At 59.2% G+C, this 916,795-nt stretch carries 829 protein-coding genes, 11 tRNA genes, 3 other RNA genes and 2 riboswitches (1 of these 845 only partly in view); of the genes, 407 read left to right on the top strand and 436 right to left on the bottom strand.

Annotated features, from left to right (window positions below; genetic code table 11):
* The 10 genes from AXF13_RS16080 to AXF13_RS09375 all read left to right on the top strand — a co-directional run.
* Positions 1–280 carry the 3' portion of a methyltransferase domain-containing protein gene (locus tag AXF13_RS16080; protein WP_083522053.1) on the top strand. The gene continues 197 nt to the left of window position 1, outside the view, so 280 of the gene's 477 nt are visible here — the last part of the coding sequence; the start codon falls outside the window, past its left edge; its stop codon occupies positions 278–280.
* A 185-nt stretch (positions 281–465) separates the two neighbouring features.
* A complete protein-coding gene (locus AXF13_RS16075; protein ID WP_083522052.1) occupies positions 466–1,737 on the top strand; it encodes a glycosyltransferase in 1,272 nt (423 codons plus the stop codon).
* Positions 1,738–1,767: 30 nt separating this feature from the next.
* On the top strand, positions 1,768–3,558 hold the full coding sequence (locus AXF13_RS16070) for a B12-binding domain-containing radical SAM protein (RefSeq protein ID WP_083522051.1): 1,791 nt from the start codon (positions 1,768–1,770) through the stop codon (positions 3,556–3,558).
* A gap of 42 nt (positions 3,559–3,600) precedes the next feature.
* On the top strand, positions 3,601–4,347 hold the full coding sequence (locus AXF13_RS16065) for a glycosyltransferase (protein WP_083522050.1): 747 nt from the start codon (positions 3,601–3,603) through the stop codon (positions 4,345–4,347).
* Positions 4,347–5,333: a glycosyltransferase family 2 protein gene (locus AXF13_RS09400; RefSeq protein WP_062252856.1), complete on the top strand. Its 987-nt coding sequence runs from the start codon at positions 4,347–4,349 to the stop codon at positions 5,331–5,333. Before AXF13_RS16065 ends, AXF13_RS09400 begins: the two co-directional genes overlap by 1 nt.
* Positions 5,333–6,316 (top strand): radical SAM protein, encoded by a 984-nt coding sequence (locus AXF13_RS09395; RefSeq protein WP_083522049.1) that lies wholly within the window; start codon positions 5,333–5,335, stop codon positions 6,314–6,316. Before AXF13_RS09400 ends, AXF13_RS09395 begins: the two co-directional genes overlap by 1 nt.
* Positions 6,316–7,008 carry a glycosyltransferase family 2 protein gene (locus tag AXF13_RS09390; protein WP_062252853.1) on the top strand — a complete coding sequence of 231 codons (693 nt, stop codon included), beginning with the start codon at positions 6,316–6,318 and terminating at the stop codon, positions 7,006–7,008. Before AXF13_RS09395 ends, AXF13_RS09390 begins: the two co-directional genes overlap by 1 nt.
* Complete coding sequence (locus AXF13_RS09385) at positions 7,001–7,996, top strand: radical SAM protein (protein WP_062252851.1); 996 nt, start codon at positions 7,001–7,003, stop codon at positions 7,994–7,996. Before AXF13_RS09390 ends, AXF13_RS09385 begins: the two co-directional genes overlap by 8 nt.
* Positions 7,997–8,008: 12 nt before the next feature.
* Positions 8,009–9,130, top strand: a complete 1,122-nt coding sequence (locus tag AXF13_RS09380; RefSeq protein WP_223299895.1) for an aldo/keto reductase — start codon at positions 8,009–8,011, stop codon at positions 9,128–9,130.
* A gap of 21 nt (positions 9,131–9,151) precedes the next feature.
* The gene (locus tag AXF13_RS09375) at positions 9,152–10,984 is read left to right on the top strand and encodes an ATP-binding cassette domain-containing protein (protein WP_062254807.1); all 1,833 of its coding nucleotides are present in this window, start codon (positions 9,152–9,154) and stop codon (positions 10,982–10,984) included.
* 85 nt (positions 10,985–11,069) lie between these two features.
* Here the strand turns inward: AXF13_RS09375 and AXF13_RS09370 are convergent, their stop codons facing one another.
* The 4 genes from AXF13_RS09370 to AXF13_RS09355 are packed head-to-tail and all read right to left on the bottom strand — an operon-like array spanning position 11,070 to position 16,625.
* Positions 11,070–12,452 carry an aminopeptidase gene (locus tag AXF13_RS09370; protein WP_062252850.1) on the bottom strand — a complete coding sequence of 461 codons (1,383 nt, stop codon included), beginning with the start codon at positions 12,450–12,452 and terminating at the stop codon, positions 11,070–11,072.
* A 2-nt stretch (positions 12,453–12,454) separates the two neighbouring features.
* Positions 12,455–13,885, bottom strand: coding sequence for an L-seryl-tRNA(Sec) selenium transferase (selA, locus tag AXF13_RS09365; RefSeq protein WP_062252848.1), 1,431 nt, complete (start codon positions 13,883–13,885; stop codon positions 12,455–12,457).
* Positions 13,882–15,168, bottom strand: a complete 1,287-nt coding sequence (locus tag AXF13_RS09360) for a bifunctional folylpolyglutamate synthase/dihydrofolate synthase (RefSeq protein ID WP_062252846.1) — start codon at positions 15,166–15,168, stop codon at positions 13,882–13,884. Before AXF13_RS09360 ends, selA begins: the two co-directional genes overlap by 4 nt.
* A gap of 32 nt (positions 15,169–15,200) precedes the next feature.
* Positions 15,201–16,625: an amino acid permease gene (locus AXF13_RS09355; protein ID WP_223299894.1), complete on the bottom strand. Its 1,425-nt coding sequence runs from the start codon at positions 16,623–16,625 to the stop codon at positions 15,201–15,203.
* A 157-nt stretch (positions 16,626–16,782) separates the two neighbouring features.
* On the opposite strand from AXF13_RS09355, the gene AXF13_RS09350 reads away from it, so the two are divergent.
* Positions 16,783–16,859: transfer RNA gene (locus AXF13_RS09350), tRNA-Arg, on the top strand.
* Positions 16,860–17,027: 168 nt separating this feature from the next.
* Here the strand turns inward: AXF13_RS09350 and AXF13_RS09345 are convergent.
* The 17 genes from AXF13_RS09345 to AXF13_RS09275 form a co-directional block, all read right to left on the bottom strand.
* Positions 17,028–17,753, bottom strand: a complete 726-nt coding sequence (locus AXF13_RS09345; RefSeq protein ID WP_223299893.1) for a Mom family adenine methylcarbamoylation protein — start codon at positions 17,751–17,753, stop codon at positions 17,028–17,030.
* On the bottom strand, positions 17,714–17,848 hold the full coding sequence (locus tag AXF13_RS17455; RefSeq protein ID WP_417926387.1) for a hypothetical protein: 135 nt from the start codon (positions 17,846–17,848) through the stop codon (positions 17,714–17,716). Before AXF13_RS17455 ends, AXF13_RS09345 begins: the two co-directional genes overlap by 40 nt.
* 250 nt (positions 17,849–18,098) lie before the next feature.
* A complete protein-coding gene (locus AXF13_RS09340; protein ID WP_062252844.1) occupies positions 18,099–19,157 on the bottom strand; it encodes a tyrosine-type recombinase/integrase in 1,059 nt (352 codons plus the stop codon).
* Positions 19,158–19,219: 62 nt separating this feature from the next.
* Positions 19,220–19,381 (bottom strand): zf-TFIIB domain-containing protein, encoded by a 162-nt coding sequence (locus AXF13_RS16760; protein WP_150116144.1) that lies wholly within the window; start codon positions 19,379–19,381, stop codon positions 19,220–19,222.
* On the bottom strand, positions 19,371–19,973 hold the full coding sequence (locus tag AXF13_RS09335; protein ID WP_062252841.1) for a hypothetical protein: 603 nt from the start codon (positions 19,971–19,973) through the stop codon (positions 19,371–19,373). Before AXF13_RS09335 ends, AXF13_RS16760 begins: the two co-directional genes overlap by 11 nt.
* 1,903 nt (positions 19,974–21,876) lie before the next feature.
* A complete protein-coding gene (locus AXF13_RS09325; RefSeq protein WP_062252837.1) occupies positions 21,877–22,860 on the bottom strand; it encodes a hypothetical protein in 984 nt (327 codons plus the stop codon).
* The gene (locus tag AXF13_RS09320; RefSeq protein ID WP_062252835.1) at positions 22,853–23,437 is read right to left on the bottom strand and encodes a YmfQ family protein; all 585 of its coding nucleotides are present in this window, start codon (positions 23,435–23,437) and stop codon (positions 22,853–22,855) included. The genes AXF13_RS09325 and AXF13_RS09320 overlap by 8 nt, the downstream gene beginning before the upstream one ends.
* The gene (locus AXF13_RS09315; RefSeq protein ID WP_062252834.1) at positions 23,438–24,493 is read right to left on the bottom strand and encodes a baseplate J/gp47 family protein; all 1,056 of its coding nucleotides are present in this window, start codon (positions 24,491–24,493) and stop codon (positions 23,438–23,440) included.
* 2 nt (positions 24,494–24,495) lie between these two features.
* The gene (locus AXF13_RS09310; protein ID WP_062252832.1) at positions 24,496–24,849 is read right to left on the bottom strand and encodes a phage GP46 family protein; all 354 of its coding nucleotides are present in this window, start codon (positions 24,847–24,849) and stop codon (positions 24,496–24,498) included.
* A 66-nt stretch (positions 24,850–24,915) separates the two neighbouring features.
* Positions 24,916–25,554, bottom strand: coding sequence for a phage baseplate assembly protein V (locus tag AXF13_RS09305; protein WP_062252830.1), 639 nt, complete (start codon positions 25,552–25,554; stop codon positions 24,916–24,918).
* On the bottom strand, positions 25,554–26,639 hold the full coding sequence (locus AXF13_RS09300; protein ID WP_062252828.1) for a phage baseplate assembly protein: 1,086 nt from the start codon (positions 26,637–26,639) through the stop codon (positions 25,554–25,556). The genes AXF13_RS09305 and AXF13_RS09300 overlap by 1 nt, the downstream gene beginning before the upstream one ends.
* The gene (locus tag AXF13_RS09295) at positions 26,629–27,966 is read right to left on the bottom strand and encodes a DNA circularization protein (protein WP_062252827.1); all 1,338 of its coding nucleotides are present in this window, start codon (positions 27,964–27,966) and stop codon (positions 26,629–26,631) included. Before AXF13_RS09295 ends, AXF13_RS09300 begins: the two co-directional genes overlap by 11 nt.
* A gap of 8 nt (positions 27,967–27,974) precedes the next feature.
* On the bottom strand, positions 27,975–30,137 hold the full coding sequence (locus AXF13_RS17390; RefSeq protein ID WP_062252825.1) for a phage tail tape measure protein: 2,163 nt from the start codon (positions 30,135–30,137) through the stop codon (positions 27,975–27,977).
* Positions 30,134–30,286, bottom strand: a complete 153-nt coding sequence (locus AXF13_RS17110) for a hypothetical protein (RefSeq protein WP_190276338.1) — start codon at positions 30,284–30,286, stop codon at positions 30,134–30,136. Before AXF13_RS17110 ends, AXF13_RS17390 begins: the two co-directional genes overlap by 4 nt.
* Before the next feature lie 14 nt (positions 30,287–30,300).
* Positions 30,301–30,633 carry a hypothetical protein gene (locus tag AXF13_RS09285; RefSeq protein ID WP_062252824.1) on the bottom strand — a complete coding sequence of 111 codons (333 nt, stop codon included), beginning with the start codon at positions 30,631–30,633 and terminating at the stop codon, positions 30,301–30,303.
* Between the two features lie 3 nt (positions 30,634–30,636).
* On the bottom strand, positions 30,637–31,014 hold the full coding sequence (locus AXF13_RS09280; RefSeq protein ID WP_062252821.1) for a hypothetical protein: 378 nt from the start codon (positions 31,012–31,014) through the stop codon (positions 30,637–30,639).
* 100 nt (positions 31,015–31,114) lie between these two features.
* Positions 31,115–31,783 (bottom strand): hypothetical protein, encoded by a 669-nt coding sequence (locus tag AXF13_RS09275; RefSeq protein WP_062252819.1) that lies wholly within the window; start codon positions 31,781–31,783, stop codon positions 31,115–31,117.
* Between the two features lie 35 nt (positions 31,784–31,818).
* On the opposite strand from AXF13_RS09275, the gene AXF13_RS09270 reads away from it, so the two are divergent.
* A complete protein-coding gene (locus AXF13_RS09270) occupies positions 31,819–32,046 on the top strand; it encodes a hypothetical protein (RefSeq protein WP_062252817.1) in 228 nt (75 codons plus the stop codon).
* Between the two features lie 35 nt (positions 32,047–32,081).
* Here the strand turns inward: AXF13_RS09270 and AXF13_RS09265 are convergent, their stop codons facing one another.
* The 35 genes from AXF13_RS09265 to AXF13_RS09110 form a co-directional block, all read right to left on the bottom strand.
* The gene (locus AXF13_RS09265; RefSeq protein WP_190276337.1) at positions 32,082–32,534 is read right to left on the bottom strand and encodes a thermonuclease family protein; all 453 of its coding nucleotides are present in this window, start codon (positions 32,532–32,534) and stop codon (positions 32,082–32,084) included.
* A gap of 87 nt (positions 32,535–32,621) precedes the next feature.
* Positions 32,622–33,215, bottom strand: a complete 594-nt coding sequence (locus AXF13_RS16755; protein ID WP_150116143.1) for a hypothetical protein — start codon at positions 33,213–33,215, stop codon at positions 32,622–32,624.
* Between the two features lie 85 nt (positions 33,216–33,300).
* Positions 33,301–33,573: a hypothetical protein gene (locus tag AXF13_RS09260; RefSeq protein ID WP_062252813.1), complete on the bottom strand. Its 273-nt coding sequence runs from the start codon at positions 33,571–33,573 to the stop codon at positions 33,301–33,303.
* 220 nt (positions 33,574–33,793) lie between these two features.
* The gene (locus AXF13_RS09255; protein ID WP_062252811.1) at positions 33,794–35,245 is read right to left on the bottom strand and encodes a phage tail sheath C-terminal domain-containing protein; all 1,452 of its coding nucleotides are present in this window, start codon (positions 35,243–35,245) and stop codon (positions 33,794–33,796) included.
* A gap of 2 nt (positions 35,246–35,247) precedes the next feature.
* A complete protein-coding gene (locus AXF13_RS09250) occupies positions 35,248–35,442 on the bottom strand; it encodes a hypothetical protein (RefSeq protein WP_062252809.1) in 195 nt (64 codons plus the stop codon).
* Entirely contained in the window at positions 35,439–36,122 is a 684-nt protein-coding gene (locus tag AXF13_RS09245; RefSeq protein ID WP_062252807.1) for a phage protein Gp37, read from the bottom strand. Before AXF13_RS09245 ends, AXF13_RS09250 begins: the two co-directional genes overlap by 4 nt.
* A gap of 1 nt (position 36,123) precedes the next feature.
* Positions 36,124–36,618 carry a DUF1320 domain-containing protein gene (locus AXF13_RS09240; protein WP_062252805.1) on the bottom strand — a complete coding sequence of 165 codons (495 nt, stop codon included), beginning with the start codon at positions 36,616–36,618 and terminating at the stop codon, positions 36,124–36,126.
* A gap of 2 nt (positions 36,619–36,620) precedes the next feature.
* Positions 36,621–36,872: a hypothetical protein gene (locus AXF13_RS09235; protein ID WP_062252803.1), complete on the bottom strand. Its 252-nt coding sequence runs from the start codon at positions 36,870–36,872 to the stop codon at positions 36,621–36,623.
* 9 nt (positions 36,873–36,881) lie between these two features.
* Entirely contained in the window at positions 36,882–37,814 is a 933-nt protein-coding gene (locus tag AXF13_RS09230; protein WP_062252800.1) for a Mu-like prophage major head subunit gpT family protein, read from the bottom strand.
* Positions 37,815–38,930, bottom strand: a complete 1,116-nt coding sequence (locus tag AXF13_RS09225) for a phage protease (protein WP_223299892.1) — start codon at positions 38,928–38,930, stop codon at positions 37,815–37,817.
* Positions 38,931–39,115: 185 nt separating this feature from the next.
* On the bottom strand, positions 39,116–39,667 hold the full coding sequence (locus AXF13_RS09220; protein ID WP_062252797.1) for a phage virion morphogenesis protein: 552 nt from the start codon (positions 39,665–39,667) through the stop codon (positions 39,116–39,118).
* Positions 39,668–39,785: 118 nt separating this feature from the next.
* Positions 39,786–41,096, bottom strand: coding sequence for a phage minor head protein (locus AXF13_RS09215; protein WP_062252796.1), 1,311 nt, complete (start codon positions 41,094–41,096; stop codon positions 39,786–39,788).
* Entirely contained in the window at positions 41,089–42,675 is a 1,587-nt protein-coding gene (locus AXF13_RS09210; RefSeq protein WP_062252794.1) for a DUF935 domain-containing protein, read from the bottom strand. Before AXF13_RS09210 ends, AXF13_RS09215 begins: the two co-directional genes overlap by 8 nt.
* A gap of 2 nt (positions 42,676–42,677) precedes the next feature.
* A complete protein-coding gene (gene terL / locus AXF13_RS09205) occupies positions 42,678–44,375 on the bottom strand; it encodes a phage terminase large subunit (protein ID WP_062252792.1) in 1,698 nt (565 codons plus the stop codon).
* Positions 44,368–44,880: a DUF1804 family protein gene (locus tag AXF13_RS09200; RefSeq protein ID WP_062252790.1), complete on the bottom strand. Its 513-nt coding sequence runs from the start codon at positions 44,878–44,880 to the stop codon at positions 44,368–44,370. The genes terL and AXF13_RS09200 overlap by 8 nt, the downstream gene beginning before the upstream one ends.
* A gap of 2 nt (positions 44,881–44,882) precedes the next feature.
* The gene (locus tag AXF13_RS09195) at positions 44,883–45,398 is read right to left on the bottom strand and encodes a phage holin family protein (protein WP_062252788.1); all 516 of its coding nucleotides are present in this window, start codon (positions 45,396–45,398) and stop codon (positions 44,883–44,885) included.
* The gene (locus AXF13_RS17105; protein ID WP_190276336.1) at positions 45,395–45,562 is read right to left on the bottom strand and encodes a hypothetical protein; all 168 of its coding nucleotides are present in this window, start codon (positions 45,560–45,562) and stop codon (positions 45,395–45,397) included. The genes AXF13_RS09195 and AXF13_RS17105 overlap by 4 nt, the downstream gene beginning before the upstream one ends.
* Positions 45,563–45,566: 4 nt before the next feature.
* Complete coding sequence (locus AXF13_RS09190) at positions 45,567–45,953, bottom strand: hypothetical protein (RefSeq protein ID WP_062252786.1); 387 nt, start codon at positions 45,951–45,953, stop codon at positions 45,567–45,569.
* Positions 45,950–46,588, bottom strand: coding sequence for a pesticin C-terminus-like muramidase (locus tag AXF13_RS09185; protein WP_062252785.1), 639 nt, complete (start codon positions 46,586–46,588; stop codon positions 45,950–45,952). The genes AXF13_RS09190 and AXF13_RS09185 overlap by 4 nt, the downstream gene beginning before the upstream one ends.
* A 109-nt stretch (positions 46,589–46,697) precedes the next feature.
* On the bottom strand, positions 46,698–47,207 hold the full coding sequence (locus AXF13_RS09180; RefSeq protein WP_062252783.1) for a Mor transcription activator family protein: 510 nt from the start codon (positions 47,205–47,207) through the stop codon (positions 46,698–46,700).
* A 3-nt stretch (positions 47,208–47,210) separates the two neighbouring features.
* Positions 47,211–47,615, bottom strand: coding sequence for a regulatory protein GemA (locus tag AXF13_RS09175; RefSeq protein ID WP_062252781.1), 405 nt, complete (start codon positions 47,613–47,615; stop codon positions 47,211–47,213).
* A 1-nt stretch (position 47,616) separates the two neighbouring features.
* Positions 47,617–48,339 (bottom strand): DUF2786 domain-containing protein, encoded by a 723-nt coding sequence (locus AXF13_RS09170; protein WP_062252779.1) that lies wholly within the window; start codon positions 48,337–48,339, stop codon positions 47,617–47,619.
* Entirely contained in the window at positions 48,320–48,514 is a 195-nt protein-coding gene (locus AXF13_RS09165; RefSeq protein ID WP_062252777.1) for a hypothetical protein, read from the bottom strand. The genes AXF13_RS09170 and AXF13_RS09165 overlap by 20 nt, the downstream gene beginning before the upstream one ends.
* Positions 48,515–48,547: 33 nt before the next feature.
* Positions 48,548–49,657: a phosphoadenosine phosphosulfate reductase domain-containing protein gene (locus AXF13_RS09160; protein ID WP_062252775.1), complete on the bottom strand. Its 1,110-nt coding sequence runs from the start codon at positions 49,655–49,657 to the stop codon at positions 48,548–48,550.
* Positions 49,651–49,857 carry a hypothetical protein gene (locus tag AXF13_RS09155; protein ID WP_062252773.1) on the bottom strand — a complete coding sequence of 69 codons (207 nt, stop codon included), beginning with the start codon at positions 49,855–49,857 and terminating at the stop codon, positions 49,651–49,653. Before AXF13_RS09155 ends, AXF13_RS09160 begins: the two co-directional genes overlap by 7 nt.
* 9 nt (positions 49,858–49,866) lie before the next feature.
* An RNA gene (locus AXF13_RS09150) (hammerhead ribozyme type II) lies at positions 49,867–49,933 on the bottom strand.
* Positions 49,933–50,298, bottom strand: a complete 366-nt coding sequence (locus AXF13_RS09145) for a nucleoside triphosphate pyrophosphohydrolase family protein (protein WP_062252771.1) — start codon at positions 50,296–50,298, stop codon at positions 49,933–49,935. Before AXF13_RS09145 ends, AXF13_RS09150 begins: the two co-directional genes overlap by 1 nt.
* Positions 50,299–50,316: 18 nt before the next feature.
* Entirely contained in the window at positions 50,317–50,928 is a 612-nt protein-coding gene (locus AXF13_RS09140) for a DUF3164 family protein (RefSeq protein ID WP_062252769.1), read from the bottom strand.
* Positions 50,929–50,943: 15 nt separating this feature from the next.
* The gene (locus AXF13_RS09135; protein ID WP_062252768.1) at positions 50,944–51,231 is read right to left on the bottom strand and encodes a hypothetical protein; all 288 of its coding nucleotides are present in this window, start codon (positions 51,229–51,231) and stop codon (positions 50,944–50,946) included.
* On the bottom strand, positions 51,225–51,539 hold the full coding sequence (locus AXF13_RS16060) for a hypothetical protein (protein ID WP_083522045.1): 315 nt from the start codon (positions 51,537–51,539) through the stop codon (positions 51,225–51,227). The genes AXF13_RS09135 and AXF13_RS16060 overlap by 7 nt, the downstream gene beginning before the upstream one ends.
* A complete protein-coding gene (locus AXF13_RS09130) occupies positions 51,532–52,071 on the bottom strand; it encodes an Rrf2 family transcriptional regulator (RefSeq protein WP_062252766.1) in 540 nt (179 codons plus the stop codon). Before AXF13_RS09130 ends, AXF13_RS16060 begins: the two co-directional genes overlap by 8 nt.
* 1 nt (position 52,072) lies before the next feature.
* Positions 52,073–52,813, bottom strand: coding sequence for an AAA family ATPase (locus AXF13_RS09125; RefSeq protein ID WP_062252764.1), 741 nt, complete (start codon positions 52,811–52,813; stop codon positions 52,073–52,075).
* An 8-nt stretch (positions 52,814–52,821) separates the two neighbouring features.
* Complete coding sequence (locus tag AXF13_RS09120) at positions 52,822–54,939, bottom strand: Mu transposase C-terminal domain-containing protein (RefSeq protein WP_062252762.1); 2,118 nt, start codon at positions 54,937–54,939, stop codon at positions 52,822–52,824.
* 9 nt (positions 54,940–54,948) lie between these two features.
* A complete protein-coding gene (locus AXF13_RS09115; protein WP_062252760.1) occupies positions 54,949–55,197 on the bottom strand; it encodes an HTH domain-containing protein in 249 nt (82 codons plus the stop codon).
* On the bottom strand, positions 55,194–55,619 hold the full coding sequence (locus AXF13_RS09110) for a hypothetical protein (protein WP_062252759.1): 426 nt from the start codon (positions 55,617–55,619) through the stop codon (positions 55,194–55,196). The genes AXF13_RS09115 and AXF13_RS09110 overlap by 4 nt, the downstream gene beginning before the upstream one ends.
* A gap of 254 nt (positions 55,620–55,873) precedes the next feature.
* Between AXF13_RS09110 and AXF13_RS09105 the strand changes: the two genes are divergently transcribed.
* The 3 genes from AXF13_RS09105 to AXF13_RS09095 all read left to right on the top strand — a co-directional run bounded on the left by AXF13_RS09105 (position 55,874) and on the right by AXF13_RS09095 (position 58,772).
* Complete coding sequence (locus tag AXF13_RS09105) at positions 55,874–56,554, top strand: XRE family transcriptional regulator (RefSeq protein ID WP_062252757.1); 681 nt, start codon at positions 55,874–55,876, stop codon at positions 56,552–56,554.
* Positions 56,555–57,248: 694 nt separating this feature from the next.
* A complete protein-coding gene (locus tag AXF13_RS16055; RefSeq protein ID WP_008685126.1) occupies positions 57,249–57,497 on the top strand; it encodes a sunset domain-containing protein in 249 nt (82 codons plus the stop codon).
* Between the two features lie 258 nt (positions 57,498–57,755).
* The gene (locus AXF13_RS09095; protein WP_083522044.1) at positions 57,756–58,772 is read left to right on the top strand and encodes an alpha-hydroxy-acid oxidizing protein; all 1,017 of its coding nucleotides are present in this window, start codon (positions 57,756–57,758) and stop codon (positions 58,770–58,772) included.
* Positions 58,773–58,861: 89 nt separating this feature from the next.
* Here AXF13_RS09095 and AXF13_RS09090 read toward each other — a convergent pair whose 3' ends face one another.
* Together AXF13_RS09090 and AXF13_RS09085 are read right to left on the bottom strand one after the other, a co-directional pair.
* Positions 58,862–59,974, bottom strand: a complete 1,113-nt coding sequence (locus AXF13_RS09090; protein WP_062252753.1) for a pyridoxal-phosphate-dependent aminotransferase family protein — start codon at positions 59,972–59,974, stop codon at positions 58,862–58,864.
* A 516-nt stretch (positions 59,975–60,490) separates the two neighbouring features.
* Positions 60,491–61,921: a histidine-type phosphatase gene (locus AXF13_RS09085; protein ID WP_062252751.1), complete on the bottom strand. Its 1,431-nt coding sequence runs from the start codon at positions 61,919–61,921 to the stop codon at positions 60,491–60,493.
* A 164-nt stretch (positions 61,922–62,085) separates the two neighbouring features.
* Between AXF13_RS09085 and AXF13_RS09080 the strand changes: the two genes are divergently transcribed.
* The 10 genes from AXF13_RS09080 to AXF13_RS09035 all read left to right on the top strand — a co-directional run bounded on the left by AXF13_RS09080 (position 62,086) and on the right by AXF13_RS09035 (position 75,292).
* Positions 62,086–64,353 (top strand): bifunctional diguanylate cyclase/phosphodiesterase, encoded by a 2,268-nt coding sequence (locus AXF13_RS09080; protein ID WP_062252749.1) that lies wholly within the window; start codon positions 62,086–62,088, stop codon positions 64,351–64,353.
* 406 nt (positions 64,354–64,759) lie between these two features.
* Positions 64,760–65,308 (top strand): N-acetyltransferase, encoded by a 549-nt coding sequence (locus tag AXF13_RS09075; RefSeq protein ID WP_062252747.1) that lies wholly within the window; start codon positions 64,760–64,762, stop codon positions 65,306–65,308.
* A 113-nt stretch (positions 65,309–65,421) separates the two neighbouring features.
* Positions 65,422–66,444, top strand: coding sequence for an ornithine carbamoyltransferase (argF, locus tag AXF13_RS09070; RefSeq protein WP_062252745.1), 1,023 nt, complete (start codon positions 65,422–65,424; stop codon positions 66,442–66,444).
* A 196-nt stretch (positions 66,445–66,640) separates the two neighbouring features.
* The gene (locus AXF13_RS09065) at positions 66,641–68,953 is read left to right on the top strand and encodes a PAS domain-containing hybrid sensor histidine kinase/response regulator (RefSeq protein ID WP_223299891.1); all 2,313 of its coding nucleotides are present in this window, start codon (positions 66,641–66,643) and stop codon (positions 68,951–68,953) included.
* Between the two features lie 947 nt (positions 68,954–69,900).
* Positions 69,901–71,853 carry an NADH-quinone oxidoreductase subunit 5 family protein gene (locus AXF13_RS09060; RefSeq protein ID WP_062252743.1) on the top strand — a complete coding sequence of 651 codons (1,953 nt, stop codon included), beginning with the start codon at positions 69,901–69,903 and terminating at the stop codon, positions 71,851–71,853.
* Positions 71,853–72,704 carry a respiratory chain complex I subunit 1 family protein gene (locus AXF13_RS09055; protein WP_009302215.1) on the top strand — a complete coding sequence of 284 codons (852 nt, stop codon included), beginning with the start codon at positions 71,853–71,855 and terminating at the stop codon, positions 72,702–72,704. The genes AXF13_RS09060 and AXF13_RS09055 overlap by 1 nt, the downstream gene beginning before the upstream one ends.
* Before the next feature lie 12 nt (positions 72,705–72,716).
* Complete coding sequence (locus AXF13_RS09050; RefSeq protein ID WP_009302216.1) at positions 72,717–73,280, top strand: NADH-quinone oxidoreductase subunit B family protein; 564 nt, start codon at positions 72,717–72,719, stop codon at positions 73,278–73,280.
* 21 nt (positions 73,281–73,301) lie between these two features.
* Positions 73,302–73,790, top strand: coding sequence for an NADH-quinone oxidoreductase subunit C (locus AXF13_RS09045; protein WP_062252741.1), 489 nt, complete (start codon positions 73,302–73,304; stop codon positions 73,788–73,790).
* Positions 73,787–74,869, top strand: coding sequence for a hydrogenase large subunit (locus tag AXF13_RS09040; RefSeq protein WP_008685113.1), 1,083 nt, complete (start codon positions 73,787–73,789; stop codon positions 74,867–74,869). Before AXF13_RS09045 ends, AXF13_RS09040 begins: the two co-directional genes overlap by 4 nt.
* 3 nt (positions 74,870–74,872) lie before the next feature.
* A complete protein-coding gene (locus AXF13_RS09035) occupies positions 74,873–75,292 on the top strand; it encodes a 4Fe-4S binding protein (protein WP_062252738.1) in 420 nt (139 codons plus the stop codon).
* A 76-nt stretch (positions 75,293–75,368) separates the two neighbouring features.
* On the opposite strand, the gene AXF13_RS16050 is transcribed toward AXF13_RS09035, so the two are convergent.
* A complete protein-coding gene (locus AXF13_RS16050; RefSeq protein ID WP_083522043.1) occupies positions 75,369–76,100 on the bottom strand; it encodes a class I SAM-dependent methyltransferase in 732 nt (243 codons plus the stop codon).
* A gap of 105 nt (positions 76,101–76,205) precedes the next feature.
* Here AXF13_RS16050 and AXF13_RS16045 point away from each other — a divergent pair, with 105 nt between their 5' ends.
* Positions 76,206–76,454: a helix-turn-helix domain-containing protein gene (locus tag AXF13_RS16045; protein WP_083522042.1), complete on the top strand. Its 249-nt coding sequence runs from the start codon at positions 76,206–76,208 to the stop codon at positions 76,452–76,454.
* A 117-nt stretch (positions 76,455–76,571) separates the two neighbouring features.
* Here the strand turns inward: AXF13_RS16045 and AXF13_RS09025 are convergent, their stop codons facing one another.
* Positions 76,572–77,162, bottom strand: coding sequence for a lysozyme inhibitor LprI family protein (locus AXF13_RS09025; protein ID WP_062252734.1), 591 nt, complete (start codon positions 77,160–77,162; stop codon positions 76,572–76,574).
* 192 nt (positions 77,163–77,354) lie between these two features.
* Positions 77,355–78,047, bottom strand: coding sequence for a LexA family transcriptional regulator (locus AXF13_RS09020; RefSeq protein ID WP_008685108.1), 693 nt, complete (start codon positions 78,045–78,047; stop codon positions 77,355–77,357).
* Positions 78,048–78,479: 432 nt separating this feature from the next.
* Between AXF13_RS09020 and AXF13_RS09015 the strand changes: the two genes are divergently transcribed.
* Entirely contained in the window at positions 78,480–78,713 is a 234-nt protein-coding gene (locus AXF13_RS09015) for a hypothetical protein (protein WP_062252732.1), read from the top strand.
* A 10-nt stretch (positions 78,714–78,723) separates the two neighbouring features.
* Positions 78,724–79,146, top strand: coding sequence for an FCD domain-containing protein (locus AXF13_RS09010; protein ID WP_062252731.1), 423 nt, complete (start codon positions 78,724–78,726; stop codon positions 79,144–79,146).
* A gap of 77 nt (positions 79,147–79,223) precedes the next feature.
* Here AXF13_RS09010 and AXF13_RS09005 read toward each other — a convergent pair whose 3' ends face one another.
* Positions 79,224–80,243 (bottom strand): FUSC family protein, encoded by a 1,020-nt coding sequence (locus AXF13_RS09005; protein ID WP_062252729.1) that lies wholly within the window; start codon positions 80,241–80,243, stop codon positions 79,224–79,226.
* Positions 80,244–80,428: 185 nt separating this feature from the next.
* On the opposite strand from AXF13_RS09005, the gene AXF13_RS09000 reads away from it, so the two are divergent.
* The 3 genes from AXF13_RS09000 to AXF13_RS08990 all read left to right on the top strand — a co-directional run bounded on the left by AXF13_RS09000 (position 80,429) and on the right by AXF13_RS08990 (position 83,071).
* Positions 80,429–80,911 (top strand): LexA family protein, encoded by a 483-nt coding sequence (locus AXF13_RS09000; RefSeq protein ID WP_062252728.1) that lies wholly within the window; start codon positions 80,429–80,431, stop codon positions 80,909–80,911.
* Complete coding sequence (locus AXF13_RS08995; RefSeq protein WP_062252726.1) at positions 80,892–82,193, top strand: Y-family DNA polymerase; 1,302 nt, start codon at positions 80,892–80,894, stop codon at positions 82,191–82,193. The genes AXF13_RS09000 and AXF13_RS08995 overlap by 20 nt, the downstream gene beginning before the upstream one ends.
* A 110-nt stretch (positions 82,194–82,303) precedes the next feature.
* On the top strand, positions 82,304–83,071 hold the full coding sequence (locus AXF13_RS08990; protein ID WP_062252724.1) for a GntR family transcriptional regulator: 768 nt from the start codon (positions 82,304–82,306) through the stop codon (positions 83,069–83,071).
* A gap of 80 nt (positions 83,072–83,151) precedes the next feature.
* Here AXF13_RS08990 and AXF13_RS08985 read toward each other — a convergent pair whose 3' ends face one another.
* Positions 83,152–84,045, bottom strand: a complete 894-nt coding sequence (locus tag AXF13_RS08985; protein WP_223299890.1) for an Lcl C-terminal domain-containing protein — start codon at positions 84,043–84,045, stop codon at positions 83,152–83,154.
* Between the two features lie 654 nt (positions 84,046–84,699).
* Between AXF13_RS08985 and trpS the strand changes: the two genes are divergently transcribed.
* The 16 genes from trpS (at position 84,700) to AXF13_RS08910 (ending at position 102,678) form a co-directional block, all read left to right on the top strand.
* Positions 84,700–85,794, top strand: a complete 1,095-nt coding sequence (trpS, locus tag AXF13_RS08980) for a tryptophan--tRNA ligase (RefSeq protein WP_062252722.1) — start codon at positions 84,700–84,702, stop codon at positions 85,792–85,794.
* A 282-nt stretch (positions 85,795–86,076) separates the two neighbouring features.
* Positions 86,077–86,301, top strand: a complete 225-nt coding sequence (locus AXF13_RS16750; RefSeq protein WP_150116142.1) for a hypothetical protein — start codon at positions 86,077–86,079, stop codon at positions 86,299–86,301.
* Between the two features lie 179 nt (positions 86,302–86,480).
* Positions 86,481–87,701: a tyrosine-type recombinase/integrase gene (locus AXF13_RS08970; RefSeq protein WP_062252720.1), complete on the top strand. Its 1,221-nt coding sequence runs from the start codon at positions 86,481–86,483 to the stop codon at positions 87,699–87,701.
* Positions 87,702–87,775: 74 nt separating this feature from the next.
* Positions 87,776–88,054, top strand: a complete 279-nt coding sequence (locus AXF13_RS16040; RefSeq protein ID WP_083522041.1) for a cytotoxic translational repressor of toxin-antitoxin stability system — start codon at positions 87,776–87,778, stop codon at positions 88,052–88,054.
* Positions 88,035–88,379: a helix-turn-helix domain-containing protein gene (locus AXF13_RS08965; protein ID WP_062254796.1), complete on the top strand. Its 345-nt coding sequence runs from the start codon at positions 88,035–88,037 to the stop codon at positions 88,377–88,379. Before AXF13_RS16040 ends, AXF13_RS08965 begins: the two co-directional genes overlap by 20 nt.
* A 105-nt stretch (positions 88,380–88,484) precedes the next feature.
* A complete protein-coding gene (locus AXF13_RS16745) occupies positions 88,485–89,282 on the top strand; it encodes a hypothetical protein (protein ID WP_150116141.1) in 798 nt (265 codons plus the stop codon).
* Between the two features lie 152 nt (positions 89,283–89,434).
* Positions 89,435–89,644, top strand: a complete 210-nt coding sequence (locus tag AXF13_RS08955) for a helix-turn-helix domain-containing protein (protein WP_062252716.1) — start codon at positions 89,435–89,437, stop codon at positions 89,642–89,644.
* Positions 89,645–89,903: 259 nt separating this feature from the next.
* Positions 89,904–91,217, top strand: a complete 1,314-nt coding sequence (locus AXF13_RS08950) for an AAA family ATPase (RefSeq protein ID WP_062252714.1) — start codon at positions 89,904–89,906, stop codon at positions 91,215–91,217.
* Positions 91,218–91,413: 196 nt separating this feature from the next.
* Positions 91,414–92,535: a primase-helicase zinc-binding domain-containing protein gene (locus tag AXF13_RS08945; protein WP_062252712.1), complete on the top strand. Its 1,122-nt coding sequence runs from the start codon at positions 91,414–91,416 to the stop codon at positions 92,533–92,535.
* A complete protein-coding gene (locus AXF13_RS08940; RefSeq protein WP_062252710.1) occupies positions 92,535–93,020 on the top strand; it encodes an ERCC4 domain-containing protein in 486 nt (161 codons plus the stop codon). The genes AXF13_RS08945 and AXF13_RS08940 overlap by 1 nt, the downstream gene beginning before the upstream one ends.
* On the top strand, positions 93,017–93,490 hold the full coding sequence (locus AXF13_RS08935) for a DUF5681 domain-containing protein (protein WP_062252709.1): 474 nt from the start codon (positions 93,017–93,019) through the stop codon (positions 93,488–93,490). Before AXF13_RS08940 ends, AXF13_RS08935 begins: the two co-directional genes overlap by 4 nt.
* A complete protein-coding gene (locus AXF13_RS08930) occupies positions 93,487–93,714 on the top strand; it encodes a hypothetical protein (protein ID WP_062252707.1) in 228 nt (75 codons plus the stop codon). Before AXF13_RS08935 ends, AXF13_RS08930 begins: the two co-directional genes overlap by 4 nt.
* Positions 93,711–93,941, top strand: coding sequence for a hypothetical protein (locus AXF13_RS08925; protein ID WP_062252705.1), 231 nt, complete (start codon positions 93,711–93,713; stop codon positions 93,939–93,941). Before AXF13_RS08930 ends, AXF13_RS08925 begins: the two co-directional genes overlap by 4 nt.
* 28 nt (positions 93,942–93,969) lie before the next feature.
* Positions 93,970–94,272: a hypothetical protein gene (locus AXF13_RS08920; protein WP_062252703.1), complete on the top strand. Its 303-nt coding sequence runs from the start codon at positions 93,970–93,972 to the stop codon at positions 94,270–94,272.
* A 1-nt stretch (position 94,273) separates the two neighbouring features.
* Positions 94,274–96,022 (top strand): hypothetical protein, encoded by a 1,749-nt coding sequence (locus AXF13_RS08915; protein WP_062252701.1) that lies wholly within the window; start codon positions 94,274–94,276, stop codon positions 96,020–96,022.
* Positions 96,022–102,678, top strand: a complete 6,657-nt coding sequence (locus AXF13_RS08910) for a hypothetical protein (protein WP_062252699.1) — start codon at positions 96,022–96,024, stop codon at positions 102,676–102,678. Before AXF13_RS08915 ends, AXF13_RS08910 begins: the two co-directional genes overlap by 1 nt.
* A gap of 398 nt (positions 102,679–103,076) precedes the next feature.
* Here AXF13_RS08910 and AXF13_RS16740 read toward each other — a convergent pair whose 3' ends face one another.
* The 4 genes from AXF13_RS16740 to AXF13_RS08905 all read right to left on the bottom strand — a co-directional run bounded on the left by AXF13_RS16740 (position 103,077) and on the right by AXF13_RS08905 (position 104,428).
* A complete protein-coding gene (locus AXF13_RS16740; RefSeq protein ID WP_150116140.1) occupies positions 103,077–103,247 on the bottom strand; it encodes a type II toxin-antitoxin system HicB family antitoxin in 171 nt (56 codons plus the stop codon).
* A 108-nt stretch (positions 103,248–103,355) separates the two neighbouring features.
* Positions 103,356–103,652 carry a BRO-N domain-containing protein gene (locus AXF13_RS16035; protein WP_236887143.1) on the bottom strand — a complete coding sequence of 99 codons (297 nt, stop codon included), beginning with the start codon at positions 103,650–103,652 and terminating at the stop codon, positions 103,356–103,358.
* A 120-nt stretch (positions 103,653–103,772) separates the two neighbouring features.
* Positions 103,773–104,129, bottom strand: coding sequence for a hypothetical protein (locus AXF13_RS16735; RefSeq protein ID WP_190276335.1), 357 nt, complete (start codon positions 104,127–104,129; stop codon positions 103,773–103,775).
* Positions 104,130–104,209: 80 nt separating this feature from the next.
* On the bottom strand, positions 104,210–104,428 hold the full coding sequence (locus AXF13_RS08905) for a helix-turn-helix domain-containing protein (RefSeq protein WP_062252697.1): 219 nt from the start codon (positions 104,426–104,428) through the stop codon (positions 104,210–104,212).
* A 171-nt stretch (positions 104,429–104,599) separates the two neighbouring features.
* On the opposite strand from AXF13_RS08905, the gene AXF13_RS08900 reads away from it, so the two are divergent.
* The 3 genes from AXF13_RS08900 to AXF13_RS08890 all read left to right on the top strand — a co-directional run bounded on the left by AXF13_RS08900 (position 104,600) and on the right by AXF13_RS08890 (position 106,225).
* A complete protein-coding gene (locus AXF13_RS08900; protein WP_062252694.1) occupies positions 104,600–104,962 on the top strand; it encodes a hypothetical protein in 363 nt (120 codons plus the stop codon).
* A 64-nt stretch (positions 104,963–105,026) separates the two neighbouring features.
* The gene (locus AXF13_RS08895) at positions 105,027–105,515 is read left to right on the top strand and encodes a hypothetical protein (protein WP_062252692.1); all 489 of its coding nucleotides are present in this window, start codon (positions 105,027–105,029) and stop codon (positions 105,513–105,515) included.
* Between the two features lie 11 nt (positions 105,516–105,526).
* Positions 105,527–106,225, top strand: coding sequence for a hypothetical protein (locus AXF13_RS08890; RefSeq protein ID WP_062252690.1), 699 nt, complete (start codon positions 105,527–105,529; stop codon positions 106,223–106,225).
* A 192-nt stretch (positions 106,226–106,417) separates the two neighbouring features.
* Here the strand turns inward: AXF13_RS08890 and AXF13_RS08885 are convergent.
* From AXF13_RS08885 to AXF13_RS08870, 4 genes are all read right to left on the bottom strand, one after another.
* Positions 106,418–106,493 (bottom strand) — tRNA-Asn (locus tag AXF13_RS08885).
* A 92-nt stretch (positions 106,494–106,585) separates the two neighbouring features.
* The gene (locus AXF13_RS08880; protein ID WP_062252688.1) at positions 106,586–107,197 is read right to left on the bottom strand and encodes an epoxyqueuosine reductase QueH; all 612 of its coding nucleotides are present in this window, start codon (positions 107,195–107,197) and stop codon (positions 106,586–106,588) included.
* A 172-nt stretch (positions 107,198–107,369) separates the two neighbouring features.
* The gene (locus tag AXF13_RS16730) at positions 107,370–109,724 is read right to left on the bottom strand and encodes an Rne/Rng family ribonuclease (protein ID WP_223299889.1); all 2,355 of its coding nucleotides are present in this window, start codon (positions 109,722–109,724) and stop codon (positions 107,370–107,372) included.
* Positions 109,725–110,328: 604 nt separating this feature from the next.
* Positions 110,329–111,018, bottom strand: coding sequence for a metallophosphoesterase (locus AXF13_RS08870; RefSeq protein WP_008685093.1), 690 nt, complete (start codon positions 111,016–111,018; stop codon positions 110,329–110,331).
* 72 nt (positions 111,019–111,090) lie between these two features.
* On the opposite strand from AXF13_RS08870, the gene AXF13_RS08865 reads away from it, so the two are divergent.
* The 7 genes from AXF13_RS08865 (at position 111,091) to AXF13_RS08835 (ending at position 118,356) form a co-directional block, all read left to right on the top strand.
* Positions 111,091–111,720, top strand: a complete 630-nt coding sequence (locus tag AXF13_RS08865; protein ID WP_062252686.1) for a 5-formyltetrahydrofolate cyclo-ligase — start codon at positions 111,091–111,093, stop codon at positions 111,718–111,720.
* Complete coding sequence (locus AXF13_RS08860; protein ID WP_062252683.1) at positions 111,711–112,475, top strand: purine nucleoside phosphorylase YfiH/LACC1 family protein; 765 nt, start codon at positions 111,711–111,713, stop codon at positions 112,473–112,475. Before AXF13_RS08865 ends, AXF13_RS08860 begins: the two co-directional genes overlap by 10 nt.
* A gap of 452 nt (positions 112,476–112,927) precedes the next feature.
* A riboswitch (cobalamin riboswitch) is annotated at positions 112,928–113,120 on the top strand.
* Positions 113,121–113,264: 144 nt separating this feature from the next.
* A complete protein-coding gene (locus AXF13_RS08855) occupies positions 113,265–114,350 on the top strand; it encodes a FecCD family ABC transporter permease (protein ID WP_062254794.1) in 1,086 nt (361 codons plus the stop codon).
* A gap of 53 nt (positions 114,351–114,403) precedes the next feature.
* On the top strand, positions 114,404–115,264 hold the full coding sequence (locus AXF13_RS08850; RefSeq protein WP_062252681.1) for an ABC transporter ATP-binding protein: 861 nt from the start codon (positions 114,404–114,406) through the stop codon (positions 115,262–115,264).
* On the top strand, positions 115,203–116,063 hold the full coding sequence (locus AXF13_RS08845; RefSeq protein ID WP_062252680.1) for an ABC transporter substrate-binding protein: 861 nt from the start codon (positions 115,203–115,205) through the stop codon (positions 116,061–116,063). Before AXF13_RS08850 ends, AXF13_RS08845 begins: the two co-directional genes overlap by 62 nt.
* 174 nt (positions 116,064–116,237) lie before the next feature.
* On the top strand, positions 116,238–116,966 hold the full coding sequence (gene cobI / locus AXF13_RS08840) for a precorrin-2 C(20)-methyltransferase (protein WP_008685085.1): 729 nt from the start codon (positions 116,238–116,240) through the stop codon (positions 116,964–116,966).
* 61 nt (positions 116,967–117,027) lie between these two features.
* The gene (locus AXF13_RS08835) at positions 117,028–118,356 is read left to right on the top strand and encodes a GGDEF domain-containing protein (RefSeq protein WP_062252678.1); all 1,329 of its coding nucleotides are present in this window, start codon (positions 117,028–117,030) and stop codon (positions 118,354–118,356) included.
* Between the two features lie 113 nt (positions 118,357–118,469).
* Here AXF13_RS08835 and hypE read toward each other — a convergent pair whose 3' ends face one another.
* From hypE to nadC, 13 genes are all read right to left on the bottom strand, one after another.
* Positions 118,470–119,477: a hydrogenase expression/formation protein HypE gene (hypE, locus tag AXF13_RS08830; protein WP_062254792.1), complete on the bottom strand. Its 1,008-nt coding sequence runs from the start codon at positions 119,475–119,477 to the stop codon at positions 118,470–118,472.
* A gap of 3 nt (positions 119,478–119,480) precedes the next feature.
* Positions 119,481–120,572 carry a hydrogenase formation protein HypD gene (hypD, locus tag AXF13_RS08825; RefSeq protein ID WP_062252675.1) on the bottom strand — a complete coding sequence of 364 codons (1,092 nt, stop codon included), beginning with the start codon at positions 120,570–120,572 and terminating at the stop codon, positions 119,481–119,483.
* Positions 120,573–120,722: 150 nt separating this feature from the next.
* Positions 120,723–121,889, bottom strand: a complete 1,167-nt coding sequence (locus tag AXF13_RS16720; RefSeq protein WP_150116136.1) for a hypothetical protein — start codon at positions 121,887–121,889, stop codon at positions 120,723–120,725.
* A gap of 9 nt (positions 121,890–121,898) precedes the next feature.
* The gene (locus AXF13_RS16025) at positions 121,899–123,326 is read right to left on the bottom strand and encodes an MBOAT family O-acyltransferase (protein ID WP_083522036.1); all 1,428 of its coding nucleotides are present in this window, start codon (positions 123,324–123,326) and stop codon (positions 121,899–121,901) included.
* Positions 123,327–123,448: 122 nt separating this feature from the next.
* Positions 123,449–124,504, bottom strand: coding sequence for an N-acetyl-gamma-glutamyl-phosphate reductase (gene argC / locus AXF13_RS08815; RefSeq protein ID WP_008685080.1), 1,056 nt, complete (start codon positions 124,502–124,504; stop codon positions 123,449–123,451).
* 183 nt (positions 124,505–124,687) lie between these two features.
* Positions 124,688–125,020, bottom strand: a complete 333-nt coding sequence (locus AXF13_RS08810; protein ID WP_008685079.1) for a DUF1844 domain-containing protein — start codon at positions 125,018–125,020, stop codon at positions 124,688–124,690.
* Positions 125,021–125,142: 122 nt separating this feature from the next.
* Positions 125,143–126,333: a pyridoxal-phosphate-dependent aminotransferase family protein gene (locus AXF13_RS08805; protein ID WP_062252671.1), complete on the bottom strand. Its 1,191-nt coding sequence runs from the start codon at positions 126,331–126,333 to the stop codon at positions 125,143–125,145.
* Positions 126,334–126,351: 18 nt separating this feature from the next.
* Positions 126,352–127,542, bottom strand: a complete 1,191-nt coding sequence (locus tag AXF13_RS08800; RefSeq protein ID WP_062252669.1) for a class I SAM-dependent rRNA methyltransferase — start codon at positions 127,540–127,542, stop codon at positions 126,352–126,354.
* A gap of 12 nt (positions 127,543–127,554) precedes the next feature.
* The gene (locus AXF13_RS08795; RefSeq protein WP_062252667.1) at positions 127,555–129,072 is read right to left on the bottom strand and encodes a hypothetical protein; all 1,518 of its coding nucleotides are present in this window, start codon (positions 129,070–129,072) and stop codon (positions 127,555–127,557) included.
* A 6-nt stretch (positions 129,073–129,078) separates the two neighbouring features.
* Positions 129,079–130,674: a hypothetical protein gene (locus AXF13_RS08790; protein WP_062252665.1), complete on the bottom strand. Its 1,596-nt coding sequence runs from the start codon at positions 130,672–130,674 to the stop codon at positions 129,079–129,081.
* 19 nt (positions 130,675–130,693) lie between these two features.
* Positions 130,694–132,298, bottom strand: coding sequence for an L-aspartate oxidase (nadB, locus tag AXF13_RS08785; RefSeq protein WP_062252663.1), 1,605 nt, complete (start codon positions 132,296–132,298; stop codon positions 130,694–130,696).
* Between the two features lie 10 nt (positions 132,299–132,308).
* A complete protein-coding gene (nadA, locus tag AXF13_RS08780; protein WP_008685073.1) occupies positions 132,309–133,355 on the bottom strand; it encodes a quinolinate synthase NadA in 1,047 nt (348 codons plus the stop codon).
* Between the two features lie 76 nt (positions 133,356–133,431).
* Positions 133,432–134,304, bottom strand: a complete 873-nt coding sequence (nadC, locus tag AXF13_RS08775) for a carboxylating nicotinate-nucleotide diphosphorylase (RefSeq protein ID WP_062252661.1) — start codon at positions 134,302–134,304, stop codon at positions 133,432–133,434.
* A 348-nt stretch (positions 134,305–134,652) separates the two neighbouring features.
* On the opposite strand from nadC, the gene mgtE reads away from it, so the two are divergent.
* A complete protein-coding gene (gene mgtE / locus AXF13_RS08770; protein WP_009302243.1) occupies positions 134,653–136,047 on the top strand; it encodes a magnesium transporter in 1,395 nt (464 codons plus the stop codon).
* Between the two features lie 204 nt (positions 136,048–136,251).
* Here mgtE and AXF13_RS08765 read toward each other — a convergent pair whose 3' ends face one another.
* A complete protein-coding gene (locus AXF13_RS08765) occupies positions 136,252–136,512 on the bottom strand; it encodes a helix-turn-helix domain-containing protein (RefSeq protein WP_062252659.1) in 261 nt (86 codons plus the stop codon).
* A gap of 154 nt (positions 136,513–136,666) precedes the next feature.
* Between AXF13_RS08765 and AXF13_RS08760 the strand changes: the two genes are divergently transcribed.
* The 9 genes from AXF13_RS08760 (at position 136,667) to AXF13_RS08720 (ending at position 146,375) form a co-directional block, all read left to right on the top strand.
* A complete protein-coding gene (locus tag AXF13_RS08760; protein WP_062252657.1) occupies positions 136,667–138,268 on the top strand; it encodes a DUF6056 family protein in 1,602 nt (533 codons plus the stop codon).
* Between the two features lie 534 nt (positions 138,269–138,802).
* Complete coding sequence (locus AXF13_RS08755; RefSeq protein ID WP_062252655.1) at positions 138,803–139,483, top strand: response regulator; 681 nt, start codon at positions 138,803–138,805, stop codon at positions 139,481–139,483.
* 383 nt (positions 139,484–139,866) lie between these two features.
* Entirely contained in the window at positions 139,867–140,949 is a 1,083-nt protein-coding gene (locus AXF13_RS08750) for a sulfite exporter TauE/SafE family protein (RefSeq protein ID WP_223299888.1), read from the top strand.
* Positions 140,950–140,976: 27 nt separating this feature from the next.
* Complete coding sequence (locus AXF13_RS08745; RefSeq protein WP_062252653.1) at positions 140,977–141,408, top strand: hypothetical protein; 432 nt, start codon at positions 140,977–140,979, stop codon at positions 141,406–141,408.
* A gap of 171 nt (positions 141,409–141,579) precedes the next feature.
* Positions 141,580–143,322, top strand: coding sequence for a sensor histidine kinase (locus AXF13_RS08740; protein ID WP_062252652.1), 1,743 nt, complete (start codon positions 141,580–141,582; stop codon positions 143,320–143,322).
* 1 nt (position 143,323) lies between these two features.
* The gene (locus tag AXF13_RS08735) at positions 143,324–143,728 is read left to right on the top strand and encodes a response regulator transcription factor (protein WP_062252650.1); all 405 of its coding nucleotides are present in this window, start codon (positions 143,324–143,326) and stop codon (positions 143,726–143,728) included.
* The gene (locus tag AXF13_RS08730; RefSeq protein WP_062252647.1) at positions 143,725–144,381 is read left to right on the top strand and encodes a hypothetical protein; all 657 of its coding nucleotides are present in this window, start codon (positions 143,725–143,727) and stop codon (positions 144,379–144,381) included. The genes AXF13_RS08735 and AXF13_RS08730 overlap by 4 nt, the downstream gene beginning before the upstream one ends.
* A 34-nt stretch (positions 144,382–144,415) precedes the next feature.
* Positions 144,416–144,886, top strand: a complete 471-nt coding sequence (locus AXF13_RS08725; RefSeq protein ID WP_008685063.1) for a response regulator — start codon at positions 144,416–144,418, stop codon at positions 144,884–144,886.
* 307 nt (positions 144,887–145,193) lie between these two features.
* On the top strand, positions 145,194–146,375 hold the full coding sequence (locus AXF13_RS08720; RefSeq protein WP_062252646.1) for a hybrid sensor histidine kinase/response regulator: 1,182 nt from the start codon (positions 145,194–145,196) through the stop codon (positions 146,373–146,375).
* A gap of 199 nt (positions 146,376–146,574) precedes the next feature.
* On the opposite strand, the gene AXF13_RS08715 is transcribed toward AXF13_RS08720, so the two are convergent.
* Entirely contained in the window at positions 146,575–146,970 is a 396-nt protein-coding gene (locus AXF13_RS08715; protein ID WP_008685060.1) for a PaaI family thioesterase, read from the bottom strand.
* A 99-nt stretch (positions 146,971–147,069) separates the two neighbouring features.
* Entirely contained in the window at positions 147,070–148,035 is a 966-nt protein-coding gene (locus AXF13_RS08710) for a Tim44 domain-containing protein (protein ID WP_062252644.1), read from the bottom strand.
* 222 nt (positions 148,036–148,257) lie between these two features.
* On the opposite strand from AXF13_RS08710, the gene AXF13_RS08705 reads away from it, so the two are divergent.
* Positions 148,258–148,929: an NAD(P)H-dependent oxidoreductase gene (locus tag AXF13_RS08705; RefSeq protein ID WP_062252642.1), complete on the top strand. Its 672-nt coding sequence runs from the start codon at positions 148,258–148,260 to the stop codon at positions 148,927–148,929.
* 93 nt (positions 148,930–149,022) lie between these two features.
* Here the strand turns inward: AXF13_RS08705 and AXF13_RS08700 are convergent, their stop codons facing one another.
* The 4 genes from AXF13_RS08700 to AXF13_RS08685 all read right to left on the bottom strand — a co-directional run bounded on the left by AXF13_RS08700 (position 149,023) and on the right by AXF13_RS08685 (position 152,630).
* Complete coding sequence (locus AXF13_RS08700) at positions 149,023–150,210, bottom strand: DUF4198 domain-containing protein (protein WP_062252640.1); 1,188 nt, start codon at positions 150,208–150,210, stop codon at positions 149,023–149,025.
* Between the two features lie 367 nt (positions 150,211–150,577).
* Positions 150,578–151,381: a ComF family protein gene (locus AXF13_RS08695; RefSeq protein ID WP_062252638.1), complete on the bottom strand. Its 804-nt coding sequence runs from the start codon at positions 151,379–151,381 to the stop codon at positions 150,578–150,580.
* Positions 151,378–152,007 (bottom strand): flavodoxin family protein, encoded by a 630-nt coding sequence (locus AXF13_RS08690; protein ID WP_062252636.1) that lies wholly within the window; start codon positions 152,005–152,007, stop codon positions 151,378–151,380. Before AXF13_RS08690 ends, AXF13_RS08695 begins: the two co-directional genes overlap by 4 nt.
* Complete coding sequence (locus AXF13_RS08685; RefSeq protein WP_062252634.1) at positions 152,004–152,630, bottom strand: MBL fold metallo-hydrolase; 627 nt, start codon at positions 152,628–152,630, stop codon at positions 152,004–152,006. Before AXF13_RS08685 ends, AXF13_RS08690 begins: the two co-directional genes overlap by 4 nt.
* A 180-nt stretch (positions 152,631–152,810) precedes the next feature.
* On the opposite strand from AXF13_RS08685, the gene AXF13_RS08680 reads away from it, so the two are divergent.
* Together AXF13_RS08680 and AXF13_RS08675 are read left to right on the top strand one after the other, a co-directional pair.
* Positions 152,811–155,363, top strand: coding sequence for a tetratricopeptide repeat protein (locus tag AXF13_RS08680; RefSeq protein ID WP_062252632.1), 2,553 nt, complete (start codon positions 152,811–152,813; stop codon positions 155,361–155,363).
* Between the two features lie 756 nt (positions 155,364–156,119).
* Positions 156,120–164,549 carry a VCBS domain-containing protein gene (locus tag AXF13_RS08675; protein ID WP_062252630.1) on the top strand — a complete coding sequence of 2,810 codons (8,430 nt, stop codon included), beginning with the start codon at positions 156,120–156,122 and terminating at the stop codon, positions 164,547–164,549.
* A 159-nt stretch (positions 164,550–164,708) separates the two neighbouring features.
* Here the strand turns inward: AXF13_RS08675 and AXF13_RS08670 are convergent, their stop codons facing one another.
* Positions 164,709–167,966 carry a DEAD/DEAH box helicase gene (locus tag AXF13_RS08670; RefSeq protein ID WP_062252628.1) on the bottom strand — a complete coding sequence of 1,086 codons (3,258 nt, stop codon included), beginning with the start codon at positions 167,964–167,966 and terminating at the stop codon, positions 164,709–164,711.
* Between the two features lie 124 nt (positions 167,967–168,090).
* Here AXF13_RS08670 and AXF13_RS08665 point away from each other — a divergent pair, with 124 nt between their 5' ends.
* The 3 genes from AXF13_RS08665 to AXF13_RS08655 all read left to right on the top strand — a co-directional run bounded on the left by AXF13_RS08665 (position 168,091) and on the right by AXF13_RS08655 (position 173,400).
* Positions 168,091–169,776 (top strand): peptide-binding protein, encoded by a 1,686-nt coding sequence (locus tag AXF13_RS08665; protein WP_223299887.1) that lies wholly within the window; start codon positions 168,091–168,093, stop codon positions 169,774–169,776.
* Between the two features lie 167 nt (positions 169,777–169,943).
* A complete protein-coding gene (locus AXF13_RS08660; protein ID WP_062252625.1) occupies positions 169,944–172,103 on the top strand; it encodes a RelA/SpoT family protein in 2,160 nt (719 codons plus the stop codon).
* 250 nt (positions 172,104–172,353) lie between these two features.
* On the top strand, positions 172,354–173,400 hold the full coding sequence (locus AXF13_RS08655; RefSeq protein ID WP_083522170.1) for a DegT/DnrJ/EryC1/StrS family aminotransferase: 1,047 nt from the start codon (positions 172,354–172,356) through the stop codon (positions 173,398–173,400).
* Positions 173,401–173,684: 284 nt separating this feature from the next.
* Here AXF13_RS08655 and AXF13_RS08650 read toward each other — a convergent pair whose 3' ends face one another.
* Positions 173,685–175,304 (bottom strand): outer membrane homotrimeric porin, encoded by a 1,620-nt coding sequence (locus tag AXF13_RS08650; protein ID WP_062252624.1) that lies wholly within the window; start codon positions 175,302–175,304, stop codon positions 173,685–173,687.
* A gap of 174 nt (positions 175,305–175,478) precedes the next feature.
* Positions 175,479–175,886 (bottom strand): hypothetical protein, encoded by a 408-nt coding sequence (locus AXF13_RS08645; RefSeq protein WP_062252622.1) that lies wholly within the window; start codon positions 175,884–175,886, stop codon positions 175,479–175,481.
* 185 nt (positions 175,887–176,071) lie between these two features.
* Between AXF13_RS08645 and AXF13_RS08640 the strand changes: the two genes are divergently transcribed.
* Positions 176,072–177,013, top strand: coding sequence for a DMT family transporter (locus AXF13_RS08640; protein WP_223299885.1), 942 nt, complete (start codon positions 176,072–176,074; stop codon positions 177,011–177,013).
* Between the two features lie 61 nt (positions 177,014–177,074).
* Here AXF13_RS08640 and AXF13_RS08635 read toward each other — a convergent pair whose 3' ends face one another.
* From AXF13_RS08635 to AXF13_RS08620, 4 genes are all read right to left on the bottom strand, one after another.
* The gene (locus AXF13_RS08635) at positions 177,075–181,091 is read right to left on the bottom strand and encodes an AAA family ATPase (RefSeq protein ID WP_062252619.1); all 4,017 of its coding nucleotides are present in this window, start codon (positions 181,089–181,091) and stop codon (positions 177,075–177,077) included.
* On the bottom strand, positions 181,091–182,371 hold the full coding sequence (locus tag AXF13_RS08630; protein ID WP_062252616.1) for a metallophosphoesterase family protein: 1,281 nt from the start codon (positions 182,369–182,371) through the stop codon (positions 181,091–181,093). The genes AXF13_RS08635 and AXF13_RS08630 overlap by 1 nt, the downstream gene beginning before the upstream one ends.
* Positions 182,372–182,558: 187 nt before the next feature.
* Positions 182,559–183,149 (bottom strand): tetratricopeptide repeat protein, encoded by a 591-nt coding sequence (locus tag AXF13_RS08625; RefSeq protein ID WP_062252614.1) that lies wholly within the window; start codon positions 183,147–183,149, stop codon positions 182,559–182,561.
* Positions 183,150–183,384: 235 nt separating this feature from the next.
* Positions 183,385–184,407 (bottom strand): glycosyltransferase, encoded by a 1,023-nt coding sequence (locus tag AXF13_RS08620; protein WP_062252613.1) that lies wholly within the window; start codon positions 184,405–184,407, stop codon positions 183,385–183,387.
* Positions 184,408–184,573: 166 nt separating this feature from the next.
* Here AXF13_RS08620 and AXF13_RS08615 point away from each other — a divergent pair, with 166 nt between their 5' ends.
* Positions 184,574–185,659, top strand: coding sequence for a glycosyltransferase family protein (locus tag AXF13_RS08615; protein WP_062252611.1), 1,086 nt, complete (start codon positions 184,574–184,576; stop codon positions 185,657–185,659).
* A 110-nt stretch (positions 185,660–185,769) separates the two neighbouring features.
* Complete coding sequence (locus AXF13_RS08610; protein WP_062254787.1) at positions 185,770–186,189, top strand: pyridoxamine 5'-phosphate oxidase family protein; 420 nt, start codon at positions 185,770–185,772, stop codon at positions 186,187–186,189.
* Positions 186,190–186,204: 15 nt separating this feature from the next.
* On the opposite strand, the gene AXF13_RS08605 is transcribed toward AXF13_RS08610, so the two are convergent.
* The 15 genes from AXF13_RS08605 to AXF13_RS08535 form a co-directional block, all read right to left on the bottom strand.
* Positions 186,205–186,909, bottom strand: a complete 705-nt coding sequence (locus AXF13_RS08605) for an ABC transporter ATP-binding protein (RefSeq protein WP_062252609.1) — start codon at positions 186,907–186,909, stop codon at positions 186,205–186,207.
* Positions 186,902–187,687 (bottom strand): ABC transporter ATP-binding protein, encoded by a 786-nt coding sequence (locus AXF13_RS08600; protein ID WP_062252608.1) that lies wholly within the window; start codon positions 187,685–187,687, stop codon positions 186,902–186,904. Before AXF13_RS08600 ends, AXF13_RS08605 begins: the two co-directional genes overlap by 8 nt.
* Positions 187,684–188,904: a high-affinity branched-chain amino acid ABC transporter permease LivM gene (livM, locus tag AXF13_RS08595; RefSeq protein ID WP_008685034.1), complete on the bottom strand. Its 1,221-nt coding sequence runs from the start codon at positions 188,902–188,904 to the stop codon at positions 187,684–187,686. Before livM ends, AXF13_RS08600 begins: the two co-directional genes overlap by 4 nt.
* A 2-nt stretch (positions 188,905–188,906) precedes the next feature.
* Positions 188,907–189,815 (bottom strand): branched-chain amino acid ABC transporter permease, encoded by a 909-nt coding sequence (locus tag AXF13_RS08590; RefSeq protein ID WP_009302267.1) that lies wholly within the window; start codon positions 189,813–189,815, stop codon positions 188,907–188,909.
* 188 nt (positions 189,816–190,003) lie between these two features.
* Positions 190,004–191,134 carry a branched-chain amino acid ABC transporter substrate-binding protein gene (locus AXF13_RS08585; RefSeq protein ID WP_062252605.1) on the bottom strand — a complete coding sequence of 377 codons (1,131 nt, stop codon included), beginning with the start codon at positions 191,132–191,134 and terminating at the stop codon, positions 190,004–190,006.
* A 411-nt stretch (positions 191,135–191,545) separates the two neighbouring features.
* Positions 191,546–192,904 (bottom strand): ribosome biogenesis GTPase Der, encoded by a 1,359-nt coding sequence (gene der / locus AXF13_RS08580; protein ID WP_062252604.1) that lies wholly within the window; start codon positions 192,902–192,904, stop codon positions 191,546–191,548.
* Between the two features lie 458 nt (positions 192,905–193,362).
* Complete coding sequence (locus AXF13_RS08575; RefSeq protein WP_062252602.1) at positions 193,363–194,355, bottom strand: RluA family pseudouridine synthase; 993 nt, start codon at positions 194,353–194,355, stop codon at positions 193,363–193,365.
* Between the two features lie 238 nt (positions 194,356–194,593).
* Positions 194,594–196,291, bottom strand: coding sequence for a sensor domain-containing diguanylate cyclase (locus AXF13_RS08570; RefSeq protein WP_062252600.1), 1,698 nt, complete (start codon positions 196,289–196,291; stop codon positions 194,594–194,596).
* A gap of 361 nt (positions 196,292–196,652) precedes the next feature.
* A complete protein-coding gene (locus tag AXF13_RS08565) occupies positions 196,653–197,408 on the bottom strand; it encodes an energy-coupling factor ABC transporter ATP-binding protein (protein ID WP_062252599.1) in 756 nt (251 codons plus the stop codon).
* The gene (locus AXF13_RS08560) at positions 197,401–198,162 is read right to left on the bottom strand and encodes an energy-coupling factor transporter transmembrane component T family protein (protein WP_062252596.1); all 762 of its coding nucleotides are present in this window, start codon (positions 198,160–198,162) and stop codon (positions 197,401–197,403) included. Before AXF13_RS08560 ends, AXF13_RS08565 begins: the two co-directional genes overlap by 8 nt.
* 197 nt (positions 198,163–198,359) lie before the next feature.
* Positions 198,360–199,034, bottom strand: coding sequence for a cobalamin biosynthesis protein CbiL (locus tag AXF13_RS08555; RefSeq protein ID WP_083522034.1), 675 nt, complete (start codon positions 199,032–199,034; stop codon positions 198,360–198,362).
* Between the two features lie 27 nt (positions 199,035–199,061).
* Entirely contained in the window at positions 199,062–199,673 is a 612-nt protein-coding gene (gene cbiM / locus AXF13_RS08550; protein WP_009302287.1) for a cobalt transporter CbiM, read from the bottom strand.
* A gap of 406 nt (positions 199,674–200,079) precedes the next feature.
* The gene (locus tag AXF13_RS08545; RefSeq protein ID WP_008685009.1) at positions 200,080–200,850 is read right to left on the bottom strand and encodes a DUF4198 domain-containing protein; all 771 of its coding nucleotides are present in this window, start codon (positions 200,848–200,850) and stop codon (positions 200,080–200,082) included.
* Positions 200,851–201,198: 348 nt separating this feature from the next.
* Positions 201,199–201,654, bottom strand: coding sequence for a hypothetical protein (locus AXF13_RS08540; RefSeq protein ID WP_008685008.1), 456 nt, complete (start codon positions 201,652–201,654; stop codon positions 201,199–201,201).
* 225 nt (positions 201,655–201,879) lie between these two features.
* The gene (locus AXF13_RS08535; protein WP_062252595.1) at positions 201,880–203,166 is read right to left on the bottom strand and encodes an O-acetylhomoserine aminocarboxypropyltransferase/cysteine synthase family protein; all 1,287 of its coding nucleotides are present in this window, start codon (positions 203,164–203,166) and stop codon (positions 201,880–201,882) included.
* Between the two features lie 197 nt (positions 203,167–203,363).
* Here AXF13_RS08535 and AXF13_RS08530 point away from each other — a divergent pair, with 197 nt between their 5' ends.
* Positions 203,364–204,620 (top strand): competence/damage-inducible protein A, encoded by a 1,257-nt coding sequence (locus AXF13_RS08530; protein WP_062252593.1) that lies wholly within the window; start codon positions 203,364–203,366, stop codon positions 204,618–204,620.
* Positions 204,621–204,696: 76 nt separating this feature from the next.
* Here the strand turns inward: AXF13_RS08530 and creD are convergent, their stop codons facing one another.
* The 34 genes from creD to AXF13_RS08365 form a co-directional block, all read right to left on the bottom strand.
* Positions 204,697–206,298 (bottom strand): cell envelope integrity protein CreD, encoded by a 1,602-nt coding sequence (creD, locus tag AXF13_RS08525; protein ID WP_062252591.1) that lies wholly within the window; start codon positions 206,296–206,298, stop codon positions 204,697–204,699.
* A 47-nt stretch (positions 206,299–206,345) separates the two neighbouring features.
* Positions 206,346–207,287 carry a symporter gene (locus AXF13_RS08520; protein ID WP_062252589.1) on the bottom strand — a complete coding sequence of 314 codons (942 nt, stop codon included), beginning with the start codon at positions 207,285–207,287 and terminating at the stop codon, positions 206,346–206,348.
* A gap of 114 nt (positions 207,288–207,401) precedes the next feature.
* On the bottom strand, positions 207,402–208,559 hold the full coding sequence (locus AXF13_RS08515) for an SEL1-like repeat protein (RefSeq protein ID WP_062252587.1): 1,158 nt from the start codon (positions 208,557–208,559) through the stop codon (positions 207,402–207,404).
* 314 nt (positions 208,560–208,873) lie between these two features.
* Complete coding sequence (locus AXF13_RS08510; protein WP_062252585.1) at positions 208,874–209,656, bottom strand: hypothetical protein; 783 nt, start codon at positions 209,654–209,656, stop codon at positions 208,874–208,876.
* Positions 209,657–209,673: 17 nt separating this feature from the next.
* On the bottom strand, positions 209,674–210,639 hold the full coding sequence (locus AXF13_RS08505) for a serine/threonine-protein kinase (protein ID WP_062252584.1): 966 nt from the start codon (positions 210,637–210,639) through the stop codon (positions 209,674–209,676).
* A gap of 3 nt (positions 210,640–210,642) precedes the next feature.
* Positions 210,643–211,380 carry a PP2C family protein-serine/threonine phosphatase gene (locus tag AXF13_RS08500; RefSeq protein ID WP_062252582.1) on the bottom strand — a complete coding sequence of 246 codons (738 nt, stop codon included), beginning with the start codon at positions 211,378–211,380 and terminating at the stop codon, positions 210,643–210,645.
* 1,090 nt (positions 211,381–212,470) lie between these two features.
* Positions 212,471–213,733 (bottom strand): SEL1-like repeat protein, encoded by a 1,263-nt coding sequence (locus AXF13_RS08495; protein WP_062252580.1) that lies wholly within the window; start codon positions 213,731–213,733, stop codon positions 212,471–212,473.
* 11 nt (positions 213,734–213,744) lie between these two features.
* On the bottom strand, positions 213,745–216,642 hold the full coding sequence (locus AXF13_RS08490; RefSeq protein WP_062252578.1) for a hypothetical protein: 2,898 nt from the start codon (positions 216,640–216,642) through the stop codon (positions 213,745–213,747).
* A 235-nt stretch (positions 216,643–216,877) separates the two neighbouring features.
* Positions 216,878–217,759, bottom strand: coding sequence for a DUF4123 domain-containing protein (locus AXF13_RS08485; protein ID WP_062252576.1), 882 nt, complete (start codon positions 217,757–217,759; stop codon positions 216,878–216,880).
* A 3-nt stretch (positions 217,760–217,762) separates the two neighbouring features.
* Positions 217,763–219,802 (bottom strand): type VI secretion system Vgr family protein, encoded by a 2,040-nt coding sequence (locus tag AXF13_RS08480; protein ID WP_223299884.1) that lies wholly within the window; start codon positions 219,800–219,802, stop codon positions 217,763–217,765.
* A 57-nt stretch (positions 219,803–219,859) separates the two neighbouring features.
* The gene (locus tag AXF13_RS08475) at positions 219,860–220,939 is read right to left on the bottom strand and encodes a lytic transglycosylase domain-containing protein (RefSeq protein WP_062252574.1); all 1,080 of its coding nucleotides are present in this window, start codon (positions 220,937–220,939) and stop codon (positions 219,860–219,862) included.
* A gap of 56 nt (positions 220,940–220,995) precedes the next feature.
* Positions 220,996–224,541 (bottom strand): type VI secretion system membrane subunit TssM, encoded by a 3,546-nt coding sequence (tssM, locus tag AXF13_RS08470; protein ID WP_062252572.1) that lies wholly within the window; start codon positions 224,539–224,541, stop codon positions 220,996–220,998.
* Complete coding sequence (gene icmH, locus AXF13_RS08465) at positions 224,538–225,545, bottom strand: type IVB secretion system protein IcmH/DotU (protein ID WP_062252570.1); 1,008 nt, start codon at positions 225,543–225,545, stop codon at positions 224,538–224,540. Before icmH ends, tssM begins: the two co-directional genes overlap by 4 nt.
* Positions 225,546–225,548: 3 nt before the next feature.
* Positions 225,549–226,889, bottom strand: coding sequence for a type VI secretion system baseplate subunit TssK (gene tssK / locus AXF13_RS08460; protein WP_062252568.1), 1,341 nt, complete (start codon positions 226,887–226,889; stop codon positions 225,549–225,551).
* A gap of 68 nt (positions 226,890–226,957) precedes the next feature.
* Positions 226,958–227,761 (bottom strand): type VI secretion system lipoprotein TssJ, encoded by an 804-nt coding sequence (gene tssJ, locus AXF13_RS08455; protein WP_062252566.1) that lies wholly within the window; start codon positions 227,759–227,761, stop codon positions 226,958–226,960.
* Positions 227,758–229,086, bottom strand: coding sequence for a type VI secretion system-associated FHA domain protein TagH (gene tagH, locus AXF13_RS08450; protein ID WP_062252564.1), 1,329 nt, complete (start codon positions 229,084–229,086; stop codon positions 227,758–227,760). Before tagH ends, tssJ begins: the two co-directional genes overlap by 4 nt.
* Positions 229,070–230,659, bottom strand: coding sequence for a sigma-54 interaction domain-containing protein (locus AXF13_RS08445; protein ID WP_062252562.1), 1,590 nt, complete (start codon positions 230,657–230,659; stop codon positions 229,070–229,072). The genes tagH and AXF13_RS08445 overlap by 17 nt, the downstream gene beginning before the upstream one ends.
* Complete coding sequence (tssH, locus tag AXF13_RS08440) at positions 230,656–233,331, bottom strand: type VI secretion system ATPase TssH (RefSeq protein WP_062252560.1); 2,676 nt, start codon at positions 233,329–233,331, stop codon at positions 230,656–230,658. The genes AXF13_RS08445 and tssH overlap by 4 nt, the downstream gene beginning before the upstream one ends.
* A gap of 3 nt (positions 233,332–233,334) precedes the next feature.
* Positions 233,335–234,339: a type VI secretion system baseplate subunit TssG gene (tssG, locus tag AXF13_RS08435; RefSeq protein ID WP_062252558.1), complete on the bottom strand. Its 1,005-nt coding sequence runs from the start codon at positions 234,337–234,339 to the stop codon at positions 233,335–233,337.
* Positions 234,336–236,111 (bottom strand): type VI secretion system baseplate subunit TssF, encoded by a 1,776-nt coding sequence (gene tssF / locus AXF13_RS08430; protein ID WP_062252556.1) that lies wholly within the window; start codon positions 236,109–236,111, stop codon positions 234,336–234,338. The genes tssG and tssF overlap by 4 nt, the downstream gene beginning before the upstream one ends.
* On the bottom strand, positions 236,108–236,497 hold the full coding sequence (gene tssE / locus AXF13_RS08425; protein WP_062252554.1) for a type VI secretion system baseplate subunit TssE: 390 nt from the start codon (positions 236,495–236,497) through the stop codon (positions 236,108–236,110). The genes tssF and tssE overlap by 4 nt, the downstream gene beginning before the upstream one ends.
* A gap of 3 nt (positions 236,498–236,500) precedes the next feature.
* Positions 236,501–237,976, bottom strand: a complete 1,476-nt coding sequence (tssC, locus tag AXF13_RS08420) for a type VI secretion system contractile sheath large subunit (protein WP_062252552.1) — start codon at positions 237,974–237,976, stop codon at positions 236,501–236,503.
* Between the two features lie 101 nt (positions 237,977–238,077).
* A complete protein-coding gene (tssB, locus tag AXF13_RS08415) occupies positions 238,078–238,656 on the bottom strand; it encodes a type VI secretion system contractile sheath small subunit (RefSeq protein WP_062252550.1) in 579 nt (192 codons plus the stop codon).
* Between the two features lie 18 nt (positions 238,657–238,674).
* Positions 238,675–240,237, bottom strand: a complete 1,563-nt coding sequence (gene tssA, locus AXF13_RS08410) for a type VI secretion system protein TssA (RefSeq protein ID WP_062252548.1) — start codon at positions 240,235–240,237, stop codon at positions 238,675–238,677.
* 297 nt (positions 240,238–240,534) lie between these two features.
* Positions 240,535–240,693 (bottom strand): hypothetical protein, encoded by a 159-nt coding sequence (locus AXF13_RS17100; protein WP_190276334.1) that lies wholly within the window; start codon positions 240,691–240,693, stop codon positions 240,535–240,537.
* Between the two features lie 22 nt (positions 240,694–240,715).
* The gene (locus tag AXF13_RS08405; protein WP_062252546.1) at positions 240,716–241,033 is read right to left on the bottom strand and encodes a PAAR domain-containing protein; all 318 of its coding nucleotides are present in this window, start codon (positions 241,031–241,033) and stop codon (positions 240,716–240,718) included.
* Between the two features lie 15 nt (positions 241,034–241,048).
* Positions 241,049–241,669 (bottom strand): hypothetical protein, encoded by a 621-nt coding sequence (locus AXF13_RS08400; protein ID WP_062252544.1) that lies wholly within the window; start codon positions 241,667–241,669, stop codon positions 241,049–241,051.
* A 196-nt stretch (positions 241,670–241,865) separates the two neighbouring features.
* Complete coding sequence (locus AXF13_RS08395; protein WP_062252542.1) at positions 241,866–242,486, bottom strand: hypothetical protein; 621 nt, start codon at positions 242,484–242,486, stop codon at positions 241,866–241,868.
* Between the two features lie 90 nt (positions 242,487–242,576).
* A complete protein-coding gene (locus AXF13_RS08390; RefSeq protein WP_062252540.1) occupies positions 242,577–243,965 on the bottom strand; it encodes a hypothetical protein in 1,389 nt (462 codons plus the stop codon).
* The gene (locus AXF13_RS16020) at positions 243,962–244,933 is read right to left on the bottom strand and encodes a DUF4123 domain-containing protein (protein ID WP_083522033.1); all 972 of its coding nucleotides are present in this window, start codon (positions 244,931–244,933) and stop codon (positions 243,962–243,964) included. The genes AXF13_RS08390 and AXF13_RS16020 overlap by 4 nt, the downstream gene beginning before the upstream one ends.
* Before the next feature lie 2 nt (positions 244,934–244,935).
* Positions 244,936–246,993, bottom strand: coding sequence for a type VI secretion system Vgr family protein (locus AXF13_RS08380; protein ID WP_223299883.1), 2,058 nt, complete (start codon positions 246,991–246,993; stop codon positions 244,936–244,938).
* Between the two features lie 90 nt (positions 246,994–247,083).
* Positions 247,084–247,602 (bottom strand): Hcp family type VI secretion system effector, encoded by a 519-nt coding sequence (locus AXF13_RS08375; RefSeq protein ID WP_008684977.1) that lies wholly within the window; start codon positions 247,600–247,602, stop codon positions 247,084–247,086.
* Positions 247,603–248,152: 550 nt separating this feature from the next.
* Positions 248,153–248,539 (bottom strand): hypothetical protein, encoded by a 387-nt coding sequence (locus AXF13_RS08370; RefSeq protein ID WP_223299882.1) that lies wholly within the window; start codon positions 248,537–248,539, stop codon positions 248,153–248,155.
* Positions 248,540–249,209: 670 nt separating this feature from the next.
* Positions 249,210–249,527 (bottom strand): helix-turn-helix domain-containing protein, encoded by a 318-nt coding sequence (locus tag AXF13_RS08365; protein ID WP_083522032.1) that lies wholly within the window; start codon positions 249,525–249,527, stop codon positions 249,210–249,212.
* 122 nt (positions 249,528–249,649) lie between these two features.
* On the opposite strand from AXF13_RS08365, the gene AXF13_RS16015 reads away from it, so the two are divergent.
* Entirely contained in the window at positions 249,650–249,988 is a 339-nt protein-coding gene (locus AXF13_RS16015; RefSeq protein WP_083522031.1) for a helix-turn-helix domain-containing protein, read from the top strand.
* Positions 249,989–249,995: 7 nt separating this feature from the next.
* On the opposite strand, the gene AXF13_RS08360 is transcribed toward AXF13_RS16015, so the two are convergent.
* The 6 genes from AXF13_RS08360 to AXF13_RS08345 all read right to left on the bottom strand — a co-directional run bounded on the left by AXF13_RS08360 (position 249,996) and on the right by AXF13_RS08345 (position 256,654).
* On the bottom strand, positions 249,996–250,967 hold the full coding sequence (locus AXF13_RS08360; protein ID WP_062252537.1) for a nucleotidyltransferase family protein: 972 nt from the start codon (positions 250,965–250,967) through the stop codon (positions 249,996–249,998).
* Positions 250,968–250,975: 8 nt separating this feature from the next.
* Positions 250,976–252,061, bottom strand: a complete 1,086-nt coding sequence (locus tag AXF13_RS16010; protein WP_083522030.1) for a DUF262 domain-containing protein — start codon at positions 252,059–252,061, stop codon at positions 250,976–250,978.
* 24 nt (positions 252,062–252,085) lie between these two features.
* Positions 252,086–253,549 (bottom strand): Eco57I restriction-modification methylase domain-containing protein, encoded by a 1,464-nt coding sequence (locus AXF13_RS16005; protein WP_083522029.1) that lies wholly within the window; start codon positions 253,547–253,549, stop codon positions 252,086–252,088.
* 591 nt (positions 253,550–254,140) lie between these two features.
* Positions 254,141–254,539, bottom strand: coding sequence for a tyrosine-type recombinase/integrase (locus tag AXF13_RS08355; RefSeq protein ID WP_062252535.1), 399 nt, complete (start codon positions 254,537–254,539; stop codon positions 254,141–254,143).
* Positions 254,536–255,411, bottom strand: coding sequence for a tyrosine-type recombinase/integrase (locus AXF13_RS08350; RefSeq protein WP_062252533.1), 876 nt, complete (start codon positions 255,409–255,411; stop codon positions 254,536–254,538). The genes AXF13_RS08355 and AXF13_RS08350 overlap by 4 nt, the downstream gene beginning before the upstream one ends.
* Before the next feature lie 319 nt (positions 255,412–255,730).
* Positions 255,731–256,654, bottom strand: a complete 924-nt coding sequence (locus AXF13_RS08345; RefSeq protein WP_062252531.1) for a hypothetical protein — start codon at positions 256,652–256,654, stop codon at positions 255,731–255,733.
* A 164-nt stretch (positions 256,655–256,818) separates the two neighbouring features.
* Between AXF13_RS08345 and AXF13_RS08340 the strand changes: the two genes are divergently transcribed.
* On the top strand, positions 256,819–258,117 hold the full coding sequence (locus tag AXF13_RS08340; RefSeq protein WP_062252529.1) for a Y-family DNA polymerase: 1,299 nt from the start codon (positions 256,819–256,821) through the stop codon (positions 258,115–258,117).
* Positions 258,118–258,245: 128 nt separating this feature from the next.
* On the opposite strand, the gene AXF13_RS16000 is transcribed toward AXF13_RS08340, so the two are convergent.
* From AXF13_RS16000 to AXF13_RS08290, 9 genes are all read right to left on the bottom strand, one after another.
* Positions 258,246–258,824: a Fic family protein gene (locus tag AXF13_RS16000; protein WP_083522028.1), complete on the bottom strand. Its 579-nt coding sequence runs from the start codon at positions 258,822–258,824 to the stop codon at positions 258,246–258,248.
* Positions 258,825–258,867: 43 nt separating this feature from the next.
* Complete coding sequence (locus AXF13_RS08330) at positions 258,868–260,178, bottom strand: type II toxin-antitoxin system HipA family toxin (RefSeq protein ID WP_062252526.1); 1,311 nt, start codon at positions 260,176–260,178, stop codon at positions 258,868–258,870.
* 2 nt (positions 260,179–260,180) lie between these two features.
* Positions 260,181–260,513, bottom strand: coding sequence for a helix-turn-helix domain-containing protein (locus tag AXF13_RS08325; RefSeq protein ID WP_083522027.1), 333 nt, complete (start codon positions 260,511–260,513; stop codon positions 260,181–260,183).
* Between the two features lie 335 nt (positions 260,514–260,848).
* The gene (locus AXF13_RS08320) at positions 260,849–261,343 is read right to left on the bottom strand and encodes a thermonuclease family protein (RefSeq protein WP_062252523.1); all 495 of its coding nucleotides are present in this window, start codon (positions 261,341–261,343) and stop codon (positions 260,849–260,851) included.
* Positions 261,340–263,655: a type IV secretory system conjugative DNA transfer family protein gene (locus AXF13_RS08315; protein WP_190276333.1), complete on the bottom strand. Its 2,316-nt coding sequence runs from the start codon at positions 263,653–263,655 to the stop codon at positions 261,340–261,342. Before AXF13_RS08315 ends, AXF13_RS08320 begins: the two co-directional genes overlap by 4 nt.
* A gap of 137 nt (positions 263,656–263,792) precedes the next feature.
* Entirely contained in the window at positions 263,793–265,172 is a 1,380-nt protein-coding gene (locus tag AXF13_RS16715) for a secretion/conjugation apparatus DotM-related subunit (RefSeq protein ID WP_150116135.1), read from the bottom strand.
* 3 nt (positions 265,173–265,175) lie between these two features.
* Positions 265,176–265,733 carry a lytic transglycosylase domain-containing protein gene (locus AXF13_RS08300; protein ID WP_062252516.1) on the bottom strand — a complete coding sequence of 186 codons (558 nt, stop codon included), beginning with the start codon at positions 265,731–265,733 and terminating at the stop codon, positions 265,176–265,178.
* Positions 265,708–266,460, bottom strand: a complete 753-nt coding sequence (locus AXF13_RS08295; protein ID WP_062252514.1) for a hypothetical protein — start codon at positions 266,458–266,460, stop codon at positions 265,708–265,710. The genes AXF13_RS08300 and AXF13_RS08295 overlap by 26 nt, the downstream gene beginning before the upstream one ends.
* A gap of 1 nt (position 266,461) precedes the next feature.
* Positions 266,462–267,022 (bottom strand): lytic transglycosylase domain-containing protein, encoded by a 561-nt coding sequence (locus AXF13_RS08290; protein ID WP_062252512.1) that lies wholly within the window; start codon positions 267,020–267,022, stop codon positions 266,462–266,464.
* Between the two features lie 26 nt (positions 267,023–267,048).
* Here AXF13_RS08290 and AXF13_RS16710 point away from each other — a divergent pair, with 26 nt between their 5' ends.
* Positions 267,049–267,378 carry a hypothetical protein gene (locus AXF13_RS16710; protein ID WP_150116134.1) on the top strand — a complete coding sequence of 110 codons (330 nt, stop codon included), beginning with the start codon at positions 267,049–267,051 and terminating at the stop codon, positions 267,376–267,378.
* A 294-nt stretch (positions 267,379–267,672) separates the two neighbouring features.
* On the opposite strand, the gene pilV is transcribed toward AXF13_RS16710, so the two are convergent.
* The 15 genes from pilV to AXF13_RS08215 all read right to left on the bottom strand — a co-directional run bounded on the left by pilV (position 267,673) and on the right by AXF13_RS08215 (position 281,749).
* The gene (pilV, locus tag AXF13_RS08280; protein WP_062252509.1) at positions 267,673–268,812 is read right to left on the bottom strand and encodes a shufflon system plasmid conjugative transfer pilus tip adhesin PilV; all 1,140 of its coding nucleotides are present in this window, start codon (positions 268,810–268,812) and stop codon (positions 267,673–267,675) included.
* Positions 268,812–269,234, bottom strand: coding sequence for a type IV pilus biogenesis protein PilM (pilM, locus tag AXF13_RS08275; protein ID WP_062252507.1), 423 nt, complete (start codon positions 269,232–269,234; stop codon positions 268,812–268,814). Before pilM ends, pilV begins: the two co-directional genes overlap by 1 nt.
* Positions 269,231–270,190, bottom strand: coding sequence for an ATPase, T2SS/T4P/T4SS family (locus AXF13_RS08270; RefSeq protein WP_062252505.1), 960 nt, complete (start codon positions 270,188–270,190; stop codon positions 269,231–269,233). Before AXF13_RS08270 ends, pilM begins: the two co-directional genes overlap by 4 nt.
* 2 nt (positions 270,191–270,192) lie before the next feature.
* Positions 270,193–270,666 (bottom strand): type 4 pilus major pilin, encoded by a 474-nt coding sequence (locus tag AXF13_RS08265; protein WP_062252500.1) that lies wholly within the window; start codon positions 270,664–270,666, stop codon positions 270,193–270,195.
* Entirely contained in the window at positions 270,666–271,733 is a 1,068-nt protein-coding gene (locus tag AXF13_RS08260) for a type II secretion system F family protein (protein ID WP_062252497.1), read from the bottom strand. The genes AXF13_RS08265 and AXF13_RS08260 overlap by 1 nt, the downstream gene beginning before the upstream one ends.
* Positions 271,730–273,349 (bottom strand): ATPase, T2SS/T4P/T4SS family, encoded by a 1,620-nt coding sequence (locus tag AXF13_RS08255; protein WP_223299881.1) that lies wholly within the window; start codon positions 273,347–273,349, stop codon positions 271,730–271,732. The genes AXF13_RS08260 and AXF13_RS08255 overlap by 4 nt, the downstream gene beginning before the upstream one ends.
* 8 nt (positions 273,350–273,357) lie before the next feature.
* Positions 273,358–273,990 carry a hypothetical protein gene (locus tag AXF13_RS08250; protein WP_062252495.1) on the bottom strand — a complete coding sequence of 211 codons (633 nt, stop codon included), beginning with the start codon at positions 273,988–273,990 and terminating at the stop codon, positions 273,358–273,360.
* Positions 273,991–274,256: 266 nt separating this feature from the next.
* Positions 274,257–275,522 (bottom strand): type 4b pilus protein PilO2, encoded by a 1,266-nt coding sequence (pilO2, locus tag AXF13_RS08245; RefSeq protein ID WP_062252493.1) that lies wholly within the window; start codon positions 275,520–275,522, stop codon positions 274,257–274,259.
* A gap of 2 nt (positions 275,523–275,524) precedes the next feature.
* Complete coding sequence (locus AXF13_RS08240; RefSeq protein WP_062252492.1) at positions 275,525–277,114, bottom strand: secretin N-terminal domain-containing protein; 1,590 nt, start codon at positions 277,112–277,114, stop codon at positions 275,525–275,527.
* 20 nt (positions 277,115–277,134) lie between these two features.
* Positions 277,135–277,440, bottom strand: a complete 306-nt coding sequence (locus tag AXF13_RS17095) for a toxin co-regulated pilus biosynthesis Q family protein (RefSeq protein WP_062252490.1) — start codon at positions 277,438–277,440, stop codon at positions 277,135–277,137.
* 1,067 nt (positions 277,441–278,507) lie between these two features.
* Positions 278,508–278,780: an IcmT/TraK family protein gene (gene icmT, locus AXF13_RS17450; RefSeq protein WP_223299880.1), complete on the bottom strand. Its 273-nt coding sequence runs from the start codon at positions 278,778–278,780 to the stop codon at positions 278,508–278,510.
* A gap of 28 nt (positions 278,781–278,808) precedes the next feature.
* Positions 278,809–279,972 carry a type IV pilus twitching motility protein PilT gene (locus tag AXF13_RS08230; RefSeq protein ID WP_062252489.1) on the bottom strand — a complete coding sequence of 388 codons (1,164 nt, stop codon included), beginning with the start codon at positions 279,970–279,972 and terminating at the stop codon, positions 278,809–278,811.
* A gap of 12 nt (positions 279,973–279,984) precedes the next feature.
* Complete coding sequence (locus tag AXF13_RS08225) at positions 279,985–280,776, bottom strand: type IV secretory system conjugative DNA transfer family protein (protein WP_062252487.1); 792 nt, start codon at positions 280,774–280,776, stop codon at positions 279,985–279,987.
* Complete coding sequence (locus AXF13_RS08220; protein WP_062252485.1) at positions 280,773–281,231, bottom strand: DotD/TraH family lipoprotein; 459 nt, start codon at positions 281,229–281,231, stop codon at positions 280,773–280,775. Before AXF13_RS08220 ends, AXF13_RS08225 begins: the two co-directional genes overlap by 4 nt.
* Positions 281,228–281,749, bottom strand: a complete 522-nt coding sequence (locus tag AXF13_RS08215; protein WP_062252483.1) for a helix-turn-helix domain-containing protein — start codon at positions 281,747–281,749, stop codon at positions 281,228–281,230. The genes AXF13_RS08220 and AXF13_RS08215 overlap by 4 nt, the downstream gene beginning before the upstream one ends.
* A gap of 139 nt (positions 281,750–281,888) precedes the next feature.
* On the opposite strand from AXF13_RS08215, the gene AXF13_RS08210 reads away from it, so the two are divergent.
* Genes AXF13_RS08210 through AXF13_RS16705 form a run of 5 tightly spaced genes read left to right on the top strand, consistent with a single transcriptional unit; the run spans position 281,889 to position 286,021 of the window.
* Positions 281,889–282,188, top strand: coding sequence for a hypothetical protein (locus tag AXF13_RS08210; protein ID WP_062252482.1), 300 nt, complete (start codon positions 281,889–281,891; stop codon positions 282,186–282,188).
* A gap of 16 nt (positions 282,189–282,204) precedes the next feature.
* Entirely contained in the window at positions 282,205–283,173 is a 969-nt protein-coding gene (locus AXF13_RS15990) for a DotH/IcmK family type IV secretion protein (RefSeq protein ID WP_190276332.1), read from the top strand.
* A gap of 2 nt (positions 283,174–283,175) precedes the next feature.
* Positions 283,176–284,480, top strand: a complete 1,305-nt coding sequence (locus AXF13_RS08200) for a TrbI/VirB10 family protein (RefSeq protein WP_083522023.1) — start codon at positions 283,176–283,178, stop codon at positions 284,478–284,480.
* Between the two features lie 20 nt (positions 284,481–284,500).
* Entirely contained in the window at positions 284,501–285,487 is a 987-nt protein-coding gene (locus AXF13_RS08195; RefSeq protein WP_150116131.1) for a hypothetical protein, read from the top strand.
* Positions 285,488–285,499: 12 nt separating this feature from the next.
* A complete protein-coding gene (locus tag AXF13_RS16705; protein WP_150116130.1) occupies positions 285,500–286,021 on the top strand; it encodes a hypothetical protein in 522 nt (173 codons plus the stop codon).
* Here AXF13_RS16705 and AXF13_RS16700 read toward each other — a convergent pair.
* Positions 286,016–286,237, bottom strand: coding sequence for a hypothetical protein (locus AXF13_RS16700; RefSeq protein WP_150116129.1), 222 nt, complete (start codon positions 286,235–286,237; stop codon positions 286,016–286,018). The genes AXF13_RS16705 and AXF13_RS16700 overlap by 6 nt on opposite strands.
* A 182-nt stretch (positions 286,238–286,419) precedes the next feature.
* Between AXF13_RS16700 and AXF13_RS16695 the strand changes: the two genes are divergently transcribed.
* The 6 genes from AXF13_RS16695 (at position 286,420) to AXF13_RS15985 (ending at position 293,657) form a co-directional block, all read left to right on the top strand.
* Positions 286,420–287,220, top strand: a complete 801-nt coding sequence (locus AXF13_RS16695) for an HNH endonuclease (protein WP_150116128.1) — start codon at positions 286,420–286,422, stop codon at positions 287,218–287,220.
* Positions 287,221–287,293: 73 nt separating this feature from the next.
* Entirely contained in the window at positions 287,294–288,634 is a 1,341-nt protein-coding gene (locus AXF13_RS08180) for a hypothetical protein (RefSeq protein ID WP_062252472.1), read from the top strand.
* 15 nt (positions 288,635–288,649) lie between these two features.
* The gene (locus tag AXF13_RS08175) at positions 288,650–289,285 is read left to right on the top strand and encodes a DotI/IcmL family type IV secretion protein (protein ID WP_062252471.1); all 636 of its coding nucleotides are present in this window, start codon (positions 288,650–288,652) and stop codon (positions 289,283–289,285) included.
* A 10-nt stretch (positions 289,286–289,295) separates the two neighbouring features.
* Positions 289,296–292,319 carry a hypothetical protein gene (locus AXF13_RS16690; RefSeq protein WP_150116127.1) on the top strand — a complete coding sequence of 1,008 codons (3,024 nt, stop codon included), beginning with the start codon at positions 289,296–289,298 and terminating at the stop codon, positions 292,317–292,319.
* A gap of 41 nt (positions 292,320–292,360) precedes the next feature.
* Positions 292,361–293,293 carry a hypothetical protein gene (locus AXF13_RS08165; RefSeq protein WP_062252467.1) on the top strand — a complete coding sequence of 311 codons (933 nt, stop codon included), beginning with the start codon at positions 292,361–292,363 and terminating at the stop codon, positions 293,291–293,293.
* A 184-nt stretch (positions 293,294–293,477) separates the two neighbouring features.
* The gene (locus AXF13_RS15985; protein WP_083522022.1) at positions 293,478–293,657 is read left to right on the top strand and encodes a Com family DNA-binding transcriptional regulator; all 180 of its coding nucleotides are present in this window, start codon (positions 293,478–293,480) and stop codon (positions 293,655–293,657) included.
* A 201-nt stretch (positions 293,658–293,858) separates the two neighbouring features.
* Here AXF13_RS15985 and AXF13_RS08160 read toward each other — a convergent pair whose 3' ends face one another.
* Complete coding sequence (locus AXF13_RS08160) at positions 293,859–295,127, bottom strand: hypothetical protein (protein ID WP_150116126.1); 1,269 nt, start codon at positions 295,125–295,127, stop codon at positions 293,859–293,861.
* Positions 295,114–295,782 (bottom strand): hypothetical protein, encoded by a 669-nt coding sequence (locus AXF13_RS16685; RefSeq protein WP_150116125.1) that lies wholly within the window; start codon positions 295,780–295,782, stop codon positions 295,114–295,116. Before AXF13_RS16685 ends, AXF13_RS08160 begins: the two co-directional genes overlap by 14 nt.
* Before the next feature lie 104 nt (positions 295,783–295,886).
* On the opposite strand from AXF13_RS16685, the gene AXF13_RS15980 reads away from it, so the two are divergent.
* The 9 genes from AXF13_RS15980 to AXF13_RS16660 all read left to right on the top strand — a co-directional run bounded on the left by AXF13_RS15980 (position 295,887) and on the right by AXF13_RS16660 (position 307,263).
* Positions 295,887–297,392, top strand: a complete 1,506-nt coding sequence (locus tag AXF13_RS15980) for a UvrD-helicase domain-containing protein (protein ID WP_083522021.1) — start codon at positions 295,887–295,889, stop codon at positions 297,390–297,392.
* A gap of 31 nt (positions 297,393–297,423) precedes the next feature.
* Positions 297,424–297,993: a phage tail protein gene (locus AXF13_RS17090; RefSeq protein WP_083522020.1), complete on the top strand. Its 570-nt coding sequence runs from the start codon at positions 297,424–297,426 to the stop codon at positions 297,991–297,993.
* Between the two features lie 1,630 nt (positions 297,994–299,623).
* Entirely contained in the window at positions 299,624–299,824 is a 201-nt protein-coding gene (locus tag AXF13_RS16670) for a hypothetical protein (protein WP_150116124.1), read from the top strand.
* A 2,556-nt stretch (positions 299,825–302,380) separates the two neighbouring features.
* Positions 302,381–303,601 carry a tyrosine-type recombinase/integrase gene (locus AXF13_RS15965; RefSeq protein ID WP_190276331.1) on the top strand — a complete coding sequence of 407 codons (1,221 nt, stop codon included), beginning with the start codon at positions 302,381–302,383 and terminating at the stop codon, positions 303,599–303,601.
* A 630-nt stretch (positions 303,602–304,231) separates the two neighbouring features.
* Positions 304,232–305,110, top strand: coding sequence for a thioredoxin domain-containing protein (locus tag AXF13_RS08150; protein ID WP_062252462.1), 879 nt, complete (start codon positions 304,232–304,234; stop codon positions 305,108–305,110).
* Positions 305,110–305,499 (top strand): hypothetical protein, encoded by a 390-nt coding sequence (locus AXF13_RS08145; RefSeq protein ID WP_062252460.1) that lies wholly within the window; start codon positions 305,110–305,112, stop codon positions 305,497–305,499. The genes AXF13_RS08150 and AXF13_RS08145 overlap by 1 nt, the downstream gene beginning before the upstream one ends.
* Positions 305,471–305,941: a hypothetical protein gene (locus tag AXF13_RS08140; RefSeq protein WP_062252458.1), complete on the top strand. Its 471-nt coding sequence runs from the start codon at positions 305,471–305,473 to the stop codon at positions 305,939–305,941. Before AXF13_RS08145 ends, AXF13_RS08140 begins: the two co-directional genes overlap by 29 nt.
* Before the next feature lie 201 nt (positions 305,942–306,142).
* Complete coding sequence (locus tag AXF13_RS08135) at positions 306,143–306,889, top strand: ParA family protein (protein WP_062252457.1); 747 nt, start codon at positions 306,143–306,145, stop codon at positions 306,887–306,889.
* 20 nt (positions 306,890–306,909) lie between these two features.
* The gene (locus tag AXF13_RS16660) at positions 306,910–307,263 is read left to right on the top strand and encodes a hypothetical protein (RefSeq protein ID WP_150116122.1); all 354 of its coding nucleotides are present in this window, start codon (positions 306,910–306,912) and stop codon (positions 307,261–307,263) included.
* Between the two features lie 154 nt (positions 307,264–307,417).
* Here the strand turns inward: AXF13_RS16660 and AXF13_RS16655 are convergent, their stop codons facing one another.
* From AXF13_RS16655 to AXF13_RS08070, 13 genes are all read right to left on the bottom strand, one after another.
* The gene (locus AXF13_RS16655; RefSeq protein WP_190276330.1) at positions 307,418–308,260 is read right to left on the bottom strand and encodes a relaxase/mobilization nuclease domain-containing protein; all 843 of its coding nucleotides are present in this window, start codon (positions 308,258–308,260) and stop codon (positions 307,418–307,420) included.
* A gap of 343 nt (positions 308,261–308,603) precedes the next feature.
* Positions 308,604–310,382, bottom strand: a complete 1,779-nt coding sequence (locus AXF13_RS08115; protein WP_062252449.1) for a DNA cytosine methyltransferase — start codon at positions 310,380–310,382, stop codon at positions 308,604–308,606.
* 228 nt (positions 310,383–310,610) lie between these two features.
* Entirely contained in the window at positions 310,611–310,970 is a 360-nt protein-coding gene (locus AXF13_RS16650) for a hypothetical protein (RefSeq protein WP_150116120.1), read from the bottom strand.
* A gap of 28 nt (positions 310,971–310,998) precedes the next feature.
* On the bottom strand, positions 310,999–311,136 hold the full coding sequence (locus tag AXF13_RS17085) for a hypothetical protein (RefSeq protein ID WP_190276329.1): 138 nt from the start codon (positions 311,134–311,136) through the stop codon (positions 310,999–311,001).
* 176 nt (positions 311,137–311,312) lie between these two features.
* The gene (locus AXF13_RS08110) at positions 311,313–311,921 is read right to left on the bottom strand and encodes a hypothetical protein (RefSeq protein WP_062252447.1); all 609 of its coding nucleotides are present in this window, start codon (positions 311,919–311,921) and stop codon (positions 311,313–311,315) included.
* A 19-nt stretch (positions 311,922–311,940) separates the two neighbouring features.
* Positions 311,941–313,278, bottom strand: coding sequence for a superantigen-like protein SSL4 (locus tag AXF13_RS16645; protein ID WP_150116119.1), 1,338 nt, complete (start codon positions 313,276–313,278; stop codon positions 311,941–311,943).
* A 267-nt stretch (positions 313,279–313,545) separates the two neighbouring features.
* A complete protein-coding gene (locus AXF13_RS08100) occupies positions 313,546–314,541 on the bottom strand; it encodes a phosphoadenosine phosphosulfate reductase domain-containing protein (protein ID WP_062252443.1) in 996 nt (331 codons plus the stop codon).
* On the bottom strand, positions 314,541–315,560 hold the full coding sequence (locus AXF13_RS08095) for a DNA-methyltransferase (protein ID WP_062254781.1): 1,020 nt from the start codon (positions 315,558–315,560) through the stop codon (positions 314,541–314,543). Before AXF13_RS08095 ends, AXF13_RS08100 begins: the two co-directional genes overlap by 1 nt.
* Positions 315,561–315,777: 217 nt before the next feature.
* The gene (locus tag AXF13_RS08090; protein ID WP_150116118.1) at positions 315,778–317,445 is read right to left on the bottom strand and encodes a hypothetical protein; all 1,668 of its coding nucleotides are present in this window, start codon (positions 317,443–317,445) and stop codon (positions 315,778–315,780) included.
* Positions 317,446–317,451: 6 nt separating this feature from the next.
* On the bottom strand, positions 317,452–318,582 hold the full coding sequence (locus tag AXF13_RS08080; protein ID WP_062252437.1) for a hypothetical protein: 1,131 nt from the start codon (positions 318,580–318,582) through the stop codon (positions 317,452–317,454).
* 72 nt (positions 318,583–318,654) lie between these two features.
* Entirely contained in the window at positions 318,655–319,446 is a 792-nt protein-coding gene (locus AXF13_RS08075) for an AbiEi antitoxin N-terminal domain-containing protein (protein ID WP_062252435.1), read from the bottom strand.
* Between the two features lie 14 nt (positions 319,447–319,460).
* Positions 319,461–319,937 (bottom strand): topoisomerase DNA-binding C4 zinc finger domain-containing protein, encoded by a 477-nt coding sequence (locus tag AXF13_RS15960; RefSeq protein WP_083522017.1) that lies wholly within the window; start codon positions 319,935–319,937, stop codon positions 319,461–319,463.
* A 35-nt stretch (positions 319,938–319,972) separates the two neighbouring features.
* Positions 319,973–322,285 (bottom strand): DNA topoisomerase, encoded by a 2,313-nt coding sequence (locus tag AXF13_RS08070; RefSeq protein ID WP_062252433.1) that lies wholly within the window; start codon positions 322,283–322,285, stop codon positions 319,973–319,975.
* Positions 322,286–322,393: 108 nt separating this feature from the next.
* Here AXF13_RS08070 and AXF13_RS08065 point away from each other — a divergent pair, with 108 nt between their 5' ends.
* From AXF13_RS08065 to AXF13_RS08045, 5 genes are all read left to right on the top strand, one after another.
* Positions 322,394–322,846 carry a type IVB secretion system protein IcmW gene (locus tag AXF13_RS08065; protein WP_062252432.1) on the top strand — a complete coding sequence of 151 codons (453 nt, stop codon included), beginning with the start codon at positions 322,394–322,396 and terminating at the stop codon, positions 322,844–322,846.
* A gap of 4 nt (positions 322,847–322,850) precedes the next feature.
* A complete protein-coding gene (locus AXF13_RS08060; RefSeq protein WP_062252431.1) occupies positions 322,851–323,348 on the top strand; it encodes a hypothetical protein in 498 nt (165 codons plus the stop codon).
* 36 nt (positions 323,349–323,384) lie between these two features.
* Positions 323,385–324,305, top strand: a complete 921-nt coding sequence (locus AXF13_RS08055) for a hypothetical protein (RefSeq protein ID WP_062252428.1) — start codon at positions 323,385–323,387, stop codon at positions 324,303–324,305.
* Positions 324,272–324,850, top strand: a complete 579-nt coding sequence (locus tag AXF13_RS08050) for a hypothetical protein (protein WP_150116117.1) — start codon at positions 324,272–324,274, stop codon at positions 324,848–324,850. The genes AXF13_RS08055 and AXF13_RS08050 overlap by 34 nt, the downstream gene beginning before the upstream one ends.
* 623 nt (positions 324,851–325,473) lie before the next feature.
* Positions 325,474–326,211 carry a DNA-methyltransferase gene (locus AXF13_RS08045; RefSeq protein ID WP_062252424.1) on the top strand — a complete coding sequence of 246 codons (738 nt, stop codon included), beginning with the start codon at positions 325,474–325,476 and terminating at the stop codon, positions 326,209–326,211.
* A gap of 274 nt (positions 326,212–326,485) precedes the next feature.
* On the opposite strand, the gene AXF13_RS08040 is transcribed toward AXF13_RS08045, so the two are convergent.
* On the bottom strand, positions 326,486–327,187 hold the full coding sequence (locus tag AXF13_RS08040) for a hypothetical protein (protein WP_062252423.1): 702 nt from the start codon (positions 327,185–327,187) through the stop codon (positions 326,486–326,488).
* A gap of 87 nt (positions 327,188–327,274) precedes the next feature.
* Positions 327,275–328,186 carry a site-specific integrase gene (locus AXF13_RS16640; RefSeq protein WP_150116116.1) on the bottom strand — a complete coding sequence of 304 codons (912 nt, stop codon included), beginning with the start codon at positions 328,184–328,186 and terminating at the stop codon, positions 327,275–327,277.
* A 129-nt stretch (positions 328,187–328,315) separates the two neighbouring features.
* Between AXF13_RS16640 and AXF13_RS16635 the strand changes: the two genes are divergently transcribed.
* From AXF13_RS16635 to AXF13_RS08010, 5 genes are all read left to right on the top strand, one after another.
* The gene (locus AXF13_RS16635) at positions 328,316–328,843 is read left to right on the top strand and encodes a hypothetical protein (protein WP_150116115.1); all 528 of its coding nucleotides are present in this window, start codon (positions 328,316–328,318) and stop codon (positions 328,841–328,843) included.
* Between the two features lie 2 nt (positions 328,844–328,845).
* A complete protein-coding gene (locus AXF13_RS08025) occupies positions 328,846–329,283 on the top strand; it encodes a hypothetical protein (protein ID WP_062252418.1) in 438 nt (145 codons plus the stop codon).
* Positions 329,284–329,388: 105 nt separating this feature from the next.
* Positions 329,389–330,579, top strand: coding sequence for a hypothetical protein (locus tag AXF13_RS08020; RefSeq protein ID WP_062252416.1), 1,191 nt, complete (start codon positions 329,389–329,391; stop codon positions 330,577–330,579).
* A 143-nt stretch (positions 330,580–330,722) separates the two neighbouring features.
* On the top strand, positions 330,723–331,493 hold the full coding sequence (locus AXF13_RS16630; protein WP_150116114.1) for a hypothetical protein: 771 nt from the start codon (positions 330,723–330,725) through the stop codon (positions 331,491–331,493).
* Positions 331,494–331,541: 48 nt separating this feature from the next.
* Positions 331,542–332,396 carry a DNA cytosine methyltransferase gene (locus tag AXF13_RS08010; RefSeq protein WP_062252412.1) on the top strand — a complete coding sequence of 285 codons (855 nt, stop codon included), beginning with the start codon at positions 331,542–331,544 and terminating at the stop codon, positions 332,394–332,396.
* A gap of 45 nt (positions 332,397–332,441) precedes the next feature.
* Here AXF13_RS08010 and AXF13_RS16625 read toward each other — a convergent pair whose 3' ends face one another.
* The gene (locus AXF13_RS16625; RefSeq protein ID WP_150116113.1) at positions 332,442–333,320 is read right to left on the bottom strand and encodes a hypothetical protein; all 879 of its coding nucleotides are present in this window, start codon (positions 333,318–333,320) and stop codon (positions 332,442–332,444) included.
* Between the two features lie 289 nt (positions 333,321–333,609).
* Here AXF13_RS16625 and AXF13_RS08005 point away from each other — a divergent pair, with 289 nt between their 5' ends.
* Entirely contained in the window at positions 333,610–333,966 is a 357-nt protein-coding gene (locus tag AXF13_RS08005; protein ID WP_150116112.1) for a hypothetical protein, read from the top strand.
* A 44-nt stretch (positions 333,967–334,010) separates the two neighbouring features.
* Here the strand turns inward: AXF13_RS08005 and AXF13_RS08000 are convergent, their stop codons facing one another.
* The 5 genes from AXF13_RS08000 to AXF13_RS16615 all read right to left on the bottom strand — a co-directional run bounded on the left by AXF13_RS08000 (position 334,011) and on the right by AXF13_RS16615 (position 337,725).
* Positions 334,011–334,415 carry a hypothetical protein gene (locus AXF13_RS08000; RefSeq protein WP_150116111.1) on the bottom strand — a complete coding sequence of 135 codons (405 nt, stop codon included), beginning with the start codon at positions 334,413–334,415 and terminating at the stop codon, positions 334,011–334,013.
* Between the two features lie 208 nt (positions 334,416–334,623).
* Positions 334,624–335,949 (bottom strand): type II toxin-antitoxin system HipA family toxin, encoded by a 1,326-nt coding sequence (locus tag AXF13_RS07995; protein ID WP_062252406.1) that lies wholly within the window; start codon positions 335,947–335,949, stop codon positions 334,624–334,626.
* A 9-nt stretch (positions 335,950–335,958) separates the two neighbouring features.
* Positions 335,959–336,312, bottom strand: a complete 354-nt coding sequence (locus tag AXF13_RS15955) for a helix-turn-helix domain-containing protein (protein ID WP_083522016.1) — start codon at positions 336,310–336,312, stop codon at positions 335,959–335,961.
* Positions 336,313–336,502: 190 nt separating this feature from the next.
* On the bottom strand, positions 336,503–336,943 hold the full coding sequence (locus AXF13_RS16620; RefSeq protein ID WP_150116110.1) for a hypothetical protein: 441 nt from the start codon (positions 336,941–336,943) through the stop codon (positions 336,503–336,505).
* A gap of 8 nt (positions 336,944–336,951) precedes the next feature.
* Complete coding sequence (locus tag AXF13_RS16615; protein WP_150116109.1) at positions 336,952–337,725, bottom strand: hypothetical protein; 774 nt, start codon at positions 337,723–337,725, stop codon at positions 336,952–336,954.
* A 280-nt stretch (positions 337,726–338,005) separates the two neighbouring features.
* Between AXF13_RS16615 and AXF13_RS07965 the strand changes: the two genes are divergently transcribed.
* The 4 genes from AXF13_RS07965 to AXF13_RS15950 all read left to right on the top strand — a co-directional run bounded on the left by AXF13_RS07965 (position 338,006) and on the right by AXF13_RS15950 (position 340,627).
* The gene (locus AXF13_RS07965; protein WP_083522015.1) at positions 338,006–338,467 is read left to right on the top strand and encodes a nucleoside 2-deoxyribosyltransferase; all 462 of its coding nucleotides are present in this window, start codon (positions 338,006–338,008) and stop codon (positions 338,465–338,467) included.
* A gap of 39 nt (positions 338,468–338,506) precedes the next feature.
* Positions 338,507–339,094, top strand: a complete 588-nt coding sequence (locus AXF13_RS16610) for a DUF6036 family nucleotidyltransferase (protein WP_150116108.1) — start codon at positions 338,507–338,509, stop codon at positions 339,092–339,094.
* Positions 339,076–339,546, top strand: coding sequence for a hypothetical protein (locus tag AXF13_RS07955; protein WP_150116107.1), 471 nt, complete (start codon positions 339,076–339,078; stop codon positions 339,544–339,546). Before AXF13_RS16610 ends, AXF13_RS07955 begins: the two co-directional genes overlap by 19 nt.
* Positions 339,547–339,643: 97 nt before the next feature.
* On the top strand, positions 339,644–340,627 hold the full coding sequence (locus AXF13_RS15950) for a metallophosphoesterase (RefSeq protein ID WP_083522014.1): 984 nt from the start codon (positions 339,644–339,646) through the stop codon (positions 340,625–340,627).
* A gap of 272 nt (positions 340,628–340,899) precedes the next feature.
* Here AXF13_RS15950 and AXF13_RS07945 read toward each other — a convergent pair whose 3' ends face one another.
* Entirely contained in the window at positions 340,900–341,679 is a 780-nt protein-coding gene (locus tag AXF13_RS07945) for a DNA adenine methylase (RefSeq protein WP_062252389.1), read from the bottom strand.
* Between the two features lie 403 nt (positions 341,680–342,082).
* On the opposite strand from AXF13_RS07945, the gene AXF13_RS16605 reads away from it, so the two are divergent.
* From AXF13_RS16605 to AXF13_RS07935, 3 genes are all read left to right on the top strand, one after another.
* A complete protein-coding gene (locus AXF13_RS16605) occupies positions 342,083–342,673 on the top strand; it encodes a hypothetical protein (protein WP_150116106.1) in 591 nt (196 codons plus the stop codon).
* A 646-nt stretch (positions 342,674–343,319) separates the two neighbouring features.
* Positions 343,320–344,129 (top strand): DUF4116 domain-containing protein, encoded by an 810-nt coding sequence (locus tag AXF13_RS07940; RefSeq protein ID WP_223299879.1) that lies wholly within the window; start codon positions 343,320–343,322, stop codon positions 344,127–344,129.
* Positions 344,130–344,510: 381 nt separating this feature from the next.
* A complete protein-coding gene (locus AXF13_RS07935) occupies positions 344,511–344,915 on the top strand; it encodes a hypothetical protein (protein WP_150116105.1) in 405 nt (134 codons plus the stop codon).
* A 79-nt stretch (positions 344,916–344,994) separates the two neighbouring features.
* Here the strand turns inward: AXF13_RS07935 and AXF13_RS07930 are convergent, their stop codons facing one another.
* Positions 344,995–345,345, bottom strand: coding sequence for a nucleoside 2-deoxyribosyltransferase (locus tag AXF13_RS07930; RefSeq protein WP_062252383.1), 351 nt, complete (start codon positions 345,343–345,345; stop codon positions 344,995–344,997).
* Between the two features lie 35 nt (positions 345,346–345,380).
* Positions 345,381–345,770, bottom strand: coding sequence for a hypothetical protein (locus AXF13_RS07925; protein ID WP_062252381.1), 390 nt, complete (start codon positions 345,768–345,770; stop codon positions 345,381–345,383).
* A 381-nt stretch (positions 345,771–346,151) separates the two neighbouring features.
* Here AXF13_RS07925 and AXF13_RS07920 point away from each other — a divergent pair, with 381 nt between their 5' ends.
* The gene (locus tag AXF13_RS07920) at positions 346,152–347,279 is read left to right on the top strand and encodes a phage antirepressor N-terminal domain-containing protein (RefSeq protein WP_083522013.1); all 1,128 of its coding nucleotides are present in this window, start codon (positions 346,152–346,154) and stop codon (positions 347,277–347,279) included.
* 2 nt (positions 347,280–347,281) lie between these two features.
* Positions 347,282–347,518, top strand: coding sequence for a hypothetical protein (locus tag AXF13_RS07915; protein WP_062252377.1), 237 nt, complete (start codon positions 347,282–347,284; stop codon positions 347,516–347,518).
* A gap of 249 nt (positions 347,519–347,767) precedes the next feature.
* On the opposite strand, the gene AXF13_RS16600 is transcribed toward AXF13_RS07915, so the two are convergent.
* The 11 genes from AXF13_RS16600 to AXF13_RS16590 form a co-directional block, all read right to left on the bottom strand.
* Positions 347,768–348,133 carry a hypothetical protein gene (locus AXF13_RS16600; RefSeq protein ID WP_150116104.1) on the bottom strand — a complete coding sequence of 122 codons (366 nt, stop codon included), beginning with the start codon at positions 348,131–348,133 and terminating at the stop codon, positions 347,768–347,770.
* On the bottom strand, positions 348,133–348,702 hold the full coding sequence (locus tag AXF13_RS16595; protein ID WP_150116103.1) for a hypothetical protein: 570 nt from the start codon (positions 348,700–348,702) through the stop codon (positions 348,133–348,135). Before AXF13_RS16595 ends, AXF13_RS16600 begins: the two co-directional genes overlap by 1 nt.
* Before the next feature lie 338 nt (positions 348,703–349,040).
* Entirely contained in the window at positions 349,041–349,877 is an 837-nt protein-coding gene (locus AXF13_RS07910; RefSeq protein WP_190276328.1) for an energy transducer TonB, read from the bottom strand.
* A complete protein-coding gene (locus AXF13_RS07905) occupies positions 349,864–350,826 on the bottom strand; it encodes an ABC transporter substrate-binding protein (protein ID WP_062252373.1) in 963 nt (320 codons plus the stop codon). Before AXF13_RS07905 ends, AXF13_RS07910 begins: the two co-directional genes overlap by 14 nt.
* The gene (locus AXF13_RS07900; protein WP_062252371.1) at positions 350,823–352,847 is read right to left on the bottom strand and encodes a magnesium chelatase subunit D family protein; all 2,025 of its coding nucleotides are present in this window, start codon (positions 352,845–352,847) and stop codon (positions 350,823–350,825) included. The genes AXF13_RS07905 and AXF13_RS07900 overlap by 4 nt, the downstream gene beginning before the upstream one ends.
* Entirely contained in the window at positions 352,844–353,851 is a 1,008-nt protein-coding gene (locus AXF13_RS07895) for a magnesium chelatase ATPase subunit I (RefSeq protein WP_062252369.1), read from the bottom strand. Before AXF13_RS07895 ends, AXF13_RS07900 begins: the two co-directional genes overlap by 4 nt.
* Entirely contained in the window at positions 353,848–357,753 is a 3,906-nt protein-coding gene (cobN, locus tag AXF13_RS07890; RefSeq protein ID WP_062252368.1) for a cobaltochelatase subunit CobN, read from the bottom strand. Before cobN ends, AXF13_RS07895 begins: the two co-directional genes overlap by 4 nt.
* A 41-nt stretch (positions 357,754–357,794) precedes the next feature.
* Positions 357,795–359,768 (bottom strand): TonB-dependent receptor plug domain-containing protein, encoded by a 1,974-nt coding sequence (locus AXF13_RS07885; RefSeq protein WP_062252366.1) that lies wholly within the window; start codon positions 359,766–359,768, stop codon positions 357,795–357,797.
* Between the two features lie 116 nt (positions 359,769–359,884).
* Positions 359,885–360,682: an ABC transporter ATP-binding protein gene (locus tag AXF13_RS07880; RefSeq protein WP_083522011.1), complete on the bottom strand. Its 798-nt coding sequence runs from the start codon at positions 360,680–360,682 to the stop codon at positions 359,885–359,887.
* Entirely contained in the window at positions 360,682–361,689 is a 1,008-nt protein-coding gene (locus AXF13_RS07875) for a FecCD family ABC transporter permease (protein ID WP_062252364.1), read from the bottom strand. The genes AXF13_RS07880 and AXF13_RS07875 overlap by 1 nt, the downstream gene beginning before the upstream one ends.
* Positions 361,690–362,172: 483 nt before the next feature.
* Positions 362,173–363,207: a hypothetical protein gene (locus AXF13_RS16590; protein WP_150116102.1), complete on the bottom strand. Its 1,035-nt coding sequence runs from the start codon at positions 363,205–363,207 to the stop codon at positions 362,173–362,175.
* Between the two features lie 1,486 nt (positions 363,208–364,693).
* On the opposite strand from AXF13_RS16590, the gene AXF13_RS16585 reads away from it, so the two are divergent.
* Both AXF13_RS16585 and AXF13_RS07865 read left to right on the top strand, forming a co-directional pair.
* Positions 364,694–366,001: a hypothetical protein gene (locus AXF13_RS16585; RefSeq protein ID WP_150116101.1), complete on the top strand. Its 1,308-nt coding sequence runs from the start codon at positions 364,694–364,696 to the stop codon at positions 365,999–366,001.
* Between the two features lie 129 nt (positions 366,002–366,130).
* Positions 366,131–366,505 (top strand): hypothetical protein, encoded by a 375-nt coding sequence (locus AXF13_RS07865; protein WP_062252361.1) that lies wholly within the window; start codon positions 366,131–366,133, stop codon positions 366,503–366,505.
* A gap of 28 nt (positions 366,506–366,533) precedes the next feature.
* Here the strand turns inward: AXF13_RS07865 and AXF13_RS07860 are convergent, their stop codons facing one another.
* On the bottom strand, positions 366,534–367,577 hold the full coding sequence (locus AXF13_RS07860; protein WP_190276392.1) for a DotA/TraY family protein: 1,044 nt from the start codon (positions 367,575–367,577) through the stop codon (positions 366,534–366,536).
* A gap of 619 nt (positions 367,578–368,196) precedes the next feature.
* Between AXF13_RS07860 and AXF13_RS17080 the strand changes: the two genes are divergently transcribed.
* The 7 genes from AXF13_RS17080 (at position 368,197) to AXF13_RS07825 (ending at position 376,806) form a co-directional block, all read left to right on the top strand.
* A complete protein-coding gene (locus AXF13_RS17080) occupies positions 368,197–371,151 on the top strand; it encodes a hypothetical protein (RefSeq protein ID WP_062252357.1) in 2,955 nt (984 codons plus the stop codon).
* Between the two features lie 142 nt (positions 371,152–371,293).
* Entirely contained in the window at positions 371,294–371,491 is a 198-nt protein-coding gene (locus AXF13_RS17255) for a hypothetical protein (protein WP_062252355.1), read from the top strand.
* A gap of 343 nt (positions 371,492–371,834) precedes the next feature.
* Positions 371,835–374,453 carry an amidohydrolase family protein gene (locus AXF13_RS07845; RefSeq protein ID WP_062252353.1) on the top strand — a complete coding sequence of 873 codons (2,619 nt, stop codon included), beginning with the start codon at positions 371,835–371,837 and terminating at the stop codon, positions 374,451–374,453.
* A 303-nt stretch (positions 374,454–374,756) separates the two neighbouring features.
* Complete coding sequence (locus tag AXF13_RS15925) at positions 374,757–374,915, top strand: ribbon-helix-helix domain-containing protein (protein ID WP_083522008.1); 159 nt, start codon at positions 374,757–374,759, stop codon at positions 374,913–374,915.
* 73 nt (positions 374,916–374,988) lie between these two features.
* A complete protein-coding gene (locus tag AXF13_RS07835; protein ID WP_062252350.1) occupies positions 374,989–376,170 on the top strand; it encodes a phage antirepressor N-terminal domain-containing protein in 1,182 nt (393 codons plus the stop codon).
* A gap of 2 nt (positions 376,171–376,172) precedes the next feature.
* Positions 376,173–376,427, top strand: a complete 255-nt coding sequence (locus AXF13_RS07830) for a hypothetical protein (protein WP_062252348.1) — start codon at positions 376,173–376,175, stop codon at positions 376,425–376,427.
* Between the two features lie 58 nt (positions 376,428–376,485).
* Complete coding sequence (locus AXF13_RS07825) at positions 376,486–376,806, top strand: hypothetical protein (RefSeq protein ID WP_062252346.1); 321 nt, start codon at positions 376,486–376,488, stop codon at positions 376,804–376,806.
* A gap of 58 nt (positions 376,807–376,864) precedes the next feature.
* On the opposite strand, the gene AXF13_RS07820 is transcribed toward AXF13_RS07825, so the two are convergent.
* Together AXF13_RS07820 and AXF13_RS07815 are read right to left on the bottom strand one after the other, a co-directional pair.
* Positions 376,865–379,075 (bottom strand): DotA/TraY family protein, encoded by a 2,211-nt coding sequence (locus tag AXF13_RS07820; RefSeq protein WP_062252344.1) that lies wholly within the window; start codon positions 379,073–379,075, stop codon positions 376,865–376,867.
* A gap of 2 nt (positions 379,076–379,077) precedes the next feature.
* A complete protein-coding gene (locus AXF13_RS07815; RefSeq protein WP_062252342.1) occupies positions 379,078–379,560 on the bottom strand; it encodes a hypothetical protein in 483 nt (160 codons plus the stop codon).
* Positions 379,561–379,758: 198 nt separating this feature from the next.
* Here AXF13_RS07815 and AXF13_RS17070 point away from each other — a divergent pair, with 198 nt between their 5' ends.
* The 17 genes from AXF13_RS17070 (at position 379,759) to AXF13_RS07745 (ending at position 389,749) form a co-directional block, all read left to right on the top strand.
* Positions 379,759–380,196, top strand: coding sequence for a DUF6088 family protein (locus AXF13_RS17070; protein WP_190276391.1), 438 nt, complete (start codon positions 379,759–379,761; stop codon positions 380,194–380,196).
* Entirely contained in the window at positions 380,162–381,139 is a 978-nt protein-coding gene (locus tag AXF13_RS07805) for a nucleotidyl transferase AbiEii/AbiGii toxin family protein (RefSeq protein ID WP_190276390.1), read from the top strand. The genes AXF13_RS17070 and AXF13_RS07805 overlap by 35 nt, the downstream gene beginning before the upstream one ends.
* A 20-nt stretch (positions 381,140–381,159) precedes the next feature.
* The gene (locus AXF13_RS07800; RefSeq protein ID WP_150116099.1) at positions 381,160–381,909 is read left to right on the top strand and encodes a hypothetical protein; all 750 of its coding nucleotides are present in this window, start codon (positions 381,160–381,162) and stop codon (positions 381,907–381,909) included.
* A tRNA-Pro gene (locus AXF13_RS07795) sits at positions 381,910–381,986 on the top strand.
* Between the two features lie 425 nt (positions 381,987–382,411).
* On the top strand, positions 382,412–382,981 hold the full coding sequence (locus AXF13_RS07790) for a hypothetical protein (RefSeq protein WP_062252335.1): 570 nt from the start codon (positions 382,412–382,414) through the stop codon (positions 382,979–382,981).
* Between the two features lie 139 nt (positions 382,982–383,120).
* Positions 383,121–383,543, top strand: a complete 423-nt coding sequence (locus AXF13_RS07785) for a hypothetical protein (RefSeq protein WP_062252334.1) — start codon at positions 383,121–383,123, stop codon at positions 383,541–383,543.
* A 14-nt stretch (positions 383,544–383,557) separates the two neighbouring features.
* Positions 383,558–384,181 (top strand): hypothetical protein, encoded by a 624-nt coding sequence (locus tag AXF13_RS16575; RefSeq protein ID WP_150116098.1) that lies wholly within the window; start codon positions 383,558–383,560, stop codon positions 384,179–384,181.
* 70 nt (positions 384,182–384,251) lie between these two features.
* The gene (locus tag AXF13_RS15920) at positions 384,252–384,710 is read left to right on the top strand and encodes a VVA0879 family protein (protein WP_083522004.1); all 459 of its coding nucleotides are present in this window, start codon (positions 384,252–384,254) and stop codon (positions 384,708–384,710) included.
* A gap of 4 nt (positions 384,711–384,714) precedes the next feature.
* A complete protein-coding gene (locus tag AXF13_RS16570) occupies positions 384,715–384,963 on the top strand; it encodes a hypothetical protein (protein ID WP_150116097.1) in 249 nt (82 codons plus the stop codon).
* 502 nt (positions 384,964–385,465) lie between these two features.
* Positions 385,466–385,855: an SPFH domain-containing protein gene (locus AXF13_RS07770; RefSeq protein WP_062252328.1), complete on the top strand. Its 390-nt coding sequence runs from the start codon at positions 385,466–385,468 to the stop codon at positions 385,853–385,855.
* A 51-nt stretch (positions 385,856–385,906) separates the two neighbouring features.
* On the top strand, positions 385,907–386,110 hold the full coding sequence (locus AXF13_RS16565; protein ID WP_150116096.1) for a hypothetical protein: 204 nt from the start codon (positions 385,907–385,909) through the stop codon (positions 386,108–386,110).
* A complete protein-coding gene (locus AXF13_RS17065) occupies positions 386,107–386,271 on the top strand; it encodes a hypothetical protein (RefSeq protein WP_190276389.1) in 165 nt (54 codons plus the stop codon). Before AXF13_RS16565 ends, AXF13_RS17065 begins: the two co-directional genes overlap by 4 nt.
* Positions 386,272–386,421: 150 nt before the next feature.
* Complete coding sequence (locus AXF13_RS07765; protein ID WP_062252326.1) at positions 386,422–387,345, top strand: DUF5131 family protein; 924 nt, start codon at positions 386,422–386,424, stop codon at positions 387,343–387,345.
* Between the two features lie 335 nt (positions 387,346–387,680).
* Positions 387,681–388,046, top strand: coding sequence for a hypothetical protein (locus AXF13_RS07760; RefSeq protein ID WP_062252324.1), 366 nt, complete (start codon positions 387,681–387,683; stop codon positions 388,044–388,046).
* On the top strand, positions 388,039–388,728 hold the full coding sequence (locus AXF13_RS07755) for a hypothetical protein (protein ID WP_062252322.1): 690 nt from the start codon (positions 388,039–388,041) through the stop codon (positions 388,726–388,728). The genes AXF13_RS07760 and AXF13_RS07755 overlap by 8 nt, the downstream gene beginning before the upstream one ends.
* A complete protein-coding gene (locus AXF13_RS07750; RefSeq protein WP_062252320.1) occupies positions 388,728–389,228 on the top strand; it encodes a TRM11 family methyltransferase in 501 nt (166 codons plus the stop codon). The genes AXF13_RS07755 and AXF13_RS07750 overlap by 1 nt, the downstream gene beginning before the upstream one ends.
* A complete protein-coding gene (locus AXF13_RS07745) occupies positions 389,225–389,749 on the top strand; it encodes an ASCH domain-containing protein (RefSeq protein WP_062252318.1) in 525 nt (174 codons plus the stop codon). The genes AXF13_RS07750 and AXF13_RS07745 overlap by 4 nt, the downstream gene beginning before the upstream one ends.
* Before the next feature lie 325 nt (positions 389,750–390,074).
* Here the strand turns inward: AXF13_RS07745 and AXF13_RS07740 are convergent, their stop codons facing one another.
* The 6 genes from AXF13_RS07740 to hisD form a co-directional block, all read right to left on the bottom strand.
* Positions 390,075–391,247, bottom strand: a complete 1,173-nt coding sequence (locus AXF13_RS07740; protein ID WP_062252316.1) for a tyrosine-type recombinase/integrase — start codon at positions 391,245–391,247, stop codon at positions 390,075–390,077.
* 163 nt (positions 391,248–391,410) lie between these two features.
* Positions 391,411–391,502, bottom strand: a tRNA-Ser gene (locus tag AXF13_RS07735).
* 294 nt (positions 391,503–391,796) lie between these two features.
* Complete coding sequence (locus AXF13_RS17060) at positions 391,797–391,937, bottom strand: hypothetical protein (RefSeq protein WP_009302331.1); 141 nt, start codon at positions 391,935–391,937, stop codon at positions 391,797–391,799.
* 10 nt (positions 391,938–391,947) lie between these two features.
* Entirely contained in the window at positions 391,948–392,718 is a 771-nt protein-coding gene (locus AXF13_RS07730) for an enoyl-ACP reductase FabI (RefSeq protein ID WP_008684971.1), read from the bottom strand.
* A 72-nt stretch (positions 392,719–392,790) separates the two neighbouring features.
* A complete protein-coding gene (locus tag AXF13_RS07725) occupies positions 392,791–393,678 on the bottom strand; it encodes a phosphoribosylaminoimidazolesuccinocarboxamide synthase (RefSeq protein ID WP_008684970.1) in 888 nt (295 codons plus the stop codon).
* Positions 393,679–393,825: 147 nt separating this feature from the next.
* Entirely contained in the window at positions 393,826–395,130 is a 1,305-nt protein-coding gene (gene hisD / locus AXF13_RS07720; RefSeq protein WP_062252314.1) for a histidinol dehydrogenase, read from the bottom strand.
* A 227-nt stretch (positions 395,131–395,357) separates the two neighbouring features.
* Here hisD and grpE point away from each other — a divergent pair, with 227 nt between their 5' ends.
* Positions 395,358–395,984, top strand: coding sequence for a nucleotide exchange factor GrpE (gene grpE, locus AXF13_RS07715; protein ID WP_062252312.1), 627 nt, complete (start codon positions 395,358–395,360; stop codon positions 395,982–395,984).
* Positions 395,985–396,177: 193 nt separating this feature from the next.
* On the opposite strand, the gene AXF13_RS07710 is transcribed toward grpE, so the two are convergent.
* Genes AXF13_RS07710 through AXF13_RS07685 form a run of 6 tightly spaced genes read right to left on the bottom strand, consistent with a single transcriptional unit; the run spans position 396,178 to position 401,531 of the window.
* Positions 396,178–396,819, bottom strand: a complete 642-nt coding sequence (locus AXF13_RS07710) for a GNAT family N-acetyltransferase (RefSeq protein ID WP_223300004.1) — start codon at positions 396,817–396,819, stop codon at positions 396,178–396,180.
* A 40-nt stretch (positions 396,820–396,859) separates the two neighbouring features.
* Positions 396,860–397,978, bottom strand: a complete 1,119-nt coding sequence (locus AXF13_RS07705; protein ID WP_062252309.1) for an HD-GYP domain-containing protein — start codon at positions 397,976–397,978, stop codon at positions 396,860–396,862.
* On the bottom strand, positions 397,975–398,571 hold the full coding sequence (locus AXF13_RS07700; protein ID WP_062252307.1) for a PqiC family protein: 597 nt from the start codon (positions 398,569–398,571) through the stop codon (positions 397,975–397,977). Before AXF13_RS07700 ends, AXF13_RS07705 begins: the two co-directional genes overlap by 4 nt.
* On the bottom strand, positions 398,571–399,536 hold the full coding sequence (locus AXF13_RS07695) for an MlaD family protein (protein WP_062252305.1): 966 nt from the start codon (positions 399,534–399,536) through the stop codon (positions 398,571–398,573). Before AXF13_RS07695 ends, AXF13_RS07700 begins: the two co-directional genes overlap by 1 nt.
* The gene (locus AXF13_RS07690; protein WP_062254778.1) at positions 399,533–400,396 is read right to left on the bottom strand and encodes an ABC transporter ATP-binding protein; all 864 of its coding nucleotides are present in this window, start codon (positions 400,394–400,396) and stop codon (positions 399,533–399,535) included. The genes AXF13_RS07695 and AXF13_RS07690 overlap by 4 nt, the downstream gene beginning before the upstream one ends.
* Positions 400,397–400,403: 7 nt before the next feature.
* The gene (locus tag AXF13_RS07685; RefSeq protein WP_008684961.1) at positions 400,404–401,531 is read right to left on the bottom strand and encodes an MlaE family ABC transporter permease; all 1,128 of its coding nucleotides are present in this window, start codon (positions 401,529–401,531) and stop codon (positions 400,404–400,406) included.
* Positions 401,532–401,610: 79 nt separating this feature from the next.
* Between AXF13_RS07685 and polA the strand changes: the two genes are divergently transcribed.
* The 4 genes from polA to AXF13_RS07665 all read left to right on the top strand — a co-directional run bounded on the left by polA (position 401,611) and on the right by AXF13_RS07665 (position 408,380).
* A complete protein-coding gene (gene polA, locus AXF13_RS07680) occupies positions 401,611–404,379 on the top strand; it encodes a DNA polymerase I (protein WP_062252303.1) in 2,769 nt (922 codons plus the stop codon).
* 257 nt (positions 404,380–404,636) lie between these two features.
* Positions 404,637–406,415 (top strand): TraB/GumN family protein, encoded by a 1,779-nt coding sequence (locus AXF13_RS07675; RefSeq protein ID WP_062252301.1) that lies wholly within the window; start codon positions 404,637–404,639, stop codon positions 406,413–406,415.
* Positions 406,412–407,305, top strand: coding sequence for a GNAT family N-acetyltransferase (locus AXF13_RS07670; RefSeq protein WP_062252299.1), 894 nt, complete (start codon positions 406,412–406,414; stop codon positions 407,303–407,305). The genes AXF13_RS07675 and AXF13_RS07670 overlap by 4 nt, the downstream gene beginning before the upstream one ends.
* A 16-nt stretch (positions 407,306–407,321) precedes the next feature.
* Complete coding sequence (locus AXF13_RS07665) at positions 407,322–408,380, top strand: radical SAM protein (RefSeq protein WP_062252297.1); 1,059 nt, start codon at positions 407,322–407,324, stop codon at positions 408,378–408,380.
* Here the strand turns inward: AXF13_RS07665 and AXF13_RS07660 are convergent.
* The 3 genes from AXF13_RS07660 to AXF13_RS07650 form a co-directional block, all read right to left on the bottom strand.
* Positions 408,377–409,015, bottom strand: coding sequence for a uracil-DNA glycosylase family protein (locus tag AXF13_RS07660; RefSeq protein WP_062252295.1), 639 nt, complete (start codon positions 409,013–409,015; stop codon positions 408,377–408,379). The genes AXF13_RS07665 and AXF13_RS07660 overlap by 4 nt on opposite strands.
* A gap of 67 nt (positions 409,016–409,082) precedes the next feature.
* Positions 409,083–409,841 carry a translation initiation factor 2 gene (locus tag AXF13_RS07655; protein ID WP_223300003.1) on the bottom strand — a complete coding sequence of 253 codons (759 nt, stop codon included), beginning with the start codon at positions 409,839–409,841 and terminating at the stop codon, positions 409,083–409,085.
* A gap of 305 nt (positions 409,842–410,146) precedes the next feature.
* Positions 410,147–411,385, bottom strand: coding sequence for an HD domain-containing protein (locus AXF13_RS07650; RefSeq protein WP_009302342.1), 1,239 nt, complete (start codon positions 411,383–411,385; stop codon positions 410,147–410,149).
* Positions 411,386–411,698: 313 nt separating this feature from the next.
* On the opposite strand from AXF13_RS07650, the gene rplM reads away from it, so the two are divergent.
* From rplM to AXF13_RS07600, 10 genes are all read left to right on the top strand, one after another.
* On the top strand, positions 411,699–412,133 hold the full coding sequence (rplM, locus tag AXF13_RS07645) for a 50S ribosomal protein L13 (RefSeq protein ID WP_008684945.1): 435 nt from the start codon (positions 411,699–411,701) through the stop codon (positions 412,131–412,133).
* 12 nt (positions 412,134–412,145) lie between these two features.
* Positions 412,146–412,538 (top strand): 30S ribosomal protein S9, encoded by a 393-nt coding sequence (gene rpsI, locus AXF13_RS07640; RefSeq protein WP_008684943.1) that lies wholly within the window; start codon positions 412,146–412,148, stop codon positions 412,536–412,538.
* A gap of 120 nt (positions 412,539–412,658) precedes the next feature.
* Positions 412,659–414,473 (top strand): YcaO-like family protein, encoded by a 1,815-nt coding sequence (locus tag AXF13_RS07635; protein ID WP_062252291.1) that lies wholly within the window; start codon positions 412,659–412,661, stop codon positions 414,471–414,473.
* 164 nt (positions 414,474–414,637) lie between these two features.
* The gene (locus tag AXF13_RS07630; RefSeq protein WP_062252290.1) at positions 414,638–415,786 is read left to right on the top strand and encodes an ABC transporter substrate-binding protein; all 1,149 of its coding nucleotides are present in this window, start codon (positions 414,638–414,640) and stop codon (positions 415,784–415,786) included.
* Positions 415,787–415,926: 140 nt separating this feature from the next.
* Entirely contained in the window at positions 415,927–416,820 is an 894-nt protein-coding gene (locus tag AXF13_RS07625) for a branched-chain amino acid ABC transporter permease (protein ID WP_008684938.1), read from the top strand.
* Positions 416,820–417,857 (top strand): branched-chain amino acid ABC transporter permease, encoded by a 1,038-nt coding sequence (locus AXF13_RS07620; RefSeq protein WP_009302346.1) that lies wholly within the window; start codon positions 416,820–416,822, stop codon positions 417,855–417,857. Before AXF13_RS07625 ends, AXF13_RS07620 begins: the two co-directional genes overlap by 1 nt.
* Positions 417,854–418,672 carry an ABC transporter ATP-binding protein gene (locus AXF13_RS07615; RefSeq protein WP_062252288.1) on the top strand — a complete coding sequence of 273 codons (819 nt, stop codon included), beginning with the start codon at positions 417,854–417,856 and terminating at the stop codon, positions 418,670–418,672. The genes AXF13_RS07620 and AXF13_RS07615 overlap by 4 nt, the downstream gene beginning before the upstream one ends.
* Positions 418,665–419,387 carry an ABC transporter ATP-binding protein gene (locus AXF13_RS07610; RefSeq protein WP_008684931.1) on the top strand — a complete coding sequence of 241 codons (723 nt, stop codon included), beginning with the start codon at positions 418,665–418,667 and terminating at the stop codon, positions 419,385–419,387. The genes AXF13_RS07615 and AXF13_RS07610 overlap by 8 nt, the downstream gene beginning before the upstream one ends.
* 205 nt (positions 419,388–419,592) lie before the next feature.
* Positions 419,593–419,805 carry a DUF6485 family protein gene (locus AXF13_RS07605; RefSeq protein WP_008684929.1) on the top strand — a complete coding sequence of 71 codons (213 nt, stop codon included), beginning with the start codon at positions 419,593–419,595 and terminating at the stop codon, positions 419,803–419,805.
* An 84-nt stretch (positions 419,806–419,889) separates the two neighbouring features.
* Positions 419,890–420,819 carry a hypothetical protein gene (locus tag AXF13_RS07600; RefSeq protein WP_062252286.1) on the top strand — a complete coding sequence of 310 codons (930 nt, stop codon included), beginning with the start codon at positions 419,890–419,892 and terminating at the stop codon, positions 420,817–420,819.
* 228 nt (positions 420,820–421,047) lie between these two features.
* Here AXF13_RS07600 and AXF13_RS07595 read toward each other — a convergent pair whose 3' ends face one another.
* Entirely contained in the window at positions 421,048–421,248 is a 201-nt protein-coding gene (locus AXF13_RS07595) for a hypothetical protein (RefSeq protein WP_062252284.1), read from the bottom strand.
* On the opposite strand from AXF13_RS07595, the gene AXF13_RS07590 reads away from it, so the two are divergent.
* The 5 genes from AXF13_RS07590 to nrdG all read left to right on the top strand — a co-directional run bounded on the left by AXF13_RS07590 (position 421,247) and on the right by nrdG (position 429,309).
* Positions 421,247–423,904, top strand: coding sequence for a M16 family metallopeptidase (locus tag AXF13_RS07590; protein ID WP_083521999.1), 2,658 nt, complete (start codon positions 421,247–421,249; stop codon positions 423,902–423,904). The two genes, AXF13_RS07595 and AXF13_RS07590, sit on opposite strands and share 2 nt — an antisense overlap.
* 714 nt (positions 423,905–424,618) lie before the next feature.
* Positions 424,619–425,521, top strand: coding sequence for a hypothetical protein (locus tag AXF13_RS07585; protein WP_062252282.1), 903 nt, complete (start codon positions 424,619–424,621; stop codon positions 425,519–425,521).
* Between the two features lie 222 nt (positions 425,522–425,743).
* Positions 425,744–425,925: riboswitch (cobalamin riboswitch) on the top strand.
* 130 nt (positions 425,926–426,055) lie between these two features.
* Positions 426,056–428,311, top strand: coding sequence for an anaerobic ribonucleoside triphosphate reductase (locus AXF13_RS07580; protein ID WP_062252280.1), 2,256 nt, complete (start codon positions 426,056–426,058; stop codon positions 428,309–428,311).
* A gap of 223 nt (positions 428,312–428,534) precedes the next feature.
* Positions 428,535–428,705 carry an anaerobic ribonucleoside-triphosphate reductase gene (gene nrdD / locus AXF13_RS16555; protein ID WP_008684923.1) on the top strand — a complete coding sequence of 57 codons (171 nt, stop codon included), beginning with the start codon at positions 428,535–428,537 and terminating at the stop codon, positions 428,703–428,705.
* The gene (gene nrdG / locus AXF13_RS07575; protein WP_223300002.1) at positions 428,683–429,309 is read left to right on the top strand and encodes an anaerobic ribonucleoside-triphosphate reductase activating protein; all 627 of its coding nucleotides are present in this window, start codon (positions 428,683–428,685) and stop codon (positions 429,307–429,309) included. Before nrdD ends, nrdG begins: the two co-directional genes overlap by 23 nt.
* A 284-nt stretch (positions 429,310–429,593) precedes the next feature.
* Here nrdG and AXF13_RS07570 read toward each other — a convergent pair whose 3' ends face one another.
* The 8 genes from AXF13_RS07570 to AXF13_RS07535 form a co-directional block, all read right to left on the bottom strand.
* Entirely contained in the window at positions 429,594–430,667 is a 1,074-nt protein-coding gene (locus tag AXF13_RS07570) for a bacteriohemerythrin (protein WP_062252278.1), read from the bottom strand.
* Positions 430,668–430,766: 99 nt separating this feature from the next.
* Positions 430,767–432,071, bottom strand: coding sequence for an HD domain-containing phosphohydrolase (locus AXF13_RS07565; protein WP_062252277.1), 1,305 nt, complete (start codon positions 432,069–432,071; stop codon positions 430,767–430,769).
* A gap of 217 nt (positions 432,072–432,288) precedes the next feature.
* A complete protein-coding gene (nifS, locus tag AXF13_RS07560) occupies positions 432,289–433,443 on the bottom strand; it encodes a cysteine desulfurase NifS (RefSeq protein WP_008684919.1) in 1,155 nt (384 codons plus the stop codon).
* A gap of 3 nt (positions 433,444–433,446) precedes the next feature.
* Positions 433,447–434,283 (bottom strand): Fe-S cluster assembly protein NifU, encoded by an 837-nt coding sequence (gene nifU, locus AXF13_RS07555; RefSeq protein WP_062252276.1) that lies wholly within the window; start codon positions 434,281–434,283, stop codon positions 433,447–433,449.
* On the bottom strand, positions 434,270–434,710 hold the full coding sequence (locus tag AXF13_RS07550) for an RrF2 family transcriptional regulator (protein ID WP_009302354.1): 441 nt from the start codon (positions 434,708–434,710) through the stop codon (positions 434,270–434,272). Before AXF13_RS07550 ends, nifU begins: the two co-directional genes overlap by 14 nt.
* Before the next feature lie 35 nt (positions 434,711–434,745).
* Positions 434,746–435,687 carry a homoserine O-acetyltransferase MetA gene (gene metA, locus AXF13_RS07545; protein ID WP_009302355.1) on the bottom strand — a complete coding sequence of 314 codons (942 nt, stop codon included), beginning with the start codon at positions 435,685–435,687 and terminating at the stop codon, positions 434,746–434,748.
* Positions 435,688–435,909: 222 nt separating this feature from the next.
* Positions 435,910–436,629: an ATP-binding protein gene (locus tag AXF13_RS07540; protein ID WP_062252275.1), complete on the bottom strand. Its 720-nt coding sequence runs from the start codon at positions 436,627–436,629 to the stop codon at positions 435,910–435,912.
* A gap of 105 nt (positions 436,630–436,734) precedes the next feature.
* Positions 436,735–437,400 carry an HAD family hydrolase gene (locus tag AXF13_RS07535; RefSeq protein ID WP_062252274.1) on the bottom strand — a complete coding sequence of 222 codons (666 nt, stop codon included), beginning with the start codon at positions 437,398–437,400 and terminating at the stop codon, positions 436,735–436,737.
* Between the two features lie 371 nt (positions 437,401–437,771).
* Here AXF13_RS07535 and AXF13_RS07530 point away from each other — a divergent pair, with 371 nt between their 5' ends.
* The 3 genes from AXF13_RS07530 (at position 437,772) to AXF13_RS07520 (ending at position 440,169) form a co-directional block, all read left to right on the top strand.
* Positions 437,772–438,665: an ornithine carbamoyltransferase gene (locus AXF13_RS07530; RefSeq protein ID WP_062252273.1), complete on the top strand. Its 894-nt coding sequence runs from the start codon at positions 437,772–437,774 to the stop codon at positions 438,663–438,665.
* A 125-nt stretch (positions 438,666–438,790) separates the two neighbouring features.
* Positions 438,791–439,645: a threonine/serine exporter family protein gene (locus AXF13_RS07525; RefSeq protein WP_008684912.1), complete on the top strand. Its 855-nt coding sequence runs from the start codon at positions 438,791–438,793 to the stop codon at positions 439,643–439,645.
* Positions 439,642–440,169 carry a threonine/serine exporter family protein gene (locus AXF13_RS07520; RefSeq protein WP_062252272.1) on the top strand — a complete coding sequence of 176 codons (528 nt, stop codon included), beginning with the start codon at positions 439,642–439,644 and terminating at the stop codon, positions 440,167–440,169. Before AXF13_RS07525 ends, AXF13_RS07520 begins: the two co-directional genes overlap by 4 nt.
* A 149-nt stretch (positions 440,170–440,318) precedes the next feature.
* Here AXF13_RS07520 and AXF13_RS07515 read toward each other — a convergent pair whose 3' ends face one another.
* The 13 genes from AXF13_RS07515 to AXF13_RS07455 form a co-directional block, all read right to left on the bottom strand.
* Complete coding sequence (locus AXF13_RS07515; protein WP_062252271.1) at positions 440,319–440,873, bottom strand: hypothetical protein; 555 nt, start codon at positions 440,871–440,873, stop codon at positions 440,319–440,321.
* Positions 440,873–441,631: a 7-cyano-7-deazaguanine synthase QueC gene (queC, locus tag AXF13_RS07510; RefSeq protein ID WP_062252270.1), complete on the bottom strand. Its 759-nt coding sequence runs from the start codon at positions 441,629–441,631 to the stop codon at positions 440,873–440,875. The genes AXF13_RS07515 and queC overlap by 1 nt, the downstream gene beginning before the upstream one ends.
* On the bottom strand, positions 441,628–442,341 hold the full coding sequence (locus tag AXF13_RS07505; RefSeq protein ID WP_062252269.1) for a thermonuclease family protein: 714 nt from the start codon (positions 442,339–442,341) through the stop codon (positions 441,628–441,630). The genes queC and AXF13_RS07505 overlap by 4 nt, the downstream gene beginning before the upstream one ends.
* A 270-nt stretch (positions 442,342–442,611) precedes the next feature.
* Positions 442,612–444,381: an RNA polymerase sigma factor RpoD gene (rpoD, locus tag AXF13_RS07500; RefSeq protein ID WP_008684907.1), complete on the bottom strand. Its 1,770-nt coding sequence runs from the start codon at positions 444,379–444,381 to the stop codon at positions 442,612–442,614.
* The gene (gene dnaG, locus AXF13_RS07495) at positions 444,374–446,110 is read right to left on the bottom strand and encodes a DNA primase (protein WP_062252268.1); all 1,737 of its coding nucleotides are present in this window, start codon (positions 446,108–446,110) and stop codon (positions 444,374–444,376) included. The genes rpoD and dnaG overlap by 8 nt, the downstream gene beginning before the upstream one ends.
* Before the next feature lie 341 nt (positions 446,111–446,451).
* Positions 446,452–448,809 (bottom strand): endonuclease MutS2, encoded by a 2,358-nt coding sequence (locus AXF13_RS07490; protein WP_083521998.1) that lies wholly within the window; start codon positions 448,807–448,809, stop codon positions 446,452–446,454.
* A gap of 493 nt (positions 448,810–449,302) precedes the next feature.
* Complete coding sequence (locus tag AXF13_RS07485) at positions 449,303–449,755, bottom strand: GatB/YqeY domain-containing protein (RefSeq protein WP_062254770.1); 453 nt, start codon at positions 449,753–449,755, stop codon at positions 449,303–449,305.
* A 295-nt stretch (positions 449,756–450,050) separates the two neighbouring features.
* The gene (rpsU, locus tag AXF13_RS07480; protein ID WP_009302365.1) at positions 450,051–450,254 is read right to left on the bottom strand and encodes a 30S ribosomal protein S21; all 204 of its coding nucleotides are present in this window, start codon (positions 450,252–450,254) and stop codon (positions 450,051–450,053) included.
* 279 nt (positions 450,255–450,533) lie between these two features.
* Positions 450,534–450,992, bottom strand: a complete 459-nt coding sequence (gene tnpA / locus AXF13_RS07475) for an IS200/IS605 family transposase (RefSeq protein WP_062251401.1) — start codon at positions 450,990–450,992, stop codon at positions 450,534–450,536.
* 190 nt (positions 450,993–451,182) lie between these two features.
* The gene (locus AXF13_RS07470; RefSeq protein ID WP_008684900.1) at positions 451,183–451,455 is read right to left on the bottom strand and encodes an HU family DNA-binding protein; all 273 of its coding nucleotides are present in this window, start codon (positions 451,453–451,455) and stop codon (positions 451,183–451,185) included.
* Between the two features lie 115 nt (positions 451,456–451,570).
* On the bottom strand, positions 451,571–452,395 hold the full coding sequence (rsmA, locus tag AXF13_RS07465) for a 16S rRNA (adenine(1518)-N(6)/adenine(1519)-N(6))-dimethyltransferase RsmA (RefSeq protein WP_062252267.1): 825 nt from the start codon (positions 452,393–452,395) through the stop codon (positions 451,571–451,573).
* 7 nt (positions 452,396–452,402) lie between these two features.
* Positions 452,403–454,445, bottom strand: coding sequence for an elongation factor G (gene fusA, locus AXF13_RS07460; RefSeq protein WP_062252266.1), 2,043 nt, complete (start codon positions 454,443–454,445; stop codon positions 452,403–452,405).
* A gap of 174 nt (positions 454,446–454,619) precedes the next feature.
* Positions 454,620–455,063 (bottom strand): VOC family protein, encoded by a 444-nt coding sequence (locus AXF13_RS07455; RefSeq protein ID WP_062252265.1) that lies wholly within the window; start codon positions 455,061–455,063, stop codon positions 454,620–454,622.
* Positions 455,064–455,303: 240 nt separating this feature from the next.
* On the opposite strand from AXF13_RS07455, the gene AXF13_RS07450 reads away from it, so the two are divergent.
* Both AXF13_RS07450 and AXF13_RS07445 read left to right on the top strand, forming a co-directional pair.
* Positions 455,304–455,489 carry a hypothetical protein gene (locus AXF13_RS07450; RefSeq protein WP_062252264.1) on the top strand — a complete coding sequence of 62 codons (186 nt, stop codon included), beginning with the start codon at positions 455,304–455,306 and terminating at the stop codon, positions 455,487–455,489.
* Positions 455,490–455,704: 215 nt separating this feature from the next.
* Complete coding sequence (locus AXF13_RS07445) at positions 455,705–456,016, top strand: hypothetical protein (RefSeq protein ID WP_008684887.1); 312 nt, start codon at positions 455,705–455,707, stop codon at positions 456,014–456,016.
* Between the two features lie 220 nt (positions 456,017–456,236).
* On the opposite strand, the gene AXF13_RS07440 is transcribed toward AXF13_RS07445, so the two are convergent.
* From AXF13_RS07440 to AXF13_RS07425, 4 genes are all read right to left on the bottom strand, one after another.
* Entirely contained in the window at positions 456,237–457,115 is an 879-nt protein-coding gene (locus tag AXF13_RS07440) for a hypothetical protein (RefSeq protein WP_062252263.1), read from the bottom strand.
* A gap of 59 nt (positions 457,116–457,174) precedes the next feature.
* Positions 457,175–457,693: a hypothetical protein gene (locus AXF13_RS07435; RefSeq protein ID WP_062252262.1), complete on the bottom strand. Its 519-nt coding sequence runs from the start codon at positions 457,691–457,693 to the stop codon at positions 457,175–457,177.
* Positions 457,690–459,084: an argininosuccinate lyase gene (gene argH / locus AXF13_RS07430; RefSeq protein WP_008684881.1), complete on the bottom strand. Its 1,395-nt coding sequence runs from the start codon at positions 459,082–459,084 to the stop codon at positions 457,690–457,692. Before argH ends, AXF13_RS07435 begins: the two co-directional genes overlap by 4 nt.
* A gap of 275 nt (positions 459,085–459,359) precedes the next feature.
* Positions 459,360–460,565: an argininosuccinate synthase gene (locus AXF13_RS07425; protein ID WP_062252261.1), complete on the bottom strand. Its 1,206-nt coding sequence runs from the start codon at positions 460,563–460,565 to the stop codon at positions 459,360–459,362.
* A 214-nt stretch (positions 460,566–460,779) separates the two neighbouring features.
* Between AXF13_RS07425 and AXF13_RS07420 the strand changes: the two genes are divergently transcribed.
* Positions 460,780–461,265 (top strand): hypothetical protein, encoded by a 486-nt coding sequence (locus AXF13_RS07420; protein ID WP_062252260.1) that lies wholly within the window; start codon positions 460,780–460,782, stop codon positions 461,263–461,265.
* 161 nt (positions 461,266–461,426) lie between these two features.
* On the opposite strand, the gene AXF13_RS07415 is transcribed toward AXF13_RS07420, so the two are convergent.
* Positions 461,427–462,437 carry an aldo/keto reductase gene (locus AXF13_RS07415; protein WP_062252259.1) on the bottom strand — a complete coding sequence of 337 codons (1,011 nt, stop codon included), beginning with the start codon at positions 462,435–462,437 and terminating at the stop codon, positions 461,427–461,429.
* A 420-nt stretch (positions 462,438–462,857) separates the two neighbouring features.
* Between AXF13_RS07415 and AXF13_RS07410 the strand changes: the two genes are divergently transcribed.
* The 7 genes from AXF13_RS07410 to AXF13_RS07380 all read left to right on the top strand — a co-directional run bounded on the left by AXF13_RS07410 (position 462,858) and on the right by AXF13_RS07380 (position 472,241).
* Complete coding sequence (locus AXF13_RS07410) at positions 462,858–463,772, top strand: AraC family transcriptional regulator (protein ID WP_062252258.1); 915 nt, start codon at positions 462,858–462,860, stop codon at positions 463,770–463,772.
* A 136-nt stretch (positions 463,773–463,908) separates the two neighbouring features.
* Positions 463,909–465,912 (top strand): 8-amino-7-oxononanoate synthase, encoded by a 2,004-nt coding sequence (gene bioF / locus AXF13_RS07405; RefSeq protein WP_062252257.1) that lies wholly within the window; start codon positions 463,909–463,911, stop codon positions 465,910–465,912.
* 135 nt (positions 465,913–466,047) lie between these two features.
* Entirely contained in the window at positions 466,048–469,290 is a 3,243-nt protein-coding gene (gene carB, locus AXF13_RS07400; RefSeq protein ID WP_062252256.1) for a carbamoyl-phosphate synthase large subunit, read from the top strand.
* A gap of 3 nt (positions 469,291–469,293) precedes the next feature.
* Positions 469,294–470,424: a glutamine-hydrolyzing carbamoyl-phosphate synthase small subunit gene (carA, locus tag AXF13_RS07395; RefSeq protein ID WP_062252255.1), complete on the top strand. Its 1,131-nt coding sequence runs from the start codon at positions 469,294–469,296 to the stop codon at positions 470,422–470,424.
* A 157-nt stretch (positions 470,425–470,581) separates the two neighbouring features.
* Positions 470,582–471,016, top strand: a complete 435-nt coding sequence (locus AXF13_RS07390; RefSeq protein WP_008684865.1) for a hypothetical protein — start codon at positions 470,582–470,584, stop codon at positions 471,014–471,016.
* A 46-nt stretch (positions 471,017–471,062) separates the two neighbouring features.
* The gene (locus AXF13_RS07385) at positions 471,063–471,305 is read left to right on the top strand and encodes a glycine zipper domain-containing protein (protein ID WP_020990587.1); all 243 of its coding nucleotides are present in this window, start codon (positions 471,063–471,065) and stop codon (positions 471,303–471,305) included.
* 156 nt (positions 471,306–471,461) lie between these two features.
* Complete coding sequence (locus tag AXF13_RS07380; protein WP_062252254.1) at positions 471,462–472,241, top strand: 4Fe-4S dicluster domain-containing protein; 780 nt, start codon at positions 471,462–471,464, stop codon at positions 472,239–472,241.
* A gap of 163 nt (positions 472,242–472,404) precedes the next feature.
* On the opposite strand, the gene AXF13_RS07375 is transcribed toward AXF13_RS07380, so the two are convergent.
* From AXF13_RS07375 to pyk, 4 genes are all read right to left on the bottom strand, one after another.
* Positions 472,405–473,082: a nucleotidyltransferase family protein gene (locus tag AXF13_RS07375; RefSeq protein WP_062252253.1), complete on the bottom strand. Its 678-nt coding sequence runs from the start codon at positions 473,080–473,082 to the stop codon at positions 472,405–472,407.
* 31 nt (positions 473,083–473,113) lie between these two features.
* Positions 473,114–473,965, bottom strand: coding sequence for a class I SAM-dependent methyltransferase (locus tag AXF13_RS07370; RefSeq protein WP_062252252.1), 852 nt, complete (start codon positions 473,963–473,965; stop codon positions 473,114–473,116).
* Positions 473,966–474,776: 811 nt separating this feature from the next.
* The gene (locus tag AXF13_RS07365; protein WP_062252251.1) at positions 474,777–475,823 is read right to left on the bottom strand and encodes an HD-GYP domain-containing protein; all 1,047 of its coding nucleotides are present in this window, start codon (positions 475,821–475,823) and stop codon (positions 474,777–474,779) included.
* Positions 475,824–475,825: 2 nt separating this feature from the next.
* Positions 475,826–477,244, bottom strand: coding sequence for a pyruvate kinase (pyk, locus tag AXF13_RS07360; protein WP_008684852.1), 1,419 nt, complete (start codon positions 477,242–477,244; stop codon positions 475,826–475,828).
* Between the two features lie 327 nt (positions 477,245–477,571).
* Between pyk and AXF13_RS07355 the strand changes: the two genes are divergently transcribed.
* The 16 genes from AXF13_RS07355 to AXF13_RS07280 all read left to right on the top strand — a co-directional run bounded on the left by AXF13_RS07355 (position 477,572) and on the right by AXF13_RS07280 (position 495,970).
* Entirely contained in the window at positions 477,572–477,970 is a 399-nt protein-coding gene (locus tag AXF13_RS07355) for a division/cell wall cluster transcriptional repressor MraZ (RefSeq protein WP_335339378.1), read from the top strand.
* Positions 477,971–477,987: 17 nt separating this feature from the next.
* On the top strand, positions 477,988–478,974 hold the full coding sequence (rsmH, locus tag AXF13_RS07350) for a 16S rRNA (cytosine(1402)-N(4))-methyltransferase RsmH (protein WP_062252249.1): 987 nt from the start codon (positions 477,988–477,990) through the stop codon (positions 478,972–478,974).
* The gene (locus tag AXF13_RS07345; protein ID WP_009301482.1) at positions 478,974–479,282 is read left to right on the top strand and encodes a hypothetical protein; all 309 of its coding nucleotides are present in this window, start codon (positions 478,974–478,976) and stop codon (positions 479,280–479,282) included. The genes rsmH and AXF13_RS07345 overlap by 1 nt, the downstream gene beginning before the upstream one ends.
* A 70-nt stretch (positions 479,283–479,352) precedes the next feature.
* Positions 479,353–481,476, top strand: coding sequence for a penicillin-binding protein (locus AXF13_RS07340; protein WP_062252248.1), 2,124 nt, complete (start codon positions 479,353–479,355; stop codon positions 481,474–481,476).
* Positions 481,477–481,510: 34 nt separating this feature from the next.
* Positions 481,511–482,977 carry a UDP-N-acetylmuramoyl-L-alanyl-D-glutamate--2,6-diaminopimelate ligase gene (locus tag AXF13_RS07335; RefSeq protein ID WP_062252247.1) on the top strand — a complete coding sequence of 489 codons (1,467 nt, stop codon included), beginning with the start codon at positions 481,511–481,513 and terminating at the stop codon, positions 482,975–482,977.
* A 65-nt stretch (positions 482,978–483,042) separates the two neighbouring features.
* Positions 483,043–484,440: a UDP-N-acetylmuramoyl-tripeptide--D-alanyl-D-alanine ligase gene (locus AXF13_RS07330; protein ID WP_062252246.1), complete on the top strand. Its 1,398-nt coding sequence runs from the start codon at positions 483,043–483,045 to the stop codon at positions 484,438–484,440.
* Positions 484,430–485,506, top strand: a complete 1,077-nt coding sequence (mraY, locus tag AXF13_RS07325) for a phospho-N-acetylmuramoyl-pentapeptide-transferase (protein WP_062252245.1) — start codon at positions 484,430–484,432, stop codon at positions 485,504–485,506. Before AXF13_RS07330 ends, mraY begins: the two co-directional genes overlap by 11 nt.
* A 164-nt stretch (positions 485,507–485,670) precedes the next feature.
* Entirely contained in the window at positions 485,671–486,981 is a 1,311-nt protein-coding gene (gene murD, locus AXF13_RS07320; RefSeq protein WP_062252244.1) for a UDP-N-acetylmuramoyl-L-alanine--D-glutamate ligase, read from the top strand.
* Entirely contained in the window at positions 486,978–488,153 is a 1,176-nt protein-coding gene (gene ftsW / locus AXF13_RS07315; RefSeq protein WP_008684835.1) for a putative lipid II flippase FtsW, read from the top strand. Before murD ends, ftsW begins: the two co-directional genes overlap by 4 nt.
* Positions 488,135–489,211, top strand: coding sequence for an undecaprenyldiphospho-muramoylpentapeptide beta-N-acetylglucosaminyltransferase (gene murG, locus AXF13_RS07310; RefSeq protein WP_062252243.1), 1,077 nt, complete (start codon positions 488,135–488,137; stop codon positions 489,209–489,211). The genes ftsW and murG overlap by 19 nt, the downstream gene beginning before the upstream one ends.
* A gap of 179 nt (positions 489,212–489,390) precedes the next feature.
* Complete coding sequence (murC, locus tag AXF13_RS07305) at positions 489,391–490,764, top strand: UDP-N-acetylmuramate--L-alanine ligase (protein ID WP_062252242.1); 1,374 nt, start codon at positions 489,391–489,393, stop codon at positions 490,762–490,764.
* Positions 490,757–491,647: a UDP-N-acetylmuramate dehydrogenase gene (gene murB / locus AXF13_RS07300; protein ID WP_062252241.1), complete on the top strand. Its 891-nt coding sequence runs from the start codon at positions 490,757–490,759 to the stop codon at positions 491,645–491,647. Before murC ends, murB begins: the two co-directional genes overlap by 8 nt.
* On the top strand, positions 491,632–492,522 hold the full coding sequence (locus AXF13_RS07295) for a cell division protein FtsQ/DivIB (protein ID WP_062252240.1): 891 nt from the start codon (positions 491,632–491,634) through the stop codon (positions 492,520–492,522). The genes murB and AXF13_RS07295 overlap by 16 nt, the downstream gene beginning before the upstream one ends.
* Positions 492,523–492,557: 35 nt before the next feature.
* Positions 492,558–493,793, top strand: coding sequence for a cell division protein FtsA (gene ftsA, locus AXF13_RS07290; protein ID WP_008684826.1), 1,236 nt, complete (start codon positions 492,558–492,560; stop codon positions 493,791–493,793).
* Positions 493,794–493,837: 44 nt separating this feature from the next.
* The gene (gene ftsZ, locus AXF13_RS07285) at positions 493,838–495,157 is read left to right on the top strand and encodes a cell division protein FtsZ (RefSeq protein WP_009301493.1); all 1,320 of its coding nucleotides are present in this window, start codon (positions 493,838–493,840) and stop codon (positions 495,155–495,157) included.
* Between the two features lie 609 nt (positions 495,158–495,766).
* Positions 495,767–495,970 carry a dual CXXC motif small (seleno)protein gene (locus tag AXF13_RS07280; protein ID WP_062252239.1) on the top strand — a complete coding sequence of 68 codons (204 nt, stop codon included), beginning with the start codon at positions 495,767–495,769 and terminating at the stop codon, positions 495,968–495,970.
* A gap of 72 nt (positions 495,971–496,042) precedes the next feature.
* Here AXF13_RS07280 and AXF13_RS07275 read toward each other — a convergent pair whose 3' ends face one another.
* On the bottom strand, positions 496,043–497,275 hold the full coding sequence (locus tag AXF13_RS07275) for a BaiN/RdsA family NAD(P)/FAD-dependent oxidoreductase (protein ID WP_236887156.1): 1,233 nt from the start codon (positions 497,273–497,275) through the stop codon (positions 496,043–496,045).
* Positions 497,276–497,414: 139 nt separating this feature from the next.
* Here AXF13_RS07275 and AXF13_RS07270 point away from each other — a divergent pair, with 139 nt between their 5' ends.
* Positions 497,415–498,380 (top strand): YheT family hydrolase, encoded by a 966-nt coding sequence (locus tag AXF13_RS07270; RefSeq protein ID WP_062252238.1) that lies wholly within the window; start codon positions 497,415–497,417, stop codon positions 498,378–498,380.
* A gap of 169 nt (positions 498,381–498,549) precedes the next feature.
* Complete coding sequence (locus tag AXF13_RS07265) at positions 498,550–498,903, top strand: cupin domain-containing protein (RefSeq protein ID WP_062252237.1); 354 nt, start codon at positions 498,550–498,552, stop codon at positions 498,901–498,903.
* A 60-nt stretch (positions 498,904–498,963) separates the two neighbouring features.
* On the opposite strand, the gene hrpB is transcribed toward AXF13_RS07265, so the two are convergent.
* On the bottom strand, positions 498,964–501,522 hold the full coding sequence (gene hrpB / locus AXF13_RS07260; protein WP_223300000.1) for an ATP-dependent helicase HrpB: 2,559 nt from the start codon (positions 501,520–501,522) through the stop codon (positions 498,964–498,966).
* A 218-nt stretch (positions 501,523–501,740) separates the two neighbouring features.
* Between hrpB and AXF13_RS07255 the strand changes: the two genes are divergently transcribed.
* The 6 genes from AXF13_RS07255 to bioA all read left to right on the top strand — a co-directional run bounded on the left by AXF13_RS07255 (position 501,741) and on the right by bioA (position 511,408).
* The gene (locus tag AXF13_RS07255) at positions 501,741–502,847 is read left to right on the top strand and encodes a sigma-54 interaction domain-containing protein (RefSeq protein WP_062252235.1); all 1,107 of its coding nucleotides are present in this window, start codon (positions 501,741–501,743) and stop codon (positions 502,845–502,847) included.
* A gap of 125 nt (positions 502,848–502,972) precedes the next feature.
* Complete coding sequence (locus AXF13_RS07250) at positions 502,973–506,368, top strand: tetratricopeptide repeat protein (RefSeq protein ID WP_062252234.1); 3,396 nt, start codon at positions 502,973–502,975, stop codon at positions 506,366–506,368.
* A 387-nt stretch (positions 506,369–506,755) separates the two neighbouring features.
* Positions 506,756–507,502 carry a DUF4851 domain-containing protein gene (locus AXF13_RS07245; RefSeq protein WP_009301501.1) on the top strand — a complete coding sequence of 249 codons (747 nt, stop codon included), beginning with the start codon at positions 506,756–506,758 and terminating at the stop codon, positions 507,500–507,502.
* A gap of 197 nt (positions 507,503–507,699) precedes the next feature.
* On the top strand, positions 507,700–508,098 hold the full coding sequence (locus tag AXF13_RS07240; RefSeq protein ID WP_008683753.1) for a Ros/MucR family transcriptional regulator: 399 nt from the start codon (positions 507,700–507,702) through the stop codon (positions 508,096–508,098).
* Positions 508,099–508,365: 267 nt separating this feature from the next.
* The gene (gene bioB, locus AXF13_RS07235) at positions 508,366–509,307 is read left to right on the top strand and encodes a biotin synthase BioB (protein WP_062252233.1); all 942 of its coding nucleotides are present in this window, start codon (positions 508,366–508,368) and stop codon (positions 509,305–509,307) included.
* Entirely contained in the window at positions 509,300–511,408 is a 2,109-nt protein-coding gene (gene bioA / locus AXF13_RS07230) for an adenosylmethionine--8-amino-7-oxononanoate transaminase (RefSeq protein WP_062252232.1), read from the top strand. Before bioB ends, bioA begins: the two co-directional genes overlap by 8 nt.
* A 304-nt stretch (positions 511,409–511,712) precedes the next feature.
* Here bioA and AXF13_RS07225 read toward each other — a convergent pair whose 3' ends face one another.
* From AXF13_RS07225 to AXF13_RS07215, 3 genes are all read right to left on the bottom strand, one after another.
* Complete coding sequence (locus tag AXF13_RS07225; RefSeq protein ID WP_020990531.1) at positions 511,713–511,919, bottom strand: hypothetical protein; 207 nt, start codon at positions 511,917–511,919, stop codon at positions 511,713–511,715.
* On the bottom strand, positions 511,913–512,275 hold the full coding sequence (gene lpdD, locus AXF13_RS07220) for a prenylated flavin chaperone LpdD (RefSeq protein ID WP_062252231.1): 363 nt from the start codon (positions 512,273–512,275) through the stop codon (positions 511,913–511,915). Before lpdD ends, AXF13_RS07225 begins: the two co-directional genes overlap by 7 nt.
* Before the next feature lie 588 nt (positions 512,276–512,863).
* Positions 512,864–513,220, bottom strand: coding sequence for a pyrimidine dimer DNA glycosylase/endonuclease V (locus AXF13_RS07215; protein ID WP_062252230.1), 357 nt, complete (start codon positions 513,218–513,220; stop codon positions 512,864–512,866).
* Between the two features lie 451 nt (positions 513,221–513,671).
* Here AXF13_RS07215 and AXF13_RS07210 point away from each other — a divergent pair, with 451 nt between their 5' ends.
* The 4 genes from AXF13_RS07210 to AXF13_RS07195 all read left to right on the top strand — a co-directional run bounded on the left by AXF13_RS07210 (position 513,672) and on the right by AXF13_RS07195 (position 518,623).
* Positions 513,672–514,547, top strand: coding sequence for a transglutaminase-like cysteine peptidase (locus AXF13_RS07210; protein ID WP_223299999.1), 876 nt, complete (start codon positions 513,672–513,674; stop codon positions 514,545–514,547).
* Between the two features lie 11 nt (positions 514,548–514,558).
* Positions 514,559–516,706 carry an HD domain-containing phosphohydrolase gene (locus AXF13_RS07205; protein ID WP_062252229.1) on the top strand — a complete coding sequence of 716 codons (2,148 nt, stop codon included), beginning with the start codon at positions 514,559–514,561 and terminating at the stop codon, positions 516,704–516,706.
* A gap of 33 nt (positions 516,707–516,739) precedes the next feature.
* A complete protein-coding gene (locus AXF13_RS07200; protein WP_223299998.1) occupies positions 516,740–517,747 on the top strand; it encodes a hypothetical protein in 1,008 nt (335 codons plus the stop codon).
* A 117-nt stretch (positions 517,748–517,864) separates the two neighbouring features.
* Positions 517,865–518,623, top strand: a complete 759-nt coding sequence (locus AXF13_RS07195; protein ID WP_062252227.1) for a glycosyltransferase family 2 protein — start codon at positions 517,865–517,867, stop codon at positions 518,621–518,623.
* 696 nt (positions 518,624–519,319) lie between these two features.
* On the opposite strand, the gene AXF13_RS15905 is transcribed toward AXF13_RS07195, so the two are convergent.
* From AXF13_RS15905 to rfbB, 19 genes are all read right to left on the bottom strand, one after another.
* Positions 519,320–519,952, bottom strand: coding sequence for a PIG-L deacetylase family protein (locus AXF13_RS15905; protein WP_083521996.1), 633 nt, complete (start codon positions 519,950–519,952; stop codon positions 519,320–519,322).
* A 669-nt stretch (positions 519,953–520,621) separates the two neighbouring features.
* Positions 520,622–521,338: a WbqC family protein gene (locus tag AXF13_RS15900; protein ID WP_083521995.1), complete on the bottom strand. Its 717-nt coding sequence runs from the start codon at positions 521,336–521,338 to the stop codon at positions 520,622–520,624.
* A complete protein-coding gene (locus AXF13_RS16545) occupies positions 521,331–522,341 on the bottom strand; it encodes a glycosyltransferase (protein WP_150116093.1) in 1,011 nt (336 codons plus the stop codon). The genes AXF13_RS15900 and AXF13_RS16545 overlap by 8 nt, the downstream gene beginning before the upstream one ends.
* Positions 522,320–523,024: a cytidylyltransferase domain-containing protein gene (locus tag AXF13_RS15895; RefSeq protein WP_223299997.1), complete on the bottom strand. Its 705-nt coding sequence runs from the start codon at positions 523,022–523,024 to the stop codon at positions 522,320–522,322. The genes AXF13_RS16545 and AXF13_RS15895 overlap by 22 nt, the downstream gene beginning before the upstream one ends.
* Positions 523,006–524,016 (bottom strand): N-acetylneuraminate synthase family protein, encoded by a 1,011-nt coding sequence (locus AXF13_RS07180; RefSeq protein ID WP_062252224.1) that lies wholly within the window; start codon positions 524,014–524,016, stop codon positions 523,006–523,008. Before AXF13_RS07180 ends, AXF13_RS15895 begins: the two co-directional genes overlap by 19 nt.
* Positions 524,017–524,024: 8 nt before the next feature.
* Positions 524,025–525,095 (bottom strand): radical SAM/SPASM domain-containing protein, encoded by a 1,071-nt coding sequence (locus tag AXF13_RS15890; protein WP_083521994.1) that lies wholly within the window; start codon positions 525,093–525,095, stop codon positions 524,025–524,027.
* 84 nt (positions 525,096–525,179) lie between these two features.
* Positions 525,180–526,055, bottom strand: coding sequence for an NAD-dependent epimerase/dehydratase family protein (locus AXF13_RS15885; protein WP_083521993.1), 876 nt, complete (start codon positions 526,053–526,055; stop codon positions 525,180–525,182).
* Positions 526,056–526,060: 5 nt separating this feature from the next.
* On the bottom strand, positions 526,061–527,116 hold the full coding sequence (locus tag AXF13_RS15880) for a nucleotidyltransferase family protein (protein WP_083521992.1): 1,056 nt from the start codon (positions 527,114–527,116) through the stop codon (positions 526,061–526,063).
* Positions 527,113–528,108: an NAD-dependent 4,6-dehydratase LegB gene (locus AXF13_RS07170; RefSeq protein ID WP_062252222.1), complete on the bottom strand. Its 996-nt coding sequence runs from the start codon at positions 528,106–528,108 to the stop codon at positions 527,113–527,115. The genes AXF13_RS15880 and AXF13_RS07170 overlap by 4 nt, the downstream gene beginning before the upstream one ends.
* Positions 528,109–528,210: 102 nt before the next feature.
* Positions 528,211–529,332 carry a motility associated factor glycosyltransferase family protein gene (locus AXF13_RS07165; protein ID WP_062252221.1) on the bottom strand — a complete coding sequence of 374 codons (1,122 nt, stop codon included), beginning with the start codon at positions 529,330–529,332 and terminating at the stop codon, positions 528,211–528,213.
* 190 nt (positions 529,333–529,522) lie between these two features.
* Positions 529,523–530,422, bottom strand: a complete 900-nt coding sequence (locus AXF13_RS15875; protein ID WP_083521991.1) for a class I SAM-dependent methyltransferase — start codon at positions 530,420–530,422, stop codon at positions 529,523–529,525.
* 92 nt (positions 530,423–530,514) lie between these two features.
* Positions 530,515–531,732: a glycosyltransferase family 4 protein gene (locus AXF13_RS15870; RefSeq protein WP_083521990.1), complete on the bottom strand. Its 1,218-nt coding sequence runs from the start codon at positions 531,730–531,732 to the stop codon at positions 530,515–530,517.
* Positions 531,729–532,508, bottom strand: a complete 780-nt coding sequence (locus AXF13_RS07155) for a class I SAM-dependent DNA methyltransferase (protein ID WP_062252219.1) — start codon at positions 532,506–532,508, stop codon at positions 531,729–531,731. Before AXF13_RS07155 ends, AXF13_RS15870 begins: the two co-directional genes overlap by 4 nt.
* 16 nt (positions 532,509–532,524) lie before the next feature.
* A complete protein-coding gene (locus tag AXF13_RS07150) occupies positions 532,525–533,646 on the bottom strand; it encodes a DegT/DnrJ/EryC1/StrS family aminotransferase (protein WP_062252218.1) in 1,122 nt (373 codons plus the stop codon).
* Positions 533,639–534,148 (bottom strand): hypothetical protein, encoded by a 510-nt coding sequence (locus AXF13_RS15865; protein ID WP_223299996.1) that lies wholly within the window; start codon positions 534,146–534,148, stop codon positions 533,639–533,641. The genes AXF13_RS07150 and AXF13_RS15865 overlap by 8 nt, the downstream gene beginning before the upstream one ends.
* Positions 534,149–534,273: 125 nt before the next feature.
* A complete protein-coding gene (locus AXF13_RS07140) occupies positions 534,274–535,431 on the bottom strand; it encodes a glycosyltransferase family 2 protein (RefSeq protein WP_083521989.1) in 1,158 nt (385 codons plus the stop codon).
* A 12-nt stretch (positions 535,432–535,443) separates the two neighbouring features.
* Positions 535,444–535,989: a dTDP-4-dehydrorhamnose 3,5-epimerase gene (rfbC, locus tag AXF13_RS07135; RefSeq protein WP_062252216.1), complete on the bottom strand. Its 546-nt coding sequence runs from the start codon at positions 535,987–535,989 to the stop codon at positions 535,444–535,446.
* Between the two features lie 10 nt (positions 535,990–535,999).
* Positions 536,000–536,875 carry a glucose-1-phosphate thymidylyltransferase RfbA gene (gene rfbA, locus AXF13_RS07130; protein WP_062252215.1) on the bottom strand — a complete coding sequence of 292 codons (876 nt, stop codon included), beginning with the start codon at positions 536,873–536,875 and terminating at the stop codon, positions 536,000–536,002.
* A 12-nt stretch (positions 536,876–536,887) separates the two neighbouring features.
* Positions 536,888–537,967, bottom strand: a complete 1,080-nt coding sequence (rfbB, locus tag AXF13_RS07125; protein ID WP_062252214.1) for a dTDP-glucose 4,6-dehydratase — start codon at positions 537,965–537,967, stop codon at positions 536,888–536,890.
* A gap of 224 nt (positions 537,968–538,191) precedes the next feature.
* Here rfbB and AXF13_RS17055 point away from each other — a divergent pair, with 224 nt between their 5' ends.
* The 3 genes from AXF13_RS17055 to AXF13_RS07115 are packed head-to-tail and all read left to right on the top strand — an operon-like array spanning position 538,192 to position 539,983.
* Entirely contained in the window at positions 538,192–538,338 is a 147-nt protein-coding gene (locus AXF13_RS17055; protein WP_190276387.1) for a hypothetical protein, read from the top strand.
* Positions 538,298–539,404: a cyclopropane fatty acyl phospholipid synthase gene (gene cfa / locus AXF13_RS07120; protein ID WP_062252213.1), complete on the top strand. Its 1,107-nt coding sequence runs from the start codon at positions 538,298–538,300 to the stop codon at positions 539,402–539,404. Before AXF13_RS17055 ends, cfa begins: the two co-directional genes overlap by 41 nt.
* A 30-nt stretch (positions 539,405–539,434) precedes the next feature.
* On the top strand, positions 539,435–539,983 hold the full coding sequence (locus AXF13_RS07115) for an O-acetyl-ADP-ribose deacetylase (RefSeq protein ID WP_062252212.1): 549 nt from the start codon (positions 539,435–539,437) through the stop codon (positions 539,981–539,983).
* A gap of 78 nt (positions 539,984–540,061) precedes the next feature.
* Here AXF13_RS07115 and AXF13_RS07110 read toward each other — a convergent pair whose 3' ends face one another.
* From AXF13_RS07110 to AXF13_RS07080, 7 genes are all read right to left on the bottom strand, one after another.
* Entirely contained in the window at positions 540,062–541,360 is a 1,299-nt protein-coding gene (locus AXF13_RS07110) for a TRAP transporter large permease (protein WP_062252211.1), read from the bottom strand.
* A gap of 11 nt (positions 541,361–541,371) precedes the next feature.
* Positions 541,372–541,842: a TRAP transporter small permease gene (locus AXF13_RS07105; protein ID WP_009301521.1), complete on the bottom strand. Its 471-nt coding sequence runs from the start codon at positions 541,840–541,842 to the stop codon at positions 541,372–541,374.
* Positions 541,843–542,069: 227 nt separating this feature from the next.
* Positions 542,070–543,152, bottom strand: a complete 1,083-nt coding sequence (locus AXF13_RS07100; protein ID WP_062252210.1) for a DctP family TRAP transporter solute-binding subunit — start codon at positions 543,150–543,152, stop codon at positions 542,070–542,072.
* Between the two features lie 76 nt (positions 543,153–543,228).
* Entirely contained in the window at positions 543,229–544,200 is a 972-nt protein-coding gene (locus AXF13_RS07095; RefSeq protein ID WP_062252209.1) for an AEC family transporter, read from the bottom strand.
* Positions 544,201–544,454: 254 nt separating this feature from the next.
* Positions 544,455–546,797 carry a penicillin-binding protein 1C gene (pbpC, locus tag AXF13_RS07090; RefSeq protein ID WP_062252208.1) on the bottom strand — a complete coding sequence of 781 codons (2,343 nt, stop codon included), beginning with the start codon at positions 546,795–546,797 and terminating at the stop codon, positions 544,455–544,457.
* Complete coding sequence (locus AXF13_RS07085) at positions 546,787–552,633, bottom strand: alpha-2-macroglobulin family protein (protein WP_062252207.1); 5,847 nt, start codon at positions 552,631–552,633, stop codon at positions 546,787–546,789. The genes pbpC and AXF13_RS07085 overlap by 11 nt, the downstream gene beginning before the upstream one ends.
* 107 nt (positions 552,634–552,740) lie before the next feature.
* Positions 552,741–553,838: an ISAs1 family transposase gene (locus AXF13_RS07080; RefSeq protein ID WP_083521988.1), complete on the bottom strand. Its 1,098-nt coding sequence runs from the start codon at positions 553,836–553,838 to the stop codon at positions 552,741–552,743.
* Positions 553,839–553,997: 159 nt separating this feature from the next.
* On the opposite strand from AXF13_RS07080, the gene AXF13_RS07075 reads away from it, so the two are divergent.
* Complete coding sequence (locus AXF13_RS07075) at positions 553,998–555,353, top strand: MATE family efflux transporter (RefSeq protein ID WP_062252206.1); 1,356 nt, start codon at positions 553,998–554,000, stop codon at positions 555,351–555,353.
* Between the two features lie 18 nt (positions 555,354–555,371).
* Here AXF13_RS07075 and AXF13_RS07070 read toward each other — a convergent pair whose 3' ends face one another.
* From AXF13_RS07070 to AXF13_RS07055, 4 genes are read right to left on the bottom strand one after another with little or no spacing between them, the layout of a single operon-like run.
* The gene (locus tag AXF13_RS07070; RefSeq protein ID WP_062252205.1) at positions 555,372–556,373 is read right to left on the bottom strand and encodes a DUF1848 domain-containing protein; all 1,002 of its coding nucleotides are present in this window, start codon (positions 556,371–556,373) and stop codon (positions 555,372–555,374) included.
* Between the two features lie 14 nt (positions 556,374–556,387).
* The gene (locus AXF13_RS07065; protein ID WP_062252204.1) at positions 556,388–557,251 is read right to left on the bottom strand and encodes a metal ABC transporter permease; all 864 of its coding nucleotides are present in this window, start codon (positions 557,249–557,251) and stop codon (positions 556,388–556,390) included.
* Positions 557,244–558,188 carry a metal ABC transporter ATP-binding protein gene (locus tag AXF13_RS07060; protein WP_062252203.1) on the bottom strand — a complete coding sequence of 315 codons (945 nt, stop codon included), beginning with the start codon at positions 558,186–558,188 and terminating at the stop codon, positions 557,244–557,246. The genes AXF13_RS07065 and AXF13_RS07060 overlap by 8 nt, the downstream gene beginning before the upstream one ends.
* Positions 558,175–559,167 carry a metal ABC transporter substrate-binding protein gene (locus AXF13_RS07055; protein ID WP_062252202.1) on the bottom strand — a complete coding sequence of 331 codons (993 nt, stop codon included), beginning with the start codon at positions 559,165–559,167 and terminating at the stop codon, positions 558,175–558,177. Before AXF13_RS07055 ends, AXF13_RS07060 begins: the two co-directional genes overlap by 14 nt.
* Positions 559,168–559,417: 250 nt before the next feature.
* Here AXF13_RS07055 and AXF13_RS07050 point away from each other — a divergent pair, with 250 nt between their 5' ends.
* Together AXF13_RS07050 and AXF13_RS07045 are read left to right on the top strand one after the other, a co-directional pair.
* Positions 559,418–560,254, top strand: a complete 837-nt coding sequence (locus tag AXF13_RS07050; RefSeq protein ID WP_062252201.1) for an aldo/keto reductase — start codon at positions 559,418–559,420, stop codon at positions 560,252–560,254.
* A gap of 425 nt (positions 560,255–560,679) precedes the next feature.
* Positions 560,680–562,800 (top strand): methyl-accepting chemotaxis protein, encoded by a 2,121-nt coding sequence (locus AXF13_RS07045; RefSeq protein ID WP_062252200.1) that lies wholly within the window; start codon positions 560,680–560,682, stop codon positions 562,798–562,800.
* A 212-nt stretch (positions 562,801–563,012) separates the two neighbouring features.
* On the opposite strand, the gene AXF13_RS07040 is transcribed toward AXF13_RS07045, so the two are convergent.
* Complete coding sequence (locus tag AXF13_RS07040; RefSeq protein WP_062252199.1) at positions 563,013–563,753, bottom strand: 4Fe-4S dicluster domain-containing protein; 741 nt, start codon at positions 563,751–563,753, stop codon at positions 563,013–563,015.
* A gap of 2 nt (positions 563,754–563,755) precedes the next feature.
* Positions 563,756–566,788, bottom strand: coding sequence for a formate dehydrogenase-N subunit alpha (gene fdnG / locus AXF13_RS07035; RefSeq protein ID WP_150116092.1), 3,033 nt, complete (start codon positions 566,786–566,788; stop codon positions 563,756–563,758).
* Between the two features lie 447 nt (positions 566,789–567,235).
* Between fdnG and AXF13_RS07025 the strand changes: the two genes are divergently transcribed.
* From AXF13_RS07025 to tnpA (AXF13_RS07010), 4 genes are all read left to right on the top strand, one after another.
* Positions 567,236–568,123 (top strand): formate dehydrogenase accessory protein FdhE, encoded by an 888-nt coding sequence (locus tag AXF13_RS07025; protein ID WP_062252197.1) that lies wholly within the window; start codon positions 567,236–567,238, stop codon positions 568,121–568,123.
* On the top strand, positions 568,123–568,926 hold the full coding sequence (locus AXF13_RS07020; protein WP_062252196.1) for a formate dehydrogenase accessory sulfurtransferase FdhD: 804 nt from the start codon (positions 568,123–568,125) through the stop codon (positions 568,924–568,926). Before AXF13_RS07025 ends, AXF13_RS07020 begins: the two co-directional genes overlap by 1 nt.
* Entirely contained in the window at positions 568,923–569,546 is a 624-nt protein-coding gene (locus AXF13_RS07015) for a molybdenum cofactor guanylyltransferase (protein ID WP_062252195.1), read from the top strand. The genes AXF13_RS07020 and AXF13_RS07015 overlap by 4 nt, the downstream gene beginning before the upstream one ends.
* 180 nt (positions 569,547–569,726) lie before the next feature.
* Positions 569,727–570,185: an IS200/IS605 family transposase gene (tnpA, locus tag AXF13_RS07010; protein WP_062251401.1), complete on the top strand. Its 459-nt coding sequence runs from the start codon at positions 569,727–569,729 to the stop codon at positions 570,183–570,185.
* Between the two features lie 892 nt (positions 570,186–571,077).
* On the opposite strand, the gene AXF13_RS17050 is transcribed toward tnpA (AXF13_RS07010), so the two are convergent.
* Positions 571,078–571,218, bottom strand: a complete 141-nt coding sequence (locus AXF13_RS17050; protein ID WP_190276386.1) for a hypothetical protein — start codon at positions 571,216–571,218, stop codon at positions 571,078–571,080.
* Positions 571,219–571,334: 116 nt separating this feature from the next.
* Between AXF13_RS17050 and AXF13_RS07005 the strand changes: the two genes are divergently transcribed.
* On the top strand, positions 571,335–573,074 hold the full coding sequence (locus AXF13_RS07005) for a methyl-accepting chemotaxis protein (RefSeq protein WP_062252194.1): 1,740 nt from the start codon (positions 571,335–571,337) through the stop codon (positions 573,072–573,074).
* A 502-nt stretch (positions 573,075–573,576) separates the two neighbouring features.
* Here AXF13_RS07005 and AXF13_RS07000 read toward each other — a convergent pair.
* Both AXF13_RS07000 and AXF13_RS06995 read right to left on the bottom strand, forming a co-directional pair.
* Positions 573,577–574,443, bottom strand: a complete 867-nt coding sequence (locus AXF13_RS07000) for a pirin family protein (RefSeq protein ID WP_062252193.1) — start codon at positions 574,441–574,443, stop codon at positions 573,577–573,579.
* A 297-nt stretch (positions 574,444–574,740) separates the two neighbouring features.
* On the bottom strand, positions 574,741–576,831 hold the full coding sequence (locus AXF13_RS06995; protein WP_062252192.1) for a methyl-accepting chemotaxis protein: 2,091 nt from the start codon (positions 576,829–576,831) through the stop codon (positions 574,741–574,743).
* Between the two features lie 313 nt (positions 576,832–577,144).
* Between AXF13_RS06995 and AXF13_RS06990 the strand changes: the two genes are divergently transcribed.
* The 4 genes from AXF13_RS06990 to AXF13_RS06975 all read left to right on the top strand — a co-directional run bounded on the left by AXF13_RS06990 (position 577,145) and on the right by AXF13_RS06975 (position 580,839).
* Positions 577,145–577,801 carry a M23 family metallopeptidase gene (locus AXF13_RS06990; protein ID WP_223299995.1) on the top strand — a complete coding sequence of 219 codons (657 nt, stop codon included), beginning with the start codon at positions 577,145–577,147 and terminating at the stop codon, positions 577,799–577,801.
* Positions 577,802–578,215: 414 nt separating this feature from the next.
* Entirely contained in the window at positions 578,216–578,803 is a 588-nt protein-coding gene (locus AXF13_RS06985; protein ID WP_062252190.1) for a pyruvoyl-dependent arginine decarboxylase, read from the top strand.
* Between the two features lie 223 nt (positions 578,804–579,026).
* On the top strand, positions 579,027–580,478 hold the full coding sequence (locus AXF13_RS06980) for an amino acid permease (protein ID WP_062252189.1): 1,452 nt from the start codon (positions 579,027–579,029) through the stop codon (positions 580,476–580,478).
* A 43-nt stretch (positions 580,479–580,521) separates the two neighbouring features.
* The gene (locus AXF13_RS06975) at positions 580,522–580,839 is read left to right on the top strand and encodes a c-type cytochrome (protein ID WP_008683818.1); all 318 of its coding nucleotides are present in this window, start codon (positions 580,522–580,524) and stop codon (positions 580,837–580,839) included.
* Positions 580,840–580,974: 135 nt separating this feature from the next.
* Here the strand turns inward: AXF13_RS06975 and AXF13_RS06970 are convergent, their stop codons facing one another.
* The gene (locus AXF13_RS06970; RefSeq protein WP_062252188.1) at positions 580,975–581,367 is read right to left on the bottom strand and encodes a helix-turn-helix domain-containing protein; all 393 of its coding nucleotides are present in this window, start codon (positions 581,365–581,367) and stop codon (positions 580,975–580,977) included.
* 249 nt (positions 581,368–581,616) lie between these two features.
* Here AXF13_RS06970 and AXF13_RS06965 point away from each other — a divergent pair, with 249 nt between their 5' ends.
* The 4 genes from AXF13_RS06965 (at position 581,617) to AXF13_RS06950 (ending at position 583,075) form a co-directional block, all read left to right on the top strand.
* Complete coding sequence (locus AXF13_RS06965) at positions 581,617–581,943, top strand: helix-turn-helix domain-containing protein (RefSeq protein WP_062252187.1); 327 nt, start codon at positions 581,617–581,619, stop codon at positions 581,941–581,943.
* 298 nt (positions 581,944–582,241) lie between these two features.
* The gene (locus AXF13_RS06960; protein WP_009301537.1) at positions 582,242–582,496 is read left to right on the top strand and encodes a helix-turn-helix domain-containing protein; all 255 of its coding nucleotides are present in this window, start codon (positions 582,242–582,244) and stop codon (positions 582,494–582,496) included.
* Positions 582,497–582,544: 48 nt separating this feature from the next.
* Positions 582,545–582,796, top strand: coding sequence for a helix-turn-helix domain-containing protein (locus AXF13_RS06955; RefSeq protein WP_062252186.1), 252 nt, complete (start codon positions 582,545–582,547; stop codon positions 582,794–582,796).
* A gap of 39 nt (positions 582,797–582,835) precedes the next feature.
* Positions 582,836–583,075 (top strand): helix-turn-helix domain-containing protein, encoded by a 240-nt coding sequence (locus tag AXF13_RS06950; protein WP_062252185.1) that lies wholly within the window; start codon positions 582,836–582,838, stop codon positions 583,073–583,075.
* 124 nt (positions 583,076–583,199) lie between these two features.
* Here the strand turns inward: AXF13_RS06950 and AXF13_RS06945 are convergent, their stop codons facing one another.
* Positions 583,200–583,667 carry a hypothetical protein gene (locus tag AXF13_RS06945; RefSeq protein ID WP_062252184.1) on the bottom strand — a complete coding sequence of 156 codons (468 nt, stop codon included), beginning with the start codon at positions 583,665–583,667 and terminating at the stop codon, positions 583,200–583,202.
* Between the two features lie 383 nt (positions 583,668–584,050).
* Here AXF13_RS06945 and AXF13_RS06940 point away from each other — a divergent pair, with 383 nt between their 5' ends.
* The 4 genes from AXF13_RS06940 to AXF13_RS16535 are packed head-to-tail and all read left to right on the top strand — an operon-like array spanning position 584,051 to position 586,200.
* Entirely contained in the window at positions 584,051–584,266 is a 216-nt protein-coding gene (locus AXF13_RS06940) for a transcriptional regulator (RefSeq protein ID WP_062252183.1), read from the top strand.
* Positions 584,263–584,865: a hypothetical protein gene (locus AXF13_RS06935; RefSeq protein WP_062252182.1), complete on the top strand. Its 603-nt coding sequence runs from the start codon at positions 584,263–584,265 to the stop codon at positions 584,863–584,865. The genes AXF13_RS06940 and AXF13_RS06935 overlap by 4 nt, the downstream gene beginning before the upstream one ends.
* Positions 584,862–585,308: a helix-turn-helix domain-containing protein gene (locus AXF13_RS06930; protein WP_083521987.1), complete on the top strand. Its 447-nt coding sequence runs from the start codon at positions 584,862–584,864 to the stop codon at positions 585,306–585,308. Before AXF13_RS06935 ends, AXF13_RS06930 begins: the two co-directional genes overlap by 4 nt.
* Complete coding sequence (locus AXF13_RS16535; RefSeq protein WP_150116090.1) at positions 585,301–586,200, top strand: hypothetical protein; 900 nt, start codon at positions 585,301–585,303, stop codon at positions 586,198–586,200. The genes AXF13_RS06930 and AXF13_RS16535 overlap by 8 nt, the downstream gene beginning before the upstream one ends.
* A 243-nt stretch (positions 586,201–586,443) precedes the next feature.
* Here AXF13_RS16535 and AXF13_RS06925 read toward each other — a convergent pair.
* From AXF13_RS06925 to AXF13_RS06865, 13 genes are all read right to left on the bottom strand, one after another.
* A tRNA-Pro gene (locus AXF13_RS06925) sits at positions 586,444–586,520 on the bottom strand.
* Positions 586,521–586,576: 56 nt separating this feature from the next.
* The gene (locus tag AXF13_RS06920) at positions 586,577–588,646 is read right to left on the bottom strand and encodes an alpha amylase C-terminal domain-containing protein (protein WP_062252180.1); all 2,070 of its coding nucleotides are present in this window, start codon (positions 588,644–588,646) and stop codon (positions 586,577–586,579) included.
* Between the two features lie 125 nt (positions 588,647–588,771).
* A complete protein-coding gene (locus AXF13_RS06915; protein WP_062252179.1) occupies positions 588,772–589,674 on the bottom strand; it encodes an NAD(P)-dependent oxidoreductase in 903 nt (300 codons plus the stop codon).
* A 15-nt stretch (positions 589,675–589,689) separates the two neighbouring features.
* On the bottom strand, positions 589,690–591,378 hold the full coding sequence (locus AXF13_RS06910; protein ID WP_062252178.1) for a formylglycine-generating enzyme family protein: 1,689 nt from the start codon (positions 591,376–591,378) through the stop codon (positions 589,690–589,692).
* A complete protein-coding gene (locus tag AXF13_RS06905; protein WP_062252177.1) occupies positions 591,371–592,660 on the bottom strand; it encodes an ABC transporter permease in 1,290 nt (429 codons plus the stop codon). The genes AXF13_RS06910 and AXF13_RS06905 overlap by 8 nt, the downstream gene beginning before the upstream one ends.
* 4 nt (positions 592,661–592,664) lie before the next feature.
* Positions 592,665–593,438, bottom strand: a complete 774-nt coding sequence (locus tag AXF13_RS06900; protein ID WP_062252176.1) for an ABC transporter ATP-binding protein — start codon at positions 593,436–593,438, stop codon at positions 592,665–592,667.
* A gap of 14 nt (positions 593,439–593,452) precedes the next feature.
* Positions 593,453–595,435 carry a vWA domain-containing protein gene (locus AXF13_RS06895; RefSeq protein ID WP_062252175.1) on the bottom strand — a complete coding sequence of 661 codons (1,983 nt, stop codon included), beginning with the start codon at positions 595,433–595,435 and terminating at the stop codon, positions 593,453–593,455.
* A 31-nt stretch (positions 595,436–595,466) separates the two neighbouring features.
* On the bottom strand, positions 595,467–596,507 hold the full coding sequence (locus tag AXF13_RS06890; protein WP_062252174.1) for an SEL1-like repeat protein: 1,041 nt from the start codon (positions 596,505–596,507) through the stop codon (positions 595,467–595,469).
* Positions 596,508–596,510: 3 nt separating this feature from the next.
* Positions 596,511–599,138 carry a virulence factor SrfC family protein gene (locus AXF13_RS06885; RefSeq protein WP_062252173.1) on the bottom strand — a complete coding sequence of 876 codons (2,628 nt, stop codon included), beginning with the start codon at positions 599,136–599,138 and terminating at the stop codon, positions 596,511–596,513.
* Between the two features lie 12 nt (positions 599,139–599,150).
* Entirely contained in the window at positions 599,151–602,258 is a 3,108-nt protein-coding gene (locus tag AXF13_RS06880; protein WP_062252172.1) for a virulence factor SrfB, read from the bottom strand.
* 2 nt (positions 602,259–602,260) lie between these two features.
* Positions 602,261–603,583: an SrfA family protein gene (locus tag AXF13_RS06875; RefSeq protein WP_062252171.1), complete on the bottom strand. Its 1,323-nt coding sequence runs from the start codon at positions 603,581–603,583 to the stop codon at positions 602,261–602,263.
* Positions 603,580–604,725, bottom strand: coding sequence for a S1C family serine protease (locus tag AXF13_RS06870; protein WP_062252170.1), 1,146 nt, complete (start codon positions 604,723–604,725; stop codon positions 603,580–603,582). Before AXF13_RS06870 ends, AXF13_RS06875 begins: the two co-directional genes overlap by 4 nt.
* Before the next feature lie 83 nt (positions 604,726–604,808).
* A complete protein-coding gene (locus AXF13_RS06865; RefSeq protein ID WP_062252169.1) occupies positions 604,809–605,630 on the bottom strand; it encodes a YMGG-like glycine zipper-containing protein in 822 nt (273 codons plus the stop codon).
* A 272-nt stretch (positions 605,631–605,902) separates the two neighbouring features.
* Here AXF13_RS06865 and AXF13_RS06860 point away from each other — a divergent pair, with 272 nt between their 5' ends.
* The 3 genes from AXF13_RS06860 (at position 605,903) to AXF13_RS06850 (ending at position 609,683) form a co-directional block, all read left to right on the top strand.
* Complete coding sequence (locus AXF13_RS06860) at positions 605,903–606,853, top strand: TAXI family TRAP transporter solute-binding subunit (protein WP_009301549.1); 951 nt, start codon at positions 605,903–605,905, stop codon at positions 606,851–606,853.
* A gap of 126 nt (positions 606,854–606,979) precedes the next feature.
* A complete protein-coding gene (locus AXF13_RS06855) occupies positions 606,980–607,531 on the top strand; it encodes a DUF1850 domain-containing protein (RefSeq protein WP_062252168.1) in 552 nt (183 codons plus the stop codon).
* Between the two features lie 55 nt (positions 607,532–607,586).
* Positions 607,587–609,683, top strand: coding sequence for a TRAP transporter permease (locus AXF13_RS06850; RefSeq protein ID WP_150116089.1), 2,097 nt, complete (start codon positions 607,587–607,589; stop codon positions 609,681–609,683).
* 285 nt (positions 609,684–609,968) lie between these two features.
* Here the strand turns inward: AXF13_RS06850 and AXF13_RS17045 are convergent, their stop codons facing one another.
* From AXF13_RS17045 to AXF13_RS06770, 16 genes are all read right to left on the bottom strand, one after another.
* Complete coding sequence (locus AXF13_RS17045) at positions 609,969–610,112, bottom strand: hypothetical protein (protein ID WP_190276385.1); 144 nt, start codon at positions 610,110–610,112, stop codon at positions 609,969–609,971.
* On the bottom strand, positions 610,099–610,350 hold the full coding sequence (locus AXF13_RS06845; RefSeq protein ID WP_062252167.1) for a hypothetical protein: 252 nt from the start codon (positions 610,348–610,350) through the stop codon (positions 610,099–610,101). Before AXF13_RS06845 ends, AXF13_RS17045 begins: the two co-directional genes overlap by 14 nt.
* Before the next feature lie 473 nt (positions 610,351–610,823).
* The gene (locus AXF13_RS06835) at positions 610,824–611,165 is read right to left on the bottom strand and encodes a Mor transcription activator family protein (RefSeq protein ID WP_062252165.1); all 342 of its coding nucleotides are present in this window, start codon (positions 611,163–611,165) and stop codon (positions 610,824–610,826) included.
* Positions 611,146–611,646 (bottom strand): regulatory protein GemA, encoded by a 501-nt coding sequence (locus AXF13_RS06830; RefSeq protein ID WP_062252164.1) that lies wholly within the window; start codon positions 611,644–611,646, stop codon positions 611,146–611,148. Before AXF13_RS06830 ends, AXF13_RS06835 begins: the two co-directional genes overlap by 20 nt.
* A gap of 8 nt (positions 611,647–611,654) precedes the next feature.
* The gene (locus tag AXF13_RS06825) at positions 611,655–612,179 is read right to left on the bottom strand and encodes a host-nuclease inhibitor Gam family protein (protein ID WP_062252163.1); all 525 of its coding nucleotides are present in this window, start codon (positions 612,177–612,179) and stop codon (positions 611,655–611,657) included.
* A gap of 21 nt (positions 612,180–612,200) precedes the next feature.
* Positions 612,201–613,361, bottom strand: a complete 1,161-nt coding sequence (locus AXF13_RS06820) for an ExeA family protein (RefSeq protein WP_062252162.1) — start codon at positions 613,359–613,361, stop codon at positions 612,201–612,203.
* Positions 613,349–615,163 (bottom strand): DDE-type integrase/transposase/recombinase, encoded by a 1,815-nt coding sequence (locus AXF13_RS06815; RefSeq protein ID WP_150116088.1) that lies wholly within the window; start codon positions 615,161–615,163, stop codon positions 613,349–613,351. Before AXF13_RS06815 ends, AXF13_RS06820 begins: the two co-directional genes overlap by 13 nt.
* Before the next feature lie 17 nt (positions 615,164–615,180).
* Positions 615,181–616,278 carry a coiled-coil domain-containing protein gene (locus AXF13_RS06810; RefSeq protein ID WP_062252160.1) on the bottom strand — a complete coding sequence of 366 codons (1,098 nt, stop codon included), beginning with the start codon at positions 616,276–616,278 and terminating at the stop codon, positions 615,181–615,183.
* A 14-nt stretch (positions 616,279–616,292) separates the two neighbouring features.
* A complete protein-coding gene (locus AXF13_RS06805; RefSeq protein WP_062252159.1) occupies positions 616,293–616,607 on the bottom strand; it encodes an IclR family transcriptional regulator in 315 nt (104 codons plus the stop codon).
* 2 nt (positions 616,608–616,609) lie between these two features.
* Positions 616,610–617,350, bottom strand: coding sequence for a DUF1937 family protein (locus AXF13_RS06800; protein ID WP_062252158.1), 741 nt, complete (start codon positions 617,348–617,350; stop codon positions 616,610–616,612).
* A 3-nt stretch (positions 617,351–617,353) separates the two neighbouring features.
* Positions 617,354–617,653 carry a hypothetical protein gene (locus tag AXF13_RS06795; protein ID WP_062252157.1) on the bottom strand — a complete coding sequence of 100 codons (300 nt, stop codon included), beginning with the start codon at positions 617,651–617,653 and terminating at the stop codon, positions 617,354–617,356.
* A gap of 2 nt (positions 617,654–617,655) precedes the next feature.
* A complete protein-coding gene (locus AXF13_RS06790) occupies positions 617,656–618,150 on the bottom strand; it encodes a hypothetical protein (RefSeq protein WP_062252156.1) in 495 nt (164 codons plus the stop codon).
* 2 nt (positions 618,151–618,152) lie between these two features.
* Entirely contained in the window at positions 618,153–618,371 is a 219-nt protein-coding gene (locus AXF13_RS06785) for a hypothetical protein (RefSeq protein ID WP_062252155.1), read from the bottom strand.
* Positions 618,372–618,495: 124 nt separating this feature from the next.
* Positions 618,496–618,717: a helix-turn-helix domain-containing protein gene (locus AXF13_RS06780; protein ID WP_062252154.1), complete on the bottom strand. Its 222-nt coding sequence runs from the start codon at positions 618,715–618,717 to the stop codon at positions 618,496–618,498.
* 216 nt (positions 618,718–618,933) lie between these two features.
* Positions 618,934–619,140, bottom strand: coding sequence for a ClpX C4-type zinc finger protein (locus tag AXF13_RS06775; protein ID WP_062252153.1), 207 nt, complete (start codon positions 619,138–619,140; stop codon positions 618,934–618,936).
* Positions 619,141–619,142: 2 nt separating this feature from the next.
* Complete coding sequence (locus tag AXF13_RS06770) at positions 619,143–619,379, bottom strand: hypothetical protein (protein ID WP_062252152.1); 237 nt, start codon at positions 619,377–619,379, stop codon at positions 619,143–619,145.
* Between the two features lie 127 nt (positions 619,380–619,506).
* On the opposite strand from AXF13_RS06770, the gene AXF13_RS06765 reads away from it, so the two are divergent.
* The 38 genes from AXF13_RS06765 (at position 619,507) to AXF13_RS06585 (ending at position 649,076) form a co-directional block, all read left to right on the top strand.
* Positions 619,507–620,085, top strand: a complete 579-nt coding sequence (locus AXF13_RS06765) for a helix-turn-helix domain-containing protein (protein WP_150116087.1) — start codon at positions 619,507–619,509, stop codon at positions 620,083–620,085.
* 51 nt (positions 620,086–620,136) lie between these two features.
* On the top strand, positions 620,137–620,739 hold the full coding sequence (locus AXF13_RS06760) for a thermonuclease family protein (protein ID WP_083521984.1): 603 nt from the start codon (positions 620,137–620,139) through the stop codon (positions 620,737–620,739).
* Positions 620,663–621,310, top strand: coding sequence for a hypothetical protein (locus AXF13_RS06755; RefSeq protein ID WP_150116086.1), 648 nt, complete (start codon positions 620,663–620,665; stop codon positions 621,308–621,310). The genes AXF13_RS06760 and AXF13_RS06755 overlap by 77 nt, the downstream gene beginning before the upstream one ends.
* Positions 621,311–621,658: 348 nt before the next feature.
* Positions 621,659–622,216 carry a glycoside hydrolase family protein gene (locus AXF13_RS06750; RefSeq protein WP_062252149.1) on the top strand — a complete coding sequence of 186 codons (558 nt, stop codon included), beginning with the start codon at positions 621,659–621,661 and terminating at the stop codon, positions 622,214–622,216.
* On the top strand, positions 622,213–622,485 hold the full coding sequence (locus AXF13_RS06745; RefSeq protein WP_062252148.1) for a hypothetical protein: 273 nt from the start codon (positions 622,213–622,215) through the stop codon (positions 622,483–622,485). The genes AXF13_RS06750 and AXF13_RS06745 overlap by 4 nt, the downstream gene beginning before the upstream one ends.
* On the top strand, positions 622,482–622,850 hold the full coding sequence (locus AXF13_RS06740; RefSeq protein ID WP_062252147.1) for a hypothetical protein: 369 nt from the start codon (positions 622,482–622,484) through the stop codon (positions 622,848–622,850). The genes AXF13_RS06745 and AXF13_RS06740 overlap by 4 nt, the downstream gene beginning before the upstream one ends.
* A complete protein-coding gene (locus AXF13_RS17040) occupies positions 622,801–623,142 on the top strand; it encodes a hypothetical protein (RefSeq protein WP_190276384.1) in 342 nt (113 codons plus the stop codon). The genes AXF13_RS06740 and AXF13_RS17040 overlap by 50 nt, the downstream gene beginning before the upstream one ends.
* Complete coding sequence (locus tag AXF13_RS06735) at positions 623,142–623,525, top strand: hypothetical protein (protein ID WP_062252146.1); 384 nt, start codon at positions 623,142–623,144, stop codon at positions 623,523–623,525. The genes AXF13_RS17040 and AXF13_RS06735 overlap by 1 nt, the downstream gene beginning before the upstream one ends.
* Positions 623,525–623,827, top strand: a complete 303-nt coding sequence (locus AXF13_RS06730) for a VpaChn25_0724 family phage protein (RefSeq protein ID WP_062252145.1) — start codon at positions 623,525–623,527, stop codon at positions 623,825–623,827. Before AXF13_RS06735 ends, AXF13_RS06730 begins: the two co-directional genes overlap by 1 nt.
* A 9-nt stretch (positions 623,828–623,836) precedes the next feature.
* Entirely contained in the window at positions 623,837–624,391 is a 555-nt protein-coding gene (locus AXF13_RS06725; protein WP_062252144.1) for a phage protein Gp27 family protein, read from the top strand.
* A gap of 2 nt (positions 624,392–624,393) precedes the next feature.
* Positions 624,394–625,746 carry a terminase large subunit domain-containing protein gene (locus AXF13_RS06720; RefSeq protein WP_062252143.1) on the top strand — a complete coding sequence of 451 codons (1,353 nt, stop codon included), beginning with the start codon at positions 624,394–624,396 and terminating at the stop codon, positions 625,744–625,746.
* Positions 625,746–627,209, top strand: a complete 1,464-nt coding sequence (locus AXF13_RS06715; RefSeq protein ID WP_062252142.1) for a phage portal protein family protein — start codon at positions 625,746–625,748, stop codon at positions 627,207–627,209. Before AXF13_RS06720 ends, AXF13_RS06715 begins: the two co-directional genes overlap by 1 nt.
* Positions 627,210–627,212: 3 nt before the next feature.
* The gene (locus AXF13_RS06710; RefSeq protein WP_062252141.1) at positions 627,213–627,713 is read left to right on the top strand and encodes a phage head morphogenesis protein; all 501 of its coding nucleotides are present in this window, start codon (positions 627,213–627,215) and stop codon (positions 627,711–627,713) included.
* Between the two features lie 12 nt (positions 627,714–627,725).
* Positions 627,726–628,361, top strand: a complete 636-nt coding sequence (locus AXF13_RS06705) for a PBECR2 nuclease fold domain-containing protein (RefSeq protein WP_062252140.1) — start codon at positions 627,726–627,728, stop codon at positions 628,359–628,361.
* 357 nt (positions 628,362–628,718) lie between these two features.
* Positions 628,719–629,900 (top strand): phage protease, encoded by a 1,182-nt coding sequence (locus AXF13_RS06700; protein WP_062252139.1) that lies wholly within the window; start codon positions 628,719–628,721, stop codon positions 629,898–629,900.
* Positions 629,901–629,903: 3 nt separating this feature from the next.
* The gene (locus tag AXF13_RS06695; protein WP_062252138.1) at positions 629,904–630,305 is read left to right on the top strand and encodes a DUF2190 family protein; all 402 of its coding nucleotides are present in this window, start codon (positions 629,904–629,906) and stop codon (positions 630,303–630,305) included.
* A 3-nt stretch (positions 630,306–630,308) separates the two neighbouring features.
* Positions 630,309–631,247 carry a hypothetical protein gene (locus AXF13_RS06690; RefSeq protein ID WP_062252137.1) on the top strand — a complete coding sequence of 313 codons (939 nt, stop codon included), beginning with the start codon at positions 630,309–630,311 and terminating at the stop codon, positions 631,245–631,247.
* An 11-nt stretch (positions 631,248–631,258) separates the two neighbouring features.
* Positions 631,259–631,675, top strand: coding sequence for a gp436 family protein (locus AXF13_RS06685; protein ID WP_062252136.1), 417 nt, complete (start codon positions 631,259–631,261; stop codon positions 631,673–631,675).
* Positions 631,675–632,205: a phage virion morphogenesis protein gene (locus AXF13_RS06680; protein ID WP_062252135.1), complete on the top strand. Its 531-nt coding sequence runs from the start codon at positions 631,675–631,677 to the stop codon at positions 632,203–632,205. Before AXF13_RS06685 ends, AXF13_RS06680 begins: the two co-directional genes overlap by 1 nt.
* Positions 632,202–632,759: a phage protein Gp37 gene (locus tag AXF13_RS06675; RefSeq protein WP_062252134.1), complete on the top strand. Its 558-nt coding sequence runs from the start codon at positions 632,202–632,204 to the stop codon at positions 632,757–632,759. Before AXF13_RS06680 ends, AXF13_RS06675 begins: the two co-directional genes overlap by 4 nt.
* Complete coding sequence (locus tag AXF13_RS06670) at positions 632,752–633,018, top strand: DUF2635 domain-containing protein (RefSeq protein ID WP_062252133.1); 267 nt, start codon at positions 632,752–632,754, stop codon at positions 633,016–633,018. Before AXF13_RS06675 ends, AXF13_RS06670 begins: the two co-directional genes overlap by 8 nt.
* A gap of 3 nt (positions 633,019–633,021) precedes the next feature.
* The gene (locus AXF13_RS06665) at positions 633,022–634,497 is read left to right on the top strand and encodes a phage tail sheath subtilisin-like domain-containing protein (protein ID WP_062252132.1); all 1,476 of its coding nucleotides are present in this window, start codon (positions 633,022–633,024) and stop codon (positions 634,495–634,497) included.
* A 9-nt stretch (positions 634,498–634,506) separates the two neighbouring features.
* The gene (locus tag AXF13_RS06660; protein WP_062252131.1) at positions 634,507–634,860 is read left to right on the top strand and encodes a phage tail tube protein; all 354 of its coding nucleotides are present in this window, start codon (positions 634,507–634,509) and stop codon (positions 634,858–634,860) included.
* A gap of 10 nt (positions 634,861–634,870) precedes the next feature.
* Positions 634,871–635,365 (top strand): phage tail assembly protein, encoded by a 495-nt coding sequence (locus tag AXF13_RS06655; protein ID WP_062252130.1) that lies wholly within the window; start codon positions 634,871–634,873, stop codon positions 635,363–635,365.
* A 63-nt stretch (positions 635,366–635,428) separates the two neighbouring features.
* Positions 635,429–637,426 (top strand): phage tail tape measure protein, encoded by a 1,998-nt coding sequence (locus tag AXF13_RS06650; protein ID WP_062252129.1) that lies wholly within the window; start codon positions 635,429–635,431, stop codon positions 637,424–637,426.
* Between the two features lies 1 nt (position 637,427).
* Positions 637,428–638,654 (top strand): DNA circularization protein, encoded by a 1,227-nt coding sequence (locus AXF13_RS06645; protein WP_062252128.1) that lies wholly within the window; start codon positions 637,428–637,430, stop codon positions 638,652–638,654.
* Positions 638,647–639,723 carry a phage baseplate assembly protein gene (locus tag AXF13_RS06640; protein WP_062252127.1) on the top strand — a complete coding sequence of 359 codons (1,077 nt, stop codon included), beginning with the start codon at positions 638,647–638,649 and terminating at the stop codon, positions 639,721–639,723. The genes AXF13_RS06645 and AXF13_RS06640 overlap by 8 nt, the downstream gene beginning before the upstream one ends.
* A complete protein-coding gene (locus AXF13_RS06635) occupies positions 639,720–640,355 on the top strand; it encodes a phage baseplate assembly protein V (RefSeq protein ID WP_062252126.1) in 636 nt (211 codons plus the stop codon). The genes AXF13_RS06640 and AXF13_RS06635 overlap by 4 nt, the downstream gene beginning before the upstream one ends.
* Positions 640,352–640,843, top strand: a complete 492-nt coding sequence (locus AXF13_RS06630; RefSeq protein ID WP_062252125.1) for a phage GP46 family protein — start codon at positions 640,352–640,354, stop codon at positions 640,841–640,843. Before AXF13_RS06635 ends, AXF13_RS06630 begins: the two co-directional genes overlap by 4 nt.
* A 112-nt stretch (positions 640,844–640,955) precedes the next feature.
* The gene (locus AXF13_RS06625) at positions 640,956–641,963 is read left to right on the top strand and encodes a baseplate J/gp47 family protein (protein ID WP_223299994.1); all 1,008 of its coding nucleotides are present in this window, start codon (positions 640,956–640,958) and stop codon (positions 641,961–641,963) included.
* Positions 641,956–642,564 (top strand): YmfQ family protein, encoded by a 609-nt coding sequence (locus tag AXF13_RS06620; protein ID WP_223299993.1) that lies wholly within the window; start codon positions 641,956–641,958, stop codon positions 642,562–642,564. Before AXF13_RS06625 ends, AXF13_RS06620 begins: the two co-directional genes overlap by 8 nt.
* 13 nt (positions 642,565–642,577) lie before the next feature.
* A complete protein-coding gene (locus AXF13_RS17035) occupies positions 642,578–643,444 on the top strand; it encodes a hypothetical protein (protein ID WP_190276383.1) in 867 nt (288 codons plus the stop codon).
* Positions 643,445–645,081: 1,637 nt separating this feature from the next.
* Complete coding sequence (locus tag AXF13_RS06610) at positions 645,082–645,684, top strand: hypothetical protein (protein ID WP_062252121.1); 603 nt, start codon at positions 645,082–645,084, stop codon at positions 645,682–645,684.
* Positions 645,685–645,764: 80 nt separating this feature from the next.
* Positions 645,765–646,823 (top strand): tyrosine-type recombinase/integrase, encoded by a 1,059-nt coding sequence (locus tag AXF13_RS06605; RefSeq protein ID WP_062252120.1) that lies wholly within the window; start codon positions 645,765–645,767, stop codon positions 646,821–646,823.
* A gap of 181 nt (positions 646,824–647,004) precedes the next feature.
* Positions 647,005–647,172, top strand: coding sequence for a Com family DNA-binding transcriptional regulator (locus AXF13_RS17445; protein WP_083521981.1), 168 nt, complete (start codon positions 647,005–647,007; stop codon positions 647,170–647,172).
* Positions 647,173–647,175: 3 nt separating this feature from the next.
* The gene (locus AXF13_RS15850; protein WP_150116085.1) at positions 647,176–648,030 is read left to right on the top strand and encodes a DNA cytosine methyltransferase; all 855 of its coding nucleotides are present in this window, start codon (positions 647,176–647,178) and stop codon (positions 648,028–648,030) included.
* A gap of 66 nt (positions 648,031–648,096) precedes the next feature.
* Entirely contained in the window at positions 648,097–648,837 is a 741-nt protein-coding gene (locus AXF13_RS06590; protein WP_062252117.1) for a DNA-methyltransferase, read from the top strand.
* A 53-nt stretch (positions 648,838–648,890) separates the two neighbouring features.
* Positions 648,891–649,076 carry a hypothetical protein gene (locus AXF13_RS06585; protein WP_062252116.1) on the top strand — a complete coding sequence of 62 codons (186 nt, stop codon included), beginning with the start codon at positions 648,891–648,893 and terminating at the stop codon, positions 649,074–649,076.
* A gap of 259 nt (positions 649,077–649,335) precedes the next feature.
* Here AXF13_RS06585 and AXF13_RS06580 read toward each other — a convergent pair whose 3' ends face one another.
* The 7 genes from AXF13_RS06580 to AXF13_RS06555 all read right to left on the bottom strand — a co-directional run bounded on the left by AXF13_RS06580 (position 649,336) and on the right by AXF13_RS06555 (position 656,289).
* Positions 649,336–650,781, bottom strand: coding sequence for a sodium:solute symporter family protein (locus AXF13_RS06580; RefSeq protein WP_062252115.1), 1,446 nt, complete (start codon positions 650,779–650,781; stop codon positions 649,336–649,338).
* Positions 650,782–650,783: 2 nt separating this feature from the next.
* Positions 650,784–650,906, bottom strand: a complete 123-nt coding sequence (locus AXF13_RS17380) for a hypothetical protein (RefSeq protein WP_009301553.1) — start codon at positions 650,904–650,906, stop codon at positions 650,784–650,786.
* A gap of 228 nt (positions 650,907–651,134) precedes the next feature.
* The gene (locus AXF13_RS06575; RefSeq protein WP_062254762.1) at positions 651,135–651,710 is read right to left on the bottom strand and encodes a TetR/AcrR family transcriptional regulator; all 576 of its coding nucleotides are present in this window, start codon (positions 651,708–651,710) and stop codon (positions 651,135–651,137) included.
* A 99-nt stretch (positions 651,711–651,809) separates the two neighbouring features.
* Positions 651,810–654,251 carry a Lon protease family protein gene (locus tag AXF13_RS06570; protein ID WP_062252114.1) on the bottom strand — a complete coding sequence of 814 codons (2,442 nt, stop codon included), beginning with the start codon at positions 654,249–654,251 and terminating at the stop codon, positions 651,810–651,812.
* Between the two features lie 13 nt (positions 654,252–654,264).
* Positions 654,265–655,197 carry a hydroxymethylbilane synthase gene (gene hemC, locus AXF13_RS06565; protein WP_062252113.1) on the bottom strand — a complete coding sequence of 311 codons (933 nt, stop codon included), beginning with the start codon at positions 655,195–655,197 and terminating at the stop codon, positions 654,265–654,267.
* A 220-nt stretch (positions 655,198–655,417) separates the two neighbouring features.
* Positions 655,418–655,654, bottom strand: a complete 237-nt coding sequence (locus AXF13_RS06560; protein ID WP_009301556.1) for an FmdB family zinc ribbon protein — start codon at positions 655,652–655,654, stop codon at positions 655,418–655,420.
* Between the two features lie 2 nt (positions 655,655–655,656).
* Positions 655,657–656,289, bottom strand: a complete 633-nt coding sequence (locus AXF13_RS06555; protein ID WP_062252112.1) for a D-sedoheptulose 7-phosphate isomerase — start codon at positions 656,287–656,289, stop codon at positions 655,657–655,659.
* 672 nt (positions 656,290–656,961) lie between these two features.
* On the opposite strand from AXF13_RS06555, the gene AXF13_RS06550 reads away from it, so the two are divergent.
* The 3 genes from AXF13_RS06550 to gatB all read left to right on the top strand — a co-directional run bounded on the left by AXF13_RS06550 (position 656,962) and on the right by gatB (position 661,075).
* A complete protein-coding gene (locus AXF13_RS06550; protein ID WP_062252111.1) occupies positions 656,962–657,828 on the top strand; it encodes an NAD(+)/NADH kinase in 867 nt (288 codons plus the stop codon).
* A complete protein-coding gene (locus AXF13_RS06545) occupies positions 657,825–659,576 on the top strand; it encodes an ARMT1-like domain-containing protein (RefSeq protein ID WP_062252110.1) in 1,752 nt (583 codons plus the stop codon). The genes AXF13_RS06550 and AXF13_RS06545 overlap by 4 nt, the downstream gene beginning before the upstream one ends.
* Before the next feature lie 62 nt (positions 659,577–659,638).
* Positions 659,639–661,075: an Asp-tRNA(Asn)/Glu-tRNA(Gln) amidotransferase subunit GatB gene (gene gatB / locus AXF13_RS06540; RefSeq protein WP_062252109.1), complete on the top strand. Its 1,437-nt coding sequence runs from the start codon at positions 659,639–659,641 to the stop codon at positions 661,073–661,075.
* Between the two features lie 198 nt (positions 661,076–661,273).
* Here gatB and AXF13_RS06535 read toward each other — a convergent pair whose 3' ends face one another.
* Positions 661,274–662,503 (bottom strand): hypothetical protein, encoded by a 1,230-nt coding sequence (locus tag AXF13_RS06535; protein ID WP_062252108.1) that lies wholly within the window; start codon positions 662,501–662,503, stop codon positions 661,274–661,276.
* Positions 662,504–662,669: 166 nt separating this feature from the next.
* On the opposite strand from AXF13_RS06535, the gene AXF13_RS06530 reads away from it, so the two are divergent.
* Genes AXF13_RS06530 through ybeY form a run of 3 tightly spaced genes read left to right on the top strand, consistent with a single transcriptional unit; the run spans position 662,670 to position 666,511 of the window.
* Entirely contained in the window at positions 662,670–663,668 is a 999-nt protein-coding gene (locus AXF13_RS06530; RefSeq protein ID WP_062252107.1) for a PhoH family protein, read from the top strand.
* A complete protein-coding gene (locus AXF13_RS06525) occupies positions 663,634–666,033 on the top strand; it encodes an HD family phosphohydrolase (protein ID WP_062252106.1) in 2,400 nt (799 codons plus the stop codon). The genes AXF13_RS06530 and AXF13_RS06525 overlap by 35 nt, the downstream gene beginning before the upstream one ends.
* A 4-nt stretch (positions 666,034–666,037) precedes the next feature.
* The gene (ybeY, locus tag AXF13_RS06520) at positions 666,038–666,511 is read left to right on the top strand and encodes an rRNA maturation RNase YbeY (protein ID WP_009301559.1); all 474 of its coding nucleotides are present in this window, start codon (positions 666,038–666,040) and stop codon (positions 666,509–666,511) included.
* A 317-nt stretch (positions 666,512–666,828) separates the two neighbouring features.
* Here the strand turns inward: ybeY and AXF13_RS06515 are convergent, their stop codons facing one another.
* Positions 666,829–667,950, bottom strand: coding sequence for a tRNA nucleotidyltransferase/poly(A) polymerase-related protein (locus AXF13_RS06515; RefSeq protein WP_062252105.1), 1,122 nt, complete (start codon positions 667,948–667,950; stop codon positions 666,829–666,831).
* Between AXF13_RS06515 and AXF13_RS06510 the strand changes: the two genes are divergently transcribed.
* From AXF13_RS06510 to AXF13_RS06500, 3 genes are all read left to right on the top strand, one after another.
* Positions 667,949–668,773 carry a biotin--[acetyl-CoA-carboxylase] ligase gene (locus AXF13_RS06510; RefSeq protein WP_062252104.1) on the top strand — a complete coding sequence of 275 codons (825 nt, stop codon included), beginning with the start codon at positions 667,949–667,951 and terminating at the stop codon, positions 668,771–668,773. The genes AXF13_RS06515 and AXF13_RS06510 overlap by 2 nt on opposite strands.
* A gap of 14 nt (positions 668,774–668,787) precedes the next feature.
* Positions 668,788–672,489, top strand: a complete 3,702-nt coding sequence (locus AXF13_RS06505; RefSeq protein ID WP_062252103.1) for a pyruvate carboxylase — start codon at positions 668,788–668,790, stop codon at positions 672,487–672,489.
* Between the two features lie 79 nt (positions 672,490–672,568).
* The gene (locus AXF13_RS06500) at positions 672,569–676,144 is read left to right on the top strand and encodes a PEP/pyruvate-binding domain-containing protein (RefSeq protein ID WP_062252102.1); all 3,576 of its coding nucleotides are present in this window, start codon (positions 672,569–672,571) and stop codon (positions 676,142–676,144) included.
* A gap of 256 nt (positions 676,145–676,400) precedes the next feature.
* Here AXF13_RS06500 and AXF13_RS06495 read toward each other — a convergent pair whose 3' ends face one another.
* The 7 genes from AXF13_RS06495 to AXF13_RS06465 form a co-directional block, all read right to left on the bottom strand.
* Positions 676,401–679,460 (bottom strand): chemotaxis protein CheA, encoded by a 3,060-nt coding sequence (locus tag AXF13_RS06495; protein ID WP_062252101.1) that lies wholly within the window; start codon positions 679,458–679,460, stop codon positions 676,401–676,403.
* 69 nt (positions 679,461–679,529) lie between these two features.
* Complete coding sequence (locus AXF13_RS06490) at positions 679,530–679,898, bottom strand: response regulator (RefSeq protein ID WP_008683895.1); 369 nt, start codon at positions 679,896–679,898, stop codon at positions 679,530–679,532.
* A gap of 135 nt (positions 679,899–680,033) precedes the next feature.
* A complete protein-coding gene (locus AXF13_RS06485) occupies positions 680,034–680,699 on the bottom strand; it encodes a chemotaxis protein CheW (protein WP_062252100.1) in 666 nt (221 codons plus the stop codon).
* Complete coding sequence (locus tag AXF13_RS06480; RefSeq protein WP_062252099.1) at positions 680,693–681,469, bottom strand: ParA family protein; 777 nt, start codon at positions 681,467–681,469, stop codon at positions 680,693–680,695. Before AXF13_RS06480 ends, AXF13_RS06485 begins: the two co-directional genes overlap by 7 nt.
* 12 nt (positions 681,470–681,481) lie before the next feature.
* Positions 681,482–682,318 (bottom strand): CheR family methyltransferase, encoded by an 837-nt coding sequence (locus AXF13_RS06475; RefSeq protein WP_062254761.1) that lies wholly within the window; start codon positions 682,316–682,318, stop codon positions 681,482–681,484.
* A 563-nt stretch (positions 682,319–682,881) separates the two neighbouring features.
* On the bottom strand, positions 682,882–684,819 hold the full coding sequence (locus AXF13_RS06470; RefSeq protein ID WP_223299992.1) for a HEAT repeat domain-containing protein: 1,938 nt from the start codon (positions 684,817–684,819) through the stop codon (positions 682,882–682,884).
* 26 nt (positions 684,820–684,845) lie between these two features.
* Positions 684,846–685,913 (bottom strand): protein-glutamate methylesterase/protein-glutamine glutaminase, encoded by a 1,068-nt coding sequence (locus AXF13_RS06465; RefSeq protein WP_062252098.1) that lies wholly within the window; start codon positions 685,911–685,913, stop codon positions 684,846–684,848.
* A 135-nt stretch (positions 685,914–686,048) separates the two neighbouring features.
* Between AXF13_RS06465 and AXF13_RS06460 the strand changes: the two genes are divergently transcribed.
* Positions 686,049–686,126, top strand: a tRNA-Pro gene (locus AXF13_RS06460).
* A 194-nt stretch (positions 686,127–686,320) separates the two neighbouring features.
* Here the strand turns inward: AXF13_RS06460 and AXF13_RS06455 are convergent.
* The 4 genes from AXF13_RS06455 to AXF13_RS06440 are packed head-to-tail and all read right to left on the bottom strand — an operon-like array spanning position 686,321 to position 690,862.
* The gene (locus tag AXF13_RS06455) at positions 686,321–687,148 is read right to left on the bottom strand and encodes a lysophospholipid acyltransferase family protein (RefSeq protein ID WP_062252097.1); all 828 of its coding nucleotides are present in this window, start codon (positions 687,146–687,148) and stop codon (positions 686,321–686,323) included.
* Positions 687,145–688,374, bottom strand: coding sequence for a replication-associated recombination protein A (locus AXF13_RS06450; protein ID WP_008683912.1), 1,230 nt, complete (start codon positions 688,372–688,374; stop codon positions 687,145–687,147). Before AXF13_RS06450 ends, AXF13_RS06455 begins: the two co-directional genes overlap by 4 nt.
* Positions 688,375–688,376: 2 nt before the next feature.
* Positions 688,377–689,129 (bottom strand): 16S rRNA (uracil(1498)-N(3))-methyltransferase, encoded by a 753-nt coding sequence (locus AXF13_RS06445; RefSeq protein ID WP_062252096.1) that lies wholly within the window; start codon positions 689,127–689,129, stop codon positions 688,377–688,379.
* Positions 689,126–690,862 (bottom strand): hypothetical protein, encoded by a 1,737-nt coding sequence (locus tag AXF13_RS06440; RefSeq protein ID WP_062252095.1) that lies wholly within the window; start codon positions 690,860–690,862, stop codon positions 689,126–689,128. Before AXF13_RS06440 ends, AXF13_RS06445 begins: the two co-directional genes overlap by 4 nt.
* 229 nt (positions 690,863–691,091) lie before the next feature.
* Between AXF13_RS06440 and AXF13_RS06435 the strand changes: the two genes are divergently transcribed.
* Genes AXF13_RS06435 through AXF13_RS06425 form a run of 3 tightly spaced genes read left to right on the top strand, consistent with a single transcriptional unit; the run spans position 691,092 to position 693,955 of the window.
* On the top strand, positions 691,092–692,129 hold the full coding sequence (locus AXF13_RS06435) for a GAF domain-containing protein (RefSeq protein WP_009301575.1): 1,038 nt from the start codon (positions 691,092–691,094) through the stop codon (positions 692,127–692,129).
* Between the two features lie 2 nt (positions 692,130–692,131).
* Entirely contained in the window at positions 692,132–693,157 is a 1,026-nt protein-coding gene (gene mreB / locus AXF13_RS06430) for a rod shape-determining protein (protein ID WP_062252094.1), read from the top strand.
* 12 nt (positions 693,158–693,169) lie between these two features.
* Positions 693,170–693,955, top strand: a complete 786-nt coding sequence (locus AXF13_RS06425) for an inositol monophosphatase family protein (RefSeq protein ID WP_062252093.1) — start codon at positions 693,170–693,172, stop codon at positions 693,953–693,955.
* 194 nt (positions 693,956–694,149) lie between these two features.
* Here AXF13_RS06425 and AXF13_RS06420 read toward each other — a convergent pair whose 3' ends face one another.
* Positions 694,150–694,668 (bottom strand): NUDIX hydrolase, encoded by a 519-nt coding sequence (locus tag AXF13_RS06420; RefSeq protein WP_062252092.1) that lies wholly within the window; start codon positions 694,666–694,668, stop codon positions 694,150–694,152.
* Between AXF13_RS06420 and rimI the strand changes: the two genes are divergently transcribed.
* From rimI to secG, 3 genes are all read left to right on the top strand, one after another.
* Entirely contained in the window at positions 694,667–695,143 is a 477-nt protein-coding gene (rimI, locus tag AXF13_RS06415; protein WP_223299991.1) for a ribosomal protein S18-alanine N-acetyltransferase, read from the top strand. The genes AXF13_RS06420 and rimI overlap by 2 nt on opposite strands.
* 20 nt (positions 695,144–695,163) lie before the next feature.
* Complete coding sequence (gene tpiA / locus AXF13_RS06410; RefSeq protein WP_062252091.1) at positions 695,164–695,928, top strand: triose-phosphate isomerase; 765 nt, start codon at positions 695,164–695,166, stop codon at positions 695,926–695,928.
* A gap of 192 nt (positions 695,929–696,120) precedes the next feature.
* Positions 696,121–696,531: a preprotein translocase subunit SecG gene (gene secG, locus AXF13_RS06405; protein ID WP_062252090.1), complete on the top strand. Its 411-nt coding sequence runs from the start codon at positions 696,121–696,123 to the stop codon at positions 696,529–696,531.
* Between the two features lie 55 nt (positions 696,532–696,586).
* Here secG and AXF13_RS17250 read toward each other — a convergent pair whose 3' ends face one another.
* A complete protein-coding gene (locus AXF13_RS17250) occupies positions 696,587–696,964 on the bottom strand; it encodes a hypothetical protein (protein ID WP_223299990.1) in 378 nt (125 codons plus the stop codon).
* 48 nt (positions 696,965–697,012) lie between these two features.
* Between AXF13_RS17250 and AXF13_RS17245 the strand changes: the two genes are divergently transcribed.
* Positions 697,013–697,642, top strand: a complete 630-nt coding sequence (locus tag AXF13_RS17245; protein ID WP_223299989.1) for a Smr/MutS family protein — start codon at positions 697,013–697,015, stop codon at positions 697,640–697,642.
* Positions 697,643–697,734: 92 nt separating this feature from the next.
* Here the strand turns inward: AXF13_RS17245 and AXF13_RS06395 are convergent, their stop codons facing one another.
* From AXF13_RS06395 to xerD, 6 genes are all read right to left on the bottom strand, one after another.
* Entirely contained in the window at positions 697,735–698,142 is a 408-nt protein-coding gene (locus AXF13_RS06395; protein WP_062252088.1) for a DnaJ family domain-containing protein, read from the bottom strand.
* The gene (gene mutS / locus AXF13_RS06390; RefSeq protein WP_062252087.1) at positions 698,139–700,880 is read right to left on the bottom strand and encodes a DNA mismatch repair protein MutS; all 2,742 of its coding nucleotides are present in this window, start codon (positions 700,878–700,880) and stop codon (positions 698,139–698,141) included. The genes AXF13_RS06395 and mutS overlap by 4 nt, the downstream gene beginning before the upstream one ends.
* A 129-nt stretch (positions 700,881–701,009) precedes the next feature.
* Complete coding sequence (locus tag AXF13_RS06385) at positions 701,010–701,459, bottom strand: LapA family protein (protein WP_062252086.1); 450 nt, start codon at positions 701,457–701,459, stop codon at positions 701,010–701,012.
* 468 nt (positions 701,460–701,927) lie between these two features.
* The gene (locus tag AXF13_RS06380; RefSeq protein ID WP_062252085.1) at positions 701,928–702,422 is read right to left on the bottom strand and encodes an HIT family protein; all 495 of its coding nucleotides are present in this window, start codon (positions 702,420–702,422) and stop codon (positions 701,928–701,930) included.
* A gap of 64 nt (positions 702,423–702,486) precedes the next feature.
* Positions 702,487–705,174: a CBS domain-containing protein gene (locus AXF13_RS06375; protein ID WP_062252084.1), complete on the bottom strand. Its 2,688-nt coding sequence runs from the start codon at positions 705,172–705,174 to the stop codon at positions 702,487–702,489.
* A complete protein-coding gene (xerD, locus tag AXF13_RS06370; RefSeq protein ID WP_062252083.1) occupies positions 705,171–706,100 on the bottom strand; it encodes a site-specific tyrosine recombinase XerD in 930 nt (309 codons plus the stop codon). The genes AXF13_RS06375 and xerD overlap by 4 nt, the downstream gene beginning before the upstream one ends.
* Before the next feature lie 372 nt (positions 706,101–706,472).
* Here xerD and AXF13_RS06365 point away from each other — a divergent pair, with 372 nt between their 5' ends.
* The 3 genes from AXF13_RS06365 (at position 706,473) to AXF13_RS06355 (ending at position 708,367) form a co-directional block, all read left to right on the top strand.
* On the top strand, positions 706,473–707,381 hold the full coding sequence (locus tag AXF13_RS06365) for a GGDEF domain-containing protein (RefSeq protein WP_223299988.1): 909 nt from the start codon (positions 706,473–706,475) through the stop codon (positions 707,379–707,381).
* Between the two features lie 18 nt (positions 707,382–707,399).
* Positions 707,400–707,930, top strand: coding sequence for a 2-amino-4-hydroxy-6-hydroxymethyldihydropteridine diphosphokinase (gene folK, locus AXF13_RS06360; RefSeq protein ID WP_062252081.1), 531 nt, complete (start codon positions 707,400–707,402; stop codon positions 707,928–707,930).
* Positions 707,931–708,073: 143 nt separating this feature from the next.
* A complete protein-coding gene (locus AXF13_RS06355) occupies positions 708,074–708,367 on the top strand; it encodes a trash (RefSeq protein ID WP_008683943.1) in 294 nt (97 codons plus the stop codon).
* 342 nt (positions 708,368–708,709) lie between these two features.
* Here the strand turns inward: AXF13_RS06355 and AXF13_RS06350 are convergent, their stop codons facing one another.
* Positions 708,710–710,032: a M23 family metallopeptidase gene (locus AXF13_RS06350; protein WP_062252080.1), complete on the bottom strand. Its 1,323-nt coding sequence runs from the start codon at positions 710,030–710,032 to the stop codon at positions 708,710–708,712.
* Between the two features lie 251 nt (positions 710,033–710,283).
* Between AXF13_RS06350 and AXF13_RS06345 the strand changes: the two genes are divergently transcribed.
* The 13 genes from AXF13_RS06345 (at position 710,284) to AXF13_RS06285 (ending at position 722,132) form a co-directional block, all read left to right on the top strand.
* Positions 710,284–710,910, top strand: coding sequence for a protein-L-isoaspartate(D-aspartate) O-methyltransferase (locus tag AXF13_RS06345; RefSeq protein WP_062254759.1), 627 nt, complete (start codon positions 710,284–710,286; stop codon positions 710,908–710,910).
* A gap of 37 nt (positions 710,911–710,947) precedes the next feature.
* Positions 710,948–711,862 (top strand): Mrp/NBP35 family ATP-binding protein, encoded by a 915-nt coding sequence (locus tag AXF13_RS06340; RefSeq protein WP_008683949.1) that lies wholly within the window; start codon positions 710,948–710,950, stop codon positions 711,860–711,862.
* 147 nt (positions 711,863–712,009) lie between these two features.
* A complete protein-coding gene (gene pgsA / locus AXF13_RS06335; protein WP_008683952.1) occupies positions 712,010–712,573 on the top strand; it encodes a CDP-diacylglycerol--glycerol-3-phosphate 3-phosphatidyltransferase in 564 nt (187 codons plus the stop codon).
* Entirely contained in the window at positions 712,570–712,824 is a 255-nt protein-coding gene (locus AXF13_RS06330; protein WP_062252079.1) for a hypothetical protein, read from the top strand. Before pgsA ends, AXF13_RS06330 begins: the two co-directional genes overlap by 4 nt.
* Before the next feature lie 2 nt (positions 712,825–712,826).
* Positions 712,827–713,150, top strand: coding sequence for an FtsB family cell division protein (locus AXF13_RS06325; RefSeq protein ID WP_008683956.1), 324 nt, complete (start codon positions 712,827–712,829; stop codon positions 713,148–713,150).
* On the top strand, positions 713,134–714,216 hold the full coding sequence (locus AXF13_RS06320; RefSeq protein WP_062252078.1) for a tetratricopeptide repeat protein: 1,083 nt from the start codon (positions 713,134–713,136) through the stop codon (positions 714,214–714,216). Before AXF13_RS06325 ends, AXF13_RS06320 begins: the two co-directional genes overlap by 17 nt.
* 419 nt (positions 714,217–714,635) lie before the next feature.
* Positions 714,636–716,129, top strand: coding sequence for a hypothetical protein (locus tag AXF13_RS06315; RefSeq protein ID WP_062252077.1), 1,494 nt, complete (start codon positions 714,636–714,638; stop codon positions 716,127–716,129).
* A gap of 98 nt (positions 716,130–716,227) precedes the next feature.
* Entirely contained in the window at positions 716,228–717,235 is a 1,008-nt protein-coding gene (fbp, locus tag AXF13_RS06310; RefSeq protein WP_008683965.1) for a class 1 fructose-bisphosphatase, read from the top strand.
* A 28-nt stretch (positions 717,236–717,263) separates the two neighbouring features.
* A complete protein-coding gene (gene tsaD / locus AXF13_RS06305) occupies positions 717,264–718,346 on the top strand; it encodes a tRNA (adenosine(37)-N6)-threonylcarbamoyltransferase complex transferase subunit TsaD (RefSeq protein ID WP_062252076.1) in 1,083 nt (360 codons plus the stop codon).
* Positions 718,347–718,510: 164 nt separating this feature from the next.
* Positions 718,511–718,834, top strand: a complete 324-nt coding sequence (gene trxA / locus AXF13_RS06300) for a thioredoxin (protein ID WP_008683967.1) — start codon at positions 718,511–718,513, stop codon at positions 718,832–718,834.
* On the top strand, positions 718,831–719,760 hold the full coding sequence (trxB, locus tag AXF13_RS06295; RefSeq protein WP_062252075.1) for a thioredoxin-disulfide reductase: 930 nt from the start codon (positions 718,831–718,833) through the stop codon (positions 719,758–719,760). The genes trxA and trxB overlap by 4 nt, the downstream gene beginning before the upstream one ends.
* Positions 719,753–720,484, top strand: coding sequence for an outer membrane protein assembly factor BamD (locus AXF13_RS06290; protein WP_062252074.1), 732 nt, complete (start codon positions 719,753–719,755; stop codon positions 720,482–720,484). The genes trxB and AXF13_RS06290 overlap by 8 nt, the downstream gene beginning before the upstream one ends.
* A gap of 181 nt (positions 720,485–720,665) precedes the next feature.
* A complete protein-coding gene (locus tag AXF13_RS06285) occupies positions 720,666–722,132 on the top strand; it encodes a cation diffusion facilitator family transporter (RefSeq protein ID WP_062252073.1) in 1,467 nt (488 codons plus the stop codon).
* A gap of 171 nt (positions 722,133–722,303) precedes the next feature.
* On the opposite strand, the gene yihA is transcribed toward AXF13_RS06285, so the two are convergent.
* Positions 722,304–722,939: a ribosome biogenesis GTP-binding protein YihA/YsxC gene (gene yihA, locus AXF13_RS06280; protein WP_062252072.1), complete on the bottom strand. Its 636-nt coding sequence runs from the start codon at positions 722,937–722,939 to the stop codon at positions 722,304–722,306.
* A 194-nt stretch (positions 722,940–723,133) separates the two neighbouring features.
* Between yihA and efp the strand changes: the two genes are divergently transcribed.
* The 3 genes from efp to lolA are packed head-to-tail and all read left to right on the top strand — an operon-like array spanning position 723,134 to position 726,864.
* Positions 723,134–723,691 (top strand): elongation factor P, encoded by a 558-nt coding sequence (gene efp, locus AXF13_RS06275; RefSeq protein ID WP_008683974.1) that lies wholly within the window; start codon positions 723,134–723,136, stop codon positions 723,689–723,691.
* Entirely contained in the window at positions 723,692–726,157 is a 2,466-nt protein-coding gene (locus AXF13_RS06270) for a DNA translocase FtsK (protein ID WP_083521977.1), read from the top strand.
* A gap of 26 nt (positions 726,158–726,183) precedes the next feature.
* Entirely contained in the window at positions 726,184–726,864 is a 681-nt protein-coding gene (lolA, locus tag AXF13_RS06265) for an outer membrane lipoprotein periplasmic chaperone LolA (protein ID WP_062252071.1), read from the top strand.
* 325 nt (positions 726,865–727,189) lie between these two features.
* On the opposite strand, the gene AXF13_RS06260 is transcribed toward lolA, so the two are convergent.
* The 6 genes from AXF13_RS06260 to AXF13_RS06235 all read right to left on the bottom strand — a co-directional run bounded on the left by AXF13_RS06260 (position 727,190) and on the right by AXF13_RS06235 (position 737,103).
* Positions 727,190–728,356, bottom strand: a complete 1,167-nt coding sequence (locus tag AXF13_RS06260; RefSeq protein WP_008683977.1) for an NAD(P)H-dependent flavin oxidoreductase — start codon at positions 728,354–728,356, stop codon at positions 727,190–727,192.
* 207 nt (positions 728,357–728,563) lie between these two features.
* Positions 728,564–728,989 (bottom strand): hypothetical protein, encoded by a 426-nt coding sequence (locus AXF13_RS06255; protein WP_150116083.1) that lies wholly within the window; start codon positions 728,987–728,989, stop codon positions 728,564–728,566.
* A 35-nt stretch (positions 728,990–729,024) separates the two neighbouring features.
* Positions 729,025–731,970, bottom strand: coding sequence for a PD-(D/E)XK nuclease family protein (locus AXF13_RS06250; RefSeq protein WP_062252069.1), 2,946 nt, complete (start codon positions 731,968–731,970; stop codon positions 729,025–729,027).
* The gene (locus AXF13_RS06245) at positions 731,967–735,200 is read right to left on the bottom strand and encodes a UvrD-helicase domain-containing protein (RefSeq protein WP_062252068.1); all 3,234 of its coding nucleotides are present in this window, start codon (positions 735,198–735,200) and stop codon (positions 731,967–731,969) included. Before AXF13_RS06245 ends, AXF13_RS06250 begins: the two co-directional genes overlap by 4 nt.
* A 13-nt stretch (positions 735,201–735,213) precedes the next feature.
* Complete coding sequence (locus AXF13_RS06240) at positions 735,214–736,518, bottom strand: ATP-dependent 6-phosphofructokinase (RefSeq protein WP_062254755.1); 1,305 nt, start codon at positions 736,516–736,518, stop codon at positions 735,214–735,216.
* Between the two features lie 27 nt (positions 736,519–736,545).
* Entirely contained in the window at positions 736,546–737,103 is a 558-nt protein-coding gene (locus AXF13_RS06235; protein WP_062254753.1) for an HD domain-containing protein, read from the bottom strand.
* A 280-nt stretch (positions 737,104–737,383) separates the two neighbouring features.
* Between AXF13_RS06235 and AXF13_RS06230 the strand changes: the two genes are divergently transcribed.
* Positions 737,384–738,502 carry a PSP1 domain-containing protein gene (locus AXF13_RS06230; RefSeq protein WP_062252067.1) on the top strand — a complete coding sequence of 373 codons (1,119 nt, stop codon included), beginning with the start codon at positions 737,384–737,386 and terminating at the stop codon, positions 738,500–738,502.
* Positions 738,503–738,538: 36 nt separating this feature from the next.
* On the top strand, positions 738,539–740,536 hold the full coding sequence (gene metG, locus AXF13_RS06225; RefSeq protein ID WP_008683986.1) for a methionine--tRNA ligase: 1,998 nt from the start codon (positions 738,539–738,541) through the stop codon (positions 740,534–740,536).
* Positions 740,537–740,705: 169 nt separating this feature from the next.
* On the opposite strand, the gene AXF13_RS06220 is transcribed toward metG, so the two are convergent.
* A complete protein-coding gene (locus AXF13_RS06220) occupies positions 740,706–740,894 on the bottom strand; it encodes a hypothetical protein (RefSeq protein ID WP_008683987.1) in 189 nt (62 codons plus the stop codon).
* 137 nt (positions 740,895–741,031) lie between these two features.
* Here AXF13_RS06220 and AXF13_RS06215 point away from each other — a divergent pair, with 137 nt between their 5' ends.
* The 8 genes from AXF13_RS06215 (at position 741,032) to AXF13_RS06180 (ending at position 749,699) form a co-directional block, all read left to right on the top strand.
* Complete coding sequence (locus tag AXF13_RS06215) at positions 741,032–741,829, top strand: undecaprenyl-diphosphate phosphatase (protein WP_008683989.1); 798 nt, start codon at positions 741,032–741,034, stop codon at positions 741,827–741,829.
* Between the two features lie 78 nt (positions 741,830–741,907).
* Positions 741,908–741,984: transfer RNA gene (locus tag AXF13_RS06210), tRNA-Met, on the top strand.
* A 423-nt stretch (positions 741,985–742,407) separates the two neighbouring features.
* Entirely contained in the window at positions 742,408–743,589 is a 1,182-nt protein-coding gene (locus tag AXF13_RS06205; RefSeq protein ID WP_062252066.1) for an MFS transporter, read from the top strand.
* A 325-nt stretch (positions 743,590–743,914) separates the two neighbouring features.
* Positions 743,915–745,381 (top strand): 30S ribosomal protein S1, encoded by a 1,467-nt coding sequence (locus AXF13_RS06200; RefSeq protein WP_062252065.1) that lies wholly within the window; start codon positions 743,915–743,917, stop codon positions 745,379–745,381.
* Between the two features lie 14 nt (positions 745,382–745,395).
* The gene (locus AXF13_RS06195; protein WP_062252064.1) at positions 745,396–746,826 is read left to right on the top strand and encodes a DegQ family serine endoprotease; all 1,431 of its coding nucleotides are present in this window, start codon (positions 745,396–745,398) and stop codon (positions 746,824–746,826) included.
* Between the two features lie 189 nt (positions 746,827–747,015).
* Positions 747,016–747,474 (top strand): IS200/IS605 family transposase, encoded by a 459-nt coding sequence (tnpA, locus tag AXF13_RS06190; RefSeq protein WP_062252063.1) that lies wholly within the window; start codon positions 747,016–747,018, stop codon positions 747,472–747,474.
* 221 nt (positions 747,475–747,695) lie between these two features.
* Positions 747,696–749,345, top strand: coding sequence for a phosphoglucomutase (locus tag AXF13_RS06185; protein ID WP_062252062.1), 1,650 nt, complete (start codon positions 747,696–747,698; stop codon positions 749,343–749,345).
* A gap of 3 nt (positions 749,346–749,348) precedes the next feature.
* Complete coding sequence (locus AXF13_RS06180; protein ID WP_062252061.1) at positions 749,349–749,699, top strand: hypothetical protein; 351 nt, start codon at positions 749,349–749,351, stop codon at positions 749,697–749,699.
* A 115-nt stretch (positions 749,700–749,814) separates the two neighbouring features.
* Here AXF13_RS06180 and AXF13_RS06175 read toward each other — a convergent pair whose 3' ends face one another.
* Positions 749,815–750,693: a pseudouridine synthase gene (locus AXF13_RS06175; protein WP_083521976.1), complete on the bottom strand. Its 879-nt coding sequence runs from the start codon at positions 750,691–750,693 to the stop codon at positions 749,815–749,817.
* Positions 750,694–750,988: 295 nt separating this feature from the next.
* On the opposite strand from AXF13_RS06175, the gene rdgC reads away from it, so the two are divergent.
* From rdgC to ssrA, 7 genes are all read left to right on the top strand, one after another.
* Entirely contained in the window at positions 750,989–751,612 is a 624-nt protein-coding gene (gene rdgC / locus AXF13_RS06170; RefSeq protein ID WP_062252060.1) for a recombination-associated protein RdgC, read from the top strand.
* 144 nt (positions 751,613–751,756) lie between these two features.
* The gene (locus AXF13_RS06165) at positions 751,757–752,284 is read left to right on the top strand and encodes a hypothetical protein (protein WP_062252059.1); all 528 of its coding nucleotides are present in this window, start codon (positions 751,757–751,759) and stop codon (positions 752,282–752,284) included.
* Between the two features lie 15 nt (positions 752,285–752,299).
* Complete coding sequence (locus tag AXF13_RS06160; RefSeq protein ID WP_062252058.1) at positions 752,300–753,337, top strand: ABC transporter permease; 1,038 nt, start codon at positions 752,300–752,302, stop codon at positions 753,335–753,337.
* Entirely contained in the window at positions 753,337–754,173 is an 837-nt protein-coding gene (locus tag AXF13_RS06155) for an ABC transporter permease (RefSeq protein ID WP_062252057.1), read from the top strand. The genes AXF13_RS06160 and AXF13_RS06155 overlap by 1 nt, the downstream gene beginning before the upstream one ends.
* Positions 754,174–754,282: 109 nt before the next feature.
* Positions 754,283–755,878, top strand: a complete 1,596-nt coding sequence (locus AXF13_RS06150) for a DNA repair protein RecN (RefSeq protein ID WP_062252056.1) — start codon at positions 754,283–754,285, stop codon at positions 755,876–755,878.
* Between the two features lie 367 nt (positions 755,879–756,245).
* Complete coding sequence (locus AXF13_RS06145; protein WP_020990507.1) at positions 756,246–756,785, top strand: hypothetical protein; 540 nt, start codon at positions 756,246–756,248, stop codon at positions 756,783–756,785.
* 49 nt (positions 756,786–756,834) lie between these two features.
* Positions 756,835–757,213, top strand: a transfer-messenger RNA (tmRNA) gene (gene ssrA, locus AXF13_RS06140).
* Positions 757,214–757,357: 144 nt separating this feature from the next.
* On the opposite strand, the gene AXF13_RS06135 is transcribed toward ssrA, so the two are convergent.
* Positions 757,358–757,705 (bottom strand): hypothetical protein, encoded by a 348-nt coding sequence (locus tag AXF13_RS06135; RefSeq protein WP_009301617.1) that lies wholly within the window; start codon positions 757,703–757,705, stop codon positions 757,358–757,360.
* A gap of 398 nt (positions 757,706–758,103) precedes the next feature.
* Here AXF13_RS06135 and AXF13_RS17375 point away from each other — a divergent pair, with 398 nt between their 5' ends.
* The gene (locus AXF13_RS17375; protein ID WP_257721768.1) at positions 758,104–758,238 is read left to right on the top strand and encodes a hypothetical protein; all 135 of its coding nucleotides are present in this window, start codon (positions 758,104–758,106) and stop codon (positions 758,236–758,238) included.
* Between the two features lie 227 nt (positions 758,239–758,465).
* On the opposite strand, the gene AXF13_RS06130 is transcribed toward AXF13_RS17375, so the two are convergent.
* Positions 758,466–758,645 carry a hypothetical protein gene (locus AXF13_RS06130; protein WP_062252055.1) on the bottom strand — a complete coding sequence of 60 codons (180 nt, stop codon included), beginning with the start codon at positions 758,643–758,645 and terminating at the stop codon, positions 758,466–758,468.
* 298 nt (positions 758,646–758,943) lie between these two features.
* Here AXF13_RS06130 and AXF13_RS06125 point away from each other — a divergent pair, with 298 nt between their 5' ends.
* Entirely contained in the window at positions 758,944–759,384 is a 441-nt protein-coding gene (locus AXF13_RS06125) for an acyl-CoA thioesterase (RefSeq protein WP_062252054.1), read from the top strand.
* Between the two features lie 23 nt (positions 759,385–759,407).
* Here the strand turns inward: AXF13_RS06125 and pdxR are convergent, their stop codons facing one another.
* On the bottom strand, positions 759,408–760,832 hold the full coding sequence (pdxR, locus tag AXF13_RS06120) for a MocR-like pyridoxine biosynthesis transcription factor PdxR (RefSeq protein WP_062252053.1): 1,425 nt from the start codon (positions 760,830–760,832) through the stop codon (positions 759,408–759,410).
* Between the two features lie 160 nt (positions 760,833–760,992).
* Here pdxR and AXF13_RS06115 point away from each other — a divergent pair, with 160 nt between their 5' ends.
* Positions 760,993–761,940: a DMT family transporter gene (locus tag AXF13_RS06115; RefSeq protein ID WP_062252052.1), complete on the top strand. Its 948-nt coding sequence runs from the start codon at positions 760,993–760,995 to the stop codon at positions 761,938–761,940.
* A 36-nt stretch (positions 761,941–761,976) separates the two neighbouring features.
* Here AXF13_RS06115 and AXF13_RS06110 read toward each other — a convergent pair whose 3' ends face one another.
* Positions 761,977–762,357 carry a carboxymuconolactone decarboxylase family protein gene (locus AXF13_RS06110; protein WP_062252051.1) on the bottom strand — a complete coding sequence of 127 codons (381 nt, stop codon included), beginning with the start codon at positions 762,355–762,357 and terminating at the stop codon, positions 761,977–761,979.
* 105 nt (positions 762,358–762,462) lie between these two features.
* On the opposite strand from AXF13_RS06110, the gene AXF13_RS06105 reads away from it, so the two are divergent.
* From AXF13_RS06105 to AXF13_RS06090, 4 genes are all read left to right on the top strand, one after another.
* Entirely contained in the window at positions 762,463–763,359 is an 897-nt protein-coding gene (locus AXF13_RS06105) for a LysR family transcriptional regulator (protein ID WP_062252050.1), read from the top strand.
* Positions 763,360–763,625: 266 nt separating this feature from the next.
* Positions 763,626–766,679: a bifunctional diguanylate cyclase/phosphodiesterase gene (locus AXF13_RS06100; protein WP_223299987.1), complete on the top strand. Its 3,054-nt coding sequence runs from the start codon at positions 763,626–763,628 to the stop codon at positions 766,677–766,679.
* A 169-nt stretch (positions 766,680–766,848) separates the two neighbouring features.
* A complete protein-coding gene (gene rpmB / locus AXF13_RS06095; RefSeq protein ID WP_009301626.1) occupies positions 766,849–767,058 on the top strand; it encodes a 50S ribosomal protein L28 in 210 nt (69 codons plus the stop codon).
* Positions 767,059–767,117: 59 nt separating this feature from the next.
* A complete protein-coding gene (locus AXF13_RS06090) occupies positions 767,118–768,092 on the top strand; it encodes a rhomboid family intramembrane serine protease (protein WP_062252048.1) in 975 nt (324 codons plus the stop codon).
* 68 nt (positions 768,093–768,160) lie between these two features.
* Here AXF13_RS06090 and AXF13_RS06085 read toward each other — a convergent pair whose 3' ends face one another.
* Positions 768,161–769,501, bottom strand: coding sequence for a UDP-glucose dehydrogenase family protein (locus AXF13_RS06085; protein WP_008684049.1), 1,341 nt, complete (start codon positions 769,499–769,501; stop codon positions 768,161–768,163).
* Positions 769,502–769,652: 151 nt separating this feature from the next.
* On the opposite strand from AXF13_RS06085, the gene AXF13_RS06080 reads away from it, so the two are divergent.
* The 4 genes from AXF13_RS06080 to AXF13_RS06065 are packed head-to-tail and all read left to right on the top strand — an operon-like array spanning position 769,653 to position 773,411.
* Complete coding sequence (locus AXF13_RS06080) at positions 769,653–770,024, top strand: holo-[acyl-carrier-protein] synthase (RefSeq protein WP_062252047.1); 372 nt, start codon at positions 769,653–769,655, stop codon at positions 770,022–770,024.
* On the top strand, positions 770,024–771,655 hold the full coding sequence (locus AXF13_RS06075; RefSeq protein ID WP_062252046.1) for a bifunctional ADP-dependent NAD(P)H-hydrate dehydratase/NAD(P)H-hydrate epimerase: 1,632 nt from the start codon (positions 770,024–770,026) through the stop codon (positions 771,653–771,655). Before AXF13_RS06080 ends, AXF13_RS06075 begins: the two co-directional genes overlap by 1 nt.
* Entirely contained in the window at positions 771,643–772,125 is a 483-nt protein-coding gene (gene tsaE, locus AXF13_RS06070; RefSeq protein ID WP_062252045.1) for a tRNA (adenosine(37)-N6)-threonylcarbamoyltransferase complex ATPase subunit type 1 TsaE, read from the top strand. Before AXF13_RS06075 ends, tsaE begins: the two co-directional genes overlap by 13 nt.
* Positions 772,126–772,184: 59 nt before the next feature.
* Positions 772,185–773,411, top strand: coding sequence for an aspartate kinase (locus tag AXF13_RS06065; protein ID WP_035060242.1), 1,227 nt, complete (start codon positions 772,185–772,187; stop codon positions 773,409–773,411).
* 206 nt (positions 773,412–773,617) lie between these two features.
* Here AXF13_RS06065 and AXF13_RS06060 read toward each other — a convergent pair whose 3' ends face one another.
* Positions 773,618–774,280, bottom strand: a complete 663-nt coding sequence (locus AXF13_RS06060; RefSeq protein ID WP_062252044.1) for an HAD-IA family hydrolase — start codon at positions 774,278–774,280, stop codon at positions 773,618–773,620.
* A gap of 215 nt (positions 774,281–774,495) precedes the next feature.
* Here AXF13_RS06060 and AXF13_RS06055 point away from each other — a divergent pair, with 215 nt between their 5' ends.
* Positions 774,496–775,686 (top strand): prolipoprotein diacylglyceryl transferase, encoded by a 1,191-nt coding sequence (locus AXF13_RS06055; RefSeq protein ID WP_062252043.1) that lies wholly within the window; start codon positions 774,496–774,498, stop codon positions 775,684–775,686.
* 82 nt (positions 775,687–775,768) lie between these two features.
* Here AXF13_RS06055 and AXF13_RS06050 read toward each other — a convergent pair whose 3' ends face one another.
* The 10 genes from AXF13_RS06050 to AXF13_RS06005 form a co-directional block, all read right to left on the bottom strand.
* Positions 775,769–777,658: a methyl-accepting chemotaxis protein gene (locus AXF13_RS06050; protein ID WP_062252042.1), complete on the bottom strand. Its 1,890-nt coding sequence runs from the start codon at positions 777,656–777,658 to the stop codon at positions 775,769–775,771.
* A 669-nt stretch (positions 777,659–778,327) separates the two neighbouring features.
* Complete coding sequence (locus AXF13_RS06045) at positions 778,328–779,359, bottom strand: polysaccharide deacetylase family protein (protein WP_062254749.1); 1,032 nt, start codon at positions 779,357–779,359, stop codon at positions 778,328–778,330.
* An 84-nt stretch (positions 779,360–779,443) separates the two neighbouring features.
* A tRNA-Arg gene (locus AXF13_RS06040) sits at positions 779,444–779,520 on the bottom strand.
* A gap of 125 nt (positions 779,521–779,645) precedes the next feature.
* Entirely contained in the window at positions 779,646–780,155 is a 510-nt protein-coding gene (locus AXF13_RS06035) for a hypothetical protein (protein ID WP_062254747.1), read from the bottom strand.
* 180 nt (positions 780,156–780,335) lie between these two features.
* Positions 780,336–780,794 carry a PTS sugar transporter subunit IIB gene (locus AXF13_RS06030; protein ID WP_008684160.1) on the bottom strand — a complete coding sequence of 153 codons (459 nt, stop codon included), beginning with the start codon at positions 780,792–780,794 and terminating at the stop codon, positions 780,336–780,338.
* A gap of 3 nt (positions 780,795–780,797) precedes the next feature.
* Positions 780,798–781,241 carry a PTS sugar transporter subunit IIA gene (locus AXF13_RS06025; protein WP_008684161.1) on the bottom strand — a complete coding sequence of 148 codons (444 nt, stop codon included), beginning with the start codon at positions 781,239–781,241 and terminating at the stop codon, positions 780,798–780,800.
* Positions 781,242–781,275: 34 nt separating this feature from the next.
* Positions 781,276–782,229 carry an RNase adapter RapZ gene (gene rapZ, locus AXF13_RS06020; RefSeq protein ID WP_062252041.1) on the bottom strand — a complete coding sequence of 318 codons (954 nt, stop codon included), beginning with the start codon at positions 782,227–782,229 and terminating at the stop codon, positions 781,276–781,278.
* 76 nt (positions 782,230–782,305) lie between these two features.
* Positions 782,306–782,845 carry a ribosome hibernation-promoting factor, HPF/YfiA family gene (gene hpf, locus AXF13_RS06015; protein ID WP_008684163.1) on the bottom strand — a complete coding sequence of 180 codons (540 nt, stop codon included), beginning with the start codon at positions 782,843–782,845 and terminating at the stop codon, positions 782,306–782,308.
* Positions 782,846–782,882: 37 nt separating this feature from the next.
* Positions 782,883–784,313, bottom strand: coding sequence for an RNA polymerase factor sigma-54 (gene rpoN, locus AXF13_RS06010; RefSeq protein ID WP_062252040.1), 1,431 nt, complete (start codon positions 784,311–784,313; stop codon positions 782,883–782,885).
* A 242-nt stretch (positions 784,314–784,555) separates the two neighbouring features.
* Positions 784,556–786,199, bottom strand: coding sequence for a CTP synthase (locus tag AXF13_RS06005; RefSeq protein ID WP_008684165.1), 1,644 nt, complete (start codon positions 786,197–786,199; stop codon positions 784,556–784,558).
* Positions 786,200–786,414: 215 nt separating this feature from the next.
* Here AXF13_RS06005 and AXF13_RS06000 point away from each other — a divergent pair, with 215 nt between their 5' ends.
* The 15 genes from AXF13_RS06000 (at position 786,415) to AXF13_RS05930 (ending at position 804,894) form a co-directional block, all read left to right on the top strand.
* Positions 786,415–787,224 carry a phosphoribosylformylglycinamidine synthase subunit PurQ gene (locus AXF13_RS06000; protein WP_062252039.1) on the top strand — a complete coding sequence of 270 codons (810 nt, stop codon included), beginning with the start codon at positions 786,415–786,417 and terminating at the stop codon, positions 787,222–787,224.
* Between the two features lie 221 nt (positions 787,225–787,445).
* Entirely contained in the window at positions 787,446–788,240 is a 795-nt protein-coding gene (locus tag AXF13_RS05995) for a Nif3-like dinuclear metal center hexameric protein (protein WP_009301637.1), read from the top strand.
* Between the two features lie 16 nt (positions 788,241–788,256).
* The gene (locus tag AXF13_RS05990) at positions 788,257–789,033 is read left to right on the top strand and encodes a zinc ribbon domain-containing protein (RefSeq protein WP_008684170.1); all 777 of its coding nucleotides are present in this window, start codon (positions 788,257–788,259) and stop codon (positions 789,031–789,033) included.
* Between the two features lie 72 nt (positions 789,034–789,105).
* Positions 789,106–789,464, top strand: an RNA gene (gene rnpB / locus AXF13_RS05985) — RNase P RNA component class A.
* A gap of 18 nt (positions 789,465–789,482) precedes the next feature.
* Positions 789,483–790,727, top strand: coding sequence for a 2-C-methyl-D-erythritol 4-phosphate cytidylyltransferase (gene ispD, locus AXF13_RS05980; RefSeq protein ID WP_062252038.1), 1,245 nt, complete (start codon positions 789,483–789,485; stop codon positions 790,725–790,727).
* Between the two features lie 18 nt (positions 790,728–790,745).
* The gene (locus AXF13_RS05975; protein WP_062252037.1) at positions 790,746–792,530 is read left to right on the top strand and encodes a long-chain-fatty-acid--CoA ligase; all 1,785 of its coding nucleotides are present in this window, start codon (positions 790,746–790,748) and stop codon (positions 792,528–792,530) included.
* Positions 792,530–793,009 carry a D-aminoacyl-tRNA deacylase gene (gene dtd, locus AXF13_RS05970; protein WP_062252036.1) on the top strand — a complete coding sequence of 160 codons (480 nt, stop codon included), beginning with the start codon at positions 792,530–792,532 and terminating at the stop codon, positions 793,007–793,009. Before AXF13_RS05975 ends, dtd begins: the two co-directional genes overlap by 1 nt.
* 384 nt (positions 793,010–793,393) lie before the next feature.
* Complete coding sequence (locus AXF13_RS05965; RefSeq protein WP_062252035.1) at positions 793,394–793,747, top strand: STAS domain-containing protein; 354 nt, start codon at positions 793,394–793,396, stop codon at positions 793,745–793,747.
* A 53-nt stretch (positions 793,748–793,800) separates the two neighbouring features.
* A complete protein-coding gene (locus AXF13_RS05960) occupies positions 793,801–794,940 on the top strand; it encodes a FapA family protein (RefSeq protein ID WP_062252034.1) in 1,140 nt (379 codons plus the stop codon).
* Positions 794,937–796,682: a CgeB family protein gene (locus AXF13_RS05955; RefSeq protein ID WP_083521975.1), complete on the top strand. Its 1,746-nt coding sequence runs from the start codon at positions 794,937–794,939 to the stop codon at positions 796,680–796,682. Before AXF13_RS05960 ends, AXF13_RS05955 begins: the two co-directional genes overlap by 4 nt.
* Complete coding sequence (locus AXF13_RS05950) at positions 796,679–798,118, top strand: glycosyltransferase family 9 protein (protein ID WP_062252033.1); 1,440 nt, start codon at positions 796,679–796,681, stop codon at positions 798,116–798,118. Before AXF13_RS05955 ends, AXF13_RS05950 begins: the two co-directional genes overlap by 4 nt.
* A 131-nt stretch (positions 798,119–798,249) precedes the next feature.
* Positions 798,250–800,118: a flagellar hook-length control protein FliK gene (locus AXF13_RS05945; protein ID WP_062252032.1), complete on the top strand. Its 1,869-nt coding sequence runs from the start codon at positions 798,250–798,252 to the stop codon at positions 800,116–800,118.
* A 22-nt stretch (positions 800,119–800,140) separates the two neighbouring features.
* A complete protein-coding gene (locus AXF13_RS05940; protein WP_062252031.1) occupies positions 800,141–801,007 on the top strand; it encodes a flagellar hook assembly protein FlgD in 867 nt (288 codons plus the stop codon).
* Between the two features lie 73 nt (positions 801,008–801,080).
* Positions 801,081–803,525: a flagellar hook-basal body complex protein gene (locus AXF13_RS05935; RefSeq protein ID WP_062252030.1), complete on the top strand. Its 2,445-nt coding sequence runs from the start codon at positions 801,081–801,083 to the stop codon at positions 803,523–803,525.
* A 460-nt stretch (positions 803,526–803,985) separates the two neighbouring features.
* Positions 803,986–804,894: a flagellin N-terminal helical domain-containing protein gene (locus AXF13_RS05930; RefSeq protein WP_062252029.1), complete on the top strand. Its 909-nt coding sequence runs from the start codon at positions 803,986–803,988 to the stop codon at positions 804,892–804,894.
* Positions 804,895–804,999: 105 nt separating this feature from the next.
* Here the strand turns inward: AXF13_RS05930 and rnc are convergent, their stop codons facing one another.
* Positions 805,000–805,761: a ribonuclease III gene (gene rnc, locus AXF13_RS05925; RefSeq protein ID WP_062252028.1), complete on the bottom strand. Its 762-nt coding sequence runs from the start codon at positions 805,759–805,761 to the stop codon at positions 805,000–805,002.
* Between the two features lie 102 nt (positions 805,762–805,863).
* Here rnc and AXF13_RS05920 point away from each other — a divergent pair, with 102 nt between their 5' ends.
* The 4 genes from AXF13_RS05920 (at position 805,864) to AXF13_RS05905 (ending at position 809,825) form a co-directional block, all read left to right on the top strand.
* Positions 805,864–806,208 (top strand): hypothetical protein, encoded by a 345-nt coding sequence (locus AXF13_RS05920; protein WP_008684192.1) that lies wholly within the window; start codon positions 805,864–805,866, stop codon positions 806,206–806,208.
* A gap of 79 nt (positions 806,209–806,287) precedes the next feature.
* Positions 806,288–808,948 carry a TIGR03960 family B12-binding radical SAM protein gene (locus AXF13_RS05915; RefSeq protein WP_062252027.1) on the top strand — a complete coding sequence of 887 codons (2,661 nt, stop codon included), beginning with the start codon at positions 806,288–806,290 and terminating at the stop codon, positions 808,946–808,948.
* Positions 808,949–808,954: 6 nt separating this feature from the next.
* Positions 808,955–809,593: a GDSL-type esterase/lipase family protein gene (locus AXF13_RS05910; protein WP_062252026.1), complete on the top strand. Its 639-nt coding sequence runs from the start codon at positions 808,955–808,957 to the stop codon at positions 809,591–809,593.
* A 1-nt stretch (position 809,594) separates the two neighbouring features.
* Entirely contained in the window at positions 809,595–809,825 is a 231-nt protein-coding gene (locus AXF13_RS05905) for a hypothetical protein (RefSeq protein WP_008684197.1), read from the top strand.
* A 59-nt stretch (positions 809,826–809,884) separates the two neighbouring features.
* Here the strand turns inward: AXF13_RS05905 and AXF13_RS05900 are convergent, their stop codons facing one another.
* The 3 genes from AXF13_RS05900 to AXF13_RS05890 form a co-directional block, all read right to left on the bottom strand.
* Positions 809,885–810,328 carry a GNAT family N-acetyltransferase gene (locus AXF13_RS05900; RefSeq protein ID WP_062252025.1) on the bottom strand — a complete coding sequence of 148 codons (444 nt, stop codon included), beginning with the start codon at positions 810,326–810,328 and terminating at the stop codon, positions 809,885–809,887.
* 106 nt (positions 810,329–810,434) lie between these two features.
* Positions 810,435–810,911, bottom strand: coding sequence for a chemotaxis protein CheW (locus AXF13_RS05895; RefSeq protein WP_008684201.1), 477 nt, complete (start codon positions 810,909–810,911; stop codon positions 810,435–810,437).
* Between the two features lie 260 nt (positions 810,912–811,171).
* Positions 811,172–813,052 carry a protein-disulfide reductase DsbD family protein gene (locus AXF13_RS05890; protein ID WP_062252024.1) on the bottom strand — a complete coding sequence of 627 codons (1,881 nt, stop codon included), beginning with the start codon at positions 813,050–813,052 and terminating at the stop codon, positions 811,172–811,174.
* A 157-nt stretch (positions 813,053–813,209) separates the two neighbouring features.
* Here AXF13_RS05890 and AXF13_RS05885 point away from each other — a divergent pair.
* Positions 813,210–813,285: transfer RNA gene (locus tag AXF13_RS05885), tRNA-Lys, on the top strand.
* 203 nt (positions 813,286–813,488) lie between these two features.
* Here AXF13_RS05885 and hslU read toward each other — a convergent pair.
* A complete protein-coding gene (gene hslU, locus AXF13_RS05880) occupies positions 813,489–814,802 on the bottom strand; it encodes an ATP-dependent protease ATPase subunit HslU (RefSeq protein ID WP_062252023.1) in 1,314 nt (437 codons plus the stop codon).
* A gap of 112 nt (positions 814,803–814,914) precedes the next feature.
* On the opposite strand from hslU, the gene AXF13_RS05875 reads away from it, so the two are divergent.
* Positions 814,915–815,232 (top strand): hypothetical protein, encoded by a 318-nt coding sequence (locus AXF13_RS05875; protein WP_062252022.1) that lies wholly within the window; start codon positions 814,915–814,917, stop codon positions 815,230–815,232.
* A 71-nt stretch (positions 815,233–815,303) separates the two neighbouring features.
* Here the strand turns inward: AXF13_RS05875 and AXF13_RS05870 are convergent, their stop codons facing one another.
* The 4 genes from AXF13_RS05870 to ybgF form a co-directional block, all read right to left on the bottom strand.
* Positions 815,304–816,221, bottom strand: coding sequence for a manganese-dependent inorganic pyrophosphatase (locus tag AXF13_RS05870; RefSeq protein ID WP_008684207.1), 918 nt, complete (start codon positions 816,219–816,221; stop codon positions 815,304–815,306).
* A gap of 186 nt (positions 816,222–816,407) precedes the next feature.
* Positions 816,408–817,403, bottom strand: a complete 996-nt coding sequence (locus AXF13_RS05865; protein ID WP_083521974.1) for a tyrosine recombinase XerC — start codon at positions 817,401–817,403, stop codon at positions 816,408–816,410.
* Entirely contained in the window at positions 817,400–818,716 is a 1,317-nt protein-coding gene (gene dprA, locus AXF13_RS05860) for a DNA-processing protein DprA (RefSeq protein ID WP_062252021.1), read from the bottom strand. The genes AXF13_RS05865 and dprA overlap by 4 nt, the downstream gene beginning before the upstream one ends.
* Before the next feature lie 20 nt (positions 818,717–818,736).
* The gene (gene ybgF / locus AXF13_RS05855) at positions 818,737–819,957 is read right to left on the bottom strand and encodes a tol-pal system protein YbgF (protein WP_062252020.1); all 1,221 of its coding nucleotides are present in this window, start codon (positions 819,955–819,957) and stop codon (positions 818,737–818,739) included.
* Positions 819,958–820,154: 197 nt separating this feature from the next.
* On the opposite strand from ybgF, the gene AXF13_RS05850 reads away from it, so the two are divergent.
* Positions 820,155–821,099: a hypothetical protein gene (locus AXF13_RS05850; RefSeq protein WP_062252019.1), complete on the top strand. Its 945-nt coding sequence runs from the start codon at positions 820,155–820,157 to the stop codon at positions 821,097–821,099.
* A gap of 42 nt (positions 821,100–821,141) precedes the next feature.
* On the opposite strand, the gene AXF13_RS05845 is transcribed toward AXF13_RS05850, so the two are convergent.
* Both AXF13_RS05845 and AXF13_RS05840 read right to left on the bottom strand, forming a co-directional pair.
* Entirely contained in the window at positions 821,142–822,413 is a 1,272-nt protein-coding gene (locus tag AXF13_RS05845; protein WP_083521973.1) for a CgeB family protein, read from the bottom strand.
* The gene (locus tag AXF13_RS05840) at positions 822,413–823,702 is read right to left on the bottom strand and encodes a glycosyltransferase family 9 protein (protein WP_062252018.1); all 1,290 of its coding nucleotides are present in this window, start codon (positions 823,700–823,702) and stop codon (positions 822,413–822,415) included. Before AXF13_RS05840 ends, AXF13_RS05845 begins: the two co-directional genes overlap by 1 nt.
* A gap of 203 nt (positions 823,703–823,905) precedes the next feature.
* Between AXF13_RS05840 and AXF13_RS05835 the strand changes: the two genes are divergently transcribed.
* Genes AXF13_RS05835 through tilS form a run of 5 tightly spaced genes read left to right on the top strand, consistent with a single transcriptional unit; the run spans position 823,906 to position 828,179 of the window.
* Positions 823,906–824,610, top strand: a complete 705-nt coding sequence (locus AXF13_RS05835) for a precorrin-2 dehydrogenase/sirohydrochlorin ferrochelatase family protein (RefSeq protein WP_083521972.1) — start codon at positions 823,906–823,908, stop codon at positions 824,608–824,610.
* Positions 824,597–825,424: a cytochrome c biogenesis protein CcsA gene (ccsA, locus tag AXF13_RS05830; RefSeq protein ID WP_062252016.1), complete on the top strand. Its 828-nt coding sequence runs from the start codon at positions 824,597–824,599 to the stop codon at positions 825,422–825,424. The genes AXF13_RS05835 and ccsA overlap by 14 nt, the downstream gene beginning before the upstream one ends.
* Before the next feature lie 12 nt (positions 825,425–825,436).
* The gene (gene hemA, locus AXF13_RS05825) at positions 825,437–826,729 is read left to right on the top strand and encodes a glutamyl-tRNA reductase (RefSeq protein WP_008684224.1); all 1,293 of its coding nucleotides are present in this window, start codon (positions 825,437–825,439) and stop codon (positions 826,727–826,729) included.
* Positions 826,729–827,064: a hypothetical protein gene (locus tag AXF13_RS05820; protein ID WP_062252015.1), complete on the top strand. Its 336-nt coding sequence runs from the start codon at positions 826,729–826,731 to the stop codon at positions 827,062–827,064. Before hemA ends, AXF13_RS05820 begins: the two co-directional genes overlap by 1 nt.
* A 14-nt stretch (positions 827,065–827,078) precedes the next feature.
* A complete protein-coding gene (gene tilS, locus AXF13_RS05815) occupies positions 827,079–828,179 on the top strand; it encodes a tRNA lysidine(34) synthetase TilS (protein ID WP_062252014.1) in 1,101 nt (366 codons plus the stop codon).
* A gap of 37 nt (positions 828,180–828,216) precedes the next feature.
* Here the strand turns inward: tilS and AXF13_RS17240 are convergent, their stop codons facing one another.
* Entirely contained in the window at positions 828,217–828,438 is a 222-nt protein-coding gene (locus AXF13_RS17240; protein ID WP_062252013.1) for a hypothetical protein, read from the bottom strand.
* 154 nt (positions 828,439–828,592) lie between these two features.
* Between AXF13_RS17240 and AXF13_RS17235 the strand changes: the two genes are divergently transcribed.
* A complete protein-coding gene (locus AXF13_RS17235) occupies positions 828,593–828,805 on the top strand; it encodes a glycosyltransferase (protein WP_223299986.1) in 213 nt (70 codons plus the stop codon).
* Positions 828,798–829,256, top strand: coding sequence for an IS200/IS605 family transposase (tnpA, locus tag AXF13_RS15830; RefSeq protein ID WP_083521971.1), 459 nt, complete (start codon positions 828,798–828,800; stop codon positions 829,254–829,256). The genes AXF13_RS17235 and tnpA (AXF13_RS15830) overlap by 8 nt, the downstream gene beginning before the upstream one ends.
* A 396-nt stretch (positions 829,257–829,652) precedes the next feature.
* Here the strand turns inward: tnpA (AXF13_RS15830) and dxs are convergent, their stop codons facing one another.
* From dxs to ispG, 7 genes are read right to left on the bottom strand one after another with little or no spacing between them, the layout of a single operon-like run.
* Positions 829,653–831,554, bottom strand: a complete 1,902-nt coding sequence (gene dxs, locus AXF13_RS05800) for a 1-deoxy-D-xylulose-5-phosphate synthase (RefSeq protein WP_062252011.1) — start codon at positions 831,552–831,554, stop codon at positions 829,653–829,655.
* Position 831,555: 1 nt separating this feature from the next.
* Positions 831,556–832,449: a polyprenyl synthetase family protein gene (locus AXF13_RS05795; RefSeq protein ID WP_062252010.1), complete on the bottom strand. Its 894-nt coding sequence runs from the start codon at positions 832,447–832,449 to the stop codon at positions 831,556–831,558.
* Positions 832,450–832,451: 2 nt separating this feature from the next.
* Entirely contained in the window at positions 832,452–832,715 is a 264-nt protein-coding gene (gene xseB, locus AXF13_RS05790) for an exodeoxyribonuclease VII small subunit (protein ID WP_062252009.1), read from the bottom strand.
* On the bottom strand, positions 832,712–833,722 hold the full coding sequence (locus AXF13_RS05785; RefSeq protein WP_062252008.1) for a M23 family metallopeptidase: 1,011 nt from the start codon (positions 833,720–833,722) through the stop codon (positions 832,712–832,714). The genes xseB and AXF13_RS05785 overlap by 4 nt, the downstream gene beginning before the upstream one ends.
* Positions 833,719–835,209, bottom strand: a complete 1,491-nt coding sequence (gene xseA / locus AXF13_RS05780) for an exodeoxyribonuclease VII large subunit (RefSeq protein ID WP_062254739.1) — start codon at positions 835,207–835,209, stop codon at positions 833,719–833,721. Before xseA ends, AXF13_RS05785 begins: the two co-directional genes overlap by 4 nt.
* Before the next feature lie 32 nt (positions 835,210–835,241).
* Positions 835,242–836,984, bottom strand: a complete 1,743-nt coding sequence (locus AXF13_RS05775) for a proline--tRNA ligase (RefSeq protein WP_062252007.1) — start codon at positions 836,982–836,984, stop codon at positions 835,242–835,244.
* A gap of 46 nt (positions 836,985–837,030) precedes the next feature.
* Positions 837,031–838,107, bottom strand: coding sequence for a flavodoxin-dependent (E)-4-hydroxy-3-methylbut-2-enyl-diphosphate synthase (gene ispG / locus AXF13_RS05770; protein WP_062252006.1), 1,077 nt, complete (start codon positions 838,105–838,107; stop codon positions 837,031–837,033).
* A 213-nt stretch (positions 838,108–838,320) separates the two neighbouring features.
* On the opposite strand from ispG, the gene AXF13_RS05765 reads away from it, so the two are divergent.
* From AXF13_RS05765 to AXF13_RS05745, 5 genes are all read left to right on the top strand, one after another.
* Positions 838,321–839,010 (top strand): FlgO family outer membrane protein, encoded by a 690-nt coding sequence (locus AXF13_RS05765; RefSeq protein WP_223299985.1) that lies wholly within the window; start codon positions 838,321–838,323, stop codon positions 839,008–839,010.
* A 13-nt stretch (positions 839,011–839,023) separates the two neighbouring features.
* A complete protein-coding gene (locus AXF13_RS05760; RefSeq protein WP_008684251.1) occupies positions 839,024–839,326 on the top strand; it encodes a hypothetical protein in 303 nt (100 codons plus the stop codon).
* 8 nt (positions 839,327–839,334) lie between these two features.
* The gene (locus AXF13_RS05755; protein WP_062252005.1) at positions 839,335–839,943 is read left to right on the top strand and encodes a FlgO family outer membrane protein; all 609 of its coding nucleotides are present in this window, start codon (positions 839,335–839,337) and stop codon (positions 839,941–839,943) included.
* A gap of 238 nt (positions 839,944–840,181) precedes the next feature.
* Entirely contained in the window at positions 840,182–841,282 is a 1,101-nt protein-coding gene (gene ychF, locus AXF13_RS05750) for a redox-regulated ATPase YchF (protein WP_062252004.1), read from the top strand.
* A gap of 139 nt (positions 841,283–841,421) precedes the next feature.
* On the top strand, positions 841,422–841,985 hold the full coding sequence (locus tag AXF13_RS05745; RefSeq protein ID WP_062252003.1) for a flavodoxin family protein: 564 nt from the start codon (positions 841,422–841,424) through the stop codon (positions 841,983–841,985).
* A gap of 83 nt (positions 841,986–842,068) precedes the next feature.
* Here AXF13_RS05745 and AXF13_RS05740 read toward each other — a convergent pair whose 3' ends face one another.
* The 5 genes from AXF13_RS05740 to AXF13_RS05720 all read right to left on the bottom strand — a co-directional run bounded on the left by AXF13_RS05740 (position 842,069) and on the right by AXF13_RS05720 (position 848,499).
* Positions 842,069–844,096: a methyl-accepting chemotaxis protein gene (locus AXF13_RS05740; protein WP_062252002.1), complete on the bottom strand. Its 2,028-nt coding sequence runs from the start codon at positions 844,094–844,096 to the stop codon at positions 842,069–842,071.
* Positions 844,097–844,709: 613 nt separating this feature from the next.
* The gene (locus tag AXF13_RS05735; protein ID WP_062252001.1) at positions 844,710–845,453 is read right to left on the bottom strand and encodes an RNA methyltransferase; all 744 of its coding nucleotides are present in this window, start codon (positions 845,451–845,453) and stop codon (positions 844,710–844,712) included.
* A 7-nt stretch (positions 845,454–845,460) separates the two neighbouring features.
* The gene (locus tag AXF13_RS05730; protein WP_062252000.1) at positions 845,461–846,069 is read right to left on the bottom strand and encodes a DUF456 domain-containing protein; all 609 of its coding nucleotides are present in this window, start codon (positions 846,067–846,069) and stop codon (positions 845,461–845,463) included.
* Between the two features lie 12 nt (positions 846,070–846,081).
* Positions 846,082–847,380, bottom strand: coding sequence for a phenylacetate--CoA ligase family protein (locus AXF13_RS05725; RefSeq protein WP_062251999.1), 1,299 nt, complete (start codon positions 847,378–847,380; stop codon positions 846,082–846,084).
* Positions 847,381–847,440: 60 nt separating this feature from the next.
* On the bottom strand, positions 847,441–848,499 hold the full coding sequence (locus tag AXF13_RS05720) for a DUF1786 domain-containing protein (RefSeq protein WP_062251998.1): 1,059 nt from the start codon (positions 848,497–848,499) through the stop codon (positions 847,441–847,443).
* 126 nt (positions 848,500–848,625) lie between these two features.
* On the opposite strand from AXF13_RS05720, the gene AXF13_RS05715 reads away from it, so the two are divergent.
* Positions 848,626–848,710: transfer RNA gene (locus AXF13_RS05715), tRNA-Leu, on the top strand.
* A 128-nt stretch (positions 848,711–848,838) separates the two neighbouring features.
* On the opposite strand, the gene AXF13_RS05710 is transcribed toward AXF13_RS05715, so the two are convergent.
* The 3 genes from AXF13_RS05710 to AXF13_RS05700 form a co-directional block, all read right to left on the bottom strand.
* Positions 848,839–850,431, bottom strand: a complete 1,593-nt coding sequence (locus AXF13_RS05710; protein ID WP_062251997.1) for a bifunctional metallophosphatase/5'-nucleotidase — start codon at positions 850,429–850,431, stop codon at positions 848,839–848,841.
* A 237-nt stretch (positions 850,432–850,668) separates the two neighbouring features.
* The gene (locus AXF13_RS05705) at positions 850,669–850,935 is read right to left on the bottom strand and encodes a DksA/TraR family C4-type zinc finger protein (RefSeq protein WP_062251996.1); all 267 of its coding nucleotides are present in this window, start codon (positions 850,933–850,935) and stop codon (positions 850,669–850,671) included.
* 145 nt (positions 850,936–851,080) lie between these two features.
* On the bottom strand, positions 851,081–851,740 hold the full coding sequence (locus tag AXF13_RS05700; RefSeq protein ID WP_062251995.1) for a Crp/Fnr family transcriptional regulator: 660 nt from the start codon (positions 851,738–851,740) through the stop codon (positions 851,081–851,083).
* A gap of 250 nt (positions 851,741–851,990) precedes the next feature.
* On the opposite strand from AXF13_RS05700, the gene AXF13_RS05695 reads away from it, so the two are divergent.
* The 17 genes from AXF13_RS05695 to gdhA all read left to right on the top strand — a co-directional run bounded on the left by AXF13_RS05695 (position 851,991) and on the right by gdhA (position 872,059).
* A complete protein-coding gene (locus tag AXF13_RS05695) occupies positions 851,991–853,442 on the top strand; it encodes an aryl-sulfate sulfotransferase (RefSeq protein ID WP_062251994.1) in 1,452 nt (483 codons plus the stop codon).
* 120 nt (positions 853,443–853,562) lie between these two features.
* Complete coding sequence (locus AXF13_RS05690; RefSeq protein WP_062251993.1) at positions 853,563–854,963, top strand: SLC13 family permease; 1,401 nt, start codon at positions 853,563–853,565, stop codon at positions 854,961–854,963.
* A gap of 95 nt (positions 854,964–855,058) precedes the next feature.
* A complete protein-coding gene (locus tag AXF13_RS05685; RefSeq protein WP_062251992.1) occupies positions 855,059–856,648 on the top strand; it encodes an outer membrane homotrimeric porin in 1,590 nt (529 codons plus the stop codon).
* 230 nt (positions 856,649–856,878) lie between these two features.
* Positions 856,879–857,883: an MFS transporter gene (locus AXF13_RS05680; RefSeq protein ID WP_250637000.1), complete on the top strand. Its 1,005-nt coding sequence runs from the start codon at positions 856,879–856,881 to the stop codon at positions 857,881–857,883.
* Entirely contained in the window at positions 857,853–858,212 is a 360-nt protein-coding gene (locus AXF13_RS17335; RefSeq protein ID WP_250636999.1) for an MFS transporter, read from the top strand. Before AXF13_RS05680 ends, AXF13_RS17335 begins: the two co-directional genes overlap by 31 nt.
* Before the next feature lie 55 nt (positions 858,213–858,267).
* Positions 858,268–859,713, top strand: a complete 1,446-nt coding sequence (locus tag AXF13_RS05675; RefSeq protein WP_062251991.1) for an aryl-sulfate sulfotransferase — start codon at positions 858,268–858,270, stop codon at positions 859,711–859,713.
* Positions 859,714–859,767: 54 nt separating this feature from the next.
* Positions 859,768–860,592, top strand: a complete 825-nt coding sequence (locus tag AXF13_RS05670) for a glutathione S-transferase family protein (RefSeq protein ID WP_062251990.1) — start codon at positions 859,768–859,770, stop codon at positions 860,590–860,592.
* Between the two features lie 43 nt (positions 860,593–860,635).
* Positions 860,636–862,006 (top strand): dihydrolipoyl dehydrogenase family protein, encoded by a 1,371-nt coding sequence (locus tag AXF13_RS05665; RefSeq protein WP_062251989.1) that lies wholly within the window; start codon positions 860,636–860,638, stop codon positions 862,004–862,006.
* 26 nt (positions 862,007–862,032) lie between these two features.
* Positions 862,033–862,416 carry a glycine cleavage system protein GcvH gene (gene gcvH, locus AXF13_RS05660; RefSeq protein ID WP_062251988.1) on the top strand — a complete coding sequence of 128 codons (384 nt, stop codon included), beginning with the start codon at positions 862,033–862,035 and terminating at the stop codon, positions 862,414–862,416.
* A gap of 300 nt (positions 862,417–862,716) precedes the next feature.
* Positions 862,717–863,433, top strand: a complete 717-nt coding sequence (locus AXF13_RS05655) for a FadR/GntR family transcriptional regulator (protein ID WP_062251987.1) — start codon at positions 862,717–862,719, stop codon at positions 863,431–863,433.
* Between the two features lie 149 nt (positions 863,434–863,582).
* Positions 863,583–864,068 (top strand): tripartite tricarboxylate transporter TctB family protein, encoded by a 486-nt coding sequence (locus AXF13_RS05650; protein ID WP_062251986.1) that lies wholly within the window; start codon positions 863,583–863,585, stop codon positions 864,066–864,068.
* A 97-nt stretch (positions 864,069–864,165) separates the two neighbouring features.
* The gene (locus AXF13_RS05645; protein ID WP_062251985.1) at positions 864,166–865,662 is read left to right on the top strand and encodes a tripartite tricarboxylate transporter permease; all 1,497 of its coding nucleotides are present in this window, start codon (positions 864,166–864,168) and stop codon (positions 865,660–865,662) included.
* 21 nt (positions 865,663–865,683) lie between these two features.
* Positions 865,684–866,919: a M20/M25/M40 family metallo-hydrolase gene (locus AXF13_RS05640; RefSeq protein ID WP_062251984.1), complete on the top strand. Its 1,236-nt coding sequence runs from the start codon at positions 865,684–865,686 to the stop codon at positions 866,917–866,919.
* 165 nt (positions 866,920–867,084) lie between these two features.
* Positions 867,085–868,062 carry a tripartite tricarboxylate transporter substrate binding protein gene (locus AXF13_RS05635; protein ID WP_008684295.1) on the top strand — a complete coding sequence of 326 codons (978 nt, stop codon included), beginning with the start codon at positions 867,085–867,087 and terminating at the stop codon, positions 868,060–868,062.
* Between the two features lie 78 nt (positions 868,063–868,140).
* The gene (locus AXF13_RS05630; protein ID WP_062251983.1) at positions 868,141–869,214 is read left to right on the top strand and encodes an ABC transporter substrate-binding protein; all 1,074 of its coding nucleotides are present in this window, start codon (positions 868,141–868,143) and stop codon (positions 869,212–869,214) included.
* A gap of 146 nt (positions 869,215–869,360) precedes the next feature.
* Positions 869,361–870,611 carry a M20 family metallopeptidase gene (locus tag AXF13_RS05625; protein ID WP_062251982.1) on the top strand — a complete coding sequence of 417 codons (1,251 nt, stop codon included), beginning with the start codon at positions 869,361–869,363 and terminating at the stop codon, positions 870,609–870,611.
* 95 nt (positions 870,612–870,706) lie between these two features.
* Positions 870,707–872,059, top strand: a complete 1,353-nt coding sequence (gene gdhA, locus AXF13_RS05620; protein WP_062251981.1) for an NADP-specific glutamate dehydrogenase — start codon at positions 870,707–870,709, stop codon at positions 872,057–872,059.
* Positions 872,060–872,276: 217 nt separating this feature from the next.
* On the opposite strand, the gene AXF13_RS05615 is transcribed toward gdhA, so the two are convergent.
* On the bottom strand, positions 872,277–872,786 hold the full coding sequence (locus tag AXF13_RS05615; RefSeq protein WP_062251980.1) for a nitroreductase family protein: 510 nt from the start codon (positions 872,784–872,786) through the stop codon (positions 872,277–872,279).
* 141 nt (positions 872,787–872,927) lie between these two features.
* Here AXF13_RS05615 and AXF13_RS05610 point away from each other — a divergent pair, with 141 nt between their 5' ends.
* On the top strand, positions 872,928–874,940 hold the full coding sequence (locus AXF13_RS05610; RefSeq protein ID WP_062251979.1) for a monovalent cation:proton antiporter family protein: 2,013 nt from the start codon (positions 872,928–872,930) through the stop codon (positions 874,938–874,940).
* Between the two features lie 50 nt (positions 874,941–874,990).
* Here the strand turns inward: AXF13_RS05610 and AXF13_RS05605 are convergent, their stop codons facing one another.
* Positions 874,991–876,694, bottom strand: a complete 1,704-nt coding sequence (locus AXF13_RS05605) for a hypothetical protein (RefSeq protein ID WP_062251978.1) — start codon at positions 876,692–876,694, stop codon at positions 874,991–874,993.
* Between the two features lie 208 nt (positions 876,695–876,902).
* On the opposite strand from AXF13_RS05605, the gene AXF13_RS05600 reads away from it, so the two are divergent.
* From AXF13_RS05600 to AXF13_RS05590, 3 genes are read left to right on the top strand one after another with little or no spacing between them, the layout of a single operon-like run.
* Entirely contained in the window at positions 876,903–877,334 is a 432-nt protein-coding gene (locus AXF13_RS05600; protein WP_062251977.1) for a CoA-binding protein, read from the top strand.
* A gap of 12 nt (positions 877,335–877,346) precedes the next feature.
* On the top strand, positions 877,347–877,799 hold the full coding sequence (locus tag AXF13_RS05595) for a YkgJ family cysteine cluster protein (protein ID WP_008684309.1): 453 nt from the start codon (positions 877,347–877,349) through the stop codon (positions 877,797–877,799).
* 5 nt (positions 877,800–877,804) lie between these two features.
* A complete protein-coding gene (locus tag AXF13_RS05590; RefSeq protein WP_062251976.1) occupies positions 877,805–878,782 on the top strand; it encodes a J domain-containing protein in 978 nt (325 codons plus the stop codon).
* An 11-nt stretch (positions 878,783–878,793) separates the two neighbouring features.
* Here the strand turns inward: AXF13_RS05590 and AXF13_RS05585 are convergent, their stop codons facing one another.
* Positions 878,794–879,213: an aspartate 1-decarboxylase gene (locus AXF13_RS05585; RefSeq protein ID WP_008684313.1), complete on the bottom strand. Its 420-nt coding sequence runs from the start codon at positions 879,211–879,213 to the stop codon at positions 878,794–878,796.
* Between the two features lie 137 nt (positions 879,214–879,350).
* Positions 879,351–879,773 (bottom strand): hypothetical protein, encoded by a 423-nt coding sequence (locus tag AXF13_RS05580; RefSeq protein WP_008684318.1) that lies wholly within the window; start codon positions 879,771–879,773, stop codon positions 879,351–879,353.
* A gap of 647 nt (positions 879,774–880,420) precedes the next feature.
* Here AXF13_RS05580 and AXF13_RS05575 point away from each other — a divergent pair.
* Complete coding sequence (locus AXF13_RS05575; protein ID WP_062251975.1) at positions 880,421–881,302, top strand: DMT family transporter; 882 nt, start codon at positions 880,421–880,423, stop codon at positions 881,300–881,302.
* Positions 881,303–881,468: 166 nt separating this feature from the next.
* On the opposite strand, the gene dapB is transcribed toward AXF13_RS05575, so the two are convergent.
* From dapB to uvrB, 3 genes are all read right to left on the bottom strand, one after another.
* Positions 881,469–882,248: a 4-hydroxy-tetrahydrodipicolinate reductase gene (gene dapB, locus AXF13_RS05570; RefSeq protein WP_062251974.1), complete on the bottom strand. Its 780-nt coding sequence runs from the start codon at positions 882,246–882,248 to the stop codon at positions 881,469–881,471.
* Between the two features lie 8 nt (positions 882,249–882,256).
* Positions 882,257–884,392, bottom strand: coding sequence for an NAD-dependent DNA ligase LigA (gene ligA / locus AXF13_RS05565; RefSeq protein ID WP_062251973.1), 2,136 nt, complete (start codon positions 884,390–884,392; stop codon positions 882,257–882,259).
* A 78-nt stretch (positions 884,393–884,470) separates the two neighbouring features.
* On the bottom strand, positions 884,471–886,510 hold the full coding sequence (uvrB, locus tag AXF13_RS05560; protein WP_062251972.1) for an excinuclease ABC subunit UvrB: 2,040 nt from the start codon (positions 886,508–886,510) through the stop codon (positions 884,471–884,473).
* 65 nt (positions 886,511–886,575) lie between these two features.
* Between uvrB and AXF13_RS05555 the strand changes: the two genes are divergently transcribed.
* On the top strand, positions 886,576–887,070 hold the full coding sequence (locus AXF13_RS05555; RefSeq protein WP_062251971.1) for a hypothetical protein: 495 nt from the start codon (positions 886,576–886,578) through the stop codon (positions 887,068–887,070).
* Here AXF13_RS05555 and aat read toward each other — a convergent pair.
* From aat to hpsG, 8 genes are all read right to left on the bottom strand, one after another.
* Positions 887,031–887,813: a leucyl/phenylalanyl-tRNA--protein transferase gene (aat, locus tag AXF13_RS05550; RefSeq protein ID WP_062251970.1), complete on the bottom strand. Its 783-nt coding sequence runs from the start codon at positions 887,811–887,813 to the stop codon at positions 887,031–887,033. The two genes, AXF13_RS05555 and aat, sit on opposite strands and share 40 nt — an antisense overlap.
* An 8-nt stretch (positions 887,814–887,821) precedes the next feature.
* Entirely contained in the window at positions 887,822–890,161 is a 2,340-nt protein-coding gene (clpA, locus tag AXF13_RS05545; RefSeq protein WP_062251969.1) for an ATP-dependent Clp protease ATP-binding subunit ClpA, read from the bottom strand.
* 125 nt (positions 890,162–890,286) lie between these two features.
* Complete coding sequence (locus AXF13_RS05540) at positions 890,287–890,607, bottom strand: ATP-dependent Clp protease adaptor ClpS (RefSeq protein WP_008684334.1); 321 nt, start codon at positions 890,605–890,607, stop codon at positions 890,287–890,289.
* A gap of 22 nt (positions 890,608–890,629) precedes the next feature.
* On the bottom strand, positions 890,630–891,277 hold the full coding sequence (locus AXF13_RS05535; RefSeq protein WP_062251968.1) for a class IV adenylate cyclase: 648 nt from the start codon (positions 891,275–891,277) through the stop codon (positions 890,630–890,632).
* Between the two features lie 23 nt (positions 891,278–891,300).
* Positions 891,301–892,668 carry a DNA repair protein RadA gene (radA, locus tag AXF13_RS05530; RefSeq protein WP_062251967.1) on the bottom strand — a complete coding sequence of 456 codons (1,368 nt, stop codon included), beginning with the start codon at positions 892,666–892,668 and terminating at the stop codon, positions 891,301–891,303.
* A gap of 77 nt (positions 892,669–892,745) precedes the next feature.
* On the bottom strand, positions 892,746–894,140 hold the full coding sequence (locus AXF13_RS05525; RefSeq protein ID WP_062251966.1) for a sigma-54 interaction domain-containing protein: 1,395 nt from the start codon (positions 894,138–894,140) through the stop codon (positions 892,746–892,748).
* A gap of 26 nt (positions 894,141–894,166) precedes the next feature.
* On the bottom strand, positions 894,167–895,135 hold the full coding sequence (hpsH, locus tag AXF13_RS05520; protein WP_062251965.1) for a (2S)-3-sulfopropanediol dehydratase activating enzyme: 969 nt from the start codon (positions 895,133–895,135) through the stop codon (positions 894,167–894,169).
* Positions 895,136–895,224: 89 nt separating this feature from the next.
* Positions 895,225–897,720 carry a (2S)-3-sulfopropanediol dehydratase gene (hpsG, locus tag AXF13_RS05515; RefSeq protein WP_083521970.1) on the bottom strand — a complete coding sequence of 832 codons (2,496 nt, stop codon included), beginning with the start codon at positions 897,718–897,720 and terminating at the stop codon, positions 895,225–895,227.
* A 682-nt stretch (positions 897,721–898,402) separates the two neighbouring features.
* Here hpsG and AXF13_RS05510 point away from each other — a divergent pair.
* A complete protein-coding gene (locus AXF13_RS05510; protein ID WP_062251964.1) occupies positions 898,403–899,236 on the top strand; it encodes an amidohydrolase family protein in 834 nt (277 codons plus the stop codon).
* Between the two features lie 13 nt (positions 899,237–899,249).
* Positions 899,250–900,602, top strand: coding sequence for an MFS transporter (locus tag AXF13_RS05505; protein WP_062251963.1), 1,353 nt, complete (start codon positions 899,250–899,252; stop codon positions 900,600–900,602).
* Positions 900,603–900,823: 221 nt separating this feature from the next.
* On the opposite strand, the gene AXF13_RS05500 is transcribed toward AXF13_RS05505, so the two are convergent.
* From AXF13_RS05500 to AXF13_RS05480, 5 genes are all read right to left on the bottom strand, one after another.
* Positions 900,824–901,525: a zinc-ribbon and DUF3426 domain-containing protein gene (locus AXF13_RS05500; RefSeq protein WP_062251962.1), complete on the bottom strand. Its 702-nt coding sequence runs from the start codon at positions 901,523–901,525 to the stop codon at positions 900,824–900,826.
* Between the two features lie 45 nt (positions 901,526–901,570).
* Positions 901,571–902,113: a hypoxanthine phosphoribosyltransferase gene (gene hpt, locus AXF13_RS05495; protein WP_008684345.1), complete on the bottom strand. Its 543-nt coding sequence runs from the start codon at positions 902,111–902,113 to the stop codon at positions 901,571–901,573.
* Positions 902,114–902,121: 8 nt separating this feature from the next.
* Positions 902,122–902,640, bottom strand: coding sequence for an N-acetyltransferase (locus AXF13_RS05490; protein ID WP_062251961.1), 519 nt, complete (start codon positions 902,638–902,640; stop codon positions 902,122–902,124).
* The gene (locus AXF13_RS05485; protein ID WP_062251960.1) at positions 902,640–903,101 is read right to left on the bottom strand and encodes a TlpA family protein disulfide reductase; all 462 of its coding nucleotides are present in this window, start codon (positions 903,099–903,101) and stop codon (positions 902,640–902,642) included. Before AXF13_RS05485 ends, AXF13_RS05490 begins: the two co-directional genes overlap by 1 nt.
* Before the next feature lie 81 nt (positions 903,102–903,182).
* Positions 903,183–905,579, bottom strand: coding sequence for a homocysteine S-methyltransferase family protein (locus tag AXF13_RS05480; RefSeq protein ID WP_417926386.1), 2,397 nt, complete (start codon positions 905,577–905,579; stop codon positions 903,183–903,185).
* Between the two features lie 417 nt (positions 905,580–905,996).
* On the opposite strand from AXF13_RS05480, the gene AXF13_RS05475 reads away from it, so the two are divergent.
* From AXF13_RS05475 to AXF13_RS05425, 11 genes are all read left to right on the top strand, one after another.
* Positions 905,997–907,145: a sigma-70 family RNA polymerase sigma factor gene (locus AXF13_RS05475; protein WP_009301702.1), complete on the top strand. Its 1,149-nt coding sequence runs from the start codon at positions 905,997–905,999 to the stop codon at positions 907,143–907,145.
* Between the two features lie 152 nt (positions 907,146–907,297).
* The gene (locus AXF13_RS05470) at positions 907,298–909,076 is read left to right on the top strand and encodes a tetratricopeptide repeat protein (protein ID WP_062251958.1); all 1,779 of its coding nucleotides are present in this window, start codon (positions 907,298–907,300) and stop codon (positions 909,074–909,076) included.
* Positions 909,073–909,861 (top strand): hypothetical protein, encoded by a 789-nt coding sequence (locus AXF13_RS05465; protein WP_008684359.1) that lies wholly within the window; start codon positions 909,073–909,075, stop codon positions 909,859–909,861. The genes AXF13_RS05470 and AXF13_RS05465 overlap by 4 nt, the downstream gene beginning before the upstream one ends.
* Positions 909,862–909,887: 26 nt before the next feature.
* Positions 909,888–910,322, top strand: coding sequence for a ribose 5-phosphate isomerase B (gene rpiB, locus AXF13_RS05460; RefSeq protein ID WP_062251957.1), 435 nt, complete (start codon positions 909,888–909,890; stop codon positions 910,320–910,322).
* A gap of 152 nt (positions 910,323–910,474) precedes the next feature.
* Entirely contained in the window at positions 910,475–911,926 is a 1,452-nt protein-coding gene (gene cysS, locus AXF13_RS05455; protein ID WP_062251956.1) for a cysteine--tRNA ligase, read from the top strand.
* 50 nt (positions 911,927–911,976) lie between these two features.
* Positions 911,977–913,389: a M48 family metallopeptidase gene (locus AXF13_RS05450; protein WP_062251955.1), complete on the top strand. Its 1,413-nt coding sequence runs from the start codon at positions 911,977–911,979 to the stop codon at positions 913,387–913,389.
* A complete protein-coding gene (gene hslV, locus AXF13_RS05445) occupies positions 913,389–913,922 on the top strand; it encodes an ATP-dependent protease subunit HslV (RefSeq protein ID WP_008684366.1) in 534 nt (177 codons plus the stop codon). The genes AXF13_RS05450 and hslV overlap by 1 nt, the downstream gene beginning before the upstream one ends.
* Positions 913,919–914,821, top strand: a complete 903-nt coding sequence (gene ispE / locus AXF13_RS05440) for a 4-(cytidine 5'-diphospho)-2-C-methyl-D-erythritol kinase (protein WP_062251954.1) — start codon at positions 913,919–913,921, stop codon at positions 914,819–914,821. The genes hslV and ispE overlap by 4 nt, the downstream gene beginning before the upstream one ends.
* Positions 914,812–914,886: transfer RNA gene (locus tag AXF13_RS05435), tRNA-Gln, on the top strand. The genes ispE and AXF13_RS05435 overlap by 10 nt, the downstream gene beginning before the upstream one ends.
* 204 nt (positions 914,887–915,090) lie before the next feature.
* Entirely contained in the window at positions 915,091–916,038 is a 948-nt protein-coding gene (locus tag AXF13_RS05430) for a ribose-phosphate diphosphokinase (protein WP_008684369.1), read from the top strand.
* 105 nt (positions 916,039–916,143) lie between these two features.
* The gene (locus AXF13_RS05425) at positions 916,144–916,761 is read left to right on the top strand and encodes a 50S ribosomal protein L25/general stress protein Ctc (protein ID WP_062251953.1); all 618 of its coding nucleotides are present in this window, start codon (positions 916,144–916,146) and stop codon (positions 916,759–916,761) included.
* The last annotated feature ends 34 nt before the right edge of the window (positions 916,762–916,795 follow it).

Raw genomic sequence — 916,795 nt, 5'->3', positions numbered from 1 at the left:
GCCATATTATTTTTTGTGTGCATTATTTGGAATAAGGAATGGATTTCAAAAAGGAAAGTCTATTATGTATATCACAAATAGTAATTATCATTATGCTCGAACAGGACTGAATTATATTTCAACAAAAGAATTTCGTCGAATTGCATCACGATATTTTTCATATATTTCTATAGAAACAAATCAATTTAAGGATATATTAATGAAGTTGGGAAAATATTCTTTTGTTAAATTTTTTTTGGAAAATTGCTCAAAAAATATCACTGCTGTCCTGAAACCGTAGTTTTTCTGTAGATTAAGAAATGTGGTGCAATTTTTTACTACTAATTGGAGGTTGTACAAATATTATATCATAAATTGTCTTGTTTAAATTAATAATAAACTATATCTATATGTTTGAATATTGCTTTTTAGAGGGCGATAGGCGTAATTCTTTCGAATTGGCTGTAAATATCCATTGGGGTAATTATGAATATTGCATTATTTATTCCATTTCTTTGTATGGGAAAAGGTGGAGCAGAACGCAGCGGCATTAAGCTTGCACACGAGATGCAAAATAGAGGACACAAATGCACTCTTTTTTGTACAGGAAATAGACTCGGAATACCTGCATATCCGCTTCCGAAAAATATTAAATGGTATGATTTGCAATTGAAAGATTCCAAGTCAATTTATGATGCACAACAATTGTTGACAAACCTTCATATTGATGTCTTTTGTTGTTTTAACTCAACACGCATAGGATTATGGATTCCTATCCTATGCAAGTCAGCAAATATTCCGCTACTCTGGGCTGAACGTAGTGCTCCTCAAGCTGCGGAGAAATATTTTTGGAATCGAAAAGAACGTTTGGCATGTATGGCTGCGGCTGATGGAATTGTCCTCCTTTGCTTAAGCTATGCGGCTTCTCTGCCCGATTTTTTTCATAAAAAAATTTTTATAATTCCCAATCCGGCACCAGAACCACACATCATTGATTGGGCTAAAAAAAATTCTCAGCGTAAAATTATTCTTGCCGTAGCGCGACTGCAAACAATAAAGCAGTTGGTGACGTTAATTAAAGCTTTTGTGTTTTTACAGCATGAATTTATAGATTGGGACTGCTACATATGCGGCGATGGTCCACTTAAGAAAGACTATCAGTCGTTAATTGATGCACTTGGATTAACTGCACGAGTACGACTTATAGGATCTGTTGACAATATTGGTGACTACTATGCTGCAGCGCAAGTTTTTTGTCTTCCATCTTCATTTGAAGGTTTTCCAAATGCATTGATTGAAGCGCAAAGCTATGGGTTACCTGCTGTCGGTTTTGCTGATTGCGCCGGGGTAAATGAAATCATCAGACATGGCGAAAATGGCTTGTTGGTCGCCCGAAGAGGAGTCAAACCGTTGGCTGATACCCTTCGTGTTCTTTTGCGAGATGAAACACTTCGCCGTCAAATGGGAATAAAAGCTCAGGTAATGCTTTCAAGATATGAAGAAAAAGTTGTATTTGAAAATTGGGAAAATACTTTTTACACAATTAAAAAATATCGTAGTTCGACAACTCTTGCAGATATAGAAAAGGTCCAAGACGATACCATCAAGAATGATCTCCGTGAAATTTTAAAGTATCCTCCATCTTCTTCTAAAGCCAAAAATTCAAAAATAGCGAATATTATTTTCGCTGAACTTCGCGAAAAACGACAACTTGCCGAAGAGATAGGCAATTTCAAGAAATACCAGGTTAGAGATTAAGGGGATCTCTAACAGTACAAGGAGGAGGGAATGCTTGAAAAAAAAGCGGCGTTGTCACTTGAACATGCGGTAAATATATGCAAGCAGCATTCCGTGGGAACTGCCTTGCATAGTGATATTGTTTTTTTCTCTTTACCCTACTGGGATATTTATACTCCGTTCAGCGCTGTTCCATGTCTTGTTGGGGTATTGCAAGAAAAAGGCTGGAAAGCTCAGCAGATCGATATCGGCATTCTTTATTTTCATGAGCTGTTTATCAAACGCCGGCGTTTGGCTTGGGCGTTGATTAAATCGAAATTCTTTTATCATGAGAAGGTTGAGCCTTTCGAATCGAGTGGTGTTCATTCTTATGAGGAATATCTGGAGTCCATTGACTGGCTGAGTAAGGACAAAATGGATCTTGCAGCCTTGCGCGCTGCTTATCCAACTCTCAATGATTTTCAACGCGGAGTGCTTAGTGCATTTTATGGCGCGCTGTGGATTAACAAGCGCAAACGCTCCAACCGTCTTCATCTTCGCCTCCCCCAACTTCTTGAAGGTTACGATTTTACGCCATTTTTTAATGTTATTTCCCGTTTCAATCTTTTTCCGATTTTGAATAACTTGCCTCCTGTTGCCGGAATTTCCATAACCTCGCTTGATCAGCTTGCGGCGAGTTGCCTTTGGGCAATTTTTTTAAAAAAACTGCATCCAGATATTACACTGATAGCAGGCGGCAGTTGTACTATTATTTTGCGTAACTGTAATCGGCAAGCATGGGAACAATTTTTTGATTTTTTTGATTATGTATGTACAGGAGAAGGTGAAACATGTACAGCAATGCTTGTTAACCATATATATAATGGAGTATATGAGTTAGGTGAGATTCCAAACCTCGCATATCGTGCGGGTGACACAGTGACCTGCACGATGGAGGCTGTGGAAAATGTTGAGGCGTTACCTCCTCCCTGCTATGTCGGAATCGATCAATCGCTATATCTAACCCCGGAGCCTATGCTTTCTTATCAAACTTCGCGAGGCTGTTTTTGGGGAAAGTGCGCGTTTTGTGATTTCGATAAAAAATGGAGGTCCAACTTTCGACAAAAGTCCATCGAAAAAGTTAACGCCGATTTGAAATTTCTACATACTACCTATGCGGTTAATAATTTTACCTTTGTCGATGAGGCTATTGAGCCCAAGTTTTTTTCTCGCTGGATTCCTGAGCTGGAGAAAGAAGCATTTTCTCAGTATATTCATTGGCTCGCTTATATGAAAGTATCACCTCATTATTCTGATGAATTGATTGCCCGGGCGAAGAGATGTGGTCTCACGATGGTGATGCTTGGGGTGGAGACTTTCAATCAACGATTATTGCGCTTTATCCGCAAGGGAATTTTAGCAAAAAATTCTATTCAGAATTTGAATTGTTTTCATGCCAATGGCGTCAAAACGCACGCTTGGCTGATGGGATTGCTCCCATCACAAACAAAAGAAGAATTGATTGCTGATTTTACAACAATAAAAAAATGTATTGATGATATTGATAATGTGTATATGGGATCATTCATATTATTTCCGAGTACAGATATATTTTCCCAACCTCATAAATTTAATATAATACAAATTTCAGAAGCAAAAGATATTCACTATGATGGTTATACTTTTTCTTCAACATATAATGGGCAAGAAATTGATATTGAAAAATTGAAAAAATATCTTAATGGAACAATACGTCCCTTCATTTCTAAAAAAAAATTTATTACAAACAGGTATGATAGATTTTTTGATGACAAATTTTTTGCTGAAAAAAATACTGTTTTGAAACAACAAGGTAAGAAATAAAAATACTATTATAGCTGAAAATATCAATAGGGATGGTAAAAAATGTCATTTCCCCTTATTTCTGTTATGATACCAACTTTTAATCGCGAAAAATATATCAAACAGGCAATTGATTCTGTTATTATCCAAGATTATCGCCCGTTAGAAATTATTGTTGTTGACGACGGCTCAACCGACAGGACTGCTGAAACTGTAGAGCAATATGATCCTAATATAGTCAAATATTTTTACAAAAAAAATTGTGGCATGGATGATGCTTCTGCGCGGAATCTTTGTGTTCAGAAAGCTTCAGGAGAATTTCTGGCTTGGCTTGATAGTGATGACTATTACTTGTCGGGAAAACTTAGTGCTCAGATGGAGTACTTACAGCAACACCCAGAATGTGAAATTGTTTTTACAGAAGTGGAAGATTTTTTTGATGATGATAATATGAAAAGAGAGATGGACCCTAATATTTATACCAAAATTTTTTTTGGAGGGACAAAAGTTTTTCATACAACAATGCTTGCTAGGCGTGAAATGATCTTGCGAGTAGGGCCGCGTGTTGAAAATCTACGCGCTTATGGTGATCATGAATGGTTATATAGAATATATTTTATACATAATGTTGATATTTCACATTGTTTAGATAGAGTTTATGTCCGGCGCAGAATGCATAAAAATAGTGTTGCATATACAAGGAGAAATCCAGAAACATTAGCTGCTGTCACACAGCTTACTGATAAATATATGCGCGAAAAAATCAGGCGTGACTTGCTTGCCGCGCGAAGAAAGCAAAGCAAACAGTGATGCCCATTCTCTCTATCATTATCCCTGTCTTCAACACGCAAAAGACGCTTCCCGCCTGTCTCGATAGCGTATTGGAGCAGACCGTGACAGATATCGAGGCGTTGTGCGTGGACGACGGCAGCACTGACGATTCCTTGTCTATGCTGCGTCGTTATGCGCTGGCCGACGCGCGGGTGCGCATTTTGCGGCACGAGCGCAACAGGGGCGTTTCCCGCGCCCGCAACACCGGCATTGAGACCGCCGCTGGCGAGTACATGGCCTTTGTGGACAGCGACGACGCCCTTGCTCCTGATTTTTGCGAGCGCCTGCTTACGGCGGCGCGGCGGGAGGGGGCCGACATTGCCAAGGGCAATTACGCGTACTTGGGGCATTCCGGGATCAATTACAGCATCAACGCCAAAATTCGCCAGGACAAGAATAATTTTTATATCCAGTTCTGCTCGGCCATTTATCGCTCGACCTTTCTGCGGGAGCACGGACTGCGCTTTTCCGAGCGGCTGCATGCCTCGGAAGATCTGGTTTTCGCTTTCAGCGCCGCCCTGCGGGCCGAGCGCATAGCTCTTGACGACACGGCGCATGCGCTTATCACGCCCCGGCGTGGTTCGGCCTCTTTTTCCGCCCCGGATGTCCGCACCATCATTTCCCATTACCGGGCCTTGGGTATGATCACGCAACTGGCCACACAAGACGTGGTTTCCGCTGCCAGTTTCAATTATGTGCTGGCCTCGCTGTTTGCTCTTTTTATTCATATTGCCGCCCGTAACCGAAGGGCATCTGTACGGCGTTTTATTGAAGCTAAAAACAGACAGCTATTCAAGATTGTTCGAACCTGCCCGAAGTTCGATGCCGACACTTTTGTCGGGGTTCTGGGGGATGAGGATAAACATTTGCTTGCCTGTCTTGAACATAACGAGCTTCTGCAATTTTTTGCCGCCCTTGATAAACTGCAAGCCCAGCGCTGCAGAACGCTACGGAGCCGTCCCTGATGAAGCACGCACTTGGTATAGTTTCGCCCATGGGGGTCTTGGGCAACGCCTGCCATGCAGAACCTCCCGCTTGTACACTTTTTATGACCTCGCGCTGTAATCTGGCCTGCTCGTGGTGCCGCCGCGCCAAAATCGGCGTGCGACAAACGCCGCCCGTGAGTCTGGAAGTGGTTCGCGCTTTGTTGGGGCAATACCCTGGCATTGCCGTCTTCGCCATGGCTGGGCAGGGTGAGCCCACGCTGGCCCCGGAATTTTCGGACATCGTGCGCTCTCTGGCCGAAGCGGGCAAGGGTATCATTCTGGATACTAATGGCGTTAACTCTGGAAAAGTGGGCGAACTGGACGGTTGTTTTTCGCGTATCAGCGTAAGCCTCTATGGACACGACCGGAATTCCTTTAATTCCTACACCGGTGTTGACGGCTTTAAAAGTGTCATGCGTTCATGGGGCGTCTACCGGCGGGTCTGCCGCCAGGTCTGCATTTCCTATATTGTTGACAGGGACAAGCTCGATGACTTGCGGAAGGTACTTGATCTCTGTGATACGCTGGAGCCGTCCCATCTGCTGTTGTATAATCCGCTTTGCTATGATGCCAGTGACAAAGTGCAAATGGCGAAGATCATTACCGCCCAGGATACGGAGATTATCTCAACCATCGCGGAACTGGCCGAAGGCCGGAGGTACCCCATCGACCTGCCCCCTTATCCCGACTATATGACGCCCTGTAATTCCTGTCGCTCTTATTGCGCGGTCATCAATGTGGACGGCAATGGAGATATAGGCGGCTGTCTGCGCAAGGTGGTGCCGGACGGCTCATGCGGTAATGTGTTCCATGACGCGGACTGCTTCAATACAGCGGCCATGCTGCGGCTACGACGCAGACAAATGGTGGGTTACCCGCCGCATTCCGAGTGTGCCAACTGCTTTGGCAACTGGGGCTATGGCGACTACCATTCCCTAAGCTGGAAAAAGGACTTTTCATAATGCCACAAACCGATCCCAGTGTCCTGATTTCCATTGTCATGCCGGTCTGGAACGGTGCGGCCTATCTGCAAGAAACCTTGGACAGCGTCTGGCGGCAGGGGGTGTCGGCGGAGATCATTGTTGTGGACGACGGTTCCACGGACAATTCTCGCGAAATTGCGGCATCCATGGGCTGTACGGTGATCCCGATGACGCATAGCGGCATTGCCAGAGCTTGTAATACCGGTATCGTCCATGCCGTCGGTACGTATCTCATGATGCTGGATCAGGACGACGTACTTTGTGAGGGAGCGCTGGCGACCATGTTGCATGCTTTGGAAGGGGAGGTTGACCTGCTGGCCGTGGCGGCCAGGGCGCAAGATTTCATTTCACCCGATCTCGATGAACGCACTCGCGCTGCAATTGTGCCGCGTTCCTTGCCGTACTTTGGCCTTATGACCGGGGCCGTGCTCATGCACTGTAGAGTACCGGAGCTCGTGGGCACTTTTAATGAAAATTATCGTGCCGGTCAGGCGGTTGATTACCTTCTGCGCATGGAGAAATACGGCATTATCTGCAAAAAGTTGGAGATGATTTCCGTCATGCGGAGGCTTCACGCTACCAATACGAGTAGAATCATGAAAAACAGGCAGTTCAGGGATTATGGCACTATTCTGCGCGCCCGGCTGGCGGGAGATAAAAGACATGCATGAGCTTCAGGAGCGCTACTGCGTCGAAGACAGCTTTTTTCATCGATATTTCGTGCGCAACGCGGAAAATCGTTTTGTCAATGATTTGAAAAAATTCATGCTGTGGCATGAAGGGCATTTTCTTGATCCCCGCAAAAAGCTCGACTATGTACGGCGTTTTCTGGTGGACGAGTTGGAAGATTTTTACAGTAAAAGCCGATTCTGCCTGCCTCAAATCGGCTTTTCACTGACCACGCGCTGCACGCTGCATTGTCAGGACTGTATCGCCCTGTCGCCTCTGTTCGAGAATCCCGAACTGCATAAAAATTTTACTCACATGGACCTCGGCTTCAGCGATTTTAAGCGGGAGCTCGATGCCGTTACCGCCGGGGTGGACGGTATCAAGCGTCTTTTTCTGCACGGAGGTGAGCCTCTGCTGAACAGAGCTTTGCCGGAAATCGTCGACTACAGCGCCGCCTGCGGCAAGATTGAGCTTGTGGAGCTTATTACCAACGGCACCATTGTCCCTTCCGAGCTGCTGTTGGACGCCATTGAACGGCATAAGGACAAGGTCTATCTGGCCATCAACAATTATGGCGTAAACCCGGCCTTAAAGACTCAGCTGCATTACGAGGAAACTGTTGCCCGCCTGAATGAACGTGGGATCAGGCATCCGCTTTATTCGGAATTGTCGTGGTATCGGCAGCATCCCCTTAAGGGCCAGGGCTATACATCCGAACAGACCCGCAAGATGTTCGCAAACTGCTGGTGCAAGCACAGCCTGCAGATTCTCAACGGCGTGCTGGCCATCTGTCCGCGCGCCTCCATTGGAGAGTTGCTGGGATTAGTGCCTACTCCCGAGGAAGACGTCATTCGTCTACGTGAGAACATCACTGGCGATACGCGGCAACGCCTGGTGGCTTTTTATAAGAAAGATTCCTTCGTGGCTTGCGGCTACTGTGCACCGCAGTCGGAGGTCATTCCGCCAGCTATGCAGTCCGGCGACAAATAAATGGGGTCAGGCATGGAGAAAAGATATATTGCCCGATTTGACATTGACGTCTCTCTGCTCGGCTTCGGAGCCATGCGTCTACCCTTACTGCCCGGAAGCGCGTCCGCCATTGATCAGGTCCTTACCGAAGCCATGGTTGATCGTGCCTTGGCTGAAGGCGTGAATTATTTTGACACGGCATTCACTTATCACAAGGGGATCAGTGAGTTGCTTCTGGGCAGAATTTTGAATAAGCATCCTCGCGAGAGCTATTTTTTGGCGGACAAGCTGCCCTTATGGACGCTGAAATCGCGAGATGAAGCGGAGCATATGTTCAAATCGCAGCTCAAGAAGTGCCGCGTGAACTATTTCGATTTCTATCTGTTGCACGGATTGAATGCCTCTTTGTACGCGAGGGCGGAGCAACTCGGCATCTATGCTTGGCTGCGTGAGAAAAAAGAACAGGGGCTGGTGCGGCATATAGGTTTTTCCTTCCATGATTCCCCTGAGGTCTTTCGGCAGATTCTGGATGAGCATACCTGGAACTTTGCCCAAATTCAGCTTAACTACGTTGACTGGGAAGCGTGTAACGCCAAATGGCTTTATGCGTTGTTGGAAGAGCGCGGCTTGCCTGCCGTCATCATGGAGCCTGTGCGCGGCGGTTCGCTGGCTAATTTACCCGCTGAAGCCGACACTCTGCTCAAGGCCGCGTCCGGGGCCAGCCCGGCCTCATGGGCCATTCGTTACGCGGCCTCACTGCCCAACGTCATGGTGGTACTCAGCGGTATGAGCGCCATGGCGCATGTGGAAGACAATCTTGCGACCATGAAACGCTTTCGTCCCTTGTCGGATGATGAGCGAGCCATTTTGCAAAAGGTGGCAGCTATCTATCGCGCCTCAGGCGACATCCCTTGCACCGGTTGCGGCTATTGCTCGCCCTGTCCGCATGGGGTAGACATCCCGGGCGTGTTTGCCGCCTATAATCATCGTAAGCGCGGCGATTTCGCTCTTGTGTATCGCGCCATTCCTCCCACCTCACAGGCGACGGCCTGCGAGTGTTGCGGCCATTGTCTCAAGCATTGTCCGCAGCATATTGACATCCCGGCCAGGCTGCATGACGTGGTAGGCTTTATTGACGGAAAACACCCAGCCTGATTGATCGGATTAACGAGGATCATGTTGCCATCGCTTTTTTCAAAATTCTTTGCCGACTTTGTGCGGATATTCAAGGCGTTGCCGAAATGCCTGCAACGCGCCATACGACGCGTGTTTGCCTGTGTGGTGCTGCAGGCCGTACTGGAAATCGGCTCCATTGCCGCTATCTCCTTTCTTGCTGTCAGCATCACGGCGCCGGAACGGATACTCTCTCACCCTGTCGCCGCGCGCCTTTTGAGCCACTTCCCCCAGCTACAAGGGCTTACTGCGGATCCGCGCCAGTTCGCCCTGCTTATCGCGGCGCTGGCGGCGGGTCTGATTGCAGCCAAAAATGCCATTTCAGCTTTCGTTAACTACAAAACTAACCAATTGGGCGAACGCATCTCCCTGTTTGCCGGTGAAACAGTTTTTCAGCATTTTTTATATAGCCCCTATATTCAGCACCTGGCAGGTGACAGCGGCGCCATGTTTCAGGCTTTGTCGTGGCGTGATCAACTGGGGCGCATGGTTATACATCTCATGTCGGTATACAGTTACGCCGCAATTGCGCTTGCAATGGCATTGGCTCTTGTTGTTGCCACGCCAGGTATCATTCTTTTGGTTATGGCCGTTATAATCGGTCTTGCCGTAGCTATATACAGACGTCTCAGAGGATCGATGGATCACGCAGGATTGGAGGCCGCCGAATGGGCACGGGAACAAAACAAGGTGACCATGAACGCCATGCACGGCGTACGCGAAATGCTCATATATCGTCAGCAAGACGTCTTTTTCAAAAATTTTGAAAAGTCCTGTAAAGAAGGCATACCATACAGAACTTTTTTGAGTATTGCTCCTTCCGCGCCGACATGGATACTGGAAACAGCCGGTTTTCTGTCTATTGTTGTGACGCTCTGGATTATGCTGACCTTTTTAGACAGTTCCATGGTGCATATCACAGCTGTGCTGACCATGATCATGCTGATAGCCTGGCGCGTGCTGCCATTGCTCAACCGCTCCCTTGGCGCTTTGGTGGTTGTACGCGGAACACGCCATGCCGCTCTCGACTGCCTGGACAAAGTGGAAGAAGCTCTGCAGCATCCTGTGTCCTCATTGCCGGACCCTTCTCCTACCTTCGTATTGCGACGCAGCATCTCGTTTGAGCATGTTTTTTTCCGTTATCCCACGGCTGAGGCTGATTGTCTGAGTAACATTTCGTTCTCCATTACATGCGGAAGTAAAGTCGGCATTATCGGCCAGTCCGGTGCGGGAAAAAGTTCCATTGCTTCCATTCTGAGTGGATTGATCGAGCCAACAGAGGGGGAAATGCTTGTGGACGGCAGGACTATGTCGCCTGCCGATCGGGCCGCTTACTGTGCACGTGTAGGCTATGTCCCGCAGAATCCCTACATTCTTCCGGGAACATTGGCGGAAAACGTGGCCTTCAGCCAATGGGGCAAGCCGTGGGATGAAGAGAAGGTTCTGCGAGCCTGCCGCATGGCCGAACTGGATATCGTGGAGCAGCGTGGCATCAACTTCACTTTGGGACAAGGCGGCGGCGGCCTGTCTGGAGGACAGGCGCAACGACTGTCCATTGCCCGCGCCTTGTACGCGGAACCGTCTGTGCTCATTCTTGATGAAGCTACAAGTGCACTGGATGGCGGCGTGGAATCCGCCATTATGAATACCATTTTTTCTCTTCCCCAGAGCATTACAACCATTACCATCGCGCATAGACTGACAACAGTGGAGCGGTGCGACACCTTGATCTGGATTGACGGGGGAAAGGTACAACGTATCGGATCACCGAAAAAAATTCTTGTGGACTATAAGCAATCTCTGGAGCAACGGGCCTTATTGCAGCATGAATTATAAATTGGGTGATGCGGTGTATTGAGTAAAAAACCGGCCACCCGCCGTATGACGGGTGGCCGGTTCAACAACCTGGGCCGGAAAAGACTCAGGCTTCCAGAAAGGTCCTGTAGGCTTCCAACGTGGCGTAGAGATCCGCGCAACTGGCCAGTTCAAAGGGACTGTGCATGGAGAGCACGGCCGGGCCCAGGTCGATGACCCGCATGCCGTAAGCCGCCAGAAAGAGGGCCACTGTGCCGCCGCCCCCCAGATCCACCTTGCCCAGTTCGGCGGTCTGCCAGGGAATGCCTTTGGCATTATACAGGCCGCGCAGTTCGCCGAAAAATTCGGCGTCCGCCTCGCTGGCTCCGTATTTGCCGCGCGAACCCGTGAACTTGGAGAAGCAGGGGCCGTAGCCCAGCTGGGCCGCGTTCTGCTTTTCGTGAACTTCCTGAAAATCCGGGTCCAGAGCGGCCTGCACGTCGGCGGAAAGGGCCCGGCTGTGCAGCAGCACGTGCGAGGCGGGCGTGCCCGGAGCCCAGGCCCGGGCCAGGTCTTCCACGCAGTACTGGAAAAAGCGCGAGGCCGCGCCCGTGGCGCCGTCCGAGCCGATTTCCTCTTTGTCCCAGAAGATCACGGCCATGTTCCGCGCGCCGTTTTCGGCCGACAGCAGGGCTTCCAGGGCCGTGAACACGCAGATGCGGTCGTCCTGCCCGTAACCGCCCACCAGGGCCTTGTCAAAGCCCACAAAGCGCGCCGGTCCGGCGGGCACGGCCTGGAGTTCGGCGGTGATCAGGTCTTCTTCATTGATGCCGTATTTTTTGTGCAGAATCTCCAGCAGCTGTTCCTTGACCGGTTCCTTGGGCGCGTCCTTGTCCTTTCCCTTTTTCACGGTCTTGGGGCTGTGGGCCAGGATGATGTTCAGCTTTTCGGCCTCAAAGGCCTCGCTGATGGTCTGGCTGCTCTGTTTCTGGGCCAGATGCGGCAGCAGGTCCGCGATGCAGAACACCGGCTCGCCCGGCTTTTCTCCGATGCTCACCGCAAGGCTTTCGCCGTTTTCGCGAATGACCACCCCATGCAGGGCCAGGGGCCGCGCCAGCCACTGATACTTGCGGATGCCGCCGTAATAGTGGGTCTTGGCCTGGGCCACGCCGGGCTGCTCAATGAGCGGGCGCTGCTTGAAGTCCAGACGCGGGGTGTCCGCGTGGGCCGCGATGAGCGCCAGGCCTTCTTCCAGGGGTTCGGAGCCGCGCCGGGCCGCGAACAGGGCCTTGCCGCGCAGGGGACGCAGCACGCGCTCCTTGCTGAAATCCTCGCTGTAACCGGCCTGGCTGAGGCGCTCGCGCGCATAATCCACGGTTTCGCGCTCGGTCTTGCAGCGGGTCAGAAAGTCGATGTAACGGGCGGCCAGGGCTTCCATGCTTTTGCGCTGTTTGGCATCGGCGTAGGTTTCCCAGGCGCTTTGCGGTTTGTAGGCAAGTGTTTTTTCCATGATTATATTCCTTGTCGGTTATGATTGCTTTCCGCCGCCTGTAGCGCCATGCGCAGTGCGCGCAGCAGCAGAGGGTATTCCTTGTTTTCCAGGGTGCGCGGGTCCAGGCAGAAGTGGTCGTCCTCCAAACGGCCCAGCAGGGGCGGGTCGGTAGCCAGCAGGGCGTTTTTCAGGGCCGTGGCGCTGATCCGCGCGGGTTTGAGGCCGACCAGGCTGGTGGGCAGGTCGTATTGGGGAAAGGCCCCGCCGCCCACGCGCGAGACATCCGGGCGCACGCTTACGGTGCAGTCCCCGCCCAAGGCTTTGCGCAGGCGGACGGCCAGGGCGCGGGCGCGCCTGGCCAGTTCTTCGGGCCGCAGGCAGATGCGGCGCAGGGTGGGGATGCGCTCGCGGGCCTTGTCCGGGTCCAGATAGAGGCGCAGGGTGGCTTCCAGGGCGGCCAGGCAGAGCTTGTCGCAGCGCAGGGCGCGGGTCAGGGGATTGCTCTTGAGCCTGTCCACCAGCTCTTTGCGCCCGGCGATGATTCCGGCCTGGGGGCCGCCCAGCACCTTGTCTCCGGAAAAAGTCACCAGGTCCGCGCCGCCCGCCAGCACCGAGGGCACGGTGGGCTCGTTGGGCAGGCCGTAGGGCGAAAAATCCATGAAGCTGCCGCTGCCCAGATCCTCAAACAGCGGCAGGCCGCGTTCGCGCGCCAGAGCCGCCAGCTCCGGCAGGGGCACGGAGGACTGGAAGCCCACGATGCGGTAATTGGACGTATGCACGCGCAGCAGGGCGCGGGTGTTTTCGTTGATGGCCGCCGCATAGTCGCGCAGATGGGTGCGGTTGGTGGCCCCCACCTCGCGCAGATGCGCGCCGCTTTTTTCCATGACCTCCGGAATACGGAAGCTGCCGCCGATCTCCACCAGCTCGCCGCGCGAGACGATCACCTCGCCGCCCTTGCAGAAGCCGTCCAGCATCAGCAGCACGGCGGCGGCGTTGTTGTTGACCACCAGCACGGCCTCGGCCCCGCTCAGGCGGCAGATCAGATTCTCCACCAGTTCGTAGCGGCTGCCGCGCCCGCCGGTGCGCAGGTTGAGCTCCAGATTGCAGTAGCCGTCGGCGGCCAGGGCCACGGCCTGCCGCGCCTCCTCGGCCAGCACGGAGCGCCCCAGATTGGTATGCACCACCACGCCTGTGGCGTTGAGCACGGGCCTGAGCCGGGGCCGCAGCCCGGCGCGGACGTACGCCAGCAAGGCGGGCAGTTGGGCCTCCAGGTTCAATTGGGCGGCCTCACGGCAGCGTCCGGCGCGAATGTCCTCCCGCCGGGCGTCCCAGAACTGTGTGACCAGTTCGCGCAGCAGAGCGCGCGGAGCCGCTTCCAGATTTTGATCGGCAACAATCAGGGCGTCCAGACAGAGATCCGTGGCCGGGATGGCGCGAAAAAGCTCGTTCATGGCAGGGCCTTTGGCGGTACGGCCGCCAGCAAATGTGGAAAGAGCGCGAAAAATTCGGCCAGCAGGTAGAGAGAGCCGGTCAGCAGCACCGGCCGCTCAGGGCCTGCGCCTTCAAGACGGCGCGCGGCTGCCAGTGCGTCGGGCAGGGCGCGCGGGCCTTCAAAAACCGTGGCCGTGGCCGGGGGCAGGCCATCGCAGGCCCTGGCCACCTCGCGCGGGTCGGCGGCGCGCGGATTATCCAGGGCCGGGATGACCAGCGGGGCCTCTCCCAGCCAATGCTTGAGCATCAGGGCCGAGGTGCGCCAGTCCTTGTCCCCCAGGCAGGAAAAAACAGCCCCGGCGGGCCGGATGTCCGCCGCATCCAGCGCCCACAGCAGAGCGCGCATGCCGTGGGGATTGTGCGCGCCGTCCAGCAGCATTGGCGGGTAGTCCTTTGTGCCGGGCACGGATTGGAGGCGGCCCGGTAGAAAGGCATGGGCCAGACCGTGCGCCTGCGCCGCGGTGTTGTCGGCATTTTTGCCCAGCAGCGGGGCCAGATGCCGCCAGGCCGCGAGGGCCAGCCCGGCGTTGACCAGCTGGTGCGGTCCGGCCAGCCCAAGGCCGGGCGCGGAAGCGGCGGGCAGGGGCGCGGCCTGGAACAGCATGGCCTTGTGGGCGCGTGCGGCTTCTTCAAGGCAACGCGCCGCCTCGGGAAATTGCGGGGCTGTGCAGACCGGGGCCGGGCCACGCACGGCAGCGGCCTTGTCCGTTGCGATGGCCGTGAGAGTGGGCCCCAGCACGTCCCTGTGATCCAGGGCTATGGGCGCGTAGCAAAGCAGGTCGGCGGGCACGGCGGTGGTGGCGTCGTGCCGTCCCCCCAGGCCCGCTTCCAGCACGGCTACGTCCACCTTTTCCTCCCGGAAGAGCAGCAAGGCCAGAACCGTGAGAAATTCAAAATAGGTCAGGTCCGGAGCCGCGGCCATGATCTCGTTGGCGTGCGCGGTCCAGCTTTCGGCGGGCCAGGTACGTCCGTCCACGCGGATGCGTTCCTCGGGCGAGACAAAGTGCGGCGAAGTGTACAGACCGGTTTTGCAGCCGTGGGCCATGCAGAGCGAGGCCAGAAAGGCCGCTGTGGAACCCTTGCCGTTGGTGCCCAGAATCTGGACCACCGTGAAGGGGGGCCGGGTCAGATCCAGGGCCCCTAGAGCGCGGTGCATGCGGTTCAGGCTCAGATCCATATGGAAGAGGCCCAGGCCGTCAAGATGGGCCAGCACTTCCCGGACATTTTGAAATGACGTGCGCATGGCCGTCACATTACCTGAAAGCGGCCCGTCTGTCAGCGGGGCCGGGCCTCGGCGTCCCGCGCAGCATCCCGGCGCTTTTCGCGCGCTTTTTTCAGCCGGAAGCCCGTATACAACACACCCAGCCAGAGGGGCAGCAGCAGGACCGCCGGGCGGGTGTCGTCCAGTTGGGTCATCAGTGCCAGCACCAGCGCCAGGAAGGCCAGACAGGCATAATTCAGCCAGGGGCAGCCCGGCGCGCGGAACCCGCCGTCGCCGCTGGAGGCGCGCGCGTCGCGGATGCGGCGGAAGCGGAGGTGGGTGAGGGCGATCATGCCCCAGGTCAGCAGGGCGGCGGCAGTGGCGATGGAGACCACATAGAGAAAGACCTTGCCGGGGAAAAGCCAGTTGAGCAGCACAATGACTGCCGTGCAGAGCGAGGAAAACAGCGTGCCCCGATAGGGCGCGCCGTGGCGGTTGAGTTTGGCGAAAAAGGCCGGGGCGTTGCCCTGCAGGGCCAGACTGTAGAGCATGCGCGCATTGCTGTAAGCGCCGCTGTTGTACACTGACACGGCGGCGGACAGCACCACAAGGTTGAGAATTCCGGCCGCCGCCGGAATGCCCAGGCCGGAAAAGATCAGCACAAAGGGACTGCCGTCCATGCCCACCTTGTTCCAGGGATAGATGATCATCATGACCGCCAGCGCGCCGATGTAGAACAGCAGAATGCGGCGCAGCACCAGACGAATGGCTTTGGGCAGGCTTTTCTTCGGATTGTCGGCCTCCCCGGCGGTGACCGCGATGAGTTCCGTGCCGCCGAAGGAAAACATGACCAGCACCAGGGAGAGCAGCATGCCCCATATGCCGTGCGGGAAAAAACCGCCGTGCCGCCAGAGATTGGCAAAGCCCGGCGCGTCCGCTCCACCGGGGCCCCGGTCCGCGTTCAGCACGATCAGCGCCACGCCCAGGCCGATCATGCCGAGAACCGCCGCCACCTTGATCAGAGCGAACCAGAATTCCAGCTCGCCATAGAGTTTTACCTGAATCAGGTTGACGGCGGTAACCCCGGCCAGCACCAGAAAGGCCGCGAGCCACTGCGGGAAATCCGGCAGCCAGTAGTTGACGTAGATGCCCACTACCGAGAGCTCGGTCATGCTCACGGCCACATAGAGAAACCAGTAATTCCAGCCGGAGAGGAAGCCGGGGAATTCGCCCCAATACGTGTAGGCGAAGTGGCTGAATGCGCCGCTCACGGGTTCGGCCACGGCCATTTCGCCCATCATGCGCATGATCAGCCAGATCACGGCTCCGCCCAGCAGATAGGCCAGCAGCACGGACGGCCCGGCCAGGGAGATGGAGGCGGCGGAACCGTAGAACAGGCCGGTGCCGATGGCCCCGCCCAGCGCGATCATCTGGATATGCCGGTTTTTCAGCCCGCGTTGCAGTTTCCGGCCGGACTCCCGCTTCTGATCCTGCTCCACGCCGCCCTCCTTGCCGTCAAGCGCTGTTTTATGGCCTAACGTGCCGGGACTGTACAGACAATCGGCGCGTGGAACAAGCCGCGCCCGCGTCTTGACGCGGCGGACCGCCGCCCCTATAGTGGGCCCGAAAACAACGGCATGGCCGTTGTTTTGTCCTGCGCTCATAGCTCAGATGGATAGAGCAGGAGCCTTCTAAGCTCTTGGTCGGGGGTTCGATTCCTCCTGGGCGCGCCAAGTTATCACAGCAGGTTACATCTATTTCGGATGTATCCTGCTTTTTCTTTTGGTGCCCATCTGGTGCCCGCTGTGAATAAGGGGGCGGCGCGGTTGGCACTGATTCGCGCGCAAAATGGCACACAACATAAAAGTAAAAAGGCGAGGTCGATCCTCGCCTTTTTACTTTTACGCTTCGTTCGGTTTGGGATACGCCAGTATTGGCAGGCGTAGGCGGCGTTGCCAGTCCGTTTTGAGAAAGCGCACATAGCGAAATTGTCGCAATATGCGCGCTGTTGCCCGGTGGATGTGGGCTTGCAAGTACAAGCCGCGCCGGACATCTTTCCGCCTTGCCATCATCTCGTGGTATATCTCTCCATCCAGTTCGTAAAAAGTGGTTTTATGGCAGCCGACATAAAGGAAGCTGCACGCCTGATAGACCACGCCCAAGCCTTTGCAGCGCTCGTCTGCGAAGCTCTGTACCCAAGCCACGGAAGGACAAGCCCGTTTGATATATTTGAGTGCATAGCTAATGGCCTGACTCTCGCTGTTACGGGGGGCCTCGTCATCCAGCCACATACGATTAAGCTCCAGATATTCTCCTTGTACGGTTCCATTTACAATAGCACCAGCCCGTGCGGGCTGTAATGCATACCCCCATTGCAGCACCCCTTCCAGAGCTCCTTCGCGGAAGATGCCTAAGTGTAGGTAGCTATTATTGACGACGCGATGGCTGTAGTGGTGCGTGGTGATGATAGATCGCGCGTCACGGCACGGGATTTGCGCCACATAAAAGGCAGCGCGGCCAAAGCCTTGAGGACCGGTGGCCCCCAAGATGTAATCAGGATGGTTACCGTCAGGCGGCAGATAAGCGCTCAGAATTGGGGGATGATAAGGTTTACGGGGGGTGGACACTGTGCCTCCATGGAGGAGGCGCTATGGCCCGCGAGGTTGGGGCTCGTGGCCCGCAAGATGACATAGATTTTACAATGGCGGCAGTACAGCTCCATAAACACAGCCGTGCCGCGCGCCAGCAGCCGATGACAACGGGGACATTTGATGTCCGGCAAATCCTCTCTTTGCATGTCGTGTAATAATGTTGCGCCCCGTGCAACAGCCTGCTAGCGTGTTTGCGCCCTTTGCCAAGGGTAAACAGCAGGCGGTTACTCCGCACGATGGGTGGTCCGTCGTGTGGGGCCGTGGTCCGGCTTCCCCAGCCGGGCCGGTGGGGGCACCCCAATGCCCCCGCCTCTGCCGAAACTATTCCAGCCCCAGCGACGGGGCCGCATTTACCGCCTTGCGGCGCTGTTTGGCGCTGGTATGGCGGTAAAATCTCACAATCATCTTTTCATTGGCGTGGCCCATAACCTCGGCCACGCATTTAAGGTCCGCATCATGATCCAGAGCCCGGCTGGCGAAAGCGTGGCGCAGATCATAGGGCCGGATGCGCCGCTCAATGCCCGCCCGGCGCAGGGTATTATGCCAAGCTCGGCTGATACTGCGCACGGGGCGTCCTCTGTAGTGGATGACCCATGGACAGCCCAGGGCCGCGTCTTCCGCTTCCCAGCGCCGCAGCAGGCGCAGAACATCCTGCCGTAACGGCACCTCGCGGGCCTCGGCCCGTGCTCCCTTGGCGGCATTGGGCATGCGCAGCGCGGCTCCACGCGTGTCGATATCCGTCCAGCGGAGCCGAAAAAGCTCACTGGGGCCGATACGCGCGCCGGTGGCCATGCCCAGGGCGATCACCCGCTGCACATGCGGCGCGGCCGTCGCATAAAGCATCCGAGCTTCACGGGCCGTGGGCGGGTCCGGTGTCTGCGGCGCGGGGCTGGCCAGTTGCAGGCCCGCCAGTGGATTGGTGGGCAGCAAGCCCCAGCGGGCCGCCCAGTGATAGGCGGCCCGGACGATGCCCATGCGGCGGCAGGCTGTGCTTTTGCTCACGCCGCGCTGTTGTTGCAGCGCGAGAAACGCCCCCACGTCCTCTAAAGTCAGACAGTGGGCCTTGCGCTGGCCGTAGATGTCCGCAAACAACCGCAGATGGTACGCGCTGGCGGCCCTGGTGGACGGATTGCCCAGACTGTCCAGATACCGGTCCAGAACTTCGGCTATCGTGAGACTCGCCGGACGGCCCTGGGCTCTCCGCCGTCGCACGGCCTTGATGATGGCCCGCTCCCGCTCATAGAGCGATGCCTGGGCATCCTCAAAGGCGCGGGCCTCGGCCTCGACAGCAAAAGCCCGCTGGCGAGGCCTGCCGCTCCACGGCTCGCGGTATTTGACCACCCAGGGCTTGCGTTTGTACTTCAGGCACACAACAGGCATAACAACCTCCTTTTGTGTGCCTTATCGGTCGGTCTCTATACGATTGTAAAAGAGCGGTCAGGTTACGCCACGGCGTGGAACAGCTCCGCGAGGCTGACGCCCAGTATGTCCCGCACCTCGCCGCAGACAGGGCAGACCCAGATCAAGCCAGCATCCGTCAGGACCATGCGCAGGGCATGGCCGCAGACGGGGCACTCTCTGCCAGCAAAGGGGCTATACGGCATAGCTGACCTCCACCCCGGCTAGGGCAGCAGGAGATTCCGCTGCCGCTATGGCGGCCAGCAGTTCGTCGCGGCGGGCCGTGTGCAGGGACAGCAAGGTGTCCGGCCCGTCGGGATCAACGCTGGCCAGCGAGGCGGCGGCCACGGCAACCTCCGTGGTGGAGGGTGAGGCCGTGGGCATGGTCAGGCTGGCAACTATGGCCGCGTCACAGGCCGCCGTGATCTCGCGCTCCTTTTCGGCCTTGAGGACGGACAGCGGTTTTTTCGGGCGTTCCGTCACGGCCCCCTCGGGCAGCGGGCCGAGTTCCTCAGTGTAACGCGGAGGACTTTGCCAGTCGTCGCCATCAGCGGACAGCCAGTATGGCGTGCCGCCCTGCTTGGTGCCCTTGGAGTCCATGTGTTGGCGGTGATCCTCCACTACCTCCCAAGCGCTGCCCGTCCAGCGGGCCGCGTGTCCGGTCGGGATATCGGTAGGCGGGGCCACGGGTGTGGCCCCAGCGCAGATGGTCAGCTCTTTGCCGCCTACAACCTGGGCGGGCCGGGAGCCGGTCAGAGCGCCGGTGCGCAAATCGAACGTGTACATAGTGGTGCTCATAGTATCTCCTTGGATGGTTGAGGGTTATTGTTTTGCACTTCGCCTTTCCGAAATTGGGTGCTCGGGGCGGAGCGGGTGGCCGGGAGCTGGGGCCGGGATGAGATTAGGAATATCACTGGTGGATTTGTCGCCCGGCAAGAAGGGGCAGCACAGCAAGACGGGGCTATCACAGGGACGTTGTATCCAGGCGATACCTACCTTGGTTCAGGTCCTGGGGGGAGATTGAAATATAAGTTTAATGCCTCCCGTGTCGTCCCCACCGGCCCCGTGAACGTGCCCCAGCACATCTGGCAGCCCGTAGTCATTTACCTCGGACGGCCTAAGTAGGTGATAATCGGCTGAGAAACATTCATGGGCCGTGTTTCTGCGGCGGTGCGGACCACGCGGGATGGATCGAATAAAAAACCCATGTGGTGCTGATTACCCCCTCCAGGTCCGGCATTTCCGACTTCATGGGATACAGATGAAAAAACGCCAGATAGCTCTACCTCATCACCACCATACCAAAGTCTTGAGGCCTTAACGCTACCGGTCATTTGCTGCAAAGCATCAAGCTGTGAACTCCCGGCCTCCCGCTCCGCCCCCAGCACCCAATTTCGGAAAGGCGCACGGCTCTTTGAAAACTCCATAGGGTTAAACGGTTTCTCCGCTGGCCTCCGGCCTTTCCGAAATTGGGCGCTCGGGGCCGATGGGATGGCGGGGAGTCACAACAAACCAGGGCTGCCCAACATTACGGGACAAGCGACGGCTGTCGGCAACGAGGACGGATTTATCTCCCCTGGAGGTAGTGTCGCCGCTGGCCTTGTAAACGGTGCTATCATCAAGGGGTCGCAGTGCACACATGGCAGCGCAATGTCATCCTCCAACTATGGCAAAGGCTATGCACTCGGTATCGACGCATCCAAAAGTAACGATGTCTATGGAGCATCATCCACGGTCATGCCGCCCAGCGTTGATATCCCGGTGATCCTCTACTTGGGCAGAGCGGCCCAGATATAGGATGATAGGCTGCCAGATGTGTGGAGGGGTAAATTCCGTTCCTGTATGCTCGCTGCCCCACGCAAGAGAAGCGGCCATTGTATACAAAACGTAACTGTGGTTGTTGCCAGCACCAATATTGCGGACATCGTTTGAGGAGGTAAAGGCTCCAGATGGCGTCGGAGAAAAACCACCAAAAGTACCAGAAACCTCTCGCCCCGTATCAGTCTGCCAAGCTCCGGCCTCCCGCCCCTGTCCCAGCGTCCAAGCTCGGAAAGGCCGGAGGCCAGCGAAGAAACCGTTTAACCCTATGGAGTTTTCAAAGAGCCGTGCGCGTTTCCGAGCTTGGGTGCTGGGACAAAGCGCGGATGCGGGCGCGTGGGGCCGGGATGAGATTAGGAATATCACTGGTGGATTTGTCGCCCGGCAAGAAGGGGCAGCACAGCAAGACGGGGCTATCACAGGGACGTTGTATCCAGGCGATACCTACCTTGGTTCAGGTCCTGGGGGGAGATTGAAATATAAGTTTAATGCCTCCCGTGTCGTCCCCACCGGCCCGCAGAATGTCCCGCCCCACATCTGGCAACCCGTGGTCATTTACCTCGGGCGGCCCAAGTAGATGATAACCGGCTGCCAGATGTGCTGGGGGACGTTCGCGGGGCCGGTGGGGACCATGTTGGATGTGGCAAATGTTGAGACGGAGTGAGATAGGACTGCGGCGGTACCACTCCCAGATGTGACCAGAGTCATCCCCGTTATGCTACTGGCTTTGGATTTAGAAAAAACTCCGAGATTGGTTGTGTCATCACGTATTTCCTTCCCGATTGCCCCGGTGATATTCCTAATCTCATCCCGGCCCCACGCGCCCGCATCCGCGCTTTGTCCCAGCACCCAAGCTCGGAAAGGCGCATGTCATAGATAAAAGTTATGCTGCTTTGCCTAGATAAAAAACTACAGGGAGTCGAATATGGGCTGGAGCAAACTCCGTCCCGGCGTGTCCACCCCAAAGGCGAGATGCGTCAAGACGCAGCGTGCGTGGGTAAGTGCCACTCATTGAGGCCGCCGGGTTGCCAATCCTGCCGCTGTTGTCAGCATATAGTGCCCCAACAAACTCTTGCCATCCTATTAGCGAGTTAGGATAAAATGCTTGAGCACTGCCAACCAAGTTACGTCCCGTATCCGTCCCCCACGTGCCCGCCGTCCCATCCCCCCCCAGCACCCAATTTCGGAAAAACTGGCCGCCATGCAAAGGAAGATATAATCCCGTGGGGTTAGCGGCGTTGGGCCGGAACTTGCCAAGGTTGGCCGCCTGCTCTTCAGTATCGGCATCCCAAGGTATAACAAGGCCGGTAAATCCGCCCTGCTCGTAGATCTCGTAGAACTCCGGCCAGTCTTCAAACTCCACAAAAGAGCCGTCCGGCCATGCGTGATCATCGGGCAGCACCGTGGATCGATGAAACTTGGGAGCGCCAATAGTGAGCTTGCGCAACACCTCCAACCTTTCCACGGCTGCATCAGCCTTTTTGATGACGGATAGTACACCGTTGGCATCTACCGCGCAGGTGGTGCCGTCAGGTTGCATAATGCCAGCTCTGGCCGCCGTGGCAACGAGCACGGAAAGCAGGCCCGCTGCCGTAATGGCAAGGCCGGAGCCGACCTGCACGAGGCCCGGAGCCTTGGTGGTGGCAATGGGAGCCTTGACGCCGATAATTTTGACGATGGCCTGCCAGAGCTGCGATGTATCAGCTTTGTCCAGCTCCAGGCCCGCCTCCGTCACGACCTTGACCAGCTCCTCCTGGACGCTGTTCAACCAGTCCGCCGTTACGGTGGTGGCAGCTACCGGAATTGTGGGATCACCCTCGGTAAATTTGTTGTCCGGGGTGGCGGTGCTGCTGTCGATCCTATGCACGGGGGTTATCCTCCAGATAACTGATGAGCCCGATAGTATGCGCGGGCTTACGCCAATTGATGATGCACTCCAGTATGGGATCGCCCCAAGTGCGTAAGGCTTCGCCAGCGACGCTTTGCCCGGACCGGAAGGTACGTGATACGTCGCCCGAGGCTACAACCAGAAAGGCGAAAACCCATCCGCCGTTGGTCAAAGCGTCTCCCGCGCTGGAGCGCCCGGCCTTGAATTCTCGAAACTCCTGAATCTCCACGTCATAACCCGCCAGGGCGGCATAGCGTTTGAGCCACGAGCGGGAAATGCCGCCGCGCTCCAGAAAGGCCACGACCAGCAGGGCAATGCGCTCCTGTAAAAGTTGCCCGCCTGCGGCGCAGGGGCCGGGCAGGCCGTAGACGCGCTCCCAGTCCGGCAGCCATTGCTGCCAGAGCCACGGGCGCAGCGCGCCCAGCACCGCCGCGCCATCCGCCTGCACCCGATCCAGTTCCCGGCCCTCCATGGCCAGCGAAAGGTCCAGATGCGGCGCGTTGGCGTCGTAAGATACGGGCGGCAGCAAGGCCGCCAGCAGATCACGGTGCGGCATCTAGAGGGCCTCCAGGGTCAGCCCCCCAAGGCGGCACCATTGCAGGGCTGTCGGGGCCGGATTGGCGGCGGGCTCGCGGATGGCCACGTCCGCCACGCCCTCCAGGCCGGAGACAGCGGCAATGCAGCGGGCCAGGATCAGCGGATCACCGGGCCGGAGTGCGGCGAATTGCGCCAGCAAAGCGTCCGTAACCGGGCCGCGCAGGCTTTGCAGCGTGGCCGTGCCGCTGACGCGCAGGACAACGGTCATATCCACAGACAGCAACACGGGCGCATAAACTGCCGCATGTGCGCCCAAGGGGCTCTCCGCGTCTATGTGCCCTTGGCAGGCTTGCACCACGTCAGCGCCGGGGATGCCGTCCGCGCCTGTTATCACCACGTCAACCGTGCCCGGCCCCTGGCGCAGGGGATAGGCTTGCGCGTCGGCAACGCCGGGTACCTCCCGCGCCCAGCGGCGATAGTCAGCCGCCGTACCGCCGGATGGCGGATTGCGCATGTAGTCCAGCAGACGGGAGAGCAGCTCCGCGTCCGTCTCGGCGTTGGTGCCGCCCGTCAAGGTCAGCAGCGCGCGGGCTTGCACGCCGGACGGCGCGGCAAGCAGCGTCACGGGTGCGGCGTCCAGGCCCGGCAAAGCCCCGGCCTGCATGGCTTCGCACGCGGCCACAGCCGTGGCGGCGTCGGCGTCTCCAGCGAGGGTCACGGCCTCCGTGCTGCGGTATGCCACCTCATCGGCGTCTTTGGCCTGTATGCCTGCCGGGACCACTGCCCCGGCGCGGCCCGCAAAAGTCAACGTGCCCGTGGCGCGGGTGGCTGGCTTGCGGGTGATGCCGCGCAAGGCGCAATGCTGCTCAAGGTATTCGGGGTCAGAGGTGTCCGGTATGAGCTGGCGGGTCTGCCACGCCTGATAGGCATAGAGCCCCTCGGAGGCCGAGGCCGTGGCGCTGGCACGGATGTAAAGGTCACTGTCCGCGTCCGTATGGGCTGTGGCGTCCAGGTTGCGCGCATCGCGCAACTGCCGCTGCCGGATATCGTCGAAACTGGGGATGCTGTAGGGCACGTCTAGCCTCCCACGACCACGAAATGCTCAAAGGTGTAGGCCGCGCCGCTGGCGTCTTCCACCGCCACATGCAGGAGGCAGCGGCCATTATGCGGCTGGTCCACCGACACTTCGATGGATCGCGCCCGTCCGTCGTCCAGCAGGGTTTGCAAAGCCTGCTCCGCATACTGGCGGGCCAGCACTCCAATGCGCGCCACGTCTTTTTCCCGCGCCAGCTCGTGCAAGCGGCTTCCTAAAGAGGAATCAGCCCACCAGGAACCGCGAGGCGTTTGCAGCCGCAGATAAACGGCATTGCCCAGATGGCCGATGCGCTGGCCGGTGTAGTCGCCGGAAAGGGGATCAAGCTGTGCGTCCATGGCTCCACCTTAGTGGAGTCATGGACGCAAGAAAGGCTGGCGCAGTTCAGCGCTTCCTTAGGGACGCTACTGCGGCTCACCGGTGGTGCCGCCGCTGTCGCCGGGGTGGGTATGGTGCATCTGGCTCTTGCCCCCGGCAATCTGGTCGCCGCTGGAGGTGTGGGAGCCCACTTGGATGATGTCGCCCTGGAGCCGGACGTTGGCCGTCATCTCCACACTGTCGCCTTTTTCGCCTGTGGCGGTCATGTTGCCCGTCACCGTGGTCAGGGGCGTGTCCAGGACAATACCTTGCCCGGCCTCAATGACGGCACTGTTCTTGGCCTTGATGCGCAGATCGTCGCAGTCGATGTCGACTACGCGTCCGGCCTTGATATGGACGTAGGCTCCTTCCTGGCTGTACATGCGGACCTCGCCCGGTCCCACCTTGAGGCGATAGGCCCCGTGCTCCGTGGCAATGACCACGCTGGCGCTGCTGCGCCCGGCCAGGGGCAGAACAATGAGCTGGCTGTCCGCCGGGATGCCCGACGAAAAACCGAACTGCTGCAAAACCTCCACGGCCTGGGCCTGCTCCCCGGCCAAGGCTTCGCCTTGGGCCAGTTGTAGGACCGGCTCCCCGTTGAGCGCCGAGAGCCGGGCGCGGTACGGCAGGCGCAGGGCGCGCAGCGCGCGGCGGATGCGTTCGTCAATCATAGCGGCAAGATCCATCAGTCCTCCAGGTCAAAGTCCATTTCATCGCCGTCGCTTTTTTTCTTGCGTTTTTTAGCTTTTTTGGCCGTATCCGGCAGCCAGACACCCCACGGCTTGAGGGTCAGCGTTGTTGTGCGTCCCTCTCTCCCGCCGAGCAACGTGCGCCGGGCCAGCAGCAGGGAAATGTCGCAGAGCTTTTCCACGCGCAGACGAATGTGCATGCCCGGTTCCCAGAGCGAGCCTGAGTCCGTGCGGTGCCCATGTACCACAGCCGTGAAGGTCAGGCTGTCAAAGACGCCGTCCGTGATGATCTTGCGGGCGCGGGTGCGGGCCATGGCCACGCTGTCCACATGTCCTTCGTCGCGGATCAGGGGGCGGTAAAACCAAGCCCCACCGTCCTTGACCGTGGCACGCAGGGCGTTCTGCGCCTCGTCATCCTCCCCGCCCGTGGACTGGCCCAGCACCGTGACCTCGCTGTGACGGCGGTTGCAAGCCTCATCCATTTCGAGACTGATGATGTTATTGGGGGTGCCATCAAAGGCGCAAATCAGTTCCGCGTCCACGGCGCGAGAGTAGTCCGGCGCGGCCACCTTGAGAGTGCCGTCCGGCGCAAACCACGGCCAGAGGCCGCTGGCTTCCGCCGCGCGTTGCAAGGCTTCCCAAGCGGTCATCCCCGGTTCGATGCTGACTTTTTTGAACGCCGCACCGCCGGGCTGCACGTCGATTTTGTCTACGCCCAGAGGGCGGACCATGGATGCGCAAACCTCATCCACGGCCACCTCGCGCTGGGTGAACACCGGGGCCGAGCAGTCCAGGAGGATGCCCGCGCCGTCGCGTCCGGACAGGGACAGCTCCAGGCCGTCGCGGGCAATGCGGCGGCGCAGGGAATCCACCCGGCCCGTGAGCGCAAGATTGTCGCCCACGCGCACTTCCACCTTGGCCCAGGGGCGCACGTAGCCGGGCAGTTGCGCGGCGGGGATGCCCAGGCTGACGCTCCATGCGTCCGCCGGGGTGAACAGGTCGCTGTCCAGGGAAAAGCGCGTCCAGTCCCGATGCAGATGCCCCTCAATGGCAACGCTGACACGGTCGCTCTCAGCGGGCATAGACAAGCACCTCCTGGCCCTGGGCTATAAAGTTGGGATTGCGCACCTGGGGATTGATGCGGGCCAGCTCCCCGGCGCGCGTGTAGTCGCCATAGAGGCGATGCGCCAGCAAGTGGAAGTTGCAGGGCCGATCCACTGTACGCATGACCAGCGGCGGGCGGGCATTGAGCGCGGCTTCACCCAACTGCTGCACGGCCTGGGCGGCGTCACGCAGGCACTCGGATATCGGGTGGACCAGAGCCTGCGGCAGGCTGGCGCGCACGGCATGCAGGCAATCTTGCAGACGGTCGCGCGCATTGCCCGTGAGGCTTTCCACCTCCGCCGGGGTCAGGGTGGGCGCGGCCAGCTCTGCCACAAGCGTGTCGCGCGCGGCCTGGGCATAGACCTGGGTTTGCGTCAGCATGGCGTGAGTCGTGGCCTGCCCGATGGGCGTTTGCGCGCTGCCGGGTTCAGGGATCGGGGCCGTCGCGGAAGCCGTGGGCGACTGGCGGATGGCCAGCACAGCCTCCGCACGGCCCACGCTGCCGCTGACCGGGCCGCTGATCCACGCCGGGCCGTAACTGTTGGCCCCGCTGGGGTATGTGCCGGCACTTTCGCCGCTGCTTATGTCCAGGCGCGGCAGCAGGCCGGACAATCCGCTCAGGGACGCAAAGCCGGACACCCCGCCCACAGTGGAGGCCGCCGACTGGATACAGGCGGACAAATCCGCCACAAAGGCGCTTGGAAAATCCAGATAGGACATGGCCGTGCGCGCCACGCTGCGGGCGCTGTCATAGACCATGAGCAGGCCGTCCAGCTCCGCAAGCACGCGGCTTTGCAGGCTGGCCGCCTGCCCGGCCACCTCGCCCAAGGTTTTTTGCAGGCTGGCGGCACTGTCGCCCAACGCCTGGGCAAGTCCGCTCAAGAGGGCGTCAGAGGCACGCTCGGCCAGAGAGCGCGAGCTCTGATCATCAAAAAAGGGATTGTCCGGCGAGGCTTCCACGGCCTCAAAGCTGACTGTGGCGTAATCCGGGCGCTCGGCCTCATGGGGCACGTCCCAATTGCGGATGACCACTTCCGTACTGCCGAACACCGGGTGGACCAGCTCGCCCTTGCCTTCCTCCTCAAAGGCCTTGATCAGGGCGCGCAGGCCGGAAAGGTAGTTGACGCCCCAGAACACGGCCTTGAGCGGGATGATGCGCGGCTTGCGGCCCAAGTCTTCCACCTCCCCGCCCGCGCGGTAGGGGTATTCGTGGATGGCCAGGGATTTTTCGCCCTTGTCGCTCACGGATTCGACCTGGAAGGGAACGCCTCTAAAAGATGCATCAAGCAGGGATAACCAGGACATGCGGCCTCCTAACGTCGGGTGGCTTGGCGGAGCTGTACCTGCTCCACCTTGCGGGCAATGACTTCGCCGTCCATTTCAAGCTGGATATTGAGCGTTGCTGCAAGGGGCTGGTTTTGCATGATCTGCGCTGCCTGGAGCACTGTCCGGGCGATGTCTGGTGCGTTCTGAGCGCCATTTTCAGGCTGTGGGGCCGGGGCCGCCTCATCATCGTCGCCGAAAAACCAGCCGCCCAGCTTCTTGCCCACCCAGGAGCCGCCGAAGTATCCGGCGATGCCGCCTCCTAGGCCGCCGATGGCCCCGCCGATAGCCGTGCCGATGGGGCCGAGAAAAGAGCCCAGAGCAGCGCCGCCGATGGCTCCGGCCTTGCCGCCAGCCAGCGCCCCGGCAAGGCCCCCGGCGGTTTCCGTGTGAGCCTCGTTTTTCTGCGCGCGGGTCAGGGAGTCGTCCAGTTCCGTGCTTACGGCGTCAATGGCTGATCCGGCCACAGCCAGCACGCTGCCCGCCTTGGCCGCACCTTTAAGCAATGCCGCCCCCTTGCCGCCCGCAGCTGCTGCGGAGCCTCCGGCAGCACCCACGCCCTCGGCTGCCGCTTCCACTGCCGTACCCGCCGGGGGCGTGGGGACAGCTTTGCCGCCGCGTAGCCAACTCCACAACGAAGAGACACCGGACCCCGCCATATAGGCGCTTCCAACAGCGCCAGCCCCCATAGCTGTGGAGGCCAGGACGGGGTTGTCCCGTGCCGTGTCAGCTCCCCACCCCAGTAGAGAGTCCAGCGGCTTTTTTATCCAATTAAAAAAGCCGCTGGTGGCGATATCTTTTTCATTGGCGAGGCGTTCCTGCTGATACGCCGTGGTACTGGTCATAACCCGGTAGGACGTATCCGTGGCCCCGTGGGCGTTGGCAAGCTGTTCACGCACGTCTTTGATGGTTTCGCGTCCGTTCATGACGCCGACAAGCCCCAGCAACGCCTCACGATCCTGGATAATTTTGCCGATGGCACTGCCTTGCAGAATTTCCGCGGCCTGCTCCATAAGTTGGCGGCGTTCATTTTTGTCTGAGGTGGCGGCAAGCTTTTTTTGCAGGGTGCGAAAATTTTTATTTTTGCCAACCACCTTTTTTTCGATAAGCTCAACAAAGGCTGTTACCGGGTCCACGCCCTCCATACGGGCCTTGGCCAGCGCCGGGGCGAGCCTGACTCCCGCTTTTTTAAAATTATTGGCTGCATCAGTGCTGGTAATCTTGCCAAGCAAATTAAAATAGGCATTTCCGGCTTGATCATTGGACCCTGTAACCTGGGCCACGGCCTGCAAATTGGCAAGATGAGCCTCAAAACCACTCATGCCCTTCATGCCTTTGCCTGCGCTGATAATCTGCGGCAGCCAACGGGCCATGTCCTTTAACTCAAATTGCCCGGCCTCACCCGCTTTGATGGCCTTATCAATGGCAAGCTCGGCTTCATCCGCCGAGAACTGCCTCTGACTGATGCCCTTCACGACAATCTGCGACAGCTCTTCACCAGATGCGCCGGAGGCGGTACTGGCTTTCATCAGGACAGACAGGAGCTTATCCTTGGCGGTGCTTTCATCTACCGCGCCGCTGGCCAACAGGGTGTTGAGGGTGGCGGCTCCCTCCTCTCGTGTGCCGCCGCCGTCTCGCACGGCCTTGACAATGGACGCGTCCAGATCCTTCATACCCGCCATACGTCCAGCGGCGTCGCGGTCCGCATAGGCCACGTTGGCCATGCTGGCCACAAGCTTTTCGTATTGTACGGACTTGTCCGTGCTGCGTTTGATAGCATAGCCAGCGGCCCCCATGGCGGCCACGCCCTGCATGCCGCCATTCAGGCCGTTTTTAAGCTTGCCCAGATGCCCCACGGCGTCCCGCAGGCCCCTGCCCACCCCATGCATGGCGCGGGCAAGGCCCGTCGCGCCTCGCTCCGCGCCCCGCAAGCCGGATTGCGCCTCCCGCGCGCCACGGGCCACGGCGTCCATGCCACGGGCGGCCTCAGTGGCGTCACGGGCCACGCGTTTGACGGAGTCCGCCCGCCCCACGGCATCCACGGCGTCGCCCGCTTTTTTGGCGTTTTTACCCAAGGAGTCCAGCGCCGTACCGGCGGGCTTGCTCAGATTGTCTTTGAGCTTGAGTTCGGCTTGTACTTGGAGATCGCTCATGGGCGCTTCCATTTTCGCCAGTTCTGGCGCAGGCTTTGCACACGGGGCATGCCCCCACGCTGGGCTTGGGGGTACAGGATTTCCACAAAGGCTTCGGCCTCATCCACGGACATGGCGCGGATTTCCGCCAGCGTGAAGCCCTGCCGCACCAGCGCGGCCTCCACTACGCGGAGGGGGCGGGCTGTGCGCTGGCGGCGGCGAGCTTTTTTAACAGGGATTCCTCGACGGCGGAGAGGACGCCATACTCAGTGCTGGCAAGCCTGGCCAACAGTTCCGGGGTAATGGCCGTGGCATCCAGATCGCCCAGGCGGATAAGGCAGGCTGCCCATTTGTAACGGCTGATCCGGGCCGGACTGACTTCGGCTCCGACTTCGGCTTGGGCGCTTTCCAGCGCGCATTCCACGTCTTCCAGTGTGGGCAGACGCATTTCAAAATCTTTGTGCCAGATGCCGTTCACCTCGACGCCATACAAAAAAGAGCCTTTTTCAGTCAGCATGGTTTATTCCTCCACTCGGTCCACGGCAAAAAGTTTGATGTCCCTCTTGGCCTCGCCCTCGGACTCATAGGCCGGGGACACCTCCTGCACCACGCAGCCGGTGTAGGCCGTGCGTTTGCCGTTGCCGGATATGGGATAGATGACCATTTTCACGTCAAAGGCGTTGAACCAGTCCAGTTCCTCGCCGTCCACGGGAATGGGCACGGAGGCCGAGATTTCAAAAGTGGCCACGCCCGTGGAATAGCCCGCGATGCGACGGCTGCGGTTCATGGTTTTTACGGGCTGGCGGCCCGTGTTTTCCGTGACGGAAAAGCTGCTGCATTCCACCTCGCGCCCGTCCACTTCCAGGACGACAGCGCCCACATATTCCTTGATCGCCATAACGTCTCCTTTCGCGGGCACGGAAATGAAGAAGGCCCGCACCGCCACAGTAGTGGCGGCATGGGCCTCAAGAAAGGCTGGCGGAGTTCAGCGCTGAAGGCTAAAAGGTGTCGCTGACTTCTTCTTGATTTTTCTGGTTATCCTGTATGTAGGCAACAGGGGCCATGAATTTGACACATAAAGACATCCTCGAACGGTAGACTTCAACAGCGCGCAGATTTCTTGGTGCGTTTTCCATCAATTCTTGGATATTTCGGCTCAAATGGTTTTGTTTTTCGACTGCCTTCATAATACCGTCATCTTCAATGAGTGTATAAGTCAATTGATTTGCGTCCATAGAATCTCTTTCAAATTTCAGCATTGCCGAATCAGCATCATTGTTTGGCCCTTTTGACCATTCTTCAAGCTTATCAATATGTTTTGTGCCGTTATGCATCAAAATAACGCTATAACCATTATCTGCTATCGTTCTCATGACATTCTGAAGAGATTTCCCTTCAAGCCCTTTAAATAGGCTCACGGAAACGAGCTTGTCGTTGTCGAAATAAAAGATCTGCTCCCACTTTTGCTTGCCAAAGTTGACAGGCTTTTTCCGGCAGAGCTGACCTTTCAGAATATCTTCCTCACAGGGCAGGGCACTCGTGCCCTTGCGGACAGCGGCTTTGCTCATGCCGTAATACACATCCTTGAAAAGCGGGATTTTCTCTTCCGCCGCGTAGGCCGGGACGGCAAGGCAGAGTACCAGAAAGGCGGTAAACAGCGTTTTCATGGAGGCGGCTCCTTATATGTATTTGCCATTAGGATATGAAAAGCCCCTTGCAGGGGCAAGGGGCTTTTGGGTCAGGCGGCGGCTTTTTCTCTGGATTCCAGAAGTTGCACAGCATCGGTTATATTTTGGTAGATATCCTTAGGCTTTCTTGGGATCATCCAGAAGTTGCAGTTTTGATATCACTTCAGTTGGGAGTTATTGGCTTGATCCTTGGAGTATTAGGCTTTATTTTAGGCATTATTGACTGCCCAAAGGTAAAATAGAATCAAAAAAGCCCCGCGCGGGGCGGGGCCGAGGTTCATTTATGCTTCATCCGCCGCCACGTCCAGGGCGGCACGGGGTTTTTATTCTTCCACAGGCCGCGCCCGGCGGCCCTGGCCTCGCGCTGGTGCAGCCGCCAGAGATCGCAGACGGCCAGCTTGCAGTAGCGGTCATCCACCCAGGCGAGGCCGGAGCTGACCAGGGCGTCTTGCAGCACCAGCATGTCGCCCAACAGCACGATGCCGCCCACCACCCGCTTGTAGCTCCTGGCCTTTTGCGCGGGGATGACCTGCACTGTCTTGCCCAGCAGCACGCGGGCGGTCAGATCACGGGCCTTGTCGCCGTAGGGCTGGCCCAGCTCCGGGCAATCCACACCGTAGATGCGGACCTTGGCGGTCTTGCCGGTGTCAGCGCGGCGCACGGTGATGCTGTCGCCGTCATGGACGCCGACCACTTCGCCGGTCCAGGCCAGGGCCTGGGTGACATTCAATATAAAAATACATATAAAAATCAATAAACGCATGAATACGTTATACGCCGGGCGGCGGCCTAAGAAAAGCCCCGCACGGGGCTTGAGCTATATAGGATTTGGCTGCCTTTGATATTGGCGATTTTGAAACTCACTAACACTCTTGCGAATCTCAAACTCAAGCAGGCCAATATTTTTACTAATAGATTTTCTTAACTCTGTATAATTATTAATCATATCAATAATTATTTTTTTTCTTTTCTCACTGTTTGCTTCTGAAGAAAGTTGATTAGCAGCATCAATTATAACTGTATAAATTTTAAGATATGAATTAGAAATATTCTTCGATAATAAAGATTCTTTTTCAGTCCCTAATGCAAAAAGTATTGCACAATTTTTTCCAATTTTACTTTTTAAATTTTCTATTTCTTTAAGTGCAGATTCTCCATTATCAAAATACATTGCTTTAAAGTTTATATCATTATCTTTGTTTACATAAAAATTGCTAAATTCTAATATCTTCTTTTCAAAAATAATCTTCTCCCTTTCATATAATTCAGAAATATTTTTATCTAAATATATTGATGAAATGGCTGTTTCATTAGTTTTTATTGACATGTAATAAGCTATTGTACTGCTTATAATTACGCCAAAGACTGCTATAATAGAAGACAGAAGTATAATTTTATTATTTTGACTCATCTCGCCCCCTTGCCGTGCGGTATTACGAACAGATAGTGCCAACTATTACGCAAAAACCTATGCACGGCAAGGAGGAGCGTAGCGCTCATAGCACGGGTTTTTCTGGTAGCGGGCCGCACCGCATGGGGCGCGGGCCATTGGGGCCGTCTTCCCACATCTGGGTCAGGCCGCCAGTGCCGTAATCCTTATGGACCAGATAACGATAGCCGTTGACGCAGTATTCCCGTAACCGCGTGGTTTCGCTATAGGAAATGAGGGATACGTCCTGAGATGCTTTTGCTTCAAAGTCCTTGCAACCTGTCAGGCATACGGACAGGGCCAGCATCGCCGCAAGGCTAACCAGCTTAACGGTTTGCATTTTTTACGCTCCTGATATGGTTTACGACAAGAGCCCGTGCCTCGCGGAATTCATGCCCGTTATCCGCCCATGATTCACGCATTCCTTCGACTAGCGCGCACAGGCCGTCGCAAAGTACCGCAGCGACCAAGAGTGGGAACGCAGTGTACAGCAGCGCCAAGGCCCATCGCGGATGCCGTTTGGCCCAGCCACGGAGTTCTCTGTCCATTGCCGTCTCCTCCTACAGCAACAAATCAATGACGCCCGCGAAGACGTGCAGGCCGTTGACCACGTCCGCGGGGATGCGGCAGTTAAGGCGGTTGGGGTCTTGCAAATCACGCTCGACAATGACACCCTCGGCGTTGGCCTCCACGTTCTCAAGGATTTCCAATTTTTCCAAAATGCGTAGAACGTCCAGCACTTCGGAGCGCACCTTGGGCGGGGTACGGGTGGAGAGTTTTTCGCGGGGGAAACGCAGCTCCACGCGCTCACGCACGGCCTTGGCCACGTAGTCCACAGTGCGGATTGTGGTCATGTCCAGCATGGACACGTCGGCCACGCCCGCCGGGTTTTTTGTGTATGTGGAGATGGCGCGCACGATCTGGACCACGCCGCCCGGCCCCACTGCCAGGGGCGTGACGCCGCTTTTCAGGGCCACCTCTTGTTCAGTTCGGGACAGCCGGGCCGTGTCCGGCGGCGCGGCAAGGTTGGTCAGCTCAAGGGTGTTCAGGGGCCGGGCCGGGTCTTCCTCACTGGCGGCCACGGCGCAGTAAGCCGCCGCGACCTCTTCCGGGAGGCTGGCGCTGCCCGGCAGGCAGGCAAGGCTGATGCGCTCGGAGTTGACGCCGCCCGCCAGGGTGGCGGCAGTGGCCAGCGTGCCGGGCGTGGCCAGCCAGGTTGTGCCCCGGCGCTGCTCCAGGGGGCCGCTGATGGCCTCCAGATGATCGCGCAGGGCGCGCAACTGGTTTTCCCCGGCCCAGGGCAGGCAATAGAGCGTATAGTCCGCGCCGAACACGGCGGCCAGGGCGTCCTCCAGCTCCGGGTCCTGCTGGCCGTTGCCCATTTTGACCACGGCGGCGGTGTAGCCCGGCACAGTGCAGGCCACGGCCAGAGAGACGGCATTGCCCAGCGTGCCCTTGTTTTTGGCCGTAATGGTCAGGGTGGGCTCGGGGTTGGGGGCCTCTTCCGTCGCCTCCGCCGTGGTGACGGCGGCGGTGACGGGCAAATCCTGCTCCGCCTCCAGGGCCTTGTTCAACTCGGCCAGAGTGTCGGCGGCGGCGTCTTTGTAGGCGGCGGCCACGCTGATCTGGGCCGTGCCCACGGTGAGGGTCAGCACGCCCGCTCCCGTGGCCTCGCCCGTAAGCGTCAGCGTGCCCGTGGCGGCCAGCCCGGCGCTGTGCGGGGGCACAGGCAGCACGGAGAGGTCCACATAGGGATACGCCTTGATGGCCGCGCGGGCCATCAGGTGGGCCTGGGAGCCGTAACCGAACAACTGCCCGGCTGTGGCGTCGTCATAGACGCGCACGGGCTCCAAAGGAGCCGTGCTGTCCTCCAGGCGCTGGGCGATGACCAGCATGCTCTGGCCGTTGGTGGCCAGGGTGCGCACGGCATTGCGGGTGTTGTATTCAAAGTATTTGCCGGGCTTGCGGATGCTGGCCGGGATTTTTTCAAACGAAATATTTGTGGAAGCCATAGTTACTCCTTGGAGCCCTTTTTGCTTTTGGCGGCGGGGGCCGGGCTTTCCCACAACAGCAGATCGCCGTCCGCCATGCGGCGGCGGTAATAGGGCACATCCGGCACTTCCTTGGGCGCGGCGTCAGTAATCATGGCGCGCACGCCCAGCATGGGCACGGCAACGCCTTGGCGGGCGATGACGGTCAGGGTTTTCATTTTTGCTCCTCATATATGTTGATGCGGACGCGGGGGAGAATATCGGTCAGCAGCGGATCATCTACGTCCGGGTATTGCGGGGGCTTGAGCCAGTATCGCAGGCCGAGATGGCGCAGTTCCGGTAAGGGCTCGGCGGACGGCGGCAGATAGCCGCTTTCCGAGGGTTCCCCTTCCGAGGCAATGGGCCGCTGCCCCGGCTCCCGTAACGTGAACTGCACGCGCGAGGTCCAGTCCTGGGCCAGCACGGAAAGAGCCTGGGCTGCTGTTTTAGCTGTAAACAGCGTGCGGATGCGGCCAGGGCGCAGATAATCCACGCCGTCAACGCCGAAATCCTGCATGCAGATGCGCGCCGCCACGTCTTCCAGCATCTGATAGGTTCCCACATACGGCGTGTTTGCCGGACCTCCCTTGCGGGCCGTGGCCTCGCTGCGCAGGCTGCGGCTGGCCACCACTGTGGAAAACTGCACGCGAGCCTCGAAGCGGGTCTGCGCCGTGTTGCAGGGTTTGGGGTCTGTCATACCCATAAAGGCTACCCACACGGCGGGCAGCGCGCGGATCACCGCCTGCCAGCCGCCCATGAGTTCGCCGCCGTAAGAGCCGACAAAACGCAGATAATCCGGCTTTGCCGCCGTGAGGCATTCGATCATGCCGCTTTCAATGCCGTCGATTCGGTAAAACATATCACCTCCACAAAACGGGGCGGTGGCTTTGTACAAAGCTCACGTCGCCGGGGCCTTCGCCGTCATCCTCGCCCCCGCCGCCTCCATCGGGCGGCGGGGGCAGGTCGGCCAGCCCCTTTGCAACGGCTTTGAGCCAGTCCAGAGCTTCCTGGTAGCGTCGGGCAATGGCCTCGCTTTCCTGGGCGTCGCCGCCGGTCAGGTGGTAGCGGGCCATGTCGCCCACAAAGCTGGCCAGCGGTTCGGGCCAGACGGTTTCCCCGCTGTTTTCCGTCGGGTTCAGCGGCACGGGGTAACGTGTGGCCAGATAGCTGTCCGCTTCGCGGCTGGCGCGGCGCAGGGCGTCCAGCAGCAGGGCTTCGTCCAGGCCCTGCTCGTTGTCGCCGGGAGCGAGCTGCAAAAGCTCGTTAGTCCCGAATTGGCGCAGCAGGGTTTGCACGTCGCCGTAAGACGGCGCGGCGGGGATGTCGGCAACCGGGGGCAGGCTGGCGTCAGGCATGGTTACTTTGCCTTCTCATCCGCCTGTTGGGCGGGTTTATTGGTTTTGCCGCCTTTTTTCACGGCCTCTTTGGCATCACCCTTTTTGTCCTCGTCTTCCGTTGCATTCACTTCCGTAACCACAAGCCACGGGTCGGACCGCAGGGCCGCCAGTTCCTTTTCGTCCGCCTTAATGCTCCGCCCGACTGCATCAAAGCACAGACCGCAGCGACACCGCCGGACCAGGGGCGGTTTGACCTTCACATACACGTCCATCTTTTTCTCCTACAGCCACGCGCAATTGATGATGGTAGCCTCGTCATAGGTAGGATTCGACTCGCCGCCGTTGATCAGCTCCATGCCCACCACGCGCTTGGCCGCGCTGTACAGCGACGTGGGCACCACCAGAAGGGTGCCGCTTTTGCCGCCGCGCCCCAGGCCAAGGGGACGGCCGCCGTCCGTGTGGAAGTCCTGGATCATGGCCAGGGCCTTTTCGAAACTGGCGCTGGTCAGATCATCGCGCACGCAGACGCACTGCTGCCAGAAGCCAAAGCCCACATTGCAGCGGTAGCGCACGCCGTAGCGGTATTCGTCGTTCATGAAGACATTGTCGGAGCGGGGGTCAATCTGGGTGGTCAGCTCCGGCCTGGTGCGCTCCTGAAAGATCAGGGGCTTGAGCGGGCGGGACACGTCCAGCAGAAACCAGGGTGTCTTGCTTTCCGGGTTGGCGGCGGCGTCCAGCAGATTGCTGACGGTGACAACATCGCCCGTGCCGTCCACTTCCGGATAGACCGGGTGGTCCGTGTCAAAGAAGTTCTGTCCGTCATAACAGAGCGTGCTGAGGCCCTTGCCCAGCAGGCTGAATACCAGCTCGTCGGGATGCGTGGCCGCCGCGTAGCCCATTTCTTCGAACAGGGGCGTATAGATGCCCAGGTTATCGTCCTCAATGTCCGTGCGTTTGACGCCTACCGTGCTCTCATAGAGCTTGTTGGTCAGGCTGTAGCCATGCTCCTGCATGGATTTGACGCTGCGCTGGCCGACCCACTCCCGCAGCTTGGGGAACTGGCCCAGCCAGCCGTAAGTGGTGGAGGCGTTGGCGCTGGGCATCAGCGTGGCGATCTGCTGCCACTGGCCGGGGGCCTTGGCCTTGCCCTTTTCAAAGGCTGCTGAAAAACCGGGGCGCAGGGCGGCGATCAGGTTGTTGGTGACAATAGCCATTTAGACGGACTCCTTGTGTTTGGCGTACTCTTCCGCCGTCAGGCCAAGCTGGACGCGGGCGTACTCTTCCTCGGCGGTCAGGCTGGCCGTGCCGGGCGTGGCGTCCGGCTGTTTGCCGCCGGTCTGGGTGCCCTTGAGCGCCGTTACCGGGGGCGTGGATTTCAAAAATTCGCGCAGAGCGTCGGGATTGCTCTTGGCAAGACCCTCGGCCCACGGCTTGGCGCTGGCCGCAAGGCGGCCATCCTTGAGCGCGGCCTCAATTTCGCCGGACAGCGCGGCCACGGCGGCGGCCCCCTCCATCTCCGCCAGTTTGGCGCGCAGTTGGGCGGCCTCCTGCTGGACGGCCTGGAACGTGGCCAGGGCCACATACTTGCCGGGGTCAGGCGGCGCGGCCTTGGCCCCGGCCAGTTCGGCCTGGGCCGTGGCCAGGGCGGCATCCTTGCTTTGCAGCAGGGCAATCAGATTTTGCTGGGGCAGATGCCGGGAGAGGGCCTCGGCGCACTGCGCCTCATCCGCCGTGTCCGGCAAGCCCAGCAGGGTGCGGAGCAAAGCGAGCAGCTTGTCCATGTGCTTGTCCTCTTGGGTGTTGTGGGTTTTGGCGCTGGCCGGGTCCATGCCGTCCAGGGCCGGATTGTTGGTCAGGGCGGCGGAATGCAGTTCCAGCACCGCGCCGGAACGCCGGTCAAAGGAAAAGGTGGGGCTGATAAAGCGGTACTCGCCCGCGCGGATATGGGCGCGGGCCTTGTCCGTCCATTCCACGGAGGCAAACAGCCCTTCCGGCGTCGCCTCCAGGGCGGTGATCCAGCCAGCCGCCGGGGCGGGCTGGCCGTTCTCACGGCTGAGATGGGTCTGGTGCTCGTAATCCACCACCACAGGCGTGGCGCGCTGCCGCCAGAGGGCCAGCAGGGCGTCGGCATCTTCGGGGGTCAGACGCCATGCCTTGGCGGTCACGCCCTTGAGATTGCCGGGCCGTCCGTCGCGGGCCGCAAAAGCCCCCGCCGGGAACAGTTGGATGCGCCCGGCGGCGACAGACGCATCGCCGCCGGGCTGGGTAGGAGAGAGCGCGGACAGGAGAGCCGCGCGGGTGAGGAGGGAGGTATCTTGGATGGCGTCCATGGCCCTGGTGTACCAGGGCGCGGAGCATAAGAAAGGCTGGCGGGGTTCAGCGGTTGCCCGCTTCCCTTTCGCGCGCCCGCGCACGGACGCGAATGAGGGCCGTTAGAGGGGCGTTAGATTTTACGAGAGCACACCGACGTGGGCGTGGGCATGGGAAGGGAGCAAAACACGGCGCAGGCGGCATCCTAACGCCTTCCCCCGGTGAGGGCCGCGCGGGCATAATCCGCAATGGCCTCCTCCATGTCTTTTTTGTCTTGCGGTCCCACCCCCAGAAAGCGGCGACGCGGGATTTCACTGCCGGGATGGAACACGGCTCGGCGCACGTAAGACTTTCCGCCCTTGCGCCACGCCAGGGCTTTTTTGTCCTTGGGCCGTATCCAGTGGGCGCGGGTGATGCCGCCGAACTGGTGGATTGCCGCATAGGTGACGTTTGTGCCCACGCGGGCATAGCCGTGGCCGTATTCCTGATGGATATTTGTCTTCAAGGTGCCGTCGCGCTGGAGCATGGAGCCGGTATAACCGTCCTCCGCGAGCCGGGCTTTGTAGTCCGGATTGAGTTTGGGCCACTTCGCCCCCGTAACAGGATCAGTCTCATTTTCAAAGGCGCGGTCCGTGGACTCGCTCATGATCTGGGCCAGTTCCATCATCAGCGGCGTGGTGTCGCCCATGGCATGGTTCAGACGGTCCAGCGCGGCTTTGACCTCGGATGTATCAAGATTGACTTCAATTTTCAGCATGGCTATCATCTTCACAACAAGAGCTGATACGGGCGCGAAAGCGGGTGCTTGACGGAGCGATACCCGCCGTTAGGTACGTTGGGGAGGCCGTTTGACTCCGCCAGCGTGCGACCCCGTATCAGCTCCTTGTTTTTGTATACACCAGCCATCCTTCCCGCAGCCGGTCCATGTCTTGGGGCGTGCGCTGCATCACATTCCAAAGCAGCGACCCGTCACGGTTGATGCGCACCACTGCCAGCAGCGCATTTCGCCCTTCGCTGAACAGTCCTATATAGTTCTCCCGCAATTTGCCGTCCGCGTGCTCCTTGAGCCATACCTCATAGGGCTGCTCCAGCGTGGGCAAGACATAGTTGGCATATCGCTCCCGCGAGTCCGCTTCCTTGGCCACGATATGGGGCAGGCTGTCGCGCCAGATGGTGCGCCGCCCCACGGGCGTGGAGATTACGCGCAGGCGTTCCTTGCCGGTAAAGCCGAGGGCTTTGGCAAGCTGCGCCTCGGCGACTTCCCGGCTGGGGGCAATGGGTAAAAGCGGTGGCGTGGGCTGTCGCAAATCCGCAGGCACATCGCGCAGGCGGGGCAGGCCTTGCTCACGCCAGTTTGTGGCGGATTTCTGCTGGGGCTCCGGCATATTTGCCTTGAGGTCCCGCAAAAAGACTTGGCCGGGATTGTAGTCAAAGCCTACGTCCGGATAAAACACGTCGCCTTGCGGCCCGCCGATGCGGTAGCCCTTGACCGTGCGCTGCTCCATTTCCCCGGTGAGCGGATTGCGGACCGGCACCCGCTTTTCCACCTCCAGCCCCTTGCTGGATTCCAGGGCATGGCCGCCGCGCCGGAAGCCGCGCTCTGATAGCGTTTCCACCCGGCAACGGCAGCCCCAGCCGTTAGGCGGATAATGGCTCTGCCAGATGGGATCATCCCAGCGATACACGCGCCCGTGCAGCGCCGCGTGGCTGGGGCGGGTCCGCGCATCCATGACGGCCATATAGCGCCAGTAGGGAGCGGCTTTGGCGCTTTCCGCCTGCTGCCTGTAGCGTCCGGCGTTGTATGCGCTTTGCGTGTTCTGGCGATAGATAAGGTTGAGACGAGCGGCGCTGCCGCGCTCTCCCTTGCGCACTTCGCCGGTTTCGGGATTGACGATTTCCCCTTTGCCCCACCAGCCCTTGCGCTTGAGCGTGGCTTCCAAGGCTTGACGGAACTGCGCCTTGCTCTGGCCTTCGGCTATGGCCGTGGCCGTGGCGGCGCGGATATCGTCCAGCAAATCCTGTCTGGTGACGCCCGCCACGGTGAACGCGCGGGCGTGCTGCTCACGCCAGACATCCTGCCAGCGGAAGGATATTTTAAGGCCCTTGCTCTCAAAGTAATGGATGGCCTCACGCGGCGGGAGTCGGCAGGCGTAGGAAAGGTCCACGCCCGCGTTTTTGTCAGCCATGGGCGCGCCCCCAGACTTCGGCCACGAACATGGCGCGGGCCAGCACGTCCGCCAGTTGGGCGTCGTCCATCTGCGGGTAGAGTTCGCCCAGGCGGGCTTGCAGCTCCGCCGGGGTCAGGCCCGCTTTCAGGTCCGCCATGAGCGGAGCCAGCAGCGCTTCGGCGGCGTCGGCCAGGGCGGCGTCGGCGGCCATCTTGTCCAGGGCGTCCTGGGCGGCATTTTGCGCCGCGCCGCTTTTCGCGCCGGGCTTGGCACTCAGCGCGGAGGTCGCGGCACCTTCATCCTCGTCCTGGCCCTCGTCCGGCGCGGCGGACGGCGCGGCCTGAAACACGTCATCCGGCCCGGCGGCCTGCGGCAGCTTCAGGCGCTCATGGACAAACTGCCTGCTGATCTTCATGTACGGGGCCAGCTTGGGCAGGGCGTCGGCGTATAATTGCAGGTCCGCCGCCTCCTGGGTGTCAAATTGCCAGTACGGCAGGAGCGTGCGCTCGGTTACGCCCAGATTGAGCATGGCCAGGGGCCGCAAAAGCTGCTCGGTCAGGGTGGAGGCCAGTTGTCTGGCGTCCGCCGCCAGGATGTCGTGGCGGACCTCATTATGGATCACGCCCAGGGCGTTGGTGCTGGTTTTGCCGTCCGCCTGCGACGTCAGCGTGCCACCCAGGATAGCCTTGCTCATGCCCTGTTCGCAGCGCGTCACCAGCTCGCCGGGGATGTTCCGCACCGTGGCGCTGGGGGTTTCGAACAGCACTTCCATGCCGCTGGGGATGATGCCCGCCGCGTCCTGTCCCAGGCAGCGCAGTGCGTGGTACAACGCGGACTTGTCCTCTTTGCTGCTGCCCGGCGGATACTTGCCCAGGCGCAGGGGCAGACCGTGAATCTGGACATACTGGATTTCACTGCTGGCGGCATAGGCGCGGATCAGATAGGTCCAGGCCAGCACGCGGAACAGGCCCGCGCGCGGCAGCCAGCCCGATTTGCTTTTGTGGGTATGCACCAGCCAACCACAGGGCCACAGCTCCGCGCCGTCCGCGCTGCCGTCGCGCAGCCGCAGGGCGTTACGGTCGGCAATCAGGGTCTGGAACCAGGACTGCGGGCGGAAGGTCAGCGCCGCAGGGATGTGCAGGCCGTCGCTGTAATCCCACTGGATTTCCAGAGCCGCGAATCCGTGGCCGATGGCGTCGGCCATGTCCGTGAGCACGTCTTCAATGCTGGGCAGCATGTCCACAAATTCCCGGACCTTGGCGGCCACGTCCTTTGCCTTGGCGTCTTTGGATGCAGGGATTATATCCCACTCCAAAGTCAGCAGCGCCCGTTTACGCTTGCCCATCTCCGCCGCAAGGTGATCACAGCGATCTTCCATGTCGGCAAAGAGCGCATGCTGCTCCGCGATATTGCCCGCGTCCGCGGCGGCCAGGGTGCGGCGCAGACGGTTGGGCGTAAGGCCGTGGGTCAGATTCGGCATCTGCTCCAGATAGAGCAGCGAGGCGTTCAGGTCGCTGTCCTGGCTCTGCTGCTGGCCTTTGAGGGCTTCCGGGCGCGGACGGGCGCTCCGGTTGTAGCGGGGACGGCGTATCATCATGGTTAATTCCAGCTCTGGCCCCCAGCGGGGCCGTTAAAGTCATCGTCATCATCAGTGCCAAGAGCGCCGCCAAATATGCCGGATGTTCGCGGCACGCGGATAAAAGCGTCCCGCAGGCTTACAAAGCCTTGGATGGCCGTGCGCCAGAGCATTTCAAGGGCGTCCGGGCCGTCGTCGTGGTCCGCCATAGGAAAGTGGCGCAACTGATCCTCCAGGGCGCTGGCCCCGCTGGGCGGCAGCAGGATGCGGTTTTGGATGCAATAGGGTTGCAGGCTTTCAATGCGCAGTTGTTTGTCCGTGCTGTTGATGACGGGTTGCACGGGCATGGGCACGTTCAGCCGGGCCGCCTCGCGCACCAGCACGTCCGCGAAAAAAGCCTGAAACTGCACGGTTTCCACGGCCCAGAGTAGGCAGTTATAACGCCGTTGCAGGGCAATCATGTCCTGGATGATGCGGTCAGGGTGGCGCTTGCGGATCAGGGCTTCCAGGACATAGAGGCGCATGCTTTCGCGCTCCAGGCCGCCCACCAGCAGCGCCGATGGATCGCGCCCCTGTCCGGCCTTGCCCAGAGAGGGATCACAGGCCCCGAACAGCAGTAGTTCCGGCGGCAATTCCCGCCAGTAAAAAATGGCTGCGGCAAAGGGTGCGGCATCCGTGGCCAGCGGATCATTTTGCTGTTCCGCGTCAAAGGCCGCGCGATCTTCCGCGCGTTTGCACATCAAGGTATAGAGCGGACGGAACGTGGGCCAACTGACCACGGCCCCTTTGTCCATGTCCGCTTTGCGCGCGTCATAAAAAGCGCGGGCCAGCTCCGGGCCATCAGGCCGCTGGGCATAGAGCGCAAACCACTGATCCCAGAGGTCCATGCGGGAGGGCATTTCTTTCACGGCTTTGAAAACGCGCCCGTGCCATTGCGGCTTCTTCAGGGTGCGGGCCAGGACGCTGTCGTAATGCAGGATGGTGCCGATATAGATCACGTCCATGCTCTCGTCAGCCGGGCCAAGCGACAGCACCGTGCGCAGCAGCCAGGACTCCAGCTTGTCGCGCTGTTCGGGCTTGCGTACGTTTTCGTTATTTTCCAGGTCATCCAGCAGCACAAGGTCCGGGCGGTGGGGGCCATGGCGCAGGCCACGCATGCGTTTACCCGCGCCGAACGCCTGGAGCTTGACGTTGGCGGCCGTGACGATGGTGCCCACATTCCAGATACGACCCTGGCCGCAATGTTCCTTGAAGTCCGCCTCCAGGCGGGGATTGCTTTCCAGCTCCACTTTGATGGCCTCCAAAAAGCTGGCGGCCTGCTCAAACGCATCGGCAATAATCAGGCTATACCGCTTGCGGCCCGTCACCACGCACCAGAGCGCAAAAAAGAGGTCCACAAAGGTGGTTTTCGCTTCGCCGCGCGGTGCGGCCACGGCCAGCTTGCGGCCTTCCGGCGCGTCCACCACGGCAGGCAGGGTTGTGTCCAGCCAGAGATGCACGGCGCTGTCGCCAGTCGGCTGGCCGTCCTTACCCCGTGTATAATGCGGGAAATAGGTACGCCGAAAAAACGGAAAGTCGTGCTGTACTCTCCGGCGGCGCTCGGCACTGGCCGTCGCGTCCACCGGAAAGGCGGCGCAATCCGCCTCAATGGTGCGGCGCAGCCCGGCGGCCAGGGCCGCCAGTTCCGCGCGAAATTTGTCGGCATTGAGCGTTTTAGCCATGGCCGCTCCCCAGCTTTGCGGCTACCTCATCCGCAAACGGCTCCAGCACTTCCAGCAGGGCGGTGGCATGCTGGGGAAACCTCTGCCGCACAAACTCTGTCAGGAGCTGGATCACGCGCAGGGCCACGGCCAGCTCGTTGCTTTCCGGGAGTACTCTGCGACTGGCACTGACCATTTTGTTAAACGAGTCCGCCAGCGAGGCCAGGGCCGCCGTCTTTTGCTGGGCGCTCATGTCGTCGGCGGTGATGATCTCGCTCATGAGCGCCTTGTGCTGGGTGACATAGTCGCTCAAGGTCTGGCGCGCGATGGCTTCCATGCCCTGCCCGGCCAGCATGTTGGCGGCGCGCAGCTTGTCCCAGTCGTCGCCCTGGGCCGCCGCGCTCTTTTTCCAGCTTCGCAGTGTGGCCAGGGAAATGCCGTGCGCCGTGGAAATCTGCGTCAGCGGCAGATTGTCATAGATGTATGCGGCGCGCGCCGCCGCGCGGGTCTGGGCATTATGGGCCATGGTTAGGGGCGCTCCCTATGCCGCGTGCTGGCTTCATCGTCATGCACGGCCTCTTTCACGGCGTGTTCGATACGGCGGCGGCCGCCCACCACCAGCGTCTTGAGTATGCCCGGCACGGGTACGCCCAGAACATACAGATGGCCGATGACGCTGGCACAGTCCGTAAGGATCAGGTAGGCCATGAATATGTCCACAATGGGCAGGCCCACACCTACGGCCCGCTGGAAAGCCATCTGCACGGCCACGGCCATAAGCAAAAAGAGACCGTAGCAGATATAGCGGGCAAGCCCGTGTTGCAGGCCACGGCACAGACTCTTGTTGCGTTTGCAATGCACGGCGATGCGCGTCAGCATTTCGCCTGTAAGCGTGGCCAGCAGCACGTAGAAGAGCACTTCATCCATACCCAGCAGCAGGCAGAGCGAGGAAAGGGCCGTACCCACCGCCACCTTGCCCGGCCACATGTCGGCAAGACGAGCGCTGTAGTAGGCAAAGGCCTCCGGCCAGTTGATGTCCGTCATTTGGAGATCTCCATAAGCCCGGCGTAAAAATCGCGCAGGGCCTGTTGTTTGTCGTTGCAGTCGCGAAAAGCGGCCTCCACGTTCTGGACGTAGCGCACATATTCCAGCCCGGCCTCACGCTTTCGGGTGTTGGAAACATCCGCTTGGGCGATGGCGGGCAGCACGGCACTATTGACCGGGGGCGGCGGGCAGTTCTGGAGCAGCACCGCCGGGGGGCGGGCCGACAACGGGGGCGGCGTACTCTTCGAGCATGCGGGCAAGACGCTCAAAATAAGCGCTATCCCCAAGGCCGGGAGCTTCTTGTTCAAGATTGCGCAGGAGTTGGGCATTGTTTTTTTCCTTTTCCTTGGCGGCGAGACGGGCCGTGTCGAGTTTGAGCAGTGCCGTGTCCGCCGCACTGTGCGCGGTTTCATAGGCGGCGAGGCTCGCGCGGGCGCTGGAGAGTTCGGCGTCAGCTCCCCGCCAGCAGCCCCAGAGCCACCAGTTGGCGACCAGCGAGGTCAACAGCGCGGCGCTGGGCAGCACGCCCAGAGCGGCGATAGCCCAACGGGTCACAGCAACTCCTCCAGCAGTTTGCCTTCGAGGCGGCGACGGCGCTGGTATCCGCTCCACAGGCTGACGTTCTTGAGGCGGTCCGCCGCGTCAGCCCAATCCTGATTGACAAACGCTTTCCAGGTATTGGGATATTTGCGCGGACTGCTGACTCCGCGCTGGTACTGGATGCTGACGATCACGGCCTGGGCCTGCCAGGGCAGCGTGGCGAACCGGCCCGGTACGCCCACGGCCCGGTCATAATAGTCGGCAATTTTGGTGACATGGTGATTGAGCATGGCAGCGTCCAGATCGTCGGCCGTGTCCTGCCTGATGGTCAGGGGCAGGCGGTGCAGCACGGCCACGGCGGCAGCCTTCCGCTGGCCCAAATAGGGCCGGAGCTGGTTGACAATGCCGGGGTTCACGCCCATGCCGCCCAGCGTGGCGGCGTCCGTCTGGCCAAGGTCCACGCCCGTGCCGATGGTCACGCCGCTGATGCCCATGGGGACGTATCGCTCCGGGTTCGGGCCGCCGTAGTAGTTGGCCGTGCCGCCCGTGGTCAGATCGCATGGAATATAACCGCGCAACTGCTGCGGCCCTTCGAAGCCGGGCCGGTTTAATACTTCACGTATTTCGTCGAGATGGATTTTGTTGTTCATACAGCTCCTTTCCGGGCTACAAAACAGAGCCCGCACTGCCACTGTAGTGGCAGCACGGGCTCAGGAAAGGCTGGATGAGTTCAGCGGTCGCCCGGCGGCGGAAAGGGAGTTACAGGAGACTTCCTTGCCGCTGTGCCGGGGGGGCGGCTGGCGGCGGTTTTTTGAGGATGCGCCAGATATAGCGGTCGCAAAGGCGGTAACGCAAGGCCAGAACCTGCACAAGTTGGCGCTCGGATAAACCCTGCTCCGCCAGTTCCGCGCGGTCGCGCAGGATGGCCGCGTCCCGCACCTTGACCAGGGCCAGTTTGCAGTTGGGGATATACAATTCCGTAGCGGCATATTTGCGGGCCAGTGCCCGCGCGGTGTCATGATCCACGCGCTTGGCGATGTCCGCCAGCATGGCCCGGCCCAGGGGCGTTTCACCGTAGGGGATGCGCAGGGTCAGGCCGCCGTAGTTTTCCACCAGCTTGAGCGTGGCGGGCAAGCCCAGCAGGTGGGCAAGCTCCTGCGCCGAGGGCGGCAGCAGGGCGAACTCAAGAACGTCCAGGCCGCACGGTTCCGGCGAGCTCACGCGCATGGCCTCAAGATGGCGGGCCACGCTTTCTGCGGGTTGGTACATGGTCTATCCTCCTGTCTCGCGGCCCTGCTGGCGGACCAGAGCCGCCACACAGGCCGTCAGTTGCGCGCGGTCAGCGGTGCCAAGTTGTGCGCAACCTTTGCTTTGCCGCCGGATGACGGCGTCCGCGTATGTGTCCGGGCGGCCCAGGGCGGCGCACAGGGCGGCGATCTTGGAGTGGAGCGGGCGCAGTTCGGCGGGCACACCCTTGGGGTGGCGCGGGCGCGGCGTCCAGCCCTTGCCCCTGAACTCCGCCAGCATGGCCTTGAGCTGGGGCACGGTACACTTGGCGGCGCTGTCCCGCCCGGTGACGGAGCGCAGCAGATCGCGGTAGGTGGCGTCGTCCAGGGCCATGTCCTTCTGGGCAATCTTGACGCTGGCGATCAAGCCTTTACGGAATGCGTCGTTCATGTCAGGCCCCCAGGGCAAGATTTTGGGGGTGATATTCCACCGGGCGGTCCAGGCTGACCTTTTCCCCTTCGCGGTCCCCCTCTCTCATGCCGGTCAGGTCGCCGCTTATAGTGCCATTACGGGAAGTGCCAATATTGGGATACTTCCTCTTGAAATAGGTATCGACAGCGCCCCGGCGGGAGAGGACAAGGGCCGTTTCCTGTGACGTCTCCTGTTGGCGATTACAGCGCGCCTGATGTTCGAGACGTTCCTCCACAGCAAGAGCAAAGCCTTGGAGGAATGCGGAGCGCTTGGCTCCGATAACTCCTTGCTCACGGGCCTTGCGCTGGCTGAAATCCCACAGAAATTCAAAGAGCTGTCGGGCAATATGACAATCCGGCACAACGCCCACAAAACGAACAGAACGACGATAACGTAACGAGCCCTTTTTGTTGACGGGACGCCATGCATAGATGGCTTTTACAAAGAATCCACATTCTATAGCTTGCACCAGCAGTTTAATATGGGTTGGGATATACTCTGTGCAAAGGACAAAGGTTTCGCTTTCGTCGCAGTTATCATCTTCGCGCAGATCGTCTACATCCGATATTTCCAGACGATACTCGCGCAACAATTCCTGGGCTCTGACTGCCGCCGCCTTCGCCTCGCTTTCAAAAGACGAACTGGCGGCAAGGCGCAGTAGCTTCTTCACCTTGTCGATAATTTTATGCTGCTTTTCCGTCATGCTCGTGACCTTTGTGGTTTCGCGTCGCCAGAAACGCGCATTTTTTGCAATAATGCTCTTTGCCGTTGGGGCTAACCCAGCCCTTGCCTCTCAGGCGGGTCAGCAGCGTGGAATAGCCCACGCCCGTGACGGCGCACCCGCAGCCGTCGCAGATGATGGTGGTTTGCTTACTCATTATCCTTATCCTTAGCAGTTCAATGAAAGGAACTTATTTCCATCGGAATGTCTGAGATAATCCAAGCGGAGCAGCTTGGCGGCAGTAAGTAAGCACGCCCCGCAGACCCAACTGTTCCATGACAAAGCGATGTAACTTGGGATGGCTTTCGGCCAAGCGCTCAAAGCGGTTACGCCCTCTCTCATCAAGGTGCAGGCCAAAGCAGCAAAATACACAGCCCGTGCGGCTCACGCCTGTAGTTATGGGCGATCCGTTCTTCCCCCGGACAATGCGTCCATACACGGAGGGGATGCGGATGCCGTTTTGTGCGATACAGCGTAGTACGTCCGCTTCCGTCCAAAACGACAGCGGGGCCGAACGCGGGCGCTTCATGTCGAAGGCGTTGCAGCCGCCCTCCAGTAGATAGGCGCGCTGTCGCGCCTTGCTGTCGCTAGCCAGCGTACCGACGAAAGGTCTGCGACCACTCTCGCGCTCATAGCGGGCTGCGGTGTTTTTCTTCATCACTTCGCAGCATTTGTCAGAGCACTCGAAGGGGGCGTCGAAAAGAAAGCGCCAGCGCAACGGCACCTTGAAGCCTTCAACTTTTCTTCCGAAGCGGTTAATGCCTTCAAGATATAGACGCCTGACGTTCTCATTTTTGCCGGTGGGATGGCGGACAACATGGACGCCCCGCGCAATTCTTTTGCTGGCGATGGGCCAGCCATGCCGCTCTACCACAGAGGAAAAGCGTATTTCGGGACGCCAAACGACATGGTTCGGCGTATCCAGCACTTGTCGCACTACTTCGGGATATTCCAGACCCGTGTGGAAGAAGACAGCGGGTACCTCCGGGTAAAGTCCTCGCACCAGCCAGAGTAGCAAAGAACTGTCCTTGCCGCCGGAATAGCTGACGCTGACCTGTCCGTCCCATGCTTCATACCAGTCACGGATGACGGAGCGAGAAAGATTAATTTTTTCCTCCAGCGGCAGGGCCTGCTTGCGCGCCAGCTCCTTCTGGCGGGCTGCGATGAGTCCGCTTTGCGTGGCCTGTGCCACTCGGCGCTCAAAACCACTAAGCGGCGCGGGAGCTTGCCCGTGCGCGTCCAAAAGTTGCTGAGGTAGCGCAACGGGACGTGGAGGCAGAAGCGAGCATTGTGTCAGCATTGCGCATTTTCCTTAGTTCTCTGGAGCTGTACCGCCGCATTAAGGGCGTCCAGCATGACGTTGACCATGGCCTGGGTTTTCTTCGGGGCACGGCAGCCCTTATGGACAAAACAGACTACGCTACCGTCCTTGTTGTCGCGGATCAGCCATGCGTCCGCTTGGGTGCGGCGCAGGATAAAGCGTTGCGTATTGTTGGGCATCATTGTCTCCCTTGGCTGCTCGTCAGGTCGGAGCCGCCACGCTCCGACGACCGCCCCACGGGGGGCGTTTTCGCGCTAAACAACCTTCCCGCCGTGTCGATGGGGTCGAGTACGGTTATATGTGTGTTTTTCCAGGATGCAGGAACCAATCTGGATTCGCAGCAGACCGGCAAGGTCAAAAATTCTGATTACCGCGTCCGCCAGCTCCTCTTGGAAGTTCCCCTGGCCCATGACAACTTTTTCCTGGCCGTCAACGTTGGGGATGCCGTTTTTTCTGTAGGCTTCAAGAGCTTCTGATAGTTCGGAGTGAATCAGGGCCAGATTTGCCGGGATGAAGTCGGGCGGCAGAAAGCGCAGATTGTTGGTATCAATGCCGTCATACCAGCCTTTTTCCTTTGCCAGCCTGTGGATCTCATACTGATCAGGTATAGTGATGCTCATCGCTTTGCTCCTTCGCGGTTACAACGCCGCCATATCCAGCGGGATGGCGTTGTATTTGCCGTCCTTGCCGCGCTCGTAGGCGCGCACATATGCCTTGCTGTCCAGCACTTGCAGGCTGTCGCCAATGGCCTGCATGGCCCGCTGCCAGCGTTCATCCTCGATTTTGTGGCGGCGCAGGGCCAGGAGCGCGTTGGTGTTGATGCGGCCTTCCTGGTTGACGTTGAACGCCTGTTCGACGATGGCCCGCAAGGGTGTGGGACTCTCGCGGCTCCATTCCTCCAGGCATCCGTCAATAAGGGCCTTCGCCGCGCGCAGGCCTTCGTCAAAGCCCAGCGTTTCGCTGTATTGGCGCTTAATCTTGTAGCGCCCGTCGAAAGAAAGCAGCGTCACGTTGCCCTTGTCGCCGCCCACCTTGGCCCCGTAACGTTCGGCGGATATCTCCACAAAGGCCGCCACGTCGCCCATCAGCTCGTTTTTCAGGGCGCGGAGCTGCGCCTGCATGGCCTTGACCTTCTCCACCTTTTCCTTGACCAGTTCGTCGCGGGCGAGGTCGATTTCTTTGATTTGCGCCACGGGCACAAAGCAGCCGCGCGCATCTTCCATGTACCCTTCAAAGATTGCCTGGTTCATCGTTGCACCTCCTGCCTACTCGGCCTTGTCGTCTTTGCCGCAGCTCTGGAAAGGGCCAGGGAACGGGACCACCCGACAGCGCCCCCCCTTGTCGGGGGCGGGATTCGGCGCTGTCTGCGAAGGCTCGGCCAGACCAGCAGCGGCGCAGGCCACGGACAGCCCCAACTCCATGCGCCGCGCCTGGACAGCGTGGGCCATCAGGTTGGCGCGCAGCATGCGCAGATACGCCCACTCTTCTTCTCCCACTTTTCCGCCCAGCACGCCGATGCTCACGGCGCAGGATTCCAAGTCTTGACTCAGCATTCTTTCTCGCTCCAAAGGTTGCAGTGTTGGCACTCCCGCCACTGGCGGAGCGCATACGGGTTAGAGGTCGGCATGGAGGCAGCCCGGCGCGAGGCACAAGCCTCCGGGCCGCGCGTCCCGCCATAGACGGGGCAAGGTTGCCCCAGAATTTCCATGATGCGTTGTTCCATTTTGCCCGTGCCGCCGGGATACTTGCCGTTGATAACGAGGCTCAGACTGGACCGGGCCACGCCCAGGCGGCGGGCTACAGCCGTGACGCTGCTACTGGCTACGGCGCTTTCAAGAAGGGCGGCAGCAGCACTATTCATGAGGTGCCCCTAAGGCGATGATTTCACCCGTGTTACGGTCCGTGACGCATTTCTCCGCCCGGTTGTAGGCCGGGGCCAGCGCCCCATGATTTGACTCTGGCCGCAGATAATAGGCTTTGGTGCGTCCGGTCATGCCGAGTATCCCGGCCCGATACAGCGCCCGGCAGTAGTTGCGCAGATTTTCTTCCGCCCCTTTTTCCTCGCCGTCGCACAGCGTGGTCAGCAGATCGTCCACGCTGAAATGGTCGCGCATCCGCATAATATTCCAGGCCCGCTGCCGCAGGGTGCGTCCCTCGCTGGTTGCCGCCCGGCCTTTGCGCTGGCAGGGCAGATATCTATCCGCCAGCCGTGCCCGGCCTGCCTCAGTGATGCCGTGCATGCCGCCCTCGCTGTGGATGAGCTTATGATGACGCAGGCAGCGGCACAGCTTGCGGACATATTCGCTGGACACACCTATGCTGGAGGCCAGTTGTCGGGTGTACTGCGGCCCCTCGGATGCAAGCCGCTCCATAATGTTACGCACGGCATCCATGTCACGCCGCCTTGCGTATTTTTTTGGCCGTGCGGCTCTGCCAGTCATGGGCCAGCGCCACGCCCTCAAAATGCTTCACGTCCAACGGGCCTTGCAGGCCGTTATCCTTGGCCAGACGCTCGATCCCGGCCAGGATGTTCAGCACTTCCCTCATGCGCCCGGCGGAGAGCCGTAGAACCTCGGCGGACAGCGCCGGAGTCAGCTCGTATTCGCAGAGCTGCTTGCAGGCCAGGGTCACGTCCGCAGCCGTGCAGGGCGTGAACTCCACTACCTGGGCGATGCGGCTGCTGATCTGTTTGAACCGATTGATATTGCGCTGTATCTGCTCCATGCCGATCAGCACCACCGTCACCTCGGCCCGGTCCGAGAAGTCGCGTACCTTTTCCAGCACAGCGGCATTATCCCGCAGCGTAAATTCCGCTTCGTCCACAATGAGCGGGCACTGGCGCTCAACCAGCACGCGCAGGGCGCGGTCAAAAAGCTGTTGGGCCGTCCCGCGAGAGTCGATGTTCAGCGCCCGGCACAGCTCGGTCAAAAAATACTTGGGCGTCATGTCCACATTGGCGCGCAGGAAGATTGCCCCGGCGTCTTCCGCCCAGCGGGATACAATGTGGCTTTTCCCAAAGCCCGGCTGGCCATGCACCAGCATCATTCCTGCCTCAGCCGCGCCGCGTTGCTCCACGGCTTTGACTCCCGCCGTAAAGCGGGCGTAATTCTCTGTTTTCACAAAGGCTTTTTTCATAGTCCCTCCTAATCAATGCCTTCAATTTCCAGCAATTCGCGCATATCAGCGTATTCCTCACCCTTGCGGTAGCTTGTGATAAAGGCCGCATCGGCCTCGGTCTGTTGTTCAGGATGACGCCGCAGCCAGCGGAAGCGTTCAAACTGGCTGGCAAAGAGCGCCGGGCGCTGTTCTTCCGGTTCCGCCTCAACAGGAGCGGCATCCGGAGCCGGGTTCAGGTCTATGCAGGGCCGGGTGCTGTCCGCCACGTCCAGGGCTGGAGTGGCATCCGACTCCGGCAAGATGATTTCCGCGCCGGGGGCCACGCGTTGGAGCTTGTTGTTGATCCGTCCCACTTGGGCCTTGGCGCGCTTTTCGCGGGCCGCTTCCACTTGGCTGGGCTGAAAATAGGGCCGGGTATTGCCTTCCAGGGCAGCCTCACAAATGCGCTGCCCGTCCAGAGTCCAGCACCACACGCGGGAGCTGTCCCAAATGTCGTAACGGACCTCCACAAAGGCATCGTGGTAGTCGGCCAGCTCCGGAGCGAAATAGTTGCCATTCTGGAAAAGCACCCAGCCGTTACGGCACTTGCGGCGCTCGCCCGGCATAAACAGCTCGCTATCCATGCCTTCCGGCACACGCACCGGAGTAAAGCCGCGAGCCTCGAAAGAGCGCCAAAATTCGTCCGGCGAGTAGTGGCGCATACGGCCCAGACTGTCGCGGTAGCGCGGCAGCCCCTTGTGCGGCGAGGAATTGTATTCTTCCACCCGCGCCAGTACATGCTTCTTAAATTCGTCCCAAGTGGGCAGTACAGCGCGTTTGCCCACTTTCAGGGCCGCGCGACTGCGTTTGAAATTCCGGTGGGCGGCATCGCCGTCCATCAGCGCACCCGTATAGCTTTCCAGACCTTGGGCGGCGCGGACCCACAGCGTCTTGACGCCGCGTTCCATGAGGCCTTTGCCCTGCGGGCGTCCGGGTATGGCGCGGCAGGGTTCAATGCCCAGGCGCTGAAACATGCCCGTGCGGTCATCCAGCAGCAGGCGGTTGAGGTAGCCGGGACCGCCGTCGCTGTAAAACAGAGCCGGGATGCCGCCAAAGCAGCAGGCCATGCGCAGGGCGTCCAGTACCGTGAAACGACTTTCCGCCAGAGCGATGGAGAGGCCAACACAACGTCGGGTGGCTACGTCCAGCACTGCCGTCACTTCTGGTTTAAACGGCTGTCCATTGCCAGGGTGCAGCACTTCCGCATCAAAGGTGGTGCCGTCCGCTGTGTACACGTCGCCGGGCCACAGTTCGGAAGTGTTGCGGCGCTGGTAGGGGCGCAATTTCAACAGGGCATTACCCGTGGCGCGGCCCGCCTCGCGTTCAGGCGCGTTCATCTTGGCCAGCAGACGGCGCACTGCGTGGATGGAGGGCGGATTGCCCTCTCCGCGTGCTGCCAGTTCCCTGCAAAAATCGCTGTAGGCTAGGGCTATGGACGGATGCTGCGGCTTCTGGTAGTGGCGCAGAAAGTCGTCAAACCATGAGGGGATCGGAACCGTCTTGCTCTGGCTGGGCAGCAGCCCGGCTTCGCCGCGCTCGGCGTAATCCGCCATCCAGCGATAGAGGGTGCGCCGGGTCAGCACGCCGCCGCGCTTGCAGGCCGTGGCCGTGGAAATCTGCTCCATGAGTATGGAGGGGAGGCTGCCCAGGCGCGAGGAGTCCGCCAGATGCCGGATGGCTCCCTCCTTGCCAATAACGCCGGACATGCGCTCAATCTCGCGCACAAAGGCCAGACGGGCCGTGGCCACCGCGCGCTCGCGGTCTGACGCGCCTGGAAATAGCGGTGTTGCGCTGGGGGCGGGTGTATAGTTGATGGGCTGGACCGGAGCCGGAGCAGTGCCAAGTTTTGCGCTATAAATAGTGCCAACTATGGCGCAACTGTCCGCTTCATGCGTGGCGTACTGCTGCCGTAGCAGGCCCGAGGCGATCAATTCGCGGGTTTCCTTGGGCATGCTGGCGACTATCCACAACTTGCCGCCGCCGCGCCCGGTACGCTGGACGGATTGCCAGCGTTCGCGTTTGGCTCGAGCAAGAATACTCTTGACGGTAACGCCCCCAAAAGTAGCAATTTCTTGTGTTGTGCATGTGGTATGGACGTCGCTCATAGCTTGTTCCTACCTGTCCGCCGTACGGGGATCGCAAAGATATTCTTCTGCCGCGCCATGCTCACGCAGCCAATCTAAAACTTTGGGGCTGTGGATTTTCCCCGATAATGTGCGGTAAATGGCCTCACTGGACACACCCAATTTACGCGCCAGAGCCGCACCAGATAGCCCTTGGCCGTCTAGTACCTCTTGCAGACGGCGGCGATATTTGGCGCGCTCCGCCCCAAGGGCCATTCGTTGGGCAAATGTCAGGCTCATAGTTCATCCTCCAATTTGCGGAGCCGCTTTCTCATTTTCTTCTGCTCAATTAATGTGCGACCGTATTCGCAGACTTTGCGGTCTTCCGCTGTCATCACGTCCAGCCCCACGCTTCTGAGCATGGCCCTGAGCGGAGCCGGGTCATCCGTCGCCAGATAAAAGGCCAGCACAGCCAGGATGGACGGGGGATGCCCCTCATCCGAGGGCGACAGCCACTTGTCCAGGGTGTCTTTACTGATGGACCGTACATTGCCCGCCGTCAGCCGCACCCCGCTGCCGCTGGCCACAGCGTTGATCTTGTCCGGCAGCGCCTTACGGCCTTCCCCCTCCGGTGCGCCTGCCACCGTGCGCATGGCTGCCTTGATGGCGGGCATGACGCTGGCAAGAGGGGCGCAATTCTCGAAGAGAGAAGCTTGGTGCATAAGATTTCCTTTGCTTGTCCAAATTCGGCAGAGCTATGGACGTTGACCTTTAGCTTGTGGGCCGTTAATTTGTTTTCAGTTCGGAAAACCAACCGTCCACGGCTTTCTTTTAACTTAATATGGTTTGAAGTCAACTATTTTTTAGGGTAAAAGTTTGAATTTCTCTAAAAATATGGTTTAAAAATGATTTCAACCATATACAGGAATACTCCGGTAAAAGTTAAAGGTAAAGGTTTGGGCAGGAAACTTTTACCATGAATACACTCGGTGAACGGCTTAAATTATTACGGGGTGAAACGTCACAAGCGGCTTTCGCTGCTTCGTTGGGCATTCCTCAAATGACGTTGAGCAACTACGAAACTGGCAAAAGTGAACCAAAATTGGTTTTACTGAAAACAATATGTGAACGATTTCGGTTAAACACAAATTGGTTGCTTTTCGGGCGAGAGCCGATGACCATAGATGGGGACTCATCCGGGCTACCAGACGAAACAATGCCCCCTCAGTGTGATGTTGAGTTAAAACTCATCCCACTAGTCGAAGCACGCATATCCGCAGGGCAAGGAAGCCTTGAGGTAGATGGAAGTAGCGAACGAAGCTACGCCTTTCGTATGGATTTTTTACTGCGAAAGGGGAATCCGAATGCTATGGTGCTTATGCGGGTAGCTGGTGACAGCATGCAACCGGAGATATGCCATGGTGACGTGGTACTTATAGACCAAAGCAAGCGCAGTATCATTCCAGGGCGTATTTTTGCTGTGGGCTTTGAAGAGGCAATTTACTTGAAAAGAATTGATATGCTTCCGGGCAAAGTTATTCTCAAAAGCGTTAATGAAGAATGCTATCCACCCGTAGAATTAAGCGTGAGCGGCGACTTGGGGGAGCAGTTCCGGGTTATCGGACAGGTGCTTTGGAGCGGGAGAGAATACCGCTAGAAGCCCAATGCATTAGTGTCAATTTAAACGCAAAAAACGCGCGAAAAAGCAGCAAATAAGCTGATTTTTCGCGCGTTTCTATTTTGGCCAATAAGTCGCTACAAATCCACGGCCCAAGCGGGCGCGCCGGGAAAATCCCCCTCATTTCGGTAGTGCCATTTCTATCGCTACCCTAGTCTGTGAGCCGTCACGCAAAATGAGAATTTTCGTCACGCAACTTGAGAACGTGCCGAAGCGTTTTTGACGCATTGGCACGTTCATTGCATATTGATTATTCGGCCTCAAGAAGCCTTTGCGCGCCGAGTTTCGCATAATCCGGCAGTTCACGTCGATACGCTTCCGGCGTCAGCATGGCCGCGTGGGCCGTGGTTCCACATACGGCTTTTAGGCGCTTTCCGGGGCCTCTTTCGTTCTCAAGTTGCGTGACAAAACGGCCTGAAAATGGCCTTCCGTTCTCAAACCTTTGTGACGGCGCTTCCGGGGCCTCGGAACAGCGGTAGGCCCGCGTCAGTCAAGGAAAAGTCAAAGATCCGCCAAGCCGGATCGGCCTTCCTCTTCATTCTCATCTTGGCTGACCCCTTAAAACTCTTCAACGGAGTGTATCATGATATGGCGCACTCCGCTTTTATTATTGCCGACCATTGAAATAGCTGTTATGCATTAGTAAATATTTTATTATGCGGATTACAACATTATGTTTGTGGGGAAAATTATGCAGAGTCTACGCCGCTTGGTCTGCGTATGGGCGGTCATGTGCGTGCTGTTGTCCGGCCTTGCCGTGGCTGCCGTTGCCGCCGGGCCGTATCACGGCAATGTACAGAGCCGGATTTACCATAACAGTTCCTGCCGTTACTACTTTTGTAAACGGTGCACGGCGGTGTTTGCGACAGCCCAGGCCGCGCGGGCTGCCGGATACCGGCCCTGCAGAGTTTGCGGCGGCTGACCGGGCGGATTTTCCAGCAAGCCCCGGCGTTCCGAACGATGCGGCAGTGAACTGCGATCTGTGGTCGTGGGCTTTTTCTTCTCCGTGAAACCGTTCCGGCGGCGTTGACAACAGGAGCGCCTTCAAGCAACCTGCCTGAATGGCAAAGAAAATCCCATGCCGCGCGCAAGCGGGCATGCCGGATCACGGCAGCGGCCGGAGTCAGTCCCCCGGGCCCGGACCGCTTCACCCGCACCGCAACCCTGGAGGAAAGTCCGCATGGATATGAAAACACTGCGCCGACAGGCGCGAGAACGCATGAACGGGGCCTGCCGCGTCTGTCCCCAATGCGACGGCAAGGCCTGTGCCGGTGAACTGCCGGGCATGGGCGGCATCCGCACCGGCGCTTCGTTCCGCGCCAATGTAAGCGCCCTGGAAAAAATCTGTCTGAAAATGCGGCTGATTCATGAGGTGCGCGCTCCGGAAACCGCCTGCGAGGTATTGGGGCTCTCCTTGAGCATGCCGGTGCTGATTGCTCCGCTGGCGGGCACGACCTTCAATATGGGCAATGGGCTGCCCGAGGAGCGCTTTGCCCAGGTGGTCACGGAAGGAGCCCGTTCCGCCGGGACCATTTCCTGTACCGGCGACGGCACGTCCGAAGTGTTCGGCAGCGGGCTGAATGCCGTTCAGGCTGCCGAAGGCTGGGGTATCCCTGTTATCAAACCCTGGGCCGGAGAGGCCTTTTTCGAGCGCCTGGAGCGTGCGGCCCAGGCCGGTTGCCGCGTGGTGGGCATGGACATCGACACCGCCGCCATCACCGCCCTGGCCAAGAGCAAGCGCCCGGTATCGCCCAAAAGCCGCGCGGAACTGAGCGCCATTGTGGAAAAGGCCCATGCCCTGGGCTTGAAATTTCTGCTCAAGGGCGTGCTCAGCGTTGAAGACGCCCTGGCCGCCGAGGAATGCGGCTGCGACGCCATCGTGGTTTCCAATCACGGCGGCCGCGCTTTTGAGGCCGTGCCGGGCACGGCCGCCGTGTTGCCCGCCATCGCCCAAAGCGTGCGCCGGATGACAGTGCTTGTTGACGGCGGCGTGCGCGCCGGAGCGGATGTGCTCAAGATGCTGGCCCTGGGTGCGGCGGCCGTGCTGATCGGACGCCCTGCAATCATCGCGGCCATGGGCGGCGAGGAGGAGGGAGTCCGGATGTTGCTGACCCGGATGCAGCGCCAGCTTGAGGAAAGCATGCTGCTCACGGGCTGTGCCTCGGTTCGGGAGGCCGGGCCGCATCTGCTGGCCTGAGCCAAGAAAGCCCTCAACAGAGAAAAAGGAAGGCGGCGGCATCGTCATGATGCCGCCGCCGTTTTATGTACAGCCGAAAAACGGATGTGTTACTTGTTGATGCAGGCCTTGATGGCGTTGATCAGGCGGTCGATGGGTTCCTCGCGCGCCCCCTCACCCATGACGCCCACGCGGATAACCTTGCCGGCCAGATCGCCGAGGCCGCCGGCCACTTCGATCTTGTGCTCCTTGCGCAGGCAGGCGCGCAGGGTATTGGCGTCCACACCGGCGGGCGGCAGGAAGAGATTGATCTGCGGGGCCCCGCCTTCCTTGACGTAGGGCGTGAAGCCGAGCTTGGCCAAGCCGTCGGTCAGGCGCTGATGCATGGCCACATGGCGCGCGAAGGAGGCGTCCAGGCCTTCGGTCAGCAGATTGTCCAGGGCCTGATGCATGGCATAGTACATGTTGATGGGCGCGGTGTGGTGATAGACGCGGGGCGAACCTTCCCAGTACTTGCGGATCAGGGAAACGTCCATGTACCAGTTGGGCACCTTGGTCTTGCGTTTGGCAATGGTTTCCATGGCCGCGTCGGAGAAGGAGGCGGGAGCCAGTCCGGGAGGCACGGAGAGGCATTTCTGCGAGCCGCTGTAGAAGGCGTCGATGCCCCATTCGTCCACGCGCATGTCCACGCCGCCCAGACCGGCCACGCTGTCCACCAGATAGAGGGTGTCGCTGTTCTTGACCAGTTCGCCGATGGCGGCGATGGGGTTGTTGATGCCGGTGGAGGTTTCGGCATGCACGGCGGCCAGAATCTTGTAATGCTTCTTGTCCAGCTGGGCCTTGACGGCGGCCGGGTCAATGGGCTGGCCCCAGGGGCACTCCACCACGTCCACCTGCGCGCCCAGGCGCGTGGCCACTTCCACCATGCGCGAGCAGAACACGCCGTTGTTGACGATCAGCACATCGTCGCCGCGTTCCACCAGGTTGACGAAGGTGGCTTCCATGCCGGCGGAACCGGTGCCGGAAATGGGGAAGGTCACGGCATTCTTGGTTTTGCACACGGCGCGCAGCTGATCCTGCATGGCGTCCATGACTTTGATGCAGTCGGGATCAAGATGACCCAGCGTGGGGATGCTCATGGCCTTGAGCACATTGGGGGCGACCGGGCTGGGGCCGGGGGCCATCAGCAGAACGTGATCCAATTCTCCGAAAACTGTGGTCATTTCAAGCTCCTGGTTTATGGGTGGCATGCACCGGATGTTCAAAATCCCCATCCAAATACTGTAGCAATACTTATAGAGGCGCAATAAAAATTCTATAACGCTGTATGGATCCAAAGAAAATCACGGAACAGCATCAAACCGTGTCCAGCGCGCGGACAGATGGCGCGCTGTGTCCTTCCGGCGTATTCAGAAACGCGTTTCGGGCTCTGACCGGATTTTGTTTCGATCCTGCGTTGCAGTGTCCGGCCGACGTGACCCGGGGCATTACTTTGTTGGCGTTGACATTCATTGAATGCACAATCTGGAACTATCTGCCTGTAACAACCGGAATTTTTGTTTTACTGTGATTTTTTTCACATTTGTCTGGATAAAAAACAGCGCGGACAACACTGTGATGCGCAAAGCACCCTATGGCAAAAACAAGCACTTGTCCAGTCCGGGAAAAAGCAGGCCCGATTCAGACTACAGTCGCTTCGTGTCCGAAAGGACGGCGCAAACGGCGTCCTTTCAGTGGAATCATTCCGCAGCGTCCCTGACCAGATGCAGCCGGGGAACCTGCTGCGGGGCCAGCGGCGCGCCTGCGGTTTTGTCGCGTACCAAGCGCGTGAAGTCGCTGAGTTCAAAGCGGGCTTCGCCCACCACGGGCGGCGCGCTGACCCGTGCGGCCACCGGCGCATGTCGGCGCGGATCGGCCGACGCTTCCGGTTCGTTCTGAGCGGCGCTCCGAGCGTCCGGAGACCGGGCAGGACTGACCGCGTCCTTCCGCAACGCCAGAACGGCGGCAAGGGGCGAGTATTCTCCGTCAAAAGGCGCGTGCAACGCCTCCAGCGGCTGGGCGTAAAACCGCACCCGCACTTCCCGCTTGTCCCCCCGGCCCCAGAGTTCCAGAAACAAGACGCCCGCCGGGGGAATGTCATTGGGGGGATAGCTTTCGGCCTGCCAGTTGACGCCCAGCAGGCCGCCCAGATTGGCAATATTGGTGTCGTGCCCCATGAACACCACCAGGGAGGCCGCGTTGAGGCGCTGGTCATAATGCGCGCCCGTCAGGGCGGCGGTCATTTCCGTGAGCAGGGACGAGCCGCGCGCCCAGGCCACCAGGGGCGTGCGGTTGACCACGTCGAAAACGCGGCTGTGCACGGGCAGCACCTGGCTCAAGGTCTTGCCGTCCACCTGGCCCCAACCGGCGTCGCTGCCGGGCCATTGCCCGTACTCCAGCAGAAAGATCTCCGCCAGGCTGGAGGCAATGCCCAGGCCCCCGACAAGGGCCACACTACGGCCTTCCGGCGAGACGCTCACAGCATTGGGGAGATCGGAAAGACGGCATTGCGGCGACAGGCCGAAACGGCTGCACAGCTCGGGCGAAGGCGGCGCGCTCAGCTGGTCGATGAGGGCCAGCGGACCGGCGAAATCCTCCTGCAGCTGCTCCAGGCCGCCGTCAGTCGTATTCAGAACGTCCGTGGCCGTGGCCGCGGGATCAAAGGCGAACAGGCCGGCCTTGACCGGATGGAAAAGGGGATCGGGCCCGGCGTCGGCCACGGCATAGCCCTGCGCGCAGTCCGGACCCAGGCCGTCAAGCAGCGCCCGTGCCGTGGCCCTGGTGCGCTGGTCCGTGTCGGCGCGCACGAAAACCGCGCCCGGTGGAGGGCAAAGCGCATCCGGCAGCAGGCCGTGATTGAGCAGCACACCGCGCAGATCCGCCCACATAGCGGTGACCAGCCGCGCCCCGCGCGGCGTCAGGTGCCCGCGCTCCACCGGCCAGTGCGGCCAGAGACGGGCGCTCCAGACGGACAGGGTTTTCATGTCCTGGGTGGGCGAACGTACGCCGTGCCTGGACAGGGCTACTATTTTGAGCAGCCGGGCGTCGCCGTCCTCAACGGCTTCGGCTGCCGGAGAACTGAAAAAAAAGGCGCAGGCCAAGGTGAAAAAAAAGAGATGCAGGGCGCGCATGCCGTTCCTCCTTACCGCGACTGCTGCACGCAGCATAGCCGTAAAGCATACGAGCGGCAACGGCATTTTGGCCGCCTTTGGAAAATGCGACCCTGCGGACTTGAGATGTTCATGGAAAAAAGCTACGCTAATTGTTTAGAAACGTATTTTTCGGGTGAGAAGCAGTGCTCAGCAGTTCCGAACAAATCAAACGCACCTACGCGATGGGTTTTCTGATCGGCGGAATTTTCCTCGTCTGCGGTCTGATTTTGCTGCGTCAGGTAAGTTTGCAGAACGAGCGGGAAAACGCGCTTTATTTGTATGACACCGTCAGTCAGCTGCGTACGCTGTTTCAGCGCCAGATCGCGTTGGATTTCCAGACTCTGCGAGGCGTGGCCGTCAGTCTCGGCCATGTGCCGGAGAAAGAAATTCTTCCCGTCCTGAAGGAAGTCAATGACAATAACGCCTTTTTGCGCATGGGCCTGGCCAAGCCCGACGGCAGTGTGGACCTCGTGGACATCAGCGGGGACCTGCACCGGAATGTGAATCTGGCCGACGAGCCTTTTTTCCAGAAGGCCCTCGCGGGCGAGCCCGCGCTTTCCGGAGTGCGCCGGAATTCCCTCGGCCCCGGCGCGGTGGTCTACTGCGCGGTGCCCGTATATGCTGAAAACGGGGTCAGCGGCGTGCTTGTGGCCGTCAATGCGGCGGATATTTTTCTGAATATTCTCGGCATTTCCCTGTTCGACAATCAGGGCGTGTCGTCGCTCATTGACGGGAGCGGCGCGTATGTCCTGCGGGCCTCTTCCGGCGGGGCCGTGATCGGTGGCCGGGAGGGGGATATTTTCCGCCTCGGCTCCCTGGAAGACACCAAGCGGGAACAGGTGCTGGAAAATCTGCGGGACCACCGGCGCGGCGTTTTTTTCTACATTGCGGACGGCAAGAAGTATTTCGCCGCGTACGAACCTCTGGACGTCAACAACTGGTTTTTGTTCTGCACCGTGCCCGCGGCGGCCCTGACGCTGGCTCCCAACGCGCTGCTGTTCAGCATCTGCGTGATCATCGGCCTGGCCCTGCTGCTTTCCTTCTTTCTGCTCTGGCGCGTCCGCGTCATCAGCAACAGGTATCGCGGCGAACTTGAGCGCCTGGCCTTTGTGGACCCCCTGACCGGGGCGCGCAACGCCAACCGGCTCAAAATGGACGCTTCCTCCCTGGTGCGGCACAATCCGGATCAGATTTTCGCCATCTGGTACGCGGACATCAAGAATTTCAAGTTTTACAACGAAATGTTCGGCTATGAGATGGGCGACAGGGAACTGGTGCGCATCGCCGGGTTGCTGGCGGCCTGCGACGGCCCCTTGTCCCTCTGCTGCCGGGTCTCGGCGGACAAGTTCGCGGGCATCCGGCCCATGCGCGACCGGGAGGAGTTCTCCCGGGAGTTCCAGCGCCTCTGCAAACGGATTGAAAACGATGCGGCCCGGCTTTCGCGCGCCTTCCCCCTGGTGTTGCATGTGGGCGTCTACGGCACGGATACGGCCGGGAGCGGAGAGCTCTCTTTCATGGACATGCTCAACCGCGCCAATATCGCCCTGCGCGTGGCCAAGGAAGGACGTTCCGACACGTGCGTGTTCTACTCCGAGGACATGCGCGGCCTGGCCCTGCGTCAGCTGGATATCGAGAGCCGGATGGAGAACGCCCTGCGCGGGAGCCAGTTCAAGCTCTATTTCCAACCCAAGGTGGACATCCAGAACGGCAATTGCGTCCACGGCGCGGAAGTGCTGGCGCGCTGGCTTGACGGCGACCGTCTGGTGCCGCCGTGCGACTTCATTCCGCTCTTCGAGCGCAACGGCTTCATCGTCCAGCTTGACCGCTATATGTTCTCCCAGGCCTGCGCCTGGCTGCAGCAGCGCATCAGAAGCGGCAAGGAGCCGCTGAACATCGCGGTGAATGTTTCGCGCCTGAGCATCATGCAGGACGATTTCCTCCAGTATTACAGTAATATCAAAGAGCGCTACGCTATTCCCGACGGCCTGCTGGAGCTGGAGTGCACGGAATCGTTGGCCCTGTTTGACGAACGCTTCCGGGAGCTGGTGCTGGAATTGCAGAAACGCGGCTTCCGCTGCTCTCTGGATGATTTCGGCGCGGGTTTTTCCTCGCTCAATGTGCTCAAGGAGCTGCCCATTGACGTGCTCAAGCTGGATCTGCTGTTTTTGCGCAAAAGCCAGGATCTCAAGCGCGAGCGCATCGTGGTTTCCAATGTCATTGCCATGGCGCAGCAACTGAGCATCCGTACCGTAGCCGAAGGGGTGGAGAGCGCCGAACAGGTGGAATTTTTGCGGGCCAAGGGCTGCAACCTGGTGCAGGGCTATGTCTTTGCCCGGCCCATGCCCGAAGCGGACTTCGAAGCCCTGCTGGACAGCCTGGGCGACCGGGCCATGCCCTTGGCTCAGAACTAGGCTCAGCCCTTATTAAAACGTCGTCCGCGAAAAGCTGAATTTTTTCGGACAGCAAGGCGCAAAGGAGAAATTGGACGAAGCTGTATTGAACATACCGCGAGGTCAATTTCTTTTTTGCAACGCCGCTGTACGGAAAAAGGCGGCTTTACAGCAGGCGCTCTAGGGTCTGTTAACACTATAGAATTTTTGTTCGCCTGCAAGGAAGATAAACCTGCTTTGAGGGAGTGTACTCTTCTGGTACTCGACCGAAAAAGCAGGTGAAATCTGACGCGGCAGGAGGGCAAAAAGGCATAGCGTTAACAGGCCCTAATGAGGGCTGTGCCTAAGTACGCGGCGAACAACACGGGCCGCGCCGCCACGGCCGTGCCGTGCGGCGGGCCGCAAACAGCGACAGGTAACAACAATAATGCCTATAGCCATTCCACGCTTTGACGCCGGGGATACCGTCATTGTCCCCGACGTGCGCATCAGCGACGCGTCCGCTCTGGAAATCCGCTCCGCCCGGGTGGGAGACGTACACGGCATGTCGGCCCTGATCAACCAGTATGCCTCCTCCAACGTCATGTTGGCGCGGGGGCCGCAATATCTGTACCAGCATATCCAGGACTATATGGTGGCAACGGCCCCGGCGTCGGACGACGGGCGGGAAACCGTGGTGGCCTGCGGTTCCCTGCACGTGCTCTGGGAGGATCTGGCGGAAATCCGCTCCATTGCCGTGCATCAGGCCTGCCAGAACCAGGGCCTGGGCAAGCGGCTGGTGGACGCGCTGGTGGAGCGCTGCCGCCGTCTGGGCATTCCCAGGGTCTTTGTGTTCACCCTGGCCGAATCTTTCTTCAGCAATTGCGGCTTCCAGGAATTTCAACGGGAAAGCCTGCCCCCTGTGGTCTGGGTGGAGTGCAGCAAGTGCCCGAAATTTTACCGATGTGACGAAATCGGCATGATCCGCACGCTTTGACGGTCACGGGCGCCCGGCGCGCCGGGGACGCTTTGTTCGCATGCCGCCGGGGGCTCTGCCCCCGCTTTCGTTTTTCACCCTAATTCCCATGCCCGTATGGGCCGGAGCAGAGCATGAACAGACTGGAGCAGAGGGATTTTCTGAAGGAAATCGACTTCACCCCGGAAGATCTGACCTATCTTCTGAATCTGGCGGCTGAACTCAAAGCGGCCAAAAAGGCCCGCCGCGAGCCCAAATTCATGCGGGACAAAAACATCGTGATCCTTTTTGAAAAGGATTCCACGCGTACCCGCTGCTCCTTTGAGGTGGCCGCCCATGATCAGGGCGCGCACGTCACCTATCTGGGGCCGTCCGGCTCGCAGATGGGCAAAAAGGAATCTCTGGCCGACACGGCCCGCGTGCTGTCACGTTTTTTTGACGGCATCGAATACCGGGGCTATGAACAGAGCCGCGTGGAGGCTCTGGCCGAATATGCCTCCGTGCCGGTCTGGAACGGCCTGACCAATGAATGGCATCCCACCCAGTTGCTGGCCGACATGCTGACCATGCGCGAATGCTGCTCCAAGCCCTTGAACCGGCAGAGCCTGGCGTATCTGGGCGACGCCCGTTACAATATGGGCAATTCCCTGATGATCGGCTCGGCCATGCTGGGCGTGGATTTCCGTTCCGTGGCCCCCAGGGAGCTCTGGACCTCGGACGAGGTTTTTGAAATGGCGAGGCATATCGCCCGGAGCACCGGGGCTGAAATCACGCGTACCGAAAGCGTGGAAGAGGGCGTCAAGGACTGCGATTTTCTCTATACCGACGTCTGGGTCTCCATGGGTGAGCCCGACGAGGTCTGGAAAGAACGCATCAAACTGCTTGCCCCCTACCGCGTGGACATGGCCGTCATGGACAAGACGGGCAATCCGGATTGCAAGTTTCTGCACTGCCTGCCCGCTTTCCACAATCGGGACACCACAGTGGGCGAGGACATCTACCGGCGCTTCGGCATCGAATGCATGGAAGTGGACGACGCCGTTTTTGAATCCGGCCGCAATATGGCCTTTGAAGAGGCGGAAAACCGGATGCACACCATCAAAGCCGTGATGGTGGCTACTCTGGCTGAAGAGCCGCTGTCCTTCGAGAAAAAGTAAGGCCGGGGTTGCGGCCCTGTCTGCCGCCGTGTAATGCTTAAGACTGCACGGCAGTATCGCCGCCGGGCGCGAGCTCGGCGCGGCGGCGGAAATGCCGTGAGCGGGCTGAAAATCGCGTTTTCGGCGAAGCGACCTTACCACGTGAAACGTAAAATGAAGTTTTAGTGGTTATGGTAGTGGAGCAACGGGGTATGGGATGGATCTGAGCTGGATGCTGGAAGAGTATGACGGCATAGTCTATGTCAGCGACATGGACAGCCATGAGCTGCTCTATATGAATAAGGCCGGCCGTGAGCTCTTTAGTCTGGACGAGGCCGCGCTGTCCCGTCGTCCGCGCTGCTACGAGGTGCTGCAAGGCCGGGATGCGCCCTGCCCCTTTTGCACCAACACGTACCTGAACGAATCCGGCTTTTATGAGTGGGAATTTTACAATCCTCGCCTCCAGCGGACCTTGCTGTTGAAAGACAGGAAGGTCCGCTGGAACGGCCGGAACGCCCGCATCGAGTTCGCCACGGACGTCTCCGGCTACAGGCGGGCCATTGCCGGCCATGAGCGCCAGCGGGATTCGATTCTGCAAAGCCTGCCCGGCGGCATCATCCGGGTGGACGCCAGGGACGGCCGCACCATTCTCTGGTACGGGGGCCGGTTTCTGGAGATTCTCGGCTATACGGACGAACAATTCGCGCAGGAATTGCAGGGCCGGACTTCCTATGTGCATCCGGACGATCAGGGCAAAATCGGGGAACTGAAAGCCGCGTTGCGCGAAAGCGGCAAGACCGCCAGTACGGAAATGCGCGTTGTGACACGCAGAGGCGAGGTGCGCATACTGACCGCGACTTTCCGTTACGAAGATGCGGCTGCCAGCGCGGACGGCATCCCCTCTTTTTACAGTGTGGGCATTGACATTACGGAAATCAAGGCCCGCCAGGAGCTCCAGCAGAAAGCCCTGGAAGACGCCTGCCGCGCCGCCAGAGCGGCCGACCGGGCCAAGACGGACTTTCTTTCCCGGATGTCCCATGACATCCGCACGCCCCTGAACGCCATTCTCGGCATGGCCGATATCGCCGGAACCCGGCTGAACGATCCGCGCGGCGCCGGAGAGTGTTTGAAAAAGATTCAGACCTCCGGCAGGCACTTGCTCAATCTGATCAATGAAGTGCTGGACATGTCAAAGATCGAGAGCGGTCAGATGCGCCTTGCGGCGGAGGAAATGGAACTGGCCGAGCTTGTGCGCAACGTGCTGGATGTCTGCGGTTCTCTGGTGAAGGAGAAAGGGCACACTCTTGCGGTGCGGGCGGATGTTGCGCACGAGCGGGTGCGGGGAGACTTCGGCCGCCTGCAGCAACTGTTCACCAATCTGTTGGCCAATGCCGCGAAATATACGCCGGCGGGCGGCAGCATTTCCTTCAGCATCGACGAACTTCCCTCGCTCTATACCGATGTGGGCCTGTTTGAATGCGTCATCGAGGACAACGGCATCGGCATGTCCGAGGATTTCGTCAAACATCTTTTCGAGCCCTTCAAAAGGGCGGACGATCCCCGCATCTGCAAAGTACAGGGCACGGGCCTGGGCCTGGTCATCAGCCGAAGCATTGTGCGCCTGATGGGCGGCGGCATCAAGGTGGAAAGCAGGCCGGAAGAAGGCAGCCGCTTTATTGTCTCGTTGCCGTTGCGCCTGGCAAAGGAGACTGCCGCGGCTGCCGGGGCGGCCTGTGAACAGGCCGTGCTGGTGCTGGCCGCGGATCAGGAGCAAAATCTGCGCGCCTGCCGTCTGCTGGAGGATCTGGGCCTGCGGGCCGTGCCCGCGCACAGCGCCGCTGAAGCCCGAGAGCGAATCAGTGCCGAGCGGGCGCGCTCTGAGCATGTTGCCGCCGTGCTTCTGGACCAATGTCTGGCGGATGAGGACGAGGCGGCCTCGCCCCGAGCTCTCCGCGCGCTTTGCGGGGAGGAACAATCGTTGCGCGTCATCCTTGTCCGGGAGCCTCTGTCCGCGGACGGCGACTCCATGCGCGACGGCGTGGATGCCTTCCTCGACAGACCGTTGTTCCGCTCCACACTGCGCCGCGCTCTCCTGCCCGGCGACGCGGAGGGGGCCGAAAGCGCGCTGTCCGCGTCGAATGCGAGCCTGGAGGGCAAGCGCATCCTGCTGGCGGAAGATAACGAGATCAATCGGGAAATCGTGGTCGGCCTGCTTGAAATGAAGGGAGCCTCGGTGGATGCGGCGGAGGACGGCCAGCGTGCGCTGGAGATGTTCTGCGCTTCGGCGCCGGACACCTATGATCTGATTCTGATGGACATTCAGATGCCCCGGCTCAACGGCTATGAGGCCGCCGCGGCCATCCGCGCCCGGGACCGGGCCGACGCGCGCCGGGTTCCCATTCTCGCCCTGACGGCCGACGCTTTTCCGGAGGACGCGCTGCTGGCCCGGAGATACGGCATGAATGAGCATATTTCCAAGCCCGTGGCGGCGGAGCAGCTTTACCATGCCGTGGGGCGCTGGCTTCTTTGAATTTGCCTGTCCTGTGAATGGCTACCGTCCGGCAACAGCATTTGATTTGACTGTAAGGATTGTAAAGAGGCGCGCCCGGCTTGAGCCGGGTGCGCCTCTTTAGAGCAGATTACCTTTGAAACGCTGCACGTTTCAAAGGGGTCATTCCGGCAAAAACGCGGTTATCGCCGCTGTCGCCAACGGGGACAACGCTTCGGGCAGCCTTCGGGCGCTTTGCCGGAATCCGCGCCGCGTTGCTCTTGATGCCTGTACGCCCTTTGGGCTACGGGCACGGCCCTACGGGCCGCCCGTCGGGTCGGTCTTCGCGGCGCGCCGCACGGTGTGCGGCGCTAGGGCAATTTCAAAGTGAAATTGCCCTAGCTTGAAGACGGCATGCCTAAGGACTCGATTACATCGTCGTAATCACCGTCGTGATCCGTAGCCCTATGGGCAACGGATTACGCGAAGCTACGGACGGCGACAGCAATTGGTTACGCGGACATCCTGCCAGGGAAACTGCTGTCGCTAGCCGTTAACAGGCAGAGCCGTTGACGTATTCATGTGTGAACTGCTCTGGTTTGCCTGCGGGAATGGCGGCCGTCCGGCAACAGCTTTCGTTTTGACCGTAAGGATTGTGAAGAGGCGCGCCCAGCTCAAGCTGGGCGCGCCTCGGCGTGTTGACGTTGTCTACGCGACCAAAAATCAGGAACAGGTCGTGGCCGCGCCCACCCCCTGTCGGTTCCATCAGCCCGGAAAGTGTCCTCATGGGGAGAATGTGATTTTCATCTCAAATTCATCGCTTGCTCAATAAGCAAAAGTCCGGAAGCAGCATTGACGCAACTCGTCTGCACTGATAGGGATAAAAAAGTTATTCGCTTTATGACGTGTAAGGAGGACACATTTTTTCCTTTTGTGTTACGATGCGTTATCGGTGAAGTTTTTCACAACTCACGTGCGGTGAGGTGGATATGCTCGATATTCTTGTTTTTTGCTGTGTGGTCTTGCCGTTTATCATCGGCATAGCGTTGTACTATGTCCGCAGCGGCGCAATCCGAAAACTGCTGGTGCCCGCGGCCGTGACCGTCATGGCGCTTGCGGCGGTGGGGCTGGGAACCCAGGGCGCGTTCCATCTGGAGGCGCATGAACTCTTCGGCCTGCCCCTGGACAATGTGCTGACCCTGCTCGATTTCATCCTGCTGCTCTACATTCTGGCCCTGGGCTGGAAGTTGGGCAGCCGCCTGGTCATGGGCATGACCGCCCTGCAGCTGGTAGGCCTGATCTACCTCAAGGCCGTGCTCATGGACCACGGCGCGCCGGTTACCGCCTTCGCGCCCGACGGCCTGTCCCTGATCATGGTGATCATCATCTCCGTGGTGGGCGGGCTGATCACCATTTACGGCCTGGGTTACATGGATATCCACGAAGAGCATCTGCATCTGCGCACCTCGCGGCAGCCGCGCTTTTTCGCCATCATTTTCTGCTTCCTGGGAGCCATGAACGGTCTGGTGCTCTGCAACAACCTCTCCTGGATGTTCTTTTTCTGGGAGATGACCACGCTCTGTTCCTTCTGGCTCATCGGCCACGACCGCACCAAGGAGGCCGAGGCCAACGCCTACCGGGCCTTGTGGATGAACGTGCTGGGCGGCCTGGCCTTTGTGTCGGCCATGCTTTTCATTCAGAAGAGCCTGGGCACGCTTTCCACGGAACTGGTGCTGCAGAAGATGGTGGCTCTGGACGTGAAGAGCACGGCCATGCTGCTGCCCTTTGCCTTCCTCTGCCTGGCGGCCTTCACCAAGTCGGCCCAAGTGCCCTTTGAGAGCTGGTTGTGCGGGGCCATGGTCGCGCCCACGCCGGTGTCGGCCCTGCTGCACTCGGCCACCATGGTCAAGGCGGGCACCTATCTGCTGCTGCGCATGGCTCCGGCCTTCGCCGGCACCACCATGTCCACCATCGTGGCCCTGTTCGGGGCGTTCACCTTTGTGGGTACCTGCATGCTGGCGGTCAGCCAGAGCAACGCCAAGAAAATCCTGGCCTATTCCACCATATCCAATCTGGGCCTGATCATCGCCTGCGTGGGCATCAACACCCCGGCCTCCATGGTCGCGGCCACCATGATCATCATTTACCATTCGGTGTCCAAGGGCCTGTTGTTCATGTGCGTGGGCGCCATTGAGCAGCGCATCGGCTCGCGCGACATCGAGGACATGCGCGGCCTGTACAGCGTCATGCCGCGCACGGCCATCATCACGGCCATCGGCATTTTTACCATGATGTTGCCGCCCTTCGGCATGCTCATCGGCAAGTGGATGGCCATTGAGGCCATTGCCAGGGCCACCCAGGCCATGACCCCGATCATTTTCTTCATCGCCCTGGGCTCGGCCTTCACCGTGCTGTTCTGGGCGCGCTGGGCCGGCATCCTGGTTTCCTCGGCCAACCTGCACGAGCACCCCGCCAAGGGCAATCCGCGCGCGTCGGTCTTTTTCGCCCTTTGCGCGCTCTGCGGCCTGGCGCTGCTCTTTTCCTTCATCTCGCCTCTGGTGCTGAAGACCTTCGTGGCTCCCTCGGTCACCGGCCTGTACGCCCGCCTTAACCTCCAGGGCTTCATCCCCGGCGCGGGCATTACCGGCGCGGAAGGCATGGCCTGGCTCTATCTGCTCTTCATTTTGCTGGCAGGGGGCGCATGGCTGGCCTGGCGGGCGGCCAAGAAGGTGCCTGAAGACGCGCACAGCCTGCCGTACTTCTCCGGTCTGGCGGAGGAACGCAACGGCGAAGTGGGCTTCAGGGGGCCCATGAACGTCTTTGAACCGGCCCGCGCCGCCAACTACTATCTGGCCCAGTACGTGGGCGAGGGCAAGATTACCCGCGCCATCGACATTATTTCCACGGCCTTTCTGATCGTCTTGGTAGGAGGTCTGCTGTGATGCTCACCATCTTCGGCGCCATCGGCGGATTGATACTGGCCCCCTTTGCGGGCGGCCTGCTCAGCGGGGTGGACCGCCGCATCACGGCGCGTCTGCAGTCGCGCCAGGGACCGCCGCTGCTCCAGCCCTTTTACGACGTGCTCAAACTGTTCGGCAAACAAGCCAGGGTGACCAACGCCTGGCTGGTATTCAGCGCCTACATCTATCTGCTTTCCTCGGCGCTGGCCCTGTTCATCTTCTTTATGGGCGGGGATCTGCTGCTGCTCTTTTTCGTGCTCACCGTGGGGGCGGTCTTTCAGGTGGTGGGCGCCATCTGCGTGCCCTCGCCCTACAGCCAGGTGGGCGCGCAGCGCGAACTGCTGCTGATGCTGGCCTACGAACCCATTCTGATCATGGTCTTCGTGGGCTTTGCCATGTGCACGGGTTCGTTCATGCTTTCGGATGTCTTCAAGCTGGATTCGCCCCTGCTGCTGAAAATGCCCCTGCTGTTCCTGGCGCTGGGGTATGCCCTGACCATCAAGCTGCGCAAATCGCCCTTTGACCTTTCCGCCGGTCACCACGGCCATCAGGAACTGGTGCGCGGCGTGCAGACCGAATACTCCGGTCCCTTCCTGGCCCTGATCGAAATCGGCCACTGGCTGGACCTGGTGCTGATTCTCGGGCTTTGCGCCGTGTTCTGGCACACCAGCGTCATCGGCATGGCCATCCTGGTGGCCGCCTCGCTGTTTACGGAAATCCTCATCGACAACATTACCGCCCGCCTGACCTGGCAGTGGATGGTGCAGAAGCAATCGCTGCTGGTGGGCATGGGGCTCGCGCTGGTGAACCTTTTGTGGCTCTACGTGGCCTAAGGAGGCCGGACTATGGGATTCCTCGATGCAATGATCAAACGGAGCCGACTCAAGTCGCCGTGGATCATCCATTTTGACTGCGGCTCCTGCAACGGCTGCGATATCGAAGTGCTGGCCTGCCTGACGCCCATGTACGACGTGGAGCGTTTCGGCGTGGTCAATACCGGCAACCCCAAGCACGCCGACGTACTGCTGGTCACCGGCACGGTCAATCACCGCAACCGGCATGTGCTCAAGCAGATTTACGACCAGATGCCCGAACCCAAGGCCGTGGTTTCCATCGGCGCGTGCAATCTCTCCGGCGGGGTCTTCAAGGACAGCTACAACATCCTTAACGGCGCGTACAACGTGATTCCCGTGGATGTTTTTGTGCCCGGCTGCCCGCCCAAGCCCGAGGCCATCATCGACGGAGTGGTCACGGCCCTGGACGTGCTCAAGGCCAAGATGGGCCTGGGCCCCGCGCCCGAGCCCATGCTGATGCCCGGCGACGCCGACGACGGAACGCCTGCCGGTGCCGTGGGAGACAACGGCGGACAAGAGCCGGATACTGCGGCGCACATGAACAACGCGGGTTGAGCCCGGTAAAGGACAAAAGCCATGTTTTTCGAAGCCACGCCCGTCACGCCTGAAACGCTGCTCACCGAGGTGCGGCGTCTGGCGGACGCCAAATACCGTTTTGTGACCATGTCGCAGACCGTGCTCGACGAGCATACCCTGCGCCTTTACTATCACTTTGACGAAAATCTGACCATGACGGATCTGCGCTGTAACTCCGAGCTCTGCCACTGGTCGCCCAGCGACGCCAAGGGTATGCGCCACCTGCGTATGGATGTGGACAAGGACCAGCTCATTCCCAGCATCTCCTCGGTCTATTTCTGCGCGGTGCTCATTGAAAACGAGACCCAGGATCAGTTCGGGGTGCGCTTTGAGGGCCTGCCTCTGGACTACCAGGGCGGCATGTATCTGGAAGGCGAAGTCACGCGCGGTCCTTACTTCACCATGACCACGGTGAAGCGCCCGGCCGGGGCCAAAACGCCCACGCCCGCCCCTGAGGGCGGCGAAGCCGCCAAAGGAGAGCAAGCATGAGCAACCGCACCACCGTCATTCCCTTCGGGCCGCAGCATCCGGTGCTGCCGGAGCCGCTGCACATCAAATTCGTGGTGGAGGACGAAACCGTGGTGCAGGCCGTGCCCCAGCTCGGTTTTGTGCACCGCGGCCTGGAAAGCCTGGTCCGCAACAAGGATTTCAATCAGATGGTCTTTGTGGTGGAGCGCATCTGCGGCATCTGCTCCTGCATCCATGCCAACTGTTACTGCAATGCCATTGAGGACATGCTGGGCGTCACGGCCCCGCCGCGCGCCCAGTTCCTGCGGGTGGTCTGGTCCGAGCTGCACCGTATCCATTCCCATCTGCTCTGGCTGGGCCTGTTCGCGGACGCCTTCGGTTTTGAAAGCGTATTCCAGCAGTTCTGGCGCATTCGCGAGCATGTCATGGACATCTGCGAAGCCACGGCGGGCAATCGCGTGATCCTGTCGGTCAATGTGGTGGGCGGCGTGCGTCGCGACCTCAGTCCGGACCAGATCCGCTGGATGCTGGAGCAGCTCGACGCGTTGGAGCAGGGCATGCGTGAGCTGACCAGCACCATGCTCAACGATTACACCGTGCAGGAACGCACGCGCGGCATCGGCCTGCTGAGCAAGGACGACGCCCGCCTGCTGGGCGCGGCCGGGCCCACCCTGCGCGGCAGCGGCTGGGAAATCGACGAGCGCATGCACGGCTACGCGGCCTACAACGACCTCAACTTCATCCCCGTGGTGGAGCAGGACGGTGACTGCTATGCCCGTTCCAAGGTGCGGTTTTACGAAGTGCTGCACTCCATCGACCTGATCCGCGAAGCCCTGAACCGCTTGCCCGACAGCGAGCTGACCGTTAAGCTGCCCGGCAACCCGGACGGCGAATCCATCTTCCGGGTGGAGCAGCCGCGCGGCGAGCTTTTTTACTATGTGCGGGCCAACGGCACCAAGATGCTGGAGCGCATGCGCGTGCGCACGCCCACCTTTGCCAACATCCCGGCCCTGCTGCACATGCTGCCCGGCTGCAAACTGCCCGACGTGCCGGTGATCGTGCTGAGCATTGACCCGTGCATTTCCTGCACAGAGAGGTAGCCCATGTATATGCTCAAAAACGTACTGCGCAATTTGTCCGGCAAGCCCGCCACGCGGCTGTACCCGCTGGAGGAGCGCGAACCCTTCCCGGCCTACCGGGGCGTCATCCACAATGACGTGCAGGCCTGCATTTTCTGCTCCACCTGCGCCCGGGTCTGCCCCACCGGCGCGATTACTGTGGATGCCAAGGCCGGGCGCTGGGAATATGACCCCTTCCTCTGCGTGTACTGCTCGGCCTGCGTGGAAAAATGCCCCACCAAATGCCTGAAGCAGGAGTCCATCCACCGCAAGCCCTCGGTGCGCAAGTTCCACGTGCTGCGCACCGGCACGCCGCGCGTCAAAAAGGCCAGGGCCGATGCGGCCAAAGCCCGGACGGACACTGTGCCCGCAGCGGCGGCCAAGACGGAGGGAGAGGCCGACTAGCGAAGGTTCTTTTTCGTTACCGGAAGAAAATAAAAAGGCGGACTCGCAAGCAGGTCCGCCTTTTTATTTTCTTCTGTTATTCCACACGCCTGAGTAAATACACTGCCCGTTGTGGTCTGCTCAGGGTAAAACAGGTGGATTTAATCATTGCAAAACCATTTCTGCAAGCTATGCAACTGACCTCTGACGCATCAAGTCGCAACGTATATTCTGATGGCCTGCGTTTTTCCTCAGGTAACTTTCTATCTTTTGTATGCCATTGATTCCCCGGAATTTTGTCATACTGCCGTGTAACCATGTCGCACACAAGATAGCCGCCAATTTTCAGCGCATTGCGATAGCGAACTAAAAAATCGGATAATGTTGTTCCGGGAATATGATACAGCCAATTGACAGACAAAATGCCATCCAGTCCATTTGGTAAATGCGTAGGGTTTAGCCCGTCATCATGCCAGACTTCCAGTGGAAGAGAAAGCAACGAAGCCAAATTTTGTCCGAGCTCAAGTGCGGCGTTCGAAATATCAGAGCCATAGAGCCGTTGAAAACCTTGTTGACCCAGCCAGAGTAAATTGGCGGCACTGCCACATCCTGGCTCAAAAATTGAAGAATTTTTAGGAAGTATGGCATTCAGCCAGCGGCAGGCCGTGCAGGCGTGTCTTCTCCATTTACGGCTGGTAATAGCATATTCATGCCAGGACGGAGCTTTGCTCTGCCACATGAGCTTACTTAGTTGTCTTTGCGAAATACCTTCCAACGAGTTTCCAAAGGGCAAGCGATCCAGAAGATAGGCAAGAGCTGGAACAATCATTGATTTCCCCTATGGCGAGAGTTTGTTTCGGATACTTTTGTATCCACTTCTGAATGGATACATTTGTATCCGCAGGGGGTCAAGCTTTTCGTGTACCTTTAAGACATGAAACTCTATCCCAATTTGGCGGAAGCCATAGCGAACACGCTTGAATCATTAAGAAATGAAAAAGAGATGAGCAAATCCTCTTTGGCGGATTTTGCGGACATCGAAAGATGCTATCTGAGAGACATAGAAAAGGGGAATAGAAAGCCGACTGTAAACACAATATTTTGTCTGTGTGAGGCTCTGCAAGTAGATCCGATCGACTTTTTCAAGAGGGTGGTTGGAGAGATTGAGCGACTAAGAAAATAAAAAGGCCCCTCAATATCTATTGAGAGGCTATAATCTTATTTTTTGAAGCCTGTTAAATAGGAGATTGCCCTCTTGGCCGCCGGAGGCATCACCGAACCCGGAGAGCGCCGGACCGCTTTACTGCGAAGTGGCGCTGTTCAGCATATCGTCCAGCCAGCGAGACATGCGCGCGGTCTGCTCCAGATACCAGAGTGAGGAAATCACCGTGGCAAGAGTGCCGCCGTCGGGATCGTACATGGCGGAGGAGCCGTTTTTGCGCAGATTTTCCCAGGCGTTAAGCGCGTCATTGAGGGCCTTGGCCCGTTCTTCGGAGAGAATCGGAACAAGGCGGGCGCGCTGTTCGGCCATATGCTTCTCCAGGCGTTCCACCTCGGCGTTCATGCAGTCCTGCATGGGCACGGTGATGCCCGCCGCCGCATCCATGCAGACACGGAAGTCCCGGCTGAGCAGGCGGTCCACTTCGGTGGCGTTTTCCGCGTCACCCGCGACATCCTGCCCCGCATCCGGGGCGGCGTCATCGGAAGGCTCCACGGCGTCCGGCGCGGCGGGAATAGTCGCGCGCGGACTTTCGGCGGCCGTTGTCGCCGGAGGCGATTGCGCGGAACCGGCGGCTGCCGCCGACGCTGACCCGGCAAGCGCCGGGAGCAATGCAACTACAGCCAGCAGCAGGAGAGCCTGAAGGGCGGATGCCGCACAATGTTTCAGCATGGACAACTCCTTTGCGCGCGGCCGCGGCCGCAATTTTTGCTGACATTCAGCCTAGCCGAGACAAGGAACGGGCGCAAGTGATGCCGGATTCCGATAACGGCGCGGTTCGACCCGACTCCGCGCCGGGCATGGTTTCCGGCTTCAGCCATGACGGTCGGGCGGGGGCGGCGGAAATCAGTCAGCGCCCTTGGGTCAGCGGTATTCACGGCCGGACCAGAGCACGCGGCCGATAACCCGGAACTGATCCGCGCAGTCGCCGCGCAGATCCAGGCTCAGAGGCGGATAGGCAGGATTGACGCTGTGCAGGATGATCTTGCCGGGCAGTTTGTCGATGCGCTTGATGTAGATGGCGTCTTCAAAACCTACGGCATAGAGACGGCCCGGGCTGATTTCCGTCTGGCCCCGGTCCAGCAATACCAGATCGTTATCGAAGATTTCCGGCACCATGCTGTCGCCGGACACCCGCATCAGGACCATGCGCCGGGGATTGCCCTTGCGGCGCAGAAAGTCGCTGCGGAAGGCATAGCCGCCCTCGTTGCTGTTGCTGCTGACTTCCAGACTGCCGGTACCGGCGGACAAACGGGCCTCGGCCAGCGGCACGGTGATCAGCTCGGTGTCGCAATCTTCCTGCATGCTGGGCAGTTCGCCTTCCGCTGCTTCGGGCAGGCGCATGGGACCGCTGCCGAAAAAAAGCCAGTGGGCGTTGACGCCTGTTTGCGCGGCGCAGGTCTGAATCCAGGCCGGGGGCACTTCACCGCGTTTGCGCGCGCCGCTGACGGATTGGGGCGTGATGCCCAGGGCGCGGGCCAATTCAGCTTCGCTGGCGGCGTCAAGAGCCCGCATCAGCCGGGCCAGAGTCTGGGAAAAGGAGATTGTATCGGACATGGCAAACCTCGTCATCCTGCGGCAGAACGGGACTGCGCAAAAAGTTGCGCTTGTTCTTTTTATATTAATGTAGGTAAATTTTAGATTGAAGACTATCAATTTTTGTTATTGCTGGCAAGGCCTTTACTTCATTAAAAATTGATTCAATGCTTGTCGGCCGCACGCCGGATCAGGGGTGTGTCTAATTTGAAAAATTAGACACATAAAATCCGTAGGGTTTTGCGGCGGCGTAGCCGCAGGGAGCCGGCGAAAGTTGGGAGCATGACTCTGCTCGAAATTTTTGCAATCAGACAGTAGGGAACATAACGGGGCAGGGCCGTTGACCGGGCGGCATCCCTCAGGTTATCCAGGCCCACGTGGTGGAGATGACGGTCGGCACGGACCGTATCCGCGCGTCTTTTTACAACCTTTTTCCCATGATGAGGAGCCGCCATGCAACTCTGTGAAAAATGCGACGGCACCGGCAGAATTTCCTGCGGAGCCTGTTGGAACGGCCAGCGCAAGCCCGTGTGTCCCGAATGCACCGGCAAGGGCGTGATCCGGACGGAGCACGGCGATCTGCCCTGTCCCCGCTGCCGGGGCAACGGCAAGGTCACGCCCGTGAGTTGCCCGCACTGCGGCAACAGCACGCCCTGTCCGGTCTGCAAGGGCAGCGGCGCAGTATAAGCTCAGCCTCTTGCAGTTCAAACAAAAGGCCCCGGAACGCCTTGCGCGTTTCGGGGCCTTTTGCCTCAAGCCTCGGCGGATAGAGCAAAGTGACTTTGAAAAGTTACTTTGCTCTGGTCGTTTCCGGGGTCTGCCCTGCGGGATAGGGTGCTCGGATCCTTGTATTGAAATATGTACTCACGAAATTTTTTTCGAGGTCTCGCCCAATATTTTCGCCAGGCGCATCCTGACGCCCATCAAAAATCGGCTCTGGGACTTCCCGCACAAGAATTTCGTGCTGGACTGGTATCTGGCGGCCGTGGCCGAGCACGGCCTGATCGTGGATGCCATTGAAACCCGGTCACGGGAAAAACTCATGCACGCGATCAAGGAACTGCACTGGGATTTCCACTACAACGAGCGGCATATCCGCAAGGTCTACAATCTGGAATAGAGCAATTCACGGACCATAACGCCGAAAGGCCCCCTGAACTTCGCGTTCAGGGGGCCTTTCGGTCATATGCCGTGAAATTATGCCGCCTGTCCCGCCGGGGGCTCTCCCCGGTGGCGCAGTCTGCGGATCAGCCGAAGCGTGAGGTTGGAGAGCAGCACGCAGGCGCAGGCGATGACCGTGTCAATGAGCCGCCAGCGCAGCAGGGACATGTCCCCGCCCATCTGGAGCATGGAAATGTCGATGAGCAGCAGCACGGCGCAGGTGATGGCAAAGCTGAACAGCACGTAATGGCCCTTGGCATAGGGCATGCCAAAGGCCGCCACCCCGATGGCCACGGCGATATGCAGGGGAGCGGTCACATTGTAGAGGATCACGGCGGAAACCAGCACGCCCGCCAGGGTGCCCAGGGTTCGCGCCCAGATCCGGAACAGCTCCGTGGCGCCGTCGCTGTGCATGACGAAGAGCACGGTCAGGCCCACCCAGGCCGGGTCGCTGAAGGAGAAATACCGCGCCGCCAGGGTGGAGAACAGCACCGTCACGGGCACGGCCACGCCGAACAGGCGGCCGTTGGTGGCCCCGTGCAGAAAGGCCTTGAATTCCTCCAGCGGGGTGGTGGCGTCGTCCGCCTCAAAGAGCATGCTCACCAGGCTGAGGCAGATGCCCAGCGCAATGCCGCCGAGAAAAGCCAGGGCCATGGGCAGGGTGGCGGAAAAACCGAAAGAGGTCAGCAATACGGAAGACGCCACGTATTTGACCATCAGGCCCAGATAGGCCTGATCCGGCCTGGGCAGGGCCGCCAGCCAGCTGAGCAGGAAAAGCAGAACCAGCACAAGGTCGTGCCGGCCTTGCAGGGCAATGCCCAGGGCGGCGGCCAGCACCACCAGCAGACCCCCCGTGCTGATGCCCACCACGCGGGCCAGGGCTCCGTGCCGGGGCGCGATGAGCAGGGCGAACATGGCGCCGAACGAGGCGGCGGAGACCAGGGAAAAAGCCTGAAATGCCACTCCCAGGACCACGGGCGTGGTCAGGGCCACGGCGAAGAGCAGGCCGTTGCCCACCGTGGCGGCATTTTCCTTGAACCGGGACGTGAAACTCATATATCCTCCGGTTGCGGGCGGTTCGCCGTCCGCAACGTCTCGTCTGGTTTGAAGCGATGCTCTGAAACGATATGGCATCAAAGCGGATTCGCCCTGATTCAGACCTACAATGCCGGGGATACGCCCGTCAATGCGGCGCGGGCCGATGCTGAAGGTCGCTGCGGCCCGGCCGGGCAGTTGCCAGCATGGGCTTCTGCCGCTATCAAGAGGGCATGGATACGCCGCTCTTTTCTCCCTCTCTTGAACTGCTGGGCGCGTCGGCCCCGGTGCGCCCAGGCGGGCGCGAGGGCCTGCCGCTGTATCTTTCGCCCGTGGAGGCGGGTTTTCCCTCTCCGGCCGAGGACGATCTGGACAGCAGGCTCGACCTGCATGAATATCTGGTACGTAATGAGGCGGCTACCTTTTTTCTGCGCGCGCACGGTGATTCCATGCTGGGCGCGGGCATCCACGACGGGGATCTGCTTATTGTGGATCGCTCGGTGGAGGCCGGGCACAGGCGGGTGGTCATTGCCGCCCTGGACGGCGAGCTGACCGTCAAACGCCTGCTGCGGCGCGCCGGGCGGGTACTGTTGGCCCCCGAAAATCCGTGCTTTTCACCCATCGACATCACGGAACGAGAATATGTGCACATTTGGGGCGTGGTGACCCATGTCATCCATAAATTGTAAAAAACCGCTCTGGGCCTTAGTGGACTGCAACAACTTCTACGCCTCCTGCGAGAAGCTGTTCCGGCCGGATCTGGCCGACCGGCCGGTGGTGGTGCTTTCCAACAACGACGGCTGCATCGTCTCCCGTTCCGCTGAGGCCAAGGCCCTGGGCATTCCCATGGGCGCGCCGGAATTCAAGATCCGCCCGCTGCTCAAGGAACTGGACGTGGCGGTTTTTTCCTCCAACTACGCCCTGTACGGGGATATTTCCACGCGTATTCTCGCCATTCTGGAGCAGCACTGTCCGGTGGTGGAGCCGTATTCCATTGACGAGGCCTTTCTTCGTCTGGATGCGCCCCTGCGGGCCAATCTGCCCCAATTCAGCCGCGCCCTGCGGGCGACCATTTTGCGCTGGACCGGCATCAGCGTGTCCATCGGCCTGGCGGAAACGCGCACCCTGGCCAAGGTGGCCAACCATGTCGCCAAAAACAGGACCGCCTATGACGGTGTTTTTTCCCTGGCCAGGCCGGAGGCGGACATCGACGCCGTGCTGGCCGGGACGCCTGTGGATGAGGTCTGGGGCGTGGGGCGCGGACAGGCCAAGCGGCTTCGGGCCGAGGGCGTGCGCACGGCCCTGGATCTGAAACGGGCCGGAGATCTCTGGCTGCGCAAGCGGCTCACCGTGGCGGGCTGGCGCACGGCCCTGGAACTGCGCGGTCTGCCCTGCATCGGGGAGGGCAATGCGCCCGCGCCCCGCAAGGCCCTGATGTCCTCGCGCTCCTTTGCGAACAAAGTCCGTGAACGCGCCATGCTGGCCCAGGCTTTGTCCTGCTTTGCCGCGCGCGCCGGGGCGCGCCTGCGTCGGGAGGGCCTTGTGGCCGGGGGCATGGCCGTGCATATCCGCACTTCCCGCCATGAAAACGCGCGGTTTTACGATCAAACGGTCCAGCTGCGCTTTCCCGCGCCCACGGCGGACAGCCTGAGCCTGATCAACGCCGCCATGAGTGGCTTGGAGCGCATCTACCGCCCCGGCTTCGGCTACGCCAAGGCCGGGGTCATGCTCTTTGACCTGGAGGCCGAAGACCGCCTTCAGGGCAGCCTGCTGGTGCCGGAAAACGCGGAGCGCCGACAACGGCGGGAACGCCTGATGGCATCCCTGGACGCCATCAACCGGCGTTTCGGCAGGGATGCCGTGGCCTTCGGAGCGCAGGGCCTGGGCGAGGCCCCCTGGCATATGCGCCGGGAGCACTGTTCTCCCCGTTTGACCACAGACTGGAAGGAATTGCCCCTGGCACGCTGCTGAGGCGGCATCCGGTGAACGCAAAATATTTTTTGCCGGGCTTGACAGGGCCGCACGGCGCGGGTATCAGGGAATAAATGTTCCTTATTGTATGCAGATGATAGGTGATAGATATGTCATGCAGCAAGCTTCCCGCCATGGAAAGTCTGGAACGCGAAAGCGTCCGGTCCCTGTATGAGCAGGCCGCGGACCGGTTGCGCTCCCATTTCATGGGCATGCGCCCAGGGGAGCGCGTCCCCACCGAGGCCGAGCTGACCCGTTTTTTCCAGGTGGGACGTTCCACTATCCGCAAGGCCTTGCAGCGCCTGGTGGAAGAGGGGCTGCTGGTGCGCAGCCCCGGCAAGGGGACGTTTATCGCGCGTGCCGTGCCGTGCATCATTCACTCCATTGACCGCGTTTCCGCCTTTATGGACACCTTCCGCCGCAACGGAGAGGATGTGCGGACGCAGATGATCGACTTCGGCTGGCTGGGCAGGGAGGTGCCCCTGCCGGAAAAGTTGCGCGACTGGCCCCGGCCCGTCCTGCGTTTCGACCGCCTCTACGTCTCGCGGGGCATTCCGCACGCCGTGGCGCGGGTCTGCCTGCCGTACACCATCGGCAACCACATCAGTTCGGCGGACATGGAGTCCACGCCGGTGTACAGGATGCTGCGGGAAAAATTCGCGCAGGAGCCGATGGGCTCGGAATTTCTGGTCAGTTGCGAGCAGCCGCCCAAAAATATCAGCGACCTGCTGGAAGTTTCCCCCAGTACGTCCCTGCTGGTGCTGGAACGCATCACCAGGGACGCGTCGGGCAATCCCCTGGAATACACCACCCATTTCCTGCGCCCGGACATTTATCGCCTCAGTGTGCATCTGGGTGAGGAGGGGGCTGGTGTCTGAAAATTAGATACACAGAACCCGTAGGGTGTTGCGGCGGCGTAGCCGCCATGAAGCAGCGGAAAATTTTTACAAGCAGGCTCTCAAAGCCGCCGGGAAACCTCTTTTCCCTTGCCGTGCACCGGCCAGAGATGAAAACCGGTGTCAGGCTTGAAACCCACGCCCACCATGCCGTCGCGGCTGTAAAGCGCCCAGGCGTAACGGGCTTCATAGACGCTGGTGGTGGACGACCAGTACACGTCGCGCACGTTTGTAAAAGGATGCCCTTCGGGCAGGGCCGGGGAGTCGGCCTGAAGGTCCACCAGACTTTCCAGTTCCCTGATATTAGGCATGCGCCAGTCCGTGGCCCTGTCCTGAGCCGCGCGGTTGAGTCCGTCCACGGCGGCCAGGGCTTCTTCCCAAGGCAGGGGGCGGCCCAGAGGATCGGCATTCCGGCTCCAGATCAAACCTGTAAGTTGATCCCGCACCGAGTCGCCATCCAGTGCAAAACGCTCCCCGGGCGAAAAGAGAGGCGCGGCATCTTCTGTTTTCGGCAGGCAGACCGGCCAGACCAGGGCGGCTTCGTCCTTGCGGACGCGGGTCACCCGGCCGCCGCCCAGATGAATGTGCCAGGCCTGTTCCGGCAGGCGGTGGCAGGTATCGGCGGTCCAGTAGTAGCCGGAAAAGACGTTGGTAAAGGGATGCCCCTCGGGCAGGGCCGGATTGATATATTGATGGCTGAGCAGGGAAAAGAGCAGCCGCCGGGGCGGCAACTGCCAGTCGGCGCAGCCATGGGCTTTATGGGCGGCCATATCCGCCGCCAGCGCGTGGGCTTCCTCCCAGTTGAGCGGAAAGTCGGCGAGATTGGCGTTGCGGGCCCAGAGCGCGCCGCTCAAGCTGTCCCGCACCAGATCGCCCTGAATCTGAAAGCGGCCGGCGGCGGGCGGGAGATGTTTGGACCGCGCGGCGTCTTGTTCGGAACCCGGGCCGGAGCCCATACAGTCTATGCGTTTTCCGGCAGTGTCATAGCAATGGATTTGATCGGTTTCCAAGAGTAGGGGATACATGATTTTCCTTGATACAAAAGCGTTGTCCTGATGGTAACGCAAAGCGGAACAATGAAAAAGGGCCATGCCGTGACCGGGCGGATTTTTGGAGCATTTCATGCGTGAGCTGCTCTAAAAATCCGCCCGGCATACGTTCTGTCGTATTCGCTCCCTTTGGCTGTTCTTCAGCAAGGATTTTTCCGGGTTCAGCCCCTGTTACATCCGGTTGAAGGCGGCGCGGTATTCGTAGAGGGCGGTCGTCGTGCGGATACGACTTAGTTTGTTTCCGGGATGTCATAGCGTTCTGACTTGCTGCAATATTCCCGTAAGTAAGGGATATGAATTATAGTCGATTAGTATGTTAGTATGGACGGCATCCACGAATTGAGATAGAATATAAAGGATGTGGTTAGCGAAAAATTCGAGCCTCGCGTCTGATTTGAAAAATCGGCCCCATAACCCCTCTAGGGTTTTGCGGCGACGTAGTTGCTGTGAGTCAGCGAAAATCGAGAGCAGAACTATGCTCGAAATTTTTGCAGTCAGGCACTCGTTGGTTCGAGGTCTGCCGTGCGTCAACCCGATATCAGGAAACGAGAGGATATACAGATGGGCAAGATTATATTGACTGGCGACCGCCCCACGGGACGACTTCACATAGGGCATTACGTGGGCTCTTTAAAGCGCAGGGTGGAGCTCCAGAATTCAGGGGAATTTGACGAAATTTACATCATGATTGCTGATGCCCAGGCCCTGACGGACAATGCGGACAATCCGGAAAAGGTACGCCAGAACATCATTGAAGTGGCTCTGGATTATCTGGCTTGCGGACTGGACCCGGAAAAATCCGTTCTGTTCATCCAATCGCAAGTGCCCGAACTTTGCGAAATGGCCTTTTACTACATGGACCTGGTAACAGTCTCCAGGCTTCAGCGTAATCCGACAGTGAAGTCTGAAATCCAACTGCGCAATTTTGAAACGAGTCTTCCGGTCGGTTTTTTCACCTATCCCATCAGTCAGGCGGCGGATATTACCGCTTTCAAGGCAACAACCGTGCCTGTGGGCGAAGATCAGGCGCCCATGATTGAGCAGACCAAGGAGATCGTGCACAAATTCAATGCGGTGTACGGAGAGACGCTTGTGGAACCGACCATCCTTCTTCCGGACAACGAGGCCTGCCTTCGCCTTCCGGGTACCGACGGTAAGGCCAAGATGAGCAAATCTCTCGGAAACTGTATTTATCTGTCTGATTCCGAAGAGGAAGTGAAGAAGAAGATTATGTCCATGTTCACTGATCCCAATCATCTGAGAATGGAGGATCCGGGACAGGTGGAAGGCAATCCCGTCTTCATTTACCTGGATGCCTGTTGCGGGGATGAGCATTTCGAGAAATATCTGCCCGAGTATAAAAACCTAGGAGAATTAAAAGCCCATTATGCCCGTGGCGGCCTGGGGGATGTGAAGGTAAAGCGCTTCCTGAACAGTGTGCTTCAGGAAATACTTGGCCCCATCCGTGAACGCCGTAAGGAGATTTCCAAAGATATCCCCGCGGTATACCGGATATTGGAAGAGGGCAGCCGCAAGGCCCGAAAGAAGGCGGCGGAAACCCTGGCAGCGATGAAGCGGGCCATGAAGATTAACTATTTTGAGGACAAAGAGCTGATCGCTGATCAGGCGGAGCGCTTCAGAAGCCGGATGGACTAGGGGGCTAAATTGAGGAGTTTTGCCTTTCCGGCAAGGAAAACAAGCTTGTTACGAAGGGAGTGTGCTCTTACGGTGCTCGACTGGAGTGAAAAGTGCAGTTTGACGCAGCCGGAGGGCAAAAGAACCTATTTAGAAACACCCCCTATTGTCTCATTTGAAAAATTAACCACCCAAAATCTGTAGGGTATTGCGGCGGCGCAGTCGCTGTGAGTCAGCGAAAAGCACGTTTTTTCGCTGACGATCCTGCGAAATATGACGGGTCCGGGAGGAGTGTCAGGGAGAATGCGGGTCTTTCCGCTGTCCCCGGCATTCCTCCCGACGTTATTTATCGGCGGTTGCGGTCGTGGCCGGGTCTGGTCCATTCGTTTCAATCTTGATGATGTCGCCTGTTTTGCGTTTCCAGAGCAGATCAACTTTGAAATGTTCCAGAAAAATGAAAAAACCCTTGAAGAATCAAGGGTTTATCATTTTTTGGCTCCCCGAGACGGACTTGAACCGCCAACCTAGTGATTAACAGTCACATGTTTTTAGCTTCTTTATGTTTCACAGAATTTCTTGATGTTGTAAAATCAGTATGTTAAATTTGCATTACGTTGCATCCCATACCAAGACTTTTCTCTTTTTGTGGTAGCCCGGTGGTAGCCCGGCGAACCGAATGATTTTTACTTATTGCATGGAGGTGGGGCATGCGCCTGACCAAACGGGCCATTGAGGCTTTAGAAGCCACTGGCAAGCGGTATGCCGCCTTTGATGACGACCTGAAAGGCTTTGCTGTTCGTGTGGGTATATCTGGCGACAAATCCTTTTATCTGGTTTACCGGGCGGGGAAGGGAAGGGCAGCCGCCAAGAAATGGCTTCGTCTTGGCACATTTCCCACCATGACGGTGGAGCAGGCGCGCGACATAGCCAAGACCAAAGCCGCCCAAGTGGCAATGGGCCAAGACCCCGCCGAGCAGGTGAAGGAAAGCAAGGCCGCCCCTACTGTCAAGGCTGCTTTGGCTCTGTTCTTTGAGCAGCATGACCCGAAGATCAAACCCAGCACGTCCGCCGCCTATCATCGTATTGCCGAACAGCACGTTATCCCAGCTATGGGTAATATCAAGGCGAAGGCGGTGCAGCATAAGCATATAGCCGCCCTGCATTTTGCTATGCGTGAAACCCCATATCAGGCTAACCGTTGCGCCGCGTTGCTTTCAAAGTTCTTTGGGTGGTGTGAGAAAAGCGGCTATCGGGAAAGGGGGAATAATCCGGTCGCCGGGCTGGAAAAATACGAAGAGCATAAGCGTAAGGCATTCATGGGCCGGGAAGAATTGGAAGCGTTGGGGAACGCCTTTACCCTCATGCACGCCCAAGGATATACCGATCCCAAGACCGGAAAAATTACCGCCTTTGACCCTGTTATCGCCGCCGCTATCAAGATGCTTTTGTTCACCGGGGCGCGGTGCATGGAAGTGCTCACGCTCAAATGGGAATATATCGTCATGCACAAAGGACTGGCGAACCTACCTGACTCCAAGACCGGGGCCAAGGTGCTGCATCTCCCTCCCCCAGCCCTGGCCCTGCTGGAATCGCTGCCCCGCGTCAACGAATATTGCTTCCCCGGCAGGAGAGGAACGGGTCATATCGTCAACGTTAAGGATACATGGCGGCGGCTGCTGGAAACGGCGGGCCTCTCCGGCTGGCGTATTCACGACCTACGTCATGCCTATGCCAGCTATGCGGCATCATCAGGCAAAAGCCTGCCTGTCATTGGGGCTATTCTCGGGCACTCTCAACCGGCCACAACACAGCGATATGCCCATCTTGCGGATAATCCCGTGGCCGTAGCCGCCGCAGAAACCGCCGCGCAAATCCAAAAGGATTTTACCGGCGGCAAGGTGCTGCCCTTCAAGAAAGCAGCCGGGTAGTCCTAATAGGCCGTAGCGCGGAAAGATATCTTGACTCTGTACTAAAAATAAGTACATTTATTCCAGGGGGAGATATGGGCTGGACGGTGAACATCCACAATAAAACCAGAAAAGGCGTGGAGAAGCTCCCGGAAAAAGTGAAGCGGATACTCGTCTTGCTCATTGCAGAGATGGAAGCCCAAGGCCCTGTACGCGGCAACTGGCCCAACTATAGTAAACTTGGGGTGCGCCGCCACCACTGCCATTTGAAGAAAGGTCGCCCCACATATGTGGCGGTATGGGAAGAATCCCCCGAAGGAATACAACTTATTGAGGTGACATATGCAGGGACACATGAACGCGCCCCTTACTGAAACGGTTGTTTTGTCCTTTGCCGTGCCTCCCACCCGTGTGGAAGAGGTCATGCAGGCCATGAAAGGCATGGGCTTTGAACCCGCGCGAGACTCCGTACCGTGGCGGGAAGCTCTGGCCTACAGTGATGCGGAATTGCCCGGCGTGTTGCTTTCCGGCGCCCGCTATCGGGAAGGATTGACTCAGGTACAGCTTGCGGAAAAGACGGGCATCCCCCGGCGGCATATCAGTGAGATGGAGAACGGCAAGCGGCCCATTGGCAAGAAGAATGCCCGGCTGCTGGCTAAAGCTCTGAGTATTGATCCGCGCCATCTGTTAAGCGTGTAATCGGCTGGTGACACAGAGCAGATTTCCCCGGCTAGGCGCGGATTAGCTAGATGTGGCCGAAGGATTTAGATGCAAGAAAAGCCCAAGCGAGAGGGGTAGCATGCAGTGCAAGACTGGAATATTTTTTTTGATTCTGAAGTTAGACGGCCACTTATAGATTTCACATTTGCTCTATCAGTCATGCGCGCCGAGGAGATTGGGCATGCTGTGGAAAATTTTGCAGTTTTGAACGAAGTTTGGTTATGCTCTGATAGCCTAATGATGCTCATTCATGATGGAATATCAACTGGCAATTTACAAATCGCCAGTAAATGTATTGAAGGATTAGAAAACCTAAGAGAAGCCTATTCAAAACTTTTGAATATACTTTATGTATGTAAAGAGCACTCAAAGGAGCACTCAATAAATAATCCACAACAAGATGATGATGAAAATTCAATACATGATATGAAAGGCGATGAATATGTATATAGACATTATTTAGAGTGCGATTTTTTGGAAAAACAGCGTGATCTTGAAAGTAAGCGCCGTGCTGTAAAAGGATATATTTATCCAAAAGAAACAGCCCAATGGCTTGTCCGGCAAATCAGGGGAAAGGCTTTGTTACCGCCGAGTTTGGTTGATTTTCTAATGGGTAATGTTAGTGTTCCACCTTCTCAAGCTAATAAGCATGCTGGCTCTGCAAAAGATTTAGCGCGGATGACTGCCGTTGATGAAGCCTTTGCCTCCTTACGCCCGAACCTCGAAGCTATTACCCATCACAATGGGTTGCTATACCAAAATGACTTTTTAAGGGCGCTCCAGGAAAAGGCAGGGGACGAATACCACGACAGGCACGCAAAAGAAATCTGGAGAGAAAAAATCCCGCAACAAAAAAAAGGAAAAGGGCGAAAGCCCGAATAACCGCACCACTCAACGAAAAATAATTCGTTCAACAAAAGTCGTTCAACAACAATTCGTGTGTTGAACGACTTTCTATTTTATTTCCCTATTTCGTGTGCTCCTATGTAGTCAAGCGCAATCACACGCGCCGCAAACAAATCTTGGAGAGCACGATGCAAAATTTCAAAAATGCTAGGCGCTGGAAAGATACGCGCGCCGCCGCCGAGTATATCGGCTGTTCAAAGTCCCTTCTCGACAGTGACCGGGTCACCGGCCTGCATAAAATCCCCTTCTGCCGTCTCGGCAAAAAAATCCTTTACGACACGGAAGACCTGGACCGCTACCTTGAAAGTCGGAAGGTCCAGTGGGACGGGGCGGCTTAGACATGACCGCCCAAAAGATAACCCCGGCTGGCGGGCCGGGGCGGGGACGAGAAATTCAAAGGAATTTCGAGCAAATTGAAGATATCCCAACCGCGCCCGCCCGTCAAGAAATCTGTTTTGACTGCGCCTATTTCCGCGCTGTGCGGCTTTCCGTGCGGCTTCGGACCTTCTGCCGTCTCAGTGGAGAAAAGTTGCGGCCCGACACGCCTGCTTGCCGCCATTGGCCGGGATCGCCTGAAAACGCGCGAGGCGACGCAGCATGAGCCAAGTCGCCGTCCTCACTCCCACCGACACCGCCGCTCAGATTGAGCAGGCCCGCGCCGACTTTCTCGCCGCCTGCCCGGCGGACCCGGCAAGGGAAGAGTCTGCTTCTCCTGTTCAACCGCGCCCGTTGCAACTGGACATCTCCAAGTACAGCGGAGAGCGGTACTTTTCGGAATTTCCGCCCGCCTTCGATTGGCTTCTGAAAGGCAGCCTGCGTTGCAAGACCTTGGGAGCTATGATCGGAGCGCCGGGGTCCGGTAAGTCCACCGCCGCCATTCAGCTTGCCGTTGCCGTGGCTGCTGGCCTGCCTTGGCTTGGAGCGTGGGAACCGGCGCATGAGGGTCGTGCCCTCTACATCTCGGCGGAGGACGACGAGCTGACCTTACACCGCCGCGTTCACCATACTCTGAAAACGCTGCCGGAACAGGCCCAAGTTCAGGCGATGAAAAATATCTTCGCTGTGCCTGTGACCGGTGACGTGGCCTTGTGCCGGGGGATGGGCGGCGACGTAATCAAGACTGATGCTCTGACCGACTTGCGCGCCATCCTGAAAGAATTTCGCCCCACGCTGCTGGTCCTTGACACCCTGGCCCGCTTCCTGGCCGTGGCCGAGAATGACAATCCGGCCATGACCGCCGCTTGTGCGCTCCTGGAAGAAGTTTGCCGAGATTTTGACTGCGCCACCGTCCTCTTGCACCACACCGCAAAAGTGACGGGTGCTCTGGCCTCCGACGACTTGTCCTTAAATACCGCCCTTGAACAGACCGCCAGCCGTGGCGCTTCCGCACTTGCTGGCTGCGTCCGCTGGCAGGTCAATCTTGCCCCTCTGGCCTCCAAGCTGGCCATCAAAATTATTGGCGAAGATGCAGTGGGCCGGGCTGACGGGGCCTTTCTGGCCGTGCGCGTGAGCAAGAAAAACTGCGGTGCGCCGGAACCTAAATATTTTTTTTCTCGCTGTGAGCATGGCCTGTTGCGCCGAGTTGAACCCGTCGCCCAAGAGCAGGAGGCACAGAGCCGGGAGGCGGACGCCGCCGCCCTGGTGGCAGAGGTAAAGCGCCGGGCAGAAGAAGGGCTGGAGCCTTTACCTGTCTCCAAAGCCGGACGCTACGCTTTTGAGTGGGGCGAAACCCGGAACAAAAACGCTGTTTTTTTCGCGGTTGATTCTGGGTTGTTGGCCAAACAGAAGTCCAGCGGAGCAAGGGGGGAAATCCTCATGCTCCCCACTGAAGAGAAAGGCCCGATGGTGAAAGGCCCGCAAGGCCCACAAGGCCGGGCCTTAGTTAAAAATGAAACAAATTTAATGAGTTAGAGAAAGGCCCGGTTGATACCGGCCCAAGGGCATGGGCCTTTTCGTAACCTATTGAAATATAAAGCAAGGCCCAAGGCCCAAAAGGCCCTTCTAAAGAAGAGTGAAGAAGTGGGCCTTTCCAGGCCCCACTTCACACTCGGTTTTCTTTAGGACTGCAATGTGGGCCTTTGTGAGATCAGAAATGCAGAAGAACATTATGGACTTCCTCCCTTGCCCGGAGATCTTCAAAGCCAAAGGCCCGCACGAGTGGGCCGGACCCTGTCCCGACTGCGGGGGCCGCGACCGCTTTCTTGTCTGGCCGGACCGTCCGCGTGGCGGCGCATTCCTGTGCCGTGGCTGCGGAGCCAAGGGCGACGGCGTTCAATTCTTACGGCTGTTCCACGGCATGAGCTACCCGGACGCCTGTAGGGCGCTGAGCCTGACGCCAAGGGACAGCCGGGCTTCTTATCCTGCCAAGCCGAACCCCCGGCACACGCCCGGCACAGCGCGCCCCGTGACTGTGCCGATGCCCAAGGCCGCCCAACTTCCCCCGGTCCCGTGGATGGAGCGCGCTGCCGCGTTCCTGGCCGACTGCCAGCGGGGCCTTGAGACTGACGCGGAGACGGTGCTTGCCGTCACAGGACGCTATCTGACTCCCGACACCGCCCGCGCCTGCGGTCTGGGCTGGAACCCCCGCGATAGATACGAACCCCGCGCCGCGTGGAATCTGCCCGCCAGTGAAGGCCGGGACAAGCTCTTGCTGCCGCGCGGCTTGGTGATCGCCACCCGCCGCCGGGCCGGGATCATGGCCCTGACCGTTCGCTGTCCCGATGACCGTCCGGAAGGCCGCCCCAAATACTGGCAAGTTGCCGGGTCCAGCAATGTGCCCTTTGTGGCCGGGCGTGCTGGCCTACCCGTGCTGCTGGTGGAATCCTCCCTGGACGCCGCGCTTGTCCATCAGGAGGCCGGGGACTTGTGCGCCGCCGTGGCGCTCATGGGCGATTTGAAGGGCGCGGATACAGCCACCGACGCTTTTATTAAGGCCGCCCCCCTCATTATCGCCGCACCGGACAACGACGCCGGGGGCCGGATCGCCTGGCAGAGATGGAAGCAGGCCTTCCCTTCTGCCGTGTGCTGCCCTGCTGTGGGCGGTAAGGACGTTGGCGAGATGCACGCCGCCGCCCTCCGGCTTGAAGCAACCCCTACCGTCCGTGAGTGGGTCACATCCGTTCTTTCCCTTGCCGAAAATTCGCGCCTGGATGGCCGCCAAAACGTCGAAAACGAGCAAGGCGACACATTGCCCATATCAACTTCAAACAGCGCGCAGGAGGCCGCGTAATGCGAATTATTCAAGATAGCCGCGAGCAAGCGCCCTATGCCTTCGCCGCGTCGCGTTATGCCGAGACCGTGGTGGAAGTGGGCGCATTGCAGACCGGGGATTACAGCCTGCACGGCTTGACTGACCGGATCGCCCTTGAACGCAAATCCCTGTCCGACCTCACCGGGACGCTGACCACGGGCCGGGACCGCTTTCAACGCGAATGCGAGCGTGGGCGGGGGCTGGATTACTTCGGCCTGATTATCGAAGCCAGCATGGAGGACGTGCGCCGCCATCGCTACCAGTCCCGGATGACGCCGCAGAGCCTTTTGCAGACCCTAGCCGCGTGGTCCGTCCGCTATGGCCTGCATGTCCACTGGTGTGGAGGGCGAGACGGCGGGGAGTACATGACCTTTTCCCTCCTGCAAAAGTATCTGCGGGAACAGGAGCAGCGTTTGGCCTCACTGGTCAAGGCCCACGGCAGCGATAAGGAGGCGGCCGCATGACCAAAACCTCATCCAAACCGGCTGAATCCCGGCTGGAATCGGACCGCCGTCCTGACGGAAAGTTTGCCCCCGGCAACCGTGCGAACCCCAAAGGCCGCATTCCCGGCAGCCGCAACAAGGCCACGCTGGCCGCTCAAGCAATGCTTGACGGCGAAGTGGAGAACCTGACCCGGAAGGCCGTCGAACTGGCGTTGGGAGGTGACGTAACCGCTCTGCGCCTCTGTCTGGAGCGCATTCTCCCTGCAAGGAAGGAAGCGGCGCTGGCTCCTATTGATCTTCCCAGAGTCGAGGGTGCCGCGGACCTCCCGCAGCTCACCACAGCGATTCTTGATGCCGTGGCAGCCGGGCGGGTTACTCCCGGTGAGGGACAGGCCCTTGCGGCGCTGGCCAACGCCCATGCCAAGACTCTTGAAATTGCGGAATTGGAGCAACGTATAACCGCCTTGGAGGAAAGCCAGGGCAAAGGATGATCACCGATATGAACCTGAATGGACGGATCAATGCTCTTGAAAACCGCTTGAGCCCAACCGTAAACATCGCGGACTTGTTGGAGCAGGCCAGGAAGCGCCCACCTCTCAGCCGTGAAGAAATGCTGGTCCGGATTGAAGAGCACAGGGCGAAAGGCTTCGACAGGTTGGCGAGGGCCCTGGAGCGCGTCATTCGACTTCACCCTGAAAAGGAGAGCGCAGTATGAGCAACACACTGGAACGGCGCTTGTCACGCCTTGAATGCGGCACAACGGACACGCCGGGCATGTTCGTTCATTGGGCCATTGATGAAGAAGCCCAAGCCCTTGAATGCAACGGCCAGCGGTTCACCCGGCGGGACGGAGAGGGGCATGAGGACTTCATGGAGCGGGTCATGGAATCTCTTTCTCCTGCCCCCGGAAAAGTCTTGTGGCTTGAAGAATCGGCGGCGTGAACAACACCCATAACCTACGGAGAACATTATGAACATTGGAAATAAAATGAAAGTTCTGGCCCTGTTGAACGAGCTGCAAAGCCTGCTGCTTGAGGATGAACGCAGTAATACGGATGGTGGATGCCTGCCCCCGGAGGCGAACGCCTATGTAGGAACACAGGCTGACCGGCCCGGCTTTCTGGACCTCAATCTGGATACACCGGAGCAAAGTGAAGTGGACGCCCTTGCGATCTACCAGCGGGGCCTGGACAAGGCTTACAATGATGAAATCCAAGCCTGGGATTTCTGGTCCCCTGCGGCGCAAGCGGCTAACGACATGGAGGGCAAATAACATGAGCACAACGTCTTTTCGCGCACCGGCAAAGCGCAGCCCGGCCAGCATGCCGGAGTACCAGCGGCAGAACTTCGCCACGCCCGGCGCGGACGCATCGGCCCGGCTTTCGGATTCAGCCGCGGGCATTTATGAGCGCGGCGCGGACCAGACCGGGAAACAGCTCATGGCGCTGGGCGGGGCCATGCAGCAGGCCGCCAAGGTGGGGGATGCGCTCTATGTGGACTACCAGACCACCAAGGCCCGCGAAGCCTTCAACAGCTACCGCCGGGAGGCCATGCAGAAAAAGGCCGAACTCGCGAATCTGCAAGGCGGCCTGGCCCTGGACGAGAAAACCGGCGTACAAGCCCGGCTTTCACAATGGCAGAGCGAGGCGAGGGAACGCCTGGTAAAAGACTTGGGCAAACCCGCCGCAAATCTGTTCACGGCAGCCGCCGAAGACGTTGACGCTCAGCTTGGGGCGTGGGCCACTCAGAAGTGGCAGTCCGAGGAACGCACATACCGCAACCAGCAGACGGAAGCCACCCTCGCCTTGAACACGGACGAGATGCTTACCGACCCCATGAACGCCGAGGCGGTCAAGCGAGGCTTCAAGGCCATCAAGTCCGGGTACAAAGAGCTTGCCGACCTCAACGGCTGGTCTGATGAATATGCGCAATCCCAGATCAACAGCGCCGCCCAGAAGGCTTTCACAACAATGATCCGGGCGCAGATCGACAGTGAACAACTCGGCAACGCCCAGGAATTGATCGGCCGTTATGGGCATGCCCTGGGCGGGATGCGCGGCCCGCTGGAGGCTACCCTCAAGGCCAAGGGCCGCGAGCTGGAGGCGAGGGCCAGAGCGACGCAGGAGAGAGCCGACACGGTTCAGGCCGCAAATCTTGGAGCCGGGCTATTTGAAACATACGGCGATGACGCCATCAAGGTACAGTCGGTTCTGGAGGAAAAGGTCAAAGACCCGGTGCAACGGGCGAGGGTGACTCAGTCCTATCTGAGCAATGCCAGCCTGCACGAGCGGATGAAGACCCAGGCTGAGGAACGGGACAAGGCCGCTTCCTACGATAATGCCATTTCCCAAACGGATTCTATCCTTGCCGGGCAGGAATCAGAACAGAAGAAGGCCGCGTTGCTTTCCGGCGTGCTTGTCGGGGTCGCTGATCCCGCAACGCGCAAGAAGATTGAGGAATACCAGAATTTCAAAATCAACGGCACCGAGGCCCCGGTGGACAAGAATGTGCTGGCCGAGGCCCAGGCCTATGCCGCGCAGCCCGGCGTCCGACCGGACATGGTTACGAATCGCTATGCGGACAAACTGCCTCCTTCTGCCCTGGGAAAAGCTGTGAAGATCGCCAGGGACGAGGCGACCAAGCAGAGCGAAAAGCTGATGCAGGACGAGATCACCGACTCCCTGGTAGACGACTTCGGCTACACCCGCTCCCAGGCCACGGCGGGATACAGGGTCATTCTGTCCAGAATGACGGGCCTTGTTGATCCGGCGCAACGGCTGGAAACCGCGCGACAGCTTGCAAAAAAGATCAGCGTGGAAACAAAGGCGTGGTTTTCCGGTGAAGAAATTCCCGCCTATTCGTTGGGCAGCAATCTAGAATATCAACTTGATTCTGACATAGAGATACCGACGAGCCTCATTCCGATGATTGACGAAGCGCTGGAGGCCAAGGGCAAGCCCATCACAGATCAAAACAGAAAGGAAGTTTACATTCTTTTTCTGAGAGGCAAGGAGAACGGATAATGACACAAGAATCATCTACCAACACGACGCAATCCTCCACCCCTTTCATGTCCGTAGTCGGCCAGCAAGAAGAAGCCGCTCACAACGAAGCGTTGAACTCCAACCCGTTTTTGGATTTTGTTAAAAGCCCCGTGCAACTCCACGCCCCCGACGCCGTACAGTCCGCCGAGAATACCGAGGCCCAGGCCCGGCGCGTACTCTCCTACACGCTGGGCAAATCCCAGGATGCGGCGGTGACGGCTTTCAAGGTGCGGGAGGGCAAAGGCATTCCGACCTATACCAGCCTTGAAGACGAGAAGCTGGCCACCGGAGCGGCGCACGAGTTGGCCCTGGAAGCAATGGGCGATTTCTCCACGGACACGGTGCAAGTGTTGGGCGACCTGGACAGCGCCAGCCTCATTCATACGGAAGTGCCCCTGGCCGACCAGTTCAACAAACTGCTGTCCGCCCCGGCTGACCTGTTCCATAAGGGCGTTGAGACGATCAATCGCAGCCGGACGGGCAGGGAGTTGGTCAATGCGCTCCCGCGCGCGCCGCTCAATATCGCGGAGTCCGCATATCAGGGCGTTCAGGCTCTGGGCGGGGCCATGCAGGCGGTGGGCATGCGCGATGCCGGGGCGGCGGTAGAAGCCTTTGGCCGCCGTCAGGCCGATGTCTCCCGTGCGCTGCTGGCTGAACTTCTCCCTTCTGCCGGGCGTCTGAGCAATGAGGAAATCCGCAAAGACTGGACCACGCTGCTTTCGGACGAAGGCCTGGCCGCCGTGGTGGGCAATGTGGGGGACATGGCGGCAAAGATGCTCCCGACCATAGCGGCATATGTGGCCAATCCCGCAGCCGGGGCCGTCATGGGCGGCAGTCAGGAAGGCGCAGCCCACTATGAGCAGTTGCGCCGGGATGATGTGCCCGTGGTAAATTCCCTGCTCAGCGCCGCAGCTTTCGGCATGGCTACAGGCCTGCTGGAACGAACGGGCCTGGATGCCATGTTGCCGCAAATGGCCCCGCGCACGGGCAAACATCTTGTGGAACGGGCCATGAACGTGGCCGGGGCGCGACTGGATCAGGCCGTGGCCCAACTCCCGCCCAAGATTCAGGCCGCCATTAACACCTTGCGCGCCGCAGCCGTGGAGGGCGCGACCGAATATGCGGAGAATCCCATTCAGGGCGCGCTGGAAGGCATTGCCAAAAACGAGGACGCCGCCCAAATATGGGGCCGGGCCCTGGAAGGGGCCAAAGACTGGACCCCGATTCTCTATGCCGGGATCATGGGCGGAGGCATGCGCGCCATAGCCGGGCGCAACCCCGGCACGGAACAGCCCGCCATTGACCTTGCCGACTATCCCCCGGAACAGCGCGGCGTGGCCGCCGCCATCGCCGAGGTGGCCGGGCAGGAGGCGGAAGCCGGACAGCGGCTTGCTTTGGGCGAAGCTTTGAGCCGGGCCGCCGAGGTGGGCGACGCTACCAAGCTCAAGGGCAAGAGCCGCGAAGCCTTTGAAGCGGCCTACGGCAACCTTGTGCCCCAGGACGCGCGGACAGTTTTTCTTGACCCGCAAAGCCTGACCAGCTTTGCCCAGGGCGAATATGCCCGCAGTCAGGAGCCGGTGCAGGAGGAAGTCCCGGCACCCACCATGTCCCCGGATACCCCGGCGCAACTCTCCCAACTCGGCCTGACCGTGGAACAGGTGCAAGCGGCCATGTCGTCGGGCGCTCCCGTGGAAGTCCAGCTGGTGCGCATCCTTTCCCTGCCTGCCGGGCCGGAACGCGCCGCCCTGCTGGATGCCGTACGCCAAAAGCCGGACGGACTGACCGGGGAGGAAGCCCGGCTGTTCAATCCGGCTGAACAACTCGACGCCGCCGCGCTCAGACTGGCCGAGCGCCGAGAGCAGAGCCGCGCCCTGCGCGCCGAGGAAAGCCGCCTGCGTCAGGAGTTCATGGGAGCGGGATTCCCCGCTCATGTGGCGGAACGATATACGGCCCTGCAACGGGCCAATGCCGAGGCGTTCCGCGCCAGATACGGCGCTGACCCGGTGGAAACGCTGCGCATCCGGAGTTTTGCCCAGGGCGAGCAGGCCCAGGGGGCCGCCGCGCTGGCTCAAGCCATGTACCGAAACAACGCGGCCACGCTCCAAGGCTTTGTGGACGAAGTGCTGGCCGGAACGCCGCAGGACAAAAAATCATACTTTGGGCTGGGCACGGCTGGCAGGACGGATCTGAACATTCCAGACAGCGAGATAATCCTTGCATCGGATCAGGTACGGCATATCAAATCGGGACATCCTGACTTTAATGCCTGGAGTGCCATCCCGGAAGTTATCGTGCGCGGTGAACCGACGCCCCTTGCTCAAAACAAGGTGACCGGGGGGAGGGCCATTGCCTTTACCCTGAATGAAGGGAAAGAAAGTCTGGTTGTCGTTGCCGCCCCTCAAGAGGGGAAATTTCTTGGCAGACGGCTTGTGGTGTTGACGGCCTTTCGGGATAGCGCCGCCAAGGTTGAAAACTGGCTTGAACAAAATAAAGGAGCCGCTTTCTATCAGAGTGCCGGCGGCTCCCCGGCATACCCAAGCCCCCGTGGGGGCGACCCCTCTGCTCTCAAAAGCGGCTCTTCTGATGAGAATATAAGCCTTCTCAGCCCGGAGAGCAAGCCGCTTGCCCAGGATCAAGGCATGCAGGAACGGCGCGGCCAAGTGGACTTCCAGACCACGCCGGAAGGCGAGGTGCAAGCCCTGGTCACGCTCTTTGACAGCAAAGACCTTTCCACGGTGCTGCATGAGTCCACGCACATATTCACGCGCCAGCTTGAGGAAATCGCCGGGCAGGGGAATGAAGCCGCCGCCGCTGATGTCCGCGCCCTGCGGGAATGGGCCGGGGTTTCTTCGGAAGGTCCCCTTACCCCGGAGGAATATCGCAGCTTCCAGGAGGCCGTGGCCACGGCGGGCGAAGCCTATTTCATGGAGGGCAAGGCCCCCAGCGCCAAGCTGCGCCGCGTCTTCGCCGGATTCCGGGACTGGCTGCTGAACATCTACAAAAACATGCGCGCCATTTTTTCTTCTGCCGGGTTCGAGAACCACCGGCTGACTGACGACGTGCGCGCCGTGTTCGACCGCATGCTGACCACGGACGACATTCTTTCACGCTCCCGTGAGCGTATGGACCTTCTGGACGGGGCCGCCAGGGTCAACGCTGAATTGTCCCTGGAGGATCAGGCCGAACTGGACGCCCGGCTGGCCGAGGCGGCGGAAGATGCCGTGATTGCCATGAACAAAGCCACCCTGCGCGACCGGCAAAAGCGCCTGCATGAATACCGCGACATCGCCAGAACGGCGGTAGGCCAAGAACAGTTCTGGGAAACCGTGGACTATCTCAGCGGCAAGACCGGGCCGGGACTGGACCGGCAGGCCCTTGAACGGGAATACGGCAAGGAGGCGGTGCGCGAACTGTCCAGGGCCAGACGCGGGCTTGTGCGGGAAAACGGTCTGCCTCTTGATCTGGCAGCCCAGGAAATGGGCTGGCAGGACACGGACGCGCTTTGGAATGCGCTGTATGACCGTCTCGCCTTGCAGGGACAGAGCAAGCGGGGACAGATTGAGGACATGGCCCAGGCCATGCTGGCCGGTGACGATTCCTTGCGGGAACAGTCCGTGGACCAGATGGCCGGGGATGCCTACGGCGATTATCTGGACGCTCTGGATAAATCCCTGGGAAAGCTGCTGGCCAAGAAGCGCGCCCCCACCCCGGAAAGCGTGAAGCGGCTGGCCGACAGTCTGGCCACGCCCCGCAAGGTTCTGATCTTTCAGGCCCAGGAGCAGATCAGCCGGAGCCGCGTGAGCGACATCCGCCCGGACACATACAATGCCGCCTTGCGTAAGGGCCAGCGCCGCTTGCAACAGGCATTGCGCAAGGGCGATCTGGTGGAATCCCTGGAACTTCTGAACGCCGCCCGGCTGTCCAATGAGCTGTATGTCCAGGCCGTGAAGGCCCGCAAGCAGATCGAGGCGGTAACGCGCCGGGCACGAAAGGCGGCCGCCATCAAGCCGGACAAGATTGATTCCCTGGCCCGTGAAGGTCTGCGCCGGATCATGGAGCGTTTTTCTCTTGCCCGGATGCCGGAAGGCGAGCGGGACAGCGCCGCGGAATCCTTGAGCCTGCGCGAGATCATCAACGCCCTGAATCCGGACGCCGACCTGATTATGGAAAGCGACGGCTCCCAGGCCCAGGCCGAGGGACAAAATATCCTGGCTGATGCCTTCCCGGAATGGTTGTTGAATGAGGCCGCGCCTCTCACGGACAGCGGCCCGGCACGCAACCGGAATGCCCTGCCCTATGGCGAGTTGCCCCTGACCCAGCTTGAGGACGTGAACGAGCTTGTCAGTCACCTTGAACACGCGGGCCGGGCCATGAACCGGGCCAGCCGGGAGTCCGAAGCGGCGCGCATCGAGGTCCAGGCCGTGGAAGCCGCCGCCCCCATGCAGGGATTGAAGCCCGTGAGCATTGCCGAGGAAGGCAGCGCGCGGGAGAAGTGGCAGCGCCTTTCCCGCAAGTTCCTTTCCGAGCATGAAAGCTTGAGCAGCATTTTCCTGCGCGCGGACGGGTTCAGCAATATCGGCCCCAAGGGCAAGGCGGGCCTCAACGAGCAAGAATTGCTGCAACCCCTGCTGGACGGCGAGAATCAAAAGAAACTGCTCTGGCGCGATATCTCCACGCGGCTGTCCGGCCCGGTGGAACAGCTTGTAACCCGTATGGCCGACCTGAATGAGCGTTTCGGGGAGAAGCTGGGCGGCGTGACCCGCGCGGATGGTTCCGCCTTGCGGGTGCCGGAAAAAATGCGGCAGGCCGGGCGAAGCTGGACGCCGGAACAGGTATTCGGTCTGGCCCTGCAGATGGGCAACCAGTCCAATATGGACCGCCTGCACGCGGGCTTCCCTGATCTGGACATGGAGAGCGTGGCCGTCCTGTTGGGCGACGATGCGGCCTATCATCTCTTTGGCGCCGACGCGGCGCCAGTGGATACCCCGCGCCCCGGTCTGCTCACCGCCGCCGACTGGCGGGCCATTCAGGGCATATGGGATGCGGTGAACAGCCTTTGGCCGGACACAGTGGACACGCGCCGCAAGCTCTACGGCTTCGCGCCCAAGAAGGTGGAAGGCGTACCGATGACCTTGCGCGTGGGCGACGAGGTTGTGGAACTGCCCGGCGGCTACTTCCCTGCCAAGTATGACCAACGCCTTTCCGAAACCGCAGCGGCCCGGCAGGAACGGGAAGACATTCTGCGCAGCGGTCAGGCGGGCTTCACGGCCCCGGCTGCGAGACACGGCCATACCATGACCCGCGCGGCCCATGCCCCCGGTGAAGCCCTGCGTCTGGACCTTGGGCAGATCATGCAGCACTTTGAGGACGCCACAACCTTCATTGCCCTCGGCCCGGCGGTGCGTCATGTGGACCGGGTGACGCGGAATCCCGTCTGGAAGGCCGCCTATGTGCAGGCCTTCGGGGAGCAGGAGTACAACGCCATCCGGGAGAACCTCAAGGGCATGGTGAACAAGGAGAGAAACCAGACCGCCGGACAGGACATTGCCCAGGTATTCCGCAAGATGGTCACCTACTACGGCCTTTCCTGGAACCTGAATACGGTCATGATGCAGACCGACGCCCTGATGAAGTCCATGGCCGACCAGGGCGCGCGGCCCGTGCTGGAAGGTCTGGGCAAGCTGCTCCGCCCCGGCGCGCTGGACCTGGTCAGGGATATCGAGAGCGTCAGCCCGTACATGGAATCCCGCTCCCGCAACATTGACCGCGACTTGGCCCAGGGCGTGACGGATATGGCGAAGCAGGCCAAACAGCGCAAGCTCATTTCCCTTGCCGGGGCAGCCCATACCGTGGAACAGGTTGCGGACGTGGGTCTGGCTCCCATGCGGTGCATGGACATGGCCGTGTCCTCCGCGCTCTGGATAGGGGCCTACAATGCCAAGATGCGCGAGCTGAACCCCGGCGGCAAGGCGGGCATCGACACCAGCAGCGAGCACCACAAGGCCGCCGTGGACCATGCCGACAAAATGGTGAAGCGCTCCAATCCCGATTACGACGCCACCAGCCGGACAAAGTTCATGCGTGACCCCGGCTATAGCTGGTTCAACATGTTCAGCAGCGCCGTGGAGATGATCTTTCAGCGCCAGCGGTTGGCATTGCAGGCGGTACAAGCCGGAAAGCTGAGTGCCCCGCAGTACGCCCGCTATCAGCTCTATGACATGATTCTCCCGGCCACGGCCTTTTACCTCATGGGCGAGGCCATGACCGCCGTGTTCGGCAGCGACGACGACAAAAAGAAGCGGGACAAGAAGGGCGTCACCCGGCGCTATCTGGAAGGCTTGGCGGACTATGCCGCCCCGGTGATTCCAGTCGCGGGCCCGGCGTTGTCCTCCTGGTTCATCAACGGGAGGCAGTCACAGGGCCGTAATGTCCTGGACAAGCCCGTGCGCCTGGGCCTCAAGGTGGGCGACAAGGCCCGTGCCCTGGCTGATCCCAAGCTGCGCGGCAAAAAACGGGAGAAAGCCGAACGTGCCCTGGCCTACAGCATCATCGACTTGGGCGGCTTCTTTGCCAGAATCCCGGTGCGGCGCTTCGTCAAATACGGCGAGAAGGTAGGCAACGCCCTGAGAGAGTAACCGGGCAGGAGAAGAAACAAGGATGGGCCGGGGGTGAAACCATCCCCGGCCCGGTGAAGAGCGTTTGGCGTTCAGCTATTATTGCTTACGGCGCTTGCTGGCGCACCACAACGCATAGGCGCATGCACCGCCGAGAACGATGGAAATTACGATGTAAAAGGCCATATCAACCTCGCTTGAGCTTGTAGCCCATATAGGCCAAGGCACCCCACCCAGCCAAACGTGAATATCGTCTGATGAACCTCTAAGACACAAGTTGCCCCGGTAGAAGGTAGCTTCTTCTACCGGGGCGCAAAACTCGCGAAGCACTTACTCGCGGAGAACGTGTCCCACGGGCGGCGGGGTGTACAAGCACTTCGTCGCCCTCACTTCCTCAATAAGCACGGCTCATCCCAAGGTCAAGCTATCCGCATCTCAAGGCGTTCAGCTATGCAGCGCAAGGCCAGGGCCTGCACCCGCTGCAAAGCGTCTGTTTCGTCTTGGCCGTAAACCAGAACGCCTGGGAAATCCGGAGCTTCCGCGATCCAGCGTCCGTCCACTTCACGCTCAAGTTCAATGGTGATGCGCATCTTTTTCTTCCTTCTTTTTCAAAAGATAGCAATCAGGGATGGCCCTGGCAACCATACAAATTTCAGGCAAGGGCGGGGGCGCGGCAATGCCCCCACCGATGGGCTCGCTCAAGCCCGACACGGCCCCACACGGCTTTGGGGCGGTGTGCCGACGAAGCCCTTTTGACGATATGTCGGAAGAACATCACCACGAACCCATTTGGAAAAGGCGCGGGCTTCCGGCTTGTGGCTGCGGAAGACCAGAGCATACAGGCCGGATTCGGAGATGATGAGTAAATTAGGATTCCCGCCTTGCGGAGAGGTTCCTTCAGAAATTCTGAAGTAACCCTTTTCATCTTCATCCAACCCGCGCAATGCCTCAGTCACGTTACCAAGGCCGAGAACCTCACACACATCCTTCGCCACAAACCACGGTTCGCCGTCAAGGGTATTAATCTGTTGATGCCCATCCGTTGACTGAAACCGAACAAAAAAGGCCGGGGCAGCACACGCTTTCCCGGCCCGGTTTATCCTTGACCCACAAGGCTAGTTGAGGATGTTATTTGTGGTGTCCTCGTAGAGTTCAAGCTTTTCGTCCAGGTTGTTGCCAGCGTCATTTCGAGGTGTTGCGGGCCGGGCACGATCTGTTTCTCCCCTGCATTGTAGGTCAATCCAGCCCAGTTCTAATTTTTTGATATATATTCCACTGGTAGCTCTAATAAAAGGGTTACTCAACTCATGTTTTTTACAGTCCTTTCTCGCCCAATCCACACCATCAGTAATAGTAAGAACCGCAATAGATATTCTTTCTTCCAGGGCTTCTTTTCTGCGCTGATGCCAATGATACACGCCAAAAGACGCGACAAAAACGAGCGTAAGCATACAGAGTAAAACCCTTTTCATGACCCTTTCTTACCAACGATCAGGGCACGCCACAAGGCGTATCGCGCGGAACTGAGCGCGCTGAGCGGGATAAGCGCGGGCTATTCCTCTTCTTTGCCGTCCGTCTCCTCATAAAGCCGCTTCGTCTTCACGCCAAGAGCCGAACCAATCTTGGCTAGGGTATTCAACTGGCAGCCGCCTATGGTTTCATCTTGAGTAGCGCGGTGAATGGTTCGCGTAGACAACTCTGTTTCTTCAGATATACCACGAACAGTCTTGCCTTTTCTGTCCATTAACTCCCTGATATTACTCTTAAACATTTTCAACTCCAATTTTTTTGTTGTAAATAAGGAATACGTATTGACTTGTGACGATGTAATCTGTTACAACAAAATCACGTCAAGGGCAATACCAAAAAAGACAGCCCCCGGCGGTGCTACCAACACCAACCGAGGGCCTAACCACAACCCACTCACGCAAGGAGTGAAATCATGGCTACCGAAATTTCCCACAACCCCACGGCCCCGTCAATTCCCACCACCATGCAGGAAGCGGAAGAGCGTATCCGGCAGCTTGAGAGCGATAACCGCAAGCTACGGCGTATGCTGCTGGCCCATGAACAGGAGCTTGGAACGCTGGAATGCGGCCACTATGTCGTCACCAGCGACGGATGGAACGGCCCCTATCACAACCGGAAGCAGGCTCTTGAACTGGGCAAGGACTTTGCCCAGGAAGACTTCAGCCTCACGGTTGAGATTGTGGACCGGCATGAGGCCCAGGCAGGGGAAGAAGACTTCGGTGTGGAAGCGGGCGTTGATTACCCTTGGACCCTCAACCCGGCGGCCTGCTGGTAGATGGGTACGCCTGGCAGGGGAAGCAAGCTCTTTCTCTGCCGGGCACCCCAAAGGAGAATTGACGATGAGCACCAAAACCAACCCCGCCCCTGCCCAGAACGATGCCCAGCCCCAACCCGGCGGCCGCCTTCCTCAAGCCCGGCGTGCCACTCTGCATTCACTGAACAAGTCCAGGATGGACCAGATCCATACCCTGCCCGCGTCGGCACACACGCTCCCCACCGACAACCCGACCACCATCCCGTCCGAAGCCCTGCCTGTTTCCGCGCCCCTGCTCTCCCTGTCCCCGGACGATTTGGCTGCCCTGGATCGTGCGGCGCAACGTGTGGAAGAGCTCAACCGCCATGTCATGAAGGAAATAGACGAGTTGCATGTTGAGATTTTGGAGCGGGTTGATCTCAGACGTGTACAGTTCCCGGCATGGGAAGTTATGAGCGAATTTATTTTCTACTCATTATTCAGGGCGGCGGAGCTGCCGTCAGGCAGCCTTGAGCGGGAGAAAAACCCCGCCCTGGCTCTGAAAATGCTGGCTGGCGCTCTGGGCAACAGATAGGGGGATGCACCATGAGCACCAAAACCAACCCCGCCCCTGCCCAGAACAACGCCTATTCCCAGGTGCCTTCTCCTGCCAAGCCCGTTAATTCTCAGCCCGGAGACAGCCTTACCCAAACCCAGCGCGCCGCCCTCCACGCCCTGATCGAAGCCCGGCTTGACGGCCTCAGGGGCAAGGAGCGCAACCGCCGCCGCAATGAACTGCTTCATGAATTGCCGGAAGCCTTGGGCGTGGATGATATCAAGGGCATAACCCCGGCGCTCTATCCCTCTGCCGTGGCCTGGCTGTCCGAACAGGCGGAACCCGATGCCCAAGCACAGACGAAGGAACGCTTGCTGTCCCTGCTGGATCAGATCAGCGATAAGCTGATACCGGAGCCCGCCCCACTGCCGGATAAGATCAACCCCGCCAAGATTTATACCTCTTCGATCCTGCAAAATGAAAAAAAAGCAGTGTGCGGGGATATTGAAAGGCTGGGGCACACGTTGAACGAATACCACCACGCCGCAAAAATCGCAGCCAGAGGCCTTCTTGCCGGGAGTAACAGCACAGCATGGAGTTTGATTCTTAACCGGCTTGAGCATCAGGCCCATGAGCAATTCCAGGCCGCCCGCGATATGCTTGCATCTATACACCACCAGACGCAGCTCACCGCCATGCTGATAGCTATCGCCAGGGCTGGCGCGCTGCCGGAAGACTTGGAAGAATAGGTAGATCTGAGCTGAAAGTTCAGCCTACCGGATACCGGCCCCCGTCAGAGATGGCGGGGGCTTTTTACGGTAACGACTGCCTGCCACACTTTTTTGCACTCAATTGCACTTGCTTTCTTTTCGCGTGGTAGCCCGGTGGTAGCCCCATAGAAAAACCCCTTACGACATATTATCGTAAGGGGTTAATTTTTTTGGCTCCCCGAGACGGACTTGAACCGCCAACCTAGTGATTAACAGTCACCCGCTCTGCCAATTGAGCTATCGGGGATCGCTGAAGGCAAAAAACTTTTTACGGAAAAGCGCCCGCGAGGTCAAGCGAAAATATAGATTTCTGTAAAAATCTATGTGATTTTGTAAAAATCAGTGCTTGGCCGCCTCTTTTTTGCAGCGTTCAAGTTTTTTCCGGTAGCGGTCCGCCTCGCTGTACACACAGCCGCAGTAGGGCTGGCGGTACAGCCCCCAGTCCTTGGAGCGGTCGATGCCTGCCTGCCAGTCCGTGCGGAAGTCACGGTAGACGAAGCCGGGGCCGCTTGGCGCGGCCAAGCGGCGGCCCGCCGCCGCAATGACCTCGTGCGGCTGGTAACGGGAGTAGAGCAGGCTGGTGCTGACCCAGGCGAAACCCAGAGAGGCGGCCTTGACGAACGCCGCTTCCACGCGGCTTTCGCAGCAATAGGCGCAACGCGCGGGGGCTTCGTCCCGTCCGGCCACGGCGCGCAACCATGCCGCGATGTCCCAAGTCTCGTCCGCGTACAGGATATCCACGCCCAGACGCGCCGCGCACTCTCCGGCGGCTTCGCGGCGGCGCAGATATTCGGCCAGAGGTTGGACATTGGGATTCATGAACCAGGCCGTGACCGCAAAGCCTTCGTCCAGCAGGCGGGTGATGGGCATGATGGCGCACGGCCCGCAGCAGACGTGCAGCAGCAGGCTCTTGTCCCCACGCTTCGGCTCCAGAGCAAAGTAATTTTTCAAAGTTACTTTGCTCCGGCGGCTGCGAAAGCGGACGCCCACGGCGGAAGCCAGGGCGGGACCGCGTTCCCGCCGCGCGTCAGCCGTTGCCGCCGGCGGCTTACGGATGACGACAGCAACGATAGGCTGAAGGCAGCGTCAACTTTGAGAATGGCATTCTCAAAGTTAATCCGCTCTAGGTACGGATCGCTATTTCCAGGCATTTCCCGAAGTCCTGCTCCATTTCGCGCAGGCTGTCGCGCTTGTGGTTGAGCAGATAGAGGCCCAGTTCCCGCGTGGCTTCAAAGGTGCACTTTTCGCCGTTGGTGGCGCGCAGCATGCGGCGCAGCTCGCGCAGTCCCTGCAACGCCTGCCATTCCAGGTTACGGCGCTGACCCGTGCCGCCGCAGGCCGGGCAGGGCTCCATGGTGATAGCAAGGGCTGAAGAGCCCATGCGCTGGCGCACCAGCTCCAACAGGCCGAAGGAACTCATGCGGGCCACGTCGTGGCGGGCGCGGTCGTTTTTCATGGCCTGTCGCAGGGTTTTCTCCACATCCAGAATATGCTTTTTGTCGCGCATTTCAATAAAGTCGATGACCACCTGGCCACCCACGTCGCGCAGCTTGAGCTGGCGGGCGATGGTTTCGGCGGCCTCCATATTGGTTTTGAAGGCCATGGCCTCAAAATTGCCCTTGCCGGAAATTTTGCCCGAGTTGATGTCGACGGCCATGAGCGCCTCGGTCTGGTCAAAGACCAACCGGCCGCCCGAGGGCAGAAGCACTTCGCGGGAATAGATCTGGTCCAGTTGGCGGCGCAGATTGAAACGCTCCCACATGGATTGGCGGATATCGCCGTGCAGGCGCACCAGATCTTTCTTGCGCGGGAAAAGCAGGCTGACGGTATCACGGATGCCCTGGGCCACTTCCTCGTTGTCCACCCAGATTTCGCAGACGTCGTCGGTGAGGTAGTCGCGCACCGCGCGTTCGGAGAGGCCGGGCTCCTGATGGATCAGGGCCGGGGCCGATATTTCCGTGGCTTTTTTACGGATGTCGCGCCAGAGGCGCTTCAGATACTGCAGATCGTTCTTCAGGGTGGTCTTGGTGGTGCCGGCGCTCACCGTGCGCACGATGACGCCCAGACCCTGGCCGGGGTCGATGCCGTTCATCATCTCGCGCAGGCGGGCGCGTTCCTCGTCATTTTCCACCTTGCGTGAAACGCCGATCTGCTCCTGCCCAGGCGTGAGCACCAGAAAACGCCCGGCCAGCGAGAGCCAGGTGGTCAGAAACGCGCCCTTGTTGCCTGTGGGCTCCTTGACCACCTGCACCAGCACTTCCTGACCGGCCTTGAGCACCTTCTGGATGGGCGGGAACTTCTTGCCTTTGGCCGGTTCGTGATGGGCCAGCCAGTATTCGGGATGGATCTCGTCGATCTGCAAAAAGCCGTTCTTGCCCGCGCCGTAGCTCACAAAAGCGGCCTGGAGATTGGTGTCGATGTTGTGGATGACGCCCTTGTAAATATTGCCCTTGATTTTGCGCTGGTGGAGCATGTCCAGGTAGTATTCCAGCAGGCAGCCTTCCTCGGCCAGAGCCACTTCCACCTGTTCGCCGGGCAACACGCTAATGAACATCCGCTTTTTGCCCGTGGCCGCGCCGGTTTTGGCCTTGGCCGCCGTGGCGCGAGTTGTGGTTTTTTTGTTGTCCTCGGCCTCGGCGTTCTGGACGCTCTTGCCCTTCTTGCCGCGCCCCTTGGGGGCGGGCACGCCGCCTTCGGCAACGGGAACTTCGGCAGCGGCGTCAACCTCGTCAAAAGCTTCGTCGTCGGCATCCCCCGTGCGTTCCACAGCCGCGTCGTCCATGTTTTCGTCCGCTGCGGCATCATCCTCGCTCATCTCGTCCGTGGCGGTCTGGCGATTTTTGCGGTTGCGCCCGCGACCGCCGCGCCGTCCGCGCCGACTTTTACGCCGGGGAGCGTCAGCGTTGCCGTCGTCCTCGTTTCCGGGGGCGGCTTCTTCGGCATCCACAGAGGCCTCGACCTGTTCCACCCCTTTCGGCGGGAGACTCTCGGGCCGGGAAATTTCTTTGGGAGCCTTGGCTGTCGTGGCGCCAGCCGTGGGAGCGGTCTGTCGGCTTTCAGCCTGAGACGATGGCGTGTCGGTTTCGGCAGGGGCGGCGGAGACGTCAATGGACGTTGGGGATGTCGGGGCCTTTTTCGCCCGGCTGCCGCGCGTCGTGTTATTGCGGCCGCGCTTGGGAGCGGCCTTGGCAGGCTTATCGGGTGTTTCCGCAGGGCTCTCCCCGGTTGCCGGGGCTTGCGGTGGGGCCGCCGCCTGAATTGCCTCTGCGCCGGTTTCAGCACTGCCGGTTTTGGCCGTGGCGCTGCGGCGGCCTTTGCCCGTGCGCTGGGCCGGAGCACGTTTGGCCTTGGCCGGGCTGTCCTCGCCGCCTTCAGGGGCTTGGGCCGGGATTTTTGCAGTCGTGCGCCTGCCGCCCCGCGCCTTGGGGGCGGCTGCGGTGTCGGCATTTTCCGTGGTCTTGCCGCCAGCCGTCGGCACGTCGGGCTCTTTTGGGGGCTGAGCGCGTGCTGTTTTGGCGGCCGGTTTTTTAGTGCTGCGGGAAGAAGTACGGCGTTTGGGAGCGGGGGCTTCGCTGGAAACGGCGGAGTCCGCCGGTGCGGGGGAAACAGGGGAAGCAACAGTGGAACGGTCCTGGCTTGCGCCATCCGTAGCCGGAGACGCGGCCACGGGAAAATCCTGGTCAGTAGTCATGAAAATCCTTCTGGCGGCAATCTGAAAAACAGCGCCGCGAAAAAATTTGTGAGCCCGGCCTGTCGAACGCCGCGTGGAGCACTGCGGCAGCAGCGCCGTTACAGGCGCGCAATTGCCGCGGACATGCCGGACCTTATTTTATATAGAGCCGTTTCAAAGTGAAATTGCTCTGCTGGCTGCGAAGGCAGCCGCCCGCCACAAGGCATAAGCGCGACTTATTTGCGCTGTGATGTGCCGGAGCGGGCGTCTTCAAAACTTTGAAATTGTGACATCTCAGAGTTAATCTGCTCTATAATACGTCTTTTGTGAAAATATGCAAGAAGGGCCGCCCGGCCTTCGCTTCCAGCCGCTTTCAGAACAGGGCGGGGAGGAAGGAGCCGGGCGCGAAGTGTCAGCAGTTTTCCAACACTCGCAGTTCCGCGGACAGCCGCCCCGAGTTGGAGCGCAGCAGCACGTAGCCGCCCTGGGCCAGCGCGCCGGGGTTGACCACCACGGTACGGCCCACACGGTCCACGGCTCTGGCTTCATGGATATGGCCGCAGAGGCAGATGTCGGGCTGGGCTTCTTCCAGAAATTCACGCACCGCCGTGGAGCCCACATGAACGTCGCCGGGAATCACGTCGCAGGCCGTATCCTTGGGCGGATTATGGGAAACCAGCACCGTATGCGGATAGCGCCGGGCGCGCTGCCAGCAGGCGTCCAGCCATGCCGCGAAGGTGGATTCGGGAAATTCGCTGGGCGTGCCGAAGGGCGTGAACGTGGAGGCCCCCACGCCGAAAATGGCGGTGTCCGGCGTCAGTTCGCGGGTTACGGTATGCAGGTTCCAGCCCTGCTCGCTCAGCCATGCATCCACTTCAGGCCGGTCCATGTTGCCGATCTGGGCCCAGACCGGCAGGTCGTGGGCGCGCAGAACCTCCATGACCAGTTCGGCCTGCTTGACGCCGCCGGTGATGGTCAGGTCGCCGGTGACGATGATCCCGTCGGCCTGGGCCAGTTCCGGAATCCGATGGAAACAGGCGGGGTCGTCGTGGATGTCGCCCACGGCTATCCAGAGGTAATCCTGCGTATCGGCGCTTGGCATGGCGTCCTATCCTTTGTTATAAAAATGGTGTCGCAATCCTGCCATAACTCGCCACGGATGGAAAGAGCCGCCATGCTTCCCACATCTCCCGAATCCCCCATGTCCGAGGAACCCGTCGCGGCGCGCAAGGCCGCCCTGCGGGAGCATATCCGCAAGCTGCGCAGCCGCCAGCCGCCGGGTTTGGCGCGGGCGCGCAGTCTGGAGGCCCAGCAACGGCTGATTGAGGGCGCCTGCTGGCGCAATGCGCATTCCGTGGCGCTGTATGTGGCCCTCAAGGGCGAATTGTCCACCGACAAGCTGCTGGACGCCGCCTGGAAGAGCGGGCGCACGGTCTGGCTGCCGCGCGTGCGGCCCGGCGAAGCGGGGATCATGGACTTCGTGGCCTGCACGGGGCCGGAACAATTGCGGACCGGCCCTTTCGGCCTGCGCGAGCCCGAGGACGGGCTGCCGGGCTTCGGGCCGGAAGGGGCGGGCAAGGCCTTTAAGCCGGATCTGCTGGTACTGCCTGGCTTGGCCTTTGACCTGCACGGCGGCCGCCTGGGCTTCGGCGGAGGGTATTATGACCGTTTTCTGGACAGCGAACTGGCCTGCCCGCGCGTGGGCCTGTGCTTCGCCTTCCAGGTTGCCAAAAATCTGCCCCTGGAACAGTGGGATCAACGCGTGCAATATCTCTGCACGGAAGAGCAGTTTCTGTGTCTGTAAGCTACATTCCTTTTCAGTTTCCCGGTCTTGAGAATGTCCGTTGCGCCTTTCAGGTCCGAGCCGCCATCCCCGGCGGCGTGTACCGCAACGGCTATGACGGCGGCAATATTTCCTTCAGCACCGAGGACGACCCGGATATTGTAACGGGCAACCGCCGCGACCTGCTGGCGGCCTTGCAGCCGCACGGTCTCACGGCTTGGGCGGAGCTCAATCAGGTGCACGGCGACGTGTTGCTCTTCGAGCCGGAAGCCGTGGCCTGCGAAACCCGGTCCACGGCGGACGGCGACGGCATGGCCGTGTCCCGGCCCGGCCTGGGCCTGCTGATCAAGACCGCGGACTGCCAGCCCATTCTGCTGGCGCACAAGAGCGGTCGATACGTGGCTGCCCTGCACGCGGGCTGGCGGGGCAACCGTTGCGATTTCCCGGGTACGGGCGTGGCCCGCTTCTGCGCGCGCTATGATCTCAAACCCTGCGACCTGCTGGCCGTGCGCGGACCCAGCCTGGGGCCGGGACGGGCGGAGTTCGTCAACTTCGAGCGGGAATGGAGCGACGACTTCCGGCCCTGGTTCGACCCGGCAACGCGGACCATGGATCTCTGGGGCCTGACCCGCCGGCAGTTGCAACAAGCCGGTCTGCCGGAGCGCCAAATCTACGGCCTGGATCTTTGCACGGCTTCCAACAACGGACAGTTCTTCTCTTACCGGCGTGAAAAAAGGTCCGGCCGTCAGGCCAGCCTGATCTGGACCACGGCCTGAGGCTGATCCGTCGCGCGTCTACCTTGGGCAAGCGTATAAAAGTTCATTTAATTTATACAGCTGGTTCAATATATTGGTATTTATCATATACTCTTTCCCAAGAGTTGGGCAAAGCCACCTTTGCTCCGCCGGAGCGAAGCGCAGGCGGATGGCTGGTGCCGGGAGAATTCTAAAAACTAAGATTCTTCGGCGTTGGCAAGGAAAATGGCGCTTTTTTGCGTGGAAACCGACCGAAAGGCGGCCCAAAGGGCCGTGCCCGTTGGCGAGCCGGGCGAGCCTTACGGGCATCAAGAGCAGGGCTGTACTCAAGTACGTGAGCGGCAAAAACGCCGGATGACGCCGCCAACGTCGAACAGGCCGGTTTTGACGGATAATCCCGGCAAATAAGATGCCTTAAAAGCTGGAGTCAGATGCATCTGTCCGGCCGCATTGACAGGGCCGCGCGCCGCGCCTAATGTGCCTCTGGCAACGGTAGCCGGACCGGCGGAGCAACGCGGAACGGCTTGAAAAGGGAATCCCGTGTAAAACGGGAGCGGACCCGCCGCCGTGAGATCCGCAAACCGCGCCCCATTTTGTGCCACTGGAAACGGGAAGGCCGGGGCAAGGGGATCAAGCCGGAAGACCTGCCGTGCCCATTTTCGCGCTCCTGGAGCAGCTTAACTTTGAAAAAGTGCATTGCTCTGGCGTGAGATGTTCTCCGGCAACGGGTTTTTGCCGGTCAGGCAGAGGAAATACGGGCCTCTTCCAGGTATGGAAGAGGCTTTTTTTGTCCGCATAGCCCCATATGATATGCACATAGATGCCCTTTCCCGGCCGCCCCGGGCGCGGTCCCTTTGCCTTGCCCTGGCCGGGCTGGCGGCGCTCTGGCTATGCTCCCTGCCGCTGGCCTGTCTGCCGGGGCCGTTCCCGCTGGGCGTGAATGAGGTTTTCCGCGCGCTGGCCGCGAGCCTGGGCCTGGCCGCCGCTCCGGTGGACGCCTCCCAACTCCTGGTAGTGGGGCAGATCCGTCTGGCGCGGGTCTGTCTGGCGGCACTTTGCGGCGGCGCGCTGGCCGTGGCCGGCGTGGCCCTGCAAGGCGTACTGCGCAATCCCCTGGCCGATCCTTTCACTCTTGGCATTTCCGCCGGTGCGGCCTGCGGCGCCAGCATGGCTATCGCCCTGGGCGGCGTCGGCGGCGGGTTCGGCCTGTGGCTGGGGCGGATTCTGGGCCATGCGGCGGGAGTGACCCAGGCCGGGTTGGTGGCTCCCGCCGCTCTGGCCGGGGCCCTGCTGGCCCTGTGCGGCGCGCTCTGGCTGGGCCGGGGCAAGGGGGATTTCAGCCGCGAAAGCGTGATTCTGGCGGGTATTGCCGTGGCCGCCTTTCTGGGGGCCCTGGTGGCCCTGGTCAAGGCTCTCAATGAGGAATCCGTGACCAGCATCGTGTTCTGGATTCTGGGCTCGCTCCAAGGCCGGGGCTGGGACAGTCTGCCCCTGCTGCTGGCGACCCTTATTCCCGGTCTGCTGGCCGTGGGTCTGGGCTGGCGGGCCTTGGACGTGCTTTCGCTGGGCGACGAGCAGGCCGCGCAACTGGGCCTTAATGTGGGCCGGGCGCGCTTCTGGCTGTTGGCCGGGGCCAGCTGCATGACCGCCGGTTGCGTGGCCGTGGCCGGAGTGATCGGCTTTGTGGGCCTGGTAGTGCCGCATGTGCTGCGCCTTTTGCTGGGACCGGGGCACGGCCCTTTGCTGGCCGGGGCCTTTTTCGGCGGCGGCGTACTGCTGGTCTGGGCTGACGTCCTGGCCCGCAGCGTGCTGGGCGGCGGCCAGGAATTGCCCGTGGGCGTGGTCACGGCCCTGTTGGGCGGGCCGTTTTTCGCCCTTCTGGTGCGGCGGCGCTGATGTCCGGCGCACGATCAATGGACAGGCCGCTGAGCAGAGCAGTGGAAGGGCCGATGCTGGACGTGCGCAATCTCACGGCGGGCTATGCCGGGCGGCCCGTGCTGCGCGGCGTGAGCCTGGCGGCGCGAGGCGGAGAAAGCGTGGCCCTGCTGGGACCTAACGGCAGCGGCAAAACCACCTTGCTGCGTTGCATTTCCGGCGTGCTGCGGCCCCAGGGCGGCGGCATACGTTTGGCGGACAGGCCGCTGGATGGCCTGCGTCCGCGCGAACGCGCCCGGCTGGCGGCCGTGGTGCCGCAACGCGCGGAATGTCCGTCCGGCCTGAGTGTGCGTCAGATGGTCCTGCTGGGGCGCTATCCCTACCTCTCCTGGCTGGGCGGCTACGGACGGCGGGACTACGCCGCCGTCGGACAGGCCCTGGCCGCCACCGGAGCCGCCGCTCTGGCCGCGCGCCGCGTGGGGGAGCTTTCCGGCGGGGAACTGCAGCGGGTGCTGCTGGCGCGGGCTCTGGCCCAGGAGAGCCCGCTGCTCCTGCTGGACGAGCTGGCCGCCGGTCTGGATCTGGCCCGCATGGTGGAACTTTTTGATCTGCTGGAGCGCCGCCGGGCCGCCGGGGCCTGCGTGCTCATGGCCATGCACGACTGCAATCTGGCCGCCTTGTATGCAACCAGGCTCATGGGCCTGAAAAACGGCCGGGTACTCTTTGACGGCCCCGTGTCCGAGGTCTTTACCGAGGAGAAACTCAGTGTCCTGTATGATATTCCCATCCGGGTTTTTCCGCATCCGCGCTGGGGCCTGCCCCAGGCGCTGCTGGGGCGCGCTTCCGGGCCGTGGAGCAACGGCGCCGTCAATTTTGCTGCTGGTTCTGCTGCTGACGGGCCTGAATCCGGCCCCGGTTCAGACGGCTCCCATTGAGGTGGTTGACGACACGGGCGTCACGCTGACTCTGGATAAACCGGCCGAGCGGATCATCGCCCTGTACGGCGCCTACAACGAGCTGCTGCTGGCCCTGGACGCGCGCGGCCTGCTGGTGGCGCGCACCGTGGCCGACGCCCATCTGCCGGAGCTGGCCGGTCTGCCCGCCATAGGCACCCATATGCGGCCCAATGCGGAACTGATCGTGGCTCAGAAGCCGGATCTGGTGCTTCAGCTCGCCGGACGGCGCGAGGCGCTGTTGCAGACCGAAGCCCTGCGTAAACTGGGCATCAATGTGCTGACGTTTGAGATGGATTCTTTTGACAAGATGTTCGATGTGCTGGAAAAGCTAGGGCGTCTCACGGGACGCGAGCGGAAGGCCGCCGGGCTGATTCTGGACTGGCGGGCGCGCCTGGCAACGCTGCGGGCGCGCCATGCCGGGGAAAAGCCGGTGCGCGTTTTCTATGAAGTGCGCTATCCCAATCTGTTGGCCGCCGGGCAAGGCAGCATCGTCAATGAGATCATTGCCGTGGCCGGGGGCGAAAACGTGGTCGCGGACGACAAGAAACTGGTGCGCTTCAACGAGGAGGCCTTGATTCTGGCTGACCCGGACGCCTACCTGATCCAGAAGGGCCCCATGAATCCCGATCCGCAGCCTCTGTCCGAGCGCGCCCATTACCGGGATTTGCGCGCCGTGCGCACGGGACGGGTACTTGTGGTGGATGAGGACCGTTTCGCCCGGCCCGGCCCCCGCGCCGTGGAGGCGGCGGAGGGGTTGGAGCGCTGGCTTCATCCTTAGGCACGATGTTCTTTTGCCCGCTGGACGTTGTCGAACAGCGCTTTTTATTCCGCTCATGGACCAGAAGAGTCCACTGCGCTGCAGAAAAAGCTTGTTCTCCTCGCCGGCGGGCAAAACTCCTATCGTGCCGGGCGGAATATTACATCTGATAACCAACGAGCAAGCGAGCAAGATATGACCGGAACTCTTTACGGACTGGGCGTGGGCCCCGGCGCGCCGGATCTGCTGACTCTGCGGGCCGTGAACGTCCTGCGCACGGTGGACGTGATCCTGGCGGCGGCCTCGCCGCGCAACGACTATTCCGCCGCCCTGGACACAGCCCGGCCCCATCTGCGCGCGGACGCGCGCCTGCTGCGCCTGGAATTTCCCATGACCCGCGACGCCGGGATTCTGCGCGCGGCCTGGCTCAAAGCCGCCGAAGCCGCCCGTGATGTATTGGAAGGCGGGGAAAACGCGGCCTTCCTGACCATCGGCGATCCGCTGGTGTACAGCACCTTCGGCTATCTGCTGCGCACCCTGCGGGAAGTCGCGCCCCACCTGCCGGTGGCGATCGTGCCCGGCATTACCTCCTTTCAGGCCGCGGCCGCACGCACGGGCACGGTGCTCTGCGAAGGCGGCGAGAAGCTGCGCATTCTGCCCGGCATCAACGGGCGGGACGACCTGGCCGCGGAACTGGACAATGCGGACACAGCGGTGATCCTCAAGGCCTACCGCAACTTCCCGGCCATCCGCGAAGCCTTGCAAAGCACGGGCCGTGACGCGGACTGCCTGCTCGCCAGCCACGTGGAACAGCCTGAGGAACATATCCGGCGCGGCGTGGCCGCAGTGGACAGCACGCCGCCCTATATGTCATTGATTGTAAGCCGGAAGTCGAAAACCGGCGGAGAGGAAGGCACGCGCTGACGGCGGACGTGTTTTTGTTGCCACGTTCTCAAACGGCTGCCGGATCACCGGGGGAAGTGCGATGGTCGATATCCTGCGGACGATAGTGCAGCACGATTATGAATTCGTCATGGTCGTGGACCTGTCCACCGGCCGCTATGTGAAATACGTGGGCAGCGACGCCTACGCGCATATTCCGGAGCAGGGCGATCATGCCGTCCAGGTGCGCAGCGTGGCCGAGCGCTTTGTGCTGCCCGAGGACAGGGAAGAGTATCTGGAGAAGATGTCGCTGCCTGTCATTGCCGCCATGCTGGAGAGCCGGAAAAAGCCCAGCTTTACCTACCGGCGGCGCAAACTTTCCGGCGAAATCGCCTGGCTCAAGGCCAATTTCATCTATGCCTCCGAAGAAAAGCGCAGCGTCATTATCGCCTATTACGACGATACCGAAGAGGTTGTTGCGCGCCTGAACGAGCGCAAGAAGATCGAGTTGCAGGACGAGGGCATCCGCTTCATGGCCCAGAATCTGTGCGAGGATTTTCTCATCGCGGATCTGGAAAGCGGCGCATGCAGCATGGTGACCCCGGACACCGGCAATATGGTCGCCAAGGGAACCTTCAAGGAGCAGGTCGACTGGTTCGCGGAGAATATCGTGGCTCCGGAAGAGCGCGAGGCTTATCTGCACTACTTCAACCTTGCCAATCTGGTGCCGCACATCCGCAAAAACAACGGTTTCTGCACCATGAACTGCACGGTGATCTACAAGGACGGCCGCCACAATTTCGTCGTCGCCACGACTCTGATCCGTGACTCCATTGAGCCGGAAAAGGAATATCTTTTCGCCTACGCGCAGGATATTACGCGCCTGAAGCAGATGGAGTACAAGAACAAGGAGCTCTTTCTCCAGAGTCGCCGTGACCCCGTGACCGGCCTGTGCAATCGCGTGGCCACGGAACAGGATATTGACGAATATCTGCATTCCTCGCAACGCGGGGAAGAGGGTCTGCTTCTGATTCTGGACGTCGATTTTTTCAAGAGCTTCAACGACAATTACGGACACGCGGTGGGCGACGAGGTGCTGGCCTTTATGGCCGAAGCCATGCGGACCGCTTTTCGCAAAGAGGATATCCTTTGCCGCTGGGGCGGCGATGAATTTTTGATCTTTATAAAAGAGTTCGGCTCACTGCGGGCGGTGACCGAGCGGATTGTCCGCCTGCGGCGGCAGATGAAGGGTTTTTCTTCCGGGGGCAGGGCCTTGTCGGTCAGTCTGAGCGTCGGCGGAGCAGTGGCCGGACAGGCGACGCACGGCATGGACGAGCTGTTTCAGAAGGCTGACATGGCTCTGTACGATGTAAAGCACGAGGGTCGCGACGGGCTTGTCATTCTGGGCGAGGACGGCGAGCGGTTGGTTTAGGGAAGCGCTGATTAATGACCTTTCGCTCTCTGCCTGCGTCAGGCTCGCCCCATCCTTCGCACGGGGCGAGCCTGACGCAGGCAGAGAGCGAAAGGACAATTTAGAAACAGCTCCTAGCAGATGCGCGGCAACTGCGCCCCTTCCAGCATCCCCAACAGCCGCTGACCGCCGATGCGCGTGCGCAGCAGCACCTGCCCGGCCTTGCCCTCGCTCACGCTGCCGATGCGCGCGGCTTCGGCCCCGTAAGGCGAGGCGCGCATGGCCGCCAGAGCGGCTTCGGCCCTGTCTTCGGGCAGAATGCAGATGCACTTGCCCTCATTGGCCAGATAGAGCGGGTCCAGGCCCAGGAAGGAGCAGCCGCTTTTAACGGACTCATGCACCGGAATGCGCTCTTCTTCCAGGTTGATGCAGACCTGGGACTGTTCGGCGATTTCATTCAGAGTGGTGGCCAGGCCGCCGCGTGTGGGGTCGCGCAGCACATGCACTTCACCGGCGGCGGCAATGACGTCCTCGATCATCCGATTCAGGGGCGCGGAATCCGAAGCCACATCCGTGAGAAAGGAGAGATTTTCGCGGCTGCCCATGACGGTCAGGCCATGGTCGCCCAGCGCGCCGCTGATCAGCACCGCGTCGCCGGGGCGGGCGCTGTGCCCGGAGGGGGCCGGGTCAATGAAAATTTCGCCCACGCCCGTGGTGTTGATGAAGATTTTATCGCATACCCCGCGCGGCACCACTTTGGTGTCGCCGGTGACGATCTGCACATCGGCGGTGCGGGCCGCCTGGCCCATGTCCGCGACCACGCGCTCCAAGGTGTCCAGGGGCAGGCCTTCCTCCAGGATGAAGGCGCAGCTCAGATAGCGGGGCCGCGCGCCGAGCATGGACACGTCATTGACCGTGCCGTGCACGGCCAGACTGCCGATGCTGCCGCCCGGAAAAAAGAGCGGCGTCACGGTGTAGGAATCCGTGCTCATGGCCAGGGGGCCGCGCAGACCATCCAGCAGGGCCGCGTCATCCAGGCGTTCCAACAGAGGGTTGGCGAAATGGCGCAGAAAACACTGCGCCACCAGGCGTTGTGAGGCCCGGCCGCCGCTGCCCGCATCCAGCAAGAGACAATCGTCCATCAATCAATGCTCCGAATATTTGAAGTAGGCCGCGCAACTGCCCTCGGTGGAAACCATGCAGGGTCCCACGGGCGTGGCCGGAGTGCATTTTTTGCCGAACAGCGGGCAGGCCGGGGGGGCAATGCGCCCCTTGAGCACGTCGCCGCAACGGCAGCCGGGCAAGGACGCCACCTCGGGCAGGCGCAGGTCCAGGCGGGCCATGGCGTCGAGATCCGCGTATTCGGGCCGCAGGGCCAGGCCGCTTTGAGGGATGCGGCCCAAGCCGCGCCAGAGCGCGTCGGCGGGCTGGAAAAACTGCTCCAGCAGGGCGCGCGCCTTGGGATTGCCCGTGTCGTCCACAGCGCGGGGATAGGCGTTGACCACGGCCGGGGCCTTGTCCCGCAGTTGTTCGGCCATGAGGCAGAGGGCCAGGAGGATGTCCGCCGGTTCAAAACCGCCCACCACGCCCGGCACATGGTATTCCGAGGCCAGAAAGCCGTAGGGCTGCAAACCCAGAATGGTGGAGACGTGGCCGGGCAGCAGAAAGGCCTCCACCGCGCAGGAGGCGTCGTCCAGCAGGGCGCGCAGGGCCGGGGGCACCAGTTTGTGCAGGGAAAGCACGCAGAAATTTTCGATCTTGCGCCGGCGGGCCGTGAGCAGGGTGGCCGCCACCGTGGGCGCGGTGGTCTCAAAGCCGATGCCCAGAAAAACCACTGTGTCGTTGGGATTGGCCGCGGCCAGACTCAGGGCGTCCAGGGGCGAGTAGACGATTTCCACGCGCGCGCCCTGGGCCTGGGCATGCTTGAGGCTGCGCCCGCCGGGCCCCGGCACGCGCAGCAGATCGCCGAATGTGGCCACAATGACCCTGTCCCGACCGGCCAGGTCCAGGAAGGCCGCCACTTCCGCGTCGTGCGTCACGCAGACCGGACAGCCCGGCCCGGAAAGGTGGGTGACCGAGGCGGGCAGCAGGGAGCGCAGGCCGCTCTGGAAAATGGCTACCGTATGCGTGCCGCAGACCTCCATGAAACGCATGGAGCGCCCGTCCAGGGCGCGTTCCAGGCGCTGCAGGAGACCGCGGCAGAGTTGGGGATCCTGAAAGGCGGTGTTCAGTTGCATGATTTCCCCATAACTATTTAAGGCAATCAAGTCCAGAAGGGAGCCCTTGTCTCTCGCCCGAAAAGCATAAAGCGTGTGGATATGTTTAGCAACATCTGTGTATATTATACGAACTTGCTAAAAAATATTATATTAATATATTGATAATATTCAGTTTTCTGTACGAATTTCTTTCAGCATGCGCTGTGCCTCATCGTTTAGTTTGACAATGTTAAAATTATAAGCTTGTAAATAGCATGTTTTGAGATATTGCTCGACATTATGTGTTGTTAATATATACTTTTTATTAGCAATTGAATCAAGAAAAAAGCTATTAATGTCTTCATTGTAGTGAACAGTATCTTTATAGTTTGATATTTCATATGTGAAAGGCTGGTCTTCAAATCCATAAATATATACATTTCTCATCTTGTGAGTCCTATTGACGATATAATTTATCGCATATTGATGTAATAGAAAACTCTCAGGATCATTTTGAAGCATAGTTGCATATCTATATTTATAGTATGGCGGAAATATAAAATGGAAAATAGTCGATTTATATTGCGATATTATATCTATTATAAATTTATTTATATACTTTTCTATCTCTACTTTTTTATAACTATTAGTTATCTTTTTTGTCTTTTTTTTACTAGCAAGTATAGCAGATTTTGGAAGTTCTTTAGTTAAAAATTTTTTCATATCCTCTTTTTGCCAGTCCTTTATCCAATTCTCAAGCCCACCAAAGCGGTTTTTATACTGGCAGAACCATGCGTTTGGACGATCAAGTGCCGCCGGTCGGGTTAAGGTTCTAGGATTACCAGCGGTTAATAAATATTTCTTTGTAAAATATATTCTAAAATCATTTAGTATAATATCATCATATAAAAAATCCCAAAGCTCAGGTGGATATTGAGGCTGACCCTTTCTACAGTCTAAATAATATGTATCAAGAGAGTAAATAACCTGCCTGATGCCTTTTTTAAGTGCATACTTTAGGATAATTGCTCGTTCATAAAAATCACCTCCACTTATTGAGATATTAACGAACACACCGCCAAGTTTTTGTGATGCTTCACCAGAAGAGGTATTTTCCAGCATCGATGTGCCAATGATAATAGAATCAAATGTATAATTATTGATGATCCCTGCTGCTTGTTCACGCATATGTGGAGAGAGTCTATTATGATAGAAAAAAGATTTGTGAAATACTTGCAACGGATCAATTATATATAGAATAGACAATAAAAAAATAAATATTATTAAAATGACTATAAAAACAGTCCTAATGTACCTATAGGTATATTTTTTATAGTCAATAAATGTGTTTGCCATAGTAAAGCCTCAAAATTGGCTATAGATAAATTCTTGGTGCGTCTGAGGAATTAACAGTGCAAATACGCTGATGGATGTAAGGATAACTGCAAGCCATAAACGATAGTTTGCTGCCTTGAGGAGGATTTGTGAAGAGTTGGGCCGGCAAAGAGTAATCCAGAGGGCTGTAAGGACAAAAAGACATATTAGGTGGAATGAGGGCATATTACTTGCCTCGATGGCTGCTTCGCGCCAGGACGCCCTGAACCAAAAGCCGTTGTATCCCAGCCAAGCGTCCAAGAATTTTCCAAATCGTTTAAAGTCGGGTACGCGAAAAGCAGTCCAGGCAAAATTAAGAAAGATGAACATAAACAACCAGCCGCAGAACCGCGGCATCTGACGTTTCCATACATGCGCCCAGAGACGGTGAAGAACTAATGCGGTGCCATGTAGAGCACCCCAGAGAACAAATGTCCAGGCTGCACCGTGCCATAGCCCGCCCAATAAGAATGTTACAAGAATATTACAAAGTGTGCGTGGAGTCCCTTTACGACTTCCACCTAATGGAATATAGAGATAGTCTCTAAGCCAAAGTGAAAGTGTAATATGCCATCGTCGCCAAAAATCTTGAATATTTGTCGATTGATATGGGGAAAGGAAGTTCCATGGCAGTCGGATATTAAAGAAAAGCGCGCAGGCCATAGCCATGTCGCTGTAACCAGAAAAATCGAAATAAAGCTGAAGGGTATATGCCAAACTGGCGAAGCTGGCCTCCAGAAATGTAAGTGAATCTGTGAGATCAAAGCTGTGATGCACAATAGGGGCGAGATTATCTGCGAGAAGCACTTTTTTGGCTAATCCAATACTAAGCAATGTAAGGGCATTAAAGATGTTTTCCCAATATACATCGCTTTTCGTTTCTAAGTGTAATTGTGGAGCTATTTCACTATGGCGGATAATCGGTCCGGAAACTATATACGGAAAAAAGCACACAATTAGGAAATATTCAAAAAAAGTTTCCAATTTTGAATTATATTTTTCGTTGTATATATCAACAAGATACGCAATTTGCTGAAATGTAAAAAAGCTAATACCGATAGGTAGAATGATTTCAAGGAGAGAAATATTCGCACCGGTAGTTATACTGATATTTTTTATTATGAAATTTGCATATTTAAAGAATGCCAACGATGCAATATTATATATTATTCCAGACCAGAATATTGTTTTACGCTTCCGTGACCTCATTGAAAGAGCTTGGCCGCATGCATAATTGACAGCGATGGATGTGAGAAGTATCCAAATTTGATCAGTTTTCCACCATGCATAGTAGAGAAGAGAGGCAAAAAGCAAAAAACCGATACTCTCTCTTCCTCTGGAATATGCATGAATAGCGTGCCAAGTAAGCACAACAAGAGGCAGAAAGAGGAACAAGAATACAGGTGAGCTGAATGGCATGTCAACTCACCTGTATTGAACATTGTAATAGAAAACTCTCTCTCTCTCTCTCTCTCTCTCTCTCTCTCTCTCTCTCTCTCTCTCTGTTCATTGTAATCATACTAATATGAGTAGTTTTACATTTATGCCAAGGGCGCGAGACGTTCCAGGCCGGTATCCACGGGCAGGCCGCACATCAGGTTGGCGTTGGCCAGAGCCTGTCCCGAAGCGCCGCGGCAGAGGTTGTCGATGGCCGCCAGGATGATCAGGCGGTTGGTGCGCGGGTCCACCACCAGACCGAGATCGCAGAACATGCTGCCGCGCACGTAGCGGGTTTCGGGCAGACGGCCCTTGGGCAGCACGCGGACCCAGGGGCTGCGCTCCCAGGTGCGGCAGAAGGCTTCATGCACGCTGTCCAGATTGGCGGCGGGATCCTTGAGCTTGGTATAGATGGTGGAGAGGATTCCCCGGTTCATGGGCAGCAGATGCGTATTGAAGGACAGGCGTACTTCCTGTCCGGCCAGCAGGGAAACTTCCTGCTCGATTTCCGGGGTGTGGCGATGGCGGGGCAGGCCGTAGGCGCGGAAGTTGTCCGACACTTCGCAGAACAGGGTGGGCACGGCGGCCTTACGGCCCGCGCCGGTGGCTCCGGACTTGGAATCCACCACAATGTCCCCGGTTTCGATGAGGTCGTTTTTGAGTGCCGCGTACAGGCCAAGAATCACCGAGGTGGGATAGCAGCCCGGGTTGGCCGTGAGGTTGGTCTGGGCGATGTCCGCGGCATAGAGTTCCGGCAGGCCGTAGACGGCCCAGCGCAAAAGCTCCTTGCTGTGATGCTCGTTCTTGTACCAGCGCTCGTATACCCCGGCGTCATGGATGCGGAAGTCAGCCGAAAGATCCACCACCTTGACCCCGGCCTCCAGCAGGGGAGCGGCCATATCCATGGCCGTGCCCGCGGGAACGGCCAGGAAGACCAGATCGCAATGCTGGGCCGCTTCCCTGGGCTCGAAAATGCTGATGATCACGTCCGCGCCCGGCATATGTTCCAGGAAGGGATAAAATTCGCCCAGGCGTTTGCCCGCCTCGGCCCTGGAACAGGCCATGGTCAGGCGCATGGAGGGATGCCCGGCCAGCAGCCGCGCCAATTCCATGCCCGCATAGCCGGTAATGCCCACAAGCCCCACATTGATTGTCTTCATGCCGCGTGTCCTTTACAGGGAATCCTGGAACGGTTGTGATTGCCGATGAACAGACAGGCGTACCCCTCGGACGCCGGGCCCAGCCGCGTGTTGCCGTCTTCAGCCGCCGTCCGTGCCGCAACAATCAAAGCGCGGCGAACCGCGTTTGTGCCCCGGCTTCAGCCCGATATTTTCAATGCATCACTACTTTTGGGCGGAGGCTTCCGCCATCTTTTTTTCACAGTCCGGGCCGCACTTGATCACGAATTTCATGCGCAGTTCGTACAGAATGCTTTCCAGCAACCGGCGTTCCTGCTCTTCAAGACAGCGCTCGGTCTTCTGGCGCAGCATTTCCAGCACGTCGATATTGTGCCGGGCCAGCGCCAGATCCTGCTCCATCCGGCCTGTTTCGGGATCGGGCACTTCGCCCAGCTGCACCAGGGCCGAAGAGGCCAGGGAAAGAATGAAAGTGGAAAAGGTCACCTCGGGCAGAGGACCGTCCTTGGAGCTATGGCAGCCGCAATCGTTCTGGTTCATGTCAACCTCATGCTGATGTTTGCATTGGGGCCGTAACCCGCCATCCGGTCCCGTATTTCCCATACATAAGGTTTTTTCCGGTCCGGGCAAGGGCACGCCGCGCATTGTTCATCAGCACTGCCCTAACTGTGCACCAGAACTCTGGGCAGGAACTCGCCCGGTTTGTCCTCCAGGGCCGCGCGGTAGGCGGCCATGCCCTGTTCCAGATAGTCGCGCGCGCCGGAGAAACCGCCCGCTTCCATCAGGCCCCGGTCCAGAGCGTACAGCCCGGCCAGCACGTCGGCCCAGTCCACCCAGCCCATATGCCCGATGCGCACAATCCGGCCCTTGAGCTGATCCTGTCCGCCCGCCATGCAGACGCCGTGCTTTTCCAGGGCCAGGCGCAGCACTTCCGTGCCGTCCACGCCCTCGGGCAGCAGCACGCTGGTGATGCCCCAGGCGAAATGTTCCGGTGCGAAGAGATCCAGACCCATGGCCGTGACGCCCGCGCGGGTCAGCATGGTCAATGCCCACTGCTTGGCATACACGGCTTCCAGGCCGTTTTCCAGCAGCATGTCCAGGCTTTCATCCAGGCCCACGATCAGATTCACCGCCGAGGTGAACAGGGTCTGGCCTTTTGCCACATATTCCCGCTCCTTGAGCAGGTTGAAGTAGAAACAGCCGGGCGTCACGCCCGCGGCTTTTTCCCAGGCCCGCTCCGAAAGGGCCAGCAGGGCTAGGCCCGGCGGCAGCATCAGGCCTTTCTGCGAGCCGGTGAGCAGGCAGTCCAGGCCCCATTCGTCCAGAGGGCAGGGAGAAAGGCCCACGGCGGAAATGCCGTCCACCACCAGCAGAACGTCGCGTTGGCGGATGATCCGGGCCACCTCCCGCACCGGGTGCAGCACGCCGGTGGAGGTTTCGGAAAGCTGGATCAGCACGCCTGTAATGGCGGGATCGGCGGCCAGGGCTTCCTCCACCTGCTCGGGGCGTACGGCCCGGCCCCAGGGCACTTCCAGGGTGACGACCTCCAGGCCGCGCGAAACGGCGATGGCTTTCCAGCGCTGGCCGAATTTGCCCGCCTCCACCACCAGCACCTTCTCACCGGGATTGAACAGGCCGTACACGGCGGCGGTCATGGCTCCCGTGCCGGAGCAGGAAAGGGGCAGCACCGTGCCTTGGGTGCCGAAAAGAACACGCAGCTTTTCCTGCACCCGGCCCATGATCGCTTTGAATTCGCTTTTGCGGTGGTGGATCATGTCCCGGGCCAGGGTCAGTCGTACGCGCTCCGGCAGGGGCGTGGGACCGGGAGTGAGCAGGCGTACTTTATTGAGCATGGGAAACTCCGTGATGGTTTAGCCCACCTGGGCGATGAAGCATTTGAGATACGCTGTTTCGGGCATGGCGGCATGCACCGGATGATCCGGCCCCTGGCCGCCCGCGTAGACCAGCCGGGCGTGCAGCCTGCGCCGGGACGCGGCCTGGGCCACGCAGCCGCGCAGGGCCTCGGCGGCAAGATGGTGCGAGCAGGAAGAGCTTGCCAGCACGCCGCCCGGCGTCAGCAGGCGCATGGCCAGACCGTTGATCTTGCGGTAGGCCGCCAGGCCCTGGGCCGCGTCTTTGCGGCGTTTGATGAAGGCGGGCGGGTCCAGGCTGATCAGAGAAAAGCGTCGGCCTTCCTCGTACAGCTCGTTGAGCTGGTGAAAAGCGTCGCCGCAGATGGTTTCCACCGCGCCTTTGCCCGCCGGAACCGGTGCATTGACCGCCGCGTTTTCGCGGGCCAGAGCCAACGCCTGGGGCGAGGCGTCCAGAAATGTCACGGATGCGGCCCCGGCAGCGGCGGCCGTTACGCCGAAGCCGCCCGCATAGCAGAAAATGTCCAGCACGTCCGCGCCGTCCGCGTAGCGCGCCAGCTCTCGCCGGTTGGCGCGCTGATCGTAAAACCAGCCGGTTTTCTGGCCCGTGGCGCAGGGCGCGAAAAAACGGCAGCCGTTTTCCGGCACTTCCAGACGCTCAGGCAGGTCGCCACGGCTTTGGGTCTCGCGGGAAAGGCCCTCCAGGCCCCGCGCGGCAAGGTCGTTGTCGAAAAGCAGGGACGCGGGCGCGAGCAGTTCGTCCAGGCATTGGACGATGAACTCCTTGCGGCTCTCCATGCCCGCGGTACTGATTTGCAGGGTGCAGTGTTCGCCGTAGCGGTCGATGACCAGACCGGGCAGGAAATCACCCTCGCCGTGGCAGAGCCGGTACCAGGGTTCCGGAAAGAGCCGCTGGCGCAGAATCAGGGCACGGCTCAGGCGCTCATGCAGCAGGGTCTTGTCCAGAGGCGCGTCGGCCCGGTGCGCATGCAGGCGCGCGCAGATCAGCGAGGCCGGGTTCAGGCAGACGCTGCCCAGAGGCGCGCCGCGCGCGTCGCAGAGCGTGGCTTCCTCGCCGGGCGTAAAGTCCGTGAGCGGGCTTTTCTGCGTATCCACTTCATTGCTGAACACCCAGAGATGCCCGGCGCGGATGCGGCGGTCCTCATTCTTTTTGAGCCAGAGTTTACGCATGCGTTAATGTGGTTAAGGTTGCGGGCTTTGCCCGGCGTTGATGCGCGCCGCCTGTTGTTCCAGGCTTTCCGCGCCCGGCTGTGCCTCGGCACGGAACAATGCGCCGGGGTTTCCGGCCGCCAGCGCGTCCAGCACTTCCGTCAGGTTGTAGAGCCTGCCCGGCGTGCTGCTGATTTCAAGGCTGCCGGGCCGATTTACAAAGGTTTCCAAAGCTGCGGCAAGCGCCCTGTTTTCCGACGTGGTTTGGACGCAAAAATTGTTGACGGCGGCGGTGAACACGGCGGCGGCCCGCCCGTCCGGGGGCAGCATGAGGGCCAGCCGGCCCATGAGCCCGTGATCTTCAAAACGCAGTTTAAGATCGCCGTAAGTCTGGCTGAACAGGGCCTGCTGCTGGTCCATGCCCTCAGTATTGCCGGAGATCAGCAGGCTGTAGCGCAGATCGCCCAGATTCGCGGCCTTGACCATGCCCTTTTCCAGAATGCTGTCCTGACCCTGCTCCTCGACTGAAATGTCGGCGTCCAGTCGTATGGTGTCCAGACCGGGCAGGGCAAGGCCGTAGCCTTGCAGAACCGCGGGCAGGGACAGGCCGGAAAGATTGATCCGGTAGCGGGCAGGCCGGTTGGAGAGCCATTCGAAACTGCCTGTCTTGAGTTCGGCCCTGTCCTCCGGCAAAGGCATGGTCAGGCCGTTAAGGCGCAATTCGCGGAACAGTGGTTCGTCCGCGGCGAGCATTTCCTGAAACAGGGCCTGCATGCTCCGCTGATCCGGAGGCGCGCCGAACAATCGCGAGAGACGCCGCAGCAGGGCTTCCTCGGGCAGCACGATGCCGCTCTGGCTCAGGCTGTCCAGGACCAGGCCGTCCTGCCCGTCGATGCGCAGCCGCAGGTCCGTGAGGACCGCTTCCTCCATATGGCGGCCGCGCCAGTTGCGCAGGCCGGCTTCCTTGATGCTTATATACAGCGGCCGGTTCACGGTGGGGATATCCACGCTGATGAAGGAAGCACGGATGTTGTCCGCGCCCATGCGGTAGGTGAGCCCCGGAGAGTCGGGCAGCTTCGCGCCTTCGGCCAGATCCCGCAGCAGGGCGCTGTCCGCATAGAGGGCGTCGACTTCTTCCCGTTGCATGACGACCTTGCCCAGAGACGTGCGCGCGCTGACATTGAGCAGGAGCAGGCCTTCGGCCACGGTCGTCATGCCCTGTTCAGGCAGAACCGCGCCGCGTAAAGGCGTGCAGGCCAGCATGGCCCGCAGGGGCAGGCGCAGGGAAATTTCCGCGGCCTGATAGGTGACCGGGCCCTGCGGTTGAACCATGCGCAGTTCCAGACCACGCAGCAGCAGCTTGCGGGTCAAGGGCGAAAAGTCGAGGACTTCGACGCCGGACTGAACCGGGCTGCCGTCAAAGGAGGTCAGCCCCGCCAGTGCTTGCCGTATTTGATTCTCCACCCGCGGCCGCAGCCATAACTGCGCGGCCAGCACAAGAAGCAGCACCGCGAGCAGCAGCGGAGCGAGGATAAGGACGGTTTTCTTCATGTCGCGCTATTTTGCCTTGGCCGCGGTCGCGTCCAGGCCGCTGATCTGCTGTTCCAGGCTTTCCTTGCCCGGTTGAGCCGTGACGCTGAGCAGAGCGCCGGGATCCTTGCCGCCCAGTTTGGCGAGCAGCTCGAAAACACGGAAGGTCTTGCCGGGCCTGCTTTGCACTTCCAGCACGCCGGGCCGGGAGACGAAGGTTTCCAGGGCATCGCGGACGGCCGCATTTTCCGGCGTATCGCCGGGGCAGAGCTCGGCGATGGCCGCCTTGAGCGCCGGGGTGGCCCCCTGGGCCGAGGGAATAACGTTTCTGACCAGATAGGCCGTGAGCCCCTGGTCCGTATATTTCAGGTTGACGTCCTTGTACGAGCTGAGGAACAGCGCCTGCGGACCGGCCAATGGCGAGCCCGCGGACATGATGAAATCATAGTCCAGCGAGCCCAGATGCTGGGCGCTGAGCAGGCCCTTGTGGCGTCCGCCGTCGCCCCCGGACGTAAAGCCCAGCTTCGCATCCAGAACCAGAGCGGGCAGACCGGGAAAGGCCAGATCGCTTTCGCGCTCCAGCAAAGGCGTGGGCAGGGAAAGAGCATCCACGCTGAGGCCGTACTGCAAAGGCGTGTTGGACTGCCAGTTCAGGGCTATTTTTTTAAAGGTCAGGGCCTGACCATCCAGAGGAAAATGAAGGTCAGAGAAGCTGATTTCCCGCAGCAAAGGCTCGCCGGTGGTAACGATGCGCAGCAGCAGAGCCTGCAAGGCATTTTCGTCGGGTTTCGTCTGGGAAAGCAGGGTCAGCAATTCCTGCATGGCCGCTTCTTCCGGCAGGGTGAACCGCTTTTCCGTGATGTTGCCCAGGCGCATAAGCTCCCGGTCTTTTTCCTTGAGAACAATGCCGTCCGCAACGGCTTCTTCTATGGTGCGGCCTTCCCAGTTGCGGATGCGCATGGCGTCGCAACTGAAATCCATCTTGATGCCCTGTTCGGGGATCGTCATCTCGGAAGTCATGGCCGAAGCCCGCATTTCGCCGATACCTATGCGATAGAGGGCGTTCAGCATATTCGAGGGCTTCCGCTGTTCCAGCAGTTCCCGGATCAGGCCGCTTTCCATGCGGATGTCAACGGCTTCCTGATCCCGCACGACGCTTCGCGCGCTGACGGTGCCCTGATTGAGGGAATAGACGAAGTTGGAAATGCGCATCTCCTCGCCCACGGCCATCATGCCCGTTTCGGGCAGAATCATGTCGCGCAGGGGTGTGAACAGCAGAAGCGCCCGCCAGGGCAAACGATAGGAGGCTTCCTCCAGCGTATAGTTCAGGGCCGCGCTCCGGGGCTGCTGTTCGACGCCCGCCTCAAAAGCGGGCAGGTCCATTGTGCCGCGCAGTTCCAGACCGCGCAGGATCAGGCGCCGGGAAAAGGCCGAGAATTCGACGCTTTTTACTTTCAACGGCTCAAAGCGCAGAAGCTCCGAAAACGCCAGGGCTTCCGGCAGAGCGGCCAGTTCCAGGCGGGCCTGTTCCTCCAGCTTCGGGCCCAGCCAGAATTGCAGGGCTGCGAACCCGGCCAGAACCAGCACCGCCAGGATGAGAATCACGCGGATGAGACTTTTCATGCTTGTTTTTTCCTTCGGCTCAGTCCACCCGGTGGTGGCAGCCCAGACTTACAGGGTTGCGCATGGCCGCCTGGGTAATGACATAGGCCGTCTGCGAGCCGTGGAAAAGATCCACCAGACGTCGGGAAATGCGGGTGCGTTTGTAGAAATCATGGATATGGCGCACAAGGTCGCGCATATCCTCAAAGGCCCGGCGCAGGCGCGCGTCGGTGCGCGAAATGCCCACGTAGTTCCACATGGTGTTGCGGATATTGGCCCAGTCCTGGGCCACCAGGGCCGGATCGTCGTGGCGTTCGTCGCCTTCGTGCTGCCAGTCCGGAATGGCGGCGGCCAGACCCGTGGGCATGCCGCCGCTTGCGGCGCGGCGCGCCAGATCCTTCCCGCAGCTCACCCCCCAGACCAAGGCTTCCAGCAATGAGGTGCTGGCCAGGCGATTGGCCCCGTGCAGGCCGGTGCAGGCGCATTCGCCGATGGCGTACAGGCCGCGCATGGAGGTGCGGCCCCGCGTGTCGGTGAGCACGCCGCCGCAGAAATAATGCGCGGCGGGCACCACCGGGATGGGTTCCTTGCGAATGTCCAGCCCCGCCTCCCGGCACTGCTCGAACACTGTGGGGAAACGGGTGGGCAGGTCCTGCTTGACGCCGCTCACGTCCAGGAACAGGCAGGGCGCGCCGCTGTGCAGCATTTCCTCCATCATGGCCTGGGCCACCACGTCGCGCGGGGCCAGATCGCCGCGTTTGTCGTGGCGGAGCATGAAGGCCCGGCCTTTTTCGTCCAGCAGGCGCGCGCCCTCGCCGCGCATGGCTTCGGTGATCAGGGGGCGGCGGTTGCTGCGCTCCTCATACAGGGCCGTGGGATGGAACTGCATGAATTCCAGATTCGCCAGATCCACGCCCGCGCGGAAGGCCATGGACACGCCCGTGCCCACGCAGCCCGGCGCATTGGTGGAGTGCAGAAAGACCTGGCCCACGCCCCCGGTGGCCAGCACCGTCCAGTCGGCCAGAATGGTTTCCGGTTCGCCGCTTTCCTCATTGAGGACATAGGCCCCCAGGCAGCGGTTGTCCACTTCGTAACGGAACTGCGCGTTTTTGGCATGATGGTGGCTGGTCAGCAGGTCGATGGCCGCGCGCCGATGCAGGCAAGTGATGCGCGGATGGGCCAGCACCTGGGCCGTGAGCCCGTCCATGAGCGCCCGGCCCGAGTAGTCGGCCCGGTGCAGGATGCGCGGGGCCGAGTGCCCGCCCTCGCGGGTCAGGTTGAAACTGCCGTCCGGATTGCGGTCAAACCGCACGCCCGCGCGTTTGATCAGCACTTCGTCCACGCAGAGCGGGCCTTGTTGGCAGAGCCAGCGCACGGCCTTGCGGTAATTGTAGTTGTGCCCGGCCACCAGGATGTCTTTTTCCAGGGCGCGGGCGTCATCGTCGTCGGCGGGATCGTCGGGCCGGGGCGCCGCGCGATAGATGATTCCCCCCTGCGCCAGCTCCGAATTGCCGTCGGCCAGATTATCTCCGGCGTTGAGCAGCAGCACGTCACAACCGGCGTCGGCCAGGGTCAGGGCGGCGGTGCAGCCGGCCACGCCCGAGCCGATGATCAGGATGGGCACATGGCGGCGGGTGGGAGTCACAGCTCTGTCCTCATTGACCGCAAACCTCCAGCATGCGGGTTAAGGAGCGGCGGGCGGGACCGCACAGCGCGGCCTCCACGGTGAGAGGCTCGGCCGTTCCGTGGGCAATGGCGGTGAGTGTAGCCAAAAGTTTCGCTTCCGTCACCTTGGCCATGTCCGGACAAATGGCCCGGCCCAGGGAAAGAACACGGCAACGCCCTTTGTGGCGGGCGGCCAGCCGGTCCACCAGATTGTTTTCCGTGCCGATGACCAGGGTGGAGCCGGGCGCTTCTTCAGCCAGGCGCGCGGCTTCCTTGATCAGAAAGGAGGTGGAGCCGGCGGCGTCGCAACGCTCGATGAGTTCCGGGCGGCATTCGGGGTGGGCCACCACCCGGCAGCCCGGATGGGCCGCGCGCGCGGCAGCCGCCTGTTCGGGCTTGAGCCGGGCGTGGATGGCGCAACAGCCGGGCCAGAGCAGCAGGGGACGCTCCAGGGGCTGGCTTTCGGGATTGATCAGGCCGTGGCCGTTAAGGCGCAGGATATGCTGCCGGTCCGGCGCAAGCCCCAGTTTTTTGGCCATGTTGCGGCCCAGATGCTTGTCCGGCAGAAAGAGCACGCCGTCGCCCTGGTCCAGGGCCCAGCGCAGCATGGTTTCCGCATTGGCCGAAGTGCAGACCGCGCCGCCGTATTCTCCCACCACGGCCTTGAGCCCCAAGGTGGTGTTGACGTAGGCCAGGGGCACGATGCGGCGGCCCGTGGCGGTCAGTTGTTCCAGAACGCGGCGGGCCAGACCCGCCGGGGTCATCAGGGACATCATGCAGTCCGCGCCGGGTTCGGGCAGATGCACGGCCTGGCCCGGCTTGGCGAGCAGGGCCGCGGATTCGCCCATGAAAAAGACTCCGCAGAAGACAATGTGCTCCGCGTCCACGCCGGGCACGCGGCGGGCCAACTCCAGGGAGTCGCCGGTGACGTCGCAGTGGGCCACCACCGCATCGTTCTGATAATGATGGCCCATGATGCAGAGCCTGTCGCCCAGTTGTTCCTTAAGCGCCGCCACGGCGGCGGTGATGTCGTTCATGGTATGATCCGTTATTAGGGGAATATGTGTCGGCGTCGCGCCGGTTGGGAACGATTCCTTGTTGTCCGGGACCTTTTCAGGCCGGAATCAGGGTCATGCTGAAATCCGCGGCCACGGCTGAGTGGGTGAGGCGACCCACGGAAATGAAATCCGGGCGGCGCGGCCCGGTCAGGGCGATGGCGCGGATGGTCTCCAGGCGCACGCCGCCGCTGACTTCGGCTTCAATGTCCGGCGGCACCAGGGCCAGGGCCTGGCTCAGCCGCGGGGCTTCCATATTGTCCATCATGATCCGCTCGGCCCCGGCCGCCACGGCCTCGCGCACATGCTCCAGAGTTCGGCATTCCACCTCCACGGGCGGGCAGGGCCGGTAGCGGGCGCGCAATTTGGCTACGGCTGCGGTGATGGAACCGGCCGCGTCGATGTGGTTATCTTTGAGCATGAGCATTTCCGCGAGATTTTTGCGGTGATTCACGCCGCCGCCCGCCTGTACCGCGTATTTTTCGGGCCAGCGCAGGCCGGGCGTGGTTTTGCGCGTATCCAGCAGGCGCACGCCCGTGCCATCCAGTTCGCGCACGTAGCGGGCCGTGAGGTTGGCGATGCCCGAAAGATGGGTGATGAAATTGAGGATGACCCGTTCCGCCTTGAGCATGGCTACGGCCGGAGCCGCGATGCGGGCCACCTCGGTCATGGACGGCACGTGCGAGCCTTCCCCTGCCGAAGCCTGCCAGCGAAAGGGGACGTCCAGGGCCTTGAACACCGCGCCGATAACGGGCAGGCCTACCACCAGAGTGTCCTCTTTGGCGCGGATGGCGGCGTGCATCCGCGCTTCCGGCGGGAAGAGCCCCAAGGCCGTCAGCTCCGGCCCGTCCTCAACCAGGGCCAGATCAATACATTCTTGCAGCAGCCGTTCCCCTTCGGGAGAAAAAAAAGCGGCCCAGGGCGTGAACATTGCGCTTGTCCCCACTTCATGCGCGTGCTAAACGAAAAGCGCCCGCGCGCGTCCGCCGCGCCTGCGCCGGAACCGGGCACGCGGCATGAAGGCGTGCGGAACCGTGGCGCGCCGAACGGGCGCACAGCCGGTCCGGGGGCTCTGAAGTAGATAGAATGCCCTGTGGCGCGCGTCAAGTTGCGGGCCGCATTGGGAGCTTTTTCACATACGCGCGAAGCCGTAGCGCGGTCCCGGACCCGTCTCCTGTCCGGCACGGCCGCGTCATACAGTCGCGGTAGTCTTGCGCCGCCTTCATCCGGCGGCGTGCCGTCATGTTTCATTGTTCCGTATCCTGCAAAAGGCTTGCTCATGGCTGACGATCGTAACGACGAAATCCGCCCCTCCCGTGTCGTGGATGAAAGCCCGGACGCATCGGAGAGCGGCGACGCGCACGGCATCAGCATGCCCGAGATCTGCCGGGAGGTGGGCGACGAGGCCGAGTTCGTCCATCCGGCGGACATGGCTGATCATCTGGAAAATCTGAGCCTGGAAAAGCAGGTCTGCGCCCTGCGCCACATGACCACCGAGGATGCCGCCGAGGCCCTGGCCGAGCTGGACGGCAACGTGGCCGTGGACGTGCTGGAAAATCTGGACGCCGACGTGGCCGCCCAGATCATCGCCGAAATGGCGCCGGACGACGCCGCCGACGTGCTGGACGAACTGGATGAGGAGCACCGCGACGTCCTGCTGGAAAAGCTGACCAAGGAAGATTCCGAGGAATTGCGCAATCTGCTCAATTTCGACCCGGATTCCGCGGCCGGTGCCATGAACACCGAGTTGATCCTGCTGGAGAAGGCTCTTACGGTGGATGAGGCGATTGCCCACATCCGGCGCGAGATGGAGGACGACAAGGAGAGCCCCTATTACGGCTATGTGGTGGACGAAAAGGACGTGCTGGTGGGCGTGCTTTCCCTGCGCGACCTGATGCTGGCCCGCCCCGGCACCATCGTGGGCGACGCCGCGGCCGGGCAGAGCGTTATCAGCGTGACCTACGACACGGACAAACGCGAAGTCGCCAGCCTGCTTTCACACTACAATTTTCTGGCCATGCCCGTGGTGGATTACGAGGGACATATCATGGGCGTGGTCACCTATGACGACATCATGGACATCATGCACGAGGAGGCCAGCGCCGACATGCTCGGCATGGTGGGCGCGGACCCCGAGGAAAGCGTGGATACGCCTTGGACGGAAAGCGTCCGCAAGCGCCTGCCCTGGCTGATGGTCAATCTGTTCAATTCCGCGCTTTCGGCCTCGGTGGTCTACATGTTCGAGGGCACCATCGCCCAGATGGCCGTGCTGGCCGTGCTCATGCCCATGGTCGCCAACCAGGCGGGCAATACCGGCCAGCAGGCTCTGGCCGTGATGATCCGCCAGTTGGCGACAGACCGTTTTGACCAGAAAAAAGCCTGGATGGCCGTGCTGCGCGAGGGCAAGATCGGCATCGTCACCGGCTTGTTCATGGCTGTCACTGCCTTTCTGGGGGCCTGGTGGTTCACGGGCAACCACCTGGTGGGCGCGGTCATGGGCGGCGCGCTGCTCTGCGACATGATTCTGGGCGCGGTGGCCGGGGGTTCCATTCCGCTGATTTTCCGCGCCGTGGGCCGTGACCCGGCCCAGGCTTCCAGCATCTTCCTGACGACCATTACCGACGGCGCGGGCTTCTTTATTTTTCTTGGTCTGGCGACGCTGTTCATTTTCTGAAATTCCGCGCCGTCGGCATAGGCGAACATCAAAAACGCGCTGAGAACGCCATCCACGCGGAAAAGGCGATTTTATAACTAACCGCAACCTTACAGGAAGGTTGACGCAAGAGTATTTTTTTAGGCTCTGTTATACTTATCGGTGGATGAGCTTCGTCCACCGCTTTTTTATCCTTTGTCAAGCCTGTTATGGCCGCTACGGAATTTATTCCTTTCCAGACTTCTCCAAATTCGCTCTTTCTTCTTCCACTCTCCTGAAGAACTCAACCGGTGACACCTTCAGAGCCTCGCAAATCGCATATAAAGCGGTAATCGTTGGGTTCCTTCTCCCCTTTGTTATCCCTCTCACATAGCAGTCTTGCAGCTCTGCATCGCTGGCTACCGCCAGCTTCGTCAGCTTGCGTTCCTTCCGTATTGCTTCAACGGTAATAGCCAAGGCTTCCAAGAGATTAGGACAGTTTTTCATCCTGTCAGGTTACACAATGCCTTGACATAAATCCGATACTTTCGTACCGAATCAAAAACGGTACTAAAATATCGAATTTGGGGAGGATAAAACCATACCCAAGCGGATAGTAACTCTCTCTTTCAAGAACTAAATATCGCAGTTAGGCATTAAAATGAATAAATCCAGTGTAGTCATTGCATCTATTTTTATATTTTGCACAATATCATTCTTTTGCGCCATGACTCCATTGGTATTCGATGATTTTGGATATGGAGCAGGCGGTTCAGGTCTGTCAGATATTTTCAAAGCTCAAGTCCAAGAACACCTTACTTGGAGCGGGAAGTTCATCGGCCATTTCATGGCAAGAGTGCTGTTGCATGGCCCATCGTGGCTGCATCCCCTTCTCACTCCCCTTATATTTCTTGGCCTTGTTCTTTCCGGGGTACTGCTGACATTGGGCGCTCAATGGCGCGATAAAATACGGGCATGGCATTTGATAACCTTGGCAGGGTTGCTCTGGTTCGCTTTACCCGCATTCGGAACAGTTTACTTCTGGCGTACCGGCACAGCCGATTACGGTTACAGCCTGTTTTTCGCCACGGCATTTCTGGTGCCATACCGCTTTTGGATCGACAAAAAGAATTATCACCGTGCTGGCGGCTCAGTTTTTGCCCTCGCGGGCTTATTGGCAGGTTGCAGCAACGAGAATGTGGGCATGCTGGCAATCCTTGCAGCCCTGGGTGCGACTATCTACCGCTTTCGTACTCTTAAAATAGTTCCAGCTTGGGCTGCTGCCGGAATCATCGGGGCAGTGTCCGGCTGGCTGCTTATGATGACAGCCCCTGCCAACGCAGTGCGCCTTGCACAACTTGGCGGCATGGAGAAAATCCCCGCCTTTTCATTTGAATCCTTTCACAGATTTTTAATCTTCTGGAGTTCACAGCAGCTAGAAATGTCGCCCTACATACTGGTTGCTCTCGTCTGTATCTGGTTGCTGTACCGTCAGGACAGGATAAAGATTGCAACTTTTTTGCCGGGCTTTGTATTTTTTCTTATGGCACAAGCTAGTCTTGCTGCCTTTATTTTCAGTCCATCCACTCCCTATAGAGCCATGTCCGCCACATTCTTTTACACGGCATGTTGTTGTTTTACATTTATTGCGGCTTTAAATCTGAAAGATGTTTGCCAAAAGCTGCTCTATGCTGCTTTCTGTCTCGTTCTTCTATCCAGCGTGCTGATGGAAGCACACGTCTTCATTCAGGCACAGCCTGCTATTGCAAAGAGAAATCAGGCAATGAAGCAGGGAACAGTTACAGCAGAATCGTTTGATTACCCTCAAACCGACAAATATTTTTTCCCCACCTATGATATTATTGAAATAAACGCATATGCTGATTCCCAAAAATATCAGATGATTCCCTGGAACAAAGCTGCTCTGCTGAACGTGGAAGGGACTTCCGGCATTTATGGCCTTGTTATCAGCAACATGGTGTATCTGGATAATCTTCCATCCGGAACAGTGCATGTTGCCGCCATAGCGCACAGACAAACCGTATCAAGCACTATTCAAGCAGTTTTGCGTTACTTCTTGCCGCTTAAAGAAACAACGTCCATGTCTGCCGTTGTCGCACGTTATGCGCCGGCTTCCACGCCGACTACAACAGACGGCAAAGCCTCTCTGCATATACCGGGCGTCACAAATCTAAACGATGTAGCCTACATAGGCATTGAAGAAAACGGCAAGCCAATGGTATGGCGGCGTATTTATGAGTGAGAGCCAGGAAACATTGGCAGCAGTAATCCTTTTTCATTTATAGTTACTATTCACTATTCATGTGATTAAGATTTTTAGCAAAAAGTAAGATATAGAATATGCAGACATAACAGTACATTAAAATAATTTATATTACTTATGACATATATCTTGATACTGATTTTATATATATACAATTTGAGATGATACCTAAAGTTACTACCTGTGAGGACAGGAAAATTATTATCTATGGAAATTCGATAAACGATGCATCGTATTGAGAAGCAAACAAAATCGTAATGAGTGTTTGTTAGTTCCGGCTGAATCTCGTGAGTTTGAAGCGTGCTGTAACGGCTTACAAGCGATGGCCCAACCATTATAGGCTATGACCTCTTTTTAGGTAGAAGAAATTTTTTTCTTCACCTGGACACAAAAGATGTTTATCCTGTCCATTCACCTACCCTGCGGACCTCCCGCCCCGCGGCAGACAAAACAGCCCAAATAGGCTATGACGATCTTGTTCCGGGTGGAAACAGGGGAGGGCAAGCAAGCGATATGGGCGAGAGTTCCGGACGTGAGATCTGCCGCATTCTGCTGGTGGACGATCACAAGCTGCTCATGGAAGGCGTGCGCAGCCTGCTCGCTCCGCACGCCCATCTGCGTGTGGCGGGCATGGCCCTGAGCGGCGGCGAGGCCGTGGCTCTGGCCGCCTCCCTTGCGCCGCAGATCGTGATCATGGACCTGGGCATGCCGGGCATGAACGGCGTGGACGCCAGCCGTGCCGTGCTCCAGGTACAGCCGCAGGCGCGGATTTTGATCTACACCGGCCATGAGGACCAGCGCTTCCTGCCCGAACTTATCGACCTCGGCATCATGGGCCATGTACGCAAGTCCGAACCGCCGGGCGTGCTGCTCAAAGCCATTGAGAGCCTGCGCCGGGGCGAAATCTTTCTGACCTGTCCGGACCCCGGCGGCTGTCTGGCCGAATTGCTGCGCCGCCGCCGCGACGCCGCGGAACACGGCGGCAGCGGGGATCTCAGTGCGCTTTCCCCGCGCGAGAAAGAGATTTTCCGTCTCCTGGCCGACGGCAAAAGCGTCAAAAGCATTGCCCAGGATCTCTGCATCAGTCCCAAAACTGTGGAAACCCACAAGTACAACCTGCTTACCAAACTGCAGGCCGGTTCCGTGGGCGACCTCGTCAAAATCGCCATCCGGCACGGTCTGGTGCGGGTTTGAACCCGCGCGGCCGGGGGGCGGGCAAAGTAACTTTTCAAAGTTACTTTGCCTTGGCGTCTGCTTTCGCAGCCGCCCGCGCCTGAAGCCAAGGTGGGACCGCGTTCCCGCCGCGCTTCAGCCGTTGCCGCTGGGCGGCTTGCTTGAGCCGTTCTACGGATCAAGACAGCAGCGCTACGGATGACGACAGCAACGATAGGTTGAGGGCAGCGTCAACTTTGAGAGTGTCAATTCTCAAAATTAATCCGCTCTGGGGATGGGGAAAGCCCTGAGGCGGATGCGCAGAAATCAGGATTCTCCCGATGGTCCGCTTACGTCGGGCACGGTAGAGTCGCGCCATTCCGAACATCCACGTGTGCCTCGGCGCATGCCGCAAGGGGGAAACAATGGCGCGTATTTTCCGCAGAAATCCGGATAAGGACAAAACTCTTTTCTGGCCGTGGCTCTTGCCGCTGGTCGTCTGTCTGACTCTGATCGGGCCGTGCGCGGCCCTGGCCGTGGACGCGGTTTCCGCACCGGGAACACAGGCCGTCGCGGCGGATACGGGCGCGACGCTGCACGCGGCCCCCACCCCTGCCACGCCGCCCGCCTCCCAGGCGCCGGCGGTGGCCGCCGCGCCGCTGGACAACCATCCCTGGTGGTTCTGGCCCCTGGCCCTGCTGGGCTTCTGCTTCATTCTGGGGATCATCGCGGTCATGGCCGGCGTGGGCGGCGGCGTGCTGTTCGTGCCGCTGGTCAGCGGCTTTTTCCCTTTCCATCTGGACTTTGTGCGCGGCGCGGGCCTGCTGGTGGCCCTGGCCGGAGCCCTGGCCGCCGGGCCGGGTCTGTTGCGGCGTAACTTCGCCAATCTGCGCCTGGCCCTGCCCGTGGCGCTGATCGCCTCGGCCTGCGCCATTGTGGGCGCCATGCTGGGTCTGGCCCTGCCCACAGACGTCGTGCAGACCTGCCTCGGCGCGGTTATTCTGGGCATCGCCGTGCTGCTGCTGGTGTCCAAAAACTCTGTGCGCCCGGTGGTCACCAAACAGGACGCCGTGGGGCTGGCGCTGGGCATGAACGGCGTCTTTCTGGAGCCCAGTACCGGCGAGGTGGTGGAATGGAAGACCCACCGCACCTTCCTGGGCCTGCTTTTCTTCATCGCCATCGGCATCATGGCCGGCATGTTCGGCCTGGGTGCCGGCTGGGCCAACGTGCCTGTGCTCAACCTGCTCATGGGCGTGCCGCTCAAGGTCAGCGTGGGAACCTCCAAGTTCCTGCTTTCCATCACCGACACCTCGGCGGCCTGGGTCTATCTGAACCAGGGTTGCGTCATTCCGCTCATGGCCATCCCTTCCATCGTGGGCCTGATGCTCGGCTCGGTGGTGGGCGTGCGCCTGCTGGCCAAGGCCAAGCCCAAGTTCATCCGCTATATGGTGATCATCGTGCTTTTCTTCTCCGGAGCCAAGGCGCTCATGAAGGGCCTCGGCTGGTAGCCGGGCAGAACGCACAGGAGACGACTTATGAATACCGTGGATCTGAAAAAAGAAATCAAGGCCTCGCCCGCGCAACTGCGCTATGCCGACACCCTGTTTTACGGCGCGCTCATCGGGTTTGTGCTTATGCTCGTCACCTACGCCCTCTATGTGCTGGGCGTGCTTGAACCGCAGGTGCCCCTGACCGAACTGCCCCGCCTCTGGACCGGCAGCGCTGCCGACTACCGCGCCGCCGGGCACATCCCGCAGGGTTGGGGCTGGCTTGCCTTGGTGGGCAAGGGCGATATATGCAATTTCTTGGGCATCGTGTTTCTGGCGGCCCTGACCATCATCTGCTTTTTGCAGTTGGCCTGGAGCCTGATCCGGCGCAAGCAATGGCTGATGACGACCATCGCTCTGCTGGAAGTGCTGGTGTTGAGTCTGGCGGCTTCGGGGATTCTCGTCGCCGGCGGCCATTAAAAAGCGTCTTTTGTCCCCTGGCGGCGTCAAACGGCGTTTTTTACTTGGCCATGGACGAAAAGAGTCCACTCCCGTCGTAAAAAACTTGTTTTCCTTGCCAGGGGACAAAATCCGTCTTTTTAATGTGGGTTCATGCGGAAGCGTATGAGCCGGAAAATGCTGGAGGGGCCTATGTTTGCCGCGATCAAAAAATACTTCGGCCAGTTGCTGGAAGTGCCCGAGGCCGTGTCCCCGGCGCGCTACCGCTCGCTCCGGCGGCTGATGACCGTGTTGATGGTGGCGGTTTCCGTGGCTCCTCTGCTGATCATGTCCGGGTTCAGCCACGTCCAGTACATGAAGACCCTGGAGCGGGAAATGGAAAGCCCGCTCTACGCCCTGGCGCGCAAGTCCCAGGCCTCTCTGGAGCTCTTTCTGGGCGAACGGGCCTCAACCGTGAGCCTGATCGCCCATGCCTACAGCTTCAAGGATCTGGCCGACGAAAAGACGCTGAACCGCATTTTCTGGGCCCTCAAGAGCGAATTCAAGGGCTTTGTGGACATGGGCCTCGTGGATGTGGAAGGCCGTCAGGTGGACTATGTGGGGCCCTACAAGCTCAAGGGCGCGGATTACGCGGGGCAGCCCTGGCTACGCGAGGCCGAGATCAAGGGCCGTTACATCAGCAACGCTTTCCTTGGCCTGCGTGGTTTTCCGCACATGGTCATCGCCGTGCATCGCCTGGAGGAAAACGGCAGTTCCTGGACACTGCGCGTGACCATCGATACCTCCCGCCTGGAGCAGCTGGTGTCCGCCGTGGGGCCGGAACAGGACACGGACGTCTTTCTCTGCGACAGCGCGGGCGTTCTGCAGACCAGTTCCCGCCTGTACGGCAAGGCTCTGGACAAACTGCCCTTTCAACTGCCCCCGGCCAGCCACGAGACCCTGGTGCGGCGCATGACCGACGACAAGGGGCATACCCTGCTGGTGGCCTCCACCATGCTGACGGGCACGGATCTGATGCTGCTGGCCGTGAAGCCCAGTCTGGAGGCTTTCCGGCCCTGGACCACATTGCGCACCGAGCTTTTGCTGGTGCTCTGCGGCGGCATCGCGATCATTGTGTTGGTTTCGCATCTGCTGATGAAGCACCTGGTGGGCCGTCTCCAGGCCAGCGACGAGCGGCGGGTGGCTGTTTTCGCCCAGATGGAGCATAATCAGAAACTTTCCTCCATCGGCAGGCTGGCCGCCGGGGTTGCCCACGAGGTCAACAATCCCCTGGCCGTGATTTACGAAAAAGCCGGTCTGGCTCTGGATTTCCTGCGCATGAGCAAGGATTGCGCGAGCTATGAAAAGCACCGGGAGCGGATCCTCGCACTTCTGGAGAGCATTGAAGGCACGGTGGAGCGGGCGCGCGGCATCACCCACCGTTTGCTGGGTTTCTCGCGCCGCATGGAGGCCAACCGCCAGTCCCTGCGCTTGGCGGAAGTCATCACCGAAAGTTCTGAATTTTTGGAACGTGAGGCCAAGAACCGGGGCGTGCAGCTCTGCCTGGACCTGCCCGGCGACCTGCCGGAAATCGTATCGGACCGTGGCCAGTTACAGCAGATTTTCCTGAACATCCTGGGCAACGCCCTGGATGCCGTCAGCGACGTGGAGCAGGGCGGCCGCATTGAAGTGAGTTGTTCCTGTCCGGATGAGGCCAGCGTGGCCGTGAGCGTCAAGGATAACGGCAAGGGCATGCCGCCGGACGTGCTCAAGCATATTTTCGAGCCCTTCTATTCCACCAAGAAGGACAAGGGCACGGGCCTCGGCATGTTCATCACGTACGGCATCGTGCGCCGTCTGGGCGGAGACATTGTTGTGGAAAGCGAAGAGGGGCGGGGCAGCCTGGTGCGCATAACCCTGCCGCTGACGCCGCCTGAAGGCGCTGTGGAGGTCTGAAATGGCGTTGCGTATTCTTTTGGCTGACGACGAAAAGGAATTTGTGGAAACCCTGGCCGAACGCCTCACGCTGCGGGGCCATGCGACGCGCGTGGTCTACGACGGACCGTCGGCTCTGGCGGCGGTGGAGGATGAAGTGCCGGACGTGGCCGTACTGGACCTGCTCATGCCCGGCCTGCCCGGCGACGAAACCCTGCGCCGGATCAAGGCCGCGCATCCGGAGCTGCCGGTCATTCTGCTCACCGGGCACGATGCCGTGGACGACACGGGCGTGGCCCCGGCGGCCCAGGCCTTTGCCTGCCTGACCAAGCCCCTGAGCTTCGCCGTTTTTCAGGAAACGCTGGAGGCCGCGGCCCAGAGCGCGCGTTCCGGCGGCATACCGTCGTCGCAGGGAGGCCGGTCATGAACGACAGCCAGTGCATGGCCTGTCTGCTGGCCTCGGGCGTCCATGATATGCGCAACGTCCTGGCCGTGATCCGCGAGTCCGCGGGGCTGGCGCAGGATATGGCCGCCCTGGCCGGAGCGGCCCTGCCCAGGGGTGAGCGCCTCCTGGCGGCCCTGACTGAAGTGCAGAGCCAGATTCTGCAGGGCGCGGCTCTGGCCGAGGGCATGGAATTCATGGCCCAGGCCGGGGGCGCGGAAAATGAAAACGCGGGTCCCTGCGACTTGGCCCGGGTCTGCCGGATTTTCTGCCGCATGGCCGCGCGTCAGGCCAGAGCCGCCCAGATGCGTCTGGTCAGCGGCGATAACGAGGAGCCGGTCTGGGCTCCGGTGCCGCCGCTGGAGGTCTTGCGCTCTCTGCTGGAGATTTTTGACCTCTGCGCCTCGGTGGGCGGGCAGGTGACGCTCAGATTTACCGCCGGCAGGCAGCAGAAGGCCGAGGGCGTCATCATTGAAGTCGTGGAAGGGGCCAACGCCGATCTGGCCTTGTCGGCCCTGACCGGCAGCCCTCTGCTCAATGGCCTCAGGCCCGGCTGGCAGGCCGTGCTGATGCCTTGGCGCGACGCCGGGGGACGCTTTTTCCTTTCCCTCGCGGCGCGCGATTCCGAAAGTACTTAACGGATACCGGCCAGGCCGGACCAAGGAGTGGTTCATGACCAAGGAAGACATCAAAATTTTGCTGGTGGACGATGAGAAGCAGTTTGTGGACACCCTGGCCGAGCGCCTGGCCATGCGCGGCTTCGAGGCCCGCGTGGCTTATGACGGCCCGGAGGCGCTCAAGGCTGTGGAACTGCCCACGGACGTCATCGTGCTTGACCTGCGCATGCCCGGCATGGACGGCTTTGAGGTGTTGCGCAACGTCAAAAAGAGCAATCCCCAGGTGCAGGTGATCATCCTCACCGGCCACGGCGGCGACGCCGAAGAGCAGACCGCCTACCGCATGGGCGCGTACAATTTTCTCAGAAAACCCATGGATATCGAGGAGTTGCTTAGCAGCATCCGCATGGCCTACCGCGACAAACTGGAAAACGCCATGGTGGCGGTTTCCATGGCCGAGGGCGGCGATTTTGAGGCGGCCCGCGACGTGCTCAATGAAAAGGATCTTTTGGCCGAGCACAAGTAGTCCGGAGCGCCTCGCCCTTTTAGAGCGGTTCTCGTTTGAACTGTGCAACATTTCAAACGCAACATGCTGTAGAACGTTTTGATATTAAAAATATCTCTACGCGCTGTGCGGATTTTCCGAGAAATCCGCACAGCGAAACGTCGGCCGTGACGCGGTTTGCCGCGCTTACGAAAAGTGACGGCAGCGTTGGTATCGCAATGTGGGCTTGTTTTGCCGTCAAGCGATAACTTCAGGCGCAACATGCTCTAAGAACGGGCGAATCCGCCCTGCTACGGGTTCAGGCGTATTCTGCTCTGAGGTATGGCCCATGCGCGTACTGCTGGTGGATGATGAAGCGGCTTTTGTCCGGCCCTTGGCCGAACGCCTGGATCTGCGCGGCATAGAGGCCGGAGTGGCTCTTGATGCGGAGGCCGCCTTGGTTATGGTGGCGGAGGGCGAGTGGGATCTTGTCTTTCTGGATGTGGGCCTGCCGGGCATGGACGGCGTGGCTTTGCTCAAGATCCTGCGTGAGCGCCATCCCGACTTGGACGTGGTCATGCTTTCCGGCGCGGCGGATATGGGCAAGGCCGTGCAGGCCATGCGGCGCGGCGCGCGGAACTGGCTGTCCAAGCCGGTGTCCGTGGACGGCATTCTGGCGGAATGCGCCAAGGCGCGGGAGCGTGCCACGGCCCGCCGTCAGGCGGCCCGCTTGGCCGAGGCGGCCCGCCTGCGCAGCCTCGGGCGGGTGGCCGAAGGCGTGGCCCACGAGGTCAACAATCCGCTGAATATCATGGTTCAGGCCGCCGGGCTGATCAAGGACAGCCTGGGCGAACCGGAGGCCGCCGCCCTGCCGGATCTGGAGGACATGCGCACGGCCGTGGAGACCATCCGCGTGCAGAGCCTGCGGGTGCGCGAGATCACCCGCAAGCTGCTCATGGTGGGGCACGGCATGGACGCGCGCATTCAGCCGCTGGATGTGCCCGCCGTGCTCGACAGGGTGCTGGAGCTGACCCGTTCGCGCCTGGACGGTGCGGGTGTGCGCTGTGAACTGGATTTTCCGCCCCAAACGCGCACGGAACGCCCTTTGGGCTCGGCGCTGGAACTGCAGCAGATCTGCCTGCATCTGGTGGAGAACGCTCTGGACGCCATGCCCGAGGGCGGCCTGTTGCGTATTTCGGCCCGCTTGCTCCGTGAGGATCAGGGCAAAAGCGCGGAACAGGGCGGGAGCGCGGCGCGGACCGGGGAAGAACGGGGCTGGTATGAATTGCGGGTGGCCGACAGCGGGCCCGGCATTGCTGCGGACGTGTTGCCGCACATTTTCGAGCCCTTTTTCAGCACCCGCGAGAGCCGTTTCGGACAATATGCCGGTCTGGGCCTCACCGTGGCGCGATCCCTGGCGCACGGGCACGGCTGCGAGCTGATTGCCGCCAACGGCAAAGACGGCGGCGCGGTCTTCAGCCTTCGCTTGCCGCTGGGTCTGGAAACCGAGATTCCTGTCGCCGTGGCTTGAGCCCTGCGCGCGGCGCAAACCCCGCGTACGCGGGGTTTGTCATCAGGCTGGAACGGCGTTCCGGAATTCTGTTCCCGGAACGCCGTTCTTGTTGTGTTGCAGGCCGCGCGGGTCCGAACCGCGTTTAGAGCGTTTTCTAGTGTTAAATACTCCAGGAGCTGTGCTGGAAAGGCAAAATTCCCCAATTCAGAAACAGTCCCTAGCGGGGCAGCGGCACGTCGGTCAGAAAACCGGCGGCCATGGTTCTGGCGATCAGTGCGCCCGAGCCGTCAAAAACCTGCACGTCATAGCTCTGCACATGCTGGCCGTCGCGCACCACGCGGGCTTCCGCCGTGAGCGGGCCGGTTTTGCCGGGCCGCAGAAATTCAATGGTGGTGCTCAGGCTGACCACGCCGGTTTCCCGACCGGCATTGGCCGCCGCGCCGAAAGCCACATCGGCCAGGGAAAAGATGGCCCCGCCGTGAGCCACGCCCATGCCGTTCTTGTGATTCTCGGTCAGGGGCATGCTCACCTTGGCGTAATCCCGGCTGGCGCTTTCAATGGTCATTTGCAGATGACGCATCAGTTTATCGTGCTTGGCCACATAGTTTTCCATAGTTTTTCTCCAATGAGTTCCAAAAAAGCGGGCCGAAAGCTCTTGCTTCCGGCCCGCGCCTTATGCATTCGGGGTGTGGGCGGAATGGCGCTTGGGCGCTCAGTCCACCTGCTGGATGCCGTCCAGCTTCCAGGAGCCGCCCGCGATTGGGCGCACAAAGTGCCAGACCTCGCGCACAGAGGACGGGGCCTGCTGATCCGGGCTTTCGCGCATCAACACGTCAAAGAAGACTTGGGCGCGCTGTTCGTCGCCGTCGTTTTCCACGCCCAGCAACTGCGCGTTGACCAAAAGCACTTCCGTGGTGCTGGGGGTGGGCTCGGCCTCCAGCTGCTCGCGCACGGCGTCCAGCACGGCAGGCGTGGCGAATTGGGCGATGTCGTCCAAATCGCGTTTGTCCCACGAGTTTTGCAGACGGCTGTAGGCCATTTTGGCTCCGCGCAGGAATTCGTCAGCGTCAAAACCTTGGGGTACATCCACGCTAGGCGCGGCGTCAAAGGCCTGCGCCTGGCCCGCTCCGCCCTGAGGCGCGTTGCGCAGGACGTCCCAACCGGCCGCCGCGTTGTCGCGGCGCATGCCCTGGGATGATGCGCTGTCCTCACGCAAATCGCCGTGCAGGCCGCCCATGGCCGAAGCGCCCTGCGCGCCGGCCCCTGCGGGCGCGGGCGCCTGACGGTTGCGGAAGCGGGCAAAGAGCTTGAGTCCGAGGAAGACCAGCAGGCCGATAATGATGATGTCCATGAAGCCGCCGCCTCCGAAACCGTTGCCCGAGAGCAGGGAGCCGATCAGCGTGCCTGCCAGCAGGCCGCCGAACAGGCCGCCCATGCCGCCGAACAGGCCGGGACGTTGCGCGGCGGTCTGACCGGCCTGGGCCTGGTTCATGGGCTGGCGTTGCGCGTTGGGCGTCTGCTGGCGCATGGTCGGCGCGGGCGCCGGACTGCTCATGAAGGGCTTGCCGCCGAAGGATCGACCGCCGCCCATGCGCGCGGCGTCGACTGGTTCAGGCAGGGTGAGAACAAAAGCGGAAAAAAGCAGAAATATTCCGGTCAGAATGGCACTTGCTTTCATGCAAAACTCCCATGGCGGGGGTGGTTAAAGACTGGCGCGGCTTCACATCTCTACGCGCATCATGTATACTATATGGATTTGTGGGGAAAAAGCAAGGCCGCCACACCGGGGAGAATTTTCCTCTTTGCAGCGCCTCCCGGCCGCGCTACAACGGAATCAGACCGGTATGGACGCCGTTACGGCATCCACCCGGCTCAATGACGATAGCAAGGAGTATTCCCCATGTCCCATATGACAGATATGCTTATGAAGGCTTGGCACTTCCGCCACGCCTGCAAGGAATTCGACCCGAAAAAGAAAATCAGCGACGCGGACTTTCATACTATTCTGGAAGGCGGCCGCCTGTCGCCCAGCTCTTTCGGTTTTGAGCCCTGGCAGTTTCTGGTGGTCCAGAATCACGGCCTGCGCGAGAAAATCCGCGCCGTGAGCTGGGGCGCGCAGCGCCAGCTGCCCACGGCCAGCCACTTTGTGGTCATCATGGCCCGCAAGCCCGCCGAACTGGACCCCGATTCCCCGTATATTCAGGACACCATCATGCGCGATACCCAGCATCTCTCCGAGGATATTTCCGGCCCGCGCACGGAAAAATATCGGGAATTTCTGGACAAGGACTTTGCCCTGACGGGCAATGAACGGGCCGGTTTCGAATGGGCCGCCCGCCAGTGCTATATCGCCCTCGGCAACATGATGACCGCCGCCGCGCTGCTGGGCGTGGATTCGTGCCCCATTGAGGGCTTTCACAAGACGGACCTGGAAGATGTGCTGGCGCGTGAGGACCTGCTGGACACGGCCCGCTGGGGTGTGGCCTGCATGGTGGCCTTCGGCTACCGCGTCCGGGAGCCCCGGGCCAAAACCCGTCGGCCGGAAGAGGCCGTGGTGCGTTGGGTGCAATAATGCCGCTTGCGGCTGTTGTAATGAGCTGAAACAAGGAGAGCCGGACTTCTGTCCGGCTCTCGGTTTTTTCGGGCGTGGCCGGATAAATATATGCTAATGCTTGCGGGGCTCGGCGGACGCGCCGTCCACATAAAGCCAGAGCAGCGCGCCCAGCTCCAGAGGCTTGGACTGGCCGTCCGGCCCTTTGAGCGGGTCACCGGCGGCAACGGCCGCGCAGCACCACCAACCGGGCTGATTGAGAACAAAGGCGAACTGCCCGTTCTTGTCGGTACGGGCCGCCAGTTCTTCCTGCCAGGGCGTAGGCGCGCTTTGCTTGTCCGTATTGATGCGGGACATACGCACCGGCGCGTTGTCCAAGGGCTTGCCGTTGAACAGCACGCGGCCGGAAAAGAGAGCCGGGGCCGTCAGGCCAAAGGGACGGGTCAGGGGCTGGATTTCAAAGCGCTGGCCCACGGGCAGTTCCCAGCCGCGTTCCACGCCGTACACGGGCAGGGTGGTCTTGACATAATGCTGCACAAAGCGGTCGCGGGCGGCATCCCACCAGGGGCGGGCCTCTATGACGAACTGATAGAGACCCGGGCGGCTCAGAGCCACATTGGCGCCCCAGGCCTTCTGGTCCAGATAGCGGATTTCCTCCACATCGCCCAGCAGGTCGTGCCGTTCGGGCTGGAGGACGCCGTCCTTGGCGGGCGTGTTGTCGTCGTAGCGCAGCACCGCGAAGAGCTGCGGCATATCCATGGACAGGCCCTCGTGCCGGAAGGGGCGCATCATGCTGATGAGCACGTCCACTTCCTCGGAGATGGGCGGGGCCTGGGGAGGCTCGGGCTTGGCTGCTCCGCCGGAAACAGCGGCGTCCTGCCCATTGGTTTCCGTCGTAGCGGCGGCAGCGGGCGCCGCCGGAGAGCGCCCGTCGGTCTGTTGGCTCGCCGTGGTCTCATTGTTTTGCGGCTTTGGAGCCGGAGCGGCCTCTGCTGCGGGACTGGGCGGAGTCTGGGCGATTTTCTGCTCCGCAGTATTTTTTTTCTGTTCTTCCTTGCCCTTGGCCTGGGAAGTCTCTTTTTCGGTCTTGTCCGTTTTGTCCGCCCTGGCCGTTTTATCCGATTTATCCGGGGTGTCCGGCTTGGCCGGAGCTTCAATGCTGGGTTGGCTCGGCACCAGCAACGTCACCTGGGCGGCTGCGGGATGGGCGATTGTGAGACAGCACAGCGGCACAAGCAGCCACAGGCAGGCCGGAAGCGGCCGAAAAAATACGCGGGGCGTGAAGAAAAAGGCGCGTGACATGGGATCTCCCGGCGGCATCAGAAGGGCATTGTAGGGCCGCGTTTGCATCTTCACGCGGCAAGGGTGAAAGCGTTGAGCTTGTCAACGCGACCAGAACTCAGAAATGGGCTGCGGCGTCCCGAGAAAGGTGTTCCGCGGAACTGCCCGTTGCCGTGTGAAACACGGCTTTCAGGCACTGAAAGCAACTATTGCCGCGCCCGGTTCAGCTTAGCAAAAGGGTGGGGCGTTGTCATGCGCGCTGTGGGGTCGCAAGCCGCATTTTAGAGCGTTTTGATATTGAAAATCCGCACCGCGAAATTATCGCAAGCCGGATTTACTGCGCCGTTAAGCGATAATTTCAAGCGCAAACTGCTCTTAGATACAGCCGCTAGTCCCGCCGGGGCGTCCGGGCCACGAAAAGCACGCGTGTCTCCCGTGCCCCGGCCGCGCGCAGGGCCCGGCAGGCCTCGGCCAGGGTGCTGCCCGTGGTCATCACGTCGTCAATGAGCCAGAGGCACAGGTTTGCGGCATCGGGCGCGGCCTGAAAAGCGCGCCGCACGTTGCGGCGTCGTTGGGCGGCGGCAAGTCCGGCTTGGGGAGGCGCGGGTTTGACGCGGTGCAACAGCTCCGGGCGCAGGGGCAGGCCCGTCAGGCGGTGCAGGGCCTTGGCCAGCTCGTGGGCCTGGTTGAAGCCCCGGCGGCGCAGGTGGGCCGGATGCTGCGGCACGGCCAGCAAGGCGTCGGGGCGGGGCAGGCAGCGGGAGGCTTCCAGCAGGCAGGCCCCGAGCAGCGGGGCCAGGGAAAGTTCGCCCCCGAATTTCAACCGCAGCAGGGCGTCGCGCAACGCGCCTTCGTAAAGGCCGTAACAGGCCAGGCCGTCCCAGGGCGGCTCTTCCTGGAGACATTGGCCGCAACGGCTGAGCGGGGCGGGCCGGGACGACGCATCCGCCGTCTGTTTGTCCGTCCCTATCTCCACCGGGGGCAGACCGCAACGGGGGCAGCGTGGGCCGTTATACGGCAGGAAAAGCAAACAGCATTCCGGGCAGAGCGGCGCGGCGGCCCCGCCGGGGCCGGTGGCCGGGCTTGCGCCGGAAGCGGTTTCAAGGGGCGAGAAGGGGCGCAGGCAATGCGCGCAACGGGTCTGGCTCAGCCCGAGGGCCCGGCACCAGCGCCGCAGAAAACCGGGAATCACGCACTTTGCCCGTCATCTGTCCGGGCTTCGAGCCGTTGCGCCCAGTGACGGCCCCAGGCGCGCAACGCGTCACAGACAGCCGGGCGTGCCGCCAGGTCTTCCGGCGTGTCCAGGCCGCGCAGCAGGCGTTTTTCCTGAATTCGGGCGTCCTGCGGAGCCAGAAAATATTTGAGGGTCAGCAGCGCGCCCGTGAACAACTGCCCGCCGCGCGGCCTGCCGGCCGACAAAGCCGCCAGCACCGGTTTGACCGGGGGGCGGGGCAGCCCGGCCCTGGGGCCGTGATCATAGGCCCGCGCGGCCCAGAAGCGTTGGCTCCGGTCGATGAAGCCTTTGAAAAAAGCGGGTAGAGCGTAAAAATAGATGGGTGCGGCCAGCAGCACCAGGGGTGCGGCCTGGAACAGGGCAAAGAGTTCCTCGGCCTGATCGTCGCCCCTGGCCAGCACGCAGGCATGGGGCAGCCTGGCGCAGGCCCCGCAGCCGATACAGGGCGCGATTTTGTATCGGCGCAAAGGCTCAAGGCGTGCTTCGACCCCGGCCTCGGCCGCGCCTTCGGCAAAAAGGCGGGCCAAGCTGTCGGAAACGCCGCCGGGCCGGGGGCTGCACAGGAGCGCCAGAATCTGGTTCACGCCCGGAACTCGCCGCAGAAGGGATTGTTTTTGCGTTCGTCGCCGATGCTGGTGGCCGGGCCATGGCCCGGATAGACAGTGGTGTCTTCCGGCAGGGTGAAAAGCACATCCTTGATGGAGCGCAGCAGGGTGGCCTGGTCGCCGCCGGGGAAGTCCGTGCGGCCCATGGAGCGGTAAAAGAGGGCGTCGCCGGTAAAGACCAGCTTTTCCGCCGGGAAGTACAGGGATACCCCGCCCGGCGTGTGGCCCGGCGTCTCAAGCACCCGGCACTCCATGCCGCCGAAGCTGGCCGATCCCGTGGGCATGGGCAGGCTGTCGAAAGGCGGCACCGGCGGGAAGCCCCAGATGCCGCCCTTGCCGGATTCGGTCTCGGCCAAGCTGTCGTCGCCCGTGGGGGCGTAAACCACTGCCTTGGTGGCTCCGGCCAGTTCGGCCACGCCGTAGAGGTGGTCGAAATGCCGGTGGGTGAGGCAGATAGCGGCCAGGGCAAGTTTGTGTTCCGTCAGATATTCAAGCATGGGCGCGGGCTCGCCGCCCACATCCACAGCCACGGCCTGACCGGCGTTGTGGATAAGGTAACTGTTGGTCTGCAAGGGCCCCAGAGGGAAGGTGGCTACAGGCATGTGATGTCCTCTGCAAAATAATATAGTATGGCCGCAATGCTATACCACGGGGGCAACGCGGGCAAGAGGCGGAACAACGGGAGGAACAGCGGGGGGAATGCGGGAGCGCGGCCCGGCGGGAGGCGAGGGTTTCAAGATATTCTCTAGACAATCGGCCACCCCCCGGACTACACTGAAAAAATGAAGCAAATTCCGCAGGACCTGAATCTCGCGCGCGGCGATCTGATGGACATGGAAGGCCTGTTGTGCAGCGGCTTGGCCGCCTTTTTTACATTCAACGGGCACGCCCTGTATTTTCCCACCCAAAACCCGCCGGACGCGCCGCAGTTTTTGCCGCGCGAGCGTCGTCTTCTGCTGCCGCTGGTCTGGCGGGAGGAATTGCTGGGCGTGCTCATGCTTCACGGAGTACGCGCGCGCGAAGTACGGCCGCTTCTGCCCGCGCTGCCGTCCGTGGTCGCGCTCTGCCTGGAAAATCTGGCCCGTTCCAGGGCCGCGCGCACGGACGCGGTTACCGGCCTGGCGACGGAAGACGCCCTGTATGCGCGCATGGAAGATGAGGCCGCGCGGGTGCGCGCTCACCTGGATGATCCGGCCCAGCCCGACGGCAGGCCCGCGCCCCTGCACCGCCTGTGCATGGGACTTGTGGTGCTGCGTCTGCGCAACGGCGAGGAGATGGCCCGCCAGATCGGTTTTGCCTTCAGTGAAAAATTTCTGCGGCATATGGCCGAGGCCTGCCGCGCCGGTCTGCCTTCGGATGTGCTGGCCGCGCGCGTGGGCCGGTACGAGTTTGCTCTGCTGTTGTCCGCCAGCGGACGCGGGGCCTGCCACAAGCTGGCCCGCGCCGTTCTGGGCCGCATGGAAGCCGTGAGCCTGCCCGGTCCCCTGACCCGGCAGCCGGTGCGCCCCCTGCTCTGCGCCGGACACGCGCTCTATCCCCAGGACATGCAGGGGCCGGAACTGGTCTTGCCCATGTTCGAGCAGGCCCGCCAGCTTATGGCCCGGGCCCGCCTGGCCGCCGACGTGGCCGCCCAGGGGCAGAGCGGGGCCGGTCTGGGCGGCGAAAGCCGGATCATGCCCTTTGCCCGCATCCTTCAGGACGGCGGCGTGGTGCTGGAAAATCTGCCTCTGGGCCGTCTGCGGATCAGCCTGGGCCGGCAGACCAAGGCCCGCGAGGGTCTGCGTTTCGCGGTCTGGTCCGGCGGCGCGCGGGACGCGGCCTGCTACAAAGGCGAAATCGTACTGCTGCATGTCCGGGAACTGGATGCCGTGGCTGAAATCCTGCATCTGGAGGACGCGGCCGTGATTCCGGAGCCGGGCGACAGCTTGGCCCTGCTGGACGGACTGCCTGTTCTGAGTCCTTCGGATATGGAAAATGCTCTGGAAGGCATTCCGGATGTTCCCGGCCTTGGCTCTGAGGAAAAAACGCCGGGCAGCGAACCCCGGACGGAGCAGGCCGCCATGGCCCCGGCACAGCCTGCCGCGCCGGAGAAGAATGCGTCGGCGGACGCCCCGTCCCGTGCCGCAACGGAGCCGGAAGAGCAGGGCGCGCAGGGCGATTTACACGGTCACGGCGACTTTTTGAAAAGATTCGCGCGTGAGCGGGAGCAATGCGCGCGTTTTGCCTTGGTCATCGCGCGCCTGGCTCCCAGCGGCGCGCGCGCCGGTAGTGAGCCCGAACGCGGCATGCGCAAGGCGCTGGAGCTCTGGCGGGCCCTGCTCGCGCCGGTCCGGGCCACGGCGGCGGAAGACGCCGGGCGTGCCGAGCCCTTTGGCGGGCGCTACGGCAGCAACAGCCTGATTTTCTTTCATCCCGGCCGCGCGGCTGAGGATCTGCTGCCTGTGTATGCCCAGCTCTGCGAAGGTTTGAAAAAGCACGGTCTGGCGACGGCCGCCGGACTGGCCGGATATCCTTTTTTGCAGTTCCGCAAGGCGGAAATGCAGGATTGCGCGCTCAAGGCTCTGGAATACGCGCTGCTCCTGCCCGAGCCCAGGGCGGGCCTTTGCAATTCCCTGGCCCTGAACATCAGCGCGGACAGGCGTTACAGCCTGGGCGACGTCTTCGGCGCGGTGGAGGAATACAAACTGGCTCTGCTGGCTGACGAGGGCAACGCCATGGCCTGGAACTCACTGGGCGTGTGCATGGCAGCCCTGGGCCGCCAGCATGAAGCGCGCCGCCATTTCCTGGAAGCTCTCAAACACAGCCCGGACGAGACCCGCGCCGCGCAGATCTGCTACAATCTGGGCACGGTGTGCCAGACCCTGGGCGAACGGCGCGCCGCCGCCCGATATTACCGCCAATGCGTCAAAATTGCGCCGGACCATCTCTTTGCCCATATCCGCCTGGGCCAGCTCTGCGAGCAGGGCGGCCGACGCGGCGAGGCGCGACGCTTTTACGAGCGGGCCGCCGCCATTGAGGATGCCCGGCCCGGCATGCCGAGTCCGGCCCGTCGGCATCTGGCCCGGGTGGCCGCGCGCCAGAAACGGGGCGGCGAGGCGCGGGAGCTCCTGCACGAAGCCCTGCTGCGCAATCCCAATGACGCGGCGGCCATGTTGTTGTTGGCTAAAATCTATCTGGACGGCAATGAAGACCCGGCCATGGCCGAGCTGCTGGCGCGCAAGAGCGCGGGCCTGCACGACCGGCCGGAAGCCTGGCAGACCCTGGCCCGCGCCCTGCGCGCGTTGGGCCGTGAGGATGAGGCCCGCGTGGCCGATGCGCGGGCGTTGCTGGCCTGATATCAGTCCGTGTGCCGCCGGGATGTATTTTCATGTTTTTTTGCCTTGCGGCGCTGTCATCGATGCTGTCTTTATCCGTAAGGCGGCATAGCCGCCAACGGCTGAAACAAATCGCGCTTTTTGCTCCTGTCGCGTGCCGTTGGGGCATATGCCTTTCGCAACATGCTTGCTTTCCTGGCTGAAAGGGAAGATTCCTTGATTCGGAAACAGTCCCCGGAGCATTTCGCCGCTGAAAATGCCAGAAGGCCCTGATCCGGCTGTAATCCGGTGCCCCGCGCGGTTTTCCTCTTGACAGAACCGCGCGGGCTGCCTATTAAGAAAGTGCATGGTGAAAGCATATACGCCAAAAACGTGTCTCCAGCCATAGCGCGAGCTGTCCCGAAGGCTCGCCCGTTCAGCCTTCCCGGGCGTACTCCTTACGCCTCTTAAAGAGATTCCCGCAACACACCGTTCCTGCCGGCACTGCGTTGCCGTAGTGATCGCGTATTTGCGACCTCAATGAAATTGTCCGCCGCTCTTCCCGCGCCGGGCGCGCTTTTCAGGCGCGTTTCGGCCGTGGCGCGGATGTTTTCCCTCTCTTTCTGCCGGTTCCCTGTACCGATTGCGCGGCGCTGATGCCGTTGCGCTCCGCATTTTTTGCGCGGACGCGGCGGTGCCGGTTTTCCGACGGCGCGCGTTTTGCATCCTGGAACAAATCGCCAAACACTGACGGGACGGCCCCAGGGCCTTTCCCCGCGAACCAACGAGGCAAATACAATGGCAGATATCATCCTTACCCGTCCGCAAGCGGGACAGCATACAGTTCTGGAAAGTGTGGCCGATTCCCGCCTGGTCCTGCAATTCCCCACGGATCAGGCTACCATGGAGCGCGCGGGAGACAACCTCGTCTTCAGTTTTGACGACGGCTCCAGCATTCAGCTTACCAATTTCTACACCCAGTATTCCCAGGAAAGCATGCCGGACTTTGAAGTGGACGGCACCCTGGTGGCCGGGGCGGACTTTTTCAGCGCCTTCGGTCCAGACCTGATGCCCGCCGCCGGTCCGGCGGCGGGAGCCGCCGCCCGCGCCGCCCGCTATAGCGACTTGGGCAACAGCGACCTGCTCGACGGCATCAACCATTTGAACGAGCTGGACTGGGGCATGAACCTGGACCGGCCCTATACCGAGGACGTGGACGCCCTGGGCGTGGTCAGCCCGGACGCCGGGGAGACCAACGCCGCGCCCGTGATTTCCATCAGCGGCACGGTGAGCGTGGTGGAAGCCGGTGTATTTGTGGGCGGCAACGATGCCAAGGAGGGCGTTCCCACGGCGAGCGGCCAGGTCAATGCCTATGATCCCGACGGCGACGCGCTGCATTTTGCTTTCGTGGCTCCCGACGGCAGCCTGGTTACCAGCATCACCACGGAATACGGCGTTATCACCATCAATCCCGACGGCTCCTACACCTATGTGCTGAACAACGAAAACGCCAACGGCCTGGCCGAGGGCGATGTGGTGAACGAAAACTTCACCGTCCAGGTCAGCGACGGGCGAGGCGGCACGGCCACCACGACCGTGACCGTGAACGTGGTGGGCAGCAATGACGTGCCCACTCTGGAACTGGGCAAGGACCACCTTACCGTCACCGACGACGGCGCGAACGCGGCGGAAGGCGCCATCGCCGACGGCGGCACGGCCCTGGGCGACGACCCGGACGCGGGCCATGACCTGCACTACAGCTTCGGCACGGACGGCGACGGCAATCCCATTACCAGCATTACGGACGAATACGGCACCCTGACCATTGATCCGGATACCGGCGAATACACCTATACCCTGGACAAGAACAGCGAAGCCGTTCAGAAGCTCAGCGGCGACGGCGACGACGTGACCCAGCGCGTGACCGTGGTGGTTACGGATGAACACGGCGCGCATGCTGAAGTCCCGCTGGACATCACCATCAAGGGCGCCAACGACGTGCCCGTCATCACGGCCGTGACCGAGCACGTCAAGGATATGGGCGTGTTCGGTGAAGACGCCGCGTCAGCCAATAGCGCCACCAAGGATTATACCGGCGGTGAAGGTCATATTCCCGGCGGCGAGCATCGTCTCGGCTTTGAGGGACAGCTTCAGGGCTTTGACCACGAAGGGTCGGATCTGACCTACGGCGTGGTCACCTCCGGCATCGTCGCGGGCGGCGAGCTGACCCTGACCAATCCCGACAATGCCGATGAAACGACGACGCTCAAGGTTCTCAGCGTCAGCACCGACGACGCGGGCACGACCACCATCGTCACCGAAGCGGGCACTTTTACGCTGGACGCCGACGGCCATTACAGTTTTGAGCTCAATACCGACGCGGGCGGCTTTGTGGACGCCATGGGCCAGGGCGACAAGTGGAACCTGACCTTTGATGTCAGCGCCTCGGACGGCGAACTGACCGGCAACAGCAGCCTGACCATCTGCATTGAAGGCACCAACGAGGCGCCGACCATCATCGAGAGCGATGTGCATGTGCGCGAGGACGGCGTGGCCCCGGGCGGCAACGAATCCACCACGCCCGACGGCCAGGACAACGGTGACGTCTCTTCTAATCACCATCGCGTCGAGGTGGAAGGCACTCTGCAGGGCAGTGACCGGGACAATGACGCCCGGCTGACCTACGGCATCGACGTGAACGGCAGCGGCAGGGAAGGCGGCATCAACGAGTCCGGCATTACAGTCAATATGTATACCGGCTCCGGCGAGAAGGCCCAGCCTGTTGTCGATGCCGACGGCAATCCGGTCACGGAATCCCTGCTCATCAACAGCAGCGCCATGTCCACTGACCCGGAGACCGGGCATGCCATCCAGACCATCGAAACCAACTACGGCACCCTGACCCTGGACACCGTGACCGGGCACTACACCTTTGTCCTGAATGCCGAAGCCGCCAATCATCTGGCCCAGGGCGAAAAGTTTGACTTCCACTTTACCACGACGGTGACGGACCAATACGGCGCGCAGGGCCATCACATGCTGGGCGTGACCGTTGAGGGCACCAACGACCAGCCCACCTTGGGCGTGGACAACACCAGGCTGGAAGTGACCGAAAAGGGCGCGAATTCCAGCAACGATTATACCAATACTGACGGTGGTCAGGCCACGGGCGCGGACGCCGACCATGGCGCGGAACTGCATTACAGTTTCGGCAACGACGCCTACGGCAATCCGATTACCTTGGTTCCCGACCAGTACGGCACCATGCACATCGACCCGAACACGGGCAGGTATTGGTACGAACTGAACAACAATTCGAAGGATACCCAGGCGCTGAAAGAAGACCAGAAGGTGGATCCCACGGGCGGCAACGGCTACACCATCCGGGTGACCGACGAGCACGGCGCGTATTCCGAACAGCATGTCGAGGTGGAGATCACCGGAACCAACGACGTGCCCACGTTCGGCCCAGGCAACGCGGTCTCGGTGACGGAAAGCGGCGTGGAAAATGGGGGCAACACGCATGCAGACGGCATACAGTCCGCCTCGGCGGTCATGGGTTTCCATGATGTGGACTCGCCACAGGACTCGTTGACCTGCGTCATCACGAACCCTGGGGCCAGCGAAATTGATGCTAACGGCATGCAGACTCTGGTCACTGATTACGGCACCTTCACGCTGAACACCAGGACCGGCGAATACCGTTTCGCCCTGAATGACAGCTTTCAGAAGGTCCAAGAGCTCAATGCCGGGGAAGAGTTAAACGCTTCCAATACGCCGGAATTGCGTCTGAATCTTAAGGTCACGGACGAACATGGAGTCTCCAGTTCTTCTTGGGTACAAGCCAAGATTCAGGGAACCAACGACCAGCCCGAGCTGACCGTGAACCAGCCGGACCTGGGCGTGGCGGAAGACGGCACATTGACCGCCTCCGGCACGGTCAGCGTGACCGACCCGGATTCGGGCGGCGCGAGGGGCGAGAGCTTCACCTTCGGCATCACGGGCAACAATATGGAGAATACGGCTCAGGGCCAGACGCCCGCCATGTCTTCCAGCATGTCCGGCGACTACGGCACATTGAGCATTGATCCCGCTACCGGCAAGTATACGTACACGTTGGACAATGACAGCCAGGCCGTGCAGGAGCTGCGCACGGGTGAAACCCGCACCGAAACCTTCCACGTGGTGGTCAAGGACTCGCAGGGCGCGTTCGACATCAAGGAAGTCACCGTCACCATCCACGGCCAGGACGACGCCATCCGTCTTGATTCCACCGATTGCCACGTTATCCAGACCACGGAAGCGGGCGTGGAGTTCAACACCAACGTGGACAACAATGTGTCCCAGACGGCGGGCGGCAAGTTTGAAGTCACGCCGGTGGACAATCCCGTGGACGAAAACGGCGTCAACCATCTGGTCTACGGCTTCACGGATGCTGACGGCACGTTCCACGCGGGCTCCGTTGAGGTGATGCAGGACGGCAAGCTCTACGGCACCCTGACCATCGACGCCGAGGGCAACTATACCTTTACCCTGGCGGACAACGCCGCCGTCAACGCCCTCAACGCGGGCGAGCTGCTCAAGCTGACCGGTTACGATCTGGCCGTGCGCGACGACCGGCATGCCGACGACATGGTCACCAGCCAGAAGCTGGATCTCTACATCCACGGCACCAACGACCGGCCGTATTTTACCGTCGATGGAGCGGTGAGCAACGAAATCACGGCGGACGGGCTGGTGGAAAACGGCAACACGGTCATCTCCGGCCAACTGGTTGCCGACGATCCGGATGCCGAGCACAACCCCGGCGATCTCAGCTTCAGCATTGAGCATGACGGCAAGCTGGTGCAGGTCGTGGAGGGCAAGTACGGCGTGCTGGAACTGAACCAGGGCGGCAGGTACAAGTACACCCTGACCCATCCCGAATTGCTGGAATCCCTGAACCCCGGCCAGAAGTTGTCGGAACTGGATGCCCTGAAGCAGGAAAGTTTCGATATCCGCGTCACCGACCCGCAGAATGCCTCTACCTCGGGCAAGCTGGTCATCGACGTCACCGGTTCGGCGGACAATCCGGTCATCACGGTCAGCGGCGAGACCGCCATTCAGGAAGACAGTGGTGCGGACATTAACCACGCCGCCCAGGCCCCGGCCATCCATGGCCAGCTCGGCCTCGATCATATCGTGGACACCGAGGATTCGGGCCATGCGACCTGGAGCAATGAAGGCCAGACCGTTTTCGCGGACGGCGCCGACGGCAAGCCGCTGGGCATGCTCACGGTCAACTCCGACGGCAGCTACACCTATACCCTGAGTGAAAACGGCTCGGCTCTCGTCCAGGCCATGAACGACGGCGAATCCAAGTACGAAACCTTCAAGGTCCAGGCGGTGATCGAAGGCGGCAAGACCGTCGAAAGGGAAATCACCATTGAGATCAAGGGCACCAATGACAAGCCGGTCCTGACCGTGGGCGAGAATGACGAGTCGGCCTTCATCGGCAAGGTGCAGCAGGACGTCTTTGAAGACGACGGCCAGACCTCCGACACGGACTCTCCGGGCGTCATCTTTACCGGCACCCTGCCGAAGGACGCCATGAGCGACGTGGATGACCAGACCGGTCTCCGCTATATGCTGGTGGGCGAGGACGGCAATCCCGTCACTGAGCTCAAGACCGACTACGGCACGATTACCCTGACCTATGAAACCGCGGCGGACGGCACCATCACCACCCACTACAAGTACACGCTGGATAATGAAAGCTCCACGCTGGATGAGGCCTTGAAGGCCCTGCAGACCGGCGAAAGTCTGACCGACGGGGCCAAGGTCGTGGTGGTGGACCCGCACGGGGCCATGTCCGAGAACAGTCATAACATCACCGTCACTATTGACCCGGCTGATCCCAATCATGGCGACGGCGGGTATCCCGGCCATAGTCTGGTATTTGACGGCAGCAGCGTTCTGCACGGTTCCGTCTCGGAAGACGGCAGGGATATAAGCGCCACCCCCGATCATGTGGAGACGACGACCTTTGAAGGCCAGCTTAAGGCCAAGTGGGATGATGAAGATGAAACTGATGCCCCGGACCGCGTCTTCGGCATCCAGGGGGCGAACGGCCAGCAAGTCCAAAGCAGCGCCGCGGACGGTGGCGCCATCCATGTGGACGGCCAGTACGGCTATCTGATCATTGATCCGGTCACCGGCAAGTACACCTATACCCTGTACAACGGCGAGGACGGCAAGCCCGGCCTGGTGCAGAGTCTGGCCGACGGCGAAAAGGTCAGCGAGGACTTCACTCTGATGCTCGATGGCCGGGTGGTGGAAGTCGATGGCTCGGCCGCCAAGATCACGATCGACATCTACGGCACCAACGACGCCCCGGTCATCACCGGCGCGACGGATGCGTCCATCGGCGAGACGGGCCACGGCGGCCTGACCAGCGACATGACGGCCACGGGCACGGTGACGGCCACGGACATTGACCACGCGCTGGATGCGGACGGCAAGCCCATCGGCGGCACGGAATCGGTGACGTATTCCTTCGTTGACCAGGACGGCAACTATTCCGACTCCCTGGAAACCGAGTACGGCAGCATTAAAATCAACCCCGACGGCACGTACACTTTCCATCTGGATACGGACAAGCTGCCGCAGGACCTGGTACAGAACTATCCCGGCGGCATCGTGCATCTCACCGCCGGTACGCATCTGAGCGAGACCTTCCAGGTGGTGGCTTACGACGGCAAGGACTACAGCGAGCCGCAGGATGTGACCGTCACCATCAATGGAACCAACTACGGTCCGGAAGTAACGGCAACCGACGTGACCCTGGCCGTGGTCGAAGACGGAACCCTGACGGACAGCGGAGCGTTGAGCGGCCTGTTCCATGACGACGAGGGCACGAACAACCTGATCTTCACCGCCAGCACCACCGAGAACGGCAAGGGCGGCACGGTGGTGCAGGGTACGTACGGCACGTTGCAACTGGTGAACGGCGAGTATGTCTATACCCTGAACAACGCCGATCCGGCCGTGCAGGGCCTGGACGCCGACCATCCGGGCAAGGACACCTTCTATATCACGGCCACGGACGAACACGGCAAGACCAGCACCGTGGAAATCACGGTGGACGTCACCGGCAAGAACGACCCGCCGGTGCTCTCCGTAGACAAGGTGCTGACCGTGCGCGAGGGTGACCCGACAAACTCTGACAGCGGCAAGGCCACAGCCTACGACGCGGATAGCGTGGATCAGTCCGGCGGCGCGCTGCACTACGGCCTGACGGTGCCCACGGATGACGACGGCAAGCCCCTGCACAATGCGGTGCTCAATGCCGACGGCAGCATTACCAATGACTTCGGTACGTTCACCGTCAATCAGGAAGGCACGTATACCTTCACCCTGAATAATGATTCCGACGCCGTGCGCGCCCTGACTTCCGGCAGTCTGACGGAAACCTCGGTAACCCTGACGGTAACCGACAGTCAGGACAATCACACCAGTATGGATATCAAGGTGGACATTACCGGCACCAATACCGCGCCGGACCTGACCATTGAGCTGGAGCCCAACGCCGACAGCCCGGTGGTGGAAAACGGCGCGGACAGCGCGGATTCGTTGTCCGGCTCATTCACTGCCAAGGATGTGGACGGCACGGTGGCCGCCGTCACCGCTACTGACGGCGGCTACGGCAAGGTGGAACTGGTCCGGGGTGAAAACGGCCAATGGACCTACAAGTACACGCTGGACGAACGGGCCGAAGTCCTGGGCGAAGGTGAAAAGAGAACCGACAGCTTCACCGTTACGGTGACGGACGCGGAAGGCGCGACCACGGAAAAGACCGTGACCGTGCATATTGAAGGCACCAACGACGCGCCGGTCATTGATACGGCCACGGCGGCCGATAATGCCGGTTCCCTGAACTTCCACGACGTGGACGCCAACGACAGCCACACCCTGTACGTGGTGGTGGACGGTGTGGCCCACGAGGTGGTGGAAAACAGCGTGACCATCGACGGCAAGGGCACGTTCAACTTTACCGAAACCACGGACGGCAACTGGGCATACACGTTCACGGCCGACCCCGCCGTGCAGGCCGGCATGAAGGAAGGCGACAAGAAGGAGCTGGACTTCCAGCTCAAGGTCAGCGACGGGCATGACAGCGCCACGTCCAAGAATCTGAATGTGACCATTGACGGCGCCAACAAGGTTCCGCAGATCGGCCAGGCGGCCCTGGTGCTGGGCCTGACCGGCCTGGTGCCGGACGCGGACTTCAGCATCTCGTCCGACGACACTAACGCCGACCCGCACGACAACAGCCTGCCGACGCATGACGTGCCGGTTCACGGCCAGGAGCAGGGCGACGCGCTGCACTATGACTTTGCGGATATGAACGCCCAGGGCGACGTGCAGGGGACGTTCGGCACACTGCACTTTGACGCGAATACCGGCCAGTACAGCTATACGCTGGATACCTCGGCGGATAACCTCAAGGATCTGGCCGCTGCTCACGCCCAAGGCCATGATCTGACCGAACACTTTGATTACACGGTGTCCGACAACCTTAACGATCCCGTCTCGGGCCATGTGGACGTCAACCTTGCCACACCTTCACCCAGCGCCGGCGGCAGCCTCGGCGACGCGCATGCCGACGCCGCTCAGGTGCTGTTCGGCGGCGAAGGGGCGGAAACCCTGCACGGCGGCGAGGGCGACGACATCCTCTCCGGCGGTCAGGGCGACGACATCCTGTATGGCGGAGCGGGCAGCGACTACCTCTACGGCGGAGCCGGAAACGACTTCCTGGACGGCGGCGGCGACGCGGCTGTGGACCATCTTTACGGCGGCGACGGCAACGACATCATGATGTATCACCCCAATGACGTCATTGACGGCGGTTCCGGCATGGACGTGCTCCTGGTAGGCAGCGACAATATGGATTCGCTCTTCCAGGGCGGGCAGCTTGATTCCAACGTCACCGATGTGGAAGTGATCATCAGCGGCGAAGACGTTTCGAATCTGACCAATATGGACGCCTTGAGCAACATCGGCATCACTGTGAACGATAGCTCGCTGTCGCTGGGCGACGGCTGGACCAAGGCGGACGATGCCCCTGACGGCTACCACGCCTATACCAACGGCGACGTGACTGTGACCGTGGGCTCGGACGTGCATGTGGATACGATGCAGGCGCAGACCGAGCAGGCTATGACCCAGGTGCAGATGGAAAACAGCTAAAAAACATACAGCCGGACAGCGTCCGGTATAAACAAGGCCCGTGCCGGGATTCCCGGCACGGGCCTTTTGCATTGCGGCCTGAGGGCAGCGTCAGCCTGTTTTGGCCCATGAGAACCTTACAAATGTCGACCTGCTGACAGCGTTTTTCAGAGTCGGCTCCTAAACTTCGAAGAGCATTTCCAGATCTTCCCTGGTCAGCGACTTCCAGGTGTCCTGGCCCGGAATAATGGCTTCGGCCACGCCGCGCTTGGCTTCCTGCAGCTTGAGGATCTTTTCCTCCACCGTGTTCTGGCAGATCAGCTTGTAGGAAAAGACCTGGCGGGTCTGGCCGATGCGGTGGGTGCGGTCCGTGGCCTGGCTTTCCACCGCCGGGTTCCACCACGGGTCGTAGTGGATCACGTAGTCGGCGGAGGTCAGGTTCAGGCCCGTGCCGCCCGCCTTGAGCGAAATCAGGAAAATGGGGATGTCCGGACTGTTGTTGAAGCGGTCCACCTGATCAAAGCGGTCCTTGCTGGCTCCGTCCAGATAGCAGAAGGGCACCTGCGAGAATTCCAGCCACTGCTTGATGATTTGCAGCATCTGCACGAACTGGGAGAAGACCAGCACCTTGTGCCCGCCTTCCACTATTTCCAGGACCATGTCCTTGAAGGCGTCGAACTTGCCCGAGGGCAGATTATTGGAAAAGCCGGGCAGGTCCATCTTGAGCAGGCGCGGGTGGCAGCAGATCTGGCGCAGCTTGAGCAGGGCGTCCAGAATGGACATCTGGCTTTTGGCCAAGCCCTTCTGGTCTACATCGGCCAGCACTTGAGCGCGCAGCTTGCGGGCCAGGGCCGCGTAGAGTTCGGCCTGGGCTTCTTCCAGGGCGCAGCAGGTGACGCTTTCCACCTTGGGCGGCAGGTCTTTGGCCACCTCGGCCTTGGTGCGGCGCAGGATAAAGGGCCGCACGCGGGTGCGCAGATAGTCCAGGGTTTCGGCGTCGCCGTCCTTGATGGGCTTGACGATGCCGCGCTGGAAGGCGTGCTGCGAGCCCAGGAAGCCGGGCATCAGGAACTCGAACAGGGACCAGAGCTCGAAGAGATTGTTCTCAATGGGCGTGCCCGAGAGGCACAACCGCATGCGGGCGTTGATCCGGCGCACGGCGCGGGCCGTGATGGTGTTGGGATTTTTGATGTTCTGGGCTTCGTCCAGAATCACGGTGTTGAACTCGTACTTTTCCATCTCCTCCAGATCGCGCCGCAACAGCGCGTAGGTGGTGATGATCAGGTCCGAGCCCGCGATGTGCTTGAACATGCCCTCACGCCGCGTGCCGTAGATGGTCAGACGCTTGAGGCCGGGCACGAATTTTTCCGCTTCTCGCTCCCAGTTGGGCAGCACCGAGGTGGGCACCACGATGAGGTTGGGGCCTTCGTAATGGCTTTCCACCATGTACTGGATAAAGGCCAGGGTCTGCACGGTCTTGCCCAGGCCCATTTCGTCGGCCAGGATGCCGCCGAAACCGTATTCCGAAAGAAAGTTCAGGTAAGACAGGCCCTGCGCCTGGTAGGCGCGCAGATTGGCGTCGAGGCCCTTGGGCGGGTCGATGGGCCGCACCTCGCGGAAGGAGCGGATTTTCTCGCGCAGATTGTTCCAGAAGGAATCTGTGGCCGCGCCGGGCAGGTCTTCCAGCAGGCTGTCCAGCACCGGGGCCTCGAACTGCTTGAATTTCTGCTGCGGGGGCTTGCTGGGGTCCAGGCCCAGGGCCGTGAGCTTGTGCGAGAGCTTTTCCAGCCAGGCTTCGGGCAGGCTTGTGTAGGAGCCGTCCTTGAGCTGCACATAGCGTTTGCCGCGCGACCAGGCCTTCCAGATCTTTTCCAGGGGCAGGGTCTGGCCCTCGTAGTCCACGCTGATGTCCAGGGAAAACCACTTTTCTTTTTCGTTGCTGGTCACCTGGGCCGTGATGGTGGACTTGGCCGTGCGCATCTTGTAGCGCGAGAGGGCGCGTTCGCCGTAGACCCGGTAGCTTTCCACCAGCTTGGGGTAGGAGTCGAGCAGAAAGGCAATGGCTTCCTCCGGCTCCAGAAACCAGAGTTTGCTGGAACGGGCCTGGAAGTCCATGCCGGAAAGCTCGTTCATGAGCTGGGCTTCCTCATCCTGATGGCGGCGCACCAGACAGGTCTGGCCGTCATAGCTGTAGCTGCCGGTCTGGAAATCCGGGTTGGGCCCGTTGAGCGTGAATTCGCCGTGCTTGGTTTCGTAGATGTTGTCGATTTCCAGGGTCAGCAGGCTGCCTTCCTCGTCCAGAAAGAGCTTGGGATTGTAGGTGGCGGGCTGGAAGACCGGCTCCATGAGCTTGAGGAATTCCTGCGGCTCGTAGAGTTCCGAGGCGGGCAGGCGGGTCCAGACGCGGTCCAGGAATTCCGAGATTTCCTCATGCGGCACCACCGGGCGCTCGTAAATCAGGTTGCGCACCAGGGACGGGTAAAGCCCGGTCTGCACGGGGTAGAAATTGTGCTGGTAGCAGACCCAGAGCGGCATCTGGCCGTGAAAGGTGATGGGCGCGTCCTCCAGGTTGGCTTGCCCGGAGACGCCCTGCCCGGCGGAATTGCCCGCGCGGATGGGCAGAGGCGGGCGGCCTTCGCGTTTCAGCAGCACTTCAAAGCTGAAACCCGCATCGTCCAGATTGGGCTTGAGCTTGAGGGCGAAGGGCGTGCTTTCGATGCGGCAGGGTTTGTCCGTATCCTTCCAGAGCAGGTAATATTCCTTGCGCACGGACCAGAAAAACCAGGAGGTCAGGCCGTCGGGGATCTCCACCCGATGGCCGTAATAGTCGAGGTGCTGGCCGATCTGGCGGGCCACATGCGGCAGCTGGGGCGAAAATTCGCACCAGTCCGGGTTCTGGATGATCTGCTCCAGGGTCACTTCGTTGTGCACGCTGGACAGCCCGGATTTGTTCTGCCTGCCCCGGAAAAAGGAGACCAGCAGCCGCCCCTGCTCCGGCGCGAAGCGGAAGATCAGGTAATGGCGGCCCGGCTCGGGTTCCATGTCCGTGGAGAAGAAATTCCGGAAGCTCTGCTTCCAGTCCGTGGTGGGCGAGGGGGTTTCCTCGGGGTCGCCCTGTTCCTTGCGCAGCTCTTCAATGAGGCGCAGGGCCAGAGCCGCCACATGCCGGCAGATGCCGGTGAAGGCGTCCGAGCAGTTGCACTGGTGGCGCGTGCTGCGGTCCGTGATGGTGAAACTCAGGCTCGGCGTATAGACCTGGAGATCTTCCCCCTGGATCACGCCCTGCACGTCCCAGGTCTCGCCTTCCTGAATATTTATTTTTTGCACCCCGCCTTCGGACAGGATATAGTAGGCGGCGTCACGGATATATTCCGGCACGCTGTCGTGCAAAAACGCCTGACACATTTCACGGACGACGCTTTGTTCTGATCGGCTCATGCATCCCTCAAGATAGTCCCGCGCCGGGCGTTCCCCCCGGAGCCGCCTGACGCAGGGCGCTGTTCTGACATTTGTGACAACTAGCACAGGTTACAGGATGAAAGCAACCGCAAGCGCGCAAATTATGAAAAAAATATTCCTGACCGCGATGGTCATGATGTTGCCCTGGCTGGCGGCCCTCAATCCGTCGGCGGCCCGTTCCGCAACAGTGGCGGAAGACCCTTCGCAGGACATGCCGATGGAGGACGCGCCCCATGTTTCGTCTTTCGGCAAGGGCGAATCCCCGGCCTACGGCGACCGCATTCTCTTCGGCAGCATCGGCGAGGCCTCCAATCTGATCCCCTACCTGACCTCGGATTCGGCCTCGCATGAAGTGGCCGACATGCTCTATGTGGCACCGTTGCGCTACAACAAGGATTTGCAGCCCGAGCCCTGGGCCGCCGAATCCTGGAGCATGGAGGAGGGCGGACGGCTGATGCGCTTCACCCTGCGCAAGGGCATTCTGTGGGAGGACGGGCAGGAACTCACCGCCGAGGACGTGGCCTTTACCTATAAGCTGGTCATTGATCCGGCCACGGGCAGCCCCTATGCCGAGGATTTTCTGCGGATCAAGGAATTGCGCGTGCTGGACCGCTATACGTTTGAGGCGCGTTACGAGCAGTTCTTCGCCAGGGCCGTTTCCTCCTGGATGAGCCCCATTCTGCCCAAACACATTCTGGAAGGGCAGAACATCCGTGAAACCCCCTTTGCCCGCAAACCCGTGGGAGCCGGGCCCTATCGCCTGAAATCCTGGGAGCCGGGCAGCCGCATCACGCTCACGGCCTCGCCCACCTATTTCGACGGCAAGCCCCACATCAGCGAAGTGGTCTACCGGATTATTCCGGACAGCGCCACCATGTTCATGGAAACCCGCGCGGGACGCCTGGACGTCATGGACCTGAGCCCCCTGCAGTATCTGCGCCAGACCTCCGGCCCGCTCTGGGAGGAGCAGTTTCACAAATACCGCTATCTGGCCTCGGTCTATGTTTTTCTGGGCTTCAACCTGGAGCATCCTTTCTTTAAGGATGTGCGGGTGCGCCGGGCCATATCCATGGCCATCAACCGCGATGAGATCGTCAAGGGCGTATTGCTGGGGCAGGGCGTGCCCGCCTTCGGGCCGTTCAAGCCCGGCTCCTGGGCCTATCATCCCACGCTCAAGCCCGTAGCGCAGAATGTGGCGGCGGCCCGCGCCCTGCTGGCCGAGGCCGGTTTCAGGGATACGGGCGGCGACGGCGTGCTGACCAAGGACGGCAGGCCCCTGGCCTTCACCATTCTGACCAATCAGGGCAATGAGCAGCGTATTCTCACGGCCACGGTGATCCAGTCCCAACTCCGGGCCGTGGGCATCGACGTGCGCATCCGCACTGTGGAGTGGGCGGCCTTTATCCGAGAATTCGTGAACAAGGGCCGTTTCGACGCCGTGATTCTGGGCTGGACCATTACCCAGGACCCGGACATCTTTCAGGTCTGGCATTCCTCGCAAGCCCATGACGGCGGCCTGAATTTCACCCACTACAAGAATCCGGAGCTGGACCGCCTGCTGGAAGAGGCGCGCTCCACGCCGGACCAGGCCGTGCGCACGCGGCTGTACGCGCGGGTCCAGGAAATCCTGGCCGATGACCAGCCCTACTGCTTTTTGTTCGTACCTTACGCCCTGCCCGTGGTGCAGCGGCGCTTCATGGGCATCAAACCGGCTTTGGCCGGAATCATGTACAATTTCGACAAGTGGTGGGTGCCCAAGGCCTTGCAGCGCTATGAGGTGGTGGAGTAGGGGCGTCCGGCAGGCGGTTTGCGGCGGGCTGTCCGCGACCGCGAGGCCTGACGGGCGGGCCGTGCTCAGCCGGGGCTTTTACGCCGTTGACAAGGCCGCTCTTGTCGGAACATAGTCAAAAAAGTGTCTCATCCCGCTCACTTTTCACAGCTTGGCAGGGCTGACCCATGATCCGCATTCAGGAAATTCTCGACAAAGTGGCGGCCAACAACCAGAACGCAGATCTGGAGCTGATCCAGAAGGCCTATGTGTTCGCCGCCACGGCCCACGCCGGGCAGACACGCCTTTCCGGCGAGCCCTACCTCTCCCATCCCCTGGCCGTGGCCGACACCCTGGCGGAAATGGGCTTTGACGAGCCTACGGTGGCTGCGGGCCTGCTGCATGACACCGTGGAGGACACCAAGGCCACCATTGAGGAGATAGACGAGAATTTCGGCGAGGAAGTGGCCGACATTGTGGACGGGGTCACCAAGATCAGCATGATCCCGTTTGAAAACAAGGAGGAAGCCCAGGCCGAGAATATCCGCAAGATGATCCTGGCCATGAGCCATGACATGCGCGTGCTGATGGTCAAGCTGGCCGACCGCCAGCACAATATGAGCACCCTGGATTTCCAGAAAGCCCACAAGCAGAAGCGCATCGCCCAGGAAACCATGGACATCTACGCGCCCTTGGCCAACCGCCTGGGCCTCTATATGCTCAAGCGCAACCTGGAGGATCTGAGCTTCAAATATCTGCGGCCGGATGTCTTCAACCAGATCGACCACTGGCTGGACAAGCATCAGGTGGTGGAAAAGCACATCATCGACAAGGTGGTGGGGCTGATCCTGGATCTGCTGGCTTCCAACCATATTCAGGGCCAAGTCTACGGCCGCATCAAGCACAAGTACAGTATTTACAAGAAAATGCAGTCCCAATCCCTGACCCTGGATGAAATGCACGATATCATGGCCTTCCGCGTGCTGGTCAAGGACATCAAGGATTGCTACGCGGTGCTCGGCCTGGTGCACTCGCAGTGGCGGCCCGTGCACGGGCGCTTCAAAGACTATATTTCCATGCCCAAGGCCAACGGCTACCAGAGCCTGCACACCACGGTCATAGGGCCCGAGGGCGAACGCATCGAAATTCAGATCCGCACCGAGGACATGCACCGCCAGGCCGAGCACGGCGTGGCCGCGCACTGGCTGTACAAGGAAAAGGGCCGGGTCAACAGCAAGGATCTGGAGCAGTTCTCCTGGCTGCGGGAAATTTTTGAACGCCAGGGCGACGAGACGGATTCGCGCGAATTCATGCACGCGTTGAAAATGGACCTCTTCAAGGACGAGGTCTATGTCTACACCCCGGCCGGGGACGTCAAGGAGCTGCCCGAGGGGGCTACGCCTCTGGATTTCGCCTTTCTGATCCACACCAAGGTGGGCCAGCACTGCGCCGGGGCCAAGGTCAACGGGCGGCTCATGCCTCTGAGCACGGAGCTGAAAAACGGCGATATCGTGGAAATCGTCACGGACCCGGCGCGTAATCCCAATCGGGACTGGCTCAAGCTGGTCAAGACCGCCAAAGCCCGCAGCCGTATTCAGCGCTATTTGCGCACCGAGGAGCGGGCTCACGCCGTGGCCCTGGGCCGCGACATGCTGGAGAAAGAAGGTCGCAAGGTCAGCCTCAATGTGGGCAAGGCCCTCAAGGAAGGTCATCTGGCCTTGGTGGCCCAGGAAATGAATTTCGAAAGCGTGGACGACCTGATCGCCGCCGTGGGTTACGCCCACCTGACTCCGCGCAAGATTTTGAACCGCCTCTATGCCGTGCTCCACCCCAATGAGGCCGCCCCGGCCGCGCCCGCAGCCCCCAGCGTCAAGGAGAGCAAGGAAGAGGCCGTCCGCAAGACCGAGGGCGTGGGCATTTCCGGCGTGGACGGCGTGTTGATGCGCTTCGCCAAATGCTGTAACCCTGTGCCGGGCGACCCCATCATCGGCTATATCAGCCGGGGCATGGGCGTCAGCGTGCACCGGGCGGACTGCCCCAATGTGGCCAATATGGAGCCGGAGCGCCTGATCTCCGTGCACTGGGACGGCGCGGAGGAAAAACCCTACGAAGCCGGCATTTTCATCATTGCCAGGAACGTGCAGGGCGTGCTGGCGGAAGTGGCCCAGGTCCTGGCCAAAAACAATGTGAACATCACCGGCCTGAACATGGACAATATGGTGGACGGCCGCGCCAAGCTGCGCTTTACCGTGGAAGTGCGCGACGCTACACAGCTCTATCAGCTCATCGAGGCCATCCGCGCCCTGCCGTCCATCCTGGAAGTGGTGCGCGACACAGAGGATGTGTGATGAAAAGTAAAGTGCATTTTTTTTCTTTGAGATTATAGGTATTATAAGCACATTCCTCTTTAGCAATATGACTGTTGATCTATGCAACCCTTATGATGAGTCTGTGCCAACGAGGGTAGTTCGATGAGACGGCATGCAGTAAGGAGCCGCCATGCGGAAAAATGACATGCCTTGCCCATCTCTTCCTGAAAGCGAAGATATCTTTGTCACACGCTCCCCTTTGCCGCCCCTGGCGGAGTATCTCCGTTGTGTGGAAGATATTTTCGCTACCCGCCGTCTGACCAACAATCAGACCTATGTCCATCGCCTGGAAGAGAGCCTGAGCCGTTTTCTCAAGTTGCCGCATGTGAGCCTGAGCGTGAATGGGACGGCCGCCCTGCAACTGGCTCTGCGTCTGTCCGGGCTTGCGGGAAAAAAGGTGCTCACCACGCCGTTCACGTATGTGGCGACGCTTTCCGCTCTGTTGTGGGAGGGCTGCACGCCCGTTTTCGCGGATATTGATCCCGATACGCTCTGTTTGGCGCCGGAGGCGGTGGAGGAGGCTTTGGACGTGCATCCCGACGTGGCGGGCCTGCTGCCGGTGCACGTCTACGGTAATGCCTGTGATGTGAATAGGCTGGAGCGGCTCTGCATAGAGCGCGGCCTGACCTGCATGTATGACGCGGCCCATGCTTTCGGTTCGACGCTCAATGGGCACACCCTGCTTGAGTTCGGGAATTACGCGGCATGCAGCTTCCACGCCACCAAGCTCTTCCATACGGTGGAAGGCGGTTGTTTGGTGACTCACAGCATAGAGGACCAACGCCGCGTGGAGCTGTTGCGCGCCTTCGGCCATATCGGCGACGAACACCTGACCTTGGGCATCAATGCTAAAATGTCGGAACTGCATGCTGCCATGGGGCTCTGCCTGTTGCCCTTGTTGGCGGAAAACATCCGCCTGCGGGAGGAAATCTGTACGCGCTATGATGCGCTGTTGACGTCAACAGCGGCGCGGGGCCGTCTGCGGCGACCCCGTCTAGCCTCCGGCTTGTCCTACAATTACGCTTACTATCCGATAATTTTCGAAGACGAAACTCAGTTGTTGCGAGTCAAAACCGCGCTGGAGGCAAAACATATCCATCCCCGGCGTTATTTTTACCCCGCGCTGACGGAACTATCCTATCTGCCTCCTGTGTCCCGCGTCCGCTGCCCGCAAGCCGAGGATCTGGCCCGTCGTGTGCTCTGTTTGCCGCTGTATGCCGAGCTGACGCCTGAACAGGTCGAAAACATTTCGGATATTGTCTTGCGGCAGTTGTAAACAGTGACCTCGGCAGATATCTTCCAACGCATAAGGCCGTCCCCCCGTGGGACGGCCTTATGTTTGTGCGCGGGAAGGAATCGCACACGTAGAGGGGCGTTAACCGTTTACCGGAACATGTAAGGCATGAACTGCTCTAGGGCGTGTTAACACTACGTTCTTTCGCCCGCTGGCGTCGTCGAACTTCATCTTTTATTCCGGTCACGTACCGTAAGAGTACGCTCCCTTCATAAAAGGGTCGTTTTCCTAGCCAGCGAACAAAATCCCAGTAGTGTTAACGCGCCCTAGAAGGTATAGGCAAAGACGAGTTGAGCTTTCCAGGCGTCCTGCTTCTCGTAGGAATCTGGCATATAGCCTTTCTTCCAGGTATCGTCGTCAATCATGTTGACGATGTAGCCCAGTTCCAGGTTGGCTTCCAGGTTTTCGTAGATCTGCCAGGAGTTGACCAGGTTGAATTCCAGTAGGCCGTCGTTGGTGGTCAGATACGGGCCGTCGTTGGTGCCGTAGCCGGAGCTCCAGGCCGTGGAACTGTCCATGTACTTGACCATGGAGGGACTGTTGGTGCCGCCCCAGTAGGCCACGCGGAAAGTGTGTTTGAGATCTTCCACAAAGCTCATATCACGGATCTGCAGACCCACGCCCCAGGTGCCCGCGTAGCTCAGATCGCGGTCATACCATGCCCCATTGGGGGCCCAGGCCAAGTTGCCGTCGCCCATGAAGGAGGTGAAGTTGCCCGCGGCCGCAATGGAAGGCATGCGTTCGGAACCGTTTTTCACGTCGCCGTCGTCGCCCGATGCGTACCAGCCGAAGATGCCGGGAACACCCCATTCCATCTTGTATTCAACGAGGGCCTTGGCCAGAAAGCCCTGACGCTCGGTGCTGCCGCGCTTCCAGTCGCCGGAGCCGAAGCGTTTTTCCACGTCAAAGCGGCCCATGGCTTCCACGTAGCCGTAATTCAGATCCAGCTCGAAGTTCCAGGGATCCAGAGCCGTGATGGCGATGGGCAGGCCGGCCCAGAACATGGAACCGTAGGCCTTGCTGGTGCTCCCCAGACCATTGTGATTGAAGCCCGGATACAGTCCGTTAAGGGTATAACTCAGAGCGCCGTCCGCTGTGCCCCACTGGTTACTCCCGGCTCTGCCGGGCCGGGACCAGGGGTTGCTATTGTCGTCGGCATCCAGGCCGTCCAGAGCGTTCTTGCCCATCATGCCGTACATGACCCAGGGCGTGATTTCAAAACCGTCGAAGGTCAGCGGCAGGCTCAGGGCGAAGAGGTCGATGTTGTCCAGGTAATTTGCTTCCCGGCGATTGTCATTGGCATCCAGCCAGCCCGAGTAGTTATCGTTGACCGGGCGCATCCAGAGGGCGGTGAGCCCCACGTTCTCGTTGAACTTGTAGTTGGCCACCACGGCGGCCACATCGCCGTCCATGACGGCGGAGCCGCCGGCCACGTTGGGCAGGGCCACGGCCTGGAGGCCCATACGGAGCTTCAGGTCGGTCTGGGGCACCATCCAGTCGATGTAGGCGTTCTTCAGCTTGATAACACCGTTGCCGTCCGCGCCCAGCGCGCCGCCTTCGTCAGCCTTGCCCCAGGTCTGGTCGCCGATCTCAAAGAAAACTGTGCCGGACAGGGCTTCGGAAGCCACCGCGTCGATCTGCAGACGGACGCGCTGTGCGGCGGCGAACTTGTCGTCGCTGTCAGCCTTCTGTTTGCTGGCGCCTTTGTCATTCATTTTGCTGATCAGCGAGTCGTCACCGGCGCCGAAGCCCACCAGCCATTCGCCTTGGGCCTTGAAATCAATGGCCTTGGCGCTCCCCGTTGCGCCCAGGAACAGGCCGGCGGCCAGCAGGACCACCATGCACTGTTTCTTGAACCTTCCCAGTGTTTCCTTTTTCTTGCTCATGCCTCACTCCTCAGGGCTTATGGTTTATGCCGCCCGCCTTCCGGCGCTTCCCTTGGCTGTCCGGAGCCGGCAGCGTTGTTGCGTTTATAATAATAACACGATTTTATAAAATGTAACAATAATTATTTCCCACAATCCGCCCGGGAAAAGCCCCAATTCTTTCCGGGGCGGATATTACGCGGTCTTGGACTCGGAACGCGCCTTCTTGTGTCCGCAACGGCAGTGCGCGCAGTTACCCCGGCAGACGTGCCCTTCAGGCTTCTTTTCCGGTACAAGCAGCACCTTGTTGCCGCTGATCGCCAGCGCAAAGCCGCTGTTGCCCTTGAAAACAATTTGTTGCGGCTCGTAATCGGCATGCAGAAAAGCGGCCTTGAGCGCGGCGGCTGCGACAGGGTTCGGCTGTTCAACCTCACGGACATCAATGAAAATACGCTTGCATGATTGATAGTAGCGTTGCAGAAGATTTATCAAGACACTGGCTTGCGGTGGATCAAAACGTGAATTAAAGCGGATGTGAAGATTGTCATGGCTGAACCTGTGGCTGACATCCAGAGATTGCACGGCTGTGCAGGCAGAATCCATATTTTTTCTCCGCGTTGCATGTGTGGATGGCTGACTTTTGCACAGGCCGGGATTTCTGTCAATAGAATTGAAATTCATTTTCAAAAAATTCTTGCAAACACAGATGGCATTTGCGTGGAATTTGACGCAAAATGCGCCGATCCTTCTTACCTCGAGAGCAGAGCATGAACCGACGGCGACAAGCAGTGGGGAAATTTTACGGCCTTCTGGCCCTGACCGCCGCTATTTGGGGCATCCAGCCGCTTTTCATCAAACTGGCCGTGCGGGAAATCACACCGGTGAGCCTGACCGTGGTGCGCTTCGTGCTGATCAGCGCCACCATTTTTCTGATCATGCGCTGGCGACACAGAACGCCTTTGCTGCCCCCTCTCTCGGCGCTCTTTCCGCTCTTTTGCATGGGCGTATGCGGCGTGGCCGTGAACAATGTGGCCCAGTTCACCGGCCTGCAGTATTCCACTGTGGGCAATGCCACCCTGATCGCCTCCACCACACCGGCGGTCACGGCCCTGTTGGCCGTGCTTTTTCTGCGTGAGCGGCTTTTGCCCATCCAGTGGCTGGGCATTGTCATTTCCCTTTTGGGCGTCCTGGTGCTCATCAGCAAGGGCTCGCTGGCGATCCTGCTGCGGATTTCCTTCAATTACGGCGACCTGCTTTTTTTCTTCGCCCAGTTGGGCTGGGCCGCGTATATGCTGATCGGCTTCCGGGTCATGCACCATCTTTCGGCACTGGGCACAACGGCCTGGGCCGGCGTGTTCGGGGCGCTGACCACCCTGGTCTACGGCCTGATCACGGATGAACTGCACTACGCGCCGCTGTCCCCGGCGGGAATAGCCTATATGGCCTATATCATCTGGATGGGCGGAGTTTGCGCCATGGTTTTCTGGAACCTCGGCGTCAAGATGGTCGGGGCCAGCCTGGCCGCCGTTTTTCTGAACATCATGCCCCTGGTGGGCGTGGCGGCGGGTGTGATCGTGCTGGATGAGGATTTTTACTGGCAGGAATGCTTCGGCGCGGGGGGCATTTTGTCCGGCGTTTACCTGCTTACCCAGGCGCGGCAGATCCTGCACCGCCGCAATGTCCGACGCAGGGCCCACTACAGGGCGGCGCGTCAGCGCATGCAGGCATAAAAAGCGAGCCGGTCGCGTATGCAACCGGCCCGTGTTTTTTATGTATCCTTGGGCTTGCGGCTTATCCCGCCGTGATGCCGCCGTTTTCCACGGTAAACAGGGCCGCGCCCGGCGCGGCGGCGCGCAGCACATCCACCATATGCGGCTGGCAGGTGAAGTAGAGCAGCTGATGAGCCGGGCCTTCCTTGCCGTCGGCCAGTTCCGCGAAGGCCCGCGCTGTGCGTTCGGCCCGTTCCGGGTCGAAGTTGACCAGCACCTCGTCCATGATCACGGGCAGGGGCGCGGCATGGGCCGCGTGGTTTTTGATGTAGGCCAGGCGCAGGGCCAGATAGGCCTGTTCCTGCGTGCCGCGGCTCAAGGATTCCGGCGGCACCGGTTCGCCCTGGTCGGGCAAAATGCTCAGGCTCGAATTTTCCAGCGAGGCGCTGATGCCCCGCCAGCGGCGGCCCGTGATGCGGGCGAAGATGTCCGAGGCCTGGCGGATGACCTCCGGCTGGCGCTCGCGCTCAAAAATGCGCTTGGCGTTGAGCAGGATTTCGCGGGCCAGGGCCCGACGGCTCCAGGCCAGAGCCATACGCTCCATGCTTTCCAGCAGCAGCGCTTCCTGCTGGCGCAGTTCCGCCAGATCGTCGGTCCGGGCCAGGGCCGTAACCTTGGCGCTCAGACCGGCCACGGCGGTGGCCAGCTCCTGTTCCTCGTCCTGGATGCCGTTGAGTTCTTCCTGAATGGCGGCGCTGCGTTTTTCCTGGCTCTCCTGTTCCTCTTCCCGGAAGGAGGCCAGAAATTCCGGCAAGGGCAGGGTATCGGCGGCCAGACGCAGGGCGTCCTCCAGGTCCTGACGGCGGCGGGCCAGATCCCGCTGCTCGTCGCGCAGGGCGGCCAGACGTAAAAAGTCCTCGGCGTCCCGCGCCCCGGCCAGAGCCAGCAGATTGCGCTCATTGTTGCGGGCTTCGCCGAGGGCCGCCTCACCCGCGCGCACGTCGTCCTCCTCCTCGGCCAGCAGGCCGGAGAGGCGGGCGCGTTCGTCCTGGGCCTGGGCCATGCTTTCGGCCGAGGCCAGGGCAGCGTCCAGGCTGGACAGCCAGTCCGGAGCGGCGTCCGCATCCTGAAGCGGATCCCGCGACAGGGAGGCCAGCAGGGCCGCCAGTGGTTCGCGCAGGGCCGCCAGTTCCGCGCGGCCTTGTGCCAGTTCGGTGCGGGCACGCTCCAGAGCCGACTCGGCCGCCAGGCAGTTTTCCATGTACTTGAGGGCTTCGCGCACGGTCTCCGGGTCCAGATCCTCGCCCAGGCCGAGCCCCTGCAGGCAGCGGCTCCAGGTTTCGCGGGCCGCTCCCAGGCGTTCTTCCGCCGCGCGCAAGTGTTCCAAGGCCTCGTTCTGGCGGTTCTGCGCCCGTTCCAGCTCGTTTTCATGATTCTGGAGGGCGGCGGCCGCCTTGATGCGCTGTTCACGCGCGGCGTCGGCCTCTCGGCAGGATTCCAGCACCTGGCGCACGCATTCCACCAGAGCTGCGCAGTCCGCCTCTTCCGTCAGGCGTTCGGCCACGGCGGGCACGGCGCGCATGCGCTCTTCCAGACCGCGGAGATCGTCCTCCAAGGCGCGCAGTTCAGCTTCGGCGGCGGCCACGCCGCCAAAAGCCAGACGGGCGGATTCAGCCCTGGCGAAAAAGGCGGCCGCGCTTTCCGGCGACGGCACATTGCTGACGCGCTGGGCCAGCATGAGCTCATGCCAGCGGCGGCGGGTCTGCTGGACAGCGCCTTCCATTTCGTGGGCCTTGCCCTGCAGAACGCCCACCTGAGTCTTGGCCAGGCCCATCTCGCGTTGCAGCGCCTCCATGTCCCGGAGGGAACGTTCTTCGTTGAAACACTGCTCGCGTTCGCGCTCCAGAAGCATTTCCGTGGCTTCCAGGGTGACGAGATCCATACTCTCCACACCCGCCGCGGCGCAAAGCTGGCGGGCCTGCTCGCCCAGTTCGGCCACGTGCAGGGCGCAGGTCTCGCGGCGGCTCTGCAATTGCGCCATTTCCCGCTGGTGGCGCTTGGCTTCGGGACCGCTGCGCGGCAGGCCCCCGGCCAGAAAGCCCACGCCGCAGGCCAGTACCAGATAGCCGGACCAGAGGCTGACGGGCAGGGCCAGCGCGTCCGTGAGCGGGAAGCTGATCAAACCCCAGCGCCAGTAAGCCAGCAGAATGCCCACACCCGTTGCGATGAGCGCCGCGCCCACCACGATCAGCGGCAGACTTTTGACCGGCGAGGGGGCCTGTTCGCTGTTGATCCTGTTGTCCAGCTCCTGAAGGCGTTCGCGCTCTGTAGCCATGCTGGCGGACAGAGCCCGCAGAGAGCGCAGGGCCGCCGCGCGGGCGTCCAGAGCCTCACGGCTGGGGCCGCTGGCATGGCGCTGGGCCTCGCGCAATTCATCCATGCGGTTCTTGAACGCGTCCACCTGTTCTCCGGCCTGTTGCACGGCCTGGGCGGCTTCACCCGCCTCGCGCAGGCGTTCCTGCACCTCGCCGGCCAATGCCAGGGCTTCCTCCTGGCGAGCCAGCAGGCCGTCAAGAATCTCGCGCGGTCCGTTGTGAGCGGAAGTTACGCTGTTGCCGCCATTGTCGCCATTACCGGATGTCCCGCTTGGGGCCGCCAGGCGCAGAGGATCATAGGCTCGTGCAAATGTGGTGCGCGCATTGTGCAGAGCGCGCTGACGGCCCGGCAACTGGCGGCGGTCTTCCTCCAGCCGGGCCAGGGTCTGGCGCAGATCGTCGCGGGCCTCGTCGTCCAGGGCGGCCACGGGCGCGGGGAGCATGGTCAGAGCGTTCCGGGCCGCGGCCACATCCCGCTCGGCGCTTTCCACATCGCGGTTGGCCTTGGTCAGAGCGTCCACGGCGGCCTGATGGGCCGAACCCGCCGCCGCCATTTCGCGGGCCTGTTTTTCCAGATCTTCGCGGGCAAAGAGAGAGCGGTCCGTGGTGCGGATGCGCTCGCAGCTCCAGCCGGGCCCCAGCCGGGTCAGCTCACGGTTCAGATCCGCCTCGGCCCGGCGGCAATTGTCCTCCTGGCCGGACAGCAGGCTCTGGGCCTGGCGGTAGCCGCTCTTGCGCTCGGAGAGGCGGCGCAGCTCGGGCAGGGCGTCCAGCAGGGCCTGATTCACCTGTACGGCGTCGCGCCGTTCGCGCAGGCGGGCCAGTTTTTCCCGGTGCGCGGCCAACTGGCGTTCGCAGGTTTCGCGGGCCTGCTGGGCGCGGGCCAGGCGCGCCGGACCGTCTTCGGGAAAGCTTTCGCTCACCGGGGTCAGGCGTTCCAGCCGGACACCGGCCATGCGCCATTCGTCCCATTGCCGCCAGACGCCCAGACGGCGCTCCAGCAGGCGACGCTCCTCTTCCAATTCGCTTTTATGGCGGCGCAGGTCGGCCAAGGCCGTTTTTTTACGCGAGAGCTCCAGGGCCAGGCCGTCAAAGCCCGCGCATTCCACGGCCACGTCCTCGATTTTGCCGCGCAGCTCTTCCAGTTGACGGATGGCCGCGTTGAGCGCCGGTTTGCTGCCGCCGCTCTTGAAAATGTCCTCGGCCTGCCGTTCCAGGATTTTCAGCACGTCGCCGGGCGCGCGCAGGCCCGGGCCGAAGCTCGCGCCGTACAGGGCGTTGCGCACGCCCTCGGCGCTCAGGCTTTCAAAGCTCTCCAGCTCGCTCAGGCTGAAGCCGAAGACATTGCGGTAGACCTCGCGGCTGACGCCGAAGAGCAGCTGCCGCAACAGTTCCGGCGGCAGCATGCCGCCGTCCGCTTCGCTCAGGGTCAGCATGCCGCCGCCCGAACCCGGCCGCCGCGTCAGATGCAGGGGTTCCCGCTCGTCCGCGCGCAGCACGAGGCTGCCTCCGGCCTGGCCGCCGCGCAGGGGCGCATAGCTGCGTTTGGCCTCGCGGCTGCGGGGATCGGGGTAGCCCGTGAGCATGGAGCGCAGGAATTCCAGGCAGGTGGATTTGCCCGCTTCATTGCGGCCCAGAAAAATGGACAGGCCCGGCGGCAGATTCTCCACCTGCACGCCGGAAAAGATGCCGAAGCCGTCGATGCGGAAGGATTCAATATACATCAGCGGACCTCCAGCAGATCCATGCAGAGGCGTTCGGCCTCCTGCAGCAGGGCCTGCATTTGCGTCTCGTCGGGCTGGGCCAGCACCTTGCGCAGACGGTTGTGCCCGAACAGCGGATGCAGAGCCGGACCGGCCACTTCCTGCAGGGCTTCCCGGCTTTCGCGCATGCGTTCGGCCAGACGCATGGCTTCGCCCAGCAGATCCTCGCGCTGCAGATATTCGGAGCGTTCCGTAAGGGAACGGGTTTCCACCCGCAGGTCCTTGAGCCAGACTCCCGGCGTGCCCGAACTCAGATGGCGCAGGCGCTCGGCCAGATCCTCCTGATTGGCCGCGTCACGCAGCAGGGCGTCCAGACTGGTGCGTCCGCTCAGGGTTACACGGGCCATAAGGGCCTCGCAGCCGGGATCGGCGGCTTCCGCCGCTTTCTCCAGGCAGTGGTTCAGGCGGCGTTCCACCTCGTCCAGATGGTCCACGCCGTCCAGGTCCAGGTCCAGCTTCTCCCACTGCACGGGTCCCAGGCGCAGAAATGTGGAGGCGCAGGCGTAGGCACCGCCTCTGGGCGCGACCGTGACCAGCAGGCAGCCGCGCGGACCCGGCTCATTGACGTGCAGGCCCTGGGCATTGCCGGGATAGGCGACAAAGGGCGTCTCCGAGAGTACGCGGCGCTCGTGCACGTGCCCCAAGGCCCAGGCGTCCAGGCCCCCGGCCTTGAGATCATCCAGGGAACAGGGGGCGTAGCGGTCGGCCTTGCTCTCGCCTTCCACCGTGCAGTGCAGCACGCCCAGCTGGAAGCAGTCATACCGCGCGTCGCGTTCGAACAGGCGGGCCAGATTGCGGCCCTCCCTGGCCCGGGCGTGGCTGATGCCGTGGATAACGGCCAGCGGTCGGCCGTCTTTTTCCAGAACATGCCGTTCCGGTTCCGGGCCGAAAACCGTGACGTTGTCCGGCCATTCCACGGCGTTGAGGCGCGAATCCAGCGGGTCGTGATTGCCGTGGGCCAGAAATACGCGGATGCCCAGTCTGTTCAGACGGTCGCAGCCGTCGCGCAACTTGAGCTGGGCTTTGACGCTGTGGTTTTCCTGATTGTAGATATCGCCGGCCAGCACCAGAAAATCTGGCTTTTCAGCCTCGCAGAAGCGGAAAAGGCGCTCCAGGGCCGTGAAGGTGGCTTCATGCAGCAGGCGCGCCAGATGGCCGCCCTGGGCGGTCTCGCGCGAAAGGCCCTGAAAGGGCGTGTCCAGATGCAGATCGGCCGCGTGGATGTAGCGGATGGCGTCCATGCGCAAAGCCTCGCTTGCGGATGATGAAAAGGTCGTATGCAGGGAGTAATAGCGGTGAAAAATCTAGACTTTTTCAAGCATTATGACAAGCGCGACGGCCATCTGCCCGGAATTTTTCCGGAATATTTCAATGACGGAAAATAGTTCGCTGTAACGGTGGGAGAAGAAAGGGGGATGACGGGACGGGCTATCTGCCGGCTTGGGCCCGCAGACGCAGGCATTCCTCGGCCAGTTGGAGCAATTCCGCGTCTTCGGGGCGTTCCTTGAGGCCTTTGCGTACATGCCCCAAGGCGCGGACATATTCGCCCGCTTCCAGCATGGCTTTGGCCATCATGGAAAAGACGGAAAATTCGTTTTTATAGTATTTGAGGGCCTCGGCAAAGCTGGCGTCGGCTTCGGAGCCCTTGCCCTGGTTCAGGAGCAGCTTGCCCTCCTTGATGCAGCGGTCCAGATTGAGCTTGCGCTGGAGGGTGGTTTCGTAATCCTCCTGGTTTTCCTGGCCCCGCAACTCCTTGTACAGTTTGATGAAAAAGATGAGCAGCTCGCGTTCTTTGCCCGGCTGGTAGTTCAGGGGCTGGCCGCACTCTTTTTTATACTGGGGATCCGAAGTCAGCACGGTCAGGGCGTTGCGGAAATCGCCGCGCAGGTCCGTGGGCGCGGTCTGCCCGCCCAGTTCCTTGAAGGCGGCGATGGTCAGATACACGGCGCGCGGGAAGTCGCGGCGCTGACAGCTGGCCTTGGCACGGCCCAGATTTTCACGGATTTTACGTGCGTTCATGACGGATTTTCGTAATGACCTTTTTCATTAGAGCAATTTCAAAGTGGAATTGCTCTGGCGGCTCGTTGACGGCTATGCCGCCTTACGGATGACGACAGCATAACTAAGCGCCGAAGTGAACGTCTTAAAAACTTTGAAAATGCACATTCTCAAAGCTTATCTACTCTAGTATGCCGGATTCGCCCGCCGAGGGCAAGCGGCGGAACCGCCTCTCGGGACAGTCGCGGTCCTGTGTTCAAGGCGCGCCGCCGGACCGGCCATCCTGGCCGTGCCGCGCCAGACCGGCTTTGAGGGCCTGCGCCGTGGCCGGACCCGGCCGGAAGGACATGAGATGTTCCTTGAAGCTGCGGTTTACGGCGGCCAGATGCGGAGCCAGATCCCGCCGGAATTCCCGGTATTCCCTGCGTTCGGCCACACTGACCCGGCAGCCGTCGGCAATATCGAGAATTTCATAGCGGCGCATGGGTCTCAACGAGCGCACACCCGAGGCATAGAGGATTTTGTTCAGAAAGAGTTTGCCCGGCAGCAGATTGTCCGTGACCACCAACTCCCGATGCAGCCGCCGCTTGTCGATACCCCTGGCGGCGTAGGTAGTCTGCGCGTCCTCTTCGGGCAGATTTTCGAAATAATCCGGACCGTGGTAGTAATACTGCGGAAAGCCCGCGCAGCTCATGCGCAGGCCGTAATCGCCGTCTTCGCCGCCGTAAAGGCCGTATTCCTCGTTCCAGAAACCCAGTTCGTCCGAAACCGCTTTGGGGATCAGCACGGCTTGGCCCGGCAGATTGCCGGGGCACACGCCCAGCATGCCTTCCGGCGTGGCTGTCGCGCCGGGATGGCGGCGCAGCATGTCCAGATTGAAGGCTCCGCCCAGATTGGATTGCGGCCTGCCGTGCCGCCAGAGTGCCAGCAAGCCGGGCAGCCAGCGCGTCCGGCGCATGGCCGTGTCATTGTCCAGCTTCATATAGATGGGCGCGGGCACCAGTTCCCAGCCCACATTGGCGGCGCAGGCCACGCCCATGTTGCGGGGCAGGAGGAAAAGATGGTCGATGACGCCGCGCTCCCGGAATTCCAGAAGCGTGTCGACCAGGGCCGGATCGCTGCCGTTGTCCACCACTGTGATGTCAAAGGGCACTTCCTGCGAGGTCCGGCGCAGGGCAAGGAGTGTCTCCCGCGTGGCGCCGGGGCGGTTGAATACCGGAATGGTCACGTTGCAGACCGGCGCGACGTCGGACGGATGGCTCTGGAAGTCCTGCTCCATTATTGCTCCTTTGCGAGCGCATGCTGTGCGCGCCGTTCAAGCCTGTTAGCGTAAATGGTAGAAAGAAGGCCCGCAGGCGTCAAGGGCGCATGCTCGCGTGAAGCGCATTGACTGGATTGTGGCGCGTTGGTAGGCTTGCGCGCGAAATCCGACAGAAAGGAGCACCATGGCGCGCGTACTTTACGGCATTCACGGCACCGGGCATGGGCACGCCATGCGGGGCCTGACCATTGCCCGTCGGCTTTCCGGCCATGAATTTCTCTTTGTGGCCGACGATGACGCCCCGAAAATCCTGGAGCCGGAATTTCCTGTCCGGCGCCTGCCCAATCTGGGCACGGTGTTCAAGAACTACAAGGTGGATCTGGGGGCCACCGTCACCCGTGCCGTGCCTCTGCTTTGGCACCGGCGACGTTATATCGACCGGGTGCTCCGGCTCATGGACGAGTTCAAGCCCGACGTCTGCATGACCGACCTGGAGTATTTCGTGCCGCGCGCCGCCGAAGAGGCGGGCCTGCCCTGTCTGACGCTGGACCATCAGCACATCATCACCTGCTGCCGCCACAATCTGCCGCCGGATATGTGGTGGGACAGTTTCGTGCAGGGCCTGACTCCGCGTTATCTGTTCCGGCCCACGGCGGAAAACCTGATCATTTCCTTTTACGCGCCGCCCGTGCTCCCGCGCTATAAGGCACGCGTGGCTCCGCCCATTCTGCGCGACAGCGTGCTGGCTCTCCATCCCCGCGACGAAGGGCATGTGCTGGTCTATCAGAGCAATTCCACTCACCGGAAGCTGGTGGACTTTCTGCGCGCGGCCACGGACAAAATCTGTTATGTTTACGGCTATGGCCGTGCGGAAGGCCGCGAGGGCAATGTAATTTTTATGCGCAAGAGCGAAGAGGGATTTTTGCGGCTGCTGGAGGGCTGCTCCTACGTGATCCAGGGCGGCGGGCACACCCTGATGAGCGAGGCGCTGCATCTGGGCAAACCCATCCTGACCCTGCCGCTCAAGGCCATGGTGGAGCAGCGTTTCAACGCCCTCTATGTGGAACGCCTGAACTACGGCATGCGGGCGGACATGCTCAGCCTGGAGCCGGAATTGCTGCGGCGCTTCGAAGCCCGGCTGCCGGAGTTCAAAGCGGCCATCGCGGCGGGAAACTTCTGCGGCAACGAGCTGGTTTTCGGCCTGGTGGACCACTTCATCCGCCACGGCAATCTGCCGCTGCAGGGCGCTCCGGCCGTACTGGAGGGATAGAGCAATAACCTTGAGAGTGCCAATTCTTAAATTGGTCTGCTTCCGGCCTTCCACCGCTGAGCGGAGTTGTAACGCCTTGTCCGATGTTTAACCCTGTCTGGGAGGCGAACGTGAAAAATCCCGAGCAGACCTTGGGCAAATTTATCGACAGGCAAAGTACTGCCTTCATCGGCTCCCTGGATGACGACGGCTTTCCCAATATAAAGGCCATGCTGGCCCCTCGCCAACGGGAAGGCCTGCGGGTTTTCTACTTCACCACCAATGCCTCGTCACTGCGCGTGCGGCAATACCGCCATAATCCGCAGGCTTGCGTCTATTTCTGCGACCGGCGTTTTTTCCGGGGCGTGATGTTCCGTGGCAGGATGGGGGTGCTGGAGGATCTGGAGAGCAAATCCGCGATCTGGCGCGAGGGCGACACGCTTTATTATCCCCTGGGCCTGCTTGATCCGGATTATTGCGTATTGCGTTTCACCGCCGAGTCCGGACGCTTCTACAGCAAGTTCAGATCAGAGGATTTTGCATTGGCCTGAGTGTCGCCCGGCGGATTATACGCCGAGATAGGCGCTACGCACTTCATCGCTTTGCAGAAGATTGGCGGCCGTATCTTCCATGACGACGCGGCCGTTTTCCATCACATAGCCGCGGTGGGCGACGCGCAGGGCCTGATTGGCGTTCTGTTCCACCAGAAAGACCGTGGTGCCGTCCGCATTGACTTTGCGGATGATGGCAAAAATCTGCTGGATGATGATGGGCGCGAGACCCAGGGAGGGCTCGTCCAGCAGGAGCAGCTTGGGCCGGCCCATGAGCGCGCGGCTGATAGCCAGCATCTGCTGCTCGCCGCCGGACAGGGTGCCCCCGGCTTGGCGACGGCGTTCGGCCAGAATGGGGAAGAGGCTGAACACGTAGTCCATGTCATCTTTGACGCCCTGGCTGTCCCGGCGCAGAAACGCGCCGAGATCCAGATTTTCGCGCACGCTGAGGTCCGGGAAGATCAGGCGGCCTTCCGGCACTTGGGAAATGCCCATGGAGACGATTTCATGCGGCGGCAGCTCGTGGATGGGCATGCCGTTCCAGAGAATTTCACCCTGGCGCGGCCTGTTGATGCCGCAGACGGTCATCAGGGTCGTGGATTTGCCCGCGCCGTTGGCGCCGATCAGGGTGACGATCTCGCCGTCGTTCACGCGCAGGGAAACGTCGCGCAGGGCCTGAATGTTGCCGTAATAGGTGTCCACATTGCGGAGTTCAAGCATCGCTTTCTCCCAAATAGGCCTTGATCACGCGCGGGTTGGCGCGCACTTCCCCGGGCTTGCCCGAGGCGATGCAGGAACCGTATTCCATGACGTAGATGCGGTCTGAAAGAGACATGACCATACTCATGTCGTGCTCGATGAGCAAAATGGAAAGGTTGCGGGCGTCGCGGATGCCGCGCACCAGAATTTCCAGTTCGTGGGTTTCCTGGGGGTTCATGCCTGCGGCCGGTTCGTCCAAGAGCAGCATGCGCGGTTCGGTCGCCAGGGCGCGGGCGATCTCCAGGCGGCGTTGCGCGCCGTAAGCCAGGTTGCGGGCCCGTTCATTCCAGAGATCCTGCAAATGCAGGCTTTCCAGCAGGGCATAGCTGATGTCGATGCTTTCCTGCTCTTCGCGGCGGGTTCGCCCGTTGCGCGACAGCGCGCCCCAGATGCCCGCGCGGGTGCGGCAGTGGCGGCCCACCATGACGTTTTCCAGCACGGTCATGTCGCTGAACAGGCGGATGTTCTGGAACGTGCGGGCCATGCCCATGGCCGTGATCTTGTGCGGTTTCTTGCCGTTGAGCAGATGTTTTTCGGCGTCGGCGTCATAGAGATACATCTTGCCTTCGGTAGGCGTGTAGATGCCGGTGACGCAGTTGAAAAATGTGGTCTTGCCCGCGCCGTTGGGGCCGATCAGGGCCACGATCTCATTGGCGTCCACATGCAGGTCCAGATCGCTCAAGGCGCGCAGCCCGCCGAAATCCTGGGAAAGACCCGAAACTTCCAGAACCGGCGTCATGACCGGCCTCCGTTGTGGGCCCCGTGCAGGGCGCTGATTCTGTAGCGGCGGCGCTCGCCGCTGATCAGGCCCTGGGGCCGGAAAATCATCATGATCACCATGATCGCGCCGAAAATCAGCATGCGGTATTCGGAAAAAGCGCGCAGATATTCCGGGGCCAGAATCAGGATCATGGCCGCGATGGCCACGCCCGCGATGGAGCCCATGCCGCCCAGCACCACCATGGAGAGAATCATGGCCGACTCCATGAAGGTGAAGCTGGAGGGATTGATGTAGGTGGTCTTGGCCGCGAAGATCACGCCCGCGAACCCGGCCCAGCAGGAGCCCAGGGCAAAGGCCGAGAGCTTGACCCGGGTGATGTCGATGCCCATGGCCTCACCGGCGATCTCGTCCTCGCGCAGGGCCTGCAGGGCCAGTCCCACCCGCGAATTTTTAAGTCGCGAGATCACGATAATGGTGATGACCACCGCCGCCAGCACCAAGTAATAAACATAGGTGGTGGAAGTGTTGATGTCCATCTCCATGCCGAAGAAGCCGGGCCGGGGAATCTCGCTGATGCCGCGCGGCCCGCCGGTAAGACTGGTCCAGTTCTGGAGGCCCAGGCGTACTATTTCGCCGAAGCCCAGAGTGACGATTGCCAGGTAGTCGCCGCGCAGGCGCAGCACGGGAAAGCCCAGGGCCAGGCCGAAAAGCACGGCCATCACGCCGCCCACGGGCAGACAGGCCCAGAAGCCCCAGCCGAAGAACTGGTAGAGCAGGCCATAGGCATATGCGCCCACGGCGTAAAAGGCCACATAGCCCAGCACCAGCTGGCCCGCCAAGCCCACCACGATATTCAGGCCCAGGGCCAGCATGACGTAGAGCAGGGCCGAGATCATGATATTGGTCTGATAAAAGGAACTGACCAGCGGCATGACCAGCATGAACAGGGCCAGGACAACCAGCCCGCCCGCCTTGAGCCGGGGCCGTCCGGCCAGGAGATGCAGGCCCGCGCCGAGGCCTTCGGGCAGAGCCACCAGGGGCAGCCCCTTGGCCTTGCGCGAGAAACACCAGTCCCAGATGACGGCCAGGACGAAAACGCCAGCGCCCAACCAGAGAATACGGTCGAAACGCCAGGTCACGCTGTTCTCCAGCGTGTTGAGCTTGATGCCCATGACCGGCAGGGTCAGCGCCATGAACCAGATTGCCGTGAGCACGGCCTTGAATACGCGCCGCATGGCTACACCTTCTGTACCTTGGCTTTGCCCAGAATGCCGTCGGGGCGGAAAATCAGAATCAGGATCAGAATGCCGAAGGCCAGAATATCCTCGTAGTTGCCGGAGAAATAGCCGGTGGTGAAGCTCTCGGCCAAGCCCAGCACAAGGCCGCCCACCATGGCCCCGGGGATGGAGCCGATGCCGCCGAGCACCGCCGCGGTAAAGGCCTTGAGCCCGGCGAGGAAGCCGATGCCGAAGTTGACCTGGCCCATGTGCGAGGCGATCAGCACGCCGCCCAACGCGGCCAGTCCCGAACCGATGATGAAGGTCAGGGAAATGATCCAGTCGGCGTTGATGCCCAGCAGCAGGGCCATTTTGCGGTTCTGGGCCGTGGCCCGCATGGCTTTGCCCATGCGCGTGAAGCGGATGAAGAGCGACAGCGCCACCATGGCCAGGGTGCTGACCAGCAGAATCAGAAAGTCGCTGGGGCCCATGACGTAGTTGACGTATTCCAGAAATTCCATTTCCGGCAACAGGCGGGGAAAGGGCACAAAGTCGGAGGTCTGAGCCAGCAGCACGTAGTTCTGCAGAAAAATGGACATGCCGATGGCTGAAATCAGCGGGGAAAGGCGCGGCGCGCCGCGCAGGGGCTTGTAGGCCACTTTTTCCAGGGTGAAGCCGTAGGCCGCGCACCAGATCACAGCGGCCAGCGCGGCTATGATCAGGATGCCTGCGGCCGGGAAGCCGTAGACGCCCAGAACACCGGCCACCAGCAGGGCCGTAAATGCGCCGAGCATATAGATTTCACCGTGGGCGAAGTTGATGAGCTCGATGATGCCGTATACCAGAGTATAGCCCAGAGCAATCAGCGCGTAGATGCTGCCCCTGGTCAGCCCGCCGAAAAAGAGCTCTATGAAAAATTGGATGTCCATGCTTTCCCGCGCGCGGGCATGGGCCCGCCAGATTACCGGCCTGCCGGCTGCCTGGTGAATGCTGATGCGCGCGCAGGCATCATCCCCGCGCGCAAGCGCCGCACGCGGCGGGCGCAAGAGCAGACCTGAGGCTGCCGCGCCGCCGCGGGGCGGAAAAGGGGGCGCGGCGTCCCGCGCCCCCGCCAGTGCTACTGAAGCGTGAGGCTGTGGTCCAGCTCCACGAACTTGCCGTTTTTGACCTGATAGACGGAGAGCGCCATGCCGGCGGCGTCACCCTTTTCGTTGAAGCTGATCTTGCCCAGCGGGGTGTCCACCGGGTTGGTGCGCAAGACTTCCTTGATTTTGGCCGTATCCGTGCCGCCCGCCTTTTCAATGGCGGCCAGCAGGCACTGGGCGGCGGCATAGGCGTTATAGTAACCGAAGCCGGGCTCGCTGCCGTAAGCCTTGACGTGGGCCTCACGCGCCTTCTTGTATTCGGGCAGGGTGCTGGTGTCCTTGGGATAGGAGGCATATACGCCTTCGCTGTCCTTGCCGGTCATTTTAAGGAAGGTCTCGTCCTTCACGCCGTCGGGGCCGATGAACGGGGTCGTCAGGCGGTCGCGGCGCATCTGTTGGATCAGCTTGGAAGCCACGGGCTGGTAGCCGCCGAAAACCACGATGTCGGGCTTGGCGCGGCGCAGTTTGCGCACCACGGCGGAGAAGTCCACGGCGTCAGGGGTAACGGCTTCAAAAAGCACGGTTTCCGCGCCGCCCTTTTCCATGAACACGCGGTTGTTGTCGGCAAAACCCTTGCCGTAGTCGCCGTTGTCATGCAGGTAGGCGACTTTTTTGGCCTTCAACTTGTTGAGCATGAAGTCGCTGGTCAGCCGGGCCTGGGCGTTGTCGTTGGCCACGGTGCGGAAGAAGAGCGGATGTTTGCCGTCTTCGGTCAGGCCGGGCGTGGTGGCCGTGGGGGACACGGCGATAAGATTGGCGTCCTGGAACAGGGGCAGGGCGGCCTTGGTGGGGCCGGAACAGATGGGGCCGATGACCACGGCGACTTTGTCGGAAATCAGCTTGGTGGCCGCGTTGGTCGCCATTTCAGGCTTGCACTGGTCGTCCTGGGAGACCACTTCCACCTTCCCGCCGAGCACGCCGCCCGCGGCGTTGGCGTCGTCAATGACGAGTTTGGCGGCGTTCAGGCTGGGCACGCCGTAGGAGGCCAGATCGCCGGAATGGGCGCCCTGGACGCCGATTTTAATGGGATCCGCAGCCAGCGCGGGCGCGGTCATCGCCACGCAGAAAGCCATTGCCGCAAGCAAGGTCATGCCTCTTTTCATCTGCCCCTCCTCCGGAAAAAATGTGCGTGCGGAGCGCGCTCCGCATAAGAGCGTTGACAAAGTCAACGCGACCAAAAATCAGAAGCGGGTCACGGCGTTGCCGTGCGTCAGCTGCCCGAAGGGTACCCGGCAGCCGGGCATTCTCCCTTAGCCGCAACGCGGCTTAGGGAAACAGGCCGCAACGCAGCGACTGATTTTTGTGCCTTTCCGCCCGGCAAGTTTTCCTGAAAACGAGCCGATGGCGGCGCAAACACCGCGTAAGCGGAGTTTGTCATCAGTCTGCATATAGATAAGGCCTTTCTATTGCATTATTGCGCGGATTCTGTCAATGCGCTTCGCGCCCGCAAGCGGCTGTTTTCGCCGCTTTGCGGAAAATGCCCGGCCTCGGGGCACTCCGCGAAAGCGTGACGCTCAACTCTTTTTCTTGTGGCTGGAGCGCAGATGGATGCGCATGGGCGCGTGGCTGATGCCGAAGAGTTTGCGCAAAGCGCGTTCCAGGTAGCGGGTATAGCTTTCGGGCACGCGCTCGGCGTCGCTGACGAAAAAGACGAAGGTCGGCGGCGCGGTTTCGGCCTGGGTAAGGTAGAAGAACTTGGCACGTACCCGTTTGACCACCGGCGGCTGATGGCGGGTGAGCACCTCTTCCATGGCCCGGTTGAGCCGGCCCGTGGAGATGCGCACCTGGCATTCCTCATGAATCTTCCGGGCCAGGGGCAGGATCTTTTTGAGGCCCGTGCCGGTCCGGGCCGAAACCGCCAGGATGGGCACATGCCCGCAAAAGGCCAGGGTTTCGGTTATGTTTTTTTTGAGGGCGGCCAGGGCGGCGGGCGGTATCAGGTCACATTTGTTGATCAGAACCATGAAGGGAGTCTTGCGTGTGTCCAGCATGTCCATGAGCCGTTTGTCCTGCTGGCTGACGCCTTCGGTGGCGTCCAGGGTGAGCAGGGTCACGTCGGCCTTGGTGCTGGATTTGATGGCCGCGTTGACCGAATATTTTTCCACGCTGTCCGTGATTCTGGTGCGGCGGCGTACTCCGGCGGTGTCCACAAAGACGTAGTCCTGCCCGTCGCGCCTGAAGCGCACGTCCACGCTGTCGCGTGTGGTGCCGGCCATGTCGGAGACGATCATCCGTTCTTCTCCGGCCAGAGCGTTGATCAGGGAGGACTTGCCCGCGTTGGGCCGTCCCAGCATGGCCAGGCGCAGAGCCGGGGGCGCCGGGGGCTCGACAGCGCCTTCGGGCAGCAGGGCGGCCAGATCCTCGCACAGGGCGTTGATGTTGTAACCGTGCTCGGCGGAAACGGGCAGCAGGGGAAAGCCCAGGCTGTGGAATTCAGCCATCTGCAGGTCCTCGCGCTCCTCGCCGTCCACCTTGTTGACCACGCAGAGCGTGGGCAGGCCCATGCGCCGGATATGCGCGGCCAGATGTTCGTCCAGGGGCAGAAGGCCGTCGCGCCCGTCCACCACGAAAGCCACGGCGGCGGCCCCGGCCAGCGCGGCCTCGGCCTGGGTCAGAATGTCCCGCTCAAAGCCGCGGATGCCTTCGGGGCCTTCGGTCACGGCGGCGTGCGCGTCCAGGGTGATGCCGCCGGTATCCACAATGCCGAAGGAGGGCAGGTCCTTGCGGCGCACCACGCCTTCCATGCGGTCGCGCGTGACGCCGGGCCTGTCATGGGTGATGGCCCGGTTGCTGCGGATCAGACGGTTGAACAGGGTGGATTTGCCCACATTGGGGCGACCCACCAGGACGATGTAGGGAAGAGAATCGGACACGGCGTTACCTTGTTCCGGCGGCGCTGAAGGCCGCCTATATTTTAATGTAAGATGTTCTAATTATCCTCATTCATGGCCAAAGGAAAGGCCTTGTCATCGAGAAGTCCCGGACAGAGCAAAGTGACTTTTCAAAATTGCTTTGCTCCGGCGGCTGCGAAAGCAGAGGCCCACGTCCGAATGCAAGGCGCCTTTAACCGTTCGCGAGCAAAGCGAGCGTTGCTTTAGCTGTAGGCGACGCAGGAGCCGTACAGATGCTTCAAGCGTTGTGACGCAGGAAACTACGCTTGAAGACAGCATGCGTAACGATACAGTTTATTCTGTGCAATCGCTGTCGCCATCCGTAGCGTTGCTGTCCTTAACCGTACGGCTCCTTTGTCGCCTACGGCTAAAGCACTGCGGCCAACGGCTGCCGCAAGGACAGCAACGATGGGCTGAAGGCGGCGTCAACGTGGAGAATGTCAATTCTCGACGTTAATCTGCCCTTGGTGTTCCGCCGGGACGGGCATGACTTCCGGCAGGACGCCCACGGCATGCTCTGCGTCCCAGTCCGGCAGGCAGGCGAAAATCCGCCCTCCGGGCAGGATCACGCGCAGGGCGTGCAGGTACATGGGACCCGCCCCAACGCGCTGTTCCGGTGGTCCGTATTTGACGTCGCCCAGCACGGGATGCCCCAGGCTCGCCAGCTGCACTCTGATCTGATGCGTCCTGCCCGTGAACAGGCGGATCAGCAGCAGGCTTTCGTTCTCACGTATGCGCAGGGGCCGGGCCAGACACAGGGCTTCCAGGGCGCGTTCCTCCCCGGCGGCGGTGAGCACGGCCCTCATCTTTTCAAAGCCGCGTTCCAGGCCCTTGCGCAACTGGTGACGCAGCAGGCGGGCTTCGGGCCAGGGCCAGCGTCCGCGCACCCAGACCACGTATTCCTTGATCAGGCTCCGTTGGCGGATGGCCTCCTGGAGCTCGCGCAAAGCCGAGAACGTGGCGGCCACCAGCAGAATGCCGGAGGTGTCCTTGTCCAGCCGGTGGGCGGGCGTGGGTTTGAAGGCGGCCTGGGCGTAGTGGTCGGCCAGACGGGTAGCCAGACTGTCACTGTGCCCGGTGCCCGGATGCGTGGGGAGACCGGCGGGCTTGAACAGCGCCCAGACCGGGCCTTCCGCGCCCACCACGGGCGGCAGGGGCGCGGACGCTTCCAGAGACGGGGGGCGCGCCGGAGGCTCGGGGACCGTGTCCGTCGTCCTGACCGGCGCGGCTCCGCTCTGGGCCGCCATTTTCAGGGCAAAGGGCGGCAGGCGGACCACATCGCCGGTCTTTACGCGCACAAAGGGTTTGCAGCGGCCGCCGTTGAGGCGCACTTGGCCGGTGCGGATCCAGCGGTGCAGCAGGGTCGGCGGCAGATTGAGCCGCCGTTGCAGGAACTGAAGTATTTTCTGCCCGCTTTCCGCTTGGCCCACCATGGGGCTGTCCTGACTGTCAGGAGCGGGGTCGGGATCTGAGGGGGTATCGTCCGATGGCATGACCGGATTGTGGCCCAAAGGCGCGCCCGCCGTCAAGAGGGCCTGCGCACCGGGCCAGGGCAATCGAATGAACGGGATGAGCTTTGTGCCCAAAGCGAAAGAGAAAAATACTCTTGCGTCAGCCTTTCTGTAATTTTGCGGTTATGTTACAAAATCCGCCTTTTCCGCGCGCGGCGCGTCAGATGTAGCGGCAGTCTTCAAGGCAGACGGTCACATTTTTATTGCGCTCGATCCATTCCTTGATTTTTTCATGGGCCGCGCCGCGCTGGGCGTGCTTTTGACGCAGCATTTCCCTGTCGGCCTCCACCAGAGTCCGGGAAAGCGGCATGTCCGCGCTTTTCACGCTGGCGCAGCCGAAGGCCAGAAGCAGGGGCATGGCGTCGGGCGCGCTGTTGTGCTCCTCAAAGGTGCGTTGAAGCTCGAACAGGATTTTCAGGGCGGTTTCTTCGGGGCAGCTGGGGAGCAGAATGGTGAATTCGTCGCCGCCCATGCGGGCGATGCAGTCCGTGGCCCGCAGGGAGCGGCGCAGCAGCAGGGCCGCGTCCGCCAGCAGCGTGTCGCCGGTGGCGTGGCCCAGATAGTCGTTGATCAGCTTGAGACCGTTGACGTCGCAGGCGATAACGCTCACCGGACGGATATGGTTCTGCTCGATGCGCTCCACTTCCATATTGAAAAAGGTGCGGCTGCGCAGGCCGGTGAGGGCGTCGTTCCTGACCATGTCCTCCAGTTTGGCCCTGTCGCCCTGGGTGGTGGTGATGTCCGTATGCAGGCCCACAAGACGTGTGGCCCTGCCGTTGACGTCGCGATGGGTCACATAGCCGCGTCCCAGTATCCAGGCCCAGGTGCCGTCGGCGCGCATTATCCTGTAGGTGCATTCAAAAGAATCGCCGTAGCGCGGCGACTCCACCAGAGCCGCCTGCGGCGGCACGATTTTGTGGATGTCGTCCGGATGGATCTTTTTTTTCCAGGTTTCAAGATCACCGGCAAACTGTTCCGCCGTGTACCCCAGCATGGAGAGATAGCGCGGGCTGTAATAGACTTCATCGGTGGCGGAATCCCAATCCCAGAGGCCGTCGCCCGCGGCGTTGATGGCCAGCAGCAGGCGGCCCGCGTCCTGGGAGTTGCCCCGCGCGGGAGCGCTGGCGGCGTCGATGCGTTGCAGGCTGCCGGCCAGCTCCTTGGCGTGGCCGTCGGCGTCGCGTTCCAGGACGGTGCCGTGCAGGGCGAAGCGCGCGTATTCGCCGTTTTCCAGGCGGACGCGCAACACGTCCTCAATGCTGTCGCCCCACTGGGGCAGTTCCAGGGTGAGCTGATAGCGGCAGTTCGAGGCTGCCCCTTCTTCCGGGTGCAGACGTTGCCGCCATTGTTCCGGGCTGATGACCATCGGCCGGGGGTCGGCATAGCCGAGCAGGGCGCAACAGCGGCTGTCCATGCGGATGGTCCGTTCCGTCAGGGAGCACTGCCAGTAGCCCGTGTCCGGCGTGCCAGCGCCGGTAGTCACTGGGGGGCGGTAGGCCAGGGTTTCGGAGACGCTGTACTGGCCGACGCCGCGCACGGCGCGGCCTTCGTTATTCCGTTCCACAATCAGCAGGCCGGCGCGTACGAGCAGGTCGTCAAAGGGGTAGACCAGTTCCAGCATGGGCCCGCTGGCCCCGCTCAGCACGCCTTCCAGCAACTCGTGCAGCGAAGGCAGGCAGTCCGGCGGAATGTGCGCCACAAAAGCCGCCATGGTGGTCGGAACATCTTTTTCAAGACGCAGCTTGCGGCGGGCGCCCTCGCTCAGAAAAAGCGCGTCCGTGGGAATATGCCATTCCCACAACGGGTCAGGCGAACCGAGTTGTATCTGGCAACCTGTGGGGCGGGGCGAGTGGACCATGGCAGGAACCTCTTCCGGCTTTGGAGGACAGGGTAACGAAGGGGTAACTTTCTATCGTAAACTTCCGCGCCGGGCAAGCCTTCAGAGACGCTATTTCGCGGAACAGGACGATTATCGCAGCGACTATGGGACTTAATCATATCCTAATACTATGCGTAAAAGGCGTTCGAGTCCAGAAAAGAATTACAGAGCAGCCGATAAGACGCCGGGCTACAGGGGGCCGCTTGCGGACATCGAGAGCAACTATGCGGCGTTGGAGCATTTCAAAGTTGAAATGCGAGGCGGCGGGGATTCAGCCGAAAACCGCGGTGCTCGGCTGAATGAATCTTTGAAACGCAAGGCGTTTCAAAGGGAATCCACTCTAATGCTCGTGGGGTTCGTTGCCCAGCGGATGCGCGTGCATATGGGCGTGGGCGAAGGAAGGGGCGCAGGGGGTGAGGCGTCCGTCCAGAATGGTCAGATATTCCGTGGAGGTCTGGGCCAGAAAGTCCCAGTCGTGGGAAATGGTGATCCGGGCCGTGGAAAGGCCGCGCAAGATGTCGATGATCCGTTGGCGCGCGTCGTTGTCCAGGCCGTTGGTGGGTTCGTCCAGCAGCAGGGCCTCGGGCCGCATGGCCAGCACCGTGGCCAGGGAGATCAGTTTTTTTTCGCCGCCGGACAAACGGTGGGTGAGGCGCTGCTCAAAACCCGCGAGCCCCAGATTCTCCAGAGTTTCCAAGGCCCGTTGGCGCGCCTCGTCGGGCGTGAGCCCCAGGTTGAGCGGGCCGAAGGCCACGTCTTCCAGCACGGTGGGGAAAAAAAGCTGGTCCTCGGCGTGCTGGAGCACAAAACCCACTTTGCAGCGCAGCTCGCGGAAGTCTTTTTCAGAACTCAGGATGTGCCCGTGGAAACGGATCAGCCCTTGCTGCGGCCGGGCCAGTCCGGTGATGCAGCGGAAAAAAGTGGTTTTGCCGCTGCCGTTGGGGCCGTAGAGGCCGATTTTTTGCGTGGGGAAAAGGGAGAAATTCACATCGCTCAGCACCGTGCGGGCTTTGCCCTCACGGGCGTAGGCGAAGTGCACCTGTTCCAGGCTGAAGATGGCGGATTCGCAAGCGTCGGAAAGAGAAATGTCAGACATGCGGGCCTCCTTCATACTCCGTCCAGACAATGCCCGCCAGACAGAGCAGCAGGCCCAGGGCGAACAGCGCGTCCACGGGGCGGGCGCGAAACACGGCCACGGACCGGAATCGGCCCTCGAAGCCGCGCAGCAGCATGGCCTCGCGCACGCGCAAGGAGCGCTCGTAGCTGCGTACCAGCAGGAGACCCAGCAGGGAGGCCAATGTGCGGTAGGTGTGCAGGTTGGTGCGCGGCGTAAAGCCGCGCAGGCGCGCGGCCACGTTGAGCGTCTGCCATTCCGTGGCCAGCACGTGTACATAGCGGCCCGTGAACAGAAAGAGAAAAACCAGTTTCCGGGGGCAGCACAGCCGTTCCATGGCATGGCCCACGGTGGGCGAATCCATGTTGGCGACCAGGGCCAGAAAAACGCAGACAATGGCGTTGGATTTGATGCTCACCAGCAGGGAGAGACGCACGCCCTCGACGCTGACGGCAAAGATGCCCCATTGGGCCAGAACCGCGCCCGGCGTGGTCCAGGGCGTCACGCACCAGAGAAAGAGAATAAAGAGGTTTACTGTCGCCAGCCGTCGCAACAGGGGCAGTAACGGAGGACGGGCAACCGCCAACAGAACCGTCCCCAGGGCCAGACCCAGCCAGCAGGCCGTCAGATTCTGCAAAAGGGCCAGACATACGGCGGTCAGTGCGGCGAGCGCCAGGCGCACGCGCGGGTCAATGGCCTGGAGGGGCGACGGTCGGACAAAGGGCTGGTCGAACACGATGCATTCTTTGTATGCGAATTCTCAATAAAAGTCGCGTGCCGCGATTGGTATCCGCCGCTTGCGGCTCCCCGTCGCATGTTTTCAGTGCGCACGGCAAAAGCCGTCCGTACTGGTCGTTAGAGCAGATTAACTTTGAGATTGTACAATTTCAAAGTGTTGAGGACGCCCGCTCCGGTATTTAGCTAGGCTGTCCTCTACACGCGGCGTCCCTTGAAGTAAAGGCCTATGCCCACCAGCCCCAGAATCCAGCCGATGCCGCCGATAATTTCCTGAATGCCCGGTCCGGCATTGACCTGAGCCGCCAGATCGCGCCGGATGGGTCCCAGCTTGGCGTCCAGAGCGGCGTTGACGATGGCGCGCACCTGGTCCGGCGTGGCGCCCGAAACGGCTTGAGCCGCCGGGACGGAAGGCACGGCGGTTGTGGCAGGGGCCGCCGCGCCTTCCGTCCCGTTCACCTTTTCCGTGGGGCTTGCCGTGGGTGCGGCCGCGCCGGAAAATTCGGAGGCGTCCATGTCCCATTCGTTCTGATGCCCTTCACCGGCGTTGATCCGGATGCGCAGGCCGTGGCCTTCGCGCGCCGCCTGCGGCACGGGGAAGCTGAACCGTCCCGCGTCGTCGGTGTGGCCTTGCAACAGTTCCTTGCCGTCCACCGCGTCAAAGACGGTAATCAAGCCGTTCTTGACCGGCGAACTGCGGTTGAAGCCGCATTCCACAACCACGTCGCCGCCTTCCAGCCAGGCGAAGATATTGACCCTGTGGGCCAAGGCCGGTGCCGGAGCCAGCAGCGCCGCGGCCAGCACGGCCAGCAGCAGGAGCGGTAAAAGCGCGGCCGCCGGGCGGCATGGGGCGAGGAAGGGAGCGTTGTTCATGGTAAAATTCCTTCGGATGCGGCGGGTTCAGGCGTGCGCGGTCTGGAGCATCTCGGGCCGCACGCGCGCGATAAAGGACACGGTGAACATGGTGATCAGTCCTTCGGCCAGCATGATGGGCAGATGGGCCAGAAGCAGCAGTTGCGCGGCGGCCCAGAAGCCTTCGCTGGTAAAGGCCAGGGCCAGGGCGGTAAGCACGGCGGCCAGGGCCACGCCCAGCGCTCCGCCGCAGAAGGCGGCCGCGCGGATGCCCGCCGGGCCGGGCCAGATGTGGGCGATGCCCCGATAGCAATACCATGCCAGCACGCTGGAAAAGCCCATGGTAAAGGTGTTCACGCCCAGCACCGTGAGGCCGCCGAATTGGAAGAGCAAAGCCTGCAGGAGCAGCGCCACCAGAATAGCGGGAAAGGCCGCCCAGCCCAGTAGTACGCCCACCAGGCCGTTGAGGATCAGATGGACGCTGGAAAAACCCACGGGCACGTGGATCAGTGAGCCCACAAAAAAAGCCGCTGAAAGAATGCCCACAGTCATCAGCCGGTCATAGTCCAGCCTGCGCAGGCCGATGGCCGTGCCGACCGCCGCCAGGACCGCACCCGCGCCGAGCACGGCGGGGGAAAGAACGCCTTCCGCGATATGCATGCTGTTTCCTTGAAGCAATCCCGCGCCGGACCGGGGAGGGAGCGTTCAGCCCGGCGCGGGATTGCGGCACGTCTTTAGAGCAGTTAACGCCTGAAATGTTCGTCCGCGACAGGCAAAGCCCGCCTGCTCGCATTTCGCGGCAAGGATTTGCAGACCAAATCCTTCTGGCGAAAAACGCGGTTATCGTTGCTGTCGATCCCTGTATGGCTCCGTTGTCGCCAACGGGGACAGCCCCTCGGTCGCTTTTCCGGAATCCACGCCGCGTTGCTCTCGATGCCTGTAGGCCCTTTGGGCTACAGGCACGGCCCTGCGGGCCGCCCGGCGGGTCGGTCTTCGCGGCGCGCCGCACCGTGTGCGGCGTTAGAGCAATTTCAAAGTGAAATTGCTCTAAAAGCCGAGTCTGGAATTATTTGGTCTTGGGAGCCACGAATTCCAGCCAGAGCACCGCGCCCAGCTCAATGGGCTTGGGCTCGCCCTTGTAATCCAGCTTTTCCTTGGCCGTGTTCAGGGCCGCGAAGCCCCACCAGCCAGCCCAAGGCACGCCGTAGGAAAACACGCCGTTTTCATCGGCTTTGACCACCTGGGTGACGAAATATTCATTGGGCGCCGTATGTCCCTTGGTCTTGTTGTAGCTTTCCACTTCCACTTCGGCGCCGGGCACGGGCTTGCCGTCCAGCAGCACGCGGCCCTGGAAGACGTTGCCCGCATAATTGCCGAAAGGCCGGGTCAGGGGCACGATTTCCGTCTTCAGGCCCAGGGGCTCATCCCAACCTTCCTCGCCGCCGAAAGCCGCCACGGCGGTTTTGGTATAGTGGATGATGTAGGTATCTTCGGCGGGCTCGAAATAGGGCTCTGGTTCCACGGCAAACTGGTAGACGCCGGGCTTCTTGATCTTATAGGCGGCCTGCCAGGCCTTATGGCCCATGACGGTGGCGGGCTTGAGGCTTGCCTTGAGGTCTTCGCTCTTGCCGTCCAGGGTGACGGTAAAGGCCTTGGGCGCGGCCATATCCATGCCCTGCATTTCCATGGGATGGGAGAAGGAAATATCCAGTTTCAGATCAGCGTCTTTTTTCTCCGTCACCGTGGCGGTGGAGGGAATGACCATGCCGAAATGCGCCTCGGCCTGCGCGGCGACGCAGAACAAGAGGGCCAGGCTTGCGCAACAGATTTTCCACATAGTTTTGTCCTTTATGGCTTGTGATGACGGCGGATACCGACTCAGACCCGCCCACATGCATATGCGAATCTATAGGTAACACAAATTTTGAAAAAGTAGCAATAGATATTTGAAGCGAGCCCGCACGCGCGGAGGCTACGGCGGACCGGCGGGACGCCGCACTGGTGGTCATTCCGGGCGGTCCCAATCGGCGTGGGGCGGGAGGATAGCTATCCTTTTTTGCGTTGGGAGCCGGTCCTTGCTGAAACCCGGCCGGCCTCGGGCTCTTTTTTCCGGCGTCGGCCGGTAGGAGAGCGCGTAAAAAAAGCGCCCCTTGCGGGGCGCTTTTCACTACTGCGGCTGCTTCGCCTATTGCGGAAGCAGTTTGGGGAAGTCGGCGCTTTTGACGTTCTTTTTGATGAAGTCCAGCGCTTCCTTGTGGTTGCCGGCCAAAGAGGTGACCATGAACACGTCGCCCTGGGTGGCGACCCAGGCCTGGCAGGGCACGCCCTGCTGGGTGAAGTTGAAGGTGTACTGGCCGTTCTTTTCCACCGGGGGCTTTTCCGCCTTGAACTGGGTGGCGAACATGCCGGCAATGGTTTTGGCGTCGGAGCCGCTGCTGGGGCCCACCACCATGGTTACGGAAACGCCGCTCGTGGCTTTGGCAAAGATGGCGCTGGTCATGCCCTGATTTTCCGTGGGCGGCATGACGGCCTTCCAGCCGTCAGGCACATTGACCGTGAAATATTTCGTGCTCAGCTCCTCGGCCATGGCGGGCAGGGCCAGCAGCATGACGAACACAAAGGCCACACATTTTTTCAACATGAAGATTTCTCCTGCGAATGATGCGCCTGCAAATCGGCTGGCAGTCTGTGCTGCGCGGCAGCGGACAAAACATTTTGTTCCGCGCCAAGGCCCCGGACGCCGGGCCTTGCATAAGTTTATCCAATGCCTGTTCAAATGACAAGATAAGCTCTCGCGTATCTGATTGCGAAAAAACGTGCTCCTTTGCTGCCTCATGGCGGTTACGCCGCCGAAAAATTCTATGGGTTAACCTCTGAGGGCCTGGCCCAGATCGGCCAGGATGTCGTCGATATGCTCGATGCCGATGGACAGGCGCACGGTGTTGGGCCTGATGCCGGTTTCGGCCAGTTCCGACGGGCTGAGCTGGGCATGGGTGGTGGATGCCGGATGGATGACCAGAGATTTGACGTCCGCCACATTGGCCAGCAGGGAAAAGATGCGCAGCCGGTCGATGAAGGCCCTTGCCTCGGCCGCGCCGCCCATGACTTCAAAGGAGAAAATGGAACCGCCCCCCCTGGGAAAGTACTTTTGGTACAGGGCGTGGCTGGGACTTTCCGACAGACTGGGATGATTGACCCGCTCCACGCACGGATGCGCACGCAGAAAATCCACCACGGCCAGGGCGTTATGCACATGGCGTTCCACGCGCAGGGAAAGGGTTTCCAGCCCCTGCAAAAAGAGAAAGGCGTGCAGGGGAGCGATTGTCGCGCCCATGTCCCGCAACAGCACGGCCCGTGCCCGCGCGGCAAAGGCCGCCGCTCCGGCGGCCTGTACGAAGCTCAGGCCGTGGTAGCCGGGGTCCGGCTCGCTGAACTGGGGAAATTTTCCCGAAGCCGTCCAGTCGAAGCGCCCGCCGTCCACAATCACCCCGCCCAGAGCCGCGCCGTGGCCGCCCATGAACTTGGTGGCCGAATGGACCACGATGTCCGCGCCGTATTCCAGCGGGCGCAGCAGCCAGGGCGTGGCAAAGGTATTGTCCACGACCAGGGGGATGCCGTGGCTGTGGGCCAGAGAGGCCAGAGCTTCGATGTCCACGATGTTGCTGTGGGGATTGCCCAGGCTTTCGATGTAAATGGCCCTGGTTTCGGGCCGGATGGCTTCGGCAAAGGAGCCGGACTCGTCGGGGTCCGCGAAGGTGGTCGCAATGCCCCAGGTTTTCAAGGTATGGGCCAGCAGGTTGTAGGTGCCGCCGTAGAGGGTTTTTTCCGCCACGATATGCTGACCCGCTCCGACCAGATTGAGCAGGGCGCAACTGACCGCCGCCGCGCCGCAGGACGTGGCCAGAGCCGCAACGCCGCCTTCCAGGGCGGCCACGCGTTTTTCGAAAGCCTCCTGGGTGGGGTTGGTCAGGCGGCCGTAGATGTTGCCGGGCTCGCTCAGATTAAAGCGGGCCTCGGCGTGGTCACAGTTGCCGAACACATAGGACGTGGTCTGATAGATGGGCACGGCCCTGGCGCCGCTGGCCGGATCAGCCTGTTCCTGACCGGCGTGAACTTGCAGGGTTTCAAAGTGCAGGGGACGGGTGGCGCTCATGGGCTTGCTCCGAAAAAGGCGGGTTTGGGACGGAAATCAAATGCCTATATCTTATTAAATAAGTAAGGATTATTTTCTCCGGAACCCGGCGTCCTGTCAAGAAAAAAGCGCGATACTCCCGGCTTCCGGGCGTTGCGGCCAGGAGGCCTGAGGCGTAGACTGCGCTTGGTGGATCATTCAGAAGCAAGCGAGGTCATATGAAGGCGGAAATCATCTCCGTGGGCACCGAGCTTTTGCTCGGCCATACCATCAATACCGACGCGGCCCATGTGGCGCGCGAACTTTCGGCCCTGGGCGTGGATCTGCTGCACGTTCATGTGGTGGGCGACAATGCCGGGCGTCTGGAAGCCGTGCTGCGCGAGGCGCTCACGCGCAGCGATCTGGTCATCACCACCGGCGGCCTGGGACCCACGGACGACGATCTGACCAAGGAAACCGTGGCCCGCGTGACCGGCGCGCCGCTGGAGGAAGATGCGGACAGCCTGGAGCGGCTCAAAGAGTATTTCGGCAGCCGCCCCATGGGCGCCAATCAGCGCAAGCAGGCTTTTTTGCCGCGCGGGGCCGTGGCCTTTCCCAATGCCGTGGGCACCGCGCCGGGCTGCGCCGTGCCTGCCGGGGACGGCAAGTTCGTACTTTTGCTGCCCGGCCCGCCGTCAGAGTTGCTGCCCATGCTGCGGACGGGCGTGACGCCCTTTTTGCAGCGCTACGCCCACGGGGCCATTGCTTCCTTCATGGTGCGCACCTTCGGCATCGGCGAAGGCGCGGCGGCCATGCGCATCAAGGACCTGACGGACGGGGCCAATCCCACGGCCGCCACCTACGCCACCGAGGGGGAAATGTTCGTGCGGGTCACGGCCAAGGCTGACGACCCCGCAGCCGCCGAGGCGCTGGCCGCGCCTCTGGTGGCGGCTGTGCGCGAACGTCTGGGGGACGTGGTTTACGGCGTGAATGTCGCCGGCCTGGAAAGCGTGGTGCTGCCGGAGCTGATCCGGCGCGGGCTGACCCTGACCACGGCGGAATCCTGCACCGGCGGCCTGCTTGCCAAGCGGATCACGGACCAGCCCGGAGCGTCGGCGGTGTTCGGCACGGGTCTGGTGACCTATGCCAATGAGGCCAAAATCCGTCTGCTGGGCGTGCCCGAGGACATGCTGCGCGCGCACGGGGCCGTGAGCCCGGAAGTGGCCCGCTGCATGGCTGAAAACGCGCGCACGCGCTACAACAGTGATTTCGGCCTGGGCATTACGGGCATTGCCGGACCGGACGGCGGCACGCCCGAAAAGCCCGTGGGCCTGGTTTATATCGCCCTCAGCGCCGAAGACGGCGTGCGGCTGCGCGTCATGCGCCCCCAGGGCCGCTATCTCGGCCGGGACTGGACCCGCAACCGGGCCGCCAGCCACGCTCTGGACCTTTTGCGGCGTTATCTTTTCGACCTGCCCCCGGATCTGGAACAATAGGGTCACGCTCCCTGAACTGAGCTGCTTTTTTCAGTGCGGCGCGGTCTCCGAAGTATGGAAACCGCGCCGCACTTGTTCATATCCGTTCAAAAGCCAGATTGCGCGACACCACCATGAGCACGCCGAGCATGACCAGCACCAGGGCCGTGCCCATGAGCAGGGCATAGTCCTCCATTTGCAGGATGGCGTACAACAGGCTGTACAGGGCCGTGAGCAGCAGCCCCACGCTGAAGCCCTGCCGTACGCTGCGCAGGGCCGCACCGGCGTACAGCGCGATCATCAACACCGTGCAGGCCGAGGCCGCCGCATAGGACGGCAGAAAGGTGAAATGCTCGGAAAGCGAAAGCAGCACCAGATAAAAAACCACCATGGCCAGACCCACCAGGCCGTATTGCACCGGATGCAGGCGGGCATTCAGGCTCAGTTCGAAAATGATGAAGGCCAGGAAGGTAAGTCCGATGAACAGGATGCCGTATTTCACCGAGCGCTCTATCAGGTGGTAATGGCTGGCGGATTCGTACAGGGCCACTCCGGCGGCGAAGGAGGTGAAACGGTCCGGCCAGGTTTTGAGCGTGCCCAGATTGGGGTAGGAACGGGCCAGGGAGGGAATGTCCCAAACCGCCGTGAAGCCTGTGGCGGAAACTTCGCGCGTCACGGGCAGGATGTCGCCCCTGAAGCTGGGGTGCGGCCAGGGCGAGCTCAGGCCGACAGCCGTGACGCCGCCCACGGGCGTGAAGGAAATGCCGCTGCTGCCGTTGAAAACCAGCTCCTGGGAGAAATCATACTGTTTGACGTCCGGCGACAGCGGCACGGGAATGCGAAAGCCCTCCTTCACGGCGGTAAAGGGCTGAGTGCCGGGTTCGGCGGCCAGTTCGGCTTGATTCCAGACAAAGGGGCCCACCGTGCGCAGGGCGCTGGGCCAGGAGAGCCCCACGACGGCAAAAGCCCGTTGAAAGTCCACGCTTTCCAGGTCCGGGGCAATGCGTTTCAGGCTTTCGAGAGGCGGCAGCCTGAAATGCCCGGCCATGCGCAGCCTGGCGGTGTAGACCAGGGAGCGGTAAATGCCGCGCTGTCGCTCCTGCGGATCAAGATTGCAGGTAAAATCCGCTCTGGCGGGCAGCAGCACGAAATAGCCCGGCACCAGGCGGCTCTCCTTGATGACGCGGTATTCTTCGCCGCCAACGGCTTTGGGATCCTCATTGCGCACGGTCCGGGAGGTGATCTGGCGTTCGCTGTAGGGAATCAGCAGGATGGGACCGGTGATCTGCTGCTCCCCGCCCCACGCCTTGCTGATGTCCCGCACCACGCTGCGGTACAGGCTCGCGCGCTCGTCCGTGAGATCCTTGACCAGCATCAGGGGCAACAGCAACACCACGGCGATAAAGGCCACAATACTGAAACGGGCCAGAGGCGTGCGCAGCAGGGCGCGGGTTTCCTGATCCGGGCAGGCTTCGCGCCGGGACGGGATCGCTGCCGGGACGGTTGTTTCCATTGTCGGGCGGTTTTCTGTTTCAGGGGCGGGCTGCCCGACTTCCGGCCGGGCCGCGTCGGCGGCGGGATGCGCCGGACGCCGGGGCGCGGCATAGAGCCGGGCCAGCCAGCGCAGAAAAACAAAGCCGCCCAGCAGCGCCAGGCCAAGGCCCAGCAAGGCCACCACGGCCAGGAATATCCATTCCATAATCGCCTCCTGAAACCAAAGTAACGGAAAAATCCGTACAGCCGAGCTCAGCGGGCCGGAGCCGGAGTCCGGCTGCAATAGCGGTAATAAAACAGCAGGATGTACAGCGGCACCAAGTAAGCCGCGCCCATCAGGGCCTCGTTGACAGTGAAGAATTCGTTGCTGACGATCATCAGCAGAATGTTGTTGATGACCCCGAAGGAGATCAGAAAGGCCAGCCGCACCTGGCGGGGCATGCCGCGCGTGGCCGGAAGGGCCGCCACGGTCATGACCACGCAGAGCAGGCAGGACGCCAGCAGGGCGTGCAGGATCAGGGCCGGGGATTGTCGCAGCACCCCGGCGTAATTGCTGAAAATGCCCAGATTGGAAATGACGATGGCCGTGGTGAGCAGGGGGAATTGGCGGCGCAGAATGCCCCCGGCCAGCCTGGGCAGGACGCGGGTGACCATGGCGGCGGCAAAGGGAAGCAGAATCGTGATGCAGAGCGAGATGGTCATGCCGCCCAGGGAAAAGTTTTCCGGCAGGTCCAGGCCGCCCCTGCCCAGGGCGCGCAGGACGCCGTCCGTGCAGGAGAGCAGAAGCGGCAGGCTGAGCGGCAGCAGCAGGGAGGTGAGGATGTTGCCCACCAGAATCAGGGCGGTATTGGCCCCGAGCATGAGCGAAAACACGGCGGCCATGACCCCTACCGGGGCCGCGCCCAGCAGCAGGGCCCCCAGGGAAAATTCGGGCATGATCAGACGGAAGACGGCAAAGACGAAGAGCGGCAGCGCCAGCAGACGCAAGACCGTGAGTCGGCAGACGATGCCGGGCATGGCGCGCAGTTCGTCCCAGAGGGCTCCGGCCCCCACGGCCAGAAAGCTGAGATAGAGCATGACCATCAGCATCAGGCGGGGCATGGCTTCAAGCGGACCGGCCAGTCCGGGCAGGAACACCCCGGCTGCCATGGAAGCGAAGGAGGAGAATACCATGGTCAGGTCGCGAAGCTGCATGAAATCCTCCAGCGTATTCCAGGCAGCTTGCCCGCTTATGCGTCAAAAAACAAGGCCGGATGCCGGGAAAAACATATTGGCTTTTCCACGCCGCCATACCACGGGACTGTACACCTAGCTCGCCGGGGCGGACTTCAGCAAAGCCTTTTCATGGGCGGCGCCGACTTCGGGCAGCCGGGCTCTGGCCCTGGTGTACAGCTTGTTTCTGTGTTGCAGCCTCTCGGAGGAACGGGCTTTCCAGCTTTCATAGAGCTGTTTGCTTTCGGCCAGGCCGGAGGCAACGGCATCGGACTTCTGACATTCGGGATTGGACTTGATATGCCTGATCAACCGGCCGAGACGTTCAATGCTCGGCTCGCTGTTGTAGCGGAGCCTGTCCGCCAGCAACATGTAATTGTAGTAGCCTTCGCACTGCGGATGCTGTTTGAACGTTCCATCGGCATAACCGGCACCCAGAGTCAGGGCGTTTTCCACGGAACCGTTTTCAGCGGAGATGGCCGCGTAATGCTCCGCCCGTGCATAATCCGCCGCTCCTTTCTGGGGATTGGCGTAATATGTCGCCAGAAGCCCGGCGGCCTTCCAATAGCCGGAGTCCGCGGCCCTGGTCAGCCAGTAGCGGGCTTCGCCGTTGCGATCTTCCATAAAGCGGGCCTGAATGGGCGTGACGGGCGGCGTGGCCGGGGGAGAAAAGGGGATGTCCTCCCGCTCCCCGGCGGTGGCGAAGGTTCCGTACATACCGGCCCAATGTCCGGTCAGGGCGCTTTGCAGAAAAAAGTCCCTGCTCCTGGAACCCGCTTCGTACTGGTCTGCCAGCATGGCGTACTGCACGCCCAGCACATAGCCGCCTTCGCCCTTGCCCAGCAGGGTAAGCAGCCAGCCCTCCCAGAATTCCGGCGGCACCGGCCATGTCTGGTCGGCGTGCACGCGGCTGACCACGGACAGCGAGGCCATGGCGAACATATCCCCCTGCCAGGCCAGTTGCAGCCATTCCGCGTAGGCTTCGCGGATTTTTCCGGACTTGTAGAGTCGCTCCACCCGCTTGAAAGCCGGAGTAATGAACCGGGCGTCGTCATACAGGCTCTCATACAGGTCATCAGGGCGGACAAAAGCCAGGCCCGCGGGCGGTGCGGCTTTCGGCAGGTGGGCGTTGTCCGGTTCAGTGTCGGTCGTCAGAAAATTTTTGTCGGCGGAGAAGCCGTCCGCCCTGCTTGGATTGGCGGCCGCGGCTGTCATACAGGCGGCCAGGAGCAGGAGCCAAAGCGATTTTCTCATATATTTTCGTCCCTTCAATTGTATGGATCAAAAAACGGCGCATTTCCCGCCGGGAATGTGACGGGCGTTAATTGTCCTCTTCGGCTCAATTCTCGGGCTCAAAACATTTCACCAAGCCTTTCGCCTGGCTAGGATCTCCTCCGCCGGAAGCGGGAGATAAAAAGTATATTGTAGTTTAGCTTATATTTATTTTTAATTTTAGGCCAGGGCTCATTTTCGGGAGACATCAACCGTTTTGGAAAACGGCACAATGGAGCAAAGCGCTCCGCACGGCAGGCACGGAGCACCCGTGCGGACGCGGGGACAGCCCGTGGCTATGCCAACTCAAGGTATGCCACGCTTTGGTTCCGTGTTTCCAGGCCGTCCTCTTCGGGGTAAGGAGCTATGAAAATGGCCTCCGGTTCACCCTCCACGCGCAGAAAGCAGGCATTGTCAGCCCCGATGAGGTTGCGGGTCGCGCATGCGCTGAATTCCCGCCCGCCCCAATCTCCCCGGATGCCGCGCAGCGGGCGCTCAAGCGTGCATTTCCGCGGCAGTATGCCGCGAGGCCCCACGCCGAAGGCCGTTACCTCGGCTCCCAGGGTCCCGGCCATGAAGCCCGGCCATTGCGCGCCTTCTGTCGGTCCCGCTTCCAGCCATTGGCCGATGAGCGGGTCCAAATGGGCTGTCAGATGAAAGGGGCGCGGCGGCAGCGGACGGGATTTCAGACGCGCGGCCATGAGCCTGGCGGCAAAGTTCTTGTCCCGGCGGAAGACGCGTACATCCCCCAGCCAGTGGGGCAGTTCCGGTTCCGGGCCGTCGCCAGTGAGCAGGCAGGCCGTGAGGGGCGGGCTGGGACGGTGCAGGGCCAGGGTCAGCATGGCCATGCGATTCAGCACGGCGGGGGTGAAATCCGTTGACGCGCCGCAAAAGACCCAGGCCTGCACGGCCGGGTCGTCCAGAATGGGCAGAAGCTGCATCCAGCCCCGTTGCGCGGACGTCTGCCGCCAAGGCACGGTGGCTGCGGCAAAGCCCACGGCGCGCAGAGCGGCTTCCTCGGGAGGCTGGGCGGACGGATGTTCGTCAAGAACGCAGAGCAGGGCTTTGGGCAGCGTCACGGCAATCCTCCGGTCGGTCAGGGGGTGAAAAAATTACGGACCTGGCCTGTGCAGTTGCAGAGCGCGCTCCAGGCCGCAAAGGCGCGGCGCAGGCTTGCGGCGTCGGGCCGGGCTTGGGCCTGGAAGGCAAGACCCCGGCGCAGCAGGGGCCACAGAAAGGGGGGGATGCCGGGCGGCCTGGCCGGAACCATGTCCTGCTGCCGGGCTTCGGACGAGGAAAGCCGTTTGAAGGGATGCGCGCCGCTGAACACTTCATGTACCGTGCAGCAGGCCGAAAAAATATCGTCTTCCATTGAGGGCGGGCCGCCTTCCAGGCGTTCGGGGCTGGAGTAGAGCAGGCTGTGGGCCGGAACGCGCAGGCTTTCGCGCAGCCCCACGGCTGCCGGTGTGCCGCCCTTGCGCACGCTGGCGGCGGCCACGTTGAAGTCGATGAGCACCGGGCGCTCCCCGCTTTTTAACAGCAGGTTGGCTGGCTTGATGTCGCCGTGGGCGATGCCCTGGGCGTGCAGAAAGGCCAGGGCGTCGAAAAAGCGTGCGGTCATGGTCGCCAGGGCCGCACCGGGCAGATCGCCGGGCCGGATCTCGCCCGCGTTGCGCCCCTGCAGCAGCTCCATGCTGTAGCAGAGGCCGAAGGGCTCGTTGTGCAAGTCAAAAACGCGGACCACGCCGGGATGGACCAGATGGCGCAGAATGCAAAATTCCTGCGCCAGGGCCAGTTGAGCCTGATAGTTCCGGGTCAGTTCCGGCAAAAGGCGTTTCACCGCCACCTGGGGAGAGGCATCGCTCCACTCCACACGGCGCAGATCCAGAGCGGCGTAAACTTCGCAAACGCCGCCGCAGCCCAGCAGCTGTTGCAAAAGAAAGCGTCCGTTGTGTTCCGTGCCCGGCATGCCCTTGCGGAGGTTGTGCGACGCGGGAAAACGCCGGGGCCCGCGGAAGGGCCTTGCCGCCGGAACAGGCCGGAGATGCTTGTGAAGCGCCATGGCTCACCTCAACGAGGAAACGAAAACCGCCACCAGAGTGATGTTGTCCGGCTGGGGCACGCCGTCCACAGCCCGGGCCATGTCTTCCGCCGCCTCCCTGGCGGAAGTTCTTGCCAGGCGCGCCGCCAGAGCGTCCGGGCCCAAAAGGTTGGACAAACCGTCGGAACAGAGCAGAAATTTATCGCCGCCCCGCAGGGAAAAGCGGACTTCGTCCAGGCGCAGGGCGTCGCGCGCGCCCACGGCGTTGGTGATGATGTTGCCCCGTACCATGCGCCGGGCCTCGGGCGCGGTCAGCTCGCCGTTGTCGATTTTTTCCTGCCGCAGGGTGTGCTCGCGGGTACACTGGTACAGCACGCCGTCCCGCAGAAGATAGCAGCGGCTGTCGCCCGCCCAGAGGCAGGCCGCCTCGCCGCCGTGCATCAGCAGGGCCACCACTGTGCTGGCGGCTTGGGTCGCGCCGCCGTGCGCGCGCAAAATGTCGTTGCCCTGACGCAGAATGCCGCCCACATTGTCCACATGCTCATCCAGGGAGGCGGCATGGGGCGTTGTGAGCAGCATGCGGGTAACCAGCCTGCCCGCCTCGCCGCCGTGCGCGCTGCTGCCCACGCCGTCAGCCACGGCCCAGAGCAGGCGTTCGTTCCAACTCAGAAAAGAATCCTGGTTTTCCGGGCGGATATCGCCCTTTTGGCTCCATCCCCAGGATTCAAGAGTCACGGGAAAGCCGCGCGCACTGCCCGCCATAGGACCTCCGGCCATCATTTATATGTAATATCATATATAAAATTTTAATTTATGCCAGGGCGGTTTGAGGGGGGAAGCGGCAAGAGCAGCCCAAACGCTTGCGGAGAGAGCGTACACGGACCAGAATAAAAGCCGGGGCCTGTGTTCCGTTGGCCGCTGCCTGGCAATTTTGCTGAGGTCTTGCGAAATGCCGCCGCGATGGAACATTGCCTTGCCGTGCTGTTTCTCTGCCTTCATCCTCCGCCGCCCCAAACGCCCGAGGCATGCCGCAGGAAAGTACCTTCAGGTTCGCAACAACTAACCAAACGCCATGGGACTGTGCATCAGGAGCGTCTGGCTGGCGTAATAACTTCCTCCAGGCGCATGCCGACGGTGTTCGTTATTTTTAAAGCGGATATAGTCCAGAGTGACCGTGCTATCTGATGTTTTCGCTGGTAACCGGACAGAACCCGGAGCAGTGCGGCGACAAGCAGAAGCATGTACAGATTCATTTCGCAACGCCTCGAACTCCGGGAGAAAACGGGCGTCTTCCCCGCAGGGCCCGTTTTCAGGCAGGACCGCCTTCCACGCTTTTGCAAGATGCCTGATAACGCCCTTGTGCGCCTCCGTCGCAAGATACGGCCGACTGGAAACGCGTGCCGAAACCGTTCAAAAGTCATTGCCCTGACTCTGAGCCGTGCCGGTCGCGAACCGCCTGAAAGCAAATAAAAAGCCAATTGATCGCTGTAATTGTTTACAACTATTTGTATTGACTTTAAAATAACGCTTTTCATTTTTAGTTGCAAGTCTATTTTTGAAATTTTATAAGATTATCTATTATATTGAACTGAAAGCCCGCCTGCCGGGCCTTTGCGGGGAAGGGGATGGAGTGGGAGAGGCACAGTGGAGGAGACAGCGGCGCAAGCCGCAGGGCGCGGGATGCGGATTATGGTGGGAGACGGTAATTCGTGGGGCATTGCCTAGGCGTGGCTCTGTTCCACAACAGACAGTGGCCACAGCGCGTCACACCTCCTCCTATCGTAACTCTGGAGGATATCTGACGATGACGGAAAAGATGTGGTGGCCCTAGTACTCCTGTCTCTTGCCCTCTTTAACGGATAACTCGCCCTCGTGCTTCATAGGGCTTTTGAGGATTGATCTGCCCGCTGCTGAAGGGGATTTTTCTTTTTGCGAGATATTCCAGTGCCGGGACGCACTCCTTGCGCAATTGTTCGGTGAGCTTGGCGCGGCGTTCACGTTCCGGGCGCAACTCCGCTTCGCGCTCGGCCTTATAGCGCAGTAGCCAATCTTGAGCCTGCCGTTTGGCGCGGGCGGTGGTCTCTTCAGAGAGTTCGGGCAGGGCCCAAACTTGTAGCTTTCGCGCAACTTCCTCAGTTTTTTCTTCCGGCGTCAGATTGCGGACCATGCCAATATCCCGTCTTGCATTGAGCGCGCATCTACGGACATTGACCATGCGCACAGTGGGCATGTCGGGCAAATCCCGCTCAATGAGCAAGAGGCCATTTTCTGTTTTGCGCAGGGCCAGCCAGATATACGTGTAAACATAGGCCTGCTCCTGGTTGATGGGCGTTCCCTGAAGACCGGTCAGCACATCGTAGGCCGCGTCGGCAAAGGCTTCGGAATAGCCGCGTTGCATGGCAATGGCCAGGTATTTCTTGCCCTTGGCTATATTTTTACTGATTTCATAGCCGCTGTTTTTTCCACCGAGGCGGTACCAGCGGGAAACCCAATACGCGGCCGGTCCTGAACCCGCGTCGGCTGCCACTATCAGCCATAGAACTTCCCCAGCAACGGGCCAACCTGTGACCCATTCGTACATGGATTTGGGGTCCCCGAGTTTGGCCCCTGTGCCCAGTGCTCTTCTAGTTGCGCCGATGCCCTCGTCGTAAAGGGACAGGCGGGCGTAGATCCAGCCCGGCGAGGTATAGCGGGCCGCCCAGTCCAGCCAGTATTTCTTTGTGTGCATGGGGGGCGGAAAGTGCGGCAAGGCGGCGGCCAGCCGGTCCGGCGCGTACTGGGTCTGGATGATCAGGTCGGCCATGGCCAGGGGATTGCCCCTGAGGGCTTCTTCCAGAATGTCGGGATAGGAACTGCCGCCCCAGCGCCCGGCGTAGGAAAGTCTGGGGCGCTGACCGCGCGGCAGATAGTACCAGTCCGGGTCTTCCACCACCAGAGGAGTGACGTTGATTTCTCTGGGAATCGGTGGCGTGTGCCACCTATAACTGGCAGTTTTAGGGAAATCTGGAGTTTTGACCAGACCGTGGACAGGCCGGAAATCTTCCGAGCCCGCCTGAACGGGGAGGGCCAGGATGAAAAGACACAACAGGACAATGAAGCCGTGGGAGAACCGCATGCTGTTCTCCTTTAATGACGGCGGCGGAGCCAATGGGGATCGAGATTATAGGAAGGGTCTTCCTTGACGAGTTCCTTTATTCTGGCCGTGGCGTCCGCCTGCTGCTCCTTGTCGCCGTTGAAAAGCTCGCCGATTTCGCACATCGTTCCCAGAGGATCGCAGGAGATTGCCGCATTATAGTTGTACACGGCATGCGCGGTCAGGACATGACTTTCTTTGCCGAAAATAGAGATCTTCGGCGCGGCCATTGCTTTGAGGGCCTGATTGTCCAGGACGGCTTCCCAGCAGAGTTCCCCGGTTTTAGAATCGTAGCGGGGCCACCAGGGCACAAGCACCAGGGATGGAGCGGGCGGAGGAATTAACCGTCCCCCCACTGCGGGAACAGACGCGGGCACCGGGTAACCTACGCCGGGTTCCGGATATTCTTCAGCCGGTGGGGCAACCCTTCCTCTTGCTTCATAGGGCGCCGAAGACTGTGCATAGCCCACGCCAGGTTCCGGATATATGGTATCCCAGATGGGCACGCCGTTGACCGCCACTTGTATGACATGGCGGCTTTGGCCTGGGAGAAACTGCCTGCTGGAGAGACGGAGGTAGGTGATCCGGCTGAAGGAGACCGCCTTTAGCCTGGGGGCGCACAAACGCCTGACCCAAAGCATCTGTTGTTCCATTCCCTCGGCCCTGATATCGGCGTCCAACACAGGATGGCGGTTTTCCTCATTAGGAGGTTCCGTCAGCTTTTCATAATGCTCCTTATAGGAAATCCGCGGATAATTGTCCCTGATGGGACGGGCGGGATGCTTTTCTTTATAGTCCACCCCCCAGTAGGAAGCATCCACCCACTGTTGTGCTTCACTTTTTTTCAATGATTCCACCGCATAAAAGCCGATAAGCTGTATGGCAGAGACAGCCGCGACGCCGACAGCGCCCGGCCCCAGAACCACCGCAGTCACGCCATAGGCTGCGATAACCGAGCCTTGAGCCACAGCGGCTTCAACTTGATCCTTACGGATCAGATCCACCATGTTGACGCTGTCAATGGTAACATCCAGAACTACCGCGCCTCGCATCTTGATACGCCAGCCTCCTTCCAGAGCTTTCGCACCCAGCCCCAGCGTTTTTGCCAGATTACGGGCTTCGGCCAGCAGCTGATCGCCATGTTTGAGCAGAGCCAGCACATCCCCACCGGCGCGCAGAAGGCCAAGCGTATTGTACAGGGAAGGTTCCGCTTGCCATTGGAGCAGGGCGACGCCCAGGTTGATGTGAGCCAGAGCGGGCGCCAAGGCGGTAAGAAATTTTTCCACAGTCGGGATGGTGTCTCCCATGGCTGCACTATGGCGCATATTGTAGAAAAGTTGTATAAGTTCCGGTTCGCACACGGCGTTCAGCAGGTTCGCACTTTTCTGCATTGTATTGTTGGAGAAAACCAGATGATCAAGAACGGTCGGCTGTGGCAGGGCGTCCGGTTGGGCGCTTCTTCTGGATGTGGACTGACTGCCCTGCCCGGCCTGAGATGTTTTTTCCATCCCGCTGAGCTCGGATTCAACCACGTAATAAAGAGCGGCGGGCATGGGCACCCGCCAACTGCTTGGCAGTTTCGTATCTTTTTCCAGCCGTTTCTTATAAAGCGCAATAAGAGCCTTAAATTGACCTTCATTCTTTGAATACAAGACTGAGAGGGCGTCGTTGAGGGCATGGATGATAGCAGCCGTGTGTTCTGTAAGTTTGATTTCCAGCGCGCCGCCCTTGGCCGCGTCCCAGAACACGTCGGCCACCGGCGCAGACTGTTTTTCCAGAATGTCCGCAACAGCCAGTTCCCGCCCTTGGGCTGTGGCAGTCATACTGTTCAGGCATTTGGCAAGAGCTTGTTCGCGATTGGCAAGAGCTTTCTCGGATTGCGGGGAGTAAAAGCTAAAGGGATGGGCGAATCCCCAGGGCTGGCTGTTGGAAAGCCAGATTTTCCAGCTGCGCATAACTATTTCAAAGCCCTTGCCAAAAGCCTCGCCCGCCTTTTTGCGTTGGAACAGAAAAGCCTGCATGGAATTTTTACGAAGGGTCATGGGAGCCCAGGAATTTTCCGGGTCATAGATTTCGCGCACGATCCACCAGCCCATAACGGGCTCTCCTGTTGCCGGATCCTTGCCGAGCGCCCTGCGGAGGGCGAAACGCTCCGTGGCGGAGCCGCCGGGCGGCAGCTCAACCGGCTCGGGGCAAACTTCTTCCTCGTTGTAATAATGTCGGGCCTTGCAGACATAGATTTTACTCTGCCAGTCCGGTTTCCAAGGGCTTTCACTTGCGCTTAAGGGCTTGCCGGCATTTTTTTCCAGCGTGCTCACATAGGAAGCGATACTGGCGGGATATTCGAACCAGGCGTTGTAGGCGGCTTTGGTCTGCACGCTGACCTGGTTCAGTTTGCCGAAGTCGTAGGAAATGCCCATGGGATCGTGCAGGGCCACGATGAAGCGAGCATCCTTTTTGATGGACGCAAGCTTTTCAAGACGCGCTTTTTTGCCCGGCGCTAGGAAAGGCTCATCCGAATCAAGCCAGCGCCGGACAAGGTGCGGACTCTCAGGATCATCGCTGGGATAGAGCGGCGTGGTATATTCCCGCTCCGTTTCCAGATAGTTTCTGAGCGAGCCCTCAAGCCCGCGTATGGACATGAGATGGCCGGTCTTTTCCCGGTATTCCTCAATGAGCATATCCGCGTCGCCGGGCTCGGCCGTGTAGGGCGAGCCCTTTTCCAAGGTGATGTGCTGCATCCAGGCATCCGGATCGGTTTGCGCTTTTTTTATGATATCGTCCTGCCATTCCGCCTCTGAAAAAACAATCCAGAAATTTTTGACGTCCTCATTCACTTCAAAATAGGGTTTGCCGTTAATTTTATTGTTGTCGCAACTGAAGGAATCCATCTCACCGCCTTTTTTCGTCAGCGCATAGAGATGCCCGTCACGCGGTAAGCGCAGGGTATAGACATAAGGAGAAAGGTCGGGGAAATATGCTTGATTCAGCCGTGAGAGCAGGTCGCTCATAAGCGGAGGTGAGCATGTGCTGGCGAGGGCAAAACGGGCCAGCACCAGCTTGATATATTTGCACGAATGGGATGACTCTCCCGCTTTTCCGTCAGCGGCTAAAAAGGGGGGACAACTAGACGGCATAGGGGGGCCTCCTGTTGTTCACGGCCTGCTCAAGAGCCTTGATTTTTGCTTCGGGCGACAGGTCGGCGCGCTCCAGCACATGGCGGGCGGGGGCGTCTACGTGGAAGCTCCAGGTGGACGCGATGGCCAGCTCCGCAAAGCGCCTGATGCTGTTATTGCTCAAAAAACCGAATTGTTGCGCTGTCTCCACGGTTTGGGCCACGTGAGCTTCAAAGTCTGGAAAATCCTCATCCGGCATCGCGGGGCGGTGCTCTGAGGCGAGATATGCCGCAAGCTCAAATATAAACAGACGCAGATGGGCGGCATCGAATTCTTCAATCTGTTCGTGGGCGATGCGCAAAGGCGGCGAGACCGGCACGCCCCTCTCCGGCCTGTGATACTTACGCAATTCAAGATTGCGGTAATCAAGGGCCGCAAAGCCCGTAATATTTTTTCCGAACAGGATGACTTTTTGCTCCGCATTGAATGCGCGCATGCATTCATGCAGGACATAGGGCTCATAATAGCGCAACCAGGCGGCTTCACCACTACTCAAGCGCACCTGGGCAATATCCCAGAGATGCGCGGTGAGAGTGCATAAATCCATGTTCTTTTGAGTGGTGACGAGAATGCCTGAGGATGGCAGATTTTCCGACACCTGCCTCAATGCCGCGTTGCATGGCCGCAAAAGGACGACACGCGGCAATATATTATAATGCTCCGGCGTGAGTGCCCCTTTTGCTAAATGCAACGATTGCAGATCACTTTGCTCAAGAAAGAAATGAAGATCCGGCCAAGTTGCCGGATCAAGCACGGCATAGACGAGCCGGTCTTCTTTGCACGCATCGGCTAGGTAGTTTTCCAGGTAATGAGGGGCGACCCGCAGGTGCATTTGTCATTCTCCTTGCAGGCAAAGCGCCTTTTTATTCTGTGCCGCGACGCCAAGGCACCCTGCTTTGGGCGGTGGCGGCACATCCGGCACTACGCTCCCTTCCGGCAGCAGGGGGTCTGCGGGCGTGCCGTCGCCAGGGCCGCCGCCGGAGTTGAGGCAGACGGCCGCGCCGTCCGCGCTGACGCCCGCGCCGTTGATGGTCAGCCAGCTTCCTCCGGCCTTGAGGGTCAGCTCGGCCCCGGCCTCCAGGACGATCTTGAGGCCGCCCTCCAGATGGATTTCCGTACCGGCCTTGCCCAGCCATTTGCCGTCCACTTGAGTATGGCTGTCCGCATGCACGGTGCGGTTGTCGTTGGCAAACAGCTCGGTTTTGCGCGGCTGTTTGAGCGTTTCGTGGGTTTCGCCCCTGGTCAGGGCGTAGGTGAAGTTGTCCACGGTGCGGTGCCGGTCGTGCAGGATGTGCTCTTTCCAGTCGTTCTTGACGTGGGCGTTCACGTCCTTTTCCGCATGCGCGTAGATTTCTTCCCGGCCTTTTTTGTCCTCCACCCGAAATTCGTTGAAGCCGCGCGCCTCGCCTTCGGCTCCCGGCGTGCTCATGGATTTGAACACCGTGCGCGTCTTGTGCGCGGGCAGCTCGTAGGGCGGCATGTTCAGCTCATGGTAGACGCGGCCCGTGATCAAGGGGCGGTCCGGGTCGCCTTCCAGAAAAGAGACCACGACCTCGTGGCCGATGCGCGGGATAGCCATGGTGCCGTATTTGCCGCCCGCCCATTCCTGAGAAGCGCGGACCCAACAGGAGGTCTTTTCATTGTACTGGCCTTCGCGGTCCCAGTGAAACTGCACCTTCACGCGGCCGTACTTGTCCGGATGGATTTCCTCGCCCTTGGGGCCGGTGACATGGGCCGTCTGCTTGTCGAGAATCAGGTTTTTGGGATGTTCCGGGGCCGGGATAAAACGGGTCATCTCCGGAATGGCCGTGACCCGCGAGGCATAGTGCAGGCCGCGCCCGTCCGGGGCCTCGTGCTCCAGCACGCCGGGCTGCCGCCCTTCGTGGCGCACGGCCACCACCCACCAGCGCGCGTTAAGGGCCTCGCGCGGGTGATCGTCAATGCTGAAAACATAGCTGGGCAGAAAACGGGCCACGTCCGAAGTGCAGTCGATCCACTGCCGGAAGGTCAACTGGCGCGACAACCGGAGCTTGGCGTAGCGCTCGCCGGGTTTGCGCAACTGGTAGAGATGCGGGTAGGCATACTGTTCCAGCAACATGCCGGGCGGAGCCGGAGCCTTGTCCTGTTCGCTTTCGTGGTCGCTGACTTCCAGGTCCAGGCGGGGCTTCCGGAAGTTCCATTCGCGGTAGGCGGCGGCATTGCTGTTGACGCTTTCGTGCAGGGCCAGGCGGTTGATGACCGCCGTATCCGGGCGCTGGCCCGAGCCGGGGAAAAAGCGCAGATCGCTCTGGCCGGGGATTTTGGGGCCGCCCTCGCGGTCGCAGAGGCAGAGGCAATGGGCATCGGCCTTGTGCTCAAAGTAGAAATAAATGCCTTCTTCCTCGCACAGGCGGGTAATGAAGTGCAGGTCCGTTTCGCCGTACTGCACGCAGTATTCGCGCGGCTCGTAGGCATAGCAGAGCTTGAAGGAAGCGGCATCGCCGGTGAAGCCCTGTTCCTTGAGGATTTGCTGGATGATTTCCACCACTGAGAGATTCTGGAAGATGCGGTGGTCGCGGATCTGGCCCAGAAACCAGAGGCGCGGCACCAGGGAGCAGCGGTAGTGGGTGAAACGGTTGGCGGTGTGGAGTTGCTCCATCTCCCGGATCAGGCCGTGGACCAGGCGCTCGCCGCCGCTGCGGTCGGCAATGGAAAGGCAGGCCGGGGTGCCCAGCAGGGCGGTAAGGTCCACGTTGGCCGAGCGGCTGACCAGCTCAATGCTGAACTCATACGGCTTGCAGACCTCCTCAAAGCCCGAGAAGGCGTACACGCCGAAGTCGCCGCTCTGGGCGGTGAAGTTGAACCAGGAGGCGTTGGCGGCAGGCATCTGGGTCATGGCGATATCCATATTTAATAAACTATAAATTATGCCGCATACTCAGGCCGGGCATGGTCAGGGTATGCGGGATATGCGGGGCAGGGCCCGCGGCGTCCCGGCAGGGGCGTCGTAGCTGCCTTGCATGGCCAGGCGGCGGTTTTCCGGCCTGTTGCGTGCTCTGTCTCCTCGCGTGTCCTTTTTGATGCTTTTTCCCATGGGCGCTGCTCCGGCCGCTTGCAGGGGCAGAAAGGTTTTTTCATTCAGGCCCAGTTCGGGGCTTTTGCCCAGAACCAGCACGGCCGCCGCGAATTGCGGCACAAAGCGCAATGTCTCTTCCCGCAGGGCCTGGGCGGCCGGGTCGTCGTTCCGGCATTTGCGGGTGATTTCCTCAAGGCTGTCGCCGTAACGGCGCACGGCCTTTTGCATGGCGCCCTCGCCGCAGTTATACGCGGCCAGGGCCAGGGGCCAGTCACGGAAAAGTCCATGGAGGTAGGCCAGATAACGGGCGGCCGCAACGGTGGATTTTTCCACGTCGAAACGCTCGTCCTTTTCTTTGCTCACCGTAAGCCCGAAACGCCGGGCCGTCTGCGGCATCAGTTGCCACAGCCCCGCCGCGCCCGCCGAGGAGACGCAGCGCGGCTCAAAAGCGCTTTCCACCAGGGGCAGGCAGGCCAGTTCGGCGGGCAGGCCCTGCCGTTGCATGCCTTCAAGAGCCACGGGCAGATAGCGCCGCGCCCGGCGCAGCACATGATCCGTGGTGCTCCGCCGTTCTTCCAGCAGCCGGTGCAGATAGCGGCGCACCGTGGTTTCCTCGGCGTGCGGGGTCCAGACATCCAGCCGGACCTCCGCGCTCAGGGACGCGTAATCCACCACGGCGGCCCGCTCCGTGCGGCGCAGCGGGCTCCACAGGGCGTGGGCGTCCCCCATGAAGCGCGGCACATGGATGGTCCGGCCGCCGTTGGCCGGAATGAGCACCCGGCTCATGGAGGCCACACGGGTCTGGGGCAGATCAGGATCAAGAGACGGGCCGTGGGCCCGGCAGGCCGCGAGACAGAGGCAGACGGCAAGCAGGAAGAAGCGCGCGCGGCCCGCGTGCTGGGGCGTTCGGGGGACGGCCCGGCGGGCCGGTCTGAAGCGCGCGGCAAAGTTCCTCATGTCCTGTCCGGCCCCGGCGGAGGAAAACCTCCGCCGGGGGCTCATGTAACAAGGTTTTATAGCAGGGATTGCGGCAGGTTGAACGTGCAGACCCTGGGATCAAAGGGATTCATCTTGTTTCTGAACTGGATCAGGAACTGGGCCCACTTGCCCTGCTGCTGCACTTCGATGAGGCAGGTGTTGCCCTCCTGGCGCTTGATGCCGCCGCCGCGCAGCAGGCGGAACAGGGCCCATTCGCCTCGGGTTGTGGTCTGGCTGCTGATGCCGTGCAGGTCTATGGTTTCCAGCATGGCCTGGGACGCGCTGTCCGAGGGCCAGGTAAACGAGGCCCCCTGCACCGGGCCGTGCATGTAGCTCAGATGCCTGCCGGCCGCGCGCAGATTGACCTGCTTGAGCGTGGCGTCCAGGGCGTGGGGTTCCATAAGGAAGGTGATGCCCAGCTCCCTGCCGGACATGAAGAAGGCTTCCTGCACCCGGTTGGCCTTTTGCAGGTTGATCACCGCCTGACTGGAAAGCGGCATGTACCGGCCCATGATGGGGCGCAGGGTGCCCGTGCGGGTGATGAAGGGCCGCAGATAGGTTTCGTGGAAGTTGTCCAGCACGCCGCCGCTGCGGAAGAAGGCGGCGAAATCGTCCAGGTTGGCGTCTCTGGACGCGCCTGGATCAAAGGGATAGCGGGCGTTCAGATTCTTGTCGTAAAGGGCGATGACCCGTTCCTGGTAGGCTTGGTTAATGCTGCGCGCGCCCCTGTTGAGCATGTCGCGCAGACCGCCAGCGGCCACGGTGGCGTACCAGCCGCGCACCGGCGCGGGCAGACGGCCCACGGCGCTTTCCAGGCTGCGCAGGGTGTCGTTTTTCTCGTCGGCCAGATCCAGCAAGGCGTGCAGCACGCGCTGTTCGCCCTGGTCGCTGGAAATGATCCCGGCGAAGTATTCCCCGGCTCCGGTCATGGCGTCCTGCACGGCCCGCAGCGCCGGGCCGGGATTGCCCTGTTCGTCCAGCAGGCTGTCCAGGGGCACAAAATACTGCCGCACGGCCTGGGCGTCGCGCTGGGCCGCCTCCAGGACGTCGCGATGCAGCTCCTCGGCGCTCTTGGCCGCCTGTTCTGTCAGGGCGCGGGCCATCTTGCCGCCGGTCTTGGAGGCCAGCTTCTGTTGCAGCTTGCGCTTGCCTTCCTCCTGCGCGGCGGCCTGCACGGCTCCGGGCTCCACGTTTTCCATGATCAGCCGGGTGTTGGCGCGTACCTCCCGCAGCGCCAGCACGGCCGGGGGCATGCCGGGCGTGAGCTCCTCGGCCAGCTTGCGGGCGTCGGCCATGCTGGCGGGCATGCGCACGCTCAGGTTTTTGAGGGCCTGGCTCCAGGAACTGGTATAATCGCGGAAGTACATGGTGCGCACTTCCTTGTAGACGTTGTTCATGTCCAGGGCGCTGAGCAGGATGGGATTAGCGCCGAAAATCCAGGTTTCGCCCGTCAGATTGCGGATGATGACCGGGCAGCGGCGGATGAGGTATTCCTCGTAGCCCTGGCGCGTGTACAGATAGTCCACGGGCTGGGTGTCGCCGTTGAAAGGCGACTGGCCGATGGCCGCGCGGAAGGTGAAGGGCGGTTTGCCGCTTTCCCCGGCTTCCTCGCGCAGGCGCTGGTAGGCCAGTTCCGCCAGAGGAATGCGCAGCAGGGCCTTGCGGGCCCGGTCCACCAGCTCCGCGTCGGGCTCGGCGGGCGTGATGCCGTGCGCCAGAAGATAGTCCATATGGCGGCGCAGATCCGCCTGTACCGGGGCCTGGCCGGAATAGTCCCCGGCCCAGACATTGGCCAGCCAGGGATCAAGGAATTTACGGTTGATGTGTTTGGGCTGGCAGAGCATGAGATAAGCCCTGAGCGCGTTTTTGAGTTCCATGGGATTGTTCAGGGCCGCTTCCACGCGCCGGGCCGCAGCCTGGCGCACCGGCGGCATGAGCCGCGCGTTGAGCGTGCCCAGGTAGGCCTCTTGCGTGGATTTCCGGAAAACGCGCCCCTGGTAAAGGCCGAGGCCGTAGCCGATGGCTGAATCCTCCTCCGGGTCATAGACGAAGGTGGCCTTCTCGATAATATTCAGCTCCGGCAGGGGCGTGCGGGACTCGTTGACCAGAGGGGCCTTTTTCTGCGCTCCGGAAAATCCGGCATAGGCCGCGTCCAGGGTTTCCACCCGCGAGTAATTGTTGATGAAACTCACCCCGAGAAAGGTTCCGGCCAGCAGAAAGAGCGCCGCCGCTGCCGCCTGCAGCCCATAGCGGCGCAGGCGCAGAGCCCAGATGTGTTCCTTGTCGGCATTGGCCAGGCGCGCTTCGGGAATGATCAGGCCTTCCAGCAGGCGCAGCAGGAAAAAACCCTTGGCGTAGTCGCCCACCGTGGCGTTAAAGCCGGTCTGGTAGCTCAGTTCTCCTTCCCGAGCCGTGGCGGCCACGATGTCCTGGGCCGAAAGCGCGCTGGAAAAGAAAAATCCCCGGAACATGACCGGACGGTGATAACGCGAGGGACCGAAGGCCTCGGTGATGAACTCCTCCATGCGCGAACCCAGGGCCGCCAGTTCTTGCGGAAAGCGGAACATTTCGCCGCGCGAGGGGACGTCCCGTTCCTGATGGATTTTGGTCACGATCTGGGCGTTGAGGGTCTGCATGAGATCCTTGAGTTCCGAGCGCACGCTGCCCGCTTCCATGACATCGGACTTGGCCGGGCAGCCGAAGATCTGCTCCCGTTCGGCACGGGAGAGATGGGCGAAAAACTGCGCGAAGCCCGGCACGGCGTCGCACTTGGTAAAGACAAGGTAGACCGGCACATAGGTGCGCAGGCGCTTGAGGGCTTCGCTGAGCCGCTGGCGGATGGTGCGGGCCAGATGTTCGCGCCGGGGCGCGTCGTTGTCGATGATGTCGCGCATGCTCACGCAGACGATGATTCCGTTGAGGGGCCTGGCCGGGCGCACTTTGAACAGGGCGCGCAACAGGGCGGTCCAGACCTTGTGGGCCGGAGAATCCGGGCGGCTTTCGGTATAGGCCCCCGGCGTGTCCACAAACAGGGCCTCGTTGCTGTAGAGCACGTCGCAGTGCTCCGTGGCTCTGAGCTGATAGAGGTGCCTGTCCGCCTGCTCGTTGAGCGGGAACTTGAGGCCGGAATTGAGCAACACCGAAGTTTTGCCGCAGTTGCCGCTGCCCAGCAGCAGATACCAGGGCAGGGCGTAGCGTGAACGGCCCTTGGGACCATAAAAATTGGAAGTGGTGACGGTTTTGACGGCGGTCTTCAGGCGTTCCCTGACGTGGCGCAGCTCGTCGCGCAGCTGCATCTTGTGCTCTTCAGCCTGTTCGTGGGCCCGGGCCGCGTCGGGATCGGCAAGCTCCTTCCTGCGGCGGCGCGAGGCTGAAAGAGCCACAAAGAGCCCCCAGCAGAAAATAAGCAGCACCGTGGCGACCAGGCGGGCAATAACTCCTTCCAGGGGAACATATCCCGCCACGGCCACCAGCGGTCCCAGCAGCCAGACCAGCAGGATGAGCAGCAGGACAAGGCCCAGGGCGAGCACCCACGGGGTTTTGAGCGCGTGCAGAAGGCTGCGGAAAAAGCGGGCGATCATGGGCGGACCTCCGAGGCGGGCGTAACAGGCGCATGGGACGCGGCCGGGGTGGGAACGGCGGCATTGTCCTCAACGGCGGCCGGAGCCGTCTCCGTTTGCGCCGTGGCATCCCCCGTAGCGGCCGGCGCGGGCGCGTCGGGCGCAAGGGGTGCGGAAACCGGGGCATGCCGGGCGAACTGGCTGAGCAGGGGTTCCGCCTTGCCGTTCAGCGTATGGGAGAAGCCCCAGAAAATGACGGCAATGCCGAAGACCAGCACGGCCCCGATGAGCCAGAGCGGCACATAGGCGTAGGTTTTGTTCTTGTGCGGCTCCACGCTGATTTTCTGGGCCAGATCCGGGCTGGGCTCGCCGCGCAGCAGGCGAATCTGCCTGTAGAGCTGGTCGCGCAGGGATTCCAGGGCCAGCGGGCCCCGGTCCTGCAAACGGTATTTGCCTTCAAAGCCAAGACTCAGCAGCAGGTAAATCAGTTCCAGCAGATACAGCCTGCTGGCGGGCTGCTCCATGGTGCGGCCGAGCACGTCGAAAAATATCTCGCCGCCCCAGGTGTCCTGGTGAAAGGTGCTGAGCAGGGAATGATGCTGCCAGTCGCCCTGAGCGCCCGGAATGGCCGAGGTGGTGACGCTCTCGTCCAGAGCCGTGCAGAGCAGGTATTGCGCGGCATTGACCTGGGCCTCGCTGACGCCCAGAGCCGAGGCCTGGGCGTTGAAGCCCCGGATTTCAGCTTCCAGGCGGATGCGCAGTTCTTCCAGATCGGCTTCACGCGCGTCGCGCAGGCGCACGATTTCCAGCAGCAGATGGGATGCCGCATTGACCAGGGGGTTGAGGCCCGGCGTGTATTCGTCAAAGGAGGTCTGCTGCGCCAGATAGGGCACATGGCGCGGGGCCTGCTTGCCGGGGGTCACGGCCACGGCCGTGAAGGGCAGTTCGGCGCTTTGGGAACGCGGCTCCTCGGTAAAAAGCACCACGGTCTTGTCCGGATCGGTAGCGGCGGCTTGCTGCGGCATGCTTTACTCCTTGATGGCCCAGAGTTGCAGGATGAGCCCCGGGAACGTGCCTGACACGTGCAGGGCGCAGCCGGTGGAGGCTTCCAGCTGCGCCCGCTGCTGGGAGGTGAAATCCAGCTGGAAATAGCTTTTTCCCGCGTGGAAGGGGATCTGACGGGGAGCCACGGGCATGGGATGTATTTTCACGCCCGGCAGATGCGTGTTGACCAGTTCGCGGATGTTTTCGGGCGTGCCGATCTTGATCTGCTTGGGCAGCAGGGCGCGCAGGCTTTCCTGATCCATGTCCGCCTGCGCCACCAGGACGAAGAGCGCCGTGCTGAGCAGGTTCTTGTCGTGGATCGGGGCCAGCTGGACGTTGTTCTTGCGCTGCTGCAAAGAAAGGAGCACGGCGTGCTGCTCCAGCACCATGCTCAGGGCGTAGCGGGCCTGCTCCATGAGCGCGGGGAAACAGTGGTACTGGGCCCCGTGGTCATAGTCCGCAAGGTCGTTGGGACGTTTGCCCCGCTCGGAAAACGTGGACAGCTCGCCCGCCAGCGACAGCAGCAGGCGGTAAAATTCTTCGGGGTGCAGGCCCGGCGTCCTGTCCAGATGCCGGAACAGGGGTTCCATGCGGTTCAGGCACTGCAACAGCATGAAATCGCCCAGTTCGGCGGTGCCGGTCTGCCCGGCGCTGCTCACGCGATTGGCGATGTGGTCGGCCCGGTGGGTCAGCAGGCCGATGATCTCGCGCAGATAGCCCGTGAGCGTGGGCGAGCCCTCCAGGTGCAGAAAGGTGGGCATGAACTCCTTGTCCAGAAGCACGCTCTTGTCCTGGCGGCACTCCACCACATGGGCCACGGGCATGGTCACGTAGCCCTTGAGATCCGAATCCTCCTCGAACATCAGGCGCATGTCGAAGCGTCCGCAGAGGATGCCCGTCTCGCTGCTGTTCTTTTCCTTGTAGGCATTGTGGTCGCGGATGCGCAGGGGCGTGCGGATATAGCGGGTGGAAAGCCCCGAGGTTTCCTCGTCCCTGGTTTCCGCGCCGCCTTCCACGGCCATGGGCAGGGCCAGCATGATCCGCTTGCCGGTGAGCCCCGGCACGATGTCCAGGGAAAGGGGCGGCTGACCGTGCCCGATCTCGAAAAGCGTGCCGTCCGGCAGCATGCCCGCCGCCTTGCTGAGCACCACCTTGCCGAGGTTGAGGTACTGCTCGTCAATGAGGAATTCGGTGAAACCCCAGGCATGGGGTTTGAGCATGGCCCCGCGCATGCGCAGCTGGGCGTCCACATGGCGGTCCTGCTGCTGAAAATGCACGGGGCTGACGCCCATGCCCTCGGTCCAGATAACCCGTTCAGGAAGCATGCCTTATTCTCCTGCGATACTATCCGGCCTCACGGCCTTGGCGGAATACAACACGGCTGCCGCGCGTCTCAGCGGGCCGTCTTCATGGGCGGCACGGCATAGGGCGCGGGCGCGGCCCGGCGGGAGCGGGGCCGCGTGTCGGACGTTCCGGCGGCCTTCACGGCGGCTCGGGTCTCCTCGGGTTCGGACATGCCGGGCGCGGCATCCATGTCCTCGGAAGGCATGCGCCGGTTCCGCTCCAGTACGTCCGGGTCCGTCTCCGGCGCGGGCCTGGGCGGCGCCGGCGGGGTTTCGTCCTCGTAGCTGGTCAGGGTCTGATCCGGCGAGGGCTCAGTCCTGACGGCCGTGCGGGCGGCGGGGAGTTCCGGCTCCGGTTCGGGTTCGTGTTGTTTCAGGGCTTCTTCCGGGTCCCAGCCCTTGGCTCTGGATTCGGGGATGACGATGATGCTGGCGTCGTTGAGTTCCAGGGCGATCAGGTTCTTGCCCTCGGCGTCGATGGGCCGCAGGCTGCGCCAGCGGGCGCGGTCCATTTGCCGGAATCCGGCCACAATGCCCAGAAAACGCGCGTCCGGACCTGGCAGATAGGTGATGGAGCGCGCCTCGCCGGGCACGAAGACCAGCTCGTCCGCTGCCAGAATGTCAGCGCCCAGCGTCTGCATGGGCTGGTCAAAGAGATTCTGGAAGTCGGCCTGGCGGAAGGCCAGACCGCGCCGCAGCTCATAGACCTTGACCACCACCGGCGAAGGGCGGCCCGAAAAATCCGGATTCACATTGGCCTGGCTGGCTACCAGCAGTTGGGCGCGCCCGCCGGAGCAGGCCGTCAGTGCGCAGATCGCCGTCAGTGCCGTCAACAACAGTGCGAATTTTTTCATTGTTGTGCTCCTTGCTTGGGACGCGCGCCCAGCGGGTTGAGGGTCCGGCCCTGCATTTCGTAGGCGCGGGCGAAATCCTGCAAGAGCAGGGCTTCCATACCTTCATGATCGTCGCGCAGAGCGCGGTGCATGCGGATGAAGGTCTGCCAGAGGCGCGTGGCCCGGCCCAGGCGCACCGGGCCGTTGATGTCCAGGCGGTTTTCCACGGCACGGGGCGAAATTTTGTCCAGCAGCGCCGCGCTGGCGGCGCGCGCTCCGGCCAGCAGGCCCATGTGGTGGCGGTGCAGATCATTAAAACCGTTGGTCATGGCCTTCACTGAAGGCATGACGCCCTTTTGCGGCGGCCCCAGCAGCGTCGCCAGAGCGGCTTCGGGCGAAGGGCTGAACTTCAGGGGATTGTTGTTGACCGCAAGGCCGGTGCTGGTGGCCGGAAGGCGCAGCTCGTTCTTGCATTCGGCGCGGTTGTGCAGGGCGCTGGTCATGCCGTCCACGGCGGCCGCCAGCAGTTCCGCAGCCAGCTTCAGCACGCGTTCCCGCTCCTTGGGCGAGGAAGGCGGCTCGGCGAAACCCAGGGCCTTGAAAAAAACATCTGTTTCCGGCACCGGCACGGAGCGGCTTTCCGGAGCTGTTTGGGGCGCCGCGGCGGCCTGGGTTTCAGAGTCGGCCTGTGGCGCGCCTGCAGCCGTTTCGCCGCCGAGTGGGCAGGCTTCGCCGCTTTCATCGTCGTTATCCGGTTCGGCATCCCAGTTTTCAGGGATCAACTCCTCCTGCTCGGGCACGGCCACAATGGGCTGCAATCTGCCCAGAAGCGGATCCGTGTGGTCCGCCGGCAGAACCGCCCTGGTCTGGCGGCCGCTGAGCAGGTCGTCGTATTCGCCCATGCGTTTGCGGGCCACGAGTTCTTCTTCCTGCTCCATGGCCGTGAGGGGATTCAGGGACAGGCCCTTGGGGCGGCTGAGGATATCTTCCACATCTTCGGGAGAACCGGCATACGCGCCGGGGTTGTGCAGCAGGCGGGCCATGATCGTGTACGCGCCGATGATGAAGCCCTCGCCGTGTTCGATGCGGTGACGGCTGTCCTTGCCCACGGGTTCGTGGGCCAGGGAGAGAAAGACGCCGTTGGCGCTGACGTCCTCGAGATAGAAGTGGCCGTCCTCAAAGGTGATCAACGCGTGCTGGCGGGAAATTTCACGTGATCTGTCCGGCAGAACCCATTCGCATTCCTCCGAACGGCCGATATAGCCCCCGGCCTCGCCGAAAACGTGCGAGACGGGAAAATTGGCTGAGAATTTCTGCCTGCTGACGATCTCAAACATAATATCCATAGGGCGCTCCGGAACGAGACAGTTGCCGCCGCTGAGGACGTGAGGCTTCCGTATTGTGGGGCGGGACCAGTTTTTTCAGCTTGGAAACCAGCGTGCTGCGCGGCAGATGCAGTTCCCTGGCGGCCTCTGTCACATTGCCGGAGCAACGCGCCAGGGCCCGCTTGATGAGCTTTTCCTCCAGCAGGCGCAGGCTCCGGGCCAGACCGCCGGACCGGAGGTCCTCCTCTTCCGCGGCGGGGGATTCCACGGGAGCGAAGGCCTCCGGCATCAGGCGGTCGGCGGCGGGATCGGCCATCACGGCCGCCGCCTGAATGCGGTTGCAGAGCTGGCGCACATTGCCCGGATAGTCCAGGCCGCCGAGCAGGCGCAGGCTCTCGGGCGTCAGGCTCAGGCCGGGACGGCGCAGCGTGCCGCGCATCTGAATCAGAAAATGTTGGGCCAGCAGCGGAATGTCTTCCGGCCGTTCGCGCAGGGGCGGTATGTGGATGTGCAGCCCGGCCAGGCGATGGTAGAGGTCAGACCGGAACGAGCCGGACTCCAGGACTTCGCGCATGCTTTTGTTGGTGGCGGCAATGATCCGGATGTCCGCCGGAAAGGTTTTGGAGCTGCCCAAGGGCCGCACCTGGCGGTCCTGGAGCACGCGCAGCAGCTTGGCCTGGAGCTCGGAAGGCATTTCGCCGATTTCGTCCAGCAGCACGGTGCCGCCGTGGGCGCTGCGCAACAGGCCGGGATTGTCGCTGTCCGCGCCGCTGAACGCGCCCTTGCGGTGGCCGAAAAGCTCGCTTTCCAGCAGATGCGCGGGCAGGGCCGCGCAGTTGATCTTGATGAAAGGGGCCGCGCGGCGCCGGCTGGCCGCATGCAGGGCCGAGGCCGCCACTTCCTTGCCGGTGCCGGTCTCGCCGGTAATCAGCACGGCCACGTCCGTGGGCGCGGCTCTGGCGATCTGCTCGCGCACCCGCAGAGTCGCCGGGCTCTTGCCCAGAAAAAAGGATTCCACGATGCGCAGGCATTGGGAGCCCTGTTCCAGGCGCGACAGATCCTCGTTCAGGCTGTGCAGCAGCAGATCCTCTTTTTGCCGTTGAAGGTGGGCTTCCAGCAGAAGCGCGCCCAGATCGCAGAGCGGCTGCGGATCAATCGCCGGGGCACGGTCCCGGCCAAAGCCCAGCAGCAGGCCGCCCAGGGAGCGATTTTTCCAGGCGGGCAGCGGCAGGGCCGTGAGGCGGGCGGCGGCCTTTTGCGGGCGCAACAGGTCCAGAGAGGGAAAGGCGGCGTTTTGCATGCCGTCGCGCACCGTGTACTCCGTTCCGGTTTGCAGGGAAAAGCAGACGGGATCCTGACTGCCGAGCGGCAGGGAATGCCCGCGGGGCGCGCTTGCGCCCGCGCCAGCGTGCCACACCGCGCGCAGCAGCAATTCCGTGCCCGTATAGTCCAGCAGAAAGACGCCGCAAAAATCAGCCTGGGCGGCGGTTCCGGCCAGGCGCGCCAGGCAGACGGCGGTTTCGGCCAGATCGGCGCAGGCCCGCAATGCCGTTGCGGCGGCCGGAGGTTCCGTGGGCTGGGTTACGGAATTCACGGCCTGGCCTCCAGCGCGCAGTTGAAAGCGCCGTTGGATGCATCCAGGGAAACGCGCAGGCCGCGCGGCGCGTTTTTTTCCTCCAGCAGGGAGGAAAGCAGGGCGGCGGCGATGCCCGGCAGCAGATGGGCGTTGATGATGTGGTCGATATTGCGCGCGCCCGTGTCCACGGCGTCGCAGGAGGCCGCGATATTGTCGGCCACGGCTTCGTCCCAGAGCAGGGGGATGCGGTGGCGCTCCATCAGGCGGCGGCCCACGTGCTCAAGTTTCATGGCCGTGAGCTCCCGTAGCGTGTCCTTGTTGATGGCGGCATAGGGCACCACGGTCATGCGGCCCAGCAGGGCCGGGCGGAACGCCTGGGTCAGCACCGGGTGCAGGGCCGCGCACAGGGTCGCGATGTCGGGCTTTTCCTCTTCCTCGCAGAGGGCGGCCACAATATCGCTACCCAGGTTGGAAGTCAGAAAGATCAATGTATTGCGGAAGTCCACCTCGCGTCCTTCGCCGTCGGCCAGCACGCCCTTGTCGAACATCTGGTAAAAAAGATGCAGGACGTCGGGATGGGCCTTTTCCACTTCATCGAAGAGCACGGCGGAATAGGGCTGGCGGCGCACCGCCTCGGTGAGGCGGCCGCCTTCGCCGTAGCCCACATAGCCCGGAGGAGAACCGATCAGCCGTGAAATGGTATGTTTTTCCTGAAATTCCGACATGTTGATGCTGATCAGCAGGCGTTCGCCGCCGAAGAGGGCGTCGGCTACGGCCAGGGCGGTTTCCGTCTTGCCCACGCCCGAAGGGCCCACCAGCAGGAAGATGCCCGTGGGCTGGGTGGGGCTGTTCAGACCGGCATGGGCGGAGAGGATGGTTTTCTCAATGATTTCCAAAGCCTGATCCTGGCCCTTGATGCGCTCGCGTAGGTTTGTGCCCAAATGCGAAAGCGCGGCGTCGCCCGCGCCGTCCAGCTTGCCCGAGGGAATGCCCGTCCATTCGGAAACGATGCCGGTCACCAGCTCCGGGCTGACCTCGTGAAAAACCAGGGGAGCGCCGTTCTGGATTTTACGCAGTTCTTCCCCGAGCACGGCCGAGCTGACGCTTTGGTCCTCTTCCGTGGCGGTCCGGGTTTCAGTCTCCGGCGCCTGGGCGGCGGCTTCGGATTGGCCGTCTTCATTCGCGGCGGCTTCGCCGGCGTGCTCCACGGCCCGTTGTTTCAGAATGGCTTCCACCATATCCAGTTCGCGCCGCCATTGCGCCTCCAGGGCCTCCGCGCGCGCCGCAAGTTCGGCGCAACGCTGTTGCAACGCGGCGTGCCGGGTTGCGCCGTCCTCGGGACAGCGCGCGGCCACGCCCTTGCAGCGGTCGCGTTCCAGGGCGTCCAGCTCGCGCCGCAACGTGGCCAGCTCTTCTTCCAGGGCTTCCAGGACCGGAGGCTTGGCGCCCAAGCTGACCTTCACGCGGGCACAGGCCGTGTCCAGCACGTCGATGGCCTTGTCCGGCAACCGGCGGCCGGTGATGTAGCGGCCCGCCAGCTCGGCCGTGCGGATCACGGCGTCGTCGCGCACATAGACCTGATGCGCCTTTTCATAATGCGGCACAATGCCGCGCAGGATGGTGACCGTGTCCGCCAGGGAGGGTTCGCCCAGTTTGACCGGCTGGAAGCGCCGGGCCAGGGCCGCGTCCTTTTCAAAATATTTCTTGTATTCGCTCCAGGTGGTGGCCGCGATGGTGCGCATTTCGCCGCGCGCCAGGGCGGGCTTGAGCAGGTTGGCCCCGTCGCCGCTGCCCGGCGTATTGCCGGATCCCACCAGGGTGTGGGCTTCGTCGATAAAGAGGACCGTGGGCACTGGCGCGGATTTGACCTCGTCAATGACCGCCTTGAGGCGGCGCTCGAACTCGCCCTTAACGCTGGCCCCGGCCTGAAGGCGGCCCATGTCCAGGCCCACGATGCGCACGCCCTTGAGGGAGTCGGGCACGTGGCCTTCCACGATTTTCAGGGCCAGTCCTTCCACCACGGCGGTTTTGCCCACGCCGGGATCGCCCACCAGAATGGGATTGTTCTTGCGGCGGCGGGCGAGAATGTCCACCACCAGGCGGATTTCCGGGCCGCGCGCGAAAACCGGGTCGATCTTGCCGTTGCGGGCTTCCTCGGTGAAGTCCACGGCGTACTGGGCCAGAGCCCCGCCCCCGGCTTCGCCCTCGTTCCGCTCCGGTCCGGCGGGATGCCGCTCTTCGTTCAGGCCTTCCAGCTGGCGGAGCAGGGCGTCGGCGGATATTTCCTTGAGCTCCCTGTAAAAGGGCAACGCGCCGTAACGCACGGGATTGCGCAGCAGGGCCAGCACCAGCGCGCCCGTGTTGATGCTCTCCTGCCGCAGCTCAAGGGTGGTCAGCAGATAGGCTTCCTGCAACAAGTGGTAGAGCAGGGGGGAAAAGGACGGGCGGCCCGTGTGGCGGCCCGCGGGCGGGCGGTTTTTGGCCAGAATTTCGCGCAGGACTTCGGCATTGCGCTCAAACTGGGCCAGAATGTCCCGCATATCGTCCAGCGGCAGCAGGCATTCCATATAATCGTCAATGGTGATTTCATAACCGCCGCGCGCGGCGCAATTGACGGCGGCCTGCTCCAGGGCCTCCCGGCAGGGGATGTCCAGAGCTTCAAACAGGGCGGCGAGACTGACGGTGGACATGGCTCACAACTCCCTGTGATCGGTTTCAAGCGTCACGACGCCGTTGCCGCCTTCCCCGGCCCATACGGACCAGCCCAGGCGGCACTGGTTGTGCTCTTCCAGCCGCCAGGGCCTGATTTCATCGGGCAGCAGGCGGAGTTCCAGGTCAAAGTCCAGGCGGGAGCGCAGCACGAATTTGACCAGGGTCTGCAAGGCGGTGAAATCCTTGCCGCAGGGCAGAAAATCGTTGAAGCGCTCCCAGGTGAGATCCGTCACCCGGATGCGGAATTTGCCCGTCTGGTCCGGCACCTCGCTGCCGAGGATGAAGTCCAGATTCAGGCAGTCGTTGGCCGCGCCCAAGCGGGTTTGCTGGTCTTCGGGCACGGCCACCCAGCGTCGGATGCAGGGCACGATGGCGATGTGCTCGTGGCGGAAATAGTGGCGCAGAATGCTTTCCAGCGACCCGGCTGATTCGCCGTTAAAGGCGATGAGCCCCATATAGGCCATGAGCCGGGGCCAGTTCAGGCTTTTGGCCCGGCGCAGGTCGGCATGCCCCAGCCCGATGAGCCCGAAGAAGCGGCTGGAGAGCCTGTCCGTGGCTCCGGACTGGTACTGGGCGTAGTAGCGGTACTTGTGCCAGGTCTCATAGAGGAGATCGATGAGGCGCTGGTGGAAAATATCAAAAAAGTCCCGCAGGGCCTCGTTTTCGTCCTGATGCTGGGCCACATGCTCGGTGAAGTAGGCGGGCAGGGGCGAAGCCGCGCCGTGCAGGCCCATGAGATTGAGCACCATCTCCGCCGTGGGCGGCCCGTCTTCCCTTTCCCCTGCTTTCAGGGCCAGGGCTGCGATGTCGCCGGGCGGAAAGGAAAGCTCCGGATTGACCCGGAAGCGGAAGGAATCCGGCCCCGGTTCGTGACCTCCCGCGCGCATGCCGCGCGCCACGATGCGCACGGCCTGGGCGAAAGCATAGGCCCCGGGCCGGGCCGTGAGGTCTTCCAGAACCGGAGCTGCGGGCACGGCGGAGGTCATAGGCTGATTCTCCCGAGCCGCGCCGGCCAGCGGTATTCCTCGCCGCGCGAAGCCTCCTCGATGGTCAGCTGATGGAAGCTGTTTACCGTGGCGTAGAGCGCGAAAAACTCATTGAGCACCGAGCCGAAAAGATACATGGCCCCCTCGGCGCAGAAGGCGCGCTGGTCCAGCACCAGGCGGGTCCGCGCGCCGCGCACCGGCAGGCCGCCGTAGATGCGGTCCGATTCGGAGCAGTGGATGCGCAGCATGCCCTTGAGGGTTTTTTCCAGCATGCGGGCGCGCGGGCGGTCATGGCGGGCGCGGAAGTCATAGGCCGCCAGCACGGCGCGCAGGGCGGACACGTCGGTGAGAGAGACGTAGTTCAGCGACATGTTGGATAAAAGCCGCCAGAGGATGTCCCCTTCCAGGGGAGGACTGAACGAGGGCACCACTGGCGTAATGTTGGCAAAACGGACGGCGTCCGGCGTATTGTCGGCATGGACGCGGATGTCGCCCATGCGCAGCTCGTGGGGCAAAAGGCGGTTGGTGCAGGTCAGCTCCAGGGAAATGGTCTCGCCCTGGGGCAGGGCCGCGCTGTCGGCCGTGTGCACGATGGAAATGTAGGTTTCCGGGCATTCGTCGTGGTGCGAGGGACGCAGCCGCAGACGGTAGTAGGCGTGGTCGCCGGATTCGCCTGTGTCGTGCTCAAAGGACTCAAAGGAGAGATAGCGGCGGCTGTGCCTGTCGTCATGGCCCCAGGTGCCCACGCTGTCCACGCTGTACACGGCATAGTGATAAGGACGGCGGGGGTCGGGCACCACGCGGTATTCGCTTTGGCGCTGGTCCAGGGTCAGGGGCGAGGCGTCCATGCTGAAGAGATTGACCACCGGCGTGCAGAAGAGATGCCAGTTGTCCGCCCTGAAGGACTCATACTGCTCCGGCAATTGGTCCAGCACGAAATGCAGCTCGAACTCCTGCGCGCCCGGAACGGTTTTGAGCCTGTCGCCGTTCAGGCCGCGCTCCAGGCCGGAAACTTCCACAAAGAGAAATTTTTCGGGAAAACAGAAATATTCCTGAAGGATGCGATAGCCGGGGAAAGTATTGGCCGGGTAGGGGTACATGCCCTCGTCTTCCCGGAAGCCCACGGCGCGGATGGATTCCCTCGCGGGCAGAACGGCGGCGGTATGCTCCTCCAGCTTGGCGTCGTGCAGCACCACCCGCACTTCCCTGGTGCGCGCGACCATGGAAAAATAAATGGTGTGGGCGATGGCCGGTTCGCCGCTGATGAAAAAGCGCAGCCGTTTGAGCGGCAGATTTTCCAGGGACGCGCCCTGCGCGGCGATGCGCAGCACCAGGCTGGCCATGCCGTCGCGCTCGCGCACGCTCTGGTCCACAATGCGCAACGGCAGAATTTCGGTGTCGTAGACTGTGCGGAAGCGGCAGCGCAGCCCCCGTGTTTCCACGGATTCCACTTCCGTGCCCTTGGGGATGGTCACCGCGCCGGAGATATTGTCGCCGGGCATGTAGCGGATGACCGAAGCCGCCGGGATGGGCCGCAAATAGTTGGGCCAGAGCAGATTGAACAGGGAGTGGGTGATCTCCGGCAGCTCGTCGTCCAGTTTCTGGCGCAAGCGGCCCGTGAGAAAGGAAAAGCCTTCCAGAATGCGCTCCACGTCGGGATCGCGCCCCGGCGTGTCCAGAAAGGGGGCCAGCGCCGGGTTGCGCTGCGCGAATTCCTTGCCCAGAGTGCGCAGGGCCAGCAGCTCGTCCTGATAGTAGACGTTGAAGCTCATACGCCGCCCCGCACTTTGTCGCCGTTCAGGGAGATGCTCCATTGCCAGGGCACGGTGGTGCCGTCGGAGCCCACCTTGAGCGCCGCGATGCGGAAACCCATGGCAAAGAGCGATTCGGGCAGGGCCTGATGGCTGACTTCCACGTCGGTCAGGCGGGGCTCATAGCGTTGAATGCATTTTTTGACGGCGCGGCAGGTTTCGAGAATCAGTTCCGCGCGGGAGAGAGTCAGGTCGTTGAGGTCCGGGAGCCCGTAGTCCGGCAGGGCCTGCACGGAGCCCTGCCGCGCGGTGAGAAGACGCAGGAGGTGCAGACGAATGGATTCGTCCTCGCTCATGCGTGCGCCCTCATCGCCGCGCGTCAGACGGTCAAACAGGCTCCCGGCCATGGCTCAGTCCTTTTCCAGTTTGCCGACCAGAGACAGCGTGAAATACGCGCCCATGTACTTGAAGTGCGGACGGATGCTCATGCTCACCCGGTACCAGCCCGGATCCCCTTCCACGTCGCTGACCGTGATGCTGGCTTCGCGCAGGGGGCGGCGGCTGCGGATGTCGGAGCTGGGATTTTCTTGGTCGGCCACAAACTGGCGGATCCAGGTGTTCAGTTCCCGTTCCAGGTCCACGCGTTCCTTCCAGGAGCCGATGTGCTCGCGCTGCAAAACCTTGATGTAGTGGGCCAGGCGCGAAACAATGAAAAGATAGGGCAACTGCGCGCCCAGGCGGTAGTTGAGCTCGGCGGCCTTGCCCGCTTCGGAGATGCCGAAGTACTTGGGTTTCTGGCAGGAGTTGGCGGAGAAGAAGGCGGCATTGTCCGAGCCCTTGCGCATGGTCAGGGCGATGAAGCCCTGTTCGGCCAGCTCGTATTCGCGGCGGTCGGAAATGAGCACCTCGGTGGGGATCTTCATTTCGATGTCGCCCAGGCTCTCGTAGAGGTGCACGGGCAAATCCTCCACCGCGCCGCCGGAACGCGGGCCGATGATATTGGCCGCCCAGCGGTACTTGGCGAAACTTTCCGTGATGCGCGTGGCAAAGGCAAAGGCCGCGTTGCCCCAGAGGAAGTTGTGGTGGCTGTCGTCCACATTTTCCTTGTAGACAAAGGCCTTGACCGGGTTTTCGTCCGGATCGTAGGGCTGGCGCAGCAGGAAGCGGGGCAGGGCCAGGCCCACGTAGCGGGCGTCTTCGGATTCACGGAAGGACTGCCATTTGGTGTAGCGCGTGCCGCTGAAGATGTCCTGAAGGTCCTTGAGGGCGGGCAGGCGCTCAAAGCTGTCCTTGAGGCCGAAGAAACCCGGCGCGGCGGCGCCGATGAAAGGCGCGTGGGCCATGGTGGCGACCTTGGCCAGGTTTTCCAGCAGGCGGAGGTCCACGGCCGTGGGCTCAAAGTAGTAGTTGCCGATCATGGCGCCCACGGGCTGGCCGCCGAACTGGCCGTATTCCGCCGTGTAGACCTGCTTGTACAGGTTGGACTGGTTGATTTCGGGCGCGTCGAGGAAGTCGTCCAGCAACTCGTCCTTGGTCACGTTGAGCATTTCCACGATGACGTTCTCGCGGAAGTCCGTCCTGTCGGTCAGCAGCTTGAGCCCGCGCCAGGCGGATTCCAGGGACTGGAAATCCGGATGGTGCAGAATGCAGTTCATGAAGGCGCCGAGGCGGCGGTCGATATCCGCGATCATGCGGTCGACCATGCCCTTGTTGACCTTTTCGTCCATGTTGACGGGCTTGAGCATTTCTTCCACGACCGCGCCGATGCCGAGGCGCGCGTCTTCATAGCCGTCGTCCTGAGGGGTGATGTTGGTCTCGCTGATGATCTGCGCGAGCAGTGACCCCGCGTGTATCGTATCGTGCTGGCGCTCCTGTACTTGACTCATAACGGCATGCTCCTTGGAGATATGTGCGGCAGCGGGGCTGCCGGAGGTATCCGCGTTTCCCGGCCCTGGGCGCCGGGGCATCATTCAGGCGGCTACGGGCTTCAGGCCTTGGGCTCCTCCGCCTTTTCGGGGGCCTGGGGCTTGTTGCCCGCGCCCTTGGCGCGTTTGGGCGGCGCCAGGGAAAGGTCCACCCCGGCCTCGACCAGCTCGCGGCGGATTTCCTCACGCTGGCGCGGATCTTTGACGATTTCCTCGAACGATTTGCGGAAGCTGGGGATATTGCCCATGGGGCCCTTGAGGGAAACCAGGGCGTCGCGGATCTGCATCAGCTTTTGCGTTTCCGGAATCTGGTCCAGGATGTTGCCGGGCTCGAAATCGCGCATGGAGTTGAAATCCAGCTTCACGGGGATGTCGCGCTCTTCGTCGCCGTCCTGCAGCATGTTGGGCACGGCGATTTCAAGGGTGAGCTTCTGGTTGGCCATCACGTCCGCGAAGTTGTTTTTGTTGATGGAAACAGGCTTGCGGTCCAGAAGACTTCTGGGGTCATGGCGCTGCAAAAAGTCGCCCATCACCATGACCTTCATGGGCAGCTCGATTTCTTCCACCGCCCCGCCGGTAGCCGGTTTGAAGGTGACGTTGATGCGCTCTTTGGGTGCGACGGACGATTCTTTCCTGGCCATGTGTGCCTCCGTTTATGGTTATGCTTCCTGCAACACGCCGACGGCGGTATCCAGACTGAGCCAGTGCAGACGGCGGCTCATTTCCTCGGTTTCCGGGCCGCCCGGCTTGGTCTGGGCCGTAAGCAGCAGGGTAATGATCCGCGCGGAGAGTTCCGGTTCCCAATCCAGCAGATCCCATTGTTCCAATTGCCCGTACAGGGCCTGCAACAGGCGCTGGGCAGCGGATTTCTTGCCCGCGGCCAGGCAGTAGCGGGCCTGCAGCAGGCCATGCAATATGGTGGAGCGGTTGCGCCCCGCCGGGACGTTGCCCAGATGGCGCAACCCGGCATGAAAATCTTCCTCGATACAGAGGGCGATGGCCTCTTGCAGGCGCGCTTCCTCTTCGCCGTTTTCAGCGGCGGGCGCGCGGCCCGGCGGCGGCACCTGGGGCTGGCCCGAGGGCTGCCCCTGTTGCAGGGCCTCCAGCCAGGGCACGATTCTGGCCGGGGCAAAGGGTTCTCCGTCCTTGAACTTGTAAGTCAGCAGCTCGGGAAAACGCCCCAGGAGCTGGGCCAGCGCGTTTTTGACGCAGTTGTGCGCGGCCGTGGCCTTGAGAGCCTCCAGACAGCGGGCCACCATGTAATGGCCTTCCAGCCAGTACGGGGTCTTGGCGGCGGAGCGCTCCAACCGGGGCAGCGCATTTTCAAACTGTTTGTTCTCAATGGCCGAGGCGTAAGCCTGGGCCTTTTCCCTGGGCACGCCGCAGGGCATCTGGGTGAGCCCCGCGTTGTCGGCGGGCGGCAGGTGCAGCAGGGTGCTCCACAGGGCTGTGCGGTGCAGCTGGTAGGCGCGCTCATCGCGCATGTCCAGAGAGAGAAAATGCCCGGCCAGCTGCCTGGCCTGATCCATGACGTTGCGCACCAGCTGCGGCAGAACCGTGGGCGGCACGCGCCCGTCCGCGTCCATTCCGGCCAGGGCCGCGTGGAGAACCGGAGAGGCGCCCTGCGCCCTGGCAGCGGCCGCCTCTCCGGCTCTGGTTTCCGCCTCGCGTTCGGCAGCGGCCTCCGGCGTGACGGTAATGTTGCTGAAAATGCCCATGAACGCGGGAGCAAGATCGCCCGCCCTGGCCTCCAGCAGCTTTTGCAGGCGCTCAAGCTGGGCTTTGAGCAGAGCGACGTGCTCCGGCTTTTCCACGGAAAAGCCCGTACCGCCCGAGGCGTGTTGCAGACGCGCCTGCAGCCACTGCAAGGGTGCTATGCGGCGCTGCAGGCGCTGGGCTGGGGGGTGGAGGTTGTCCCAGTACTTACCAAGAAATTCATTGAGACAGGCCAGGGTTTCGGCGCAGTCGGCCAGGCCGTCCAGTTGGCAGGTGGCGTGGATGGCATAGGCCATGGCCCAGAGGTCCTTGCTCCGCGTGGAGAGGATTTCCGTAGCCATGTTGCGCACGGCGTCCCAGTCCGGGCCTTCGGTGGCGTGGAGAGAAGTGCTTTTTTCCACTTCATTCCGCAACGCCTCGAACTCCGGGGAAAAACTGACGTCTTCCCCACAGGGTCCGTTTTCAGGCAGGACCGCCTTCCACGCTTTAACAAGGTGCTTTACCATAACGCCCCTACGCGCCCCCCGGCGCAAGATACGGCGGCTGCGAGCGCGTGCCGGAATTGTTCAAAAGTCATTGCCCTGACTCTGAACCGTGCCGGTCGCGAACAGCCTGGAAAGCAAGAAAAAATCCAATCAATCGCTGTAAATGATTACCGATATTTGTATTAATTTCCAAATACTACTTTTCATTTTTAGTTGCAAGCCTATTTTTTGAGATTTGTATAAGATTCTCTATTCGAAGCGGCTGAAAGCCCGTCTGCCGCGACTTTGCGGGAAAGGGAATGGAACGGGAGGATGGCCCTAGCGATGGTCCACGTTGGCCGGGCGGCTGACCAGCTCAATGCCGAACTCATACGGCTTGCAGGCCTCCTCAAAACCCGAGAAGGCATACGCGCCGAAGTCGCCGCTTTGGGCGGTGAAGTTGAACCAGGAGGCGTTGGCGGCAGGCATCTGGGCCATGGGAACTCCGGAGCCGAGGCTGCTAATTGATAATGACGTCGGGGCTGCCTTCGACCATATTGCCCGAACCGCCGCAGTGGCTGGTTGCGTCGCCGAGACGCACCACCGGAATGTTGTTGATGAGCACTTTGGGGCTGCCTTGCGCGGTCTTCCAGGTGTTGGGACCGCAGCAAGCGCTGTGCACGCCGGGATCGCCCACGCGCAGGGCGGGCCTGCCGTCAATGAAGACGTCCGGCGAACCGCTGACGGCCGGTCCGGTGACGGTGTGCGGGCAGCAATCCTTGCCGTGGCTGTCGGCGGGGCAGAGGGCTTTGTCGCCTACGCGGCAGGCTGGGGGCATATCCACCTCACAGTGTTAGGGTATCCAGCGCACCAGCCCCTCGGGAAAGTCCGGGGGCAGATCTTTTTCCATGACGGGGACGAGCGTATATATGCCTTGCGCCGGGTACAAGGTGACATTTCCACCCCAATATCCGGAAAAAGGCTTCCAGCCCGGCGTGTCAAAGCCTTCTCCCAGAAACCAGGTTACGTCTTGGCCGTCTTTTTCCGTCATCAGGTATTCGGAGCAAATAATCCATCTTCTGTATACAATAACCCGGTAATAGTTGCCGTGGACGCGCTGCCACCAGATGCCGTAGGGCCATTCCTCGGAGCCCAGAAAGGCGTGCGGCCGCACATAAGGCTTGAGAATAAGGTTGTCGCCGAAGATAGCGGAATCTCCTTCGTCGCGTAGAAGCGCGGCCGGCAAGCCCGTGACGTCAATGCCGCTGCCGTTCCAATAGTCAATCTGCTGCTCTAGTTCATCCATTTCCGGGTAATACATGGCCACGCGCAGGATATTGCCCTCCTGCACGCTGAGCAGAATAACATCGCTGGAAGGAAAGGGATCTCCCGACCGCTCCGGCCGCAGAGGATGGATCCGGGGCAGCGTCAGGTCAGGATTTTGGAGTTTGGTGTTAAAAAGTATGAGGGGCATGGGCGCGGCCTCCGCGGCATGGAGTGGTAAGGACAAGGCAGCCAGGAGACAAAGCCCGCAAATGAAGAGCCGGATGATGGCCGTGTCTCCTGACGTCTCCGGACGCCGTTGCCGACCGCTCCTGCCCTTGCGGTGAGCCGGGGAGTGGGCTTTGCTCTTTATGCAGTGGCCAGCGTACATACACGCCTCACGCTTTTCAGGGTATCCAGCGCACCAGACCCTGGGGAAAGTCCGGGGGCAGGTCTTTTTCCATGACGGGGATGAGCGTATATATGCCTTGCGCCGGGTACAAGGTGACATTTCCACCCCAATATCCGGAAAAAGGCTTCCAGCCCGGCGTGTCAAAACCCTCTCCCAGAAACCAGGTTACGTCCTGGCCGTCTTTTTCCGTCATCAGGTATTCGGAGCAAATAAGCCAGTTTCTGTATACAATAACTCGGTAATAGTTGCCGTGGACGCGCTGCCACCAGATGCCGTAGGGCCACTCCTCGGAGCCCAGAAAGGCGTGCGGCCGCACATAAGGCTTAAGAATAAGGCTATCGCCGAAAATGGCACTGTCACGCGTGCCACGCAGATGGGCGGCCGGGAGTCCGGTAACGTCTATGCCGCTGCCGTTCCAATAGTCAATCTGTCGTGCTCGTTTATTCATTCCCGGATAGTACATGGCCACGCGCAGGATATTGCCTTCCTGCACGCTGAGAAGGATGAACCTGCTGGGAGGAAATGGATCTCCCGGTTGCTCCGCGCGCCAAGGATGGATCCGGGGCAGCGTCAAGTCCGGATTCCGGAGTCCGTCATTAAAAAGAATAAGTGGCATGGGTGCGGCCTCCGCGGCATGGAGTGGTAAGGACAAGGCAACCAGGAGACAAAGCCCGCAAATGAATAACCGAATTATGGCCGTGTCTCCTCAATTTTTCAGCGGCGGGGGAGCGGCCTGCGTATAGTGGAAAATGCCGGGCGTTTCACTTTGAACCGCGCCGGTTTCGGCTTCTGGCTCACCTAAGTACTTTCTGTGATCAAAATAGCCTGCCGCGTCAGCCCTGCGCATATAGTCGCTGATATGCGCGTTGGGGTGGTCGATTCTGCCTGGATTGATGCTTTCCGTAAAATCTCCGGGAAGAGTAATGTCCGGTCTGATCCCCTGCTCATAGACAGACACTGCATAGGTCATGCAATTACATGCTATGCCGGAGTATGGATCACGAGGGAGACTTAGTTTTTTCAAGACTTCTTCTTTTGGATTCTGCGTTTCGGGGGGGGGCGCCGGGTCTGGACTGTCGCGAACCACTCGTACGTTTTGAAATTTGCTGAGTTCCGCTTTGATGGACGCGTTGCAGCGCTCGGCAAAGGCCTTCATTTCCTTATAGGCTCCGGCTCTGAGGCGAAAGGCGGCCCAGCCTATGATGCCGTTGACAGCGAAATGGGGTGGAGTCTGTTTGTGCACTGCCCCTTCCGGGAGATAGATCAGCTCATGCTCGTGCTCAGGCCCGTAAAAGCCTAAACGGAGACATGTATGACTGCTAAAAATATTGCTTCCGTATCGCTGGTTGCACTCGTCCCATGCAATGCCAAGCCCGGCAGGATCCAAGTTGCCGTCAGGGGTCAGGCAATTGGCCCACGCTGCTGGGGAGATGCGTACTTCACTGAAACTGCGTATTTTTTTTTCAGGTTCGTCGGGAGCGGAGGGAATAGTGCGGATTTCTGTATACGGGCCGAAATCCGTGTACAATCCTTCGCGAGTTTCCCCATCGATGATAAATGCTCCGGCGTGTCCGCTGCCGTGCAGATTGCCGGAGTGATTGTCCATGAAGGCCATGATAACGACCCAGTCGATTCTGTTGGTGGCTATCTGAATATAATGTTCTGTGCACAGGCTCAGTCTTTTTACTTCGGCCTGCAAAGGGCGTTCGGTCAGGTCCTTGTATGTGACGTCGTGGTAAAAGCGATCTTTGGGGGGAGCGGCGGCATCCCGCTGTTGCCGTCGTGCGAGGCAAGTCTTTTCTTTTTCAGAAACGTGCTCTTTTCCGTCCTGCCCCGGCTTGAACCCGCAGGCCCTGGCAAGCTCCTCCGGTTTTCCGGTAAAGCGGAGTTCTCCCATGCCGCAGTGCACATCACCGAGCGTGGCGGAGCCGCCCTTGAAGTCAAGTTTGTGGGCGACCCCTGCGCTGTCGGTAAAGGTGAACTTGCTCATGACGGAGTCGGTCAGCTTCTGGCAGCGACTGTCGTGGATATGAAAAGTGACGCATTCGCCGCCCCGGCAAACATGCGCGGTGTCATTGGGGAGTTTGGCGCTCATGCGGGTTTCCTTCGTAGCGCCAGGCTTTCAAGCTGGCGCAGGGCCGCGTCAGGGTCTTTTTCCGCAACGGAAAGGATGCGACGCTCCTCTTCCGCAGGAGCCTTGGCGGCAATGACAGGCAGCAGGGCGGCCAGGCAGCGGCTTTGCTGTTCATGGGTGGCAAAGCCCCAGTTCCGTATTTTTCCAATCATGTCATCAATAAAAATTTTTAACTCCACGCCGTCGCCATACAGTGAGCGCATATGATCGCTCTGTTCCTCCCACAGCCAGACAAGAAGATTGCGGCGGTAAATGGTTTCGAGCACCTGCTGAAATGCATCAAGATGCTTTTGGGATACCTGCCACCAAATCTCCTGCCTGGGCTCATACTCCATAGCCAGCTCCACCATGGAAAGCCGTTCCAGATCAGGGTTGCTGACAAGCGCCCACGAGGTTTCCAGAGAGAAAGGCACCGGAATAATCAGATAGGCATATGGCCCCAACAGCCATGCCGTTTCCTGCGGCGTTGAGGCATTGATCATTTGCAGCAGCACGTTACTGCTATAAAATCTGAAATGTGTTATGGTATCATCTGGAAGCAATGCGTTAAGGAGGCTGCGCCAGTGGGCAAGCCCCTGTTCAACGTCTGGACAACCTAGAGAAAAAAGGCCCCACCTTTCATTGGAAGATTTCAGTTCTCCCCAAAAAGGATTTCTTTTCTCTATTTCAAAAAATAGAGGTGATTTTTGTATAAGACTTTCATAGGATGTATTGGTGAATAATGCGTTATACTGAATATCATTTGTGCTATTATAAAAAGATTCGCGCAGCCTTGCAGAAACATTTGCGCATAAGAGGGTATCAATTCGACATTCGCTCGAGGCTGTTTCTTGTATAAAAATGTCCAGTTCTTCTTCAGGAATCAAACGCAGATACGGTGATTCAAGCTCTACTGTTGTGCCTTGGGCAAGGATAAGGGCTTGCTTCATAATCAGCTCTCCCTCGCACTTGCGCAGGAACCACTGAACGGTGCATCCTGTTGTTCCGCAGCTTCAAGAGCCGCCATGCAGGTAGGGCATGTCCCCGGATCAGTGGGGATACTCGCTTCCGGCAATAATGGAGCAGCGGGCGTACCGCTGCCCGGTCCGCCCCCGCCGCCCAGATTTATCCGGCTTCCGCCCATACGCACGCCGGAGGGGTCCAGCTTGATCCAGCTGCCGCCCGCCTTCAGCGTCATTTCCGTACCGGCTTCCAGCACCATTTTTTCGCCCGCGTGCAGGTGGATTTCCACCCCGGCCTTGCCCAGCCACTTGCCGTCCACCTTGGTGTGGCTGTCCGCGTGCACCGTCAGATTGTCATTGGCGAAAAGTTCGGTCTTGCGCGGCTGTTTGAGGGTTTCGTGCGTCTCGCCCTTGGTCAGGGTGTAGGTGAAGTTGTCCACGGTACGGTGTTGGTCGTGCAGGATATGCTCTTTCCAGTCGTTCTTGACGTGGATGTTCACATCCTTTTCCGCATGGAGATAAATTTCTTCCTGGCCCTTCTTGTCTTCAATGCGCAGTTCGTTGAAGCCGCGTTCCTCGTTTTCCTTGCCCGGCGTGCTCATGGATTTGAACACCGTGCGCGTCTTGTGCGCGGGCAGCTCATAGGGCGGCATGTTCAGCTCATGGTAGACGCGGCCCGTGATCAGCGGGCGGTCCGGGTCGCCTTCCAGGAAAGAGACCACGACCTCGTGGCCGATGCGCGGGATAGCCATGATGCCGTATTTGCTGCCCGCCCAGCCTTGGGAAACCCGGATCCAGCAGGTGGTATTTTCATTGTGCTGGCCTTCGCGGTCCCAATGGAACTGCACCTTCACGCGGCCGTATTCGTCCGGGTAGATTTCCTCGCCTTCCGGGCCGGTGACAATGGCCGACTGTTCACCGATGATGCGGTTTTTGGGATGTTCCAGGGCCGGAATGAAGCGGGTCATCTCCGGAATGGCCGTGACCCGCGAGGCATAGTGCAGACCGCGCCCGTCCGGGGCCTCGTGCTCCAGCACGCCGGGCTGCTGCCCCTCGTGACGCACGGAAACCACCCACCAGCCCGCGTTGAGGGCCTCGCGCGGGTGATCGTGCATGCTGAAGGTATAGCTGGGCAGAAAGCGGGCCACGTCCGAGGAACATCCGATCCACTGCCGGAAGGTCAGCTGGCGCAGCATCCGCAGCTTGACGTAACGCTCGCCGGGCTGCCGCAACTGATAGAGATGCGGGTAGGCATACTGTTCCAGCAGCATACCGGGCGGGGCCGGGGCGGCCTGCTTGTCCTCTTCCTTGTCGCGCACTTCCAGGTCCAGGCGGGGCTTCCGGAAGTTCCATTCGCGGTAGGCGGCGGCATTGCTGTTGACCTGTTCGTGCAGGGTCAGGCGGTTGATGACCGCCGTATCCGAGCGCTGGCCCGAACCTGGGAAAAAGCGCAGATCGCTCTGGCCGGGGATTTTGGGGCCGCCCTCGCGGTCGCAGAAGCAGAGGCAGTGGCTGTCCCGGTTGTGCTCAAAGTAAAAATAAATGCCTTCTTCCTCGCACAGGCGGGTAATGAAGTGCAGGTCCGTTTCGCCATACTGCACGCAATACTCGCGCGGCTCATAGCTGTAGGAGAGCTTGAAGGATGAGCCGTCGGCCGTGAAGCCCTGCTCCTTGAGGATTTGCTGGATGATTTCCACCACCGAGAGATTCTGGAAGATGCGGTGGTCGCGGATCTGGCCCAGAAACCAGAGGCGCGGCACCAGGGAGCAACGGTAGTGGGTGAAGCGGTTGGCGGTGTGGAGCTGCTCCATCTCCCGGATCAGGCCGTGGACCAAGCGTTCGCCGCCGCTGCGGTCGGCAATGGAAAGGCAGGCCGGGGTGCCCAGCAGGGCCGTAAGGTCCACGTTGGCCGAGCGGCTGACCAGCTCAATGCCGAACTCATACGGCTTGCAGGCCTCCTCAAAGCCCGAGAAAGCGTACACGCCGAAGTCACCGCTCTGGGCGGTGAAGTTGAACCAGGAGGCGTTGGCGGCAGGCGTCTGGGTCATGGGAACTCCGGAGCCGAGGGTTAGGCCGGTTCAAGGCGTCGGACTCGGGGCGCGGCCGCCGCTGGCGTCCGGCAACCGCGCCCCAGGCGGCTAAGCGCTCTGCGGCTTGCGCCAGTCGTCGCTTTCCGAGGTACTGGCGATTTCGTGGGTCTTGGTGAGCTTGCGGTACGTGAACTGCACGTCCTCAAGATGGGTGAAATGCGCCATGCCGGGGTCCTGACAGTTGGGCATGTAGGTGGTGATGTCCGTAATGATGGCGTCTTCCAGCGTCATGGTGAAATAATGTTCCATGGTGCCTTGGGCCGAGGTGCGGTAGAATTTGAGTTCCACCTTGGGCAGGCGCTCGCCGCTGGTAAGAGCGCGGTAGAGCAGGGGAGAACACTTGTCCATGACCTTGGTGATCTTCAGGGGCTGGTGCACGCGCTGGCCCGTGGGCTGGCCGGACTGCGGGTCGCGGGGCAGCAGGATCTTGTGCTCGAAGGCCTCGATAAGGGTCTCGTTTTCGTGCCCTTCCTGATAGATGTTGCCCACCGAGGCTTCGGTAAAGTTGTTGGCGGTGATGTTGCCCTGACGCTCGCCGGTAATGGTCATATACGCTGGGGTCGGCATAACGATCTCCTGTTACTGGTGAAAGTATAATAAATATTGATATTCTTTATAGCAAGAGCTGTTCCAGAATATTAAATTTAATAAAATTAGTCTGTTGATGGATATTGCTATTGCTATATAGCGAAGTTTCGCCATAGGCTTTGAAATAGAAAGGCAGATATAATGATGTAATATGCTGATATTACAAATGAAAATTGATCGACGAAATTTCGTCGTCGCTCTGCCGCCAATAAAAACGGGAATATCATAGTTCCCTGAAATGGTTGGGATTTTGTGTGGCGAAGAATCAACAATTCATCCGATTGGCAAGTAAACAGCCCGCTTGGCATGGCCTTGCGGGCTGTTTACGCAAAAAGGACGACAGAACGCCAACGTGAGGCTTGTCAGCGGAGCTTCCTAAAACACTGCCGCGTCGGATTGGGCAAATCCCGCCTTTCCAACTGCACACAGAAGGCATCAGCGCATCAGCCAAGACGCTTGCTGTGTGAACGCCTTGCTGTGCGCTGTGCTTTGGGGGAGTGGTCAATGCAGATTCACATGCGGTCACTGATTAAACTTTTTGAGCTACCATCTGGATAATATTGAAATATTTTCCAACTCCCGCTTCCATCATGGCAACATAGTGTTGCGCATGCAGGGAGGGAGATTGCAGCCAATCATCCCAGGCCTGCTTGCATGAACTCATTTCACGCAACGTAGTGATCGTTATGCCGGGTTCTTTTTCCCATAATGCCCGCCACCAGTCGCAGGAATAAAAATACCACTCCGGCATCCAGAAGGGCTGAGCCTCCTTCGGCAGTTGCCCTTCGGGGAAGTCTTGTGTGAATCCGGGTACGGCAGCCGCCATCAGTCCGCCTTTCTTCACAAAGGACAGGAGGTTCGGCAGCATGGCCTCGTTCCCGCCAAAATACTGGTATGAGTCCACGCTGATGATCATGTCGAAATATTCATGAGCGAATGGTAACTCTTTCGTCGCATCGACCAGAAAGGGGAAGATTTTCGCATCAAGTCCCAGGCTTGCGAAGCGTTTCGCGTTTTCACCGGGAGAAATCCATAAATCAGCCGCAGCCTACCAGCGTTCAGACCTGCTTACGGAGCGACGCAAAATGTTGCAGGCGTGGGCTGATTATCTGGATATGCGCTGTGCTTGGCGATTCTTGGCAAGTAATTTTTTGAAGGCAGGCGGGGGCGGTTAGGCCCCCACCGAGCGACGCGACAACGCCGCCCACGGCCCCCGGCAAGCGCAAACTTGTCGGTTTTTTGTATGGAGACCCCCCCGGCGGGGGGGCTCCATACAACAAGGGCGGGGTTTCAATCCCGCCCTTGCACTATCAATGTGTGTCAATTGTGCACCATTCGTCGTAACAAAAATTTTTCAAACGGAATGACATTTCGATTCAATCTGATCGGCGTGTCACTGCAATCACCAATCAAATCACCAATTGTCAAAGTTCCACCAATGAAAAAGGGGTTACTGTTTTTCAGTAACCCCTTGAAATATGGCGGAGAGGGAGAGATTTGAAATACATTTATATCTATAATGAATTATTGAATTTATTTAGATAGCAAAAATTTCTTACCCTGAAAGTTACCCGGCTAAAATTTTCTCATTTTTTCTTGCTTTTTTTGCCCTCGGCCTTCTTTTTGGGAGCTTTCTCTTCTTCTTGATTCTCCATAGTTCGCTCACCCGAGGCGGCCCAACTTAACGTGGCGGCGGCGTTCACCAATTCGCCCGGCTCCATGCCTATAGCGTCAGCAAGCAAGAGTATGGTGGTGAAGCGCGGCTCACTTCTGTCATGCTCAAGATTGTTCAGATAGCGGGCGCTCCGTTCCATTTTCTTGGCAAGGCTGTATTGAGTAAGCCCGCGCTTTTTATATTCTTGTACTAGGGCCGCACCGAATTTTGAGGGAGGTCTTTGCTTCATTCATTGTTCATACTCGACACCTGATTTAAAAATAGCTGATAAATTTATCAAGTGATGTATTGAACATCTACTCTAAACTTGGTAGCTAAACAGGCATAGCAATACCAACAAGGAGCAAGCCCATGCCCACACCGCTGGATCGCGTTTTTGAGGCAGCAGGATGTAGAACGCAGGTCGAGTTAGCTGATTTTTTAGGAATTAAGCAATCGTCAATAGCGTTGGCCAAGAAGAAAGGGAGAGTTCCGGCAGAATGGCTTTTGACGTTGTGGCGGAAGAGAAGAGTGAATCCTGACTGGGTATTGAAAGGGCTAGAAGCAAAGTTCCTACAGCCAACTGACTGTGCGGAATGCGTTCAATTAAAACATGTATGTGTAAAGCAAGTGCTTTCACCATATGAGTATTCATTTGAAGAACTAATGGCGGAAATTGTTAGTCGAATTGCGATTAAATTAAATAAATAGTCAAAACTTACTGTTTAACAATGACAATACATTTTCGTTTACAAATTTCGCCATCAACAGCAGGCCCCACATCATTCGGAATTATTAAGCTACGCTTTTTTGATTCCAGTTTGTCCAAGCAGGTAATAAATTTAGCTCTGTCCTTAGAATAGAGAGCTTCAATGATAGTATTGAAAGGGGATATATTGAGATACAAGTTGCCACCTAGTTCAGCCTTCTTTGCCTCTAAAGCAGCGCGCAACTCACCAACGGAAGATTCATAAAGTTTTAAAAATTGTGACGTATTTTCTGCAAGTCTTTTGAGGTCAGGCGGAAGCTCTTTTTCGTCCCAAAACTCGTGAAATATTGAAATACACTCTTCAATATGACGATAATCTAAGTGATCCCTTTGAAGAAGTTTTGACTCCCCTAGTGTTTTAGCCTCCAAAATACTTAATTCGGCGTGCTCTAGCATTGACTTCAGTTGGTATGCAACTCGCTCAAGCGCCCAGTTTGGCGAGTGTGATTTGTAAACCAAATCATGGGTCGCAATGCTCCAAGCGTGTTGCAAGAAAGTTTTGATTTGTATTTCAAAGTTAAGGTTACATAATCCAGTCTTATCGCTCCATTTTTCGCCTAATTGACAAACAAGACGTATATCGGTGAATTGAAAATCCCATGGCTTCTGTTTACCAAAAACATTATCCGTCGGCCTCTTTATTAAAATTTCAAAATTATTACTGACGAGATCAAGAGCTTGATCTATTTTAGAATAATCCTCGACAACAATTGTAGCAGCATAAAAATCATCAATATCTGGGGAAGAATAGCGACCAGTTTCAAGCTTGAGTGCATAGCTTAATTCTTCCTTTATCCTGCTTTCAAAGTGCCAACGATCGTTCTTTTGAGATCGAATAATTTCATCAACCAATTTTTTTAAAATTCCGTATAGCTCAAAGCGTTCTTTATAGATCTCTCTGATACAAGATGCTATTTTCATGACTTCATTTAACTTTGCAGAGCTTCGGTTAAAGCACTAAGGCGGCTTTCTCTTTGAGGCAAATCTGTGCTAGCCCCTTGAGAACCAGCTGCGTATTTTCTTACATAACTCGGAACATCCACAGACGAGAGATATTCTTCATTATCCTCATATTCAGATTGTGCAGCAATAAAAGCTCCAACTTGAGCCATGAAAACCGAGTACGCTTCAGAGGCCCTGTTTACATCTACGCTTTCAGTGCTAGAGATCGCTGCCCATAGTGTATATAGATGTTTTTGATCAGAAGCAAAGGTCGAAACGCATGCATTGAACCGTTCCATTTCTTCAAGAATATTTAAAGTAGATTGGAATTTTTCTTCCAGGGCATACGAATCAAAGGCAATGTCTTCATCTCCTTCTTCAGCTGGTATGTCATAAGCTGAATAAAACTTATCAATCAATGCTTGGTCAAAACCATGTATTTTTTGTTCTATCGAAACCATGAGCAGTTCTGATATAAATTGTACATCACGCATCCTTTTTGTTCGTGCTTTTGTTGCAATTTTTACCTGCTCCCAAAAAGATTTATCCGCCATTTTCTCACAAAAGGAGATAAACCATCCATCATATTTTGCATGTCTCAGTTCTTGTTCAGTAAGTTTTCTAGAATTTCTATTTAGTCTGTCGAAAACTTCATTAATTGTAATTGGTGCATTGTCTGGTATAGTAACATGTTCTACTATAATTTCATAATTAAGAAACACTTCTCTAAATTGCTTTTCCTCATTTATTTTCTTCCAACGTTTTCCATTAACTCTATCATCGCCAAAATCACGCCCAGCAGATATTTTATTGTTAAAAAATAAAAATATTGTTTCCAGCCTCTGCTTGCCGTCAACGACGTCATAGGTAATATTACCTTTATCATCAATTTTTTTACACAGATAAATTGGTGGGGAAGGGTAGTTCCTTAGAACAGTATCGATAAAAAATCTTCTATCTCTACCGCTCCAAACACTTTTCCTTTGGTAAGGAGGGTCTAGATCTATCTTTTCCTGGCGATAGAGGTCTAGAAACCAAGAGATATCTTGAGTTCTGGGGCTTCTGCTGTACATATTAACCTCTATAGTTAATTTTATTCATTGGATTGGAATGTTGGATCGGATTTTTTCGTCTATTTTAGTCTGACACTTGATCTTTTGATTTTTAATCCAGTCACCTAAGTATAATAAAGAATCAAGAGAGGGATACTTTATAGAACGCAAATCAGTTGCATTGACTTGGGTGTGGCCGTTAAAACAGTGAAACAAAGAGTTAACATAGCTTGAGTTCAAATATCCAACAAGTCCATAAGCTAAAGACTCCGAGAGGCTTTTTTTATTGGAATGAATAATATTGAGGTGATTTTCAAATCCCAAGTATTTGAATCCATGGAAATTTTTAGGGTCTATTAAGTGGGCCACGATTCTCCGTTGTTCTTCCTTTGAAGACATTCTTCGGATAGCCACATAGAAACCAGTAGGGAAAAGAAGCTTTTCTGTTTCATTGCAGAAACGAATTGCATTTGGTTTTCTAAATTCTCTTTTAGGCCACTCTGTGGTGCCATTTAGATGTCCGGGATAAATTAACGGTACATCGCCTGACTCGGGCATCTGGTGAAGAAAATCAAGTGCTCGAAAATCTACGACCGGCCCTGTTGAAACATCGACCCCTAGATCCGCAAGTGAGGCGCCCACAGCTAAGCGCCCAGTGATAGAACTAGCTATAGGAATTCTTATAAATTTGTTTATGTCATCAGGATGAACCACTTCGGAAAAAGGAAAGCTTTCTTGCCTAAAGTCCTTGAAATGGTCATCGTTTGATATAGAAATATTTACTTCTTTTTGCTTTGAATCTTTTTTTAATAAAACTATAATATTTTCTTGTAGTATCTTGTCTTGTTTGAATACTCTTGTTCTTGATCTAAACAAATGGATATGTTCAATTGAACAATTATCGAAAATTAATTCTCTGAATTTTTTATGATAAAATCCATTACAGAAACTTCTTGGAATTATTGCAACCAGTTCTCCTTTTCTATCTAATAGCCTAATAGCCAATGATACAAAGGCGGTATACAAATTAACTGCATTAATTTTATTAGATTGTAAGATTTTTGCGTAACGAGATCCTCCATGCATCTTTTTATACGGGGGGTTGAGCATGATATGAGAATACTGACCCTTACCTTCATTTATCAACAAGGGTGCTAATTCTAAAAAATCAAAATTAATAATTTGTATATTATCACTCAGAATAGGAACAACATTTCTAACGTTTAACTCAAGCTCTTTTGCAAGTGTATTGTCAATCTCAAAAAGATCAAAAGTAGGATTATTTATCTTTAAAAGTACTTTTGTGTAAAAACGCAAGAAAGCGCATGTCAAAGCGCCCTTGCCCGCGCCTGCGTCAAGAAAGCGAATATTTTTCCTTGGGCTGAACTTGGAAAAAAGGCTAGCCATGAATTCAGCTACGCGTGTAGGGGTCATATACTGACTATACGCGCTTTTAGCTGAAATATTGTCACTATCATCGGTTAACGGTTCTTGGCTATCACGCAGCATTGAAATGTCCTTTCTGAGTTCAGGATATTATTCTATCTACCTCGGTTCATTACTGCAAGTATGAAGCCTAAGTACCCGCATTCAGCGTTGAGCAGCTTCCAGCTGCGAATAAGCTCTTACCCGAAGGGCCGGTCGCGAAGTCTTACCGAAGGTAAGCTACTTTGCATGTCCGGCCCTCAATTTCTGTGGCCAGATGTTGCCGGTAGTGGCTGGTTGTGGCTGGAATCAAAAAAATGGGCGCTTCGGCCCCAACTGGCCCCATCGGGCCACATTCAGCCTCTTATGGCAACTGCCAGCCTCATCCCGCCACATCGGGCAACATAGGCGCTGTTTTTCGGAGCTTGAGAAGACGAAAGGGGCGGCGCGGCGTTTGTGAGTGGCACCCATCAAAAAGTGTCGCGCTGCAAACTCCGTGACGCCCCGGAATTGAGGTTGGTTTGTCACATCCAGAGTGAGGGGAAAAGCGTAGTCGTGCCTTTTCTGAATCTTTGCGTAAGGCAGAAGTATAGCCCACTATGCTTTACTTCGTAAAACGTGGGCGACCGTCCCGCTCGACCAAGACAAACCACAGCTACGGCCTTCCTGCCAAGTTCAGGACCTTTGCCGGGCTTCCTCGCGCAAGCCGTCCAGATAGTCGGCGTAGCTCTGCATCATCTCTTTCCTTTGAGGTAAAAGCTGCGCTTTGTCATACGCCGCCTTTGCCGCATCCCGTTCCAGCGTGTGCGACAATTGCAGATAGATCACGTCATGCGGGAAGCCCAACTCCTTGAGCAGGGTAACCGCCATGTGTCGGAATCCGTGTGAGGTAAACTCCTTTGAGCCGCACCCGGCTGAGTGGATAGCTTTAAGCAGGGAGTTTGTGGTCAGGTGTCCGCTCTTGCCATAGGACGGGAAAAGGTATTGCCCCTCACCCGTATAGCGGCGCAGATTTTCCAAGTGCTCTACCACCTGACGGGCCAGCGGCACGACATGCGGCTTGTTGTTCTTCATTTTAAAGCCCGGAATGCGCCATTCCCTCTCTGCCAGTCAATTTCACTCCATTCTCCCCAAGTGAGGGAACCGGGTCGCAGAAAGACGTATGGTGCGATTCGAAGGGCCGTGGATACCTCAAGGCCGCACTTCTCGGTCATGGTGCTGTCCAGAGCCAGCAGGAGCTTGCCGACCTTATCCGGGCTGGTGATTGTGGCAAAGCCCCGGTTCGGGTCAGGCCGCTTGAAGGAAAGCCCCTTCCAAATGGAATAAGCTGGGTTGTTCTCGCACTTTCCCACAGCTATGCCGAAGTTGAAAATGCGTACTGTGTTCTCGGCAATCTTGCGCAGGGTGTCGTACTTGCCTTCGGCCTCAAGCTGCTGGAACAGCGCCCGCACGGCTGCGGGCTTCACCTCGTCCACGCGCATACTGCCGAGCGGGCCGATGATGTGCTTGATGATGCGCGTCTTCTCGCCGTCATAGGTGCTTTGCTTCCACGTTTTGCGGATGTCCTCCAGCCAATCAAGGGCCACGGCTTCCACGCTCATGGGGTGCGCCTCGCCTTTGGCTATGCGCTTCTCTTCTTGCACAGCTTCTTTTATCTGGCTCTTTTCCTTCTTCCGCTCAATCGCCGGATTGATGCCCTGGGCGATTTGCTGGCGCAAAAGGAAGTTCTTGTCCCGCGCATCCTTGAGGCCGACAACCGGATACACGCCAAGGGAGAGCATTTGCTCCTTACCCTCAAAGTGGTAGCGCACTCGCCAGCGCTTGCTTGTCTCGGTGACTTCCAGAAAGAGGCCGTTGCCGTCTGACAGGCGGACGAGCTTCGCCTTGCCCGAGGTCTTGCTGATTTTCGGCTTTGCCGCTTCGATTCCCTTGATAGTCAAAGCCATTTCGCCGCCTCCTGCTTGGATGGGTAACTTTTTTCGAGTGAACTTGCTTTCAGCATTATACCCATGAAGTTACCCAGACAAGAGGCAGATTTTATTAGTCTTAGCTATACATCGTTAGACAAAAGAAAGACCGGAAATCATTTCCTAGCAATGACTTCCGGTATTTCTTATACAAGCTGAAACTAAATTCTGGCGGAGAGGGTGAACTTTAAACAGTGAATATAACATAGCGTAATTTTTATAAAAATTTGTATTATGTGAAATTTGTTGCCCCCTAATCTGCCCCCAAGTAAAGATGGTCAAGTAGCTTGAAGGATGATCACCTTCTCCGGTTTCGGGGGCTTGGAGTTTTCGTAACGTTTCCCGATGGCGATGGTTCCATGTCTCCTTTTTTTAGCGATGCTTCATCATCACCATTCTGTGGCTTAAAGATAACCCGTGTTGCCTGTTTCCATGCTTCAACGGCTGGGTTGGGGATATATCGGCGATCTCGATAGGGATTGAAGCCTTCCGCTCCTTCGTTATTGACTAAATCATATTCTCGCGCAGCGGCGCTAAGCTGTTGTGCTGACATATGGGCGTAGTCAGGGTTGATAATCAATTCCTCTGGCTTCGCGGACATGGCCACCGCGCGCCGTTCTTCAATGGCGATAGCTTCGCGTTCCTCATCATCGGAAATGAGCCATATCCGATAATTACAACCCGGCATGGTATGCGTAGGTGCACGGTAGCCTAAAATTGCCGGGAGATCTCTCCAGCCTACATATTGCAGTTCGCAGTTTGTACCGGGTATGGGGAAAAGCATCACGTCCTGATAGTCGGAGTGGAATTGCTCCTTTTCCAATGAAGTCAAGTACCTGGCCACACAAATTTCTACTTTAGAATCATTCAAATGCAGAACTTTAAAGTACTCGCCTTCAGCGATATGCGATGCTACGACCTTGCTATAACTGGTCTTCGCTGCCGCGCGCGCTGTCTCCAGTTGGTCCAGTTCTCCTCGATACAAAGCTATTTTGTCACCCAGCATATGGGTTACGCCAGCCTCGCGCATAGCTTCGATTTTACCTTGTTGATCGGATGAATACCCTTCGGCAAATTGATCAAGTGTAACAATATTCTTGTGTCGGAGGGAAATTTTTTTGCCATCAATTCTGGCAGCCCACCCCCAATCCTCCATTGCATCGTAAAAGCCGACTTCTATTTGCTTCCCGTCTTGAATCAATCTGGTGATTACAACGTTCATTATAATGGCACCTCTTCTCTTATAAAGTATGATTCACTTCTACGGATAATAATTTAAATAAATCCATCAATATTAACTTTCAAATATGTATATTGCTGTTTGCAATATATTTTTACAATGATATTTATTGAAAATAAAGGCAAAATTTTTCCGGTACGCCGCTTATGCTTGATTTTACAAAAAATCTGTGGGCTCTTGTTGATTGCAACAACTTTTATGCTTCCTGCGAAAGGCTCTTCCGACCTGACCTTAACGGCCGCCCGTTAGTGGTGCTATCCAATAACGACGGCTGCATAGTAGCCCGCTCGGCAGAAGCCAAAGCTCTGGGTATTCCAATGGGCGAGCCGGAGTTCAAGGCCCGGGCCTTGCTTAAGCGGCACGGCGTGGTGGTGTTTTCATCTAATTACTCTCTTTATGGTGATATATCGGCCCGAGTCATGGCCACATTGGAACACTGCTGTCCGGTGGTGGAGCAGTATTCCATAGACGAGGCATTTCTCCAACTGGACGCACCCCTACGGGCCAATCTGCCCGCGTTCTGCCGCGACCTGCGCGCCACGGTTCTGCGCTGGACCGGAATAACCGTATCCGTGGGCGTGGCTACCACCCGTACGCTCGCCAAGATCGCCAACCACATCGCCAAGGCCCATGAGGAATACGGTGGGGCCTTTTCCTTGGCCAGGGCGGAAGCCGACATTGACCGTGTACTGGCCCGCACGTCCGTGGATGAGGTCTGGGGGATCGGTCGGCGCCAAGCACGCAAGCTCCGGGCCCAGGCTGTTCATACGGCCCTGGATCTGAAACGGGCTGATGATATCTGGTTGCGTAGGGTTTTGACGATCACCGGCTGGCATACCTCCCTGGAGTTGCGCGGCATTCCCTGCATTGGCGAAAGCGACACGCCCGTGGCGCGCAAGACGCTGGTTTCCTCCCGTTCATTCGGGAGCAAGGTTCGTGATAAGGAAAGTCTGGCCGAAGCACTGGCAACCTATGCGGCCAGGGCAGGGGAGCGGTTACGTGGCGAGGGGCTAGTGGCGGGCGGGATCGCCGCGCACATCCGTACCTCACGCCATGGAGCGGGGCGCCGCTACGATCAGACGGCCTATGTGCCGTTTCAGGTTCCCACGGCGGACACCGCTGATTTGATCCGGGCAGTTAAGCGGGCCCTGGATTCCATCTTCCAGGAAGGCTTTGCCTACGCTAAGGCAGGCGTCATGCTCTACGAGATCGAAGGCAAGGACGTGAGGCAGGGCAATTTGCTGCAGCTGGCGACGACGATACGGGACAGCCGCCGGGAAGCGCTTATGGGCACGATGGATAAGCTCAATCGGCGCTACGGGCGGCGTTCCGTCCATTTTGGGGCGGAAGGGCCGAAAAATGCCGCCTGGCATGTGCGCCGGGGCCGCTGTTCGCCGCGGCTGACAACGGACTGGGCAGAACTGGCACAGGCCGTGTGTAGATAGTATTCTACATCCTTGGTTTGCGGCCGGCGCGTTGCACATGCTGCTTTTGGGGAACGCCGGCGTATTCAAGAAGAAGATTCACCATATTGGTTGAATCACCTGAGTTGTAGAACGCGGTCAGGGTCTCATTAAAACGCAATTTGTCCCGCACGTTGAGAGCGTATGGGGGGGTATCCGGCATCAACAAGAATACCCAGGGACATGAGCCAAGCTGTCCGCTTATTGCAGTCAAAGAAAAATTGTGACCGTGACATTTGGCAAAAAGCTTCGGCAGAAGCCAGTTCCGGTTTATTTTCAGCAATCAGTTTTTCCTCTTTTGTCTGAACGTCATGCCAGATCTGAGGGAGTTTGTCGGGCCCGGGAGGCGTATAGTCTACGTTCTGAATGCCAACTGTATCATTTCTGAATTTTCCCCAGGTCAATGCTTCTTCCAGGCCTACGGCATTGTGAATTTTGCAGACGATATCTTGGTCGAAGTCAAATTCTTCACTGGTGAGCAGCTCAGCAAGCAGGTTTACCCCTTTTCCCATATTTTTGATCTGTTCAAGTTCTGTCAGCGTAAGCCCGGGAACGCTAAAGCCCTCTAGGATAGTCTGGGTGGCGGGATTATTCTCAAAGGTAGAAACGCCGGACCAGACTAGGGCTGTTCGGTTTTTACGTAGCAGAAAGATGGCCTTTGTGCGATTTTTATCTATGATGCCTTTCATACTGCTGATGTTTTTTGTAAGCAATAATTATTATTATCTAAGATTACAATTTTATTTTTCTCATAAGAGGCTTGATTTTCTCAGGGACAACATGGATCTTGTTTGCAGCCAGGGCTTTTCGCAGATCGTCATGCTCGAATGCCGTAGCCATGCGGTCAATCTCATCCGCAGTGGCCCGCTGCTGCGTAGCCCAGCGCCGCCAGGTTTGAGTCGCTTTTCCAACCTGCTGTGCACTGGAACGGGCATCAGACAGTGAAAGTCCGAATTCCTCGGCAACAGCCAAGGCTTCATCAAGAGATGCCTCAGTATCTTCGAGGCCGATAAAGGTGTGCAGATGACGGGCCTTGTATCCTGCAGGCGTGGGTTCCAGATCGAAGACAGGGGAAAGTTTCCATCCGTTCGTTCCTTGGTATAAGAAACCATGGTTGCGCAAATGATCATCGTAGTTCGAGATCAAAATGTTGAGCACGATCCGCAGCCAAAGCTCCTTCTTGTCCTCTGAGGCATTCGCTCCGTATTCTGAGAGAGCCTCCGCGATTTCAAGGTAGCTTGCCTGTTCTCCATCCTTGTACTGGAGCATGCTCATGGCGGAGAGATAAGGGATCCTTATATTTCCTTGCCCGCGATCAAACCTGTCCATAAGAAGCACATTTTTACCTTTGACCGTCTGCAGCTCAAAATTTGGCGTTTGAATTCCCGCCGCTTCTGCAATTTTAAGTGCTATATATTCCCAAAATTCGACATCCCATTCGTCTCTTTGACTGGGAAACTTGGCTATTCGCAATGTTCCATCAGTATTCCGGACAGCGGCCTTTGGGCGCGCCCCACCAAGTGAGCTGCCGGGGGCAAAGATATCCTGGATGTCTTGATCCATCTCAAGCCGATCTTCGACTCTGCCGGCAGCCTGCAGAAGTTTGCCCAAAGAAATCACAGGAGGGAGACCTTCTGTCTCCGCCGCCATAAATGGGCCTCCAGATGTTTTAGAAAAGCGCAGAGCGCCTATGCGGGCCTCATCATTGACCATCAAGAGATAGTCAATCTCGCGTAGCGTCCGTGGCGTGGTGTTTTGCGCTTTTGCCTGGCGTGCGGCCTCACGCTTCATGAGGTTCCTGCCCCAACGGTCAGGTGCTGAATCTCCCATTGAGCCGAATAATGCCTTGCCAATCGGCGTATGGTGGGCGGACTGATCCGTTTGGAGGGCTGGCTCCAATGCAAAAGAGAAAGGAGATTTGCGCCACGCCGGGGCATACTCGAATGATGCACTTTCATTGGATCCCGTTGCATGGAACCATAATCGTCCTGTAAAGTGCGTCTCGCCATTGAGATCCACATACACGAAAAACGGTTCAGCCATGTTTACTCAGCCTCTGAAGATTTATGAAAAGTAGGAATTACCCGAGCGCGGCGGGGAAGTCGTTCTTCATCAAGCGCCTGCCCCACTGGATCATTTGACAAATCTGCAAGTCTCATCCAATCGGTGCCGAATCCCAGGGCAAAAATTACCGCGGCATAGTTGCCCATGCTGACGCCAGGATCGCCCGCCTGAATTTTGGACAGGGTTTCACGGCTGATACCCGCCCGGTCGGCAATGATTGCCATCGGCAAACGACGCCGAAGACGCGCTTTTTTTAGCGAGGCCCCCAAGCTCGTTAAGCTTCGGCGCACGGAAATAGGAGGATTGCTTTTCATAGTATGCCTATTTTTCTTGGCAAAATATTATTTAATGCAAAGAATAATAGGCATAATTTTTTGAAAAATCAACTTTGTATATTTCATCGGAAAAAGATGTTTTAACAAAAATTATAGCATCTTTTTCCTCGCCACTTTTGCGGATCCATATCTCATCCCCGAGCTCACAAAAACAGGCACCTCAGCGGAATATTGAGGCTCTTTTAGTTTTTTGTTCCATCACTCCGAGATCTCGGCGGTCTTATAAGAGCCACTCAACGGCCGCGTGAGGTTACTATGCCTAAAACATAAAGTGGGGTTAGATATAGAAAAGGGCAGCGCGGTAGTTGGAATTCTCATTTGCCACGCTGCCCTTTTAGATTGTGGCGCCACTTCCAGGGGGGTACAGGCCTTTCTTCACTCCAAAGACCAAGTTTCTGCTGGCGCGCGTAATACTCCAGGATCTTCCAGCGAGAACAGTGCCGCAGCTGCCGGCAGTATTGGCCGTAGTGCCAGGCCAGGCCGGCCCGAAGCAGGCGCTCCTGCAAACTCCGGCCATCCTCAAGTATGACGATGGCCACCGTGCGGCCGTATCTGTCCTTGCCTTGCGACTGCACCATAATCCGCTTATTTTGCAGAATATTTTTTGCAAATTCTTTGGCTCTGGTGCCGGAATGCTGGCCCAGTTCGGGGCAATCTACACCATAGAGTCGTATTTTGATTGCCTGTTCTTCGGAGTCAACGACCCGCAGGGTATCTCCATCGATAACCGACAAAACCCTAACCTCCTGTGCCAGGCTGAAAGTAGGGGAGAGAGCCATGAGGGCAATAAGAAAGAAATATTTGATCACGATTCCCTCCCGGATGAATCGGCGCCGGCAACATCCTCCGATGCTGCAAAACTTGGGAGCATCTCCATGCTTTCCACCAATGCGGCCAGGTCTCCGTCAATGTCCTCGCTTTCAGGGACCGGCAGAGGAGGTGCATACGCGACTGTCAGGGCGGCATTGATTTCCTGTTCGCTTTCCGCGGCAGTTCTTTCGGCTTCATCAGCGGTTAAGCCTGACGCGAGGCCGATCTCAACAAAATCTTCTCTCAGATCCGCTACCGGCATGCCATCGAACTCTTCAGCCAGATCTGCATGCATCAAAGGAGAAGTTCCATCCGGTTTCAGGCTGTTCCGCAATTCCTCATCGACCATGGCGAAGTTTGAGAGGTCCGGTTCGTCTTCGGTTGACATTATTTCAACTGCCGGCTCCAGGTCATCAGAAGGGGGCTCTTCATTCTGATCTTCAAGGCTGAAGTTCATCAATGCCTCTATGCCCACCTGTGAGCGGGGAGTGCTCACGTCATCCGCAAATTTGGAGAACGTGGCCATCAACTGGCGGATGTCCTCATTGGGCTCAGGGACCATAAGATGAATATCTTTTTCCAGTATACCCCTCAAGGCGTCTTTGAGAGTTCGAATATCGCCAAGAGTAGCGCGCAGCATGGTCACATCCGGCGTATTTACCTTGAGTTGGTAGGCCAGTCTGACCTGCTGCGTGTCTTTCAGCGGAGGATCCGCATAAAACATCTTTCCGCGGATCATCCGTCCCTTGAAGGAAAGATGGAATTCACCCTCCACTTGTTGCTGCAGATCTGTGAAATCGACCCTGTCAACCTGCTGCGCCGATGCATTCAGGCTATCCCTGTAATGATCCGTCGAACTTCCTTTTTCGATGGAAAAGCCACCTGTTTGCATGACCACGGCCTTTCCAAAGAGCTTCTCCGCCAGATCGCGCGTTTCAAGAGGATCGACGCAGGTCATGATGAATTTCAGTTTAGTATTTGAAATCATCTGGCCGGCGACCTCTTTGGATGCCCGCATCATGCCTGCCCAATCCTGGTTGGCTATGGTGGCCGCAATGCCAAGGCCGCGCCCCTGGGTCAGGACAATCTCAAAACCCGGCATGGCGATGGCGCCGAATTCGTCAACAGTGATGCCGAAAGGAATGCTGCAGGCGGTGGGGAGCGAGCCCAGCACTTTTTTGAGGCTGCCCTGGATCGTATCCCCGAGACCTACCGCACAAGCGTTTTTTACTGTGGCCAATGATAGCTGGCCCAAGGACTTTAGTTCTTTCGTGTCCTTGTCCATGGAAGGAATATTGATGAGGAACACGCGTCTGCCGAGAATTACGTCAACGGGATCCACTTCGCCATGACTGACATTGTATTGGCGACCATAGTTGTCCGCCAAGAGAGACAAGAATTGTCCAAAGTAAGCCTTGGCATACTGGAATTGATCATTGAAAGTATCTGACTGTGTCTTGAGAGACTTGTTCCACCCCACGTTGGCCAGACCGCTCTGCAGGGCAGTAATGGCAATCTTGGAATATTCCGAGCTGCGAGCAAGTTCGTCAACTGCGTTAAAATCCATCAGGTAATGCCTGAGCAGCTCGATTGAAAGAGGGCGGATGCCTTTGTCTCGCATTTCCACGAGAACAAACAGCAGACCAGAAATCACCGCTTGAGCATTTTTACTGAAAATTTCGTTGGCACCGCCCTCGTCACCCCCGGGCATCATGGCAAACAATAACTGGCAAAGCTGGTTGGCCGTGCCGATGCCAAATGGGTTCTGGGTATTGGTTTCCCGCACTGGATTCCTCATATACCCTTTGGTCCGAAGAGTTTCCTGGGCGGCTTTGTCCGCCGCGAAGTTGATGACAAGAAAGTCGTCATCTCTCCCGAGGATCCGGCACATGGTGTAAAGCTGGGCCACTAGCTTGGGGGCAGCTTTCGGGTCTACGTAAATGAATCCTGATCCCAGCGCGAGATAATTGAAGGCAAGAGAAACCAGCGTTTCGGTTTTACCTGATCCAGTTGTACCGAGAATCATCATATGGGTAAGCAGGTCGCTTGGACTGGCCCAAAGCTCCTGGCCTACGCTGGGAGTCCCGTCATAGACGTTCCCTATATAGAATTTTCCTGTAGCGCGGCCATATTTGCCTGATGCAGGGAGCTCTCCATAGTCTTTGCCACAGTGGATGTCAGGTACGCGCATGGGTAAATGTGCCGCGGATGTCTCTGATCTGCGCAAGAAATAGAGGATAATATAAACGCCAAACTGGAGAGGCCAAAATGCCGGCAAAATGAGAAGAGACAATGCAACCAGGATTCCCACAAGGAGAAATCCTTGGCGGGTTATCAGAACGTCCCTGATCTTTCTGATCGGAGAGCGTATATCTCGTACAAGTTCTTGGCGTTTATGCTCTTCAGATACATCCACGCCGTAAAATTGTTTTTCCGGCCTGGGTGCCATTAGCTTCGAGCTCCGATATTATTAAACAGTTCTTTCGTCTTTATTTTCTCAAGAGAGATATCGTCTTCATCAGAGAGGCCGAGGCGTCCCTGCTGGGCGGCTTTACTCACGTCTGCCAGGGAAATGATCCATCCTTCCTCATATGCGGCGACCTCTGCGGCATTCACTGCTTCGAGCACCTGCTTGGCATCCGTATCCAATGAATCACCACGGAATCCGGGCTCGGCTTTCTGCAATTGATCTTCCGCGAGGAAGTGTGTCCAAGGCCCGGCGCACTCAATCCAAACCGTGCGGCGTCCAAAGTTGTTTAATAAATAGTGGAGCGTTCTGTTCACTGGACGAAGCCATAAAAATTGTGAAGTAGGCAATACTCCTTTGCTTCTGGCAAACCGGTATAATGCAAGTATGACAAGGTAGGTATATTTATTGTGGGGTAAAATCGCTCTCTGGACACTTTTTGTCTCCAAAAGTTGGTCTATTTTCTTTTGAGACAAACCCAGAGAAAGATTCATAGAATACCCCACATTAACTTTGCAATTTTTAAACGGAGGCCACCCCAGGTGAAATTTTTTTCTCTCAACCATACCAGGCCAAACCAGCGACCTGTTCATCTCATCCAGAAGCTGTTGAGCCTTATCTTTTTGATCCAATCCAAACAGCAAGAAAGCGAGTGCCAACTTCTGCAGATAGGCCGGCATATCACGGAATCCCTGAAAGAGGGGGCCGAACTGGCGGCAAAAGACCTCGTGGGCCTTTTCGCGATTGAAGTGAGCTTTAGGTTTCCCAGAGAGAACCGGAGATTGTGGATCCGCCAAATTATCTTCATTGAGAATCAGATCGGCTGGGATGGGGTTTCCGTCTTGATCCACAAGCAACCCATGCGCCACAGCAAATTGAATAGGCTGTTGAGGGGTCTTCCAGGGGCCGCTGTCATAGGGTTCGTCCAAGAGACTTCCGCGCCAGTTTACGATTGGTGCAAGACAAGCCATAGTTTTTACATTGTTTTTGAGAAGAGAATCCCGCCCAAGTTTGCGAACAAAGATATCGGCAACGCTGGATCGCCAATCCTTGAACATAATTATAATTACAAAGGGCAGCAGACACATTGCATAAAAACGGCCGCTAAAATTAAGCAGTGATATTATGTCGCCAAATGTTAATTCTGCTGGAGAAACAATTCCTATCCGCTGTCTTACCAGAGCGGCTCTATCAAAAACATAACTCCATGGATAGAGTTCAGAATATGCAATATGCATAAAAAACATATAAATATTTTCATGATATATATTAAATAAAATGAATGCAGTCACCAAAATGATGACAACAGCAATGATGATTTGCAAGCTGTTGTCATCTTGTGAACCTTGATTAAAAGCCATTGTTTACCGTACCTTCAAAATATCGAGTAAATGACATTTGATAAGGCGAGCATAATTCGCGGCACGCCAATCCGTCGGAGAATGATAGCGGCCCACTGCCTTCCATGTCATTCCATGACGTTGAATCTCCTGACGGAGGATCCAGCACCCCATGTAAATATTGTCCTTGGGGCTTAGCAGGATGTGGATGGGAATTTTGTATTTTCTAATCCAGTAAGAGTTTATCTGCATCACGCCGACATCATAGCTGAGCTTGCGGGCTTCGGCGCGCGCAGCCAATTGCAGCGCTTCCTGGACTGTCGTGGGCCTGACATCCTTACCGGCGATATTCAAAATCAAGGGATTCATGCCGCTTTCTTGTCTCGCGATGGCCATGGCCAATGGTTTGGGGATGCCGAACTTGCGACAGGGATAGTCAAAAAGATGTGTGAGATCCCGCTCCCGCTCAAGAAGTTGCGGGCTGGCTGCAAGGCAATCTTGGATCCCGATGATCAAGCAGAGGATCAGTAGCGAATGCCTCACCACCGTGTTCTTGTTATGCCAGGCGATAACGTAGGGCATCTTTCAGTCCGATGCGATTAAGGGACATATCCTGCGTTAATTCTTCCGTGCGGATGATGGAGGTTCGGACACGGAACATATCAATGACCGGCCATAAGACTCTCCACGAACTCCATTCTGATATTGACACTGAGGAGAGGGCATTATCGAATGGAAATATTCGAAAACCATAAAAGTCTGCGAGCATTGACGCCATCCCATGATTCGACACAATAGCGTCTTTTCCGAACCATTCTTCAGCTTTTAACTGGCAGAACGCTGCCGCGCGAACGGGGTCAACATTACCGGAAATCCTGCGTACCAGGATGGCGGGTTCCCAAAGCCTGGAATTCTCAATGCGGGCAATTTCATTTCTGCCGAAGCAGTCCAACAAAACCCGTGCAACGGCCCTCATTTTTTCTTCATCACGATGGAGCCTCGTATCATGCATCAGTGCCCCGTATCTCTCAGGGGGGCAAAACCGGTCACGCCATGAATACCAATCAATATCTATGATTTTTGCATCGTGCAGATGTTCTGAAAAAATGAATCCATAGAACCTGACAAGCAGAGTTGCGACGCCCGCAGTGAGCAGCGTACTCTCAGGCTGAAACCATTCTTCAACCTTGAATTCGCAAAATATGGCGGCACGAATGGGATTTATGTTTCCCTCCGCCCTGCGAAGAAAAATTTCTGTGCCGCTTGTATCGCCCCAAGCATGAATGCGAAAAATATTTTCTTTCTTCATTCTATTTCTCCCCCAAAATCTTCTTCACATGCCCAAGAATCAGTTGCGCGTAATGCCTGCCCCGTTCCGGATTCTTATGAAGGGGCGTGTGGTAGTAGGCCACGGCTTTCCAGTTGAGGCCGTGGCGCTGGATTTCCTGGGCCAGGATCCAGACGCCGATCTTGACGTTGTTGACCGGCTCCAGCACCTGTTCCAGCGGCCAGCCGTATTTTCTGACCCAATACGAATTCACCTGCATAACGCCTACGTCGAAGGAGCGCCCGGCGCGCATGGCCCACTGCGCATAGCGCAGGGCTTCTTCTTTGGAGCGGGGCCGCACGTCGCGGCCTGAGATATTGAGGATCCAGGGGTGGCAGCCGCTTTCCTGGCGGGCGATGGCCAGGGCCAGCACCTTGGGCACCTGGTAGCGGGCGCAGGGCGCGTCAAACAAAGGTTCCAGTTCCTGCTGGCGGTCCTGTAGCGCGCCGGCATGGGCCGGGGTGACAAACAGCAACGCCATGAGAAAAAGCATGACGCCCAAGCCCTTGCAGAGTCGTGCATATGCGGGATAGTGTTGCTTCATAACATTACCTGTTTGGAGGAACAGCTATGTGGTTCTTTACTCCAAAGAAAAAATCTCTTGATGATGCTGCGATAAAAAGCCTTATGTCCGTGAGCAGCCAAAGAAATTTGAAAGTATTTCTTGAGGCTGAAAAAAATATGTTTGATCATCTCAAAGCATTTATTACTCTTTCATTTTTACTTAATACTGGATGCCTTGCTGCACTATTTCAATTCAGGCCAGATAAAAAATTTTGTATTATTATGTTATCAGCAGGGATAGAGATATCACTAATTCTTTATTTAATATCTTTTCTATTTCTTAATATATCCATGTCAAATCTACTCGAATATAATTTCGATAAATTTAAAACATAAAGGAGAATTTCTTACACGTTCTCATATTTGGGAGTTATAGCGTCTATATCATTTTTTGGAATTGCACTTCATTCATTTATGCAGTATTTTAAATAAATAGGAAAAAATGTTGCGATCATAAAATACAAATTCAACATAACAAGCATGAAAAATATTCTGTCAAGAATTCCGCATTCAATGTATATCATTTTTATTATGTCTGACTTTTTAAATATTGCACACTTCGTTAAGACAATGTGAAGAAGAATCAAATATGGAATTGTACCAAGAAAAATAAAAGACATATGAAATCTCCTACGGCGTTTCCGTCTGCTTAATACACATAGCCAGCACCATGATCCGGCCATAGTCGTCAGCCGGATAGACCCAGCCTTGGTCATCGGAACCATCCAGCCTCTTGTTCCCGGTCTGGACGCGCATATGGACCTGCCATTCCGTGTCCGAAAGGGACGTGGCCCAGGTCTGGAAGGATGTAAGAGGCGGCGCTTCAGGCCCGGCTTCAGCGATGGAGGGCGAGGTAAAAACGGCCGGAGCCGTGCCCGTGTTGGGGGCGCAGACCGGCTTTGTGATCCGGTCCCCGTTTTTGGCCACAGTGACGTTTTTCAGCGGCGCGGAGTTGCCGGTGTCCCCGATGATTTCCAGGGAGTTGTTCCGACAGAGATAGAGGCCTTGGACGCGATCCAGGAAGACACGCCCCTGATCTTCCGGCGCGGCGCAGGCCTCGTCAGTAATCTCCCGTTCCTGGAACTGGAGTTCCGAGACATTGCGGATGGCATGGTCCGTCATGTCCAGCTCCGTCTGCATGGCGTTCAGCTCTTCATGGCCGGGCACGGCCACGCGATAGAGAAAATCCTGGCCAAGAGCGCTGGAATCAAAGCTGGTCAGTGCTCCGAGATGCCCGGCACCGGGGGAAGGAACGCCCATACCGGCCAGGGACAGGGACCAGCCCCCGCCGGCACCCTGCAAGGTGCCGGCGGCCTGACCGGGAACGTCGCCGGTAGGCACGAAGCCGCCGGATCCGCCCACCAGCGCGGCGGCTCCGGGCACCACCACATTGAGAAATCTGTCCGTCTCATTGCCCCGTCCGCCCGTGGTCAGCACCACGGCGCGCAAATGGCCGCTGACGGCGTCCTTGCGGATGTAAATGCCGTATGATTGGCCCCAGATATTTCGGTCATTGAAGCCGTCCGGCAGCAGGCCGTCGCTGACCAGATCCGCCACGGAAACCGTTGGCCCGGACGTGGCCGAAGCCTGCGAATTCAGCGTTGTCTGGTGCTTGCGTACATAGTTGGCCGAGGCCCGGCTGACCAACGCCAGATGATCCGCCGCCTGACGTTTTTGCGTGTCCATAAGGCCCGCGAACATCATGTCCGCCAGCTTGGGCAGGAGCATGGCCAGAATCAGCAGTACGCCGATGGCTTCCATGACTTTCATCAGTCCACCTCCACAACGCTGGCCAGACTGTCGGCCGGGATAAAGGCCGGCAGGGGCGTGAGTCCGTCCGGCGTCAGACGCCCGTTTTCGGCCCGGCCCACGGCAAAACTGCCCTGAAAAAGTTCCCAGGTGGCCGCGATCTCTTCCGCTGAAGCCGGGCCGTACACATAGCAGCGCCCGCCTTCCACCCGTGCGGACCAGGCCCGCAGGGCATGCCATTCCGGCGGAAGCTCCAGAACGGCCTGAGAAATAGTTCCGTTGGGCTTGTGCTTCAGGGCGTAGAGAAAGGCCGCGTTACGATAAACGGCGTAATTCAGGGCCACGCTCCGGGCCGCAGGCGCATAGTCATCCCTGTAGCTCACGGACGGCGAAAGAATGGCCATAACGCCAAGCAGAAGCGCAAGCACCGCCATAATCTTCATATGGCCTGTTCCCCCTTGTTCGCGATCCGCGCCTTGAGCTCGCGCATGTCGTCCGTCAGCGTGTTGAGCTTACCGTCCCGCAGCTTGACCCGGATGCCGCGCGACGACTCCTTGAAGGGCAGCAGGAGAAATTGCGGGGAGGTCAGACAGCGTTGACCGTCCGCGCCGCTTTCCAGGGAAAGATGGACAACCGCCAGCAGGGCGTCCGCCAGATTCTGGCCGGCATTCCCGTCCAGCTCCCGCGCCCAGGTGACAAGGCGCTCCAGGGCCGTGATCACGTCCTGGCCGTGGATGGTGGCCACCACAAGCTGGCGGCTGGAGCCCAGGGAGACGCGCAGCGCCTCCAGCGCCGCATGGCGCGTCCGGATCTCGCCGATGAAGATGATGTCCGGCGAGGCATAGCGGTGGGCGCGTTCGATTTCCTGGGCCAGTTCCGCCTCACCGGCGATTTCCGTCTGGAAGCAGTAGCCGTACTCGCCCCAGCTTCCGGCCAGGGGCAGCTCAGCCGGATTTTCGAAAGTGACGGAATGCCCGCCGTAGACTTCCAGGCGTCTGGCCACGAAGGCGCTGGCCGTGGTCGTCTTGCCGGAGGCCTGCGCGCCGGAGAACAGCACCAGTCCCTGACGCTGTTCCGCGCCCATGAGCCAGGAGCAAAGCACCGGCAACAGCCCCAGGGATTCGAATGGCGGCACGGTTTCCGCGAGACGGCGCAGAAACCAGATCCGTTTGCCGTCCACGTCGTCGATCCTGGCCACACGATAGGTGATGTCCCCATGCCGGTAGCGCATGGCCATCTGCTCATATTTGCCGAGCAGATCCGGCAGACCCGCCACTTCCGGCGCGCAGGCCTCCGGCACGGGCACGAGCTGCGGCCCGACGCCGGGGCAGCCCTTCAGACGCGCGGAACCATCAGGGAAAAGCAGCAAATCGCTGAATTGCAGATCCGCCAGGGACATGGCTACCGGGCCTCGTAAGCAATCGTGTTGGTCGTCGTGCAGGAGTTCACGATGTCCGCAATGGTGTTGTCGCTGTCCAGGGTATTGCCGTTCACACCTACCGAGAGCCAGGCATCAGTCTGGAACCTGGTCAGTTGGGTGCATTCATCCTGGGGAATGCCGGACAGCTCAATCGTGAAACTGCCGTTGGCATCGTTGGTAGACAGATTGATTTCACCGCCCCAGGGGGTCTTCAGGTTATTGCCCTTGATCAGGCTTTTGGGGACGACGCCCGCCTTGATGGCCGTCTCGTTGTCCAGGCCGCTGTAGTCCGAGGAAGCGGAAAAGAGTTGCTGAACCTGCATGCGCATGGTCACAAGATCCTGTTCCAGGGACGCGACCTTGCTTTTCGAGAAACCGGAGTTCAGATACCCAGCCGCGACGGTTATAACTATCAGACTGATCAATAATCCGCCGAGCACTTCCATCATATTCATTACAAACCCCCCATGCTTTGCGTTGACAGTTGCGATTGCAGGTCCATGACCGACATGGCAATCAGAAGCATTTGCCCGATAATCAACAACAGAAAGACCACATTGAGCAGCCGCGCCTTGCGCTGAATGGCGGCAATGCCTTCCCGAAGCCAGTCGCGGGCGAAATCCTGAAGTTGGTCCTTGAAATGCGGCAGGCCGGCATAGATGCGGAAATCGTCGATCAGTTCCCGGTCCGGAAAGTCCAGGTTGCAGAGATACATGGCTTCCCCGATGTTCTCGCCCCGGCCCACCTGGTTGCTGATGGCCCGGATACGCTCGCGCAAATACGGGCTGGTGTTTTCCGAGGCCAGCATGGTGTTGAGGATATGCGAGAGCTGCATGCCGGAGCGCATCAGCGTGGACAGGGTGAAGAGCCAGACGCCGCCGACCGTCAGACGGTACATGGACCAGGGCGGGAATCTGTCGGCTATCTTCCGGGCCGGGCCGGTCCAGAGGGGCAGCGTGAGGACAAGAACCACGCATCCACCCACCAGGGCGGCAAGCAGGACAATGCCGCCCCAGGAGCCGATGAGTGCGCTGATGAGATACAAACCGCGCGCGGAGCCGGTCCAGTTGCCGGGATCAGAGAGCTGGACAAGTTCCGGCATGACATACAGCGCCACAATAACCAGCATGGTTGACGCCATGAGGAAGAGGAACAGCGGATAGGTCAGGGCTCCGGCCACAGCGCCGACGATTTTGCGCTTGTCCTCCAGCAGTTCCGCTGCCATGCGCAGACCTTCCGGCAGCTTGCCGGCCTTCTGGCCGGAGGCGATCAGCATGATCTCTTCCGGCGAGGCATAGCCCGTCAGGGCCGTGTCCAGATAATGGCCGCTGCTCATATGCTCCAGCACCTGGTCAAAAACCTTGGCCAGCGTCGGATTGCGGCGCTGCGTCTGATCCCGCAGATTGCGCAGGCTGTCCTTGAGCGGCAGGCCGTATTGCGCCTGCATGGCCAGCTTCTTCCAGGTCCGGATGCGCGTGGCCGCGTCAAAGGACAGGCGGGCGAGAATATCTTGGATATTCATCTCACGCCGCCCTTTTGGTCAAAAAACTTGTTGAACGTCCAGGGCACACCCAGGCGACTTTCCGCGCGCACCGGGTCCACAAGGCCCTGGCGTACATGCTGAAGCGCATGTTCGATATAGGTCATGCCGCCCTTTTCCCGCCAGGCCAAATGGGCTTCCGGCAGGTTGCCCGCGCGCAGCAGACCGAGAATGTCCATGTCCAGCACAATGACTTCCGCCGCCACGGTCTGGTTTTTGAGCCCGGCCAAACAGTTGGGGCAGCCGTCAAAGTTCTGGATAAAGATCCCGTCGTGCCGGGAATCACCCTCAAGTTCTTCCAGTTCCAGAACGCTGGAAAGGCGCTGATACACATCGTCGGGAATGTGCTGGCCGCGTTCCTCAGACTTGACCTCACGCCAGGGAATCTTGCACTGCGGGCAAAGTTTGGGGATCAGGCGCTGATACTCCAGGCCGGCCAGCACGTTGGGATCGCAGAGCACGTTCAGGGGATCCAGGTAGCCGGCGGACCGCAGCAGGCTTTCAAAGCGGGTGACGATGCCAAAGCCATTGTTGGCATGCACGGTGGCCCAGACGGCCTGGCCTGTCAGGGCCGCGTCAATGGCCGCCACGGCTGCTTCCGGGTAGCGTATTTCACCGATCATCAGCACATCGGAATCCGAGCGCATGGTGCCGGCAATGGCGTTGATGTATGCGGCGGCCCGCTTGGCCCGGTCATAGTCGCCCTCCTGCTTGGTTGTGACCTTGATCTGGTTCACATCGCGCATGTGAAATTCCGGCGGGTCTTCCACGGAGTGATAGGCCTTCTCCGGAGCGGTTTCCGTCTGGGATTCCATCGTATGCTTCAGGACCGTGGACTTGCCGTGCCCGGTGGGGCCGGAAATGACCGTCAGGCCGGTGCGCTTGGTTAGAAAGTACATGTCCCGGCACTGGCTTTCCGCAAAGCCCAGGGCCGAAAGGCGTTCTTCCAGCGATCCCGTGGCCATAGTGGAGTCGTACAGCAGGCGCAGGGCCATGAACGTGCCCGTGCCGTTCTCGGCATGGGCGCACTCGATAGGCTCCGTATGGATACGCACGGAATGAACGCCTTCGGGCAGATAGTCCCGCTTGACCACGCGCCCGTCCTGCCGCTCGATGGCGTTGAAGGACGGAGAATCCGCGGACTGTCCCAGGATGCCGTAGATGGTGGAAATCATCTGGCGGCCGGTTTCGGCCTCCATCTGTGAATCTTCGCGGAGCAAGCCCAAGACGCGGAATTTGATGCGGGTGTAGGTGCCCGTATCCACAATATGGATATCCGACGCACCGGCCTTATGGGCGCGGGCAATCAGGTCAATGGCCAGTTGTTGAATCTCGTTTTGACCACGCGCGCGGCGCACGGCAAACTTGGCATAGCGTTCCTCAAATTCGCTGGGCTTGTGGAGGACGGGCGAGGGAATGCCCCGGCGGCGCAGACGGGCCACCAGGGCGACCATATCCAGGTTGCCCTTAAGATCTTCGGAAATGTGCAACACGCCGTCGATCAGGGCCACCTTGCCGCGCACCTTTTCCGAAACCTGTTCGAAATCGTCGAAAAACAGGGCTTCAGGGGCGTTGCCGGAATTCTTCATGGCGTTCATGGCGTCGCTCACTCAAAGGGCAGCGTGCTGGTTTTGCCGCCACGACGGATGGTGACGCCCTGGCGGGATATCTCCGTCACCACGGAGTCGCCCAGGCGGGATCCCTTGCGCACGACTGCCTGGCCGGATCCGGTGCGTACCGTGGCCGAGAGCTTGCCCCCCACGCCCTGCACGGAAATCACCCGCAACCCGCCTGAGCCCGCAGGCCGGGGACCGGCCGCCGGAGCGGGTGATGGAGCCGCCGGAGGCGTCAGGGACGGCAGGGACAGCGTAGGCGCTGGAACCGAGCCGGAACGTGTGAGCTCCCTCTTTCTGGCCCGTTTTTCCTCTATCTGGACTTCCAGCGTTTCCTCTTCCAATGTATTTCTGAGCTCCGAGATTTTTCCCAAGTTCCCGGCTGTGATGGGCAGAGCGCCCATACCGGCCTCAGTCGGCGCATCCGGCGTGGCGGCCGCGTCCTTGTCCGTGTTGTCTTTTTTATTCGCTTTCGCGGGAGCCGCTTTTTTCTTGACGGGCACATCCCTGGGCACGGGAGGCACGGAGGGGACCGGCGTTTGCCGCGTCCACAGCAGGCCGGCAAACGCCAGGAGCAAAACCAGCAGAATGCCCCAGATGATTTTTGTTCTTTTCGTGATCACCATGATCTTATCCCCTTGTATTGCCCGGCCTGCTGACAAAAAATTCAGCATACAGCATCCGCATGGGCATTGGATGTTTTCTTTTGGACTTGCGGAATTTGCCGCAATAACACCTGGAGTCTGCCCGTACATCTCTCAAAGTTTCGCTGCACAAATACAACAAGCCGCCATCCGTACAGGCGCGTTGGTAGAAAATCATGCCCGCATGAAAGCCTTTTTTGCGAATCCTGGAACAATAGCCGCACATCCTGTCCATAGGAGCTTCGTCCTCATCTTTCCCTGGCGTGGATATTTCCCTGGAGCGTCCAGACTTCATTTTTGAAGCTGATCCGCTCCAGCGTCAGGCCCGGCAAGGCGGACAAGGCGCGCCAGAGCGCGCGCTCTTGCAGCAGGGAGCCGGGAACGGCGCTCAGGGTCCATTCTCCCTTGATCCAGGGAGCCGACAGCTCAACCTTGTCGATGCTGCGTTTTTCCGGCTTCTGAAATGCCAGACGCAGCCGGGCACCCGCCTGCTGGGTGATCTGGTAGAGATGCCGGGTGGCGGTTTCACGCGTCAGGATGCCGGGGTAGTTCTGGCCGGTACGGGCCTTCCGGCCCGTGGCCAGCGTCATCCGGGATACGGCGAGCTGCGGGCTTTTCAATATTGCCTTTGCCGGCAGGCTCAGGAAATCAGCCTGACTCTGGTGCGCCCAGGCGACGCTGACGGCACGGCCCGCACAGGAGGCTTCAGACAACATCCAGCCGTTGGCCACCGTGGGCTGGGCCAGCAGCGCCTCCATGCAGGGTTCGGCCACGTCCACGGCCAGGGGAGCTTGCGTCCAGATCTGCTCGAAATAGTTCTCCGGATGGGCAAGCAGTTCCTGGCGGCGCTGCTCTTTGTTCAATTTTGCCAGCCGGGCCGACTCCAGCGAGGCCTGTTCCGCCTGATGTTCACGCCATGCGTTGAAGGCCAGGCCGCCGCCGATCAGCAGGCCCAGGGCCAGGCCCGCGCCAAGGACCGCCGGCGAAACGCGCCCGGGCGCTTCCTGGAGCGATTCAAGACAGCCGCGCCGACGCAGCACAGCGCCCGGCCCCACATGCAGCAGCGGTTCCAGCCAAGCCAGGCTGTGCGCCGGATCCTCCTGCATGACGACTTCCGCAATGCTGTTATCCAGCAGTTCATTCAGGCTTTTCAGTTCCTGTTCCGCCTCCTGGCGCGTCGCATAGACCGCATCGCCCTGGCCCACATTCTGGCCGTTCTGGCGGCCAATGACCCACCAGAAGGTTTCTCCCTGGATATCCTCCAGGGCGAACAGGCCGAGGAAGGACGGAGGCAGCGGTATGAACGCCGCCAGCGAGCGGGCCTTTTTCCAGTCTTCAGGCCGGCCACTGGATCCGAAGCCGTACAGACGCCGCTGCACGGCCATCATGTCAAAGGCCGGGTCGATCTTTTGGGCCATTTCCAGCAGGCGGGAACGGGAAAGCTTTTCCATCCTGGTCGAAGACCAGTCCAGGCCCACGGCCCAGGGACGCTTATTGATGATGACCATGCGCATGGTTAATCCTCGGTCCCGCCGCCGGCGGCTTCCAGTTGCATGGTGACAACCAGCAGGGTTTTGCCGTATTTGGCACCGCGCCCGAAATTGAGCAGGCCCAGGGAGTTGGCCAGTTTCTGCGACTGGTCCTGGAATCCGGCCAGCACCAGCGTCTGGCCCATCTGCATGGACGAGCGTTGCGTAAAGGCGCGGGTGCTGGTTTTGGGCAGTTGAATGGTCAGATCGTTGGTGGCGTACTCGCTCAGTTCATCCAGTAGGACCAGATTGATAGTGTACTGGAGGAGCACACGGCGGCGATCCAGAATGTGCGGGATAACCGTCATCGAAAAGCCGGTGGTCACTTCACCGGGTGTGATTTCCGTGGTCTGGCCGTAATCCGACTGTGACGTGGACGAGCCGGCGATATAGTTGATTTTATGGATGGCCTGCGCGGACAGGGGCTGATTGGAAACGGCTAGGCCGCCGCCTGACGTCGCCTGCGTGGCGTTGCCCCATTCCTTCAGGGCCTTCAAAACGCCCGTGGAGTTCTTGAGTTTACCGGATACGATGGTGGCGCTGGCCGTGCCCGCTCCGCCTAGGGCGGACAGGCTGCCGGCCACGATGGACACATCGTCATTGGCAAAAATGGCTTGCAGATCCAGACCCGCCTCATTTTCATCCGTGACTTCCAGCGCCCAGACGTTAATGATGAGCGCAATCTGGCGGGACAGCCGTTTGTTGGTTTCGGCAATGTAATTGCTGACCTGGCGGACATTTTCCGCTCGGTCACGGACTGTGAGCGTGCCGGCGGCCTGGTTGCCCACCACGCTGCCTTCCGGCGAGAGCAGGGCCTTGACGGCCTTTTCCGTGTCCGCCCAGATATCGAATTTATAGTCAGTGGTATTGGACTGTGCCGTCTGGCTGGAGGTATCCGCAGTGGCTACCGTCTGGTTGACGTTGGAGCCGCCGATGCTGGAGCGTGTCGCTTCCCGCGACTTGTTGGTGATCTGGTCCGTGTACTTTTTCGTGCCCGGTATGCCCAGGATCGTGAATGTCCGGACCGACAATCGGGAGAAGACGACGGTATTTGTCTTTGAGTCGTAATCCCAGCCATAGCCCGATGCGATGGCCACATGATCCAGCAGGCCGCGCAGAGAGCCTTCATAGGAAATATTGAGCATCCGTGACGTGCCGCCGGCAGCGGGCACGTCCAGCAGATCCGGCAGGGCCAGGCCGCTATCGCCCGAGCCGGATTGGCCGGCTCCCTTCTTCTGGCCGCCGGAAAGCGGAGCCGGATCCGCACCCACCTGAACGGTCAGCGGCGTCATGTCCGCTATGGCTGCGGCAATGTTGGCCAGAGTGCCGCGCTTGCGCAACGTCACATGGGTGTTAAGGGCCGCCTGGGACTGCTCGTCCGCCCGGATCGGCACGGCCTTCGCACCCACGTAGGGTTCGGCAACCACGTCCACAGCTTTGGAGCGGGAAAGCGTCGTGAAGTCCCGGCCCTTGGATTCTATAAGTTCCTGTTCCGGCGCGCCCGTGTGGGCACAGCCGAACAGGATTACGCCAAGGAGAAGGAAGGCTATGCTGCGAAAGAAGTGTTTCTTTTTCATAATGTTTCTTCTCTCTGGCTTTAGTGTTCCGACACTTCCATGACCTTGTTGCCCTGGTAGATGGTCACACGCAGGGCAAGGCCGTTAGCCTGAAGAGCCGCAAAGAAGTTTTTCACCGCGTCCACGAAGACGCCGGAGAAGGTTGCGGAACTCCGCATTTCATAGTCATTCTGGGCATTCCAGATCAGGCTGTAACCGGCTATGGCGGCCCAGCCTTCCATCAGGCCACGCAGCATTTCGCCCTTGTGGATCTCCCAGACGGGTACGGCCTCAATGGCCGTGGCGACTACCGGCGTGGGGGCTTCGCTGGACGGAGCTGAAGACACATCTCCCACAGTGGGAGATGTGTCTGGAATTGACGTAGCAGTCTTCGAGGTGGGTTCGGTTGGAATAGTGATAGTAAGCGGTTTGTGGGTTACGGGCGTGCCCGGCTCTGGGTTTTCCAAAGTCAACTCAGCTGTCGTTTGCCTCCGGTTTGGAAGAGATACAGGCTGCGCCGTGCGTATAGGGTTGGAAGTCTGAGGCACCTGGTCCGCAGTTTCTTTATCTCTATCGATCCCCACTGCCGCTGAACCTGTTTCGTCCCAGTTTGGCATGTTGGCGACGACGATGGTGCCCGGAGGGGGCGCGGTCAAATATACCTCGTAGCCTGCAGCCAATGGTGTGGACGGCCCAAAATGATTCCATCTGCAAAAATCGTCCACAGGAAGCCTATAGCGCTTGGCCACTTCGCGGCCGGTGCCGGGCTGTGCAATGATCGCTTTTTTAACTATGCCCCCCTGAACAGTTGGGGTCGGTATATTATTCGCTTTGTCTTTCCGTAGCGATGCGGGTGCGCATTGTATTTTCCCGGCGTCCCAGTCGACAGTAATGGCCGCATCGCTCTGTTTTGCCATATCGCCTAAAATTGTTGTCCAAGCTCTTCCCTTTGCATTCCAGGACACGCGCTTTTTTCCCAAGGATTTCACTTCAGCGTGCCATCCTTTGGGGATCACGATTTGCACGGCACTACTGAGTGGCACCTGGTGCCCACGGCTGGAAATTTTTGCTGGTTTTCGCCGCTTCCCCGCATGGTACAATCCCGGGACTGCGGCCTGCTCCAGCTCCATTCCCAGCTGGGGTTGAGACGGACCTAGTGGAATAGATGGCTGCATCGCCTGCCCAATCACGCCTGGTGGAGGGGGGGACGACGACTCGAGCTCGACCTGCCCTTGGGCGGCCTGAGGAAGAGGACGCTCGGCAATATTTCCGGCTGTCGTTGATGGCTCCTGAACCGCTGGCAGTATTTCAACAGCGGGAACCTGCGGATGGCTGAGTTTTTCCTCATAATAGGCACTTGCCCATGGAGCGCTCAGTAGGATACCGCAAAAAGTAAAAAGTAGTGATTTATAGTTCACCACCGACAGTTCCTCCTCAATAAATATCTTGATCCTACCTCTCTAACATCTGCGAAAATAAATGTATGAATGTAGCGTAGTGCAGCTAAAGGAGTAATGCGGAACCTTTCTAAAATGGAAAACACAATAGCACCAATAGTGCTGATATAAAAAGTAATCCATGAGATATGTAGAATAAAGGCAACAAATGCTATGAGCACACGGGCATCAAAAAAGAAAAAACGAACGGGGCGTGCCGTGTTGCGCCAAACGATGCGTGATGTTTTCATATAAAATTCTTTTTATACGCTAATAGCATTATATTGTTTCACTGGCTGATTTTTGCTCGTGCTGAATGGCCTCTAAGGTTTCATCAGAAATCAGTCCGGCTTTATGCTTGATCTCAGCATCATAGACCAGAGGCTGTCCAAGCTTGGTGACCATATCCCGGATGGTCGGGATCAGGTCCCCGTAAGCTGTCCTGTACAACTTGCGGCGTACTCCCTCGTCAAATTCCAAAAACTCGCGTAGCGCAATACGTCCCGGGACTCCGGCCTTGATATCGTGCTCAGTCCGTATTCTCGGCACCAAACGCTGATGTATAATCAGTCGTAAACTTGCTTTAAGCGTAGCAGAAATAGCCGATTTTTCCTGCTCATCAAAAACATTCACAATACGAGTGACAGTTTGTGGTACATCCATGGCATGAACGGTGCAGTACGCTGTAACGCCAGTCTCTACTGTGCCAAGCATAGCTTCAAGAGTTTCACGATCTCGAGCTTCACCAACAAGTACAATTTCTGCTTTGCGGCGGGTCATTGTCCGGACGCCATCAGCCCAACTTGTGATATGTTGAGTAATGCCTGACTGACAGATGGGAGCGCTCCGCTGCTCATAAGGTATTGTTGTAAAATCAAATTCGATGGGTTCTTCCAGCGTAAGAACCTGTCGCCCTTTTTCAATAATGGCTTTGCGCAGCACCGCAGCCAAAAACGTGGATTTACCTGATCCCATGACTCCAGATACAACAATAAGACCATTCGGCGGATAAAGTGCACCCAGTAATTTGGGTTCAAGCATCATCTTTTCAAGTAGGGGGAGGTCTTGAGGAAGCGCACGCATAACAATATGCGGCCCTTTATTTGTATTGGTGACATTCACACGAAAACGTATGAAACCTTCCCGGACTTTTAAGACATAAGCGAAATCGACTGATTTACCTCCCTGGATGCGTCCAAGTTGCTGGGCACCACCAGCAAAGGACTCAACAAGAAAATTCAGCTCGGCCATGGAAAGTGCGAGCTCAGTACACAAAAACCATTGGCCGTCTACCTGGATCCAAACTGGATCGTCAGATATAAAATCAATATCCGAAGCCCGCTGTTCATTGACCGCCCACAAAAGAAGCCTGTCACACTGCTCCTTTGAAACAGGCGGCATCAAATCCGGAGGGTAAAGAAGCCTATCGGGGAGTATCTGCATAATGGATCAAACCTATTTCACCATCCTAAATGCCGCAGGAACAGTGATCCGAAATGTTTTCTGGTTGATATTCAACACATTTTCTCCCACTTGGACCCCAAGATTCCCCTCTGCCAAAGTAGGAACGCTGACAAGCCCTTGGTCTGTCAGCATTTTGAAACGCAACATGCCGCGGTAGTCAGCAACAAGCTGGTCCATGTTCATCCTAAAAACGTCGCAGGCGTGTTCCACGCCTTCTTGCCAACCCTTCTCAATGCTGCTGCGCCAAGCTTCCTTCTCTTCTCCGGTCGTGGGATAAATTTCTGGCGCAACCTCGAGCGCTTCCGAATCCATCATGAGATACCCGCGCCAAGATGGCGGTGTTGAAACGATCCTGGCTGGGCGCACGATTCTGTACTGCGCCTCAACGGATGTGGCATAATCGTCGGACTCGATATTAACCGCCTTGTCCGCCCACTGGATAACAGGTGGAAGAACGCGGTTTTCAATAAGTAACGCCCCAAAATTGAAAATCCGGTCAAACTCAAGGGACCGGACGTCCGCAGCTTGGTAAATTTGGTCGTAACGCCATCTGAACCCTCTTTGAAACCCAAGGGTCTGAGCCGTATCAGTCAAAACTTTTGTGCGGATGCTTGTTGCACGCTTTTTCTGTGCCGCTTCTGGAGATCCTTTCATGTTCAGCAACGTGGTGAGTTCGCTGGGGCGGTCTTCCCCTTTTTTCAAAGAGGCGCCTTCGCAGGCCTGAGCACTTCCCAAGATTGCCGCCAAAAGCAGAAAAAAGGCACCATAACCCCTTAGTGTCATGAGCGCTTCTCCTCATAAACAAGACGAAGCGTGCGTGCGTTCTCATCAACCAGCACCCCTTCCCCAGGGCCCGTTTGCGCGCCGATCTCCCGAATCACCATGATAGCTGGTCGATCAATAAGCCTCACATGGACCAGCAAAGGCGTAGGCCGCTCTTTGCCTTCAATTAAAAATTTGAAGCCCACCTTGGACGCCACGTCTGATAAAGCACCCTCAATGGGCCCATCCCAATTTAAAGTAATTGAGGAGTAGAGATCACCCGAGCCTGTCGGTGAACCATAATCACGATTCTGCCGCGAACCTGTGAGAACAGCGAGGTCGCGAGTGATGGATTCAGCCGCACCATGAAGGCTTTGATCAACCAATGTCTCCGGTTTTGCCAGAGGCATGTTTTTTTTAGCGGCACAGCCACCAAAAAGGGTAATAAGAAATATTAAAAAAATGAGTTTCCTCATCCTTGAACCTCATCAAGTGCCACACGGAGTAATGACAAGCAAGCATCAGCGATGTCGTTCCCCGAAAAATCAAGATGCTGCATCGCTTTAATCATTGCGTCAATACTCCCTTTGGCTGTAGTCAACACGTCAACCCCGTGTGATCCCTTTTTCCCAAATTGCATCATAGTTTGTAAAACATTTCGCCGAAGTTCTTTTGACGTATTTGCTTTTTCCAGAGTGGATAAAATCTCAGATATTATTGAACTTAACCTTGATGCGGCAGCCTCAGAATCAACATCGCCAAAACGCATCTGCCCTGTGCCGCGGTAAAGCCAGTCAATGCTGACATCAAACTGGTCGGCTACTCGAAAATACCATGCAGCCGGAATGTCTCCCTGGTTAATACGGTTAGAAATGGACTGCTTGGAAACGCCAATTATTTTCGATAATTCGTCACGCGTTACATGGCCGGCAGCCTCACAAAGTCTCCTCACGACCTTTTGAGCCTGTCCACGCTTGGATAAACTATGCTCCATGATGGGCCTCCTAATTTTTTTTAGCAAAGTCCACTTGCTTTGTCCATTCATTTTCGTTAGTAAAAACACAAATAGATAACTTAAAAAGTTATTCCAAAAAAATAAAAAGTTATGGGCGTCAACCTGCACCGAGGGCGAAATGACAAAGAATCAGAATTCCACCAGCGATCATTACACTGAACAGCAGCGTACCTGGCTTGAAGGGCTCAATGCGATGGGTTGCTGCGCAAGCGTGAAGGAAACCCACGAGTACCTCAAAACCTGCCCCACAACGCTTAAGTACAATCCATGCGTTGTCCTGGCCTTGGGCATTTTTTTCGGGAAATGCATGGGTAGAGAGCTGACCGACCTCAGGGAGATCTCGGAGGAGCAAAAAAAAGAAATCTTCGAGATGATCAACGATATTGAAGCCAAATTCGGGGTTGAACGTGATGAATAAGGTGATAGGGCCCCTTATGGCTCTGGCCATCATGGCCTCACCTTTGTTCGCGCACGCGCAAGAGCGCTCCGAAGCAGCCCCGGACGACACTCCCCAAGAGGAAGAAAAAATAAATAACCTCTTGGAAGAAAGCATCGAAGCACTCCTGCCCGTCGATGAAGAGGGCATTAGGCGGTACAAAACGAGAAAGGACCGCATCGATGCAGCCCTTGAAGCAAGTCCTGCGCAAATGCGTACTCAGACGCGACAACTCAACGTCACCCCTGGCGCTATCACCCAGGTACTGAGGCTGACAGCAGGATACGTCTCTACCATTGTTTTTCAGGACAGCACAGGTGCTCCTTGGCCTATCTTGTCCTCTACTGTGGGAGCGGCCGAAGCCTTTTCCATAACTCAGCCAAAAGTAGAGCAGGAAATAATCAGCGAGAGTCAAGCCGCAAACGCTACCTCTGCGATTCAGGCAAAAAATCAGGCGAAGCTCAATGAGCAAACTGTCAATGTCCAGTCAAATATTCTCAATATTGTACCGCTTACAAAGCATGCCTCCTCTAATCTCGTCGTATCACTTGAAGGAGCTCCATACCCGATTCAACTCCACCTTGTAACGGAATCCAAAGACAAAGTAGGCCGGATCTCTGACTCGTTGGTAGTTTTCCGACTTGATAAACAGGGCCCTCATGCCGTTCTTCCACAACTCACACCGACTACACCAACAACGATTACTCCAGAACTACTTGGCATGCTCCATGGTATTCCACCGCATGGCGCAGCACTTTTAAGGATAGAACCTAGAGTGACAGGTATTACGGTTTTTGAATATAATAATAGATTATTTTTACGAACTCGTTACGCTGCTGTGTTTCCAGCTTGGTTAGGGGTTGCCAATAGTGAAGATATGCGTGTTTATGTGCTACCTAAAACTCCAAGTATTGTACTTTCAATCAATGGAGTACACCAAAAGTTCACTATCAGCATCGAGAAATAGTTATGCCTGAAGAAGAGCTTCTGATACTGGAAGAACCAGCCATTGCGGACAGTGGAAAAGGAAAATCAAGGAAGATTGCATTCCCGCGCTGGACCAGGTTTATGCTGGTGTTCATTGTGATCATCACTTGCTTGGGCTTTGTCGTGCGCTGTGTGCAAAATAATGATCAAGGCGCGCGAACAGATCTGTCTGCTGTCGCGCCTGAAAATAAGGCTGACATGGCAAAAGTGGGTCTTGAAAGCAGCCCGCATTACCAGGAAAGGATAGATACGTATGCCCAAAACAAGGCCCAGGAGGCGGCAGAGCAGGGAAGAACGTATGTGGCACCAGTATCTCCATCTGCACGGCCAGTCATGGAGGCCAGCCCCATAACACCCAAGGCCAGTGCACCAAAAGCCCCTCTCACGCAACCCGGCCCTGCGGCACCGCAATCTCAACCTCAATACAAAAAGGCTAGGGAGCAAAAAGGCGATCAAGCTATGATTGCTTATTTGAGTCAAGTTGGTCAGCACCTTAACGAAATGCCGCAGCCTGGCACAACGATATATAATAAGCCTGCCCCCAAAGTTATGACAACAGCCGTGGGAGAAGTTCAAAAAGGCGGCTATGACGTCACTCTTCCACCCCGACTCAAGCCCGGAGACATACTATATGCCATAAACAGAATCACTCTGGACAGTGATGCACCAGGGCCGGCCATGGTCGAAGTGCTCGATGATGGGCTTAGGGGAACCCCATATAAAGGCGCTAAAGTGATTGGCTCATTTAAACGTATGAATGGGCATCTCACTCTCGAGTTTGGCACCATGTCTATGCCCAACGGAGCAATATACTCTATAAAGGGTTTTGCAATCGATCCAAAGACAGATAGGACCGCAGTTCATTCCAGTGTTAATAATCACACAATTGAAAAATGGGTCGCCTTTGCTGCGTCCGCATTCTTGTCCGGTTGGGGAGAAGCTGTCAGCCGATCTGGTACGTCATCTTACTCAAATATGTACGGGGGCGGATATAGTGCTCCTAATTATGACCTCAAGGAGCAGATGATTATTGCCAGTGGAAAAGTTGGAGATAAGGCCTCCGGAATCCTGGAGCGACGCTTTGATATTCCACCAACCGTAACTCTCAAGAGTGGAACAGAGATAGGAGTAATTATCATTTCTATTGGCAAAATGGAAAGTCCTGTCAATGACGCCGTCCTTCTTCAGCAAAATGCTGTTCAACAGCAGGAAGGCCAAAAAACAGGATATCCGCGCACATATCCAACCATATCAAGGCAAGTGCCTGGGATGCAGCCCCAGCGGTAAACCGAGAAGTGAGGTAATCGATGTCTCAAGATCTTCCTGAACCTGAAAGCACATGGCCCGGGTACCAAACAGAATGCCCTCCGGGATATGATGACCAGCCCCAGAGCGCATCTTCCCGCTGGACTCCCCAAAAAAGGCGTATCATTGCGGCTCTGGCCGTATTGGTTCTTCTCGTAATCCTGGGGACTTCTCTGTGGCTGGTGCTCGTGGGCAAAGAACACCAGTACCAGCAGTTTGACGGCCTCAAAATGCCCTCCGCCGTTGCTCAGCCTATCGGCAACAACCCTCCCCAGGAGAGAAAAGTTGGTCAACCTGAAGCTTCTGAAAATCGGCTGCAGCACACGCCACCGGACAAAGCTGCCGCGATCAAGGATGGGGCTGCCGCCCCGGCCATGGCGGATCCTGATGCACAGGGCATTCCGCAAAAGGTGCAGGAACCATCTACGCCGGCGCCTTATTCACAGCGTTCCGCTGAAGTAAGCCAACTTTTCGAACAGCAGTTCGAGGCCGTAAATCACCAACTCAAACGGCTTGAAACCAAGCTCAAGGAACTGGCGGACCCGGCAGAAGGGGACAGGGGCACCCCTGGCATGGCTACTGCCCTGCAAGCTCTGACTGAGGATATGCAAAAACTGGCCAAAGAAAACGAAGGCCTCAGAAACGCCAACCGTGACCTCCAGGAGGCACTGGGCGCCACTGAAAAACGGCTCGACAAATTGACTCAGGAAAATGCTCGCTTGTCTTCGATGGCCCAATCTAAGGGGAAGAATGAACAAAAATCTCCCATTGCTCTGGATGAACCCAAAACAAAGGCGCCTGCGGAACCCGTGGATCGGTGGAGTGTCATGGGGCTGGCGGCAAACCGCGTGGTGATCCAGGATGAAAAAGGGAATATCCACGCCGTGGAGGCTGGTAAGTCCCTGAACGGAGTCAAAATTATTTCCGTGGATCTCATTAATGGAGATGTGAAAACATCTGCCGGCGTGATCTCCTATCTCAAAAAATAGTGAGCCAGCATTATGAACTCCGATCTGCTCCAGGTTCTTACCAATATCGTTAACGACCTGGGAGCGCCACTGTTTGAAGCTCTATACTGGGTCAGTTATGCGGTGGGTCTGATCGTCTTTGGAGGAAGCTGGCTCATTCCTTTGAGTGGCCGCGGAAATATTGGCTCAGCATTGCGAGGCATCATCGCTGGCGCATGTCTGCTGAGTTTTCCAACCATTCTTGATGCACTGTCTGAAACTCTCTTTCAGAGCAGCGCTCCTGACATGCTCGCATCGACTGGAGGAAGCAGCCCTCTAGCCGGAGCAGTCAATTTCAGCGTTTGGGCCATGCGGATATTGGGCGCAGGAGCTGTGGCAAAAGGCATTTATCTTGCCAAGCAGGGATCAGGTCCCAATGGCAGTAGTGGCACATACCGGGCGGCCATATATTGCACTTCCGGCACGGTCCTGCTCAATTGTGTCGCAGCAGCTCGAGCTTTTGGGATCACTGCCGGCGGCATTGTGCAGGATGTCATCAACAAATTGCTTTCATAAAAATGCTATTAGCATATAAATAGAGGTTTTAATGATGAAGGTTTTCAGATCCATATTTCCTGTTGGCGCTGCGGTAATTGCTTCCACGCTCTTCGCCACTCCGGCGCATGCCGCATCCTTGGGAAGTTTGCTTACCGCAGCCAAAAACGACCTATCCCCTTTTGGACTTGTGGGTTGCTTTGCGTTTGCAGGAATCGGGCTGATCGTCTTTGGCAATGGGGTTCTCAAACTGCTTCGCGGCGGCCGTGGGGGGGGCGGTGGGGTAGGGGAGGCCATATTGTGGATGGTTGTCGGGGCGGTGCTTCTCAGTCTGCCGGCGGTCATCCTTGCCACTAGCGGTACGTTCACGGACTCAGGCGCAAGCAGCGGTCTGAGCAAACTGGGCATAGGAAGTTAACGTGTCCCGCATCGGGTACCCAGAATATCTTCCTCCCCTTATCTTGGGGGTAAAGACTGGCCGTTACCGCAAAGATGACGCAAAAGTCACTGCGGCGAACACAGAATTTGCTGATGTGCGGCAAGATGTTCTGAAACGTGATCACAACACATGTCAGTATTGTGGAGTCCAAACTCAGGGGGACGAGCGTTCCCCTGGGGGAGGACTTGAAGTGCATCATATCAATGATGATCACCATGACAACCGCGGTGAAAATCTGGTTACAATATGTCCTCTCTGCCATGCAGTTTTTCATTTGGGGAACGCCGCACGTGGTCCTTTCAAACGTGCTCTGAAAATTGTTTATCTGCCATGGATTCGCCAGGAGGATTTGAATATTCTTGTTTGGACAATTTCCATCGCTACTTTCAGGATGCATTGTTATGAAAGTAAACAAGAATTAACTGAAGGAGATATGAAAAATATTGGTATAGGGAAAAAGGCAGAAGCTCTATACTGGGTTTTAAAAGCCAATTCAATTCTTCCCGAAAATGCATTTGAGGTAGAAGGAATTTCATCTGGGGCGGCAATAAAGGATCTCATTACAAGTGATCCAGCCGCACTTGCTACGGCCTTGGCAGGGCTCGCTCATGAAAATCTTTCTATTTATGAGCGTCGGCGAAAGGCCATCGGCAATCTACGCATTCTCTATGATTACGATAAAATTGGAGCACTCGTACCAAGATTTTCTGAGATGCCTCTCTGGTTCCCGGGAGAAGCGTGGGCAAAGAGCTGGGAAGCAATCTCCTCTAATTGCTCGTAATATTTTTTAGATGATAAATATTTTTTAGACGTAAAAACAATATAAAAAATAAAAAGTTTTTTATAGGAATCCCATGGAAAATATGGACGGAAAGCTAAAATATGGGTGCCTCATCTGGGATGACCCCTGCCTCCATACGACCGGGTGGAAAGCCATGGGAGAGGGCCCGGCTTCTCGCGTCAATATTCAGGGGACAGCCGAGCTCGCCTCGGACACCGTATACATCACCAATATGCAGTATCAGGTGACCAAAGAAAGTGGTCTGGATGGTAACTATCGCTTCAAAATGCACAACTATCTGCGCGAAGCTCTTAACGTGATGGCGGCCAGGCATGCTATCAATGATCCAAGAGAGATTGCAGAGTTTGGCGCAAAGATTTTTTCACGCTCTGTCGCCGTTTCCCGCAAACTCCTTGAGGTCGATGAGGAAGAAGAGTTCCTACCTGAATACGCCCTGAAGCAGGGGTTTCGGGATATAATCGGCTTTGGAAGAGATGAGGTCTATACAACAAATATTGCCAAAATTATCGCGGAAGCTACAGCTTATTATACAAATTGCGAACGTGATTCTTGGAGATCAGGCAACGAATTTGTCGGAACATTCAGAGTGCCTCAGCGTGAACATGCTTACAGTGTCCTGAATATTCCACTGCCATATGGCGACTTTCTAGAAGTGCCCAAAAAAGACCTCCCCAGTCCCAAAGCGGATCGTGAAGAAGTACAAAAATGGTTGGGCAACTATGGCATGCCCGGCCTTTTTAAGGTCACATGCAGGAAGTTTGAACCGAGATTTAACCGGCTTATTTCATTCGGGTCTGGCAGGGTTGGGGCTGATTCATATAAGCGTCAGTGGATTTCCACCCCAGAAGTCATCTTTCTAAGCGCTTTTGCAGATATCGTCATACATGAAGCTTATATTTCAAAATCTGTGTTTAAATTGAAATCACCTCTTGTTCTTCTACAACGACTGCCTCCACAAACTGATTTGTCTCTCAGTATGAGTATTTTTTTTGAAAATCTGTGGACCGGTTTGTGTCAAAAAAGCAGCTATAGAAGTAGTCCTCCTTCGCCAGATAAAGTATTTGCAAATCCATTTTTGCCGTTTATCAGAGCTCAAGATAGAATTAAACTGTTTGAAAAAGCTTTAATTTTATCAGAAGCAGGATTGGAGGTCACCTTTTACTCAACAGGATCGCTTAAGGTAAATATCAAAAATCAAGATCCTTTAGAACTTTATGACATTTGTACAAAATGCCGCATCATACCACCCTTTTTGGGAATTGATGCAAAAGAAATACAGCAGCCTAGTAATAAAGATCCTTTAGGATTTATACAGATGTGGTATGCCACAAATAATATTAACAATATCATGGCCTGGGACAAGGCCATTATTGACAAGCTGCTAAAGCTCTGAGGTGAGGGAGATATTATGAGTGCCGGTTTCACAATGGAAAGCATTTCTTTTCTTCGAGAATCTTTGCGACGTAGTCAAAAAGTCGGACTTATCCTTATTTTGTTGTTGGCAGCAAGCTTATGTCTCAATGTAATTCAGCTTGTTTCAAAACCTAAGCCCATGATCATCGGGATGACTCAAGACATGGCCATCCTGAAAATTACGGCCCTTGATCAGCCGATGATCAATGACCCCGCTCTGAAAGCATGGCTTGCGACAGCTCTTACCGACTCTTTGAATATGGATTTTTTAAACTGGCGCCAGCGACTCTCAAATGCCCGACAGTACTTCACCAAAGAAGCTTTCGAAGGTTTCGCGGTTTCTCTCAGCGCGGAAGGGCATCTGCCCCTGCTGCAGCAGTATCGAGCGATAATGCATGCGGTTGTAACAGGCACCCCCATACTCACTCGCTCCGGTAAGTTGCGCGGAGTCATGACTTGGGAGTTTCAGATCCCGATCCTCCTGAATTACGAAACAAGCAAACAGCGGATCTCCAGCCAAGCCATAACTGCCGTATGCCGCGTGCAGCGTGTGGACACGTCTGAATATCCCCGAGGTGTGGCCATTAGCCAGATCATTACCGTTTCAAACAAGACGGCCGGGAGCAGGTAGGGGCAGAACTATGTCAATAGCAGATTCTTTCTTCTATGCTCTAGATCAATTACGACTTAATGCCGCTGATATGTTCGGAGGATCCGCTAACAGTTTTACAAAACTGTATACGACTGATTCAGATGCAAATATTGTGTCTGAAGATAGCAGCATGGTATCGCTCATAGATCTCCAGGGTTCTCTTAAAATGATTGGAGATGAAGAATTTGAGGATATCGCTGATCGTCTTGTCACAACACTGAAAACACCTTTGTCAAAAAATTGTCATGCAATTCAATTTGTATTTCAGTATGATCCTGAAGCTGCAAAAAAGGTTCTTGCTAAAAATTTTCAGATTATTAGAAATTCATCTAAAAATCTTGGAATGGACTTGGAAGCAGTTCTGATTGACTGGGAAAATACGTTGGCAAGTTATTGTGCTGATGAGCAAATGAAAATTGCCGTTTGGACAAGGCCAAATGTAATCAGCGATCCAGAGCTCAAAGCAGCAAGAAAGGAACTTAAAAGAAAAAAATCTCCCTATCTGACCTCAAATCGCTCTCAGGGACGGAATGTTATCATCCAACGAATGCGTGATATGCACCAATCCGCAACAAAAAGCATTATCGAGTCCCTTAAGAATTCAGGATATAAAATAAAATTATATTCTTGTCCCGACGCTATCGCAAAAATTCGTCAGATCATCGCCCCAAATTCTACGGCTGACGATTGGCGCCCCAAAACCTGGGATAGTAAGAGGCTTCCTGTGCGCGACCAGTCTGCCGGTGCGCCGGAAAGAAGTCTGGATAATTTTTTCCCTCCTTCGGTCAGCAGCCAAGTCTGGCCTAGTGAAGCAATAATTATTGAAAAAAAGTATGTGGCCATAGACGGAAGAATTTATGCCCCTATAATTATGACTTTACCGCCAGAGCAAATTACTCCGTTCAACAATTTATTTCAGGCATTGCGAATGGATCTTCCCTGGCGTTGCAGCATTTTATTACGCGGCGGTGGCCTTAAATCACAGCGTCTCAAATCGCAACTTTCCCAGGCACTTTTCTTTACATCTGATTTGAATAAACAATTTAATCATGCTTATGAGAAGCTATATGCTGGAAAGATTAAAGGCGAATTACAAGATGTTAACTTTCAAGTTACATTTACTACATGGGTCGATATAAACAACTGTGATTCTCCTTTGAAGTTGCTATCTCAAAGGGCTGCACGGCTGGCAACAGCAATCCAATCCTGGGGTTCGTGCGATACCTCCGACTTAACCGGAGACCCACTCCTGGCGTTCACGGCGACAGTGCCGGCATGCATGCCGACATCGCCAGCGCCGGCCGCCATTGCTCCTCTCCAAGATGCTGTCGACTTGCTTCCCATTTTTCGCCCCTGCTCTCCATGGCCAATAGCGGACCTGCCGTTACGTACTCCAGACGGCAAATTCATGCCGGTCGGCTTGATGAGCAGCAATCAGGCATCATGGAATGATATCGTTTTCGCGGCAATGGGACAGGGAAAATCATTTTTCTTAAATACCAGCAACCTGTTCTTTTTGATCAGGCCTCAACCAAGGCTGCCGCGGCTGACTGTTATCGATATTGGCCCATCCGGATCAGGCCTCGTTAACCTGATTCAGATAGCACTTCCACCGCAGATGCGACATTTGGCAGTATATGCCAAACTTAGAAATACAAAAGATGCGGCTGTAAATCCATTTGATACTCCACTTGGTGTATTTTATCCTTTTCCATCGCATATGGAATTTCTTGTTAATCTACTATCATTGCTATGCACCCCATTGGATAGGACAAATCCAACAGATGGAATTTCTGGAATTCTTCGTGATGCCATAAAAGAAACATACTTATTGCTAAGCCCGGAGGGAACTTCTCCAAAAAGATATTATGGACATCTGGATAATGAGATACAAGCGGCATTGGAAGATACACAATTTGATGTTACGAGAAGCACAAGCTGGTGGGATGTTGTATTGCATCTCTTTAAAAGTGAAAAATATCCATTAGCCATCCGTGCGCAACAATATGCCATGCCTGTCATCCAAGATATCATCAGCGCCATAAATTCGACGAAAGTGAAAGCCGCATATGAAAAAATTACTATCGGTAATTCTTCAGAGACGGTGCCACAGGCTTGCGCGCGATATCTGGCCACAGCCATGGATGAGTATCCAATTCTCAGCAATCCGACGAAATTTTCTCTAGGGGCCGCGCATGTGATTGTCCTCGATCTGCAAGACGTAACTGCCAAAGGCAGTGCTGCGAGCAACAGAAAGACAGCCATCATGTATATGGTTGCAAGACAAATCGGGGCTGGCCATTTCTTTTATTCTGAAGATGATCTCGAATATGTACCAAATTTATTTAGGGATTATCATAAGCCGGATTTTATCAGCCTGGCAGCAGATCCCAAGAGATTGTATTATGATGAATTTCATCGTGCTAGTGAGCATGATGAAAATAGTCCGTTACTAAAGCAAATTATTTCTGATCTGAGCACTGCAAGCCGTGAATCACGTAAGCACAATATCTCAATTGGACTTTGCAGCCAGCGGTTGGAGGATTTCCCCAAGGTGTTGGTCGATCTTGCCACAAACATCTATGTTCTAGGCGCAAACAATGCACAACAAGCCGAAGAAATCGGTGACCGGTTTGGGTTAAATCCCATTGCGCGGCTGACTCTCAAGAGAATAACAAAACCCACTGCCGCGGGTGCCAACTTTTTGGGCGTCTTCAGGACGAGCGATGGTGAATCTCTTCTGTATCTTACAAATTGTGCTGGAAAGCGCGCGAAATGGGCCTTTTCCACGACTTCCGAGGACATGCGCGTCCGCAATCGGCTTTACAGCGTGCTCGGCTGCAAGGACACCCTTGAAGTTCTTAGTACGCAGTATCCCAGCGGCACCATAAAGGACGAGCTGGAAAGGCGCCATGCCTTCATTCAGGCAAAGTTGGGTGAGAAGGCTGATGACTTTGAGCAGATCATCTTCGAGGAACTTTTGGCGGCCGCCAAAAAGTCCAAACATAAATAAATTCTTTTTACATATAAAAAGAAATTTAGTAGGGATCATTTATGGAAGATGAAGACTTGTATCGGAATCGGAGCGCGATGGAAATTGAGGATGACCTCAAGACCGTCCAGGCGAATCTCCACCGTCTTCAGGAGAGAAGAAAAAAATTGAAGGCGGACCTGCGCAGGTTCAAAAGGGAAAAAGGCCGCCCTTTGGTCGCGCCCAACAAGGACAGAGCAATGCTGCCCGTTCCTGAGGAGATTTCTTCAGAGAACAATCCTATCTGGGTTGATTTGGCGGCATATGAACAAAAGGAAGTCGATCTTCAAAAAATGAAGGATGCATTCGCGGCCGCAACGTGGCGAAAAATTACGAATCGCTTGTGTGCGCTTCTCGGCTGCTCCGGCGCTGACATTACCATCGTCTATGCCACGAGTGGGTCGAGAAACGGACAAAGTGTGCAGCTGTTGGCCTTTAAAAACCGGATCAACTATCGCTTCAAGACCCTTTTTGACTCGCTGGCGACAAGTCCTGGAGGAAAGCCGTCTTTCAGGCCCGGGACATGCACGTGGACTGTGCCGGACACCGCCCAGGTAAGAAAACTGATCGGTTGGCGCCTGCATGAATATTTTCGCTACGTTATTGATGTCCGTGCCGGCATCGCCCTAAAAGCTAAGCTGGAAAGCCCTGGCTTCCGGCCCACATTCACAAAAGTGGACGGCATCAAATATACCAAGCTGTTAAACAGTGTAATCACATATGCTTATCGCGCGGAACAAACCGGCGAGAAAGACTGGGAGCGGCTTTTGAGGCGCTATAAGGCTGCAGGTGATCCCTTTCTTTGTAGTCTTGCCGGCGTCATTCCCAGCCTTGGGGAAAAAATTCTGTGCGTGCTGCGTGGAGAACTGAGCCTCCCCGCAGGAAAAACGATCAGAGAGTTCGTATTGGAGGAGTATCAGGCTTTAAGCAGGGATGTGAGCAACAGACTGCTCTGATCGGACAGACTGGCGTAGTGGCGGGGGCGACAGGCGCCCCCACCTGCCCGGAGTTGGCGCTCCGGACAACGGCCCGACACGACGTGTGCGAACGCCGTGACGGATTACCGCCTACGGTTGCCCTTGGTGTGGGCGCAACCATGATATAGGGGGAATCTTTCGGGCGCAACTACGTGCGGAAGAAATGGAGAACAAGGAGTTACCCGAGGTTCGTTGTCCCAAGTGCGGAAAAATGCTGGCAAAAGGTTTTGCCCTTGACATGGAATTCCGATGCCCGCGCTGCAAATCTTATTTCACACTGAGAGCCCTGAAGAGCCCCAACCCTCAGAATGCTACGCCTCTGGTTCAGGAGAACCACTGGTAGCAAGAACTCTATGTGCAGGAAATGCACAAAATAAGCAATAAAATTTAAATATTGCTGAGCAAGCTTCCCGATCACGAAGAAATAGAGAGGCCCAGGTCTTAAATGACCTGGGCCTCTCTATTTGGCGCTTCGGTGGGTACTCATTGCATTTTTAAGAATCAATGAAAACCGGAGTCTCACGTGCGCCACTAAGTGCCAGATTCAGGCAGAAGGACTAGGTCGGTGCAAGCCTGGTGAGGCTCTGGTCGCAATATTTTGCTCTTCTGCGTCTGCAACGAGCTGGCTTCCGTGGGCGATGGTAGCCCGGGCTTCCTGGATGGCCTTTTCCGTAGCTGATGGCACCATAGTCGCCTTCATAGCATCAAACATGAAAACCATTCTCTTCAGAAGCTCTGGAGGAGCAAAAAGGATTTTTCTTTCAAATCCCGGGACATCAGCACAGGACATGACAACTTCGCGGCTATCTCCTCCGCCAAGGGCCTCAATGACAACCACAGAACGATCCTTCAGGTAGAGTAGCTTCAGGTTAAAGCCCAAATCATGCGTAAGCCGGCGCTCCAAGGCAGAAACAAAAGCAATCTGCACCTCGATGGATTCTTGAGCAAGCGCCTCAGGGACACTGAAGGCAATCCGCAAACGTGAGGTAAAGCCTAATGGACTCGGGCTGTATATCGTTCCCGCGCCTAAAAGCAGCTCTTCGGCATCCCGCCTGGAGAGGGGTGTGCCTTCAATATCCATGAGAGGAGACCCTTCCCAGGATTCAACCAATTCCATGTAGTTGTTAACTATATGTCGAAGTTTTTGACTTTTCTGTCCCACTTGGCTCTGCAGATCTTCTGGGAGGATTTCCGGCTGCACCAGAGAAAGCCAGCGCTCGGCGCGCAAGGTCTCCTGGGAGTTTGCCAGCAAGGGATCCGGAGTGTCTGCATGGAGATCTGGGATGGCATCTGTGAAGACTCCTAAATTGAGGGAGGGCAGAGCGGCAATATATCTGGTCAGGGTTGCGAATCCAGATGGGCATTCGAGTTCTTCACGGGAGAGGTGAATATGATGGTCCACGCAGAAAATTGAAGCACGCTCAACAAAGACCTGCATGCCGCGGCCGTCAGCATCAGGGCCGGATAAATATCTCTGAAACTGCTCAAGCAAAAGGATCTTATCAAGTTTCAGGAAAAAGGCCTGTAGTTGGTTCCAAGTTTCAATGAGCGAGAATTCGTTAACTATGCTCAGTTGGGTTGCCGTGGGATGGGTGTTGCTCAGTGTATCGGAAAAAACAGGCCACCCCAAAAAGCACTCGCGGTTTCCATCGTAAAAAACGAGTCCGTTGCTTCCCGAAGAGGACACGACACCGGATCCCGTATCCAGGCCATCGGATGAAAAAACATAAAATGTGCGCCCGGCTGGCGAGATGGTGGCCAATGGGTCCGCATAAATGCTGACTCCAGATGCGGGGTACTTAGGAGGACGCATAGCCATCCTCCTCATCTTCATCCTTGAGTTTTCTTTTTTTGTTTTTGGGGGAGGGGCGTGGAACTTGGTGAAATGGGCTTATGCTTTCCCGTCTATTTTGAATAGCAAGGAAATTATTTTGGCTTTCAGACAAACTGGCGCCATCTTTCGCAGCATCTATCAGTTTCTCATAAAGGGCATGTTCGAGATTCCCTACGATCTTCTTCCCGCTGGCCGCCAAGATGTTCTCGATATGTTCCCGAGCGTCGGCAAAGCTCTCAGCTGAAGCAGGCCAGCATTCCGTCACGGGCAGCATGCGAATCGCTTCATCCGCCGATACAATTTCATCCAAATTTTCTTGCGTAGAGGAAAATTTTGCGCATGTTTGGCTAATTGACTGGAGGATTGCTTTCCCTTTTTCGGTAAATTCAAAAGTTGAATTATTCGAAAAAAGTAAATTTTTTTCGAGATCATGAAGAAAAAAATGAACGTAATTTTGCAGTCTGAAAAGAGCTAAGGAAGAGAGACGGTTGTCTATCGGGACATAAATATGCTGACTTTGCCTATCATGCTTATTTTTTTTGAAAAATATTGTTTTTTGATAGAGGTCAACAACTAAGTAAGCGACACCTTCTGGTGTGGCATCTTGCGAGAAAAGCGGTGCTGCTTCTGTCATAGTTCATCCATTTTGTAAAGATTTTTTTCTTGTTTATATGAAAAATTATTTGTAAAATATAATTTGTCAAGAAAAATTTCTAATGGCCAGTCACTGGGGGCGATATGCTGACTGAAGAACAGCAGGCACTTGTTCATTATTCTTTTAAGGGAAAATGCAGCGTTGTCGTTGTTCAGGCATATGCTGGTACTGGAAAAACGAGCACGTTAATTGAACTTGCCAAGGAGAGAAGAGAAGAAAAAATATTATATATAGCATATAATAAAAGTATGGCAGAAGAAGCAAAAAGAAAATTTAAAGATATAAAGAACGTTCATACACAAACAATTCACTCACTAGCGTTTAAGCATATTGGAAAAAACTATATAAATCGCCTTGGGAATTTATCTCCTCTTAATATAGGTGATATAACAAAATATTTTTTGTCATCTTCCGGAAACAAAACAGTATCTTCAATATTAATTCAATGCTTTAATAAGTATCTCTCCTCTTCGCACAAAAATCTGCAAGAATTTTTTGAGCATTATTATAAAAAATATAGGGAGGTGCTATCAAAATTCGATATCCAGTCTCACAAACTTTTTGGGGCGCTGGATGCTTTATGGAGAGCTACATCTCAGGGAGATACACAGTTTGGCGATATTCCTATGCCTCACGATGTATATCTTAAATTATTTCAGATTGCTTCTTACAAATTACCATTTTCAACTCTTCTAATTGATGAAGCTCAAGATATCACAGATTGCATGATAAATATTGTATGCGAACAAAATGCGCATAAAGTATTCATTGGAGACTCATTTCAGCAAATTTATGCATGGAATGGAGCTGTAGATTCATTAGAAAAATTACATGAACAAGGAGCAGATTGTCTTTATTTAACAAAATCTTTTCGTTGTCCAGACCATGTTGCCGAGTTGGCAAATCAATATCTTCGATTGATGGGCGCCAGAAAACCATTTTATGGTAATGGATCAAAGAACAGTATTGCGGAACATTCGTGTACGGCATTTATTGCAAGATCAAATGCAAGTATTTTTACCGAAGCATACAAAACAGTCGAAGATGGAGGGACTCCATACTTTCTGGGAGGATTTGCTGGATACAACTTCGAACTTCTTTTGGATTTGTCTTATGCTCAATGCGGAAAATGGAACTGTGTAAGGGATGTTAATTTAAAAAGTAATTTTAAAAGTTTTGTTGAAATAGAAGAATATGCAGAATGTGATCAAATACTTTTGAGTAGGTGTAATATAGTTAAAAAATTTGGAAAACATGTCATATCAATGTACAATAGAATTAAAAATACACTAACAGTAGATGAAAAAAAAGCGACACGGGTCTTTTCTACTGCACATAAGGCAAAAGGTGCTGAGTGGAATTCGATTGAACTTGCTGGTGATTTTTTTAATGTTCAAGAAAATGTTATTCGAGAAATAAAAAATGGTGAAATAGTTAGTATCAATAAGGAAGAATTAAATATTATTTATGTTGCAATAACGAGAAGTAAACATAGAATTATTATTCAAAATATATTTTGCATAGATAATCTTGCTGTAAAGTTGTTTTTGATGGCAATAAAGACGAAAAATATAATATTTGAAAAGTAACAAATTTATTTCATCCTGTTTTGGAGGTCGCATGTTACATAAATTACGTTCCGTTCAGATCCTCATTTGGCTCTTCCTGCTGTTTTTGCCCCATGCTTCCGTGTATGGCGCTGACTCCACCAGCTTTGATCCCACGAAGGTCGCTGTAGAAGCAAAAAGTTCCGGTGGCGTCCCGGTCGGGACCATCATTTCATGGCCAGTTGCAACAAATCCGGAAGATATGGATAACTGGCTGGAATGTAACGGACAAAACATATCGCCGTCAGTTTACCCGGAACTGTTCGCGGTTCTCGGCGGCCAGACGCCGGATCTGAGGGGGCTTTTTTTGCGCGGGCACGGCGGAAACAGCGCCGCCCTTGGCGTCCAACAAGGGGATGCAATCAGAAATATTACAGGAGAGTTTGGAGCGAAAGCCCGAGGAATGTGGCGAACTGAAACTAGTGGGGTTTTTGCCACATCGGGCACAGGTGGAGGCTCACACGATTCCGATGGCTGGGGAACTGAGTATTTCCAATTCGATGCCTCTCGGGTCGTGCCCACGGCCGATGAAAACCGTCCTGTTAATCAGGCTGTGCGCTACCTGATCCGCGCCCGGCCCTGAACCCTTTTCCAGGGCCCTGGGCGCTTACCCGGAACTGTTCTCTATTGTCGGCGGCCAGACGCCCGATCTGCGAGGCCTGTTCCTCCGTGGCCACGGGGGCAATTCGGCGGCGCTGGGCGTCCAACAAGGTGATGCCATCAGACAACTGACAGGTATTACTGGTGCCGTGCAAGGGAGTGCTTTGGAAAACTATTCTGGCGCATTTTATGTGGCTACACATGCACCAGAGAGCATTGGATATGGTGGGGTGTACTCACGTCACCATGTAACTATAGGATTTGATGCCTCCCGCGTTGTGCCCACAGCCAACGAAAATCGTCCCGTGAATCAAGCCGTGCGCTACCTGATCCGCGCCCGGCCATGACCGCTTTCCAAGGGCCCTGGGCGCGTACCCGGAACTGTTCGCGGTTGTCGGCGGCCAGGTGCCCGATCTGCGCGGCCTGTTCCTGCGCGGGTACGGCTCCCAAACTTACGCTCAGAACAACGGTTCCACCGTGGGTATCACGTCCACCACACATAGCTCAGGGGCGCTGGGGAAAGTTCAGGGCGATGCCCTGCGCCCTATCACAAGCGGAGGGATTCACCACTTTGGTTCCAGTGGTGGAGGTGCCTTTGAGACACGAGGATACACAGATCAGCGTGGATCAAACGGAGGAGGAAGCATGATGACACGGCTTGATACCAGCCGCGTCGTGCCCACGGCCAACGAAAACCGCCCCGTGAACACCGCTGTTCGTTACCTGATCCGCGCCAAGCCCTGAACTCTTTTCCAGGGCCCTGGGCGCGTACCCGGAACTGTTCGCGGTTGTCGGCAACCAGACGCCCGATTTGAGGGGGCTGTTCCTGCGCGGGCACGGCGGAAACAGTGCTGCCCTGGGCGTCCAGCAGAGCGATGCTATACGGAATATTGTTGGCAGCAGCCCCACCATGACCGGAGGAGGGAGATATGACCAGACATCCGGCGCTATAAGTGCACATGTTTGGTACTGGCAAAGTGCAAATACTCTTGGTGGATCAGGAATGACATATGGCTTGAATTTTGATGCCTCACGCGTCGTGCCCACGGCCAACGAAAACCGCCCCGTGAACCAAGCCGTTCGCTACCTGATCCGCGCCCGGCCCTGAGACTTGCCAAGCAGACATGGAGGCGTTATTTAAAAAGGGAACCCCGGCATCTGTGGGGACATATACCGGGGCTGGCACGGCGCGGTTAGCGCCCCCGTGCACGGCTACCTACTGGGTTTATCAACCGTTCGGCCCCGTATCAGGTGTAAGCTGATACGGGGCCAGCCTTATTTAAGGCCGACTATCGCCCCGCAGCAGCAGGGCGAGAAGTACCAGCAACACCAAGACGGCAAAGCGTCTCATGTGATGGCACCCCCTTTGATAGTTTGCACCGTGCCGGGCGCAGATCAGGAAGGGGGTAGCCGCGCCCTTTTCATATATCCGCATTCACCCCGTCCGGCAACGCTTTGCCGACAAATGCCGCGCGTACCCGGAACTGTTCGCGGTTCTCGGCGGCCAGACGCCGGATCTGAGGGGGCTGTTTCTCAGGGGACACGGGGGGAACAGCGCCGCCCTGGGCGTCCAGCAAGGGGATGCGATCAGAAACCTGACAGGCTCACTGTACATGATCGGCCTGCGCGGTAGCACACCAAATGGTTCTTTTAGCTTTGCAGAGAATTGGCCAATGTATCAGGAGTCAGATTCCTGGTCATCAAGCTGGCGTGAGGGGACTCTCAATTTCAATGCTGCACAACAAGTGCCCACTGCCGAAGAAAATCGCCCCGTCAATCAGGCCGTCCGTTACCTGATCCGCGCCCGGCACTGAGCCCTTTTCCAAGGGCCGTGGCGCGTACCCGGAACTGTTCGCGCTTATGGGCGGACGGACGCCTGATCTGAGGGGGTTGTTCCTCCGTGGACACGGAGGAAACAGCGCTGCCCTGGGCGTCCGTCAAGAAGATGCTTTTAAAGCACATTCACATGATTTTCTTGGTCATGGGGTGCTTTATGGTGGCGTTGAAAATTCCTATCGTGCCGTACTTCAGTGGACGGAAACACGGCGGACAGAACCCACAGGGGACATCGAAACCCGCCCGGTGAATATGGCTACGCGCTACCTGATCCGCGCCAAGCCCTGAACCCTTTTCCAGGGCCCTGGACGCGTACCCGGAACTCTTTGCGGTTATGGGCACGAATGTGCCGGATTTGCTGGGAAGGGTAACGTGGGGCGACACAGCGCCCGGCAGATTGATTGAAGCGGGATTACCAAACATCACGGCGAACTGGACTTCCGGGACGACGCGAGCGGCCTCTTTTTCATCTTCGGGAGCTATCTATTTTACTCCAGATGGTTCTCCAGAAAGTAATTGGGAGCATCAAGGCCAACGAGCTTATTTTGACGCAAGCCGTAGCTCACTTATCTATGGTCGAAGCCAGACCGTGCAGCCTCCAGCTTATACCGTTCGCTACTTGATCCGTGCCAAGCCCTGAACCCTTTTCCAGGGCCCTGGGCGCGTACCCGGAACTGTTCGCTATTGTCGGCGGCCAGACGCCCGATCTACGCGGGCTTTTTCTCCGGGGGCACGGGGGGAATTCGGCGGCGCTGGGCGTGGTACAGAGGGATGCGATAAGAAATCTTACCGCTGATTTTGGTGGCGCTATTTATGGGAGTGGCATCTCAGCTAATGGCGTTTTTAAAGGTCACACTGGTGGAATGTGGGCTTCTTTGACTGGAGGAGGAGGTACACGAGATTGCTACCTCCAATTCGATGCATCCCGTCAAGTCCCCACCGCCGAAGAAAATCGCCCGGTAAATCAAGCCGTGCGCTACTTGATCCGCGCCAGGCCCTGAGCCCTTTTCCAGGGCCCTGGGCGCGTACCCGGAACTGTTCGCGGTTGTCGGCGGCCAGGTGCCCGATCTGCGGGGTTTGTTTCTCAGGGGGCACGGGGGGAACAGCGCCGCCCTGGGCGCCCAGCAAGGCGATGCCATACGAAATGTGACAGGTACTTTCGATGCAAGAGTCGCGGGAATGTGGCGAGAAGGAACAGGCCCGTTCAGGGTCGGGGGCGGTGGAGGGCAAAAGGTCGCTGTAGACGGATACGGCTATCCTTATGACGTTAGTTTTGACTTGTCGCGATGTGTGCCCACCGCATCTGAAAATCGCCCCGTGAACACCGCTGTTCGTTACCTGATCCGCGCCCGGCCCTGAACCCTTTACCAGGGTCCTGAGCGCGTACCCGGAACTGTTCGCGCTTGTCGGCGGACAGGTACCGAATCTCAGGGACCGTACCGTATGGGGAAATGGGACGAATACCGTCGGGACGACGTTGAGTGCAGGATTACCGAATATCACTGGCAGCGCGGGCTCCGGCAACTCAACAGGTGGATATCGCTCTCCAACGGGGGCTTTTACCTCAAACGGAAGCTGTTATAGCGCGAATGCTCGATTCCAATCACCAAATGTATACATGAAATTTGATGCTTCTCTTTCCAATTCGATTTATGGAAAATCCACGACCGTCCAGCCTCCTGCAAGAGTTGTCCGTTTCCTGATCCGCGCCAAGCCCTGAGCCCTTTTCCAAGGCCCTGGGTGCGTACCCGGAACTGTTTGCGGTTGTCGGCAGCCAGACGCCAGATCTGCGGGGTTTGTTTCTCAGGGGGCACGGGGGAAACAGCGCAGCCCTGGGAGTCCAGCAGAACGATGCTATACGGAATATAACTGGCAGCTTTGGCCAGCACAGTTCGGCTTCTGCTGGAGGCGTTTTCTATAGGACAGGAGGCTGTGCTGAAGATATTCGCAGCTCATACGGTACGTGGTCCGGTAATGGCGTCGGCTTCGACCTCTCTCGTGTCGTTCCGACCGCTGAAGAAAACCGTCCGGTTAATCAGGCGGTTCGGTATCTAGTCCGTGCCCGGCCATAGGAGGGAAGCAGAATTTACGGCCGCGCGCGGACTAGAAATCGTACCGCCTGGTTGTCCGGCCGAACCTCATTGGCCACGGGTACGCCACCGGCAGAGAGATCCAGCCCATAAACAGTACTCCCCCAGTTGCCGTCCCATGAGCCCCTAATGACAACCACGCCATGACTACCAACAGGCTTAAAAATTCCGCTTCCTGTCAGATACCCTCCGAACCCTACGCTGATGCTGCCAGCCGAAGATATGTCGCGCATGGCGTGCCCTTGGGGTGCGCCTAATTCAGCGCTGTTTCCCCCGTGTCCACGGAGGAACAGGCCCCGCAGATCGGGCGTCTTGCCACCAAGAACCGCGAACAGTTCCGGGTAAACCCATCTCGTATATAAGATGTCTGAACAAAAGGAGGGACAACTGTAAGGTTTTTAAGGCAGTTGCCGACTGTTATCTGGTATGAAGAAAGGAGGAGGAATGGAAATCAAGTATATTCAATATCGGCGACAGAACCCATGGATTGTTTGCTGGAAAAGCTCGTGGACTGGAAAACGGCATAGGGTTGGTTTTCCTTCAGAACCAGCAGCCCAAGCCTTTTCACAAGCTCTTAGTGATATTGAACTACAAGAAAAACGAATCATGGCGCAAAGGCGAAAGAGAGCACGATCAAAATGTATAAAAATTACTGTTGAAGAGTTATTTTCACGTTATTTTTCATTGGGATTGACAAATAAAACAACAATTAAACAGTCACAATATCATGCTGCGCATATTATAAAATTGTTTGGAAAAAGACAGGTTTCTCTTTTGTCATGTGACGATATAATAAATTTTATAGAGATACAAAAACTTAGAAACTTAAATCAATCCACTATTAACAGGCGGATATCAATTTTAAGGAGTGCAGTGAATTGGTCCGTTAAGTATGGCATACTTCCAAAAAGTCCGCTTTCTGACCTTAGACTTCCTCTGGCCCGCTCTAGGCGCACCGCACCACCCACCCCTCGAGAGACAAAGCTCATTTATGATTCTGCTGCTCCCCATCTCCAAAGAATTATCGCAATCGGTGCATTTTGTGGGCCTCGAATCGGTCCAAGTGAGCTTTTCCAGCTTCGCTGGGCTGACGTTGACCTGGAAGCGGGGGTCATTCGCATGCCTAGCGCGGATAAGGGGGCGATGGAAAAGGTCCGTGAAATCCCGATCAGGCAATCATTGAGCCCTTTGCTCCGTGAATGGCGTGATACCGATTTAGCGACCGGAATCTCTTTTGTGATTTCGTGGCAAGGTAAGCCCATACGCTCAGTGAATAGGGCTTGGCACACAGCTGTCAGAAACGCTGGTATCTTCCGTCGTATCACCCCATATTCTCTGCGCCATTCTTTCGCCACCTATTCCATTGAGGGAGGTGCAAAGTTAAAAGCCGTAGCTAAACTTATGGGGCATAAGGACGAAACCATGCTCCTGCGCACATACCAACATGTTTTGGGTGAGCAAGAGATTGAGGCGGTCGAGGCTGTGCCGGATATGCTGAACTTGGGAAAAGCTCGACTCAAGAGACAAAAACGCCGCATTCCGAATTTGGGGAGAGGCTCTTCCGGACATGCGGCAAGCGGATCTGGATCTGATCACGGAAATTTTATCTTTCCTCCTCCCCATTTGCTACATGTACTATCTTTTTGGATCTCACCAGCAGGCTAATAAGAGGTGCTCCGGTAGGAGGGCGCTGCTCATAAAGTATGAGCCAGCTTCGTAACCTATATTTTTCATTCTCTATGATGATGTGTTGCCTGAAGTCCTACTTTTGACCACCATAATGAGAGAGGCTCAGTTGCGCGCCAGCGTTCGAGATGTTGAGCAACATTTCGTCTGAATTGGGAGGCATTTCTGAGTTGTTGAATCTCCCTTCGATTCCTGCGGCCCACCCCCATCTGCATGGTTGCTCCATTTTTTCTTCTCCTATTTCCGCCATTGCCTTATGAGAAACAAAATGGAAGATGATGAGCAATAAAAATTGGCTGCCAATTTCTAATTGTTGTTTCTCCCCACCTTACTGCCAAATTTATTTTTTAGCATTGAACTATATATTGCCAATTTCTTTTTGCTATTTTTGAGAAGCAGAGAGCCTAAATCGGCAGCAATATCCTAAATTCTTGCCTCAATATCCTGGCAGTAAGGCTGTACTTGGGATTTTCCTCCGGCTAAGAATTTTCCCAAGTGCGCCATGATTATGTAGGGCAATGTTTTGCTTTAAAGTGTGAAAAATTAATTGTAAAATTTGAAAAAAATCTCTATGGATTTTAGGGGCCGCAAATTTGAGGAGCAAGGCACATGGGCATTTTCCGATCCGCCACTTCAAGGTTCTCACGCTTCGTAATGGGCGTGTATTGTTTCTTTTACCATATTGTGAGCCGTGCAGCCGGCATTGCCGTGGGATGTGTGGGAGGGGCGTGTTTGCTGTTTTATATTTATACACCGCTCATGGCTCCACTGGATGCCGCCTCCCATCTCCCCGACTGGAATCCTGCGAGAGCACAATTGATCACAATTTCGTCCCTCTCAGGCGTCGTCACGGCCCAGCCGGTGTTGGACAGCAAAGATAACCGTTGGAAGCTCATCCCCAATGGGCCGGTTTTTGGGAATTTCAAGGTTGAATCTTTTGTCAATCCGATTGCCGACAGAAAAGTTTCAGACTCCAGGACCAGCCGCGGCAAGGCAGTGGAGGACCTCCGTGAGAGTGCCTCCAAGCCCCGCGCGGCATTCACCATGGCCACCTTTGAGAAGCTCCTCAAGGTTCCGGCAAAAAAGCTTCATCCCGAGTTAAAAGACCAAGGAGGGCCAGTGCTCGTGGTCTTTACTTGGGAAGATTGTCCTACCTGCACGGCTTTGCAAATATATTTCGACAAACATAAGGAGAAGTATCCGTTTCAGATTCTCTTCGCTCCCATCGCAGGCAATGCCCTGCGTTATCTGGACAAGCAGACTGCTCCGAAGAATGAGCAAAAGGAATTGCTGGCCGGCGTGAGCGTCACGTCGCAAATCCTTGCCGATCATACAGGAGCCTTGCGTGTTCCGGCCTTTGCCTGGCGGGTTGAGAATAGAGATCTTCCCAGTGGCGCTGAGGTCGGCTGTGCTACCCTCTCCGGTCAGGAATTGGACCATCTGCTGGCGAGGATGGCAGCGGCAGTCGGCCAAGGGAGTTCTAAGTAATGAGGCCTGAAATCCACCACCAGGCAGCCTTGGTTGAACTAGCCGCTCGCGGCATGCAAGCTGAGTTTGCAGTCCGTCGATTACAAGATGTTTTGCATGAGACAATTCATGAGAGGGACGAGGCCCTGGATCTGCAAAATGATGAGACCGCCACATACCGCTCCGTCATGATTCCGATTCAGTACTCTATACCCAATCTGTCCATTCTGGCCTTTTGGCAGGACGGCCGAGGCGCCATAGACGTTGTTGAGCAGTTTGAGAACGAATTGCGGAAGCGTGGCTTGGACGACTTCCATGAGGTCATGAGTGAATGCGGCATTGTCAGCTTCAGGCTATACTTGCGAAAGGACAGAGGTGCTGATGGGGACGCTGAGAAACCGTTTGTCTGAGTTGGGGCTGACTGCAAGTGACCTTGCGTCGGAGATGTTCGTAGCCCAGGAGGTCTTGCTGCCTTTTATGGATGTAGCGGACATCCCTGGTCAGATTACTCAGATACTGGATGGGATAGAGGGGCAGCTGGAAGAAATTGCCGCATTTTATGTCCGTGCCCTTCAACTGGCTGATGGAGAGCTTTCTGGAAAATCCATTCGGCTGGTTAGGTTTTCTTCCAATCAGGATCTATGGAAGCATGTGCCGGACTCGAAACAGATTTCATTATCATGCGTTATGCATAACCAGATCCTTATGCGCTCCCAAAGGTTGTTGAGGGACCTGGGTATTAAAACCGAAATTATCGAGTTCTCGTCTCCGGGATATGCACAATGGCTGGGGCAGGTCCAGGTTCCAGATAGTCCCGTAGCCGTCGCAAGGTGGGCGACAGAGCAGCAGTAATACTGAATCTTGGTTCGGATTCTGGAGGCAGCACTTTACGGCGCTGCCTTTTTCATATTTTACATATTAAATATTGACATATTTTTCAATTTTTCATATTTTACACACATGAAATATTTTTTATACTTTTTTAGAGCATTACGCGCTTAAAAAGTAAAAAATTTTATAGTAGCCTAAAAATCAAAGGAAAAGGCGCTAGGTATGAGAAAGATGGCCATTTGTTTGTCCAAAGGCGGCGTAGGAAAAACTACTACGGCTACAACTTTGGCATATGGATTGGGGCAACGTAACAAGTCTGTGCTTCTAGTCGACTGTGACACTCAGGGGCAGGCAGGCTTTTTTATGGGGGCAAAGCCTGGTCGAGGCTTGGCGGAAGTGCTCTTGGGAGAAGCCCGGATCGGGGATTGTCTTTTGGAGGCCAAACCCAATGTTATGCTTCTCGCTGGTGGAAGGCGTCTGGCGGACGCGACGTTGCACATCTCGAAGCGTACCATGGGTATTGAACGGGCCCTGCTTGAGGTGCTTCAAGAGGTCGAAGGGCACTACGATTATGTGCTCCTGGATATGGCACCTGGCTGGGACTTGCTCTCTGTCAATGCTCTTATGTACGTTCAAGAAATTCTAGCGCCGGTTGAGCTGCAAATGGCTTCCATGGAATCCCTTGGGCAGTTTTTCAAGCGAGTGGCTGACGTAAAAAAATATAATTCCCAGCTGCACACTCGCTATATTGTTCCTACCATGTGGGATAGACGATCCAGCGAGAGTAGAAGCATTTATGAGCAACTGCGGGCGCAATTTCCTCAGGCCATTTGCGAACCGATCAGAGCTTCAGTGAAGTTTTTTGAGGCAACCAGCAAGGGAATGACGATTTTTGAGTATGCACCGAAGACACCCGGCGCCGATGATTATGGGAAACTGGTCAATCGTGTGTCCCAAGAGCACATCTAACTGGAAGAGGAGAAATGACTATGGCCGGCAATGTAAAAAGAGAAACTCCTGATTTGAGTGCTCTTCTTGGAGGAGAAACCGCTACTGTAGCGGTTACCGCTGAAAAAGAGCATGGCAGTACTCCAGAAACCGGCGACGAACCTGGACGGAAAGGGCTGCGCAAAAAAAAGCTCATTCGCAGCTCTGTGATGATGCCCGAAGAGCAGTATGAGAATATGCGCCTTCTTACTTGGTATCTCCGAAAAAACATGAAGGATCTTTGGGGAGAGGCGTTGTCTGGGTTGGAAGAAAAATACGCGGTTGAACTGAAAAAAGCTTATGAAGAATATGCTGCGGCAGGTCACCCAGACCTTGAGTTTCGCGGAAGACGATAGGGGAATGGGTTCTGTTTTATGGATGTCAGGCAGCATAGCACAGTTTTACAGTTGTCCCCAAAAAGGACCGGCTCCTCAGGCGTTGGAGTAGGCTCCTAATGCTCTAAAAAAGTATAAAAAACATTTTATGCGCGTAAAATTAATCTGATGAGGTTCATTTTCGCCGCTCCCTGGCTCTGTTAAAGAGATCCAGGGCTTTTTCAGTTGTGGGAATATATGGTTTTTGAATCCTTCCAGGAAGGTGCTTCATTCCTAGATCCTTCATTATTTGGCTCGCTCTGAACCACGTTTGGCCGTCCGGGGATAGGAGCGCGACCTTGCCATCAAGATGAAAAAGCAGACCCACCATCCCGCAAACGATATGTAGTGCCTCCCAATTGAGCAGCCGCCCCTGAGCCAACCCTTTTTTAAATATGTCCATGGCTTGGGCAGCTGATTCTTTTGCCAACCGTTCAGGCGACTTTTTGCCTGTGCTGTCTTCCATGAGCCGTGATTCGGCTTTGAGCTTTATCTTGGAATCCTCAACACGAGCACGCACCACTTTCCCCGCGGCAGCATCAAAGCGATAAGGCGCCGCAGGTGCGGGTGCAAAGCCGCACTGGCTTTCCAGGAGCGCCGCAGTTTGCGCCATAGTGCGGCGGTACCAGCCCTCAGCTTCCTGAATGAGTCGCAAGCTGCCCGGGTCAATCCGGCATGTCACAAGATGGATATGTTCGTTTCCAGATGACGCCGCGCCAGCGTGCAAAATGGCAATGGCATGATGTCGGATTGAGTAGCCCAAAGCCTGAAGCAGCGTTGTGACGCAGAGTTTGTAATTAGGGCCGAATTTTTCTCCCTCAGAGAGGGTTAGAATATAATGTGGAACTGTACAGAAATGCCGCCTGTTATAGCGTAGTAATGTGGTGCACATCTCATCAATCCACTCTTCCGGAGTTTCTCCCCTTATTCCCCAGGCAAAACCTCGCAGAACGCCTTCAGGCGGCACTCGATCCTTCACATGCTTTTTTCTGGTGGGCAGTGTGTGACCCAAGAGAAGAGAGGATATAAGACATCTCGCGTAACAAGCGGCTTGCTGAGGGGCAATAGATTGGGGACCACGATGCATACGAAGGCGCGAGATTTTCATCAAGTCTCCGATTATTGGGCGGCCATGAGCGCGGCCGCAATGGGTTGCACCCATATGGGAGTACTGCCGAGGGAAATTGTTTCGCCGGACCATGTGAGCAGAAGGAGCTTACCCATGGTTCCGGCAATAGCCGCGGCAGTAGGAGGAGGAACGGCGTTGCCTGCGCGCCGCAATACGCCGCAAACCGCCAGATGGCGGTACCACTCATTCAAAGTTATGTCGTACATGTCATCTCCACTGTTTGAGGGTGCGACTGCAATCCGGCAAAACAGGCTTTCAGTAAGGGGTATGCTGGCCGCTCTCTCTGTATCCATGTGTCCGGCCCGTTGGCGCGAACCAGAGCTTCAACCAGCTCTGGCGGCACGGAATTGCCGCACATGCGAATCTGCGCGGTTTTTGTGAGGCATTTGCCGTCCGGCAGCCGGTCAATGATGTAATCCGGCGGGAAGCCTTGCGCCGTATAGAGCTCTCGCGGCGCAAGCATCCGCATCAGAATGTCCGTGATACGGTGGACGACGCCCTGATAGATAAATTCCGCTTCGTCCTTCGGGCCGATGACGCCCCAAGTACGCAGAAAGTCGCGCACCTGCTCATAGCGTCTGGGCTCGGAATTCTGCCGCGCCTCGGCTTCCACCAACCCCATGCGGGCCTTGGCGGTAATGGTGTGCATGGGCTCGCCCACGTCCGCAGCCTTGGCCGTGCCGTAGTATTTGACCAGACATGCAGACGTGAGGGCCATGTGCTCTTTGCTGGTCAGAGTATGAAGGGGGGCATCCACTGCGGCGCACTCGCTCTTGCCGTAATACTTGGTGAGACAGGCGGACACCAAAGAATGATGGTCAATACTGGTGACGGTCCCCAGAGGCTGCTGTATACCGTGCCCGACGACACCACCGTAATGTTTCGCCAGGCATACGGCTTGTACCAGCGCGTCATGGTTGCACTGAGTGATTGTCGGGTGCGGGGCGTCCACACTCTGGCCGATGGACTGGCCGAACTGCCGCGACAGTATGGGGGCGACGACGACCCCGGCCATCATCTGCTGATTGCCGGTAGTAAGGGTCGGCATGGGCATATCCACCGGCGTCGGCGCGTGTCCCGTGGTATTCGTCACCACCACAGGCGAAATCAGACCGAACCTGTTTTCCGTGGTCTGTGTCGGGAGCGGACGGCCCAAGTCCTGTCCCCGGAAATCCCGTTCGCCCTTTGCCCCGTAATAAGTTACGATGAACGGCTCCGCCGCCTGGAGGACATACCGCCGCAATCCCTCGGCAATGCGGCGTTGGGTGGCGAGGGCCAGCGGTTTCTTGCGGTCAAAAATGCTCCGGCTCGGGATAGACCAGTCAATACACTCCGCCGCCGTGCGCCACGGCAGCAGTTTCCCGGCCCGCACTTCGGCGGATTTCGGGTTGCCGTGTGTGGGCGCGGGCCAGACGATGGGCCGCTTGTCCCGCCGCGCCACAACAAAAAGCCGCAGCCGCGTGGTGGGCGCGCCATAGTCGCAGGCTCTCAAAAGCCGCCATTCCACCCGGTAGCCCAGCCGCACAAGCCGTTTCCGCCACGCCGCAAAGGTGGCCCCGGCCTGCTCTTTGATTGGCTGGCCGTTTTTATCCAACGGTCCCCACGTCAAAAATTCCTCCACGTTCTCCAACGTGATAAGGTTCGGGTGCGTGTCTTCCGCCCAGCGAATGACCACCCACGCGAGGTCGCGGATATACTGAGACTTGGGCTTGCCGCCCTTCGCTTTGCTGAAATGCGTGCAGTCCGGCGAGGCGTGCAGAATCGCCACGGGATGCCCGCCTGTGGCTTCCAAGGGCAGCACCCGGGTGATGTCGTTTTGCATGTGCCGTGTGTGCGGATGATTCGCCCTGTGCATGGCCAGAGCTTCGGCGTCGTGGTTGATGGCGATGTCCGGGTCGCGTCCCAAGGCCCAGGCAAGGCCGGTCGAGGCTCCGCCACCGCCCGCAAAGAGATCGATGATCAAGCCGTTCATTCGCACAACCCTCCTGCATATATACACACTTCGGAGGGCGGGGGAGAGGCCAGGGCCATCATATCGAACTGGTGGCCACTGCGGGTACCACGGCGAGTCATGGACCAACGAACAACTTCGTCGATGCCCACCGGAAATCTACTCCCCGTAGTGCCCTGATGGAAAAATGTAGACACGCCCTGCCGTGCGACAGAGCGGACCAGTATTTCCCACTGGGGAACAGTATTTTTATCCTTCAAAGAGTGCATGGCCATCCTCAATTCGATAGCTAGGGAAAATTACTGTTCTATTAGATTGTTGATGAAATCGCCAAAAATCACATACAAAAGATTTTGAAACGGGATAAATACGCCAATAAACGTAGTTTTCATCACACAATGCTTTTTCAAGAGCGTTAAGGTCTTTCTCTGTGGAGTGTGTAATTTGGCGCAGCAGATTAGGGATGGTGTCCGCGACGCACCAGACCTGCCCTCCATCGCAAAGGGCATAAAACCCCTGCTCAGCCTTTTTGACTGCTTCGCGCAACCCTTTTGCGCGTATCAGGGTTCTATTGTCCTCACGAATCCAGTATTGGGTAGCGGCTTCCATTGCTGTTCACCCTGTTCACGACTGATCTTTACAGTTCAGACGGCAGCGCCTCTTCCATGAAAGCGCCCAGAGCATCCGCCAGGTCAGGATCAAGCGGCACGGCGAAGCCTTCCTGCGCCTGGGCAAAGGCATCCGTGGCCATAGCGTTCATCATTTCCTTGTTCATTGTTCCCTCCCATCCGTCCGACGGGGCGAATAAAGTTTCATTCCATACAAAGAAGCGATCTTATCCGCCATATCCAGAATTGAAGCCTTTTGCGCCGCCTCCCAAGCCGCAGAAAAGGTGGGCATGGCGTATTTCAATGTATTTCATTTTTTTAGACTCCCGGCACGGTAAAAACGTTATTTATTCTGGGCTGCAGGCAAGCCGGGAGGGGGGGACTCCCTTTTTTGTTGCGGCCAAACTTTATGCAGCTCAAGCAAAGGCATGATTGCCTTGTCCGCAACAGCGGCGCTGGTTTGCGCAATTGCGAACGCTCCTTGGGCCAGGACGTCCGTTTTTCCATGACTCTGGATCCAAAGATCCAAAAAGTTTCTCTGCTTGAAATCAAGTTCGGCGAGCTTCCACTGGCAAACATTTGCCCAGCCGCCAAGCAAGCGAATAACATAGGCAGTGGTGGGATGATGCTCCGGTTCGTTTCGTGTGCCGCGGAGGGAGATATTTCTCATCAGCAGACCCCATTCGGCTATGGCCTGATCTCTGAGTTGCGCTTGGCTTTTTCCGCAAAGCTCATCCAGAGCACTTTGAAGGACTGAGTAGGAGGGAAATTTCCACCCTTTGTAGTTCCTGAGGACCATGGCTACAGCGTTTTCAACAATATTCGCCGGCCATGGATCGAGGTTCCTCAGCCAAATCTTGAGGAGTGGATCCGAAAGCTCGTGCTGAAAATTTTCCGCTAGAGCCATGATGGCCGAGGCCTTTTCTTGCAGCTCTTCAGATCTTGTTTCCATGTGTCACTTCCTGCTTATTTCAGACTTCAGACTGGATCTCTCCAAGTACCCGATTTGCGGTTTCAGCGTTCTTTCGAGAAAGAGCGTTCCGATCACCAGCGTTTTGTCCCTGGCGGATCTTGGGGGCTGGAGGTGAAGGGCGCGGCTCAATGGTCCACCAGCCTTCACAAAGAAATTTCTCCAAGCCCGGCGCAGTGCCGTTGAGCCACTGGTAGTCTTTCTCCGACAAATTCCTGAGCGCCGATTTTATAAATTCCAGGCCCGGCCAACTTCCTGATTTTTTAAGCGCCACATAGGCCTTCACACCTGTGAGCGGGGCTTCTGTGCGCACGGAGTCGTAGATTTTGCGAAGCTCCTTAAATTCGGGGTTAAATTCGGGGGGAACTTGAGCTTCAGCATTCCCATTTTTCCCTCCCTCCCTGCCTTGTGGGCTCTTACTCACTTCGAAGTCAGTAGGGTGGGGAGATAAGAGATTTCTTTCTTCACTTGGTAATGGATCTGGTAATGGTAATGGGGCTAGCGACCGCGCTAGCGGGCGCTGAGCGTCCGCACTGCGGTAGCTGTGGTCTGGGCCTGAATAAGGCGAGTCCGGGGAATCTCCTTGATTTATATTGAGATGCGAGTGCGTTCCGGCCTCTTCAGCCTGGATTTCCTGGCGATTTTCGGCGGCCGGATGGTCACCATGTGGGCAATCCGCTGAAACTCCAGCAGGGAGATTCCCCTGCATTTTTTGGGGAGAAGGGCCTGCGCAACCCTCTTGCTGCTGCGGCGTATCTGCGGCGCTGCTGCGGCGCTGCTGCGGAGTACTTGCGGCGCTGTTGCGCCGCTGTGCGGGCGCTCTGCGCCCGCTGTTGGAAGCGGAGCTTTCGCTTTGGGCGCTCTGGATACTTGTGACGCAATCGCAAAGGGCTTGGCCATGGAGGGGCTTGAGCTGCTGGTATTCGTCGGCGCTGAGCTCTCTGATGCCCGCTGAAGCGCAAGCTTGGTACGCTTCCTTGTTGGCCTGGGCGAGTTTTGCCAGGCGTCCTTGCGAGCGCCTTTCATCTTCGGCCGCAGCGTAAGGATTCCAGACGCGCCAGTCATGGATTTCATATGTGCGGCTTTTGCCGTCACTATCATCGATCCAGCCTATATCGTGGCAAGTTTTGAAAAATTCGCCCTCAAGGCCGTTCCAGTCGCTGACGAGTTCAATGTCCCGTGTATCCATACTGGTAAGAATACCGGAAGGACGATTCTGCGCGGTCCACAGCCAGAGCTTCAAGAGGGATTCAATACCATCAGATCCAAGGGCTGATTTCAGCCGCTTGGTCTTATGATGTCCCCAAAATGTGATATGAAGGCGGATATCGGTATTCATTGCCCTGTCCCTCCTGTTGTAAAAGAGAGGGGAGGGGAAGGTGACAGTGATATGCCAGGAAACTTTCGAAATGATCCATTGACAATTTGGTCTGAATCAAGCATACTTCACTCGTACATAAGTTTGTTTGTGGCGAAGCCACACGGAAAGGCCCTGAGCTGCAACGGGGCCTTTTCTATTATCCTCAGCCTGCCATGCAGGCCCCCGGCAAAGACATTCCCCACCGCTTGGAGAGGCGCCTTGTTCCATGAAAGTGAAAGGCGACTTTCATTCGCACAACCCTCCTGCGTAAACACACACCTCGGAGGTCGGGGGAGGGGCCAGGGCCAGCAGATCGAACTGGCGGCCGCTGCGGGTACCACGGCGGGTCATGGACCAGCGGACAACTTCGTCAATTCCCACCGGCACATCGTTCCCCGTGGTGTTCTGATGGAAAAACGTGGTCTGCCCAAGGCGGCTATAGGCTCGTACTATACCTTCCCACTGCCTTATCTTGGCTATCGCCTCCGGACACTTTTGTGCCGTCAACCGGATATCCTGCTTGTTGGACTGGATGCATGGCATACAGCCCACACGGAAAAATCCCATGCCGTAGAGTGGATTCAGGGGCACGTTGTGCCGCTTGTGCATGGCGGCCACGTCCTCTACTGTCCAGCCCATGAGGGGACGATAGAGGGTCACGGATTCCGATTCGGGCGAAATTTCCCACATCGGATAGCAGGAGCGCTGTACCGACTCTTCGGCCCGGATGCCTTGCCACGATATGACATGATATCCGGAGTTGATAAGCGGCAGATGGCCTTGCTCTAGCAAGGCAAAGCGTTTCAAAAACTGTGAACAGAAAGCCCGCATCCGGCTTGGAAACAAGCCCTTAGATCGACAGAGGTCAAGGAATGGGATCCTCGTCGGTTCAAAGCCCATTGCAAGGACTTCATGCACCCGTTCTTCCGTCCAAGGCCGTTCTGTTCGTGCCGTTGCCCGACCGGATTCTAGGTAGAGCCGCTTCCGCGCCAGCTCCCGCGAAAAATCGGCTTTGACAACCTGCACTTTCGGGCCGCCCGTGCGTTCGTGCAGCCGGGCCACGTATTCATAGGTGTACGGATGCTCGTTGCCGGTGTCCGCAAACACGGCGGCAAAATCGCCGTCGGTCTGTTCCAGGGCCAGCAAGTAGGTAGCCGTCGAGTCCTTTCCTCCGGACACGGAAACGACGGGCCGCACGTTTTCGCGTGGGACAAACGGGGGGATAGCGGGCAGATGGAACATCACGCCACCCCCATATCCAGCAGGGAAAGAGGCTGCGGTCCCTTCGGACGTGCCTGCCCGATGCGCCGCTTGGCCATTGCCACATAATCGGGATTGATTTCGATGCCGAGGTAACGTCGTTCCTCTTCGACACAGGCCACGCCGACAGTACCCGCTCCGAAAAACGGATCGAGCACCACGCCGCCCGCTGGGCACCCGGCAAGGACGCAAGGCCGGATTAGGTCCGGGGGAAAAGTTGCAAAGTGGGCGTCAGGGAAGGGGTGTGTGGCGACGCTCCATACAGAGCGCCGATTGCGGGTGTAGAGGGGATAGGTCATTTTCCCCATCCCCTGATTTCCCCCCTTGACATCAATGCCGGGGCGGACGGAGTGGCGTTTTACTGCCCGGATGTCGCCTTGCGGCGCATTGCCGTGGCTGTCCCGCACGGCATCCGTTGAATTATCGAAACTGCGGCCACCGGTATATGCGTTCCCTTTACGAGAGTTACGAGAGGGAGCGGAGGGCTCTCGCACGGCCTCATGGTCGTAGTAATAGCGCTCCGACTTGGAGAAGAGAAAAAGATACTCGTGCGCACGCGTGGGGCGGTCCTGCACGCTTTCCGGCATAGGATTTGGCTTTGCCCAAATAACATCACAACGCAGATACCAACCGGCGTCTTGGAGTGCGAAAGCCACGCGCCAAGGAATCCCGGCCATGTCCTTATTCTTGAGGCCGTCCGCCCCAACAGAAGTGGGACGCATGTTTTCACGGTATCCGTTTTTGTCGGAAGGCGCTGCGGATCCATGGGCGTTTTTGTTGCCGTGGTATCCGATGTAGCTATCGCCCAGATTCAGCCATAGCGTACCGTCAGCACGGAGTACGCGATGAACTTCATGAAAAATTGACATTAGCGCGGTAACATACTTTTGCGGCGAGGATTCAAGCCCTATCTGGCCCAAAACTCCATAATCCCGCAGCCCCCAATACGGAGGCGACGTGACGCAGCAATGCACGGACTGGTCCGGCAGAGTGCGAAGCATGGCCAGGGCGTCGCCTGTGAGGATGGTACCAAATGCGGGCACATTCCACCTCGATAATTCCTGTTTATTCAGCAAGTTCTCTTAAAATTGAAAAATTGTATTTTTCAATGTCAGAATTATTGAAAAATTGAAAAATTGTCAACACAAGTTTCACGCCACATCAGAACGTATGCGCTATGGTCATCCACGCGAATATCGTTGGCCCGGAGTACCTTACTCATTGTTGCTGCGGAGCACGCTTTTCCTGGACTTCTGTTTCGCCACTTTCGTGGTGCGGAAGAAGACTCATAAACCGTTGCTTCAACGCTGAGAAAGCATTCTTGATGTTCTGGACAAGTTTACTCGCCTTGTCATAAAGGCTTTCACCATGGTCATCAGCAATCAGCTTCAATTCTGGTTTGTCCAAAACATCGTTGAAAAATGTATCGAAACTTTTTTCAAGGGCTTCCGGACACGCGAATCTGTCAAGCGGCTCTTTCCCGCTCGCTTCTACAGCGATTCTTGCGTTCTTTTGGAATTGCTGCATATTTTGACGGAGATCATCCACATCGTGCCTAAGCGATGTAGCGTATTCGCTGAACTTGTCTCCCATACTTTTGGCCAGTTCACTCCGGATCTGCTCAACTTCATCTCCGCCGGCGGCGCGGATATCGTCCATCGCGCGTAAAACAAGCGGATTTTCACGGATCCGGCTGATGCAGGCCTCAATCTCGAACTGATTATTGTGCACGTCTTCCCAGGCCTGCTCGAAATGTGCCCGGCGAAATTTCCAGGTCTGCAGCATCTGCTGGATTTTTTGTGCAAAGACATCCTCGGGCATTGGAGAAAGTGCCGACATGGCGTTTTCACGAAGGGGGACATCTTTGGGAACCGGCCTGAACAGCCCTTTTATTCCATGGCAGATATTGGAAAAAAAATTTCCAAACATTGCTGCGGACGCAGAATACGGAGAAATGGTTTCGTTTATGCCTTGCGGCCGCATTGTTGCGGCTCTCTGGGCAGGCGTTAATCCAGGTGAAATCGTAACCGGCCTTTCCTGTCTGGCCGATGGCTGTGCCCCTACGAAGGTTTCGTCGGCGCCAACATGCTCTTTCTCGCCGGCAGATTCGTGTCCGCACGTCATATAAGATCTCGGAATATGAGGAGAGGAGGTTTTATCTTCCGCAGATAGTTGAGTTTGAGAGACGTCTCCTTGCGCATCTGGTGAGTCTTCCGCAGGGGGCTTTCCCCACGGGATTGAGGACACATTCACCTGATCAGACTCTTCGTTAGCCATGGCCCGGGCGAAGGCTTCAAGGTCAGCTCGCGGAACCTGCGAAGAGAAGGGGCCATCTTCGATAGGTGGTTGAATATGGTTCTCGCCCTCCTGCGGTTCAGAAGGTTTTTTCGCAACTGTCTCTCCCTCCGGTTCCGGGTCTTCGTTCCACTGATTGTCAGGGCCCTCCACATTCATCAGCGGGCTGAATGCCTCACTTTCATCCCCGAACCATAACGTCGAATTGCCATCTCCTTCAGCCATTGCCCGAGCGAAGGCTTCAGGATCCGCTTGTGGGATATCTGTCCGGAATGGATCTGCATCAGGGTCTTCGCCATTACTGTGCATGACAGTCACATTTTCAGACAAGTTTTGAAGAAGGTCTTGCAAGCGCGCGTATGCATTGGGATTGCTTTTTTCCTCTTCGAGCCATTGCCGGAGCTGTTCTCCAACATCAGGGTCCAGTTGTTGTAGCGTGGAGCCATCAACTCTGGTTTTAATTCTTTCTATTTTTTCAATCAGGTTCTGTAAGTACTCCGATCCGCTGGTATTGCCGGATTCTTCCTCTTCATTTTGCCATTGGCGCAGACGTTTTAAAGCCTCAGAACTAAGGATTTGCTGTGTTGCCATGTGTACCTACCTACCAGCAGCGCGCGGCGTATCAATATTGAGGTGAATAGCTGTATTATCTTTTTCAGCCAAAATGCCAATGATTGTTGCAAGCATATGTGAGTTACGCATCTCAAACTTCAATTGAGAGCGCTGCATTTCAACGCTAAGAGCACGCATAAAAGCTATTTCTTTGAGGATTTTTATTTCATCTGTCGAGTCGAAAAGTTCTTGGAACCAGTTAGGATTTCCAAAACGTGCATCACTCCAGACATCGAGAAAGGCCATAAGAGACGTGCGCCCCTGCTCGTTCATCGGGACGGAAGTTTTAGAGTGCCCCATACTGTTCTTCAGCGCTTCAAGTACGGCACCCGCATCCACCAGCGGAGCATGTGACGCAATGACGTCGTTGATTGTATCGTGGGCCACGGCAAGCCTGGCTTTTTTCACTTGCTGCCTGTAAAGCGCATCCTTCCCGGCAACGCTGCCTTTTAAGCCGTCAGGTACTTTCGGCGTAGGAAAAGGATTTACAGCGAGCTGGGCAAGAACTTCAGCCTTGGCCATGTCCTGGTCGGCAATGAGGCCGTTAGGAGGGAAAATCCATTCCCCATTGGGGCTCTGATCTTCCATGGGGCCTTCTAACCCCCGAGATTCATTGATGTCGGCCGCTTCTTGCGAATTTTTCGGCTTGCCGTCCTCGAGTTCGGTAACGCGCGCATTGAGGTCGGTCCTGAACCCTTCGGCAGCCTTTTTGCCCACCCCCCAAGCTGCCGCTCCATCGCGGTTTTCACATGAGTTGGCTGCTTGGGCCCGGGCTTTGGCCTCTTCCTTGGCAGCGTATTTTGCTTCTTCAAGCTGCTTGAGTCCCTCGAGCAATGTCTCAATTTTTGCGCCGTCGAGCGTTTTTATGCCCTCAAGTATCCCTTGAAGAGCCGCCAGAATTTTCTTGGTAGATTGTTCCATACCCTTATTGATGCACTCCACAGTGAATGTCGCTGCGTTGGCGACGCCTTCCTCCGTGGCGATGATGCCCCCGGGAGTCGTATTCGCTTCGCCTCCGACATTGGCGCCTGGGCCGAACACTTCGGCCAAGGGGATTCCTGGTGACAGCATCACACAAGCAATCAGGACCGTCTCGGAAAAAAACCGCTTTTTCATGCTGCTATCCCCAATCGTGCAATTTTTTCATAAAATTTTTCATATAAATAAGAAAAAATCAAATGAAAGATTTTATTTTACAAAATCACCATGCTGATTCTGAATATTCATGGTCGATCTGCCGTGTAGCGGAAACCAAGTTCGGTGTGGATCTTCCCCGGGTAAAAACTTGCTTAAACTCTCAAAAAGTTCGATCCGGCCATTATTGGCGAGACTCTCCGCAAGCTTTTTTAGAAACTGAAGGCGCATCGGAGTTGGAAAGGCACTTTGCAAAAGTCTTGTCAGTATTTTTTCCTTGAGGGGAGCAATATTCAAAATGAAGTTCAGAAGCTCAGTAAAATTTTTCCGGGTAAGTTGTGTTTCCAGTAAGGCGCGCTCCGGTGAGGAGACTTGGTATGCCAAACCTTCCGCAGTGCAGAAAGTCGTGAATGTATCTGGCACATGAAGTGGCAAGCGATTGCAGTAGCACGAAAAGGACGCGGACGATCCCGTTAATTCAATTGACAAACCAGCCAGGCATTTAAACCAGGGCGGAAAAGGTTTGTCCTCGTCCACATGAAAAAAGACATAAGGCGTGGGAGAAACGGTAAGGCGACCCTCAAGGTGGAGAAAAAATGCCGCGAGCCCCCCAAGGAAATACAATGGTGTCGTTACGGAACTACTGCGCTGAAGGGCATAGAGGCCATGCTGCCAGGAGAGGCGGTCCTCTCCTCTTGCATAACCCCCATAACCAACAGACTGTATGACATTTTGCTTCACAGCAGCGTGAATCAGGCGCTTGCTTATGCCACCCCTTTCCAGTTCCGACAGAGAGCGAATGACCCCACGTGGCCATTGTGCGAGATAATTTTTCATATCAGCCATAGACCCTCCTGAAGCTAGAAAACGGGTGCTCCGCCTTTGTCGGCAAAAAAGTGAGGCTGGTTGTCACTGTGCTTTTCAGATTCGAAACAACCAAAACACATGTGCCCCTTGTTGGGTCCCTTTTTTACCCTGAAGTATTTGAGATTATTGCGGCATTCCGGACAGGTAAACGTTCCTTTGGCTTCTGGCAGAGGAGGAAGCCCCTGTTGTGGATTTCCTTCATTATCGAAAAAGTGAACCTGCCCATCAGCATGCTTTTCCTTTACGTAACAGGCGGTGAACGGCCCGATGGCGTTAACTCCGTAGCGTAAATAGCTGTGACATTCCGGGCACTGTTTAAGCAGAGGCTGGCCCTCCACGTCATCCGCGGTGAATGCGCAATCAGGGTATTTGCTGCAGCTCCAAAACGTGCCCCGGCTCCCGGATTTGAGTCTCAAAAGTGCGCCGCACTTGGGGCAGGTAGGGCAGGCGACGTCAGCTGGACTTCCCATACAGACCTCTTATTTCTATTTATACGCTAATAGCATTAATCAAAGACTGGCACGCCATTGTTATCCGGGTAGAAATTGGTTTTTTTCCGTTTATGCTTCTTGGCGTTTTCACAGATATGCCAACGGCGTTTGTCTTTGCCTTCAATAAATTTTAGCGGCTTGTCGCATTCGGGACATCTGAATTCGCCTTTCGCTTCAAGCCGCTCCCGCGGTGGGCCGGGCTTGCCGTTCTCATCGGGGGCGGTAAATTTACAGCCGTCTTTGAAACCGGAACAGCTCCACCAAAAACCGTAATTACCCTGCCGCCTGACGAGAGGTTTGCCGCAATCCGGGCAGGAAAATTCGGATGAAATTTCCGCCTTGGGCCGCGGCTTGCCCGGTTTGCCTTTGACATCATCAACAATGTATTCACAGCCCTCAGTCGGACAGATCCAAAAGATCTTGCCGTTCTTTTTACTCTTGACCCTTCTGAGATTAGTGCCGCAATTATTCGGGCATGGGTATGTCTGGACGGTCACTGACAGCGTGGGATTGCTTGAGAAGAGGGCGTCGATGGCCGGCTTTAGAGATTTCGCGTACTCTTCGAAAATGGGACCGGGCTCAAGCTTACCGTTGAACACGAGTTCCAGCTTGTTTTCGAGCAAAGCTGTCATCCCGATATCCTTCATACCGGGAGGAACTAAATCTATAAGCTGTTCACCAAGGGCTGTGGGCAATATTTTATTGGCCTTAACCTCAATATAGCCGCGGTCCTTCAGAGATTTATAAATACCGGCACGGGTAGCCTCAGTGCCCAAGCCTTCAACGCCGCGCAGGGTGGCCCGCATCTTGGGATCCGTAACAAATTTGTGGGCCTGCTTCATGACGCCGATAATTGAGCCCGGCGTAAAGTAGGGTGGTGGGGTCGTTTGCTTTTGCTCTGCTTTAACCTCTGAGCATTTTACCTGGTGTCCTTTCTGAACGATGGGTAGGCCTTGGTCCTTTTCATTGTCGTCAGCCTCCTTGAATGCCCCTTTCCAGCCAGGTTTGAGGCAGACCCGTCCATGGGCCTTCCAGGTGAACTCATTAACTTTCACCAGAATGCTCTGAGTTTCATATTCTTCCGGCGGATAAAACTGGAGAAGGTAGTATGTCGCGATCAGCTTATAGATTTCAGAGTTAATGCCTTCAATTACGGAAAAGTCCGGCTTTTGGCTGGTAGGAATAAGACCATAATGTGCTTCGACTTTACTGTCGTCGAATGCCTTGCTTCTGAGCTTCGGATTTGCCTCCCGGGCAAGTTTTTGCAAACCGCTCTCATTGCAAGCGGCCAGGCCGGAAATGATCTCCGGGGCTTCGGGGAACTGCCCTTCTGGAATATAGGGGCAGCCAGTGCGCGGGTAGGTGGTGAAGCCATCGTCATAGAGTTTTTGCGCAATGGCCAGTGTTGCCTCAGGTTCCAGTCCGAATTTCTTGTTTGCCATTTCTTGAAGTGAGCTCAAACAAAGCGGCAATGGGGGATCTCCCTTCTGCCCCTTTTTTTCCACGGCAATGACTTCGCCGGATTGCCCTTCACAAGCTGCTTTGACTGAAGACGCATACTTGGGACAGACGATGCGCCCTTCGCTGTCGACCCCTGTAGCGTCCTTATCCACAATGAGGGAGGAAGAAAATTTTCCAGATCCGGCATCCATGGCCGCCTGCATAACAATGTATGTCGTTGGCTTAAAATTCTGGATTTCTCTCTTGCGCATAACAATCAGGTAAAGCAGTGGAGTCTGAACGCGGCCAACTGTCATGAGAGTATCTATGCCAAGTTTTCTGCCGAAGACCGTCAGTGCAACAGTATGGTTGATACCCGCGATCCAATCTATCTGGCTCCGCAGACGGGCAGCCCTTGTCCATGTCGCAAAATCCCGATTGTCCTTGACGTCGGCTATGGCCGCAATCAGAGACTTTTCGTCATTTCCTTTGATCATGATCCGCTTTGTTGGGCCGTTCCACTTAAGTTGCTCAAGGATTTCATCAATGAGCAGATTCCCCTCACGGTCAGGGTCGCCGACACTGACGACAGTCTCAGTGTCGGCAAGCAGTTTCTTTATGACCGCCAGCTGTTCGCTCATGGATTTTTTGGGCAAAATAACAAAGGGAGAAGGAATGAGAGGAAGGTTTTCCCTGGCCCACGGCTTGAAATTTTTATCGTAAAAAACAGCCGGGGCATTTTCATACGCATGCCCGGCCGTCCAGGTGACGACATCACCATTGGAAATAAAAAGGCAGCCGTTCCTGGAAGACACACTGCCGAGAAGAGGGGCAATCTGCCTGCCTACTTTGGGTTTTTCGCAGAGAAAAAGCCTTCGGATGCGCATGAAGAGGATCCTCCTGAGTTCGCGTCAGATGAACTGCCGCTATAAAAATTGGTTTACCTAATGCTATTTGTATGTCAATAGAAATTTTTAGGAGTTTAGGAGAAGGCCATGGATACGAGCGCTGCTGACAACCTAAAGGGGAATCTCCCACTGTCTCTACCTGTGGATATTAGGGGGATCATCTCAAGGGTTGAAGAGACCGAGAACTGGGTGTCGAGTTCTTCCGTTTTTTTGTCCGGACAAAAAAATCTTTTCTATCTCTTGTCCCGCCTCAGATCCCAGTTGTCCCAAGAAGATTTTTTGAAGCACTTTGTTGTTGTTACTACCTTCAGCTCCTTCAGGGACGGGCTTGCCCTCATGCGTATCCTTTCCAAGCGGCACGAGGACCATCTCCAACTTTTTTTGGCACGCGCACTGAGCGGCATGATCCCTGAAGATAATCTCTGTTGGCGGGCCCACATGTGGCGGATACGCTATTTAACAGCCATTAATGTGCTTGCCAGAGTCTTCGACGAACAAAGAATTGAGCGGGTGAAGGCGGCTCTAAGCAAGGAGGATTAGCGGTATGAAAGCGGCATTGGCAATGGCTTTGGCATTCTGCATGCTGTTGGGAAGCGCGGCGCCGGGACTGGCCTTGGATCCTGCCTGCGGCGACGGTTCCGTGCCGAAGGGCGTCTGGCCGAACTGTGACCCCTGCGCGGGCGCCGGTGCCGCTGCGGGAGTCAGGGAAAAAGTTCAGAGGCTGCGTGACAAACTGGACGATTCGGTGCAACCGGAAGGTTTTGATTTCGTAAAGAACTGTATTGCCGATTTGGAAAAGATATTTTTTGCCGATATTGGCCTTCCAAGCCTGGAGGATCTTTTGGGCGCGTTGTGCGTGGCAACGCGCCTTGCAACGCAACAGGCGGTGGACAAACTTAATCAGAGCATGAATGTTTCCTATTTGGGCGGCAGCATTTCAGCTAATGTTGGTGTATCGGGCGGTAACAGTGCTGGAGGCATCAAGGTGAGGGACACATCGGCACAGGCGCGAGCAGCAGCTGCCGGGATGCTCAGGCGGTAGCGTACTTTTCAAAATTTATTTTTCAGGTAAACTGACATGATGAAAAACGGCTCTGACACACTGAAAAAAATATTGATTTCCTGCCTTGAGCAAAAGTGTCGGCCGGAATTTTATCTTGGCCTTGATACTGAGCCGGGGAATGCTCCTGACGCTGATTATTGTGATTTTGAGCAGGGTATACATGAACGGCTGCAGAAGGCGGTCAAGTTCATGCTTATAGAGTCCTGCGGTTCAAGCAGTCAGGTAACCGACTTTATTCCCACGCTCCTCAAAAGATACAGGGAAGATTTTTTCGGACTAGACGGGGCCGGCTTGGCGTTCCTTTATGAATGGGGAGTATCGCTGAGTTGGCTTTTGTTTGGCCGGGGCAGCCTCAGCAGGCGCGCTTGGAATGTACCTCAAAGTCTCATTAAAAGTGGGCCGGTGGGGGCCAATGATCTGGAATCTGTCCGAATCCGGTTCGGTTGGGATACGCCTGAAACCTTATGGTGTTTCAATTGGGGATCGCGGCAAAATAATCGTTCGAAAAGCGTGCTGATCCGCCTTCTGGCTTCCTTGCCGGTTGTTCATGTTATGCCTGAGATGCCTGATATGATGGAGCTTTTTCACCGTTTGGTTACAGCCATCCGGCAGCTTCCTCTGGATGAAATTGAGGCCGAAGACTGGCTCAAGGAAGCACTGGGGCGCATGCAAAAGTCTCCCCACCTTGTGCGCTTGCTGCTTTTAGCGAACCAGGCTCAATTCTCCTCCTGGAAACTGAAATCTCGCCAGCCAAAGATTTATACCTTCCGGATTGCCTATTTTCTGTCCCGAAGTCTTGATGCGTATGGCACTTCAGCGCTGCTGACGTATTTACGGGTTCTTCATGCTGAGGCTTTGCACCTGGGTTTCAGCGGATTTGACGAAGTTGTGCGTGAGAAAACATGGCTCAAAACAAAGAAAAAAAACAAAGCATAACAACTAATCTACTGACTTGGCAGATCGTTTCCACTGCCGATGAGCCGGAGATCGTGGCTTCGCCCGTGCCAGTATCCGGGCCGGGACTCCCGCAGGATTTTTTTACCGGGATTTACGGCTACAACGCGCAGGCAAAGGTTTCCGCGGCATTAAATCTCGCGGCTCAGGATCATGCCTTCTTGCGCTTTTATAAGGTCAACATTGCCAATGCCGGAAATTTTGTGGAGCCGGGAACCGCGGATACCGGCCTGACCCTGCGTGTAGCCTATGCCATGAAAAAAGCGCTCCGGGTCAGACTTGAGGCAGCGCTTGGACTCCAAATCAGCCTGTTGGATGCTGTGGATCAGGATCCAGAGATACTGGGCAGCATTTTTTCCCTGGATGGTTTTGAGGGCCTGCAAAACATCATCTGGGCGGCTACCCGGAATTTTGGAAACATCCCTATCCCACTGTATTTCTGCACAATCAGGGATGCATCCCGTGTTTTGAATATTGAGCGGCTTGATATGCCGAAAACCTTGCCGGTGGATGTGCTGCGCGGATAGGGGACTCACTCCCCTCTTTTTACGGAGCACAGGGCGAAGGGGAATCCATGTCCGGCTTCAATGAAAAAAGAGAATTTTGTGCTTCTGTGTGCGTTGCCAGACGCGGGGAAAAAAATGTGCTTATCGAGCTTTCCCCAGCTCCGATTTATGGCGGCCCCGAGGGTATGTTTCGAATCCGGATCGGGCGGCGGTGGGTAAATCTTCCCACAGGCGGGAAAAAATTCTTTACGCCTGAGTCCTTGGCCACTGGGCCGCTTCTGGAATCTCTCCTAGGGAGTGCCGCAACCTCCTCACCAGCCGTTCCTTTCGATCTCCCGAAAGATACCCGCGTTACCGTGTGTAAGTGGGGCACGGACGACATGCCGCGTTATTATCCAGGATGGACCGTCATGCCTCCAATTCAGGGCATGGACGGTAAAGTGTACGTTGCCGTGACGTATAACGGGAAAAGGGAATTTCTCCCTTTCGAGGACATAAGAATCGTCGAATCCCGGAGGGGAAGTCGCTCCCATCTTTACGAGTCAAAAGATCCATAGTAGCTTCTCCAACGGCAATTCAGCCAAAGTTCTGCGGATCTTGCATCCCAACTCCGAGCCCCCAGATGGCCATCGGAGCTTGTGGAAATGTCTTTTTTCCCGTCTTTGTCCCTGTACCAAGGGGACTGCTTCAAGATTCTCCAAACTCTGCCCAACTTCAGCGTCGATATGGTCCTTACGGATCCGCCGTATGCCAGCGGGGGGCAATCGACTTCGGCGCGCCAGAATGATCCCGCCCAAAAGTACCAGACCTCGGGAACCAAACGCACATATCCTCCCATGCTGGGGGATAGCAAAGACCAGCGAAGCTGGGTGACCTGGTGCACACTTTGGCTTTCAGAATGTTGGCGCATCGCCAAGAACGGAGCGCCATTGCTGGTATTCTCGGATTGGAGGCAGCTGCCGGCATTGACAGATGCGGTGCAGGGAGCAGGCTGGACATGGCGGAGTATTGTGGTCTGGAACAAGAATTCCTGCCGTCCCATGATCGGGAGATTTCGCCAGCAGGCTGAATTTATTGTTTTCGCCAGCAAAGGGCCATTTATTGCCACAACCAGGCAGTGCCTGCCTGGGGTGTTCAGCCACTCTGTCGTTGCCGCCAAAAAAGTGCATCTGACAAGCAAGCCCGTGGAGCTTATCCAGGACTTGCTCATGATCAGCAAAGAAAAATGCGTTGTACTAGACCCATTTATGGGAGGTGGAACCACTGGAGTGGCTTGTATGGCAACGGGGCGCCACTTTGTCGGAATCGAGTTGTCGGCACAATACTTTGAGATCGCAAAAGCACGCATCGATGCGGAAGCCCTGAGCAAGCAGGCGATATGAAAAGCGGCAGCCCTGGTAGGGCTGCCGCTAAGAGGAACAGGCGCTGAAAGGAGGAGGCCCACAGCTGCCTGGATCGCCGTAACGATCAAAATCCGATCTGCTCACCCGCAGCCGGATTTAGATCCCGTGCGACCCAAAAAAAGTAGCATTGTCTTTGTCGATTTTCAAGAAAAATTAAGTGAAAAATTATATTTTTCTAAAACAGCGGGAGGAAGGGGGGGAGTTCCGCGAATGGGCAGACAGGAGGGATAGCGCGGGACTCATGACGGCCTGCTCACCGGAGATTGGTGCCTCTCCAGATAGCGCGTCCAAGGACGTTGGCTTCCGAGAAAAGCATGGGTTTGAGCACACCCCTCCGGTCAACGCATAAATACTGTTCGTTGAACTGCACGCTGCCGCAATATATGCGCAACATATTCTTGCATTCAACGATGAAAAAAGCACCGGGCCAGAATTGCTTATCGGTGGAATCAACAAGCAATAAATCGCCCTCGTAAAGCCCATACTCAGCTAAAAGTTTATCCGGCACCTTGATGGCAAATAAATCTTCCGCCCGTGTACCCATGGATTGAAGCCAGTTTTTGCGAAAATAGTATTTCCTTTCGATGTCTGAGCCGCGGAGCGGGATGGTCTCGAAATACTCTGGCTCTTCGCCGCCGGACTTTCGCCAAGCCTTTGCCGCGATAGTAAGCTCTTCAATTGAGCTGCCGAGAGATTCGGCAATGTTCTTGACGAGCGTGGCCGCAGCGCGCCGTTTACGTCCGTACAGCGCCTGGGTCACAATTTCAACACTCTCGGCCTTACCGAGTTTGCGAAGCTCTTCCCGTGAATATCCGCCACACTGAGGATTGGCAAGATATCGGAGAATCAGAACTTGAAGCGTGGGCGACGAGTCTGCCGCTAGTTCCCCCCAAGTCCAAGGCGCTCTGGTTTCTTTTTTCGTTTTTGTGGTGGCGGTCTTGTCATCTTCAGCCATGCGTTCCTCCAGAAAGCATTCTGCCCGTATCCCTCCAAAAGAGAATGTTGAAAAATTTCTCATAATTTTTCAAAAAAATCAACAGAGCTAGCCACGAGTCGACGGATGCATACGCACGTTGCGGCGAACGGTGGCTATCTCTTTGGGCGAAATGCGGGGCGGGATCCGGACATGCCCACTTCGCTTACGAGCATAATGGATTGTGGCGGACTCGTCGGACGCATGACCCATGAGCGCAGCTATTTCGGCTGCCTTGAGGCCCGAAGCTTTCATGTCCGCGGCAAATTGGTGGCGCGTGCTGTAGAGGCAGATGTTCTGGCCGGAGCGTGGCCAGAGATGCCGGTTCACATAGTAGAGACGTTTCCGGCAGGCGGCGTAGAATGTATTGAAGTCATTGTCCGATTCTCTCCAGGAATCGAGGTCGACCAAAAAGCGCCTGATAAATTTTATCTCATTTTTGTGCTCTGGAAGCACAAATTCAAGGGTTCGATTCTCGCCGTTTCCTCGAAAGGCATTTCCTTTGGCATTCTTGACATGCAGCTTGAGCCCATGGAGTCGCGCCTTCTCCCATTCGCATGGTCGAAGGCCGGAGGCGACTCCGGCTCTGAGCCAATCACCAATGACATGATCCAGAGGATTTAAAGATCCATCAAGGTATCCCAGTAAGCGAGATAGCCTTTCGGGCGGAAGCTTTTTAATTTTTTTGCCCGAAGTAGCGATCCCATGGAGAGGCAAATGCAAACGCACGTTTCTGATGGACTCCACAGCCTCAATGGGCCCGTTTTGCCGCATGAACCATGTAAGGCTTGCTCTGTATAGACCCAAGGTGCGGCGCGACCATTTTTTCTCCCTTGCGGAATTTTCAAGCCAGTTCGCCACGTCCAGTGGGGCCGTCTGCCAAGTGCGGCCATCGCCGGCATCATGCGCAAACCTTTCCAGGAGGCGCAGCGCGATGCTTCCATACTGTGCTTCAGTCTCTGGGCTTTTAAGGACTTCCATGATTTTATGTTATTTTTGGAAAGATTTTTTGTCAATTTTTGTGAAAAAATTCTTGATTTTTCTATTTTAATTTGAAAAATTTCAAAGTAACCCCTGAGCCCCTGGCGGGCCAACGCCCAGGGAAGCATTATGGAAAAACAAACGGCTCAATTGGCATCAACAGTAACCAGAGCGCGGCGTCTAAGTTTTAAAGGAAGCCGTCACCCCCATGAGCAAGTCGTTTCAGGGTATTATTATTCCGGGATGATAGGTGGTCCTGAAGGCGACCTTCCGATCACCGGGGTCTGCCTTTCAGTCCCGCAAACGACAGCCAGGCGCATGCTGGATCTTAGAAATCAGATACTGCTCTGCCGGCCGCAGCTTAATTTCAGCATTATGTATTCCACGGCAACGCTCGGCATAACATATGGGCTGGAGGACATGGACAGCTTGACGGCGGGTACGTTGAAAGATCCCATTGTGGCTTGGGAGAGGCCGGACATGTCTCGAGAAAGCGATCTTGGCGTTGATACTTCGGAAATAGTTTTTACCCCGGAAGGGGATATGTGGTTTCAGGTTATCTTTGAAGGACCAAGTGTGGCACAGGTTTTACTCGAGCCTGATCTCCTTGAGGAGATAGCGTTGGGGAAGCCCAGACCGCGAATGAGGAGGGGGTAGTCATGGAGCAGTTGCTGACAAAGATCTTCAAAGAGGAGTTCCCGGAAACCCTCTTTCTCTACAAAAGTGAGGGGTTTTCCTTGAATGAGGCCATGTCGCCTTCAGGCCTTCTGCCGGCTTTTGTCGAACAGGCGCTCAGCATGGCTTCAGTGCTCGGGCCCCAGCGTCTTTCGGATGTCACCGTCATACCGGACAGAAATGGTCTTCTCGGCAAGAGGGCCGTATTCGGGCCCAGGGCTTTGCCACAGCTGACATTGCTGTTTTTGCTTGATGCCGGCCATCTTGCGCTCAATGAAACGCTGAAAGCGCGTCCGGGTGCAAAAGGGCTCGTGGATGTTGAAACAATAACTCCTCCCATCATGCCGCATTGTCTGGATTTGCTCCGGGTGAAGCCGGCGGAGATCCCGAAGGGCGCGGATGTCGCTCGGCCCGAGATGTAATTGGGACTGCGCTTTTCCTATTTTTAAGAAAAATTGCTTGATTTTTATAATTTTTCATTCATCGTGGAGCTGGGCCTTTCATTCAAACTTGCATGAGGTGCAAGCATGAAACCGTTTGGACAAACACCGAAGAAGTCCAAGTCCAGTTCCTATCCCGACACCAAACTCCTCCATATCAAACAGTTCGTCATGGAAGACGGAAAGGCGGTGGGCATCATCGGCCAGGCTTATCCCAGCCGCGAACAGATCGAAGTTCGTATGGACATGGAGTGCGAAAAGGCGAAAAACACGGGCCGCAAAGATTTTGAAGCTCTCAGATCCGGCTTCCGGCTGCCCAACCGGGACGTCATGAAGATCGAGCCTGGTGCCGTACTGCGGCTCCCCTGCCACGTGACGGGTGAAGGGCAGGCCGTCACGGAATGGATCAACGTCCTCACCAGAAACGCCGATGAAACCAAGGAGAAGCTCCGCTTTGGCTTTGCCTCTGTGGAGCTTTACACGCCCAAGGCTCTTCGCCAAAAACGCGATGAGATCCGTAAAGAGCTCAAGGGCGCCGTTCCGGACGACGAGCTTGAATTCAACGTGGATGCGCGGATGCTCGAGGTTTGCCAGAACCAGCAGCGCTATGACGGCGCTGTCCGGCTCTATGAGCATGCCGCGCCGATCACGGGGGACTTCGCGCAGGCCATGGAGGGCGTGGCCGGTTACTACGCCAAGGAGCTCTTCAAACCTGTCACTGACGAACTCACGCAGAAGCAATATGAGCGGGCACAGCCCGGACTCTTTATCCGAGCCTTGGATCCTGATGGCGGGGTGGTCGCCGCTCTTGATGTGTCCCCTGCCGAGCTTTACCGGGCTCAGGCCGCCAGCGTTGAGGAGCGCACGGCTGTTGTCGAAGAAAAGATCGCCTCCATCCTGGAGGCATTCCCTGACGCTCAGCTCAATCTTCTGCCATACAGCAGGATCTCCATCAGCAAGTTTCCATTGACCGTGACCGACAATAACTATGAGCTGAAGGCCTTTCGGCGCGCGCAGAATATGAGCTGCGAATACAAAGTCGACCCGGAAGGCGAGCGATACATTGAAGCACGGGCCATGGAGGCTGTTGTCGAATTCTCCAATAACGGCATGGTGTCCAGCTTCTCCGTACCGGAAGGCGCCAAAAACGTCGACGTAGCCCGCCTGGACGAAAAGGGCGGGGAAATGCCCGAATCCGCAACTGAAGAACCTCCGGCTGAAGAATCGCAGGCCCAGGAGCAGCCTGCTCCCCCGCGGAAGCCCAGGCAGCGCCCATAGCATATCCACTTCCCAGAGCCCGCGAGGCCTCTTCCGTTAGGAAGAGGCCTTTTTTGTCAGATCCCAAAAGCAAAAAATGAGCCCAGTTAGTGCCGCAGCCAGCGGAGCAGAAAAAGCGCCGGATGCGGCCATAGGAGGCAATTATGACGCTTCAGTCCCAAAATCCGTTCTTTGGGTTCTATGGCACGATTCGGAGTGATTTGGCCTCACTCGCATGGCCTATCGCAATGGACCTGCTCCGGAAGGAATCAGGAGCACGAGAAGAATTCACCAGGGCATTCCTGGATTCACGGCTGGGTCGATGCTTCGCGGATAACGTCAATGACAATGTCCGCTGTGCGAAAGACCTTACCAGTGCCATACAGCAGGCAATACTCGAGTGTAATTCATGGAAATTACACAGGAGTGATGTTGCCTTGGCAAGGTTTCCAGGACCATCACGTGCGACTCCATCTGTCATAAAAGCAAAAGTATGGTCTGCCGGCCATTACATGGTGTCGGATTTATATAATGAAACGCTTGAGGGAATGCGGAACATATTCGACACTATTCGTTTCAGGCCTGCCTTTGAACAACTACTCTGGGACTATCGTCAACTGGACATCATAAAGCTGATTGACGACATGCCTCAAGATTATCATGGCGTGCTTTTTTCCAGGCTCAGACCTTATAATGATCCTCAAAACCACTTGGTGTTACAGTTTGGTATTGAGCAGGATTCCTTGGTCTTCAAATCGCAACGGGTACGAGATCAAGATGAATCCTGCCCTCTGGCTGAGGAAAAGATACCCCTGCGTGAGTGGGAGAAAGCCCTTATCAGTTTTCGGAACGTAGTGGAAAGACTTTCCATTCCCGATGGGAACGTCACACAAAACGGGGGTTCCGGGCCGAAGAAAGCCCTCAGTCCAAAGTAGTTATGAACACCAACCCCGCGCTTCTGGAAAGCCTCTACGGAGTGTCATATGCTTACGGTTGGAAGTTTGTTCAGCGGTGCCGGCCTGTGCGATCTTGGACTTACCTGGGCCGGATTCAAGCATCTGTTTTTTTGTGAGTGCGATCCCTACTGCCGGGCAGTTCTAAACCGGCACTGGCCTGGGATTCCGATAATTGAAGACGTGAAAACCCTGACTAATGCGCGGGTTCCGCAGGCGGATGTGCTTTGTGGCGGCTTTCCTTGCCAGGATGTCAGTTTGGGAGGGAAACGTGAAGGGATCAAAGAGGGAACAAGGAGTGGTTTGTGGTCTGAGTATGCACGGATCATCGCAGAAATGCGGCCACGCTATGCGATCATCGAAAATGTTCCCGGGCTGCTCTCCAAGGGGCTGGAAATCGTGCTTGGGGACCTTGCCGGCTGCGGGTACGATGCGGAATGGGATATTGTGCCCGCTGCCGCGGCAGGTGCCCCGCACCTGCGTGAAAGGCTTTTCATTGTTGCCTACCCCAACAGTGGTCGCGCTCATCAAGTACGAACGCTCGCTACGCTCCCGCGAAACCTGGGAAACGGCCAGTCATCTGAAATCCTACATGATTGGCTGGGCATACGATTTGACCGGAAAACAAAAAGCGGCGCGCTTTCAGCATACCCCGGCCCCATATTTTATCGAGTGGATGATGGGGCTGCCCAGAACCTGGACACTTTGCCACGGCCCGTCGCTGGCGCACGTAAGACGTTTTGGACATCGCGGGCCCAGGCGAAAGCCTGGGTGCCGGTGATGCGTGCTTTGGCCAATGGTATCTTGCCGCATCAGGCATATGCCATAGGGGCCTGTATTCTTGAAGCTGAAAGCCTGACCGTGGGAAGCCCACCGCGCAGTTAGTTTCCCTGGGACGGAGCCGGAATCCAAACCGGCCCCGTCCCAGATTTATGAGCAGCGTGGAGCAGGCTTTTTCGAAGGCGATAGGCGTGGGAGAAGGGCCTCCACCACGGCATCGCAGGCCTGCCGTGAATCTTTATGTCTGCCAACCCGCATTAGAGGGGCAGGAGGATTTTGTGTTTTGTGCGACTCTCTGCTGCAGCAGACAAGATAGTGTGCGTCTGAAGAGGACGGGGGAAAAATGAAAAAAAACGAACTGCTCCTGTTTTGTTCCTCATTTTTTGTCCACGCGATGAATGCACCTGTGCCAGGATCGGAGTTGAATACCCACCAGCGTTCATTTGTTGAGGGAGACTGTCTTTCGATATAGTCGCGCCAGTAGGCAAAGATAGTGTCGCGCGCCAGTGACCTGAGATCGGAATCCTGATCCAAAAAAACGCAATACTCAAAGAGATCACGCCCCGCCAGGAAAACAGGAGAATCAAAATCATTGCTCACCAGGGATGCCGGACACGCTCCAGCCAGTTCACGTTTTACAGCACTTTCAAGAAGCAGCATGCCGGCGACGCCGATGGCCAAGCGATTCTCACTGTTGTCTTCCAGACTTTGGGCAATCCAGCCGCTGTGCGCGCGGTCTGGGTTAATATGCGGGAAATACCTCAATGGTTTCTCGTTCCGCGGCTGGAAAAATTGAGGTCTATTTTCTCTGAGCTGTCTATTCAAAATATGGTCGGCAGCCGCATTGATGTTTCTGGTCACTAGATGTTTGAAGAAAAGCCGCGAAGTGGGGTTGTCATCAGTTTCAAAAGATCTCTCGTTTATGCGTCCGGCCCTCCAGGCATGCGAAAGCATTCGGGCCATATTGTCGCAGAGATCTTTTTCATTCCGAATTTGTCCTTTAACGATGAAATACAACTCGTTCGACATGGCTGCCCCCAGTGCTCTCAGGGAGCTGGATTGCGCGTCAGGCGTCAAAGGTTCACAACGCACAAAATGTGCAAATAATTTTTCAAGAGTAAAATATTTTTTGACGCCGAGGAGATTCGCCGGAGCGAAGACAGGTACGTCTGATCCTCAAACCGTCATCAACCTGGACGAGATAATATGAAATTTTAGGCATGGTCAGATCCATGGTCACTCTCAAGGTGCTGAGCTGCGCTCTGGGCGGTCAGGTCAAACTTGATTTCCGTTTATCTCGACTCAGGCCAATGGGCCAATGAAGTGGCACTTTTTTGAAAGTAAAGTTTTTTTCTGCCATACTGTTGCCTGGGGTTGCCCCAAGGGCAAGGTTGCCCATACTTCTGGGCTCAGATGGTTTGTGAAAGAGGAGGAAATGATGCCAAGGCCCCTTAAAGATGCTTTGAGCGCGGATAAGCCTTGGGCTTATCTGCGCATGACGCGCAAACAGTACGAGCAACAGCGCATCTGGAAAAAGCTGAATATGCCGCGCGCAAAGTTTGACGCCCTTGTTCTGGAACTTCCTCCTGAGGCTGTGGATTTACTTTTTGAGGAAGCACGGGCAGGCATGCTGGTTGACGCAATTTTTAAGAACGTGAGCGAAGCAGAAAAATAGCATCTAAAGGCGGAATCCCTCCTCTACCATGCTCCTAAAAATTTTTATGTTCCTTTTATGTCAAAAGAACTTTCAATGTTTTTTGCCACTGAGAATCGCAGCATCCTCATTGCAAGCCTGGCACCTTCAAGGTCTGTACGACAGAGTTGACTGTAGCTGGGGGGATATTTTTCGCCATTTTTCCGGCCCCGCTCCATTTTAACGTAAGCCTTGGCTGCGTAGCTGCTGGTTCTGTGGATGAAACCTTTAATTTCCAACCAAAGGCTGGAATTCGTTGCGATCTTTAAGTCCAGTCTTGGCGAGATTGATGCAATCGCAGAAGAGTTTGCACCGCTGATCGCACGCTCACAAGATTTGCGCAGGCTTTCGCCGTACTCCTTCATGACATCAAGCCTTGCATACCTGAGTTGGCCTTCTCGTGAGGCTCTGTAACAGGCATCCATGTTCACGAGGGCACACTCCTCATCTTGTAGAGCCTGCAATAGATTATTAACTGCTTCGGCCAACCCCATATTCTGCTATGACCCCCAGGATTCTTTTTCTTGATTTTATTGAAAAATAATATTTTTCTCAATATCTTTCTCGATAATAAGAAAAAACCCAGCATTGCACTGGGTCCCGTGAGTGTTCATTCTTGGCAGCGCGGACAGCGCCCGGCTAGCCCTGGCGAGGACGGGGGGAAGGGAAGATTTCCTCAGCTGGAGAGTTGTTTAAGTCCTGTGTGAGGGCCAAGTCAAAGCAGTTGCGTAATTCGTTGAAGTGGCGTCGGTCTACGCCGGCTCCAGAATATACCCGCTCCCAGTTTTGTCGTATCGTGCCCCGCACCTCTTCCAGAATGGCTGAAACGCGATCTTCGGAAAGTCCAAAAGCGCGGCCTGCCGCTCGGAGATTAGAGATTGAAGCGATACGGCCTTCAGGGCCAATGCCCAGGTGAAGCATCCGCGCGGAGTCTTCCATCACTGGCTGGGGAACCACATCATACGCGGGAGACAGGTGCCATCTTCGGCTTCCCAGATCAAAAAGGAAGCCGTGATTACGCGCATGGTCATCCGAATTGTTACAGAAAACGTTGAACGCCATCCGTCGATAGAGCTGAGCTATATCTTCGCGCACTGTATCAGCCTGATAGAAGTCACGGCGCATAGCGGTGACAATATCTCCGTAAGAGGTAGGTTCTCCCAGATCCTGGCGCCCGGTCAGGGTCATGGCTGACACAAAAGGGATGCGCTGCGAATGCTTTTGCTTAAGATCACGGTCAAAACGTTGGATAAGGAAAATATCCCGATCTCCAAATACAGTGACTCGTCTGGTTGCCGGCACTTCGATGCCGCAGAGTCCGGCAAGCTCAAGATTGGCCTGCTCAATGCGGCATGTCGGCCATGCCTCGCGCTCTTTGCTGAATTTGGCAATCCACTGTTGGCCGTCCATTTCGACGGAGGCCTTGGGCCTGGCCCCGCCAAGAGCGGAAGAACCACGGACAAAAAAGCGGCGATAACTTGGAGAGAGTGATTCAGCCGCTTCAACCGTATCAGCGGCTTCCAGCATGCCTTCAAGGTCGAGTTCAGTACCGGGAAGGTTGGCAGTCCATTTCGGAACATCGGAAAAAGCCGGGCTTCCCGGATCCAGACTGAAGCCCAGGGCGCCTACACGGTCGGGTCCTGCATAAAGCATGTAGTCGAACTCTGAGAGAGTAAAGCCTGATCCTTCAGCGGCGGTATCAAGCACATGCCTCCCCCAGTCATCAGGGCAGGCGTCACGGATCCCGCCAAAAAGAGTGCCCCCTTCAGGCCCTTCAAAGGTATGCTCTTTCCTCAAGGGCAGCTGGACAGGATCCACAGGAACAGCGTCCTTCCTGTCCAGATATCGGTTTGTATACTCGAAAAGACAGCGGCTGAAGCGTCCGTCTTCATAGTGGCGCAGGCGGCCGGCCAAGATAAATTCCCCGCCAAGGTGCATATGAACATATGCCTCGCGAGCTCTCATGGTCACCCCTTAAAAGTTGTAAATATTTTCTTTGGCAGGCCCGGATTGTCGGCGGTTCAGACCTTCCAGGCGCCTTCGTTCGTATTCAAGCCCAACCATGTCTGTTTCCATGGCCGCAACGGCATCAATATCGTTTTCAAGCTGAAGGCATGTCAGGGCCGTCATTAATGTCCCGAGGCTCACGCCCGGGGCCCCTTTTTCAAGGCGCTGCAGTGTGGCCACAGAGACGAGCATGAGGTCGGCCAGTTGACGGAGAGTCAGTTTTCGCCGTTTTCTGGCCAGACGAATGCGGTGCCCCAGATCCTTCAGCCTGGAGAGGGAGCTAGGGGGCAAAGCAGATATGGCGACGGTATTTCTACTCATAACTTAGTATAAAATTGCATTTTTTACTAAGATATAGTAATTTTTTACTTGGGTCAAATTGGTAATCTTCAAGTGCTGTGGCGTATTTTTGAGTGTGTGGGCACCTCCACGGACGGACCTGAAGGAAGAATCAGCCGTTTCCTGGAACTCCTCAAAAATGGGGGCTGTGACTTTCCTCGCCTCGGAAGGATCACCATGCAGAGGTATAGTGATATCCTGTGTTAGGGCCTGACGGCCAGAGGCGGCGGCCATCCTCGAAAATTTCAAGATGACCGCGGACGTCGTTTGAAAAAACGGCGCAGCATGCCTCAAATTCATCCACAGGATCTATGAGATAGTAGCGAATGTCGGGGCGGGGGCGCATGAAATCGGCACGGTAAAGTGTAGTGTCCCAACCGTGCCGGATCCCAAGCTCCAGGATCCAACTGTGGGTGTTTCTTTCATCAGCGGTAAGCATGGGGAGGGTATCAAGGCGGTGCCCTGCTTCTCCAAGAAGCGTTCTGGCCGTGGTTTTTTCGAAAGCCACATGTCCGCTGCTTTTGGCCAGATCGTGCATTTCGAGGATGAAGTCTTTTCTGCTCTGGCGGCGCTCCTGATTTCTGCCAAATTTTTTAAATTTTATGTCCAACATAGGAACCTCTAGGGCCTGAGGCGTCTTCTGCAGGACTTTTGCGCCGCATCTTCTGTATCTGCCGTTTTCTGATCATCGCATTTTTCAAGCGAAGGCCCCCCAACCACTTTTTCAAGAACCTGTTTGTTCAGATGAACCCTTACGGTGGTTCCCGTATGCTTTTCTTGGGCAATGACGGACACGCCGCAAGGAGCGAATTCAAGGTCATAAGAGTATACGGCCGGAAGGTTATCTTCGGCCAAGTCAGGCCTGGCATTCTTAAAGCTCGGCTGCCATACATTTGGAGGATATTCCTCAAAGTGGCTATCTCTGAATAAAATGCAATCAATCCCAAAATCTGAGGCGTCAAAGGAGAGTTTCTGAGGTGTGAGTACGCCTGTGCTGCTGCGGAGCTTCTCAAAGCGATCCCAAAGGCTTAAAATCCGTAGTGCTGTGGTAGGCGACATTCCAACATAGAGGGGGCCTACATCAGCGAACTCGTTGCTGCAGTAGCCATTGGCCACAGCTCCAGCCCGCGGCTCCGGCAGAGGCGGACCTTGAGTTTCTCGAAGACATTCCAGAAATTCATTGGCGCTATCGTGTTGCGGGTTTTGATATATTGCACGAATTCTGCCATAAAGTTGCTGCGTTTCTTCAAGATTCCGTCGATTTTGTTGCGCACGCATCGGGTAGTTCGCATTATCCTCTTCCATAGCGCAAAGATTAGAACCTTGAAGATGTTCCATCCCCATAAGGATTCTTTCCATGTCTTCATGGGTAAGTTTGTCTATTGTATATGTCATAATTCTTTCCTTTCTTTCTTGCCGCCCATGCACGTACTCGAGAATTTGGAATTTTAATTTTTGGTCTTTGAAAAATATCAAATTTTGCAATTTTGCTCAATTTATTTCTAATTTTCCAAAAAACTTTCTTGATTTTTATGAAATGTAATATTCTTATGATACATAAAGTATAAAATATTCTTTATATAATTTATCTCTTGAAAGGCTTTGGGCCGAAAGAAAAAAGGGACAGAACCGTTTCATCTACAGGGCCATCAACCCTCCAAAGGAGGTCGTGATTATGCGTATTTATCAGGCGGGGCCTCTTTTTTCAGAGGCGGATCGTAAGTGGCATCAGAATTTGAAAGCGATGCTTGCCGCGGCAGGCCACGAACCTATTTGGCCCGGCGATCTGGTGTCCCAGGAAGACGTTGCCCGGTGGGGAAAGGATGCTGTGCGGCAGATTATGGAAACGGATCGCGCTGCCCTGGACTCGTGCGACTTGGTTCTGGCATTGCTGGACGGTGCTCAGGTGGATGATGGCACGGCCTGGGAAATCGGCTATGCCTTTGCCAGGAATATCCCCATTATCGGGATCCGCACGGATTTCCGCCAAGCCGGAGAAACTGCCGGCTCTCGGGTCAATGCCATGATCGAAGCGAGTTGTGTAAAAATTGTGAGGAGTGCTGCGGCAGCTACTGGGGCCTTGGAGTATGTGAAGACGCAGCACGCCAATCTGGCGGCGTATAAATTGACTTCATAATTTATCGAAGCTAGATTTTTTATGACAAGAGAGGTCAAAATGCCAGGCAATTACCATGCTGGGCGTTATTTTGATGCCAGTATGAATATCCTTGAGCAAATAGCTCAAACCGTCGAGGGCTGTTCATATCCTGTGAATGCCTATATTGCCGGTGGCCAGGCTGTAGCCTTTTGGCTTAACGGCTTGAGGATGTCTCTTGACCTTGATGTGCTGTTTTCCCACAAAATGAGCGTTGCGCAAGGGTTACATGCTCTTGTTGTTGCCGAAGATCCACTTGATGCGGAACGTGTGGATTTTGATTATAATTTTAATAGTACATTTTCTCTCATTCACGATGAATACCCGGAGAGGGCCAAAAAAATTGCAACGCTGGGGATGTTGGAAGTGTATGTCCTTGCGCCCGTTGACCTGGCTCTTATGAAACTTTCCAGATTTTCTGATCGTGATCGCAATGACATTAAGCAACTCATTGCTCATGGTCTTCTTGTTCGTGATGAACTCCGCGAGCTTGCTGAATATGCAATCCATGATTATGTAGGAAATATAGATGTGTTGAAGAACACTTTAGACATTGTTCTCGACTGGTTCCCGGTCCAGAAGAAAACGCCATGCCGCTTGCGCCCTTAACCTTTCATGCAGTCTCTTTGGAGAGAAAATTTCCTTCAATGGAGACAGCGTTGGAAGCCTTTTGTAAAGGCCGTTCTGATCTTTCGCCTCGTGAGCGCCAAGCTCTGTTTGCATGCGTTGTTTCCATGTTTTTTCATTGGCGTGCATTCCAGCACATCTCTCTGGACGAATATTTAGTTGTCAGAGCATCTTGCGCCAGGCTGGCCTATGCCTGCCTTATTGCCACTCGAAAAATGGTTTCCGGTCCTCAGAAGGAAATATTGAAGGGCGTATTCAGGAAGATCTGTGGCGCACATACATTGGGGGGCGGTCAGCTGTTCCCGCTTTTTGACGATGCCGGACATGCGGGCAAGCGAAGCCTCCAAGAGGATGAGGATCCTGATGCGCTCTTGTGCGGAATCGCCAACTACGATGTCTGCTATGCTGATATCGTGAAGATGGTGTGGCGTTAGGCAGCCTTCTGGTTTCGTCAGACAAATATGCCACCTGCACCGACGAGGTTGAAGTCTTGCGAACGGGTACGTCCTCCGCGTACACGTGAGGCGACACATGGAAGAAAAAAGTATCCTGGTGCTTGGTGACTCCCACGCCCGCTGGGATTACCTCTGCTCAATCCTGGCGTTCTACAGCCCTGATCTGTGCATCGTCGCTGGGGATTTTGGCTGGTGGCCAAAGTTATTTCCTTTACCGCATGACATACTCCCGGCCTCTGTACTTGCGGCGACCGAGCTGCACTTTCTGGACGGCAATCATGAGGATCATCCTTCTCTTTGCGCCGCAGCTCCCAGGGGGAGCTTTCAATCCGTCGAATTGGCGCCGCATGTGATTTATCATCCCCGCGGATCCACCATGGAATTGCCTGACGGGAGAACGGTTTTTTTCGCGGGGGGAGGGAAGTCCATAGATCGTGCGTATCGGGAGGAGGGACGCGACTGGTTTCCTGAAGAAATTCTTGAGCGGGCTCACCTCCCCAGCAAACTGCCCAAGGTGGATATTGTCCTTTCGCATACTGTGCCCGCGGCATTTGGCATAGCTAAGCACAGCTGGAAGAACGCGCCGCGGGGCAACTTTGATTTTTCGCCGGATCCGAGTGTCAAGGTTCTTGATATGGTGTTGCGCGGTTGCAGACCATCGCTCTGGATTTCCGCGCACTATCATCGGCGTCTTGACGGCATATACGCGGAAAACGGAATGCGGACCGAGTACCATATCCTGGACCAGCTGGACGGGTATTTCTGCAGCAGCGCATATTCGTCGGCAGCCTTTTGGCTGAGTGGCAGGCCCTGTAGGGACTCCATAGGGTTTGGCTTTCCGGATGGCAGTATTGCTGAAGCACGCCGTGATGCGTCGGGTCTGTATGGTTGTCTCCCCCATGAGAACATTCCACTTCAATATCGTGGAGCGGCTGAAGAATTTTTTCGGGGCAGAACTGCACCTGTTCTCCAAGGAGCGGATGGAAAGCAAATCTGCGGCGCATATTTCCACGATGTAGGTGATTTTTTAAGAGCCCTTTGGAAGAGAAAATGGACCTAAATTTTGAAAAGATGCGTGAGACCGCAAGGCGGTTCCGCAGAAAAAAAGCCTTGGCCGGCGAATTCCCCGCCAGGGAACGAACATAGCCGCGCTCCGAAGAGAAACAGCAGATTTTGGAACAACTGATAATGAAAAAATTGCGGCGCAACGGGGTCTAACCTGCGGCTTATCTGCGGGCGCATGGAGAGTTTCCGCCGGAAAAACTCAGGTGATGTCTTAAAGATGATACGGAGAATAGTTTGTGGGCCGGGGTTATACCCCGGCCCTTTTACTTAGAAATTGGCAATCAGCAGCTCTGAGGGATGACTGTTTCTGCCTGGCGCGCATGTGTAACAGGTGCTGAGGCTGGAAATGCTAAAATTGGCAAAAAGTTCCCTTACCCTCGGAACGTCATTCAAGGACAAAAGGAATTTTCCGCGCAGATTTTTCAAAAGCCCGGGCAGTCGGGCAAAATCCTCCCTATGAAACATATCCTTGCCGTAATACTGCTCACGTCCGAAATAGGGCGGGTCAATGTAGAAGAACGAATTCTCACTGTCATAGCGCATGAGAATTTCCTGGTAAGGAAGGCATTCAATACAGGCCTGTGCAAGGCGCTCGTATGCCCCGCATATTATCTCGTTGACTCTGAGGGGGTTGAAGTTAGCTGGCTTTGAGCATTTCCGGCTAAATGACGGCTTTCCCGCCATGCGGCCGCTGAAGGACATCCGAATTATCTGGAAATACCGAGCCGCGCGCTGGATGTCCGTGAGGCATTCGACCGGCATCCTCCAAAGGCGCTCAAACTCCAGTAGCGCCGGCAGCGTCCAATTCATCTGCCTCAGAAATTCCTCGTGATGATTTTTAACCACACGGTAAAGCGTGACCACATCGGCGTTCAGGTCATTTAAAACCTCAACGGGCGCTGGATCTTTCCGGAAAAAGATCCAGGCGCCGCCTGCGAACGGCTCAATGTACGTGTGATGTGGCGGAATGAGGGGAACGATACGCTTGGCCAGGCGCATTTTGCCGCCAAGCCATCCTGCCAGAGGAGAAACGATTTTGGTTGCCATGGAAATCTCTCACTGGCTGTCGCGCAGCGCGGGTCTGGGGCGCGGGGCCCGCAGTGTTTCTATTGGCAATGCAATTTTTAAGCCAAGAATAAATTACAGCGGACTGGACTTTGTCTGGTTTGGTAAGACGAATTTTTAAATTTTTCTCACCTTTTTCTTGTTTTTTAGAAAAATTAGAAGTAATTTTTCAATTATTCATAAAATGTTCTCCCATGAAATGGATCAATGGAGCGATCAAGAAAGCCGGAGCAAGACCCCGGATGCTTTGAGGCATTGAAGAGATCCTAAATCGTACCTCGCTTATGTCTCCATCATGGGCAGGGGCATGGGGTGCTGGCCCGGAGTCAAGTCTTTTATCTGCGAAAGTATGGAGAACATCCCTTTGTAATTGGAGGTTAATGATATGACAAAATCTAAAAATATAGCTTTGATGGCAAACGTTAATCTTCTCAGGTCGGTATATATAATTATGGCTCCATTGGCAGTCGTTTTTGCTGCATACATAGTTTGTGATTATACAATTTTTTATCAATTTTTACGCATTGCCCTTTTTGAAAAATATTCATTACCTGGAAATAATTTTATTATTGATTATAATTCTATCTTTAGTGCTTGGTCTTTAGTTGTTGTATCTATTGCATATATCGGAGGGTATATTAATATAAGAAGCTATAAATCTGGAATAATGTGTATTATAATTGAGATTATTTTTATTATAACATCATTTTTATTAATTCATAAAATAATTTATACAAAAGCAAGTATTGATGAAATACAATATACTATTTCAAAAATTGAAGAATTTAAAGAGGACTCTGAACTGAATTTATGTAAAAAATTAGTTAAAAAATATGATGATGATTTTTTATCTCTTAACCTTATTTCATATAAGGTATGCGTTGATAAAGTCGAAGAAAGAAGAAAAGAAATTTATATGATAAATATGATGGAACGACAAAAGGATATGCTAAAGGATGTGCTTGTCGTGCCATAACTGAAGCGGATAGTGTAGCAAAAATTACAATACAATGAAAAAATACACAAAGATAAAACCATGCGGCCGCCAGCAGGCAGTACGGAGTCGATGGGCGCAGGGTATGATTCAGGCAAGATTACAAACTAGAATGTTATTATCAAAGTTCTTAATAATATTTAGTTTGTTTTGTATAATATCAGTATCAGTATTTATAATTTTACTCGTTTATTCTCTATATATGATGTTTAATGTAAGTATTCTGCTAATATCTTTACTTTTTATTATTCCAATGTGTTTCAATATGTTCAATATGTTTAAAACAATCTCTAAATATAAAAAATATTATTACTTATATTTTGATAAATCAGATATAGTTTTGTTGCTGTTAATGCCATTAACAACTTTACTTTCAGGGATATTTATTTTGGATATTGTATTTATATTGGGATGCAAGTAAACAATTTAACAAGACTACATAGTTAAATGAAATATTTCAAAAATTCTGTATTCCTACTGCTTTCCAAGGACACCTTTGCATCTACTTGCGGGTAGGGCGCGTTGCCGTATGTGAATTAATCGCCGCAACCATATTATCAGCAATACGGAGAAGAATATTATCTCATCTATTAGAGACCTTGAAGTTTGGACTGATGAAAACCATTGTTTGGCCGCTGTACAACGGGATGGATTGAACATCAAATTTGTCAAGCACCAGACAGAAGAAATTTGTATGGAGGCGGTGATAGAGAATGGGAATGCCCTTCAATACATCCGCGATCAAACTCATGAAATCTGTATGGCCGCCGTCTTTCAAGACGGAGAGGCACTTCGATATGTTCGGAACCAGACCAGGCCCATATATATGGAAGCCGTGAAGCAAAGAGGTTCAGCACTTCGGTATGTCATTGATCAGGATGAGCAGATTTGCATGACGGCAGTGAGGGAGGATGCCATGGCGCTCGAGTTCGTCAGGAAACAGACCGAGGGAGTTTGTTTGGAAGCCGTGAAGCAAGACGGCAATGTCATACTTTTCGTCCTTGACCAAACTGAACCTGTTTGCATGGCTGCAGTGAAGGAAAATGGGTATGCTCTTCAATTCGTCCATGAGCAAACCAGTCAAATATGCATGGCTGCGATCACGCAATGTGGGAACGCTCTTCAATACGCTCGGGAACAAACAGAGGATATCTGTCTGCAGGCCGTGAAGCAGGATGGAATGACTCTTCAGTACGTTCGGAAGCAGACGGAGCCCATATGCCTGCAGGCCGTTAAGCAAAACGGCAAAGCCCTCCAGTATGTCCGGAAGCAGACTGAATCCTTATGCATGGAAGCCGTGAAGCAAAACAGCTCAGCCCTTCAATACGTCACCAACCAAACTGAAGAGATATGCCGTACCGCCATGAGAGAGGGGGGGACCTCGACGTACTCCGTTTCGTGGACAAAGAATTCTGGCACATATTCCAGCAGGGTTTGAATTCCGGCTATCGCCCGGGTCTTGAGGAAGGCCCTGGGGGCCGGAGAAAACCACGTTGTCAATAGAATTGAGCGCGGAAGGCATTGCGGAAATGAAGAAAGAAAACTGAATTTTTTGTCCCACATTGGCCTGATGTGGAGTTCAGCGGAGGCTGCTGGCATTTCACGGAATACAAATCTGAGACTCTGCCCCCGATGCAGGCGCACAGGATCGGTCCCTTCCAGATCCGGGATATTGATAACATACAAGGGCCATATGGCGTTTCCGTCTGCACTGGGGCGGGAACTGAGTGGGACTATGCGAAAGATTTGCTGGTCTCTCTTTTTCCATACTTCTGGGACATCGCAGGCCAGAGGGAACGGCAGTGGGTGGAGAAGGTACGTGAAGGAAGTAAAAATGTTACAAATTGACAGCTTGAACCATGATTCAACTTGCGGATTCAGGGTCGTTTTCAGGTTTGAAACGTATGCTGATGTTGTGGCTCTCGGCCACATAATCAAAGGGCTTGTCGCAGCTATATCATTTCCTCATAAAAATGGATTGACTCCAGACAATGCGTTTTGTGAGACAGTTTCCGAGATGATTCCACACGAATCTGTCAAGGGAATTACTCGGCTGGCGACGTATGATGCAGAGGAATCGACCCCGCTCCTGGAGTTCGGCGCGCTAAACCCCAACGATCTGGAGGCGATCAACAAAGTGTACGATGAAGCCCATGGGTTTAGAAAAGATCACGGCCATAGATTTCCAGCGTGCTTTATCGATCTAGACCGGTTAGTACCGTGAGCCTCCTGGAAATAAGGATGGTTCTGGTTGTTGCTGATTCCAATGGCTTTATCGGGGGTTACGTTTTATGGGCCCCCACTCAAGGCCTGATCCGGGGCTTATTCTGACTCACCATTTGCATGTGAAACTTCAAATCCTCAACGTCATGTGAGAGTCCCAGAATATGATCAAGCAAGATACGCTCCTGAGGATCGAGCTCGTCCGTTTCCGCCAGGGCGAATATGGGTTTGCCGAGGGCTGCGGCCATTCCCGCCTCGAACATCGCGGCCCGATCAGGCTTCCAGCATACAACTACGGCGTCAGCCTGGCTGATTGCCTCCCGACTCGGGGACTTGGCGTTAACGATCTCGTAGCCGCACTGGTCACGGAGAATCATACTCAGCATCTGGACGCCGGTTTTGTTGTTGGCGATAATATATATTCTCTGCATAAGAGGCCCCCTTTTGCCGGAGGTGTCTGGGATGATCAGGGGCGGAACCGTTTGCACGGATTGAGCTGAAACCTTTTTTGCTTCAGGATGGATCCGTCAATCTCCTGGCCGGCGAAGTCATACTCCTTCCATGCGCCCCTATTGTAGATGTAGACACGGTCGATCCTGTGAACATCCATCATATTCCAGAACTGATGATCCGACACCACAAGGGAGGCGCCGGGGCCGTCTTCCCGGAGGATCTTGCCGGTATCCTGGTGGATGAAGCGGATCTCCCCTCCGGACATCAGACGGTCTACGGCGGGCTTGTCTCGGAAATTGTTCTTCAGGATGCGACCCAAGGCATCCAGATCTCCAGCCTGGCGAATGTAAACGCATTCGAAAACACCTGTTCCCCGTTCTCTCGCCACGTATGCCTTGCTCATCAGCTTTTCTCCGCTCACGCCTATTTTTCCCACACTTCGCTCTGGCGGAGATGGATTGCAAGCATTTTTTCAAATTTTTCATTTAATTTTTCTTGTTTTCGAGAAAAGCGGTTGATATTGACTTTTGAGTTGGGATGTGGCGTAGAATAACTCAGGTGCTAGAAACACCTCCTTGGCGGCCACGCCAACCCGACAGTTTTGGCTTTTTTTGTGCCTCGCATGCTGCGAGGTTGCCTCTTGCCATATTTGCCGGGCGTGGACGAAATACAATACTCCGTATGGAGAAAATAGTCCGCAGCTCCAAGGGCTGTTTCTAGCACCCGGCATTTCCCAATGGGGGAGATGCCTGCATGAACCTAGAAAGTTCCCTTGGAGGCTCCAATGAGTCAGACTCCCGTTTTCGCTCTTTCCTCCGTTCCATTCCATGGCGACACCATTTTCTGCACAACCATCAACGGACAGCCCTTCACTCCGGTCAAGCCCATTATCGAAAATTTGGGCTTGAATTGGCCTTCTCAGACGGCAAAGCTCAATGCCAATAAGGAAAGATGGGGTGTTGCGATCATCGCAACACCTTCCGAGGGAGGTCAGCAGCAAACTCTTTGCATGCCCGTGCGCAAATTGCCGGCATTTCTCGCCAGCATCAATCCCAAAAAGGTCCGAGCCGATCTTCGGCCCAAAATTGAGCTCTACCAGGCCGAGTGCGACGAAGCGCTCTGGAACTACTGGACGAAGGGCAGGGCGGAGCGCGCTTCGGCCGCATTGCCTGCCCCGACGCTTATGCCCCAGAATATAAAGCCCGGCGTGCATCTGCACTCGCTGGAATTCGCAGGCCAAAAGCTGCGTGCAGCCACAAAGGACGGCCATCTCTGGATTGCCGTCAACGATCTGGGCCCGGCTCTGGGCTATGCGGCGGCCTCGGGCTGGCTCCCCGCCGAGCTGCCGGCGCTGTGGGAGGGCGTGCTCGGGCGCGACAGCTATGACGGTACCTGGAGAATCGTCTCTCCTCGGCAGGGCAAGTGCTGCGTGCCCAAGGTCCGGATGCTTTCAGAAGAAGCCGTGCGCGCCATGATTGAGCGTTGCACCAAGCCGCAGTCCCGGGATTTCGAAACTTGGCTGAAAGAAGAGGCCATCCCTGGGCTGCGCGAGGAAGGCTGGTACGGCCGGGTGGAAGCTCTGGCGGCAGCAGTGAAGGATGAAACGCCTGAGTGTCTTGTCCTGGAAAATTCCGGGCTATCCCAGGAAACCTTCCAAGACTATCTGCGGCGTATGGAGCAACTGCGCCGGATCGTCGAGGAGCTGCTGGGCGAGATCCACATCGGCGCCAAACCGTATCTGTTGGCCACGGCCAGAGAGCAGGCACGCCGCGGAGGCTCCGAGGATATATCTCTGGCAATGGCCTACCTCAATCCCTTTGACGAGGCTCGTGACGCCTTTGCCCGCGGCTTCCGGATCACCCGGCACATGACCCAGGCCGCGTCCATTCTGTCAGAGCGGCAGGGGGCATAGCCATGGAACATGTCGCCACCTCTATGGAAGTCGCCCGCATAGCCTGCCGCAAGCACTCCCATGTGCTGCGGGAAATTGACCGCCTGCGCGTCATTTTGCCGGACTTGGCGGATCATCTGCTTCTCATTGAAGGGGAAAAACGCGCTTTCGCGCTTACCTACCAAGCCCTGGCCATGCTGGACGTAGGTTATGGTAAAAGCGCATTGCTCTGGAAGTGGAGCAGATTGCTCTCAGCGTAGAAAAATAGGGTGAGTCCGTATGGCGGACTCACCCTTCTCGTCGTCAGTTTGGCAAAAGTTAAATGCTCTGACAGCGCGACCACGCCATCAAAGGGCAGTTCTGAAGCAGCTACCTACGGCACATGAGCGCCCTGATTAAACAACCAATATTTGCAGATGTAAAAAGTTTTTTATGTATTTATAATACATAAAAAACTTTTTACACGTTTATCATCAAAAAAGTAGAAAGCATATTGGCTTTTTTTGTTTTTACGGAATGACATGCACTATTTGCCCGGTTGCATTTTTTAGGGCATTCTTGGCAGACGTCGTATCAAAATTAGTTATACCGATGCATCCATGCGTACCGGGGAGCCCACCATCAGGGTGAATGCCAAATCCATAGCGGGATGTCGAAAATTGAGGCGTAATTGGGCACCACCAGGCATTTCCCGCACGATCCCTGAAATCACGCATACTTTTGTCATTTTTTGCGTAAACAACCAAACTCTCTATTGTATATCTTTTGTCGTAAGGCAACGCCTCCGCTAACCCACCACTGCAAGCTGACCATGTCTCCCCTAAGGGAGAAGTTAAAATTTGTTGCTTTATGCTGAAGACCCATTCTGCTGCCATTACATACCTCCCTTATCATGTAATAAAGAATCTATAGATTCACTAACCCATCCATCAGAAAGTGGAATTATCTTATCAATTTTCTTTCTTGCCATTTTTTTTAATTCAATATCTGTATTATTTATAACTTCATAGTCCATATTAACAAAATCGATGAGATATTTAAGCATATTGCTATGTGGGCAACGTGTTACTGAGCATTCAAAACTAATTAATGCCACAAAATTATCTTTATCGTCTGGGAAGGATGCAATAAAATTTTTCATATCTGAATAATCAGATGTAAATTTACTTATTGTATATAACTTTATGCATCTTTCCACTTGAGTATTTTTGTTATTTACTGAAGCTCTCAGAAATTTTTCTAAACTTATTGTATTAGACATTTCAATGCTTAAAAGCATTGAGCCAAGTGAAATATTTTTATCGTTGCTTTTATATAATTCGAGAAAAAGCGCTGTTATGGGGGGCTCTTTAACCGCTCCAATAGCAGGCTTTGTCTGGCTTATGGAAATAGAACAACAGATGAAAGCCGTTATACAAAAAAATTTAATTTTGCTGATGTACATTGGATTTACCGCCAAATTTGTTAATTCAGAAATTTATACTCGTATCGCATGAAAATTTTATAATTGCAAGCTGATATAAGTTTTCTTGTTATAAGGGGAATTTAATAAGTACAGCATGTTCCAGGGCCTTACAAAAGGCCATGCACGCATTCTCTGAGTGTCGGCCATATCGAAGCCTTTTGGGAATTGAGCGCGATCCAGTTCGGTTTGTTGGATTATCAGATTCAGGCGGAAAGAGAGAAGCGTGGATCTAGGCTTTCGTCCCAGATTCTGACCATGCTTGTGGCAAAAGCGCATTGCGTTGGAAATGGAGCAGGGTGTTCTTGAAGATTTACCGGCTATTCCTTCAAAACAAAGAGCATGGGAATAAGCACTACGCATGGAACAGGTTTGCCTTCGATACGGGCAGGCGCAAAGGTGGATGCCTGTATGCAGTTCAGCGCGGCCGCACCGAAGTCCGCATGGTCGGTCCGTATCACACGGGCGCGCAGCAGCTTGCCTTCCCCATCCAGATAAGCTTCCACCACGGCCTTGCCTTCCAGGTTGCGTCGTTGCGCCGCGCGCGGGTAGCGCAATGGAGCCTGCCGCAGGAAGCGGGGGCCGCCGCCGGCATTCCAGGCCATAACCTGCGGCTGTGGTGTACCCTCTATCGGGACCATGCCGGGTATGTCTGTTCCTAGGCCGCCTTGTTTCTCCGTTGGCTGCTGTTTCGCCGCGTTTTCTATAGAACGGTGCCCGGAGGTTTTCACAGGCGGCACAATTGGTTCTTTTTCAAATTTTTTATGACGGGGCTTTGCGGCGGTTTTGTTTTTTCTGACATGTTCCCGGCGCTGCACGGTCTGCCGGACTGGCACAGCCTGTTCCGGCTTCTGTTCCTCAACGGCAGAAGATTCCTCAGCGGCAGCCGTTGCCTTTGCGGCCTGTTCCGGCAACTGCGGACTGGTCCGGTCCGGCAAATTCGCCATATCCGTATTACCGGCGGTCCCGGTTCCCGCAGGAGCCCAGCTGACCGTCAATACGCCGCCGGACTGCACCGGCAGATAGTCCGGCAGAGCCAAAGCCGCCGCCAACAGACTGACGACCAGAACCCCATGCAGCAGAAATGAAAGTCCCATTGCCAGCACTGCCGGGATTTCTTTCCGCTTTGCCGGAGGAAGCGGATTAAGGGACAGCAAGAGCGCCTCCCGCGCTGTCTTCTTGGAACAGATGCAGATACTCTTTGTGCAAAGCTTGCGCATTGGTTTTGCATGCCGCTTCGGGGTAAAATGCCTCCACCAGCGCCGCCATGCCCACTACCCAGCGTGGGCCGCCCAGAATGTCGGCTGAAATGGCATATACCCGACCGTCTCGGGCGGCGGGCACATCCTGCCAGCCGATACGAGCCGACAGCTCCGCACGCGCTTTTTTCAATTGCTCAAGTCCTTTTTGGGTATCCAGCGAGGAAAGAGAAACGCTTTTAATCACCACATCGGGGTGTTGCTCCACGACCCATTCCATGTTGACCGGCGATGAGGCCGTGTGCAATCGACTTGCCGGGTTGCGCCCTCCCGCTTTCAATGTCAGCTCAAAAAGGGCAGAACCGGGACCCGCCAACCGATCCGGCGCAAAATGCTCGGCCAGCACGGCTGGCTGTGCCACGCCTGCGGGGATACTTGCATGCAGGCGCGCTTCCGCTTGCCGGACCCAGTTCAGGTAGTCTTTTCCTCTGGCAACGGCTTTCTCTCCCAGCAGCTCGGCCAGAGCATGCACGCCCCACGTCAGGTTTTCCGGCAAATGCATGTCCAGACGTAGAACGCGGATGCCAAAGGGTTCAAGACGGCGCTCCAGTTCCGGGCCAGGATAGCCTTTCCAAGTCACCACCACATCCGGCCCCAGAGCCGCGATGGCCTCAAGATTTGGTGAGAATCCTTTGCCGACGCCGGGGATTTTTGCTGCTTCCGGCAAAAGTGCGCCTCGTTCGGCGGCATGCTGGGAAACGCCCACCACCTGAGCCATGCCGCCCAGCAGCCGGACCACCTCTAGCGCGTCTACGGGCAGAACAACAAGGCGCGTCGCAGCTTGGATCTGTGAGGCACAAAACAACAGCCACAGACAGCAGTATAAGAGTGTTTTCTGCAGCATCATTCAGCGATGCTCCGTACAAGGCCCATCAGTGTGGAGGCGCGCAGAGCCTCCACCGGCAGATATCCAGCTCCCATGACTTCCGCCAGTTGCAGGGCTTGGCCGAACTGCAGCAGTCCTCCCTGCTCCACGTCAACGACCAGAGAATACACGCGCGCATCCCGTGCGATACGGCGGGCTTCGTCCAAAGCTGCGTCCAGAGCCGAACCTGTCTCCAGGGAAGGCGTAACATTAGCTCTGCCGTCTGAAATAACGACCAGAATCGGCCGGGTGTCCGGATTTTTCCGCAAGGCGTTGCCAATAACGCGTCTGGCTTCCCTCAGGCCGTCGGCAAGAGGCGTGCGCCCTCCGGTAGGCAGATCCTGCAGTTCCTTTGAAGCAAGTTCTACGCTGCCTGTGGGCTGCAGCAGCGTTTGGCCCCGTTGGCCGCGAAAGGCCACCAGCGAAACCTGATCCCGTTTTTGATAGGCATGCAGCAGGAGAGACAGGACGGCGCTTTTGACCTCACGCATGCGGCTGGCTGCGCCCATGGAGCCGGAGGCGTCCACGGCGAAGACAATGAGATTGCCCATATGACGTTCTCGACGTTTATAGCGCCAATCATCAGGTCGTACACGCACACGCAGAGGCGGCCTGATGTTTTCTTCATGCACGGCTATTCGCAGGGCTGCGGCCCGGATTGTGGGTTCCAGAGCTATGTCCGGCGGCATACCTTGCAGGAGCGGACGCGCTGAATAACCGACGCAACGTCCGCTTTTCTGCGCGGTACGCGTCCGGCTGTGGCGGCCGGAGCCGTTACGCAGACGTTTGTCCATGGGCGGTCGCAACGGCCTCACCTGATAGGGACTGCCCGCAGCGAAAATTTGTTCGCGCTCCGTGCCTGCCGGAAGGTCAGGCTCGTGGGATATCCCATCACGGCCAACGATATCCCCGCCCGCTATGTCGGGAGGCTGAGCTTGCCCGTGGAGGGTTTGTCCATCTGCCTTTCGCTGCTTCTCCTGTCCCGGCTTTGGCGCTTCCTTGCGTTCTTTCGACTCATGGGCGGAAGGAGCGCTCATACGCCGTCGGTGAGTCAGAGCCATGACAGCGGCTTCCTGCACATGCTCGCCGCGTACGGTAGTGCAGCCGTCCAGCGCGGCCAGAGCCCGCGCTGTGCGCAACAGTGCCAGCTCACCCCTGTGCCCGGCGCAACGCGCTTCCGCGACCAACAGGACAATATCTCTCAGAAGCGCTTCCGGCACACGCAGTCCGGGCAGCAGATTACGCCCCTCTCGCAGTTGGTCGGCCAGAGCCTTTTGAGCCGTCTCCCATTGCGCCTTGAACAGTACGGGGGCGGCGTCAAAGGCTTCTCTCCGCCGCAGGATTTCCAGTCTCAGGAACGGATCTTCCGGGGCCAGCACATCCACGCACAGCCCGAAGCGGTCCAGTAGTTGCGGACGCAGGGGGCCTTCTTCGGGATTCATGCTCCCGATCAGGGCAAAACAGGCGGCATGTCCAACAGTACAGCCGTCGCGTTCCAGCTTGTTGACGCCGCTGGAGCAGACATCCAGCAGCAAATCAACAAGCTGGTCGGGGAGTAGATTGATTTCATCCACATACAGCATGCCCTGATGGGCGGCTGCCAGCAGGCCCGGCTGAACCACGCGCCGACCGCCACGCAAAGCCGCTTCGGTATCCAGGCCGCCTGTCAGCCTGTCCTCCGTGGCGGAAAGCGGCAGCGTTATAAGGGGAGCGCATACGACATCCACAGGCAAGGGACCTCTTGCCGCCGCCCGCGCGCAGTCCGGGCAGAGCGGACCCTGCGGAGAGCAGCGCCACGGGCAGTTCGCCACCACGGAAACAGACGGCAAAAGTTTCGCCAGTGCACGCACCGCCGTGGATTTCGCCGTGCCTTTCTGACCACGCAGCAAGACGCCGCCGATATCCGGGCACAGTGCGTTTGCCAGCAACGCGCGGCGCATGAGGGGCTGGCCCGTCAGCGCAGTAAAGGGAAACAGATGCCGTGAGGGCGCTGCCGCGTTCATGGGCGAGTCCCGCCCACCGCCTCAAAAGGTTTGCGGCGCATCCGGTGCGGAAGGACCAAAGAGGCCGCTTTGTGCACGTCCTCCAGCCGGACTTCCCTGCGCCCATCCAGGGCCACGAGGGTTTTAGCGGTTTTGAGCATAACGATGTCGGCGCGATGACCATCCACCTGGGCGGCAATGGCTTGTTCCACCACGGCGCGCATGCAGGCCTCGTCGGCTTGTACATCCGATAGCAGGCGGCGGGCCGTCATGACGCTTTCAGCTAGAGTCCTGTCCTTTTCCTGCCAGCGTTCGCAAAATTCCACCGGATCGCGTTCAAAGTCCATACGACGGGTCATGACAGCCATGCGCTGTTCCGGCTCAGCCATGCCGCGCACTTCCACGCAAAGACCGAAACGGTCCAGTAATTGCGGCCGCAGTTCGCCTTCTTCCGGATTCATTGTGCCCACCAGGGTGAAACGCGCCGGATGCGACCATGAAAGCCCTTCACGTTCCACGGTATTTACGCCCATGGCCGCAGCGTCCAGAAGCACGTCCACCAGATGGTCGTCCAGCAGGTTCACCTCGTCCACATAGAGGATGCCCCTGTTTGCGGCGGCCAGCAGGCCGTGCTCGAAACGGCGGCGGCCGTCGGCCAAGGCCGCTTCCATATCCAGCGAGCCTACCACGCGGTCTTCGCCGGCTCCCACGGGCAGTTCGGTCACGCGCACCCGCCGTTGTTCCCTGGGCAATTCGCCGGTAGAGGAAAGCATTTCACGGCACAGCGGGCACAGCGTGTCCGCGTCGTCAGGGTCGCAGGCGCAGGGACAGCCCCGCACCACGTCCATCTCGGGCAGAATGGCCGCCAGAGCCCGCACCGCGGTAGATTTGGCCGTGCCCTTTTCTCCGCGCACTAATACGCCGCCGATGCCGGGATTGACCACATTGAGCAGCAGCGCCTCCTTTAAAGCCTCCTGTCCCACAATGGCGGAAAACGGGTAGGAATGCGGCCGGATCATGCTCATATCTTGTCCTCACTGTCCTGCATATCTGTGTTTGGAGCCACGATGACGTCTATGCCGCCGCCTTGAAAACTGCTGCCGAAGGCTTCCGTGCGTTCCTCCAGCCAACCCTCCATGTCCAGATAGTTCTGGCGCAGGGCGTCCAGCACTTCCGGGTCGGCCTGCCATACGCCCCTAGCCTGGGCCTCCAGCAAGCGGCGGGCGATTTCTTCCAGAGCCCAGGGATTGTGCTCTTCAAAAAAGGCGCGGTTTTCCGCATCCAGCACAAAGGTGCGCGCCATGTCGTCAAAAATTCCGTCATCCACTAAGCCGGTGGTAGCGTCCCAGCCGTAGACGCGCCCGGCGCGTTTGGCCATATCGCCCGCGCCCTTGTAGCCGTGGCGTTTCATGCCCGCTATCCAGCGCGGATTGAGCAGTTTACCGCGTACCACCCGGCGGATTTCATCGGCCATGTCCCGCACCCGCACGTGCCGGGGTTCGCGCGTATCGCCATAGTAAACCCGCACGGGATGCCCGCTCAGATGCGAGGCGGCCGCCGTCATGCCTCCGTGAATGCCGTAAATGGCGCAGCAGTTGAGCAGGTCGTGTTCGTCGCTGACCACCTTGTTGTAGGTGATGTCCACATTGGAAAGGCTGGCCGTCAGTGCGGGAACCTCCTCCTCTCCCCAAACGCCGTTGCCATAGGCATAGCCGTTCCAGCGTAAAAAGACGTCGGCCAGATCCGCTTCCGTACGCCAGGCCGACGCGTGAACCGCCAAATCAACACCGCCCTGGTAGACGCCGGGACGGGAAGAAAACACGCGCAATGTAGCCTTACGCCAGGCGCTCTGATCTTCTTCCGGCTGTTGCCACTGCTTCAGGCGTTCACGGCAGTGCTTGCGCACGGAATTTCCCTCATCATCCTCATCCAGCGTCGCCACCGCCTGTACAGCATTGTCCAGAAAGCGCACGGCCTCGGGAAAGGAGTCGCGCAACAGGCCGGAGACCCGCACGGTAACGTCGATGCGCGGTCTGCCAAGTTCCTTCAGGGGGATGACCTCATGTCCGTCGACCACTCCGCCGCGCCAGACTGGCCGAACTCCCAGCAGGGCCAGCAACTGGCCCAGGCCTTCGCCGTCGCTCCACATCAGGTCGTTGCACATCCAGAACATGGCCACGTTTTCAGGATAGCGGCCTTCTTCCTTCAGATGCTTGTCCAAAATGCCGTTCGCCAGGTTGCACCCCACGCGCCAAGCCGCTTCCGTGGGAAGGCGGCGGGGATCCAGGGTATAGGAATTGCGGCCCGTGGGCAGAATGTCGTCACGTCCGCGCGCCAGCAGACCGGACGGACCGGGCGTCACGTATCCCCCGGCCAGAGCGTGCAGAAAGGAAGCGCGTTCCTCTGAGGCGTCCAGACGGGCCGCCAGGTCGCGGACGCGTGTGAGCAACCCGCGCAATGCGCCGCGCAAGGACGCGGGAAGGTCCGGCATCAGTGCCGCCAGCCGCGCATCGGCTTCCCCGGCAGGCAGGGGCAACAGTTCCAGCAAGACTGCGGTAAAAGCGGCCCCTTCCTCATCCAGACGCTGCAACAAGGTTCCACGATCCGGTTCAGAGGCTGATTCCAGTTCTGCGGAAGGGGCCGACAGAGCGTCAAAATCCAACCCGTTGAAGGCGCAGAGCAGGCGGCGCAGACTCGACGGATTACCGGTATCGTGCCGCAGGAGGGTATAGATGAAGTCCGCCCGCGTTTTGTCCGTCGGGAGTTCTCCCAACACGTGCAGGCCGACGTCCACCCTGGTCGTACGCAATAGGTCCAACGTCTCATGCAACCGGGCCGCCAGGATAGCGAAATCCGTCTGTGGATTCTTTTGCAGCAGATCTTTTTCCACATCGGCCAGTCCGGCGGACCGCGCGGCCTCGCGCACCAGATGCTCCAACTGATGCGCACGAGACGGATCGCGCCTGCGGACTTCCGCCCACTGTCCCAGATGATTGTCCAGGGCCTCCAGCTTTTCATCAAGCCCGCCGGTTACCTGCGGCGGGCGCATGTGATTGACCAGCGTGGCATAGGCGCGACGCTTGGCGATCACGGCCTCGGCTGGATTGTCGGCGTTATAGATGTAGAGGTGCGGCACTTCGTGAAGTGTCGTGTCGGGCAGACAGGCGGCGGAAAGTCCGACGGCCTTTCCCGGCAGAAATTCCAGCGTGCCGTGGGTACCCACATGTACGACGGCATCCGCGCCGAAACCGTCCTGCAACCAGCGGTAGGTGGCCAGATACTGGTGCGGGGGAGGAATATCCGGATCGTGCAGGATGCGGCAGACCTGGCCGTCACAGCGGGAACCCGCGCAACCGCGTTTGGGTTGCACGCAAACCACGGCATTGCCCAGAGAGATGCCCGTCACCAGCAGATGTCCGTCAAGGGTCATGGCCGGAGGCTGACCGTCCTTGCCCTGTCCGGGAGGCCCCCATGCCTCGTCCACGCGGCGGCGTACTTCTTCGGGCCAGGCGGCGGCCCATTCCTGATATTGCGCCAGAGGCACGCGCGCCAGTATGCCACCCTTGCCCTCTATTTCCCGCGCCGTGGTCCAGCGAAACTCGCTGACGGCCTTGCGGTCCAGAATCATGCGCATCAGGGCCTCGCCGCTTTCCGGCACTGCAACGGCATAGCCGGCGTCGCGCATGTCGCGCAGCAGGGCATGCAACGAAGCCGGCGTGTCCAGTCCGGCCGCGCCGCCCACGGTGCCCTCGGCCGAGGAACAGGGATCATTATGTAGAATGAAAGCCACGCGCCGCTGTGCCACGGGTTTATCGCGCAGGCGCAGCCAGCGTTCCACACGGGCCGCCAGACGCTGCACACGTTCCGGCAGGGGCATGCGGTAGGCCACATCGCCCAGACTTTTTTCCGGGACTGTGCCGCCCAGAAAAAATGGCTCCACAACCCCTTCAAATTCCGGCAAGGCCACAGCCCAAGCCACTTCAGAACCGAGCCCCTGTGGGTCGGCCTGCCAAGCTTCCACTGTTTTTGAGGATGAAAATACCGGTTGGAAAACCGGCACACCCAGCCGACGGAAAAGGCGTACATTGTCCCTGGCCGGGGAATCGTCGCCCACAAAGGCAGGGGCTTCCTCTTCCATGCCCTTTTCGCGGGAGAAGTAGGGCAGAAGTTTGATCAGGGCATCCACCCGGCTTTGCCCCTGTGGATCAAGGAAGACTTCCTTGGCCCATCTGGTCCCTCCCCTGTTGCCCAGCGCCGCATCGCGCAAAGCATTGGCGAAGGCGGGCAGAACGCGCAGCCCTTTATTTTCCAGAGCGCGTACCAGGGATTCTTCCGCTTGGGTCATGGCGTTGACCCAGTAGTGCCGTCCGAAAAGCAGGCCCACCGTGTCCCCGCACAGCCCTTTCTGTTCCGCATGTCCCGCATACCAGTCAAGGTAGGCGCTGACACCGTCAAAAGCGGGCACTGGCGCGTCCGGGTGCCAGAGTCCTTCCCAGAGCATGGCGCGCGGTTCTGGCAGCGTGGCGATATCGTCGCCGCGAGCGAGTGCTTTCATAAAGCGCAACAGGGTTTCCGTATTGTCCGCGCCGCCGTAGGACAGATAGCGGTAGGCCCTTTCTGCCTCCTGCGGCGACACCGAGGACAATGCCCAGGCTGCGGGGTCCGAAGCGACGCAGATCACCGGCAGATGTTCTCCGGCCCCGCGCAGGGGATCGTCCAGTGTGTTCCAGACTGTGTCAGATCCCCGGAATACAAAGACGGCCCCGGCATCCTCAACGGCCTGAATGCAGTCTTCCGGGCGTTCCTCAAGGTCGCGCGAACAGAACACGCGAACGGCAACGCCTTCCCCCAGGGATTTCGCCGCCTCCCGCAGCATGGCGGCATGGCTTGACCAGACAATGCAGGTCAGAATCGTTGGTATTTCCATTATATTGCGCCTCCGGACATGCCCCTCCCGGATCTCAAGCATTAAAATCCTGCTTTTATACCCACAAAGGCCATGTTGGTGGGAATGCGGGACGTATTTGTATAACGCACCTCTTCCTTGGTGGTAGCGGCTAGCAGTTCCGCGTAGGGTTCCACCCACCAGTCCTGGAGGTCAAAGCGTTTTGAAATGCGCACTTCGCCCAGCCAGAAATTGCCTTCCTGATTGGCCTCCATATTGGCCTGATCCGTCCAGATGGGACCGGTCCAGGTGGCGCCCACACGCAGGGTGAACCAGTCCGGGTGAGCGAAAGTAAATCCCACGGTGGCCTTGGAAGTGGGGGTGAAGGGAATCTGGTTGCCCTTGTATTGTCCGGAAGTGATCTGCGGGTTCAGAATGGTGCCGTTGGCAAACAGGGTGAAATACTCCGTGGCCTTCCAACTGGCCTCGCCTTCCAGACCGGTGATCTGTACGCTGTCGATGTTTTGCTTTTGTGAAATGAAGTAATCACCTGTCTTTGTGTCGTCCTTGATGGAGGCGATATAATCCTCGGCCCAGGTGATGTAGCCTGTGACGCCAAAGGTCAGTTCCTTGAGCGGCGAAAAATCAAAACCCGCATCCAGGGTGCGCGAGAGTTCGGGCTTGAGGTCGGGGCTGCCTTTATACAAGGTGCTGCCGTAAACATATTCGCCGAAGCGTTCGTCCAGGCTGGCGGAGCGGAAGGCCTCGCCGTAATTGGCGCGGAAAACAAGCAGGCCGTCCCAGGGATTCACGCGGAGGCCCAGTTTGGGAGTGAGACGGTTGTCCACTTCAACGCCGTACTCTTTGCGCCAATTGCGTACCTTGCTGGTGGAATCCTTGTCATAGCCGTCCGTGCCGATGATGTCGTAGCGCAGGCCGGGAATGATCTGCACAGTGTTGCCGAACAGACTGATTTCATCCTGAATGTAACCGGCCAGGGTATACTGGCTGCCTCCTTTTTCACGGATGCGGTCTTTGTAGGTGGAGAGATGGGAATAATCCAGATCCTGATCCGAGCGTCCGTATGAGGCGGCAACGCCCATGGTGATCTGCTGGTGTTCTCCCCAGGCGAAGGTATTCTGCTGGTCAAGATTGTACTGTTCCTGCCTGGTAGGCGAAGTATAGTCCACACGTGTGCCTACTATACTGTCGTAATCCGTGTGCAGAAAGTCCGCGCGGAGAGCCAGGGAACTGTCCACTACGCCGAAGTCCTTGTGCAGGCGCAGGCCGAAACCTGTTTTGTGGTACTCGTACAGGCGGTAGTCATCGTCGAAATTGTATTGCCCGGTGCGCAGATTGGAGGCCAGATCGGCATTGACCGTGATGTCGGCCGTGTCGTCAAAGCGATAACCCACACGCGCCGCGCCCGTGACGTTGCGCACGCCGGTGCCGTCGTCATTATAGCCGGGCTTCTGATTGCTGGCGGCCTTGGAGCTGTGCTCCGGGATGCCGTTGAAGCCGTAGGAGGTCAGATAGCTGCCGGAAAGGGAATAATTGAATTTCCCCACCGCTCCGGCATGATACAGGCTGGAATCCCAAGTGTTATAACTGCCGTACTTGGTGTCCAGGGTGGCGGTGAAGCCCTCCTTGGGCGGGGTGCGGGTGATGATGTTGATAACGCCGCCCATGGCGCTGGAGCCGTAAAGCGCAGACGACGGCCCGCGCACCACTTCAATGCGCTCCACGGCATCCAGGTTGATGCTGTTCCACTCGAAAATGTTTGTTCCCGCAGGCATGGCAGGCATGCCGTCCACCAGTACCAGCACCCGTCCCTGGGTGTTGCCGCCCATGCCGCGAATGATGACCTTATTATAGGTGCTGCTGCCGAAAACGCTGCGGTCGCTGTCCACAGTGACGCCCGACATGGTCCGCAGGACGTCCAGTACGTTCTGGGCCGGGATCCGGTCAAGTTCCTTGCGGGTAACGACCGATACCGCTGCGGAGACGTCACCAAGGCTGTGTTTGGTTCTGGTAGCGGTGACGACAACGGGATTCATTTCCGCTTGCGCCGGATCCTCCGGTTCTGCCTGGACAGTGGACCACGGGGCAAGGCAACAGACGGCAAAACAGGCTGCTGACAGTGAGCGACAAAAGTTCACGAAACACTCCCAAGTTACGATTGCGTTGAAGAAGGAAACCACAGGGGAACTTGCCCGTCCTCTCCGTGGTAGGCCTGCATGGCTATGCCATACACAGCGCGCATGCGTCCGGGCGTAAGCACCGCCGCCGGGTCGCCGTGCGCTTCGAGGCGCGCTCCTTGCGGCGACGGTGCAAGGAGCGCTATGGTGTGTGCGAAACGTATGGCCAGATTCACATCGTGCAGTGAAAGCAGCACGCCGAGATTGCGCGTTTCCGCCACGCGGCGCGCCATATCCAGCACTTCAATCTGATGCCGCAGATCCAGACTGCTGACCGGTTCATCCAGCAACAGCCAATCCGTATCCTGCACCAGGGCTCGCGCCAAAGCCGTCTTTTGCCGCTGTCCGCCGGAAAGCGCCTCCAGAGGGCGTTGTGCCAGGGATTCCAGTCCCAGCCGGGCCAGCGTTTCGCCTGTGCGGGCAATGTCGTTTTTGTCGGGACCCCAGCGCATGTGGGGTTTGCGGCCCAGCAGCACAGCGTCGAATACTGTCATGGAAAAACGGGGGAGAGCCTCTTGCGGCACATAGGCCATGCGCTTGGCGCGCTTCCTGCCGGTCAGGCTGCGCAGGGGGACGCCCTCCAACAGAACTTCGCCGCCAGTGGGGCGCAGCAGGCCCAACAGAAGACGCAGAAACGTGGTTTTTCCCGCACCGTTGGGGCCGAGCAGGGCGCAAACCTCGCCGCGCCGCAGTGCCAGACTCACCGCGTCAAGTACGGGCGCGTGGCCGGAATAGCCAAAACTGAGGGTGCGCGCTTCCAACAGGGACGGCATTATAAGTCCCCCTCCCGTAATTGGCTGCGACGCAGCAAAAGCCAGAAAAAGAACGGTACGCCGAGAAATGCCGTGACAATGCCCACGGGGATGATCTGCGGCGTGAGAAGTGTTCTGGCCACGGTGTCGGAAAGGATCACCAGACCGGCACCAAAAAAGGCCGCGCCGGGAAGCAACAGACGGTGATCGCCGCCAAGGCAAAATCTGGCCACATGAGGCGCGACCAGGCCGATGAAACCGATCACCCCGGTGAAGCAGATGGCTCCGGCGGTCATGAAGGAGGCGGCCAGGATGCCCAGGGTCCGCAGGCGTAATACGGATACCCCAAGGGAAGCCGCGCTCTCTTCTCCGGCTGCCAGTGCATTGAAATCCCATGCCAGACGCAGGGCCAGCGGCAGCGGCAGCAGGATCATGCCTGCCGCCATGACTATTTCCGGCCAGCCTACGCGGCCGAGGTTGCCGAAACTCCAGAAGACGATGGCCTGCACCTGCTGTTCCGTGCCCAGATATTGCAGAAACGACGTTGCGGCGGAAAAAAGAAACATGACGGCGACGCCGCCCAGGATCAATGTTTCGGGACGGCTGCCCCGGAGGCTGGCGATGCCCAGGATCGTCAGCGCGGTCAGCGCTGCGAAAAGAAAGGCGCTGGCCGCCATGTGCCAGACGCCGAAGGAACCGCCCACGATGACCAGGGCCGCACCGAAAGCGGCCCCGGAGGAAATGCCCAAAGTAAAGGGAGACGCCAGAGGATTGCGCAATACCGCTTGGGTAAGAATGCCCCCCATGGCGAGTCCGCCGCCCGCAAGAGCGCCCATGATCACGCGCGGCAGCCGTAACTGCCAGAAAATACGCGATTCAGAGGTCGGGACTTCGGCAAGGGGCAGAGACCAGCCATGGGGACCAAGGCCGAGGCTCAGCAAAAGGGCTGCGCAGGCAAATCCGAGCAAGGCCGCCAGGGCAATATATTTGCGACGGCGTTGGGCAAGAAAATCTGCGGTACTTTGCATAGGAACGTGTCTTAAATTGCCGGGAAGATCATGCCGCCGACGCTAAAAGTTACTTTTTTTAAAAACGTGTTATTATTGAACAGGGATAACACTAAAAAAATTTTTATGCTACCCAAACCATAACCGCTGGCTTTTCGGATCACTGGAATCAGAACCATGCATCATCTTGAGGAAAAATGCCTGGATGGCCTGTTGATATTGGCTTCCAGCCATAGCGGCAGGAGATTTCGGATCACCCGGCACATGACCTAGGCCGCGTCTATTTTGTCAGGGCGGCAGGGGGCATAGTCATGGAACATGTCGCCACCTCTATGGAAGTCGCCCGCGTAGCCTGCCGCAAGCACTCCCATGTGTTGCGGGAGATTGATCGATGGCCATGCTGGACGTAGATTGTGTAAAAGCGTATTGCGCTGGAAGTGGAGCAGATTGTTCTCAGCGTAGAAAAATTGGGTGAGTCCGCATGCGGACTCACCCTTCTCGCCGTCAGGTTGGCAGATGCTCTGACAGCGCGACTACGCCATCAAAGGGCAGTTCTGAATCGGCTACGTGTCTCAGGTGAGTGCGGCGGGAATACTTAGGGCTGTCATCGGCCGAGTGGGGCGATGCATGGACATTAGCCAGCCTTCCCTTAAAAATGGAAGCCAAAGAAACACACAATTGAGCCGCAACGCTCAAGATTGCTGCGGCTTTTGGGAGGGCAATGGGAACAGACGGAAGAATTGAAGCAAATTGCAGGCGTTTCTTTTCAATAAACCGTTCCAGGGCTTTTTTGTGCGTTTTTCCTGTAAGGCCGATTCTCTTCAACACGATGCACAAAATGTCCTCCCACTCTTGGCACCGAAAATTAGCGGTGCCGTATGCTCTTACGAGGACCATGTTTTCCGCGCAATCCTGAGGTAACGCATCCGGCCTGTGCCGGGAAATTGTGACGCATGCGGGACGCCAGTTGCTGTATTGGAAGCGGAACATATATCCGGACGGAATGGTGGATTTTTGTATATAGAGGTCGAAGCGCGCGGCGAATCCGGCCAGCAGCCTTGCCAAGGCTTCCATCCTCTGTTTTTCGGTTGTCGCTTCGGCCTCACCCGAAGACGCGCGTCGTGTGGCTTTCTTTCGGATATTTTCCAAGGTCTTTTGGAAGGCTTCACTCGGAGTTTTATTTTTCAGAGCAGCCTCACCCGCAATTTTGGCACTCAGCGTTTTGACTTCAACACAATGACTTGCATTGCCTATGACAGGAAGCACTTTATACCATGTATCAAGCTCATATTCTGTGCCCACGTGACTACCTATACAGAGGATATTTTGAATGTTCTCCTGTTTGGCAAGAAACGGATGATCAGATATGCGGATGCGTAAGAAAACACTTCCGTCTTTACGGAACAGCTTGTAATAAATACTCTGGCTTGTACGTGCATCTGTTCTGGAGAATCTGACAGAGAGACGGCGCAGAGCTGCTTCGAGTGCTTCGGCTGTTGCTTGCAGGGGTTTTTGAGAACGTTTTCGGGAGGTAAACATAGGCTTCTAAAAGAACAAATTTATATTTATTAATATAGATTTATCGCCTAACTCACTGTCAGTAAAAAGTTTATTCTTAATTAACGTCAGCGGCAATGGAATATCTAACGCTGCTAAATATTATTTAATAATATAAAAATTTTATACTTTTTAGACATTACAGGAAGATGAGGTTGCAACCAACAGTTGATTTATAAAATTGAGGAGGAGGGGATGAAAAGGGTAATGCTTCCAGCCGTCTTATTCGCTGCCTTTACTGTGACGTTGTTTGGTGGATTATCGGTTGCCTTCGGCTTTGAAAAGCAAGATGGCAAGAATACGGGTATGCTGGAGGGCACCCCTGCGACTTCCAATTCTGCGTGTTCCGATTCATTTGTTAAATCGTTGAATAAAGGTAACACCGTAATATGGGTGAATGATCCTCGGTATCCCAATCAGCATGTGCCCTGCTGCATTAAGGGCATGGTATGCCAGCGGTATCCAGATTACCAGCAATATGTAATTGCAATGCCCGTCTTACAGTCGGAAAACGACTGTGCGAAAATTGCGCAGGATTGCGGATATACCCCTATATGCCAGGTAGTTGTGGGTGAGGCATTAGACCCCACCACGATATGTACCGGATGTGTTCCGTATAGGTTCACCTTTTGGGCGACGGTGTATAAGAACAACAACGCACCTGCGCCGCCTCCACCCCCGCCCCCGCCACACCCACCTTCGGATCCATGCCGAGGCAAGATTTGCCCCAAAAAAACATGGTGCGTTAATGGCCGTTGCGTACAAGTTCGTTAAATAGACATGAGCGTATAAAATCGGCACATTCAGAGGGCTTCGTGTGACAATCATACGGACTCGCTAAGGCCACAAGCTTGTCCTACAAGTTCGTGGCCTTAAATTTTGTAGGGAAAGCGCATTGCGCTGGAAGTGGAGCAGATTGCTCTCAGAGTAGAAAAAGAGGGTGAGTCCGCCACGCGGACTCACCCTTCTCCCGGTAACGCCGCCAGTTTGGCAAAGGGATGCTGAAACCTCTGACAGCGAAAGACAGAGAAGCGGCTTCCATAAGTGGAAGGGGTACCACACAACCTCTGTTTGAATAGAACTAAAACAATTTTGAAAAAAATTACAGTCATTTTTTTTAAACGTAAAAAGCTTCTTAAATAGTATAAGCGCCTAAAAAATTATTTACGTATTAGATTGTTGCAAAATCATCGTGGCAGGATTAAAAAAATATTTATGGATTTATAAAGGAAAATTATTTTTAATGTAGGAAAATAGTATGTTATTCTCTAGTTGTCGCAGATACTTCTCTCTTTTTTAGGTGGGGATAGTGAAGCATGCATGGAAGGTGATTGGCATTGTTGAGTTATATAGTATTAGTTTTGTAAAAAAACACATATCAGAACGTTGTAGTCGGATATCTTTAAGAAGAGACTTTTGTAACTGGGCTATCTCTTTCTAATACATAAAAGGGTGTGAGGTTTAGATTATGGTTTTTGATATTCAAGAATTTGCAAATACTTTCAAAAAAATGGAGCAAAAAATAATTCGTCAGATTGGTATAAATGAATATAACTTGAGATTAGAAAATATTGCGAAAAATATGTTGTCTCCTGGAGCTCTTTATCGAGAATCTAGCGACAGATTATTTTTGTATTTATTACTTTCAAAAGCATTGATTAGTAACGATATGAATTTTTATAATTACTATGAAGGAACAAGAATAATACCTGTAATTTATAATCTCGCAAAAAAATTTGATTTTATTTATAGTATAAAAAATTTTGAAAATAAAATTTCTTCATTGTGTTCAATAAAAAACAAAGATATTGATTCTACATTATTTGAAATTCTAACTGCAATATATTATTACATTGAAGGGTATAGTGTGACATTTTTAGAAGTCGAACCTCCACAAAAAAGTCCTGATATTTTAATAGAAATTAATGGAATAAAAAAATTTATAGAATGCAAGAAAATGAGAAGAGGTAATGATTATACATATAAAGAGTTGAAAGCTTGGTATCAAATCTCAGATAGAGTAGCAGATTTATTAGAACAGCACAAAATTGTGGGATATTTCCATTTCAAATTTACATCTGAAGTAGAAAAAATTAATCCAAAAAGAGTTTTCCGAAAGATATATAATAAATTAAGTTATTGTAAAAATCTTGAAAATAAATTTTATATTGTAAAAAATAATGATTTCAAAATAAAATTTACTCCAATAGATAAATCAAAGTTTGATGTTGTTCTTGAGACTCCACTAAATACAGGGACACCTTCATTCATTCATTATCTAATAGATGATTATAATTATAATTTTCATTACAAACCAAGATTTGATAGAGAATGTCAAGAAGGCTTTTGCTTTATTTCAAAATTGCATTGGGCCTCGTTAATTTCGTGCGAATTTGCTTGTAAAGAATCTATTGAAAAAAAATCTCAATATGCACAACGATTGCTTGTTGATGCAACTAGGCAGCTATCAAATAATATGCCAGGGAATATTCATATTCTTATTGAAGAGTGCCAAGGAGAGTTAGTACATATTAAAAGATTATTAAAAAATTTTCATGCTGTAACTAATTTCAAATGCCAAGACAAATTTACTGAATCTATTTATATTCATTATGCAAAATATATTACTCCCATAAATGATTTTTTTGATGTTGAGGAAACTGTAACACGTTATAGTAGAAATGGACATCACATTAAATGTGTTTCTCCAATCTGGTATCCTTCAGAATCTATAGTAAATGGATTTGGAACCCTATTTCATGATTATAGATCTTGATGTAGCCTCAGATTTACTACACATATTCAGAGGTCATAACTTATGGCTGATATAAACTTCTCATTTTGACTTTTGCTCGTGCCATGCGTATAATAAACAAAAATAACGATTGTAGTCCCAGGAGAGCCTATGTTCGGTAATTCTTCCGATTCCAGCGGCGGCATCAGTCCCTTTGGATCCATGGGGGAAGTGATCGATAATGTCAGCCAGTTCCGTGAAAAGCGCGACGCCGAGTTAAGACATCTTAACCAAGTGCAGCAGATGGGCAGGGCCCATCATCAGGAAATGATGGATCTCATCGGTCAATATAATGAGTTGCGCGAAAAATTCCAAAAGTTGGAGGATAATGCCGCATTTTATGAGGCTGATCGTGATGCAGCATGTTCAGTTATCAAAGAATTACGGACCCGACTAGGCATCTCGAAGGAAGAAGTTATTTCAGAACTTGATAACAGGCGTAATACAATTTTGAAAGAACGCGGTTACGAATATATGTGTGATTAAAGAGGGGGGCTTAAGCCCCCCTCTTTAATCACACCTCGGATGGATTTATGCGATTGGGCTTCTCCACTGGCTCTGGCATATGCTGAGTATTTTGGGCATCGCGCCGGGCAATGTTCTGTGTCGTGGCCTCTTCCTGGACCTGATTGCTCTTGCCTGACACAGGCTTCATAAGCTCGGCCTTATTCACTGACTCCGCAAACTTTCCGGCGCTTCGCTGCGCCGATCCATACGCCTCGGAAATCAAACCCTGGGCGTTGTCGTCGCCCAGGTTGGCGATGAGCTGGCCGATCCAGCGCAGGATCCTGTCCGCGATCTGGGTGGTCATGGAAAACATCTTCCAGGTCAGCAGGCCGATGACCGTGCCCAACATGATCATCAGCGACACGGCCCCGGTGATCCCGTAGTTGCCTGAGATTCCACGCAGGCTCTCGGCAAAGGGCCGGAACAGCAATCCGATGAGCGGGCCCGTGGCCGACATGACGATCATGCAGACAAAGAGCGACAGGATCAGCAGCAGGGGCCGGAAGAGCAGGGAGAAGAACAGGGCGTAGCCGGCCCGGGCCCCCATGCCGGCAAAACCTTCGCCCTCGGGCATGGCGTGGCTGATCAGCCACAGCGGCGCGGCCACGATGGCTTCAATGGACAGCACAATCCAGCCCACAACGGCCGCAACCCAGATCATGAACGGGATCAGGGGCAGGCCGTAGGCAAAGAACCAGAAAACGGTCCAAAGCCCGCCCCCGAGGAATGTGAATGCGGTCATGGCGTCGGAAATGATGCTCTTGGCCGCGCCGATAGCCGCGCTGCTGCCGCTGGCCGTGAACACTCCCGCAGCCTTGCCCCACAAGGAATCATCCCATTTGTCCGTGGCGCTGACGGCGCCCTTGGCGCCGGAGAGCGCCACAAAGGCCGCTTCAATAGCCGTCATGACCTGGCGGGCAGCCCTGGACATGGTCAGAACCGCATCGCCGTTGCCGCCTCCGGAGGAAAAGTCGGCCATGGTTTTGGCCGGCCATTCGCTCAAGCCCGACAGAATACCCTTGACGTGCCCCCACGTGGTGTCATTGCCCATGGCCGCCTGCATGCGAGTGACTTTTGAGTGAAGGGAAGGGGCGAGCCTGCGGCAAACAGACGGGCTCGCCCAATATTTTGTTAACGTATTAACCAGAGTATAAAGCTCTTATTATGAATTTTATTCCATTTTAATTTGCGCATCATATTTGTAAAATAAATTTATTTAAAATTTATTCGCATTCATTGTTAAAAAATTCCTGCGACACCTTGCCCAAAAAGTGAGACCATCTTGAGGGTCCGGTGTCGCCTATCTAAGCATGAAGTTTTGAAAGACATAATTAGGCCATAGAACATACTGATTTTTTGAAGATTAGGTTCGAAAAAAAATCGAGCGACACAATACACTATTGTATCCACTTTTTATATAACTATATGAATTATATTAATATATTTGTATCCCTGCCGCAAGAGAAAGGACACAAACAGGATAACTCGAAGAGAAGAATGGACCAGTCGTATGGAAGGCAACGGCTTTTGAGATAATAACCAACTAAAATCCTAATTATTATAGAATGGTTGTTATTATTCTGTGAATATGTTTCTCTATAAAGAAATAAAAATTTTTCTCCATTATCATCATTCCTCCACCATTTGGTATACCTGAAAAGGAGCCTGCCATGAGCGAAAATTTGACTGAAACCATTCTTGATTTGGATAAACTTCGCGATGTTAGCGCCATCACCCAGGGAGCCATCATCCACGTGGAGGCCCGGAATCGCTTTCCGAAGCTTATTGGCGACGTGCTAAAACGTGGAGAAGAACTCGCTGAAACCCGCAGGCGCAAAAGTGATTATAAATTTTTTTACTCCAGAGCACATGAAGTCATTATGCTCAGCGGCAGGCGGGGAGCCGGCAAAACGACCTTGTTGCTGCACCTGCTGGAGGAAATTGGAAAATATTCCTCAGGATGGGACAGGGATGGTGAACTGGAACTCACACAGGATTCCGCCAACTGCAAAGTTATATATTCCAAGCTGTATCCACTGGATGTTTTTGACCCCACGCTTCTGGGCAGCCGTGAGCATCTCATGGTGGCCATAATAGACAAGATCCGTTTTGCTGTGGAGGAAAGCCGCCAAAAAAGACGGGCCAGCGGAGACTTGTCATATGACGATGGGTGTAAGCGCAGCTTTGACAATTGGGAGGAATTGCTGCGCAACATGGCGGAGGGCCTTAAGGTACTTGGGGAGGGTGAAAACTTCCGCGGAACGGCCCCCGCATGGGAAGATCCCCAGTTCATTCTGGATGAATCCCTGAACCGTGCGCGGCACGGCGAAGAACTTGAGCGCAGATTTCAGCGCTTCTTGGACTACAGCCTGAAAATTCTGGACAAAAAAGCTTTTATCATAGGTTTGGACGACATTGACACGCAGCCTTCCATCGGCGTCCATGTGCTGGAAGTATTGAGAAAATATCTTACGTCCCCACAGCTGATCACAATTCTTTCTGGCGATATTGAGCTGTATTCTTCAATCATACGAAAGATGCAATTAGAAGCTTTTGGGCTTTCATTCAGTAGTCAGCCAGATATACTTGCAAGACACGAGCGCATGATATCCGGTCTCGTAGACCAATATATGAACAAATTACTGCCTTCACGGAATAGAATACATATTGGATATTTTAATAAATGTAACATTGCAAATATGTACGTTTTGTTAAGAGGAAATAAGATTATAAATGGAATTAATGCGAGAATTGAATTGAAATATAAAGTTAAAAAATTTGTGGATGAGCTGATAGAAAATGTACTTTGCATAAAAAATAATGAAGATATAGATGCTGTTAGAAATATTTTGTTTGATAATCCTGCAAGAACTGTGGTGCAATTGCTCATTGTGGCCGCTGATAATGTCGATATAGAAAGGTCAGATGAAAAAAGTATCGCCTTTAAGAAGGATATGAATTTTTCTCCTCATTTGGCAGACATTTTTTATGAATCATTGCACCGCTTCGGCTATACTTATGCGGACTTTGAAAACCTGGCCTCTCTTAAGGGTATGGGAAAGTTTGTGGATTGTCTGGTCCGCAAGGAACTGTTCGGCGATGCACCCAGCATGCAGCTTCGCAATGCGGAAACCTGGATCAATGAGGCTATGCTGGTGGTTCAAGCCAGCGTGACACGGGCGTTCGCATCCCAGCCGGCACTGGCGCTGGTCTATGCGCTGGATGCCTGTCTGCCACAGGAAATTCTGGAACGGGAAGACTATAAGTCGTACCTTAACACCGTGCGTCTGAAAGAAAACGCCCAATCGATCTGGGCGCTGATGGGGCCAGCCGCCAATGTTATGTCATATCTCTATGCCCATGAGAGCAAGTTACCCGCCTCTGAATATGCCCTTGGTACCACCAAGGCAGTTTGTGGTCAAACTGATCTTGTAGAAAATATTAATATACTTCATCTGCAGAAGAATTTCACCCACCTTTCCCCCTTGGCTGCACTGACGCTTGAGGCGGTGCAACGCCAGGGAAAAAAGGAACATTATATTTCAACATATGGCATTCTTGCTTTAATAGTGTATGTCATGGATATGGATGTTGATCCAAATTCATGTAACTCTAAAATGCGAATAAAGCTATTTCAGATAGTAAATTCAAAATTACATTCATTGCGTTATAGCAATGAAGCAATTCGTGAACTACGCAAAGATAGTGAAAATATTGGTATATTTAATGAGATTATAAATAAAATTTGTTTATGGAAAAGATTTTTAAATATAATTTTTGCTAATGAAGAATATAAATTTTGCTCATCTCTCTTTGTTTCAAGGTTTGTTGAATTGTTTGTCAAAAAAATGCTTTCTTTTGATAAAGAAATATCCCAAAAAGAAGCAGCTCAGCTCAAAAAAGCTCAAGAAGAAGCAGCTCAGCTCCAAAAAGCTCAAGAAGAAGCAGCTCAGCTCCAAAAAGCTCAAGAAGAAGCAGCTCAGCTCAAAAAAGCTCAAAAAGAAGCAGCTCAGCTCAAAAAAGCTCAAAAAGAAGCAGCTCAGCTCAAAAAAGCTCAAAAAGAAGCAGCTCAGCTCAAAAAAGCTCAAGAAGAAGCAGCTCAGCTCAAAAAAGCTCAAGAAGAAGCAGCTCAGCTCAAAAAAGCTCAAGAAGAAGAGAAAAAAATGACACCAGGAAATTATATTTCTGATACCATCGCTATATTTTTGAATTCAGTTTATTATGAAGAGTATAATATAATGAGTAATGGAACAATATCATTTGATGGTGAGCCATTTTTAACTGGATTATATAATGAAAATAGAAATGCTGAATCTATGAATAAAATAGAAATTAAAATTTCAAATAATGCGCACATATTAAAATTTTTTATTTCAATCCTGACATTTCCATTACTTCAGATTTATACATCAAGACCATTATATAAAGAAATTCAAAAATGTGTTTTGAAACTTATGCCAAATATAAAAAAAGAGTATGGAGTTGAAGAGTATTTCGAAAAAGAAATTGTGGAGTTTTTTTCCTTTATCTCAGAAACTGATACCCAAAATGAAGATATTACCACAGTTTATGATCTCTTTAATATTCCTACAGAGACTTTGATAAACAAACGGCAAAAGGCATAAAATTAAGCCATCAAATATCTGTTGGTTTGCTATTCTTCACGAGCAGACACGACATTTCAGACGAAAAGTGGGCCATAATCGGCCTATGTTGGCAAAGGCCAGTACTGAAACCAGGGTCCGGAAGTGTAAGGATGACCGACTGATGTTTAACGCCATCCTGTGGATCATAAAAACAGGAGCACCGCTTGAGGTCTGGGATGACATTCTTCGAATGTTGTCCATAAACGCAGACCCTGAAGCCATAATTATCGACGCCACCTTTATTAAGCTGCACCAGCACGGTACCGGCGCAAAAGGGGGCACTCCAATCAGGAGATCGGGCGCAGTAAAGGCGGATTAACCACTAAGATTCAGGCTGTGGTTGATGCCCTCGGCAATCCTCTGCGCATTCACCTCACCGCAGGCAATGTAAATGACATTGTTCCTGTGACCTGATAGAAGGTTTACTGGCAGACAAGCTTCTTGCAGACATGGCTGGCAGACTGATCCAACGAGAGTACGACACTCATTCGTACAAAGAGCGTCATCTGGTTGAATGTTTCTTTGCCAAACTTAAATCATTCCGCAGAGTTGCTACTCGATATGATAAGCTTGCCATAACTTTTAAAGCAGCTGTCATGCTGGCCTCATGCCTCATTTGGCTGCAATGAACAATTTAGAGACAAGCCCCTAGGGGAAAAGTCATGCCTCTTTCTGCGCATACTACATTTCTCAGCCATAGCAGAATATTGCGCAAATATCTTGATGGGTATTGGCCGTATGCCGACTCTAATCTCTCCGAACTGAGCCAGGAGGTGTTCACCGCGTTACGTGAGGGAAGCCCTGGTCAGCCGGATTATATCCACAGCTCGCGCATACGTGTTGCGCGGCGCAACGTGCCGCGCAGTTTTTCAACCTATTTGGATCATGATGCACCGGAGGGCGGCATTCCCGAGCGCTTTTCGTTGCGGGACAGGCTCGCCCATGCCATCCGCAGCATAGAGGAAGAATTTCTCATAGAGCGGGGCGGCATGCTGTATGTGCGCCAATCCGTTTTTGAACCTTGGCAGGAATGTTTGACACGTCTTTCGCCTCTGCCTTTGCTAGCCGCCGCAGCGTACCGTCACTACGAAGGGGATCTGGCCAAGGCACAGAAGCTTGTGCTGCGGACCTTGCAGCATTCCTCGCTACCGGGTTGCCGTGAACCGGAACTGGACGACATGATTCGTGCGGGTGAAGTCTTGGGGGAGGGAAGTTTTGGGCCAGGACTGGACGATCTGCACATCCATCTGAACGGCACGACGGAGGCCTGTCAGGCATGGCTGTATTGCCTGCGCGAACCTTACGCCACACTGTGCAATCTGCAAGAGCAGTGGAGCAAGCCTACAGTCCGCCAGTTTTACAGTGAGCGAGGCATTGCGAGCAATGACTGGCTGTTCCGCCTTTTTCTTCTGGCTGACTGGTTGCGTTGCTGGATGTTGGAGTTGTGTTTTCCTTCGCTCACTCTCCCGGGAAACGGAGAGGAGCTGCAGCCTTATAACCAGGCGTTGACGCTTGAGGAGTTGCGGGATGGCCTTTCCCTTACATCCTCTAGGCGTCATCCTCACTTCACTTGGCGAGGCAAGCGTTTCGGCCACCCTATGGATACGCGACGCTTGAAGTATCCACTCCCGCGCAAACACAAAATCACGCCCCTGCAAATGGAAGGAGTCTTCCTGCTGTATGCGATAGATGAGCTTTTTTGCGGAAATTGCAGGCGATTTCCTGTTATGCTGCATTGCTATCTGCTTTTACAAAATTATTTTGTACAGCTCACGGTGCAACAGAAAGAGCAGGTCGGGTTCGATCAGTTTCAGCATATCACCGACAATGCTCTACGGGATGCAGTTGAAAAAGAGTATAAGGAGCGCTTTAATCAGCTACATGGCATGTATGGGCCGGATCTTTCCTATGTGGAAGGCCGTTTTTCACCTCCCGATGATCCCGCAAAATGTATTGCTCTGGTAGAGCGTATTGTGCAAGGGTATTGGCTTCAATTTCCTTCGCTTCGGCCTGATAATGACTCTAGGTATGATAGTAAAAAGGCAAAGACTGAAGGACAGAACGAAAAACACATTCGTGATTTTCCTGCTTCTTTTACGCTCAGACTGGTGGCGCATTTCATCAAAAAGCCAGATAGTGTTGCTGAAGAGAATTATTGTCGGCACTATGCCCTACGCCGCGATCTTGAGCGCCGTTGCGGTGCACTTCTGGAGGCCTATCGCCGCTCGCCGCGCGTTAGAAATTTTTTGGTGGGAGTGGACGCGGCGGCCAATGAAATGCATGCTCCACCGGAGGTCTTCGCCCCCGTTTTCAGGCGTTGCCGCAAGGTGGTCAACAATTTCACCTATCATGTGGGCGAGGACTATCTGCACCTTGTATCCGGCATCCGCGCCATTGCAGAGGCCATTTTGTACTTGGACCTAAAGTCGGGAGACCGGCTCGGGCATTGCACAGCCTTGGGTATTGACCCTGATATCTGGCTGAGGGCCATGGGCAAGAAATGCTATTGCCCGCGCGGTGAATGGCTGGATAATCTCGTCTGGATGGCACATGTTCTGGAGGGCAATTCGGATTTCAGCTCTGAATTGGCCGCGTTTAAAGAAGAAATTAACCAGCTGTATGCGGAAATATATCAAAAGCCTGAGATCAGCCGGCGGATCCTCTTTTCCGCCTGGAAGCTGCGCGATATTGATCCTTTGAAAAGCGTGTGGATGGAAAGCGAGTGGACAAGCTGGAATATGATCCCTTTCTTCACTCATTTTGAAACAGCTTATGCAGTAGGTCGTATCAAAAACCAGCTTGAAGCATACGAGCAGTTCAGATTGTATCATAATCCGAAATATCGGAAGAAATTCAATGAAATTATTGCGGTGGATACAAAAAAAACACCTCCAGAACTTCTCCGATTTCTTCAGGATCATCTTGTCGGACATCTCAATGAGAAACATCTCATTGTGGAAGTGATGCCAACAAGCAATCTGTTCATCAGTTTTTACCAGAACTATAAGGAACATCATATCTTCCGCTGGATGGAAAAAAACCCGGACCGTCCTGTTCCCCAATTTTGTCTCGGATCGGATGATCCCGGTATTTTTGCCACCAATATGCGCAATGAGATAACGCATCTCTTGCATATAGCTCGGGAACTGTATCCCGGTTCGAACTCGCCTATGGGGGCTATGCGTTCTCTCGTCCGGCGTGGTCGGGCAGCCCGCTTCAGTCGGAATGCCGGGTATGAGGAAAACATAGAAGATCAAGACTCGGACTGGAGCATCTCTTGATGTCTCTACATATTCCCGCACCGGAGATAATGAAGCAGAAATTGGGGGATTTTTCCCTACTGCGCCATCTCTGGATTGCCGTCAACGATCTGAGTCCTGCTCTGGGCTATGCGGTCGCCTCGGGCTGGCTCCCCGCCGAACTGCCGGCAGTGTGGGAGGACGTGCTCGTCGTGACGGCTATGACGGGACCTGGAAGATCGTCTCTCCCCGTACGGGCAAGTGCTGCACGTCCAAGGTCCGAAAAGTTTTAAGTAGCTTGACAACATGTATTGATTTAATTATGTATTAAAAGACGGAGAGCATATGGAGAAAAAAGAAATATCCATCACTATTCGGCTGACACCACAGCTCCACAAATCGCTTAAAATGCTTGCCGCAAAGGAAGGGAAAACAGCGAAAGAATGCCTTTTGGAAGGGTTGGACAAAGCCTTTCCTGGCTGGAAGGAAGAAGGGAAAAAATAAATAAACGGCCCGGCCCGGTGTTGGTAGCACCGGAACCGAGCCTAACCACAACCATCCTGAATAGGAGGATGAAATGGCTAATAATACTATATCTCAAGCCATGCCCGCCGTCCAGAGCGAGAGGCAACTCACCCCCATCATCTTCCACGGTGACACCATATTTTGCGTTACCATTGAAGATCAGCCCTATACTCCGGTTAAGCCCATTATTGAAAACCTGGGTCTGGTCTGGGGTGCGCAGCAGCAAAAACTATCTGCAAAAAAAGATAGATGGGGTATATCGATCTTCGATATACCTTCGAATAAAGGTATCCAGCGTACGCTCTGTATGCCCGTGCGCAAGCTGCCGGCATTTCTTGCCAGCATCAACCCCAAAAAAGTCCGCGCAGAACTCAGGCCCAAGATAGAGCTCTACCAGGCCGAGTGCGACGACGCCCTCTGGAACTACTGGACCAAGGGCAGGGCAGAACGCGCTTCCGCCGCGTTGGCTGTCCCGGAGCTTTCGCCACAGAACATAAAGCCCGGCGTGCATCTGCACACCCTGGAATTCGCAAGCCTAAAGCTGCGTGCGGCCACCAAGGACGGCAGCCTCTGGATTGCCGTCAACGATCTGGGCCCTGCTCTGGGCTATGCGGCCGCCTCGGGCTGGCTCCCCGCCGAACTGCCGGCACTGTGGGAGGGTGTGCTCGGTCGCGACAGCTATGATGGCACCTGGAGAATCGTCTCTCCCCGGCAGGGCAAGTGCTGCGTGCCCAAGGTCCGGATGCTTTCCGAGGAGGCAGTGCACGCCATGATAGAGCGCTGCACCAAGCCGCAGGCCCAGGGCTTCGAGGTTTGGCTGAAGGATGAGGTTATTCCGGGGCTATGGGAAGAGGGGTGGTACGGTCGGGTGGAAGCTCTGGCAGAGTCGCCGGCGCCGATGGCTCTGCCGACAGCAGTGAAGGATGAAACGCCTGAGTGCCCTGTCCAGGATTCCGGAGTGTCTCAGGAAGCTTTTCAGATCTATCTGCGGCGTATGGAGCAACAGCGCCGGATCGTCGAGGAGCTGCTGGGCGAGATCCACATCGGTGCCAAACCGTATCTGTTGGCCACGGCCAGAGAGCAGGCACGCCGCGGAGGCTCCGAGGATATATCCCTGGCCATGGCTTACCTCAATCCCTTTGACGAAGCGCGCGACGCCTTTGCTCGCGGCTTCCGGATCACCCGGCACATGACCCAGGCCGCGTCCATTCTGTCAAGGCGGCAGGAGGCATAGCCATGGAACATGTCGCCACCTCTATGGAAGTCGCCAGAATAGCTTGCCGGAAGCACTCCCATGTGCTGCGGGAAATTGATCGTCTACGGGTGATCCTGCCAGGGTTGGAGGATCACCTGACTTTGGCCCATGGGGATAAGCGCGGCTTTGCGCTTACGCCGCAGGCGCTGGCCATGCTGGACGTGGGAATGGGAAAAAGCGCCTTGCGCTGGAAGTGGACGCGCCTGCTGTCCGTCATTTCCGGCCTGGAGTTTTGACTTCGCATTGCAAAACAGATATATTTTCAACGTAAATGAAGCGCTCCGAGGAGGGCCTATGTTCGGTAATAACGGTTCCACTTCTGATGGCTGGATGGACGCGCTTGTAGAACGCAGGCAGCGACTTAAGCAGTTGGATGAGACTCGCACAATCCGCGATAAGTATCATACTGAAATGATGGATCTCATCGGTCAGTACAATGATCTGAGAGAAAAATTTTCTGAAACATGCAGAACCATGCATATAATTGCTGCGGAGCGTGATGCCGCTTATGATATTTTGCGTGAAAATCAAAGCAATCTCGGACTTAGCCGCGAAGAAATTAATGTTAGAATAAGCCGGCAGCGTGAACTTGCGGAAAAAGATTTTGATTCTTGATTACAACATTGATTGCAAAAAAGGGCTTGGAGAACCAAGCCCTTTTTTTTCTCCATATTCAAAACTTCTTTGGTGAATCCAGCGGCTCTGGCATATGCTGAGCATTTTGGGCATCGCGCCGGGACACGTCCTGCGCCATCGTTTTTTTATCATCCTTATTTACATGTCCTTGGACATTTGCCAGAATCCCCGACTTTCCAGCTGCGTCTGCGAATTTGGTAGCGCCTCGTTGTGCCGAACCATATGCTTCCGAAATCATGCCCTGGGCGTTGTCGTCGCCCAGGTTGGCGATGAGCTGGCCGATCCAGCGCAGGATCCTGTCCGCGATCTGGGTGGTCATGGAAAACATCTTCCAGGTCAGCAGGCCGATGACCGTGCCCAACATGATCATCAGCGACACGGCCCCGGTGATCCCGTAGTTGCCTGAGATTCCGCGCAGGCTCTCGGCAAAAGGCCGGAACAGCAGCCCGATGAGCGGACCCGTGGCCGACATGACGATCATGCAGACAAAGAGCGACAGGATCAGCAGCAGGGGCCGGAAGAGCAGGGAGAAGAACAGGGCGTAGCCGGCCCGGGCCCCCATGCCGGCGAAGCCTTCGCCCTCGGGCATGGCGTGGCTGATCAGCCACAGCGGCGCGGCCACAATGGCTTCAATGGACAGCACAATCCAGCCCACAACGGCCGCAACCCAGATCATGAACGGGATCAGGGGCAGGCCGTAGGCAAAGAACCAGAAAACGGTCCAAAGTCCGCCCCCAAGGAATGTGAATGCGGTCATGGCGTCGGAAATGATGCTCTTGGCCGCGCCTATGGCCGCGCTGCTGCCGCCGGCCGTGAACACGCCCGCGGCCTTGCCCCACAAGGAATCATCCCATTTGTCCGTGGCGCTGACGGCGCCCTTGGCGCCGGAGAGCGCCACAAAGGCCGCTTCAATAGCCGTCATGACCTGGCGGGCAGCCCTGGACATGGTCAGAACCGCATCGCCGTTGCCGCCTCCGGAGGAAAAGTCGGCCATGGTTTTGGCCGGCCATTCGCTCAAGCCCGACAGAATACCCTTGACGTGCCCCCACGTGGTGTCATTGCCCATGGCCGCCTGCATGCGGTCGGATGCCTCCCCCTCCTGCAGATGCTCCGAGTCTTTGGAATCGGCGAGAAGAAGGGTAGTGGTGGCCGCCTGCAGATTGGGCTCGGCATATGTCAGCCAGTCCGGATGCAGCAGAGGCCTTACCGCCTCCATGTTGGGCTGCATGTACTCGGTATTGTCCTCCATGGCCTCGACCACCCGGCCGTTGATCGCGGAAAGCGCCCAGTAATAGGAGCCGGCTGTAAGCCAGCCCGAAGATTTGGCCACTTCAGCGAAAGACTGAAAGGCTTCACGGCGTTTGGCGTCTGACTGTTGAACCACGGCGCCCAGGGCGTTGGCCACGGATGTGGTGTAACTGTGCCCGGCCGAAAAGATGCGGGCCCTGTCCGTATAGGTGAAATTCTTTTGTCCCAGACGTTCAGCAGGGGGCTGAATGGCGTTGAGCAGACTGACGATGCCCTTTTGCTTGGCAACGTCAATATCCGTACCGATGGTTGACTTGGGGAATTTGAACCCGCCCAGATCGCCAGGCTGGAGATTGGTCTCGTTCTGCGAGGCTCCGCAGGTCCTGGGCACGGCAAAAAGGTAGACGATGGAATCTCCTGTGTCCTTCCATTCGCCCTCAATCCAGTTGCCGCAGTACGACTGGGCTGCGAGATATTCCATAAGTCCACGGCTGCGCAGCGCACCCGAAGCGAGTACCCGGCCCTGGTAGTCCACGGCGGGCGGTACGGAGGAGTTGATCACCCCATATTCGGAAATGTAATCCAGGCCTTCTTCCCAAGCTGTATTGGCCATGCCCATGCTCATGCCCATGGCCGCCAGCATGAGTATCTGCAAGGCATTGAGACCCGAAAAAATGGGCGTGATGGCCGCGAAGGAAAACGACATGCGCACCGGTACCCATAAATTGGCATACTTCCCCATGGATCCATCGCGCGCGGCGCCCACCGTGCCCACGATCCAGGTCATGATCACAATCCATACAATGCCCACCCCGCAAAGTATGTTCAGCGTGCCCAGGAGATGATATATAAAGGTAACCCCGGCATCGCCGCCGGGACTCCCGCCGATGAGAGCGGACAGGTTCTGCCAGCCCTCCCCGAAAATGCGGTTGAAGAGCTGCACGCCGTAATCAGTGCTTGAAACATCGACATTGGGGATGGATTCCAGTCCGGAGGCCATTGTTATATCCGTCCCTTCCGGCGCAGCCATTCGAGAAACGGCACAAACCGGCGTTTTGTGAGAACCTGGATACGCCAGGTGCAGGCCAGGACCATGAGGATGCCTAAAAATGTCAGCGAAAGGGCAAAAAAGCCCTGGAGAGTTCGCCAGTAAAGGCTCTGCTGCAGCAAGAATGTTTGCCAAATGTCAAGGCCAAGCCCGAAGAGCAGCAGAAAGTATCCCATACGCCTCATCTGGCGGCGTTCTTTGAGCACAAGATCCAGATTTTCCGTGGTGATGCCCCATTGCCGCAATATCTCCGCGAAGTCTTTGCGAGTGAGCGCTTCTTCTCGGCTGATATTTTCCTGCAGCTGGTTTTTGTGATACTCGAAAAGTTTTCTCGGCCGCGGCAGCGTCCTGGCGAACCTGACGCCGTCATCAATGGCAAGAAATTTTTTTATCTGACGCCCAAGCCAGATGGCCGTTTTTTTGATTCGTGACGGCATGAGTTTTCCCTCGCCTTGTTAAAAATTCTATTTACATATAAAAAGAAATATACAGACAACGGATAGTTGGCAAGTCCCGGTTTTTTGTGAATAAAAGGAAATTAAAAAAAGACTTTTTGACAAAAAATAACTAAAATTATAAGTAGGTTATATTATAAAATGTAAAAAAGAAAAATATTAGGTTACGGAAGGTGGATTATGAAGCTGATTTTCCGGATCCGGCGAAGCATCGCCAGACGCAAAGGATCAGTGGTCCTCACACGCGATTTTTCGGGTTTTGGAAGCAAGGCGGCCGTGGCAAAGGCCCTCAGGGAACTTGTCGGTTCCAATGTTCTCTGTCGGCTTGGATACGGCGTTTATGGAAAGTTGCGATTTGTCGGGCATCTTGGCCGATACGCACTGCAGCGCCCCTTTGAGGGCATGGCTGAAGAAGCCCTCAGGCGCCTGGGCGTATCCTGCGGCCCGGGCCGGGCGCAGCGGGCTTATTTGGAGGGCAAGACAAATCAGGTTCCCATGACAGTAGCCTTTGAAGTGGGCACCCGCATTCGCAGAAAGCTCGGCCTGGGAGAGTTGAAGGTCAGTTATGAGAGAAATAGGTCGCATGGAACGCGACATGATAGAGGTTTACAGCCTTGAATCCCGCAGAGGCATACCTGCCGCCGTCCTTGAGAAAGATATTTTATTGACCGATGTCCTGCAGGCCATCTCCGAGATCAGGCCGCGAGGATTCTCCCTCGCTTTTTGCGGTGGAACGGCTCTCGCCAAGGCCTACAAAGTCATTGACCGGATGAGCGAAGATCTTGATTTCAAGGTCACTGTTCCCACATGCAGCGAAAAGCAGCTTCTCTCTTCCCTTGAAACCTCCCGGGTTCAGATCCGCGCCGCAGTGGAGCGCATCGGCTTCCCCGGCGATGATTGCCGTGCCTATAATAACAATAGATTTTTTACCTTCCGGCTCCGATATAACAGCCGTTTCAAAAGCCAGTCCGAATCCCTGCGTCCATATATTCAGGTTGAATGCATCAATATCGCGCCGGTGGAAAAGCCTCAGCTGAAGCCAATGCGCTCCATCGTGGCTGACCATTTCGACGTGGGAAAAGCCGTGGAACTCCCCTGTACGACACTGCGCGAAACGCTTGTCGAAAAAACAGTCGCCCTCCTGCGCCGCTTGGGGGACGACAGAGAGCGGAACCGGCATAATCCATATCTAATGCGCCACGTCTACGATCTCAGCCGGATCATACAAAACATCGGCCGGCCCGACGATGCGAAATTCCAGGAAATGTTCGTTCAGAAAGTCCGGCTCGACACTTGCCAATATGCCGGCATCAGCGCCGCCTTTGGGGCGGATGCCAGAAAGGCCATGAAAGCGTCTGTCATGGATCTGCGGAAGGACCCCAGACATGCACGGGATTATGAGACATCGCTCAAGGATCTGGTTCTGCACGGCGGGACGTCTTCCTACCACACGGCACTGGCGCACTTTCTTCCCCTTGCGGATGCCCTGATCAAGCGTCTGGACTTGGCCGACGCCGAGGCGGGCGTGCCTCACGCCTCCGGGATGCGCCCAAGGCACTAGTATCTTTTTAAACTCTGTTTTTGAAAAATTACAAAATTACATTGACGTTTTATGAAAAATATGAAAAATTGTCTTCACAACATGAAAAATTGAGGTTGAAAATGAAGTCGTTTGTTCCTCCACAAAACGGCGGAAAAAAGCCCGATGAGACGGTTCAGGACCAGAGCGATGAACTGTCCGGCACTTCTCCGGCCGCGGACTGGACGGATCTGGATCCGGCCGGCTCCGCTCCCGGGGTTCCGGCGGATCCGGTTCCGGGCCGCGAGGATGAGCCTCTGGAGGTTGGTCAGGTTTCTGATACAGCCGCCGCTCTTATGAAGGATCAACATGAACCCCTTCCGGAATCTGTACGGCGCCAACCAGCATTCCCCGGCCAGCCCGTCTCCGATGCTGACGGCGGTAGCGCGAGCGAAGAGTGGGAGACTGAGGCGCTTTCTGAAAGCCTTGTGGGCGACGCTGTGCAAGATGTGCCCGTGGACTCAGACCCGAGAATAAGCGCTGGGCAGATTCCGAAAGAAGAGGAAAAGCCTGTTTCTCAGGATCCAGCGCACGAGAAGGTAGGAAGGACGATGTCGGAAGAGCATACGTGTGACTGGGATGACTGGATGGCGGTGTTGGAAGCGCACCCGGGGATTTCCTATCACCAGGGGGAAATTATCCGCCTGGTCGGAGATTACAGGCCTGGGGACGCCAATGTGCTCAAGCGTGCAAAGTATATCCTTGAACGTATGATTGCCCAAGATGCCTTGAGGGCCGCCAAGAACCAGTGACGGAGCGTGGCGCAGCTTGGAAGCGCACCTGCTTTGGGAGCAGGGGGTCGAAGGTTCGAATCCTTTCGCTCCGACCATCAAAGGATACGCCGTGATCACCACCCTCTTTAAATATATGGTGACGAACCTGACCGAAACGTTTTCGTTTTCGTGCCACTTCCCCAACGCGCCGCCTCCCGCACCGTGTCAGAAGGGGCACCAAATGTCTCGGCACAAGGTTGATTCGCCACCTTGTCACGACACCGACAAGGACGCCGCCGGGCACTGCGTTAAGGCCGCAGGAAGCCAGCGAGACAAGCAAGAGTAGAACACCCTCTGACGGACATACTCCAAGGAAACATGGCCATTGTGGCCAGGCTGCAGATAAGCGGCCATGTAAAAGGCCCCCGCCCCTTGGTGAAAACTGAGGGGCGGTTTTTTTTCCTTCCCAAGAACGCCTAACACCGCGTATATTGTAATAAAAGGCGCGCCAATAAAGTTGAAACCAGCTTTGGAGGGTGTGATGATGGAAACAATTCTTTGGCGTGTCCTGCGCTTCAACAATATGCAGATCCGTTTTTTCATCCATGAAGGAAATCCATTCTTTGACGCTTCCGACATCCTTGCCATTGCGGATGCGGGTTCTCCTCTGGAAGCGAAGGAGCGTGTCAAACATCTTCCTGACACATGGCGCATGGTCTTGCCGGGCAAAAATGATGAGGTGGTGGCGGTATCTCCGGCAGGGGCCATGCTGGCCGCTATTTCCTCAAGTGCGCCTGATTTCGCGTTCTTTGAATGGTTGACCTATGCGCACGTCCTCATTGCCAAGGGGCTCGGCAGACTCGTTAAAGAAAACGACAAGGACAGCGCAAGCCAAATAGCGCGCCTGCAGCTCCATCGGGGGGAACTGGAGCGTGAGTTGTGCGCTGTGGGCATGACCCTGGGGGCGATTCGCAAGATGATCTGGGAACTCAGCCGTGATGGGGATGCGGCTAGGGTTCACATAGCTGAAGCCATGGAGCGCAAAACTGAGATGCGCGGAGCTGCGTTTACCGCTATCAGCGCTCTGTGTGGAAGCGTTCACGAAGACTGATCCCATAACATATAGGTGATTTGAAAAGGCCGGCATCCCGGCCTTTTCTTATTTTATTGAAAAATTAGTTGTAAAACTTGAAAAATTGGAATAAGAAAGTTCACACCTGATGTTAAAAACAAACCCAAAGGAGCGCGCCATGCAAAACTTTTTCTTCGCTACGAGACGCGAACTTGAAAAGAACCAGCGCATGTTCCCCCGGCTGAGCACTGATGATGCCGCGTCGGCCCTTACCGTCGAGATGGGCAAGCTGACTCGGGCCATCCATGAACTCAGCAACCATGCAGAGCCAGGGAGCGTAGCTCAGACCCGAGCGAGTATTCATGCTGAGCGCGTGGCGGGGCTGGCCTGGCGGATCTGGAGTATTCTGGAAGGCAACGCGAGCGTTCCGGTGGAAAAAAAGGACAATGCCTTGGTCCTGGGAGAGATGTTCGCGGAAGTTGATAGAGCCCGCTTGGATCCTGAAAGTGCGGCGCGGCTTTTCTGCGGCACGCTCAACCTTGAGGTAAGTGAGCCTGTCAAAGCCATGCTTCAGTCAAACGGGTCTCATCAATCTGCATAGGATGAGGGGGGAATATGAATTGGCGTAATATTCCCGGCTGGCCAGGTTACCAGATAGATGCCCGTGGCTGTGTGCGGACGGAGCGGGGCTATCAAGTGCCAATTTATGGCCAAACTTACTATTTGAAGCGTCAAGGCGTTCGCCATCGCATCTCCAGAGCGGAATTGATTCAGCTTATGAAACACCCGACGTGCGAATCTTCACCGGCTTCATTTCACGGCGATAAGGGCTTCGTGCCTATTCCTGAATGTCCGGATTACGCAATCAACCGAATGGGTGTCGTCCGCGATCCCGACGGTAAGGAGAAGGAAAGAGATCCCGACAAAAGCGGGATCCCGAATATCCTCATCAATGGCAGGCATAAGCGCCTGAACATCCTGCTTTGTCTGGCTTTTGGACCGGGTGCGGCGACCGCCGCCGGACTGCCTGAACCGGATGCGAAACGGTTTGCCCGCCGGAGTGACGATAAAGTCGCTGTGAATCCCCATTTCTCCAGAAACCTGGAGAAGAAACAAGGGCGATGCTGTCATGATTGCGGCCGCCCCACGCGTGATTATCGTTGCCCGGCATGCTGGCGCAAGCTTCGCGGATTCAGCGCGGAAGAGGCCGCAGCTCATGAAACTCCCTTTGCTCTGTAATTCCAACAGGGGAATCCGTCATGTCGTTCTGCACGGACGGTTTGTGTGAATGAAATCAACTGGAGCTGTTATGGAAATCCGGCAGATCACCTGGGCGGAATTGGAAGCCAGGCTTGAAGCACAGGGTGTGCCGTATGAGCATTATGCCTTTAAATGTGCTCACTGTGGCCATGTCCAGAGTCCGGTCTCCTTGGCTAAGCATATGAGCCCTGATGCCGCTCTGCAAGCGGTCTACTCTGCCTGTGAAGGTTGCTTCACCAAACTGAGTTTCCGGAAAAACAAAGAAGTCGGCTGCAGCTGTCGTCTGACTGGGAATGCATTTCCACATAAACTCGAAGTCCTGAAAGATGGCGCTCAAATCCCGATTTTTGAACCAGCTAGCGCTGCGGAAGCTCAGGAGCTCATGCAGAAGAACATGGCCTTCGTGCGTAGGTGCCGAGTTTGCGGCTGCGATAATTTTCATGCCTGTCCAGGGGGCTGCTATTGGATCGAGAAGGATCTCTGTTCTGCCTGCGAAGGTAAAGGATAATACTATGAGCAAAGCAGAGTTTTCTACAGGTCAGATGGACAATTTTGCAAGAATTTACTCCAAACGAGCTCTAAATAACTGTAATGCAGCACCTGAAGGCATGAGCGAACTCACAGAAACACAGATTTGGAGAGCAGCGTCCGAGCAACAACGGACAATCATAGTTCGTGATATTAAAAGAATTGCACGAGGTTTATTTATTAACGCCGGATACAGCTTGGAAATAGTGAATAAAAATATTCCCAATAATTAATTGGAAATAAGGCGAGGAGCAGAGTTTATGGCACGTAAAATATCGCATCTTCATGATGGCCATAAGCGGTTGGAAAGATCTATGTCGACGTTTTGGATAGAAAACGGAATTTCGTTTCCCTGGTCTTTCAATCTCTATCTATATTGCTGCAATGGGGCTGGTGTCCATTGCCACGGCAATGCCTCCCGTAAGGCTTGGATGCTTCAACGTCATGGGGAGGCTGCTGAATCTCTCCGTGCCGCAACTCGCACTGCTTTCATGCGGACAGGGAGATAGCCCATGACCATAGACGGCCCGCGCCTAGTGCGCTGCGAAGACGTGCGCGTGCTGGGGCGTGGAGAGTTGTAGTGATTTGCTCCCGTGGCCGTGGAGACTCCGGCGAGGCTCTAGCCGGGGAAAAGTGCAACGGCGGGGCGATGCCTTCACCGTCCTCATGTCAATCCCTGAGCAGCCATGCCGGGCGGCGTTGTAGTCCGGCTTAATTCAACTCACGGGAGTTATTATGTCTGCCTTTCTTGGGACAGTCGGAACATTTTTTCTTGTAGCCCTTGTAGCTTTGGGGATGTGGGGTTGCCCGCGTTATGACGTTTATCAACAAAACCTTAAAGGAGAGGCCGAGCTGGCAAGGGCGACCCAAAACCGGCAGATCAAAATCCAAGAGGCCAAGGCCGAGCAGGAAAGCGCGCAAATGAGGGCTGCGGCGGAAGTCGAGAGGGCCAAAGGCGTAGCTGAGGCCAACAAGATCATTGGCGACAGCCTGCGCGGCAATGAAGCCTACCTCCGTTATCTGTGGATACAGGGATTGCAGGAAGGTGCAACTCCCCAGGTGGTCTATGTCCCCACGGAAGCTGGGCTGCCGATTCTGGAGGCTGGCCGCACCAACGGAAAATGATCTTTCGGCAAGCGCGGCGCGAATCGGGGCTAGAATCTTGGAGAATAAGAAATGAAAACTGAACACCTGAATGAAGAAGTCGATGTTTTAGCGCGCTGTCTGGCTAATGCGTGTGTACGTGCTGGCAATATCCAGAATTGTTTCCTGGATGGCGTATGTCCGCATAACGTTAACTGCCGCGAGGTCTCAAGCGTGCTGTGGAAGATTTTCGCCAGCGACTATGTGGTGAACGAACGCGAAAGGAGATCACTATGAATATCGTGAGAAATAAAGAAGAAATCGACCGCGTTGAAAACTGGGCGGCGGAAGGTTTTGACAACGGCAGCCACTACCCCGGCATGAGCTATGAGCAGGGCGTCATGGATGTCCTTGCTTGGCTCCGGGGAGATAGCAACCACGCCCCCGACGAAGACTAATCCTCCCCTCTGACCGCTCGAGTCCCAGGACGTGGGCGGGATTGAGCGTGGGCGCGCCGCGCGTCTGGGAACAGGCCGAGAGGCGACAGCAGGGTGTCATCAAACTCAACCCCGGAGAGCGCCCTCTCCCGGGAAAAAACGGGAATACCTGTGACCACCAAAATCGAATGGGCCGACATGACCATAAATCCGGTTGTGGGCTGCTCCCCCTGTTCGCCGGGCTGCGATAACTGTTACGCTGAGCGCTTTGCTGCGCGGCTGGCGAAGAATCCCAAGACGGCCAAAAAATACTCGGGCGTAGTGGACGAGAAAGGCAAGTGGACGGGCGTTATAGATTTCGATGTGTCCTGCTTGGTCAAGTTACCCAGGAAACCGAAACGCATTTTTGTGGGTAGCATGTGCGATCTGTTTCACGACTCCGTGATGGACACCCATCTAGAACAGATCGTGGGGCATATCGGCCTCACGAGAGACAACGCCCATCACACATTTATGCTTCTTACAAAGCGTCCAGAAAGAATGCGTGATTTCTTTACACGATGGGAACCATACCGAAAAGTTACCAACGTCTGGCTCGGCGTCACGGTCTGTAACCAGGCCGAGGCCGACGCCAAAATTCCCGTTCTGCTCCAGACTCCGGCGGCTGTCCGGTTCGTCAGCGTGGAGCCATGCTTGGGGCCGGTGGATTTACGTGGAAAGCTTTGCCACTGGACGTGCCCTGACGGTTCCGGGAGTTGGTTTTCTCCGGTGTCGGGAAAAGTCCATCATCGTTTGCTCGACTGGGTCATTTGCGGCGGCGAAACCGGCCCCGGCGCGCGGCCCATGCATCCTGATTGGGTGCGTGACCTGCGAGACCAGTGCCAGGGCGCGCGCGTCCCGTTTTTCTTCAAATCTTGGGGGGAGTGGGCTCCCAATTGCCTTTGCGGGGCCAAAAGGCCTCACCCAATTATCCAACGGCCCACGCCTGGGCATGTGGGATGTATGTTTAAATGCGGCAAGCGCCGCGCTGGCCGTCTGCTCGACGGGCGCACATGTGACGAGTTTCCGGAGGGAGGGAGAGCCTATGCTAACTGACGCTGAACTGAAGTGGCTGGAAGAGCGGCAAAATATATGTTTGCGCTGTCGTGATCGCAAATATTGTCGCACAGGAAAGAAGCACGGATACAACACAAGAAACTGTCGTTTCTGGAAGATAACTGTCCTTGGGCCATTTTCATTGAGTTATCCCATAAACAATTACGAGGACGCCGCCAAGTTTGAGGCTCGGGTGGGGGCATATATCGCATTCTGGAGCCAGCATATGCAGTGTCCTACGCGGACAAGCTGTAGAGCGCAGAGAATTTCAGAGTGCGTTGCGTGCTGGCTGAAACATGCCCGCATCGCCGTCGAAGCCGAAATGGAGGCTGAAAATGACCGCTGACGAATTGCTGGCCGACCTGGAAGCAAAGGCTCAAGAGGCGGAGCAAGGGGAATGGAAAGCTATAACCAAAGAGTTCTTCGGTGACGTCAGCAGTGAAGTGGAAGTAAAAAGCAGCGGGACTGTCGCTTATGATTTGAATCCCGACGACGCGGCATTTATCGCCGCAGCCAATCCTGCCACCGTCCTGCGGCTGGTGGCCATGGTGCGGTGGCTGGCGGGACAAGGTGATTATGTCTGCCCCCCTGAAAAGTTTCGCACCGTCGATTGCCCCGAAGTACAGAGAGAAGAATTTTGTCCCTGCAAACGTTGCTGGGCTGAGGCCGCCTACAACGCCACGGAGGCCAGCCATGACTGATAAACAAAAAAACAAGGTAAGCGAAATCGCTCGGCTTATGGGAGCCCCACATCCCTGTGATAACGGGGTGTCATATGACGAGCCACAATGTGGCCGGTGCAACACAAGCAGAGCCGTTGTAGTTTACAGGGCCCATGTCGAACCGCTGGAATGCGAACTTCTGCGGCTGCGGGCCGAGCTGGAACAGTATAAAGATAGCATCCAGTCACTACGATATGTGGCTAATAAAACATTGGTAGATTGCAATTTTCGCATAAAAGAAAACATATCATTAAAAGAAGAAGTTCTGCGCATACAGGCTGAGAACGTTCGGCTGAAAGAAGAGCTGGAGAACGCTTTGCATGTCAATGGACTGCGCCTTGCGGAGATCGCCAAGACACTATTCACAGGAATGGTAGAAGGAATCTCGGGATCGGGAGATTCTGAAAGCGTAAGGGTTCAGACTGGCGCGACATGCGTACATTGCAATGCCTGCTTCACCAGCGCTGAAGATGCAATCGCACATGACAAGGTGTGTCCCAAGCATCCGGCGAATATCAGAGCTGAACTGCTGGAAAAAGAGGCCGAGTGGCTGGCAAACCGCCTGTGCATTCAGAGCGCGCGAGATATTGAACCTCAGACGCGTGACCAAAATCCGGAATGGTGGCGCGAAGCCGCCCGCAAGGCTGTGGAGGAGTCCTGATGCAGGAGCAATGCACCTTACTGCCCCAAATCCTTGATCCCTGCTGCGGCGGCCGTATGTTCTATTTTGATAAGCACGATCCCCGTATACTGTGCTGCGACATTCGCCGGGAAGAGCATGTGCTTTGTGATGATAGGATTTTTACGGTCTGCCCGGACACGGTGGCAGATTTTCGAGCGCTTCCGCATGCCGACGCAAGTTTCCACCTTGTAGTCTTTGATCCTCCGCATCTTGAGCGGTGTGGACCCCAATCCTGGCAGAGGAAGAAGTACGGTAAGCTCACAAAGGGCGCATGGCGCGACGATCTATCAGCCGGGTTCAAGGAGTGCTGGCGGGTGCTCAAGCCCGGAGGGACACTGATTTTTAAGTGGTCCGAGACGCAGATCAGCGTGCAGAAGGTGCTGACATGCTTCCCGCAGCGCCCCGTCTTTGGGCACACGACGACGGCGAATCTCAAAACTCATTGGATGGCATTTTACAAGGCCGTGAAGCAAGCATGAAAGAGAGTCCGATACCCTTCAAGGGCGACATGGTCAGAGCGATCCTGGCCGGGCAGAAGACGCAGACGCGGCAGACGGTTGTGCCTCCCACTAGAACGAGAGGGAATCATGGCTCCATCTGCCCCTACGGCCAGCCCGGCGACCGCCTGTGGGTCAAGGAAACCTTTTACAGATATTACCCCTCAGAAACGTGGCCCGAACCAAAGGCCCTGTACAGGGCGGACGGGATCACCCTTTGTGACAAAGACAGCGAAGGAAAAAAACAGCGCTGGACGCCCTCCAGCCACATGCCCCGCATCCTGTCCCGCATCACCCTTGAGATCACCGACATCCGTGTGGAGAGGGTGCAGGATATCAGCGAGGAAGATGTCCAGGCGGAAGGTTTCAGCGACAGGCCCGCTTCTAAGAACAAATTCCGTATTGCCTGGGATTTACTGTACTGGAAACGCGGCCTTGGCTGGTCCGTAAACCCGAGGGTCTGGGTGATTACTTTTAAGCGGGTGGAAAATAGAAATGAGTAACATCTGCATTAAGCTCAACATCAACGATCTCGAAAAATACCTGTTGGACTCGGTGAAGAGTACAACAAAGCAAAATGATAACAAACTTACATTGAACTGACTGGAGCAAAAGGTATGAATGGAGAGAATAAAAATAAATTGGGTACCGCTTCCCGGCTCCTTGAGTTACCGCGGGAAGGACGCTGTCGGCCGGCACAAGTTGCCTGCGTCATGGGCATATGTAGAGCGACACTCTACAATCGGATTAGGGAAGGGAAATTGCCGCCATTGCGTAAAGATGGAGAGCGGATCTCGTTCTGGTTTGTTGAGGAAATTCGTCCTTATCTCAGGACGCCAGACCCGATTGATGCGCAAGGCTAAGAGCATCAAGATAGTCAGCCCATTCCTGCATCATTTTTACGCGTTTTTCCCAGTATTGGGCTCTGTTGTATGTTGCCCGGACGGCATCCTTGCTGACATGCGCCAACTGGATTTCGATAACATCAAAATCATAGCCTTGCTCATTCAGCAGGGTAGACGCCATGCTTCGGAAACCGTGCGCGGTCATTTCCGATTTGGTGAATCCCATGGTGCGCAATGCCGCAGAAACCCCGTTTTCAGACAAGGGTTTGCCAGGTCGTGGGGAAGGGAATAGCCATATGTCGGAACGGCGCTGAGCCCGCAATATCTCAATAATACTCATACACTGCGCTGACAACGGTACGCGATGCTCCCGGCGCATTTTCATCTTCTCGGGCGGGATGCGCCATTCCTGTTTATCCCATACGATTTCACGCCACTCAGCGCGGCGCACTTCTCCAGGCCTGCAAAAAGTATAGGCTGACCACAGCATGGCCAGGCGTACCGCTCCATAGCCTTCGTAGCCCTTGATGGCCGCCATCAGCCTCCCCACCTCTTTGGGGTCTGTGATTGCAGCAAAGGATTTAACGGGCTTTGAAGCCAGGACGCCTCTCAGATCGCGACATGGATCAGACTGCACATGGCCACATGCTACCCCGTATCGGAAAATCCTGGAACAAATGCTCAGAACCTTGGCCGCCGTTTCGTGCTTTTCCTGCCGCTCCAGGGGCGTAAGAATTCTTTCTAGTATCTGCGGAGGAGTAATTTCGGTAAGTTCGGCGTCTCCGATTCCTGGATATATCAGGCGATCAAGCCTGGTCGAAACCTCTTTGAAGTAGGTTTCACTCAACGTGAGTTTCTGTTTTCGGAGCCATTCTGCTGCCACAGCGCGAAAGGCTTTGCTTGCCGCCTTCTTGGGAGTGATTTTGTGGGACAGCTTTTCTTTGACGTCGAGGAGTTCTTTTCGAGCTTCGCGCAGAGATATCTGCGGATACGTTCCCAAGGTCAGGCGTTGCTCTTTTTTGTCTTTGCGGTATTTAATGCGCCAAACTTTCGTGCCGGTCGGCAGCACTTCAATGTAGAGGCCGCCACCGTCAAATATTTTGTAGGGCTTGTCCTTGGGCCGCAACGCCTTGATAGCAGTGTCGGTCAGGGGCATGTGGGGGCATCTCCTTGGCATGGGGGAATGATGCCCCTATTCTTGCCCCCAAATAGAGCTGGCTGTCAATCGACTACCTTGGACGCTAATGACAGTGAACAGGCCGGAAATAAAAGAAGACCAAGGTTTTTAAGACAACCTTGGTCTTCTTTAAAAAATCATCTGGCGGAGAGGGTGAGATTCGAACTCACGGTACGCTATTAACGTACACACGATTTCCAATCGTGCTCCTTAGACCAGCTCGGACACCTCTCCGTGGATGGGCGAATGCTGGCACCCGCCCGTAAAGCCGAATCTGTATATGCTAAAACCGTGTCAGCCGCAAGCAAAAAGTGCGGTCTGTGCTACTATAACTTGTCCGGCGGCTTGCCGCCGGGGGGCGTATCGCTTTTTTCCCTCCACCGGAGGTGATTGATATTTGGCGCTCACGGGCTGTGATTGGCGAAGGGCGTGCCTTCACAGCCTTTTTTGAACAGCCAGGCCAGAGCCAGCACAATCACAATCGCCAGAATGCTCCAGAACATGGCGTTTTCCCCGGCGTCGGCCGGTTCAGGACTTGTCCTTCTTGTTGTCGTCGTCCTCAGAGCGCGGCGGACGTTTTTTACCGCCTTGCGCGCCGCGCTGGAAGGCCCAGAGCCCGAATGCGGCCAGTAGGGTAATGCCCAGAGCGTTGAGGGTCAGATAATCCATACCGCCGCCGTCAGGCCGAAATGCCGATCTGGTTGAAGCCGCTGTCCACGTAGATGATTTCACCGGTGACCGCGTGGGACAGCTCCGAAGCCAGGAAGACCGCCGCGCCGCCCACATCCGTGGTGCTGACGTTGCGGCGCAGGGGGGCGTGGGCCTCCACATGGTTGAAGATGTCCTTGAGGCTGGACACCGCCGAGGCGGCCAGGGTTTTGATGGGCCCGGCGCTGAGGGCATTGACGCGCACGCCCTTGGGGCCCAGATCATAGGCCAGGTAGCGCACCGAGGCTTCCAAGGCGGCCTTGGCCACGCCCATGACGTTGTAGCCGGGGATGATCTTGGTGGAGCCGTGGTAGGTCATGGTGATCACTGAGCTGCCGTCGTGGAGCAGGGGCTCGAAGGCCCGACAGAGCCCGGTGAGCGAATAGGCGGAAACCTCCAGGGCCAGCTTGAAGCCGTCGCGTGAGGTGTCCACAAAGCGGCCCACCAGATCCTGGCGGTTGGCAAAGGCCACGGAATGCACGAGGATGTCCAGATCGCCCCATTTTTCCTTGACCAAGTCGGCGGCGGCCTGAATCTGGGCGTCGTCGCAGACGTCGCACTGGAAGGTAAATTCCCCGCCGAGTTCCTCGCTCAGGGGCTCCACACGCTTTTTGATGGCTTCGCCCACATAGTTGAAGGCCAGCCGGGCCCCCTGGGCTTTGAGACATGAGGCTATGCCGTAGGCAATGCTTCTATTGTTGGCGAGCCCCATGATCAGGGCTTTTTTACCTTGCAGCAGCATGGCTTCTCCTTAAAAACAAGCCGGCGCGCCGGCCTTCGGTTAATGAATGTTGGTCCTGCGGGTGCGAGCCCGTTAAATTTCGCTGGTCAGAATCTCGTAGGCTTCCTTGTAGCGTTCCGCCGTGGCCTGAATGACTTCTTCGGGCAGGTGCGGCGGGGGCGGCTGCATATTCCAGGGCTGCTTCTTGAGCCAGTCGCGCAGATACTGCTTGTCAAAGCTGGGCTGGCCCTGTCCGGCCTTGTACTGGTCAGCGGGCCAGAAGCGCGAGGAGTCGGGCGTGAGCACTTCGTCAATAAGGTGCAGGCTGCCGTCTATGAAGCCGAATTCAAATTTGGTGTCCGCCACGATGATGCCGCGCCCGGAGGCATAGGCGCGCCCGGCCTCGTAAATGGCCAGGGAGGTTTTTTCCGCCAGACGGGCCGTGTCCTCGCCCAGCAGGCGGGCGGCTTCGGCCACGCTGATGTTTTCGTCGTGCTGGCCCAGTTCCGCCTTGGTGGAGGGGGTGAACAGGGCGGGCTCAAGTTTGTCCGACTCGCGCAGGCCCTCGGGCAGCCTGTAGCCGCAGAGCTGGCCCGTGGCTTGGTAGTCTTTCCAGCCGGAACCCGTGATGTAGCCGCGCACGATGCATTCCACCGGCAGGGGCTTAGCCTTGCGCACCAGCACGGCGCGGCCTTCCAGCTCGTCCTTCCAGGGGGCCAGGGCGGCTGGGAAGCGGTTTACGTCGCTTTCCAGCAGATGGTTGGGGATGATGTCCTTGAATTTATCCATCCAGAACAGGGTGATCTTGTTCAGGATCACGCCCTTGTAGGGAATAGGCTCGCTCATGATCACGTCAAAGGCCGACATGCGGTCCGTGGTGACGATGAGCAGGGTTTTTTCGTCCACATCGTAGATGTCGCGCACTTTGCCGCGCGAAAGCAGAGGATAGGCGGTGATGTCCGTTTTGACGACGACTTTCATATGGGCTCCTGTTGTGCCGCTAGAGCATTTTCACAATGAAAATTACCCTGTACTGTTAAAATGCTCGGCCTTGTGAAACAAGGCCCGCAAGATTTCCGTAGGCGGGCTTTGCCCTCCGTAAAGCGGAAATCTCAAGCGTGCTATGCTCTATTTGTGCCGGCGGGCTTCCACCGAGCGGGCATGGGCCTCCAGGCCTTCCAGACGGGCCAGAGCGGCGATGGCCGGGGCATTTTGCAGCAGGAAGGCCGACGAGGCGGCCACGATGCTGGTTTTTTTGCAGAAGGTCTGCACGGAAAGGGCCGAGGAAAAACGCGCCGTGCCCAGAGTGGGCAGCACATGGTTGGGACCGGCGTAATAATCGCCCACGGCTTCGGGGCTGTGCTGCCCCATGAAGACCGCGCCCGCATGGCGGATGTGCGGCAGCACGGCCCAAGGGTCGCGGGTGCAGATTTCCAGATGCTCCGGGGCCACGCGGTTGGCCACGGCCACGGCCACACTGAGGTTGGGCACCACCACGATAGCGCCCCAGTCCATGAGCGAACGCCCGGCGATCTGAGCCCTGGGCAGGCTTACGTACTGGTTGTCCAGTTCCTGCTGCAGGCTTTCGGCAAGGCGGGGATCGTCCGTGACGCAGATGGCCGAAGCCAGGGGGTCATGCTCGGCCTGAGAGAGCATGTCCGCCGCGATCCAGCTCACATTGGCCGACGAATCGGCCAGGACCAGCACTTCGCTGGGACCGGCGATCATGTCGATGCCCACTGTGCCCTGAACCAGACGCTTGGCCGTGGTCACATAAATATTGCCCGGTCCGGCGATGACGTCCACCGGCGGCAGACTCTGCGTGCCGTAGGCCAGGGCCGCGATGCTCCAGGCCCCGCCCACGCGGTAGACTTCGTCGATATCCAGCAGATGGGCGGCAGCCAGAATGTGCGGGTTAACGCTGCCGTCCTTGCGGGGCGGCGTGCAGACGGCCAGACGCGGCACGCCCGCCACCTGGGCCGGAATGGCGTTCATCAGCAGGCTGGAAACCAGGGGCGTGTTGCCGCCCTGGCCGCCCGGCACGTACAGGCCCACGGCGTCCACGGGCAGAACCCGCTGACCCAGGATGCTGCCGTCCGGCCGGGTCAGAAACCAGGATTTCTCCAGCTGGGCTTCGTGGAAAGCGCGGATGTTGGCGGCGGCCCCGCTGATCTGCTCCCGGCTTTCCACGGAAACCGATGCCGCGGCGCGGGCGATTTCCTGTTCGCTTACGCGCAGGGGCGGGGCGAAATCCGGGCAGTCGAAACGGCGGGTAAAGTCAACAAGGGCTTCGTCGCCCTTGTCCCGCACGGCGGCCAGAATGTCCCGCACGGCATTTTCAACCCCGTCACCGGGGTTGCTGCGGCCCTGCAGCCACTGGGCGGCTTTGGGCCATTCCTGTTCGTTCTGCAGGGTCAGAATACGGCATGTCATAGGCAAGTCCTCTCAGCAATCGGGACAATATACAGAAGGGCCGCGAGAATGTCGAGGCGCATGCTGGGTATTGCCTGCTGGAGAAGCGTCCGGAGCTCCGGCAATGTCCTGCGCGCGCCGCCGCATCTTGACAGCACGGCGCGGCGACCTTACTCAATACAGATATACACCGTCATGAAGCATCCATCGGGATGACGTTTTCAGGGCGGCACGTTTCAGGAGGAAGCATGCGGCGTCATACGATGCAGTCATATATGCGGTCGGCCCAGGCCGGTGAGGAATTTCAGGACGAGGCCGGTGAAGGCCGTCCGGAGCAGGAGGGCATGAGCCCGGATAACAACGGATGGGATAACGCCTTGCGCGACGAAGCCCTTATGCCGGAAGACGCGGGCGCCGCGGCGGACCAAGCCCAGGCTGACGCCGAGGCGCGCCTCAAGGCCGAGGTTGAGGAACTGCGCCTGCGCGCCGCCGCGGAAATGGAAAATTTCAAAAAGCGTCTTACCCGGGAACATCAGGAACAGATGCGTTACGCGGCCGAAAACGTGCTCAGCGATCTGTTGCCCACGCTGGACAATCTGGATCTGGCCCTGCAATACGGCAGTAAGCACGAAGCCTGCAAGGACATGCTTCAGGGCGTGGCCATGACCCGCAAGCTGTTGCGGGAGGCGGTGACGAAGCACGGTCTGACGCCGCTGGGCGAAGAGGGCGAGGAATTCAACCCGGAAGTGCATGAAGCCGTGGGCTTTGATGCCCGGCCGGATTTTGCCTCCGGCGCTGTGGCCCGCGTGCTCCAGCGGGGCTACAAGCTGGGCGACCGTCTGCTGCGCCCGGCCAAGGTGATGATCAATCAGTAAGAACGATTTGCCCCGGCGCGACGACGAGCGCTGATCTGGTTAGCGCAAGCGGAACTCCTGGGGGCAATACGGTTTTTATCCGGAAAATGCCCGGTTCGCCGGGCATTTTCCGCGTTGCGGGCTGCCTTCGGTCGCTTTGCCGGAATGAATCCTTTGAAACGTGTAGCGTTTCAAAGGTAATCTGCTCTAAAGATCAGCGCGCAGATGCGCCCGCGCTGCTTTTCGCGTTGTAGTATAGTCTTTTTTCAAAAAAGAGATGCCTATCGTGAGCAATCAACCCGCCGACCTTCATGCTGGTAGTCCCCGCCAGCTCAAACCCCAGCTTCCTGTATAAGGAAACAGCGGGAATGTTTTGTGAGCCTGTGTCAAGTCTGACTGCCTCGCATGAACGCTGTTTGGCTATTTCCAGCGCGTAATTTACAAGTGACGAACCAATGCCTTTTCCTGCCATGCCGGGGCGTACAATAACCAGATGGATGACCATTACTTTTTCGTCTGCCGCCCGACTCGGCCAGTTTATTTCCCCATATTCATCCGGCTGCCGCGTATCGGCAATGATGCTGCCCGCCAGAATATCGCCCTCTTCGCATACAAATAAGGCCCCGGCCAGCAAAGCTCTCTTCGCGTCTTCTATTGTTGGATAAACCCCCTCCTGAAAGACGGTAAATGCGCCGTGTTCTCTTTCATGTAAAAAATGCTCCTGATATCCTTCTTCTATATGATCCAGATCCGCGGCGACTGCCTGTCTCAGCATTTTGTTCTCCTCTTGAAAAACAAGCTGGAAAAGCCGATGAACGCCCTGTTCATCAACTTTTCCAGCGTCGTTATTCCACATTGAAGCGGACGGCAACGGCTCAAACCATGACTATTTCTTCTTACACGGGGGCGTCGACGCGCTTGTCTGCGTCATCCTGATCGGAATAGCGCTCCGCAATGTCCCGGAACCGGTTCTGGATGGTTGCGAAGGCGTCCACCACATCCGGAGCGAACTGCGTGCCGCGTCCGGCCAGGATGATTTTAGCGGCCATCTCATGATTCATGGGCGGCTTGTAGACGCGCTGGCTGCGCAGGGCGTCGTAGACGTCGGCCACGCTCATCAGCCGGGCCGAAAGGGGAATCTCATCGCCTTTGAGCCCGCGCGGGTAGCCCTTGCCGTCCCAGCGTTCGTGATGGCAATAGGCGATATCGCTGGCAACCCGCAAAAAGGAATTGCCGCCCAGCACCTGCTCGGCCGAAGCCAGCACTGCGCGTCCGCGTACGGTATGCTCCTTCATGGCCTCGTACTCTTCGTCCGTGAGTGGTCCCGGCTTTTGCAGCACGGCGTCGGCAATGGCCACCTTGCCCACGTCGTGCAGAGGCGCGGACAGATAGAGCCAGGAAATGGCGTCCGCATCAAGACGGTCCGCGTATTGGGGCAGGGTAGCCATATATTCGGCCAGAGCCCGGACGTAATTCTGGGTGCGTTTGATGTGCGCGCCGGTTTCCGGGTCGCGCCATTCGGCCAGGCTGGCCATGGCGTGAATGGTGGCTTCCTGGGTCAGGGCCAGCTGCCGGGTGCGTTCGTCCACCAGTTCCTTGAGATGGTCGCGATAGCGTTTGAATTCCAGCTGGTTGGCCACGCGGCTGCGCACCAGCGAAGCCTGAAAGGGCTTTTTGATATAATCCTGCGCGCCCAGGGAAAGGCCCTCGGCCTCGTCGATCTCCTCGTTCTGGGCTGTGATGAACATGACCGGGATGTCGCGGGTGCGCGCCGACTCCTTGAGCCGGCGGCAGACTTCATAGCCGTTCATGCCGGGCATGATTACGTCCAGCAGGATAAGATCCGGCGTGGGTTTGCCATCGGCCAGACGCAGGGCGTCCCGGCCGTTTTTGGCAAACATGATGGTATAGTCCCCGCGCAGGCTTTCACTCAGAATGCGCAGGTTTTCCGGCGCGTCGTCCACGATCAGCACGCGGCTGGGCGCGGGAGCGGCGTCGGAAACAACGGCGCTCATGACTTTTTCCCGCGCATCAGCGGCGGCAGCTTTTCGGCCAGATAGTCCGCCATACGGCGCACCAGACGGCTTTCCGCGCCCACCAGCAGGTCGTAGGTTTTGCCCCGCACCATTTCCTCGGAGGCGTAAATGCCTCGGCCGAGGATGGCGTTGTCCCTGTTCCGGAGCGTCCAGCGCGTTTCCAGCACGGCCTTGTCGTCAAAATTGCCGTCCAGGCGCTGCACGTCCAGCAACAGGGTGAAATCGCCGCTGCTTTCGTCGCCGGAGGGCAGCACATTGATGCCCTCGGCCAGCAGCGGCGGGGTCAGCACCTCCTGGGTGACGCGGCGCACGCCGTTGCTGACGGGTTCGGCCCAGGCGTGGAACTGGGCCACGATCACCTGGGTCTGGCCGTCCACGCGGCTGACAATGCCGCCGCGGTCCAGATACTCCGGTACGCAGACCTGGGCCACGCGCAGGCTTTTGGCGGGCAGGCCGTCGGCCTGCACCGGCCCCAGCGAGCTCTCCAGCAGATAGTAGTTGGTGGGCGTGCTGCGGCCGCAGGCGGTCAGCAGGGTCAGCAGCGCGGCCAGAAGAAAGATACGGCGTGACATCAGCGTGTTCCTTTTCTGCCCTTGAGCAGGGCTTCCGGGTTGCGTTCAAGCAGGTCCGCGAGATCGCGCAGCGCACGGGCCGCTGCGGTGCTTTCCTTGAGCAGGCGGCGCAGATCGTTCATGGCGGGCGAGTCGCGTCCCAGCACATCTTGGGCCGAGCCCGAAACCCTGCGCAACTGGTCGGCGGCCTGGGCCATGTTGGTCATGGCCTCGCGGAAGGCCACCAGCGCGCCGGGCAGTTCCTGGCGCACGGCACGGGCCGCGCCGTCGATCTGCTGCAGGGCGCTGTCCGCCGCATTGCGCAGGGGGCTGTCCTTGAGCATCCGCTGCGCCTCGGCAAAGGTGCCGGCAAAGGCGGCGATGCCTTCCTTGAGCTTGCCGTCGGCCAGGGCCTGGGCCAGATCTTCCAGAATGGAATCCAGCGAATGGACCATTTGTTCCAGAGGCAGTTTGGCCAGGGTGCGCTGGAGCGTATCAATGGGCGAGGGAATGGTGGGAATTTCCAGATCCGGCGTGGAGGAGCGGAAATTGGCCGGAGTGTCCGGGTGGAAATCCAGCTCGATGCGGTATTGGCCGGTGATCAGGCTTTGCAGTTGCAGCCGGGCGCGCAGGCCGCGCTGGACCATGCGGCGGACGATCTCCTGCTGAAAGGCCTCGGAGATGCCTCTGCCCCCGGCGCGCACAATGCTTTTTTCGTCAATGCGGATGTGCACCGGGATGGTCACGTTGGAATCGCGCGAGTTGGCTACCAGGCTGATCTGGGTGACGCTGCCCATGGGCACGCCGCGGAAGACCACGGGCGCGCCGATGGAAAGGCCGCTCACCGAGCCGTCAAAATAGAGCACGTACTCGAGGTCGTTGCTGAACAGGCGGCTCCCGGCCAGCAGAACCAGGCCCAGGGCAAAGAGACCGATGCCGCCGAGCACAAAGGCGCCCACCATGGTTTTGTATGCTTGTGAAGTCATTCTGACGTATCCTTGTCGGGCGTGGCTGCCCCGGCGTCGTCACGGGCGGAGTCCTCTCCGCGGCGTTCGCCGCCTCTGGTCAGGAAGAGCAGGGCGCGCTTCTCGGTATGGGGATCGCGCACCAGTTCGTTGGGATTGCCCCTGGCTGTGACAGAACGGGTCTGCGCGTCCAGAAAAATGCTGTTGCTGGCAATGGCGAAAATGCTGGCCAGTTCGTGAGAGACGATCACAAAGGTGGTGCCCAGCGTGTCCCGCAATTCCAGAATCAGCTCGTCCAGCAGGTGGGAGCTGACCGGGTCCAGACCGGCCGAGGGCTCGTCCAGGAAGAGGATCTGGGGATCCAGGGCCAGGGCGCGGGCCAGACCGGCGCGCTTGCGCATGCCGCCGCTGATTTCCGAGGGATAATAATCCTCAAATCCGGCCAGCCCGGCCAGGGCCAGCTTGAGCGAGGCCTGTTCGCGGATTTCCTCGTCGTCCAGATCCGTATACTGTTGCAGGGGCAGGCCCACGTTTTCGGCCAGGGTCATGGAGCTCCATAACGCCCCGCCTTGGAAGAGCACGCCCGCGTGGCGCATGATTTTCCGGCGCACGTCCTCGCCGCCGCCCCAGAAATCCGTGCCCCCGTAAAGCACTTGCCCGGCCTGGGGGGGCTTGAGTCCCATGAGCACCCGCAGCAACGTGCTTTTGCCGCATCCCGAACCGCCCATAATGAAAAAAACGTCTCCGGCGCGCACGTCGAATTCCACATTGCGCATGAGCACAAAGGAGCCGTAGCCCACTTGCAGGCCGCGCACGCTGACCCGGATCTCGCGTTCGCCCGGCCCGGAGCCGCCCGCCGTTTGGGTGTTGTCTTTGCCCATGCTCATGTCAGACGCCCAGTACGTTGCAGATGACGGTGATGGCGGCCGTGGCCACGATGATGCCCACAATGGAATGGACCACCGCCGTGGTGGTGGCCTGTCCCACGGCCTGGGCGCTGCGGCCGCAGCGCATGCCCTGGTAACAACCGGCCACGGCAATGACCACCCCGAAAACCGTACCGTAAACCAGGCCGATGAGCACATGCTTGAAGGGCACCATCTGGGTGGTGGCGTTGATGTATTCCATGGGATTGAGGTCCAGCATCATGACACCCACCAGATAGCCGCCCAGCACGCCCATGAGGTCGGCGTAGAGCGTCAGCAGGGGCACCATGGCCGTGAGCGCCAGTACGCGCGGCAGCACCAGAAAGTCCACGGGCGAGATGCCCAGAGTCGCCAGGGCGTCCACCTCTTCGTTGACCTGCATGGTGCCGATAAGCGCGGCGTAGGCCGCGCCCACCCGGCCCGACATGACCACGCCCACCATCACCGCGCCCATGACCCGCAGCATGCCGATGCCCACCAGGCCCGCCACATAGATCTGCGCGCCGAACTGGGTCAGCTGCACCGCGCCCACAAAGGCCAGGATCAGGCCGAAAAGCATGCTGGTGACGGAGATGATGGGCAGGGCCTGCACCCCGCATTCATACATGGCGGCCACGAAATCCTGGCTGCGCATCTTGGACCGGCCCAGAAAAAGCCGCCAGATGGAGAGCGTCACCTCGCCGCAAAAACTAAGAAAGTCCCCGACCGTGGGCGGCAGACTCAGGGCCGCGTCCCCCAGGCCGGACAAAAACGTCGCGTCGCTTTTTTTGCGGGCCGCGCCTTCCTGCGCGGGAACGGCGAAGGCCATGTGCAGCAGGCGTTCCAGTCCTTCGGGCAGAGCCAGATCCACATCCAGCTTGCGGGCGCGCGCGGCCTTGACCATCTGCACCAGAAAGACCAGCAGACTGGTGTCCCACCGGCCCAGACCATTTGCTTCCAGGCGCAATTCGCGCACGCGCTGGTCCGCAATGCCGGCCAGGGCAGCGTCGGCTTCCTCGGGCCACGGCTCTTCCATATTCCAGCGGCCGCCCACGCTTACGAGCCAGAGCGGCCCTTGAGCCGAAGCTGTCACTTGCGGACTTGTTTCCATCCCTATACTATACCCGCAGCATGTCTTCTCCGCAAGCGGCGACGCCGACCGGGCCGCGCAACCCTCAACCCCTACTGCCATGTCACTGAAAGAACGCCTGGGCCTAGCCTCTGATCCCATATTTCTGATGGACGGTTCCGCCTTCATTTATCGCGGCTTTTTCGCCAATAAAAATATGCAGCGCTCCGACGGTTTTCCCACCAACGCCCTGGTGGTGGTGACCCGCGTGCTGCTGCGCATCCTGCGCGAGGAGCGGCCCCGGCATTTCGTCTTCGTCAAAGACGGCAAGGGCAAAAATTTTCGCCACGATATCTTTCCGCTGTACAAGGCCAACCGCGACGCCATGCCCGAGGATCTGGCCCGGCAGATCGAGCCCATCCTGCGCATGGTGCATGCCCTGGGCCTCAAGCTGGAAGTCTCGGAGGGCTGCGAGGCCGATGACTGCATCGCCTCCCTGGCGGCCCGTTTTTCTTCCGAGCGCCCGGTGGTCATCGTCAGCGGCGACAAGGATCTGAAACAATGCCTGGGGCCCAACGTCTATATGTGGGATCCGGCGGCGCGCGAGGAAAAACTTCTCAACGAAGCCGAATTCCGGGCCGAGAGCGGGGTGAGCCCGGCCCAGTGGCCCGACGTGCAGGCCCTGGTGGGCGACGCCAGCGACAATATCCCCGGCGTGCCGGGCATCGGCCCCAAGACCGCGCGCCAGATTTTCGAGATCTGTCCCAGCCTGGAGGACATCCGGGATCATTTCGTCCTGCTGCCGCCCAAAATCCAGGACAAGATGCGCGGCCATCTGGAGGATATGTTCATCTGGCGGGAGCTGACCACCTTGTCGCTCAAGGCCTGCGAAAGCCTGACCCTGGACGACATGGCCGTGCGGCCGCTGAATGTGCCGGAATGCCGGGCTCTGGCCGAGGAATTCGAACTCTTTGCCCTGCGCCGGGAAATGGCATCGCTGCTGCGCCGCCAGAGCGATGAGGATGCGGCCGCGCCGCCGCGTCCGGGCGCGCGGACAGAGGATGCCGCGTCCGGAGCCGAGGGGGCCGCCGCGCAGAAAGCCGGTGCGCAAAGCGTTTCGTTCGCTGCGGCGTCATCCGGCGGCGTCTCGCGGTCCCAGACCCGCACGGGCGCGCAGATGAGCCTGCTGGATGCCGTTGAAGAACCTCTGGCCCCGGAACTCTCGGATGTCGCCGCCCTGCCGGACTGCGCGGGCCGCCATGTGGCCCTGATCTGGCCGCAGGGTCCCAAGCAGCCGCCGCATCTGGCCGTGGGCGATCCGCTGTCCGAGACGACGGAGCCTGCGGAATACTGCTGGACCGGGCGCATGGACATGCTCTGCGCCTGGCTGCAGTCGGCCCGGCGGCTGGTGGTGGCCGATCTCAAGGCCCTGCTGACCGCCGCGCCCTGTTGGCGCAATCTGCCTCTGGGCGAAACGCCGCCGCGCTGTTTCGACCTGGGCTTGGCCGCCTATCTGCTCAATCCCGAGGAAAGCGATTACGGCTGGCCCCGCTTGGCCGCGCGCTGGGGGGCGGCTCTGAAACCCGAGGGCGGGGGTCCGGCCCGGCTGGCTCTGGCCATGGCCGAAGCCCTGGAGGATCGTTTGGTCCGCGACGGGCTGCGCGAGCTTTACAATACGCTGGAACTGCCTCTTACCCCGGTGCTGGCCGAAATGGAAGGGCGCGGCGTGGCTATCGACGCCGCCGCGTTCCAGGCCTTTCTCTCCGACGTACAGCACGAGCTGGACCGCCTCACCGCCGAGGTCTACGCGGCGGCGGGAACGACCTTCAACATCCGTTCGGCCCAGCAGCTGGGCGATGTGCTCTTCAAGACCCTGAATCTGCCCTCGCCGCGCAAAACCAAGGGCGGGCAGGCTTCCACCAGCCAGCAGACTTTGGAAAAACTGGCCGGACGCCACGCTGTGGTGGACAGCATTCTGCAATTCCGCAAACTGGAGAAGATGCGCTCCACCTATCTGGACCCGCTGCCGCGCCTGGTGGACGGGCAGGGGCGCATCCATACCACCTTCAATCAGAAGGCCACGGCCACCGGGCGGCTGTCTTCCAGTAATCCCAACTTGCAGAATATTCCCGTGCGCGGCCCGCTGGGTAAGCGCATGCGGGCCTGCTTCATCGCCGGGCCGGGCCGTACCCTGGTTTCCGCCGACTATTCCCAGGTGGAACTGCGCGTGCTGGCCCATATGTCCCAGGACGCGGCCCTGCTGGACGCCTTCCGCCAGGGCGAGGACATTCACGCCCGCACCGCGGCCCTGATCTATGACCTGCAGGCCGGTGAGGTCAGCCCGGACCAGCGCCGCAATGCCAAGACCATCAATTTCGGCCTGATCTACGGCATGGGCGCGCAAAAGCTGGGCCAGGAACTCAAGATCAGCACCGCCGAGGCCAAGGAATTTATTACCCGCTATTTTGAACGGCTCACGGGCCTCAAGGCTTTTTACGAGAACGTGGAGGCCACGGCCAAACGCCAGGGCTACGTGACCACCCTGGGCGGCCGCCGCCGTCTGTTGCCCGACATTCTTTCGGCCAACGGCCAGGCCTTTGCCCTGGCCCGGCGGCAGGCCATTAATACGGTCATCCAGGGCTCGGCCGCGGACATCATCAAGCTGGCCATGCTGGCCGTGGCCCATGACGCGGAACTGCGGCGCATGGACGCCCGCCTTCTCTTGCAGGTGCATGACGAACTGTTGCTGGAAACGCCCGAAGCCACGGCCGAAGCGGCCGGTGCGCGGGTGGCCGCCCTGATGAGCTCGGTGGCTCCGGGCGGCGAGACGCTTTCCGTGCCTCTGGTGGTGGATTGGGGGGTGGGGCATGATTGGGGCACCGCCCACTAGGCAACCCGCGCAAAGCGGTTCTTTTGCCTTCCAGCTTCGTCAAACGGCGTTTTTTACTTCGGTCGAGTACGTTAGAGTACACTCCGCTCCGTAAAAAACTTGTTTTCCTCGCTGGAAGAACAAAATTCCCTGCTTTGCGTGGATTGCCCACGGCCTGCGAAGAAATCCGTCCCGTTTTTTTCTTGCCAAAAGACAAAATGCATCTTGGGAGAGGCAACGCCTGAAACAGCGCTTGGGAAAACATTTTTTGTAACTGTATGGAAACCGAGTTTCTTGCCCGTATCAACGCCCTGGCCCGCGTGCCGGAGCATTCTCTGCCGCTCATGCGGGCCATGTCGCGGGGTGCGCCCCTTCGTGTGGGGCCGTATCTTTTTTGGGCCGCCGAGGACTGGCTCATGGCCGTGGCCTATCCCCTGCGCGGCAAATACAGCCACACGGCCTTTGAGGCGGCCCTTGACGAAGCCCTGGAGAAAAGCGGGGCCGTGAGCTGCTGGGCCGTGGGCCCGGATCTGCCGCCGCGTCTGCATGCTCATATTGTCGATCGCGACCGCTACTATCTGCTTTCGGCGCGGGCCGAGCCCCCGGCCCGGCTGCGCGGCGTGTTGCGCCGCGCGGCTGCCGCGCTGCGGGTGGAGGAGGGCCGCGAGTTCACTCCGGCCCATCGGCGGCTCTGGGCGGAGTTTATGGGGCGCGCGGACCGGAAAGAGGCCAGGCCGCTGGCCCCGCATGTACGCGAACTGTACGCCCGCACTCCCGAGGCTCTGGCTGAAGCGGACGGCGCGCTGTGCCTGCTCAACGCCTGGGATCAGGAAGGTCGCCTTGCCGCCTGCCTGCTGCTGGACGACGCGCCGGAAAAATTCTGCTCCTATGTGCTCGGCGCGCATTCCCGCGCGCAGTATACGCCCCACGCGGCGGACCTGCTGTTCGCGGCCATGCTGGAAAAGACCCGCCGGGCGGGCAAGCGCTATGTGCACCTGGGCCTGGGCGTCAATGAAGGTATTTTGCGCTTCAAGCGCAAATGGGGCGGCAGGCCCTATCTGCCCTATGTCATGGCCGCCTGGGAGGAAAAAACGCGTGCCGCGCGCAACGATACGGCCCGCGCGTTGACCCTGGCCCTGCTGCGCGCCGCTGCCGCACCCTCGCCGTCACTGCCGTCGCCGGAGAACGCGCGGCCCGACCAGCGTCCCTTTGCCATGCTCTGGGAAGTGGAAAAAAACGGCAGAGTGTCCTGGCTTGGCGGCACGGCCCACTTCTTCTGCTATTCCTTTGAGACGTCCTTTATCCGCTTGTTTCGCAAGGTGGACAACGTGCTGTTTGAAGGCCCGCTGGACGAGGACGCCCTGGCCGCCGTGGACCAGGCGGGCAAACGGTTGCCGCCGGAGCACAAAGCGCTGCTGGAAATGCTCGCCGAGGAGGAAATCCGTCGCCTGGAACGGGTGGTGCGCGGCCCGGAGGGCCCGCTGGTCCGCTGGCTGGGCATGGAAGCCGCGCGCAAGGCGGACGTGCGCTGGCTGTTGCGCCATGCCCGGCCCTGGTGCGCCTTTTTCTCTCTCTGGACCGCCTTTCTGGAGCGGCAGGGCTGGTGCGGTTCCGTGGATATGGAGGCTTGGCGCATCGCCCACGATATGGGCAAGAACGTGATCGGCATGGAAAATCTGGAAGAACAGCTGGCCTCGCTGGAGTCGGTGCCCGTGGAGCGGGTGCTGCGTTTTTTCCGGGCCTGCGAAGGCTGGAAGGCCCAGTCCCGCCGGAACATGCGCGCCTATCTGGCCGGGGATCTTGAGCGGATGATGGGCTCCAGCGCGGAATTTCCCACCCGCACGGAATATGTGGTCAATGTCCGCGATCAACGCTTCCGGGAGCGCATGCGGCCGTATCTGGAAGAAGGCCGATGCGTGGTTTTCGTGGGCGCGGCTCATCTGGTCAATCTGCGCCGCATGCTGGCGGAAGACGGCTTCCGGGTGCGCCGTTGCCTGCCCGGCCTTGGGCACAAACTGCGCGCGCTTTGGCGCGGAGACGCGGAGGTGCGCTGGTGACGCCGTTCGGGGACGCAAAAAATCCGGCGCGCGGCCTGTACGGTGGGCTGTCCGGCGGCCTGGCCCGCGTGACGGCGCAGGCCGTGACGCCGGAACAGCTTCTGCCCTATGTAGGGGCCGTGTCCGGTCTGCGGCCCCGCCTGTTCGGCGACTGTGTGGGGCACACGGGCGAAGGCGAGGTGGTGCTTGTGGGCTACCCGCTGCATGACCCGCGCGATACGGCGGCCGTGGACGCGGCCGTGCGTGAAGCCTTGACCGTGCCCGATCTGTCCCGAATTACGGTTCTGGCCGCCGCGCGCCCGGCCGCCGCGCCGTCCGGGGCCGAGAGCCGGGAAGACGCCTACTGGTCCCTGCTTCTGCCTGTGCCCCCTGTGGGCCTGAAGCTGCGGAACATGCTGCGCCGGGCCGCGCGGGACATCACGGTGGAGCAGAGCGGCGGCCCGGACTGCTGGACAGCGGAGCACGCGGCCCTGGTGGAAGATTTCTGCCGCGCCCGTACTCTGGAGCCGGGCAGCGTGCATATTTTCCGGCATCTGGACGCGTATCTGGCCGCCGCGCCGCAGGCCCGTCTGTTTTCCGCCCGCTGCCGGGACGGCGGCTTGGCCGGATGTGCCATCGGCGATTACTCGTCCTTTTCCACCGCGTTTTACATGTTCGCCTTTCGCTGTCCGGACGCGCCGCCGGGCACGGCGGACGCGCTGCTGGCGGCCCTGGCGGCCGAAGCGGAAGCGCGCGGGCACGGCCTGCTCAATCTGGGCCTGGGCATTCATCCGGGCGTGGCCTTTTTCAAGAAAAAGTGGGGGGCAAGCCTTTTTCTGCCCTGTGTGGAAACCGGCTGGTCCGTGCGGGCGGCAAAAAAGAGCTGGCTGGCGCGCCTGCTGGGGCGCTGATTACGGAGGGCTTGTCATGATCGGGAATGATCCGTTGCGAAATCCGGCCTTCCGCGCGCCCGGTCTGGGCGAACGCCTGCGGGAATTGCTGCTGGGTGAGCGTCGTCCTCTGGACTGCGTGCAGGTGGAAGTGACCTCCTGCTGCGCCGGGCGCTGCGTCTATTGTCCGCATACCACTCAGGCCGCCTTCTGGCGGTCGCGCCACATGCCGGATGTTGTTTTCGCGGCCCTTTGGCCCTTGCTGCGCCGCTCTGGCCGGGCGCATCTCCAGGGCTGGGGGGAACCCCTGCTGCACCCGCGCTTTTTTGATTTCGCGGCCCTGGCCCGCAAGGCGGGCTGTCAGGTGTCCAGCACCTCCTGCGGCCTATGCATGGATGCGGACCTGGCCGCGCGCATTGTGCAAAGCGGCATGGACATGCTGGCTTTTTCTCTGGCGGGCACGGACGCGGCCTCTAATGCGGCGCGGTCCGGCGTGCCCTTTGAGCGGGTCTGCGAGGCCGTCCGCCTGGTCCGGGCCGCTCAGCATGCTTCGGACGCGCGGAAGGAGACGGCCCTGGAAGTCCATCTGGCCTATCTGCTGCTGGCCGACAGAATAGACGCCGCGGCCGGGCTGCCCCGGCTGATGGCCGAATTGGACGTGCGCACGGCAGTGATCAGTACGCTGGACTATATCGCCGCGCCGGAACAGGCCGCCCTGGCCTTCGCGCCGGAAGAGACGGACAAGATCGCCCGCGCCCGTGCCGTGCTGGAGCGCGCCGCCGCGCAGGCGGCGGAGGACGGGAGGGAAATCCATTACGCCCTGCCGGGCCCCCGGCCTTTGGCGGACGCCGGAGGATGTCGCGAAAACGTGGCCCGCAGCCTGTACGTGGATGCCGACGGCGCGCTTTCGCCCTGCGTCTATCTCAATGTGCCCGCTGACCGGGACGAGCCGCACCGCCGGGTCTTCGGCAACGTTCTTGACGACGATCCCTGGGCGGTGTGGAACAGCGAAGCGTTCGGCGGGTTCCGCGCAGCGCTGGCGCACAATGCGCCGGACGCCTGCTGTCTGGCCTGTCCCAAGCGTTTTGAGGTTTAAGACGCCCCGTCACGGGCTGCCGCCGTCTTTTGCACGGCCAGCCAGCGCGCGTATTCGTTCCGATAGCTGAAATCGCGGGACGGATGATGGCACTGCCAGATCAGAGGATGCGGATGGGCGGCGTAGACGTAGAGCTGCAGGGAGGCTTCCAGCGTGGTCAGTCCTTCCTGAGGCAGCCAGCCGTTCTTCAGCAAAGCCTGGCCCCAGACAATGAGATAATCAGGCGCAAGGATATCCAGAAGGGCGGAAAAGGCCTCCCGGCCCCGGCGGATGTCCTCCGGCGTGTGCCCGTCGCCGGGATTGGTCTTGATCCTTTGAAAAAAGACGGCATAGGCCAGCTTCTGCCAACAGTGTTCCGGCGCGCCGTATTCCCGGCCGCCAAGCATGGCTTCAATATTGCGGACGTAGCGGATCCAGTGGTCGCCCTTCATGCCCTTGGCGCTCTCGTCCAAAGCGGTGCGCACCACGGAACGGACGAAGCTCCGGTTCTGCCCCGCCGGGGCCGGGCCGTGCGCCGCTTCGCCCAGCATGGCGATCCGTGGCGCGGCAACGCCGTATTCCGGGCCTATATAAGGAAGAAAATGGAGCGCGGACTGCGCCTGCAGGCGCGCTTCCATGCTTTTCAGTGTGGTCATGGCGAAACTCCTTCCCCTCCATATAAGTCCCGGCTGGGAAGGAGCAACGGCGCAAAAGGGAATCGCGTCAGAAACCGGCGGGCCGCTGTTGGCGCAGAATAATCCGTAGGGTGTCTGCCTCCGGTCCGGTCCGCCCCTGAAGGGCCTGCTCCAGACGAGAGCGCACCACGGCATGGCGCGGTGCCAGTTCGTAGAGCGAGGCGGCCGCCGCCGCGCAGACCGGAAAAGACGCTTCGTTCTGGCGCCCCCCGGCATTGAGCCGGGCATAGCGCAGGGCGGCATCGATGATGGCGTCCAGATAACCGACCTTGCCCGAAGCCAGAAAGGCCGCCCAGTACATCTGCAGAACTGATTTTTCGGCATAGATGTCCCAGCGGGCCAGCGACGCGGGGCTGCTTTGGATCTGGGCCAGCAGCGGGGCGTCATCCGGGCTGAGCAGTTCGCCCAGCAGGGCCGTTTCGTCGGGCAGCCCGGCCAGATGCGCCACCCAGGCCAGGGTACGCCTGCCGTCTTGGCTCAGACCGTCTTGCGGCGGCAGAAGCAAGGGGCGCGCGGACGGGTCGTCGCGCAGCACCTCGGCCAGGAAAGCGGCCACCATCAGCCGTTTTTCACCCTGAGCCAGGACGCCCTGGCCGTCAAAAGAACGCAGAATGCCGGGCAGCACTTCGGGGCGTTTGTTCTGGTAGTAAAATTCCATATCCCGCGCATACAGGGGCAGGCTTTTGGAAACGGAGAGGGCGTCCGCCGGGCGGGGCGACAGAAGGCAGAGCGCGGCCAGAAGAAACGCCGCCAACGGCGGAAGCAAAGGGCGGGTGGTTCTGTTCATGACTGCCATGGTGGAGTGAATATCTTGGAGCAATTTTACTTTGAAATTGCTCTAACGCCGCACATGGTGCGGCGCGCCGCGAAGACCGGCCCGACGGGCGGCCCGTAGGGCCGTGCCTGTAGCCCAAAGGGCGTACAGGCATCGAGAGCAACGCGGCGTGGATTCCGGCGAAGCGACCGAAGGCAGCCCGAAGGGCTGTCCACGTTGGCGACAACGGAGCCATACGGGGATCGCCAGCAACGATAGCCGCGTTTTTCGCCGGAATGCCAACTTTGAAAGTTGTAAAATTTCAAAGTTAATCTGCTCTAGTCAAAGTCGGCTAGCAGCGCGCCCAGATGCAGGCATTCCAGCGGGCTTTCACAAAGTTTGGCCTTGAGCCGGGCCTGGGCCTCCTGCAAATGCGGCGAGGAAACGCCGTTGCGGATGGAACTGTGCGCCTCCAGAAAGGCGGCCAGCCAGTCGCAGATCTTGAGCATCTGGCCGTCCTTGGGGTCCAGGGCGTCGGCGTTGCAACTACGCTGAAGGGTCTCAAAACCATCCACTTTGATGATATTGCCGCCCTCCCGGTGGCATTCCTGAAATTCCGAGCCTACGCCCAGGCCCAGATAGTAGGAAATCCGTTCCACCAGGGGCGCGAAGCCCTCGTCGCGCAGGGGACGGAAGATGCGCCGCTCCAGTTCCGCTTCCTCGTATTCTTTGAGGATCAGGGGCAGGCTGGCCACGGACTGCTTGACCGGGGAAATGATGTCGCGGGTCAACAGTTCGGGCAGGTCGTGGAACAGGCCGCAGAAGAAATTGTTGTTGGCTCTGGCCGTGCAGGCGTCCACCGAAAGGCTGAAGAAGTAGGCGAAAGTCGCCACAATAAACATGTGCCCGAGCACCGAAGTGGCCGGAATGCGCGGAGCCTGCGTCCAGCGGATCTGGAAGCGCAGCTGCCCGCAGAGATTGGCAAAACGGGCCAGGGCTGTGTTGGGCGTGAGGATGGCCTCCATTCCCTCCAGATCACGGAAGGTATCCAGACGCTCCACAAAGGAGTCGTCGATCTCGTCCATTTCATCGTCAAAACCGTTGAGCGGCTTGATGAGATGGAATTCCCATTGCGAGGCATAGAGATGGGCCGCGGTGAGGATGCGCCGGGCCGGCCCGCTCTCGTCGCCCGTGAGGTGCCAGGCGCGCATCCGCTCCCAGAAATTTCCCAGCGGGGAGAGCACCGGCTCAAGCCGGGCCAGCACATGTTCGGTGAGCTGGCGGAAGTGGGCGGGATTTTCCTTGATTTTGTAAAAGACCGGCGGCTTGATGTCCGTGATGATCAGGCGATAGAAATAGTCGAACAGACCGCCTTCAATGATGTCGCGCGCCAGGGTCAGACGTTGCCCGTCCGGCAGCGTGCGGGAATTTTCATGCCAGAGCACGCAGGCCAGCAGCATTTTATGGGCCTGCTTGTCGATTTCCAGCAGTTCCGCGGGGCGCAGCTTGTCGTTCCAGCGCAACAGGTACGCGCCGGAAAAGATCAGTTGCAGCAGGCTCTTGCGAATGACCGGCATACGGTATCCTCAATAAAGACGCGCACGGCGGCGGGGCGTGGTGCGGGCCGCCGCCGTGGGTCTTAAAAAGTAATGGCGAAAGTATAGGGGCATGTGCTACAAAGCTCAAGCGTTGCGAAGCCGACGGAAAATCGTTGTCAGGCACGGATAGCGCTTGACACGTCCCGGCCTTTGGCGTATCAAATCGACCTTTGCAGTGATCCTGCCGCCACCCCCCGTTAGACGGCGCGACGCTGGACGAATTTTTTTCAGCCTGACGGCTGCCGTATATTTTTTGCTGCTTATTCCAGCAGACCCTGAGGAGTTCATTCTGATGAAGACGTTCAGCCCTACCCCCAAAGACATCGACCGCCAGTGGTTTGTGGTTGATGCCCAGGATCAGGTTCTTGGCCGTCTGGCCAGCCAGATTGCCCATCGCCTGCGCGGCAAGCACAAGCCTGAGTTCGCCCCGCATATGGATAACGGGGATTTCATCGTGGTGGTCAACTGTGAAAAGATCAAGGTGACCGGCGCGAAAATGACCGACAAGAAATACTACCGGCACTCCGGCTGGGTGGGTGGCCTCAAGACCACGACCTTGGGCGATGTGCTGGCCGACAAGCCTTCGCGTGTTCTGACGGCCGCCGTGCGCGGCATGCTGCCCAAGAACCGCTTGGGCCGCGCCATATTGAAGAAACTCAAGGTTTATGCCGGGCCCGAGCATCCGCACATGGCCCAGAATCCCCAGCCGCTGACCCTGCCTTACTAAGGAGTGCACGCCATGAGCGAGAAATTTGAATACGGCACCGGACGCCGCAAGACCGCCACGGCCCGTACCCGCATTTATGCCGGTTCGGGCGGCATCACGGTTAACGGGCGCTCCTTTGAGGAGTATTTCCCCCGCAAGACCCTGCAGATGATCATCCGCCAGCCCCTGGTGCTGGCCAAGCTGGCTGAAAAGCTGGACGTGCGCGTCAATGTGGCCGGCGGCGGCGTGACCGGTCAGGCCGAGGCCGTGCGCCACGGCATTTCCCGCGCCCTTCTGCTTGTGGACCCGGCTCTGCGCCCTGTGCTCAAGAAGGCCGGTTTCCTGACCCGCGACGCCCGCAAGAAGGAACGTAAAAAGTACGGTCTGCGCGCGGCCCGCGCCCGGTACCAGTATTCCAAGCGTTAATCCGCCTTTTATTCCGGAAATCCCTCCTGCCGGGGATTTCCGGAATATATCTGCGCGACAAGCGGGCCGTCCCATGCGGCCCGCTTTTTTTGTAGTTATTGTCCCGCGCGAGGAACCATGATGCCCGGCCATTCCCAAGCATCCGGACCCTATCCGGCACCGGAAGGATCGCCTGTTACGCCTTCCCCCATCGACTACGCCTACACCCACGCCGAAACCCTGGCGACCACCGGCTATTTCTCCTGCGAACCGCCGTCCTCCCTAAGTCTGGAGGCGGCCCTGGAACGGCTGGAGGCAACACCCTTGGACGACTTTCTGCACCAGCATCTTCTGCGGGTTCTGAGTAAGAAAAGTCCGGGCGAGCTGCGTTCTCTGGCCGCAACCTGCTATGACGCCGCCGCCGATGTTTTCATCAGACCCGCCCTGGCCGGTCTGCTGCTGGAATGCGCCTTGCTGCTGCCCGCCTGCCGGGAAGTGTGCAATGGCTTTCCCGCCGACGCCGCCGCGCGGCTGGCTCCGGCCAGCCCGACAGTCTACCTGCGGGCCGCGCTTCAATCCGACCGGGAGGCCGCCGCGGCCTGGAGTGCTATGTTCCGCGCCAATATCTGCGGCCATCATCCGCTTCCCCGGCCGGACGAGGCGGACATCCCCCCGCTGTTTTGCCCGCGAGAACTGACGGCAAGAGCCGAGGGACTCGCGTCGCGCGCCGACATCCTGGCCCGGGAGCATGCCCGCCGGAAAGCCGAAGACTGGGAGCCTCGGGAACGGCCTCCGGCCAAGGAAACTTTTTTGCGCGCCCTGGACGCCCTGATGGAGGCGGGCTTCATCGCCGGACCGGAAATGCGGCATGAAGCCTCGCTTTCGCCCATTGCCCTGCTGCGCTCCTGGCAGGTGGACATCAGCGTGCGCAACAGCCGTCTGAACCACAGTCTGCGCGGCCAGGCCACGGCCTATGGCCGGGGGCTTTCGCTGGCCCAGGCCCGCGCCTCTTACGCCATGGAAATCGTGGAGCGGGCCAGCGCCTACGTCAGCGTGGGACCGGGCCAAGCCGGGATTGGCGGCGAAGTGCTGGACCGCAAGCTGCCCCTGTTGTTGATCAAAGCCCGTTATGCGGACCTCAAGGCGCAGGGAAGGGCAGTGCTTGATCCCGGACTGTTGCCTCTGGAGGCATCTTGTCCGGACGCGCCCCTGTACTGGCTGACGGCCCGTGCCGTGGACGGCGCGGAAGTGCTGGTCCCGGCCCAGGCCGTTTTTCTGTTCTGCAATCTGGACGAGCCGGGCCTCTTTCTGGCCGGGGGCTCCACGGGACTGGCCTCGGGCAACAGCCTGGACGAGGCCAAGGTGGCGGCGATCACGGAGATTCTGGAACGGGACGCCGAGGCCACCACGCCCTTCAGCCGGGCGCGCTGTTTTACCCTCAGAAGCCGCGACCAGCGCATTCAGAGCCTTTTGGAAGACTATGCCGCGCGCGGCATCCGCGTGCAGTTTCAGGACCTCACCACGGAACTGGGCCTGCCCGTATACCAGTGTTTCGTCACGGCTCTTGACGGTACCGTGGCGCGGGCCACCGGCGCCAATCTGAACGGCGCGCGCGCGGCCCTGGCCGCCCTGACCGAAACGCCCTGGCCCTATGTCTGGGCGCGTCCGGCCCCTTTCGGCAAAGCATCCGGGCCCGGCCTGGCGGCGTTGCCCGAGCGCGTGTTGGAAGATCTGCCGGATTACAGCCTGCCGTCGGCCGAGGCCAATCTGCGCTTGCTGGAAAGCGTGCTGGCCGGGCACGGCAAAAGCCCGCTCTATGTGGATCTGACCCGGACGGATCTGAACCTGCCCGTGGTCCGCGTTCTGATTCCGGGTCTGGAGCTTACCGCGGAATGGGACAGTTTTTCGCGGCCGAGCCTCCGGCTTTTTGCGCGTTATGCGGCCATGTATAAATAACGCGCTGATATCTCCGCTTTTTTTGTGAATTGCGACAAGAGGCCAAGTGGTCTATACTTGTTGTTACATACCTGTCACAGCGGCGGGAGGACTGCCGTTGCGGGCCGCTGAAACGGCCCGTGCAGGACTGTCGTGTCGTAAACCGCACAACCTGGAGGGTTAGGATGAAACTGGGCAAACATCTTGCGGTGCTGGCCGCGCTGACGCTTTCGCTGGGTTTTGGCGCGCAGGCCCCGTCCGCCGCGGACAAGGATCCCATTAAAATCGGCGTGTATCTGCCGCTGACCGGGCAGAACGCCTTCGGCGGCCAGCTGGAGCTGGAAGGCGTGCGCCTGGCCCAGAAGGAAATGCCCACGGTTCTGGACCGTCCCGTGGAGCTTGTGGTGGTGGACAACAAGTCCGACAAGGTGGAAGCGGCCAATGCCGTGAAACGCCTGGTGGAACGCGACAAGGTCGTAGCCCTTATCGGTACCTACGGTTCCTCCCTGGCCATGGCCGGCGCTGAAGTGGCCGAAAAGGCCAAGGTGCCCGGCGTGGGCACCTCCTGCACCAATCCTCTGGTGACCCAGGGCAAGAAATACTATTTCCGCGCCTGCTTCATCGACCCCTATCAGGGCGCTGCCGCGGCCACTTATGCCTATGAAAACCTGGGCCTCAAAAAGGCCGCTGTGCTTATGGACATGACCAACGACTATGCCGTGGGTCTCTCCAGCTTCTTCACCCGCTCCTTCAAGAAGCTGGGCGGCGAAGTGGTGGCAAACCTCAAGTACAGCTCCGGCGACCAGGACTTCACGGCCCAGCTCACCGAGCTGATCGCCAAAAAGCCCGACATCGTCTTTATGCCCGCCTACTTCGCCGAAGGCGCCATCATCATGAAGCAGGCCCGCGAACTGGGCGCCACCTTCCGCCTGATGGGCGCTGACGCCATGGACAATCCCGACACCGTCAAGCTGGGCGGCAAGGCCGCGGAAGGCTTTTTGCACACCACCTTCCCCTATGATTCCAAGATGACCAACATGAGCCCCGAGGCCAAGCGCTTCACCGAGGCCTGGAAAAAGGCCTATCCCGACAAGGAAACCAACGTGAACGGCGCTCTGGGCTACAACTGCTACTTCCTGATCGTGGACGCCATCAAGCGCGCCAATTCGGCCGACCCCCAGGCCATTGCCAAGGCCCTGGCCGAAACCAAGGATCTGCCCACCGCTCTGGGCAAACTCTCCATCAACAAGACCCACGATGCCGAAATGCCTGTGGGCATCATCGAATACAAGAATGGGCAGCGCGTCTATGTGGGCGAAGTGACGCCCAAGTAAACGGTTGCAGTATCTCGGCCCCGCGGCGGCTTGCCGCCGCGGGGCCGCTGTCGTCTCTTTTTCCGCTGTGATCGCCGTTGACCCGAAGCCGGACCGCCAGTGTCCGGGCTTCGCGGCACGGCTGCGCCCAGAGGTGGCCCATGAGCCTTGAGATGTTTTTGCAGCACTGTTTCAATGCCCTGACCCTGGGCTCGCTCTATGCGCTGATCGCCATCGGCTATACCATGGTCTACGGCATCCTGCGCCTGATCAACTTCGCCCACGGCGACATCCTGATGGTGGGCGCGTATTTCGTCTTTTTCGGCACCTTCGCCTTCGGCTGGCCCTGGGGCGTGGCCGCCATCATGTCCATTGCCGGGGCGAGCCTGCTGGGCGTGATCATTGAGCGGGTGGCCTACCGGCCTTTGCGCGACGCTCCGCGCATTTCGGCTCTGATCAGCGCCATTGCGGTATCCTTTTTCATAGAAAGCCTCGCCGTGGTGGTCTTTACCGGACAGCCCAGGCCCGTGCTCCAGCCGGAGTGGCTGGTTTCGGAATGGCAGGTGGGCGGCCTGCGCATCCTGCGCCTGACGGCCTTCGTGCCGACCATGACCGCCGTGCTGGTGGGCATACTGCTCTACATCGTCTACCGCACCAAGCCTGGCCTGGCCATGCGGGCTATTTCCAAGGATATTGAGACCACGCGTCTGCTGGGCGTGCGGGTGGACAACATCATTGCCTTCACCTTCTGCATCGGCTCGGCCCTGGCTGCGGCCTCGGGCATCATGTGGGCCCTGCGGTATCCGCAGGTGCATCCCTACATGGGCATCATGCCCGGCCTGAAAGCCTTTATCGCGGCGGTGTTCGGCGGCATCGGCTCCATCCAGGGCGCGGTGATCGGCGGCGTGGCCTTGGGCTTTGTGGAAATCATGACCGTGGCTTTCATGCCCGAGCTTTCCGGATACCGCGACGCCTTCGCCTTTGTGCTGCTGGTGCTGGTTCTGCTGATCAAACCCACGGGCCTGCTGGGCGAACGCATGGAGGAGAAAATCTGATGCGCCTGAACCGCAGCACCCTCCTGAACATCGTGGCCATGTTCCTGCTGGGCTGTGTGCTCTGGCAGGCGGAAAGCTTTCTGGGCGACTACCAGATCTACATCGCCAAGCTGATCTTCATCAATATCATCCTGGCTCTTTCCCTGAACCTGATTTACGGTTTCACGGGCCTGTTTTCCCTGGGGCAGGCGGGCTTCATCGCCGTGGGGGCCTATGTCTCGGCACTGTGTATCCTGCCGCCCGAGCAGAAAGAAATGATGTGGATTCTGGAGCCCATCATCTGGCCTTTCTCCGAATTGTTCACTCCCTTCTGGACTTCCGTGCTGGCCGGCGGCTTTGTCGCCATGATTTTCGCCTTTTTCATCGCCGTGCCCGTGCTGCGCCTGGGCGACGACTATCTGGGCATCGCCACCCTGGGCTTTGCTGAAATCATCCGCGTGCTCATCGTCAACGCCACGGCCGTGACCAACGGCTCCCTGGGCATCAAGGGCATACCGAGCCACGCCACTCTGCTGGCCTGTTACGGCTGGACGCTGTTTACTCTTATTGTCCTGGCGCGTCTGGTCTTCAGCAATTTCGGCAACGTGCTGCGCTGCATCCGCGACAATGAAATCGCGGCCAGCGTCATGGGCATCAACGTCTTTCGCTACAAGGTGCTTTCCTTCTGCATCGGGGCCTTTTTCGCGGGCGTGGGCGGCGCGCTGCTGGGCAGCCATCTTTCCACCATCGACCCGAAGATGTTCAACTTTCTGCTGACCTTCAACGTGCTCATGTTCGTGGTGGCCGGCGGCCTGGGCTCCCTGACCGGCAGCATTCTGGGCGCCACGGTGATCACCATCCTGCTGGAATGGCTGCGGGCCATCGAGGAACCCATGAATCTGGGCTTCATCGAGCTGCCGGGCATTCCGGGCATGCGCATGGTGGTCTTTTCACTGGTGCTGCTGGCGATCATTCTCTATCGGCGCGAGGGCATCATGGGCACGCGCGAGCTGACCTGGACGAGAATTTTCGCCTTCCTGAGGAGGCATAAGGCATGAGCGGCTTTGTATTGCCCACGCCGCCCGATTATGAGGGCGCGCTGCTGCTGGCCCGCGACGTGACCATGCGCTTCGGCGGGGTGACGGCGGTGAGCGAGCTGACCCTGGCCGTCCCCCAGGGGGCCATCGCGGGGATCATCGGCCCCAACGGCGCCGGTAAAACCACGGTATTCAACGTGCTGAGCGGCTTCTACACGCCGCAGGAAGGCGACGTGATTTTCGCGGGCAAGAGCATCAAGGGGCGCAAACCCTATGATATCTGTCGCCTGGGCATGGCCCGCACTTTCCAGAACATCCGGCTTTCGCGCCAGATGACCGTGCTGGAAAACATCATGGTGGGTTGTCATGTGCGCCGCCATTGCCCCTGGTGGATGGCTCCCCTGGGCCTGCCCCGTTTCTACCGGGAAGAGGCGGAGATCGCCCGCAAGGGGCGGCTGCTGGCCGAGCGCGTGAATCTGGGCGACCAACTGGACGAAAAGGCGGGCAGCCTGCCTTACGGGGCCCAGCGCCGCCTGGAAATCGCCCGCGCCCTGGCCACCGAGCCGCGCCTTTTGCTCCTGGACGAACCGGCGGCGGGCATGAACCCTCAGGAAAGCCTGGATCTGATGCACTTCATCGGGCACATCCGGGACGAATTCAATCTGACGATTCTACTCATTGAACACGACATGAAGGTTGTCATGGGCGTGTGCCAGTATATCTGGGTGATGGAGTACGGCGCGCTGATCGCCCAGGGCGATCCCGAATCCGTACGCAACAATCCTGTGGTCATCCGCGCCTACCTGGGTGAGGATGTGGTGGTGCAACATGCTTGAAATACGTGATCTCCATGTGCGTTACGGCGGCATCCAGGCCGTGCAGGGCGTCAGCCTTTCCATCCCGCGCGGCAGCATCGTGACCCTGATCGGGGCCAACGGCGCGGGCAAAAGCAGCATCATCCGTTCCATCGCCGGTCTGAACAAGACCATCAGCGGCGAAATTCTTTTTACCCGGCATGAGGGCGAGGAGCCGGTGTCCCTGATGGGCCTGAAGCCCGAGGGCATGGTGCGCAAGGGTATTTCCCTTTCGCCCGAGGGCCGCCGCATCCTGCCGCATTTGAGCGTGGAGGAAAATCTCTATCTGGGCGCATATTCCCGCAAGGAAAAGGACGAGATCGCGGCGGACCTGGAATGGGTTTACACCCTTTTCCCGCGCCTCAAGGAGCGCAGCTGGCAGAAGGGAGGCACCCTGTCCGGCGGCGAGCAGCAGATGCTGGCCGTGGGCCGGGCGCTCATGAGTCGTCCGGACCTGCTCATGCTCGACGAGCCCTCGCTGGGCCTTGCGCCCTTGCTGGTGCGTGAAATTTTTGAAATCATCAAACGGATCAACGCGGAAGGCAAAACCGTGCTCCTGGTGGAGCAGAACGCCTTTGCCGCGCTTTCCGTGGCCCATTACGCCTATATTCTGGAAGTGGGCCGGGTTGTGCTGGAAGGTCCGGGCCGGGAACTGCTGGAAAATCCCAAAGTCAAGGAAGCCTATCTGGGCGGCTGATGCGTGGGCGGCCAGAGCATTTCAAGTCTTGACTGTTCTAGGGGCTGTTTCTAAATTAGGATTTTCATTCTCTGCCAAGGGCGCTAGCCGTTACCGCGCCGGCGGCTTGCTTGAGCCGTTCACGGCGAAGCAGTGTTACGGATCACAAGGTTTGCCTACGGCTAAAGCTCCTTTATGCCGGGAGCGGCGGATACGGAGAATATCCATGAAAGATTTCTGCACCTGCGCGAACAAAGCCTGCCCTCTGCATCCTTCCAGGCATGATAAGGGCTGTTCTCCCTGTATTGAAAAGAATTTGCGTCTTCGGGAAATTCCCAATTGTTTTGTGAAGCTGGTCAAAGAGGATGTGGATCTCAACGCATCCTACACGCTTGAAACATTCGCGGATGTGATCAGGCAAAGCAAACAAAATGCCTGAGGCGGCTCTTGGACGGCCTCTTGAAAATATGCCGCCCATCCCGCATCATGGTCATATCTTCATACATCACAGGAGCTGATCGGCATGGCTGAGAAAAAATACCGGCTTGTGACCCGCAGCGATTTCGACGGCCTTGTCTGCGCCGTTCTGTTAAAAGAAATGGACATGCTGGACAGCATCAAATTCGTTCATCCCAAGGATATGCAGGACGGCAAGGTGGAGATCACCGAAAACGACATCACCACCAATCTGCCGTACAATTCCAAGGCTCATCTGGTCTTCGACCACCACCTCTCGGAAACCCTGCGCCTGGGCGGCGCGCGGCCCGAGAATTACGTCATCGATCCCGAAGCTCCCTCGGCGGCCAGGGTCGTCTACGAATATTTCGGCGGACGGGAGCGCTTTGTGGGCATCCCGCAGGAAATGATGCGCGCCGTGGACCAGGCCGACTCCGCCCGGTATTCCAGAGAGGACATCCTTGCGCCGGAGGGCTGGACCCTGCTCAACTATATCATGGACCCGCGCACGGGCCTGGGGCGCTTCCGCCAATTCCGGATCAGCAACTACGAGCTGATGATGGAGCTTATCGAGCATTGCCGCACCAATCTCATTGAGGATATCCTGCAATTGCCGGACGTGAAGGAACGGACGGAGCTCTATTTTGAGCAGCAGCCCAAGGCCGCGGAGCAGATCAAACGCTGTTCCTCGGTGCACGGCAAACTGGTGGTGCTGGATCTGCGCGATGAGGATGTCATCTGGTGCACCAACCGTTTCATGATTTACGCGCTTTTCCCGCAGTGCAACATTTCCATGCATGTGCTCTGGGGCCTGAAAAAGCAGAACACGGTCTTTGCCGTGGGCAAATCCATTCTGGACCGGTCCAGCACGGTCAATATCGGTCAGGTCATGCTGGCCCACGGCGGGGGCGGGCATCTGGCCGCCGGAACCTGCCAGGTGCCCAACGAGCGGGCCGAGGAAGTGCTGCGCGAACTTGTGCCCGCCTTGCAGGGCTGAGCCGGAAAACCTCGGGTGTCCCGGCCTTTTGCCGGAATCCGCTGTTTTTTCCCCGCTTGCCTTGAGCGGCGGCAAAAACTACTATTCCCGGATGGAATGCGTCATGCCTTCCATCCGGTTTTGTTTTTACAGCCGGAGCAGACGCCCGCGCCCAGGCGCAAGAAAGCGCCCGGAGGCGGCGCAGCCGTGCCGTTGGCCCCAAATACGGGTATCGACAGCAGCGATAAACTATTTTTTAGCGTTGCTGTCGGCATCCGTAAGGCTCGGAGACTTGCCAACGGTTGCCGCTTCCACGGCACGCGGGCTGCGTAAAATTTGAAATATTACATAGTTCAAACGCAACATGCTGTAATGAGCGACCCTCCGGAAAAAATCCGCATCATGCGGAGACAGCCGGAAGACTTGAAACCAGTTTTCAGGAGTTTTCATGCGACATAGTATCTCCTTTCTGACAGCGGCGCTGTTCTGCGCGGCCGCCGTCCTGCTTTCCATCGGTCAGGCCTTTGCCGCCGGGCGCGCAGCCGCTGCCTCTTCCGTTTCGGCGAACGAGGTGCTGACCCGGCTGCCCAACGGGCTCACCGTCTATATTCTCAAGGACACGCGTTTCCCCCTGGTCTGCACCCGCCTGTACGTGCGCACGGGCTCGGCCAATGAAGAACCGCGCCATGCGGGCATCAGCCATGTACTTGAGCATATGGTCTTCAAGGGCACGGAGCACCGGCCCAAAGGCCAGGTGGCCCGCGAGGTGGAGGCCCTGGGCGGTTATCTCAACGCGGCCACCAGCTTTGACAAAACCTGGTATCTGACCGACATGCCCGCCGCGCACTGGCGCACCGGCATGGACGTGGTCAAGGATATGGCTTTCCAGGCCCGGCTCGATCCCAAGGAACTGGAAGCCGAGAAAAACGTGGTCATTTCCGAGCTCCAGCGCGGCGAGGATTCGCCCATGCGCAAGCTCTATGAAAACCTTCAGGTGGCCGGGCTCAAAAATACGCCTTACGGCCGTCCGATTATCGGCTATGTGGACACCATCAAGGCCATTACCGCCCAGGATCTGCGCGACTATGTCAAGCGCTGGTACCAGCCGCAGAACATGATGCTGCTGGTGGCGGGCGACATTGAGCCCGACGCGGTGCTGGCCTATGCCCAGAAGATTTTCGGCGGCCTGAAGAACGGCGGCGACCTGCCCGTGCCCCAGCCGCTGGACCTGTCCGGCGCGGCGGGTGGTCCGCGCGTGGAAGTGAGCCGGGGACCCTGGAATAAGGTTTATCTGGGCATTTCCCTTCCCGCGCCCGGTCTACGCGACCTGCGCGCCGTGGATCTGGACGTGCTGAGCTATCTGCTCGGCGGCGACGGCACCTCGACCTTCTACCGCAAGTACAAGTATGAAAAGCAACTGGTGGACGGCATCAGCGTGGACAATATGAGTCTGGCCCGCGCGGGCCTGTTGACCATCACCGCCCAGCTGGACGCCGACAAGCTGGAACCTTTTTGGCAGGAGCTGACCAGGGATCTGGCCGGATTGACGGCCAAGGACTTCAGCGCCGACGCCGTGCGCCGGGCCAAGTTCAATCTGGAGGACAGCATGGACCGGGCCGGGGAAACCCTCAACGGTCTGGCATCCTGGAAGGGAACCATCCAGTTTGATCTGGGCGGGGAGCAGGGGGAGCGCAACATGCGTTTCGCTCAGCGCAATGTGGATGAAAATCAGTTGCAGAATGCCGTCAGCCAGTGGCTCGTGCCGGAACGGGCGCGGGTGCGCGTGCTGGCACCGGAAGGCGCGGCCCTGCCCGATCTGGAAGCCGTGCTGCGGAAGAACTGGCCCGCCGCTGCGCATGCGCAAAGCGTGGCGGCGGCAGCTGTGGCCGCCGGAAAGCGCGAGGTGGTTCAACTGGGCCAGGGCCGCACCCTGATCATGATCCCCGACGCCACGGTGCCCTATATTTCCCTGGACCTGATGCTGCCCGGCGGCAACGCACTGCTCAAGCCCGAACAGCAGGGCTTGGCGGATCTGACCGCCCGCCTGCTCACCGACGGCAGCGGCAATCTGGATGCCCAGGGCGTGGAGCGCTATTTCGCGGAACGCGCGGCCTCCATTGCCGCCAAGGCGGGTCTGCAGACCTTCGGCATCTCCCTGACCGGGCCCTCGCGCTTCAACGCGGAGTATTTCAGCGCGCTGGGCGATGTGCTTGCCAAGCCGCGTTTCGAAACCAAGGAACTGCGCCGTGAGGTGGATAACATGAAATCCGCCATCCGCCAGCGCTCGGACAATCCTCTGGCTTATATGTTCTCCAAGCTGAATCCCTTCCTCTATCCCGGCGGACAGCCCTATGGTTTTGACGGCCTGGGCACGCCCCGGAGCCTGGACGGCTTTGACCGCAAAGACGTGCAGGCTTTCTGGGCCCGTCAGTCCGGCCAGCCGTGGGTGCTTTCCGTGGCAGGCAGCTTTGACCGCGAGGCCGTGCTGGCCTTCGCCCAGGGCCTGCCCGCGCCGGAAGGGGAAGGCCTGGCCGTGGCCGCGCCCGACTGGGGCAAGGACAGAGCGCTCAGCCTGAATCTGCCGGGCCGTAATCAGGCCCATCTCCTGCAGATCTTCAAAACCGTGCCGCCCACCCATCCGGACGCGCCTGCCCTGATGCTGCTGCAATCCGTGCTTTCGGGCCAGAGCGGCCTGCTGTTTGCCAGCCTGCGCGACGAGCAGGGCCTGGGCTATACCGTAACCGCCTTCAACCGCAGCATGCCGGAGACGGGCTTCATGGCCTTTTACATCGGCACCACGCCGGACAAGCTGGAGCAGGCCCGGCGGGGCTTTGCCGGGATCATTGCCGAAATCAAGGCCAAGCCGCTGCCCAAGGCCCTGTTGGCCGCCGGAAGCAACCGCCTGCTGGGCGAATACCTGCGCGAGAGGCAGAGCCTGGCGGACCGCGCCGGTGAGGCGGCCACGGACGCCGTGCTGCACTATCCCCAGGATTTCCAGAAGCAGTTGCTGGACAAGGCCGCTACGCTGGCCCCGGCCGATTTGCAGGCCGTGGCCCGCAAGTATCTGGAACCGGCCAATGCCTATGAGGTAACCCTGCTGCCGTAGGAGCCGCTCCCAACGTGCTTTCATTCTCTCCTGCGCGAGGCCCGTTCCATGCGAAGTTCGAATATGCTTTACCATGCGTCCTGCGCCGGAATTCGCTTTCTTGGGCAGGGAATGAAACTTCCAACCTAGAGCTATTTCACTTTGAAATTGCTCTGGCGGCTGCGTAAGCAGGCGCTCGCCACGAGCGTCAGCCGTTGGCGGCTATGCCGCCGTACGGACATCGAGAGCAGAGCGAGCGGCTTAAAAACTTTGAGAATGTCAATTCTCAAAGTTAATCTGCTTAGAATATCCCCGGCGTTCGCAGGTTTTGTCTGAACAGCGCCCCGTCACGGTCAAGTTCGACCGGGACGGGGCGCTGTTGTGACTTTACAGAACGCGTCCGCGTGAGCTATCCATGAAAAATCCTTGGGAAATAGGGTAGGTTAACGTTGAAAGATTCCCTGCTCCGGCGCTCACTCGCGTGGCCGCCCGCGCCTGAGGCAAAAGGCTGAACCTCAGTCCCACCGGGCGTCAGCTATTGCCGCCGGGGCTTGCCTGAACCGTTCATGGCGAAGCCTGGCTGTAGCCGCAACGCGACAGACGAGGACAGCATTGCTGCGAATAACAACAGCAGCCGACTGAGGGCAGCGCCGGCTTTGAGAATGGCAATTCCCCAGCTTGCTCTGTGCCAAAGGACATGGCATGCATCCTTGGTGATGACAGGAGATCCGCGTAATGCCCCTCTGCCTCTGGCGTCCGAATATCGCAACCGCCCTGGAATACGCCCGTGACCGGGCCCTTCCGGTCCAACTCACCTTTGACGGCCGTCCGCGCGAAGCGGGACCTCTGCTCTGCACCGTAACCTTTACCGCCCGCGACATCACGGTCCTGTCCACGGCGGAGCCCCTGATTCCCGCTGAACTGAAGGGCGGAGAGTGCCGCATCTATTTCAAGCCGGATATCGAGGCGAATCCGGAAGAGGCAAGGGACGGGCAGGAAGAGAGCGGTAAGGCTGCCGTCGCGCGGCACGGTTTTTATTGCAACTGCCGCGTGCAGGATGTGCGGCGCGACGCCGGAAACGCCCTGACCGAGATCACTCTCAAGACGCCTTTCCGTTCCTTATGGCGGGAGTTGCGTCGGCACGAACGGCTGCGCCTGGGGCCGGACATGCTCAAAAAATTCCGCTTCTGGTTCGCGCCCATGTTGCCGGAGCAGCGCGGCCAGGTGCAGATCTATATGAGCCGTTACAGCCAGGATCTGGAACGGAAAATACGCCTGATCGACGTCTCCGCCGGTGGTGCGTTCGTGCGGCTGGTCGATTACGATCTGCTCAACGACATTGATATTGATCAGAATACGCTCTGCCTGCTCTATCTGGACTGCAACGGCCCGGAAGGGGAGTCCCGCAAGTTTTTTCTGGCTGCCCACAGCGTGATTGTCGGTCGGAATAAAAAGGACAGCGCTCTGAACCTGCATTTGCGTTTTGTGCGCTATCTGTCCGCAGCGCGGCGGGATGCCGTGCTGGACTGGCAGCCGGTGGGCGAGGAGGGCGTGCCCGGTCTGGACCTCTGGATCACGGCGCGGCTCGGCGGCCCGTCAGGGAGAGGAGCCGAAAGTCAGGCCGCCCCGGCGCGGTGAACCGGCGGGGGCGGCAAGATGCTCCCGCCCGGCATCGTCGGCGATGAAACCATCCGGCTCTACCTTTTGGAGGGCATGGCGGCCCGGCACTGTGGCCGGAGGGCTGACGGTCGTCGCCGTAGGGCCGTATCCTTAAAATTTATCTTTTAAATTCAGTATGTTGTTACGAAGCAAGGAAGCCTTTTTTCGCGCCTCTGATTGACAGAAAGGGGCTGTTTTGACTATCTCTAGAGATACGGAAGCGCCCTTCGGGGCTTAATAGGGAATCCCGTTCAAATCGGGAGCGGACCCGCCGCCGTGCGCCGAACTGATGCCGCTTTTCCTTGCGCGCCACTGGATTCGCTCCGGGAAGGCCGAAAAGCGAGCCGGCAAGCCGGAAGACCTGCTTTCATTCATCGTCTTTGAGGACGGACCGTCGGCAACGGGGCTTTTGCCGTCAGGTCTTGCAGTGAGGATAAATGCGTTTCCTCCTCCGCCTGTGTTGCGGGCGGAGGTTTTTTATTCCATACAGCCCCTCCATGCCTGGAGTTTTTCATGCCCGCCAGTATTATGAAACGGGACGGCGCGTCCGTGCCCTTTGATTCGGTCAAGATTCTCAACGCCATCACCAAAGCCAACCAGGCTGTGGGCGGCGAGGACATGTCGCCCACGGACCTGCTTTTCGTCACCGAGAAAGTCTGCAGAAAGCTGGATGAGCGCAGCCTCCGCCATGTGGAAGAAATTCAGGACGTGGTGGAAGAAACGCTGATCCAGTACGATTACGCCAAAACCGCCAAGGCCTATATTCTCTACCGCGCGGAGCACGCCAAGATCCGCAACGCGGAATCCTATCTGATGGATATCTACAAAAAGCTGACGTACTCCCCGGCCATCCGGGAGGACATCAAGCGGGAGAACGCCAATATTGACGGCGACACGGCCATGGGCACCATGCTCAAGTACGGTTCCGAGGGCTCCAAATTCTTCATCGACAATTATATCCTGCCCAAGGACGCCTCGGCCGCGCATCTTAACGGCGATATCCATATTCATGACAAAGATTTCTACATGCTCACCGAAACCTGCTGCCAGATCAATCTGATCCCGCTGTTCAAAAACGGTTTCTCCACCGGGCACGGCTATCTGCGTGAGCCCAATTCCATTGAAAGCTATTCGGCCCTGGCCTGCATAGCCATTCAGGCCAACCAGAATGAAATGCACGGCGGCCAGAGCGTGCCGCACTTTGACTATGCCATGGCCGAGGGCGTGATCAAGACCTATGCCAAGGAATACCGCAAGGCCTTCTGCGCCTGCCTGCGCATTGCCGGGGGCCTGGACGCGGCCGCCGCGGAGGAACTGGCCGGGAAACTGCTGGATGCCGTGGGCGTGCGCCCGAGCATGGCCGGAGCCGATGCTCTGGGCCGCGCGCTGACCGAAGCCGCTCCCGAACAGTGGAAAGAACTGGCGGAACGCGCCCACGCCTATGCCGTGGACGAAGCTCTGGCCAATACGGACCGGCGCGTGTACCAGGCCATGGAGGCCCTGATCCACAACCTGAATACCATGAATTCCCGGGCCGGGGCCCAGGTGCCGTTCAGCTCCATCAACTACGGCACGGACGTCTCCGCCGAGGGCCGGATGGTCATGAAAAACCTGCTCCTGGCCACCCAGGCCGGTCTGGGCAACGGCGAGACTTCCATTTTCCCGGTGCAGATTTTCAAGGTCAAGGAAGGGGTCAACTACAATCCCGAGGACCCCAACTACGATTTGTTCAAACTGGCCATGGAAACCTCGGCTAAACGCCTTTTCCCCAATTTCAGCTTTCTTGACGCCCCCTTCAACCTCCAGTACTACAGGGACGGTTATTACGACAGCGAAGTGGCCTATATGGGTTGCCGCACGCGTGTGCTGGGCAATGTGTATGATCCGGAGCGCCAGGTGACCTGCGGACGCGGCAATCTGAGCTTCACCTCCGTGAACCTGCCGCGCCTGGGCCTGGAAGCCCGTAATGATCCGGAAAAGTTTTACGCCCTGCTGGATGAGAAGATCGATCTGGTCTTCCGGCAGTTGCTGCACCGGCTCAAGATCCAGAGCGCCAAAAAGGTGCGCAACTATCCCTTCCTTATGGGCAACGGCATCTGGCTGGATTCCGGCAAGCTGGACTGGGACGACGGCATAGGGGAAGTGCTCAAGCACGGCACCCTGACCATCGGCTTCATCGGTCTGGCCGAGGCCCTCAAGGCCTTGGTGGGCGCGCATCACGGCGAAAGCGAGGAGGCCCAGAAGCTGGGCCTGGAAATCATCGGGCATATGCGCCGTCGCGCTGACGAGGAAGCGGAAAAGACCGGCCTGAACTTCACGCTCATCGCCACCCCGGCGGAAAGCTTGAGCGGGCGTTTCGTGTCCCTGGACCGGGAGCGCTACGGCAGTATTCCCGGCGTCACGGACCGCGATTATTACACTAATTCCTTCCATGTGCCGGTTTACTATCCCATCAAGGCCTTCAGGAAGATCCAGCTGGAAGCTCCCTACCACGCCATGACCAACGCCGGGCACATCACCTATGTGGAGCTGGACGGGGATACCTGCAAAAATCTCGAGGCCTTTGAGCGCATCATCCGCTACATGCATGATCAGGGCGTGGGCTACGGCTCCATCAACCATCCCCTGGACCGCGATCCGGTCTGCGGCTACACGGGCGTCATCAACGACGTCTGCCCGCGTTGCGGCCGCCGCGAGGGCGAGGGGATCAGTCTGGAGGCGCTGCGGGAACTCCGCAGAAAATACCCCCTGATGCCCAAGTGGGAATGAACGGTCGAGGTGGAATATCATAGTGGAGCAATTTCAACTTGAAATTGCTCTGGCGGCTGCGAAGGCGAGGGCGCGATTCACTTGCGCCGTTAAGCGCCGAAGCGGGCGTCTCTGACACTCTGAGAATGTAACTTCTCAAAGTTGATCCGCGTTATTGAACTCCGGTTCCCGAACCGGTGGGAAATTTTTTACAACTTTCAGAACCAGAAAGGAGATTGCGGCAATGCTGATGGAATCGCGCTTGTTTGAGGAAACGAAAACGAAACAGAAGATGGTGGGCCAGGGCATGGGCTTTGAGCGCATCCGCCGGATCACCGGCTATCTGGTGGGCACCCTGGACCGCTTCAACAATGCCAAGCGAGCCGAGGAGCATGACCGGGTCCGCCATGCCTGAGCGGACCGCGTCCGCGTCGCCCGCTGCGGCCCGCGCGCGGGCGGGATTGCAGTCGGACAGTGAATCGCGCCCGTATCTGCGCCCGTCTTTGCGTCTGTCCGGCATTGTCGAAGAATCCATTGTGGACGGTCCGGGCCTGCGCTTCGTGCTCTTTACCCAAGGCTGTCCGCACGGCTGCAAGGGCTGCCACAATCCGGAAACGCACAGCCTGGAGGGCGGTTTCATCCGCGACGTGGACGAACTCCTCGCTGTGTATGACGAAAATCCGTTGCTGGCCGGAGTTACCTTTTCCGGCGGCGAACCCTTTCTCCAGGCCGCGGCGCTCTGCGCCGTGGCCGAGAGGGTCCGCGCGCGGGGCGGGGATGTGGTCACGTACACCGGCTATACCTATGAATCTTTGCTGGCGCGGGCGGAACGCGGAGACGCTTCGGAAATAGCCCGCCTGCTGGAGCTGACCGATCTGCTCATTGACGGGCCGTATCTGGAAGCTCTGCGGGATCTGGATCTGCCCTTCCGGGGCAGTTCCAACCAACGCCTGCTGGACAGGGAGCAGCGGCGTCAGCTGGCGCGCGCCGCCGGAAAGCATGCAACAGATGCGGCCTGAACCGGATCGATTCCGGCGCGTCGAGACTTTGGTTTTTGGGGGCCGTTCTTTTCCGCCGCGCGACAAGGATTGCTGCGGAATCGCTTAGGGCCTGTTAACGCTATGCCTTTTTGCCCTCCTGCCGCGTCAGATTTCACCTGCTTTTTCGGTCGAGTACCAGAAGAGTACACTCCCTCAAAGCAGGTTTATCTTCCTTGCAGGCGAACAAAAATTCTATAGTCTTAACAGACCCTAGAGCAATTTCACCGTGAATCTGTTCCAGAATGAATCCGGCACGGCCGGGATCACCCCCGGCCGTCGCCCGACGCTTTGGCAAGATAGGGGGCAAAGGCGACATCCATGCCCTGAATGTGCTCAATGAGCCAGTTTTTCAGAAAGTCCAGCACTTCCGTATCCACATTGGCCTTGCCGTCTGAAACCGCGTCGCGGAATTCCACCACTTTGGCCTTGAACTGGTCGTGCACGCGGATATGCTTCTCCACATCCGGGTAGTCGGAGTGGCTGAAGAAGATTTCCTCTGTATTGAAGTGGGTGAAGGCATAGCCCGCCAGAGCGTCCAGCACTTCCAGCAGGGTCTTTTCATCCCTGCCGTCCCGGATGGCCCGGTGCAGCTTGTTGATGTAGGAAAGCAAAAGTTTGTGCTGCCCGTCCACGGCCGGTACGCCCGTGGACAGACTGTCGGACCAAGTCACAATGGCGTCGCCGCTGGGCCGGAACACCGCCGGCTGTTCTGTCTGCGCCATGTCGGTGAATTTTTCCACCTGCGCCAGACAGGCATTGAGAAAATCCAGATCACTGTTGAATTTTTTCAGAAATTGCGTGATGAGCGCATCCGCGCCGCGCGCGCGGCGCGAGAGCGCTTCCTCACCGGCCGGAGCCGCGCCGGGACCGGACTCGGCCAGGGAAGGCAACAAGCGGGATAATTCATCGGAAAGTATGTGGATGCGCGTGGCGCTTGCCGCCAAGTTCTCGCGGATCAGCTGCTGACCAGCCTGTATCAGCTTGTATTTTTCGCGCCACTCCTCCAACGACTGGGTCGCCTCCTCGGCGTCCCACCGGGCCTGGGCCAGTTCGCGCCGCAACAGCTCCGCATGTCCGGCCGCCGCGTCCGCCACTGGGCGCAGCAGGCCGTAGGCCGCGTCGCAGGGCAGGGCGGCGGTCTCCTTCAGGCCGCGCAGATCCCGTTCCAGCGCCTTTGCCGGGGCGAATACCGCCCGGTAGAGCAGAATCAGGCCGCAGCCGCCCGGCAGCAGGGCCAGAACCGGCAATATCCAGTCCAGGGGCGCGGCGGGGGCCAGAGCCGTGGCCGCACCCGCCAGCAGTCCACAGGCCAGCAGCAGAAAGAGAGTGGTACGCATCGTTATATCCTGCCTTGCGCATAACAGCCCCTAGAGCCTGTCGCGCTTGAAATTGTTCCTTGACGGCCAAGCAAGCGTGCGCGGAATATTTTGACAGTATCAAAATGCTCTGTGTCCGTAAGGCTCGCCGTCGTGGACGGGCGCTTCGCCCTCGGGGCCGGTTTCTTCCGGCTTGCGGCACAGGGCGCGCAGTTGCTGAAAATTTTCAGCGGCCTTACGCTGCCCGTCAAGGCGGGCCCGATTGATCCGGGCCACGTCGTCGGCCAGCAGACGCACCACGTCGGCGTCCAGGGCACTCCGACCGGCCATGTCCCGCATGACCGTCAGGGTATCGTCGATCTGCATGCCTTTGCGGTAGGGCCTGTCCTCAGTCAGGGCGGTGAACACGTCGGCCACGGCCATGATCCGTGCGGGCAGGGGGAGTTGCCGTCCGCTGAGGCCCAGGGGATAGCCCGAACCGTCGGGCCGCTCGTGGTGCAGGCCGCCCCAGGTCCGGATGCAGGCAAAGCCGGGCACGCTGCCCAGCAGATCCAGGCCGACTCCGGCATGACGCTGAATGACGGCGAATTCCTCGGGGGTGAGGGCAGCGGGTTTTTCCAGGATTTCCGTGGGCACGGCCAGTTTGCCGATATCGTGCAGCAGACCGGCCACAAAAATGGTGGTATATTCCTCTGCGCTTGCCAGGCCGCTGCGCTGCAGCAAGGCACGGGCCGTATAGGCCACGCCGCTGGAATGGGTGGCCGTGAACGGACTTTTGGAGTCGACGATCAGGGAAAACAGTCCGCAGACCTTCAGCAATTTTCGTGGCCCCAGGCATTCTGTGGGGGCGATTTCGCCCAAATGTTGGAGCATGGCTTCCGCATGGCCGGCCTGTTCCACGAACTCCCGGTCTTCGGCCAAAGCGCGCAGGGCCTCCAGATAGCGTGGAGCGAACTTGCCGCTCTGGCGGGAAAGATGCTCGGCCACGGCGGTGAAATCCGTATTTTTCTGCGCGCGCAGGGCAATGTCCAGCCTGTCGGCCAGATGGATGAGATTGCCCAGACGGGCGTCCCCGCCGCATGCGCGGGCCGTGCTCCAAGGGGTATGGTGGTGGAGGACCAGGGTATGGATGGCCTCCGGCAGTCCCGCTGTTTTGCAGAAAGCCCAGCCCGCACGGGAGTGGGGGCCCTCGTTGATTTCAAAAACCAGATCCCTGGTTTCCGTTTTCAGGGGCACGGTGCCGATATCGTGGAGGATGGCCGCGGTCAGCAGCTGGCTGCGCCTGCGTCGGCTGTAGCCCAGTTTTTCCGCCATGCGCAGGCTCAGATAGGCCACGCGCGCGTGATGTCCGGCCAGAGCCGGCGTCACCATGTCCAGCGCGGTGGAAAAGCCTCTGAGCAAATCAAAAAGACGGATCGTCCGCATAAAGCCTCACGCTGTTGCCCCCACCGGAAGAATATCCTGAAGGGCTGAGCAAAACTAAATCATAGTGGTTCGGGAGGCAAGCGGGTACGCCGTTTTTATGTAATGCACACTTTTTTGTAAGCCATGGCCCGCCGCCGGGCGTTTTCACCGTCTGTCCGGCGGGAGGCATATGAAAACGCCGGAGGGCATGCCCTCCGGCGTTGTGCCGCATTACGGATCAGTTCTTGAAGGGGGAAATCGCCCGCAAGGTTTCAATGACGCCGGGGAAGTTTTCAATCACGTAATCCACATCCTCTTCCGTGGTGTAGCGGGAGAGGGAGAGACGCACCGAACCGTGGGCGTAGTTGAAGGGCACGCCCATGGCTCTGAGCACATGCGACGGCTCCAGGCTGCCCGAGGTGCAGGCCGAACCGGAGCTGGCGCAGATGCCCAGACGGTCGAGCATCAGCAGGATGGCCTCGCCTTCCACATTTTTGAAGGCGATATTGCTGGTGTTGGGCAGGCGGTTTTCCACATCGCCGTTGACCATGCAGTCGGGGATGCGCTCCAGCAGGCCGTTTTCCAGCTTGTCCCGCAGCCGGGCCACATTGACGCGCTCTTCCTGCATATGGTCGCTGGAGAGTTGGGCCGCCATGCCCAGACCCACAATGTAGGGCACGTTTTCCGTGCCCGCCCGGCGGCCCCGTTCCTGATGGCCGCCGCGCAGAAACGGTCTGAAGCGCACGCCCTTGCGCACGTAGAGCACGCCGATGCCTTTGGGCGCGTGGATTTTGTGCCCGGACAGGGAGAGCATGTCCACCGGCAGATGCCTGAGGTCGATGGGGGTTTTGCCCACGGCTTGTACCGCATCGGTGTGGAAGAGTATGCCCCGTTCCTTGGCCATTTCGGCCATGGCCTGGATGGGGTAGATGTCGCCCACCTCGTTGTTGGCGAACATGATGGACACCAGGGCCGTGTCGTCGGACAGGGCGGCGGCGTATTCGTCCAGGTCCAGGCGGCCCTTGCCGTCCACGCCGAGCAGGGTCACGTGATAGCCCTGGCGCTCCCAGTACTGGACCACATTGAGCACCGCCGGATGCTCCACCCGTGTTGTGATCAGGTGGCGCTTTTCCGGCTGGGTCTGGAGGGCGGACCAGATGGCCGTATTGTCGCTCTCCGAGCCGCAGGAGGTGAAAATGATTTCATCCGGACCGGCCCCCAGCAGGGCGGCGATGCGTTCGCGGGCCGTGTCCACGGCTTCGCCCACCTGGCCGCCGAAGCTGTGCATGCTGGAAGGGTTGCCGTAGAGTTCGCCCAGATAGGGCAGCATGGCCGCGAGCACTTCCGGGGCCACGGCCGTGGTGGCGTTGTTGTCGAGATAGATGGTCTTCATGGCTTAAGCCTCCTCTACCACGATGTCGGGTTCCACATGCTCGCGCAGCAGACGCTCCACCAGATTACGGATGGTCACCTCGCTGGAGCGGCAGTGCGAGCAGCGCCCGCGCAGGGAAACGGTCACCCGCTTGCCGTCTACGTCCACCAGCTCGATGTCGCCGCCGTCGGCCGCGAGCTGGGGCCGGATTTCCTCGTCAATGGTCTTAAGCACCTGCTGCATGCGCTGCACGTTGGTCATGCGCGGCTTGGGCTTGAGTTCGGCCAGAGGCTTCTGCTTGAGCTCGGTGGCGAGAATTTCGGCGATCTCGTCCAGGCATTCGCCACAGGCGCCCCCGGCCTTGGTATAGTTGGTGATTTCCTCCACGGTCTTCAGATTGTTCTCGCGGATGGCGCGGATGATCTGGGCGTCCGTGACGCCGAAGCACTTGCAGACCAGCTTGCCCTCTTCATGGGCGTGGGGCACGGGCGGCTCGCCCTTCCACTGGCGGATGGCCGCCTCAAGGGCTTCCTGGCCCATGACCGAACAGTGCATCTTCTGCTTGGGCAGGCCGCCCAGGGCATTGGCGATGTCCTTGTTGGTCAGCTTGAGCGCCTCGTCCACCGTCATGCCCTTGATCATGTCCGTGAGCACGGAGCTGGAGGCGATGGCGCTGGCGCAGCCGAAAGTTTCAAAACCGGCGTCCTCGATGACGCCCTGGTCATTGATTTTCAGATAGAGCTTGAGCGCGTCGCCGCAGGCCAGGCTGCCCACCTCGCCCACGGCGTTGGCGTCGGTCAGGGGGCCCGCGTTGTGCGGGTGCAGAAAATGATCATGCACGGCTTCGCTATAATTCCACATAATTGCCTCCTGAAGCGGAATGCTTTTCAGATTCTATGATTTCCCGGAGAGTGTGCTGCTGCAAGAATCCGCGGATGTGGCCGTCCAGTTCTTTCCAGAAGCCACGCGTGGAACATTGCTGCTCACGCTGGCAGCACCGCCCCTTGGTCAGGCAGCGCACCGGCGCGATCTCGCCCTCCAGGTGCAGAAAGACATCTTCCATATTGATTTCAGACGGATCTTTAGCCAGGGCGTAGCCTCCGCCCGAGCCGCGCACGGCCCGCAGGATGCCCAGAGGCTTCAGGGCCCGGACAATCTGCTCCAGATAGCCCGAGGAGATGTTCTCCTCGCGGGCCACTTGACCCAGCTGCAGCAGACTGTCCTTGGGCTGGGCCGCCAGCCGCAGCAAAAAACGTAAACCGTAACGGGTTCTGGTGGAAAAACGCATGCGCACCTCGCTGGTCGGACAGAGGCTCCGGCCGGTTATTCCGCCCGTGTCTCACGGCTTCTGGAAATGGCCGTGAGGCTGAACGGGGTTTCCTGATATACATAATAATTGAGCCAGTTGCTGAAAAACAGGTGGGCGTGCGCCCGCCAGGTCATCAACGGCATGGCCGAGGGATTGTCGCCGGGATAGTAGTGCCTGGGCACCACGGGGTCCAGGCCCTTGCCCAGATCCCGCCGGTATTCGGCGTCCAGGGTGCCCCGATCGTATTCCAGATGGCCGGTCATGAAGACCTGGCTGTGGTCCAGGCTCTCAGCCAGGGCCAGCCCGGCCTCGCCGGACTCGGCCAGGACGCGCAGATTGGGCACCTTGAGCACGTCCTCCGCGCGCACTTCGGTATGCCGTGAGTGCGGAGCCAGAAATTCGTCGTCAAAGCCGCGAAACAGGCGGCATTCCGGATGCAGAACCTCATGACAGAAAATGCCCGAGACCTTGGCCGGAAGAATGTACTTGGGCAGGCCGTAGAAATGGTACAGAGCCGCCTGGGCCGCCCAGCAGAGATAAAGCGTGGAGTAGACGTGTCCCTGGGCGTAGCCCATGATTTCCAGCAGTTCCTGCCAGTAGTCCACATCCTCGAAAGGCAGATGTTCCACGGGCGCGCCGGTGACGATCATGCCGTCAAAACTGCGGTGGCGGATCTCCGCGAAGGTCTTGTAAAAACGCTCCAGATGGCGCAGGGGCGTATTCTTGGATTCGTGCGCCGCCGTGCGCAGCAAGGTGATGTTGACCTGGATGGGCGAATTGCCCAGCAGGCGCAGCAGCTGCGTTTCCGTGGCTATTTTGGTGGGCATCAGGTTGACGATGACGATCTCCAGAGGCCGGATGTCCTGCCGGCGGGCGCGGTCCTCGGTCATGACGAAGATGTTTTCGTCTTCCAGGGCGGCGCGGGCCGGGAGATCAGCGGGAATCTTGATGGGCATGTCCACAATCCTTTACAAGACCTTGCGCAAAGGCAAAGCGTGCTTATCCTCAGATATACGGTGTCGTTGCATCACGCCGTGCTTAAAACATAGTTGTTTGCTAGGTTTTGTCAAGGCGTAACAAAAAATTTTACCCGCGCCGCGGCCCCGTGCGAGGCGCCGTCAACGCCGTTGATTCCCGGCTTTGGCCTGATGTGTGGCCAAAGCCGGGTTTTGCTTTGTTCAGCTCAGCCGCGCCACATGGATTTCCAGGGGCAGATTACAAGCCGCCGCCTCCAGGGCCTGTCTGGCCAGGCGCTCCAGCCCGCCGCAGCAGGGCACGCTCATGCGCAGCACCGTGAGCCCGGCAATGCGCCCGGTGCGCAGGATGGCCGTCAGTTTTTCCAGCAGGACCGTATTGTCTTCCAGCTTGGGGCAGGCTATGAGCGGCACGCGGCCCGCCAGCCAGTCCTTGTGCAGGTTGGGCAGGGCGAAGCCCGCGCAATGGGCGGCCAGCAGCAGATGCGCGCCGTCCAGAAAGGGGGCCTGCGGCGGCACCAGCCGCAACTGGATGGGCCAGGTGGGCAGCTCCACACGCAGAGCTTCAGGGGCGGCCGGAACGGCGGCGTTCCCGCTCAGGGGGCGCAGCACACGCGCCGCGCTGCCGGGACAGCCGCCCGCCGGAGGCGTCATCGGCGCGGGCCGGGCCGGGCCGTTCGGGGTATCGCGCTGAGCCTTGGCCGCCAGGGCCGCCGCCTCGTCAAAGTCCGGGGCTTCGCGCGTGGTCAGGGTCAGCGCGCCCTGCGGACAGTTCAGGCAGGCTCCCAAACCGTCACAGAATACTTCACTGACCAGACGGGCCTTGCCGTCAATGACGGCCAGCGCGCCTTCGGCGCAGTCCAGCACGCACTGGCCGCAACCGTTGCATTTTTCCTCATCGATCTCAATAATAGGTCGTTTCATAGTCTTCCTTCGTCAGGCTCTCGCCCGGCGCGGCGGCAAAGCCGCCGTGAGCAAGCCGAAAACCACGTTTTTCGGCGCAGCGATCTTAACACGTAAAACGAAGTTTTAAGTGTTACATGGTACTAGTTCCGGCAATTGCGCCGGTGTGTCCACCAGATGTCGCGCGCCCGCGGCGCGCACTTCCTCAAGGCCGCGAAAGCCCCAGCCCACGCCTACGGAAACCATATCCGCATTGCGCGCCGTGAGCATGTCCACGTCGCTGTCGCCCACGTAAAAGCACTGCCCGGCCTCCAGAGCCAGCGCGGCCAAGATGGCCCGGGGCCCGGCGGGATCGGGCTTGAGCGGCGTGTCGGAGCGCCCGCCGCGTACCTCGGCAAAGGGAATTTGCGGAAAATAGTGGTTGATCAGAGTCCGGGTGAAGTCGTCGGGCTTGTTGGACAGCACGGCCAGGGTCAGGCCGCGCCGGGCCAGTTCCGTCAGGGCTTCGGGCATGCCGGCATAGGGATGGGTATGCTCGCGCATATGTCGTCCGTACCAGGCGCGGGCCTCGTCCACCAAGGGGGTGAGCGCCTCGGGCGTGAGTGCTTGCAGCGCCGCCGGGGGCAGGGCGCTGCGTACCAGACGGCCGAAGCCGTTGCCCACCATCCGGCGGTAGGCCGCCAGGGGATGTGTGGGATAGCCGTGGGCGGCCAGAACAGCGTTGCAGGCCTGGCCGATGTCTTCAAGCGTGTCCAGCAGGGTGCCGTCCAGATCAAAAATAAAAGCCTTCATATCCGCTCCATTCTACTGAACAAACGTTGCCTCACGGAGATTGCGCCGCTCTCGGCGGGTCCGCCGTCAGCGAGTTTGGCCGCCAGTATAGCCGAAAAACGCCATAAGCCCAAGTGCCGCATATCATGGCGGATCGGTTTGGCATCATGCGTCTGGGGCGCCGTTGTCACGGCTCATGGACCGGAAGCGTTCAATTCAGCGCCAACACCGCGCTTTTCCATACGACGCCAGACGATCTCCACTCCCCAACCTGCCTGATTTGCGTTGTTTCCCGCTGTTCGGCTTCTGGACAGGGCCGGGCTGCCTTGCTACAGTTAAATTGTATGCGGCCGTGGCATATTGCCCGTGCCGGCCCCTCACGGGAGGAAATAATGCCAAGACATGTACTGACCATAAAGGATTTGGGAGAGAACGCCTGCTGGTTGCTGGTGCAGCAGGCCATAGGCACTCCGGATGCCAAGGCGCGCACCGACTTCATGACCGAGCGGGTAGCCGTGCTGATTTTTGCCCAGCAATCCCTGTCCGAGCGCCTCTGCGTGACGGCGGCCGTACGCCAGATGGGCGGCTTTACAGTGTATGAGGGCGAGCAGGGCGCGTGGCGCATGGAGCTCAATGACTATCAGGAACATTTGATGCCGATTTTCGGCTATTATCTGGACTGCCTGTACACCTACGGCCTGCCGGTAAACACCTGGGACATGCGGACCGCCAATGTGAATTTTCCGGTCATCAATGCGGGCAGCCCGGACGCGCATCCGGCCCATGCCCTGGCCGACATCGCCTGCATGCTGCGCGCCTCCCGTTATCTGCAGGGCGTCACGGCCTCCTGGCTGGGGTGCGCCAACGGCACGCTCCATTCCCTCATCGCGGCCACGGCCTTTTTCCCCTTTGCTCTGCGCGTGGCCCTGCCCCCGCATCTGGACCCGGCCCCGCTCAAGGCCGTGGTGGACAAGCTGCAAACCCCGGTGACATTTGTGGAAACGCCGGAGGAAGCGGTGAAGGACGCCAATTTTGTCTTTGCCGGTTGCCGGGGCGGCATGAGCGCCGAGGATGTCGGTTCCTGGCGGCTTGACGCCGCGCTGATGAGCAAGGCCAATCCCGATGTGCGTCTGCTGCTCAGTGCTTCGCCCGTGGAAGCCATTCCCGTGGATCAGAAGATTCTTTCCAGTCCGGCCTCCTGGCTGGTGCGCCAGGCCGAATACCGCCTGCGTGTGCACAAGCGGATTCTGCACTGGGTGTTTCTGGATAACGAGAGCCCGGCCTAGGTGTTTAGAGCAATTCACGCATGAAATGCGTCAACGGCTCTGTTGCCTGCAACTCCTTGTCACGAAATGTGAGCAGGCGGCCTTTGCCCGCCGTCAAAATGAATCTGCTTTAGTATAGACACGATATGTCCGATTCTTCACAACAAAGCGCGGCCACGGCCGCGCTTTCCCGTGCCCCGCACAAAAGTTCCGGCAGCCTCGGCCCGGTCGCGCAGACCCCCAGCGCATGGGAGGTCAACGACTTTCTGCGCGTCTTCTGCGCGGCCCTGCTGGCCCTGGGCGCGCAGACCGCGCGTGTGGACCGCAATGCCGTGCGCATTGCCGGGGCCTTTGGTTTTGCGGTGGATCTGGCGGTCTTTCCCAAGCATCTGATGCTCTCCGTCACCTCGGCGGACGGGCGGGACCGCCGTACTTCGGTGGGCTCCATCAAGGCCGGTGCGCCGGACTTCCAGAAGGTGGCGGGCCTCAACGCTCTGGGCTGGCGCATTGTGGACGAGCGTCTGAGTCTGGAGGAAGCGCGGCAAAGTCTCGACGCCATCCTGAGCGGGCCGCGCTATCATCCGGCTTTGGTGCGCATTCTGGTGGCCTGCGCCAATGCCGCCTTCTGCCGTTTGTTTGAAGGCGACGCCACGGCCATGGGCCTGGTCTTCATCGCCACCCTGGCGGGTTTTTATCTGCGCCAGCTTCTGGTGCGCTGGCGCGTGGACGGCAAGATCGTCTTCTTTCTCTGCGCCTTCGCCGCCTCCCTGCTGGCCGCGCCGGGCGTGCTGTTCCATTGGGGCACGACGCCGCAGACCGCTCTGGCGGCCAGCGTGCTGTTTTTGATCCCGGGCATTCCCCTGATCAACGCCATGCTGGACATCATGGATGGGCATGCGCTGATGGGCTTTGCCCGGGCCGTGCAGGCCAGTATTCTGATTGCCTGCATCGCTCTGGGGCTGGCCCTGACCATGGCCCTGCTGGGGGTGAGTTCGTTGTGACCCCTCTGCTGACAATGCTGGCGGACGGCTTTTTCGCGGCCGTGGCGGCCATGGGGTTCGCCGTCATTTCCAACCCGCCCAAGAAGGTCGTGCTTGTGGCCGGAGCACTGGCCGCCGTGGGGCATATGGGCCGTTTCGCGCTGATGCGGGAAGGCGTGGGCATCGCCAGCGCCTCACTCTGCGCGGCCCTGCTGATCTCGCTGTGCAGCATGCCGTGTACCCGGCGCTGGCACATTCCGGCGGAGATGTTCGCCTTTCCCGCGCTCCTGCCCATGATTCCGGGCATGTTCGCCTATAAGGCCATCCTGGCCACCATGCAGTTTCTGGGCACAGCGGACATGCCCCTGCGCCAGGAACTGTTGGTAAGCATCGTCTACAACAGCCTGACCACCTTCTTCATCATGTGCGCCCTGGTTATCGGGGCCGTGCTGCCGCTCTTTCTGTTTCACCGGGAATCGCCCCTGGTCCGGGGCCTGCGGGGAATCCGCCGTTACGGAAAGCCGAACCGGCGTGCTGGGGATTGAGGGGAAACGGCAGGGGGATAAAAACGGATCGGCCTTGAAACACCATGTGTTCCAAGGCCGCATGCAGCCGTAAGATGCCTCGACTACTCCAACACCACGTTCCCTTGCCGGCGTCGGCAAACAACACTCCGGAGTGTTGATCACAGCCCCTAATCGGGCAGGATCTCATACTCTTCCAGCTTATCCCACACGGCGCTGATCACCAGTGCCATGGCAGCGGCCAGACGGGCCTGGGCGCGAGCATCCGCGACCGGTTCGGCCGCAACGCCGGGCGCTGCCCCTTCGGCCAGGCGGCGGCAGAAGAGATCCGGGCAACCGGCCTGCTCGCCGTGCCCCAGCAGAGCCATATAGGCGGCAAAAGGGCCGTCCACAAAGTCGGCCTGAGCGAGAGTTCCCGCTGTTGCGGCATTGTTGCTTTCGGCGGGCGCGTCCGTTTCAGCCGCGCGCAGTAGATTGCCGGTTTCCCGCAGATAACCCGCCAGAACGCTGTTGGGTGCGTGCTGCATGAGTCCGGCCGTGACCACGGCGTGGACAAAAGCCAGCCATTCGGCGCGGAGCCGGGCCTGTTCCGGCCCGTGCGCATACGCGGAAGGCAGCCCGGCATTTTCAGCCAAGCGCAGGATGTCGGCGGTTTTGCTGTTGAGCTGAAAGAGGATGCAGGCCGCTTCAATGCCTTGGGCCGCGCTGAGTTGCTTTTTGGACATCAGACCTCCGTGCGGCCTTGTTCTCCGTTTTTTCGCGCTTCCCGGTAGGCCGCGTAACCGGAGGCCCGCAGGCGGCAGGCAGGGCAGACCCCGCAGCCGTAGCCCCAGTCATAACGCCGGCCGCGTTCGCCCGCGTAACAGGTGTGGCTTTCTTCCAGAATCAGGTCCACCAGAGCCGTCCCCCCCAGAGACTCGGCCAACTCCCAGGCTCCGCGCTTGCTCAGCCACATCAGCGGCGTGTGCAGGACGAAGCGGCTGTCCATACCGCAATTGAGCGCCACCTGCATGGCCTTGATGCTGTCGTCGCGGCAATCGGGATAACCGGAAGAATCGCTCTGGCAGACGCCCAGGATCAGATGGCGGATATTCTTGGCATAGGCCCAGACAGCGGCGTGCAGGATGAACAGCAGATTGCGGCCCGGCACGAACGTGGTGGGCAGGCCGCCCGGACCGTCGGCGGCGATGGGGGCCTCGGAGGTCAGGGCCGTGTCGGCCAGCTGGCGGAAAATATCCACATTCAACAGGGTATCCGGTCCCAGACGGGAGGCCCAGAGCGGATCAAGATCCGCCAGAGCCGCACGCAGACGCTGACGGCAGGCCAGTTCCACGTTGTGCCGCTGGCCGTAGTCAAAGCCCAGGGTCTGGACACGCTCAAAGCGGCTCAGAGCCCAGGCCAGGCAGGTGGCGGAATCCTGACCGCCGGAAAAGATGACCAGGGCCTGTTCCTGTTGCAGGGGAGAGGGGGAAACGGTGCTCATGGCTGGGTGGGCCAGAATTGGCAGACCCTGGCCGGGGCGTAACCCGCCAGAAAGGCGTCCATCAGGGTGCCGAAATAGACCCGGTTGCGGGGTTTGATGTGCTGGGCCTCCGGGCAGTCCGCCGGAAAAAAGCGCAGGGAATTGCGGTTGCCCGTGTAGTTCTGGTGCGCCAGGGGCAGGGAGAGCAGATGGGCCCAGAGGCCGCGCCGCGCATTGATGGCCTGTTCCTGCAGGCCGCGTAGGCGTTCCTGCAACTGCGGGCTCTGATCCTGATGCGGATAGTAAAAGGCCGCGCCCCGTTCGAGCATCAGATCGCTCAGGGACCGGCCGTCCTCCAGCCGCACGTCGGCCACGATGCGGCCGTGGCGGTCTTTGCTTTTGACTCCGGCGGCGAACAGACGGACTTTCTGACCTTTGGCCAGAGCGTCCAGTTCCTGCCGGGCTTCGCGGGCGTAAAACTGGGGCTTCCTGTTGTCCCGCCCCAGCTCCGGCGTGTCGATGCCCGCCAGACGTACCACGCGCCGGTCCGTAAGTTTGAGAGTGTCACCGTCGAAGCAGCGGGCCACCACGCCTTCCGGCTGGGGCAGGGCGTCTTCCTCCGCCCGCGCCGCCGACGGCAGAAGCAGGCAGCAGAGCAAGAGAAGCAGAACGGCTTTCTCCGCATGGCGGGGCCATTTGCTGTTGCTGAAATTCGCTGTACTCGCAGCCATTTTACTTTCCTGTGCCGTCTTAGCAAATAAATGGCATTTGAGAAATTTTTGCCGCTGGCACGGCAGGCAAGCGGCCCGACGCGGGCGCTAGCCGTTGCCGAGTTCACGAGGCTTACGGATGGCGACAGCAACTAGTCACACATGGTTGCAGTAACCAGTTGCTGTCTTTGCCCGTAGCTTCCTTTGCCGCAACGGCCAAAGCAGTTGTCTGCGTAACCAAGCCGGGCCGCGCCGCCTAACACAGCCAGCGGCAAAAAGAATCAAATGCCATCAGTTTTCGTAGTAGGAGCGCAAAGGCTGACTCCGCACCGGATGCCGCAGCTTGCGCAAAGCCTTGGCCTCGATCTGGCGGATGCGTTCGCGCGTCACGTTGAAGAGCTTGCCCACTTCCTCAAGGGTGTGGTCGCTCTTTTCCGCAATACCGAAACGCTTGCGCAGCACCTGCTCCTCGCGCGGGGTCAGATCCGCCAGCACGGCGGCCAGCTGCTCGGAGAGCTTGGTGTTGATGACTTCCTCGGCCGGAGCCACGGCCTTCTTGTCCTCAATGAAATCGCCCAGGCTGGAATCTTCCTCGTCGCCGATGGGCGTCTCCAGAGAGATGGGCTCCTTGGCTATCTTGAGCACTTTCTTGACCTTTTCCACCGGATATTCCATGCGCTCGGCGATTTCCTCGGGCGTGGGGTCGCGCCCCAGTTCCTGCACCAGATAGCGCGAGGTGCGGATCAGCTTATTGATGGTTTCGATCATGTGCACCGGAATGCGGATGGTCCGGGCTTGGTCCGCGATGGCCCGGGTGATGGCCTGGCGGATCCACCAGGTGGCGTAGGTGGAAAACTTGTAGCCGCGCTGGTACTCGAATTTGTCCACAGCCTTCATGAGGCCGATGTTGCCCTCCTGGATCAGATCCAGGAACTGCAGGCCGCGATTGGTGTATTTTTTGGCAATGGAAACCACCAGACGCAGGTTGGAGCGGATCAGCTCCTGCTTGGCGCGCATGGCCGCGGTATTGCCGCGCTTGATGCGCCAGAGCACTTCTTCCAGGTCACCCACATTGTGGCAGCATTTTTCCTGAAGGCGCTTGAGGATTTCAATCTTGCCGATGATCATTTCCTTGAAGGAAAAGAGCTCGTCAACGCTGAGCTTGAGGTCGCGCGCCGCCTCTGTGGGATTGACCTCGCGCTTTTCCAGGCCGTCGAACATGGTCTGGATTTCCACCTGGGTGCGGCCCGTGGAGAGGATGTAGGCCGAAAGATCGCGCTGGCAGTTGTGCATCTGGCGCACATAGTCTTCCACCGTCTCGATGATCCGGTCGATGAGGGTCTTTTCCAGCTTGATGTCGCGCAGGCGGGTGACGATCTCTTCCTTGAAGCTGATGATTTCCTTCTGGGTGGCCGTGACCCGGCGTTCCAGGGTGCAACAGTCGTCCAGCTTCTTGTAGATCTTGCGTTTTTTCTTGAAGACCTGCTTGATTTCGTCCAGGAGGAGGATGACCCGCGAGCGTTGGTTCATCTCGTCTTCGCTGGGGTCGTCTTCTTCAATGGTTTTGACCACGTCCTTGAGCTTGACGCGGTTCTGGCGCAGATCCTCGCCCACGTTGATGAGTTCTTCCACGGCCACGGGCACTTCCACCAGGGCGTAGAGCACGTCCTGTTCGCCCATTTCGATTTTTTTGGCGATGACCACTTCGCCGTCGCGATCCAGCAGGGGCACGGCGCCCATTTCGCGCAGATACATGCGCACGGGATCGGTGCTGCGGGAGGAGTAGTCGGCTGATTCCTCGTCTTCGGTCAGGTCCAGCGTGTCTTCACTCACGTCGTCGTCGGTTTCGGCGGCGGTGGCGGAAATTTTTTTGCCGTCCTTTTCGGAATCCACAATGACGATTTCCAGCTGTTCGAAAATGCCGATAATCTCTTCAAACTGCTCGGGCGTGCTCATTTCCACGGGCAGAGCCTTGTTGACCTCTTCAAAGGTCAGAAAGCCCGTACCTTTGCCCTTGGCGATAAGAGATTGTATTTGCTGGATATCTTTAAGATTACTCATGCCCTTTCTCCAAGGTTTCCTGCAGTGCGCGAAGATAATCCAAATCAGCCGCAAAGTCACCTGTGCCGGTATTCTCGCGTAACGCTGCGGAAACAGACGATTTTTGCGCCGAGGCGTAATAGGCGTCCAGGTCGCGGCGCAGGAATTCCAGTTCCTTGTCGCCGTTGTCGCGGGGCGCGGCTTCAGCCCCCCGGCAGAGGGTCCAGAAGTTTTTTTCGCGTTGGTCCAGATGATAGGGGCTTTCTTCCCCCAATTCCTCAATCTTGTCCCAGAGCCGCCGGGCAACGGCCGACTGGAGGGTCAGATCCGCGCCGAGAGCGCGCAGGTCGTCGAGCCGTTCGGGATAGCGCACCGCGTACATCATAATCTGGCGGTCGCGCATGTTCTGCCGGGCGAGGCTGGGTTTGGCCGTTTGCGCCGGGGCGCGGCCCCGGCCGTCCTGTTTCTGGCTATGCCAGGCGGCCAGGCCCTGGCGCAGCTCGTTTTCCGAAAGCTGCAAATGCCCGGCCAGCCGCGAGACATACGGGCTGACCAGTTCGGGCAATTCCACCTGGCGCAGGAAGTTGCGCGCCCATTCCACGGTTTCGCGCGGGGCCAGGGCCTTGAGCACGTCCACGCAGAAGCGCAGCCCGTCCGGCGCCTTGGCCTGCAATTCCTCAAAAGCCTCGGGCCCGGCGGTGCGCAGCAGGCTGTCGATGTCCTCGCCTTCGGGCATCAGCACCACGTTGCAGGCCAGGCCGCGCGTGAGCAGCATTTCGCAGGAGCGCAGGGCGGCCTTGCGCCCGGCCCGGTCTCCGTCGAAGAGCAACACCATTTGGGAGGCGAAGCCCGAAAGCCGCTTGATCTGCTCCGGCGTCAGCGCGGTGCCCAGCACGCCCACGGCGTTGTCGTAACCGAACTGGTGCAGGGTGAGCACGTCCATGTAGCCTTCGGTGAGCAGGGCGCGCCCCTTGGTGGTGATGCCGCGCCGGGCCTGGGCCAGGCCGTAGAGATGCTCGCCCTTTTTATAGATGGGCGTGTCCGAGCTGTTGATGTACTTGGCCTCGTCCTCTCCGGCAATGATCCGTCCGCCGAAGGCGATGATCTGGTTGGAAAGACTCTTGATGGGAAAGATCAGCCGCCCCCGGAAGCGGTCATAGGCCCGGCCGTTGCCGGACTGGCCCAGCAGGCCCGCCTCCACAGCCAGACGGGCGTCAAAGCCCGCGCGGCGCAGGGCGTCGGCCAGGGACTGCCATTCGCGCCGGGCCCACCCCAGGCCGAAACGCTGCACGATGTCCTCGCTCAGGCCGCGCTTTTCGATATACTCGCGGCATTCGGCGGCTTCCGGGCTTTGCAGGGCAGCGCTGAAATGCCCGGCGGCCAGCTCATACATGCGCAGCATCTGCTGGCGGCCTGAGCGGCGCTCCCGCTCCTCGCCCTGGCTGCGGGCGTTGCTCCGGCCGCGTTCAATGGTGATCCCGGCCTCGGCGGCCAGCTGCTCCAGACATTCCTTGAAATCCAGCCCGTTGATCCGGCCGTAGAAATCAAAAATGTCCCCGGAGGCGTGGCAGCCGAAGCAGTAGAACATGCCCTGTTCCTCATTGACGGAAAAGGAGGGTTTGGTTTCCTGGTGGAAGGGGCAGGGGGCCACCCAGCGCGGGCCATTGCGTTTGAGCTCCACAAAGCGGCGCACAATGTCCACGATGTTCAGGCGCTCCTTGATGGCGCGGATGGCGTCTTTGGATTGCATGCAGCCCTGTGCTCCGGTCTAGCGTTGCGGGGGAATGCCGTCAACGCAGCAATGGAAAACGGAAAAGGCACCCACGTGGGGCGCTTGCCGAGTACTGCCGCTTACACTGAGAATTTTTGGCTTTCCGGCAAGGAAAACGCGTTGTTTGTGATGGAAGAACGCCCTTCCCGTAGCATGCCCGACCGGGGCAAAAAGCGCGCTTGCTTCGGCCGTCGGCGGCGTTGCCGCCTTGCCTTTGCCTCTGCCGCAATGCGGCCTGCAGAGAAGGACAGCGGCGCTACGGATAAAGGCAACCTCGACGACGCGATCGGCAGTCAAAAAGGTTCATGTAACGACAGTGGTTAACGAAATGTGACGATAGTCATGCCGTCCCCGCCCCTGTCCTCCGGGGCCAGTACGAACCGGTCCACAGCCGGAAAGCCGCGCAGAAATTCGTGAACTTCGCGGCGCAGCGCGCCCGTGCCGCGTCCGTGCACGATTTCCACCTCGGAAAAACCGGCCAGCAGGGCCTTGTCCAGAAAACGCTCCACTTCGGCCAGAGCCTGGTCCGCGCGCATGCCGCGCAAATCCAGGCTCAGGGAGGCGCTTTCGTCGGTCCCGCGCTTCACCGCACTGCGCGGCGCTGCCTGGGGGGCCTGGCCGCCGCTTTCGCGAAGATCCTTCATCTCGGCCCAGAGATTCACGCCGTTCATGTCCAGGCGCACTCGGCCCCGGCGTTCATCCACGTCCGTGATCACGCCGCGCTTGTTGAACACACTGTGCAGCACGTTCTGACCCGGCGTGAAATGCTGCGGTTTGGGCAGCACGGACTGCGTCTCCGGCTCCACAGCCGGGGCCAGGGAGGCGCGCAGGCGGGACATTTCCTTCAGGGCCTGCTTGGACGTGGCCCGTCCTTCCTTCCAGGCCCGCATCAGTTCGGCGGCCTTGCCGCGCACTTCCTCGTGCAGGCGGACGCGTTCCTTTTCCAGGCGCTCGCGGCTTTGCTGCACGGCATGGCGGGCTTTTTCCTGCTCCGCCCGCAAGACGAGCAGTTCTTCCTCGCGCCGGGCGGCCAGATCGTTGAGCCGCCCCAGCAGGGCCGTGGCGTCCTGGCCGTCCTGCAGCAAATAGTGTTCGGCCCGGTGCACAATGGTTTCGGGCAGGCCGTGCTCCCGCGCCACATCCAGAGCCTGGCTGGCCCCTACCTGGCCGTAGGCCAGCTTGAACAGCGGTTTTTTTGTGGCCGGATCAAACAACATGGACGCCGCCCTGGCTCCCTCGCGGGTCAGGGCGTAGGACTTGAGCGCCGGAAAATGCGTGGCTGCCAGTACAAAGGTATGTTTGTCCAGCAATTCGTCAAGGACCGCCTGGGCTAATGCCGCGCCCTGGGCCGGGTCCGTGCCCGCGCCGAATTCGTCCAGCAGCACGAGACCGTGCTGGTCCAGATGTTTCCAGGCCTTGGCCAGATGGTCTATCTGGGCCGTGAAGGTGGAAACATTGTCATCCAGGCTCTGCTCGTCGCCGATGAAGGCGTCCATGCGGTTGAACCAGGGCAGATGCGACCCCTTGCCCGCGGGCACGGGCAGGCCGCTGAGGGTCATGGCCACCACGAGCCCCAGGGTTTTCAGGCAGACTGTCTTGCCGCCCGCGTTGCCGCCGGTGATAACCAGGGCCCGTTCGCCGGGGCGCAGCAGAATGTCCAGGGGCCGGACCGGCGCGGCGGCGGTCTTGTCCGCGCCCGTGTTTTTGCTCCGGGCCAGAGCCAGCAGGGGATGGCGGGCCTCCAGCAGACTGATGCCTTCCTCCACCGGCGAGAGGCTGATGCAGCGGCCGTCATACAGATCGGCCAGGCGGCGCATGGCCTGCAACACGTCCAGCCGGGCCAGCAGGTCCAGGGCGGCCCAGGCGCCGGGCAGTTCGGCGGCCAGCAGGTCGCGCAGATAGGCCAGTACCTTCTGCTCCTCCTCGCGCTCCTCATGCTTGAGTTCCTGGAGACGGTTGTTGATCTCCACCAGAAACATGGGCTCGAAATAGCAGGTTTCGCCGGTCTGGGACCAGTCGTGGATGATGCCCTGCATGCGGCCCTTGAAATTGGCCTTGAGCGGCAGCACATAGCGGTCCGAGGACAGGGTCATGAACTCGTCCTGCAGATAGGGCAGCATATTGTACTGCAGGGCGAAATCCTTGACCTTGCGCATGCAGCTCTGGTGCAGGCGGCGCAGTTCGCCGCGCAGACGATAGAGTTCCGGCGAGCTTTCGTCCCTGATCAGGCCGTCGTCGGAAATACAGCGGCTCAACGCCGCCGTGAGCTGCACGGGCATGGGCGCGGCCTGGGCCAGCTCCAGCAGATGCGGCCAGTGGCGCGGGGCCTCGGGCGTATTGATGGCGGCCTGCGCGCTCTGGGCCAGGCGCAGCACTTCGCGCAGAGCCCAGAAGGCGTCGGCGTCGGGCCGGGACTGGGGGCGCTCGGCGGCGTGCAGCAGGCCGCCGACATCGGGAAAGGCGGCCAGGCTGAAGCCCTTGCCGCCGTCGCCCACGGGGCGGGCGGCCCAGGTGGCGGCTTCCTCATAGAGGCGTGCGGCCAGGGCCACGGCCTCGGAGTCCGGCAGGGGAGCAAGGGCCAAGGCGCGTTCGCGGCCCACGCCCGAGCAGCAGAGCCCGGCTAGGTATTCCGTGATTTTGCCGAATTCGAGGGAATTGAGAGTGCGGGTATGAATCATGATTTCTTTGTGCCGTAAGGGTTGCGCCAGCACTAGAGCATTTCAACTTTGAAATGCTCTAACGCCGAACACGGTGAGGCGCGCCGCGAAGACCGGCCCGACGGGCGGCCCGTAGGGCCGTGCCTGTAGTCCAAAGGGCGTACAGGCATCGAGAGCAACGCGGCGTGGATTCCGGCGAAGCGACCGAAGGCAGCCCGAAGGGCTGTCCCCGTTGGCGACAACGGAACCATACGGGGAGCAGTAGCAACGATAACCACATTTTTCGCCGGAATGCCGACTTTGAAATTTGTAAAATTTCAAAGTTAATCCGCTCTAGAAACACCCCTAAGGGGAATTGAAAAATAAAAGAGCTACGGCAAAACGCTTCCCTGAAAACATGGACTTTGTTCTTTGACAGGGAAGACGCCGCTTGCGGACCGAGGGTAGCATTTCCCGTGCAACCCCGGCCTGCAAACGACATTCTGACGCAGTCCGGAGGACAAAAGGCGCGTTTTCAGCTGAGCCGTTTTTTGACCGCCTCGGACAGCGCCTTGCCGTCCACCCGGCCCTTGTATGCACCCATGACGGCAGAAATCACCCGGCCCATATCCTTGGGCGTGGCGGCCTGAAGCTCGGTGACGGTGGTCTCGATAATCTCCGCCAGTTCCTCGGGGCTGAGGGCCTTGGGCAGGTATTCCTGCAAAATTCGCAGTTCGGCGGCTTCCTTCTCGGCCAGATCGGCGCGGTTGGCGGCGGTGTACTGCTCAATGGAATCCTGGCGCTGCTTGCCTTCCTTGATGATGACGTCCAGCATTTCCTCGTCGGAAAGGCTGCCGCCGGGCCGCCGAAGGTCCACCAGCTTGTTTTTGACCGCGGTTTTCAGAAGCCGCAACACGGTAAGACGCACGGCATCCTTGGCTTTGTAGGCCTGGATGTATTCTTTCTCGATCTGTTCAGATAGGCTCATGGCGGTGCCGGGGGTAAGAGTGGAAAAGAAGCGGAAACTGCGGGAAATCCCCAAGGGATTTCCCGCAGTTTCTGTCCGAATGCGTGATGGCCTCAGGACAGCGGAACCGCACCGCGCAATGCGCGGCATGGCGCGCTGTGGGATGGGCTAGGGGCTGTTTCTAAATTGTCCTTTCGCCCTCTCTGCCAGCGTCAGACTCGCCCCGTGCGAAGGTCGAATATGTTTGAATATACTCCCTCCGCTCAAGACTCGCCTTCCTTGGCAGAGAACGAAAATCCTAATTTAGAAACAGCTCCTAGGCCATGTTCATTTTTCTGATTTTTTTCATCAACCGCTTGCGGGCGGCGGCCTTCTTCTTTTTGCGCATGACGCTCGGTTTTTCGTAGTGCTGGCGCTTCTTCATTTCAGAAAGAATGCCGGCCTTCTCCACCTGCTTCTTGAAACGGCGCAAGGCAATGTCGAAGTTGTAATCGTCGTCGTTGAGAAAAACTCCGGGCAAGAATATCACCCCCTCCGGCGGGCAGGCCGGGCTGTAAAAAGCACGGCGCTGCAAAATATGAAGAGTCTGTATAGTGCTTGGCTGGAAAAAAAGCAAGCACTGGAGCGGTTCAATTTTAAAATTGTTGAACAGCCCTCAAGGTCCGGAAAGGCGCATTTTCCAGTGGACAAGAAAAAGGAACCCCCCGGCATAGCCGGGGGTTCTTCATATGCGCCTGTAAGGCTTTCTTACCAGCTGCGCCCTAGCAGGCGCTCTTGCGATCTGACATTTGCATTTCTGTTACTTGCGGCCCGTAAACGGGCTCCTTGGGTAGGGTAGGCTCAACTGATCGCCAAGTTTATCCGACTCCAGCTGATGCTTGATGTAATCCTGAATCTTGGCCTTATTCTTGCCCACTGTATCGACGTAATACCCACGGCACCAAAATTCTCGATTGCGGTATTTGAACTTCAAATCCCCAAATTGTTCATAGATCATGAGACTACTCTTACCCTTTAGATAGCCCATAAAACTCGACACACTCATTTTGGGGGGAATCTCAAGCAGCATGTGGATGTGGTCTGGGCAACATTCTGCCTCCACTATTTTTACATCCTTCCATTCGCACAACTTGCGCAGAATTTCGCCAATGGCGCGCTTCTTTTCACCATAGAACACCTGGCGGCGATATTTAGGCGCAAAAACAATGTGATATTTGCAGTTCCACCTTGTGTGGGCTAAACTTTTGGCGTCACCCATCGTGACCTCCTTTTGATTTGTTGACTCGCAGTTGCCAGACCGCGAGACTTTTTAACAAATCAAAAGGAGTTTTACTGACATGGGCAAAGCTGTAAGCTTTTTAGAACCCCCCGCCTAGCGGGGGGTTTTCTCCATACAAAAAAACGGCAAGCCCGTACGGGCTTGCCGTGTCGCCGCATGCGGGGAAAAATTAATTCAAGGCGTCTTTGAGCATTTTGCCGGGGCGGAACTTGACCATTTTGCAGGCGGGGATGGTCAAGGTGGCGCCGGTGCGCGGATTGCGGCCCTGGCGGGCTTTGCGGCTTTCCACGGCGAAGGTGCCGAAACCGGTGAGGGTCAGTTTGGCTTCCTTGCTCAGCGAGTCTTCCACGGAAGCCAGAAAGGCGTTGAGGGCGCGCTCGGCGGCGGCCTTGGTCAGATTGGCCTTGGCGGCGATTTTTTCAACCAGATCAGCTTTAGTCATCAGCATATCCTCCTGAAGATTTGCCAACAGATACCGCGAGCCTGACTCCCCAAGTCCGTGGCGCAAAACCACCGCGCGCAATACCATTATGATAGCGAACTTAACTCAACCTCTTTTAGCGCGGATTGTCAAGATTCAGCGGCAAAAAAGAGGACAGGCGCTGAAAATCATCCGTGCTCAGGGCTTCGGGCCGCAGGCTGGGGGCCAGGCCCGCCTGGTCCAGAGCCCTTTCCATCTGCGGCAGACCGGCCCGGCGGAAGATGCCGCCCAGCTGCTTGCGGCGCTGCTGAAAGCAGATCCGCAACAGGCGGGCCAGGGCCTTGGGATGGGCGGGCCGCGCCTCGGGCGGCAGCGGCTCAAAGGAAAGCACGGCCGAATCCACCTTGGGCGGCGGGCTGAACGCGCCGGGCCCGACCACGAATTCCAGACGCGGGCGGGCGTAGCTCTGAACCCAGACCGAGAGCGCGCCGTAGTGGCCGTTGCCGGGCGCGGCCGCCAGGCGCTGGCCCACTTCCTTCTGGACCATGAACACGGCTCGCTTCAGCCCTTCCGCGCGCGACACAATATCCCAGATCAGGGGCGAGGCCACATTATAGGGCAGATTGCCGATGACTTTCCAAGGGCGCTCCGGACTGATGCGCCGCCAGTCGAAGCGCAGGGCGTCGGTCAGCACGGCCTGGGTGCGCGGAGCGGCCTGGCGCTGCCGTTCGGCCGCCCAGTGGCGGTCCTTTTCCAGCAACAGCAGGCAGGCGTGCGGCGCGGCTTCCAGCGCCCTGGTCAACGCGCCGGGGCCGGGGCCGATTTCCAGTACGCGGTCTTCGGCCTGGGGCAGCAGCAGGGCCGCAATGCGGTCGCAGATTTCCTCCCGGCGCAAAAAATGCTGGCCCAGGCTTTTCTTGGCGCGGGGAACGTGCTTTTTGTTTACCGGCGATGCGGGCATGGCGGCCTCAGGGCAGATCAAAACGGTCAAAGGCCAGCATCAATCCGGCCCGTCCCTGGGTGGCCGAGCGCAAGGAGGTGGAGAAGCCGAACAGACGGCGCAACGGGGCCGTGCCGCGCAGCAGCTTGCGTCCGGCATGGTCCTCCAGGTCTTCCACTTTGCCTCCGGCGGCAGTGAACAGGCTGATGGCCGGGCCCAGAAAATCCTCGGGCACGTTGATTTCCACCCGCATGACGGGCTCCAGGGCCACGGGCGCGGCTTTGGACAGTGCCTCGCGCAAAGCCTGTCCGGCGGCCATGTGACAGCCCGGTATAGTGGTCAGGCCCTCGCGCCGCTCCACATTGGTCAGGGTCACGGCCACGTCCACCAGAGGCCAGCCGGTCAGCTCGCCGCTTTGCAGGCCGTCGCGCACGCCGTCCAAGGCGGCCTGGAGCAGGGCCGGGGGCAGAATTTTACGGGCCTCCTGCGGATCCGCGGGCAGGAAATCGCCCACCGTCACCTGATTGCCCGTATGGCGGGGCAGGGGGGCCACGCGCAGGGCCACCGCGCCCTGGTGATGTTCCTTGCCCAACTCCTTGTCGAAGACGGCTTCAGCCTCGGCTTCCCTGCGCACGGTTTCGCGCAGCACCACCTGCGGCTGTCCGGCGCGCGGGCTGATGCCATATTCGCGGCGCATGCGCTCCAGCAGCACGTCCAGATGCAGTTCGCCCATGCCGGAAATCATGCGCGTGCCGGAATCATCGTCCAGGCTGACCTGGAAGGTGGGGTCCTCCTCCACATAGCGGGCCAGGGCCTCATCCAGGGTTTTGCCCTCATCGGCGTTGCGCGGCTCCAGCGCCAGAGTGAGCACCGGGGCGTAGGCTTCAATGGATTCCAGCACGAGTTCGCGGGCCCTCGCGGCGTAGGTTTCGCCGGTATGGGCCGTGCGCAGGCCCACCACCGCCGCGATTTCCCCGGCCGAGGCCGATTCGAGCTGTTCGCGCCGGTCGGCATGCAGGCGGAAGATGCGCCCCACGCGGTCGTCGCTCTTCCGCGTCACATTGCGCAGCGAGTCGCCTTCCCTGATTTGCCCGGCATAGAGACGCAGAAAGGAAAGTTTGCGCCCGTTTTCCATAAGCACCTTGAAGACCAGGGCTACGGGCGGCGCGTCCGGATCCGGCTCCACGGCTTCTTCGCGGCCTTGCACATCTCGTCCCACAGGCGCGGGCACGTCCAGGGGCGAGGGCAGATAGTCGCAGACAGCGTCCAGTACGGGCTGAACACCCGCATTGCGCAGGGCCGAGCCGCAGAGCACGGGCGTCAGGGCGCGGGAAAGCGTGGCGCGGCGCAGGGCGGCGCGGACATCCTCCCGGCTGAAAGAGCCTTCCATCCAGAGCTCCAGAAACTTGTCGTCGGCCTCGGCCAGTTTTTCCAGCAGGGTTTCGCGCCAGGGCGCGGCCAGCGTAGCCTCGCGCGGGCTGAACGGCACGCGCAGCACTGTGCGGCCCTGGTCCGCCGGATCGAAGGTCAGGGTTTCGCCGCTGATCAGATCCAGCACCCCGGCAAAGGATTCGCCCTGGCCCAGGGGGGCGGTGACGGCCACGGCATTGGTCTGGAGGCGGCGGCGTATGGCCTCCAGCGCGGCTTCGAAATCCGCGCCCAGGCGGTCCATCTTGTTCACAAAGGCGATCTTGGGCACTGCGAAATGCTCGGACTGCCGCCAGACTGTCTCGGACTGCGGCTCCACCCCGCCCACGGCGCAGAAGACGCCCACGGCCCCGTCCAGCACGCGCAGAGAACGCTCCACCTCAATGGTGAAATCCACATGCCCGGGCGTGTCGATGAGATTGATCATTTTCTCCCGCCACTGGCAGGAGGTGCAGGCCGAGGTGATGGTGATGCCGCGTTCCTGTTCCTCGGGCATATAGTCCATGGTGGCCGCACCGTCGTGGACTTCGCCCATACGGTGAATTTTGCGGCTGTAGAACAGCATACGCTCGGAAAGAGTGGTCTTGCCCGCGTCGATATGGGCGATAATACCGATATTACGGATGTCGCTGATTGGGGGCATGGCTGGCTCCGGCTGGGTGGCGTTGCTTCAGTGGTACGGTTTTTTCAGGCCCACGGCAAGGGCGGGCGCGAAACCCCAGGGGCATTCCGCTCTCCTGCCGTGGGCAGAGTGATTTTGTATTTGGAGCAGGTTAACTACAGGATGAGGTATTCCGAGTCCCGCGGGCACGCCGTACTAGTCCGCGTCTTCAATCCGCAGCATGCCGTGGGCATCAAATTTCCAGTCCGGGCCATAGGCAACCTCCCAGTAATAGCCGTCCGGATCCCGGAAGTAACCGCTGTAGCCGCCCCAGAAAACGTCCCTTGGCTGTTTGGCGATCACGCCGCCGTGCTCTTGGACCATTTTCATGAAGACGTCGACTTCCTCTCTGGATTTCATATTGCAGGCCAGGGTCATGCCGGCGAAGCCGCCCTGTGAAAGCGGCGGCGGATTTTCGGCATCTATGTCCCGGGCAAGTTCCTCAAGAGGATAGAGTTCCAGTTTGCTACCCTGGTTGTCGAAAAAAACAACGACCGGTTGGTCCGCTTTTTCATAGGTCTTGAAGCCGATATTTTTGTAAAAGGCCAAAGATTTTTTTATGTCCCGCACACCGAGACATATCAGATTGATCCTGTTCACAGCACATCCTTACTTGACTTGTCGGCCCGGCAGGCCGGTGATTCCCGTGCCGGGGTTCCGGCTGCGGAGTATTTGCCTTGCCGTGCCCTTTGCGGACGCCATGACTTATACTTTTTCAGAATGGTCCAGTTTCAGCCGGAACGCAAGACGTTGTCATTTTCGCGAAAAGGGGACGGGGAGCCTAATGTTTCGAGGCGGAATGCCGAAAAGAGAAATGGGGAACAGGGAGAAGGAGCGCCTATGGAAGCCATACAGGACAACGGCACCTTCCGGAGCAGCGAGGAACTGTTGCGCGACGGCATTGCGCCGCAGCAGGTCATGAGCAACCTGATTATCGGCAAAACCTTGCAGGAATCCACGGAGATGGCCGAACAATTGCGCAGCGCGGCCACCGGCGTGGGCCAGAAGCTGAATGTGGAGGTATGATCCACAATGCACGCCGGTCTGTGCGCCGTCGTGCGTGCGGCCTGCGGGAAAACGTCTGCCGCGTTACGGTCTGTTGCTCGGTGCGCGGGGGGCGGAAAAAGTCTTTTTTCTGCCAGGGTAGGGACAGTGTGAGCTAACTTGGGTTGACATATTGAAAATGAATTTCATTTTATATAGAGTGTGTCTCTACGAAATGCTCAGCCCAAGGAGAACATATGGTCAATCGTTTCGGAAGCACCTCGGACATGGTCATTCAAAGCGTCGAGGAAAACGGCGCGCAGTACCTGCTCGCCATTGACGAGAAAGGGCTTTACCTCACCTCGCAGAAATATCTGGACAGCAGTCTGGCGGATCCCAACCGTTATTCCGCGGCCCGCGTCGGCATGTCCGCTCGGTTGGAGGCCCTGCAACTGGACACGGCGGCCCTGACCAGTGCCAATCAGCATCGGGTGAAGAAAATCGGCGAAGGGGATGCCAAGAAGAAAATCAACCCTCTCAAGGCTTCCAAGCGCGGCATGAAAGCCTGAAAAAGATTCGTGGCTGTAGCGGCGGCAAGTCCGCCTGAGGCTGTCGACAAAGTCGGCAGCCCCGAAAATCAGGAGCGGGTCGCGGCTTTGCCGCGCCGTTAAGCGACTGATTTTCGTGCCTTTCCACCCGGCGGCTTAGCCGCCGTTGGTGGCGCAAATCACGCGAAGCGGGGTTTGTCATGAGTCTGGGCGGGGCGTCAAAGCGTCCCGCCTTTTCCTTTTACAGCGGTCCGAAAGCCTGGCGTGAAACCGTGAAAAAGTCCGGCGTGAGATCCTCGTGCAGCCAGAAGCCTTCGCAGCCGGGAGAAAGGGCCAGCGAGCCTGTATAGCGGAAAGGACCGTGGCGGTGGGCCCTGCAGTGGCCGCGCGCGGCCTCGGGCCTGAGGTAAATGGCCGAGGGCAGGGCGGGACGCGCGGGTTCCAGGGCCTGCTCCAGAGCGTCGCCCTGGGCAAAAGACAGAATATCCAGATCAAAGGCTTCGGGCTCGGGCAGGATCAGGGCCGGAGTCCGTCGTTCCTCATAGCAGGGCAGGCCCAGCACGCGGGCCGTGTGCGCCACGCTGTCTAGTTCCCCCTTGTGCAGCAGAACCAGTCGGCCCGGACCGGGCTGGCTTTCTTCCAGCAGGGCGCAGAGCCCGGCTTTGTCCAGGCAGAAAATGTCTTCCACGCCGCTGAGTTCCAGACTGACCAGAGCCGCGCCGTGGGGCGTGCCGCCCACACAGACCGCGCCCACCAGGGGCACGTTGGCCAGCAGGGCGGGCGCACAGGCCGCCGTCAACCGGGCCGCGGCCGCGTATTCGGGCGTAAAGGCCAGAACGGCCCAGGGAGCCGGAAACGAGGCCCTATGCCGCCAGAAGCCCAGATGGCCGTCCCGGCGCTCTTCGCGCAGGCAGCCCTGACTCTGGCCGAAATGCATGTGGGCCAGGGCCAGACCGGTTTTCAGGGCGGCCCGGCAGGAAGGCGGCGTGGCCTCATAGGCCTTGGCCGTCAGCTCGTCGTCCAGGCGCGCCTCTTCCGCCCATTCCGGCCAGCGGGCGGTGTCTTCAACCGGCTCAGGCGTCGGCTTCCGGGTCAGTTCCGTCTGAAGGGCGTTGGGCATGATTCTTTCCTTATGGCGTTGGTTGGCAGGTCGCGCGTATGCGTTATGTGCTATAACTCCTAGCGGTCCGCCGTCCGACCGGCACATTCGCGCCAGCGAGTGTTGAGCAGAACGTGGGCGTCGATCCGCACGCCCGCGCCGTTCATCTTTTTGGCGGCAAAGGCGCCCCAGGGCAGGTCGGCGCAGTCATTGGCCGCGCGGCGTACCATATCCGCCAGCAGGCCGTCGCGTTTGTAATCATTATAAACAAGTGCCGAGGCCGCGCAAGCGCCGTCGAAACGGCCCGATCCCATGGCTTCCCTTGCCAGCAGTTCCACCTTGGCGTCTTTCTGGGCGTGCCCGGCAAAGCCGGCGGCGCTGTCCACGAGCAGATTTTTGAAAGATCGGCCCCAGGCGTCGGCCTCAAGGTCGATATGCAGGGCCCGGGCCTGTTCCAGCAGGCCCGGTTCCAGAGTCGGAATCTCCGGGCGGCTCAGATACCGCCAGAGAGCGACAACGCTCACGATCAGAATCACCGCGGCGCAGAACAGTAACGGAATTTTCCAACCCGTGGCCTTGTCGGAGCCGGTCGTGCTCATCGTTGCTCCTGCTCGGCAAGCCACAGTTCAAGCTGTTCCAGCTGACGCGCCACGGAGCGAGGACCCGTGCCGCCCGGCGTTTCCCGGCGGCGCACGGCCGCCGCGTAATCCAACACCGCGTAGACGTCGCTGTCAATGCGCGGTTCCAGGGCCTGTAATTCGGGCAGGGTGAGGTCTTCCAGGCCCTTGCCTTCGCGTTCGGCGGCGGCCACGGCCTGGCCGGTGACATGATGCGCCTCGCGGAAGGGCAGGCCCCTGCCTACCAGATAGTCGGCCAGTTCCGTGGCGTTGAGAAAGCCCGCCTTGCAGGCTTCGCGCATGCGGTCCGTGCGAAAGGTCAGTTCCTCCAGCATCCCGGCCATGAGCCGCAGGGAGGATTCCACCGTGCGGTCCGCGTCCAGGAAGCCTTCCTTGTCTTCCTGCATGTCGCGGTTATAGGCCAGGGGCAGGCCTTTCATGACCGTGAGCAGGCCCGTGAGCGCGCCGTAAACCCGGCCGGTCTTGCCGCGCATCAGTTCGGCCACGTCCGGATTTTTTTTCTGCGGCATGATGGAGGAGCCCGTGGCGTAGCCGTCGGGCAGCTTCACGAAGCCGAAGGCCGGATTGGCCCAGAGGATGATTTCCTCGCAGAGGCGGGAAAGGTGCATCATGGCGGCGGAGCCGTCGAACAGGGCTTCCAGCACGAAATCCCGGTCGGATACGGCGTCCATGGAATTGCCGTAAATTTCCGCAAAGCCCACCTCGTCGGCCACGCTCTGCGGGTCCAGGGGGTAGGTGGTGCCGGCCAGGGCCGCCGCGCCCAGGGGCGAGATGCGCACCCGCTTGAGCGTGTCGGTCAGGCGCAGGGCGTCGCGCCGGAACATCCAGGCATAGGCCAGCAGATGCTGGGCCAGGCTCACGGGCTGGGCGGGCTGCAGATGCGTGCAGCCGGGCAGGATGTCCCCCTGATGCTCGGCGGCGCGTTTGACCAGCACGGCACAGAGCGCGGCGGCGCGCTGCCGCCAGATGTCCAGCCTGTCGGCCACGAAAAGGCGGAAGCTCAGACCCACCTGATCATTGCGGCTGCGGCCGGTGTGCAGCTTTTTGCCCACATCGCCGGTCAGTTCGGTGAGCCGGGCCTCGATGTTCATGTGCACGTCTTCCAGTTCCGGCTTCCAGACAAAGCCGCCGGACTCGATCTCGGCGCGCACCCTGTCCAGGCCGTCCGCCAGAATTTGCGCCTCTTCCGGGGTGATCACGCCTTGGCGGCCCAGCATGCGGGCGTGAGCCCGGGAAGCGCGGATATCCTGGGCGTAGAGCGCCCGGTCGTAGGTCTGGGAATCCGTATAGCGGGCCACGGCTTCTTTGGGGCCTTCGGCGAAACGGCCTCCCCAACTCTGATTGGTTTTCATCGTGCGTTCCTCATTGCTGGAAGCGCTGATTAATGAAGATTTTTGTTCTCTGCCAAGGACGGGAAACTCCGGGCGAAGGGAGTATATTCAAATATATTCGACCTTCGCACGGAGCGAGCCGGGCGCGGGCAGAGGGCAAAAAGACCATTACTCAGCGCTTCCGTTATAAAAAAGCCCCGCCCGTGCCGAAGCGGGAGCGGGGCCTTGCGGTCGTGCCGGCACGGGACTGGACCGGATTATCTTTGAAACGCGTTGCATTTCAAAGTTGGAATGCTCTATTTCGCCATCTTGTTTCTGATGGCCGCGTACATACCCAGGCGCAGGCCGTTGAGGCGGATGAAGCCCGCCGCGTCCTTGTGATCGTAGTCGCCGCCTTCGAACGTGGCCAGATCCTCGGAGAAGAGCGAGTAGGGAGAGGTACGGGCCAGGGGCCACACGCCGCCCTTGTAGAGCTTGGCGCGCACGGTGCCGGTGACCGTCTCCTGCGACTTGTCGAAAAAGGCCTGCATGGCTTCGCGCTCGGGCGAGAACCAGTAGCCGTTGTATACGGCGTGGGAATAGGGCACGGCCAGCATGTCGCGGATGCCGAGCAGTTCGCGGTCCATGCAGATGCCTTCCAGGTCGCGGTGCAGCGCGAAGAGCAGGGTGCCCGCCGGATTTTCGTACACGCCGCGGCACTTCATGCCCACATAGCGGTTTTCCACCATGTCGTCGCGGCCGATGCCGTGCTTGCCCGCCAGTTCGGCCAGGGTTTTGATAATGGTGTACGGCGACAGCTTCCGGCCGTTGACGGAAACGGGATTGCCCGCCTCAAAGCCCACTTCGATAACTTCAGGTTCGTTGGGGGCCTGTTCCACGGGCACGCAGCGGTCATGGCAGATTTCGTGCGGCGCGTTGCCGGGATTTTCCAGTTCGCTGCCCTCAAACGAAGTGTGCAGCATGTTGGCGTCCATGCTGTAGCGCTTGGCCTCTTTGGAAATGAAGATGCCGTGCTTTTCGGCAAAGGCGGTCAGGGCCGTGCGGGACATGAGATCCCACTCGCGCCAGGGCGCGATGACCCGGATTTCCGGGGCCAGGGCCTTGGCGGAAAATTCGAAGCGCACCTGATCATTGCCCTTGCCCGTGGCGCCGTGCGCGATGGCGTCGGCGCCTTCCTTGCGGGCGATGTCGATAAGGGCCTTGGTGATGCAGGGGCGCGCGATAGAGGTGCCCAGCATGTAGCGATTTTCGTAGCGGGCCGCGCCGCGCATCATGGGGAAGACGAAGTCGCGGGCCATTTCTTCGCGCAGGTCTACCACATAGGCTTTGGAAGCGCCGGTTTTCAGCGCTTTTTCCTCCACGCCGGAAAGATCCTCGGGCTGGCCCAGGTCGGCGGTGCAGGTGATGACCTCGCAATGGTAGGTTTCAATGAGCCATTTGAGAATAACGGATGTATCCAGCCCGCCGGAATAGGCGAGCACGACTTTTTTGACGTCTTGCATGCTAGAGCCCCCTTGTGGATTCGGGGGAGCAGTATTGCCCAAAAAAGACCGGGGCGCAAGTCCCGGCACCGGGCGCGGGAACTGCGGGGAGGCATTGCGGTGCGGCCCTGTCGTCCGTGATTTTTTACTTGCCAGCGGGGAGAGATGGTATTAGGTCTGGCCGGACGTTGTCACGTGTCATAATCTTTTGTATTTTCTGTAAAAGGAGACTTTCATGTTGCAATTTTTCGGCAGGATTTCCCTGCTGGTCGCGACCGCCGTGCTGGCCGTCGCTCTGGCCGCCCCGGCTCAGGCCGCGGAAGTGAAAACCAAATATTTCAGCATTGACCTGCCCGCCGACTGGACCCAGCCCCAGCCCGTGCAGGAAGGCAACGGCGCTTTGATGGCCCTGTTCGTCAGCGGCAAGGACGGCAGCGCCGTGACCATCACGGTGGTGGCCAACGGCATGTCCGCCAAGGACGCGGCCACCCAGACCGTGGCCAATATGAAGAACGGCGGCATGTCGCCCAGCGATCCGGTGGAAAAGAACGGCCTGTATGAGAGTTCGTTCAGCCAGGGGGCCGGCAAGGGCATGTCCTGGTTCGGCTCCAACGGCAAGGAATTTGCCGTGACCACGGTGCTCGGCAGCTCCCTGGACAGCGCCAAAGCTCTGCTCAAGGGCCTGAAGCCGGTGGACGCCAAACTCTTCCCCAAGTTTTAAAGCCGTATCTCCGCCTTCGGGCGTGAGCTGTTTTCCAGGCCGGACGCGATATGACGCGCGTCCGGCCCGTTTTTTTGCGTCGGGCCGTAGGCCGCCCGGTTTATTCTCTGCCCGGTTTCGTGCACGTTCCGATCATCTCTGCTGTACGGAGAGTTGCATCGCTATTCGAGAATAACGGATTGAACCGTACCCAGTTTGACGATGTCGCTGTCTTTTCTGTCGCCGTGTATGGCGATCTTGCCCAGGGCCTTGTCGATCTCGGCAAGCTCTTCAGGCAACAGGGCAACGTCCGCCGCGCCGAAGTTTTCCGCCAGGCGTTCGTCCTTGCGCATACCGGGAATGGGCACGATAAAGTCTTTTTTGTGCAGCAGCCAGGCCAGGGCGAGTTGCGCGGGCGTGGCCCGCTTCTCCGCGGCATAGGCCCACAGCAGGGCAAGAAGCGGCTGGTTGGCTTCCATGTTTTCCCTGCGGTATCGTGTGATGACGCGCCGCACGTCATCGCCCGTAAACTTCGTATCCTTGTCGTATTTGCCGCTGAGAAAACCGCCGCCCATGGGAGAGTAGGCTTCAAAACCGATGCCGAGTTCCTGGCAGGTCGCCAGCACCTCTTTTTCGGGCCGCCGCTGCATGAGGGAATATTCATTCTGCACGGCGGCCAGGGGCGTTACGGCGTGCGCAATGCGGATCTGTTCCGCCGTCGGTTCGGATTGCCCCCAAGCCCTGATTTTGCCCTCCTGGATGAGCTCGCCCATCCAGAAGGCGACTTCAGCGGGATCGCTGTCCTCGGGGACCCGGTGCTCGTAGTAGAGATCGATATACTCGGTTTGCAGGCGTTTCAGAGAGGATTCAAGCGCGTTCCTGAGTCCTTTCCGGCTGAGTTTTCCCTCCGGAATTTCCTGGCCGGGCAGGAAAACGGGCATGAACTTTGTCGTCAGGATCACGTTATCCCGAATGGGCTTCAGCGCTTTGCCCACCAGCTCTTCATTGGCATAGGTCGCATACACTTCGGCTGTGTCGAACAGGGTGCAGCCGTATTCGTCATAGGCTTTGCGCATAAGCCTGATGGATTCCCCTTCGGAGGGCACAGCGCCGTAGCCGTGGCTGAAGCCCATGCAGCCCATGCCGATGGCCGATACTTCCAGGCCGCTTTTTCCCAGCCGTCTTTTTTTCATGATCTGTTTTCTCCTGTGTTCAGGGTTATGTCCGCGATGCGAACGGCGTTTCATGGGATGCGCCAGAGCGGTTGACGCATTTCATGCGTGAGCCGCTCCGCAAGGATTCGCAGACAAATCCTTGCCGCGAAATGCGGGTAGACGGGCTTTGCCCGCCGCAAACGAGCATTTCAAATGTTGCATGCTCTTATAGCCGCGCCCCGGCCCGGGAGATAGAGACATTCCTCTCTGTTTTCTGCCTGTTTCTCTATGGCTGAATGAAAAATACTTGATCCGTGATCCGGATAATTATACGAATGTGTGCGTCTGTATCAGAAAAAGCATGTGCGAGGAGTCTCTCACAGCTGCCTGATTCTCCTGGAAAATGTTGCGGCGAGAAGCGGCGGCGGAGGAGAGAACGGATCAGGAAGGAGGCGTTGTATGGCGGAAAACAGACGTGTGGATGCGAACAGGAACTGGGCCGTGCTCAGGGCGAAACTGCTCGGCGGCGCGCCGGGGGCGGGAAATTATCCCACAGCGGTCAAAGGTTTCGTGCTGCATTGCAATACAAGCAGCGCCGATCCCTGGCCCAACTTTTATCAGCCGGTGATCATTGTGGTGGCCCAGGGCCGGAAGCTGGTAAGAATCGGCGGGGATGAGTACCATTACGGCGAAAATGTCTGCTTTGTGGCCGGGGTGGACATGCCGGTCACCAGTTGCGTCATGGAGGCCAGCGAGGAAAAGCCGTACCTGTCCATGTCGCTGAATCTGGACGCCGCCCGTATTGCGAATCTTGCGGCCAGGGTGCCGCCGCCGTCCCCCGGCGACGCCGCGCCCAGGGGGGCGGCGGTGCAGGCTGTCGGTCCCGGCTTGCTGGATGCGTTTTTGCGTCTGCTCGAACTGACAGAAACGCCGGAGCACATTCCTGTCATGGAAAACCTCCTGCTGGATGAAATCCACTATCGGCTGCTTGCGGGTCCGTTCGGCGGCATTCTGCGCAGCCTCAATACCCTGGGCTCACAGGGCAACCAGATTTCGCGGGCCATATCCTGGCTGAAAGAGAATTACAAAGAGCCGTTGCGGGTGGAAAAGCTGGCCGGGCAAACCAATATGGCTCCATCGACTTTTCACAAATATTTCAAGCAGATTACCACATTGAGCCCGTTGCAGTACCAAAAGCGCCTGCGCCTCAGCGAAGCCCAGCGCCTCATGCTGTCCGGCGGGCACGATGTGACCCAGGCCGCTTTTGCCGTGGGCTACGAAAGCCCGACGCAATTCATCAGGGAATACAAGCGCCTGTTCGGCAATCCGCCGCGCAGGAATGTCATGCGGATGAAGGGAGCCTTGAGCGCCTGAGTCATATCTGAAGGCCCTGCGCGCCGGCTTGCGTTCAGCCTTTTGCCGGGCCTCTCGACCGCGCGGGGCAAGTCTGGCATGCTGGGCAGGCCGCGCCGGATACGGGCGGCCATGAGAATCGAGGACAGGATAAGGCATGCAGTTGTTCAGCGTGAAAATGCGCGCCAGCCGAAAGGTTCGGGGTGAGGAAGAGCATATTTCCGGGGCGGAGCGCATTGTCGGGGCGCAAGGCGTGCCCGCGCTAACCCATGATCTGGTGACCCGCGCCCAGCGCCACGGCAAGGGAAACCCCGATTTCATCAACATCAAGGTGGAGGCCGTGCCGGAATCCGCCTGCCTGCGCCTGTCGGCCCTGCCCGTGCGCGCGCTGGACTGCGCGGACGCCGCCTCCGGGCTGCGTCTGGCGGCCGGACTGCTGCGGCAGGCGGGCGTGCCCGCGCCGGAAGCCGTGCTGGCCCTGATGCGCGCGGCGGGCGGCCTGCGCGGGGCCATGCTGCTGGATGCCGACAGCCTGGAGCGGCTGGAGCCGGATAGGGCGCGCGGCGTCCGCGCCACCTATATGGACAGGGCCGACGCGGCATCTTTTTCCGCGCCTTCCGGCACGTCGGGAAAAAATCACTATCAGGAAGCCCTGGTGCTGGCCACCAAGGTGGCGCATGCGCCCCATATTCTTGCCGAGATCTGCATTTCGGACGATCCGGATTATGTGACCGGCTATGTGGCCTCGCGCGAGCTGGGCTATGTGCGCATCGCCAGGATGAAGGAACCCGGCTCGCCGGAGGGCGGACGCATTTTCCTGTACCGGGGTCCCAGGGAGCGGCTCGCCGCCACGCTGGACTTCATCGAGCGGCGGCCGGTGCTGGTGGAAAGCCTTCCGGACGCGCCCGTTTTTCGCGCGGGCGATTCCGCGGTTGCGGCTGTTTCCGGTCCGCCGGATGATGCGGAGAACAAGACGGATAAGGCGGGCAGGGCGGACAAGTGGGCTTTTCTGGACGAACGCCTGGAGCGCCTGCGCGCAAACGGCCTGCGCCGTCATATCCGGGACATGGCTTCGGCCCCCGGTCCACGCGTGCGCTGTGAAGGCCGGGAGCTGCTCCTGCTGGCCTCCAACGACTATCTGGGCCTGGCCGATGACGCGCGGGTCAAAGCCGGGGCCGCCGAAGCGCTCGTGGCCTGGGGCGCGGGCACGGGCGGCTCCCGCCTGACCACGGGCGGCCTGGAACTGCACAGCGAGCTGGAGCGACGCTTGGCGGCGTTCAAGCATGCGGAGGCCGCGCTGCTGTTCAATACCGGCTACATGGCCAATGTGGGCGTGATCACGGCCCTCTGCGGCCGGGGCGACGTGATTTTCAGCGACGAGCTGAACCATGCCAGCATTATTGACGGCTGCCGCCAGAGCCGGGCGGAGATCGTGGTCTACCGCCACAATGACATGGCGGATCTGGAGGCCAAGGCCCGCCGTTATGCGGGCCGCCGGGGCCTGATCGTCAGCGACGCGGTGTTCAGCATGGACGGGGATGTGGTTCCCTTGCCGGAACTGTTGCGCATCGCGGACCGCTACGGCTTTCTCTCCATGCTCGACGAGGCGCACGCCACCGGCGTTCTTGGGGCCACGGGGCGCGGCACGGCGGAGCATTTCGGCCTTGCCGTCGCACCGGACGTGACCATCGGGACCTTGAGCAAGGCCCTGGGCAGCGAGGGCGGTTTTGTCTGCGGCCAGGCGCGGCTCATCGAATATCTGAAAAACAGCGCGCGCAGTTTCATTTTTTCCACCGCGCTGTCGGCCGCGCCCGTGGCCGCCGCCCTCGCGGCTCTGGATGTCCTCTGCCGGGAGCCTGAGCGCGTGCGGCGTCTGCGGGACAATACGGCCTTTTTCTGCGCCAGCCTGAAGGAGCGGGGTATGGACGCGCATTCCTCAAGCGCCATCGTGCCCCTGCTCGTGGGCGACGAGGGCGTGGCTCTGAACGCGGCGGAGCGGCTCTTTGAGGCCGGATATTTTCTTTCGGCCATCCGCTATCCTTCGGTGGCCAGGGGGCGCGCCCGGCTGCGGGTCACGCTGCGCAGCGATCATACGCCGGAAGATCTGGCGGAAGCCGCCCGTCAGACGGCGCTGGCCCTGGGATCGGCGCGCCGAGGCTGACCCGGTCCTGGCGTCCGGAGGAAAATTCTTGACTGACAGGCCAGGCGTAACGTAGAAATAATCGTTTTGAGCCACAACGGTACGGCTGCACTTTGTCATTATTTCTGACTCTCCTAAAATCCGCAGGAATACCCCATGCCCAAGCGTACGGATTTACACAAAATTCTGGTTATCGGCGCGGGTCCCATCATCATCGGCCAGGGCTGCGAGTTCGACTACTCCGGTTCCCAGGCCGTCAAGGCCCTCAAGGAAGAGGGCTATGAGGTGGTGCTGGTCAACTCCAACCCGGCAACCATCATGACCGATCCGCAGATGGCCGACGCCACCTACGTGGAGCCCATTGAACAGGACACTCTGGCGGCCATCATCCGCAAGGAACGGCCGGACGCCCTCCTGCCCACCCTGGGCGGCCAGACGGCATTGAACGCCGCTCTTGGACTTGCCAAGAGCGGCGTTTTGTCGGAATGCGGGGTGGAGCTCATCGGCGCGCGCGCCGAGGTCATTGAAAAGGCCGAAAGCCGAGAACTCTTCCGCGAGGCCATGGAAAACATCGGCCTGAAAATGCCCGCCAGCGGCATTGCCCGCAATCTGGACGACGTGCGCCGTCTGGGCAATGTGCTGCCCTTCCCGCTCATTGTGCGCCCGGCCTTTACCCTGGGCGGCACGGGCGGCGGCGTGGCCTACAATCTGGAGGATCTGGAGGAGGTGGCCGCGCGCGGCCTTTCCGCCAGCCCCACCTCGGAGGTCATGATCGAGCAGAGCGTGCTGGGCTGGAAGGAAATCGAGATGGAGGTCATGCGCGACCAGAAGGACAACTGCGTGATCATCTGCTCCATCGAGAACTTCGACCCCATGGGCGTGCATACCGGCGACTCCATTACCGTGGCTCCGGTCCAGACCTTGTCCGACATGGAATACCAGAAGATCCGCGACGCTTCCATCGCCATCATGCGTGAGATCGGCGTCGAAACCGGCGGCAGCAACGTGCAGTTCGGCGTCGATCCGGCAAACGGCGACATTGTGGTCATTGAAATGAACCCGCGCGTGTCGCGTTCCTCGGCCCTGGCCTCCAAGGCCACGGGCTTCCCCATCGCCAAGATCGCGGCCAAACTGGCCGTGGGCTATACCCTTGACGAGCTGCGCAACGACATCACCCGCGAGACCGTGGCCAGCTTCGAACCGGCCATCGACTACTGCGTGGTCAAGATCCCGCGCTTCACCTTTGAGAAATTCCCCGGCGCCAAGGATGAGCTGACCACCTCCATGAAGAGCGTGGGCGAGGCCATGAGCATCGGCCGCACGTTCAAGGAAGCCCTGCAAAAAGGTCTGCGCTCCATGGAAATCGGCGCGCCGGGCCTGGGCTACAACTTCCGCGCCGAGCTGCCTTCGCGCGAAGCCATTCTGGAGGCCCTGCACCGGCCCAATTCGCGCCGCGCCTTCACCCTGCGCCAGGCCCTGGTGGCCGGGATCAGCGAGGAGGAGATCTTCGCGGCTTCGGCCATTGATCCCTGGTTTATCCGCCAGGTCAAGGACATCGTGGACATGGAGGCCCGTATCCGCGATTTCGGCATGGCCAACGACATGACCCCGGCCAACCCCGATCTGGCCGTGGTGCTGCGCGAAGCCAAGGAATACGGCTTCTCCGACCGGCAGCTCTCCGAAATGTGGAAGCGGCCCGAAGGCGATATCCGCCGTCTGCGCAAGGAAATGGGCATCGTGCCCACTTATTACCTGGTGGACACCTGCGCCGCGGAATTCGAGGCCTACACCCCCTATTTTTACTCCACCTACGAGACCGGCGACGAACTGGCGGTCAAGGACTGCCGCAAGGTGCTCATCCTGGGCGGCGGGCCCAACCGCATCGGCCAGGGCATCGAGTTCGACTACTGCTGCTGCCATGCCTCCTTCGCCCTGCGCGATGCCGGGATCATGGCCATCATGGCCAACTCCAATCCGGAAACCGTGTCCACGGACTATGACACCTCGGACCGGCTCTACTTCGAGCCCCTGACCTTCGAGGACGTCATGAACATCGTGGAAAAGGAAAAACCCGAAGGCGTCATTGTCCAGTTCGGCGGGCAGACCCCGCTGAACCTGGCCGTGCCCCTGATGCGTGCGGGCGTGCCCATTCTGGGCACCTCGCCCGACGCCATTGACCGCGCCGAGGACCGCGAGCGCTTCCAGGCCCTGATTCAGAAACTGGGGCTTTTGCAGCCGCCCAACGGCACGGCCATGGACCTGGAGGAAGCCCTGGAAGTGGCCGAGCGCATCACCTATCCCGTGGTGGTGCGGCCCAGCTACGTGCTGGGCGGCCGGGCCATGGCCGTGGTCTACGATGCCGCCGAACTGGCCGATTACTTCCGCGAACAGGTGCCGGAAAAGCCGGAACATCCCATCCTCATCGACAAATTCCTGGAACACGCCGTGGAAGTGGACGTGGACGCCCTTTCTGACGGCCGGGAAGTTTATGTGGCCGGGATCATGGAACATATCGAGGAAGCGGGCATCCATTCCGGCGACTCGGCCTGCGTGCTGCCTTCCTTCTCGCTCTCCTACGACCATGTGGCGCTCATCGCGGCCCAGGCCGAAGCCCTGGCTCGCGAACTCAGGGTCGTGGGTCTGATGAACATTCAGTTCGCCATCAAGGGCGACGACATCTATATTCTGGAAGTCAATCCGCGCGCCTCGCGCACCGCGCCCTTTGTCTCCAAGGCCACGGGCGTGCCCCTGCCGTACCTGGCAACCCAGGTCATGCTGGGCAAGAGCCTGGACGAACTGGACCCCTGGAGCATGCGCAAGGGCGGTTTCACCTGCGTGAAAGAGGCGGTCATGCCCTTTCAGCGCTTCCCCGGCGTGGACATTATCCTGGGACCGGAAATGCACTCCACCGGCGAAGTCATGGGCATGGGCTCCAACTTCGGCGATGCTTTTCTCAAAAGCCAGCTGGGCGCGGGCCAGGTGTTGCCGCAGGGCGGCAAGATCTTTCTCTCGGTCAACGACCGCGACAAGCCCTTCCTGCCCGAAGTGGCGGCCATGTTCGCCAAGCTGGGCTTCCGGCTGCTGGCCACGCAGGGCACGGCAAATGTGCTGCGCGAGCACGGCCTTGAGGTGGAGGAAGTGCGCAAGGTCTATGAAGGGCGGCCCAATATCGTGGACCTGCTCATCAACCATGAGGTGGACCTGGTCATCAACACGGCCTCGGGCAAGCACACGGCCAGGGATTCCAAGGCCATCCGGCGCGCGGCCCTGACCTACAAGGTGCCGTACTGCACCACCATCGCGGCGGCCCGGGCCACGGCCACGGCCATCGGCTCGCGGCGGGACGAAACCCATGTGGAAAGCCTGCAGGAATACTACGCGCGGGAAGCGCGGGGGTAAGTTATGAAAGCATTGCTGGTGCTGGAAGACGGGTTCACGCTGGAAGGCAAATCCTTTACCGGCGATTTTGAAACCGGCGGGGAAGTGATTTTTACCACGGGCATGACCGGCTATCAGGAAGTGCTCACCGACCCTTCCTATTACGGGCAGATGGTCTGCATGACCTATCCGCTCATCGGCAACTACGGCATCGCCCGCGAGGATATGGAGTCCGCCGCGGTGCACGCCGGGGCCCTGCTGGTCAAGGAGTGCTGCAAAAAGCCCTCCAACTGGCGGGCCACCATGTCTCTGCCCACTTTTCTGAAGCGCTATGAGAAGCCGGGCATGGAGGGGCTGGACACCCGCGCCCTGACCCGCCATCTGCGCATCAACGGGGCCATGCGCGGGGTTATCTCCACCCGCGAGTTCGACCTGCGGGCCCTGCGGGAAAAGGCCCTGGCCCTACCCGCCATGAAAGGCCGCAACCTGGTGCCCTTTGTGGCGGCCCAAAAGCCCTACGCCTGGTACGACAACGCGCCCCGGGAGGCTGTGTTCGGCCCTGACGGCGCGTATGCCTGGCGAGGCACGGGCCTGCCCCTGCTGGTCTATGATTTCGGCATCAAGTGGAACATCCTGCGGCATCTGTGCGAGGCGGGCTTCGAACCCCTGGCCGTGCCGCCCACCTTCAGCGCGCAGGCGGCCAAGGCCAGCGGCGCGCGGGCGGTCTTTCTCTCCAACGGCCCCGGCGACCCGGCCTCGCTGACCGACGAAATCGCCGTGGTACGGGATCTGATCAAGATCTTTCCGGTCACGGGCATCTGCCTGGGCCATCAGCTCATCGGCCACGCCCTGGGCGGCACCACGGACAAACTCAAGTTCGGGCACCACGGCTGCAACCATCCTGTCAAGGATCTGACCACCGGTCGCATTGAAATCTCCTCCCAGAACCACGGTTTCCATGTGGTGCTGGACGGCGTGCCCGATGTGGAAGCCACCCACGTCAATCTCAATGACCACACCCTGGAAGGCTTGCGCCACAAGACGCTGCCGGTCATGAGCCTGCAGTACCACCCCGAGGCGGCGGCGGGCCCACGCGACGGCAATTATCTTTTCAGCCGTTTCCGGGAAATGATCGGCAATGCCGTGGGGGCCTGAGCCTCCGGCACTGGAAATCTCTTGATATGGCCTGGCCGTTGAGGCTATACTGAAATCTACAATGGGATAGCAGGATGCTCCCCCAGCGGCCGCAGGCAGCCGGAGAGCAGTGGCGGCCCCAAGGCCGCCGACGATCGCAACATAAAAGGAGCTTCGCGTGAAAAAATCAATTCTGAGCCTTGGGCTGGCTCTGGTTCTTGCCTTGGCCTGTGTCAACGTGCAGGCGGCGGAAAATAATGCTGCTGCGGGCATGACCGGCAATCCGGTGGACCAGTTCACCGGCGCTGTCTGGGAAAAAACCACCGAGTCCAACAAGGCCGCTTTTCTGTTTGGCGTGGAGTCGGCCATTACCGTGGAATATTTCGTCAACGCCAAGATGACGGAAAAGTCCGCCAAGGCCGGCAAACGTCCCGTGTATACGCTGTCGCCCTTTGAAAAGGGCTGGATGAAGGCCTTCAGGGACGTCAACCGCACTGAGATCATCAAGATGGTGGACGCATGGTACGCGGCCAATCCCAAGAGCCTTGACCGGCCTGTGTTGAGCGTTATCTGGAATGAACTTATCGCGCCGCGCGTTGCCGCCGCGAAGTAGCCGCCTGTAACTGACGTTCGCGTCAGCCTTTTTCAGGAGAAAAGTTATGAAAAAAGTTTTGATTGTGGGTCTGATGGCCATGATGTTCGCCACCGGCATCGGCTGCACAAATATGAGCCGCACCCAGCAGGGCGTCGCCAGCGGCGCGGCCTTGGGCGCGCTGGGCGGTGCGGGCATCGCGGCCATTTCCGGCGGAGCCGCCGGTTGGGGCGCGTTGGCCGGCGCCGGTGTGGGCGCGCTGGCCGGCGGCATTGTGGGACATCAGCAGGATAAAAATTACCGCTGGTAATTGCGGATACTCGCCAGGGCAACGCCGCGCGGCGTATGCTTGAACAAAACTGAACAGCGGGCCGGATTTTCCGGCCCGTTTGCGTTTTACAGGCGCGAGCGGGGCGGCGTTTCGGCCATTCTTCCCCCCATCCCCGCTTCAGCCGCAGGAGGCAGCATGAACAGAACCATTCACACGCTTTTTTTCAGCCCCACCCACAGCAGCCGGGAGATCGCCCGGACCCTGGCGGACGGCCTGGCCGTCTCATTGGGAGGAGAGCAGAAAATCCGGGACCTGACCTTCCCGCCCGAGCGGGAAGAAAGCCTGGACTGCGCGCCCGGCGATGTGCTGGTCTTCGCTTTTCCGGTCTATGCGGGGCGCGTACCGCAACTTCTGGAAGCGCCCCTGGCCCGTGTGCGCGGTAACGGTGCGACGGCGGTCGTGGCGGCCGTATACGGCAACCGGGATTATGACGATGCCCTGCTGGAAGCCGTGGATCTGCTCACGCGGCGGGGCTGTACGGTGGCGGCGGCCGGAGCCTTTATCGCCGAGCATTCCCTGGCCCCCGGCGTGGGCGCGGGCCGTCCCGACGCCGAAGACAAGTGCGTGCTGGCGGATTTCGCCCGGCGCGCCGCCGCCAAAATCGCGGCTGGCAATCCCGCGCCCGTGTCCGTCAAGGGCAACCGGCCTTACAAGGAGCGCGGTCCGGCAACGGATATCCGACCCAAAACCACGGATGCCTGTACCCAATGCATGATCTGCGTTCAGGGCTGCCCCATGGGCGTCATCAGCGAGGATGATCCCCATCAGGTGGCGGCGGGCTGCATCCGCTGTTGCGCCTGTGTCAAATTCTGCCCGGTGGAGGCCAAATATTTTGATGATCCCAATGTGGCGAAGATCCGGGCCATGCTGGAAAGCAGGTGTACCGTCCGCCGGGAGCCGGAGTTATTTCTCTAGAGGCTGTTTGACAAGCACCCGGCAGACTGACACGCCCATAACGCCCGGATAGGCCATCGGGCTGGTGCTCCATTTGGGCCGGGTCAACAGACGGCCTCGGGCCGGGGATATATATACCACGTATGTCCCCTGCTCCGTGGCCGTTTGTGGTAGTGTGGGCATTTCACACGCTTTCATTTCCGGTCAGAACTCCGCCGCACCAGCCGCGAAGCAGGGCAAAAGCCTGTGTTTCCGTATGGGCGGCCAGCCAGGCCGGGACATCCAGCCCGGCCTGGAGAATTTCCTTTTCCGCGCCGTCCAGACAGGCGAGCAGCTCTTTTTTACTGCGGCAGTATTGTCCCGAGGCAAGGTAGTACACGACCTGCATGACGAAAAAGGCGGCCTTGTAGGCGTCTTTCAGGATAGCGGGTCTGGCTTCCGGCTCCGCGTAGAGATAGCTGTGCGTGAGTAGGTGTAGGAGAGCGGATGCGCCGATTTTGGCCCCTGCCCGCGCGTCCTCCTGTGACAAGGGCGGAAGGAAATCCTTCAGCCTGCCGTAATAATCGTCCGTGTCCATGCTGAAAGGCAAAAGCTCATGTCGCGGCCAGTGGAAAAATTCCTCGGTTCCGCTGCAAAAACCGCAGGCCTTATGCCCCTCGGGCAAGGCGTGCACGATGCTCCGGTAGATATCAAGATCGGCCGGTTCCACTGTGTCCAGCAGCACGACAAGATCAATGTCGCTTGTTTCGGTGGCCTCTCCCCGGCGGTAGCTGCCCTGCAGCCCCAGATACGCAAGGCGCGGGCCGAAGGCTTTTTTCATGCGGGCCAGTGCGTCGGCCACCCAGGTTTGTGGTTCGATCATCAGCGACTCTCATTGTTGCGGATACGCGGGTTCAGATTTTCCGGCAGATGAATGTTTGCAGCTTATCATAGAAATCCTGTCCGGAATTCCAGACGTTTTCGCTGAGAATCCGCTGTAAGGGCAGGGCCGCCGACGAGAGCATTTTCGTATAGCTTTCAAGTCGGTAGGCCTGCATGAAAGAAGCGTATTGCCGTACTGTTGCGTCGGCTGCGTCAATAATGAAATAGCGCGAAAGCGCGCTTGCTTCGGCAGCGTTCCAGCTGTTTTCCCGCAGACAGAGATGTGGTCCGGCGGAAAACAGGCCCGTTGCGTGACGCTGCCAGGTGGCCGGGGCTTCACCCATGGCGCGAACCGCGTCATAGGTGTGGGCTTCCAGTATGAACAGGCCGTTTTCAGGCAGCATTTCAGCGCAATGCTCAAGCAGGAGTGCGGCATCCTTTCTGATAAAGGCGTTGAACTCGCCAAAGGTCATGATGATGCAGTCAAATTTTTGATTGCTTCTGTAGTTGCGGATATCCCCGAGAATATATTCCGGCTTTGGATCACAGTCCGCGCTCCGTTGCCGGGCGTATTCTATGGAGGCGGGCGAAAAGTCCACGCCGACGCACTGATGTCCCCGTTCGGCCAGGGCCTGGGTATACAGGCCCGGACCGCAACCCATATCCAGTATCCGGGAAGGAACGGACAACTGTTCCGCAATCCAGGCCGCATGCGCGGCAATGATCGGGCCGCGTCTGCTGGCCCAATCGTGTTCCTGGTTCAGATGCTGTTCGAGCATTCTGCGGCTGAAGTCCGGTTCATCCCAGGGAATCTTGGCTCCCGCACCGCTGGCGTCGACATTGGCGCGGGAGGCGTTCCATTGGGTCAGGTCCATGAGGTCCATCAGTGCTCCTGAAAGATGTTGCCGACGATTGTCATGAGCCTGTTGATACTATGCCTTTTTGCCCGTTCGCTGCGCGCGGCAGCCGTTGTCCGAAGGCCTTGCCTTAGCCGTAGGCGAACTTGTGAGCCGTATGGCTAAAGCTCCTGCGTCGCAACGGTTGAAGCGAGCACCAAAAGAGTACACTCCCGCAAAGCGGGCTTATCTTCCTTGCGAGCGAACAAAAATTTATAGTATCGACAGACCCATGGGGATTTGAGGATCGGAAGGCCGGGCGGACACGCGGGATGCGCGACCCCGAAAACAAGGATGCCCACCGTCAGGCAGGCATCCCGGAGCATTCTGTTTTTGAGTTTGCCGCCTGTCGACAGCGTGCGGCAGGATCTCTTGCCCGGCACTGCTTTGTCCGTCGGCCCCGCAGGCTCGTTTGCGGCGAACGGGCCGCGGCAATATACTGTGTGACGGTTCCAGAGCATATTAGCTTTGAAATGCCGCGCATTCCCCAATTTAAAGATACGCTTACTCCGCCGCTTAGCTATGCTGTCCTCGTCCGTAAAGCTCGAAGACTCGCTAACGGGAGAGGCAAGCGCAAATAAATTGCGCTTACGGCATCGTAGCGCGAGGCTGCTCTCGCAGCCTCGTTAGGGCCTGTTAACGCTATGCCTTTTTGCCCTCCTGCCGCGTCAGATTTCACCTGCTTTTTCGGTCGAGTACCAGAAGAGTACACTCCCTCAAAGCAGATTTATATTCCTTGCAGGCGAACAAAAATTCTATAGTGTTAACAGACCCTAGAGCATTTCAACTTTGAAATGCCCTATAAGGGTTCGTCCGCGTTCTTGTCCATATCCACGAATTGGCCGAACCCCTCGGTGGCAAAGGCCGACATGAGCGAATTGGTCAGTTCCGGGTCATAATGCTGCTGGTCCGCCGCCAGCTCCTTCGCGGCTTCCAGCGGTTCTTTGGCCTGGCCATACGGCTTTTCGCAGATCATGGCCGAGAAGGAGTCGGCAATGGCCGTGATCCGGCCCACCCTGCTGATCTGGGGGCCTTTGAGCTTTTGCGGATAGCCGGAGCCGTCCAGGCGCTCGTGGTGCTCAAAGCAGGCCCGCAACAGTTCTTCAAAGGTCAGGTCCATTTTCTGCATCAGCTTTACGCCCACCAGGGGGTGCAGAATCACTTTTTCCCGCTCTTCGGGTTTCAGGGGACCCTGTTTATTGAGCAGAAAAGCCGGTACCTTGCTCATGCCCACGTCGTGCAGCAGAAGGGCCAGGGCCATGCGGTCCAGATCCTTGCGGCGAAAATCCGAAACAATCTGCAGCCAGAGCCAGAGCCCCACGGACATGGTATTGATGGCGTGGCGGGCGGGCTGGTGGCGGCGGAAGAGGCGGCGCACAAAGGCGTTGACGTGGTGCCTGTCCTGCCAGAGATATTCGGTGACCACCATAATGTCGCGGTACAGCGGCTCAAACACCGCCTTGACCGGCTGGTCGCTGAAATCCGTAAAGCGCATGGCCAGCGCGCGGATACAGATATCCGCGATTTCGGATTCCTTGAGGTTGTTGTCCTGGAGCACAAGGTCAAGTTGTTTGACGATGTGGCGGGAATAGATGGGGTGGTCGGAGCGCGACACGAAAAGATCGCCTGCGGCGCAGAGCCGGGCCACTCCCTCCACCTGCTCGTTGCTCAGGCGTACGCCCTTCTTGGAATAGGGGGCCAGGACCTTGATATCCTCACGAAAACTGAACAGATCCACCGGCGGGCGGTATTTGGGGAAACTCGCCAGAATCTCGGTGCTGATCTGATAGTATTCCTCATTGATGTTCTGAGGAATATCGCGGGCCTGCCGGCTTTGCTCAGCCATGGTTATTTCCAGTAGATTTTGACGAGATTGGTGCCGCGCGGCGTGGACGAGGACCCCTTGAGCTGACCGGCGGTGATCACCGCGCAGTCGTCGGCCTTGAAGTCCGGGCAGTTATGAATGAATTCCTCGGCCCGGATCAGGTGGCTGGGCTCCACTTCCGGATTGTCCACGAACACGGGAGTGATGCCCCAGACGAAATTGAGGGCCTTGATGGTCACCGGGTCGGGCGTCAGGGCGTAAATGCGCTGCGGCGGCCTGCGCGCGGAAACCTGGCGGGCCGAACCGCCGGAAAGACTGTGCGAGACAATGGCCTGGGCATGAGCCTTGTCGGCCAGCAGGCAGGCTGAAAAGGCCAGAAATTCGGGGATGCCCTTGTCGGCGTCCGGCTCTTCCAGTTTGCGGTTGTCCAGCAACAGCTTTTCGGCCTCATTGGTGATCTTGCGCATATAGCGCACGGTTTCCACCGGGAAGTTGCCCATGGCCGTTTCTTCGGAAAGCATCACGCAATCGGCGCCGTCCAGCACGGCATTGGCGACGTCCGTGGTTTCGGCGCGGGTGGGCGCGGGGCTGTTGACCATGGAAAGCAGCATCTGCGTGGCCACGATGACCGGCTTGGAGGCCTTGTTGCAGGCGCTGATGATCCGCTTCTGCAGGGCGGGGAGCTGGGGCAGGGGACATTCCACGCCCAGATCGCCGCGCGCCACCATGACAATGTCCGTTTCCTGAAGGATTTCGTCCAGGTTGTCCACCGCGCTCTGGCGTTCCAGCTTGACCACCACGGGCACATGGCGTCCGGCGGCCGCAATGAGCGATTTAGCTTCGCGCACGTCGTCGGCGGTCTGCACGTAAGAGATGGCCACGGCGTCCACGCCCAGTTGCAGGCCGTCAGCCAGGTCTTTTTTGTCCTTGCCGGTGAGGGCGCGTACCTTGGTGGCCTTGCCGGGCAGGGCCAGGCCCTTGCGCGAGGTCACCAGACCGGCGTTGTCGGCCTCCAGCAGCACCAGTCCGTCGGAGCGGCGCTCCCGCACGATGAACTGCAGGCCGCCGTCGGCCAGCACCATACGGTCGCCGGGCTCCAGGCTTTCCAGAATAACGTCGTGGTCAAAGGGCAGGTAGGGCAGTTCGTCCACGCGCCGGGCGCTGGGGCCCAGCAGCAGCCGCATGCCCTTGCTGACCTGGATGGTGTTTTCCGGCACCACGCCCAAGCGGATTTTGGGGCCGGAAAGATCCTGCATGATGGTGATGGGACGCCCCAGCTCTTTTTCGACCTCGCGGATGTATTTGATGATGTTGACGAAGTCCGAAGCGCCGCCGTGGGAAAAATTGAGCCGGAACACGCTGACGCCCGCCTCGGCCAGCGCTTTGAGTTTTTCTTTACTGTTGGAAGCCGGACCAATGGTGGCGACGATTTTTGTTCTCATGGCGTTCCTTCCCGGGCGTCCCGGCAATGGCTTTTGAAATGGACGCAAAAGGCCCAAGGCGCATTTTTGCAGTAAATCATCCGGGTTTTCCAGGGTATTGTCAAGGGCGCGCGGCGGAATGGGCATCTCTGCATCCTGTATGGATTTTGTACATTTTTTCAATGTGGCGCGGTATGTACCGAACGTTTGAAGCGGGCTTGCTTGACACCCCCGGAGCCTTGGGGCATAAGTGGGAAAAAGTGGGAAAAACAAGTAAGAAAGTGGTAAACTGTGCAAAAACTCTTCACCAAAAGCCTCTCCCGCAGCCTGGACCCCAAGGGCCGGCTGATGCTGCCTCCGGAATACCGCGAGGCGCTCTGCGCGGGCGCGGCGGATGGTGAACAGGGCACTTTCTGGCTGACCTCTTTTTACGGTCGGCTGGTGGCCTATCTGCCCGCCGACTGGGAGGCCGTCACCAAGCAGTTGAGCCGTATCCGCTTCCCCTCGCCCAAGCTGTCGCACTTTAAAACCAAGGTCATGGGCCTGGCGCAGGAGCTGGCCCCGGATCCGCAGGGCAGGGTACGCATTCCGCAGTCTCTGATGCGTGAAGCCGGTCTGCAGAAGGACGTCATGCTGGTGGGCATGCTCAACAAGTTTGAAATCTGGGATCAGAACCGCTTTGACGCTCTGCAGCTTGAGGACGTGTCCGAAGAGCTGGCGGCCAGCGGCGTGGATATTTCTTTGTAAGCCGCGAGGGCGGAATTATGGCGCAGGTCATGCAGGATACGGAAGAACGCGCGTCGACGCGTCATGTGCCGGTGCTTCCCGCCGAAACGCTGGAGGCTCTGGCCCCGCGCGCGGGCGGTCGCTATCTGGACGGCACCCTGGGCATGGGCGGCCATGCCGCCGCCGTGCTGTCCGCCGCGCCCGGGAGCGAACTCTGCGGCCTGGACCGCGACGAGCAGGCTCTGGACCTGGCCCGTGCGCGTCTGGCCCCGTTCGGCGGGCGGGCGCATTTTTTCCACTGCCGCTACAGCCGGTTCGCCGAAGCCCTGAAGGAATTGCAGTGGGACAAGGTGGACGGCGCGCTGCTGGATATCGGCGTGTCCTCCCTGCAATTGGATGAAAACGGACGCGGTTTCAGTTTTTACGGCGACGGCCCGCTGGACATGCGCATGGACCAGCATTCCGGCGAGCTCTCGGCCTGGCACTGGATCAACCGTGAAAGTTTCGCCCGGCTCAAGGAGTGCATAGCCACCCTGGGCGAGGAGCCGCAGGCCGGGCGCATCGCCAGGGTCATTGTGGAGGCCCGGCAGAAAGCGCCCATCGACAGCACGGCGGAGCTGGCCGCCCTGGTGGAAAAAGCCTATCCGCCCGCCTGGCGGGCCAAGGCCCGGCGGCATCCGGCCACCCGCACTTTTCAGGCTTTGCGCATGGCCGTCAATGATGAGCTGGGTGAACTGCGGCGCTTTCTGGATCAGATTCTGGCCTGGCTGCCCGTGGGCGGGCGCTTGGCGGTCATCACCTTTCATTCCCTGGAGGACCGCATGGTCAAACAGGCCATGCGCCACTGGGCCGAGGGCTGCCGTTGCCCCCGGCACGTACCGGTCTGCGTCTGCCGTCATCAGCCGGAAGTGCGCATTCTGCATAAAAAACCGCTGCAGGCCGGGCCGGAAGAACTCGCGGTCAACCCGCGCGCCGGCAGCGCCAAGCTGCGCGCCGTGGAAAAAATCGCCGAGGCGGCAGTTTGATGTTGAAGAAAAACGCCCCCCTCAATCAGCAACGGGGCGGCCGGGGCTGGCTGCTGGCTCTGGCCCTGGGCCTGCTGGCCTGCATGGTCATGGGCCTTGTGCTGGTCTGGAGCAATATCGAACGCATGGACACCACGTATTTCATCAATATCGCGCAGAACGAGCTGCGTGAACGCCGTGCCCTGCGCGCCAAGCTGGAAGTGGAACGCGAACGCCTGCTTTCCCCCTATGAACTGCGCCGCCGGGCCGAGGAATTCGGCATGCGCGAGCCCAGGCCGGGGCAGGTAAGGCGTATGGAAATTCATTAGAGCATTCAAGTGGTAGTGCTCTGGCCGTTTACTGCCCCGTCTCAGGCCTTGTGTCTTTTTTGAGGAAACCATGTTCAAGTTCTCGTCACGCAAACGCAACCGATCCAGTTTTACGCCCCGGCGCGACAAGGCGCCGCGCGTCAACCGCAACGCCGGTGCCGGGAAAAGCCCGCGCACCCGTGCCGTCTGGATGGAAAAGGTGGACTGGGGGCGTCTGCGGATCAACGCGGTGGTCTGCATTTTCTGTTTGCTCTGGTTTGGCCTCTGGGGACGGGCCTGGTATCTGCAGATGGTCGAAGGGCCGCGTCTGGCCGACAGGGCCCGCCGCCAGCACATGGCTTCCGAACTGGTCACCGGCCGCCGGGGCATGATCTACGACCGCAACGGCCAGGTGCTGGCCCGCAGCGTCGAAGCCCGCTCGGTGTATGCCAAGCCGCAGGAAGTCGAGGACTTCCTGGTCATGGCGAATACGCTGGGGCCCATTCTGGGCATGGAGCCCCAGAAGCTCTATGACGAACTTTCCAAGACCAAGCGCCGTTTCGTCTGGCTCAAGCGCAAGGTGGACGACTATACCGCCGAGGCCGTGCGCAAGGCTAATCTCTCGGGCATCGGCCTGTCTAAGGAATACGACCGAGTCTATCCCTTCAAGCATATGGCCGGGCAGTTGCTGGGCTTTGTGGGTCTGGACGACAAGGGCCTGGAAGGCATCGAGCGTTCCCTGGAGGCCCGTCTGGGCTGCATTCCCACCCGTCAGATCGTGCAGCGCGACGCCATGGGCCGCCGTTTTTATCTGCATGAGGAAGGTCAGACCGAGCCGCGCGGCCAGGACCTGACCCTGACCCTTGACGTGCAGATGCAGTTCATCGCCGAGGAAGCCGTGGCCCGCGCGGCCCGCGACTATGACGCCCGCTGGAGCGGCGCGCTGGTGGTGGACGTGCCCACGGGCGACATTCTGGCCTGGGCCCAGTATCCCTTCTTCAATCCCAACACCTACCGGGAATCCTCGCCGCTGGTCTACCGCAACCGTCTGGCCGCCGACGCCCTGGAGCCCGGCTCCACCTTCAAGCCTTTTGTGATGGCCGCGGCCCTGCAGGAGCGCAAGGTCACGCCCAATACGCTCATCGACTGCGAACGCGGCAAGTGGGTCAGCAAAAACTTCACCATCCGGGATACGTCCAATCAGGGCATGCTGCCGGCCAGCAAGGTGCTGCGCTATTCTTCCAATATCGGCATGGCCAAGATCGGCCTCAGCCTGGGCGCGCCCATGTTTCATAAGTATCTGCACGCCCTGGGCTTCGGCGAGCGCACCAGCGTGCCGGTGTCCGAAAGCCGGGGCATTCTGCGCATCCCCCGCGACTGGAGTGAAGTGGACTTGATGTCCACGGCCTTCGGCCAGAGTATTTCCGTCACGGGCCTGCAAATGGCCCAGGGCTATCTGACCCTGCTGAACGGAGGCGTCTACAAGCCCCTGCGTCTGATCAGGGAAGACGGCAATGTGGAAGAAGCGCATGAACGCGTGTTCAGCGAAAAGACCGTGCGCGAAGTCATGGATATGATGCGCGATGTAGTGGAAGAGAAAGACGGCACGGGCAAACGCGCGCGCATTGAGGGCGTGGAAGTGGCGGGCAAGACCGGCACGGCCCAGAAGGCCGACCACCGCACGGGCACTTACGGCAGCAAGCGTCTGGCCTCCTTTGTGGGCTTTCTGCCCGCCGACAAGCCCCGCTACCTGATCCTGGTCATGGTGGACGAGCCCGCGCGAAACCAGTTCGGCGGCGTGGTGGCCGCGCCCGTGTTCAAGGAAATCGCGGGCCGGGCTCTGACCTATACCGGCATCCTTTCCGAAACCAGGCTGGCGGAAGCCTCCGGCACAAAGGACGCCGGCCCGGTCCGCCGTCAGCGCGGGCTGAAGCTGGCCGGTCTGGAGGTGCCCTATCTGGCCAGGACCGCCGATGCGCCGCAGCGCGCCACGGTCATGCAGCTGCCCGGCCATCTGGCCAAGGCCGCCAGCCGGGTGCCGGACGTCATGGGCAAATCCGTGCGCAACGCGGTGGAGCTGTTCGCCCGTGCGGGCGTGGTGCCCGAACTCAAGGGGTCGGGCAGCCGGGTAGTGCGCCAGAGCCCGGCCGCCGGAACGGCCTGGCCCGAGGATGGACAGAACGTGGACTATATTCTTTGGCTGTCGGAAAGATGAAGCTGTCGTCTTCGGCAAGGATAACGAGGTAAGCATGCAGCGGGATTTTGCGGCTCTTCTGGAGACATGCCGTTGCGGCGGCGTGGAAGTGCGTTCGGATTCACGCGTCGTGGGGCAGGGCGACATATTTGTGGCCGTGCCCGGCGTCAATGAGGACGGAGCGCGTTTCATTCCCGCCGCCGTGGAGGCCGGGGCCGCCGTGGTGGTCTGCCGCCCCGGCGGGCCGGAGGATGCCGCGCTTCAGGCGTCCGTCCGGGCCGAAGGCTGCCGCGTGGTCTATCATGAAGATCCGCGCGAGGCCCTCTGGCGTCTGGCCGAGGCCCGCTGGCGCACGGATGTGTCGCGCGTCAAGATTCTGGGCGTCACCGGCACCAACGGCAAGACCACCAGCACCTATCTGCTGGAACGCCTGTTCACGGACGCCGGGCACAAGGTGGGCGTGCTGGGCACGGTGAGCTACCGTTGGCCGGGCCACAGTGAAGCCGCGCCCCTGACCACGCCGGATCCCCTGCGCGTGCATTCCATGCTGGCCCAAATGGAGGCGGCGGGCGTGGACGTGGCCGTGATGGAAGTCTCTTCCCACGCCATCGACCAGCAGCGGGTCTGCGGCGTGCCCTTCGCGGGCGCGGCCTTTACCAACCTGACCCAGGATCATCTTGATTTCCATAAGGACATGGAAAACTATTTCAAGACCAAGGCCAGGCTGTTTCTGGAGCTGCCCAGGGCGGAAAAGGTCATGGCCGTCAACGCCGACGACCCTTGGGGCCGCCGCCTGCTGGAGCTTTGCCCGCGGGCCCTGTCCTTCGGCCTGCAACAGGGTCCCCCCAGGCGGCGGCACCTCTGGGGCGAACTGTTGTCCGCCGGGACCGAGGGCTGCCGTCTGCGCATGCATCTGGAAGGCCGGACCTGGGAACTGCGCTCGCCCCTGGTGGGCGCGTTCAACGCCTCCAACCTGCTGACCGTGCAGGCCCTGGCTCTGGAAACGGGTCTGGACCCCGGGCAGTTCAAGGCCCTAGAGAGCTTTACCGGTGTCTGCGGCAGGCTGGAGCGGGTGGAAAATTCCCAAGGCCTGAACGTTTTTGTGGATTACGCCCACACTCCGGACGCCTTGGTCAATGTGCTCAAGGCTCTGCGCGGCGCGGGCTTCAAGCGGATTATCACGGTCTTCGGCTGCGGCGGCAACCGCGACAGAACCAAGCGCCCGCTCATGGGCGAGGCTGTGGCGCGCTATGCGGACGTGGCCGTGCTGACCTCGGACAATCCGCGCTTCGAGGAGCCGGAGGCCATTCTGCGGGACGTGCTGCCGGGCCTCAAGGAGGCGCGTGAAGTGCTGGTGGAGGTGGACCGTCACGCGGCCACGGCCAGGGCCCTGGACATGCTGGGCAAGGACGATGCCCTGCTGATCGCCGGCAAGGGCCATGAGGATTATCAGATCATCCAGGGTGTCAAGCATCACTACAGCGATCAGGAAGTGGTGCGGGAGTTGCTGCATTGCGCTTGAGCACTACGGAAATGGCGGCACATTTGGGCCTGATGTCTCCCCCCGGCGATCGGAACGGAGAGACAATGGCGACGTGCGTGGTTACGGACAGCCGTGAGGCCCGTCCCGGCGCGCTCTTTGTCTGCGTGCCGGGCGAACGGGCGGACGGGCATGATTTCGCGGCCAGGGCCGTGGAGCAGGGCGCGGCGGCGGTGCTGGCCTCGCGGCCTTTGCTGGATGTGGCTGCGCCCGTGCTGCTGGTGGAAGATACAGTCAGGGCTCTGGGCAGCCTGGCGGCGCTCTGGCGCGGCAAAACCAGGGCCAAGGTGGTGGGCGTCACGGGCACGGCGGGTAAAACCTCGCTCAAGGAAGCCCTGGCCCAGGTACTGGCCGTGCGCGGCAAAACCGCGCGCAACGCCCTGAACCACAACAATCAGATCGGCATGCCCTGCACCGTGCTGAACACGGACGGGGATGAAGATTTCTGGGTCATTGAGGCGGGCATCAGCCATGCGGGCGACATGGACGAACTGGCCCCGGTGATTCGCCCGGATCTGGGCCTGATTCTCAATGTGGGCCCCGGTCACACCGAAGGCCTGGGCGACAGGGGCGTGGCCTGGCACAAGGCGCGGCTGCTGGCCCATCTGGCTCAGGGCGGCCTGGGCCTGGTCAGCGCCGACTATCCGGACCTGGTGCGCGAGGCCGGGGCCACGGGCGCGAAACTGCGTTTTTTCAGCGCTGGAGCGCATGAGGTCGAATACCGCGCGGACTATGTTGGCCCCGCGACCGAAGCGGGCGGGGAGGACGCGACCCGCGGCCTGTACCGGCTCTGGCTGGACGGCGTGCGCTGCGACGCGGTCACTCCTTTTCAGGGTGCCTACGGCGCGGAAAACAGCATTGCCGTGGCGGCGGCCGCGCATCTGCTGGGTCTGAGCCCGGCGGAAATAGCCGAGGGGCTCGGCAGGGCCCAGTTGCCGCCCCAGCGCTTCAACCGTGAGCGTGTGGGCGCGTGGGAGATCATTGACGATACCTACAACGCCAATCCCCTGTCCATGCGGCGCATGTTGGAGACCGCGGCCGGGCAGGCCCGCGGCCGGGTCTTTGTGCCCGTGCTGGGCGAAATGGGCGAGCTGGGGGCGGTGGCCGAAGCCATGCACGAGGAACTGGGGAGGCTGCTGGCCGATCTCGGACCGGCGGCCGTGTTCTGGAAGGGCGGACACGCGGACGAGGTGCGCGCCGGGCTCGCGCGCGGGGGCTATGACGGCCCCTGGTTGCCGGTGGACGGGCCCGAGAGTTTTATGGCGGCCTGGCGGGAGCTTGCGGAGCGCAAGCTGGACGGAAAGCGCGGCGGCCTGCTGTTTTTCAAGGGATCGCATTTCAACCGGCTGGAAACTTTGCTGACGGCATTTCGGGAAGGGATGACAACCATGGCGGCAACGGAAGCGCGGGGACGCAAGACAGGGGAGAGCGGGCATGTTTTATAATTTTCTGGCCCCTCTCGCTTCGGAATGGACGCTGTTCAACGTCTTCCGCTACATCACCTTCCGCTCCATGGCGGCCCTGATTACGGCTCTGCTGCTTTCCATCCTCATCGGGCCGCGTTTCATCGCCTGGCTGCGACGTCTGAAATGCGGTCAGTACATCCATGAGGATGTGGCGGCGCATGCGGCCAAGGCCGGTACGCCGACCATGGGCGGCCTGCTCATGCTTTTCACGCTGGGCGTCAGCCTGCTGCTCTGGGCCGACCTGACCAATCCCTATATCTGGCAGACCTTTTTCGTTTTCGCGGGCTTCGGGCTCGTGGGCCTCTGGGACGATCTTTCCAAGCTGCGCCACCACAAGAACAAGGGCATTTCCGCCAAGGCCAAATTCGGCGGCCAGATTCTGGTGGCTTTTGTGGCCATGTGGCTGCTGGCCGACAATCCTTCCTACAGCAGCAAGCTGATCATTCCCTTTTTCAAGGAATGGACGCCGGACCTGGGCTGGTTTTATGTGCCTTTCGGCATTTTCGTGATGGTGGCGGCCTCCAATGCCGTGAACCTCACCGACGGTCTGGACGGCCTGGCCATCGGCCCCTCCATTGTGGCCTGCCTGGTTTTTTCCATTTTCATCTACATCACGGGCAACGCGCGTTTTTCCGGCTATCTGCTGGTGCCCTACATGCCCGGCGTAGGCGAGGTGACGGTCTTCTGCGCGGCCCTGGTGGGCGCGGGTCTGGGCTTTCTGTGGTTCAACGCCTATCCGGCCCAGGTCTTCATGGGCGACGTAGGTTCGCTTTCCATCGGCGGCGTGTTGGGCTACCTGGCCCTGCTCTGCAAGCAGGAACTGGTCCTGGCCGTGGTGGGCGGCCTGTTCGTGGCCGAAACCCTTTCCGTGATTCTGCAGGTGGGCTACTTCCGCTGGACGGGCGGCAAACGCATTTTTCGCATGGCCCCTCTGCACCATCATTTTGAACTCAAGGGCGTGCCGGAATCCAAGATCATCATCAGGTTCTGGATTACGTCCATTTTGCTGGGACTGGTGGCATTGTCGGTTCTGAAACTGCGGTAAGGACTGTTTCCAAATTGTCCTTTCGCCCTCTGCCTGCGTCAGACTCGTCCCGTGCGGCGGTCGAATATATTTGAATATACTCCCTCCGCCCAGGACTCGTTTTCCTTGGCAGAGAATGAAAATCCTCATTTGGAAACAGCCCTTGGTACTGCGAGGAAAAAGTCATGGCTCTGGAAAAGACGCGCGGCAGACGCATTCAGATCGGCGAATTGGCGGTGGTTGTGGGGGCCGGACGTTCCGGCCTGGCCGCGGCGCGGCTTTTGAGCCGGGAGGGCGCGCGCGTGCGCCTGCTGGACCGCAACGCCGACGCGCTTTCGACGGAACAGGCCGCCGCCCTGCGCAAGCTGGGCGTGGACGTGCGGTTGGGCGAGCACAGCCCGGAACAGTTCGAACACGCGGCCTTTGTGGTGCCCAGCCCCGGCATGCCCGTGGCGAAGCTGGCCCGATACCTGGGCGACGTCACGCGGCCGGGAGCTCCGGAAGTGCTGGCGGAAATGGAACTGGCCTGGCGCTATCTGGACGACGAGCCCGTGCTGGCCGTCACCGGCACCAGCGGCAAGACCACCACGGCTTCCCTGGCCGCCGCCATGCTCCAGGCGCAGGGCTATACGGTTTTTCTGGGCGGCAATATCGGCACGCCCCTTTCGGAATACGTGCTCTCCGGCCGCAAGGCCGACGTGCTGGTGCTGGAGATTTCCAGCTTCCAGCTCCAGGCCTGCTCCACCTTCTGCCCGCGCGCGGGTGTACTTCTGAACATTACGCCCAATCACCTGGATTATCACAAGGACATGGCCGAATACACGGAAGCCAAATTCCGTCTGTTCCGTTGCCAGGATGAGGGCGACCTGGCCGTACTGGGCGCGGATCTGCATGGCCCGGCGCAGGGGTTCAATCTCAGGGCCCGACGGGTCTGGGTGCGCGAGAGCGAGCGTTTTCCGCAAGGCGGCTTGCCGGGCGCGCACAACAAATTTAATGAGGAGGCGGCCTGGCAGGCTTGCCGCTTTTTCGGCGTCAGCGAAGCCAATGCCGCCCGCGCCGTGGCCCGCTTCAAGCCTTTGCCGCACCGTCTGGAGCTGGTGCGCGAGCGTTGCGGCGTGCTCTATGTCAATGATTCCAAGTGCACCACGGTTTCGTCCCTCAAGGTGGCGTTGCAGGCTTTTGACCGGCCGTTGCGGCTGCTCTGCGGCGGCAAGTTCAAGGGCGGCGATCTGGCGGCCCTGGGCGGCCTGATCAGGGAGCGGGTCAGGGAAGTGGCCCTGTTCGGCGCGAGCCGCGAATACTTTGAAACAGCCTGGCAGGGCCTTGCGCCCATAAGCTGGCATCCGGTTCTGGAAGAGGCCGTGCGCGCCCTGGCCGCGTCCGCCCAAGAGGGCGACGTGGTGCTGCTGGCTCCGGCCACCTCCAGTTTTGACCTTTACGACAATTACATGGCTCGTGGCGACGATTTCAAACGCATTGTGAGCAAACTGGCATGAAAAACAGTTTTACCGAAACCAAGAAGAGCAAAACCCGCAGCGCCTTTGCCAGGGCTACGGAAAAGGGTCCCGGCACCCCCTTTGACTGGTGGCTGTTCACCATCATGCTGACCATCCTAGCCATCGGTCTGGTCATGGTGCTCTCTGCCAGCGGCATTGTGGCCGAGCAGGTCAACGGCGACAAATACTACTTTTTCAAGCGTCAGCTGCTCTTTGCCGCGGGCGGCGGCGTGGCCCTCTGGGGCGCGGCTCTGCTGCCGCGCGAGTGGTTGTACAAATTGCAGTATCCGGCCCTGTTTTTCTCGCTGCTGCTTTTGCTGATCACCCTGTCGCCCTTTGCCCCGGCCATCAACGGCGCCAAGCGCTGGATTCCGCTGGGTCCCGTTTCCGTGCAGCCCATGGAATTCGTGAAAATCGCCCTGGCGCTCTATCTGGCCTATTTCATGAGCTCCAAGCAGGAGCTGATCAAAACGTTCAGCCGGGGCGTCATTCCGCCTTTCGCGGTGACCGGCCTGTTCTGTTTCCTGCTTCTCCTGCAGCCGGATTTCGGCAGCGCCGTTGTCCTGGCCGGGATTCTCTTTTTCATGTGCGTGGCCGGGGGCACCCGCTTCATCTATCTCTTTTTCTCCCTGGCCCTGGCCTGCGCCGGAGCCATGGCCCTGGCCATTGCCTCTCCCTACCGGCTGCGCCGCCTGCTGGCTTTTCTGGATCCCTTCCAGGACGCCCACAATACGGGCTACCAGTTGGTGCAGTCCCTGCTGGCCATCGGCTCGGGCAGCTTTTTCGGCGTGGGCGTAGGGGCCAGCAAACAGAAGATGTTCTATCTGCCCGAAGCGCACAACGACTTCATCATGGCCGTGCTGGCCGAGGAGATGGGCTTTGTGGGCGTGACCGTGGTCATGATCCTTTTTGCCCTGCTGTTCTGGCGCTGCTACAAGATCATCATGGGACAACACAATCTGCGCGACCGCTTCACGGCCTTCGGCATCACCACCATTCTGGTCATGGGCGCGGTGATGAATCTGGCCGTGGTCATGGGCGTGGCCCCGCCCAAGGGCGTGCCCATGCCGCTGATGAGTTACGGCGGCAGTAACCTGCTGGCTACCATGCTCTGCGTGGGCCTGCTCATGAACTTTTCAAGGACGGCCGACTCGTGGACAAAATCCTCCTGACCACCGGGGGCACCGGCGGCCACATCTTTCCTGCCCTGGCCGTGGCCGAGGAAATCCGGCGGCGGAATCCGCGCGCGGACCTGCTGTTCGTGGGTTCGCTCTATGGGCCCGAGCAGCGTCTGGCCGCCCAGGCCGGGATTCCCTTTGCCGGGCTGCCGGTGCGCGGCTTTCTGGGCCGTGGACTGCGGGCCGTGGGCGCGGGCGCGCGCATGACCCTGGCGGTCTGGAAGGCTCTCGGCATTGTGCGTCGTTTCAGGCCGCAGGCCGTGGCCGGTTTCGGCGGCTACGCGGCCTTTGCGCCCATGCTGGCGGCCCGTCTTCAGGGCATTCCCGGCATCCTGCACGAACAGAATGCCGTGGCCGGAACCAGCAACCGCACGCTGGCCCGCCTGGCAAGGGTGATCTGCCTGTCCCTGCCCGGCACCAGGGGCTTTGCGCCGGAGAAAAGCGTGCTCACCGGCAATCCGGTACGCCGGGCCGTGAGCGAGGTGGGGCGTCGGCCCCGAGAACGGCGGACGCGGCGGCTGCTGGTCATGGGCGGCTCCCAGGGCGCGCGCGCCCTGAATGCCTTTTTGCCGGAAATTCTGCCCGCACTGCGGGAGGCCGGAGTGGAAATCCGCCACCAGAGCGGCCTCAAGGATGAGGACGCCACGCGCGCGGCCTATGCCCAGGCCGGGTATGATCCGGCCTGCGTGACGGCTTTTGTTGACGACATGGCCGAGGCCTATGCCTGGGCGGATCTGGCGTTGTGCCGTTCCGGAGCCAGCACTGTGGCCGAACTCTGCGCCGCCGGTCTGCCCGCTGTGCTGGTGCCTTTTCCCCATGCCGTCCACGACCATCAGACCCGCAACGCCCAGGTGCTGGAAAAGGCGGGCGCGGCCCTGCTGGTGCCGGAAGGGGAGTTGCGGGACAAGGATCTGGAGCGCGTGCTGCCGCGGATGCTGGCCGATAGCGAAGGCCGCGCGCGCATGTCCCGCGCGGCGCTGGACGCGGCCCGGCCCGACGCCGCCGCGCGGGTGGCCGATGTGTTGGCCGAGGTGGCCGCCGGACGAGCTTAGGGAACGCTGATTAATGGGCTTTTCGTCCTCCGCTCGCGGTTCGTCCTGCTCGGCAGAGAACAAAAATGTTCATCAATCGGCGTTTCCCGAGAGCATACCGTATCGCAAGGTGAATTTGCTTCATTTGAAGGCGGAGGCATCTCCGCAAAATATCTAGATTTTTTCTAAAGGTTTGAGATATGAACAGCAAAATCCGGCACATTCACATGGTGGGCATCGGCGGCGCGGGCATGAGCGGCATTGCCGAGGTGCTGCTCAATCAGGGCTACGAGATTTCCGGTTCGGATCTGAGCGATTCGGCGGTGGTCAGGCATCTGCGCGAGCTGGGCGCGCGCGTGGCCGTGGGCCATGCCGCCGAAAACGTGGGCGACGTGCAGGTGCTGGTCAAATCCACGGCCATCGGCGACGACAATCCCGAACTGGTGGAAGGCCGCCGCAGGAACATCGCCATCATCCCGCGCGCCGAAATGCTGGCCGAACTCATGCGCCTGCGCCAGGGCATAGCCATTGCGGGCACCCACGGCAAGACCACCACCACCTCGCTGACCGCCTCCATCTTCGACACCGCCGGGTTGGACCCCACAGTGATCATCGGCGGCCGCCTCAACGTCTACGGCACCAATGCCCATCTGGGCCACGGCGACTACCTTATCGCCGAGGCCGACGAATCCGACGGCTCCTTTCTCTGCCTGCTGCCCATCATCAATGTGGTCACCAATGTGGACGAGGATCATCTGGACCACTACAAAAGCCGCGAGGCCATTGACGCGGCCTTTGTGCGGTTCATGAACAATGTGCCTTTCTACGGCATCAATGTGGTCTGCGGCGACGACCCGGGCGTGCGCGCCCTGTTGCCGCGCGTCAAGCGTCCGGTGCTGACCTACGGCTTCGCGGCGGACAACCATCTGCGCGCCGTGCCCTTGGAAAGCGGGCTGCGCAGCCGCTTCGAGGTCTGGCGCGAAGACGAAAAACTGGGCGAAGTGAGCCTGCCCCAGCCGGGCCGCCACAATATCCTGAACGCCTTGGCCGCCATTGGCGCGGCCATGGAGGCGGACATCGCTTTTGAACGCTGCGCCCAGGGCCTGGGCGGTTTCGGGGGCGTGGGACGGCGTTTTGAGTTCAAGGGCGAAAAGGACGGCGTGACCGTGGTGGACGATTACGGCCACCATCCGGCGGAAATCGCGGCCACCCTGGCCACGGCCCGCCAGGTTTTTCCCGGCAGGCGCATTGTGGCGGCCTTTCAGCCGCACCGCTTCAGCCGTACGCAGGCCCATTTCGGCGAGTTCTGCAAGGTCTTTGATCAGGTGGATGAAGTTCTGCTGACCGAAATTTACGCGGCTTCGGAAAAACCCATTCCCGGCGTTTCCGGCCAGAGCCTGGCGCAGGGCGTGCAGCAGGTTTCCACCACGCCGGTACGGTATTTCCAGACGCTGGACGCCCTGGCCCAGGCCCTGCCGGAAGTGCTGCGGCCCGGCGACGTGCTGCTGACCCTGGGCGCGGGTTCCATCACCCGTCTCGGCCCGGCCTGGCTGGAGGGGCGCGGCCATGCGTGAAGTCATGCGCCCCAGCCTGGCGGAGCGGACCACCCTGCGTCTGGGCGGCACGGCCATTGCCGAGCTGGTCCTGGAAGATGCGGCGGATCTGGCGGCTCTGCCCGAACGGCTGCGCGCCCTGGGCGGCAGTCCGCTGATCCTGGGCGCGGGCAGCAACATTCTGGCCCGGGACGGTGACCTGCCTCTGGTGTTGCTGCGTCCGCGCTTTATGCGCGGGCCGGAAATCGCGGGCGAGAAGGACGGTAAAATTCTGGTGCGGGTCGGCGCGGGCGTGCCCCTGCCGCGCCTGTTGCGTTTTTGCGCCGGACAAGGCCTGAGCGGCCTGGAAGGGCTGGTGGGCATACCCGGCAGCGTGGGGGGGGCCGTGGCCATGAACGCCGGTTCCTTTGGTACGGAAACATGTAAAAATATCGAATCCATTCAGATAGTTAGCAATGAAGCAGTGCAACGGGTCACTGTTGATGCACTGCAATACGGCTATCGTAGGCTCTCCATTTCAGAAGAAAAAGAGGGATTCATGGTAGTTGAAGCCACTTTTGGCTTGACCGAAGACGCAAGGGATGGCATCTCTAAACGCATGCGTCACAACTTTTTTGAGAAAAAGTCTAAACAACCTGTGACGGCCTGGAGCGCGGGTTGCGTATTTAAAAATCCCGCACAGGATATGCCCGCCGGAAAGCTTTTGGAACTGACCGGCTACAAGGGAAAGAAGCTGGGCGGCATGGCCTTTTCAACCTTGCACGCCAATTTTTTGATCAATGAAGGCAGGGGCAGCGCGGAAGCGGCTTTGACCCTGCTGCATGAAGCCAAAGAGGCTGTGCGGCAACGTTTCGGCTATGCGCTTGAGCCGGAGGTCAGGATAGTGCCGTGCCGCTTGCCTTGAAGAAAAACGGCCGCAAGGCCCGCAATGCCTACACGAAGGAAAAGCCCTCAAAGGCGAAAGGAAGCCTGTTTCCTTCGGTCCGCCTCCCGAAATTCCTTGCCGGGATGTTCGGCTGGCTCAAGCGCTTGGGCGGCCTGAAAAGCCTCGCGGTTCTGACGGGCCTGCTGCTGGCGGCGATGCTGGTACTGGCAGGAGTGGGCACGGCCTCCCTCTGGCTCTATAACAAAGCGGTCACCAGCGACTTTTTCATCACCAGGCATGTGGATGTGACCGGCAATGTGCGGCTTTCCCGCGAGATGGTGCTGCAATACGGCGGCATCAAAGAGGGCGACAACAGTCTGGCCGTGAGCATCGCCAAAGTGGAGCGGAATCTGCGCCAGACACCCTGGGTGGAGGAAGTTTCGGTCAAGCGCCTGCTGCCCGACAGGTTCGTGATCAAATTGAAGGAGCGCATGCCCTCCTTCTGGGTGCACAAGGACGGCGTCTTGTACTACGCCAATGAGCGCGGCGGGATTATCGCGCCGGTGGAGAGCAAAAATTTTCTCTCCCTTCCCACCCTGCGCATCGAACCGGGAGCCGAGGACGCCGCGCCCTACCTCTCACGCCTGATGAAAGACATGCAGAGCGGCGCGCTGCCCATAGAGGCCGGGGCTATTGCCTCGGTGACCGTGAGCCCGGGCAGGGGCTTGGAGATTTATCTGGAAGACCGGGAAATGCGCCTTTCCATCGCCACTGACGACTGGAGCGGCAATCTGGCCCGGATGAGCGTGACGCTCGGCGACTTGGCGCGGCGGCACGAGCTGAAAAACGTGCGCGAAGTGCGCGCCGTCAACGGCAATGTCTGGGTCATTCTTAATCAGTCCGCGCAAAACTGAGCCGGCGCGTGACGGGCGGTTGTGAGGAGAACATAATGAATAAGTCCGAGCTCATCGTAGGCCTTGACATCGGCACCACAAAGATCTGCGCCGTGGTGGGCGAACTTTCGGAGTCGGGTCTGGTGGATGTGGTGGGCATCGGCACAAGCGTTTCCACCGGTCTGCGCAAGGGCGTGGTGGTCAACATCGAGCAGACCGTGCAGTCCATCCGCAAGGCCGTGGAAGACGCGGAGCTCATGGCCGGCTGCGAGATCCACTCGGTCTACGTGGGCATTGCCGGCAGCCATATCATGGGCATCAACAGCCACGGCGTCATTGCCGTCAAGGGCGGCGAAGTCGCCCAGCGCGACGTCGAGCGCGCTCTGGACGCGGCGCGGGCCGTGGCCATTCCGGCGGACCGCGAGGTGATCCACATCCTGCCGCAGGAATACATTGTGGACAACCAGCGGGGCATTGCCGACCCCTTGGGCATGGCCGGGGTGCGCCTGGAGGTCAAGGTGCATATCGTCACCGGGGCCGTGTCTTCGGCGCAGAATATCGTGCGCTCCTGCCATCGCAGCCAGTTGGAAGTGTCGGATATCGCCCTGGAATCCCTGGCTTCGGCCAAGGCCGTGCTCACCGAGGAGGAACGTGAGATCGGCGTGGCCCTGGTGGATCTGGGCGGCGGCACCACGGATATCGCTGTCTTTGCCAACGACGCCATCAAGCACACGGCGGTGCTGGCTCTGGGCGGGCAGAACCTTTCCAACGACATCGCCTTCGGCCTGCGCACGCCCATTGCCTCGGCGGAAAAGATCAAGATCAAGTACGGCTGCGCTCTCGCCGATCTGGTGCGCCACGACGAATTTATTGAAGTGCCCAGCGTGGGCGGACGCGAGCCGCGCCGCCTTTCGCGCCAGGTGCTGGCCGAAATCTGCGAGCCGCGCATGGAGGAGATCCTTTATCTGGTGGACCAGACGCTGGTGCGCTCCGGCTACAAGGACATGATCGGCGCGGGCGTGGTGCTGACCGGCGGCACGGCCCTGATGGAAGGTTGCCAGGAACTGGGCGAACAAATTTTCAATCTGCCCACGCGCATTGGTTATCCGCGCAATGTGGGCGGTCTCAAAGATGTGGTCAACAGCCCCAAGTTTTCAACGGCTGTGGGTCTGTTGCGCTACGGAGCGGAAAAGGAAATGTCCGGTCAGAAAAAGTTCACCACGCGCAGCGAGTCCGGCGTCTTTGACGGCGTACTCGCACGCATGAAGAAATGGTTCGCGGATATCTCATAAATCTCAAGCGGGCATTTGGGGACAGCAAAAACAGGAGAGGAAACATGGCTCAGTCAATCGTTGACGATATTGACACCTCCTTGGCCGGAAGCGCCAAAATCAAGGTTATCGGCGTAGGCGGCGGCGGTGGTAATGCCGTGAAAAACATGATTGATTCCGGCTTGCGCGGTGTGCAGTTCGTCTGCGCCAACACCGACGTGCAGGCTTTGAAAAAAAATACTGCCCCGCTCAAGGTGCAGTTGGGCGAAAAATTGACCAAAGGCCTGGGCGCTGGCGCCAATCCGTCCATCGGGCGTGAGGCCGCCGTGGAAAGCGTGAACGCCATCCGCGAGGCCATCGGCGATGCGGACATGGTTTTCGTCACCGCCGGTATGGGCGGCGGCACGGGCACGGGCGCGGCCCCGGTGGTGGCGCAGGCCGCCAAGGAAATGGGCGCGCTGACCGTGGGCGTGGTCACCAAGCCCTTCAGCTTTGAAGGCGTCAAACGCAAACGCGCGGCCGAGGCCGGTCTGGAGGAATTCAAGCAGCATGTGGACTGCCTGATCACCATCCCCAACGACCGCCTGCTGGCTTTTGCGCCCAAAAAAGCGCCGTTCTCCGAAATGCTGCAAAAGGCCAACGACGTGCTGTACTACGCCGTCAAGGGTATTTCCGACGTGATTGTGGGAGACGGCCTGATCAACCTTGACTTTGCCGATGTACGCACCACTATGGCAGAAGCGGGTCTGGCCCTCATGGGCACGGGCATGGCCTCGGGCGAGAACCGCGCCCGCGAGGCGGCCCAACGTGCCATCATGAGTCCGCTGCTGGAAGACGTCTCCCTGGAGAGCGCCAAGGCAGTGCTCTACAACATCACCGCACCCATGGACATCACGGCCGAGGAAATCGCCGAAATCGGCGACATTATCGCCGATGCCACGCCCGAGGACGCCAACATCATCTTCGGTGTGGTCTTTGACGACAACATCGGCGACGAAATCCGTCTGACGGTCATTGCCACCGGCATTGAATCGCCCCAGGCCATGCAGCCCGTGCAGGCTCCCGCCGCCACGGTGACCAATTTCCGCCAGCCCGGCCCGGACGCCGTCATGGCCGAACCGCGCCGCCGCCAGCTCGGGCGCTCGCAGCAGGGCAACCTGGTGCAGGAGTCGCAGGAAGAGCCGGAAATGCGCCTGCCCCGCGCCACTCGCCGTTCGGAAGTGGAGCGCTGGTACGACGAAAAGAGCAATCGTCCTCCCTATCTGCTCAAGCGCGAAGCCATGGGCCAGAGCCGCCGTCGGCCGCACAACCCCGGTCAGGACGACTTCACCTATGATGAGGACGATTTTGAAATTCCGACCTTTATCCGGACCCAGGCTGATTAGAGCAGTTTGCGTTTGAAATTATCGCTTACCGGCGAAGTAAATTCGCCTTGCGATAATTTCGCGGTGCGGTTTTTCACGGAAAATCCGCACAGGGCGTTGAGATGTTTTCAATATCAAAACGCTCTAGAAACAGCTCCTGGGGCGGCATAGTTTCTCTGTTTACAATTTTCAGGGCTTGCCTCTTCGGCCCTGAAATGCCCGCCGGGAGCCCCATTGGGGGGCTCCCAGTGCGGGGCGTAAAATTTGTCAGAGCAGTTTCAGACTGAAATTGCTCTGGCGGCTGCGAAAGCGGCCGTCCGCCGCGAAGGCAACAGCGCAATTTATTTGCGCTGTTGCATGCCGGAGCGGGCGTCCTCAACATTTTGAGATTGTAAAATCTCAAAGTTAATTTGCTCTAAAGTCCGCGATGCCGTTGGCAAAGCGGACTTTTACTTTGCGACACTTCGTTGACTTGCATCCCCTTTTGGAGGCAACCTTGGGCATCCGCCCCATGGTTTGAAGCCTCCACACGCTGGAGCCGCGTCAAACGACACATGTCGCAAAACCGTAAAGGCTTGCGCGCCGCCGCGGGCGGAGCGACATCTTACTGGTCTGAAAAGGAGTTGCCGCATGGCATTTTTCGCCGCCCGTGACGCTGAAACCACGCTCGCCTGCCCCCGCTGCGGAGCGCGCCTGCACATCGCCCGCACCTGCCACGAAGCCTACATGCGTTGTCCGGCCTGCAAGGCGCAATTCCCGCTCAACGACTATATCAGCCAGGCGGATGAAGTCATGGAACGCTTTCTCGAAAACGTCTATTGCGACCGGATTTGAGCCGTTTCAAAAAGGCTTGTGTCCTTCGCACGAAGTGAGCCTGACGCGGGCAGAGGGCAAAAAGCCCACTAATCACTGCTTCCTTATATTCCGTCCGGCAGCCATGCCGCTGGCCCAGGCCCAGTGTAGGTTATAGCCGCCCAGCAGGCCGGTCACATCCAGCAATTCCCCCACGATGTACAGGTTCGGGCACAGCAAACTGGCCATGCTCCGTGGGTCCACCTCGCGGGTATCCACGCCTCCGGCGCAAACTTCGGCCTTTTTCAGGCCCGCCGTGCCGTCGGGCGTTATCATGCGGGCCTGCACGGCCTCCGCAATCCGGCTGCGCGCGGCGCGGGACAGCTCGGCGATTTTGCGGCGGGCCAGAGGCGCGGGCAGCAGGGCGTCCGTGAGTCGTTGCGGTAGATGGCGGGCCAGCAGGGCGCGCGGGGTCTGGCGTCCGGCTTCGGGCGCATCCAGCAGCGCCGCCACCTCCCGACCGGGCAGGAAATCCAGCCGCATGGGCGCGCCCGGCCGCCAGAACAGCGAGGCTTTCAGCGCCGCCGGGCCGCTCAGGCCGTCATGGGTGAAAAGCAGGTCGTCTTCCCATGTATGCTCGGGCCATGCGCGCTCCAATCCCACGTTCGAAACGGTCCGCTCCTGATTGCCTGCCTCCGGCAAACTGATCCGCACCGGAAGGCTGATGCCGGAAAGCTCCAAGAGGGCCGCGCTGTCGGGATCATCGGCGGGCAGGCGCAACGGAACCAGGGCCGGGCGCGGCGGAATGACCGTATGCCCCAGGCTCTGGGCCAGCCTGTAGCCGGAGCCGCTGCCGCCCGCCTGCGGCCAGGCCGGGCTGCCCATCGCCAGTACCAGGGTTTTGCCGCGCCAAAGCGCGCCCCCGGCCTCCACGCTGAAGCCCTCGCCGTCGTGGCTGACGCTGGTTACGGTCGCGCCGCAGACCAGACGGCACCCGCGATCCCGGCAGTTGCGGACCAGGGCCTGAACCAGGCGCTGAGCCGGAACGGTCAGAAATAATTGGCCGTGGGTGCGTTCTTCCACGGGCAGATTCCAGGCGCGCACCAGGGACAGCATGTCCTCAGGCCTGAAGGCGGCCAGAGCCGGGACGCTGAAGGTGCCGTCGCGGTGCGAGTGGTAGTCCCGCGGCGTGATTCCGCGATTGGTGAAATTGGCCTTGCCGCCGCCGCTGACCGCCAGCTTGCGGCCCGGCACGGCGGCCCGCTCCAGCAGCGCGACGCGCAGGCCGCGTCCGGCCGCCTCCCGCGCGCAGAACAATCCGGCCGCCCCCGCCCCCAAAATGAGCACATCCGCCTGTTCGCACGCATCCGTCCGGCGTGCGGGTCTGGTTTCGCCGCGCCGGGGAGCGGCATTTGACAGTTTTTCACGGCGAAGGCTAGAATCATATTTTGCGCACATGGCGCAAGCGTACACGAGGCCTTTGCCCATGCCAATACTTCCTTCCCGCTATACGGCCCCGCCGGGCCTTGCCAACGCTCACCTGAACACCATCTGGCCGGTGCTTTTCCGCCCCCGGCCCCGCTTGCCCGCCGATTTGCGGTGCATCCGCATCGACAGGCCGGACGGCGATTTTCTGGATCTGGATCTGCACCCCTGCGCTTCGGGCGCGCCGCGTGGGCTGGTCGTCCTTTCCCACGGCCTGGAAGGCAACAGCCGCCGCAAGTATATTCTGGGGCTGGCGCGGCTGCTGACGGCACGCGGTTTTCAGGTGCTGGCCTGGAATATGCGTTCTTGCTCCGGCGAAGCCAACCGCACCGACCGCCTCTATCACATGGGCGAAACCGGCGACCTGGGCACGGTGGTCCGCTATGCGGAGTCCTTTGACTTGCCCATTCTGCTGGCTGGTTTCAGCATGGGCGGCAATCAGATCTGCCGCTATCTGGGGCGGGGGCCGGTGTCGCCGCTGGTACGCGCGGCGGTGGCCGTGTCCGTGCCCTGTGATCTGGCGGGCGCTGCCCCGGTCATGGACGGGCCGTCCTGCCGCCTGTACATGACCTACTTCCTGCGCACCATGCGCCGCAAAGTACGGGAAAAGGCGGCTCGCTTCCCGCACTATCCTTCCGTGGAAGGCCTGGAGCGCATCCGCACCTTCGCGGAATTCGACGAGCGCTTTACCGCGCCGGTTTATGGCTTTGCCTCGGCGCGCGACTACTGGGAGAAAAACAGCGTGCTGGCTGATCTGCCTGCGGTTCGTATTCCTCTCTATCTGTTGATGGCCGCCGACGACCCTTTTTGTTCCCCCTCCTGTTATCCTTGGGACGCGGCGCGGGAAAACAGCTTCCTGCGTCTGGAAGTGGCCCCGCACGGCGGCCACGTGGGCTTTGTGCCGTGGGGAAAGCCCTACTACAGCGAGCAGCGGGTTCTGGAGTTCATGGAAGAGATCTGGAATTGAGCCGCGGGGCTTGCTTTCGGTTCGGACGGCCCTATCTAGAATGGCAGAGCATGTGCATCTCGAAGAGGCGGGATGCTTTGGCGTCATGAGCTGACGCCCGCGCCTGAAGGCAGGGAGACAAATGCTGTTTCCACTGTATGCTTCAAGAATATATGCAGGAGGCCCTAGCATGGAAAAATATCTCAAAAATCTGGATTACGCGGCAGCGCTCCCCCTGGCGCAGCAGGTGGACTATCTGCCGGGACAGGTCATCAGCAAGACCCTGGCACAGAACAGCGCCTTTGGCCTGACGCTTTTCGCCATCGACAAGGGCGAGGAAATCAGCGCCCACCGCTCCACGGGCGACGCGCTGGTCATTGCCCTGGACGGCACGGGCGAAATCACTATTGATGACACGAAGCATATGCTGCATGCCGGGGAGTGCATTGTCATGCCCGCCGGGCATCCGCACGCCGTGCGCGCCCCCGAGGCGTTCAAAATGCTGCTGATTGTGGTCTTTCCACCGGAAAGCGCTACGGATTAAGCGTCACCACCGGCCTGGGGGCTATGGGCGGCTCCTCCTGTGAGGGCTGTCCCTTGCCCCTCAGGCTTTGTTTTCGGCAGCCAGTTTTTTCTTGGTCAGGGCCGTGGCCGTGGCCGTGAGCGGATCTTCCGGCCAGGGATGTTTGGGGTAGCGGCCCCGCATTTCCGCGCGCACGGCCTGGTAGCCGTTACGCCAGAAATGGGCCAGATCACGCGTAACCTGCAGGGGCCGCCCCGCCGGGGAGTTCAGCCGCAAGGTCAGGGCGATCCGGCCGCGCGCGATGCGCGGGCTTTCCTCACAGCCGAAAAGCTCTTGCAGTTTGGCGGCCAGCCAGGGGCCGCCTTCCTCTCCGTAAACAATGGGCCGCATTGCGCCCGAGGGCACCTGCCAGCTGTCGGGAGCTTCCTGCTCCAGCCGCCGGGCCAGAGCATAGGGCAATTGCGCCCGCAGGGCCTCCAGCAGGCGGCCGGACGTTAACCGGCGCAGCGCGGCGCAGTCCATAAGGTAGGGAGCCAGCCAGGTTTCAGGGTGCCCCAGCAGGGCGGCATCGCTCAGATCCGGCCAGGGGTCGCCGTCCAACTCGTGCAGCAGACTTACCCGCGCCCGCCATTGGCGGATTTCGTCGTTCCAGGGCAGACGGGCCAATATCTGCGGGCCGCCTTGGCGTATGAATTCACACAAGGCCTCGGCGCACGTCCCGGCGTCGGGGCGGGGCAGCGGTTCGTCTCGCAGCAGCAGACTGCCCAGAGTTTGACGGCGGCGGGCCAGTACCGCACCGTCGTCCGAAACGCTGACGCTGTCCTCGGTGCTGATCTGCGAGCCGAAGAGTTCTTCCAGTTGCTGGCGGTTGAGCTGAGCGGCCAGACGGATGCGCCCGCGCGAACCGTTGCCGGATACGGCGGCCACGGCCAGAAATTCGCAACGGGCCAGGGCGTCGCTCACGGGCAATTGCGCGGCCCGGCCGGAACGCAGCAGAAATGAAGCCATGGCTTGTCCCCCGGCTTGTCCGGGCTGGGGGACGGGAAGACGCTGGGCCAGCCATTCGGGCCAGGCCAGGGCCAGCAGCGGCCCCACGGCGTCCTGATCCGCCAGGGCGGTCTCGAAAATTTCTTGCCGGACGTTTAGCAGACCGGCCAAACGCCGGGCCCAGCGGCGCGGGCGCGTCTTTTCCGGCACGTCGCGGCCCCGGCAAAGCCAGTCCAGGCGGCAGGCCAGATCGCTGCTTGTTTCGCCGTTGCCTTCCCGGCCCGCGCGCGGCAGCGGGTCGCGCTCTTCCAGGAGAGCGGCCAGACAGCAGGCCAGGGCCCCGTGCCCGCGTTCTTTGCCGTGGAGCAGCAACCGGGCCAGGCGCGGGCTTGCGGGCAGCGCGGCCATGTTCCGGCCTAGGGCGGTGGCGCGGCCCTGGTTGTCCAGCGCGCCCAGATCACACAGGGTCTGCCGGGCCACGGCCAGCCCGGCGGCGGGCGGCTGATCCAGCCAGGCCAGGGAGGACACTCCGTCCGGTCCTCCTGTTCCCCAGACCGCCAGCTGCAGCAGCAGGCCGCTCAGATCGGCATCCAGAACTTCGGGCCGGATCTGCGGGCGCATGCCGTTTTCCTCTTCTTTGGCCCAGAGGCGGCAGCAGATGCCCGGTTCCGTACGCCCGGCCCGCCCCGCGCGCTGGGCCGCTCCGGCCAGGGAGACACGGTCGGTGACCAGGCGGCTGAGGCCGCAGGAGGGATCAAAACGCGCGCTGCGCGCCAGGCCCGCGTCCACCACTAGGCGCACGCCTTCAATGGTCAGGGATGTTTCGGCAATGGCTGTGGCCAGCACCACCTTGCGCGTGCCGGGCCGGGCCGGAGCAATGGCCGCGTCCTGTTCGCGGGCGGAGAGATTGCCGTACAGCGGGCAGAGACGCGCGTCCGGCGGCAAACGGCTTTCCAGCAGGGCTGCCACCTGCCGGATTTCGCCCGCACCGGGCAGAAAGGCCAGCAGGCTGCCGGGTTCCTCACGCAGCAGTTGCAGGATTACCGCCGCTGTATGCCGCCAGAGTTCGGGGCCAAAGGGCGTGCCCATGCCGCGCAAGGGCTGCCGCCGCGTTTCCACCGGAAAGCTGCGCCCTGCACAGCTCAGGCCGGGACAATTTCCCAGCAGCCGAGCCACGGCCTGCACGTCCAGCGTGGCGGACATGACCAGCAGGCGCAGGTCGGGGCGCAGGGCGGCCCGGCTTTCCAGGCAGAGGGCCAGGCCCAGATCGGCCTGGAGCGAGCGCTCGTGGAATTCGTCGAAAATCACGCAGGCTGCCTCGGGCAGTTCCGGGTCGGCCTGCAACAGGCGGATCAGCACGCCCTCGGTAATGACTTCAATGCGGGTGTCCGGGCCGATGAGGCTTTCCTCGCGCATGCGCCAGCCCACGGTGTGCCCCGGTTCCTCGCCGAGCAGGCGGGCCATGTAGCGGCCCAGAGCCCGTGCGGCCACGCGGCGCGGCTCCAGCAGCAAAATCTTGCGGCCTGCCAGCCAGGGCGCGCCCAGCAGCCAGAGGGGCACGCGGCTGCTCTTGCCCGCGCCGGGCGGGGCGCTGAGCACCAGGCTGCCGCCGCTCCCCAGGAGGCGCAGCAGCTCGGGGCGCAGTTCGTCCACGGGACAGGGGGGCCAGGGAGGGCGGGGCGGACAAGAACGGCGGGATGGCTCTTGCGAAGCGGGCGGGGTGGGTGCGGAAGGTATCTGGCTCATGGGCGATGTGTAAAAAAGTTGCGCCGGTGCGGCAAAACAAATCGGCATCCTGTTTTTTTCACTGGCAATTCAGCGCGCGTCAGTGTATTGACACCTGAAAAGCTCTGTAACGCGGGGAAGAGACCATGGAGCTAAATACAAGCGGCATTATCGGCCAAAGCACCACGCTGGCCGAAGTCTTCAAAATTCTCGGCAAAGTGGCCCCCACGGACAGTACTGTGCTTGTAACCGGCGAATCCGGAACAGGCAAGGAATTGCTGGTGCGCGCCCTGCACGCCAACAGCCGCCGCGCCGACAAGCCCTTTGTGCCCATCAATTGCGGGGCCATCCCCAAGGAATTGCTGGAAAGCGAACTTTTCGGGCATGAAAAGGGCGCCTTCACCCATGCCATCCGCTCCAGGCCGGGCCGCTTTGAACTGGCTGACGGGGGCACCATTTTTCTGGATGAAATCGGCGAGATGGAGCTGAGTCTTCAGGTGAAGATTCTGCGCGTGCTCCAGGAAAAGGAAATCGAACGCGTGGGCGGCAGCGGTTGCAAAAAGGTGGATGTGCGCATTGTGGCGGCCACCAACCGTGACCTGGAAGCCGAAGTGGAGGCCGGGCACTTCCGAGAGGACCTTTATTACCGTCTGAACGTGATCCCCCTGCATCTGCCTCCCCTGCGCGAGCGCGGCGGCGACGTATTGCTGCTCGCGCGGCATTTTCTGGATCATTTCTGCCGTAAGAAATGCCGCCCGACTCTGGCCCTCGCGCCGGATACCCGCCGCGTTCTGGCGGCTTATGCCTGGCCCGGCAATGTGCGCGAGCTGGAAAATTTTATGGAGCGCCTGAGCATCCTGGTGGACGGCGCGGTGGTGCAGCCCTCGGACCTGCCGCGCAAGATCCTGGACCAGGTGGGCGATGTGTCGGCTCTGCCGGAAGTGGAAGAGCAGGGCGCGCCCGAGGATGCCGCCTCATCACCGCAACTTGCTACGTCCACGCAATCGCTGCCGGGCGCGCCGCTCCCTGCGGAGCCCGGGCACGTACCGGCCCGATCCGGGGAATTTGTCTGGCCGGATCTGGGCGTGTTGGAAACCCGTGGGCTGAATCTCAAGGATTTTCTGGACGCCGTGGAAAGCCGCCTGATCGACGAGGCGCTGAGCCGGGCCGAGGGCGTGAAGAACCAGGCCGCGGAATATCTGGGCATCAAGCGCACCACCCTCATTGAAAAGCTCAAAAAGCGCAATCCCTGATGTCGATGGCGCGAAAGAGCTTCTTTTCCGCCATGCGCAGGCATATCTTTTGCATAAAACGGGACGGATGTCTGATCCGTCATATTTTACTGCCATAGCCAGTGAATAGAATCCCGAGCGCCGGAATGTCCCGGTCTCATAGCGCCGTTGTGCAGGGTGCGTTCCGCCGCTTTTTGCCGTGGCTTTGCCTGCTGTTGGGCGTGTGCCTGCTCCGGCCGGAGCAGGCGTGGGCCATGCTCTGGCAATGGCTGCCCGGCGCGGATGCCGGACGGCTGATCCTGGTGCTGGACAGCCCCGGCCAGGCCCGCAGCGTGACGCGCACCGGCGCTGTGGATCTGGAGCTGCTGCTGAACAGCCCGGCCCATTCTTTGCGTCAGGCCGGGGTTGCCCCTGAGCCCGGCGCGTTGCTGCAAGCTCTGGCGCTCGACAACGGGCGGCTGCGCATCCGCCTTTCCCCGCGCGTCGTCAATTACGTGCTGACCCGCCCCGCGCCTGACAGGGTGGCTATGGAATTCTTTGCCGCCCCGGCTGCGGGGGATCCGACGAATACGCCTGCCCAGGCCGCCGCTCCGGTCGCGGCCCCGGTCGACACGCGGGCGCGGCTTTCCGCAGGCTTGGCGAACGCCGGGAACACGGTAATTCTTCCGGTCGGGCAGATTCCTTCTGATCTTTTGCGCCGCCAGTTGAGCGGATTACGCGCTTTGCCGTATTCCCGGCTGGCGGATCTGGATGTGCCGACGCCTTTGGCCTCGCCTGTTGCGGTTGAGCAGCGATCCATACCGGATTTTTCCCCGTCCGGGGCCGAAAGCGGAGGCTTCTGGTCCGCACCGGCCTATGCCGCTGAGGTTCCGGAAAACAACGGCCCCAAAGAGTTGGGCGACAGGGGGATGATGCTCTCCCGCCAGGATCTGCTCGGCAAGGTCAATACCGGCGGCCCGGAAGACTGGCCCGAAGCCGGCGGCCTCTCCACGGCTACATTGCCGGAACCCGGTAAGAGCGCCTCCGCATCCGCCGGAAATAATGAAAACAGGACAGAAGCCCGTCCCGGCGGGGCCGACGGTAACGCGGCTCCGACGCAGAACGTTGAGGCGGCGCAACCCACTGCCGCGCCTGGGGCTCCCGCGCAAGAAAGCGGTGAGACCGCGCCACCCGTTGCCTCTGAAACGTCCTCCGCCCCCGTTGTGGAGCGGAAGGCTGCGGACGATGCCGTGGCTGCCACCCCCGAAGCGCAGACCCCCCAGGACGCCCAAATCGGTCAGGACGGACAGGATGCGCCAGTTCCGCAGAACACTGTTTCGCGGGAGAGCCGGGAAAAAGCCCCGGACGCGCCTTTGGTACAGGATAAAGGGCCGGAGGCTTCCGGCGCGGTGAACAAGAGGGCCGTGGGCCTGTCTGTGGGCGAAAACAAGGACGAGAAAAAAGACGCGGCTGCGGAAAAGCCCCGGGAAGTCATCTACGTGGATGAGCAGGGCAATCCTGTGCCCAAGCCGCCGGAGCCCGATAAAATGCTGGCCGAGGCCGAACGCCTGATCAGCGAGAACAAATTTGACGAAGCCCTGCCGCAGCTGGAGAAAATCCGCGCGCTGACCGACATCACGCCTGAAATGCGGGAAAAGGTGCTCTATTATATCAGCGACTGCCTCTGGGCGCGCTATGCCGATAACCCTCTGGCGGGTTATGAGGCTATTGTTTCTTCCACCAACGAAGCCATGAACGCCGACCTGCGTTCGCCCCGCGTACCCGATGCCCTGCTGCGTCTGGGTCTTGCCAACGTCAATGTGGGCAATCTGGTGGACGCGGGCGGCTATATTGTGGCCCTGCTCCGGCGTTATCCTGATTATCCCGGTGTGGCGCAGGGCTTCACGGCCCTGGGGCAGGCGCAGCTCAAGCGGAAGCTCAATGCCGAAGCGGAGCAGTCCTTTTCCATAGTGCTGGACAAATATCCCGAATCTTCCCAATTGCAGGCCGCCTCCGTGGGCTTGGCACAGGCGTTTTTCAATCAGAAAAAACCCGACAAGGCCCAGATCATTCTGGATTTCATCAGCAAGCGCTGGCCGCGCTACTATATTGGCGAGCCCTCCTTCCTGCTGTTGCAGGCCGGTAATGATGAGACCCTGCAAAGGATCGACACGGCGCTGGATCTCTATTGGCTCTACATCAACCTGGAGCCCGGCCGCCAGGGCAACGACTCGATTCTGCTTAAGATGGGCGACACCTATCTGCGCCAGGGCAATGCCACCGCCGCTGACTTTATTTATCACGAGCTGGAGCGCCGCTTCGCAGCCTCGCCCGCAGCCTCCACGGCCCGGCTGCGTCTTGCGGAAAAGGGTATTTACGAATCGCCCATCACTTATGAGGAAATGAGCAAGGTCTTCGCCAAGGGTGGGGAGCCGCCGCTGTGGCAGACCTACGCGGCGCTGGCCGAATCCTCCAAAACAGCCCCGGACGCCGTGCTGGCCCGGCTCAAGCAGGCCATGTGGCTGTACTGGGACAAACAGTATACCGAGGCCATGGGCAAAGCGGCGGATTTCATCGACGGCTACCCCGAACATCCCGACGTGCCCCAGGCCCGTGAAATCATCTGGCGGGCTTTTCAGAAGGAACTGGCCAATTCCCTGGCCGAGCAGAATTACGGCCGTATTCTGATCCTGTGGAACGGCTTTCCCCTGGTGCGTGAGCGCTACGGCGCGCCAGACCCGCGTTTGCGCTACGCCCTGGCCCAGGGTTGGCTGGAGCGCGGCAATGAGCAGAAGGCCTTTGAGCTGCTGGGAGAGTTTTTGAAGTCTCCCATGGACCCGCAGTACGGCGAAGCGGCCTTTACGGAATTTTTCAACCGTTATCTCAAGGCCGGGGCTTGGGACAAGGTTCTGGACCTGGGCAAGCTGGTTTCCACCTGGGATATGAAGCCCCAGTTGCGCAAGCAACTGGATTACGCACTGGCTCTCTCCGCTCAGAATCTGAATCTGACCGGACCGGCGTTGGCCATGTGGCAACAATTGGCGGCGCGTCCCGATATTCCGCTCTACCAGCGGGCCTATGCCACCTATTTTCTGGCCCGTGACGCGGAAAACCGCAAGGATATCAAAAGCTCCTACGAGCTCAACCGCAAGGTTATTGACCTGTTCACCCAGCTGCAGGATGAGCGCTCCGACAAGGCCGATCCGCAACGTATTAAGGAAGCGGTGGCCGCGCTGATGGATATTTGCGAGGTGGGCAACCGCATCCCCGAGGCCCTGCAATGGGTGAACCGTTACAATGATTTTGTGCCGGAAAATTCGTCGGAATATCCGGGTCTGCGCTTCCGGGAGGCGCGCCTTTACCGCAAACTGGGCAATTCCAGCCGCGCCCAGGCCCTGCTGGAGGACCTTGCCCGACGTTTCCCCGACTCCCCCTTCGCCAAGGCCGCGGCCGCCGAACTGCGTACTTTTGAGGTTTCGCGCGATCTGCAGAACTACATGCCCGGGGGCACCCCTGCGCCGCAACAACAGCCCTCCCAAGCGCAACAGCCAGCACAACAATAGAGCAGGTTACCTTTTGAGATTGTAACACCTCAAAAGGTTGAAACTGATCCCTCCGGCAGGCCGGCGCATGTACATTACGCTTGTACCTATCTCTGCTGTCGCCATCCATAAGGCGGCATAACCGCCAACGGCTGACGCTCGCGTCGGGCGGCTGTCTTCGCGGCCGCCGGGGCAATTTACTCTGAAATCCTCCGATTCCCGCGCTTCCTTTCTTTTCTGCCGTCGTAATGGCATTCTTTCGGCCGCATCCGGCCATCCGTTCCACTGTTCTCATAATACTGATTGCCAGTCGCCGGGCCTTGGCATATGTTTGTAGTGAACAAGAAACAGTTACCCGGCGTCCGGCCGGATTAACGGTGGAACGCCGATCTTGAGGAGCATTGCGCAATGGCGATAAAACACATGCGTCTTTTCTGTGTGGCGGCTCTGGTGTTGCTGATGACCGGCTGTAATGCCGCACAACAACGCGGCATGCTGGGTTCAGCGTATGTTTCCACAACCCGCCCGGCTATTTCCTTGGAGGCTAAAAATATGCCGCTGCTCACGGCAGGGCAGGGCTCGGTCAATCTGACCTGGAGCGGCATGATGGGCGGTCTGCCCATTCGGGTCTGGCTTGCCGTTTACGGAACCGGCGACATCAGCCCCATGGCTGTGGTGGCCCAGGCCGAAGTGCCGCAGGGCTGGTACTGGGACGGCATCATGCGCCGCCCGTTCAGCGTGGATGAAGGCGTGGAGGTTTTCGACGGCGTGGGATATCAGGCCTGCACCTATATTGTGGATAACGGCCATGACCCCTTCGGGGCTCTGGTGGCCGACAAGACGACGACAGGACAGCCCGTGCGCTGGCTGGCGCGGGGCTTTGCGGCCCGCTATAATTTCAATGACGACAAAATCATTATGGAATATCGTGAACCGCTTCCCGCCGGTATTGAATCTCTTTCGGCCTTGCCTCTGGGTGCCGCCGATACGCTCAGAGCCTTTGAGCAACGGGCTCGGGAAACGTTCAGCGTGGGGCCCGTGCCCTCCGACCTTTCCCAACTGCGCCAGGGCTATGCCCAGGGCGTGCAATGGCAGTACATGGATGAAAATTTCCTGGGCACCGTGTCAAAGTATGATTTTTTTAACGCCAATTGATCCGCTTCTGAATGGATGAAAAATGGCTGTAGCAACCCCAACAGAGCACAATACAATTGACGTGTTGGAAAACTGTGTGTATGGGTAAAAAACCATATAGTATGTGGGGGCTAAAGCTGTCCTGGGGCACGGCTCTGCATTTTAAGGCACCGTGCGTCGCGCTGAAAACAGAAGACATACCAAGAAGGGGTTAGGTAATGGACGATTATTTAAAAGAAGCGCTGGAAATAACCCGTGCGCAGGCCGGTGTACGGATCATGACTGAAGAGGAAATCGCGGCCTTTATTCAGAAGGTGGCGATGGGCATCCGTGCGGTGGCCGAAGGCGAAGCTCCTGTGGAGCTGGACAGCGCGGAAATGGCTCAGGAAGCCCGCAAGTCGGTAAAAGAAAAATCCGTTACCTGCCTTGAATGTGGAAAGAGCTTTAAGATCCTGACCAAACGGCATCTGGCCAGCCACGGCATGGATACCGCCGAGTACAGGGAAAAGTGGGGCTTCAAGAAAGATGCGCCTCTTGTTTGCAAAGCCCTGCAACGCGAGCGTCGCAAAAAGATGAAAGATATGAAGCTGTGGGAAAAGCGGCGTAAAGTTAAATAAAACGGAAAAAAAGCCCGCTGTATGGCGGGCTTTTCCATATCCGCTGTTGCGCCGGATGCAGGCGCGTATGCCGAAGTGCCTTTTTTTGTGCCGCGTGTGAGCAAACAGCGGCGCGGCTTTCTTTTTAGAGTATTTACTACGTAAAATGCTCGTTTCCGGCGAGCAAAGCCCACCGACGCGCATTTCGCGGCAAGAATTTCAAGGTCCCCATGCTCTCTCCGGCATGCGCCGGAGAGAGCACTTTCATGAATTCCGAAGGTTGGTACGATGAATATGTTTCCGGCGGCAACGCCCGCCCAGGCCCAGGCTCTTTTGTCTTTGCCCGCTGCCCGGCTTTTCGAACAGGCCGGGCGTTTGCGCGAGGCGGTCTTCGGGCGCAGGGTGGATCTTTGCGCCATCATCAACGCCCGCAGCGGCAACTGCGCCATGGACTGCCGCTTCTGTTCCCAGAGTCGGCACAATCACACGCCCATAGCTGTTTTCGATCTTTTACCGGACGAAACGCTTCGGGAACGCATTCTGGAATTGGCCGCTCTGCCCGTAAACCATATCGGCATCGTCACCAGCGGTGCCGCGCTCAGCGAAGCGGAGCTGGCGCGACTGCGCGCCGTGCTGGCCGCCTTGCCTGACAATGTGCGGCCCCGCGTCTGCGCCTCGCTGGGACGGCTGAACTCGGCCCAGCTCGAACAATTGGCCCAGGCCGGGCTCACGCGCTATCACCACAATCTGGAAACGGCACAAGGCCATTACCCGCGCGTCTGCACCACTCAGACCTGGGAACAGCGTCGAGACACTGTGGCCCACGCCATGCGCGCCGGTCTGACAGCCTGTACCGGCGGCCTGTTCGGCCTGGGTGAGAGCTGGGAAGAGCGCATTGCCTTTGCTTTCAGTCTCAAGGCCCTGGGCGTACGCAATGTGCCCATGAATTTTCTGCATCCCCATCCGGAAACGCCTTTGGCCGGTCAGCAGCCGCTCTCCGCTGACGAGGCCCTGCGGATCATTGCCTTGTTCCGCCATATTCTGCCTGAAGCCACGCTACGGATCTGCGGAGGGCGGCCCACGACGCTGGGGGCACGACAGCATGAAATTTTCGCCGCCGGAGCCAATGCCCTGATGACCGGCGATTATCTCACCACCCACGGGCAGGGCATTGAAGAGGATTTGGCCATGATCGCGGCTCAGGGCCTGGAGGCGGGCGGTGATGCGTGATGCGGAATCCGGACGGGATGCGGTCCGTCGCCCTTTGTGCGCCGTTTTTGTCAGCGGCACCGGGACGGATGTGGGCAAAACCGTTGTCACGGCGGCCCTGTTGCGGGCTCTGCGCCTGGCGGGCGTGGCGGCCCAGGCTGTAAAGCCTGTGCAGACCGGTGTGCGCGCCGGGGAGGAATATGCCGCGTCCCAAGCCGACGCGCCGGTGTACGCGGCGGCTGTGGCCGATCTGCCGCCCCCGCCGGGGCTGGCTCCGGCGGCGGTGCTGCGTTGTTTTTCCCTGCCTGCCTCGCCCCATTTGGCTGCCGCGCGTGAGGGCGCGCGCCTGGATGTGGCGGGTCTGGCCCGGACCATCCTGAATCATTGGGAAAGCCTGGACGGAGCGGCGGATATCCTGCTGCTGGAAGGCGCGGGCGGCCTGTGCGTGCCGCTCAATGAGCGCGAGGACATGCTGGATCTGATGTCCGCCCTGGATCTGCCTGTGCTGCTGGTGGGCGGCAACGGACTGGGAGCGCTGAATCATAGCTTGCTTTCCCTGGCCTCTCTGCGCGACAAGGGGCTGTCGCTATGTGCCCTGGCCCTGATTCCCACGTGTCCCGCTGCCGCGGATGCGCCGGATGACGACGAAGCCTGTATTCTGGCTGACAATCCCCAAATTCTGCGCACGAGGCTGGCTCAGGCCGGTTGCGGCGCGCCCGTGCTGGAACTGCCCCGTCTGGAACGATTGGACGGCGCGGGTTGGCAAATCCTGGCCTCTGGTCTGGCCCCTCTGGCGGAAAAGTTGCGCCGTCTGGCGGAGCAAGGGCGCGGTCCGCAGGTTTCGGATTTGGTGGAACGCGACCACGGCGCTGTCTGGCATCCCTATGCCTCGGCCGTGCATCTGCCGCCCCTTTGCGCGGTTCGGCGCAGCCACGGCAATCGCATTGTCCTGGCCGATGGGCGGGAATTGATCGACGGCATGTCCTCCTGGTGGGCGGCGGCGCATGGCTACAATCATCCCCGGCTGCTGGCGGCGCTGCGGGCCCAGGCCGGAAGCATGCCGCACGTGATGTTCGGCGGGTTGACGCATGTTCCGGCGGTGGATCTGGCCGAACGCCTGCTGCGCCGCATGCCCCAAGGCCTGGAGCGTGTTTTTTTTGCCGATTCCGGTTCCGTGGCAGTGGAAGTGGCCCTGAAGATGGCCCTTCAATATCAGCAGGGCAGGGGAGAGACTCGGCGTACGCGTTTCCTGACACCGCGCGGCGGTTATCACGGCGACACTCTGGGGGCCATGTCGGTCTGTGACCCGGTTACGGGCATGCACAGCCTGTTTGCGGGCCTGTTGCCGCAACAGATCTTCATGGAACGGCCGTCCTGCCGTTTTGACGCGCCTTTTGATCCGGCCTGTCTGGACGACGCCCGCTGTCAGCTGGAACGGCACGGCGAAGAAATTGCGGCCGTGATTCTGGAGCCCGTGGTGCAGGGCGCGGGCGGTATGTGGTTTTACCACCCGGACTATCTGCGAGCTTTGGCGGACCTCTGCCGTAAGGCCGGCGTGCTGCTGATTTTTGACGAGATCGCCACGGGCTTCGGCCGCACCGGCAGATTTTTCGCCGCTGAATGGGCCGGAATCACGCCGGATATTCTTTGCTGCGGCAAGGCCCTGACCGGCGGCATGCTCACCCTGGCGGCCACGGCCTGCACAGGGGAAGTCGCGCAAGGCATCTGCCGGGAAGGCCGGGTCTTTATGCACGGGCCCACCTTTATGGCCAATGCCCTGGCCTGCGCCGTGGCCGGGGCCGCCTTGGACATTTTGGATGAAAACCGTTGGCAGGCGCAGGTGGCCGGGCTGGAAACAGCCATGCGCCGGGGACTGGAACCCTGCCGCCGCGTGCCCGGCGTGGAGGATGTGCGGGTGCTGGGCGGCATCGGCGTGGTGGAAACGAAGCAGCCCGTGAATACGGCGGCCCTCCAGAATTGCTTTGTGGAGCAGGGCGTCTGGATCAGACCGTTCAACCGCCTTATTTACCTCATGCCGCCCTATGTGAGCCCGATTGAGGATGTCGCCCGGCTCTGCGCGGCTGTGGAGACGGCTCTGCGCCGGGGCGTGCATTGCGCATGAAGTTAGGGCCGTTCACGCATGAAACGCGCCGACTGCTCTGCGCGGTAGCCGTTAGCAGGCTCTGCCTGCTAACGGACAGAGACAGTAGTTTCCTTGGCTGTCTGTCCACGTAACTAATTGCTGTCGCCGTCCGTAGCTGCGTTGCTGTCTTTATCCGTACAGCTCACAAATTCGCCTGCGGCAAAAGCTCCCGCGCCGACCGTTGCGGCGCAGGGTGCAGACAAATCCTTGTCGCGAAATGCGAGTAGGCGGCCTTTTCTCGCCGTAAACGAGCATTTCAAGTGCTAACTGTTCCAGACGACTGTTATTCGGCGGGAGGCGGCGGCACCGGCAGGCCCCGGAAGATGAGCCGCGTGGCTGTGGCGTCGGCCAACTCAGCCACGTCCATGAGTTTTTCCAGCAGTTCCAGCAGATAAAAACGGTCGTTCTCGCAACCGTCCTTGAAATCCGCTTCCAGTTCGCCGGAACGCATGTAGGTTTCCAATTCTTCCAGATCGTTGACTGTCAACATGTTGCATCCTTTTGTTTCGCCGCCAAGTCGACCAGGCAGCGCTCGGTCAGAGCGTCGGCCATGTCTTCCACTGCGGCGATTTCTTCCCTGCTGATGTCGTTGTAATGGATGCCCGCGCTCACGCAGACAACGCACTTTAAAGCGTCGGCCATACGCCGGGCCATGCGTCGGGCCAGTTGATCCTCCCTATGGCCGGGCAGAACAAATAAAGCTGTTTCAGAGGCCTTGTCCGGCACGGCCAGAGCAACTGCTCCCAAGTGCGCCGCGCCGCCGCTCAGAATTATCTGGAGATCGCGTCCCAGATGCTGGACGCGCAATTCCAGTTTCAGCCGTCCCCGCCGCAGACAAAAACGCATATCCGCTCCTTCAGGCGATCTTTTGGCAGGATGGGGCAGAATGGTTGTTATGGCAAGCCGGAGAAATTGTTCAGTCAGGGCAGACGCATCTAATTCCAGCCCTTGCAGGCCCCTTATCTGCCGTGATGATCCGTCAAAACCAGCCTTTTGTGCGCTGGCTGCGTCACTTGGCGCTTTTTGCTGCTCATGTACTTGAGTACAGCTCTGCTCTCGATGCCCGTAAGGCTCGCCCGGCTCGCCAACGGGCACGGCCCTTTGGGCCGCCTTCCGGTCGGTTTCCGCGCAAAAAGTGCCATTTTTCTTGCCAGCGCGCAAAAATCTTATTTTTTAGGATTCTCCCGGCACCAGCCATCCGCCTGCGCTTCGCTCCGGCGGAGCAAAGATGGCTTCGCTTTTTTTGTTCGTTCCCCGATCTACCGGGGAATAAAGACTTTTTAGATGCGTCTGCCCTGATTGTTCAGTTGATACGCCGGAACTATGCCCGGTGATCTGCCACAGATGAAATATCCTTCAAAAGAGGACCCACAGGGCGAGCGGCAGGGCATTGGAGGAACAGCCCGATTCCTTTACTGTTTTTCACGGGTCCTCTCACGATTGAACCGCCTCAGGCGGGACCAGGCGGGCACACTCCCGGCAGCGCCGCCGCAACTCCAGCGCATTGGCATTTATGTCGATGTGCGCCGTGGAGCAGTCATAATCCCGGAGCGCCTCGGTACATTCTTCTTCCGTCAGCGGCGAGTTGTGCGTATAGCCTCGTCGCTCCATTTCCCGGACCAGTTCGCCATGTCGTTTGTACATCCGGCACGGGTCGACCAAGCCGCCAGACAGAAAGCCGGTGATGGATTGCCCTTTTTTCAGGGTGCCGAGAAGCATGTGCAGTTCCACATGTTCTCCCAAAAGGTGCTTCCGGCACATGTGTGACGGCGGCACCAGCCACATCCGCATCGTCGGTCTCCTTGTTCACGTTATTGAGCCGTTATGGGCTGTTATATTGTTTGTAAGCATTTAAGGCCGCTTGCCAAGTCATTCGTATTGACCGGCTGAAAGGCCTGAGGTTTTCCCCGTCTGGACAAGGCGCAGCGGGCAACGTATATATAAAAGAACGATAATCTTCGGTTTCATATGGGAAAAATATTGCGGTTTTTCCTTGTAGTTCCCAAGGCCGAGGCGGCTTGGCGGCCGTCTGTTTCAGGCTCACGTGTTCCAGCAGGAGCGGGCGGCGCGCATGCCCATATTTTTCCAGTCTGACAAGCCGTTGAAACGGCGCGGCGGGGCTTTTGCCCTGGCCGTGGCCGTTGTGTGCTTTCTGCTGGCAGCGGGCGCTTACGGCTTTGCCGCGGATATCGCGTCTGGAGTTGTTCCGGGCGGCGACAGCGCTGTTTCGGAGCGTCCCAAGGTGCTGGATCAGGTGGACGAGTCCGCCTTCAGCGTCGTGCCGCCGTCGCTCCCCAAAGATGAATCTGCCTCCTTGCCCGACGGAATGCCGGACGTCGCGCCGTCAGAGACGCCGCCTCCCGATGCCGCTGCCCGGGTCGTTCAGAGCCCTCCAGATTCCACCTCCCCCGATAGTGACGGATATTCTCCCGCACAAGCCCGACGACCCGTTTCCGCCGATACGGTGGGGGCGCCGCCCGCTGTTCTGCCCGAAAAGGACGATCTGCCTTCCGCGGCAGCTGCGGAACCTCCGGCCGCGTCTTCCGCATCTGCCGCGTCGAAAATCAAACTGTTCGGCACGGTAGAATTCAAGCGGCCGCTTTCATCGCTGCCCGCCTGGCTGGACCTGCTCAAGCGCAATCAGGCTGATCCCATTTTTCTGCCGGAAAAACATTTCAACAAGAAGGTGACCTGGGCGCAGTTCAAGGAGAAAGCCAAGGGTAAAAATGCCATGGATCTTCTGCGCTACGTCAATTCTTTCTGGAACACCTGGCCGTATCGTGAGGACATAGACAATTGGGGCCAGGAAGATTATTGGGAGATCCCTGCGGAATTTCTGAAGAAATCCGGCGACTGCGAAGATTATTCGATCATCAAATATTTTACGCTTAAGGAATTGGGCATTCCGCCCGAAACAATGCGTATAGTGGTGGTGCGCGATACGATCCGCAATATGGCCCATGCCGTGCTGGTGGTGTATATGAACAACGACGCCTATGTGCTCGACAGCCTGAGCAACGCCGTTTTGTCCCATACGCGCTTCAGCCACTACAGCCCGCAATATTCGGTCAATGAATTCGGGCGCTGGGCGCATCTCAAAGGCCGCAAGCTGAAATAAGGTGAACTGATATGGAAATGCAGGAAATGAACGCGCAGGCCGTAGCCAGGCAGTACCGCATGAAAAAGACCGTCGTGGTGAGTGTGGGCCTGTTGCTTTTTGTGCTGGTGGCAGCCGTGGCCTTTGTGCTCTGCAATTTCCAGCTCAAGTACACCACCCAGGAGATTCTGAGCAAACAGCGCGACATCCAGCAGGCCTGGGTGGACAAATCTCTGGAATCCGTCCGCGCCTGGCGCAACAAACTTGTGGAGCAGGCGCGTTTCATCAGTTCGGCGGAAATGTTCCGCCTGTTCGCCGCGGATGTGCGCGGCCTGGGGCCTGATAGGCTGGCCCGGCTCTCCGCTTCCGATGTGGCCCGGAGCGAAGATGAGGCCCTGCGCTCCATGGCCGAGCAGCTCTCCTATATGCAGGATATCCTGCAGGATTTCGTGCGCCGCAGGGGCTGGACGGCCGCCCGCGTGGTGGCTCCGGACGGGACTTCACTGGTGGCCCCGGCACAGGCCGCATCTCTCAGCCCGGCGCAGATCGCGCTGGTGCGCCGCGCCGATACGGCCAGGGCCCTGGCTTTCGGCCCTGTGCGCAATCTGGGCGATGGTCTGGTCATGGACATGGTTGATCCGCTGTATGAGGTGCTGGGCGAGGGCGACCCCAAACCTGTGGCCTTTCTGCTGCTCACCGTGCCCGTGGAAAAAGCCATGATCGGTTTTCTGACCCAGAGCCCGGAGCAGCATGAGGATTTCCAGCCGCGCATTTGGGATCGGGGCCCCGAAGGCCTGGAGGTTGTGCTGTTGCGTGACGGCAAAGCCGTCCTTGTACCGGCCGCCTTTCAGCCGGGAAATGACTTGAATCTGCCCTTTATGCGTCGCAACGCCCTGGCAGGCGGTGGAGAAGTCTACTCTCTGGGCGCCAAACTCACAGACCTGGACTGGTGCTTGGTCGTGGAGGTGCCCGCCTCTCTGGTGGATTCCCAACTGGAAGGACAGGCCACCCAGATTTACGGCCTGGGCGTGCTGGGAAGTCTGGGTGTCGCCCTGTTGCTGGCTTTTGTCTGGGCCAGCATGGTCAGCCGGTCGCACCGGGCCACGGCCCGCCATTTCCAGCATCTGTATACGGTGATTCGCCAGCAGAAGCTGATGCTGGACAGCATCAATGCCTCGCTGCAGGCCGGGCTCTTGCTGGTGGACGGCCAGGGCCGTGTGCAGGTCTGCAATCCGGCATTTTGCCAGATCGCTGCCCGAAACGAAGAGGACATGGCTAACGCGGCCCTGGCAGACGTGCTGCCGCAAAAGGCCGCATCTGATTTACTCCAAGGTATGGAGCGCGTGAGCGGCAGCGGCCGGATGGACAGCATTGAAATTTCTCTGGACCGGCCTGACGGCGCGCGCCTCTACCGCGTGACGCTTTTTCCCTTTGAGGACAATCAGGAAGACGGGGCAAAGGTCAAGGGCGGCTGCGTGGGAATTTTCCAGGATATCACGGAATTCCGCCGTCGGGCCGAGGCCGCGCGCGAACGTCAGGCCAACAGCATTGCCGCCCTGGTACGGGCCATTGAAAGCGTGGACGTGAATCTGATCGGCCATTCGCAAAAAATGGAGCGAGTTTCGGGATTATTGTCCGCCAGCATGGGGCTGCCGGACAAGGACAGGGAAACCCTGCGCTTGGCCGCGCGGCTCTCTCAGGTGGGCAAGATCTTTGTGCCGCATCATCTTCTGACCAAGAAAGGCAAGCTCACACCCGAGGAACAGCAGGAAGTCCTGCGCGCACCGGAATATGCCTACAAAGCACTGCACGATCTGCAATTCGGCCTGCCGGTGCCCGAAGCCGTTTATCAGATGGGTGAACGCGTGGACGGCACGGGCCAGCCCCGGCACCTCAAGGGCGAGGAAATCGTGGCCAATGCCCGTATTCTGGCGGTGGTCAACGCTTTCTGCGCCATGGTCAGCGCGCGTTCCTACCGGGCGGGCATGAGCCCGGATGAGGCGGTGCGTCTGCTTTCCCAGGATCCCGGCTTTGATCCCGCTGTGGTGGCGGCGCTGGCACTATTGCCGACGGATGCCGTGCAACGGGCCATTGAAGCGCCTGTGGCGGATGATGGGCAGGAAAGCGGCGGGCCGGTGGATGAAAGGAGCGAGTCGCAAATCGATCCCGCACGGCATTAGAGGCGAGCGCAAGCCGTTATGAATGACAGGCAAATGCCTCCCGTACCCCTTTCCGAGGGCGCTGAAACGGTGGACGTGGCGGTCAATATTTTCGCCAAACCGTTTCAGACCGCACTCTCGCTGCTGTCGCTGCTCAAGCACAGTGGGGAGCATGTGGGGGTGATCTGGCTGCAGTTTGAGCCGTATGGTTCGCGATACGATGCCATCAGCCCGTATTATATTGCCCGGTATCTGCGAGAGGAGTTGGACGAGCGCTGTGAGGTATTCCAGCCGAATTTCTGGCTGGCACGCGAAGCTGTCGATCCCGCCCGGCTTGACGATCCGGACTACCGGCTGGGCATCCGTTATCAATATGCCTTTGAGCAGAGCCGGAGCCGCAAGCTTTTTCTGATGCACAACGACGTACTGGTGCTGCGCGATATTCTGGGCGACATGCTGCGGGAAATGGGCGACGCCTTCGCTCTGGGGGCAGTGGGGCAATGTTGGAACTGTCCGGCACGGCGTGAGGAACTCACGCGCGAAATTATGGGCTGTGGCGCATGCGGCCCGTTGCACTATACGGAGTTCCGGCCGGATTATGAAGCCTTGTGCCGTCTTTATGCTCTGGCGCGACAGCGTGGCATTTTTGTGAGGCCTTATGATGAGGGATTCGCGGGCATGTTCGACGCCCAGCCCTGGCCCCTGCCGGAATGCCGGGTCAGCGAATGGGCCTGCCTGCTGGATCTGGAAAAGACGCGCCCGTTCTGCACGCCACAGGGCCCGGCATTCACGCCGGGAGCATTTCGCCGTTGCGGCACGGAAAATCTTGATACGGGCGTGGCCTGGTTCAGAGACATGCACGCGCTGGGTTTGCGCGCCCGGCATTTCGAGCTTACGCGGTATCTGAAGCACTGGGTGGGCACGGGCAATAAAACCCCCCGGCGCTATGCGCTGGCCGAGTCAAATGCCTTGGGGTTGCTGCAACGCCAATATCCTCAGTATCTCCAATGGCTGACGGAACAAAGCGGAGAGGCTTTTCTCAGTCAAGCTGAAGTTGAATAGGCTGCTGTCTCCGGGCTGTCTGCTCCATTGCCATTTATGCTTCCATGACATAGGATAAATGAAGATAGCACAATGAAACTATGTTCTTTATTTTTAGTGCCGTAACAGCGGGTTCTTATGAAGCAACATATTCGGATTTCCATCCTTATGGCAACCTACAATGCGGCCGCTCAGCTTGAACGTACTTTGCGCTCAGTGGAAAGGCAGTGTTACCCCCATTGGGAAATCATTGTGCAGGACGGCGGATCAACAGATGGCACGCTGGAAATCCTTGAAAGTCATCGTGCTTCTGTTTCTTGGGTTTCCGAGCCGGACCGGGGCATTTATGACGCCTGGAATAAAGCTGTGGCCAGGGCCAGCGGAGACTGGGCACTTTTTCTCGGCGCTGACGATTTTCTGATGAATGACAATGTGCTTGCGCAATGCGTTCATTTTTTGAGAAAACTTGATGACGACATTATTTTCGCCTATGGCGTGCTGCTGATGGGTGCCAACGGCAATGTAAGCGGCATCCTGAACAGAAGCCGACATGAGGTCTTTTCCCTTTTTATCAGTGATATGGGGCTTCCGTTTCCCGCAACATTCATCCGGACGGACTTTCTCAAAAGTCATCCTTTTGACAGAATATATAAAATAGCTGGCGATTTCGCCTTTTGCGCGGAACATATCCGCCTTGACAATCTGGCTCGTCTGCCGGTCTGCGTCAGTTTTTTTGAACTGACCGGCATAAGCAGTAGTGAAAATTCACGGAAACAGCTACTCAGGGAGCGCCTGCGGATTTTGAAAACCAAGGTGGAACCGCGGATTGAAGAATTTACTGCGGCCCTGATGGGAACGGCCGAAAGTTCTGGGCAGGAGCACGGGTTTATCGAGTGAGAAAGGTTAAGCTTAAGTTGATGCATTCGTGATGTGTTAGGTTTCGATTAGATCCGTATTTCTTTAGCGCGCATTTCCCTGAGTAGGCGGAAATCTCGGTTTTTACTTTTTTCGTGAGAAGTACACAGCCTTCATTTAGATTCCGCAAAATGATTATTGTAGAAATTTGAATGAAGGGTATCTTTATACTGCCGCGAATTTTTTAGTTTGTCTATTTTCTCAAACAGTTGGTCATAAAAGTCGATACATATATTTTATGATAAGTCTTTCAGCTTGTAGCTTGGAAAGAAAATTTAATGGAATCTATATCATTATCAACAACGAGGTGTATATCTTCATGTGTAACTGGCTACCATTTGTGGTGAAGCGCATGAGTAGATTATATTTTTGCATCTGCTTATCTCAGCCAGCTGTGGGTAATGCTGGCTAACTTATAAAGTATATAATACATTTTGTATGGTATTACTTCATCAGATATTTTGTTGCATGTGTATATAGCCATAGCTTCTTGTAGTCTTATGATTGCTTTTTATTTTAGTTTCACAAAATCTGCACGTAAACTTGCAGAAGTTTGTCTGTTTAACATCAATAATGCATACAAACTTCGATATCTGAGATTATTTTTGATGCGATGTCCCATAATTTAATAAATTATGGATTTTTGAAAAACTATTCTATATAGACATTATATTCCCTTTAATCTGGCATAAGATAGCGTAATATTTCAAAAGATTCAGCATAGTTTACACCAATTAACATGCCGTCATTAATACATTTATTTGTAAAATAATCAATCCATGCATTATGTACACGATGTAATTCTGTTTTAAAACATTTAATAGTTTGCATTTTAGTATCAAAAGTATTTGTGATATCTACAAAAAAATTATTTCTAAATATTTCAGTCGATACGTACCAGTTAGATTGATACATAAGAAAGCGAGGGACATGGCGGCCAGCCATCATAGATGCTTTAGCTGCATTGACATGATCTAGATGCGTATCATGCGGCCAGTGAGCATAGATAGTGTCAATATTATTTTTTTGTATATAGGCCAAAATAGCGCTTACCATTTTCTCATCACAATCTATATAAAAGTTTTTGTTGGGAAGTATTGTCAGGGTGGCTCCAATGATGGCAGCCGATTGTTCGGCTTCTGCTCTTGCGGTATCTGCTCTTCGGATGACTGTGCCGTCTGGGGCAGAATATGCAGAATCGCAGAGTATCATGATATGGACTACCTCGCCGTGGCGGGCATGCTTAATGAGTGTGCCTCCGCACCCCAGTTCTACATCGTCAATATGGGCTCCGATAGCCAATATATTCATATAACTTTCCCCCAGCAGCTCATTTTTAATACGTTGGCGGATATGCCCGCAGCTGCGGCATTAGCAGGATCATGTGACCACTGTTCGCTCCTTGACTGCACCATCTCCTATGAAGATATTGTCTGTCCTCAAGTTTTGGCTTCTCTATCTAATCCAGTAATAGGTCTATGGAAACTTGCCAATAATAGCCTTCTAGGTTTTGATCGGTGTGCCGTATTCAAAAGTATGACTATACTTAAGTATTTGAACAAAGGAATCACTTTGTATAATTTCCTATTATTGCTATCATGGTATTTCTTGAAATAACACATTTCTTACCAATATACCAAGCATCTCGAAATCCGCATATTTAAAAATGCTATACCATTTGCGAATGTCATCAAATACTTATGTAAAATAAATAGCATATTTCATTAAGGAATAATTTTTTATTAATAGAAATGAGTTATCCATTTATTTTAGTATGCAGTGCACCATTTTAATGGCGAAAAATATAATGATGGCAGATAGTCAGTCTAGATGTTTATTAAAAAATCTACACAATATGATTGATAAATTGTTATACAACAGTATAATTGTTTTTATCGCTGAGAGAGTATGTCACATAATTTACGTATCTTTATGGCCCATATACCAATAAACATATTTATATTAGTTTTCGTGTAAAAACTAAATTGAGGTCTCCTCTAAGGCCATCTGCAGCAAAATACGACTTTTGGCAATACCACAGTTGAAAAGTATATCAAATGCGGAGAGGTTCGGCTCAAATGCTCCATAAGGTTGTGAATAAATCGGATGGGTAAAATGTTGCCAGAAAACCTCCACGCCCGCTTCGATAAAAGGTGTTGATTCAAAATAGTTCCGGGCTCCGGTACCTGAGAGGTAACGAGTGCTGTCCACCTTACGCGTTAATTCAGCCACCAAAGCATTGCTTGTATATTTAGGTTGTAATTCACTACTGTAGATAATACGCGGGACATGAATTCCAAACAGTTTAAGCATGACCTCAATCGAGTACATGGTAAATCCCATGAGCGTTGAAGAAGAATTGGCGTAAATGTCCTCCAGATATGGCAGTATATTTTGCCAATATGGAGTAGTATGATAAAAACTGTGCCACTGGTTCAGATGTTTTTCACGCCACGGCCCTTCTGCTATAAGGGCATCCATAATTCGCGTGGAGAGATGGCATTTCTTCAGAGGAATGCTTATCCACTTCACACCGTTGGGGGTTTTGAGTTTGTCCCGATGTACCCACCCGGCTTTGTTCAATTGTATATGATCGAGTACTATCCAGATATCGGTCTGCAATAAACGATGAAAAAAACCGAGATATGGAATAAAATCCGGTTGGTGGATGACTACTGTACTGGAAACTTTAGGCATGAAGTATACCTTTGATGATGTTTATGCAACGTGAGCATCCCATTCCGTCACATAATGTTCCAGCTTTTTTACTTATGTTTTCTAGTGAAGACAGTGATCTTTCCATTACCAAAACTACGTTACCTTCAAAATAATTCCCCTTACGTCTGCCGCCTACAAAGCCAGCCCCCTGTTGTTCCAAAAAAGCAGCATTGTCCTCTTCATGGGGCTCAGACGCCACGATGCACGCGGGCAGACCTGTGGCGGCGGCTTCAAAAGGGGTCATACCACCTGTACAGATAAGCAGGTCACTTTGTAAAAATTCTGTCGCCATGTCAGGGACGCAGGCCTTACGCCGCCACGCTGGATGGGCGGCTAGCAGTGGACGCAACTGGTTTTCATGGGAGTAACCGGCGCCGGTTATCAGCGTTATGGACAGCCTATCCTGCCAACGAGCATGAGCGAGGCAGCGCAGGACAAAAATACTGCCACCCCATGTGTCGCTCCCACCCATACTGACTAAAATACGCCATTGTTTATCTTCTTTGCGAACATACTTACTCAGGCCGAGATTTTCTTCGAGCAACATGTATTCAAGTCCAACAAAAGCGGGGCAAGGAGCTTTCCGTGCAACTGTAAAGTGGCAGGGCATGGTTAGTACCACAGCGGTTGCCCCTAACAAGCCAGCACCGGCATCATCCATATGTATGCGCGGCAGTTCCGGCGGTAATGCCTGGGCATGGGCCAGAGTAGTATCAAGCCGGTCATTCCACCACAGATTGATTTGGCGCTGTGCCAGCAAGTCTCTTTCCCATTGTCCGTCCTTCTCTCCTACTGGGGCTATGAAGACTTCAAAGCCCTCCATTCGTAAGATATTGCAGGAGGTTATATCGTCATTGGCGACAAAGAAAGATGAGATGCCAGCTGTACGCAAAGCTCGCGCCAAGCGTAGGGAGCGGTACACATGTCCTAACCCTTTACTATGTGAACCTTCAACACAAATCAGCACTGCCCGCTTCTGCATAGTCGTATGGCCTCTTTAGTGTTCACCATCTCGCCAGCGTGAGCCACGATGCAGCGTGCCCGCACTAAGTCTTCAACATAGTCCACGGTTAGGCGCACCTCAGGCGCAAAGGTTGACTCATCCGGTGGCAAAGCGGCATTGCGAATTTCACTTTTATGCTCCAGTAAATATTCATCCACATGCTCAAAGTGGTGAGGCTTATTTGCGTTGTGCAAAGTGTATTCCAGCATTTCTCGGCGAAAAACCTCGCAGCCGACGCCAATGGGCAATACCCCGAAAGAAGTTGAGAAATCAGCCTGTTGTGTTAAGTGTAGACGTACAAGCCGCTGTAAAGCATACGCGTCAGGAAAAGGATTATCGCCAGTCAGACGTACCACATGTTGAAAGCCGTAATGGCATGCACATAATACATAACGTTCTAATACGTTTTCTTCCGGACCACGAAAGTAAGCTATGCTTCGTTCTTGGCAGAAAGCTTCCACTGCGTCGTTCGCCGGGCGGGTGGAAGTGGCGATAACGAGTTTTCCCGGCACATCAGCCATACGACGACAGATATGCTCAAGTAATGGGTATTTCCCTATGGGCATTAAAATTTTACCCGGCAGGCGGGTCGACTCCATACGCGCCTGCACTATCAGTCCTATATTATGAACGGCCATTTCGTTCATCGAATGTCGTTCCATGTGAGAATAGTATCCTCTGGAATGTCGCGCGCGGCAGCGCGTCCGAGGAACATATCCAAAAATTTAGGTTCAATGCCTGTGCCCGGACGCTTGGGCCAGATATCTTCAGTGGTAAGGACAGTACCTGCGGCGATAGCGCGCATGGCCACCAGACTCTTGCGGTTGTTACGACGATTTTTTACTTCCGGGCCATAGGGACCTTTGACGTCGCTGCCCATCATACATTCCATGAGACGGATTTGGCGCACGAGAACGGCAAGTTCCTGCGGCTCGGACGAAAGCATATGATCAGGCCCATCGGAGTGACGATCCAAGGTGAAATGGCGCTCAATCAGTGCCGCACCGAGAGTGGCTGCTGCCAAAGATGCCCAGATCCCCAGAGTATGGTCAGAAAAGCCCACTGGAAATTGCGGAAATTCCTGTTTTAAGGATAGCATAGCCCTAAGATTTACATCATGTGGATGCGTGGGGTAGCCAGAAATGGTGTGCAGTAATATAATTTGTCTATTACCTTCAGATATAATTGTTTCTACGGCTTTCCGCACCTCCTGTATTGTGCACATGCCTGTTGAGAAAATGACGGGCTTGCCTGTTTTGGCAACATAACGTAAGAATGGTAAATTGTTCGCGTCATCCGCTCCTATTTTATAGCATGGCACACCAAGACGTTCGAGCATTTCTACATCTTCTGGATGTGAAGGCGTGGAGAAAAAGCCTAGCCCGCGTTGAGAAGCATGGGAGAAAAGTCTCTTATGAGCTTCTTCTGAGAGTTCATGCCGCCTGAAAAAAGCTTCCTGCGAAAGGTAGTTCGTATTTTCCATGTCGAACATGGCGTAACGCGATGTAATAGTTTTACTGCGGTATGTTTGTAATTTAATAGCGTCTGCACCGGCATCGGCCGCCGCATCCACTAGTTTTATTCCTGTAGCCACATCTGAAAAATTACCGCCTATTTCTGCCACCACATAGCATGAAGCTTGGTTAAAAATCATAGTTCCTCCTATTTTCCAATAGATTGAACCCTATTTAGATAATTTTTCACAATGATACGACGCCCATCGGCTAGAGGAACAAAGCTATCTGTCGTAGCGCGAGGCAAATAGCAGTGGCGGCATGGGGAATATTGTTTGAAGCCGTCACAACGTGCATGTGCCTCGCGCAGGGCGCGGAGAGTTTCACTATTCCAGATATCATATACGCTCCTGCTTTTCACGCTACCTAACGACAGACCTTCCTTGCTGTCGTTGGAGCAAGGTAAGGCCATACCATCGGAAGTGATGACAAGACGTTGGTGCAGCATGGGACAATAAAAGTCCGGTACATAGATTATCGAATCCAAGCTATCTACTTCCAGATAGTCTACGAGAGGGTTGAAGGCCACAAAATCCACAAGAGGGCTTAAATAGTTATAATAAGCCAAAGGATCTTTTGCGATGGCGGGCCATACACTCTGTACCTTGACCACCGGACGCACTTTACACAAACGTTCACGCGATGCCCGTAAAAATTTGAGTTTTTCCACAGTCTCTTCAAAGCGCAGTGGTTTGCGGATATTCTCGTAAATTTCGTGCAGACCGTCAAGTGAGACGGTAATCCAGTCAGCTCCAGCCATGATAATTTCATGGATAAAGGTTTTATCTAATCGACTGGCATTGGTTAAGAAAGAAACTTCGCCTATACCTTTCTGTTTGGCGTAGGCGAGGCAATCCAGAAATTGTGGATGTAAAGTGGATTCACCGCGGAACGAAAGGCGCAAGGCAGGGACATGCGCTGCAATTTCATCCACAATATCGCGGAAAAGCTGCACCGGCATAAATTGACGATCCACAGTGTTTTTAAAGGTTCTGGTGTTAGTGTAGCACATAGGGCAGTGAAGATTACAAATGGAAGAAAGTTCCATATCGACCAACAGAGGCCATTCTCCGAAACGGCGTTTTTCCACCCGAGCCAACCACTCTTGCCGATAGGCCCTGTAGGCGGGTTCCCAGCCATGGGCGCGTCGCCGTTCAAACTCAGCCTCTCGGGCGGGAGTCTCAAGACTATAATTCCCTTTGTTCACGTAATTCGTCATATTTTATCCCTATACTCAGGCCTGCTGTCGTAGCAGAAGTACACAAAAATTCGGCAACGACTTGGGCTGCTTGTGGCAAAAATGTCATTGGAGGTTACGTAAGAAGTGTGACACGCAACGGCGTAACCCTTCATGGAAGTTCGTCAGACTGAGGGGACCGAAGTCCCGCGTAAAGCGGGAGATATCAGCCACCGCATCCATGATGTCATGCGTCCGCTGGCCGGGAATGATGCGGATAGTAGGTGAATAGCCCATCAGGGAGGCAATATGTTCAACGACACTCCGAATAGAACGAGATCCACCGCTGCCAAGATTGTACACGGTGCCTTTTCCGTTTGACTCCAGCAAAGCTATAAGAGCCTGTGCTACGTCGTCCACATAGATAAAGTCCCGGCGAGTTTGGGCTGTAGTGAGTTCTACCTCACCTGTGGCCTGTAGTTGTTTGATAATATGCGGAATGACAAAGTGTTCGCTCTGGCCAGGGCCATAAATATTGAACGGACGCACAATGGTCAATGGAACGTGTCGGTATGTACAATAAAAATGGCAAAGTTGTTCACCGAGGAATTTACTGTGACCATAGGGATTGTCCGGGTAAACGGGATGGCCCTCATTAATGGGAAGACGTTGCGGGGTGCCATAGACGTAAGCGCTAACATAACACAATGAAGCTTTTTGTTCGACACAAAAATCTAAGACGCGCCGCGTCCCCTCCACATTAAGAGCAAAAAAATTTTCAGGGTGCTCCCATGCTTGGGGAATGAACGTTGCTGCTGCTGTGTGAAATACGTAATCATAGCCTATATGAGGCAAATCGTGATACCAGTCGTCGTGCAAAAGGTTTTGACCCGTGGAGGTGGAGCAACCTACTACGATATGGCCTTGCCGCTCCAACTTGATGCGGAGGGCTTGTCCTAAAAAGCCCGTATGTCCCGTCACCAGCACTTTTTTCGTGCTCATAACCGCTACCCTGTATACACTATAGCCCGTTCCAGTTCTTCCGGACGACCAATGTCTTGCCAATGCTCGTGCAATGGATAGGCTGCTGGGCAATCCCCCTCTTCAATACAACGTTGTAAGAGGTCGGGCATGTCGTAAAAGGTGTCTGCTGGGACATCATGAACCCGCTTGGGATCTAGAACATAGATGCCCGCATTGACATAATATGTGATGAGCGGTTTTTCTCTGAGCTCTACGATTCTATTTTGGCATACTGTAGCTACTCCAAAGGGGATTTGTTCTTGGTGACGTCCCAAGACAGATGTTATAGATGCCCCTGACAAAACATGAAAATCCAATATGCTGTCGAAATCCACATCTGCGAGTACATCCCCATTCATGACAATGATGGGATATTGTTCTTGTTTCTGTATTAATGAAAGAGCGCCTGCTGTCCCCAAACGCTTTGTTTCACGTAAATACCGGATTGAAACTCCCCACTGCTGTCCATCGCCAAAGTAATGTTCAATAACTTCTCGTTTATAATTTACTGAAATATAAAAGGAACAAAAACCCTGATGTATGAATTTTTCAAGAATGTGCTGCAAAATTGGTTTGCCACCAAGTTTCAGCATTGGTTTGGGGCAATCACGGGTGAGACTACCCAGACGGCTTCCTAAGCCCCCGGCCATAAGAACAACTATATTAGGATGTTCAGCCTTCACCTGTACGGATGCGAACACGTCATACACGGCCAGCACATGGCCCTGAGCATTAATCAGTGGAATGTATCGGGGGGCTTTGTCTAGGGCCAGTTGAGTCGCGCCTAGCTCATCTTTTGATCGGATTACCCATGGCTGGCGGAACATAGATTGAGAAATCGGGGCTTCTAGCGCCACACCTCGTAAAAGAGCGCGCCGTACGTCGCCATCTACTAGTGTGCCTTGCAAGCGTCCTTCAGCATCCAACACAAAGACAATTTTATGACGTTGTGTTGCAAGACGTTTGATAGCTTCAAGAAGACTACAACTTACAGGACAAAGGCATTGTTGTAAATCTATATCGGATATTTTGCGGATCATATGATATACCTATTCTTACGCTGCACAATGTTACCTTCCCTCGTAAACCAATCAATTGTTCTGTCAATCCCTCGGGAAAATCCTTCAAGACCGCAAAACTCCGGTTCCCAATTTGTGATAGTGCGCAGTTGGTTATTATCAGCACATAAACGCTCAATTTCACTTTTCTTAGGGCGCAGACGGTCAGTGTCGCAGGTAATTTTTATCTCCGCGCCCATGCGGGCCGCGATCAGGTTGGCTACATTGAGTATGCTGATTTCGAAACCACTCCCTCCGTTCAGAACTCGTCCCACGGCCTCTGGACAGCGCAAGACGGCCTCAAAAGCCGCAGTGGTATCGGTCACAAAACTAAAATCGCGCGTAGGATGCAGCGCCCCTAAATGCAACGTGCGCATGCCGGAAGAAATTTGGTTGATAATGGATGGAATGACTGCCCGAGCTGACTGACGCGGACCGTAGGTATTGAAGGGGCGCAATATGCTGATGGGTAGTCCGAAGCTACGGTAAAACGACAAAGCCAATTGGTCGGCGGCAATTTTAGTCGCAGCGTAAGGGGATTGGGCCTGTAAAGGGTGGTCTTCAGTAATAGGCACCTGCTGCGCGGTACCATAGACCTCACTAGTGGAGGTGTGAACCACACGGTCTATCTCCAGATCTCGTGCAGCCTGCAGAATATTGAGTGTACCGGTGATGTTGGTGTCTACATAGGAGTCTGGAGAATTATAAGAGTAAGGGATGCCGATTAGAGCTGCTAAGTGCAGTACACTACCACAGCCGCGAAGGGCCATGCGCACCCCATTGGGATCACGCACATCGCCGCTGAAGATATCAAGATCGTTGAGTATATGAGCAGGTAACGTGTCCAGCCAGCCGCATTTGCCCCAAGAGTTATACAGGACAAAGGCGCGAACATCATATCCCTTATTCAGCAAAAATTCCACAAGATGAGAACCGATAAAACCATCAGCTCCGGTAACTAATACTTTTTTCATGATCTTCTCCGTCAGTTTATGACTGTGGTGACGACCCTGAAATAGAATCAATATCGTAATATTCTATTTCATATTTGAATAATAATTTTATATTTTAACTAATTAAAAAAGATGATTATATTCGACAAGTGGAAATATATCGAGAAAACTGTGTGGATTTGTATTGTATATATGTGTATTGCGTTTGATTGATTCATTTTTTAAGAAACTATACTGTGAAAAAAGTTTATACATACACTTGATTAAAGTAAAATTGTCATCTGTAATGTTACCTTTAGTGTCAACACCTCTCTCAAGCCCTGTATTCATACTTTTTTTATAAAAATAATTGTATCGTCTTGTTATCAAATCAGTGTGATCAATTCCAAGAAGATATATTTTCTCAAAGCCCATAAAGAAGGCTAACATCAGTGCCATGATAGGCACACTTTGCACACCGGACATTGGTCCGCAAATATCACAGGGGTTTAGTGGCAATGCTTGCCACGGTAGGCTCATATCCATGCAGAGGTGTGACCTGTTGGCAAAAATACCCCGTTCATGCGCAAGCGTGAAGTCCGCCACGCTGAGAGTTATGGTGGCGTCCCAAATCTTCTCGTCCATATCGGCCAGCCATTTGGCCGCATGATCGTGTGTCAGGCGCATTTCATCATAAGGGATCGTAGGTAGGCAGTGAAAGTGTGGTCTATATATCGCATAATCGGAATGGAGGTAGCCATTGGAGACTGAGAAGACAACATCATGGCATAATAATTTGAGGTTATGGTTTTTTAGGGAAGGTGCGTTGCCAAGAATAAAACAGCGTTGCCCTAGATAGCGATTCGCATATGCGAGATTCGTACATGTCAAATTCCCGTATGATGCCTGCAGTGGTAAGTTTAGTCTGGTCAGATAGTTTTTGATCTCCAAAGCCAGTTCGGCTGATTCTTGAGGATAATCTTGGCTCTCTGAGAGCGCCAACGCTGCTTGGGCAGAGTAGGGGCGACCATCTTTCAGCATGGCCAAGGCCACGAGGTAATGCAGGCCCGGCGCCTGCAAGCCGTGCGCGGCCACCAAACCGCCTAATTTTACGGCAAGTGGCGTATCTCCCTTTTGCAGGATTTTCCCTAAAAGTCTGCGCAACCTTAAGCTGGCCTTTGGCTTTTCTATCTCAGGCATATTTTGCAGCCATGTCGTCATATCCTTGCCGATGTCATGGCCCTCTTGTCTTTCTGTTTCACTCATCAATAAACCTTTCTGGAAAAGTTGTTAAGTCTGCACCCACAATCGGGGATAACGATGAAGTTCGAGGCAAAAGTTTAATAAACTAGTGTCTTGTAAAAATGTCGTGGGGATTAATCCTGTGATACCTTCCATGAATACAGAATCGGCCGTTAGCCACAAGAATCTGCTCCGTGACCATTCAAAGGCGATGTTAGGATGATCCTTTTTTATGCCATTCGCAGCAGGCAACACAGCGGGCTGCCGCAGCGTTATCCTCTAATCTGCCATTCTCAACATGGGGAAAAGCATATCGAGCTTCACTGCAATCTTCGCGTACGGCCTTTTTCCATCCCTCTTTTGTATACAGAAAAAATGTTTCCTGTCTGGAGATTGGTGCAAAAGCTTTAGCACACCGTTCTAGTAGGTCAGAGTCAAATTGTTGAAATTTATCGTGATCTTCGTATCTTCCAAAAGGAACAGTAAAAAGTAGTGTACCCCATGGTTTAAGAATCCTTTGAAATTCATGCAATACCCTAAAAACATCATTCAACGAATGTTCACAGCTATGGCCATCATACTGCCGGTTGTCCATGCCGACATGTTCGAGGGTAGAGACCGAGATAATAACATCAAATTCTTCGTCGCGATAGGGCGTATCCCGTAAGTCGTGAAAAATATAGGAGATACCCTGCTTCCACGCGCAGAATGCTTCTGGAGCCAAGGTCATAATATCCAGCTTTTTATTCTTCCATACTGGGTAGGATAGTACATGTTCATGGTTCATGGCGGATCCGGCATCCAAAATGCGGTAACTTTTGGGGGGAAGATGCGTCAGAATCCAAGGCCATTCTACTATCCGCTCATCTAGATTTTGACCATAGTTCGGGGGAAGGGACGCGCAAGAGTCAGCAAAAATTTGCATTAGGTTGCGTGAGTTCAACGTTTTCCGTACGAAAATATCGTGGGCAACATTGTAACCTTCAGACCAAGGTACTCTTCCCGCTTCAAGATATTTACGATATGCCTGTTCACGATACTGTTGTTCAAGCATAGAGACAATTTTTCCGCTTTTTTGGTGTATCTCTAATATATCGCGTACTTCTTTACTCATAGCATCTCCACCTCCATAGTGTGTAGATAATATAAAATATTATATTTATATTACCAATATCTTTAATTATGTATCATAACTTAGTGATAAATTTATGAATATAGCGCAGAACATACTCCCTGCACTATGCGCAGCACCTGCTTTTTGAAATTTGAAATATTGTATAAGTGTGTGCGGCTTAATCCTTTTTTTTTGAGGTCAAGACACAAGGCATCGTCCGTCCAGAGTCGGTGCAGAACATGAGCCATGTCGGCAGAGTCATCCGGTTTGAAATAGAGCGCCGCGTTGCCGCATTGATCCGGCATGCCGTAAATATTTGAAACAGCCAACGGGCACCCTAGGGCCATGGCCTCAAGCGGCGGAATGTTGGTGGGGCCGAAAAAGGTTGGCATGACAAGTGCTCGTGCATGATGATAGCACCATGCCAGCTCTTCCACCGGAAGATAGCCGGGCAAAATGAAATGCTGTCCTAAACCTTCGCTATTGAGAATCGCCATGAAGGGTTCAAAGCCGTTTTGTTTTGTGTTGCCCGCCGCCACTACCACAAGATCGGGAATCTCGATTTTGAGCCGGGCGACTGCCCGAGTCAGTCCTACATGGTTTTTATGCAACCAGAACTGGGCGGGATAGAAGAAAAATTTTTCAGGCAGATAGCATCCGGGGCGGCGCGGCACGCATTGTGTGACTTCATCGAATGCCGCGAAGGGCAGGATCTTGAGCTGTTCCTCGCGGACTTGATGGTAGCATTCGCGTACATGGCAAAGTCCTGTGTGTGAATCCACCAGGATGGTCTCACAGCGTGAAACCATACCTTGAAACAGGCTTTCTCTCATTGCGATTTCAGTTGGCGTTCCAACTTCGGGAAAGCGCGATTCATATCTATGCATGAGATCGTGAATGACGCCAATATGCCGCGCACCCTTCACATAGCGGGGGCAACCCATTTGTGGTGAGATCACCACATGAGGGCGGTAAACATCTATGGCTGCGTCCTCGGAAAATGGGAGAAGTGAGGTCAACAAAGAGCCTCGATGCGCATCGTCGTCTTCTCCGATGTTCTTCAGTGCCTCAAGAATTTTTTTTGCTACAGGGAGAAATTGCGGGGGGAACTTATATGTGCCAAGAATATGCCCTGGAAAGTTCAGGCGCGAACATAACTCCTTCCAGTCTCCGTCATCTTCATGCCAGACCTGAACTTCGAAGAAGTTAGGATCAAGCCCGGCAAGAGCCTCGACGAAGGCCTTGGCGTACTGGAAAGAGCCACCCCAAAAGCTTCGGGTTCGGGAATAGACTGCAATGCGTGTTTTCATAGTAGATTTTTTTGTGGTGTTTTCCGCAACAGCATCCAGGCAGCCCAATCCTCATCAATAGGCGCTTGCTCTTTGAGCCAGCCGTCTTCGGCCAGGAAGGCAAAGCCGGTGCGGGCGAGGCCGCGCAGCTCCTCAGGATACCAGCAGCGCATGGGGTGGTCCTCGCTGAAGGTAAAAACGCTGCCGTCCTCCTTGCGGGTCTGGGTCATGTCATAGTGCACAGTGACGATATTGCCCGCACTATTCCATGTGGGTGTAGCTTCCCTGAGGATGTGTATTTCTTCATTTTCCATGACTTTGATGCGGTGTTCCGGTTGAACCTTGAACACGCAGGGGGCGTGCCAGAAATCAAAGAGAAAAAGGCCGCCCGGCTTCAGATGCTCCCACGCGGTGCTCAAGAGAGCGCGGGCGTCTTCGTCGTTGTTTTGGTAACTCATGACGTGAAACAGACAGATGACGGCATCAAAGGTTTTGCCTAGTCGCACAGCGCGGATGTCGCCTTCACGGAGCACGGGAAGATCGGCAGGCGCGGGCCGTACGGCCGAAAGCATCTGGCGGCCCATGTCAAGCATTGTTTCCGAGATGTCCACCCCTTCCACGGCAAGTCCCTTCTTGCCCAGCTCCAGAGCATGGCGGCCTGTGCCGCAGCCAAGGTCAAGTAGGCTGTGGAGCGCGCGATTATCATTGGTCAACAGCCCCAGTACAAAATCCGTTTCTTCCGCGTAATTTTTGTCCTGGTACAGCAGATTATAGTACTTGGCATAATCCTCGAACATGGCTTACCATCCCTCGTTATGCGCGGAATGCGCGGATAGCCGCACAGACGCGATCAATATCCGCTTCTGTTAGCCCGCTGCCGCTGGGAAGATAGAAACCATTGTCCGCCAGATAGTCAGAAACCGGGTATGACCTCGCACAATCGCAGCCATATCGCTTCAAAGCGGGCTGGCGGTGCATGCCGTTGAAGAAAAGTCGTGTGTCGATTCCCTGTTGCCGCAGATGGGCGATGAGTTCATCTCTTCCCTTGCCATAATTGGGGGATAGGGCAATGCCGTTCATCCAGAAGACGCTTTCGCCTCTTTCTTGTTGGCGCTGAAGACGGACGCCGGGGATAGCGGCGAGTCGCTCGCGGTACATATGGCCGTGCTCTACCCTCAGGCACCAATATTCCTCCGCTTTTTCCGTTTGAGCAAGGCCGAGAGCGGCGTGCAGGTTGCTCATGCGGTAGTTGAATCCCAGGTCTTCATGCAGATAGGTTCGCGGGGCGTCCAAGGGAAAACAGACATTCTTGTAGTAGCGGCAGGCGTTGGCAAGCGCATCGTCATCGGTGACAACCATACCGCCTTCGCCAGTGGTGATGTTTTTATTGGCAAAAAAACTGAAGCCAGCGATACGCGAGAGCGCGCCCGCCTTGCGTCCCTGAAAAGTCGCGCCGTGGGCTTCCGCTGCGTCTTCCATGAGAGCGACGTTGTAACGGGAGGCGATTTCCTCCAGCGCGGCCATGTCGCAAGGGGTGCCGAAAATATGTACGGCCATGATGGCTTTTGTGCGTGGCGTGATCAATTTTTCCACTTCACGGGGCGAAATGTTCCAGGTGTCCGCGTCGGCGTCAACGAATACGGGCACGGCACCGGTACCGCAAACGGCAAGGGCGGAGGAGATCATGGTGAAATCTGGAATAATCACCTCATCCCCTTTGCCCACGCCCAAGGCCGTCAGGGCAAGATGCAGGGCCACCGTGCCGTTGCATACGGCTATGCCGTGCCGTACGCCACAATAGTCTGCAAAAGCCTGCTCAAAAGCCGAAACGTATGAACCCGAGGAGGAAATCCAGCCGCTTGCCACCGCATCGGTGACATATTTGAGCTCGTTGCCCGCAAGAAGCGGTTCGCAAACAGGGAGAAAGTCATTCATGAGCATTGCTCCTCGCTAGCGGACCGTCTTGCGGCACAAAACGTGTTTTGTCCATGTCACCGGCGTACGGTCCTTGCTTGACTTCAATCATTTCACTTGGTTCCAGCATATGGAAACCATGTCCGCCGTGAGCCAGCAAAACGACATCTCCGGGCAGCAGTTCACAGCTGCCGAGATGGTTTCGTGTGCCAGGCGCATAGAGATCAAGTCGGACGCGCCCCGAACGGATAAATAGGGTTTCCTGCGTCCATTCCACTTTGCGGGAAACCGGATTATGATCATGCGGAGGAATATCGTATCCTATGGGGCGATTCATGTAGCCGAGTTGTTGAGAGAATGTGCTCGGAGTAAAAAATTTAATATCTTTGTTTTTGTAAGCAGTTCGCAAAAGTACAGCAAGCACGGTTTCATCATAAAGAAAATACTCCAAACCGTGTTCGGGACATTCATGATGCAAATATTTTTTCTGTAAATCTGCGCAATGTGGTGTGTGCTCAGCCATATATAATCCCATAGACATTGGTTGGAGGGTGCCGATGTTTTTACGGTAACAGGTTTTAAGCAATGTTTATGCCGAAGTAATGTTTGCCGGTGAAAGGACAGAGCCATCTTTTGAAGGGAATGGCATCATGGCTGAGCGTATCGATTCGGAGACTGAGAGGATAATTTTTTTTTGACTGTTGCCGCCATCCGCTGGTAATCACAGCACAGTCGTAAAAAAATATTTTTTTGTTTGGCATCCAATAAGTCGGTACTTAGAGCGGCAAGCTGCGGGTGGCGAGTTGAAAGAAAACCTGTCGCTTTTTCAAGAGTACGGCAGAAATGAGCGGCAAAGCCACTGGCCCGCAAGAAATATTCGCCGGCGAAGTAGCGTTCCGCCAGAATCAGATGGGCATCTTCTATCTTCGTCTGTGCTGCAAGCGCAGCGGTCCTCAGTATGGCTTTGGACGATTCGTCCAGCAGTTTTAGAGCGAACTGAGGCGCGCTTGAGTAGAGTCCGCAGGCGCTGCAGATAGTTCCGGCGGCGTGCGCCAGCCAGCCGTAAAATTTTCCGGCCCGGGGAAAATCCGGCCTGGTTTCCAGCAGCATACTGATTTTAAAACGAATAGCGGCATCGTGGGCCAACTGTCGTGGCATCTGGCTGGTCATGCTTTGGCCGTGCTGCCGGTAAATGACCAAGCCCTCGGGATTGACTCCAAAACGTTTGCCCAGAGCGGCGCAACGCAGCCAATAGTCCTGATCTTCACAGGCCTTGAGGTCAGGATCAAAAAAACCGATTTCCTGTGCGGCGTTGGCGCGCAGCATAAAGGTATGCACTGGAGAAATGTTGCTGCGGCAGAGGTGCATGTCCAGATGGGCGCATTTGAGAGGCCATAAATAATTTGCCGTCGAGCCGTTCTTATTTTCAAAGGTTTGAAGGCTCAGGCAGACGCTGACGTCCAATTCCGGATGGGCTGTAAAATTGTCCAGATGGCTTGCCAGCGTTCCGGCGGTCAGTAGGTCGTCAGCATCCAAAAAAACAAGGTAATCACCTTTAGCGGCCCGGATTCCTGTATTGCGCGCCGCTGAAAGCCCCTGATTTTCCTGATAGATATACTGGATGGACGACCCGAGACGTTGAGCCACGGCAGCAGTGTCGTCCGTGGAGCCGTCGTCCACGACAATGATTTCTACTGCCAGCCCGTCTTTTTTCTGACCCAGCACGCTGTTGACGGCGTCGGGCAAGAAGCGACCGTAATTGTAGCAGGGGATAATGACTGAAATGCGGCACGGCGTGCTTATCATATTCATTTCCTGTCAGCGATATTTGGGACAATCCCCGAAGGCAAGTCCTTCCCGGTCTTTGGCGGAGACGACAAGGGCTTCGGCGAGTAATGGCCACGTAATGCCGGGAACTGGATCATCCCAGCGCAGACAGTATTCGTCATCAGGCGCGTAATACGTTGTGCACTTGTATATGAATTCCGCCTCTGAACTCAGTACCAGAAAGCCGTGCGCAAAGCCGGGCGGTACCCAGAGCATATGGCGATTCGCATCATCGAGGAGAGCGGCGAAGTTTTGGCCGAACGTGGGCGAGGAAACACGCAGATCAACGACCACATCGTAAACTTGCCCGTGAACCACCCGCACCAGCTTGCCCTGAGGCTGCCGGAGCTGATAGTGCATGCCGCGCAGGACGCCTTGACGGGACTTGCTGTGATTGTCCTGAACAAAAGTATGCGGGCCGCATTGGGCCTCAAATTCATTCTGACGAAAAGTTTCCATAAAAAAACCGCGTTCGTCGCCGTGGACAACCGGGATCATCAGCACTGGACCATTAGGGGCCAACGTCTTGAATTCCATCTTTTTCCCTTCAGCGCGCCTGCAACAGGCGCAATAGATATTGGCCGTAACCGGTTTTGGCAAAGAAATGTCCGGCTTGTTCCATGGCCGTGTCGTCTATCCAGCCCTGTCGCCAGGCGATTTCTTCCAGGCAGGCTACTTTGAGCCCCTGGCGTTCCTCAATGGTCTGGACATAGGCCGAGGCTTCCAGAAGGCTGGCGTGTGTGCCTGTATCCAGCCAGGCAAAGCCGCGTCCCAGTTTTTCCACGCGCAGTTGGCCGCGTTCAAGATAGGCTTGGTTGACACTGGTGATTTCCAGCTCGCCGCGCGCCGAGGGAAGGATCTTCTTGGCGATGTCCACTACAGCGTGGTCATAAAAATACAGTCCGGTGACGGCAAAAGGCGACAGGGGCTTGGTCGGCTTCTCCACGATAGCCATGGCTTTACCCGCATCGTCAAAGCTCACCACGCCGAAGCGTTCGGGGTCTTTGACCATATAGCCGAAAATGGTGGCTCCCTGCCGCTGGGAGGCGGCGCGCAACAGTTTTTCGGTGAAATGCTGGCCGTGAAAGATATTGTCGCCCAGAATCAGGCAAACCGGCGACGACTCCAGAAAACGCTCGCCGATGAGAAAGGCTTGGGCAATGCCCGCGGGTTCGGGCTGCACGGCATAACTCAGGCTCAGTCCGAAACGGGAGCCGTCTCCCAGCAGGCGCTGGTACTGGGGCAGGTCCAAGGGGGTGGAAATGACCAGTATTTCCCTGATTCCCGCCAGCATGAGCACGGACAGGGGATAATAGATCATGGGTTTGTCGTAAATGGGCAGAAGCTGTTTGGACACGCCCAGGGTAATGGGGTGCAGGCGCGTGCCCGTGCCGCCGGCCAGAACAATGCCTTTGTAGTCCATGCCTCCCTCTCCTCAGACCCGGGTGCCCAGGCGTTCGCAACGATAACTGCCGTCCAGAACGGCCCGCCACCAAGCCTCATTGTCGAGGTACCAGCGCACGGTTTTGCGCAGGCCGGTGGCAAAACTTTCGCGCGGCCGCCAGCCCAGCTCCGTGGCGATCTTGGAGGCGTCAATGGCATAGCGACTGTCATGGCCGGGCCGGTCGCGCACAAAGCTGATCAGATCCGCATAGCGGCTGACCCCCGCCGGTTTCTGAGGCGCCATTTCTTCCAGAAGTTCACAAATGGCGCGCACCACGTCGATATTCCTTTTTTCGCAGTGCCCACCCACGGCATACGTTTCGCCCACACACCCGCGCGCCAGCACCAGGAGCAGGGCGCGCACATGATCCTCCACATGGAGCCAGTCGCGGATCTGGCCGCCGTCGCCATACACAGGCAGCTCCCGCCCGGCCAGGGCATTGAGAATGGTCAGAGGAATCAATTTTTCCGGAAATTGGCGCGGCCCGTAATTATTGGAGCAATTGGTCACCAGAGTTGGCAGGCCGTAAGTGCGCTGCCAGGCCCGCACCAGATGGTCCGAAGCCGCTTTGCTGGCCGAATAGGGCGAACTGGGCGCATAGGGCGTCTCTTCAGTGAAAAAGCCCTGGCCGCCGCTCAGATCGCCGAAAACCTCATCTGTGGAAATATGATGGAAACGAAAATCCCGAGCCTTGGGGGAACCCGAGGCAGTCAGGCTTTTCCAGTAGCGACGGGCCTCTTCCAGCAGGACAAAGGTGCCGTGCACGTTGGTTTCCAGAAAGGCCGCCGGGCTGTCAATGGAGCGGTCCACATGGCTTTCCGCCGCCAGATGCATGACCGCGTCCGGCTCAAAAATTTCAAAGGCCGCGCGCATGGCCGCAGCATCCGCGATGTCGGCCTGGATGAAATTATAACGCGAATTGTCCGCCACATCGGCCAGGGAGGCCGGATTGCCGGAGTAGGTGAGTTTGTCCACGTTGACCACGCGCCAAGCGCTGGCCGAAAGCATCTCGCGGACTACAGCCGAGCCGATGAAGCCCGCGCCGCCCGTAACCAGAAGAGTATGTGCCATCAATTCATCCTGTGGGACAGAAGCATAGTGATATGTCCGAAGTAATAGCAAAATCCGTTCCGCAAGGCAAAGTTCGCCGCGTACCCCGTAGCCTTTTGTTATGCACAAGTGCAAGGCCGTAAATTTTTTATTTAACTATAATAAATAATAAGGTATTTTTAGAACATGCGCCTCTTGTCAACAGGCGCGGATGGGGATACTTCAAAAGAAGTATAAGGTAATATATGAAAAAGCTGTTGCCCCTGACCTTCTTTTTGTTTCCGCTGTTCTTTTTCGGCGGCGGCTTTTTGACAATACAGAGCGGCGGAAAAAGCATTTGGAGCCATAACCATGACAGAGTCGGTCATCAAGGAGATGCTGGCCAAGATTGACGTACAGATAAACGGATCCCGACCTTGGGATATTCAAATACATAACCATCGCCTTTGGGACCGGGTCATCCGCCAGGGCAGCCTGGGCCTCGGCGAAGCCTATATGGAAGGCTGGTGGGACTGCCAAGCCCTGGACCAGCTCTTTTACCGGATTATGCGCGGCGACCTGGAAAAGCATTTCCGGCTGACACTGCCGGTCTTGCTGGGCATTGCCGCCTATGCCTTGCGTAATTTGCAAAGCGTGGCCCGCGCACGCATGGTGGCCAGAGGGCATTATGACTTTGACAACGACATGTTTGAAGCCATGCTCGACCCATTCATGCAGTATAGCTGCGGTTATTGGGAACACGCCGACAGCCTGGAGCGGGCCCAGCAGGATAAAATGGAGCTGATCTGCCGCAAATTGCAGTTAAAGCCGGGTATGCGCGTCCTGGACATCGGCTGCGGCTGGGGCGGCCTGGGGCGCTACATGGCACAGCAGTATGGTGTGCATGTGACGGGCGTCACAGTTTCCTGGGCTCAGGCCCAATATGCCGAGAGCCACAGCCAGGGCCTGGATGTGGAGTGGCTGCTGAAAGACTATCGTTCCCTGATCGGGAAGTATGAGCGCGTTGTTTCCGTGGGCATGTTCGAGCATGTGGGCCACAAAAACTATGCCGTGTTCATGGATTCGGCCTATCATCTGCTCCGTGAGGACGGCCTTTTTCTGCTGCACACCATCGGCGCCAATCAGAAACGCCTTTCCGTGGACCCGTGGATTGAAAAATATATCTTCCGCAACGGCATCCTGCCCAGCATTGCCGAGATCGGTAATGCCATTGCCGGACGTTTTGTCATGGAAGACTGGCACAATTTCGGGGCCGATTACGACAAGACTCTGATGGCCTGGGCCGAGAACTTCAGACGAGGACGGGAAGAGGGAAAATTCTCTTGCTCGGAAAGCGTGTTTCGTATGTTTCATTACTATTTGCTGAGTTGCGCCGGGGCGTTCCGCGCGCGTGATCTGCAATTGTGGCAGATCGTACTCAGCCCGCACGGGGCTGTGGGAGGATATTGTCGGCCCTGAAGCCGCAATGCCATGCCGAAAGCAAATCATATGGAAAAGGCCGCGCGACGGTTGCGCATTATGGAAGGCGACATCACCCGCCAAGCAGTGGATGTCGTTGTCAATGCCGCCAATGAAGGCCTGCTGGGCGGAGGCGGCGTGGACGAAGCCATTCACCGTGCCGCCGGACCGGAACTCCTGGCCGTCTGCCGTCCTCTGGGCGGTTGTCCCACGGGCGAGGCCAAAGTCACGCCCGGCTTTCGCCTTCCCGCGCGCTATGTCATCCACACAGTGGGCCCGGTCTGGCGGGGCGGCACGCACGGCGAAGCGCGTCTGTTGGCCTCGGCATACCGACGCGCTCTGGAAGAGGCCGTGGGCGTCAAGGCGCGGGTTGTGGCCTTTCCGGCCATTTCCACCGGTGTTTACGGCTATCCGGCACGGGAGGCGGCTCATATCGCCGTGGCCACGGTGCTGGATTTCCTGCGCGATCACCCGGAACCGGACGAGGTGCGGCTGGTTTGTTTTTCCCCGGCTTCCCGTATGGCCCATGAGGAAGCGCTGCGGGAATGCCTCGGCATATGTAGCGATTCATCTTTGTAAGACATTGGCGGCAAAGCCCCCGTTCGAATCTAGGACGGGGGCTTTGTCGCGTTTAGAGCCTTTCAAGTAGAATGTCGGCTATGACAGGCCGAGCAGTTGCGGCAGGAATGTGGAAAGCCGGGGGAAGAGCACAATGACGACCAGGGCCAGCAATGCCGCGAAAATCAGCGGCAGGGCCGGTTTGCTGATCTGCTCCATGCTCAGGCCGCTGATGTTGGCCCCCACATACAGATTGACCGCCACGGGCGGCGTGACTTGTCCCACGGCCAGGTTGACCGTCATCATGATGCCGAACCAGATGGGATCCCAGTGAAAGTGGGCCATGATGGGCAGCATGAAGGGCAGAAAAACGTAATAAATGGAGATGGCGTCCAGCAGCATGCCTGCCAGCAGCAGGATGATGTTGATCATCAGCAGCACAACCCACTGGTTGTCCGACAGGGAGAGCAGCACGGCCGAACCTTTTTCCACCAGGCCCACGGTGGAGGCCACCCAGGAATAAAGGCCCGCGCAGGTCACCACAATCATGACCACGGCTGTGGCCCGCATGCTGGCGGAAAAAATTTCGAACAGCATGTTCAGGCTGTTGATGGTGCGGTAAATGAACACGCCCACGAACAGGCCATAGAACACGGCCACAGCCGCGGCCTCGGTGGGCGTGAACACGCCGCCGTAAATGCCGCCGAGAATGACCACAGGCGTCATTATGCCCCAGAAGGCCTCGCGCAAGGCCTTGCTCACCGGCTGGCCGCGCTTTTCGCCCCGGTAGCCCTTTTTGCGCGAAATGATCAGCACCGCGCCCATGATGAACAAGGCCACAATGACGCCGGGGATAAAGCCCGCCGCGAACAGCGCCGGTACCGAGACATTGGCCACGCCGCCGTAGACGATGAAGGCGATGCTCGGCGGAATGACGATGGCCAGACCCGAGGTCACGGAAACCGTGGCCGCGGCAAAGGCTTTGTCATAGCCCGCCATGGCCATGCCGGGGATCAGGATCAGGCCCAGCGCGGCCACCGTGGCCGGGCCGGAGCCGCTTACCGCTCCCCAGAAGGTGGCCACGGCCACGGTAGCCACGGCCAGGCCGCCGGTCATGGAGCCGGTCAGGGCTTCCATCAGGGCCACAATGCGCGCCGCGATGCCCGCGCGCTCCATGATATAGCCCGCCAGGATGAAGAAGGGGATGGCCAGGAGGGGAAATTTGGCGATGCCCGCGAAAAAGTTGTAGGAGAGCATGCTGAAGCCCATGTCCCACTTCCAGACGACCACCAGGGCCGCAAAGCCCAGGGAAAGGGCGATGGGCACCCTGAGCAGCAGGGGGATCAGAAAGAGCGTGAGCAGCCAGAACGCGGGGTCCTGAAACAAGGTTGTTTCCATGACGACCCCCTCTAGTAGTTGCCCGAGCGCAGATCGGCGCAGGACCGTTGCAGCATGCGGAAAATAATCAGCAGGGAAAAGAGCGGCGTGGCGATAGTGTACCACCAGACCGGAATGCCCAGGGACTCGGAAATGGATTCCAGATCGTACTCGTCCAGCACTTCCAGCGTGCCGGTCCAGCACAGCGCCCCGAAAAAGGCGATGCAGAGCAGCATGCCGAGCCAGTAGCAGATCCGGCGCGCGTTGCGCGGCAGTGCGTCATAGAGCAGGTTCATGCCCAGGTGGCTCCCTTCCCGGAAAGAGCGCGCCGTGCCCAGCAGCACCACCCAGACAAAAAAATTGACGGTCAGCTCCTCGGTCCAGGCAAAGGAAAAAGACGTGCAGTAGCGCACGATCACATTGATGAACGCGATGCTCACCATGACCGCCAGCAACAGCGAGCCGAGAAGTTCCTCAAAGCGCGTATCCAGAAAACGCAACATCCTGCTCTCCGCATTCCGGCGCGGATGCCGGAGCAAAGGCCCGTTCGCCAACAGGCGCTGAGCTTCGGCATCCGCCCGACTCTTTAGAGCATTTCCACTTTGAAACCGCCCTAACGCCGTACACGGTGCGGCGCGCCGCGAAGCGGCGTGGATTCTGGTGAAAACCACGTTTTTCGCCAGAATGCCGACTTTGAAATTTGTAAAATTTCAAAGTTAATCTGCTCTAGTTACTTGGCGGCGGCCATGTCCTCTTCAGCGGCTTTGACCAGATCCGGGCCGATCTTGGCGGTCCAGTCCGCGCGCACCTTTTGGGTGGCCTCATGGAACTTGGCGATCTGTTCCGGGCTCAACCGGGTGACGATCATGCCCTGTTGTTCCATGAAGGCGTAGGGCTCGGTCACTTCCGGCAGCTTGTCGATGCTCTTCAGGTAGGCCAGGGAAGAGCCGTCGTCCATGCACAGGCGGGAAAGCGCCTTGCCGTATTTTTCGGTTTCCGCGGCGCATTCCAGAAGCAGTTTCTGGTCCTCGGGGCTGAAGCTCTTCCAGACCGTGGGGTTCACGCCCATGAGCAGCGGGTCGATGATGTAGTGCCAGTCGCAGTGATACTTGTGATAATCCCAGATTTTCAGCGGGATATTGATGCCGTTGGTGGGGTTTTCCTGCCCGTCCACCACGCCCTGCTGGAAGCCGGTGGTGGCTTCGCTCCAGTTCATGTTCACGGGATTGGCGCCCAGCGCCCGGAAGGTCTCAATGAAGATGGGGCTGCCCACCACCCGGATCTTGAGCCCGCTCATGTCCTCGGGCTTGCTGATGGGGCCCTTGCTGGTGGTCATTTCGCGAAAGCCGTTCTCGGCCCAGCCGATGATTTTCACGCCCTTTTTCTCAATGGCGTCAACCATCATCTTGCCGGATTTGCCCGCCATGACGGCGTCCATGGCCTTGTAGCGGTCCGGCTGCACGGCCAGGAAGAAGGGCAGGGCCGTGAGGTTCAGTTCCTTGATCTGGGGGGACCAGTTGATGGTCGAAGCCAGGGCGAAGTCAATGGCCCCGTTGCGCAGCATCAGGAATTCCGAGGTCTGCTTGCCCGCCAGCAGCTGGCTGGAAGGATAGACCTTGATGTTGATGCGCCCCTGCGAGCGTTCGCGCACAAGGTCGGCGAAATACGCGGCGGTCATGCCCCAGCCGGACGTGGCGCCGGGCACCACGCTCAGTTTGTACTCGGCTTTGTAAGGGGCCGCCGGGGACGGGAGCGGCGCGGCCAGCAGACAGGCGCAGAGCGCCAGGGCGCTCCGGAGCAAACAGCGTTTCATCAGTAAAACCTCCTCTGAAGATATGCGCGGTAAAATCAGATATTTTATCGCGGGATCGACTGCGGCGCGCCGGGCGTCAGAGCCGCGGCAGGACCAGAAGCAGAGCGGGCAGCACCGCCACCAGAGCCAGGGTGCTGAAAATCCAGCAGGCATTGGCCAGATCCAGGTCCAGACTGAACAGGGACGGGGGCACCAGCGCGGTCATGGCCACGGGCATGGATGAGAGCACGGCCACCACTTTCAGGGGCAGGCCGTTGTCGATGGCCCCGTAACCGACTGCCTTGGCAATGCCGGTGATCAACAGCGGCACGCCGATGAATTTTATGGCGCACACGGCAAGGCTCTGGCGGGTATACCGGGCCAGGCGCGACAGCCGCAGGCTCAGACCGATGGCAAACAGAAAAAGCACGGTAGCCAGAATCATAAAGCCGGAGGCCAGGCGGCCGCAGAATTCCGGGCGGGGCACATGCAGCAGATTGAGCGCGATGCCGAGCAGAAGGGCGCTGAGCACCACTTTTAAAATGGGATCAAAGCGCAGATTGCGGAAGGAAAGCCGTTGGCCGCCGTTTTCCCGGCTGTACCAGCGGGCGATAGGAAAGGAAACGCTGAAATAAAACAGTTCCTCGCAGAGCCGGTACAAGGCCACCAGGGCGATGGCGCTTTCGCCGAGAAAGAGCACGCAGACCAGTGAGCCCACGGCGCCGATGTTGGTGAAGGTGCCGCAGCAGTACAGGCTGCCGGTCTGGGCCCGGTCCAGCCTGAGCCAGCGGGCGAAGAGCAGCGAGAGGGCGCCGCCCCAGATCCAGGCGGCAAGGCCCAGCAGGGGGAGGGCCAGCAGGCGCGTGTCCGGCGAGGGCAGGCCCCAGAGGGAGAGCATGGCCGAGATGGGAATCAGCACAAAGACCGCCGCTGTCTGCAGGCGTTGACGCGCAAGGATCAGGGTTCCCTCGGAAAGGCGGACGCGCCCGGTCGTGACGGCGTGCCGGAAGGCATAGCCCGCCGCCAGGCTGACGAAAATGATCCCGAGAGTGAGCAGCAACCTGTCCATGAAAAACCGGCTCCGGCCATTACAACATTTTGCGTTTGAAATGTTACACATCTCAAACTCTACACCGCCCGAGTGCTGCGGGGTCCGCTCACGCGACCGCCAGAGCAATTAACATTTGAAATGAGTGAATTGCCTTGGCACGGAAGTTTCCCCAACGGGTTCCGAAACAAAAGGGGGAAACAGGATATGGTCTCGGCCAATTCTTGTCAAAGCAAACAGCCGGACGACGCCGTGCGCGCATGGCGGGCACGCACTCAGGGCAAGCTTTCCGTCACCACCCGTACGCTGCTCGCCCGGCCCAGGTCGTCAACGGCCGTGAGCCGGGTGACGCCCGGCGCGGCCTGCCAGAGCAGCGGTTCGTCCGGCTCGCTGCGGCCAAGATAGCGCGTATCCGCGAACCAGTAGACGCAGCCCGCGTCGGCGTCCGCGTCGGCCAGCAGGGGAATTTTTTGCGGATGTTTGAGGCTCGCCGCATAGACCAAGCCCGGTTTGGGCGAAGAAATCAGCGGGGCGCGGCCGGGAACCTGCCAGGGGGTATCCGTCTCGCGGCATTCCGGAGCCAGAGGTGGGGCCGGGGGCTTGCGTACGCCGGCCTGACTGAAAAGACGACGCAGGTCGGCGGGCCAGAATTCCCAGACGACTTCCCTGGTGCGTCCCGGCACGGCCCGGCATTGACGAAAGCCCGTCGCATCATCCACCAGGATGCGTCGCAGAATGCCCGAATCGCGGATGGGCGAGATGCCGGGGATGAACCAGGTGCCGGTCTGGCGCGATGGTTCCGGGCAGAGGCTGAGGTCCGTATCGCCCGTGGCCGTGCAGACGGCGATACGGCGGATATTCAAGCCCTCGTCGTCGGCGGCCGGATCCGGCAAAGCGCCGGTCGGGTTCAGGGCCTCAAGGGAGCGCCGGATACTGAAGAAAATGGGGGTCGCCGCGTGCAGGCCATTGAAGCCGGGATTGGCCGCGCCGTCAAAACGGCCCACCCAGACTACCAGGACGTAAGGCCCGAAAACCCCGGCGGTCCAGGCGTCGCGCAGGCCGTTGGACGTGCCGGTTTTCCAGTAGGTCGGCGTGCGGTCAAAGCCTTGGGGCGACGGCGCGCGCAACATTTGCAGAGCCACAAAGGCCGCTTCGGGCTTGAGCAGGGGAAGCGGACCGGTCGCGTGTTCGTCTCGCCGGAGCACGGGAGCGCGCCAGATGCCCCGGTTGGGCAGCAGGGCATACAGCCCGGCCAGCTCGCGCATGCTCACCTCCGCGCCGCCCAGAACCAGGGCCAGTCCGTAATGCTCCGGTCCGTGCTCGAAACGCACCCCGGCTTTGCCCAAAAAACCGTACAGGCCCGGCGCGGGCAACTGGCTGGCCAGAGCGATGGCGGGGATGTTGCGACTGCCCAGCAGGGCCATACGCGCGCTGATAGGGCCGCGAAAACCGCCGTCGGCATTTTCCGGCTCATAGCCTTTGAACGCGCGCGGCGTGTCGGAAAGCAGGGTTTCCGGATGGATCAGTCCCTCCTGCAGGGCCAGGGCGTAAATAAAGGGCTTCAGGGTGGAGCCGGGCGAGCGTCGCGCCGCCGTGCCGTCCACCTGCCCCTGGATCGCGGCGTTGAAATAATCGGCTGATCCGGCCAGGGCGAGGATTTCACAGCTGCGCCAGTCCAGCAGCAGGGCGGCGGCATTGTCCATGCCCCACAGCCGTCCGGCCTCCACGGCCCGGCGCAACTGGCGCTCCAGCAGGCGTTGCAGGCCGAGATCCAGGGTGGTGGAGATACGGCCTTGGGGCAGTTCGCTTCCGGCCAGCAGGCTGTCCACGGCATGCGGCGCGGCAAAGGGCAGCTCTGAAAGCGCATGCACCCGCAAAGGCACATTGGGCAGGCCTTGGCCGGCATCCTGCGGATGGGCCTCGCGCCAGATTCTGTCCAGGCGCGCACGGGCCAGGGACAGGGCGCGGCCCCGGCTTGCCAGGGGATTGCGCGCAGCCGGGTGCTGGGGCACCGGTGCGAGGGCCAGAATTTCGGGCAGGCTGAGTTCGGCGGCCTCCTTGTGGAACCAGATGCGCGCCGCCGCGCCCACGCCTTCCACATTGGCGCCGTAGGGCGCAAGATTGAGGTAGGCTTCGAGAATTTCATCCTTGCCGTAATGCCGTTCCAGCACCAGAGCCTGCCAGATCTGGCGCAGTTTGCCGGGAATGCTGGCCGTGGAGAACTTCCGGGTCAGGCGCACCACCTGCATGCTGATGGTGGAGCCGCCCATGCGGCGGCCCCCGAGAGCCATCTGGGCCACGGAACGCAGCAGGGCCAGCGGATTGACGCCGGGGTGGCGATAAAAGGAACGGTCCTCGTAGAGCAGGGTGGCTTCCATGAGTTCCGGGGGCATGGCCGTCAGGGGCGTGAAAATACGGTATGTGCCGTCCGGGGCCAGGGTAATGCGCAGCACGCGGTCCCGGCGGTCCAGAAAAATGCGCGAGAAGCCCGCCTTGCCGTAAAGGTCGGGCCTGGGCGCGGCATGCAGCGCCAGCACAAAGGCCAGCGCCGCGCAGCAGAGCGAAAGCGGGAGGCCGACAAGGACCAGCCTCCCGCACGAACGCCGTTTACTCCTCAATGACTATCTTCTCCGGCAGGCTCAAGGCCCGGGCTTCCGGGTCGTACATGGCTTCGGCCTGCACGGGCGGCCAGGTAAATTCGCCCCGGCCCGTGATCTTGACCCGGTAGCGGAAAACCCGCTCGCTCGTCGCCAGATCCGTGAAAATCAGCATCCGGTCTTCCCGGCGTTCGGCATAATCGGGCTCCATGTCCCGGTCCTCGTGGACGCTTCCCTGATTTGTGGCCAGTTCCGCGCTTTCTCCGCTCTGGCTGACCACAAATTCAAAGCAGCCGGGCAGCATGTCCACAAGGGCGATATTCTCCCGCTCTCTGTCAAAGGCGCGGGCAATGACAGCTACCACCACCTCGTCGCCCTGCCGGGGGGCTGTGACGGGATCGCCTTCGGGCGTGCGCAGTTCGCGCCGTATGCTGAGCCCTTTGCTGACGGCCTGCGTGGGCAGATCCCGCCCGAAGCCCACGTTTTCCAGTTGCCAGAAAAAGGGCGCGTCCGCCGTGAAGCTCAGCCCGGCCAGTTGCTCCAGCAGCGCGCGGGAGGGCGCGCCGCTTTCGCTGTCCAGGGCCAGGGCGCGCACGCCCTGGCCCTGAAGCGGCGGCAGAGCAAGCGTTTGGCCTGTCTGATCCAGCCCGCTGACCGAGGCCTGCGCCAGCCCGGCGTCCAGGCTCTGGCTGTACGCCATCAAGGCCCTGGCCGCCTGCGCCGCCGAGATGGTCGTATAGCGCTGTTGCGCCGCCAGGTCGAAGATGTCGTCGAGCATGTCCTGGGCCTTCTGCCCCCGGAGTTCCTCCGGGAATTGTCCTGCCAGCACCGTAAGAAACAGGGCGCGGGAGCTCAAGCCGTCGAAAGGATAATCCGCCCGGAAGGATTTCGCGGCCTCGGGACGGTATCCCCTGATCAACTCTCCGGCCAGTTTGTCTTCTCTCATCAGTTTCCAGCTGCCGGCCATGAACACGGTGGTCAGGTCATTGCGCCACTGCTCCGGCCCATAACGCTCCAGCCAGGCCGAGAGTGTGGCCAGGATGTTGCTGGTCAGTACGCCGTTGCGGGTCAGCACCCATGTCGCATAGGCCTTGACGCGGGCGTCTTCCAGGCTGTCGGGGCTCTGCATGGCCTCCTGTTCCAGAGCGGCCAGGAATCCTTTGTCCAGGCCTCCGGCCAGAGAGAGGCCCGCCGCCCTGGCGGTGGTCAGGAAGTCCGCCGCATAGGCGGAAAGGAAGAGATCGCCTCTGCCGCCACCGGGCCAGGTCGCGAAATGCCCTTCATCCAGCTGCCGGGCTTGAAGCATCTGCATGGTTTCCAACACCCAGGCACGAATTTTCTGTGGCGTGTAGCGGGCGTCAGGCGGCGTCAATTCGGGCCGGGCCAGAAGCGCCAGGTCGGGAAAAGCCGCGCTGACGCGTTGCTCCGTGCAGCCGTAAGGATACGCGGCCAGCCAGCGCATCAGGCCGTGGGCCAGCGGCAACGGCAGGGCGGAGATGGAGGCGCGCAGTTCCGCGAACTGCGGGTAGAGTCGGCGGGGCGACTTGGCCTCGGCCGTGTACGGGGCCTGCCCGACCCGGCCCAGAAGCACGTCGGTGGAGCGCGGCAGCGCGGGCCGGATGGAAAGGCCCATGGGCCGCGTCACCGTTTCGCCGGGCTGGCCGGGCAGGGGCGTGGCAATAAAGCTCAGCTCGTGCCCTCCCGGCAGGTCCTCGGCGCGGAAGCGCAGGCGCACAGTCTGTTGCCGTGCCGGTTTAAGATCCAGGGGCTCGGGCAGAGCGTCCAGCAGCGTGCAGCCGCCGTCGCTCCGCACGCCAAGAGCCACCCGGCGCGCTGTGTCCTCCTGACCCTCCGGACGTTCCAGCATGTCCGTCAGGCTGACGGAGGCCTCAAAGACATCGCCCGGCGTCACGAAAAGCGGCAGCATGGGTTGAATGACGACTTCGGCCCTGGACACGGCCTCGGTCCGGGCCGCGCCCACGGCTCCGGGCGCGCAGCCCACGGCCATGATCCGCAGTTTGCCGTTGAATTGCGGCGGCACCGGGATCTGGACCAGGCTTTCCTCGGGCCCCACGTCAAGCACGCCGGACCAGAAGACCATGGGCGCTTCGCCGGGCCTGCGGAACGGGTTCTGACCCAGGGCGGCTTGATTCGGCGGAGCGGGAGCTTCGCCGCCGCCAAAGGCCGAAATCATGCCGCGCAGGTGGCGGTATTCCGGCATCAGCAGGTCGAAATACTGATAGGTGTCCACCTCCAGGGCCCGGTCGCCCAGCAGTGCCCGCAGGGGGTCGGGCGTGGCGTAGGAGGTGAGCTGCAAAATGCCTTCGTCCACGGCGAAGACAATGGCTTTGGACGGTTGTTCGGCGCGCACCCGCACGGGGAGGGTCTGCCCCGGCCTGACCACCCGGCTTGCCGCGCGTGCGGCGTCCGCTTCGGTGCGCACGCTCAGGCCCAGATCGCGTCCCCGCATATTGATGCTGAACGGCAGCACCACGCTGGCCTGAGGTTGGGTAAAGATATCCGCGTCGTCCATGGACCGGAAGTAGGTGATATTGCAATATACCCGGCCTTCAGTCCCCCTGGGCAGGGTCAGGCGCTGCACGCTCTGTCCGGCCTGGGCTGTGAACCATGTTTCAGCCAGCACGTCTTCCCGCTCCACCGTAATCAGGCCCGCGCCTTTGTAAGGCGTGTTCAGGGCTATTTCCATGGTTTCGCCCGGGGCGTAGTCCTGCTTGCTGAGTTTTGCGGTAAGCCTGGCCTCGTGCTCCTCGCCCAGGCGCGCCTGGGCCGTACCGGCTACTTCGTAGGGCACTCGCAGGACCAGATTGCCGGTCTTGTCGCGGGCTTCCAGCAGATGCGGGCCCGGTTCGTCCAGGCGCAGGTCCACAACCGCCTTTTTGTCCATGCGAAGCTTTTGCGTGCCCAACGGCTTGCGCCGGGGCAGATTCTGATAGCGGTACTGTCCCTGGCCGTCGCGGGTCAGACTGCGCGTATAACTGATGCCCACAAAGCTCAGTTCCAGTTCTCCCAGGTCCACGAGGGCGAGTTTATGGTCCACGGCCAGCAGGTCCAGCCGGGCTTTGCCGTGCTGGGGCAGATAGTTCAGGTCGGCGTCGCTACGCCAGCCCACTACTGATTCCAGAGGCGAAAACAGCAGGGAAGCGTCGGCCATGACGCTGCGCCCGCCGCCGGCGTCCATGCCTTCGGCCAGGGCGCTCAACCGGAAGGTGGAGTTCTCGTAGCCCGCCAGATCCAGGGCGAACACGGCGTCCCCCTGGTCGTCGGTCTGCCGGGTCGGCACTTCCGCCGATTGGCCGTTCAGACTCCGGGCCGCATTGTAAAAGTTGTAGTCGGCATATTCGCGGAAGTGAAACGCTGCGGGCGCGAAGCGCACTTGCAGTTTGACGTCGTGGCCCACAGCGGGCGCGCCGAAGAGATTGACCAGATTCACCCGCGCGGACAGGCCGTTTTCCTGATCCTTTTCCGGCCCTTGTTTCAGGTCCTGGGGCCGCAGCCAGCCCTTGCCCGCGCCGGGCGTGAGCCGCAATTGCAGGCGAAGGGTTTCGGGCTGGAATTCCTCCACCATGACCCTGGAAACGCGCAAAACTTCGCCGCGCTGTCCGCCGTCGGCGGTGCTCAGGCGCAATTCCCAAGGGCCGGTGGGGGCTATTTCCTCCAGGGGGAAAGATAGTTCGCCGAAACCCTCGGCCGCCAGCGTGATTTTTTTACCGGCCGCCTTGTTGCCGCGCGGATTGTACAGCGTGGCCCGCAACGGCAGGCCCGCAAGCTCCGTGGAGCCCCATTGTCCCTGTTTGACCAGATAGCCGAAATGCAGGCTTTCACCGGGACGGTACATGCCGCGCTGGCTGAACAGATAGGCGTTGAGCCCCTGGTCGGAAAGCCGGTTGCCGCCCACGTCGAAGCGCGAATAATTGAGCTTGCGTGCATATTGCTCCAGGGGCAGGAAGGCCAGATCGCTCCCCTGGGCCGCCGCCAGGGCCAGGGGCTTCTTTTCGCGCGTGAAGCCCGCGAGAGAGGGCAGCACGGCCTTGCCGCGCGCATCGGTTCTGGCGCTGAACACAGGCAGGCCATTGGCTCCGATCACCTGGACGTTCACATTGCCGCGCGGTTTGCCGTCGGCCAGGCTGACGGCATAGACCACACTTCCGCCCTGGGCGGAGGTCTTATGGATCAGGCCCAGGTCCGTCATCAGCACAAAGCGGTTTTCTTTACTCACGCTGTCGGCGTCGCGCCGACCCGTGAGGCTGAGATAGAACAGGCCTTTCTGACCGTCGCGGAGCAGGGGGCGCAGATTGAGCGCGCTGAACTGGGCCGACATGGCGTCACGCCGCTGCAGCGGCAGGCTGCCCCGGCTGATGACGCTCAGATTGTCAAGATCCGGGCGGCTGCCGGTATAGGCCTGGTCATAATCGTAATTGTCGTAGTCCAGTTGATCCAGGTTGGCCAGCAGAAAGGTATTGAGAAATTCGGGCCGGATCTGGGCCACTTCATAGTCCACGGCATCCAGATTGCGGCTGTAGATGGAGACCACGGCGTCGCCGGTCAGAGCCAGCACGCCGCCCTTCTGCATAATACGCAGAGCTTCGGGAAAGGCGGGCGTTTGCAGCAGCTTCCGGCTTTCCGCGCCGGAATGCAGCCCCGCGGCGCTGGCCAGGCCCTGGGGCAGGCACAACAACAGGCTGCGGTCGGCCTCCAGGTTGTCGGCAATAGCGAAGAAAATATCCGTGGACGGCTTGTCCTCCTCATCCCCGGCTTGCAATGCGAGCCGGGGAGCCTGGGAGACTATTTCCGGAGTGAGCTGTTCCATGGTCCAGGCCGGGGCTCGCCGGGATTTTTCGTTTCCATCGCCCTCTTCGTCTTCGTTGTCGGGCTGTCTTTGTTCCTCACTTTCCAGGCCCGGCGGCAAGAGGCGCACGTCCAGCTTGCCCAGAACCTCCGAAGGCTTGACCGGCAGGGAAAAATGCAGCGCAAGCACCATCTGCGCCCGCAGGTCGGGTCGGGTGGCAACGCTGAGATCAGCGGCGTTCAGTGTGAACAGGTTGTCGATAGTGGGCAGGCGCACGAAAAAGTCCTCGCCCTTGGAAGGGGGGCCACCGTGCACCGCCGTGAAGCCCGGCGCCAGGGAGACGCGCAGGCCCGCGTCTTTTGCCGCCAGGCGCAGGACCGGCAGGCTGTAGTTCAGACGATCATCACCGTTGAAATGCAGCACGGGCTCACCCAGCAAGAGGCCTTCGCCCTGGGGAGTGGCGCTGAAACGGCTCTCCACGCCGGTTTTGTCCACAGACGAATTGAAGTGTATTTCGCCGCTGACGGTCATGGTTTTGAGATTTTCAGGATCAAATTTGAAGCTGCCCGTAATTTTTGCGCGCAAAGGCGCGCTGCGGAAGGTCACCGCGCCGGACACGGCTGTGCGCGGCGGCAGGGCCCGGCTGATATCCACCTTGTAGGCCGTGTCCACGGGCCAGCCTTTTTCCGGGAAAAAGAGCAGGCGGTCTCCGCTCCATTCCCAGTGGCCCGGAATGGGCGGCGTGATCGTTACTTCGGGCGCGGGCCGTCTGCCGAAATTACGCCGACAGACCGATTCGCCGTCCTCGCCGTAGGCATCCCGGCACTTTTGCTTGTCCATGCTGAAGCCCAGTTCCAGCCTTTCCCGGCCGCCGGGTTGCTCCACCGGGCCTTCAAAACGCCAGTAACTGATCAGGCCGTTGACCTTCTGGGGGATCGGAGTCTTGTATTTCGGCGCGGCCCAGGCGTTTCCAACAGACAGGAACAACAGAAAAAGGGCAAATACAAGCCTGTTGCGCACAGTGCCGAAAATGAGCTCGGGCGTGGACATGCTGATTCTCCGGGCTTGGAGGTGGGATAAAAATATTTTTATTTTGAGCTTGCCTAAAGCCGCACTGTTGTCAAGCACGGGGCGGACATGGCGCAGGGCAGACGCATCTAAATTTTGAGAGCTTCAAGGAGGAAGTCGTCATTCAAGGATATTTTGAAGCGTTTACCCTTCAGACTTGACTTCCCGGGGATACGTCGCAGTAAATTCAGACAGATACTTCGCAGTGTTCCTAAATTCTTGGCTGCGTTACGGGTTCGTGCCCGACTTTGATCCTCGTTAAAAACGACATCCAGGCACCAGTGCAGTGAGTTTTCTATCTGCCAATGTGCACGAGCGCTTTGGGCGGCGTAAGATTCGCCCTGGGGCAGACTGCTTATGTAATAACGGCGGCTTGTTTCGACAGTATCTCCGTGCTCCCGTATGGATTCGATAAGCACAAAGCTCCGTAAGCCTGGCCATTCCGCCTTACCCGCGTGCCAATCAACGGAGGCTGACTGCCAGCACCGCCGAGTTTCAATTCGCCCATGGTCTTTCTCTACTTGTTCAAAACCTGGAGGCGATTGCCCGGAAAGATCATCCATATAGGCGCTTACCTCGTCAAATAATACTTGGTGGTTAGCCTTAAGCGCCAAAAGATAATCGGCTTTCTTTTCTATGGCCTTGGCTGCTACGGCTTTCTGGCAGTTAAGCGCATCTGCTGTAACGACACATCCCTTAAGATCCAGCATATCCATCAGTTGAGGAACAGCCGTTATTTCATTGCTTTTCTCCTCAACCGCCATTTGTCCGAGTACCAGACGATTTTCCACCGACCAGGCATTAAGCATGTGTAAGGCGTTGTTGGCCTTAGTCCCCGTGCGACGGTGCGTTTTGCCATCAAAGGCAACTATGTCGCCACACACCTGCTCACGCAGTCGCCGTGATAACTCCATAAGGCACTCCCCGAAACAGGAGGGGGAAATCGCCTGAAATACTCGGTTGAAGGTATCGTGACTTGGAACACTTTGCATGCCTATGTGCTTGCGTAGCCACTCTTGCTTGGCATGTGCATAATCTTCCATGTCATAGAAGCCCTCTGCGCCTGACAGGTACGAGCATAAGGAAATAAACAAAATAACTTCAAGACTATGTATCTTCGTCCGCTCTACCCGAGGATCAGGCAGTCCCCTAAAAATCGTCAGAATGAGTTCATGAGTTTCTTGCATGCCTCCTTTTTATAGACTTTTTTTAGATGCGTCTGCCCTGGGACATGGCGCCGCAATGCTTGCGGGCGGCATGGTTCAGGTGGTAATTTGAAATGTTGCATTCGGGAGGCGTCTTTTCGGCCGTCCGGATGCATCGAACGTATTTATTGTGATGGAGACATGGCTAAAAATCTGACTCAGGGCAGCCCGGCGAAGCTGATTTTTTTCTTCGCGCTGCCGCTCTTTATCGGCAATCTTTTCCAGCAGATCTACAATATGGCCGATACCCTGATCGTGGGGAGGACTATCGGGGTCACGGCCCTGGCGGGCGTGGGCAGCACCGGCAGCCTGCTGTTTCTGGTCCTGGGCTTTGTCATGGGCATGACTTCGGGGTTTTCCATTGTCACGGCCCAGTTTTTCGGCGCCTGCAACAAGGTGGGCGTGCGGCGCAGTTTTTGCGCCGGTATTCTGCTCAGCGCGGTTGTGGCGGCCGTTCTGACGATCTCCGGCGTGTTGCTTTCACGCACGGTGCTTGTACTCATGCTCACGCCGCCAGAGATCATGGAGGACGCCCACAGTTATATCATCGTCATTTCCTGGGGCATCGGCGCGGCCGTGCTTTTCAATCTGCTCTCCAACATGATCATGGCCCTGGGCGACAGCAAGACCCCGCTGTTTTTCCTGATCATCGCCTGCCTCCTGAATATTATTCTGGATTTCATCTTCATTCTTTACTTTAAGATGGGCGTGGCGGGCGCGGCCTGGGCCACAGTGCTGGCCCAGGTGGTATCGGGCCTGCTCTGCGTGGGCTACATCCTCAACAAGCAGCCCCTGCTGCGGCCGCACGCCAAGGACTGGAAACTCGGCTTCAAGGATATCTGGAAACCCATGCGCATCGGCTTGCCCATGGGCTTCCAGATGTCGGTCATCGCCGTGGGCGCGATCATTCTGCAGGCGGCCCTGAACAGCCTGGGCCCCCTGGCCGTGGCCGCCTACACCGCCGCGCAGAAAATCGACATGGTGGCCGTGCTGCCCATGATGTCCTTTGGTCTGGCCATGGCCACCTACACGGGACAGAACTACGGCGCGCGCAATCTGGAGCGCATCCGGCAGGGCGTGCGCCAGTGCTGTTTCATGTCCGTGGGTTTCAGTATCGCTATTGCCGTGGTCAATATTACGGGCGGGCACCATCTTATCGCGCTTTTCGTGGGTGGGGGGCAGGAGCGGGTCATCGAGATGGGGCAGACTTATCTGGAGATCAGCGGTTGCATGTACTGGGTGCTGGCACTGCTCTTTATTTACCGTAATACCCTCCAGGGTCTCGGGCAAAGTCTGATCCCCACGCTGGCCGGTGTCATGGAGCTGCTTATGCGCGCGCTGGCCGCCGTGGTGCTGGCTGTCTGGTGGGGCTTCAACGGGGTTTGCCTGGCCAATCCCCTGGCCTGGCTGGGGGCCGCGTTGCCCTTGGGCATCGCTTATTACGCGAGTATGCGCCGTCTGAAGCGTGAGGGCCTGCCCCCGCCCGAGGCCGTGTAACGCACTGTGCCCGAGGATTCAGATCAGGCTTTCCGCGCCGGGCCGCCGCGACAACAGCCGGGCCCGGACCACAGCCTGGGATTGATTGGCATAACAATAGACGCAGGCGTGGGCGCAGGTGCTGTACGCGCCGATATCCTTGGCGGGCAGGCATTGGCAGTGCTTGCGGCGGCTGGGATCTTTGGCGGCCTTGCCGGGTCTGCTTGCAGGCAGTAAGGACGCGCGTGTCGGGTCCAGGCCGCAGAACCGCTGGATCTCCGCGTCGTCCGGGCAGAGGCGACTGACCAATGCCGGATCCACGCAGGCATTGGACGCGATGCCCAGGGCGGAAAGATTCAGAGCTTCGGCGCAGGTGCTCAGCGCCAAGGGATGCGGCCACGCGGCGTTGCGGCGGGCCAGGCCTTGAGCCAGGGCCAGCATTTCCGCTTCCGAAGGCGCGCGCGGCACTGTGGTATGGGCGGCCAGACGGCTTCTGATCTTCAGATACATATCCAGAAAGCTGATTACCAGCTTGTCCGTATACGGGCTGATCCTGCGGCCCAGGGCGTCCAGGCGTTCCAGCAGGGCTTCCGGAGGCAGTTGCGCGGCCAGCAGCAGCGGGTCCCAGCGCCAGATCACCCGCTGCCTGCCGAGCCGTTCCGACAGGCGGCAGAAGGTTTCCAGGCGCTGCTCCAGCGGGGGCAGGCCCGGCTCCAGGCCCTCGGCTTCATAATTGTTGAGCGTGAACTGAAAGTAATACTTGAAGCCGTAATCCTCGATTTCCGACAGATGCGGCAGCAGGGGCAGGGGATTTTTGCTCCAGAAGACCAGCAGCCTGCAACGCTCGAAGGAAACGTATTGTCCTTGTCCGGCGTTAAAGGGATTGCGCCAGAGGCAATATCCGGCGCGCAGGCGTTCCAGCAGCCAGCGGACGTGAAAAGCCGGAATGTCCGTGGCCCGGCTGGCTGAAATGACATACGGGGCCACGGCCCGGCTCGGGCCGTGGGCTGTGGTGATCTGAAGAGTGGGCCAGGGGGACATGGCAGCGCGCGGGTTCAGGCCCGCCGGTGCCCGCGCAGGGCGGCCCAGACGCAGCTTGCCGCGAACCAGCAGCAGGAAACCAGAATTATGGTGGCTCCACTGGACGTGGCCAGCCAATCCTGGGCGGACAGAGTCAGCCCGGCGAAGCCGGAACTGATGCCCGCCAGCAACGCCCACCAGAACATGCCGCCTGCGGTGCGGGCCAGATTGCGGGCAGTGGCCGCCGGTACGATGAGCATCGCCGTGACCAGCAGCACGCCCACGGCCCAGACCGAAAACATGACCACCAGGGCCAGCAGGCCCGCGAAAAGATATTGCCAGAGAGCCACGCGTATGCCGTGCACCCTGGCCATGACCGGATTGAGGGCTATAGCCAGGAGGCGGTTGTAGCCCACGGCCTGAAAGAGCAACATGCCCAGGAAGAGCAGGCCCAGAAAGGCGATTTCGCCTTCGCTGATGGTCAGGATGTCGCCGTAGAGGAATTGCTGCATGTCGCGGGCCACGCCGCTGGCCCGGCTGACCACGGCCAGGCCGAAGGCCACCACCGCTGAAAACACGATGCCGATGGCCGTATCGGCGGAGAGATTGCTTTTGCGGCGCACGACCATGACCGCCAGCCCCACCAGCACGCCGAAAAGCGGCATGGACAGCCGGGGGTTCACAGCCAGAATCAGGCCCAGGGCCACTCCGGCGAAGGCCGAGTGCCCGATGGCGTCGGAAAAGAAGGCCATGCGGAAATTGATGACCTCCACGCCCAGCACGGCTGCCATGGGCGTGAGCAGCAACAGACCCAGCAGGGCCTGTTGCATGAAGCGGGCCTGCAGGCAGTCCAGGGGCAACAGGCCGATCAGCGTGTAAACCGGCGAGAAATCAGGCATGAGGATTTCCCCCGGCGGTATTGCCCGCTTCGGCCGGATTGTCCGGCGCTGCCGTGGCCGCCGGGGGCATGTGCAGAGCGCAGCCCCGGCAGGGCAGGGGGGCCAGGACGTTCAGCCGCTGTCCCGGATCGGACGGCAGATGATCCGGCCCGTGCAGCGCCCCGCACTGGGGGCAGGCCGGGTCCGCGCCGTCGCACTGGTCCGGATAGAGGTGGATGGGCACACCGAAGAGATTCAGCAAGGTGGCGGCGGTCAGGGTGGTGCGCGGCGGACCCTCGGCGCGCACACATTTGTTCAGGCAGATCACATGCGTGGCGTAATGGGCCGCCAAGGGCAGATTGTGGCTGACCATGAGCTGGGTAAAGCCGTATTCGCGCCGGGCCGTGTCCAGCACTTCCCAGAACAGGCGTTCGCCCTGAAAGTCCACGCCCGCTTCCGGCTCGTCCAGCACCAGCAGCTCCGGCTCATGCCCCAGAGCCGCTGCCAGCAGCACCCGGCGCAGTTCGCCGCCGGAGAGGTCGCCCAGGCGGCGGTTTTCCAGATGCTCGGCCCGTACCAGAGCCAGCAGGCGGCGAGCCCGTGCGCGCGCCCCGGCTTTCAGTCCCAGCCAGAGCGGCCTGCGCTGGCGCTCCAGAGACAGAAATTCGCTGACCAGCAACGGCAGGCCGCCGTCCATCTGCAATTGCTGGGGCACATAAGCCAGGCGCGGCCAGGCCGCGCCGCGCCTGCCGTCGGGAAGGATGCGCCCGGTATAGGGCGCTTCGCCGATGAGGCAGAGCAGCAGGGTGGTCTTGCCCGCGCCGTTGGGGCCCACCAGCACGGTATTGCCGCCACGCGGCACGCTGGCGCAGATGTCCTCAAGAATCTGATTGTTTCCCCGGCGTACGCTCAGATGCTCAAAGACGATGGCCGGGGCGGAACCTTCAACGCGGGTCAAAGTAACGCTCAAGGGTTTTGCAATTGGCGGTCATGACGGCCTCATAGTAGCTCAGGGGCGCATCGGCGGGACCCGAGGCCACGGGATCAAGCTGCGCTGCGGGCACGCCGGTTTCGCGCGCCAGGGTCTGGGCGGGTTTGTCCGAATACTGCGGCTCGCCGGCAATGAGCACGGGCTTTTCTTTGCGGATGCGCCGCACCAGTTCCATGAGCCGGGCCGCCGAGGGTTGAACGTCCTCGCTTTCCTGAATCACGTCCATAACCTCCAGGCCCGCGTCATGGACCAGATAGGCCAGCGCGTCGTGTTGCAGCACAATGCCCTTGCGCGGGGCGCAGGCCCCCACCTCGGCAAGACGGCGGCCCACGGAAAGCAGGCGCGCGGCATAGTCCTCGGCGGCGGCACGATAGGCCGCCGCCCCTTGAGGATCAACGCGGGCCAGGCCTGCGGCGATATTATAGACCATGGCGGCGGCTTGCCGCGGTCCGGCAAAAATGTGCGGATTGACATTGCCGTGGTCGTGTCCGGCATGCGGAGAAGGCGACATGCCGCGCGGCAGGGGCAGAGGATCAATGCCTTTGCTGCTGTCAATGACCGTGGCCTTGGCGTTGATTTTTTTCAGGGGGGCGGCCAGGAACTCTTCCAGCCCCAGGCCGTTCATTACCACCACCTGGGCCTGCGCCAATTTTTGCAGATCGCGGGGCGTGGGGGCGTAGTCATGGGGGCAACCGGCCTGAGCCGGAATCAGCAGCTCCACCCGCACATAGGGGCGGCTGTGGGCCACATTACGGGTGAACAGATATACCGGAAACGTGGTCGCCAGCACGCGCAGTTCAGCGGGTTGGCCGGAGGCTTGGGGCGGCGCGGCCTGCACGGGTTGGGGCCGCATGCTGAAAAAAAGCCCGGCCAGAACAGCCAGGACAAGCAGAATATGGGGCAGACGGGCAGGCGGGCGGCCCGGCGCGGCGGAATGTGCTGACATGGCGGTATTCCACGGTTAAGATAGTAACAAGACTACCTTTCATAAGACCCGAAATGGGCGCTGTCAAGGCGGCGGACGGGCCTGCGACGTTGCCGGGGCTTGCCGGGCCGCCTCGCCCACAGTATTCTGAAAAGACGTGCATGCCCGGCATGCGGGCGGCGTAGAGTTTGAACTGTGTCACATTTCAAACCTAAAATATTCTAATGACAGCAGGCCGTGCCGGAACAATCCGGTACGGCGGGAGTTTTATATGATTGAAAATATTTCCGCTTTGTTGCGTCTTAATGACGGCATGGAGATGCCCGGTTTCGGTTTCGGCTGTTATAAGGCTTCAGGACCTGAACTGGCTCTGGCCGTGCGGGAGGCCGTGGCCTGCGGCTACCGTTATATTGACACGGCCGCGTATTACCACAATGAAGACACGGTGGGCGAAGCCTTGCGGCAGAGCGGCCAACCGCGCGAAACGCTGTTCGTGCTTTCCAAAATCTGGCCCACGGACTTTGCCGAGCCGGTACGCGCTCTGGAACAGAGCCTCAAGCTGTTGGGCCTGGATTATCTGGACGGCTGTCTGCTGCACTGGCCGGGCCTGGACGACGCCCGGCGGCTGCGCGCTTTTGAGCAGTTGTTGCGCCAGAAAGAGCAGGGCAAGATCCGCGTCCTGGGCGTTTCCAATTTTCTGGCCGAGCATCTCAGCGAGATGCGCGACACCTTCGGTTTCTGGCCTGCGCTCAACCAGATTGAAGTCCACCCTTTGTTCAGCCAGGCGGGGCTCTGCCGTTTCTGCGCCCAATGCGGCATCCAGGTCGTTTCCTGGAGCCCGTTGGGCCGGGGACGGGACATGGAGCAGCCCGTTGTGCGGGAACTGGCCGCCACGCTCAACAAAACACCGGCTCAGATACTGCTGCGCTGGCATCTGGAAAAAGGTCTTTTGCCCATTCCCAAATCCGTCCATCGGGAACGGATCAGGGAAAACAGCGAGGTTTTTGATTTCCGACTGACCTCGGAGCAGGTGGCGGCCTTGGATGACCTGGAACTACCGGACGGGCAGGGACGTATGGGACCGGACCCGCTGACATATCCCCGTTGACCTATCTCCGCTGTCCCCCACTGATCCACTGTCCGGCCTCTTGTCTGTTTGCCTTTTCTCCCGGCCCTCCTCATATAATCTTTTTTTCCCGGTATCCGGACCCCCCTGGGGCGGCCCGGATACCGGGGTTTCGGCTCGTTCAATAAGCCGCATCAAACACTTGGGATGACCCTTATGAAGTTCCGCCGGGAACGATTGCCGACAGACAAAATAACCGGGGTCGACCAGCAATCTCCCATATATATCTTTTAATAAATATGATCATATGAAGGCAAGGCGTTTGCCTGTTCCGGGCCGGAGGCATTCATGGGCCCGTGGTTCAGGTCGACCCGTTGCGAAGGACTTCAGCGCACAGCCGCGGACGTTGCGGCCGTGCGTCTATATACCGCAATGAAGCGGGTTTCTCCACATAACGAGGCGTTCTTATGTTTACGAGCAGTATAGGCAAAAAAATCGGCAGCGGTTTCGCGCTGCTTCTTCTGCTCGCCTGTCTGGCGGGCTATCTTTCTTCGGCGGAAATGCGGCGGGCGGCCGATGATTCCCGGCGCGTGGCCGCCGAATATATTCCCAAGGTCAAATTCGCCCTCAACCTGGGCTGGAGCCTCAACGACGCGTTGACGCGCATCAATGAGGCCCCCGGAAGCGAACAGGCCGGACAGGAGGCGTTACAGGCTCTGGAAAAAGTGCGGGCCGACTTTGAAAAAATGCGCGAGCATTCCATAAAATACCCCTCGCATGTGCCCTTGGTGGAATTCGTGCGCGATTTCCCGGCGCCGTTTGAAGCTCTGGCAGCATCCACCCGGGAAACTATCGAAACCGGGGAACACACGCGCTCCGTCATAGCGCGTATGGAGGGGCTCGGCGCGGCGGCTCTGGAATCCCTGACGGCTCTGGAAGATCTGGTCCGGGAAACCACCCGCGAGTTTGTCGAGGCCGGCAATACGGCCATGAGTCTGCAATATGCCGACAATCAGCGTGACGCGGCGCGTCTTTACGCCATGACCCAGGAAATCCGCCTGTTGATGAAAGGCGTTATATACAACAATGATGCGGCGGCTTTTGCCGCGGCGGAAGAAATTTTCACGCGTATGAACGCGCTTGCCGCGACAGTAAAGGGAAGGCTGGTCAAGCCCGCCTGTCAGGAAGCCTTTGCGCGGGCGGAAAAAAGCATGAGCGAATATATGACCGGCGCGCGCGAAATGTTCGCGGCCAAAGGCAAAGAGGCTGAGATTTCGACGCGGCTGGCAGACCATGCCGCAGCCACAAGCCGTCTGACGCACGATATCGGGGTAACGGGCTTGCGCATTGCCGAAGGCATTGTCAACAGCAATTACGAGGATCTGAAATCCACCGTTCGCAACAGCCTGATTATTCTGGCGGCGGTATTGCTTTTGGGCGCCGCGCTGGCTGTGGGCATTACGCGTATGATCACCAAGCCCCTGCGCGCGACAGTGGATTTCGCTCAGGGAGTGGCGGCCGGTAATCTGGACCAGGAACTGGCTCTGCACGCACGGGATGAAACCGGCCGTCTGGCCGATGCCTTGCGCAGCATGGTGGGCAGCCTGCGGCAGCGTCTGGCGGAAGTGACCGAACAGTCGGAACAGGCGCGCCGCAAGGGCGAGGAAGCCCGGCTGGCCTTGGAGGAAGCCCATGCCGCGCGCAAGGCTGCCGACAGCGCCCGCAGGGAGGGCATCCAGTCCGCGGCCGCGCGGATGGAGGACATTGTGCGCGCCGTGTCCGAGGCATCGGAGATTCTGAGCAGCCGCATTGCCGGAGCCGGGGCCGGAGCGGAAGATGCCGCGGCGGGCATGGGCGAAACCTCTACCGCCATGGATGAGATGAACGCCACGGTCTCAGAGGTGGCGCGCAATGCTTCTGAAACGGCTTCGTTCAGCGACAGGATGCGCAGCCGCGCCCACGAAGGCGCGGGTGTGGTGCGTGACGCCGTGAACGGCATTGAAAAAGCCCGTAATCAGGCCTCGGTGCTCAAAGAAGCCATGGAAGCGCTCGGCGAGCAGGCCGAGGGCATCAGCCGGATTATGACCACTATCTCGGACATTGCCGACCAGACCAATCTTTTGGCTCTGAACGCCGCCATTGAGGCGGCGCGGGCCGGGGACGCGGGACGCGGTTTTGCCGTGGTGGCCGACGAAGTGCGCAAGCTGGCGGAAAAAACCATGAGCGCCACCACGGAAGTGGGCAGCGCCATCGGCGACATTCAAAAGGCCACAGGCAACAATATCCGGCATGTGGAACAGACCGTCGCAATGATCGTCAGCACCTCGACCCTGGCGGACAGCTCCGGCGCGGCTCTGGAAGAGATCGTCTCCATGGCCGTTGAGGCTTCGGACAAGGTGCGCACCATAGCCACGGCCGCTGAAGAGCAGTCTTCGGCTTCGGAAGAGATCACCAGAGCCGTGGGCCGGGTGAACGGTATTTCCGGCGATGTGGCCGAAGCCATGCGCGAGGCTTCGCGGGCTTTGGAAAGCCTTGCGGCACAGGAAGAAGTGCTGCGGCAATTGATCATGGAACTGAAGCAGGGATAAGGAGAGGCCGGGAGCGTTGATTGTCAACGCTCCCGGCCTCCGGTTTTCGATAATGATTCGCTGATGCTCTGGGAGCTGTTTCTAAATTAGGATTTTCGTTCTCTGCCAAGAAAGGCGAATCCTGGGCGGAGGGAGCATATTCAAACATATTCGACCGTCGCACGGGCGAGCCTGACGCCGGCAGAGAGCGAAAGAACAATTAGAGACAGCTCCTAGCCGCGCAGCACGCGCTGGAACAGGTCCCGGCGGGAGATGTTCCGGGCGGGCTGCGTTTTTTCGGTGCTGGCCAGCATGGTCCGTGAGGCGTCGGCCACGGCATGCTCAAAATAGGCGGCCGGGGCTTCTTTGAAGAGATAGATGACGCGCACGCTGTCCGCATCCCCCAGGCTGGCCTCGGGCCAGTCTTTTTTGACTTCCTCCAGGCGCTTCCCGGCGAGGGCCTGCATTTCTTCCTCGTCGCCGAAGTTCATGCAGCCTGTGGGGCATGAGGCCACGCAGGCCGGAACCATGCCCTGAGTAATGCGGTCAAAGCACATGTCGCACTTGGTGATCCGGCCGCTTTCCTCGTCTTTGCGGGGAATGTCATAGGGACAGGCCGAGCGCACGCCTTCAAAGTCCACTTTGGCCGAATCCGGCATGGGCACCACGGCCCCGGTGGCTTCATCGTGCAAAAAGGCGCTTTCCGATTCCATATCCGCCTGTGCTTTGCAGGGGGCATCCACGCAGTGGCGGCACTGCTCGGGGAAGAAGTTCCAGCTGACCTTGCCGTTCTTGTCCGCTGTTTCCTTGAAACGCACCACCCTGATGGTCTGCCCCGAGAGATCGGGCGGGTTCTGGTGCGAACCGCTGTTGCGGGTTTTTTCAGCGGGCAGGTTTTTCCATTGCTTACAGGCGATCTGACAGCCACGGCAGGCTGTACAGCGCGTCAAATCCACAAAGAACATCTTGCCCATGACTAGCCCGCCTTCTTTTCAATGTTGACCATAAAGGCCTTGCTTTCCGGAATACCCGTGTTCGGGTCGCCCACCATGGCGGTGAGCAGGTTGGCGGCGTCGCCGCCGTCTTCCGGAACCAGCCAGCCGAAGTGCCAGGACGTGCCGATGACGTGCACTGTCTTGCCGTTGGCGGTGTAAGGCTTCAGGCGCGGGGTGACCATGGCCACGCATTCTATCTTGCCCCGGGGGCTGGTCAGCACGACCTTGTCGCCGTTTTTGATGCCCTTGGCCTTGGCCAGTACCGGGTCCAGCTCCGCGAAATTCTGGGGCTCGGCCTCGGTGAGCCAGGGCACGCGACGGGTCATCAGGCCGGTCTGCCAGTGCTCGGTCACCCGGTAGGTGGTGCCGATGTAGGGGTATTTTTTGTCATTCACGGCCAGTTGCTCACCCGGAGCCTTGTAATAGACCGGACTGCGCGCCTGGGACGAGAAGTCGTGCTTGGCGAAGGGAGATTCGGCGGGTTCGTAATATTCGGGGAAGGGCCCGTCGGCGCAGCCCGGCCCGTAAATGGCCCCGAAGCCGTCCTTCTGCATAATGAAGGGATGCTTGGCCCCCGGACCGCCGCCGCCGTCCACGATGTCGCCTACCCAGGTCTTGCCGTCCCAGGTGATGACCGCCTTGTCCGGATTCCAGGGTTTGCCGTTTTTGTCCACCGAGGCACGGTTGTAGATGATCCGGCGGTTGGCGGGCCAGGAGAAGGACCAGTTGGGGAACAGGCCGATGCGGGCCTGGTCCTCTGTCTGGCTGTGCTCCTGCCGGGCCATCAGATTGCCCTTTTCGGTCCACGCGCCGGAATGCAGCCAGTTGCCGCTGGCCGTGGAGCCGTCAGCCTGAAGCACCACAAAGTTGGGCACCTGCTCTCCGGCTTTGTATTCCTTGTCGCCGATCTTCACGTCGCGGGTGAAGTAACCGTTCATGATCTTGGCCACCTTGGTCGGGCTGAAGGCATGGCCTTCCTTCCAGCCGTCGATGCCCAGTTGCAGCACCGGCTCCGGGAAAGCGCCGCCCTGCTGGTAGAGCTTGCGGATTTCCTCCATCAGCTCCAGCATGATGTCGCCGTCGGGCTTGGTTTCGCCCCATGGGGCGGGCCCGGCATAGCGCCACTGGATCCAGCGCCCGGAGTTGCTCACCGAGCCTTCTTTTTCAATGGAAACGGCGCAGGGCAGCAGGAAGACCTCGGTCTTGATCTGGGTGGGATCCATGCCTGGACCGCGCCAGAACGAGCCGGTTTCATTGTCAAAAAGATTGACGTTGACCAGCCAGTCCAGCTTGGTCATGGCCTGGCGGTGCTTGTTGGAGTTGGGGCCGGAGCAGGCCGGGTTCATACCCCAGGCGAACAGGCCCTTGATCTCCCCCTGGCCCATCTTGTGGAAGACGGACTGCCAGTAGTAGTCCAGCAGGGATTTGCCCGCGTCCACGCGCGGCAGCAGGGCATAGCCCTCCTCGGGCGAAAGCGCCGGGAAGAAAGACTTGATCAGGCTGGCCATGTACTTGGGCCGGTGCTGCCACCAGTTCACGCTCATGGGGTCGGCGGACTTGGGCGTGGTCGCGTTGTAATCCGCCAGGGTCGCATGGGCGCTGGTGGGGCCGGGCAGATAGCCGGGGAAGCTGGAGGAGAGCAGGCCGTGGTCCGTGGAGCCCTGCACGTTGGATTCGCCGCGCAGGGCGTTGACGCCGCCTCCGGCCACGCCGATGTTGCCCAGCAGCAGCTGGACCATGGACATGGTGCGGATGTTCTGCACGCCGTAGGTGTGCTGGGTCCAGCCCATGGCGTACAGAATGGTGCCCGCCTTGTCCGGCCTGCCGGTGGCGGCAAAGGCCTTGTAGACGGTTTCCAGATCCTTGGCCGGAGTGCCCGTGGCCTTGGCCACGGCGGTGATGCTGTAGCGCTTGTAATGGCCGCGCAGCAGGTTGAGCACGCAACGCGGGTTCTTGAAGCTCGCGTCACGCACGGGCACGCCCTTGTCGTCCAGCTCAAAGGCCCAGGCCTTTTTGTCGTACGCGGCTTTCTTGGCGTCAAAGCCCGCGAACAGGCCGTTTTTAAAGCCGTACTTCTTGTTCACCACCAGAGGGGCGTTGGTGTATTCGCGCACGTATTCCTCGAAATAGAGCTTATTGTCGAGGATGTATTTGATCATCCCGCCCAGAAAGGCGATGTCCGAGCCGGGGCGCAGGCCCACATGATGGTGGCACAGGCCCGAGGTACGCGTGAAGCGCGGGTCCACATGGATGAGCGTGGCGCCCTTGTCTTTGGCGCGCAACACCCACTTAAAGGAAATGGGATGGTTTTCGGCAGCATTGCTGCCCATGATCAACACACAATCACTGTTGGCGATATCGTTCCAGTGATTCGTCATCGCACCGCGTCCGAAAGACTCTGCCAGAGCCTTGACTGTGGAGCTGTGTCAGAGACGCGCCTGGTGCTCGATATACACCAGGCCCAGGGCGCGCTGCATGGCCTGAAGGGCCCAGCATTCTTCATTGTCCAGAGCGGCGGAACCCAGGGAGGCAATGGCCTCGGTGCGGTTGACCACCTGACCGGCCGCGTTTTTCTCCGTAAAGGTGGCGTCGCGGGTGGCTTTGACGCGCTTGGCGATCTCCGGCAGGGCCCAGCTCCATTCCACTTCCTTCCATTCCGTGGCGCCGGGCGCGCGATACAGCGGCTTTTGGGGCCGGTCTTTATTGGACGCCAACTGGAAGGTGGACGCGCCTTTGGCGCACAGGCTGCCTTCATTGATGGGATGGTCTGGGTTGCCTTCCACGTTGATGGCCTTGCCCGGCCCGTCGGGGTGCCCTTCGGCGCTGGTGCTGACCAGCAACCCGCAGCCCACGGCGCAATAGCAGCAGACCGAGGTGGTCTGCCTGGTCCATTTCAGCTTGGCGTCCTGCGCCGCCGCGGCCACCGGAGTCAGGCTGATGCCCAGACCGCCGAAGGCCACACTGGCGGTGGCGCCCGCGCCCAGCTTCAGAAAGCCTCTGCGCGAAAATTGCATATGCTCTTCTCCTTGGTAGAGGAATGCGCTGTCCGGCATTCTTTATTTTATTATGCTTTAAAAAACATAATAAAAAATTTGTGTATAACGCACTCACGCCATCAGAATATTCTCGCCATCCTCATATACTTCTTCCTTAAGCGATGAAAATGACAGTCATCATGGGGTATGCTGCGTTATGGTAACGGTATATGTGCCTTGCTGCCATGTCAATATAGTGAAAAAAAATTCATGATTGCCTCTCAACTTCCGCTGTTATAAATTCCGACGTATTGTCAGATACGGGCGGGACAAAGGGCCTCGGAGGCGGCCAAGGCGACGCGTAAAATTTTTCGCGCGGTTGCACGGTTCCGGCTTCTGTCGTATAGCACGAGCGGGGGATTGTCCCGTATCCTCCGTGGTTCTGCTGCTTTTACCCGGCACCCTCAGCGCCTATGGAAGAAATATATGGTCACTCTCTTTTCTCTTGATGACGCCGCCCTGAGCCGCCGCCTGGAGCGTCTTGCTTCCCTGGCCTGGCTGCCCGGAGCCCTGCTGGAAATTGTGGGCGGCACGCTGCGTCTGCAACGGGCGGCTCGCAGCAGCCTGAACCCGCCGGATGCGGCGCGCCTTGCTGTAGCCGGACCCGAGGCCCGGGCCCAGGGCGCGCCCTGGCTGCCCGCCGCAGACTTTCCCTATGACCCTGCTCCGGCCAGTCCGCTCTGGGACGAACTCTGCACCCTCCTGGCCTCGCTCCGGGGCAGCCCGGCCGAGGCCGTGCAAACCCTGCGCCGGGAAACCGCGGCGGATGAGATGCTGCCCGCCAAAGCCTTTGCGGCCTTCATGCAAAACGATGAAGCCTTTTTCTCCGCCTGGGCCGCCCGCCTGCCGCAGGCCCCGGCCCTGATTCATTTTCTGGCCCAGGCCACCCTGACTCCGCAACTGGCCGCCGTGACCGATGCTCTGGCCACCGCGCGCGACGACCGGCGCGTCTGGGAACACGGGCATTGCCCGCACTGCGGCCGTCCGCCCTTCATGGGCGAACTGCACGGCAAGGAAGGCCTGCGCCGGCATACCTGTTCATTCTGCGGCGCGAGCTACAGAGCGGCCAGGCTGCAATGCCCCTTCTGCCTGGAGCGTGGAGAGGACAAGTTACGCATGTTTACCACCGACAGCCTGCCGTTCTTTGAAGTGCATGTTTGCAAGACCTGTAACAACTACATAAAGCTGGCCGATCTGCGTGAACAGGACGAAGCCCTGCCGGCGGCCCTGAGTGATCTGGCTTCGCTGCCGCTGGACATGCTGGCCCGGCAGGAGGGCTACAGTCGCCCGACGCCGTCGGCCTGGGGTTTCTGATGCATAGCGCCCGCGGCGGATGGCCGTCCGGCCCGGCCCCTCTGGATGTGCGGGCCCGGCGCTTCCGGCGCGGCCGCTGGGAGGATCTGCCTGAGGTGGCCGCCCGTGAAGAAGCCGTACGCGTGCTTCATCCCGGCGGAAGCGCCGACCTCTGGGCTTGGCCGCACGAGCTGGAGGATCTGGCCTTGGGGCATGTGCTGCTGGACTGCTCCCCATGCAGAACGGCGGTATTCCGCTCTGACCAAGGGCAGGGGAATGTCTTGGGGGACAGGCCCGTGCCCCTGCGAGCCGGGCGGGTGGAGCGTCTGGACACGCCAGAGGGACGGCATTGCCTGCGGGTGTGCTTGGAGCTTTCTTCGGCTGATCCCGCTGCCCCTGCCGCGACGCCGCGCCTCGGCGCCGCCGCTCTGCTGGCGCGGATGAATGATTTTTTTGCCGAACCGGGTCTCTGGGACGGCACGGGTTCGTTCCACCGCGCGGGCTTGTTCCACCCTGAAAAAGGGCTGGTACGGGTGGCCGAAGATATCGGACGCCACAATTGTCTGGACCGCCTGGCCGGATTCTGCGCCCGACAGAACCTTGAATCCGCCGCGTATGCGCTGTTTATCTCCGCCCGGATCACCGGCAGCCTGTATGCCAAGGCCCGGCGGGCAGGCTTCGCGTTGCTGGTCAGCCGGGGCGCGGTGACCGGCGCGGCCCTGACAGCGGCCATGGCCCAGGACATAACTCTGGTGGGCTTTTGCCGCCCCGCGGAGGAACGGTTGACCGTGTTCTGCGACAGTGCCGGGCGGGTGACGGCATGACCAAAACCACCAGGGGCGACGTGGCCGGTGTGGTGCTGGCCGGAGGACTTTCTTCCCGCCTGGGGCAGGAAAAAGCCCTCTTGCGGGTGCACGGCCGGGAACACCCGGATCTGCTGTGCCGCACGCACAACCTTTTGACCGCGCTTTTACCCCAATGCTGGGTGGCCTGCCGTCCGGGACGCCCGCGTCCGGGCTATGACTGTCTTTATGATCAGGTGGAGGGCCTGGGCCCGTTCAGCGGCGTGCATGCGGCCCTGCGCGGGGCCGCGCAACAGGGGTATGCCGCCGTACTGGCCTTGTCCTGCGATCTGCCTTTCATGGACGACGCCACCTTGCGCCGCCTGCTGGCCGCGCGCGATGTCGCGTCCTCCGACCGTCTGCTCACAACATTCTGCCAGACCGAAACGGGTTTTATCGAGGCGCTCACGGCCATCTATGAAGTGGCGGCGCTGCCCTTGTTCGACAAGGCCCTGGCCCGGGGCGAGCGCAAGTTGAGCCGCATCATTCCCCTGGAACGGCAGGAGCGCATCGCCTACAGCCAGGGCGAAGCCCTGCCTTTTTTCAACATCAATTATCCCGCTGACCTGGAGCTGGTGCGCCGCCTGCTGGCTGCGCTCTAGATCTGATCCCCTTTGAAACGCTACACGTTTCAAAGGGTTCATTGTATGGAGAAAACCCCCCGCTAGGCGGGGGGTTCTAAAAAGCTTACAGCTTTGCCCATGTCAGTAAAACTCCTTTTGATTTGTTAAAAAGTCTCGCGGTCTGGCAACTGCGAGTCAACAAATCAAAAGGAGGTCACGATGGGTGACGCCAAAAGTTTAGCCCACACAAGGTGGAACTGCAAATATCACATTGTTTTTGCGCCTAAATATCGCCGCCAGGTGTTCTATGGTGAAAAGAAGCGCGCCATTGGCGAAATTCTGCGCAAGTTGTGCGAATGGAAGGATGTAAAAATAGTGGAGGCAGAATGTTGCCCAGACCACATCCACATGCTGCTTGAGATTCCCCCCAAAATGAGTGTGTCGAGTTTTATGGGCTATCTGAAGGGTAAGAGTAGTCTCATGATCTATGAACAATTTGGGGATTTGAAGTTCAAATACCGCAATCGAGAATTTTGGTGCCGTGGGTATTACGTCGATACAGTGGGCAAGAATAAGGCCAAGATTCAGGATTACATCAAGCATCAGCTGGAGTCGGATAAACTTGGCGATCAGTTGAGCCTACCCTACCCAAGGAGCCCGTTTACGGGCCGCAAGTAACAGAAATGCAAATGTCAGATCGCAAGAGCGCCTGCTAGGGCGCAGCTGGTAAGAAAGCCTTACAGGCGCATATGAAGAACCCCCGGCTATGCCGGGGGGTTCCTTTTTTCCGGCAAAAAACGTGGTTACCGCTGCTGTCGATCCCCATATGGCTACAGCCCTTCGGTCGCTTTGCCGGAACCCACGCCGCATTGCTCTCGATGCCTGTATGCCCTTTGGGCTACAGGCACGGCCCTACGGGCCGCCCGTCGGGTCGGTCTTCGCGGCGCGCCCACCGTGTTTGGCGTTAGCGTATTTCAAAGCAGAGTTGTGTTAATGATGTATTAGAATATATTGTAAAAATAGGTAGTAAGATTTTCCTGTCAGCTTTAATGCCAACAGTTTCTATGGGGTTGGGTGGACCATATGGGCTCTTCTCAACCAACGCGCCGGGACAAGCATTCACTTTCCGTACATTTGGGGCCGGTAAAAAAGGAAAAAGCAAGGACTTGAGGCAGATTGCGGCGCTGGCGGTGACGTTTCGGCAGGAGCATTCCTTTTTTCCGGATAGTTAGGATTATAAAAGATTACGGAAAATCTTATCGGGCGTTAGCCGCTGATAGGGGACGATATGTTATCTTATATTCCCCGCTCTGCCTAAAGATATGATTTTTTGTTCCGATAGAAGAAAGTATAGAGTGTGTTTTTTTACAGCGTGTGCTGCGCGGGAGAGAAAAGACTCCCCCCAGACCGGGGAGCCATGAAGCGTGGAATGGTCGCCGCAGGCTGGACGTTTGCGAAGCGATGCAAGGGGAGGCAGGCTCATGTTCGGCCTTTTTTCTCAAAATGCCATGTGCTCTCACGCTTTCCTTCACTTGCCTTTGGCGCGGGGACCGATTGCGCATAAAAGAAATTACAAGAGGGTATTGACGCGGGGGCGGATTCTCTCTCTCTCTCTCTCTCTCTCTCTCTCTCTCTCTCTCTCTCTCTCTCTCTCTGCTGATTGCGCCCGTAACTGAGCGTCGCGCGGCTTTCCGATTTTTTGCGTTTGCAAACAATAAGGCCTTGCCCCTTTCCGGGGCGAGGCCTTTTGTTTTTCCGTCACCAGCAATTTGACAACTGTAACAGTCAGGTGGGGATGTTCAGCCCCCAAAACGAAGGAGAAGGCAAATGAAACTCTCGACAAAAATTGCGGCGAGTATGGGCTGTGTGGCTGTGCTCATGGGCATCCTGGGCGTGTATCTGATCATGCAGATGGCCAAAGTCAATGATGTGAACAATGAGATGGCGGATCGGCTGATTCCGATAGTAAAGGCGGCGGACGAGATGAACAATGCGGCTACGGAATACCGTCTGGCCGAAGTGCTGCATCTTTACTCCACAGAACCCGCTCAAATGCGGGAATACGAAGAAAGGCAGGGGAAATGGGCGGCACTCATCGCCGGGGACGTTAAAAAACTTGAGGGTATGCTTTTCAGTCCCCAGGCCAAACAGGCTCTTCAAGCGTATCTGGCGGCCCGGCAGGAGTTTCAGGATGTGCACAAACAGATGCTCACGCTCTCACGGGAAAACCGCACACAGGAAGCCGTTGCCGTGTTATTCGGCGACTCGCGCGCGCAATACGACAAGATGAGCGAGGCCCTCGACACGCTCTTGGCGGCAATCAACAATACCATCACGGAGAGCAATATCGCGGGCGATGAAATGTACGCCAATTCGCGCCTGCTGGGCATTATTCTGGTGGTGTTTGCCGTGCTGACCGCCGTCATCCTGACCTTGCTGCTGGTGCGCAATACCCTGCGCCAATTGGGCAAGGACCCAGGTGAACTGAACGTCATCGCCAAGCGCGTGGTGGACGGCGACTATAATGTGGATGACGGCGGGAAAAAAATGGGCGTCTATAGTTCCATTGTGGAAATGGTCAATGCCCTGAAAGAACATATTGAGAACGCCCAACGCGAGTCGGAAAACGCCAAGGAACAGTCCCGCAAGGCCCAGGAGGCCATGGAACAGGCCAATGCCGCCAGTGCCGAAGCCCAGGCCAAGACCGAAGCCATGCTGGTGGCCGCCGACAAGCTGGAACAGGTGGGTGTGGTGGTTTCCTCGGCCTCCACCGAGCTTTCGGCCCAGATCGAGCAGTCCGACCGGGGCGCGGCGGAATCCGCGCAGCGCCTGTCCGAAGCGGCCACAGCCATGAACGAAATGAACGCCACAGTGCAGGAAGTTGCCAAGAATGCGGGCAACGCCTCTTCCGCGTCCGCCGAAACCAAACAGAGAGCCGAGGCGGGCGCGCAGGTGGTGGAAAAGGCCGTCCACAGCATTGAGGAAGTTCATCACTTGTCCCTGGAACTCAAGGAAGACATGACCCAGCTCAACGAGCACGCCCAGGACATCAGCCGGATTATGGCCGTGATTTCGGACATCGCGGACCAGACCAACCTGCTGGCCCTGAATGCCGCCATTGAGGCGGCACGGGCCGGAGAGGCCGGACGGGGCTTTGCCGTGGTGGCCGACGAAGTGCGCAAGCTGGCTGAAAAAACCATGGCCTCGACTCAGGATGTGGGCAACGCCATCAAGGCCATTCAGGAAAGCACGACCAAGAGCATGACCGGGGTGGACAACGCCGTACAACGCATCGGCGAGGCCACGGAACTGGCCAATCAATCCGGGCGCGCCCTGCAGGAGATTGTGAGCACGGTGGAGGCCACGTCGGATCAGGTCAACGCCATTGCCACGGCCAGCGAGGAACAGTCCGCCGCTTCCGAAGAAATCAACCAGTCCATCGTCCAGGTCAACGACATGGCCAAGCAGACCGCCGACGCCATGGGCGAGGCGGCCAAGGCCGTGTCCGATCTGGCGGCCCAGGCTCAGGGCCTCACGGCCCTGATTCAGGAACTGAAAGAAGCGTAAGCGCGGGATTGCGGCCGGGAGCATCTTCTCCTCTCCCGGCCGCAATCAAACGCGTTCCGGACAGCACGCGCCGTTACCGGGTGCGTCCCGAAGTGGACAGCGGGGCGTGCTTTAGCCGGGGCGGGGTATGTTTTTCTCCTGTCTCTTTCCTTGTCTGAACTTGTTCAGATATCTGGCGAGGGGGCTTCACGGTGATGCTTTTTCATGCAGCCGTTCGATAATCTCTTGTACGTTGAAGCCGCGGGCCGGCAGCTCGTTCGCCGCACCATTTCCTCTCGATCTCTGGCCGTGAGTTTGGCATCCCCATGCCTGTTCACCTGTCTCCTTCAGCCGGTTGCCGGAGCCGTGATTAGTCCAGCTTTACCGGCTTGAGGGAGGGGGGGCAACCGAGTGGAACATTATATCCAGCGCCGCCAAAGCATAACGGAAGGGGCCGGTGAAAGGAGGTCATGCCATCCTTTCACCGGCCCCGGAGTCAGAAGTATTGGTACGGCGTATACGATTACGCGCGAGCTCCCGCAGTCTTTTTGGCGTGCTTGATGAAGGTGCCGTCCTCCAGTTCCTGGAAGGCTTCGCGCAGTTCATCCTCGCTGTTCATAACGATGGGGCCGCCCCAGGCCACGGCTTCGTGCAGGGGCTTGCCGGATACCAGTACCAGGCGCGCGCCCTCCAGGCCGCCGGTCAAAGCCACGGCGTCGCCTTCCGTAAAGAGATAGGCATGCTTGGCCGACAACATGGCGTTGTTTTCCGTAAGCGCGCAGGTGCCTTCCACCAGATAGGCAAAGACCGTATGCGAGGGCTTGGTCTCCACGGTCCAGGTGTAGCCCGGCTTGAGGGTCATATCCAGAAAACGCACATCCACATAGTCGCCCTTGGTTGCGCCTTCCACATTCTTATACCGCCCGGCCACCACAGCCACGGTGCCCGCCTCTTCTTCCACCTTGGGCACCATGTCCACTGTGATGTCGCGGTATTTGGGCTCTACCATCTTGTCCTTGCGGGGCAGGTTGATCCAGAGCTGCAGGCCCAGAATCCTGTCGCTGGCCTGCGGCATTTCCTGGTGCAGAATGCCGCTGCCCGCAGTCATCCACTGGCAGCAGCCGTCCAGAATCTTGCCCGAATTGCCCAGGCTGTCCTTATGGTCGATCTCGCCCTGGATAAGGTAGGTGAAGGTTTCAATGCCCCGATGCGGGTGCATGGGAAAGCCCTTGATGTAGTCAGCGGGATTGCGGGAGTCGAAAGCGTCCAGCATCAGAAAAGGATCAAAACTTCTTACAGTGGGGGAACCCAAAACGCGGACCAGATGCACACCCGCGCCGTCAATGGCGGGATGGCCGGTAACATCGCTTTTAATAGTGCGGTATTTCATGGTGCGCTCCTTTTCCCGGCCGCTCCATGCGCCGCATGGCGGCGGAAAGGAAATATATATGTAACCGGATCACGCGGCCCCTGGGGCAACGTCCCCGGCAAAAAAAGGATTGCGCTTCGGAGCCGGAGGAGCGGACGTAACGCTAGCCCGGCGGCGGCAGCGCGGCTGCCGCCATGCAATCCTGTCGGATTGCATATAATTCCGAAAAACAGACTGTCCAGTGGTGGAGCGGCAGGCATAAAAAAACTCCCCGGCGGTAACCGGGGAGGATGCGAAGACTGTCCGGGCTGGTCGCTCTCAGGGCTTGAGCTTGTCCATCAACTGCCGGATTTCGGCCATCTGGCCGTTGAGTTGCTGGGCGGCGTTGTTGGCGTCGGCAATGACCACGGCCACATCCTTGAGTGTGCTGTCCACCGCTTCCACGGCTTCGTTGATCTGCGCCGACGAAGCGGACTGCTGTTCCGAGGCCGTGGCAATGGCCCGCACCATATCGGCGGACAGGGCCGTGATTTCCACAATGTCCTTGAGCCGGTCGCCCGATGTGTTTGCAAGGCCGGTCACTTCCTCGATGCTGACCACGGCACGGTCCACATGCTCCATATTGCGGCGGGTGCCCTGCTGGATGTTTTCAATGGCGCTGCCCACTTCCGTGGTGGCGCTCATGGTTTTTTCCGCCAGCTTGCGCACCTCGTCGGCCACCACGGCAAACCCGCGCCCTGCATCGCCTGCGCGTGCGGCTTCAATGGCCGCATTGAGCGCCAGCAGATTGGTCTGGTCGGCGATATCCGAGATCACGGTCATGATCTGATTGATGCTCTGGGCTTCGTCGCTCAGCTTTTCCATGTCGGCGCGCAGAGCCAGAGAGTTCTTCTGCACCAGGTTAATGGAGGAAACCACCTGCCCCACGATGTTCTGGCCGTCCGTGGCCGTATTGCGCATATTGTCGGAACTGGCGGCCGCGTCGCTGGCGTTTTTGGAAATGTCCAGCACGGCCATATTCATTTGTTCCATGGCGGTGAGCGTATCGTGCATGCGTTCCGTTGTTTCGGCAGTAGCCTTGTCGGTTTTCACCAGCACGCTGACCAGCTGTTCGCAGGCCGCATTGGCCGCTTGCAGCAGATCCAGCACCGAGGCGGCCACGCCGCGCATAGTTTCGCTGTTGCGTTTGATGGCTTCCTGCTGCTCAAAAGTTGTGGTGGTGTCCAGCAGAATCAGAATGGCATGCGACAACCGGCCCTTGTCGTCGAGCATGGGCTTGGTAAAAATGTCCGCATGCATGGGTTTGCCCGTTTTCCTCTCGACAACGAAGTCCATGCTGGCGGCTTCTCCGCTTTCCAGGCACCGGGTGATGGAAGTGGCGCGTGTCTCGTCATTGTAATAAAATTTGCCGGACGCCATGCCGATGAAGTCTTCCATCTTTCCCGGATGCTCAAAAGTGCTCAGCATGGGAGCATTGGCGAAAGCCAGTTTGTCTTCCGTGTCGAACACGGCGCAGGGCACGGGCAGGGTCTCCAGCACGCCGCGCGAGAAAGCGAGCTGGCTTTCCAGCTTGTCCAGCATGGCGTCGAGGGCTCTGGACAGCGTTCCGATTTCATTGTTCGAATGGGTTTCAATACGCGAAGCGTAATCGCCGGCCATGACTTTTTGGGCAAAATCGGAAAGACGCTCCAAGGGTCGGCAGATGCCCTTGCGGGCGTAGACGGCTGAAATCAGACTGAGCAGCAGAGTCAGGGCCAGAGCAAAACAGAGGAAGAGCCCGTTGCGATCGACGCGCTCGACGCTGGCGGCCACCTGTGCGCTGGTGCGCTTTTCCAATGTGGCGAAAAATTCATTGAGCGGAGCCATGATTTTTTCGGTTTCCGCATTATACGCCGGACCAAAGACCAGCTCACGAGCCCGTTCCATATTGGGTTCGCCCTTGACCGTGTAGTCGCCCTTGGCATCTTTGTAGATGCCTTTGACGGCGTTCATGGCCTCGGTTTCCAGAGCGATCAGCGCGTCGGAAAGCTGGTTGCCTTTTTCAACCAGGGTGAATTCGTCGGCGGTGACTCCGTACTGTTTCATCAGATCAGTAAGCGCGATTTTCTGGCCCGGAGCCACGTCGCGGCTGGCCGCGCGGGGCGTTTTGCCCGCCCGCTCGTCCACAATGCCGAAATAGATTTTTTCATACCGGCTGTCGCCGGTAGCGGCGTACTGGCGGACATAGCTGGTGAGCTGCTTGGAGGATTCCATCAGCTCACCGGCAAGCTGGACGGCTATTTCCTTGTTGCGCGCGAGATCCAGATTATTTTGAATGGCGTAATACAGCTGGAAGACAAAATAACCCACAAGGCATGTCAGGATAATAATCCCAGCGTTTATGGCGGATGAGGCCTTGCTGATGCTCATGCTATTACTCCCGAGGCAGAGGTAAATTTTATTACGAAAGTTCGCGTTTGCCTGATAGATCGCCAGAAATCAGAAAAGTTTTAGGGTAACATCCTTATCAGCCAGTAATTTTTTTAAGATTGCGAGAAAAAAACGTTTCGTGTTCCCTTGCCATAGCGGGACTTGACGCGCAAGCCCTTAGGCGGACAAAAAGGTATATAATATCCATTATGGGAGGCCGAGTTTGACAACCATGCTGCACCATGTCGCCGTTGCGGCTTTGTTCCTAGCTCTGTCGGCCGCCTTGCCTTGCCTGGCGGCGGAGGAGAGCGGCGTGCCGCAAACTCCGGCCTTGCCTCCGGCCGCTGATGGCGACGGCGCGGCAACGGTTGCGCCGCCCTTGCCCGCAGCGCGGGAAGCGGGCAAACTGCCGCCCCTGGCGGAAATGATCACCTCGCCCTTCGGGCGGCGGCGTATGCCCGGCTGGCTGAGCCGGCGCGGCATGGTGATGCGCGAGCATTCCGGCCTGGATATCCGTGCCCGGCTGGGCTGGCCTGTGGTGGCTTTTGACGGCGGCATGGTCAGCCATGCCGGGCCGCACGGCCTTTCCGGCATAGTGGTGGAAATCCGGCAGGATGACGGCATGACCGCGCGCTATGCCCATCTGCAGAAGGTCCTGGTTTCTGCGGGACGGCGGGTGCGGCGCGGCGAAGCCGTGGGCCTGGTGGGCTGTACCGGCAGGACCACGGGCGCGCATCTGCATTTCGGCCTGCAAAACGCCAAGGGGGAGCTGGTGGACCCCCTGCCGTATCTGCGCAGCGCCGAGCAGTTGTTGCGCCCCGCGCCCGGGCAGATTCCCGCTGAACTCACGCCGCAGCAGTGCGGCCCGGTAATCCGGGGCCGTAACGGACGGCCCGCGCGCATAGGAGACCTCAAAACACTGGAGAATTACAGCCCGCCGCCCATCCCTGCCTGGGGCGAAGGGCGGTAGCGGCATCCGGTGTTCCCGGCCGCCAGCCTGAAATTTCGTCTCCTCTTTCTTTACGCCTGTTTCGCCGCCCCTCGCCGTTTCCGTGCGCCGGGGCGGCGTTTCTGGTTTGGTTTCCGCGCACCGGCAGGCCGTCCTCCGCCCCGCGCGCCGGATTCGTAAAATCTCTTTCTGGCCCGGACATTGCATATCTACTTAACGTTTGGCCGGCTAGGCCGGACAAAGGGCTTTTGTTGGACAGGTTGGACAAGGCGGTTCGCGCCCACATTCTTGGAAAATGGCGTTGTGGGCCGCCGCGGACCGCTTCACGCAGGCCATATGGACCGTTTTGCGCAACCTGTTGTTCTGTATAATTGTTATACAGGTGGCAATAATTTTTACAGTCGCCTGTATAGACCAAACAATAAGGATACAAACATGACCACTCTTGGTACGAGATATCCCACCTTGGCGTTTATTTCCGGCGGTGTTGGCGAAGCGGATGACGGCATCCCGCCGCAGCCCTTTGAAACTTTCTGCTACGATTCCGCCCTGTTGCAGGCAAAAATTGAAAACTTCAACGTTATCCCCTATACCTCGGTTCTTCCCAAGGAACTCTACGGCAACATCCTGCCCGTGGACAAAGTGGAAAAAAACTTCAAGCACGGCGCCGTGCTGGAAGTGATCATGGCCGCCAACGGAGCGCGCATTGAGGACCACCGCGCCATTGCCACCGGTCTCGGCATCTGCTGGGGCAAAAAGGACGGCAAGCTCATCGGCGGCTGGGCCGCTGAATACGTGGAATACTTCCCCACATGGATCGACGACGACATCGCCAAATCCCACGCCGAAATGTGGCTGAATAAATCCCTCAACCATGAACTGACCCTGCGCGGCGTGGAAAAGCACAGCGAATTCCAGTTCTGGCACAACTATCTGAACATCACCAAGCCCTACGGCTACTGCCTGACGGTCATGGGCTTCCTCAACTTTGAATTCGCCGATCCCGTTGTGGTGAAAAACTAAGAAAACCGCTCCGGCCTGTCCGTGAGCCTTTGTGCGCCCGGCCCGCGACGGATTGTTAGCGTGGGCCGGGCGTTTGTTTTAGGAACTTTTGCCGCCGCCGGGCGGCACGGCTCCGACGCAGACCCGATCCGGACTTTGTTCCGCCCGGTCGGCCTTTAAGTAAATTATTTCCATGAAGCCACGCCGGCACAAGGGCGAGGTTTAACATATAGAGGATAGAGCAATGGCGCAAAGCACAACCAAAAAACTCGGGGTCGTGGCGCTGGCCAGCGTGGTGGTCAGCTCCATGGTCGGCGGGGGCATTTACAGCCTGCCGCAGAATATGGCCGCCGCCGCTTCCGTGGGCGCGGTACTCATTGCCTGGGTGATCACAGGCCTGGGCATGTATTTTCTGGCCAATTCCTTCCGCATTCTTTCGGATATCCGCCCGGACCTCAAAGCGGGCATTTATATGTACGGGCGCGAGGGTTTCGGCCCCTTTGTGGGCTTCCTCATCGCCTGGGGCTACTGGCTTTGCCAGATCTTCGGCAATGTGGGCTACGCCGTCATTACCATGGACGCCCTGAATTACTTTTTCCCGCCGTATTTCCAGGGCGGCAATACCATCCAGTCCATTATCGGCGGTTCCATCCTGATCTGGATGTTCAACTTCGTCGTGCTGCGCGGCACGCATCAGGCCGCCATCATCAACACCATCGGCACCATCGGCAAGCTGATCCCGCTGTTTATCTTTATTATCGTGATGGTGTTCATGTTCAATATCGACAAGTTTGATTTCGACTTCTTCGGCAAGCTGGCCGTGGACAACGGCCACCACCTCGGCGGCCTGGGCGCGCAGGTCAAGAGCACCATGCTGGTGACCCTCTGGGCCTTTATCGGCATTGAGGGCGCGGTGGTGCTGTCCGACAAGGCCAGGACCCCGGATGACGTGGGCAAGGCCACGGTTATGGGCTTTCTGGGCTGCCTGGTGGTCTACATTCTGCTGTCCGTGCTGCCGTACGGCTTCATGACCCAGGCGGAACTTTCCGCCGTGCCCACGCCGTCCACCGCCGGTGTGCTGGAGCGTGCCGTGGGTCCGTGGGGAAGCTGGCTGATGAATGTGGGCCTGATCATCGCCGTGCTGGCCAGTTGGCTGGCCTGGACCCTGATCACCGCTGAAATGCCGTATGCCGCGTCCAAGAACGGCACCTTCCCCCGCCAGTTCAGCAAGGAAAACGCGGCCGGGGCGCCGTCCGTGTCCCTGTGGGTCACCAGCCTGCTGATGCAGCTGGCGCTTCTGCTGGTTTATTTCTCCAACAACGCCTGGAGCATGATGCTGAGCATCACCGGCGTGATGGTGCTGCCCGCCTACCTGATTTCCATGCTCTTCCTCTGGAAGACCTGCGAGGACGGGCAATACCCCCAGAAGGCCCCCACCGGGCGTGCCGCGGCCCTGGCCTGCGCCGCGCTGGGCACGCTGTATGGCTTCTGGCTGATCTACGCCGCCGGTCTGCACTATATGCTGATGGCCATGGTGCTGATCGCCCTGGGCATTCCCGTATACATCTGGAGCCGCAAGCAGCATCCGGATCAGACGCCGCTGTTCAAGAACTATGAAAAGGTCATTCTGGTGCTGCTGGTACTGGCGGCGCTGGTCGCGATCTATCTGTTCGCGCGCGGCATCATCACGTTGTAACCTCTTGCCTGGAACGGAGACGTTCCCAGAAGGAGTGCCATATATGTCAATAAAATGGAAACAAATCGGCGGATTCGCCATAGCGGCCTTTCTGTTTGTGGCCGTGCAGTCCCAGGCCGCCCAGGAAGACAGGGCGGCGGAAGGCCAGAAGTTGTACGACGACCTCTGCGCCATCTGCCATACGGAAAAACCCGCCAAGATGATGGGCCAGCCCGTGGACGGTCTGGTCGCCAAGATGAACAAGGTGAAAAGTCTGACTCCGCCGCCCAATGAGAAGGTGGAGCAAATGCAGGAAGCGCTGAAGCCGCTCTCCGATCAGGATCTCAAGGATATCGCCGTGTATCTGAACGGCCTGAAATAGCCGTCTGACGAAATAACTCATAGAGAGCAGCCCGGAAAACAGCGTCAATCGCGGTTTTTCGGGCTGCTTTTGTTTGCTGTGGAACGTGCTTGTTGCGTGCTTATGACGACATCCGCGCCGTGATTGAGGGCGCGCCTACGCGGATGGAGACAGAAACCGTTCCGCTTCCGCCACGGCGATGCGCCGGACCAGCTCGTCCGCCAGCGCGCGTGAGGACAGCCGTTGCAGGGCCTCATAGTCTTTTTGGCGTTCCCACGCCGTTTCTCCGTCCTCGTAAACATCCTCCGTCTGTCGCCGGAACCGGCAGGGACCGGCCCCGCTCAGAATCCATTCCGGATTGACGTTTGCCACACGCAGCAAGGTCAACAGCCATTCCGCCGGGATCATGCCCGTGCGCTTGGCATTGGTTACGGCAGAACGGCGCACGCTCAGATAAGCGGCAAGCCCGGTCTGGCTGTGCGTGCCGGTAATCTGGTGAATACGTTTAAGTTGTTCGATGAATGGGGATGGGTTTTCTGCGTATATCATTACTTCACTACCAGATAACTGATTAATTTATTTTGATAATTGTGCCTTTACATCTATCGGTCGAAAATTATTTTCTGACCTGGCTTACCTTATTGCGGGTCTGAAAAGTGCCTTCCTTGTATCGAAGATCTACTTGATAATAAGATAAGCTATGTTTTGATTTGTAAATCAAAATCTAGGCTTGGTAAAGATGTCTGGTTCATGTTGTGCCCTACAAAAGAAAGTTACCCTTCCTCTCCGGAGGGCGGCATGAACGGTAATAGCTTAATTTTGCTTGGAAAACGAATCAGGGAATTGCGAGTAAAACACGGCTTGTCGCAGGAAAAACTTTCCGAACTGTCCGGCATCAGCTCTCGCCATATCAGTGAAATGGAGCGGGGAGAATCAAATCCGAGTTTTCAGGTCATGGAACAGCTCACTTTTGCCCTTGGCGTCTCAATGAAAGAATTTTTTGACTTTGAACACCATGCGGATGACGAGGCAATCCGTGACGAATTGTGTCGAATGCTTGTCGGGTTTTCGCGTCCCAATCTGCAATTGGCCTACAAGTTGCTGCGAGAGCTGTCTGACGGCTGACTCCGTATTGTGCCGCATCTCAATAGGCGGAGCCCTTTATCATTATATCCTCCGAGACGAGCCCGAAGAGGGCGTCAGCGCCCGCGCGGTTCCCTTCGCTCCTTTCCTCGCTTCGTTTCTGACATGCCGACCGATACCGGCAGTATTCCGCCGGGATGGCGCTCATGCTTTTGGGCGTTGACCACGTAGAGCGGCGCGCGCCTAGATAACTATTAGTCAGAGGGGCGACCAACTATTGCTAGCCAATCGACCTACTATAGTCGGTCGAGTTTGTAAATAGGCATTGTATGTGGGAGGCATGAAACCCAAATTCGACGAAGATAATCTGGCAAAAACCTTCATGCCTGCGGTGCTCAGACGGTATCGGGATGCGGCCGGACTTTCCCAACGGCAGCTCGCCGACAGAGTGGGCATAACCAAGAGCTATGTCTCTTCTTTGGAGCTCGGATACCGCGCGCCTAATCTCAATCTGCTTATCAAGATCGCGCGGTCGCTGGAAGTACGCCCCGGCGAGCTGTTGGATGCGCTGGTTGATGAGGCTGAAAAAAATTAGCGTGACATGGGTACATCTGCATGGGGATCATGCAATGATGGAGGATTCATGCCGGGATACTGCAAAGCTGACGCTGAGATTTTGAAACAGTTTGGTGCGGCTCTCGGAGCCAAACGAGAGGCATTGCATATTTCGCAAGAAAAGTTGGCGGAGAGGGCGGGCCTTCATCGAACATATATTGGAGGTGTCGAACAAGGACGCAGGAATCTGGGCCTTCTGAATATTGTAAAGATTGCCACGGCCCTTGGCGTAAATCCCGAGGAATTTTTTATTGACTGCGACTGTATGAAAAAAATGTGATTCTCGTGGTGATATGTGAAGTTAACGAGATTTACAAAAATGAGTGTGAAGTCAGTTTTTGCCAAAGACTATGCCGTAATGCTGGCTGTGCTGATCCAAGCGAGAAAAAGCCAAGGATTCAGCCAACAATATATTGCGGATCGCTTGGGCAAGCCGCAATCGTTTGTATCGAAATATGAAAACGGTGAACGGCGGCTGGATATCCTGGAGTTTTTTGCTATTGCCGAGGCTTTGCAAAAAGATCCTGTTCAGTTGCTGAAACAGATTGGATTACTTTAATCTTACGCCACGCTGCCCCATTTTTTGTGTTTCCCTGGAGCCGTTGACGCATTTCATGCGTCAACGGCTCCAGGGAATAAAGAGCAAAAGGCGGTCCCGGAAAATTTTCGGGGCCGCCTTCATGTTACGCAGTTGGAATCCGCTTTACATGCATCAAGTTATAATCAGCCAGGACGGAACCGGTTTTGCTCAACATCCTTAACGAACGCGACAACAGCTCTCCAATCTGGTAAAGAGTGAAGTTGGTTATCCTGGTATCGGCGTCATAGCCCTTCATAAGAAAGACCGTGGCGAAAAGGTCGTTGTAAATGGCGTCCAGAGCGGCGGCGATATTCTCGGCCTTATATCGGTCAAGAAGCTCGCCTTCTTCCGTGAGGGCATACGGCGGCAAGTGGTATTGCCGGTATTCTCCCGGCTTACATCCGTGCTCGGCGAGCTCCGCGTCGTCTTCCGTTTTTGATGAATCCTTTTCAGCACTCGCGGAACGGCAAAAGGCCAGCATTGCTTCCGCCGTTTCCTGTAGTTTGCCCGCCAGGACTAAAAATGCATCAAAAGGGAACTCGCAACGGCTGGAACTGGTTGCATCGGACATAAGAACTCCAACGGTTTAGTAGTGGCGGCACTTGGAAAATGAGAAATGCCGGGACTCAACTACGCCCGTTGGAAGCGCTGCTCTTATTTCCCCAAAAGGTATTTTATTCGGAGCTATCATCCCGGCAATTATATGCTGGCGGGCACGAACCCAAAAAGAAACCCAGCAAAGTGCCGGGCATGTTCACACCTGATTTATCCAGCGGTGTGGACGCTGCCAACGGAAATAGTAAAAAATACATAATCCGGAAGCTTCACTATGTCAAGTTCCGACTTTCTGGACAAAATCATTGCCCAAGTCAAAAAAAATGATACATATTTTTTAGCTAAAAAACGTTGACTTTTTGTGCCTGCTGGTTATTATATCCATAAGGGAGTTTGAACATGACCTCTGAAAGAAAAACCATGACCCTCAACTTAACGAAAGATGAAATGGATATTTTGGATGCTCTGGCAACCCGTAAAGATGTGTCCAAGACTTCCATCCTGAAAGCAGCCATTAAACTCTACTATATTATTAACTTACGCATTGAAAGCGGCGAAAAGATATTTTCGGAAGATGATAAAACTGGTGAAAAGGCGGAGTTATTGCTGTTATGAGTGAACTTATCCAAGAAATTCCCTTATATCTTAACGGAAAAACTTTGATTCATGCTGAATTGCACAAAGGCTTTTCCATGTCATTTATCGAGTGCTGGAAGAATAAATGGGCTCCGTCTTTAGACGCGTATCTTAAGTCAGGTAAACAACGCCCTGAGCATGCCCATTGGAATTGGGTTCGAAAGGCCACAGTCGCGGTTTTAAATAATAAAGATGACCTTTTCTTCTGGATTAAGGCAAATGGCGACACGCAAGGGTTGATGATATTGGATGAAAGTTCTTCCTGCCATGCAGATGATAACGGGGAAGGAAACATTTATGTCCAGTTTTTGGAGGTCGCACCATGGAATTACTACAAAGACGCAAGCGTTGGATATTATCAGGGGGTGGGATCGATATTATTTATGACTGCCGTTAACTATAGCGCGTCATGTGGGTTTGATGGGCGTATTGGCCTTGAATCTCTACCGCAAAGTGAACCATTCTACCGTGCAAAAGGAATGATCCAGGTTGCAAAGAATTCAAGTAACAGCCCATTAAAATATTTCGAACTCACTACCCAAGCCGCACAAGAGGCGCTAAAGAGGTTAGTAAAATGAAAGCGATGAATTTTGATTTTTTAAGCGCAATAGCAAAGCAGGAAAAGCAACCTCCTCGCGTTTGTTCAAATAAATTTTCTGGTAGAGAAATGTCTCCGCTTGGGGCTCTTATATGGAACGCAAGGAAGCATATGGCTCTTACGCAGCAAGAATTTGCCAGAAAGTGTGGCGTTGATATTGATGATATTATTAAGATAGAAGAAGACAGCAAATATAATCCAGATATTAGATCCCTTGATTATATTGCACGTTTTTTGAATATAAATTCAAATTATATTGCTGAAATTGCTGGTTATAAGGAAATCAGAGACAAATCCTTTGAACAGCAAATTTACGCCTTTGCTGCAAATTCTGGGAAGATTAGAGATTGCTCTGATATATCAATAGAAATATTTGAACAATATCTTGCGGTACTGCATGAAAGGGGATTGCATAATGAGTAAACTACTTCTGTCACAGAGCACGATGCAGGACATAGAGAAACGCGTAGACCGAGTGCTAAAAGAAATTGGAAACCCTGCACCGCCAATTCCTCATGTGATGATTAGAGAAGCTCTGCGACTGGATATGGCTTACTTTCAAAAAGATGATCCAGGTATCATTAGCGAAGTATGGAGTCGCTTAAAACGTGGTACAAAGCAGATTTTGCAGCGCCCTAGCATCTTGAAAGACATGATTGAGTCGAGAAGCTTAAGGGCCGCCTATATTCCCGACATTAAGCGTATTTATGTGGACGGCGAACTTCATCCATTTAAAAAGAGATGGGGGGAGACTCATGAGTGTGTTCACGGCCTTCTACCTTGGCACCAGAATTATATGATGGGAGACGATAAACATACTTTGACTCAAGTATGCAGGGAAAAGCTAGAGGCAGAGGCTAATTATGGGACAGGAAGACTTCTTTTTGCTGGGAACCGCTTTACTGAAGAACTTGCTGATTTGCCTTGTTCAATTAGAACAGCCGCAGATTTAAGTAAAAGCTACAAAAATTCGCTAACTTCGACCTTGTGGCGGATAGTAGAATCTTCTGATGATATGCCTGTATTAGCGTATATTTGTCCAAACCACTCCCCTGATGGTCTTTATGCCACGCCTGGGGCGGAAAGTGATACTCATTTTGTTAAATCAGCATTATTCTCTGCGCAATTTTCAAATATACAAGATGGTGAAGTAAATAAAATTCTTAATTCATATGTTCGCCCGAATGCGAGGTATTTTGCCGGTGAAAAAGCTGAAATTTTGCGAGATGTAAATGGAAATCCTCATGTTTTCCATTTTGAAACCATTAACAATAGGTATAGCTACTTGACTCTTGCTACTGTCGCGCCATTCTAGATTTTTATGGGGGAGCTATGAGAAGAGTCACAGGACGAGACGGTAAAGCTATAAATGTGCCAACGGGCTATAGAGCGGCACAGGGCCGTGATGGTAGGCTTATTGCTATTCCGCCAGGGAAAAGAACTGTTGAGGGCCCAAGAGGGCGGCTCAAGGTTGTTTGAATATGCGCGGGGCCAGAGCGGGGCCAAATAGCCCCAAACAGAAAAAGGACTTACGGCATTCACCGTAAGTCCTAAATTCTGGTCGGGATGAAAGGATTTGAACCTTCGACCCCTTGAACCCCATTCAAGTGCGCTCCCAGACTGCGCTACATCCCGACGCAAGAGAAGTAACTACGCGGCACGGCCCTTCCTGTCAAGATTTTTTTGTTTTTTTAATCTTCGCGCCGCAGCACCAGAGCCACCAACGGCGGCAGATACAGGGTCACGTCCTGTTCATGGCGGTCAGGCAGGGGCCTGGTGAAATGTTCCACCGGCGGGCGCGTCACGCTCAGGTTGCCGTGCCCGGCAAAGCGCTCTTCGTCGGAGGAGAGCAGCTCCACATACTTGCCCGGCGTCACGGCAAAGGTCAGGTCCTGCCTGGCCTCCAGCTCATGGAAGTTGAAGGCGAAGAGCAGCCGCCCGCGCTCAAAGGCCAGCAGGCGTTCTTCCTCATGAATGAAGCGGAACAGCGGAGCCTGCTGGAAATCCTCCATGTGCGCGGCCGCCAGATCCCACAACTGGGCCTTGTCCCAGGCGGCCAGGCCCACATACTTGAGGTCGGGGCGGTCCGCCAGATACCACTGACGGTGGGCGTGAGCCTCGGCGTCCAGCCATTCCGGATGCCCGAACTCATTGCCCATGAAGTTGAGATAGCCCGCGTCCGCCGTGGCCAGGGTGATCAGCCGCATCAGGCGGTAAAAGGCCAGCCCGCGCGAAACATTCCAGCTCTCCGTGCCCACGGACATATAGTGGTACATATCGTCGCCCAGCAGCCGCCAGATCATGGCGTCATCGCCGTTGATGCACTGGTCGTGGCATTCCACATAGCTGATGGTGCGGTCATAGGGGCGGTGATTGGTCATCTCGTACCACAGGCTGCCCATGTCGCGCGGGGCCTCAATGCACTTTTCCCAGTAGTCGGGAATGCCCATGGCAAAGCGGTAGTCAAAGCCCAGGCCGCCTTCCTGCGGCGGGCAGGTCAGGCCGGGCATGCCGGAAAATTCCTCGGCAATGGTCACGGCCTGGGGCCGCAGTTCGTGGGTCAGGGCGTTGGCAAGGCAGAGATAGAGCTCGCCGTCCTCATCCGCGCGCGGCTCGCCGTCCTTGCCGTAAAAGCAGCGCCCCACATGCGAAAAATCATCGTCCACGCCGTGGTCGCGGTAGAGCATATTGCCCACCGCGTCAAAGCGGAAACCGTCCACGCGGAATTCCTCCAGCCAGTAACGGCAGTTGGAGAGCAGAAAGCGCCGCGTCATCTCCCGGCTGTAATCAAAGGAGGGCGTGCCCCACTGATTGAATTTTTCGCTGAAAAAATACCGGCTGCCGTCATAGCGGGCCAGGCCCTGCTCCGTATTGGGGCAGGCATGGCCGTGGGTGATATCCAGAATCACGGCCAGGCCCAGGCCGTGCGCCGTATCCACCAGGGCCTTGAACTGGTCCGGCGTGCCGTAGCGCGAGCTGGGCGCGAAATAGCTGCTGACCTGATAGCCGAAAGAGCGGTACAGGGGATGCTCCAGAATGCCCATAAGCTGCACGGCGGTATAGCCGTCGGCCTTGATCCGGGGCAGAACGGAACCGCTGAACTCGTCGTAGCTGCCCACGCTTTCGTCGTGATGGGTCAGGGAGGACTGGGCCATGCCCACATGGGCCTCATAGATACGGGGAAAGACCGGCGCGCCGGGGCGGCGGTGGCGGAAGCGGTAAGGCTGCCCGGGCGTCCAGAGCCGCGCGCACCATTGGGTAGGCACAACTTTGTCCTGTTCCACCCAGTGGGCAAAGGCGGGCACGCGGCGCAACGGCGGCGTGCCGGGCCTGCCCGCAGTCATGTCCGATTGGTTCGGCTGGTCCGGCTGATTCTGCGCCTCAAGGGGCAGCACGCGCAGTTCCAGGTAGTCGCCGTGCGCGAGCGCCTCAAGCGGCAGGGTCAGCTCAAAGATGCCGTTCTGTTTGCGTTGGAAACGGTGGCTGGCATGGCGCTGAAAATTCAGTTTGTCCGTGGTCAGCCAGACGGCTTCGGCCTGGGGCATATACTCGCGCCAGCGCCAGCGGGTTTCGCCCCTGGCATTGCTGACGCGGTGCAGGCCCAGGCTGGTGTGCAGATTGGCATAGGCGCGCAATGAGCCGTATTGCGTGGTGATGCGCAGCAGCTCGTCCGTGAAACGGCGGCTGCGGCGCAGCAGGAAAACCCGGTACGGTTCCAGGGCCGGGTCTTCAAGTGGATTCTGAGGCGGGAGAATGGGCATGGCGGCCTCACAAAGACGTCTGTCAGCGTGGTTGCAGCCCGACAGCAGCGGGGCTCAGGCGCGGCATGCGGCGGCCCCGGCCGACGTCCACATCATGCCGGGACGTCAGCCGGGCTGGGCAAAGATTATTCGTGCTTGCGCCATTCCTTGCCGGAAAGCGTGGCCAGACACTGGATCAGAGCCTGTGTGCCCAGGCGGCCGTGGCCCTGGGCCTGCATCATGCGGTAGAACTCCTCGGCCAGGGTCACGCCCGGCAGCACCAGACGCATGCGGCGGCATTCCTCCAGGCAGAGGCCCAGATCCTTGATGAAATGGTCGATGAAGAAGCCGGGGGCGTAATCGGTTTTGAGCAGGCGGCGGCCCAGCGTGCCCATGGCCGTGCTGCCTGCCGCGCCGGGCACCACCAATTCCAGCCATTGGGCCACATCCAGACCCGCTTCCTGGGCAAAGAGCAGGGATTCGCAAACGCTGAACATCACCCCGGCCACAGCCACCTGATTGGCCAGTTTGGCCTTCTGGCCGGAACCGGCCGGGCCGCAGTGCATCAGGCGCTGGCCCATCTTGGAAAAGCAGGGTTCAACGCGCTCAAAGGCCGCCTTGTCGCCGCCCACGAAAATGGAGAGCCGGGCTTCACGCGCGCCCACGTCGCCGCCGGTCACGGGCGCGTCCAGCGCGGCGCAGCCCTGGGCGGCGGCCGCTTCGGCAATGCGCTGGGCCAGAGCCGGGCTGGAGGTGGTCATGTCGCAGACGATGCCGCCCTTGGTCAGGCCGCACAACGCACCATTTTCGCCCAACATGACTTCTTCCACATCCTTGGGAAAACCCACAATGGAAAAAACAATATCCGAGGCGGCGGCCACGGCGCGCGGACTCTCGGCCCATTGCGCGCCTTGGGCGAGCAGGCTGTCGGCCTTGGCTTTGGTGCGGCTGTAAACGGTCAGCGGCCAGCCGGCCGCCAGCAGATGACCGGCCATGGACGAACCCATGACGCCGGTGCCGATCCAGCCGATACGCAATTTTTCCGCCATTGTCGTGCTCCTTTGCTACTGGAAACGGCGTTCCAGAATTTCCTTTTGCATGGCCTCGCGCGCGAGCGGTTTGTTCTTGCGGAACAAATCCACGTGCTTGCGGAACAAGGTCAGATTGCGGCGCATATTTTCATTAAAGGGATCGCTGCCGCTGAAATCCTTGCCGAGCAATTCCTCGGCGGCGGCCAGGGCGTCCGGCGCAAGCTGCGTGCCGTCTTCCACCTTGCTGCGGTAAAAGGTCAGGGACTTGTCCAGACTGGTGTCCAGCATGGCAAGGCCTCTACGGGCAGTATCCATGATCTGGCGCAGTTTTTCAAGGGTCTGCCCCTTGGCGGTCTTGCTGTCGCGTTCCATGCTCTGCAACTGGCTTTGCAGGCTGTTGCGGCGGCTGGCGTAATTGCGGATGGTTTCAATCATATAGACGCCGGTGCGCAGCAGAGATTGGGCCTCCAACTGCTTTTGCCGCTCCAGCATGATGTTGTTTTCCTTGATGGTGTCGCGCAGCTTCTGCAGATTGCTTTTGACCGCCGGATCCTGAGCCAGGGCCAGCATGCGGTCCAGTTCCTCCAAGGGATTGCGGGCCGCCTGCATGCCGGGAGTCATGCTTTCACCGGCCTTGTTCCATTCGGCCAGCAGTTCCTCGGGGCGGTTGCCGCCCGGCGTGTTGATGCCTGAAATCACCAGCCTGAAGCCCAGATCGCGGGCGTGAGCCGGTCCGTCGGCCAGAAAGAAGGGCGTTTCCTCGCGGCGGCCCGGCAGAATTTCCGCATCGCCGGAGAGAAAGGAGCCGCCCTTGCGCACAAAGCCCCCGGCGGAACCGTGCAGGCGCCCGGCCAGAGAAAAGCGGAAGCTGTCCAGCACCATTTCCGCCGCATTGCCCGCCGTATCGTAAAGGCCCAGGGGGTTGGGCTTGCGCGAGCCGATGCGGGCCGTGCTTTCGGGAATATGGGCCGCGCCTTCGGGGCGGTACACAGCGTAATCCCCTTTGCCGTCCCCTTGCGGCAGCGGGAAGAAATCCTCCTGCAAGAGTTGTTGGCTGCCCGCTGTCTGGCCGCCGCGCGCCGCGTATTCCCATTCGGTTTCCGTGGGCAGACGCACAAAACCCACATTGCGGCTGTCTCCGGCGAAGCGGGGCAGGGCGTCCGGCGCGTTTTTCAGCAGCCAGGCCGTGTAGCGGCGGGTGAAGTCCACGGCGTCGTACCAGCTCACGTCGGTCACGGGCCTAGCCGCGTCCGCCGGAAGATTCTGACTGTCCGGGCAGGAGGCGTCCATGACGGCGTGCCATTGCAGATTGGTGACTTCGTATTTGGCGATAAGATAGTAGTAATTCTGCCCCTGTGGGGCCGGCTTGCGCCAGGCGGCGGGCAGGTCCTCCAGGGCGAAGGGGCCGGAAAGAGCGGCGTTGTAGCGCCGGTCGTAAAACGCCCGCTCGGCGTTGGCGCTGTCGTCCAGGCCGGGGCGCACGGGCATGTCCCAGAGAAAGCCCTTGGCCGGTACGGCCACCAGCTTGAACACCATGCTCAGGTCGCAGGGCATGGGCAGTACGATATCATCGTCAGCAGGCTGCGGGTTATAGGCGTCGGTCAGGTTGACGCTGCCTTTACGGGCCAGAGCCGCATCGGCGGGACGGACGCCGCCGAGGATCAGGCCCAGCGCCAGAAGGCAAAGGCAGAGCGGCCGAAGACGGCGCTTTACATCAGACATCGCGGATCACCTCCGAAGGTTCCACGCGCGCGGCGCGCAGGGCTGGTCCCAGGGCTGCCAGCAGGGAAAGCCCGGCCACCAGGGCGAAGGCCAGCAGAAAATGCTCTGGCAGCAAGCGGCAGACCTGCTCCATGCCGTTGAGGCTGGCGGCGAAAAGATGGTTGATGACCGCAGCGGCCACGGCGTAGATGCCCGCGGCCAGGGTCGTGCCCAGCAGGGCGGTGAGCAGAGCCTGCATCAGGGGAAAGAGCATCAGCGCGCCCGTGGCAAAGCCCGTGAGCCGCAACAGACCCAGAATCCGTTCCTTGCGTTTGACTCCGGCCAGGGCGCTGCTGGCTGTGGAGGCCAGAAAACCGGCGGCCGCCGCCGCGCAGATCAGGCCGAAGATCAGATTCAGGGCCCGGGCCAGGGTGCTGACCTGCTCAATTTCCTCGGCGTGGGTATACACGTCCAGCTTTTGCCGGGCAAAGCCCTGGCGCAGGCTGCTCACCGCCGCCATGTTGCGGGCGTACAGGCGGAAGCCGGGATACACGCGCGGGCCGTCGGGCCGGGGCTCGCCCGTCCAGCCGTTGCCCGCGCCCAACTCCGGCACGGCGCGCCCGTCGCGGAAGTCCTCGGCGGCTTCCAGCAGAGGCAGGGGCACATAGGCCACATCTTTCTGCTGCGCCGCCAGGGGCAGCACGGCAACTACCCGCAGGGGCACGCGGGCGCTCTGCACCTGTCCCTGATAGCGGCGTTCCACCCGCCCCAGCAGCGGGTCGCCCTGGCGCACACCCAGCTTTTCAGCGGCGGTGGCGGAAAGCGCCACGCCGATGGGCGTGAGGGCCGGGGACGCTGCATCGCCGTCCGCATTACTTTTTCCCCCGGCTGTGGGCAGAGCCGGGACGGTCGCATGGTAGCGGGCCAGAAGGGGGTCGCCGGGGGCTGTGGGTTCCAGAGAGGCCACCAGAGTTTTACGCGCCTGCCCCTCGCCGTGGCTGAGATCCATGGTGGCGGCAATGGAGCGGGTACGCGGCAGCACAAAGCTCACATCCGGGTGCGCGGCCAGGCGGGCCAGATAGTCGGGCGTATAATGTCCGCTGGTCACGGGCGAGATTTCCAGCGTGCGCGGGTCCTCCAGCAGGCGGTCCGTAAGGGTCTGGACCACGCCGAACTTGACCCCGTAAAGCACCAGCAGCGGCGTGAGTACGGCGGCCAGTCCCAGCACGGAACAGGCCGACAGCAGACCTTCATGGGCATAATCCCTGAGCGCCAGCAGGCAGGCGCGGGCGACTGTCCGCATACGCTTACCCCCTCCCGGCCTTATGGCGCACATCGGCCACAACGCCGTCGGGACCGGATTCCACGGCAAAGCGGACCAGGGTGAAACCAACATCCGCCGCCATGTCCGGGGCGTGCGTAACCATGATCATGGTAATGCCCAGTTCCCGCGTCAGATCCGTGAACAGATGCAGCGCATTGCGGGCGTGCCAGGGGTCCAGGGCGGCGGTGGGTTCGTCGGCCAGCACCACGCCGGGGCCGTGGGCCAGAGCACGGGCGATAGCTACCCGCTGGCGTTCCCCCACGGAAAGCGTGCCCGGATATTGCCCGAGCAGATGGCGGATGCCCAGGCGTTCCACAATGGCGTCCACGGCTTCCCCGCGCTGTCTGACAATGCCCAGGCTGCGGCAGTGCAGGAGGATGTTCTCCCTGGCGGACAAGAAGGGCAGCAGACCGCCGGTCTGCAAAACATAGCCCAGATGCCGCAGGCGCAGGGCCGCCAGAGCATCCGTGCCGCCGCGCCGCCAGGCGGCCAGTACATCCTCGCGCCGTTCAGGCGTGGGGGCGAAGGAAAAGCGGATGTTGTCTTGTTCCGCGTCCGCCGCCGGAATATCCGGTCTGAGTATGCAGGCCAGCAGATCCAGAGCCGTGCTTTTGCCGCAGCCGCTGGGCCCGGCCAGGGCGAGCAGGCTGCCGCGCGGCGCGTCAAAGGCCGCGAGGCGCAGATGAAAACCCTCATGGCCGGGACGGCGTTTGCTTACGCCGCGCAGGGAAAAGACCAGATCGCCCGTATCTTCCATATTCGTGGTCCGGGCTACGGCAGCATGTTCAGGGGCACGCGGTAGACCCAGTCTCCGGCGTTGGGCTGGCCGAAGCTCTCCCAGTTGGCGCGGTCCCGGTCATACTCCTCGTAGCGGGCCAGACGGGACTTGAGGCGGTTGATGAAGGCCGTCTGCTCGCCGATGCTCATGCGGTACCAGTCCTCTTCGCGCAGCAGCATGATGTCGCTCTTGTAGGGCAGGCCGTCCAGGAATTCGGACAACACGCCCAACTCGGCCAGGTTCTTGCCCTGCGTGGGCAGATTGGGATCGCGGGCCATGCGCGTGGAAGCCGAAAGAATGCCCTGGAAAAAATCGCGCGAGTCGGTCTTCTTGGTGCGTTCGGCATTGTCGATAATGGCCTTGAGCTGCGCGCTGAGGTCGTTGAGCTGGTTCTTGGTCAGCAGTACGGCCACTTCCACGCTGGGGCTCTGTTCATGTTTGGCCAGCCGCTTGAGGTCCATATCCGCGATCCAGGAATTGACCACGCTGGGGGCCTGGTTCTCGCGCGCGCGGCCCAGATATTCCAGTTGCATGGCGTACCCCAGGGTAGCGGCCAGTTGCTCCGCCCGCTGCTCGGGCGTGGCCTGCTGCGGCGTTTCATCCTTGGGGCGGGTCATGATCTTGCCGGCGGCCGTATTCTTGACCATGTCCACCATGCCGGTGGCCAGGGCCTTGGCCACGGCCGCGAACTGGCGCGCGCCCTCCGCCGGGGTGGGCGCGGCCACGGCCTGGTAGTTGGAGCGGTTGCCGGAAAGTTTGCTCAGGGCGCGGTAGCTCTGCTCGGCGTAGCCGTAATTTTTGGCGCCGCCAGGGCTTTTGATATGCAGCACCGTAATCCAGATGCCTTTCTGGCGTGCAAAGTCGTTGAGCTCGTTGACGCCCATTGTCACCGAGGCGTATTTATCCCCGTTTTTCAGGGGGCCCGCGTCGGTGATCAGGAGGATCAGACGCGAGGAATAATCGCCCCAGTTCAGGGCTTCCACGGCCTTGTACACCCCGGCCAGAGAGTCTTCGTTAAAGTCGTGGCTGGAAACCGCGGCCTCTCGCACCTGGGCCAGTTTGTCCTCCAGACTCTTGCGGTTTTTGGCCGTAGCGAAGTCGCTGACCACTTTGGACACATATTCCAGACCGGGCGTGGCTGTGGTGCTGCTGCGAAACGCGACCACCGCGAAGCCCACATTGTCGGCCATCTTGTCCGTTTCAATCTTGTCGTAGATCTGGCGGACCACATTGAGGCTCTGCTCAATATAGGGCTTCATGGAAATAGATGTATCGATGACCAGGGCTATGCCGGTTTTGGGCGGCCCGTTTTTGCCGCCGTTCTTGTTTTTCGCATAGTCGCCGGGGTCAATGGAGGCCACGCGCAGGAATTTTACTCCGTCAAAGGGGTCCTGCATGGCCAGAATGGGCATGAGATAAAAACGCTTTTCCGAAACGGCCCCCTGACTTCCCTCGGGCTCGCTGGCCACAATGGGCAGGTCGGCGGGAACCGTTCCCCCCTTGGCGGCCTGGGCCGCGGCGGACAGCAGTGTACCCAGGCGTTTCTCCATGTCGGCGGCCGAGCAGAGGGCATTGAGATCCTGCTCGGTTTTGAAAAAGAGCACCGGGTCGCGTCCCGTGCGCGGGGTGAACAGCAGGGTCAGGGACTGGTTCCAGTCCGTGGCTTTGGCGGCCTCCAGCCACCCGGCAGGCTGGGTGGTGGAGGGACCCACCTGCAACCATGCGTCCTTGCGGGCATAGACATAGAGCACGGTAAAGGGGACGACCGCTTCCTGCAGCACCTTGGCGTCGGCCTTGGGTTCTGCCAGCAGTCTGGCCCCCGGATGGCTGACCACCCGCTGGAAAAGGCTTTTTTTGCCCTGTTGCAGCAACGGGCTGACGGAAGCCGGAGACGGCTCGGCCTGAACCGCCATGGCGGCCAGACTCAGACACAAGGCCGCAAGCAACGCCGGCCACAGACGGACGGACATACGCATTATTCTCTCCCGGCGCGCCCTGTGGCACGCTCTAATTCCAGTTTTGCAGCAAACTCCGGGCCTCGGCATTGCCCTTGTCCGCTTCGGCCTGCACATGGATGCGCAGGGAGTCCAGAGCGTTGGCCGCTTCGGCCTGGCCTTTCTGCCTAGCCTGTTCATACCAGTGTTTGGCCTGTCCCATGTCCACGGGAATGCTGCCGCGCGGCAAGGAGCTGACCGGGTCATAAAATTGCCCCACCAGCAGCATGGCCTCGGCATTGCCCTTCTGGGCCGCGTCTTCCAACAGCAGAAAGGCCGCGTCGCTTTCTTCCGCTCCGGCTCCGGCCTTGCGCATGGGTTTGGCCAGGGCCAGACTCATTTCAGGCCGGGCTTCGCCGCGCAATTGTTCGCGGGCGGCGGCCAGGGGAGATTGATTTGCGGATGCGGCGGGTGCTGTCTGGTTCTGGGCCGCCGTGGGGGCTGACGGCAGAGGCGGTTTTTCCGGTGTGCGCAGCATAAACCACCACACAGCGACGCCTATCACCAGCACAAGCAGCGCAAGGCCGACCAGCAGGCCGCCCTTACCGCTTTTTCCCTCACCCGGTTCCCGGGCCATCCGCAAGGGAGGCTCAGTAACAACAGGCTCCGGGACGGGAGCCGGTTCCGGACTTTCCTCCGGCTCCGGTTCGTGTTCTTCCACTGTGGGCTCTGTTTCCGGCACGGCCTGCAAAGGCTCGGTCGGCGGCGCATAGACGCCCACGCCCTGGCCGCCGCTGATATGCGAATAAACCAGATTCTGAACCACCAGTACACAGGCCCCCGCGCCGGTCAGGCTGATGCGGTAGGCGTCCAGATTGTCCATCTCATCGACCACGGCCGGGCCCACGGCCAGGCGCAGGCTGCCGCCGTCATTGTCCCAGGCGTCGGGCGTGAGCGCCGTTTCGCTTTCCTGCCAGCCGCCGCTGGAAAGGGTTTTGCCGTCCGAGCCCCGGCGCAGCACGAAAGCGGGGGCGGACACATTGCCCGCGTCGTGGATTTCAATAATGCCGTAACCGGGACCGCGCGAAGGGTCCGCTGTGATTGTGGCGCGCATGCGCTATTCCTTGAACGCCCGCAAAATATCACGCAGGCGGTTGTTTTGTTCCGGGTTGACGGTCTGTCGGCCGTCAAAGTCCACATTGGCCGTCACGCTGTAGGCCAGGGCCCGCAACCAGTCCGTATACCAGAGGCGGTCATAGGGCGATTCTTCTTCCGCGATATGCGGCTCGCCCGTGATGACCGGCGGCGGATTGAACAGGCTGACGCTTTTGCCGCCGAACAAAACTGTACGCGCCGCCTGATCCTTGAAGCGCGGGTCAAAGCCCAGCCAGTCCACAAAGGCGTTGATGGCGTCGGCTGCCAGGCTGACCTGCTTCCAGACCAGACGTTCGCGGGCCATATTGCTGTAGGCGGAACTTCGCCGCAGTTCGGTTTCCAGGTTTTGGCGCAGCTTGCAGCGTGCGGCGGCCGTGATCAGTTCGTGGCAGAACTGGTCCAGCTCCTTGGCGGGCAGGCCGAAATAGTTGCGGGCCTCCGCATCACCGGCCAGATCGCGTAACCGCCCGATCCAGTGCTCCAGCGCCAGATTGGCGAAAATGGCGGCCGTGTCGCGGGCGCGGTCCTCTTCTTGTATTGCGGATGCCGCCGATACTGCCTGGGCGTCGCCGAAAATGTCGCCCAGAATGTCGTCGGCGGAAACCCGCGCGCCTACCACCGGCGCGGGCGCGACGGAAGCCGCCCCCTGCTCCGGGCTTTGTCCGGCCCGGAAGCAGATTTCATAGAGGTCAAAGTCCCGCACCTGCAGGGCGCGCAGAAATTCGCCGAAAAGCTGCTTCTCCGCCAGCCGGGCCAGCAAGGCCACAAGGGTGTGCGAAAGCTGTTCCTGCCGACGGCGCAATTCCTCGCGGTCGTCGCTTTTATAAAAGGGGGTGAGCTTGGTCAGGACCTGCTCGCGTTTTTCGTCCAGGCTGACCGTGATCTGGCGGCGTTTGAGCTCGGGATTGCAGAGCGGACGCAGTCTTTCGCGCAGCAGGGCCACGCCGCCGTCATTGAGGGTCATGGCCGCCTGCCAGACAATTTCCGGCTCGGCCACATGGCGCTGGACCAGGGGCGACTGCAAAAAGGCCTGACGCACCTCTTCCACGTACAGTGTCTGTTCCGGGCGGATGCCGCTCTCCTTGTCGCCGTCAAAGCTGAAAATGGCTTCGCTGCGGAAATTGGGATTGCGCAGCAGAAAGACATTATTGAAAGGATGGCTGCCGTCCCAGTTTTCCGGCCAGTCGTGCTGTTTGCCGAAGAAGTCCAGAAGGGAGGATTGCAGGCGCGTGGTCCAGCGCGTTTCCACGGAGGGCGTGCCCTTTTTCTTTTCAAACTCCATGTCCATCTTGGTCAGCACAAAGAAGAGAGCCGGGGCTTTGCCCGCACGGTGGGCCGGGTTTTCGCCGTGAGTGGAGCAGATCCATTCGTACACGGCGCGAGGCAGGTCCTGTACCTCCTGATTGCCGGGTCCGATGCAGAGCAGCATGCTGGTGAGTTCCTTTTCCTCGCAGTAGCGCTCGAAAAGGTAGGCCACCTTGCCGCGCAGAAAGAGGTTTTCCAGCGTGCCGGGTCGTTCCAGCTCCTGATTGAGATTTTCGAGTTTCAGGCGCGAACGGTAGCCGGGGAAGTCCAGCAGGTCGGTGTGGTCAAAGAAGTCGTCCGGCTTTTCGCGCATGTGGATAGTGATTTCAGCGGTCAGGGCCGTGACCACCGCGCGCGGCAGCGAGGCCTTGCGGCCCTCGGTTCCCAGAATCGTCAGCATGTCCGTGGCGGGTTCGCTGAGTCCGTGCAGCAGGGCCACGTCGATGATGCTGGTCTTGCGCGGAATCAGGGCCTCAATGGGACATCCTGCTTCCGCCGGATTGCCCAGATCGCGCAGCGCGCCGCAGAGTTGCAGATAGAGGCTCTGAAATTGCGGCACATTGTCCCAGATCAGGCCCAGCAGTTGCGCCCTGTCTTCCAGGCCCAGGCGCGGAGCCAGTTCCACAGCTCGCAGCCAGAATCCTTTTTGCAGCATCTGTACGCGCGGCCGGGAACTGAAATTTTTGTTAATGTAATCCCTTAAGTCTTCCAGGTCATCGCCGCTCAGCGCGCCCGCGCTGACAGGAGATTGGGCGGCGCGGACTTCCAGGGCGTCCAGGGCCGCTGTCAGGGCTTCGGGCTGCGGGGCTTCCTTGTGTTCGCAATCGGCGTAATAGGTGTTGGCCAGCACGCGGGCCACGTCCGTCTCCGTAAGCAGACGCAGGCGGATGGGAAAACCTTCGCTCAAACCTTCGGGCGGCGTTGTGGTGAAGCGGGTCACCAGGCCGGTGGATTCCTTGCCGCCCTCGGGATTGATCTGGGTGATGAAATCATAGGACTTGCCCCCGAAGTCCGCCAGCAAGGAGCCTTTGGCATCGCGGGCCAGAGCCGAAATAAGATAGGATTTGCCGGACTGGCTGGGACCAAAAACGCCCACGCACATTTTGCGGCGCGCGGCCTGCTCGCATTTGTGAAAAAAGCGGGCGGCATGGCGCATGTCCTTTTGCAGGGCCGCGCATTCGTTGCCCACCAGTTCGCAATTGTCCTGAAGCCAAGCCACGGCCTGGCGGGATTCCTTTGCCAGATCGCGACAAAGCCGAGCCAGATCGGTATCCTGCTGCTGCATGGTCATCCTCGTTTAGCCGGCGTCGGTCACAATGCCGGTATCCAGCCAGTAGCCTTCGTCCAGTTTCAGGGTTTGCAGACGGATTTCCAGATCGCGGCGGTCCACGCTACGGCCTTGGTTGTCCGTAATGGCATCAATGCTGAATTCGCCTTCGCTACGGCGTTCCTTGTCGTCGTCCGTGCGCGGGGCGTCATCCCAGACGTCCTCCACGCGCAGGCGTACTTCCACCGTGTAGGGCAACCGCCCGGAAGCGCGGGAGCGGGCCTCCTCGCTGGCAAAAGCCAACAAGTGATAACGCGTGGTGGGCCAGCGTTCGGTGTCCAGCTGGCGGTAGCCGATGGACAGCGGGCCGCTGAAAGCCACCTGGCGGCTCTGTTCCGTGCCGTCCTTGCTTTCCACATCCACCTCAAACCAGACCTTGGGACGTTTGAGCTGGCTGTTGATGTCCATCTCGCCGATATAACGGGCTGTGGATGTCAGGTGCAACGCACCGGAATCAAAGGAAAAGCCCTCCAAATGGCCGTCGGCCAGGGCGCAGAGAATGGCCCCCACCACAACCGTGGTTTTGGGGTCCGTGATTCGACCCAGGGCGTCGGCAAAAGGATACCAGCTGCCCACATGATACTGGCGCATGGGAATGATCCTGTCCGGCGGCACGGGCAGCTTGGCGAGCACCGGCGCGATGACGCCCTGCCAGGCGCTGGGGCGTCCTGTGAGCAGAAGCACATCACTGTCGTACAAATGGACCAATTCGCAGAGCGCGGACAGGGTGGGACCCAGGGTGGCGCGGATAGTGGCGTCCACCGCGCGCGGGCGGACCTGAATGGGCACGTCGAGAATATTAAAGTTTTGGATGAAGGGCGCCGCGCGGCGCACCAGGTGATCCACGGCACGCAAAATGGCGGCCTGAGGCCGGGGAGCGCGTACGACCGGAGTGAAGCCGCCGCCACCTTCGTCATCCGGGGAAGGAGCGGCGGTGGCCGCGGCCAAAGGATCCGGCTCAAAAAAGTCGCCCAGAACGCAGCTGTAACTGTCGTCCCGCATGTCCGGATTCTCGCAGGCGGCCAGCAGGCCCAGAGCCACGGGCACGGCGATCTGGCGCACCAGGCGCACGCGGGTATTTCGTTCCTCCTGGGACATGCCGATGGCGTCGCGTCCGAACAGCTGGCCCAGCAGTCCGCGCGGTTCCGCCAGGCCCTGCTTGACCAGAGCTTCGCCGATGGCCGGGATGACGTGATTTGCGACAACTTCACGTAAAACTTCATCACCCGCGATATTAAAGCCGTCGCGGAATTCCGTATGCGGCACGATACGGGCCGTGTCGCCCTCGCCGCTGGCCAGCTCATAGGTGGTAATGGAGAGATCCGTGGTGCCGCCGCCGATGTCGATGGAGGCAACGCGCACGCAGGGATGATTGCCGTAGGCGGCACGCGGTTTGCCCATCAGCCGGAAAAGATGGTGGGCGTCGCCGTGCTGTTTGACGGCCAGCTCATTGTAGAGCAGGACCAGCTGCGAACAACTGGCTTCGTCCCAGTCGCAACGCACCTGCGGGCTCAGGCGGTAATCTCCGCTCTGGCCCTTGTTCTGTTGCTGGGGCAGATACCATTGGCCCCAGCCCAGGGCGTCCCAGACCACCCTCACGGCCCAGAGCACCCAGCGGCGGAAAATGCGTTTTTCCGCCACGGGCATGGCCGTGGGCACGGTGAAAATCAGCCGCCGCAGTCGCCGGGGCAGATTGGGCAGTTCCCGCCGTGCCCGGGTGGCCGGGGAATTGATGGTCACCAGGGCCTGGGTGAGGATCTCGCCCATCATAAAGAGCATCAGGGACGAACGGGTGAACAGGGACTCAAAAATGGGCTCGGCCTGTTGTTTTTGCAGGGCAGGGCTTTTCTTGAACAGCGGATCGTCAAAGCAGGCCAGGGGCGTGCCTTGGGGATTGAGCTGGCGGGCGAACAGCCCGCGGCTGACCATGGGCTCGGCCTTGCCGCCGGTGTTGTAGCGCCAGCTCTGCTGCCAGGGGCGCTCGTCCCAGAGATAGCGTTTGGGGCTGGACATGCCGGTGGTGCCTTCAGCGCAGACGGCCTGGGTTGCCAGGCGCGCGGCCTCCGGCCCGATACGCACGGCCGCAGGCCAGGCAAAGGCCGGGCTCTGGCGGCCCGAACGCCGGGAAAGGGCGTCGTTGCCGAAAGCCGCGTCCACAAATTCGACGCGGGTTTCAAAGGGCTCGGCGTAGATCCGGTCGGGCTGGCTGAGATCACGCAATTCCAGCAGATAGCTGTCATTGAGATTGGTGACGCGCTGGGGCAGGGTTTCCACCAGTATGCCCGTGGTGCGGGAATTGCCGATATCCAGAATCAGGTCCACATCCACCGGTGTGTCGCGGTCCGGATTGATGACTTGGGCGGCCAGATCGTCGAGAGCCAGGCGCACCACTTCCAGCCAGGTCAGATAGCTGGCCAGGTGTTCAAGAACATAGGGCGTTTCCTCCTGCCAGGAGCCGCGCCCGTGGTGTTTGCCCTGCCGCCAGGCGCTGTAAATGCCGGAAAGCCATTCATCCACCCAGGCAGCGTTGAGGAACCAGGAATTGTCGCGCACCTGACAGGCCAGCATGAAATGTCCGTGGGCCGCCACGTCCTGCGGCGAAAGGGCGTAATATTCCTCTCCTTCGGCGGGACGCGGCTCCACGTTGGTGTCAAAAGCCAGTACGACGCGCAACCGGCCGGGATGCTGCTCCGAACGCATGATTCTGGCCCGCGCCCAGTTGGAGGGGCCGCATTCAAAGCGCCTGCCGCCGTCGGGCCAGAGCTGGTCCAGGGTGCGCAGAAAGGGAATGGGCAGCCAGTGTCCTTCCCAGACGTCCAGGGCGCGGCGGGCGTCCATGTCGTAGTCGTAGTCGCAGGGCTGGCCGGTCAACTGGTCCACAAAGCCGTTTTCCGTTTCCACCAGGCAACGCAGATGGTGGGTATAGCGGCCCCCGGCGTCGCCCTCCTGCTTTTTTTCCTCGCGGAAATAGCGGCGCAGGCGGTGGATGGCTTCCTCCGGGAGGGCGAAATCCAGAAACTGCGGGCAGCCGCCGGGAATGATGCTGACGGGCGAGAGATAACGGGGAATGGCGTCCATGCTTATTTCCTTCTGAAACGGGCGTCCCACTTGTGGCGGGCCCCGCCCAGTTCATTGCCTTTGCACTGGGTGCTGCTTTCACTGCCCGTGCACTCCACTTTCTGGGGCACATAGGTGCCGCCGCGCGGGCAACGGGCCGGATCGGAATCAAAGAGCAGGCGGTTGCCCTGGAAGCGCGCGCTGGCCGAGCCACTGCAGACCTGTCCATTGCGTTCGCGCACGAAACGGCGGCCCTTGCCGTTCTTGTCAAAGCAGTATTCGGCAATGATCGGCTCGTTGGAAGGATGCGAATACAGGCCCGTCTCACTGGTCCAGCAGCCTTCCAAAAAGGTGAGGTCGTTCTTTTTGGCCGCATCGCTGGGGATGTTCAGGTCCTCGTTCTTTTTGGGCGCTGGCCTGGGGGCAGGAGGTTCGGGCTTGGGCTCCTGCTTTTGGGGCTTTTCCTGTTTGGGCTTCTCAACCTTGGGTTTTTCCGGCTCCGGCGGGGTTTCACCCAGGAAGGGTTCCACGACTTCCGGTTCCTTTTTGGGTTCTGTGGCCGGTTTTTCCGGTTCCTTCGCCGCCACCGGCGGGATCACGGGCTTACAGAGGGCCGCGCGTTCCTGCAATTGCTGCCAGAGTCGGGCCAGCTCGTCGTCCAGTTGAGCGGCGCGGCTTTTTTCGGTTTCCAGAGCCGCTGTGTCCGTTCTGAAGCAGGAGGTCGGAAGAGGCGAGGGCAGAATGCCCAGAGCCGCCAGCAGCAACCAGAGCAGAAGCAGGAGCAAAAGCAGGGGCAACAACCAGGGCAGGCAGCCGCTTCGGCTCGGGGGCGGCGGAGGCGTGGGGACGGCCACTGGCGCGGGGGGCGGTACGGCCCCCAGGCGGGAAAGATCCTCGGGTTGGGCGCCCACGGCTCCGGGCGCGAAACCCCAGTTGATCAGGACCGGTTTGCCGCCCACGGACCAGAGATCATCTTCTGTCGGGTGCTGCAGGGCCAGTTGCAGCAGTTGGCCTGAAAGAGCCTGCCGGGCCTGGGCCTCGGCGGTCAGGGACCGGGAAAGGTTCAGGATATCCTTGGCGAGGCCGCCGGCTTTGGCGCGCAGGGCCTGGGCCTCGGCTTCAGGCAGTTCTTTGACGGGCCGTGCCTCTCCCTGGCCTGCGGCATACCAGTCCACATTGCGGCCTTCCGCGTCGTGCTGGGGTTCGGCCAGCAGGGCCGCGTGCTCCGGCCCCAGTTTCTGAAGCAGGATGGCCCGCATCTGGGCATAGCAATCCGTGGCGAAAATACCCTGGCTGGCAAGGGCCCGCATCTGACCGCGCAGGCTGACGGCAATCCGGGCGCTCATGGCTTGCCACCTCCGGCGGCTTTGGCCGCCGGAGCGGCGGGCGGGGCCGCCAGACTGAATGGAATCCCCACGGAACGCAGGTAGTCGGCCAGGCTGGCGCTGACGATAGCCAGGCTGGACTGGCGGTAGGATTCGTCGTCCAGCTTGATGAAGGTATTGATGCCCGCCACCTCGCCTTTGTCGTTGACCAGCGGGCCGCCGCTGTTGCCTTGGGAAACCGTGGCCGTGTGCACGATGAGCGGCGGATCGCGTTGCAGGATCACGCTCACCGAGCCGTCGGTATAAACGACTTCCGGCGCGGCGGCGGCATTGCCCTGCAAGAGGGCCGCGAATTTGGGATCATCCACGGTGACCGCGCCGGGGAAGCCCCAGGCGCTGACCCGTTCGGTGCGTTTGATGTCGGCGGCCAGCTTGAGCGGCGTGATCGAGGGCGCGCCCTGCACCTGAAGCACGGCGAAATCGCGTCCGCCGGACTGGGTAGTGCGCAGAACTTTGGCGGTCAGCAGGCCCCTGGTGGCTTTGTTGGTGACAATGGCCTGGGTGGCGTCGCCCACCACATGGGCATTGGTTACAATGTAGCCGGGAGCCACAAAAAAGCCGGAGCCCATGGAGAGTCCTTCCTTTCTCTGGGCCAGCACCAGTACCGTGCCCTGCTCCAGAAGTTCTGCCACGCTGGTCGGCGGGGCGGGCGTCGAGGCCTGCGGTTGGACAGCCGGGGGCGACGCGGGCGTTGCCACAGGAGCTTCAGGCGTGGCGGCCGGAGAAGGGGAGGGCGTGGACAGCGGCGGCCAGACCACGCCCGGCGGCGGGCTGAGCCTGTTCAGCTCGCGCTGGATATCGCAGGGGTCTTTTTCAAGCAGCAAGCGCAGTTGCCGTAAAAAAGCCTCGCGCGCCTCGTTGTTGTGCCGGGCTTCCGCTGTTTGTTTTTCCAAGGCCGCACGCCGGGCTTCCGCGCCCTGCCATTCCTTCCGGAGCAGCCAGGCCGCCAGCAACAGGAGGCACAGAAAAAGCAGCAGACCCCAGAACCAGGGTCGCCGGTACCAGGGTATCGCCACGGGCGGCGTCCGGGGCGCGACGTTTTCCATCGGGAGGGGCGTTGTACCGGCAGTGGAGCCGGAAGTCTTATTTTCGCCGTCTGTCATGCGCAAGCTCCACTTTCACAAGCTGCCCGGCAGGGCAAAACGCGTCCCGCCCGCAACGGAAGTGCGGAGCGGGACGGCGCGGGTCAGATCAAGAGATTGTCCACTGTCTGCTGATAGGCGTTCAGGCGCGAGTCCACATCCTGTCGCGTGCTTTCCAGTTCCTCGCGGGAGGTCTTCCACTGTTCGGCCTGGGCCGTGACGTTGCTCTGGCTCGGGGCCGGAGCCGGGCGTCCGGTCGCGCGCTTGCCGCTTTTGGCCGTGCTGGCGCGCTTGGCGGAGGCCGGTTCGGCGGCGGTGTATTGTTCGGCCAGAGCCCGCTGATATTCGCTGTCCTTCTGGGCCATGGTCGTAGCCGTGCTGTTCAGGATGAAGGACGTCTCCTCCAGGCCGCTGCGGATCTCATTGTAGCGGTCCTGAAAGTCCAGCCGGGTGATCTGTCCGGCCTTGAACTGATTGGCCGCCAGCTGAAACTGTTCGTCATAACACTTGGCCGCCACCTTGGCCGCCGCCGTGGCGCGGTTCATGCTGGCCGCTTCGGAACCCAGCTGGCGCGAATAGGCCTGAAGATAGGCCGCGTCCCGGTCCCGGGCCTGGGATTTGCCGTAAATGTTGCCGGCCACCGCGCCGGACACGCCGCCCACGGCCGCACCGGCCACCGCGCCTTCCACTTTGCCGGTAGCCAGGCCGCCGATCAGCGCGCCCAGCAAAGCGCCCCCGGCCGCGCCGACGGCGGTGCTGGTGCCGGTGCTGTTCTCATCCTGCCGCAACTGGGCCACGGGCTGGTAACACTGCGGATAATAGTTGACCTTGGTTTTTTGCGCGCCGTACTGGCTGGCGCAGCCGGTGAGCAGCAGGCTGCCCGCCAGAAGCAGAGCCAGGCCCGGAAGAAAAACGCGGTGTTGCATGGGACGGCCTCCTCGGATGCGGTTATGAAATACCCACGTATTTTTGCATTTTACTGCAAAGCAATGGTAAACGGCAAGCGGCAATCCTCTGTCGCGCCGACCGACGCCAGAGCCTGGTTCAGGCGCGCCGGAGCGCTCTTGATTTGCTTTTGGCACCTCACTGGTGTATGCATACATAGTTCCCATCGTTTTTCCACCCGTGGCTCACGGCGGTCGCATTGGACGCGGCCCGCCTGTCTGACGGGTCAACCCTGTTCAAGGAGTATCCCCAGATGAAAAAAGTTTTCAGCCTTGTTCTGGCCGGCGCTTTGATTCTGGCCGCCGCCACGGCTTTTGCCGATGCCAAACGCCTGACCCTGGCCACCGGCGGCACCTCCGGGGTCTACTTTCCCCTGGGCGGCGCCATCGGTCAGGTGCTCACCTCCAAAAGCAACGGGGCTCTGGCGATCACCGCGCAGGCCACGGGCGCCTCGGGCGAAAATATGCGCCTGGTGGAGGCCGGCGACGTGGATTTCGCCATCGTGCAGAACGATGTGGCTGACTCCGCCTTCAACGGCAAGGCCCCTTTCCGTACCAAGCTCGAGGACGTGCGCGCCATTGCCCGTCTCTATCCTGAATACCTGCACGTGGTCGCCAGTAAGGACAGCGGCGTGACCAAGCTGGAAGACTTCAAGGGCAAGAAGGTTTCCGTGGGCGCGCGCGGCAGCGGCAATGAAGTGAACTGCCGTCAGATCTTCGGCTTCTACGGCCTGGACTACAAGAACGTGGAGCCCATCTTTTTGCCCTACGGCGAAACCGCCGACCAGTTCAAGGACCGCCAGCTGGACGGCTTCGTCTTTACCATCGGCACCCCGAATCCGGCCATCCAGGACATCACCACGGCCCAGGAAGTGGTTTTCGTGCCGCTGGACGGGGCCAAGGCCGATGAAATCGTGGCCAAGTTCCCCTATCTGGTGAAGGACGCCATCCCGGCCAAGACCTACAAAGGCCAGGAAAATGCCGTGCCCACGCTTTCGGTGCAGGCCATTCTGGTGGCCAACAAGAATATGCCCGACGACGTGGCCTACGCCCTGACCAAGACCTTGTTTGAAAATCTGGGCGACGTTGCCAAGGCCCACAACAAGGGCGCGGAGATTTCGCTGCAGCATGCGGCTGACGGCGTGACCATTCCCTTCCATCCCGGCGCGGCAAAGTACCTCAAGGAAAAAGGCGCGTTGAAGTAAAAACCTCAGGGCGAGGGGCTTTCCCTCGCCCTGTTTCGTTTTAGAGCTATTTCAAACGCAAAATGCTGTAGACGATGACGGCCGGGGCGGGGCTTCCGCCCGATGCGGCCTGCGGGCGGAATGGACATGCCGAAATTTTTTTTGTACATGCCGACAGCTTTGCTGTGTCTCTGCACACTGCTCTGGGCAGGGGCAGCGCGGGCGGCTTCCCCGGACGGAGCGGACGGCGACCTGGTGCTGAAAAATGCTGACGGTGCTGTGCTTTTTTCCTGTCCGGCGCGGGAAGGACTGAGCTTCGGCATTCGTTACATCCATTCCGTGGCCAAAAGCCCGGTGGAAGACTGGTTCCGCGTCAGTCAGCAGACAATTTTTCTGGAAAAAACGGTTTATCAGGATTTCGGGGCGGGCCTGCCGCACACTCCGGGGCCGGGGCAGACCATGTCCACCGGCGACGGGCACATTGTAATCAGCGGTTATCACAAGGCGCTGCCTTCTTTTGATGTGCGCGTGGGGCGCATTGCGCAGCATACGCTGCTGTTGCCGCTGGAGGACGCGGCTGAAGGAAAATCCGCGCGCGGCATGACGCGCGAGATTCCTTTGGCGGAACTGGCTCCGCCGGGCAGCGCCGTCACCTTTACGCTGTCTCCACGCGTCCGCGCGGGGGTTGTGATCCGGTGAGCGGAATGGGTGCCGCCGCAGCGTATGACAACGTTTAGTTTTGAGGCAGGTAAGGATGAGCCATAAAGAGCGGATGAAGGTTATCGAACAGGAGGGGTCCGGAGGTTTTGCCTTGGAAGAGGCGGAAAAGCTGGATTCCGCCACGGTGGAAAAGGTGCAGGGCACCGTCGACGTTTCCGAAATCGTAGCCAAGTATGATAAGGAATCAGCCTATCGTACGTTCAGGGGCGGACTGGAAGTTTTTATCCGCGTGCTCTGCATCGCCCTTTCCGGATTCCATCTTTTTACAGCGGCCACCGGCGCATACCCGCCGCAAATCCAGCGCGCCGTGCACCTGGGCTTTGTGCTGGTGCTGATCTATCTGCTGTATCCGGCGCGGGCCACAGGCAGCAAGCATAAGCTCGCCTGGTACGACGTGTTGCTGGCCGCTGCCGGTGCGGCGGTCTGCGGCTATATCGTCTGGAATTACGACGTGATCGTGCTGGATGCCGGGCCGCCCACCGAGATGGACTTTATTTTTGGCTGCGCTTCCATTCTGTTGGTGCTGGAAGCCACGCGGCGCATCGTGGGGCTGCCCATCACCCTGGTTGCCGTCTGCTTTCTGCTCTACGCCAAGTTCGGCAATCTGATCCCCGGCATGATGGGCCATCCCGGCTTCTCGATGAAACGCATCGTGGCCCATATGTATCTGACCACGGAGGGCCTGTTCGGCATGCCGCTGGGCGTTTCGGCCTCCTTCGTCTTTCTGTTCATTCTGTTCGGCGCGTTTCTGCACAGTACGGGCCTGGGCAAGTTTTTCATTGACCTGGCTCTGGCAGCCGCCGGGCGCTTTGTGGGCGGCCCGGCCAAGGTGGCCGTGCTGGCGAGCGGCTTTTTCGGCACCATCTCCGGTTCTTCCGTGGCGAATACCGTGTCCACGGGCACCTTCACCATCCCTCTGATGAAAAGCGTGGGCTACCGGGGAGCTTTTGCCGGCGCGGTGGAAGCGGCTTCCTCCACGGGCGGCCAGATCATGCCCCCGATCATGGGCGCGGCGGCCTTCATCATGGCCCAGTTTCTGGGCGTGGGCTATGTGGAAATCGCCAAGGCCGCGCTGATCCCGGCCCTGTTGTATTATCTGGCCGTGGGCTTCATGGTCCACATGGAAGCCAAGCGCCTGGGCCTCAAGGGTATTCCCAAGGAACGCCTGCCGCGCGCCTGGTTCGTGCTGCGCCAGGGCGGCTATCTGCTCATTCCCATTTTCGTGCTCATCTATCTGCTTATTCAGGGCTATACGCCGCTCAAGTCGGCTTATTACTGCATTCTGGCGACCGTGATCATTTCCCTGGTGGCCAATAACTGGAAGGCCTGGGCCGGAGCCAGCTCCAGCGGCCTGAATGTCAGGCATTCCCTTGCGCAGTGCAACCGCCAGGCCGGGAAGGATATCCTGCAGGCCATGGAAAACGGCGGCCGCCTGGCCTTGGGCGTGGCCGCGGCCTGCGCCTGCACGGGCTTTGTCATCGGCGTGGTGACGCTCACCGGCGTGGGGCTCAAGCTGGCTAATGCCATTCTGACCCTTTCCGCCGGCAGCTTTGCCCTGACGCTCTTCTTCACCATGCTGGCCTCCATTGTGCTGGGCATGGGCCTGCCCACCACGGCCAAGTATATCGTGCTGGCCACCATTGCAGCCCCGGCCATTCAGACTTTCGGCGTACCCATGCTGGCCGCGCATCTCTTCATCATGTACTTCGGCATCCTGGCCGACCTGACTCCGCCGGTGGCCTTGGCCGCGTATGCGGCGGCGGGCATTGCCCGGTCGGAACCCAACGCCACGGGCTTTATGGCCGTTAAACTGGCTCTGGCGGGTTTTCTGATACCCTATATCTTCTGCTACAATCCGGGCCTGCTGATGATCGGCGCCAGCAATACGGAGATTGTTTTCATCGTCTGCACCGCAGCCGTGGGCATTGCCTCACTCTCCTTCGCGAGTGTGGGCTACTGGCTGCGCAACCTTTATCTCTGGGAACGCCTGGTGCTGGTGGCCGCGGCCATTACGCTGATCACGCCGGGACTGGTTACGGATATCATCGGCCTTAGCTTGATGGCGGCGGTCTATGTCTTGCAGAAGGTATTCAAGGAAGGGCCCCGGCATCCGGAAGCGGTCGCGGCGTAAGTCCGGCTTTGCGTCGAGTGACTGATCGAGGCGACGGACTGAGATAGTAGGCACAAAACTGCTCGCTGATCGCGTAACACGGATCAAACAAAGGGCGCGGCATCACTGATGATGCCGCGCCCTTTGTTTGATGATTCACGGCGTAATAACTGAAGGGAAAAATGCGGGATAATCAGAAACCAGACGGAATATATCGGGACTGTGTTTGCAATTTTGTTGCACAGGATGCAACGGAAAGAGGGGGCCGGAACCCCCTCTTTTTCATGCCGTGGAGACGGCCATCTGCTATACCATCCCCGCCACGTATTTAAGAGCGCGTAGCGTCATTTCCGCCGACTCCTCGCCGCCGGAATACTCCACAAATTCTTCCCAATGGTTTTCGATTAGCATGAGCAGGGCCGCTTTATCGATGGAATCAATTTTGGGCATTGAGGGCCTCCTTCACGGCCTTGCGGGCGGCTCCTGAAAGAGCGCGTTGCGCAGAGCGTAAAGCTATTTGCAGGCCGCCTTGGTACTTTTGGAAATACACTCCACCGGGTTTACCCGCTAACAGGCATTCCATAACCTCAATCGCCCGCACAAGTTCCCGCTCCAGTCTCTCATTCTCCGCCCGCAGCCGCAGCAGTTCGTCGATGGTGGCGATGACCACGTCAGGGGAGTTGGTCATGGTGGTCCTCCGTGGCGATGTAGGCTGCTTCGGCGTCATGTCTCGCCCATGACGTCCAATATTCTGCACTGTTGTCTACGTTGCCCGCCTTGGCCCATCTCCGAGTAAGATTTGCAACCTTTCTCGCCAGAGCAGCAATCATGCTTTGCATCAGTGCGTTCTCGGCCTGTAGGCGCTGAAGTTCGCATTCCAGCGGTTCAACGTGGACACTATAAACTACAACGGCTCTGCTTGTGTTGCACCGACCACATTGTGGCTCGTCATATGACACCCCGTTATCACAGGGATGTGGGCCCCCAATATGCCGAGCGATTTCGCCTACCTTGTTTTTTTGTTTATCAGTCATGGCTGGCCTCCGTGGCGTTATAGGCTGCTTCCGTGTGCTCCTTGCGGCCGCATACTGTGCGGCTGAAATAAGGGCATGCATGGGCTCGCAACGAAAGGTGTTCCGTGCGAGGAATTGCTCTTTCGGATCAGTCATAGGGTGTATCTCCCATCGTTACGCCGGGCAGTATGGTTTGCTTCTGACGCCGCCGGGCGCGTTCCTGGCGGATAATCTGGTACACGGTGGACTCATTCAACTTGTAGCGCGCCCGCAGCTCGGAAATATTGTTGCCGGTATACTCTTCATAGAGCCGCGCGTCCCGGCGGGCCTTGTCGAACGGAAAATAGACCGAGCCCCCGCCGAATTCGAGAGCGATGCGGGTAGTGACGCGCCTGCCCAGACGCTCGGTGCCCCGCCGGAGTTCCTCGTCGATGATGGCCTCGATCTGGTTGAGCAGTTCGGAACCGCGATTACTGATGGACCCCGCCATATATACCTCCGACCACGGCTCTGCCGTCCAGAACGGGCGGCGTGCCCTCGCCTTTCAGAATGGCGAGGCAAATGGCGCGTTTTTTGGGGTCATCACAACGATCAAAATGCTGTTTGAGTATCTCAATCACGGCCTGGCACTGTTTGACCGTGGCATCCTCCAATGTCCGACCGGTGAAGCGTCGAACATAGTTATTCAGGGCCTTTTCGGAGCGGTCCCTGACGATGCCGCAGTCGGCCATTGTGAGCCAGAGCGCGCGGATTTTTCTCGCTTGAGGATCGGCTACAAGCTCCTTGCCCTTGTGAAAGGGGCTTGGCTGAAAGCCCCGTGCCTTGAGTTCCTCAACCACGCGCCACTGCTCCTTGGCCGTGCTGCCCTCCAGCGACCTCTTGCCCAATGTGTCGAACAGAAGATTCCGGTAAGCCTCCTCATCCATGCCAAGCTGCGCCCTGGCCACGCGGATCATACCCATGAGAGACATACGGCCTCCTATGAAGCGGGCGACGAGTCTGCCAGCTCGGTTTCGTTGAGTTCATAAAAGAAGTCGTCCGCCTGCTCCAGTTTGCAACCCACTTCCGCCAGCTTCTCCGGGGCCAGGGCGCGCAGGGCTTCCTTGTCCACCTCCTCCTTGACGCGGACGCAGGGCAGGCCTTTTTCCTTAATGAGCCCCAGTACTCGCTCCCAGGTGAGTTTCTTGACGGTTTTGAGCGCCGACGAGGCGCGGAAGCCGATGGTGCCGAAATTGAGGTCCAGGGATTTCTTCCCCCGGAAAAGCTCTTCCCTGCGGGCAATGCCGAACTGGACAAGAGCCTGTTCACGCTCGGCGATACCCTGTCTGATCGGTTCGCAATTGGCGGCGCACTCGGCTTTCAGGCGGTCTACCTCTTCCTTGAAGCGGATCTCGTACAAGGCGATCTGACGTTTGCGTCCGGCGATTTCCGCCAGAACGGCGTCGGCCTCTTCCAGGGAATCTATAGCGAGGATCCGCAATACAGGTTTAACGCGCTTGGCCATAATATACTCCTATATATAATGTTACGCCCGAATCTGCCGGACCACATCGGCCGTGACCGTCCTCTCACCGAGTCCGGCGGCCAGGTTCATGGCGGCGCTGGCGAGATTGCTGATTGCGAGCGGATAGCCCTTGTAAATGCCCTTGCCGGACATATCCCTGGCCACGATGAGCCGGTCGCGCAGGGCCTCCAAGGCGTCCGGTTCAAAAATGGCGGCAAGGTCAGCCCCGGCCCGATTGAACCGGTGCGCCAGAAAGTCGGCCGGGTTTTTGACCGGTTCCAGTTTGACGGGCACGCAGCGCTGCACTACCTCGCGCACGTCGGCCTGATTGCTGCCGAGCTTGTCCATGAGTTCGGTCTGACCGATCAGGATGATGGAGAGCAGCCGCTTGAGGCCGTCCTTGAGCTCCCAGAAACGCTTGAGCGCCTTCAGGGTTTGGGTGTGCAGATCGTGGGCCTCCTCGATGATCAGCACATGGCGCATGCCCGCCCCGTTGGAGTCTTTCAGAAGCTGGTGGAGGCGGCGGTCGCGCACCTCTTGGCTGCGCGGAATGGACGCGCCGGGCGCGAGCGTGGCGATAATGGCCTCGGCGATATGCCGGGCCAGCATAGGCTTGCCGTTTTGCCCGCCGCTCATACTCAGGGTGTAGGGCTCAATGATCACCACCCCGTCGCCGTCTTCCTTGAGGCGCTCGATAAGATCTTCCCGCAGGGTGGATTTGCCGGAGCCGGATTCGCCCACCACGGCCAGAAAATTGCCGTGCCGCGCCGCGTCGTACATAAACTCGCGGACATAGCGGCTCTCGGGCGAGAGATAGACGTCCTCCGGGCACTGGGGATCGTCAAAGGGATCGTGCAGCAACTTGAACTGTTGCCGGGCGCGCATGGAAAGTACCTGTTTGCGCAATATCATATCGTCGTCTCCCTTGTTGCTGGTATGTGCCGCCGCACTGGCGGCCTGTTCGCTTTCGGCCAGGGCCGTTTCCACGGCCTCGGGGTTCACTCCGCGCGTGTGCAGCCACGCGGAGAGCTTTTTACGGGCGTCGGGCCAGCCGTTTTTCGGCAGAGCCTTGCCGTTGCAGAGCAGATTGACGGCCGCCGGTGATAGGCCCGCCGCCTTGGCCGCGTCGCGCTGGCTTGCCTTGGCCGAGGCCAGTAGCGCCTTCAGCGTCAGTTTGCGCATGCCGTGCCCCTTTGTTGTGCGTTAAAGCGCAGTACGGTGGCGGGCCGGGGAGCGAAACGGGCTGTGATGGCCTCGGCCAGCTCCGGCAATGCGGCCTCCGGCACCGATTCGCCGTATCTCGCCTTGATCATATCGTTGCAGGCCGTGGGGTTCGCCGCCCAGGCCTCGCCGCACATCTGGGCCAGGCGGGCGGCGGCCTGCGCGCGGTTGAGCGGCAGGGGCGCGGCGGTCTTGGCCTCCACGTCCATCCTGGTGCCCTGGCGGCGCAGATACTGCGGGGCCTCCCGCACGTCGGCCATCGGGTCGATATCCGCGAAGGGCCGCCGGTTGCGGGCCTTGTGGGCTTTTTCCGCCTCTTCCAGGCTGTCCGTGCCGTAGGCCATCTTCTTGATGTCCTTGAGATTTTTTTCGGCCAACGTCTCCGGCGGCCTGCGGTACTCCTGCCCGATAACCGGGGCCGTGATGTCCCGCCCGTCCTCGCCCTTGACGATAGGCGACACCTCAAAACGCAGCTCCTCGCCGTCCGGCATCTCCTTGATGACCATGATGTCCGGCGCGCGGAAGGGGTTGAGCCGTACCGTCACCGTATCGCCGGAGGATAGGCCGTGATAGCCAAGCTCCCGCAGGTCATACTCATGTACACCGTGGGAACGGGTGTTGACGCTGATCCGGAAACGGTTGTCGATCCGGCGCGCCTCGTCGCCCCAATGGGCGATGGCCTCCAGCACGGGCCGCTCCACAACGCGGAGTTGCTCGTCCGTGATGGATATCCAGAGCTGATTGCGGGGCTTTTTGGCCCGCGCCAGGACGGCGTGGGCGTTGAAATGCCGCCGCCAGCGGTCGGCCTGGGCCTGCAATTCCTCCACGGAGGGGGTATCCATGAAACGCAGACGGGATTCAAAGCCTGTTTCCACGATATTCTGGGCCGCTTCCACCGCGCCGGTGGCGCGCGCATTGCCCGCCTCGTGCCAGAGCGGCGCAATTTCAAGGTCGCGTAGAAACTGCGTCACCAGCGAGGATTTGTTGCCGCTGCCGGGGTCCATGTAGACTTGCAGGGGCACCCCATGCATGGGATCGCGCTCGCCCCGGTCGCTGATGGCCTCCACCAGAGTGGTGATAACGCCGCGCGCATCCTCGCCTCTGGCCTGCTCATAATGCAGATAGATGGCGGCACTGTAGTGATCCACCGCCAGATAACGGATAATCCGCTGCCCGGCGATCTCGATCAGCTTGCCGGGCTTGTGCTCGTTGTAGTCCCGCTCGTTGACAAGGCGCACGCCGCCCCCCTTGAGTTGGTAGAGCACGCAGACCGAGGCGTCGATTTCCCAAACATGGTTGGGGTGCAGGCTGCGCAACTCCACGGCGGGCCGGGCCGCGCCGAGCTGGTCCGGATGGCAGCCGTAGCGGCGCATGGCGCGGGATATGGTTTCAGAGCTTGGCATGGTCACTTCTCCGGTTTCCGTGTTGACGATGCCGTAGCCGTCGGCGGCCAGACGCTCACGGGCGGCCTTGATAGTGGTGATCCGCTTGCCGGACTGGCGGTTGCTCAGGTAGGAGAGCCCCCCGGCCAGTTGGGCAAGGTCACGGTCCACGCAGGTCTCGCCCTTGTCCGCCCGGACTTTTCTCCCGCTCTCCCAGCCCGCGTATTTTTTGAGCAGGCCGTAGACCGTCTTGGGGCTCTTGCCCAGGGTCTCGGCGGCGCGCGCCACAAGGGCCGTGCGCGCGCCGCCCGAAGCCGGGGCCGCCGCCATTTCGCGGGCCAGGTCATGCAAAAAACCTGTTTGCGCGGGTGTGAGAGACACGGCTCCGCCCCCCCCCTCTAAGCGAGATCAGCGGGGTCGTCGTCGCCCGGAATCTCAAAGCGTTGCCGCAGATCCACGTCAACGCCCGCGCCCAGCACAGCGTCGGCGATATTGTTCATCAACAGGCTGACCCGCTCATGGATATAAGCGCAGGCGTCCTCGCTGGAGCGTTCATCGCGGAAAACGGCGGCGCACTGCGAACAAAGGGCTATGGCCGCCACAAAAGCGTCCTGGCAGGCTTTGTCCACATCCGCGCGGGCTTTGGCGTTGATTTCGTCAAGCGCCCTGACCTTCTCGTCCGGCAACATACTGTCCAGGCGCTCCAGGCGCGTCTCCAATTCTTCAAGCTGGGCGCTTTTTTTCTTGGAGACCTCTTCCTTGGCCTTCAGCGTGGCGGAAAGCTCATGCGTCTTGGCTTTGACCTCGGCCAGCTCCGTGCGCAGGTCCGCCAGTCTGTCCTTCAGCTCTTCCGGTCCCTCGGCGCTTTGCACCTCGTCCAGGATAGCCTGGCGCTCTTCCGGCGGGAGCTGAGCAATGCCCTTGCGCAAGAGGCGCAGATCTCGGTAGCCGAGGCCCAGAGATTCGGCCGTGGACATGAAGTCTTCGCCAAGAAGCGCGAGGTTTTGCAGGTCTTCGTCCACCTTGCGGCGGGATGGGCCGATGTAGGAGCACAAGTCCTCAAACGTATTAAGTGTACAGCTTTGACCTTGCCGGTCCATAACGGTGACGCCCTTGTAATCCCCGCTCTGCTTGCGCTCGGACAACCATTTGAGGCGGGCAAGCCCGCTGAACTGATTCATCAGATCAAAGGCTTGAAACATCCCAAGCCCTTGGGCGAGTGAAAGACTCTGCGCCAGCTCGGCCTTGGGCATGCTCACGGTATTGGCGCGGATCTCCGCGATGGCGGGCGCGGCCGCCTGGGCCGCCTCGACCACCTCGGCGTTCACGCTGCCCATAGCGGCGGGCCTGCCTACAATGGGCTTGCGCCCGCGTCGGGGCTGGGCGGTCTCGATCTTCATATCACCGGCCCATGATTCGACGGCGGCCTGCTCGGCCTCGGGCGTAGCGTCAAAATTGAGAACCGCACATTGTTCTTCGGTTCTTGCCTGTGCCATGTCTGCCTCCTGTATTACGGCATCAGTTGCCGGGCCTGGGCCGTGACGCGCAGGTCGAAATTCCTGCCGCGTTCGGCCAGGTCGCTCATGTAGAGTTGATACATTTTCATCAGGGCCACGGGTTTTTCGCTCACAGCCCAGCGGCCGTTGTCCAGTTGTCTGGCCCAGCCCACCTCGCACAAGAGCCGCATGTCCCGGCTGATATTAGAGGGAGAGTAGCCCGTGGCCGTGGCCAGCTCTTTATTGCTCATGCCGTCCAGCACGGCGCGGAAAAGGGTTTCCGTAATCTTGATGATCCGCAGTGGGGCCTGATCAGTCAGCCTGGGCATACTCACCTCCACCACTTCGGCTGCGGGACCACCTCAAAGGACTCGCCGCCCTTCGCCGCATCTTCTCCAGCCAGTTTGACCTGATTGAGCGGGATGCCCAGTTTGCGGGCGTGGTCGATTTCAGAGGCTACGCCCACGCTCTCGCGGATGCCGTCAAGCAAAAGCACTACCAGGGCATCGGACATTTCCAACATGCGCAGGCAGGGTTCTCGCCAGGCGGCGAAGTCGGTCTCCAGGTTGGGGTAGGCTGTCCAGATGGCATGTCCCATAGAGAGCGGCGAGGCCACGCTCCAACCTTTGCGCATGAGCCACGCCGCGCACTCGCTGGCAAGATTCGCGCGCGCCGCGCGTTTGGCCGGGTCCGGATGGCTGTAGGAGGTGGCGAGGTACAGCATGACCGGCCGGTCATCGCCCAGCGCCTGAGTATTGTCGGCCAGGCCTGCGGGTTCCACGAAATGGGCCTTGCCTTCGGCAATCCACGCTTCCTGAATCAGCTTTTCATGGGCCATGTCGCAGGCCGGGCAACGCCAGCGTAGCGTCAACTTGAACTCGCCGCCGCCATAATCGTTGCTGCGTCGCGTGATTTTGCAGACCGCGCCGTCAGGCGGGAGGGCCGCGCTGTCAGAGAGAAATCGGCGGTCAAATTCCGTCACCCGCACGAGCTTGCCCACATAGTCCTTTTTGTACCTGGGCGGCTCCACCACCCGCCAGTCAATGAGGCAATCAGGATTGCAGAAACGCATGGCCTACTCCTTGGGCGGGGTGAAACTCTTGTCGATGACGGCTTCGGTGACGGCGATACGCCATTCTATCTCCACTATGACGCGGACGACTTCCCCGGTGTCGGCATTTTTCACAAGGACGGGGATCGGCTCCGCTTCGTCGCAGATGAAATCCTCCGCCCCGGACTCTTTGGGGCAGCATTCGACAAATCTCCAGGCCGCGCTGGAGGGATTCGTGTTCATGAGCTCTATTCCAAAGGCCAGCCAAGATACCTTGTCTTCGTACAGGCTTTCCGCGATGCAGATGTACCGTTGCATGGACATGATCACGCCTCCCTCTTGCGCAGGGCTATTTCACGTCCCTCGCGCAGGGTCTTTCGTTTAGCTCTGGCCGCCTGGGCCAGACATTTCGCGATAGCCGTATGCAGATAGGGACTCCATGCCCGACACGGCGTCTGGTATGGTTCCAGGCCGTACCCGCAAACCTCGTCGGCATCATCCAGGCATACGCATTCCTTGTCCGGAGGCTGAAAATAGCCGAGGACAAGAAAACCGCCGATGTCACGCAAGAGCCCACGACCTTCGGGCCCCGCCCCGGCCTTATAGACATGGCCGCCGAGCGGCTTGCCAAAAACGGCTTCCAGTTCTTCGGGGTCTTCGGTATCCAGCAGATCGTCCACCGGGTCGTCAAAAATAGAACATTCTGGTCCCGAGAGCAGGTCCAGCACGATGACGTGCTCAATATCGACGTCGAGCTGTTCGCAGGCATCGGCCACGCGGCGCATGTCTTTCCGGGTCCAATGGCAAAGATGTTCGCTCATGGTTACGCCGCCTCTTCGTTATCCGGGATCAGCAACCCTTCCACCTGCCCGGCCAGGGCGCGGATCTGCATGCGGATCAGGCTGATCTCCGTCCATTCTTCCACGCCCACGCGCCCGGCCAGAGCGGCCAGACTTGCGGCACAGCTTTCCAGGTCGCGAGCCAGCGGTGAGTTGTATTGCTTTACGCCCAGCTGTCTGTTATCAAGATTCTGTTTTGACATAAGGTTATCTCCCTTGTGTTGCGGCGGGGCCGGTGCAGACGGTTCCGCCGTTTTTTATCGTTGCTGTCGCCATCCGTAATGCCGCTGACGCGGCAAACGGCTGCCGTGTTGTTACGGGTGGCCATTACACCGCCTCCCGCTGTTCGATCTCGCCCTCCTTGAGGCCCAGGATTACGGCGGCTTTGTGCGCCTCGCCATAGCTGCCCCTGTTGCGCCCGGCCAGTACGTCATAGACTGTACGCGCCGACAGACCGTACTTCCTCGCCAGGACCGCGATAGGCATGCCCTTGCGCTTCAGCTCCTGGCGGATGTCCTCCGGGGTGCGCAGTTTCTTCTTTCCGCTCATATCTCCTTCTCCTTTTCTATTTTTTTGAACCCCGGCTTCTGCCGTGCCGGGGAACGTCCCGCCCGAGGTGTAAAGAGCGGAATTCGCCGTTGCGCTACGCCCGACGTGGATAGGCGGCGTCGGGGTCTACACGGGCGCGGTAGCCGTTGCCGCGCAGCGGCTTACGGATAGCGACAGCCTGCTGCGGTAGCCAGCGGGAATGGCCCGCACCAAAAACTATTCCGCACCCGAGGCCGCCGGGCGGCCCAGAAAATGCCTCTCAGCTTTCCCGGCGCTGTCTATGAGAATCTGGGTGCACTCCAGCACGCATTTCGAGCAGATTGCGCAGCCGGGGCCCAAGGGGTCAGAAACGATAAGATGATCGCAGGCTTCCTCGCCCTTGCCGCAGAAATCGCAGTACAGTTGTCCGGTGGGGCTCTTCATGGTCACTTCTCCGTTTTCCATTTGGCGGTCGGTTTGTTGGGGAGGCTGATACCGGCCTGTTTCAACCTGTCGGCAAATTCACCGCACAATCCTGCCAAAGCGGCGATTGCTACGGGCTTCGACATCGACAGGAGGGCATCAAGAATTTCGTCCGTAGCGGCCCCGATGGGTGCCCTGATGGCGGCAGCGGTAATGGCGCGCATGCCGCTCGTAATCTTCTCCAGAAATAAATCGTCCATACCCCTTCCCTTGTGTCGCCGCCCGCCTTCCTGTAGGTAAGAAGAAAATTTCGGCGGATATTGGCGGATGTCGTTGGGTGTAATTTGCACCCAATGGATGCAAAAGTCAATAGGGTGGGTGTAAAAAATGGCTGGTGTGGGTGATCGCATACGACAGCTTAGAGGAAAGGCTTCGAGAGAGTCCTTTTCAAATAAATATCATATTCATAGAAACACACTAGAACGATGGGAAAAGGGACTGCGCACACCTTCTGAGGCATTTTTGATGGCCTTAGCAGAGGGTGAAAAGGTAAATATTGAGTGGGTGAAATTTGGACAAGGGCAAATGGAGTTGCACCCAGATTTACGCGAGAAAAATATCTCTCCGTTACTTCAACGCTCGAGCTGCGATCTGGATAGAGGGCTGGCGACAGTCGCCAGTTGTGAACAGAATGAGAGAATACAACAGGCTAATTTTATTAAGAATAATAAAATTAGTACTGGCGACGTCGCCAGTTGTGAAGTGGATCTAATCCAAGTATTGCGCGAGAACGCCGACCTGCTTCGCCAAAACGGCGACCTCCGCGTGGAGGTGGAGCGCCTGCGCATGGACGTTGAGCGTCGCGACGCCCGCATAGCCGAGCTGGAGCGCCAGCTTGCGGAGGCTCTTAAAGCCCCGCAAAGCAGGCAAAACCTGCTGGACACGGGAAGAGCGGCGGCCGGGTAGCGCGGTGCTTCGGCTGCTGGTGAACATCCGCCGAGCTCTTGAGGATACAAAATGACCCGCATTGTCTTCTCTCTGCTTTTCTTCCTCCTGCTGTCCGCCCCGGCCTGGGCACTTTCCGGCCGAGTGGTGGGCGTTGCGGACGGCGACACCATCACAGTGCTGACAGCTAACAAGCAGCAGATCAAAGTCCGCCTGTACGGCATAGACTGCCCGGAGAAGAAACAGGCTTACGGCGACCGGGCCAGGGATTTCACGGGGGCGGCCGTCTTCGGGCGGGATGTGCAGGTGGAGCCCTTGGGGCGTGATCGCTATGGGCGGACGCTGGGCATTGTGTCCGGGCCGAGCGGCCGGGTTTTGAATCGTGAGCTGCTCGTGAACGGCTTGGCCTGGGTCTATGTGCAATACTGCAAGCGCCCGGAGTGCGCGAAATGGAGCGACGACGAGGCCGCCGCGCGGAGCGCCCGGCGTGGGCTGTGGAAACAAGAAAACCCCCTGCCGCCTTGGCAGTGGCGTAAGAACAGACGCGGCGTGGCGACTACTGGTGAATATTCAACGCGTTCTATGAAAGGAGGGAGTGATGAAAATTGGGGTGGCCGTATTGGTTTTACTGGTATGGACTCTTCCCGCCTATGCGGCGGGCCCAACGCTGTTTAAGGAATTTTCTTACGGGCAACCCCGTGTGGAAATTCAAAAATTGCCGGGTATCACACCCTGCGATGATGTGGAAAAGGGAGCGCTTTGTCGGCAAAAGCAGTCTTTTGCCGGGTATGACGGTTGGGATCAGGCCTTTCTGTTCAACGATGGCAAGCTGACCTTGGTTGCCTTGGCCGGACCTACGGATAATGCCCTTTACACCAAAGTTCTCGGCGCGATGACAAATAATGGCTTTATCCTTGCTGCCTTGCAGTCAGGCGACAAGCTGTTTGATTTCATAAAGGTTCTGCATGAGAAAGGAGAGAAGGCTGCAGTGGCAGGCTTAACGGCTTTTGAAGCCTCCGCCCTCAATGGCGACACAGGTCTTACTTACACTTTCGCTGCTAAGGACGCGATGAAGGGGGCAGCCAAATTGGGTAGTTATGCCCAGTTTGTTCTGAACGCCCCGGATTCTTTGCGTGCAACAGAATTCGAAGTTTCTGAAGATGGGATGTCTGTACGGTTTATCGCTCCCAAGGCTGCCCTTAAAGATATGAAACGGCAGATGGAGGGGCAGAAGGAAAGTTTTTAACCTTCGCCTAAAGGCGCTTTCCCGCCTCTGCATGGTAGCCTATCCGCAGCAGCGGGCGTTATATGCCGCCCCAAATTCGGTAATGCCAATAGGTCCCTTTTTTGTTTCCTGCAACCCGCCTCCCGGCGGGTTTTTTCTTTTCTTCATCTTTCCTGAGAATCCACAATAGGCCCGACCCCGTGGACCACCATATGGTGGTCCTGCGCGCGGCGTTCTCCCCCTCATTCCCTTGGCAGAGCGCCCGCGCCCCGGAGGGGCCGCTTCTTCTCCCTCCGGGAACCTCGCTTTAGCCGTAGGCGAACTTGTGAGCCGTACGGATAAAGGCAGCATCGCTAGCCCGGAGCCACCATGCCTCTTGCATCTCTTCCCACCACGCCCCTGATCGTCCAACTCAAACGCCAGGAAGGTTTTCGGGCAGTGCCCTATCTCTGCACGGCCAGGGCCTGCACCATCGGCTACGGCACCAACCTTCAGGCCCATCCGCAATACATCCCGTATCCCGATCTGGAATGTGCCGCCCGTTCCGGCCGTCTGAAGGGTCTGCTCTTGCGTAACGCCCTGCGGGCGCGCGGCATGCGCTGGACCGAGGAAGAGGCCGCGACCGCCCTGCATGAAGAGGTGAACGCCTGCAAGCGGCAACTGGCGGCACGCTGCCCTGAATTCGTACGCCTGGTCGAGATCGAGGAGATCCCCCGCGCCGAGGCGCTGCTGAACATGGCCTTCAATCTGGGCGTGGACGGCTTGCTGAAATTTAAAAATACCCTGGCGCTGCTGCGGTCCGCCATAGAAAGTCACGCCTCTTATGCCCGCGTGGCCGACGGCATGCTCAATTCCTTGTGGGCCAAACAAGTGGGCCGCCGCGCCGATGAGCTGGCCCGCCAGATGCGCACGGGAGAATACGCATGAGCGCCCGCGCCGCCCTGGCCCAGACGTTTCAGGGCGTCAACGGACAATGGTCCACCATGCGGATCGCCACCATGCTGGTCTGCGTGGTGGTGCTGGGCATGTGGGTGGCATTTTGTTTCATGGAGGGCCGCCTGATCCCCATAAGCTGGGAAATGGTGACGCTTATCGGCGGCAGCCAAGGAGCCAAGGCCGCGCAACTGCGCTTTGAGGCGGGCCGGGGCGGATTGTACGGGGCGGGCCGCGATCCTTCCGAGGGGGAGGGCTTATGATGAAATCTTTCATTCCGGTCCTGATCGGCGTGCTGGTCATCGGCGGCGGCTATGCCGTGCAGCACATACGCCTCCAGCGCGCCGAGGCCCGCGTGATCCTGCTCGAAAAGGATCTGGCCGCCGCCCGCAAGGAGGCCGCCGCCTGGAAACTGACGGCGGACCAGGCCCGCGCCGGGCAGACCGCCCTGGCCGGACAGGCCCAGGCCTGCCTTGACCGTGAGGCGGCCGCCCAGGCCGACGCGGACCAGTGGCGGGCCGTCATGGATGCAATGCAGATCCGCGAGATGAGCGACGCGGAAAAAACAGGAGTGCCGGATGATGCGACGCGCCGCGCTTTGCTTACTGATCTTGATAAGCCTTTGTAGCGGCTGCTCCGGGCGAACTGAGTCCGCGCCGGAACCCGCCCCGGTCATAGGTTACCCGGCCCGTTGCGCACGCCCGGCGAAACCGGACCTGCCCAAGCTGGCAGGTCTGCCGCTTTTGGAAAGCCGGGAGGGCTACGCCCTCTTGAAGCTGCGTGACACGCGCCTGCGGGCCTATCTGGCCGGGCTGGAAGACGCGCTGGATTGCTATGAGGCGCAAGCCGTTGCGACGAAGGAAGCTGCGGATTGCGACAGCAGCGATGCGCAGCTTCCCTCGAAGCAGGAGGCCCGCTGATGGACGCCCCTATGGAATATGTCAGGGCTTTCGGCTGGTTCGGCGCAATCGGCGTCAACCTGCTTTTCGGCTGGATAGCCTGGAGCCTGCGGAAAAAATTCGTCACGCGCGAAGACTGCGTCCTGCATCGCAAGGAGGACGCCCTGGCCCGCGAGCGCTTTTCCGAGTTGATGGCGGCGCATGAAAATTCCATGCGCGAGCTGACGCTCAAGCTCAAAGCCGTGCCTGACCAGGACCGTCTGCACAGTATTGATCTTAAACTCGTGCGCATTGAGGGCGAACAGAGCCGCCTTGCCGAGGAGCTGCGCGGCATGCGCGACATTCTGGAACGGGTGGAGAATCAGACGACGCTGCTGATGCGTGACCGTATGGAGAGGAAATAATGAACAACGTACAGGACATATTCACCAAAAACCGCCGTCTGGCCATCCTGCGCTTCCTGGCTGAAGACCAGGATTACAGCCTGAACACCTCGGTCTTGCAGTCCGCCCTGGCGGCCATCGGCCACGGCGTGTCCCGCGATGTGGTGGAAGCCGACGCGGCCTGGCTGGCCGAGCAGGGTCTGGCCACAATGGAGCGGCTGGACAATCTCCCCGTGACGGTGCTGCGGATCAGCGCGCGCGGCGTGGACGTGGCGCGCGGCGTGGCCTCTCATCCGGGCGTTGACCGTCCTCTGCCGAGGTAGGGGGCGGATATGGGCCGTACCGGAAAAGTGCGCCGCCTGCCGCCGGAATTGCGCGAGCAGCTCCATGCCATGCTGGACGCCGGGCATACCCTGGACGAGATCACTGCCCACCTCAAAAGCCTGGGGGCGGATGTTTCCCGATCCGGCCTTGGCCGTTACAAGCAACAGGTGGACAAGGTGGCGCAGCGCCTGCGCGAAAGCCGTAATATGGCAGACGCGATCATGGATCGCATGGGCGCGGACGCGGCCACAGGCAAGGGAGGGGCCGCGCTGATTCAGATGCTCACCACCCTGACCACGGACTATATGGTGCGCCGTCTGGACGAGCCTGACGCTGAGATGGAAGTGAAGGAGCTGCGCGCTTTGTCCCGCGCCATTAAGGAACGCGCGCAGGCCGCCCGCGCCACGCAGGATTATGATGTCAAACTGCGTGAGGCTGCCCGGCGTGAGGCGGAAGAGGATTTGAAAAAGGCCGTGGACGCCGCCGCCAGGGAGGGCGGACCAAAAGCCACCCCGGAAGAGATTTTCCGTCGCGTCCAGGCCATTTACCGGGGCGAGGCGTAGCCGTGCCCGCAATCCTGTTGCCCTATCAGCGGCGCTATGTGGACGATCACAGCCGCTTCAAGCTCGGGATGTTCGCCCGCCAGACCGGCAAGACCTTCACGTCCACCTTGGAAATCGGGGAGGATCTGGTAGCCGCCGAATTGCGCAAGATCCGCACCCGTTGGGTCATTCTCTCGCGTGGCGAGCGCCAGGCTAAAGAGGCTATGGACGAGGGGCTCCATCTCCACTTGCGGGCTATGAACACGGCCTTTGACATAGAAGAGTCGGAGTTTCGCCTTTCGAACGCGACAACCTGCAAGGCTCTGGAGGTCATCACCCGCCACGGCAGCCGGGTCACGGCGCTGCCCGCCAACCCGGACACGGCGCGCGGCTTCAGCGCCAACGTGCTTCTTGACGAATTCGCCTTTCACAAGGACAGCCGCAAGATCTGGCAGGCTCTTTTTCCTGTCATCAGCAAGCCCGGCCTGCGCTTACGCGTGGTGTCCACGCCCAACGGCAAGGGCAACAAGTTCTATGATCTGGTGACCCGCGACAACGGCTGGTCAAAGCATATCGTTGATATTTACCAGGCCGTGGCCGATGGCCTGCCCCGCGATATTGAGGAACTGAAAGCTGGTTGCGGCGATCCGGATACCTGGGCGCAGGAATACGAGCTGCAATGGCTGGACGAGGCCAGCGCCTGGCTGTCCTTTGACCTGATCAACGCCGCCGAGCATGCCCGCGCGGGCATCCCGGAGAATTACACGGGCGGGCCTGTTTACATTGGCGTGGATATCGGCCGCCGCCATGACCTTTTCGTGATCTGGGTGCTGGAGGAAGTGGGCGACGTGCTCTGGACAAGGGAGATCGTTGAGGCTCGCGGCGCGACATTCGCCGAGCAGGACGCCCTGCTGGATGATGTTTTTTCCCGTTACCGGCTTTTGCGCTGCTGCATGGACCAGACCGGCATGGGCGAAAAGCCCGTGGAAGACGCGCAGAACCGTCACAGCTCCAACCGGGTGGAGGGGGTGCTGTTCACCGGCCCCAACAAGCTGGCCCTGGCCACTGTCGGCAAACAGGCTTTTGAGGATCGCCGCATCCGCATCCCCATGAGCAACGAGCCGCTACGCCGGGATCTGCACAAGCTGCAAAAGGTCTTCGGCCCCACGGGGAGCCCTCGCTTTGTGGCGGAATCCGATTCGGGCGGCCATGCGGACCGGGCCTGGGCCTGCTTTCTGGCGGTCAGCGCGGCCAGCACTCCAGGCGCTGTGCTGCCGGATCACGCCACTCCCCGTACTCTGGGCCTGCATACGGACGTTTCGACCCGCTTCCGCGATCCCGATTCCGGCTTTATGTCCTTCCGGAGGTCTTTCTGATGGCTGACATGCTCGTCAACCCCAATACGCTGCCCGCCAAGGCGGATATGACCGTTCGCGCGGACGGTTCCCTGGATCTGGCCAATTTTGTGGGCGAGATCCTGCCCAGCACGGACCCGGTGCTTGTTTCCCTGGGCGGCAGTCTCAAAGAATACCAAAAATTACGCCGGGATGACCAGGTAGCCGCGCTCATGCAGCAGCGCCAGGACAAACTGGTGGAATCGGAATTGGAGGTGGTGCCCGGCGGGGAGGACGCACGCGACAAGGCTGCGGCGGACTTCCTGCGGGACAACTTGAGCGCGATACAGTTCGACCAGGCCAGCCGCAAAATGCACGGTTCAGTGCTTTACGGCTACGGCGTGGCGGAGTGTCTCTGGGGCCGCGACGGCAACAGCGTCTATCTAGCGGACATCAAGGTGCGCGCTCCCTGGCGATTCGGTTTCGGCAAGGACGGCCAGCTCAAACTCATAGTTCAGACCGAGTACCGCCCCATGCCGCCGCGCAAATTCTGGTTGACCACCTGGGGCGCGGAAGATGACGACAGCCCATACGGCGTGGGCCTGGGGCATATGCTTTGGTGGCCGGTTTACCTCAAGCGCAACGGCTCGCGCTTCTGGGCCGCCTATCTGGACCGTTTCGGCGTGCCCACCACCAAGGCTACCTATGAGCAGGCTGATTCCGACGCCGAAAACGACAAGCGCAAACGCGCGGCCCTGGAGGCAGCCCTGGCTCTGCGCAGCGAGGGCGCGGTGGCCATGCCCACCGGCTTTGACATCGCCCTGGTGGAGTCCACCAGCAAGGGCAGTGGGGACTTCAAGGATTTTCTCTCCTATTGGGACGATGCCATTGCCAAGGTCATACTTTCCCAGACCGGCACTTCCCGCATCGGCCAGTACAGCGGCACGGCCGAGGTGCACAGCGGCATTTCCGCCAGCGTGGTCAAGGCGGACGCGGATCAGCTCTGCCAGTCCTTCAATACCGGTCCGGCCGCCTGGCTGACGGAGTGGAATTTCCCCGGCGCAAAACCGCCCCAGGTCTGGCGCAAGGTGGAAGATCCGGCCAAGATCAAGGCGCAGGCTGAGCGCGACAGGGATATAGCGGCCCTCGGGCTTGAGCTGACCGACGAGGAGATAGAGCGCCGCTTCGGCGGGGGCTGGCAGCGGGGAGCGGCGCGGATTCAGGGCGCTGCGCCCGCGCTCGCGGATTTTTCAGAGGCCGCTCCGCGCCGGTACAGCGAAGAGCTGAGCGACCAGGTGGAAGCGCTGACAGACGCGCCGCAAAGCGCCATGATCGGCGTCATCCGCGCGGAACTGGATAAAGCCGTGGCGCGCGGCGAGAGTCTGGCCGATTTCGCCGAGCGCGTGCTGACGCTGAATGTGCTGGACGGCGTGGACGATCTGGCCAATGTCTTTTCCGGCGCGCTGCTGACCGCGCATCTGGCCGGTCGGGCCGGGGAGGAGTAGCCCGTGCCTGCCGTCTCCGTCGCCGCCAAGGATACGCCGTTCAAAGAGGCGAACGACCACTTCCGCAACAAGGTCCGCCTGCCTGTCAAGACTTACCGTGATCTTGCCGGGGAATGCCACGCCAAGGCATTTATGATCGCCGGGGCCGATAACGACGCGCTGCTGGCCGATTTCCAGGCCGCCATCCAGAAATACATGGACAGCGGCGCAAGCACGGCCAAGTTCAGCGAGGATTTCGACAGTATCGTGGCGGCCCACGGCTGGCAGTACCGGGGCAAGCCCGGCTGGCGCAGTTCGGTCATTATCAATACCAACATGCGCACCAGTTACATGGCCGGGCGCTGGCAAAAACTCTGGGATGAGCGCGAGGCCCGGCCGTATCTTCTGTACCAGCAGGTCCAGCGGCCCAGCAGAAGGCCGGAGCATTCTCAATGGCATGGGCTGATCCTGCCCATCGACGATCCATTCTGGACCACGCACTATCCACCCAACGGCTGGGGCTGACTCTGCACCGCTGTGGGCGTCGGCGACGCCCGGATCAGGGCCGAGGGCTGGCATGTCAGCGAAAGCGCGCCCACCTTCCCCGGCGACGTGCCGGAGGAATGGGCCTATAACGTGGGCCAGGCCGGGCGCGTTTCCACCGGGCCGGAAAAGGCGGAATGGGAGCCGGTCATTGCAACACGGGATCACGCCTACTATAAGCGCCCGGCGGACGTACCCCTGGATAAGCCCGTGGCATCCCCTGGCCCTACGGCGGAAAACCGTGAGGCGGTAAGAACGGCGGTACGAAAGATGCTGGGCGGCGCGGGCCGGGCCTTCGTCGGACCGGACGGCCTGACGGTGGGCATTACGGCGGCCTCCCTCGGCGAGCATCTCAAGACTGACCGCGCGTCCCTGGTGCCGCTGATCCCTGAAATCATCGAAGAGCCTTTCGAGATCTGGCTCATGCCGTATCGGGACAGGCTTACCGGCCGGGTGGAACTGCGGCGGCGCTACATCAAGGCGCTGGCCCTGGGTAAGGCTGCCTACTCTTGGTTTATTGCCGAATACCGCAAGGGCGAACTGGAAAACGTGACGGCCGTCGCCAGCAGCCGGAAAAGGGAATTGCAAAAACAGCGCGCCGGTATCCTGGTCTGGGGCCGGAAAAAATAAAACCCCTCCGGCCTTTCGGTGGAGGGGAGTTCCCCCTGCGGGGGGGATTCTGAGCTGATACACAGCCTTAAAATCAGGATAGCCCTTCGGCGGAAAATGTCAAATTTGCCTTCTGCGGGCCTGAATGAGTTCGGACAAAGGCTTGCCCGCCCCGGCTCCATTACGCCGCCCCTGACCCGTTTATAAACGCGCGTAAACACATGCCCATGCATGAATAAAACCAGGCATTGACGCCACATCCCCTATCCACCATATTTACCTCACAGCCCCGGCCCTGCGCCGGGGTTTTTGTTTTTGTGGGAATCCCCAAAAGATTCTCCTTCGTATCTTGGGCATGCTGACCTTCAGGAGGTCATTATGCCCAAGGCACAGCAACCCGCCCCCATACATATATTCCGCCCCGGCCGCCACACGGCCATGCAGGGGCAAAGTCTCGACTTCGGCGAAGCGGACCTTGCCGCCACGGCGGCCGCCTACAATCCAGCCCTGCATGAAGCCCCGCTGGTTATCGGCCATCCGGCGGCCGACGCCCCGGCTTACGGCTGGGTGGCCGGACTCACGGCTGGCCCCGGCGGACTTTTTGCCGCGCCGCGCCAGCTCGAACCGGCCTTTGCCGAAGAGGTGCGCTCCGGCCGCTACAAAAAGGTTTCCGCATCCTTCTACGCCCCGGACTCACCCCACAACCCCAAGCCCGGCGTCTACTATCTGCGCCATGTGGGTTTTTTGGGCGCGCAGCCCCCGGCGGTCAAAGGGCTTGCCCCGGTCCAGTTCGCCGAGGGCGACACGGGAGAGGGCTGTGTGACCGTGGAATTCGCGGAAGGCGGCGGCATCGCAGCGCTGCTGAAACGCATGGCGGGTCTGTTTCGTGGGATGCGGGATTACATCATCGACAAAGACGGCCAGGAAGCCGCCGACAAGGCCATCCCGTCCTGGACTATGGACTGGCTGCAAGAGGATACGGCCGCCGAGGCGGCCAAAACCGCCGACATCCCGGCTTTTACGGAGTCCGAAAAAAAGGAGGAAGATATGCCCAAATCCAATACCACCCCGACCGCCCCCGACGCGGAAGGGAATAAGCCGCCCGCCGTTGACCCGGCTTTTGCCGAATCCCAGGCCCGCGCGGCGGAACTGGAAAAGCAGGTTGCGGCCCTGGCGGCCGATGCCCGCCGCGCCCGTGCGCGGGCCGTAGTGGACAACACAGTGGCCGAGGGGCGCATTACTCCGGCGCAGTCCGTGGGTCTTGCGGACTTTATGGCCGGACTGGAAGAAGAGCGGATTTTCGAGTTCGCGGAAGGCGACAAAACCGTTTCCGCCTCGCCCGCCGCCTTTATGGCCGCATTCCTCGCTCGCCTGCCCCAACAAGTGAGCTTTGCCGAGGTCAGCAAAGACGCCCACGACGGCGTGGACGGCCTGACCCCTCAGGAAGCCGCGCGGCAGGCGCTCTGTTACCAGGAAGATATGCGGCAAAAAGGCATTGTGGTCAGTGTCACCGAGGCCCTGGATGCCGTCAAAGCCGGTGCCGCCAGGGCAAAGGAGTAAGTCATGCCCGTTACCCGCCTTTTTAAAACCTACGATGTTTCCGGCGATCTGTCCCCCTACCGGATTGCCGCTCATGCCGCCACGGCCGGGATGATCGCCCAGGCCGCCGCCCCCACGGATGCCCTGATCGGCACCACGGACGAGCTGGGCAAACAGCCCAACGGCCGGGCCGACGTGGCCATGTCCGATCTGCCGGAAGTAGAGGCCGGGGCCGCCGTGGCCTGTGGCGATCCCCTGACCAGCGACGCCGAGGGCCGGGCCGTCAAGGCCACGGAAAGCGGTCAACGTATTATCGGTTTTGCCCTGACCGCTGCCCAGAGCAGCGGTGAAATCATCGACTATCAGTTCGCGCCGGGCACGCTGGCACTGGCCGCCGAGCCCGTTACCCCGCCTGAAGGAGCTTAAATCATGGCCGGAACCACACCTTTTGTCACCCAGCCGGAACTGACGGCCATTGCCATTGCTCACATGCAGCAGCCGTCGGACTTCATTGCCGACCTGGTCCTGCCCCGCGTCAAAGCCGTGGGCAAGCGCGAGTTCAAGTATCAGGTCTACGGCCTGGAATCCTATGCCCGGCCGGACACCCGCGTGGGCCGCAAGGGCCGCCCCAATGAAGTGAGCTGGGCCAGCCGCGAAGAAACCGCCGCCGTGGAGGATTACGGTCTGGAAGATCCCATTCCCCAAGATGATGTCGACCAGGGCGCGAAGGACGGCCGCAACGTCACGGGCGAGTCCACGGAATACATTATGGGCCTGCTGCGTCTGGACCGGGAATGCCGCGTGGCCGCGCTGGCCCAGAATACGGCCAACTACGCGGCGGCCAATACCAAAAAATTGGCTGCGGACTCGGGCGTGGACAATGACGAGACCGACGCCGAAGGCCTGATTTTCGACATGCTGGAAACCCCGCTGGTCCGTCCGAACATCGGCATCATGTCCCGGCTGGTCTGGAGCAAGCTCTCCCGCAACGCCAAACTGGTCAAAGCCATCAAGGGGAGCCTCGGCAGCACCAAAGTCACGCCCGAGGAATTTACGGCCCACTTTGAGCTCCAAAGTCTGCTGATCGGCCCGGCCCGCGTCTCCCGCGCGCCCAAGGGCAAGGAGCCCACCCTGGAGCGCGTCTGGGGACCGCACATGGCGTTTCACTACCGCGACCTGGCGGCCACGGAACAGCGCGGCGTGACCTGGGGCGTCACCGTGCCTTACGGCACCCAGATCGCCGGGGCCACGCCGGACGGCAATATCGGCCTACGCGGCGGCGTGCGCGTGCGCGCCGGTGAAAGCCTCAAGGAGCTGGTGCTGGCCAAGGACGCGGGCTGCCTGATCCAGAACGTGATCGCGGCATAGCGGGGCCGAGCATGTACGCCACTGTAGAGGACGTCAGAAACCGTTACGGCAAAGAGCTGTTTGCCCTGGCCGGGAAGACCGAGGCCGGGGATCTGGACGAGGCCGCCGTAACCCGCGCTCTGGAGGAAGCCTCCAGCGAGATAGACATCACCCTCTCCGCCCGCTACGCCGTGCCCGTCAGCCCGGCCCCCAGCGTCTTGCGGCGCGTCTGCGTTGATCTGGCCGTGGCGGCCCTGCCGCGCAACGGCTCTTCCGAGGCGTCGCTCTATGAGCGGCGCGGCCGGGAGGCGCGGGCGCTCCTGCAGTCCATCGCGGCGGGCGATGTGAGCCTGGGGGCGGACACGCCCCCGGCTCCGGCCCAAGGCTCCGGCGGCATGGCTTATAGTTTTCCGGCCTCGGATTTTCGCCAGAAACTGGATGAGCTGTAATGTCCGGCGCGACCCTGACCCTGAAATACGAAGACGCGGAGTTGCAACGCATGGCCTCCCGCCTGGAGCGGGCCTTGCGCCGTGCGGATTATAAACCGCTGCTGCGGGATATCGGCGGTAGCCTGCGGGAAAGCACTACACTCCGTTTCCAGCAGAGCAAAGCCCCGGACGGTTCCACTTGGCCCAAATCCCAGCGAGTGCTGCTGTTCGGCGGCCAGACCCTGATCCTGACGGGCCGTCTGCGGGATTCCATCGCGGATGCCGCCCCCCTGGTGGACGCCACGTCCGTGGAAGTGGGCACCAACGTGGAATACGCGGACGCCCACCAGTTCGGGGCCGTGATCCCGCCACACGTTATCGAACCGCGCAACAAAAAAGCCCTGATGGTCCCCGGCGTGGGACCGCGCCGCCGGGTCAATCATCCGGGCGGCGAAATCCAGGCCCGCCCCTTCCTGGGGCTCTCCGTCCAGGATGAAGCGGAGATATCGGATCTGACCGAGCGCTGGCTCAAAAAGTTGGTGAATATATGAATCCTAAAGACTTGCGCGCGGCCGTGGTGGCCGATTTTAAAGAAAAACTGCCGCCCGTCACGGATGTGGACGCGCTGGGCGGCCGCCTTGACGAAGCGGAGTTGAAGCGCCTCTGTCTGGCCTCTCCCGCCGTGCGGGTGGCCGTGCTGGGCGCGGACGGTCTGGAAAGTAAAGGCGGCGCGCCCTATGCCGTGTTCAGCCTGGCCGCCTTTGTGGTGACCGGCACGGGCAATCAGGGGGAACTTGCCGAGGAGGGCGCGCTTTCCCTGGTCGGCGCGGTGCTGGAAGTCCTGGAAGGTAACCGTTTCGGCTGCGATGTGGACAAGCCCGCGTCGGTGCGCGCGGAAAACCTGTACAGCGGCGAGCTGGACGCCGGGCACACGGCGCTCTGGGCCGTCACCTGGAAACAGTCCGCGGATGTGAGCAACAATATTCAGGCCCAGGAGCTGGATGATTTTCTGCGCTGCTTTGTGCGGGAAAAGCCCGACGGGCCGACCACCGTTGAAATCAACCTGTCCGGCCCTACGCCGGGCGCGGAGAATGAAAATGCCTGAAACTATGTACGTCAAACCCACCCGCGACGGCGTTCTGCTGCGCAATCCGGCCACGGGCGAAATCATCCCGCCGGAAGGCGCGGCCGTCACCCTCGGCCCCTATCGCGTGTTCTGGCTGCGCAGGATCAAGGACGGCGACGCGTTAGCCGTTGCGACGAAGGAAGCTATGGATAAAGACAGCAACGATGCTTTAGCCGTTGCTACTGCTCCGGCTACTTCCGGCGGGGCGCGAAACAAACAAGCCGCCAAGGAGGAATAAGGCATGGCCGTATCTTTCAACCAGATCCCGTCCTCCATCCGTGTGCCCCTTTGCTATGTGGAATTCGACAATTCCGGCGCGCTGACCAGCACGCCGGTCATGGAGTGGAGACTGTTGCTCGTGGGCCAGGCCGCCGCCGATTGTGAAGGCCCGCTGCTCACGCCCACGCTGATCACTTCGGCGGATCAGGCGGCGAAACTCTGGGGCCAGGGCTCCATGCTCGCGTCCATGTTTCGCTACGCGAAACGCCAGGGCGGCATCCTGGAAACCTGGGGTCTGGCCGTGCCCGATCCCGAGGCGGCCGTGGCGGCGGGAGGCGATGTGACGCTTTCCGGGTCCTGCTCGGCCTCGGGCGTCATCAGCCTGTATATCGGCGGCGAGCGTGTGCGCGCCCTGGCCCAGGCCGGGGAGGCCCTCACGGTCACGGCCGCGCGCTTGGCCGCCACCATCAATGAAAATGGTGAGCTGCCCGTGACCGCCTCAACGGCTGAGGATCAGCTCGGCGTGATCAAGCTGACCTGCCGCTGGAAAGGAGCCACGGGCAACGATATCGACTTGCAGATCAATTACGGCACGGACGACGCTCTGCCCCAGGGCCTGCGCGTGGCCTGCGGCTCCATGTCCGGCGGCGCGGGTGACCCGGACATGGCCGCCATTGTGGCCGCCTTGGGCGATACCTGGTGGAAGGCCATGTCCTGCCCGTATCTCCGCAAGGCCGAGCGCGATATCCTGGAGGAGTGGCTGGACGCGCAGTTCGGCCCCCTGCGCCAGCAGGAATGTCAGGTGTTCGGGGCGTTCCGGGGCACGCTGGCCGAGGCCTCGGCCTACGGTAACGCCGGTAATTCCGAGCTTGTCTCCGTTCTGGCCATCGGGGCCATGCCTTCCAGTCCGTGGGACGCGGCGGCGGCCTATGCCATGCGCGCGGCCACGTCCCTGGCCGACGATCCGGCCCGCCCCCTGCAGACCCTGGAACTGACCGGCCTCAAAACCCCGCGCCGCGAGGACCGCTGGAACATGGAAGAGCGCAACATCCTGCTCTATGACGGCATGGCCACGTTCATGGTAGCCAGCGACGACACCGTGCAGATCGAACGCGAAGTGACCATGTACCAGAAAAATTCCTGGGGCATGGCCGATCCCTCCTACCTGGACGTGCAGACCCCGGCCACTCTGGGCTATTGGCGCTACGCCGTGCGCAGCCGTATCCTCCAGAAGTATTCCCGCCATAAGCTGGCTGACGACGGCACGCGCTATGGGCCGGGTCAGGCCATTGTGACACCCTCGGTCATCCGTGCGGAACTCATCGCCCTGCTCGGCGAAATGGAAGAAAAAGGCCTCTTGGAAAATCTGGAAGCCTTCAAGTCTGGCCTGATTGTGGAGCGCAACAAGGATGACCGTAATCGTCTGGATGTGCTGGCTCCGCCGGATCTGGTCAACCAGTTCCGCGTTTTCGCCATGCAGACCCGTTTCATTTTGTAGGAGGAATCAATGCAACTGACCGGAAAAGCCATTATCCGAGTGGACGGCCAGGAATGGCGCTGTGAGGATGGAGCCAGCCTGGACGTGGGCGGCGTCAAGCGCGAGGCCAAGGCCGGGGGCGGCAAGGTCCACGGCTACACCGAGGAGACCGTACCCCCGGAATTGGAGTGCAAGGCCTACCATACCAAGGACACGGACGTAACGGCCATCAACAAAATCATCGACGCCACCGTATTGTTTGAAACCGATACCGGCGACCGCTATGTACTGCGCAACGCCTTTGTGCTGGAGCCCGGCAAGCTGGAAGCCAAGGACGGCACTATTGCCGTCAAATTCAGCGGCATGAGCTGCGAACGATTGTAAGGGAGGGACTATGGACAAAACTACTGTCGCCGACGCCCGGATTGTAGAAGGCGCTATCCTGGCCGATACCGGGCGTGTCAACGTGCCTCTCACCGACGGTCTGGATCTGGGCCGGACCCGCTATGCGCGCGCCGTGCTGCGCCAGTTGAACGCCGGTGACATTCTGGCGGCCCAAGAAGAGGCCGAGCGTCTGGTCTACGCCAGGGACGGTGCGCTCTCCCTGGTCATGTCCCCGGCGCGCATGGGCCGGGAAGCGCTGCGCCGCCAGATTGCCCGCCTGGAAGGCGAAAGCGGCGAATCCTATGACGGCCCCTTGAGCGTGGAGGAATTGAGCCGCCTTTCCGGCCGGGATCTGGCCGCCCTGCAGGCCGGTACGGAATTGCTGGATTCGGTAGCCGCTACAACGGCGGAGGCATTGCGGGACAGGGGGCGATCTGCTGCGGGCGGCGGAGACGATGCTGCTGCTGGCGACGACGGCAGCCCGCAAAACCGGAATGCCGTTTAAGGATGCCCTGACCCTGCCTGTGTCCCGCTTGCTGCATATTCTCCATGCACTGAGAGGCGTTCAATGGCCCTGAAAACCTCGCTGATCATCGACCTGGCCGGTAACATTCAGACCCGCGCCCGCCAGTATGGTTCCGCTTTGGGCGGCCTGGCCAGTCGCGGCCGGGCCGCCATGCGCGGGCTCTCCAGCGCGGCCCAACTCGCCGGACGCGGCCTGGACAAGCTGGGTAACCGTTATACGGCCCTGCTGGGCGGCGGAGCCGCCGCCATAGCCGTGCGCGGCACCATGAACATTCAGGAGCAGCTCACGCGCCTGGGCATCACGGCGGACGCCAGTGATGAGATAATCAAAGGACTGCACAATTCCATTCTGGACGCGGCCAATGCGCCGGACATCCGCGTGGACCCGTCCCAGATCCTGGCCGCCGTGGATTCCGTCATGGAAAAGACGGGCGACCTTAAATTCGCCCAGGAGAATATCCGCAATATCGGCCTGGCTATCCAGGCCAGCGGCGCGGACGGCGCGGCCATCGGCGACATTTTCGCCGAGTTTCAGAAACAGGGTATGAGCGCCAAGGACGCTCTGGCCAGCGTGGACGTGCTCATTGCCCAGGGCAAGGCCGGGGCGTTCACGCTCAAGGATCTGGCCTCGCTTGGTCCGCGTGTAGTCACGTCCTACACGGCTCTGGGCCGTAGCGGTCCACGGGCCATGAAGGAAATGGGAGCAGTGTTGCAGATGATCCGCATGTCCACCGGATCATCCGAACAGGCCACCACGGCCTGGGAAGCCATGCTGCGCACTTTCAGTGACCGCAAAAAGGTCCAGTTTCTGGAAAAGCAGGGCGTAAAGCTCTTCAACAAAGACGGCAGCCTGCGCGCGGCCAATGAGCTGATGGTGGAAATCCTCAAGGCCGCAGGCAACAGCCGCATCAATCTTTCCGACGTATTTGATGCCGAGGCCATCAGGGCCTTCAACGCGATCATGGACAAAGTGGGGATCGACAAGCTGCAGGAGTTGATGCGCATTGAGGGCGACGGGACCACCGTGCAGCGCGATTCGGCCCGTGCCGCCGCCACCGCCAATGCCGCCCTGCAGAGCCTCAAAACCACCTGGGGCAAATTCGCGGATTCCAATCTGTCCGGGCCGATCCAGAAAGTGGCCGACGCCCTGAACGCTATTGAACCGGGCAGGCTGGAAACCGCCCTGGACAGAGCGGGCAAGCTGGCCATAACCCTGGGCGGCGCGGTGGCCGCCTATAAGCTGATCAACGCCGGTATGACCGTGCGTGGCTGGTTTTCCGGGGGGAAGAAAGCAGGAGGCGCAGGGGCGGCCATAAACAGCGCGGCGGGCGGACTTTCCGGGGGGCTGGCCGGTCTCAAGTTGCCCTTGCCGGTCTATGTGGTCAACAAGCAGATGAGCCTGACCCGCGACGCCATGCTGGGCAAGGACGGCGGCATTGTGCCCGACGCGGGCGGCGCGGGGAAAAAGAGGAAAGGAGGCAAAGTTCGCGGCGGCCGCTGGAGCCGCTTTGCGGGCCGCGCGGGCGGTATGGCCTCGGCGGCCTATGCCGCCTATGAGGGCTATCAGATCCTTTCCGACGATCAGGCCAGCGTCGGCGACAAAGCCGGGGCCATTGCCGATGCCGGTGGCCAGGCGCTGGGCGGCTGGGCTGGCGGCGCGCTAGGGGCCAAGGTGGGCGCGGCCATCGGCACAGCCATTGTGCCGGGACTAGGCACGGCTATCGGCGGCGCGTTGGGCGGCATTGTGGGCGGCATCGCCGGGTCTACGCTGGGCCAGACTATCGCGGACACGGCCAAAGGCTGGTTTTCCAGCGCCGCCGACTGGTTCACGGGCAAGGAAAAGCAGCCCTCGGCGGACGTCATGGCCCAGGCCGCGCTACAAATGCAACAGGCGGCCGCCCTGCTGCAGCAGACAGCCGCCAAGGGCATAGGCGTTGACGTCAACGTGCTGGGCAACGCCACGGCCACCATTGCGCGGGGGGCGGGAGAGGTCAACTTGTACAGCGGCGCTTCCCACGGCAAACTCTTGGGAGGGCGTTGAGTTGCGCGGTGCATCCTTTTTTGACACCCTGCGCGAGGCCAGTTTCCGGGGTGCGCCCTTTGAGGTGGAAGACGCCGACGAATCCGGCGGCCGCCGCCTGGCCCGGCATGAGTATCCGCTGCGGGATCTGCCCTTTGCCGAGGATCTGGGGCGCAAGGCCGGGGAATGGCGCATCCAGGCTTTCATCATCCGGGGCCGCAAATACGACTATGCCCAGGCCCGCGACGATTTGCGCAAGGCGCTCAATGCCTATGGCTCCGGCACGCTGATCCACCCCTGGTTGGGGGAAATGACCGTGGCCGTGGACCGCTACTCCTTGCGCGAAACCACGCGCGAGGGCGGCTGCTGCGAGTTCGACATTGACTTTGTGGAGTCCGGCCAGCGGGATAATCCCAGCGCCACAACCGATACGGCGGCCATTGTGGCCTCCGGCGCGGCCGCCTGCCGGGATTCGCTGAGTGCGAGCTTTTCTTTCGCTTATCTGCCCCTGCCCCAAGAGTTGGCGCAATGCCTTACGGCCCTCAATGACGGCGCGGCGCTGGTCATGGATTATCTTTCCTTGCCCCAGGCCCTGATCTCCGAGGGCCTTGTCTTTGCAGCGAGCCTGATCGCCACGCCGCTTTCCCTGTTTAACGCCCTGACCGGCCTGTTCGGCGGTCTGCTGGGCAGTCTGGACGCGGCATCTGCCCTGACCCTGGGCTTTGACCTCAACATTCTGGGCGGCGGCCGGGATGAATACGGATATTTCAGTTACGGTGCGCGCCCGGCCGTACCCGCCCGGAACACGGCGGCCCTGGAAAAGCTCACGGCCGTCAATCCTGTGACCGCCATCGCTCCGGCCACGGCCATCAGGCGACACCTGGCCCAGATCGCCGTAGTGGAGGACGCGGCGGCCACCGCCTCCATGACCTTTGACACGGCGGACGACGCCCTGGCCACGCGCAATGTGGTCCTGGACGGCCTGGACGCCGTGGCCCCCCTGGTGGCAGATCAGGTCTTTTTCGGCTTGTCCGGCCTGCGTCTGGCCGTGGCCTGCGACCTGTCCACACGCGGCGGCGAGTTGCCCCGTGTGCGCCGGGCCGTGCTGCCGACCACCATGCCCGCTTTGGCGGCGGCTTACCGCTTGCACGGCGACGCCGGTCGCGCCGACGAGATCGTATCCCGTAACCACATTCGTCATCCGGGTCGCGTGCCCGGTAATACCTCTCTGGAGGTGCTCAGTGAGTGAAGATCGCCCGGACATCCGCCTGGAAGTGGACGGCCAGCGCTACGGTGGCTGGACCTCTGCCGAGGTTACGCGCGGCTTGGAGCAATGCGCCGGCACCTTCAGCATGGACGTCACCGACCGTTGGCCTGGACAGGATGATCCGCGCCCCATAGCCGCCGGTGCTCCCTGCCGCGTATTGATTGACGGCGCGCCGGTGATCACCGGCTATGCAGACGATGTGGAAACGGCCTGGGACGCCCGCTCACACAGCTACCGCGTGTCCGGCCGGGACAAAACGGCCGACCTGGTGGACTGCTGCCCGCCGTCCACGCAACTCAAGGCCGCCGCTCTGCCTGATCTGGCCCGGCGCTGGGCCGCGCTATTCGGCATCGAGGTGGTGGTAGCCGCCTCGTGCAACAAGCCGGTGCCGTCTTTCAAGACGGATGAGGGCGACACCTGCTTTGACATGCTGGAAAAACTGGCACGCGCCAATGCCGTTATGCTGACCAGCGACGGCGAGGGCCGCTTGGTCATCACCCGCGCCGGTGCGCAAAAAGCCGGGGCGGGCCTGCAAATGGGCGGCAATCTGCTCTATCTGTCGCTCCAGTCCAGCATGAAAGACCGGTTTTCGGAAGTCACGGTCAAGGGCCAGAGCGCGGGCAGCACCGGCTGGAACGCGTCCCCCAACGCCCAGGCCAAGGGCGTAGCCCGCGATCCGGCCGTGCCGCGCTACCGGCCGCTGACCCTAGTGGCCGAGCAAGAGGAATACGGGTCAGCCGCCACCCGAGCCCAGCATGAGGTCAATATCCGCTACGGCAAGGGGCATTCCGGCCGGGCGCGGGTTTGCGGCTGGTACGCCAAACCCGGCGAGCTCTGGCAACCCAACTGTCTGGTGGACATTCTGGGAGACAAGGGCCGCGTGCTGGCCACCTGGTTGATCACAGAAGTGACATGGCGCATGGATGACGGCGGCTGCATCACCGAGCTGACCCTGAACCCGCGCGAGGCCTATGACCTGATTCCCATTGCCCCCAAGGGGAAAAAGGGCAAGGGCAAAAGCACGGCGAGCTGGCCAGGATTGCACGAATGAACCTGAATCGCCTGCTTGATCCGATCCGCCGCCGTATCGCCACCCTGGTCAGCAGAGCTGTGCTGGCGGCCGTCAATGCCGCGCCGGGCTGCCAGACTCTGCAAGTGACCATTCTGGCCGACGAGCCCCAGGTGGATGTGGAACACATGGAGCCTTACGGCTTTACTTCCAATCCGCCCGCCGGGGCCGAGGGCGTTATCCTTAATGTGGCCGGTCAGCGCGGGGCCGCCGTGGGCCTCAATTTCGGCAACCGGAGCGTGCGGGTCACGGGCCTGAAAAGCGGCGAAGTCTGCATTTTTACCGACGAGGGCGATAAGATCACGCTCAAGCGGGACCGGCATATGGAGGTGGAAACCCTGCACTTGCTGGTCAAGGCCGAGGAAGACATAGCGATGGAAACCAAAACTTATACAGTCAAGGCCAGCGGCGGCGTGGCCTATCAGACGCCTTCCTATCAGTTGGGCGGTACAGGAGGCTGTGCCGCTGCCATCTCCGCGAATATGGCCATCACGGGTAACACGACTCAGAACGGGTCCATCACCTCCACCGGTGACCAAGTGGCGGGCGGCATCAGCCAGACTGGACACACGCACCCCGGCTGCCAGGGCGGGAGCACCGGAGCGCCGCAATGAGCGCCGATACTAATGATCTGCGGCTCTATTGGCAGGACCTGGCCTCTGATTGCCGGATGGACGGCGGCGATCTGCTGGGCGAGAACAGCCTGGAAACCGCTGTGATCCTCTCCCTGTTTTGCGACGCCTGCGCCCGCGATGATGACGTAATTCCCGACGGCACGGGCAATAAACGTGGCTGGTGGGCGGATACCATTGCGCCTCTGGCCGCCACGGGCCTTAACCGGCGTGAGGACGGCCAGGCCCGGCGTGACCGTCTGGGCTCACGGCTCTGGCTCTTGGCGCGCGAAAAACAGTTGCCGGATGTGCTGCGCCGGGCCAAAGATTACGCCGAGGAAGCCCTGCAATGGCTGGTGGAGGACGGCGAGGCTACGGCTGTCAGCGTTGCGGCGTCCGTTCCCCGTCAAGGTTGGCTGGCCCTGGATATCCGTATTGTCCTGCCGGACGGGAGCGAGTACAGGCAGGATTTTCAGTATCATTATATATAGACCTTTTTTGTGAGAATCCCCAAAAGATTCTCACTCCCGCCTGGGGCATGTTCCAGACATGCCTTTTAATCGTCCCGATCTTCCTACTCTTATTGAGCGCGCCCAAGCTGATATGGATTCCCGTCTGGGGGGCTCTCCCTGGCTGCGTCGTCGCCTGTTGGCCGTTCTGGCCCGCATGGAAGGCGGCGTGTCTCATGGTATCTATGGCTATCTGGACTGGCTGGCTCTGCAGCTCATGCCGGACACGGCGGAGGGGGAGCACCTGGAGCGCTGGGCCTCCATCTGGCTGGAGGAGGGATGTAAACCCGCCACGAAAGCACAGAGCTATGCAGCGTTTCCGGGTATTGACGGCACAGTGCTGCCCTCCGGAACCGAAATGCAGCGACCGGACGGCGTGCGCTACATCGCATTGGCCGATGCTGTAGCGCGGGACGGGCGTGTGCGCGTGGCCGTTGAGGCGGTGGAGCCGGGTATCACCGGCAATGCCGCTGCGAGCACCCCCCTGCAACTCACCTCGCCGATTCTGGGGCTGGAAGCCCAGGGAGCGGCGGACGGCGAGATAACCGGCGGCGCGGAGGAAGAGAGTGAAACCTCTCTGCGCGCTCGCCTGCTGGATCGCATCCGCAACCAGCCCAGCGGCGGGGCCGCGCGTGATTATATAACCTGGGCGCTGTCCGTGCCCGGCGTCACCCGCGCCTGGTGCTATCCCGGCGAAATGGGCCGGGGCAGCGTCACTGTGCGCTTTGTCATGGATAATACGTATGCGGACGGCATCCCCCATGCCGACGACGTGGCGCGGGTCAAAGCCTTTATCGACTCCGTAAGGCCGGTGACGGCAGACGTCTACGTGGTGGCCCCGGTGTCTCATCCCATTGACCTTGATTTACGCATCAGCCCGGACACGCCCCGCGTGCGCGTGACCGTGGAGGAGGCCGCCTGGGCGCAGCTACGCCGCGAGGCTGAACCCGGCGGCCTAGTTGTCACCTCCCACCTTAACGAGGCCATCAGCTTGGCGGACGGTGAGGAGGACCACACCCTGCTGAGTCCGGCGGCCAACATTCAGCTGCCGGTGGGGGAAATGGCGGTGCCGGGCATAATCAGCTGGGGCGATGATGTCTGACTATCTTGAGCAGTTTTTCGCCCTGCAGCCGCCGGGCCGGGCGCTGCCCGCTGATCCGGAAAGCGTCTGGGGCCGCTTGCTGGACGCCCTGGCCCAGGAGCCGGCCCGTATCGACTCCCGCGCGGATGATTTGACGCGCGAGTCCGATCCACGCCAGGCAATCGAGCTTTTGCCGGACTGGGAACGGGTCTGCGGCCTGCCCGGAGACTGCCCCATATCCTGGGACAGTTCACTTCAAGCCCGGCGCGCCGCAGTGGTGGCCCAGCTCACCGGCATGGGCGGCCAGACAGCCGCTTTTTACAAAAATCTTGCCGCCCTGCTGGACCTGGAAATCGAGAGCACGGAGTACAAACCCTTTATTAGCGGAATTTCACGTTGCGGCGACCGTCTCAACGGCCCGTACGACGTGCGGTTTTGCTGGTCAGTGGTCGTCAAGGGACAGCGCGTCACCCGCTTTCGTTGTGGTCAATCGGTCTGCGGAGAGCGTCTGCTGGACTTCGCGCGGCGCGAGGATCTGGAGTGCCTGATCCGCCTTTACGCCCCGGCGCATGTGGTGGTCATTATCGGATACGAAGAACAATCAACGGGGAAAATTGCATGAAATACACACCCCCTTGGGCGAGGCGGAAAATGCCTCCTATACCGACGGCAATCCGGAACATGGCATCCTGGGGTCTGTTGTACCGGCGAAAGCCGTGGAATCTCCCCAGCGCGAAGTTGTGAAGGTCATTCAGGAAGCCGGGCTTACGCCCAGCGATAACGATTTGACCCAACTCTTGCAGGCCATCATCAAAATCATCGGCGTCAAGGTGCCCCTGGCGAAAGTAGGCACGCCCGGCATCATGAGCCCAGACGATAAAACCTGCACGGTGGATGCAAAAGGCGTGTTGTCTGTTCTGTTGGCCACAGCGGCCAGGGCGGGCATCATTAAACCTGACGGGACCTCGCTCACCGTGGACAAAAACGGCGTGCTGTCCGTCAACCAAGCGGCGGACGCCAGGATTGAGAGAGCCGAATTCTTGAATAAACTTTCCATCGGCGCGCCCAAGTTCCATCGCTCCACAGTACTGCCCGACGACCACGCCTGGTCGGACGGCTCCTTCATCGAGTTCGACGACTGGCCGGAGTTCGGCGAGGTCTATGAGCAAGGCGGGTTTACCGGCCTTGTTATGCCTTGGGATGCCGATACTGAAGAGCAGGCGGCCAACCTCGGCAAGTATCGCCCGAACAGCGCTAACCCCACGGGATTATATCTTCCTTTGCACGGCGGCCAGTTTTTCCGAAATTGGGCGCTGGGAGTCGATGGGACGGCGGGCAGTTATAATGCGCCGGGGTTGCCGGAGCTCACCGGTGAGTATGTATCCCAAGCAGGATGCGGCGCTATTTTCAACGGGAACTCTCAGGCGTATTCGCAAAAGGAACGCAACTATCAGGCCCCGTCCCAGCTTATGCATCAGGCTCATACACAACTTGGAGACTAAAATTTTTAGCCTCTAGCGCAAATAGGCTCTACGGCGCATCTACCACGATCATGCCGCCCAGTGTTAATATTCCCATAATCCTCTACCTCGGGCGGCCCAAATAAATGATGATGGGCTGCCAGATATGCTGGGGACGTTCGCGGGGCCGGTGGGATCATGTTGGATGTGGCAAATGTTGAGACGGAGTGAGATAGGGCTGCGGCGGTACCACTCCCAGATGTGACCAGAGTCATCCCCGTTATGCTACTGGCTTTGGATTTAGAAAAAACTCCGAGATTGGTTGTGTCATCACGTATTTCCTTCCCGATTGCCCCGGTGATATTGCGGATCTCGTCCCGGCCCCAAGCCCCCGCGCTTCTATCGGCCCCGAGCACCCAATTTCGGAAACGCGCACGGCTCTTTGAAAACTCCATAGGGTTAAATGGTTTCTCTGCTGGCCCCCGGCCTTTCCGAAATTGGACGCTCGGGACAGGTAGAGAGGCCGGGAGCTGGCAAGAGGATACTCTTAAATCACATGCCCACGAGTACGTCGGGCACCAGACTCAATATGGGGGAGCCAGTGGCAGTTATTCAGCTGTGCTGCAATATACGCAAACCCGAACAACAGGCATGTTTGGCGAAAGTGAAACACGCCCTGTCAATATCGCACAGCCGGTTATCATCTACTTGGGCCGTCCGAGGTAAATGACTACGGGTTGCCACACGTGCTGGGGCACGTTTTGCGGGCCGGTAGGGACGACACAGGAAATATCCAATACATGGTAGAAACGCTGTCCGCTAGCTCCGGTAGGTACATTCCCGCCTCCCTCAACTTGGCAAAAGGCCCCTCTCTCTATGCCTGCGGGAAGCCCTCCGGGGTCATACGGGGGGATTGCTCCTCGGATATTTCTGACCTCATCCCGGCCCCAGCTCCCGGCCTCTCTACCTGTCCCGAGCGTCCAATTTCGGAAAGGCGGAAGCTCTTTGAAAATTGTATAGTGTTTCCTCCGGTTATGCCCCGGCCCTCGGCCTTTCCGAAATTGGGCGCTGGGAGTCGATGGGACGGCGGGCGCGTGGGGAAGAGATGAGATACGGAATGCTGAAGGCCACTTCGCTGTGCTCCCTATGCCGGGTAGTGCAGGATATAACTTTTATGGAGACGGGCTTTGGAAGACGGACACCTCGAAGACGACTGTCGTTGCCTCTTCGGGTAGTGTGTCACCGGGCAACTATTTATTGCCCAAGTTTGCTTTTTCCAATGCCGTCCCCACTGGCCCCATGAATGTGCCTCCCCATATCTGGCAGCCGGTGATTATCTACCTGGGCCGCCCGAGGTAGAGGATGATGGGCTGCCAGATGTTGGGTGGAACGGTTATACCAGAACCAAGCGGATCAACCTTTGATGACACAGGCGAAGGGTACTGCGGCTGTTCAACAGTGCTCCAGCTCTGATTATTGCCATTCCAAAGGTTGGCAATAAACGGTGCGCTAACAGTACGCATATATACGCCGTCAAAATTATTGAAATAGCCAACCCGCGCACAAAGGGCTTCGGTCTGATGTGCTTCCCACACGCCCGCACTTCCGTCCCCGCCCAGCACCCAAGCTCGGAAAGGCGAAGTGCAAAACAATAACCCTCAACCATCCAAGGAGATACTATGAGCACCACTATGTACACGTTCGATTTGCGCACCGGCGCTCTGACCGGCTCCCGGCCCGCCCAGGTTGTAGGCGGCAAAGAGCTGACCATCTGCGCTGGGGCCACGCCCGTGGCCCCGCCTACCGATATCCCGACCGGACACGCGGCCTGCTGGACGGGCAGCGCTTGGGAGGTAGTGGAGGATCACCGCCAGCACATGGACGAAAAGGGCACCAAAATCGGCGGCACGCCCTATTGGCAGCCCGCAGAAGGCGACGACTGGCAAAGTCCTCCGCGTTACACTGAGGAACTCGGCCCGCTGCCCGAGGGGGCCGTGACGGAACGCCCGGAAAAACCGCTGTCCGTCCTCAAGGCCGAAAAGGAGCGCGAGATCACGGCGGCTTGCGACGCGGCCATTGTGGCCAGCCTGACCATGCCCACGTCCGCGCCGTCCTCCGCCGAGGTCGCCGTGGCCGCAGCCTCGCTGGCCAGTATCGACCCGGACGGACCGGATACGCTGCTGGCTCTGCACACGGCCCGCCGCGACGAACTGCTGGCCGCCGTGGCCGCAGCCGATTCCACCGCCGCCCTGGCCGACGTTGAGGTCAGCTATGCGGTGTAGTCCGTAATCAGGCCCGGCCGGACCGCTCTTTGACAACCACATAGAGATTTGACCGATAAGGCACACAAAAGGAGGTTGTCATGCCTGTTGTGTGCCTGAAGTACAAACGCAAGCCCTGGGTGGTCAAATACCGCGAGCCGTGGAGCGGCAGGCCTCGCCAGCGGGCTTTTGCGGCCGAGGCCGAGGCCCGCGCTTTTGAGGATGCCCAGGCATCGCTCTATGAGCGGGAGCGGGCCATCATCAAGGCCGTGCGGCGGCGGAGAGCCCAGGGCCGCCCGGCGAGTCCCACGATTGCGGATATGCTGGATCGTTATCTGGGCAGCCTGGGCAATCCGTCCACTAGGGCCGCCAGCGCGTATCATCTGCGGCTGTTTGCGGACATCTACGGCCAGCGCAAGGCCCACTGTCTGACTTTGGAGGACGTGGGGGCGTTTCTCACGTTGCAGCAGCAGCGCGGCGTGAGCAAAAGCACAGCCTGCCGCCGCATGGGCATCGTCCGGGCCGCCTATCACTGGGCGGCCCGCTGGGGCTTGCTGCCCACCAATCCACTGGCGGGCCTGCAACTGGCCAGCCCCGCGCCGCAGACACCGGACCCGCCCACGGCCCGTGAAGCTCGGATGCTTTATGCGACGGCCGCGCCGCATGTGCAGCGGGTGATCGCCCTGGGCATGGCCACCGGCGCGCGTATCGGCCCCAGTGAGCTTTTTCGGCTCCGCTGGACGGATATCGATACGCGCGGAGCCGTGCTACGCATGCCTAATGCGGCCAAGGGCGCACGGGCCGAGGCCCGTGAGGTGCCCTTGCGGCAGGATGTTCTGCGCCTGCTGCGGCGCTGGGAAGCGGAGGACGCTGCCCTAGGCTGTCCATGGGTCATCCACTACAGAGGACGCCCCGTGCGCAGTATCAGCCGAGCTTGGCACAATACCCTGCGCCGGGCGGGCATTGAGCGGCGCATCCGGCCCTATGACCTGCGCCACGCTTTCGCCAGCCGGGCTCTGGATCATGATGCGGACCTTAAATGCGTGGCCGAGGTCATGGGGCACAGCGATGAAAAAATGATTGTGAGATTTTATCGCCATACCAGCGCCAAGCAGCGTCGCAAGGCGGTAAACGCGGCCCCGTCGCTGGGGCTGGAGTAGTTTTGGCAGAGGCGGGGGCGTTGAAGCCGCCCCCACCGGCCCGGCTGGGGAAGCCGGACCACGGCCCCACGGATGGAAAAACACACCACCATCCGCAGAGTAACCGCCTGCTGTTTACCCTGACGAGAGGGCGTAAACACGCTAGCAGGCCGTTGCATGGGGCGCAACACAATTACATACCATGCAAAAGGACAAGCGCGAAGAAATCAGATGTTGCCATTGCGGCAAACTCCTGGCCAAAGGCCAGGCCAGAGAAATGGAATTCAAATGCCCCCCGCTGCGGGGCTTTCACCATCGTGAGGGCCGAGCGCCCCGACTCCGAGCCGCCGGACGGCCTGCCACGGAGTAATGCTTGCTGAAAGTAGGCAGTCTGTTCAGCGGGGCCGGTCTGTGTGACCTGGGCCTCACCTGGGCGGGCTTTGAACATCAATGGTTTTGCGAGATCGACCCGTTCTGCCGGGCCATCCTCGCCAGGCACTGGCCGGACACCCTCATATATAATGACGTGTCCGGCCTCAAAGGAACAGATCTGCCGCCGGTGGACGTGTTGTGCGGTGGTTTTCCATGTCAGGACGTCAGCAGCGCGGGCGGCCGCGCGGGTATCAAGCAAGGGACAAGGAGCGGTTTGTGGTATGAGTATGCGCGGATTATCGGGGAAATCCGGCCCCGTTACGTCATCATTGAAAACGTGCGGGGCCTGCTCTCCCGCGGTATTGAGATCGTCCTGCGGGATCTGGCCGCGCTCGGGTACGATGCGGAATGGGAAGTGCTGCCCGCAGCCGCCCTTGGTGCCCCGCACCATCGGGAGCGGGTATTCATTGTTGCCTACCCCCACGGTCGCCTGTCTGACGGAGGGCATCGGTTGCTGTCTCCGCTCCAGGGAAACCTGGGAAACGTCAACCAATCTCCGCAGCTTTTTGCTTGGCTGGGCCTGCGGATTGACCGGGCGCGAAAAGCGTCCGCCCTGGAAGTCTATCCCGGCCCCGTCCTTTATCGAGTGGATGATGGGCGTCTCTGCGGGCTGGACGGAACCGGACGGCCCCAGCCTGGTCACGCCCATAAAATCGGCCGGGTAGATACGGCCACAGCGCGGGCATGGGTGCCGCGCCTCAAAGCTCTGGGCAACGGCATAACCCCGCGGCAGTCCTATGCCGTCGCGGCCTGCATCCTTCAGGCCGAGGGCCTGCCCGTGCCGCCCAGGCCGTAATCCAAACATACTGAGGGCCACGCGCCCCTGCTCCGAGCCGCCGGACGGCCGTTTTGGAGCAGAGGCATGGTTATGGATTTTTCATCGGGCAACGTTACTCTGTTTCACGGGGATGCCTTGCGCGTTCTCACGACCCTGACGGACGCCAGTGTGGACGCGGTGCTGACTGATCCGCCGTATTCCAGCGGCGGACAGTCCATGTCGGCCCGCCAAGCGGACCCGGCGCAGAAATATCAACAGAGCGGCACAAAGCGTCAGTATCCGCCCATGCTGGGCGATAACAAGGATCAGCGGAGCTGGACCTTGTGGTCCACGCTCTGGCTTTCGGAGTGCTGGCGTATCGCCCAGGACGGCGCGCCACTCATGGTGTTTACCGACTGGCGACAACTCCCGGCCCTGACGGATGCCGTGCAGGCGGCGGGCTGGGCCTGGCGCGGCATCGTGGCTTGGGACAAACGGAGCACCCGGCCGCAAATCGGCAAATTTCGACAACAGTGTGAATATGTGGTTTTTGCCACCAAGGGGCGTTTTATCGCCCATACACGGGTCTGCCTGCCAGGGGTGTTCTCCTGCCCGGTGATCGCGGCGCGGAAGCTCCACCTGACCAGTAAGCCGGTGACGCTGATTGAGGACTTGCTGGCCGTGACAGCGCCGGGCGCAACCATCCTTGATCCGTTCATGGGCGGCGGCAGCGTGGGCGAGGGGTGTATCAGGACAGGCCGCGGCTATGTCGGCGTGGAGTTGTCGCGGGAGTATTTTGAGATCAGCCGGGCGCGGCTGGAAACTCTGCACTCCGAACGCGGATAAGAGTGGATATTCATCCTTGAGTACGCCATGTCTGATGTCACGGAGGTTATACCATGTACAAGACAGTCGATCCGGCCTTGGGCCTGAGCATGGATAAGGACTACGGCGGCATTCAGCTTCTGAGCAAGGCGTTCCTGCTGGCGGTGGTCAATGGCGAGGTGGACGCCAGAGCACTGCTCGAAGAGGAGTTGGCGTCGCGCGGATATGACAAGGACGGCCACTGGATCGGCTGCCGCTGATCACAGCCGGGCGACAGAGCTATACCATCACGGGCGGGGCTTCGGCCCCGCCTTTTTGCGGCATTCACCGATTTGATTTACATAGTGAGGGGCGTAAGCGGGCATGATAAAAAGGCGGAGTAAAAACTCCGCCTTTGCAATTTTGTTGCGCCCCGTGCAACGCTATAGTCCGTGAGTTATTACGCCGCTGGGGGGCGAGTTTTCGCGCCGCGCTTCAGTTTGATCAAAACGAGAGGCCGGGTTTTATCGGCGTGCATGCTCAGGCGCTTGCCGCGGGCCAGAAAGATGAGGCCTTGCGGCCTTCTCTGTCCAGGGCCCAGCCCAGCAGCCAGCCGGCCAGGGAGAAGGCGAAACCCACAAAGAAAGGCGGAATCAGCGCGGCCTGTTCCCAGAGCAGGGGGGTCAGCGCGAAACTTTTGTGCGCCAGCAGATACCAGAGCATGCAGCTGGTGAAGCCCGCCACGCAGCTTATCCAGGCAGCCAGGGAGCTGCGCTTGCCGAAGCGCACCAGGGCCACGTAGGCCACCAGAACAGTGGCGCCCACGATGCTCCAGCTGGTGGTGCAGAGCAGGGCGATGAGCTGGCCCTTGATCTGGGCGCAGCCCCCGGACAGCAGCACGCAGAAGGCGATACCCAGCAGCCACATGGAGCGCGAGGCCTTGCGCCCCGGCAGATCCTCGGCAATGGCCGAGACGGCGATATGAAAGATGGCCGTGGCCGTGGAAAGCGAGGCCGAGACAATAGCCAGCACAAAAATCTGCAGGCCCACGTTGGGCAGCAGCATTTTGACCAGAGTGGGCATCACGTCATCCGGCGAGGCCACTTCCGGCAGGATCAGGCGGGAAAGCGAGGCCACGAAGTAGGCTCCGCCCACCAGCACGGTAAGCACCAGCATGGCCAGAGGCGTGATTTTGTTGACCTGCTTCGCCGAATTCAGGGCGAAATGGCGCTGGATCATCTGCGGCTGGGCCCAGACGGCAATGGAGGTCACCACCACCAGGGAAATGATGAACCAGCCTTGTTCGCCGCTGGACAGGGCCAGGAACCCTTCATTGGCCTGGGCCGTGGGAGCCAGCTGGGCCAGATCGGCAATGCCCTGGATGGGGCCGCCTACTTTACTGAACACGGCCCAGACCAGCATGCAGATGCCCAGCAGCATAACAAGGCCTTGCATGGCTTCGGTGTAGAGCACGCCGCGCAGCCCGCCCACAAAGACGGCGAAGCCCACCAGCAGGGCCACCAGCCAGATCAGGGACCAGAGCGGCAGCGGCAGAATCTGGGCCAGCAACAGGGCCGCGCCCTTGATGACCGCCGAAGCATAGACGCCCAGAAAGACCGCGAGGAGCAGAGCCAGCGCTTTGCCCAGAAACGGGCTTTTGTGCCCTTTTGCCAGGAGCTGGGTGGGAGTGCGGGCCTGGAGGTTGCGCTGGCAGACCCGGGTGGGCCAGGCCAGAAAACGGTATACGATCCAGGTGCCCAGCCAGACGTTGCCTGCGGCCACCAGGAGCATTTGCAGGCCGTAGGCATAGGCCAGACCGCCGAAGCCCACCAGAGCCACGGCAGAAATGTAGGTCGCCACGTAGGCAAAGGCCTGAATGCCGAAGCCCACGCGACCCGAAGTCAGGGCGTCATGCCCTTGGCCTTTGCGGGCCAGCCAGACAAAAACAGCGATGTAGGCGATCCATATCAGGGCATCAAGCAGCATGGTCAGCTCCGGCGGCGGACCTGGCGGCCCAGGCCGACCAGGGCCAGCAGCAACGACCCGGCCAGAGAGAGAATGGCTATGCACACGGCGGTATCGGCCAGCAAAAGCGTGGAGAGAGTATCCATGGAGCCTCCTTCAGGCATAAAAAAACCGCCGGCCCCATTGGTCGGCGGTATATACCATCTTTGCATGCTGTCTGAAAAAACGGCGACGCATCCGAACCGGGGTCAGTGATTGACTCTGGCGACGTAATATCGAAAAAATCGAAACGTCGTGGCTGCATTCATGACTGTACCCTTATCCTCCGCCGGGCGGGCTGTCAATGCCCCCGCAGTGGAATACGCCGGAAAAGATCAGGCTTTGATGGAGCGGGCCACAAAGTCCAGCACGTCGCTGTACAGTGAGGGCAGGGCGTACGGGGTCAGCACCTGAGTACGGTTGGCCCCGACCATCAGCGAAATGATTACCTGGGCCGTGGCCCTGCTGTCCACCCTGGCCAGGCTGCCGTCATTGATGCCGCGCGCGATGAGTGTTTCCAGCAACTGATGGACCTGTGAGAACATGGAGTCCATCAGGTCGCGGTCGGTCTTGGTCTTCATGTCGCTGTAGGGCGAGCAGCGCACCAGAACCAGCCAGTTGGAGTTTTTATCGATGGAAAAATCAAGATAAGCTTTGCAGAAGTGCATCACGGCGTCAAAACCGGAATCCGCGTCAGCGGTGGCCTCGCGCAGTTTGGTCAGGAAGTGCTCCAGCACATCCAGCCCGGAGGCCAGAAACAGTTTTTCTTTATTTCCGTAATGATGGGTCAGAAGGCCCAGAGCCACGCCAGCCCGGTCGGAGATTTTCTTGAATGTGGTTTCCACATAGCCGCATTCGCCGAAAAGCTCCTTGGCCGCCTGGAGCAATGCTTCTTTTTTGCTTTTGTTCATATTCATTTCGTGGCGCTGGTACAAGGCCGGGCTGAAGTATTGTCAGGGCCGAAAACCATTACCGCCTGGGAACGGCAAAGTCAATAAAAGAACCGATTTTCAACTTTTGCGGGGCCTGCGGAAGGCATTTTGCGCATATCCCCCCAGGCGTTCCAGACGTCTGTCCGCCAGATCATACAGACTGCCCGACGTAAAACCGCCGCTTTTGCGTCGCCGTCCGGCGGGCAGGCCGGTGAGCAAGGTCAGCGCTTCTTCAATGCGGCGTACCGGATAAATGGCAAACTGTTTTTTCTCCACCGCCGTCAGCACGTCCGGCGCAAGCATCAAATGGTCCACATTGTCGCGGGGGATGATGACGCCCTGCGAGCCAGTAAGCCCGTGCCGGGCGCAAACCTTGTAAAAGCCCTCGATTTTGCGGGTTACTCCGCCCACGGCCATGATCTGGCCGGAATGGCTCACCGCGCCGGTAAAGGCCAGATCCAGGCGCACCGGCACGTCGGCCAGGGCCGAGAGCAGGGCCACCAGTTCCGCGCCCGAGGCCGAATCGCCTTCAATGCCGGCGTAACTCTGTTCAAAATAGAGCGAACCGGAAAGCACCAGCGGTTTTTTACGGGCGAAAAGGTCCGTGAGATAGCTTTTCAGAATCATCATGGCCTTGGTATGAATGGGGCCGCCCAGTTCCGCCTCGCGCTCCAGGTCGATGATGCCTTCGTGCCCCACGCCCACTGTGCAGGAAATACGGTGCGGCAGGCCGAATTCAAAGTCGCCGTGCCAGGTGACCGAAAGCCCGTTGACCTGCCCCACGGCCGAGCCGGAGGTACGCACCTTGATCATCTCGCGGTCGTATTCCTCCATGAAGATTTCTTCCACCAGATTGGCGCGATAGGTACGCGCGGCATAGGCTTCTTCCAGAATGGCGGCGCTGACCAGAGGCAACTGGCGCATCTCGGCCAAGGCCGCCGCTTCGATCATCAGCTCGCGTAACAGGGGGAATTTAAGTGAAAGGCGGCGCTGGTCCTCGCAGAGATGCGAGCCCAGATCCACCAGCCAGGCCAGAGCCGTGCGGTCAAAGGGCCGCAGCTTGTTTTCCTCGATGATCCTGGCGATCTGGCTCAGATAAATACGGATATTCTCGGCGTTGCGCTCAGTCACGTCGGCCATGTGGGCCTTGATGCGGAAGAGCTTGGCAAAGCGGTCGTCATTGACCAGCAGGGTTTCGTAAAGTTCTTCGCCGCCGATCAGCACCACCTTGAGATCGAGCGCCAGGGGTTCAGGAGTGATGCCCTTGGTGCGGATGGCCGTATCCGGCGTGTCGCCGGTGTCCTCAATGCGCGCCTGATTGGAGCGCAGCGCGCGCAACAGGCCTTCCCAGGCATTGGGATGCTGGAGAAGGTCCTCAATGTGCAGGACCAGGAAGCCGCCGTTGGCCTTGTGCAGGCTGCCCGCCTTGATCAGGGTGAAGTCCGTGACCAGCGCGCCCATTTCCGACTCACGTTCCACGCAGCCCAGCAGATTGATCGCCGTGGGGTGGTCCTCCACCACAATGGGCGCGCCGTTCTGCCCGCTGTTGTCCACCAGCAGGTTGACTTCGTAGCGGTAGAAAATGTTTTCCATGGGCGGCAGGGCGTGCCCTTCGCCGCCGGGCTGTCCCGGCATGCCGTCGCGCGGCAGAAAGGATTCGGTGTTTTTGAGGATATCTTCGCGCAGGGCCGCGAAATAGTCCGCCAGCCCCGGCACGGGGCAGGCCTTCAGGATGCGCTGTTGCGCCGGAGTGAGCAGGGCGTCCAGCACCTGGGCCATGGCTTGGCGTTCCAGGTCGCGTTCATCGTCGTGAAAGGATTCCTCGGCCTTGTTCAGTTGGCGCATGAAACCGGCCATGGCCTGCACCAGACTGTCGCCACGACGCTTGAGGTTGAGGCGCACCGTATTGTCCAGGCGCTCGAACTCCTCTTCGCTCAGGCGCTTGCCTTCCACCAGAGGGTAGAGGGTCAGGCCGCCGTTTTCGTCCATGTCCAGATTGAAACCTTTATGCACGGCCACCGAGTTCATCTTGTGCAGAAGACCGATGCGCACGTTCTGGAACTGGTCCACCAGCTTGGCCCGCTGCTTGACGTAGGTTGTGGCCTCAAAACGCCGGGCCAGCTCTTTGCCGACGTTTTCCAGCGTTTCTTTCAGGGATTGCTTGAACTTTTTACCTTGTCCGGCGGGCAGGGCCAGCAGGCTGGGACGGTCCGGGTCCGCGAAGTTCTGCACATATACCAGATCCGGCGGCGTAGGAGCCTTGCGCGCCTGGGGCCGCAGATAGGAAAGCAGCATATAGCTGCGGCCGAGGTCCGCTTCGCCGGAAAGATAGATGTTGTAACCGGCTGTGCGGATTTGCAGGGCCAAGTCCAGAGCCTGCATAGCCCGTGGCTGGAAGGGATTCTTGCGGCTGTTGCCGTTGCGCGGCAGCGGAATGGCCCGGCTGTCCTCCCAGGGAATGCGGGCCGGATCAAACGTGGCATGCAGCCGGGTGGTGGGCAGAGGTGTGATGCTTGGCATAAATATATAGTTCTTACTGTTGTTGGTAAAGTTTTTCCAAAATGGCGCGGCCGCCCTTGTTCAGGAGTTCCCCGGCCAGTTCCAGGCCCAGGGCGCGGGCGTCCGCGGCATTGCCGTTTTTTTCGCCGCGCAGGATCAGGCTGCCGTCCACTTCGGCCACCAGTCCCTTGAGGCTGACGGTTTCCTCGTCCACAAGGCGGGCATGCCCGGCGATGGGCACCTGGCAGCCGCCTTCCAGTCCGGCCAGAAAGCCGCGCTCGGCATCCACGCAGACGCGGGTGGCGCGATCTTCCAGGCTCGCCAGCAGGACGAGCAGATCATAATTGTCTTCGCGGCATTCAATGCCCAGCGCGCCCTGGCCCACGGCGGGCAGAAAGCGTTCGGGGTCCAAAGGGGCCATGTACGGCGCACTGAGCCCCAGACGATTGAGTCCGGCGGAGGCCAGGATGATGGCGTCGTATTCCCCATTCTGCAGTTTGCGCAAGCGCGTGTCCACATTGCCGCGCAGGCTGGAAATACGCAGATCCGGCCGCATGGACAAGAGCTGTGCCTGCCGCCGCAGGCTGCTGGTGCCCACATGGGCCTTTTGCGGCAGGGCGTCCGGGTCGGCATAGTGGACGGAAAGGAAGCAGTCGGTGCAGGCCTCGCGCTGCGGCACGCAGCCCAGAATCAGTCCTTCCGGAAGGACCATGGGCACGTCCTTGATGCTGTGCACGGCAAGATCCGCCCGCCCGTCCAGCAGGGCTTCCTCAATTTCTTTCACGAACAGCCCCTTGCCGCCCACTTTGGAGAGGGGCACGTCCAGAATGATGTCGCCTTTTGTTTTGATGACGTTGAGCGAAACCGTGAGCCCCGGATCCTGGGCTTCCAGGCGGCTTTTGACATGTTCGGCCTGCCAGAGAGCCAGACGGCTGCCGCGGGTGGCGATGACGAGATGCTTGCGCATAGCTTCCTGTTCTTTGTTCCTAGTGTCTGATTACAAAAATTTCGAACATATTTGTGCTCTCAATTTTTGCAGGATCGTCAGCGAAAAAGCGTGGTTTTTCGTTGACTCACGGCTACGCCGCCGCAAAATCCTTCGGATTTTGTGTGTCTAATTTTTCAAATTAGACACTAGTGAAGGGCGATGCCCATGTCAGTTTTGGCCGGCGCGGCGCGCGCGTGGTTTAATGCCCGCAACTGGCGCAATTGCCGCCGGAGCATCCGGCGCAGCCGCCGCCTCCGCCGGAGGACGGCGCGGCATACTCGCCGCCGTCGCTGCCGCCCGTGCAATGGGCGCAACGGGACATGAGCTTGTGCGTTTCACGCGAGCCGCAGTGGGGGCAGACGGGCGCGGCGTCGTCAAAAACCAGTTCCTCAAATTCCCGGCCGCATTTTTCGCAGCTGTACTCATAAATGGGCATGCTCAATCCTTCTGTTCCTGGTCTGATTGGAAATACGGCGTAAGCGCCGTAACATTTTCAAACAGATAATAATCAGTGAGCTGGCAGAAAAGATGTCCGGCGGCAATATGCAGCTCCTGAACGAGCGGCGTGTGCCGCGTGGGCGTTTCCAGCAGGATATGGCAGAGCGGGGCCATTCCGCCGCCGCCCTGGCCCGTGAGCCCCACGGTGAACAGCCCGGTCCGCCGGGCCGTCTGCAGGGCCGCGAGCACATTGGCGCTGTTGCCGGAGGTCGAAATGCCCACCAGCAGATCGCCTTTGCGCCCCAACGCCTCCACCTGCCGCGCGAAAATCTGGCTGAAATCCAGATCATTGCCGATGGCGGTCAGGGCCGATGTATCCGTGCTCAAGGCCAGTGCCGGCAGGGCTGGGCGGTCCATCAGAAAGCGGTTCACGAATTCGGCGGCCAGATGCTGGGCGTCGGCCGCGCTGCCGCCGTTGCCGCAGAGCAGAATCTTGCCGCCCCCGGCCAAGCAAAGGGCCGCGCGCAAGGCGGCCTCGCGCAGATCGGAAGCCCGCGCGCGGAAAAATTCTTCACGCAGGCGCGCGCCGTCCTGGGCATGGCGGGCTATGATCTCCAAGGCAGAGTCTTTCATGCTGCGCATCCTTAAGAGCATTTTGCGTTTGAAATGTTACACATTTCAAACAGTACGCCGCCCGCGTGCTGCGGAAGCGGTAGCCGTTGGCGAGTCTTCGAGCCATACGGATACCGACAGCAATGCTGAAACGCGGTTTATCGCCGCTGTCGATGCCCGTAAGCCCTTTTGGGCTAACGGGCACGGCTGCGCCGCCTCCGGTCGCTCCCTTGCACTTGGGCGTGGGTGCCCGCTCACGCGACCACTAGAGTAATTCACTCATTCAATCGTGAATTGCTCCAGGGCTTGTGTCTAGAGCATTCACACTTGAAATATTCGTTTACGGCGGCCAAGGGCCGTCTACTCGCATGTCGCGGCAAGGATTTTGTCTGCAAATCCTTGCAGAGCAATTAACGCATTTCATGCATGAAATGCTCCAATAAGGATTTTTGTTCTCTGCCCGGAAAGGCGAGCTTCGGGCAGAGGGAGTATCTTCAAATTGTTGACCTTCACGCGGGTGAGCCTGTTGCAGGCAGAGGGCGAAAGGACAAATTTGAAACAGTTCCCGGCGAGTGCCGCGCGAACGCCGTTTGATTTCGGGATGCCTATACTTATGCCAAAGCGGCGCGGCTGACAAGCGCGCCCGGAACACGTACTTGCGGTCGCGGCCCTGATAACGTAAATTACCTGCTTATGCAAAATACAGTCTTCCGGCATGTACTTCTGGTCTGCAAGGCCCGCCACGAACGCGCCTGGGAGCTCGGTTGCGAAATCCTGCAATGGTTGCGCGCACAAGGGCACACAGCGGTGATGATTGAAGCGGGACATGAGGATTCCGCCTATGCCGTCGAACTCGATTTCGTGGTCGTGCTCGGCGGCGACGGCACCATGCTGGGCGTGGCCCGTCGCATGGTGGGGCGGTCTGTGCCCCTGTTCGGCATCAATTTCGGCCGGGTGGGTTTTTTGACCGACGCCCAGCCCGAGCACTGGGAAGAGCGGCTGGTGGCCTGCCTCAAGGGCGAACTGGCGGTGCGCACCTGTCTGGCCTTGAGCTGGAAGCTCACGCGCGGCGGCAGCCTGCAGGCCGGCGGCTCCGCCGTCAATGACGTGGTCTTGAGCCGGGGTTCCCTTTCCCGCCTGGTCTGCGTGAACATCACCGTGGACGGACAGCGTATGGGCCTGCTGCGCAGCGACGGGATAATTCTTTCCACGCCGGTGGGCAGCTCGGGCTACAGCGTTTCCGCCGGCGGCCCCTTGCTCTATTCCGGGATGAACGCCGTGGCTTTCACGCCCATCTGTCCTTTTTTGAATACTATTTCCCCCATGGTCTTTCCGGGCAAGACCGTGTTCAGCATGCGCATTGAAGCCGGTTCCACGGATTGCTACATCACCGTGGACGGACAGGAGGGCCAACGGCTGGAGATCGGCGATCTGGTGGAAGTCACCGGGCTGCCCGCGGCCGTGCGCTTCATGGGCGATGAAATTTCCTTTTTCGAGCGTCTGCGCACGCGGGGTTTTGTGCTTGAGCGGGCCTCCGGCGCCGGTGCGGAGAAAGCATGAAAAAATCCCGCGAGCCGTCCAGCGTGCGCGACATTCGCCTGGGCCGGGACGTCTGTTTCGACGCCTGGCTTTACAGCATGCTGATGGACAACAACTTGGCCTACCGGATGAACCCGGACATCATCGCGAGCCCGGAACAACTGGCGTTCATGATCCAGCTGGACGACAATCAGGTGTATCTGCCCTGTTCCGATGCCACTTTCGCCATGCTGCGCGCCGATAATCTGTTGCCGAAACTGCAGGCCCAGTATAACCGCGCCTGGCGCATCATCATGCGCCTGATCCGCTCCATGGTGCAGGACCGCGTGGAGCGGCGGCGCATCCTGCATTTCTGCCGCTACCGTTTTTTGCAGTATATTGCCCAGCGGACGCTGATTCCGTCGCGTCTGGTCAAGCGGATGACAGATCTGGTTCTGGCCCAGAGCTACAGCCTGGGCGATCCCTGGCGGGAACGCCGCAGCGCTTCCACATTGCGCCAGCAGGAAATGCTGGATATGCCCGAGATCAGAAACAACCTGGAAGCCATGCCGCGCGGCAAACTGCCCGCCGATATGTGTGAAACCCGGCAGTTGCTCGACAGCCTGGAACTGGTCCGCTTTTTCTGCCTTTCGGCCATGGCCAAGGAATGGCAGGAGCGCTTGCCTTCGGCCCAGGGCATCCATAGAGCCATGCGCGAGGCCGAACAGGCGGCCGCGCCGCTGCGCGGCTATTTTTCGCGCACCGCCGGGCGCTCGGCAACCGTGCTTTTTTTGTGCGACGCCGACGGCGGCATCCTTTTTGATCTGGCTATGTTGCAAAGCCTGATCCGCATGGGGCACCGGGTCATTTGCGCGGTCAAATCCGGTTTTTATTTTTTCGCGCCGACCATGGACGATATGGAAAGCGATCCCACGCTGGAGCGCTGGCTGCGCGGCGGCATTGTGCTGCGGGAAACCCAACTCGGCAAAAATGACCTTTTGCGGCATCTGCGCGAACACCGGCTGGTGGTTATTGACGACGGCACGCGCGAGCGCCTGAATCTCTACCGGGTCTCCGTGACCTTTTCCCGGGCCTGGAAAGAGGCCGACGTGGTGCTGTGCAAAGGCTGGCGCGCGGCGGACATTTTTTTGGGCAGCAGCCATGAATTCACCCGCGACATTGTCTGCTATTGGCGGGACGAAAGCGGCTTTCGCATCGAATTGCGCAGGCACGCGGCCGCGGCGCGCAAATTCAGCGAGGAAGACATCGCCGCCCAGGCCGACGCCATTATCAAGGAGATGCGCGCGGCCCACAGTGAAGGCCGCTCGGTCATGTTCTACAGCTGCGTCATCGGCAGCATTCCCGGCCAGACGTCCGTGGCCGTGACCCTGGCGCGGACCTTTGTGGACAATCTGCGAAAAAAAATGGATAATATTTTGATTATCAACCCGGCGGAGCACTTCGTGGAAGGCATGGACGGGGACGACCTGATGTTCATGTGGGAGCGGGTGCAGCGCAGCGGCCTCATCGACGTCTGGCGCTTCCAGACCGTGGAGGACATTGAGGAAAGTTTCGCCTTGCTGGGACGCAAGGTGCCGCCGTCCTGGTCCGGTAAGGACGCCACCTATTCCACGGGTTGCACCAAGGAAATGCGCATCGCCCTGGACATGCAGGCCAAGAATCGCGAAATGCAGATCATCGGGCCTGAGCCCCGGCTCTTTTTCCGCCGGGGCGAGTACGGGGTGGGCAAATATTTTGACGCCAGCATCAGCCGGCCCACGGGCCGTTGAGGTTCGGCCGCAACACAAAGCATGCGGGTTCCAGCCCCCGCGACAGGGAGTGGATTGAGATCATGGCCGCCTATGAAGCCGTTATCGGCCTGGAAGTGCATGTGCAACTGGCAACGGCCTCCAAGCTGTTCTGTTCCTGTTCCACCAGATTCGGCCAGCCGCCCAACACCAATGTCTGCGAAGTCTGCGCGGGCATGCCCGGCGCGCTGCCCGTCCCCAACCGCCAGGCCGTGCATTACGCCGCGCTGGTGGGCCTGGCCACCAATTGCGCCATCAACCGCCGCTCCATCTTCGCCCGTAAAAACTATTTTTATCCGGATCTGCCCGCGGGTTACCAGATCTCGCAGTTTGATCTGCCCATCTGCGAGCACGGCCACCTGGATATCGTGGCGGAAGGCCAAAGCAAGCGCATCGGCATTACCCGCATCCACATGGAAAATGACGCGGGCAAAAACATCCACGCCCAGGGAGAGAACGCCAGCTACGTGGATCTGAACCGCGCGGGCACGCCCCTGGTGGAGATCGTTTCCGAGCCGGACATGCGTTCCGCCGCCGAAGCCGTGGCCTATCTCAAGACGCTCTACGGCATCGTGACCTATCTGGGCGTCTGCGACGGCAATATGGAGGAGGGCAGCTTTCGCTGCGACGCCAATGTTTCCCTCCGGCCGGTGGGCGCGACGGCCTTCGGCACGCGCACCGAGCTCAAAAATCTCAATTCCTTCCGCAACGTCCAGCGGGCCATTGAATACGAAATAGCCCGCCAGCAGGATGTGCTGGACGACGGCGACAGCGTGGTGCAGGAAACGCGCCTGTACGACGCGGTGAAAAATCTTACCGCCTCCATGCGCAGCAAGGAAGAGGCCCACGATTATCGTTACTTCCCGGACCCGGATCTGTTGCCCGTGGAAATAGAAGCCGCGGAACTGGAACGCTGGCGGGCCGAACTGCCCGAATTGCCTCAGCCCCGTGCCGGTCGTTTCATGGAGCTGACCGGCCTGCCCGAGGCGGAAGTGGAAGTGCTGGTGCAAAGCCGGGCTTTGGCCGACTTCTTTGAGGCCGCCGCGCAGAAGGCCGATCCCCGCAAGGTGGCCAATTACGTACTGGGACCGCTGTTGCGCGAATGCAACGCGCGCAACGTACCCACTGGCGACCCGGCCCGGTGGGCCATGAAGCCCGAAGCCCTGGCGGAGTTGGTGCGTATTGTGGATCAAGGGTTGATCAGCGCGAAGATCGCTAATGACATCTTCGGCGACCTGTTCAGCAACGGCGCCATGCCCGAAGCCTACGTCAGGGAAAAGGGCCTGGGACAGATTTCCGATTCCTCGGCCCTGGAAGCCGCCGTGGATGCGGTAATTGCCGCCAACCCGGCGGAAGTGGAGGCCTATAAAGGCGGCAAGACCAAGCTGATCAGCTTCTTTGTGGGCCTGATCATGCGCGCCACCAAGGGCAAGGCCAATCCCGCACTGGTCAACGAGCTGCTGAACAAAAAGCTGCAATAGAGCAGTTCACGCATGAAATGCGTCAATTGCTCTGCAAGGATTTGTCTGCAACTTCTTGCCGCGAAATGTGAGTAGCGTGTTAAATGCTCTGGCAAAACCGGGTTCAAGTGAATAAAAGACTCGGGCCTGTCGGCGATGTCGTCCGCAGGCCCGTTTTTTCGTCAGGGCGCTCTGTTGGTTTCGAGGTCGGAGAAAAGGCTAAACATTGAGGTTCAACCCGGACAGCAGGGAGAGATTACCGCCCGAGTAATTGCCGAAATAGGAACTGGCGCTGCCCGAATCCGCCCACCAGGCGGCCATGGATTCGATCTGGATGCGTTTGCGCATGGCCGTGGGCGAAACCTGCATGGCTTTGCGGGCGTCGTCAATGCCGGACAGGGTTTCGATCTGCCGGTATTTCTTGATCAGATCGGGGTTGTCGTCAAAAAACTGCTGTACCTTGTCGCGGTCGGCATGGTCGCTGATGACGGTCACGCTGCCGTCGTCATTGACCTGGATGGAAAACTTGATGTTCGGGTCAACGCCCAGGCTGTCCAGGCCGTCATGGAGTTTTTTGCCCGCCTCGCCCTGCTTGTCCAGCACGGCCTGGATATCATTGAGTCCGGCATTATTCACGCTGATCTGCACAGGGCCTTCGCTGTTCAGGCGCAGACTCACGGCCGAGGCGTCTACATCGCGTTTTTCCAATTGCGCCTTGACCGCGTCGGCCAGTTTGGGATTTTCCTTCAGCCATTGGTTGATGGCCTCGGCCTGCTCCACATCATTGCCGACAGCCAGATTGCCTTCGTCGTCTAATTTGAAGTTCAGGCCGTTGGTCATATCCACGCCCATTTTCTTAAGCGCCGCGCGCAGATCGTTGGTCAGGTCCGCATTGCTGTTCAGTGCCGACTGCATATTGTCGGCGGTAGTATTGATCACACTGAGCTTGCCGCCGGAACCGACGCGCAGATCCACCGCGCTTTCGGCGTCAATGCCGGCATCGGTCAGAGCTTTGCGCAGATCCTTGCCCAAGGCGGGATTGGCGTCCAGCCAGGCCTGCGCGGCCTTTCTGTCCGAGGCGTCGTCGCTCGCGGCGGTCAGCTTGCCGTTTTTATCCAGGCTGAAACTCAGGCCGTTGATGTCATCAATGCCTATCCCGGCCAAGCCGTTTTTAACGCTTGCGCTGAACTCGTTCTGCAACTGTTCGCGGTATTTGGTGATCTGGTTGAAGGTCACCCGGCTGTCGCTGGAAAGCCCCATGGCATCCATGGCATATTTGGTCAGCTCCACCATGCTGGAAAGCTGGTTGGTCATGGACGTGTTGCCGAAGAGGCTGTTCAGGCTGTTGGCGGAGGAGCTCTTGGAGCTGCCCGAGCCCGTGCTCTTCAATTGCTGGCCCTGCCACTGGAGCAGAATGTTGTTATAGTTGCCGATGCCTGATATGCTCATGGTTCCTCCCGGCAGATTTTGCCTGTGCCCGGCGCGCGGGCCTGCCGCAGACAATTTTGCAAATATCGGGCCAGGAACGATGCGGGTCGGCTTCCAGGCATGCCGCCGACCGGGCCTGTCGTTTGAAAAGATGGACAGTCCCGCTGAAATAGGCTAGATATGGCCTATGGCAGTACATTCCTCCATGCTGGAGACAGTGGAGTTTGACGACCCCGCCCTAGCCAACCAGCTTTTCGGTCCCCACAATGCGCATCTCGACCTCTTGGCGGCAGCCAGCGGCGCGCATATCGGCAATCGCGGGGCCAGCATCTTTATTGAGAGCCCGGATCCGGACGTGCGGCAGAGCCTGTGCAATGTCTTTGTGCAGCTCTACGATCTTCTGCGCGGCGGCCTTGCGCTGAGCCAACAGGACATGGCCCGTGCCTACGAGATGCTCAGGGCCGATCCCGGCTTGAACCTCGGCCAGGTCTTCCGTGACGCCGTCTTTGTGAATACGCCGCGCAAAACCGTCACCGCGCGCAATGTGGCGCAAAAGACCTATCTGGAACTTTTGCGGCGGCATGAGTTGGTTTTCGCCGTGGGGCCCGCGGGCACAGGCAAGACCTATCTGGCCGTGGCCATGGCCCTGTCCATGTTTCAGCAGCACCGGGTCAAACGTATCGTGTTGACCAGGCCGGCTGTGGAGGCGGGCGAACGCCTGGGCTTCCTGCCCGGCGACCTGGCCGATAAGGTGAACCCGTATCTGCGGCCCCTGTATGACGCCCTGCACGACATGATGCCCCAGGCCAAGGTGGCCTCCATGCTGGAAGTGGGCTCTATTGAAGTGGCCCCCTTGGCTTTTATGCGCGGGCGTACCCTCAACGACGCCTTCATCATTCTGGACGAGGCCCAGAACACCACCCAGGAGCAGATGAAGATGTTCCTGACCCGCATGGGCTTCGGCTCGCGCATGGTGGTCACCGGCGACACCACCCAGATCGACCTGCCCATGCAGCCCGGCGGCGCCCGGCCGCGCTCGGGCCTGATCCATGCCCTGAACGTCCTGCATAACGTGCCCGGCCTTGCCGTTCATCGTTTCAGCAAGGCCGACGTCGTGCGTCACCCCCTTGTAGGAGCCATTGTCAGCGCTTATGACCACGCAGAAAAAGACGGTGCGTCCGGCTAGCATCCTGGCGCTTATCCAAACGCTGAAAGTGCGGCATCACTGCGGTTGGGGCCTGTGGGCGCTGATCGGCACGCTGCTTTTTCTGGCCCTGCTGGCCGGGGCCAATTTCGAGGCCGTGCAGCGGATTTACGTGGCCGGTCAGGTGGCGGAAAACGACGTCATCGCGGACCGGGATATTTTGGTGGAGGACACCCAGGCTACCAAGGCCCGCCGCAAACAGGTGCTCTTGCTGCAACCTCCGGTCTATGACCTGAGCCTTGAGCCCTATACCCAGTTTCAGAGCCGGGTTCTGGAAATCCTGCGCAGCCTGAACAATGCGGGCGAGCAGAGGCCCGTGCCCGACGCCCCCTTGCAGCGCCTGGTGGAAGAGCTGACTCCCGCCGTGGCCGACGAAGTGCTGCCGGAACTGGCCCTGCCCGAAGTGCAGACCTATCTGCTCAAAAAACTGCTGCCTCAAATCCGCGAGCACATGGCCGAAGGCTTGGTGGGCGACATCCGCTCGGCGCGGGTGGGACGCTCCGGCGTGATCATCCGTAATCTTGACACCAATGCGGAAATTTTGCGCCCGGACGTCAACTCCCTGCCGGACGTGCAATCCTTCCTGGCCGAGATATCCTCGCAGATCCGGCAGGCTCCCAGCCTTAATCCGCAGTCCCGCCGGGCCATCAATATTTTGCTCTCAGCCACCTTGCCCGCTTCCCTGACCCTGAACCGCGAGGCTACCCAGAAACGCGGCGCGGCCGTGGTGGCGACGGTGGAGCCGGTTTATTATCAGATCCAGAAGGGTGAGCTGGTGCTGCGCAAGGGCGAGCGCGTGAGCCGCGAGCAGCAGATCAAATTGCAGACCCTGTACAAATCCGCCTCTGATCCCATGCGCTGGAGCACGGCGGGCGGCGCGTTTCTCTGCACTCTACTGCTTTCCGTGGGCTTTTTTGTGGCCCCCAGCGGCAAGCCCGGCACGCCGTTGCGCTGCAAGGACATGCTGCTCATCGCCCTTTTGCTCTTCCTGTTCGGCGTGGGCGCCAAGAGCGTCTATCTGCTGGGTCTGCGCATGGACAGCGTAAGTCTGCTCAATTCCTTTGCCGCAGCTTTTCCCGTGGCCGGGGCCGTGGGTCTGGTAGCTATGGTGTTCGCGGCCCGGCGCTACTGTACCATGGGCCTGTTGCTTTCTCTCCTCTGCATGCTCATGTTTCAGGCGGACTATCCGCTCTTCATTTACTATTTTCTGGGCGGCATGCTGGCGACCTGGCTGGTGACCAGCGCGCAGAGCCGCCAGGATGTGGTCTGGAGCGTGATTCCCCTGACCGTGGGCCAGATTTTGATCTGGTTCGGCACGACGCTGCTGGCCCAGACGCCTCCGGCGGAAATCCCCGTGCAGTTGACCGCCGTGGCTATCAACAGCCTGCTTTCCCTGATTCTGCTTTTCGCCGTGAGCCCGGTGCTGGAGCTGACCTTCGGCTACAGCACGCGCTTCCGCCTTATGGAGCTGATGAGCCTGGAACAGCCCCTGATGCAGGAACTGATGGTCACCATTCCCGGCACCTACCATCACTCCTTGGTGGTGGCCAACATGGTGGAGGCCGGGGCCAAGGCTATCGGCGCCAACAGCCTGCTCTGCAAGGTGGCGGCCCTGTATCACGATGTGGGCAAGCTCTCCTATCCGGAATATTTCATCGAGAATCAGTTCGGCGGCCCCAACAAGCATGACAAGCTGGCCCCGTCCATGAGCGCCCTGATTCTGCTCTCGCACGTCAAAAAAGGCACGGAGCTGGCCGAGCGCTATAAGTTGGGCCAGGAAATCACGGACATCATCCGCCAGCACCACGGCACGCGTCTGGTCCGTTTCTTCTATCAGAAGGCTCTGAACCTGGGCGAAAAGCCGCGCGAGTCGGATTACAGCTATCCCGGCCCGCGTCCGCAGACCAAGGAAGCGGCCATCCTGATGCTGGCGGATTCCGTGGAGGCCAGCAGCCGTACCCTGACCGATCCCACGCCCGCGCGGATCAAAAGCCATATCGACACTATTATCAAGGGCATTTTTTCGGAAGGGCAGTTGGACGAATCCGAATTGACCTTTAAGGATCTGCATTTCCTGAGCGAAAACTTTCAGCGTATCCTGACGGGTATTTTCCATCAGCGCATCGCCTATCCGGAAGCCAAGATCAAGGACGTGACTCAGGCCGACAAGAGCAGGACGGAGGCCAAGCCTTGCGACGGCAAGACCCAGCCCTGCGGCAAAAACGGCGCGCCGCTTGCTCGCCCCGGCGGGGAACCCCTTGGTCTGCCCGCTGCCAAGACGCGCAAAAACGAGACCGGCCGCCCGGGAACCCCGGCGACCGAGCCGCAGTCCGGCAGCGGAAATTGAGGCCATGGCCCTGGCGAAAGTCCATACGCAAGCCGCGCGATGCGCGGAGCGGGTGCGGATACTGCCCCATTACGCCGCTCATGCCTGGCTGTTGCCCCTGAACCGCCGCGAGCTGGCTTTGGCCCTGCGGATCATGTTGCGCGCCCTGGCCGATGCCGAAAGCGGCGCGCCTGACAGCGTGGAGCTGCATCTGTTGGACGACGCGGCCGTCAGCGCGGCCAACCGGCGTTTCATGAACTGCATGGGGCCCACCAATGTGCTTTCTTTTCCCGGCGGCGAGGACCTGCCGGGCATATTGCTGCTTTCTCTGGATACGCTGGCGCGGGAATGCCTGCTTTACGGACAGGAGCCGGCGGAGCACGCCTTGCGGCTGCTGGCCCACGGCATGGGCCACCTGGCGGGTTTGGACCACGGCCCGGCCATGGACCGGGTGTGCGCGGCCTGTTTTGATGCCGCGCGGCAGGCTCTGCGCGTCTAGAGCAGATTACCTTTGAAACGCTTTGCGTTTCAAAGGGGGCATTCCAGAAAAAAGCGGTTATCGCTGCTGTCGATCCCCGTATGGTTCCGTTGTCGCCAACGGGGACAGCCCTTCGGGCTGCCTTCGGTCGCTTTTCCGGAATCCACGCCGCATTGCTCTTGATGCCTGTACGCCCTTTGGGTTACAGGCACGGCCCTACGGGCCGCCCGTCGGGTCGGTCTTCGCGGTGCGCCTCATCGTGTTCGGCGTTAGAGCATTTCAAAGTTGAAATGCTCTAACGCGTTGAGATATTTTCAATATCAAAACGCTCTAAGGCATCAGTGCGTTGAAGCGGGGTCAGCGGGCAGTTCCGCCAGAGCCCGGCAGTGCAGTTCGCGCAGCTTGCGCGCGGACTGTTCGCCTTTGTTTCGCCAATCCGGCGGCAGGCTGACGGCCAGCAGGGCGGCCAACTGTCGGCGTGCTTCAATGCTGACGCGGCTGTTGCTGTCCGCGTCGGCCAGCCGCCAGAACGGCGCGCTCAGACCGGCCTGATGCACGCGCCAGAGCAGGTCGCGCCGGGTGCCGGGACGCAGGGTCGGGAACATCCCGGCTTTCATGTGCTCGGCGGCGGCCAGCGCGCCCGCCTTGCGAAAAAGCACGGGCAGGCGCAGACGCTCGGCCAGGGCCAGTGCCGGAGCGACGCCGCGTCGCTCGTGGCCGTAATGGTGCGGGAGCAGGGACGGGTCCGTGCTGACTTTGCCCAGGTCATGGCACATCGCCATCCAGGCGGCCAGGGCGTCGCCTGCGGTGAGATTCATGATCCGCAGCGTATGGCCCAGGACGGAATTTTTATGCCAGCGCGCCGGTCCGGCCGGAATATCGCGGGCGGCCTCCAGCTCCGTGAACCAGGGAGACAGCGCGTTTCCCTTTGCCAGGATTTCAAAAAAACGCGCGGGTGCGGGCGCGGCCAAGGCTTTGCGCAGTTCGCGGCAGACCCGTTCCGCCGGGATGGCCGCCAGAGTGGCGGCGGGCAGGGCGCGCATCTGTCCGTAGGCAGCGTCGTCCACTTGCCAGTCCGGCCACTGGGCCGCGAAGCGGGCCAGACGGAAGACCCGCGCCGGGTCGTCGGCCAGGGCCGTGGACGAGGCGGGCCGCAGGCGGCGGGCGCGCAGATCGGCCAGGGCCTCGGGATGGAAGCGCAACAGGCCGCGGCTGTCCAGAGCCATGGCATTGACGGTGAGATCCCTGGCCAGAAGGTCCGCTTCCAGGCTGCCGCCGCGCAGGGGCATGCATTCCCGGCCGCGCCAGAGGCAGACACGCACGCTTTTGCCCACCGGCCGGGCGTCGGGATGGGCGGCCAGAAAATCGGCCATGTCGCCGGAAAAAGCGAAATCCAGCTCAACGGGCACGCGGCCCAGCAAGAGGTCGCGCACGGCCCCGCCCACGAGGTAAAGTTCCATGAGTTCAGTATGCCACAGCCCGGAGCGCGGGGAAAGCGCCTCCGTGCCCGCCGCGAACGGCGGCGGCTCTGTCCGACCGCCTTTTGTCTGGCGTTTCGGCGAGGTCTCGTCCAGCCTGGACGTGGCTTTTTTGTTGTCCGGGCGCGGGTGGCTGGACGTCTGGGACAGCGTCCAAGCCGTCAGCCAGACGTCGGGACGCGGGCAGTTGCGGCGGCACTGGGTATCGCCGCCGGGCAATATCTATGCCGCCCTGCGTCTGCCCTCGCTGCCGCCCTTTGACGGCACGGCCGCGGCCCCGGCCACGGGCCTGCTGCTGGCCTGCGCCCTGCGCGCCGAAGGCTGGCCCGTGCTGCTCAAATGGCCTAATGACTTGGTGCTCTCCCTGCCTGAAGGCCCCCGCAAGCTGGCTGGCATTCTGTTGGAAGAGCGGGGCGGCGTGCTGCTGGCCGGCATCGGCGTCAATGTGTCCTTTGCGCCGCCCGACAATGCGTTGCGAGCCGACGCGGCCCTGCGCGCCGCCAGCTTGGACCGGCACCCTGTTCCGGGACGTCCAGCGCCTCTGGCCGAAGAACTGTGGCAGCGGCTTGTAAAGCATGTGCATTCGGCATATAACAACGGCCACTCTCTTTCCGAGCAGTGGAAAACACGGGCTGAACAATTGCTGCTCTGGCGCGGCAGGGACGTGGAGCTGATCGACGGAGGTCGTAGCGTCCGCGGCAGACTGGAAGGTCTGACCCCGGCGGGGGGGCTGCGCCTGTTGCGCAACGGCCGCTGTGAGGAATGGTTAAGCGGAAGCCTCCGGCTTTCCGAAAGATTATCATAAAGGGCTGAAAAGGCATGGCCAACAAGACATTCGCGGAAGTGCAGGATTTTCTGAAGGGCAAGGTCATTCTGGTGGCGAACCGGGGCATTCCGGCCCGGCGCATTTGCCGTTCCATCCGGGAGCGCTTTGACGCGGTGGCGGCCATGACCGCCACAGACGTGGACAAGACCGCTCCTGCCGCCTCCACGGCCCAGGAGTTGGTGCTGCTGGGCAGCGAGCCGCGCGCGTATCTGGACATCGACAGAATCATCGACATGGCCAAGCAGCGCGGCGTGGTGGGCATCCATCCCGGCTGGGGCTTCGCCTCCGAGGACACGCGCTTTCCTCAACGCTGCAAGGAAGCCGGTATTACCTTTATCGGCGCCACGGCCGAGGCCATGAACCTCTTGGGCAACAAGGTCCAGGCGCGCGAGGTGGCCCGTAAACTGGGCATTCCCGTGGTGCCCGGTTCCGACGGAGCGGTGGATATTTCCACGGCCCGCCGTCTGATCAGCGAGATTGGCCTGCCCATCATGCTCAAGGCCGAGGGCGGCGGCGGCGGCCGGGGCATTTTCGCCATTCATAACGAAGCCGAGCTGGAAGACGCCTTTTTCAAGGCCTCTTCCATGGCCCAGGCCTCGTTCGGCAACCCGCGTCTTTTTGTGGAAAAATTTCTGAGCGGCGTGCGCCACATTGAAATCCAGGTCATCGCCGACATGTACGGCAATGTCTTCGCCTTTGATGAACGCGACTGCACCGTGCAGCGCAACCATCAGAAGCTGATCGAAATCACGCCTTCGCCCTGGCCGGGTGTAACCCGCGAGCTGCGTGAGCGCCTCAAGGATTATTCCCGCCGCCTGGTGCGCGCCGTGGGATACCATTCTCTGGCCACGGTGGAATTTCTGGTTACGGCCGAGGGTACGCCGTATCTGATTGAAGTGAATACCCGTCTGCAGGTGGAACACGGCATCACCGAGTGCCGCTACGGCATCGACTTGGTGGAAGAGCAGATCGCCGTGGCTTTCGGCGCCGAGCTGCGCTACCGCGAGGAAAACCTGCGGCCTTCCTACTGCGCCATGCAGGTGCGTATCAATTGCGAAAATCCGCAGGACAACTTCGCGCCCAACTCCGGCCTGATCTCGCGTTATGTTTCGCCCGGCGGCCTGGGTGTGCGCCTGGACTCCAATATCAGTGCTGGCTATGAGTTCCCGGCCAACTATGATTCCGCGGGCGCGCTCCTGATCGCCTACGCCCATGACTGGGAAAAGACCCTGGGCATCATGGACCGCGCTCTGGGCGAATACGTCATCGGCGGCATCAAGACCACGATTCCTTTCTTCCGCAAGGTCATCAAGAATCCTTTGTTCCGCAAGGGCGACATCAATACCAATTTCATCGCCGACCATCCCGAGCTGATGCTCTATACGGATCTGGCCCCGGAAGGGGAGCGCCTGGCCCGGCTGGTGGCTGAAATTTCGGCCAAGGGCTTCAATCCCTATGTGCAGCTCGGGGAATACCGTTCTGCCACCACGCCCTGTCTCGGCCCCTTCGAGCCGGTGCTGCCGACCATCAGCACGGCCGCCCGGCGACAGCCCTCGCCCTACCCGCAGGGCGACAGACTGGCGACCCTGGATTTCATTCGTGATTCCGGCTACGTGCACTTTACGGACACCACGCCGCGCGACTTCACCCAGTCCAATTCCGGCAACCGCTTCCGCTTGGCCGAGGACAGGCTCATCGGTCCTTACCTGGACAATGTGGGCTATTTCTCCATTGAGAATGGCGGCGGCGCTCACTTCCATGTGGCCATGATGGCCAATATGACCTATCCCTTCACCGAAGCCCGCGAGTGGAACAGCTTCGCCCCCAAGACGCTCAAGCAGCTGCTGGTGCGCTCCACCAACGTGCTGGGCTATACGCCCCAGCCGCGCAACCTGATGCGCAAGACCGGGGAAATGATCTGCGATTACTACCAGGTGGTGCGCTGTTTCGACTTCCTCAACCATGTTGAAAACATGCGGCCCATCGCTGAAGTGGTGATGTCCCGCAAGGACGTCATCTTCCAGCCCGCTTTGTCCATGTCCTGGGCCAAGGGTTTTGACGTGGCCCATTACCTCAACGTCACCGAAGCAATTCTGCGCATGGTGGGCGACGTCATGGGCGTGGACCCCAAGGAGGCTTCACGCCATATCATCCTGGGGCTCAAGGATATGGGCGGCGTCTGCCCGCCGCGCTTCATGACCGCTTTGGTCGGCGCCCTGCGCAAGGCCTGGCCGGAACTGGTTCTGCATTACCATCGCCATTACACGGACGGTCTTTTCGTACCGGCCTGCGGCGCGGCGGCCAAGGCCGGAGCCCACATCCTTGATGTGGGCCTGGGCGCGGCGGTGCGTTCCTACGGGCAGGGCGACGTGCTCTCCACCATGGCATATCTTGAGGACGAACTGGGCCTCCAGTGCCACTTGAACAAAAATGCCCTCCGCGACGCCAACTTCGTCTGCAAGCAGATCATGCCCTACTATGACCGTTACTGCGCGCCCTATTTCCAGGGCATCGACTATGACGTCACCCTGCACGGCATGCCCGGCGGGGCCACATCCTCCTCGCAGGAAGGGGCCATGAAGCAGGGCTACATCCATCTGCTGCCCTATATGCTCAAATTCCTGGAAGGCACCCGCCAGATCGTGCGCTACCATGATGTGACGCCCGGTTCGCAGATCACCTGGAATACGGCTTTTCTGGCCGTCACCGGGGCCTGGAAGCGCGGCGGCGAGGAAGAAGTGCGCTTTCTTCTCGAAGTGCTGGGCGAAGTGACCCGCACCCCCGAGGCGGAACTCTCGCCGGAAATGCACAAGGCCCGGCTTTCTATCTACCAGGACTGCAACGACGCCTTCCGCAATCTGCTGCTGGGCAAATTCGGTAAACTGCCTCTGGGGTTCCCGGCGGACTGGGTATATGAAAGCGCCTTTGGTTCCGATTGGAAGTCCGCCATTGCCAGGCGCACCGAAAACTCGCCTCTGGAAACGCTGCCGGACGCCAATCTGGCCGCGGAGGAAAAGGCCTGCACCGAAATTCTCAAGCGGCGGCCCAATGAAGAAGAGTTTGTGCTCTACCTCAACCATCCGGCCGACGCTCTGAAAACAGTCCAGTTCAAGGCCAAGTTCGGCGATCCCAACAATCTGCCGCTGCATGTCTGGTTCGAAGGGCTGAAAGTGGGACAGGATCTCTATTTCAACGATACCAGCGGCAAGCCGCACCATCTGGCTCTGCTGAGCATTTCCCGTCCCAACGAAGCGGGCATTTCCATCTGCCGCTACGTGCTGGATTCGGAATTCATGAGCTGCGAAGTGCAGGTCAGCCAGCCCTCCGCCCAGAAGGGCAAGGGCACGCTGATGGCCGATCCCTCCAACCGATACCATGTGGCCGCGCCCAGCAACGGCGACCTGTGGGTCATGTACGTCCATCCCGGCGAGGTGGTAAAGGCCGGCGAAGAACTCTTCAATGTCTCGATCATGAAGCAGGAAAAGGCTGTGCTGGCCCCGGTGGACGGCATCGTCAAACGCGTGCTCAAGACCGCCGACTTCAAGGAAAGCAAGCAGATGGTTTCTGTGCGCGAAGGGGAACTGATCGTGGAACTCGGGCCGGTGCCGCGCATGTGCAGCAATGAAGCCTGCGGACAGCCCATTCCCATGGAAAACGCGGCATTCTGTCCCTACTGCGGTTCTCGCGTGGGTTAGAAGCTATGGACAGTTTTGCATTACTGGTATATGTCGCATAGAAGAGCGCTTTTTCTTTCCCGTCATACCGGAGGAAATCATGGCTAAAAGTCCCGCCGCTAAAACAGCGCAGGCCAAGCCCAAAACCAATTCTGCCGAATTGATTCAGAAGAAGCTAGTGCTGACCGGCGCGGACATCGTGAAGCTCGGGCCCGAGGCGGAATTGCTTGTCGGCGGCAAGAACTATAATACGGCCCTGATCAGCCAGATTGAGGGTATTCAGGCGCCGCATTTTCGTGCGGTTTCTTCGCTGGCCTTTCATCGTCTGCTGGATGAAACCAAGGTCAATGGCCGTGTAGTGCGCTCTGTGGTGGATAAAGAGTATGGTCGCATTGACTGGAACGATCCGGAAATAAATCAGGATCCCGATTTCCTGCAAAAATTTGTACGCCAGTTGGGCAAGCAGAGCCATGACGCCGCCAAGGCCGAGGGAGAGCAGTCGCATACAAAATTGCGAACTTTTATTAATAATATTGTGGAAGGTTTTGCCACATCTCCTGAGGGTATCGACCAGCTGCGCAAGCGCTCGGTGATGGTGCAGGCCGCCATTCTTTCCGTGGATATGCCCGCTGAAGTGGATGAGGCCGTGCGCGGGGCCTACAAAGCCATCTGTGAGGAAAACGGCGACGACATGACCCCTGTGGCCGTGCGTTCTTCCGCCGCCGGCGAAGATTCGCGCAAAAAAGCTTTTGCCGGTCTGCAAGATACTTATCTGAACATGGTAGGTGCGGATAAGGTGGTGGAAGCCTATCACTGGGACTGTTCCTCTGCTTACAATCTGCGCTCCATGACCTACCGGCGAGAAGCCATCCTGGACGCTCTGGCCCGTGCCGAAGAAACCGGCGACGAATCCATTGCCGAAATGGCAAAACAGGAATGGGCCATTGAACATACGTCTCTCTCCGTCTGCATGATGCAGATGATCAATCCCGTGATTTCCGGCACGGCCTTTTCCGCCGATACGGCCACAGGCTGCCGGGGCACGGATCGCAAGGATCTGGTGAGCATCGACGCCAGCTATGGCCTCGGCGAGGCCGTGGTGGGCGGCAAGGTGACGCCTGACAAGCTCTATGTCTTCCAGCGCGACGACGGCAGCGAGGTGGTTATCCGCCAGATGGGCTGCAAGGATATGAAAATCGTCTATGACGAAAAGGGCGGCACGCGCGAAGTGCCCGTGCCCGAGCTGGAAGCCCTGCGCTGGGCTTTGTCTCTGAGCCAGGCTGAACGGGTTGCCAAGGGCGTGCGCGCCGTGAGCAAGGCCTACGGCGGCATGATTATGGATACGGAATTCTGTATCGACGCCAACGACAAGCTCTGGTTCGTGCAGGCCCGGCCTGAAACCCGCTGGAACGAAGATCTGGAACTGCATCCCACCACCATTTTCATGCGTCGCCGCGAGGTGGACGCCAAGGCTGCGGCCGAAGCGGAAATTCTGGTGGAGGGCAACGGCGCTTCACGCGGGGCGGGTCAGGGCACGGTGCGTTTTCTGCGCTCCGCCCTTGAGCTGAATAAGATTGCCAAGGGCGACGTGCTGGCCGCTGAACGCACAGATCCGGACATGGTGCCGGGTATGCGCGTGGCCTCCGCCATCATGGCGGACGTGGGCGGCGACACCAGCCATGCCGCCATCACGTCGCGCGAACTGGGCATAGCGGCGGTCATCGGCATTCAGCGGGTGGACGTGCTGCGCGCCCTGGACGGCGCGGAAGTGACCGTAGACGGTACGCGAGGGCGGGTCTACCGCGGCTTGCTGCCCCTGCATCAGGTGGGCGGCGAAATGGATGTGGCGAAACTGCCGCCTACAAAGACCAAAGTGGGCTTGGTGCTGGCCGATGTGGGTCAGGCGCTCTTCCTTTCGCGTCTGCGTAACCATCCCCAGTTTGAAGTGGGTCTGTTGCGGGCGGAATTCATGCTGGGCAACATCAGCATCCATCCCCAGGCGCTGGAGGCCTTTGACAACGGCGAACTGGACGGAGTTGTCCAGGCCAAGGTCAAGGAGCTGGAGAATCGTCTTTCCAAGGTGTTGCGCGAGCAGATGGCCGCCGGTCTGATTGTCTTTAATTTCAATCTGCGCGAATACGTGGGTGAAATCACCGGCCTGTCCGCTGAGGTCAGCGCTCTGGCCGATGCCGACAAGAGCCTGAGCGCCGAGGAAGTCCTGCTGCAGCATCGCAAAATGCGCGAGTTGGACCACAAGATTGACCAGCACATGGAGATGGCCTCGCGCCGTATCGAGGTGCTGAAGACTTCGCCCGATCTGGCGGATCATGTGCGGATCATCATGGGCTACGACGACGAGCTGGCCCTGCTGCCGTCCGCTGATTCGGAATCGGCCAAGCGCGCTGCGGAAATCGAAGCCAGCGTGGAAGCGCATGTGCAGCGGATTCAGGATCTGCCCGCTGTGGTCAAGCTGCTGGAAAACATCCTCCATCTGCGCGAGGAGATTGGCCTGCGTACCGGGCTTAAAAAGGAAATGGACGATGTGCGCAACCTGCCGGAAAAAATCCGCGGCCTTATCAAGGCGCGCGGTTTCCGCACCGGCAAGGAGCACTATGTCCAGACCCTGGCCCAGAATCTGGCCCTTTTTGCCATGGCCTTCTACGGCAAACCCATTACCTACCGCACCACGGACTTCAAGAGCAACGAATACCGCAACCTTCTGGGCGGCAATCTTTTCGAGCATCAGGAAGCCAATCCCATGCTGGGTTATCGTGGCGTTTCGCGGAATATCCATGACTGGGAAATAGAGGCCTTCAAGTTGGCGCGCGGCGTTTACGGCGGCAGCAATCTGCGTATGATGCTGCCCTTTGTGCGTACCCTTGAGGAAGCCCGCTCCATGCGCTGCTATCTGGACCAGGTGCACAAGCTCAAGAGCGGCCACGACGGCCTGAAGATCATCCTCATGTCCGAACTGCCCTCCAACGCCATTCTGGCGAAGCAGTTCGTCAGCGAGTTTGACGGCTTCTCCATCGGCTCCAACGACATGACCCAGATGGTGCTGGCCACGGACCGTGACAACGCGCGCCTTGCCCATATTTATGATGAAGAGGACCCGGCGGTGGTCTGGGCCATCCTGGTCAGCATCTTTACCGGCCAGAAGTACGGCAAGAAGGTGGGCTTCTGCGGTCAGGGCGTTTCCAACAGCGTCATTCTGCGCGGCTTGGTGGCTATTGCCGGGATTACCTCGGCCTCGGTGGTGCCGGACACCTATTACCAGACCGTCTTTGACATCGCGGCTGTGGAAAAGGAAAACATCCCCACTTCCCAGCTCGGCAAATGGCTTGGACAGCAGCACCATAAGCGGCTGGCGGAGCTTATGGAAACCGCCGGTTACGGGCATATTCTCAAGAAATACACGGAACCGCAGGACATTCAGGAATGGTACGAAGGCGAGCTGCAGCGGCGGCATGAACAGTTGCGCGAGCATCTGGACACGCCCAAGGAAGGCTTCTACCGCGCCGAGTTGCAGAGCTTCCGTTCCACCTTCCACAAGCCGGTGATCTACGCCACCTGGAATTGGGACGATACCGTGCTGGATGCCCTGCATCAGTCTGGTTTTGAGAACTTCGATGAGCAGGCCAAGGCGTTGGAGATCTCCCGCGAGCTGAATGCCTAGCTTTTAGTTAATCTACTCTAAAAAACGGAATATACTGAAAGTGGCCAGGGTCCTACGGGATCCGGGCCTCTTTTTTTTTGGGGGGGGAAGATTGTTGCCTGTGGTGATTATGAAAGCACTGCACCACCAAGGCAATTCACCATTTCAAATGTGAATTGCTCACACGCTATGTGCGAGCGGCTCGAATTTCTGCTGCCGCAGGGGAGGAATGAGAGGGGCGACAGATGAAAAGGGGAGCTTGAGCTCCCCTTCATTGTTATTGCTTTGCCGTGGCGGCAAATTGTTGCTGCTGTTTGCCCTGGTCTCCGCCAGGCCCCATACTCACGGCCTTGGAGGTGGACATAAGGTAGATCTCATGCGGGTCAAGGATCAGAATCACGGAGCCGTCGCCCATGATAGTGGCCCCGGAAATGCCTTTGAGATCGCCAAGATACGCACCCAGGGGCTTGATGACGATTTCCTGGCGTTCCAGAAGTTGATCCACGACCAGACCCAGACGGCGTTCATTATCATGGATGACCACCACGGACAGGACATCGGGCAGAGGGTCGGTACGCGGCAGGCCGAGCATTTCCGAAAGTTCCACAATGCCCAGCACTTCGCCGCGCAGGGTGACGGCCTTACGTCCCTTGACGTCGGTGAGACGTTCAAATTCTATCTTGGTGGTTTCCGACACGGCGTCCAGCGGAATGGCGTACATCTGGCCGGACACATTGACCATCAGAGCGTCGATGATCGCCAGGGTCAACGGCAGGCTCAAGGTGAAGCGCGTGCCCTTGCCCACTTCGGAATAGGTGTTGACGCTGCCTTTGAGATTTTTGATGTTGGTGCGCACCACATCCATGCCCACGCCGCGCCCGGAAATATCCGTGATTTTTTCGGCGGAGGAGAATCCCGGCGCGAAAATCAGTTCCATGGCCTCACGGTCATCCAGCTGCGCCGCTTCCTCGGGCGTGATGACGCCCTTGCGGATAGCCACTTCGCGCATTTTATCCGGGTCAATGCCCTTGCCGTCGTCTTCAATCTCAATGGCGACGGAATTGCCCTTGTGAAAGGCGCGCAGGGTGACCTTGCCCTTGGGCGCCTTGCCCGCAGCAACTCGCACGTCTTCCGATTCAATGCCGTGGTCCACGGAGTTGCGGATCAGATGCACCAGAGGATCGCCGATAACCTCCACCACGCTCTTGTCCAGTTCCGTTTCTTCGCCTTCCATGATCAGATCTACTTCCTTGCCGCTTTTGCGCGAAAGGTCGCGGACCAGGCGGGGGAAGCGCGAAAAGACCGAAGAAACGGGCACCATGCGGACTTTCATGATGGTGTCCTGCAAATCGTCGGAAATACGGGCCATGGCGTAGGTGGTTTCCGAAAGGCTCTGGGCCACTTCCGAAATATTCACGTTCTCGCCGCCGCCTTCAAGGGAGCGGGCAATAAGGGTGTAACGGTTGCGGTTGATGATCAGCTCGCCGATCAGATTCATCAAATGATCAAGGCGCTCGTGATCTACGCGGATAGTGGAGGAACTCTTGTGCGCTTCACCCGCCGGAGCGGCAGCCGACGCTGCCTTTGCGGCGGAAGTCATGGGTTTGGGCTTGGCGGCGGCCGCCGCGGGGGCGGGAGCCGTTTGGGCGGCTGGGGCCGGAGCGGAGGGAGCTGATGGGTTTGGTCGCGCCGAAGTTTTAGGCGTGGGCTCGGTTTTGACTTCCCCGGCAGGCGAGGGAGTGGGGTGCTGCTTGGCCGCCTCCGGCTTGGGTGGTGCCGTTACGGCGGAAGTCGCCCGGGCTTCGGGAGTCTTGGAAGAAACCTCGGGTGCGGAAGAGGCTTCGGGAGTCTGGGCGGAGGAACCCACGTCAGGGCCGATTTTACCTTCGTCCAGCGCCTTTTGCACCATATCGTCGATAATGCTTACTTCCTGGCTCAGCAGGTCAACCATCAGTCCGAAATCTATGCCGCTGATGCGGCCCTGATCCACAATGCCCGCCGTGCGTTCAGCGTAGACCTTGATTTCCGTCTGGCCCACAAAGCTGCAGGCGTTTCTGACGGCGACAAGACAACGGTATACAGCGTCTATGGATTCCTTGTGACTGCCGTCTTTTTGCAGGGTTGCCAGAGCGGCGCGGATGATTTCGATCTGCTGGCGCACCGTCACGCGAAAGACATCGACGTCGTCGCCCTCGGAACCTACGGGAATAATGGTGGGATTGACTACTTCCACAGGCGCGGCCTCTTTTTCCGGAACCTCGTCCTGCGTGTCGCTGCCGTTGTCCGCCATGCCGGGCGTCCCGTTCTGGGCAGCCAGCAATTCTTCGGGCAGAGAAATAGCGCCCCCGGCCAGAACCTGCTGTAACTGTTTGATGACCGGGCTGGTGTCGAAAGGCGTGGCTTGGCCGCTGGCGACCTCGATTTTTTGCACCAGGCCTTCCATCACGTCCGCAACCAGCAGGAGCAGGTCAATAAGCTCATGGCTGGGCGTGATTTTGCCCTGGCGCACATTGTTGAGCAGCGTTTCGGCTTCATGGGTCAGGGCATTGAGCTCATTGTAGCCGATAATGCCGCTGTTGCCCTTCATGTTGTGGAAAAAACGGAAGAGATCGTTGACCAGATCGTCCCGGCCGGTGGGGTTTTCTTCCAGTTCCAGCAACCCGTCATTCAGGCTCGCGATAATTTCATAGGATTCGTCGATGAAATCCTTGAGATGGCCTTCGCCAAAAGCGGTAAGCGCGTAGGACTCGCGACAGGGCAGAGCGGCGACCCATTCCTTGGTGCTCAGACCCGGGCTGTCATTGTCTTCAGCCGGGCTTCCTGCAGACTGTGCCGATGCCTCGGCTTTCGCCACCGGTTCGAGAGCTTCGGCGGCAAGCGGAGCGTCTCCCATCGGAGGCGCGGCCTCTTGCGGCGCGGCGGGTTCCGGTTGGGGCGTGCTGTCGCCAGCCATAATGGCTTCGATCTGCGCCATGATGTGCTCGATTTCCACATCGCCTTCGGCATTGGTGACTTCGAGATTGTCGATCATCTGGCGCAGGGCGTCCGTGGAGGCCAGGATTACATCCATGATCTCCGAGGTCACCACCATGCTGCCTTTGCGCAGTTCATCCAGGATATTTTCGGATTTGTGAGCCAGCTGGTTGATACGGTTCAAGCCCAGAAAGCCGGAAGCTCCCTTGAGAGAGTGCATGGGCCGGAAAATATCGTTGAGCAAGGCCAAGTTGTCCGGAGTTTTTTCAAGCTCCAGCAGATTCGGCTCGATGGTTTCGAGGTGTTCCTTGGCTTCAGCGATAAAATCCGCGAAAAGTTCCGGATCAAAAAATTCCTGGCTCATACCCATACCTTCGTTTGGCTGAAAGAGCAGAAGTGCTCCAGGTGGGGCACATACTGCTTTTCTTATCGGCTAGCCAAGAAGCATCTTTATGTTCCGGACCATTTTTTCCGGCTGGGCGGGTTTGACCATGTACAGGTTGGCTCCCAGGCTCATGCCGGTCTGGATGTCCTGTTCCTGGCCTTCGGTGGAAAGCACGATGATGGGGATATCCTTATAGGCGTCCTGCGTGCGAATGGTCTTGATGAAGGTGAAACCGTCCATACGCGGCATATTGACGTCTGAGACGATCAAATCCACCGGCTCAAGGCTGTACAGTTTTTCAATGGCGTCCAGCCCGTCTTCGGCGGTACTGACTTTGAAGCCTTCGGACTTGAGCACAAAAGCCACTAGATTGCGGATGGTCTTGGAGTCATCAACGACCATAATGTGTTTAGGCATAATTCGTTCCTGTCCGTCATATGTGGGACTGTCATGGATTCCGGAATATATCTGGACACGTTAGTCAGTCTTTGTCACTTTTGCAAGCAGGTCTTTCTGAAAAAATTATTTGTAATGATGCAAAAACACGGCATATCAGGTTGCAAGAAGTTTTTGCACAATCATGTCAGGAGCAAGAATGCCGCATACATGATCATTTATATCGGCTATCCCGCATAAAAAATCTGCACTGGTGCCCAGCTGAACTTCTGCATTCCAGGTTATTTTATCTTGTTCAACAGTATGCATAGTTTGCACTTTGTCGATAATCAGACCTAGTTGCATTTGTTCAGCGGTGCAGACAATGATGAAACTCTGCGGCGTGTAGCGATAGTCCCGCTCCAGGGTGAGCAGGGCGTCCAAATGGAGCAGGGGGGTTACGCGCCCGCGCAAGTTAACGACCCCGGCCACAAACTGCGGGGCCAAGGGCAGCCTGACCAGTGGCATATGCCGCAATACTTCCTGAATGGCCGTCACGGGCAACAGAAAGGTCTGCTCCCGCACAAAAAATGAAACCATCTGAACGCGGGCTTCGTTCCGCAACCTTTGCTTCAGTGAAAGCTGTTGCGTCGTCGCCGCTGTCTCTCTGGCGACCGGCAACGCCGCGTCCGGTTCCAACACGGGCAGACCGGCCAGAGCGTCATTGCCGAGATACTTCTGGACGAAAGCCTGCTCAGCGTCGCTCAACCCGTCGTGCGTGCAACGAGAATCCAGTGCCTCAAAGCACTGGTCGGAAAAATATTCTTCCGGCGTCTTTACCATAAACCGAGCACTTCCTCAGCCAGGGCGTCATAACTCAGCGCGCCCCTGGATTGCGCGTTAATATCGTAAATAGTGCAGCCCAAGGCGCTGGCTTCGCGAAAATGCGTGTCCACGCCGATGATTGTTGTGAAGAGGGCATGTCCCATTTTGCGCCGCATCAATTCCAGCACTCTGGTGCAGGCCTTGGCCCTTTTATCATACATGGTGGGCACCGCCCGATAACGGACGGGAGTCGGCAGCACCTTGTTCAACGTGTGCAATGTGTCAAACAGTAATTTAAGGCCGTGCAGAGCCAGAAAATCCGTCTGAATGGGGATAATCAGCAGGTCGGCCGCCACCAGGGCGTTGACCAGCAAAATGCCCACATGCGGCGGACAATCCAGCACCACAAAGTCATAGCCGTCCGTGAGGCTGCATAAGCTGCGGGCCAGTACGCTGCCCTTGGCGCTGCGCTCCCGGAAATCCACTTCCAGCTCCGAAAGACGGATGCTTCCCGGCGCGATATCCATCCCCTGCAAGACCGCCGGGCGGATGAGCTCCGGCCAGATTTCAGGCCAGGCGCCGTCCCGCGCCAGAAAAATATCATACAGGCTGGTGCGCAGTTCCTCCGGATAAATCTTGGCGTGCAGCGTAGCGCAGGCATGCGGGTCAAGATCCAGTAGCAGGATCTTTTTACCGCGGCGTGCCAGCGCGCTGCCCAGCGTCAAGGATGTGGTGGTTTTGCCCACCCCGCCTTTCTGATTGGCTATGGCCAGAATTTTCGCGCCCATGACGGCATGGCATCAACCCAGTTTGCGGTAGACGATTGTACCCTTGTGATGCTCAAGCTGGAACGCGCGGCTGATATTGTGCAGCGATTCCGAATGGCCGATGAGCAACGCGCCGCTGGGTTCCAGATTATCGTAAAAGGCATTGATGACCTTCCGCTTCATTTCGTCGTCAAAGTAAATGATGACATTGCGGCAGAATACGATCTGCGATTTCTCCACCCGCCGGAGCTGTTCCTTGTCGCTCAGGTTGATCTGCCCGAAGGAGATGAGCCGCTTGAGCATGGGATCCACCTTGTAGAGATTGCCTTCCTTGCCGAAGTAGGTGGAGACAATTTCCTTGGGCGTGGTGCGCAGGGCGTATTCATTGTACACGCCGCGCCGGGCCGCGGCGAGCACGGCATCCGAAAGGTCGTTGGCCGTGATCTTGATGTCCCAGGTGCGGATGTCGCTCTTGAGCACCTCATGCAGGATGATAGCCAGCGTGTAGGGCTCTTCGCCCGTGGAACATCCGGCGGACCAGATCCTCAACTTCTTCTGGCCGGACTTTCTGCATTGCTCCAGGGTTTCGGCCAGCACGGACTTCTGGAAAACCTCCAGCTGCGGCGGATTGCGGAAAAAACTGGTTTCATTGGTGGTGACCACCTCAAAGAGCTTGTTCAGCTCCTTGCGCCGGTTGGCGTCGAAACGCAGAAAATTGTAATATTCATTGTAACTTTTGAGATTCAGTTCCTTGATCCGGTTGGAGAGCCGGTTTTCCACAAGATATTTGCGGTTTTCGGCAATAAAAATGCCACATTGCAGATAGATGAAATCGCGCAGCAGCAAGAATTCCTCGTCGGAAATCTGCAAATCCTTGCGAAAGGGCGAGGCGGCCCGGAACGCGGGAACCGTCTGCCCCTGTGGCCTGAAGGCCGAACCGGGCTGCAGCGTCGGGCGCTGGGGTTCGGCGGTCTGCTGACGGAGCAGGGAAGGACGCGCGGCGCTGGTCGTACCGAAAGCCGATGTCGGCGCTGTTCCGTCCGCCCTGGCGGCGGGCTTGGCAAAGGAGCGCAACGGAGGTGTCGTCTGGCTCTGTCCGTCCGCAGGCGGCTGACCGGCGGGTCGGAAGGCGGAAAACGGGCGCGTGCCGGTCTGGGGAGCGGCGGGTGTACTTTGCGCGGATCTGAACGGCGAGCTCGCGGGTGCGTCAGCGGCCGGGGCAGGCGTTCTGAAAGCCGATCCGGGCTGGTTTTGTCCGGCGCCGGAAAACGCGGATGGCTGTCTGGGCTTGTACAGCGAGGTGGGCCGCTCCGCAACGCCCGTGGCGGCGGCTTGAGCGCCGGGCTTATTCTCGGAGGCCTCTGCCTTGGAGTCCGATTCGCCGTTTTTGAATAAGGACGTTTTGGGAAAAAGCGTGGGAGGGGTAGCCATAATTACTCCTGTTCCGCCTGAATGGCGGCCACGGCATCAGCCGCCGCATGCTGGATTTCGAGATCTTCGTGATCCATCATGCCCAGCAATACGCTGAAGGCGACATTGCCGCCGATCCTGCCCAGCGCTTCAATGATCTTAAAAGCGATCATGGGACTCGCGTGTTCCAGCATCTGCGCCAGGGTGGGCACGGCTTCGGTATTTTTATTCACGCCCAAGGCTTCAATGGCGCGGATACGTACCCAGTCGTTCTCATCCCTGAGGGCGGTGACCAGATGCGGCATGACCGCCGATGTGCCGATTTGCCCCAGAAGATCCACCAGTGCCACGCGCACATCTTTGTCTTCGTCAAACAACCGGGGCAGCAGGCGAGGCAGATAGCGCTCCGCCGCGCCGCCCATGTTCAGAAAGGACTCCACCGCCACCCGGCGGATGGCGGGATCCGCGTCCTCCAAAGCTTCCGTGATTTCCGAAAGGTTCTCGGATACGCTGTAACGCCCCAGAGCATACACGGCCATCATGCGCTGCATGGCATCGTCGCTGCGGAAGCGCTCTTTGAAGCGCTCGTTCAACTTGGAACTGTGCAGGTTGATGCAAGCCTCCAGGGCCATTTCCTTCACGTCCACATAGCGGTGTTCGAGCTGGCTGAAGACCACGTCCTCCACGTCCGGACAGGTATGCTGATTGCCGAAAAAGACCAACGCGCTTTTAAGCACTTCGGCGTCTTCGCATTCGTCGATGATGGAGAGGAAGAAGGGCATATCGTCGCAACTGCCCAACTGCGCCACTTCCGCCACGGCGGCGCGTTGCAGTTCGCGGCTCACGCGCCAGAAGAGGTTCTTGATTTCCTCCACCGGGCGGTGGTCGTCCATGAGCTGGCAGGCTTCCATGGCGATCATGATCCGATTTTCGTCCGCGCTACGCAAGGCGTCGCGCACAATATCGTTGTAGCCGATGGAAGCCAGGGCCCTGATGGCGGCCTCATACAGCTCGGCCTTACGTTCCGGGTCCAGCTCGGATGCCAAGTCGAGGATGGCGCTGCTGGCCTCTTCCTTGCCGATGGCGCTGAGGCCCTGCAGGGCGGCCATCTGAATATCCTCGTCATTGTCGGAAAGCGCATCCAGGAGGTAGGCGCGCAGGCGCTCCTGGGATTTGGCGGCCAGGAGGGAGAGCGAGCGCCCGCTCAGAATCTGGACAATGGCCTTGACGATCTTGTGGCGCAGAATCACGCTGACGTTTTCCAGAGAATTAAACAGCAGAGGGATGGTTTTGATGTCGCCCAGACCGCCCAACGCGTCAATGATGGCCGAGCTGACCAGCATGGAAGATTGCGGCAGCAGTTGCACCAGAGCGTTGATGGCTGACGGATCCTTGATTTTGGCCAGGGCCTCCACCACGGCAAACTGCACCCATTCCTCATCGTGCATGGCCTGGCAGAGGTCGCCCACGGACTCGGGGAAGGCCAGGTTGCCCAGACTGACGGCCGCCTGGTAGCGCACATTGACTTCCGGATCCTTGAGCAGCGCGTCGCCGAGCAGCAGCGCGGACTGGTGGCTGCGGCAATAACCTAGAATATCGGCGATGAAGATGCGCAGGTCGGGATCGTCGTCGCGGAGGTAGGGCTGCATGCTTTCAATACTGTCCACCCCGATTTCCCGCAGGATGTCCATGGCTACATTGCGCACCGGCGCTTCGTCGCTACGCAGCAAAGGCAGCAAAGCCTCAATGGCTTGCGGCCCGCGTATTTTGCGCAGGCCGTATTCCGCGGCTTCCTGCACGCCGATGTTTTCGCTTTTGATTCGTTCGCAGAGCAGGGGCACAGCCTCTTCCATGCCCATATCGCCCGCGCTGAAAGCCGCGCTGCGGGCGTTGTCGTTGTCACCGGATCGAAGGGCTTCGAGAACCTGCGCCGCGCTGTATTGCGAATTTTCCATGCTCATAGTGGGGTATCCTGATGAAATACGGGTCAGCCTTTGACCGTAGAGATAATGGCTTGAGCTATATCGTCGGCATCCAGAATCAGATTGGCGAGTCTGGCGTCCACCACGGCCTTGGGCATGCCGTAGACCACGCAGGATGCCTCATTCTGGGCAATGAGGCAGCCACCCTTTTCCTTGAGAATACGGGCCCCTTCGCAGCCGTCGGAACCCATGCCCGTGAGCATGACCCCCATGGTACGGCGCCCAAGACAGCGCCCCGCCGTTTCCATGAGCACGTTGACTGTGGGCTTGTACAGCGCGTCGCGCGGCTCATCGGTCACGGCCACTTCGGGCAGGGGGCCGCGCATGCGCACGCCGATATGCTTGCCGCCCGGGCAGACATAGGCGTGGCCGTTTTTAAATTTGTCGCCGTTGACCGCCTCGGAAACCGAGATGTTGCATACGCTGTCCAGGCGCTTGGCAAAAGGACCGGTAAAGGTGGCCGGCATATGCTGGGCGATGAGGATGCAGGCCGGAAGATCAGCGGGCAGGGCGGAAAGAACTTTCTGCACGACCGGCGGTCCGCCCGTGGAAACGCCGATGACCACCAGATCGCGCGGTCCGTGGCAGGGCGTCTGGACATAGTCCGCGGGTTGCGAAGGTTGGCTGCGATGGGCAAGAGGTTGCACGATATGGTTGATGCGGCGGTATTTCAGCTTGACGATGGTTTTTTTACGGGCAATCGCCTTGACCTTGCGACGCAACTCGTCCCCGAAACAATCGCGGTCGTTGCTCATGGTTTTGAGAATAAAATCCAGAGCCCCGTATTCCATGGCTTTCAAGGTGCTTTCAGCGCCGCTTTCCGTGAGCGAACTGACCATCAGCACCGGCATGGGGTGCGTTTTCATAAGTTCCTGAAGGGTCGCCAGGCCGTCAAGACGCGGCATTTCCACATCCAGAGTCATGACGTCGGCGTCCAGCTCTCCGGCTTTCTGCAGAGCCTCCTGGCCGTCGCGTGCCGTACCGGCCACTTTGATTTCCGGATCCTGCTCCAAGAGGGAAACCAGGGCATGGCGCATGAAAGTTGAATCATCCACAACAAGGACACGGATCATAAAAACGCTCGCTCCGGAATGAAGTTTTCCCGCGTTCCGAGAATACATCGGCCATGTTACGCCAGGAGGGTTGATTTGACAAACAAAAAAAAGCCTTGCCAAATGTATTCGTCCGGCGTAAAGTGCCTTTCTTAACGGGATGTGGCTCAGCTTGGCTAGAGCGCAGCGTTCGGGACGCTGAGGCCGCGCGTTCAAATCGCGCCATCCCGACCAGGAAACTCAGGGCTTGCGTGTCCACGCAAGCCCTTTTCCATTTTTTATTTCTGAAACCTCCGGCTCAGTCTCAGCGTTCTCCGCTCGGCTCTGCGTTTTCATTGCATATGCCGCACTTGCCGTGCAGGGCGGGTGCCGCACGCCTGTCAGGCTGCGGCCACGGAGAATTTTTCAGCCGGGGCCGGGTCGACAGGTCAGCGGTTGATGCCGTCCCGTTCCTGCCAGACGGCCAGGGTGCTGGAAATATAGTTGCAGATGGCAGTGTGTTCTTCCTTGCCCTGGCCCTGGACGCATATGGGTCTGGCAAAACGGTAGCGTACAGTCATGCCCGCCTTGACCGGTCCCAGCTCCTTGATTTTTTTACCCTGGCCCCAGGCGTCCGTCTTGAGCGCCAGCGGCACGATGGGCACCCCGGCCCTCCGGGCCAGCTTGACGCCGATGCTGTTGAAGTGCCGCTCGTCAAAGACGCTGGATCGCGTACTCTGCGGAAAAACAATGATGGAAACGCCTTTTTTGAGACGTTCCACGCCGCCGTTCAGTACGGCCGAAAGATCCTCGCGGGGGTTAACCCGGCCTACCACGATGGGGTCGCGCGAGCGCATTACCGCGCCGAAAAAGGGCATGGTGGTCAGGCTTTTCTTAACCACAAAGGTCACGGGGCGTCTTGGGCGAATCATGCCCGGCAGCATGAACGTTTCCAGAGTGCTCATGTGGTTGGCCACAAAGAGGCAGGGGCCGTCCACGGCATTGATGGCGTCCATGCCTTCCACCTCAATGGGGCAGCCCATGCGTTCCATGAGATCCGCCGTCCAGATACTGGCATAAACCCAGGCAGCGTCGTCGCATCTGCCTTGAGAGGCCCGGCGGCAGAGCCAGCGAACGGGCCCCAGAAAAAGGCGGCTGTAAAAGGAGAGCGAGGGCAGCAGGCGGCTGAACGCGCCCGCCCGGACTTCCGGGCTGCGGTAAACGTCGCCGGTGAGGAATTTTTTAAGAAAAACGCCGTCAACATGCTGGGGGATCATGACTGCTCATCCGTCTTTTTGATTTTATGGATTTTGCGCCACCACTGGGAAAGGCGCGGCTCCTCGCCGTTGTCGCGCGGCTGGTAAAAGCGCCTGCCCTCCAGTTCGGGCGGCAGATAGGGCTGTTCCACCCAGGAATCGGGGTAATTGTGGGGATATTTGTATTCCTTGCCGTAGCCCCATTCCTTCTGCATTTGTGTGGAAGGATTGCGCAGATGCAGGGGTACGGGCCGTGCGCCGTTGAGCTTCACCTCGCGCGCGGCATTGAGGTAGGCCGCATAGGAGGCGTTGCTTTTTCGGGCCAGGGCCAGATAGACCACGGTTTCGGCGAGGGGGATGAAACCTTCCGGCATGCCCACGAACTCCACGGCCTGCTGGCAGGCCACAGCCAGGGGCAGAGCGCCGGGGTCGGCCAGCCCCACGTCCTCGGAGGCGGAAAGAATCAGGCGGCGGCAGACGAAACGGGGGTCTTCGCCGCCTTCCAGCAGGCAGGCCAAATAATAGAGAGCCGCGTCCACATCGCTGCCGCGAATGGATTTGATCAGGGCCGAGGCCAGTTCGTAATGGCTGTCGCCGTCTTTGTCGTGGCGGACCAGCACTTCGGGCAGGGCGGCCTTGATCTGCTCCAGGTCACGCTTGTCCTCGGGCAGGGCTGCCACGTATTCCACAAGATTGAGCAGGCTGCGGGCGTCGCCGTGGGCCACTCCCGCCAACAGGTCCAGCACCTCATCGTTCAACTCTACCTGAAGATCCTGCGCGCCGCGCCGCGCCAGCTGCATCAGCTCAGCCCGGCCCAGAGGGCGCAGGCGCAGCACATGCAGGCGAGAAAGGAGCTGGCGGGTGACACTGAAAGAAGGATTTTCCGTGGTCGTGGCCAGCAGGGTCAGCTCGCCCGATTCCACCAGGGGCAGAAAGAAATCCTGCTGCGCTTTGGAAAAACGGTGCAGTTCGTCCAGCACCAGAATTTCCACCCCGGCCAGAGCGCGGCGCAAATGCTGCAAACCCGCCTCGGGCGCACTGAGCCGCAGATATTTTTTACCTGTGGATTTAGCCAGCAGCAGGGCCAGGGTGGATTTACCGCAGCCGGGAGGGCCGAAAAAAAGCAGGCTGGGCAGGCGCTTGGCCTGCATTAATGAACGCAGCCGATCCGCCAGATGGCTCTGACCCAAGAACTGCGCCACATCGTCGGGGCGCATGCGTTCGGGCAGCGGCTTGCTGATAGCCATGTTCAGCTCTCCGCGTGTTCCGCATTTCGGCCCGGCAATTGCGAGGCCCACCAGTGAATGCCCAGACAAAGGGTGGCAGCCGTTTCACAACGCAGAATCCGGGCTCCCAAGCTGACCGCCGCAAAACCCGCCGCGCGCAGGGCATCCAGTTCCCGCGCGGAAAAACCGCCCTCCGGCCCGATGATATAGACGGTCACACCCGTCCTGCCCGCCAGATCCGGTGTCAGCATGGGCACATTTTCCTGCATTTCCCAAGGCAGAATACGCTGGTCGGCGACGCGGGAAAGTTCCACAAGCTCGTCCACGCCCCCGGTCAAAGCCCGCACTTCCGGCAGCCAGGGGTTGCCGCTCTGCTTGGCGCCGGCGATCATCTGCCCCTGACAGGAATCGCGCGCGCCGGCCGGCAGTTTGCCCTGGCTGTGGTCGCCCTGCCAGAGCCAGACGGCATGCGCGCCCAGTTCCACGGCCTTTTCCATAAAAAAACCGCGCCGCACGGCCTTGCTGAAGGCCAGAGCCATGACAGCCAGGGATGCGGGCCGGGGCGTAAAAGATTCACGCAGGCATTCCAGGTGGGCGCTTTTTTTGCTCACCGCGCGGACAGCAAAGCGACCCGTGCGGCCTTGCCCGTCCAGCAAACTCACCTCGTCGCCCGGCACAAGGCGCAACACCTGTCCCAGATGCTTGGCTTCCTGCCCTTCCAGGCTGACTTCCCGCCCCCAGGCTTCGGGCGGCAGATAAAAAAACGGTCCGCTCATGCCACAATCACTTCCTTCATTACCTTGGCTTCCGTGCCCAGGCGCGCCTTGCGCACGGCCTTGAAGCCGTCCTGCAGCGAGACCAGGCGCCCGTAGTTCTTGCGTATTTCCAAGCCGGCCTTGGTCAGCGAGCTTTCAGGCACATCCAGATAATTACGCTGCAAATACCGGTCGCGCAGAATTTTTTCCACGCAGCCGATGATGTCGTCCACCAGCGCCGGGAAGAAATTGACGATCTCAAATTTGAGTTCGTTAAGCAGATCCACGGCCTCGCGCATCATCTGCCGGTAGGTGATGCGCGCGCCCTTGAAAGTGCGCTGGCAGATGTCTTCCAGAATGCGCACTCGCCGGGCCTGCTGAATATAGCTGAAGCGCGTGCAGACTTCCTGGTACAGGTCGCGCATGTTATCGAACACTTCGCTGTTTTCCGGCGCGAAAAGATAACCGGACAGGACTTTGCTGACATTGGCGAAAAATTCGTCGCTGTAGCTGATCATCCGGCGCTGGTGCTTGCTCAGCCAGGTGTACAGAAATTTGAGGCGTTTTTCGTCCGTGTCGGTGTTTTCCACCACTTCCGTACGCTTGTAGACAATGCGGCCCGTGAATTCGCCCCGGACGATATCGTTGAGGCGCAAAAACATATTGCTGGCGTCCTTGATGATGTTCAGGCCGCGCAGAGGTTCGCCGGTGAGCGGGTGCAGCACTTCCTGACCGGCCACGGAAAGGGCGCGGTCCTGGCGCACGTTGCTGGAGTCGAAACGGTGCTGGCGGTAGGTGATCCGGATGATCACCACCCGCTTGGCCTTGTCCAGAAAAAAGCCGTCTTTGTCGATGATGTCCAGGGCCTCTTCCTGATCTTCGTCCACAGCCACCAGGGCTATTTTTTCCAGCATGGGATAGCGTCGGTTTTCGCCGTTGGAGATGTACGTGGTCAGCGTGCGGTCGGTCTGGCCCATGACGCGCAAGAGAAAACGCTCGCCCATCTTGTGCAGTTTGCGGGCGAAGAGCGCACTGGAAGTGCGTCGCTCCGAGACGATGGGAAAGCCGTACAGTTCCATGAGGTATTGATAGACGAACATGCGGTTGCGTTCATACATGTCGCTGTCGCCGTAGACGAACTTGCCGATACGGATGCCGAAGCGCTTGAGCTCGCTGTCGATGTCCGAGGGGAAGGAGGCGAAGACCCCGGCCAGATGAAAGAACTTGTCCGCATCCCAGGCCAGCACCTGGGCTCTGTCCATGTTCAGCAGATAGGGCATGAGGGAAGGATAATTATCCAGAAGAACCGTATCCACGTAACGGAACTGCTGGCGGAAAATATCCTGATGAATGCGCGGCAGGCGCGACGCCAGAGTCTGAATGTTCAGGTCAATGACCTGATTTTCCAGCGGGCAGCAGGCGCCGTCCGCCTCGGTGATGACCGGGTGCAGTTTGTCGAATTGAAATATCTCGGAAAAATAGTCCAGCTGGCGGGCAAAGGCCACCAGGGCGAAGCCCGGCAGGTCCTTGTATTCGAACATGTCGTTGTCAAAGGAGGGCAGCAGCTCGCGCCCTTCCACCAGTGGATAATTTTTATTTTCCTGATAGGGTTTGACAAGGCAGAAACGGATATGGACGGCGTCCAGAAAGCGCTTGAGACCGTCCAGGTCGCTGACGGCAACAGGTTCGGACAACGTCGCGGCATCCTGCCAGGGCAGCCCGTCTTTGCTGAAAACCTCTTGCCATTTTATCATCCGCGATTCCTGTAACAATTTTTTTTATTTTGTTACCCTTTTTTTCGGAATAATTCCAGTACGCAGAGTATGGCTTTGCGGATTTTCCGCTCCGTTTTTTCCTTACGGCGCACGGCCCGCGCGCGGCGCAAAAGCAGTTGCGACGCCGGAAACGCTTTGCTACAACAAGCCAGCGTGTGCGGGCCGTTGCCTAGGCCGCCGCGCCCCGTCACCTTCAACCCCACGCGCTATGACCGCAAATTCTCTTGAAAAACATATTCTGAGCATTGTTTGTAGTGTTTTTGACGCCTATTCAGCCGTATTGTTCCTGCCCGACGAGGAAGGCGAGGCCCACTATCTGTCCGCGGCCTTCAGTCTGGGCGACAAGATTTCTCCCGACGTCTCCATTCTGCCGGGCAGGGGACTGGTGGGCTGGATCATCCGCAATCGGCAGCCCCTGCTGGTGCCCAATTTCGACCAGCGCCAGAGCAATCTGGGCTATTACGCCGACGGCGAGGAAGCCAGCATCAAGGCTTTCATGGGCTGCCCGGTGCCCACGGGCGGCGCGCTGTGCGTGGACAGCAAGCGGCAGTATTCCTTTTCCGACAAGGACCACAAGATACTGCAGCTCTTCGCGGAGCTGATCTCCCGCCAGCAGGGCAGCCGCGGCCGACAGGAACTGGCCGGGGACATTCCCCGCTACTTCGCCGAACTGGGCGTTATTCAGGACCTGCGCTTCCGCTACAAACGCTGGCCGCAATTCTTGCAGAATTATCTGCGCACCATGGCCGACGCCACGGGCTTTGACTACTGCGCCTTTGCTTCGGTGGACGCGCCCGGCGAAACGTATTGCGTGGAGTGCGAGTCGGCCCGCCTGCTGCTGATGGACGGCGAACCGTTGATCCTGCCCATGGGCAGCGGCATTACCGGCTGGGTGTTCCGTAACGACCAGCCCGTGGTGGCCGAGGGCGTGGAGGGGGCTCCGGCTTCGGTACTGTTCGGCAAGCTGCCGGACATGCCGGATTTTCAGGCCGCCATGTGCATGCCGGTGATGGTCAACAAGAGCACGCGCGGCGTGTTGTGCCTGGCGCACACCAGTCCCCGCCAGATCGACGAGAGCATGCGCAGCTTCGTGCGCCAGGCAGTGGATCATCTGGCGCTTTTTCTGGAGAATCTGTACCTCAAAACCCGCCTGCGGACTATGCTGCCCAAGGCCCAGGTGCACAGCGACGGACCGCAGGCCTATGACCCGGATACCGCGCCCATGCCGCCGCGCAAAGAACTGTAATTATGTTCCTGCAGCGTTTTTTTCGCTTTTTTTCCAAAGACATTGCCATGGATCTGGGCACGGCCAACACCCTGCTCTATACCCGGACCCACGGCATTGTGATTAATGAGCCGTCGGTGGTCGCCATTGACGTGCAAAAAAACGCCGTTCTGGCCGTGGGCGCCGGAGCCAAGGAATTTCTGGGCCGCACGCCTCAGCGCATCCGGGCCATCCGCCCCATGAAGGACGGGGTCATCGCGGATTTTGACGTCACCCGCGAAATGATCGCCTATTTCGTGCGCAAGGCCATCGACGGCCTGCGTCTGGTCAAGCCCTCCATGGTCATCTGCATTCCCATGGGCATCACGCAGGTGGAAAAAAAGGCCGTCATAGATGCCGCCCTGCTGGCGGGCGCGGCCGACGTGAGCCTGGTGGAGGAACCCATGGCTGCGGCCATCGGGGCCGACCTGCCCATTCACGAGCCGCTGGGCAATTTGGTGCTGGACATCGGCGGCGGCACCAGCGAGGTGGCGGTCATTTCCCTGGGGGGCATCGCCAACGCCCAGTCCATCCGGGTGGCCGGCGATGCCATGAATCTGGCCGTACAGCGCTATATGCGCGATGTGTTCCGCATGGATTTGGGCGAAAACACAGCGGAGAATGTCAAAAAAATCCTGGGCTCGGCCATGCCTCAAGCCAATGCCCCGGCCCTGGAAGTCTCCGGCAAGGACCTGGTGCAGGGCACGCCCAGAGTGGTGACGGTGAGCGAGGGGCACATCCGCGAAGCCCTGCGCGAACCCATACAGGCCATTCTGGAAACCGTGCTGCGTGCCTTGGAAAAAACGCCGCCCGAACTTTCCGCCGATATCTACCGCAACGGCATGCTCATGGCCGGAGGCGGTTCTCTGCTCAAGGGGCTGGATCAATTCATCGCCCGCGAGACCCGCCTCAAGGTCTTTGTGGACAAAGAGCCGCTGACCACCGTTCTGCGCGGCACGGCCAGGGCCATGCTCGACCGCCGGGCCTATCACTCTGTGTTCATCAACTGACAAGGATTTGCCATGTTCCAGGCGGCGTCCATTTTGCGCGAGTGCGTGGATATCGTGCGTCGGAGCGGCGCCATCATCCGCGATCACTGGTCCCGGCCGCGCTGTGTGCGGCATAAGGGCAGCATTGATCTGGTGACGGAAACGGATCTGGCTGTGGAGGCCTTTCTCAAGGAAAAGTTGGCCGCCCTGCTGCCCGAGGCGTCATTTATGGCTGAAGAGAGCAGTGCCCCGGACCAGCAGCCGGGCTCGCTTTGCTGGATTATCGATCCGGTGGACGGCACCACCAATTTCGTGCACCGCGTCCCGCAGGTCGGCACTTCCGTGGCGCTCTGGCAGGAAGATCGGGTGGTTCTGGGCGTGGTCAATGTGCCCATGCTGGACGAATGCTTCCGGGCCGTACGCGGGCAGGGGGCTTTCTGCAACGACCGGCCCATTGCCGTTTCCGAAGCCGCCACACTTGCCGATGCGCTGGTGGGCACGGGCTTTCCCTATGATGTGGCCGCGCGTCTGCCGGAAGTGTTGGAGCGGCTCGCCGCCGTCCTGCCCGTAACCCAGGGCCTGCGGCGCATCGGGGCCGCGTCGGTGGATCTGGCCTATCTGGCCTGTGGTCGTCTGGACGCCTTTTATGAGGCGGGCCTGAAGCCCTGGGACATGGCGGCAGGCTGGCTTCTGGTGGAAGAAGCGGGCGGCAGGGTCAGCAATCTGCGCAATGAGCCTCTGTGCTTCGGCGAAGCGCTTCTTGCCAGCAACGGCCGTCTGCACGACGCCATGGCGGCGCTTCTGCTAAAAACGGCCTGAGTCTTCCCGGAATTAGAGCAATTCACTCATTTCAAATGTGGATTGCTCTGGTGCCCGCGTGCAAGGATGCGATCGAAGGCATTCCTGTCGGTATCCTGCGGCACGAAGCCTCGCCAACGGCTGCCGCTTCCGCAGCACGCGGGCGACGTACAGTTTGAAATGTATAATATTATTAAACGGGAAATGCTGTAGGTTCAGCGCGGGCGCACGTAGCCGCCCTGAACGGCCACCCGCATAAACGGCGAGAGCAAATCGCCGAAATGCGCGCCCAGGCCCTTGAGTTCATCATAGTCCAGCAGCATGCTCCGGTCCGGATCCAGGGCTTTTTGGACGGCCAGGGCGGCGGGCAGGCGGGCTTCAAACAGGGCCACAAAGGCTTGGCGGCTTTCCCGGCAGGGCGGGCAGAGGCCCAGAGACAATAAACGTCCGCCTTGCTCGCCCCAGTCCTCCTGGAGCATGTCGCGGGCGCACTCTTCAAAAGATTGCCCGGCCCGCAACATGGCAAAGGACGAAAAGCCCCAGCCTTGTCCCTCGCGGAAACTCAGTAAGGCCCGGCCCGTGCTGTCGCGGATCAGCAGGGCCGTGGCGCGATGACGCAGACGCTGGCGCAGCACGTCTTTTTCAGCCATGATGCAGAGCGGCGCATTGCGCCCGTCCACCACCTCCAGGAAAGAAGCGGCGTTTTTCAATCCCGGATAAAGGCTTTGATCCATGTATGCATCCGTTTCTTCTGACGCGTCGGTCCCGGTAGCCTTCCAGCGCCTTGACGCGCGTCATGCCGTGGCCATGCGGGAGCTTGAGCAGCGCTGTTTTTCCCTGCCCTGGTCCGAGGCGCAGTGCCGCGCGGCATTTGAGCAACCGGCTTTCGCGGCTTTCGGCCTTTTTCGGGGTATGGACCTGCTGGCCTATACGTCCGTATACCATACCCTGGACGAGCTGGAAATACTCAACCTGGCCGTCAGGCCCGAAGAGCGCCGCAAGGGCTTCGGGCGACGGATTCTGGGCATGGCCTTGCAAGTGGCCCGCAAAATGGGTATGCAAAAAGTTCTGCTGGAGGTGCGCGTGGGCAATCACGCGGCCATCGGTCTGTATCAGGGCAGCGGTTTCCGCCAAGTGGGCGTGCGCCCGCGTTACTATACGGATACCGGCGAAGATGCGCTTATCTATGTCTGCCTTCTGCAAGAATGATCCCAGCCAAAGGTGCTGTTATGCAAAAAATCATCGCCGCCAACTGGAAGATGTACAAAACCCGTGTTGAAGCCGCGCAAACCGCTCGAGAACTGGCCGAAGCTCTGGCTGACGGAACGCCTCACGACAGATTGGTGCTGGTGTTTCCGCCGTTCACGGACATAACTGCCGTGGCGGAGGCCTTTACCGGCAAGAAAAATCTGGCTGTGGGCGGCCAGAATTTTTATCCTGCGGAGCAGGGCGCCTTTACCGGCGAGATCTCAGCGGACATGCTGCGTGATACGGGCGCGACATGGGTTCTGGCCGGTCATTCCGAACGCCGCCATGTCTTTGGTGAAAGCGATGAGCTGGTGGCCCGCAAGACGGCTTTTGCCCTGACGCAGGACTTTAAGGTCATGCTTTGCGTGGGGGAAATGCTGCATGAGCGTGAGGCGGGGCAACTCAGGGACGTGCTTGCCCGCCAGCTTGCCACGGCTCTGGAGCCTCTGCCGGAAGCCCTGCGCGGGACGTTGCCCGGTCGGCTCGCCCTTGCCTATGAGCCTGTCTGGGCTATCGGCACGGGCAAGGTCGCTGGCCCGGTGGAGGTACAGGAGGCGCATGCTGTTCTGCGCGCCCTGCTTACGGACCTGATCGGCGCAACGGCTGCGGAACTGCCCATTCTGTATGGCGGCAGCGTCAAACCGGACAATGCTTCCGCCTTGGTCGGGCTTGACAATGTGGACGGTCTTCTGGTAGGAGGCGCTTCTTTAGAGGCGCAAAGTTTCCTGCAGATTATCGGATCGTAGTGAACGCCCGTCCCGCCGCGTTTGCCCGCAGGCGGAAGCAGCTGGGTCGGGACGCTTTGATTACGGCTTCGTTGATTGACGGCGGGGCATACGCAACTACCGGGTTGTCGCGCGGCGTTTGCGCGATGTGAGGCCGGTGTATCCTTTTTTCTGGCGCGCCGCCGGGTTGTGCCGGGTGGTGAGGAGGAATTCGTGCAGACTCTTATTCTTACGCTGCATATCATTGTGTGCGTATTGCTGGTTATTCTGGTCCTGCTTCAATCGGGTAAGGAAGGCATGGGCGTTATTTTCGGCGGCGGCAACACCTCGGTGTTCGGCAGCGGCGGCGCGGGAGGCATTCTGGCCAAACTTACCACGCTGATGGCCGTCATTTTCATGATCACCTCTTTGAGCTACACCTATGTGACGAGTTCCCGTCCCAGCAGCGAGTCCACCATTCTGAACGTCAAGATTGAGGAACCCGCATCTCCGGCCCCGGCTGCGCCTGTGACTCCCGCGCCCAAGCCCGATCAGAATGCCGGGCAGGTCGCTCCCGCGCCGCAGCAGCCTGCGGCGGTTCCGCAGAGCGGCCAGGCACCGGCTGACGCCCCCAAAGCGCCATAAGTTTTCTGCAGACGACAGTGTTGAGCCGCGGCCATGCCGCGGCTTTTTTTACCATTTATGAAAGTCCTCCGGTATCGCCATGTCCGACAATGATATTTTTGCGGAAAATCCTTTCCGCGCTCTGGATCTCAAGAATTTTCCCGACAGAAAAAAAGCCGCCGCAGCGAAAAAATGCGTCTTGCGACCGGAGAAAGGGCGGGGAAAACAGCGGGTGCACGCGGGGGCAGCGCAGGATAACGTGGATGATGCCACACTGAATCCCGAAGAAACTGAACTGTTCATGCAAGCCATGAGTCGCGTGCGGCGGGAAGGTAAAAAAGGAAAAGGCGGCACGCATGGTTTCCGCCTGGAAGAACAGTGCTCCCTGCCTGACGCCGGTGGGCGCAAAAAGGTCCGTAAAGAGAACCGGGCCGCTGCGGGCGAGGCCGCGCAAAGGACATCTGTTGCCCCAGAGCGTGTTTGTGGAGAGCAGGCCGGTCCTGTGGAGCCGGAAGCGGCAGGGGAAGCGACGCAGCAGCAGGCGACCGCCAACGCGGACGACGCTGACGCCTTGGCTTTTTTGCGGGTCATGGGAGAAGTGCGTCCCTTGCAGGCGCGGGGCCGCGAAGTCAGCCCTGAACCGCAACCGACCACCCCGCCGCCGCAGGGCGAGCTGAGTCTGCAGGATTTCATGGACGGCAAGCTGGAGTTCGCCCTTTCCTTTACGGATGAATATCTGGAGGGGCATGTGGTGGGCCTGGATCAGATGATCATGAACAAGCTGCGTGCCGGTGGGCTGAGTCCGGAAGCGCATCTGGATCTGCACGGCCTGAATGCCGTGCAGGCTTTTGAAGCCCTGCGGGGTTTCATGCGCGGCTGCTGGTACAAGGGGCTTCGCACTGTGCTGGTGGTGCCCGGGCGGGGCCGCAATTCGCCTGACGGGATGGGCGTGCTGCGTGAAAAGCTGCAAAGCTGGCTGACTCAGGATCCTTTCAAGCGGGTGGTGCTGGCTTTCTGCACGGCGCAATCCCATGACGGCGGTCCGGGCAGTGTCTATGTGCTGCTGCGCAAGTACCGTAAAAAAGGCCGGATTTATTGGGAGCGCATGCCCGCAGACGCGGATTTGTACTAGGGTCTGCTGACACTATGCCTTTTTGCCCGCTCGCTGCATGCGGCAGCCGTTGTCCGAAGGACTACAGACCCTGAAGTGATTTCAAAGTGCACTTACTTCTGATGCCGCTTGCTCAGAACGGTGATCCGCTTCAGTAGACGCGCATAGTAGGGATCATCCTGTTCAATCTGGATGGAGTGCTGGCGGCGCATCCGGGCCTGTTGGATCATGAAGCGCAGTTTCTGCATCTGGCGCACGCGTTCCTGCTCATCCTCGCACTGTTCCAGCATATCCACAAGGCGGCTGATCTCCTTGCGCTCGGCCAGTTCCGGCGGCAGACAGCCCGCATTGCGCAGGATTTTATAGGCCATGCGCAATTCCTCGGGCACATGGCTCATATCCTCCAATTCCAGAGGCCTGCCCCGGCCGGGGAGATTGTCGAATTCTCCCTTGGCCTGCGCCTCTTCAATACGCTTTTCAGCGATGAACTGAATGACCGACCAGGGATTGGCGTCGCTCATGCTTCCTCGTTCTGATCGCCGTCATTGGCATCCGTATCCGGCTCCGTGCCCCAGAGGCTTTTCCATTCCATCAGAAGTTTGAGCGCGTCCAGCGGGCTGAGCGTCTCCGGCGTGAGATCGTACAACAAGCGCACCAGAGGATGTTCCGCTGCGGGCGGCGCGGCATTGATCTCCGGCAGATCGGCGTCAGCTTCCGTTTTCGCTTTAGGCAGATCCAGGCCGGGCAGGGACATGGACGCCACGGACACGGCTTTACGCGAGCCTTCGCGGCCCCGCTCCAGACCGGCCAGGATGGTCCTGGCCCGCTGCACCACGGGGACGGGCACGCCCGCCAAACGCGCCACCTCCACGCCGTAACTGCGGTCCGACGGGCCGGGCACCAGCTTATGCAGGAACAGAATGTCGTTGTTGTACTCGCGAATGGCGATATTCATGGTGAAAACGCCGGGAATGCGTCCCTCCAGCGCCGTGAGCTCATGGTAGTGCGTGGCGAAAAGCGTGCGCAGTTCGCCGCCGGCGCGCCTGGCCAGATCCTCCACAACGGCCCAGGCCAGGGCCACGCCGTCATAGGTGCTGGTGCCGCGCCCGATTTCGTCCAGAATGACCAGGCTGCGCCGGGTGGCCTGGCGCAGAATGCGCGCGGTTTCCATCATCTCGACCATGAATGTGCTCTGACCCTGGGCCAGATTATCCGAAGCGCCCACGCGGGAAAAGAGACGGTCCACCAGCCCCAGCGTGGCCTCGGCCGCCGGGACCATGGAACCCATCTGGGCCAGCAGGCAAATAATGGCAACCTGCCGCAGCACCGTGGACTTGCCCGCCATATTGGGGCCGGTCAACAGGCAGAGGCGGCGCTTCTGGTCCAGACGGAAATTATTGGGCACAAAGTTGGCGCTGCCCAGCATGCCTTCCACCACCGGATGGCGACCTTCGCGGATGTCCAGATGCGCGCTGTCCGTGAGCCGGGGACGGCACCAGTTGTTCTGCCGTCCCACCTGGGCAAGGCTTTGCCAGTAATCCAGCTGGGCCACCAGATCCGCCATGTGCACGATACGCTCGCGCTGACGAGCCATATGCTCCCGCAGATCCTGGAACATTTTGTATTCCAGACTCTTACGCTTGTCCGCGGCGGAAAGCAGCTCTTCTTCCAGTTCCTTGAGTTGCACGGTGGTGAAGCGTTCCGCATTGGCCAGGGTCTGGCGGCGGATGAAATGTTCCGGCATTGGGCCCGAATGGGAAGCCCGCGTTACTTCGTAATAATAACCGAATACACGGTTATAGCCCATTTTTAACTTGGCGATGCCGGTTTTTTTCTGCTCTTCTTCAAGTAACTCTTGAAGTTTTTGTTCGCCATGCTCCACAAGATCCAGCAGTTTGTCCAACTCGGCATTATAACCGCTTTTGAACAAACCGCCGTCGGTAATCACGGTGGGGGGGCTGTCCACCAGGGCCGCACTCAGCAGGGTTGTGCAGTCCTCCAGATGGTCCCAGGTTTTGACTATCTGGTAAAGGCTTTGCGGCAATTCGTGCCCCAGAGACTGGGCCTCCGTGGCATAACTGCCGTCCGTGCTTGTGATCAGGGCGTTATGGACCTTGGGCAGGGCGGCGAGGCTGTTGCGCAGGGCAATGAAATCACGCGGGCCGCCGCGATTGAGACTGATCCGGGTGGAAAGGCGCTCCAGATCGTAGACTTCGCGCAGGGCTTCCCGCAATGCGGCGCGGCGGTTGTCGTCGTCATGGAAAAAGGCCACGGCTTCCTGAATGCGCGCGATGGGTCCGGTCTCCCGCCAGGGATGGCGGAGCATGTCTTCCAGAAAGCGGCCGCCCATGGGCGTCATGGTATCGTCCAGTACGTGGCGTAACGTGCCCTTGCCCTTGCGGCCGTTGAGGCGGGTAAAGATTTCCAGGTTGCGCTCGGTCACTTCGTCGATCAGCAGGCGACGGCTCAGGTCCAGCGGTTTAAACGGCATGAGATGATCTGGATCGCGCTTCTGGGTTTGATCCAGATAAACCAAGAGCGCGCCGCAGGAACGCATCAGTTCGTTTTTGCCTTGCAGACCCAGCGCTCCGGCTTCCTGTACGCCCTGTGCCCTGAGGGTGCGCTCCGTGGCGCGTTTGAGGTCAAAATGCGCGGCGGGCATGCGCACCATGCGCACACCTTCCAGCAGGCAGTGGGGCGGCAGTTCCAGCCCTTCCGGCACCAGAAGTTCGCGCGGCGCCAGCTTCTGAGCCCATTGCCAGAGCTCTGCCTGACGTTTGAACTCCACGCCTGACCACTGCCCGGTGGAAATGTCCGCCCAGGCGAAACCACCCCGGCCTTGGCCCGTATCGTAGCAAAGCGCGCCCAGATAGTTGTGGCTTTTGGTGTTCAGATTGGCGTCTTCCAGAACCGTGCCCGGCGTGATCACGCAGGTGACGGCCCGTTTGACCAGGCCCTTGGCGGCCTTGGGGTCTTCGGTCTGGTCGCAGATGGCTACGTGGAAGCCCTTATCGATAAGCTGGGCTACATAGCTCTGCACGGCATGCCAGGGGACGCCGCACATGGGCACAGGATTTTCGCTGTCCTTGCTGCGGCTGGTCAGTGCGATCTGTAATTCGCGCGCCGCAGTCACGGCATCATCGAAAAACAATTCATAAAAATCGCCCATACGATAAAAAAGCAAAGCATCAGGGTAGTCAGCCTTGATGTGCATATATTGTTCGAACATGGGCGTCAGTTTGGTGGGAGTTTCTGGCATGGTAGTTACGCTGCGCTAAAAGGTGTTGCAATCGTTTAGTTATAAACGATAACCTATTTGCGCCATCGCGTAAACCATATAAAAAAGAGAACCGCGCCCGGGGGACCGGGCGCGGTCAGGCGGGATCAATTATGCTTTATCGGGATCAGGAGCCTGAACGTCTTCGGGCAGAGCACTGGGCGCGGCTGTGGGCTTGTTTTCCCCTGCGGACTTGTCGGCATTGGGCGAAGTACTTTGCGTCTTGCGCAAAAACGAGCTGCGCGAGGTTTCCGCGCCCAGTTGCTTGCGCAGTTTTTCCATTTCGCGCTCAAGGCTGCTGACGCGCCACTTGCTCTTCATAAGGCGCGCGGAAAGATTGACCTTGTCCCAGACCAGGAAGGCGAGCGCCAGCACGGCGCCCACAAAAAAGGCCGCTACGATCAGGAAATAGAACGGCAGGGGAATGGAGGCCATGGGTGGCAGGAAGAAAAGATTGAGCGTCAGCACCAGATTTTGGGAAAGGGCGTTCTGGTTCTGGAAAAAGAAGACCAGAGCCAGGAAAAAAAGGATGGCGAGCAACAGAACCTTGACATACCGCATAGATATACTCCTCGAGGCTACAAGCTGTCCCAAAATTCTTTTACCGCATTTTGCGTTTGAAATGTTGCGCACTTCAAACTCTACGCCGCCCGCGTACTGCGGAAGCGGTAGCCGTTGGCGAGTCTTCGAGCCGTACGGATACCGACAGCAATGCTAAAACGCGGTTTATCGCTGCCATCAATGCCCGTAAGCCCTTTGGGCTAACGGGCACGTCAGGTCGCCTCCGGTCGCTTCCTCGCACTTGGGCACGGGGTCCGCTCACGCGACCACCAGGGCAATTCACTCATTTCAAGCGTGAATCGCTACCAAGGCATTTTGAGAAAACCGCTTTGCCTGACGGCAAAGCGCTGAGCACATCGTAAGCAGATTAAGATGCAAATGCGCTGTCAGGCGCGTCGGAAGCTCTATCCATTCGTGTTATCGCCGCGCTCAATTCCATCCGATGGCAACCGAAGGGGAGGCAGACGATCAGGCCTCTTTTCCGTCGCGGCTGAAATAGGGCCGCAAAGCCGCATAGGTGCGGCTGAGATGTTCCGGCATGGTACGTACTTCATCAAATACGGCCATAAAGGATGAATCTCCGTTCCAGCGCGGCACCAGATGAAAATGCAGATGCTCCCGGATGCCCGCGCCTGCGGCCTGGCCCTGATTGAGACCTATATTGATGCCCTCGCAGTTGAAGTGCTCCTTGAGGATCACCGTGCAGCGCTGGATCAGATCCATGATTTCGTGGGTTTCCTCGGCGGCCAGATCGGCAAGAGCCATAATGTGCCGGTACGGACAGACCATGATATGCCCGTTGTTATAGGGATATTTATTCATGATCACAAAAGCCCGCGTGCCGCGATAGAGCACCAGCCGCTCCTCGTCTTCGTCCGTGGTATCGGGCAGACAAAAAACACAGGTATCGGGCTTGGGTCCGAGGATGTATTCAATGCGCCAAGGCGCCCAAAGTTGTTTCATGACCAGACTAGCATACACTGTATGGGAGGAGGGAGCAAGCGTTGATTGCTCGCACATGCTCCGGTCACGGGCGTTTATCGTTGTTTTCGGACGCATTCTGCGCCAGTCGGCGGGCCAGGTTGAGCTGGCTTTCCACGTTGGGGGCTTCGCCGTCCAGCTTGGCGACAAGTACGGCTTTCAGAATGCGGCCATACAGCGGCCCCGGCGCGAGCCCGAGACGGCGCAGTTCCGCACCGCCGATGTCGGCTCTTTCCCGCCGCCATTGGGTGATGTAGCGCGAGAGGTTTTTCTGCAGGCCGGGATTGTCCGTGGAGGCCATGATATACAGCAGGCACTCCAGAGCAATGGGACGCAACAGGGCGCACAGGGCGCTGACTTTGGCCGTGCCCATGTCGTCCTGGCGCTGCCAGGCCTCCAGTTTGCCGCGCACGGCGCGCATCTGTTCACGCTGCCCCAGGATTTCGGCCTTCTTTACCTGCGGCAGACCCAGCCGCAGGTAATGGGCTGAAGTGTCCGCATAGTTCATGTTAAGGTTGAGCCCCAGAAAATAGACCAGCCAGGCCTGCGCGGTTTCATCGAAATAGAGCAGACGGTACCAGGTAAGCATTTCCTTCAGGCGGTGCAAAAGATTCCGCCTGTTGGGCGTCAGGCCGAGCTGGGGCGCAATGGCCTGCAAAATGCACAGTTCGTCCAGGCGGGAAAAACAGGCCGGAGGATCCTCCTCATCGCAGATATGCTGATATTCGTTGAACAGGCGCGCCCCGGAGAGACGGTCCATGAGCTTGAGGGACAGGGCGTTCTTGATCAGCTTTTCCGCTCCCGGGCCGATGCGGAACTTATAGCGCTGCTCAAAGCGCACGGCCCTGAGGCAGCGGGTGGGGTCCTCCACAAAGCTCAAGGTGTGCAACACGCGGATGACGCGCTCCTTGATGTCGCGCTGGCCTCCGAAAAAATCCACCAGCTGGCCGAAGGGCGTGCTGTCCAGACGCACGGCCAGGGCGTTGATGGTAAAATCTCGTCGGAAGAGATCCATCTTGATGGAGGAGAGTTCCACCGTGGGCAGGGCCGCCGGGTATTCATAATATTCCAGCCGGGCCGTGGCCACGTCGATGCGCGACTCAATGCCCTTGCTGTCGTGGAAGATGACCACAGAGGTCAGGAATTTCTGATGCTCGCGCACCCGGCCGTTCAATTCAGCCGCCAGGGCCTTGGCCAGTGCGATGCCGTTGCCCTCCACCACCAGGTCGATGTCCTGATTGGGCCTGTCCAGCAGCAGGTCCCGTACAAAACCGCCCACAGCATAGACCGGCAGGCCCAGTTTTCTGCCCAATTGCCCGGCCAGATGCAGAAGCTCCCGGATTTCAGCCGGCAGGCGGTCCTGGATGAGCTTGCCGATATTGCGTTCCTTGCTGTTCTGGCTTTTGCGGTCCAGCAGGCGGCCCGGCTCGTCGGCAAAGACGTTGATCAGGTCCGTGCGGGTGACCACGCCCACCACTTTTTCACCTTCCACAATGGGCACCAGGCGCTGGCGCGCGTCCACGATGACCGCGGTGAGCTCCTTCAGGCTGGCGTCGGGCGGCAGGGTGCGCACCCGACGCTGCATATAGTCCTCCACCGGCGAGTCGCCCAGGCCGTGAGCGCTGGCCCGGGAAGCGGTCTGGGCATCCAGCAGGCCCACACAGGAACGCGTGCCCGGTCTAAACACCGGCACGGCCTTGAGACCGAAGTGGAGCATCAGCTCGTCGGCCTCCTGAATGCTGGAGGCGGATTCAATGCCCACCGCAGGCGCGGACATGTATTCGCGCGCCGTTTTGTCCGGATTGGCCTGATCGTACAGACGGCGCAAAATGGTTTCGCGCACTTCATTGATGGTCATGGAACGGACGGAGGCCGATGCCGCATAGGCATGGCCGCCGCCGCCCAGTTCCGCGCAGATGTCGCCCACGTTCACCGCGTCGCTGCGGCTGCGCGCCACCACCTGGATGCGGTCGCCCATGATCCCGATGGCGAACAGGACAGAAAATTTTTCCATTTCCATCAGCCGGTGGGCCAGATAGGCGAAGTCCCCCAGGTAGTGTTCCATGGAGGCTTCGGCCAGGACCACAGGCGTATTGTTGATGGTATAGGTACGCGCCGATTCCAGCAGGCTGTTCAAGGCCTGGATGTGCAGGCTGGTCAACTCATGGGCCGCCATCTCATTGATCTGATTGACGTCCATGCCCTGGCCGAGCAGCCAGGCCGCGGCCTGAAAATCTTCCGCCGTGGTGGAGGAGTAGGTGAACGAACCCGTGTCTCCGTAAATGCCCAGCCCCAGCAGCGTGGCCTCGTCGCTACCCAGACGGACGTTTTGCGTCTCCAGGTTCTGGACCAGCAGGCTGGTCACCGCGCCCACCTGGGCCAGATGCACCGCATCCGCCGCGATATCGTCCGGCGAGTCGGGGTGGTGATCCCATGCTTCGATGCGTATGCCGGGTCGCTCCAGCAGGGGGGCCACATGCCCCACACGGCTGCGCTGGCGGGTGTCCACCAGTACCAGCCGGTCGAAATCCTCCCAGCGCAGGTCGGCGGCCTCGGCAAAGCCATAGGCGACGGGGTTCAGATTGGCGTATACTTTTTGCAGGCCACGCTCCTGGCTGCCGGGGAAAAGAAGCATGCAGGGCGCATAGAGATGCCGCGCGGCCAGCATGGCCGCAAAGGCGTCGAAGTCGGCATTGGCGTGACAGGTGATCAAAGTGGCCGTAGCGGCGCTCACAGCTGGCTCCGGGGATGGAATTGATGATGAATGCCGCGCAGGCGTTCCGCCTGGACATGGGTATAGATTTCCGTGGCGCTGATGTCCGCGTGCCCGAGCAGGAGCTGCACCGCGCGCAGGTCCGCGCCGCCTTCCAGCAGGTGTGTGGCAAAGGAATGCCGGAAGGTATGGGGAGAGACTGCTCGACGGATACCCGCCAGCAGGGTGTATTTCTTGACCATTTTCCAGATATACTGACGGCTCAGAGCCCGGCCTGAACGGTTGACGAAAAGCTGGTTGCCGCCGGGGGAAAACAGCGGCCGCCAGGAGCGCAGATAGTCGTCCAGCAGAGCCTGGATCATGTCATGCAGGGGCACCAGACGTTCTTTGGCCCCCTTGCCGAATATGCGTACCAGTCCCCGTTGCAGATCCAGGTCGGCCACACTCAGATTGCAGAGTTCCGACACCCGCAGACCGGCGGCATAGAGCATCTCCAGCATGCAACGGTCGCGTCGGCCGCTTTTTTCGTCCATATCCGGCAGTGCCAGCAGTTTTTCCATTTCCTCGCGGCTGAGCACTTCCGGCAGATGCTGGGGTAGCTTGGGATTTTCCAGTAAAAGCGCTGGATTGGCTTTCAGGGCTCCTTCCTCCACGGCAAAGGCGAAGAACGCCCTCAGGGCGGAAAGGCGGCGGGCCAACGTGCGCCCGGTGTTGCCTCTGGACCGCAGCCAGGCCAGATACAAAAAAATTTCCTGCTCGTCCGGGCAGGAGGCACTGCCGCCGCTTTGGGCCAGTTCTTCTTCAAACAGAAAAAAACTTTCCAGATCCTGACCGTAGGATTCCACTGTCCGGGGCGAAAGACCGCGCTGCGCCAGTAAATAGTCCAGCCAAGCCGGGAGCTGATTGGAGAGGGGAGGGACAGCTTGCGATTGTTCCATGCCTGTCATGCTAGCCGCCTTGCCCGCGCCGGGCAAGTGCCCTTTTAGAGCAGTTCACGAATAGAATGAGCCAACGGCTTTGCGCGCTATCCATAAGCAGGCAGAGCTTGCCTGCGAAGGCGACAGTGATTGCGGCGATGTAACCGTGTCGTTACGCATGCAACGCTCGGCGCAAGAATTGGTCTGCGAATCCTTGTCGCGAAATGCGGGTAGACGGGCTTTTCCTGCCGCAAACGAACATTTCAAGTGGTAAATGCTGTAGAAAAAAACGGCTGTCCGGGGCTTGGCGGGCTTCCCTCCGGCCGACGAATCGGCTATGTTCAAAGCATCATGTATATCATTCACAATGAAGCAAGTGTTGGCGCGCTGGGGCGGCGCGGCGTGGCGCTGACCAGCGAGATCATGAACCGTCACTATGTCCGTGACGAAGAATTCGTCTGGGACCAGCTTGTGGAAAACGTGATGTGGATCGGCCCCCTGCGTTCCCAGTTCGTCACCGGCCTGGATAAGGCCAAGGCGCTTCTGGACCAGGAGAAGGACGTAACCTTCACCATGGAGCAGGAAGAGTATCTGGTGCCCTATGAGGATGAGGAATCCTGTATTGTGTCCGGCTGTTATTACGTGACGTCGGACCCGGAGACCAAACTCTTCATCCGCTGCCACCAACGGGTGAGTTTTTTCTACCGCCTGTTCGGCGACCGGCTTAAAGTGGTGCATATGCACCTTTCCCATCCTTATGAAGTTACAGACCCGGACGAGTATTTTCCTTTCCGCTTCGGCAAGGAAGCCTATGAATATATAGCCAGCACCCATCAATTGGCTTTTACCGACAGCCTTACGCAATTGGGCAACCGCAACGCCTATGAAACCGATCTGCTTGAGCTTTCCGGGCGTCTGTCGGAAATAGATTCGCTGGCTATGGTTCTGTTTGATCTCAATAACCTGAAGCTGATCAATGACAGCTTGGGGCATCTTGCGGGCGATCAGCTGATCCGCAGTTTCGCCTTCCTGCTCAAGGAGTCCATGCCTGCCACAGCCAAAGTGTACCGATATGGCGGCGACGAGTTTGCGGTTTTTCTGCCCGACGTCGACAACGGCATTTTGGAGCGGGCGCTCCGGGATCTGGAAGACCGCAAGGAAGCCTACAATATGGCCAATACCACCCGCCTCAGTTTTGCGGCGGGGCACGCTTTTTTCAAAAAAGGCCAGGACCATACGCTTTCCGACCTCATCAAGCGGGCGGACAGCCGTCTTTACGCCCGCAAGCGGGCCATGAAACAGTTGCTTTGAACCTTCGCGGCGATACCTATGACGGAAAATCACACGGCGCTGCATGAAGAGATTCGGGCGTATGTGGGGCTGGGTTCCAACAGCCCCGAGGCGGAGGCCATGCTGGCGCGGGCTCGTGAAGGACTTTCCCGCCTGCCGGAATTGCGCCTGAGTGCGGCGTCGCCCTTGTACAGCACGGAACCGCAGGGGTATACGGAGCAGCCTTGGTTTCTGAACCAGGTGGTGGAACTCATACTCGCGCCGGTATGGCGTCCACGGCGTCTGTTGGCGGCCATGCTCCGGCTGGAAAGCACCCTCGGGCGTGTCCGCAGCCCGGACCCGGCTTTGCGTTACGGCCCGCGCGCCATTGATGCGGACCTTCTGCTCTTCGGCGAGGAGCATTGTTCCGATCCCGCCTGTCGCGTACCGCATCCGCGTCTGACGCAACGAGCCTTTGCTCTGGTGCCTCTTCTGGATATCGCACCTCAGGTCCGCATTGAGGGAACCGCCGCCACGCAATGGCTGGCGCGCCTGAACTACAGGCTGGACGGGTGCAGAATTTTTCAGTGACGCGTTCCCCTCTCTGTGCTAATGTCGTCAGCGGTCCGAAGCGGCATGACGCCCGAAAGACGTGGAGCACAAGCTCCGCGCGAACCATACGCCATATTCCGTTGCGGCGCAGCATGCTCGGAACGGTGAAAGGAGCATAACGAATGTTGAAATGGCTTATTTTGATCGTGGCGATCTATGTTCTGTACCGTCTCTTCGCCAATGACGTGCTTAAGAAAAAAAAGATAAACAAGGAAGAGAGCGCCGCTGACTTGGAACGCAAAGTGGCCGCCGGTGAAATGGTCAAGGATCCCGAGTGCGGGACCTATGTTTCAGTGGACGGTAATATCTCCGTGCGCGACGGCGACAAGGTATATCGCTTTTGCAGCTATGACTGTCGGGACAAATTCCTGCAGCGCCTGGAAGAAGGCGGCCGCGAACTGCCTCCCCGCGAATAATTTCTGCTTCGCCGCCGCGCAAGGCAGAGGCGCATATCTGCCTTTGGTCCGACTCGCCGATCCGCAGTCAAAATTAACAGCCCCGCTGATGTCTTCTGCATCAGCGGGGCTGTTTCGTTAACTGGAATTATGCAGCTTCCCTGGCAGCATCTGCGGCAAGAGCATGCTTGCGTCGCCGTCTGCGCGGAGTCTTTTTGCCTTAGAGCAGATTGCCTTTGAAACGCTATACGTTTCAAAGGGATCATCCCGGCAAAAAACGTGGTTTTCGCCGGAATCCACGCCGCTTCGCGGCGCGCATCACCACAGTGTTCGGTATTAGAGCAATTTCAAAGTGAAATTGCTCTAATTGGCAGCGGCTTCCAACCTGCCGGTGATATTGTCGCGCACCCACTTGGGGTCGATCCATTCCAAAGGCGTCACTTCAACACCGCCCACCAGCATGCCGAAATGCAGATGATCTCCGAAAGCCAGGCCGGTGCTGCCCGTGCGGGCGATGGTCTGACCCTTCTTGACCACGTCGCCCTTGTTGACCTGGATTTCACTCAAATGGGAGTACAGGGACATGAGCCCGAGGCCGTGGTCAATGACCACGAGGTTGCCGTAAATACCCAGATCGCCCGTATAGACGACGCGGCCGCTGTTGGCGGCGGGCACGTCGGCATTGCGCACTGAAGCCAGGTCGAAACCCAGGTGGAAGGATTCGCCCACCAGTTTGCCCTGATAATGGAAGAAACGGTGATCGGCAAAACCGGCCCGCGCGGCGGAGCGGGGCAGCCGCGTGAAGGCGCCGCTCCAGAGCATGGCCGCCGCGGTATCCTTGCCGATTTCACGCAGGGTCTGCACATTGGCGGCGCGTACCTGATTGTTGATATAGAGGTAGCATTCAAGCGGATTGGCGGCGTTGGGGGCCAGATTGCGCAGTTTGTTCTCCACCGAAAGCAGAAAATCGTCCTTCAGTTCCAGGCTGTCGCTTTTGAAGTTGCGTTCATAGGCCATGACCGTCAGGCGACTTTTAGTCACATTGCCGGCCAAGTCTGTGGCCGTGATCTCCACCGCGTTTTTGAAGTCGCGGGCGGTCATGGTATAGGGGAAGGGGAAGAAGCAGAGGTAGCTGCCGTCCTTTTGCAGGAAGCCGGGCACAAAATAGCCTGCCACAAGCACGCCGCTGTTGCTTACGTCTTCATCAATGGTGTAGCGAACCACCGCCGACCCGCCCCGGCGCACATTGGGCGGCAGGGTTTTGACGGAAATGCGCGGCGGCTGGGTGTCCAGGCGCATGGGCAGTTGCACGGTGCGGGTGTTGCCCTGGCCGAAGCCCGCCAGAGAGCCGTCCGTGGCGCGGATTTCCAAATCAAAAGCTCCTTCGCGCAGGTTGGCGTCCTTCAGGGGGACGTTCACCACCCGCTCAGGCAGGTACTCTTCAAAATGCTTGTTGAAGATCACATTGAGCACGTTGTTTTTGCGAATGCCCACAGTCAGCGCGCGGATGCCGGAGGGATCGTCCATGCGGATCTGCAGCACTGTGGCCGGCGAGACTCTGCCGGTATTAGGCGAAACCTGGACGACCGGGCCGTCCATATCCTTAAAAAAAGTATAGCCGCCGACAACCAGGGCGGCTACGACCAGCAGAACTAACACAGTGGAAAATATACCTTTTTTGCGCATCAGGAACTCCTCGTGACGGTGTTTGAAATGTTTGCACAAAGAACGGTGATTTTCAAGGAAAAGTCTTGATATTTTCTTGACCGTGCATGAAGCGCCCCTGTCCGTCGGCGTGCCCGCGCATTGACTTGACTGCTAAAATCTGTTTCTTCTTCCGCAGTATGCAGAGCGGCAGATATCCATATGGCCAGGCTTTCCCCAACGCGCAGGGCGCGCGGGACCAGCAGGTAGACCCCAAGCGCTTGCGCCGCCGGATGGTGCGCGAGCAGCTGGAGGCCAGAGGCATCAGCCATCCCGGCGTGCTGGCGGCCATGGCCGCCGTGCCCCGGCATCTTTTCGTGCAGGAGGCTCTGCGCGCCCAGGCTTATGAGGATACCCCCCTGCCCATCGGTTATGGTCAGACCATTTCCCAGCCCTATATCGTCGCTCTGATGAGCGAGCTGCTGGAAGTGGAGCGGGGCATGCGCGTACTGGAAATCGGCACCGGCTCCGGTTATCAGGCGGCCGTGCTGGCCACCATGGGCTGCACCGTCTTTACCGTGGAGCGTCTGCGCGAACTCTACCTGAATACCGGCGCCCTCTTGCGGCAACTGGGCCTTCGCGGTATCCACATGCAGCGGCGTGACGGTACTCTGGGGGTTCCTGAGGCGGCTCCGTTTGAGCGCATCATCGTTACCGCAGGCGGCCCCGAAATCCCCCGTCCTTTGCTGGAGCAGTTGGATGAGGGCGGCATTTTGCTCATCCCCGTGGGCACGCGGCCGCGCACGCAACGGCTGATGCGCCTGCGCAAAGAACAGGGCCGCATCTGCAGCGAGGATCTCGGCTCGGTCATTTTTGTGGATCTGGTAGGCGACCACGGCTGGCAACCGTCGTCCCGCTGAGTTTCTGGAATTCCGCCAACATAATGAAGGAGATGTCATGTCTTCCTGTTCTTCCTGTTCTTCCGCTTCATCCTGCTCCAGTTCCACGGACAAGGGGGGCGATGGGAACTGCAATGATCTGATGGCCCGCCAGGACAGGGTCATTGCCGCCACTTTAGGGCATATCCGCCATAAAATTTTCGTCATGAGCGGTAAGGGCGGCGTGGGCAAAAGCTCGGTGACGGTGAACACCGCCGCCGCCCTGGCCCGGCGCGGCTTCAAAGTGGGCATCCTGGATGTGGATATGCACGGCCCCAGCGTGCCCAACCTGCTGGGCCTCACCAGCACCGTTGAAGTGGACCCCGGTAGCGAGCTGATGCTGCCCGCCGCCTACAATGAGAATCTATCCGTCATTTCCATGGACTCGCTGTTGCAGGATAAGGACCAGGCCATTCTCTGGCGCGGACCCAAAAAGTCCTCCGCCATCCGCCAGTTTCTCGCGGACGTGAAATGGGGCAATCTCGACTTCCTGCTGATCGATTCGCCTCCCGGCACCGGCGACGAGCACATGACCGTGCTCAAGAGCATCCCCGACGCGCTTTGCGTGGTGGTGACAACCCCGCAGGAAATTTCCCTGGCCGACGTACGCAAGGCGGTGAATTTCCTCCAGTATGCCAATGCCAACGTGCTGGGCGTGGTGGAAAATATGAGCGGACTGGTCTGCCCGCATTGCCACACTGAGATTGATCTCTTTAAGAAGGGCGGCGGCGAGGAGCTGGCCCGGCGTTACGGGCTCAAGTTCCTGGGAGCCATTCCCCTGGACCCGGCCACGGTGGTGGCCGCCGACCGGGGCGTGCCCGTGGTCTATCTGGAAAGCGACGGCCCGGCCAAGTCGGCCTTTCTGGCTCTGGCCGATGCCATTGCGGAGGCTGCGGACAACAGCCTGGAAGCCCTGTCCAGCCCCAATTCCTGAGCTTCAGGGGTCCCTTCAGCCGGAGGGGCCCCTTTTTCATGCCGAGACCGCGCGAGTCCGCCGCAAGGCGGGATATTTCTTCTTTTCTCCCCCGCGCTTTTGTGCTAGAAAAGCAAAAAATTCCGATGGAAACGCCAGAGAGGAACAATGCTCAACCTTGCCAATAAAATTACCTTGTTGCGCATTCTGATGGCGCCTCTGGTCGTTGTTCTGCTGTATTTTGAAGGCCCCGCATTTTGCATATTGGCCGCGCTGGCCTTTATTTTCGCCGCCATAACCGACTGGATGGACGGCTACATCGCCCGGCGTGAAAACATGGTCACCAGCATGGGCAAATTTCTGGATCCGCTGGCCGACAAAGTGCTGATCTGCTCGGTGCTGATCATGTTCGTCAAGCTGGGCTGGGCTCCGGCCTGGGTGGTGATCGTCATCGTCTGCCGGGAACTGGTGGTGACCGGCTTGCGCGCCATGGCCATCGACGAGGGCATCGTGCTGGCCGCCGACAAGTTCGGCAAGGCCAAAACCGTGCTGCAGATTGTGGCCATCGTGCCCTTGATCCTGCATTATCCCCTGTTCGGCGTCGCGCTCTGGCCCATCGGCGAAGTGCTGCTCTATGTGGCCTTGGCCCTGGCTCTGATCTCCGGCGTCAACTACTGTTATTATTTTTACCGGCATGCCTGCGATAAGGTTCAGCCCGGGAAGGTTGCATGAGCACGTTGCAGATCCGCCTCAAAAACTGCATCCAGACCATTCTGGATCTGGAGCCCGACATGCGTGCCGAGATCTGGGGGCGACATTTCGACGAAGAGCTTTCCACCCTCAAGGACTATTTACAGCGCGTGGACCGTATGAATCTGGCGGAGGACGACGTGCAACGTCTTGAAAACGCCACGGCCAGTTTTCTCGCTGAACTCAGGCTTTCCCGCAGGGGGCAGCCGCAACAGAAACGTCTTTTGCAGTAATCATGTTCTGGCGTGTGTTCATTCTCGTGGCTCTGGGGCTCATCAATGTGGTTCTGTTCAGTCGCATGATCTGGGGGCCCACCGGTCTTATGGAATACCGCGAACTCAAGAGGCAGTATGCCGCTCTGCAGGAGCAGGTCGCCGGTCTGGACGCGGAAAATCTGGCGCTGAGCCGGGAAATCCGTCTGCTGCAGTCCGATAACCAGTATGTGGAAAAAATGATTCGCCAGCGCCTGCATTACGTGCGGGATAACGAAGTGCTGTATCTTTTTGGAAAGTCGGCCAAAACCGGACAGGGAGCCGCGGACAATGACGGAAAAAATTGAATGGTATAAAGAGGTTCTGGAACTGGAGCCCAATTCCAAGGTTTTTTTCCCTCTGGCGCGCATGCTGGCTGAGGAGCAGCGCTTTGACGAAGCCGTGGCCGTGCTGGAACATGGACTGGAGCGCCATGGCGAGTTTTTGGAAGCGCGTCTTTTTTTTATTGAGCTTTTGCATGAAACTGGCCGCCGCGAGGCCTGCGCCAGGCAAATAGACAAACTCAGTTCCATGTTTTCCGCATATGCGGGTTTCTGGCAGGCCTGGGCCGCCTGCCTGTCCGCGTCGGACGGTTCGCCGGATACCGCCTCGGTGCTGCGTTTTCTGGCCGCGCATTTCATGCGTGGCCCCATCTCCCTGCATGAAGTGCTGGACCGCGGCATTGCCTCGTTGCTGGATGAGCCGCAATCGCAGCAAAATTCTTCTGGTTTTCGGTCCCGGACAGTGGACGCCGCCGCGCAAATGCCGGGTCAGCCTGCACCGGGCCAGGACGCGCTCCTGAGTGAAAGCGCGCCTCTGCCGTTGTTGCCGGAGGAAGACGATCTGAAGCTTGACCTGACTCTCAAGAAATTTTCCGCCGGAACAGCGGTTGAGGATGACGACGTCCCTTTTGAGGAAGCGGACGGAGAAGGTTTTGATCCCGACACGGCCATGGCCGAAGACGAGGCCCTGCCGGAGCCTTTGGAAATGCCGGGCAGGGAAAAAACTGCTGCCGTAACGGTTCAGGCCTCCGATGTCGCGGACACGCAACCGGCGAGCAACGCGGACGACGCTGACGACAGCGAAGAGCGCTTTTCTCTGCGTACCCGCTCCATGGCCGAAGTTCTGGCGGAGCAGGGGGATATCAAGGGAGCGCTGGATATTTACCATGAGTTGGCTGCGGTGGCGGTGGCCCCGGAGGAGAGCGCCGACCTGCAGCAGCGTATTGCCACCTTGAGCGCGCGCCTCGGCAGCGCGCAGGAGATGGAACAGGAACAGCCTCCGCAACAGGAGGAATCCGCCAGCGGCAAAGACAAGCTGATCAGCATGCTTGAGGCGTTAGCGGAGCGCGTGGAAGCCAGGGCGCAAGACTAGGGGCTGTTTCTAAATGAGGATTTTCGTTCTCTGCCAAGAAAGGCGAGCCTTGGGCGGAGGGAGTATATTCAAACATATTCGACCTTCGCACGGGCGAGCTTGGCGCCGGCAGAGGGCGAAAGGACAATTTAGAAACAGCTCCTAGAGCATTTCAACTTTGAAATGCCTAACGCCAAACACGGTGAGGCGCGCCGCGAAGCGGCGTGGATTCCGGAAAAAACCGCGTTTTTTCCGGAATGCCCCCTTTGAAACGCAAAGCTTTTCAAAGGTAATCTGCTCTAGAGCGGGTTAACTTCGTAATATTGAGCTGCTCGATGAGGATTTGCCCTCAAATCCTTGCCGGGATGTGTTTGCAGGCGGGTGCGGCCCGCCGTTGCGCAAGCTTCTCAAGCGTAAAATGCTCTAATGCACGGGGGAATATGGTGTCGAATTCTTTTTTGCGTTGTTTTCTGCTGCTGATGGCCGTGTCTCTGGCGGCTGGCTGCAGTTCCTACCAGCCCACCAAAAACGCCTGGAAGAGCACCAAGGGCTTCTGGAATACCTATGTCAGTCCTCCGGCCAGCGTGGATTATGACGAAAAGGGCGATCTTTCTCCCCGAGCGCTGGCTCTGACCAACTGCATGATGGGCATCGACGTGGAACTGGGCCGCCTGGAGCGGGTCATGCTCAACGCGGACAAGCCCCCGACGCGGGAATGGATCAGCAATTTTTTTGCCACCTTCCCTTGGATCAGCGGCTTTGCCGGCGTCAAGTATGACGGCACCATCCTGGGACAGGAGCCGGCCACTTCCATGAAGGATCTGGATTTTATTCCTCTGCTCTATGAGGATAAAAAGCAGAACAGCCGCGCTTTGCGCGCCGATGTGCAGAATACGCCGTTGGGGCCGGAGGTCATGCTGGCAGCGCCGCTGTATGATGGCGTGGATTTCCTGGGCGTGGTAGTGGCCTATTTCGACATGCGGGCTCTGATGCAATATTCCGGCAGCCCGGAAAATATGGTGATTTTGTCTCCCCAAGCTCTGCTCTGGCCCGGCAAGTACGATTTCGCGGCCACGCCGCTGGCCGGCGTCGACTGGTCTGAAGTGGTGAGCAAAAGTTCGTCCGGCACCTGCACCAACGCCACGGGCTCCTTCTATTACATGGTACGCTATCTGGGCAATCTGCCCCTGGTGTTCGCCGTGGCTGAATCCGGCACCTTCCCCGAGGGCAAGGGCGATCTGGAGCAGGGTCTGCCTTTCTTCCCCAAAGAACGTGAAAAACTGCCGCCCCCACCGCAGCCGGAGCACAAAGATAAGGCTGATATGTCCGGCGCGCCGAGCTTTGGCGCTCCGTCGGAAGAGGGCGCTCCGGCCGCCGATATGGGCACGCCCGGCAGAACCGCGGGCAAGCCGTCCAATGAAATCCAGCCGGGCAGTCGTGACAGCATGTTGCTGAAAGGCAAGGGCGCCGAAAAGTCGCGCGTGCAGGAACGTCAGCTGGAAGGCGAAAATGTGCCGGTAGAGCGGGTACAGCGCCCCAGAAAGGCCGCACCGCAGCAGCCGCGCCGCAGCGTGCCGTCTCCGGACCTGGTTCCGGACGCTGATATGCCCACGTTGCCGGGCGGCCGTCCGAGTCCCTTTGGGCCGCGTGAAGAAGCTCCGGTCATCAAGCGCCCGAGCCCCTTCGGCCCCCATACGGAAAGCCCGGCCATGCCTGCCGGGGAAGAGGCCGCTCCCGCGACAAAGCAAGAGTCTCCGGCTCAAACGCCGTCGACTCAGACCCAGGAGCCGAAGCAGGACGCGGCCCCATCCGCCGAACAGTCGCCTGCCGCAAGCGGCGCTGCGACGGAACAGGCCCCGGAAAAAGAAGGCGAGCCGCAAGCGCCCGCAACACTGCCGGGCGGACGGCCGAGTCCTTTCGGTCCACAGAACTGACGCATCGCAGAATGCCGGCATGCGCCGCCCCCAGGGTGGCGCATGCCTTTCCGGCCCCGGAGTAATTCCGCTTCCGGGACGTTATTAAGGAGGCTCTCATGGCTGACATCACGGTTACCGAGCACCTTCTGCTACACCAAAAGCGCACGCCGCAGGCTACCGGGCAGTTCACCGGCCTGCTTTATGATCTCATTCTTTCCGGCAAGTCCATTTCCCGCCGCATCAACAAGGCCGGTCTGCTCGATATTCTGGGGGGCACCGGCGAAGTGAACGTTCAGGGCGAAAATGTTCAGAAAATGGACGCTATCGCCAACCGGATCATGATTTACCGCATGGAACGTTGCGGCGCGCTTTGCGCCATGAGTTCCGAGGAAGAGGCCGAGCTCATCCGCGTCAGTCCGGAGTTCCCGCGCGGCGATTATATTCTGATTTTTGACCCGCTGGACGGTTCCTCCAACATCGACGTCAACATCAATGTGGGCACTATTTTCTCCATCCTGCGTCGGCCCGAGGGACATACGGGTGAAGTGACGCTCGATGAAGTGCTGCAACCGGGCGTACAGCAGGTCGGGGCCGGCTATATTCTGTACGGGCCGTCAACCATGCTGGTGTTGAGCACCGGACAGGGCGTGCACGGCTTCACGCTGGATCCGGGCGTGGGAGAATTTTTGCTTTCCCATCCCGATATGCGCATTCCGGAACAGGGGCATATCTATTCCGTCAATGAAGGCTACTGGCAATACTGGGACGAAGCCACACGCGAAGCCGTGAACTGGTTCCACACCTGCGAGAGCCAGGACGGTAAACCCTATTCCTCCCGCTATGTGGGCGCGCTAGTGGCGGACTTTCACCGCACCCTGATTTACGGCGGTATCTACATGTACCCGCCGGACGCCCACAAGCCTGACGGCAAGCTGCGCCTGATGTGCGAGGCCTCACCTCTTTCGTTCCTGGCGGAACAGGCGGGCGGCAAGGCCAGCGACGGACGGGGACGCATTCTGGAGCGCAAGCCCGAGCGCCTGCACGCGCGTACGCCCCTGTTCATCGGTTCGCGCAAGGATGTGGAAGCCGTGGAGCGCACGTATGCACAACATGCCAAGGCCTGAGGCCCTAGCGGCGCGGGGGCTGTGATCCATGCTTTGTCTCGGCATTGAAAGCTCCTGTGATGAGACGGCTCTGGCTCTGGTGGAAGACGGTCGACTGCTGGCCTCGGTTCTTGCCAGCCAGGCGGACGTGCATGCTTTGTTCGGCGGAGTGGTGCCGGAATTGGCCTCGCGGGAGCACTACCGCTATATCGGGCCGCTTTTCGACGAACTGATGCGCCGTTGCCGACGCCAAGCCGTTGACATTGATCTTGTGAGCGTGGCGCGCGGTCCGGGTCTGCTGGGCAGTCTGCTGGTGGGGGTGGCCTTTGCCAAGGGCCTGGCTCTGGGATTGGGGGCGCGCTTCCTGGGCCTCAACCATCTGCACGCGCATTTGCTGGCAGTGGGGCTGGAGCGGGAGCTGCGTTTTCCCTGTTTAGGTTTGCTGGTTTCCGGCGGTCACACCCATATTTACCGGCTTGAGTCGCCCTGGCGTTGCCTGCCGCTGGGCCGGACTCTGGATGACGCGGCGGGTGAGGCCTTTGACAAAGTGGGCAAACTGTTGGGCCTGGCCTACCCCGGCGGACGCCTCATGGACGCATTGGCCACCGCCGGCAGGGCGGATGCCGGACTTTTTCCGCGCCCGTATCTTGACAACGACAATCTGGATTTCAGTTTCAGCGGCCTGAAAACAGCGGCCGCCTTCTATATTGAGCAGCATCTGGACGGCCTCTGGCCGCATCCGTTACAGAAGGTTGAAGATGCGCCCGAGGCTCTGAGGGACTGCTGCGCGTCTTTCAACTTGGCGGTGGTGGATACGCTGTGCGTCAAGGTTGAGCGCGCTCTTGACCGACAGCCGGATCTGCGCACGCTGATTGTGGCCGGTGGGGTTGCCGCCAATTCGCTGTTGCGCAGCCGCATGGTTGAGCTCATGCGGCGACGGGGCGGCGACATCCTTGTGCCGAACCCGACCTTATGTACGGATAATGCCGCCATGACGGCCTATGCCGGCTGGCTGTTGGGTCAGGCCGGTTTTTGCCATGACCTGCGCATGGAAACCATTCCGCGCGGCAGGGCGGTGCCCGAGGATATGGTGTGTTGCGCGGATACGGCACAGGTCGGGGAACCCGCCTGAAACGCGCAGATTGTCTTGACACCGGGACGTTAGATATCTACTCTGCAACAGGCACAGAAGCGGACGCGGCGCCCCCGTCGGTCCGTCTGTGCAATGCGCGCCGCGCGGCCATTGGCATTGCCGAGCCGCCGTGCGCGACCCTAAGCAACCCAAGGAGTAATCATATGGCTGAACAGGTCACTGATGCCACTTTCGAGAGCCTTGTTCTGAAATCCGATCTGCCGGTTCTGCTTGACTTCTGGGCTCCCTGGTGCGGCCCCTGCCGCGCGGTGGGTCCGATCATTGACGAACTCGCCAAGGAATACGAAGGCAAGGTGCGTGTGGTTAAAATGAATGTGGATGAGAATCCCGCCACGCCGACAAAATTCGGCATCCGCGCCATCCCCACCCTGGTGGTCTTCAAAAACGGCGAAACGGTGGAACAGATCACCGGCGCCGTCACCAAGGTGGCCATGAAGGAACTGCTTGATTCAAAGGTCCTGGCATGAAGGCATACGACGCCGTTGTTATCGGCGGCGGACCGGCCGGCATTACGGCTGCCCTTTACCTGGCGCGCTCCGGTTGTTCAGTGTCGTTCTTTGAGCAGCTGACTCCGGGCGGCCAGGTTCTGCAGACCGAGTCCCTTGAAAATTACCCCGGCTACCCCCAGGGCATCAAGGGTTATGAGCTGGCCGATCTTTTTGCCGCCCATCTGGACGGCCTCGACATTGACCGGCCTACCGGCGCCGTGGAATCCGTTTCCGGCGCGGCAGGCCGGTTCAATGTGCGCGCCGGAGGCGGTGAGGAATACGCCGCCAAAACGGTGCTCGTCTGTTCCGGGGCGCGTCATCGCCAGTTGGGGCTGGAGAATGAGGATCGTCTGGTCGGACGCGGCGTCTCCTACTGTGCCCTCTGCGACGGTAATTTCTTCCGTGGGCAGACGGTGGCGGTAGTGGGCGGCGGCAATGCCGCCCTTGAAGAATCGCTGTACCTTGCCAAAATCGTGGGCAAGCTGCACCTGATCCATCGTCGCGAGGGCTTTCGAGGCCTTAAAGTCTATCAGGACAGGCTGGAGAGCATGCCCGACAAGGTGGAAATCCACCGTAACACGGTCATCACAAGCCTGAATGGCGATGAGCAGCTGACAAGCCTCAACCTGCACAACATTCAGAACGGCGCGGAAGAAGAGCTGCCGGTGGACGGACTTTTCGTCTATGTGGGATTTGCACCGGTAACCTCTTTTCTGCCTCAGGAACTTCAGCGCGACGACCAGGGCTTCATCGTAACGGATACGGAAATGCGCACAAGTATTCCCGGCATTTTCGCCGCCGGGGATATTCGCTCCAAACTCTGCCGTCAGGTAATCACCGCTGCTGGTGACGGCGCAACGGCTGCGCAAGCGGCTTTTGTCTTTTTGGAACAGCTCCATGCATAAAAAACTGCTTCGCTGCTTTGTGCTTGCCGTCAGTTTGTTTGCCGTGTCCGGTTGCGGCATCATTGATATGATCTATCTGCCGCCGGCTGAAGACACCGCGCAGGAGATCTTTGAAGCCGCCAACGACGCCATGAGTGAAAAGAACTACGTGCGCGCCGTGGAGCTGTACAACAAATTGCGCGACGCGTATCCGTTCAGCCCTTATACCATTGATGCTGAACTTTCGCTGGGTGACGCCTATTTTCTGGATGAGGAATACGAGCTGGCCGCCGAAACCTACAAGGATTTCGAGTCGCTCCATCCCCGTCATGAAGCCATACCTTATGTGCTGTATCAGACGGGCATGTCGCTCATGAAGCAATTCCGCTCCATTGACCGGGCTACCACGGAATTGCAGGAGGCCTACGATTACTTCAACCGCCTCTCTCAGATGTATCCCGATTCGCCCTACGCCAAGGGCGCGGAAGAACACATGCATACCTGCCGCAAACTCATGGCCGAACACGAATTGTACATTGCCGACGTGTTCTGGCACATGAAAAAATACGGCCCGGCTTGGCGGCGGTATGAATTCATCATGGAAAACTTCAAGGACGTGCCGGAAGTGGCGGAACACGCCAAGGAAAAGAGCTTGGCCGCTTACCACAACTACCGCGAGGAACAGGCCGCGGAGACGCGCGAAAAGCGTCAGGGTTCCTGGCGGGAGTGGTTCACTTGGTTGTAGTGGCGTGCTAGAGCAGTTCACACATGAAATGCGTGAACTGCTCTGCAAGGACTTGTCTGCAAATCCTTGCCACGAAATGCGAGTAGGCGGGCTTTGCTCGCCGTAAACGAGCATTTCAAGTTTGCATGCTCTAAAGGAAGCGAAAAAGCCCCTTCGGGGGCTTTTTTTATCGGGAGTAGTTATGGAGAGCCTTCGGCACGAAGACGGCGCCGCCGAAAAACACCGCGCCGCGCTGGCCTCGCTGTTCGCGGCCTTTGCCCTGACCGGTTTGAAGTTGGCCGTGGGGCTGTACACCAACAGCCTGGGCATTCTTTCCGAAGCGCTTCACAGCGGCCTTGATTTGCTGGCGGCGGCCATGACCCTTGCGGCGGTGCGCATTTCGGCCCGCCCGGCCGACAGTCGGCATCCCTATGGGCACGGCAAGGTTGAAAATCTTTCCGCCCTGGCGGAAACCTTGTTGTTGTTCCTGACCTGCTTCTGGGTGGTCTATGAAGGCGTGCAGCGGCTTCTGGGGGGTGTCAGTCCCATAACTCCTTCGCTCTGGGGCGTGGCCGTCATGGCTGTTTCCATGGGCATTGATATCAACCGCGTGCGCGTTCTGCGGAAGGTGGCCCGCCAATACAGAAGCCAGGCGCTGGAGGCCGACGCCCTGCACTTCTCCACGGACATTTTGTCCTCGGCCGTGGTTCTGGTCGGCGTGCTGGCCGTCTGGCTGGCCGCTGCCCTGAATCTGCCGGAACCGCTTTATCAGGTGCTGGCCCAAGCCGATACTGTGGCGGCCTTGGTGGTGGCCCTGCTTATTTTCCGCGCCAGTCTGCGCATGGCTGTGGAGTCCATTAACACGCTGATGGATTCGGGCTCGACCAAGGAGCAGGGGGCGGTGGTCAAGGCCGTGCGGCAGGTGCCCGGCATCACGGCGGTGCGGCGGATACGCTTGCGCAATAGCGGCCCGCAGACCTTTGTGGATCTGACCATTGGCGTGGAACCGGGCATCCGCGTCCGCGACGGCCACAAGCTGGCCCATGACGCTGAACAGGCTGCGGCCGCCATCCTGCCGGGCTCGGATGTGACCGTACACGTGGAGCCCTTAAGCTCACGCTCCCGGAAGGACGAGAATCCTTTTTCTCTGGTGCAGCGCACGGCTTCGGAGCATGGCCTGGCGGTGCATAACGTGCATGTGCTGCGCACCGGCGCTTTGTTCCACATTGAACTGCATGTGGAGCTGCCCGGCACCCAGCCTTTTGCCGAGGCCTACGCGCGGGTGCGTCCCTTTGAAGAAGACTTGCGCCAAGCCCTGCCCGGTGCGGAAGTGGTCAGCCATCTGGAACCTGAGGGCGCGGCCAGCGCACTGCATGCCGGAGCCGCCGTTTCCGTGCCCCTGTCCGAGCTGGCCTGGCGGGAAGTGCATGCGGCGGTGGAAAAAGAACCGCTGGTCTGCGACCCTCACAAGTTTTCCACCTATGAGCTGCCGGAGCAGGGCATCTGCATTTCCTTCCATTGCGGCATCAACGGCGAGCTGAGCGTGGTGGAGGTCCATAACATCTGCGTGCGTCTGGAAAAACAGCTGCGCGTCGCCGTGCCGCTGCTGGGCAGAATCATCATTCACATGGAGCCGGACGCCGTCTCGGCGGAGCAGCAGGCGGACTGAGTCTGGCGAGAGGCTCGGGAGCAGCCTTGCGCTACGAACCGTAAGCGTAATTTATTTGCGCTGTTCTCCTCTTGCGAGTCCTCGATCGTTGCGTGCAAGACAGCATGCTTAAGTGGCGGAGTAAGCATGACGTTACCTTTGAAATGCACGGCATTTCAAAGCAGATCTCCTCTAGCTCGACATAGTCGGGGTGCCGTCTTCCGACTCTCCGGCTGTATCTCCATCGGCTTCAGCGGTTCCGGCTGCCGCGACCAGGGCACGCCAGAGTTCCTCCATACCCAGGCGGCTGCTGGAGGAAGTCAGTACCGGTTTGACATCCAGCAGTTCCTGCCATTCTTTTTGCCGGGCGGCGCGTTCACGCTGGCTGCATTTGTCGGCCTTGGTCAGCACGGGCAGCAGCGGCAGGCAACAGCCACGGGCAAAGGACGCCAGTTCCAGATCAAGCTTTTGCGGAGGCAGGCGACAATCCAGCAGCAGGGCCAGCGCCTTGAGAGTCTTGCAATCCGCAAGATAGTGCTCCAGCAGTTTCGCCCACTTCCGGCGTTCCTCATGACTGGCCCTGGCGTAGCCATAGCCGGGCAGATCCACCAGATAAAAGTTGTAGGGCTCCACCCGGTAAAAATTGACGGAGCGCGTTTTCCCCGGTGTGGCGCTGACCTTGGCAAGTTTTTTGCGTCCGGCCAGAGCGTTGATCAGGGAAGATTTGCCCACATTGGAACGCCCGGCCAGGGCGATTTGCGCTTCCGGCAGGGCCAGGAGCTGATCCAGGGTATAGGCTGTGGTTTCAAGCGTCAGACTGATGTTCATAAAAACCTCATGTATAACTTGAACTTTGTGCCTTGACAACACGGCTGTTTTCAACAAATATATTCAATTCGGAACTACACATGTTCGCGGAAGAACACTTCCGCCATACGGTAGCCGCTCTCGCGCCGCTTGGCAATTGAGACCGGCGCAATTTTGCCAATACAGAACATGCCGCGGCATGGCAGGAGGGACGCATGTATTCAACCACCGACTTTCGCAAGGGCCTTAAAATCGAAGTGGAGGGCACGCCCTACGAAATAGTGGATTTCCAGCACTTCAAGCCCGGCAAGGGCGGGGCCATGGTCCGTACCAAACTGCGCAATATCCTTACCGGACGCATGCAGGACATCACGTTTCGTTCCGGCGAAAAAGTGGGCAAGCCCGACATGGAAACCCGCGACATGCAGTTTCTTTATCGCCAGGACGACGAACTGATTTTCATGGATATGACCACCTATGAGCAGGTGCAGATGCCTGTCGCCTCCACCGGCGGCAAGGAAGGTTTTCTCAAGGACGGTCAGGAATGCCGCGTGCTGCTTTACAAGGGCAGCCCTCTGGATATCGACATCCCGTTGAGCCTGGTGCTGGAAGTCACGGAAACCGAACCCGGTGCCAAGGGCGACACGGTGAGCAACGTCACCAAGGCCGCCAAGCTGGAAACCGGCATCACGGTGCAGGTGCCGATTTTCGTGAACACCGGCGACCGGATCAAGGTAGATACCCGCACCAAGGAATATTTGGGCCGGGAATGATTGCAGCCGTCCTTTGTCCGGGAGGGTAGCCCTACGGACGCCCACAAATTCAGCCGTGAACTGTTCGGCCTTTTTTTGCTCTTCTGGGCATTGTTGTTGCTGCTCAGTCTTGCCAGCTTCGACGCCAATGATCCCAGCCTCAATCACGTGGTCAGCGGCTCCGTGGAAGTGCAGAACAAAGCCGGATTGTTCGGTGCCTACGCGGCGGGTTTTCTCAATGATGTCTTCGGCGTGGCCGCCTTTCTCTGGCCGCTGGTCTTCGGCGCGCTGGGAGCGGCTTATGTTTCTCCTGCCTATGCCCTGCACTGGTGGCGCTGGTGTGGTTTTTTCCTGCTGACAATCTGCCTGCTGGTCATGGGCGCGGCCTGGGATCTCTCACTGGGCGATCTCTGGGGCGGCGGCATGGTGGGCAGCGCCCTGCACGACAATGCCAGCCGTTATCTGAGCCCCGGCGGTTCGGCCCTCTTATGGCTGTTCGTCCTGCTGGTGGGTTTGCAACTGGCCTGCAATATCTCCTGGTTCAGCCTGGCCGCGCGTTTCGGGCATTGGTTGCGTGGTCAGCTTGGCAAACGTATTGACGGCAGGTTCAAGAGTGCTGAAAAAAATTCTGAACCTGAAATGCCCCGCTCAGCCTGGAAACTGCCCGGGTTGCGCCTGCCGCAATGGAGCTTTCTGACCCAATGGCGGGATAAACTGGGAGATATCCGTCCCACGGCGGATTCACTGCCCGAGGTCTACGAGGAAAAGCGTTCCGCCAAGAGCGGGGCAGGCAAAGCCGAGCCTGCCGTATCCGCTGTGCCCGTGGATGCCGACAGCGACGATCCCTTTGCCGTGGCCGAGGACTTGAGCGGCGCGCCCCTTGTCTCCACGGCGGCGAACCCGGAAAAAGAACCGGAAGCCGCGCCTGAGGAGAGCGCGCCCGCCGCTCCTGAAGTTCGCCAGCCCGTTCAGGCGGACAAGGCGGCAAGCGTAAAGGGTGAGGCCGCGCCCGAGAAACGTGTCTGGGACAATCTGATCTCCGCCGCATTGGGCAAAAAAGCCCCGGTGCCGTTGCCCGCTCTGGATCTGTTGACGCCGCCTCCCAAGGCCGCTCACAGCGGCAGCCGTGAGGACCGCGAAGGCAAAGGCAAGGCCTTGATGGCCTGCCTTAAGGATTTCGACATTCAAGGCGAGCTGGTGCGTATTACGCCCGGACCCGTGGTGACCATGTATGAGGTGCGCCCGGCCCCAGGCGTCCGCGTCAGCCGCATCGCCAATCTCAGTGACGATCTGGCCCTGGCGCTCAAGGCCATGGCCGTGCGTATACAGGCCCCCATTCCCGGTTCGGACACCGTGGGCATTGAAATCCCCAACGACAATCGCGAGACCGTCAATTTCCGTGAACTGGCCGCCTCCGAACCTTTTCGCAAGGGATGCGGGCCGCTGACCATGATTCTCGGCAAGGACATTGCAGGCAAGCCTTTCATGGCCGATCTGACCCGCATGCCGCATCTGCTGGTGGCCGGAGCCACGGGCGCGGGCAAAAGCGTCTGCCTCAACGGCATTCTGATCAGCCTGCTGTATCGCACCCAGCCTCAGGATATGCGCCTTTTGCTGGTGGACCCCAAGCGCATCGAGATGGCGGTTTACGCTGATGAGCCGCATCTGGTGCACCCCGTGGTCACGGAAATGGCCGAGGCCAAGAACGCTTTGGACTGGGCCGTGCATGAAATGGACCGCCGCTATGAGGCCATGGCCCGCCTGGGCGTGCGAAATGTGGCAGGCTTCAACCAGAAGCTGGCGGCCTTCAAGAATGAACTGCCGCCGGATTTCGCGGATCTGGAGCCCTTACCCTATTTGGTTGTTGTCATCGACGAGCTGGCGGACCTGATGATGACTGCCGCCCGTGAGGTGGAAACCAGTATCGTGCGTCTGGCCCAGCTGGCGCGCGCGGCGGGTATTCACATGATTCTGGCTACCCAGCGTCCCAGCGTGGATGTGGTCACCGGTCTGATCAAGGCCAACTTCCCTTGCCGCATTTCTTTCCAGGTCACGTCCAAGCACGACTCGCGCACCATTCTGGATCAGGTGGGCGCGGAACATCTGCTGGGCAGGGGCGACATGCTCTTCAAACCCAGCGGCGGCCGGTTGCAGCGCCTGCACGGGCCTTTTTTGAGCGATGAGGAAGTACAGTCCGTGGTGGCCCACTGGAAGCGGCATCTGAGCCCCTCTTACCAGGTGGACTTCGCCCAGTGGGGCGTGGAAACCGCCACGGGCCAGGGCGTGGGCGGCGGCGACGCGGCCCAGGACCCGCTGTACCCTGAAGTGCAGGCCTTTGTCAGCGAACAGGGCCGGGCATCCATATCTCTGGTGCAGCGGCGTTTCAAAATCGGTTTCAATCGTGCCGCCCGTCTGGTGGAACAACTGGAGCAGGACGGCATCATCGGCCCGGCCGACGGCAGCAAGCCCCGGCCCGTGGTCAGATAACGAGCTGACGTTTCAGCGGAGGTTCCATGCGTATATCCGGCATGTTCATTGCGGCGGCCACGGCCCTCTGCGCCTTGCTCTGGCTGACTCCCGCCGCCAATGCGGCGGATCTGGCCGCCGTCATCCAGCAGCGCTACGAGACCCTGAACTCCTTTTCAGCGGATTTTGAGCAGACTCTCACCCATAAGGAAAGCGGCTCGGTGGAGCGGCGGCAGGGCAGCCTCTTGTTTCAGAAACCCCTGTTGATCCGCTGGCAGACCGCCAAACCCCATGAGGAAACCCTGGTGGTCACGGCCAAGGAAATCTGGGATTATCTGCCGGATGAAGAAGTGGCCTACCGCTATCCGCCCAGCCTTGTGCGGGATTCGCGCAGCATCATTCAGGTGATCACCGGCCAGGCGGCGCTGACTAAGGATTTTGACGTCAAGCCCGAAGGCAGCGAACAAGGTCTGGACAAGTTGCGCCTCTACCCCAAGGAACCCGCTCCGCAGATGGTGGAGGCCCTAATCTGGGTGGAACCGGGCAATGGTTACATCCGCCGGGCCAGCATCGTGGATTTTTACGGCAACACCAATGAGGTGCGTTTTACTTCCTTCAAGCCCGACGTGCGACTCAAGGCCTCGGATTTCAGCTTTACACCGCCCAAGGGTATTGAGGTGGAGGACCGTATCGACCATGACGTGCCGGAACGGGAATTGTTCAAGTAAGCCTGAACATTTTCAGGTTGAACCGGTCGCGCCATTGGCCTAGAAGAACTGAAAAGACCGGCGTGCCGAAGCTGCTCACAAAACGCCGTGGTGCCCCTGCAATCCCAGGGTACCACGGCGTCTTACATTGCCGATCGTCGCTTATAGCGCAAATAAATTACGCTACGCCTACGCGGCGGGTGTCTGCTTACCCGGCCGCAAGAACAATTTCACTTTGAAATTGCACTGTTGTCTGACAGATGACACAAAAATGAAAAACCGGCAAGGTGCATGAAATTCTTTAATCATGCTCACCCTGCCGGTTTTTGCTTATTACGAATCCGTTTTACAGCGTCTGCTCCGCCTTGTTGCCGTAGCCTAGTATGGACTGTACATTCTGCACGCTCTTGCTCAACGAGTTCATGGCCTCGTCGAATTCGTGCTGCAGGGAATCCATAAGTTCGCCCACGGTAATGATCTTGTTCACCCGGAAAACATTGGCTCCGCAGAAGGCAAAACCGCGCTCCAGATTGCCGCGCATGGCGTTGATCAGGGCCTGGGCGATGCAATACGGGGTCTTTTCCTGCTGGCAGGTGCTCACGCAGTGGAAGATGCACTTGAAGGGCTTTTTCAGGCCTTCGCGCGCGGCGCTGATGAAGTCGTTGCACAAGGCACGGCCCGGCATGCCCACAGGGCTGCGGATGATGGTCACATCTTCCTGTTTGGCCGCAAGATAGCTCTGCTTGAAGCGCTCGTCCGCATCGCATTCATGTGTAGCCACAAAGCGCGTTCCCATCTGGACTCCGGCAGCTCCCAGATCCAGGAATCTCTTGATGTCCGCGCCGGTATAGACGCCGCCTGCGGCAATGACCGGCACGGCGCGGCCGTACTGGTCCTCAAAGGGCTTAACCGCATCCACCACCTGGGGCACCAGCACCTCCAAGGCATGGGCGGGATCCTGAATCTCTTCGGGTTTGAAGCCCAAATGGCCGCCAGCCTTGGGGCCTTCCACCACAAAGGCGTCCGGCAGGTAATTGAAACGGGAAAGCCATTTTTTGGCAATGACGGTGGCGGCTCTGGCCGAGGAAACAATGGGGACGAGCTTAGTCTTGAACTCCTCCTTCTTTTCCTCGCAAAGCTGCAGCAAATGGCGCGGCATTTCCAGCGGCAGACCCGCGCCGGAGAAAATGATGTCCGCCTTGTTTTCAATGGCCGTGCGCACCATCTGGCTGAAGGTGGTCAGGGCCACCATGACGTTGACGCCGATGATGCCGTTGGAAAGTTCACGGGCCTTGATAATTTCATTGCGCAGAGCGCGCAGATTGGCTTCCAGAGGGTTTTTGGCCACGTCCGGTTCTTTCATGCCGATCATGGCTCCGGCAATAACGCCGATGCCGCCCTGATTGGCGACCGCCGACGCAAGGCCGGAAAGAGAGATACCCACGCCCATGCCGCCCTGGATAACGGGCACTTTAGCCGTGAGATTGCCGATTTGCAAAGAAGGGAAGGGCATTATGACAAGACCTCCGTCTTGAACCAGTGCGGGGTTACCGCCGCCGACCCCCCCGGTCGGCATGGGACGGTTATCCCCAACCATCTGGCAGAAAGCATAGCGGGAAAAGTCACAAGACGCAATAAGATGCGCCGGAAAGCGGCATTTTTTTTATGCCGGGTGGGGCAATGCCGCGCTATTCGGTCCACTGCGAAATGCAGCGACTTACTAACTATAACAGGAAAAGCTGTTTTCAACAGCGGGTTCTTCACAAAAATGTGCCACCTTCATCGTTTTACATGATTTTCTATGCTCCATCAGACTCTCCATAACCGAATCAACAAGGTTTTCTTTCGTATATCCATCGAATGAATATGAGATATCCCAGTATTCGTTCAGATCGGTTTGCAGATTGAAAGAGGCCGTGATCTCTCCATAGCCGTGGGAAACAAAGATGATCTGATTTATATTCAAGCGCGGGCGCTGCCTGACCTTTTGAGTGATGTCGAAAAAATGTCTCCCGCTGGTTTCGCGGATATTTTCACAAAGTTCAAAAAGGGGAGCGCAGTTGCGCGGAATGTTGTCTTTTTTATGCCGTGACGTCAGCAAGGGTAAAGCCTGATTATGAAAAAGCAAGGCAGCCGGCAGAAGCAATCCATCATTGCAAACGGATTTTCACGCTGCGTGATTCAGGCCATGCACAAACCGGCATAGGGGCACCAGGCGCAATGCCGGTCCGGCCGGGCCGCGAAGTGCGGGGCGCTTTCCAAATGGCGCAGGACCAAGGCCAGGCTGAGATCGCAATAAGCAAGGGCAGCCGTCAGGTCTTCTTCCGCAAGGCCGCCGAACAGGGGAATTTCCGCCCCGTCTTCCTTGAGTTCGGCCAGGGCCGCATCGCCGGGAGCGCCCATATTTTTTGCCTTGATCATGGACAGGTAGCAGGGCAGTTGCAGGCTGGGCAGGCGTTGGCGCAACTCCTCAAACAGTGCCGACATGGGATCTTCCCCCATGGCTGTTTGCGCTTTTATTCCCGGGACAGAGCAGGCCTGGGCCACTCTTTCGAAGAAGGGTGCGTCGGTCCAGAGGCTGCCGTCATGGCGTTTGATGGTGCCGGTCTTATAATCCAGTACATACAGCAGGCCGTCGCGCCGGTCCAGGCGGTCCAGGGTGCCGGTAAAGGCATAGCGTTGTCCGTTGAGGTCCAGATCCACGTTCAGTTTTTCTTCCAGAGCCAGGATCAGCGCGCTTTCGGGCTGCCGCGCCAGAAAGCGTTCCAGCCTTAACGGCGCGGCTGTTTCCAGCATCAGGCAACTGTCCGCGGGCAAAAGCCGGCGCAGGTCCGCCGCTTCCAGAGTTTCGTAAAAGCGGGCCCGCACGGTTTCCATGGAGATATCGCCCCGCCTTACTTCCTTGTGCAGATAGGGCTCGTACAGCGCGCGCAGGGTATTATGAATGCATATTCCCACCGCCGCCGGATCATCGCCCTCGTTGATCTCCCGCTGGGGCGCGAGACGGCAGAGATATTGCCAGGCGAAGCGCAGGGGGCATTGCAGATAGACATCCAGCCGGGTGGCGGAAAGCGGCTCGCGCAAGAGATGTTGCAAGGCCGTGTCCAGGCCCGCGCCGCGCGGCAGGCTTTTGGGCAAGACCTGACTGGCGCGCACCGTACAACGTGCCCCGGCCAGAGGCTCCTCTCCGGGCGTGAGCAGCGCTCCCCGGCGTTGTTCCTCCTCCCAGATCAGTTGCTCCACAAAGCGGCTGCGGCTTTTTTTGCCGTCAAAAAGGGCGGAGCGGGTGATGCCTTCCTGCCAGAAAAAATGAACTTCCTCCGCCCCGGCGCACAGGCGATAGAGGGTATGCGCCGCCGTACGCTCGCGCCGCCGGGCGTCGGGCAAGCCGAGGACCTGGCGCAGGGAATCCGGCAGCAGTGGGTCCTGGGCCGGATTGCCGGGCAGCTTGTCGTCCGTGGCGTCCACGATCAGCACTCGCTCAAAATGCAGCAGGCGGGTTTCCAGCATGCCGAGCACCTGCAGGCCTGTGAGCGGTTCGGCCTCAAAGGGCACGCGCTCCTGTTCCAGTACCTGTCGGGTGATGCCGTGCAGTACGGCCGGAGGAAAAGGGGTCTGTGCAAGACAGGTTTCACGCAAGATGGGCGCGGCGTGGCGCATGAGACGGAACATGGCCTCCGCGTCCAGAGGAAAATGCCGCCACATATCGCCGCCGTAGGCCAACAGAAAGTCGCAGATGCCGTGCAGGCATTCGGCTATATCTTCCGTGCTGCGGGCGGCGGCCAAGGCTTCCACCGTGATGGCCAGGCACTGGGAGAGCAACGTGTCCAGCGGGGCGGGCAGAGCGGCGCGGCATTCGTCGGCCAGAGCCGCCGGATCCACAAAACGGTTGCCCGTGCGGACTAGAGCTTCCAGGCGGCGCAAGGCGTCGCGTAAAAAGAGCGTTCGGCCGCTCTCGTCCTCTATCCGCAGCATATTCAGATAGGGGTGCCGCAGGCATTGCAGCAAGGTACGCCAGTAATAGCGCCCATCCTCGGACCGTCTCTCCTGCAGGCGCAGCAGAGCGTCCAGCAGGCGGTTGAGGGGCGAGCGGGTCAGAGGATAACCCATGGATACGTTGACGTCCTTGTCCGGCAGATGGTGCAGCACTGGCATGAGCAGGGCGCTGTCTGTGAGCAACACGGCGGTGGAGGGCATGCGGCCGTTCGTCTTCGTATCCTTTTCCAGCGTGTCACGCATGGCCTGAAGCTGTGAATGGCAGTCATAACCGGCGAAAAAGGACAGACGTGGCTTGTGCGCCGCTTCCAGCGCGGCGGGCTCCACAGCCGGTTTGGCCCTGGCCTGCCAGCGACGCAGCCAAGCCGCGTGTTCGGCGCAGGCCCAGTGCGCTGGTTCATTTCCGGCCAAGGCAGGATCAGTATGCAGGCAGATATGCGCTCCGGCCCGCCAGAGCGAGCGCAGCAGCACATCCTCCGTACCGCTCAGCACGGAAAATCCCGCCACCAGCACCGGCCTTTCGGCACCGGGCACGAGCAGAGGCGGAATATGTGAAGCCTGGCGGCTGGCCATGTACTGATCCAGCCCCGGCGTGGTCCATCGGCGTTCGTTCAGGGCCGCCAGATAGGCGCGGCCGATCCGCCCCAGGGCTCCCAGCAGAGCCGCCGCGGGCGCGGCCACTTCATTCTCCACATAGGCCAGGTCCGCGGTTTCCAGGCCCTGGCCGAGCATTTCTTCCAGCAGGGCGGCCAAGCGCAGGCCCCAAGGCAGAAAAAGCGCCATGTCCATGCGCGCGAACCGGGCGGAAAGAGCCGCGTCATCCTCGGTCAGGTTCTGCACGCAGCCGTGCAGCAAAGCCACGCGGTCCAGCATGTTGGCCGTATGCAGGGGCACGTCGCTGGTGCCGGCCCGCCAGACCTTGACCATATCAGCCAGGGTGAGAACCTTCGGCAGCAGGCGCGGCTTTCTCTCTTTGGCATAGAGCTGCAAAAGATAACGCCAGGGGCGGTTATGCGGCACAATCAGCAGCGCGGAACCGGAACGGCCGCCGCTGCAATCTTCCAGCACGGCTTTCAGATCGGGCAGAAAAGGCCGCTGCCAGGGAAAAATCAGAAAGGGCGAACCGTTCATAATCCGGTCTCCGGCGACGGCAGGAGCTCGCCGCACGTCTCGCACAGAGGCGAAACCCACGCCGCTTCCACCAGTTGGAAACGCCGCTGATCCAGATAGACCAGCAGGCCGCGCGCCGTGCCGCCGTAGTCGCCGCTCTGTTCGAGGCAGCTCAGATAGCGGCGCACTTGGCTGATGTGCTCCGCTTCGAGGCGGCCGCTTTTATAGTCGATGACCAGCGGTCCCCAGGATTCGCGCACCAGCAGATCCATGCGCAGCACATGGCCCTGTTCGTCCATAAGCGACTGTTCGGGCCAGCCCCGCTCAAGCCAGCGCCCTGCCTCGGGCTGGGACGCGAACCAGGCCAGAGCCCCGGCCAGTGAGTCGCGCAGGGCCGGATCATCCGGCACAGGCAGGGGGTAGTTGCGCAGGCCGAAAGAGAGGGCGGCCCTGGCGTCCTCCTCCGCCTGTCCGGTAACGCGCAGATGCTCCAGGCAGAAATGGAGCAGGCTGCCGCGGTCTTCGGCCTTGAAGGCAAAGCCGCCCAGCGGATTGCGGAAGATCTTTAAACGGGGCAGCCACTGCATGGGCCGCCATTTCTGTTCCGGTACAGCCGCCTCGGTAAGCGGCTCGGGGCAGATCTCGTCGTCCGTTGCCCCGTTGCGCGGGCACTCCACCGGCGTGCCCCGGCTGTAGGGCAGCCTCAACTCGGCCTCCTGCCAGAGAATATCCAAGGCCGCGCAGAGCGAGCCGCTTTTGTTGTCCAGACCCGGCGTGCCGGTACGGAAAATGTGCAGTTCGTCCCTGGCCCTGGTAAAGGCCACATAGAGCAGATCCAGATTTTCGCAAGCCTGCCGCGCCAGATCCTCATAGTAGATTTCGCCCAGAGCCTTGCGATTGGGCACCGCCATGCGCAGGCCGTCGCGCTCCAGCAGAACGGGACGTCCTGACGGGCGCACGTTGAAGCTGGTCCAGGGCAGAATCACCACCGGAGCTTCCAGCCCTTTGGATTTGTGGATAGTCATGACGCGAACGGCATTCATGTTTTCGGGCATGGGCACTTTTTCTTCACCGCTTTTGTCTTGCCAGTGCTCGAGAAACGTGGACAGGGTAGCAAGGCCTTTTTCTTCAGCGCTGTACAATACTTCCATAAAACGGCGCAGGAACGTCCGGGCTTCCGGAAAGCGTGCTTCCACGTCCAGGCGCGTAAACCATTCCAGCACCGTGTCATAGGGGGTCATCAGGCCGGACTGACTGTGAAAGGGGGCCAGCAGGTTCCGCCAGATCAGCGGCCAGCGCCGTCTGAAACGCAGATGAAATGGCCCTTGGCCCGGCTCCGCGCACCAGCCGTGCAGTATTTCCCAGTCGAGTTCCGCCGCCTGCGGGTGTTCAAGCACGATGGAACCCGTGAGCATGGTCCAAAAGGCGATGTCGTCGTCGGGATTGTCCAGAAAAGCCAGCAAAGCCACAGTCTGTACAATGAGCGGGTGTTCCGCCAGCAGCAGGCTGTTTTCCGTGATGACCGGAATGCCCTCATGTACCAGACCTTCGGCGGTCACGCGGGCTGTTTCATTGCCGCGCACCAGCACCAGCACGTCGGACCAGGGCCTGCGCGGGCCGATTTCGTCCCGCAGCAAATCGCAAAGGCGTTCCAGCACACAATCCCGCAAGTCGTCCTGCGTGGCGCCCTGAATCTCTTCGGCCCGTACCAGGCCGCCTTCCCGGGTCTTGGGCGGACATTGCTGCGCCGCGCCCGCAAAGGCCCGGCTCAAGCGTCGCGTGGCCGTAGTCAGAACTTCCGGGGGCGTATCGCCGGGCAGCAGGGCGGCCAGCACTCGTTGGGCCGTAGCTGCATTTTCCAGTGGGGCAAAAATCCGGTTGTTGTGCTCCACCACTTCCCGGCGGCTGCGCCAGTTGCGGGGCAGATTGCGGCGTTCCCCGCCGGGAGCCAGCCGCGTCAGACCCTGATCGTCAAAGACCGCGTCGAACAGCTCCGGCTCGCCGCCGCGCCAACCGTAGATGGATTGCTTGACGTCGCCCACCCAGGTCAGGGAGCCGCCGCGCGACAGGGCCTCTTCAAGCAAGGGACGCAGGGCTTGCCATTGCTCGCGGCTGGTGTCCTGAAATTCATCCACCAGAAAATGGGTCAGGCGCGTGCCCAGGCGGCAGAGCGCTTCCGGCACGCCGCGCTCGCCCTCCAGCACTTCACGGGCCAGGCGCGGCACCAGTAGGCCGGGCAGCGCGCCTTCCTGTTCCTGATTTTGCAGAAAAGCGGCCACCAGAGCATGTGCCAGGCGCACAAAAGGGGCGATGCGCAAGGCCTGGACAATCAGCGAGCCTTCCCCGGCCCGGCGACAGGCGTGGGCCGAGTAAGCGGCAAAGGCCTGCGCGGTTGCTTCCGTCACCACGGTATTTTTGAGAAAGAGTTCTTCAGCTGTTTCCTTGCTTGCAAAGGCGGAAGAACATTTTTCCACCTGGCCCCAGGAAAGCTGTTCCACAGCGCCCAGAGCCGGTTTTTTCCAGCGCAGGCCCGCAGCCTGCGCGGAGGCCAGAAATTCCTGCGCGGCCTGCACGGCGGCCTCATCCATTTCTTGAAGTTTTTCTTTAAGAACGGCCTCCGACGTCAGATCCTCGAACCGCCCCAGCAGCACATCGTCCAGCAAATCCCGCAGTTGGCGGAGCAGTTTTTCCCCGGCCAGAAAACCCTTGCTTTGGCCGTGCACTACCAGAGCCCGGCAGGCCTCGCGCAACAGATCGCGCATGGCCGCGTCTTCCCGCCAGGCCCGTTCCATAAAAAGGTCCAGGTAGGGGGCCAGAGCCTCCTCAGTGGCGAAGACGGGCTGAAAATCGGGATGGAGATTCAGCTCCAGGGCGGCGGCCCGCACGATAAGATGCAGCAGGCTGTCAATGGTGCGGATGTTCAGGGCGCTCAGATCGCGCATGATCACATCCACCCAGCGGCGGGCCTCGTCCGCATCAAGGGGGATGTCTTCCGCGCGCGCACCCAGAGCCGCGCTTTTCAGGTGGCGGATGACGCGGTCGCGCATTTCAGCGGCCGCGGCGTTGGTAAAAGTGACGGCCAGGATGTCGCCCCAGCCGCATTGGCGGCCCTCCGGCGCCAGTGCGCAGGCCGGAGAGGCCGCCACACCCGAGGCATGCCCGCACTCCATCAGGCGCAACAGAAAACAGCGGGTCAGCTCATAGGTTTTGCCGGAACCGGCCGAGGCCTTGACCTGGCAGAGACGAGACATGTGGAGAGCGGCTCTATTCGGGCGGCAGCATGCCCTTGAGCATGCCTTGGCCCGTGGATTCCAGCACCGCGCGCCAGAGATCGGAATAAATGTTCAGCTTGCGGCGCGTTTGGGTGACCAGTTGCAGAGGCAGATGCACATAGCGGTCCTGCAGTTTGGCCACCACCATGTCCGTACGCCCGGCCATGGCCGCATGCACCGCGTACTGGCCCAGAAAGCCGCAGTAAACCTTGTCGTTGGCGTTAGCCGGTACGGAGCGGATGATGTAGCTGGGGTCGATGTATTTGATGGAATGCTCCATCTGGCGGGCGTTGAGATAGGTATTGATTTCCTTGCGCAAAAGGTCGGCCACTTCGCCCAGCACGGGATTGCCTGAGGCGTCGGTGCCCGCGCTGTGCTTCAGCAGATGCTGACCCGCGCCCTCGGCCGCCACAATGACCGCATGCCCTCTGGACCGCAGGCGTTCTTCCAGGGCGGGCAGCAGGCCGCCTTCCCCCTCCAGGGTGAAAGGCGCTTCCGGAATCAGCACGAAGTTCACTTCCTTGAGGGCCAGCGTGGCCCGCGCGGCGATGAAGCCGGACTCCCGGCCCATGAGTTTGACCAGACCGATGCCGTTGGGCGTGCCGCAGGCTTCGGTATGGGCGCACTCAATAGCCTCGGTTGCCTTGAATACGGCGGTTTCAAAACCAAACGACTGGGGGATGAAATTAATGTCGTTGTCAATGGTTTTGGGAATGCCGATCACCGCGATCTTCAGGCCCCGGTTCTGCACTTCCCGGCTGATGGAAAGCGCCGCCTTCATGGTGCCGTCGCCGCCGATGACGAAAAGGGCGTTGACGTTGCAGCGCTCAAGGGTGTCCACGATTTCCTCGGGCGACTGCGGCCCGCGCGACGAGCCCAGAATGGTGCCGCCGAAGCGATGGATGTCGGCCACCACGTCCGGGGTCAGCTCCCGCAGGGCGTGCCGGTACTTGGGGATGAAACCTTCCAGGCCGTAGGGAATGCCCACAATGGAAGGCACATTGTAGGCGTGGTAGGCCTCCATGACGATGGCGCGGATCACGTCGTTGATGCCGGGGCACAGGCCGCCGCAGGTGACGATGGCGCACTTGGCGCGGGAAGAGTCGAAATAGAGCTTTTTGCGTGGTCCTGCCGCCTCGAAACAGACGCAGCAGGCCTCTCCGTTGTGTTCGCTCAGTTCCTCGTCCACAAAAATCTGAATACGTTTGTCGTCGGCCCAGGTGCGGTAGGGCAGATGCGATTCCAGCTTGCAGGGCCCTAGGGTGCGGATGCTTGTATCCAGCGCGCATTCTTCCATGATCTGCCTCATAAAAAAGTAAAAACGCTATTTGCTCAGGCCCAGTTCCGCGGCCTTGCCGTGCATGGCTTCAATGGACAGAGCCAGAAAATCGTCCAATTCCAGCCCGGCGTCGGCGCACTGGCGGATATTGTCGCGGTTCACGCTGGCGGCAAAGGCTTTGTCCTTCATCTTTTTCTTGATGCTTTTGGGCTCCATGCCCTCCAGGCCGGTGGGGCGCATGCGCGCCGCCGCGCCAATGAGCCCCGTGACCGTCTCGCCGCAACGCAGGGCGTAATCAAAGCGGCATTGCGGAGCAGTGCCGTTCATTTCGCCGTTATGAGCGCGGATAGCGGCCAGAGCCTCTTCCGGCAGCTTGCCGATCAGCATGGTCGCGCTTTCCAGGCCATGTCGTTCAGGCGCTTCAGCGGTGGTGGGATAGTCCAGGTCGTGCAGCAGCCCGGTCAGGCCCCAAAGATCCTCATCCTCGCCGAAACGGCGCGCCAGAGACCGCATAATGGCCTCCGCGGCCAAAGCGTGCTGCAGCAACGATACCGGCGTGCCCTGGTCCGCCAGCAGCTTCAGAGCTTCGTCTCGTTCAATCATCATCAGGCCCCCTTTATGCTCTAAATGTAAAACAGGGGCGCAACGATGGCAAGGCGAGACGGCAAGATTGAGAAAGGCCGGGGTCTCAAAAGATATGGGGATGCCGAGACCGTGTCCGCGCGTTTGCCTGCCGCCTTCTCCTCCGCGCGGGGCAGCGACAGATGACCGGATAAGCTTAAACGAAGCGCACCGCGACCCGCCGCTGTTGACAGCAGGGGCAATATGGCCGAAAAGCAATGTCTTAGACACATTCTTCTGACGTTTTACCGCAGTGATGCTTATGCCCATATTTGGTATTAAATTTCGTGAGCTCGGGCAGACGAGCTACTATTCCGGCCCGCCGGAGCTCAAGCGCGGCGACCATGTTCTGATTGAGGCCGATCAGGGCCTGACCCTGGCCGAGGTTGTTTCCGGCCCGCTTGAGGGCCTGCCCGGCATGGAAGAGCAGGACCTGCCCGATATTCTGCGCCAGGCGGGCTCCACGGATCTGGAAACCGGCAGGGAAAACGATGCACTGGCCCGAGAGGCCACGGCCTATTGCCGCCAGTGCATCCGCGACCGCCGTCTGGACATGAAGCTGGTGGACGTGGAGGTCTTTTTTGATCGCAGCAAGCTGATCTTTTACTTCACGGCGCCCGCGCGCATTGACTTCCGCGATCTGGTGAAGGATCTGGTGCGAGAATACCGCGCCCGCATTGAGCTGCGCCAGATCGGCGTCCGTCATGAAACCCAGATGGTGGGCGCGGTGGGCAATTGCGGCATGGTCTGCTGTTGCCGTCGCTATTTGCGCAAGTTCGCCCCGGTGACCATCTGTATGGCCAAGGAGCAGAACCTTTTTCTCAATCCGGCCAAAATTTCCGGCATCTGCGGTCGGCTGCTCTGCTGCCTTTCCTATGAGCAGGAAAATTACGACCATTTCCACCGCCATTGCCCGCGCCTGGGCAAGAAATACCAGACCGACCGGGGAGGCATGAAGGTGCTGCGGGCCAATATGTTCCGCAATTCCCTGTCCGTGATCACGGAAAATAACGAGGAGCTGGAACTGAGCCTGGACGAATGGCAGGCTCTCGCTCCCCACCGGCCCGAGCCCCAGCAGCAGGGCGGCCAACCCAAGCCGACCGCCAAGCCTCGGCAGGGGGACGGTTTGCTGGTGGTTTCCGTGACGCCCGACACGGTGGAAGACCCTGGTCTGTTTGATGACCTGCTGCCTCCGGACGAAAGCCGGGCCCATGAGGACGGGCAGGCTGCTGAGCGGCCGGATACGGCGAATTTTGCGGAAAACCGGGAAGAGAAGGGCGGCGCGCCCGCCGGACCAGCCGGGCCATCGGGAGCCGGCGAAGCGGGCAAAGGCCGCCGCAAGCGTCGGCGCAAGCCTGCGCAACGCCCGGAAAACGAATAGCGTATTTGGGTTCAAGTCAACAGCACGGAGCCTTGTGTGAAAAGTTTTTTCATCACCACGCCCATTTACTACGTCAATGCCAATCCCCATCTGGGGCACGCTTACACCACCATTGTGGCGGATTCCCTGGCCCGCTTCCATAAACTGCTGGGCGAGGACACGCTCTTCCTGACTGGCACGGACGAGCACGGCGACAAGATCGTGCAGGCCGCCGAAAAACAGGGACAGACTCCCAAGGAATTCGTGGACGATATCAGCGGCCGTTTCCGGGCGCTCTGGCCGCAACTGGGCATTGCCAATGACCGTTTCGTGCGCACTACGGACGAGGCGCACAAGCGCACGGTGCAGGACTTTCTGCAAAAAGTGTATGACGCCGGCGACATCTATTTCGGCGAGTTCGGCGGCCATTACTGTTACGGCTGTGAACGCTTCTACACGGAAAAGGAGCTGGAAAACGGCCTCTGCCCCCAGCATCTGACCAAGCCGGAATTCATCAGCGAAAAGAATTACTTCTTCCGCATGTCCAAATATCTGCCCTGGCTGCGGGAGTATATCAGCCAGCATCCGGATTTTATCCGGCCCGAGCGCTACCGCTCGGAAGTGCTGGCCATGCTGGAATCAGGCGCGCTGGAGGATCTGTGCATCTCCCGCCCGAAAACGCGTCTGACCTGGGGCATTGAGTTGCCGTTTGACAAGAATTACGTCTGCTACGTCTGGTTCGACGCCCTGATCAACTACATCAGCGCTCTGGGCTGGCCTGACGGGGCCGAATACGTCCGTTACTGGCCCGGCGAACATCTGGTGGCGAAAGACATCCTCAAGCCGCACGCCGTATTCTGGCCCACCATGCTCAAGGCCGCCGGCCTGCCGTTGTACAAGCACCTCAATGTGCACGGCTACTGGCTTTCGCGGGATACCAAGATGTCCAAATCTCTGGGGAATGTGGTGGACCCCCTGGAGACGGGCCGACGTTTCGGGCTGGACGCCTTCCGCTACTTCCTGTTGCGCGAGATGCACTTCGGCTCGGACGCCAGTTTCAGCGAGGAATCCCTGATCGGCAGGATCAACGCTGACTTGGCCAACGACCTGGGCAATCTTTTCAGCCGGGTGCTCTCCATGACAGCCAAATACTTCGGTAGTTGCGTGCCCCAGCCCAAACAGCGCGAGCCGGAAGACGAGGCCATGGTGGAACTGTGCGCCACGGCCATGCGCAATTTCTCCCAGTTGTTCGGCAACGTGCAGTTCGCCCAAGCTCTGGAGTCGCTCTGGGAGCTGGTGCGGGCCCTGAACAAATATGTGGACAGCCAGGCCCCCTGGGCCCTGCACAAGCAGGGCAATATGGAGCGGCTGGCCACGGTCATGTACATTCTGCTGGCGGCCATGCGCAAAGTTGCGCTCTGCCTCTGGCCGGTCATGCCCGCCGCGTCCCGCCGGATGCTGGAACAATTGGGCCAGCCCGTGGAAGAGGGGTTGCCCCCGGTGCCCAACCTGGATGATGAAATCATTTGCTTCGGCGGGCTGTCAGCTGGCACGCAGGTGTCGGCAACGTCCAATCTTTTCCCGCGCATCGACGTGAAGAAAAATACCGACGCGGACGGGGACAAGGCGCCCGCGCCGAAGGTTAAAGAAAAACATAAAGAAAAGAAAGCGGACAAGCCCGCCGAGGCCAAAGCCGCAGCTCTCGCGCCCGCCGCAACAGCGGGGCGGCCCGAGGTGGACTTTGATCACTTTAAGGCTCTGGACCTGCGGGTGGGCACGGTACGCGTGGCGGAACGGCATCCCAACGCGGACCGTATTCTCCGTCTGGAAATCGATTTCGGGGAAGGGCAGTTGCGCCAGATCCTTTCAGGACTGGCGGAATATTACGCCCCCGATGATCTGGTGGGCAAACAGGTCTGCGCCGTGCTGAATCTGGCGCCGCGCAAGATCCGGGGCCTGATGTCCCACGGCATGGTGCTTACCGCCCAAGGCGGGGACGAGCTCAGCCTGCTGGCTGTGGCCAAGGCCGTTCCCGACGGCAGCGAAATCGCCTAGAACCTTTTTGACACTACGTTCTTTTGCCCGCTGGCTTTGTTGAACTTCGCCTTTTATTCCGGTCGAGTACCATAAGAAGTACACTCCCTGCATAAAAGGCTCGTTCTCCTTGCCAGCGAACAAAATCCCAGTAGTGTCAGGAGGCCCTAGCAAAGAAAAAAAGCGGATCTTAGTCGCGTTTCTGCTCCTTGCGGAAAAGAAACTCCAGAGCTTCCGCGTCCACAGGCGTAAGGTTGAAACGCATGCCCGCTTCGTCCAGCAGGCTGGACAGGCTTTTGTGGGGGTCGCGTTTGTGTTCCTCATTCAGATAGGCAATAGCTTTGCGCACAAGTTCGCTCTGGGGCATGATGGTCGGCATCGGGGTATCCTCACTTTTTCTGTTAGATAGCCACGACGCGGCTTTTTGGCAATGCCACGTTGTAAACGACTGTGCCACGGCCGGATCGAAAAGCAGCGGACTGCCGCGCAGCGCGGCGGGCCGCCCGGAGACCCAATATGGATAATCTGCTCACCGCCCTTATTCTGAGCATCGTGGAAGGCCTGACTGAATTTCTGCCGGTCTCCTCCTCGGGGCATCTGATTCTTGTGGGCGATCTGCTTAATTTTGTAGGAGAGCGGGCCGCCACCTTTGAGGTTGTGATTCAACTCGGGGCCATTATGGCCGTGGTGGTGCTGTACTGGAAACGCTTCTGGGGCCTGGTCCAGCCGCAGCCCTACGTGCGCTTCGCGGGCATGCGCGGCATCTGGCTGCTGGTCCTCACCTCGCTGCCCGCCTGCGTGATGGGCCTGTTGTTCCACTCCCTGATCAAGGAATATCTGTTCCGGCCTTCCACCGTGCTTATCGCCTTGGTGGTGGGGGCCGTGTGCATGATTCTTGTGGAACGGCGCAAGCATAAGCCCACCTGCATCAGCCTGGACGACATGACGCCGCGTCTGGCCCTGGGCATCGGCTGTTTCCAGTGCCTGGCCCTCTGGCCCGGTTTTTCGCGCTCGGCGGCCACTATCATGGGCGGCATGCTGCTGGGGGCCAAGCGGCCGCTGGCGGCGGAATATTCCTTTATCGCGGCGGTGCCCATCATGGTGGCCGCCACGGGCTTTGACATGCTGAAGAATCTCAGCCTGTTCACCTCGGCGGACATTCCCTTTTTCGCGGTGGGCATAGTGGGCTCCTTTATTTCCGCCCTGTTGGCGGTCAAAGTTTTCGTGGCCCTGGTGGGGCGGATGACCCTGGTGCCCTTTGCCGTCTATCGTTTGCTGCTCGCGCCCTTTGTCTATTATTTTATGGTTAATTGACGGATGGTACAAAAAGCGCTTGCCAAGCCCAGGCAAATTGTATAAAGAATTCGACGCGCCACTATGGGGGCGCAATACGGCAAGGTAGCTCAGTTGGTCAGAGCATGCGGTTCATACCCGCAGTGTCGGGGGTTCAAATCCCTCCCTTGCTACCAAATTTCGTCCTGAACAGGATAGAAAAAACCCTGAACAGCATAATTGTTCAGGGTTTTTTCTATCCTGTTGCCGACCACCGGGAAAAACTCCGCAATCCTCCCGGCGATAAGCGTGTATGGTCTGTGGGCCTATCCTCGTGACCGGAGGGCAGGGCAACTTCCATGGAAAACCCTCGCCCCAAGGGTCTTGCGCCGCTATAAAACACAAGGCCCCTGGCGTTTCCGCGCCGAACTTCCCTCGCGTTCAGAAAGCCTTTGACAGCTGGATAAAAGTGGTGTTGTTTGGGTGGATTAACATAAAAAATATCCGCTGGGCGGCCGCGAGAACGGACGCCATATCCGCCCGCGCGTCAGCCTTATCGGCGCGGCTTGCCTGAACCGCTTGTGGACAGCGTCCGCACAATTCCCGCACAGGAAGATGCCATGCTTTCCCGCGCCCGCTATATTTTGCTCAATGCCTACCATATCCTGATTGACGGGCTTTTTGACGCGGTTCCCATTCTGCTCGCTTTTATGGTCATTTCCTTTGGCGAAGGCGAAAAAGCGGTGGGTCTGATCGTCTCCGTGGGCACCGCCGCGGGTACGGCAGCCGGTCTGGGCACGTTGCTTCTGTCCCGGAAACTGGGCTTCATGCAGACCATCACCCTGGTGACAGCCGTGTGCGGGGCCGGATTTTGCGCGGCCACCTTCTCCGGCAACATCGTGGTCGCCGGCCTGTGCTTTATCCTGGCCGTGGCGGGCTACAACGTCTTTCATAATATTGCCTTTTCCTATCTTACGCTGCACACCGAAAGACGCCGCCTGGGCAGAGTCATGAGCGATTTCACCGCCATCGGCGATGTGGGCAGAATCCCCCTGGTTTCCCTGGCGGCCTTTGCCGCCGCATATTCATTCGGGGGCTTTCCGGGCTGGAGGGTCGTCTGCATCACATACGGGGCGGCGGCGCTCGCTGCCGCGCTCTGGCTCTTTTTTTCCTGCCGGGGCGAACGCCCCGAAACAAGGGAGGAAGCCTACGGAGGCAGAAGCTTTCCCGCGTTCGGTATCTTCAAGGACAGGGAAATATTCCTGGCCATGCTTGCCAGCATTCTGAACGCGTTCAGCAACGATCGAATATTCACGTTTCTGCCCTTGCTGCTGATCGGCAAGGGGGTGGACCCTAAAATCATCGGTTCCTTCGCCCTGGGGTTTTCGGTGGGCTCTTTTCTCGGCAAGATGGCCTGCGGCCGCTTTGTGGACAGTTTCGGACCGCGAAAGGTTTTCGTGGCCGCCGAACTGCTGCTGACGGTCCTGCTCTGTGCCCTGATCATGGCGGACCAGCTTGTCCTCATCGTTAGCATCGCCTTGCTGCTCGGCATTGTGACCAAGGGCACCGTTCCGGTCATCCAGGCCATCATCACCGAACCCGTACGGGATGCCGCCTCCTACGGCGACGTGTTCTCCATCAATTCCTTTCTGCGCGGCATAACCAACATGCTGACCCCGCTTCTTTTCGGCTTCCTGGCCTCCGCCTGGAGCATGAATGCCATCTATGCGATCATGGCGGTGGTGGCGGCGGTGGCCGCCGTGCCGGTTCTATTGATGCGCAGGTTCGATTCCGCCCGTTGAGCAGCGTCGCTCATGGTGAGGTTGTAAAAAAATATTTCAAGTTTTCCATAAAGAAAAATTTGCCGCAAAACGGGATGTGTGCTTGTGTCGCTGAAAAATCCGGATAGCCTGCTGCGATCTCTTCCGCCCGACTGCTGGTCAAAAATTATGCATGTGTAAAATTTTCATTCAGTTTCTAGAAAAAATTCCGTCCCCTTATGCCCCGGAAACCATATGGCGGGCCGCAATCCGCACGCCGCGCGGCCTGGGTCTTCATTGTCATCCGTAAAAGGATAGGCTATGATTACCAACTTAACAAAATGCCCAGTTTGGAGGAGCAGGAAATATGACTGAGGAAAAAATAGAAAGCCCCGCGCAGGAAGAAGCCACTGAAGATTTCGCCGCCATGCTGGCGGCGCACAGCGCTTCTTCCGGCCGTTTGCAGCCGGGCCAGAAGGTCAGCGGCACCGTCATTGCCATCACCGGCGACAGCGTCTTTGTGGATATGGGCATCAAGGTGGACGGCATCATGGAGCGCAAGGACATTCTGGATGCCGAGGGCAAGGAAAGCGCGGGACCTGGCGACAGCGTGGAAGCCTGGGTCATTGCTGTCTCCCCGCAGGAAATCCGCCTGTCCCGCTCCATGAGCGGCAGCGGGGTGGCCGCGCTGGAAGAGGCCCGCGACGCCGCCCTGCCGGTGGACGGCAGGGTGACCGCCGTTTGTAAGGGCGGTTACACGGTGGAAGTGCTGGGCAAGACGGCTTTCTGTCCCGGCAGCCAGATGGACGCTTCCTCGGGCGACGCCGACTCCCTGGTGGGGCGCGGCATGCAGTTCCTGATCATCCGGGTTGAAAACCGGGGCCGGAACGTCGTGGTTTCGCGGCGTGCGCTGCTGGAACGCGAGCGCCAGGAAAATCTGGACAAACTGCTGGAAACCCTCAAGGAAGGCGACACCGTGGAAGGGCGGATCACCCGCTTGGCTCCCTTCGGCGCGTTCATGGAGCTGGCTCCGGCGGTGGAAGGCATGATCCATCTTTCCGAGCTGTCCTGGTCCCGCGTGGGCGCGGCGGACGAAGCGGTGTCCCCCGGCGACCTTGTCCGGGTCAAGGTGCTCGGCATCAGCAAAAACGACAAGGGCCAGATCCGAATTTCTCTTTCGCGCAAGCAGGCCGAGGGCGATCCCTGGCTGGATGCCCCGGAACGCTTGAGCGCGGGCGCCGTGGTGCAGGGCAAGGTGGTGCGCCTGGCTCCCTTTGGCGCTTTCGTCGAGCTGCTGCCAGGCGTGGAAGGCCTGATTCATGTTTCCGAAATGTCCTGGGCCAAGCGGGTTAACAAGCCCGAGGAAGTGCTCAGCGCGGGCGAGACCGTCTCCGTCAAGATCAAGGACGTCAACACCGAGACGCGGCGCATTGCCTTGAGCCTGCGCGACGCCGAGGGCGACCCCTGGCAGGACGCGGCCCAGCGCTTTGCCGTGGGCTCCACGGTGACCGGCACGGTGGAAAGTCGCACCCAGTATGGCCTGTTTGTGACCCTGGCCCCCGGCATCACCGGTCTGCTGCCCGCAGGCGTGATCAAGAACGCCAAAAACGCCGCTCAGTTCAGCAAGCTGGATAAGGACGACAACGTGACCCTGATTGTTCAAAATCTGGACAGTGCCGCTCGCCGCATCAGCTTGGCCCCGGAAGGCTCCGAAGCCGTCGCGTCCGCCGAGGACAAAGCCTGGAAGCAGCATGCCTCCGCCGGGTCGCCCTCTTCCGGCAACGGAATGGGCATTATGGCACAGGCTTTGCAAAAGGCCATGCAAAAAAAGTAACGAGGAGTGGTTCCATGATTGTAAAAAAATACCTCGCCGCACTGCTTACCGTGGCCTTCCTGGCCTCGGCACAGCTTTCGCAGGCGGCGGATCTGCCCGACTTCAGCGAGCTGGCGGCGAAAAGCGGCCCGGCTGTGGTCAATATAGGCACGGAACGCAAGGCCTCCGGGGGCGGCCCTGAAGATTTCTTCGGTGAAATGTTCCGCAATATGCCCCCCGGCTTTGAAAAGTTTTTTGACCAGTTCGGCGGCAAAGGGCGCGGCGGCAAGCGGCCCCAGCAGAAGCAGAAATCGCTGGGTTCCGGTTTTCTCGTGTCCGCTGACGGCTACATTGTGACCAACAACCACGTGGTGGCCGACGCCGATGTGATCCACGTCACTCTGGATGAAGACAACGGCAAAAGCGAAACCCTCAAGGCCACGCTGATCGGTTCCGATGAGGAAACCGACCTGGCCCTGCTGAAAGTGGACGCCAAAAAGCCCCTGCCGTTCCTGACCTTCGGCGATTCCGACGCGCTCAAGGTGGGTGAATGGCTGCTGGCCATCGGCAATCCCTTCGGCCTGGACCACACTGTGACCGCGGGTATCCTTTCGGCCAAGGGCCGCAATATCCGTTCCGGGCCGTTTGACAACTTCCTCCAGACCGACGCCTCCATCAACCCCGGCAACAGCGGTGGTCCGCTGCTGAATATGGCCGGTCAGGTGGTGGGCATCAACACGGCCATCATCGCCAGCGGCCAGGGTATCGGCTTTGCCATTCCCAGCAATATGGCCGCCAAGATTATCAATCAGATCAAGAGCGGCAAAAAGATCAGCCGCGGCTGGATCGGCGTGAGCATCCAGGACATGGATGAAAACACCGCCAAGGCTCTGGGCATGAAAGAGCCCTCGGGTGCCCTGGTGGGCAGCGTCATGGAAAATGAGCCCGCCGCCAAGGGCGGCGTGCAGGACGGCGACGTGATCATCGCCGTGGACAAGAAGGATGTCGAAGACGCCGCGGCGCTGCTGCGCGCCATTGCCGACAAGGCCCCGGGCAGCACCGCTGTGCTGACCGTGTGGCGCGACGGCAAGAACTTCGACCTCAAGGTGACGCTGGGCGAACGCAAGAGCGGCCAGAACGACGGTCGTCCCGGCATGGGCCAGAAGCAGCAGGACGAAGGCCTTCTGGGCCTCTCGGTGCGCCCCCTCAAGGAGGAGGAACGCCGCGAGATGAAGTTCAGCAAGGATGAAGGCCTGCTGATTGTGGACGTCGATCCCGACAAGCCCGCCGCTGAAGCGGATCTGCGTCCCGGCGACGTGATCCTCAAGGCCAACCTGAAGCCCGTGAACAGCGGGGAAGCCCTTTCCAAGATCGTCAAAGAAGTGGGCGTGAAGCGCGGGGCCATTATGCTGCAGATTGAACGGCGCGGAGATGTGTACTTCCGCACCATCCCCCTCGGCAAGTAAGCGCCCTTCCAATGACAACCAGGGCTGTCTCCCAGTGAGACAGCCCTTTTTTGTATGGAGAAAACCCCCCGCTAGGCGGGGGGTTCTAAAAAGCTTACAGCTTTGCCCATGTCAGTAAAACTCCTTTTGATTTGTTAAAAAGTCTCGCGGTCTGGCAACTGCGAGTCAACAAATCAAAAGGAGGTCACGATGGGTGACGCCAAAAGTTTAGCCCACACAAGGTGGAACTGCAAATATTACATTGTTTTTGCGCCTAAATATCGCCGCCAGGTGTTCTATGGTGAAAAGAAGCGCGCCATTGGCGAAATTCTGCGCAAGTTGTGCGAATGGAAGGATGTAAAAATAGTGGAGGCAGAATGTTGCCCAGACCACATCCACATGCTGCTTGAGATTCCCCCCAAAATGAGTGTGTCGAGTTTTATGGGCTATCTAAAGGGTAAGAGTAGTCTCATGATCTATGAACAATTTGGGGATTTGAAGTTCAAATACCGCAATCGAGAATTTTGGTGCCGTGGGTATTACGTCGATACAGTGGGCAAGAATAAGGCCAAGATTCAGGATTACATCAAGCATCAGCTGGAGTCGGATAAACTTGGCGATCAGTTGAGCCTACCCTACCCAAGGAGCCCGTTTACGGGCCGCAAGTAACAGAAATGCAAATGTCAGATCGCAAGAGCGCCTGCTAGGGCGCAGCTGGTAAGAAAGCCTTACAGGCGCATATGAAGAACCCCCGGCTATGCCGGGGGGTTCCTTTTATCCATGCGTAAAAAAATGCGGGGAAAGGCAAAGGTCCGTTTGAGCGCTCGCCCAAGGATTGCAGCGCGCTTCGTTCCGGCGTAGAGATAACGTATCTATGCCGGAGGTTCTTTATGGCTGTTGTCCATTGCGACGCGGGGCATTTGCCCGCTCCTGAAAAGCTGGAACGCATCCCCGCGCTGATGAGCGCCTATTACACCGAATTTCCCAATCCCAAGATCCCGGCTCAGCGCGTGTCGTTCGGCACTTCCGGGCATCGCGGCTCATCGGTGCTGCATACCTTCAACGAAGAGCATATTTACGCCATCACTCAGGCCGTCTGCGACTACCGCAAAGCCAAGGGCGTTGACGGCCCGCTTTTTCTGGGCGGGGATACGCATGCCCTGTCCGAGGCTGCCTTCCGCTCGGCCCTGGAAGTGCTGGTGGCCAACGGCGTGAGTGTGCGCATCGCCAGAAACGGCGAGTTTACCGCAACCCCAGCCGTCTCGCACGCCATCTTGCGCTGGAACGCCGGACGGAGCAGCGGTCTGGCCGACGGCATTATTATCACCCCATCTCATAACCCGCCGCGCGACGGCGGCTTCAAATACAATCCTCCGCACGGCGGGCCGGCCGAAACCGAAGTCACGGCCTGGATTGAAAAAAGCGCCAACGCCTATCTGGACAGCGGCAACCGCAACGTCCAGCTCGTGCATTTGCGCGCGGCGCAGAGATCCTCCCTGGTGGAGGAGTACGACTTTACCCGCGCCTATGTGGAAGATCTGCCCAAGGTGTTGGACATGAAGGCCATTGCCGCTTCCGGCCTCAAGCTGGGCGTGGACCCTTTGGGCGGGGCCAGCCTGCCGCTTTGGGAACCCATTGCCGAGACCTATGGCCTGGACCTGACCGTGGTCAACAAGGAGGTGGACCCCACCTTCCGTTTTGTGCCCTGCGACAAAGACGGCTTAATCCGCATGGATTGTTCCTCGCCCTATGCCATGAGTCGCCTGCTGGAGATACGCGACGACTTTGATCTGGCCTTTGCCTGCGATCCGGATTCCGACCGCCACGGCATTGTGACCCGCCAGGAACTGATGAACCCCAATCACTATTTGACTGTGGCGGCTTGGCATCTTTTCCGTACCCGTACGGGCTGGCCAAAGGATTGCGGCATCGGCAAAACCCTGGTGACCAGCGCCATGCTGGACAGAGTGGGGAAGGAGCTGGGGCGGCCCGTGGTGGAAGTGCCCGTGGGCTTCAAGTGGTTTGTGCCCTATCTGCTCAACGGGCGGTGCGGCCTGGGCTGCGAGGAGAGCGCCGGGGCTTCCTTCCTCTGTTTTGACGGCTCCCCCTGGAGCACGGACAAGGACGGCCCCTTGATGTGCCTTCTGGCCGCTGAGATCATGGCCAAGGAACAGGCATCTCCCAGTGAAATCTACCAAAAGCTGACCGAAAAGCTCGGCGCACCGGTCTATCAGCGTCTGGACGCGCCCGCCGACGACCGCACCCGCGCGCTGCTCAAGGCTTTGACGCCGGAGAGCGTGCATCTGAAAACCTTGGGAGGCTCGCCGGTGACCAGTGTGCTGACCCGTGCGCCCGGCAATGACGCGCCCATCGGCGGGGTCAAAGTCAGCAGCGAAGACGGCTGGTTTGCCGTGCGCCCTTCAGGTACGGAAGCCATCTGCAAGGTTTATACTGAAAGTTTCAAAGGCGAAGCCCAGCTCTGCGCTCTGCAAAAGGACGCCATCGACTTTTTGGAACGCCAGCTGAAAAAAGAAGGGTAGGGCATGGTGAAAAGCGGGGACGGGCAGGCCTGCCACAGCAACTTTCGTGTCGGCATGTTTCCGCGCGTTTTGTGGGCCGCTGTCTGCGCTTTTTTCTGCATCATGGACCTAAATGAAATCCGGAATGCATTCCACGATCCGCAATACCAGTGGCTGTTCGGCAGTGAGGCTGTCAGCGGTCTGCCGTGGTATCATTCGCGTGCGGTCTATGTGAGCTGCATGGCCGGAGAGGTTCTCTGGTATCTCGTGGGGATGGGACTGAGCCTCAACGCCAAGAGGCCACGCCTTTTCCAGATCCATCTGGTCCTCTCGGCGCTTTGGGTCATCGGCATTGCGCAATACGCCCAGCAATAGGGCAGTTGACGCATTGCATGCGCGATGTCTGCAAATCCTTGCCACGAAGCGCGTAGGCGGGTTTGCTCGCCGTAAACGAGCATTTCAAGTGTTAAATTGTCCTGGAGCAGGGCGGTTACACTTGGGACGGCAAGCCGACGCTTTGCCTGAGACCGGCCACTTCTCCGGGGGCCAATGCCCTGGCAGCGCCCGGCTTAAGGCTGCCCAAAGCCAATGGCCCCTGAGCCACGCGGCGCAGACGCAGAATAGTCAGGCCCAGATCCCGGCACATGCGCCGTATCTGGCGATTGACGCCTTGGCGTAATACCATGCGCAACAGGGTATTGCCGTTCTCAGCCGTTTTCGCTTCCACATCCACCGGCAGCAAGGCTTGGCCTTCGTCCAGGCGCATGCCCCGGCGCATGACCGCCAGAGCCGTTTCCGGCACAGACCCGCGAATCAGCACCTCATAGGTCTTGGGCTGGTGATGCCGGGGATGAGTAAGCCGTTGGGCCAGTTCGCCGTCATTGGTCAGCAGCAGCAGGCCTTCTGAAAAATAATCCAGGCGTCCCACGGGATAGAGCCGCAGATGACGCACCTCGGGCGGCAGATATGCCATGACCGTGGGCCGCCCCTCGGGATCATTCACCGTGCAGACCGTCTGCACGGGTTTGTGCAGCAACAGATAATAATATTCTTGAGCGGCGGCGAGCTCCCGGTCATTGACCGCGATGCGATCACCGGGCAGTACACGCCGGGCCGGATTTTCCTCCAGAGTGCCGTTGATCCGTACCTGACCCGCAAGAATAAGCTCGTCGGCCTTGCGCCGTGAGCACAGACCGGCGGCGGCAATGGCCTTGTTCAGGCGCACGCCGTTTGTCACATAGTCCCTGGTTGCACTTTCCGGCGGCGCGCTTGCGGCGCGGCGAACATCAGCCCGGTCGGCGGCATGCGTGCGCGGCGCCTGTGACGGGCGTCGTGTGGAGACGGTGTGAGGCCTTGATTTTCCGAACATGAATGGCTCCTGGCTGGCTTGTGAGGGCATCGTGCTGGAAGAGGGGGACCGCGTCAAGCGCGATTCCCTGATTCGCCGCTTGGGAATCAAAAGTTTACATAATTATCATTATGGGACATTTATCTCAATTTACGTCGACCTAGGGAAGGGCTCGTCTCCACCTCTGAAGACGTAGATCGCCCGCACCCACATCTTCGGGATGAACTGCCGGGATGGTCGGGGCCGGGGCTTGCCGACAAGGCGGCTCTGACGTACAACACAAACCGGTCTTGTGTTCCAATCCCAAGGAGTTTTCATGGGCTTTGCCAACAGCACCTGCAGTTTTACCCGGTTCCGTATTCTGGACCCCGTGTCCTCCGAGCTCTGGCAGCAGATTCCAGATAAGCTCAAGCAATCCGCCTTTCGCGACATTGACGATATCCCTGAAATGCAGGCTCAGGGCTGGGTCAGCTTTGAGGATATGCTGGATTCGGAATGGGCCGCCGCACCGCCTCAGAAAGGAGCTTATATCGTCTTTTCCCTGCGCCTGGACATGCGGCGCATTCCGGCGGGCGTGGTGAAAAAGCATCTGGCCCTGGCCCTGCGCCAGGAAAAAGAGCGTATGCGCGAACAGAACAAGACCTTTATCTCCCGTGAACGCAAAAAGGAACTCAAGGAGCAGGTCATGCTGCGCCTGCGTCAGCGTTTCCTGCCGGTGCCGGGCGAATTCAACGTGCTTTGGGCCACGGACAAAAATGAAGTCTGGTTCGCCTCCACACAGAATAAGATGATCGACCTCTTCATGGAGGAATTTCTGAAAACCTTTGAGTTGCATCTGGAGCAACTGACGCCGTATAATCTGGCGGCCGCCATGCTGGACGAGGAAAGCCTCATCCGTCTGGACCAGCTTGAAGCAACCCAATTCGCGCTGCTCACCTAGTGTCTGATTGCAAAATTTCGAGCATGATTATGCTCTCAATTTTAGCAGGATCGTCCGCGAAAAACCCTGGTTTTTCGTGGACTCACGGCGGCTTTACCGTGTCTAATTTTTCAAATTGGACACTAGCAGGGAGAACTCTATAAAATGAATATGCCCATTTCCGGCGAATCCACCGACAGTATTCTGGGGCAGGAATTTCTGACCTGGCTCTGGTACCAGAGCGATACCGCGCCCGGCGCTTTCACGGACAGCGAAGGCTCGCCTTTTGCCGTTTCCATGGAACAGCGCATCGTGGTTCAGGGCGGTGAAGGCGACGCCAAGGAAACCGCCTCGGTTTCCGGCTCGCTTTCACCCCTGCGCGAGGCGCGCTTCGGCCTGGGCACGGGCAAGAAGGTCAGCCGGGCCCTGATCCGCCTGGAAAAAGAAGAACTGGCTTTTCAGCTCACGCTCAAGGCCGAGGACTTCGGCTTGGGCAGCCTCAAGACGCCCAAACTGGACAAGGGCGACAGCGATGACGATCCCGACGCCCTGCTGCTGGAAAAATTTTATCTGATGGAGGTCTGCGTCGGCCTGCTGGACTCTCTGTACGCCCGCTTTCTCAAGCTGCGCCTTTCGCCGGAGTGGCAAAAGGAAGTGGCGGATATGCGCCAGTGGCTGACGCGGACGGAGTAAGCCGCCCTTCCCTCTATGAGTCAGTCCCCTTCCCCTGTCCGCGGCCGTCGGGGCCGCATCGCGGCCATTGCCCTGAGAGCCGCCAGAAAAACCCTCTGGATGTTACTGGTGCTCTGGGGCATCACCCTGATCTCCTTCTGGGTCATCCATCTGGCCCCCGGCTCACCGACGGACATGGAAACCACCCTGAACCCCCTGGCGGGCGAAGCGGCACGCCAGCGGCTGGAAGCGCTCTACGGCCTGGATCGCCCCCTCTATATTCAGTACGGGGACTGGCTGCTGCGCCTGCTGCATTTTGATTTCGGCAATTCCATGTCCGCGGACGCGCGGCCCGTGCTGGACAAAATTCTGGAACGCTTGCCCCTGACCGTGTCCATGAATGTGATTTCCCTGGTGCTGACCCTGATCATCGCCATTCCCGTGGGCATACTCTCGGCCTGCAAGCGTAACTCCTTGCTGGACCGCAGCGTGACCGTGCTGGTCTTTCTGGGTTTCGCCATGCCCTCCTTCTGGCTGGCCCTGCTGTTGATGATGTTCTTCGGCATCGATCTTCAGTGGCTGCCTATTTCCGGCCTGACGTCTATGGATTACGCCAGCCTGAGCCCTTGGGGGAAACTCTGTGATCTGGCCCGGCATCTGGCGCTGCCCATTCTGGTCTACACCATCGGCGGTCTGGCCGGCATGTCGCGCTATATGCGCGCCTGCATGCTGGAAGTGCTGCGCCAGGATTACATCCTCACGGCCAAAGCCAAAGGTTTGCCGCCGAGCCTGATCATCCGGCGACACGCCCTGCGCAACGCCCTGCTGCCGGTCATCACCCTGCTGGGCCTTTCCGTGCCGGGACTCATCGGCGGCAGCGTGATCATTGAATCCATTTTCGCCCTGCCCGGCCTGGGGCAGCTCTTTTACTCGGCGGTCATGGCCCGCGACTACACTATGATCATGGGCAATCTGGTGCTGGGCGCGGTGCTCACCCTGGCGGGCAATCTTCTGGCCGACGTCTGTTACGGCTTGGCCGACCCGCGAATCCGCGCCTCCGGGGAGCAGAACTGATGCTGCCCGCCGCCGTAAAGCGCTTGCTCGGGCGCAACCTCATGCTTACCCTGGGCCTGGGCATTGTGCTGTTCATGTCTCTGGCGGCCCTCTGCGCCCCGCTGATCGCGCCCTATCCGTCCACGGCCCAGCATCTGGACAACATTCTGGAACCGCCCTCCTCCCGTTTCTGGCTGGGCACCGACCGTCTGGGGCGGGATGTCTTTTCCCGCCTGCTCTACGGGGGGCGCGTGTCTCTCTGGGTGGGCTTCGTGGCCGTGGGCATCTCCATCAGCATCGGTACGGTGCTGGGCCTGATCAGCGGCTACTTCCGGCGCTGGGTGGATGAAGCCATTATGCGCATGGTGGACATCATGCTCTGCTTCCCCTCCTTTTTCCTGATCCTGGCGGTCATTGCCTTTCTGGAGCCCGACCTTACCAATATCATGGTTGTCATAGGCCTGACCTCCTGGATGGGCGTAACCCGTCTGGTGCGCGCCGAGGCCCTCAGCCTGCGCGAACGCGAATTTGTGGCCGCCGCACGCTTGGCGGGCAGCCCCACCCGGCGGATTTTATTCCGCCATATTCTGCCCAATGCCCTCGCGCCGGTGCTGATCACCGCCACTCTCGGCGTGGCCGGAGCCATTCTGGTGGAGTCGAGCCTGAGTTTTCTGGGACTGGGCGTACAGCCACCCACGGCCAGCTGGGGCAATATGCTCATGGAAGGCAAAACCGTCATCGAAAACGCGCCCTGGCTCTCGGTTTATCCGGGCCTGGCTATTCTGATCACTGTACTCGGTTATAATCTTCTGGGTGAAAGCCTGCGCGATCTGCTGGACCCGCGTCTCAAGCAATAGTCCTTTTGCCTTGGGCAACCTGTTTTGTTAGTATGAATGCGGCGGCATAGGCCTGTGCGGCCTGAAAAGCGGCACATATTTAATCTATCGCTTGAAGTTGTAAACAACCATGCTGGAATATCTGCGCATCCGTAATCTGGCCCTGATCGAAGATATGGAGCTGGACTTTTCGCCGGGCATGAATGTGCTTACCGGCGAAACCGGCGCGGGTAAAAGTTTTATCCTCAAGGCTCTGGGCTTTCTGCTGGGCGACAGGCTGAGCGCCGAAATGGTGCGCCCCGGCGCGCAACGGGCCCAGGTGGAGGCGCTGTTCACCCTTGACGATCAGGATCTGGTGTTGCGGCGCGAACTGCTGGCCGAGAGCGGCCGCAGCCGCTTATACATCAACGACGCCCTGAGTTCACAGGAAAGCCTGCGTGATCTGCGCGCGCGTCTGGTGACGCACACCAGCCAGCACGGCCAGCAGCAACTTTTGCAGCCCGCTTTTCAGGCCAAACTGATGGAGAGCGCCTTTCCCCGGCCCGAGCTGCTGGAAGAGCGCGACGCCCTGCTCGGCCAACTACAGGAAGTTTCATCCCGGCGTAAGGCCCTGTCGGCAAAGCAGGCCAGCTTGGCCGACAGGCGCGACCTGCTGGAAATGCAGCAGCAGGAGATAGATAAAGTATCGCCTGAAGAAGGCGAGGAAGAGCATCTGGAAGAATTGCGCGCCCAGCTCCGCTCGCAGGAGCATCTGCGGGAGAATTATGAGAACGCCCTGACGCTGCTGCACGGCGAGGACGGACCGGGCCTGCTTGATATGCTTGGGCGCTTTGAACGCCTCATCCATACCATGAGCCGGGACGACGCGGTTCTGGCCCCGGAGGCCGAGGCTGTTGCCGCTCTGCGTCAGCAACTGGTGCACCTTGGCAATCATTTGCGCCGCCCTCCCCTGCCCGATGAGGAAATGGACATGGACAAGGTGGAGGAACGCCTCTTTGCTTTGGCCCAGCTTAAGCGCAAGCTGCGGCGCAGCCTGCCGGAAATCCTCGCCCTGCGCGGAGAAATCGAAGAGAACCTCTCTTTTCTGGACGTCTGTGCGCTGGACCTCTCGCGCCTTGCCAAAGAAGAAGCCGCGCTGGCGGAAAAACTGGCGGCCGTGGTGGAACGTATCCGGCCTGTACGCCGGGAAGCCGCAAGCTCTTTTGCCCATAGCCTGGAAGACCAGTTACGCGATCTGGGCTTTTCCGAACAGGTGCGGGTGATTCCCGATTTTGTGCCGCAGGAACTCTGGCCGGGCGTCGCGGATGAACGGGTACGCATTCTCTGGGCCCCCAATCCGGGCCAGCCTCCACAGCCCTTGGACCGCATCGCTTCGGGCGGCGAGCTGTCACGCTTTTTGCTGGCCCTCACCAGCGTGCGCCGGGACGCGGAAAGCGCCACATATATCTTTGATGAGGTGGACGCCGGTGTGGGCGGCCTGACCTTGAACAAGCTGGCGGAAAAGCTCAATGCCCTGGCCGAACAGCGCCAGATGTTGCTGATCACCCACTGGCCCCAACTGGCCGCGCGGGCGCGCAAACATTTTCAGATCAGTAAAGTGGTCCGCGAGGATGCCACCTTTACGCTTTGCTCGCCGCTTGACGGCCCGGCCCGGCATGAGGAATTGGCCCGGATGGCGGGCGGCGGCCCTCAGGGTGAAGCCCTGGCGCGCAGTTTGGAAGCCTGATTCCGCTGTTCCACTGCTTTTCTTTTTCGCTCCCTTCCCCACACACAGCCACTGGCAAATTTTGCCGCACTGCCGGTCTTCCGTCGCTCTCGGACTGAAATCTCCCGTGGAAAAGTCGTCAAAAACGCGCCGTCGGAACCGGGAACGCATACGGCATAGCCCTGCTTTTCCCATAGGCTGGGCCGCCTCTCTTAAATTTCTCTAGACTTTTAAGGGCGATGGAAAGCTCAAGCCGTGCTGGCACCTATTTTGCTTAAGTGCGGGGTAAGCACACGCAAGGGAAAAAATAGCCGTGGATGTTCGTGCAAACAGCCGGGGACATCCAAGAGCATTGTATGCCGGAGAAATCACTCCACTGGAGGAGTTCGTGAATACCGACAGTCAGAACCACCTCACCAGCATGGTCCATATGCAGTCCGGCGTTTCCGCCTCGGTTGCGGCGGCTGTGGAGTCCGATTCCGGCGATGTTGCGCCGCTGTCGCTGGGGGGCAGAGCATCCCACGCCCTGCAAAGCCTGAGCCGGGATGGCCGTGAACTTTCGCAAGCCCTGGAGGCGCATTTGGACAGCCTGCAGGAATCGTTCATGGCCCTGTTGCACGGGCAACTGGACGCCGGGAAGCTGGAGCTGGAAGAACGCCTGCATCTTTACCTCTCGCCGGAGGGCCGCTTGGTGGTTGAAGGCAGCGACAACGATGCGGAAAAAGTCTGTGAACTCATTTCCCGCAAACCCGCCTTGCAACGCCGCTTTCAGGAACTGGCCCGGCTGGCCCTGCTCTCGCATGGCGTGGAAGTGGCCTGTCAGGCCCACACCGCCTTGCGGGAACCGGAACAGGAGGCCGACAACCCCTTGTTCAGCCGCTATCATATGTGTCTCAAGGGCCCGCTTTCGCATTTTTATGTCCGCTGAGCTTGCCAAGCGAGCGCAAGCGGCTTATTCTATTTACCTACCCGAATATGGGGGCGCACTGGTTTCGACGTGGATGTAGAAGCCGGAGCGGCAGGCCGAGGCGCCGCTGGCCTCGTAAAAAAGCGGCAACACAGTAATTGCCAACAACGATTACGACTACGCTTACGCTGCCTAGTCAGCGAGGCAACTGACCGCATAGCCGGTCGCGCTGCTCGGGACCACGCCTGATAATCCCGAGCGGCGACATTTATCAGGCTGGCGGAAACCGGCGCTCGCCGGGGTTTTCCGTGAGAATGTCACCGGCGGGCTTGCCGCGTTGCGCTTGGTCAGGGGCCACCAGCGCGGCGAGATTTAATCCTGGCCTAAGCCTGTAGATGCTTCGCGTGGAGTATTCGCGGACGGGGGTTCGATTCCCCCCGCCTCCACCACCCCCTGTTTCAGCAAGGCTCACGGTGTTTCAATGAAACCCGTGAGCCTTTTTGTTTATGGCGTTAGCCAGTTGAGCGCACAAGCGCGCGAAAAGGCCCCCCGGCTATGTCGGGGGGCCTTTCTCTAACAAATTTAGGAGCCGCCTAAGAGGTTACCCCGATAGTCCTCCTACAAACTAATTCCCAATCCACAATCGTGGAACAAGCAAGACTCAGCCTGTCCAAGGGTTTTTGGAGGTTTTGCGCAAGCAGAAAATAAGTATAATCTTCATCGTTATTGTTTTCCGCATAGCCCCGCATTAGCTCTATCATCAAATAAAATTCATTGTAGATTTCCCGCAAAGCGTGGGCGAATCTATCCGTTTCGTATTCTTCCAATAGTTCCTGTTCTTCTTCAACGCTTCTTATCGGGATGTAATATTCCCGGTACTGGTCGCCGTCTCTGGGATTGCCTGGGCCGGATGGGGAAGAAAGGGAGATGGGTTCAGACATGAAAAACTCCTAGATTTAGTTTTCGGCATTAGAAATGAGAAATGCCGGGACTCAACTACGTTCTAGGAACGCTGCTCTTATTCCCCTTGCAGGTATTGTATTAGGAGCTATCGACCCGGCAATAGTATGCTGATGGCGACAAGTCGCACAAAAGAAAACCCAGCATAAAACGCCGGGCAGTGTGCACGATAAAAACCAGCCGTACACCCGCTGCCTAGAAGTAGTAAGAAAAGTCTATGCGGGAAGATTGGAAAAAGTCAAGCTGCACGCCGTTAAAATAAAAAAGGCACCGTAAGTTGGTGCTCTGCAAATTTTCATATAAAAAAACAATGCGTTATAAATTTTTTCATTATTCCCATAAGGTCACAGAGTTTTACCTAGCTCAAAGGAGTTCCAGCATGAAAAAATTCATAGCGATTTTTGTAATGGCCTTTTTGGGCTTTGTGGGCGCGTTCGGAATGGCGCTTTCCGCACCGACTGAGCCCCTTGTTCCCGAAAGAGGCGAAGCACAAGTCGCAACCGCCCCGACGTGAACCGGCCCCGAACAAGCCCGCCCATGCAAAGCCGGCCCGGACAAAAAGTCTCATCTTGATATGAAACCGCAACCGGATAAGCGGTCGGACCAGAAGCCGGATCATCCGAACATGCGTCCTCCGGAACCGCGTGAAGAAATTCCAACGAATAATGAAGAGCCCCCGGTTCCGGTGGAACCGGGGGCTTGCGCAGATAAGGACGATCCTCCAGCGCTCCGGCCTTCTGATTATTCCTTCTCATTCTTTGGGAATACGGTGGAAAAAACCTGGCATGCATCGGCTACCGCATCTTTGGGGGACAGCTCCCGGTCCAGCGCCAGCATCAGGCAGGCTGAATGGGCCAGGGCAAGACGAGTTTCACGGTCGAAGTCAGCTACCAAGGTTTCGCATTCCGCTTCCATCAACATAAACACCCTCCTTTGAATAATATCATCAGATGGGTCTGATGGTTTCAATATAGCAAAACATAGACAGATTGCTATAGAAAAATAGTATTCCCCGGTATTTCTTTTTTGCTCTATCCAACCGGGAATCTTCTATTTATAACGGCGATTCTGCCGGATCAGGCGGTGCGGAATGATCCTGTAAAAATGCCCTGATGAAAGCAGGTGACAGGACCGTTGAAGTAGTGAGGATCTTATGAAATACTGAAAGGATACGAGAACGACCGTTCGTTTTCGTCCCCTATGGACCAGGGAGAAAGTAATGCGCATATTTACACAAGAAATTATAGTCGAAGCTCAGGATATTGACATTCAGAAGCGTGTGAGCAATCTGTGCTATGTGCAGTGGATGCAGGATTTGGCAATACAGCACTCCACTTCCGTGGGCTGGAGCATGGAGCGCTACGAGGCCGTGGGCCAGAGCTGGGTGGTCAGGCAGCACACCATTTCCTACAAGCGCCCGGCGTTTCTGGGCGAAGTCATCACGGCGGCCACCTGGGTTTCTGCATTCGCGCCACGGCAGAGCCTGCGCCGCTATCTGTTCTGGCGCGGCGCGGACAAGACGCTGCTTGCCGAGGCGGAAACCAACTGGGTCTATATCGACCTTAAAAGCGGCAGGCCGATCCGACTGCCCGACGAGCTGCGCGCAGCGTTTGAAACAGTTGAAGACAACAGCGAGGTTTTGAGGCTGTTGCGGAAATAGGGATTGCAAACGCGGTCGCGTCTCTAACAGGCGGCAAGCCCCTCCTTGAGCAACTCCACGCCCCTGTCCAGCTCTTCCTCGCTCAAGTGCGCATAGCCCAGGATAAGTTCGTGCCCGTGCGCGCCGTCCCGGCAGAGGGAATATGCCTCAACCGGCACGACCGAGACGCCGCGCTGGTGAAGCCGGGCCAGAAGTTCCTTTGTAAAAACAACACCCGGAAAAGCCGCCACCAGATGCAGGCCCGCAGCCTGTCCTCTGAGCTCGAAGCGATCGCCGAAGTGCCGCACCAGGCTTTGCAGCAGGCGCGCCCGTTTGCGCTGATACAGCTTTCGCATTTTCCAGATATGCCGTTCCAGACCGCCCCCGCTGATGAAAGCGGCCAGCGCATGTTGCGACAGGGCGTCTGTGTGCACGTCAGTGTATAGCTTTTCCCGCCTCCAAGGCTCTTGCAGAGTTTCCGGCACGATGGCGAAGCCCAGGCGCATGGCAGGTGCGAGTATTTTGCTGAATGAGCCCAGATAGACCACTGTCTCAGGAGCGAGTTCATACAAAGAACTGAGGGGAGCGCCTTCATAGCGGAATTCGCTGTCGTAATCGTCCTCCACAATGCGGCATCCAAACGCTTGGGCAAAACTGATCAGGGCTTGGCGGCGTTGCACTGGCAGCACACCGCCCAAGGGATATTGGTGTGATGGCGTCACATAGGCAAAGGCGATGCGTGCCGCTTTTTCCCGATTGAATGTCTCCAGGGCGGAAGTATCCATGCCGCGCTCATCAGCCCGCAGCCCCTCCACGGCGTATCCGGCCCTGGCGACGACCTCCAGCAGTCCCGTGTGGACGGGATCTTCCACCAGCACCGTGTCGCCATCCCCGCGCAGGAGCCCGGCCACAATCCGTAAACCCTGCGTGGAGCCGGAAGTGATCATCACCCGCTCCGGCGGCACGCGGATGCCGCGCACCCTGAAAAGATAGGCCGCAATGGCTTCACGCAACTCCCATACGCCGCCGGGACTGCTGTAGCGAAAGGCGCGGCCGGGCAGACTCTCACAAATACCCCGGTACAGTCTGCCCCACTCCTTTTGAGGAAAGTTCTCCAGGGCCGGAATGCCTGAACGGAAATTGACGCAGCCTGTTTCAATAACGTGGGCTTGCGGCCGTCTTTGCGCCGGGAGGGGGACGGCGGTTCCCGGCTTCAGCATGACGGCGGCTATGCCGTGGGCAACGCGGGTTCCGGAGCCGTGGCGCGTTTCCAGATAGCCCTCGGCAAGCAACTGCTCGTATGCCTCAAGCACGGTGTGCCGCGCTATTCCCAGATCTTTGCCCAGGGCGCGGCTGGAGGGCAGTTTTTCTTCCGCTTTCAGATCGCCGCGCAGAATCAGGGCCTTTACCTGCTCGTAAACCTGCCTGCTCAACGGTACGCCAATGCCTGTTCGCAGCTCCAGCCACATAATCAACCACCTCAAGTGGTATGGTCAAAGTTCTTTGAAAGTGGATCTTTTTTATCCACTTTGTCCACACTACAGTGGCCGCCGGAAAGAGGCAAGGCGGCTCTGGCAAGGATGCCGGAGCCTTCCCTCGGATTTTTTAGCATCACATCCGGGCTGGACAATGAAAAACGAGCGAATAAAGGCGTATCTTTTTCTCGCAACGGCTATGAGCATTGCGGGGAGCGCCGTAGTGGCCGGAAAATGCATGGTCGCGTCTATGCCGGTCTTTCTCGCCGCGGAGCTGGGCATCTTCGTCAGCCTGCTGATCCTGCTGCCTTTGGCCTTCCGGCAGCGGCGCGGTCCATGGAAAACAGACGGCAAAACCCATCTTGCGCTTCTGTTGCAGGCCCTGTTCGGGATCGTTCTGTACCGTGCATTCATCTTCCTGGGGCTGCGCCACACCACAGCGGCGGCGGGCGGGCTCATCAGCAGCGCGGCCCCGGCGCTCATCGCGTTTCTGGCTTTTGTGCTGCTGCGCGAAAAAATATCCGGAAAGCGCGTGATCGGGGCCGTCAGCGTGTCCATCGGCATTCTGGCCGTCAATCTCCATCCTTTTTTGAATGACGCCTCTCAGGCGGCCGATGCCATTCTGGGGAACTGTCTGATTCTGGCCGCCGTTCTTTGCGAATCCGGCTTTTCAGTCATGAGCAGGGCAAAATGCGGGCAGCTGACGGCGCTACGCAGAACCGCGCTGATTTCCCTGTACGCCTTCCTCTGCCTGCTGCCCTGCGCCGTGTATGAGGCCAGAGAATATGATTTTGCGGCCATGCCGTTTTCCACGGCTCTCTACATCGGTTATTACGGAATTTTCGTGTCCTTTCTGTCCTATGTGTTCTGGTTTAAAGGTATTGCCGTTGTTCCGGCGGGGATTGCCGCTTCGTTCACCGGCCTGGTTCCGCTCACCGGCGTGTTGCTTTCGTGGGCGGTGCTGCATGAGAGTATCAGCGGAGCCTACTGGTTCGGTCTGTTGTTTGTGCTGCTGGGGATCGGGCTCGCATGCCTGCCGGACAAGAGGCGCCCCGCAGGCGCTCCGGACGGGAGCGATGCACACGCTTCCGGCGGCGGGTGAGCGCCGCGAAGCGTTCACCCGTCCGGATTGCTTTGTTCAGGCCTCAGCGTGAACCGCAAAAACCTCCCTGGCGGCGAACAGGCCGTTCAGAGCCGCCGGGAATCCGGCGTATACGGCCATCTGCATGATGACTTCCACAATCTCTTCCCGCGTGCAGCCCACATGCAGCGCGGCGGAGATATGCACCTTGAGCTGTGGACTTGCGTTGCCCAAGGCGGTCAGGGCGGCGACCACCGCGATTTCCCTGCTCTTCAGATCGAGTCCGGGACGGGCGTAGATGTCTCCAAACGGAAATTCAATGAGGTAGCGGGCAAAGTCGGGCGCGATATCCCGCAGGCTTTCCAGCACGACTTCGCCGCTCTTGCCGTCCACTTGACGCAGAATGTTCAGACCGGTCGCGTAACGTTCGGAATGCATGTCTTTCTCCTTTTTCCCCGTTATAGGAGCCTGTCCAGGCTTTTCATCGTGCGTTGTTTGCGATACCTTTCAGGTATGACAAATATTCCGCCCAATGCATCAGACATGCACGCACTGCGCTGTTTTGCCGTCGCGGCCGAGGAAAGCAATCTGCACCGGGCGGCGCAACGGCTGCTGATCTCCCAGCCTCCCTTGAGCCGCTTGATCAAAAAGCTGGAAGAGCGCCTGGGGCTGACGCTCTTTGTCCGGCATACCAAGGGGCTGACCCTGACAAAGGACGGCGCGCGGGTGCTGGAGATCATCCGGCCGCTTTTGCGCCTGCAGGAAAAAACCTTCGCGCGGTTGGCGGATCTGGCGCAGCCCGTGGGAAACATTATTGCTCTGGGTCTGACCACCGCTTTTGAACAGGGAGTTTTTTCCGGCATGGAAGCGCATTTGCGCGGCCGGTACGGCGAACGGCTGCGCGTGACGCGGGAAACCTCGCCCCGTCTGGCGCGGGCCGTGCGCAGGGGCGGGCTGGACGCGGCGCTGGTGGCTCTGCCTTTGGAAGCCCCCGGCCTCGCCCTCCGGCCTTTGCCGTATGCCGAACCGCTGCAGGCGGTTCTGCCCGAAAGCTGGCCCGAAGCCCGGCATGGCAGCCCGCCTCTCAGGGCGTTGAGCGGCAAGTCTTTGTTCTGGTTCCGCCGGGAGAGCAATCCGGCCTTTTTTGATCATATGCGGGGCGTGTTCGCCCATGTGGGCTTTGCCCCCACCTATCTGGAAGAACCGGCGGAATATGATGTTCTGCTGGCGCGCATTGCTTCCGGCGAGGGCCTGGGACTGCTGCCGGTTTCCTTTGCGGCCATCCAGCGGAAAGGCCTTGTCTTTGCGCCGTTGGCAGAAGCCGCGCTGCTGCGGGTTCAGCTTGGTCTGGCCGTGCTGCCGGGCAGGGAAGAGCTTGCGGACGAACTTACTCGGGAGCTGAGCGCGATGAATTGGCCGCATCAGCGGAGCCGGAGCTGATGCGCCGTCAGGGGTCAAGGCAACGCAGATGCTTCAGGCTGCCTGCAAAGTCGCCACTAGCCAGTGCCATAATTGATCTTATACCTATCGTTGAGGCTCCTGCACGACTCTCCACGAGAAAAACTTTTTTCGTTTTTTCTTCTTCTTTGTCACTACCGTGGCGGTGAAAATTTCCGAGTAACTTCGGATTTTTTACTTGACGAAAGGGAGGCGGGCCCGGAAAATGATTAACTACATACAGCATCAAAGGGACGGAAATGGACCATATGCGCAACGATGCCGCGCTGTTCGGCTTTATTGATGCGGTAACCGGGCGATTGGATTATGAAAAATCCCTGACCGCCCTTCTGCCGTCACTGGTCGAAATTCTGCGCGCATATCTGCCCCTCAACGCCCTGATTGTTCTGCGCCGGGACAAAGACGATCTCCACCTCAACCCGGTTGCCTGGAGCGTCTCGCCCGATCTGCCGGAGGAGAAGCTCTGCCGGGCATTCAGCGGGCAGGAAATTTTTGAACGCTTGTGCGGCCTGCAAGATCAGCCGGACGCCACAGCGGGCGCATTGCGCGCCTGTCTGCCCGGTTCCCTTCAAAAAGTTTTTCATGGCATGGCATGGCCTCTGCGGGACCAGAACAGACAGGCGCTGGGCTTTGCGCTTTTCAGCCGAGCGCCTGGGGATGCGCCCTGGGATGCCGAACAGCGCCGCTATATGGAATTGTTCGCCACACTGCTGGGTCTTTTCAGCGCCGGTCAGGCCTACTGCTCTCACCAAGCCTTCCATAATCGTATTTTCAATGCCGCCATGGACCGGGTAAAGGTCTGCATTTACATTACGGATCCCCAGACGGACCGTATCCTTTACATGAACCAGTTCATGAAGGATATCTTCCAGCTTGAAAAGCCTGAGGGTAAAATCTGCTGGCAAGTTTTGCAGAACGACAAGTCACGGCGTTGCGAATTCTGCCCTGTGAACCATCTGAGCGCTCATCTTGACGATCACTCCGTATACCGCTGGGAAGAACATAATACGCGGACGGGCCGTTTCTTTGAAAACTACGACAGCCTGATGCGCTGGAGCGACGGATCGCTGGTGCATTTGCAGCAATCCATTGACATCACCGACAGCAAACGCCTGCGGCGCGAGGCCTCCCGCGACGATCTCACGGGCCTGCTGAACCGCCGGGCCGGTCTTGAAAGGCTGGCCCAGGCTATCGACGAGGCCAGGGCCGGAGACGCGTCGCTTATCGTGGCCCTTCTTGACCTCAATGACCTTAAAAATATCAACGACACCTTCGGGCACATGGTCGGCGACGCGGCCATCAACCTTGTGGCGCGGGAGATTGAAGCCGGTCTGTCCGGGGCGGATTTCTGTTTCCGCCTGAGCGGCGACGAGTTCGTGGTTGTTTTTCATGAACTGGACCGCCACACGGCGGCCCTCAGCCTTAAAAATGTGCTTCATAATCTGGAAGCGAGAAGAGCCGCGCTGCGCCTGGAACACGAATTGAGTTTCTGCTTCGGCTGTTTTGAGGTACGCCCGGACATGCAGCTGGCCCTGACGGCCATTCTCTCCAAGGCCGATGAAAGCATGTATGAGCAGAAAAAACAGGCTCATATCAAACTGGCCGCCCGGCGGCTGCGCGAAGCATGCCCCGCCGCTGTCGAGGACAGCCTGAGCTGCGGCGCCGCCCAGCTTTACGACGCCCTCTCCCGCAGCACGGACGCCTATGTCTATGTCTCCAAAGTGCCATCGGGCGTCTTCCGTTATTCCAAAGCCATGGTCAATGATTTCGGCCTGCCGGGCGAAGTTGTTCCCAATGCCGCCGCAGTCTGGGGCGAACGGGTCCATCCTGACGACAAGGCCGCCTTTCTTGAATCCAACCAGATCATCGCCGACGGCCGGTCCGACACGCACTGCGTGGAATACCGGGTGAAAAACCGCGACGGGCAATGGGTCTGGGTACGCTGCCGTGGGTATCTGGAACGGGATGAAAACGGTGAGCCGACGCTTTTTGCCGGTTTCATCACCAACCTGGGCCAGAAAAACAAAATCGACCACATTACCGGCCTGCACAACAAGATAAAATTTGAAGAAGACGTCACAGAGGCGATACACAACCGCCCGTCCGCGTCTCTGAGTCTCATGCTGCTGGGCGTGGATAACTTCACGCACATTAATGACCTGCACAACCGGACGTTCGGCGACGAGGTGTTGCGGATCATTGCCCAGAAACTCCAGGTCATGCTGCCTGAAGCCGCGTCGCTCTACCGCCTGGACGGAGATGTGTTCGCCGTCGTCCGCTACGAGAATTCGGACGACGCGCAGAAATTCTACAACGCCGTGGCTGAAAGCTTCCGCTATCAGCAGGAATATGACGGCAAGAAATACTTCTGCCCGCTTTCCGCCGGTTACGCGCGCTATCCTGACGACGCCTCAAGCCATGAAGAATTGTTGCAGGCCGCCTTATGCGCTCTTGCCAGCTCCAAACGGAACGGACGCAACCGGATCACTTTTTTCAACAAGCAACTCGGCAAGGACCAGAAGCGCGCTCTGGACCTTACGGAATTGTTGCGTGAGAGCATCGAATGCCAGTTTGAAGGCTTTGAGCTTTTCTATCAGCCGCAGGTTACGGCGACCGGCGGCCGACTGGTGGGTGCCGAGGCCTTGGCGCGCTGGAACTGCAAAAAATACGGCGCGGTCTCCCCTGCCGAATTTATTCCGCTCATGGAGCACAGCGGCCTGATCGTGCCTTTCGGCCAATGGGTTTTCAAGGAGGCTCTGCGCCAGTGCAAGGAATGGACGCAATGGCGGCCGGATTTTATCATCAGCGTCAATCTTTCCTACTTGCAGGTTATTTCCAGCGATATGCTGCCCTTCATCAAAACTACCCTGGAAAAGACCGGCCTCAACGCCGCCAATGTGGTGGTGGAATTCACCGAAAGCTGCATGATCCGGGAAAATGCGGTCTTGCAGGAGATTTTCAGAAAAATCCGCAGCCTGGGCATCCGTATCGCCATGGATGATTTCGGCACCGGCTATTCCTCGCTGAGCATGCTGAAAACTTCCCCTGCTGATACCGTTAAAATTGACCGCGCCTTTGTGCGCGATATCCTCAACAGCCGCTTTGACGCCACATTCATCCGCTTTGTCGTGGCACTCTGCCACGATCTGGACATCAAGGTCTGCCTCGAAGGCGTGGAGCGGGAAGAAGAACTGCAACTGGTGCGTCCCATGCAGTTGGACTATATCCAGGGCTACTTTTTCGGGCGGCCCATGCCCGCCACGGTTTTTCAGAACCGTTTCCTGAACGGCGGGGCGGCATAGTTGCGGGCTTGCTTTTCTTTTTAGGAAAAGTCTTGCCTTTTTCCGCCCCATGCGCTACAGAATCGTTTCGCGCGGTCATGCCCGCTAATGAATGCTGTTGTCGTCACAGCGCCGGGCCACGGTTTTGCCGCATTGAAGTGAACTGTTTTTTGCATATACGGAGGATTGTATGAGCAAGGAATGCGATTTCTGCGGCAAAAAGCCCCAGGTCGGCAATCTCGTGAGCCATTCCAATATCAAGACCAAACGCCGCTTCAACCCCAATTTGCAGCGCGTGCGTCATCAGTTCCCGGACGGCAGCGTGCGTACCCTGACCGTTTGTACCCGTTGCCTGCGTTCGGGTGCCGTGACCAAGCCCGCGGCGCGCAAGCAGGGTTAGTTTTTCTTTAGGCTGTCGCAATAGGCCCCGTCAGTCCGCTGCCGGGGCTTTTTTTATCAATGCCCGCATATTCCCCCTCCTCACTCCGTCTTCATGTCCGAAGCCGTTGGGCCGTCCGGCGCAGGCCGGGCAGTCTGCCGTCCTTCTGGCGCAACATTACCGGCCCTACCGGCCTGGCCGACTATACCCAGCGGCGCGATTGGCGACTTGTGCTCAGCGCCTGCAGCATACCGCATGTGCTGAGCGTGTTTCAGGGACGGGAATACATCTATGTGCCGCCTCTGCTGGAACAGGCGGCGCTCAGGGAAGTGACGGATTTCGATGCCGAGCGCGGGGGGTCTGCCTCTGCTCTGCCCCCTTTGCCCGTGCATCCCTATGGCGGTCTAACGGCCTTTTTCCTTTTGCCGCTGATCCTCTGGCACGGCCTGCGCATGGGCTGGTGGCCCGCACCGGATTTTCTGCCGCCGCCGCAAACCTGGTTCAGTGTCGGCGTGCTGGACAACGTGCTGGTGCGTGTTTACGGACAATTCTACCGCCTGGCCACGGCTTTGACCCTGCACGCCGACCTGCGCCATCTCTGGGGCAATGTGGCCTTCGGCGCGCTTTTTCTGGCCCTGCTGGCGCGTCTTACCGGTGTGGGCCGGGCCGTCTGGCTGACAATGCTGGGCGGCATCCTGGGCAACGCTCTGACCGTGCTCCTGCGACCCCGGGCCGTCGTGAGCCTGGGCTTTTCCACGGCCCTGTTTGCGTCGGTGGGCGCTCTGGCGGGTCTGATGGCCAGCCGCGAAGCGCAACGACGCAAGGCTGTCCTGCCCATTGCGGCGGGCGCGGCCCTGCTGGCCATGCTGGGAACGGAAGGTGAAAATACCGATTACGCGGCCCATGTGGCAGGCTTGGTCTGCGGGTTGGCTTTGGGCCTGGCTGAAGGCTGGCGTTTACGGCGCGGTTGGCCCGCACTGCCGCAGATTCCGGCTGGCCTGTTGGCCCTTGCGCTGCCCGTACTGGCCTGGTGGTGGGCTTTCGGCACCATGTAAGGAGATATGAAATGAGCAGCGGCCGGGACTTCACAGCCCCGGCTGCTCACGTTCTGATCGAATAAGGGCTACACAGCCGCCGTGGGGCGGCCGATGCAAAAATAGGCAAAGCCGCGCTCGGCCATGGCCGAGGGAGAATAGAGGTTGCGCCCGTCAAACAGCAGGGGCGCGGTCAGCAGGGATTTGACGCGGTCAAAATCCGGATTGCGGAACTGGTTCCACTCCGTCACCACCAGCAGAGCCTGGGCATCCCGGCAAACGCCGTACTGGTCGTCCAGAATCTCCACCAGGGCATTATCCTTGAAAATACGGCGCGCGTTATCCGCAGCCACAGGGTCGAAAGCGCGGATCTTCATGCCCGCGGCGGTCAGCGCGTTCACAATGCTGATGGAGGCCGCCTCGCGCATGTCATCGGTATTGGCCTTGAAAGCCAGTCCCCAGAGCGCCAGGGTTTTGCCCTTGACGCCGCCCTGGGGCGCGAAATAGTCCTGAATGCGTTCGGCCATATGCTTTTTCTGCCGGGCGTTGACCGCTTCCACGGCATTGAGCAGCATGGGCTCCACCCCGGCACTTTCCGCCGTCTGGATCAGGGCTTTGACGTCCTTGGGGAAACAGGAGCCGCCGTAGCCCACGCCCGGATAGATGAACTGGTAACCGATGCGCGAGTCAGAGCCGATGCCCGTGCGCACGTCGCGCACGTCGGCTCCCACCTTTTCGCAGATCGTGGCGATTTCATTGATAAAGGAAATCTTGGTCGCCAGCATGCAGTTGGCGGCGTATTTGGTCATTTCCGCGCTGCGCACGCGCATCACGATGAGCTTTTCGCGGGTACGGGCAAAGGGAGCGTACAATTCGCGCATAATGGAAGCAGCCCGCTCGGAATCCGTGCCCAGAACCACGCGGTCCGGTTTCATGAAGTCCGAAATGGCGTCGCCTTCCTTGAGGAATTCCGGATTGGACACCACGTCCACCCGCAGGTCCAGGCCGCGCGATGCCAGTTCTTTCTCGATAATGCCGCGCACCATGTCGGCGGTGCCCACGGGCACGGTGGATTTGTCCACCACCACCAGTTCCTTTTGCATATGACGGCCGATTTCAGCGGCTACCTGGCGCACGTAACTCAGATCGCAGGAGCCGTCCGGCTGCGGCGGCGTGCCCACGCAGATAAAGGCGCAGTCCGCGTCGGCAATGCCCTGTTCAAGGCTGGTGGTGAAGGACAACCGGCCGTCGGCGCGGCTGCGCTGCACCATGGGCTCAAGGCCGGGTTCAAAAATATGCACGGAACCGGCATTGAGTTTTTCCACCACGGCGGGGTTCACGTCCACGCAGGTCACGGTATTGCCCATTTCCGCAAAGCAGGCGGCGCTGACCAGTCCCACATAGCCTGTACCGACAATGCACAATTTCATGGTATGCTGTTCTCCCTGTGTTCTCCGGCCTTGCGCCACGCTTGACGTCCCGGCCTTGAACGGGTCAGAATAGTGTTCTTGAATATCATAGTATATGTTAATTTTTTTCAGCGGGCAACCGTCGGGTAAGCAGACTGCCGGGGGTAGAGTCATGATCGTCGGACTGGGCATCGACATTGCCGAAATGGCGCGCCTTGCCAAGGTGTACGACAAATTCGGACGCCGCTTTCTGGAAAAAATTCTTACCCCGGCGGAGCTGGCTGCCCTGCCCGTTCAGGCCCTGCCCTACATCGCCGGGCGCTTTGCGGCCAAAGAAGCGGCGGTCAAGGCTCTGGGCACGGGCTTCAGCCAGGGCATCGGCCCCCGGCAGATTGAAACGGGTCGCACTGCGCTCGGGGAACCCCTGCTCCGCTTTCTGGATCAGGCCCTTGAGCGGGCCCAAAGCCTGGGCGTCCGGCACTGTCGTCTCTCTATCAGTCATGAGCGCAGCGTGGCGGTGGCCGTCGTCATTCTGGAGGCATAATGCGCAGTCTTCGCGAATTTCCGAACGCTCTGCCCCCCTTGCCGTTTCCCGAGGAAATGCGGGCCTGGGACGCGGCGGCGATACGGCTGGGCCTGCCGGAAGTCATGCTGATGGAAAATGCGGCCCGGGCGGCCTTTGACGTGCTGCGCGCCTATTGCCCGAAACTTTCCGGGCAGACGGTCTGGCTGTTCATGGGCAGCGGCAACAACGGCGGCGACGCCGCCTGCCTGGCCCGCCATCTGCTGGATGCCGGAGCGCGGCCGCAGGTACTGCACGCCAAGGCCCTGGGCGCTTACAAAGGCGTTACCGCCAAACACATCCGTATAGCCAGGGCCGCCGGGGTGCCGTTCTCTTCGCTGGGCCGTCACGATTGGCACGACCGGCATGAGGCTCCGGCCATCATGGTGGACGGCCTACTGGGCACCGGCTTCAGCGGTGAGTTGAGGCCCGCCCTGCGGGAGGTTATTGAACGCATCAACCGGCTTGCGCCCTCCTGCTTTGTGCTGGCCTTGGATATTCCCTCCGGGCTTAACGGCGTGAGCGGGCGGCCTTCGCCCGTAGCGGTCCAGGCCACGGCCACGGTCAGCTTCGCGGCGGCCAAGCCCGGTTTGGTTCTGCCTTGGGCGCGTCCCTGGACCGGCCGCCTGCATGTCCGCGCCATCGGCATTCCGGCTGTGGTGCGCGCCACGAGCCCCTGTAGCGCATATCTCCTGGACGGGCATTGCCTGAACGCCCTGCCCGCGCTGCCGGAAAACAGCTATAAAAACAGTTTCGGCCATGTGCTGGTGCTGGGCGGAGCGCCGGGACTCAGCGGCGCGGCTCACCTGGCTGCGCGGGCCGCCTTGCGCGCGGGTGCCGGTCTGGTGACGGCGGCGGCCCCTGCCGCATCGCTGCCGGAGATCAAAAGCGGCTGGCCGGAAATCATGACTCTGGCCTTGACCGAACCCGGCGAGCGCCAATGGCCCGGCACGCTGCCCGAAGAGTTCAGGGAACTCTGCGCGCGTTGTACGGCCCTGGTCGTGGGCCCCGGCATGGGGCGCGGTGAGGATGCCGCCCGCTTCCTGGCCGCCCTGCTGGATATGCCCCGGCGTCCGCCCACGGTTTTCGACGCCGACGCCCTGATACTGCTGGGCCGCCGCCCGGATTTGCTGGAACGGATAACAAGCCGTGACATCCTGACGCCGCATCCCGGCGAGGCCGCCGCCCTGCTGGCGTGCGACACGGCCGTTGTCCAGGCCGACAGACCGGCCGCTCTAAGCACTCTTCGCACCCGTTGCGCGGGAGTTATAGTTCTGAAGGGCGCGGGCACTCTCGTCGGCCAAGCTGACGCGCCTCTGCTGATCAGCCCCTACGATGTGCCCCAGCTGGCTATGGGCGGCTCGGGCGATGTACTGGCGGGTTGTTTAGGCGGACTGCTGGCACTCGGCGACGCCTCCGCCCGGCCCAGTCTGTGTACGGCGGGCCTGGGCGTGGCCTTGCATGCTTTGGCGGGACGGGCCTGCGCCGCCTTCTGGCCGGAACGCGGCAACAGGGCCTCTGAACTGGCCGACACCCTGCCTCGGGTGCGGGCGCGTTTCGCGCACGGCAATCCGGACAAGGCGGAGCGGGAGGTGCTGCCGTGGCCGGAATAAGACTGGACAATCTTGAAGAGACGCGCCGTCTGGGGCGCTGGCTGGCCGATCATCTGCCGGGCTCCGGCGTGCGGGCGCTGCTGCTGCGCGGTCCGCTGGGCAGCGGCAAAACCACTCTGACCAGCGCGCTGGTCCAGGCTTTGCCCGGCGGCGACAAAGCGGAAACAGCCAGCCCTTCCTTCACACTCTGTAATCACTACCCCACCACACCGGCAGTACTGCACTGCGATCTGTACCGCAGTGTCGGCGGCCTGCCCGATGAAATTCTGGACGGTCTGGAAGATCCCGCCGTCCTGACCGTGGTGGAATGGGCCGAATACCTTTCTCCGGCGGATCTGCCGGAAGAAATTCTGGACATCTCGCTGAAGGCATGCGAAAAAAGTCGCCTGTTGACGCTGCAAGCCCACGGTTCCAGCGCTGCGAAGCTTTTGTGCGACCTGTGCGCGCAGTGGCCGGAGGGCGACGGATGAGTCCCGATGTGCAGGGAACGTCTGCACACTGTAACAAATCGTGGACAATGGATACAGGCATGAAAATTCTCGTACAGAAATTCGGCGGCACTTCCGTGGCTACTCTGGAGTGCATGAAACAGGTGCGTGAAAAGGTGCAGGACGGCCTCAAGCGCGGCAGCAAGGTCGTCGCCGTGCTTTCGGCGCGCTCCGGGGACACCAATAAACTGCTGGCCCTGGCCGATGAGTGGTCGCCCGCGCCGGACAAGGCGGAATGCGATGTGCTGGTTTCCACCGGCGAGCAGGTTTCCATCAGCCTTTTCACCATGCTGCTCAAAGATGCCGGAATCCGCGCCCGTTCATTGCTGGGCGGGCAGATTCCCGTCACCACGGACGACGATTTCGGCCGTGCGCGCATTCTCGCCATTGACAGCAAGACCCTGCGCAACTACCTCGACCAGTACGATGTGCTGGTGGTGGCCGGTTTCCAGGGCTGCACCCAGGACGGGCGCATTACCACCCTCGGCCGCGGCGGTTCGGACACCTCGGCCGTGGCTCTGGCAGCCTCTCTGGATTCGGCGGAATGTGAAATCTATACGGATGTGGACGGCGTTTACACCACGGACCCCAACATCTGCTCCACTGCCCGCAAAATGGACCGCGTGGCCTATGAGGAAATGCTGGAAATGGCCAGTATGGGGGCCAAGGTTCTGCATATCCGTTCCGTGGAATTTGCCAAGAAATACAAAGTCCCTGTACGCGTGCGTTCCACATTCAGTGATGATCCCGGCACTCTTGTCACCCAGGAGGACTCCAGCATGGAAGCTGTGCTTGTTTCCGGCATTGCCTATGACAAAGACCAGGCCCGCGTGACCCTGCGCGATCTTCCCGACGTGCCGGGAATGGCTGCGGCGGTATTCGGCCCGCTCTCTGAAAAAGGCGTTCTGGTGGATATGATCGTCCAGAATACCAGCCAGGACGGCCATACCGACATGACCTTCACCATCTCCCGCAAGGACCTGCCGCAGACCCTGGAGCTGATGACCGAAGTGGCCCGGAAGACCGGAGCCTCAGAAGTGCTGCACGACGTGAGCGTGGCCAAGGTTTCGGCCATCGGCGTGGGCATGCGCAATCATTCCGGTGTGGCGGCGCGGGCTTTCGCGGCCCTGACCCAGGAAGGCATCAATATCCTGATGATCAGCACCTCGGAAATCAAGATTACCATCCTTATCCAGGAAAAATATGTTGAATTGGCCGTGCGTATTCTGCACGACACCTTCGGGCTGGACTGGGACATCGGCTGTTAGCCTTTTAGAGCGTTTTGATATTGAAAATGTCTCAACGCTCGGTGCGGATTTTCCGTGAAAATCCGCACCGCGAAATTATCGCAAGGCCAATTTACTCCGCCGTTAAGCGATATTTTCAAGTACAAATTGCTCTAACCCCGCGAACGTAAAAATGATGCGTCCCGCTGTCTATAGACAGCGGGACGCTTTTTCATTCTGTTTCCGGTTCAGGCTCCCGGCGCATCGGCCAGCAGTAACTTTTCCAGATCGTCCACGCTGGCGCACAGATACTCCGCGCGGGCTTCTGTCAGTTCCTCGCGTGGGCCGTATCCGTATAAAACGCCCGCGCAGGCCATGCCTACGTTATGCGCGCCGCGTACGTCGTATTTGCGATCCCCGACCATCAGGCAGGGGTTCATGTCCTCAATGCCCAACTGTGTACAGGCATAGCGCAGGACTTCCGTTTTGTTGTTGCGCGGGCCGTGCAGTTCAGCCCCGGCCACAAAGGAGAAAAAGCCGTCGATCCGGAAATGCTCCAGAACCCGCCTGGCAAAGGGTTCCGGCTTCGAGGTGGCGACGCAGAGTCGGCGGCCCAGAGCCTGAAGCCCGCGCAAAAGGTCCGTAATGCCGTCATAAAGGCTATTTTCAAAAATGCCCTTGGCGCTGTAGTATTCGCGGTATTTTTGAATAGCCATATCCACGCGCGCTGTGTCATTTTCGAAAAAAGGCGCAAAGGAATCGCGTAGCGGAGGTCCGATAAAGGGGATCAGTTGTTCCGGCGGCACATGAATATGAAAAAAATCCAAAGCATGCTCCACGGAACGGATGATGCCGGGCTTGGAATCCGTCAGCGTGCCGTCGAGATCAAAAAAAATATGTGTATATGTCATGAAAAACCTTGTCATGGATAAGAGATAAAAAAACAGCTTTGCTGTACTGTTGTAGAGTAGGCATCCAAGGCGTCCCCGTCAATGTGATCGCCTTGGGCGGCATGCCCTCACCGCGTGGACAAAGCCTTGCCCCGAGGCTATCTTCGCAAAAAAGCCGATCTGCAAAATACTGAGTGACAATATCGTTTGCTTGCGGCCCTGAGGCAGGAGGAAATATGAATCGGCGCGCTTTTTTATGGATGGCCCTGGGCACCCTGGCGGGCACTGGCTGCGTATCCCGTACGCAATCCGGGGTCGGCACGACAGACTCCGGCCTGCCGCCCACTGATGCCGGTGCGGCGTACAGTCCGAATTCTTCCTCTGAAGCCAAGGAGATTTTTAAGGAATTCACGGACGCGACCTGGGATGAGCCTTCCCCCCTACATGCGGAAGATGTGGCGGAAGATACGGAAGAAAGCCGTTGGCTGAGCAATGCCGCTACGGAAGTATCCGGAGACAGTGCCGCCCAACCACCCGCCGCGCCGGAAACGGGCACAGTACCCGCCCACGGCGCTCAAAAGGGCAGATTGGCAGCCAAGCCTGCTGAAAAAACCGCCCCTGTCGCCCCCAAACAGTCTGCTGGACGCGCGGACGCGGCATCCGGCCGGAAAGCGCCCATCCCAAAAGAGAACAAGCCCGCTGTTCCTTCGGTCGCTTCACGTGCCCGCGTGGGCGACGTCCGCAGTGCGGTGAACGGCGTCATCACGATCCACCCCGGCGAAGTGCTCCAATTTGAAGCCCAAGGCTACTGCCTTGATCCGGACCGCCCGGCCCCATCAGAAGGCGAACCCATGCGTTTTGTGCCCATGGCTGGCCTGATCAACTTCCGCTTGCGCCGCCTCTTTTATAAAGTGCTGCACATGGCTGGCAGGCAACATGCGGGTTATGCCGCCGATTTTCAGAATGTGGTCTGGGCCATCCGTACGGCGGACGCCAAACAAAATTCCTGGGGCGATGAATTGGGCAGTGCTGAAAAGCGACTGCTCAATGCGGCCATGCCCGGCGGCGCTGCTCTGCTGCGGCAGGTGCGCCGCACGGCCACCGGCAGGACCGAAGGCGGCCGGGGGCTCGCTCCGCTGGTGCCGGGGGTGAATTTTTCCGCCGACAGCCGGGTGCATCTGGAGCAGCTTTTCCGCCAGACGCCTCCGGGAGCCATACCGCACAGCGATGCCCAATTTTCCATGCTTTCGGCCGGGGTCGCCGGGCGGGCGGAAAATCTCGGAAGGCTGCGCGTGCGCTGGCAAATAGCCAACAGCTCAAATAAAGACTTCGTCTTTGACGCCGCCCAGTGGGCGCTGGACCCGCAACGGAAAGTTCAGCGAGAAGCCCTTCCCCCACCATCCCAAGGTCTGGTGATCAAAGCCTGAGTCTGAGTCATAATACGTAACAAGTCTCGTTTCCGAGGCTTGTTACGTATTATGACCGCGCGGATTCAACGCACCGCATTTGTTACGAAATTGGAAGACAGGCCGCCGCATTCTTCTTGAGTTGCTCCGTACTGAGCGCCAGGGGCTGAATCCATTGCAGGCCGCAATACTGGTCATCCTTCCAGACGAGCGTGGCCTGCTCGTGCAAATGCCAAGGGGACTGTTCCACTACGATCTCCACCTGTTCGTCCTGTTTTGCCCGCAACGGATCCAGATACTGCACGCAAATGCCGGTAGTGCTGATGTTGACCACAAAAAGTCGCACCTTCCGTCCTTGGTATTGGATATGGCCTTCCGTGGGGCTTTCCAGTGGAATGCGCTCGGCTCGGCGCTTGTCGTCGCGCATGGAATCAATAATGCGCCTGAGCTGCTGGGAGAGTTCACCCAGTTCCGTCACCTGCTGGGTGCTTTCCGCCATATTGGCGGCGGATTCCTGTGCGCTGGAACTCAGGCTCTGCATCCGCTCCCTGATGCTGCCGGTAATGGAACTCTGCGTTTCGGCGGCGGACGCGATGGAGTGGATTTCAACAGCCGTTTTACGGGCCATGTCCAGAATGCGGTTGAGAATCGCTCCGAACTGACTGATAAATTCCTTTGATTCCGTGGAAAGCTCCACAGCCTGACTGGTGGACCGCGAACTTGTCTGCGTGCTGGACTGGATGGCTTTGACCGCCTGGGCCACCTCTCCGGTGGCCTGCATGGTCTTTTCCGCCAGCTTGCGCACTTCGTCGGCCACCACCGCAAAACCCCGGCCGGCTTCTCCGGCCCGCGCCGCCTCAATGGCCGCGTTCAAGGCCAGCAGATTGGTTTGGTCCGCAATATCCTCAATGAGTGTGATCACATGGCTGACATTGGTGGAATGCTCATTCAGCTTGCCCATATTGCCCGCCAGAGCATGGATCTGCTCCGTGAGCCGCCCGACGCCCTCAATGGCTTGCTCGACCATGGCCGCGCCGCGCCCAGCTTCCTCCTCCGAAGCCTGCGCATTGCGCGTGGCATCCGCGGCACGTTCGGCGATATGCGTCATGGTCGCGTTCATGTCCTCGACCTCGCCGGAGGTCTGCCTGGAGGCTTCGTCCTGCTCGCGGGCGATGCCGGAGGTGGTGGCAAGTTGGGCAATGACCGTGTCGAAGACCTGAGACTGACGCTGGGCAATTGCCTGTGCCTCGCTGGCGGATTCCGCGATGGTGTCGTGCAACGAGGCAATACGCTGACGGTTGCTGTATTCCTCGGTAATATCAAAAACCATGTCGATATAGCCGACATGCTCTCCCGCGCAGTTATTCAGCGGGACCACCATGGCTTTGAGCGTACCCATGCCTGGCTGCTGGAAAACCACATCCTTGATGCCGCGCAAATAGCATTCCAAGGCACAGTGCTCGGTTTGGCAGACAACCGCCCCCCAGGTGGAGCACTGTTTGCCCAGCAAATCCCCGCACAGCATGCCGAACTGCTTTTCCGCCGCCGTGTTGACAAAGGTGAAATTTCGCTCTTTATCCAGCGTCGCCAGAGGATTGGGCAGTGAATTGAGAATATCCCTGTACTGCGACGACTGATCCAGCACGATATCCAGAGCCTGATTCAGGGCTTCGGCCATATCGCCCAACTCGCTACCGGCCGTCTCCTGCCAGCGGACTTCAAAATTTCCGGAGGCCAGCTTCCGGGCAAAGGCTTTACCGCGCTGGATGGGCCTGTCGATATCCATGCCCACCAAAAATCCCATAAGCAACACACAGACGCAAAATACGGCGGCCCAACCCCAGAGCCAAAACACGTTGTCGGCCTGGGACGTGGACTGTCCCGGCATTTGCTGCAAGCCGGATGTGGCTATGCAGACTAATGTGATGATGAACGCAATGCAAACCGCATTACAAGCCAGCAGCTTGTAATGAACCCGCAATGACCTCCACATGATGTTTTACCTCTTTCGGATAGCGCATTAAAGAACACCTGAGAAATATGCCGTATATTTCCCAGACATGGACAGCAAAAAAACCTCCTCATTCTGAGCACAGCCACACACTGTTTGACAACGACAGCGCATAACCGCACAGTTATACTATTGGGTATAGAGAAAACGGATCGTTGGTCGATCCAGTGCAAAAACACTTTTTTCTTCTCCGTCTGCGTCACCAACCGCTAACTTATGGCGGTCAAGCCAAACGAGGCAATCCCAACTATCCCGCTGGCCCCAAATTATATCCTACGCTCAAAGAATAGTTTTTTACTAAGATTATATTTATGAAAAACTTTTCCAATCCTATCGGCAGCAAAAACAATCCCTATAGGCTAACGCCTTTCAATAAAGACAGAAGCCGGAAAAAATTGTCACACTTGCGTTAAATCTATATTTTTTGAACTATTTTAGCAAATTAGGAATATTAAAAATTTGAATATAAATATAGATTATTATACGTTTCAGATGATTCCCCCAGGATTGGATCTATGCGATCCGTGAAGGAAAAGGTCAAAGAAGATAAAAAAGTTTTGAGAAAAAACGGAGACAACGCTCCCATGGGATAGCACAAACCGCACCGGAACCGGTGTTCAGAGAACAACTGAGAATCCGGTGATGGGGCGGCTACTCCGCCTTTCCTTTTGTGGACGCCCTCCGACCAGTGCCGTCCACGCCAAAGCGAGTGTCCAGAGCCTTATTGTCGCCGGGTTTGTTAAAGTAACCGTCTCGCGTGCGCCAAGGCTGCCCCATGGCCAACAGCTTTCCCGCAGTCACGAAATGATATCCTCTGCCGCGTAATTCACGCACCACACCTGACAACAAGGCCGCTGTGCCCTTGGGCACGCGATTGGCATGAAAGAGAAGAATGGAACCGGGACGCACCCGGCGTGCCACATCCGCAGCCAGTTCAGGACGGCTGTTATCCGCAATGGTCTCAGCCACCACATCCCATTGGATGACCTGCAGCCCCAGATGGGCCAGGAGTGCCAGGGCCTGATCCGTACAGCGCCCGTACGGCAGGCGAAACAAATTCGGTACAGCGGCTATGTCCGGCAAGGATGCGCCTTTTTCCGCTGCGCCCCGGAGGAGTTCCCCGCGCAGAATTTCATATTCCGCCTGCGTCCAGAGAACCTGATCACGCATGTTTTGCGGATCCATAATCCCGAAATTACCGTGCGACCAGGCATGGTTGCCGATCTCGAACAGAGGGTCGGCCATGAGCTGCTTGGCGCGCTCCGCATGGGTGCGCATCCATTTGCCGCCCATGAACAGCGTGGCCGGGATATGTTCGCGCCGCAGGAAATTGATGGCGTCCGCGTCATAGCCCGTGGTGGTCGTTGCCAGTTCGCAGAGATCAAATGTCAATGCCACGGCCTTCGTGCCCTCAGGCAGCATCACCCGCCGAATGGTCCCCTCTTCCTGAGGCGGCAGGGGCGGCAACTGCATATGCGGCAGACGCCGTTCCGGTGGGGCGATGTTGTTGGGCAGGGCACGCCGCTGATCGGCGGGCGTGCCCTGCCAGAGATGTTCAAAAGTGTATGCATCCTCAATGTTGGCTGGCTTATCGGTCCGGCTCCAGACCGCCAGAGGAGACAAACAGCAGGCCACAACGACGCAGAAGATAAAGCAATAAAGCCGGATTTCGGTATTCGCCATGAGTGTTCCCTTTTCCGACGCTTGAATTGCCGGCCGCATAAAAAAACAGGCAGCCGCAAAAATGCAACTGCCTGCGTTCATGACTGGTGCGCCCGGCAGGAATCGAACCTGCGGCCTACAGCTTAGGAGGCTATCGCTCTATCCAACTGAGCTACGAGCGCGTCGCCCCACTTGTAGGGGCTCTTTTTACGCATGTCAAGAACAGGGCCTGCTGGAGGCTCGGTCTTGTCCCTCCGTATCGGACAAAACGGGGCGTGCAACACTGGGAGAACGGTATCCCGAGCCCTCAGGGCAGGCTTTTCTGTCCGGCCCAGATCAGCAGGGCCAAGGCTCCCAGGCTGCAGGCCAACACCATGTACGCGCGTCGGGTTCGCAACGAAAGTACCGCGCCCATCAGGGCCGCCCCGTACAGCATGGGCCAGCTCAGTATCGACAGTTGCGGCAGGGCCTGGCGCGCCGACAGCACGGCGATCAGGCAAAATAACAGGGCGTAACATACGACGTACAGCATGAACTGCCAGAAGGCCCGAAGCAAAACAACATGCAGAACAGCTTGACCGGGCGTAAGGGCAAAACAATCACCGGCGCACCAGGCTTCTACCCTATCCACCAAATAATTTTCATGGATGCGCAAGCTGCGCTCCATAAAACCGCCCAAATAGGCGGCCAGAATGACCAGTATCAGGGGCAACAAAAGAGGACCCGGCCGGTTCAGCCCGAAATGCGAGGCCAGAGGAAAAAGCAGCAGAAAGCTCAGGCTGCCGAAGGGAGGCACTACGCTGCCCAACTCCAACACATCCAGCCAGAGCAATTCAAGAATGATGCCGAGTGAGAGCGCCAGAGCCCAATCAGAGGTGTAAAAGCCCGTGATCAGCGCGAGGCATATGGGCCTGTCCAGCAGGCCGATGATGCATGAGGAACGAGCCGCCCCAGCCAGGACAAAAAAAAAGCGTACGGAAGCCCCGTGTATATCAGCTCAGAAAAGTTGATCATAAGAGCCTCGTACGTTTTCAGTGGGAACGCAGCGGAAGTCCAGTTGCACAAGGTGCTGCTGAATAATGCGTAAATCTTCCCTGTCCTGTGCTGAAAGCGCCACATGGGGCAGTAATTGCAATTTGTCCGGCCCGTAGTGCAGATTGCCCATATTGAGCACCGGCATTTCAATGCCCTCATCACAAGCCCGGCGGGCATCCTGGCAGTTGGCGAAAAGCACGAAGCTGTCGTCTCCGCAGGCATCCAGTGTGGCAGCCAGTTCGCGCACCGGGATAAAATGAGTGATTACGCGCTGGGGTATGGCCAGCTCCACAATCTGCCGGCGTAATAGATCCGTAGCCAGTTCGTCATTGGCCACTACCAGATGTTTGGCGCCGGTATATGGCAGCCATGCCTCGATCACCTGCCCGTGTACCAGGCGATTGTCCACACGAAACCACATTGCTCAGTCGCCCGTTTTGTCACGGGCCTTGTTCCGCAACATGCTGCCGGCCACCACAATACCTTTGGCCCCGGCTTCACCGGCGATGCGGGCCAGTTCGTTCAGCTCTTTGTCGCGGGACGTGAACACCTTCAGAAGCATGGGCAGATTGACGCCGGTCACCACTTCCACCTTATGGCTGCCCAACAGGGAAAGGGCCAGGTTGGTGGGGGTGCCGCCGAACATATCCGTAAGAATAATAACGCCCGCGCCCTTATCCAGGCGTTGGGCCGCGTCGTCCAAACGGCGCACTGTTTCAGAAACTTCATGCGCCACGTCAACGCTGATGGAACTGCAATCGCTCAGCGGTCCCAAAATAAATTCGGCCGTACGCAGCATGGCAGAACCGTAGTCCGCATGGGAGACCACAATGATCCCGACTTGTGTCGTCTTGCTTTCATCCGTCATGGCATTCCTCACGGTTCACAATCTGCCAGCTTTTTCAGCCAAGTTCAAGGTGCCGGTGCTCCAGAGAGGTCGGGTAGTCCGCCTGGCGAAGCGCCTGTGACAATTCTTCGGCCATGGCCACCGAGCGGTGCCGCCCGCCGGTGCAGCCCACGGCGATGGTAATCCGGTAGCGGCCTTCGGCCTCCATCAGGGGCAACATGAAAAAAAGCAGGTCCAGCAGTTTCTTGCGGAATTCCACCGCGCTGGGCGAGGCGAAAACATAATCGGCCACGGCCTTGTCCTTGCCGCAAAGGGGACGCAGCTCTTCCACAAAATACGGGTTGGGCAGAAAGCGCAGATCAAAAACCGTGTCGGCTTCTCGGGGCACGCCGTACTTGAAGCCAAAGGAAATCACATTGACGCGGATAGCCCGCAATTTGTCCTTGTTGCCGCTCCAACGCTTTTGAATGGAACGCCGCAGGTCATGGATGGAAAAACGCGAAGTGTCGATAACCAAGTCGGCCATTTCCCGCAAAGGGCGCAGGCGGTTGCGTTCGGCGGCCAGGGCGGCTTCAAGGCCCATGCCCTCCCGCTCCAGCGGATGCGGGCGGCGGGTGGTGGCGTAGCGGCGCATGAGCTCCTGCGCGTCAGCCTCCAGAAACAGCAAAAGCGGACGGATACCCTTGGCGGCCATAACGCTCAATGCGTCGTTGATTTCATCCGGGAAATTGCTCTGACGCATATCCATGCCCAAGGCAATGCCCATGAAATGACTCATGGAAGGGCGTTCCATCATAGCGGCCATTTCCGGGGCCAGACTTGCGGGCAGACCGTCCACGGCGAAATAGCGCAGATCTTCAAAAACCTGCACGGCCGTACTTTTGCCCGCGCCGGAAAGACCGGTGACAATACAGACCTGCACAGGGCGATCATGGGCGACTTTGGGCGTGTCAGCAGATGAATCCGGATCGGACGGACTGCGGCAGGGGGGCTGCTGTGACGTGCTCATACGTATACTTCACTGGGAACCACCGGGCCGATCTTCGTGCGAAGACAGGCCCGGCGGAAAAAGTATGGCGGAACGGCTACAACACGGGATCAATCAGGGCGTAGCCTGTAGTGCGCCGTCGGTAAACCACATTGACGCGATTGCTTTCGGCATTGAGAAAGACCAGAAATTCGCTGCCGATGGAATCCAGTTGCATCAGCGCCTCATCCAGGTGCAGCGGCTTTGGCGCGAAGCGGTCCGTGCCCACCACGGTCTGACTTTCCTCGGGCTGGGCTTCCAGATTGTAGGTAAAGACGTCCACATCGGCATTGCGGGCCTTACGGCGCTGTTCCTTGACGCGGGACACCTGACGCTTGATCTGGGCTTCCACCTTGTCGGTCACAAGGTCGATAGCCGCGTACATATCGGAGGTCTGCTCGGTGGCGTTGATATGCAGGCCCTCGCCGGAAACGGTCACTTCGCAACGATGGCGGAATTTATCCACCGTCAGCACGACGCTTACTTCCAGACCCGCGGACTTGCCATAAAACCGCCCCAACTTTTCCATGCGGCGGCGGGCATACTTCTTCAAATGATCGGAGGCCTCAAAATTCTTGAAGGCGAAAGAGATATTCATGCGTTCCTCCTTGGGATTGCAAAGCACCGCTGTGAGATCAGAAGTGCTCCTTACGCCGTGACGACGAGGGAATGTCCAGCGCCGTGCGGTACTTGGCCACCGTACGCCGGGCAATATTCACTTTCAGGCGCTCCTTGAGCATTTCTCCGATGCGTTCGTCACTCAAGGGGGCCTTGGAGTCTTCATCGGCTATGAACTTCTTGATCAGCGCCTTAACGCTTTCCGAGCCGACCTGGCTGCCGTCGTCCAGCTCAAGGCCGCTGTTAAAGAAGAACTTCAGCTCAAAAATCCCGTGGGGCGTCGCCACGTATTTGTTGGTAGTGATCCGGCTTACGGTTGATTCGTGCATGCTGATATCGTCGGCAATGTCTTTTAGAATCAGCGGAGCCAGTTTGGTGACGCCGCTTTCAAAAAACGGCTGCTGGTGGCGCACAATGCTCTCCACCACCTTGTACAGCGTACGCTGGCGTTGATACAGGCTCTTGATCAGCCAGGAGGCCGAGCGCATTTTTTCCGTACAGTATTCCTTTTCCTTATCCGAGGAAGATCCCATATTCATCTGGCAGAGCGAGGAAAGCTGCAACTGCGGCAAACCGTCTTCATTGAGCAGAATGACGAATTCATCGCCCATCTTGTACACAAAGACGTCCGGGCTCACATAGGTGGGTTCGCCGCCGCCGAAACTGGCGCCGGGCAGTGGATCAAGGCTCTGGATGATGTTCAGATATTCCTTGAGTTCCTCCATATCCAGCTTGAACTTGCGCAGCAGAGGCTTGTAGCGCTTGGCCTCCAGATCTTCCAGGTGAGACTGGACCAGATCGAGAAGAATGGGATCCCGGTCATAGTTCAGACTTTTCAGCTGGATCAGCAGACACTCGCGCGCGTCGCGCGCGGCCACCCCTATGGGATCAAAAAGCTGCACTCTTTCCAGTACCGCCCGCACCTCGTCGGGCGTGGATGTGGTCATCTCCGCGATTTCTTCCAAGGTGGCCTGCAAATAGCCGGAGGAAGCCAGATTGCCGATGATGACCTCGCCGATTTCCTTTTGCGCCTCGGTCAGCATGGAAAGGCGCAGCTGCCAGAGCAGATGCCCTTCCAATGTGGGCTTGGCGGCATAACGGGCTTCCAGAGGAGAAATTTCTTCAGCCGCTTCAAAGTCACGCGGCTGTACTTGGCGCGGAGTGCTGGCGAACTCGCCGAGATAGTCCTCCCACGAGGCATCCTTGGCGAGTTCCTTGTCGTAGACCTCTTCTTCAACGGCCTCCCGGCGCTCTGTCTGGGCGGCCTGATCCGAAGAAGACTCATCACCCGAGAGCTCCTCAAGAAAAGGATTGTCCAGCATCTCCTGCTGCACGGTTTCCAGCAGTTCCACGCGCGAGAGCTGAAGCAGCTTGATGGCCTGCTGTAACTGCGGCGTCATGACCAGTTGCTGAGCCAATTTCAATTGCTGACGAAGTTCCAGTGCCATGTCTGCTCTTTTAGGCTGATAAGCTACAATGTCTGAACGGAGTTCTCATTTACAAAAATTGTGCCATATGCTGAAAAATTATGCAATAGACGGAAGCTGCGAACAAAAAGGGAAAGGCCGCAAGGCTTGCGCCGGGCGGCGCGCCCCTACGGAAACCGCAGGGAACCAAGTCTCAGTTACGGCAAAGGGGAGGCCTCAGGCCTCCCCTTTCAGACATCACAAGCCAAGCGACAAAACGGCGCTCAGGCTTTGGATTGCTTTTTGGCCGCCTTGATGAATTCGCGGAACAAAGGATGGGCTTCCATGGGGCGGGATTTGAACTCGGGATGGAACTGACAGCCCAGGAACCAAGGATGGTCGGGCAGCTCCATAATTTCCACCAGAGAGTCGTCCGGCGCCGTGCCGCTGAAGGCCATGCCCTTCTGGCCCAGAATTTCCTTAAAGGCATTGTTGAACTCATAGCGATGGCGATGCCGTTCGTCCACCATATCCTTTTTGTAGGCTTCGTGGGCCTTGGTGCCGGGCAATACCTTGCAGGGATAGGAACCCAGACGCATGGTGCCCCCCTTATCACTGCTGGCGTCGCGTTTTTCCACATTTTTGGTGCGGAAGTCGAACCATTCGGTCATCAGGTAAATAACCTTGTGGTCGGACAGGGGATTGAACTCCTCGGAATTGGCGTCGTCCAGACCGGCCACATGGCGGGCAAATTCAATGACAGCGCATTGCATGCCCAGACAGATACCGAAGAAGGGCACGTGTTTTTCGCGGGCGTAGCGGATAGCCGCGATCTTGCCCTCCACGCCGCGGTAACCGAAGCCGCCGGGCACCAGAATGCCGTCACAGCCCTTGAACACTGAAGCCGCGTTGTGTTCGGTCACATTTTCGGAGTTGACGTAGCGCAACTCCACAGCCACCCGGTTGGCCACGCCGCCGTGGATCAGGGCTTCGTGCAGGCTCTTGTAGGCTTCTTTCAGGTCAACATACTTGCCCACAATGGCAATGGTCACCTTGCCCTGGGGATTGGCGCTGTCGTGAACCAGCTTTTCCCAGGATTCCAGGTGGGCGTTGCGCGCGGGCAGGCGCAGCATGATGGCGACTTTCTGGTCAAAACCTTCCTCGTAGAACTTGAGGGGCACTTCATAAATGTTGTCCACGTCCACGGAGGAAAAGACCGCGTCCTGGTCCACATTGCAGAACAGGGCGATCTTTTTGCGCATTTCCTGGGGGATGCTCTGTTCGCAGCGGCAGAGGATGATGTCCGGCTGGATGCCGATGGAAAGCAGCTCCTTGACGCTGTGCTGGGTAGGCTTGGTTTTGTGTTCACCGGCGCAACGCAGATAGGGCACCAGGGTCAGGTGAATGTTCAGGCAGTTGTCGCGCCCCAGTTCCGAACGCAACTGGCGGATCGCCTCCAGGAAAGGAAGGCCCTCAATGTCGCCCACCGTGCCGCCGATTTCTATGATAGCCACGTCCGGCGCGCCCTCGCCCTCGGCCAGGGAAAGCACGGTATGCTTGATCTCGTCGGTGATGTGCGGGATCACCTGCACGGTGGCGCCCAGATAGTCGCCGCGCCGCTCTTTGGCAATGACGTGATTGTAGATGGAGCCCGAGGTGGTGTTGTTTTTGCGCGACATGGGCACGTTGAGGTAACGCTCGTAGTGGCCCAGATCAAGGTCGGTCTCGGCCCCGTCGTCGGTCACGAAAACTTCGCCGTGCTGGAAGGGGTTCATGGTGCCCGGATCCACATTAATATAAGGATCCAGCTTCTGAATGGTCACCGACAGGCCGCGCGTCTGTAAAAGCGCGCCCAGCGAAGCGGCCGCCAAGCCTTTGCCCAGTGAAGACAAAACCCCGCCCGTCACAAAAATAAATTTGGTTTTCATGGCCTCCCACCTGTTTTGCTTGAATGCACGGTTCCGCGTAACCGCATGCTGATACACCCAATTGATTTTTTTGGCTAGCATTGACTAAGTCTGATAAGGCAAGTAATGTAATTTTCCCTTTTTCAGCATGCGTCCCGCCGTGTGGTTGGACGCGCGGCCCTACCCCGCTCCGGGCCGGGCGTATTTCAGGCTGCTCCTAAGGAGGCTCCTCCCGCATGGCTACAGTCAATACTCTGGTCATCACCGGCTACGGTACCAATTCCCATCTGGAAACCGCGCACACGGCCCGCTTGGCCGGTTCCGACAGGGCCGACGTGGTGCATTTCTCCGATCTGGTGGCGGGCAACGTATGCCTTGCGGGCTACCATTTTCTGATTTTCCCCGGCGGCTTTCTGGACGGCGACGATCTGGGCGCGGCCCAGACCGCGGCCATGCGCTGGCGCTATTTGAAAGACGCCCAAGGCACGCCGCTGCTGCAAAGCCTGCGGGAATTTCTGGACCAGGGCAAGCTGATCCTCGGCATCTGTAACGGCTTCCAGCTGCTGGTCAAACTGGGCGTGCTGCCCGCGCTGGGCGGCGTCCGCTTCGAGCGCCAGGCATCCTTGGGGCACAACGATTCCGCCCGCTTCGAGGACCGCTGGGTGCATCTGCTGCCCAATTCCGACAGCCCCTGCGTGTTCACCAAAGGCCTGCCCCTGCTGGCCATGCCCGTGCGCCACGGCGAAGGCAAGCTCATTCCCCGTGACGAGGAATGTCTGCGTCGTATTGCGGCCGAACAGCTCATCGCTCTCCAATATGCCGACCCGGAAAGCGGCAAGCCCACGCAGGAGTATCCTTATAACCCCAACGGCTCGCCGCTGGCCATTGCCGGACTCACCGACCCCACAGGACGCGTGCTGGGCCTCATGCCGCATCCCGAAGCCTTTCACCATGTGACCAATCATCCCGCCTGGACCAGGGGCGAACTGGACCCGCCGGGCACCCTGCTGTTCGTCAATGCCGTGCGCTATCTGCGCGGCCAGTAGCTGGCCCGGCCTTGACAAAGCCGACTTATACGGACAGAATATCAAGATTAACCGCAACATCGTGCAACAGCCGCGTGGTTCGCTCAGAGCCGCGCGCGTCAGACAAGGTGTGTACACGTTTGCCGCACATTCCCGCTTTCTTTTTTTACGCCGGATGATTTTTTAAGGCGCTTTCTCTGTTCAAGTGCAAGAAAGTGCCTTTTTTATTGAGGGCAATATCAATGCAACTCATTGAAATATTTAGCGCCATTGAAAAAATCGCGCCTCTGGACGCCGCCGCCCCCTGGGATATCTCGGGCCTGCAGGTAGCAGCGCACAGAAGTGAAGCCGACATGCTGGCCGTCTGCCTGGACCCCACGCCCGCCTCGGTGCGTCAGGCGCTGGAACGGGGGGCGCAGTGCATTTTGAGCCACCACCCCCTGGCGCTCAAGCCCGCCCTGCCCCGGCGTCTGGACGCCTACCATGAAGTTCTGTGCCTGTTGCTCGCTGCGGATGTGCCGCTCTATGCCGCCCACACCTCGCTGGACGTCAACGCCGACGGTCCGGCGGGCTGGCTGGCGCGCGAGCTGGAACTCGGCAACCTGGCGGTGTTGGAAGCCACGGCCCCGCCGCTGGCTGCGGCTCCCCTGCCGCTGGGCTTCGGTTTGGCCGGTGATCTGCCCGCGCCCTTGAGCCTTGCGCAAATCACATCCGCTCTGGCCCGGCACATTGATCTCTCCACGGCCACGGTCTGCGGCCCCGTACCGGAAAGCATCTCGCGCCTGGCTTACTGCACCGGTTCCGGTTCTTCCCTTCTGCGGGAAGCGCGCGCGGCAGGCGCCCAGCTTTTCATTACCGGCGACGTCAAATACCATACGGCGCTGGAGGCTGAAATCTGCCTGCTGGATGTGGGGCACCACAGCCTGGAGGAAGAAATGATGCGCCGCATGAGCGGCTTGCTGGCGCAACGCCTCAGTGGCCTGAACGTCGTTTTCGTGCCTTCGGTTTCACCGTTGCGCCCCGTCCTTTTGCCATGACTCCCAGGAGGAATATATGAGCAGTGCCGTTTACTTGGATCAGATAAAGCAGTTAGTGGAATTGCAGAAGGTGGATGACGCCATCTTCGCTGTCAAGCAGGAGCTGGAAAGCGCGCCCCGCGAGCTTGAGGATCTGGAGCAACGCTTTGAGGCCGCCGAGGCTCAGCGCAATCGCGTCCTGGACAAGCTGGCGCATCTCCAGGAACAGCAGAAACGCCTGTCCCTGGAGATTGACGACGATTCCGCCAGGATCAAAAAGAGCAAAAACAAGCTCATGCAGGTGGGCAATACCCGCGAATATCACGCCATGATGCGTGAAATGGACAGCATGGAGAAAATCAACCGCTCCCGTGAGGAAGAAAAGATGACCCTCATGGAAGAATTGCAGTTGCAGAACGACACGCTGGCCGAAATTGATCGGGATTACTCCGCCCTTAAAGCCGAGCTGGAAGTCAAACGTGAAGGTCTGGAAGAAAAGCTGAAGAAAGCCGGAATCAATCTGGATTCTCTGAACCAGAAGCGTGCTCAGGTCAGCAAGGCCATTCCCCAGCCCGTGTTCATGCGCTATGAGTTCATTCGCGTGCGTCTGGAACATCCGGTCATTGTGGCTGTGACGGACGGCATCTGCTCCGGCTGCAATATCGCGGTGCCCCCGCAGTCCTTCATTGAGTTGCAGCGCGGCCAGCAGATTCTGAGCTGCCCCAACTGCCAGCGCCTGATTTTCTGGTGCGAGCATTTCAGCCTGCCGGAAGAGGCTGTTGCGGCTCCCAAGCCTGTACCCCTGACGGATTAGCTTGAGCCTTATTGGGACGCTTTGCCTCCGGCCGGTAAAGCGTCCGTAAAAATCTCCGGCCGCAAACAAGCGGGAGCCGGACAGACCGTCGCTGCGGGCCATTGGCCCGGAGAGGAAAGTCCGGGCTCCACAGGGCAGGACGCTGGGTAACACCCAGGAGGGGCGACCCTCGGACAGCGCCACAGAAAGCAAACCGCCGTGCTTTGCGCGGTAAGGGTGAAACGGTGGGGCAAGAGCCCACCAGATGCCGCGGTGACGCGGCATGCTCGGCATACCCCGTCTGGAGCAAGACCAAATAGGGAAGGCGGCCGGCCCGGCCCATGCCTTCCGGGTAGGTTGCTTGAGGGCGCGGGCAATCGCGCTCCTAGAGGAATGACGGTCACATGCGGCTTGTCGCATGACAGAACCCGGCTTATCGTCCGGCTCCCGCTTGTTGTCAGAGGCTTGCCATGCCTGAAAATTCCCAGCCGGAAAAACCCTGGGGCCTGATCCTGGCCGCCGGGAGCGGCAGCCGTCTGGCGGCCGTTGTCGGCGGCTGTCCCAAACAGTTTTTATGCTGGCGGGACGTCCCGCTGTATTGGCACGCGGCGCGCGCCATGAGCCGCAGCGCCGTGGTGGCCGGTATTGTTTTTGTTTTCCCCCCTGACCGGCGTACCGCCGAGGAAGAGCGCTTGCATGCCCTTTACGCGCGAGAGGATCTCGGCCTGCCTTGGCTGGCGGCGGCCGGCGGCGCGTTGCGCCAGGATTCCGTGCGCCTGGGTCTGGCGGTCCTGCCGCATCGGACGCGGTACGTGCTGGTGCATGACGCGGCCCGCCCCTTTCTGAGCCCGGCCCTGGTACGCCGCGTTTGTGAGGCCCTGCGCCGGGGCGCGCCCGCGGTCGTTCCCGGTCTGCCCGTCACTGACACTATCAAAATGGTGGACGACGGGCGTGTTGCGGCTACCCTGCCGCGCGCCCGGCTGGCGGCGGTGCAGACACCCCAGGGATTTAACCTGACCTTGCTGCGTCAGGCCCACCAACATGCCTTGGATGCGGGCCTGGCCGTCACCGACGACGCCGCGCTGATGGAAGTTCAGGGCCACGAAGTGCTTATTGTGCCCGGTGAGGCTGCCAACGTGAAAATCACCCATCCCGAAGATCTTTCCCTGCTGGCCGGAGAACAGGCTATGCCCCGCCCCTGCGCGGGCATGGGCTACGACGTGCATCGTTACGGTCCGGGGCGCCCGTTGAAGCTGGGCGGCGTGCTCATTCCCGGCGGCCCGGAAGTTGTGGCTCATTCCGACGGCGACGTGCTGCTGCACGCGCTCATGGACGCCCTGCTGGGCTGCGCGGCCCTGGGCGACATAGGCCAGCACTTCCCCGACAGCCAGGCCCGCTATGAGGGCATTTCTTCAGCCGTGTTGCTGGATCAGGTTCTGGAAATGCTGCGCGGCGCAGGGCTTGAGCTCAGCCATGTGGATTTGACCATCGTGGCCCAGACGCCCCGCCTGTCGCCCTTCCGTGAAGAAATACGCAAGAATGTGGCCCGGCTGCTGGGCCTGGACACGGCGCGGGTCAACCTCAAGGCTACCACCGAGGAAGGCCTGGGCTTTACCGGGCGGTCCGAGGGCATCAAGGCCTATGCCGTGGTCAGCGCGCTGGCCGACGGCACGCCGTCCTTTTCCGCACAGGCTGTTCCATCCCCCGATCTCTGATCTCCATAAGGATGCGCCATGAACACTGAGTTGTATCGGCCCTGGTTCGCCCATTATGAGGATTTCGTGCCCCGTACCGTGGAGATCTGGGACAAGCCCCTTTATTCCCTGCTGGACGAGGCCGCCGCGGCCTATCCCCATCGTAACGCACTGATCTTCCAGAACACGCGCATTACCTATAAAAGCTTGCTCGAACGGGCGGAACTCTTTGCCGGGGCTCTGCGGCGCATGGGCGTGGAACCGGGTCAGCGGGTGGCCATCATGCTGCCCAATCTGCCCCAGACCATGATCGCCTTCTGGGGAGCCATCAAGGCCGGGGCCGTGGTGGTCATGACCAATCCGCTCTACATGGAAAAGGAACTGCGGGAAAACATGCAGGATTCCGGGGCGGAACATATGATCCTGCTGGATCTGCTCTGGCCGCGCGTGGCCGCGTTGCGCGACCGCCTGCCGCTGCGCAATTTCATCATTACCGGCGTGGGCGACGCCCTTTCCTTTCCTCTCAACTGGCTGTACCGCTTCAAGCAGGCCCGGAATCCCAAGGAGCCCATCCCCTACGACGGCAAGCATGTCTTTGAGTGGAAGAGCTTTTGCAAAGGCGCGCAGCGCCATACGGAGCCCATTGCGGACACGCTGCACGACCCGGTCATGCTCCAGTATACCGGGGGCACCACCGGTCTGCCCAAGGGCGTCACCCTGACCCATGCCAATCTGGGCACCAACTGCCGGCAGGTGCTGGACATCATCCACGTCTCGGCCAAAGAGCACCATATTTTTATTTCCCTGCTGCCCTTCTTTCATGTCTACGGCCTGACCACCGGCCTGATCATCCCCGTGGCCCTTGCCGCCACCACCCTGCCCCTGCCGCGCTATGTGCCGCAGGACGTGCTGCGCATCATCGCCCGCCACAAGCCCACGATTTTTCCGGGCGCGCCGTCCGTCTATATTTCGCTCTTGCAGCAGAAGGATCTGGCCCGTTATAATCTGCACAGCATCCGGATCTGCGTTTCCGGCTCGGCCCCGTTGCCGCGTGAAATTTTCCGCCGCTTCCAGGAGGCTACCGGCGCCGCCATTCTGGAAGGCTACGGCCTGACCGAGGCCTCGCCCATCACCCATATCAATCCCCTGGGCCGCCAGGGCCAGAAAGAAAATTCCATCGGCATGCCCTTGCCCGGCACGGACGCCCGCATTGTGGATATGGAAGGCGGCTCCCTGACCTTGCCCCCCGGCAAGATGGGGGAACTGGTCATCCAGGGCCCCCAGGTCATGAGCGGCTATTGGCGGCGACCCGACGAAACGGCCAGCGCCCTGCGCAACGGCTGGCTTTATACCGGCGACTTGGCGACCATGGATGAGGACGGTTATTTTTATATTGTGGACCGCAAGAAAGACATGGTCATTGTGGGCGGTTACAATGTCTATCCGCGTGAAGTGGATGAGGTATTGCTGGAGCACCCCAAAATCATGGAAGCCGTCACGGTGGGCATCAGCGACGATGTGCGCGGGGAAGTGCTCAAGGCCTATGTGGTGCCCTGTCCCGGCGAAAGCCTGAACAAATCCGAGATCATTGCCTGGTGCCGCAGCAAACTGGCTTCCTATAAGGTGCCGCGCCTGGTGGAGTTCCGCGAGGAATTGCCCAAAACCATTGTGGGCAAGGTCTTGCGCCGGGCGTTGCGTGAAGAGGAAGAGCGCAAAGCCGGCCGCAGGAAAAACCGGCAGGCGGGCCAGAAAAACGCGGCCTCCGCCGACGCGTCTCCACGCCGGGAGGTTCCGACCGAACGTACGCCGAGGGAGGGGACCTGATGCGCATAGTGGCCCAACGGGTTCGCGAGGCCTCGGTCAGCGTGGACGACCGCGTTGTGGCCGCCATCGGCCAGGGGCTGCTGGCCTTGGTGGGTTTTGGCCGGGATGACGGGCCGGACTTTCACCAAAGTCCGGCCTTTGCGGGCATGGCCCGCAAGCTTCTGGATCTGCGCATTTTCCCGGGCCAGGGCGACGCGGCTCACAAGTTCCACTGCTCCCTTCAGGACTTCAGCGGCCAGGTGTTGCTGGTGCCCCAGTTCACCCTGTATGCCGATTGCCGCAAAGGCCGTCGGCCTTCCTTTACTGACGCCGGCGACCCGGCCTGGGCCGCCGCGATGTTCGAACGTTTTGTCAGGCATGTTGACGAAGCATGTCACGGAAGCGTATCTTCAGGTATATTTGGAGCCGAAATGGAAGTGCGCCTCTGCAACTGGGGGCCTGTGACCATTTGGCTGGATTCCACCCGGCTTTTTTCATAACGGCGGCACGTCGGACCCGATTCCAAGCTGACGTGCTCCCCGTCCACCCGGGAATGCGGGTCGGCGTCGACTTCCGGCGCGGATGACATCAGTTCGCGTTGCCGTCGGCAGCATTTCAAGATTTCCAACCTTGCCACGCTGCGCAGAACTTTTTGCCGGTAATAATGCAAATGCCCTGCGGTCGCGAAGCAAGCATTCGTGTCTGCAATCCGGGAAAAATGCACTTTGCTTCAGCCGCGTTGGCGTTGTGAGTTCTAAATATGACGACTGAGCGTAACGACGTGGTTTTTACGTCTTTTGTCGTCGCTATCCGTGAAATAAAGGCAGCGCCGCCACATTGGGAACACACCATCCCCGATGAGAAAATGCTTCGGAGGCTCGGTCATGTTTGATCTGCAAGCGGAGTTATATAATAAGATCATTATCCTGCGCCTGACCGGCGATATACTTCTGGCTGACGTGGTCGAGTTCAATCAGCAGATGGAAAACCACATAGCGGCACCGGACATCGCCCAGGTGGTGGTGGATCTCAGCCGGGCGGGACAAATGGACAATGCCGGACTGGGCGTCCTTGTGAGCATCAGCACCAAACTTCAGGGGCGGGGGCGCAGGCTGATTTTGCTCTGTCCCGCGCCGCATGTGGCACAACTTTTGAAAGACGCTGAAGTAGAAGGTTTTTTCCCCACGTATGAAAGTGAGGAAGAGCTTAAAGGGTACGTTCCGGACGCGGCGGAATAGCGTTTCGCGCCGCCGGTAGCGGCAGTTTTTTCAGCCCAGACGGATGGTGCAAGGTGCAATACTATCTTCGACATTATTTCAACCCGGACTTTGACTATCTGCGCCCGAAACCCGGCATCGGCGAAGACGGCGAGAGCTCAGACCTCTACAGTCTGGGCTACGTGCAGAATGTCATTGCCGGGCAGCTTCTGGCCGAGGTCATCCCTCTGGAGCAGGCTGGGGCGGAACCGGATCCGCGCTTTGTGCTTTCCAGGCCTGTGCTCCCCGGTGGAGCCAATACCCGGGTGGACCCGGCCTATCCCAACTATCTGCTCTCAACCTCCAACGGCTACGTTTTTTACAACAACGGGAAAATCACGGTCAAGCGTCTGCTCAATGTACGTCAGGACGTCAGCTTCCGCACGGGCAACATTTTCTTTGTGGGAGACATGGCCGTGCACGGTTCGGTACGTTCCGGTTTTTCCGTGCAGGCCAACAATCTCCGGATCATGGGCATGGTGGAGGGCGGCGTGGCGCGTGCCCGCCGTGATCTGATGGTGGACGGCGGCGCGCGCGGCGGCGCGGGCCAGCATTGCCTTCTGGACGCGGGGGACAAACTGCTCACGCCCTTTCTGGAAAAGATCGAAGCGCGCGCCCGCGGCAACATGGTTGTCGAAAAATACTGCCTGTACAGCACGGTTTACGCCGGGGCCAACATGGTGGTGCGCGAACAGGTCTACGGCAGCACCATCAACGCCTACGGCAGCGTCTATGTGGGCAGACAGCTGGGCAACAAGGCGGCCATTTCCACCAAGATATATCTGGGGTACGATCCACTGAGCATTCGCCAGCTGGAAAAAATCGACAAGATTATTTCCGGCCTGTCCCAGTCCATCACCCACCTCAAGGCCGTGGCCGGACATCTGCCGCCCGACGCCAATGAGGCCAGCCGCAAACTGGCCCGGCTCGTCGAGCAGCGCGAACGGATCATGAAGCAGCGTACCGAGCTCTGGTCAAAGCTCTACCTGGACGAAAACTACATGCAGAACTGCCGCCTGATGGTACCGGGAAAGGTCTATCCCGGTGTGGAAATCTCCGTGGGCCGGGCCTTCATGCTGGTGGAGCGGCCTTATGAAAACGTGCTCTTCCGGCTCTGTTACGACGATATTATTGTGGAGCCCCTGCCTCCGGCCGACAAGGGCAAGGGAAAATGACCCGTCACCGCGCTCCGCTCTTTGAGGCGGTTTTCGCGGACGGCCAATGCCCCGGCGACGTCCCGGTCGACATATTGGCCCATGTGGATGGCCGCTCTTTCGCCATGCTCGGCCCCGGCGGCGCGGAGCGGGAGAAATCCGTGGTCAGCAGCCTTTCACCGGAACAGTGCCGGGACGCCCTACCTGTGTTGCTGGGCGCGGGTTTGGGACACGCCCTTCATCTTTTGCTTGAAGAGCACGACGGCCCCATCGCCGTGGTGGAAAAAGAAAATAGTTTGCAAGAGCTGACCGGCGTGTTGGCCTCTTTGCCTGTAGATCTGCGGCAGCGCGTGCTTCTGGTGGCTGTGTCTGACCCCCAAGCGGCGCTCAACGAATTGACCCACTGGCAGACGCGCCACAACGGCAAACGCCTGCTGCCCTTGGCCCTGCCTTTTTACCTGCGTCTGGACCGCGCCTATTACGGCGAGCTGCGCGAAAAACTCGCCGCCAGCGCCCGTTTTGACTTCTGGAGTCGCGCGGTACACCCCCGTTTCCGCGAGGCCGCGCCGCGCGTGCTCCTGCTGACCAGCAAATATTTCCTGATGGGCGAACTGGAAGGGGCCTGCCGCAAGCTGGGTCTCGCCTATAAGCTGATCACCCTCAAGGACGACACTCTGGCCCGCGAGGATTTTGTCCAGCAGTTGCTGGAGGCCGTGGTTTCGTTCAAGCCCGACTGCTGCATCACGCTCAACCATATGGGTGTGGACGTGGAGGGAGTGCTCATGGACCTGCTGGCCCGGCTGCAACTGCCGCTGGCCTCCTGGTTCGTGGATAATCCCCACCTGATCATCCACCTCTACTCGCGTTGTGTCAGTCCCTGGACGGCTTTGTTCACCTGGGACGCGGACAATATCGAAAGTCTGCGCCGCACAGGCTTTGAGCACGTTTTTTATCTGCCCTTGGGGACGGACCCGGATCGCTTCCACCCGAGCCGCGCGGCGGTTCCCGATGCCTGGAAGGCTGACATCTCCTTTGTGGGCAACTCCATGCTCTACAAGGTGGGCGGCCGCCTGAAGAACGGGCGCTTCCCGCGTGAACTGCTGCTGCCCTTCCGCGAGGTTTCCCAAGCCTTTATGGACAGCGAGCAGCGTTCCGTCGCGGATTTTCTGCGCCTGTCCTTTCCCGAGGTCCATGCCCGCTACGAGGCCCTGCCCGACAACGAAGCCCGGCTGGCCTATGAAACGGCCATCACCTGGCAGGCCACCCGCCTGTATCGCAACGGATGCGTGCGCCGTCTGCTGCCCTTTTGCCCCCTGATCGTGGGCGACCGGGGCTGGCGGATCGAATTTCGGCGCGAGCCCTGCCAGCCCCGCTATCTGGACGCCTTGAGCTACTATGCGGAGTTGCCCGCTTTTTACGAGCATTCCGCCATCAATTTCAACTGCACCAGCAAGCAGATGAAAGGCGCGGTCAACCAGCGCGTTTTCGACGTGCCCGCCGCCGGGGCTTTTGTGCTCACGGACTGGCGGCCGCAGATGGAGCAGCTTTTCGAGCCCGATGAAATGGCCTGTTATCACGATCCGGAAGAAATCCCCGATCTGGCGCGTCACTATCTGGCCCACCCGGCCGAACGCCGCAAACTGGCCGCTGCCGCGCGCAATCGGGTGCTGGCCTGCCACACCTGGGAGCACAGACTTCAAGCGCTGCTTGAACATATGCGCCGGATCTACGGAACTCCCCAGGCGGGCAAGGCGCGTTCATGAGCGCGGATCCCCTGCTGGTTCTGCAATTGCAACGCATGGGGGACTTGATCCTTACCTTTCCCCTGCTGCTTGCCCTTAAAAAACGCTGGCCGGGCCATCCCATCTGGGTGGCGGCCGAGCCGCAGTTTTTCCAGGAACTGATGCCGCTGGCGCCGGAGGTAGTTTTTTTCCCCCCCTCGCATTGCCCCACCCTGGCGCGCGGGCACTACGCGGCGGCCATCAATCTGAGCGCCCGGCCCGAGGCCGCCGCCTGTCTGGCCGGTCTGGAAGCCGGGCTCAAGCTGGGCCCGGCGGCGCTGCCGGACGGCCTGCACGTCCATGGTTTCTGGCAACTCTATCGCACTGCCCTGACCCAGAACAATCACCATAACGCTTTTCACTGGTCGGATCTGTACCGTCTGGATCTGGAGTCCGCAGTGCGCCCCGGCCAAGCGGGACATATTCTGCCCAAGGGCGCGGGCAGCGGTCGCGTGGCTCTGGTGCTGGGGGCCAGTGAAGCGGCCAAACGCCCGGATGCCCTGTTCTGGGCCCGGCTGGCCCGTCGGCTGGCCAGTGCCGGGGCCATGCCGGTCTTTCTGGGCGGCCCGGCCGAAAGCGCACTGGGGCAGGAAGTGGCCCGTCTGACACAATTGCCGCATGCCAATCTTTGCGGCCGCCTGCCGCTCAGGGACGTGGCCGCCGTCCTGCGCGGCCTGGACCTCTGCATCACCCCGGATACAGGCCCAATGCACCTGGCCGACTGGCTCGGCGTGCCCGTGCTCAACCTTTCCATGGGGCCGGTTCATGCCCGTGAAACCGGCCCCACCGCCCCCGGTCAATGGGTTTTGCGCGCGGCCATGAGCTGTGTGGGATGCTGGCAATGCCGCCGCTCGAAACTGTACTGTAAGCAGGCCTTCAGCCCGGCCTCCGTGGCGCGCGCGGCTCTGGCCGTTCTGGAAAATCCCCAGGATGCCCGTCCGCCGGCCCGCAGCGGACCGCTGCCCGGCTTGTCCCTCTGCCGCACGGGCCGCGATGCCCTGGACCTCTATCGCCTTGAAGCCGTGGAAGATCAGGAAGGGCGCCCTGCGGCGCGCTCCTGCCGCTCTTTGCTGGAGGATTTCTGGCAGGCTGCTTTTTTGTTTCTGTATGATCCCTCACTGCGCCCTCTGGCTCGGCAACGCCTGGCGGCCCTGGAAAATGCCTTTCCGCAATTGGCGCAACGCCTGGCTTTGGGTCTGGCCCGCCTTTGCGCGCAATGCGCCGACGGCCTCAAGCAGCGCAGCCGGGAGCTGCCCGCAGACTTTTGGCGTGCGGAACCGCCCTTGCTGCGCCTTTTTGCCGGACATACGCATATGTTTCTGCAAAATGCCGATTTCACGCCGCAAGGCTGGCAGACGGCCGTGGACCGTCTGACCGCGCTGTGCGGCCTTTGCTTTCCCGATAAAGCGCAACAGTAAGAATTCATGTCACATCGCCCTTTCCGCTTCCGGCAAGTCTTGCCGCGTTGATCATTCCTATCTATTAAAAATCGTTAGATTTTTATTTTTGGAACACTCCTTGAATACCAGCAGGCGCAAGGAGTGCGACAATGCAAATTCTTCCCACCGACACTGCTGATACCACGTTGAATTTTTGGGGCAGCATGGGCAACCAGTCCGATGCCTCCACTGATTTCATGCAGACCATGCAGGATGCCATGAATTCCGTGGAAAACGGGCAGGACGTGTCGGTAAACGCGGCTTTGCAGAACGGCTCCGGGCAAAAGCAGGCTATGGTGGAAAGCCCCTACAGCCGCCATACCACGGACGGCGTCACCTATACGCTGGATGAAGTCTGCTTCACCAAGCAGGAATTGCAAGAGTTACGCGAGAAACTGCTCAAAGCCGGTGCCCCCGAGGAAAGCCTGAAACAGTTCGACGTGCTGGCCGGTCAGCCTGACGGAGCCACCCTGGCCCAGGTCATGGCCAGCCTGATGGGCACGGAAAAGGCCGCCGGGGTAAGCGATGAGGACGCCGAAACCATCACCGCTCTGCTGGGCAAAATTGACCCCACCGGCGATCTCGCCGCTTCTGTTCTGCAGTGCATGGGTGAAGGCAAAGGCGAGGACGCGCTGGCTCTGATCACCGACGCCTTCGCCAAGCTGGACCCCGACGAAAGCATTGAAATCAGCCGTGACGACGCTCTTGCTCTGGGCAGGGGCCTGGGCCTGAACAAGAACAGCCTGCAAAGCCTTGCCGACAATTTCGGCAGATACGACGCCTTGCGCGTCACCGGCGAGCAGTTCGGCAACCTCATGAAGCCCGCCTCCATGCAGTTCGCCACGGACAAGGCCAATCGAGAAAAGCTGGACGCGGCTCTGGAGCAGACGCTCAAGCCCATCATCAGCAAAGCCCGCGACCGCATGGAAAAGGAAAAGGCGGCCAGCGCCCTGCAAAACCGCAAGGTGGAGCAAAGCCGGATTCTGATCGACAAGACCGTGCAGGAGCAGAGCCGGGAAATCCTCAGCCAGACCTTGCAATCAGGCCAGCAGGCCGACGACAGTCCGGATGCCGCTGAAATCGCCTCCCAGAGCGAGGCGGTGAGCCGCAAGCTGAACGGCAAGCAGAGCGGCGCCGTGGGAGAAGCGGGCGGCGCTGAAAACCATGACAACCTGGCGGACAAGCTGGCTCGCGCCTCGGCCAATACGGATAAATCCCGCAATGCCGCTTCAGAGGCGGTCCCCGGAGTCGGCGCGGCGCGTGTAGAAACGGCGGAGAGCGGTAAAAACGGCTCCGGCTCCGACGCCCCTGCCTTTGAAAACAACAGTGGACAAGGCAAGAGCAAGGAATGGAGCGAACTGCTGGGCAAAGTTGAAACGCGGGCTGCGGCTCCCCAGGCCAATACCGGCAATTCCATCGTCTTTTCCATGCTTCAGGGCGGGCAGCGCCTGTCTGAAGCGGACCCGATTCAGAGCAATGCCGCCGAGGACCAGACGCTTTCCCGCCAAGTGGCCCAGCAGGTGGAGCGCGGCCTGCTTTCCGCGCTCAAGGACGGGGGCACACGGCTGGACCTCCAACTGCATCCGCAGGAACTGGGGGCCATTACCCTCACGCTTACGGCCCGCAACGGCGAAGTGAGCGCGCGCATTCGTTCCGAAAAAAGCGAAACCGCTGAAATGGTCACCCGCCAGTTGGACACCATCCGCGCCAATCTGGAACAACAGGGCATCAAGGTGGACAAGATTGAAGTGCAGCTCCAGAGCCAGCAGGGGGACGACGGCCGCCAGTGGCAAAATCTGGATCAGCACAATTCCCGGCAGGAAGAAGATGCCCGCCGGGAAGAACTTGCCCGCCTCAAGAATCTCGCAACCCTGCGTAATTCTGGTGAAAATATGCAACCGGAGATTTTGGAACAGCCTGTGCATTCTCTGACGCAAATGGCAAGATATGCCACGCAGTCCCTGCATGTGGTGGCCTGAATTCGCCGACGCGGAGTAAATCATGTCCAGTATTACGCAAGCCCTTAACCAGGCCAACAATGAGTTCAACAGCGCCCTTTCCAAGCAGAAGGGCAGCAATATGGACAAAGATTCCTTCATGCTGCTGCTGGTCACCCAGTTCAAGTACCAGGATCCGCTCAATCCCATGGAGGATAAGGAATTTATTGCCCAGTTGGCGCAATTCTCCAGTCTGGAACAGCTCATGAATCTGAATACGAGCATGGAAGGGCTGACCGATGCTACCAATAATCAGCAGATGATCAACGCCACCTCGTATATCGGCAAAAACGTCTCCGTTTCCGGCAATGCCATCGGCAAGAACACTGACGAGAAGACCAAGGAAGTCACTATTTCCAAGTTCCGTTACGCTCCCAACGACAACGTGGTGGCGGGCAGCCAGATCATTGTGCGCGACGCCGACAACAACCCGGTCTATGTGGCGGAGTTGAACGAGAACAAGGCCGCAGGCACCACCTATGAATTTGAATGGGACGGCAAGAGGAATGACGGCAGCGTGGCGCCGGACGGCGTGTATACCGTCAGCCTGGCGCTGCTCAACTCCAACGGTGAGTCCGTGCTCGCGGACCAGGTGGTGGACGCCAGGGTGACCGGCGTGGTCAATAACAACGGCTCCGTCTGCCTGGGCCTTGACGGCGGGCAGTTGATACTTCTGGCCAATGTGCGCCAGGTCACGGAACCCGAGGCGAAGAGCAGCGGCGGGGATGAGAATCCGCCCGACGGCGAGGACCCTGACAAGGAAGATCCCGACGGCGAAAAGCCCGGTACTGGGGGGACTCCCGACACGGAAGAAACTCCGGGTACAGAAGAAAATTCCGGCACGGGCGAAACCACCGCCCAGGCCGCCTGAATATAACAACTGAACTATCCCGGCGGCCACGGCCGCCATACAACTGCTATCCCAAGCATACACGGAGGAAGTCATGGGTCTTTCAGCCAGCATGTGGACCAGCGTTTCAGGCCTGCTCGCCCACGGCAACAAGATGAACCTGGTGGGCAACAATATTGCCAATGTCAGCACCATCGGCTTCAAAAGCCAGCGCATGGATTTCAACGACTATCTGTACATGAGCGGCAGCAGCGCCAGTGGTCCCACCCAGATCGGCGCGGGCGTGAGCACCTATGCCGTGCTGGGAGACTACTCCCAGGGCGCGTTGGAGACCACCAATTCCGGCACCGACCTGGCCATTGACGGCAACGGCTACTTCGGCGTGCGCAAGACCGGCAGCGACCAGAAGTACTACACCCGCGCGGGCGACTTCTTTTTTGACAAAGAACGCAAGCTGGTCAACCCGGAAGGCATGGTCGTGCAGGGCTGGAAAGTGGAAAACGACAAGGCCCTGACCTTCAGCAGCGGCGCCACCAATCTCGGTACGGGCACCAGCTCGGAATCATCCTATGTGGGCAGCGGCTCGCCCACGGACATCGTTCTGAGCAGCTGGAATCTGCCCCCGCAGCAGACCACCAACGTCAGCTTCACCATGGGCCTGACCAACGACGGCAACGGCGACAAGACCACCAGCGCCGGCAGCCCGCTGACAGCGCTTTTTGACCTCTGGGACGCCACCAGCAACCCGCCGATAGCCAAGGATGCCTTCTCCGCCAAGTCCGAGATTAAAGTCTATGACGAGGGCGGCAACGCCCATCAACTCTCCGTCTATTATGACCAGGTCGCCACCAGCAAGGAAGGCACCAACGGTTCCACGGCTTATACAATTGAAGGCCTGCCAGCGGGCTACACGGTCTATGAATACCTGGTGACCATTCCCCCGTCCGAAGACAACCGCAGCTTCGGCGGCGAAGGCTACGACGAGGCCACCAATACCTGGACCAGGGACCCCACCAAATTCTACGACGACCCCACAACCGGCACCAACAAGCAGGCCGGCGTGCTGATGAGCGGCCAGTTGATCTTCAACGCCAGCGGCCAGCTCGTGAACCAGACCGCCTATACCTTCGGGGCCACCGGCACTCCGGCGGCCAACGACCAGTATGCCGGTTCCCCGGACAGCAAGGAATCCTGGCAGCCCACCAAATTGTCCAGCAACGGCCTGCCCGTGTTCACGGCCAATTTCACCGGCCAGCCCCTGGCCAACAGCGTCAGCGAAACCATGACCACCACGGGCACCACCACGCCCTTCAGCCAGGCCCAGAACTATATCATGGAGCTTGACCTGGGCCTGAAAAACATCGGCAGCCCGGCCTGGACCAATCCCACTGCCACCACCATCAAGACCGACGCCCAGGGCAATCCCGTGGACGCGGGCGGCAATGCGCTGGGTGTGAGCAAATACGGCTATTATAACCTGGCCACCGGATTCTATGGCAAAGATGCCGCCGGCCATGACCTGCTGGCGGATGACAAGGGCTTTTATTATATGAATGGAGCCGAAAAGATTTACGGCACCATTAATGTCAATGGCGGCACTCCGAATGTGGCCTACGACGACACCACCAGCAGCTATTACTTCACGGACACCACAGTTACACCCAATGCCAAATGTTATGACGTCACTGTGGACGGCGGTGGAACAACACACCCTGCCTACTCGGACGCCGACGGTGACTACTATAACGGCACGGTCCCGCAAGCCGGCGGCGGTACCACGAACGGCAAAATTTACGGCACGTTCGACGACGGCGGCACTCCTCGCTTGGTGCAGCATGACGCCACGGGATATTTTTACATTGACGGCGCTGACGCTAGGCAGGCAGTCACCAACTTTGACAAAATCGCCACCAGCAAGGTTAAGCCTGATACATATGTCGCGATAGATAATACCACGCGTGTCGCGCCTGATTACGAGACCAAGGCCAACAGCCTGGACAGCCTGAAGACGCAGCTGGTGGCCGACGGCGTCACGGCGGAGGGGAATCCCAAATACAAGGCTGTCGTCAACTTCGCCACCAACGCCGCCAGCATGACGACCACAGAGCGCCAGGAAGGGGCCAGCGCGGCCAACAGCAAGACCAGCGTGACGCAGAATGCCACGCAGGACGGCTATGCTTCGGGCACGCTGAGCGACGTGCGTATCGACACCTCAGGCATTATCTACGGCGTCTATTCCAACGGCACCACCCTGCCCCTCTACCAGATAACCATGTACGACTTCCAGAACAACCAGGGGCTCTGGCGCGATGGCGGCAATCTTTTCTCTTCCACCAACGATTCCGGTGAGCCGCGCATCGGCGTAGCCGGGGATAACGGCTTCGGCACCACCAAGGCCTACAACATCGAACAGTCCAACGTGGACATGTCCCGCGAGTTCGTCCAGATGATCACCACCCAGCGGGGCTTCCAGGCCAACTCCAAGGGCATCACAACCGTGGATACCATGCTTGAAACGGTTATCGGCATGAAGCGGTAGGCTGACGCCGCCGCCCGGAATATCGGGCGTTCACATCGGGTGGACGCCCGACAGCGAAGGGATAGCGCTGCAATCCGGCTTTCTCCGTACAAAGCGCCGACCATTTGGTCGGCGCTTTTCGCGTCTTTTCGTTCCGGTCGGAAAGGTACGCAAGCTATCTGCCCATGACGCCCGCCGCCGGGCCATTCCGAAACGCATTGCGGGCACGGACTCGCCCTGTGCCTTTCCCGGCGAAGCGCCGTGCGGCCGAAGGCGGCACAGGCGATCTCCTTCCGGACAGCGCGCCAAGCCCCCAAAAGCAGCGCGCATCAGCGCCAAAAATGCAGCACTCAACAGGAGGAAAAATTTTCCCCACCCGCAACATAATTAAATAACATATTAAAATATAATAATAAAATAAAATTGGCACATGGGTTGCAATTCATGGGTACAGCTTAGTAACCACCCAAGGAGGTGTCCCATGTCTTTGGTCATAAACCACAATATGATGGCCGCCAACACGGCCCGAAACCTGAACGCGCATTATTCGCAACTGAGCAAGTCCACCGAGCGCCTTTCCACGGGCCTGCGGGTCAACAGCGCGGCTGACGACGCCGCCGGACTGGCCATCCGCGAATTGCAGCGCGCGGACATCGCCACCCTGCACCAGGGCGCGCGCAATGCCAACGACGCGATTTCCCTGATCCAGACCGGCGACGGCGCGCTGGGCGTCATCGACGAAAAACTGACCCGCATGAAGGAACTGGCCGAACAGGCCGCCACCGGCACCTATGATTCCACCCAGCGCCTGATGATCGAGTCCGAATACCAGGCCATGGCCTCGGAAATTACCCGTATCGCCAATGCCACGGATTTCAACGGCATCAAGCTGTTGGACGGCACCCTGTCTTCCAGCTCGCACGACGGCAGCGGCATGACCGCCACCGGCAAGCTGAAGGTTCACTTCGGCACGGGCAACGATTCCGCCGAAGACTATTATTACATCACCATCGGCAGCTGCACGGCCTCGGCCTTGGGCGTGGGCAACCAAGCCATCGACGCCGCCACCGGCCAGTTGCGCGCCGGCGGCACCATTTCGACCCAGGAAGCGGCCCAAGAGACCCTGGTGGCTCTGACCGACGCCATCGTCTCCAAGGACAAGATCCGCGCGCACCTGGGCGCCATGCAGAACCGCCTGGAGAATACCATCACCAACCTGAACACTCAGGCTGAAAATCTCCAGTCCGCGGAATCCCGCATTTCCGACGTGGACGTCGCCACGGAAATGACGCAGTTCGTCCGTACCCAGATTTTGAGTCAGAGTGCGGTAGCCATGCTTTCGCAAGCTAACTCGCTGCCCCAGATGGCCATGCAGCTCATCGGCGGCTAGGCCATCTCTACATAGGCTGTGGCAGACCAAAGACGGGAGGCCCGGGGGCCGTGCCCCCGGGCCGGGAAAAAATTTTCCGGCCCGGCTTTCGCGTAATACACCGACTTATGGAGTCAGGAAAGGACGGGCATCCGGGTTTTCTTCAGCATGTTCCAGCGAGTTCAGGGCTTGGCGGGCTGCTTCCTGCTCGGCTTTTTTGCAGCTTGTGCCGCTGGCCGTGAATTCTCTGCCGTCCGGCAGATGCAGGGAAACTTCAAAAATTTTGGCGTGTTCCGGGCCATGGCTTGCCAGTTGCACGTACACCGGCCGCTCCCTGAATAATTGCTGCGCCACTTCCTGCAAGCGTGTCTTATAATCCTTCCTCTGCGGTTCCCCGGCCGCTCGCGGCCAATGCGGCGCGAAGATGTGGGCCACCGCCGCCTGCGCGGCGGTAAAACCGCCATCTTCGTATACTGCGGCAAGCACCGCCTCCAGCACGTCGCTGAGTACGGAATCGCGGCTGCGGCCGCCTTGGCGTTCCTCGCCCTTGCCCAGCTTCAGCAGGCTGTCCAGGCCGAATTCCCGCGCCCGTTCAGCTAGGCTGACCGTGCTCACCAGACGCGCGCGCAGCTTGGTCAGCTCCCCTTCCCGCGCCTCCGGAAAACGGCGGAACAGCTCCCAGGAAACGCAGAGTTCCAGCACGGCGTCGCCCAGAAATTCCTGCCGTTCATTATGGTGCTGCCCACCGGAATACTCATTGGCCCAGGAACTGTGGGTCAGGGCCAGATCCAGCAGTTCCGGGCGGGCGAAGACATGGCCCAGCTTTTCTTCCAGGGCGATACGGGCCTGCGGCGGCGTCGCGCCGATAGGAAAATCATCCTTGCTCATGCCCCCCAATGTAGCCGTTTCGCGGCTGATGGCAACAGAAAATCCCTTGACATGCGCTCCGCCAATGCCTACCTAAATCCAACTACTTATGAGGAGCAAAGCATGGCTTATGATATCCGCTTGATGAAGCTGGTGACGGGTGAACTGGTCATCGGCAAATATGATCAGGAAAAAGACTGCCTCAATGACGTGGCCGCCATCCAGAGCATCCCCACTCAGCAGGGCGTGCAGATGATGATGCTGCCCTACGGTTATCCCTTTGAACCCAATTTCAGCGGCACGCTGGAGGGAAAAACTTTCCTCTACCGCTATGCCGATACGCCCAAGGAACTTCAGGACAAGTACATCGAAGCCAGCACCAACCTCACTGTGGCCGGTGGCCTCGGCAAGATGCAGTTCGGCTCCGGTCCCCTGCCCGGCGGCAACGGCAGCGGCCTGATCAAGTAAAGCGGTTCCGAACATCCAGTCTTAGTAAAGGCGGCGTTGAGCGCCGCCTTTTTTATACCCCGGCTCAAATGAGGATATCATGCGCGACCTTCTGCCCTTGCTGCCCAGACCCAGCCGTTTTGCCGGTATAGAAGACGGCGCCTGCCGCAAAGACCCCGCGCGTGTGCGCTTGCGCATGGCCCTGGCTTTTCCCGACACCTATGAGGTGGGCATGTCCTACCTGGGACAGAAGATCCTTTACGGCATCGTCAACGCCCACGAGGCTTGGTGGGCCGAGCGGGCCATGGCCCCGGACCGCGAAGCCGGGGCCGTTCTGCGCGCCAATAACGCTCCGCTCTGTACCTTGGAGTCGGACACGCCCCTGGCCCGCTTGCACTGCGTCTCTTTTTCCATCACGCATGAGCTCTGCTATACCAATGTGCTCTACATGCTGGATCTGGCGGGCATTCCCCTGCGCTCCGCGCAACGCGGCCAGGACCTGACGGCCTGTCCCCTGGTCATCGCGGGCGGCGGCGCGCTGTTGAGCGCCGAACCTTTGACGCCCTTCATGGATCTGATGGTTCTGGGAGACGGCGAAGAAAGCCTGCCCGACGTGCTGCGCCTGCTGGAACGCGCTCTGGATCACGGCTGGAGCCGTGATCAGCTGCTGCGCGAGGCGCGGCTGATCCCCGGCGTCTATGTGCCGTCGCTTTTCGCGCCCGGAGAAGACGGCGCGCTTGTCCCCCTGCTGCCCGATTACACCCGCCCGGCGCGGCGTATTGTGGCGGATCTGAACACGGCAGTCTATCCCACACGGCAGGTGGTACCCGTGGGCGCGGTGCACAACCGCCTTTCCCTGGAAATCGCCCGTGGTTGTACGCGCGGCTGCCGGTTCTGCCATGCGGGCATGGTCTACAGGCCCGTGCGCGAGCGTTCCCTGGCAAATATTACCAGCCTGCTGGACGACTGCCTGCATGAAACCGGTTTTGACGAAATATCCTTTCTTTCCTTGAGCACCGGAGATTTTTCCGCCCTCAAGACACTTTGCCACGGCGTGCTGGACCGTTGCGCCCGCGAACAGATCAGTCTTTCCCTGCCTTCACTGCGCGTGGGCTCCATCGACGACGAGATCATCGAACGCATGGCCGATCTGCGGCGCACCGGCTGCACCCTGGCTCCGGAAGCGGGCAGCCAGCGCCTGCGCGACGTCATCAACAAGGGCGTCAGCGAAGAGGGACTGCTGCTGCACGCCCAGAAACTGCTGGAACACGGCTGGCGGCTGGTCAAGCTTTACTTTATGATCGGCCTGCCCACGGAAACGGACGAAGACCTGGCCGCCATTGCCGATCTCTGCCGCAAGGTGCGCGACGCCGCCGGGCGCGGCGGACCCCGCCTGCAAGTCACGGCCGCCCTGTCGCCCTTTGTGCCCAAGCCCTTCACGCCCTTCCAGTGGGAAGCCCAGATCAGCCGGGAGGAGATCAGCCGTCGGGTTCATCTGGTGCGCGAATTGTTCAAGGGCCAGAAATGCCTGAAACTGCGCTGGCATGAACCGGCCATGAGTCATCTGGAAGGCGTGCTGTCCCGTGCGGACCGCCGCATGGCCGACGTGGTGGAGAAAGCCTATCACAAGGGAGCGATTTTTTGCAGCTGGATGGAAGGCTTTGACCTCGCGCCCTGGCTGGAAGCCCTGGACGAATGCGGCATCAGCGCCCAAGCCTGCATCGGCGCGCGCGAGGCGGGCGGCCCCCTGCCCTGGAGCCATCTGGAGGCCGGAGTTTCCGAGGAATTTTTACTGCGCGAACGGGAGCGCGCCCTGGCGGAAAAAATTACCCAGGATTGCCGCTACGGGGCCTGCCGCCAATGCGGCGCGTGCGACACCAAGGCCGGGCCTTCGCGTTTGCCGCACGCCACCGTCGCGGCGGAACCGGATGCTGCCCTGCACCGCAATCGTCTGATCTTCAGCCAGCGCGACCAGAATGCGCACGAAGCCCGGCGCGATGCCGAAGGGCGGCTGATCTGCCGCCCCCAGTCCAGCCGCCCGCCCCAGATCGCGGCGGAGCTCACCCTCAAGGCGGCCCAATACCGCATCTGGCACAGCAAAATGGGCGGCAGCGCCTATTTGAGCCAACTTGAGCTACAGGCCGTGCTGGAGCGCGCCCTGCGCCGGGCGGGCCTGCCCCTGTCCTTTTCCCAGGGATTTCATCCGCTGCCCCTGCTTTCCTTTGGCCGAGCTCTGCCCGTGGGCGTGGAAAGCAGGGCCGAATGGTTTGCTCTGACCCTGCATCAGGCTCTTGCGCCGGAAGAAGTGGCCGCCCGTCTGAACCCGCTTCTGCCGCCGGGCATGTCCGTGCTGCGCGTCGATGCGGTGGACAAAAGCCGCCGCACGGAACAGGCCGAGGCCGAGGCATTTTCCCTCGTCCTGCCCACGGTGGAGGAAAATGCCGCCGCGGTGCGCTGTTTTACGGATTTTGCCGCGCTGGCGTCCTTCCCCCACACCCGCCAGACCAAGAACGGGCCGCGCAGCGCGGATCTCCGGCCCCTCTTGCGGCAGTGGGAGGCGGGCTCCACGGGGCTTGCCGACGCACGGGCGGAAGCGCCCGCGGCCGTGACATTTGTGGCTGACTGGCATATCCTGTATCTGTCGCCCCTGCTTTTCTGTCTGGCCGTTCTTGCGCCGCTGGGGCCTGAAAGTCATCTGCGTTCCCGTCTGCGCCTGCTCAAAACGGCACAGATTTTTGCGAGCGCGCAAACATATCCGTAGGATCACATGCCACGCGCTTTTACCCATACTTGGTTCTTTTTCGGCGATTCCCTGACGCTTGGCGTCAACGATAATCGTATGCCCGGCGGCTGGGTCAGCCGTCTGGTCCTGCTGGGGCAAGAGGCCGGTCTCTACCGTTTCCCGCTGGCCACCTTCTATAACCTGGGCGCGCGCCGCCAGTCCACGGCGGATCTGGCCCGGCGCTGGCGGCAGGAAGTGGATTGCCGTCAGATGCCCGGCATGGTCCCGCATCTGGTCTTTTGCGCGGGCGTGGTGGATATGGCCGCTCCGGGCGGCGGTCAGCCCGTGGCCTTGGACAAGGCCATGTACTGCCTGCGGACCATGTTGACCGAGGCCGCGCCGCTGGCCCCGACTTTGGTCATAAGCCCGCCGCCGGTGGCGGACCCGACCGTGCGCCGACGCATTGCCGAACTCAGTGCGGCGCAGGCCGCGCTCTGCGCGGAATTGGGGCTGCCGTTCGCGGATATTCACGCCGCTCTGGCGGCTTCCCACAGCTATATGGACGATTTGAGCGACGGCCTGCATCCCGGCCCGGAAGGCTGCACGGTCATGGCTGAAACGCTGCTGACGCAAAACACTGTGCGTGATTTCCTGCATGCGGATATAGGCGAAGAGGGCAACTGAGATGGGTTCATGTATTCCTTTCAGTGACGAAGAACCTTTTGCGGAGCGCGTCAAGAGCCTGGCTGACGACGAATTGCTGGAAATCTGGGAAGAAACGCAACAGATTGAAAATCTGCTTTGCACAGAGATGAATGCGGACTTCTCCATTGCCCCGGATTATGAAAAGGTCATTGTGGAGGAATTGCGCCTGCGCTCCAGCCGCAAGCTGCGCGTTCCCCGCGCCGCCAAGTAAAGACCGGCGCTTTTTCCGCTGTTTCGCGGCGGTGCGGGCAATGCCGTGCCGCCGCTTTCTTACAGGCTTCTCCGCAAATAAATCATGTCCACCAGCCGGACACCGCATTCCACAATGGGCTCACGGTAGTTGTCCGTAAAAAAATTTTTCAGCCGATGGGAAAAAATAAAGCCGCGACGCTCATAAAAAGCGAGTGTGCGCGGTTCTTCTCCCGTGCCTGCCAGGATGGTCTCATATTTGCCGCTATAATGGCGAAAGACGTGTTCCAACAGGCGCGTGGCATAGCCCTGGCCTTGGGAGCGCGCGCAGGTTGCCAGATTTTTCAGTTCGCACGTTCCCTTGCCTTCGTCGGTGACCACGCAGAGGCTTTTCAGATCCGGATCAAAGAGTGCGAACAGATCGCCCCGCTCCAGATAGCGGTCAATCATGTCTTCCTGCTCGTCACCCAGCAAAAGCAGCTCCAGAAAGCGCTTCTTATCAGTCGTAATTTTTTCAATGCGCAACGCGTCACCTCCATGTGTTACTGACGCAAAAGACGGGCAAACCGTTCAGGCCTGTCCGTCTTTTGTTGCTGTAGCGCGCCGAATGCCGGAGCGCGGATGAACACTGTTACATGGTGCTGAGCATGTCCATGTCTTCGCTGGAAAGCAGTTTGTCCAGATCCAGCATGATCAGAAGCCGATCCTGCAATTTGCCGACGCCGCTGATATAGTCGGAATCCACGCCGGCCACCACCGGCGGCGGCGGTTCCACCGTGCTGGCGGGTATGCGCAGCACCTCAGAAACGGCGTCCACCACAAAGCCCACAATAATATTGTTGATCTCGATCACGATAATGCGGGTGTTTTTGTCATGAGCCTTGGGCGCAAGGCCGAAACGACGCCGCAGATCAATGATCGGAATCACCTTGCCGCGCAGATTGATGACGCCTTCCACAAATTCCGGCGCGCGGGGAACCTTGGTAATCTCCATGGTGCGGATGATTTCCTGCACCTTCAGGATATTTACCCCGAATTCCTCTTCACCGATGCTGAACGTCACCAGTTGCAGGAGTTCATCGTCCTGTTTTTTCTGACTTGGATCCATATCCGCTCCCTTGTTGCAATAGCTCGTCAAGCTGTTTTAACAAACCTAATCGGAACAGCGTGCGCTTTCGCCCAGAGCAGGCCGTTCCGACCCGGCGACGGCAAGAGATGCCGTACGGCCTGTGAGCAGTGTTTGGACAGACATATCTAATGCACACTATGCTTTATCGACAGTTCCGTAAACCTCCCTAGGGTTGAACGCAAAAAAATGCTCCATAACGGCGAATTTATCCCCGGACCACCCTGCCGTGAGGGTGTGGGCTAGCCGCCCGTGAAGGTTTCGCTCATGGCTTTTTCCAGGCTTTGCACCCCGTAGACGTCGCGCAGCACCAGTGGCGAGGACGCGCCGTCTCCCTCCGGAAAAAGGGCCGTCAACGGAATGCTTTTGCTGCCCAGAGCCTCCAGCAGGCGCACGGCATAGGCATTGGCGTTGGTCAGATCCACACGAATCAGTTCCATCCCATACCGGGCTTGCCAGGCGCGCAGGCGTTCGTCGGTCAGCACCGTGGCTTCCATGAATTTGCAGTTGGGGCACCAATCGGCGGTGAATTCCAGCAACATGGGCTTTTTGCCCATCTGCGCCGTAAAATATTCCGGGCTGAATTCACGCCATTGCGGCAACGGCGCCACCGGGCGCAGTACCCAGACAATGGCGGTCAACAGCAGAAGGCCGCCCGCGATGCCCGCCACCCTGCGTCGCAGAGGCGGCGCGGAGACGCCGCAGAACTGTCCCCAGAGCCAGGCGCACAGCGAGACCAGCAACAGGACGCTGAGCACATGCATGTGTTTTTCCACCGGAAGAATGGAGAGCAGATAGAGAGCGGTTCCCAGCAGAAAGAAGCCCACCACGCGCTCAAAGACATGCATCCACGGACCGGGACGCGGCAGTATCCGCGCCATGTTCGGCCAGATGCAGAACAACAGGTACGGCAGGGCCATGCCCACGCCCACAGCCCAGAATACCACCATGAGAATCAGTAGGGGCTGGGTAAATGCCCAGCCCAGCACGCCGCCCAGCAGGGGCCCGCTGCACGGCGTGGCCAAAAAGGTGGAGACAAGCCCGGTCAGATAGGATTGCAGGCGGGGATTCTTGGTATTTTCGCCGGTTTTGAGATCAATGACCGGCAAGGTGAACACCCCGAGCATGGACAAACCCATCAGAAAGACGATCAGCAACATGACCAGCAAGATGCTCTGATTCTGGTAGAGCTGCCCCCACATCAGGTCCGCCAGGCCCAGCACCAGGGCCAGGCCGGTGAACAGCGTCAGCACGCCGCCCGCGAAGCACAGGTTGTGCTCACGAAAACGCCGGAGGCTTTTCTTGTCGCTGCCGCCCATCAGCAGCAGACCGCTGATCTTGAAGGTCAGCACCGGCAGCACGCAGGGCATGGCGTTCAGCAGCAGACCGGCCAGAATTCCCACCAGCAGCGCTTTGCCCAAACTGGAGATTTCCAGCGAGGCATCGGCATAGCGCGGGGTCAGTTGCAGTTCAAAGCCCTCCGGCGGCGGCAGAAGATCGCTCGCCTGTCCGGCAAGACGCGCGGCCGCCGTGCCTTCCAGCGCATCGGGAGCGCCCGCGCCCAAAGGCGGGGCCAGCCGACCTTCCATCTTGGGAGCAGAAGCCGCAGAGGCCGGGGCGTCCGGCACGTCGGCCAGCACGGGCTGTCTATTTTTCAGCTTGTGCCACTGCCCCGTCCAGGAGGCTTCACCCACCAGAGGCAGCGATTGCGGCACCACTCCGGTAAAACTCTGGTCGATGGGCAGGCAATTGCGGTTGGAACAAAGCAGCATGCTCAAGCCCACGGTATAGGGCTTGCCCACGGCCTGCTCCGGCAAAGCGGAAAAAAGCACGACTTCGCCTTCATAGGCGAAAATCGTCGCCTCCGGATCATAAAAGTCGCGCTGCATGGCTCCGGCGGGATACCAGACCGGCAGCATCTGCCCGCCCTCCAGTGCGAAATCCAAGACGGTGGGACGGCCCGCGTCACCCGCTTCGTGGGCATAGGCGTGGTAACCCGAGGGGATGTTCAGATGCACGGCGGCGACGATGCTGTCGCCGTCACGGGCGAAATCCAGCCGTACGGGAACATCCTCGGCCCAGGCGCGGACAGCGGACAGGGGGGCCGCTCCTGCGGCAAACATAAGACATAGCAGGCAAATGAGTAAAAATTTTCTTTTCAACATATTGGTTTTTTTGTATATTATTTTTCCATTCAAGGCCAGCGCTTAATTTTTGTAAAAAATTTACAAAAACGTTTGACAAACTGGGTACATACGCGTAAACCCTTTTTCACGCCACGGGTCATTAGCTCAATTGGTAGAGCAGCTGACTCTTAATCAGTTGGTTCGGGGTTCGAGTCCCTGATGGCCCACCAAGAAAATACGGGTTTACGGTTCACGCCGTAAACCCTTTTTCTTTTCCGACAGTCTGCTGCGGAGGCAAGCGGCGTGTGTCGGGAAATAACCTATCCGCTCGCTGCCGCCAAGTCCAGATACCGCGAGAACACACGCAGACAAAAGAAAAAGCCCGGCCTGCACAAGACCGGGCTGTAAATTACCGTGGAACAACGGGCTGACATTACAGAATATACTGGCTCAGATCCTGATCCTTGCGCACATCCTGCAAATGTTCGCAGACATAGTCCCTGTTGACCACGATCTGCGCGCCGGGCATGTCCGGCGCGTCAAAGGAAATATCGGCCAGAATCTTTTCCATGATGGTATACAGGCGTCGCGCGCCGATGTTTTCCGTGCGGGAATTGGTGTCCTCGGCAAAAGCCGCCACTTCCTCCAGGCCGTCCCTGGTAAAGCTCAAGCGAATCTGCTCCGTGCCCAGCAGGGCTTCGTACTGCTTGGTCAGGGCATTGTCCGGTTCGGTGAGGATGCGCAGGAATTCCTCCTTGCCCAGGGCCTGCAACTCCACCCGCAGGGGAAAACGACCCTGCAGTTCGGGAATCATGTCCGACGGCTTGCTGAAGTGGAAGGCCCCGGCGGCAATAAACAAAATGTGGTCCGTACGGACCATGCCGTACTTGGTGTTCACCGAGCTGCCTTCCACAATGGGCAGCAGATCGCGCTGCACGCCCTCTCGCGAGATGTCCGAAGTGCGGTTCTGCGAGGAGCTGGCGATCTTGTCGATTTCGTCAATAAAAATGATGCCGCTCTGCTCCACCCGCTCCTTGGCGCGTTCGGTCAGGGCTTCCTGATCCACCAGCTTGCCCGACTCTTCCTGAACCAGCACGTTGAAGGCGTCGCGGATTTTCATCTTGCGGCGGCTGCGGCGCGGCGGAAAAGCCTTGCTGAACATATCCTTGACCTGGCCGCCCATCTGTTCCATGCCCGGAATGGCGAAAATGTCGACGCCCTGACCGCCCTGCTCGGTCACTTCCATTTCCACTTCCCGCTGGTCTAGAAAGCCCAGGCGGAACTGCTGGAGCAATTTTTCGCGGGTGGAATTGCGTTCTTCCTGGCCGAAGGAGTTGGGCAGAAGCAGATCCATCAGACGCGATTCAGCGGCGGCCTCGGCGGCCTTGCGCACGCGGGCGTTTTCCTCCTCGCGCACCAGGTTGATGCCTATTTCCATGAGATCACGCACCATGGACTCCACATCTCGTCCCACATAGCCCACTTCCGTGAACTTGGTGGCTTCCACCTTGATAAAGGGCGCGCCGGACAACTTGGCCAGGCGGCGGGCAATTTCGGTCTTGCCCACGCCGGTGGGCCCCATCATGATGATGTTCTTGGGAGCCACTTCATCGCGCAGTTCCGGCGAGAGATGCTGACGCCGCCAGCGGTTGCGCACGGCCACGGCCACCATGCGCTTGGCCTGTTCCTGCCCCACCACAAATTTGTCCAGTTCCGCCACGATCTCACGGGGTGTCAAGGTGCTCATCAAGTGCTCCTGCTGAAAATATATGTATTTCCAAGATATAGGCATTGCCCGCGATCTGACAATGGCGCGGCCGCCATTTGCCCGGACAAAAATTTGCGCATAGACTGACGTTATGGATGCCAGCCTCATTGCGCACGCCGCCCGTATGATTCAGGATGCGGTTTGTAGCCCGGCGGCTGTGGAAACTCAGGCGGGCCCGGCCGCCGTGATCATCCTTGCCGACCCCATGCCGCTCTGGCTCTTCCCCGCCCTTTTTCTGGCCGGTATGCTGTCACAGACGGCAGGACTTTTTCTGCATCGTCGTTCGGCGCTGATAAGCGGGGCGGTCCTTGTCCTCACCGCCGCCGCGCTGGACAGGGATCTTACCTTGGCCGTGGGCCAGATTCTGGCGACTGCCGGACTTTTATACTGCGGCGGGCGGCCAAGCTGAGCCTTCCGCCATTGCTCAAAACGCAAAAACCCCGGCATTTGCCGGGGTTTTTGCGTTTTCAAAGGCTCAACTTATTTAAAGGCCTTTTCAAAATTGGGCACAACCTGCTTTTTGCGGCTCATGACGCCGGGCAGCCACACGGAACTGCCGTCGGGCTTCACGCCAAAGGCTTTTTCCACCACGGCGGGATCATCGGAAACGATCAGCATCTCCGAACCTTCCTTCATGATGTCCGTGAGCAACAGGAACACGCTGTGACGGCCTTCGCCCTTCACCTTGGCGATTTCTTCCTGCAGACCGGCCTTGACCTTGTCGAGGATGGAGAGGTCCACCACTTCCAGCTGACCGATGCCCACCTTGTTGCCGTTCATGTCGAAATCTTTGTAGTCGCGGAAGACCAGATCGTGCATGGAGGTGCCGTCCACCGCGCTCTTGACCTTGAACATTTCCATGCCCAAGGCCACCACGTCGCTTACACCGGCGATTTTGGCCAGAGCTTCCACGGCTTTCTTGTCGGCTTCGGTACAGGTCGGGGATTTGAAGATGACCGTGTCGGAAAGGATGGCGCAAAGCAGGCCGCCGGCGATGTTCTTGGGAATTTCCACACCGTAGAAGTCATACATGTTCTTGAGCACGGTGCCGGTGCAGCCCACGGGCCAGATCCAGGCTTCCAAAGGAGAGGACGTGGTCACGTCGCCCAGCTTGTGGTGGTCCACGATGCCCAGCACGGTGGCGGAATCCATGCCCTGCGGGGCCTGGGCCAGGTCGGAGTAGTCCACCAGATACAGATCTTTGCCGGCAACGTCGCTGACCACCTGGGGAGCGCTGAGGCCGAACTTCTTCAGCACGAATTCAGTTTCAGGGGTCGGCGCGCCCTGCGCGGCCGGGGTGACATCAAAACCGCGTTTGCTGTACAGGTCAGCGGCGGCAATGGCGGCAACGATGCTGTCGGTATCGGGATTCATGTGACCAAGAACTAATGCGGACATGACAGTCTCTCCTTCCGGTGTGGTTCTTTTATGTTTGCGGCCCCAGATGCACCGCTTTGTTCTCTTTAGCACAAAGTCCGGGTCATGCCAAGGCCTTTGCCGTAAATTTCCCGGCTGCGCGCCTTCAAAACCGGCGCTGAAGCCGGAATCTCCCGGAAAAATATAGAAAAATCCCTCGTGATTTTTTTACTTTTTCCCGGAACGGGGATGAGCCTGATCATAGGCACGGATCAGATGTTCCAAACTGACCTGGGTATAGCGTTGCGTGGTGGTCAGCCGCCGGTGCCCCAGCAGTTCCTGCACGCTGCGCAGATCCGCGCCCGCGGCCAGCAAATGGGTGGCAAAGGAATGGCGCAGACTGTGTGGGGAAACCGTAAAGGCCAGACCGGCCCGGCGGCAGAGCCCGGCAATGATCCGTACCGCTTCACGCCGGTTCAGGCGCGCGCCGCGCGCGCCCACAAAGAGCGCCTGCTCCTCGGGCAATGCCAGATAGGAACGTTCCGCCAGCCATGCGGCCAGGGCTTCGCAGGAGGTGTCGGACAAGGGGGACAGACGTTCACGGGAGCCTTTGCCCATGACCCGCAGTACGCGGGAACGCAGTTGCGCGTCGTCCAGATCCAGGCTCAATGCTTCGGAAATACGCAGGCCCGAGCCATAGAGCAGTTCGGCCAGGGCCAGATCCCGGCAGAGCAGGCGCGCGGCGTGGGCCTCGGAGGGCGGCGCGGCTTTGGGCGTATCCAGCAGGGCAAAGGTTTCATCCACATTGAGCGCGCGCGGATGATGCTTTTCCTGGCGTGGGTTGCGCACCTGGGCCGCCACGTTTTCACTGACCCGGCCGCTGCGCAGCAAAAAACGGAAAAAGGAGCGCACGGCGGCCAGTTTGCGGGCCATGGAGCTTTTGGCTTCGCCCCGGCGGAACAGCCAGGCCAGAAAGGCCTGGATATGTTTGCGGCTCACCTCGCCCGGCCAGGCCAGATCAGCCCCCTGCTCCTGCAAAAAAACGGCCAATTGGGTCAGATCCGCGCCATAGGCCTTTTGCGTGGCATCAGAAGCGCCCTTCTGCACCGCAAGCCAGGAAAGAAATGCCTCTATCTGCAGTCCGGCCATATCCGGCTTGTCCGCGCTGTCCGATCTGTCCGTTGCCATCATTGCGGGGGCGGCTTCACGCTTTAGCCTGTTCATGCCGGTGCCTCGTAGCGCGCACCGGGCAGGCGCTTGACCCGTCCCAGCATTTCCAGGCCGATAAGCAGAGCGTTCAGCTCATGTATCGGCATGTCCAGGGCCACGGCCAGAGCGTCGGCCTGCATGGGGCCCTGCCCGCGCAGACAGTGAAGGAGCCGCTCTTTGCGGTCAGGCGGAACCAGGGCTTCGGCCTCGACACAGGGAATTTCAACAGGAATCGGCGGTACCGCAGATCCCACACCTCTATTTTTTTCAGAGGGCGCGGCCGCCTGTCCCGGATTCGTGTCCTCCCCGGCCCGCACAGGCAGGGTCAGAGCCTTTTCAGCCTCCGGCAGGCTGGCCTCGCTGATGCCGAAGGGCTGCAACTGCGCGGCCAGGTCGCGCAGGACATCCTCGGCGCTGAACACGGGCCGCGCGCCCTGGCGCACGAGTTCCTGACAGCCCAGACAGTGGGAATCCAGGGCCGGACCGGGCACGGCGTAGACATCGCGGTTTTGTTCCAGGGCGAGACGGGCGGTGATCAGGCTGCCGGAACGACTGGCCGCTTCCACCACAAGAACGCCCAAAGCAAGACCGCTGATGATCCGGTTGCGGATGGGAAAATGTTCGGCCAGGGGCGGCGCGCCGGGAGGAAATTCAGAAAGCAGCAGGCCCTGCTCCGCCATGGCACGGAAAAGAGGCTCCCCGGAACGGGGATAGATTTGGTCAATGCCCGTTCCCAGAATTCCGATGCTGCGCCCCACGCGGGCCAGGGCAGCCTCGTGGGCCACGCTGTCGATTCCCTGCGCCATGCCGGAAACAACGGTGATGCCGCAGGCCGCGAGACAGCGCGCCATATAGGCGGCCACCGCGAGCCCCTGGGAAGTGGCCCGACGCGAGCCCACAATGGCAAAGGCCGGAGCTTGCAACAGGGAAATATCGCCCCGGCAATACAGCAACACAGGCGCGTCGGGCAGTTCGCGCAACTGCCGGGGATAGTGGGCGTCTGTCCAGAGCAGGATGCCCGCGTCCAGGCAGCGGGCCTGATCCCACTCTTCCCGCGCGGTGACCCGCCAGGAACCGGTACTCATTTCCGCGGCCTGCCGCTTGTTCAAACCGCCTTCGGCCCAGCGTTGCCGCGCCTGCAAGGCCTGATAGGCGGAGCCGAAGGCATGCAACAGGCGCGCACGGGAGCGTGCCCCCAGTCCCCGGCAGTGCCGAAGGGCCAGACTGGCCCAGTATTCCCTCCGGGCGGTTTCATCCATGGCCGCCCAGGTGGGAACGGCTTGGCCTGCCTCCGATCCGCTGGAAGAGGCCATCGCCCCGGCGGGCATGGATTCCTCTGTCCGCATGGTCAGCGGGCCAGCCCCCGCGAACGGGCCATACGCGCCGCCTCGGAATTGGGAAAATCAGCCAGCAGGGTCCGATATTTTTGGGCCGCGCCCGGCTTGTCACCCAGGCGGCTCAGACTCATGCCCGCCTTGAGCAAGGCGTCGGCGTTTTTGTGATGGCGGGGATAGTTGGTATTGACGGTCTGGAACTGGACCAGTGCTTCCTTATAGTTGCCTTGGGCGTAAAGGCATTCTCCGATCCAGTATTCGGCATTGGCCGCATAACGCCCCTGCGGATATTGCTGCAAAAATTCGCGGAACCGGCTGATCCCTTCGGCGGAATGACCGGAAAGCGCTACCTTGAGGGCAGCCTTGTAAGCGGCCTCCTCTCCCTTGGCACTTGCGGCAGGCTTGGACGGCGCTGTGGGCTGGCCCCCTGTTGCCACGGGGCCGGGAGCGGGACTCGCCGCAGGCGAGGCGGGGACAGCGGAAGCCGAAGGCGCATCCACGGGCGGCAGACCGGGGTGTTCCGGCGGGAGGGCCAGATCGGAAGGCGGTAGGGTGGGTACAGGCACGGATGCCGTGCCGTCGGCAGAAGGAGCAACCTGGGACGCTCCCTTGTCGCCGATAACGGAGGACGAAACCGGTTTCTCCGCCGGAGTGGAGGGAGCCTCGGTGGGGGGAAGGGCCAAGCCGCCCGGAGCAGCGACGGCCGCCAACTGACCGGAAGGTCCGGCGACGGCTTCGGGCCGTCCCACCTGACCGGAGGGACCCACGGGCTTTTCTCCGCCTTTTTCAGCCTTGGCAGAAGGCGTACCGCCGGGAAAAGGCGCCGGAGGCGCGGCGGGATCGATTTTTTTGGCGGAAGCCACAGCCGGTCCGCCCTGCACCACAGGCGGCGTTTTTCCGCCTGTCGCCTCGCCGTGCGGCATAGCCGCACTTTGGGGAGAAGAAGCCGGGGTCGTGTGACGCGCGGTTTGCGGCGGAATGATCGGCACTACGGTCATGCCGGTTTTATGCCCGCTGCGAGTGCGCACTTCATACACACGATTATTCAGCAGGGCGACCTGGCTGTTCAATGCGGCCACACTGTTTTCCAGATTGTGCAGGCGCTGATCCGTTTCACGCAGAACCCGCTGATTTTCCTCGCCGGTGGCCTCTACCTTCCGCATCTGGCCGGTGGAAGCGCAGCCGCCTATTGCCAGAACAAGGCAGGCCGTCGGAAGCACCAATTTTTTTTTCATACCGTTCTCCCGCCTTTTTTCTGCCCTAAGCCGCTTTGTATTTCAAGAAGTCTTGCGGCTGCCGCGTTTTTCAGGCAAAAACAGGCCTGTATGACGCCCGAGGAACATAGCGCATCAGCCTCGGACAGCGCAAGATTGCAAGGAGTCAGCATGAACATGCCCGGTCCGGCCCTCTTTCTGGCACAAGGCGGCGCGCAATGAACGCCATTCACGAATTCCTGCTCGCTTATCCGTTGCTGCGGACCAGCCTTGACATCGTCAGCGTGGTGGTTCCCTTGTCCGTGCTGCTGGCTTTCGCCGGAATGGGCTTTATGTCCGCCACGGCCCGCATCCTTTCCATCACCCGGCGGCGCTCCTCTTACGACAAATGCGCCCGCCAGCTTGCCGTGCTCGGCCTGATACTGGGCTGGCTGCTGCTGATCGGCGGCCGGATCTGGCTCTTTTTCACCCAGGACGGCTACACGCCCGATTCCCTGCCGAGCTTCCTGGTGGAAATGAGCTGGATGCTGCTGGGCATAGCCGTACTGATCAGCAGCCTGTATTACGCGCTCTGGAAGGCCTTGAAAAATATGCCCGTCCTGCATGTGACCCTGGGCGTACTGAGCGGCATTCAGGGCTGTGTGGCCGTGGTCAGCAGCCTGGCCGCCGCGCGTTTTCTGTCCGCCCTGGCCCACCCGAACGCCGCCGGCCTGACCCTTGGCGATCTTTTTCTGCCCGCCTGGAATGCGCCGCTCTGGAGCGCCCTGTGCTATACCCTGCCGCTGGTCCTGGCCATGCCCGCCGCCTTCGGCGCGCTCTGGCTGCCCCTGCGGCGCACGCACGACGACTTCGGCCGGGACCACTACAATACCATGATTCCCTGGTGCGCCGGCTGGGCCCGCAATGCCTGGTGTCTGCTCTGGCTGTTGCTGCTCGTTTCCAGCGGCCTGCATATCTGGCTGCACTGGCAGGATGGGGTGTTCAGCGCGCAGGACGCCGTTGTCGAGAGTTCGCGCCTGCTGCTCTGGCTGATTCCCGTGCTGCTCTGGACCATGGTGCGCCGCAGCGCCATCGCCCTGCGCCACAAGCTCACTCTGCTGGCGGCTCTGCTTATCGCCGTGAGCTTTATGCTGCCCTATTATCTGGAGGCCACAAGCGTATAGGACGACCAAGAGCAATTCATATTTTAACTGACTGAAGTTGCTCTACTTTTTTAGATACTGCCCGCGCCACTCGTCCAGAAAAAGCAGGCTGGTTTCCAGATCGCTCAACGCCCCGCTCTGCTCGCGCAGGCGGGCCAGCACATCGTCAAAGGCGGCATGCGGACCAAGGCCCAGCTTGCGCATCAGTTGCGCCAGATCTTCCCGCAACTGCGGACCAAGCTCCGGCGGCGCGGCCTGTTCGGGCCCGCTTTGGGGCCAGGGCCCCAGTTCCGCTTCCAGATAGTCCAGCAAGGCGTCCATGCGCCGCTCATAGGTATGTTCGCGCAGCGTCCGTTCCCGAGCGCGGCGGGCATAGGCCTCACGCTCTTCGGGATGCGCCAGGAAGTGGTCGATCCCGGCGTAAAATTCATTCATGGATGTGAACGTGGCCAACTCATCCGGCGCAAAAAGTTCGCCCAGCAGAGAGCGCTGATCCACCAGTTGAAAAGCCCCCATGGCAGCCAGTTCAAATGTGCGCGGGTTGACGAAATCCCCGTGGCCGACCAGGTCGCCGCCCTGCAGGCTGGAATGCAGATTGAGATTCACCCTGGCGGCATTGTAGACCTTGACGCTCTCCTCTTCGCTGATGCGCGCGCCCCGGCGCTGGATATTCCCGGCCAGCAAGCTTTCACCTTCCCAGTCCGAACCCCAGATTTTGAAATCCCGCCCGGCCAGGGGCCGAAAAGCCAGCCGCCGGTTGGGATAGCCCGCGCCCAAAAAGGCGATGTCCGAACCATATTCCTTTTGCTCGGCCAAGCTCAATTCCAGCGGCTTGTGAAATTCCGGCAGGGCCGCCAGAGGCAGATACAAGGCATGGGCCTGCCCGATTCGGGCCAGCTCCGAGAGGAAGGGGGCTTTCTGAATGACCGCGAAGGCATCATACAAAGGCGCGTAGGTCCGCCAGTAGTTGAAGATCCGGTAATCTTCCACAAACCACATGGCCGTGCGCACCCCGGCGCGCCGCAGTCGTTGCAACAGGCTCCGGCTCATAGGGGCCTGGGCCAGCGCCAGCACAAAATGCGGCTCCAGCGACTGCACCTGGGCCCAGATGGCCTGGGACACCACCTGCAAAAAAGAATTTTCCAGCGGCACGGTCTGGGCGGGCGTCAGGCCCAATCCCTTGAGGCCGGTAAATGCCGGATAAAGCAAAGGGGCTTCAAAAAGCCGCACCGTATGCCCCAGTCCGCGCAGGGCCGAGGCACAATACCGGCCTATGGGCAGCGAACCGCCGTACATGGGCAGAATCACCAAAATGCGTAACGACGTGGCGGGCATCAGCAATACCTCCCGGGCGGCAGCATCCAATCCGTATCCTTATAAAGCCAGTCGCGCAGGTCCGCCAGTTCCGCATGTTCCGCGACGTCCAGAGCAGTGGACAGCGCGTTCCCATTCTGCGCATCCACTTCCCACAAATGCAGGGTGTCCGCCAGCAAAGCGCGCGTCACAGTCCGTTGTCGGGCGTATTCATCATGGCCGCCGTGCAGGCGTAATACGCCGCCCAAGGCGTCCAAATCGCTACGCCAGACCTGCAGGCCGTCCGGCGGCGCGGCTGTGATTCGCGCCTCGGGCCGCACGGCCGCCGCCAGGGAGCGCAAAAAGCCCTCTCCGTGCAGAGCGTCCAGACAGGCCACCTGATACGGGCAGGCAGCGGATTCCAGACAGGGCGCGCAGGCGCGCGAGGCCTGCCAGACCCAATGTCCCCGGCCATAGGGACCGGTTTCATGGCACCAGGCGGAGGAAAGAAAAAAAGCCAGTACCGGCACGCCCAGATGCGCCCCCAGATGCATGATGCCCGTATCCGGCGTGACCAGGGCGTCAAGGCCCTCCACAGCATGAACCAGACCGGGCCAGTCGGTTTTTCCGCTCAGATCTTCAACCTTTTCTTGAACTTTCGCGGGCAGCAAACGCAAAAGCTTGCGCGCGGCGGGCTGCTCCGCCGCCGTGCCCAGCAGGCGAATACGCGGGCCGTCCAGCAGGCTGAAAAGGGTTTGCAGCATTTTGCCCAACAGGGGCAACGGCAGTGAACGGCGGGATTCACGTCCGGCCAGCACCACGCCAAGGCCCTGGCCGCCGGGTTTTGCCGGGGGATTGACCAGTTCCGCCGCCAGGGGAGCCGGTGCGAAATGCGCCCAGAAGTCCACCAGGTTCAGGGGAGAGAACGCCCGCCGCTCGCTCAGACGGAAGGCCAGCCGTGCCCAGGACGAGCGCGTGATGCCTCCCGCTGCCGTTCGTGCCGGACGGTAGCCCATGACCCGCTCCGCCTCGAACAGACGGCAGATGGCGGCGGTGAGCCCGGCGAAATTACAATTATAGACTGCCTGGAAATCCATGGTCCGCCACTGGCGGAAGACTGCCCGGTTTTCAAGTAGGACGGCGGCGTCCGGTCGGCCGTGCAGGCGCAGTCCATGGACTTCGGCGGCGGGATACAGCAGCCGGGCCAGAGGCACAAGCCCGGCGTCCACGCCAAGGTGCACCCGGCCCCGCTGCTCCAGGGTGCGGATCAGCCGTTTGCTCTGTACCAGATCGCCGAAGCGAGCCGCCTGTAAAACCAGAAATGCCGACATCAGCCATCCTTGATGATCAGAAAGAGAGCGGAATTCGCCCCCCCCAAAAAACAAAGATTGTGGAAAGCCTGAAATCTGCCGTAGCAGCTTGGAGTTAGCGTATTTACCTCCGCGAGGCAAGACAAAGCCCCTTTGCAAAACCATGCTTGGTGCTATACTATCGGGAATCACTTCTTTAAATCCGCAACAAAAGTTATTCAAGTATGTCGATGCCCTCGCCGCACGCCCCTTTGTACCCGATTTTTCTTTCGCTGGAAGGCCGCGCCTGTCTGGTGGCGGGCCTGGGCGGCGTGGGGCGACGCAAGCTAGAGGGTCTGCTGGCTTGCGGCCCGGCTTCAGTGCTGGTTCTGGATATCTTGCGAGCGGAAGACCTGTCTGCCGAAGCCGCAGCCCTGCTGACAGACCCCAGGGCGTGCTTTGAAAGCCGCACCTGTACTCCGGCGGATATACAAGGTCGCGCCCTGGTATTCGCGGCTACCGGCAGCGCGGTGGAAAACACCCGTATCGCCGCCTTGTGCCGGGAGGCGAATGTGCTCTGCAACTGTGCCAGCGCGCCCGAGCTGGGCGCTTTCAGCGTGCCCGCCGTGGCCCGGCAAGACGGGCTTGCGGCGGCCTTGTCCACAGGCGGGGCCAGTCCGGCTCTGGCCCGGCGCTGGCGATGCGAACTGGAGGGCTGGCTGGCCCCGCGCGCCCGTATGGTGCTCCTGATGGGCCGCCTGCGGCCTCTGGTCCTTGCCTTGCACGCCGAGACAGGGCAGAATACAGAGCTGTTCCGCAGGGTGGCGGCATCGCCTTTGCAGCACTGGCTGGCCGAAGGCGACCTTCAAAGCTGCCGACAGTGGCTTCTGGCGGAACTGCCCCCGGTTTTACACGTTCACATAGCGGAGTTGCTTGATGATCTCCCCTGAAGCCTCAACGCTGATAACTCTGATTTTCTATGCCTTGGCCAGCATCGTCGGTCTTGCGGGCATGATCATGCGCAGTCCCCTGTGGCGACGGCTGGGCTGCTGGCTGGCCATGGCCGGTTTCATCTGCCAGACCCTGATGCTGGCCACGGGCTTTCACAAAGCCCTGCCCGGCGGTCTGAGCTTGGGCGCGTATCTGCAGATGCTGGCCTGGTTTGTGCTGCTCTGCGGTCTGGCCGTTTGGTTCAAGCTGCGCCAGGAAACAGCCCTGCTGTTTGCCGCGCCCTTGGGCCTGATGCTCTTCGCCATGTCCGCGCCCTACCTCAGCGCCCTTGTGCAGGTGCCCCCTTCGCTCAAAGCCCCTTTTTACGCCCTGCATATCGGCGCGCTGTTCCTGAGCCTGGGACTGCTGGCCCTCGCCTTTGCCGCCGGGGCGCTGTTTCTTTTTCTGGAGGGGCGGATCAAAAGCAAACAGAGCATGAAGGGCTTTTGGCAGGATATGCCCGCCCTTTCCATGCTGGATAAAATCAACGCCTTCACCACCCTGACGGCATTTCCGCTCTACACCCTGGGCATCGTGGCAGGTCTGATCTGGGCCAAACCCGTCTTCGGGGCCACGGTCACCGGCGACCCCAAGGAAGTCATCAGCATCGTGGTCTGGCTGCTGTTCGCGGTATTGTTCCACAACCGTCTGGCTAACGGCTGGAAGGGCCGCAAACCGGCGCGGCTGGCCGTTTTTATTTTCCTTCTCTGTCTGTTTTCAATCATTGTGGTGAACACCTTCATGGATACGCATCACGCCTTCATCCGACGCTAACCGGGCATTGCTATGGACTGCGATATCTTTCTTGTGGGTCTCAATCACCGCACGGCGGGCGTGGATGTGCGCGAGCGCTTCGCCCTGGTAAACCACTGTGACGAGGAGCATTGGGCCCTGCCCTGTGCCGGGGCGGTGAGCGAGGCCATGATTCTTTCCACCTGTAATCGTGTGGAACTGTTGGCCGCGGGCACGGGCGACGTGTCCGGCCAGGTGCTGGAATGCTGGGCCAGGGCGCGCGGCGCGAAAGCCGACGAACTCCGGCCTTACGTCTACATTCATCAGAACCTGGAAGCCGTGCGCCATCTGTTTTCCGTGGCCTCCAGCCTGGATTCCATGGTCCTGGGCGAACCCCAGATCCTGGGTCAGTTGAAGAACGCCTACCGCAAGGCTGTGGACAGCCATGCCACGGGCGTGATTCTCAACCGCCTGCTGCACAAGGCATTTTCCGTAGCCAAACGGGTGCGCACGGAAACTGCCGTGGCCTCCAGCGCCGTATCCATCAGCTACGCGGCAGTGGAGCTGGCTAAACGAATCTTCGGGGATATGCATTCCCACAAGGCCCTGCTGGTAGGCGCGGGCGAAATGGCCGAACTGGCGGCCACCCACCTGCTGCAGGCCGGTATAGATGAAATTCTGGTAGCCAACCGCACCTTCGCGCGCGGCCAGGAGCTGGCCGAACAGTTCCACGGCCGGGCCATCCCCTTTGAGCAACTGGCCGGGCATCTCACGGAGGTGGACATCATCATCACCTCCACCGGCTCGCCGGAACCCGTCATCCGGGCCCGTGACATCCGCGCCGTGCTCAAGGCGCGTAAAAACCGGCCCATGTTCTTTATCGACATTGCCGTGCCCCGCGATATTGACCCGGACGTCAACGGCCTGGACAACGTCTATCTTTACGACATTGACGATCTTAAAGAAGTTGTTGAAGAAAATCTGGCAAACCGCCGGGACGAGGCGGCCAAAGCCACGGAAATCGTCAATGAGGAAGTGGAATTTTTTGCCCACTGGCTCAGCAGCCTTGACGCCCAACCCACTATCGTGGACCTGATCCAGCGCGGGGAACGCGCGGCACAGGAGGAGCTGACCCGAACCCTCAAACGCCTGGGCCCGCTGGACGACGCAAGCCGCGAAGCCCTGGAGACCATGGCCAACGCTTTGGTGCGCAAGCTGAACCATGATCCCATCATGTTTCTCAAAGGCGACGGCATGGCTCGTGAGGGGGCGGCGTCGCGCATCAGCACTGTGCGGCGGATTTTCAATCTGGACAAAAACGTCTGTACCTGTAGCGGGAAGAACTGATGCGCTGGTATGGCATTGACGACCTCAGCGCCGAAGACACGGCGCGTCTGGCTCAGGCCCTGAAGGATATGGAGCTCAGTTCGGGCATGGACGGCCTTTACTGGCTGCCCGTGCCCGAAGCCCGGCTTTCGCCGGTACAGCGCGAGCATCAAGCGGACTGTGGCCCCTATGTGCTGGGCCTGGAGCTGGAAGAGCACAGTCTGCGCCTGGAGTTGCTGGTACGGGCGCGGGGCCGCCTGCGTTGCGACTGTGTGCACTATGCCGGGCCGGAACTGCGCGCGCATATGATCGCCTATCTGGAGCAATTACTGGTTGATCTGGGGATCACCGGTTAACCTTCATCTGCTGCATGAATTCTTTGCCGGAACTGCGCAGCCTGCTCCCAGCTTCCGCCCGGCTGTGCCTCGCGGTGGAACGCTTCTGCCTGCGCCGTCTGAAACTTCCGCGCGGCACCCGGTTGGTGCTGGCGCTTTCCGGCGGGGCGGATTCCACGGCTCTGGCCTGCATCCTGCGTATTCTTTCCCCGCGTCTCAGGCTTGACCTTTTCGCGTTGACCGTAAATCACGGCCTGCGGCCCGAGGCCGACGCGGATGCCCGTTGCGCGCGCGATCTTTGCGCGCGGCTCGGCATACCGTGCGTACAACGCCACGCGGATGTAACCGGGTTGGCGGCCGGCAAGGGCTGGGGCCTGGAAGAAGCCGGGCGCCACGCTCGCTACGCTCTTTTGGAAGAGGAGCGCCGCGCGCGGCAAGCGGATTTTGTGGCTCTCGGCCATCATAACGAGGATCTGAGCGAGGACGTGCTGCTGCGCCTTACGCGCGGCACGGGCTGGCCCGCGCTGGGCGGCATGGCGGCCCGCGACGATACCCGCCGCCTGCTGCGCCCCCTGCTTTTCACCTGGCCGCAGGCGCTTAGGGAGCTGTTGCGCCAATGCGGCATCGCCTGGCGGGAAGATGCCAGCAATGACAGCCCGGCCTTTACCCGCAACCGCCTGCGTCACAATGTCCTCCCCCTGCTGCGCGCGGAAAACCCGTCACTGGACAGAAGCATGGCCGCGCTCTGGCAACTGGCGCAATGGGACGCGGACTACTGGGAAAAGACCCTGTCTGAAGCGCTGGCCGCTCATCCCTGGCAGGAGGAAGAACACGACGGGCGTCCCTGCCTGATTCTTCCCCGCGCGCTGTTGGCGGCGTTGCACCCGGCGGCTCGTTTACGTCTCTACCTCAAAGTTGTGCGTCTGCTGCTCGGCCGGGCGACCGGGGACTCGGGCGGGCAAGCCCGCTCCCGCACGCTGCTGGATTTGGACGCCGCGTTGCGCGAGGGACGCGGCAATACCCGCTTTCAACTGCCCGGCGGCATTGAAGCCGGACTCAAGGGCGGCGCAATGCGTTTTTCCCGGACGCTCGTCTCGCATGAGGTGGGCAGCCTCAATGCGCAAGGAAAAATATGATCCACGTGGCCCTGGCTTTCCATGATCACGACGGCAACTATGCATTGCATGCCGCGGCTGTATTTTCAGGCGCACCGCAAGCCCGGTCACGGCCCTTCTGCACGATGCCGGTCTGACGCCCGTCGGCAAAGCGCGGCTTGCCACGGTTGCGGAATATTTCGGCCAGAGCCTGCGTCTGCATGCGGTGCCGGAACCGCCACAGGAGATTGCCGCCGGCCTGCCCCCGCAATTCGGGCCCGGTTCTCTCTACCGTCTTCATCTGCCCCGCCTGCTGGACGAGGAACAGGTCATTTATCTGGATTGCGATGTCTGCTGCACATTGGACATCAGGGAATTATGGGAGGAGGCTCGGGAGCAGAGCCGCTGTTGTCCTGCGTGCGCAATCAGACGGTCGAAGGCGCGGGCGGGCAATAGTGAAAAAAGGCCTGGACCCTGCGCACTACTTCAACAGCGGCGTACTGGTCTTTCATCCGCGCCGCCTGCGCGCCTTGTTTATGATCGAAAACTCCCCGCTAAGCGGGGAGTTCCAAAAAGGCGAAGCCTATAGCTGTCAAAAAGAAGCTCTCCTTTGCTACAAAAAAGTTGTCCTGACTTCCGTAGTAGCAAAGGAGAGCGACAATAGATGATCAAAGTTTAGAGCACACGCGTTGGAATTGCAAATATCATATTGTGTTTGCACCGAAATTCAGGCGCAAAATTATTTATGGCAAATACAAGAAAGAAATTGGCCTGATATTAAGGAGGTTGTGTGAGTACAAAAAGATTGAGATATTAGAAGCGCACGCATGTGTTGATCATGTCCACATGTGCATAAAAATACCTCCCAAGTATAGCGTGGCACAAATCATGGGATACTTGAAGGGAAAAAGCGCGTTAATGATATTCGAGCAGTTTTCAAACTTGAAATATAAGTTTGGGAACCGTCATTTCTGGTGCAAAGGCTATTTTGTCAGCACGGTAGGGGTGAATGAAGCTACTCTTTTGAAGTATATTCGTGAGCAAGAGATACGAGACAAAATAGCCGATCAGCATAGTTTGTTTGAACATAAAGACCCATTTATGGGTCGCTGGGAATAGCGGCGGAAGTCAGGTCTGGCCTCCTTCAGGGGGCGGACGAGTAACAGGCCCTTATAGGGCCAAATCAGCACCACCCCTTCAAGGGGCGGTGCTGATTTTCCGGATCTCATGGCCGCTGTCCTGCGCGCCCCCTGCTCTATCCGGATCAGGACGCTCTGAACCTGCTCTTCCGCCGTCTGCCGTTGCACTGGCTGGGGGAACGCTTCAACTATCAGCTGCACGTGGCCGGACGCTGGCTGCTGCCGCCGGACCAGCTTGAAGGCAGCCTGCTCCACTTCTGTGGCCGTAAACCGTGGTGCGAACCGCTCTGCCCTTCGGCTCTCGGCCATCTGGAGAATTACCGTTTCTTGGAGCAATGTTGCTTTGAAAAATGAGATCATTCACCCCGGAAAATCCTTAATATTCACGGGCCAGCTCCATGGCGGCGCGGGCAATGCCCCGGCTGCGCAGCCCCACCAGCTCACGTAGCTGCAACTGTTTGCCGTGCTCCACAAAACTGTCCGGCAGGCCCAGACGCCGGATACGCTGGCCGCGCAGCAGTCCGTGATCATTGAGGAATTCCAGAACAGCCGAGGAAAAGCCTCCGGCCAGCGCGCCTTCTTCCACAATCAGCATGCGGTCAAAACGCCGGGCCAGATCCGCCAGTTGCTCTTCCGGCAGGGGCTTGAGCCAGACAGGGTCAAAAACCAGGGGGCTGAAGCCCAGTTCTTTTTCCACCAGTGTCGCGGCCTCCAGAGACGGGTGCGCGCGGTTGCCCACGGCGATGATGGCGATTTTTTCGCCCTGGCGCAGCACTTCGCCCATGCCCGGCACCAGCAGACGCGGCCCCCCTTCCAAGGGCACGCCGAAGCCCGCGCCGCGCGGGTAGCGCAGGGCGCAGGGGCCGTCGCCGTTCAGAGCTGTTCTCAGGCTGTGACGCAGCATGTCCTCATCGCGCGGGGCCAACAGCCGGATCTGCGGAATGTGCCGCAAGTAGGCGATATCAAAGGCCCCATGGTGTGTGGCCCCGTCCTCGCCCACCAGCCCGGCACGGTCCACGCAGAATGTCACGGGCAAATTTTGCAGGCAGACGTCGTGGATCACCTGGTCATAGCCGCGCTGCAAAAAAGTGGAGTAAATAGCCAGCGCGGGCCGGTAGCCCTGGCTGGCCAGCCCGGCGGCAAATGTCACCGCATGCTGCTCACAGATGCCCGTATCCACAAAACGCTCTGGAAAGCGCTCCCTGAAACGGTTGGTGCCCGTGCCTTCGGGCATGGCCGCCGTGATGGCGATGATCCGCTCGTCCTTTTCCGCCAGTTCCAGCAGGGTGTCGCTGAAAACGCGGGTAAAGGTGGGCAGCGCCGCCGAGGCCACGGGCAGGCCGGTTTCCGGCGTGAACAGGCCCACGCCGTGGTATTGGGTGGGATTCTTTTCCGCCGGGGCGTAGCCTTTGCCCTTGCGGGTGCGCACGTGCAGCAGCACCGGCCCGTCCTCCACGGCCGCGGCCATTTGCAGATGCCGCCGCAGGGCCGGGATGTCGTGCCCGTCCACCGGGCCGATATAGGTGAAGCGGAAAGCCTCGAAGAGCATGCCCGGCGTAAAGAAGGACTTGAAACTCCATTCGCCGCGCATGGCGTAGAGCGCCAGCTTTTGCCCGATGCGCGGAATGGAGCGCAGGAACCTAAGCACTTCCCGGCGGGTCTGGCGCACCCAGCGCCGCGAAAGCGTGCGGCTCAGGAACAGGGACAGCGCGCCCACATTGGAGGAAATGGACATCTCATTGTCGTTGAGCACCACAATAAGCCGACGCCCCATGTGTCCGGCCAGGTTGAGCCCTTCAAAAGCCTCTCCGGCGGTCAGCGAGCCGTCGCCGATGACCGCCAGCACATGGTGGCGCAGACCCGAGAGATCCCGGGCCAGGGCCATGCCCAGCGCTGCCGAAATGGATGTGGAGGAATGGCCCACTCCGAAGTGATCGTAAGGGCTTTCAGCCATGCGCGGAAAGCCCGACAGGCCACCCAAGGTACGCAACGTATGGAAGCTGTCGGCCCGGCCCGTGAGCAACTTGTGGGCATAGGCCTGATGGCCCACGTCCCAGATCAGTTTGTCCTTGTTCAGGTCAAAAGTGGAAAGCAGGGCCAGGGTCAGCTCCACCACGCCCAGCGAGGGGGCCAGATGACCGCCGTTGTGCGCCACCACCTCAATGATGCGCCGACGCACCTCTTCCGCCAGCTCGGTCAGTTGAGGCTCGGAAAGAGCCGCAACCTGCGCGGGGTCGGTAATGCCGTCCAGAAGGGACGTTGCTGCCGTCTGGCTCATCTCAGGCCGCCCGGTTCACGGTATAATCGGCCAGAGCGCGCAGGAAATCGGCCTCCGGCCCGGCAAAGCCCGCCAGCGCCGCCTGCGCCGCGCCAGCCTGGGCGCGGGCCAGCTCACGGCTCTTCTCAAGGCCCACTAGGGAAGGATAGGTATTCTTGCCCTGCTCCGCGTCGCTGCCTGCGGGTTTGCCCAGCGTGGCCGTATCCGCCACCACATCCAGAATATCGTCGGCGATCTGAAAGGCCACACCCAGAGACGAGCCGAAATCGCTGATGGCCCGTAGCGCCTTGTCCTCAGCCCCGGCCAGCAATCCGCCGCACACGCAGGAGGCCCGCAGCAGGGCGCCGGTCTTCATGGCGTGCATGCCCCGCAATTCCTCAAGGCTGACCCGGGAACGGCCGGTATAAATCATATCCCATTCCTGCCCGCCCACCATGCCGGACGCCCCGGCGGCCAAAGCCAGTTCGGCCACGGCCCGGAGCAGCCTGTCGGGGGGCACGGGCGCACGGCACATGATCACAAAAGCGTCGGTCAGCAGGCCGTCCCCGGCCAGAATGGCCGTGGCCTCGTCAAAAGCCTTGTGGTTGGAAGGCTTGCCGCGCCGCAGGTCGTCGTCATCCATGGCAGGCAAATCGTCGTGGATCAGGGAATACGTGTGAATCATCTCAATGGCCGCCGCAAAGGGCAGCGCCTTTTGCGGCTCCAGGCCGCAGAGGGCGGCGCAGCTCAGGCAGAGCACCGGGCGCAGCCGCTTGCCCCCGGCCTGCAGGCTGTAGAGCATGGACTCCTTAAGGCGCGGCGGCATGGGGCGGCCATCCAGACAGGCGGACAAATACGTTTCCACTTCCCTGCCCCGGCTTTTGAGCAGAGCTTTCATTTTTTCCACGGGCATCACGGCTATTCCGCCTCCTGCGGCCCTTGGCCGCGTGCTGTACTCCCTACCTCATCCGGATTCAGAGATTTCAGCTCGCCGTCCTGCCAGAGGGAGAGTTCATGGCGAGCTTTTTCCAATTGTTCACGGCAAAAACGTGAACATGCCGCGCCTTCCTTGTACAGGGCCATGCCCTCTTCCAGCGGAAGGTCGCCGGATTCCAGGGCGCTGACAATTTCCTGCAAGCGGGCCATTTTTTTCTCGAAAAGATTTTCTTTCTTGGGGCTCATTGGGCCTGACTCCCGGAATTAGCCGAATTGGCGGACGGAAGGCGCTGGACGCCGGAAACGCCGGGCAGACCGTGGGCGGTCCGGGTCGAATCAGCTCCGGCCGGGACGTATGACGCGGCGAGAAAAGGCTGCGGGTCCACGGACTGGCCCTGCACAATGAGCGAAAGATGCAGATGCGGCCCCGTCACCCGTCCGGTGGCCCCCACCAGGCCGATGATCTGGCCCTTGCGCACGCGCTCGCCGGGCCGGACTTTGGCTTCGGACATATGCAGATACGAGCTGAAAACGCCCTCACCGTGGTTGATGTACACCACATTGCCGGAAAAATACAGATTGTCCACCAGAGCCACCTGGCCGTCGGCGCAGGCCTGAATGGGCGAACCCTGCGCCCCGCGCAGATCCAGACCGCGATGCACGCTGCGCGGCTGGCCGTTGAACACCCGCTTCATGCCGAACAGACTGGACACCCCACCCGGAACGGGTCGCGCGAAGGGCAGTGTCCAGAGGCGTTCAGGCAGGGGCTGGGCCAGAGCCTGACGCACTTTTTCGCGGTCATTTTTGATCCGGGCCAGCTGCGAAGCAGGCGGATTGACATATTTTTTGTCCACCGTGAGTTTCTGCACCGGCCGGTCTTTGTCATAGAGGGCCAGGCTGGTTTGCGCCGTCGGCGCTGCGCTTTTGGCCTTTTTCACCTCGGGCACGGCAGCCACGCCCAGTTCCAGACCGGCGGCCTTTTCATCCAGGGGCACGGGCAACAGGATCACTGCCCGCCACTGGCCGCTGTTTTGGCTGTCAGCCTGCGCGGCAGCCGTAAAGGTCTTGCCCATCCAATGAAAAACAAAGTGCCGGACCGGCTGGTCGCTGATGGCCTGCGCCAGAAAGGCGTCGCCCCTGGCCGCCTTTTCAGGCGCTTCCAGGCGCACTCCGGCCAGAACCGGAATACTGAACATAAGACAGGTCGCCAGCAGCACCAGACGGCGCATGGCCATGCTCAACAGAGTTTTCATTCTTTTTCCTCACCGGATTGCGCTTCTTCCGGGCTGACGCTCCTGACCACGGCGGCCAGACGGCCGTCGGCCAGGCGCACTTCAATATCCCGGCCGGGAGCCGTCTGCCCCACCGAACGCAGGATGCCGCCCTGTGCCGTGCGCACCAAGGCGTAACCCCGATGCAACGGAGCCGACGGATCATTGGCTGCCAGTGCCGATTCCAGGCTTTCCAGACGGCGGGAGCGGTTTTCCAGCCAGGCGTCGCTCGCTGTTCGCAAACGATTTCCCGCCAGGGCCAGCGTATGTTCCGCATCGCTCAGACGGTGCGGCAGGGCCGCTCCCAAGGCTGCATGCAACAAGGCAAGATGCGCTTGGCGCACATCCAGCTTCTCCGGGGTCAGCGCGGCCCTGCGGGCCAGTTCCAGGCGTTCCCGGGCGCTGCCCTTGTCCGCGAGCCATTGCCGGGCAGCGCGCTGCAAAACCAGGGAAAAGCGCGTCACCTGCTCGGACAGGCGGGCCTGATGGCGCGCGGGCGAAAACCAGCGCAGGGCGTTTTCCCGCTCCCGCAACAACAATTCCGCGTGTTCAAGGCGGCTGGCAGCGGCCCGCCGCAAAGCGGCAAACGCCTCGTCCAGGCGTTGCCGGAGTTCCGCGCGCAAAGGCCAGAGCAGTTGCGCCGCATGGGAGGGCGTGGCCGCGCGCAGGTCGGCGGTCAAATCCGCCAGGGTCACATCCACCTCATGGCCGATGCCCGCCAGCACGGGCAACCGTGAACAAAAAACAGCTTCTGCCACGGCCTCTTCATTGAAGGCCCAGAGATCTTCCAGCGAGCCGCCGCCCCGGATCAGCACAATAACCTGGGCCCAGCCCTGGGCATTGATCTCGTCCAAGGCCCGGATGATTTCCGGAGCGGCTTCCTCGCCCTGCACCGATGCGGGGAAAAGGCGTATCTCCGCGCCGCAGCCCCGATTCTGGGCCAGCTCCAGAAAATCGTGGATGGCCGCGCCGCTGGGCGAGGTGATCAGGGCCACCCGTTGCGGGTTCCAGGGCAGGGGGCGCTTGCGTTCCTGAGCGAAGTACCCGGCTTCCGCCAGTTTGCGCTTGCGCTCCTCAAAGGCCTGGGCCAGCAGACCCTGGCCCGTGGGCTGCACCAGTTCCACCAGCAGCTGGTACTGGCCGCGCGGGGCATAGACGCTGATCCGCCCGGCGCAGAGCAGGTCCAGGCCGTTGCGCAACAATTCCAACGGCGAGGGGCGGGGCGTATCAAAAACCTCGCCGGTGAGCGGGTCAAAGGCCTGCCCTTGCTCGGCCTGGCGCTGCTGCCCCCGGAACCAGACGCACTGCAACTGGGCATCCTGGTCCTTGAGACTGAAGTAAATATGCCCGGAACCGGGGCGAGAGAGATTGCTCACCTCGCCGCGTACCCAGACGAAGGGAAAGCGCCCCTCCAGACTTCTGCGCAACTGTTCCGTGAGGGCACGGACCGTCAGTATGCCGTCCTGCATAGGCCTCTGGCCGCAGCCGGTCCCGTGCGGGATCAGGCCTGCTGCGTCTCCCAGCCGCGCCGCACCCCCGCGGCCCATTGGGAGAAATCCTCCTCAATGACGTCCGCGGAAAGTTCGCCTTTTTCGCCGCTGCGGCGGTCCTTGCATTCCACAATGCCGCGCGCGAGCCCCTTGCCGCCCACCACGAGCTGCATGGGCGCGCCCAGGAGGTCCGCATCCTTGAATTTGACGCCCGGCCGTTCTTCCCGGTCGTCCAGCAGCACGTCCACGCCCATATCCCGCAGCATGGCGTAGATCTCCTCGGCTTTGGCCGTGACTTCGGCATTGCGGGGGTCGAGGTTGAGCAGGATGCACTCAAACGGGGCCACCGGCGGCGGAAAGACAATGCCGTTCTCGTCATGGTTCTGTTCTATGGCGGCGGCGGCCACGCGGGACACGCCGATGCCGTAGCAGCCCATGATCATGAGCTTTTCCTTGCCGTTCTCGTCCAGGAAGGCCGCGTGCATGGATTCGCTGTACTTGAGACCGAGCATGAAGATGTGCCCCACCTCAATGCCCTTGGTCAGCTCGATGCCGCCGCCGCAACGCGGGCAGACATCTTCCGGCGTGATGGCGCGCAGATCAGCCCAAGCCGTGATCGCCGCGTCGCGGCGCAAATCCACATGCCTGAAATGGGCGTCCGCCGCGTTGGCTCCGGTGACGTAATCCGTGGCTCCCTGCAATTCCAGGTCGGCGTAAACGGGCACATCCAGGCCCACCGGCCCGGCAAAGCCCACCGGCGCATGGGTCAGAGCCTCCACCGTGGCGGCACCGGCCAGTTCCACTTCCTGGGCCTTAAGCAGATTCTTGAGCTTGATGTCGTTGACCTCACGGTCGCCGCGCACCAGGACGGCCACGGGCTTGCCGTCCACGCTGAAAAGCATGGTTTTGACCACAGCCTTGGCCGGAACCCGCAACATGGCCGCCACTTCCTCCACGCTGTGCGCGCCGGGGGTATCGACTTTTTCATAGTCCGGGCAGGCGCCCGTGCAAGCCTCTGTGCAGGCCTCGCCCTTCCAGACCACTTCGGCCCGCTCCACATTGGCGGCGTAATCGCAGTCATGGCAGAAGGCGATGGTATCCTCACCGGTATCGGCCAGGACCATGAATTCGTGGGAGAAATTGCCGCCGATAGAGCCGGTATCCGCTTCCACGGCCCGGAATTTGAGGCCCAGGCGCTTGAATATGCGGGTATAGGCGTCGTACATCAGCTTATAGCTTTTTTCAGCCCCGGCGATGTCCGCGTCAAAGGAATAGCCGTCCTTCATCATGAACTCACGCCCGCGCATCAGGCCGAAGCGGGGCCGGATCTCGTCGCGGAATTTGCTCTGGATCTGGTAGAGCCGCACGGGCAGTTGCCGGTAGGAGCGCACTTCGCCGCGCACCAGGTCGGTGATCACTTCCTCATGGGTGGGGCCCAGGCAGTAGTCGCGTTCGTTGCGGTCCTTGAAGCGCAGCAGTTCCTTGCCGTAATGCTCCCAACGGCCCGTCTCCTTCCAGAGATCGGCGGGCTGGACCATGGGCATAAGCAATTCCTGAAAGCCGGAGGCATTGATTTCCTCGCGCACTACGCTGGCGATTTTGTCAATGATCTTAAGCCCCAGCGGCAGATAGATGTACAGGCCGGAAGTAAGCCTGCGCACCATGCCCGCGCGCAGCAGAAGTTTGTGGCTGACCACCTCGGCGTCGGCCGGGGATTCCTTGAGGGTGGGAATGTAACAGGAGCTGAAGCGCATGGATATTGCTTCCTTGCTATTGAGGTTTGCCGCCGCGCACAGGGCGTCAGGCGGGCTGCCCCTTTTCGTTGAGCAGCGTTTGCAATTCTTCCATAAAGGCCGCCAACAGGGCTTCCTGGCCCTTGACCGAGCGGATGACCTCGCCTTTGCGGAAAATTATGCCCTTGTCGCGGCCACCGGCCAGGCCCAGATCCGCTTCGCGGGCTTCGCCGGGGCCGTTGACAACACAGCCCATGACCGCCACCTTGATGTCGGCTATGGACTGGGACAGACGTTCCTCCACGGCGCGGGCCAAGGCGAAGAGATCGATTTCCGTACGGCCGCAGGTGGGGCAGGAAATGATTTCCGGCCCGCGCGAGCGCAGGCCCAGAGCGCGCAGAATTTCCCAGGCCACGGCGACCTCCTCCGCAGGGTCCGCAGTGAGCGAAACCCGCAGGGTGTCACCGATGCCTTCGTGCAGCAGGATGCCCAGGCCCACGGAGGATTTGACCGTGCCGCGCAGCAGGCCGCCAGCCTCGGTGACGCCGATATGGAGAGGATAGTCGCAAGTCTCGTGCAACAGACGGTAGGACGCGATGGTGTCCAGCACGGAAGAGGACTTGAGCGAAATCTTGGTGTCGTAAAAGCCGCGCCGCTCCAGCAGGCGTACATGCCCCAGCGCGCTTTGCACCAGAGCCTCGGGGCAGGGGCCGCCGTATTGCTTGAGCAGCGGCTTTTCCAATGAACCGGAATTGACGCCGATGCGGATCACTGCCTTATGTGCTTTGGCCGCGTCCACCACTTTGTCCACGTGCTCGCTGGGGCCGATATTGCCGGGATTGATGCGCAGGCCTTCCACGCCCGCCTCCAGGGCGGCGACAGCCAGCCGGTAGTCGAAGTGGATATCCGCGATGAGCGGCAAAGGCGTGCCCGCGCGGATGGCCCGCAGAGCCCCGGCGGCGGCTTCGTCCGGCACGGCCAGACGCACGGCCTCGCAGCCCCTGGCGGCTAAGCGCTCAATCTGGGCCAGGGTGGCGTCAACGTCGCGGGTGTCCGTATTGGTCATGCTCTGGACCATGACCGGCGCGCCGCCGCCGACAACCAGGCCGCCCAGCCGGATGGCGCGGGTTTTCGTGATGCGCATGTTCTGTCCCCCACCGCGAAAATTGCGGGCAACGGCGCGAACCGCCGTCCTTCTCCGCACTGAGGCGTTCTTGTATGCTATTTCGGGACACAAGCCAAGCCTTCATCTGGAACGCGTCTTGCATAACTTTTATGAACCGGCCGGAACATTCCGCACTTTTTCCAAAAGAGCACTCAAGTTCGCTGCCGGGCCGACGATAAGAACGATATCACCATGATTGAGGTTGCCATGCACAGTCTGTTGCGCCTTTTTCTGTTCTGCGCGTTTCTGCTGCCGCTTCTGTCCGGCTGCAAAAGTACGCCCACGCCCAATGATCCCGCCTATGTGGACGCGGTGGAAGTGAAGCTCAAATGCCGTGAACTGGCCGATCAGATGCTGGCCACCATGCCCAACGACGCCTTGCAGGGTTTTGTGGCCATGCCCACTTCCTTTGTGGACCAGAACAACACGTCGCGCTCTTCGCCGCTGGGCAGGCTCATGGGCGAAGCCCTGTTTTACGAATTCAACCAGCGCGGCTTTCCCACGCGGGAATACCGCCTGACCGGCCATATTTCCGTGGAAGGCGGCCGCGACGACCTGGCTCTGGCCGCCAATCAGATTGTACCCACCAAGGGCCAGAAATGGGCCGCTCTGGTGGTGGGCACCTATTATGTGGATAAGGACGCCACCTTCGTCAACGCGCGCCTGGTGCGGGCCAGCGATGGCTTGGTATTGCGCACGGGCCAGCTCGTGCTGGTCAATACGCCGATTATCGCGCGGATGGGCAAAACCGATCCCGCGCCCGTGGCGGCCAAGCCGGCTGCCGCGACGGCGCAAAATGAACGTCGCGGCCTGTATCCCTCGTTGTATACTCCGGCCAGTTCCATCAGCAGCGGCAGCATTCCCATCAAACAAGGCAAATAATGCCGGAAACGCCATGCGACATCTGTTTCTTTTTTCTTTCGCGGTATGGCTGGCGGCCTGCCCGCCCGCAGTGGCCCTGGGGCAAAATCTCTCGGCCTATGACAGCCCGCCCCAAGGCGCATCTTCCTTCGGCCAGGGGCCGGACATCAGCGCCACCTATCTGGAAGAGGCCCGTGAATATCGCAAGCAGGGGCGCTACGAGCTGGCCCGCCAGTCTTACGCCCAGGCCCTGTCCACCTGCCGGAGCAATGCCGGTCTGGACATCATCAAGCGCGAACTGGCCGGTGTTGAACTTTTATTGCGCACCATGCGTTGAGGTTTGTCATGAGCCGTTTTCTTGTGGTCATTCTGGTGCTCGCTGCCCTGCTCTTTCCTCTGACGGCCGCGGCTGTCGGCACGGTGCCCGGAGCCGCCAACAGCATTGCCGAGCAGTTGGACGATCAGCTGATGATGCGTTATGCGGGCGACGATCCCGGCACGAGCAAAAAACAGCGCCAGGCCCTGGCCCGCGCCCAGATCATGATCATGGGCACCACTCCGGCCAATATCAACAATCTTGAAGTGGCTTCTCCCCTGGCCCGCCAGATGACCGAGGAAATTTCGCGCTGGCTGGTCAACGCGGGCTATCGCTACCAGGAATTGCGCAAGGGCAGCTATATCCGCTTCGACAAGCGCACGGGCGAACTGATCCTGACCCGCGACGTGCGCAAGCTCGCCAGCACCCTGGGTACCGGCCAGGCGGTCCTGGCGGGCACCTATGTGGTCAGCGGCGAACAGGTACGCTTCAGCATGAGCCTGATCCACACCACCAGCAACGAAGTGCTGGCCAAGGGCACGGCCACGGTGCCCATTACCGATGACCTGCTGCCCCTGCTGGAAGATCAGCCTGCGGGCAGCGGCAAGGTGCCCACAGTTTACACCCGGTTGCAGTAGAGCCCGGTGTCGCGTCAAGCGACAGGGATTGCGTGCCGCCGCAAGCGGCGTAAGCACAGAAAAAACTCGCTTTTTGCCGTGCGATCTTCACGCCGAACCGACAGGTGCAGCGTGACATCTCATTGGGCTCCGCTTGCCTCCGGCGCGCTTTGCGACTATATAAACCCCGCCTCCGGCCAGTCCGGAAGCGGGGTTTCCGCGTATGCCGGTATGCCCCAGCACAACGCAAGGAGTCGCCATGTCGCTCAGCATCGGCATCGTGGGCCTGCCCAACGTGGGCAAGTCCACCCTGTTCAACGCCCTGACCAAGGCACAGAACGCCCAGGCCGCCAATTATCCTTTCTGCACCATTGAGCCCAACAAGGCCACTGTTGCCGTGCCGGACAAGCGCGTGGACGCGCTCACAGCCAAGGCCAAACCGCAGAAGACCATTCATGCCAGCGTGGATTTCATCGATATCGCCGGTCTGGTGCGCGGCGCCAGCAAGGGCGAGGGCCTGGGCAATCAGTTTCTGGCAACCATCCGGGAATGCGCGGCCATTGTGGAAGTGGTGCGCTGCTTTGAGGATGAGAACATCACCCATGTGGACGGTAACGTGAATCCCCTGCGCGATGTGGAAACCATTGAGACGGAACTCTTGCTGGCCGATTTGCAAAGCGTGGAAAAGCGCCTGGAAAAACTGCAAAAAATGGCTAAAGGCAGCAAGGACGCCAAAGCCGCCGCTGAATTGATGCAGGGCCTGCTGGCTCATCTGAACGAGGGCAAACCCGCCGCCGCTTTTGCCCTGCCGGATAATGAAACCTTTCTGGCTTCCTGGCGGGAGCTGGGCCTGATCACGGACAAGCCCGTGATTTACTGCGCCAATGTGGACGAAGCCGCCGTGGCCGACGGCAACGCCTATGTGGATGAAGTGCGTGCCCTGGCCGCTGAGCGCAAGGCGGGCTTTGCCTGCATCTGCGCAAAACTTGAAGAAGAACTTCAAGGGTTGCCCGAGGACGAGCAGGCGGAAATGCTGGCCTCTTACGGCATTGAAGAAAGCGGTCTGGTGCGGATCATCCGCACCGGCTACGCCACCTTGGGACTGTGCAGCTATTTTACCGCCGGGCCCGATGAAGTGCGCGCCTGGACCATCCATCAGGGCTGGAAGGCCCCTCAGGCCGCCGGTGTGATCCATACGGATTTTGAACGCGGTTTCATCCGGGCCGAGGTCATTTCCTTCGAGGACTACATGGGCCACGAAAGCGAGGCCGCCTGCCGCGCCGACGGCGTGCTGCGAGTGGAAGGCAAGGATTATGTGGTGCGGGACGGCGACGTGATGCACTTCCTCTTCAACGTCTAGATGTAGAGCATATTACGCTTGAGATTTCCGCTTGACGGCGGGCAAAGCCCGCCTACGCAAAGCTCGCGGACCTCGTTTCACTCCATTTCACAAGGCCGAGCATTTTAACAGTAATGCTCCAGTCTCCACGAGGGTACGCATGCGCTTGGCGGCGTTCAACGGCAGCTCCCGCAAGAACGGCAATACACGGATATTGCTGGAAATTATCTGCGATGAAACGCGCAGGGCGGGCATCGACAGCGAAATCATTTCCCTGTCCGACTTTCCCCTGCGCGGCTGTCTGGGCTGTTTCGCCTGCAAGGGGCAGGCACACTGCATAACCATTGACGACGGTTTCAACGATTGCTTTGCCAAGATGCGTGAGGCCGACGGCATCGTGCTCGGTTCGCCCGTGTATTCGGCGGATGTCTCCGCGCCCATGAAGGCTTTTCTGGAGCGTGCCGGAGTGGTCTGCGCGTCCAATCCCGGCCTGCTCCGGCGCAAGGCGGGTGCGGCCGTGGCCGCCGTGCGCCGCGCCGGGGGCCTGAATACCGTTGACAGCATGAACCATTTTCTACTGAACAAGGAAGTGATTCTGGCCGGTTCCACCTACTGGAACATGGTCTACGGCAAGGAGCCCGGCGACGTGCGCCGCGATGAGGAGGGCATGCGCAACATGCAGAATCTCGGCGAGAATCTGGCCTGGCTCATGCGGCGGCTGTAGGCATTTTTGCTCATTCCGCGAAATCAGGCATGAAAAAACCGGCCCAAGGGCCGGTTTTTTCATTGCCATACTACCAGAGAAACTTAGGCGTTCTTCATCTCTTCAATGAGCGTGACCAGTTCCTGGGAACGCCGCCGCAGAGATTCCAGAGCCTTGGCCGCCTCCCGCATGGCTTCAGAGGTGGTGGACGTAATGTCATTGACCTCGGCAATGGATTTGGTGATTTCCTCACTGGTGGCGGACTGCTCCTCGCTGGCCGTGGCGATGGTGCGCACCTCATCGGCGGTATGCTCCACCATCTCCAGGATTTCGTTGAGCGATTCGCCGGATTTGTTGGAAAATTCCGTGGCCTTGGCGATATTCTGCACGGCCTGCTCCACCTGATGCGTGCTCTGCTCCGCGCTTTCCTGAATGGCCTTGATGGCGTTGCCCACCTCTGTGGTGGAGGTCATGGTTTTTTCCGCCAATTTGCGGACCTCGTCCGCCACCACCGCGAAACCGCGCCCGGCTTCCCCGGCCCGGGCAGCCTCAATGGCCGCGTTGAGGGCCAGGAGATTGGTCTGGTCCGCGATATCCGAAATAACGCTCATGATCTGGTTAATGGCTCTGGCATGCTCATCCAGCCTGACCATATCTTCCTTGAGCGCCAGGGACTGGCTCTGCACTTCCTGAATTCCGGCAACGGACTGGGTGACCACGGCAGTGCCGTCCGTGGCTTTTTGTCGAGCAGAGGTGGAAACGTCCGCCGCGAGCCCGGCGTTTTTCGCCACTTCCAGCACCGCGGAGTTCATTTCCTCCATGGCCGTGGCTGTTTCTGCAAGGCGGGACGCGGCATGGCTCAGCGCCTCGTCGGACTGTTCCACCTGGGCGGCAATATTGTTGATGGCCCCGTTCAACTTTTCTACCACGCCTTCAATTTGGCCCGCTGCGCTGATCATGCCGTCGCGTTTGGCCTGTTCCGCCTGCTGCTGGGCAAGGCGGGCTTCTTCCATGGCGCAGGCGGCTTCTTCAGCTTTCTTTCGGGCTTCTTCGGCCTTTTCACCGGCCTCCAGCATCAGATTGTCCTGCTTTTTTACCATGGCGCGCAGGGCCTCGGCCAGTTCGCCCATGTCGTCACGACTGTGCACGTCCAGCACGGCATCTTTTTTACCACCGGCCACATCCAGCACATAGCGGGTGATTTTCCGTACCGGGGCGCTGACCCGCAGGCCGATCATCACGGAAAGAAGCAGCTGTACCGCCAGCAAGGCCGCGGCTACCCACGAGGCAGTGACCACGGCCTTGTTTTCAAGCTCCATCAGCTTGTTGAGCGGCATGCCCACAAACCACATGCCCGCAATGGTTCCGTCCGCCGCCTTCACCGGCCAATAGGCGGATTTGTATTCAACGCCGAGGATATTATTCTGCGCGAAACACAGCTCCCCGCGCTGTAAAACCGCTTCCACTATCTCCGGAGATTGCAGCTTGGTGCCCACGGCCCGTTTGCCGTCCTTCATAATCGTGGTCATGGCGCGGATGTCACCCTTGAAGATGGTCACATCCATGCCGCTCATCTGCTTGAGCCAGTCCAGATAGGGCGGTGTCACCAGAGAAGTGCCGATAGACAGCGTGCCCACCAGTTTGCCTTCGTACATAATGGGCTGGCTGGCGCGGATGGTGAAGGGAACAACGGTTCCGGCCACGATAGCGACCGAAGGCGTGCCCTGCAGGGCCTTGACCACGGTTTCCTGATTCAGGACGCTGTCCTGCCATTTTTTCGAATGGCCCCGTCCCACGACAATGCCCTTGTCGTCCGTGACGGTCATGAAGTCGGACCCGGCTTCCTTCATGGCTTCCGCCGAAAGGAGCATGACCTGCTCGTGGTCGCGGGCAAGCACGGCGCGGGCAAGATTTTCCTCATGGGACATAAGCATGGCGCTTTGTGCGAAACGCGTGGCCGTAAGCTCGTTGGCGGTCTGAATGACGTTCTGCATCCGCCGGATATTCCCGTCCAGCTCCTCTTCCACGGGTTCTTTCATGAAATGAATGGAAACAAAAAGCACCACAACGCAGCATGTGATCAGCGCCCCGAAGAGCGAACCTACATATTTATGCGTCAAGGTCAAACGCATAGCATCCCCCTCTGCAAATGGAATATGTCAAAGTCCGACACTTGTTCCGCCGTCCGCAATCACGACTCTCGACCCTGCGGACGGCACGGTTCATCCTTCCCGCCAGGACTCCATATGCGTCCAGGAAAGCAATAGTGCGGATTTCATAACATATCCCCTTGAAAAAAGCCCAGTCGCCGATATACGCCAGGCAAGGCATACAATACGCCCCACCCCATACTTTCCAGGGTATTACAGAAAGGGGCTTGCGCCTTCAATCACAACCCATCAAAGTCTTTATCGGCCGACATAAAGAAATGCTTAGAGGATTGGGCGTATTTATTGTGCCGAAAGCACAACAAAAACGGCATTGCCCACGATATAATGAAGATGGCGAAATACAGGGACGAGGATAACGAGACAAGGCGTCGCGTTTGCGTAACGCCGAACGCGGTGAGGCGCGCCGCAAAGCGGCGTGGATTCCGGCAAAAACCGCGCTTTTTGCCGGAATGAACCCTTTGAAACGCAAAGCGTTTCAAAGGTAATCTGTTCTAGAAAGATTTCAAGGTGAAACAGCTCCCGGCGAACGAAAGCAGAAGGAACGTCCGCCGGCATGCGCGAAAAGGGGAAAAGCTCAGCCCAGCTTGTGGCGCACCTGCCGACACAGGCCCATCAGCGCGTCATACTCGTGCCGCCTGAGCCCGGCACGACTGAACATGCGCCGCCAGGGCATCAGAAAGTAATCCGGATTATCGCCATGCAGATAATCCAGACCGAGCAGCATGCCCTTGAGTGCGTCCATAAGCCGCTCCTGTTCTTCAGCGGTAACCGCACGCCCGCCGCCGGATGTGCCGGTCTTTTCCGCGTCGGGAAACGCACGGACAGCACGTACGGCATTGGCGCATTCATAGAGCATAAGCAGCACGGCCTGGGCCAGGTTGAGAGAGCTGGCAGCCGCGTCGGTGGGAATGGTCACGAGACGCTGGCAATGGGTGATTTCTTCATTGTTCAGTCCCCGGTCTTCCGGGCCGAAGACAAGAGAAACTTTTTCATCGCGTGCCAGGGCTGCCGCCACTTCCCGCGCGGCCTGACCCGGCGCGAGCAGGGCCTGCCGCCAACCTCCCGTGCGGGCCGTGGTGCCCAGCACCAGACTGCTCTCGGCCACGGCCACAGCCAGATCGGGGCTCACCCGTACGCCGTCCAGCAGGCTCTGCCCTTTGGGCGTAGCGAGAGGACCGGCCTTTTCCCGGTCCCAACGTTCCGGGTCCACCAGACGGATGGCCGGGCAACCCATATTGGCGCAGGCCCGCGCCGCCATGCCGATATTTTCGGGAAAACGGGTCTTGACTAAAACTATCTGCACGCCGTCCAGCAACATGGGCGCCTCAACAAAGATGGTGCAGCACGCTCAGCACCAGTTGGGCCGGACCGTCCAGGCTGTCCGGCGGCAAGGGCGCGGGGACCGGCTTCGGCCAGATCCGGTGGGCGGTGAGCGCCAGCATGGCCCCGCCCGCGCCGCATTTGCAGACCGTGCCCAGAAAACGGCCCATCATGGCCCCAAAAGCCGCGTCCAGCGCTTCTTTCACAGGCCTGCCCTTGACGAGTTCCATAAGAAAGCAGCCGATCCAGGCGCCGGCCAACGCGCCGATCAGCGCGCCCAGGCCGAAAAAGAGCGGCGCCAGCAGAATGGCTCCGGCAATGGCCCCGATCATGCCCGCGAAAGTACCCGATGAACTGGAGCCGTAGCGCTTGGCCTTGAGGATCTGCATGCCCAGCTCCAGAGCCTCGCCGATCAGCGCCAGTCCCACCATCATGACCCAGAACCAGACATCCAGATTGGCCGCGCCGGGGTGGACCATTTTCCACAGAGCCACCAGGCCCAGTACAATCCAGTTGGCAGGCAGGCCGAATACGTTCAGGAGCAGCACGAAACAGAGCAGCGTGACGAACGCACCGGCCAGCAGATAGGCAATGGGAAACGGCAGAAAATCCATGCCCCACGATTCCTATTTCTTGACCCGCATATCCTGCACGCGCACCGCCTTGCCTTCGGTACGGGGCAGGCTGTTGCTTTCCACCAGCTCCACCCTGGGCGTGACCAGAATTTCGTCGCGCAGGCGCTGGGCAATGACCTTTTGCAGGTTCTGCAACGCGCGCATGTCTTCCACAAAGTATTCGTCGCGGACTTCAACCTGCACCCGCATCACGTCGCCGATGCCGTCGTTCTCCAGGAGAATCAGGTAGCTCTGCCCCACCTCCTTGAAGGTCATGATGACCTGCTCGATCTGCATGGGGTAGACGTTGACGCCCTTGATGATAAACATGTCATCGGCCCGGCCCAAGATGCGATCCATACGCCGGTGCGCGCGGCCGCAGGCGCATTCACCCGGCAGAAAGCGGGTCAGATCGCGCGTGCGGTAACGCAGAATGGGCATGCCCTGGCGGCAGAGGCTGGTCATGACCAACTCACCCACCTCGCCGTCCGGCACGGGCTCGCCGGTGTCCGGATCCACGATTTCGGGAATATAAGCATCCTCCCAGATGTGCAGGCCTTTCTGTTCAAGGCATTCAAAGCCCACGCCCGGTCCGTTCATTTCCGAAAGGCCGTAGGAGTTGTAGGCCTTCATGTCGAAAAGTTCCTCAATGCGTTTGCGGAACTCCTCGGTGTAGGGCTCCGCGCCCACCAGGGCGATACGCAGGGGAAAAGCGCGCGGGTCTTCGCCCATATTACGCAGATGTTCGCCCAGAATCAGGGCGTAAGAAGGCAGAATGTGAGCCACCGTGGTGTGGAAGTCTTTGGCCAGCTTGATCTGGCGGCGCGAGTTGCCCGGCCCGGCGGGAATGGTCATGCAGCCCAGGCGCTCCGCGCCGAAATGGATGCCCAGGCCGCCCGTAAACAGGCCGTAGCCCGACATATTCTGAAAGACGTCGTCCCGGCGCACGCCCACCATATGCATACAGCGGGCCATGAGATCAGCCCAGGAGTTGATGTCGTTCTGGGTATGGCAGATAGCCACGGGCGTGCCCGTAGTGCCGCTGGAACAATGCATGCGCACGATTTCCGAGGGCGGCACGCACAGCAACCCTGTGGGATATTGGGAGCGCAGATCCTGCTTGCTGGTGAAGGGGATGCGTTGCAGATCGTCCAGGCTGCGAATGGAATCCGGGGTGACGCCCGCTTCGTCCAGGCGCTCGCGGTAAAAGGCGCATTTGCGCGCCTGGGACAGCGTGGCCCGCAGACGCGTCAGCTGGGTTTCCGCGATACGTTCCCGGCTCCACAATTCCGCAGCGTCAAAAACTTCCATACCCTTCTCCTCGATTCATGGTCGCGCGCTCGTGCCGGAGCGCACGCTGAAAATGCATGCTCAGGCGGCGGCATGGGCGTGCGCCCATCCCCAGAGCAAACCAAAACAACCGGCCAGCATCATATCGCCGTGCGGGGCCAGAAAACGCCCCTGCCCCTGGAGCATGGCGCGCCTGGGTCCCAAGATGAAGGTGGGCGCATAGCCGCCCGCCTCTTCGCAGAATGGCCCGAAGGCCGTGCCGTGCCCACCGCTGGCCTGCACCTCTTCCGAAGGCAGCCAGCTCAGCCGGAGCTGCTTCAAATCCTCCAGCAGCTGCTCCAGATCGCGCATGCCGGTGTGATGCTCATAAATGCCGCGCACTTTTCCCTGATAGACCAAGGCCGCCACTGTATGGCTGTTGCCCGCGTTGATGATCGTAATGCCCTCCCGGAAACTGCGCGCCAGCACCTCCGGCTCGCACAACGCCCCCAGCAGGGCGCAAGCTCCGGTATCCGCCACCGGACCGCCGGTTTTTTCATGCAATGTCAGCAAACGGGTCAGGGAAGACGGCGGCGCGGAATAAATCCAGGAAGCAGGATCAGCGGAAGCGGTCAGCAAAGCGCGCCAGGACTGCATCCGGCCCTGCCGGTTGCCGTAGGCGTGATAGCCGTGGTCCTGCGCTCCGGCCAACACCAGATGCGGCTGGGGCAGGCTGGAGAGACGCAACAGACCGGCCCAGAATTCCGGCGCATAATCTGTCAGGAAAACGGGCACGCTGTTTTTCGGGCACTCCTCACAAAACTCCACCCCCATACCGCGCACCACATCCGCATTGTCATGGATGGCCTTGGCCGCGTCCGGCGTGGCAGTAGCGGACAAGCCCGCAGCCAGATGCTCCTTGAGAGCCTGCCCGAAGCCGCCGCCCATATTGCCGCCGTGCAGCCAGAGGCCGCGCCGCAAGAGGGTCAGTTCGCGGATACGTTGAGCCACCAGGCGTGCCGGAGACGGCAGAACGAAACGGGGCCAGTTCTCATACTCCAGGCCGGGGCGGGCCAGCAGGGCGTCCTGGGTGCCGCTGCCGATATCCAGGCAGAGCACCGGACCGGTCTCGCGCAAAAAATGATGTATGGTCTCATCCATGGCCTGTCTCCCGTTCCAGCCTTGATACCCGCAAGCGGGCATGAGCGCAAGCCTTCGGCCCGAAAGTGAACGGTCCGCAAAAAATGCTTGCCAACAACAGCGACTTGATATAGACCAAAAACCCGTGCCGAGGTGGTGGAACTGGTAGACACGCTATCTTGAGGGGGTAGTGGCAATTGCTGTGCGGGTTCGAGTCCCGCCCTCGGCACCAGAATGTAAGCAAGGAATTGCAGCAATAAGCTGCAATTCCTTTTTTCTTTTGGAGGCGCTCGGTGAAGCCTGAGTCACCGGCGCGGAACAGCGTACGCCGCCTTCTTCGGGGCCTCGTTGGGCCCGGTGTTACTTGACCCTGTTGATTCGTCCCGCCCGCAGTGCCTGCCAAGGCGAACGGGCCGCAATGTACGCGCCCACCACATCCACGTCCAAAGGGCCGGGCGCGGAAACCGTCGTGCCGGTTGTGAACATGGAATAACCGTCACCGCCTTTGGCGATATAGTCGGGCAGCACGACCTTATAGCGGCTGTCCTTTTTCAGCGGGCGGGCGACGCCGTTCCCATCAATCAGCTCCGCCGCGAAAAGACGCTGTCCGACTGGTCTGGCTGCGTCAAAGCTGTAGCGCAGCCCGGAGACCTGCAAGAGGCGGGGCCCCATGCCCTGTTCGCCGGAGACGCCGTGTTCCAGCGCGGCCAGCAAGCGGGCACCGTCGTATTCCCGAATAACCAGCGTATTGCCGAACGGCAGCACTGAGAGCAAATCCCCCCGCGTGATGCCGCCGTGCCTCAAGGGCGCACGCAGGCCTCCGCCGTTGGTGAGCGCCATCACCGCCCCGTGAGGCCGCCCGTACTCCAGCATGGCGTCGGCCACAACCATGCCTGAAAGGCAATCCCCCTTGCGGCAGGCTTCCATGCCGTCGGCAAACTCCAGAACATTGCAGCCGAGAATCCGGGCGCGAAACGCTTCCAGCGGCTTCGCATACCCGACCAGCCGGGACTCCACGGCGGGATCAGGAATGACGGATTTTTCCAGACGCCTGGCCTCACCCTCCCAACGGAGGGGCACGCCCCGCGCATCAAAGGTCACCCGCAGATCGCCCAGGTATTCGGCGGCAAATTTGGCGGTTACGACCAGCACCGGCTGTCCGGAAGGAGCGTGTTCCACCACGGGATATGGTCCCACATCAGAACCCGGCCCCAGATAGCTGTGGGTATGGCCGCCCACAATCACGTCCACGCCGTCCACGCTGCGGGCGAGCTCACGATCAACGGGAAGGCCCAGATGACTGATGAGCACGATATGCCGCACGTCCTGCTTTTGCAGTTCGCCGACAGCCTTTTTCAACGCCGCAGCACTCCCCATGAACCGGGTTTGCGGACAAGCAGCGGCCAGCGTGACGACATCGGGATTGGCCAGGCCGACGATGCCCACCTTGATCCCGCGCACATTGCGGATCACATAGGGTTTGACGGGCAGGCCGTACAGGGGACAGCCCGGCTGGGCGTCCAGATTGGCGGCCAGCACGGGGTAATGCAGCGCACCGACATATGCGGCCAGTTCAGCGCATCCCTTGTCGAATTCATGATTGCCGAGGGTCATGGCGTCATACCCCAGCATATTGTCCAATGCGGCAAGCATAGGCCAGCCGTTGACAGTGAAAAACAGCGTACCCTGGAACTGGTCGCCCGCATCAAGCAGCAGCACGTTGTCGGCCTTGCGGCGTTCGGCCTGCGCCACGGCGGCGATGCGGCCCATGCCGCCCGTACAGTCGGCGGACTGCGGACAGGCGTTGCCGTCCTCGTCCCGCCCTGCCACATAAGAATGGATGTCGTTGGTATGCAACAACACCAGATCAAGCGACGGCGCGGGCTGTTTTGCACAGCCCCACAGCAGCAGGACAATGAGAAAAAGGCGGCAAAGCGGATGCCGATCCGTCATAAAGAATCCTCGTCAGCGCAAAAAGGCGACAGCCGTACTGAAGTCGGACGGTTGCGACACGGAAATGCCGCCCCCCGCCAGTTCGTTGCGCATGGCCATTTCAAGGCCGCATGACCCGCGAACTTCACCGATGACATTCATTCTCCCTCTCTCAAGAACGGATTGCAAGAGGCCACAGTCTACTGACTGCGGCCTCTTGCTGGGTAAAGGGCGCAATAATTTTGTACCAGCCCTTTCTTATCGCAACTGGCTGTCCTTGCTGCCCTTCCGGTTATACAGACTGACGGCCTGCTGTTCCCTGTCGGCCTCTTCCTGGCAATGCACGCACAGACGCACGCCGGGCAAAGCCTCGCGGCGGGCTTCCGGGATCCTGTCGCCGCACTCTTCGCAATATTCCAGACTGATGCCCTGCGGCAGGCAGGCACGCGCCCGACGGATCTCGTCATTGATCGAATCCTGAATCTGGTCCTGAACGGCGCTGTCGCCGGCCCATCCCACAGCCATATCCGCCTCCATCGTGCTGTTTTTCTTCTTACTGCATTTATCTAAAATTAAGGCTCTTCTTGTGCGCGGCAAGTGTTGAAAAGAAGCGCTGATACGCGGTGCAGGCTGAAAAAATCACACCAGGATGTGAGGGCTTGTCTTCCGGTTACGAATTGACCAAGCGAAAAAATTCTTCGGGCCGCAGGATGGTGACGGCGTGCCGTTCAAAGGGGCCGAACAGGCCTTGCTCCTCCTGCTGGCGCAGCACCTTATAAAGCGTGATCCGGTGCACGCCCAGCAGGCTCGCCATTTCCTGCCGGGAAATGCCGGGATCAGCGGTCAGGGGATCACTGTCCGGCAGCAGGCGCCGGGCCAGAAATTTGCAGGTGCGTACCAGCACGTCATCCACATAGAGCGACGAGGCCTGGTTGGAAAGCGTGCGCAGCTTGCGGGCCATACTGTGCAGCAGATTGAGAGTCAGATCGGGCCGCGTGCGGCTCAAATGCTCCACGCGGTCTTTGGAAAAAGCGTAAACCACGCAGTCCATGGCGCAGATGTGCACGCTGCCCCTGTCGTCTGCCATGGGATCAAACAGCGGCGTTTCACCGAACAGGCAGCCCTGATTGATGTACCAGAGGATCTTTTCCGTGCCGTCCAGGGTGAAATGGGTCAGCCGTACCTGGCCCTTGTCCAGGAACAGCAGTTCCCCGTGCGATTCGATGCAATGCCCCTTGCGCCAGGTATAACGCACGCCGAGACCCAGGACAGAACGCCAGACAGCGTTCACGTCGCGTAATTCCGTAAAGCCCAGACATCGATTGCTCACCACCGTTCTCCATACCCGCATTTTTGCCGTAACGGCTCGCCGCCTCTTGCCGAAGGGAGCACCTTTCTCAACTATTTATTATTTTGTGAAAAAGGTTGCAATGGCAACACAAATTTTATTTCCCGCAGGCTACAGTACGCCATCCATATAAAAAAACACATGATTTCAAAAAGATATTGATTTGCTCAAAATTTCTCCAGCCTGCGGGCCGGAGTGAAAATCATCCACACCAACCGTAAGGAGTTCACGCATGGGTCATCCAACCATTTATCCCACCGGCGTCACCCTCTACAAACCGGAAAAATGCTGGAGCGGATTCACCATCTTTCAGGCCAATGAAATGGGCGCTGTGCTCATGGACATGAACGGCCGCGAGATCAACGTCTGGAAAGGCGTACACGGCATGCCCAACAAGATTTTCCCCGGCGGCTATCTGCTGACCGGCCGGGGACGGCGCAGCGGCAAATACAGCGTCCAGGACGGCCTGGATCTGATTCAGGTGGACTGGGACGGCAATATCGTCTGGAAATTCGACAAGAATGAATACATTGAAGATCCCGGCATTCCGGGACGCTGGATGGCCCGCTACCACCATGATTTCCAGCGCGAAGGCAACCCCGTGGGCTACTACGCGCCGGGCATGGAGCCCAGGATCGATTCGGGCAACACCCTGATCCTGGCCCACCGCAACGTCCGTAATAAGGATATTTCGGACAAGCTGCTCCTGGACGACCTGATTCTGGAAGTGGACTGGGAGGGCGACATCGTCTGGGAATGGTCCTGCAACGAGCACTTTCATGAAATGGGCTTCCGTGAAGGCCCCAAGAACACCCTCTGCCGCAATCCCAACTACCGCCCCACGCTGCCCGAAGGCATGGGCGACTGGATGCACATCAACTCCATGTCCGTGCTCGGCCCCAACAAGTGGTATGACGCGGGCGACGAGCGCTTCCATCCCGACAACCTGATCGTGGACGGCCGCGAAGCCAACATCATTTTCATCATCAGCAAAAAGACCGGCAAGATCACCTGGAAGCTCGGCCCGGATTACGACAGCACGCCCGAACTGCGCGCCATCGGCTGGATCATCGGCCAGCACCACGCGCATATGATCCCGCGCGGCCTGCCCGGCGAAGGCCATATCCTGGTTTTCGACAACGGCGGCTGGGGCGGCTACGACGTGCCCAATCCCGGTTCGCCCACGGGCGTCAAGGCCGCCCTGCGCGACCACTCCCGCGTGCTGGAAATCGACCCCGTGAATCTCAAGATCGTCTGGCAGTACACTCCGCGCGAGGCCGGATTCCTGGAACCCATGGACAGCAACCGTTTCTACAGCCCCTTCATCAGCGGCATGCAGCGTCTGCCCAACGGCAACACGCTGATTACCGAGGGTTCGGACGGCCGCGTGTTCGAGGTTACGCCGGAACATGAAATCGTCTGGGAATTCATTTCGCCCTATTGGGGCAAGCATGTGCCCATGAATATGACCTACCGCGCCTACCGCGTGCCCTATGAATGGGTGCCGCAGGCGGCCAAGCCTGCTGAAACGCCCATCGCGCCGCTGGACGTGAGCACCTTCCGCGTGCCGGGCGCTGCCGCCGCGGGCGAGCGGGCCAGGGAAGTGGGTGTGGAAGGCTGCCAGCCCTACGAGGGCAGCAACGCCCTGTGCGTGGCTTCAGTGGAAGATCCCACGGAAGAATAACGCCGTCCCGGCCGGGGCGCTTCCCATGCGGAGCGTTCCGGCCGGTTCCGCATCGGAACCCGTGCCCCGGGCGCGCTATTCCATCACCTCAACAGGTTCAGAATACGCAAGGAGCCGCGTATGTTCTTCAAGACTTCCGACTTCAACCCCAGCATGCTGGCCAAATGGGCCTTAAGCCTGATCCTTCCTTTGGGCGTCTACTTGCTCTTGCCCAGGGACGGCTCGCTCAGCCAACCCATGATGGCCTTTCTGGCCATCACGCTCTGGGCCGTATGCGCCTGGGCTATGGACACCCTGAATGAAATTGCCGTGGGCATTCTGCTTCCCGCCCTGTACATCCTGTTCTGCGGGGTGGGCATGAAAGTGGTCTACAGTCCCTGGCTCTCCGAAGTGCCGATCATCGTCATCGGCGGCTTCATCCTCGGCAAGATCATTCAGGACACGGGGCTGGGCAAGCGCATAGCTCTCGGCTGCGTGCGCGCGGCGGGCGGCAGTTTTGCCGGGGCTCTTTGCGGCATCACTCTGGGCGCGGCCATCGTGTCCCCGCTGGTGCCTTCCATCATGGGCAAGGCCGCCATTTTCTGCGCCGTGGCCCTGAGCCTCTGCGACGCGCTGGATTTCAAACCCAAAAGCCGCGAAGCCACGGCCGTGGTGCTGGGTACCTGCCTGGCAGTGGGTTCCACCAAGCTCTGCTATCTTACGGGCGCGGCGGACCTGACCATGGGCATGGGGCTGGCCGACAAGATCATGGGCACCCAGACCACCTGGATGCAATACGCTCTGCACAATTTCGTGCCCGGCATGCTGTACACGGCCATGTCCCTGGCCATTGTGCTGCTGGTGCTGCGCTCGCCGGTCAAAAAGGATGTCCTGCGCTGTGTGGTGCAGGAAAAATACCGTGAACTGGGCGTCATGGCGCCGGAACAGAAACGCGCTCTGGCTCTGCTGGTCCTGACCCTGGCCCTGCTGGCAACCGACAGCCTGCACGGCATCAGCGCGGGCGTGGTGCTGGTGCTGGTGTCCGTGGCTTCCTTTCTGCCCGGCGTCAGCCTGATGGACGGGCCACGCGTCAACAAGGTCAACTTCGCGCCGCTGTTCTTCATCATGGGCTGCATGTGCATCGGCAGCGCTGGCGGTTTCCTCAAGGTCACGGACTGGCTGGCCAACCTGGTGCTGCCCCTGTTCAGCAACATGGGGCCCACAGTGGCCGGGCTCTGTTCCTACCTGGTGGGTTTTCTCTCCAATTTCCTGCTCACGCCCCTGGCCGCCACGTCCACCCTCACCTCGCCCATCACCGAACTGGGCATGGATATGGGTCTTGACCCGCGCCTGCTTTACTATTCCTTCCAGTACGGCCTGGACAATCTGCTCTTCCCCTACGAGTACGCCCTGTATCTTTATTTCTTCAGCAGCGGCTACATCAACTTCAAGGAAATGCTGCTGGTCATGGCCATCCGCATCGTGATGGCCGGCGCGTTTGTGGCCTTTGTGGCCGTGCCATACTGGCGCCTGGTTCTTTAGGGCCTATTGCGGAGCGGCACGGTTTTTTCAGCGTCGGGCCGCTCTCATGGATGCCGCATTCGGGACGGTTGAAAATTTTTCCGGAGGAGAAGGCAATGAGAAAATGGGGCATTGTATTTCTGGCCGTAGCGCTGCTGCTCGGGGACGCAGCCACGGGGCGGGCCGTGGATTTCAAAGTCAAAGGAAGCTGGCAGTTCGCCTTTGACTATATCAACGGCGGAAATTTCATGGGCAAAAACCGCCAGGGCAGTCATCAAATCGGCCAGCAGTGGGCGGCCATACACCAGAAACGCGACGAATTCGAAGCCATCCAGCGTCTGCATTTGCAATTGCAGGCCGTGGCCTCCGAAAGCCTCGCGGGCGTGGTTTTTTTTGAAATCGGCGAGCAGCGCTGGGGCATGGCCGCCCAGGGCGGCGCGCTGGGCGCTGACGGCAGCAATATGGTCAAGGTCAAACAGGCCTATGTGGACTGGATGCCGCCGCATGCGGATCTCAAGGTGCGCATGGGCCTGCAGGGCGTCAGACTGCCCGGCTTCGCTCTGGACAATCCGGTCTTCAACGACGATGTGGCGGGCATCACCGCTTCCTACGCTTTCAACAAATCCTTTGGTCTGACTGCCCTGTGGATGCGGCCCTACAACGACAATTGGCTGGATACCGCCGATAACGGCGTCACGGCCGACTATCTGGACAACTTCGACCTCTTCGCCCTGCTGGCGCCGGTGTCGCTGGACGGCATGAAGATCACCCCCTGGGCCATGGCCGGGGGCATGGGGCCCAATACGCTCAAGCCCTTTACCGTCAGGAATGCCGCCGGGAACAGCAAGACGTTCACCTTCAACAATCCCAGCAGCCAGGCCATTGACGGTCTCCAGATGCGGGACGGCCTCTTTCCCGCCGCCTTCAGCTCCGGCCGCGGCGGCGCATCCCTCTGGAATACGGCATACAGCACCATGTTCTGGGGCGGCCTGACCGGCGAAGTCACGGCCTTTTCACCGTTCCGGGTCAGTTGGGATTTCATCTACGGCAGCGTGGACAACGGCCGGGAATACCTTAATCGCCAGGGCTGGTTCGGCATGCTGTTGGGCGAATACGATACGGACTGGGGCGTGCCCGGCCTGTACGGCTGGTATTTCAGCGGCGACGACGACAATCCGCACAACGGTTCCGAGCGCCTGCCCTACGTCGCCACCACCAACAACCTGACCAATTCCCTGTCCAGCTTCGGCTACCGGGGCAATCCGATCATGGGCGGCGGCAAGGGCGTACTGGGCACCAACCCCAACGGCACCTGGGGCGTGGGAGCGAGGATCAAAAAGCTCAGTTTTATGGATGACCTCAGCCATACATTGCGCGTGAACTACTTCGGCGGCACCAACGACCCCAAGATGGCCGCCTACATCACGGGGCGGCGTCCTATGGACGGCGCGGGCCGCGCGCTGTACCGCAACAATACGGACTTCAACTCCTTCGGCACCTACCTGACCCGCTCGGACAGCGGCCTGGAAATCAACTTCGACAGCACTTACAAGGCCGCAGAGAATCTCAGCTTCATTCTGGAAACCGGTTACATCCACCTCTGGCTGGATGAAGGCACCTGGGGCCGTTATGAAAATATCGCGGGCGACAGCCTGAATTACAAGGATGCCTGGAAAGTCAGCCTTAATGTAATTTACGCCTTTTAACTTTTGCAGAAAATTGCAGGCAGTCTGAAACAGCCCGGAAAATATCCGGGCTGTTTCTTTTTTCGCCTGCCGCTTTGAAATTTTTTTCACTTTTTTATGGAAGAGGTTGCAATGGCAACACTACGCGCGTCCTGGGCGCGCTAGGCTGACTTCACTAAAAAAAATGTTTCACGGCGTCCATTGCTGTTCCCCTTCGTGCCCGGCCACACACAGCTTGGGAGGAAAATCCCATGAGTACCGCCGCCCCGCAGAAAATCAGCAACAACTACTTCGACGGTCTGCCGGTTACAGGTCCGCACAAGGCCATTTTTTTCATCATCATGATGGCCTACTTCTGTGAACAGATGGACAATTGGAATTTCGGCTTCATCGCTCCGGCCCTGATGCACTCCTGGGGGCTGACCCTGAAGGATATCGGCACAGTCAACTTCTGGTATTTCGCGGCCATGACCACCGGCGGCTTTGTGGGCGGCGTTGTTTCGGATTTTATCGGTCGCCGCAAAACATTCCTCATTGCCATTGTGGTCTTTTCCCTGGCCTCGGTGCTCAACGGCTTTACCAACAGTTTCCCGGTCTTTGTGGCTTCCAGAGCCATGACCGGTTTCGGCGTGTTCTGCCTGATGGTCTGCTCCCAGGCCTACATCGCGGAAATGGCCCCGGCGGAAACGCGCGGCAAGTGGCAGAATCTGGTGGCAGCCGTGGGATTTTCCGCCGTGCCGGTCATCGGCATTCTCTGCCGGGCCATCATTCCCCTGGCCGAGGAAGCCTGGCGCTATATCTTCTACTTCGGCGGCATCGGCCTGATCGCCTTTGCCATCGGGCTCAGATATCTGAAGGAGTCGCCGCGCTGGCTGGTGGCTCACGGCAGGCAGGCCGAGGCGGAGCAGGTGGTTTTCGAACTCACCGGCAAGCATGTGGATCTGAGCGAGGCGGTCGGGAAAGTCCAGGCCAAAACGCCGGTCCGCGAGGTGCTCACCGGTATGTTCCACCGCAAATACCTGAAGCGCACTCTGGTGCTTCTGGTCATTGTACTGCTGAGCAATCCCGTGACCTTCGCCATCAACAACTGGATGGCCACTCTGCTCAAGGCTCACGGCTTCAGCCTGGAGGAAAGCCTCACGGCCACGACGCTCATTTCCATCGGCGTGCCGGCCGGGCTGTTTCATCCTTTGTTTCCGACAAAGGCGGACGCAAAATTCCGATCATGGCGGCGCTCTTCGTCCTCGCCGCGCTGACGCCGGTGCTGGGCAACCTGACCTCCTTCTGGGGCATTGTGGGCATGGGCTTTCTGATCACCTGCTTCATTCTGGGCATGAACTTCATGGTCTTTTCCTACACCGCCGAATCCTACCCCACCTGCATGCGCAATACGGCCACGAGCTTTCACAACTCCATGGGCCGCCTGGCTGTGGCCGCCACCCAGCCGCTGATCCCCCTGGCCTTCGCGGCCTACAATTTTGACGGCGTATTCTACATCATCAGCGTCATGTGCGTGATCCCCGCCGTGGTCGTGGGCCTCTGGGGTCAGCGCACCGGCGGCAAATCCCTGGAAGAAATCGCCTGATCATCCCTGATCTTCGGGCGTTACAGCTCATTCAACGCAAAAGGAGAGCACAGCTATGGGCCACCCGACCATCTATCCCACCGGCGTTACCGTGTACAATCCCGACAAATGCTGGAACGGCTTCACCATCTTTCAGGCCCACGAAGTGGGCGCGGTGCTCATGGATATGAACGGCCGTGAAGTCAAAGTCTGGCAGGGCGTCAACGGCATGCCCAACAAGCTCCTGCCCGGCGGCCAGATTCTGACCACGCGCGGCCTGCGCAACGGCAAATACGGCGTGCAGGACTATCTGGATCTGGTGCAGGTGGACTGGGACGGCAGTATCGTCTGGAAATTCGACCGCAATGAATTTATCGAAGACCCCGGCACTCCGGGCCGCTGGATGGCCCGCTACCACCATGACCACCAGCGCGAGGGCAATCCCGTGGGCTATTACGCGCCGGGCATGGAACCCAAGACAGATTCGGGCAACACCCTGATCCTGGCCCATCGCAACGCCCGCAACAAGGACATCACGGACAAGCTGCTGCTGGACGACGTGATTCTGGAAGTGGACTGGGAGGGCGACATCGTCTGGGAATGGTCCTGCAACGAGCACTTCCATGAAATGGGTTTCCGCGAAGGCCCCAAGAACACTCTTTGCCGTAATCCCAATTATCGCCCCACCCAGCCCGAAGGCATGGGCGACTGGATGCACACCAACTCCATGTCCGCGCTGGGCCCCAACAAATGGCATGACGCGGGCGACGAGCGCTTCCATCCCGACAACATCATCGCCGACGGCCGCGAAGCCAATATTATCTTCATCATCAGCAAAAAGACCGGCAAGATCGTCTGGAAGTTGGGGCCGGACTATGACGCCAGCCCCGAAGCCAGAGCCGTCGGCTGGATCATCGGCCAGCACCACGCGCACATGATCCCGCGCGGCCTGCCCGGCGAGGGCAATATCCTGGTCTTCGACAACGGCGGCTGGGGCGGCTATGATGTGCCCAATCCCGGCTCGCCCACGGGCGTCAAGGCCGCTCTGCGCGACCATTCCCGCGTCCTGGAAATCGACCCCGTGAGCCTGAAGATCGTCTGGCAGTACACCCCGTGCGAGGCCGGATTCCTGGCGCCCATGGACAGCAACCGTTTCTACAGTCCTTTTATCAGCAGCGCCCAGCGCCTGCCCAACGGCAATACCCTGATTACCGAGGGTTCGGACGGCCGTGTCTTTGAAGTCACCCGGGAGCATGAGCTGGTCTGGGAATATATCTCGCCCTACTGGGGCAAGCTGATCCCCATGAACATGGTGTACCGCGCCTACCGCGCGCCCTACGAATGGGCCCCGCAAGCGGGCAGGCCGGAGGAAAAAGCCATCGAACGCATTGATGTGAATACCTTCCGCATGCCCGGCGCGGCGGCTTTCGGCGACCGGGTTTCGGTGGTGGAGGTGGAAGGCTGCGCGCCTTTCGAGCCGGACAACGCCCTGTGCGTGGCCTCGGTGGAAGATCCTGAATAACCGCTTGTTACGGACCGGCCGCCCGGCAACGGGCGGCCCCGACAGGAGAAAAACATGAGCATCACCCTGTATACCGCGCCTGACTGCATTCGCTGCAAAATCGTCAAAGCCTTTCTGGCCGAGCGTGGCCTGCCTTACGACACTGTGGACTTCAAGGCGGATGCGCCGGTCTTCAACACCTTTTACCGCACCAACCGCAAGGCCATTTACCGCAATCCCGAAGGCGTGGAATTTCCCCTTTTCGACGACGGTACAGCCATCAAGCAGGGCAGCGGCGAAATCATCGCCTATCTGCTTTCCGGGCATGAGATGGAAGCCTGCGTGACCCGCAGCGACATGCTCCACGGCAACATTTCCGGACTCTACCTCTCGCAATGCCCGGACGGTCAGGAGGACAATTTCGTGACTTTGGCGGACCGCCTCGCCAAGGGCGGCCTGCACGTCTGGGTTCAGAGCGATGGGCGCAAGCCCGAACTGCTGGAACGTCTGCTGCAAATCAAGCCGGTGAGCGTGATTCTGAACTGCGTGGGCCCCGCGCCGGTATATGAAAATCTGTTCGGTGCGGCCCCGAGCAAGGAAGAGCTGGCCAAAAGCATTGACCTGGTCCGCAAAACAGAAGACGGTGTCATCCGCTTCCTGGCGTATCCCGTGCCCCGCGCCGACGGCTCCGTATCCTGGCCCACGCGCGACGAGGCGGCGGGCGCGGCCCTGCTGGTTTCCGAAGCGGCGGGCGACCATACCCTGCCCTATGCCGTCGCCGCCGTCACGGCGGACATGCCTCAGGGCCTGCGCGGCCTGGAAGCTCTGCCCGACGCCATGCTGCTCAAATACCGCTCCGCCGCGCGGGAATTCCTGTTCAAGGCGGACATTGCCAAGTAACGCGGCACCGGCGCTAACCCATTTCTACGCAGGGAGCATTCCTATGGACAAATTTGACGTCATCATCATCGGCGGCGGCCCCGGCGGCGCGAAAACCGCTAAAATCCTCGCTGCCGCGGGCAAATCCGTGGCCCTGGTGGAAGACGCCCACTGGGGCGGCGTCTGCCTCAACTGCGGCTGCATTCCCACCAAGATGCTGTTAGGCGCTGTGGCCCCTAAAGGGCTGCTGCGCGGCCTGGAGCGCCAGCGTGTAGCCAAGGGAACCGTCGAAGTGGATTACGCGGCTCTGCAGAAAAGAGTGCAGCGTTATACCAAGGCCTCCAGCCAGACTTTGGCCAAAGGGCTGGCTGACGCGGGCGTGACCCTGTTCAACGGGCGCGGGGTCTGCGCCGGAGAGCACGAGGTGCGGGTCGTGGCCGCCGACGGCGGCGAGCAGGCGCTTTCCGCACAGTACATTGTCCTGGCGGGCGGTTCCCGTTCCGCGTCCTTCCCCGGCCTGACTCCGGATCATGACGCGGTGCTCGACAGCACGGACCTGCTCAATGTCCCGGCTGTGCCCGAAAGCCTGATCATCGTGGGCGCTGGGGCCATCGGCCTGGAAATGGCCGACTTTTTCAGCGCCATGGGCAGCGCCGTCACCGTGGTGGAGGCGGCTCCGCAACTGGCCCCCATCGAGGATACGGACATCGCTCAGGAACTCCAGAAGCTGCTGGGCAAGGCCGGGCGCACCTGCCTGGCGGGCATCAAGGCCTCTTCCCTGCTGACCAGGGACGGCCAGGCCGTGCTGACGCTGGAGGACGACCGGGAGCTGACCGCGGCCAAGGCCCTGGTGGCCGTGGGCCGCAAGCCCAATACCGACGGGCTGGAAGCTGAAAAGGCGGGCTGCGCCCTGAACCGGCGCGGCTACGTTGCGGTGGACGACTACTTGAAGGCCGCGCCCACGGTCTTCGCCATCGGCGACATCAACGGCAAAACCCTGCTGGCCCATGCCGCCGAGCATCAGGGCGTCTACGTTGCCCGGCAGATTCTGGGCGAGGAAAGCGGAGCCTATGATTCCGGCCCGGTGCCCTCCTGCATCTACGGCAGCCTGGAAGTCATGCGCGTGGGCAAAACCGCCCGGCAGGCTCTGTCCGAGGGGGGCGAAGTGGCTGTTTCGCGCGCCATGCTTACGGGCAATGCCATCGCCCAGGCCGGAGGCGACGCTTCCGGTTTTGTGAAGGTGGTCTGGCAGGACGGCCGCATGGTCGGCATCGCGGCCTTGGGGCACGGCGTGTCTCATCTGGTCACGGCGGCCCAGCTTCTGCTGCTGGGGCAATACAGCAGCGACAGACTGCACAGCTTCATGTTCGCCCACCCCACCCTGGACGAAATACTCTCCGTGGCCGTCCAGGCCCCGCGTGAGCCCGCGGCCTGAACTGCGGACAATTCAGGAGAAGACACATGAGCCTTTCCTATCCCGATGACCGCCGGTACCATCCGGAACACCTCTGGGCCCAGTCCCGGAGCGACGGCAGCGTACTGGTGGGCATTTCCGACTATGCCCAGGACCAGCTGGGCGCGGTGATTTTTGTGGAACTGCCGGAAACAGGCGCGCATTTCACCCAAGGGCAGTCCTGCGCCTCCATTGAATCGGCCAAGGTGACTTCAGACGCCGTTATGCCGCTTTCCGGCACGGTGCTCGAAATCAACGAAGCCCTGGCCGACACGCCGGAGCTGCTGAACCAGAGCCCCTACGGCGAGGGCTGGCTGGTGCGCGTCAAAGCCGACGATCCCGCCGAGCCGGGCCTGATCAGCGCGGCGGCCTACGCCGCTCAAATGGTCTGACCCCTTTCTCATGCTCATTGCGGCGTCCCCAGTGGGCCGGGCAATTCCGCTCCGGCCTGCCGGGGACGCTTTTTTTGTGCGCAAACAATATTTCTGATTCAACCATTCTCCAACCTTTCTGAAACATTCTTTTATTAAATGGCCACATATTTTGCAGCATGGTTTCCAAAAATATATTTAACCAATTGAAATAAAAAATTATTATTTTTTATCTTATAGACAAAATTGGTTTAAAAAGGTTGACACAAAAAGCACAAGCAGCCATAATCAAATCAACCATACCCAACCAAGAGCAATATCATGCCCGTAACCGCCATCCACAGAGAGGGCGCAAGCCCGCGCCGCAGCTACCAGCGGCTTTCGGAACGCCTGCGGCAGTTTATGGCCGAAGGCCGTTTCCAGAGCGGCGACAGGCTGCCGCCGGAACGCGCATTGGCGGAGAGCTTCGGTGTTTCCCGCAGCAGCATCCGCAAGGCCATTCAGATGCTGGCCGGAAAAGGCCTTCTGGAAAGCCGCCAGGGCGATGGAACCTATGTACGCGCGCCCGACATGGAACCCCTCAAAAATGCCATCCTGGAAGCCGTGGATTCGGAAAACCTGGTGTTCGACGAAGTCATGGAATTCCGCAGAATCCTTGAACCCGCCATTGCAGAACTGGCCGCCTTGCGCCACAGCCCCGAACAGCTCGACCAATTGAAGATCATCACCTGCGACCAGCAGCGCCGCCTGTTGACCGGCCAGGAAGACGGCGACCTTGACGCCCGTTTTCACCATTGCCTGGCCCTGTGCGCGGGCAACAGCCTGCTTGCCGGAACCATGGCCCAGCTGAACAGTCACTACGCCGCCGGACGCACGGCGGAGTTGCGCGACACGCAATGGCGCCAGTTTTCGGTTTCCTCGCATCTGCGGATCATCGACGCTCTGGAGCGCCGCTCGCCCGCCGATTCCCGCAAGGCCATTGAGGAACACCTGGATACCGTGCTTCAGAAACATCCTTTTGTGATTGCGAGAGACTAGCCATGTCATTGCTTATGCGGCGGCATACACGCGAACAGAGGACCGGCCACGGCCGGTGCGGTCCACCGTAGGCGGGAAGCGCAGACGCGTTCCCACCGCGCAGTCCCTTTCCCAAGGTATTCCGCAGCGAAACCAGAGAGAGGAAAAGCATGAAAAGCCCAACAGACGTTGTCAGCGGCCTTATTCTGCTCGGATTGTGCGCCGTGGGCGCATACAGCGTCAGCCTGCTGCCGCCGGCCGGGAGCACGGAAAACGTGGGGCCCGCCGGCGTGCCCAGGGCGGTTCTCGTCATTCTTGCCGTTCTGAGCTGTGTTCTGCTCATCAAGGGCCTGCGGCAAAAGCCCCTCAAACGCTACTGGCCCGAACCCCATGTCTTCAAAAAAGTCCTTCTCTTTCTCGGCCTTTTCTACCTGTATCTGATCACGCTGACCGGACTCGGCGATCTTTTCGCCGCCATGGAGAATCCGCCTTTTACCTCGGGCGGAGCCTTCGGCGTCAGCACATTTCTCTTTCTTCTGTTCACACTGCCTCTGCTCGGCAGGCGCAAGCCGCTGGAAATTGTTCTGGTCGCGGTATTGACCACGTCCGCCCTGCTCACGGCCTTCGGCTGGTTTTTCCAGGTCATGTTGCCATGAGGCCCCGGCCGCGGCACAACCGGCATCCGTTCTCAGAGCATTTCAACTTTGAAATTGGACACAATTTCAAAGCAAATCTGCTCCAGGGGAGAAAGACATGTTTGCGAACATCCTTGACGGCATTATGAGCGCCCTCAGTCTGAGCGCCCTGCTGGCCAACCTCATGGGCGTGGCCCTGGGGATCATCTTCGGCGCCCTGCCCGGCCTCACGGCGGCCATGGGCGTGGCCCTTCTCATCCCGCTGACCTTCGGCATGGCTCCGGTGGACGCCTTTTCAGCCCTGCTCGGCATGTATTGCGGGGCCATTTACGGCGGCTGCATCACGGCCATTCTGGTGGGCACGCCGGGCACAGTTTCCGCAGCGGCCACCATGCTGGAAGGTCCGGCCCTGACCGCGCGCGGCGAATCCCGCAAAGCCCTGGACATGGCCACCATAGCCTCCTTCATCGGCGGCATTTTCAGCGCGCTGGCCCTGGTCTCCGTAGCGCCGCTGCTGGCCCGCGCGGCCATGTCCTTCAGCGCGCCGGAGTATTTCGCCGTGGCGGTCTTCGGTCTGACCATCGTGGCCTCGCTCTCTTCCGGCCACCTGATCAAAGGCCTGATCTCCGCCTGCGTGGGCCTGTTTCTCGCCACCATCGGCCTGGACCCGGTCACCGGCGACATGCGCAATACCTTCGATATTCCGGATCTCTTCAACGGCCTGTCACTGGTGCCGGTGCTGGTGGGCCTGTTCGCCATGTCCCAGGTGCTGGTGACCGTGGAGGACGTTGTCCGGGGCGTATCGCTCAAGGAAAGCAAGATATCCAGGCGCGGCCTTTCCTTAAAAGAGCTTACCGGCAATGCCGTGAACTTTCTGCGCTCCTCGGCCATCGGCACGGTCATCGGGATCATTCCGGCCACCGGCGTGAGCGCGGCCACCTTTTTCGCCTACTCCGAGGCCAAGCGCCACTCCAAGACGCCGGAAATGTACGGCAAGGGCTGCCTGGAGGGCATCGCCGCCACGGAATCCTCCAACAACGCCGTCTGCGGCGGCGCGCTGATCCCCCTTCTGACCCTGGGCGTGCCCGGCGACATCATCACCGCCATTATGCTGGGCGCGTTGATGATCCAGGGCCTGACGCCCGGCCCGCTGCTTTTTGTAGAGCATCCGGTCACGGTGTACGGCATTTTCTCGGCCTTCATCATCGCCAATGTGCTGATGCTGGTCTGCGGGCTTATTGCCGTGCGCGGGGCCAACAAGATCACGGCCATTCCCGGCGGTGTGCTCATGCCCATCGTGGTCACGCTCTGCGCGGTGGGCGGCTATGCAGTGAACAATTCCACCTTTGACCTGCTGGTGGTGGCGGTATTCGGCACAGTGGGCTATCTGATGACCAAGTGCGACTTCCCCCTGCCGCCGCTGCTGCTGGCCATGATCCTGGAACCCATCGCCGAAGCCAACTTCCGACGGGCATTAAGCATCTCCCAGAACGACTACGCCATCTTTTACACCAGCCCCGTGGCCTGCATTGTCCTGGGGCTCAGCCTGTTCGTACTGGTCAAGTCCGTATACGACGACATCCGCGCTTCCCGGAAGAACCCACGCCAATCCTGACCAACAGCCAAGGAGCCGCACATGGAACTCGCGCAATGGAAAGAAAAGCTGGATGCCTGGTTCAATGACAAGGAACCCGAGATGTTCGCCCTTCTGGAACGCATCGTGAACATGGATTCTTTTTCCCACGACGGCGGCGATGTGAACAAACTGGGCGAGACGCTCGCCGCCTGGATGGCCGGAGCGGGCTTTCAGACGGCCATGCTGCCCAAAAGGCCCTCGCCGCCCGATGAGGCCTGGATGGACGCTCTGGGCAACGTGTTCTGCGCCCGCAGCCATGCCGAGGAAGCCGGACCGGGCGTGGCCTTCATCGGGCACATGGACACGGTCTTTCCGGCCGGGACGGCGGCGGCCCGCCCCTTCCGCCTGGACCGAGCCGCCGACAGAGCCACCGGCCCCGGCATTCTGGACATGAAGGCCGGGCTTGTGATCAACATGTTCGTAGCCAGGGCCCTGAAAGAACTGGACCTGATGCCCGTGCCCATGACCCTGACCTTTTCGCCCGACGAGGAACTGGGTTCGCCCTCCACCACGCCTCTGCTCGGCCAAGTGCTTAACGGCGCGCACGCGGTGCTCTGCACGGAGCCGGGCTATCCCGGCGGCGGGGTTTCCGTGGAACGCAAGGGCTCCGGCCACTTCCTGCTTGAAATTCAGGGCAAGTCCGCCCATGCCGGGCGCAATTACGAGGAAGGCGCTTCCGCCGTTCTTGAGCTGGCCCACAAAATCCTGGCTTTCAACGAACATCTGGATCTCGCCGACGGCACCACGGTGAACACCGGCCTGATCAGCGGCGGCATCTCCGCCAACTCCGTGGCCCCCAATGCCCGGGCGCGCATCCATTGCACCTTCCGCACGCTGGAGGCCGGTCGCAAACTTGTGGAGGATATCCGGGCCGATGTGGCGAAAACCTGGATTCCCGGCACTGTTTCCAGTGCCAGCGGCGGCATGCGGCTATATCCGCTGACGCCCACTCCCAAGGTCCAGGCCCTGTGGCAACTGGTACGGCAGGCCGGAGAGGTTCTGGAGTATCCGGTACGCTGCATCCGCTCCAAAGGAGCGGCGGAATCGGGCTACTGCTCAAGCATTCTGGACCTGCCGGTCGTCTGCAGCCTGGGACCGGAGGGCACAGGCCTGCATGCCGACGACGAGTACATCACTCCCTCGACCTTCCTGCCGCGCGCCAAACTGGTGGCCCTGGCCGCCCTGCAGGCGGCGCGCGTTTTTGACGCATCCCCTCCGAGAGCAATTTCGAAATGAAATTGCTCTCGTCGTACACAGTGCGGTGCGCCGCAACGCGGCGTGGATTCAGCCGATAACCGCGCTTATCGGCTGAATGAAGCGTTGAAACACGGAGTGTTTCAAAAGCAAAATACTCTAAAGTACAACTTTGATACTCACTAGCCCGCAACGAAGGAGACCATTATGATTACGCTGATGCGCCTTTTCCGCGCCGCGCTGACGACCTGCGCCCTCTTGCTGCCGCTTTCGCCGGGCATGGCCCGGGCCGCGTATCCCGACAGACCCGTCAACATCATCATCCCCTTCGGGCCGGGCGGCGCGGTGGACATTGCCGCCCGCATCCTGGCCGAATACTTTCAGACCAAACACAACATCACGCTGAATATTCTCTGCAAAGCCGGGGGCGCGGGCGCTCCGGCCATGCTGGAAGTGGCCAAGGCCCGGCCCGACGGCTACACTTACGGCTTCCCGTCCGTGACGACATTTTCAACCACGCCCCAGGTCAAGGCCACGGGCTACAACATCAAGGATTTCCGCACGGTAGCGCAAGTCTCCGTCATGTGGCTGAGTCTGGCCGTCAACGCCGATTCGCCGATCAAGGATTTCAAGGGGCTCATTGAAGCGGCCAAGGCCAATCCCGGTAAATACAATTATGCAAGCCACGGCGCGCTTTCCACCCAGCGCCTGTTCATGACCCTGCTGCTGAAGCAGTTCCCGGACGTGACCCTGCCTCATGTGGCCTATACAAGCGGCCACGACGTCTCCACCGCCCTGCTGGGACGCCATGTCACCAGCGGCTTCGGCGTGACCATCAACCAGAAGCCCTATGTGCTCTCCGGCGATTTCAGAATGATCGGCGTCTCCAGCCCCGAGCGCCTGCCGGAATTCCCCGACGTTCCCACCTTTGCCGAACAGCTCGGCAATAAGGAATTGACGCTGGGCTCGGCCCATGGTCTGTTGGCCCCCAGGCGCGTGCCCGACGACCGCGTGGAGACCATGCAGAATCTGATCAAGGAGGCGCTGGCCGACCCCGGCGTGCAGGCCAAGTTCGCCAAGGCCGGCCTGAGCACCGACTACCTCTCGGCCAAGGAATTCCAGCAGGTGCTGGACAAGAGCTGGCAAACCATCGGCACGATCATGAAGGAAAACAAGTTTAACTGAGACGGTGCGCTCCCGCGCCCGGATCGCAGGCATGGGGAAGCGCCGGACAAACGTCCGGCGCTCCGGAGGAACGAGAGCATGAAAATAACAACTGGTGTGGTGATCTTCTGTCTGGCGGTTCTGACCCTCTTCTGCGGAAGCCGCGCCGCGCTGGCGGCCGCGGCTCCGGTGCCCATGAAAACGGCCTGGCTGGGGGAAAATGAGGCCTTTGCCGTCTGGTACGCCAAGAAGCACGGTTGGGACAGGGAAGTCGGCCTGGATGTTTCCATGCTGCGCTTCGGCTCGGGCAAGGCCATTGTCGAGGGCATCCTGGCCTATGACTGGGCCGTGGCCGGATGCGGCGCCGTGCCCGCCCTCACGGCCGCGCTCAATGACCGCCTGGACATCATCGCCGTGGCCAACGACGAATCCCTGGCCAATGCCCTGTATGTGCGGGCCGACAGTCCCATACTCAAGGTCAAGGGCGCCAATCCCGCCTTTCCGGAGATCTACGGCGACCGCGCCAGCGTGGCCAAAAAGCTGATCCTCTGCCCCAAGGCGACCTCCGCGCACTACCTGATGACGGCCTGGCTCAAGGCTCTGGGTCTGAGCGAAAAAGACGTGCGCGTCAGATATATGGACCCGACCCCTGCCTTGGGCGCGTTTTCCGGCGGTCTGGGCGACGCTGTGGCGCTCTGGGCGCCCCTGACCTATGAAGCGGAACAAAAAGGCTTCAAAGCCGCGGCGCTTTCCAATCACTGCGGCGTATCCCAACCCGTATTGCTGGTCGCCAACCGCGCCTATGCCGACAAATACCCGCAGCGGATCGAAGCCTTCCTCAAAATGTACTTCCGCGCCGTGGACATGCTGCGCGCCACGCCGCCGGAAAACCTGGCGGCGGACTACAGCCGCTTTTTCAAGGAATGGACGGGCCTGGAGCTGACTCCCGAACAGGCCGTGCAGGATCTCAAGGCCCATCCCGTCTTCACGCTCAACGAGCAGCTTGCTCTTTTCAACGCCGCCCAAGGCAAAAGCAAACTCCAAACCTGGCTGGGCGATATCGCGGCCTTTTACGAAAGCATCGGGTCCGTGCGCGAAGCCGACCGGCCTCGCCTGGAACGCATGAACGCCGTGACCGACGTCTATCTCAAGGCCATCAGCCCCAAACCTTAACGCGTACCGTCACGAGAGCCTCTTGTCTCCGGCAGCGTCAGATTTCATCTGCTTTTGGAGAACTAAATCCATCTCGTGACGATACGTTCCGACGGCCGCGTACAAAGCCCACGATTGGCAAATTATCGCGGATAAGGAGCAGAGCCATGGAACCGGCACAGTGGAAAACCGCGCTGGACACGATCCTTCAGGACCAGGAAGCGTCCATGCTCGCCCTGCTGGAGGAACTGGTGGGCATTGATTCCCCCACGGCCCACGCGGACGGGGTCAACCGTATGGGCGAGAGGCTCACGGCCTGGCTCGGAGAAGCGGGCTTTCAGGTTCGCCGCCTGCCCAAGCCGCCCGTTCCCGAGGACGAAGCCTGGCAGAAGGACCTGGGCGACGTCTTCACGGCAAGAACGCATGCGCCCGAGGCCGGTCCGGGTATTGCCTTTATCGGGCATATGGACACGGTGTTTCCCGTGGGCACGGCCGCGGCCCGCCCCTTTCGCCTGGACAGGGCGGCGGACAGAGCCACCGGACCGGGAGTGGCGGACATGAAGGCCGGGCTTGTGGCCATGCTCTTCGCGGCGCGGGCGCTCAAACAGAGCGGCCTGCTGCCCTGCCCCCTGACCCTGATGTTTTCACCCGATGAGGAGCTGGGTTCGCCCACGGCCTCCAAAGCCCTGGCCGCGCAGCTTCCCGGCGCTATGGCCGTGATCTGCGCCGAACCGGGCGGCGAAGGCGGCAAGGTGACCCTTTCGCGCAAAGGGTCGGGACATATGCATCTGAAAATCCAGGGCAAGGCCGCGCATGCCGGGCGTAATTACGAGGAAGGCGCTTCCGCCGTCATTGAACTGGCGCACAAGATTCTGGGCATCAACGCCTTTCTGGATCTGCCGCGCGGCCTGACGGTCAACACCGGCCTGGTCAGCGGCGGCATTTCGGCCAATTCCGTGGCTCCCTGGGCCGAGGCCCGCATTCACCTGACCTATCGTACATTGGAGGACGGTCGACGCGTGGTGGCCGGAATCCGCGAACTGGTTGAAAAACCCGTGGTACCCGGCACCACGGCTCATATCAGCGGCGGCCTGCGCCTGTATCCCCTGGAGCGCAGCCCGCAGGGCGACGCCTTTTTCGAACTGGTGCGGGAGGCCGGGGAAACTCTGGGCATGCGCCTTTCCGGTCAGCACTATGAAAGCGCCGCCGAGTCCGGCTTCTGTGCCGGTGCCCTGGGCATCCCCACCATCTGCTGCATGGGGCCCGAAGGAGAAAACATCCATACCGCGCAGGAATATATGCTGCCTTCCACACTTCTGCCGCGCTGCAAGCTCATGGCCTTGAGCGCGCTTCAGGCCGCGCGGGCCTTCGGGAAGCAGCCCCGGCCCTCCATGCTTCCGCCCGGGGCAGATGCCTGAAAAACCTTGCCAGCCGCCGGGAACTTGGATAAAAAAAGCCGTTAAAGCCTCATTTATTTCCCGGCGCAATCCGGTCCAGCCACAAGGAGAGCAAGATGTCGTACGTGCAGCGAGTGATGGACAGTCTGAAAGAAAAATACGCTTATGAGCCTGTGTTTCTGCAGGCTGTTCAGGAAGTGCTGCAAAGTCTGCAGCCGGTGCTGGACAAGAATAAAAAGTACGAGCAGTACAAGATTCTTGAGCGCATGGTGGAGCCCGAGCGCATCATCGCCTTCCGCGTGGAATGGGTGGACGACAAGGGCGAGGTTCAGGTCAACCGGGGTTTCCGCGTGCAGTACAACTCCGCCATCGGCCCCTACAAGGGCGGCCTGCGCCTGCATCCCAGCGTGAATCTGGGCATCCTCAAGTTTCTGGGTTTCGAACAGGTCTTCAAGAACTCCCTTACCGGTCTGGCCATCGGCGGCGGCAAGGGCGGCGCGGATTTCGACCCCAAGGGCAAGTCCGAAATGGAAGTCATGCGCTTCTGCCAGGCCTTCATGAACGAACTGTACCGCCACATCGGCGCCACCATTGACGTGCCCGCCGGGGATATCGGCGTGGGCGGCCGCGAAGTGGGCTTCCTCTTCGGCCAGTACAAGCGCCTGACCAAGAGCTATGAAGGCGTGCTCACCGGCAAAAATCTGCTCTTCGGCGGTTCCCTGGCGCGTACTGAAGCCACGGGCTACGGCGCGGTCTATTTTGCCCAGAGCATGCTGGAAGACCGCAAGGAAAGCCTGCAGGGCAAAACCTGCGTGGTTTCCGGCGCGGGCAACGTGGCTACCTACTGCTGCGAAAAACTGCAGCAGGTGGGCGCCAAACCCGTCACCGTATCCGATTCGCGCGGCATGATTCACGATCCGGACGGCATCAGGCTGGATGTGCTGAAGCAGGTCAAGGAAGTGGAACGCGCTTCCCTGAGCCGTTATGCCGAACTGGTGCCCTCGGCCAAATACACTTCGGTGAGCGATTACCCCCAGGGCCGTAACGCCGTGTGGTCCGTTCCCTGCTTTGCAGCCTTCCCCTGCGCCACGCAGAACGAACTCAACCTGGCCGACGCCGAGGTTCTGCTGGCCAATGGTTGCAAGTGCGTGGCCGAAGGGGCCAACATGCCCTCCACGCTGGACGCCGTGCACGCCTTCCTCAAGGCGGGCATCGCCTATGGCCCGGCCAAGGCCGCCAATGCCGGCGGCGTGGCCACCAGCCAGCTGGAAATGGCTCAGAACGCCAGCATGCAGAGCTGGGACTTTGAAACCGTGGACGGCAAGTTGAAGCAGATCATGACCAATATCTACAAAAACGCCGCCGCCACGGCCGCTGAATTCGGCCAGCCCGGCAACCTTGTGATGGGCGCCAATATCGCCGGTTTCCGCAAGGTGGCCGACGCCATGCTGGCCCAGGGCATCTGCTAGAGCGTTTTGATATTGAAAATATCTCAACGCGCTGTGCGGATTTTCCGTGGAAATCCGCACAGCGAAATTATCGCAAGGCGAATTTACTTCGCCGTTGAGCGATAATTTCAAGCGCAAACGGCTCTAGTCAGATGACGCTTCAAGTTCCCTCCCCAACGCCAAAAGCCGCCCGCTTTCCGCCGGGCGGCTTTTTTGTCGCTATACTCCGGTCGCCTGCCTACCAGCGGTCGTTATGGATCCTGTCCGCGCGGAAGCGGTCCGCTTCAGAAAAAGGCTGGGCGGGATGGCCCAGAGCCACCAGGCTCAGAGGCATGACGTTGTCCGGCAGATTGAGTATTTCCCGTACCGGCAGTATGCGGTCCTCCACCGGGTGCAGGCCGCACCAGACAGAACCCAGATTTCTGGCGCGCGCGGCCAGCATGAGGTTTTGGGTGGCGGCGGAACAATCCTGTACCCAGAAACCGGGGGTTTTTTCTTCATTGAGATCCGCGCAGACCACGATCACCACCGGCGCGTCGGCGGCCATTTTGGCATAGGGATGCCGTCCCGCCAGGGCCGCGCGCACATCGGGATCACGCACCACCACAAAGTGCCAGGGCTGCCGGTTGCTGGCGCTGGGAGCCAGCATGGCCGCCTTGAGCAGGATGTTCAGGTCTTCATCGCTGACGTCTTCCTGAGTGTATTTGCGGATGCTGCGCCGGGTGAACAGGGCTTCAAAAATATCCATCTCCATGTCTCCTCGTAAAAAGAAAGCACTGCGACAAGTATGCCCCAAGGGCCTGAAAAGTAAAAGCGCCTCACGATGCCGCAGGCCGCGCATCTTGCGCGGGGTGGCCGCCAATGCTATTTTGCATGGCTCGGAGGCCGCATGGAAGTCCCCTTTCTTTACGAAATAGTCATCATCTTTCTGCTCTCTATCGTTGTCACCATTGTCTGTAACCGCCTCAAACTGCCCGCCACGGTGGGCTTTCTGCTTACCGGCGTGCTTTGCGGCCCGTCCTTGCTGGGTATCGTCAGCAACCGCGAGGCCATTGATCAGGTGGCGGATATCGGCGTCGCCATGCTTTTGTTCACCATCGGCATGGAACTTTCGGGCGATGCCCTGAACAGGCTCAAACGCCCCGTCTTTCTGGGCGGCAGCCTGCAGATCGGCCTGACCGTGCTGGCCGTCATGGGCCTTGCTCTTCTGGAAGGCGTCACCTATCAGAAAGGCATTTTCTGGGGCTGCCTGGTGGCCCTCTCCTCTTCGGCCATCGTGCTGCGGATCCTGCAGGAACGCGGTACCACCAATACGCCCACAGGCCGTCTTTCTCTGGCTATCCTGGTATTCCAGGACATCATGGTGGCCCCCATGCTGCTCTCTGTGCCGCTGCTGGCGGGCACACTGGAGCTTTCGCTGGAAAACGCGTTTTTTTCCGTCCTCTGGGTGGTCCTGGCACTGGGCGGCGTGCTGCTTTTCGCCCATTTCGGGCTCGATCGTCTGATGGAAGCCGTCATGCGCACGCGCACCCGTGAAATCCTGCTGCTGACCACGCTGGGCCTGTGCATGGGCATGGCCCTGCTGACCAGCGCCCTCGGTCTTTCCCTTTCCCTGGGGGCCTTTCTGGCCGGTTTACTGCTGGCCCGCTCTCAGTACAGCATGAGCGTCATCTCCGGCATCCTGCCCTATCGCGACGTGTTCATGAGCCTTTTTTTCATTTCCGTGGGCATGATGCTCAATGTGGACTTTTTCGCGCATCATTTCTTTGATATCATCTTGAGCACCTGTCTGTTCGTCCTTATCAAAGCCTTGCTGGCCCTGCCCGCGGTGCTGATCCAGGGCTATCCCCTGCGCGCGGCCATCATCACCGCCCTGTCGCTGGCCCAGGTGGGCGAATTCTCCTTTGTGCTGGCCGCTTCCGGCCTTGCAGCAGGCCTTTTCGACATGACCGCCTACCAGAACTTTCTGGCCGTAAGCGTGTTGACCATGATGCTTACCCCCGGCCTGATCGCCATAGCTCCGCGCCTGGCCGACCTGCTCACGGGCTGGCGCAATAAAAAACAACTGGAGAACGAGGAAAATACCGGCGAAGAGAGTTCGCTGGAAGACCATCTGATCATCGTGGGCTTCGGCATCAGCGGCAAGCATCTGGCCCATGTGGCGCACGAATCGGGCATTGCCTACACCATTCTGGAAATGAATCCCGAAACCGTGCACCGCTATCACGACAAGGAGCCCATCACCCACGGCGACGCCACCCAGCCGGTGGTGCTGGAACACCTGGGCGTGGAAAAGGCGCGGGTGCTGGCGATCATCATTTCCGACCCGGCGGCGGTGCGGGCCATTACCATCGAGGCGCGCAGGCTCAATCCCAATCTGTACATCGTGGCTCGCACCCGTTTTGTGACCGAAGTGGCCCCGTTGCGCCGCCTGGGAGCCAACGACGTGATCGCCGAGGAATTTGAAACCTCCATTGAGGTCTTCAGCCGCGTGCTTACCCAGTATCTGATACCCCGGCAGGATATCGACGCCTTTGCCGCGCGCATCCGCCAGATGAACTACCGGATGATCCGGCGCATGAGCAATGCGGTGGACCCCCTGGATGAGGTGGTCAGCCGTCTGCCGGACATGGGCGTGCAGGCCATGCGGCTGGGGGCGGATTCGCCTCTGTGCGGCCAGCCTCTGGCCCAGAGCGGCCTGCGGCCCCGCTACGGCGTAACTGTGGTGGCGATCCACCGCCAGGGCGAAATCGAGGCTTCGCCGGGACCGCAAACCCGCTTTGAGGCCGACGATATCGTTTATCTTTTCGGCAAGACCGACAAGCTGTATGCCGTCAAGCCCCTGTTCTCCGGCCCGCTGAAGGAAAGCGGCGTTCCGGCCAGGAGCGCCGCTGCCAGCTAGGAACTGTTTCTCTTCGAAAGTTAACCTGCTCTGACTTATCCTTGCTTCAGCTATGGTTTCGACGGTGCTGGGTTTTTTGCTCCGGCGCTCTGTTCCCGCGCCAGGGGAGGCTGGAAAACCACGAAGTGGGGCGTTTCTTCCACCACCCGCCACTCATGGCGCACCCTCTGCGGTACGGAGTACCCGGCGCGGTCATAGGCGTCGGCCTTGCGCGTGTCCAGCTGATCCCGTTCCATGAAAACCGTGAGCTTCTTGTCCAGCAGTTCCTGATACAGGGCATCCACCTCGGCGTTGATTTCCCAGTCGATGAGCCAGTCGGAGCCATAGACCGGCCTATCGTTGTTGAGGTAGTAGGCAAAGGAAAAGCCGGGCATGGTTTTGTAGTTCGGCCCGTACTTGGCCCGCAGAGCCTTGAGTTCCGCCAGTCTGGCGTACATGTCCGCGTCCACCCTGACGCCGCCGGCCTTGGGGTAGATCTGCCCGGCGTCCAGGTTCAGCGCGGCGCGGGGCATGGGCCGCACCGGAAAGACATAGGGGTATTGATACCCGACCCCAAAGATCAGCAGACCGGTCAGCAGGCTGGCCCAGGCCAGAACGCGCACATTGCCGCCCAGACGGGCGTGCACCAGAAAAAAAGAAAAAAGCAGGGGCACGGCGAAAAAAGCCGGGATCTTGTAGCCGCCGCTGATGGCGACAGACCAGGCCGCCAGCAGGGCCGCGCCCAGGCCCACGCTGGCCCGCCAGCGCGGATGCGGCGACGCGACGTCGCGCAGCCAGGGCGTCAGGAAGACCTGGGGAAAGAGCACGCACAGGCCCCCCAGTAAGACGAACAGGGTGGGCCAGGACAGGCCATAGCCGATCCAGGTCTGCGTGCGCAGCACTTCCCGGATATACCAGAGCGCCAGCAGCAAAAGATAGATGTAGGCCGGTTGCGGGGCGGCGGGCAAAGGCTTTTTGAGCAACCTGGCCGCCAGCCAGGGCAGAACGGCCAATCCTGGCAGCCACCAGCTCTGGCGCAGATAAATGAAAATGCCCGCGTCCAGGGCTTCGCGGATATCCAGTTGGCCCGTGGTCATGCGCGAAAACGCGCCCAGGGCCCCGGCATGATACAGCAGACCATAGGCCAGAGCCACGAGGCCCAGCCAGGCGGCCAGACAGTATACGGCTTCCCGCCGCCGGGGCCGAATCAGCCAGATCAGCAGGACCACCGCCGGGGGCACCAGCAAAAAGGACTGCTTGCAAAGCATGGCGCAGCCCGCCAGCAGTCCGGCGGCCGCGGGCCAGCCGCTCACGGCGGCCCAGAGGGCCCCTCCGGCGAAAAGGATGCCGTCCACCGTATGCCAGGGCATATGCGGAAAACTGTGCACGCCCCAGACGAAGCCGCAGGTAGCCAGCAGAGGCAAGGGCAGACCCAAGGCCTCCAGGCGGAAGAGCCTGTTCAGAAAAAGTGCCGCGAACCAGGAAGCCGCCAGCATGCCCGCCACGAAACCGGCCTTGCCCGCCAGCACGTTGACGTTCTCCGGCGTGAGCCACATCCAGAAAGCATGCCAGTACAAAGGCAGAGCGGGCTTGATGTAATAAAAATCCCGATAGGGCACCTGCCCTTCCAGAATGCGCCAGGCATAACCGTAAAAATAGCCGAAATCCGTGGTATCCATGCCGTAGGGCGTGTAGAACAGCAGATAGGCCAGAGGCGTCAGCACGGCGGCGGCCCAGGCCCAGCCGCGCGCTTGTTTCCCAGTCGATTGCGCCATTGTTATGTTTTCCTCTTTCCGAAGTTCCATGCCGCGCGGCGTACCACAGGCCCGCTTCTCTGGCAAGACGCCAATCGTCCCGGCGCGACGGCATGTCCGCTTGCGCATTTTGCCGGAGCCAGCTAAAGTGATAAATTACAAACATGGAACATGCCGTCGGGATTGCCGGACGGCTGCCTTCAGCGTCACACCTTCGGCGGATTTTGCCATGCCTGACGACATATGGTTGCGCGCCTTGTTACGCAACGCCAAAGATATTGCCATATTGGGGGCCAAAGATAAGCCCGGCCAGCCGGTGGACGGCGTGGGCCGCTATCTGCTGAGACAGGGTTACAAGATATGGCCGGTGCATCCCGCGCGCGCCACGGTCTGGGGGCTTGCGGCCTACCAGGACTTGGCCGCCTTGCCCAAGCCCGTGGATATTATTGACGTTTTCCGCGCGCCGCAGCATTGCCCGGAGCACGCGCGCCAAGTGCTGGCCCTGCCTTGGCGGCCCAAAGTTTTCTGGATGCAGTCAGGCATTGTCTCGCCCGAAGCGCGGGAACTGCTTGAGGCGGCGGGCGTGGCCGTGGTGGAAAACGCCTGCCTGATGGTGGAACACGCCCGCCTGCTTGGCAGCGCGGCGGAACAGCAAGCATAAGGTTGGTTGTTCATGGCTTCCGAGAGCACGGAAACTGTGTTTCAATGCCGCATGTGCGGCCACTGCTGTGAAGGCCGCGGCGGCATTGTGGTCAGCCCCGCCGACCTCACGCGTCTTGCCGCATTTCTGCATCTCGCGCCGGAAGAGGCCGTTAAACGCTACGGCGAACACTCGGGTGGAAAACTCAAAATCCGCACGGGCGACGACGGCCGCTGTATCTTTTTCCGGGACGGCCAGGGTTGCGGCGTGCATGAAGGCAAGCCTGCCATCTGTCGGGCCTGGCCTTTTTTCCGGGGCAATATCGAAGATCCGGCCAGTCTGGCCCTGGCCAAGGACTTCTGCCCCGGCATCGCGCCCGAAGTGCGTCATGCCGAATTCGCCCGCCGGGGCCTCGCCTATTTGCGCGAAGAAGGCCTGCTGGCCCATGACCCTTCCTGTGAAGCCAACGCGCTGATCCTTAAGTAACTACGATGCGACGCCGCCCCCGCCAGCTCTCCGTCAAGGAATGCTACGAAATCCTCAAGCTCGACAAGGGCGCGGATCTGCAGGCCGTCAAACGGGCCTACCGCCGTCGCGCCTTTGAGCTCCATCCGGATCTGAACCCCGGCAATGCCGACGCCAGCCGTCAGTTCCAGCTGCTCAATGAAGCCTATGTGGCTCTTTCTGCCGTACTCAAACCGGCCGAGGACGCCAGACACAAGGATCAGGCCCGCCGCGCGGCCCGGGCGGAAGGCCCGTCGGCCTCCGGCGAAGCGCAGGCGGAAGAGCGCCGCGAACAGACGGAACAGCCGACCGGCGCGCCTTCGGGCAACGGCCAGGGAGCGCCGCGCGAGGAAGCCCGGGCTTCGGCACAAGCGAACAGCCAGGCGGCATCCGGCACCTCCCGGGACACGCGGAATGAATCTCAGACGGAGCCCCGGAACGAACCGACTGCGCAGCAGGCCGGAAACGCCTCCAACGCCTACGCCGAACAGGATGTACTGCGGGATCTGCTTAATGATCCTTTTGCCCGGCGTGTCTTTGAGGACATTTACAGCGAGCTGAACCGCCAGCAGGCCGACCAGCATCAGAGTGAAGCCCCCAAGAATGCGGCTCAGCCCCGCCCGGCAGCCCAAGAGAAGAAAAGCACCAAGCTGCACCAGGGCAATCTGGCCTGGGGCACACCCAAATGGAATTTGGACTTCAACAAGGGCGTCAAGGGCGTGGTCAAAGACTGGCTGCGCCGCCAGATTGACGAGGAGCAGAGCCTGACCCTGCCCACAGCCCGGCTTGCTCCGGGCAGGCGCGTGCGCCTGCAGATCCGCCGGGGACTTTCCGGCGAACTGCATACGGTGGAAATCACCCTGCCGCCGGATTTCGCGGTGGGCAAGCCCGTGCGCCTGCGCGGTCTGGGCAAGCGCGTAGGCCCCTGGCAGGGCGACCTCTATCTGACCCTGTACAATGAATAGCCAAGCCCGTTCTACATGGGCTCTTCAACGACGTTGAAGGTAAATTCCCCGCTTTCCTCGCCTCCCACCACATAGCGCAAACGCTCAAGCACGGCGTTACCGGCGTCGAAAGTCAGCACCACAGGCTTTCTGGCATAGATATCTTTGGGGCCGTTGACATACTCCACGGCACTGATGATCAGTTCATCGCCCTGCTGGCAGGTACGCGCGGCCGCGCCGTTAAGGATGCAACAGCGGGAACCGGCCTCGCCGTAGATCACATAGGTGGAAATGCGCTGTCCGCTGTTCTTGTTCCAGATATTGACAAATTCCAGTGGGTAGATGCCCGCCAGGGCGCACTGCTCGGGATCAAGCGTAATGGAACCGTGATAATCCAGCACGCAGCCGGTCACGTGAATGCCGTGCAGCTTGGCCCGCAGAATCTGAAGCATATTTCCGCCTTTGGCTTGGCCGCTCAGGCGCGCAACAACACCGAGAGGTCGCGATCTGAAAAAAGGCCGCGCAGGCGGCCTGGAAAATTCGGGGATATTTCTGTCTGTTCCTGAAGGGATAACGGCGGGCTGGAAGCTCAATAGGCCCGGATGTATTCGTCCATATTTTCCGCGGAGCAGTTGCGGCTGACCCAGAAGGCCGAGGCCCAGACCATCAGGGCGGTGGCCTGCGTGTCGTCCAGCCCTTTGAGTTTTGATTCCAGGCTGGATTTGCTGGCCCCATGGCGCAGATGCACGTTATTGACGTCACAGGCATCCGTCACCCGCAGCAAAAGGTAGGACAGCCGGGTGTGGTCGGGCATCAGCTTCATGTCCTTGTGGGCTTCCACGATGGTTTTCAGCTCGGCCGCGCTGAACATGTGTTTGATGCTGGTAATGGCCCGAAAAAAAGTATCCACCGCCCAAGGCAGAATAAATTCCGCTCCCGCGCTTTTGGTGCGAAAATAATCTTTGAGCCAGCGTTCCTGATCATCATTGATGCGTGCTGCAACCTGCGGCATGGATGCCCCCGATACTTACGTGCGGCCCGGCCTGTGAACCGGGTATCATTTTTATGTTATGCGCCACCTGCTTTCTTGGAGCATGTTTACATTGAAAATGTAAAATGCCCGGCGACTGCAAGACTGCCCCGAAGAGCGGCCGTAGGACCGTGTCCGTTGGCCCGAAGGGCTTACGGGCATCGGGAACAAAGATGCAGACACCCGCGCCCGACCCCAATGAAAATCGCTTTTTTAGAGAATTTCACTTTGAAATTGCTCTAACGCCGCACACGGTGCGGCGCGCCGCGAAGCGGCGTGGATTCCGGCGAAAACCACGTTTTTCGCCGGAATGCCAACTTTGAAATTTGTAAAATTTCAAAGGTAATCTGCTCCAGAACGCCAGCCATTCTCGCAGTGCGGCTTGTGGGTGGCGACAGCAGCGATGAGGTAAGGGCAGCGTCACAGCTTTGAAAATAAACACTTTCAAAACGCATCTGTTTTAGTGGCTACACTACCTTGCAGAAAAATTCAAGACATGATCTAGACATGATTTCAGAAACATTTCCAGTTGGTTCCGCCTGTACGGCGGACGGCCCACTTGCTTGCGCAGCGCGGAGCTTCAGCGCACACGATCAGAACCCTGCCCAGGGCGGACTTGAGGAGGAGCCATGACGCCCCGATCCGAAGGAGAAACGGACGCTTCCCGCGCGCTCAAATCCGCCCTGCTGCGGATGCACGCCGCCACAGTACTTTTCGGCCTGTCCGGCATTTTCGGCAAACTCTGCGCCTGCTCTCCGGCCATGCTGGTCTGCGGTCGGGCGTTTTTTGCCGTGGGCGCGCTGAGCCTGCTCTGCCTGGCTCGCCGTCATGCGCCCTGGCAGGGGCTGCGCTGCCGGGATCTGGCGGGGCTTGCCCTGAGCGGCACGCTGCTGACCGTCCACTTCGTCACCTTCTTCATGGGCATTCAGTTGGGCGGCGTGGCCGTGGGCACCTTGGGCTTTGCCTGCTTTCCGGCCTTCACGACCCTGTTCGAGGCGCTGGCCTATCGGGAAAAGCCCAGCGGGCGCGAATACGCCTGCATGTTTCTGGTCAGTTGCGGCCTGGTGCTGATCACGCCCAGTTTTTCCCTGGCCGACGCCGCTACCGCCGGTCTGGCCTGGGGCGTGCTTTCCGGCGCGGTCTACGCCCTGGTGGCTATCGCCAACCGCCGTACAGCCACCAATATGTCCGGCACCCAGGCCTGTTGGTGGCAGAATCTGGTCATTATCGTCTGCCTGCTGCCCTTTACCGCCGAACAGTTTTCGTCCGTTTCCGATCTGGACTGGCTCTGGATCGCCTGCCTCGGGCTGATCTGCACGGCTCTGGCCTACAGCCTGTACGTCAGCAGTCTGGCCGCGCTCAAAGCCCGACGGGCGGCCGTAATCATCAGCCTTGAGCCGGTGTACGCCATCCTGGCGGCGTGGCTGCTGTTCGGAGAAACGCCGGGCCCGCGCATGATCGCGGGCGGCCTGCTGATCGTGGGTACGGTGCTGCGCATGAACCGGGCGTAAGGGGGAAGTCGGGCATGTTGCGCTTGAAAGTATCGCGTGAAGCGAATTCGCCTTGCGATACTTTCACGGAAAATCCGCAAAAGCGTTTGGATATTTTTAATACCCGGCCCTGCAAAAAGGCAGCCCCATTGGACTGCCTTTCAAAAGCTCTCGTGTGTCGATGTCGTCAAAACATATCCTGCATGCCGTAAAGCTTCCCCGGCTTTTGTCGGGACAGCCAAGCGGCGGCGCGCAGGGCCCCCTGGGCGAAAGTCTCGCGCGAATGGGCTTGGTGGCTCACTTCGATGCGCTCGCCGGGTCCCATGAAATAAATGGTATGCACGCCCACCACATCGCCGCCCCGGATGGCCTGGATACCGATCTGGGCCTTAGGCCGCTCGCCGATAATGCCGTCGCGGGAGGAACAGCGCACGTCCGGGAGCTTCCAGCCGCGCGCCTCGGCCAGGCATTCGCCCAAGGTCAGAGCCGTGCCGCTGGGAGAGTCCTTTTTGCGGTTATGGTGCAGTTCCACCATTTCGATGTCATAGCTTTCGCCCAGAGCCTTGGTCAGTTCCGGCAGGATTTTCAGCAGTACATTGATGCCGATGCTCATGTTGGAGGACCAGAAAAGCGGCGCTTTTTCAGCCAGAGCACGCAGTTCGTCCTTCTGCTCCCCGGTGAGGCCCGTGGTGCCGATGACCAGGGCGTGCCCGGTACGAGCCGCCACGCGCGCCGAGTGCAAGCTGACGGCCGGAGCCGTGAAGTCAATGACCACCGCGCCCGGAACCTGCGGCAGCAAAGCCTCCAGCGAATCCGCCACCGGGCAGCCTGCCCCGGACAGCGCGTCCAGGTGTTCCTTGCTGTCCACCAGACCGGCCAGCGTGTATGCCGGATCGTTGGCTGCCAGACCGCTGATGGTTCTGCCCATGCGCCCGTTGGCGCCCACGACGATAATGGCTGTACTCATGTGTGGCCTCACTCTGTTGCATGGTCCAGGGGTATTCCCGAAGCGGCGAGCAGTTCGCGGAAGCCCGCCTCGTCCAGCACGGCGATGCCCAGAGCACGCGCCTTGTCCAGCTTGCTGCCCGGCTTGTCGCCCACCACCAGAAAATCCAGTTTTTTATTCACACTTCCCGCCGGAATGGCCCCGGCGGCTTCGGCCAGATGCTGGGCCTTGCCGCGCTGCAGAGAGAGCGTGCCGGTGAAAAGTATGTTTTTGCCCTGTAACGGCCCGGCCTGCGTTTGCGCCGTCTCCGCGCTGTTCGCGTCCGCCAGCGGGCTCAGGGGCCAGAGCCCCAGCTCGCGGAAGCGCTCCAGCTGCGCCCGGTTGGCCGGGCTTTCATAAAAGTTACGGATGGAGGCCGCCACCTCCGGCCCCACGTCGGGCAAGGCCTGCAAGGTTTCGGCGTCGGCCCGGCCCAGATCGTCCAGATCGCGGAAATGTCCGGCCAGCAGGCGCGCGGTCTGCTCGCCGACATGACGGATGCCCAGGGCGCTGATCAGGCGCGGTAACGTGGCCGTATGCCTGGCCTCGTCCAGAGCATCCACGAACTTTCGGGCCAGCACCTCGCCCATGCGTTCAAAGTCCAGCAGCTCTTCCGCCTTCAGTGTAAACAGGTCCGCCGGAGATTGCACCCGGCCCGAGGTCACCAGTTGCGCGATCCATTTCTGGCCCACTCCCTGGATATCCAGACCGGCCTTGGATACAAAATGGCTGATGGCGCGCAGGCGCACCGCCGGACAGGAGAGATTGTCGCAGCGCCAGGCAGCCTCGCCGGGCTCGCGGTGCACGGCTTCGCCGCAGGCCGGGCAGGTGTGCGGAAAGACGAATTCCACGGCGTCGGGCGGACGCCTGGACAGCACCGGCCCCACCACTTCGGGGATCACGTCCCCGGCGCGCTGCACAATGACCGTATCACCCACGCGCACGTCGCGGGCGCGGATCTCATCCTCATTATGCAGGGTGGCCCGCGAAACCATGACCCCGCCCACGGGCACGGGCTCCAGTACGGCCACGGGCGTAAGCACGCCGGTACGGCCCACCTGAATGTCAATGCCCGTGAGCCGGGTTTCAGCCTGCATGGCCGGAAATTTGAAGGCCACGGCGAAACGCGGCGCGCGTGCCGTGAAGCCCAGCGCCTCCTGGGCTTCCAGATTATCCTCTTTGGCCACGGCTCCGTCGATTTCCATGGGAAAATCCTGACGGTGTTCGCGCACCCAGGCCGCGTAGGCTTCCACCTCGTCCGCTCCGGCGCAGAGCCTGCCGTCGGGGGGAGTCAGAAAGCCGTAGGCCGTTAAACGCGCCATGAGTTCATGCTGAAACAGGCAGGGTTTCGCCGGCGCCCAGTCCGCTTCGCCCAAGCTGTAAGCCAGAAAGCGCAGGGGACGGGATTCGGTAACGGAAATATCCAGCTGCCGTAAGGTGCCGGCGGCGGCGTTGCGCGGATTGGCAAAGGTTTTTCGGCCCAAGGCCTCCTGCTGGGCGTTGAGGGCCTCAAAGTCCTTTTTGAACATGACCACTTCACCGCGTACTTCCAGGCGGGCCGGGAAGGGCCCCTCTCCCCGCAGGCGCAGGGGCACGGTGCGGATGGTGCGCACGGCTTCGGTGACCACTTCGCCGATTTCACCGTCGCCGCGGGTCAGGGCTTCAATCAGGAGGCCGTTCTCATAGATAATTTCCAGAGCCAGGCCGTCCAGCTTGGGATCACACCAGAAGCCCAGCGGCAGAGGGCCGTTAAGTTCCGTATCCCAGGCGCGCTGCATGCGCTCCACGAAGTCGCGCCAGTCCTCGTCGGAAAACACGTTGTCCAGGCCGTACATCCGGCGGCGGTGTGCCTTTTTGGCCAGACCATCAAGCAGCCTGCCGCCCACCCGCAAGGTGGGCGAATGCGGGCTGCGCAGGCCGGGCCAGCGCTCTTCCAGCTCCGTCAGCTCCCGGAACAGGGCATCGTACTGTTCATCGCTGATCTCCGGCGCGTCCAGAGTGTGATAGAGATAATTATGGCGCTCCAGCTCGGCGCTGAGCCGACGGGCGCGCTCTCGCTCCTGCGCCGAAGGCTGCGGTGCGAGAAGCGAATGCTGCTCGACAGGGGGCTTGTTCTGAGGGGACATAGGAAAAGCCTTTAGCACGTACTGACTAATAAGGATTTCTGGCCGTTGCCAAGGTCAGAGCATTAATCAGCACTTCCTTTATTCGGGAAGGGCAATAAGCCGGGCGCGCAAAGCGCGGATGCGGTCACGCAGTTCCGCGGCCTGTTCAAATTCCAGATCGCGCGCGGCCTGGCGCATTTCCTTTTCCAGCTTGAGCACCAGGGCTGCCGTATCTTCGGCGGTGAGCGGCGCGGCATCAGCCTTGCCGTTGGCTTTACCGTTACCGCGCCCCTTGCCCCGGCCCTTGGCCGCATCGTTATCCACATACAGCGTATCCAGCGGAGATTCAAGACTTTTTGTCGTACTCCGGGGAGTGATGTGGTGCTCTTCGTTGTAGGTCGTCTGCTTGGCGCGTCGGCGGCCGGTTTCGTCCATGGCGGCCTTCATGGAGGCCGTCACCTTGTCGGCATAGAGAATCACCCGGCCTTGGGCATTGCGCGCGGCACGGCCGAAGGTCTGGATCAGCGAGCCTGTGGAGCGCAGAAAGCCTTCCTTGTCCGCGTCCAGAATGCAGACCAGGGAAACTTCCGGAATATCCAGGCCTTCGCGCAGCAGATTAATGCCCACCAGCACATCGAACTCGCCCATACGCAGGGCCCGGATAATCTGAAGACGCTCCAGGGTCTCGATGTCCGAATGCAGATAGCGCGCCTTTACGCCCATATTGCAACAGTATTCGGTCAGATCCTCGGCCATGCGCTTGGTCAGGGTGGTCACCAGCACGCGCTCGCCGCGCGTAACCCTGGCCCGGCACTCGCTGAGCAGATCCTCCATCTGGCCCTTGACCGGGCGGATCTCCACTTCCGGGTCCACCAGACCGGTGGGGCGGATGATCTGTTCGGCCACGATGCCCTGGGCCTGGTCCATCTCGTAGCGGCCCGGCGTGGCGGAAACATACACCACCTGATTGAGCAGGGAGGTAAATTCGTCGAACTGCAAAGGCCGGTTGTCCAAGGCCGAGGGCAGGCGGAAGCCGTATTCCACCAGGGTCTGCTTGCGCGAACGGTCGCCTTTGAACATGCCGCCCACCTGGGGAATGGTAATGTGCGATTCGTCCACAAAGAGCAGAAAATCGCGCGGAAAGTAATTGAGCAGACAGGACGGCGGCTCGCCGGTTTTGCGGCCGTCCAGATGGCGAGTGTAGTTTTCAATGCCGTTGCAGTAGCCCAGTTCCTCGATCATTTCCAGATCCAGCTGGGTACGCTGTTCCAGGCGCTGGGCCTCCACCAGCTTGCCGTGCTCCTTGAAATACGTGAGCCGCGCGGCCAGTTCATCGCGGATGTCCCCAGCCGCGCGCTTCAGGTTATCCTGGGCCGAAACGAAGTGGCTGGCCGGATAGAGCACGGTTTTGCCCACTTCGGCCAGCACTTCGCCGGTGAGCGGGTCGATTTCGCGCATGGCGTCAATATCGTCGCCGAAAAACTCCAGACGCAGAGCCCGCTCGTGATGATAGGCCGGAATGATTTCCAGAGCGTCTCCGCGCACCCGGAACGTGCCGCGGTGAAAGTCGTAGTCGTTGCGCTCGTAATGCACTTCCACGAGACGGGTGATCAGATCGTCCATGGGCAGGCGCTGCCCCACTTCCACGGGAATGACCATCTTGGCGTAGTATTCCGGCGAACCCAGGCCGTAAATACAGGACACCGAGGCCACGATGACCACGTCGCGCCGGGTCAACAGGGCGTGAGTGGCCGCATGGCGCAGCTTGTCGATATTGTCGTTGATGGAGGAATCTTTCTCGATGTAGGTATCCGAGGCGGGCACATAGGCCTCGGGCTGGTAGTAGTCGTAATAGCTCACAAAATATTCCACGGCATTGCGCGGAAAAAGCTCGCGAAATTCATTGTAGAGCTGAGCGGCCAGGGTTTTATTGGGCGCAAGCACCAGGGCCGGGCGATTGCAGCGGGCGATCACATTGGCCATGGTGAAGGTTTTGCCCGAGCCGGTCACGCCCAGGAGCACCTGCGCGGGCACACCGGCCCGGATATTGTCGGTCAGGGCGGTTATAGCCTCAGGCTGGTCGCCCATGGGCGTGTAGCCGGTCTGCAAACTGAAAGGAGTGGTTGACTTATCTTCCATAGAGATGGCTTTTGGGGTAAAAGGGAGGCGTTGGAACACGCCACACAAACAAGACAGGAACGATTATGGAAAAACAGAGTATTGCCGCGCCGTCCGATGCCCTGCTGGACAGGGTTTATATTGTGGCCGCCACCCTGAGCGCCTTCAAGGGCCGCCGCCATGTGGAAGTGCACATTTTCCGCCACGGGGCCACGGAAGAGGAGCTGGCGGCCCTGCAAGGCAAAAAGCTGGTGGGCCCGCCCGATCCGGCGGTGCCGCCCCAGGTGTTGCAGGGCGCCACCAAGGAAGCCGCCCTGCGCTGCATTCTGGAAGCCTTTACTGAAGAGGAAAGCCGGGCCCTGGTGGACTACCTCGAACAGCGCTATGCCGAGCACATTGAAAAAATCACCGTCTGCCCGCTGGATCTGCCGGTGCCGCTGGGCGTGGCCCCGCTGAGCGGCATTCCCGAGGGCAAGAGCACGGGCTTCATCCGCTTCGAGGCCGTGCCCAACTATCCCCTGCCCTTTGTGGCGCGCGGCTTCTACGATCTGGCGATCCACGAACCGTTGATGGCGGAATAGGAGTAGCCCGTTTTCCAGGGGGCCCAAGGAACGGCGCGGATTTCCCGCCGAAGGGCGTCCGGCTCCCTTGCCTCTCGCTCTTCCCGCCATCCCTCGGCGGCCAGCGCCCTTGCCAGCCGCTCCCGAAACGCCGCCCTCGGCAGCATGACCCCGCCCATCCGCATGATGTGCGGGGTCTCTTGCTGGCAATCCAGCACTACGGCCCCGCGCAGCCGTAACAGTGCCACCAGCCCGGCCAAGGCCGCGCGGGAGGCTTCGGATTCACGGTGAAACATGGACTCGCCGAAAAAGGCCCGGCCCAAGGCCACTCCGTACAGACCGCCGACCAGTGCGCCCTCCCGCCAGGCCTCCACGGAATGTGCATAACCCAGGGCGTGCAGACGTTCATAGGCCGCGATCATCTCCGGCGTGAGCCAGGTGCCGTGCCCATTTGCGCGCAATCCGGCGCAGGCCCGGATGACCTCGCCGAAGGCCGCATCCAGGGTAAGCTCAAAGGGGCGGCGGCGCAACGCGCGGGCGCTGCGGGACGGCAGGCAAAAATCCTCCAGGGGCAGCACGCAACGCGGATCAGGCGACCACCAGAGAATGGGCAAGCCCTCCTCGTACCAGGGAAAAATTCCCAGGCTGTAGGCCGCCAGCAGCCGCGCGGGTTGCAGATCACCGCCCGCGCAGAGCAAACCGTCCGCGCGGGCGGCCTCCAAAGGAGGAAACTGTGCGGCCAGATCCGCGAACGTGCCGCTCATGCTCCCGTTCAGGCCTCCACCGGCGCGCGCGCGGCCCTGGCTCCCGCGCGCGTGGGACGCGCGACGGGCGACGAGGCCGAAGTGACAAGGGACAGGGCGTCGTCCTTGAGCGTCAGCCGGGCACTGCCGCCCTTTTTCAGAGCTCCGAACAGCAGCTCGTGGGCCAGGCGGTCCTCCAGCTCGTTGCGCAGCAGGCGGCGCAGAGGCCGCGCGCCCATGGCCGGATCAAAGCCCTTGAGGGCCAGCCACTGCCGGGCCTTGTCCGTCACGCTGAGATTGACCTTGCGCTGGGTCAGGGTGACGCGGATTTCGGCCAGGAACTTGTCCACAATGCGCAGCATCATTTCCTGAGACAGGCTGTGGAAAGGCACCAGTGCGTCCAGGCGGTTGCGGAACTCGGGCGTGAACAGGTTTTCCACGGCCTTGAGGCCCTTGCGGGCCGCGTCCTCGGGCGCGGCCTGTCCGAAGCCGATGGCCGAACGCGACATCTCAAAGGCCCCGGCATTGGAGGTCATGATCAGAATGACATGCGAAAAGTCGGTCTTGCGGCCCGTATTGTCCGTGAGGGTCGCATAGTCCATAACTTGAAGCAGTACATTAAAGATGTCCGGATGGGCCTTTTCCACCTCGTCCAACAACACCACGGAATACGGAGCCTTACGTACCGCTTCTGTCAGCAGGCCGCCCTGATCAAAACCCACATAGCCGGGAGGCGAGCCGATCAGCCGGGACACGGAATGCTTTTCCATGTATTCGCTCATGTCGTAACGCAGAAACTCCACACCCATGAGCTTGGCAAGACTGCGGGCCACCTCGGTTTTGCCCACGCCCGTGGGCCCGTAGAACAAAAAGGCTCCGGCCGGGCGCTGTTCCTGCCCAAGACCGGCGCGGGCGCGCAGAATGGCCCGCACAGTGAGCTCAATGGCTTCGTCCTGGCCGAAGACCAGATGCTTCAGGTCCCGTTCGAGATTCGCCAGGCGCGCGCGTTCCCGCCCGGAGACCGTGCGCAATGGAATGCCCGCCATGCGGGCCACCACCCGCTCCACATCGGCCATGCTCACGGCCGGGCGCGTTTCCCTGCCTTGGGGGGCGTCGGGAAGAGCGCCCTGCCGCAGGCGCACGGCAGCCCCGGTTTCATCCATCACGTCAATGGCTTTGTCCGGCAGCAGGCGGTCCCGCACGTGGCGAGCGGAAAGCTCAACCATAGCTTTAAGAACAGAAGGGCTGTAACGCACCCGATGGTGTTCCGCATAGCGGCCTTCCAGGCCTTGCAGGATAGCCAGACAATCCGTGACGTCCGGCTCATGCAGATCTATGCGCTGAAAACGCCGGGCCAGGGCACGGTCCTTTTCCAGATGGTTGCGAAACTCTTCATAGGTAGTGGAGCCGATGCAGCGGATCTCACCGCCGGCAAGCGCCGGTTTCAGCAGATTGGAGGCATCCATGGAGCCGCCGGACGTGGAACCGGCCCCCACGATAGTATGGATTTCGTCGATAAACAGAATGGCCTCGGGCATGGCCTTGAGGGCCTGCACTATGGCCTTGAGGCGGCCTTCGAAATCACCGCGGTAGCGGGTTCCGGCCAGCACCAGGCCCATGTCCAGGGCAAACAGCCGGGTATCGGCAAACATCTCCGGTACCCGGCCCTCTGCGATGCGCAGGGCCAGGCCTTCGGCCAGAGCGGTTTTGCCCACGCCCGGATCGCCCACAAAAAGCGGATTGTTCTTGCGGCGGCGGCAAAGCACCTCAATGGCGCGGTCCAGTTCCTGCTCCCGGCCCACCAGGGGGTCAATCTTGCCTTCCCTGGCGCGGGCCGTGAGGTCCACGGTATACTGGGCCAAAGGATCGCCCTTGGCCGCGCGGGCATCGCCGGACGCGCCGTCCGTTTCTTTTTCCTCCACGCCGCGCGAGCCGCCGCCTTCGTCCAGGCCGTGCGAAATGAAGGTCAACACGTCCAGGCGCTCCACCCCCTGCTTGCGCAGGAAGAAGAGCGCGTAGCTCTCATCTTCGTCCATGATGGCGATCAGCAGGTCGCCCAGCTCCACTGTATCGCGGCCCGCAGAACGGATATGGTTGAGCGCGCGTTCCAGCACGCGCTGCACGCCGTCGGTCTGGGTGACTTCATACTTGCCGGGCTGGTCCACCACTTCCAGTTCCGTACGGAAAAAACCTTCCAACTGCTCGCGCAGCACGGCCACGCTGGCCCCGCTGCCCTCCAGAATAATCCGGCCTTTCATGCTGTTGGTCAGGGCGTAGAGCACATGTTCCACTGTCAGCAGATCATGCCTGCGCCGCTGCACTTCCATAAGGGCGTCCCTCAGGACGCTTTGCACGCTTTTACTCAGCATATTTTCTCCCTCCCGCCACAGCCGAAGTCGACTGCGGGGAGCTGTTCCGGCGGCCCGGCCACATGCCGTGCCAAACTACGGCGGTCCGGTCCGCCGCGCCGTTGCCGCGCTGGCGGCAAGGACGATCAATGAATTTTTTCCATGGTGCATCTGAGGGGGAAGCCCGCTCCGTGCGCCTCGCGGTGGACGCGGCTGACCTTGGCTTCAGCCACTTCGCGGGTATAAATGCCGCACTGCCCCACTCCCTGCTGGTGCACGGCCAGCATAATGGCCGTGGCTTCTTCCAGGGGCTTGTGGAACACGCCGCAGAGGATATTGATCACAAAGTCCATGCTGGTATAATCGTCATTATGCAGCAGGACGCGGTAGCGGTCCGGCTCCTTGAGCTTTTTTACGACAATGGTCCGGCTTTCACCGTCGGCTTCGCCCTGATTGTATAGCGGCATGGAGTAATCCCCCGAAAACGGTTCAGGCTTTGGATGCGTTGGGCCGGTCGCCGCCGTGCGGTTCGTTGCCCGCAAGGCCCAGCTTCCGCCGCCAGTCGCTCCGTCGCTCCGCGTCGAACACAAAAGAAAAATCCGGCGGCAGGTTGTGCAGGCGACGCCAATCCTGATGCAGCTGATGATAACTTTTGGTGCTTATTTCGGCCTTGTCAAGGCCCAGACGCGTCGCGGCCCGCTCAATATGCGCGGCCTCGCCCTCCAACTCCACCACTTCAGCGAAGGGCAGCACGTCCAATTCCACTTCCACATCCTCCAGACGCCACGGCTCGCGGATTTTCTCATAACGCGCGCCCACGGCGTAGCCCAGGCCTTCCAGCACGGCGCGCATGGCCGCGCCGTCGGCCACTTCCAGTTCGCGTTCCTCGCGCACCTTGAAGTGGCCGCTCTGCGACGCGGGCAGCTTGAGGGTCAGCACATGGCGCACGGCGTCCGGCCATTCCTGCGAGCGCAGGCGCAACAGGCGGCGGCTTTCAAACAGTTGGATGTCGGGTGTGTCAAAAACCCAGTTACTTTCAAAATGCGCACCCGAAGTGCGCGCGCCCAGATCGTACAACGTCCGGCGCAAGGCGGCGAAATCCACGTGCAGATATTTGCGTTCCACTTCCAAAGGCATGCTTCTCTTCCTCCGCTGGCCGCTCATTGACGATGGAACAGGCGCTGCTGCAAGGCCGCGATGGTGGCGATGCCGCCGCCCTGGCCGCCGTCCGGATAGACGATAGGCTCGAAACCCAGCCGCCGGGCCTGGGAAAGGCGCAATTCCTGCGCGGCCACGGGCCGCACCTGGCCGTTGAGGTCCACTTCGCCCCAGAGCACGCATTTTTCCGGCAGGGGCACATCATAATAGGAGGACAGCACGGCGGCCACCAGAGCAAGGTCCAGGCCGGGTTCCTGCAGGCGCATGCCGCCGCCCACCTTGGCGTAAATATCCACTTGGCCGAAATTAAGTTTGAGCCGTTTCTCCAGCACGGCCAGGAGCAGATGCAGGCGGTTGGCGTCAAAGCCCAGCGCGGCGCGGCGTGGAATGCTCAGAAAAGTGCGCGCCACCAGAGCCTGGACTTCCACGGCCAGGGGGCGCTGTCCGTCCACGGCCATGACCACGGCCGTGCCGGACAGGGAGGCGTCGCGCGCGCCCAGAAAAAAAGTGGAGGGGTCGTCCACCACCTGCATGCCGCGCTCGCCCATGCGAAAGACCAGCAATTCCTCATTGGGGCCGAAACGGTTCTTGAACACGCGCAACAGACGGAACATCTGGCGGCGGTCCCCCTCCAGGGAGATGACCGTGTCCACCATGTGTTCCAGCAGGCGGGGCCCGGCCAGGACGCCGTCCTTGGTCACATGGCCCACCAGGATCAGGGTGCAGCCCACGCGGCGGCAGGCCTCCAGCAAGGCCGTGGCCACGGCGCGCACCTGGCTGACATTGCCCGGCAGGCCTTCGGCCTCCAGACTGGTCACGGTCTGTACCGAGTCCACGATCACCAGGGCCGGGGGTCTGGAACCGCCGACGCCGTTGAGGGCGTCCAGCACGTCCTCAACCTTGGAGGTGGCCAGAGCCAGAAGATTGGGGTCCAGCATCCGGAGCCGCTCGCCCCTGGCCTTGATCTGCGGTAGAGATTCCTCGCCGCTGGCGTAGAGCACCGCTTTGCCCTGGGCCGCCACCAGTCCGGCCACCTGCAAGAGCAGGGTGGATTTGCCGATGCCCGGCTCGCCGCCTACCAGAATGGCCGCGCCCGGCACCAAGCCCTTGCCCAGCACGCGGTCCAGGGCCTTGAGCCCGCTGCCGTAGGGCGTATGCCCGGCATCGGCCACGTCGCGCAGGGGGACAGGCCGGTCGGCCCGAACGCCCGCGGCGGCGCCCAGACCGGCGGGCCGACGGCCCGCCGCCGGGCGGGCCTGGGCCGAGGCCTCAAGGGTGTTCCACTCGTGACAGTTGGGGCACTGACCGCGCCATTGCAGGGTCTGGGCCCCGCACACCGAACAGATATAGACTTCACGCGTTTTCGCCATGCCCGAAACCTACGGAAAAAGAAGGCAAGGCGCAAGGCGGCGATGCAAGGAAGGGCCGGACGGCAAACAGGAACGGCTCAGGCCTGCCGCCCGCTCTGGAGTTTGCGGAAGATGGTGCTGCGGTTGACCTGGAAGAGCTCCGCCACTTTCTGTACCGAGCCGTGCGCCTCAATGGCCTTGAGCAGAAAATCCCGCTCCATTTCAGCCATGATTTCCTTCAGCGGCCGCCGGGCGGCCAGGATTTCCTCGGAATAACAGGAGACGTCGCGGCTCACGCCTGAAATCTGCGCGGGCAGGTCCCTGGGCGAGATCAGCGGGCCGTTGAGCGTGATTACCAGGCTGTGAACCAGGTTCTGAAGCTCGCGCACATTGCCGGGCCAGGCATAGGATCTCATCATGTCCAGGGTCACGCCCATAAAGGCCAGGGCCTTGTGGTATTTGACCGTGTATTGGTGCAGAAAATGCTCGGCCAGGGGACGCACGTCTTCCGGCCGCTCGCGCAGAGGCGGAATGCGTACCGTCGCGACATTGAGCCGATAATAGAGATCGCGGCGAAAAGTACCGGCCTCCACGCTTTCGGCCAGGTTGCGGTTGGTGGCCGCGATGACCCGTACGTCCACCCTGCGCGGGCTGGACGAGCCCACCCGCATGATCTCCCCGTCCTGAAGAACGCGCAGCAGGCGGGTCTGCATGGACAGGGGCAGTTCGCCCACCTCGTCCAGAAAAATGGTGCTGCCGTCGGCGATTTCAAAATAGCCCGCCTTGCCCTTGCTGGAAGCTCCGGTAAACGCGCCGGGCAGATAGCCGAAGAGCTCGGATTCGGTCAGGGTTTCGGAAATGCCGCCACAGTCCACCTTGAGCATGATTTTGTCCTTGCGTCCGCTCAACCTGTGGGTCAGGCGGGCGAAGACGTCCTTGCCCGCGCCGGTCTCGCCCAGAATCAGCACTGTGGCGTCCGTGGCCGCGAAACGCCGCAGCAGGGAAAGAATCTCGGCCATGGCCGGGCTGGCAAAGACAGGTTCCTGCGGCCTGCTTTCGTGGGCCATGTGGGCCAGCTGATCGTTGATCTGATCAATGAGGCGGCATTGCCCTGCAACCTGTTCCTGCAGATTCGCCAGCAGGGTGATGTCGCGTGCAAAGGTGACCACCAGACGGATGCCCCCGGCCTCGTCAAAAACCGGAAAGCCGGAGAGCACCAGCTTTTTGCCGTTCTTAAGCTGCTGCACGTGGGTGGCGGGCTTGCCCGTGCGCACGATCTCCGGATTGAGGATATGATCAAAGATCCCCTCCTCCACCAGAGCGCGCACATTCCTGCCCTGTACGCTTTCCTGCTTCAGGCCGGTCAGCTGTTCGTACATGCGGTTAATGTGCAGGGCAGTGCCCGAGGCGTCGGAAATGAACACCCCGTCGGGCAGGGCGTCAAGAATGCGTTCGACATATCTGGAAAGGACTTCCGGGGAACGTCCGGCCATGGGCATCATCCGGGTTGAAAGAGGCGTCAGCGTGGAATCTGCACTCTCGCGCCCAGAATGTCCAGCGCCGCGCGCTGTAGCCGGGGCATGACATTCTTGCCCAGCGTCACGTCGCCCATGGGCGGACGGCGGCCCAGGAAATGATATTTCTGGGTGCCCAAGCGGTGGTACGGCAGCATTTCGTAGGTGACCCGCGCATAGGGTTTCAGAAAGGCGGCAATGGCGGCAACGGCCTCTTCGCTGTCGTTGAAACCGGGAATAATCGGGGTGCGCGCCAGAATGGGCAGATTCGGGAATTCCTCGGCCAGGATGCGGAAGTTCTCCAGAATGCGCGCATTGGGCAGGCCGGTCTGAGCCTCGTGCACGGCACTGTCCATCTGCTTGATGTCGAACAGGGCAAAGTTCAGGTAGGGGGCCGCAGCCCGGACCGTGGCCGCGGGCACCATGCCGCAGGTTTCCACGGCTGTCTTGAGCCGCCGGACACGCGCCTGACGCAACAGGGCCAGGGCAAAATCCGCCTGCAACAGCGGTTCGCCGCCGGACAGGGTCATGCCGCCGCCGGAGCGGGAGTAAAAGGCCGTGTCCTGCTCCACCGAAGACAGCACATCATCCACGTTGCGCTTTTTGCCGTAGACCAGCAGGCCCTGGGCCGGACAGGCTTCCGCGCAGGGCATGGCCCCGGACGTGGCGCAATCCGCGCAGAGCGAGCGGTCGATACGGGGCTTGCCGTCCCCGCCCCGGCTGACGGCACCGCGTTCGCAGGCCGTGAGGCAGTGGCCGCACTTGTCCAGCTCCAGACAGCGCCCGGCATTGTAGGCCAGCTCGGGGCGCGTATGCTGTGACTCGGGATTGCTGCACCAGCGACAGGACAACGCGCAGCCCTTAAGAAATACAATGGTTCTGATGCCCGGCCCGTCATGCACCGAATATTTCTGGATATTGAAAACAAAGCCTTGCTGTTCGAGATCCCGTTGTTCGTCGTCTTCCAGACACATACCGCCTGTCCTTGGGGCTATGGGGGAGAAGAAAGGGCGCGGGGAGAGCCGGAAAGAGGTCCGCCCCTCCCCGCGCGCAACCACGGCGTTTACATGGCGTCGTGTTCCGTCCGGGCGATGAGGTCATTCTGCAGATCCGGGGAAAGATCCACAAAATACGCGCTGTAACCGGCGATACGCACAATAAGGTTACGGTACTTCTGCGGGTCCTTCTGGGCGGCCAGAAGCGTCTCGCGGTTGAGCACGTTGAACTGCACATGCCAGAGCTTGAGGTCGCAGAAGGTGCGGATGAAAGAAACCAGTTTTTCCGTGCCCTGCTCGCCTTCCAAGCACTTGGGCGTGAACTTGATGTTCAGCATGCGGGCCGCGCGGTCGCGCATGCCCATATTCTTGGTGTTGTAGTTGGAAAGCAGCACGGCCGTGGGACCGTTGACATCAGCGCCGTGCGAGGCCGAGGTTCCGTCGGAAAGAGGAAAACCGTCGGTGCGGCCGTTGGGCGTGGCGGAAACCACCTTGCCGAAGGGCACGTGGGAGGTGAAGGGCACATAACGCACGTCGTTGTGCATGCCCAGATCCCGCATGCCGTATTTTCCCGCGTATTCCACGGAGATCCTGTCGATGTCGCGGCCGATGGCGTCGGCGTATTCGTCATTGTTGCCGTAGCAGGGGGCGGAGCGCAGCAGGGCGCGCACGTCGTCATAGCCCTCAAAATTGGCGTCGAGTGCTTCGAGGAGCTTGTCCATGCTCAGTTTCTTTTCCTCAAAGACCAGCTTTTTGACTGCCGCCAGGGAATCCACAACGGTGCCCAGGCCCATGTATTCAAAGTATCCCAGATTGATGCCCTCGGGGATCTGCTCCTGATGCAGGTCCATGCAGTGCTTCATGCACAAATCATGCATGGCCGAGCCCATGGGCTGGGCAAAATGCCGGGCGCGCAGCTTGTTGATGATATACTGCTGGGTAAAGGCCGTCTTCAGAAAGAGCATGTGCTGTTGCACATAGGCGTTCCAGAATTCCTCCCAGGTCTTGAATGAACGCGGGTCGCCGGTTTCCACGCCCAGCACCCGGTCGCCGTATTTCTTCATCCGGCCGTTGCGCAGCGCCATCTCCACAGCCGCGGCGAAATTGATGTACGCGCCGCCGGAGGTATAGGTATCGCGGTTGGGCATGCGGGCCTCGGTGCAGCCGGACACGGCGTAGTCCAAGGCCTCCTCGAAGGTCGCGCCCTTGGAGACATACAGGGGCACCACTTCCTCGTCGTTGATCAGCTTGGGGAAGCCGGAGCCGTCCTTGATGGTTTCGGCCACATCCCAGAGGTAGCGCTCCGGCGCGCGGGAATGGATGCGCGCGGCCAGATCCGGATAGTGCAGCGGAAATTCTCGCTTGGACTTGAGGATCAGATAGGTCAGCTCGTTGCTGGCGTCGCGGCCGTCCGGGGTCTGGCCGCCCACAGTCACGGCTTCCCAGTGGGCATACCCTTCATTGAAGGCTCCGCCGGTGGGGGAAATGTACATGTCGATAAACTCGGCCATGCCCACCCACATGCATTCCAGCAGCTCCATGGCCTGCTTGTCGGTGATTGTACCGGCCGCGCGATCCTGCTTGTAATACGGGTAGAGATACTGGTCCATGCGGCCGTTGGAAATGGTGGTGCCGGTTTTCTGCTCAATGCGGGAGAACATCTGGGTGAACCACTGGCTCTGGCAGGCCTCCCAGAAGTCGCGGGCCGGCTCGCCGGGCACGCGCTCGGCATTGTCGGCCATGCGCAGCAGCTCGGCCTTGCGCGTGGGATTCCGCTCCTTTTCGGCCAGTTCGCGGGCCAGTACGGCATGACGTTTGGCCCAGAGCACTATGGCGTCGCAAACGATGACCACGGCCTCCAGGAAGGGGCGCTTTTCGCGGTCGTCCTTGGCGCTCATGGGATCCAGGGCGGCCAGCTTCTCTTGGGCTTCCTTCTTGATGCCGTTGAAGCCGCGCTTCAGGATTTTGGCATAGTCGTGCACCCACTGGATGGAAGAACGGAAGGACGAGGTCTCATTGACGATAAAACGGGAAATCAGGCCTTCGGGATCGTCGTAGGTCAGCTTGTGCACTTCGGGCGGCAGGGCGGCATTAAGGTCCTCATGATAGGTCTTGCCCTTCCAGTACGGCGCAATTTCCTCAATGACGCGCTTGGCGTCCTCGGGCGTGATAGTGGCCGGGGAAGTCCGGCGGGTGGGCAGCTCGCGCACGGCGATGTCCAGAAAGTCGCCGTCCAGTTCGGGATAGAGAATGCCGTAGCGGCCGTCGCAACCGGCACGGCCCAGCAGAAGCTGATCTTCCTGCACACAGACCGAAATATTTTCGGCGATGTGCATGAGCGCCTTGGCCCAACGCAGCACCAGGGGCTGGCCTTCGGTTTCCTTCATGGATTGGGTGAAGTACAGGGCGCGTTCAATATCGATACGCGGCTTCTGCCCGTCGAAGCGTTCCAGCAGTTTGAAAACGCGGGCGTGCGTTTTGCGGAATTTGTCCTCTTTGCCCTCGATCCGATCATAGAGACGCTGTTCCTGGGGGGACCGGCATTCGCAGGTGGTCATGCTCATCATCCAACTCCTGATAATATGTGTGGGGCGTGGGGCGCGTATCCGGCTGCCGCCGCGCTGAGAACGCCATGTAATGCGGCAATCCTCGTATACTTCCCTATTTGCATGGGGCATGCCACATCTTTAACCCACTGATATGCATTGAAAATAAAAAAGAACGAACCATAAAGTCCCCAGTCGCTCGTCCTTTCTTTCGCAAACGGCGCAGATTTGCACCACTCAGGAGCAAATCCCAGCAAAAGTCCTGAAATTTGCGACGCAAATTTGCGACCCTGCCGCCAGAAAGTGTCCGGAACGCGCCTTCCAAGACCCATGCTCGCTGTATGAATCCCTTTTCACAATCTGGAGGACAGTCCTGAACCTGCGACTCCGGTTCATGTCGCAAATCTGCGACATAAATCATATGCGGCCCGGCTTTCTCAATCTCTTCTAAATATAACATACTGAAAAATAACAATAATAATTATGAGCGCAAGGATACACTTTTATCCTGAATTGGCATGCATCGTGCAAAACAAAAAAATCACAAAACAAGGCCTGCGTTGGCCATGGAAGGAGAACTTTCCCATTTCCGCGCCTGCGTTCCGCGCACGCCCGTTTCCCGGTGAGAAACAAGCAAACGACGACCGCCAGGGCCGCACGCACGCCCCTCAACCTCAGACGGCTCAGGAGAATGCCAATCATGAAAGTCATTGATTTCCGTTTCCGGCCCAATACGCCTGAAATTATCAACGGCATCAAAAACAGCGCCATGTTCAAGGCGGCCTGCAAAGCCATAGGCTTTGACGCCCGCACGGCCCAGCCCCTGCCCGACATTGTGGCGGACCTCGACCGCCTCGGCGTGGAGCTGGGCGTGATTACGGGCCGTGACTGTGAAACCACCTACGGATTTCCGGCCAACAACAAGAGCGTGCTGGAGTTTTGCCGGGCATATCCGCAAAAATTCGCGGGCTTCTGGGGCATTGATCCGCATAAAAAAATGGCTGCCGTGCGCGAAATTGAACATGCGGTCAACGAATACGGTATGCGGGGTATGGCCGTTGACCCATATCTGGCCCACATCCCGGCTTCCGAGGCGCGCTTTTATCCCCTGTACGCCAAATGCTGCGAACTGGACGTGCCGGTCTTCATCACCATGGCCCCGCCGCCGCAGGTGCCGGGCGCCGTTCTGGAATATGCCGACCCGCGGGATGTGGACAAGGTGGCCAGCGATTTCCCCGAACTGACCCTGATCATGAGCCACGGCGGCTATCCCTTCGTCAATGAGGCCATTTACACCTGCCTGCGCAACGCCAACGTCTATATGGACATTTCGGAATACGAGCGTTCCCCCCAGGCTGGTCTCTACGTGCGGGCCATGAACGATCTCATCGGCGAAAAGGTTCTGTTCGCCAGCGCTCATCCCTTCGTGGAACTGGCCGACGCCCTGGACGCCTATGCGGCCTTTGAACTGAAAACGGATGTCCGCGAGAACATCATGTACGCAAACGCCAAGCGTGTGTTGCGCCTAGCCTGAGAGGAGAAAGCACATGAGCCACGATAAAAAAAATCTGCGGCGCGTCGTCCTTTCCTCGCTGGTGGGCGCGGTCATCGAATGGTATGATTTCTTTTTATACGGCGTGGTGGCCGGGCTGGTCTTCAACAAACTTTTCTTCCCCGAATTTTCCGAGGGCATGGGCACCATTCTGGCTTTTGCCACCTTTGCCGTAGGCTTTGTGGCCCGTCCTCTGGGCGGCATTATTTTCGGGCATTTCGGCGACAAGATCGGCCGTAAAAAAATGCTCATCCTGACCCTGGAGATCATGGGCGTGGCGACAGTGCTCATCGGCCTGATCCCCTCCTACGAAACCATTGGCATCTGGGCGCCCATTCTGCTGGTTGTCTGCCGTCTGGCACAGGGCATCGGCCTAGGCGGCGAATGGGGCGGCGCGGTGCTCATGGCTTTTGAGTCGGCCCCGGCCCACAAACGCGCCTTTTACGGCAGCCTGCCCCAGATCGGCCTTTCCCTGGGCCTGATGCTGGCTTCCGGCGTGGTAGGTCTGCTCTCCCTGTTGCTGTCCGACGCGGCCTTCATCAGCTGGGGCTGGCGACTGGCCTTCATCTTGAGCGCCGTCCTGGTTTTCGTGGGAGCGTACATCCGTACCTCGGTACAGGAAACCAAAGATTTCTCCGAGGCCAAGAAAGATGTGGAACAGATCCGCTATCCCATGCTGGAAGCCTTCAGGCGTTACCCCAAGACACTCGGTGCCTGCGTGGGCGCGCGCTTTGTGGAAGGCATCGCCTTCAATGTCTTCGGCGTCTTCTCACTCACCTATCTCACCCAGAGCTGCGGTGTGGACCGCACTGTGGCCCTGATGGCCGTGGTGGCGGCCTCGGCCGTCATGGGTTGCTTCATTCCCTTCTGGGGCCTGCTGGCCGACCGCGTGGGCAAGGGCCGCATTTTCGGCTTCGCCGCCCTGCTGCTGGGTCTGACGGCCTATCCCGTATTCTGGGTCTTCCACAATTATTCCGCCAATCTTGTGCTGACCTTCCTGGCCCTGATCGTCCCCTTCGGCATCATTTACGCCGCGGCCTACGCCAGTATGGCCAGCCTTTTCTCCGAGGCTTTCGACGCCACGGTGCGTTATTCCAGCATTTCCTTTGTCTACCAGTTCTCCGGCATTTTCGCCTCGGGCCTCACGCCCATGATCGCCACCATTCTGGTGCAGGCCAATGACTCCCAACCCTGGTATCTCTGTGGCTATCTCGCCGTGGCCGGTGTCATCAGCGCGGTCTCCACGGTCTGCATCGGCAGGTTGCGGGCCAGCGGCACGGAACCCCGCCCTGGCGTGGAGAGTGGAACAAAGTCCACGGCGGCGACGTTGCCGCAACAGGCCGTCTGATGAAAGGCTACACGTTTCAAAGGGGTCATTCCGGCAAAAAACGCGGTTTTTTCGGAATCCACGCCGCTTCGCGGCGCACCTCACCGTGTTCGGCGTTAGGGCATTCCAAAATTGAAATGCTCCAAAGGCCGGTGCAGAATACCCCATGAACGCAGATATCCCCGTTTCCATCCAGCACGGAAAGGAAACGGGGATATCTAAAAAACTGAAAGGGACGACGGTTATTTTTCCGCTTCAGGCACATCCTTCACGTCCACGATCTTCACGCCGAACTCGGCCACATCCTCGGGCGGCGTATAGAACAGCACCATAAAGGGCACTTCGCCGCCGTGCCGCACATTGGTGTTGTTGGCAAGAATCTCCACCTTGTTGTTCAGGAAGGATTCCATCTCCTTCTCACTGAGCACCTGCAACTGAAAAAGTGAAAGCTGGGTACCCGCAAGCTGCGTCTTGGTAGCCAGGGGCTTTTTGTTTTTGTCGTAAATGGCGGCCTCCACGGTGATCAGTTCCTTGGGTTGCGGAAACTCATTGACCACCCGGCCCTCAATCACAAAAACCCTGCCCTTCACCTTTTCATTATCCACATAATACTGGCGCACATTGCGCATAGTCAGCAACTCGACCTTTTTGGCCAGTTCCTGTTCCGTGGGCGGCGTATCAGGATGCCGCGCGCCGAAATACCAGTACGCGCCGCCTCCCAGACAAAGCAGAATGAGCGCCAGGGCCACCCAGAACTTGCGGCGGCCGCCGGACGGCCGTTCCTGCATATCCGGCAGTTCGTCCTCGCCGGGCAAGACCGCTTCGGGCTCGGGCGCAAAGGGAAATACGGTCTTGCAGACCGAACAGCGCAGCTTGACGCCCGGCTTGGCCAGGTTGTCAGGCAGATTGAAACGGCTGGTACAATGCGGACACTTTACTTCCATGCCAATACTCCACAAAACGGTCCGGCCGCCGGAGCCGAAACAAGGCTATTCAGGAATGATCTCACAGACGCCGGGCAGCGTCCGATAACGTTCGGCGTAATCCAGGCCGTAGCCGACAATAAAACCCTTATTCAATACGAAACCGGCAAAATCCACCTTCACGTCGGCCTGACGGCGCTCACGCTTGTCCACCAGAGCGGCCAGACGCAGGCTGCGCGCCTGGCGGGCGGCAAACTGGTCCAGCAGAAAACGCATGCTGTGGCCGCTGTCCACCACGTCTTCCACAATCAGCACGTGCTTGCCGCGGATGTCCACTTCCACATCCTTGTTGAAGATCACATGCTTGGAACTGGCCGAGCTCTTGCCGTAACTGGACAGACGGACAAAATCCAGTTCCAGGTTCTGGTTATGCAAAGCACGTACCAAATCACTGAAAAAGATAACGCCCCCCTTGAGCACGCATATGGCCACCAAGGGTTCCTGTCCGTACAGGCCGTCGATTTCCACGCCCAGCTCACGCACGCGCACGGCAATCTGTTCCGGGGTGAACACGGATTTAAGTTCCTTGACCCGCAGCGTCTCAGCCATGCTTCCCCCTATCTTTCCCCGGCGGCCGCCGGGCACGCGGACACAGTTTCCAATGCGCCGGGCACGTCCAGAAAGACCGCCGTTTCATCACAATCCGGGTATTTGGCGCAATGTACGCAATCAGCCCAGATCTTTTGCGGCAGCACGCTTTTTTCCACCACTCTGAAACCTAAACGGGTAAAAAACGCTTCCTGATAGGTCAGAGCGAAAATCTTTTTCAGATGCAGTTCGCGGCACTCACCAATGCAGGCCGCGACCATCCGCCGCCCCAGGCCCTGACGGCGCAGATCGTCACGCACCACCAGGGAACAGATCTCTCCCAGATCCTCCCAAACCGGTGCCAGGGCGCAACAGGCCACGATTTCGCCGTCCAGGGCCTCCACCACAAAAAAATTGCGGATGTGCCCGTACAGATAAATCAGCGCGCGCGGCAACAGCAGGCCCTTTTGGGCGCAGGCCAGCAACAGGCCGTGCATGGCCTTCACATCGTCCAGATGGGCCTTGCGGGTCAGGTAGTCGTTTTCCATTATTTCTGGCTCAAAAGCTTGTCGATAACCATTTTGAGCATACTTTCGTCGGCCATGCCCGGCTCGGAAAGCACCAGCGTGCCGTCCTTGGCGTAAAATGCGTTATGCGGAATGCTGCTGATCTGATAAGCCCGGGTGATGTCCCGTCCGGCCAGATACACCGGATAATCCATGCCCATTTTTTTGACAAAGGGGAGCACGGGCGCGGGGTCCTCGTCAACGGACAGGCTGATGATCACCACGCCCTTGTCCGCGTAAGCCTTGCTGGTCTTAATCAGTTCCGGGATTTCCACCCGGCAGGGCGGGCACCATGTGGCGAAGAAGTTGAGCATCACCACCTTGCCCTTGTTCTTGGCCAGCAGATCGGTCAAACCGGCCAGATTCAGCGAGGGCAGCGTTTCAGCCCAGGCGGCGCAGGGCAGAAGAAGGCAGAGCAGCAGGGGCAGGAATATTTTTTTCATGACAAACCTTAATGTGAAAGTTGAAGAATACGAATAAATGCAACGCGACGCCGCCCTGAGCGGGACACGCGGCGGACGAAATCAGACAAAGGTTTTGGCCGCGCGCACCGCGCACACCGCGTCCGGACAATAGGCGTCGGCCCCGATGGCGTCGGCAAAGGCCTGAGTCACGGCCGCGCCGCCCACCATGACCTTGATGGGCAGATCGCGCTCCCGGATCAGGCGGATGGTGTCCTCCATGCGGACCATAGTGGTGGTCATCAGCGCGGAGAGCCCGATGATACGCGCGTTGTGCTCAAGGGCGCAAGCCACAATGGCCTCGGCGGGCACGTCCTTGCCCGCGTCCACCACGTCAAAGCCGTGGTTGCCCAGCAGCAGGGCCACGATATTCTTGCCGATGTCGTGGATATCGCCCTCCACCGTGGCCATGACGATTACCGGACGCTCCTCGGGCCCCCGGTTGGCTTCCAGCCGGGGTTTGAGATGGCTGAAAGCCGTCTGCATGGTTTCCGCGGCGCGGATGAGCTGGGGCAGAAAATATTCCCGGCGTTCGTAGCGCGCGCCCACTTCAGTGATGGCCGGGATCAACGTATCCCGCACCAGGGCAAAAGGGTCGGCTCCGGCCTCCAGTTCCGCCTCCAGCAGGGGCAGCACGTTTTCCTTGTCGCCGGTCAGCACGGCCTCGCCCAGGGTTTTGGCGGCCCCGGCCTTGTCGCCCTGGCGCAGGGTCACGCCGCCCGCCGGTTTCCATTCCGCATAGGAGGCGATGAAGGATTCGGCGTGTGGATCATGGGCCCCGAGCACGCGCATGGCGTCCACGGCTTCGCGCAGGCGCGTGGCCGAAGGATTGGCAATGCAGGACGTGAGGCCCGCGCCCGCGGCCATGCACAGAAAAGTGGCGTTGAGCAGTTCACGTGCGGGCAGGCCGAAAGAGGTATTGGAAAGCCCCAAGGTGGTGGGCAGGCCCTGAGAACGGCACCAGCGCGCCATTTCAAGACACTGGCGGCCGCCTTCGGCCTTGGAGGACACGGCCAGCGCCAGGATGTCCACCATCACCAGGCGGCGCGGAATGCCCAGACCGGCCGCCCGCTCCAGCAGATTTTCCACAATGCGGATGCGCTCGGAAGCCTGCACCGGCAGCTTCGCGCCCTGTAACGGCAGCAGGATGAAAGGCGCGCCGTAATCCCGGCAGAGCGGACCCAGCACATCCATGCGATCGGCCTCGCCGCTGATGGAATTGACCAGAAAGGAGCCGGGACAGTACGGCAAAGCCTTGGCAATGGCCTCGGCGTTGGAGGAATCCAGCGAGAGCGGCAGAGTCAGCCGCCCGATCAGGCGCTGAGCCAGCTCGGGCAGCAGGCTGGTTTCATCCACCAGGGATGCGCCCACATTGACGTCCAGTACCCCGGCCCCGGCCTCCACCTGCTGGTCGGCCAGTTGCAGAGCCGCGTCAAAGCGGCCTTCCTGCAATTCCTGGGTGAGCACTTTTTTGCCTGTGGGATTGATGCGCTCGCCGATAATCACCAGGGCTTCGCCCGCGCCGATGCGCACCAGTTGTGAACGGCTTGTCAGGCAAATGCCGTCCCGGCGCGCCGCTTCCGAAGGCCTGTAGTCCATGCCGCGCACGGCTTGGGCCAGGGCCGCCAGATGCCGGGGCGTGGTGCCGCAGCAGCCGCCCAGAATGCGTGCGCCCAGTCCGGCAAAGGCTGCTGTTTTTTGCGCGAATTCCTCGGGACCCAGGGGAAAGACCGTCACATTGCCGCGCAGCTCGGGCAGACCGGCGTTGGGCTCGGCCATGACCGGGCAGGCGCAGGTTTCAAGCAGCTCCCGGACCACCGGCAGCATCTGGTCCGGGCCCAGGCTGCAGTTGGTGCCCACCACGTCCACGCCCAGATTCTGCATGGTTTCGGCGAAAATGGCCGGGCTGGAGCCGGTCAGGCTGACGCCCTGCTCAAAGGTCATAGAGACCATGACCGGCAGATCGCATTCCCGGCGGGCCGCCACCACAGCGGCGCGGGCCTCGGCCAGGTCAAACTGGGTTTCCACAAAAATCAGGTCCGCCCCACCGGCCACCAGGCCGCGGATCTGGGCGGCAAAACCGGCGATGAGCTCGCGCGGCTCCACCGGTCCCAAGGGTTTGGCGAACTGGCCGCTGGGTCCCACGTTGCCGGCCACAAAAACAGGCCGCCCCGCGTCGTGTGCGGCTTCCCGGGCCACTTCGGCCATGCGCTTGTTGAAAGCGAAGACGTCCAGTTCCTTGGGCAGCTTGTAAGGATTGCCGCCGAAGGTGCAGGTAGTCAGCAGATCCACCCCGGCGTCCAGATAGGCCTTGTGGATGCCCCGCAATACCTGGGGGCTTTCCATGCAAAACTGTTCCGGACTCATGCCCACGGGCAGGCCGGAGGCCTGCAGCATGGTGCCCATGGCCCCGTCGAGCAGCAGAGGACGCCCGAGGCCGAGCGCCTGTCTGAATGTCATGTCAGCCATTTTATCCACTTCTTGTTGTTACGGGCGGACACGGGCACGCTGATCACCCGCACGGGGCGAGGACCGGCATTTTTTGCTCTCCGCCTTCAAAGGCTGTATAAAAAACTAAGCAACAAGCGCCCGGTGTCATAATTACGCCTGCGGCGTTTAACAGGCACGGGGGCCGCTACGCCGAAAACCACGCTTTTCGGCTCGCCCCGCCGTCATTGGCGGCGCGCATTCCCCTATTGGGGTTGCGACAAGCGTCTCTTGACGCGAGGCTTGCGTTTTTCAGCACTACCCGACCGGAAAAGCCTTCCGGGTCGCGGCTGAGTTTTTAGTACTGAAAAACATTGAAAAGGACAAACCAAAACTATAGCATAAAGCATTGCCGCCTGTTCCGAGCGGCAGTGATTGAGTATAAATAAAATGAAAAAAAATAATAAGATAGCCCCCTCCACGCGGCATAAGAGTGGAAAAAGCAATACGGCCCCTAAAAAAGTCGAGCCTGAAATCGAAGTGCTTGAGGCTCCGCGCGAAGCCGGGGAGGACGAAGAACAGAATCTGGAAACGCTGGATCTGCTGGACGGCGAAGAACTGGCAGCGGGTGAAGTGCTGGATGTGGACGACGACAAGGATGCCGAGCCGGAGCTGGCCCTGGAGGAAGGAAGCGACGGCGCCCTTCCCGCCCCGAGCGTGCCGCGTCTGCCCTCTCCGGCGGGCACACGCGACAGCCTGCACCTCTATCTGCGCGAGGTAAGCCGCTTTCCCATGCTCAAGCCCGAAGAGGAACATGAGCTGGCTCTTCGCGTGCGCGACCATAACGACCCTGACGCGGCTTTCCGGCTGGTGTCTTCCCATTTGCGGCTGGTGGTGCGCATCGCCATGGACTTCCAGCGCCGCTGGATGCAGAACGTGCTGGATCTGGTGCAGGAGGGCAACGTGGGCCTGATGCGCGCGGTGAACAAATTTGATCCCGACAAGGGCATCAAGTTCTCCTACTACGCCTCGTTCTGGATCAAGGCCTACATCCTCAAGTTTATCATGGACAACTGGCGGATGGTCAAGATCGGCACCACCCAGGTGCAGCGCAAGCTGTTCTATAATCTGAACCGCGAGCGCCAGAAGCTGATCGCCCAGGGCTACGATCCCGACGCGGCCATGTTGTCCGAACGCCTGGGCGTGACCGAGGACCAGATCAATGAGATGGACCAGCGCCTGGCCTCCACGGACCTCTCGCTCAACGTCCAGGTGGGCGAGGATTCCGGCGGGGCCAGCCGCATGGACTTTCTGCCCGCCTTGGGCCCCGGCATTGAGGACACCCTGGCCTCGGACGAGATCGCGGGCCTGGTGCGCTCGCGCCTGAAAACCATCATGCCCAAGCTCAATGAAAAGGAAGTGTATATCCTGCAGAACCGTCTGCTCACCGACGAACCCGTCACCTTGCGCGAGATAGGCGAACGGTATAACGTTACGCGCGAACGCGTCCGCCAGCTTGAGGCCCGGCTTCTGGAAAAAATCCGCCAACACCTCACCCTGGACATCAAGGACTTTTCAGACGCATGGATACAATCATAAACGCCGCTGTCCGCCCGACAATCGGACAGCGGCGCGGCGTGCAAAATGCTTCGCTTTGACGCATCACATGGAAGCATTATTGCTTGTTGGGGCCTGCTTTCAAAAATATCGCCGTGGTTGCGGCTTTTTTAACCGAACGGCATTGAATTATAATGAAACGTAAAACCATAGCGTTGCTCTGCGCCCTGGCGCTGGCCGCCACGACCTCGCTTTCGCTCCTCGGCTGCGGCGGCTGCGCCGGCAACAAGCCACAGGGTGCACAGACTTCAGGGCAATCCGCCGCCGAGGACAAGCCCGCGCCCTTGCAAAAGGAGCCCGCCAGCCTGCAGGACGTGCCCGTGCGCCCGCTGGAAGCTGAACTCTCGCCCGAAGCGCGGAACACCTATGCCTATCTGCTCTACGCCCAGGCCCTGCTGGACGAGGACGAGGCGGCCCTGTTGCAGGCCGCGTCCATGCTCAAGGAATCTCCGGTTCCGGCCAAGGTCTGGATGGAGGGCGGCGTCTGGCTGATGAGCCGCAAGTCCCCCAATGCCGTGATTTTGCTGGAACAGGCCCTGAGCGTTTGGCCCGAAGACATGTCGCTCAATCTGCTCTATGCCGAAGCGCTCATGGAGCACGGCATGCCCGAGCGCGGCGTGACGCTGATGCGCGCCTATCTGCAAAAACATCCGGATTCTCTGGACGCCCGTCTGGAACTGGCCCTGCTGCTGGTCAAAAGCAAACAGTTCACGGAAGCCGAAAAGCTGCTCAACAGCATTCCGGCCAAGCAGCGCTCCCCCCTGGTGGACTACTATCACGCCAGGGCGCTGATCGGCATGGCCCGCCAGAACGACGCCGTTCCCTATCTCCAGAAAGCCGTCAAGGAAATGCCGGACTTTGTGGAGGCCCTGGCCGAGCTGGCCTTCATTCACGAGCAGCGCGGGGAATTGCGCGAAGCGCGCACGGTCTATGAGAAACTGATCAAGCTCAATTTTTCCACCCAGGATGTGGCCCTCAGGCTGGTCAACATCTCCCTGCGCCTGAAACAGCCCGAGAAGGCGCTCCAGTACATGCGCCTCGGCCCGGACACCGTGCCCTTCAAGCTCACGGTGGCCAGCATGTTCATGGATTCGCGCCACTATCTCCAGGCCGAAAGCCTGCTCAAGCAGATCGTGGCCGACGGCGGCGCGCCCGGCGAGGTCTACCTGTTGCTGGCGGATCTGACCTATGAGCAGCGCCGGGATCTGCCCATGGCCTTGTCCTGGCTGGACAAAATGCCGCCCACAAGCAAAAGCGCCGGCCGCTCCCGTCTGTTGCGCGCCCAGTTGCTGGCCGAAGCCGGACAGAACGAAAAGGCGCTCAAGGTGGTGCGCCAGGGCCAGAAGGATTTTGCCGATGTGCCCGACTTTTGGGAGTTTGAAATCCGTCTGATGGCCCGCCAGAAGCAGATGGCGGACGCCCTTAAAGTGGCCCGCGCGGCTGTCAAGACCTGGCCGGACAATACGGATCTGGCCTTTCTGCTCGGTTCCCTGCTGGACGAAACCGGCGACAAGAAGAACGCCTTCACGGTAATGGAAGGCATTCTGACCAACCACCCGGACAATTATCAAGCCCTGAACTATGTGGGCTATACCCTGGCCGAGGAAAACCGGGATCTGGAACGGGCCGTCAAACTGCTGGTCAGGGCCGACGAACTTTCGCCCAATCAGTCCTATATTGTGGATTCCCTGGCCTGGGCCCTGTTCAAGTCCGGCCGCCAGGAAGAGGCCCTGAAAGAAATCCGCCGGGCCGTGAAGCTGGGTGATCAGGTGGATTCCTCCATTTGGGAGCATTACGGCGACATCGCTCTGCGCTCGGGCCTCAAAGACGAGGCCCGCAAAGCCTACCAGAAGGCCCTGGACCTCAAACCCGCCAATGCCGAAGCATTGCGCCAGCGTCTTTCAACACTATGAAAAAACTCGCCCTTCTCTGTTGTTTCCTTCTGGCCTGCGCCTGCGCCAAGCAGCCTTCCACCGCCGATTTGGGCCCGGAAGCACAAGCCCGCCTGGAAAACCGCTGGCAAAAGTTCACGGGCGCGAGCGACGCCGCGCCGCTCGCGCCCTACCGCCTGCAAATGAGCCTGCGTTTCGGCACCGAGGGCGACACCCGTCGGGTCACGGCCCTGTTCTGGGGCAACGGCGGACGCCAGCTGCGCCTGGACGTCATGGCCGGCGTGGGTGCGGTGGTGGCAAAAATCCTGGAGGACGGCCAGCATTTTCTGGTCTACAGCCCGGGCGAAAACAAAGCCTATTTCTACCAGGGCGCGGTCAAACCGCTGCTCAAGGTGGGCGTGCCCGTGCCCTTTGATCTGGAACATCTGGCGGACCTGCTCAACGGCCGCTATGCCGCTGTGTTCGGCGCGGAACACACCGCCGCCGCGCTGTTGCCCGACGACCTGGCGCGCTACGAGCTGAGCGGCAAGCCCGGCGGCAGCGTAAACCTCAATGCCGAGGGACTGCCCGTGGCTTGGCGCGAAGCTCCGCAGGGCGGCAAGGGCTGGAGCATGGAAATCGCTTACGACGACGCCGTGCCGCCGCTGCCCCGTCGCCTGACTCTGACCCACAGTAACGGCAAGCGCGCCATCCTGTTGGTCAAGGAAAGGGAAAAACCGGCCAAGGCCTTTACCGAAGAGCAGATGCGCCTTACCTTGCCGGAAGGCGTGCCTTTGTTGCCGCTTTCCCAGTACAAGGCGCAGTAGTCCATTTTTCTTTGCAAGGAGAGTTTATGCAACGCATCCATCTGGCCTCGGATCACGCCGGCTTCGACCTGAAAGCCACCCTGGCCCAGCATCTGACCGGACTCGGCTATGAGGTCATCGACGACGGCGCCTATTCCAAAGACAGTTGCGATTATCCCGTCTTCGCCCATAAACTCTGCGAAGCCGTGGAACGAGAAAACTGCCCCGGCATTCTGATTTGCGGCACGGGCATCGGCATGTCTCTGGCGGCCAACCGCCATCCCGGCATCCGGGCCGCGCTCTGCACCACCGAGCTGCACGCCCGCTTCGGCCGCCGCCACAACAACGCCAATGTGCTCTGCCTGGGCGCGCGTGTCACGGGCGTGGAGCTGGCTTTGGCGATCGTGGGAACCTTTCTGGAAAACCAGTTTGAAGGGGGCCGCCATCAGCGCCGCCTGGATTTGCTCAAGGTTCCCGTCTGAGGCGGGGGCTGGCCGACGGCCGTTTCCGCCGCTTTTTTCCAGGACAGTACCAAGGACCGGCTCTGGGACTCCTGCTGGAGCAATTCACTCTTTTCAAACGTGCATTACTCTAAAAGCAAGAATCATTCAGGAACAGCCCCTAAAGGATCATCATGCAGATTTACAATACTCTGGGCCGTCAAAAAGAAGAATTCATTCCTGTCCGGCCGGGCAAAGTGCATATGTACGTCTGCGGCATCACCGCCTATGACTACTGCCATATCGGCCACGCCCGTTCCGCCTTGGTGTTCGATGCACTGGTCCGCCATCTGCGCCATCTGGGCCTGGAAGTCACCTTTGTGCGCAATTTTACGGATGTGGACGACAAGATCATCAACCGCGCCAACAAGGAAGGCCGCGACTGGCAGGAAGTGGCCCAAACCTATATCGACGCCTTTCATGAAGACATGGATCGCCTGGGGGTGCTGCGCGCGGACCTGGAACCGCGCGCCACGGAATATATCCCCCAGATCCAGGAGCTTTGCGCCAAGCTGATCGCCGAGGGCACGGCCTACGCCACGCCGTCGGGCGACGTCTACTTCCGGGTGCGCTCCTACCCGCCCTACGGCAAACTTTCCGGCCGCAGCCTGGATGAACTGCTTTCGGGCGCGCGCGTGGCGCCGGGCGAAGAAAAGGAAGATCCGCTGGATTTCGCCCTCTGGAAGGCCGCCAAGCCCGGCGAGCCCTCCTGGGACAGCCCCTGGGGCAAGGGCCGTCCCGGCTGGCATATTGAATGCTCGGCCATGAGCAGCCCCTATCTGCCCCTGGATATCCACGGCGGGGGCCAGGATCTGGTCTTCCCGCACCATGAAAACGAAATCGCCCAGTCCGAAGCCGTGTGCCGTTGCGAGCTGGCCCACTACTGGGTGCACAACGGCTTTGTGCAGGTCAATGCGGAAAAAATGTCCAAATCCTTGGGCAACTTCAAAACCATCCGCGACATTCTGGGAAGCTATCTGCCCGAAACTCTCCGCTTTTTCCTGCTGGGCAAGCACTATCGCAGCCCCATCGATTTTACCGCCGAAGGCATGGACGAGGCGGAAAAAGCCCAGCACCGGGTCTATTCTTCCCTGATGGAGGCCCGCAAGGCTCTGGAGCGCGCCTCATGGAAAAAGACGCCTCTGCCCGCCGAGTTGTCGGCGGAATGGGCTGCCCTGCCCCAGGCCTTTGAAGCCGCGCTGGACGACGACCTGAACACGGCCCAGGCCTTGGGCCAAATCTTCTCCCAGGTGCGCATCGTCAATCGCCTGCTGGAAGAAAAAAATCTGCGCGCGGCTGAAAGCACGCGGGATCTGCTGGAGGATTTTCTGGCCCGCGCCCGCGACTGGGATGCTCAGCTGGGCCTGTTCGGCAGGGATCCCGCCGAATTTCTGACCGAACTGCGCGCCATGCGCGCCGCTCGTAAAAACCTGGATATGGACCGTGTGGAAGATCTGCTGCGCCAGCGGCGGGAAGCCCGCATGCAGAAGGATTTTACCCGCTCCGACGCCCTGCGCCGGGAATTGCTCGACTTGGGCGTAAGCGTGCGGGATACGCCGGAAGGACAGGCCTGGGATCTGGAATAGCCAGCATTCCCGGACGCCGACTCCCGGCCCGGCTTTGCCGAGAGGATAGTATGTCGTTTCGTTGTTTCGCCGCCCGCCGCTGGACGGCCCTGCTGGTTCTGCTGGCCTTTCTGCTGCCGCAGCTCTGCCCCGTACCGGCGCGGGCCTTCTTTTTCGGCGGCGTGTCCATCAAAGATGAAAAGGAGATGGGCCACAAGTTCGATGTCATGGTCCGCTCCAGTCTGCCGGTGGTCGAAGACCCGGAAGTAAGCCAGTACGTCAAGTATCTGCTGGACCGCCTGGTCAAGGCCCTGCCGCCCCAGCCGTATAGCTTCAAGGCCACGGTGGTCCTGCACAATTCCCTCAACGCCTTTGCCGTGCCCGGCGGATATGTTTTCGTTTTCACGGGCATGATCATGAATCTGGACCGTGAGGACGAACTGGCGGGCGTGCTGGCCCATGAGTTGGCCCATGTGACCCAGCGCCATGTGGCCGCCCGCCTGGAACGGGCGCAGTACCTGACAGTGGGTTCGCTCCTGCTGGCTATCGCGGGCGTGGCCGCCGGCGGACCGGGCGGCGGCGCCCTGGCCATAGGCGCCATGGGCGCGGGGCAGTCGGCCATGCTCAATTACAGCCGTGTGGACGAAAGCGAAGCCGATCATATCGGCCTGCAATACCTGACAGCCGCCGGGTACCCGCCCAGCGGCATGGTAGGCGGCTTCAAGGTGTTGCGCCAGAAAAGCTGGATGAGCGGTACCAGCGTGCCCACCTATCTCTCCACCCACCCGGCCATCGGCGACCGCATCAACGGATTGCAGGCCCGCATCCAGACCATGCCCGCCGACATCCGCGACCGCAAGCTGGACAACCGGCGCTTCACCCGCGTCAAAACCCTGCTGTGGGCCCGTTACGGCGACGAGCAGGCGGCCCTGCAACGCTTCTCCGGCAAGGACGGCCTCTCGTCCATGGGCCGGGGCATCGTGCTGGCCCGCCAGAACAAGATCAATGAAGCCAGTACGGCCTTCGACCAGGCCCTGGCCGCCGCCCCTTCGGACCCGCTGGTACTGCGCGAAGCCGGGGCCTTCCACTACCGCAAGGGCGACATGGGCCGCGCGGACGGCCTGTTGCGCCAGGCCATGCGCCTGGATCCGCGCGATTACATGGCATCCTTTTTCTACGCCAGAATGCTGGATGAAACCGGTCGCCAGGCCCAGGCGGACAAGTACTACACCGAGGTACTGCGCTATGTGCCGGAAGATGCCGAGGTGCACGAGTCCTATGCCCGCTCCCTGGGCAAGGCGGGAAAAAACCTGGACGCCTACATCCATATGACCTACAGCGCCCTGTACTCCAACAATAAAAAACAAACCGAACGCTACTTCAATCAGGCCAAGGCCCTGGCCAACCGCTCGCCGGACAAGCGGCAGTTCCAGCGGCTGGAAGCGGCTTACAAGGAACGCAAGGAAATCTGGGATAAAAGCTGATGGATACCCACGCGACAACCATACTGGCAGTGAAAAAAGGCGGCCACGTGGCCATGGCCGGTGACGGCCAGGTGACTCTGGGCCAGACCATGATCATGAAACATACGGCCCAGAAAGTGCGTCGTCTCTATGAGGGGCGCATTCTGGCCGGTTTCGCCGGTGCCACGGCGGATGCGTTCACCCTGTTTGAGCTGTTCGAGACCAAGCTCAAGGAAGTGCACGGCAATCTATTGCGCGCCGCCGTGGAAATGACCAAGGAGTGGCGCAAGGACAAGTACCTGCGCAAGCTGGAAGCCATGCTGCTGCTGGCCGATAACGAACACCTGTTGGTGGTTTCCGGCACGGGCGACGTCATTGAACCCGACGACGACGTGGCGGCCATCGGCAGCGGCGGCCCATATGCCCTGGCCGCAGCCAGGGCCCTTACCCGGCACAGCGATCTCGACGCGGAAAGCGTGGCCCGCGAGTCCATGCGCATCGCCTCGGAAATCTGCGTGTACACTAACGGCCATCTGACTGTGGAAACCCTATGACCCGGCTCACGGCGGGTTGCAAGGTCAATCTGGGGCTGCACGTGACCGGCGTGCGGGCTGACGGCTATCATGAGCTGGACTCCCTGTTTTACCCTTTGTCGACCCCCTGCGACCATCTGGAGATCAGCGAAACCGGCGGACAGGGCATTGCCGTCCGCTGTGACGAGCCTGGCCTGGACCCGGAGCGTAATACGCTGACCAAGGCCTACGCGGCCTTTGTCAAGGCCGCGGGCAGCGCGCCCGGCATTACGGTGGAACTGCGCAAGGGCATTCCGCTTGGGTCCGGTCTTGGCGGCGGCAGCAGCGACGCCGCTTCCCTGCTGCTCTGGCTCAACCAGCGTGCCGCTCAACCGCTGGATGACGCCTGCCTGGCCCGCGCGGCGCTTGCCGTGGGCGCGGACACGCCTTTCTTTCTGTACAATCAGCCCTGCCGGGTCCAGGGCATCGGCGAAGTGCTGGCGCCCATGGATTACGACTTTTCCGGCCTCAGCCTTGTGCTGGTCTGCCCCGGCATCCATGTGGACACCGCCTGGGCTTTTGCCCGCTATGACGTTCTTTTCCCCGGAAAAGGGCAGGCAGCAAGGCAAAACGACTTGACAAAGAGCCCGTGCAAGGCTAATGGATTTTTTCTCTCTGGAGCAGGGGACAGCGTGTGGTCCGTGTGGGACATCCGCAATGACCTGGAAGCCGTGGTTTTTCCCCAGTATCCGCAACTGGCCGCCATCAAGGCGGATCTTTTGCGCCTGGGGGCCGGTGTTGCCTGCATGAGCGGCAGCGGGTCCAGCGTGCTGGGTCTGTTCAGCCGCGCGGCGGCTGCCAGGGCCGAAGACGCCGTAACGGCGTTGCGCAAGGATAAAAGGCACGTTTATCTGCTCCCTTTGGGAAATACTGGGATGTAGCCAAGTGGTAAGGCAACGGGTTTTGGCTCCGTCATTCGAAGGTTCGAACCCTTCCATCCCAGCCACCAGAATTTCGCTTTGAAATTGTTGCGCAGCGGCGAAGCTGGTTCGCCTTGCAACAAGAGCAATGCTGTCACCATCCGTAATTGTTATTGGCGTTGCCGGTGGCGGAACGGTGCTTTTTCAAGAGCGCCGGTATGTATTAACGGGCGCTTCTAAAAGGTGAAAACACGTTCATTGCCCGTGAACGCGTAAAGCAAGGCGGCCTCATGTTCAGCGACCTGAAAATAGTCACAGGTTCTTCCAATTCGGATCTGGCCAAGGCCATTTGTGATCACCTGGGCTGTCAGCTCACGCCCACGCTGGCTACCACGTTCAGCGACGGCGAGCTGCGCATTGAAATCGGCGACAATGTGCGCGGGGACGACGTTTTTGTGGTCCAGCCCACCTGTCCGCCCGCGGTCAACCGCAATCTCGTGCAGCTCTGCCTGATGCTGGACGCGCTCAAGCGGGCCAGCGCCGGGCGCATCACGGCGGTGATCCCCTATTACGCCTATGCCCGCCAGGATCGCAAAGTCAGCCCCCGCGCGCCCATCAGCGCCAAGATGGTGGCGGACTTCATCAGTGTGGCCGGGGCCGAGCGCGTGGTCACCATTGATCTGCATGCCGGACAGATTCAGGGCTTTTTCGACTGTCCGGTGGACAATCTTTTCGCTGTGCCGGTCATGCTGGACAGCCTGCGCCAGCTTAATGAAGACAAAATCGTCATCGTCTCGCCCGACGCGGGCGGCGTGGAGCGGGCCAGGGCCTATGCCAAACGGCTCAATGCCCCCTTGGCTATTGTGGACAAGCGCCGTGACCGGCCCAACCAGGCCCAGGCCATGCACGTCATCGGCGAAGTGGAAGGCCGCGTGGCCATTGTGGTGGACGATATGATCGACACCGCGGGCACACTTTGCGCCGGGGCCGAAGTGCTGCTCAAGTACGGGGCCACCAAAATTGTGGCCTGCGCCACACATCCGGTGCTTTCCGGCCCGGCCATCGACCGCATCAACGAAACCGAGGCCCTTTCCCAGGTCATTGTCACCGACACCATCCCGTTGGGCGACAAACTGGAGCGCTGCCCCAAGCTGAAGGTCATTTCCGTGGCCGCGCTGCTGGGCAAAACCATTCACAACATTCATACCGGCTCTTCGGTAAGCGTGTTGTTTGTGTAGCCGGCGCGCGCCGGACAAAAGCGAATAAGTCCCGCAAGGGAATGGCAAGCAACTCATACGAACTTTTTCCGCACGTTTCAGGCGGCGGCCAGCAAGGAGTGGATCATGGACATTGAAAAAACGTTGAGCGTGCAGAAACGCGAAGATTGCGGCAAGGGTCCCAGCGGTCGTCTGCGTTCCCAGGAACTGATCCCCGGCGTGTTCTACACGGCCAAGGGTGAAAACATCACCGTGCAGGCCCCTACCCTGCCCTTGGAAAAGCTTTATGAGGAAGTGGGCCACACCACCGTGTTCAATCTCGAAATCGACGAAAACGGCCAGAAGAGCACGCACCCTGTGCTGATCTGGCAGGTGCAGCGCCACCCTTACAAGAAATGCTTCACCCACATCGACTTCTACGGTGTGGACCTGAACAAGGAAGTTAAGGTTGACGTGCCTCTGGAATTCGTGGGTGTTTCGCGCGGCGTGAAGCTGGGCGGCGTGCTGGAGACCTATCGCGAAAGCGTGCGCCTGAGCAGCAAGCCCCTGGATATGCCCAAGAAGATCACCATTGACGTGAGCGATATGGACATCAATGACACCGTCAACATGGCCGACCTGCAGCTGCCCGCCAATGTGACCGCCGTCTATGACCAAAACTTCGCCGTGGTCAGCGTGCTGGCCAAGGCCAAGGACGATGGGGAAGAAGGCGGCGAGGAAGGCGCGACCGCCGCTGCGGAATAAGCCCGTTTTTCCGCCGTGTTTTTTGGGGCCGGTC

Source organism: Desulfovibrio fairfieldensis, from assembly GCF_001553605.1.
Classification (GTDB): Bacteria; Desulfobacterota; Desulfovibrionia; order Desulfovibrionales; family Desulfovibrionaceae; genus Desulfovibrio; species Desulfovibrio fairfieldensis.
The sequence above is the reverse complement of the archived record's forward strand: the minus strand, read 5'-3'. Positions and strand labels throughout refer to the sequence as shown.

Bases quoted from the DNA above. Each gene is read 5' to 3' on its own strand.
- AXF13_RS16750 (WP_150116142.1), top strand. From the start codon at position 86,077: ATGCGGGTCTTTCCGCTGTCCCCGGCATTCCTCCCGACGTTATTTATC.
- AXF13_RS06455 (WP_062252097.1), bottom strand. From the start codon at position 687,148: ATGATCCCCCAGCATGTTGACGGCGTTTTTCTTAAAAAATTCCTCACC.
- AXF13_RS08390 (WP_062252540.1), bottom strand. From the start codon at position 243,965: ATGAGCGCCAAACTCCCCAATGACACCGCGCATGTTTGCCGGGGCGGC.
- AXF13_RS05505 (WP_062251963.1), top strand. From the start codon at position 899,250: ATGAGCCACGATAAAAAAAATCTGCGGCGCGTCGTCCTTTCCTCGCTG.
- AXF13_RS09245 (WP_062252807.1), bottom strand. From the start codon at position 36,122: ATGTTTTACCGAATCGACGGCATTGAAAGCGGCATGATCGAATGCCTC.
- AXF13_RS08990 (WP_062252724.1), top strand. From the start codon at position 82,304: ATGTCATGCAGCAAGCTTCCCGCCATGGAAAGTCTGGAACGCGAAAGC.
- rsmA (WP_062252267.1), bottom strand. From the start codon at position 452,395: ATGCCCGCATCGCCGGTAAACAAAAAGCACGTTCCCCGCGCCAAGAAA.
- ispG (WP_062252006.1), bottom strand. From the start codon at position 838,107: ATGCGCATCACGAAAACCCGCGCCATCCGGCTGGGCGGCCTGGTTGTC.
- AXF13_RS07875 (WP_062252364.1), bottom strand. From the start codon at position 361,689: ATGCAAAGTACCGCAGATTTTCTTGCCCAACGCCGTCGCAAATATATT.
- AXF13_RS17055 (WP_190276387.1), top strand. From the start codon at position 538,192: ATGAAAAAGCTGTTGCCCCTGACCTTCTTTTTGTTTCCGCTGTTCTTT.
- AXF13_RS06685 (WP_062252136.1), top strand. From the start codon at position 631,259: ATGTACGCCACTGTAGAGGACGTCAGAAACCGTTACGGCAAAGAGCTG.
- AXF13_RS06740 (WP_062252147.1), top strand. From the start codon at position 622,482: ATGATGAAATCTTTCATTCCGGTCCTGATCGGCGTGCTGGTCATCGGC.
- AXF13_RS06340 (WP_008683949.1), top strand. From the start codon at position 710,948: ATGTCTTCCTGTTCTTCCTGTTCTTCCGCTTCATCCTGCTCCAGTTCC.
- AXF13_RS05685 (WP_062251992.1), top strand. From the start codon at position 855,059: ATGAGAAAATGGGGCATTGTATTTCTGGCCGTAGCGCTGCTGCTCGGG.
- trxB (WP_062252075.1), top strand. From the start codon at position 718,831: ATGAAGGCATACGACGCCGTTGTTATCGGCGGCGGACCGGCCGGCATT.
- AXF13_RS08375 (WP_008684977.1), bottom strand. From the start codon at position 247,602: ATGCCGACCCCAGCGTATATGACCATTACCGGCGAGCGTCAGGGCAAC.
- AXF13_RS07100 (WP_062252210.1), bottom strand. From the start codon at position 543,152: ATGAAACGCTGTTTGCTCCGGAGCGCCCTGGCGCTCTGCGCCTGTCTG.
- AXF13_RS06160 (WP_062252058.1), top strand. From the start codon at position 752,300: ATGAGTCAGTCCCCTTCCCCTGTCCGCGGCCGTCGGGGCCGCATCGCG.
- AXF13_RS15960 (WP_083522017.1), bottom strand. From the start codon at position 319,937: ATGGGAAGTCCAGCTGACGTCGCCTGCCCTACCTGCCCCAAGTGCGGC.
- AXF13_RS08540 (WP_008685008.1), bottom strand. From the start codon at position 201,654: ATGTTGAAAAAATGTGTGGCCTTTGTGTTCGTCATGCTGCTGGCCCTG.
- AXF13_RS05525 (WP_062251966.1), bottom strand. From the start codon at position 894,140: ATGGCCGGACGTTCCCCGGAAGTCCTTTCCAGATATGTCGAACGCATT.
- hypE (WP_062254792.1), bottom strand. From the start codon at position 119,477: ATGGACGATTGTCTCTTGCTGGATGCGGGCAGCGGCGGCCGGGCCTCA.
- AXF13_RS07705 (WP_062252309.1), bottom strand. From the start codon at position 397,978: ATGAGCGCCGTTGTTTCCGACGCCGCTCCCGCGCCCAGCCGCGTGCTG.
- AXF13_RS05990 (WP_008684170.1), top strand. From the start codon at position 788,257: ATGAGCAGTGCCGTTTACTTGGATCAGATAAAGCAGTTAGTGGAATTG.
- AXF13_RS06320 (WP_062252078.1), top strand. From the start codon at position 713,134: ATGACGGAAAAAATTGAATGGTATAAAGAGGTTCTGGAACTGGAGCCC.
- AXF13_RS08700 (WP_062252640.1), bottom strand. From the start codon at position 150,210: ATGTCACGCGCCTTTTTCTTCACGCCCCGCGTATTTTTTCGGCCGCTT.
- AXF13_RS06610 (WP_062252121.1), top strand. From the start codon at position 645,082: ATGAGCACCACTATGTACACGTTCGATTTGCGCACCGGCGCTCTGACC.
- AXF13_RS07020 (WP_062252196.1), top strand. From the start codon at position 568,123: ATGCATAGCGCCCGCGGCGGATGGCCGTCCGGCCCGGCCCCTCTGGAT.
- ispD (WP_062252038.1), top strand. From the start codon at position 789,483: ATGCCTGAAAATTCCCAGCCGGAAAAACCCTGGGGCCTGATCCTGGCC.
- AXF13_RS05895 (WP_008684201.1), bottom strand. From the start codon at position 810,911: ATGGATCCAAGTCAGAAAAAACAGGACGATGAACTCCTGCAACTGGTG.
- AXF13_RS05905 (WP_008684197.1), top strand. From the start codon at position 809,595: ATGGGTTCATGTATTCCTTTCAGTGACGAAGAACCTTTTGCGGAGCGC.
- AXF13_RS08905 (WP_062252697.1), bottom strand. From the start codon at position 104,428: ATGTTTAAGAGTAATATCAGGGAGTTAATGGACAGAAAAGGCAAGACT.
- terL (WP_062252792.1), bottom strand. From the start codon at position 44,375: ATGGCTAAAACGCTCAATGCCGACAAATTTCGCGCGGAACTGGCGGCC.
- AXF13_RS07570 (WP_062252278.1), bottom strand. From the start codon at position 430,667: ATGCGTACCACTCTCTTTCTGCTGCTGGCCTGTGGACTGCTGGCGGGT.
- AXF13_RS06885 (WP_062252173.1), bottom strand. From the start codon at position 599,138: ATGCAGCAGCAGGATACCGATCTGGCTCGGCTTTGTCGCGATCTGGCA.
- AXF13_RS08650 (WP_062252624.1), bottom strand. From the start codon at position 175,304: ATGAGCAAGAAAAAGGAAACACTGGGAAGGTTCAAGAAACAGTGCATG.
- AXF13_RS15865 (WP_223299996.1), bottom strand. From the start codon at position 534,148: ATGGCTGAGCACACACCACATTGCGCAGATTTACAGAAAAAATATTTG.
- AXF13_RS08675 (WP_062252630.1), top strand. From the start codon at position 156,120: ATGGCAGATATCATCCTTACCCGTCCGCAAGCGGGACAGCATACAGTT.
- tssG (WP_062252558.1), bottom strand. From the start codon at position 234,339: ATGACCTCCGCCGTGCCCGCAGCTCCGGTTCTGGAAGACCTCACGGCC.
- rpoN (WP_062252040.1), bottom strand. From the start codon at position 784,313: ATGGCACTGGAACTTCGTCAGCAATTGAAATTGGCTCAGCAACTGGTC.
- AXF13_RS05735 (WP_062252001.1), bottom strand. From the start codon at position 845,453: ATGTTGCTGGACGGCGTGCAGATAGTTTTAGTCAAGACCCGTTTTCCC.
- AXF13_RS07215 (WP_062252230.1), bottom strand. From the start codon at position 513,220: ATGCGGATGTGGCTGGTGCCGCCGTCACACATGTGCCGGAAGCACCTT.
- AXF13_RS07050 (WP_062252201.1), top strand. From the start codon at position 559,418: ATGATTGAAAATATTTCCGCTTTGTTGCGTCTTAATGACGGCATGGAG.
- AXF13_RS06955 (WP_062252186.1), top strand. From the start codon at position 582,545: ATGCCGGGATACTGCAAAGCTGACGCTGAGATTTTGAAACAGTTTGGT.
- argF (WP_062252745.1), top strand. From the start codon at position 65,422: ATGAACAGACTGGAGCAGAGGGATTTTCTGAAGGAAATCGACTTCACC.
- AXF13_RS07815 (WP_062252342.1), bottom strand. From the start codon at position 379,560: ATGCCGTCACGAATCAAAAAAACGGCCATCTGGCTTGGGCGTCAGATA.
- dtd (WP_062252036.1), top strand. From the start codon at position 792,530: ATGCGCATAGTGGCCCAACGGGTTCGCGAGGCCTCGGTCAGCGTGGAC.
- AXF13_RS09195 (WP_062252788.1), bottom strand. From the start codon at position 45,398: ATGACGGACATCAACTGGCCGGAGGCCTTTGCCTACTACAGCGCTCGT.
- AXF13_RS06440 (WP_062252095.1), bottom strand. From the start codon at position 690,862: ATGATAAAATGGCAAGAGGTTTTCAGCAAAGACGGGCTGCCCTGGCAG.
- AXF13_RS08350 (WP_062252533.1), bottom strand. From the start codon at position 255,411: ATGGCTTTGACTATCAAGGGAATCGAAGCGGCAAAGCCGAAAATCAGC.
- murD (WP_062252244.1), top strand. From the start codon at position 485,671: ATGGCTCTGGAAAAGACGCGCGGCAGACGCATTCAGATCGGCGAATTG.
- AXF13_RS08705 (WP_062252642.1), top strand. From the start codon at position 148,258: ATGTCCCATATGACAGATATGCTTATGAAGGCTTGGCACTTCCGCCAC.
- nrdD (WP_008684923.1), top strand. From the start codon at position 428,535: ATGCTGATGGAATCGCGCTTGTTTGAGGAAACGAAAACGAAACAGAAG.
- AXF13_RS08475 (WP_062252574.1), bottom strand. From the start codon at position 220,939: ATGAGGAACTTTGCCGCGCGCTTCAGACCGGCCCGCCGGGCCGTCCCC.
- AXF13_RS07240 (WP_008683753.1), top strand. From the start codon at position 507,700: ATGGACGATTATTTAAAAGAAGCGCTGGAAATAACCCGTGCGCAGGCC.
- trpS (WP_062252722.1), top strand. From the start codon at position 84,700: ATGGGCAAGATTATATTGACTGGCGACCGCCCCACGGGACGACTTCAC.
- AXF13_RS06350 (WP_062252080.1), bottom strand. From the start codon at position 710,032: ATGCGCAAAAAAGGTATATTTTCCACTGTGTTAGTTCTGCTGGTCGTA.
- AXF13_RS08900 (WP_062252694.1), top strand. From the start codon at position 104,600: ATGGCTACCGAAATTTCCCACAACCCCACGGCCCCGTCAATTCCCACC.
- tpiA (WP_062252091.1), top strand. From the start codon at position 695,164: ATGCAAAAAATCATCGCCGCCAACTGGAAGATGTACAAAACCCGTGTT.
- AXF13_RS06675 (WP_062252134.1), top strand. From the start codon at position 632,202: ATGAATCCTAAAGACTTGCGCGCGGCCGTGGTGGCCGATTTTAAAGAA.
- AXF13_RS08670 (WP_062252628.1), bottom strand. From the start codon at position 167,966: ATGAGCCGATCAGAACAAAGCGTCGTCCGTGAAATGTGTCAGGCGTTT.
- AXF13_RS06700 (WP_062252139.1), top strand. From the start codon at position 628,719: ATGCCCAAGGCACAGCAACCCGCCCCCATACATATATTCCGCCCCGGC.
- AXF13_RS06650 (WP_062252129.1), top strand. From the start codon at position 635,429: ATGGCCCTGAAAACCTCGCTGATCATCGACCTGGCCGGTAACATTCAG.
- AXF13_RS06835 (WP_062252165.1), bottom strand. From the start codon at position 611,165: ATGGCGGGGTCCATCAGTAATCGCGGTTCCGAACTGCTCAACCAGATC.
- AXF13_RS08500 (WP_062252582.1), bottom strand. From the start codon at position 211,380: ATGGCGGGCAGTGCGCGCGGCTTTCCCGTGACTCTTGAATCCTGGGGA.
- tilS (WP_062252014.1), top strand. From the start codon at position 827,079: ATGAATTCTTTGCCGGAACTGCGCAGCCTGCTCCCAGCTTCCGCCCGG.
- AXF13_RS17070 (WP_190276391.1), top strand. From the start codon at position 379,759: ATGAAGCTGATTTTCCGGATCCGGCGAAGCATCGCCAGACGCAAAGGA.
- AXF13_RS17455 (WP_417926387.1), bottom strand. From the start codon at position 17,848: ATGGAGCTGTACTGCCGCCATTGTAAAATCTATGTCATCTTGCGGGCC.
- AXF13_RS06725 (WP_062252144.1), top strand. From the start codon at position 623,837: ATGGGCCGTACCGGAAAAGTGCGCCGCCTGCCGCCGGAATTGCGCGAG.
- AXF13_RS07660 (WP_062252295.1), bottom strand. From the start codon at position 409,015: ATGACCACACTGAAAAGCATGGAAGCGCGCCTGCAGGCGCAGTCCGCG.
- AXF13_RS06395 (WP_062252088.1), bottom strand. From the start codon at position 698,142: ATGAGCGACGCCAATCCCTGGTCGGTCATTCAGTTCATCGCTGAAAAG.
- AXF13_RS08165 (WP_062252467.1), top strand. From the start codon at position 292,361: ATGGAAGATGAAGACTTGTATCGGAATCGGAGCGCGATGGAAATTGAG.
- AXF13_RS16585 (WP_150116101.1), top strand. From the start codon at position 364,694: ATGGTTTTTGATATTCAAGAATTTGCAAATACTTTCAAAAAAATGGAG.
- lolA (WP_062252071.1), top strand. From the start codon at position 726,184: ATGCGTATATCCGGCATGTTCATTGCGGCGGCCACGGCCCTCTGCGCC.
- AXF13_RS08575 (WP_062252602.1), bottom strand. From the start codon at position 194,355: ATGGTGGGCCAAGCGGAAAGCGGGCAGAAAATACTTCAGTTCCTGCAA.
- AXF13_RS06045 (WP_062254749.1), bottom strand. From the start codon at position 779,359: ATGGCGAATACCGAAATCCGGCTTTATTGCTTTATCTTCTGCGTCGTT.
- AXF13_RS09065 (WP_223299891.1), top strand. From the start codon at position 66,641: ATGGATCTGAGCTGGATGCTGGAAGAGTATGACGGCATAGTCTATGTC.
- argC (WP_008685080.1), bottom strand. From the start codon at position 124,504: ATGAAGACAATCAATGTGGGGCTTGTGGGCATTACCGGCTATGCGGGC.
- AXF13_RS15990 (WP_190276332.1), top strand. From the start codon at position 282,205: ATGGCTCTGGCCATCATGGCCTCACCTTTGTTCGCGCACGCGCAAGAG.
- AXF13_RS07025 (WP_062252197.1), top strand. From the start codon at position 567,236: ATGGTCACTCTCTTTTCTCTTGATGACGCCGCCCTGAGCCGCCGCCTG.
- AXF13_RS06690 (WP_062252137.1), top strand. From the start codon at position 630,309: ATGGCCGGAACCACACCTTTTGTCACCCAGCCGGAACTGACGGCCATT.
- AXF13_RS06605 (WP_062252120.1), top strand. From the start codon at position 645,765: ATGCCTGTTGTGTGCCTGAAGTACAAACGCAAGCCCTGGGTGGTCAAA.
- AXF13_RS06660 (WP_062252131.1), top strand. From the start codon at position 634,507: ATGCAACTGACCGGAAAAGCCATTATCCGAGTGGACGGCCAGGAATGG.
- AXF13_RS08065 (WP_062252432.1), top strand. From the start codon at position 322,394: ATGGATACGAGCGCTGCTGACAACCTAAAGGGGAATCTCCCACTGTCT.
- AXF13_RS08330 (WP_062252526.1), bottom strand. From the start codon at position 260,178: ATGGCTGAACCGTTTTTCGTGTATGTGGATCTCAATGGCGAGACGCAC.
- pilO2 (WP_062252493.1), bottom strand. From the start codon at position 275,522: ATGCGCATGGTCATCATCAATAAGCGTCCCTGGGCCGTGGGCCTGGAC.
- AXF13_RS08945 (WP_062252712.1), top strand. From the start codon at position 91,414: ATGGACTTCCTCCCTTGCCCGGAGATCTTCAAAGCCAAAGGCCCGCAC.
- AXF13_RS09110 (WP_062252759.1), bottom strand. From the start codon at position 55,619: ATGCACCAAGCTTCTCTCTTCGAGAATTGCGCCCCTCTTGCCAGCGTC.
- rsmH (WP_062252249.1), top strand. From the start codon at position 477,988: ATGGCGCAGGTCATGCAGGATACGGAAGAACGCGCGTCGACGCGTCAT.
- AXF13_RS07625 (WP_008684938.1), top strand. From the start codon at position 415,927: ATGAGCCTTGAGATGTTTTTGCAGCACTGTTTCAATGCCCTGACCCTG.
- AXF13_RS07080 (WP_083521988.1), bottom strand. From the start codon at position 553,838: ATGCAAGAAACTCATGAACTCATTCTGACGATTTTTAGGGGACTGCCT.
- AXF13_RS08180 (WP_062252472.1), top strand. From the start codon at position 287,294: ATGGAAAATATGGACGGAAAGCTAAAATATGGGTGCCTCATCTGGGAT.
- AXF13_RS09370 (WP_062252850.1), bottom strand. From the start codon at position 12,452: ATGGAAAAAACACTTGCCTACAAACCGCAAAGCGCCTGGGAAACCTAC.
- AXF13_RS05500 (WP_062251962.1), bottom strand. From the start codon at position 901,525: ATGGAAGTAAAGTGTCCGCATTGTACCAGCCGTTTCAATCTGCCTGAC.
- AXF13_RS06665 (WP_062252132.1), top strand. From the start codon at position 633,022: ATGGCCGTATCTTTCAACCAGATCCCGTCCTCCATCCGTGTGCCCCTT.
- AXF13_RS07440 (WP_062252263.1), bottom strand. From the start codon at position 457,115: ATGCCCAACGCCCTTCAGACGGAACTGACCCGGAAGCCGACGCCTGAG.
- AXF13_RS06630 (WP_062252125.1), top strand. From the start codon at position 640,352: ATGAGCGCCGATACTAATGATCTGCGGCTCTATTGGCAGGACCTGGCC.
- AXF13_RS08270 (WP_062252505.1), bottom strand. From the start codon at position 270,190: ATGTCCCTGGCGGATCTGCAATTCAGCGATTTGCTGCTTTTCCCTGAT.
- AXF13_RS16685 (WP_150116125.1), bottom strand. From the start codon at position 295,782: ATGACAGAAGCAGCACCGCTTTTCTCGCAAGATGCCACACCAGAAGGT.
- cbiM (WP_009302287.1), bottom strand. From the start codon at position 199,673: ATGCATATCGCGGAAGGCGTTCTTTCCCCCGCCGTGCTCGGCGCGGGT.
- AXF13_RS17375 (WP_257721768.1), top strand. From the start codon at position 758,104: ATGAAAAAATTCATAGCGATTTTTGTAATGGCCTTTTTGGGCTTTGTG.
- AXF13_RS16075 (WP_083522052.1), top strand. From the start codon at position 466: ATGAATATTGCATTATTTATTCCATTTCTTTGTATGGGAAAAGGTGGA.
- ftsZ (WP_009301493.1), top strand. From the start codon at position 493,838: ATGGCTCAGTCAATCGTTGACGATATTGACACCTCCTTGGCCGGAAGC.
- AXF13_RS05920 (WP_008684192.1), top strand. From the start codon at position 805,864: ATGGCTTATGATATCCGCTTGATGAAGCTGGTGACGGGTGAACTGGTC.
- rimI (WP_223299991.1), top strand. From the start codon at position 694,667: ATGTATGCATCCGTTTCTTCTGACGCGTCGGTCCCGGTAGCCTTCCAG.
- dapB (WP_062251974.1), bottom strand. From the start codon at position 882,248: ATGAGTACAGCCATTATCGTCGTGGGCGCCAACGGGCGCATGGGCAGA.
- AXF13_RS07485 (WP_062254770.1), bottom strand. From the start codon at position 449,755: ATGAGCCTATCTGAACAGATCGAGAAAGAATACATCCAGGCCTACAAA.
- ybgF (WP_062252020.1), bottom strand. From the start codon at position 819,957: ATGAAAAAAAAATTGGTGCTTCCGACGGCCTGCCTTGTTCTGGCAATA.
- AXF13_RS16570 (WP_150116097.1), top strand. From the start codon at position 384,715: ATGAGCAAAGCAGAGTTTTCTACAGGTCAGATGGACAATTTTGCAAGA.
- hpf (WP_008684163.1), bottom strand. From the start codon at position 782,845: ATGAATATCTCTTTCGCCTTCAAGAATTTTGAGGCCTCCGATCATTTG.
- AXF13_RS08340 (WP_062252529.1), top strand. From the start codon at position 256,819: ATGCTTGATTTTACAAAAAATCTGTGGGCTCTTGTTGATTGCAACAAC.
- AXF13_RS07550 (WP_009302354.1), bottom strand. From the start codon at position 434,710: ATGCGTTTTTCCACCAGAACCCGTTACGGTTTACGTTTTTTGCTGCGG.
- gdhA (WP_062251981.1), top strand. From the start codon at position 870,707: ATGTCGTACGTGCAGCGAGTGATGGACAGTCTGAAAGAAAAATACGCT.
- efp (WP_008683974.1), top strand. From the start codon at position 723,134: ATGTATTCAACCACCGACTTTCGCAAGGGCCTTAAAATCGAAGTGGAG.
- AXF13_RS16645 (WP_150116119.1), bottom strand. From the start codon at position 313,278: ATGAATACCGATATCCGCCTTCATATCACATTTTGGGGACATCATAAG.
- AXF13_RS08150 (WP_062252462.1), top strand. From the start codon at position 304,232: ATGGGCATTTTCCGATCCGCCACTTCAAGGTTCTCACGCTTCGTAATG.
- AXF13_RS16755 (WP_150116143.1), bottom strand. From the start codon at position 33,215: ATGAGTCAAAATAATAAAATTATACTTCTGTCTTCTATTATAGCAGTC.
- AXF13_RS16590 (WP_150116102.1), bottom strand. From the start codon at position 363,207: ATGTTTACCTCCCGAAAACGTTCTCAAAAACCCCTGCAAGCAACAGCC.
- AXF13_RS08615 (WP_062252611.1), top strand. From the start codon at position 184,574: ATGGCGCGCGTACTTTACGGCATTCACGGCACCGGGCATGGGCACGCC.
- AXF13_RS06060 (WP_062252044.1), bottom strand. From the start codon at position 774,280: ATGACATATACACATATTTTTTTTGATCTCGACGGCACGCTGACGGAT.
- AXF13_RS07530 (WP_062252273.1), top strand. From the start codon at position 437,772: ATGCCAAGACATGTACTGACCATAAAGGATTTGGGAGAGAACGCCTGC.
- AXF13_RS07945 (WP_062252389.1), bottom strand. From the start codon at position 341,679: ATGGCAACCAAAATCGTTTCTCCTCTGGCAGGATGGCTTGGCGGCAAA.
- AXF13_RS05655 (WP_062251987.1), top strand. From the start codon at position 862,717: ATGCCCGTAACCGCCATCCACAGAGAGGGCGCAAGCCCGCGCCGCAGC.
- AXF13_RS05740 (WP_062252002.1), bottom strand. From the start codon at position 844,096: ATGCGTTTGACCTTGACGCATAAATATGTAGGTTCGCTCTTCGGGGCG.
- hypD (WP_062252675.1), bottom strand. From the start codon at position 120,572: ATGCAACTGAACACCGCCTTTCAGGATCCCCAACTCTGCCGCGGTCTC.
- AXF13_RS07895 (WP_062252369.1), bottom strand. From the start codon at position 353,851: ATGAGCATGATCCGGCCGCATTCCTACCCGTTTTCCGCCATTGTGGGA.
- AXF13_RS08295 (WP_062252514.1), bottom strand. From the start codon at position 266,460: ATGAAGAAAGAAAATATTTTTCGCATTCATGCTTGGGGCGATACAAGC.
- lpdD (WP_062252231.1), bottom strand. From the start codon at position 512,275: ATGCGTTTTTGTCTGCGGCGGGGACGGCTGAAACTGGAATTGCGCGTC.
- icmT (WP_223299880.1), bottom strand. From the start codon at position 278,780: ATGAAAACATCACGCATCGTTTGGCGCAACACGGCACGCCCCGTTCGT.
- AXF13_RS08195 (WP_150116131.1), top strand. From the start codon at position 284,501: ATGTCTCAAGATCTTCCTGAACCTGAAAGCACATGGCCCGGGTACCAA.
- AXF13_RS05730 (WP_062252000.1), bottom strand. From the start codon at position 846,069: ATGGATTTTCTGCCGTTTCCCATTGCCTATCTGCTGGCCGGTGCGTTC.
- nifS (WP_008684919.1), bottom strand. From the start codon at position 433,443: ATGAAGACCATCTATCTCGACAACAACGCCACCACGGCCGTGGCCCCG.
- AXF13_RS16025 (WP_083522036.1), bottom strand. From the start codon at position 123,326: ATGCCATTCAGCTCACCTGTATTCTTGTTCCTCTTTCTGCCTCTTGTT.
- AXF13_RS09175 (WP_062252781.1), bottom strand. From the start codon at position 47,615: ATGAACGACGCATTCCGTAAAGGCTTGATCGCCAGCGTCAAGATTGCC.
- AXF13_RS09045 (WP_062252741.1), top strand. From the start codon at position 73,302: ATGTTTTTCGAAGCCACGCCCGTCACGCCTGAAACGCTGCTCACCGAG.
- AXF13_RS06865 (WP_062252169.1), bottom strand. From the start codon at position 605,630: ATGCAACACCGCGTTTTTCTTCCGGGCCTGGCTCTGCTTCTGGCGGGC.
- AXF13_RS16705 (WP_150116130.1), top strand. From the start codon at position 285,500: ATGAACTCCGATCTGCTCCAGGTTCTTACCAATATCGTTAACGACCTG.
- AXF13_RS07590 (WP_083521999.1), top strand. From the start codon at position 421,247: ATGCGACATAGTATCTCCTTTCTGACAGCGGCGCTGTTCTGCGCGGCC.
- rdgC (WP_062252060.1), top strand. From the start codon at position 750,989: ATGGGCTTTGCCAACAGCACCTGCAGTTTTACCCGGTTCCGTATTCTG.
- AXF13_RS06330 (WP_062252079.1), top strand. From the start codon at position 712,570: ATGAGCACGTTGCAGATCCGCCTCAAAAACTGCATCCAGACCATTCTG.
- pyk (WP_008684852.1), bottom strand. From the start codon at position 477,244: ATGAGAACAAAAATCGTCGCCACCATTGGTCCGGCTTCCAACAGTAAA.
- AXF13_RS07805 (WP_190276390.1), top strand. From the start codon at position 380,162: ATGGAACGCGACATGATAGAGGTTTACAGCCTTGAATCCCGCAGAGGC.
- AXF13_RS17335 (WP_250636999.1), top strand. From the start codon at position 857,853: ATGGCGGCGCTCTTCGTCCTCGCCGCGCTGACGCCGGTGCTGGGCAAC.
- AXF13_RS16040 (WP_083522041.1), top strand. From the start codon at position 87,776: ATGGGCTGGACGGTGAACATCCACAATAAAACCAGAAAAGGCGTGGAG.
- AXF13_RS06500 (WP_062252102.1), top strand. From the start codon at position 672,569: ATGGCTAAAAGTCCCGCCGCTAAAACAGCGCAGGCCAAGCCCAAAACC.
- AXF13_RS06220 (WP_008683987.1), bottom strand. From the start codon at position 740,894: ATGCCGACCATCATGCCCCAGAGCGAACTTGTGCGCAAAGCTATTGCC.
- AXF13_RS09305 (WP_062252830.1), bottom strand. From the start codon at position 25,554: ATGGATCTTGCCGCTATGATTGACGAACGCATCCGCCGCGCGCTGCGC.
- AXF13_RS07685 (WP_008684961.1), bottom strand. From the start codon at position 401,531: ATGGAAACAAGTCCGCAAGTGACAGCTTCGGCTCAAGGGCCGCTCTGG.
- tssM (WP_062252572.1), bottom strand. From the start codon at position 224,541: ATGATCGCCCGCTTTTTCCGCAGCCTTCTGCACGCGCTCAAAACCCCG.
- AXF13_RS06790 (WP_062252156.1), bottom strand. From the start codon at position 618,150: ATGAGCGAACATCTTTGCCATTGGACCCGGAAAGACATGCGCCGCGTG.
- AXF13_RS05765 (WP_223299985.1), top strand. From the start codon at position 838,321: ATGATTGAGGTTGCCATGCACAGTCTGTTGCGCCTTTTTCTGTTCTGC.
- carA (WP_062252255.1), top strand. From the start codon at position 469,294: ATGAAAGCATTGCTGGTGCTGGAAGACGGGTTCACGCTGGAAGGCAAA.
- AXF13_RS09310 (WP_062252832.1), bottom strand. From the start codon at position 24,849: ATGGACGCACAGCTTGATCCCCTTTCCGGCGACTACACCGGCCAGCGC.
- argH (WP_008684881.1), bottom strand. From the start codon at position 459,084: ATGAAAACCAATCAGAGTTGGGGAGGCCGTTTCGCCGAAGGCCCCAAA.
- AXF13_RS05725 (WP_062251999.1), bottom strand. From the start codon at position 847,380: ATGGAAGTTTTTGACGCTGCGGAATTGTGGAGCCGGGAACGTATCGCG.
- AXF13_RS06805 (WP_062252159.1), bottom strand. From the start codon at position 616,607: ATGCCCAGGCTGACTGATCAGGCCCCACTGCGGATCATCAAGATTACG.
- AXF13_RS07540 (WP_062252275.1), bottom strand. From the start codon at position 436,629: ATGAAACGACCTATTATTGAGATCGATGAGGAAAAATGCAACGGTTGC.
- AXF13_RS08565 (WP_062252599.1), bottom strand. From the start codon at position 197,408: ATGTCTGACATTTCTCTTTCCGACGCTTGCGAATCCGCCATCTTCAGC.
- AXF13_RS06130 (WP_062252055.1), bottom strand. From the start codon at position 758,645: ATGTTGATGGAAGCGGAATGCGAAACCTTGGTAGCTGACTTCGACCGT.
- AXF13_RS09385 (WP_062252851.1), top strand. From the start codon at position 7,001: ATGCATGAGCTTCAGGAGCGCTACTGCGTCGAAGACAGCTTTTTTCAT.
- AXF13_RS06980 (WP_062252189.1), top strand. From the start codon at position 579,027: ATGGCGCAAAGCACAACCAAAAAACTCGGGGTCGTGGCGCTGGCCAGC.
- AXF13_RS06465 (WP_062252098.1), bottom strand. From the start codon at position 685,913: ATGATCCGTGTCCTTGTTGTGGATGATTCAACTTTCATGCGCCATGCC.
- AXF13_RS15985 (WP_083522022.1), top strand. From the start codon at position 293,478: ATGGAGAACAAGGAGTTACCCGAGGTTCGTTGTCCCAAGTGCGGAAAA.
- AXF13_RS07015 (WP_062252195.1), top strand. From the start codon at position 568,923: ATGACCAAAACCACCAGGGGCGACGTGGCCGGTGTGGTGCTGGCCGGA.
- AXF13_RS06985 (WP_062252190.1), top strand. From the start codon at position 578,216: ATGACCACTCTTGGTACGAGATATCCCACCTTGGCGTTTATTTCCGGC.
- AXF13_RS09075 (WP_062252747.1), top strand. From the start codon at position 64,760: ATGCCTATAGCCATTCCACGCTTTGACGCCGGGGATACCGTCATTGTC.
- AXF13_RS05755 (WP_062252005.1), top strand. From the start codon at position 839,335: ATGAGCCGTTTTCTTGTGGTCATTCTGGTGCTCGCTGCCCTGCTCTTT.
- AXF13_RS06435 (WP_009301575.1), top strand. From the start codon at position 691,092: ATGACCGCAAATTCTCTTGAAAAACATATTCTGAGCATTGTTTGTAGT.
- AXF13_RS07710 (WP_223300004.1), bottom strand. From the start codon at position 396,819: ATGTGGAATAACGACGCTGGAAAAGTTGATGAACAGGGCGTTCATCGG.
- AXF13_RS08715 (WP_008685060.1), bottom strand. From the start codon at position 146,970: ATGGAAAACTATGTGGCCAAGCACGATAAACTGATGCGTCATCTGCAA.
- AXF13_RS06175 (WP_083521976.1), bottom strand. From the start codon at position 750,693: ATGTTCGGAAAATCAAGGCCTCACACCGTCTCCACACGACGCCCGTCA.
- bioB (WP_062252233.1), top strand. From the start codon at position 508,366: ATGAATATGTTTCCGGCGGCAACGCCCGCCCAGGCCCAGGCTCTTTTG.
- AXF13_RS08555 (WP_083522034.1), bottom strand. From the start codon at position 199,034: ATGAACAACGCTCCCTTCCTCGCCCCATGCCGCCCGGCGGCCGCGCTT.
- AXF13_RS09020 (WP_008685108.1), bottom strand. From the start codon at position 78,047: ATGTCCGATACAATCTCCTTTTCCCAGACTCTGGCCCGGCTGATGCGG.
- AXF13_RS05910 (WP_062252026.1), top strand. From the start codon at position 808,955: ATGCCACGCGCTTTTACCCATACTTGGTTCTTTTTCGGCGATTCCCTG.
- AXF13_RS06200 (WP_062252065.1), top strand. From the start codon at position 743,915: ATGACTGAGGAAAAAATAGAAAGCCCCGCGCAGGAAGAAGCCACTGAA.
- pgsA (WP_008683952.1), top strand. From the start codon at position 712,010: ATGCTCAACCTTGCCAATAAAATTACCTTGTTGCGCATTCTGATGGCG.
- AXF13_RS07150 (WP_062252218.1), bottom strand. From the start codon at position 533,646: ATGAATGACTTTCTCCCTGTTTGCGAACCGCTTCTTGCGGGCAACGAG.
- AXF13_RS06940 (WP_062252183.1), top strand. From the start codon at position 584,051: ATGACCTCTGAAAGAAAAACCATGACCCTCAACTTAACGAAAGATGAA.
- mraY (WP_062252245.1), top strand. From the start codon at position 484,430: ATGTTTTATAATTTTCTGGCCCCTCTCGCTTCGGAATGGACGCTGTTC.
- AXF13_RS08735 (WP_062252650.1), top strand. From the start codon at position 143,324: ATGGCGTTGCGTATTCTTTTGGCTGACGACGAAAAGGAATTTGTGGAA.
- AXF13_RS09005 (WP_062252729.1), bottom strand. From the start codon at position 80,243: ATGAGTTTCACGTCCCGGTTCAAGGAAAATGCCGCCACGGTGGGCAAC.
- AXF13_RS06560 (WP_009301556.1), bottom strand. From the start codon at position 655,654: ATGCCCATTTATGAGTACAGCTGCGAAAAATGCGGCCGGGAATTTGAG.
- AXF13_RS07700 (WP_062252307.1), bottom strand. From the start codon at position 398,571: ATGTCACGCCGTATCTTTCTTCTGGCCGCGCTGCTGACCCTGCTGACC.
- tnpA (WP_062252063.1), top strand. From the start codon at position 747,016: ATGGGTGACGCCAAAAGTTTAGCCCACACAAGGTGGAACTGCAAATAT.
- AXF13_RS05690 (WP_062251993.1), top strand. From the start codon at position 853,563: ATGTTCTTCAAGACTTCCGACTTCAACCCCAGCATGCTGGCCAAATGG.
- AXF13_RS07675 (WP_062252301.1), top strand. From the start codon at position 404,637: ATGGAAACCGAGTTTCTTGCCCGTATCAACGCCCTGGCCCGCGTGCCG.
- AXF13_RS07180 (WP_062252224.1), bottom strand. From the start codon at position 524,016: ATGATTTTTAACCAAGCTTCATGCTATGTGGTGGCAGAAATAGGCGGT.
- AXF13_RS06580 (WP_062252115.1), bottom strand. From the start codon at position 650,781: ATGCTGCTTGATGCCCTGATATGGATCGCCTACATCGCTGTTTTTGTC.
- murB (WP_062252241.1), top strand. From the start codon at position 490,757: ATGCGTGAAGTCATGCGCCCCAGCCTGGCGGAGCGGACCACCCTGCGT.
- AXF13_RS07415 (WP_062252259.1), bottom strand. From the start codon at position 462,437: ATGAAAAAAAGACGGCTGGGAAAAAGCGGCCTGGAAGTATCGGCCATC.
- selA (WP_062252848.1), bottom strand. From the start codon at position 13,885: ATGAACGAGCTTTTTCGCGCCATCCCGGCCACGGATCTCTGTCTGGAC.
- AXF13_RS07790 (WP_062252335.1), top strand. From the start codon at position 382,412: ATGATGGAAACAATTCTTTGGCGTGTCCTGCGCTTCAACAATATGCAG.
- AXF13_RS08365 (WP_083522032.1), bottom strand. From the start codon at position 249,527: ATGAAGCAAAGACCTCCCTCAAAATTCGGTGCGGCCCTAGTACAAGAA.
- AXF13_RS15895 (WP_223299997.1), bottom strand. From the start codon at position 523,024: ATGGAACGACATTCGATGAACGAAATGGCCGTTCATAATATAGGACTG.
- AXF13_RS06930 (WP_083521987.1), top strand. From the start codon at position 584,862: ATGAAAGCGATGAATTTTGATTTTTTAAGCGCAATAGCAAAGCAGGAA.
- AXF13_RS08200 (WP_083522023.1), top strand. From the start codon at position 283,176: ATGCCTGAAGAAGAGCTTCTGATACTGGAAGAACCAGCCATTGCGGAC.
- AXF13_RS06545 (WP_062252110.1), top strand. From the start codon at position 657,825: ATGAAAAAATCCCGCGAGCCGTCCAGCGTGCGCGACATTCGCCTGGGC.
- AXF13_RS07245 (WP_009301501.1), top strand. From the start codon at position 506,756: ATGGCGATAAAACACATGCGTCTTTTCTGTGTGGCGGCTCTGGTGTTG.
- AXF13_RS16625 (WP_150116113.1), bottom strand. From the start codon at position 333,320: ATGTCGAACGAGTTGTATTTCATCGTTAAAGGACAAATTCGGAATGAA.
- AXF13_RS15980 (WP_083522021.1), top strand. From the start codon at position 295,887: ATGCTGACTGAAGAACAGCAGGCACTTGTTCATTATTCTTTTAAGGGA.
- AXF13_RS05640 (WP_062251984.1), top strand. From the start codon at position 865,684: ATGGAACTCGCGCAATGGAAAGAAAAGCTGGATGCCTGGTTCAATGAC.
- AXF13_RS06550 (WP_062252111.1), top strand. From the start codon at position 656,962: ATGCAAAATACAGTCTTCCGGCATGTACTTCTGGTCTGCAAGGCCCGC.
- AXF13_RS09280 (WP_062252821.1), bottom strand. From the start codon at position 31,014: ATGGCGATCAAGGAATATGTGGGCGCTGTCGTCCTGGAAGTGGACGGG.
- AXF13_RS07595 (WP_062252284.1), bottom strand. From the start codon at position 421,248: ATGAAAACTCCTGAAAACTGGTTTCAAGTCTTCCGGCTGTCTCCGCAT.
- AXF13_RS09115 (WP_062252760.1), bottom strand. From the start codon at position 55,197: ATGAGCCTGACATTTGCCCAACGAATGGCCCTTGGGGCGGAGCGCGCC.
- AXF13_RS16640 (WP_150116116.1), bottom strand. From the start codon at position 328,186: ATGGAAGTCCTTAAAAGCCCAGAGACTGAAGCACAGTATGGAAGCATC.
- hslV (WP_008684366.1), top strand. From the start codon at position 913,389: ATGGATACCCACGCGACAACCATACTGGCAGTGAAAAAAGGCGGCCAC.
- AXF13_RS08685 (WP_062252634.1), bottom strand. From the start codon at position 152,630: ATGCCTGTAGCCACCTTCCCTCTGGGGCCCTTGCAGACCAACAGTTAC.
- AXF13_RS07820 (WP_062252344.1), bottom strand. From the start codon at position 379,075: ATGGCCTCCGGACTGGAATCCATCCCCAATGTCGATGTTTCAAGCACT.
- hpsH (WP_062251965.1), bottom strand. From the start codon at position 895,135: ATGTGTCTGGAAGACGACGAACAACGGGATCTCGAACAGCAAGGCTTT.
- AXF13_RS16630 (WP_150116114.1), top strand. From the start codon at position 330,723: ATGACGCTTCAGTCCCAAAATCCGTTCTTTGGGTTCTATGGCACGATT.
- AXF13_RS07265 (WP_062252237.1), top strand. From the start codon at position 498,550: ATGGAAAAATATCTCAAAAATCTGGATTACGCGGCAGCGCTCCCCCTG.
- AXF13_RS16635 (WP_150116115.1), top strand. From the start codon at position 328,316: ATGGAAAAACAAACGGCTCAATTGGCATCAACAGTAACCAGAGCGCGG.
- AXF13_RS07725 (WP_008684970.1), bottom strand. From the start codon at position 393,678: ATGAAAGTCGTCGTCAAAACGGACATCACCGCCTATCCTCTGCTTTCG.
- AXF13_RS08325 (WP_083522027.1), bottom strand. From the start codon at position 260,513: ATGAAAAGCAATCCTCCTATTTCCGTGCGCCGAAGCTTAACGAGCTTG.
- AXF13_RS08020 (WP_062252416.1), top strand. From the start codon at position 329,389: ATGAAACCGTTTGGACAAACACCGAAGAAGTCCAAGTCCAGTTCCTAT.
- AXF13_RS06290 (WP_062252074.1), top strand. From the start codon at position 719,753: ATGCATAAAAAACTGCTTCGCTGCTTTGTGCTTGCCGTCAGTTTGTTT.
- AXF13_RS08895 (WP_062252692.1), top strand. From the start codon at position 105,027: ATGAGCACCAAAACCAACCCCGCCCCTGCCCAGAACGATGCCCAGCCC.
- rpmB (WP_009301626.1), top strand. From the start codon at position 766,849: ATGAGCAAGGAATGCGATTTCTGCGGCAAAAAGCCCCAGGTCGGCAAT.
- AXF13_RS15925 (WP_083522008.1), top strand. From the start codon at position 374,757: ATGGAGAAAAAAGAAATATCCATCACTATTCGGCTGACACCACAGCTC.
- AXF13_RS08135 (WP_062252457.1), top strand. From the start codon at position 306,143: ATGAGAAAGATGGCCATTTGTTTGTCCAAAGGCGGCGTAGGAAAAACT.
- AXF13_RS06715 (WP_062252142.1), top strand. From the start codon at position 625,746: ATGGCTGACATGCTCGTCAACCCCAATACGCTGCCCGCCAAGGCGGAT.
- icmH (WP_062252570.1), bottom strand. From the start codon at position 225,545: ATGCCGCAGCAAGCCGCCGCTACCGATCCGGACAAGACCGTGGTGCTT.
- AXF13_RS08710 (WP_062252644.1), bottom strand. From the start codon at position 148,035: ATGAAAGCAAGTGCCATTCTGACCGGAATATTTCTGCTTTTTTCCGCT.
- AXF13_RS08620 (WP_062252613.1), bottom strand. From the start codon at position 184,407: ATGGAGCAGGACTTCCAGAGCCATCCGTCCGACGTCGCGCCGGTCTGC.
- AXF13_RS07845 (WP_062252353.1), top strand. From the start codon at position 371,835: ATGCCTCTTTCTGCGCATACTACATTTCTCAGCCATAGCAGAATATTG.
- AXF13_RS08545 (WP_008685009.1), bottom strand. From the start codon at position 200,850: ATGTGGAAAATCTGTTGCGCAAGCCTGGCCCTCTTGTTCTGCGTCGCC.
- AXF13_RS07620 (WP_009302346.1), top strand. From the start codon at position 416,820: ATGCGCCTGAACCGCAGCACCCTCCTGAACATCGTGGCCATGTTCCTG.
- AXF13_RS05475 (WP_009301702.1), top strand. From the start codon at position 905,997: ATGAAAAAAAATAATAAGATAGCCCCCTCCACGCGGCATAAGAGTGGA.
- AXF13_RS16045 (WP_083522042.1), top strand. From the start codon at position 76,206: ATGAAACTCTATCCCAATTTGGCGGAAGCCATAGCGAACACGCTTGAA.
- AXF13_RS06515 (WP_062252105.1), bottom strand. From the start codon at position 667,950: ATGGAACTTTACCTCGTGGGCGGGGCCGTGCGCGACCTCTTGCTGGGC.
- AXF13_RS05850 (WP_062252019.1), top strand. From the start codon at position 820,155: ATGAACGCCATTCACGAATTCCTGCTCGCTTATCCGTTGCTGCGGACC.
- AXF13_RS08925 (WP_062252705.1), top strand. From the start codon at position 93,711: ATGAGCAACACACTGGAACGGCGCTTGTCACGCCTTGAATGCGGCACA.
- AXF13_RS06155 (WP_062252057.1), top strand. From the start codon at position 753,337: ATGCTGCCCGCCGCCGTAAAGCGCTTGCTCGGGCGCAACCTCATGCTT.
- AXF13_RS06085 (WP_008684049.1), bottom strand. From the start codon at position 769,501: ATGAAATTGTGCATTGTCGGTACAGGCTATGTGGGACTGGTCAGCGCC.
- tnpA (WP_062251401.1), bottom strand. From the start codon at position 450,992: ATGGGTGACGCCAAAAGTTTAGCCCACACAAGGTGGAACTGCAAATAT.
- AXF13_RS06880 (WP_062252172.1), bottom strand. From the start codon at position 602,258: ATGGACGCCATTCCCCGTTATCTCTCGCCCGTCAGCATCATTCCCGGC.
- AXF13_RS07225 (WP_020990531.1), bottom strand. From the start codon at position 511,919: ATGTTGACAGTCAACGATCTGGAAGAATTGGAAACCTACATGCGTTCC.
- gcvH (WP_062251988.1), top strand. From the start codon at position 862,033: ATGAGCCTTTCCTATCCCGATGACCGCCGGTACCATCCGGAACACCTC.
- AXF13_RS06180 (WP_062252061.1), top strand. From the start codon at position 749,349: ATGGTGAAAAGCGGGGACGGGCAGGCCTGCCACAGCAACTTTCGTGTC.
- AXF13_RS08535 (WP_062252595.1), bottom strand. From the start codon at position 203,166: ATGAGCGCCACCCGTCCCCTGCACTTTGAAACCCTGCAAGTTCACGCC.
- ispE (WP_062251954.1), top strand. From the start codon at position 913,919: ATGACCCGGCTCACGGCGGGTTGCAAGGTCAATCTGGGGCTGCACGTG.
- AXF13_RS05450 (WP_062251955.1), top strand. From the start codon at position 911,977: ATGTCGTTTCGTTGTTTCGCCGCCCGCCGCTGGACGGCCCTGCTGGTT.
- AXF13_RS05760 (WP_008684251.1), top strand. From the start codon at position 839,024: ATGCGACATCTGTTTCTTTTTTCTTTCGCGGTATGGCTGGCGGCCTGC.
- AXF13_RS08215 (WP_062252483.1), bottom strand. From the start codon at position 281,749: ATGGAGCATAGTTTATCCAAGCGTGGACAGGCTCAAAAGGTCGTGAGG.
- AXF13_RS06775 (WP_062252153.1), bottom strand. From the start codon at position 619,140: ATGAAGAGCCCCACCGGACAACTGTACTGCGATTTCTGCGGCAAGGGC.
- AXF13_RS08405 (WP_062252546.1), bottom strand. From the start codon at position 241,033: ATGCCCCCAGCCTGCCGCGTAGGCGACAAAGCCCTCTGCCCCGCCGAC.
- AXF13_RS06820 (WP_062252162.1), bottom strand. From the start codon at position 613,361: ATGCGCAAACTGACGCTGAAGGCGCTACTGGCCTCGGCCAAGGCAAGC.
- AXF13_RS08355 (WP_062252535.1), bottom strand. From the start codon at position 254,539: ATGAAGAACAACAAGCCGCATGTCGTGCCGCTGGCCCGTCAGGTGGTA.
- AXF13_RS08080 (WP_062252437.1), bottom strand. From the start codon at position 318,582: ATGAAAAAGCGGTTTTTTTCCGAGACGGTCCTGATTGCTTGTGTGATG.
- tssE (WP_062252554.1), bottom strand. From the start codon at position 236,497: ATGGCCGGGAGCCTGTTTGACCGTCTGACGCGCGGCGATGAGGGCGCA.
- AXF13_RS05650 (WP_062251986.1), top strand. From the start codon at position 863,583: ATGAAAAGCCCAACAGACGTTGTCAGCGGCCTTATTCTGCTCGGATTG.
- AXF13_RS05930 (WP_062252029.1), top strand. From the start codon at position 803,986: ATGTCTTTGGTCATAAACCACAATATGATGGCCGCCAACACGGCCCGA.
- AXF13_RS07585 (WP_062252282.1), top strand. From the start codon at position 424,619: ATGCCCCTCTGCCTCTGGCGTCCGAATATCGCAACCGCCCTGGAATAC.
- AXF13_RS08255 (WP_223299881.1), bottom strand. From the start codon at position 273,349: ATGAACGCCATGAAGAATTCCGGCAACGCCCCTGAAGCCCTGTTTTTC.
- AXF13_RS06900 (WP_062252176.1), bottom strand. From the start codon at position 593,438: ATGGAAGATACGGGCGATCTGGTCTTTTCCCTGCGCGGCGTAAGCAAA.
- AXF13_RS08585 (WP_062252605.1), bottom strand. From the start codon at position 191,134: ATGAAAAGAGGCATGACCTTGCTTGCGGCAATGGCTTTCTGCGTGGCG.
- AXF13_RS09040 (WP_008685113.1), top strand. From the start codon at position 73,787: ATGAGCAACCGCACCACCGTCATTCCCTTCGGGCCGCAGCATCCGGTG.
- AXF13_RS17090 (WP_083522020.1), top strand. From the start codon at position 297,424: ATGTTACATAAATTACGTTCCGTTCAGATCCTCATTTGGCTCTTCCTG.
- AXF13_RS06590 (WP_062252117.1), top strand. From the start codon at position 648,097: ATGGTTATGGATTTTTCATCGGGCAACGTTACTCTGTTTCACGGGGAT.
- AXF13_RS06670 (WP_062252133.1), top strand. From the start codon at position 632,752: ATGCCTGAAACTATGTACGTCAAACCCACCCGCGACGGCGTTCTGCTG.
- AXF13_RS17085 (WP_190276329.1), bottom strand. From the start codon at position 311,136: ATGAACAAGGAAATGATGAACGCTATGGCCACGGATGCCTTTGCCCAG.
- AXF13_RS07865 (WP_062252361.1), top strand. From the start codon at position 366,131: ATGTTCGGTAATTCTTCCGATTCCAGCGGCGGCATCAGTCCCTTTGGA.
- AXF13_RS05615 (WP_062251980.1), bottom strand. From the start codon at position 872,786: ATGGATATTTTTGAAGCCCTGTTCACCCGGCGCAGCATCCGCAAATAC.
- AXF13_RS09230 (WP_062252800.1), bottom strand. From the start codon at position 37,814: ATGGCTATTGTCACCAACAACCTGATCGCCGCCCTGCGCCCCGGTTTT.
- aat (WP_062251970.1), bottom strand. From the start codon at position 887,813: ATGAGCGGCACGTTCGCGGATCTGGCCGCACAGTTTCCTCCTTTGGAG.
- AXF13_RS06000 (WP_062252039.1), top strand. From the start codon at position 786,415: ATGGCTACAGTCAATACTCTGGTCATCACCGGCTACGGTACCAATTCC.
- metA (WP_009302355.1), bottom strand. From the start codon at position 435,687: ATGCCCATCAAGATTCCCGCTGATCTCCCGGCCCGCGCCGCCCTGGAA.
- AXF13_RS06150 (WP_062252056.1), top strand. From the start codon at position 754,283: ATGCTGGAATATCTGCGCATCCGTAATCTGGCCCTGATCGAAGATATG.
- AXF13_RS07070 (WP_062252205.1), bottom strand. From the start codon at position 556,373: ATGTCCCCCTGGCCCACTCTTCAGATCACCACAGCCCACGGCCCGAGC.
- AXF13_RS16710 (WP_150116134.1), top strand. From the start codon at position 267,049: ATGTGGTTCTTTACTCCAAAGAAAAAATCTCTTGATGATGCTGCGATA.
- AXF13_RS15870 (WP_083521990.1), bottom strand. From the start codon at position 531,732: ATGAAAACACGCATTGCAGTCTATTCCCGAACCCGAAGCTTTTGGGGT.
- AXF13_RS17040 (WP_190276384.1), top strand. From the start codon at position 622,801: ATGATGCGACGCGCCGCGCTTTGCTTACTGATCTTGATAAGCCTTTGT.
- AXF13_RS09015 (WP_062252732.1), top strand. From the start codon at position 78,480: ATGCAACTCTGTGAAAAATGCGACGGCACCGGCAGAATTTCCTGCGGA.
- AXF13_RS07920 (WP_083522013.1), top strand. From the start codon at position 346,152: ATGAGTCAGACTCCCGTTTTCGCTCTTTCCTCCGTTCCATTCCATGGC.
- AXF13_RS08865 (WP_062252686.1), top strand. From the start codon at position 111,091: ATGCTTCCCACATCTCCCGAATCCCCCATGTCCGAGGAACCCGTCGCG.
- AXF13_RS08890 (WP_062252690.1), top strand. From the start codon at position 105,527: ATGAGCACCAAAACCAACCCCGCCCCTGCCCAGAACAACGCCTATTCC.
- AXF13_RS08800 (WP_062252669.1), bottom strand. From the start codon at position 127,542: ATGCGTAAACTCTGGCTCAAAAAGAATGAGGACCGCCGCATCCGCGCC.
- AXF13_RS06235 (WP_062254753.1), bottom strand. From the start codon at position 737,103: ATGATTGAACGAGACGAAGCTCTGAAGCTGCTGGCGGACCAGGGCACG.
- AXF13_RS17380 (WP_009301553.1), bottom strand. From the start codon at position 650,906: ATGGATACTCTCTCCACGCTTTTGCTGGCCGATACCGCCGTGTGCATA.
- rpsI (WP_008684943.1), top strand. From the start codon at position 412,146: ATGAGCGAGAAATTTGAATACGGCACCGGACGCCGCAAGACCGCCACG.
- AXF13_RS17060 (WP_009302331.1), bottom strand. From the start codon at position 391,937: ATGGATTATCTGACCCTCAACGCTCTGGGCATTACCCTACTGGCCGCA.
- AXF13_RS07255 (WP_062252235.1), top strand. From the start codon at position 501,741: ATGGAGCTAAATACAAGCGGCATTATCGGCCAAAGCACCACGCTGGCC.
- AXF13_RS17390 (WP_062252825.1), bottom strand. From the start codon at position 30,137: ATGAGCGATCTCCAAGTACAAGCCGAACTCAAGCTCAAAGACAATCTG.
- AXF13_RS09380 (WP_223299895.1), top strand. From the start codon at position 8,009: ATGGAGAAAAGATATATTGCCCGATTTGACATTGACGTCTCTCTGCTC.
- AXF13_RS06905 (WP_062252177.1), bottom strand. From the start codon at position 592,660: ATGCGGACAGTCGCCCGCGCCTGCCTGCTGGCGCTCAGGGATTATGCC.
- AXF13_RS06530 (WP_062252107.1), top strand. From the start codon at position 662,670: ATGGCAGTACATTCCTCCATGCTGGAGACAGTGGAGTTTGACGACCCC.
- AXF13_RS05480 (WP_417926386.1), bottom strand. From the start codon at position 905,579: ATGACATTCAGACAGGCGCTCGGCCTCGGGCGTCCTCTGCTGCTCGAC.
- AXF13_RS07040 (WP_062252199.1), bottom strand. From the start codon at position 563,753: ATGGGCAAGATGTTCTTTGTGGATTTGACGCGCTGTACAGCCTGCCGT.
- AXF13_RS09160 (WP_062252775.1), bottom strand. From the start codon at position 49,657: ATGCTGACACAATGCTCGCTTCTGCCTCCACGTCCCGTTGCGCTACCT.
- AXF13_RS05510 (WP_062251964.1), top strand. From the start codon at position 898,403: ATGAAAGTCATTGATTTCCGTTTCCGGCCCAATACGCCTGAAATTATC.
- AXF13_RS06470 (WP_223299992.1), bottom strand. From the start codon at position 684,819: ATGAGCATGGAAAATTCGCAATACAGCGCGGCGCAGGTTCTCGAAGCC.
- AXF13_RS09165 (WP_062252777.1), bottom strand. From the start codon at position 48,514: ATGAGTAAGCAAACCACCATCATCTGCGACGGCTGCGGGTGCGCCGTC.
- xseA (WP_062254739.1), bottom strand. From the start codon at position 835,209: ATGCAGGACGGCATACTGACGGTCCGTGCCCTCACGGAACAGTTGCGC.
- AXF13_RS08050 (WP_150116117.1), top strand. From the start codon at position 324,272: ATGGCTCAAAACAAAGAAAAAAAACAAAGCATAACAACTAATCTACTG.
- AXF13_RS07995 (WP_062252406.1), bottom strand. From the start codon at position 335,949: ATGAGAGCTCGCGAGGCATATGTTCATATGCACCTTGGCGGGGAATTT.
- AXF13_RS07615 (WP_062252288.1), top strand. From the start codon at position 417,854: ATGAGCGGCTTTGTATTGCCCACGCCGCCCGATTATGAGGGCGCGCTG.
- AXF13_RS07915 (WP_062252377.1), top strand. From the start codon at position 347,282: ATGGAACATGTCGCCACCTCTATGGAAGTCGCCCGCATAGCCTGCCGC.
- AXF13_RS05775 (WP_062252007.1), bottom strand. From the start codon at position 836,984: ATGCGCTTCAGCTCCTGTTACATTCCCACCCTCAAGGAATCCCCGGCC.
- AXF13_RS08810 (WP_008685079.1), bottom strand. From the start codon at position 125,020: ATGAACCAGAACGATTGCGGCTGCCATAGCTCCAAGGACGGTCCTCTG.
- AXF13_RS06195 (WP_062252064.1), top strand. From the start codon at position 745,396: ATGATTGTAAAAAAATACCTCGCCGCACTGCTTACCGTGGCCTTCCTG.
- AXF13_RS06450 (WP_008683912.1), bottom strand. From the start codon at position 688,374: ATGGCTATCAGCAAGCCGCTGCCCGAACGCATGCGCCCCGACGATGTG.
- AXF13_RS09170 (WP_062252779.1), bottom strand. From the start codon at position 48,339: ATGACGGAAAAGCAGCATAAAATTATCGACAAGGTGAAGAAGCTACTG.
- AXF13_RS06025 (WP_008684161.1), bottom strand. From the start codon at position 781,241: ATGACGGATGAAAGCAAGACGACACAAGTCGGGATCATTGTGGTCTCC.
- AXF13_RS08790 (WP_062252665.1), bottom strand. From the start codon at position 130,674: ATGAAAAGTCTCATCCGCGTGATTCTCATCCTGGCGGTGCTGGTTCTG.
- AXF13_RS06890 (WP_062252174.1), bottom strand. From the start codon at position 596,507: ATGCGCGCCACAATCACAGCGGACCCTTCGCGCGGTCCCGGTTACGGC.
- carB (WP_062252256.1), top strand. From the start codon at position 466,048: ATGCCCAAGCGTACGGATTTACACAAAATTCTGGTTATCGGCGCGGGT.
- AXF13_RS09260 (WP_062252813.1), bottom strand. From the start codon at position 33,573: ATGCAAACCGTTAAGCTGGTTAGCCTTGCGGCGATGCTGGCCCTGTCC.
- xseB (WP_062252009.1), bottom strand. From the start codon at position 832,715: ATGAGCCCCAAGAAAGAAAATCTTTTCGAGAAAAAAATGGCCCGCTTG.
- AXF13_RS09400 (WP_062252856.1), top strand. From the start codon at position 4,347: ATGCCCATTCTCTCTATCATTATCCCTGTCTTCAACACGCAAAAGACG.
- AXF13_RS09185 (WP_062252785.1), bottom strand. From the start codon at position 46,588: ATGAACAACAAAATCCATCTCGACGAAATACGTGAAGTATTAAACCGG.
- AXF13_RS08480 (WP_223299884.1), bottom strand. From the start codon at position 219,802: ATGACCCAGATGCCTGCCGCCAACGCCTCCTGGTTCAACTTCACCGCC.
- AXF13_RS07165 (WP_062252221.1), bottom strand. From the start codon at position 529,332: ATGAGTGAAACAGAAAGACAAGAGGGCCATGACATCGGCAAGGATATG.
- AXF13_RS16005 (WP_083522029.1), bottom strand. From the start codon at position 253,549: ATGCTGCGTGATAGCCAAGAACCGTTAACCGATGATAGTGACAATATT.
- ftsW (WP_008684835.1), top strand. From the start codon at position 486,978: ATGAAAAACAGTTTTACCGAAACCAAGAAGAGCAAAACCCGCAGCGCC.
- AXF13_RS16615 (WP_150116109.1), bottom strand. From the start codon at position 337,725: ATGACATATACAATAGACAAACTTACCCATGAAGACATGGAAAGAATC.
- rnc (WP_062252028.1), bottom strand. From the start codon at position 805,761: ATGAGCAAGGATGATTTTCCTATCGGCGCGACGCCGCCGCAGGCCCGT.
- AXF13_RS16545 (WP_150116093.1), bottom strand. From the start codon at position 522,341: ATGCAGAAGCGGGCAGTGCTGATTTGTGTTGAAGGTTCACATAGTAAA.
- AXF13_RS06585 (WP_062252116.1), top strand. From the start codon at position 648,891: ATGTACAAGACAGTCGATCCGGCCTTGGGCCTGAGCATGGATAAGGAC.
- AXF13_RS08485 (WP_062252576.1), bottom strand. From the start codon at position 217,759: ATGCACCTGCGGGTCGCCCCTCATTACCTGGAAAACTACCTAGCCGAT.
- pilV (WP_062252509.1), bottom strand. From the start codon at position 268,812: ATGAAAGTCATGGAAGCCATCGGCGTACTGCTGATTCTGGCCATGCTC.
- AXF13_RS16535 (WP_150116090.1), top strand. From the start codon at position 585,301: ATGAGTAAACTACTTCTGTCACAGAGCACGATGCAGGACATAGAGAAA.
- AXF13_RS09270 (WP_062252817.1), top strand. From the start codon at position 31,819: ATGAAAAGCCCCTTGCAGGGGCAAGGGGCTTTTGGGTCAGGCGGCGGC.
- AXF13_RS06345 (WP_062254759.1), top strand. From the start codon at position 710,284: ATGGTGCGCGAGCAGCTGGAGGCCAGAGGCATCAGCCATCCCGGCGTG.
- AXF13_RS08370 (WP_223299882.1), bottom strand. From the start codon at position 248,539: ATGATCATCAGCGTGGACTCATACCAGTATTTTGGCGGGAACGAGGCC.
- AXF13_RS09145 (WP_062252771.1), bottom strand. From the start codon at position 50,298: ATGAGCATCACTATACCTGATCAGTATGAGATCCACAGGCTGGCAAAG.
- AXF13_RS06135 (WP_009301617.1), bottom strand. From the start codon at position 757,705: ATGTCTGAACCCATCTCCCTTTCTTCCCCATCCGGCCCAGGCAATCCC.
- AXF13_RS05465 (WP_008684359.1), top strand. From the start codon at position 909,073: ATGAAAAAACTCGCCCTTCTCTGTTGTTTCCTTCTGGCCTGCGCCTGC.
- AXF13_RS16020 (WP_083522033.1), bottom strand. From the start codon at position 244,933: ATGAAGCAAGCCCTTATCCTTGCCCAAGGCACAACAGTAGAGCTTGAA.
- AXF13_RS16015 (WP_083522031.1), top strand. From the start codon at position 249,650: ATGCCCACACCGCTGGATCGCGTTTTTGAGGCAGCAGGATGTAGAACG.
- AXF13_RS06800 (WP_062252158.1), bottom strand. From the start codon at position 617,350: ATGCGTTTCTGCAATCCTGATTGCCTCATTGACTGGCGGGTGGTGGAG.
- AXF13_RS05870 (WP_008684207.1), bottom strand. From the start codon at position 816,221: ATGTCCGCATTAGTTCTTGGTCACATGAATCCCGATACCGACAGCATC.
- AXF13_RS08395 (WP_062252542.1), bottom strand. From the start codon at position 242,486: ATGCCACTTATTCTTTTTAATGACGGACTCCGGAATCCGGACTTGACG.
- trxA (WP_008683967.1), top strand. From the start codon at position 718,511: ATGGCTGAACAGGTCACTGATGCCACTTTCGAGAGCCTTGTTCTGAAA.
- AXF13_RS09050 (WP_009302216.1), top strand. From the start codon at position 72,717: ATGGGATTCCTCGATGCAATGATCAAACGGAGCCGACTCAAGTCGCCG.
- AXF13_RS15900 (WP_083521995.1), bottom strand. From the start codon at position 521,338: ATGCCTAAAGTTTCCAGTACAGTAGTCATCCACCAACCGGATTTTATT.
- AXF13_RS16660 (WP_150116122.1), top strand. From the start codon at position 306,910: ATGGCCGGCAATGTAAAAAGAGAAACTCCTGATTTGAGTGCTCTTCTT.
- AXF13_RS06855 (WP_062252168.1), top strand. From the start codon at position 606,980: ATGCCGAAATTTTTTTTGTACATGCCGACAGCTTTGCTGTGTCTCTGC.
- AXF13_RS06245 (WP_062252068.1), bottom strand. From the start codon at position 735,200: ATGTCTCGTCTCTGCCAGGTCAAGGCCTCGGCCGGTTCCGGCAAAACC.
- AXF13_RS06730 (WP_062252145.1), top strand. From the start codon at position 623,525: ATGAACAACGTACAGGACATATTCACCAAAAACCGCCGTCTGGCCATC.
- rpiB (WP_062251957.1), top strand. From the start codon at position 909,888: ATGCAACGCATCCATCTGGCCTCGGATCACGCCGGCTTCGACCTGAAA.
- AXF13_RS09215 (WP_062252796.1), bottom strand. From the start codon at position 41,096: ATGGCTGACAAAAACGCGGGCGTGGACCTTTCCTACGCCTGCCGACTC.
- AXF13_RS08750 (WP_223299888.1), top strand. From the start codon at position 139,867: ATGGCGCGTATTTTCCGCAGAAATCCGGATAAGGACAAAACTCTTTTC.
- AXF13_RS07380 (WP_062252254.1), top strand. From the start codon at position 471,462: ATGAACAGAACCATTCACACGCTTTTTTTCAGCCCCACCCACAGCAGC.
- tssC (WP_062252552.1), bottom strand. From the start codon at position 237,976: ATGAGTCAAGTACAGGAGCGCCAGCACGATACGATACACGCGGGGTCA.
- AXF13_RS08855 (WP_062254794.1), top strand. From the start codon at position 113,265: ATGCACATAGATGCCCTTTCCCGGCCGCCCCGGGCGCGGTCCCTTTGC.
- AXF13_RS07450 (WP_062252264.1), top strand. From the start codon at position 455,304: ATGGAAGCCATACAGGACAACGGCACCTTCCGGAGCAGCGAGGAACTG.
- AXF13_RS06285 (WP_062252073.1), top strand. From the start codon at position 720,666: ATGGAGAGCCTTCGGCACGAAGACGGCGCCGCCGAAAAACACCGCGCC.
- AXF13_RS06765 (WP_150116087.1), top strand. From the start codon at position 619,507: ATGGCTGGTGTGGGTGATCGCATACGACAGCTTAGAGGAAAGGCTTCG.
- AXF13_RS08300 (WP_062252516.1), bottom strand. From the start codon at position 265,733: ATGCCCTACGTTATCGCCTGGCATAACAAGAACACGGTGGTGAGGCAT.
- AXF13_RS09130 (WP_062252766.1), bottom strand. From the start codon at position 52,071: ATGGATGCCGTGCGTAACATTATGGAGCGGCTTGCATCCGAGGGGCCG.
- AXF13_RS09025 (WP_062252734.1), bottom strand. From the start codon at position 77,162: ATGCTGAAACATTGTGCGGCATCCGCCCTTCAGGCTCTCCTGCTGCTG.
- AXF13_RS07955 (WP_150116107.1), top strand. From the start codon at position 339,076: ATGCCGCTTGCGCCCTTAACCTTTCATGCAGTCTCTTTGGAGAGAAAA.
- AXF13_RS17255 (WP_062252355.1), top strand. From the start codon at position 371,294: ATGTTTAACGCCATCCTGTGGATCATAAAAACAGGAGCACCGCTTGAG.
- AXF13_RS16610 (WP_150116108.1), top strand. From the start codon at position 338,507: ATGCCAGGCAATTACCATGCTGGGCGTTATTTTGATGCCAGTATGAAT.
- AXF13_RS17045 (WP_190276385.1), bottom strand. From the start codon at position 610,112: ATGCCCAAAATTGATTCCATCGATAAAGCGGCCCTGCTCATGCTAATC.
- AXF13_RS06870 (WP_062252170.1), bottom strand. From the start codon at position 604,725: ATGACAGACGGCGAAAATAAGACTTCCGGCTCCACTGCCGGTACAACG.
- AXF13_RS07365 (WP_062252251.1), bottom strand. From the start codon at position 475,823: ATGGCTGAGCAAAGCCGGCAGGCCCGCGATATTCCTCAGAACATCAAT.
- AXF13_RS06780 (WP_062252154.1), bottom strand. From the start codon at position 618,717: ATGAGCGGAAAGAAGAAACTGCGCACCCCGGAGGACATCCGCCAGGAG.
- AXF13_RS06125 (WP_062252054.1), top strand. From the start codon at position 758,944: ATGCGCATATTTACACAAGAAATTATAGTCGAAGCTCAGGATATTGAC.
- AXF13_RS06895 (WP_062252175.1), bottom strand. From the start codon at position 595,435: ATGCGTATGTCCGTCCGTCTGTGGCCGGCGTTGCTTGCGGCCTTGTGT.
- AXF13_RS06795 (WP_062252157.1), bottom strand. From the start codon at position 617,653: ATGTCCATGCAACGGTACATCTGCATCGCGGAAAGCCTGTACGAAGAC.
- AXF13_RS08115 (WP_062252449.1), bottom strand. From the start codon at position 310,382: ATGAACGGCTTGATCATCGATCTCTTTGCGGGCGGTGGCGGAGCCTCG.
- AXF13_RS17100 (WP_190276334.1), bottom strand. From the start codon at position 240,693: ATGGCCCAGATGCCTGCCGCCAACGCCTCCTGGTTCAACTTCACCGCC.
- AXF13_RS05890 (WP_062252024.1), bottom strand. From the start codon at position 813,052: ATGTTTGCCGCAGGAGCGGCCCCCCTGTCCGCTGTCCGCGCCTGGGCC.
- AXF13_RS07170 (WP_062252222.1), bottom strand. From the start codon at position 528,108: ATGAAAAAAGTATTAGTTACCGGAGCTGATGGTTTTATCGGTTCTCAT.
- AXF13_RS07605 (WP_008684929.1), top strand. From the start codon at position 419,593: ATGAAAGATTTCTGCACCTGCGCGAACAAAGCCTGCCCTCTGCATCCT.
- tssJ (WP_062252566.1), bottom strand. From the start codon at position 227,761: ATGAAAAAATTCGCACTGTTGTTGACGGCACTGACGGCGATCTGCGCA.
- nadA (WP_008685073.1), bottom strand. From the start codon at position 133,355: ATGAACGACATCACCGCCGCCGTGGCGGCGCTTAAGGAACAACTGGGC.
- AXF13_RS05915 (WP_062252027.1), top strand. From the start codon at position 806,288: ATGCGCGACCTTCTGCCCTTGCTGCCCAGACCCAGCCGTTTTGCCGGT.
- AXF13_RS06480 (WP_062252099.1), bottom strand. From the start codon at position 681,469: ATGGGCGCGAAAATTCTGGCCATAGCCAATCAGAAAGGCGGGGTGGGC.
- AXF13_RS06735 (WP_062252146.1), top strand. From the start codon at position 623,142: ATGGACGCCCCTATGGAATATGTCAGGGCTTTCGGCTGGTTCGGCGCA.
- AXF13_RS09395 (WP_083522049.1), top strand. From the start codon at position 5,333: ATGAAGCACGCACTTGGTATAGTTTCGCCCATGGGGGTCTTGGGCAAC.
- AXF13_RS05540 (WP_008684334.1), bottom strand. From the start codon at position 890,607: ATGCCGCTATACAATCAGGGCGAAGCCGACGGTGAAAGCCGGACCATT.
- tsaD (WP_062252076.1), top strand. From the start codon at position 717,264: ATGCTTTGTCTCGGCATTGAAAGCTCCTGTGATGAGACGGCTCTGGCT.
- AXF13_RS07630 (WP_062252290.1), top strand. From the start codon at position 414,638: ATGAAACTGGGCAAACATCTTGCGGTGCTGGCCGCGCTGACGCTTTCG.
- AXF13_RS08260 (WP_062252497.1), bottom strand. From the start codon at position 271,733: ATGAATATCCAAGATATTCTCGCCCGCCTGTCCTTTGACGCGGCCACG.
- AXF13_RS07345 (WP_009301482.1), top strand. From the start codon at position 478,974: ATGTTGAAGAAAAACGCCCCCCTCAATCAGCAACGGGGCGGCCGGGGC.
- AXF13_RS07830 (WP_062252348.1), top strand. From the start codon at position 376,173: ATGGAACATGTCGCCACCTCTATGGAAGTCGCCAGAATAGCTTGCCGG.
- AXF13_RS08665 (WP_223299887.1), top strand. From the start codon at position 168,091: ATGAAAAAAATATTCCTGACCGCGATGGTCATGATGTTGCCCTGGCTG.
- AXF13_RS09210 (WP_062252794.1), bottom strand. From the start codon at position 42,675: ATGATGATACGCCGTCCCCGCTACAACCGGAGCGCCCGTCCGCGCCCG.
- fbp (WP_008683965.1), top strand. From the start codon at position 716,228: ATGGCTGACATCACGGTTACCGAGCACCTTCTGCTACACCAAAAGCGC.
- AXF13_RS16650 (WP_150116120.1), bottom strand. From the start codon at position 310,970: ATGGAAGCCGCTACCCAATACTGGATTCGTGAGGACAATAGAACCCTG.
- AXF13_RS08590 (WP_009302267.1), bottom strand. From the start codon at position 189,815: ATGGACATCCAATTTTTCATAGAGCTCTTTTTCGGCGGGCTGACCAGG.
- AXF13_RS08490 (WP_062252578.1), bottom strand. From the start codon at position 216,642: ATGGATTCCTTCAGTTGCGACAACAATAAAATTAACGGCAAACCCTAT.
- AXF13_RS07105 (WP_009301521.1), bottom strand. From the start codon at position 541,842: ATGTTGCGTTTTCTGGATACGCGCTTTGAGGAACTTCTCGGCTCGCTG.
- folK (WP_062252081.1), top strand. From the start codon at position 707,400: ATGACGGAAAATCACACGGCGCTGCATGAAGAGATTCGGGCGTATGTG.
- AXF13_RS05975 (WP_062252037.1), top strand. From the start codon at position 790,746: ATGAACACTGAGTTGTATCGGCCCTGGTTCGCCCATTATGAGGATTTC.
- AXF13_RS08725 (WP_008685063.1), top strand. From the start codon at position 144,416: ATGACCAAGGAAGACATCAAAATTTTGCTGGTGGACGATGAGAAGCAG.
- AXF13_RS09225 (WP_223299892.1), bottom strand. From the start codon at position 38,930: ATGGACGCCATCCAAGATACCTCCCTCCTCACCCGCGCGGCTCTCCTG.
- rpoD (WP_008684907.1), bottom strand. From the start codon at position 444,381: ATGAGTAATCTTAAAGATATCCAGCAAATACAATCTCTTATCGCCAAG.
- AXF13_RS06825 (WP_062252163.1), bottom strand. From the start codon at position 612,179: ATGGCCAAGCGCGTTAAACCTGTATTGCGGATCCTCGCTATAGATTCC.
- AXF13_RS08530 (WP_062252593.1), top strand. From the start codon at position 203,364: ATGAAGGCGGAAATCATCTCCGTGGGCACCGAGCTTTTGCTCGGCCAT.
- AXF13_RS05945 (WP_062252032.1), top strand. From the start codon at position 798,250: ATGCAAATTCTTCCCACCGACACTGCTGATACCACGTTGAATTTTTGG.
- AXF13_RS05535 (WP_062251968.1), bottom strand. From the start codon at position 891,277: ATGCCTTTGGAAGTGGAACGCAAATATCTGCACGTGGATTTCGCCGCC.
- cfa (WP_062252213.1), top strand. From the start codon at position 538,298: ATGACAGAGTCGGTCATCAAGGAGATGCTGGCCAAGATTGACGTACAG.
- mgtE (WP_009302243.1), top strand. From the start codon at position 134,653: ATGGCTGACGATCGTAACGACGAAATCCGCCCCTCCCGTGTCGTGGAT.
- AXF13_RS07760 (WP_062252324.1), top strand. From the start codon at position 387,681: ATGACCGCTGACGAATTGCTGGCCGACCTGGAAGCAAAGGCTCAAGAG.
- AXF13_RS09240 (WP_062252805.1), bottom strand. From the start codon at position 36,618: ATGCCTGACGCCAGCCTGCCCCCGGTTGCCGACATCCCCGCCGCGCCG.
- AXF13_RS05710 (WP_062251997.1), bottom strand. From the start codon at position 850,431: ATGACGGATCGGCATCCGCTTTGCCGCCTTTTTCTCATTGTCCTGCTG.
- AXF13_RS06850 (WP_150116089.1), top strand. From the start codon at position 607,587: ATGAGCCATAAAGAGCGGATGAAGGTTATCGAACAGGAGGGGTCCGGA.
- cobI (WP_008685085.1), top strand. From the start codon at position 116,238: ATGACCGGAACTCTTTACGGACTGGGCGTGGGCCCCGGCGCGCCGGAT.
- AXF13_RS06525 (WP_062252106.1), top strand. From the start codon at position 663,634: ATGACCACGCAGAAAAAGACGGTGCGTCCGGCTAGCATCCTGGCGCTT.
- creD (WP_062252591.1), bottom strand. From the start codon at position 206,298: ATGGAATGGATATTCCTGGCCGTGGTGGCCTTGCTGGGCCTTGGCCTG.
- AXF13_RS08660 (WP_062252625.1), top strand. From the start codon at position 169,944: ATGATCCGCATTCAGGAAATTCTCGACAAAGTGGCGGCCAACAACCAG.
- AXF13_RS07740 (WP_062252316.1), bottom strand. From the start codon at position 391,247: ATGCCCCTGACCGACACTGCTATCAAGGCGTTGCGGCCCAAGGACAAG.
- AXF13_RS07655 (WP_223300003.1), bottom strand. From the start codon at position 409,841: ATGAACAGAACCACCCGCCCTTTGCTTCCGCCGTTGGCGGCGTTTCTT.
- AXF13_RS16690 (WP_150116127.1), top strand. From the start codon at position 289,296: ATGTCAATAGCAGATTCTTTCTTCTATGCTCTAGATCAATTACGACTT.
- AXF13_RS08920 (WP_062252703.1), top strand. From the start codon at position 93,970: ATGAACATTGGAAATAAAATGAAAGTTCTGGCCCTGTTGAACGAGCTG.
- ybeY (WP_009301559.1), top strand. From the start codon at position 666,038: ATGGCCCTGGCGAAAGTCCATACGCAAGCCGCGCGATGCGCGGAGCGG.
- hpt (WP_008684345.1), bottom strand. From the start codon at position 902,113: ATGGCTGAGACGCTGCGGGTCAAGGAACTTAAATCCGTGTTCACCCCG.
- AXF13_RS06875 (WP_062252171.1), bottom strand. From the start codon at position 603,583: ATGAGCGCCCGGATTGCCGTCAGCCTGCGCGGTCAGATGCGGGCCCTT.
- AXF13_RS07860 (WP_190276392.1), bottom strand. From the start codon at position 367,577: ATGGGCAATGACACCACGTGGGGGCACGTCAAGGGTATTCTGTCGGGC.
- AXF13_RS07250 (WP_062252234.1), top strand. From the start codon at position 502,973: ATGTCCCGGTCTCATAGCGCCGTTGTGCAGGGTGCGTTCCGCCGCTTT.
- AXF13_RS06100 (WP_223299987.1), top strand. From the start codon at position 763,626: ATGCGCAACGATGCCGCGCTGTTCGGCTTTATTGATGCGGTAACCGGG.
- AXF13_RS07055 (WP_062252202.1), bottom strand. From the start codon at position 559,167: ATGTCAGCACATTCCGCCGCGCCGGGCCGCCCGCCTGCCCGTCTGCCC.
- AXF13_RS08070 (WP_062252433.1), bottom strand. From the start codon at position 322,285: ATGCGCATCCGAAGGCTTTTTCTCTGCGAAAAACCCAAAGTAGGCAGG.
- AXF13_RS05675 (WP_062251991.1), top strand. From the start codon at position 858,268: ATGGGCCACCCGACCATCTATCCCACCGGCGTTACCGTGTACAATCCC.
- mutS (WP_062252087.1), bottom strand. From the start codon at position 700,880: ATGCCAGAAACTCCCACCAAACTGACGCCCATGTTCGAACAATATATG.
- tssK (WP_062252568.1), bottom strand. From the start codon at position 226,889: ATGCTTCCTGAACGGGTTATCTGGACCGAGGGCATGGGCGTCAGCCCC.
- AXF13_RS06945 (WP_062252184.1), bottom strand. From the start codon at position 583,667: ATGTCCGATGCAACCAGTTCCAGCCGTTGCGAGTTCCCTTTTGATGCA.
- AXF13_RS06505 (WP_062252103.1), top strand. From the start codon at position 668,788: ATGGCCAACAAGACATTCGCGGAAGTGCAGGATTTTCTGAAGGGCAAG.
- polA (WP_062252303.1), top strand. From the start codon at position 401,611: ATGTCACTGAAAGAACGCCTGGGCCTAGCCTCTGATCCCATATTTCTG.
- AXF13_RS06555 (WP_062252112.1), bottom strand. From the start codon at position 656,289: ATGAAAGACTCTGCCTTGGAGATCATAGCCCGCCATGCCCAGGACGGC.
- hemC (WP_062252113.1), bottom strand. From the start codon at position 655,197: ATGCGCAAGCATCTCGTCATCGCCACCCGCGGCAGCCGTCTGGCTCTC.
- nifU (WP_062252276.1), bottom strand. From the start codon at position 434,283: ATGTGGAATTATAGCGAAGCCGTGCATGATCATTTTCTGCACCCGCAC.
- AXF13_RS07355 (WP_335339378.1), top strand. From the start codon at position 477,572: ATGCTGCCTCCGGAATACCGCGAGGCGCTCTGCGCGGGCGCGGCGGAT.
- AXF13_RS08025 (WP_062252418.1), top strand. From the start codon at position 328,846: ATGGAGCAGTTGCTGACAAAGATCTTCAAAGAGGAGTTCCCGGAAACC.
- AXF13_RS07140 (WP_083521989.1), bottom strand. From the start codon at position 535,431: ATGATAAGCACGCCGTGCCGCATTTCAGTCATTATCCCCTGCTACAAT.
- AXF13_RS08680 (WP_062252632.1), top strand. From the start codon at position 152,811: ATGAAGCAAATTCCGCAGGACCTGAATCTCGCGCGCGGCGATCTGATG.
- AXF13_RS07335 (WP_062252247.1), top strand. From the start codon at position 481,511: ATGCAGCGGGATTTTGCGGCTCTTCTGGAGACATGCCGTTGCGGCGGC.
- AXF13_RS05580 (WP_008684318.1), bottom strand. From the start codon at position 879,773: ATGCCGCAGGTTGCAGCACGCATCAATGATGATCAGGAACGCTGGCTC.
- AXF13_RS06625 (WP_223299994.1), top strand. From the start codon at position 640,956: ATGGATTCCCGTCTGGGGGGCTCTCCCTGGCTGCGTCGTCGCCTGTTG.
- AXF13_RS07375 (WP_062252253.1), bottom strand. From the start codon at position 473,082: ATGATCGAACCACAAACCTGGGTGGCCGACGCACTGGCCCGCATGAAA.
- AXF13_RS06420 (WP_062252092.1), bottom strand. From the start codon at position 694,668: ATGGATCAAAGCCTTTATCCGGGATTGAAAAACGCCGCTTCTTTCCTG.
- AXF13_RS07370 (WP_062252252.1), bottom strand. From the start codon at position 473,965: ATGGACCTCATGGACCTGACCCAATGGAACGCCTCCCGCGCCAATGTC.
- AXF13_RS05430 (WP_008684369.1), top strand. From the start codon at position 915,091: ATGTTCAGCGACCTGAAAATAGTCACAGGTTCTTCCAATTCGGATCTG.
- AXF13_RS06965 (WP_062252187.1), top strand. From the start codon at position 581,617: ATGAACGGTAATAGCTTAATTTTGCTTGGAAAACGAATCAGGGAATTG.
- AXF13_RS06260 (WP_008683977.1), bottom strand. From the start codon at position 728,356: ATGCCCTTCCCTTCTTTGCAAATCGGCAATCTCACGGCTAAAGTGCCC.
- AXF13_RS07425 (WP_062252261.1), bottom strand. From the start codon at position 460,565: ATGCAAGACGTCAAAAAAGTCGTGCTCGCCTATTCCGGCGGGCTGGAT.
- AXF13_RS08795 (WP_062252667.1), bottom strand. From the start codon at position 129,072: ATGAAGAAAACCGTCCTTATCCTCGCTCCGCTGCTGCTCGCGGTGCTG.
- AXF13_RS08075 (WP_062252435.1), bottom strand. From the start codon at position 319,446: ATGGCTGATATGAAAAATTATCTCGCACAATGGCCACGTGGGGTCATT.
- AXF13_RS09275 (WP_062252819.1), bottom strand. From the start codon at position 31,783: ATGAAAACGCTGTTTACCGCCTTTCTGGTACTCTGCCTTGCCGTCCCG.
- AXF13_RS07085 (WP_062252207.1), bottom strand. From the start codon at position 552,633: ATGTCCACGCCCGAGCTCATTTTCGGCACTGTGCGCAACAGGCTTGTA.
- AXF13_RS07770 (WP_062252328.1), top strand. From the start codon at position 385,466: ATGTCTGCCTTTCTTGGGACAGTCGGAACATTTTTTCTTGTAGCCCTT.
- dprA (WP_062252021.1), bottom strand. From the start codon at position 818,716: ATGCCCGCCGGGGCGATGGCCTCTTCCAGCGGATCGGAGGCAGGCCAA.
- AXF13_RS05745 (WP_062252003.1), top strand. From the start codon at position 841,422: ATGCGCTTGGCGGCGTTCAACGGCAGCTCCCGCAAGAACGGCAATACA.
- mreB (WP_062252094.1), top strand. From the start codon at position 692,132: ATGTTCCTGCAGCGTTTTTTTCGCTTTTTTTCCAAAGACATTGCCATG.
- AXF13_RS08630 (WP_062252616.1), bottom strand. From the start codon at position 182,371: ATGGACGCCATCCGCTACATCCACGCGGCCGATCTGCATCTGGACACG.
- AXF13_RS09120 (WP_062252762.1), bottom strand. From the start codon at position 54,939: ATGAGCGACGTCCATACCACATGCACAACACAAGAAATTGCTACTTTT.
- AXF13_RS06250 (WP_062252069.1), bottom strand. From the start codon at position 731,970: ATGAACGGTTCGCCCTTTCTGATTTTTCCCTGGCAGCGGCCTTTTCTG.
- AXF13_RS07525 (WP_008684912.1), top strand. From the start codon at position 438,791: ATGTCCGATTCTTCACAACAAAGCGCGGCCACGGCCGCGCTTTCCCGT.
- rplM (WP_008684945.1), top strand. From the start codon at position 411,699: ATGAAGACGTTCAGCCCTACCCCCAAAGACATCGACCGCCAGTGGTTT.
- AXF13_RS05625 (WP_062251982.1), top strand. From the start codon at position 869,361: ATGGAACCGGCACAGTGGAAAACCGCGCTGGACACGATCCTTCAGGAC.
- AXF13_RS08040 (WP_062252423.1), bottom strand. From the start codon at position 327,187: ATGGCTGAAGATGACAAGACCGCCACCACAAAAACGAAAAAAGAAACC.
- tssB (WP_062252550.1), bottom strand. From the start codon at position 238,656: ATGGCCAGGAAAGAATCGTCCGTCGCACCCAAAGAGCGCATCAACGTC.
- AXF13_RS15955 (WP_083522016.1), bottom strand. From the start codon at position 336,312: ATGAGTAGAAATACCGTCGCCATATCTGCTTTGCCCCCTAGCTCCCTC.
- AXF13_RS16565 (WP_150116096.1), top strand. From the start codon at position 385,907: ATGAAAACTGAACACCTGAATGAAGAAGTCGATGTTTTAGCGCGCTGT.
- AXF13_RS08230 (WP_062252489.1), bottom strand. From the start codon at position 279,972: ATGCAGATACTCCCCGATAGGCTTCTTTACCCTCCGGATTTGATGCCG.
- AXF13_RS16720 (WP_150116136.1), bottom strand. From the start codon at position 121,889: ATGGCAAACACATTTATTGACTATAAAAAATATACCTATAGGTACATT.
- AXF13_RS09255 (WP_062252811.1), bottom strand. From the start codon at position 35,245: ATGGCTTCCACAAATATTTCGTTTGAAAAAATCCCGGCCAGCATCCGC.
- AXF13_RS05995 (WP_009301637.1), top strand. From the start codon at position 787,446: ATGCAACTCATTGAAATATTTAGCGCCATTGAAAAAATCGCGCCTCTG.
- AXF13_RS08835 (WP_062252678.1), top strand. From the start codon at position 117,028: ATGGTCGATATCCTGCGGACGATAGTGCAGCACGATTATGAATTCGTC.
- AXF13_RS08645 (WP_062252622.1), bottom strand. From the start codon at position 175,886: ATGGATTCTGCCTGCACAGCCGTGCAATCTCTGGATGTCAGCCACAGG.
- AXF13_RS08870 (WP_008685093.1), bottom strand. From the start codon at position 111,018: ATGCCAAGCGCCGATACGCAGGATTACCTCTGGATAGCCGTGGGCGAC.
- AXF13_RS08250 (WP_062252495.1), bottom strand. From the start codon at position 273,990: ATGGTGATCACGAAAAGAACAAAAATCATCTGGGGCATTCTGCTGGTT.
- AXF13_RS05940 (WP_062252031.1), top strand. From the start codon at position 800,141: ATGTCCAGTATTACGCAAGCCCTTAACCAGGCCAACAATGAGTTCAAC.
- AXF13_RS07750 (WP_062252320.1), top strand. From the start codon at position 388,728: ATGCAGGAGCAATGCACCTTACTGCCCCAAATCCTTGATCCCTGCTGC.
- AXF13_RS15905 (WP_083521996.1), bottom strand. From the start codon at position 519,952: ATGAATATATTGGCTATCGGAGCCCATATTGACGATGTAGAACTGGGG.
- AXF13_RS06075 (WP_062252046.1), top strand. From the start codon at position 770,024: ATGCGCAGTCTTCGCGAATTTCCGAACGCTCTGCCCCCCTTGCCGTTT.
- AXF13_RS08045 (WP_062252424.1), top strand. From the start codon at position 325,474: ATGTCTTTTTTCCCGTCTTTGTCCCTGTACCAAGGGGACTGCTTCAAG.
- AXF13_RS16000 (WP_083522028.1), bottom strand. From the start codon at position 258,824: ATGAAAGGCATCATAGATAAAAATCGCACAAAGGCCATCTTTCTGCTA.
- AXF13_RS06445 (WP_062252096.1), bottom strand. From the start codon at position 689,129: ATGAGCGGACCGTTTTTTTATCTGCCGCCCGAAGCCTGGGGGCGGGAA.
- AXF13_RS06755 (WP_150116086.1), top strand. From the start codon at position 620,663: ATGAAAATTGGGGTGGCCGTATTGGTTTTACTGGTATGGACTCTTCCC.
- AXF13_RS06680 (WP_062252135.1), top strand. From the start codon at position 631,675: ATGTCCGGCGCGACCCTGACCCTGAAATACGAAGACGCGGAGTTGCAA.
- AXF13_RS08095 (WP_062254781.1), bottom strand. From the start codon at position 315,560: ATGCTTCGCACTCTGCCGGACCAGTCCGTGCATTGCTGCGTCACGTCG.
- AXF13_RS05630 (WP_062251983.1), top strand. From the start codon at position 868,141: ATGAAAATAACAACTGGTGTGGTGATCTTCTGTCTGGCGGTTCTGACC.
- AXF13_RS06425 (WP_062252093.1), top strand. From the start codon at position 693,170: ATGTTCCAGGCGGCGTCCATTTTGCGCGAGTGCGTGGATATCGTGCGT.
- AXF13_RS08240 (WP_062252492.1), bottom strand. From the start codon at position 277,114: ATGAAAAAGAAACACTTCTTTCGCAGCATAGCCTTCCTTCTCCTTGGC.
- AXF13_RS16670 (WP_150116124.1), top strand. From the start codon at position 299,624: ATGATCGGCCTGCGCGGTAGCACACCAAATGGTTCTTTTAGCTTTGCA.
- AXF13_RS16055 (WP_008685126.1), top strand. From the start codon at position 57,249: ATGTTTGTGGGGAAAATTATGCAGAGTCTACGCCGCTTGGTCTGCGTA.
- AXF13_RS07565 (WP_062252277.1), bottom strand. From the start codon at position 432,071: ATGCGGACGATCCGTCTTTTTGATTTGCTCAGAGGCTTTTCCACCGCG.
- AXF13_RS07695 (WP_062252305.1), bottom strand. From the start codon at position 399,536: ATGACTTCACAAGCATACAAAACCATGGTGGGCGCCTTTGTGCTCGGC.
- AXF13_RS06495 (WP_062252101.1), bottom strand. From the start codon at position 679,460: ATGAGCCAGGAATTTTTTGATCCGGAACTTTTCGCGGATTTTATCGCT.
- AXF13_RS08805 (WP_062252671.1), bottom strand. From the start codon at position 126,333: ATGCTCAATAAAGTACGCCTGCTCACTCCCGGTCCCACGCCCCTGCCG.
- tssF (WP_062252556.1), bottom strand. From the start codon at position 236,111: ATGAGCTTCAACGTCTACTATCAGGACGAGCTGCTGGCCCTGCGCACT.
- AXF13_RS06695 (WP_062252138.1), top strand. From the start codon at position 629,904: ATGCCCGTTACCCGCCTTTTTAAAACCTACGATGTTTCCGGCGATCTG.
- AXF13_RS08060 (WP_062252431.1), top strand. From the start codon at position 322,851: ATGAAAGCGGCATTGGCAATGGCTTTGGCATTCTGCATGCTGTTGGGA.
- AXF13_RS08400 (WP_062252544.1), bottom strand. From the start codon at position 241,669: ATGCCCCTCATACTTTTTAACACCAAACTCCAAAATCCTGACCTGACG.
- AXF13_RS05425 (WP_062251953.1), top strand. From the start codon at position 916,144: ATGGACATTGAAAAAACGTTGAGCGTGCAGAAACGCGAAGATTGCGGC.
- AXF13_RS15885 (WP_083521993.1), bottom strand. From the start codon at position 526,055: ATGAGCACGAAAAAAGTGCTGGTGACGGGACATACGGGCTTTTTAGGA.
- rfbB (WP_062252214.1), bottom strand. From the start codon at position 537,967: ATGGCACATACTCTTCTGGTTACGGGCGGCGCGGGCTTCATCGGCTCG.
- AXF13_RS06935 (WP_062252182.1), top strand. From the start codon at position 584,263: ATGAGTGAACTTATCCAAGAAATTCCCTTATATCTTAACGGAAAAACT.
- AXF13_RS08290 (WP_062252512.1), bottom strand. From the start codon at position 267,022: ATGAAGCAACACTATCCCGCATATGCACGACTCTGCAAGGGCTTGGGC.
- AXF13_RS07000 (WP_062252193.1), bottom strand. From the start codon at position 574,443: ATGAAATACCGCACTATTAAAAGCGATGTTACCGGCCATCCCGCCATT.
- dxs (WP_062252011.1), bottom strand. From the start codon at position 831,554: ATGAGCCAGACGGCAGCAACGTCCCTTCTGGACGGCATTACCGACCCC.
- AXF13_RS09390 (WP_062252853.1), top strand. From the start codon at position 6,316: ATGCCACAAACCGATCCCAGTGTCCTGATTTCCATTGTCATGCCGGTC.
- AXF13_RS07195 (WP_062252227.1), top strand. From the start codon at position 517,865: ATGAAGCAACATATTCGGATTTCCATCCTTATGGCAACCTACAATGCG.
- AXF13_RS07730 (WP_008684971.1), bottom strand. From the start codon at position 392,718: ATGCTGCTGCAAGGTAAAAAAGCCCTGATCATGGGGCTCGCCAACAAT.
- AXF13_RS07200 (WP_223299998.1), top strand. From the start codon at position 516,740: ATGCCTCCCGTACCCCTTTCCGAGGGCGCTGAAACGGTGGACGTGGCG.
- AXF13_RS06950 (WP_062252185.1), top strand. From the start codon at position 582,836: ATGAGTGTGAAGTCAGTTTTTGCCAAAGACTATGCCGTAATGCTGGCT.
- AXF13_RS15920 (WP_083522004.1), top strand. From the start codon at position 384,252: ATGGAAATCCGGCAGATCACCTGGGCGGAATTGGAAGCCAGGCTTGAA.
- AXF13_RS08145 (WP_062252460.1), top strand. From the start codon at position 305,110: ATGAGGCCTGAAATCCACCACCAGGCAGCCTTGGTTGAACTAGCCGCT.
- AXF13_RS07490 (WP_083521998.1), bottom strand. From the start codon at position 448,809: ATGATTCATACCCGCACTCTCAATTCCCTCGAATTCGGCAAAATCACG.
- uvrB (WP_062251972.1), bottom strand. From the start codon at position 886,510: ATGGAAGATAAGTCAACCACTCCTTTCAGTTTGCAGACCGGCTACACG.
- AXF13_RS09285 (WP_062252824.1), bottom strand. From the start codon at position 30,633: ATGCTGACTGAAAAAGGCTCTTTTTTGTATGGCGTCGAGGTGAACGGC.
- AXF13_RS09105 (WP_062252757.1), top strand. From the start codon at position 55,874: ATGAATACACTCGGTGAACGGCTTAAATTATTACGGGGTGAAACGTCA.
- AXF13_RS05705 (WP_062251996.1), bottom strand. From the start codon at position 850,935: ATGGCTGTGGGATGGGCCGGCGACAGCGCCGTTCAGGACCAGATTCAG.
- AXF13_RS08605 (WP_062252609.1), bottom strand. From the start codon at position 186,909: ATGCTTGAACTCCGCAATGTGGACACCTATTACGGCAACATTCAGGCC.
- AXF13_RS07155 (WP_062252219.1), bottom strand. From the start codon at position 532,508: ATGTTCGAGGATTATGCCAAGTACTATAATCTGCTGTACCAGGACAAA.
- AXF13_RS06110 (WP_062252051.1), bottom strand. From the start codon at position 762,357: ATGCATTCCGAACGTTACGCGACCGGTCTGAACATTCTGCGTCAAGTG.
- AXF13_RS06810 (WP_062252160.1), bottom strand. From the start codon at position 616,278: ATGGCACAGGCAAGAACCGAAGAACAATGTGCGGTTCTCAATTTTGAC.
- AXF13_RS05670 (WP_062251990.1), top strand. From the start codon at position 859,768: ATGAGCATCACCCTGTATACCGCGCCTGACTGCATTCGCTGCAAAATC.
- ccsA (WP_062252016.1), top strand. From the start codon at position 824,597: ATGATCTCCCCTGAAGCCTCAACGCTGATAACTCTGATTTTCTATGCC.
- AXF13_RS05785 (WP_062252008.1), bottom strand. From the start codon at position 833,722: ATGAAAACTCTGTTGAGCATGGCCATGCGCCGTCTGGTGCTGCTGGCG.
- AXF13_RS07825 (WP_062252346.1), top strand. From the start codon at position 376,486: ATGTTCGGTAATAACGGTTCCACTTCTGATGGCTGGATGGACGCGCTT.
- AXF13_RS09340 (WP_062252844.1), bottom strand. From the start codon at position 19,157: ATGCCTGTTGTGTGCCTGAAGTACAAACGCAAGCCCTGGGTGGTCAAA.
- AXF13_RS07470 (WP_008684900.1), bottom strand. From the start codon at position 451,455: ATGACTAAAGCTGATCTGGTTGAAAAAATCGCCGCCAAGGCCAATCTG.
- ligA (WP_062251973.1), bottom strand. From the start codon at position 884,392: ATGTCCCCTCAGAACAAGCCCCCTGTCGAGCAGCATTCGCTTCTCGCA.
- AXF13_RS07270 (WP_062252238.1), top strand. From the start codon at position 497,415: ATGCCAATACTTCCTTCCCGCTATACGGCCCCGCCGGGCCTTGCCAAC.
- bioA (WP_062252232.1), top strand. From the start codon at position 509,300: ATGCGTGATGCGGAATCCGGACGGGATGCGGTCCGTCGCCCTTTGTGC.
- AXF13_RS07535 (WP_062252274.1), bottom strand. From the start codon at position 437,400: ATGAAGGCTTTTATTTTTGATCTGGACGGCACCCTGCTGGACACGCTT.
- AXF13_RS16740 (WP_150116140.1), bottom strand. From the start codon at position 103,247: ATGCGCATCACCATTGAACTTGAGCGTGAAGTGGACGGACGCTGGATC.
- AXF13_RS08570 (WP_062252600.1), bottom strand. From the start codon at position 196,291: ATGGTCCACTCGCCCCGCCCCACAGGTTGCCAGATACAACTCGGTTCG.
- AXF13_RS16605 (WP_150116106.1), top strand. From the start codon at position 342,083: ATGACAAAATCTAAAAATATAGCTTTGATGGCAAACGTTAATCTTCTC.
- AXF13_RS06845 (WP_062252167.1), bottom strand. From the start codon at position 610,350: ATGACCAACTCCCCTGACGTGGTCATCGCCACCATCGACGAACTGCTG.
- AXF13_RS06995 (WP_062252192.1), bottom strand. From the start codon at position 576,831: ATGAGCATCAGCAAGGCCTCATCCGCCATAAACGCTGGGATTATTATC.
- AXF13_RS07785 (WP_062252334.1), top strand. From the start codon at position 383,121: ATGCAAAACTTTTTCTTCGCTACGAGACGCGAACTTGAAAAGAACCAG.
- murC (WP_062252242.1), top strand. From the start codon at position 489,391: ATGAACAGCAAAATCCGGCACATTCACATGGTGGGCATCGGCGGCGCG.
- AXF13_RS06620 (WP_223299993.1), top strand. From the start codon at position 641,956: ATGTCTGACTATCTTGAGCAGTTTTTCGCCCTGCAGCCGCCGGGCCGG.
- AXF13_RS06785 (WP_062252155.1), bottom strand. From the start codon at position 618,371: ATGTCAAAACAGAATCTTGATAACAGACAGCTGGGCGTAAAGCAATAC.
- AXF13_RS09180 (WP_062252783.1), bottom strand. From the start codon at position 47,207: ATGTACCAACCCGCAGAAAGCGTGGCCCGCCATCTTGAGGCCATGCGC.
- AXF13_RS06240 (WP_062254755.1), bottom strand. From the start codon at position 736,518: ATGGAAGAATGCGCGCTGGATACAAGCATCCGCACCCTAGGGCCCTGC.
- AXF13_RS05875 (WP_062252022.1), top strand. From the start codon at position 814,915: ATGGATGCCAGCCTCATTGCGCACGCCGCCCGTATGATTCAGGATGCG.
- AXF13_RS08955 (WP_062252716.1), top strand. From the start codon at position 89,435: ATGCAAAATTTCAAAAATGCTAGGCGCTGGAAAGATACGCGCGCCGCC.
- fusA (WP_062252266.1), bottom strand. From the start codon at position 454,445: ATGCCCCCAATCAGCGACATCCGTAATATCGGTATTATCGCCCATATC.
- AXF13_RS08220 (WP_062252485.1), bottom strand. From the start codon at position 281,231: ATGAGGAAACTCATTTTTTTAATATTTCTTATTACCCTTTTTGGTGGC.
- AXF13_RS17240 (WP_062252013.1), bottom strand. From the start codon at position 828,438: ATGAAGACGGTAGAGAGAACCGGGCCCGAATTGCGGGGGCAGGCCGGC.
- AXF13_RS15880 (WP_083521992.1), bottom strand. From the start codon at position 527,116: ATGATCCGCAAAATATCCGATATAGATTTACAACAATGCCTTTGTCCT.
- AXF13_RS05490 (WP_062251961.1), bottom strand. From the start codon at position 902,640: ATGGAAAACGACTACCTGACCCGCAAGGCCCATCTGGACGATGTGAAG.
- AXF13_RS06490 (WP_008683895.1), bottom strand. From the start codon at position 679,898: ATGCCTAAACACATTATGGTCGTTGATGACTCCAAGACCATCCGCAAT.
- pilM (WP_062252507.1), bottom strand. From the start codon at position 269,234: ATGAAGATTATGGCGGTGCTTGCGCTTCTGCTTGGCGTTATGGCCATT.
- AXF13_RS06065 (WP_035060242.1), top strand. From the start codon at position 772,185: ATGAAAATTCTCGTACAGAAATTCGGCGGCACTTCCGTGGCTACTCTG.
- AXF13_RS07745 (WP_062252318.1), top strand. From the start codon at position 389,225: ATGAAAGAGAGTCCGATACCCTTCAAGGGCGACATGGTCAGAGCGATC.
- AXF13_RS05865 (WP_083521974.1), bottom strand. From the start codon at position 817,403: ATGAACAGGCTAAAGCGTGAAGCCGCCCCCGCAATGATGGCAACGGAC.
- AXF13_RS05595 (WP_008684309.1), top strand. From the start codon at position 877,347: ATGGCTTCCGAGAGCACGGAAACTGTGTTTCAATGCCGCATGTGCGGC.
- AXF13_RS08100 (WP_062252443.1), bottom strand. From the start codon at position 314,541: ATGTTCCATCTGCCCGCTATCCCCCCGTTTGTCCCACGCGAAAACGTG.
- AXF13_RS07930 (WP_062252383.1), bottom strand. From the start codon at position 345,345: ATGCAGAGAATATATATTATCGCCAACAACAAAACCGGCGTCCAGATG.
- AXF13_RS16620 (WP_150116110.1), bottom strand. From the start codon at position 336,943: ATGTTGGACATAAAATTTAAAAAATTTGGCAGAAATCAGGAGCGCCGC.
- AXF13_RS08850 (WP_062252681.1), top strand. From the start codon at position 114,404: ATGCTGGACGTGCGCAATCTCACGGCGGGCTATGCCGGGCGGCCCGTG.
- AXF13_RS06745 (WP_062252148.1), top strand. From the start codon at position 622,213: ATGAGCGCCCGCGCCGCCCTGGCCCAGACGTTTCAGGGCGTCAACGGA.
- AXF13_RS07905 (WP_062252373.1), bottom strand. From the start codon at position 350,826: ATGATGCTGCAGAAAACACTCTTATACTGCTGTCTGTGGCTGTTGTTT.
- AXF13_RS08965 (WP_062254796.1), top strand. From the start codon at position 88,035: ATGAACGCGCCCCTTACTGAAACGGTTGTTTTGTCCTTTGCCGTGCCT.
- livM (WP_008685034.1), bottom strand. From the start codon at position 188,904: ATGCGGCGCGTATTCAAGGCCGTGCTCACGGCAATCTGGTTCATGGCG.
- AXF13_RS09095 (WP_083522044.1), top strand. From the start codon at position 57,756: ATGGATATGAAAACACTGCGCCGACAGGCGCGAGAACGCATGAACGGG.
- AXF13_RS07580 (WP_062252280.1), top strand. From the start codon at position 426,056: ATGCCCGCCAGTATTATGAAACGGGACGGCGCGTCCGTGCCCTTTGAT.
- AXF13_RS06770 (WP_062252152.1), bottom strand. From the start codon at position 619,379: ATGGACGATTTATTTCTGGAGAAGATTACGAGCGGCATGCGCGCCATT.
- AXF13_RS06325 (WP_008683956.1), top strand. From the start codon at position 712,827: ATGTTCTGGCGTGTGTTCATTCTCGTGGCTCTGGGGCTCATCAATGTG.
- AXF13_RS09155 (WP_062252773.1), bottom strand. From the start codon at position 49,857: ATGCCCAACAATACGCAACGCTTTATCCTGCGCCGCACCCAAGCGGAC.
- AXF13_RS05840 (WP_062252018.1), bottom strand. From the start codon at position 823,702: ATGTCGGCATTTCTGGTTTTACAGGCGGCTCGCTTCGGCGATCTGGTA.
- AXF13_RS07075 (WP_062252206.1), top strand. From the start codon at position 553,998: ATGGCTAAAAATCTGACTCAGGGCAGCCCGGCGAAGCTGATTTTTTTC.
- AXF13_RS08360 (WP_062252537.1), bottom strand. From the start codon at position 250,967: ATGAAAATAGCATCTTGTATCAGAGAGATCTATAAAGAACGCTTTGAG.
- AXF13_RS08995 (WP_062252726.1), top strand. From the start codon at position 80,892: ATGTCATCCATAAATTGTAAAAAACCGCTCTGGGCCTTAGTGGACTGC.
- radA (WP_062251967.1), bottom strand. From the start codon at position 892,668: ATGGCGAAAACGCGTGAAGTCTATATCTGTTCGGTGTGCGGGGCCCAG.
- AXF13_RS08265 (WP_062252500.1), bottom strand. From the start codon at position 270,666: ATGAATATGATGGAAGTGCTCGGCGGATTATTGATCAGTCTGATAGTT.
- AXF13_RS08345 (WP_062252531.1), bottom strand. From the start codon at position 256,654: ATGAACGTTGTAATCACCAGATTGATTCAAGACGGGAAGCAAATAGAA.
- AXF13_RS07330 (WP_062252246.1), top strand. From the start codon at position 483,043: ATGGCGACGTGCGTGGTTACGGACAGCCGTGAGGCCCGTCCCGGCGCG.
- AXF13_RS06380 (WP_062252085.1), bottom strand. From the start codon at position 702,422: ATGAAACAACTTTGGGCGCCTTGGCGCATTGAATACATCCTCGGACCC.
- AXF13_RS09335 (WP_062252841.1), bottom strand. From the start codon at position 19,973: ATGAGCACCACTATGTACACGTTCGATTTGCGCACCGGCGCTCTGACC.
- AXF13_RS06030 (WP_008684160.1), bottom strand. From the start codon at position 780,794: ATGTGGTTTCGTGTGGACAATCGCCTGGTACACGGGCAGGTGATCGAG.
- grpE (WP_062252312.1), top strand. From the start codon at position 395,358: ATGCGGCGTCATACGATGCAGTCATATATGCGGTCGGCCCAGGCCGGT.
- AXF13_RS07410 (WP_062252258.1), top strand. From the start codon at position 462,858: ATGGCGGAAAACAGACGTGTGGATGCGAACAGGAACTGGGCCGTGCTC.
- rfbA (WP_062252215.1), bottom strand. From the start codon at position 536,875: ATGGACTACAAAGGCATTGTTCTGGCCGGCGGCACGGGCACGCGCCTG.
- AXF13_RS07885 (WP_062252366.1), bottom strand. From the start codon at position 359,768: ATGAATCCCGTTGTCGTCACCGCTACCAGAACCAAACACAGCCTTGGT.
- AXF13_RS08720 (WP_062252646.1), top strand. From the start codon at position 145,194: ATGCGCGTACTGCTGGTGGATGATGAAGCGGCTTTTGTCCGGCCCTTG.
- AXF13_RS16600 (WP_150116104.1), bottom strand. From the start codon at position 348,133: ATGGCAGCAGAATGGGTCTTCAGCATAAAGCAACAAATTTTAACTTCT.
- AXF13_RS08740 (WP_062252652.1), top strand. From the start codon at position 141,580: ATGTTTGCCGCGATCAAAAAATACTTCGGCCAGTTGCTGGAAGTGCCC.
- AXF13_RS08765 (WP_062252659.1), bottom strand. From the start codon at position 136,512: ATGAAAAACTGTCCTAATCTCTTGGAAGCCTTGGCTATTACCGTTGAA.
- AXF13_RS15965 (WP_190276331.1), top strand. From the start codon at position 302,381: ATGGAAATCAAGTATATTCAATATCGGCGACAGAACCCATGGATTGTT.
- AXF13_RS16735 (WP_190276335.1), bottom strand. From the start codon at position 104,129: ATGAAAAGGGTTTTACTCTGTATGCTTACGCTCGTTTTTGTCGCGTCT.
- hemA (WP_008684224.1), top strand. From the start codon at position 825,437: ATGGACTGCGATATCTTTCTTGTGGGTCTCAATCACCGCACGGCGGGC.
- AXF13_RS06185 (WP_062252062.1), top strand. From the start codon at position 747,696: ATGGCTGTTGTCCATTGCGACGCGGGGCATTTGCCCGCTCCTGAAAAG.
- hisD (WP_062252314.1), bottom strand. From the start codon at position 395,130: ATGACATGCCGTATTCTGACCCTGCAGAACGAACAGGAATGGCCCAAA.
- AXF13_RS09085 (WP_062252751.1), bottom strand. From the start codon at position 61,921: ATGCGCGCCCTGCATCTCTTTTTTTTCACCTTGGCCTGCGCCTTTTTT.
- AXF13_RS06635 (WP_062252126.1), top strand. From the start codon at position 639,720: ATGAACCTGAATCGCCTGCTTGATCCGATCCGCCGCCGTATCGCCACC.
- AXF13_RS08970 (WP_062252720.1), top strand. From the start codon at position 86,481: ATGCGCCTGACCAAACGGGCCATTGAGGCTTTAGAAGCCACTGGCAAG.
- AXF13_RS06205 (WP_062252066.1), top strand. From the start codon at position 742,408: ATGCTTTCCCGCGCCCGCTATATTTTGCTCAATGCCTACCATATCCTG.
- AXF13_RS05820 (WP_062252015.1), top strand. From the start codon at position 826,729: ATGCGCTGGTATGGCATTGACGACCTCAGCGCCGAAGACACGGCGCGT.
- AXF13_RS05835 (WP_083521972.1), top strand. From the start codon at position 823,906: ATGTCGATGCCCTCGCCGCACGCCCCTTTGTACCCGATTTTTCTTTCG.
- tnpA (WP_062251401.1), top strand. From the start codon at position 569,727: ATGGGTGACGCCAAAAGTTTAGCCCACACAAGGTGGAACTGCAAATAT.
- AXF13_RS05665 (WP_062251989.1), top strand. From the start codon at position 860,636: ATGGACAAATTTGACGTCATCATCATCGGCGGCGGCCCCGGCGGCGCG.
- AXF13_RS06090 (WP_062252048.1), top strand. From the start codon at position 767,118: ATGCCCGCATATTCCCCCTCCTCACTCCGTCTTCATGTCCGAAGCCGT.
- AXF13_RS17080 (WP_062252357.1), top strand. From the start codon at position 368,197: ATGAGCGAAAATTTGACTGAAACCATTCTTGATTTGGATAAACTTCGC.
- AXF13_RS07635 (WP_062252291.1), top strand. From the start codon at position 412,659: ATGCCCGGCCATTCCCAAGCATCCGGACCCTATCCGGCACCGGAAGGA.
- hpsG (WP_083521970.1), bottom strand. From the start codon at position 897,720: ATGAGCATGACCACCTGCGAATGCCGGTCCCCCCAGGAACAGCGTCTC.
- AXF13_RS05555 (WP_062251971.1), top strand. From the start codon at position 886,576: ATGGAAAAACAGAGTATTGCCGCGCCGTCCGATGCCCTGCTGGACAGG.
- AXF13_RS07880 (WP_083522011.1), bottom strand. From the start codon at position 360,682: ATGCCGTCCCTGTTGGAAGCGCGCACCCTCAGTTTTGGCTATTCCGGC.
- tagH (WP_062252564.1), bottom strand. From the start codon at position 229,086: ATGGATATTATGTTTGAGATCGTCAGCAGGCAGAAATTCTCAGCCAAT.
- yihA (WP_062252072.1), bottom strand. From the start codon at position 722,939: ATGAACATCAGTCTGACGCTTGAAACCACAGCCTATACCCTGGATCAG.
- tssH (WP_062252560.1), bottom strand. From the start codon at position 233,331: ATGTCCACCGTCAGTCTCGCCGCCCTGTTTGAAGCTCTGGACATCCCC.
- AXF13_RS09140 (WP_062252769.1), bottom strand. From the start codon at position 50,928: ATGAACCAGGCAATCTTTGAAGGGTACATGGAAGATGCGCGCGGCTGC.
- AXF13_RS07280 (WP_062252239.1), top strand. From the start codon at position 495,767: ATGGCATTTTTCGCCGCCCGTGACGCTGAAACCACGCTCGCCTGCCCC.
- AXF13_RS08915 (WP_062252701.1), top strand. From the start codon at position 94,274: ATGAGCACAACGTCTTTTCGCGCACCGGCAAAGCGCAGCCCGGCCAGC.
- AXF13_RS16050 (WP_083522043.1), bottom strand. From the start codon at position 76,100: ATGATTGTTCCAGCTCTTGCCTATCTTCTGGATCGCTTGCCCTTTGGA.
- AXF13_RS06355 (WP_008683943.1), top strand. From the start codon at position 708,074: ATGTTGAAATGGCTTATTTTGATCGTGGCGATCTATGTTCTGTACCGT.
- queC (WP_062252270.1), bottom strand. From the start codon at position 441,631: ATGAGCACCGTTTCCCCCTCTCCCCTGCAACAGGAACAGGCCCTGGTC.
- AXF13_RS16575 (WP_150116098.1), top strand. From the start codon at position 383,558: ATGAATTGGCGTAATATTCCCGGCTGGCCAGGTTACCAGATAGATGCC.
- AXF13_RS15875 (WP_083521991.1), bottom strand. From the start codon at position 530,422: ATGAGTAAAGAAGTACGCGATATATTAGAGATACACCAAAAAAGCGGA.
- AXF13_RS08005 (WP_150116112.1), top strand. From the start codon at position 333,610: ATGAAGTGGCACTTTTTTGAAAGTAAAGTTTTTTTCTGCCATACTGTT.
- AXF13_RS07835 (WP_062252350.1), top strand. From the start codon at position 374,989: ATGGCTAATAATACTATATCTCAAGCCATGCCCGCCGTCCAGAGCGAG.
- AXF13_RS07205 (WP_062252229.1), top strand. From the start codon at position 514,559: ATGGAAATGCAGGAAATGAACGCGCAGGCCGTAGCCAGGCAGTACCGC.
- ychF (WP_062252004.1), top strand. From the start codon at position 840,182: ATGTCGCTCAGCATCGGCATCGTGGGCCTGCCCAACGTGGGCAAGTCC.
- AXF13_RS06760 (WP_083521984.1), top strand. From the start codon at position 620,137: ATGACCCGCATTGTCTTCTCTCTGCTTTTCTTCCTCCTGCTGTCCGCC.
- AXF13_RS09200 (WP_062252790.1), bottom strand. From the start codon at position 44,880: ATGGCCCATAATGCCCAGACCCGCGCGGCGGCGCGCGCCGCATACATC.
- AXF13_RS09375 (WP_062254807.1), top strand. From the start codon at position 9,152: ATGTTGCCATCGCTTTTTTCAAAATTCTTTGCCGACTTTGTGCGGATA.
- AXF13_RS07445 (WP_008684887.1), top strand. From the start codon at position 455,705: ATGGTCAATCGTTTCGGAAGCACCTCGGACATGGTCATTCAAAGCGTC.
- AXF13_RS07065 (WP_062252204.1), bottom strand. From the start codon at position 557,251: ATGCCTGATTTCTCGCCGGTTTACACGCTGATCGGCCTGTTGCCCCTG.
- AXF13_RS06655 (WP_062252130.1), top strand. From the start codon at position 634,871: ATGGACAAAACTACTGTCGCCGACGCCCGGATTGTAGAAGGCGCTATC.
- AXF13_RS05635 (WP_008684295.1), top strand. From the start codon at position 867,085: ATGATTACGCTGATGCGCCTTTTCCGCGCCGCGCTGACGACCTGCGCC.
- AXF13_RS16760 (WP_150116144.1), bottom strand. From the start codon at position 19,381: ATGCCGTATAGCCCCTTTGCTGGCAGAGAGTGCCCCGTCTGCGGCCAT.
- AXF13_RS06910 (WP_062252178.1), bottom strand. From the start codon at position 591,378: ATGTCTGATGTAAAGCGCCGTCTTCGGCCGCTCTGCCTTTGCCTTCTG.
- AXF13_RS07005 (WP_062252194.1), top strand. From the start codon at position 571,335: ATGAAACTCTCGACAAAAATTGCGGCGAGTATGGGCTGTGTGGCTGTG.
- AXF13_RS08760 (WP_062252657.1), top strand. From the start codon at position 136,667: ATGAATAAATCCAGTGTAGTCATTGCATCTATTTTTATATTTTGCACA.
- AXF13_RS09250 (WP_062252809.1), bottom strand. From the start codon at position 35,442: ATGAAAACCCTGACCGTCATCGCCCGCCAAGGCGTTGCCGTGCCCATG.
- AXF13_RS16060 (WP_083522045.1), bottom strand. From the start codon at position 51,539: ATGAATAGTGCTGCTGCCGCCCTTCTTGAAAGCGCCGTAGCCAGTAGC.
- pdxR (WP_062252053.1), bottom strand. From the start codon at position 760,832: ATGTGGCTGGAGCTGCGAACAGGCATTGGCGTACCGTTGAGCAGGCAG.
- rapZ (WP_062252041.1), bottom strand. From the start codon at position 782,229: ATGAGCACGTCACAGCAGCCCCCCTGCCGCAGTCCGTCCGATCCGGAT.
- AXF13_RS09125 (WP_062252764.1), bottom strand. From the start codon at position 52,813: ATGAAAAAAGCCTTTGTGAAAACAGAGAATTACGCCCGCTTTACGGCG.
- AXF13_RS08745 (WP_062252653.1), top strand. From the start codon at position 140,977: ATGAATACCGTGGATCTGAAAAAAGAAATCAAGGCCTCGCCCGCGCAA.
- AXF13_RS07340 (WP_062252248.1), top strand. From the start codon at position 479,353: ATGTTCAAGTTCTCGTCACGCAAACGCAACCGATCCAGTTTTACGCCC.
- AXF13_RS17445 (WP_083521981.1), top strand. From the start codon at position 647,005: ATGCAAAAGGACAAGCGCGAAGAAATCAGATGTTGCCATTGCGGCAAA.
- AXF13_RS08940 (WP_062252710.1), top strand. From the start codon at position 92,535: ATGCGAATTATTCAAGATAGCCGCGAGCAAGCGCCCTATGCCTTCGCC.
- AXF13_RS08495 (WP_062252580.1), bottom strand. From the start codon at position 213,733: ATGCGGTTCTCCCACGGCTTCATTGTCCTGTTGTGTCTTTTCATCCTG.
- AXF13_RS06535 (WP_062252108.1), bottom strand. From the start codon at position 662,503: ATGAGCATATCAGGCATCGGCAACTATAACAACATTCTGCTCCAGTGG.
- AXF13_RS08730 (WP_062252647.1), top strand. From the start codon at position 143,725: ATGAACGACAGCCAGTGCATGGCCTGTCTGCTGGCCTCGGGCGTCCAT.
- AXF13_RS07755 (WP_062252322.1), top strand. From the start codon at position 388,039: ATGACTGATAAACAAAAAAACAAGGTAAGCGAAATCGCTCGGCTTATG.
- AXF13_RS08755 (WP_062252655.1), top strand. From the start codon at position 138,803: ATGGGCGAGAGTTCCGGACGTGAGATCTGCCGCATTCTGCTGGTGGAC.
- AXF13_RS08985 (WP_223299890.1), bottom strand. From the start codon at position 84,045: ATGGGCTCCGGCCCGGGTTCCGAACAAGACGCCGCGCGGTCCAAACAT.
- AXF13_RS09000 (WP_062252728.1), top strand. From the start codon at position 80,429: ATGGGCTTCTGCCGCTATCAAGAGGGCATGGATACGCCGCTCTTTTCT.
- AXF13_RS08090 (WP_150116118.1), bottom strand. From the start codon at position 317,445: ATGGCAACACAGCAAATCCTTAGTTCTGAGGCTTTAAAACGTCTGCGC.
- AXF13_RS06115 (WP_062252052.1), top strand. From the start codon at position 760,993: ATGAAAAACGAGCGAATAAAGGCGTATCTTTTTCTCGCAACGGCTATG.
- AXF13_RS05585 (WP_008684313.1), bottom strand. From the start codon at position 879,213: ATGCTTCAGATTCTGCGGGCCAAGCTGCACGGCATTCACGTGACCGGC.
- cobN (WP_062252368.1), bottom strand. From the start codon at position 357,753: ATGGAAATACCAACGATTCTGACCTGCATTGTCTGGTCAAGCCATGCC.
- AXF13_RS07925 (WP_062252381.1), bottom strand. From the start codon at position 345,770: ATGAGCAAGGCATACGTGGCGAGAGAACGGGGAACAGGTGTTTTCGAA.
- AXF13_RS06050 (WP_062252042.1), bottom strand. From the start codon at position 777,658: ATGTGGAGGTCATTGCGGGTTCATTACAAGCTGCTGGCTTGTAATGCG.
- AXF13_RS09060 (WP_062252743.1), top strand. From the start codon at position 69,901: ATGCTCGATATTCTTGTTTTTTGCTGTGTGGTCTTGCCGTTTATCATC.
- AXF13_RS07435 (WP_062252262.1), bottom strand. From the start codon at position 457,693: ATGAGCACGACCGGCTCCGACAAGGCCACGGGTTGGAAAATTCCGTTA.
- AXF13_RS05680 (WP_250637000.1), top strand. From the start codon at position 856,879: ATGAGTACCGCCGCCCCGCAGAAAATCAGCAACAACTACTTCGACGGT.
- dnaG (WP_062252268.1), bottom strand. From the start codon at position 446,110: ATGCAATCCAAAGACGCCATCCGCGCCATCAAGGAGCGCCTGAACATC.
- AXF13_RS09235 (WP_062252803.1), bottom strand. From the start codon at position 36,872: ATGGACGTGTATGTGAAGGTCAAACCGCCCCTGGTCCGGCGGTGTCGC.
- AXF13_RS07650 (WP_009302342.1), bottom strand. From the start codon at position 411,385: ATGCCGGTCATTCGCAAGAGCCTGCTGCAACTGATCTTTTCCGGCGCG.
- AXF13_RS07965 (WP_083522015.1), top strand. From the start codon at position 338,006: ATGCGTATTTATCAGGCGGGGCCTCTTTTTTCAGAGGCGGATCGTAAG.
- AXF13_RS08160 (WP_150116126.1), bottom strand. From the start codon at position 295,127: ATGCGTCCTCCTAAGTACCCCGCATCTGGAGTCAGCATTTATGCGGAC.
- clpA (WP_062251969.1), bottom strand. From the start codon at position 890,161: ATGCTGAGTAAAAGCGTGCAAAGCGTCCTGAGGGACGCCCTTATGGAA.
- AXF13_RS06750 (WP_062252149.1), top strand. From the start codon at position 621,659: ATGCCTCTTGCATCTCTTCCCACCACGCCCCTGATCGTCCAACTCAAA.
- AXF13_RS06860 (WP_009301549.1), top strand. From the start codon at position 605,903: ATGAAAAAAGTTTTCAGCCTTGTTCTGGCCGGCGCTTTGATTCTGGCC.
- AXF13_RS07600 (WP_062252286.1), top strand. From the start codon at position 419,890: ATGGCTGAGAAAAAATACCGGCTTGTGACCCGCAGCGATTTCGACGGC.
- rfbC (WP_062252216.1), bottom strand. From the start codon at position 535,989: ATGGAATTCAAGACGTTGGCCCCTAATGGTCCAGTGCTGATGATCCCG.
- nrdG (WP_223300002.1), top strand. From the start codon at position 428,683: ATGACCGGGTCCGCCATGCCTGAGCGGACCGCGTCCGCGTCGCCCGCT.
- AXF13_RS06960 (WP_009301537.1), top strand. From the start codon at position 582,242: ATGAAACCCAAATTCGACGAAGATAATCTGGCAAAAACCTTCATGCCT.
- AXF13_RS08010 (WP_062252412.1), top strand. From the start codon at position 331,542: ATGCTTACGGTTGGAAGTTTGTTCAGCGGTGCCGGCCTGTGCGATCTT.
- AXF13_RS08210 (WP_062252482.1), top strand. From the start codon at position 281,889: ATGACAAAGAATCAGAATTCCACCAGCGATCATTACACTGAACAGCAG.
- AXF13_RS06830 (WP_062252164.1), bottom strand. From the start codon at position 611,646: ATGTCTCTCATGGGTATGATCCGCGTGGCCAGGGCGCAGCTTGGCATG.
- AXF13_RS07515 (WP_062252271.1), bottom strand. From the start codon at position 440,873: ATGTCCAAAAAGCAACTCAGCGCGGCCCAAGGCATTGAAGCGGCCTGC.
- AXF13_RS05600 (WP_062251977.1), top strand. From the start codon at position 876,903: ATGCCTGACGACATATGGTTGCGCGCCTTGTTACGCAACGCCAAAGAT.
- AXF13_RS08380 (WP_223299883.1), bottom strand. From the start codon at position 246,993: ATGACCCAGACGCCTGCCGCCAACGCCTCCTGGTTCAACTTCACCGCC.
- ftsA (WP_008684826.1), top strand. From the start codon at position 492,558: ATGAATAAGTCCGAGCTCATCGTAGGCCTTGACATCGGCACCACAAAG.
- AXF13_RS08625 (WP_062252614.1), bottom strand. From the start codon at position 183,149: ATGAACGCACGTAAAATCCGTGAAAATCTGGGCCGTGCCAAGGCCAGC.
- AXF13_RS06315 (WP_062252077.1), top strand. From the start codon at position 714,636: ATGGTGTCGAATTCTTTTTTGCGTTGTTTTCTGCTGCTGATGGCCGTG.
- AXF13_RS08515 (WP_062252587.1), bottom strand. From the start codon at position 208,559: ATGAGAAAATCGCTTTGGCTCCTGCTCCTGGCCGCCTGTATGACAGCC.
- AXF13_RS08935 (WP_062252709.1), top strand. From the start codon at position 93,017: ATGACCAAAACCTCATCCAAACCGGCTGAATCCCGGCTGGAATCGGAC.
- AXF13_RS06510 (WP_062252104.1), top strand. From the start codon at position 667,949: ATGAGTTCAGTATGCCACAGCCCGGAGCGCGGGGAAAGCGCCTCCGTG.
- AXF13_RS17065 (WP_190276389.1), top strand. From the start codon at position 386,107: ATGAATATCGTGAGAAATAAAGAAGAAATCGACCGCGTTGAAAACTGG.
- AXF13_RS05695 (WP_062251994.1), top strand. From the start codon at position 851,991: ATGGGTCATCCAACCATTTATCCCACCGGCGTCACCCTCTACAAACCG.
- AXF13_RS05470 (WP_062251958.1), top strand. From the start codon at position 907,298: ATGAAACGTAAAACCATAGCGTTGCTCTGCGCCCTGGCGCTGGCCGCC.
- AXF13_RS07115 (WP_062252212.1), top strand. From the start codon at position 539,435: ATGGAAAAGGCCGCGCGACGGTTGCGCATTATGGAAGGCGACATCACC.
- AXF13_RS05845 (WP_083521973.1), bottom strand. From the start codon at position 822,413: ATGCCCGCCACGTCGTTACGCATTTTGGTGATTCTGCCCATGTACGGC.
- AXF13_RS15950 (WP_083522014.1), top strand. From the start codon at position 339,644: ATGGAAGAAAAAAGTATCCTGGTGCTTGGTGACTCCCACGCCCGCTGG.
- bioF (WP_062252257.1), top strand. From the start codon at position 463,909: ATGCAGTTGTTCAGCGTGAAAATGCGCGCCAGCCGAAAGGTTCGGGGT.
- AXF13_RS06215 (WP_008683989.1), top strand. From the start codon at position 741,032: ATGGATAATCTGCTCACCGCCCTTATTCTGAGCATCGTGGAAGGCCTG.
- AXF13_RS05955 (WP_083521975.1), top strand. From the start codon at position 794,937: ATGACCCGTCACCGCGCTCCGCTCTTTGAGGCGGTTTTCGCGGACGGC.
- AXF13_RS07110 (WP_062252211.1), bottom strand. From the start codon at position 541,360: ATGGAAACAACCTTGTTTCAGGACCCCGCGTTCTGGCTGCTCACGCTC.
- AXF13_RS08600 (WP_062252608.1), bottom strand. From the start codon at position 187,687: ATGACGCCGGTTCTGGAAGTTTCGGGTCTTTCCCAGGATTTCGGCGGG.
- AXF13_RS06105 (WP_062252050.1), top strand. From the start codon at position 762,463: ATGCACGCACTGCGCTGTTTTGCCGTCGCGGCCGAGGAAAGCAATCTG.
- AXF13_RS06005 (WP_008684165.1), bottom strand. From the start codon at position 786,199: ATGAAAACCAAATTTATTTTTGTGACGGGCGGGGTTTTGTCTTCACTG.
- hslU (WP_062252023.1), bottom strand. From the start codon at position 814,802: ATGAGCACCTTGACACCCCGTGAGATCGTGGCGGAACTGGACAAATTT.
- AXF13_RS05645 (WP_062251985.1), top strand. From the start codon at position 864,166: ATGTTTGCGAACATCCTTGACGGCATTATGAGCGCCCTCAGTCTGAGC.
- AXF13_RS05965 (WP_062252035.1), top strand. From the start codon at position 793,394: ATGTTTGATCTGCAAGCGGAGTTATATAATAAGATCATTATCCTGCGC.
- AXF13_RS05605 (WP_062251978.1), bottom strand. From the start codon at position 876,694: ATGGCGCAATCGACTGGGAAACAAGCGCGCGGCTGGGCCTGGGCCGCC.
- AXF13_RS07665 (WP_062252297.1), top strand. From the start codon at position 407,322: ATGATCGGGAATGATCCGTTGCGAAATCCGGCCTTCCGCGCGCCCGGT.
- nadC (WP_062252661.1), bottom strand. From the start codon at position 134,304: ATGTTCACGCCCTGGGCCGCTTTTTTTTCTCCCGAAGGGGAACGGCTG.
- AXF13_RS07385 (WP_020990587.1), top strand. From the start codon at position 471,063: ATGAAAAAAGTTTTGATTGTGGGTCTGATGGCCATGATGTTCGCCACC.
- AXF13_RS08110 (WP_062252447.1), bottom strand. From the start codon at position 311,921: ATGGAAACAAGATCTGAAGAGCTGCAAGAAAAGGCCTCGGCCATCATG.
- AXF13_RS06055 (WP_062252043.1), top strand. From the start codon at position 774,496: ATGAATCGGCGCGCTTTTTTATGGATGGCCCTGGGCACCCTGGCGGGC.
- AXF13_RS09135 (WP_062252768.1), bottom strand. From the start codon at position 51,231: ATGCTGAGTCAAGACTTGGAATCCTGCGCCGTGAGCATCGGCGTGCTG.
- AXF13_RS09300 (WP_062252828.1), bottom strand. From the start codon at position 26,639: ATGCCCGCTGAGAGCGACCGTGTCAGCGTTGCCATTGAGGGGCATCTG.
- AXF13_RS16595 (WP_150116103.1), bottom strand. From the start codon at position 348,702: ATGTACATCAGCAAAATTAAATTTTTTTGTATAACGGCTTTCATCTGT.
- AXF13_RS08635 (WP_062252619.1), bottom strand. From the start codon at position 181,091: ATGTATATTGAATCCTTCCGCATCGACGGCTTCGGCATCTTTTCCGGC.
- AXF13_RS15890 (WP_083521994.1), bottom strand. From the start codon at position 525,095: ATGACGAATTACGTGAACAAAGGGAATTATAGTCTTGAGACTCCCGCC.
- AXF13_RS05950 (WP_062252033.1), top strand. From the start codon at position 796,679: ATGAGCGCGGATCCCCTGCTGGTTCTGCAATTGCAACGCATGGGGGAC.
- AXF13_RS08910 (WP_062252699.1), top strand. From the start codon at position 96,022: ATGACACAAGAATCATCTACCAACACGACGCAATCCTCCACCCCTTTC.
- AXF13_RS06975 (WP_008683818.1), top strand. From the start codon at position 580,522: ATGTCAATAAAATGGAAACAAATCGGCGGATTCGCCATAGCGGCCTTT.
- AXF13_RS07420 (WP_062252260.1), top strand. From the start codon at position 460,780: ATGTTGCAATTTTTCGGCAGGATTTCCCTGCTGGTCGCGACCGCCGTG.
- AXF13_RS09220 (WP_062252797.1), bottom strand. From the start codon at position 39,667: ATGCTGAAAATTGAAGTCAATCTTGATACATCCGAGGTCAAAGCCGCG.
- AXF13_RS06165 (WP_062252059.1), top strand. From the start codon at position 751,757: ATGAATATGCCCATTTCCGGCGAATCCACCGACAGTATTCTGGGGCAG.
- AXF13_RS08225 (WP_062252487.1), bottom strand. From the start codon at position 280,776: ATGACACTAAGGGGTTATGGTGCCTTTTTTCTGCTTTTGGCGGCAATC.
- AXF13_RS05575 (WP_062251975.1), top strand. From the start codon at position 880,421: ATGACGCCCCGATCCGAAGGAGAAACGGACGCTTCCCGCGCGCTCAAA.
- AXF13_RS05610 (WP_062251979.1), top strand. From the start codon at position 872,928: ATGGAAGTCCCCTTTCTTTACGAAATAGTCATCATCTTTCTGCTCTCT.
- AXF13_RS08520 (WP_062252589.1), bottom strand. From the start codon at position 207,287: ATGCAGCTTCGCGACCTGACCATGGTATTCTCCTCCTTCGCTTCCATG.
- AXF13_RS09035 (WP_062252738.1), top strand. From the start codon at position 74,873: ATGTATATGCTCAAAAACGTACTGCGCAATTTGTCCGGCAAGCCCGCC.
- AXF13_RS16715 (WP_150116135.1), bottom strand. From the start codon at position 265,172: ATGGCTTTTAATCAAGGTTCACAAGATGACAACAGCTTGCAAATCATC.
- AXF13_RS08175 (WP_062252471.1), top strand. From the start codon at position 288,650: ATGAGTGCCGGTTTCACAATGGAAAGCATTTCTTTTCTTCGAGAATCT.
- cysS (WP_062251956.1), top strand. From the start codon at position 910,475: ATGCAGATTTACAATACTCTGGGCCGTCAAAAAGAAGAATTCATTCCT.
- AXF13_RS08505 (WP_062252584.1), bottom strand. From the start codon at position 210,639: ATGGCGCTTCACAAGCATCTCCGGCCTGTTCCGGCGGCAAGGCCCTTC.
- AXF13_RS05720 (WP_062251998.1), bottom strand. From the start codon at position 848,499: ATGGATGAGACCATACATCATTTTTTGCGCGAGACCGGTCCGGTGCTC.
- tssA (WP_062252548.1), bottom strand. From the start codon at position 240,237: ATGGTAAAGCACCTTGTTAAAGCGTGGAAGGCGGTCCTGCCTGAAAAC.
- AXF13_RS05590 (WP_062251976.1), top strand. From the start codon at position 877,805: ATGCGACGCCGCCCCCGCCAGCTCTCCGTCAAGGAATGCTACGAAATC.
- AXF13_RS07900 (WP_062252371.1), bottom strand. From the start codon at position 352,847: ATGAACGCGGCAGCGCCCTCACGGCATCTGTTTCCCTTTACTGCGCTG.
- AXF13_RS08055 (WP_062252428.1), top strand. From the start codon at position 323,385: ATGATGAAAAACGGCTCTGACACACTGAAAAAAATATTGATTTCCTGC.
- AXF13_RS06385 (WP_062252086.1), bottom strand. From the start codon at position 701,459: ATGCGGTATGTCAAGGTTCTGTTGCTCGCCATCCTTTTTTTCCTGGCT.
- xerD (WP_062252083.1), bottom strand. From the start codon at position 706,100: ATGACAGGCATGGAACAATCGCAAGCTGTCCCTCCCCTCTCCAATCAG.
- AXF13_RS06485 (WP_062252100.1), bottom strand. From the start codon at position 680,699: ATGGTAAAGACGCCGGAAGAATATTTTTCCGACCAGTGCTTTGAGGCA.
- AXF13_RS05485 (WP_062251960.1), bottom strand. From the start codon at position 903,101: ATGAAAAAAATATTCCTGCCCCTGCTGCTCTGCCTTCTTCTGCCCTGC.
- AXF13_RS07690 (WP_062254778.1), bottom strand. From the start codon at position 400,396: ATGGGCAAAGACAACACCCAAACGGCGGGCGGCTCCGGGCCGGGCGAA.
- AXF13_RS05935 (WP_062252030.1), top strand. From the start codon at position 801,081: ATGGGTCTTTCAGCCAGCATGTGGACCAGCGTTTCAGGCCTGCTCGCC.
- AXF13_RS06920 (WP_062252180.1), bottom strand. From the start codon at position 588,646: ATGCCCATTCTCCCGCCTCAGAATCCACTTGAAGACCCGGCCCTGGAA.
- AXF13_RS06970 (WP_062252188.1), bottom strand. From the start codon at position 581,367: ATGATATACGCAGAAAACCCATCCCCATTCATCGAACAACTTAAACGT.
- AXF13_RS09090 (WP_062252753.1), bottom strand. From the start codon at position 59,974: ATGACCACAGTTTTCGGAGAATTGGATCACGTTCTGCTGATGGCCCCC.
- AXF13_RS16010 (WP_083522030.1), bottom strand. From the start codon at position 252,061: ATGTACAGCAGAAGCCCCAGAACTCAAGATATCTCTTGGTTTCTAGAC.
- AXF13_RS06915 (WP_062252179.1), bottom strand. From the start codon at position 589,674: ATGGCGGAAAAATTGCGTATCGGCTGGATCGGCACCGGCGTCATGGGT.
- AXF13_RS07095 (WP_062252209.1), bottom strand. From the start codon at position 544,200: ATGGACAGGTTGCTGCTCACTCTCGGGATCATTTTCGTCAGCCTGGCG.
- AXF13_RS08950 (WP_062252714.1), top strand. From the start codon at position 89,904: ATGAGCCAAGTCGCCGTCCTCACTCCCACCGACACCGCCGCTCAGATT.
- AXF13_RS16065 (WP_083522050.1), top strand. From the start codon at position 3,601: ATGTCATTTCCCCTTATTTCTGTTATGATACCAACTTTTAATCGCGAA.
- AXF13_RS09320 (WP_062252835.1), bottom strand. From the start codon at position 23,437: ATGCCGCACCGTGATCTGCTGGCGGCCTTGCTGCCGCCCGTATCTTAC.
- AXF13_RS16070 (WP_083522051.1), top strand. From the start codon at position 1,768: ATGCTTGAAAAAAAAGCGGCGTTGTCACTTGAACATGCGGTAAATATA.
- AXF13_RS06575 (WP_062254762.1), bottom strand. From the start codon at position 651,710: ATGAACAAAAGCAAAAAAGAAGCATTGCTCCAGGCGGCCAAGGAGCTT.
- AXF13_RS06570 (WP_062252114.1), bottom strand. From the start codon at position 654,251: ATGCCAAGCATCACACCTCTGCCCACCACCCGGCTGCATGCCACGTTT.
- AXF13_RS09295 (WP_062252827.1), bottom strand. From the start codon at position 27,966: ATGTCCTGGTTATCCCTGCTTGATGCATCTTTTAGAGGCGTTCCCTTC.
- AXF13_RS06080 (WP_062252047.1), top strand. From the start codon at position 769,653: ATGATCGTCGGACTGGGCATCGACATTGCCGAAATGGCGCGCCTTGCC.
- AXF13_RS09360 (WP_062252846.1), bottom strand. From the start codon at position 15,168: ATGCGCACGTCATTTCAAAATGTCCGGGAAGTGCTGGCCCATCTTGAC.
- AXF13_RS06230 (WP_062252067.1), top strand. From the start codon at position 737,384: ATGCCCATATTTGGTATTAAATTTCGTGAGCTCGGGCAGACGAGCTAC.
- gatB (WP_062252109.1), top strand. From the start codon at position 659,639: ATGGCCGCCTATGAAGCCGTTATCGGCCTGGAAGTGCATGTGCAACTG.
- AXF13_RS09055 (WP_009302215.1), top strand. From the start codon at position 71,853: ATGCTCACCATCTTCGGCGCCATCGGCGGATTGATACTGGCCCCCTTT.
- AXF13_RS08140 (WP_062252458.1), top strand. From the start codon at position 305,471: ATGGGGACGCTGAGAAACCGTTTGTCTGAGTTGGGGCTGACTGCAAGT.
- AXF13_RS07045 (WP_062252200.1), top strand. From the start codon at position 560,680: ATGTTTACGAGCAGTATAGGCAAAAAAATCGGCAGCGGTTTCGCGCTG.
- AXF13_RS07610 (WP_008684931.1), top strand. From the start codon at position 418,665: ATGCTTGAAATACGTGATCTCCATGTGCGTTACGGCGGCATCCAGGCC.
- AXF13_RS08930 (WP_062252707.1), top strand. From the start codon at position 93,487: ATGATCACCGATATGAACCTGAATGGACGGATCAATGCTCTTGAAAAC.
- AXF13_RS07505 (WP_062252269.1), bottom strand. From the start codon at position 442,341: ATGGCTGCGAGTACAGCGAATTTCAGCAACAGCAAATGGCCCCGCCAT.